The sequence below is a fragment of the Qipengyuania triglochinis genome, assembly GCF_054655615.1.
In genome coordinates this window covers 1-899018 of the sequence record NZ_BAAHND010000002.1, presented here as the reverse complement: position 1 = coordinate 899018, position 899018 = coordinate 1, and the positions used below count along the sequence as shown (strand labels likewise).

At 60.9% G+C, this 899018-nt stretch carries 869 protein-coding genes, 9 tRNA genes, 2 pseudogenes and 1 riboswitch (1 of these 881 running past the window's edge); of the genes and pseudogenes, 452 read left to right on the top strand and 428 right to left on the bottom strand.

The window, feature by feature from the left end; genetic code table 11:
* A protein-coding gene (hflC, locus tag ACYQ0G_RS10500; protein WP_460102325.1) for a protease modulator HflC crosses the window boundary here: on the top strand, window positions 1–538 show its 3' portion. 296 nt of this gene lie to the left of the window's left edge; 538 of the gene's 834 nt are visible here — the last part of the coding sequence; its start codon lies beyond the left edge, outside the window; it ends in the stop codon at window positions 536–538.
* A gap of 159 nt (window positions 539–697) precedes the next feature.
* On the top strand, window positions 698–2224 hold the full coding sequence (locus ACYQ0G_RS10495) for a Do family serine endopeptidase (protein WP_460102847.1): 1527 nt from the start codon (window positions 698–700) through the stop codon (window positions 2222–2224).
* Window positions 2225–2322: 98 nt separating this feature from the next.
* On the opposite strand, the gene ACYQ0G_RS10490 is transcribed toward ACYQ0G_RS10495, so the two are convergent.
* Both ACYQ0G_RS10490 and msrB (ACYQ0G_RS10485) read right to left on the bottom strand, forming a co-directional pair.
* A complete protein-coding gene (locus ACYQ0G_RS10490; RefSeq protein WP_460102323.1) occupies window positions 2323–4485 on the bottom strand; it encodes a transglycosylase domain-containing protein in 2163 nt (720 codons plus the stop codon).
* Window positions 4486–4597: 112 nt separating this feature from the next.
* Window positions 4598–4996 carry a peptide-methionine (R)-S-oxide reductase MsrB gene (gene msrB, locus ACYQ0G_RS10485; protein ID WP_460102321.1) on the bottom strand — a complete coding sequence of 133 codons (399 nt, stop codon included), beginning with the start codon at window positions 4994–4996 and terminating at the stop codon, window positions 4598–4600.
* A gap of 186 nt (window positions 4997–5182) precedes the next feature.
* On the opposite strand from msrB (ACYQ0G_RS10485), the gene rpsT reads away from it, so the two are divergent.
* From rpsT to ACYQ0G_RS10465, 4 genes are all read left to right on the top strand, one after another.
* Window positions 5183–5443 (top strand): 30S ribosomal protein S20, encoded by a 261-nt coding sequence (gene rpsT / locus ACYQ0G_RS10480; RefSeq protein ID WP_460102319.1) that lies wholly within the window; start codon window positions 5183–5185, stop codon window positions 5441–5443.
* 489 nt (window positions 5444–5932) lie between these two features.
* Window positions 5933–7342: a chromosomal replication initiator protein DnaA gene (gene dnaA / locus ACYQ0G_RS10475; RefSeq protein ID WP_460102317.1), complete on the top strand. Its 1410-nt coding sequence runs from the start codon at window positions 5933–5935 to the stop codon at window positions 7340–7342.
* Window positions 7343–7427: 85 nt separating this feature from the next.
* On the top strand, window positions 7428–7829 hold the full coding sequence (locus tag ACYQ0G_RS10470; protein WP_460102315.1) for a DUF983 domain-containing protein: 402 nt from the start codon (window positions 7428–7430) through the stop codon (window positions 7827–7829).
* Window positions 7826–8608 (top strand): HesA/MoeB/ThiF family protein, encoded by a 783-nt coding sequence (locus ACYQ0G_RS10465; protein WP_460102313.1) that lies wholly within the window; start codon window positions 7826–7828, stop codon window positions 8606–8608. The genes ACYQ0G_RS10470 and ACYQ0G_RS10465 overlap by 4 nt, the downstream gene beginning before the upstream one ends.
* A 16-nt stretch (window positions 8609–8624) precedes the next feature.
* On the opposite strand, the gene ACYQ0G_RS10460 is transcribed toward ACYQ0G_RS10465, so the two are convergent.
* Window positions 8625–9341, bottom strand: a complete 717-nt coding sequence (locus ACYQ0G_RS10460; RefSeq protein ID WP_460102311.1) for an NAD-dependent deacylase — start codon at window positions 9339–9341, stop codon at window positions 8625–8627.
* Window positions 9342–9450: 109 nt separating this feature from the next.
* Between ACYQ0G_RS10460 and dapB the strand changes: the two genes are divergently transcribed.
* Both dapB and nth read left to right on the top strand, forming a co-directional pair.
* Window positions 9451–10179: a 4-hydroxy-tetrahydrodipicolinate reductase gene (gene dapB / locus ACYQ0G_RS10455; RefSeq protein WP_460102309.1), complete on the top strand. Its 729-nt coding sequence runs from the start codon at window positions 9451–9453 to the stop codon at window positions 10177–10179.
* Window positions 10180–10188: 9 nt separating this feature from the next.
* On the top strand, window positions 10189–10839 hold the full coding sequence (gene nth / locus ACYQ0G_RS10450) for an endonuclease III (RefSeq protein WP_460102307.1): 651 nt from the start codon (window positions 10189–10191) through the stop codon (window positions 10837–10839).
* Window position 10840: 1 nt separating this feature from the next.
* On the opposite strand, the gene ACYQ0G_RS10445 is transcribed toward nth, so the two are convergent.
* From ACYQ0G_RS10445 to dapE, 3 genes are read right to left on the bottom strand one after another with little or no spacing between them, the layout of a single operon-like run.
* Window positions 10841–11122: a hypothetical protein gene (locus tag ACYQ0G_RS10445; protein WP_460102305.1), complete on the bottom strand. Its 282-nt coding sequence runs from the start codon at window positions 11120–11122 to the stop codon at window positions 10841–10843.
* Window positions 11115–12353 (bottom strand): dicarboxylate/amino acid:cation symporter, encoded by a 1239-nt coding sequence (locus tag ACYQ0G_RS10440; RefSeq protein ID WP_460102303.1) that lies wholly within the window; start codon window positions 12351–12353, stop codon window positions 11115–11117. Before ACYQ0G_RS10440 ends, ACYQ0G_RS10445 begins: the two co-directional genes overlap by 8 nt.
* A gap of 38 nt (window positions 12354–12391) precedes the next feature.
* Window positions 12392–13525, bottom strand: coding sequence for a succinyl-diaminopimelate desuccinylase (gene dapE, locus ACYQ0G_RS10435; RefSeq protein WP_460102300.1), 1134 nt, complete (start codon window positions 13523–13525; stop codon window positions 12392–12394).
* A 29-nt stretch (window positions 13526–13554) separates the two neighbouring features.
* Here dapE and ACYQ0G_RS10430 point away from each other — a divergent pair, with 29 nt between their 5' ends.
* Entirely contained in the window at window positions 13555–14022 is a 468-nt protein-coding gene (locus tag ACYQ0G_RS10430; RefSeq protein ID WP_460102299.1) for a cupin domain-containing protein, read from the top strand.
* Here the strand turns inward: ACYQ0G_RS10430 and ACYQ0G_RS10425 are convergent.
* Window positions 14019–14912, bottom strand: a complete 894-nt coding sequence (locus ACYQ0G_RS10425) for a S1/P1 nuclease (RefSeq protein ID WP_460102295.1) — start codon at window positions 14910–14912, stop codon at window positions 14019–14021. The genes ACYQ0G_RS10430 and ACYQ0G_RS10425 overlap by 4 nt on opposite strands.
* The gene (locus ACYQ0G_RS10420; protein WP_460102845.1) at window positions 14879–15538 is read right to left on the bottom strand and encodes a glutathione S-transferase family protein; all 660 of its coding nucleotides are present in this window, start codon (window positions 15536–15538) and stop codon (window positions 14879–14881) included. Before ACYQ0G_RS10420 ends, ACYQ0G_RS10425 begins: the two co-directional genes overlap by 34 nt.
* Window positions 15539–15750: 212 nt before the next feature.
* Here ACYQ0G_RS10420 and ACYQ0G_RS10415 point away from each other — a divergent pair, with 212 nt between their 5' ends.
* The gene (locus ACYQ0G_RS10415; RefSeq protein ID WP_460102291.1) at window positions 15751–16167 is read left to right on the top strand and encodes a VOC family protein; all 417 of its coding nucleotides are present in this window, start codon (window positions 15751–15753) and stop codon (window positions 16165–16167) included.
* A 24-nt stretch (window positions 16168–16191) separates the two neighbouring features.
* Here ACYQ0G_RS10415 and ACYQ0G_RS10410 read toward each other — a convergent pair whose 3' ends face one another.
* Window positions 16192–16629 (bottom strand): DUF983 domain-containing protein, encoded by a 438-nt coding sequence (locus tag ACYQ0G_RS10410; RefSeq protein WP_460102289.1) that lies wholly within the window; start codon window positions 16627–16629, stop codon window positions 16192–16194.
* 297 nt (window positions 16630–16926) lie between these two features.
* Here ACYQ0G_RS10410 and ahpC point away from each other — a divergent pair, with 297 nt between their 5' ends.
* From ahpC to katG, 3 genes are all read left to right on the top strand, one after another.
* Window positions 16927–17493 carry an alkyl hydroperoxide reductase subunit C gene (gene ahpC, locus ACYQ0G_RS10405; protein ID WP_460102286.1) on the top strand — a complete coding sequence of 189 codons (567 nt, stop codon included), beginning with the start codon at window positions 16927–16929 and terminating at the stop codon, window positions 17491–17493.
* A gap of 266 nt (window positions 17494–17759) precedes the next feature.
* Window positions 17760–19349, top strand: a complete 1590-nt coding sequence (gene ahpF, locus ACYQ0G_RS10400) for an alkyl hydroperoxide reductase subunit F (protein WP_460102284.1) — start codon at window positions 17760–17762, stop codon at window positions 19347–19349.
* A 201-nt stretch (window positions 19350–19550) separates the two neighbouring features.
* Window positions 19551–21764, top strand: coding sequence for a catalase/peroxidase HPI (gene katG, locus ACYQ0G_RS10395; protein ID WP_460102281.1), 2214 nt, complete (start codon window positions 19551–19553; stop codon window positions 21762–21764).
* 70 nt (window positions 21765–21834) lie between these two features.
* Here the strand turns inward: katG and ACYQ0G_RS10390 are convergent, their stop codons facing one another.
* Window positions 21835–24309 (bottom strand): membrane-bound PQQ-dependent dehydrogenase, glucose/quinate/shikimate family, encoded by a 2475-nt coding sequence (locus ACYQ0G_RS10390; protein ID WP_460102278.1) that lies wholly within the window; start codon window positions 24307–24309, stop codon window positions 21835–21837.
* A gap of 193 nt (window positions 24310–24502) precedes the next feature.
* Here ACYQ0G_RS10390 and ACYQ0G_RS10385 point away from each other — a divergent pair, with 193 nt between their 5' ends.
* Window positions 24503–26050, top strand: coding sequence for a catalase (locus tag ACYQ0G_RS10385; protein ID WP_460102276.1), 1548 nt, complete (start codon window positions 24503–24505; stop codon window positions 26048–26050).
* A gap of 22 nt (window positions 26051–26072) precedes the next feature.
* On the opposite strand, the gene ACYQ0G_RS10380 is transcribed toward ACYQ0G_RS10385, so the two are convergent.
* Window positions 26073–27017: a LytTR family DNA-binding domain-containing protein gene (locus ACYQ0G_RS10380; RefSeq protein ID WP_460102273.1), complete on the bottom strand. Its 945-nt coding sequence runs from the start codon at window positions 27015–27017 to the stop codon at window positions 26073–26075.
* A 32-nt stretch (window positions 27018–27049) separates the two neighbouring features.
* Here ACYQ0G_RS10380 and ACYQ0G_RS10375 point away from each other — a divergent pair, with 32 nt between their 5' ends.
* Complete coding sequence (locus ACYQ0G_RS10375) at window positions 27050–27589, top strand: DUF2306 domain-containing protein (protein ID WP_460102270.1); 540 nt, start codon at window positions 27050–27052, stop codon at window positions 27587–27589.
* A gap of 47 nt (window positions 27590–27636) precedes the next feature.
* On the opposite strand, the gene ACYQ0G_RS10370 is transcribed toward ACYQ0G_RS10375, so the two are convergent.
* From ACYQ0G_RS10370 to ACYQ0G_RS10360, 3 genes are read right to left on the bottom strand one after another with little or no spacing between them, the layout of a single operon-like run.
* On the bottom strand, window positions 27637–28191 hold the full coding sequence (locus ACYQ0G_RS10370; protein WP_460102267.1) for a Smr/MutS family protein: 555 nt from the start codon (window positions 28189–28191) through the stop codon (window positions 27637–27639).
* The gene (mltA, locus tag ACYQ0G_RS10365) at window positions 28188–29372 is read right to left on the bottom strand and encodes a murein transglycosylase A (RefSeq protein WP_460102264.1); all 1185 of its coding nucleotides are present in this window, start codon (window positions 29370–29372) and stop codon (window positions 28188–28190) included. Before mltA ends, ACYQ0G_RS10370 begins: the two co-directional genes overlap by 4 nt.
* A 28-nt stretch (window positions 29373–29400) precedes the next feature.
* Entirely contained in the window at window positions 29401–30063 is a 663-nt protein-coding gene (locus tag ACYQ0G_RS10360) for a Tim44/TimA family putative adaptor protein (RefSeq protein ID WP_460102261.1), read from the bottom strand.
* 269 nt (window positions 30064–30332) lie between these two features.
* Between ACYQ0G_RS10360 and secB the strand changes: the two genes are divergently transcribed.
* From secB to trpS, 3 genes are read left to right on the top strand one after another with little or no spacing between them, the layout of a single operon-like run.
* The gene (secB, locus tag ACYQ0G_RS10355) at window positions 30333–30866 is read left to right on the top strand and encodes a protein-export chaperone SecB (protein ID WP_460102260.1); all 534 of its coding nucleotides are present in this window, start codon (window positions 30333–30335) and stop codon (window positions 30864–30866) included.
* Between the two features lie 28 nt (window positions 30867–30894).
* A complete protein-coding gene (gene murJ / locus ACYQ0G_RS10350; RefSeq protein WP_460102258.1) occupies window positions 30895–32538 on the top strand; it encodes a murein biosynthesis integral membrane protein MurJ in 1644 nt (547 codons plus the stop codon).
* 4 nt (window positions 32539–32542) lie between these two features.
* Window positions 32543–33559 carry a tryptophan--tRNA ligase gene (gene trpS / locus ACYQ0G_RS10345; RefSeq protein WP_460102256.1) on the top strand — a complete coding sequence of 339 codons (1017 nt, stop codon included), beginning with the start codon at window positions 32543–32545 and terminating at the stop codon, window positions 33557–33559.
* 66 nt (window positions 33560–33625) lie between these two features.
* Here the strand turns inward: trpS and ACYQ0G_RS10340 are convergent, their stop codons facing one another.
* The 4 genes from ACYQ0G_RS10340 to ACYQ0G_RS10325 all read right to left on the bottom strand — a co-directional run bounded on the left by ACYQ0G_RS10340 (window position 33626) and on the right by ACYQ0G_RS10325 (window position 35600).
* Entirely contained in the window at window positions 33626–33973 is a 348-nt protein-coding gene (locus tag ACYQ0G_RS10340) for a heavy metal-binding domain-containing protein (RefSeq protein ID WP_460102254.1), read from the bottom strand.
* 53 nt (window positions 33974–34026) lie between these two features.
* Complete coding sequence (locus ACYQ0G_RS10335; protein WP_460102251.1) at window positions 34027–34899, bottom strand: SDR family oxidoreductase; 873 nt, start codon at window positions 34897–34899, stop codon at window positions 34027–34029.
* A 71-nt stretch (window positions 34900–34970) separates the two neighbouring features.
* Complete coding sequence (locus tag ACYQ0G_RS10330) at window positions 34971–35207, bottom strand: DUF2312 domain-containing protein (RefSeq protein ID WP_006833088.1); 237 nt, start codon at window positions 35205–35207, stop codon at window positions 34971–34973.
* Window positions 35208–35288: 81 nt separating this feature from the next.
* Window positions 35289–35600 carry a DUF1244 domain-containing protein gene (locus ACYQ0G_RS10325; protein WP_460102843.1) on the bottom strand — a complete coding sequence of 104 codons (312 nt, stop codon included), beginning with the start codon at window positions 35598–35600 and terminating at the stop codon, window positions 35289–35291.
* Between the two features lie 49 nt (window positions 35601–35649).
* Between ACYQ0G_RS10325 and pyk the strand changes: the two genes are divergently transcribed.
* Window positions 35650–37104, top strand: coding sequence for a pyruvate kinase (gene pyk / locus ACYQ0G_RS10320; protein ID WP_460102248.1), 1455 nt, complete (start codon window positions 35650–35652; stop codon window positions 37102–37104).
* Here the strand turns inward: pyk and ACYQ0G_RS10315 are convergent, their stop codons facing one another.
* The 5 genes from ACYQ0G_RS10315 to rpoB all read right to left on the bottom strand — a co-directional run bounded on the left by ACYQ0G_RS10315 (window position 37105) and on the right by rpoB (window position 51383).
* Entirely contained in the window at window positions 37105–38814 is a 1710-nt protein-coding gene (locus ACYQ0G_RS10315) for a SulP family inorganic anion transporter (protein ID WP_460102245.1), read from the bottom strand.
* Between the two features lie 34 nt (window positions 38815–38848).
* Window positions 38849–40207 carry a glutamate--tRNA ligase gene (gene gltX, locus ACYQ0G_RS10310; RefSeq protein WP_460102243.1) on the bottom strand — a complete coding sequence of 453 codons (1359 nt, stop codon included), beginning with the start codon at window positions 40205–40207 and terminating at the stop codon, window positions 38849–38851.
* Between the two features lie 66 nt (window positions 40208–40273).
* A complete protein-coding gene (locus ACYQ0G_RS10305; RefSeq protein ID WP_460102241.1) occupies window positions 40274–42568 on the bottom strand; it encodes a putative bifunctional diguanylate cyclase/phosphodiesterase in 2295 nt (764 codons plus the stop codon).
* A gap of 246 nt (window positions 42569–42814) precedes the next feature.
* Window positions 42815–47140: a DNA-directed RNA polymerase subunit beta' gene (gene rpoC / locus ACYQ0G_RS10300; RefSeq protein WP_460102239.1), complete on the bottom strand. Its 4326-nt coding sequence runs from the start codon at window positions 47138–47140 to the stop codon at window positions 42815–42817.
* Between the two features lie 61 nt (window positions 47141–47201).
* Window positions 47202–51383, bottom strand: a complete 4182-nt coding sequence (gene rpoB, locus ACYQ0G_RS10295) for a DNA-directed RNA polymerase subunit beta (RefSeq protein WP_460102237.1) — start codon at window positions 51381–51383, stop codon at window positions 47202–47204.
* 379 nt (window positions 51384–51762) lie between these two features.
* Between rpoB and ACYQ0G_RS10290 the strand changes: the two genes are divergently transcribed.
* The 7 genes from ACYQ0G_RS10290 (at window position 51763) to rplL (ending at window position 54862) form a co-directional block, all read left to right on the top strand.
* Window positions 51763–51951 carry a hypothetical protein gene (locus ACYQ0G_RS10290; RefSeq protein WP_460102234.1) on the top strand — a complete coding sequence of 63 codons (189 nt, stop codon included), beginning with the start codon at window positions 51763–51765 and terminating at the stop codon, window positions 51949–51951.
* A 49-nt stretch (window positions 51952–52000) separates the two neighbouring features.
* A complete protein-coding gene (locus ACYQ0G_RS10285; RefSeq protein ID WP_460102232.1) occupies window positions 52001–52540 on the top strand; it encodes a DUF2975 domain-containing protein in 540 nt (179 codons plus the stop codon).
* Window positions 52540–52761 (top strand): helix-turn-helix domain-containing protein, encoded by a 222-nt coding sequence (locus ACYQ0G_RS10280; RefSeq protein ID WP_460102231.1) that lies wholly within the window; start codon window positions 52540–52542, stop codon window positions 52759–52761. The genes ACYQ0G_RS10285 and ACYQ0G_RS10280 overlap by 1 nt, the downstream gene beginning before the upstream one ends.
* 179 nt (window positions 52762–52940) lie before the next feature.
* Window positions 52941–53183 (top strand): hypothetical protein, encoded by a 243-nt coding sequence (locus ACYQ0G_RS10275; RefSeq protein ID WP_460102229.1) that lies wholly within the window; start codon window positions 52941–52943, stop codon window positions 53181–53183.
* 128 nt (window positions 53184–53311) lie between these two features.
* The gene (locus tag ACYQ0G_RS10270; protein ID WP_460102228.1) at window positions 53312–53563 is read left to right on the top strand and encodes a hypothetical protein; all 252 of its coding nucleotides are present in this window, start codon (window positions 53312–53314) and stop codon (window positions 53561–53563) included.
* Window positions 53564–53888: 325 nt separating this feature from the next.
* A complete protein-coding gene (gene rplJ, locus ACYQ0G_RS10265; protein WP_460102226.1) occupies window positions 53889–54404 on the top strand; it encodes a 50S ribosomal protein L10 in 516 nt (171 codons plus the stop codon).
* Between the two features lie 83 nt (window positions 54405–54487).
* Window positions 54488–54862, top strand: coding sequence for a 50S ribosomal protein L7/L12 (gene rplL, locus ACYQ0G_RS10260; RefSeq protein WP_460102225.1), 375 nt, complete (start codon window positions 54488–54490; stop codon window positions 54860–54862).
* A gap of 553 nt (window positions 54863–55415) precedes the next feature.
* On the opposite strand, the gene ACYQ0G_RS10255 is transcribed toward rplL, so the two are convergent.
* Window positions 55416–55949 carry an acyloxyacyl hydrolase gene (locus ACYQ0G_RS10255; protein WP_460102223.1) on the bottom strand — a complete coding sequence of 178 codons (534 nt, stop codon included), beginning with the start codon at window positions 55947–55949 and terminating at the stop codon, window positions 55416–55418.
* A 106-nt stretch (window positions 55950–56055) separates the two neighbouring features.
* A complete protein-coding gene (locus ACYQ0G_RS10250; RefSeq protein ID WP_460102222.1) occupies window positions 56056–56745 on the bottom strand; it encodes a PilZ domain-containing protein in 690 nt (229 codons plus the stop codon).
* 183 nt (window positions 56746–56928) lie between these two features.
* Between ACYQ0G_RS10250 and ACYQ0G_RS10245 the strand changes: the two genes are divergently transcribed.
* Complete coding sequence (locus tag ACYQ0G_RS10245; protein WP_460102219.1) at window positions 56929–58332, top strand: MATE family efflux transporter; 1404 nt, start codon at window positions 56929–56931, stop codon at window positions 58330–58332.
* A gap of 4 nt (window positions 58333–58336) precedes the next feature.
* On the opposite strand, the gene ACYQ0G_RS10240 is transcribed toward ACYQ0G_RS10245, so the two are convergent.
* The gene (locus ACYQ0G_RS10240; protein WP_460102217.1) at window positions 58337–59170 is read right to left on the bottom strand and encodes a mechanosensitive ion channel family protein; all 834 of its coding nucleotides are present in this window, start codon (window positions 59168–59170) and stop codon (window positions 58337–58339) included.
* Between the two features lie 223 nt (window positions 59171–59393).
* Here ACYQ0G_RS10240 and groES point away from each other — a divergent pair, with 223 nt between their 5' ends.
* The 4 genes from groES (at window position 59394) to ACYQ0G_RS10220 (ending at window position 64130) form a co-directional block, all read left to right on the top strand.
* Window positions 59394–59681 (top strand): co-chaperone GroES, encoded by a 288-nt coding sequence (gene groES / locus ACYQ0G_RS10235; RefSeq protein ID WP_221543569.1) that lies wholly within the window; start codon window positions 59394–59396, stop codon window positions 59679–59681.
* Between the two features lie 85 nt (window positions 59682–59766).
* Window positions 59767–61416: a chaperonin GroEL gene (groL, locus tag ACYQ0G_RS10230; RefSeq protein ID WP_460102215.1), complete on the top strand. Its 1650-nt coding sequence runs from the start codon at window positions 59767–59769 to the stop codon at window positions 61414–61416.
* Window positions 61417–61793: 377 nt separating this feature from the next.
* Window positions 61794–62396, top strand: coding sequence for a sterol desaturase family protein (locus tag ACYQ0G_RS10225; RefSeq protein ID WP_460102214.1), 603 nt, complete (start codon window positions 61794–61796; stop codon window positions 62394–62396).
* A gap of 501 nt (window positions 62397–62897) precedes the next feature.
* Window positions 62898–64130: a DCC1-like thiol-disulfide oxidoreductase family protein gene (locus ACYQ0G_RS10220; protein WP_460102212.1), complete on the top strand. Its 1233-nt coding sequence runs from the start codon at window positions 62898–62900 to the stop codon at window positions 64128–64130.
* Between the two features lie 64 nt (window positions 64131–64194).
* On the opposite strand, the gene ACYQ0G_RS10215 is transcribed toward ACYQ0G_RS10220, so the two are convergent.
* Together ACYQ0G_RS10215 and ACYQ0G_RS10210 are read right to left on the bottom strand one after the other, a co-directional pair.
* Window positions 64195–65211, bottom strand: a complete 1017-nt coding sequence (locus tag ACYQ0G_RS10215) for an endonuclease/exonuclease/phosphatase family protein (protein ID WP_460102211.1) — start codon at window positions 65209–65211, stop codon at window positions 64195–64197.
* An 88-nt stretch (window positions 65212–65299) separates the two neighbouring features.
* On the bottom strand, window positions 65300–67486 hold the full coding sequence (locus ACYQ0G_RS10210) for a DUF305 domain-containing protein (protein WP_460102210.1): 2187 nt from the start codon (window positions 67484–67486) through the stop codon (window positions 65300–65302).
* Window positions 67487–67679: 193 nt separating this feature from the next.
* Between ACYQ0G_RS10210 and ACYQ0G_RS10205 the strand changes: the two genes are divergently transcribed.
* Together ACYQ0G_RS10205 and ACYQ0G_RS10200 are read left to right on the top strand one after the other, a co-directional pair.
* Entirely contained in the window at window positions 67680–68087 is a 408-nt protein-coding gene (locus tag ACYQ0G_RS10205) for a baeRF12 domain-containing protein (RefSeq protein WP_460102208.1), read from the top strand.
* Between the two features lie 145 nt (window positions 68088–68232).
* Entirely contained in the window at window positions 68233–69246 is a 1014-nt protein-coding gene (locus ACYQ0G_RS10200) for a serine hydrolase (protein ID WP_460102206.1), read from the top strand.
* Between the two features lie 122 nt (window positions 69247–69368).
* Here the strand turns inward: ACYQ0G_RS10200 and ACYQ0G_RS10195 are convergent, their stop codons facing one another.
* On the bottom strand, window positions 69369–69641 hold the full coding sequence (locus tag ACYQ0G_RS10195; protein ID WP_460102204.1) for a hypothetical protein: 273 nt from the start codon (window positions 69639–69641) through the stop codon (window positions 69369–69371).
* A gap of 239 nt (window positions 69642–69880) precedes the next feature.
* Between ACYQ0G_RS10195 and polA the strand changes: the two genes are divergently transcribed.
* The 3 genes from polA to ACYQ0G_RS10180 are packed head-to-tail and all read left to right on the top strand — an operon-like array spanning window position 69881 to window position 75113.
* Window positions 69881–72715, top strand: coding sequence for a DNA polymerase I (gene polA, locus ACYQ0G_RS10190; protein WP_460102202.1), 2835 nt, complete (start codon window positions 69881–69883; stop codon window positions 72713–72715).
* 2 nt (window positions 72716–72717) lie between these two features.
* Window positions 72718–74022, top strand: a complete 1305-nt coding sequence (locus tag ACYQ0G_RS10185) for a CHASE3 domain-containing protein (protein ID WP_460102199.1) — start codon at window positions 72718–72720, stop codon at window positions 74020–74022.
* An 11-nt stretch (window positions 74023–74033) separates the two neighbouring features.
* On the top strand, window positions 74034–75113 hold the full coding sequence (locus ACYQ0G_RS10180) for a mechanosensitive ion channel family protein (RefSeq protein ID WP_460102197.1): 1080 nt from the start codon (window positions 74034–74036) through the stop codon (window positions 75111–75113).
* Here the strand turns inward: ACYQ0G_RS10180 and ACYQ0G_RS10175 are convergent, their stop codons facing one another.
* Window positions 75114–77438 carry a CDC48 family AAA ATPase gene (locus ACYQ0G_RS10175; RefSeq protein ID WP_460102195.1) on the bottom strand — a complete coding sequence of 775 codons (2325 nt, stop codon included), beginning with the start codon at window positions 77436–77438 and terminating at the stop codon, window positions 75114–75116.
* 491 nt (window positions 77439–77929) lie between these two features.
* Between ACYQ0G_RS10175 and ACYQ0G_RS10170 the strand changes: the two genes are divergently transcribed.
* The 4 genes from ACYQ0G_RS10170 to ACYQ0G_RS10155 are packed head-to-tail and all read left to right on the top strand — an operon-like array spanning window position 77930 to window position 81365.
* Window positions 77930–78637, top strand: coding sequence for a CoA transferase subunit A (locus tag ACYQ0G_RS10170; protein WP_460102193.1), 708 nt, complete (start codon window positions 77930–77932; stop codon window positions 78635–78637).
* On the top strand, window positions 78634–79545 hold the full coding sequence (locus tag ACYQ0G_RS10165) for a 5'-nucleotidase, lipoprotein e(P4) family (RefSeq protein WP_460102191.1): 912 nt from the start codon (window positions 78634–78636) through the stop codon (window positions 79543–79545). The genes ACYQ0G_RS10170 and ACYQ0G_RS10165 overlap by 4 nt, the downstream gene beginning before the upstream one ends.
* A 1-nt stretch (window position 79546) precedes the next feature.
* Window positions 79547–80212, top strand: a complete 666-nt coding sequence (locus ACYQ0G_RS10160; RefSeq protein ID WP_460102190.1) for a CoA transferase subunit B — start codon at window positions 79547–79549, stop codon at window positions 80210–80212.
* Between the two features lie 7 nt (window positions 80213–80219).
* The gene (locus tag ACYQ0G_RS10155) at window positions 80220–81365 is read left to right on the top strand and encodes a CaiB/BaiF CoA transferase family protein (RefSeq protein ID WP_460102188.1); all 1146 of its coding nucleotides are present in this window, start codon (window positions 80220–80222) and stop codon (window positions 81363–81365) included.
* Between the two features lie 48 nt (window positions 81366–81413).
* Here ACYQ0G_RS10155 and metK read toward each other — a convergent pair whose 3' ends face one another.
* The 6 genes from metK to hisS form a co-directional block, all read right to left on the bottom strand.
* A complete protein-coding gene (metK, locus tag ACYQ0G_RS10150) occupies window positions 81414–82655 on the bottom strand; it encodes a methionine adenosyltransferase (protein WP_460102186.1) in 1242 nt (413 codons plus the stop codon).
* A gap of 50 nt (window positions 82656–82705) precedes the next feature.
* Window positions 82706–84283 carry an apolipoprotein N-acyltransferase gene (lnt, locus tag ACYQ0G_RS10145; protein WP_460102184.1) on the bottom strand — a complete coding sequence of 526 codons (1578 nt, stop codon included), beginning with the start codon at window positions 84281–84283 and terminating at the stop codon, window positions 82706–82708.
* Window positions 84284–84344: 61 nt separating this feature from the next.
* Window positions 84345–84992: a DUF4167 domain-containing protein gene (locus ACYQ0G_RS10140; protein ID WP_460102182.1), complete on the bottom strand. Its 648-nt coding sequence runs from the start codon at window positions 84990–84992 to the stop codon at window positions 84345–84347.
* A gap of 238 nt (window positions 84993–85230) precedes the next feature.
* On the bottom strand, window positions 85231–86058 hold the full coding sequence (gene prmC, locus ACYQ0G_RS10135) for a peptide chain release factor N(5)-glutamine methyltransferase (protein WP_460102181.1): 828 nt from the start codon (window positions 86056–86058) through the stop codon (window positions 85231–85233).
* Window positions 86051–87118, bottom strand: coding sequence for a peptide chain release factor 1 (gene prfA / locus ACYQ0G_RS10130; protein WP_460102179.1), 1068 nt, complete (start codon window positions 87116–87118; stop codon window positions 86051–86053). The genes prmC and prfA overlap by 8 nt, the downstream gene beginning before the upstream one ends.
* Before the next feature lie 324 nt (window positions 87119–87442).
* Window positions 87443–88705: a histidine--tRNA ligase gene (gene hisS, locus ACYQ0G_RS10125; protein ID WP_460102177.1), complete on the bottom strand. Its 1263-nt coding sequence runs from the start codon at window positions 88703–88705 to the stop codon at window positions 87443–87445.
* 94 nt (window positions 88706–88799) lie between these two features.
* On the opposite strand from hisS, the gene ACYQ0G_RS10120 reads away from it, so the two are divergent.
* Window positions 88800–90746, top strand: coding sequence for a M61 family metallopeptidase (locus ACYQ0G_RS10120; RefSeq protein WP_460102174.1), 1947 nt, complete (start codon window positions 88800–88802; stop codon window positions 90744–90746).
* Between the two features lie 133 nt (window positions 90747–90879).
* A complete protein-coding gene (gene ppa, locus ACYQ0G_RS10115; RefSeq protein ID WP_460102172.1) occupies window positions 90880–91416 on the top strand; it encodes an inorganic diphosphatase in 537 nt (178 codons plus the stop codon).
* Between the two features lie 53 nt (window positions 91417–91469).
* Here ppa and ACYQ0G_RS10110 read toward each other — a convergent pair whose 3' ends face one another.
* From ACYQ0G_RS10110 to ACYQ0G_RS10100, 3 genes are all read right to left on the bottom strand, one after another.
* Window positions 91470–92867, bottom strand: a complete 1398-nt coding sequence (locus ACYQ0G_RS10110) for a mechanosensitive ion channel domain-containing protein (protein ID WP_460102170.1) — start codon at window positions 92865–92867, stop codon at window positions 91470–91472.
* Window positions 92864–94210, bottom strand: a complete 1347-nt coding sequence (locus ACYQ0G_RS10105; RefSeq protein ID WP_460102168.1) for a TldD/PmbA family protein — start codon at window positions 94208–94210, stop codon at window positions 92864–92866. Before ACYQ0G_RS10105 ends, ACYQ0G_RS10110 begins: the two co-directional genes overlap by 4 nt.
* A 75-nt stretch (window positions 94211–94285) precedes the next feature.
* Window positions 94286–94663 (bottom strand): hypothetical protein, encoded by a 378-nt coding sequence (locus ACYQ0G_RS10100; RefSeq protein ID WP_460102167.1) that lies wholly within the window; start codon window positions 94661–94663, stop codon window positions 94286–94288.
* Between the two features lie 158 nt (window positions 94664–94821).
* Here ACYQ0G_RS10100 and lptB point away from each other — a divergent pair, with 158 nt between their 5' ends.
* The 7 genes from lptB (at window position 94822) to ACYQ0G_RS10065 (ending at window position 101516) form a co-directional block, all read left to right on the top strand.
* On the top strand, window positions 94822–95619 hold the full coding sequence (gene lptB / locus ACYQ0G_RS10095) for an LPS export ABC transporter ATP-binding protein (RefSeq protein ID WP_460102165.1): 798 nt from the start codon (window positions 94822–94824) through the stop codon (window positions 95617–95619).
* Window positions 95620–95645: 26 nt separating this feature from the next.
* On the top strand, window positions 95646–97100 hold the full coding sequence (gene rpoN / locus ACYQ0G_RS10090) for an RNA polymerase factor sigma-54 (RefSeq protein ID WP_460102163.1): 1455 nt from the start codon (window positions 95646–95648) through the stop codon (window positions 97098–97100).
* Between the two features lie 148 nt (window positions 97101–97248).
* Window positions 97249–97947, top strand: coding sequence for a response regulator transcription factor CtrA (ctrA, locus tag ACYQ0G_RS10085; RefSeq protein ID WP_460102161.1), 699 nt, complete (start codon window positions 97249–97251; stop codon window positions 97945–97947).
* Window positions 97948–98217: 270 nt separating this feature from the next.
* Window positions 98218–98661, top strand: a complete 444-nt coding sequence (locus ACYQ0G_RS10080; RefSeq protein ID WP_460102159.1) for a response regulator — start codon at window positions 98218–98220, stop codon at window positions 98659–98661.
* A gap of 60 nt (window positions 98662–98721) precedes the next feature.
* Window positions 98722–99423: a tRNA (guanine(46)-N(7))-methyltransferase TrmB gene (gene trmB, locus ACYQ0G_RS10075; RefSeq protein ID WP_460102156.1), complete on the top strand. Its 702-nt coding sequence runs from the start codon at window positions 98722–98724 to the stop codon at window positions 99421–99423.
* A gap of 66 nt (window positions 99424–99489) precedes the next feature.
* The gene (locus ACYQ0G_RS10070) at window positions 99490–100857 is read left to right on the top strand and encodes an NAD-dependent succinate-semialdehyde dehydrogenase (protein ID WP_460102155.1); all 1368 of its coding nucleotides are present in this window, start codon (window positions 99490–99492) and stop codon (window positions 100855–100857) included.
* A gap of 11 nt (window positions 100858–100868) precedes the next feature.
* The gene (locus tag ACYQ0G_RS10065; protein ID WP_460102153.1) at window positions 100869–101516 is read left to right on the top strand and encodes an SDR family NAD(P)-dependent oxidoreductase; all 648 of its coding nucleotides are present in this window, start codon (window positions 100869–100871) and stop codon (window positions 101514–101516) included.
* Between the two features lie 13 nt (window positions 101517–101529).
* On the opposite strand, the gene ACYQ0G_RS10060 is transcribed toward ACYQ0G_RS10065, so the two are convergent.
* The 3 genes from ACYQ0G_RS10060 to ACYQ0G_RS10050 all read right to left on the bottom strand — a co-directional run bounded on the left by ACYQ0G_RS10060 (window position 101530) and on the right by ACYQ0G_RS10050 (window position 105682).
* Window positions 101530–102135, bottom strand: coding sequence for an outer membrane protein (locus ACYQ0G_RS10060; protein WP_460102151.1), 606 nt, complete (start codon window positions 102133–102135; stop codon window positions 101530–101532).
* Window positions 102136–102263: 128 nt separating this feature from the next.
* Window positions 102264–103403: an aminotransferase class V-fold PLP-dependent enzyme gene (locus ACYQ0G_RS10055; protein ID WP_460102148.1), complete on the bottom strand. Its 1140-nt coding sequence runs from the start codon at window positions 103401–103403 to the stop codon at window positions 102264–102266.
* Between the two features lie 14 nt (window positions 103404–103417).
* Window positions 103418–105682, bottom strand: coding sequence for an NADP-dependent malic enzyme (locus ACYQ0G_RS10050; RefSeq protein ID WP_460102146.1), 2265 nt, complete (start codon window positions 105680–105682; stop codon window positions 103418–103420).
* A 127-nt stretch (window positions 105683–105809) separates the two neighbouring features.
* Between ACYQ0G_RS10050 and mutS the strand changes: the two genes are divergently transcribed.
* Both mutS and ACYQ0G_RS10040 read left to right on the top strand, forming a co-directional pair.
* Window positions 105810–108434, top strand: coding sequence for a DNA mismatch repair protein MutS (mutS, locus tag ACYQ0G_RS10045; protein WP_460102144.1), 2625 nt, complete (start codon window positions 105810–105812; stop codon window positions 108432–108434).
* Between the two features lie 27 nt (window positions 108435–108461).
* Window positions 108462–108830 carry a hypothetical protein gene (locus ACYQ0G_RS10040; RefSeq protein ID WP_460102142.1) on the top strand — a complete coding sequence of 123 codons (369 nt, stop codon included), beginning with the start codon at window positions 108462–108464 and terminating at the stop codon, window positions 108828–108830.
* A 96-nt stretch (window positions 108831–108926) separates the two neighbouring features.
* Here ACYQ0G_RS10040 and ACYQ0G_RS10035 read toward each other — a convergent pair whose 3' ends face one another.
* The 5 genes from ACYQ0G_RS10035 to gluQRS are packed head-to-tail and all read right to left on the bottom strand — an operon-like array spanning window position 108927 to window position 111938.
* Window positions 108927–109286: a hypothetical protein gene (locus tag ACYQ0G_RS10035; RefSeq protein ID WP_460102140.1), complete on the bottom strand. Its 360-nt coding sequence runs from the start codon at window positions 109284–109286 to the stop codon at window positions 108927–108929.
* Between the two features lie 56 nt (window positions 109287–109342).
* Window positions 109343–110215 carry a 3-hydroxyacyl-CoA dehydrogenase NAD-binding domain-containing protein gene (locus tag ACYQ0G_RS10030; RefSeq protein WP_460102138.1) on the bottom strand — a complete coding sequence of 291 codons (873 nt, stop codon included), beginning with the start codon at window positions 110213–110215 and terminating at the stop codon, window positions 109343–109345.
* A gap of 60 nt (window positions 110216–110275) precedes the next feature.
* Window positions 110276–110854 carry a cob(I)yrinic acid a,c-diamide adenosyltransferase gene (locus ACYQ0G_RS10025; RefSeq protein WP_460102136.1) on the bottom strand — a complete coding sequence of 193 codons (579 nt, stop codon included), beginning with the start codon at window positions 110852–110854 and terminating at the stop codon, window positions 110276–110278.
* Window positions 110855–110867: 13 nt separating this feature from the next.
* Window positions 110868–111098, bottom strand: coding sequence for a hypothetical protein (locus tag ACYQ0G_RS10020; protein WP_460102134.1), 231 nt, complete (start codon window positions 111096–111098; stop codon window positions 110868–110870).
* 9 nt (window positions 111099–111107) lie between these two features.
* A complete protein-coding gene (gene gluQRS, locus ACYQ0G_RS10015; RefSeq protein ID WP_460102840.1) occupies window positions 111108–111938 on the bottom strand; it encodes a tRNA glutamyl-Q(34) synthetase GluQRS in 831 nt (276 codons plus the stop codon).
* 128 nt (window positions 111939–112066) lie between these two features.
* Between gluQRS and ACYQ0G_RS10010 the strand changes: the two genes are divergently transcribed.
* Both ACYQ0G_RS10010 and ACYQ0G_RS10005 read left to right on the top strand, forming a co-directional pair.
* A complete protein-coding gene (locus ACYQ0G_RS10010; RefSeq protein ID WP_460102132.1) occupies window positions 112067–112675 on the top strand; it encodes an HNH endonuclease in 609 nt (202 codons plus the stop codon).
* 335 nt (window positions 112676–113010) lie between these two features.
* Window positions 113011–113538 (top strand): hypothetical protein, encoded by a 528-nt coding sequence (locus ACYQ0G_RS10005; RefSeq protein ID WP_460102131.1) that lies wholly within the window; start codon window positions 113011–113013, stop codon window positions 113536–113538.
* A 1502-nt stretch (window positions 113539–115040) separates the two neighbouring features.
* Here ACYQ0G_RS10005 and kynU read toward each other — a convergent pair.
* The 7 genes from kynU to dksA form a co-directional block, all read right to left on the bottom strand.
* The gene (gene kynU / locus ACYQ0G_RS10000) at window positions 115041–116285 is read right to left on the bottom strand and encodes a kynureninase (RefSeq protein WP_460102129.1); all 1245 of its coding nucleotides are present in this window, start codon (window positions 116283–116285) and stop codon (window positions 115041–115043) included.
* On the bottom strand, window positions 116278–116925 hold the full coding sequence (kynB, locus tag ACYQ0G_RS09995) for an arylformamidase (RefSeq protein ID WP_460102127.1): 648 nt from the start codon (window positions 116923–116925) through the stop codon (window positions 116278–116280). Before kynB ends, kynU begins: the two co-directional genes overlap by 8 nt.
* The gene (locus ACYQ0G_RS09990; protein ID WP_460102125.1) at window positions 116922–117713 is read right to left on the bottom strand and encodes a tryptophan 2,3-dioxygenase; all 792 of its coding nucleotides are present in this window, start codon (window positions 117711–117713) and stop codon (window positions 116922–116924) included. The genes kynB and ACYQ0G_RS09990 overlap by 4 nt, the downstream gene beginning before the upstream one ends.
* A 36-nt stretch (window positions 117714–117749) precedes the next feature.
* Window positions 117750–118238 carry a DUF4112 domain-containing protein gene (locus ACYQ0G_RS09985; protein ID WP_460102123.1) on the bottom strand — a complete coding sequence of 163 codons (489 nt, stop codon included), beginning with the start codon at window positions 118236–118238 and terminating at the stop codon, window positions 117750–117752.
* A 5-nt stretch (window positions 118239–118243) separates the two neighbouring features.
* Window positions 118244–119707 carry an ABC transporter substrate-binding protein gene (locus tag ACYQ0G_RS09980; protein WP_460102121.1) on the bottom strand — a complete coding sequence of 488 codons (1464 nt, stop codon included), beginning with the start codon at window positions 119705–119707 and terminating at the stop codon, window positions 118244–118246.
* Between the two features lie 44 nt (window positions 119708–119751).
* Window positions 119752–120120 carry a PilZ domain-containing protein gene (locus ACYQ0G_RS09975; RefSeq protein WP_460102119.1) on the bottom strand — a complete coding sequence of 123 codons (369 nt, stop codon included), beginning with the start codon at window positions 120118–120120 and terminating at the stop codon, window positions 119752–119754.
* A 126-nt stretch (window positions 120121–120246) separates the two neighbouring features.
* On the bottom strand, window positions 120247–120705 hold the full coding sequence (dksA, locus tag ACYQ0G_RS09970; protein ID WP_460102117.1) for an RNA polymerase-binding protein DksA: 459 nt from the start codon (window positions 120703–120705) through the stop codon (window positions 120247–120249).
* 278 nt (window positions 120706–120983) lie between these two features.
* On the opposite strand from dksA, the gene ACYQ0G_RS09965 reads away from it, so the two are divergent.
* Window positions 120984–121313: an SEL1-like repeat protein gene (locus ACYQ0G_RS09965; protein ID WP_460102115.1), complete on the top strand. Its 330-nt coding sequence runs from the start codon at window positions 120984–120986 to the stop codon at window positions 121311–121313.
* 1 nt (window position 121314) lies between these two features.
* On the opposite strand, the gene ACYQ0G_RS09960 is transcribed toward ACYQ0G_RS09965, so the two are convergent.
* Genes ACYQ0G_RS09960 through ACYQ0G_RS09940 form a run of 5 tightly spaced genes read right to left on the bottom strand, consistent with a single transcriptional unit; the run spans window position 121315 to window position 124667 of the window.
* Complete coding sequence (locus ACYQ0G_RS09960) at window positions 121315–122451, bottom strand: GNAT family N-acetyltransferase (protein WP_460102113.1); 1137 nt, start codon at window positions 122449–122451, stop codon at window positions 121315–121317.
* Window positions 122448–123209 (bottom strand): glycerophosphodiester phosphodiesterase family protein, encoded by a 762-nt coding sequence (locus ACYQ0G_RS09955; RefSeq protein ID WP_460102111.1) that lies wholly within the window; start codon window positions 123207–123209, stop codon window positions 122448–122450. Before ACYQ0G_RS09955 ends, ACYQ0G_RS09960 begins: the two co-directional genes overlap by 4 nt.
* Before the next feature lie 29 nt (window positions 123210–123238).
* The gene (locus ACYQ0G_RS09950; protein WP_460102109.1) at window positions 123239–123694 is read right to left on the bottom strand and encodes a RidA family protein; all 456 of its coding nucleotides are present in this window, start codon (window positions 123692–123694) and stop codon (window positions 123239–123241) included.
* Complete coding sequence (locus ACYQ0G_RS09945) at window positions 123691–124320, bottom strand: HAD family hydrolase (RefSeq protein WP_460102107.1); 630 nt, start codon at window positions 124318–124320, stop codon at window positions 123691–123693. Before ACYQ0G_RS09945 ends, ACYQ0G_RS09950 begins: the two co-directional genes overlap by 4 nt.
* Complete coding sequence (locus tag ACYQ0G_RS09940; protein WP_460102105.1) at window positions 124317–124667, bottom strand: DUF3572 domain-containing protein; 351 nt, start codon at window positions 124665–124667, stop codon at window positions 124317–124319. Before ACYQ0G_RS09940 ends, ACYQ0G_RS09945 begins: the two co-directional genes overlap by 4 nt.
* Between ACYQ0G_RS09940 and ACYQ0G_RS09935 the strand changes: the two genes are divergently transcribed.
* From ACYQ0G_RS09935 to ACYQ0G_RS09910, 6 genes are all read left to right on the top strand, one after another.
* On the top strand, window positions 124661–125029 hold the full coding sequence (locus ACYQ0G_RS09935) for a response regulator (protein ID WP_460102103.1): 369 nt from the start codon (window positions 124661–124663) through the stop codon (window positions 125027–125029). The two genes, ACYQ0G_RS09940 and ACYQ0G_RS09935, sit on opposite strands and share 7 nt — an antisense overlap.
* Before the next feature lie 112 nt (window positions 125030–125141).
* Window positions 125142–125387 (top strand): acyl carrier protein, encoded by a 246-nt coding sequence (locus ACYQ0G_RS09930; RefSeq protein WP_221544132.1) that lies wholly within the window; start codon window positions 125142–125144, stop codon window positions 125385–125387.
* Window positions 125384–126634, top strand: coding sequence for a serine palmitoyltransferase (spt, locus tag ACYQ0G_RS09925; protein WP_460102100.1), 1251 nt, complete (start codon window positions 125384–125386; stop codon window positions 126632–126634). The genes ACYQ0G_RS09930 and spt overlap by 4 nt, the downstream gene beginning before the upstream one ends.
* Window positions 126635–126678: 44 nt before the next feature.
* Window positions 126679–128322, top strand: a complete 1644-nt coding sequence (locus ACYQ0G_RS09920; RefSeq protein WP_460102098.1) for a hypothetical protein — start codon at window positions 126679–126681, stop codon at window positions 128320–128322.
* An 87-nt stretch (window positions 128323–128409) separates the two neighbouring features.
* The gene (locus tag ACYQ0G_RS09915) at window positions 128410–129660 is read left to right on the top strand and encodes a metallophosphoesterase (protein ID WP_460102096.1); all 1251 of its coding nucleotides are present in this window, start codon (window positions 128410–128412) and stop codon (window positions 129658–129660) included.
* 51 nt (window positions 129661–129711) lie between these two features.
* Window positions 129712–130143 (top strand): OsmC family protein, encoded by a 432-nt coding sequence (locus tag ACYQ0G_RS09910; RefSeq protein WP_460102095.1) that lies wholly within the window; start codon window positions 129712–129714, stop codon window positions 130141–130143.
* A gap of 115 nt (window positions 130144–130258) precedes the next feature.
* Here the strand turns inward: ACYQ0G_RS09910 and ACYQ0G_RS09905 are convergent, their stop codons facing one another.
* Window positions 130259–131908: a hypothetical protein gene (locus tag ACYQ0G_RS09905; RefSeq protein ID WP_460102093.1), complete on the bottom strand. Its 1650-nt coding sequence runs from the start codon at window positions 131906–131908 to the stop codon at window positions 130259–130261.
* 81 nt (window positions 131909–131989) lie between these two features.
* A complete protein-coding gene (locus ACYQ0G_RS09900; RefSeq protein ID WP_460102091.1) occupies window positions 131990–132592 on the bottom strand; it encodes a TetR/AcrR family transcriptional regulator in 603 nt (200 codons plus the stop codon).
* A gap of 48 nt (window positions 132593–132640) precedes the next feature.
* On the opposite strand from ACYQ0G_RS09900, the gene ACYQ0G_RS09895 reads away from it, so the two are divergent.
* Entirely contained in the window at window positions 132641–133486 is an 846-nt protein-coding gene (locus tag ACYQ0G_RS09895) for an oxidoreductase (protein ID WP_460102089.1), read from the top strand.
* A gap of 44 nt (window positions 133487–133530) precedes the next feature.
* Here the strand turns inward: ACYQ0G_RS09895 and ACYQ0G_RS09890 are convergent, their stop codons facing one another.
* Window positions 133531–134181 carry a YqaA family protein gene (locus tag ACYQ0G_RS09890; RefSeq protein ID WP_460102087.1) on the bottom strand — a complete coding sequence of 217 codons (651 nt, stop codon included), beginning with the start codon at window positions 134179–134181 and terminating at the stop codon, window positions 133531–133533.
* A gap of 73 nt (window positions 134182–134254) precedes the next feature.
* Entirely contained in the window at window positions 134255–135700 is a 1446-nt protein-coding gene (locus ACYQ0G_RS09885) for a hypothetical protein (protein ID WP_460102085.1), read from the bottom strand.
* 132 nt (window positions 135701–135832) lie between these two features.
* Here ACYQ0G_RS09885 and ACYQ0G_RS09880 point away from each other — a divergent pair, with 132 nt between their 5' ends.
* From ACYQ0G_RS09880 to ACYQ0G_RS09870, 3 genes are all read left to right on the top strand, one after another.
* Entirely contained in the window at window positions 135833–136510 is a 678-nt protein-coding gene (locus tag ACYQ0G_RS09880) for a hypothetical protein (protein ID WP_460102084.1), read from the top strand.
* A 127-nt stretch (window positions 136511–136637) separates the two neighbouring features.
* Window positions 136638–137951 carry a DNA-packaging protein gene (locus ACYQ0G_RS09875; protein WP_460102838.1) on the top strand — a complete coding sequence of 438 codons (1314 nt, stop codon included), beginning with the start codon at window positions 136638–136640 and terminating at the stop codon, window positions 137949–137951.
* 216 nt (window positions 137952–138167) lie between these two features.
* On the top strand, window positions 138168–139301 hold the full coding sequence (locus ACYQ0G_RS09870) for a hypothetical protein (RefSeq protein WP_460102083.1): 1134 nt from the start codon (window positions 138168–138170) through the stop codon (window positions 139299–139301).
* Window positions 139302–139405: 104 nt separating this feature from the next.
* Here the strand turns inward: ACYQ0G_RS09870 and ACYQ0G_RS09865 are convergent.
* Window positions 139406–139522: pseudogene (locus tag ACYQ0G_RS09865) on the bottom strand (GIY-YIG nuclease family protein); the annotation flags it as partial.
* A 101-nt stretch (window positions 139523–139623) separates the two neighbouring features.
* Here ACYQ0G_RS09865 and ACYQ0G_RS09860 point away from each other — a divergent pair.
* The 20 genes and pseudogenes from ACYQ0G_RS09860 (at window position 139624) to ACYQ0G_RS09765 (ending at window position 153628) form a co-directional block, all read left to right on the top strand.
* The gene (locus ACYQ0G_RS09860; RefSeq protein WP_460102081.1) at window positions 139624–140778 is read left to right on the top strand and encodes a phage portal protein; all 1155 of its coding nucleotides are present in this window, start codon (window positions 139624–139626) and stop codon (window positions 140776–140778) included.
* Window positions 140775–141083, top strand: a complete 309-nt coding sequence (locus ACYQ0G_RS09855; protein WP_460102079.1) for a DUF6127 family protein — start codon at window positions 140775–140777, stop codon at window positions 141081–141083. Before ACYQ0G_RS09860 ends, ACYQ0G_RS09855 begins: the two co-directional genes overlap by 4 nt.
* Before the next feature lie 14 nt (window positions 141084–141097).
* Window positions 141098–141490, top strand: a complete 393-nt coding sequence (locus ACYQ0G_RS09850; RefSeq protein ID WP_460102837.1) for an HK97 family phage prohead protease — start codon at window positions 141098–141100, stop codon at window positions 141488–141490.
* A gap of 211 nt (window positions 141491–141701) precedes the next feature.
* Entirely contained in the window at window positions 141702–142859 is a 1158-nt protein-coding gene (locus tag ACYQ0G_RS09845; protein WP_460102077.1) for a phage major capsid protein, read from the top strand.
* Between the two features lie 170 nt (window positions 142860–143029).
* Window positions 143030–143320 (top strand): head-tail connector protein, encoded by a 291-nt coding sequence (locus ACYQ0G_RS09840; protein ID WP_460102075.1) that lies wholly within the window; start codon window positions 143030–143032, stop codon window positions 143318–143320.
* Window positions 143317–143460 carry a hypothetical protein gene (locus tag ACYQ0G_RS09835; RefSeq protein WP_460102072.1) on the top strand — a complete coding sequence of 48 codons (144 nt, stop codon included), beginning with the start codon at window positions 143317–143319 and terminating at the stop codon, window positions 143458–143460. The genes ACYQ0G_RS09840 and ACYQ0G_RS09835 overlap by 4 nt, the downstream gene beginning before the upstream one ends.
* Window positions 143461–143850: a tail completion protein gp17 gene (gene gp17, locus ACYQ0G_RS09830; protein ID WP_460102070.1), complete on the top strand. Its 390-nt coding sequence runs from the start codon at window positions 143461–143463 to the stop codon at window positions 143848–143850. It begins immediately after the preceding gene.
* A gap of 127 nt (window positions 143851–143977) precedes the next feature.
* Window positions 143978–144385 carry a phage major tail protein, TP901-1 family gene (locus ACYQ0G_RS09825; protein WP_460102068.1) on the top strand — a complete coding sequence of 136 codons (408 nt, stop codon included), beginning with the start codon at window positions 143978–143980 and terminating at the stop codon, window positions 144383–144385.
* Window positions 144382–144702 (top strand): gene transfer agent family protein, encoded by a 321-nt coding sequence (locus tag ACYQ0G_RS09820; protein ID WP_460102066.1) that lies wholly within the window; start codon window positions 144382–144384, stop codon window positions 144700–144702. Before ACYQ0G_RS09825 ends, ACYQ0G_RS09820 begins: the two co-directional genes overlap by 4 nt.
* A gap of 1 nt (window position 144703) precedes the next feature.
* Window positions 144704–144898 (top strand): phage tail assembly chaperone, encoded by a 195-nt coding sequence (locus ACYQ0G_RS09815; RefSeq protein ID WP_460102063.1) that lies wholly within the window; start codon window positions 144704–144706, stop codon window positions 144896–144898.
* Complete coding sequence (locus tag ACYQ0G_RS09810; protein WP_460102060.1) at window positions 144888–145505, top strand: tail tape measure protein; 618 nt, start codon at window positions 144888–144890, stop codon at window positions 145503–145505. Before ACYQ0G_RS09815 ends, ACYQ0G_RS09810 begins: the two co-directional genes overlap by 11 nt.
* A 31-nt stretch (window positions 145506–145536) precedes the next feature.
* Window positions 145537–147843, top strand: coding sequence for a DUF2460 domain-containing protein (locus tag ACYQ0G_RS09805; RefSeq protein ID WP_460102059.1), 2307 nt, complete (start codon window positions 145537–145539; stop codon window positions 147841–147843).
* The gene (locus tag ACYQ0G_RS09800; RefSeq protein ID WP_460102057.1) at window positions 147840–148655 is read left to right on the top strand and encodes a DUF2163 domain-containing protein; all 816 of its coding nucleotides are present in this window, start codon (window positions 147840–147842) and stop codon (window positions 148653–148655) included. The genes ACYQ0G_RS09805 and ACYQ0G_RS09800 overlap by 4 nt, the downstream gene beginning before the upstream one ends.
* A complete protein-coding gene (locus ACYQ0G_RS09795; RefSeq protein WP_460102055.1) occupies window positions 148652–149062 on the top strand; it encodes a hypothetical protein in 411 nt (136 codons plus the stop codon). Before ACYQ0G_RS09800 ends, ACYQ0G_RS09795 begins: the two co-directional genes overlap by 4 nt.
* Window positions 149063–149071: 9 nt before the next feature.
* On the top strand, window positions 149072–149884 hold the full coding sequence (locus ACYQ0G_RS09790; RefSeq protein ID WP_460102053.1) for a hypothetical protein: 813 nt from the start codon (window positions 149072–149074) through the stop codon (window positions 149882–149884).
* A 21-nt stretch (window positions 149885–149905) separates the two neighbouring features.
* Window positions 149906–150148, top strand: a pseudogene (locus ACYQ0G_RS09785) (phage tail protein); the annotation flags it as partial.
* Between the two features lie 90 nt (window positions 150149–150238).
* Window positions 150239–151252, top strand: a complete 1014-nt coding sequence (locus ACYQ0G_RS09780) for a GTA baseplate fiber-binding domain-containing protein (protein ID WP_460102051.1) — start codon at window positions 150239–150241, stop codon at window positions 151250–151252.
* A gap of 27 nt (window positions 151253–151279) precedes the next feature.
* Window positions 151280–151717 (top strand): DUF2793 domain-containing protein, encoded by a 438-nt coding sequence (locus ACYQ0G_RS09775; protein ID WP_460102049.1) that lies wholly within the window; start codon window positions 151280–151282, stop codon window positions 151715–151717.
* 200 nt (window positions 151718–151917) lie between these two features.
* A complete protein-coding gene (locus ACYQ0G_RS09770) occupies window positions 151918–153009 on the top strand; it encodes an OmpA family protein (RefSeq protein WP_460102047.1) in 1092 nt (363 codons plus the stop codon).
* Window positions 153010–153103: 94 nt separating this feature from the next.
* Complete coding sequence (locus tag ACYQ0G_RS09765) at window positions 153104–153628, top strand: superoxide dismutase family protein (RefSeq protein ID WP_460102045.1); 525 nt, start codon at window positions 153104–153106, stop codon at window positions 153626–153628.
* Here the strand turns inward: ACYQ0G_RS09765 and ACYQ0G_RS09760 are convergent, their stop codons facing one another.
* From ACYQ0G_RS09760 to ACYQ0G_RS09730, 7 genes are all read right to left on the bottom strand, one after another.
* Window positions 153629–155221, bottom strand: a complete 1593-nt coding sequence (locus tag ACYQ0G_RS09760) for an MFS transporter (protein ID WP_460102043.1) — start codon at window positions 155219–155221, stop codon at window positions 153629–153631.
* Window positions 155222–155249: 28 nt separating this feature from the next.
* A complete protein-coding gene (queC, locus tag ACYQ0G_RS09755; RefSeq protein WP_460102040.1) occupies window positions 155250–155945 on the bottom strand; it encodes a 7-cyano-7-deazaguanine synthase QueC in 696 nt (231 codons plus the stop codon).
* Window positions 155946–155982: 37 nt separating this feature from the next.
* A complete protein-coding gene (locus ACYQ0G_RS09750) occupies window positions 155983–156393 on the bottom strand; it encodes a hypothetical protein (protein ID WP_460102039.1) in 411 nt (136 codons plus the stop codon).
* Window positions 156394–156501: 108 nt separating this feature from the next.
* Window positions 156502–157407 (bottom strand): Hsp33 family molecular chaperone HslO, encoded by a 906-nt coding sequence (gene hslO, locus ACYQ0G_RS09745; RefSeq protein WP_460102037.1) that lies wholly within the window; start codon window positions 157405–157407, stop codon window positions 156502–156504.
* A gap of 48 nt (window positions 157408–157455) precedes the next feature.
* Window positions 157456–158418, bottom strand: coding sequence for an ornithine carbamoyltransferase (argF, locus tag ACYQ0G_RS09740; RefSeq protein WP_460102035.1), 963 nt, complete (start codon window positions 158416–158418; stop codon window positions 157456–157458).
* Complete coding sequence (locus ACYQ0G_RS09735; RefSeq protein WP_460102033.1) at window positions 158418–159608, bottom strand: aspartate aminotransferase family protein; 1191 nt, start codon at window positions 159606–159608, stop codon at window positions 158418–158420. The genes argF and ACYQ0G_RS09735 overlap by 1 nt, the downstream gene beginning before the upstream one ends.
* A gap of 133 nt (window positions 159609–159741) precedes the next feature.
* Window positions 159742–160521: a cold-shock protein gene (locus ACYQ0G_RS09730; protein ID WP_460102032.1), complete on the bottom strand. Its 780-nt coding sequence runs from the start codon at window positions 160519–160521 to the stop codon at window positions 159742–159744.
* A gap of 258 nt (window positions 160522–160779) precedes the next feature.
* Between ACYQ0G_RS09730 and ACYQ0G_RS09725 the strand changes: the two genes are divergently transcribed.
* The 3 genes from ACYQ0G_RS09725 to ACYQ0G_RS09715 all read left to right on the top strand — a co-directional run bounded on the left by ACYQ0G_RS09725 (window position 160780) and on the right by ACYQ0G_RS09715 (window position 163753).
* Entirely contained in the window at window positions 160780–161580 is an 801-nt protein-coding gene (locus tag ACYQ0G_RS09725; RefSeq protein ID WP_460102835.1) for a TerC family protein, read from the top strand.
* Between the two features lie 4 nt (window positions 161581–161584).
* Window positions 161585–162025 (top strand): protein tyrosine phosphatase family protein, encoded by a 441-nt coding sequence (locus ACYQ0G_RS09720; protein ID WP_460102030.1) that lies wholly within the window; start codon window positions 161585–161587, stop codon window positions 162023–162025.
* Window positions 162026–162166: 141 nt separating this feature from the next.
* Window positions 162167–163753 (top strand): GMC family oxidoreductase, encoded by a 1587-nt coding sequence (locus ACYQ0G_RS09715; RefSeq protein WP_460102029.1) that lies wholly within the window; start codon window positions 162167–162169, stop codon window positions 163751–163753.
* 63 nt (window positions 163754–163816) lie between these two features.
* Here the strand turns inward: ACYQ0G_RS09715 and ACYQ0G_RS09710 are convergent, their stop codons facing one another.
* The 16 genes from ACYQ0G_RS09710 to ACYQ0G_RS09635 form a co-directional block, all read right to left on the bottom strand.
* A complete protein-coding gene (locus tag ACYQ0G_RS09710) occupies window positions 163817–164341 on the bottom strand; it encodes a GNAT family N-acetyltransferase (RefSeq protein ID WP_460102027.1) in 525 nt (174 codons plus the stop codon).
* Window positions 164342–164411: 70 nt separating this feature from the next.
* Entirely contained in the window at window positions 164412–167114 is a 2703-nt protein-coding gene (locus tag ACYQ0G_RS09705) for a TonB-dependent receptor plug domain-containing protein (protein ID WP_460102025.1), read from the bottom strand.
* 304 nt (window positions 167115–167418) lie between these two features.
* Entirely contained in the window at window positions 167419–168747 is a 1329-nt protein-coding gene (locus ACYQ0G_RS09700) for an ammonium transporter family protein (RefSeq protein ID WP_460102024.1), read from the bottom strand.
* A 14-nt stretch (window positions 168748–168761) separates the two neighbouring features.
* Window positions 168762–169100 carry a P-II family nitrogen regulator gene (locus ACYQ0G_RS09695; protein WP_460102022.1) on the bottom strand — a complete coding sequence of 113 codons (339 nt, stop codon included), beginning with the start codon at window positions 169098–169100 and terminating at the stop codon, window positions 168762–168764.
* 141 nt (window positions 169101–169241) lie between these two features.
* On the bottom strand, window positions 169242–169943 hold the full coding sequence (locus tag ACYQ0G_RS09690) for an endonuclease/exonuclease/phosphatase family protein (protein WP_460102020.1): 702 nt from the start codon (window positions 169941–169943) through the stop codon (window positions 169242–169244).
* 42 nt (window positions 169944–169985) lie between these two features.
* Window positions 169986–170855: an alpha/beta fold hydrolase gene (locus ACYQ0G_RS09685; RefSeq protein WP_460102018.1), complete on the bottom strand. Its 870-nt coding sequence runs from the start codon at window positions 170853–170855 to the stop codon at window positions 169986–169988.
* A 37-nt stretch (window positions 170856–170892) separates the two neighbouring features.
* Window positions 170893–172416 (bottom strand): peptide chain release factor 3, encoded by a 1524-nt coding sequence (locus ACYQ0G_RS09680; protein WP_460102017.1) that lies wholly within the window; start codon window positions 172414–172416, stop codon window positions 170893–170895.
* An 18-nt stretch (window positions 172417–172434) separates the two neighbouring features.
* Complete coding sequence (locus ACYQ0G_RS09675; protein WP_460102015.1) at window positions 172435–173181, bottom strand: SDR family NAD(P)-dependent oxidoreductase; 747 nt, start codon at window positions 173179–173181, stop codon at window positions 172435–172437.
* Window positions 173178–175568, bottom strand: a complete 2391-nt coding sequence (pheT, locus tag ACYQ0G_RS09670; protein WP_460102013.1) for a phenylalanine--tRNA ligase subunit beta — start codon at window positions 175566–175568, stop codon at window positions 173178–173180. Before pheT ends, ACYQ0G_RS09675 begins: the two co-directional genes overlap by 4 nt.
* Complete coding sequence (gene pheS / locus ACYQ0G_RS09665; protein WP_460102012.1) at window positions 175565–176665, bottom strand: phenylalanine--tRNA ligase subunit alpha; 1101 nt, start codon at window positions 176663–176665, stop codon at window positions 175565–175567. The genes pheT and pheS overlap by 4 nt, the downstream gene beginning before the upstream one ends.
* A 75-nt stretch (window positions 176666–176740) precedes the next feature.
* Window positions 176741–177478, bottom strand: coding sequence for a helix-turn-helix domain-containing protein (locus tag ACYQ0G_RS09660; RefSeq protein ID WP_460102010.1), 738 nt, complete (start codon window positions 177476–177478; stop codon window positions 176741–176743).
* A gap of 276 nt (window positions 177479–177754) precedes the next feature.
* On the bottom strand, window positions 177755–178114 hold the full coding sequence (gene rplT, locus ACYQ0G_RS09655) for a 50S ribosomal protein L20 (RefSeq protein WP_067464943.1): 360 nt from the start codon (window positions 178112–178114) through the stop codon (window positions 177755–177757).
* A gap of 23 nt (window positions 178115–178137) precedes the next feature.
* Entirely contained in the window at window positions 178138–178341 is a 204-nt protein-coding gene (gene rpmI / locus ACYQ0G_RS09650; RefSeq protein WP_221426156.1) for a 50S ribosomal protein L35, read from the bottom strand.
* 120 nt (window positions 178342–178461) lie between these two features.
* Window positions 178462–179211, bottom strand: coding sequence for an SDR family oxidoreductase (locus tag ACYQ0G_RS09645; protein WP_460102007.1), 750 nt, complete (start codon window positions 179209–179211; stop codon window positions 178462–178464).
* A 2-nt stretch (window positions 179212–179213) separates the two neighbouring features.
* Window positions 179214–179978: an SDR family NAD(P)-dependent oxidoreductase gene (locus tag ACYQ0G_RS09640; protein WP_460102006.1), complete on the bottom strand. Its 765-nt coding sequence runs from the start codon at window positions 179976–179978 to the stop codon at window positions 179214–179216.
* Window positions 179979–180040: 62 nt separating this feature from the next.
* Window positions 180041–180820, bottom strand: a complete 780-nt coding sequence (locus ACYQ0G_RS09635; RefSeq protein WP_460102004.1) for an inositol monophosphatase family protein — start codon at window positions 180818–180820, stop codon at window positions 180041–180043.
* Window positions 180821–180941: 121 nt separating this feature from the next.
* On the opposite strand from ACYQ0G_RS09635, the gene ACYQ0G_RS09630 reads away from it, so the two are divergent.
* Window positions 180942–181907: a helix-turn-helix domain-containing protein gene (locus ACYQ0G_RS09630; RefSeq protein WP_460102002.1), complete on the top strand. Its 966-nt coding sequence runs from the start codon at window positions 180942–180944 to the stop codon at window positions 181905–181907.
* A gap of 28 nt (window positions 181908–181935) precedes the next feature.
* On the opposite strand, the gene ACYQ0G_RS09625 is transcribed toward ACYQ0G_RS09630, so the two are convergent.
* Both ACYQ0G_RS09625 and glpX read right to left on the bottom strand, forming a co-directional pair.
* Window positions 181936–182871 carry a ribose-phosphate pyrophosphokinase gene (locus ACYQ0G_RS09625; RefSeq protein WP_460102000.1) on the bottom strand — a complete coding sequence of 312 codons (936 nt, stop codon included), beginning with the start codon at window positions 182869–182871 and terminating at the stop codon, window positions 181936–181938.
* 133 nt (window positions 182872–183004) lie between these two features.
* Window positions 183005–183976, bottom strand: a complete 972-nt coding sequence (gene glpX, locus ACYQ0G_RS09620) for a class II fructose-bisphosphatase (protein WP_460101998.1) — start codon at window positions 183974–183976, stop codon at window positions 183005–183007.
* An 88-nt stretch (window positions 183977–184064) separates the two neighbouring features.
* On the opposite strand from glpX, the gene ACYQ0G_RS09615 reads away from it, so the two are divergent.
* A complete protein-coding gene (locus ACYQ0G_RS09615) occupies window positions 184065–184679 on the top strand; it encodes a hypothetical protein (RefSeq protein WP_460101996.1) in 615 nt (204 codons plus the stop codon).
* Here the strand turns inward: ACYQ0G_RS09615 and ACYQ0G_RS09610 are convergent.
* Both ACYQ0G_RS09610 and ACYQ0G_RS09605 read right to left on the bottom strand, forming a co-directional pair.
* Window positions 184633–185940: a homoserine dehydrogenase gene (locus ACYQ0G_RS09610; RefSeq protein WP_460101994.1), complete on the bottom strand. Its 1308-nt coding sequence runs from the start codon at window positions 185938–185940 to the stop codon at window positions 184633–184635. The two genes, ACYQ0G_RS09615 and ACYQ0G_RS09610, sit on opposite strands and share 47 nt — an antisense overlap.
* A 161-nt stretch (window positions 185941–186101) precedes the next feature.
* Window positions 186102–186842 carry a hypothetical protein gene (locus ACYQ0G_RS09605; RefSeq protein ID WP_460101992.1) on the bottom strand — a complete coding sequence of 247 codons (741 nt, stop codon included), beginning with the start codon at window positions 186840–186842 and terminating at the stop codon, window positions 186102–186104.
* A 444-nt stretch (window positions 186843–187286) separates the two neighbouring features.
* Here ACYQ0G_RS09605 and ACYQ0G_RS09600 point away from each other — a divergent pair, with 444 nt between their 5' ends.
* The 4 genes from ACYQ0G_RS09600 (at window position 187287) to ACYQ0G_RS09585 (ending at window position 189940) form a co-directional block, all read left to right on the top strand.
* Window positions 187287–187979 carry an energy transducer TonB gene (locus ACYQ0G_RS09600; RefSeq protein WP_460101990.1) on the top strand — a complete coding sequence of 231 codons (693 nt, stop codon included), beginning with the start codon at window positions 187287–187289 and terminating at the stop codon, window positions 187977–187979.
* 46 nt (window positions 187980–188025) lie between these two features.
* On the top strand, window positions 188026–188841 hold the full coding sequence (locus ACYQ0G_RS09595; RefSeq protein ID WP_460101988.1) for a MotA/TolQ/ExbB proton channel family protein: 816 nt from the start codon (window positions 188026–188028) through the stop codon (window positions 188839–188841).
* Between the two features lie 78 nt (window positions 188842–188919).
* Window positions 188920–189450 (top strand): ExbD/TolR family protein, encoded by a 531-nt coding sequence (locus ACYQ0G_RS09590; RefSeq protein ID WP_460101986.1) that lies wholly within the window; start codon window positions 188920–188922, stop codon window positions 189448–189450.
* 46 nt (window positions 189451–189496) lie between these two features.
* Window positions 189497–189940: an ExbD/TolR family protein gene (locus tag ACYQ0G_RS09585; RefSeq protein WP_221543694.1), complete on the top strand. Its 444-nt coding sequence runs from the start codon at window positions 189497–189499 to the stop codon at window positions 189938–189940.
* A 91-nt stretch (window positions 189941–190031) separates the two neighbouring features.
* Here ACYQ0G_RS09585 and ACYQ0G_RS09580 read toward each other — a convergent pair whose 3' ends face one another.
* The 5 genes from ACYQ0G_RS09580 to ACYQ0G_RS09560 all read right to left on the bottom strand — a co-directional run bounded on the left by ACYQ0G_RS09580 (window position 190032) and on the right by ACYQ0G_RS09560 (window position 195949).
* Window positions 190032–192500, bottom strand: coding sequence for a ligase-associated DNA damage response DEXH box helicase (locus tag ACYQ0G_RS09580; RefSeq protein ID WP_460101984.1), 2469 nt, complete (start codon window positions 192498–192500; stop codon window positions 190032–190034).
* A gap of 61 nt (window positions 192501–192561) precedes the next feature.
* Window positions 192562–193404, bottom strand: coding sequence for a DUF2059 domain-containing protein (locus ACYQ0G_RS09575; protein WP_460101982.1), 843 nt, complete (start codon window positions 193402–193404; stop codon window positions 192562–192564).
* Between the two features lie 27 nt (window positions 193405–193431).
* Window positions 193432–194835 (bottom strand): phosphoglucomutase/phosphomannomutase PgmG, encoded by a 1404-nt coding sequence (gene pgmG, locus ACYQ0G_RS09570; protein ID WP_460101980.1) that lies wholly within the window; start codon window positions 194833–194835, stop codon window positions 193432–193434.
* On the bottom strand, window positions 194832–195134 hold the full coding sequence (locus ACYQ0G_RS09565; protein ID WP_460101979.1) for a J domain-containing protein: 303 nt from the start codon (window positions 195132–195134) through the stop codon (window positions 194832–194834). The genes pgmG and ACYQ0G_RS09565 overlap by 4 nt, the downstream gene beginning before the upstream one ends.
* Complete coding sequence (locus ACYQ0G_RS09560) at window positions 195131–195949, bottom strand: division plane positioning ATPase MipZ (protein WP_460101977.1); 819 nt, start codon at window positions 195947–195949, stop codon at window positions 195131–195133. The genes ACYQ0G_RS09565 and ACYQ0G_RS09560 overlap by 4 nt, the downstream gene beginning before the upstream one ends.
* Before the next feature lie 86 nt (window positions 195950–196035).
* On the opposite strand from ACYQ0G_RS09560, the gene panC reads away from it, so the two are divergent.
* On the top strand, window positions 196036–196884 hold the full coding sequence (gene panC / locus ACYQ0G_RS09555; RefSeq protein ID WP_460101975.1) for a pantoate--beta-alanine ligase: 849 nt from the start codon (window positions 196036–196038) through the stop codon (window positions 196882–196884).
* A 90-nt stretch (window positions 196885–196974) separates the two neighbouring features.
* On the opposite strand, the gene ACYQ0G_RS09550 is transcribed toward panC, so the two are convergent.
* The 9 genes from ACYQ0G_RS09550 to pepN all read right to left on the bottom strand — a co-directional run bounded on the left by ACYQ0G_RS09550 (window position 196975) and on the right by pepN (window position 206578).
* Window positions 196975–197048 (bottom strand) — tRNA-Gly (locus ACYQ0G_RS09550).
* A 47-nt stretch (window positions 197049–197095) separates the two neighbouring features.
* Window positions 197096–197746 carry an OmpA family protein gene (locus ACYQ0G_RS09545; protein ID WP_460101973.1) on the bottom strand — a complete coding sequence of 217 codons (651 nt, stop codon included), beginning with the start codon at window positions 197744–197746 and terminating at the stop codon, window positions 197096–197098.
* A complete protein-coding gene (locus ACYQ0G_RS09540) occupies window positions 197743–199593 on the bottom strand; it encodes a cation:proton antiporter (protein ID WP_460101972.1) in 1851 nt (616 codons plus the stop codon). The genes ACYQ0G_RS09545 and ACYQ0G_RS09540 overlap by 4 nt, the downstream gene beginning before the upstream one ends.
* 90 nt (window positions 199594–199683) lie before the next feature.
* Complete coding sequence (locus ACYQ0G_RS09535; RefSeq protein ID WP_460102833.1) at window positions 199684–200220, bottom strand: adenine phosphoribosyltransferase; 537 nt, start codon at window positions 200218–200220, stop codon at window positions 199684–199686.
* Window positions 200221–200299: 79 nt separating this feature from the next.
* Window positions 200300–201148: a cytochrome c1 gene (locus tag ACYQ0G_RS09530; protein WP_460101970.1), complete on the bottom strand. Its 849-nt coding sequence runs from the start codon at window positions 201146–201148 to the stop codon at window positions 200300–200302.
* An 18-nt stretch (window positions 201149–201166) separates the two neighbouring features.
* The gene (locus ACYQ0G_RS09525) at window positions 201167–202462 is read right to left on the bottom strand and encodes a cytochrome b (RefSeq protein WP_460101968.1); all 1296 of its coding nucleotides are present in this window, start codon (window positions 202460–202462) and stop codon (window positions 201167–201169) included.
* A gap of 23 nt (window positions 202463–202485) precedes the next feature.
* Window positions 202486–203058 (bottom strand): ubiquinol-cytochrome c reductase iron-sulfur subunit, encoded by a 573-nt coding sequence (gene petA, locus ACYQ0G_RS09520; RefSeq protein WP_460101967.1) that lies wholly within the window; start codon window positions 203056–203058, stop codon window positions 202486–202488.
* Window positions 203059–203265: 207 nt separating this feature from the next.
* Window positions 203266–203934, bottom strand: coding sequence for a peptidoglycan editing factor PgeF (gene pgeF / locus ACYQ0G_RS09515; RefSeq protein ID WP_460101966.1), 669 nt, complete (start codon window positions 203932–203934; stop codon window positions 203266–203268).
* Window positions 203927–206578 carry an aminopeptidase N gene (gene pepN / locus ACYQ0G_RS09510; protein ID WP_460101964.1) on the bottom strand — a complete coding sequence of 884 codons (2652 nt, stop codon included), beginning with the start codon at window positions 206576–206578 and terminating at the stop codon, window positions 203927–203929. The genes pgeF and pepN overlap by 8 nt, the downstream gene beginning before the upstream one ends.
* 42 nt (window positions 206579–206620) lie before the next feature.
* Here pepN and ACYQ0G_RS09505 point away from each other — a divergent pair, with 42 nt between their 5' ends.
* Entirely contained in the window at window positions 206621–207406 is a 786-nt protein-coding gene (locus ACYQ0G_RS09505; protein WP_460101962.1) for a Rossmann-fold NAD(P)-binding domain-containing protein, read from the top strand.
* Here the strand turns inward: ACYQ0G_RS09505 and ACYQ0G_RS09500 are convergent.
* Complete coding sequence (locus tag ACYQ0G_RS09500; RefSeq protein WP_460101961.1) at window positions 207390–208334, bottom strand: DMT family transporter; 945 nt, start codon at window positions 208332–208334, stop codon at window positions 207390–207392. The genes ACYQ0G_RS09505 and ACYQ0G_RS09500 overlap by 17 nt on opposite strands.
* Window positions 208331–209326: a threonine aldolase family protein gene (locus tag ACYQ0G_RS09495; protein ID WP_460101959.1), complete on the bottom strand. Its 996-nt coding sequence runs from the start codon at window positions 209324–209326 to the stop codon at window positions 208331–208333. Before ACYQ0G_RS09495 ends, ACYQ0G_RS09500 begins: the two co-directional genes overlap by 4 nt.
* Before the next feature lie 52 nt (window positions 209327–209378).
* On the opposite strand from ACYQ0G_RS09495, the gene ACYQ0G_RS09490 reads away from it, so the two are divergent.
* Window positions 209379–209675, top strand: a complete 297-nt coding sequence (locus tag ACYQ0G_RS09490; protein WP_460101957.1) for a GNAT family N-acetyltransferase — start codon at window positions 209379–209381, stop codon at window positions 209673–209675.
* Here the strand turns inward: ACYQ0G_RS09490 and ACYQ0G_RS09485 are convergent.
* The 4 genes from ACYQ0G_RS09485 to ACYQ0G_RS09470 all read right to left on the bottom strand — a co-directional run bounded on the left by ACYQ0G_RS09485 (window position 209672) and on the right by ACYQ0G_RS09470 (window position 213192).
* Window positions 209672–211246, bottom strand: coding sequence for a PH domain-containing protein (locus ACYQ0G_RS09485; protein ID WP_460101955.1), 1575 nt, complete (start codon window positions 211244–211246; stop codon window positions 209672–209674). The two genes, ACYQ0G_RS09490 and ACYQ0G_RS09485, sit on opposite strands and share 4 nt — an antisense overlap.
* Window positions 211243–211710, bottom strand: coding sequence for a PH domain-containing protein (locus ACYQ0G_RS09480; RefSeq protein ID WP_460101953.1), 468 nt, complete (start codon window positions 211708–211710; stop codon window positions 211243–211245). The genes ACYQ0G_RS09485 and ACYQ0G_RS09480 overlap by 4 nt, the downstream gene beginning before the upstream one ends.
* 31 nt (window positions 211711–211741) lie before the next feature.
* The gene (locus ACYQ0G_RS09475; RefSeq protein ID WP_460101951.1) at window positions 211742–212911 is read right to left on the bottom strand and encodes an acyl-CoA dehydrogenase family protein; all 1170 of its coding nucleotides are present in this window, start codon (window positions 212909–212911) and stop codon (window positions 211742–211744) included.
* Between the two features lie 206 nt (window positions 212912–213117).
* A tRNA-Thr gene (locus tag ACYQ0G_RS09470) sits at window positions 213118–213192 on the bottom strand.
* A 115-nt stretch (window positions 213193–213307) separates the two neighbouring features.
* Between ACYQ0G_RS09470 and ACYQ0G_RS09465 the strand changes: the two genes are divergently transcribed.
* From ACYQ0G_RS09465 to ACYQ0G_RS09425, 9 genes are all read left to right on the top strand, one after another.
* A complete protein-coding gene (locus ACYQ0G_RS09465) occupies window positions 213308–213451 on the top strand; it encodes a hypothetical protein (protein WP_460101949.1) in 144 nt (47 codons plus the stop codon).
* Between the two features lie 33 nt (window positions 213452–213484).
* Window positions 213485–214171, top strand: a complete 687-nt coding sequence (gene gpmA / locus ACYQ0G_RS09460; protein WP_460101948.1) for a 2,3-diphosphoglycerate-dependent phosphoglycerate mutase — start codon at window positions 213485–213487, stop codon at window positions 214169–214171.
* A 2-nt stretch (window positions 214172–214173) separates the two neighbouring features.
* Window positions 214174–214665, top strand: a complete 492-nt coding sequence (gene purE / locus ACYQ0G_RS09455; RefSeq protein ID WP_460101947.1) for a 5-(carboxyamino)imidazole ribonucleotide mutase — start codon at window positions 214174–214176, stop codon at window positions 214663–214665.
* A 93-nt stretch (window positions 214666–214758) separates the two neighbouring features.
* Window positions 214759–215826 carry a 5-(carboxyamino)imidazole ribonucleotide synthase gene (locus ACYQ0G_RS09450; RefSeq protein WP_460101946.1) on the top strand — a complete coding sequence of 356 codons (1068 nt, stop codon included), beginning with the start codon at window positions 214759–214761 and terminating at the stop codon, window positions 215824–215826.
* The gene (locus tag ACYQ0G_RS09445) at window positions 215823–216329 is read left to right on the top strand and encodes a dihydrofolate reductase (protein WP_460101944.1); all 507 of its coding nucleotides are present in this window, start codon (window positions 215823–215825) and stop codon (window positions 216327–216329) included. Before ACYQ0G_RS09450 ends, ACYQ0G_RS09445 begins: the two co-directional genes overlap by 4 nt.
* The gene (locus ACYQ0G_RS09440) at window positions 216326–217240 is read left to right on the top strand and encodes a bifunctional riboflavin kinase/FAD synthetase (protein WP_460101942.1); all 915 of its coding nucleotides are present in this window, start codon (window positions 216326–216328) and stop codon (window positions 217238–217240) included. Before ACYQ0G_RS09445 ends, ACYQ0G_RS09440 begins: the two co-directional genes overlap by 4 nt.
* Before the next feature lie 233 nt (window positions 217241–217473).
* On the top strand, window positions 217474–220416 hold the full coding sequence (locus ACYQ0G_RS09435; protein WP_460101940.1) for an isoleucine--tRNA ligase: 2943 nt from the start codon (window positions 217474–217476) through the stop codon (window positions 220414–220416).
* Between the two features lies 1 nt (window position 220417).
* Window positions 220418–220963 carry a signal peptidase II gene (gene lspA, locus ACYQ0G_RS09430; protein WP_460101938.1) on the top strand — a complete coding sequence of 182 codons (546 nt, stop codon included), beginning with the start codon at window positions 220418–220420 and terminating at the stop codon, window positions 220961–220963.
* Window positions 220963–221373 carry a DUF3035 domain-containing protein gene (locus ACYQ0G_RS09425; RefSeq protein ID WP_460101936.1) on the top strand — a complete coding sequence of 137 codons (411 nt, stop codon included), beginning with the start codon at window positions 220963–220965 and terminating at the stop codon, window positions 221371–221373. The genes lspA and ACYQ0G_RS09425 overlap by 1 nt, the downstream gene beginning before the upstream one ends.
* Window positions 221374–221679: 306 nt before the next feature.
* Here ACYQ0G_RS09425 and ACYQ0G_RS09420 read toward each other — a convergent pair whose 3' ends face one another.
* A complete protein-coding gene (locus ACYQ0G_RS09420; protein ID WP_460101934.1) occupies window positions 221680–223008 on the bottom strand; it encodes a hemolysin family protein in 1329 nt (442 codons plus the stop codon).
* A 168-nt stretch (window positions 223009–223176) separates the two neighbouring features.
* On the opposite strand from ACYQ0G_RS09420, the gene ACYQ0G_RS09415 reads away from it, so the two are divergent.
* Window positions 223177–223869 carry a YiaD family glycine zipper/OmpA-like lipoprotein gene (locus ACYQ0G_RS09415; RefSeq protein ID WP_460101932.1) on the top strand — a complete coding sequence of 231 codons (693 nt, stop codon included), beginning with the start codon at window positions 223177–223179 and terminating at the stop codon, window positions 223867–223869.
* Between the two features lie 73 nt (window positions 223870–223942).
* Here the strand turns inward: ACYQ0G_RS09415 and ACYQ0G_RS09410 are convergent, their stop codons facing one another.
* Window positions 223943–224725: a 3'(2'),5'-bisphosphate nucleotidase CysQ gene (locus ACYQ0G_RS09410; protein WP_460101931.1), complete on the bottom strand. Its 783-nt coding sequence runs from the start codon at window positions 224723–224725 to the stop codon at window positions 223943–223945.
* 121 nt (window positions 224726–224846) lie between these two features.
* Between ACYQ0G_RS09410 and sucC the strand changes: the two genes are divergently transcribed.
* The 4 genes from sucC to ACYQ0G_RS09390 all read left to right on the top strand — a co-directional run bounded on the left by sucC (window position 224847) and on the right by ACYQ0G_RS09390 (window position 229025).
* The gene (gene sucC / locus ACYQ0G_RS09405; protein ID WP_460101929.1) at window positions 224847–226046 is read left to right on the top strand and encodes an ADP-forming succinate--CoA ligase subunit beta; all 1200 of its coding nucleotides are present in this window, start codon (window positions 224847–224849) and stop codon (window positions 226044–226046) included.
* Window positions 226047–226244: 198 nt separating this feature from the next.
* On the top strand, window positions 226245–226991 hold the full coding sequence (locus ACYQ0G_RS09400) for an electron transfer flavoprotein subunit beta/FixA family protein (protein WP_460101928.1): 747 nt from the start codon (window positions 226245–226247) through the stop codon (window positions 226989–226991).
* Between the two features lie 122 nt (window positions 226992–227113).
* Complete coding sequence (locus ACYQ0G_RS09395) at window positions 227114–228043, top strand: electron transfer flavoprotein subunit alpha/FixB family protein (protein WP_460101926.1); 930 nt, start codon at window positions 227114–227116, stop codon at window positions 228041–228043.
* 61 nt (window positions 228044–228104) lie between these two features.
* Entirely contained in the window at window positions 228105–229025 is a 921-nt protein-coding gene (locus ACYQ0G_RS09390) for an energy transducer TonB (RefSeq protein WP_460101924.1), read from the top strand.
* Window positions 229026–229046: 21 nt separating this feature from the next.
* On the opposite strand, the gene ACYQ0G_RS09385 is transcribed toward ACYQ0G_RS09390, so the two are convergent.
* The 6 genes from ACYQ0G_RS09385 to ACYQ0G_RS09360 all read right to left on the bottom strand — a co-directional run bounded on the left by ACYQ0G_RS09385 (window position 229047) and on the right by ACYQ0G_RS09360 (window position 235972).
* Window positions 229047–230258 (bottom strand): DUF445 domain-containing protein, encoded by a 1212-nt coding sequence (locus tag ACYQ0G_RS09385; protein ID WP_460102830.1) that lies wholly within the window; start codon window positions 230256–230258, stop codon window positions 229047–229049.
* An 86-nt stretch (window positions 230259–230344) separates the two neighbouring features.
* On the bottom strand, window positions 230345–233542 hold the full coding sequence (locus ACYQ0G_RS09380) for an efflux RND transporter permease subunit (protein ID WP_460101922.1): 3198 nt from the start codon (window positions 233540–233542) through the stop codon (window positions 230345–230347).
* Between the two features lie 3 nt (window positions 233543–233545).
* Complete coding sequence (locus ACYQ0G_RS09375) at window positions 233546–234742, bottom strand: efflux RND transporter periplasmic adaptor subunit (protein WP_460101920.1); 1197 nt, start codon at window positions 234740–234742, stop codon at window positions 233546–233548.
* 226 nt (window positions 234743–234968) lie between these two features.
* Window positions 234969–235235, bottom strand: coding sequence for a GlsB/YeaQ/YmgE family stress response membrane protein (locus ACYQ0G_RS09370; RefSeq protein ID WP_460101918.1), 267 nt, complete (start codon window positions 235233–235235; stop codon window positions 234969–234971).
* A gap of 143 nt (window positions 235236–235378) precedes the next feature.
* A complete protein-coding gene (gene sciP, locus ACYQ0G_RS09365) occupies window positions 235379–235678 on the bottom strand; it encodes a CtrA inhibitor SciP (RefSeq protein ID WP_221426218.1) in 300 nt (99 codons plus the stop codon).
* Window positions 235679–235972, bottom strand: a complete 294-nt coding sequence (locus tag ACYQ0G_RS09360) for a hypothetical protein (RefSeq protein ID WP_460101916.1) — start codon at window positions 235970–235972, stop codon at window positions 235679–235681.
* A gap of 105 nt (window positions 235973–236077) precedes the next feature.
* On the opposite strand from ACYQ0G_RS09360, the gene mnmA reads away from it, so the two are divergent.
* Complete coding sequence (gene mnmA, locus ACYQ0G_RS09355; protein WP_460101915.1) at window positions 236078–237232, top strand: tRNA 2-thiouridine(34) synthase MnmA; 1155 nt, start codon at window positions 236078–236080, stop codon at window positions 237230–237232.
* A 26-nt stretch (window positions 237233–237258) separates the two neighbouring features.
* Here mnmA and ACYQ0G_RS09350 read toward each other — a convergent pair whose 3' ends face one another.
* On the bottom strand, window positions 237259–237597 hold the full coding sequence (locus tag ACYQ0G_RS09350; RefSeq protein WP_460101913.1) for a hypothetical protein: 339 nt from the start codon (window positions 237595–237597) through the stop codon (window positions 237259–237261).
* Window positions 237598–237632: 35 nt separating this feature from the next.
* Between ACYQ0G_RS09350 and ACYQ0G_RS09345 the strand changes: the two genes are divergently transcribed.
* The gene (locus ACYQ0G_RS09345; protein WP_460101911.1) at window positions 237633–238766 is read left to right on the top strand and encodes a serine hydrolase domain-containing protein; all 1134 of its coding nucleotides are present in this window, start codon (window positions 237633–237635) and stop codon (window positions 238764–238766) included.
* On the opposite strand, the gene ACYQ0G_RS09340 is transcribed toward ACYQ0G_RS09345, so the two are convergent.
* From ACYQ0G_RS09340 to pdxH, 3 genes are read right to left on the bottom strand one after another with little or no spacing between them, the layout of a single operon-like run.
* On the bottom strand, window positions 238745–239545 hold the full coding sequence (locus tag ACYQ0G_RS09340; protein WP_460101909.1) for a PhzF family phenazine biosynthesis protein: 801 nt from the start codon (window positions 239543–239545) through the stop codon (window positions 238745–238747). The two genes, ACYQ0G_RS09345 and ACYQ0G_RS09340, sit on opposite strands and share 22 nt — an antisense overlap.
* Entirely contained in the window at window positions 239545–240492 is a 948-nt protein-coding gene (locus ACYQ0G_RS09335) for a cation diffusion facilitator family transporter (protein ID WP_460101907.1), read from the bottom strand. Before ACYQ0G_RS09335 ends, ACYQ0G_RS09340 begins: the two co-directional genes overlap by 1 nt.
* On the bottom strand, window positions 240489–241124 hold the full coding sequence (pdxH, locus tag ACYQ0G_RS09330) for a pyridoxamine 5'-phosphate oxidase (RefSeq protein WP_460101905.1): 636 nt from the start codon (window positions 241122–241124) through the stop codon (window positions 240489–240491). The genes ACYQ0G_RS09335 and pdxH overlap by 4 nt, the downstream gene beginning before the upstream one ends.
* A 216-nt stretch (window positions 241125–241340) precedes the next feature.
* Here pdxH and ACYQ0G_RS09325 point away from each other — a divergent pair, with 216 nt between their 5' ends.
* The 4 genes from ACYQ0G_RS09325 to ACYQ0G_RS09310 are packed head-to-tail and all read left to right on the top strand — an operon-like array spanning window position 241341 to window position 245153.
* Window positions 241341–242312, top strand: coding sequence for a DnaJ C-terminal domain-containing protein (locus ACYQ0G_RS09325; RefSeq protein ID WP_460101903.1), 972 nt, complete (start codon window positions 241341–241343; stop codon window positions 242310–242312).
* A 16-nt stretch (window positions 242313–242328) separates the two neighbouring features.
* On the top strand, window positions 242329–243342 hold the full coding sequence (locus tag ACYQ0G_RS09320) for a YihY/virulence factor BrkB family protein (protein WP_460101901.1): 1014 nt from the start codon (window positions 242329–242331) through the stop codon (window positions 243340–243342).
* Window positions 243339–244148, top strand: coding sequence for an enoyl-ACP reductase FabI (gene fabI, locus ACYQ0G_RS09315; RefSeq protein ID WP_460101899.1), 810 nt, complete (start codon window positions 243339–243341; stop codon window positions 244146–244148). Before ACYQ0G_RS09320 ends, fabI begins: the two co-directional genes overlap by 4 nt.
* Before the next feature lie 6 nt (window positions 244149–244154).
* The gene (locus ACYQ0G_RS09310) at window positions 244155–245153 is read left to right on the top strand and encodes an SDR family NAD(P)-dependent oxidoreductase (RefSeq protein ID WP_460101898.1); all 999 of its coding nucleotides are present in this window, start codon (window positions 244155–244157) and stop codon (window positions 245151–245153) included.
* 3 nt (window positions 245154–245156) lie between these two features.
* Here ACYQ0G_RS09310 and wecB (ACYQ0G_RS09305) read toward each other — a convergent pair whose 3' ends face one another.
* From wecB (ACYQ0G_RS09305) to ACYQ0G_RS09265, 9 genes are all read right to left on the bottom strand, one after another.
* A complete protein-coding gene (gene wecB / locus ACYQ0G_RS09305) occupies window positions 245157–246278 on the bottom strand; it encodes a non-hydrolyzing UDP-N-acetylglucosamine 2-epimerase (protein ID WP_460101896.1) in 1122 nt (373 codons plus the stop codon).
* A gap of 41 nt (window positions 246279–246319) precedes the next feature.
* Window positions 246320–246907: a hypothetical protein gene (locus ACYQ0G_RS09300; protein ID WP_460101894.1), complete on the bottom strand. Its 588-nt coding sequence runs from the start codon at window positions 246905–246907 to the stop codon at window positions 246320–246322.
* A gap of 85 nt (window positions 246908–246992) precedes the next feature.
* Window positions 246993–247535: a demethoxyubiquinone hydroxylase family protein gene (locus ACYQ0G_RS09295; RefSeq protein WP_460101892.1), complete on the bottom strand. Its 543-nt coding sequence runs from the start codon at window positions 247533–247535 to the stop codon at window positions 246993–246995.
* The gene (locus ACYQ0G_RS09290; RefSeq protein WP_460101890.1) at window positions 247532–248011 is read right to left on the bottom strand and encodes a disulfide bond formation protein B; all 480 of its coding nucleotides are present in this window, start codon (window positions 248009–248011) and stop codon (window positions 247532–247534) included. The genes ACYQ0G_RS09295 and ACYQ0G_RS09290 overlap by 4 nt, the downstream gene beginning before the upstream one ends.
* 22 nt (window positions 248012–248033) lie before the next feature.
* On the bottom strand, window positions 248034–249374 hold the full coding sequence (locus ACYQ0G_RS09285) for a S41 family peptidase (RefSeq protein ID WP_460101888.1): 1341 nt from the start codon (window positions 249372–249374) through the stop codon (window positions 248034–248036).
* Between the two features lie 114 nt (window positions 249375–249488).
* A complete protein-coding gene (locus tag ACYQ0G_RS09280) occupies window positions 249489–250649 on the bottom strand; it encodes a murein hydrolase activator EnvC family protein (RefSeq protein WP_460101886.1) in 1161 nt (386 codons plus the stop codon).
* Window positions 250650–250664: 15 nt separating this feature from the next.
* Entirely contained in the window at window positions 250665–251087 is a 423-nt protein-coding gene (locus ACYQ0G_RS09275) for a 23S rRNA (pseudouridine(1915)-N(3))-methyltransferase RlmH (protein ID WP_460101883.1), read from the bottom strand.
* A gap of 109 nt (window positions 251088–251196) precedes the next feature.
* Window positions 251197–251556 (bottom strand): ribosome silencing factor, encoded by a 360-nt coding sequence (gene rsfS, locus ACYQ0G_RS09270; protein ID WP_460101881.1) that lies wholly within the window; start codon window positions 251554–251556, stop codon window positions 251197–251199.
* 129 nt (window positions 251557–251685) lie between these two features.
* The gene (locus tag ACYQ0G_RS09265; protein WP_460101879.1) at window positions 251686–252345 is read right to left on the bottom strand and encodes a nicotinate-nucleotide adenylyltransferase; all 660 of its coding nucleotides are present in this window, start codon (window positions 252343–252345) and stop codon (window positions 251686–251688) included.
* Window positions 252346–252641: 296 nt separating this feature from the next.
* Here ACYQ0G_RS09265 and ACYQ0G_RS09260 point away from each other — a divergent pair, with 296 nt between their 5' ends.
* Together ACYQ0G_RS09260 and ACYQ0G_RS09255 are read left to right on the top strand one after the other, a co-directional pair.
* Window positions 252642–253760, top strand: coding sequence for a M23 family metallopeptidase (locus ACYQ0G_RS09260; protein WP_460101877.1), 1119 nt, complete (start codon window positions 252642–252644; stop codon window positions 253758–253760).
* Between the two features lie 19 nt (window positions 253761–253779).
* Window positions 253780–254172 carry a bactofilin family protein gene (locus ACYQ0G_RS09255; protein WP_460101875.1) on the top strand — a complete coding sequence of 131 codons (393 nt, stop codon included), beginning with the start codon at window positions 253780–253782 and terminating at the stop codon, window positions 254170–254172.
* Window positions 254173–254273: 101 nt separating this feature from the next.
* Here the strand turns inward: ACYQ0G_RS09255 and ACYQ0G_RS09250 are convergent, their stop codons facing one another.
* From ACYQ0G_RS09250 to ACYQ0G_RS09230, 5 genes are all read right to left on the bottom strand, one after another.
* On the bottom strand, window positions 254274–255944 hold the full coding sequence (locus tag ACYQ0G_RS09250) for a long-chain-fatty-acid--CoA ligase (protein ID WP_460101873.1): 1671 nt from the start codon (window positions 255942–255944) through the stop codon (window positions 254274–254276).
* A gap of 92 nt (window positions 255945–256036) precedes the next feature.
* Window positions 256037–256759 carry a DUF1013 domain-containing protein gene (locus tag ACYQ0G_RS09245; protein ID WP_460101871.1) on the bottom strand — a complete coding sequence of 241 codons (723 nt, stop codon included), beginning with the start codon at window positions 256757–256759 and terminating at the stop codon, window positions 256037–256039.
* A gap of 134 nt (window positions 256760–256893) precedes the next feature.
* Entirely contained in the window at window positions 256894–257877 is a 984-nt protein-coding gene (locus ACYQ0G_RS09240; protein ID WP_460102827.1) for a glycosyltransferase family 4 protein, read from the bottom strand.
* A gap of 86 nt (window positions 257878–257963) precedes the next feature.
* A complete protein-coding gene (locus ACYQ0G_RS09235) occupies window positions 257964–258851 on the bottom strand; it encodes a UDP-2,3-diacylglucosamine diphosphatase (RefSeq protein WP_460101870.1) in 888 nt (295 codons plus the stop codon).
* A gap of 98 nt (window positions 258852–258949) precedes the next feature.
* A complete protein-coding gene (locus ACYQ0G_RS09230; protein WP_460101868.1) occupies window positions 258950–259963 on the bottom strand; it encodes an NAD(P)H-quinone oxidoreductase in 1014 nt (337 codons plus the stop codon).
* A gap of 10 nt (window positions 259964–259973) precedes the next feature.
* Between ACYQ0G_RS09230 and ACYQ0G_RS09225 the strand changes: the two genes are divergently transcribed.
* The 7 genes from ACYQ0G_RS09225 (at window position 259974) to ACYQ0G_RS09195 (ending at window position 269842) form a co-directional block, all read left to right on the top strand.
* A complete protein-coding gene (locus tag ACYQ0G_RS09225) occupies window positions 259974–260261 on the top strand; it encodes a DUF1192 domain-containing protein (protein ID WP_460101866.1) in 288 nt (95 codons plus the stop codon).
* A gap of 129 nt (window positions 260262–260390) precedes the next feature.
* Entirely contained in the window at window positions 260391–262760 is a 2370-nt protein-coding gene (gene clpA / locus ACYQ0G_RS09220) for an ATP-dependent Clp protease ATP-binding subunit ClpA (protein WP_460101864.1), read from the top strand.
* Window positions 262761–262896: 136 nt separating this feature from the next.
* Window positions 262897–263814: an ABC transporter ATP-binding protein gene (locus tag ACYQ0G_RS09215; RefSeq protein WP_460101863.1), complete on the top strand. Its 918-nt coding sequence runs from the start codon at window positions 262897–262899 to the stop codon at window positions 263812–263814.
* The gene (locus tag ACYQ0G_RS09210; RefSeq protein WP_460101861.1) at window positions 263811–265298 is read left to right on the top strand and encodes an ABC transporter permease; all 1488 of its coding nucleotides are present in this window, start codon (window positions 263811–263813) and stop codon (window positions 265296–265298) included. Before ACYQ0G_RS09215 ends, ACYQ0G_RS09210 begins: the two co-directional genes overlap by 4 nt.
* Window positions 265299–265454: 156 nt before the next feature.
* Window positions 265455–267161, top strand: a complete 1707-nt coding sequence (locus ACYQ0G_RS09205; RefSeq protein WP_460101859.1) for a M1 family metallopeptidase — start codon at window positions 265455–265457, stop codon at window positions 267159–267161.
* Window positions 267162–267214: 53 nt separating this feature from the next.
* Entirely contained in the window at window positions 267215–268246 is a 1032-nt protein-coding gene (locus ACYQ0G_RS09200) for a ligase-associated DNA damage response exonuclease (protein WP_460101857.1), read from the top strand.
* Window positions 268247–268249: 3 nt separating this feature from the next.
* On the top strand, window positions 268250–269842 hold the full coding sequence (locus ACYQ0G_RS09195; RefSeq protein ID WP_460101855.1) for a cisplatin damage response ATP-dependent DNA ligase: 1593 nt from the start codon (window positions 268250–268252) through the stop codon (window positions 269840–269842).
* 37 nt (window positions 269843–269879) lie between these two features.
* On the opposite strand, the gene ACYQ0G_RS09190 is transcribed toward ACYQ0G_RS09195, so the two are convergent.
* The 6 genes from ACYQ0G_RS09190 to ACYQ0G_RS09165 are packed head-to-tail and all read right to left on the bottom strand — an operon-like array spanning window position 269880 to window position 274421.
* A complete protein-coding gene (locus tag ACYQ0G_RS09190) occupies window positions 269880–270161 on the bottom strand; it encodes a DUF167 domain-containing protein (RefSeq protein ID WP_460101853.1) in 282 nt (93 codons plus the stop codon).
* A complete protein-coding gene (locus ACYQ0G_RS09185) occupies window positions 270142–270726 on the bottom strand; it encodes a gamma carbonic anhydrase family protein (RefSeq protein WP_460101851.1) in 585 nt (194 codons plus the stop codon). The genes ACYQ0G_RS09190 and ACYQ0G_RS09185 overlap by 20 nt, the downstream gene beginning before the upstream one ends.
* Window positions 270708–271265 (bottom strand): GNAT family N-acetyltransferase, encoded by a 558-nt coding sequence (locus ACYQ0G_RS09180; RefSeq protein ID WP_460101849.1) that lies wholly within the window; start codon window positions 271263–271265, stop codon window positions 270708–270710. The genes ACYQ0G_RS09185 and ACYQ0G_RS09180 overlap by 19 nt, the downstream gene beginning before the upstream one ends.
* On the bottom strand, window positions 271258–271809 hold the full coding sequence (locus ACYQ0G_RS09175) for a GNAT family N-acetyltransferase (protein ID WP_460101848.1): 552 nt from the start codon (window positions 271807–271809) through the stop codon (window positions 271258–271260). Before ACYQ0G_RS09175 ends, ACYQ0G_RS09180 begins: the two co-directional genes overlap by 8 nt.
* On the bottom strand, window positions 271802–272800 hold the full coding sequence (hemB, locus tag ACYQ0G_RS09170) for a porphobilinogen synthase (protein ID WP_460101846.1): 999 nt from the start codon (window positions 272798–272800) through the stop codon (window positions 271802–271804). The genes ACYQ0G_RS09175 and hemB overlap by 8 nt, the downstream gene beginning before the upstream one ends.
* A 49-nt stretch (window positions 272801–272849) precedes the next feature.
* Complete coding sequence (locus tag ACYQ0G_RS09165) at window positions 272850–274421, bottom strand: M23 family metallopeptidase (protein ID WP_460101844.1); 1572 nt, start codon at window positions 274419–274421, stop codon at window positions 272850–272852.
* A 191-nt stretch (window positions 274422–274612) separates the two neighbouring features.
* Here ACYQ0G_RS09165 and ACYQ0G_RS09160 point away from each other — a divergent pair, with 191 nt between their 5' ends.
* The 7 genes from ACYQ0G_RS09160 (at window position 274613) to ACYQ0G_RS09130 (ending at window position 280618) form a co-directional block, all read left to right on the top strand.
* A complete protein-coding gene (locus ACYQ0G_RS09160) occupies window positions 274613–277126 on the top strand; it encodes a helicase-related protein (protein ID WP_460101842.1) in 2514 nt (837 codons plus the stop codon).
* A gap of 3 nt (window positions 277127–277129) precedes the next feature.
* Complete coding sequence (locus ACYQ0G_RS09155; protein WP_460101841.1) at window positions 277130–277387, top strand: RNA-binding S4 domain-containing protein; 258 nt, start codon at window positions 277130–277132, stop codon at window positions 277385–277387.
* A gap of 49 nt (window positions 277388–277436) precedes the next feature.
* Complete coding sequence (fdxA, locus tag ACYQ0G_RS09150) at window positions 277437–277775, top strand: ferredoxin FdxA (RefSeq protein WP_100260114.1); 339 nt, start codon at window positions 277437–277439, stop codon at window positions 277773–277775.
* 5 nt (window positions 277776–277780) lie between these two features.
* Window positions 277781–278587: a YihY/virulence factor BrkB family protein gene (locus tag ACYQ0G_RS09145; protein ID WP_460102825.1), complete on the top strand. Its 807-nt coding sequence runs from the start codon at window positions 277781–277783 to the stop codon at window positions 278585–278587.
* Window positions 278588–278791: 204 nt separating this feature from the next.
* On the top strand, window positions 278792–279328 hold the full coding sequence (locus ACYQ0G_RS09140; protein ID WP_221427309.1) for a CarD family transcriptional regulator: 537 nt from the start codon (window positions 278792–278794) through the stop codon (window positions 279326–279328).
* Window positions 279329–279468: 140 nt separating this feature from the next.
* Window positions 279469–280218 carry a head GIN domain-containing protein gene (locus ACYQ0G_RS09135; RefSeq protein ID WP_460101840.1) on the top strand — a complete coding sequence of 250 codons (750 nt, stop codon included), beginning with the start codon at window positions 279469–279471 and terminating at the stop codon, window positions 280216–280218.
* A 73-nt stretch (window positions 280219–280291) separates the two neighbouring features.
* A complete protein-coding gene (locus ACYQ0G_RS09130; protein ID WP_460101838.1) occupies window positions 280292–280618 on the top strand; it encodes a hypothetical protein in 327 nt (108 codons plus the stop codon).
* On the opposite strand, the gene ACYQ0G_RS09125 is transcribed toward ACYQ0G_RS09130, so the two are convergent.
* Entirely contained in the window at window positions 280615–281550 is a 936-nt protein-coding gene (locus ACYQ0G_RS09125; RefSeq protein WP_460101836.1) for an L-threonylcarbamoyladenylate synthase, read from the bottom strand. The genes ACYQ0G_RS09130 and ACYQ0G_RS09125 overlap by 4 nt on opposite strands.
* 47 nt (window positions 281551–281597) lie before the next feature.
* Here ACYQ0G_RS09125 and ACYQ0G_RS09120 point away from each other — a divergent pair, with 47 nt between their 5' ends.
* A complete protein-coding gene (locus ACYQ0G_RS09120; RefSeq protein WP_460101834.1) occupies window positions 281598–283331 on the top strand; it encodes an acyl-CoA dehydrogenase family protein in 1734 nt (577 codons plus the stop codon).
* Here ACYQ0G_RS09120 and ACYQ0G_RS09115 read toward each other — a convergent pair.
* Entirely contained in the window at window positions 283328–284776 is a 1449-nt protein-coding gene (locus ACYQ0G_RS09115) for a PQQ-dependent sugar dehydrogenase (protein WP_460102823.1), read from the bottom strand. The genes ACYQ0G_RS09120 and ACYQ0G_RS09115 overlap by 4 nt on opposite strands.
* 76 nt (window positions 284777–284852) lie before the next feature.
* On the opposite strand from ACYQ0G_RS09115, the gene ACYQ0G_RS09110 reads away from it, so the two are divergent.
* A complete protein-coding gene (locus tag ACYQ0G_RS09110; RefSeq protein WP_460101832.1) occupies window positions 284853–285335 on the top strand; it encodes a GAF domain-containing protein in 483 nt (160 codons plus the stop codon).
* Window positions 285336–285338: 3 nt separating this feature from the next.
* Here the strand turns inward: ACYQ0G_RS09110 and ACYQ0G_RS09105 are convergent, their stop codons facing one another.
* The 6 genes from ACYQ0G_RS09105 to ACYQ0G_RS09080 form a co-directional block, all read right to left on the bottom strand.
* Window positions 285339–286280, bottom strand: coding sequence for a ParB/RepB/Spo0J family partition protein (locus tag ACYQ0G_RS09105; RefSeq protein WP_460101830.1), 942 nt, complete (start codon window positions 286278–286280; stop codon window positions 285339–285341).
* Window positions 286277–287065: a ParA family protein gene (locus ACYQ0G_RS09100; RefSeq protein WP_460101828.1), complete on the bottom strand. Its 789-nt coding sequence runs from the start codon at window positions 287063–287065 to the stop codon at window positions 286277–286279. Before ACYQ0G_RS09100 ends, ACYQ0G_RS09105 begins: the two co-directional genes overlap by 4 nt.
* A complete protein-coding gene (gene rsmG, locus ACYQ0G_RS09095) occupies window positions 287062–287703 on the bottom strand; it encodes a 16S rRNA (guanine(527)-N(7))-methyltransferase RsmG (RefSeq protein WP_460101826.1) in 642 nt (213 codons plus the stop codon). The genes ACYQ0G_RS09100 and rsmG overlap by 4 nt, the downstream gene beginning before the upstream one ends.
* Window positions 287700–289553 (bottom strand): tRNA uridine-5-carboxymethylaminomethyl(34) synthesis enzyme MnmG, encoded by a 1854-nt coding sequence (gene mnmG, locus ACYQ0G_RS09090; protein ID WP_460101824.1) that lies wholly within the window; start codon window positions 289551–289553, stop codon window positions 287700–287702. Before mnmG ends, rsmG begins: the two co-directional genes overlap by 4 nt.
* A 72-nt stretch (window positions 289554–289625) precedes the next feature.
* Complete coding sequence (gene mnmE / locus ACYQ0G_RS09085; protein ID WP_460101822.1) at window positions 289626–290900, bottom strand: tRNA uridine-5-carboxymethylaminomethyl(34) synthesis GTPase MnmE; 1275 nt, start codon at window positions 290898–290900, stop codon at window positions 289626–289628.
* A gap of 26 nt (window positions 290901–290926) precedes the next feature.
* On the bottom strand, window positions 290927–291181 hold the full coding sequence (locus ACYQ0G_RS09080; protein ID WP_460101820.1) for a DUF6489 family protein: 255 nt from the start codon (window positions 291179–291181) through the stop codon (window positions 290927–290929).
* 100 nt (window positions 291182–291281) lie between these two features.
* Here ACYQ0G_RS09080 and ACYQ0G_RS09075 point away from each other — a divergent pair, with 100 nt between their 5' ends.
* Window positions 291282–291977, top strand: a complete 696-nt coding sequence (locus ACYQ0G_RS09075) for a dienelactone hydrolase family protein (protein WP_460101818.1) — start codon at window positions 291282–291284, stop codon at window positions 291975–291977.
* A 113-nt stretch (window positions 291978–292090) separates the two neighbouring features.
* The gene (locus ACYQ0G_RS09070) at window positions 292091–292492 is read left to right on the top strand and encodes a nuclear transport factor 2 family protein (RefSeq protein WP_460101817.1); all 402 of its coding nucleotides are present in this window, start codon (window positions 292091–292093) and stop codon (window positions 292490–292492) included.
* A gap of 3 nt (window positions 292493–292495) precedes the next feature.
* On the opposite strand, the gene ACYQ0G_RS09065 is transcribed toward ACYQ0G_RS09070, so the two are convergent.
* The 4 genes from ACYQ0G_RS09065 to hemE all read right to left on the bottom strand — a co-directional run bounded on the left by ACYQ0G_RS09065 (window position 292496) and on the right by hemE (window position 295839).
* Entirely contained in the window at window positions 292496–292894 is a 399-nt protein-coding gene (locus tag ACYQ0G_RS09065; RefSeq protein WP_460101815.1) for a BLUF domain-containing protein, read from the bottom strand.
* Between the two features lie 18 nt (window positions 292895–292912).
* Entirely contained in the window at window positions 292913–294178 is a 1266-nt protein-coding gene (gene rho, locus ACYQ0G_RS09060; protein WP_460101813.1) for a transcription termination factor Rho, read from the bottom strand.
* A gap of 160 nt (window positions 294179–294338) precedes the next feature.
* Complete coding sequence (locus ACYQ0G_RS09055) at window positions 294339–294782, bottom strand: CopD family protein (RefSeq protein WP_460102821.1); 444 nt, start codon at window positions 294780–294782, stop codon at window positions 294339–294341.
* Window positions 294783–294813: 31 nt separating this feature from the next.
* On the bottom strand, window positions 294814–295839 hold the full coding sequence (gene hemE / locus ACYQ0G_RS09050; protein WP_460101811.1) for a uroporphyrinogen decarboxylase: 1026 nt from the start codon (window positions 295837–295839) through the stop codon (window positions 294814–294816).
* Between the two features lie 374 nt (window positions 295840–296213).
* On the opposite strand from hemE, the gene ACYQ0G_RS09045 reads away from it, so the two are divergent.
* The 9 genes from ACYQ0G_RS09045 (at window position 296214) to ACYQ0G_RS09005 (ending at window position 302086) form a co-directional block, all read left to right on the top strand.
* A complete protein-coding gene (locus ACYQ0G_RS09045) occupies window positions 296214–297005 on the top strand; it encodes a pyruvate, water dikinase regulatory protein (protein WP_460102819.1) in 792 nt (263 codons plus the stop codon).
* Window positions 297002–297598 (top strand): Maf family protein, encoded by a 597-nt coding sequence (locus ACYQ0G_RS09040; RefSeq protein ID WP_460101809.1) that lies wholly within the window; start codon window positions 297002–297004, stop codon window positions 297596–297598. The genes ACYQ0G_RS09045 and ACYQ0G_RS09040 overlap by 4 nt, the downstream gene beginning before the upstream one ends.
* On the top strand, window positions 297595–298446 hold the full coding sequence (locus ACYQ0G_RS09035) for a shikimate dehydrogenase family protein (protein WP_460101807.1): 852 nt from the start codon (window positions 297595–297597) through the stop codon (window positions 298444–298446). The genes ACYQ0G_RS09040 and ACYQ0G_RS09035 overlap by 4 nt, the downstream gene beginning before the upstream one ends.
* On the top strand, window positions 298443–299057 hold the full coding sequence (gene coaE / locus ACYQ0G_RS09030) for a dephospho-CoA kinase (protein WP_460101805.1): 615 nt from the start codon (window positions 298443–298445) through the stop codon (window positions 299055–299057). The genes ACYQ0G_RS09035 and coaE overlap by 4 nt, the downstream gene beginning before the upstream one ends.
* Window positions 299058–299087: 30 nt before the next feature.
* The gene (gene dnaQ, locus ACYQ0G_RS09025) at window positions 299088–299777 is read left to right on the top strand and encodes a DNA polymerase III subunit epsilon (RefSeq protein WP_460101803.1); all 690 of its coding nucleotides are present in this window, start codon (window positions 299088–299090) and stop codon (window positions 299775–299777) included.
* Window positions 299778–299852: 75 nt separating this feature from the next.
* Window positions 299853–300425 carry a ribosome hibernation-promoting factor, HPF/YfiA family gene (gene hpf / locus ACYQ0G_RS09020; protein WP_460101801.1) on the top strand — a complete coding sequence of 191 codons (573 nt, stop codon included), beginning with the start codon at window positions 299853–299855 and terminating at the stop codon, window positions 300423–300425.
* Between the two features lie 17 nt (window positions 300426–300442).
* On the top strand, window positions 300443–300907 hold the full coding sequence (locus tag ACYQ0G_RS09015) for a PaaI family thioesterase (protein WP_460101799.1): 465 nt from the start codon (window positions 300443–300445) through the stop codon (window positions 300905–300907).
* Window positions 300904–301245, top strand: coding sequence for a DUF1491 family protein (locus ACYQ0G_RS09010; RefSeq protein ID WP_460101797.1), 342 nt, complete (start codon window positions 300904–300906; stop codon window positions 301243–301245). Before ACYQ0G_RS09015 ends, ACYQ0G_RS09010 begins: the two co-directional genes overlap by 4 nt.
* A 199-nt stretch (window positions 301246–301444) precedes the next feature.
* Window positions 301445–302086, top strand: coding sequence for a cell wall hydrolase (locus ACYQ0G_RS09005; protein WP_460101795.1), 642 nt, complete (start codon window positions 301445–301447; stop codon window positions 302084–302086).
* Window positions 302087–302143: 57 nt separating this feature from the next.
* On the opposite strand, the gene xth (ACYQ0G_RS09000) is transcribed toward ACYQ0G_RS09005, so the two are convergent.
* From xth (ACYQ0G_RS09000) to ACYQ0G_RS08990, 3 genes are read right to left on the bottom strand one after another with little or no spacing between them, the layout of a single operon-like run.
* Window positions 302144–302929, bottom strand: coding sequence for an exodeoxyribonuclease III (gene xth, locus ACYQ0G_RS09000; protein ID WP_460101793.1), 786 nt, complete (start codon window positions 302927–302929; stop codon window positions 302144–302146).
* Between the two features lie 38 nt (window positions 302930–302967).
* Window positions 302968–303297 carry an iron-sulfur cluster insertion protein ErpA gene (gene erpA, locus ACYQ0G_RS08995; RefSeq protein ID WP_460101792.1) on the bottom strand — a complete coding sequence of 110 codons (330 nt, stop codon included), beginning with the start codon at window positions 303295–303297 and terminating at the stop codon, window positions 302968–302970.
* 31 nt (window positions 303298–303328) lie between these two features.
* Window positions 303329–303760, bottom strand: a complete 432-nt coding sequence (locus ACYQ0G_RS08990) for a CBS domain-containing protein (protein WP_460101790.1) — start codon at window positions 303758–303760, stop codon at window positions 303329–303331.
* Between the two features lie 117 nt (window positions 303761–303877).
* Between ACYQ0G_RS08990 and ACYQ0G_RS08985 the strand changes: the two genes are divergently transcribed.
* Entirely contained in the window at window positions 303878–304174 is a 297-nt protein-coding gene (locus ACYQ0G_RS08985) for a hypothetical protein (RefSeq protein ID WP_460101788.1), read from the top strand.
* Here ACYQ0G_RS08985 and ACYQ0G_RS08980 read toward each other — a convergent pair.
* The 5 genes from ACYQ0G_RS08980 to ACYQ0G_RS08960 are packed head-to-tail and all read right to left on the bottom strand — an operon-like array spanning window position 304171 to window position 309342.
* Entirely contained in the window at window positions 304171–304545 is a 375-nt protein-coding gene (locus ACYQ0G_RS08980) for a (2Fe-2S) ferredoxin domain-containing protein (RefSeq protein ID WP_460101786.1), read from the bottom strand. The genes ACYQ0G_RS08985 and ACYQ0G_RS08980 overlap by 4 nt on opposite strands.
* A complete protein-coding gene (locus ACYQ0G_RS08975) occupies window positions 304538–306646 on the bottom strand; it encodes a dipeptidyl-peptidase 5 (protein ID WP_460101784.1) in 2109 nt (702 codons plus the stop codon). Before ACYQ0G_RS08975 ends, ACYQ0G_RS08980 begins: the two co-directional genes overlap by 8 nt.
* Before the next feature lie 42 nt (window positions 306647–306688).
* Window positions 306689–307186, bottom strand: coding sequence for a DUF2497 domain-containing protein (locus tag ACYQ0G_RS08970; RefSeq protein WP_460101782.1), 498 nt, complete (start codon window positions 307184–307186; stop codon window positions 306689–306691).
* A gap of 51 nt (window positions 307187–307237) precedes the next feature.
* On the bottom strand, window positions 307238–308746 hold the full coding sequence (locus ACYQ0G_RS08965; protein ID WP_460101780.1) for a TolC family outer membrane protein: 1509 nt from the start codon (window positions 308744–308746) through the stop codon (window positions 307238–307240).
* Window positions 308747–308748: 2 nt separating this feature from the next.
* The gene (locus tag ACYQ0G_RS08960) at window positions 308749–309342 is read right to left on the bottom strand and encodes a protein-L-isoaspartate O-methyltransferase family protein (RefSeq protein WP_460101779.1); all 594 of its coding nucleotides are present in this window, start codon (window positions 309340–309342) and stop codon (window positions 308749–308751) included.
* 173 nt (window positions 309343–309515) lie between these two features.
* Between ACYQ0G_RS08960 and ACYQ0G_RS08955 the strand changes: the two genes are divergently transcribed.
* From ACYQ0G_RS08955 to ACYQ0G_RS08925, 7 genes are all read left to right on the top strand, one after another.
* Complete coding sequence (locus ACYQ0G_RS08955; protein ID WP_460102817.1) at window positions 309516–311033, top strand: fumarate hydratase; 1518 nt, start codon at window positions 309516–309518, stop codon at window positions 311031–311033.
* Window positions 311034–311117: 84 nt separating this feature from the next.
* Window positions 311118–312353 (top strand): sensor histidine kinase, encoded by a 1236-nt coding sequence (locus tag ACYQ0G_RS08950; protein ID WP_460101777.1) that lies wholly within the window; start codon window positions 311118–311120, stop codon window positions 312351–312353.
* Window positions 312346–313083, top strand: a complete 738-nt coding sequence (locus ACYQ0G_RS08945; protein ID WP_460101775.1) for a LytR/AlgR family response regulator transcription factor — start codon at window positions 312346–312348, stop codon at window positions 313081–313083. Before ACYQ0G_RS08950 ends, ACYQ0G_RS08945 begins: the two co-directional genes overlap by 8 nt.
* 52 nt (window positions 313084–313135) lie before the next feature.
* Window positions 313136–313402 (top strand): hypothetical protein, encoded by a 267-nt coding sequence (locus ACYQ0G_RS08940; RefSeq protein ID WP_460101773.1) that lies wholly within the window; start codon window positions 313136–313138, stop codon window positions 313400–313402.
* Between the two features lie 39 nt (window positions 313403–313441).
* The gene (locus ACYQ0G_RS08935; RefSeq protein ID WP_460101771.1) at window positions 313442–314299 is read left to right on the top strand and encodes a diacylglycerol kinase family protein; all 858 of its coding nucleotides are present in this window, start codon (window positions 313442–313444) and stop codon (window positions 314297–314299) included.
* On the top strand, window positions 314289–315149 hold the full coding sequence (locus ACYQ0G_RS08930; RefSeq protein WP_460101769.1) for a metallophosphoesterase family protein: 861 nt from the start codon (window positions 314289–314291) through the stop codon (window positions 315147–315149). Before ACYQ0G_RS08935 ends, ACYQ0G_RS08930 begins: the two co-directional genes overlap by 11 nt.
* Window positions 315150–315214: 65 nt before the next feature.
* Complete coding sequence (locus ACYQ0G_RS08925) at window positions 315215–315412, top strand: hypothetical protein (RefSeq protein ID WP_460101767.1); 198 nt, start codon at window positions 315215–315217, stop codon at window positions 315410–315412.
* Window positions 315413–315497: 85 nt separating this feature from the next.
* Here ACYQ0G_RS08925 and rpsI read toward each other — a convergent pair whose 3' ends face one another.
* The 3 genes from rpsI to ACYQ0G_RS08910 all read right to left on the bottom strand — a co-directional run bounded on the left by rpsI (window position 315498) and on the right by ACYQ0G_RS08910 (window position 317763).
* Window positions 315498–316022, bottom strand: a complete 525-nt coding sequence (rpsI, locus tag ACYQ0G_RS08920; protein ID WP_460101765.1) for a 30S ribosomal protein S9 — start codon at window positions 316020–316022, stop codon at window positions 315498–315500.
* Complete coding sequence (gene rplM, locus ACYQ0G_RS08915; protein ID WP_460101763.1) at window positions 316022–316501, bottom strand: 50S ribosomal protein L13; 480 nt, start codon at window positions 316499–316501, stop codon at window positions 316022–316024. The genes rpsI and rplM overlap by 1 nt, the downstream gene beginning before the upstream one ends.
* Window positions 316502–316740: 239 nt before the next feature.
* Window positions 316741–317763, bottom strand: a complete 1023-nt coding sequence (locus tag ACYQ0G_RS08910) for a COX15/CtaA family protein (protein WP_460101761.1) — start codon at window positions 317761–317763, stop codon at window positions 316741–316743.
* Window positions 317764–317905: 142 nt separating this feature from the next.
* Between ACYQ0G_RS08910 and ACYQ0G_RS08905 the strand changes: the two genes are divergently transcribed.
* From ACYQ0G_RS08905 to ACYQ0G_RS08895, 3 genes are all read left to right on the top strand, one after another.
* Window positions 317906–318310, top strand: coding sequence for a MerC domain-containing protein (locus ACYQ0G_RS08905; protein ID WP_460101759.1), 405 nt, complete (start codon window positions 317906–317908; stop codon window positions 318308–318310).
* 9 nt (window positions 318311–318319) lie between these two features.
* Window positions 318320–319291 carry a sulfur carrier protein ThiS gene (gene thiS, locus ACYQ0G_RS08900; RefSeq protein ID WP_460101757.1) on the top strand — a complete coding sequence of 324 codons (972 nt, stop codon included), beginning with the start codon at window positions 318320–318322 and terminating at the stop codon, window positions 319289–319291.
* A gap of 61 nt (window positions 319292–319352) precedes the next feature.
* Complete coding sequence (locus tag ACYQ0G_RS08895) at window positions 319353–319880, top strand: hypothetical protein (RefSeq protein WP_460101756.1); 528 nt, start codon at window positions 319353–319355, stop codon at window positions 319878–319880.
* Between the two features lies 1 nt (window position 319881).
* Here the strand turns inward: ACYQ0G_RS08895 and ACYQ0G_RS08890 are convergent, their stop codons facing one another.
* The 3 genes from ACYQ0G_RS08890 to ACYQ0G_RS08880 form a co-directional block, all read right to left on the bottom strand.
* A complete protein-coding gene (locus ACYQ0G_RS08890; protein WP_460102815.1) occupies window positions 319882–321690 on the bottom strand; it encodes an AMP-dependent synthetase/ligase in 1809 nt (602 codons plus the stop codon).
* A 91-nt stretch (window positions 321691–321781) separates the two neighbouring features.
* Complete coding sequence (ggt, locus tag ACYQ0G_RS08885; protein WP_460101754.1) at window positions 321782–323497, bottom strand: gamma-glutamyltransferase; 1716 nt, start codon at window positions 323495–323497, stop codon at window positions 321782–321784.
* 9 nt (window positions 323498–323506) lie between these two features.
* Window positions 323507–324535: a quinone-dependent dihydroorotate dehydrogenase gene (locus ACYQ0G_RS08880; RefSeq protein ID WP_460101753.1), complete on the bottom strand. Its 1029-nt coding sequence runs from the start codon at window positions 324533–324535 to the stop codon at window positions 323507–323509.
* Window positions 324536–324867: 332 nt separating this feature from the next.
* Here ACYQ0G_RS08880 and ACYQ0G_RS08875 point away from each other — a divergent pair, with 332 nt between their 5' ends.
* The 10 genes from ACYQ0G_RS08875 to ACYQ0G_RS08830 all read left to right on the top strand — a co-directional run bounded on the left by ACYQ0G_RS08875 (window position 324868) and on the right by ACYQ0G_RS08830 (window position 333328).
* Complete coding sequence (locus tag ACYQ0G_RS08875; protein WP_460101752.1) at window positions 324868–326670, top strand: DUF885 domain-containing protein; 1803 nt, start codon at window positions 324868–324870, stop codon at window positions 326668–326670.
* A 280-nt stretch (window positions 326671–326950) separates the two neighbouring features.
* The gene (locus tag ACYQ0G_RS08870) at window positions 326951–327361 is read left to right on the top strand and encodes an SUF system Fe-S cluster assembly regulator (RefSeq protein WP_460102814.1); all 411 of its coding nucleotides are present in this window, start codon (window positions 326951–326953) and stop codon (window positions 327359–327361) included.
* On the top strand, window positions 327358–328839 hold the full coding sequence (gene sufB / locus ACYQ0G_RS08865) for a Fe-S cluster assembly protein SufB (protein ID WP_460101750.1): 1482 nt from the start codon (window positions 327358–327360) through the stop codon (window positions 328837–328839). The genes ACYQ0G_RS08870 and sufB overlap by 4 nt, the downstream gene beginning before the upstream one ends.
* Window positions 328839–329357: an endonuclease domain-containing protein gene (locus ACYQ0G_RS08860; protein WP_460101748.1), complete on the top strand. Its 519-nt coding sequence runs from the start codon at window positions 328839–328841 to the stop codon at window positions 329355–329357. Before sufB ends, ACYQ0G_RS08860 begins: the two co-directional genes overlap by 1 nt.
* Window positions 329350–330099 (top strand): Fe-S cluster assembly ATPase SufC, encoded by a 750-nt coding sequence (gene sufC, locus ACYQ0G_RS08855; protein WP_460101746.1) that lies wholly within the window; start codon window positions 329350–329352, stop codon window positions 330097–330099. The genes ACYQ0G_RS08860 and sufC overlap by 8 nt, the downstream gene beginning before the upstream one ends.
* Window positions 330096–330488 (top strand): hypothetical protein, encoded by a 393-nt coding sequence (locus ACYQ0G_RS08850; RefSeq protein ID WP_460101744.1) that lies wholly within the window; start codon window positions 330096–330098, stop codon window positions 330486–330488. The genes sufC and ACYQ0G_RS08850 overlap by 4 nt, the downstream gene beginning before the upstream one ends.
* Window positions 330485–331240 (top strand): SufD family Fe-S cluster assembly protein, encoded by a 756-nt coding sequence (locus tag ACYQ0G_RS08845; RefSeq protein WP_460101743.1) that lies wholly within the window; start codon window positions 330485–330487, stop codon window positions 331238–331240. The genes ACYQ0G_RS08850 and ACYQ0G_RS08845 overlap by 4 nt, the downstream gene beginning before the upstream one ends.
* A complete protein-coding gene (locus tag ACYQ0G_RS08840; protein WP_460101741.1) occupies window positions 331237–332454 on the top strand; it encodes a cysteine desulfurase in 1218 nt (405 codons plus the stop codon). Before ACYQ0G_RS08845 ends, ACYQ0G_RS08840 begins: the two co-directional genes overlap by 4 nt.
* Window positions 332451–332969, top strand: coding sequence for an SUF system Fe-S cluster assembly protein (locus tag ACYQ0G_RS08835; RefSeq protein ID WP_460101739.1), 519 nt, complete (start codon window positions 332451–332453; stop codon window positions 332967–332969). The genes ACYQ0G_RS08840 and ACYQ0G_RS08835 overlap by 4 nt, the downstream gene beginning before the upstream one ends.
* Window positions 332969–333328 carry a HesB/IscA family protein gene (locus ACYQ0G_RS08830; RefSeq protein ID WP_460101737.1) on the top strand — a complete coding sequence of 120 codons (360 nt, stop codon included), beginning with the start codon at window positions 332969–332971 and terminating at the stop codon, window positions 333326–333328. The genes ACYQ0G_RS08835 and ACYQ0G_RS08830 overlap by 1 nt, the downstream gene beginning before the upstream one ends.
* 59 nt (window positions 333329–333387) lie before the next feature.
* Here the strand turns inward: ACYQ0G_RS08830 and ACYQ0G_RS08825 are convergent, their stop codons facing one another.
* From ACYQ0G_RS08825 to ACYQ0G_RS08815, 3 genes are all read right to left on the bottom strand, one after another.
* On the bottom strand, window positions 333388–334326 hold the full coding sequence (locus tag ACYQ0G_RS08825; protein WP_460101735.1) for a hypothetical protein: 939 nt from the start codon (window positions 334324–334326) through the stop codon (window positions 333388–333390).
* 61 nt (window positions 334327–334387) lie between these two features.
* Window positions 334388–334804 (bottom strand): hypothetical protein, encoded by a 417-nt coding sequence (locus tag ACYQ0G_RS08820; RefSeq protein WP_460102812.1) that lies wholly within the window; start codon window positions 334802–334804, stop codon window positions 334388–334390.
* Window position 334805: 1 nt separating this feature from the next.
* Window positions 334806–335492, bottom strand: coding sequence for an EI24 domain-containing protein (locus tag ACYQ0G_RS08815; protein ID WP_460101733.1), 687 nt, complete (start codon window positions 335490–335492; stop codon window positions 334806–334808).
* A gap of 112 nt (window positions 335493–335604) precedes the next feature.
* Here ACYQ0G_RS08815 and ACYQ0G_RS08810 point away from each other — a divergent pair, with 112 nt between their 5' ends.
* On the top strand, window positions 335605–336600 hold the full coding sequence (locus ACYQ0G_RS08810; protein ID WP_460101732.1) for an adenosine kinase: 996 nt from the start codon (window positions 335605–335607) through the stop codon (window positions 336598–336600).
* A 100-nt stretch (window positions 336601–336700) separates the two neighbouring features.
* Here ACYQ0G_RS08810 and ACYQ0G_RS08805 read toward each other — a convergent pair whose 3' ends face one another.
* Complete coding sequence (locus ACYQ0G_RS08805; protein WP_460101730.1) at window positions 336701–337087, bottom strand: DUF4168 domain-containing protein; 387 nt, start codon at window positions 337085–337087, stop codon at window positions 336701–336703.
* Window positions 337088–337287: 200 nt separating this feature from the next.
* Entirely contained in the window at window positions 337288–338574 is a 1287-nt protein-coding gene (gene purD / locus ACYQ0G_RS08800) for a phosphoribosylamine--glycine ligase (protein WP_460101728.1), read from the bottom strand.
* On the opposite strand from purD, the gene xseA reads away from it, so the two are divergent.
* The 3 genes from xseA to ACYQ0G_RS08785 all read left to right on the top strand — a co-directional run bounded on the left by xseA (window position 338573) and on the right by ACYQ0G_RS08785 (window position 341195).
* A complete protein-coding gene (gene xseA, locus ACYQ0G_RS08795; RefSeq protein WP_460101726.1) occupies window positions 338573–340039 on the top strand; it encodes an exodeoxyribonuclease VII large subunit in 1467 nt (488 codons plus the stop codon). The genes purD and xseA overlap by 2 nt on opposite strands.
* Before the next feature lie 29 nt (window positions 340040–340068).
* Window positions 340069–340266 (top strand): DUF2093 domain-containing protein, encoded by a 198-nt coding sequence (locus ACYQ0G_RS08790; protein ID WP_425594848.1) that lies wholly within the window; start codon window positions 340069–340071, stop codon window positions 340264–340266.
* A gap of 74 nt (window positions 340267–340340) precedes the next feature.
* Window positions 340341–341195, top strand: a complete 855-nt coding sequence (locus ACYQ0G_RS08785) for a M23 family metallopeptidase (protein ID WP_460101723.1) — start codon at window positions 340341–340343, stop codon at window positions 341193–341195.
* 99 nt (window positions 341196–341294) lie between these two features.
* Here the strand turns inward: ACYQ0G_RS08785 and rpmB are convergent, their stop codons facing one another.
* Window positions 341295–341582: a 50S ribosomal protein L28 gene (gene rpmB / locus ACYQ0G_RS08780; RefSeq protein WP_460101721.1), complete on the bottom strand. Its 288-nt coding sequence runs from the start codon at window positions 341580–341582 to the stop codon at window positions 341295–341297.
* Between the two features lie 158 nt (window positions 341583–341740).
* Between rpmB and ACYQ0G_RS08775 the strand changes: the two genes are divergently transcribed.
* Window positions 341741–342196, top strand: a complete 456-nt coding sequence (locus tag ACYQ0G_RS08775) for a nucleoside deaminase (RefSeq protein ID WP_460101719.1) — start codon at window positions 341741–341743, stop codon at window positions 342194–342196.
* A gap of 109 nt (window positions 342197–342305) precedes the next feature.
* Here the strand turns inward: ACYQ0G_RS08775 and ACYQ0G_RS08770 are convergent, their stop codons facing one another.
* The 6 genes from ACYQ0G_RS08770 to ACYQ0G_RS08745 all read right to left on the bottom strand — a co-directional run bounded on the left by ACYQ0G_RS08770 (window position 342306) and on the right by ACYQ0G_RS08745 (window position 346836).
* A complete protein-coding gene (locus ACYQ0G_RS08770) occupies window positions 342306–342563 on the bottom strand; it encodes a hypothetical protein (RefSeq protein WP_460101718.1) in 258 nt (85 codons plus the stop codon).
* A 111-nt stretch (window positions 342564–342674) separates the two neighbouring features.
* Window positions 342675–343385, bottom strand: coding sequence for a ribonuclease T2 family protein (locus tag ACYQ0G_RS08765; RefSeq protein WP_460101716.1), 711 nt, complete (start codon window positions 343383–343385; stop codon window positions 342675–342677).
* On the bottom strand, window positions 343375–343803 hold the full coding sequence (locus ACYQ0G_RS08760) for a hypothetical protein (RefSeq protein ID WP_460101714.1): 429 nt from the start codon (window positions 343801–343803) through the stop codon (window positions 343375–343377). The genes ACYQ0G_RS08765 and ACYQ0G_RS08760 overlap by 11 nt, the downstream gene beginning before the upstream one ends.
* Window positions 343804–343845: 42 nt before the next feature.
* On the bottom strand, window positions 343846–344706 hold the full coding sequence (gene nadC / locus ACYQ0G_RS08755) for a carboxylating nicotinate-nucleotide diphosphorylase (protein WP_460101712.1): 861 nt from the start codon (window positions 344704–344706) through the stop codon (window positions 343846–343848).
* A gap of 118 nt (window positions 344707–344824) precedes the next feature.
* On the bottom strand, window positions 344825–345622 hold the full coding sequence (locus ACYQ0G_RS08750; RefSeq protein ID WP_460101710.1) for a LytR/AlgR family response regulator transcription factor: 798 nt from the start codon (window positions 345620–345622) through the stop codon (window positions 344825–344827).
* Window positions 345619–346836, bottom strand: coding sequence for a sensor histidine kinase (locus ACYQ0G_RS08745; protein ID WP_460101708.1), 1218 nt, complete (start codon window positions 346834–346836; stop codon window positions 345619–345621). The genes ACYQ0G_RS08750 and ACYQ0G_RS08745 overlap by 4 nt, the downstream gene beginning before the upstream one ends.
* Window positions 346837–346908: 72 nt before the next feature.
* On the opposite strand from ACYQ0G_RS08745, the gene ACYQ0G_RS08740 reads away from it, so the two are divergent.
* Window positions 346909–347523, top strand: coding sequence for an HD domain-containing protein (locus ACYQ0G_RS08740; RefSeq protein ID WP_460101707.1), 615 nt, complete (start codon window positions 346909–346911; stop codon window positions 347521–347523).
* Here ACYQ0G_RS08740 and ACYQ0G_RS08735 read toward each other — a convergent pair.
* The 8 genes from ACYQ0G_RS08735 to ACYQ0G_RS08700 all read right to left on the bottom strand — a co-directional run bounded on the left by ACYQ0G_RS08735 (window position 347520) and on the right by ACYQ0G_RS08700 (window position 355936).
* On the bottom strand, window positions 347520–348206 hold the full coding sequence (locus tag ACYQ0G_RS08735) for a DsbA family protein (RefSeq protein WP_460101705.1): 687 nt from the start codon (window positions 348204–348206) through the stop codon (window positions 347520–347522). The two genes, ACYQ0G_RS08740 and ACYQ0G_RS08735, sit on opposite strands and share 4 nt — an antisense overlap.
* 18 nt (window positions 348207–348224) lie before the next feature.
* Window positions 348225–349607, bottom strand: coding sequence for a M48 family metalloprotease (locus ACYQ0G_RS08730; RefSeq protein WP_460101703.1), 1383 nt, complete (start codon window positions 349605–349607; stop codon window positions 348225–348227).
* A gap of 10 nt (window positions 349608–349617) precedes the next feature.
* The gene (locus ACYQ0G_RS08725) at window positions 349618–350547 is read right to left on the bottom strand and encodes an alpha/beta hydrolase (RefSeq protein WP_460101701.1); all 930 of its coding nucleotides are present in this window, start codon (window positions 350545–350547) and stop codon (window positions 349618–349620) included.
* A complete protein-coding gene (locus ACYQ0G_RS08720; RefSeq protein WP_460101699.1) occupies window positions 350544–351653 on the bottom strand; it encodes an App1 family protein phosphatidate phosphatase in 1110 nt (369 codons plus the stop codon). Before ACYQ0G_RS08720 ends, ACYQ0G_RS08725 begins: the two co-directional genes overlap by 4 nt.
* 63 nt (window positions 351654–351716) lie before the next feature.
* On the bottom strand, window positions 351717–354104 hold the full coding sequence (locus ACYQ0G_RS08715; RefSeq protein WP_460101697.1) for a hypothetical protein: 2388 nt from the start codon (window positions 354102–354104) through the stop codon (window positions 351717–351719).
* A 135-nt stretch (window positions 354105–354239) separates the two neighbouring features.
* A complete protein-coding gene (locus ACYQ0G_RS08710; protein ID WP_460101695.1) occupies window positions 354240–354686 on the bottom strand; it encodes a DUF2141 domain-containing protein in 447 nt (148 codons plus the stop codon).
* Window positions 354683–355399 carry a sterol desaturase family protein gene (locus ACYQ0G_RS08705; protein ID WP_460101694.1) on the bottom strand — a complete coding sequence of 239 codons (717 nt, stop codon included), beginning with the start codon at window positions 355397–355399 and terminating at the stop codon, window positions 354683–354685. The genes ACYQ0G_RS08710 and ACYQ0G_RS08705 overlap by 4 nt, the downstream gene beginning before the upstream one ends.
* A 51-nt stretch (window positions 355400–355450) precedes the next feature.
* Window positions 355451–355936, bottom strand: a complete 486-nt coding sequence (locus ACYQ0G_RS08700; protein WP_460101692.1) for an MmcB family DNA repair protein — start codon at window positions 355934–355936, stop codon at window positions 355451–355453.
* Between the two features lie 148 nt (window positions 355937–356084).
* Here ACYQ0G_RS08700 and ACYQ0G_RS08695 point away from each other — a divergent pair.
* A tRNA-Arg gene (locus tag ACYQ0G_RS08695) sits at window positions 356085–356161 on the top strand.
* A gap of 54 nt (window positions 356162–356215) precedes the next feature.
* Here ACYQ0G_RS08695 and ACYQ0G_RS08690 read toward each other — a convergent pair.
* From ACYQ0G_RS08690 to ACYQ0G_RS08680, 3 genes are all read right to left on the bottom strand, one after another.
* The gene (locus ACYQ0G_RS08690; protein WP_460101690.1) at window positions 356216–357442 is read right to left on the bottom strand and encodes a phage integrase SAM-like domain-containing protein; all 1227 of its coding nucleotides are present in this window, start codon (window positions 357440–357442) and stop codon (window positions 356216–356218) included.
* 749 nt (window positions 357443–358191) lie between these two features.
* Window positions 358192–358827 (bottom strand): RES family NAD+ phosphorylase, encoded by a 636-nt coding sequence (locus tag ACYQ0G_RS08685; protein WP_460102810.1) that lies wholly within the window; start codon window positions 358825–358827, stop codon window positions 358192–358194.
* Window positions 358828–358891: 64 nt separating this feature from the next.
* On the bottom strand, window positions 358892–359281 hold the full coding sequence (locus ACYQ0G_RS08680) for an antitoxin Xre-like helix-turn-helix domain-containing protein (protein WP_460101689.1): 390 nt from the start codon (window positions 359279–359281) through the stop codon (window positions 358892–358894).
* Window positions 359282–359426: 145 nt separating this feature from the next.
* On the opposite strand from ACYQ0G_RS08680, the gene ACYQ0G_RS08675 reads away from it, so the two are divergent.
* From ACYQ0G_RS08675 to ACYQ0G_RS08660, 4 genes are read left to right on the top strand one after another with little or no spacing between them, the layout of a single operon-like run.
* Window positions 359427–359738, top strand: coding sequence for a multiubiquitin domain-containing protein (locus ACYQ0G_RS08675; RefSeq protein ID WP_460101687.1), 312 nt, complete (start codon window positions 359427–359429; stop codon window positions 359736–359738).
* A complete protein-coding gene (locus ACYQ0G_RS08670; protein WP_460101685.1) occupies window positions 359713–360906 on the top strand; it encodes a ThiF family adenylyltransferase in 1194 nt (397 codons plus the stop codon). Before ACYQ0G_RS08675 ends, ACYQ0G_RS08670 begins: the two co-directional genes overlap by 26 nt.
* Entirely contained in the window at window positions 360903–361376 is a 474-nt protein-coding gene (locus ACYQ0G_RS08665; RefSeq protein WP_460101683.1) for a ubiquitination-like system serine protease family protein, read from the top strand. Before ACYQ0G_RS08670 ends, ACYQ0G_RS08665 begins: the two co-directional genes overlap by 4 nt.
* Before the next feature lie 28 nt (window positions 361377–361404).
* Window positions 361405–364764 (top strand): TM0106 family RecB-like putative nuclease, encoded by a 3360-nt coding sequence (locus ACYQ0G_RS08660; protein WP_460101681.1) that lies wholly within the window; start codon window positions 361405–361407, stop codon window positions 364762–364764.
* Window positions 364765–364822: 58 nt separating this feature from the next.
* Here ACYQ0G_RS08660 and dgt read toward each other — a convergent pair whose 3' ends face one another.
* The 11 genes from dgt to ACYQ0G_RS08605 all read right to left on the bottom strand — a co-directional run bounded on the left by dgt (window position 364823) and on the right by ACYQ0G_RS08605 (window position 376255).
* Complete coding sequence (gene dgt, locus ACYQ0G_RS08655) at window positions 364823–366211, bottom strand: dGTP triphosphohydrolase (protein ID WP_460101679.1); 1389 nt, start codon at window positions 366209–366211, stop codon at window positions 364823–364825.
* A 170-nt stretch (window positions 366212–366381) separates the two neighbouring features.
* Window positions 366382–366717 (bottom strand): hypothetical protein, encoded by a 336-nt coding sequence (locus tag ACYQ0G_RS08650; protein ID WP_460101678.1) that lies wholly within the window; start codon window positions 366715–366717, stop codon window positions 366382–366384.
* Between the two features lie 38 nt (window positions 366718–366755).
* Window positions 366756–367400: a sigma-70 RNA polymerase sigma factor region 4 domain-containing protein gene (locus ACYQ0G_RS08645; RefSeq protein WP_460101676.1), complete on the bottom strand. Its 645-nt coding sequence runs from the start codon at window positions 367398–367400 to the stop codon at window positions 366756–366758.
* A gap of 312 nt (window positions 367401–367712) precedes the next feature.
* Entirely contained in the window at window positions 367713–368468 is a 756-nt protein-coding gene (locus ACYQ0G_RS08640) for a 3'-5' exonuclease family protein (protein ID WP_460101675.1), read from the bottom strand.
* A 42-nt stretch (window positions 368469–368510) separates the two neighbouring features.
* Window positions 368511–369095, bottom strand: coding sequence for a hypothetical protein (locus ACYQ0G_RS08635; RefSeq protein ID WP_460101673.1), 585 nt, complete (start codon window positions 369093–369095; stop codon window positions 368511–368513).
* A 90-nt stretch (window positions 369096–369185) separates the two neighbouring features.
* Window positions 369186–369725 carry a hypothetical protein gene (locus ACYQ0G_RS08630; protein WP_460101672.1) on the bottom strand — a complete coding sequence of 180 codons (540 nt, stop codon included), beginning with the start codon at window positions 369723–369725 and terminating at the stop codon, window positions 369186–369188.
* A 100-nt stretch (window positions 369726–369825) separates the two neighbouring features.
* Window positions 369826–370728, bottom strand: a complete 903-nt coding sequence (locus ACYQ0G_RS08625; protein ID WP_460101671.1) for a 3'-5' exonuclease — start codon at window positions 370726–370728, stop codon at window positions 369826–369828.
* A gap of 126 nt (window positions 370729–370854) precedes the next feature.
* Window positions 370855–372543, bottom strand: a complete 1689-nt coding sequence (locus tag ACYQ0G_RS08620; RefSeq protein WP_460101669.1) for a hypothetical protein — start codon at window positions 372541–372543, stop codon at window positions 370855–370857.
* A 1789-nt stretch (window positions 372544–374332) separates the two neighbouring features.
* Window positions 374333–375226, bottom strand: coding sequence for a hypothetical protein (locus ACYQ0G_RS08615; protein WP_460101667.1), 894 nt, complete (start codon window positions 375224–375226; stop codon window positions 374333–374335).
* Window positions 375223–375960 carry a hypothetical protein gene (locus ACYQ0G_RS08610; RefSeq protein WP_460101666.1) on the bottom strand — a complete coding sequence of 246 codons (738 nt, stop codon included), beginning with the start codon at window positions 375958–375960 and terminating at the stop codon, window positions 375223–375225. Before ACYQ0G_RS08610 ends, ACYQ0G_RS08615 begins: the two co-directional genes overlap by 4 nt.
* 28 nt (window positions 375961–375988) lie before the next feature.
* Window positions 375989–376255 (bottom strand): hypothetical protein, encoded by a 267-nt coding sequence (locus ACYQ0G_RS08605; RefSeq protein WP_460101664.1) that lies wholly within the window; start codon window positions 376253–376255, stop codon window positions 375989–375991.
* 185 nt (window positions 376256–376440) lie between these two features.
* On the opposite strand from ACYQ0G_RS08605, the gene ACYQ0G_RS08600 reads away from it, so the two are divergent.
* The 14 genes from ACYQ0G_RS08600 (at window position 376441) to ACYQ0G_RS08535 (ending at window position 393940) form a co-directional block, all read left to right on the top strand.
* Window positions 376441–377907 (top strand): class I SAM-dependent DNA methyltransferase, encoded by a 1467-nt coding sequence (locus ACYQ0G_RS08600; protein ID WP_460101662.1) that lies wholly within the window; start codon window positions 376441–376443, stop codon window positions 377905–377907.
* A complete protein-coding gene (locus ACYQ0G_RS08595; protein WP_460101660.1) occupies window positions 377904–379112 on the top strand; it encodes a restriction endonuclease subunit S in 1209 nt (402 codons plus the stop codon). Before ACYQ0G_RS08600 ends, ACYQ0G_RS08595 begins: the two co-directional genes overlap by 4 nt.
* A gap of 4 nt (window positions 379113–379116) precedes the next feature.
* Window positions 379117–381459, top strand: coding sequence for an EcoAI/FtnUII family type I restriction enzme subunit R (gene hsdR, locus ACYQ0G_RS08590; RefSeq protein ID WP_460101658.1), 2343 nt, complete (start codon window positions 379117–379119; stop codon window positions 381457–381459).
* 312 nt (window positions 381460–381771) lie between these two features.
* Complete coding sequence (locus tag ACYQ0G_RS08585; RefSeq protein ID WP_460101656.1) at window positions 381772–382329, top strand: DUF4402 domain-containing protein; 558 nt, start codon at window positions 381772–381774, stop codon at window positions 382327–382329.
* A gap of 152 nt (window positions 382330–382481) precedes the next feature.
* Window positions 382482–382895, top strand: coding sequence for a DUF4402 domain-containing protein (locus ACYQ0G_RS08580; protein WP_460101654.1), 414 nt, complete (start codon window positions 382482–382484; stop codon window positions 382893–382895).
* 201 nt (window positions 382896–383096) lie between these two features.
* Window positions 383097–383591, top strand: coding sequence for a DUF4402 domain-containing protein (locus ACYQ0G_RS08575; protein WP_460101652.1), 495 nt, complete (start codon window positions 383097–383099; stop codon window positions 383589–383591).
* Between the two features lie 67 nt (window positions 383592–383658).
* The gene (locus tag ACYQ0G_RS08570) at window positions 383659–384189 is read left to right on the top strand and encodes a DUF4402 domain-containing protein (RefSeq protein WP_460101650.1); all 531 of its coding nucleotides are present in this window, start codon (window positions 383659–383661) and stop codon (window positions 384187–384189) included.
* A gap of 83 nt (window positions 384190–384272) precedes the next feature.
* Window positions 384273–385250, top strand: a complete 978-nt coding sequence (locus tag ACYQ0G_RS08565) for a fimbrial biogenesis chaperone (protein WP_460101648.1) — start codon at window positions 384273–384275, stop codon at window positions 385248–385250.
* Between the two features lie 206 nt (window positions 385251–385456).
* On the top strand, window positions 385457–388258 hold the full coding sequence (locus tag ACYQ0G_RS08560) for a carboxypeptidase-like regulatory domain-containing protein (RefSeq protein WP_460101646.1): 2802 nt from the start codon (window positions 385457–385459) through the stop codon (window positions 388256–388258).
* Between the two features lie 110 nt (window positions 388259–388368).
* Window positions 388369–389526 (top strand): PepSY-associated TM helix domain-containing protein, encoded by a 1158-nt coding sequence (locus tag ACYQ0G_RS08555; protein ID WP_460101644.1) that lies wholly within the window; start codon window positions 388369–388371, stop codon window positions 389524–389526.
* Window positions 389523–389720, top strand: coding sequence for a hypothetical protein (locus ACYQ0G_RS08550; protein ID WP_460101642.1), 198 nt, complete (start codon window positions 389523–389525; stop codon window positions 389718–389720). Before ACYQ0G_RS08555 ends, ACYQ0G_RS08550 begins: the two co-directional genes overlap by 4 nt.
* Window positions 389721–389737: 17 nt before the next feature.
* A complete protein-coding gene (locus ACYQ0G_RS08545) occupies window positions 389738–391834 on the top strand; it encodes a TonB-dependent receptor (protein WP_460101640.1) in 2097 nt (698 codons plus the stop codon).
* 169 nt (window positions 391835–392003) lie between these two features.
* Window positions 392004–393047 carry a diacylglycerol/lipid kinase family protein gene (locus tag ACYQ0G_RS08540; RefSeq protein ID WP_460101639.1) on the top strand — a complete coding sequence of 348 codons (1044 nt, stop codon included), beginning with the start codon at window positions 392004–392006 and terminating at the stop codon, window positions 393045–393047.
* Window positions 393048–393094: 47 nt separating this feature from the next.
* Complete coding sequence (locus tag ACYQ0G_RS08535) at window positions 393095–393940, top strand: hypothetical protein (RefSeq protein WP_460101637.1); 846 nt, start codon at window positions 393095–393097, stop codon at window positions 393938–393940.
* Here the strand turns inward: ACYQ0G_RS08535 and ACYQ0G_RS08530 are convergent.
* The gene (locus ACYQ0G_RS08530) at window positions 393931–394428 is read right to left on the bottom strand and encodes a DUF2141 domain-containing protein (RefSeq protein WP_460101635.1); all 498 of its coding nucleotides are present in this window, start codon (window positions 394426–394428) and stop codon (window positions 393931–393933) included. The genes ACYQ0G_RS08535 and ACYQ0G_RS08530 overlap by 10 nt on opposite strands.
* A gap of 231 nt (window positions 394429–394659) precedes the next feature.
* Here ACYQ0G_RS08530 and rpe point away from each other — a divergent pair, with 231 nt between their 5' ends.
* From rpe to ACYQ0G_RS08490, 8 genes are all read left to right on the top strand, one after another.
* Window positions 394660–395322, top strand: coding sequence for a ribulose-phosphate 3-epimerase (gene rpe / locus ACYQ0G_RS08525; protein WP_460101634.1), 663 nt, complete (start codon window positions 394660–394662; stop codon window positions 395320–395322).
* Window positions 395319–397292 (top strand): heparinase II/III family protein, encoded by a 1974-nt coding sequence (locus ACYQ0G_RS08520; protein ID WP_460101632.1) that lies wholly within the window; start codon window positions 395319–395321, stop codon window positions 397290–397292. Before rpe ends, ACYQ0G_RS08520 begins: the two co-directional genes overlap by 4 nt.
* A gap of 7 nt (window positions 397293–397299) precedes the next feature.
* The gene (purH, locus tag ACYQ0G_RS08515) at window positions 397300–398886 is read left to right on the top strand and encodes a bifunctional phosphoribosylaminoimidazolecarboxamide formyltransferase/IMP cyclohydrolase (protein ID WP_460101630.1); all 1587 of its coding nucleotides are present in this window, start codon (window positions 397300–397302) and stop codon (window positions 398884–398886) included.
* Window positions 398887–399163: 277 nt separating this feature from the next.
* Window positions 399164–399844, top strand: a complete 681-nt coding sequence (gene msrA / locus ACYQ0G_RS08510; RefSeq protein WP_460101628.1) for a peptide-methionine (S)-S-oxide reductase MsrA — start codon at window positions 399164–399166, stop codon at window positions 399842–399844.
* 36 nt (window positions 399845–399880) lie between these two features.
* A complete protein-coding gene (locus tag ACYQ0G_RS08505) occupies window positions 399881–400348 on the top strand; it encodes a Fur family transcriptional regulator (RefSeq protein ID WP_460101627.1) in 468 nt (155 codons plus the stop codon).
* Window positions 400349–400487: 139 nt separating this feature from the next.
* Window positions 400488–402410, top strand: coding sequence for a 1-deoxy-D-xylulose-5-phosphate synthase (gene dxs / locus ACYQ0G_RS08500; protein WP_460101625.1), 1923 nt, complete (start codon window positions 400488–400490; stop codon window positions 402408–402410).
* A 742-nt stretch (window positions 402411–403152) separates the two neighbouring features.
* The gene (locus ACYQ0G_RS08495) at window positions 403153–404496 is read left to right on the top strand and encodes a serine hydrolase domain-containing protein (RefSeq protein WP_460101623.1); all 1344 of its coding nucleotides are present in this window, start codon (window positions 403153–403155) and stop codon (window positions 404494–404496) included.
* Window positions 404497–404553: 57 nt separating this feature from the next.
* Entirely contained in the window at window positions 404554–405351 is a 798-nt protein-coding gene (locus ACYQ0G_RS08490) for a crotonase/enoyl-CoA hydratase family protein (protein WP_460101621.1), read from the top strand.
* Window positions 405352–405366: 15 nt separating this feature from the next.
* Here the strand turns inward: ACYQ0G_RS08490 and ACYQ0G_RS08485 are convergent, their stop codons facing one another.
* From ACYQ0G_RS08485 to ACYQ0G_RS08465, 5 genes are all read right to left on the bottom strand, one after another.
* On the bottom strand, window positions 405367–406050 hold the full coding sequence (locus ACYQ0G_RS08485) for an NnrU family protein (protein ID WP_460101619.1): 684 nt from the start codon (window positions 406048–406050) through the stop codon (window positions 405367–405369).
* Window positions 406051–406121: 71 nt separating this feature from the next.
* Entirely contained in the window at window positions 406122–406607 is a 486-nt protein-coding gene (locus ACYQ0G_RS08480; protein WP_460101618.1) for an FKBP-type peptidyl-prolyl cis-trans isomerase, read from the bottom strand.
* Window positions 406608–406621: 14 nt separating this feature from the next.
* Entirely contained in the window at window positions 406622–408001 is a 1380-nt protein-coding gene (locus ACYQ0G_RS08475) for an amidohydrolase family protein (protein ID WP_460101616.1), read from the bottom strand.
* Complete coding sequence (locus ACYQ0G_RS08470) at window positions 407998–409377, bottom strand: amidohydrolase (protein WP_460101614.1); 1380 nt, start codon at window positions 409375–409377, stop codon at window positions 407998–408000. Before ACYQ0G_RS08470 ends, ACYQ0G_RS08475 begins: the two co-directional genes overlap by 4 nt.
* A gap of 82 nt (window positions 409378–409459) precedes the next feature.
* Window positions 409460–411148, bottom strand: a complete 1689-nt coding sequence (locus tag ACYQ0G_RS08465; RefSeq protein ID WP_460101612.1) for a peptide MFS transporter — start codon at window positions 411146–411148, stop codon at window positions 409460–409462.
* Between the two features lie 215 nt (window positions 411149–411363).
* Between ACYQ0G_RS08465 and ACYQ0G_RS08460 the strand changes: the two genes are divergently transcribed.
* From ACYQ0G_RS08460 to ACYQ0G_RS08430, 7 genes are all read left to right on the top strand, one after another.
* On the top strand, window positions 411364–411705 hold the full coding sequence (locus ACYQ0G_RS08460) for a GntR family transcriptional regulator (RefSeq protein WP_221543993.1): 342 nt from the start codon (window positions 411364–411366) through the stop codon (window positions 411703–411705).
* 149 nt (window positions 411706–411854) lie between these two features.
* Window positions 411855–412136: an integration host factor subunit beta gene (locus ACYQ0G_RS08455; RefSeq protein ID WP_460101610.1), complete on the top strand. Its 282-nt coding sequence runs from the start codon at window positions 411855–411857 to the stop codon at window positions 412134–412136.
* A gap of 67 nt (window positions 412137–412203) precedes the next feature.
* A tRNA-Leu gene (locus ACYQ0G_RS08450) sits at window positions 412204–412288 on the top strand.
* A gap of 124 nt (window positions 412289–412412) precedes the next feature.
* Window positions 412413–413984, top strand: coding sequence for an NAD(P)/FAD-dependent oxidoreductase (locus ACYQ0G_RS08445; protein WP_460101609.1), 1572 nt, complete (start codon window positions 412413–412415; stop codon window positions 413982–413984).
* 61 nt (window positions 413985–414045) lie between these two features.
* Complete coding sequence (locus tag ACYQ0G_RS08440) at window positions 414046–415428, top strand: sulfatase-like hydrolase/transferase (RefSeq protein ID WP_460101607.1); 1383 nt, start codon at window positions 414046–414048, stop codon at window positions 415426–415428.
* Window positions 415421–415855, top strand: coding sequence for a GtrA family protein (locus ACYQ0G_RS08435; RefSeq protein ID WP_460101606.1), 435 nt, complete (start codon window positions 415421–415423; stop codon window positions 415853–415855). Before ACYQ0G_RS08440 ends, ACYQ0G_RS08435 begins: the two co-directional genes overlap by 8 nt.
* A gap of 1 nt (window position 415856) precedes the next feature.
* On the top strand, window positions 415857–417662 hold the full coding sequence (locus tag ACYQ0G_RS08430; protein WP_460101605.1) for a hypothetical protein: 1806 nt from the start codon (window positions 415857–415859) through the stop codon (window positions 417660–417662).
* Here the strand turns inward: ACYQ0G_RS08430 and msrB (ACYQ0G_RS08425) are convergent.
* From msrB (ACYQ0G_RS08425) to ACYQ0G_RS08410, 4 genes are all read right to left on the bottom strand, one after another.
* The gene (msrB, locus tag ACYQ0G_RS08425) at window positions 417620–418126 is read right to left on the bottom strand and encodes a peptide-methionine (R)-S-oxide reductase MsrB (RefSeq protein WP_460101603.1); all 507 of its coding nucleotides are present in this window, start codon (window positions 418124–418126) and stop codon (window positions 417620–417622) included. The two genes, ACYQ0G_RS08430 and msrB (ACYQ0G_RS08425), sit on opposite strands and share 43 nt — an antisense overlap.
* Window positions 418127–418170: 44 nt before the next feature.
* Entirely contained in the window at window positions 418171–419508 is a 1338-nt protein-coding gene (locus ACYQ0G_RS08420; RefSeq protein ID WP_460101601.1) for a cytochrome P450, read from the bottom strand.
* A 112-nt stretch (window positions 419509–419620) separates the two neighbouring features.
* Window positions 419621–420829, bottom strand: a complete 1209-nt coding sequence (locus ACYQ0G_RS08415) for an ABC transporter permease (RefSeq protein WP_460101599.1) — start codon at window positions 420827–420829, stop codon at window positions 419621–419623.
* Window positions 420826–421803: an ABC transporter ATP-binding protein gene (locus tag ACYQ0G_RS08410; RefSeq protein WP_460102808.1), complete on the bottom strand. Its 978-nt coding sequence runs from the start codon at window positions 421801–421803 to the stop codon at window positions 420826–420828. The genes ACYQ0G_RS08415 and ACYQ0G_RS08410 overlap by 4 nt, the downstream gene beginning before the upstream one ends.
* 69 nt (window positions 421804–421872) lie before the next feature.
* Between ACYQ0G_RS08410 and queG the strand changes: the two genes are divergently transcribed.
* A complete protein-coding gene (gene queG / locus ACYQ0G_RS08405; protein WP_460101597.1) occupies window positions 421873–422934 on the top strand; it encodes a tRNA epoxyqueuosine(34) reductase QueG in 1062 nt (353 codons plus the stop codon).
* On the opposite strand, the gene ACYQ0G_RS08400 is transcribed toward queG, so the two are convergent.
* From ACYQ0G_RS08400 to ACYQ0G_RS08355, 10 genes are all read right to left on the bottom strand, one after another.
* Window positions 422918–424144 carry an NAD(P)/FAD-dependent oxidoreductase gene (locus ACYQ0G_RS08400; RefSeq protein WP_460101595.1) on the bottom strand — a complete coding sequence of 409 codons (1227 nt, stop codon included), beginning with the start codon at window positions 424142–424144 and terminating at the stop codon, window positions 422918–422920. The two genes, queG and ACYQ0G_RS08400, sit on opposite strands and share 17 nt — an antisense overlap.
* Window positions 424145–424196: 52 nt before the next feature.
* Window positions 424197–428909: an NAD-glutamate dehydrogenase gene (locus ACYQ0G_RS08395; RefSeq protein ID WP_460101593.1), complete on the bottom strand. Its 4713-nt coding sequence runs from the start codon at window positions 428907–428909 to the stop codon at window positions 424197–424199.
* 171 nt (window positions 428910–429080) lie between these two features.
* The gene (locus ACYQ0G_RS08390) at window positions 429081–430055 is read right to left on the bottom strand and encodes an LLM class flavin-dependent oxidoreductase (RefSeq protein WP_460101592.1); all 975 of its coding nucleotides are present in this window, start codon (window positions 430053–430055) and stop codon (window positions 429081–429083) included.
* Window positions 430052–430894, bottom strand: a complete 843-nt coding sequence (locus tag ACYQ0G_RS08385) for a tetratricopeptide repeat protein (RefSeq protein WP_460101590.1) — start codon at window positions 430892–430894, stop codon at window positions 430052–430054. The genes ACYQ0G_RS08390 and ACYQ0G_RS08385 overlap by 4 nt, the downstream gene beginning before the upstream one ends.
* Window positions 430891–431640: an alpha/beta hydrolase gene (locus ACYQ0G_RS08380; RefSeq protein ID WP_460101588.1), complete on the bottom strand. Its 750-nt coding sequence runs from the start codon at window positions 431638–431640 to the stop codon at window positions 430891–430893. The genes ACYQ0G_RS08385 and ACYQ0G_RS08380 overlap by 4 nt, the downstream gene beginning before the upstream one ends.
* Window positions 431641–431693: 53 nt before the next feature.
* Window positions 431694–432767, bottom strand: a complete 1074-nt coding sequence (locus ACYQ0G_RS08375) for a M48 family metallopeptidase (RefSeq protein ID WP_460101586.1) — start codon at window positions 432765–432767, stop codon at window positions 431694–431696.
* A gap of 1 nt (window position 432768) precedes the next feature.
* Window positions 432769–433854 (bottom strand): YjgN family protein, encoded by a 1086-nt coding sequence (locus ACYQ0G_RS08370; protein ID WP_460101584.1) that lies wholly within the window; start codon window positions 433852–433854, stop codon window positions 432769–432771.
* A gap of 103 nt (window positions 433855–433957) precedes the next feature.
* On the bottom strand, window positions 433958–434149 hold the full coding sequence (locus ACYQ0G_RS08365) for a helix-turn-helix transcriptional regulator (protein ID WP_460101582.1): 192 nt from the start codon (window positions 434147–434149) through the stop codon (window positions 433958–433960).
* Window positions 434146–434736: a hypothetical protein gene (locus ACYQ0G_RS08360; protein WP_460101580.1), complete on the bottom strand. Its 591-nt coding sequence runs from the start codon at window positions 434734–434736 to the stop codon at window positions 434146–434148. The genes ACYQ0G_RS08365 and ACYQ0G_RS08360 overlap by 4 nt, the downstream gene beginning before the upstream one ends.
* Entirely contained in the window at window positions 434733–434918 is a 186-nt protein-coding gene (locus ACYQ0G_RS08355) for a hypothetical protein (protein ID WP_460101578.1), read from the bottom strand. The genes ACYQ0G_RS08360 and ACYQ0G_RS08355 overlap by 4 nt, the downstream gene beginning before the upstream one ends.
* Window positions 434919–435078: 160 nt before the next feature.
* On the opposite strand from ACYQ0G_RS08355, the gene ACYQ0G_RS08350 reads away from it, so the two are divergent.
* The 3 genes from ACYQ0G_RS08350 to ACYQ0G_RS08340 all read left to right on the top strand — a co-directional run bounded on the left by ACYQ0G_RS08350 (window position 435079) and on the right by ACYQ0G_RS08340 (window position 439797).
* Window positions 435079–436746, top strand: a complete 1668-nt coding sequence (locus ACYQ0G_RS08350) for an alkaline phosphatase D family protein (protein ID WP_460101576.1) — start codon at window positions 435079–435081, stop codon at window positions 436744–436746.
* 261 nt (window positions 436747–437007) lie between these two features.
* Complete coding sequence (gene thrS, locus ACYQ0G_RS08345; protein WP_460101575.1) at window positions 437008–439041, top strand: threonine--tRNA ligase; 2034 nt, start codon at window positions 437008–437010, stop codon at window positions 439039–439041.
* A 9-nt stretch (window positions 439042–439050) separates the two neighbouring features.
* A complete protein-coding gene (locus tag ACYQ0G_RS08340; RefSeq protein WP_460101574.1) occupies window positions 439051–439797 on the top strand; it encodes a sulfite exporter TauE/SafE family protein in 747 nt (248 codons plus the stop codon).
* Window positions 439798–439961: 164 nt separating this feature from the next.
* On the opposite strand, the gene ACYQ0G_RS08335 is transcribed toward ACYQ0G_RS08340, so the two are convergent.
* The 8 genes from ACYQ0G_RS08335 to ACYQ0G_RS08300 all read right to left on the bottom strand — a co-directional run bounded on the left by ACYQ0G_RS08335 (window position 439962) and on the right by ACYQ0G_RS08300 (window position 450197).
* Window positions 439962–440966, bottom strand: coding sequence for an agmatine deiminase family protein (locus tag ACYQ0G_RS08335; RefSeq protein ID WP_460101572.1), 1005 nt, complete (start codon window positions 440964–440966; stop codon window positions 439962–439964).
* Window positions 440967–441053: 87 nt separating this feature from the next.
* Window positions 441054–442796, bottom strand: coding sequence for a flotillin family protein (locus ACYQ0G_RS08330; protein WP_460101570.1), 1743 nt, complete (start codon window positions 442794–442796; stop codon window positions 441054–441056).
* Between the two features lie 10 nt (window positions 442797–442806).
* Window positions 442807–443445 carry a YqiJ family protein gene (locus ACYQ0G_RS08325; protein ID WP_460101568.1) on the bottom strand — a complete coding sequence of 213 codons (639 nt, stop codon included), beginning with the start codon at window positions 443443–443445 and terminating at the stop codon, window positions 442807–442809.
* Window positions 443446–443731: 286 nt separating this feature from the next.
* Complete coding sequence (locus tag ACYQ0G_RS08320; protein ID WP_460101566.1) at window positions 443732–445279, bottom strand: acyl-CoA synthetase; 1548 nt, start codon at window positions 445277–445279, stop codon at window positions 443732–443734.
* 167 nt (window positions 445280–445446) lie between these two features.
* Window positions 445447–446142: a M23 family metallopeptidase gene (locus ACYQ0G_RS08315; RefSeq protein WP_460102806.1), complete on the bottom strand. Its 696-nt coding sequence runs from the start codon at window positions 446140–446142 to the stop codon at window positions 445447–445449.
* A gap of 130 nt (window positions 446143–446272) precedes the next feature.
* Window positions 446273–447061 carry a ferritin-like domain-containing protein gene (locus ACYQ0G_RS08310; protein WP_460101564.1) on the bottom strand — a complete coding sequence of 263 codons (789 nt, stop codon included), beginning with the start codon at window positions 447059–447061 and terminating at the stop codon, window positions 446273–446275.
* On the bottom strand, window positions 447058–447528 hold the full coding sequence (locus tag ACYQ0G_RS08305; RefSeq protein ID WP_460101562.1) for a peroxiredoxin: 471 nt from the start codon (window positions 447526–447528) through the stop codon (window positions 447058–447060). The genes ACYQ0G_RS08310 and ACYQ0G_RS08305 overlap by 4 nt, the downstream gene beginning before the upstream one ends.
* Complete coding sequence (locus tag ACYQ0G_RS08300) at window positions 447528–450197, bottom strand: bifunctional [glutamine synthetase] adenylyltransferase/[glutamine synthetase]-adenylyl-L-tyrosine phosphorylase (RefSeq protein ID WP_460101560.1); 2670 nt, start codon at window positions 450195–450197, stop codon at window positions 447528–447530. Before ACYQ0G_RS08300 ends, ACYQ0G_RS08305 begins: the two co-directional genes overlap by 1 nt.
* Window positions 450198–450315: 118 nt before the next feature.
* Between ACYQ0G_RS08300 and ACYQ0G_RS08295 the strand changes: the two genes are divergently transcribed.
* Window positions 450316–452022: a M28 family metallopeptidase gene (locus ACYQ0G_RS08295; protein WP_460101559.1), complete on the top strand. Its 1707-nt coding sequence runs from the start codon at window positions 450316–450318 to the stop codon at window positions 452020–452022.
* 86 nt (window positions 452023–452108) lie between these two features.
* Here the strand turns inward: ACYQ0G_RS08295 and ACYQ0G_RS08290 are convergent, their stop codons facing one another.
* Window positions 452109–452987: a UTP--glucose-1-phosphate uridylyltransferase gene (locus tag ACYQ0G_RS08290; RefSeq protein ID WP_460101557.1), complete on the bottom strand. Its 879-nt coding sequence runs from the start codon at window positions 452985–452987 to the stop codon at window positions 452109–452111.
* 124 nt (window positions 452988–453111) lie between these two features.
* Between ACYQ0G_RS08290 and murA the strand changes: the two genes are divergently transcribed.
* Both murA and ACYQ0G_RS08280 read left to right on the top strand, forming a co-directional pair.
* Complete coding sequence (gene murA / locus ACYQ0G_RS08285) at window positions 453112–454395, top strand: UDP-N-acetylglucosamine 1-carboxyvinyltransferase (RefSeq protein WP_460101555.1); 1284 nt, start codon at window positions 453112–453114, stop codon at window positions 454393–454395.
* Between the two features lie 70 nt (window positions 454396–454465).
* A complete protein-coding gene (locus ACYQ0G_RS08280) occupies window positions 454466–454690 on the top strand; it encodes a hypothetical protein (RefSeq protein ID WP_460101553.1) in 225 nt (74 codons plus the stop codon).
* Window position 454691: 1 nt separating this feature from the next.
* On the opposite strand, the gene ACYQ0G_RS08275 is transcribed toward ACYQ0G_RS08280, so the two are convergent.
* Window positions 454692–454988: a ribbon-helix-helix domain-containing protein gene (locus ACYQ0G_RS08275; RefSeq protein ID WP_460101551.1), complete on the bottom strand. Its 297-nt coding sequence runs from the start codon at window positions 454986–454988 to the stop codon at window positions 454692–454694.
* Window positions 454989–455070: 82 nt separating this feature from the next.
* Here ACYQ0G_RS08275 and ACYQ0G_RS08270 point away from each other — a divergent pair, with 82 nt between their 5' ends.
* Window positions 455071–455787: a hypothetical protein gene (locus ACYQ0G_RS08270; protein WP_460101549.1), complete on the top strand. Its 717-nt coding sequence runs from the start codon at window positions 455071–455073 to the stop codon at window positions 455785–455787.
* Window positions 455788–456260: 473 nt separating this feature from the next.
* On the opposite strand, the gene ACYQ0G_RS08265 is transcribed toward ACYQ0G_RS08270, so the two are convergent.
* The gene (locus tag ACYQ0G_RS08265) at window positions 456261–457238 is read right to left on the bottom strand and encodes a hypothetical protein (protein WP_460101547.1); all 978 of its coding nucleotides are present in this window, start codon (window positions 457236–457238) and stop codon (window positions 456261–456263) included.
* A 327-nt stretch (window positions 457239–457565) separates the two neighbouring features.
* Here ACYQ0G_RS08265 and ACYQ0G_RS08260 point away from each other — a divergent pair, with 327 nt between their 5' ends.
* The 13 genes from ACYQ0G_RS08260 to ACYQ0G_RS08200 all read left to right on the top strand — a co-directional run bounded on the left by ACYQ0G_RS08260 (window position 457566) and on the right by ACYQ0G_RS08200 (window position 472404).
* Complete coding sequence (locus tag ACYQ0G_RS08260) at window positions 457566–459398, top strand: hypothetical protein (RefSeq protein WP_460101546.1); 1833 nt, start codon at window positions 457566–457568, stop codon at window positions 459396–459398.
* Window positions 459399–459608: 210 nt separating this feature from the next.
* Entirely contained in the window at window positions 459609–460799 is a 1191-nt protein-coding gene (locus tag ACYQ0G_RS08255) for a sugar transferase (RefSeq protein ID WP_460101544.1), read from the top strand.
* The gene (locus ACYQ0G_RS08250) at window positions 460789–462123 is read left to right on the top strand and encodes a lipopolysaccharide biosynthesis protein (RefSeq protein WP_460101543.1); all 1335 of its coding nucleotides are present in this window, start codon (window positions 460789–460791) and stop codon (window positions 462121–462123) included. The genes ACYQ0G_RS08255 and ACYQ0G_RS08250 overlap by 11 nt, the downstream gene beginning before the upstream one ends.
* Entirely contained in the window at window positions 462068–463303 is a 1236-nt protein-coding gene (pseC, locus tag ACYQ0G_RS08245; RefSeq protein ID WP_460101541.1) for a UDP-4-amino-4,6-dideoxy-N-acetyl-beta-L-altrosamine transaminase, read from the top strand. Before ACYQ0G_RS08250 ends, pseC begins: the two co-directional genes overlap by 56 nt.
* Complete coding sequence (gene pseF / locus ACYQ0G_RS08240) at window positions 463300–464007, top strand: pseudaminic acid cytidylyltransferase (protein ID WP_460101539.1); 708 nt, start codon at window positions 463300–463302, stop codon at window positions 464005–464007. The genes pseC and pseF overlap by 4 nt, the downstream gene beginning before the upstream one ends.
* Window positions 464004–465116, top strand: a complete 1113-nt coding sequence (gene pseG / locus ACYQ0G_RS08235; protein WP_460101537.1) for a UDP-2,4-diacetamido-2,4,6-trideoxy-beta-L-altropyranose hydrolase — start codon at window positions 464004–464006, stop codon at window positions 465114–465116. Before pseF ends, pseG begins: the two co-directional genes overlap by 4 nt.
* Complete coding sequence (locus ACYQ0G_RS08230) at window positions 465113–465754, top strand: formyltransferase family protein (RefSeq protein WP_460101535.1); 642 nt, start codon at window positions 465113–465115, stop codon at window positions 465752–465754. The genes pseG and ACYQ0G_RS08230 overlap by 4 nt, the downstream gene beginning before the upstream one ends.
* Window positions 465747–466808, top strand: a complete 1062-nt coding sequence (gene pseI, locus ACYQ0G_RS08225) for a pseudaminic acid synthase (RefSeq protein ID WP_460101534.1) — start codon at window positions 465747–465749, stop codon at window positions 466806–466808. The genes ACYQ0G_RS08230 and pseI overlap by 8 nt, the downstream gene beginning before the upstream one ends.
* Before the next feature lie 28 nt (window positions 466809–466836).
* On the top strand, window positions 466837–467940 hold the full coding sequence (locus ACYQ0G_RS08220; protein WP_460101532.1) for a glycosyltransferase family 4 protein: 1104 nt from the start codon (window positions 466837–466839) through the stop codon (window positions 467938–467940).
* A 20-nt stretch (window positions 467941–467960) separates the two neighbouring features.
* A complete protein-coding gene (locus ACYQ0G_RS08215) occupies window positions 467961–468989 on the top strand; it encodes a polysaccharide biosynthesis protein (RefSeq protein ID WP_460101530.1) in 1029 nt (342 codons plus the stop codon).
* Between the two features lie 84 nt (window positions 468990–469073).
* Complete coding sequence (locus tag ACYQ0G_RS08210) at window positions 469074–469952, top strand: dTDP-4-dehydrorhamnose reductase family protein (protein ID WP_460101528.1); 879 nt, start codon at window positions 469074–469076, stop codon at window positions 469950–469952.
* A 108-nt stretch (window positions 469953–470060) separates the two neighbouring features.
* Window positions 470061–471191 (top strand): non-hydrolyzing UDP-N-acetylglucosamine 2-epimerase, encoded by a 1131-nt coding sequence (gene wecB / locus ACYQ0G_RS08205; RefSeq protein ID WP_460101526.1) that lies wholly within the window; start codon window positions 470061–470063, stop codon window positions 471189–471191.
* A 7-nt stretch (window positions 471192–471198) separates the two neighbouring features.
* Entirely contained in the window at window positions 471199–472404 is a 1206-nt protein-coding gene (locus ACYQ0G_RS08200; protein WP_460101525.1) for a glycosyltransferase family 4 protein, read from the top strand.
* 19 nt (window positions 472405–472423) lie between these two features.
* Here the strand turns inward: ACYQ0G_RS08200 and ACYQ0G_RS08195 are convergent, their stop codons facing one another.
* The 5 genes from ACYQ0G_RS08195 to ACYQ0G_RS08175 all read right to left on the bottom strand — a co-directional run bounded on the left by ACYQ0G_RS08195 (window position 472424) and on the right by ACYQ0G_RS08175 (window position 478322).
* Window positions 472424–472810, bottom strand: a complete 387-nt coding sequence (locus ACYQ0G_RS08195; RefSeq protein ID WP_460101523.1) for a hypothetical protein — start codon at window positions 472808–472810, stop codon at window positions 472424–472426.
* Window positions 472794–473897 (bottom strand): hypothetical protein, encoded by a 1104-nt coding sequence (locus ACYQ0G_RS08190; RefSeq protein ID WP_460101522.1) that lies wholly within the window; start codon window positions 473895–473897, stop codon window positions 472794–472796. The genes ACYQ0G_RS08195 and ACYQ0G_RS08190 overlap by 17 nt, the downstream gene beginning before the upstream one ends.
* Window positions 473898–474055: 158 nt before the next feature.
* Entirely contained in the window at window positions 474056–476251 is a 2196-nt protein-coding gene (locus ACYQ0G_RS08185; RefSeq protein WP_460101520.1) for a GumC family protein, read from the bottom strand.
* Between the two features lie 30 nt (window positions 476252–476281).
* Window positions 476282–477064, bottom strand: a complete 783-nt coding sequence (locus ACYQ0G_RS08180; RefSeq protein WP_460101518.1) for a polysaccharide biosynthesis/export family protein — start codon at window positions 477062–477064, stop codon at window positions 476282–476284.
* Window positions 477065–477074: 10 nt separating this feature from the next.
* Window positions 477075–478322, bottom strand: coding sequence for an O-antigen ligase family protein (locus tag ACYQ0G_RS08175; RefSeq protein ID WP_460101516.1), 1248 nt, complete (start codon window positions 478320–478322; stop codon window positions 477075–477077).
* Window positions 478323–478510: 188 nt separating this feature from the next.
* Here ACYQ0G_RS08175 and ACYQ0G_RS08170 point away from each other — a divergent pair, with 188 nt between their 5' ends.
* The 3 genes from ACYQ0G_RS08170 (at window position 478511) to ACYQ0G_RS08160 (ending at window position 480388) form a co-directional block, all read left to right on the top strand.
* Window positions 478511–478963, top strand: coding sequence for a hypothetical protein (locus ACYQ0G_RS08170; RefSeq protein ID WP_460101514.1), 453 nt, complete (start codon window positions 478511–478513; stop codon window positions 478961–478963).
* A gap of 450 nt (window positions 478964–479413) precedes the next feature.
* The gene (locus ACYQ0G_RS08165) at window positions 479414–479572 is read left to right on the top strand and encodes a hypothetical protein (protein WP_460101513.1); all 159 of its coding nucleotides are present in this window, start codon (window positions 479414–479416) and stop codon (window positions 479570–479572) included.
* Between the two features lie 60 nt (window positions 479573–479632).
* Entirely contained in the window at window positions 479633–480388 is a 756-nt protein-coding gene (locus tag ACYQ0G_RS08160; protein ID WP_460101512.1) for a DUF4019 domain-containing protein, read from the top strand.
* A 13-nt stretch (window positions 480389–480401) separates the two neighbouring features.
* Here the strand turns inward: ACYQ0G_RS08160 and ACYQ0G_RS08155 are convergent, their stop codons facing one another.
* The 3 genes from ACYQ0G_RS08155 to ACYQ0G_RS08145 form a co-directional block, all read right to left on the bottom strand.
* Window positions 480402–481205, bottom strand: a complete 804-nt coding sequence (locus ACYQ0G_RS08155; RefSeq protein ID WP_460102804.1) for an alpha/beta hydrolase — start codon at window positions 481203–481205, stop codon at window positions 480402–480404.
* A gap of 56 nt (window positions 481206–481261) precedes the next feature.
* Complete coding sequence (phbB, locus tag ACYQ0G_RS08150) at window positions 481262–481987, bottom strand: acetoacetyl-CoA reductase (protein ID WP_460101511.1); 726 nt, start codon at window positions 481985–481987, stop codon at window positions 481262–481264.
* 136 nt (window positions 481988–482123) lie between these two features.
* Window positions 482124–482894: a hypothetical protein gene (locus ACYQ0G_RS08145; RefSeq protein ID WP_460101509.1), complete on the bottom strand. Its 771-nt coding sequence runs from the start codon at window positions 482892–482894 to the stop codon at window positions 482124–482126.
* A 348-nt stretch (window positions 482895–483242) separates the two neighbouring features.
* On the opposite strand from ACYQ0G_RS08145, the gene ACYQ0G_RS08140 reads away from it, so the two are divergent.
* The 4 genes from ACYQ0G_RS08140 to holA are packed head-to-tail and all read left to right on the top strand — an operon-like array spanning window position 483243 to window position 487881.
* Window positions 483243–483692: a DUF3576 domain-containing protein gene (locus tag ACYQ0G_RS08140; RefSeq protein ID WP_460101508.1), complete on the top strand. Its 450-nt coding sequence runs from the start codon at window positions 483243–483245 to the stop codon at window positions 483690–483692.
* 45 nt (window positions 483693–483737) lie between these two features.
* The gene (gene leuS / locus ACYQ0G_RS08135) at window positions 483738–486329 is read left to right on the top strand and encodes a leucine--tRNA ligase (RefSeq protein WP_460101507.1); all 2592 of its coding nucleotides are present in this window, start codon (window positions 483738–483740) and stop codon (window positions 486327–486329) included.
* Window positions 486329–486841, top strand: coding sequence for an LPS assembly lipoprotein LptE (lptE, locus tag ACYQ0G_RS08130; RefSeq protein ID WP_460101506.1), 513 nt, complete (start codon window positions 486329–486331; stop codon window positions 486839–486841). Before leuS ends, lptE begins: the two co-directional genes overlap by 1 nt.
* The gene (holA, locus tag ACYQ0G_RS08125; RefSeq protein ID WP_460101505.1) at window positions 486838–487881 is read left to right on the top strand and encodes a DNA polymerase III subunit delta; all 1044 of its coding nucleotides are present in this window, start codon (window positions 486838–486840) and stop codon (window positions 487879–487881) included. Before lptE ends, holA begins: the two co-directional genes overlap by 4 nt.
* A gap of 17 nt (window positions 487882–487898) precedes the next feature.
* Here the strand turns inward: holA and ACYQ0G_RS08120 are convergent, their stop codons facing one another.
* The 3 genes from ACYQ0G_RS08120 to ACYQ0G_RS08110 are packed head-to-tail and all read right to left on the bottom strand — an operon-like array spanning window position 487899 to window position 489764.
* Window positions 487899–488456 carry an LptA/OstA family protein gene (locus ACYQ0G_RS08120; RefSeq protein WP_460101504.1) on the bottom strand — a complete coding sequence of 186 codons (558 nt, stop codon included), beginning with the start codon at window positions 488454–488456 and terminating at the stop codon, window positions 487899–487901.
* Window positions 488453–489121 carry an LPS export ABC transporter periplasmic protein LptC gene (gene lptC, locus ACYQ0G_RS08115; RefSeq protein WP_460101503.1) on the bottom strand — a complete coding sequence of 223 codons (669 nt, stop codon included), beginning with the start codon at window positions 489119–489121 and terminating at the stop codon, window positions 488453–488455. The genes ACYQ0G_RS08120 and lptC overlap by 4 nt, the downstream gene beginning before the upstream one ends.
* Window positions 489122–489146: 25 nt before the next feature.
* A complete protein-coding gene (locus ACYQ0G_RS08110; RefSeq protein ID WP_460101501.1) occupies window positions 489147–489764 on the bottom strand; it encodes a ribonuclease D in 618 nt (205 codons plus the stop codon).
* A 346-nt stretch (window positions 489765–490110) separates the two neighbouring features.
* Here ACYQ0G_RS08110 and ACYQ0G_RS08105 point away from each other — a divergent pair, with 346 nt between their 5' ends.
* Window positions 490111–490794: a uracil-DNA glycosylase gene (locus ACYQ0G_RS08105; RefSeq protein ID WP_460101499.1), complete on the top strand. Its 684-nt coding sequence runs from the start codon at window positions 490111–490113 to the stop codon at window positions 490792–490794.
* Window positions 490795–490871: 77 nt separating this feature from the next.
* Window positions 490872–491192, top strand: coding sequence for a WYL domain-containing protein (locus tag ACYQ0G_RS08100; RefSeq protein WP_460101497.1), 321 nt, complete (start codon window positions 490872–490874; stop codon window positions 491190–491192).
* Between the two features lie 152 nt (window positions 491193–491344).
* Here ACYQ0G_RS08100 and ACYQ0G_RS08095 read toward each other — a convergent pair whose 3' ends face one another.
* The 3 genes from ACYQ0G_RS08095 to ACYQ0G_RS08085 form a co-directional block, all read right to left on the bottom strand.
* Window positions 491345–492781, bottom strand: a complete 1437-nt coding sequence (locus ACYQ0G_RS08095; RefSeq protein WP_460101495.1) for a glutamate synthase subunit beta — start codon at window positions 492779–492781, stop codon at window positions 491345–491347.
* Between the two features lie 163 nt (window positions 492782–492944).
* Entirely contained in the window at window positions 492945–497618 is a 4674-nt protein-coding gene (gene gltB / locus ACYQ0G_RS08090; protein ID WP_460101493.1) for a glutamate synthase large subunit, read from the bottom strand.
* 232 nt (window positions 497619–497850) lie between these two features.
* On the bottom strand, window positions 497851–498924 hold the full coding sequence (locus ACYQ0G_RS08085; RefSeq protein WP_460101491.1) for a hypothetical protein: 1074 nt from the start codon (window positions 498922–498924) through the stop codon (window positions 497851–497853).
* 236 nt (window positions 498925–499160) lie between these two features.
* Here ACYQ0G_RS08085 and ACYQ0G_RS08080 point away from each other — a divergent pair, with 236 nt between their 5' ends.
* The 4 genes from ACYQ0G_RS08080 to ACYQ0G_RS08065 all read left to right on the top strand — a co-directional run bounded on the left by ACYQ0G_RS08080 (window position 499161) and on the right by ACYQ0G_RS08065 (window position 502708).
* Window positions 499161–499610, top strand: coding sequence for a MaoC family dehydratase (locus ACYQ0G_RS08080; protein ID WP_460101489.1), 450 nt, complete (start codon window positions 499161–499163; stop codon window positions 499608–499610).
* 56 nt (window positions 499611–499666) lie between these two features.
* Entirely contained in the window at window positions 499667–500845 is a 1179-nt protein-coding gene (locus tag ACYQ0G_RS08075; RefSeq protein WP_460101487.1) for an acetyl-CoA C-acyltransferase, read from the top strand.
* A gap of 140 nt (window positions 500846–500985) precedes the next feature.
* Window positions 500986–502065 (top strand): catalase family protein, encoded by a 1080-nt coding sequence (locus tag ACYQ0G_RS08070; protein WP_460101485.1) that lies wholly within the window; start codon window positions 500986–500988, stop codon window positions 502063–502065.
* Between the two features lie 34 nt (window positions 502066–502099).
* On the top strand, window positions 502100–502708 hold the full coding sequence (locus ACYQ0G_RS08065) for a DUF4126 domain-containing protein (protein ID WP_460101483.1): 609 nt from the start codon (window positions 502100–502102) through the stop codon (window positions 502706–502708).
* Here the strand turns inward: ACYQ0G_RS08065 and metW are convergent.
* Genes metW through metX form a run of 3 tightly spaced genes read right to left on the bottom strand, consistent with a single transcriptional unit; the run spans window position 502698 to window position 504789 of the window.
* The gene (gene metW / locus ACYQ0G_RS08060) at window positions 502698–503282 is read right to left on the bottom strand and encodes a methionine biosynthesis protein MetW (protein ID WP_460101482.1); all 585 of its coding nucleotides are present in this window, start codon (window positions 503280–503282) and stop codon (window positions 502698–502700) included. The two genes, ACYQ0G_RS08065 and metW, sit on opposite strands and share 11 nt — an antisense overlap.
* A complete protein-coding gene (locus tag ACYQ0G_RS08055) occupies window positions 503279–503704 on the bottom strand; it encodes a GNAT family N-acetyltransferase (protein WP_460101480.1) in 426 nt (141 codons plus the stop codon). Before ACYQ0G_RS08055 ends, metW begins: the two co-directional genes overlap by 4 nt.
* Entirely contained in the window at window positions 503701–504789 is a 1089-nt protein-coding gene (gene metX / locus ACYQ0G_RS08050; protein WP_460102802.1) for a homoserine O-acetyltransferase MetX, read from the bottom strand. Before metX ends, ACYQ0G_RS08055 begins: the two co-directional genes overlap by 4 nt.
* A gap of 68 nt (window positions 504790–504857) precedes the next feature.
* On the opposite strand from metX, the gene ACYQ0G_RS08045 reads away from it, so the two are divergent.
* A complete protein-coding gene (locus ACYQ0G_RS08045) occupies window positions 504858–505955 on the top strand; it encodes a pyridoxal phosphate-dependent aminotransferase (RefSeq protein ID WP_460101478.1) in 1098 nt (365 codons plus the stop codon).
* Here ACYQ0G_RS08045 and ACYQ0G_RS08040 read toward each other — a convergent pair.
* From ACYQ0G_RS08040 to ftsE, 4 genes are all read right to left on the bottom strand, one after another.
* Window positions 505952–506632 (bottom strand): lysophospholipid acyltransferase family protein, encoded by a 681-nt coding sequence (locus tag ACYQ0G_RS08040; protein WP_460101476.1) that lies wholly within the window; start codon window positions 506630–506632, stop codon window positions 505952–505954. The two genes, ACYQ0G_RS08045 and ACYQ0G_RS08040, sit on opposite strands and share 4 nt — an antisense overlap.
* Window positions 506616–507218, bottom strand: coding sequence for a YdcF family protein (locus ACYQ0G_RS08035; RefSeq protein WP_460101474.1), 603 nt, complete (start codon window positions 507216–507218; stop codon window positions 506616–506618). Before ACYQ0G_RS08035 ends, ACYQ0G_RS08040 begins: the two co-directional genes overlap by 17 nt.
* The gene (locus ACYQ0G_RS08030; protein ID WP_460101472.1) at window positions 507215–508021 is read right to left on the bottom strand and encodes a cell division protein FtsX; all 807 of its coding nucleotides are present in this window, start codon (window positions 508019–508021) and stop codon (window positions 507215–507217) included. The genes ACYQ0G_RS08035 and ACYQ0G_RS08030 overlap by 4 nt, the downstream gene beginning before the upstream one ends.
* 122 nt (window positions 508022–508143) lie before the next feature.
* Complete coding sequence (ftsE, locus tag ACYQ0G_RS08025; protein WP_460101470.1) at window positions 508144–508875, bottom strand: cell division ATP-binding protein FtsE; 732 nt, start codon at window positions 508873–508875, stop codon at window positions 508144–508146.
* Window positions 508876–509034: 159 nt separating this feature from the next.
* Here ftsE and ACYQ0G_RS08020 point away from each other — a divergent pair, with 159 nt between their 5' ends.
* The 4 genes from ACYQ0G_RS08020 to ACYQ0G_RS08005 all read left to right on the top strand — a co-directional run bounded on the left by ACYQ0G_RS08020 (window position 509035) and on the right by ACYQ0G_RS08005 (window position 513795).
* Window positions 509035–510018, top strand: coding sequence for an MJ0042-type zinc finger domain-containing protein (locus ACYQ0G_RS08020; protein ID WP_460101469.1), 984 nt, complete (start codon window positions 509035–509037; stop codon window positions 510016–510018).
* 115 nt (window positions 510019–510133) lie between these two features.
* Window positions 510134–510220, top strand: a tRNA-Leu gene (locus ACYQ0G_RS08015).
* Window positions 510221–510353: 133 nt separating this feature from the next.
* A complete protein-coding gene (locus tag ACYQ0G_RS08010) occupies window positions 510354–512459 on the top strand; it encodes a glycosyl transferase family protein (protein ID WP_460101467.1) in 2106 nt (701 codons plus the stop codon).
* Complete coding sequence (locus ACYQ0G_RS08005) at window positions 512452–513795, top strand: NfrA family protein (protein WP_460101465.1); 1344 nt, start codon at window positions 512452–512454, stop codon at window positions 513793–513795. Before ACYQ0G_RS08010 ends, ACYQ0G_RS08005 begins: the two co-directional genes overlap by 8 nt.
* 6 nt (window positions 513796–513801) lie before the next feature.
* On the opposite strand, the gene ACYQ0G_RS08000 is transcribed toward ACYQ0G_RS08005, so the two are convergent.
* Entirely contained in the window at window positions 513802–516576 is a 2775-nt protein-coding gene (locus tag ACYQ0G_RS08000; RefSeq protein ID WP_460101463.1) for a phosphoenolpyruvate carboxylase, read from the bottom strand.
* A 234-nt stretch (window positions 516577–516810) separates the two neighbouring features.
* Here ACYQ0G_RS08000 and mtnP point away from each other — a divergent pair, with 234 nt between their 5' ends.
* The 4 genes from mtnP (at window position 516811) to ACYQ0G_RS07980 (ending at window position 522971) form a co-directional block, all read left to right on the top strand.
* On the top strand, window positions 516811–517683 hold the full coding sequence (gene mtnP, locus ACYQ0G_RS07995) for an S-methyl-5'-thioadenosine phosphorylase (protein WP_460101461.1): 873 nt from the start codon (window positions 516811–516813) through the stop codon (window positions 517681–517683).
* The gene (gene glpD, locus ACYQ0G_RS07990) at window positions 517680–519167 is read left to right on the top strand and encodes a glycerol-3-phosphate dehydrogenase (protein ID WP_460101459.1); all 1488 of its coding nucleotides are present in this window, start codon (window positions 517680–517682) and stop codon (window positions 519165–519167) included. Before mtnP ends, glpD begins: the two co-directional genes overlap by 4 nt.
* Before the next feature lie 89 nt (window positions 519168–519256).
* Window positions 519257–522397 (top strand): bifunctional proline dehydrogenase/L-glutamate gamma-semialdehyde dehydrogenase PutA, encoded by a 3141-nt coding sequence (putA, locus tag ACYQ0G_RS07985; protein WP_460101457.1) that lies wholly within the window; start codon window positions 519257–519259, stop codon window positions 522395–522397.
* Between the two features lie 46 nt (window positions 522398–522443).
* On the top strand, window positions 522444–522971 hold the full coding sequence (locus tag ACYQ0G_RS07980; protein ID WP_460101455.1) for a hypothetical protein: 528 nt from the start codon (window positions 522444–522446) through the stop codon (window positions 522969–522971).
* 134 nt (window positions 522972–523105) lie between these two features.
* Here ACYQ0G_RS07980 and ACYQ0G_RS07975 read toward each other — a convergent pair whose 3' ends face one another.
* The 5 genes from ACYQ0G_RS07975 to ACYQ0G_RS07955 all read right to left on the bottom strand — a co-directional run bounded on the left by ACYQ0G_RS07975 (window position 523106) and on the right by ACYQ0G_RS07955 (window position 530653).
* Window positions 523106–526300, bottom strand: coding sequence for an autotransporter outer membrane beta-barrel domain-containing protein (locus ACYQ0G_RS07975; protein ID WP_460101453.1), 3195 nt, complete (start codon window positions 526298–526300; stop codon window positions 523106–523108).
* 84 nt (window positions 526301–526384) lie between these two features.
* The gene (locus ACYQ0G_RS07970; RefSeq protein ID WP_460101451.1) at window positions 526385–528757 is read right to left on the bottom strand and encodes a TonB-dependent receptor; all 2373 of its coding nucleotides are present in this window, start codon (window positions 528755–528757) and stop codon (window positions 526385–526387) included.
* Window positions 528758–528759: 2 nt separating this feature from the next.
* Window positions 528760–529692 (bottom strand): FecR family protein, encoded by a 933-nt coding sequence (locus ACYQ0G_RS07965; protein WP_460101449.1) that lies wholly within the window; start codon window positions 529690–529692, stop codon window positions 528760–528762.
* 38 nt (window positions 529693–529730) lie between these two features.
* Entirely contained in the window at window positions 529731–530312 is a 582-nt protein-coding gene (locus ACYQ0G_RS07960) for an RNA polymerase sigma factor (RefSeq protein ID WP_460101447.1), read from the bottom strand.
* A gap of 140 nt (window positions 530313–530452) precedes the next feature.
* Window positions 530453–530653, bottom strand: coding sequence for a hypothetical protein (locus ACYQ0G_RS07955; protein WP_460101445.1), 201 nt, complete (start codon window positions 530651–530653; stop codon window positions 530453–530455).
* A 334-nt stretch (window positions 530654–530987) separates the two neighbouring features.
* Here ACYQ0G_RS07955 and ACYQ0G_RS07950 point away from each other — a divergent pair, with 334 nt between their 5' ends.
* From ACYQ0G_RS07950 to ACYQ0G_RS07940, 3 genes are read left to right on the top strand one after another with little or no spacing between them, the layout of a single operon-like run.
* Complete coding sequence (locus tag ACYQ0G_RS07950) at window positions 530988–531641, top strand: SRPBCC family protein (protein ID WP_460101443.1); 654 nt, start codon at window positions 530988–530990, stop codon at window positions 531639–531641.
* A complete protein-coding gene (locus tag ACYQ0G_RS07945) occupies window positions 531638–532831 on the top strand; it encodes a zinc-dependent alcohol dehydrogenase (protein ID WP_460101441.1) in 1194 nt (397 codons plus the stop codon). The genes ACYQ0G_RS07950 and ACYQ0G_RS07945 overlap by 4 nt, the downstream gene beginning before the upstream one ends.
* The gene (locus ACYQ0G_RS07940; protein ID WP_460101439.1) at window positions 532828–533616 is read left to right on the top strand and encodes an SDR family NAD(P)-dependent oxidoreductase; all 789 of its coding nucleotides are present in this window, start codon (window positions 532828–532830) and stop codon (window positions 533614–533616) included. The genes ACYQ0G_RS07945 and ACYQ0G_RS07940 overlap by 4 nt, the downstream gene beginning before the upstream one ends.
* Before the next feature lie 114 nt (window positions 533617–533730).
* Here the strand turns inward: ACYQ0G_RS07940 and ACYQ0G_RS07935 are convergent, their stop codons facing one another.
* The 7 genes from ACYQ0G_RS07935 to gyrB form a co-directional block, all read right to left on the bottom strand.
* Window positions 533731–536511 (bottom strand): TonB-dependent receptor, encoded by a 2781-nt coding sequence (locus tag ACYQ0G_RS07935; RefSeq protein ID WP_460101437.1) that lies wholly within the window; start codon window positions 536509–536511, stop codon window positions 533731–533733.
* 114 nt (window positions 536512–536625) lie between these two features.
* Complete coding sequence (locus tag ACYQ0G_RS07930; RefSeq protein WP_460101436.1) at window positions 536626–537357, bottom strand: acid phosphatase; 732 nt, start codon at window positions 537355–537357, stop codon at window positions 536626–536628.
* A 407-nt stretch (window positions 537358–537764) separates the two neighbouring features.
* On the bottom strand, window positions 537765–538784 hold the full coding sequence (locus ACYQ0G_RS07925; protein WP_460101434.1) for an SMP-30/gluconolactonase/LRE family protein: 1020 nt from the start codon (window positions 538782–538784) through the stop codon (window positions 537765–537767).
* Window positions 538781–540127 carry a GntT/GntP/DsdX family permease gene (locus ACYQ0G_RS07920; protein WP_460101433.1) on the bottom strand — a complete coding sequence of 449 codons (1347 nt, stop codon included), beginning with the start codon at window positions 540125–540127 and terminating at the stop codon, window positions 538781–538783. The genes ACYQ0G_RS07925 and ACYQ0G_RS07920 overlap by 4 nt, the downstream gene beginning before the upstream one ends.
* Window positions 540124–542280, bottom strand: coding sequence for a glycoside hydrolase family 3 N-terminal domain-containing protein (locus ACYQ0G_RS07915; protein ID WP_460101431.1), 2157 nt, complete (start codon window positions 542278–542280; stop codon window positions 540124–540126). Before ACYQ0G_RS07915 ends, ACYQ0G_RS07920 begins: the two co-directional genes overlap by 4 nt.
* Window positions 542281–542700: 420 nt before the next feature.
* On the bottom strand, window positions 542701–543714 hold the full coding sequence (locus ACYQ0G_RS07910) for a sugar kinase (protein ID WP_460101429.1): 1014 nt from the start codon (window positions 543712–543714) through the stop codon (window positions 542701–542703).
* Between the two features lie 153 nt (window positions 543715–543867).
* Entirely contained in the window at window positions 543868–546408 is a 2541-nt protein-coding gene (gyrB, locus tag ACYQ0G_RS07905; RefSeq protein ID WP_460101428.1) for a DNA topoisomerase (ATP-hydrolyzing) subunit B, read from the bottom strand.
* Between the two features lie 242 nt (window positions 546409–546650).
* Between gyrB and ACYQ0G_RS07900 the strand changes: the two genes are divergently transcribed.
* The 11 genes from ACYQ0G_RS07900 to ACYQ0G_RS07850 all read left to right on the top strand — a co-directional run bounded on the left by ACYQ0G_RS07900 (window position 546651) and on the right by ACYQ0G_RS07850 (window position 558637).
* Window positions 546651–547676, top strand: coding sequence for a hypothetical protein (locus tag ACYQ0G_RS07900; RefSeq protein ID WP_460101426.1), 1026 nt, complete (start codon window positions 546651–546653; stop codon window positions 547674–547676).
* Window positions 547677–547718: 42 nt separating this feature from the next.
* Complete coding sequence (locus tag ACYQ0G_RS07895) at window positions 547719–549104, top strand: L-serine ammonia-lyase (RefSeq protein ID WP_460101424.1); 1386 nt, start codon at window positions 547719–547721, stop codon at window positions 549102–549104.
* Window positions 549098–549799 (top strand): ZIP family metal transporter, encoded by a 702-nt coding sequence (locus ACYQ0G_RS07890; protein WP_460101422.1) that lies wholly within the window; start codon window positions 549098–549100, stop codon window positions 549797–549799. The genes ACYQ0G_RS07895 and ACYQ0G_RS07890 overlap by 7 nt, the downstream gene beginning before the upstream one ends.
* 146 nt (window positions 549800–549945) lie before the next feature.
* A complete protein-coding gene (locus ACYQ0G_RS07885) occupies window positions 549946–551508 on the top strand; it encodes a class I adenylate-forming enzyme family protein (RefSeq protein ID WP_460101420.1) in 1563 nt (520 codons plus the stop codon).
* Window positions 551509–552067: 559 nt separating this feature from the next.
* Entirely contained in the window at window positions 552068–553642 is a 1575-nt protein-coding gene (guaA, locus tag ACYQ0G_RS07880) for a glutamine-hydrolyzing GMP synthase (RefSeq protein ID WP_460101418.1), read from the top strand.
* Between the two features lie 83 nt (window positions 553643–553725).
* A complete protein-coding gene (locus tag ACYQ0G_RS07875; RefSeq protein ID WP_460101416.1) occupies window positions 553726–554733 on the top strand; it encodes a zinc-dependent alcohol dehydrogenase family protein in 1008 nt (335 codons plus the stop codon).
* Entirely contained in the window at window positions 554687–555457 is a 771-nt protein-coding gene (locus ACYQ0G_RS07870; RefSeq protein WP_460101414.1) for an endonuclease III domain-containing protein, read from the top strand. Before ACYQ0G_RS07875 ends, ACYQ0G_RS07870 begins: the two co-directional genes overlap by 47 nt.
* Window positions 555390–555728, top strand: coding sequence for a YrhK family protein (locus ACYQ0G_RS07865; RefSeq protein WP_460102800.1), 339 nt, complete (start codon window positions 555390–555392; stop codon window positions 555726–555728). The genes ACYQ0G_RS07870 and ACYQ0G_RS07865 overlap by 68 nt, the downstream gene beginning before the upstream one ends.
* Window positions 555729–555830: 102 nt before the next feature.
* Window positions 555831–556982: an alkene reductase gene (locus ACYQ0G_RS07860; RefSeq protein WP_460101412.1), complete on the top strand. Its 1152-nt coding sequence runs from the start codon at window positions 555831–555833 to the stop codon at window positions 556980–556982.
* A gap of 3 nt (window positions 556983–556985) precedes the next feature.
* The gene (locus tag ACYQ0G_RS07855) at window positions 556986–557633 is read left to right on the top strand and encodes an endonuclease III domain-containing protein (RefSeq protein ID WP_460101411.1); all 648 of its coding nucleotides are present in this window, start codon (window positions 556986–556988) and stop codon (window positions 557631–557633) included.
* A 38-nt stretch (window positions 557634–557671) separates the two neighbouring features.
* Window positions 557672–558637, top strand: coding sequence for a serine hydrolase domain-containing protein (locus ACYQ0G_RS07850; RefSeq protein WP_460101410.1), 966 nt, complete (start codon window positions 557672–557674; stop codon window positions 558635–558637).
* 5 nt (window positions 558638–558642) lie between these two features.
* Here ACYQ0G_RS07850 and ACYQ0G_RS07845 read toward each other — a convergent pair whose 3' ends face one another.
* From ACYQ0G_RS07845 to ACYQ0G_RS07835, 3 genes are all read right to left on the bottom strand, one after another.
* Complete coding sequence (locus ACYQ0G_RS07845; RefSeq protein WP_460101408.1) at window positions 558643–559056, bottom strand: hypothetical protein; 414 nt, start codon at window positions 559054–559056, stop codon at window positions 558643–558645.
* Window positions 559057–559140: 84 nt separating this feature from the next.
* Complete coding sequence (tldD, locus tag ACYQ0G_RS07840; protein ID WP_460101406.1) at window positions 559141–560568, bottom strand: metalloprotease TldD; 1428 nt, start codon at window positions 560566–560568, stop codon at window positions 559141–559143.
* Between the two features lie 78 nt (window positions 560569–560646).
* Window positions 560647–560907 (bottom strand): zinc-finger domain-containing protein, encoded by a 261-nt coding sequence (locus ACYQ0G_RS07835; protein WP_460101404.1) that lies wholly within the window; start codon window positions 560905–560907, stop codon window positions 560647–560649.
* A 53-nt stretch (window positions 560908–560960) separates the two neighbouring features.
* On the opposite strand from ACYQ0G_RS07835, the gene ACYQ0G_RS07830 reads away from it, so the two are divergent.
* On the top strand, window positions 560961–561899 hold the full coding sequence (locus tag ACYQ0G_RS07830; RefSeq protein ID WP_460101402.1) for an ABC transporter ATP-binding protein: 939 nt from the start codon (window positions 560961–560963) through the stop codon (window positions 561897–561899).
* Between the two features lie 20 nt (window positions 561900–561919).
* Here the strand turns inward: ACYQ0G_RS07830 and ACYQ0G_RS07825 are convergent, their stop codons facing one another.
* Complete coding sequence (locus tag ACYQ0G_RS07825; RefSeq protein ID WP_460101400.1) at window positions 561920–562108, bottom strand: hypothetical protein; 189 nt, start codon at window positions 562106–562108, stop codon at window positions 561920–561922.
* Window positions 562109–562250: 142 nt separating this feature from the next.
* On the opposite strand from ACYQ0G_RS07825, the gene nadB reads away from it, so the two are divergent.
* From nadB to ACYQ0G_RS07805, 4 genes are all read left to right on the top strand, one after another.
* Window positions 562251–563834, top strand: a complete 1584-nt coding sequence (gene nadB, locus ACYQ0G_RS07820) for an L-aspartate oxidase (RefSeq protein WP_460101398.1) — start codon at window positions 562251–562253, stop codon at window positions 563832–563834.
* A 50-nt stretch (window positions 563835–563884) separates the two neighbouring features.
* On the top strand, window positions 563885–564721 hold the full coding sequence (locus ACYQ0G_RS07815; RefSeq protein WP_460101397.1) for a GGDEF domain-containing protein: 837 nt from the start codon (window positions 563885–563887) through the stop codon (window positions 564719–564721).
* A gap of 105 nt (window positions 564722–564826) precedes the next feature.
* The gene (locus tag ACYQ0G_RS07810; protein WP_460101395.1) at window positions 564827–565720 is read left to right on the top strand and encodes an alpha/beta fold hydrolase; all 894 of its coding nucleotides are present in this window, start codon (window positions 564827–564829) and stop codon (window positions 565718–565720) included.
* A 579-nt stretch (window positions 565721–566299) separates the two neighbouring features.
* On the top strand, window positions 566300–568342 hold the full coding sequence (locus ACYQ0G_RS07805) for a ribonucleoside-diphosphate reductase subunit alpha (protein WP_460101393.1): 2043 nt from the start codon (window positions 566300–566302) through the stop codon (window positions 568340–568342).
* 94 nt (window positions 568343–568436) lie between these two features.
* On the opposite strand, the gene ACYQ0G_RS07800 is transcribed toward ACYQ0G_RS07805, so the two are convergent.
* Both ACYQ0G_RS07800 and ACYQ0G_RS07795 read right to left on the bottom strand, forming a co-directional pair.
* Entirely contained in the window at window positions 568437–568676 is a 240-nt protein-coding gene (locus ACYQ0G_RS07800; protein ID WP_460101392.1) for a DUF2171 domain-containing protein, read from the bottom strand.
* Between the two features lie 265 nt (window positions 568677–568941).
* On the bottom strand, window positions 568942–569352 hold the full coding sequence (locus ACYQ0G_RS07795) for a hypothetical protein (protein ID WP_460101390.1): 411 nt from the start codon (window positions 569350–569352) through the stop codon (window positions 568942–568944).
* 203 nt (window positions 569353–569555) lie between these two features.
* Between ACYQ0G_RS07795 and ACYQ0G_RS07790 the strand changes: the two genes are divergently transcribed.
* The 13 genes from ACYQ0G_RS07790 (at window position 569556) to ACYQ0G_RS07730 (ending at window position 578749) form a co-directional block, all read left to right on the top strand.
* Window positions 569556–570614, top strand: a complete 1059-nt coding sequence (locus tag ACYQ0G_RS07790) for a ribonucleotide-diphosphate reductase subunit beta (protein ID WP_460101388.1) — start codon at window positions 569556–569558, stop codon at window positions 570612–570614.
* 4 nt (window positions 570615–570618) lie between these two features.
* On the top strand, window positions 570619–571515 hold the full coding sequence (locus tag ACYQ0G_RS07785; protein WP_460101386.1) for a hypothetical protein: 897 nt from the start codon (window positions 570619–570621) through the stop codon (window positions 571513–571515).
* A gap of 106 nt (window positions 571516–571621) precedes the next feature.
* Window positions 571622–572527 carry a hypothetical protein gene (locus ACYQ0G_RS07780; protein WP_460101385.1) on the top strand — a complete coding sequence of 302 codons (906 nt, stop codon included), beginning with the start codon at window positions 571622–571624 and terminating at the stop codon, window positions 572525–572527.
* A 79-nt stretch (window positions 572528–572606) separates the two neighbouring features.
* On the top strand, window positions 572607–573023 hold the full coding sequence (locus tag ACYQ0G_RS07775) for a hypothetical protein (protein WP_460101383.1): 417 nt from the start codon (window positions 572607–572609) through the stop codon (window positions 573021–573023).
* 107 nt (window positions 573024–573130) lie between these two features.
* On the top strand, window positions 573131–573724 hold the full coding sequence (locus tag ACYQ0G_RS07770; RefSeq protein WP_460101381.1) for a DUF4440 domain-containing protein: 594 nt from the start codon (window positions 573131–573133) through the stop codon (window positions 573722–573724).
* A gap of 227 nt (window positions 573725–573951) precedes the next feature.
* Window positions 573952–574479 (top strand): hypothetical protein, encoded by a 528-nt coding sequence (locus tag ACYQ0G_RS07765; RefSeq protein WP_460101379.1) that lies wholly within the window; start codon window positions 573952–573954, stop codon window positions 574477–574479.
* Window positions 574480–574483: 4 nt separating this feature from the next.
* Window positions 574484–574783: a PRC-barrel domain-containing protein gene (locus tag ACYQ0G_RS07760; RefSeq protein WP_460101377.1), complete on the top strand. Its 300-nt coding sequence runs from the start codon at window positions 574484–574486 to the stop codon at window positions 574781–574783.
* A gap of 208 nt (window positions 574784–574991) precedes the next feature.
* Complete coding sequence (locus tag ACYQ0G_RS07755; protein ID WP_460101376.1) at window positions 574992–575135, top strand: hypothetical protein; 144 nt, start codon at window positions 574992–574994, stop codon at window positions 575133–575135.
* Window positions 575136–575300: 165 nt separating this feature from the next.
* Entirely contained in the window at window positions 575301–576209 is a 909-nt protein-coding gene (gene argB, locus ACYQ0G_RS07750; RefSeq protein ID WP_460101374.1) for an acetylglutamate kinase, read from the top strand.
* A gap of 77 nt (window positions 576210–576286) precedes the next feature.
* Window positions 576287–576571, top strand: a complete 285-nt coding sequence (locus ACYQ0G_RS07745) for a YggT family protein (protein WP_460101372.1) — start codon at window positions 576287–576289, stop codon at window positions 576569–576571.
* Complete coding sequence (gene folD, locus ACYQ0G_RS07740; RefSeq protein WP_460101370.1) at window positions 576568–577461, top strand: bifunctional methylenetetrahydrofolate dehydrogenase/methenyltetrahydrofolate cyclohydrolase FolD; 894 nt, start codon at window positions 576568–576570, stop codon at window positions 577459–577461. Before ACYQ0G_RS07745 ends, folD begins: the two co-directional genes overlap by 4 nt.
* Complete coding sequence (locus ACYQ0G_RS07735) at window positions 577458–578123, top strand: hypothetical protein (protein ID WP_460101368.1); 666 nt, start codon at window positions 577458–577460, stop codon at window positions 578121–578123. Before folD ends, ACYQ0G_RS07735 begins: the two co-directional genes overlap by 4 nt.
* A complete protein-coding gene (locus ACYQ0G_RS07730; RefSeq protein ID WP_460101366.1) occupies window positions 578123–578749 on the top strand; it encodes a MarC family protein in 627 nt (208 codons plus the stop codon). The genes ACYQ0G_RS07735 and ACYQ0G_RS07730 overlap by 1 nt, the downstream gene beginning before the upstream one ends.
* A 3-nt stretch (window positions 578750–578752) precedes the next feature.
* Here ACYQ0G_RS07730 and ACYQ0G_RS07725 read toward each other — a convergent pair whose 3' ends face one another.
* Window positions 578753–579370 carry an LON peptidase substrate-binding domain-containing protein gene (locus ACYQ0G_RS07725; RefSeq protein WP_460101364.1) on the bottom strand — a complete coding sequence of 206 codons (618 nt, stop codon included), beginning with the start codon at window positions 579368–579370 and terminating at the stop codon, window positions 578753–578755.
* Complete coding sequence (locus ACYQ0G_RS07720) at window positions 579367–580293, bottom strand: tetratricopeptide repeat protein (protein WP_460102799.1); 927 nt, start codon at window positions 580291–580293, stop codon at window positions 579367–579369. The genes ACYQ0G_RS07725 and ACYQ0G_RS07720 overlap by 4 nt, the downstream gene beginning before the upstream one ends.
* A gap of 197 nt (window positions 580294–580490) precedes the next feature.
* On the opposite strand from ACYQ0G_RS07720, the gene ACYQ0G_RS07715 reads away from it, so the two are divergent.
* Both ACYQ0G_RS07715 and ACYQ0G_RS07710 read left to right on the top strand, forming a co-directional pair.
* Window positions 580491–580565 (top strand) — tRNA-Gly (locus ACYQ0G_RS07715).
* A gap of 119 nt (window positions 580566–580684) precedes the next feature.
* Window positions 580685–582877, top strand: a complete 2193-nt coding sequence (locus ACYQ0G_RS07710; protein ID WP_460101363.1) for a TonB-dependent receptor — start codon at window positions 580685–580687, stop codon at window positions 582875–582877.
* Window positions 582878–582914: 37 nt separating this feature from the next.
* Here the strand turns inward: ACYQ0G_RS07710 and ACYQ0G_RS07705 are convergent, their stop codons facing one another.
* From ACYQ0G_RS07705 to ACYQ0G_RS07675, 7 genes are all read right to left on the bottom strand, one after another.
* On the bottom strand, window positions 582915–584090 hold the full coding sequence (locus ACYQ0G_RS07705; protein WP_460101361.1) for a saccharopine dehydrogenase family protein: 1176 nt from the start codon (window positions 584088–584090) through the stop codon (window positions 582915–582917).
* A 79-nt stretch (window positions 584091–584169) separates the two neighbouring features.
* Entirely contained in the window at window positions 584170–584724 is a 555-nt protein-coding gene (gene dcd / locus ACYQ0G_RS07700) for a dCTP deaminase (RefSeq protein ID WP_460101359.1), read from the bottom strand.
* Window positions 584725–584915: 191 nt separating this feature from the next.
* On the bottom strand, window positions 584916–585491 hold the full coding sequence (locus tag ACYQ0G_RS07695; RefSeq protein WP_460101357.1) for a 1-acyl-sn-glycerol-3-phosphate acyltransferase: 576 nt from the start codon (window positions 585489–585491) through the stop codon (window positions 584916–584918).
* A gap of 93 nt (window positions 585492–585584) precedes the next feature.
* Window positions 585585–586241 (bottom strand): hypothetical protein, encoded by a 657-nt coding sequence (locus tag ACYQ0G_RS07690; RefSeq protein WP_460101355.1) that lies wholly within the window; start codon window positions 586239–586241, stop codon window positions 585585–585587.
* Window positions 586242–586314: 73 nt separating this feature from the next.
* Entirely contained in the window at window positions 586315–587925 is a 1611-nt protein-coding gene (locus tag ACYQ0G_RS07685; RefSeq protein ID WP_460101354.1) for a carboxyl transferase domain-containing protein, read from the bottom strand.
* Window positions 587926–587934: 9 nt separating this feature from the next.
* Window positions 587935–588240 carry an alkylphosphonate utilization protein gene (locus ACYQ0G_RS07680; RefSeq protein ID WP_460101353.1) on the bottom strand — a complete coding sequence of 102 codons (306 nt, stop codon included), beginning with the start codon at window positions 588238–588240 and terminating at the stop codon, window positions 587935–587937.
* Window positions 588237–589403, bottom strand: a complete 1167-nt coding sequence (locus ACYQ0G_RS07675) for an isovaleryl-CoA dehydrogenase (protein WP_460101351.1) — start codon at window positions 589401–589403, stop codon at window positions 588237–588239. Before ACYQ0G_RS07675 ends, ACYQ0G_RS07680 begins: the two co-directional genes overlap by 4 nt.
* Before the next feature lie 151 nt (window positions 589404–589554).
* Here ACYQ0G_RS07675 and ACYQ0G_RS07670 point away from each other — a divergent pair, with 151 nt between their 5' ends.
* From ACYQ0G_RS07670 to ACYQ0G_RS07655, 4 genes are all read left to right on the top strand, one after another.
* Window positions 589555–591084: a PAS domain-containing protein gene (locus ACYQ0G_RS07670; protein ID WP_460101349.1), complete on the top strand. Its 1530-nt coding sequence runs from the start codon at window positions 589555–589557 to the stop codon at window positions 591082–591084.
* A 182-nt stretch (window positions 591085–591266) separates the two neighbouring features.
* Window positions 591267–591659, top strand: a complete 393-nt coding sequence (locus ACYQ0G_RS07665) for a hypothetical protein (protein WP_460101347.1) — start codon at window positions 591267–591269, stop codon at window positions 591657–591659.
* A complete protein-coding gene (locus tag ACYQ0G_RS07660) occupies window positions 591656–592423 on the top strand; it encodes an ATP-binding cassette domain-containing protein (RefSeq protein WP_460101346.1) in 768 nt (255 codons plus the stop codon). Before ACYQ0G_RS07665 ends, ACYQ0G_RS07660 begins: the two co-directional genes overlap by 4 nt.
* Entirely contained in the window at window positions 592420–593955 is a 1536-nt protein-coding gene (locus ACYQ0G_RS07655) for an ABC transporter permease/substrate-binding protein (protein ID WP_460101344.1), read from the top strand. The genes ACYQ0G_RS07660 and ACYQ0G_RS07655 overlap by 4 nt, the downstream gene beginning before the upstream one ends.
* 13 nt (window positions 593956–593968) lie before the next feature.
* On the opposite strand, the gene ACYQ0G_RS07650 is transcribed toward ACYQ0G_RS07655, so the two are convergent.
* The 3 genes from ACYQ0G_RS07650 to lgt are packed head-to-tail and all read right to left on the bottom strand — an operon-like array spanning window position 593969 to window position 596368.
* Window positions 593969–594379 carry a DUF2147 domain-containing protein gene (locus ACYQ0G_RS07650; protein WP_460101343.1) on the bottom strand — a complete coding sequence of 137 codons (411 nt, stop codon included), beginning with the start codon at window positions 594377–594379 and terminating at the stop codon, window positions 593969–593971.
* Window positions 594380–594434: 55 nt separating this feature from the next.
* Complete coding sequence (locus tag ACYQ0G_RS07645) at window positions 594435–595490, bottom strand: class I SAM-dependent methyltransferase (RefSeq protein ID WP_460101341.1); 1056 nt, start codon at window positions 595488–595490, stop codon at window positions 594435–594437.
* Window positions 595487–596368, bottom strand: coding sequence for a prolipoprotein diacylglyceryl transferase (gene lgt / locus ACYQ0G_RS07640; RefSeq protein WP_460101339.1), 882 nt, complete (start codon window positions 596366–596368; stop codon window positions 595487–595489). Before lgt ends, ACYQ0G_RS07645 begins: the two co-directional genes overlap by 4 nt.
* Before the next feature lie 174 nt (window positions 596369–596542).
* On the opposite strand from lgt, the gene ACYQ0G_RS07635 reads away from it, so the two are divergent.
* The 3 genes from ACYQ0G_RS07635 to ACYQ0G_RS07625 all read left to right on the top strand — a co-directional run bounded on the left by ACYQ0G_RS07635 (window position 596543) and on the right by ACYQ0G_RS07625 (window position 603831).
* Entirely contained in the window at window positions 596543–598237 is a 1695-nt protein-coding gene (locus tag ACYQ0G_RS07635) for a class I adenylate-forming enzyme family protein (protein ID WP_460101338.1), read from the top strand.
* Window positions 598234–600993 carry a [protein-PII] uridylyltransferase gene (locus ACYQ0G_RS07630; protein ID WP_460101336.1) on the top strand — a complete coding sequence of 920 codons (2760 nt, stop codon included), beginning with the start codon at window positions 598234–598236 and terminating at the stop codon, window positions 600991–600993. Before ACYQ0G_RS07635 ends, ACYQ0G_RS07630 begins: the two co-directional genes overlap by 4 nt.
* An 84-nt stretch (window positions 600994–601077) precedes the next feature.
* Complete coding sequence (locus ACYQ0G_RS07625) at window positions 601078–603831, top strand: TonB-dependent receptor (protein WP_460101334.1); 2754 nt, start codon at window positions 601078–601080, stop codon at window positions 603829–603831.
* Between the two features lie 96 nt (window positions 603832–603927).
* On the opposite strand, the gene ACYQ0G_RS07620 is transcribed toward ACYQ0G_RS07625, so the two are convergent.
* The gene (locus ACYQ0G_RS07620) at window positions 603928–604590 is read right to left on the bottom strand and encodes a YggS family pyridoxal phosphate-dependent enzyme (protein WP_460101332.1); all 663 of its coding nucleotides are present in this window, start codon (window positions 604588–604590) and stop codon (window positions 603928–603930) included.
* A gap of 22 nt (window positions 604591–604612) precedes the next feature.
* Between ACYQ0G_RS07620 and ACYQ0G_RS07615 the strand changes: the two genes are divergently transcribed.
* The 5 genes from ACYQ0G_RS07615 to ACYQ0G_RS07595 all read left to right on the top strand — a co-directional run bounded on the left by ACYQ0G_RS07615 (window position 604613) and on the right by ACYQ0G_RS07595 (window position 612122).
* A complete protein-coding gene (locus ACYQ0G_RS07615) occupies window positions 604613–605137 on the top strand; it encodes a thiamine phosphate synthase (RefSeq protein WP_460101330.1) in 525 nt (174 codons plus the stop codon).
* A 54-nt stretch (window positions 605138–605191) separates the two neighbouring features.
* The gene (locus tag ACYQ0G_RS07610; protein ID WP_460101328.1) at window positions 605192–607528 is read left to right on the top strand and encodes a DNA translocase FtsK; all 2337 of its coding nucleotides are present in this window, start codon (window positions 605192–605194) and stop codon (window positions 607526–607528) included.
* Between the two features lie 9 nt (window positions 607529–607537).
* Entirely contained in the window at window positions 607538–609088 is a 1551-nt protein-coding gene (locus tag ACYQ0G_RS07605; protein WP_460101326.1) for a DUF389 domain-containing protein, read from the top strand.
* A 79-nt stretch (window positions 609089–609167) separates the two neighbouring features.
* A complete protein-coding gene (ald, locus tag ACYQ0G_RS07600) occupies window positions 609168–610286 on the top strand; it encodes an alanine dehydrogenase (RefSeq protein ID WP_460101325.1) in 1119 nt (372 codons plus the stop codon).
* A 69-nt stretch (window positions 610287–610355) separates the two neighbouring features.
* The gene (locus ACYQ0G_RS07595) at window positions 610356–612122 is read left to right on the top strand and encodes a sensor domain-containing diguanylate cyclase (RefSeq protein ID WP_460101323.1); all 1767 of its coding nucleotides are present in this window, start codon (window positions 610356–610358) and stop codon (window positions 612120–612122) included.
* Window positions 612123–612140: 18 nt separating this feature from the next.
* Here ACYQ0G_RS07595 and ACYQ0G_RS07590 read toward each other — a convergent pair whose 3' ends face one another.
* Together ACYQ0G_RS07590 and ACYQ0G_RS07585 are read right to left on the bottom strand one after the other, a co-directional pair.
* Window positions 612141–612536 (bottom strand): acyl-CoA thioesterase, encoded by a 396-nt coding sequence (locus tag ACYQ0G_RS07590; RefSeq protein WP_460101321.1) that lies wholly within the window; start codon window positions 612534–612536, stop codon window positions 612141–612143.
* A complete protein-coding gene (locus tag ACYQ0G_RS07585) occupies window positions 612533–614695 on the bottom strand; it encodes a S9 family peptidase (protein WP_460101320.1) in 2163 nt (720 codons plus the stop codon). Before ACYQ0G_RS07585 ends, ACYQ0G_RS07590 begins: the two co-directional genes overlap by 4 nt.
* A 142-nt stretch (window positions 614696–614837) precedes the next feature.
* Here ACYQ0G_RS07585 and ACYQ0G_RS07580 point away from each other — a divergent pair, with 142 nt between their 5' ends.
* From ACYQ0G_RS07580 to ACYQ0G_RS07555, 6 genes are all read left to right on the top strand, one after another.
* Window positions 614838–616643: an aminopeptidase P family protein gene (locus ACYQ0G_RS07580; RefSeq protein WP_460101318.1), complete on the top strand. Its 1806-nt coding sequence runs from the start codon at window positions 614838–614840 to the stop codon at window positions 616641–616643.
* Window positions 616644–616703: 60 nt separating this feature from the next.
* Window positions 616704–617099 (top strand): VOC family protein, encoded by a 396-nt coding sequence (locus ACYQ0G_RS07575; RefSeq protein ID WP_460101316.1) that lies wholly within the window; start codon window positions 616704–616706, stop codon window positions 617097–617099.
* A gap of 16 nt (window positions 617100–617115) precedes the next feature.
* Window positions 617116–617514 carry a cupin gene (locus tag ACYQ0G_RS07570; protein WP_460101314.1) on the top strand — a complete coding sequence of 133 codons (399 nt, stop codon included), beginning with the start codon at window positions 617116–617118 and terminating at the stop codon, window positions 617512–617514.
* Window positions 617515–617693: 179 nt separating this feature from the next.
* On the top strand, window positions 617694–618350 hold the full coding sequence (locus tag ACYQ0G_RS07565; protein ID WP_460101312.1) for a hypothetical protein: 657 nt from the start codon (window positions 617694–617696) through the stop codon (window positions 618348–618350).
* A gap of 36 nt (window positions 618351–618386) precedes the next feature.
* The gene (locus ACYQ0G_RS07560; RefSeq protein ID WP_460101311.1) at window positions 618387–619133 is read left to right on the top strand and encodes a response regulator; all 747 of its coding nucleotides are present in this window, start codon (window positions 618387–618389) and stop codon (window positions 619131–619133) included.
* Window positions 619130–620587, top strand: coding sequence for a sensor histidine kinase (locus ACYQ0G_RS07555; protein WP_460101309.1), 1458 nt, complete (start codon window positions 619130–619132; stop codon window positions 620585–620587). Before ACYQ0G_RS07560 ends, ACYQ0G_RS07555 begins: the two co-directional genes overlap by 4 nt.
* Here ACYQ0G_RS07555 and ACYQ0G_RS07550 read toward each other — a convergent pair.
* On the bottom strand, window positions 620584–622110 hold the full coding sequence (locus tag ACYQ0G_RS07550; protein WP_460101308.1) for a helicase HerA-like domain-containing protein: 1527 nt from the start codon (window positions 622108–622110) through the stop codon (window positions 620584–620586). The two genes, ACYQ0G_RS07555 and ACYQ0G_RS07550, sit on opposite strands and share 4 nt — an antisense overlap.
* Before the next feature lie 109 nt (window positions 622111–622219).
* Here ACYQ0G_RS07550 and pabB point away from each other — a divergent pair, with 109 nt between their 5' ends.
* The 7 genes from pabB to ribA all read left to right on the top strand — a co-directional run bounded on the left by pabB (window position 622220) and on the right by ribA (window position 628258).
* A complete protein-coding gene (gene pabB, locus ACYQ0G_RS07545) occupies window positions 622220–624031 on the top strand; it encodes an aminodeoxychorismate synthase component I (RefSeq protein ID WP_460101306.1) in 1812 nt (603 codons plus the stop codon).
* Window positions 624028–624684 carry an RluA family pseudouridine synthase gene (locus ACYQ0G_RS07540; RefSeq protein ID WP_460101304.1) on the top strand — a complete coding sequence of 219 codons (657 nt, stop codon included), beginning with the start codon at window positions 624028–624030 and terminating at the stop codon, window positions 624682–624684. Before pabB ends, ACYQ0G_RS07540 begins: the two co-directional genes overlap by 4 nt.
* On the top strand, window positions 624677–625081 hold the full coding sequence (arfB, locus tag ACYQ0G_RS07535) for an alternative ribosome rescue aminoacyl-tRNA hydrolase ArfB (RefSeq protein WP_460101302.1): 405 nt from the start codon (window positions 624677–624679) through the stop codon (window positions 625079–625081). The genes ACYQ0G_RS07540 and arfB overlap by 8 nt, the downstream gene beginning before the upstream one ends.
* Window positions 625082–625226: 145 nt before the next feature.
* Window positions 625227–625394: a 50S ribosomal protein L33 gene (gene rpmG, locus ACYQ0G_RS07530; protein ID WP_006832561.1), complete on the top strand. Its 168-nt coding sequence runs from the start codon at window positions 625227–625229 to the stop codon at window positions 625392–625394.
* An 88-nt stretch (window positions 625395–625482) separates the two neighbouring features.
* Window positions 625483–626145, top strand: coding sequence for a LolA family protein (locus ACYQ0G_RS07525; protein WP_460101300.1), 663 nt, complete (start codon window positions 625483–625485; stop codon window positions 626143–626145).
* 263 nt (window positions 626146–626408) lie between these two features.
* Complete coding sequence (gene xth, locus ACYQ0G_RS07520) at window positions 626409–627200, top strand: exodeoxyribonuclease III (RefSeq protein WP_460101298.1); 792 nt, start codon at window positions 626409–626411, stop codon at window positions 627198–627200.
* A gap of 35 nt (window positions 627201–627235) precedes the next feature.
* Window positions 627236–628258 (top strand): GTP cyclohydrolase II, encoded by a 1023-nt coding sequence (gene ribA, locus ACYQ0G_RS07515; protein ID WP_460101296.1) that lies wholly within the window; start codon window positions 627236–627238, stop codon window positions 628256–628258.
* On the opposite strand, the gene asd is transcribed toward ribA, so the two are convergent.
* The 7 genes from asd to recQ all read right to left on the bottom strand — a co-directional run bounded on the left by asd (window position 628250) and on the right by recQ (window position 633492).
* On the bottom strand, window positions 628250–629095 hold the full coding sequence (asd, locus tag ACYQ0G_RS07510; protein WP_460101295.1) for an archaetidylserine decarboxylase: 846 nt from the start codon (window positions 629093–629095) through the stop codon (window positions 628250–628252). The genes ribA and asd overlap by 9 nt on opposite strands.
* A gap of 27 nt (window positions 629096–629122) precedes the next feature.
* Window positions 629123–629386 (bottom strand): DksA/TraR family C4-type zinc finger protein, encoded by a 264-nt coding sequence (locus ACYQ0G_RS07505; protein ID WP_460101293.1) that lies wholly within the window; start codon window positions 629384–629386, stop codon window positions 629123–629125.
* A gap of 56 nt (window positions 629387–629442) precedes the next feature.
* Window positions 629443–629691 (bottom strand): hypothetical protein, encoded by a 249-nt coding sequence (locus tag ACYQ0G_RS07500; protein ID WP_460101291.1) that lies wholly within the window; start codon window positions 629689–629691, stop codon window positions 629443–629445.
* On the bottom strand, window positions 629678–629887 hold the full coding sequence (locus ACYQ0G_RS07495; RefSeq protein ID WP_460101290.1) for a type II toxin-antitoxin system antitoxin: 210 nt from the start codon (window positions 629885–629887) through the stop codon (window positions 629678–629680). The genes ACYQ0G_RS07500 and ACYQ0G_RS07495 overlap by 14 nt, the downstream gene beginning before the upstream one ends.
* A gap of 19 nt (window positions 629888–629906) precedes the next feature.
* Window positions 629907–630818: an SPFH domain-containing protein gene (locus ACYQ0G_RS07490; RefSeq protein ID WP_460101288.1), complete on the bottom strand. Its 912-nt coding sequence runs from the start codon at window positions 630816–630818 to the stop codon at window positions 629907–629909.
* Window positions 630819–630892: 74 nt separating this feature from the next.
* Entirely contained in the window at window positions 630893–631618 is a 726-nt protein-coding gene (locus ACYQ0G_RS07485; protein WP_460101286.1) for a CPBP family glutamic-type intramembrane protease, read from the bottom strand.
* 83 nt (window positions 631619–631701) lie between these two features.
* Window positions 631702–633492, bottom strand: a complete 1791-nt coding sequence (gene recQ / locus ACYQ0G_RS07480; RefSeq protein ID WP_460101284.1) for a DNA helicase RecQ — start codon at window positions 633490–633492, stop codon at window positions 631702–631704.
* 116 nt (window positions 633493–633608) lie between these two features.
* Between recQ and ACYQ0G_RS07475 the strand changes: the two genes are divergently transcribed.
* The 5 genes from ACYQ0G_RS07475 to ACYQ0G_RS07455 all read left to right on the top strand — a co-directional run bounded on the left by ACYQ0G_RS07475 (window position 633609) and on the right by ACYQ0G_RS07455 (window position 638037).
* On the top strand, window positions 633609–633908 hold the full coding sequence (locus ACYQ0G_RS07475) for a hypothetical protein (protein ID WP_460101282.1): 300 nt from the start codon (window positions 633609–633611) through the stop codon (window positions 633906–633908).
* A 96-nt stretch (window positions 633909–634004) separates the two neighbouring features.
* Entirely contained in the window at window positions 634005–634211 is a 207-nt protein-coding gene (locus tag ACYQ0G_RS07470) for a hypothetical protein (RefSeq protein WP_460101280.1), read from the top strand.
* On the top strand, window positions 634208–635392 hold the full coding sequence (locus tag ACYQ0G_RS07465) for an acyl-CoA dehydrogenase family protein (RefSeq protein ID WP_460101278.1): 1185 nt from the start codon (window positions 634208–634210) through the stop codon (window positions 635390–635392). The genes ACYQ0G_RS07470 and ACYQ0G_RS07465 overlap by 4 nt, the downstream gene beginning before the upstream one ends.
* Before the next feature lie 5 nt (window positions 635393–635397).
* Window positions 635398–636639 (top strand): CoA transferase, encoded by a 1242-nt coding sequence (locus ACYQ0G_RS07460; protein WP_460101276.1) that lies wholly within the window; start codon window positions 635398–635400, stop codon window positions 636637–636639.
* A gap of 159 nt (window positions 636640–636798) precedes the next feature.
* A complete protein-coding gene (locus ACYQ0G_RS07455) occupies window positions 636799–638037 on the top strand; it encodes an acetyl-CoA C-acetyltransferase (protein WP_460101274.1) in 1239 nt (412 codons plus the stop codon).
* Here the strand turns inward: ACYQ0G_RS07455 and ppk2 are convergent.
* Entirely contained in the window at window positions 638034–638822 is a 789-nt protein-coding gene (gene ppk2 / locus ACYQ0G_RS07450; RefSeq protein ID WP_460101272.1) for a polyphosphate kinase 2, read from the bottom strand. The two genes, ACYQ0G_RS07455 and ppk2, sit on opposite strands and share 4 nt — an antisense overlap.
* 37 nt (window positions 638823–638859) lie before the next feature.
* On the opposite strand from ppk2, the gene phhA reads away from it, so the two are divergent.
* Window positions 638860–639801: a phenylalanine 4-monooxygenase gene (gene phhA, locus ACYQ0G_RS07445; protein ID WP_460101270.1), complete on the top strand. Its 942-nt coding sequence runs from the start codon at window positions 638860–638862 to the stop codon at window positions 639799–639801.
* An 80-nt stretch (window positions 639802–639881) separates the two neighbouring features.
* On the opposite strand, the gene ACYQ0G_RS07440 is transcribed toward phhA, so the two are convergent.
* From ACYQ0G_RS07440 to ACYQ0G_RS07420, 5 genes are all read right to left on the bottom strand, one after another.
* Window positions 639882–640127, bottom strand: a complete 246-nt coding sequence (locus ACYQ0G_RS07440; protein WP_460101268.1) for a hypothetical protein — start codon at window positions 640125–640127, stop codon at window positions 639882–639884.
* Between the two features lie 232 nt (window positions 640128–640359).
* Entirely contained in the window at window positions 640360–640614 is a 255-nt protein-coding gene (locus ACYQ0G_RS07435) for a hypothetical protein (RefSeq protein ID WP_460101267.1), read from the bottom strand.
* 94 nt (window positions 640615–640708) lie between these two features.
* Complete coding sequence (locus ACYQ0G_RS07430) at window positions 640709–641503, bottom strand: undecaprenyl-diphosphate phosphatase (protein ID WP_460101265.1); 795 nt, start codon at window positions 641501–641503, stop codon at window positions 640709–640711.
* 80 nt (window positions 641504–641583) lie between these two features.
* Window positions 641584–643728, bottom strand: coding sequence for a M13 family metallopeptidase (locus ACYQ0G_RS07425; protein WP_460101264.1), 2145 nt, complete (start codon window positions 643726–643728; stop codon window positions 641584–641586).
* A gap of 127 nt (window positions 643729–643855) precedes the next feature.
* Window positions 643856–645673 carry an ABC transporter transmembrane domain-containing protein gene (locus ACYQ0G_RS07420; RefSeq protein WP_460101263.1) on the bottom strand — a complete coding sequence of 606 codons (1818 nt, stop codon included), beginning with the start codon at window positions 645671–645673 and terminating at the stop codon, window positions 643856–643858.
* A 169-nt stretch (window positions 645674–645842) separates the two neighbouring features.
* Here ACYQ0G_RS07420 and ACYQ0G_RS07415 point away from each other — a divergent pair, with 169 nt between their 5' ends.
* Both ACYQ0G_RS07415 and ACYQ0G_RS07410 read left to right on the top strand, forming a co-directional pair.
* A complete protein-coding gene (locus ACYQ0G_RS07415) occupies window positions 645843–647078 on the top strand; it encodes a polyhydroxyalkanoate depolymerase (RefSeq protein WP_460101261.1) in 1236 nt (411 codons plus the stop codon).
* Between the two features lie 46 nt (window positions 647079–647124).
* Window positions 647125–647709, top strand: coding sequence for a YcxB family protein (locus tag ACYQ0G_RS07410; protein ID WP_460101259.1), 585 nt, complete (start codon window positions 647125–647127; stop codon window positions 647707–647709).
* Window positions 647710–647767: 58 nt separating this feature from the next.
* On the opposite strand, the gene fghA is transcribed toward ACYQ0G_RS07410, so the two are convergent.
* Genes fghA through ACYQ0G_RS07385 form a run of 5 tightly spaced genes read right to left on the bottom strand, consistent with a single transcriptional unit; the run spans window position 647768 to window position 650973 of the window.
* Entirely contained in the window at window positions 647768–648607 is an 840-nt protein-coding gene (gene fghA, locus ACYQ0G_RS07405) for an S-formylglutathione hydrolase (RefSeq protein ID WP_460101257.1), read from the bottom strand.
* Window positions 648604–649089, bottom strand: a complete 486-nt coding sequence (locus ACYQ0G_RS07400; RefSeq protein WP_460101255.1) for a prolyl-tRNA synthetase associated domain-containing protein — start codon at window positions 649087–649089, stop codon at window positions 648604–648606. Before ACYQ0G_RS07400 ends, fghA begins: the two co-directional genes overlap by 4 nt.
* Window positions 649090–649117: 28 nt before the next feature.
* Entirely contained in the window at window positions 649118–649498 is a 381-nt protein-coding gene (locus ACYQ0G_RS07395) for a VOC family protein (protein WP_460101252.1), read from the bottom strand.
* A 12-nt stretch (window positions 649499–649510) separates the two neighbouring features.
* A complete protein-coding gene (locus ACYQ0G_RS07390; RefSeq protein WP_460101251.1) occupies window positions 649511–649864 on the bottom strand; it encodes a cupin domain-containing protein in 354 nt (117 codons plus the stop codon).
* The gene (locus tag ACYQ0G_RS07385) at window positions 649864–650973 is read right to left on the bottom strand and encodes an S-(hydroxymethyl)glutathione dehydrogenase/class III alcohol dehydrogenase (protein WP_460101249.1); all 1110 of its coding nucleotides are present in this window, start codon (window positions 650971–650973) and stop codon (window positions 649864–649866) included. Before ACYQ0G_RS07385 ends, ACYQ0G_RS07390 begins: the two co-directional genes overlap by 1 nt.
* A 100-nt stretch (window positions 650974–651073) precedes the next feature.
* On the opposite strand from ACYQ0G_RS07385, the gene ACYQ0G_RS07380 reads away from it, so the two are divergent.
* The 3 genes from ACYQ0G_RS07380 to ACYQ0G_RS07370 all read left to right on the top strand — a co-directional run bounded on the left by ACYQ0G_RS07380 (window position 651074) and on the right by ACYQ0G_RS07370 (window position 652718).
* Window positions 651074–651439 carry a hypothetical protein gene (locus ACYQ0G_RS07380; protein ID WP_460101247.1) on the top strand — a complete coding sequence of 122 codons (366 nt, stop codon included), beginning with the start codon at window positions 651074–651076 and terminating at the stop codon, window positions 651437–651439.
* 67 nt (window positions 651440–651506) lie between these two features.
* Window positions 651507–651971: a hypothetical protein gene (locus tag ACYQ0G_RS07375; protein ID WP_460101245.1), complete on the top strand. Its 465-nt coding sequence runs from the start codon at window positions 651507–651509 to the stop codon at window positions 651969–651971.
* A 75-nt stretch (window positions 651972–652046) separates the two neighbouring features.
* A complete protein-coding gene (locus ACYQ0G_RS07370; protein ID WP_460102798.1) occupies window positions 652047–652718 on the top strand; it encodes a glutathione S-transferase family protein in 672 nt (223 codons plus the stop codon).
* A gap of 5 nt (window positions 652719–652723) precedes the next feature.
* Here ACYQ0G_RS07370 and ACYQ0G_RS07365 read toward each other — a convergent pair whose 3' ends face one another.
* Window positions 652724–653164: a hypothetical protein gene (locus ACYQ0G_RS07365; protein ID WP_460101243.1), complete on the bottom strand. Its 441-nt coding sequence runs from the start codon at window positions 653162–653164 to the stop codon at window positions 652724–652726.
* A gap of 52 nt (window positions 653165–653216) precedes the next feature.
* Window positions 653217–654032: a bifunctional DNA-formamidopyrimidine glycosylase/DNA-(apurinic or apyrimidinic site) lyase gene (gene mutM, locus ACYQ0G_RS07360; protein WP_460101241.1), complete on the bottom strand. Its 816-nt coding sequence runs from the start codon at window positions 654030–654032 to the stop codon at window positions 653217–653219.
* A gap of 56 nt (window positions 654033–654088) precedes the next feature.
* Between mutM and ACYQ0G_RS07355 the strand changes: the two genes are divergently transcribed.
* Both ACYQ0G_RS07355 and ubiB read left to right on the top strand, forming a co-directional pair.
* On the top strand, window positions 654089–654820 hold the full coding sequence (locus ACYQ0G_RS07355) for a class I SAM-dependent methyltransferase (protein WP_460101239.1): 732 nt from the start codon (window positions 654089–654091) through the stop codon (window positions 654818–654820).
* A 1-nt stretch (window position 654821) separates the two neighbouring features.
* Window positions 654822–656384 (top strand): 2-polyprenylphenol 6-hydroxylase, encoded by a 1563-nt coding sequence (ubiB, locus tag ACYQ0G_RS07350; protein ID WP_460101237.1) that lies wholly within the window; start codon window positions 654822–654824, stop codon window positions 656382–656384.
* Here ubiB and ACYQ0G_RS07345 read toward each other — a convergent pair.
* Window positions 656362–656763 (bottom strand): hypothetical protein, encoded by a 402-nt coding sequence (locus tag ACYQ0G_RS07345; RefSeq protein WP_460101234.1) that lies wholly within the window; start codon window positions 656761–656763, stop codon window positions 656362–656364. The genes ubiB and ACYQ0G_RS07345 overlap by 23 nt on opposite strands.
* A gap of 120 nt (window positions 656764–656883) precedes the next feature.
* On the opposite strand from ACYQ0G_RS07345, the gene ACYQ0G_RS07340 reads away from it, so the two are divergent.
* Window positions 656884–658644, top strand: coding sequence for a bifunctional phosphopantothenoylcysteine decarboxylase/phosphopantothenate synthase (locus tag ACYQ0G_RS07340; protein ID WP_460101232.1), 1761 nt, complete (start codon window positions 656884–656886; stop codon window positions 658642–658644).
* A gap of 97 nt (window positions 658645–658741) precedes the next feature.
* Here ACYQ0G_RS07340 and ACYQ0G_RS07335 read toward each other — a convergent pair whose 3' ends face one another.
* Complete coding sequence (locus ACYQ0G_RS07335) at window positions 658742–660250, bottom strand: MFS transporter (protein WP_460101230.1); 1509 nt, start codon at window positions 660248–660250, stop codon at window positions 658742–658744.
* Window positions 660251–660358: 108 nt separating this feature from the next.
* Window positions 660359–661402, bottom strand: a complete 1044-nt coding sequence (locus tag ACYQ0G_RS07330) for a LacI family DNA-binding transcriptional regulator (RefSeq protein WP_460101229.1) — start codon at window positions 661400–661402, stop codon at window positions 660359–660361.
* Window positions 661403–661695: 293 nt separating this feature from the next.
* Here ACYQ0G_RS07330 and ACYQ0G_RS07325 point away from each other — a divergent pair, with 293 nt between their 5' ends.
* From ACYQ0G_RS07325 to dut, 6 genes are all read left to right on the top strand, one after another.
* On the top strand, window positions 661696–664482 hold the full coding sequence (locus ACYQ0G_RS07325) for a TonB-dependent receptor (protein WP_460101227.1): 2787 nt from the start codon (window positions 661696–661698) through the stop codon (window positions 664480–664482).
* 139 nt (window positions 664483–664621) lie between these two features.
* Window positions 664622–666187, top strand: a complete 1566-nt coding sequence (locus ACYQ0G_RS07320; protein WP_460101224.1) for a tryptophan halogenase family protein — start codon at window positions 664622–664624, stop codon at window positions 666185–666187.
* Complete coding sequence (locus tag ACYQ0G_RS07315) at window positions 666184–668001, top strand: alpha-amylase family glycosyl hydrolase (protein WP_460101221.1); 1818 nt, start codon at window positions 666184–666186, stop codon at window positions 667999–668001. The genes ACYQ0G_RS07320 and ACYQ0G_RS07315 overlap by 4 nt, the downstream gene beginning before the upstream one ends.
* Window positions 668001–669638, top strand: coding sequence for an alpha-glucosidase (locus ACYQ0G_RS07310; RefSeq protein WP_460101218.1), 1638 nt, complete (start codon window positions 668001–668003; stop codon window positions 669636–669638). The genes ACYQ0G_RS07315 and ACYQ0G_RS07310 overlap by 1 nt, the downstream gene beginning before the upstream one ends.
* A complete protein-coding gene (locus ACYQ0G_RS07305; RefSeq protein ID WP_460102796.1) occupies window positions 669635–671698 on the top strand; it encodes a glycoside hydrolase family 97 protein in 2064 nt (687 codons plus the stop codon). The genes ACYQ0G_RS07310 and ACYQ0G_RS07305 overlap by 4 nt, the downstream gene beginning before the upstream one ends.
* Window positions 671699–671823: 125 nt before the next feature.
* Window positions 671824–672288, top strand: coding sequence for a dUTP diphosphatase (dut, locus tag ACYQ0G_RS07300; protein WP_460101216.1), 465 nt, complete (start codon window positions 671824–671826; stop codon window positions 672286–672288).
* A 105-nt stretch (window positions 672289–672393) separates the two neighbouring features.
* On the opposite strand, the gene ACYQ0G_RS07295 is transcribed toward dut, so the two are convergent.
* The 8 genes from ACYQ0G_RS07295 to ACYQ0G_RS07260 all read right to left on the bottom strand — a co-directional run bounded on the left by ACYQ0G_RS07295 (window position 672394) and on the right by ACYQ0G_RS07260 (window position 682498).
* The gene (locus ACYQ0G_RS07295) at window positions 672394–672687 is read right to left on the bottom strand and encodes a hypothetical protein (RefSeq protein WP_460101214.1); all 294 of its coding nucleotides are present in this window, start codon (window positions 672685–672687) and stop codon (window positions 672394–672396) included.
* Window positions 672677–674758: a hypothetical protein gene (locus ACYQ0G_RS07290; protein ID WP_460101213.1), complete on the bottom strand. Its 2082-nt coding sequence runs from the start codon at window positions 674756–674758 to the stop codon at window positions 672677–672679. Before ACYQ0G_RS07290 ends, ACYQ0G_RS07295 begins: the two co-directional genes overlap by 11 nt.
* Before the next feature lie 40 nt (window positions 674759–674798).
* The gene (locus ACYQ0G_RS07285) at window positions 674799–675425 is read right to left on the bottom strand and encodes a PadR family transcriptional regulator (protein WP_460101210.1); all 627 of its coding nucleotides are present in this window, start codon (window positions 675423–675425) and stop codon (window positions 674799–674801) included.
* A gap of 5 nt (window positions 675426–675430) precedes the next feature.
* The gene (locus tag ACYQ0G_RS07280; RefSeq protein WP_460101208.1) at window positions 675431–675949 is read right to left on the bottom strand and encodes a hypothetical protein; all 519 of its coding nucleotides are present in this window, start codon (window positions 675947–675949) and stop codon (window positions 675431–675433) included.
* 18 nt (window positions 675950–675967) lie between these two features.
* Window positions 675968–678745 carry a UPF0182 family protein gene (locus ACYQ0G_RS07275; RefSeq protein WP_460101205.1) on the bottom strand — a complete coding sequence of 926 codons (2778 nt, stop codon included), beginning with the start codon at window positions 678743–678745 and terminating at the stop codon, window positions 675968–675970.
* Between the two features lie 2 nt (window positions 678746–678747).
* Window positions 678748–680091, bottom strand: a complete 1344-nt coding sequence (locus ACYQ0G_RS07270) for a DUF2254 domain-containing protein (RefSeq protein WP_460101203.1) — start codon at window positions 680089–680091, stop codon at window positions 678748–678750.
* Complete coding sequence (locus ACYQ0G_RS07265) at window positions 680088–681269, bottom strand: hypothetical protein (protein ID WP_460101201.1); 1182 nt, start codon at window positions 681267–681269, stop codon at window positions 680088–680090. Before ACYQ0G_RS07265 ends, ACYQ0G_RS07270 begins: the two co-directional genes overlap by 4 nt.
* Before the next feature lie 485 nt (window positions 681270–681754).
* Window positions 681755–682498, bottom strand: a complete 744-nt coding sequence (locus ACYQ0G_RS07260; protein WP_460101200.1) for a DUF4136 domain-containing protein — start codon at window positions 682496–682498, stop codon at window positions 681755–681757.
* Between the two features lie 259 nt (window positions 682499–682757).
* Here ACYQ0G_RS07260 and ACYQ0G_RS07255 point away from each other — a divergent pair, with 259 nt between their 5' ends.
* From ACYQ0G_RS07255 to ACYQ0G_RS07235, 5 genes are all read left to right on the top strand, one after another.
* The gene (locus tag ACYQ0G_RS07255; protein WP_221542582.1) at window positions 682758–683504 is read left to right on the top strand and encodes a YebC/PmpR family DNA-binding transcriptional regulator; all 747 of its coding nucleotides are present in this window, start codon (window positions 682758–682760) and stop codon (window positions 683502–683504) included.
* Window positions 683505–683626: 122 nt separating this feature from the next.
* Complete coding sequence (ruvC, locus tag ACYQ0G_RS07250; RefSeq protein ID WP_460101197.1) at window positions 683627–684109, top strand: crossover junction endodeoxyribonuclease RuvC; 483 nt, start codon at window positions 683627–683629, stop codon at window positions 684107–684109.
* Between the two features lie 117 nt (window positions 684110–684226).
* Window positions 684227–684574, top strand: a complete 348-nt coding sequence (locus tag ACYQ0G_RS07245; RefSeq protein WP_460101195.1) for an ArsC family reductase — start codon at window positions 684227–684229, stop codon at window positions 684572–684574.
* Window positions 684575–684631: 57 nt separating this feature from the next.
* On the top strand, window positions 684632–685687 hold the full coding sequence (locus ACYQ0G_RS07240; RefSeq protein WP_460101193.1) for a glycerophosphodiester phosphodiesterase family protein: 1056 nt from the start codon (window positions 684632–684634) through the stop codon (window positions 685685–685687).
* A 21-nt stretch (window positions 685688–685708) separates the two neighbouring features.
* On the top strand, window positions 685709–686203 hold the full coding sequence (locus tag ACYQ0G_RS07235; RefSeq protein WP_460101191.1) for a nucleoside deaminase: 495 nt from the start codon (window positions 685709–685711) through the stop codon (window positions 686201–686203).
* On the opposite strand, the gene ubiG is transcribed toward ACYQ0G_RS07235, so the two are convergent.
* The gene (gene ubiG, locus ACYQ0G_RS07230) at window positions 686200–686961 is read right to left on the bottom strand and encodes a bifunctional 2-polyprenyl-6-hydroxyphenol methylase/3-demethylubiquinol 3-O-methyltransferase UbiG (protein ID WP_460101188.1); all 762 of its coding nucleotides are present in this window, start codon (window positions 686959–686961) and stop codon (window positions 686200–686202) included. The two genes, ACYQ0G_RS07235 and ubiG, sit on opposite strands and share 4 nt — an antisense overlap.
* Before the next feature lie 53 nt (window positions 686962–687014).
* Between ubiG and ACYQ0G_RS07225 the strand changes: the two genes are divergently transcribed.
* Genes ACYQ0G_RS07225 through purT form a run of 3 tightly spaced genes read left to right on the top strand, consistent with a single transcriptional unit; the run spans window position 687015 to window position 689743 of the window.
* Complete coding sequence (locus ACYQ0G_RS07225) at window positions 687015–688295, top strand: aspartate kinase (RefSeq protein WP_460101186.1); 1281 nt, start codon at window positions 687015–687017, stop codon at window positions 688293–688295.
* On the top strand, window positions 688292–688570 hold the full coding sequence (locus tag ACYQ0G_RS07220) for a hypothetical protein (protein WP_460101184.1): 279 nt from the start codon (window positions 688292–688294) through the stop codon (window positions 688568–688570). The genes ACYQ0G_RS07225 and ACYQ0G_RS07220 overlap by 4 nt, the downstream gene beginning before the upstream one ends.
* Complete coding sequence (gene purT / locus ACYQ0G_RS07215; RefSeq protein WP_460101183.1) at window positions 688571–689743, top strand: formate-dependent phosphoribosylglycinamide formyltransferase; 1173 nt, start codon at window positions 688571–688573, stop codon at window positions 689741–689743.
* On the opposite strand, the gene ACYQ0G_RS07210 is transcribed toward purT, so the two are convergent.
* Window positions 689731–691545: an SLC13 family permease gene (locus ACYQ0G_RS07210; RefSeq protein ID WP_460101180.1), complete on the bottom strand. Its 1815-nt coding sequence runs from the start codon at window positions 691543–691545 to the stop codon at window positions 689731–689733. The two genes, purT and ACYQ0G_RS07210, sit on opposite strands and share 13 nt — an antisense overlap.
* 104 nt (window positions 691546–691649) lie before the next feature.
* Here ACYQ0G_RS07210 and ACYQ0G_RS07205 point away from each other — a divergent pair, with 104 nt between their 5' ends.
* The 5 genes from ACYQ0G_RS07205 to ACYQ0G_RS07185 all read left to right on the top strand — a co-directional run bounded on the left by ACYQ0G_RS07205 (window position 691650) and on the right by ACYQ0G_RS07185 (window position 696105).
* Entirely contained in the window at window positions 691650–692666 is a 1017-nt protein-coding gene (locus ACYQ0G_RS07205) for an NAD(P)H-dependent flavin oxidoreductase (protein ID WP_460101177.1), read from the top strand.
* A 1-nt stretch (window position 692667) separates the two neighbouring features.
* Window positions 692668–692991 carry a hypothetical protein gene (locus ACYQ0G_RS07200; RefSeq protein WP_460101174.1) on the top strand — a complete coding sequence of 108 codons (324 nt, stop codon included), beginning with the start codon at window positions 692668–692670 and terminating at the stop codon, window positions 692989–692991.
* Between the two features lie 67 nt (window positions 692992–693058).
* Window positions 693059–693916, top strand: coding sequence for a formyltetrahydrofolate deformylase (purU, locus tag ACYQ0G_RS07195; RefSeq protein ID WP_460101171.1), 858 nt, complete (start codon window positions 693059–693061; stop codon window positions 693914–693916).
* 66 nt (window positions 693917–693982) lie between these two features.
* Window positions 693983–694846: a dienelactone hydrolase family protein gene (locus tag ACYQ0G_RS07190; protein WP_460101168.1), complete on the top strand. Its 864-nt coding sequence runs from the start codon at window positions 693983–693985 to the stop codon at window positions 694844–694846.
* Window positions 694847–694848: 2 nt separating this feature from the next.
* Window positions 694849–696105 (top strand): serine hydrolase domain-containing protein, encoded by a 1257-nt coding sequence (locus tag ACYQ0G_RS07185; RefSeq protein ID WP_460101166.1) that lies wholly within the window; start codon window positions 694849–694851, stop codon window positions 696103–696105.
* 136 nt (window positions 696106–696241) lie between these two features.
* Here the strand turns inward: ACYQ0G_RS07185 and ACYQ0G_RS07180 are convergent, their stop codons facing one another.
* Entirely contained in the window at window positions 696242–697192 is a 951-nt protein-coding gene (locus ACYQ0G_RS07180; protein ID WP_460101164.1) for a complex I NDUFA9 subunit family protein, read from the bottom strand.
* Window positions 697193–697376: 184 nt separating this feature from the next.
* Here ACYQ0G_RS07180 and ACYQ0G_RS07175 point away from each other — a divergent pair.
* Window positions 697377–697463: transfer RNA gene (locus ACYQ0G_RS07175), tRNA-Leu, on the top strand.
* Window positions 697464–697628: 165 nt separating this feature from the next.
* The gene (locus ACYQ0G_RS07170) at window positions 697629–698825 is read left to right on the top strand and encodes a tyrosine-type recombinase/integrase (RefSeq protein WP_460101162.1); all 1197 of its coding nucleotides are present in this window, start codon (window positions 697629–697631) and stop codon (window positions 698823–698825) included.
* Between the two features lie 241 nt (window positions 698826–699066).
* On the opposite strand, the gene ACYQ0G_RS07165 is transcribed toward ACYQ0G_RS07170, so the two are convergent.
* The 3 genes from ACYQ0G_RS07165 to ACYQ0G_RS07155 all read right to left on the bottom strand — a co-directional run bounded on the left by ACYQ0G_RS07165 (window position 699067) and on the right by ACYQ0G_RS07155 (window position 704101).
* A complete protein-coding gene (locus ACYQ0G_RS07165; RefSeq protein ID WP_460101160.1) occupies window positions 699067–700749 on the bottom strand; it encodes a hypothetical protein in 1683 nt (560 codons plus the stop codon).
* Window positions 700750–700827: 78 nt separating this feature from the next.
* Entirely contained in the window at window positions 700828–702423 is a 1596-nt protein-coding gene (locus tag ACYQ0G_RS07160) for an endonuclease NucS domain-containing protein (protein ID WP_460101157.1), read from the bottom strand.
* Between the two features lie 526 nt (window positions 702424–702949).
* Window positions 702950–704101 carry a cysteine desulfurase family protein gene (locus ACYQ0G_RS07155; RefSeq protein WP_460101156.1) on the bottom strand — a complete coding sequence of 384 codons (1152 nt, stop codon included), beginning with the start codon at window positions 704099–704101 and terminating at the stop codon, window positions 702950–702952.
* A gap of 125 nt (window positions 704102–704226) precedes the next feature.
* On the opposite strand from ACYQ0G_RS07155, the gene ACYQ0G_RS07150 reads away from it, so the two are divergent.
* From ACYQ0G_RS07150 to ACYQ0G_RS07140, 3 genes are read left to right on the top strand one after another with little or no spacing between them, the layout of a single operon-like run.
* Window positions 704227–705180, top strand: a complete 954-nt coding sequence (locus ACYQ0G_RS07150; RefSeq protein WP_460101153.1) for a DUF4007 family protein — start codon at window positions 704227–704229, stop codon at window positions 705178–705180.
* Entirely contained in the window at window positions 705177–708563 is a 3387-nt protein-coding gene (locus tag ACYQ0G_RS07145; RefSeq protein WP_460101152.1) for a DUF6079 family protein, read from the top strand. The genes ACYQ0G_RS07150 and ACYQ0G_RS07145 overlap by 4 nt, the downstream gene beginning before the upstream one ends.
* Window positions 708560–709396: a phosphoadenosine phosphosulfate reductase domain-containing protein gene (locus ACYQ0G_RS07140; protein WP_460101150.1), complete on the top strand. Its 837-nt coding sequence runs from the start codon at window positions 708560–708562 to the stop codon at window positions 709394–709396. The genes ACYQ0G_RS07145 and ACYQ0G_RS07140 overlap by 4 nt, the downstream gene beginning before the upstream one ends.
* Window position 709397: 1 nt before the next feature.
* Here the strand turns inward: ACYQ0G_RS07140 and ACYQ0G_RS07135 are convergent, their stop codons facing one another.
* The 3 genes from ACYQ0G_RS07135 to ACYQ0G_RS07125 form a co-directional block, all read right to left on the bottom strand.
* Window positions 709398–709871: a hypothetical protein gene (locus tag ACYQ0G_RS07135; RefSeq protein ID WP_460101148.1), complete on the bottom strand. Its 474-nt coding sequence runs from the start codon at window positions 709869–709871 to the stop codon at window positions 709398–709400.
* A gap of 4 nt (window positions 709872–709875) precedes the next feature.
* Entirely contained in the window at window positions 709876–711567 is a 1692-nt protein-coding gene (locus ACYQ0G_RS07130) for an ATP-binding protein (RefSeq protein ID WP_460101146.1), read from the bottom strand.
* 482 nt (window positions 711568–712049) lie between these two features.
* Complete coding sequence (locus tag ACYQ0G_RS07125) at window positions 712050–712565, bottom strand: hypothetical protein (RefSeq protein WP_460101143.1); 516 nt, start codon at window positions 712563–712565, stop codon at window positions 712050–712052.
* Window positions 712566–712831: 266 nt separating this feature from the next.
* Between ACYQ0G_RS07125 and ACYQ0G_RS07120 the strand changes: the two genes are divergently transcribed.
* Together ACYQ0G_RS07120 and ACYQ0G_RS07115 are read left to right on the top strand one after the other, a co-directional pair.
* Window positions 712832–713212, top strand: a complete 381-nt coding sequence (locus ACYQ0G_RS07120; protein ID WP_460101141.1) for a helix-turn-helix domain-containing protein — start codon at window positions 712832–712834, stop codon at window positions 713210–713212.
* Entirely contained in the window at window positions 713212–714144 is a 933-nt protein-coding gene (locus tag ACYQ0G_RS07115) for a hypothetical protein (RefSeq protein WP_460101139.1), read from the top strand. Before ACYQ0G_RS07120 ends, ACYQ0G_RS07115 begins: the two co-directional genes overlap by 1 nt.
* 108 nt (window positions 714145–714252) lie before the next feature.
* Here the strand turns inward: ACYQ0G_RS07115 and ACYQ0G_RS07110 are convergent, their stop codons facing one another.
* The 3 genes from ACYQ0G_RS07110 to ACYQ0G_RS07100 are packed head-to-tail and all read right to left on the bottom strand — an operon-like array spanning window position 714253 to window position 715729.
* The gene (locus ACYQ0G_RS07110) at window positions 714253–714741 is read right to left on the bottom strand and encodes a hypothetical protein (protein WP_460101136.1); all 489 of its coding nucleotides are present in this window, start codon (window positions 714739–714741) and stop codon (window positions 714253–714255) included.
* Window positions 714741–715109 (bottom strand): DUF3768 domain-containing protein, encoded by a 369-nt coding sequence (locus ACYQ0G_RS07105; RefSeq protein WP_460101133.1) that lies wholly within the window; start codon window positions 715107–715109, stop codon window positions 714741–714743. The genes ACYQ0G_RS07110 and ACYQ0G_RS07105 overlap by 1 nt, the downstream gene beginning before the upstream one ends.
* A 38-nt stretch (window positions 715110–715147) precedes the next feature.
* Window positions 715148–715729, bottom strand: a complete 582-nt coding sequence (locus ACYQ0G_RS07100; RefSeq protein ID WP_460101130.1) for a tyrosine-type recombinase/integrase — start codon at window positions 715727–715729, stop codon at window positions 715148–715150.
* Window positions 715730–716229: 500 nt separating this feature from the next.
* Between ACYQ0G_RS07100 and ACYQ0G_RS07095 the strand changes: the two genes are divergently transcribed.
* From ACYQ0G_RS07095 to ACYQ0G_RS07075, 5 genes are all read left to right on the top strand, one after another.
* Entirely contained in the window at window positions 716230–718545 is a 2316-nt protein-coding gene (locus tag ACYQ0G_RS07095) for a TonB-dependent receptor (RefSeq protein WP_460101127.1), read from the top strand.
* Window positions 718546–718856: 311 nt separating this feature from the next.
* On the top strand, window positions 718857–721952 hold the full coding sequence (locus ACYQ0G_RS07090) for a TonB-dependent receptor (RefSeq protein ID WP_460101125.1): 3096 nt from the start codon (window positions 718857–718859) through the stop codon (window positions 721950–721952).
* Between the two features lie 93 nt (window positions 721953–722045).
* A complete protein-coding gene (locus tag ACYQ0G_RS07085; protein ID WP_460101122.1) occupies window positions 722046–722750 on the top strand; it encodes a SapC family protein in 705 nt (234 codons plus the stop codon).
* A gap of 2 nt (window positions 722751–722752) precedes the next feature.
* Window positions 722753–723799, top strand: a complete 1047-nt coding sequence (locus ACYQ0G_RS07080; protein WP_460101119.1) for a cupin-like domain-containing protein — start codon at window positions 722753–722755, stop codon at window positions 723797–723799.
* Window positions 723796–725280: a tryptophan halogenase family protein gene (locus ACYQ0G_RS07075; protein ID WP_460101117.1), complete on the top strand. Its 1485-nt coding sequence runs from the start codon at window positions 723796–723798 to the stop codon at window positions 725278–725280. The genes ACYQ0G_RS07080 and ACYQ0G_RS07075 overlap by 4 nt, the downstream gene beginning before the upstream one ends.
* A 22-nt stretch (window positions 725281–725302) precedes the next feature.
* Here the strand turns inward: ACYQ0G_RS07075 and moaA are convergent, their stop codons facing one another.
* Together moaA and ACYQ0G_RS07065 are read right to left on the bottom strand one after the other, a co-directional pair.
* Window positions 725303–726319, bottom strand: coding sequence for a GTP 3',8-cyclase MoaA (moaA, locus tag ACYQ0G_RS07070; RefSeq protein ID WP_460101114.1), 1017 nt, complete (start codon window positions 726317–726319; stop codon window positions 725303–725305).
* Between the two features lie 160 nt (window positions 726320–726479).
* Window positions 726480–726764, bottom strand: a complete 285-nt coding sequence (locus tag ACYQ0G_RS07065) for an ArsR/SmtB family transcription factor (RefSeq protein WP_460102794.1) — start codon at window positions 726762–726764, stop codon at window positions 726480–726482.
* A 195-nt stretch (window positions 726765–726959) separates the two neighbouring features.
* Here ACYQ0G_RS07065 and ACYQ0G_RS07060 point away from each other — a divergent pair, with 195 nt between their 5' ends.
* The 6 genes from ACYQ0G_RS07060 to ACYQ0G_RS07035 all read left to right on the top strand — a co-directional run bounded on the left by ACYQ0G_RS07060 (window position 726960) and on the right by ACYQ0G_RS07035 (window position 733145).
* Window positions 726960–728036 carry a CaiB/BaiF CoA transferase family protein gene (locus tag ACYQ0G_RS07060; RefSeq protein WP_460101111.1) on the top strand — a complete coding sequence of 359 codons (1077 nt, stop codon included), beginning with the start codon at window positions 726960–726962 and terminating at the stop codon, window positions 728034–728036.
* A gap of 27 nt (window positions 728037–728063) precedes the next feature.
* Window positions 728064–729482 carry an aldehyde dehydrogenase family protein gene (locus ACYQ0G_RS07055; RefSeq protein ID WP_460101108.1) on the top strand — a complete coding sequence of 473 codons (1419 nt, stop codon included), beginning with the start codon at window positions 728064–728066 and terminating at the stop codon, window positions 729480–729482.
* Window positions 729482–729928, top strand: a complete 447-nt coding sequence (locus tag ACYQ0G_RS07050; protein WP_460101105.1) for a MaoC family dehydratase — start codon at window positions 729482–729484, stop codon at window positions 729926–729928. The genes ACYQ0G_RS07055 and ACYQ0G_RS07050 overlap by 1 nt, the downstream gene beginning before the upstream one ends.
* A 62-nt stretch (window positions 729929–729990) precedes the next feature.
* Window positions 729991–730674, top strand: coding sequence for an exopolysaccharide biosynthesis protein (locus tag ACYQ0G_RS07045; RefSeq protein WP_460101103.1), 684 nt, complete (start codon window positions 729991–729993; stop codon window positions 730672–730674).
* A gap of 90 nt (window positions 730675–730764) precedes the next feature.
* Complete coding sequence (ftsH, locus tag ACYQ0G_RS07040; protein WP_460101101.1) at window positions 730765–732735, top strand: ATP-dependent zinc metalloprotease FtsH; 1971 nt, start codon at window positions 730765–730767, stop codon at window positions 732733–732735.
* A 110-nt stretch (window positions 732736–732845) separates the two neighbouring features.
* Window positions 732846–733145, top strand: a complete 300-nt coding sequence (locus ACYQ0G_RS07035; RefSeq protein WP_460101099.1) for an entericidin EcnAB — start codon at window positions 732846–732848, stop codon at window positions 733143–733145.
* A gap of 1 nt (window position 733146) precedes the next feature.
* Here the strand turns inward: ACYQ0G_RS07035 and ACYQ0G_RS07030 are convergent, their stop codons facing one another.
* Window positions 733147–734295: a DUF3667 domain-containing protein gene (locus ACYQ0G_RS07030; protein WP_460101096.1), complete on the bottom strand. Its 1149-nt coding sequence runs from the start codon at window positions 734293–734295 to the stop codon at window positions 733147–733149.
* A 104-nt stretch (window positions 734296–734399) separates the two neighbouring features.
* Here ACYQ0G_RS07030 and ACYQ0G_RS07025 point away from each other — a divergent pair, with 104 nt between their 5' ends.
* Both ACYQ0G_RS07025 and ACYQ0G_RS07020 read left to right on the top strand, forming a co-directional pair.
* Entirely contained in the window at window positions 734400–735191 is a 792-nt protein-coding gene (locus tag ACYQ0G_RS07025; RefSeq protein WP_460101094.1) for a sterol desaturase family protein, read from the top strand.
* A 68-nt stretch (window positions 735192–735259) separates the two neighbouring features.
* The gene (locus tag ACYQ0G_RS07020) at window positions 735260–735493 is read left to right on the top strand and encodes a DUF3072 domain-containing protein (protein ID WP_460101093.1); all 234 of its coding nucleotides are present in this window, start codon (window positions 735260–735262) and stop codon (window positions 735491–735493) included.
* Window positions 735494–735559: 66 nt separating this feature from the next.
* Here the strand turns inward: ACYQ0G_RS07020 and rpoZ are convergent, their stop codons facing one another.
* The gene (rpoZ, locus tag ACYQ0G_RS07015; RefSeq protein ID WP_460101091.1) at window positions 735560–735904 is read right to left on the bottom strand and encodes a DNA-directed RNA polymerase subunit omega; all 345 of its coding nucleotides are present in this window, start codon (window positions 735902–735904) and stop codon (window positions 735560–735562) included.
* Window positions 735905–736017: 113 nt separating this feature from the next.
* On the opposite strand from rpoZ, the gene ACYQ0G_RS07010 reads away from it, so the two are divergent.
* On the top strand, window positions 736018–737205 hold the full coding sequence (locus tag ACYQ0G_RS07010) for a phospholipase D-like domain-containing protein (RefSeq protein WP_460101088.1): 1188 nt from the start codon (window positions 736018–736020) through the stop codon (window positions 737203–737205).
* Window positions 737206–737261: 56 nt separating this feature from the next.
* Window positions 737262–737795, top strand: a complete 534-nt coding sequence (locus tag ACYQ0G_RS07005; RefSeq protein ID WP_460101085.1) for a hypothetical protein — start codon at window positions 737262–737264, stop codon at window positions 737793–737795.
* A gap of 1 nt (window position 737796) precedes the next feature.
* Here ACYQ0G_RS07005 and ACYQ0G_RS07000 read toward each other — a convergent pair whose 3' ends face one another.
* On the bottom strand, window positions 737797–739323 hold the full coding sequence (locus ACYQ0G_RS07000; RefSeq protein ID WP_460101083.1) for a replicative DNA helicase: 1527 nt from the start codon (window positions 739321–739323) through the stop codon (window positions 737797–737799).
* Window positions 739324–739457: 134 nt separating this feature from the next.
* On the opposite strand from ACYQ0G_RS07000, the gene ACYQ0G_RS06995 reads away from it, so the two are divergent.
* The 5 genes from ACYQ0G_RS06995 (at window position 739458) to ACYQ0G_RS06975 (ending at window position 742406) form a co-directional block, all read left to right on the top strand.
* Window positions 739458–739961, top strand: coding sequence for a UPF0262 family protein (locus ACYQ0G_RS06995; RefSeq protein ID WP_460101080.1), 504 nt, complete (start codon window positions 739458–739460; stop codon window positions 739959–739961).
* Window positions 739962–739967: 6 nt separating this feature from the next.
* Window positions 739968–740672, top strand: a complete 705-nt coding sequence (locus ACYQ0G_RS06990; RefSeq protein ID WP_460101079.1) for a glycoside hydrolase family 25 protein — start codon at window positions 739968–739970, stop codon at window positions 740670–740672.
* 9 nt (window positions 740673–740681) lie between these two features.
* Entirely contained in the window at window positions 740682–741098 is a 417-nt protein-coding gene (locus ACYQ0G_RS06985; RefSeq protein ID WP_460101076.1) for a cytidine deaminase, read from the top strand.
* A gap of 64 nt (window positions 741099–741162) precedes the next feature.
* A complete protein-coding gene (locus ACYQ0G_RS06980; RefSeq protein WP_460101074.1) occupies window positions 741163–741336 on the top strand; it encodes a hypothetical protein in 174 nt (57 codons plus the stop codon).
* Window positions 741337–741401: 65 nt separating this feature from the next.
* On the top strand, window positions 741402–742406 hold the full coding sequence (locus ACYQ0G_RS06975; RefSeq protein WP_460101073.1) for a S66 peptidase family protein: 1005 nt from the start codon (window positions 741402–741404) through the stop codon (window positions 742404–742406).
* 6 nt (window positions 742407–742412) lie between these two features.
* Here ACYQ0G_RS06975 and ACYQ0G_RS06970 read toward each other — a convergent pair whose 3' ends face one another.
* Together ACYQ0G_RS06970 and ACYQ0G_RS06965 are read right to left on the bottom strand one after the other, a co-directional pair.
* Window positions 742413–743552 (bottom strand): M14 family metallopeptidase, encoded by a 1140-nt coding sequence (locus ACYQ0G_RS06970; protein WP_460101070.1) that lies wholly within the window; start codon window positions 743550–743552, stop codon window positions 742413–742415.
* A complete protein-coding gene (locus ACYQ0G_RS06965) occupies window positions 743549–744154 on the bottom strand; it encodes a DUF4136 domain-containing protein (protein WP_460101067.1) in 606 nt (201 codons plus the stop codon). Before ACYQ0G_RS06965 ends, ACYQ0G_RS06970 begins: the two co-directional genes overlap by 4 nt.
* A 133-nt stretch (window positions 744155–744287) precedes the next feature.
* Here ACYQ0G_RS06965 and galE point away from each other — a divergent pair, with 133 nt between their 5' ends.
* From galE to ACYQ0G_RS06950, 3 genes are all read left to right on the top strand, one after another.
* Window positions 744288–745301, top strand: a complete 1014-nt coding sequence (gene galE / locus ACYQ0G_RS06960) for a UDP-glucose 4-epimerase GalE (RefSeq protein WP_460101066.1) — start codon at window positions 744288–744290, stop codon at window positions 745299–745301.
* A gap of 90 nt (window positions 745302–745391) precedes the next feature.
* The gene (ykgO, locus tag ACYQ0G_RS06955; protein ID WP_006833921.1) at window positions 745392–745517 is read left to right on the top strand and encodes a type B 50S ribosomal protein L36; all 126 of its coding nucleotides are present in this window, start codon (window positions 745392–745394) and stop codon (window positions 745515–745517) included.
* Window positions 745518–745610: 93 nt separating this feature from the next.
* Complete coding sequence (locus ACYQ0G_RS06950) at window positions 745611–746225, top strand: HAD family hydrolase (protein WP_460101065.1); 615 nt, start codon at window positions 745611–745613, stop codon at window positions 746223–746225.
* A 67-nt stretch (window positions 746226–746292) separates the two neighbouring features.
* Here ACYQ0G_RS06950 and ACYQ0G_RS06945 read toward each other — a convergent pair whose 3' ends face one another.
* Entirely contained in the window at window positions 746293–746628 is a 336-nt protein-coding gene (locus ACYQ0G_RS06945) for a CC_3452 family protein (protein ID WP_460101063.1), read from the bottom strand.
* A 182-nt stretch (window positions 746629–746810) separates the two neighbouring features.
* On the opposite strand from ACYQ0G_RS06945, the gene ACYQ0G_RS06940 reads away from it, so the two are divergent.
* The 3 genes from ACYQ0G_RS06940 to ACYQ0G_RS06930 all read left to right on the top strand — a co-directional run bounded on the left by ACYQ0G_RS06940 (window position 746811) and on the right by ACYQ0G_RS06930 (window position 748199).
* On the top strand, window positions 746811–747365 hold the full coding sequence (locus ACYQ0G_RS06940) for a winged helix-turn-helix transcriptional regulator (RefSeq protein ID WP_460101061.1): 555 nt from the start codon (window positions 746811–746813) through the stop codon (window positions 747363–747365).
* 53 nt (window positions 747366–747418) lie between these two features.
* Window positions 747419–747706 (top strand): hypothetical protein, encoded by a 288-nt coding sequence (locus tag ACYQ0G_RS06935; RefSeq protein WP_460101059.1) that lies wholly within the window; start codon window positions 747419–747421, stop codon window positions 747704–747706.
* A 142-nt stretch (window positions 747707–747848) separates the two neighbouring features.
* Complete coding sequence (locus ACYQ0G_RS06930; RefSeq protein ID WP_460101057.1) at window positions 747849–748199, top strand: hypothetical protein; 351 nt, start codon at window positions 747849–747851, stop codon at window positions 748197–748199.
* A 69-nt stretch (window positions 748200–748268) separates the two neighbouring features.
* On the opposite strand, the gene ACYQ0G_RS06925 is transcribed toward ACYQ0G_RS06930, so the two are convergent.
* Window positions 748269–748697 carry a MarR family winged helix-turn-helix transcriptional regulator gene (locus ACYQ0G_RS06925; protein ID WP_460101054.1) on the bottom strand — a complete coding sequence of 143 codons (429 nt, stop codon included), beginning with the start codon at window positions 748695–748697 and terminating at the stop codon, window positions 748269–748271.
* A gap of 116 nt (window positions 748698–748813) precedes the next feature.
* Between ACYQ0G_RS06925 and ACYQ0G_RS06920 the strand changes: the two genes are divergently transcribed.
* On the top strand, window positions 748814–749266 hold the full coding sequence (locus ACYQ0G_RS06920; RefSeq protein ID WP_460101051.1) for a hypothetical protein: 453 nt from the start codon (window positions 748814–748816) through the stop codon (window positions 749264–749266).
* A 56-nt stretch (window positions 749267–749322) separates the two neighbouring features.
* Here ACYQ0G_RS06920 and ACYQ0G_RS06915 read toward each other — a convergent pair whose 3' ends face one another.
* Window positions 749323–750195, bottom strand: a complete 873-nt coding sequence (locus tag ACYQ0G_RS06915) for an alpha/beta hydrolase (RefSeq protein ID WP_460101050.1) — start codon at window positions 750193–750195, stop codon at window positions 749323–749325.
* Between the two features lie 129 nt (window positions 750196–750324).
* Window positions 750325–751833: a YifB family Mg chelatase-like AAA ATPase gene (locus tag ACYQ0G_RS06910; protein ID WP_460101047.1), complete on the bottom strand. Its 1509-nt coding sequence runs from the start codon at window positions 751831–751833 to the stop codon at window positions 750325–750327.
* 215 nt (window positions 751834–752048) lie between these two features.
* On the opposite strand from ACYQ0G_RS06910, the gene rpmH reads away from it, so the two are divergent.
* The 5 genes from rpmH (at window position 752049) to yihA (ending at window position 755368) form a co-directional block, all read left to right on the top strand.
* Window positions 752049–752183 carry a 50S ribosomal protein L34 gene (gene rpmH / locus ACYQ0G_RS06905; protein WP_067468613.1) on the top strand — a complete coding sequence of 45 codons (135 nt, stop codon included), beginning with the start codon at window positions 752049–752051 and terminating at the stop codon, window positions 752181–752183.
* Window positions 752184–752274: 91 nt separating this feature from the next.
* Window positions 752275–752658, top strand: a complete 384-nt coding sequence (gene rnpA, locus ACYQ0G_RS06900) for a ribonuclease P protein component (RefSeq protein ID WP_460101044.1) — start codon at window positions 752275–752277, stop codon at window positions 752656–752658.
* Window positions 752655–752864 carry a membrane protein insertion efficiency factor YidD gene (yidD, locus tag ACYQ0G_RS06895; RefSeq protein ID WP_460101042.1) on the top strand — a complete coding sequence of 70 codons (210 nt, stop codon included), beginning with the start codon at window positions 752655–752657 and terminating at the stop codon, window positions 752862–752864. The genes rnpA and yidD overlap by 4 nt, the downstream gene beginning before the upstream one ends.
* An 81-nt stretch (window positions 752865–752945) precedes the next feature.
* Window positions 752946–754700, top strand: a complete 1755-nt coding sequence (gene yidC, locus ACYQ0G_RS06890) for a membrane protein insertase YidC (RefSeq protein ID WP_460101040.1) — start codon at window positions 752946–752948, stop codon at window positions 754698–754700.
* Complete coding sequence (yihA, locus tag ACYQ0G_RS06885; RefSeq protein WP_460101038.1) at window positions 754700–755368, top strand: ribosome biogenesis GTP-binding protein YihA/YsxC; 669 nt, start codon at window positions 754700–754702, stop codon at window positions 755366–755368. Before yidC ends, yihA begins: the two co-directional genes overlap by 1 nt.
* A gap of 9 nt (window positions 755369–755377) precedes the next feature.
* On the opposite strand, the gene ACYQ0G_RS06880 is transcribed toward yihA, so the two are convergent.
* Together ACYQ0G_RS06880 and aroC are read right to left on the bottom strand one after the other, a co-directional pair.
* On the bottom strand, window positions 755378–756016 hold the full coding sequence (locus ACYQ0G_RS06880; protein WP_460101036.1) for a hypothetical protein: 639 nt from the start codon (window positions 756014–756016) through the stop codon (window positions 755378–755380).
* Between the two features lie 87 nt (window positions 756017–756103).
* A complete protein-coding gene (gene aroC, locus ACYQ0G_RS06875) occupies window positions 756104–757171 on the bottom strand; it encodes a chorismate synthase (RefSeq protein WP_460102793.1) in 1068 nt (355 codons plus the stop codon).
* A 436-nt stretch (window positions 757172–757607) separates the two neighbouring features.
* Here aroC and ruvA point away from each other — a divergent pair, with 436 nt between their 5' ends.
* The 5 genes from ruvA to ruvB are packed head-to-tail and all read left to right on the top strand — an operon-like array spanning window position 757608 to window position 760272.
* The gene (gene ruvA / locus ACYQ0G_RS06870; RefSeq protein ID WP_460101034.1) at window positions 757608–758213 is read left to right on the top strand and encodes a Holliday junction branch migration protein RuvA; all 606 of its coding nucleotides are present in this window, start codon (window positions 757608–757610) and stop codon (window positions 758211–758213) included.
* A complete protein-coding gene (locus ACYQ0G_RS06865) occupies window positions 758213–758578 on the top strand; it encodes a hypothetical protein (protein ID WP_460101031.1) in 366 nt (121 codons plus the stop codon). The genes ruvA and ACYQ0G_RS06865 overlap by 1 nt, the downstream gene beginning before the upstream one ends.
* A gap of 1 nt (window position 758579) precedes the next feature.
* Window positions 758580–759116 carry a DsrE family protein gene (locus ACYQ0G_RS06860; protein WP_460101030.1) on the top strand — a complete coding sequence of 179 codons (537 nt, stop codon included), beginning with the start codon at window positions 758580–758582 and terminating at the stop codon, window positions 759114–759116.
* Window positions 759116–759241: a hypothetical protein gene (locus tag ACYQ0G_RS06855; protein WP_460101028.1), complete on the top strand. Its 126-nt coding sequence runs from the start codon at window positions 759116–759118 to the stop codon at window positions 759239–759241. The genes ACYQ0G_RS06860 and ACYQ0G_RS06855 overlap by 1 nt, the downstream gene beginning before the upstream one ends.
* Entirely contained in the window at window positions 759238–760272 is a 1035-nt protein-coding gene (gene ruvB / locus ACYQ0G_RS06850) for a Holliday junction branch migration DNA helicase RuvB (protein ID WP_460101025.1), read from the top strand. Before ACYQ0G_RS06855 ends, ruvB begins: the two co-directional genes overlap by 4 nt.
* A 63-nt stretch (window positions 760273–760335) precedes the next feature.
* Here ruvB and acnA read toward each other — a convergent pair whose 3' ends face one another.
* Window positions 760336–763011 (bottom strand): aconitate hydratase AcnA, encoded by a 2676-nt coding sequence (gene acnA, locus ACYQ0G_RS06845; protein ID WP_460101022.1) that lies wholly within the window; start codon window positions 763009–763011, stop codon window positions 760336–760338.
* 228 nt (window positions 763012–763239) lie between these two features.
* Here acnA and ACYQ0G_RS06840 point away from each other — a divergent pair, with 228 nt between their 5' ends.
* A complete protein-coding gene (locus tag ACYQ0G_RS06840) occupies window positions 763240–763398 on the top strand; it encodes a hypothetical protein (protein WP_460101020.1) in 159 nt (52 codons plus the stop codon).
* A 7-nt stretch (window positions 763399–763405) separates the two neighbouring features.
* Here the strand turns inward: ACYQ0G_RS06840 and ACYQ0G_RS06835 are convergent, their stop codons facing one another.
* Entirely contained in the window at window positions 763406–764293 is an 888-nt protein-coding gene (locus ACYQ0G_RS06835) for a DMT family transporter (RefSeq protein ID WP_460101018.1), read from the bottom strand.
* 143 nt (window positions 764294–764436) lie between these two features.
* Between ACYQ0G_RS06835 and ACYQ0G_RS06830 the strand changes: the two genes are divergently transcribed.
* Window positions 764437–765855, top strand: a complete 1419-nt coding sequence (locus ACYQ0G_RS06830; RefSeq protein ID WP_460101017.1) for a L,D-transpeptidase family protein — start codon at window positions 764437–764439, stop codon at window positions 765853–765855.
* Between the two features lie 21 nt (window positions 765856–765876).
* Here ACYQ0G_RS06830 and ACYQ0G_RS06825 read toward each other — a convergent pair whose 3' ends face one another.
* The 5 genes from ACYQ0G_RS06825 to ACYQ0G_RS06805 form a co-directional block, all read right to left on the bottom strand.
* Window positions 765877–766584, bottom strand: a complete 708-nt coding sequence (locus ACYQ0G_RS06825; protein ID WP_460101015.1) for a murein L,D-transpeptidase catalytic domain-containing protein — start codon at window positions 766582–766584, stop codon at window positions 765877–765879.
* 4 nt (window positions 766585–766588) lie between these two features.
* A complete protein-coding gene (locus ACYQ0G_RS06820; protein ID WP_460101013.1) occupies window positions 766589–767500 on the bottom strand; it encodes a histone deacetylase family protein in 912 nt (303 codons plus the stop codon).
* A 37-nt stretch (window positions 767501–767537) separates the two neighbouring features.
* On the bottom strand, window positions 767538–768083 hold the full coding sequence (locus tag ACYQ0G_RS06815; protein WP_460101010.1) for an inorganic diphosphatase: 546 nt from the start codon (window positions 768081–768083) through the stop codon (window positions 767538–767540).
* Between the two features lie 58 nt (window positions 768084–768141).
* Complete coding sequence (gene ispG / locus ACYQ0G_RS06810) at window positions 768142–769293, bottom strand: flavodoxin-dependent (E)-4-hydroxy-3-methylbut-2-enyl-diphosphate synthase (protein WP_460101008.1); 1152 nt, start codon at window positions 769291–769293, stop codon at window positions 768142–768144.
* 61 nt (window positions 769294–769354) lie between these two features.
* On the bottom strand, window positions 769355–770662 hold the full coding sequence (locus ACYQ0G_RS06805) for an OmpP1/FadL family transporter (protein ID WP_460101006.1): 1308 nt from the start codon (window positions 770660–770662) through the stop codon (window positions 769355–769357).
* A 165-nt stretch (window positions 770663–770827) separates the two neighbouring features.
* On the opposite strand from ACYQ0G_RS06805, the gene ACYQ0G_RS06800 reads away from it, so the two are divergent.
* Window positions 770828–771829 (top strand): zinc transporter ZntB, encoded by a 1002-nt coding sequence (locus ACYQ0G_RS06800; protein WP_460101003.1) that lies wholly within the window; start codon window positions 770828–770830, stop codon window positions 771827–771829.
* 3 nt (window positions 771830–771832) lie between these two features.
* Here ACYQ0G_RS06800 and ACYQ0G_RS06795 read toward each other — a convergent pair whose 3' ends face one another.
* The 3 genes from ACYQ0G_RS06795 to ACYQ0G_RS06785 form a co-directional block, all read right to left on the bottom strand.
* Entirely contained in the window at window positions 771833–773614 is a 1782-nt protein-coding gene (locus ACYQ0G_RS06795) for a DUF885 domain-containing protein (RefSeq protein ID WP_460101000.1), read from the bottom strand.
* Between the two features lie 130 nt (window positions 773615–773744).
* Window positions 773745–774707, bottom strand: a complete 963-nt coding sequence (locus ACYQ0G_RS06790) for an SDR family NAD(P)-dependent oxidoreductase (RefSeq protein WP_460100997.1) — start codon at window positions 774705–774707, stop codon at window positions 773745–773747.
* 110 nt (window positions 774708–774817) lie between these two features.
* Complete coding sequence (locus ACYQ0G_RS06785) at window positions 774818–776068, bottom strand: mechanosensitive ion channel (protein ID WP_460100995.1); 1251 nt, start codon at window positions 776066–776068, stop codon at window positions 774818–774820.
* A 114-nt stretch (window positions 776069–776182) separates the two neighbouring features.
* Here ACYQ0G_RS06785 and ACYQ0G_RS06780 point away from each other — a divergent pair, with 114 nt between their 5' ends.
* Window positions 776183–777187: an isoaspartyl peptidase/L-asparaginase family protein gene (locus tag ACYQ0G_RS06780; protein ID WP_460100993.1), complete on the top strand. Its 1005-nt coding sequence runs from the start codon at window positions 776183–776185 to the stop codon at window positions 777185–777187.
* 129 nt (window positions 777188–777316) lie between these two features.
* On the opposite strand, the gene ACYQ0G_RS06775 is transcribed toward ACYQ0G_RS06780, so the two are convergent.
* Complete coding sequence (locus ACYQ0G_RS06775) at window positions 777317–778423, bottom strand: OmpA family protein (protein ID WP_460100990.1); 1107 nt, start codon at window positions 778421–778423, stop codon at window positions 777317–777319.
* Between the two features lie 111 nt (window positions 778424–778534).
* On the bottom strand, window positions 778535–779428 hold the full coding sequence (locus ACYQ0G_RS06770; protein WP_460100987.1) for a prephenate dehydratase: 894 nt from the start codon (window positions 779426–779428) through the stop codon (window positions 778535–778537).
* 132 nt (window positions 779429–779560) lie between these two features.
* On the opposite strand from ACYQ0G_RS06770, the gene ACYQ0G_RS06765 reads away from it, so the two are divergent.
* Entirely contained in the window at window positions 779561–780268 is a 708-nt protein-coding gene (locus tag ACYQ0G_RS06765) for a c-type cytochrome (RefSeq protein ID WP_460100985.1), read from the top strand.
* 70 nt (window positions 780269–780338) lie between these two features.
* Here ACYQ0G_RS06765 and ACYQ0G_RS06760 read toward each other — a convergent pair whose 3' ends face one another.
* Window positions 780339–781001 (bottom strand): RlmE family RNA methyltransferase, encoded by a 663-nt coding sequence (locus ACYQ0G_RS06760; protein ID WP_460100982.1) that lies wholly within the window; start codon window positions 780999–781001, stop codon window positions 780339–780341.
* Window positions 780994–782217, bottom strand: a complete 1224-nt coding sequence (locus ACYQ0G_RS06755; protein WP_460100980.1) for a Ppx/GppA phosphatase family protein — start codon at window positions 782215–782217, stop codon at window positions 780994–780996. Before ACYQ0G_RS06755 ends, ACYQ0G_RS06760 begins: the two co-directional genes overlap by 8 nt.
* Before the next feature lie 190 nt (window positions 782218–782407).
* Between ACYQ0G_RS06755 and ACYQ0G_RS06750 the strand changes: the two genes are divergently transcribed.
* Both ACYQ0G_RS06750 and ACYQ0G_RS14025 read left to right on the top strand, forming a co-directional pair.
* Window positions 782408–782481, top strand: a tRNA-Gln gene (locus ACYQ0G_RS06750).
* A gap of 117 nt (window positions 782482–782598) precedes the next feature.
* Window positions 782599–782802, top strand: a complete 204-nt coding sequence (locus tag ACYQ0G_RS14025) for a hypothetical protein (protein WP_488199688.1) — start codon at window positions 782599–782601, stop codon at window positions 782800–782802.
* Here ACYQ0G_RS14025 and ACYQ0G_RS06745 read toward each other — a convergent pair.
* Window positions 782794–783642, bottom strand: coding sequence for a Crp/Fnr family transcriptional regulator (locus ACYQ0G_RS06745; RefSeq protein ID WP_460100978.1), 849 nt, complete (start codon window positions 783640–783642; stop codon window positions 782794–782796). The genes ACYQ0G_RS14025 and ACYQ0G_RS06745 overlap by 9 nt on opposite strands.
* Window positions 783643–783769: 127 nt before the next feature.
* Between ACYQ0G_RS06745 and ACYQ0G_RS06740 the strand changes: the two genes are divergently transcribed.
* The 3 genes from ACYQ0G_RS06740 (at window position 783770) to ACYQ0G_RS06730 (ending at window position 787507) form a co-directional block, all read left to right on the top strand.
* Window positions 783770–784747 (top strand): hypothetical protein, encoded by a 978-nt coding sequence (locus tag ACYQ0G_RS06740; RefSeq protein WP_460100976.1) that lies wholly within the window; start codon window positions 783770–783772, stop codon window positions 784745–784747.
* A gap of 73 nt (window positions 784748–784820) precedes the next feature.
* A complete protein-coding gene (locus ACYQ0G_RS06735; protein WP_460100973.1) occupies window positions 784821–787121 on the top strand; it encodes a hypothetical protein in 2301 nt (766 codons plus the stop codon).
* A gap of 236 nt (window positions 787122–787357) precedes the next feature.
* The gene (locus ACYQ0G_RS06730; RefSeq protein ID WP_460100971.1) at window positions 787358–787507 is read left to right on the top strand and encodes a hypothetical protein; all 150 of its coding nucleotides are present in this window, start codon (window positions 787358–787360) and stop codon (window positions 787505–787507) included.
* A 246-nt stretch (window positions 787508–787753) separates the two neighbouring features.
* On the opposite strand, the gene ACYQ0G_RS06725 is transcribed toward ACYQ0G_RS06730, so the two are convergent.
* From ACYQ0G_RS06725 to ACYQ0G_RS06715, 3 genes are read right to left on the bottom strand one after another with little or no spacing between them, the layout of a single operon-like run.
* Complete coding sequence (locus ACYQ0G_RS06725) at window positions 787754–788623, bottom strand: CPBP family glutamic-type intramembrane protease (protein ID WP_460100968.1); 870 nt, start codon at window positions 788621–788623, stop codon at window positions 787754–787756.
* 54 nt (window positions 788624–788677) lie between these two features.
* The gene (locus ACYQ0G_RS06720) at window positions 788678–789271 is read right to left on the bottom strand and encodes a hypothetical protein (protein ID WP_460100967.1); all 594 of its coding nucleotides are present in this window, start codon (window positions 789269–789271) and stop codon (window positions 788678–788680) included.
* Window positions 789268–789636, bottom strand: a complete 369-nt coding sequence (locus ACYQ0G_RS06715; RefSeq protein WP_460100965.1) for a PadR family transcriptional regulator — start codon at window positions 789634–789636, stop codon at window positions 789268–789270. The genes ACYQ0G_RS06720 and ACYQ0G_RS06715 overlap by 4 nt, the downstream gene beginning before the upstream one ends.
* A 158-nt stretch (window positions 789637–789794) precedes the next feature.
* Here ACYQ0G_RS06715 and ACYQ0G_RS06710 point away from each other — a divergent pair, with 158 nt between their 5' ends.
* From ACYQ0G_RS06710 to ACYQ0G_RS06700, 3 genes are all read left to right on the top strand, one after another.
* Window positions 789795–789980: a DUF1328 domain-containing protein gene (locus tag ACYQ0G_RS06710; protein ID WP_460100963.1), complete on the top strand. Its 186-nt coding sequence runs from the start codon at window positions 789795–789797 to the stop codon at window positions 789978–789980.
* Window positions 789981–790022: 42 nt separating this feature from the next.
* Window positions 790023–790131, top strand: a riboswitch (TPP riboswitch).
* A gap of 34 nt (window positions 790132–790165) precedes the next feature.
* Window positions 790166–792073 (top strand): phosphomethylpyrimidine synthase ThiC, encoded by a 1908-nt coding sequence (thiC, locus tag ACYQ0G_RS06705; RefSeq protein WP_460100962.1) that lies wholly within the window; start codon window positions 790166–790168, stop codon window positions 792071–792073.
* On the top strand, window positions 792073–793386 hold the full coding sequence (locus ACYQ0G_RS06700; RefSeq protein WP_460100960.1) for a hypothetical protein: 1314 nt from the start codon (window positions 792073–792075) through the stop codon (window positions 793384–793386). The genes thiC and ACYQ0G_RS06700 overlap by 1 nt, the downstream gene beginning before the upstream one ends.
* A gap of 173 nt (window positions 793387–793559) precedes the next feature.
* Here ACYQ0G_RS06700 and ACYQ0G_RS06695 read toward each other — a convergent pair whose 3' ends face one another.
* The 3 genes from ACYQ0G_RS06695 to ACYQ0G_RS06685 all read right to left on the bottom strand — a co-directional run bounded on the left by ACYQ0G_RS06695 (window position 793560) and on the right by ACYQ0G_RS06685 (window position 796715).
* On the bottom strand, window positions 793560–794390 hold the full coding sequence (locus tag ACYQ0G_RS06695; RefSeq protein WP_460100958.1) for an HNH endonuclease: 831 nt from the start codon (window positions 794388–794390) through the stop codon (window positions 793560–793562).
* A 107-nt stretch (window positions 794391–794497) separates the two neighbouring features.
* Window positions 794498–794821, bottom strand: a complete 324-nt coding sequence (locus ACYQ0G_RS06690) for an Mpo1-like protein (protein WP_460100955.1) — start codon at window positions 794819–794821, stop codon at window positions 794498–794500.
* A gap of 67 nt (window positions 794822–794888) precedes the next feature.
* Window positions 794889–796715, bottom strand: coding sequence for a CshA/CshB family fibrillar adhesin-related protein (locus ACYQ0G_RS06685; RefSeq protein WP_460102791.1), 1827 nt, complete (start codon window positions 796713–796715; stop codon window positions 794889–794891).
* Window positions 796716–796950: 235 nt separating this feature from the next.
* Here ACYQ0G_RS06685 and ACYQ0G_RS06680 point away from each other — a divergent pair, with 235 nt between their 5' ends.
* Window positions 796951–797157: a hypothetical protein gene (locus ACYQ0G_RS06680; protein WP_460100953.1), complete on the top strand. Its 207-nt coding sequence runs from the start codon at window positions 796951–796953 to the stop codon at window positions 797155–797157.
* A 17-nt stretch (window positions 797158–797174) separates the two neighbouring features.
* Here the strand turns inward: ACYQ0G_RS06680 and ACYQ0G_RS06675 are convergent, their stop codons facing one another.
* Window positions 797175–797531 carry an Mpo1-like protein gene (locus tag ACYQ0G_RS06675; protein ID WP_460100950.1) on the bottom strand — a complete coding sequence of 119 codons (357 nt, stop codon included), beginning with the start codon at window positions 797529–797531 and terminating at the stop codon, window positions 797175–797177.
* A 101-nt stretch (window positions 797532–797632) separates the two neighbouring features.
* Between ACYQ0G_RS06675 and ACYQ0G_RS06670 the strand changes: the two genes are divergently transcribed.
* Window positions 797633–797794 carry a hypothetical protein gene (locus ACYQ0G_RS06670; RefSeq protein ID WP_221543315.1) on the top strand — a complete coding sequence of 54 codons (162 nt, stop codon included), beginning with the start codon at window positions 797633–797635 and terminating at the stop codon, window positions 797792–797794.
* 9 nt (window positions 797795–797803) lie between these two features.
* Here ACYQ0G_RS06670 and ACYQ0G_RS06665 read toward each other — a convergent pair whose 3' ends face one another.
* The gene (locus tag ACYQ0G_RS06665) at window positions 797804–798046 is read right to left on the bottom strand and encodes a DUF2061 domain-containing protein (RefSeq protein WP_460102788.1); all 243 of its coding nucleotides are present in this window, start codon (window positions 798044–798046) and stop codon (window positions 797804–797806) included.
* Between the two features lie 157 nt (window positions 798047–798203).
* On the opposite strand from ACYQ0G_RS06665, the gene ACYQ0G_RS06660 reads away from it, so the two are divergent.
* Window positions 798204–798587 carry a DUF3592 domain-containing protein gene (locus ACYQ0G_RS06660; protein ID WP_460100948.1) on the top strand — a complete coding sequence of 128 codons (384 nt, stop codon included), beginning with the start codon at window positions 798204–798206 and terminating at the stop codon, window positions 798585–798587.
* A 59-nt stretch (window positions 798588–798646) separates the two neighbouring features.
* Here ACYQ0G_RS06660 and ACYQ0G_RS06655 read toward each other — a convergent pair whose 3' ends face one another.
* From ACYQ0G_RS06655 to ACYQ0G_RS06645, 3 genes are all read right to left on the bottom strand, one after another.
* Window positions 798647–799138 (bottom strand): YaiI/YqxD family protein, encoded by a 492-nt coding sequence (locus ACYQ0G_RS06655; RefSeq protein ID WP_460100946.1) that lies wholly within the window; start codon window positions 799136–799138, stop codon window positions 798647–798649.
* Window positions 799139–799192: 54 nt separating this feature from the next.
* Window positions 799193–799321, bottom strand: a complete 129-nt coding sequence (locus ACYQ0G_RS06650) for a hypothetical protein (RefSeq protein WP_265597033.1) — start codon at window positions 799319–799321, stop codon at window positions 799193–799195.
* Between the two features lie 267 nt (window positions 799322–799588).
* Complete coding sequence (locus tag ACYQ0G_RS06645; protein ID WP_460100945.1) at window positions 799589–800038, bottom strand: pyridoxamine 5'-phosphate oxidase family protein; 450 nt, start codon at window positions 800036–800038, stop codon at window positions 799589–799591.
* A 108-nt stretch (window positions 800039–800146) separates the two neighbouring features.
* Here ACYQ0G_RS06645 and ACYQ0G_RS06640 point away from each other — a divergent pair, with 108 nt between their 5' ends.
* From ACYQ0G_RS06640 to ACYQ0G_RS06630, 3 genes are all read left to right on the top strand, one after another.
* Window positions 800147–800521, top strand: coding sequence for a hypothetical protein (locus ACYQ0G_RS06640; RefSeq protein WP_460100943.1), 375 nt, complete (start codon window positions 800147–800149; stop codon window positions 800519–800521).
* Window positions 800522–800736: 215 nt separating this feature from the next.
* Entirely contained in the window at window positions 800737–801363 is a 627-nt protein-coding gene (locus ACYQ0G_RS06635) for a YbaY family lipoprotein (protein WP_460100941.1), read from the top strand.
* Window positions 801364–801487: 124 nt separating this feature from the next.
* Window positions 801488–801778, top strand: coding sequence for a hypothetical protein (locus tag ACYQ0G_RS06630; protein WP_460100938.1), 291 nt, complete (start codon window positions 801488–801490; stop codon window positions 801776–801778).
* 18 nt (window positions 801779–801796) lie between these two features.
* On the opposite strand, the gene ACYQ0G_RS06625 is transcribed toward ACYQ0G_RS06630, so the two are convergent.
* Genes ACYQ0G_RS06625 through ACYQ0G_RS06615 form a run of 3 tightly spaced genes read right to left on the bottom strand, consistent with a single transcriptional unit; the run spans window position 801797 to window position 803146 of the window.
* Window positions 801797–802225 carry a hypothetical protein gene (locus tag ACYQ0G_RS06625; RefSeq protein ID WP_460100936.1) on the bottom strand — a complete coding sequence of 143 codons (429 nt, stop codon included), beginning with the start codon at window positions 802223–802225 and terminating at the stop codon, window positions 801797–801799.
* Between the two features lie 6 nt (window positions 802226–802231).
* Window positions 802232–802576, bottom strand: coding sequence for a hypothetical protein (locus ACYQ0G_RS06620; RefSeq protein ID WP_460100934.1), 345 nt, complete (start codon window positions 802574–802576; stop codon window positions 802232–802234).
* A 54-nt stretch (window positions 802577–802630) separates the two neighbouring features.
* Window positions 802631–803146, bottom strand: a complete 516-nt coding sequence (locus ACYQ0G_RS06615; protein ID WP_460100931.1) for a LuxR C-terminal-related transcriptional regulator — start codon at window positions 803144–803146, stop codon at window positions 802631–802633.
* A gap of 266 nt (window positions 803147–803412) precedes the next feature.
* Here ACYQ0G_RS06615 and ACYQ0G_RS06610 point away from each other — a divergent pair, with 266 nt between their 5' ends.
* From ACYQ0G_RS06610 to ACYQ0G_RS06595, 4 genes are all read left to right on the top strand, one after another.
* A complete protein-coding gene (locus ACYQ0G_RS06610) occupies window positions 803413–803994 on the top strand; it encodes a fasciclin domain-containing protein (protein WP_460100930.1) in 582 nt (193 codons plus the stop codon).
* A 272-nt stretch (window positions 803995–804266) separates the two neighbouring features.
* A complete protein-coding gene (locus ACYQ0G_RS06605) occupies window positions 804267–804734 on the top strand; it encodes a hypothetical protein (protein ID WP_460100928.1) in 468 nt (155 codons plus the stop codon).
* 142 nt (window positions 804735–804876) lie between these two features.
* On the top strand, window positions 804877–805221 hold the full coding sequence (locus ACYQ0G_RS06600) for an HPF/RaiA family ribosome-associated protein (RefSeq protein ID WP_460100926.1): 345 nt from the start codon (window positions 804877–804879) through the stop codon (window positions 805219–805221).
* A 31-nt stretch (window positions 805222–805252) separates the two neighbouring features.
* Window positions 805253–805549 (top strand): hypothetical protein, encoded by a 297-nt coding sequence (locus tag ACYQ0G_RS06595; protein WP_460100923.1) that lies wholly within the window; start codon window positions 805253–805255, stop codon window positions 805547–805549.
* 28 nt (window positions 805550–805577) lie between these two features.
* Here ACYQ0G_RS06595 and ACYQ0G_RS06590 read toward each other — a convergent pair whose 3' ends face one another.
* Window positions 805578–806159, bottom strand: coding sequence for a hypothetical protein (locus tag ACYQ0G_RS06590; RefSeq protein WP_460100920.1), 582 nt, complete (start codon window positions 806157–806159; stop codon window positions 805578–805580).
* 148 nt (window positions 806160–806307) lie between these two features.
* Between ACYQ0G_RS06590 and ACYQ0G_RS06585 the strand changes: the two genes are divergently transcribed.
* The 3 genes from ACYQ0G_RS06585 to ACYQ0G_RS06575 all read left to right on the top strand — a co-directional run bounded on the left by ACYQ0G_RS06585 (window position 806308) and on the right by ACYQ0G_RS06575 (window position 808292).
* Window positions 806308–807210 carry a hypothetical protein gene (locus ACYQ0G_RS06585; RefSeq protein WP_460100917.1) on the top strand — a complete coding sequence of 301 codons (903 nt, stop codon included), beginning with the start codon at window positions 806308–806310 and terminating at the stop codon, window positions 807208–807210.
* Window positions 807211–807383: 173 nt separating this feature from the next.
* Entirely contained in the window at window positions 807384–807809 is a 426-nt protein-coding gene (locus tag ACYQ0G_RS06580) for a COG3650 family protein (protein WP_460100915.1), read from the top strand.
* Between the two features lie 27 nt (window positions 807810–807836).
* Window positions 807837–808292 carry a DUF3429 domain-containing protein gene (locus ACYQ0G_RS06575; RefSeq protein ID WP_460100912.1) on the top strand — a complete coding sequence of 152 codons (456 nt, stop codon included), beginning with the start codon at window positions 807837–807839 and terminating at the stop codon, window positions 808290–808292.
* Between the two features lie 74 nt (window positions 808293–808366).
* Here the strand turns inward: ACYQ0G_RS06575 and ACYQ0G_RS06570 are convergent, their stop codons facing one another.
* Complete coding sequence (locus ACYQ0G_RS06570) at window positions 808367–809809, bottom strand: S41 family peptidase (protein WP_460100910.1); 1443 nt, start codon at window positions 809807–809809, stop codon at window positions 808367–808369.
* A gap of 263 nt (window positions 809810–810072) precedes the next feature.
* Here ACYQ0G_RS06570 and ACYQ0G_RS06565 point away from each other — a divergent pair, with 263 nt between their 5' ends.
* Window positions 810073–810654: a YbhB/YbcL family Raf kinase inhibitor-like protein gene (locus ACYQ0G_RS06565; RefSeq protein WP_460100909.1), complete on the top strand. Its 582-nt coding sequence runs from the start codon at window positions 810073–810075 to the stop codon at window positions 810652–810654.
* A gap of 34 nt (window positions 810655–810688) precedes the next feature.
* The gene (locus ACYQ0G_RS06560) at window positions 810689–810940 is read left to right on the top strand and encodes an SWIB/MDM2 domain-containing protein (RefSeq protein WP_221543299.1); all 252 of its coding nucleotides are present in this window, start codon (window positions 810689–810691) and stop codon (window positions 810938–810940) included.
* Window positions 810941–810954: 14 nt separating this feature from the next.
* On the opposite strand, the gene ACYQ0G_RS06555 is transcribed toward ACYQ0G_RS06560, so the two are convergent.
* Complete coding sequence (locus ACYQ0G_RS06555; RefSeq protein ID WP_460100905.1) at window positions 810955–811359, bottom strand: DoxX family protein; 405 nt, start codon at window positions 811357–811359, stop codon at window positions 810955–810957.
* On the bottom strand, window positions 811356–811646 hold the full coding sequence (locus ACYQ0G_RS06550) for a DUF427 domain-containing protein (RefSeq protein ID WP_460100902.1): 291 nt from the start codon (window positions 811644–811646) through the stop codon (window positions 811356–811358). Before ACYQ0G_RS06550 ends, ACYQ0G_RS06555 begins: the two co-directional genes overlap by 4 nt.
* 78 nt (window positions 811647–811724) lie before the next feature.
* On the opposite strand from ACYQ0G_RS06550, the gene ACYQ0G_RS06545 reads away from it, so the two are divergent.
* On the top strand, window positions 811725–813002 hold the full coding sequence (locus ACYQ0G_RS06545; RefSeq protein ID WP_460100899.1) for a dipeptidase: 1278 nt from the start codon (window positions 811725–811727) through the stop codon (window positions 813000–813002).
* Window positions 813003–813061: 59 nt separating this feature from the next.
* On the opposite strand, the gene ACYQ0G_RS06540 is transcribed toward ACYQ0G_RS06545, so the two are convergent.
* The 10 genes from ACYQ0G_RS06540 to ACYQ0G_RS06495 form a co-directional block, all read right to left on the bottom strand.
* Window positions 813062–813493 carry a DUF1810 domain-containing protein gene (locus ACYQ0G_RS06540; RefSeq protein WP_460100896.1) on the bottom strand — a complete coding sequence of 144 codons (432 nt, stop codon included), beginning with the start codon at window positions 813491–813493 and terminating at the stop codon, window positions 813062–813064.
* Window positions 813493–813822, bottom strand: a complete 330-nt coding sequence (locus ACYQ0G_RS06535) for a DUF3140 domain-containing protein (protein ID WP_460100893.1) — start codon at window positions 813820–813822, stop codon at window positions 813493–813495. The genes ACYQ0G_RS06540 and ACYQ0G_RS06535 overlap by 1 nt, the downstream gene beginning before the upstream one ends.
* The gene (locus ACYQ0G_RS06530; RefSeq protein ID WP_460100890.1) at window positions 813822–814013 is read right to left on the bottom strand and encodes a DUF3008 family protein; all 192 of its coding nucleotides are present in this window, start codon (window positions 814011–814013) and stop codon (window positions 813822–813824) included. Before ACYQ0G_RS06530 ends, ACYQ0G_RS06535 begins: the two co-directional genes overlap by 1 nt.
* Window positions 814013–814240, bottom strand: a complete 228-nt coding sequence (locus ACYQ0G_RS06525; RefSeq protein WP_460100887.1) for a hypervirulence associated TUDOR domain-containing protein — start codon at window positions 814238–814240, stop codon at window positions 814013–814015. Before ACYQ0G_RS06525 ends, ACYQ0G_RS06530 begins: the two co-directional genes overlap by 1 nt.
* Before the next feature lie 36 nt (window positions 814241–814276).
* Window positions 814277–814603 carry a hypothetical protein gene (locus ACYQ0G_RS06520; RefSeq protein WP_460100884.1) on the bottom strand — a complete coding sequence of 109 codons (327 nt, stop codon included), beginning with the start codon at window positions 814601–814603 and terminating at the stop codon, window positions 814277–814279.
* Between the two features lie 75 nt (window positions 814604–814678).
* A complete protein-coding gene (gene dapD / locus ACYQ0G_RS06515; protein ID WP_460100881.1) occupies window positions 814679–815503 on the bottom strand; it encodes a 2,3,4,5-tetrahydropyridine-2,6-dicarboxylate N-succinyltransferase in 825 nt (274 codons plus the stop codon).
* Window positions 815504–815550: 47 nt separating this feature from the next.
* Window positions 815551–816621, bottom strand: coding sequence for a phosphotransferase family protein (locus ACYQ0G_RS06510; RefSeq protein ID WP_460100878.1), 1071 nt, complete (start codon window positions 816619–816621; stop codon window positions 815551–815553).
* A 217-nt stretch (window positions 816622–816838) separates the two neighbouring features.
* Window positions 816839–817927, bottom strand: a complete 1089-nt coding sequence (locus tag ACYQ0G_RS06505) for a Zn-dependent alcohol dehydrogenase (protein WP_460100876.1) — start codon at window positions 817925–817927, stop codon at window positions 816839–816841.
* Window positions 817928–818063: 136 nt separating this feature from the next.
* Entirely contained in the window at window positions 818064–819410 is a 1347-nt protein-coding gene (locus ACYQ0G_RS06500) for an acyl-CoA dehydrogenase family protein (protein ID WP_460100874.1), read from the bottom strand.
* 75 nt (window positions 819411–819485) lie between these two features.
* Window positions 819486–820976, bottom strand: a complete 1491-nt coding sequence (locus tag ACYQ0G_RS06495) for an MFS transporter (protein ID WP_460100872.1) — start codon at window positions 820974–820976, stop codon at window positions 819486–819488.
* A gap of 164 nt (window positions 820977–821140) precedes the next feature.
* Between ACYQ0G_RS06495 and ACYQ0G_RS06490 the strand changes: the two genes are divergently transcribed.
* The 4 genes from ACYQ0G_RS06490 to ACYQ0G_RS06475 all read left to right on the top strand — a co-directional run bounded on the left by ACYQ0G_RS06490 (window position 821141) and on the right by ACYQ0G_RS06475 (window position 825230).
* Window positions 821141–822319, top strand: coding sequence for an acyl-CoA dehydrogenase family protein (locus tag ACYQ0G_RS06490; protein ID WP_460100869.1), 1179 nt, complete (start codon window positions 821141–821143; stop codon window positions 822317–822319).
* A 3-nt stretch (window positions 822320–822322) separates the two neighbouring features.
* On the top strand, window positions 822323–823462 hold the full coding sequence (locus tag ACYQ0G_RS06485) for an acyl-CoA dehydrogenase family protein (RefSeq protein ID WP_460100866.1): 1140 nt from the start codon (window positions 822323–822325) through the stop codon (window positions 823460–823462).
* A gap of 134 nt (window positions 823463–823596) precedes the next feature.
* Window positions 823597–824400: an SDR family NAD(P)-dependent oxidoreductase gene (locus ACYQ0G_RS06480; protein ID WP_460102786.1), complete on the top strand. Its 804-nt coding sequence runs from the start codon at window positions 823597–823599 to the stop codon at window positions 824398–824400.
* Between the two features lie 125 nt (window positions 824401–824525).
* The gene (locus ACYQ0G_RS06475) at window positions 824526–825230 is read left to right on the top strand and encodes a class I SAM-dependent methyltransferase (RefSeq protein WP_460100864.1); all 705 of its coding nucleotides are present in this window, start codon (window positions 824526–824528) and stop codon (window positions 825228–825230) included.
* Window positions 825231–825272: 42 nt separating this feature from the next.
* Here the strand turns inward: ACYQ0G_RS06475 and ACYQ0G_RS06470 are convergent, their stop codons facing one another.
* The 4 genes from ACYQ0G_RS06470 to ACYQ0G_RS06455 are packed head-to-tail and all read right to left on the bottom strand — an operon-like array spanning window position 825273 to window position 827757.
* Window positions 825273–826073, bottom strand: coding sequence for a helix-turn-helix domain-containing protein (locus ACYQ0G_RS06470; RefSeq protein WP_460100862.1), 801 nt, complete (start codon window positions 826071–826073; stop codon window positions 825273–825275).
* Between the two features lie 2 nt (window positions 826074–826075).
* On the bottom strand, window positions 826076–826726 hold the full coding sequence (gene gmk, locus ACYQ0G_RS06465) for a guanylate kinase (protein WP_460100859.1): 651 nt from the start codon (window positions 826724–826726) through the stop codon (window positions 826076–826078).
* A gap of 52 nt (window positions 826727–826778) precedes the next feature.
* Complete coding sequence (locus ACYQ0G_RS06460) at window positions 826779–827216, bottom strand: hypothetical protein (RefSeq protein ID WP_460100857.1); 438 nt, start codon at window positions 827214–827216, stop codon at window positions 826779–826781.
* A gap of 40 nt (window positions 827217–827256) precedes the next feature.
* A complete protein-coding gene (locus ACYQ0G_RS06455; protein WP_460100855.1) occupies window positions 827257–827757 on the bottom strand; it encodes an SspB family protein in 501 nt (166 codons plus the stop codon).
* 114 nt (window positions 827758–827871) lie between these two features.
* Here ACYQ0G_RS06455 and hisB point away from each other — a divergent pair, with 114 nt between their 5' ends.
* The 15 genes from hisB to ACYQ0G_RS06380 all read left to right on the top strand — a co-directional run bounded on the left by hisB (window position 827872) and on the right by ACYQ0G_RS06380 (window position 837346).
* Window positions 827872–828465, top strand: a complete 594-nt coding sequence (gene hisB, locus ACYQ0G_RS06450; RefSeq protein WP_460100853.1) for an imidazoleglycerol-phosphate dehydratase HisB — start codon at window positions 827872–827874, stop codon at window positions 828463–828465.
* Window positions 828466–828471: 6 nt separating this feature from the next.
* A complete protein-coding gene (locus ACYQ0G_RS06445; RefSeq protein WP_460100850.1) occupies window positions 828472–828759 on the top strand; it encodes a YciI family protein in 288 nt (95 codons plus the stop codon).
* Window positions 828759–829385, top strand: coding sequence for an imidazole glycerol phosphate synthase subunit HisH (gene hisH / locus ACYQ0G_RS06440; protein WP_460100847.1), 627 nt, complete (start codon window positions 828759–828761; stop codon window positions 829383–829385). Before ACYQ0G_RS06445 ends, hisH begins: the two co-directional genes overlap by 1 nt.
* A gap of 37 nt (window positions 829386–829422) precedes the next feature.
* The gene (gene hisA, locus ACYQ0G_RS06435; protein ID WP_460100844.1) at window positions 829423–830151 is read left to right on the top strand and encodes a 1-(5-phosphoribosyl)-5-[(5-phosphoribosylamino)methylideneamino]imidazole-4-carboxamide isomerase; all 729 of its coding nucleotides are present in this window, start codon (window positions 829423–829425) and stop codon (window positions 830149–830151) included.
* A 109-nt stretch (window positions 830152–830260) separates the two neighbouring features.
* A complete protein-coding gene (hisF, locus tag ACYQ0G_RS06430; protein WP_460100842.1) occupies window positions 830261–831034 on the top strand; it encodes an imidazole glycerol phosphate synthase subunit HisF in 774 nt (257 codons plus the stop codon).
* Window positions 831035–831053: 19 nt separating this feature from the next.
* On the top strand, window positions 831054–831368 hold the full coding sequence (locus tag ACYQ0G_RS06425; protein WP_460100840.1) for a phosphoribosyl-ATP diphosphatase: 315 nt from the start codon (window positions 831054–831056) through the stop codon (window positions 831366–831368).
* Window positions 831368–831748, top strand: coding sequence for a histidine triad nucleotide-binding protein (locus tag ACYQ0G_RS06420; protein WP_460100839.1), 381 nt, complete (start codon window positions 831368–831370; stop codon window positions 831746–831748). Before ACYQ0G_RS06425 ends, ACYQ0G_RS06420 begins: the two co-directional genes overlap by 1 nt.
* A 70-nt stretch (window positions 831749–831818) precedes the next feature.
* On the top strand, window positions 831819–832274 hold the full coding sequence (locus ACYQ0G_RS06415) for a YbgC/FadM family acyl-CoA thioesterase (protein ID WP_460100836.1): 456 nt from the start codon (window positions 831819–831821) through the stop codon (window positions 832272–832274).
* Window positions 832274–832972 carry a protein TolQ gene (tolQ, locus tag ACYQ0G_RS06410; protein ID WP_460100834.1) on the top strand — a complete coding sequence of 233 codons (699 nt, stop codon included), beginning with the start codon at window positions 832274–832276 and terminating at the stop codon, window positions 832970–832972. The genes ACYQ0G_RS06415 and tolQ overlap by 1 nt, the downstream gene beginning before the upstream one ends.
* A gap of 1 nt (window position 832973) precedes the next feature.
* Entirely contained in the window at window positions 832974–833453 is a 480-nt protein-coding gene (locus ACYQ0G_RS06405) for an ExbD/TolR family protein (protein WP_460100831.1), read from the top strand.
* A 9-nt stretch (window positions 833454–833462) separates the two neighbouring features.
* Complete coding sequence (locus ACYQ0G_RS06400) at window positions 833463–834269, top strand: energy transducer TonB (protein ID WP_460100829.1); 807 nt, start codon at window positions 833463–833465, stop codon at window positions 834267–834269.
* A gap of 2 nt (window positions 834270–834271) precedes the next feature.
* Window positions 834272–835660, top strand: coding sequence for a Tol-Pal system beta propeller repeat protein TolB (gene tolB / locus ACYQ0G_RS06395; protein WP_460100826.1), 1389 nt, complete (start codon window positions 834272–834274; stop codon window positions 835658–835660).
* A 79-nt stretch (window positions 835661–835739) separates the two neighbouring features.
* The gene (gene pal, locus ACYQ0G_RS06390; RefSeq protein WP_460100824.1) at window positions 835740–836252 is read left to right on the top strand and encodes a peptidoglycan-associated lipoprotein Pal; all 513 of its coding nucleotides are present in this window, start codon (window positions 835740–835742) and stop codon (window positions 836250–836252) included.
* A 195-nt stretch (window positions 836253–836447) separates the two neighbouring features.
* Window positions 836448–836981 (top strand): J domain-containing protein, encoded by a 534-nt coding sequence (locus tag ACYQ0G_RS06385; protein ID WP_460100821.1) that lies wholly within the window; start codon window positions 836448–836450, stop codon window positions 836979–836981.
* 89 nt (window positions 836982–837070) lie between these two features.
* Entirely contained in the window at window positions 837071–837346 is a 276-nt protein-coding gene (locus ACYQ0G_RS06380) for a PilZ domain-containing protein (protein ID WP_460100818.1), read from the top strand.
* A 19-nt stretch (window positions 837347–837365) separates the two neighbouring features.
* Here ACYQ0G_RS06380 and ACYQ0G_RS06375 read toward each other — a convergent pair whose 3' ends face one another.
* The 5 genes from ACYQ0G_RS06375 to pdeM form a co-directional block, all read right to left on the bottom strand.
* Window positions 837366–838250, bottom strand: coding sequence for an ATP-grasp domain-containing protein (locus ACYQ0G_RS06375; protein ID WP_488199687.1), 885 nt, complete (start codon window positions 838248–838250; stop codon window positions 837366–837368).
* Between the two features lie 5 nt (window positions 838251–838255).
* On the bottom strand, window positions 838256–839563 hold the full coding sequence (locus tag ACYQ0G_RS06370; RefSeq protein WP_460100813.1) for a cystathionine gamma-synthase family protein: 1308 nt from the start codon (window positions 839561–839563) through the stop codon (window positions 838256–838258).
* Between the two features lie 175 nt (window positions 839564–839738).
* A complete protein-coding gene (locus ACYQ0G_RS06365) occupies window positions 839739–840341 on the bottom strand; it encodes a hypothetical protein (RefSeq protein WP_460100810.1) in 603 nt (200 codons plus the stop codon).
* Between the two features lie 71 nt (window positions 840342–840412).
* Complete coding sequence (infC, locus tag ACYQ0G_RS06360) at window positions 840413–840931, bottom strand: translation initiation factor IF-3 (RefSeq protein ID WP_460100808.1); 519 nt, start codon at window positions 840929–840931, stop codon at window positions 840413–840415.
* Window positions 840932–841070: 139 nt separating this feature from the next.
* Window positions 841071–841775, bottom strand: coding sequence for a ligase-associated DNA damage response endonuclease PdeM (pdeM, locus tag ACYQ0G_RS06355; RefSeq protein WP_460100806.1), 705 nt, complete (start codon window positions 841773–841775; stop codon window positions 841071–841073).
* A 45-nt stretch (window positions 841776–841820) separates the two neighbouring features.
* On the opposite strand from pdeM, the gene hemF reads away from it, so the two are divergent.
* From hemF to ACYQ0G_RS06340, 3 genes are read left to right on the top strand one after another with little or no spacing between them, the layout of a single operon-like run.
* Entirely contained in the window at window positions 841821–842678 is an 858-nt protein-coding gene (hemF, locus tag ACYQ0G_RS06350) for an oxygen-dependent coproporphyrinogen oxidase (protein ID WP_460100803.1), read from the top strand.
* 41 nt (window positions 842679–842719) lie between these two features.
* A complete protein-coding gene (locus ACYQ0G_RS06345) occupies window positions 842720–844048 on the top strand; it encodes a TrkH family potassium uptake protein (RefSeq protein WP_460100801.1) in 1329 nt (442 codons plus the stop codon).
* A complete protein-coding gene (locus ACYQ0G_RS06340) occupies window positions 844038–844730 on the top strand; it encodes a potassium channel family protein (RefSeq protein ID WP_460100798.1) in 693 nt (230 codons plus the stop codon). The genes ACYQ0G_RS06345 and ACYQ0G_RS06340 overlap by 11 nt, the downstream gene beginning before the upstream one ends.
* Before the next feature lie 12 nt (window positions 844731–844742).
* Here ACYQ0G_RS06340 and ACYQ0G_RS06335 read toward each other — a convergent pair whose 3' ends face one another.
* A complete protein-coding gene (locus ACYQ0G_RS06335) occupies window positions 844743–845642 on the bottom strand; it encodes a glycoside hydrolase family 16 protein (protein ID WP_460100795.1) in 900 nt (299 codons plus the stop codon).
* Window positions 845643–845818: 176 nt separating this feature from the next.
* Here ACYQ0G_RS06335 and ACYQ0G_RS06330 point away from each other — a divergent pair, with 176 nt between their 5' ends.
* The gene (locus ACYQ0G_RS06330) at window positions 845819–847723 is read left to right on the top strand and encodes a M1 family metallopeptidase (protein ID WP_460100792.1); all 1905 of its coding nucleotides are present in this window, start codon (window positions 845819–845821) and stop codon (window positions 847721–847723) included.
* A 1-nt stretch (window position 847724) separates the two neighbouring features.
* Here ACYQ0G_RS06330 and fumC read toward each other — a convergent pair whose 3' ends face one another.
* Genes fumC through gntA form a run of 3 tightly spaced genes read right to left on the bottom strand, consistent with a single transcriptional unit; the run spans window position 847725 to window position 850430 of the window.
* Window positions 847725–849110: a class II fumarate hydratase gene (gene fumC, locus ACYQ0G_RS06325; protein ID WP_460100790.1), complete on the bottom strand. Its 1386-nt coding sequence runs from the start codon at window positions 849108–849110 to the stop codon at window positions 847725–847727.
* Between the two features lie 52 nt (window positions 849111–849162).
* Window positions 849163–849759, bottom strand: a complete 597-nt coding sequence (locus ACYQ0G_RS06320) for a DUF1989 domain-containing protein (protein ID WP_460100789.1) — start codon at window positions 849757–849759, stop codon at window positions 849163–849165.
* The gene (gene gntA / locus ACYQ0G_RS06315; RefSeq protein WP_460100786.1) at window positions 849756–850430 is read right to left on the bottom strand and encodes a guanitoxin biosynthesis heme-dependent pre-guanitoxin N-hydroxylase GntA; all 675 of its coding nucleotides are present in this window, start codon (window positions 850428–850430) and stop codon (window positions 849756–849758) included. Before gntA ends, ACYQ0G_RS06320 begins: the two co-directional genes overlap by 4 nt.
* A 221-nt stretch (window positions 850431–850651) precedes the next feature.
* Here gntA and ACYQ0G_RS06310 point away from each other — a divergent pair, with 221 nt between their 5' ends.
* From ACYQ0G_RS06310 to ACYQ0G_RS06300, 3 genes are all read left to right on the top strand, one after another.
* Window positions 850652–851638, top strand: a complete 987-nt coding sequence (locus ACYQ0G_RS06310) for a hypothetical protein (protein ID WP_460100784.1) — start codon at window positions 850652–850654, stop codon at window positions 851636–851638.
* Window positions 851639–851700: 62 nt separating this feature from the next.
* On the top strand, window positions 851701–853794 hold the full coding sequence (locus ACYQ0G_RS06305) for a RelA/SpoT family protein (protein WP_460100782.1): 2094 nt from the start codon (window positions 851701–851703) through the stop codon (window positions 853792–853794).
* A gap of 10 nt (window positions 853795–853804) precedes the next feature.
* Window positions 853805–854170, top strand: coding sequence for a VOC family protein (locus ACYQ0G_RS06300; RefSeq protein WP_460100779.1), 366 nt, complete (start codon window positions 853805–853807; stop codon window positions 854168–854170).
* Window positions 854171–854616: 446 nt separating this feature from the next.
* Here ACYQ0G_RS06300 and ACYQ0G_RS06295 read toward each other — a convergent pair whose 3' ends face one another.
* Genes ACYQ0G_RS06295 through ACYQ0G_RS06280 form a run of 4 tightly spaced genes read right to left on the bottom strand, consistent with a single transcriptional unit; the run spans window position 854617 to window position 856682 of the window.
* Window positions 854617–854913 (bottom strand): hypothetical protein, encoded by a 297-nt coding sequence (locus tag ACYQ0G_RS06295; RefSeq protein WP_460100776.1) that lies wholly within the window; start codon window positions 854911–854913, stop codon window positions 854617–854619.
* 44 nt (window positions 854914–854957) lie between these two features.
* On the bottom strand, window positions 854958–855404 hold the full coding sequence (locus ACYQ0G_RS06290) for an META domain-containing protein (protein WP_460100773.1): 447 nt from the start codon (window positions 855402–855404) through the stop codon (window positions 854958–854960).
* Window positions 855401–855709: a DUF1905 domain-containing protein gene (locus ACYQ0G_RS06285; RefSeq protein ID WP_460100770.1), complete on the bottom strand. Its 309-nt coding sequence runs from the start codon at window positions 855707–855709 to the stop codon at window positions 855401–855403. The genes ACYQ0G_RS06290 and ACYQ0G_RS06285 overlap by 4 nt, the downstream gene beginning before the upstream one ends.
* A gap of 13 nt (window positions 855710–855722) precedes the next feature.
* Window positions 855723–856682: a peptidylprolyl isomerase gene (locus ACYQ0G_RS06280; protein WP_460100767.1), complete on the bottom strand. Its 960-nt coding sequence runs from the start codon at window positions 856680–856682 to the stop codon at window positions 855723–855725.
* Window positions 856683–856937: 255 nt separating this feature from the next.
* Between ACYQ0G_RS06280 and ACYQ0G_RS06275 the strand changes: the two genes are divergently transcribed.
* Window positions 856938–857028 (top strand) — tRNA-Ser (locus ACYQ0G_RS06275).
* Between the two features lie 47 nt (window positions 857029–857075).
* On the opposite strand, the gene ACYQ0G_RS06270 is transcribed toward ACYQ0G_RS06275, so the two are convergent.
* The 4 genes from ACYQ0G_RS06270 to ACYQ0G_RS06255 are packed head-to-tail and all read right to left on the bottom strand — an operon-like array spanning window position 857076 to window position 862034.
* The gene (locus tag ACYQ0G_RS06270) at window positions 857076–858971 is read right to left on the bottom strand and encodes an HAD-IIIC family phosphatase (RefSeq protein WP_460100764.1); all 1896 of its coding nucleotides are present in this window, start codon (window positions 858969–858971) and stop codon (window positions 857076–857078) included.
* A complete protein-coding gene (locus tag ACYQ0G_RS06265) occupies window positions 858968–859213 on the bottom strand; it encodes an acyl carrier protein (RefSeq protein ID WP_460100761.1) in 246 nt (81 codons plus the stop codon). Before ACYQ0G_RS06265 ends, ACYQ0G_RS06270 begins: the two co-directional genes overlap by 4 nt.
* A 45-nt stretch (window positions 859214–859258) precedes the next feature.
* Entirely contained in the window at window positions 859259–860461 is a 1203-nt protein-coding gene (locus tag ACYQ0G_RS06260) for a hypothetical protein (protein ID WP_460100758.1), read from the bottom strand.
* Window positions 860462–860465: 4 nt separating this feature from the next.
* The gene (locus ACYQ0G_RS06255) at window positions 860466–862034 is read right to left on the bottom strand and encodes an MBOAT family O-acyltransferase (RefSeq protein WP_460100756.1); all 1569 of its coding nucleotides are present in this window, start codon (window positions 862032–862034) and stop codon (window positions 860466–860468) included.
* 363 nt (window positions 862035–862397) lie between these two features.
* Between ACYQ0G_RS06255 and ACYQ0G_RS06250 the strand changes: the two genes are divergently transcribed.
* From ACYQ0G_RS06250 to asnB, 3 genes are all read left to right on the top strand, one after another.
* Window positions 862398–863255, top strand: a complete 858-nt coding sequence (locus tag ACYQ0G_RS06250; RefSeq protein ID WP_460100753.1) for a sulfotransferase family protein — start codon at window positions 862398–862400, stop codon at window positions 863253–863255.
* A 203-nt stretch (window positions 863256–863458) separates the two neighbouring features.
* Window positions 863459–864700 carry a polysaccharide pyruvyl transferase family protein gene (locus tag ACYQ0G_RS06245; protein WP_460100751.1) on the top strand — a complete coding sequence of 414 codons (1242 nt, stop codon included), beginning with the start codon at window positions 863459–863461 and terminating at the stop codon, window positions 864698–864700.
* Between the two features lie 122 nt (window positions 864701–864822).
* Window positions 864823–866793 carry an asparagine synthase (glutamine-hydrolyzing) gene (asnB, locus tag ACYQ0G_RS06240; RefSeq protein ID WP_460100748.1) on the top strand — a complete coding sequence of 657 codons (1971 nt, stop codon included), beginning with the start codon at window positions 864823–864825 and terminating at the stop codon, window positions 866791–866793.
* A 3-nt stretch (window positions 866794–866796) separates the two neighbouring features.
* Here asnB and ACYQ0G_RS06235 read toward each other — a convergent pair whose 3' ends face one another.
* Both ACYQ0G_RS06235 and ACYQ0G_RS06230 read right to left on the bottom strand, forming a co-directional pair.
* A complete protein-coding gene (locus ACYQ0G_RS06235; RefSeq protein WP_460100745.1) occupies window positions 866797–868152 on the bottom strand; it encodes a lipopolysaccharide biosynthesis protein in 1356 nt (451 codons plus the stop codon).
* The gene (locus ACYQ0G_RS06230; RefSeq protein ID WP_460100743.1) at window positions 868149–869507 is read right to left on the bottom strand and encodes a hypothetical protein; all 1359 of its coding nucleotides are present in this window, start codon (window positions 869505–869507) and stop codon (window positions 868149–868151) included. Before ACYQ0G_RS06230 ends, ACYQ0G_RS06235 begins: the two co-directional genes overlap by 4 nt.
* A gap of 311 nt (window positions 869508–869818) precedes the next feature.
* Between ACYQ0G_RS06230 and ACYQ0G_RS06225 the strand changes: the two genes are divergently transcribed.
* Together ACYQ0G_RS06225 and ACYQ0G_RS06220 are read left to right on the top strand one after the other, a co-directional pair.
* Window positions 869819–871147 (top strand): pectate lyase family protein, encoded by a 1329-nt coding sequence (locus ACYQ0G_RS06225; protein WP_460100741.1) that lies wholly within the window; start codon window positions 869819–869821, stop codon window positions 871145–871147.
* Window positions 871148–871175: 28 nt separating this feature from the next.
* A complete protein-coding gene (locus ACYQ0G_RS06220) occupies window positions 871176–872366 on the top strand; it encodes a glycosyltransferase (RefSeq protein ID WP_460100739.1) in 1191 nt (396 codons plus the stop codon).
* On the opposite strand, the gene ACYQ0G_RS06215 is transcribed toward ACYQ0G_RS06220, so the two are convergent.
* The 6 genes from ACYQ0G_RS06215 to ACYQ0G_RS06190 all read right to left on the bottom strand — a co-directional run bounded on the left by ACYQ0G_RS06215 (window position 872323) and on the right by ACYQ0G_RS06190 (window position 879439).
* On the bottom strand, window positions 872323–873270 hold the full coding sequence (locus tag ACYQ0G_RS06215; protein ID WP_460100737.1) for a methyltransferase domain-containing protein: 948 nt from the start codon (window positions 873268–873270) through the stop codon (window positions 872323–872325). The two genes, ACYQ0G_RS06220 and ACYQ0G_RS06215, sit on opposite strands and share 44 nt — an antisense overlap.
* Window positions 873270–874511: a glycosyltransferase family 4 protein gene (locus ACYQ0G_RS06210; protein ID WP_460100735.1), complete on the bottom strand. Its 1242-nt coding sequence runs from the start codon at window positions 874509–874511 to the stop codon at window positions 873270–873272. The genes ACYQ0G_RS06215 and ACYQ0G_RS06210 overlap by 1 nt, the downstream gene beginning before the upstream one ends.
* A gap of 192 nt (window positions 874512–874703) precedes the next feature.
* Window positions 874704–876368, bottom strand: coding sequence for a hypothetical protein (locus ACYQ0G_RS06205; protein ID WP_460100734.1), 1665 nt, complete (start codon window positions 876366–876368; stop codon window positions 874704–874706).
* A 252-nt stretch (window positions 876369–876620) separates the two neighbouring features.
* Entirely contained in the window at window positions 876621–877310 is a 690-nt protein-coding gene (locus tag ACYQ0G_RS06200) for a PIG-L deacetylase family protein (RefSeq protein WP_460100731.1), read from the bottom strand.
* On the bottom strand, window positions 877307–878224 hold the full coding sequence (locus ACYQ0G_RS06195) for a methionyl-tRNA formyltransferase (protein WP_460100729.1): 918 nt from the start codon (window positions 878222–878224) through the stop codon (window positions 877307–877309). The genes ACYQ0G_RS06200 and ACYQ0G_RS06195 overlap by 4 nt, the downstream gene beginning before the upstream one ends.
* A gap of 6 nt (window positions 878225–878230) precedes the next feature.
* Complete coding sequence (locus ACYQ0G_RS06190; protein ID WP_460100726.1) at window positions 878231–879439, bottom strand: glycosyltransferase family 4 protein; 1209 nt, start codon at window positions 879437–879439, stop codon at window positions 878231–878233.
* Window positions 879440–879832: 393 nt separating this feature from the next.
* Here ACYQ0G_RS06190 and ACYQ0G_RS06185 point away from each other — a divergent pair, with 393 nt between their 5' ends.
* From ACYQ0G_RS06185 to ACYQ0G_RS06160, 6 genes are all read left to right on the top strand, one after another.
* On the top strand, window positions 879833–881917 hold the full coding sequence (locus ACYQ0G_RS06185; RefSeq protein ID WP_460100724.1) for a polysaccharide biosynthesis protein: 2085 nt from the start codon (window positions 879833–879835) through the stop codon (window positions 881915–881917).
* Window positions 881907–883106 (top strand): DegT/DnrJ/EryC1/StrS family aminotransferase, encoded by a 1200-nt coding sequence (locus ACYQ0G_RS06180; RefSeq protein WP_460100723.1) that lies wholly within the window; start codon window positions 881907–881909, stop codon window positions 883104–883106. Before ACYQ0G_RS06185 ends, ACYQ0G_RS06180 begins: the two co-directional genes overlap by 11 nt.
* 49 nt (window positions 883107–883155) lie before the next feature.
* Window positions 883156–883734, top strand: coding sequence for a polysaccharide biosynthesis/export family protein (locus ACYQ0G_RS06175; RefSeq protein ID WP_460100720.1), 579 nt, complete (start codon window positions 883156–883158; stop codon window positions 883732–883734).
* Entirely contained in the window at window positions 883734–884969 is a 1236-nt protein-coding gene (locus ACYQ0G_RS06170; protein WP_460100719.1) for an outer membrane beta-barrel protein, read from the top strand. The genes ACYQ0G_RS06175 and ACYQ0G_RS06170 overlap by 1 nt, the downstream gene beginning before the upstream one ends.
* A 172-nt stretch (window positions 884970–885141) precedes the next feature.
* Window positions 885142–887490, top strand: coding sequence for a GumC family protein (locus ACYQ0G_RS06165; protein ID WP_460100717.1), 2349 nt, complete (start codon window positions 885142–885144; stop codon window positions 887488–887490).
* 15 nt (window positions 887491–887505) lie between these two features.
* On the top strand, window positions 887506–888072 hold the full coding sequence (locus tag ACYQ0G_RS06160) for a sugar transferase (protein WP_460100714.1): 567 nt from the start codon (window positions 887506–887508) through the stop codon (window positions 888070–888072).
* On the opposite strand, the gene ACYQ0G_RS06155 is transcribed toward ACYQ0G_RS06160, so the two are convergent.
* The 10 genes from ACYQ0G_RS06155 to ACYQ0G_RS06110 all read right to left on the bottom strand — a co-directional run bounded on the left by ACYQ0G_RS06155 (window position 888069) and on the right by ACYQ0G_RS06110 (window position 898765).
* Complete coding sequence (locus ACYQ0G_RS06155; protein WP_460100712.1) at window positions 888069–888764, bottom strand: HAD family hydrolase; 696 nt, start codon at window positions 888762–888764, stop codon at window positions 888069–888071. The genes ACYQ0G_RS06160 and ACYQ0G_RS06155 overlap by 4 nt on opposite strands.
* Entirely contained in the window at window positions 888748–889713 is a 966-nt protein-coding gene (locus tag ACYQ0G_RS06150) for an ATP-grasp domain-containing protein (RefSeq protein WP_460100709.1), read from the bottom strand. The genes ACYQ0G_RS06155 and ACYQ0G_RS06150 overlap by 17 nt, the downstream gene beginning before the upstream one ends.
* Window positions 889710–890846 carry a glycosyltransferase family 4 protein gene (locus ACYQ0G_RS06145; RefSeq protein ID WP_460100707.1) on the bottom strand — a complete coding sequence of 379 codons (1137 nt, stop codon included), beginning with the start codon at window positions 890844–890846 and terminating at the stop codon, window positions 889710–889712. Before ACYQ0G_RS06145 ends, ACYQ0G_RS06150 begins: the two co-directional genes overlap by 4 nt.
* Window positions 890847–891020: 174 nt before the next feature.
* A complete protein-coding gene (locus tag ACYQ0G_RS06140; RefSeq protein ID WP_460100705.1) occupies window positions 891021–892322 on the bottom strand; it encodes a UDP-glucose dehydrogenase family protein in 1302 nt (433 codons plus the stop codon).
* 215 nt (window positions 892323–892537) lie between these two features.
* Entirely contained in the window at window positions 892538–893263 is a 726-nt protein-coding gene (locus ACYQ0G_RS06135; RefSeq protein ID WP_460100702.1) for a LuxR C-terminal-related transcriptional regulator, read from the bottom strand.
* Between the two features lie 428 nt (window positions 893264–893691).
* On the bottom strand, window positions 893692–894252 hold the full coding sequence (locus ACYQ0G_RS06130) for a nucleotidyltransferase family protein (protein WP_460100700.1): 561 nt from the start codon (window positions 894250–894252) through the stop codon (window positions 893692–893694).
* Window positions 894239–895087: an XdhC family protein gene (locus ACYQ0G_RS06125; protein ID WP_460100698.1), complete on the bottom strand. Its 849-nt coding sequence runs from the start codon at window positions 895085–895087 to the stop codon at window positions 894239–894241. The genes ACYQ0G_RS06130 and ACYQ0G_RS06125 overlap by 14 nt, the downstream gene beginning before the upstream one ends.
* 2 nt (window positions 895088–895089) lie before the next feature.
* Window positions 895090–897279, bottom strand: a complete 2190-nt coding sequence (locus tag ACYQ0G_RS06120; RefSeq protein ID WP_460100696.1) for a xanthine dehydrogenase family protein molybdopterin-binding subunit — start codon at window positions 897277–897279, stop codon at window positions 895090–895092.
* Window positions 897276–898262 carry an FAD binding domain-containing protein gene (locus tag ACYQ0G_RS06115; protein ID WP_460100694.1) on the bottom strand — a complete coding sequence of 329 codons (987 nt, stop codon included), beginning with the start codon at window positions 898260–898262 and terminating at the stop codon, window positions 897276–897278. Before ACYQ0G_RS06115 ends, ACYQ0G_RS06120 begins: the two co-directional genes overlap by 4 nt.
* Window positions 898259–898765 (bottom strand): 2Fe-2S iron-sulfur cluster-binding protein, encoded by a 507-nt coding sequence (locus ACYQ0G_RS06110; RefSeq protein ID WP_460100692.1) that lies wholly within the window; start codon window positions 898763–898765, stop codon window positions 898259–898261. The genes ACYQ0G_RS06115 and ACYQ0G_RS06110 overlap by 4 nt, the downstream gene beginning before the upstream one ends.
* Window positions 898766–899018: the final 253 nt, after the last annotated feature.

Genomic DNA, 899018 nt, shown 5'->3' with positions numbered 1-899018 from the left:
CCGTTTCCGGATCATCGATCCGGTTCGGATGGTGGAACGCGCCGGAACCACCGACGGGGTGCGCTCTGCGCTTGAGCCTATTCTGAACTCGGTTCTGCGCCAGGAGCTCGGTCGCCGGACCTTCCAGGCCATGCTGACGGCGGAACGTGGTTCAGCGTTGCAGAATGCCCGCGCAAACTTGGACAGGCAGGCACGTCAGTATGGCGCGGAAGTGGTAGATGTGCAGATTACCCGCACCGATCTTCCCGAGGCACCATTGCAATCCGCCTTCAGTCGGATGGAATCGGACCGTGAACGCGAAGCGCGGACCATCCGCGCGCAAGGTTCGCGCGATGCGCGGATCATTCGCGCCGAAGCCGATGCCGAGGCCGCGCGGATCTATGCAGAAAGCTTCGGCAAGGATGCCAATTTCTACGACTTTTATCGCGCCATGCAAAGCTACGATGCGACGTTCGCTTCCGAGAACGGAGATGCCGCCAGCAGCATCATCCTTTCACCGGACAACGAATATCTGCAGCAGTTCCGCGGACGCCGTTGACCATTCGTCGATTGAATGGCGGTGACTGCCCCGCTGTTCAACACGCATTCAGCGCCTGGACGCTGACAGTGCGGCGGAACAGCTGAAGCGAGCGCGCTTTATGAAAGCGTGCTCGTTTCGAGCGAAGTTATTGAGGATTTGAAAGAGGACGTGAAAAAAGTGCGATACGCTTATTCCGTAACTGCCACCCTGTTAGCTGGTGGCGCAGCCCTCTCCCTCGCCGGTTTCCCGGCCGGAGCGCAGGTCGCCCAAAACGACGACTCCCAGATCGCGCGGGTTGTGCCGCGTGCCGGAGCGCCCGAGAGTTTCGCCGACCTCACCGAGCAACTTCAGCCGGCCGTCGTCAACATCTCGACCCGCCAGCGGATCGAGGTGCAGACCGGTGGCAATCCGTTTGCCGGAACACCCTTCGAAGGCATGTTCAACCGTCGGCGTGGCCAACAGGATAATGAGCCCCAATATCGGGAGGGCCAATCGCTCGGTTCGGGCTTCATCATTTCCTCCGATGGCTATGTCGTGACCAATAATCACGTCGTGAGCCCCACCGGGCGTGGTTCGGTCGAGGAAATCACCGTAACTCTGCCCGATGGTACCGAGTACGAGGCTGAGCTGGTCGGCACCGACGCGGCATCCGATCTTGCCGTGCTCAAGGTCAATCGCCGCGAAGCTTTTCCTTTCGTGACGTTCGGCGATTCCAGCCAGGCGCGAGTTGGCGACTGGGTAATCGCGATCGGCAATCCTTTCGGGCTCGGCGGAACCGTAACGAGCGGTATTGTGTCGAGCGTGTTGCGCAACGCAGGTAGTGGCGCTTACGACCGTTATCTGCAGACGGACGCGAGCATCAACCGCGGCAATTCGGGCGGGCCGCTGTTCGATATGCAGGGCAATGTCATCGGCATCAACAACGCCATCATTTCGCCGACCGGCGGGAGCGTCGGCATCGGCTTCGCAATTCCCGCGGAAACGGCTGCTCCAATCGTCGATAAACTGCGCCGCGGCGTAGAGATTGAGCGCGGCTATCTGGGTATCCAGATTCAGCCGGTGACCGAAGACGTCGCTTCCTCGCTCGGCCTTGCGCGCAATCGCGGTGAAATAGTGCAAATGGTACAGCCTGGAGAGCCGGCTGATCGCGGGGGCATTGAGGCGGGTGATATCGTGCTCAAGGTAGATGGCAATGACGTCACACCGGATCAGACGCTGTCCTATCTCGTTGCCAACATCTCGCCGGGCACCTCGATACCTCTGGAAGTAATCCGCAATGGCGAACGTCGCCGGGTGAATGTGACCGTCGGCAAACGACCGAGTGAAGAAGAGATGCGTCGTAGCCAGATGTTCGATCCCGATGCCGAGCCGGAAGACGACATGTCTCCCAGCGATAGCGAGGTTATTCAGGATAGCGTCGGCCTGCAAGTTCTCGAGCTGACGCCGCAGATTGCGCGCCAACTTGGAGTTGCACCGGATACACAAGGCCTAGTTATCGCTTCGGTCGACCAAAATTCCGATGCCGCACGGAAAGGTCTCCAGCGCGGGCATATCATTCTGACGGCTAATTACCGTCCGATGACTTCGGTTGCCGATCTCGAGAACGCAGTTCGCTCCGCTAAAGCAGAAAACCGCGATGCGGTTCTCCTGCGTATCCAGCGACGCGGTGGCTCGCCACAGTACGTGGCCATTCGGCTTCGCTAGATTTGATATTTAGGCTTCCAAATGGCCCTCCCGACGTGTGTCGGGAGGGCTTTTTTACAGCGGAACGTTTCTGAAACGTCGCGCGCCTCTGACGAAAATTAACGATCTCGCCCGATCACACCGTCTAGGAAGTCGTCATCGATCGCCTGGGGCGCGCCATCCTCACCGCGCCCCGTAGAAGGTTGCGGTCGCGGCGGCGGGACGCGTTGAACTCGCGGCTGCTGCGGCCGCGTGACTTCTACGCCAGAATTCTGTTCTGACTGGTCGCGGGGTTCGGGCAGCGCGCCACCTGGTCCCTCGCTTCGTCCGGGCTCGATCAGATTGCCCTGTTCATCGATGTAGTAATAGTCGTCCGGGTCGCCGAAGAAGAAGTCGTCTTCTTCGTCCAGTTGCCATTCCGGCACCTGAACTTCCGTTTCAAATTCCTCGACGGGGCGGTCCTTCACAGCATACCGCATGAAAGCAGCAAAAGCCTGTGCAGGCGCGCGCCCACCCTGTAGCCCACCTACCCGGCGGTTATCGTCCCGGCCCATCCATACGCCAGTGGTTACGCCAGAGGAAAACCCGACGAAATAGCCGTCTTTATTAGAACTGGTCGTTCCCGTCTTACCTGCGACCGGGCGACCGATCTGCGCCGCACGGCCAGTGCCTGTCTGGACCGCCGTCTGCAGCAGATCGGTTATACCCCGCGTAACATTTTCCGGTATGATCTGCGTAGTACGGGCGCGTTGATGCTGGTAAAGCACCTCTCCGTCTGTGGTGGTTACTTTCACGATCCCATAGGGCGTCACCGAATTTCCACCGGCTGAGATCGCGGCAAATGCCCGGGTCATATCCAGGAGTCGCACTTCGTTCGATCCGAGCACCATTGCGGGATAGGTGTTGATGGGGGTCGTGATCCCGAAACGCCTAGCCATCGACGCAACCGATCCAAAGCCCACCTCATTACCAAGTTGCGCTGCAACGGTATTGATCGAATAAGCAAAGGCAGTGCGCAAATTGGTCTCGCCAATGTTTCGTCCGTTGGAATTTCTCGGACTCCAGCCGCCGATCGATACCGGCGTATCTACAACGCGGTCGTCAGGCGTATAGCCAGCCTCAAGCGCGGCAAGGTACACAAACAGCTTCCAACTCGAGCCAGGTTGGCGAAGAGCATTGGTGGCCCGGTTGTAATTCGTCTCGACATAATCCGTACCACCCACAAGGGCGAGGATCGCTCCGTCACGATCTAGGCTGACCAGCGCACCCTGGGCCCCATCTGGTGCATTGCCGGCGACCGCAGCCGTCGCTGCTTTCTGCATGCCGGGATCTAGGGTGGTCCAGACTTCAATAGGCTCGAATGTCTCGGGCAGAAGAAGGTCGAGCTGCGGAAGTGCCCAGTCGGTGAAGTAGCGAACAGAATTGGTTCCCTGTTCGGGCTTCAATTTGACGGCCGACACATCGACCTGCGCCTCGCTTGCGCTGATCCTTCCCTGATCGCGCATTAGTTGCAGGACGACACCAGCACGGCTCACTGCGGCGTTTACATCGGCAGTTGGTGAATAGCGGCTTGGCGCTTTTACCAGACCTGCAATAATCGCGGCCTCAGCCGTCGAGAGTTCGGTTGCGGGATGACTGAAGAAGTTTCTACTCGCAGAATCGATACCGTATGCACCGCCTCCGAAATAGACCTTGTTGAGATAGAGTTCGAGGATCTGCTCCTTGGAGAATTTCCATTCCATCGCCATCGCTAGAATGGCTTCGCGCAGTTTGCGATCAAGAGAGCGATTGCTGTTCAGAAACACGTTACGGGCGAGCTGCTGAGTAATGGTAGAAGTCGCCCCCAACCGATTCTCGCCCGTGGCCCAGACAAAAACGGCTCGGGTGAGGCCGTACGGATCGACACCAGGATGCGAGAAGAAGCGCCTGTCTTCCACCGAAACCATGGCATCTTTCATGACCTGCGGAATCTCGTCGGCCGCAATCCACTTCCCATAGCTAGGGCCAAGCTCGACGAGTTCCGAGCCGTCTCGCGCCCGGACGACAATCGTTTGCGCGTTCTGTGTCGCCTTGAGCTGGTAATAGCTCGGCAAGGACCGCGCGGCGAATGCCACAGCGATTGCCAGAAAAATCAGCCCGAGGACGGCTATTCCCGTTCCCCACAGGAATAGCCTGCGCAGCCAGATTTTCAAACGGCTGGCGTCGCCCTTGCCTTCCGCTGCCGCTCGCCGAGCGCGTTCGGAACGCTGGCTGCGTTTGCGGCGGCTGCCTCTCTTATCCATTCCCTGCGGCTTTCCTCATTTTCCAGGCGCGGTGCCCTATATCCGCCACAATCTCCCATGGCGAGACGGAACCTCGGCTTAACGGATCATACGATGGCCGCAAGGCATGCCGCTACTTCTCAGGTTCAAACTCGAGTGCCGCCGAATTGATGCAATAGCGCAAGCCGTTTTCTCCGGGGCCATCAGGGAAGACATGACCAAGATGACCTTCGCAATTGGAACAGATGACCTCCGTCCTGATCATACCATGGGTGACGTCCCGGTTCTCCTCGATCGCCCCGCTTTCTGCCGGAGCAGTGAAGCTCGGCCAGCCCGAACCGCTGTCATATTTGTCCGAGCTTTCGAACAGTAGCTGGCCGCAGGCGGCGCAAAGATATTCGCCATCGGCTTTGTTCTTGTCATACTTGCCAGTGAAGGCTCGCTCTGTACCTTTTTCGCGCAGCACTCTGTATTGCTCTGGCGTGAGTTTCTCGCGCCATTCGGCTTCGGTTCTTTCAAGTTTGTCGCTCACAGCTTGTCCTTCGTGTGAAGTGCTTCCATATTAGGGGAACAGGGCGCCGAAGCTGCGGTTCCGCTTTCGCTTGACGATTCGGCATCACGTCGCTAAGTGCGCCGCTTTCCGGCGGTTAATCCGCCTTTTTCGACACGCCCAATTGAATTCCAGCCGCTTTTTGTCGCGGCCCGATCGAGGACAGATATGGCCAATACGCCGCAAGCCAAGAAGCGCATCCGTCGCAACAACCGCCGCGCCGAAGTAAACGGTGCGCGCATGAGCCGCATCCGCAATTACGTGAAGAGGGTTGAGACTGCGCTTGAAGCTGGCGACAAGGACGCTGCTCAGACCGCCCTCCGGAACGCCCAGCCAGAAATGGCACGCGGCGTTGCTCGCGGTGTGATGCATAAGAACACTGCTGCTCGCAAGATGAGCCGCCTTTCGAAGCGCGTCGCCGCGCTCTGATTCTTTCACGGCTTCGGCCGCACACAGACAAACCGAGGGGTCGTCGCGAAAAGCGACGGCCCCTTTGTCGTGTTCGGGTTGCACTTTGAAATCAAACTGTCTCCCAATAGTAATGAAATCGACGGAAATACTACGATTCGTCATGCCAGATTCAGCAAACTGAAGGTATTTCAAGGGCATCAACGGAGGCCTGCGGGGTACCGATGAGTCAACTAGATTATTTCAGATTTTTTGCTGTTATCCCCCTTGCGACTCATCGCGGCTGCGACCTACACAATAGATCTGCTCGGGGGGGACAGCCCGGGTATTCACATCGATGGCCAAGGGGAGGGACCACCCGAGAATCGTACGATTCCGGGTAGCGGCGAAGCTATGCGCCCCCTCCTCCTGGCCCATATAATTTTTAGCGACCGGACGGTCACTCGGGGGATCGAAACTCCAATGGCGAAAACAGGCGAGCTTGCTAGCAAGCGAAAGGCAAATAACGAAATGGAAGACCTGGAAGCCGTAAACCTGGCAGCCGATTGGGCAGACATAAGCCAAGGGCTCCGCAAGGATCTGGGTCACCAGCTTCACAGCCAGTGGATCAAGCCGATCCAGCTTGGCCGGATCGATACTGAAACAGGCACACTCGATCTCTACCTGCCGACAGAATTCAGCGCCAACTGGGTGAAAGACCGTTTTGCGGACCGGTTGAGCCTGGCATGGAAGATCGCCCGTAGCGAAGTGCGACAAGTCGCTATCTCGGTCCATCCGGGCCGCCGTCAGGTTGCAGATCTGCGTTTGCACAGTGATGGTCGCCGGCCGGCAAACGATGCCGACACATCAATGATGGCGATCGGTGCCGATACCTTGGGCGATACGGGCTTCACCTCGTCGGTCGGCTTGGACGCGAGTTTGACCTTTGCCGCCTTCGTAACGGGCGAAGCGAATATTCTCGCCTTCAACGCGGCGCAGCGCATGGCGGCGACCGAAAAGCCGCAGTTCAGCCCGCTTTATCTCAAGGGCGCGACAGGACAGGGCAAGACCCATCTCTTGCATGCCATCGGCCACACCTTTCTTCAGACCCACAGCCGCAGCCGCATCTTCTACTGCAGTGCCGAGCGGTTCATGGTAGAGTTCGTCCAGGCCCTGAAGGCCAACCGCATGATCGAGTTCAAGGCGCGACTGCGTAGCTTCGACCTACTTCTGGTGGACGACATCCAGTTCATCATCGGCAAGGCTTCGGCTCAGGAAGAACTGCTTTATACGATCGATGCGCTGCTCGCGGAAGGCAAGCGCCTTGTCTTCGCGGCCGACCGCGCGCCGCAGGCACTGGATGGCGTCGAACCCCGCCTGCTTTCGCGCTTATCGATGGGGCTCGTGGCTGACATTCAACCCGCCGATATCGAACTGCGTAAGAAGATCCTGCATTCGAAGCTCAGCAAGTTCGCGCCTCTGGCAGTGCCGGAAGACGTGCTCGAATTCCTCGCTCGCACCATCACCCGCAATGTGCGTGAGTTGGTTGGCGGCCTCAACAAGCTGATCGCCTATGCGCAATTGACAGGTCAGGAAGTTTCGCTGCAGCTGGCCGAAGAGCAACTGACTGACATTTTGTCGGCCAATCGGCGCCGCATCACGATAGACGAGATTCAGCGGACAGTGTGCCAGTTCTATCGCATCGACCGCAGCGAAATGAGCTCTAAGCGCCGCGCCCGGGCAGTCGTGCGCCCGCGCCAGGTTGCAATGTACCTTTCAAAAGTCCTCACCCCGCGGAGCTATCCAGAGATCGGCCGCAAATTTGGCGGGCGCGATCATTCCACGGTCATTCACGCCGTCCGCCTGATCGAGGATCTGCGGCAACGCGATGCCGATATGGATGGAGACGTGCGAAGCCTGCTACGCCAGTTGGAAAGCTGAGCGCTCCCCATATTGCGCACCGCTCGTCGACAGCCTGTTCACAGGCTTGTCGACAGCGCGTGTTCGAGGGTTCAAAGGGGCAGACATGAGCACGCATGTCAGTTTGCCCCGAACGCTCCTGGCGACGTTATGGCGGGGCGTTTTATGCCGCTGTCCGCGATGCGGTGAAGGCCGGTTATTCCGCAAGTGGTTAAAACCTGTCGACCATTGCAGCGCTTGTGATCTAGATATCCGCGGCCAGCGTTCGGATGACCTTCCCGCCTATATCGGTATCTTCGTGAGCGGGCATTTGCTTGCCCCCGTGATCATCACACTAGTCGTTAGCTATTCGCTTTCGCCTATGGCGTTGCTCGCCATCATCATTCCGTTGGCACTGGTGATGCTGATCGCCTTGCTGCAACCATCAAAAGGGGCGGTGATCGCACTACAATGGTGGAATGGCATGCATGGCTTCAAACGGGAACGCCCGGAAGGAGAAAATCCGTGAGTCTCCCGCCAGAGCGATTGGATCGCTTCGCTCGCCACATCGTCCTTCCTGAAGTGGGCGGCGCTGGCCAGATGGCGTTGGCGGAAAAACACCTCGTACTTATCGGCCTAGGCGGCATCGGTAGCCCCGCACTGCAATATCTTGCCGCCGCTGGAATAGGGCGCCTAACTCTAGTTGATGACGACAAGGTGGATGTCAGTAACCTCCAGCGTCAAACGCTCTACAACGAGCGCGATGTCGGCCACGGCAAGGCCATTTCCGCGAAGCGCTGGGTGACCCTATTCGATCCTGTGCTCGACGTCGAAATCAGCGATCGCCGGATCGATCCGTCCCGTGCCGGATCACTGGTTGCAGGGGCCGACCTCGTGCTCGATGGCACCGACAACTTCGCGACGCGACTTGCAGTGTCCGATGCCTGCGTCAACGCCGGGGTGCCGTTATTGTCCGCTGCGGTCGGCCGGTTCCAGGGGCAAGTCGCAGCGTTTGCGGGCCATTTGCCCGGCGAAGCCTGCTATCGCTGTTTTGTCGGCGATGCCTTTGACGCGGACGACTGTGATACCTGCGCCGAAGACGGCATGCTGGGGGCGATGGCCGGCTGGGTAGGCAGCTTCGCCGCTCTCCACGCTGTGCGTGTTCTCCTCGATGGGGTGAGCGCTTATGGAGATCCGCAATGGAGCAAGGTGAACCTTCTAGACGGAGTGAAACCGGGCATGCGGCAGTTCACCATTGCCAAAGACCCCGAATGCAGCGGGTGTGGTGGTAAAACCCGGGTGGTATAGCTTGCGCTTCCTCAACCTAGTTGGCGAGCACTTCCTCTACCCAAGCAGGCACTAACTCGCTCGCTCTGCCTTGGCGCGATTCGTCGAACCAGTATGAACCCTCGCCACGCTCCAGATTGAGTTCCAGCGTTCGCGCACCGAACTCCCGCGCGTCGCGCACGAACCCAGCCGCCGGATAGACAGCCCCGCTAGTACCGATGCTAACAAACAAATCCGCTCGGCGAAGCGCATCGTAGATCCGCTCCATCTGGTACGGCATCTCACCGAACCAGACCACATCGGGACGCAGCGCCTGTTGTCCGCAGCCCGGGCAAGCAGGGCCATCGATCAGCGGCTCGCTCCAGCGATGGCGTGCATCACAACCGGAGCATAGCGCGCTCAGCAGTTCCCCATGCATGTGGAGCACATGCTCTGCCCCGGCGCGTTCGTGAAGGTCATCGACATTCTGAGTGACGATCAAGAGATCGTGATCTGACTTCCCGCCCCATTCGACATCAAGGCGGGCCAAGGCTTCGTGAGCCGCGTTTGGTGCTACCTGCTGCACCGCCTCGCGCCGCGCGTCGTAGAACCGCTGCACCAGCTCTGGATTGCGCGCGAATCCCTCTGGCGTGGCGACATCCTCGACCCGGTGCTGCTCCCAGAGACCACCACTGTCCCGAAAAGTATTGATGCCGCTTTCCGCCGAAATCCCAGCGCCGGTCAGGACGACGATGTTGCGGATAGAATCGGACAAGTTTCGCCTCCCGTTCGGCCCGACCTTGTCGTAGGACCATCTTATCTTCTAGCCCTACGCTAAAGGTAATCACGGGGCTACGACAAGCTCCGCTCACACGGAGATCAGCTTGGCTAACATAGGTGTCATCGGAAGCAGGGGCGCAATGGGTGAAGTGCTCCGGCGAGTAATCGAGGAGTCCGGCCACGATTATGCGGGAGGCGCAGACAAGGGAGACGATGTCGGCAAGCTGGCCGATGTGTCGGATCTGCTGGTTGATTTTTCAGCCCCGGCAGCCTTGCACTCCAATCTCCACGCAGCCATCGGTGCCGGCATCCCAATCGTCGTCGGCACGACAGGATTGGAACGCAAACACCACGACGCGATCGATCAGGCTGCGCACGCGATACCGGTGTTACAGACAGGCAATACATCGCTCGGTGTCACCCTTCTGGCCCATCTTGTGCGAGAGGCGGCTCAGAAGCTCGGCAATGGCTGGGACATCGAGATTTTGGAAATGCACCATCGCCGCAAGGTAGACGCCCCGTCGGGTACCGCGCTCCTGCTTGGTGAAGCTGCTGCAGACGCGCGAGGTGTCGATCTCGAGACCGTCAGCGAAAGCGGTCGGGATGGGCCGAGCGGTCCGCGTGAGGAGGGCGCAATCGGATTCGCTGCCTTGCGCGGCGGTACCGTGGCCGGCGAACACAGTGTAATCCTTGCTGGTGAAGAGGAACGTCTTACGCTGTCGCACAGTGCGGAGAACCGGGCTATCTTTGCTAGGGGCGCGGTCCGCGCCGCCGAATGGCTGCGCGGGCGAGAACCAGGTCGCTATACGATGGACCAGGTTCTGGGCATCTGACGACCACCTATGACCAAGGATCAAATCTTCGAATTCTTTCGACGGTTGGCGGAGGATAATCCCTCGCCCGAGACCGAGTTGGAATATGGAAACGCCTATCAGCTGGTGGTCGCGGTGGCGCTATCTGCACAGGCGACCGATGTAGGCGTAAACAAAGCAACCCGCGCGCTATTCAGCGAGGTCGAGACCCCGGAGCAGATGCTGGCCCTGGGCGAAGAAGGCCTTAAAGAGCATATCAAGACCATTGGCTTGTTCAATTCGAAGGCCAAGAATGTCTTCGCACTAAGTCGATTGCTCGTCGATGAGTACGGTAGTGAGGTCCCAAATACCCGCGAAGATCTCGTCCGCCTGCCCGGGGTCGGCCGCAAGACCGCCAATGTTGTGCTCAATTGCTGGTTTGGGCAGGAAACCTTCGCCGTAGACACCCACATTCTGCGCGTAGGCAACCGCACCGGCCTTGCGAAGGGCAAGACCCCGGAGCAGGTTGAAGCGAAGCTTGAAAAGCGCGTGCCGCAGCCATTCCGGCTAGGCGCCCATCATTGGCTGATCCTTCACGGACGCTATGTCTGCAAGGCGCGGACGCCCGAATGCTGGCGCTGCAGCGTGGTCGATCTGTGCAGTTACCGGAAGAAAGTTCTGGAGAAGCCGAAGAGGCGGTAGCTTAATCCGGCCGCCCATCCAGACAGATGGTAGAGCCGCCTTCCACCGTCACTTGGGGATTGAGCCCTTCGAGATAGATCAACGTTTCGGCTTCGCGCTGGGTCATTCCCATGGCTGTAGCATGTGCCATGAGTTGCGGAATCGTGGCGCCGCCGGACGGGACCGTCAGCACAGTTCCTTCGCAATCTGACTGAGCTGGCTGACTACCGGTACATGCGCTCATCGCGAGGAGACCGATGAGACCAAGCCACGATTTGGAAACGAAACTAGCTCGGTCAAACATCGTCGGCCGACACCATTTCGACCCGGTCTATTTCGCCCGTCATCACCGCAACGGTAGTCGCGACTGCGGCATCGCCGCTCACATTGGTCGTTGTGCGCATCATGTCCATGATCCGGTCAACCCCGGCGACGAAGGCGATCGTTTCCAAGGGCACACCGACTGCGCCGAAGACCAGCGCCATCATGATCAGGCCCGCACCGGGAATACCAGCAGCGCCGACCGCGCCGAGCGTGGCGAGGATCGAGATCAGGAAATAGTCACCCAGGGATAGATCGACGCCGAAGATCTGCGCGCCAAACAGCGTGGCGAGTCCGAGATACATCGCCGTGCCGTTCATGTTGATCGTCGCGCCCAGCGCGATCACGAAGCTGGCCACGGAATTCGAGACGCCCAGATTACGCTCGGCACAGCGCAGCGTCACCGGCAGCGTGGCGTTGGAGCTGGCAGTGGAATAGCTCACCGCCATCGCATCCACGATACCGCGGAAGAAATCGCGCACCGGCAACTTAGCGAAGAACTTGATCATCGCCGAATACATCACGAAGATGATGAGCAGGCAGCCGACATAGTTCAGCGCGACCAGTTTTGACAGCGCAACCAGCGCATCCAGACCAAGCGTGCCCGCGACCCATGCCATCAGCGCGAAGACACCGAAGGGGGTGAGTTCCATCACCACCATGGTCACCTTCTGCATGATCACCGCGCCGCTATCGAAGACCTTCTGCACCGGCAGGCCGTCTTCCTTGGCCATCAGGATGCCGATGCCGATCAGCAGGCTGAAGACGATAAGCGGCAGCACCGACACGTCTGCCATCACCTGCACCGGGCTTTCGGGCACGATCGACAGGATCATGTCGACCGCCGTTGTCGGGTTCGGCTCGGGCGTTGCGCCCATCTGGATTGCGCTGGTATCCACGCCTGCACCCGGGGCGATCCATGTCCCAAGCGCCAGCCCAAGCCATACCGAGATCTGGCCAGTAACGATGAAGAGCAGCATCGCCCGCCCACCGACCGCGCCCAGTTTGCGCAGATCGCCGATCGCGGCGACGCCGGAAACGAGGCTGAAGAAGATCAGGGGGACGACCAGCATCTTGATCGACTTGATGAAGAAATCGCCGACCCATTTGATGCTTTCGGCATCCGGCCCCCAAGCATAACCTGTGAGCACACCGAGGATCAGCGCAGTTACCACGCGCTGCCAAAGCGGAATTTCGAACCAGACCCTCAGCATGCGTATGCCCTCACCTTGTATTTTCAGCTGGCGTATATTTACGCCAGCGCGTCTTTTGCAATGCGCGCGTAGATGCGGCTTAGCGTGGAAAGGTCCTCGATGGCTACTGCCTCGTCACGCTTGTGCATCGTCGCGTTGACAAGGCCGAATTCGATCACCGGGCAGACGGCACGCAAGAAACGCGCATCGGAGGTTCCGCCCGTGGTGGATGGCTCGGGATCGACACCGGTTTCGGCGTTCACTGCGCGCGCAATGATGTCGCTGAATTCACCCGGCGGGGTAAGGAATGGCTCGCCCGAGATGATCGGCAGCGCGGTGCCCCCATGTTTCTCTGCAATAGCAACCACCTTCTCGGACAGCGACGCGCCCGAATGTTCGTCGTTGAAACGGATCGAGATGCGGGCCTTTGCCGCTTCCGGGATGACGTTATGGGCAGGATTCCCAACTTCGAGATCGGTGATCTCGAGGTTCGAAGCCTGGAACCAGTCATTGCCCTTGTCGAGAACCAGTCCATCTAGCTCCGCCAGCATCGCGACCAGCTTGGGAATGGGATTGTCGGCGAGGTGCGGATACGCGACGTGTCCCTGCGTGCCTTGCACCTCGAGCCACATGTTGACCGAGCCGCGTCTCCCGATCTTCATCATATCACCGAGCCGGTTTACACTGGTCGGCTCACCCACCAGGCACAAATCCGGCGTTGAACCACGGCTGTCCATGTAGTCGATCAAGGCGCGGGTGCCGTGCAGCGCGGGGCCTTCCTCATCGCCGGTGATGATGAAGCTGAGCGTGCCCGCATCGGCCGGGACCTGCGCCACGGCATCAACCATGCAGGCGATTGCGCCTTTCATGTCCACCGCGCCGCGACCGTAAAGCAGATTGCCGCGAATCTCCGGTTCGAACGCATCGGATGTCCAGCCGCCGCCCGGGGGGACCACATCGAGATGCCCCGCGAAACCGAAGTGTCTGGAGCCTGCGGGCCCCTTGCGTATGGCGAACAGGTTCTCGACCGGCGCTTCGGGGGTGCCTTCCTCGCCCTCGCCGCGCGTGAAGCGCGAGACTTCGAAGCCGAGCGGTTTCAGCATCGCCTCCAGTTCGTCGAATACCGAACCGGTGGCGGGAGTGACGCTGCGGGCGGACATCAGCCGCTTGGCGAGTTCGAGGACTTCGGTCATGTTGTCTCCGCTAGCAGGAGAGTGTGCCAATGCCCAAGCTCGATCTCGATGCCATTCCCCAGACCAACGCAACCGGCTACCCGCCGCCCTATGATGAAGACGTGCGCGGACGGCTCTACCGCCGCCTCGCCCCGGCAGCCGGACTTACCAAGCTGGGCGCCAGCCATGTGGTGCTGGAGCCGGGCGCCTATTCCTCGCAGAGGCACTGGCACGAAGGGCAGGACGAACTGCTGATCTTCCTGCAGGGCGAGGCCGTGCTGATCGAAGATCAGGGCGAAGTCCCGGTCCATGGAGGTGACATCCTCGCTTGGCCGGCGGGAGAGCGCAATGGCCACCGCCTTCACAACCGGTCCGATAAGCCTTGTGTCTTCATCGCCGTAAGTGCCGGAGATCGCGATGAAGGCCGTGGCGAGTATCCCGACATCGACATGGTCTTCACGCCGGATGGGTACTTCCGGAAGGACGGCACCCCTTATGCGACCGAGCGCCTGCCCTAATTGCCTTCCGGCTCCGGCAGCGGGCCCTGTGCGAAGGCCTTGTCCAGATATTCCGCCATGCGGATGCCTGCCTGCGTCACCCGCCTGCGTGAAATCGGGATCGCGCGTTCGATGTCTTCCTGGGTCAGCGCTGTTTCGTCGGGAAGGTCCTCGCCATCGCAGGGGGCGCGGTCGAAGGCGTTGGGATAGACGAAGTCGCGGGCCGTCTCCCAGCTTTCGCGGCCCCAGTCGGCCGAATTGCCGCCGCCAAGCTCAGCCCGTTCGGCAGCGGTATAGCGGCGCACCAAGGACGTGGGCGACGAGGTGATGGCGCGTTCTGCCAGCGGGCCGTCCCATATCCAGTGGAGGTTCAGTCCCGGCGCGATGCCATAGGCAGTGGTGTTGTCATTCCCGCCACGATCATCGTGATCGCCCGAATGCAGCGGCATGTGCACATCGCCGATGAAGTGGACGAGGAAAGCGAGCGCTTCCAGCCGGACATTCGCGGGCAGGCTTTCATCGGCAAGCATGCGCTCGTTGCGCTCGATCTGGGCGAGGATGCAGTTCTGGCCCGAGCAATTGGCGCGCGGATCATAGGCTTCGCAGACCGGGGCGGTGCGGTAATGCCAGGCGAAGGTATAGCCCCAGCGCCAGTAATCCTTGCGCAGGCAATCGGGCCATGCCGCCGCATCTTCCAGCGTCGCCAGCTTGCATCCCGGCACGCCCAGTTCGGGCGCGGCCTTCAGCAGGCGCGCGATAGCGGCCCGCGTTTCCGGCTTCACATTCGCCAGCGCGATCGAGGCAGTCGTGCGATGCGCATAATCGCCCCACGCCATCGCTTGTGCGGGCAGCAGCGCGCACAGCGCCGCCAGCAGCGTCAGGACACGGTTTCGTATTGTTCGATGACCCATTCTTCGTTTTCCGATGCGGTGATCCACGCCTGCATCCATTCATGCTCCCACAGCGCCTGCATATAGGCCGCCGCAAAACCGGGTACGGGGATCTGGTAGCTGATGAAGCGACTGACGACGGGGGCGAAGAACACGTCCGCCGCGCCGAAGGTGCCGAACAGATAGGGCCCGCCGCTGCCGAAGCGGCTGCGCGCTTCCGCCCAAAGCGTGAGAATGCGCAGGATATCCGACCGGCAGCCATCGCTCGCCTCGAAACCGTCGAAGCGTTTGCGCACATTCATCGGGCATTCGCTGCGCAGCGCCTGGAAGGAGGAATGCATTTCGGCGACCATCGAGCGGGCCATGCCGCGCGCCGTGTCGTCCTTCGGCCAGAAGCGGTCGCGCCCCACCTTGTCGGCGAGGTATTCGAGCATGGCGAGGCTGTCCCACACCACGGTTTCCCCGTCCCATAGCAGGGGGACCTTGCCCGACGACGGCATGATCTCGCCGCCCTGGCGGGTCGCTTCCCAATCCTCGCCGTAAAGAGGTACGACGATTTCCTCGAACGAGAGGCCCGACTGCTTGGCCGCCAGCCAGCCGCGCAGGCTCCAGCTCGAGTAGTTCTTGTTACCGATGACGATCTTCATGCGGGCTCCACCATTCCCAGTTCCCTTGCCCCCTATCCGTTCATCCACACGCTGTCGATGCTGAATGGTGGAGCGCTTGGAGCGCACCTCAGCGTAAAATTTCTCCAGCATGGCAAGGGCGGTTTCCGGGGTCAGTTCGTCTCTCATAGCCCCAGCCATGCATAGGCAGATGCGTGTAGGAAAACGCTTTCTGGCAGGCTATTGCAGTCCCCATGACCCTGCGCCCCTTCCATCTCGCCTTCCCTGTCCGCGACCTGGCGGAAGCCCGCATTTTTTACGGCGAAACCCTGGGCTGCGCCGAGGGGCGGTCTTCCGACGAATGGATCGATTTCGATTTCTACGGCCACCAGATCGTGGCGCATACGGGCGGTGACGCAGGGGACCGTGCCAGCAACCCGGTCGACGGCCACGATGTGCCCGTGCCGCATTTCGGCGTGGTGCTGACGATGGAGGACTGGCAGGCGCTGGCCGACCGGCTGAAGAATGCCGGGATGGAATTCATGATCGAGCCGACAATTCGGTTCAAGGGCCAGCCGGGCGAACAGGCAACGATGTTCTTCCGCGATCCCAGCGGCAATGCGCTGGAGATGAAAGCCTTTGCCGACGATGAAATGTTGTTCGCGACCTGATCGGCTGCGGGCGAGGCGGCGGCTTCAGTCCTCGTCCTTGCCCCGTTTCTCGTCTTCGCGGGCGTGCATATCGCCCCACAGTTTTTCGGTCCCGGCCTCTACCGACCGATTCACGTATTGCGAGGCTACCAGCCAGCCCTTGATCGGACGCAGCGGCAGGACGCAGCCCAGAGCCATCAGCGGAATGGCGATGACGAACAGTAGGACTACCGGCAGTTCCAGCGCCACCTGCATCCACACGATCAGGAACAACAGCGGGAAGGCCACGAAGGTCAGCGAGAAGAAGGCCGGGCCATCGTCCGGCGAGGCAAAGCGGTAATCGAGCCCGCAAACATCACACCGATCGACGATCTTCAGCCAGGACTTGAACATTTTGCCCTTGCCGCAATGGGGGCACAGGCCTTTCCAGCCGGATTTGAAAATCCACGCCGTCTTTTCGCTGTCGTCCAGTTCCACGCTCACGCTCCGCAATAGCCTTTGGCGGGGCCGACCCGCCTCTTTCCGCAGTGGCGGCGAGATCGGGCAGTTCAGCCGCCGCCACAAGTCGAATTATGTGCATCGCAATTGCGCATGGAACACGTCAACCGTGCCCATCAGTTGCGTTAAACGCACGTATAACGCATAGTTAGTTGCACTTTTCGGAAGTTCCATTGAGTTAATCGATTATTCCGATGCTAGCAATCGCAACATATCGCTTTTGTGCATCGCAACAGACCCTATCTGGGGTGCATCAGTTCAACCCGAATAACGGAGAAAACCATGGGTATTATCGGAAGCCAGATCAAACCGTTCAACGCCACCGCATTCCAGGCAGGCAAGGACTTCTTCGAAGTCACCGACGAAGACGTGAAGGGCAAATGGGCCGTTTTCTTCTTCTATCCGGCCGACTTCACCTTCGTCTGCCCGACCGAGCTCGAAGATCTCGGCGAACAGTACGCCATGCTCCAGAAGATGGATGTCGAAGTGTACGGCGTTTCGACCGACACGCACTTCAGCCACAAGGCATGGCACGACACGTCGGAAAAGATCGGCAAGCTCCAGTTCCCGTTCCTGGGTGACCAGAACCACATCCTCGCACGCAACTTCGACGTGCTGCGTGAAGGCGTCGGTCTTGCTGATCGCGCCACCTTCGTGGTCGATCCGGACGGCGTGATCCAGATCATGGAACAGACCTGTGAAGGCGTTGGCCGTAATGCCAATGAACTGGCCCGCAAGATCAAGGCTGCACAGTATGTGCGTGCCAACCCCGGCCAGGTCTGCCCGGCAGCCTGGGAAGAAGGCAGCGAAACGCTTTCGCCTTCGCTCGACCTCGTCGGCAAGATCTAAGCTGGCAAACCCTTGAAGGCGGCGCTTACCCTTAAGGCCGCTTTCCGGGACGAACACTCAGGTCTTCGTCCCATTGTGAGGCCCGGGGCTCCCCTCCCCCCCCCGCCCCGGGCCTCTTCTTTTTCACCGACGCCCTCTCCTCATTTTTCACGAGGAGCTGAAGGCGACGCGGCAATCCATTCCCGGTCCGGCATCAGCGCGAACAGGAGATGGATTACCACGTCGCCCCGATACGGGGCTCCTCGCCATGACGAAGGATATGACCGATGCTCGACGACAATCTCACCCAGCAGCTGAAGACCTATCTTGCCAACCTGCGCGAGCCGGTGGAACTCGTCGCCTCGCTTGGTGAAGATGAGAAGTCGCGCCAGACGCGCGAACTGCTCGAAGAGATTTCCGCGCTGCACGACATGGTGAGCGCGAGCTTCGACGGCACCGATGATCGCAAGCCCAGCTTCGTGATCCGCCGAGCCAGCGACGCGGAAAAGTGGGTGCGCTTTGCCGGCCTGCCGATGGGGCATGAATTTACCTCGCTGGTCCTCGCGCTGCTGTGGGCCGGTGGCCATCCGCCCAAGGTCGACGCCGATCTGCTGGAGCAGGTCCGGGGCTTGGAAGGCGATTTCAATTTCGAGATGTATTTCTCGCTCAGCTGCCACAACTGCCCCGATGTGGTGCAGGCGCTGACGCTGATGGCGCTGGAAAATTCGCGCATCACCGCCACGCTGATCGAAGGCGGCACCTATCAGGACGAAGTGGACGCGCGCGACGTGATGGCCGTGCCTGCCACCTTCCTGAACGGCGAACCCTTCTACAACGGCAAGATGGAACTGGCCGAAATCCTCGCCAAGATCGATACCGGCGCGGACGCCAAGACTGCGGCCAAGCTTTCAGCCAAGGATCCGTTCGAAGTGCTGGTTGTCGGCGGCGGACCAGCCGGCGCGGCATCGGCCATCTATACCGCGCGCAAGGGTTTCCGCACCGGCGTTGCAGCCGAGCGCTTCGGCGGGCAGCTGCACGACACGCTCGGCATCGAGAACCTGCCCGGCACGGCCTATACCGAAGGGCCGAAGCTGGCGGGCGATCTGGAACGCCATGTCGGCGAATACGAGATCGACGTGATGAACCTTTCCCAGGCGGTGAAGCTGGTCCCTGCCAAGCAGGAAGGCGGGCTTCATACGGTCGAACTGGGCAATGGCGCATCGCTCAAGGCGCGCAGCCTCATCCTTGCCACCGGCGCGCGCTGGCGTAATCTCGGCGTCCCCGGCGAAGCGGAATATCGCAATAAAGGCGTGGCCTATTGCCCGCATTGCGATGGCCCGCTGTTCAAAGGCAAGCGCATCGCCGTGATCGGCGGCGGCAACTCCGGCGTCGAAGCGGCGATCGATCTGGCCAAGATCGTGGGCCACGTCACGCTGATCGAATATGACAGCAAGCTGCGCGCCGACGAAGTGCTGCAGAAGAAGCTGCGCAGCATGGACAATGTCGAAATCCTTACCAACGGCCAGACGACGGAAGTCACCGGCAGCAACGGCAAGGTCGACGGTCTGCTGGTGAAGAACCGCGAGAGCGGCGACACCCGCCGGATCGAGCTGGAGGGCGTGTTCATCCAGATCGGTCTCGTGCCCAACACCGAATGGCTGGAAGACAGCGGGCTGGAGCTGACGAGGTTCGGCGAGATCAGGACCGACGAGGAAGGGCGCACCAATCTGCCCGGCATCTTTGGCGCAGGCGATGTCACCGATGTGCCTTACAAGCAGATCGTGGTCGCCATGGGCGAAGGCTCGAAAGCCGGCCTCTCGGCCTTCGATTATCTCATCCGCACCGAACCGGTCGACGAGATCGCGCAAGCCGCGTGATCGCCCTTTCCGACTGACAGCAAGGTGCCGCCCTCCACTCCGGATGGCGGCGCTTTTGCGTGGGCGTGACCGCTCCGCCCGCAATCGTTTCAGCCAATCAATTAGAACCGTTTAATCGATTGGACGAATGAGCGGGCCTTGGGCAGACTGCTTTCATCCTCGGACGAAAGCCCGAGTCAAAAGCAGCAGGAGAGAACGATCATGGATGCCAAGACCGGAGATATCAGCGGTTGCCCATTCACAGGAAACAGCGACACGCGCGCCCTTTTCGGCCGCCGCAATCGCGACTGGTGGCCCGACCAGCTTGACCTTGAAATCCTCACCGAAGGCGGCCGCGCCGCCGATCCGATGGGCGAGGATTACGATTATTGCGAAGCCTTCAACGCGCTCGATTACAAGGCGCTGAAGCAGGACCTCACCGATCTGATGACCGACAGCCAGGAATGGTGGCCGGCAGACTATGGCCATTACGGCCCGTTCTTCATTCGCATGGCATGGCACGCCGCCGGCACCTATCGCACGGGCGACGGACGCGGCGGTTCCTCCAGCGGGCAGCAGCGCTTCGCCCCGCTCAACAGCTGGCCCGACAACGGCAATCTCGACAAGGCGCGCCGCCTGTTGTGGCCGATCAAGCAGAAATACGGCAAGAACATCAGCTGGGCAGATCTGTTCATCCTGACCGGCAATGTCGCCATCGAAAGCATGGGCGGCCCCGTCTTCGGCTTCGGCGGCGGTCGCAAGGACGTGTTCGATCCCGAAACCGTCTATTGGGGTACGGAAGACCAGTGGGTCGATACGGGCGCCGAAACCCGCATCCAGCCCGATGAGGGCAAGGCTCTCGAAAACCCGCTCGCGGCGATTCAGATGGGCCTCATCTACGTCAATCCAGAAGGCCCGGGCGGCAATCCGCACGATGCCGAAGGCATGGCCCGCGACATGCGCGAAACCTTCGCCCGTATGGCCATGAACGATGAAGAAACCGTCGCCCTGACCGCTGGCGGACACGCATTCGGCAAGTGCCATGGTGCCGCTCCGTCGGACACTTTCGGCAGCGCGCCCGAAGGTGAGAACCTGCACCGCATGGGTTTCGGCTGGATGACCGATCCCGAGGAGATCGAGAAGGGTCATATCACCACCTCGGGCATCGAAGGCGCCTGGACGCCCAACCCGACGCAGTGGGGCAATGACTATTTCCGCCTGCTGTTCAAATATGATTACGAGCTGACCCAGTCGCCAGCAGGCGCCAACCAGTGGACACCGGTCAATCCGGAAGAAGCCGACATGGCGCCCGATGCGCGGGACCCGAACAAGAAGGTCCCGACCATCATGACCACGGCGGACATGGCGCTGAAGCGCGATCCTGAATATCGCAAGATTTCAGAGCGTTTCCTCAACGACCAGTCAGCGCTGGACGATGCCTTCGCCCGCGCCTGGTTCAAGCTGACCCACCGCGACATGGGGCCCAAGATCCGTTACCTCGGCCCCGAAGTTCCCGGCGAGGACCTGATCTGGCAGGACCCGATTCCAGCCGGAACGCAAGTCTCGGACAGCGATCTGTCGGCCTTCAAGTCGAAAGTGCTCGATAGCGGGCTGGAGGCTGCCGAGCTGGTGAAGGCCGCTTGGGCTTCGGCCTCGACCTATCGCAATTCGGACCACCGCGGCGGCGCGAACGGCGCGCATATCCGCTTCGACGAGATCAGGAACTGGAAGGTCAACGATCCCGAAGAGCTGGGCAAGGTCCTCGCCAAGCTCGACGAAATCCGCGGTTCCATCTCGATGGCCGATGCGATCGTCATTGCCGGATCGGCTGCGGTCGAGAAGGCGGCGAAGGATGCCGGGTTCGATATTTCGGTTCCCGTCACCACGGGCCGCGGCGACGCTCGGCGCGAGGACTTCGATGCCGAGAGCTGGGAGCCGCTGGAACCGTTTGCCGACGGGTTCCGCAATTATCTCAAGACCAAGGCATCGGTGAAGACCGAGGACATGCTGATCGACCGTGCGCACCTGCTCGGCCTTTCGATCCCCGAGATGACCGTTCTTGTCGGCGGGTTGCGCGCCCTAGGCGCCGTCAGCCATCACACCCAGCACGGCAACCGCATCGGTGTCCTTACCGAAACGCCTGGCAAGCTGGACAACAGCTTCTTCGTAAACCTGCTCCACATGGGCACCGTCTGGGAAGTGGTCGACGAGAGCGGCGACGAGGAATTCGTCGGCAAATGCCGCCTCCACGGGCACGAGAAATGGCGCGCCACGCGTACCGATCTCGTCTTCGGCTCGAACTCGCGCCTGCGCGCCGTGGCGGAAGTCTATGCCGAAAACGGCAATGAAGAGAAGTTCGTGCGCGACTTCGTCAAAGCCTGGACCAAGGTGATGGACGCGGACCGTTTCGATCTGCGCTACGCGAAATACCACTGAGTATTCGACCAACGAAAGGCGGGCCGCGATATTGCATCGCGGCCCGCTTTCTTATGACCAGTCGGTGCGCTCAGGTGGAAGTCGTGGGCAAGGCATAGGCCACCACCGCATCGCTCACCTTCGTCTTCATGAAATGGTGTCCGCCGGCCATCACTACGACATACTGACGGCCGCTTTCCTCATAAGTCATGACGTTCGACTGCCCCCCGCCGGGTAAGGCTGCGGTCCAAAGTGTCTTGCCCGTCTTCAGGTCAATGGCATGGATAAGATCGTCGGTGGTGGCAGCGACAAAGATCAGCCCGCCAGCCGTGACGACTGCACCGCCATTATTCGGCGTGCCGATAGTCACGGGCAGGTGCGAACTGATGCCGAAAGGGCCGTTCTTGCGCGCGCTCCCAAACGGGCGGTCCCAGATTGTCTGGCCAGTCATCAAATCGATCGCGGTGATTCCGCCATAGGGTGGCTGCTTGCACAGCAGACCGGTGAAGGGGATTCTCCAGCCCGCATTGACGTCGACTGCATAGGGCACTCCCGATTGCGGATCGCCCGCACCTTCCGCCTTACCGCCGCCGGTATTTCCCTGCGGACCACGCGGCTGCCAGCCCTTCTTTTCTGCCACTGCGCGGGGGACTAGCTTAACGTAGTTCGGCATGTCGTTGTAATTCGCCACGATCACGCCGCGCGCCGGATCGACCGCGATCGACCCCCAGTCGGACCCGCCATTGTAACCGGGATATTCGATCGAGTGGTTCTCGCTCGGCGGAGTATAGTAGCCAGCGTAATCCGCCTCGCGGAACTGAATACGGCACACCATCTGGTCGATGGGCGACATGCCCCACATATCCGCTTCGGTCAGGTTGGGTTTCTTGAGCGTTGCGAAAGCGGAATAAGGCTGTGTCGGACTGCGCTCGTCCGGTTCAGCCCCACCGACCGGAGCAGGCTTTTCAACCACACGGTGAAGTGGCTGTCCTGTTCTCCTATCGAGCACGTAGATTTCGCCCTGCTTGGAGGCAAGGATGAGCGCCGGCGTGCCGTCGGGCAAGTCAACCAAAGTCGGCTGGCTGCCGAGATCGTAATCCCACACGTCCTTGTGCACGGTCTGGAATGTCCAGGCGGGCTTTCCGCTGGCCACGTTGATCGCCACGAGCGCTGAAGAATACTGATTTTCCTCTGCACTACGATCGCCGCTCCAGTAATCGCTCGAACTATTGCCGAGAGGGAGGTAAACCATGCCCAGTTCGTCGTCGCCCGCCGCGCTGGTCCACATGTTCGGCGTACCCCGCGTGAATTCCTCACCTTCAGCAGGCCATCCGGTTACTCCGGGGCGGCCCATATCCCAGGCCCATTTGCGCGCGCCCGTGGTCGCATCGAAGGCCATGATCGCACCGGACGGGGCATCGTTGCGCTGGCCGTCCATCACCTGCCTGCCGACCACGATGGTGTCGTTTACGATAGTAGGCGCCACGGTCATCGCTGCCATGCCCGGATAGACGTTACCGAGGCCGACGGTGGTATCGACTTCACCGTTCGTACCAAATCCGGGGCAAGGCTTGCCGGTATCGGCATCGACTTCGATGAGCCTTGCATCCAGCGTGGCTTCGAGAATCCGCAGGCCGCTGCACTCTTCCAGCACAGTGGCATCGCTGGTGATCGGCATGGCGGCCACTCGCGAAGGCGAAGGGCGCGATGTATTGTTGTCGAGCGCCTGTGTGCCCTGTGTGGGATCGTAAGCGGTTACGCCGCGGCAGCTGGCGGAATAGGGGATCGCGTCTGTACTGACCCCCGGATCGTAGCGCCACAGAACCTTGCCATTATGCGCATCCAGCGCCAGCATCTGGTTCATCGCGGTGCACATATACAGCCGGTCGCCGATCTTCAGCGGGGTTGTCTCGGCGGCATACTTACCTTCGCCTGCCCCTTGCGGCATGTCACCCGTATGGGCCGTCCATGCGACCTTGAGATTGCCGACGTTATCCGGGGTGATCTTGGCCAGGGTCGAATAGCGCTGGGCGCCATAAGTGCCGCCCCAGGCGGGCCATTCGCCATCCACCGATTGTCCGGCAATAGGGCCGCCATGGTTAGGGAGGTCCGCCTCCACCCAGGCCGGTGCGGCCAGCGCGGTGAGCCAGAAGGCCCCGCCTGTAAACAGGACGGTGGCCACTGCGCCAAGGATCGCAGGCGTCCAGCGCGTGCGACGAATGAGGAAAGGCGTGATGAGGCTGACGAGCACGAGCAGGATAGCAGGGCCGACCAAACGCGGCACAAGCCCCCAGACATTACTGCTTTCCCAGAAAGCCCATATCGCGGTGAGGGCAAAAACGATCGCGTAAAGCACCGCGCCCAGATGACGCCGCATGAAAATCAGAACGCCCGAGGCGACTAGCCCGAGCCCTGCGAGAAGGTAATAGGGGGAGCCGCCGTCGCTAACGAGCCAGATCCCGCCAATTGTGAGAACCAGACCTACTATCGCCAGTATGGCGCCTACAAGCAGGGCCGGCCAGGCGGTCGGAGAAAGCGTATCTGACTTGCCGGGAAAATTGCGCACGGGCTGACCTTTCGTCTGCCCCCTCCATTTCGCTGCAACGGGATAATCAGAGGCGGGTTCCCAAGGGGAACCGGTGGCTGAAGGAATTAGCGGCAGGCTTAATCATCGGCTCGTCGATTTTCCCGCCTTGTTGATGGAACGAAGCAAGCTGGCGGCCCGTTTCAGCTTTTGCATTCCAGATAGGATGATGATCATGGCCAAGAAGATTCCTCCCACCACGACCGACGCAGGCATTCCGGCACAAAGCGACGAGCATTCCCTTACACTCGGCCGCGATGGCCCGATCGTTCTCAACGATCATTACCTCATCGAGCAAATGGCGAATTTCAATCGGGAGCGAATTCCCGAACGTCAGCCCCACGCCAAGGGCTCCGGTGCGTTCGGTTACTTCGAGACGACTGCCGATGTAACGAAATACACCAAGGCCAAGGTATTCGAGCAAGGCAAAAAGACCGATGTGGCCATGCGTTTCTCAACGGTTGCCGGTGAACGCGGCAGCCCCGATACATGGCGCGACCCGCGCGGATTTTCGGTCAAGTTCTATACCGAAGACGGCAATTTCGACATGGTCGGCAACAACACGCCCATCTTCTTCGTCCGCGACCCGATGAAGTTTCAGCACTTCATCCGCAGCCAGAAACGCCGGGCCGACAACGGGCTGCGCGATCACGACATGATGTGGGATTTCTGGACACTGTCCCCCGAAAGCGCCCATCAGGTCACCTATTTGATGGGCGATCGCGGCGTGCCCAAGAACTGGCGTGAAATGAATGGCTATTCCAGCCACACCTACATGCTGATCAATGCCGAGGGCGAAAAGTTCTGGGTGAAGTTCCACTTCCACACTGATGTCGGCAACAAAAGCGGCAATGCGCACTTCACGCAGGACGAGGCTGTGAAAAAGGCCGGCGAGGACAGCGATTATCACCGCCGCGACCTGTTCGATGCGATCCACAAGGGCGATTATCCCAGCTGGACGCTGAAGTGGCAGATCATGCCTTACGAGGACGCCAAGACCTATCGCATCAACCCGTTCGATCTTACCAAGACCTGGCCGCACAGCGACTATCCGCTGATCGAGGTGGGGAAGCTGGTGCTGAACGAAAATCCTGTCGACTGGGATACGCAGATCGAACAGCTGGCGTTCGAACCGAACAATATGGTTCCCGGTATCGGCCTTAGCCCCGACAAGATGCTGTTGGCGCGGGGCTTTTCCTATTCGGATGCCCACCGGGCGCGGCTGGGCGTCAATTACAAGCAGATTCCCGTCAATTCGGCAAAGAATGCAGAGGTCAATTCCTATTCGCGTGCAGGCGATATGCGCGTCACCAACTCTGTCGATCCTGTCTATGCACCCAACTCCTACGGCGGCCCTGCCGCCCAGCCGGAAGTGGGCGGCGAAGCCACGTGGTACGCCGATGGCGACATGGTACGCGAAGCCTATACATTGCGCGAGGATGATGACGACGTCAGCCAGCCACGCGCACTGATCAACGATGTCATGGACGACGCGCAGCGCGACCGCTTTGTCTCGAACGTGGCAGGCCATCTGGCTGACGGAGTGAGCGAGAAGGTTCTGGTCCGCGCATTCGATTACTGGAAAGCGATCGATCAGAAAATCGGCGAGCGGATCGAAAAGATGACTCGCGACAAGATCGGCGGAAAGTCTGAAGCGCCCGGAATGGCGAGCGCGCTTTCCATTGGCGGTGAAGGAAGCGCCATGAAGGAAGCTGCCGAATAAATCGTATCGGGCGCGGCTGGACTTAAATCCAGCCGCGCTCTTTCAATACCGATACATTCGCGCGGCTCACCGGCGCCTCGACGCCATTGTCCAGCAACAAGCGGACGTTGCGACCCTCTCGCTTGACGTCGATGACCGCTCCGCGGGCGACCCACCAGCTTCGGTGGACCTGCTCACCCTCCAGACCATCGAGTTCGGCCACGGCATCGCGCATGCGCATCAGGACGAGTTCGCTCCCCAGGGCCGTATGCGCACGCACGTAGTGGTCCTCCATCTCCAGTGCGATCAACTGGCTGCCAAGTTCAGGCGAGAGGCGATCGACAAACCGCGCATGTGCCGACTGCTCTTCAACAGGAAGTGCTGGTTCTTGTGTTGGGAGCTCGGGTGTTTGGGAAGGAACATCGGCCGCCTGCCCGGTCATGCGGGTTGCCGGGATGAGATTGAACATCAGCGTTATCACCGCGCCCACCAGAGCCACCAAGCCGTAATGGACGATCGCCGTCTCGAACGTCGGCATGCGTACGTCGCTTCCCCCCGCATCCACCACCCATACGAGTGCTGCCATCGGAATGGAGGCGATGAGCACAGTTGCCGCCCATAGTGGCAAGGCAGGCAAAGCGAGCAGAGGACCGAGGCGCAAGACGATCGCGCCCACCGGTTTGTAGAATGCATAGCCCGCGACCGCCAGAACCACCCAGTAGAAGATGCGGCCAGGCACAGACATTCCGACAGTTCCCAAAGGAGCCAGCAGGCCGAGAACCACGCCGATGGCGATCAGTACCGAAAGATCGATCACGATCTGGCGCACTCGCATGGCGAGCGGTCCTGGAGCATTCGCTGTCATAGCGCGCGAAACTAGCGCCAGTTCACGCTTCGTAAAGTGGCATTCACCCGTAATTACGCGCACTTCACGTAGCGATGCGCCAGCACGCGGAAGGGCAATTGCCCGCGAATGGGCGCGCTTCAAAACGGTTTCCGCAACCCCGATGGAGACTGTTTATGACCGCCCTTGCCCTTCCCTTCGCCAGGAAATCCACGCCTTCCAAAGCCAGCTTCGATCTCGGTCCGGCAGCCCGCACGCTGGTCAGCATCGCCTGCTTTACGATGAGCTTCCTCGTCATCATCGCATTGGGCCGCGCCGCTTTTGGCATGGTCGACAATCTCCATCACTACGCGAAGCTGCCGGTTATCATTCATGTCGCCACCGTGCTGCCTGCCATCCCCCTGGGCGGCTATCTGCTACTGGCGAAGAAGGGTACCCCGCAGCACAAGCAACTCGGCAAGATCTGGCTGGTCCTGATGCTGGTCACAGCGACGAGCGCCATCTTCATCCAGTCGACGGGCGGGTTCAGCTTTATCCATATCTTCGTGCCGGTGACCTTCCACGCGGCTTGGAAAACCGTCGCCACGGCGCGCAAGGGCGACTTCGCCGGGCACAAGAAGCACCTCGTCTTCACCTATCTCACGGCGCTGATGATCCCGGGCATTTTCGCATTCGTCCTTCCGGGTCGCCTGATGAACGTGATGCTGCTTGGCTGACCCGGGTGCTCGGCCATTCGCTACCACGCCCGACTTTGCGGAGCGTATCAGCGCTCCCGCCTGAGAACGATATAAAGCGCGCCTTCGCCGCCGTGCCGGATATGAGCGCGGCGGACTGCCGCGATGGCCGAGTGATGGCTCGACGCGGCCAGCCAGTCGAGAACTTTGGCGCGAATTGCGCCCCGCTTGTGCCCTCTGTCGGCAGGATCGACCGGGCGCGGCTTGCCCGTCACGAGCAGGATTGTCCGCGCGCCCATCGCACGGGCCTGCGAAACCCCGCTCATCAGACGGTTATAGGCTGCGTCGAGGCCATGACCATGAAGGTCGAGAGTGAAGTCGGGCTGTATCGCACCGGACCGCATCCGTTTGTCCCACCCGGCATCGAGCGTGTTGCGTGTCGCATCGACCTGCTTGGGTGCGGGCTTCGGAGCCGGGCGTACCGGCTTTGCAATCGCCTTGGGCGGTCGAGGTTTCGGCGGGGTGGGCGTGGCCGGAGCAGCAGTGGGCTTTGGAGTTGGTGCTGGATGCAGGGGATTCACCGTCGCGGCGACCTTTTCCCAAGCTTGCGCTTCTTCTGCTGTCAGGCCCCGCGGCGCGGTCATCGCTGGAGGCGCGCGAGCGTTCCCTTGGGTAGCAGCAGATACGCCGTTCCGCGGCCACTCATGCCGCCGGCAATCTCGCTAGCGTCGCCGCCATTGCCCCAGAAAGTGTCGAACCGATTGGCGCCCTTGATCGCGCCGCCGGTATCCTGTGCAATCCATAGCCCATCGGCGACATTGCGATCGAGGTCGAGCCAGACCGGCGCACCGTAGGGAATGAATTTGGGATCAACCGCCACACTGTCGCCGCGCTTGACCGGCACCTCAAGCGAGCCGAGCGGACCATCGGTGTCGAGCGGGCGGAAAAAGATCCAGCTCTTGTTGAGGTTCATGATCTCCGCGCCTTTCTCGGGATGGTCGCGGATGAACTGGACGATGCCCTGCATCGATGTGGCATAGGACGTGCCGTCGCCGATCAGCCCCTCTTCACGCATGATACGGCCGATGCCGACATATTCACGGCCGTTCTGACCGGCATAGCCGATCCGCATGATGCTGCCGTCGGTCATGCGCAACAGGCCGCTGCCCTGGATCTGGAGGAAGAAGAATTCGACCGGATCGGCTGCCCAGGCAATAACCGGCACCTTCCCTTCCAGCGCCCCGTCGACGATCTGCGAGCGCTCGTAATAGCGCACGAACTTTCCGCTTTCGTCATACCTGCCCAAGGGCGCACGACCGGTCCGTTCGCTTTCCGCAATGTCATCGGGCCAGCCGCGGACAAGATCCTCTGGCATGGCATAGATGGGCACATCGTATCCCGGCGCGGGTGTGCGGCTACCAAGAATTTCAGGTTCGAAATAGCCCGTGGCGAAAGCCTTGCCATCGCCAACGATGACCGTTTCGAACTGGTTGCGGAAAAAATCCGCCGCGGGGCCGGACCAGTTTTCCGCGGCTGCGCACGGTGCCTGCCAGTCTAACCGGCGGGTCAACCCGCTCACATCATCGCGAAAGAGGATTTTGCTGCAGGATGCTCGGAATGCTGAAAGCGCAGAGGCCACATCGAAGCTCTGGAACGGCATGGTCTCGATCGCCGGCCCCGGCGAAAGCGTGGCGGCGAGAGCGTTATCGGCAGGGGTCGCAGGCGGAGGTTCGACAGCCCCAGTATCCAGCGGGGGACGTCCGCCGGGAACTGCGGCACATCCCGCTAGGCTGAAGGCTGCGACCAGCCCGGCGAGAAAACGCATTTAACCCTCCGAAGTCGAATAGCGGGCGTCAGCCCTGATCGGTTTCGTCCAGCACCCAGTTCGGGTCACGCGAATCGACATTGCGGCTGAACGTCCAGATGTCACGGCTTTCCACGGCATCGTCGAGCGATCCTGCGACGACATTGCCGTCCTTGTCACGTGTGAGCGAGGCAATATCGGATACGAACAGAACCGAGATGCGCGCCGTACGGCGGTCCAACTCGGCCGAATGGATGGTCGCATCCTCGATGCGGATCAGGCGATTTTCCAGCGTTTCGCCCGCCGCCTGTCGCGCGTCGATCGCGCCGGAGAAGCCGGCATAGACATCGTCGTCGGTCAATTCGCGCAGCGTTTCCTTGTCGCCTTTCCAGAAAGCTTCGAGGATCATGCCATAAGCGGCCTTCGCCCCTTCGAGGAAAGCCAGCAGATCGAAGCGCTGGTCGGCCCTCGCAATGGCGCGGATCGCACTTTCATTCTCGGACGAGGCATTATCCACGCCGCGCAAAGTCACCGGTTCCCTGACTGGCGCAGCGCCGCGATCAAGCGCCGATGGCGCGCCCTTGGCATCCGGCGCATCGAAGCGGCGGTGCACAGGCTCTTCCTCATGCTCGGACCGCTGGCCGAGCACGGAATAGAGGCGCAGGCCCAGGAAGGCTGCAATGGCGGCGAGGATGACGATCTCGGTGATCACAAAAACAAGTCCAATCAGTATACTCTCCTGCCTACGCCTCGTAGCGTCAGCAGTTCCGTCCTACCTGCCCTAGATAGGGTCGAATTACAAACGGGCAATGCCGGCCTGCTGCCCTGATGCACCGCGTTTGCGCCGGATCGTGCCCACTGCGCAGGCTCATTGCTCCCCGCCCGGTCAGGTGCTAGGCGCGCGCCGAACCGGTCGGAGGGCGCATCACGCCATTCTTCCGACTCCGATGATTCGATCTGCAGAAGAAGTGATACGCGAACATGGCCGAAGAAAACGACGTAATGACCGATCTCAACATGGACCCCGCAGCTGGCAGCAACGGTGCGGACAATCGCCCGACGGTCGGCCTGATCAACCAGTACATCAAGGATCTGTCGGTCGAGAATCCGAATGCTCCCGGCAGCTACCAGTGGCAGGAACAGCCCCGGGTTGACGTGCAGGTGAACATCGGCGCTGACCAGAAAAGCGACGAAGTTCACGAAGTCGAACTGAAGGTCACCGTCCGCGCGGATGGCGATCAGGGCAATTTCTACCTCGTCGAACTGGCCTATTGCGGCCTCGTCGGGATGCGCAACATCCCGGACGAACACGCTCATGCGTTTCTGTTTGCCGAAGCGCCGCGCCTGCTCTTCCCCTTCGCCCGCGCGATCATTTCCGATGCGGTACGCGATGCAGGGTTCCCACCGCTACTGCTCGACCCGATGGATTTCGGTACGCTTTATCAGCAACAGCTTCAGGCCCGTGCCGCACAGCAGGGCGGCGAGGACGCGCCTGCCCCCGCTGGCAACGCCTGATCTGCCAGTACAAGGATCAGGCTAGGCCATGAGCCTGCTCAAACATGTCGGCACGATCGGCTCACTGACGATGGTGAGCCGTGTTGCCGGCATGGCGCGCGAGATGATCTTCAGCCGCGTATTGGGCGCCAATGGCGTGACCGATGCGTGGTTCCAGGCGTTCATCATTCCGAACGTCTTTCGCCGCCTGTTCGCGGAAGGCGCTTTTTCGGCGGCCTTCGTACCCATGTTCTCCAAGCGCCTCCACGGCGAGGGGGGCATAGAAGACGCGCGCAGTTTTTCCGACGATGTGCTGAGCATTTTCCTGCCGGTGCTCATCCTGCTTTGCGCGGTGATGATGCTGGCCATGCCGTGGATCATCTGGGCACTGGGGGACCAGGCACGCGATCCGGCGAATTTCGGCATGGAAGTCGATTTTGCGCGCATCATGTTCCCCTACATTTTGCTGGTCAGCCTGGTGACCCTGTTCACTGGCATGCTCAATTCGGTCAGTCGCTTCGCGCCGGGTGCCAGCTTCCCGATCCTGCTGAATGTCACGCTGATCGCAGCCTTGGTGTTTGGTGATTTCGCGATGAACGAATGGGGCTGGACCACGCGGCAGGTCGGATACAGCCAGGCCTGGGCGGTCACGATCGGCGGGGTGATACAGCTCGGCTGGCTTTATTACTGGACCCGGGTCGAGGGCTTCCGCCCCAAGCTGCTGTGGCCGCGGATCACGCCCGAAGTGAAGCGCCTGTCGATCATCGCCCTGCCTGCAGCGATCGGGGGCGGCGCTTACCAGATCAACACGCTCGTCCAGCTTTTCTTCCTCAACCAGCTCGACAGCGGTTCGATCAGCTACATGAACTATGCCGACCGGCTGAACCAGCTGCCGCTGGGGATCATCGGCATCGCCCTGTCGACCGCCATCCTGCCGACTTTGTCGAAATTCGTCGGCGCCAAGAACAGGGAGGGCACCGATCGGGTGCAGTCCGACGCGATCGAACTCTCCATGCTGCTGACCCTGCCTGCGGCAGTGGCGCTGGCGGTATGCGCCGTGCCGTTCACCACGATGCTGTTCCAGGGCGGCGCATTCTCGGTCGAACAGGCACGGCTGACCGGTAATGTGCTGGCAGCCCTGGTCCTCGGCCTGCCCGCCTATGTGCTGGTGAAGGTGCTGGTGCCCAATTTCTACGCTCGTTCGGATACGCGCACGCCGGTATACGCGGCCTTTATCTCGCTCGTCGTCTTCCTCGCGGTCTGTATCTGGAACAATGGGGTGAACCTTGGCGGCCGCAGCGAGTGGCTGGGTTACGCAATCGACCTTCCCCGCCTTCAATTCACGGGGCTGGGTTACGGCGTGGTCGGCATCGGTTTCGCCAGCGTGATCGGGGCATGGATCAATGTGGGCTATCTGTACTGGGTGCTGGTCAGGCGTGGATATTACACGATCCCGCTCGCGCTTGTCGGACGGCTTGCCCGACAGCTGGTCGCCGCAGCCGCCATGGGCGCCGCCTTGTGGTTCGCCCGCGATTTGCTAACCGGCTGGTACTCTGCCGGATTATTCGCACGCGCGGGCGCTCTGGCCGTCCTCGTGCTGTGTTCGGCAGCGGTCTATTTCGGCGTGGCCTTTCTGGTCGGCGCCATCGACAGGCAGCGGATCGTTGCCTTCACCAAGAAGAAAGCTCCATAATTTCATGCGCGTAGTTTCCGGCATCCAGCCCACCGGCAATCTCCACCTCGGCAATTACCTCGGTGCGATCCGCAACTGGGTGCGGATGCAGGACGAGCTGGGGGATGGAGAGCAGTGCCTTTTCTTCCTCGCCGACCTCCACGCCATTTCCATGCCGCACGACCCGGCCGAATTGCACAAGGGCACGCTGGAAATGGCGGCAGCCCTCGTCGCTTGCGGGATCGACCCGGCGAAGAGTGTCTTGTTCAACCAGGCACAGGTTCCGCAGCACGCCGAATTGCAATGGCTGCTCGGCGGCACGGCGCGGATGGGCTGGCTCAACCGCATGACCCAGTGGAAGGACAAGGCGGGCAAGAACCGCGAAGGCCAGTCGGTCGCGCTGTTCACCTATCCCGTGCTGCAGGCCGCAGACGTGCTACTTTACCAGGCGACCCACGTTCCAGTGGGCGAAGACCAGAAGCAGCATCTCGAGCTGGCGCGCGATATCGCGCAGAAGTTCAACAATGACTTCGCGTCGGAAGATGCGCCGGTGTTCACCCTTCCCGAACCCATCGTTCCGCCGCAGGCAGCGCGTATCATGTCCTTGCGCGACGGCATGGCCAAGATGAGCAAGTCCGATCCATCGGAAATGAGCCGGATCAATCTGGCCGACGATGCCGAAACGGTGATGAAGAAGGTCAAGAAAGCCAAGACCGATCCCGAACCACTGCCGAGCGAGGAAGCCGGGCTCGCCGGTCGTCCGGAGGCGCTGAACCTCGTGACGATCTACGCCGCGCTGACCGACGGCAGCGTCGCGAACGTGCTCAAGGATTTTGGCGGCGAAGGCTTCGGCAAATTCAAGCCTGCACTGGGCGAGGTCATGGTGGAAACCCTCCGCCCGATTTCCGAACGTTTCAACGCACTGCTGGAAGACCGCGAGGCACTGGATGCCATCCTTGCCCGCGGCGCCGCGCAAGCGCGTGAAATCGCGGTCCCGACGCTTGAGAAGACCTATGAAGCGTTGGGCCTCGTACGGGGCTGACTTCCCCTTCCTGATGCCCGCAGGGCGGGTTCACGCGCTTGATACCGGGGCTTCGGCCTAGGTGCTTTAGACCTTGACCGCAGTTCCGCTTGCCGAAACCATCAGCATCGAACCGGTGTCACCAATGACTTCGTAGTCCAGATCGACGCCTACGACTGCATTGCCGCCGCGGGTCGCAGCCTCTGCCTGCAGTTCCTCGATAGCCTGCTCGCGCGCATCGCGGAGAATGCGCTCGTAGCTTCCCGAACGCCCGCCGACGATATCGCGGATGTTGGCGAATAGATCGCGAAACAGGTTTGCGCCCACGATCACTTCACCGGTCACGATGCCGAGATAATCCTCGATCGGACGACCTTCGATGGTGGGAGTGGTGGTGACGATGACGCCGCGCGCGTCTTTCCAAGGTCCGGGCATGGAATACTCCAATAGATTACTGTGTTATTCATATACCACGCCCGGACAATCGATCAACCGTTGACGATCATTCCGCCATTGGGATGCAGAACCTGCCCCGACATGTAGGAGCTGTCTTCACATGCAAGGAAGAGAAAGGCAGGCGCGACCTCGTTCGGCTCGCCGGGGCGCCCCATCGGCGTATCCTCACCGAAATCGCCCATATTTTCCGGTGGCTGCCCGCCCATCGGATTAAGCGGTGTCCAGATCGGGCCCGGTGCAACGGCGTTGACGCGGATGCCCTCGCCCACGAGACTTTCCGAAAGTGATCGGGTGAAGGCAGTGATCGCCCCCTTCGTCGCGCTATAATCGAGCAAGATGCTGGCGCCTTGATACATGGTCACGCTGGTGCAGTTCACGATCGCGGCACCCTTCTTGAGGTGCGTGCGGGCAGCTTGCGTCAGATAGAACATCGAAAAAATGTTCGTCTGGAACGTCCGTTGCAGCTGCTCGACCGTGATATCGGTAATGTCTTCGTCGGGGTGCTGTTCGCCTGCGATATTGGCGAGGATATCCAGTCTGCCCCATTTGTCGATCACACGGTCGACCAGCAATTTGCAGCTATCGGGACAGCCTAGATCGCTTTCGTGCAGCAGGGCCTTGCTGCCTTCCCGCTCGATCGCGTCCGCCGTGATCTTGGCGTCTTCGCTCTCTTCGAGATAGGCAATCGCAACCTTTGCGCCTTCGCGTGCGTAAAGGACGGCGGTGGCGCGGCCGATGCCGCTGTCACCGCCCGTCACGATCGCCACCTTGCCCTTCAGCCGGCCCGAACCGGGATAGCGGGGCTGCCATTGGGGCTTGCGCTCAAGATCGGTCTCCGACCCCGGCATGCGGGGTTCTTCGGAGATTTCCTCAACAAATGCGGCCTTCACATTTTCGGTAGTCATGGGTGAAATCCTTTCACCCAACCAACCCAATGGCCGCGCGCGGCGTTCCGTCGTTCCGCCGCAGCTTCGGGTCAACCCATGCCCAGCGCGGCCTTGTAGGTATCCAGGATGGTTTCCTGTTCGCTACGCTCGTCGGGCTTCATCTTACGCAGCTTGATGATCTGCCGCATGATCTTGGTGTCGTATCCGACAGCCTTCGCCTCGGCGTAGACGTCACGGATGTCGTCGGCGATGCCCTTCTTTTCTTCTTCGAGGCGTTCGATGCGCTCGATCAGCAGGCGCAGGCGGTCGTCGGTGGCTTCGGCCATTTTCAGGAATGCTCCAATGAAATGAGAATCGGTTGGCGGGTGCGATAGCTATCGACCCGCGCCGGGTGAAGGCGCTTGTTCCTACTCCACCCTATTTTTCGCGACGCTTTCCTTCATTCTCGCCAATTGTTCGTCCGTTGCCGGGGTCTGCCGCGTGGCCTTCCATTCGTCCTGCGGCATACCGTGGATCAGTTCACGCGCGTCTGCCTTGTCGCCATCGAAGCCTGCATCGATGATCCAGTCGGCGAGACAATTGCGGCAAAAACCCGAAAGTCCCATGAGGTCGATATTCTGCGCATCGTGCCGATGCTGGAGATGGCGCACCAGGCGGCGGAAGGCTGCTGCCGCTACGTCATCGGGAAGTTGGTCGAGTGCGTCTGTATTCGTATCCATCGAAAGCTTGTCCTTGAGTTGCCACACGGCTCTGCCATAGGCGTTATCCATGCAAAAGCTCGATCCGAGAGGCCGCAAGGTCAAGATTCTCGCCACCGTCGGCCCCACCAGCCGGTCTCCCGAAATGCTTACCCGCCTGTTCAAGGCCGGAGTAGACGCCTTTCGCGTCAATATGAGCCATGGCGAACATGCCGATCACGAGCAGACGATCAAGGCGATCCGCCAGATGGAAAAGGATTTCCATCGTCCGATCGCGATCCTTGCCGATCTTCAGGGTCCCAAGCTGCGCGTCGGCAAGTTCAAGGATGGCCAGGCCGTGATCCGCCACTCGGGTCATTTCACGCTCGATCGCAATCCCGAGCCGGGCGATGAAAACCGGGTGGAACTTCCCCATCCCGAACTTTTCGGCCTGCTCGAAAAGGGCCAGCGCCTGCTCATCAACGATGGCAAGATCCGTCTCAAGGTCATCCGCGCCGACGAGAACGAAATCCTGTGTTCCGCCGAAGTCGGCGGGGTAATTTCCGATCGCAAGGGCGTGAACGTGCCCGATGCCGAAGTGCCGATTCCCGCACTGACCGACAAGGATCGCCGGGACCTGGCCTTTGCGATGAACCAGAATGTCGACTGGATCGGCCTCAGCTTCGTCCAGCGCCCAGAAGACCTTGCCGAAGCGCGCAAGCTGATGGGCGGCAAGGGTGCGCTATGCGCCAAGATCGAAAAGCCCATGGCGGTGCGCCGCCTCGACGAGATCATCGAGATGTCGGACGGCATCATGGTGGCCCGCGGCGACCTTGGGGTGGAACTGGAACCGCAGGAAGTCCCGCCGCTCCAGAAGCAGATCGTCAACAAGGCCCGCACCGCCGGCAAGCCGGTAATCGTGGCGACGCAAATGCTCGAAAGCATGATCGAGAGCCCCGCCCCGACCCGGGCCGAAGTCTCCGACGTGGCGAACGCAGTCTACGATGGCGCCGATGCCGTGATGCTGAGCGCGGAAACCGCAGCCGGTGACTGGCCGGAAGAAGCGGTGACCATCATGCACCGCATCGCCAAGCAGGTGGAGCAGGACGAGGCCTATCTTGGCCGGGTCCGCTTCCTCGATACGCCGCCCGATCGCACCACCGCCGATGCTCTGGCGCACGCCTGCATGACCGTGGCTGATACGGTGGCGATCGAGGCCATCACGGTTTTCACCGGCAGCGGATCCACCGCCCGCCGCGTGGCGCGCGAGCGACCCAGCGTGCCCATGCTGGTGCTCACGCCGAGCATGACGACGGCGCGGCGCCTCGGGCTGCTGTGGGGCGCGCATGCAGTCGCCACCAAGGACATCGGCAGTTTCGAAGAGATGATTGCCAAAGGCAAGCGCATGGCCTTGCGTCACGGGCTGGGCAGCGCGGGATCGAAATTGATCGCCCTGGCCGGTGTCCCGTTTGGCACGCCCGGTTCGACCAATCTCATGCATGTTGTTACCGTGGCAGGCGACGAGCTGGAAAAGCACGGCGAGTAATCAGGTCGGGGCGATATCTTCGTCCAGCTGGATTCCACACCCTTCCAGCGCCTGACCCACGGTGCGGTGGAAGCGGCAAACGCTGCTGTCGAGCTTCTCCAGACTTTCCGCTACCGGCTCGTGCACGGCGGCGAAGTGGAGAGCGATTCCCATCGATTTGAGCCGAGTCACCATCCGCCGCAACATGGCCAGGCCGCTTGAATCGATGTCGTTCACGGCGCTCATATCGAGGACGAGGCCCGTCAGACCTTCGTGTTCTGCGAGCCGGTTGAAAACCTCTTCCTCCACATAGGCGGCGTTTGCGAAATAGATCGATCGGTCGATGCGAACCACGAGATTGGGCAGCGTGGTCAGCTCGACCGCGTCGCGCTCGATCGAGCGGAAGCTTGTGCCACCATCATCCGTGCCGATCCGCGTGACGCGAGGTACCGATGAGAACCAGAGGAAGTAGGCGAGCCCCAGAAGTGCCCCGATTGCCAGCCCGATCCTTACGCCGAGCAGCAGCGTGGCCAGGAAGGAAGCCGCCACGATGGCGACCTCAACCCGATCATGGTCCCAAACAGCGCGAATTTCGCGAAGGTTGATCAGGCCGAAAACGGCACTGATCACGAGTGCTGCCAGTGCGGTCTTCGGTAAATAGGCGAGCAGCGGGGCAAGGAAGAACAGCACGGCCACGATGGCCAGAGATGCCACGACAGAGGCGAACGGCGTGCGCCCCCCACTGTCTCCTGCCAGGGCCGAGCGGCTCAGGCTCGCACCCACTGCATAACCGCCCGTAAGCGAAGCGGCGATATTTCCCGCCCCCAGCGCCACCGCCTCCCGGCTCGTATTGAGATTGCTGCGATCTTCTCCGGCAAGCGCCTTTGCCACGGCAGTCGCAGTCACGAAGATGATGATCGCCACGGCCAGCCCACTGGGTAGCAAATTGAACCAGACGGATGGCTCGGCAAAGGAATCGAAGACGTGCGGCAACCCGCCGGATACCGACTCCACAGTCGGCACCTCTGCGGCACAGGTTGCAGCGAGCCAGCCCGCCAGAACGATTACCAAAAGTGGCAGAGATTTCGCCAGCGCCAGTCGAAAGGGCGGCTTGACCCCGATCTTCCAGAGAATGGCGGGCGCATAGCGATGGGCCAACAGTAATGCGATGAGCGCACCTGCGCCGATAACTGCCGTGACAGGCCGAAGCTGCCCTATGCCGCCCCACAGCGCGGACAGTGCGGCGGGAAGATTTCCAGCGCGGGGTACGTCGATCCCGAGCAAAGTCGGCAACTGGCTAGCCGCGATCAAGAAGGCGGCCGCTGCAGTGAAGCCGAGAAGGACCGGCTCGCTGATGAAATTGACCAGCCTGCCGAGGCCGAACGCACCTAGAGCGACGAGAAGAATGCCCGCCTCGATCCCGATGATCGCCGCGCCTGCTTGCGCCTCCAGCGCCGTATTCCCGACAGCTTCGCTGATCACCAGCGACACGAGGGCTACCGGGCCCACCGACACGAAGGGGCTCGTGCCGAAAAAGAAGTAAAGGATTGGCGGCGTCAGTGCGGCGAAGAGACCCATCTGGGGAGGCAGGCCCGCCAGTTGCGCATAGGCCATGGCCTGGGGAACGAGCAGAATGGAGAGAACAAGTCCGGCGATGACATCCTTACCGGCGCTCTGCGCGGTGAACGCTTTTAGCCACCGGGTTGTGGGCACAAGTGCCTCGCCTGCCATGCGCCACAATGCCCCTTCTTGCTAAAAACCTCGCCTATGAACGCGGAGGAGATGCGGAGCGTTCCAGCCGTCTTCTCGCCTCCCCTTCTCCTATCAAGGGGAGAAGCTCTTTCATTTCGGGGCCGTGATCTTTCCCCGTCAGAGCCTGTCGAAGCGGCAGGAACAGGGCTTTCCCCTTGCGACCCGTTGTTTCTTTCAGTTGCGAAGTCAGGTCCTGCCAGGGCGTATCGGACCATGTGAGCGCCGCAGCGGCCTGATCCAGAAAAGCCCTATCCTCGGAACTGAAATCAGGTTCCTCGATCGGCCCGGTGACCAATTGCCACCAGTCGCGAGCTTCCTCCAGATGCGTGATATTGGGTCGCACGGCATGCCACCCCGCCTCGTCCATACCTTCGGGCAAGCGGTCCGCTACCTTGGCAAAATCCGCCTCGTGCAGGATCGCGGCATTGAGGCGATCGAGTTCGCTGTCGTCGAATCGCGCCGGCGCGCGGCCGAACGTGGACAGATCGAAACCCTCGACCAGCACTGCACGATCCGCGATCGCTTCGACCGGCCGCGAGGTTCCGAGGCGGGCCAGCAGAGCGACAATCGCTTCCGGTTCGATATCGCGTTCGCGGAAGGCATCGCAGCCCAACGAGCCAAGTCGTTTCGAGAGCTTACCTTCGCGGCCCACCAGCAACGCCTCATGCGCGAAGCTGGGTATTTTACGGTTCGGATATGCTGCAGCAATAAGTGCGGTAAACATTTGAATTTGAACGGCTGTGTTGGAAACGTGATCTTCGCCGCGAAGTACGTCGGTAACGCCCATATCGAGATCGTCGGCCGCGCTCGGCAGCATATACAGCCAGCTACCATCAGCGCGCCGGATCACCGGGTCCGACAATTGAGCCGGATCGAATTTCTGACTTCCGCGAATGCCGTCTTCCCAGCGGATGGCTTCGTCGTGGTTCAGCTTGAACCGCCAATGCGGGACTATGCCTTCAGCCTCGTTCGCCGCCCGCTCCTCTTCGCTCAGCGAAAGTGCCGACCGGTCATAAACCGGTGGCAGACCGCGTCCCAGCCGTACCTTGCGTTTCAACTCCAGCTCCTGGGCCGTCTCGTAAGCCGGATAAACCCGGCCCGCCACCTTCAGCGCCTCGAATGCCGCTTCGTATTTGTCCAACCTTTGGGACTGGCGCTCTTCAGCATCGGGTTCGATCCCCAGCCATGCAAGGTCCGCGCGGATTGCATCGACATATTCCTCGCGGCTGCGCTGCGCGTCCGTATCATCGATCCGCAGGAGAAAACGGCCGCCCGCCTGCCGCGCCAGCAGCCAATTGTGGAGCGCAGTGCGGATATTCCCGACATGAAGGTTACCGGTAGGGGACGGCGCGAAACGCGTGATCGTAGTCATGGCCGCAGCCGATAGCGCAAGGTATCACATAAGGCGAGCGGTCCTGTATCCGCTCAATGGCGGAATTCAGGGTGCCCGCAGGGCTTCCTGCGTACGTTTACGGGCAGTTGCGAGGATCTTCTGCCGCTTATTCCGGTAATCGAGAAACGCCGCTCCGAGGTAATCGGACAGGCGAGCTTCCACGCCCCCCGCTGGCGAGGCGGCGACTGCCAGACATTCGGCCGCCGAAGGTCTCGCGATAAGAAAGCCCTGCGCCTCATCCGCGCCAAGCTTGCGCAACATATCGAGCTGATCGGGCGCTTCGATCCCTTCGGCGGTTACGGTGACCCCGAACGCATCGGCAAGGCGCGTGATGCTTGAGACGATCGCTTGGCTGCCGATGTCCTGCACGACGTCGGTCACAAAGCTGCGGTCGATCTTGATCCGATCGAACGGAAACCGGCGAAGGTAGCTGAGCGAGGAGAAGCCGGTGCCGAAATCGTCAATCGCGATCTTCACGCCCAGGTCGCGCAGCGCCAAGAGAGTTGCCAGGCTTTTGCCGCCCTCGTCCATGAGGACATGCTCGGTGATTTCCAGCTCTACCCGTTCCGGTGCGATGTTGGTCCGGTCGATCGCTTGGGCGACAGTGCTTACCAGGCCCGGCGTTTTGACTTGAGTGGGAGACAGATTGATCGCGATGCGGAAGTCGCCCGGCATTCGAGCAGCATCGGAAAGAGCCTGATGTATCACCCAATCCCCGAACGACAGGATCAGACCCGTGGCCTCTGCGACCGGCAGAAAATCGCTTGGCGCGACGATTCCGCGCTCCGGGTGACGCCAGCGCAGCAGCGCTTCATATGCCGTGATTGCTCCGGTCTTGAGATCGGCCACTGGCTGATAATCCAGATACATCTGGCCGCGGTTCAATGCTTCGCCCAGATCCATTTCGATCTCTCGCCGCTCGCGGGCCGCCCGGTCGAAGCTCGGGTCGAAAAGTGCCAGATTGTCGCGACCTTTCTTCTTGGCCGCGTGCAGCGCCAGGTCCGCCCGTCGCATGAGTTCTTCGGCGTCGCAGTCCCCATCGAGAGATCGCGCAATTCCCACGCTGGCTGACAAGCGATAACGCTGGCCGTCGATGGTGAACGGGGCGCGCATCACGGAAAGGAAGCGATGCGCACGCTCCAGCAACAAGCCGTCGCCGCATCGGGTATCGATCAGGATAGCGAATTCATCCCCGCCCAGCCGCGCGACAACATCGTCCGCCCGAACCTCGTGCTCGAGCCGTGCCGCGACCTCTCGCAGCAGAGTATCGCCGAGCATATGACCGCGTGCGTCGTTGATGGCTTTAAAATCGTCGAGATCGACATAGAAAAGTGCCGTATCGAATACGGTAGAGGCATCCTCCCTTTCCTTCTCGCGAAGCCGCTCGTTGAAAAGATGGCGATTGGCCAGACCTGTCAGGCTGTCATAATGAGCCATGAAAGCGACACGCTCTTCAACCTCCCGCGCGCCAGTTACGTCTCTCGCCACACCGGCCATACCGTTGCCACCTTCGCGCACGCGCGCGGAAAGCCGCCAATAGCGAAGCTTTGAGTCGATGGTCAGGCTGACCAGCAGATCCCGGAAGGGTTCTCGTTTGGCGATACGTTCAGCAAGAATGTCTTTCCCGCTACCCGATTTGAACAGGTCGAGAAACGACAGCCCTTCCAGCTGGTCACGCTCGATCCCTATCAGTGCAGCAAAGCGCTCGCTTACATCGCGGAGATTGCCGTTCGGTCCGATCATCCAGAGGCTGTCGGAAGACTGCTCTTCGTAATCGTCGAGCAGGACCCGGACCATTGCCTCGCTTTGGCGCCTTCTGAATTCGCTGCGGACAGACTGGCGGAAGCTGCGCTCCTGATTGAGCAGCGTAATAATCAGTACGATGCCGAAAGAAGCGAGCAGCGTCAGCGAAGGCCAGCCATCGAGACCCGCCACCGCAAGAGTCGTCAGGGCCAGTCCGACAGACATGCCGATGATGTGAAAGATTCCGACGCCGGGGCTGCTGCGATAGGCCATCAGGACGCTGCAATAGATCGCCGTTCCAGCGATCCCGAGGAAAGTGATATCAAGGGGATCGGCGATGGTGACCAGATAAGGAAACATGACCATCCAGCACACGCTGGTTGCCCCTTGGGCCGCGACGAGGAGCTTCCAACGCCGATGGAGTGCCTCCCATGGCGCGTTTTTCGGATCGAAGTTACTGGCCAGAAATACCGAGAGCGCCAGCAGGATCACCAATACCGCTGCGAGGATCGGCAGGACCGGTCCATGCGCCTCGTCATAGAAGACATAGGTGATTACGAAAATCGTCACCAGCGAGGGGACCAACAGGATACCCAAGCCTCGTTTGAGGTCACCCAACCTGCGGCGCAAGGCGAACTGCCTGGCGGGTGTAGAAATACGATTCTCGCGCCCGTGCTTCAAAGCGACCCCCTGCTCAGGCTTATAGACCCCGATTAATATGCGCGTGACGTTACGGAAATCTACTTATTTGTGAGCCACGTGTCATAATGAGCACCTGATGTCACAAAAAAGCCCCGCCGAATTACTCCGGCGGGGCTTTTTATTAGGGTTTGGCAGTCCGGCTTATTCGCCGTCCTTCGCATCGTCGTTGAGGTATTCACCCGCATCGGCATCGGTGCCGTGGGTTTCGCCCTCCATGCTCGCCAGCGGATCGTCTCCGATCGCCGCTTCGGCACCCTGAGCGAGTTCTGCCTCATGCTCTTCCTGAGCCGTGTTGGCAGCAATGATCGCTTCCTGGGCCTTCTTCCACTGTGCACGCAGCGCAGCGTCGCGGCTCGAGGCGGTCACACGCATCCGGTTCATGCCCGCGCCGGTACCAGCCGGGATGAGACGGCCGACGATGACGTTTTCCTTGAGACCGACCAGCGTGTCCTTCTTGCCCTCGACCGAAGCCTGGGTAAGCACGCGGGTGGTTTCCTGGAACGATGCAGCCGAGATGAATGAACGCGTCTGGAGCGAGGCCTTGGTGATGCCGAGAAGGATCGGGGTGCCCTTGGCAGGCTCCTTGTTCCGTCCGAGCTTCGCATTGGTCTCGTTGAGTTCTTCCAGATCGATCTGTTCGCCCGGCAGCAGCACGGTGTCGCCGCTATCGGTAATCTCGACCTTCTGCAGCATCTGGCGAACAATCACCTCAATGTGCTTGTCGTTGATCTTCACGCCCTGCAACCGGTAGACTTCCTGGATTTCGGTGCAAAGGTACTCGGCGAGTGCCTCTACCCCGAGAACTTCCAGGATGTCGTGCGGGTTCGGAGAGCCCGAGATCAGCGTGTCGCCCTTCTTGACGAAGTCGCCTTCCTGAACGTCGATGATCTTGGTCTTGGGGATCAGGTACTCTACCGGATCACCTTCCTCCGGAACGATCGCGATCTTGCGCTTGGCCTTGTATTCGCGAACGAATTCGATCTTGCCCGAAATCTTGGCGATGATCGAATTGTCCTTCGGCACGCGGGCCTCGAACAGTTCGGCAACGCGCGGCAGACCACCGGTAATGTCGCGGGTCTTGGCAGCTTCACGCGAAGCACGGGCAAGAATGTCACCTGCCTGTACTTCCTGTCCGTCGTCGACCGACAGCACCGTGCCCGGGGCGAGCATGTAACGCGCAGCCTCGCTATCGTCGCCAGCATCGTTGAACAGCGTCAGACGCGGACGAAGATCGTCCTTCTTGCGGCCGGTGGCGCGCATTTCGGTGACGACGCGCTGGGCGATACCGGTGGCATCGTCGACGCGCTCTTCCATCGTCTGCGTGTCGACGAGATCCTGGAAGCGGACCACACCCGACTGTTCGGTGATGATCGGCAGTGAGAACGGATCCCATTCTGCCAGACGATCGCCTTCCTTCACCTTCGCGCCATCCTTGTGCATCAGCACGGTACCGTAAGGCACCTTGTGGATTTCGCGCTCACGACCTTCGGCGTCGATCACGGCCAGTTCGCCGTTACGGGCGAGCGACAGGATACGGCCCTTCTTGTCGGTGATGGTCGGCATGTCGCGATATTCGACCTTGCCGTCCGACACGGCTTCGAGATGCGAAGTCTCGTTAAGCTGCGCGGCACCGCCGATGTGGAAGGTACGCATGGTCAGCTGCGTGCCGGGTTCACCGATCGACTGCGCGGCGATAACGCCGACAGCTTCACCGATGTTCACCGGCGTACCGCGAGCAAGGTCACGGCCGTAGCAGGTGGCGCAAACGCCCTGCTTGGCTTCGCAGACCAGCGGCGAACGGATCTTGGCAACCTGCGTTTCGGCTTCCTCGATGGCCTTGACCATCGGTTCGTCTATCAGCGTTCCGGCCTTGACGATCACTTCGCCGGTAGCGGCGTTGACGATGTCTTCGGCGGTGGTGCGGCCAAGGATACGCTCACCGATCGAGGCGATAACGCTACCGCCCTGCACGATGGCGCGCATTTCCAGCGCATTGTCGGTCTTGCAGTCCTCTTCGACGATGACGCAGTCCTGCGACACGTCGACCAGACGACGGGTCAGGTAACCCGAGTTCGCCGTCTTCAACGCGGTATCCGCGAGACCCTTACGGGCACCGTGGGTCGAGTTGAAGTATTCGAGAACGTTCAGGCCTTCCTTGAAGTTCGAGATAATCGGGTTCTCGATGATCTCGCCCGAAGGCTTGGCCATGAGGCCGCGCATACCGGCCAGCTGCTTCATCTGCGCCGGGCTACCACGCGCACCGGAGTGCGACATCATGTAGATCGAGTTGATCTGCGCTTCCTTGCCGTCCTTATCGACCGGCTGCGAGCGGATCTCTTCCATCATGGCGTCAGCCACCTTGTCGCCGCACTGGCTCCAGGCGTCGATGACCTTGTTGTACTTTTCCTGCTGGGTGATGAGACCGTCCTGGTACTGCTGCTCGTAGTCAGCAACCAGCGCCTTGGTGGACTCGACCATACCCGCCTTGCTGTCGGGAATGATCATGTCGTCTTTGCCGAAGGAGATGCCGGCCTTGAACGCGTTGCGGAAGCCCAGCACCATGATGGCGTCGGCGAACAGCACAGTGTCCTTCTGGCCGGTGTGACGATAGACTTCGTCGATCACGTCGGCGATGTCCTTCTTCGTCAGCAGGCGGTTGACGATGTCGAACGGAACCTTGTGGTTCTTCGGCAGACATTCGCCAATCAGCATGCGGCCCGGGGTCGTGACGAAACGCTTCATCTCGACCTTGCCCTTTTCGTCCGCTTGCGGGACGCGGGCCATGATCTTCGAATGCAGCGTCACATCCTTGTTTTCCAGCGCGTGATGCACTTCGGCCATGTCGCTGAACATCGGCAGGATTTCGTGCTTCTCACCGTCGTCCCCGTCCATGTATTCGGGCGTCTTTTCCTGCCGTTCCATCGACAGGTAATAGAGACCCAGCACCATGTCCTGCGAAGGAACGATGATCGGCTTGCCGTTGGCGGGCGAGAGGATGTTGTTGGTCGACATCATCAGGACGCGCGCTTCCAGCTGGGCCTCGAGGCTCAGCGGAACGTGCACGGCCATCTGGTCACCGTCGAAGTCGGCGTTGAAGGCGGCGCAGACCAGCGGGTGAAGCTGGATGGCCTTACCTTCGATCAGGACGGGTTCGAATGCCTGGATGCCGAGACGGTGAAGCGTCGGGGCGCGGTTGAGGAGAACCGGGTGCTCGCGAATGACTTCGTCGAGGATGTCCCAGACTTCCTTGCGCTCCTTCTCGACCCACTTCTTCGCCTGCTTGAGCGTCATGCTCAGGCCCTTGGCGTCGAGGCGGGCGTAGATGAACGGCTTGAACAGTTCGAGCGCCATCTTCTTGGGCAGGCCGCACTGATGCAGCTTGAGTTCCGGACCGGTCACGATGACCGAACGGCCCGAATAGTCGACGCGCTTACCCAGAAGGTTCTGACGGAAGCGGCCCTGCTTGCCCTTGAGCATGTCGGACAGCGACTTCAGCGGACGCTTGTTGGCGCCCGTGATCACGCGGCCGCGGCGGCCGTTGTCGAACAGAGCGTCGACGGCTTCCTGCAGCATGCGCTTTTCGTTGCGGACGATGATGTCCGGTGCGCGCAGCTCCATGAGGCGCTTCAGGCGGTTGTTACGGTTGATGACGCGGCGATAGAGATCGTTGAGGTCCGAGGTCGCGAAGCGGCCACCGTCCAGCGGCACCAGCGGGCGCAGTTCTGGCGGAATGACCGGCACGACTTCGAGGATCATCCATTCGGGACGATTGCCCGATTCGATGAAGCTTTCGACGACCTTCAGGCGCTTGATGATCTTGGCAGGCTTGAGCTTCGACTTGGTGGTCGCGAGCTCTTCCAGCAGGTCTTCCTTTTCCTGCTCGAGGTCCAGATCCATCAGCATGGTCTTGACGGCGGATGCACCGATGTCGGCCGAGAAGGCGTCTTCGCCATACTCGTCCTGCGCTTCGAGCATTTCGTCTTCGGTCAGCAGCTGGTTCTTTTCCAGCGCGGTCAGGCCCGGTTCGGTGACGATATAGGCTTCGAAGTAAAGCACGCGCTCAAGCTGCTTGAGCTGCATGTCCAGCAGCAGGCCGATGCGCGAAGGCAGCGACTTGAGGAACCAGATGTGCGCTACGGGCGCGGCCAGTTCGATGTGGCCCATACGCTCGCGGCGCACCTTGGTCACGGTGACTTCGACGCCGCACTTTTCGCAGACGACGCCCTTGTACTTCATGCGCTTGTACTTGCCGCACAGGCATTCGTAGTCCTTCACGGGACCGAAGATGCGCGCACAGAACAGGCCGTCACGTTCGGGCTTGAACGTACGGTAGTTGATCGTTTCCGGCTTCTTGATTTCGCCGAAGGACCACGAGCGAATACGCTCGGGGCTGGCGATGCCGATCTGGATCTCGTCGAAGGTTTCGGGCTTCGCGAGCTGATTGGTGAATTTGGTCAGTTCGTTCATGACTTAATTCCCTAAGGGGTAATTCTAATAAGCGGAGGAGCGGTGGGGAGCTTTCGCCCCCCTATTCCGCCGCGATCGCGAGGCCGTCGTCGTCCTCGTCGTCGGCAAGCGACTTGAGTTCGACATTGAGACCCAGGCTGCGCATTTCCTTGACGAGAACGTTGAAGCTCTCCGGAATGCCGGCCTCGAAGGTGTCGTCACCCTTGACGATGGCTTCGTAGACCTTGGTACGGCCGATCACGTCATCCGACTTCACGGTGAGGATTTCCTGCAGCGTGTAGGCTGCACCGTAGGCCTGGAGTGCCCAGACCTCCATCTCACCGAAGCGCTGGCCACCGAACTGGGCCTTACCGCCCAGCGGCTGCTGGGTGACGAGGCTGTAGGGGCCGATCGAACGGGCGTGGATCTTGTCGTCGACCAAGTGGTGCAGCTTGAGCATGTAGATGATGCCCACGGTCACCTTGCGGTCGAACGCTTCACCGGTGCGGCCATCGAACAGGACCGACTGGCCGTCTGCGTCGAGGCCTGCCTTTTCCAGTTCCACGGTCACGTCGCCTTCGCGGGCGCCGTCGAATACCGGGGTACCCATCGGCACGCCGAAGCGCAGGTTACCGGCCAGCTCGACGATTTCCTCGGTCGAACGACCCTTAAGATCTTCGGCATAACGATCGCCATAGACTTCGTTCAGGCGCTCGATCACGGCTTCGGGCGGCTTCGCCTTGGCGTAATCTTCCGAAGCGTTGGGATTGGCCTTCTTCCAGTCTTCAAGCTGCTCGCCGATCTGCATACCCAGGTTACGGGCAGCCATACCGAGATGCGTTTCGAAGATCTGTCCGACGTTCATGCGCGAAGGCACGCCCAGCGGGTTCAGCACGATGTCGACCGGCGTACCGTCTTCGAGGAACGGCATGTCCTCTATCGGCAGGATGCGCGAAATCACACCCTTGTTACCGTGACGACCGGCCATCTTGTCGCCCGGCTGCAGCTTACGCTTCACCGCGACGAAGACCTTGACCATCTTGAGCACGCCCGGAGCCAGTTCGTCACCACGCTCGAGCTTTTCTTTCCGGTCTTCGAACTTGTCGTCGATGACCTTCACGCTCTCGTCGTACTGCGACTTGACCGCTTCGATCTGCTGCTGGCGGTTGTCGTCCGCAACGGCGAACTTGAACCACTCGTGGCGATCGATGCTGTCGAGCACTTCTTCGGTGATCTCGCTGCCCTTCTTCACGCCCTTGGGAGCAGCCGAAGCCGTTTGCCCTTCGAGCATGTCGCGCAGGCGGTTGTACGTCGCACGGTTCAGAATGGCGCGTTCGTCGGCGGCGTCCTTGCGGAGGCGTTCGATTTCCTCGTTCTGAATGGCACGCGTACGGTCGTCGATCTCGATCCCGTGGCGGTTGAAGACGCGCACTTCGACGACGGTCCCGGCAACACCCGGCGGCAGGCGGAGCGAGGTGTCGCGCACGTCGCTGGCCTTTTCACCGAAGATGGCGCGCAGGAGCTTTTCTTCCGGCGTCATCGGGCTTTCGCCCTTGGGCGTGATCTTGCCCGCCAGAATATCGCCCGGGTGCACTTCGGCGCCGATGTAGACGATGCCCGCTTCGTCGAGGTTGCGCAGGGCTTCCTCGCCGACGTTCGGGATGTCGCGGGTGATGTCTTCGGGCCCGAGCTTGGTGTCGCGAGCCATGACTTCGAATTCCTCGATGTGGATCGAGGTGAAGACGTCGTCCTTCACGATACGCTCGGAAATGAGGATACTATCCTCGTAGTTGTAGCCGTTCCAGGGCATGAAGGCGACGAGCGTGTTGCGGCCCAGCGCCAGTTCGCCCAGATCGGTCGAAGGACCGTCGGCGATGATGTCGCCGGCTTCGATCGTCTCGCCCACCTTCACCAGCGGACGCTGGTTGATGCAGGTGTCCTGGTTCGAACGCTGGAACTTCTGCAGCGTGTAGATGTCTACGCCCGACTGGCCGGGTTCGACATCGCCGATGGCACGGATCACGATACGCGTCGCGTCGACCTGGTCGACCACGCCGCCACGCTTGGCGGTGATGGCTGCGCCGGAATCGCGGGCAACGGTTTCTTCCATGCCGGTGCCGACCCAGGGCGCCTCCGCCTTCACGAGCGGAACGGCCTGGCGCTGCATGTTCGAGCCCATCAGTGCACGGTTGGCGTCATCGTTTTCCAGGAACGGAATGAGCGATGCTGCCACCGAAACGAGCTGCTTGGGCGAAACGTCCATCAGCGTGATGTTTTCGCGCGGGGCCATCAGGTTGTCGCCGTTCTGGCGCGCCGAGACGAGCTCTTCGACGAAGCCACCCTTGTCGTCGAGTTCGGCCGAAGCCTGTGCGACGGTGTGCTTCTGCTCTTCCATCGCCGAGAGGTAGATAACCTCGTCAGTGACCTTGTTCTCCTTCACCTTGCGATACGGCGTCTCGATGAAACCGTACTTGTTGACGCGAGCGAAGGTCGAGAGCGAGTTGATCAGACCGATGTTCGGGCCTTCCGGCGTTTCAATCGGGCAGATGCGGCCATAGTGCGTGGGGTGAACGTCGCGCACTTCGAAGCCTGCGCGCTCACGGGTAAGACCACCCGGCCCGAGCGCCGAAACGCGGCGCTTGTGGGTGACTTCCGACAACGGGTTGGTCTGGTCCATGAACTGCGACAGCTGGCTGGAACCGAAGAACTCGCGCACGGCGGCCACGGCGGGCTTCGCATTGATGAGATCGTTCGGCATCACGGTCGACACGTCGACCGAGCTCATGCGCTCCTTCACGGCGCGCTCCATGCGGAGCAGGCCGACGCGGTACTGGTTTTCCAGCAGTTCGCCCACCGAACGCACGCGGCGGTTGCCGAGGTTGTCGATGTCGTCGACGTCGCCCTTGCCGTCCTTCAGGTCGACCAGTTCCTTGACCACGGCCAGGATGTCTTCCTTGCGCAGCGTGGTCACGGTGTCTTCGGCATCGAGTTCGAGGCGCATGTTGAGCTTGACGCGGCCCACGGCCGACAGGTCGTAACGCTCGCCATCGAAGAACAGGCCTTCGAACAGCGCTTCGGCGGTTTCCTTGGTCGGCGGTTCGCCGGGACGCATGACCTTGTAGATCGCCTCCAAGCCTTCCTCACGATTCTCGGCCTTGTCGACCTTCATCGTGTTGCGGATCCACGGACCGGTGCTGACATGGTCGATGTCGAGCAGCTCGAGGCTGTCGATGCCGGCATTGTCGAGCACTTCGAGGTTCTCTGCCGAGACCTCGTCACCCGCTTCGATGTAGATTCGGCCGGTGCTTTCGTCGATCAGGTCTTCGCTGGCATAACGGCCGAACACTTCTTCGGTCGGCAGCAGCAGGGTTTCGAGACCATCCTTCGAAGCCTTGTTCGCTGCACGCGGGCTGATCTTCTGGCCAGCGGCGAAGACTTCTTCGCCGGTCTTGGCGTCCACCAGCGGAAAGGCCGGCTTCTGGCCACGCCAGTTTTCGGCGACGAAGGGAATTTCCCAGCCGTCCTTGGCGCGCTTCCAGGTAACCTTGTCGTAGAAGTGCGACAGGATATCCTCGGCATCGAGGCCAAGCGCATAGAGCAGCGCGGTAACCGGCAGCTTGCGCTTGCGGTCGATACGAACGTTGACCACGTCCTTGGCGTCGAATTCGAAATCGAGCCAGCTGCCGCGGTACGGAATGATGCGGGCAGCGAAGAGGAGCTTGCCCGAGCTGTGGGTCTTGCCGCGGTCATGGTCGAACAGCACACCCGGCGAACGGTGCATCTGCGAGACGATAACGCGCTCGGTGCCGTTGATGATGAAGGTACCGTTGTCCGTCATCAGGGGCATGTCGCCCATGTAGACGTCCTGCTCCTTGATATCGAGCACGGAGCGGGTTTCGGTTTCCTGGTCGACTTCGAACACGATCAGGCGCAGCGTGACCTTCATCGGCGCGGCGTAGGTGATTCCGCGCTGGCGGCACTCGACGATGTCGTACTTCGGCGGTTCGAGTTCGTAATGGACGAAATCGAGTTCGGCAGTGCCGGCGAAATCGCGCAACGGGAAGACCGAACGCAGCGTCTTTTCAAGACCCGAGACGTGACCCGTTTCCTTATCGGAACGCAGGAACTGTTCGTAGCTCTCGCGCTGGACCTCGATCAGGTTGGGCATGTCGACGACTTCGTGGATGTCGCCGAAGATCTTGCGGATACGCCGCTTTGCAGTGCCCGACGCGGTGCTGCGGGGTGCCTTCGCCTTGGTAGCCATAAGGGGTAGTTACCTCTTCTCGTGTGCTTGCGCCCGAACCGACCTGTTGCAGATCGTGGGGCGAAATTCGTTTCTCATGCGCGTGAGAGCCATGATCGAGACGCAAAAAGGCTGCAGCGAATGCACACCGGTAGCGGCGGCAGCTGCAGCTCGTAAAAAGCGTCGCGATATGGAAACGCCGCTTCCATCCTGTGTCCGATCCCCGCGCATGAATCAGACTCGCTCGAAGCGTGCGGTCGAGAGGGCATATAGGGTGCGCGCCGCGCATGGTCAAGGAGCACGAGTCTGGGCCACATATCGTTTTTCGATATTATCGATTGACGATAAGGTTTCCTGCTGCCATATCGATAATCGATAATATCCATTGGGAGACGATCGAATGTATGAGAATGCCAGCCGCCGGCCCTCCATGCCGGCCAAGTCAGCCGAGCGTTTGTTGGTAGCCTGCGGGATCGCCTTGTGGGTCGTTATCGGGACTTTCGCCATAAGCACGACTGTTGAGATGGCGGCATTCGTAGCGCCTGCTCACATCCCCGTCTCAACCCTCTCGATCGCCGAGATCGCATAAACGCGACCTCATAACCTGTGCACTGTCCATAAGAACCGGGAGCCTTCTAATGACTGCTAAAACTAATGATGCCCTTCTATCCTTCGGCAAGGTGGTTGCCCTGATCCTTCAGGCAATGTGTGTGCTGGCCGGGGCCGCTACTCTTTTGGTCCTCGCGTTTGTCGTGCTGCTCAGCCTGGGCATGCTGTCCGGGTTTGTTAATGCGGGCGACTTTGAGCTTATAGAAGCCTCACCCCTTTCAGTTGTCAGCATTCTCGTCATGCTCGCCGCTAGCGTTGCTGCGTTATTCTTCTTCTTCGGCAAGATGCGCGCCATTATCAAAAGCGTGGGCGACGGCGATCCCTTCATTGCCGAAAACGCTCGGCGCCTTAACGCAATGGCATGGCTACTCCTCGGCGTGCAGGTCCTCGCCCTGCCGGTTGGAATGCTCCGCCTTTACCTTGCAAACCTCGTAAGCGGCGGCGGAGACAGCCTTAATTTCAGTGTCTACGACCTGCAGGGGCCAGTAATGATCATAGTCCTCTTCATTCTCGCCCGCATATTCAGGATTGGCGCGACCATGCGCAAAGATCTCGAAGGGACCGTGTGATGCCAACCGAAGAAGGAACCAGTATCGTGGTGCGACTCGACGACCTCCTCCATCAGCGCAGCATGACCCTCACCGAGCTTGCGGACAGAGTGGGCCTTACCCTGGCCAATCTCTCTATCCTGAAGACCGGCAAGGCCAAGGCAATCCGCTTCTCCACGCTCGAGGCGATCTGCCGTGAACTCGGATGCCAGCCGGGCGACTTGCTTGAATATAAGGGGTAAGAGCGACGCTGCCTGTGGAGCTGGAACAGACAGAATAGGGACAGGCCTTCAACCCATCGTGCAACGACCTTTCGGACGTCTCCCGCATAAAAACGAACGGAATGCAGAATGTGTCTTTTACTTGACGGGAATAAGGCTATTTTAAGGCCACGCCAATCATGGCGCAGGAATACCGAATCATGAAGAAAATCGCTCTCGTTGCCGCTCTTCCCGTTGTGCTGACCCTCGCTGCTTGCGGCGAAACCGCAGACGAAACCCCGGTTGAAGAAGAAACCACGGTTGTCGAAACCGCTCCTGTCGAAGCTCCGATGGCTGACGACACGATGGCGACCGACGACACCATGATGGCTGACGACACCGCCGCTGACCCGATGGCTGAAGAAGCTCCGGTCACCGACGAGACCGCTCCGGCAGCAGAATAATCCTCGCCGGTCGCCCTAGCGGCCGCTTGGATGGATGAGAGGCCTGGTGTTCGCACCGGGCCTTTTTCGTTACGGAACGGTCGGCAATCGGGCCCGTTCTTCGAGGTAACCCAATTAGGAGAATTCACATGAAGCCCGCTCTTGCCCTCGCCCTCCCGCTCGCCCTTACACTCGGCGCCTGCGGTGAACCTATCGATGGTAGCGACACTGCAGATATGCAGGGTGATGCCGTCACGGCGCCTTCAGGCGATGAAGCGATCGACGGCGAAAACCCGGCCACCGACGGAATGCTGGAAACCGAAGTCGAAACCGACACCGAAACGGCCGGCACCGAACCCGTCGGCGAACCCATGATGGAGAGCGACGAAACCGCAATGTAACGTCGCGCCATGACATGTCCGCCCTTGACGCGGACGCACGAAGCTTTAAAGGCCCGCCTCGCAAAAGGCGGGTCTTTTCGATTCTCGCCCTTCGCATCCGTCCGAGACAGTTGGTGACCGGAATTAGTCGGTCTTAATTTCCAGCCTAGACGGGGACAGAGATTTTCCGGCGATGTCCTGCATCGCCGTTCGCGCCAGTCTCCATGGATCATGGTGGCGCACTCCTTCCCCCTCAACGGACTCGCCCGTGCCGGTTTGCCGGCATGGACAAACGTAGCCGATCGTCCGGGAGCCATCCCGGCCGGTCATAGTGAAGGAGTATGGCATGGATCGTTCGCAGAAAACCGATGCGGTCGCCCAGCTCAGCGAAGTCTTCAACCAGGCTGGCGTAGTCGTCGTGACGCGCAACCTGGGCCTTACGGTCGCCCAGTCGACCGAATTGCGTACGAAGATGCGTGAAGCCGGTGCGTCTTACCAGGTTGCGAAGAACCGCCTCGCCAAGCTCGCCCTGAAGGACACCGACTATGAAGGAATCGATGAATTCCTGACTGGTCCGACCGCTCTCGGTTATTCCGAAGACCCGGTTGCCGCGGCCAAGGCCGTGGTGGAGTTCGCCAAGTCCACCGACAAGATTGAAATCGTCGGCGGATCGATGGGCGCGCAGAAGCTCGACGAAGCAGGTGTGAGGTCGCTGGCCTCGATGCCAAGCCTCGACGAACTTCGCGGCACGATCGTGGGCCTCCTCAATGCGCCGGCAACGAAGGTTGTCCGGACCATCAAGGAACCCACCTCGATGCTCGCACGCGTTGTTGGTGCCTATGGCGCCAAAGAAGCCGCGTAAGAGCAGGTTCAAGCACAGAACACCTATTCATCGGGGCATTTTCCAAACCACGCCCCGGCCACATATTATTGGAGTGAAACATCATGGCTGATATCGCCAAGCTTGTTGAAGAACTGTCGAAGCTGACCGTCATGGAAGCCGCTGAGCTTGCCAAGGCACTTGAAGAAGAGTGGGGCGTAAGCGCCGCTGCTGCTGTTGCCGTTGCAGGCCCCGCCGCTGGCGGCGCTGCTGAAGCAGCTGAAGAAAAGGACGAATTCGACGTCATTCTCACCGGCGACGGTGGCAAGAAGATCCAGGTCATCAAGGAAGTCCGTGCCATCACCGGCCTCGGTCTGACCGAAGCAAAGGGTCTCGTCGAAGGCGCGCCGAAGCCGCTCAAGGAAGGCGTCAACAAGGCAGAAGCCGAAGAAATCAAGGGCAAGATCGAAGCAGCCGGCGGTACCGTCGAACTCAAGTAAGTCCCTTTCTGCCTCGGCAGGAATTGCTTACGCTTCGATTTCTTTTCCGAGAAATCATACGGAGGGCGGTGCTGAAAAGCGCCGCCCTTTTCGTTATACGTTTACCGCCATTAGTATTTCGTCCATAGGCTTTACTACCGTATCTAGAGATCTGCAGAAGAAAGGATCCGGATACAAGTCGCAGGGCCGCACTATGGAAAGGCAATAAAATGAACACGTTGGTCACGGCCGCCGGATATTTGGCCACGACCTTTATTGGTTCAGTTCTCGTAGTACGTAGATTTCCTAAGTCCATGACATCCATTCACGTTGATCGCCATGTCTGGTTATTTCCGACGCTTCCTCTACTGATATTAATCGACCTTGTGGCGGTTCTTTACAGGCTTGTGGCTGCCGCGGTGCATTGGCCCGTATATCTTTTCGACGCGCTGACAGGCAGACGCCGTCGACGCGTCCGGCGAAGAAGATATGACTACCTCTATGGTCACGGCAAAAACCCAAGCGGACCGCGCTCTGACAAACGGAGCGCTTCCAATCCGACGCACCCGGACGCTTAGAGTTTCAAATTCACCCGCGCGCCCATCATGTCGATGCCGGGGTTCTGCTCGCTGTTGAACAGCCGCGCATTGCTGATGTGGACCCAGCTCGCCTCTACCGAAAAGCGGTCCGAGACCTCATAGCCCAGCGCGATCTCCGGTTCGAACAGGATCCGGCTGCCAAGATCGGTCCGTATGCCGGTGGCAGGATCGACTCGCCGGTCCGGTGCGTCGTGCACTACCAGTCCTACGCCGGGGCGCAGGTAGAGCTTGCCCAATTCCGCTTTCCAGCTGCCCCCCGCGCCGACAAAGCTCGTATCGCCCGATAGATTGGCCGAACCGAACACATAGGGCTGAATGCCGCCCAATGCGCCGATTTCCCCAAACCGGACACCCGCCTGAAGGTCGGTTCCACCCTCGTTAGTATCGAAGGTGAACGGCGTATCCACACCATGGGCGTAGACGCCTGTGTAGACTTCCTGCGCCATGGCGGAGGCAGGCAAGACGCCAACCAGCAGAATTATGCCGGCGAGCGGACGGAGGAAGGGCATGGCAATTTTCCTGCAAGGTCGTGGACGATGCAGCAGCACATAGGCGGAACTAGCTTTCCTCTGCCTGAAGCACGGGCGGCAGCCCGGGCGCCTCAGCCCTGTGGCGCTATTCGTTACCCCAGTTGATATGGATGTCGACGCTCACTTCGTCCACCCCGGCCGCTTCGGCAATCCGCTTGCGACTGGCCCGCACGATGTCTGCCAGCGAACCATGCTGGGTATCGTCCTCTTCGAGGTTCGCAGCCGCTTCGCCAAGACGCGGAGCACCATAAACAAGCTCCAGCTCGCCGATGCCGAGTTCTTTCGCGAGGATGCCCATCGTTTCATGGCGCGGGCGAACCTGATCGCCTTCCCACTTCCACAGCGTCGGCTTGCTCACGCCCACTTTCTGGGCGAGTTCGACCATCGTGTAACCCGATGCGATCCGCAGACGCTTGATCCGCGCGCCGAGCGTTTCGTGATCGACGCCATAGGCCTGGCGGAACGGGCTGCTGAAGCGGGCCGCTTCACGCACACCCTCCAGCTCTTCCTCGGAAATCGGATTGTCGAAAGAACATCCGTAAAGGTCTTCGGTCGACCAGATGACGGTAGCGCCGACCGCTCCGCTCTTCGGAAGAACGACCTGAATGGGATCATCATGCGCGATGTCGGAACTGGTCTTCACCAGCATTCCGCCGGTCGAAATATTCATGATTTCGGCATCGAATGCCTTGCCAGCCTGTCCCACACCCGTCCTCAGCTGTAAAACCAGCCGCGGTTCGCGTGGATCGAATAGTCTTTTGGGCTGAGCCGTCATTAAGTTGGAGTTCCTCTGCTTGGCCCCCCTGCCAAATACCTTACCTTTTTTGAAGGAAATTGGAACGGCTGTCTACGGGTAATCCCTAAGCGGGCTGCAGAGCGGAGGCCAGAAGCCATTTGAGCTTTCGCGCAATTCCTTCTAGGCGGCCCGGCGCTCCGCACTATCGGGGCTTCACAAGACATGACCGAAATCCCCACTCCCGCGCCCCTGCCCAGCCGCAGCGAAGGCTGGCGAAACGAGCTTCGCGCGACCTTCCGCCTAAGCTGGCCGCTGGCGGCTGCCAATCTGCTGCAGATGCTGACCTATGCCGTCGACGTGATCTTCATCGCGCGGCTGGGCGAGAGCCAGCTTGCCGCCTCGGCATTGGCGATTGCGCTGTTCGGGCTGGTGATGTGGGCGCTGTCCGGCCTCACCGGCGCGGTGGCCCCCGTGGCGGCGGCGGAACTGGGCGAGCGTGCCCCGGCGCTGCGCCCCGTGCGGCGATCGGTCCGCATGGCGTTGTGGCTGGCGCTGGCTTCAGGCGTGGGCGGGATCGGCCTGTGCCTGCTGCTCGGCCCGCTGATGCGCGCCACCGGTCAGGAGGCGGAGATCACTGCCATGGCGCTCGAATACAACACCGTGCTGGTGCTCTCGCTGGTGCCGATGCTGTTCTGCAATGTGCTGCGCAATTTCGTCTCCACGCTCGACCGACCGATCCTGGCAACCGCGATTACCGCGGGCGGCATCTTCGTGAATGCGCTGGCCAATTACACTTTCATCTTCGGCAATTTCGGCGCGCCAGAGCTGGGGCTGCGCGGCGCGGCAGTGGCCACGATCATCACCACGCTGGTGACGCTGTGCGCCTATATCGCCGTGATTCGGCTCGACCCGCGCCTGCACCGCTATCGCATCTTCGGCCGCTGGTGGTCGCCCGACTGGCCGCGCTTCTGGCATATCACGCGCATCGGTACGCCCATCGCGCTCACCATCACGGCAGAGGCCGGCATCTTCGGCGCGGCGGCCTTCCTGATGGGCAATATCGGGGCCAGCCAGCTCGCGGCGCATACGGTGGCGCTGCAGATCGCCGCGCTTGCCTTCCAGGTGCCCTTCGGTGTGGGTCAGGCGGCGACCATCCGCGTCGGCTTCTTCTACGGTTCGCGTAATAGCGACGGGATGAAGCGCGCAGGCTGGACCGCCATTGCCGTGGGCACCGGCTTCATGGCGCTGACCGCCATTGCGATGATCGCCATCCCCAAGCCGCTGCTGGCGATCTATATCGATCCCTGGGATCCCAAGAACGCGGTGCTGGTGGGCTTCGCGCTCAAATACATCGTCATTGCCGCCGCCTTCCAGCTGGTCGACGGGATGCAGGCCGTCGCCGCCGGGGCCTTGCGCGGGTTGCAGGATACGCGCGTGCCGATGTGGATGGCGGCCTTTGCCTATTGGGTGCCGGGCATCGGCATGTCGCTATGGCTCGGCTTCTACACCAGTCTCGAAGGCATAGGCGTGTGGATCGGCCTGGCGACCGGCCTGTCCGTCGCCGCCCTCCTCCTCACATGGCGGTGGGCTTGGCGGGACAGGCTGGGCCTTACCACGCGGGCCTGATGCCTCAGGCCGCGCGCTGGGTAACCTCGCGCTGCGGGAACGGGATCGAGATACCGACATCGTCGAAGCGCGCCTTGACCTTTTCGGTCAGGTCCCAGCCCAGGCCGAGATAATCGCCCGTGGCGCACCATACCCGCAGCCCGATGCCCACCGAACTGTCGTCCAGCGAGGCCACGAAAGCCACCGGCTCCGGATCGGCCAGTACGCGCTCGTCGGCCGTGGCCATGGTCAGCAGCTCCTGCCGGGCCTGCTGCATGCTGTCGTTATAGCCGATGCCCACCACCAGTTCGAACCGGCGGATCGGATGGCGGTGGAAATTGACGATGGCCTGATTCCACAGTTCGGAATTGGGCACCATCACGAACAATCCGTCGAACTGCTTCAGTTCGGTGGTGAACAGGCCGATCTGCTGGACCGTGCCGGTAACCGAACCCGCAGAAATCGCCTCGCCCACCTTGAAGGGGCGCTGGACCAGGATCATCACGCCTGCCGCCACATTGCTGAGCGTGCCCTGCAGCGCCAGCCCCACGGCCAGCGCCATGCCGCCCAGCGCAGCAAGGATGCTGGTGGTCTCCACCCCGAACTGGGTCAGCACGGTCACAATGACCAGCGCCCACAGCGCATATTTGACGAGGTTGGAGAGGAAGGTCGCCACCGTGGGATCGAAGCGCGGCGACTTGGTCAGAGCGCGCTCGACCAGGCGCGACAGCACTTTCGCCACGATCAGCCCGATGATCAGCACCGCGAAAGCCCCGGCAATCTCCATCATGTGCAGGCGCAGCCACACCAGCACCTGTTCGGGAATGGTCAGGGCCGAAACGGCCTTGTCGGTCTGCATATGATGAACTCCTGAAACACTGCGCCAATGGCGGATTTGCGCGGCGCGATAGGCGATTTGCCTCGCTCTGGCCAGCCCGTGGCACGGCCTGCCCGATCGCGTGAAAATTTTTCGCACGGGCCCGTTGACTCAGTCCGCACTCGATACCAAATGCCCCGTGCTGGCACTCTCGACCAGTGAGTGCCAACCATCATTTTCACTCTCGAATAGAAAGGTCATCATTATGGCATTTCGTCCGCTTCACGACCGCGTGCTTGTTCGCCGCATCGAAGCCGAAGAAAAGACTGCTGGCGGTATCATCATTCCCGACAGCGCCAAGGAAAAGCCCAGCGAAGGCGAAATCGTCGCTGTTGGTGCAGGCGCCAAGGCCGAAGACGGTACCGTTACCCCGCTTGACGTGAAGGCAGGCGATCGCGTGCTGTTCGGCAAGTGGTCCGGCACCGAGATCAAGCTCGACGGTGAAGATCTGCTGATCATGAAGGAAAGCGACATCATGGGGATCATGGGCTGAGCCCGATCTCTTCGCTTTGACACTGTCAACTGTGTCAACTTCAGTAATCTGATCGAATAGAAATCTGAACGGAAAGGACAGCAACATGGCTGCCAAGGACGTAAAATTCAGCCGCGACGCGCGCGAAGGCATTCAGCGCGGTGTCGACACTCTCGCCAACGCCGTGAAGGTCACGCTGGGCCCCAAGGGCCGCAACGTCGTGATCGACAAGAGCTTCGGCGCCCCGCGCATCACCAAGGACGGCGTTACCGTCGCCAAGGAAATCGAACTGAAAGACAAGTTCGAGAACATGGGCGCGCAGATGCTCAAGGAAGTCGCTTCGAAGTCGAACGACGCTGCCGGTGACGGCACCACCACTGCCACCGTGCTTGCCCAGTCGATCGTGACCGAAGGCATGAAGTCGGTTGCAGCGGGCATGAACCCGATGGACCTCAAGCGCGGCATCGACCTCGCTGTCGAAAAGGTCGTTGCAGACCTCAAGGACCGTTCGAAGGACGTGTCGGGCTCGGGCGAAATCGCTCAGGTCGGCATTATCTCCGCCAACGGTGACCGTGAAGTCGGCGAAAAGATCGCCGAAGCCATGGAAAAGGTCGGCAAGGAAGGCGTGATCACCGTCGACGAGAGCAAGGGTCTCGAATTCGAGCTCGAAACCGTCGAAGGCATGCAGTTCGATCGCGGCTACCTCAGCCCGTACTTCATCACCAACCCGGACAAGATGACGGTCGAACTCGAAAACCCGTACATCCTGATCCACGAGAAGAAGCTCTCGAACCTGCAGGCAATGCTTCCGGTTCTCGAAGCGGCTGTCCAGTCGGGCCGTCCGCTGCTGATCATCGCGGAAGACATCGAAGGCGAAGCGCTGGCTACCCTCGTGGTCAACAAGCTGCGCGGCGGCCTCAAGGTTGCAGCGGTCAAGGCTCCGGGCTTCGGCGATCGCCGCAAGGCCATGCTGCAGGATATCGCAATCCTGACGCAGGGCGAAATGATCAGCGAAGATCTCGGCATCAAGCTCGAAAACGTCACGCTGGGCATGCTCGGTGAAGCCAAGCGCGTCACCATCGACAAGGACAACACCACCATCGTCGACGGTGCCGGTTCGGAAGGCGACATCAAGGCTCGCGTCAGCGAAATCCGCACCCAGATCGACAACACCAGCAGCGATTACGACAAGGAAAAGCTGCAGGAACGTCTGGCGAAGCTCGCCGGCGGTGTTGCCGTGATCAAGGTCGGCGGTGCGACCGAAGTCGAAGTGAAGGAACGCAAGGACCGCGTCGACGATGCGCTGCACGCAACCCGCGCAGCCGTCGAAGAAGGCATCGTCCCGGGCGGCGGTACCGCGCTGCTCTACGCGTCGAAGGCTCTCCACGGCCTTTCGGGCGAAAACGACGACCAGACCCGCGGCATCGACATCGTTCGCCGTGCGCTGACCGCTCCGGTTCGCCAGATCGCTTCGAACGCCGGCCATGACGGTGCGGTTGTTTCGGGCAAGCTGTTCGACGGCAACGACGAAACCCTGGGCTTTAACGCTGCGACCGACACCTACGAAAACCTCGTAGCTGCCGGCGTGATCGACCCGACCAAGGTTGTCCGTACTGCCCTGCAGAACGCTGCCTCGGTTGCCGGTCTGCTGATCACCACGGAAGCCGCGATCGTCGACAAGCCCGAAGACAAATCGGCTGCTCCTGCAATGCCCGACATGGGTGGCATGGGCGGAATGGGCGGCATGGGCTTCTAAGCTCGCGCCAACCAGCCGACAGGCACAATAAAGAAGCCCGGCGGGAGCGATCCTGCCGGGCTTTTTGTGTCTCGGAAGATGGTCGGAGGTTCAACGCAACGTACCGCCACGAGGTGGCCGGTATGTCAGACATCGGTGTCCTCCTAAACATGCCATCGCTCTTAGGAAGACATGCGCGCGACATCGCCGTGTTTATTTGTTTTGTTTAACAAATACGCAATTATTTCGTCTATTGTTCGCATATGTTGATCGCAGCCGTGGTATTCTCTGTCGCACTTGTGATGATGCTAATAGAGCTGGTAGCGCCAGGAAGGCCTTGGGTAAGCGTGCGGGGTTGGTGGCTACGCGCTCTTTTGCTTAACGGGTTTCAGGTCGCGATGGTATTCGTGGCCGGTATAACATGGGACGTCTGGCTCGACGGGATCTCTCTGTTCGACAGCCAAGCCCTGTTCGGTTTTTACGGTTCGGTCGCTTTCGGCTATCTCACTGTAACGTTTATCTATTACTGGTGTCACCGTGCGAGACACGCGCTCCCGTTTCTGTGGCGCTGGTTTCACCAGCTCCACCATAGCCCCCAACGCCTTGAGATTATCACCAGCTTCTACAAGCATCCGGTAGAAATCGCGGCCAACAGTGTGCTGTCGAGCCTGATAATATATGTCTTGTGCGGCTTGCGTCCGGAGGCCGGAGTACTGGTTGTTCTAATTACCGGCTTGGCGGAACTGTTCTATCACTGGAATGTACGAACTCCTTATTGGCTAGGGTTCGTTTTTCAGCGGCCCGAAAGCCATTGTATCCATCACGGCAAAAACTGGCATTCCCAGAATTATTCCGACCTTCCTGTTTGGGACATGCTGTTCGGCACGTTTCACAATCCTCGCAACTTCGAGGGTGAGTGCGGATTCGCAGAAAGTCACGAATTGCGGCTCGGAGACATGCTGCTCGGGCGCGATGTACATCGATCAGAGCACAATCGATGACCGCTCGCATATGGAATTGGCTCGGCCCCGCAATATTGGTCGTTATCGGGACCCTGCAGATGATCGGAGACCTTACCGGAGTATCCGCAATCAAGGGCATAGGTGCTGCCAGTGCCGCTTCCCCCGCCCCTAAGGTTTTCACCGCACATGAGGGTTTTGAAACCTATTCGGGGCGCTTTTTCGTGCTCTGGACCGATCGCGCGGGCCAAGCCCACGAACTTCATCTTACCCCAGAGGTATATGCCGGTGTTCGGGGCCCTTACAATCGGCGCAATGCGTATGGTGCCGCCTTGTCCTATGCCCCGGTCCTGTTCGATAATGAGGCAACTCGTCCAATGTTGGACGCAGCAGTCCAGCATACCTTTTGCGGTCGATCGACTATTCTCGAAGAAATCGGAATCGACAGGAACGACATAGCTGGAGCATGGTCCTTCGAGCTGCGGCCACGCCAAGAGCTTCCAAGCGACCACCGATGGCAACTTATGCATCGAGTGACGTGTAATGACTAATGGTTGGACCGGGGGCCAGTACAGCCTCTTTCGCGCCTTCTTCGGTGCCTATCTTTTGGTACACTTCGCTTATCTTGCGTTCTGGGCGGCCGATATCTTCTCGAATGAAGGAATGATCCCTGACGCGTCGCTATCACCTCTGATCGGGGCATTTCCCAATATTCTGGCGGTAATCGACACTCCCGCATTCGTTACTGCGCTGAGCAGCGCGGCGGCGGTCTCAGCGGTGTTTTTCACGCTTGGGAAGTGGGACAAGCCGGCCGCATTTTTCATGTGGCTGGTGCTCGCCAGTTTCATCGGCCGCAACCCACTGATCACAAATCCTGCAATGCCATATGCCGGTTGGATGCTTCTGGCCCATCTGTTCCTAGCGTCCGCACCATACGGGTCATCGGCCGGACGCGGCCGAGCGGACCCCGGAAACGGCTGGCGCCTGAATCACGGCGTCTTCGCCGCTGGCTGGATAGTTCTTGCGCTGACGTACAGTTACAGCGGGTATACGAAACTGCTCAGCCCGTCCTGGGTGGCGGGCGAAAACATCAGCTATGTTCTCGACAATCCTCTCGCGCGCGACTGGTTCTTGCGGGATTTCTTTCTCATGGTGCCGCCAGTTCTTTTGAAGGCGCTGACGTGGTTTATCCTGGTAATCGAATTGCTGTTCGCGCCGCTCGCCCTTTTCCGAGGGTTGCGACCCTGGCTGTGGGGCGGGATGTTATTGGTGCAACTGGGCTTCGCATTCCTGCTCAATTTCCCTGACCTTACCATCGCGATGTTGCTCTTCCACATGTTTACCTTCAACCCGGCGTGGTTGGGGGCGAAACCTATGAGTGGCTACGTTCTGCATTACGACGGCAGCTGCGCCCTTTGCCATTCCACCGTGCGCTTCCTATTGGCGGAAGACCGATCGAAACAGTTGCGTTTTTCCCCGCTGCAATCGGGATTGCTGGAGAATGCACTGGGGCAAGAAGCCCTCGCCCAGCTTGGCGACACGATCGCGCTGCAGACTGCTGACGGCAGGGTGCTTACCGAATCTGCGGCAGTAGCTATGCTGTTGGACCGCCTGGGCGGCCTTTGGCGCATCGGATCATGGATGTTAAGATTGCTTCCCCGCAGGCTGGCTGATGGCCTCTATCACTTTGTGGGCGACAGGCGATATCGGTTCTTCGGCAAGAAAGCGGACTATTGTCCGATCATTCCCAACGACTTGCGCGAGAGGTTTTGCTGAAAGACCGTTCAATGCTTGGAATCGAAGTCTGACCGCCCTTACAACAATCCTTTACTCCCACCTTTTACCGCTTCGGCGCGTAAACCCGTTCCAGATCGGCATCCTTGCTCTGCGGATCGACGCAAACCTTGGCGATCAGGGGCAGGTGGTCCGACCCCACATCGTCGCCGATGGCCAGCTCTTCCACCTTCACGCCATCGCGCACGAAGATCTGGTCCAGCGGCCAGCCGACCAGCGCGTAATCCGCGGGGAAGGTGGCGAAGCTGCCGCGGCCGGCGCGGGGGTCGGAGAACTTGCCTTCCTGCGCGAATTTCTGCGTCGTGCGCGACCAGGGCACATCATTGAAATCGCCGATGGCCAGTACGTTGGAAAGCGCATCGGGCGTCCTGGCCCCGGCGCGGGCGATATTGGCATCGCGCTTGGCCGTGCTTTCGCCGGGCAGCGGCGGGCGCGGGTGAAGGCCGATCAGTTCGAAGCGCGCGCCGTCTCCCATGCGCAAGGTGGCATAGAGCGTGGGCGTGTTGGAACTGGTGTTGGCGATCATTTCGGCACGGTCGACTTCCAGCCGTGTGGCGAAGGCCATGCCGTATTTGTTCTCCAGCGGGCGATCCAGCCGGTAACCATAGCTTGAAAGCACCGGCTCCAGCTCGTCCATCCACTTTTCGTTGGTTTCCATCAGCAGAAGGATATCGGGGTCGACCCGCTGGATCAGGCTGGCCGTTTCTGCATAGCGATCGTTCGGCTGGAGGACGTTGAAGGAGAGCACGCGCGCACAGCTCATCCCGTCGACTTCCTCGGGCAAGGGCACCTGTGTCGAGGCAAGGAAGCTATAGGGCCAGATCCGGTAGAGGTTGATGGCGATCACGCCCGCCGCCACGCCCAGCGCGATCCACAGCCGCGGCCGCACGGCGAACAGCGCCACCACGCCGAGCAGCGCGGCGAGATAGATCATCGGTTCGCGCATCATGTCCAGCATGCGGACCGATCCGCGGTTCGTACCCCACAGCGATACGAGCGATGCCAGAAGTAGGATGACGAGCAGGAATAGGACGATCCTGCCCACTGCCTTTGACGCTTTCATGCATTTCCCCCCTGAGTGCGGATACAAAACGGCCGCGACAGTCTTACTGCCGCGGCCGGTACTTGTTCCGCAAGTGCGGGAGGGAAGATCAGCCGCCCTTGCGGCTGTTTTCCGCGGCGCGCACCACGTCGGCGGGCCAGGTGACCTGCGTCTGGGTCTGCGGGTTGAACACGCCGCCTTCATATTGCGCCGCTTCCGCTGCGGCGATTTCCTCTGGCGTCAGGAACTCGCTTGGCTCCAGCGCGAAGACGTCGAGGCCGCGGCTGATCTCGGTCGCGTAGATGCGGCCCTTGTACCAGTAGGCCGACCAGTAACCGCCGGTCACCAGCTGGTCCTTGTCGACCGGGCCGCGATCGAAATAAGCGATTTCGAACGGGTTGCTGGCATCGGTGAAGTCGATCACGCTGATGCCGCCCTGATACCACGCCTGCACGAAGATATCGCGCCCCGGTACGGGGATGATCGAGCCATTGTGCGCGACGCAGTTTTCCTTGTCGCTTTGCGGCGCGGGCAGCTTGTAGATGCCGCGATAGCTCAGCTTGCCGTCTTCGATGGCGTAGAAGGCATCGGCGCCCCAGTTGGTCGGATCGCCGGCCTGGCAGCGCGGACGGCCACCCCCGCCCCATTCATCGGTGAAGAGGATCTTGGTGCCATCGTTGTTGAAGGTTGCCGAGTGCCAGTAGGCGAAGCCCTTGTCGGTCACATCGTCGATGCGGTTCGGCTTGAGCGGATCGGAAATGTCGAGGATGATGCCATTGCCCGAACAGGCACCGGCGGCGAGGTTTTTCGCCGGGAAAACGGTGATGTCGTGGCACTGGTTGGTGACATAGGTGTCCTGCGTACCGTCACCATGATTGCCGCCCCGCCACAGGCCGGCGATCTGGCCGTCCTTGGCAAAGACGCGCGGGCTGTCGACGATATGCGCCGCCGCCGGATTGGCCACGGGGATTTCGACCACGTCGATGCTGAACAGGGCGGTTTCATCGCCGGCGGTATCGAAGCAGCCTTCCAACTCCTCGTTATCGCGCACATAGCTGGTGCCCGAGTTATAGACCACGATCCGCTTGTCGTCGGCGCTGACGATGGAATGCGTGTGGCTGCCGCGGCAGGTCTGCACCAGACCCACCTGGCGCGGGCGCGTAATGTCGGAAATGTCGAAGATGCGCAGGCCGCGAAAGCGTTCCTCGCTGACCTTGCCGGCCACGCCCTGCAATCCGCAATCGATCCGGGCGCGGCTGTCCTGCACGCTCATCACCAGAAGGTCGCCCACGATCGACACGTCGCCCTGCCCGCCGGGGCAGACGGTGGAGGACACGAGCTGCGGCACGCCGTCCGCGCCCAGGCGATAGGCGTTGAAGCCGTGATAGCTGCCCGCCACCATCAGATCGCCAGAAAAGGCAATATCGGTATTGGCAAAATCGAGCAGCGAACCGCGCTTACCGAATTGAGGCTTATCCTCTTCGCCGTCCTTGGCTTCGGCCTTGTCGCCCTCTTCTTTCTCGATCAGCGGCTGAAGCTGCGCCGGGTTCTTGGGATCGAAGAACCCGGCGGGCTTGGGCTGCGCGGCCACCAGCCTGAGGTTCAAGATCGCCTCGCCCGCATCGCGGAAGCCCGCCGCCAGAGTTGCCCGCGGATCGCGCGAAAGATCGGCCAGCACCTCGTTCATGCGGTCGATCTCGGCCTGCTGGTCGCTCACGACATCGTTGGTGAATTCGAACAGCACCGGTTCGTAGGCGCTGCCCGGCGCATCGTGGAGCTCTTCCACCATGTCGAGCGCGCCCTTGTGGTGGGCGATCATCAGCTTGAGGAACAGTTCGTCATATGCGGTGCCGTTCGATGCGGCCAGTTCTGCCATCTGTTCGGGTGTCGCCATGCCCTTCATCAGGCCCATGCCATGCGCGCCGGTATGCATGGAATGCGGCATGGCGATCTGTTCGCCGCGCTGCTCCAGCCATTCGCGCATGAATGTCATCTCGTCGCGCTGGCCCGCCTCGATCCGGTTCGCCGTCTTGAGGATGGCATCGTTATTGGTGCGCTCCTCGGCGAGGCGCGACATCTCTACCGCCTGCTGATGGTGGGCGATCATGCCCTGCATGAAACGCACGTCGGCCGGCGAATAGCGCGTGTCGGACAGCGCGATCGCTTCCGCCTCGCCAACCACACGGGGCGTCTCTCCCGGGGCGCCGGGAAGAACGATCGGCGCGGATTGCGCCATGGCTACGCTCGACGTGGAAAGCAGCAGGCCGCAGGCAGCGGCGCGGAACAGATTGGTCATAGAAATTGGTCCCCAAGATTGTCGGCGCTCATACAGACCCAGCTTGGGCGCGGGGTCAACCGGCTAATCTGCGAACGGCACGGTCAGCCTGTCTAGTTCCGGCCTCGCTCCATCCGATCAAGAGGGTGTTCGGGGACCATTTCGGAACACTGGCCGTTGATTGCGCGAGACCAATTTACTGGAGGAGACATCCATGAAACTGCCGCACAAGGCCCATGTCGCAATCGTCGATGGCGAGAATTTCACCGTAATGCAGAACACCGGCCAGCCGTTCGAACCCAAGCTCGAAGGCGCCCAGAAGCCCGATCTCGATGCCACCAATTTCAGCGCCGGGATCAAGCATCAGGACGATATCGGCCAGCGCCGCGGCGCCACCGATCTCAACGAACTGGCCCATGGCGCGGCAGCCGCGGAATGGCTGAATGCCAAGGCGGTGGCCGGGGAAATCGACGATTTGCTGGTGATTGCCGACCCGAAGACCTTGGGTGAAATGCGCCGTCATTATCATTCGGAACTCGAAAAGCGTCTCGTCGGTGAAATCGACAAGACGATGACCGGAGAACCCACCGACCGCATCGAAAAGGCCATTGCCGCCGCCTGATTTCAGAAAGAAAAACTCTAAAACGAGCACTTAGCTCGCAGCATCTTGAGCGCTGTCGCGACACAATTCGTCGCGGCAGTGCTTGCAGCTTGCGCCAGAATACCGTTAATGTTCTGAAAACCATAACTTTGGTAACAGGATAGCCATGCGGATCACAAAACTCGGGAGTATGCTGGCAGCCGGGGCTCTTGCCCTGGGAATGCCGGCGATCGTCAGCGCTCAAGCGTATACGGCACAATTCGACCAGGTACTGGGCACCGAAGCACGCACGCCCCAGACCTATGAAGCGGTTTACGAAGATCCGCTCGGGCAGCGCATTTCCCAACTGGCAGAAGGTTCGCAGGGGCGCATCGGCGTCTATGCGATCGACCTTACCACGGGTCACGAGATCGGCGTCCTGGCCGATCAGCGCTTTCCGATGGCTAGCACCAGCAAAGTCGCTATCGCGGCAACCTATCTCGCAGGTGTCGACGCTGGAAAGTGGAGTCTGACCAGCGAATGGCGGCTGCCGCGGCCGGGCGGCGCCTATCTATCCGGCAAGCAACACCTCGACCTGATGATCAGCAAGAGCTGCAATGCCTGCACCGACGCCCTGCTCAATGCCGTCGGCGGCCCCAAGGCAGTCAATGACTGGATGCGCAGCGCAGGCATCACCGAATTCCAGCTGACCCGCGATATCGCCACACTGGTGCGCGAAGACGGCAGGGTGGATCCCGCATCCGCCGTCGATTTTCGTGACAGCGCGACCCCGCGTGCCATGGGCCAGCTTCTGGCGGGTATTTATCAGGGCAAGTGGCTCAGCGCCTCTTCGCGCGGCGTGCTGATGAACGCCATGCGGGCCACTACTACCGGCAAGAAACGCATGCGGTCAGCTCTTCCGACGAGTGCCGGCCTTGCGCACAAGACTGGCACGCTGGCCCGCACCGCGAGCGACATCGGCATTTTCCACACGCCCGACGGCCGCGCGGTGGCGGTTGCGATCTATGTCACCGGGCAGAGCCCCTCGATGGCAGTCGAGAATGGCAACCGCAGCCGCAAGCTCGAAGCACGGCAAATGCGCGACGCTCGCATCTCGACGATCACCGGCGCGCTATACCGCGGCTTTGCCGACCGTAAGGCTGATGGCCGCGTCTGGGCGGATGCCGATTACGGCGGTTAGATTTTCCTGCCTTAAGAGTATGGCCACGCACCAAGGGGCGGGACCTATAAAGAAAGGGCGGCGCCATCTGGCACCGCCCTTCTTTTTTGGAACGGTGAACCGTCCCGCAAAGCTGAACCGAATTAGTCGGCCTGAGCTTCTGCGGTGGTTTCGTCCTGAACGTCAGCTTCGACTTCAGCAGCAGCTGCGTCAGCGTCTGCAGCCATTTCGTCAGCGCCAGCTTCCATTTCAGCAGCGCCGTCTTCCATGGTGTTGCCAGCTGCTTCCATGTTGGCTTCAGTGTCGGCAGCAGCCGAATCAACGGTTTCGCCAGCGGAATCTTCGGTAGCTTCCGAGCAAGCAGCGAGCGAGAGAGCGGCGGCCGAAGCGGCGGCGACGAGTGCGATCTTACGCATAATGGTAAATCCTTAAACAGCGAGTTCTGGATGCGGAGAGGAGATCCGTCCCCGCGCAAGGCCATCAAATCCGGCCTTACGATGTCTAAATAGTGGCCACATTGTGGCACTGCAAGCCTTTTTGCGCCTTATTGCCACTATCTTGCCGCAATTCGCCGCATTTACGCCATTTTTACATTCGCAATTTTCGCTCGCTTGACGCTCCCCATCGGGGCGACTGCCTGCTAGTGCCCCTTGCGATGGCAGACAAGCAGCACCTCTATCTCGTCGATGGCTCGGCTTATATTTTCCGGGCGTATCACCGCCTGCCCCCCCTGACCGACCCCGAAGGCACGCCGGTCGGCGCGGTCTATGGCTATACCACCATGTTGTGGAAGCTGGCGGACGATCTCGACAAGGCGGACGGGCCGACGCATCTGGCGGTAATTCTCGACAAGTCGAGCCACAGTTTCCGCAACGAGATCTACGATCAGTACAAGGCCAACCGGCCCGATCCGCCTGAAGATCTGGTCCCTCAGTTCCCGCTGATCCGCGATGCGACCCGGGCCTTCAGCCTTCCCTGTATCGAGGAACCCGACGTAGAAGCGGACGACATGATCGCCTCCTATGCCCGCGCCGCGCAGGCCAAGGGCTGGGACGTGACGATCGTGTCTTCGGACAAGGATCTGATGCAGCTGGTCGGCGAGAAGGACGGCGCCAGGATCGACATGCTCGACACGATGAAAAGTGCGCGCATTTATATCGAAGAGGTCCAGGAAAAATTCGGCGTTCCGCCGGAAAAGGTCGGTGACGTATTGGCGCTGATGGGCGATTCGGTGGACAATATTCCCGGTATCTTCGGCGTAGGTCCCAAGACCGCCAGCAAGCTCATTGCCGAACATGGCGATCTGACCGCTGCGCTCGATGCAGCCGAGGGAATGAAGAAGAGCAAGCTGAAGGAGCGCCTGATCGAGCACCGCGCAAATGCCGAACTCAGTCGCGTGCTCGTGACCTTGCGCGAAGATTGCGGTCTGCCCGTCGATCTCGACGACATGAAGCTGGCTGGCGTTCCCAGCGAACCGCTTGCGGCGTTTCTGGAAAAGCACGGGTTCACCAGCCTCCTGCGGCGGCTCGAATCCGGTACCGGCAGCCCCAACCGCGCGACCGATCTCAATCCGCCCAAGCAGGAAACTGCGGGCACCGAGCCAACCAACGAAGGCAATACCCAGTCCTTGCCCGATATGCCCGCCGTGGACCGCAGCGCCTATGAATGCGTCCAGACGGAAGAGCGGCTCCGATCCTGGATCGAGCGCGCCCGCTACGCGCGGGTAGTGGCGGTGGATACCGAGACCAGTTCGCTCGACTGCATGCAGTGCGACCTGGTTGGCATCAGCCTTGCGCTCGGCCCGAACGACGCCTGCTATATCCCGCTGGCGCATGGCGGCAGCGACATGTTCGCCGAACGGCCCGAACAAATCGAGATGAAAGCCGCGCTGGAATTGCTGAAACCGCTTCTGGAAGATGATGCGGTGCTCAAGATTTTCCAGAACGGGAAGTATGACCTCAACGTGCTGTCACGCAACGGGATCGAGGTATCCCCGATCGATGACACGATGATCATCAGCTTCGCCCTCGACGCTGGTCGCAGCGAAGCCGGGATCGGCGGGGGGCACGGAATGGACGAGCTGGCGGAACGCCACCTTGGCCACAAATGCCTCAGTTTCAAGGAAGTGTGCGGCACCGGCAAGAAAGCGATTCCCTTTGGCGAGGTCCCCCTCGATAAGGCTACGGAATACGCTGCCGAGGATGCGGACGTAACCTGGCGGCTATATACGCATCTGCACCGCCGGCTGCCCGTAGAAGGCGGAACGAAGATCTACGAGCGTGTCGACCGTGCGCTGGTCCCGGTCGTTGCTGGAATGGAACGACACGGCATCAAAGTCGATCGTGCCCAGCTGGCGCGCCTGTCGGATGAGTTCGCGACCGAGACCGCCCGGCTCGAGGGCGAGATACATGAGCTGGCCGGACAGGAATTTGCTGTGGGCAGCCCTAAGCAACTGGGCGAAATCCTGTTCGAAAAGCTGGGCCACAAGGGCGGCAAGAAGGGCAAGAGCGGCCAGTATTCGACCGACCAGTCGGTGCTGGAACGCCTGTCCGGTGATGGCGCCGACATTGCCGACAAGGTGCTGGAGTGGCGCCAGCTGACCAAGCTGAAGTCGACCTATACCGATGCGCTTCAGCAGGCCATCAATCCGCGGACCGGCCGGGTCCATACCAGTTACAGCCTGGTAGGGGCTCAGACTGGCCGGCTTTCCTCAACCGATCCGAACCTCCAGAACATCCCGATCCGCACCGAAATCGGTCGCCAGATCCGCGAGGCGTTCGTGGCGGACGAGGGCAATATACTGCTCGCTGCCGACTATTCGCAGATCGAACTGCGGCTGGCAGCTCACATGGCCGATGTCGGCCCGCTGCGCGAAGCATTTGAGGAGGGCGAGGATATCCATTCGCGCACTGCGAGCGAGATGTTTGGCGAAGTCACCCGCGACACCCGCGCCCGCGCCAAGACGATCAACTTCGCGATCCTGTACGGCATTTCCCGCTGGGGTCTGGCCGGCCGCCTTAAGGTCGAACCCGACGAGGCGCAGGCCATGATCGATACCTACTTCAAGCGCTTCCCCGGCATCCAGAAGTACATTCTTCACACGCTCGAAAGCGTGCGCGAGAAGGGGTATTCGGAAACGCTGTTCGGCCGCAAGACATGGTTCCCACGGATCAATTCGAAGAATCCGAACGAACGCGCCGGTTCCGAACGCGCTGCGATCAACGCCCCGATCCAGGGCACCAGTGCCGACATCATCAAGCGGGCCATGGTTCGCATGGGGCCTGCGCTCGAAGAAGCGGGCCTCGGCCATGTACGGATGCTTTTACAGGTCCACGACGAACTTGTTTTCGAACTGCCCGAGAGCGATGCGGACGCCGCATCCGAAATCATCGAGCGCGTGATGGCAGGCGCCGCACGGCCTGCAATCGACCTTTCCGTGCCCTTGGGTATAGACATCGGAACCGGGAAGAGCTGGGGAGCGGCGCACTAGTCATGAATATGCAAGGCAAAGCTTTGGGTGTCAGGCTTCCGAACGCTATCGTCCTGCTGATCATCGGCGCTGCGATGATGGCGCTCATCTTCCTGGTCTATCAAACCGTGGAGGCGGAGCGCGCGCAGCGCCAGCAGTCGGGACATACTGCAGAACTGATCGAGGAATTGAAACGCGTCGAGACCGCAGCTCTCAACGGCGAGACCGGTCAGCGTGGGTATCTCATTACGCTCGATCGGCGTTACCTCGAACCCTATCAGGCAGGGCGGGAACAGATCGATCCGGCATTGCGCCGGGTCCGCGATCTGCTGGGCGATGACGCGACGGCACGGCAGGAGGAACTGCTGGATCAGATCAGCATGCTTTCCGAAGCGAAGTTCTCCGAGCTCGAGAACACGGTCGTCCTGCTTGAGGATGGCAAGCTGCTGGAAGCCCGCCGCGCGATTCTGAGCGACCAGGGTCAGGAAACGATGGAGCGCCTGCGCCGCTCGCTCAACGAGATGGAAGAAATCGAGCGCGAGCTGCTGTCCAGCCAGGTGCAGGATACAGCGCGGCTCGAAGGGCGGGTTCTGCCCCTGCTCGGCACGTTGATCGCCCTTCTGGTCATCGCGATCTATTTCGGTTCGCGGCTGGTTTCGCGAGCTGCTCGCGCCGAGGCGGAAGCCGCGCAGGCAGCTGCGGTTGGAGAAGCGCGCGATCGCGCCGATCTTCTTGCTCGCGAACTCAATCACCGGGTGAAGAACCTTTTCGCGGTCGTCCTCGCAATCATTCAGATGAGTGCGCGGGACAAACCCGAAGCCAAGGCTGTCACCGACGCCATTGCCGAACGTGTGCGTGCGCTGCTGACCGCGCACGAGGTCAGTCAGGGCGCGCTCGATCGCGAGCTGGCTTCGCTCGAAGCGCTGGTCGAGACCACCTTGGCGCCATATCGTTCGCAAACCCAGCCCGCTCGAATAGACGGACCCGAGGTGTTGCTGCCTGCAAAGCGGATCACTCCGCTAGGCCTGGTCCTCCATGAACTGACCACCAATGCCGTCAAATATGGAGCATGGGCCAACGGCGGCGAAATCCAGGTGAGCTGGAAATGGATGGGCGATGCCATCGAGCTTGTATGGCGCGAAAGCGGCGCAGCGCTCGAGGGAGAACCAGACCGCAAAGGCTTTGGCAGCCTGCTGATGGAAAGCGCCGCCCGGCAATTCGGTGGGAGCGTCGAGCGCGATTTCACAGCTGACGGCCTAATTGTGACCATCCTGCTGCCGCAAGTCGAACGAACTGCGAGCCTTGCAAGCTTGGAGCAAGCCCAATAGTCGCGGTGCCGATGTTCGAGCGTTACTATCCCCAGAATTGGCCGGTTTCTTACGACGGCCTGATCCACACGGCGATCGCACTCGGCGTGGCGACATTCCTGGCGCTGGCCCTGCACTGGATCGTCTTCAAGCTGCTAGGCCGGGTGACTCGCGCTTCGGCAAGCCGCGTGGACGATACGCTCGTAGATAAAATCCGGAAACCGATGCGCTGGGCGATGATCGCTTTCGGGATTTCCATCGCTGCCGAGAACGATGCCCTGATCGGGGACGGGTGGGACGTACTGATCCGCTATCTGATGCCCGCAGTTATCGGCTGGGTCGCCTTTTCCTTCGTTAAGGGGCTGGCGGCAGGTTATGAAGCGCAGCTGGCGGTAACCGGCGATGAAGTGATGCATCGCGGTTATCGGACACGCATCGCGATCCTCTCGCGCACGGCGCGGGTGGCGATCGTCATCATCACGGTCTCCCTGATCATGGTGAACATTCCCGGCGTGCGCGACGTAGGCACGACCATGCTGGCCTCGGCCGGTCTGGCAGCCTTGGCTGTCGGTGCAGCCGCGCAACCTGCTCTCAAATCTCTGATTGCCGGGTTGCAGATGGCGCTGACCCAACCGCTGCGGATTGGCGATCTGGTTAAGGTCGACGGACAGGCTGGCCGGGTAGAGGAAATCCGCATGAGCTTCGTCACCGTGAGGACGTGGGACGAGCGCGTAATGGTGGTTCCGACCAGTCGCTTTCTCGATCAGAGCTTCGAGAACTGGTCGCGGGTCAGCGAAAAGCTGACCGGCCCGGTGATGCTGCATCTTGATCCGGCCGCCGAGATCGATCCCATCCGCGAGGAATTCGAGCGGTTCGTGAAGGCTCACGCTTTGTGGGACGGGCGGAATCTCGCCTTGCTCATGACAGAGGCTTATCCGGAAAGCATTGAGCTTCGCCTGTCGATGAGTGCCGATACGATCGGCGATCTTTTCACCCTGCGCTGCGAGGCGCGCGAACACATGGTCGCATGGTTGCGGAAGAACCAGCCCGACGCGCTGATCCGCCACCGCCTCGAAGTGGAAGCGGCGAACCAGCGCGCGATGGGCAATTAATCAGTCGTCGGCACTGCCGTGCTTGCGATCGCGCGTCGGCTCTAGCATGCCTTCATGGATGAAACCGATCGGCTGAACTTCTGCCGCTCGTTTCTTCAACTCGCCGCGCATCTTCTTGTATTCGGCCTCCATCTTGCTCGTGACCGTGGCGCGGCTGTCTTTGAGCGCTTCTTCAAAGTCTGGCGCGGTCACTTCCTGCACATCGCCGCCAGCACGCTGAAGTGCGTTCAGGCCAGCACGGCGAACCACGTCTTCCAGATCGGCGCCGGTGAAGCGCTCGGTCTTGCTTGCAATACCTCCAAGGCTCACGTCCGAAGCAAGCGGCATATTGGCCGTGTGAATACCAAGGATCTGCTCGCGACCGGCCTTGTCGGGCGTGCCGACATAGACCAGTTCGTCGAACCTGCCCGGACGCAGGAGGGCGGGATCCACCAAGGTGGGGCGGTTGGTCGCACCAATAACCACGACTGACTGCAATTCTTCCAGCCCGTCCATTTCAGCAAGGATGGTGTTGACCACCCGGCCCGTGACCTGGGGCTCGCTCTGCCCCGAGCCACGGGCAGGAACCAGGCTGTCGATCTCGTCAATGAACACGACGCACGGCGCCACCGCCCGCGCACGCTTGAACATGCGGGCGATCTGCTGTTCGCTTTCGCCATACCATTTCGACAGGAGGTCGCTCGATTTCATCGAGATGAAATTGGCTTCCGCCTCCTTGGCGACGGCCTTGGCCAGCAAAGTCTTGCCGGTCCCCGGCGGCCCATACAGAAGAAAACCCTTTGCCGGGCGAATTCCCAGACGCCGGAACGCCTCGGGGTTCTTCATCGGAAGTTCGATGCCTTCCTTCAGCTTCTCGATCGAATCGCCCACCCCGCCGATATCGTTCCACCCGACATTCGGCACCTGAACCATGACCTCGCGCATCGCGCTGGGCTGGATACGCTTAAGCGCCGAGAGGAAATCCTCGCGCCCCACGTATAGTTCGTCGAGCACTTCAGGGGGAATGGTCCGCTCGTCGAGATCGATCTTAGGCATGATGCGACGTACAGCGTCGATGGCGGCTTCACGCGTGAGTGCGGCAATGTCCGCCCCGACGAAACCGTAAGTTGCCTTGGCCAGTTCTGCCAGATCGACCTTGTCGCCCAAGGGCATACCGCGAGTGTGAATGCCGAGAATCTCGCGGCGGCCTTTCTCGTCCGGTACACCGATGACGATCTCGCGATCGAACCGACCTGGACGGCGGAGCGCTTCGTCGATTGCGTCTGGCCTGTTGGTTGCCGCAATGACTACCAGATTGGAACGCGATTCAAGCCCATCCATCAGGGTGAGTAGCTGCGCGACGAGGCGCTTTTCCGCTTCGCCCGGCACGCGATCACGCTTGGGCGCGATGGAATCAATCTCATCGATGAAGATGATCGCCGGTGCCGCCTTGGTGGCCTGTTCGAATACTTCGCGCAGCGCCTTTTCGCTATCGCCATAACCCGAACCCATGATTTCGGGCCCGTTGATGGTGAAGAATTCGGCATCGCTTTCGTTGGCGACGGCCTGCGCAAGCCGCGTTTTTCCGGTTCCCGGCGGGCCGTGTAGCAGCACCCCCTTCGGCGGATCGACACCGAGACGGGTGAAGAGTTCGGGGTAGCGCAGTGGCAGTTCCACCATCTCGCGCAGAGCCTGAATCGTTTCCTCGATGCCGCCGACGTCGTCATAGTTCACCACGGCACGCGCATCGCGGGGCGCTTCGAATTCGGCGCGCAATTCGACTTCGGTATTCTCATCGATATGGACGATACCCTTGGGGCTGGTCGATACGACCGAAAGGCGGATCTGGGTCAACGCATAGGCCGGCGCGTTGAACATGCGCCGAACTTCCGGAGGCATATTCTGCACCGGCTGCTGACCCGTGGTCGCCACGAGATCCCCTGCAGTAAGGGGCTTGCCGGCGAAATTGCGCTTCAGGGCCTGAGCCGGTCCCTGCAGGCGCATGTCACGGTTTGCAGGAGCAAACACCACGCGCGTGGCTGGACGCGACTCAGCAGCCTTGACCTTCACATGCTCGCCCGAGCCGACTTCGGCATTGCCGCGCTGCAAGCCATCAAGCCGGACCACCTCGATAGCCTGGTCTTCATCGTAGGCAGACATCGCAATCGCAACTGTGGCGCGCTTTCCGATTATCTCGACCGGATCTCCTTCGGTAATACCAAGCGCCTGGAAAGCAGAGCGCGGCATCCGCGCGATGCCATGGCCGCTTTCCTCTTGGCGTGCGGCAGCGACCTGCAGCCGGACTGTTTTTTCGTCTACCGCCGTCGCAGCGTCAGCATCGGCCATGTGGAGTAATCTCCCTCGCAAGTGTCTTTCAGTCGGCCCCGAAGATGGGGACGGGTCACACACATGCAATGAGCGAGCAAAGTTATAGTGTCCGACCAGGCACGGAAGCAACCAAGAAAAAAGCCCGACTGGAAAACCAGCCGGGCTTAAAAAGTCTTGGGAGAGGATGCCTAAAAGGCACGAGGAGATATGTCGGTAAAGCGGTTATTGTGCAAGTGCGAAAAGAACAAGGTTTCTTGAAAAAAACGCAAGGTTAATTGGTAAGCTGCTGATTTTAAGTATTCGATGATGGCCTATTTGCTCGCAACTGCAGCAAAACAGCACTTTGCGTTGCTTGGGATGCATGTCGTTATCGCACGCACAGCTTTTGAGGCGAGATGAGAAACGCCCACATCCTCGCCAGTTAACGCTTCGGCTGGCGGGCGAATCGCAATCTTCGGGGTGACTTGCTCCGCGCATCTCGCTAGCAGCAATGCCGTAACGGAGGTTCGATGAACAAGCTTTTTCCCGACGCCGCATCCGCCCTCGACGGGCTCCTCAAGGATGACATGCTGATCGCCAGCGGAGGCTTCGGCCTTTGCGGTATTCCCCAGCGATTGCTGGAAGCCATTAGGGAAAGCGGGGTCAAAGGCCTCACCTTCGCCAGCAACAATGCCGGAATCGATAATGAAGGCATCGGCATGCTGCTGCGTACCCAACAAGTGAAGAAGATGATCTCGTCATATGTCGGCGAGAACAAGGAATTCGAACGCCAATTTCTGTCGGGCGAACTCGAGGTCGAATTTTGCCCGCAGGGCACGCTGGCCGAGCGCATGCGCGCTGGCGGGGCAGGCATTCCGGGGTTCTACACCAAGACCGGCGTCGGCACCCAAGTGGCCGAGGGCAAGGAAGTGAAGACTTTCGATGGTCAGGACTACATTCTTGAGCGCGGCATTTTCGCCGACCTCTCTATCGTCAAAGCATGGAAGGCCGACGAGACTGGCAACCTCGTGTTCCGCAAGACCGCTCGCAACTTCAACCAGCCTGCAGCAACCTGCGGTAAAGTCTGCGTCGTGGAAGTTGAAGAGATCGTCCCGACCGGCTCCCTCGATCCGGATTGCATCCATCTTCCCGGTGTTTACGTACAGCGCATGATCGTGGGTGCCCCCTACGACAAACAGATCGAATTCGTGACTACGCGCGAACGGGAAAGCGCATGATCCGCACCGCTTTTGCAACCACAGCCGCGCTGCTGCTCTCTGCTTGCGCAACAAGCCCAAACGCGGTTGCGCCAACATTTTCGGCAACTGCCGATGCCCCCAATATCATGCAGTGGCTGTATGGATCGGGTGAAGCAGCCGGCGCATCGATCCAGGCTTGGCGCTCGCTGGCAGATTATGCCGTAAGTAAATCGCGCCAGCGCAGCGTTCCGATCTCTGTTGCAATGGGTATCGACGGCGCAATCGCGGACCCGCAAAGCTGCGCAACCACCGGCAGCGCCAAACCACTTGCCGTAGTGTTCGACGTGGATGAGACCGTGCTCCTCAATTTAGGTTACGAATATTGGACTGCGGCTACCGGGGCCAGCTATTCGAGCGAGACTTGGAAACGCTGGGAGGAAACCGGCGCCAGCTACGTCAAGCCGGTACCCGGCGCGGTGACAGGACTTCGTCGTCTACGCGAAGCCGGCATCACGCCCGTTTTCAACACCAATCGCCAGTATAGCGCCGAAGGTGCAACCCGCGCCATCGCAGCGGTAGGCCTGGGCGAGGCGGTGCACGGTGAAACTCTTTTCCTTCGTGGTGACGATGGCTCGACGAGTGGCGGCAAGGATGCGCGCCGCGCGATGATCGCCAGCCGTTATTGTGTGATTGCTCTTGTCGGTGACAATCTTGGCGATTTTGCCGATGTTTTCAACGAAGATGGACTGCCCCCTGCGGAGCGGCGCGAACTGGCAGCGCGCGGCGATCTTGCCCAACTGTGGGGGAATGGCTGGTTCGTCCTCCCTAACCCCGTTTACGGCGATTCCCTGAAGGGAACCGTCAACGACGTGTTTCCCGAAGGCACCCGCTGGACGCCCGAAACCGCACCCTCTGCAGCGCCCGCAATCATGAATGAAGGCAACTGACATGACCGATACCGCAACCCGTACCGGCTGGGACCGTAACCAGATGGCCGCGCGCGCGGCGAGAGAACTCGAGGACGGCTATTACGTCAATCTCGGCATCGGCATTCCGACCTTGGTCGCCAATCACATCCCCGAGGGCATGCATGTCACACTCCAGAGCGAGAACGGCATGCTCGGAATTGGTCCCTTCCCTTATGAGGGCGAAGAGGATGCCGACCTGATCAATGCGGGCAAGCAGACGATCAGCGAATTGCCGCACAGCGCCTATTTCGACAGCGCGCAAAGTTTTGCCATGATCCGCGGGGGCCACATCGATCTGACTGTGCTCGGCGCGATGGAAGTGGCCGAAAATGGCGACATCGCCAACTGGATGATTCCGGGTAAGATGATCAAGGGAATGGGCGGCGCGATGGACCTCGTCGCGGGCGTGAAAAAGATCATCGTGGTCATGGACCACACGGCCAAGGACGGCAGCGCAAAGTTCATCCCGAGCTGCACCCTGCCCCTGACCGGCCAGAACGTGGTAGATATGATTATCACCAATCTGGGGGTGTTTCGCCGCCCCGATCACACCAGCGCGTTCCAGTTGATCGAACTGGCGCCCGGCGTGACTGAAGACGACATCGCCGCCAGCACGACGGCAAGTTACGAGGTCGCGCTCGGCTGAAACCCATATGGCCAGATGGCTCGAAACTCCGCGCAACGAGAACAGCCCGCTCGCCGGGCTGAAGGTTCTCGAACTCGCCCGTGTCCTTGCCGGACCCTGGGCCGGGCAGATCCTTGCCGACCTCGGCGCCGACGTGATTAAGGTAGAAAGCCCGGAAGGCGACAATACTCGCATCTGGGGTCCTCCCTGGGTCGACCATGACGGCGAAACGACCTCCGCCTATTACCACGGCTGCAATCGCGGAAAGCGTGGGATTACTGCCGATTTTCGGGACGAGCATGACCTTAAGATAGTCGCCGATCTGGCGGCCGGGGCCGATGTCGTGCTCGAAAATTTCAAGCCTGGCGGATTGGCCAAGTTCGGGCTCGATTATGCATCGCTGTCAAAAGTGAATCCCGCCCTCGTCTATTGCTCGATAACGGGTTTCGGACAGAACGGTCCGCGGCGCGACGAGCCGGGATATGATTTCGTCGTACAGGCGATGAGCGGCTTCATGGCGCTGACGGGCGAACCCGAAGGCGATCCCATCAAGATGGGTGTTTCGATCAGCGACCTATCGTGTGGGCTTTGGGCTGCCAATGCAGTGCAGGCTGCGCTGCTGATGCGATATCGCACCGGTAAAGGGCAATGGATCGACATGAGCCTGCTCGACAGTTCGGTCGCGCTATTGGCCAATCAGGCAATGAGCTATTTGACCACCGGCCAGAACCCGCCGCGTATGGGCAACGCGCACGCTCAGGTAAGCGCCTATGGAGTTTTTCCCACAAAAGACGGCAAGGTAGTGCTCGCCCCTGCCAATGACACGTTATTCCGGAAATTGCTGTCCGTCTTGGGCCGAAACGACCTGCTGAAGGATGAGCGTTACGCGACCAACGCCAGTCGTGTCGCGCATCGATCCGAAGTGGATGCGATTATCGCCGACGCTACAGGAGAGTGGTTGCGTAACGACTTGCTCGACGCCTGCGCGAAGGCCGCAATCCCGGCAGGCCCCATCAACGACCTCGACGAGGTATTCGACGATCCTCAAGTGAAGGCGCGCGGGATGTGTGTAGAGATCGATGGCATGCCGTCAGTACGCAGCCCGTTCGTTTTCTCGAATGCCGAGCTTGCCTTGGATAAGGCATCCCCCGGGAAGGGCAAAGACAACCCATAAGAAAAGGGCGACCATTGATGGGCCGCCCTCTTCGTTTTGCCTTGTGCCTTAGCGACCCAGCGCGGCCTTGAGGTCGTCGACCAGATCAGTACGCTCCCACGGGAAGGCATCGCCTTCGGCCTGGCGTCCGAAGTGGCCGTAGGCTGCGCTCTTACGATAGATCGGCTTGTTGAGGCCAAGATGCGTGCGAATTCCGCGCGGGGTCAGGCCGCCGAGTTTTTCGATGCCACGGATCGCAGTTTCCAGAGCCTCGTCGGTAACACCCTCGGCAGCAGTGCCATGCGTGTCGACATAGATCGACAGCGGCTTCGATACGCCGATAGCGTAGGAAAGCTGGATCGTGCAGCGGCGCGCCAACCCAGCAGCAACGATATTTTTCGCCAGATAGCGCGTGATGTAAGCAGCAGAACGGTCGACCTTGGTCGGATCTTTGCCACTGAACGCACCGCCGCCATGAGGGGCTGCACCGCCATAGGTATCGACGATGATCTTGCGCCCGGTCAGGCCAGCGTCGCCGTCAGGACCGCCAATCTCGAAGGCGCCAGTGGGGTTTATGTGCCATTCGGTTTCATCCGACACCCAACCTTCGGGCAGCATCTCCGTCACGACCTTTTTCACATAGGCCTTGAGCTCGCTTTCCTTTTCACCCTCATGATAGCCCTTGGCGTGCTGGGTCGAAACCACGATCGCCGTGCAGGCGACCGGCTTGCCATTCTCGTAGCGGAGCGAAAGCTGGCTCTTGGCATCGGGTTCAAGGAAGGGAGCCGCGCCGCTTTTGCGATCCGCCGCGAGCCGCTCAAGGATCTTGTGCGAATAATCGATGGTCGCCGGCATCAGATCGGGCGTTTCGTCGCAAGCGAAACCGAACATGATGCCCTGGTCGCCTGCACCTTCGTCCTTGTTCCCGCTTGAGTCGACGCCTTGAGCGATCTCAGCGGACTGGCCGTGAAGGTGATTTTCAAAGGTCAGAGTCTTCCAGTGAAAGCCGTCCTGCTCGTAACCGATATCGCGGACGGTGCGGCGCACAGCAGCTTCAATCTCGTCTTTCGCGCCGGGGGCCCAGCCCCCGTTATAGGACCATTCTTCATTGTTCTTATCGTACATGGGTGCGCAGCGAATTTCGCCCGACAGAATAACGCGCTGGGTGGTCGTCATCGTTTCACAGGCCACCCGAGACTCAGGGTCCTTAGCAAGCATCAGATCGACGATCGCGTCCGAGATCTGGTCGGAAACCTTGTCCGGGTGCCCTTCGGAAACACTTTCGGAAGTGAAGAGATAGTTGGTGCGCATTCGGAACCCCGGTGAAAGATATAAAGATAGCTTTAAGTGTTGCTTCCTAGCTAGCGACGCGCGCGACGGACTGCAACCAGCGATCCAATGAGAAGCAGCAAACCCCAGATGAGGGTGAGCCAATGATCCATCGCCGAAAAAGGAGTTGGCTTGCCTGCAGGCGGCACCAACGTATCGATACGTGCAGCCTTGTTCCTACCGATGTGCTGACGCACGATGCCATTCGCATCGATCACAGCACTGATGCCTGTCGTCGTCGATCGAAGGACCGGCAGGGCCTCTTCAATCGCGCGCATGCGGGCTTGGGCGAGGTGCTGCGGTGGGCCCCAATCGCCGAACCAGCCATCGTTCGACGGGTTGAAGATATAATCCGGACGATTTCCTCGTTCGGCAACTTCCCCCGAAAAGACAATCTCGTAACAGATTTGCATCCCGGCCTTGCCTTGCGGGCCGAAATCGAAAGTAAGGGGCCCGGGTCCGGGAATGAAGTCGATTGAGCCTGCAACAAGGCGCGACATGCCGAGCGGTTCGAGAAGCGCACGCATGGGGAGATATTCTCCGTACGGAACCAGATGTGCCTTGGCATAACGTTTGCCAAGATTGCCCTCTGCATCGATCGGCGTGATAGCATTATAGGCGCCGGTAGCTCGGGCACGGCCATCCACGTCCTCGATCTCGAGATCGACCGCGCCGGTGAGCAGAAGCGCACCCTCCCCCAGCGTCTGGCCGATACGATAACGCGCGAAGGCGGGGTCGCCACCTGCCGTCATCTGCGTGTAATAGCGCTGCGGATAGCCGGGACGAAGGTAATCCGGCACGCCGCTTTCAGGCCACAGGACGAGCCTGCGGCTAACCGGGCGCTCCGGCACGCTGAGAGAGGCGATACGGCGGAACTGCTCCTCATATTTGCTCGGATCGTCGAGCTCTTCCTGCTGCAGATTGGGCTGGACGAGTGTTAGCGGCAGAGTGCCTTCCCTGCGTTCGGGGGCGGGCAGATACATCGCCGCGATCAGGCCAGCCAGCACTGCGCCCGAAACAGCCCAGCGGCGCGCCGAGATTGTCCATGCGAAGATGCCGCACAAGGCAACCATCAGCCCGGACAGCGCATAGCTGCCTACCCACGGCAGGATGACGGCGACGCCAGGCCTTTCCCAATCGCCAAGCATCATCATCGAGAAGGGGCCCCAGGCATAGCCGGTGAAGACCCAACTGCGGAACCATTCCGCGCCGATCCACAAACCGCCTATCGCCAGCGCGAAGGGGATGAGCCCCCTGCCCCGCGTCAGAAGCCACGCACAAAGAGTGGCGAGGGCCGGCCAGACTGCAAGATAGAGCGAGAGGAGCGGAACCGCGGCCCAGCCTAGGGCGGGGGGCATTTCGGCCTGATAGGTGAAGGCCGTCGCGATCCAGTTGTTGGTGAGCGTGAAATGCGCCACCCCGAACAGCCAGCCGGTCAGAAATGCAGCTTTGCCGCTACCCTGCCGACAGGCGAGCCAGACGAACCCGGCCATTGCGGCAAGGCCAACCGGCCACAGATGCAGGGGTTGGAAGCCGGTTGCCGAAATCAGGCCGAGCAAGAGCGCACACCAGCGAGGATGGCGCAGGGCAAAAGCGGGGATTTTCTCCATCGCCACGCCTGTTACGTCAGGGCGCGGCGATGGCAAGCGAAAGCAGGATGGGTAAGCGCGATCAGCCGACCGCGCTCACGTCCTCGCTCTCTTCGGTCTTGCGACGACGGCGGCGCGGCGCAGGCTTTTCCTCGTCCCCGCCGATCGCGGGTGGCAGGGCAGCCACGTCGATCTCGCCATCTTCGGCCTTCTTGGCCTTGCGCGGTGCGGCACGGCGCTTTTTAGGAGCCTCTTCCTCATCGCCCTTACGGGTGAAGGGGTTTTCTTCCGGCTCGTAATCGCTGCCATCATCGTCGTTCGACGAGCGACGCGGCCTGCGGGCGCGCGGTTCCTTCTGGCCTTGATCGTCACCCTGGCGGGTGCGCGGGCGACGGTTCTTGCGGCGATCGTCACCATCATCGTCCGAATCGTCATCGTCCGACTGGTTGGAGCCGCGTTCATCGTCGCGCTTGGCCTTGGCTTCTTCCTGGCGCGCCTTGTTGTCGGCGATCACGCGGAAATAGTGGTCGGCGAACTGGAGATAGTACTCCGCCTGCACGCGGTCGCCATTGTGTTGGGCGTCCTGCGCAAGCTTCTTGTACTTGTCGAGCAGCTGCGGCGCATTGCCGCGTGCCCGGCTGTCGATCCGGTTGGCCGAATTGCCGCCGCCCTGATTGCGATTGTTGTTGTTACGACCGCGGCGACGGTTGTTATTACGGTTGTTGTTCAAGGAATACTCGTCCTTTTATGGCGCGGCGCGAACCCTCGGTCCGCCTCTGGCCGCGTAATCCATCAATCATGCTACGCCCTCACGCAGCATGCGTGCCCCTGTCTGTGCATGGTATGCAACAGCTGAAAGCCGCGCACCGGAACTGCCATGTCGGAGCTGTGGACCGGTGGGTCGAACACTCTCGCGCACCACTGGCCTGTGGCCAGAGTTAGAGGGTCGAATCGGCTTTGCCAACCCCCTATCTTAGAATGAGTGCTCGCGGGCGATTTGCAAGGTCCCGGCGCAGCTCGAAAGCGAAGCCGTTTTCCTTTGCGACCGCCCCCACAGCCTCGGCCTGCTCGTGCCCGATTTCGAGAATCGCCAGCCCATCGGGGGCCAGCAAATCGCGCAATCGCGGCAGGATGAGGCGATAGTCGTCCAGCCCATCGGCACCTGCGAACAGGGCCGTGACGGGTTCGTGATCGCGCACATCGGGATCGAGCACCGCGCTCTCTTCTATATAGGGCGGATTGCACAGCACGATATCGAACTGCCCCAGGGTCGCTGCCCAGCCATCTTCCCGCCAGTCGAGCAGGTGGAAGCGCACGCGGTCTTCCAGGCCGAGCAGATCGGCATTCTCATGCGCCACTGCGAGCGCGCCGGGCGAGAAGTCGGTCCCCACGCCGCTGGCCCGGGTTTCCGCAACCACGCTCAGCAGCAAGGCCCCGCTCCCCGTGCCGAGATCGAGCACACGCTGCGCCCCCGGCTTCAGTTCGAGCGCGGCTTCGACCAGCACCTCGCTGTCGCCGCGCGGGATCAGCGTGTCGGGCGTGACGCGGAAGGTGCGGCCGAAGAACTCCTGATGGCCCAGGATATGGGCCACCGGTTCATGCCCTGCCCGCCGCCCGATCAGCCCGGCATACGACGCAGGCGCCGGATCGCGCATCGAGCGCAGCAGCATTTCGGACCGCCCCGTGCCAAGCGCATGCGCCATCAGCAATTCGGCATCGAGGCGGGCGGTATCGCTTGTCGCTGCGAGACGATCACTCGCCGCGCGGATTGCTTCGGCGACACTCGCGTCAGTCACTGAGCGCTGCGAGCCGCTTGGCCTCGTCCTCCGAGATCAGCGCATCGACCAGTTCGCCCAGCCCCGGCCCGGCGATGATTTCGGGCAGCTTGTGCAGGGTCAGGCCGATGCGATGATCGGTCACGCGGCCTTGCGGGAAGTTGTAGGTGCGGATGCGTTCCGACCGGTCGCCGCTGCCAACCATGGCTTTGCGCGCCTCGGCCTCGGCACCCTGTGTCGCCTCGCGCTGCGCATCGTAAAGGCGGGTGCGCAGAACCTGCATCGCCTTTTCCTTGTTCTTGTGCTGGCTGCGCGCATCCTGACAGGTAACGACGGTGCCGGTCGGCAGATGGGTGATGCGGATCGCGCTGTCGGTGGTGTTGACGTGCTGGCCGCCCGCCCCGCTGGCGCGATAGGTGTCGATCTTGAGATCGCCCGCATCGATCTGCACATCGACTTCGTCCGGCTCGGGCAGGACGGCCACGGTGGCTGCCGAGGTATGGATGCGCCCGCCGCTTTCGGTTTCGGGAACGCGCTGCACGCGGTGCACGCCGCTTTCGAACTTGAGCTTGGCGAACACGCCATTGCCCGCGACATTGGCGACGATTTCCTTGAAGCCGCCCACTTCGCTGGCATTCATGCTAACCGGTTCGACCTTCCAGCCCTGTTCGGCGGCATAGCGTTCGTACATGCGGAACAGGTCGCCCGCGAACAGCGCCGCTTCGTCCCCGCCCGTCCCGGCGCGGATTTCCAGCATGGCAGGCTTGTTGTCGGCACTGTCACGCGGAAGCATGGCGATGGCGAGTTCATGCTCTGCTGCGGGCAGGCTCTGGCGCAATGCGGCCAGTTCCTCTTCGGCCATGGCCTTCATCTCTGGATCGGCGAGCATCTCTTCGAGGCTCGCGATTTCCTCACGCGCGGTTTTCACCTGCGCCGCCACGCGTGCGACCGGCTCCAGCTCGGCATAGTCGCGGCTTGCCTGGACGAACTCGTCGCCCTCCAGCGTGCCCGACGCCATGCGCGCCTCGAGCTCGGCGAAGCGATGGGCGATCTGGTCGAGACGTTCGGCGGGTACTTGCAAGGTTAGAGCTCTGTTTCCTGAACGATGGAGCGCCTGGAGCACGGTCCAAGGGATAAAAACATGGAGGCGACAAGCGTGCCGCAACTAGGTGCGGGATCGAGAAATTGCGTGTCGGCCATAGAGGGGCATTAGCGACAAACGGGGCGTGTAGGAAAGCAATTTGGCCGTGATGGCGGGGGAAACGAGCCCCTACCAACAATACCGTCCATGTCCTTCCACGCCGACTTGTCTGACCCGTCATCCCGGACCTGATCGGGGATAGTGCTGCCTGGTCGATAAGCCGGAAGGAGCCCCCGCCCCGGTTCAGATCCGGGGCGACGATATCTACGAATCCGCCCAGCGGTTGGCGAAGACTTCGTTTGCCTCCGCTTCCCGGTGATAGCCGGTATCGGCGACCGTCAGAGTCTGGGTCCGTTGCCCATCCCTCACGTCGAAGGAAATCAGCACCGCCGGATCGGCCTTGCGCGCCTTGTCGAAACGCTTGCGCGGGCTGCCCGTGGCGAACAGTTCGGCGTTGAAGCCCTGCCGCCGGAAGATGGAGACCATCTCGGCGGCATCGCCTTCGCGCTCCGCATTTTCAGCAGCGATCGCGATTTCCAGCTGTTCGGTGCCCTTGCCATCGCACAGCATCGCCAGCCGTTCGATCCCGGCCGCCCAGCCGACCGCCGGTGTCGCGGCGCCGCCGAGGCTTTCCATCAGCCCATCATAGCGGCCACCGCCAATGATCGTGCTCTGGCTGCCGAGCTTGCCTGCCGCCTCGCTGCCCTCGTCGGGAATGAATTCGAAGGCGGTGTGGCGATAGTAATCGAGCCCGCGCACCAGGCTTTCGGCGCGCGTCCATTTGACCCCGGCGGCATCGAGGCCGCTGGTCACCGTATCGAAGAAGGCGCGCGCATCGTCCGACAGGAACTGATCGATCTTCGGCGCGTCGGCGACGAATTTTTGATCGCGGCGATCCTTGGAATCGAGGATGCGCAGCGGGTTCTTTTCCAGCCGCTCCTGCGAATCCTCGCTCAATTCATCCTTCACGGCGCGGAAATGTTCGACCAGCGCCGCGCGCCAGGCTTCGCGGCTGTCGCCATCGCCCAGCGTGTTGAGATGCAGCGTCACGCCGGTGATGCCCAGTTCCTTCAGCAGCTGGTCGGCCATGGTCAGCAGTTCGACATCGGCCTGCGGTTCACCCGCGCCGATGATCTCCGCATCGATCTGGTGGAACTGGCGATAACGGCCCTTCTGCGGGCGCTCGTAACGGAACAGCGGGCCGTGGGTGGCCAGCTTGGCCGGCGCATATTGCTGCCAGCCATTCGACAGATAGGCGCGCGCGATCCCGGCGGTGAATTCGGGCCGCAGCGTCAGCGATTCGCCGCCGCGATCTTCGAAGGAATACATTTCCTTGGACACGATATCGGTGGTTTCGCCGATCGAGCGGGCGAACACTTCGGTCTTCTCGAAAACGGGCATTTCGACCCGGCGGAAGCGATAGAGTTTGCGGACGCGCTGAAAGGTTTCGACCACGAAGGCGAAAGCTTCTGCGTCGGGGCCGAAAATGTCCTGCGTGCCGCGAATGGCTTGGGGTGTCTTGCTCATCGGGCGCGCATCTAGCGCGTTCGGTGGAGAGGGGGAAGTCGCTCGTCGAGAGTTCGCTTGCCTTCGCCCACCGTCATCCGCATTGCTGCGGGCCATGAAAACCTTTTCCGCGCCGATCGCGCTCGCCGCCGCCCTCCTGCTTGCCACTGGTGCCAATGCCCAGTCCCGGCCCGAAGGCAATTCCGCCCCGATCGCCCCGCAGCTGGATGATGCCACGCCGCTGCCGCAGGATACGGCCTGGCCGGGCGGCACGATCAGGCTGGAAATCGACGCGACCGATACGCGCCGCGCGCTCTATACCGTGAAGGAAACTATCCCCGTGCCCGCCGGGCTGGACCAGCTGAACCTGCTGCTGCCCGAATGGCTGCCCGGCAAGCACGCCGCCCGCGGCGCGCCCAATCTCGTTTCCGACATCCGCTTTTTCGCCAATGGCCAGCCGCTCGAATGGAGCCGCGATCCGCTGGACGTCTATCGTTACCGCGTGAGCCTGCCGCAGGGCGCGCGCGAAGTGGTGGCAACCTTCCGCCACACCTCGCCCGTCACCGGCAGCGAAGGCCGCATCTCGATGACGCAGGAAATGTTCAACCTGCAGTGGGAAGCGATGAGCCTGTATCCCGAAGGCCATTATACGCGGCGCATCGAAGTGCTGCCGACGGTCAAGGTGCCCGAAGGCTGGCAGGTGTTCACCGCGCTCGACGGCCAGACCCGCGCGGGCGACACGGTGAGCTGGGAAGAAGTCGATTACGAAACGCTGGTCGATTCGCCGATTTTCGCCGGGAAATACGCCCGCCAGTGGGATGTCGATGACAATGTCCGCCTCGACGGGGTGGCCGATGCGCCCAAATATCTGGAGCTGGAGCCGCAGAACCTCGCCACGTTCGAAAAGCTGGTGGACGAAGCCGACGCCCTGTTCGGCGCGCGCCCCTTCGATCATTACGACATCCTCCTCGCCATGACCGACCGGATGGGCGGCATCGGGCTGGAACATCACCGTTCTTCGGAAAACCAGTACGAGCCGACCGCGCTGATCGACTGGGACAAGATGGACTGGGATCGCAACGTCGTGGCCCACGAACTGGTGCATAGCTGGAACGGCAAGTTCCGCCGCCCCGAAGGCCTGTGGACGCCCGATTACCGCACGCCGATGCAGGACACGCTGCTGTGGGTCTATGAAGGCCAGACGCAGTTCTGGGGCTGGGTCCTGGCCGCGCGGTCGGGCCTGCAGAAGAAGGAAACCGTGCTGGGCATGTTCGCCAATGCGGTGGCCAATTATTCGGAAGGCCAGCCGGGCCGCGCATGGCGCAGCGTTCAGGACACGACCTACGATCCGATCGTCAATTCGCGCCGCCCGCTGCCGTTCAGCTCGCTCCAGCGGAGTGAGGATTATTACGTCGAAGGCGCACTGACCTGGCTCGAAGCCGACCAGATCATTCGCCAGGGCACGAACGGCAAGAAGGGGCTGGACGATTTCGCCAGCGCTTTCTTCGGCAAGGAAGATGGCGACTGGGGCGTGCTGACCTATGATTTCGACGAGGTCGTGGGCACGCTCAACGCAGTCTATCCCTATGACTGGGCGACTTTCCTCGACACGCGCCTGCGCCAGCCCAACCAGCCGGCCCCGGTGCGCGGGCTGGAAATGGCAGGCTATCAGCTGGTGTGGAAAGACGAACCCAACCCCTATGCCGCGGGCCGTATCGCGAATGGCAAATATACCGACCTGTTCTACTCGCTGGGCGTCAATCTCAACAGCGATGGCAAGGTGACCTCCACCCTGTGGGACGGCCCGGCCTTCAACGCCGGTATCGTCAACGGCACGCAGATCATGGCGGTGAACGGCACTGCCTATTCCAAGGACGTGATCATGGACGCCGTCACGGCCGCCAAGACCAGCGGCGAACCGATCGACCTGCTGGTCAAGCGGGGCGAGCAGTTCGACACGCTGTCGATTCGCTATGACGGCGGCCTGCGCTATCCCTGGATCGAACCCAGCAAGGGCGGCACCACCGCGTTCGATCGCCTGCTGGAAGCGCGCACGCGCTAAGCCACTACCCCGAATGCGCTCCCTGCGTGGTTATCACTGTCTTGCGGTAACCAGGCGGGGCGGTTAGGGCGCGGCGCAAAGCTCCTCCGGGGAGAGGGGCCGACCGAATTTCTGATCCAGCTAGAGAGCTATAATGCGTATCGACATGATTCCCGTGGGCGATGATGTGCCCAACAGCCTGAACGTCATCATCGAAGTGCCCACTGGCGGCGAACCGGTGAAGTATGAATTCGACAAGGACAGCGGCGCGCTGTTCGTCGACCGCATCCTGCACACGCCGATGCGTTATCCGGCGAACTATGGCTTCATCCCGCACACGCTGAGCCCCGATGGCGACCCGCTCGATGCGCTGGTGATTGCGCGTTCGCCCTTCATCCCGGGCTGCGTCGTGCGCGCCCGCCCGATCGGCGTGCTTAACCTGGAAGACGAACATGGCGGCGACGAAAAGCTCGTCTGCGTGCCGATCGACACGACCTTCCCCTATTATTCGGACGTGGCCGAAACCAAGGATCTGCCCTCAATCATCTTCCAGCAGATCGAGCACTTCTTCACCCACTACAAGGACCTGGAAAAGGAAAAGTGGGTCCGCATCGGCGCCTGGGGCGATGCCGCCGAAGCCAAGAAGATCGTGCACGAAAGCATCGAACGCTACGAAGCGAACAAGAAATAAGGATCGAGGGGCGCCGCGGAGCGCCCCTTTTTCTTGGGCGGCGCGACCGCCGCCTATTCCACCGGTCGTGAATGATCGAGCAGGTCCTTTTCCTGCTCACTGCCCGTTTCCCGCCGTTCCTTGTCGACCATTTCGGCAATTTCGTTGACGGGCCGTATGTCCTCGTCGGCCTCGGTCACGGTGACCTGCCGCACGGGCTTGGGTGCTGCCCTCTCCTTGCGCTCGCCACCTTCAGCGATGTTCTCGAACGGCAGCGTGGCGGAACGCGGGTCGAAGCGCAGACGGTAGATCGGCTCGGGCAGGCCGAAGCCCGCCTCTTCCAGCGCTTCCTTGACGGCGGGAATGGCGCGGCTTTGCGCCTTGAACCAGTCGGTCTCGTTCTGGTCGACCCAGCCCAGGAACCGGATCACGACATTGGAATCGCCGACCTCCACGATGCGTGCTTCGGGCGGCGGATCTGACAGGATGAATTCGAGCGAGGACAGCGTATCGCGCCCCAGCTTGCGGGCGGCGCGGGCATCGTCATCGGCATCCACGCCCAGCTCGAACTCGAAGCGGCGCTGGGGGTTACGGCTGAAATTGGTGATCACCGCCTTGAACACCTGGCTGTTCGGCACCCGCAGATGGTTGCCGTCGAGCGTCATCATCACCGTGGCGCGGCTGGTCAGGCGGATCACCCGGCCTTCCAGATTGTCGATCAACACGTGATCGTTGGCGCGGAACGGCTGCCGCAGGCTGAGCATCAGCGAGGCGACGTAATTCTCGATCGTGTCGCGCAGCGCGAAGCCGAGCGCGAGGCCGATGACCCCTGCCCCGCCCAATACCGCGCCAAGCAGCGCGCTCGCGCCGACGATATCGAGCGCCACCACCAGACCGCCGACCACGAAGACGAAGCGCAGCGCGCTGGCGATCAGTTCGGCAAGAAAGCTGTTTGGCGCGATCCGGTGCCAGAGCGAACCCAGCCCGGCGATGAGATAGCCGATCAGCGAGATCCCTGCCCAGACCAGCAGCGCCAAGCCGATAAGCGGCAGCAGTGCGATCAGCCCGTCCCACTTGTCTGCAAGGCTGGCGATGCCCGACGCCTGGGCGGAAACCGAGACATCGCGTTCGAGCCCGTTCTCCACCGTCACCACGCCGGTCACGCGGCTGGCAATGGCTTCGGCACGGGCGACGTCTTCCTGCTTTGGGACGGTACCCGAGAGGGTGACGACGCCCTGGCTCACCGCCACGTTCACCGACTGGAAGGCGGGCAGTTCGGCGAAGATTCCTTCGATCCGGTCGGCCATGCGCCGGTCGGCGCCGGCATCCTGCGTATCCTCGATCGCCTGTGCAGGCGTCGCCGTTTCGGTGGGCGCAGGCTCGCTGGCGGGTGCGCTCGGCAGGATGGCCAGCGCCGGTGCAGCGGCCACGCTCAGGCCGAATGCAGCGGCGGCAGCCAGCAAGCGCTTCATTCGCCCGCCACCATCATGCCGTCGATCCGCAGGGTGGGCACATTGATCGAACGGTGCATCTCGAGATCGTCGGCCGGGGTAAGTGCGCGGTACATGTCGAGCAGATTACCCGCGATGGTGATTTCGGCAACCGGTTCGGCAATCTGGCCCTTGCGAATACGGAAGCCGGTGGCGCCGCGGCTGTAATCGCCGGTGACCGTATTGACGCCCTGTCCGAACAGCGAGGTGACGTAGAGCCCGTCCTCGATATCGGCCATCAGCGCTTCGGGCGATACTGTGCCCGGCCCCATGTGGACATTGCTGGCGCTCACTCCCGGCGAACCACCGCCCCCGCGCGAGGCATGCCCGGTGAGTTCGAGGCCGAGCTGGTCGGCGGACGAGACATTGGTCAGCCAGCCGGTCACGCGGCCATCGCGCACCAGTTCGCGCGGTCCGCAGCGGACACCTTCGCCATCGAAGGGGCGCGAACGCTGGCCGCGCTTGCGCAGCGGATCCTCGACGATGCGAATGGCGGGATCGAAGAGTTCATCGGCTTCATGGCCCAGCAGGAAGCTGGCCTTGCGCGCGATTGCGGGGGCCGACATCGCGCCGAGCAGATGGCTGATAAGCCCGCCGGCGATGCGCGGTTCGAACACGATGGGCAATTTGCTGCTGGCGATGGATTTGGGGTTCAGCCGTTCCACCGCGCGCCGCCCGGCCTCGCTGCCCACGGTTTCGGGCGCGGGGAGATCGGACAGGAAACGGGCACTGCGCGATGCATGGTCGGTCTGCATCGAACTGCCCGCGCCCGCCACCACGCTGGCCGAGAGCGAGAAGCCGCTGCCGGCATAGCCACGGGCAAAACCGGTCGATGTCGCCAGCGCGACCACGGCGCGGCTGGCGCCGGCGCTGCCGCCATTGCTGTTGGTTACACCTTCCACCGCGCGCGCCGCTTCTTCGGTTGCGAGCGCGGCTTCGCGCAGGGCTGCCGGATCGGGCTGGTCGGGGTCGTCGAGTTCGAGATCGGGCAGGTCGCCGGTAAACTGCGCGTCGGCAGGCGCGAGGCCCGAATGCCGGTCTTCGGGCGCATGGCGCGCCATCTGCACGGCCCGTTCGGCCAGCGCTTTCAAACCTTCGGGTGCAAAATCGCTGGTGTGGATCGACGCGGACCGCTGGCCCACGAACACGCGCAGGCCGATCTCTTCGCTTTCGGAGCGTTCGACTTCTTCGAGCTGGCCGAGTCGCATCGCCACCGATTCCGAGGCATTGGCCCGGGCTACGGCGTCGGCGGCGTCCGCGCCCGTCTTCTGCGCCAGCGCGACCAGTTCCTGGCAGCGCGCCAGTGCGGTTTCTTTATCGATCATGCCTCGCCTTCATCTCTGCAAACCTGATGAAGGGTCCGGCTAGGGAGCCAGTGCGGGCGGTGCAAGCCCCGCAGGTCAGACGCTGAAGATAGCCTTGAACAAGGCTGTGAGCACGAAGGGCAGACCGATGGCGATTGCCCAGAGCATCAGCTGGTCGCGCCGGAACGCCCCGCGCAGGCTTTCGTCATGCGCCTTTAGCTCGGGCAGATTCTTCCAGCGCTTTTCGAACCAGCGGCAGGCCGGGATGATTGCGCCGACCAGCAGAATGAGCGCGAAATAGGGGACTGTGCTGGATACACCGTCCTTCAGCGCTTCCACGGTCACGAAGATCTGGAGGCCGGTGTAAACGATCAGTGCGAGAGCGACATTATCGCTCATCCGCTTCGACCAGTCGGGCGACGCGCTATGCGCTGCGGGCGTGAATTCGTGTCTCTTGTCGAGTGCCTTGGCCATCCATCGTCTCCCCAGACTGTTGATGAAGGCATAGTTTCAAATTTGTGACCTTAAGGCAAGCGTCTCGAAAAACCGCTATTCTTGGGGCGTGGCGAACTATTCGCAGCATTGTTTGCGGCAGACTTCGCTCGGGGGTTTTACAAACCGGACCGCATGCTATGGCAATCACCATGGACCAAGACGTGATCAGCCCGGACAATGTAGACGTCCATGATGCCGCGCCGCCTATCCCGCAGGGTGGGCTGGAAGTCATCTCGATCGCCAAGAGCTATGACAAGCGGCAGGTGCTGACTGATATCTCGCTCAGCGTCGGCAAGGGCGAAGTGCTCGGTCTGCTCGGCCCCAATGGTGCGGGCAAGACGACCTGTTTCTATTCGATCATGGGGCTGGTCCGGCCCGATGCCGGCCGCATCCTGATGGATGGCGAGGATGTAACGCGCCTGCCGATGTATCGCCGCGCGATCCTGGGCCTTGGCTATCTGCCGCAGGAAACCAGCATTTTCCGCGGCATGACGGTGGAACAGAACATCGCCTGCGTGCTCGAAATGGTCGAGCCTGACAAGGACACGCGCGCCGCCGAACTGGACCGCCTGCTCGACGAATTCGGCCTCACCCGCTTGCGCGAAAGCCCGGCCATGGCGCTATCGGGCGGTGAACGCCGCCGTGCCGAAATCGCGCGCGCGCTGGCGGCCAAGCCGTCGATCATGCTGCTGGACGAACCCTTTGCCGGGATCGACCCGCTGTCGATCAGCGACATTCGCGATCTGGTGAAGGATCTGAAGACCCGCGGCATCGGCGTGCTGATCACCGATCACAACGTGCGCGAGACGCTGGAAATCGTCGACCGCGCCTGCATCATCTATGGCGGGCAGGTCCTGTTTGCAGGGACGCCGGAAGCGCTGGTGGCGGACGAGAACGTCAAGCGGCTCTATCTCGGCGAGAATTTCACCCTGTGATCGCGGACGGCGCCCGGAGATAGACGATGGCGCTTGGCCCGAGGCTGGACCTAAGGCAAACCCAATCCCTCGTGATGACGCCGCAGCTGCAGCAGGCGATCAAGCTGCTGGCGCTGTCCAATCTCGAAATCGAAAGCTTCGTTTCCGAGGCGCTGGAAAGCAATCCGCTGCTCGAAGTGGGCGAACTGCGCCACGAAAAGGGTGCCGATCAGCCCGAGGCTGCATCCAGCGAACACGAATCGACGCCCGATTTCGACGGCGAGACCGCCCTCGACATTGCCGATTACGCGCGTGATCCGGAGGCCGCCCCCGCCGATCGCGGCGACTGGGCACAGGCGGGCGGCCTGGCAAGCGGCGGCGAAGAGCTGCCCGATCTGGAAAACCGCTCGCGCAGCGAGCTGACCCTTGCCGAACATCTGGCCGGGCAGATCGGCGCACTGGCGCATGACGCCCGCGAAGGGCTTATCGCCGGGCGCATCATCCACGAACTCGACGAAGCGGGCTATCTCCACACTTCGCTGCGCGAATTGAGCGACGATCTCGGTGCCCCGCTGGCCGAGGTGGAGCGGGCGCTGACACTGGTCCAGTCGCTGGAGCCCACCGGAGTCGGCGCGCGCAACCTTTCCGAATGCTTGGCGCTGCAGGCGCGCGAGGCCGATCGTTACGATCCCTGCATGGCGCGGCTGATCGACCATCTCGACCTGCTGGCTAGCGGAGATATCGCGCGGCTGCGGCGGCTGTGCGATGTCGACGAGGAAGATTTCGCCGACATGCTGGCGGAATTGCGCAGCTACGATCCCAAGCCCGGCTGTCGCTATGGCGGCGATGCCGAAACCGCGATCGTCCCCGACGTGATCGTGAAACCCGCCGATGGGGGCGGCTGGCACATCCGCATCAATGAAGCGAGTCTGCCCCGGCTGGTGGTCAATCGCGACTATTACGTCGAACTGGAAGCCGGTTCGCGCGACAAGGCTTCGCGCGCCTGGCTCAACGAACAGCTTGGCGAAGCCGACTGGCTGATTCGCGCGCTGGACCAGCGCCAGAAAACGATCCTCAAGACCGCGACCGAAATCGTTACCCGGCAGGAAGGTTTTTTCCGCGAAGGCGTTTCGGCCATGCGCCCGCTCACCTTGCGCGAAGTGGCGGAGAAGATCGAGATGCACGAATCGACGGTCAGCCGGGTGACCAGCAACAAGTATCTGTCCTGCCCCCGCGGCACATTCGAGATGAAGTATTTCTTCTCCAGCGGGGTTGCCGCGGCCGATGGCGAAGGCGCCAGCAGCCAGGCCATTAAAGCCCGCATCCGCGCGCTTTGCGATGCCGAAGACCCCAAGAAGGTCCTGTCGGACCAGAAGCTTGCCGATATGCTGAACGAGGAGGGATTCGATCTCGCGCGGCGCACGGTGGCGAAATATCGCGAAGCCATCGGGATCGGGTCGTCCGCCCAGCGCAGAAGGTCGAAGAAACTGCGTACCCTTTGACCGGGCAACCTGCCCGCGGTTGCATTCCGCATGCGCTACTTTTACCTCGTCTTAACCTTTTCCATTCACACCTGATCTGGGTAACACGGGACTGGGCTTTTTTCCGGATGGGGACAAGCCAGGGTAAATCAGGGCAAGGGGGCCTCCCATGCGAGTACTGTTGATCGAAGACGAGCCGACCACAGCAAAAGCGATCGAGCTCATGCTGACCACCGAAGGCTTCAATGTCTACTCGACCGATCTTGGCGAAGAAGGCCTCGATCTGGGCAAGCTGTATGATTACGATATCATCCTGCTCGACCTCAACCTCCCGGACATGCACGGTTACGACGTGCTCAAGAAACTGCGCGTCGCCAAGGTGCAGACGCCGGTCCTGATCCTCTCGGGCGTTGCCGAGATGGACAGCAAGATCCGCAGCTTCGGTTTCGGCGCCGACGATTACGTGACCAAGCCGTTCCACCGTGAGGAGCTGATCGCCCGCATCCATGCCGTGGTGCGTCGCTCGAAGGGCCACAGCCAGTCGATCATCCGCACCGGCAAGCTGGCGGTGAACCTCGATGCAAAGACCGTCGAAGTCGATGGCGCCCGGGTCCACCTCACGGGCAAGGAATACGCCATGCTGGAGCTGCTTTCGCTCCGCAAGGGCACCACGCTGACCAAGGAAATGTTCCTCAACCACCTTTATGGCGGAATGGACGAACCCGAACTGAAGATCATCGACGTCTTCATCTGCAAGCTGCGCAAGAAATTGAGCCATGCCTGCGGCGGGGAAAATTACATCGAAACCGTATGGGGTCGCGGCTACGTCTTGCGCGACGACGAAGAAGAAGAGGCCGAAGCAGCCTGATCTACTTTGAACAGGTTCACGGATCGGGGGTTGATCCGGCACCCGTTAAATAGTTAACGCGCGTTAACCCAAAAACGTAAGGCCGCTCGAAGCTATAGGTTTCGAGCGGCCTTACGCTTGATTAACCATACTCCGTATTCTTCCGTAATTGAATATTTTTGCTGAACTGCGAGTTTCCTCGTGGGCAACGGATATAACTTCTCAAGAAAACCGCAGGGCACCGTCCACTCGATGGCGCCCGGTGGTTTTCGTCGTGTGGAGAGGAAAGCGATGAAGGTCTCTAGCGTGCCACGGATTGCCATTGCGGAAGCGGATCGCGCGCTGGCCTTCATGATGGCCGAGACTTTCAGCGCGGCCGGTTTTCACGTGATCGGCTGCGTGCGAAGCGCCGAGGATGCGATCGAGCTGGTGCAGAGCCAGAAGCCCGACATCCTGGTTCTCGAATTCGATCTCGAGGGAGAGAGCAACGGCCTCGAACTGATTGCCGAGATCAAGCTGCGCCATCTGGCCACGCGTACCATCCTCGTCACCGGCTGGGATATCAACGATATCGCCGCACGTATCGAAGGCGTTCATCCCGACCGCATCGTGCGCAAGCCCTTCATGCCGCAGAAGCTGGTCGAAGTGATCGAGCACGTGCATCATCGCGCACAGCCAAATCTTCGCATGGCGATCAACTTTCCGAGTCCGCGGCTCGCCATGCAGATGAACTGACTGCACCGGCGAAACGACACACTGGACAAGCGCCGCCCGCTTGGCCTAGCGCGCCTGCCCATGTCAGCATTCAAGGAAGGCGATCCGACCACGCTCAACCGGCTTTACGGCCGCAGCCAGGGCAAGCCGCTGCGCGCCGCGCAGCAGGAACTGGTCGACAAGCTGTTGCCGCAGATCGCCGTTCCCGCCGAAGGTCCGGTCACGGCGGAAAGGCTGTTCGGTTTCGACCGGCCGCTGCATTTCGAAATCGGGTTCGGCGGCGGCGAACACATGGCCTATCGCGCCGACATGCTGCCCGATCACGGCTTCATCGGGGCCGAACCGTTCGTCAATGGCGTGGCGCAGGCGCTGACCCATGTGCGCGACGGCGGCCTTGCCAATGTCCGCATCCAGCATGGCGATGCGCTGGAAGCCCTCGCCCGCGTTCCCGACGGCGCGCTGACCATGGTCTATCTGCTCCACCCGGACCCCTGGCCCAAGAACAAGCATGCCAAGCGCCGGATGATGAACGATGGCCCGGTGCGCATGATTGCCGACAAGCTGAAGCCCGGCGGCGAATTCCGTTTCGGCACCGATCACGCGGTTTACCTGCGCCATGCGCTGATGGTGATGCGCCGCTTCTCCGACGAATTCGAATGGGTGGTGGAAGACCGGCACAGCTGGGAAAACCGCCCCTCGGGCTGGTGCGAAACGCGCTATGAACACAAGGCGCGCCACACCTATGGCCACGAAGTGTGGTATTTCCGCTTCCGCCGGAAATAGCGCCCGGAACGCGGCGGGGGGCGTGGCGATTGGTTGGGTGTAACCCCAAGCCAAAGGCACTCCCCCGTGATCACCACAACCAATCCCGCAACCGGCGAAATTATCGCCGAATATGAAACCCTCGATGAGAACGGCATCGACCGCAAGCTCGAGACTGCGACACGCACCTATCGCGACTGGCGCACCACTTCGCTGGATAAGCGCACCAGGCTGCTCTCCGCGCTCGGCGATCTTTACGAAAGCAATAAGGAAGAACTGGCCAGGCTCGCCGTGACCGAAATGGGCAAGCCGATTTCGCAGGCACGCGGCGAGGTCGAGAAATGTGCCAGCCTGCTGCATTATTATGCCGAGCATGGCCCGCCGATGCTCGAATCGAAATTCTGGGACCTGTCCGATGGTGGCCGCGCCGAGGCGCGCTGGCTGCCGCAGGGCCCGGTGCTGGCCGTGATGCCGTGGAATTTCCCCTATTGGCAGGTCGTCCGTTTCCTTGCCCCCACTATCCTCGCCGGGAATGTCGGCCTGCTCAAACATGCCAGCATCGTGCAGGGCGTGGCGCAGCGGATGGAAGAGCTGGTTGTCGAGGCCGGCGGCCCCGAGGGCCTGTTCCAGAACCTGTGCGTATCCTCCGATCCGATCGGCGATGTCATTGCCGATACGCGCGTGGTCGCCGCCACACTGACGGGTAGCGAAGGCGCAGGCAGCGCGGTGGCGCAGCAGGCGGGCAAGCACCTGAAGAAGGTCGTGCTGGAACTGGGCGGCAGCGATCCCTTCATCGTGATGCCCTCTGCCGACATGGAGCAGGCGGTAAAGGACGCCGTGACCGCGCGCATCCAGAACAATGGCCAGTCCTGCATCTGCGGCAAGCGCACCATCGTCCACGCCGATATCTATGACGATTTCGCCGAGCGTTTCATTCAGGCGCTGAAGGATGTGAAGCTGGGCGATCCGATGGATGAGGACACCGGCCTCGGCCCGCTGTCGAGCGAGGGCCAGCGCGATACCGTGCTGGACCAGGTCGACAAGGCGAAGAAGGAAGGCTGCACCCTGCTGTTCGGCGCGGAAAAGATCGACAAGCCCGGCGCCTGGATGAACGCGGGCCTGCTGACCGATGTGCCCGTGGGCAGCGAAACCGGCACGGACGAGATCTTCGGCCCCGTCGGCCAGCTTTACAAGGCGAAGGATATCGACGAGGCGACGACCATCGCCAACGCCATTCCCTTCGGCCTCGGCTCTGCCGTGTGGACCACGGACGAAAGCGAGCAGGAGCATTTCGCCAACGCCATCGAGGCGGGCATGACCACGTTCAACGGCGTCAACGGCTCCAAGATCGAGGCGCCCTTCGGCGGCATCAAACGTTCGGGCCACGGCCGCGAGCTGGCCGAATTCGGCCTCCATGAATTCATGAACCTGAAAACGCTGGTCCACCCGGCGTAAGGAGACATTCAATGAGCAAACATATCCTCATCGTCGGCGCATCGCGCGGCATCGGTCTTGGCCTCGCCAAGGAATTCAAGGCGCGCGGCTGGCAGGTCACCGGCACTGAACGCTCGAAGGGCGACGATCTTCACGCGCTGGAGGATGTTGCGGTTGAGACGGTGGATGTCACCGACCCCTCGACTTTCTCGGTCGATGGCGAATTCGACGCGGTGATCGTCAATGCCGGGATCACCGGCGCCGAGCACCAGTCGAGCGAGAAGGCGACCTCGGATGAAGTGGCCAAGGTGATGATGACCAATGCCTTCGGCCCGGCGCATCTCGGCAAAGCGCTGCTGCCGCAGATAAAAAAGGGCGGCTCGCTGTCCTTCATGAGCTCGCTGATGGGGTCGATCGAGGATAGTTCGGGCGGTTATGAACTCTACCGCACCAGCAAGACCGCGCAGAACATGCTGGCCAAGGGCATTGCCGAGCAGGAGGCGAAGGAAGCCGGTGTCACCGTGCGCTCGCTCCACCCGGGCTGGGTGCAGACCGACATGGGCGGCCCCAATGCCAAGATTACGGTGGAGGAAAGCGCAAAGGGCCTCGCCGATGTGATCGAGCAGGCGAGCGGTGGCTACGCCTATGTCGATTATACCGGCAAGACCCTGCCGTTTTGATCCGATCTAAGCTTTAGAAGCGAAGCGCGACGCCGGCCACGACTTGGTCGGTCGTCGCATCGCCCTGCCCCGCATCGGCGAGATCGTTATATTCCGAGCGGCGGTATTCGAGCCGGCCTTCCAGCGGTCCGGGCAGTTGTACCTGCAGCCCGGCGCCATAGCGGATGCCGTCGGTATTCTTCTCCAGCTCGTCCAATGAGCCGCTGTCGGTAAACGCCTTGGTGTCGAGCGCGGTGTAGCCCACCTTGCCATAGGCCGCGATGCCGGGCGTCAGCGCGAAACCGGCGCGCGCGCCGATGTAATACTGTCCGCCGGTTTCCAGCCCTTCGCGGGCGCCGCCGAAGCTGTCGGGAAAGCTGGTCGAACCATCGCTGGTGGACAGTTCGCCCTCGACGCCGACGAAGGCGCCGCCAAGGCTGAGGTCGTAACCGGCATTGATCCCGTAAACCGCGCTGTCGACGCTGGCCGTGGCGGTACCGTCCGCCGAATCAACATCGACGCCTTCATAGCCGCCGAGCACGCCGACATAGAGGCCGCCGGGTGCGCGCGTGTCCTGCGCCATGGCAGGCGTGGCGATTATTCCGGCGCCGATCACGGCGAGTGCGAGTGCTTTTTTCATTCTTCGTCCTTTCGTGTGCGATCCCTGCACGTGCCCCACCTTGTGGGGGAAAGGCCCATAGCCGCCACCGCGCTTGCCATGGGATGAACTGGGGGAATTTCGTTCGACAGACCGGGTCCGCGCTTCGTTCAGGCGAGGCATTCCCGCAAGGTCGACAGCAGCGCGCCGCTATCCGCATCGCTGTTATACAGATGCGGCGTCACGCGCAGCGAGGTGCCGCGCATCGAGACATGCACCTTCCGCTGCGCCAGCTTTTCGGTCAGCCCGTCCGGCACACCGTCGGGAAAACCGAGCGAGAGGAAATGCGGCGCGCGCGTGCCGATGGGGGCGGAGGTCAGCCCCAGTTTCTGCGCCTCGCGCGCGATCGCCTCGGTGCGGCGGCCCAGCTCTTCGGCAATCGCATCGATCCCGAATTCCATCAGGAAATCCAACCCCGCGCCTGCGCCCATCAAGAGCGGGGCGTTCGATTTTTCGCCCATGTCGAAGCGCCGCGCGCCGGGCTGGAAATCATCGCGATAATCGACCAGCCGCGCAAAATCTTCCGAGCCCGCGCGGTTGATCCAGTTATGTTCGATCGGCACGCCGTCATGGTTCTTCGGATCGACATAGAGCATGCCGATGCCATAAGGCCCCATCAGCCATTTATAGCAGGCGGCCACAGCAAAATCGGGCTGCACCGCCGCGAAATCCAGCGGCATCGCCCCCAACGATTGCGTCAGGTCGAGCACCAGCGCCGCGCCATGCGCCCGCGCCTTTTCGCCCACCGCCACCAGATCGACCACGCGCCCGTCCGCCCAGTGATTATGCGGCACCGCAACGATGGCCGTATCCGGGCCGATGGCGTCCAGCACCGCATCGCTCCAGCAGCTTTGCGAAGGTCGCTGCACCGTCAGCACATGCGCGCCGACGGCCCTGGCCTTTTCCTGCCAGACATAGACATTGGAGGGGAACTGATCGCCCAGCGTGACCACATTCTGCCCGGCGGCAAGCGGCAGATTGGCCGCCGCCACGGCCAGCCCGTAGCTGACCGAGGGCACGATTGCGATGGTATCGGGCGCAACCCCCGCCAGCCGCCCTGCCCGCTTACGAAAAGCTTCGGCAGTGCTGAAGAAATCGGCGGGGCGGAAATTCCACGGCTGTTCCTTCAGCCGCGCGCCCTCCACCATGGCACCGCTCACCTCGCGGGAAAGCGGTGTCATATAGGCGCAGTTGAGATAGTGGACATCGTCCGGGATGGTGAAGCGATGGCGCTGATCGGCAATGCTCATCGCTTCGTTCTCCCTCAGCCCACCACTCCGGCGCTGGCCAGCACGGCCAGCGTCAGCAGGTCGGGCGCGATGGCGGTCATCGGCGCGATCTGCACGGGCTTTTCGCTGCCGATCATCATCGGGCCGACCATGGTTTCGCCGCCCAGTTCGCGCAGCAGTTTGGCTGACAGATTGGCCGATTGCAGACCCGGCATGATCAGCACATTGGCAGGCCCCGACAGGCGGCTGAACGGATAGAGATCCATCACCTTGCGGTTGAGCGCGGCATCGGGGGCCATTTCGCCTTCATATTCGAAGTCGACCGTATCGTCCGCATCGAGCAGCGCCACGGCATCGCGCAGATTGTTGAGCCACTGGCCGCTCGGATTGCCGAAAGTCGAATAGGACAGGAAGGCAACGCGCGGTTCATGGCCCATGCGGCGCGCCACGGCAGCCGTCTCGCGCGCGATATGCGCCAGCATGGCGGCACTCGGGCGTTCGTTGATCGTGGTGTCGGCCAGGAAGGTGGTCTGGTTCTTGCCGATCATCATGTGGATGCCGAACTGCGTCGCACCGGGTTTCGGATCGATCACGCGGGCCACTTCGCGCGCGGTCTGCGCATAGGTGCGCGTGAGGCCGGTAATCATCCCCTCGCCATGGCCCAGCGCCACCAGCAATGCGGCGAAAACGTTGCGTTCCTGGTTCACCATGCGCTGCACGTCGCGCTCGGTATAACCGCGGCGTTGCAGGCGCTTGTAGAGATAATCGTTCATCGCCGGCACTTTGTCCGACAGGTTCGAGTTCTCGATGATCCAGTCGCTCGGATCGTCGACGCCCAGTTCCTTCAGTTTCGCCAGCACTTTCTCGGTGCGGCCGACCAGGATGGGTTCGCCATAGCCATAGTCGCGATACTGGATCGCGGCGCGCAGGGCGACGTCTTCCTCGGCTTCGGCAAACACCATCCGCTTGGGATTGGCCTTGGCCTGCCCGTAAATATTGGTGAGCGCGCCGGTGGTGGGGTTGAGGCGGGCCTTCAGCGCATGGCGATAGGCGTCGAAATCCTCGATCGGGGCCTGCGCCACGCCGCTGTCCATCGCGGCCTTGGCGACGGCAGAGGACACCACTTCCATCAGGCGCGGATCGAAGGGCGCAGGGATGATGTATTCCTCGCCGAACTGGTGGACCACGCCGTATGCGGCGGCCACTTCTTCGGGCACGCGGTCACGCGCCAGTTCCGCTATCGCGCGGGCGGCGGCGATCTTCATTTCCTCGTTGATCGCGGTGGCCTGTACGTCCAGCGCGCCGCGGAAGATGAAGGGGAAGCCCAGCACATTGTTGACCTGGTTGGGATAATCGCTGCGCCCGGTGGCGATGATCGCATCGGGGCGCACGGCCTTGGCATCTTCGGGCATGATTTCCGGCACCGGATTGGCCATGGCGAAGATGATCGGGCGATCGGCCATATTGGCCACCCATTCGGGTTTCAGCGCACCGGCGGCAGACAGGCCCAGGAAGATGTCCGCGCCCTGCAGCGCTTCTTCCAAGGTGGTGGCATCGGTGGGCACGGCATGCGCGCTCTTCCACTGGTCCACATCGGCGCGGCCCGGGGTGATCGGGCCAGAGCGGTCGCACACGATCACGTTTTCGTGCGGAATGCCCATCGCCTTGATCAGCGCGGTACAGGCGAGGGCAGATGCGCCCGCACCGTTGACCACCATCTTGCAGTCCTTCAGCTCGCGGCCCGTCACATGGCAGGCGTTGATCAGGCCGGCGGCGGCGATGATCGCGGTGCCGTGCTGGTCGTCATGCATCACCGGGATGTTCATCTTTTCGCGCAGCGCCTGCTCGATGATGAAGCATTCCGGCGCGGCGATATCTTCCAGATTGATGCCTCCGAAGCTGGGTTCCATCAGCGCCACGGCATTGATGAAAGCTTCGGGATCTTCGGTGTCGAGCTCGAGATCGATCGAATCCACATCGGCGAAACGCTTGAACAGGACGGCCTTGCCTTCCATCACCGGCTTCGACGCCAGGGCGCCCAGATTGCCCAGGCCCAGGATCGCAGTACCGTTGGAAATCACCGCCACGAGGTTGGAACGGGCGGTATAGCGGGCCGCATCCTTGGGATTGGCGGCAATCGCCTCGACCGGGGCCGCAACGCCGGGCGAATAGGCCAGCGCCAGATCGCGCTGGGTCGCCATGGGCTTGCTCGCAACGATCTCGATCTTACCGGGACGGATCGTTTCGTGATAGAACAACGCTTCGCGCGTGTTGAAACCGTTCTGCTTTTCGTCGGCCATGCTTGTCCTTTTGGGCGGGTTTCCGATGTGTCGTGCCCGCCCCTAAGGGGATTTTGCGCGAAGTCATAGGGGAAACACCCGCCGCGCCGCTTCCCGAATCGCAAAGCGGGCCGCTACGGCATGGCCCATGGCCGACTCACCCACTCCGATGATGCAGCAATACCTCGCGCTGAAGGAAGAGGCGGGCGATGCGCTGCTGTTCTATCGCATGGGCGATTTCTTCGAACTGTTCTTCGACGATGCCAGGGTGGCCGCGCAAGTGCTCGACATCGCGCTGACCACGCGCGGCGAACATGGCGGGCAGCCGGTGCCCATGTGCGGCGTGCCCGTCCATGCGGCGGAAGGCTATCTCGCGCGGCTGATCAAGGGCGGCTGCCGCGTGGCGATTGCCGAGCAGACCGAAACGCCCGACGAGGCGAAGGAGCGTACGAAGCGCGAAGGCAAGCCGGTGTCGAAGGCGCTGGTATCGCGCGATATCGTGCGTTTCGTCACCGCGGGCACGCTGACCGAGGAAGCCCTGCTCGAACCACGGCGGGCCAATCTGCTGGTCGCGGTGGGGCCGGTGCGCGACGGGGTCGGCCTTGCCGCCTGCGATATCTCCACCGGGCGGATGGAACTGGAATACTGCGCGCCCGACCGCCTCGATGCCGCGCTCGCCCGCTTGGGTGCGAGCGAGGTGGTGGGGCCGGAAGACTGGGACGATGCGCCTGCCGATGTGATCGCGCGCCCGCGCCACGATTTCCGCAGCGAGGTTGGCGAGGCACGGCTGAAGGATATTCACAGCCTCGCCACGCTGGATGGGCTGGGCGATTTTACCCGCCCCATGCTGGCGGCGGCTGCCGGACTGATCGCCTATCTCGACCATGCCGGCCGTGGGCAGTTGCCGTTCCTGCTGCCACCCGTGGCGCGGGGGAGCGAAGCGCATCTGGCGATGGATGCCGCCACCCGCAGCAGCTTGGAAATCCTTGCCGCGCAAACCGGCGGGCGCGAAGGAAGCCTGGTCGCCTGCGTCGATCGCTGTGCCACCGGTGCCGGGGCCCGCCAGCTGGCAGAGGACCTCTCCGCGCCGCTGGCCGATCGCGCTGCCATCGAACAACGGCTTGCCAGCGTGCAGCATTTCCACGGCGATCCGCTGCTGCGCGGCGATATCCGTGCCGTGTTGCGGCAGGCCCCCGATATCGGGCGCGCGCTGGGACGCATCGTGGCCGGGCGCGGCAGTCCGCGCGATCTTGGCCAGATCCGCGATGGCCTGACCGAGGCGCGGCGCCTGCGCGACATGCTCTCCGCCGCCACGCATCTACCGCCCCTGCTGGCGCATGCGGTTGAAAAGCTGGGCGGCCACGGCGCGCTGGTCGATCATCTGGGCCGCGCGCTGGTCCCCTCCCCGCCGACCGAACGCAGCCAGGGCGGCTTCATCGCGGGCGGTTACGATCACGCGCTCGATGCCTTGCGCGAAACCAGCGGCAATGCGCGCAAGGCCATCGCCGCGCTCGAGGCGAAATATCGCGACGAGACCGGTACCCCCTCGCTCAAGATCAAGCACAACAAGGTGCTGGGCTATTTCATCGAAGTACCCGCCAAGCATGGCGACAAGCTGATGGCGGCCGACAGCGGCTTCACCCATCGCCAGACCATGGCCGGTGCGGTGCGCTTCAACTCGATCGGCCTCCACGAAGAAGCCAGCCGCATTGCCGAAGCCGGCGCCCATGCCCTCGCGGCGGAGGATGCCCATTTCGAAACGCTGGTGGGCGAAGTGGTCGCCAGCCGCGAAGCCATCGCCGCGACTGCCGCCGCGCTGGCCCGGATCGATGTTTCGGCAGCGCTCGCCGAACGGGCTGCGGAAGGCGACTGGTGTCAGCCGGAAATGCTGGACGAACCTTGCCTCGAAGTCGTCGCCGGTCGGCACCCGGTCGTGGAGCAGGCGCTGATCACGACGGGTGATCGGTTCCGATCAAACGACTGTTCGGTCGGTTTTTCGGAACGTTTATGGCTCATCGGCGGGCCCAATATGGGCGGCAAATCGACCTTCCTGCGGCAGAATGCGCTCATCCTTTTGCTGGCCCAGGCGGGCAGTTTCGTCCCCGCAACCAGCGCCAAAGTGGGCATCGCAGACCGCCTTTTCAGCCGGGTTGGCGCCTCCGACAACCTCGCGCGGGGCCGCTCCACCTTCATGGTGGAAATGGTCGAAACCGCCGCAATTCTCAGCCAGGCAACCGATCGCAGCTTCGTGATTCTGGACGAAGTGGGCCGCGGCACCTCCACCTACGACGGCATGGCCCTCGCCTGGGCCGTCGTCGAGGCTGTGCATGAACAATTGAAGTGCCGCTGTCTGTTCGCAACCCATTATCACGAACTCTCGCGCCTCGCCGAAACCTGCGATGCGCTGAGCCTCCACCATGTCCGCGCCCGCGAATGGAAAGGCGATCTCGTCCTCCTCCACGAACTGGCGAGAGGCGCAGCGGACCGCAGTTACGGCCTCTCCGTCGCCAAGCTGGCGGGCGTCCCGCCGCCGGTAATCAAGCGCGCCAAGGCGGTGCTGGACAAGCTGGAAAAAGGCCGCGCAGAAACGGGCGGGCTGGCCGCAGGTCTGGGCGATCTACCCCTGTTCGCCGCGACCGCCCAAGCGGAAGAAGAGAAATGCGATACCCTGCGCGATGCGCTGGAGGCGCTTGACATCGATTCCCTCTCCCCTCGCGAAGCGCTGGATGAACTCTACCGCCTCAAGGCCGAGGCTGCGAAAAGCAGTTCTTAACCATTCGGGCGCTAGGGTTCGCGGGCTATGTCGCTACGCACCACTTTCTACTGGATCGCGGGAATGCTGGTGGGCCTTGGAGCCCTCCTCTTCGCCGCGAAGAGCTTCTTCCCCGATGCCGGCAACCAGGATTACGCGGCGTATAGAAGCGAGAGCGGCCCTCCCCCTCCATCGGATATGGGGCCGCCGGTTATAGTGCGCGAAAGCGAACACGTATATTCAGGCCCCAGCGATCGCGTTGACCCTGATCTCGACAGTTGGTACTCAGAAGCTGGAAACACCGAGGACGAAACGTCCGATTTCGGGCCAGAAGGGCCCGGGCAACGTATCGAGATCCCGCCTGAACTGCTCGTAGATACCGAAGGACGCGTCCTGAGTTCTCCCGACGATTACTGAACCACCCTCGCTTTCCAGGGCATTGGATTCGGCACACTAAAAGGCGGGCCCGTATATACAACGGGCCCGCCTATCGTACTGCTTAAGCTCAAGCGTTTAGGTGCCGTCCCCACGCAGACCATCAGGCTTATGTTCCTTGCCGTACTTATCGACATTATCGTCGTGGTTCGGCTCGCCCTTATAGGCATCCATATCGATCCGGCCCGAGCTTTCCATGTCGCGCATGTGGTCGATAGTGTCCTGAGTGGAATCGCCCATCAGGCCCGACTTGTTATCGCCCTTCCCGCTTTCCGTGGGTGACCGCGTTTCGGTCGTCACGCCCTTCGCTTCTTCGGCGACTTCCTGCGCCTGATTGCGGTGATCGTCCTGCTCGTCATTATGCGTTTCGGGCGCGAGGCCCGTCTGCCGCGCTTCCTGGCTTTCGCCGACGGGAGTGTTGGTCTTGTTATCGCTCATGGCGTAAAATCTCCTTTGCCCATGAACGAGCGGGCCTCGCAGGCTGTTCCCATCACTCACCGCGTCGGAACGGGTTCCTCGCCGGAATAGTCGTAGAAACCGCGCCCGGTCTTGCGACCCAGCCAGCCAGCCTCGACATATTTCACCAGCAGCGGCGCAGGCCGGTACTTGCTGTCGCGCGTGGTCTTGTAGAGCACCATGAGAATATCGAGACAGGTGTCGAGGCCGACGAAATCGGCCAGCTGTAGCGGGCCCATCGGATGGTTGAGACCAAGACGGCAGCCCTTGTCGATATCCTCGATACCGGCCGTCCCCTGACCCAGCACGAACACCGCCTCGTTGATCATCGGCAACAGGATGCGGTTGACGACGAAGCCCGGTTCATCCTGGCTCAGCACCACTTCCTTGCCCAGCGCTTCGGCGAGAGCGCGGGTGCGTTCGGTCGTCACTTCCGCCGTGGCGAGACCTGGAATGACTTCGATCAGGCCCATGACCGGGACCGGATTGAAGAAATGCAGGCCGATGAAGCGGGCCGGATCGGGCGAATAGTTGGCCATGCGCGTGATCGGGATCGAACTGGTGTTCGACGCCATGATCGCATCGGGACCCAGCACTTTGCCAGCCTTCTCGAAGATGGCCTGCTTGATCTCTTCCTTCTCGGTCGCCGCCTCGATGATGAATTCGGCTTCGCCCATCCGCTCGTAATCGCCGACCGGCGTGATGCGCTTCATCGCACCTTCGGCGTCGGCAATTTCGATCTTGCCGCGCCCGACGAGCTTGCCCAGCGACTTGTCGATCTTGCCGACGGCGTCTTCCGCCTTGTCGAGGCTGACATCGGCCAGCAGCACGTCCATCCCGTTCTGGGCGAACGTCTGCGCTATGCCCGAGCCCATCTGGCCCGCGCCGATGATGGCGATTGTCTTGCTCATCGAGAAATCCCTTCGCATGTGCAGCAAAACGCGGCGTCTAGCGGGGGGAACGGGGCTTGGCTAGCGGTTAGCGCCCGGGATCCACTTCACATCGCCGCGGCCATCGTCATTCGCCACGCGGGCGAGGACGAAGAGATAGTCGGACAGGCGATTGATATAGGCCAGCGCCTGCGGATTGGTCGGTTCGACCGCCGCCATAGAAGTCATCGCGCGTTCGGCGCGGCGGGCTGCGGCCCGTGCGACATGGACGCGCGCCGCCTGCTCCGTTCCGCCCGGCAGCACGAAGCTGGTCAGCGGTTCGAGCCTGGCGTTCAGTTCGTCGATCGCGGTTTCAAGCCATTCGACCTGCGCGGCGACCATGCGCAGCACCATTTCGGAAGGGGCGAAATCGGCACCCTCTTCTGCCGGAGTGGCGAGATCGGCGCCCAGATCGAACAGGTCGTTCTGAATCCGGTAAAGCGCTTCGCCAAAGGCAGTCTCTTTCAGCGAGACCGCAGCGAGGCCGAGCGCGGAATTCGCCTCGTCCACCGCGCCGATCGCTTCCATCCGCGCCGCGTGCTTGGGCAGGCGCGAACCATCGACAAGGCCCGTGGTCCCATCGTCACCGGTGCGGGTGTAGATCTTGTTGAGCTTTACCACGCTGCGGCGAAATTCAGGTCGCGACGCCGAGCAGCACGGCGATGATCAGGATCGCGATGGCCTGCCACTTCACGCGGGCCATCATCGCCTTGTTCTGCCGCAACTGCATTTCCGTCGCGTCCTGTTGTTCGCCGGTCTGGAGATCCACCTTGGTGCTTTGCAGGAAGGCGACGACGCCGCGCACCAGCGAGAGAAGGACCATGGCCATGGCCGCGATCAGCAGGATGACGAGAAAGGTGTTCATGATCCCTATCTAGGCACTCGCCAGCGTAATGCCAGCGGGGAATTCGCCGCGCCGCAGCCGGTCCGCCAGCGCGCGGCCATCCTCTCCCGCCTCGCGGCGATCGGCCAGGCTCGGCGAATTGCGCCGCTTGGCCAGCTTTTCGCCATTCTCGTCCAGCAGGATCGGATGGTGGTGCCAGCTCGGCACCGGCAGGCCGAGCAGCGCCTGCAGCAGGCGGTGGATGTGACTCATTGCGTAGAGGTCCTGCCCGCGGGTCACCAAGGTCACGCCGTTGGCCGCATCGTCGAGCGTGGCGGCAAGGTGATAGCTGGCAGGCGCATCCTTGCGCACCAGCACCACATCGCCGAAGGCGCGGGGATCGGCCACATGCGCGCCCGCGACCTCGTCTTCCCACACCAGCTCGCCCACTTCCGCCATGGCCCGGTCGACATCGAGCCGCAGCGCCGCAGGCTTTTCCGGATCGAGTCGCTGGCCCTTGCAGGTGCCGGGATAGATCGCGCCTTCCGGCCCGAGCCGGGGTTCCAGCGCGGCGATTTCCTTGCGGGTGCAGCTGCAGGGATAGAGCAAGCCCCGGCGCAGCAGCGATTGCGCAGCCTCTTCGTAACTGGCGAGCCGGGTCGATTGCGCAGGCACTTCTTCCCATTCCAGCCCCAGCCAGGCGAGGTCCCGGCGGAACTCCTGCGCCTTTTCGGGCAGCGAGCGTTCGCCGTCGATATCTTCGATCCTCAGCAGGAAGCGGCCACCGCGTGTCGCCGCGATATCGTGCGCGCGAATGGCAGAATAGGCATGGCCCAGATGCAGCGATCCGTTCGGACTGGGGGCGAACCGCGTAACGACCATATTCATACTCTAGCCCGCATGATCGGCAGATCAACGGGACAAGTCTGTGGAAATCCTGTCCGTAACACACTTGACGCTTTGCCGTGCAAGTGGATGTATCCGGAACAGGAGTATCGGGAGGACGCAACGTGTTCAGGGCCGAACTGCTTGAAAGAGCCGCCAGCTTTCGCAGTGCCGAAGGCGATCCGACGCGCAATCTGCAATCCTGCCCCAGCCTGGTGCTGAACGCGGATTACACGCCGCTGTCCTATTACCCACTGAGCCTGTGGCCGTGGCAGACCGCGATCAAGGCGATCTTCCTTGACCGGGTCGATGTGATCGCGACCTATGACCGCGAGGTGCATTCGCCCAATCTCGACATGAAGATCCCCAGCGTGATCGCGCTGAAGCAGTATGTGAAGCCGTCCGAATTCCCGGCCTTCACCCGCTTCAACCTGTTCCTGCGCGATCGCTTCGCCTGCCAGTTCTGCGGTTCGATGACGAACCTTACCTTCGACCATGTCGTGCCGCGCCGCCTTGGCGGGAAGACCACGTGGGAGAACATCGCCACCGCCTGCGCGCCCTGCAACATGAAGAAGGGCGGCCGCACGCCGAAACAGGCGGGCATGAGCCTTTATGCCGAACCCATCCGGCCGACGCATTGGCAGCTGCAACAGCATGGCCGCCAGTTTCCGCCCAACTACCTCCACGAAACCTGGCGCGACTGGCTTTACTGGGACATCGAACTGGAGGAGTGATACGTTCAGCTTCGCCCATGCGGGCCTGAATGATGGAGCACCTGGAGCACAGTCCTGGGCAAAAAAACTCCGGGCGCGTGCCGTCCCCGTAAAGGCAATCGAAGAGAGGGGGATGCGCCGGGCCATGCGCCATCAATGGCATAGGCATGAGCGTGTAGGACAGTGGCTTTTCTCCGCCACCGACCTGCGACCGGGCGCTCTTTCCCCAACGCTTCATTGGAATAGCGTTTCTATTTCACGTTTTGCAACGAATTCCTATCGACAAAGAAAAACCCCGTAGTAAAAATCCGTTTGTCTTCGATTGAAGGCAGGGGTCATTACCAACAGGGGAAATCATGAAGAAATATTATACCGCACTTGCGGCCATTGCGGCCGTGGGTCTTTCGGGCTGCGCAACGGTCGTGAACGGGCCGAATCTCGATTATGCCATCGACACCACGCCGGACGGCGCACAGGCGACCTTCCTCGATGGTCGCAGCTGCACCACGCCGTGCGAACTGGTGATGCCGCGCAAGACGTCCAGCCGCGTCGATATCGTACGCGAAGGCTACGAGCCGACGTCGGTTCTCGTATGGAGCAAGGCCGGCGCAGCCACTCTGGGCAACGTCCTGATGGGCGGCGGCATCGGGGCCGTGGTCGATGGATCGAACGGATCGAACCGCTTCCTCTCGCCGCGCCCGCTGATCGTGCGCCTCGCGCCGCTGGGTTCGGGCGAAGAAGCCGTGCTGCTCGACAAGAAGGGCGAAGTCATCATGACCGTGGCCGAGCATAATGCCGAAGCCTATGAAAAGGTCGCCAAGCAGATCGGCGATGCTGCCGACAACGTGCCGATGGCCGCCAGTGTAGCGGTTGATGCCGACTAAACAGGTTCAAGGGGGTAGCCCTGCCCCCGCCTGAAAGCGAGAGGCCCGGGAGCGCAAGCCGCACTCCCGGGCCTTTTTGCACGAGGCTTGGCGGGACTGGCTCTGTAGGGACGTCGAGCTGGAGGAATGAGGCCAGGGAGTAATGTCCGCTGAAGCCTCTAATTGCGGACTCTCTGTTACTTGTTATCAAGCCAGCGATGAAGTCGTTTTGTTGCCTTTTGGCACTTGGCCTTACTGGCTGCGCCACCTCCACGAATTTCACATATGCTCCCCGTGAATTGGCGGCCGGCTACCCGGTATTCGTCGATAGTAGCGGAGCGAAATGTCTGTTTCAGCTCCAAGATATGCTCGTCGATAGAGAGCAGCTTTCAGAATGGATGACGGACCTGGCAGACAAAGCACGACGGGTGGATTTGGTGGTGGCGAAAGGTGCCGAAGCATGTGCCAGTCGCGCGGGACGCGCTATAAGAAGTGCCGGGTTCGTCGAGATTGCATTTCGCCGCAAAGGCGATGTGATTTATTCGAATGGGCAGGAGCCAGCCTAAACAGGCTTGTCCGCTTTCCGTCCATAATCGGACATTCGCGATGTTCATTACCGGAGCAAAGCTGCCCGTCCGCTTTCAGGCATCCGAACGGAAATTCTGAACAGCCTGAATGAAGGCGCTTCGCAGATTGGCAGGAACGGGGCCGACAGCGGTCAGTCTGCTTTTAGGTGCAATGACGACGAAACCCTACATTCCGTAAGCTACCCCATTGCGGAAGTCGTTGAGCTGGAAAGCGTTCCCCAAACCCTACGACGATACCGCTTCTCGGCTACCTCCGCTGCGCGTTTAGTATACTCTGGATAGTACGAGCATCTTCGCTTTCAGCCTCATAGATGAACGCAGCTGAGCAGGGCGCTTGGAGAAGCGTCAAGGCGCGTGGGTCGGGGTCAGGTAAGACTGTGGCGCTAGGGCCGCGCAATGGAGGGGCAGCCGAGCTCGCCCGACGCAGCGCAATCAAGTAGCGCCCGGGCGCGATTTGGTCTGGTTCCCCGAACGTCGAGTTATCCCACGTGACCGAAAGGTTACCCTGGACCGGACCCATGAGAACCTCGTCAACTTGAATGTCGAAACGCGCGTAATCGGAGAGCAAGCGTTGCGTGGGATCCTCGTATATCCTCCGCGTTTCTGGGGCTAGGCCGGGTGCTGCGAGCATCCTTTTGCGGAATACCTCGTCGCGGACGATTCGATAGTTGGCTATGCGACCGATCACGACGACATCGGCATAGCCGATGTCTTCAAAGGCTGGAGAAACGGAGATTCTGCAGGCCTGAGCCGATCCGGATGACGTTGTCGCCACTGCGACCGCCATCCAGCCCAAGAGCTTCCACTTGGAGTATCGCATTACGATTCGGCCTTTCAATTATTGACGCACGCGCAGTTTAGGGCGGCTCAGTTAACGCTAGCTCTTCATGTTACGAAACCCAAAGCGGCATACCAGCTTTCGCCCAAAAGCGAAGGTCAGGTAACCGCCGCGCGCTCGCGGAATTCCTCGCGCTGCCATTCGCCGGTTTCCAGCACTTCCTTCAGATGGCGGACCGCTTCGGCCATGTCGGCAAAGCGCAGATAGGCGGGTGCAAAGCCGAAGCGCAGGATGTCGGGATCGCGGAAATCGCCGATCACGCCGCGGGCGATCAGCGCCTGGCAGATCGCATAGGCTTCCTTGTGCCGGAAAGAGAGCTGGCTGCCGCGCGCGCCCGGATCTTGCGGGCTGACGAGTTCCAGATCGAGCCCGCTTTCGCCAAGGCACTGGCGGAAGAATTCGGACAGTTGCTGCGACTTGGCATAGAGCGGCTCGATCCCGATCTCGGCAATCAGATCCACGCCCACTTCCAGCGCGGCGAGCGCCAAGATGCCCGGCGTGCCGCACATCAGCCGCTCCACCCCCGGAGCGGGCTGGTAATCGTCGCTGAAAGCGAAGGGCGCGGCATGGCCCATCCAACCGCTGAGCGGTTGCTGCGTGGTTTCGATATGCCGCTCCGCCACGAAGGCATAGGCCGGAGCCCCCGGCCCGCCGTTGAAATATTTATACCCGCAACCGACCGCGAAATCGGCCTGCGCCCCGTTCAGATCGACCGGCAGTGCGCCGCCCGAATGCGACAAATCCCACAGCACCAGCGCGCCCGCATCGTGCGCAGCCTTCGTCAGCGCGGGCATGTCGAACAATTCGCCCGTCTTGTAATGCGCATGGGTCAGCAGCAGCAGGGCAACATCATCGCCGAGCGCATCCATCATGGCATTGCGGTCGGCCAGCCGCCGTTCGGCCAGCCCCTGCTTTTCCAGCCCTTCGATCATGTAGATATCGGTCGGGAAATTGCCGGGTTCGCTCAGCACCACCTTGCGGCCAGCCCCATGCTTTCCGGCCTGCATGGCCAGCGCGGCGGAGATCAGCTTGAACAGATTTACCGATACGCTGTCGGTCGCGATCACTTCATGCGGCTGCGCGCCGATCAGCGGGGCGATCTTGGCGCCGACACGCTTGGGCATATCGATCCAGCCCGCGCTGTTCCAGCTGCGGATAAGATCATTGCCCCATTCTTCCCGCACGACCTGTTCCAGCCGCGCGGGCGTGGCGCGGGGCAGACAGCCGAGCGAATTGCCGTCGAGATAGATCACGCCGTCGGGCACGTCGAAACGATCGCGATAGTGGGCCAGCGAATCGCCTTCATCGAGAATGCGCGCGCGCGCGCCAGTCGGATCAGTCATCGGCCAGCTCCCGCAGGATCGCGCGGCACAGGCCGGCATCGCCGCCGCCCACCTTCAGCGGCAGGGCGATCAGTTCGTACCGCCCTTCAGGCACATCATCGAGCACCAGCCCTTCCAGAATGCGCATATTGTGTTTCAGCACGGCCTTGTGGGCTGCCATGGTCTTGCTCTCCTGCGGATCGACGCTGGGCGCATCGGTGCCGATCAGCTTCACGCCCTGCAGCGCCAGCCATTCGATGGTTTCGGCGGCAATCGGCAGCCAGTCGCTGCGCCATTCGTCATGCGGAAACACGTCCCAGGTGCGGAACAGCACGCGGTCGACGCTGTCGATATGCGGCAGGTCCGCCACGTCGACCTCGCCCTTCACGCCGCGCGCATCCACCACCAGGCAGGTGCCGATATAGGGATCGAGTTCCATACTGGCGGCATCCAGCCCGTCCTCTGCATAATGCAGCGGCGCATCGGCATGGGTGCCCGAATGCGTGCTCATGGTCATCTTGCCGACATTGACAGGCGAACCCTCGTCCATCCGCCATGTCCGCTCGAAGCCGAATTCGGTATCGCCGGGCCAGACGGGCAGCGCCGGGCGCAGGGTCTGGCTGATGTCCCACAGGCGGCGCTGGCTCTTCCAGGAACTCATAATGCCGTCCTCACGCTCAGCAGTTCGGGGAAGAAGGCCGCTTTCAGCACGCCCGCCAGATAGGGCACGCCGGGCGTGCCTCCGGTGCCTTTCTTGAAGCCGATGATCCGTTCGACCGTCTTCAAATGGCCGAAGCGCCAGCGTTGAAAATGGTATTCCAGATCGACCAGCTTTTCAGCCAGTTCGTACAGGTCCCAATATTCCTGGGGGTCGCGGTAGATTTCGGCCCATGCCGCCTCCACTGCGGGCACATGCTCCCACGCGCTGCCATGGTCGCGCTCCAGCACTTCGGCAGGGATATCCAGCCCGCGCCGGGCCAGCAGGGCGATCGCTTCGGCATAGATGCTCTTGCGGGTCAGTTCCTCGCGCAGGCCCGCGGCAACCTCGGGCGTCGCCTCGTGCATGGTGATCATGTCGGGGTTACGCCCACCGAGGAGGAATTCCATCATCCGGTATTGCGCGCTCTGGAACCCGCTCGACCCGCCGAGGAAGGGGCGGATGGTCGAATAATCATGCGGCGTCATGGTGCTGAGCACGTCCCAGCTCTGGATCAGCTGCCCCTGTGCGCGGGCCACTCGGGCCAGCATCTTGAACGACGGGCGCAGCCGATCCTCGCGGATGCATTCGCGCGCTTCGGTCAGTTCATGGAGGCACAGCTTGAGCCACAGCTCACTGGCCTGATGGACGATGATGAACAGCATCTCGTCATGCGCATCGGACGACGGGTGCTGCGCCGACAGGATGCGGTCGAGATCGAGATAGCTGGAATAGGTGATATCGGAAGCCATGCGCGCAGCCCTAGCGCGCGGCGAGGGACAAGCAAACTACTGGTCGATGACCTTCGTTTCGGGATGATGCTTGTCGAGATGCCTGCGGATGGTCTTCAAATTCTTGGTATTCGACCGGTAGACGAGGTCGAAGGCGTCTCCCACCAGCGGCACGGCGCCGATCGCCGTATCGAAACCGATGCGCCCGGCCATGTGCCACAGCTTCCATTTCGGCAGGCCCAGATTGCGCGCCTCCCAGACGATGTAGCTGCCCATGGCCGCCGTCACGAGATCGCCCAGCACCGGCACAAGGCCAATGATGGTATCGAGGCCGATCCGGTAATTGGTGCCCGGCAGGGTCATCGATCGTTCGAGAATGATTTCCATGGCTTCGATCCGGCGGCGGATCGATTGCGGGTCGCGTCCGCCCGGAAAATCGAAGCGCAGCGGGCCGGCGGTGCCTTGCGGTCCGGTGGCGCCTTGCGGTCCGAAGCCTTCGTCCTGGCGGGGCTGCGGGTCGATCGGAGTAAGGCGTCTGTCGTCCATTGCCCTTAAATGGGGGCTTTCGACAGCGGGAACAAGGGATGCACCGCCCAGCCGTTCTCGGAGAAGCCCTCTACCCCGGCGCGGGCCTGCGACCAGCGGATCGGCGTGCCCAGCGGGATGTAGAGATTGGTGGCGGTGAGCGTCTGCTCGGCCTCCGCCAGATAGGAAGCTTCTTCCGCCGCATCGGCCGCATCGAGCGAGAGTTCGACAAGGTAATCCGCATCCGCCGAGCAGACGGGAGCCGCGAAGGCGCAGTTGAACTGGTTGAGGAACCAGCGAGCCCCGGCATAGCGCGCCACGCTGTCACGCAGGGCCAGGTCCGCAAGATCCCTGTCCGCGGCGCGCAGCAGCGCCACGCCGACCGAGGACAGATCCTCGGCCAGGGCAGCGAAAAGGTAATCCGACCCTGGCCCTTCCGGCAGATAGACCGATACGGTCGGTGCGCTGCCGCTTTCTCCCTGCCACTGCCGCACCCGGGATGCAGCTTCGGCACGGCGCTGGTCGAGCGAGAGGCCGGTCCAGCGCTCACCCACACTGCCGTCGTCACCCGCCATGGCGGCGCCTACGATGCGGTTCGAGCCGGTCCAGCCCGACAAATTGAACTGTTCCACCAGTGTGGGGCGATCGATCGCGAGCGCCAGCGCCTCGCGATTGGCGGGACTGGCAAGAAAGCCCTCGGGCCGCAGAACGTCGAGCCCGAACATGCCGATCGCCGAATCGAGCCGGACGGTGCCGCGCGACAGCGCCCCGGTAATGGCGAGCGGAAGCGTTTCGAGACGCCCGCCGAGCAAGAGATCGACCTGCCCTTTCTCGAAGGCCTGCGCCGCATCGCGCGGGGCATAGGGCGCCAGCTGGACCCGGTCGACCAGTTCGAGCCAGTCGCTGCGCTGGGTCTGGCCGCGCAGTTCGGGCGGAATGGGCGCAAGGATGGTGGCATCGCCTTCGCGTTCGGCAAGCATCGGCCCTGCATTCCCTTCGGCAAGGGCAACACCCAGTTCGGGCTGCGCGATAAGATGCAGGAAACCGGGCATCGGACTGCGCAAGCGGATTTCGATGACGCGACCGGTCATCACGCGCACTTCCGAAATCTTGGCGAGGTCGAGGGCGAGGCTGGTGCCCTTCACCCGGGCGATGCTTTTCTCCAGCCCATCGGCGACGGCGCGCGCGGTCAGTCGGGTGCCGTCGGGCAGATCGAATTCGGTGATGCGGAAGATATAGCTGCGGCCGTCATCGGTGACGATCCAGCGTTCGGCCAGCCCGGGGACGATCTCTCCCGCCTCATTGAACCTGACGAGACCCTGCTGCTGCGCCGCATGGAGCAGCTGTGCGCCGGAGGACAACTCCGGCCCGGTCGCGTAAAGCGAGGCCGCATCGCCCATATGGGCGACCCTGACCAGGCCATCATCCGTCCCCCCGCCGCAGGATGCCACGAGCGCGGCGAGCAATAACAGGGCTGAATGACGGAGCATGCGTGTGACCTAGCAGCGCGGCAGGCACACGCAAGATGAACGGGTCAGACGCTGCGCGGCTTTCCGTAACTTTCGCGCGGCGTCAGCGCGGCGCGGGCATAACGGGGTGCTTCGGGCATGTCGCCGACGAGGCTGGTACGCGCCGCGCCCGAATTGATCGGCTCGTCGAAGGAAATGCCGATTCGCGCGCTCTTCGTCCAGGTAACCACGCCGCCCACATCGCCGATCTGCCGGATCGTGACGACGGCCCGCTGCCCGTCCGTGGCAAGCACAGGGCCTTCGACCTGGATGCCGGAATTGGACAAGTTGCGGATCTTGACCTTTTCGCTGCTACCGGCGCCCTCCACACGGAGCTGGGCCATCATCAGCACGCTGTCGCGTTTCTCATTTCGCTTGTCGGTGGCAGGAATCATCTTCGCCTCGATTGAGCAGTGAATGGTATCCTTCGGCTTGCAGCCAGATACAGGCTGCGGCCGAAAAGATAAACAGCGGTTAACCTTATATGTTAACCCGCCTGCCAAACCCGCAGCGAGGCCGCGTCAATCGTCGCGCGAAACCTTCTCGCGCCGCTCGTGCGCTTCCTGCGCCTCGACAGTCATGGTGGCGACGGGGCGCGCGATAAGGCGGCGCAGCCCGATCGGATCGCCCGTCACTTCGCACCAGCCGTATTCGCCCGCATCGATGCGGCGCAGGGCAGCATCGATCTTGGCGATCAGCTTGCGCTGGCGGTCGCGGGTGCGCAATTCGATGCCCCAGTCGGTTTCCGACGATGCGCGATCGTTAAGATCGGAATCGCGGATCGGTCCGTCCTGAAGCGATTGCAGCGTCTGCCCCGCGGCATCGTGGATCGACTTCTTCCAGTCGAGCAGAAGCACGCGGAAATAATCCAGCTGCGTGTCGCCCATATACTCTTCATCGTCCGATGGGACGTAATCGGGATCGACGGCAGCCTTTGCCTGTGCAAGTTTTTCCGAAACATTCGACGCCGATGGGGCCATTGAGCGTGGTACCTTCTTCCCAACTCTCGTGTCCACGGTGAGCCGACATCCCGCTGGCCCGGATATTTCCGATACCTGCAGCCCTCCGAAAGCGCGGCCTATAGAAGCGGTGCGAAGGGCTCGCAAGCGGGTTTCGGGCGATTTGCCCGGACTGTTTCGGCACGGCCGGTCAGGAGGTTAACCCGAATTGCATTCAAGTTAACCATATGTTGACCATCAGGTACCAGTCTGGACCTTGCCGGCAGCCAAGCCGGTAATCGATACGGGGAGTTCGGGACATGGCTTTGAAAGCAATCGACGGGGGTGCGGGGCGCATCGAACAAAGTGACCGGGGATTGGTAACGATCGCCGAATATCTGGCAAACTATCATAGCGGCAGCGTGGATGCGCTCTACGATCTGGGCGTCGCGCTCTCGACGGGCAGCCACGGGTGCACGGCCGACATGATCGAGGCACACAAATGGTTCAACATCGCCGCCTCGCTCGGCCATAAAGAGGCCGCCTGGGCGCGGGCCGACGTCGCCGATGAAATGACCCTGCGCGAAATTCACGAGGCCCAGCGCCGCGCGCGCAGCTGGCTGATCGAGGATCAGCGCAAGGTTGCCTGATCTAGCCTTGCCGTTTGAAGGGCGTTCGACGCTCGAGATAATTGCGGTCGGTGGCCACGCCTTCGCGCTCTCGCTCGAGGAACTCCGCCACCGCCGCGCGGAAGCCGGGATCGGCGATCCAGTGGGCGGAGACGGTTTCGACCGGTTCGTAACCGCGGGCAAGCTTGTGCCCGCCCTGCGCCCCGGCCTCGACTCGCGCCAGACCTAACTCGATGGCGACATCGATCGCCTGATAGTAGCAGAGTTCGAAATGGAGGAAACGCACCTGTCTGGTGCAGCCCCAATAGCGGCCGTAAAGCGCATCGCCGCCGATGAAATTGAGCGCGCCGGCAATCGGTTCGCCGTCTTCCAGCGCCAGGACGAGGACGATCTTCTCGCCCATACGCTCGCCCAGCAGGTCGAAGGCTGCGCGCGTCAGATAGGGCTGGCCCCATTTGCGAGCGCCAGTGTCCTGATAGAAATGCCAGAACGCATCCCAGTGGTGGGACCGGATATCACCGCCGCTAAGGCGCAAAATCTCCAGCCCATCCTGCGCCGCCGCGCGTTCCTTGCGCAGATCCTTGCGCTTGCGCGACGTCAGCGTGGCAAGGAAATCGTCGAAGCTGGCGAAACCCTGATTGACCCAGTGGAACTGGATATCGGTGCGCAGCAACCATTCGGCCTCTTCGAACAGGGGCACCTGATCCGGTTCGATGAAGGTTGCGTGGGCAGACGAAAAGCCGTTCTGCAGGCAGACCTGCTCCGCCGCCGAGAGGAGCGGCGCGGCCAGTGCCGGGTCGGACAATAGCAGGCGCGGCCCCGTGGCGGGGGTGAATGGCGCGGCAATCTGCAGCTTCGGGTAATAATTGCCCCCCGCCCGTTCATAGGCATCGGCCCAGGCATGGTCGAAGACATATTCGCCTTGGCTATGGCCTTTGGCATAGGCAGGCATGGCGGCGAGCGGCGGGCCGTCCTCGGCCGAAATCACCAGCGGCACCGGTTGCCAACCACTGCCCGGACCCACACTGCCCGAATCTTCCAGCGCGGTCAGGAATTCGTGGCACATGAAGGGGTTATCGCCCGCCAGCGCATTCCACGCCGCGGCATCGAACGCGCCGACCGAACCGGCCATCCGTGCGGCAAGGCCTTCCCCGCTCACGCCAGCCCATCCCCTTCGGCGATAAGCGCATCAGCATACTCCGAGCCCTGCGCCCGTGCCTTGGCCGAATCCACTGTCCAGGTGAGGACCGGCATTCCGCGCTTGCGGAGCGAAGCAACCATGGGATTGGGCAAAGCGGCGACATGATAGGCGATGAATTCGGGCCGCGCCGCCCACAGCGCCATGTGCCGCTGCCAGGCCTTTTGCGTCATCCCGATCTCGTCCTCGCGCATGACAAGGCCGCGCACTGTCTGCGGCGAGTGCTTGGCGAACCAGATGCTGACACGCGGATCGAAGCTCATCACGGCATGCGGCCCGGCGTAGTTTTCAAGCGCGCGGGCAACGGCGCGGCAGCTGCGCTTCACGTCGTAACCGCGCCGCGATTTCACCTCGATCAGGATAGGCACCGTACCGTCCACCAGCGGGAGCAGATCGTCCAGCCGCGCCAGCTTGTGCTCGCTATCGAGGAAAGCGATCTGTGCCAGTTCTTCCGCGCTATGCGCCGCCAGCGGGCCGCTGACGCCAGTCAGCCGTTCCAACTCCCAGTCATGCACCAGCATCGCCTGGCCATCCCGGCTGCGCTGGATATCGCATTCGACCCCAAGCCCGCGTTCGACCGCCAGCGCAAAACCGGCGAGCGAGTTTTCGGGGATGCCCGGCGAATGCAGCCCGCGATGGGCATAGGTCCACTCGCGCAGCCACCCGACCCGCGCGGGATCGGGTGCCTTCACGGCCAGACGGTCAAGCAGCGAGAACACGCTCGCTCACCGCTGCCAGCCGCGCAAGATCAGTCCTTGAGCGCAATGATCGCGTCGACTTCGACCGCCGCATCGAGCGGCAGGACCGGTACACCGACGGCGCTGCGCGCATGGCGGCCCGCGTCGCCGAAGACTTCGAACATCAGATCGCTGGTGCCGTTCACGACCTTGGGCTGGTCAGTGAAGTTGGGAACGCTGGACACGAACCCGCCCAGCTTGACCACCTTTTCGACCCGTTCCAGCAGGCCGGCCGCCTTGAGCTGTGCAAGGATCATCAGGCCGCAGGCGCGCGCTGCCTGCTGGCCGCGTTCCAGCGTGACATCCTGACCCAGCTTGCCGGTGACAAGGTTGCCGTCGACAAAGGGAAGCTGGCCCGAGACATAGGCTGTGCTGCCCGACACGACGAGTGGCTGATAGCTGGCAACCGGTGCCGCTGCTTCGGGCAGCGTGATGCCCAGTTCTTCCAGTTTGGCCTCGATAGTCATGCGTTTTCCTTCTGCAATTGCTCTTCCAGCCAGGGCAGCGCCTTGTCCCAGGTGTCGATCCGCGCATCGGCATGGCCCGCTGTATGGGCGCAGTCGATATGCGGAGCGAGTTCGGGTTCGCCGCACAGGTGGAGCGTAGTGATATCGGCAACGGTTTCGCGCGCGGAGCGGTGGTGCTGCGCGAGATCGTCGATGAAAATGGCTTTCGACGGCTGATATTCGTCGAGAATGGCCTGCAGCGCCGGACCCTTGGGGCCCTGGTTGGTGAAGACCCGCGCATCGAGGCCATGCCCCGCCAGCTGCTCGGTCCGCATCTGCTGGCGCTTGTCGACCAGATTAGTGAGGATCACCACGTCTGCCTGTTCGGACACCGAATTGAGCCCTTCGATCGCGCCGGGAATGGGTTCCTGCCGGTGCATTTCGGTATCGAAGAACATGCCGAGCTTGCGCCAGATTTCTTCCTGGTCCAGCACCGCGCCGCCGTCCTGCCAGCGCAGCGCCTGCGAAAAATCGTTGCCACCCATGTGGAAATCGACGCCCTGCGTTTCGGCAAGCCAGCTGCGGAAGGGCGATACCATGTAGAGCAGTACCTCGTCGCAATCGGAGATGATGAGGGGGCGGTTCATGTGTTCAGTTCCCTTGCGGCGGCGACCAGAGTTTCGGGTGTCGTGTTCAAAGCGTCTGCGGCCAGAATAAGGTCCGGCTCGTGATTGGCGAGGAATTCCAGCACCGCCGCCTGCACGCCGCGATCTTCCAGACCATGGCGCAATTCTTCCGGCGTGAGGCCGGTCAGCGAAAGCAGCCGTTCGGCCCGCTTTTCATCGGTCAGCGCCCAGCCCAGCGCTTCGAGCGCCAGCACTTCGGGCGCACGGTCGTCTCGTCCCGACGATTTGTACCCGCTCGTAATTGTCAGTCCTTCCGCATCGCTATAAGGGGTCACCCCTAGAGGCAGGAGTGACAGGCCAAGTGGCAAAGAGAATCCTCGTTGTCGAGGACAACGACCTTAATCGTAAGCTGTTTTGTGACGTTCTGAAGGCGAACGGTTACGAGGTCGTGCCGGTTTCCGATGGCAGCAATGTCGTGGCCGCGGCAAAGAAATCGGAACCTGCACTGGTTATCATGGATATCCAGCTGCCCAATATCAACGGGGTGGAGCTAATCGCCCAGCTGAAGGCCGACAAAGCCTTGAAACATGTGCCGGTTCTGGCCGTGACGGCCTATGCCGGCAAGGGCGACGAAGAACGCATTCGCGAAGCCGGCGCGCAGGATTATCTGGCCAAACCGGTGTCCATCGGCCCCTTCATGGCCTCCGTTCGCAAGCTGCTGGCAGCCTGAACGCATTGCCGCCACGCTTGACAAGCGGGGCAGGAAACCGCTTTGCCGACCCATTCGTTAGGGCCTGCAGTACTGCAGGTCGCACCGCATATTGAAAGAACTGGACCAAACCATGGACCGTGCCGAGGTAGACGCGAAGATCCGCGAACTCGCAGAACCCTTCAACAAGAAGGGCATCGAAATCAAGGAAGACACCACCTTCCAGAACGATCTCGAATTCGACAGCCTCACCGTGATGGATTTCGTTGCCGAGATCGAGGATGAATTCGACATCATCATCTCGATGAACCAGCAGGCCGAAATCGAAACCTACGGCCAGCTCGTCGACGCGGTTCACAAGCTGCAGGCCGCCGCATGAGCGAAGGCATAATCCAGGCCGACCAGCCGCAGACGATCGAAGGGGATGGGAAAGACCTGTTCTCCAAGTTCGACGACATCATCAACCTGCGCGAAGGTCTCCTTTCCAGCGGACAGGAAGACCCGTTCAATCTGGTGATGGAAAAGGTCCTCTCGCCGACCCGCGCAGTGTGCAACGGGCGCGAGACCATCCTGCTCGGCACCTATAATTACATGGGCATGACCTTCGATCCCGACGTGATCGAGGCAGGCAAGCAGGCACTGGCCGATTTCGGATCGGGCACCACCGGCTCCAGAGTGCTCAACGGCACCTATCAGGGCCACAAGGAGTGCGAAGACGCGCTGCGCGAATTCTATGGCATGGACCATGCCATGGTGTTCTCCACCGGCTATCAGGCCAATCTGGGGATCATCAGCACGATCGCAGGCAAGGGCGATTACATCATCCTCGACATCGACAGCCATGCCAGCATCTGGGACGGCTGCGCGCTGGGCCAGGCCGAAGTCGTGCCGTTCAAGCACAATGATATCGAGGCGATGGAAAAGCGCCTGAAGCGCGTTCCCGAAGGCGCCGGCAAGCTGGTCATCCTAGAAGGCGTCTATTCGATGCTGGGCGATGTCGCGCCGCTCAAGGAAATGGTCGCCATCGCCAAGAAATACGGCGCGATGGTACTGGTCGACGAAGCGCATTCGATGGGCTTCATCGGCGAAAACGGCCGCGGCGTGGTGGAAGATGCAGGCGTGATCGACGATGTCGATTTCATCATCGGCACCTTCTCCAAGAGCGTGGGCACGGTCGGCGGCTTCTGCGTCTCCAACCACCCGAAGTTCGAGATCATGCGGCTGGTGTGCCGCCCCTATGTCTTCACCGCTTCGCTGCCGCCATCCGTGGTCGCGACTGCCGCGACCAGCATCCGCAAGCTGATGAGCGGTTCGGAAAAGCGCGCCCATCTGTGGGAGAATTCGCGCACGCTGCACAAGGGCCTGCGCGAACTTGGCTTCAAGCTGGGGACCGAGGAACCGCAAAGCGCGATCATCGCGGTGATCATGCCCGATCTCGAAAAGGGTGCGGCCATGTGGGAAGCGCTGATCAAGGGCGGCCTGTATGTGAACCTCGCCCGGCCGCCGGCAACGCCTGCCAATATGACGCTGCTGCGCTGTTCGCTTTGTGCCGAGCATAGCGAAGAGGAAGTCGGCCAGATCCTCGAGATCTTCGAGAAGGCAGGCAAGGACATCGGGATCATCTGATCGGCACGCGATGAAGGCAGGCACATGACAGCGGGCATGGCGACATGAAGGCCCTGCTCGGCTGGCTGGGGCGCACCGGGGTACTCTACCTTGCGCTGTGCCTCGCTTTTGCCTTCTACATCCTCGTCTGGCCGCGCGTCGCCTCGGAATTCACCAGCGAGAGCCTGCGGCAGGACACCATGTCGGTCGCGGATATCCGCACGACGATCGCGCAGGAGCGCCGCGACCTCGAAGCCGATCTGCGCCGCCGCGAGGGGGCCATCCGCGCGCTCGGCAAGGACCAGCTCGACGCCCGGATCGCCGAGGTGCGGCAGCAACGCGCAGACCTGCAGCGCGAGCTGGACGAAGGCGGCGGCCTGCTCGACACGGTGCGCCCGTCCCGCCTGCTGGCGGCGCAGCGGACCAGGCTGCAGATCGCCGCGCTGGGGGCCGAAATCGACGCGCTTACTGCGGCACGCGAGGCGCGTGTTTCACAGATCGCCGTCGATGCGGCGGACCGCCAGCTCGATCGCTATCGCCGCATCCCCACCGCCAATGCCATTCGCGTTTCCTATCGCTTGTGCCGCGAGGCGGAGACGCAGCTGGCGCAGTTCGACCGGCTCAATGAAGTCGAACAGCAGGCGCGCGATATCTTCCTGCGCGAACGCGAGCGGCTCGAAGAACGGCGTACCACGCGCTGTGACGCCGCCGATGAACGCAAGGCACGGCGCGAGGCCGGGATTGCCGCGCGCGAGCGGTTGGCGCAGGCCCGGCAGGCCTATGCCGAGGCGCAGGAATGGACCACCGCCCCGCTGGCCGACACGACCGAGGGCATGGCCGACACCACCTTGCGCGATGTGCTGGTGGCCGCCGCTTGGGCGCTGCTCGGCATCTTGCTCACGCCCTATCTGATCCGCGCCTTCCTCTATTACATCGTCGCCCCCTTTGCCGAGCGCCGCCGCTCGATCCGGATCGCAGTGCCGAATGCAGGCTCCGGCGCGCAGGTCGCCGCGGCGGACCAGTCGCGCGCTTCCGTGCCGATCACGCTGAAGGCGGGCGAGGAGCTGCTGGTGCGGCAGGGTTTCCTCCAGTCCAGCCCGGCTGGCGCGGAGTTGCGGACCAGGGGCATGGTCGACTGGAAAAGCCCGCTCACCAGTATCGCCAGCGGGATGACCTTCCTCACCAGAGTGCGGGGGGCCGGGACGACCACCGTCATTTCCGCCGACGAGGATCCCTTCGCCGAAGTCACCGCGATCTACCTTCCGGCAGGCGCGGCGATGGTTTTGCAGCCCCGCGCGCTGGCCGCCGTGGTGCAGCCGCAGGACCGCCCGCTACGGATCGAGAGCACCTGGCGCATCTTCAATCTCAACGCCTGGCTGACCCAGCAATTGCGCTTCCTCGTGTTCCACGGCCCGGCACGGCTGGTGGTCAAGGGCGGGCGCGGGGTGCGCGTGGAGCCGGTCGATAGCGGGCGCCGCTTCGGGCAGGACCAGCTGGCGGGCTTTTCCGCAGAACTCAGCTATTCCGTGGCCCGCAACGAGACTTTCGTGCCCTACCTGCTCGGCCGCGAGCCACTGCTGCGCGACCGGGTCGAAGGCGGCAGCGGTGTGCTGGTGCTGGAGGAAGCGCCGCATGCGGGCCGTAGAAAAGGGGTGCGCGCCGGGCTGGAAGGCATGATGGATGCTTTTCTCAAGGCCTTCGGGATCTGAGGCGACCGGCCAAGCCTATCTTATTCCTGTAATAAACCGGCGCCATCGGGGCGGCTCTCCCCCATTTCACCACCGCTTCCGGAGCCGATGATGCGCCTCGCCACCACCCTGTTGTCCGTCCTTGCCCTGACCTTTTCGAGCCCGGGTATGGCACAGGACGATGATTACGATATCTCCTTCGTGGCGCTGGGCGATACGGGTTATATTCCAGCCTACGACACGCCAGATGCGGACGATCAGATCCATCGCGAATTGGGCGATTATCTGGCGATGGAAGCCGAAGACTGGCGCGAGCATAACGGAGACCTGACCGGTTTTCGCCCCACGCCCTGGACCTTCGAAACCGCAAGTGGCGGCTTCATGGCGGCCAGCGGCATGTATCCGGTGGCGATGGCGGCCAAGGAAGTCTGCCTGCGCAAGGGGTGCGATTTCGGCGCGCTGCTGGGCGATAACATCTACCCCGACGGGGCGACGTTGGGGGCTGACGGAATTTCGGATGCCCGCCGGTTCCGCGAGATGCTGGACCAGCCGTTCGGCCGCTTCGCCAGCGGTCTTCCCGGCTTCACCTTCTACGCCATGATGGGCAATCACGATTGGCACATCTCGCGCGAAGCGACCGATGCGCAGCTCGACTATCTGCGCCAGCATCCCGCTTTCACCATGCCCGACCTGTTCTATCGCGCGGTGCCGGAAGGGATGGAGGGTCAGCTCGAAATCTTCGTAATCGATACCGAGATGCTGCTCGCCGGAACCGAAGTCCACGAGGATCAGCTCGACTCTGCGGGGAACGAGATCGCAGACACCCCGCTGGAAGAATGGCCCGATTTCGCCCGCGCCTCCAACGATCGCGAACGCCGCATGGTCGAATGGCTGGGCGAGGCGCTGGCTTCGTCGAACGCCAAGTGGAAGATCGTGATGGGCCACCACGCGCTGTGGTCCAGCGGGGGCAGCAAATATGAAAAAGCCCGCTCGCTGCGCCGCCTGCTGCTCGATCCGATCTGCCGCTATGCCGATGCCTATGTCGCGGGCGATGATCATCTGATCGAAGCCTATACCGACGATTGCTCTGCCGTGCCGGGCGCTAAAGGCGGGCCGGTGCCGATGATCGTTTCGGGCGCAGGCTCGAAATACCGGCCGCAGCACACGATGTTCGCGCGCCGCCAGATCGCCGCCAACCCGCAGATGACCAATCTGTTTTCCCGCGGATCGACCTGGGGCTTTGCCCATTTCGGCATTCGCGGCGACACGCTGGAAGCGACGCTCTATTCCACCCCTGCCGACCAGTCGGGCCGCCCGGTGGAAGAAGCGCGTTTCACCTTCCCGCATCGCAGCCGCTGAGGAACCTGCGCCTGCCATCGTTCGTCTGCCAAGGGAAAAGGAGATTTAACCATGGCAATCACGAACAATGGCAGCGCAACCTATGAAGGTCTCGGCAAGGACGGCAAGGGCCATGTCAGCACCGGATCGGGCGCGCTTTCGGCCCAGCCCTATGGCTTCAACACCCGTTTCGAAGACGCTCCGGGCACCAATCCCGAAGAGCTGATCGCGGCCGCCCACGCCAGCTGTTTCACCATGGCGCTGAGCTTCAAACTGGCGGAAGCCGGCTATTCCGACGGCAATCTGACCACCGATGCCAAGGTCAGCCTGGAAAAGCAGGACGGCGGCTTCACGGTCACCAAATCGGCGCTGCACTGCAAGGGCAAGGTCGACGGGATCGACCAGGCAAAGTTCGAGGAAATCGCCGCCGACGCCAAGCAGAACTGCCCCATCTCGCGCCTGCTGGACTGCGAGATCACGCTGGAAACCACTTTCGAAGGCTGAGCCTTCCACCACGCAAAAAGGGAGGGTGCCGCATCATCGGCGCCCTCCCCTTTTTGTTCCGGATCAGCGCCCGAACACCCACTTGATCGGTGGCGACACGCGCCGAACGCCGGTTTCAGGCCTGATCGTCATAATAGATCGGCCCCAGCGCATCGATCACCGTCAAGGCTTCCACTGCATTGGCCCTTTCTCGATTCCCGTCCGCAAGGTCGATCACCACCTCGGTCTTGTAACCGGTCAGCGTCCGCGATTGCTCGATGCCATACTGGCTCTTCGACAGGTAACGCTGGAAGTCCTTGCGGGAACGGATGAAGAAATAGGACTTGCCCCTGGCCTGCGCTATTTCGGCAGCGCGCAGCAGGGTCATTTCCTGCACCACCGCGCCCGAGGTCGTGTCGCCCGTATATTCGACCTTGATCGAACCATCTGCATTTTCGACCTCATCGAAACCCGAGGTGCGCGGAATCCCGCCCAGCAGGCTGGTGCCAAAGCTGAGTGCCCCGCCGACCAGCGCGCTGAGGACATCGGGGCGCGCCTTCTTGTAATCGATCAGCTTGCGTTCCGATTCGGGCCGCAGCAGCAGGCTGTCGGCCATTGATGCAAGCTTGAGCGGTGCCCGCTCCGCCCGTTTTTGCAGGGGCGCAAGCGCGGGTATTTCATCCGCCAGGCCCTCGGCGGCGGCGGCATAGGCCGCGTGAAATTCGTCCGTTACACTGGCAGAGCGAAGCCCCATGCCTTTGACGGCCGCCGCGGCATCGCCCAATCGGCCCTCGCCAATGGCAATGCGCCCTTCGACGAGCTTTTCCATCGGCACGAACACCGAAACGCGCGCCATGTCGGCAAACGCATTTGTGAGGCTTGCCGCCTTGGCCTTGTCATCCGACGGCGGCCGGGGGGCCAGCGCGGCGCGGGTTGCATCGATCCACGCGCGCGCCCGCTCCGTTTCGCCAACGGCGGCAAGTGCATAGGCAGTCTGCATGGCCTCTGCGACCGGGTTCTCCCAGCGCCCCGATGCGATGGTGGATCTGCCGTTCTTCATCACGAGATCGTCGAGCGACGGGGCCTCGGGAAGGTTAATCACCGGTTCTCCGGCCGATGCGGCGAGCGTTTTCAGGCCGTCGGTGCCCTTGGCAATGCCGGGCAGCACGCTGCGGAAATCGGGATCGATCCGGCTGATCCCCTGCCACAGACCGTCATGATCGGCCGATTCCTCATTGCCTGCCACAAGCAGGGTCGCGACGCGCTGCACGGACAGGGCGTAGGGCCGCCGGTCCAGTGCGGTCCGGGCGAGCGAAACGGCCTCTTCGCGCCGACCCAGTTCGTTCATCGCGATGGCGCGCAGGAGATCGATCGAGACGCCCATCGACCTTTCGTAGAAAAATTCCCCGGCATATTCCTTCGCCGCAAGGTCCGCGGCGTCGAGATCGGCGAGCGCTGCCTCGTGCTCGCCGAGCCGGATGTTTGCCGCAGCGCGGGCGCGCATCATGTGGGCGCGGCGCAGCGTCTGTTCGGGAAGCAGCTTGCCAGTCTCGAATGCGCGATCGCACGAGCTTATGGTTCCCCGCGGATCGGGCGCATCGTTCCGGCGGAAGAAGATCGAGCCGCCGCCCGGCAGGGTCGCCTCCCCCCGCATGCCGTCATCGCTGCGCTTGGGCTTGCGCAGCCCGTCGCACCCGGCGAAATCCTGGCTCACCCCGGCCTGTGCCGGTACTGCCAGCACAAGCGCCAGCGATGCGAGGCCGAGGCCCGCCAATATGTTTTTCATGAATTCGATTCCCCCACAGGATTGCCCAAACGGACGTTATCCTAAGCGGCTATTTTTAAAAGACAGTTTAAGGGGGTAAGATCACGGCGCGCCCCGGCCCCCCGGCAACAGCACACCCGCCATGGCGTGGGCGGCGGGGCGCAGGGCTTCGTCGGCCAGTTCGCCCGCGGTCCAGAAGGACAGGACGCCGCGGAAGGCGAAGGCGAGGCGTTGCGGGAGGTCCGGGTCGGTCGCCTCGTCGCCCACCGCCTTGTCCCAGAGCTTTGTAGAGTGGTCGAGGACACGGACTGCTGCCCCATCCTGCCCCGAAGGCGGCGAACCGATCGCGCCCATTACCGCGCGGTTGACCGCCGGTTCGGCCAGCATGGTGTCCACCGCGATGTCGATCGCCAGCGCCACGCGGGTCGGCAGATCACTCGTCACAGCGCCGCCGGGCGCTTCCTTGCCATAGCGGTCTATCATCGCGTCGATCCGCCGGGCCGACAGGGCGCGCATGATGGCCAGCTTGCTGCCAAAGCGGTTGAACGGCGTGGCAAAGCTCACCCCCGCCTCCGCCGCCAGATCGCGCATGGAGAAATCCGCCTTGCCGGTACGCAGCAGCCGCTCCGCCCCGTCGAGGATTTTCGTGCGCATCGCGTCAGCGCGCGCGGGGTTTGCCGGGGGGCTTGTGTCTTTCTCTGCCATCGCCTAGTTATATCATGATATATTTTAAAGCCAATGACGGAGTTTCGCATGACTGCCCCGCAAACCAAGACCTTTTTCATCACCGGCGTCAGCTCGGGCCTTGGCCGCGCCTTTGCCCGGGCCGCGCTGGACGCCGGGCACCGCGTCGCGGGCACGGTGCGGCGGGCAGAGGATGCCGCCAGCTTCACTGCCCTGGCGCCGGATCGCGCCCATGCCGTGATCCTCGACGTGACCGACTATGCCGCGATTCCCGCCGCGGTAGAGGAGGCGGAAAGCGCGCTCGGCCCGGTCGACGTGCTGGTCAACAATGCCGGCTATGGCCACGAGGGCGTGCTGGAGGAATGCTCGATTGGCGAGCTGGAGCGCCAGTTCACCGCCAATGTCTATGGCCCGGTCGCGCTGATGCAGGCGGTGCTGCCCGGCATGCGCGCGCGGCGCAGCGGGCACATCGTCAACGTCACCTCCATGGGCGGCTTCATCACCATGCCGGGGATCAGCTTCTATTGCGGCAGCAAGTTCGCGCTGGAGGGGATTTCGGAGGCGCTGGGCAAGGAGGTCGCCGCCCTCGGCATTCATGTGACCGCACTGGCGCCGGGCCAGTTCCGCACCGACTGGGCGGGCCGGTCGATGCAGCGCACGCCGCGCGCCATTGCCGATTATGATGCGGTGATGGATCCCCTGCGCGCCGCCCGCAAGAAAAAGAGCGGCAACCAGCCCAACGATCCCGCCAAGGCCGCCGCTGCCCTTCTAAAGCTGGTGGCGAGCGATAATCCACCCGCGCGCCTGCTGCTGGGCGAAGATGCGCTGGCGCTGGTGGAGCAGAAGCTGGACGATGTGCGCGAAGAGATCGCCGCGTGGGAGGATGTGACCCGCTCCACCGGCTATGCCGTATGAGGTGAAGTGAGGCGGCGTGAGGCCCGGCGAGGGATCGCCCCGCCTCAGGCCGCCGGGTTTACCTCGGTCGCATTGGCGCAGACGCCGCCTTCCTCGCTGCTGCCGCCCAGTTGGGTGATGGCCAGCACGCCGCCCACCACCAGCACTACGAAGACCGTGGTCACCGTGCCCAGATATTTGTCGATCACGCGCTTGATCGGGGCGCCGAAGACGCGGAACAAGATGCCCACCGTCATGAAGATCAGCGCGCGGGCGAACAGGCTCGACAAGACGAAGGTGACGAGGTTCATGCCGATGAAACCGGCGGTGATCGTCAGCAGCTTGAACGGCACCGGCGTGGCGCCCGCGATCAGGATCGCCTCGAAATCATATTCGCGTAAGTGGCAGGCGGCGACGGGGAAGGCCTCGGTCAGGCCCAGCGCGTTGATCAGCCACACGCCCACCGTGTCATACAGCCCCCAGCCGATCGCATAGCCCAGCAGCGCGCCCGCGACAGAGGCCAGCGTGGCTACAGCTGCAAACTTCACCGCCTTTTTCGGTTCGGCCAGGCACATCAGGCCCAAGAGCGGATGCGGCGGGATCGGGAAGAAAGAGGATTCGACGAAGGCAAAGAACGCCAGCCACCACACCGCATGCGGGTGCGAGGCCTTGTCCATGGTCCATTCGTAAAGCCCACGCAGCGGTTTCATCAGCATGGCGAGGCGTTTAGGGGCTGATGCGGAGGCGGGCAAGCGGGTGTTGTGGTGGGGCGGTTACGCCAGCGGCGGCTCAGCGGGCGGGCCAGCCCCAGTTTCCCCAATCGAGCAGCGAGGCAGGCGGAGACGCCGCGCCTTCGGGTGCCATGCCGCGGGTGAGGCTGGTGGCCTTCAAATAAGCCGGCGGACCTTCCAGACCCTCGTCGACGATCAGCGGGATGCCATCGGCGGTCTGGCATTCATTTCGATGTAGCAGGGTGTTAAATCTGGGCTCGGAGATTTCGAACCACGAACACGTCTCTCCGAGCAGTGTTCGCCCGGGCGCCTCGATCGGTTTTCGCGATATTGCGGGCCGGTTCTGCGGTGCCTTGTGCCGCTGCAATACCAGACCATCTCTTTCAGAATAGGAGAGCACGGCGCGGGGCGTGGTCATATACATGTCGCCGGTGGTCTGGCCGGAGCAATAGGCAAGCGCATGGTCCGCGCCCTGCACCACATGCGTCTGCGTTGGCGAACCCCACCCTCTCCAAGGTACAAAGGGCTTGGTATTCCGCCCGAGAGTTACCGTGTAGGCAGACGACCGCTCGGGCGGCTGCTTCGAGGGCTGCACGGCCCATTCGCTCCAGTCCAGCAGCGCGCGCGGCGGCATGACATCACCGGGGGCCACGGGCCCGCGCTCGACCGTGATGGCGCGATCCTCGGCAGTTACCTCGTTATCTTCGCTGAAAGAAGTGGCGCGCAGCACGATCCCGTCATCGGTTATGCAGGCTTCCTGGCGCGGCCGAGCCGAAAATCCGGCGGCAGGCAGAGCGGTCCAGACGGTGCATGTCTCCCCTGCAATGCTTTCCCGGCGCGCGGTGCGCGTCACGCGGTAATCCTGTTCGGCAGCGGGAGTTGCGTCGCGCCTGTTCGCTCCTGCGGATTGGCCGCGAGTGAAGCGGGCGAAAATCGGCATGCCATTGGCCGCGAAATCCGCCCTCACTTGCGCAGCGGTGGAGAAATTGCGGAACTCCGACGAACGCGTCCTGACAAATGCCGGTGCGTTTCTCGATCTTTCAGCTTTCCGCAGTTCTTCGGCTCGCGACCAGCCACTATCGAAGCGGAAGAGCGGTCCGCTCCGGCGGAGCATAATGCGCCTTTCGGGCCCGTCCGCCCCGCCGTAGGTGACGGTATGATCGATCGCCTTTACCGGGGTCGCAGGGCTCAAATCCGTGGCGATGAATGGTTCGGTCGTGCCTGCCGCGCTCTTGTTCACGGCAGGGGGGCCGACATCGGCGAGGTTGCACGGGCCGGTATCGATTACCGCGCCATACGATTCCAGCGGCGTGAAGGCCGCCGGGCCTGACCCGTCTTGCTCCGCTGTGCCCTGACAGCTCGCGCAGGCGAGGGACGAAACCAGGAGAAAAGACAGGCGCGATAGCATGGTGCCAGCAGTCTGGCGCAAAACCTTGCGAGTCGGGTTAACGCGGCGCTCCGCAATCGTACGCAGGCCGTAGAAGCGAAGAGACCTATAACCCATTTGGTTCTTTATGCTTGACATCGTCACGCTGTTCTGGCACATAACAGGAACATCGCGATAGTGTGATTCGAACGGGCAGGGCCTTCTCATGGGGCCGCTGCCCGTTTTGCGTTTTCGAGCAGATGGAGGACGATGATGAGCAGGCCGGAGCAGACCGATGCCGCGGCGCAGCCCGCGTGGATGGCGGGTTTTCTGGAGGCGCTGAAAGCCGGGAAAGGCGTGCGGCGTGCGGCGGAAATGGCAGGGGTGGCGATCTCTACCGCCTATGACTGGCGGGCGCGCGATGCCGAGTTCGCCTATGACTGGGACGCGGCGCGCGGGGTGCCGGTGGTGGGGGCGGAGTGCTGGGGCGGCGTGCGGCGCGTGGGCAAGCGGCGGATCGCCTGTTTCCTGGAAGCGCTGGCGGAAAGTTCCAATGTGCGCGCGGCGGCGGCGGCGGCGGATCTGGACACGGCCAGCGTCTATCGCCTGCGCCGCACCGATCCCGATTTCGCGCGGCAATGGTATGCGGCGCTGGCGGAAGGCTATGACAATCTGGAGATGGAGCTGCTGGCGCATCTGCGCTCGGGCGGCGAAAATCCGCAGGATCCGGGCAGTGTGCGCAAGTTCGACACGGCGGCCGCGCTGCGCAGCCTGGCCGCCCACCGCGAAGGCGTGGCGCGCGAAAAGGGCCGCCGCGCGCTGGCCGACGAGGCGGCGACCATCGCCTCGATCAACGAGAAGATCGACAAGCTCCGCCTGCGCGGGCTGGCCAAGGACGAGGCCATCCGCGCCTCGCGCAAACGGGCGGCGAAACGTGCGCGGGGGTGAGGTGGACAGGGATGCGGACGTGTCGGCGCAGGCCCCCTCGCCTATTCCTTCACCCGTCCCGTCCCGGGGCGTGTGGCTGCGGCGCGGCGGGCGCGAGGGCACGGTGGACCGCGCGCTGCTGGGCACCATGCTCACCCCGCACGAACTGGCCGCGCTGGGCAGCTATTACTGGGAAGGCTGGGCGCGCGATGCGCAATTGCCGCCGGCCGATGCCGGGCGGGCGTGGCGCATCTGGCTGATCTGCGCCGGTCGCGGCTTCGGCAAGACCCGCGCGGGCGCCGAATGGGTGCGCGATGTGGCGCGGCACGATCCCAGTGCCCGCATCGCCTTGATCGGTGCCACGCTGGCCGAGGTGCGCAGCGTGATGGTGGAAGGCGACAGCGGCGTGCTGGCCGCCGCGCCGGGCGCGCTGCCCCCGCATTACGAGCCCAGCCTGCGCCGCCTGACATGGGAGAACGGCGCCACGGCCTCGCTCTATTCGGCGGGCGAGCCCGAAAGCCTGCGCGGCCCGCAGCATAGCCATGCCTGGTGCGACGAAATAGCCAAATGGGATAATTCCAGCGATCGGGCCATGTCGGCCTGGCACAATCTGCAACTGACCATGCGGCTGGGCGAAAGCCCCCGCGTGCTCGCCACCACCACGCCGCGCGCCACCGCGCTGATGCGCCATATCATGGCCGGGGTGGACAGCGGCGAGGTGGCATTGGCGCGCGGGCGGACCACCGACAATAGCGAGGTGCTGCCGGGCGCATACCTCTCCGCGATCATCGAACAGTTCGAGGGCAGCGCCTTCGGGCGGCAGGAACTGGCGGGCGAAATGGTCGACACGGTGGAAGGCGCGCTGTGGACCCGCGCGCTGATCGACCGCTGCCGTCTGGGCGCGCAAGGCTCCGGCCCCGCCCTGCCCGAACCGCGCCGCGTGGTGGTGGCGGTGGATCCGCCCGCGGGGAGCGGGTCGGGCACCGGTGCCTCGGGCAAAGGCGATGCCTGCGGGATCGTGGTCGCCATGCTGGGGACCGACGGGCTGGCCTATGTCCGCGCCGATTGCACGGTGGAAGGCGCCACGCCCGAATGCTGGGCCCGCGCCGTGGCCGCCGCCGCCAGCGCCTGGAACGCCGACCGCGTAGTGGCCGAGGCGAACCAGGGCGGCGCCATGGTGGCCAGCGTGCTGCGCGCCGCGGACATCGCCCTGCCGCTCAAACTGGTGCACGCCACCAAGGGCAAGACCGCCCGCGCCGAACCCGTCGCCGCGCTGTACGAAGCGGGCCGCGTGCGCCACGCCGGCGTATTCGCCGCGCTGGAAGACCAGCTCTGCGGCCTCGCCACCGGCGGCGGCTACGAAGGCCCCGGCCGCTCCCCCGACCGCGCAGATGCGCTAGTCTGGGCGCTGACGGAATTGATGCTGGGCAAGCGGCGGGAGCCGGGGGTGCGGGTGGTGTGAGGGGGGGGGCTGAGGCGATGGTCCTGTTTCACCAGGAAAGAAATTTCCAAGGGAAAGTACTTCGCTTCGCCCCACCCCCCGCCTACATTCTCCGTAACTTAAAATTAAAGGAATAATTCGAAAGTACAAATGAAGTATTCGCGGGACAACAATTTGATCTGCCCAAATGGGGATCTTACGCAATGGCGGCAGATAGACTGACAGCAGGGGTGGAAAATGCACGTAAACATTTCGGGATCGGGCTTTACCTCGACACGGTCGAGCAAGAAGAAAATCTGGCTCACATCCACGGCTCTGTTTGCCGCATCATGCGTTCCCCATCCGGAGCTCACCTCAACGTCCCCCGAAAAGGAGGATCGTGACCAATACAATTTTGCTCGCGAATGGCGATCGAACGCGGATGGCTTTATTTACGCGACTGGTTATTTCACGCCCAGTGAGGTCTCCTCCCCGGATTGGGAAAAAGCGCGACTAGATGACGTAAAGACAGTCGAATTTTGCGATAGCAAAGCAGTCGTCCGCCGGGACGTTCGCTGGTTTGCACCGATCGCCAAGGGCGAGCCCAAGTGCGCGAAGGTCATATACAGTTTCACATGCCCTTCAAAACGTCCGGAATGGGGTGGATCGCTCGAGACGGTTCGCAACGAGTTCTTACTGGGAGAGCCGACTTACCAGATCGGCACTGATTGTGGATCGATTACCCGCAATTTTCTGATTGGCGGAAAGAACAGTTTTCCGCCGCCTAGAGGGGTGCTGCTTCATGAAAATGCCCGGTGCATACGCAGGCCCGATATCGATGAGGGCGAATTCAGGCTCAAGGACATCAATTTTATCCATGGCCAGACTTTCGTCTCGCCCGACTTCGTGCGTGCGGTGCCCGCTCCCTATCCGCCCGACCCGACCATATTTCTGAAAAATATCGGCGGTAACGGGCCGCAGTTCATCGGAGCAGCTTCCGATCTGGCGCGCGACGACGACAACTTCTTCGTTGCCCTCACGTTCTCGGCGTCCTCCAAAGGCTATTGCGCAACCTTCGAAGCGCGGCAAGGGGACAGCAAGTGGCGACAGACGCTTTATCGTCCAGCTGTTCCCGACGAACAAGATCGTCGCGAGATGGTCGATATGCATTATCCGGACCCCGAAACGCAGTGGGATGAGTGGGGAGATGCCCATCTCCTGCAACATGCCTTCGCCGAACATATCGGGCTCAAGATACCGGAAGATCACGGCAAGCCCAAGCCAGGTAGCGCAAGCAAACGGCCCAAGCCTCCGGAACCGCAAAAGAAACAGCCCCGAATGACGCCGACATTACCCTCTCCGGCCCCCACCACTCCAACTAAGAAAGACTAAGGCGGGCTCGATACCGGGCCAACTGTCCGCCAACTTTCGGCTATTTCGCTATTGTCGCGTGCTGGAAACCAGGAGCGCTGGTCGGCCGCGTCCCGGGCAATCGCCGCCCCCTCGCGGTGCTGGTACACCCGCTGGGCAAGGTCGGACGTGACGCCCGCATAGAGCGTGCCGTTCCGCCCCGAGGCGAGCAGATAGACCATCGGATTGCGTTCGCGCGGCATTGCGCCGTGGCTAATCCAATCCCGCCTGCGCGGAAATGACGATTTGGGGGATGTCGCCCGCAGCGATCGCCCCCAACCCACTCACAACCAAAGGAAACCCCATGTCTTTCCTCACCAGTCTCGCTTCCGCCTTCAAGGGCGGGGGCGGCACCCGTGTGCCTGTGGCGCGCGGGTTTGTTTCGCCGTGGGATGCGGCATTCGATGCCGGGGCCAGCACCGCGCCCTTCGACTATCGCCGCGCGGTGGGCGAGGCCTATCTTGCCAATCCGGTGGCGCAGCGCAGCGTGCGGATCGTGGCCGAGGGGGTGGGCGGCGCGCCCATCGCCTGCGCCGACCCAGCGCTTGCCCGATTGCTCGCCGGATCATGCGGCACGCAGCCGCTGATGGAGGTGCTCGCGGCGCAGCTGGCGCTGCACGGCAATGCCTTCGTCCAGATCCTGCGCGACGGGGCGGGCGTGCCGGTGGAGCTGTTCCCCCTGCGGCCCGAGCGGGTGCAGGTGGTGGCGGGCGAGGATGGCTGGCCCGCGGCCTATCGCTATATCCTGGCCGACCGCACGATCACCTTCCCGGTGGAGGATGCCGATGGCTGGCCCGCCATCATCCACCTCAAGCATTTCCACCCGGCCGACGATCATTACGGCGCGGGCTGCCTGGCCGCCGCGGCCCCGGCCGTGGCGGTCCACAATGCGGCGAGCGAGTGGAACCGCGCGCTGCTGGCCAATGCGGCGCGGCCATCGGGGGCGCTGGTGTTCGAGAATGGCGATGCGCCCCCGCTGACCGCCGAACAGTTCGACCGGCTGAAGGCGGAACTGCACGGCGCCTATCAGGGCGGCGGCAATGCCGGGCGGCCGATGCTGCTCGAAGGCGGGCTGGACTGGAAGGCGATGAGCATGACGCCCGCCGACATGGATTTCGCCGGGCTGAAGGCCGCCGCCGCGCGCGACATCGCGCTGGCGTTCGGCGTGCCGCCCATGCTGCTCGGCCTGCCGGGCGACAACACCTATGCCAATTACCGCGAGGCCAATCGCGCGCTGTGGCGGCTGACGCTGCTGCCGCTGGCCGCGAAGATCCTGAACGGACTGCAGGCAGGCATGGCCGACTGGTTCGCCGGGGGCGCGGCAGTCGATCTCGACCGCGTGCCCGCGCTGGCCGAGGACCGCGAGCGGCTGTGGACGCAGGTCAGCGGCGCGGATTTCCTCAGCAGCGCGGAAAAGCGCGAGCTGCTGGGGCTGTCATCACGAAAGGACATCGCATGACACGGGACGATATGCTCGCGCGGCTGATCGCGCATGCCAGCCATGAAGGGGGCGAGCTGATCACGCTGCGCGCCATTGTCGAGGAAGCGAGCGAGCTGGGCGCGCAGCGGGCGCTGGCCCGGCTGGGGCTGGAGGATGCCAAGGCCGAGGGCGATATCGACGAATTGCGCGAGCTGCTGTCGGCCTGGCGCGATGCCAAGGCCAGCGCGTGGAAAGCGGCGGTCGAATGGCTGGTGCGCGGCATTCTGGCGCTGCTGCTGGTGGGCATCGCCATGCGGCTGGGCCTGGGCGAGATCGTCTCGTGAGCGGGGACGTGCCTTTGCGCATCGCGGGCTATGCCGCATTGTTCGACCGAGTGGACGGCGCGCGCGACACGATCCGGCCCGGCGCCTTCGTCCGCACGCTGGCGCAGCGGCGCGAGGCCCTGCCGCTGTTCTGGCAGCACAGCCCCGCCCGCCGCATCGGCTGGGTCGAACAGGCGGGCGAGGATGCCCGCGGCCTGCGCGTGGTGGCCCGGATCGACAACCCGCAGGACCGCGCGGCGAAACTGCTGCGCGAGAGGGCGGTAAGCGGGCTGAGCTTCGGCTACCGCGCACGGGCGTTTCGCCAGACCCCGCAAGGCCGCGAACTGGCCGATATCGAGCTGTTCGAGGTGAGCGTGGTGACCCACCCGCTGCAACCCGAAGCGCGGGTGCATTTCGTGGGGGTTTGAGGGGGCGCGACCACCTCTCACAACGTCATCGCGAGCGTAGCGCGGCGATCCATCATGCAACGGTGCGCCTTGGCGCGAGGGCAGAAGATGGATTGCCACGTCGCCTTTCGGCTCCTCGCAATGACGGGGTGAAGGCATCGCCCACCATCCAACCAACCCGAACACGCCGCCTTCACGGGCGGCTTTTTCGTTTCTCAAGGAAGGAAATACCATGGAAATCCAGACCCCTACCCCCAGCCAAACCCCAGCTTCCGATCAGGCGGAGGTCAGCTTCGACATCGTCGCGCGGCAGGACCGGACCGAGTCCGATCTGGCCGCCTTGCGCGGCGAGGTGGACGAGGTGAAGGCCCGCGTCGATCGCATCGGCCGCGCGGCGGCGCGCCCGGCCATTGGCGGCACCGATGCCCCAGCGCCCGAGGTGAAAGGCTTCGTCGACGGCTATCTGCGGCGCGGGGCCATGGCGGAATACAAGTCAATCAGCGGGGCGGTGCCGTCGGATGGCGGCTATGCCGTGCCGCGCCAGATCGATGCGCTGATCGCCCGCCAGCTCGCCGAAACCAGCCCGATCCGCGCCATCGCGCAGGTCGTGCAGACGGGCAGCGCGGGTTACCGCAAGCTGGTGACCACCGGCGGCACGGCCAGCGGCTGGGTCAGCGAAACGCAGGCGCGGCCTGAAACCGATGCGCCCGCTTTCGCCGAAATCGCGCCGCCCACGGGCGAGCTTTATGCCAATCCGGCGGCCAGCCAAGCCATGCTGGACGATGCAGGCTTCGACCTCGAAAGCTGGCTAGCGAGTGAGATCGCGGCGGAATTCGCCCGCGCCGAAGGGGCCGCCTTCGTGAACGGCAGCGGGGTGAACCAGCCGCGCGGTTTCCTCGCCGCGCCGACCTCCAGCGCAGGCGATGCGGCGCGTGCTTTCGGGACGCTGCAATATCTGGGCACGGGCGATGCGGCGGGCCTTGGCTCGGCCGCGGAGATCGCACTGATCGACCTGGTCCACGCGCTGAAAGCGGGGCACCGTCAGGGCGCCAGCTTCGTGATGAACTCGGCGACGCTGGCCGAAATCCGCAAGTTGAAGACCGATGACGGCGCCTTCTTGTGGCAGCCGGGACTGGTCGAAGGGCAGCCCGATCGCCTGCTGGGCTATCCGGTGGTCGAGGCGGAGGACATGCCCGATGTGGCGGCAGGCACCTGTCCCATCGCTTTCGGCAATTTCCGCCACGGTTACCTGATCGCCGAACGCAGCGCGACACAGGTGCTGCGCGACCCCTTCACCAACAAGCCCTTCGTCCACTTCTACGCCACCAAGCGCGTGGGCGGACAGGTGCTGGATTCGGACGCGATCAAGCTGCTGAAAATCGAGGAATAAGAAAGAAGAAGAAGAAGAAGGAAGGAAGGCGGGTGGCTCGCCCAGATCGGGCTGCGACCAGCAGCCCGCAAGGGCGACCGCCCGCCCGCAGCGGGCGCAGCTTGCTGCGCATCTAGCGAGGACGCCCCCGCGGAGGCGGGGGCGCAAAACAAGAAGGACCACAACCCACCATGCCGACAGACCTGTCCGGCCAGCCGCTCGAGGAACTCAAGCAATGGCTGGCCATCACCACTCCCGGCGAGGACGCGCTGCTGCTGCGCCTGCTCCAGACCGCGTGGCAGATGTGCCTGAACTTCACCGGGCTTGCCGCGCCCGATTGGGAGGCGCTCGACATGGGCTTGCGTCATGGCGTCATCCGCTTCGCCGCGCATCAATATCGCGAGCGTGACCGGGGCGAGGCAGGCGCGATCCCTGCGGCGGTGGCGGCGCTGTGGCGCCCCTGGCGGCAGGTGCGGCTGTGAGCTGGGACAGGCTTGCCGCCACGCTGGCCCGGCGCGCGGCGGCGCTGGTCGAGCGGCGCAGGGCCCACCCCCTCGGCGATCCGCAGCGCTGGCGCGATCCACGCTGGCTGTGGCCCGATCTCACCGAGAAGGAGGGCTGAATGGAAAGCGCGCTCAGAACCGCCCTGATCGACTGGCTGCGCAGCGATGGCGAACTGGCGACCAGCCTCAACGCGGTGGACGAGGAAGCCCCCAGCCCCGCCCCCGCACCAAGTCTGGCCATCGCCGCCAGCGCCGCCGCCGACTGGTCCACCAAAACCGCCCAGGGGCGCGAGGTGCGGATCGCCCTGGAACTGCTCGACCGCAACGATGACGCAGCCCGCACCGCCGCGCTGGCAAGCCGGATCGAACACAGAATAGCCACCCTCCCACCCGCACAACCGGGCCTGCGCGTAGTGGTCACGCAATTCCTCCGCAGCCGAGCCGAACGCCGCCCCAGAAACCTGCGCGCGGTCCTCCTCGAATACCGCTTCAAAATCCTAGAAACCTAAGTGGCCCACCCATCGGGCTGCGACCAGCAGCCCGCAAGGCCGACCGGCCGCCCGCAGCTTTGCTGCGCATCTAGCGAGGATGCCCCCGCGGAGGCGGGGGCACAAAACTAAAAAGGACATCCAAAAAATGACACCCCAGAAAGGAGCCGCTTTCCTGCTGAAAGTCGGCGATGACGCCGTGCCCGCCGCCTACGAAACCGTGGCAGGCCTGCGCACCACGCAGATGTCGGTCAATGGCGATACGGTGGTGGTGACGCATAAGGGCAGCGGCGGCTGGCGCGATCTGCTGTCAGGCGCGGGCACGCGCTCGGTCTCGGTAAGCGCGTCGGGCGTGTTCCTCGGCTCCGATGCCGAAAATGCGATCCGCACCCATGCGCTGGCGGGCACGGTCCATCCCTATGAGCTGGGCTTCGAGGACGGCGCGCGGATGCGCGGGCGGTTCCTGGTCCAGCGGCTGGATTATGCGGGCGATTTCAATGGCGAGCGCACCTATGCGATCCAGCTCGAAAGCTCGGGCCAGGTGGTGCCCTCGTGAGCGGCGCCCCGACACAGCCCAATGCGCAGCGCGGCGAGGCGGCCATCCATGTGAACGGGCGCGAGGTGCTGCTGCGCCCCACATTCGCGGCGCTGGTCCGCGCGGAGGAGGAGCTTGGCTCGCTCTTCGCGCTGGTCGAACGTGCCGGACAGGGCGAATTGCTACTGTCCGAAATCGCGGCGCTGTTCTGGTTCTGCCAGCACGGCCCCGCCCCGCTGCCGCGCGAGGAGATCGGCGAGGCGGTGGTGGCAATGGGGCTGGCCGGGGCCGCCGCGCCGCTCAAGACCATGCTCGGCCAGATCCTGCGCGGGCGATGAGATGGCGGATTTCGCAGCAGGCGCGCGGCGGCTGGCGGGGTTGAGCGCCCGCACGCTCGGCTGGCTGCCCGACATCTTCTGGAACGCCACGCCCGAAGACCTCGCGCTCAGCCTTACCGCAGGCGACCCCGCCGCCGCCCCGCCCAGCCGTGCCGAAATCGCGGCGATGATGGAAAGGGACCGGAATGGACGATGATTACGACGATCTGCTGGTGGCCGTGCGCGCCGACACGCGCGGCTTCGCGCAGGATATTGCGGCGATGCGGCAGGATTTCGACACCACGCTGGTGAGCGGGTTCGAGATGGCCGGAAAGCTGTTGGAAACGAGCCTCACCGGCGCGCTGCGCAATGGCAAGCTGGAGTTCGAGGATCTGAAGCGCGTGGCCCTCTCCGCGCTCGACCAGATCGCGGCCCGCGCGCTCAATGCCGGGCTCGACAGCATCATGGGCGGGGGCAATCCGGCGGGCGGAATGGGCGGCATGGGCGGCGGTGCTGGCGGGGGGCTGGCGCAAATGGCGGGCCTGTTCAGCCAGCTGATCGGCAGCTTCCTCGGCCTGCCCGGCCGCGCCACCGGCGGGCTGGTCGGCCCCGACCGCCCCTATCTCGTCGGCGAGCGCGGGCCTGAGGTCTTCGTGCCGACGAGTGCTGGCCATATCGAACCGAACCACGCTTTGGGCGGCCAGCCGCGCGAGGTGCGTGTCGCGATCAACATTACCGCGCCGCAAGGGACCAGTGCGCCCGTCGCGCTGCAACGCTCGTCCCGCCAAGTAGCAAGCGCCCTGCGAAGGGTGTTGATAGGTTAAATTTTATATCGCCGAATTCGGAGACAAACCCATGCCATTCTGGCTCGCGGACACGCGCCGCAAACAGCAGGCCGACTGGATCGCGCGGTTCGATCCGCGGTTCTGGACGGTCAATTTCCCGCGCCCGATGATGGCCAGCGTCGTCACCACAGCGCCCGATGCGCTGCGGGTGGAGTGCGAATTCTATCACCAGGGCGAGCTGGCCGGGCTGATTTGGGAGAGCGAGGACCGGCTCGATCACCCGCTGCTCGCCTATCGGACCGAGCGGGATTACGCGCATTGCGTGCTGCGTTTCCGCTGGCGGTCGTCAGGCCTCGTCCCTCTCGACCAGGCGAACGGTCCGACGCTGACGATCGAGGGCAAGGATGCCAGCGGCACCTCCCGCGCATGGTATGTCCGGCTGTGGAACTATGCCAGCGGTTCGCCCGAGGATGCGGAGATCACCCTGCCGTTCTCGCAGCTGGAATCGGGCTGGGCGCTCCCGGGCGAGAAGGTTCATGTCGCCGCGATCGAGCGCATGTTCATCAGCCTTGCGCCGCGCGGTTTCGCCGCCGGTTCTGCCACCGCCTTTCCCGCCCGCCGCACCGGCTGGGCCGAAATGCGCGCCATTACTTGCGAGGGTGAGCGCGCGGTGATCGCCATCGGCGATGTCATCCTGCCCGCGCATGGCGAGCAGATGGCGACGGCCTATGACGACAGTTTCAACCAGACCCCGGCGCGGCTGCTGCGCCAGATCGAACAGCTCGGCTATCGCGGGCGGATCGTCCATTATCTGGGCATGAGCCATTATTACCGGCTCCGCCCTGCCGATCTGCTGGTAGAGGAAGATGGCACACTGAGCGGCCCGGCGCGGGCTTGGCACGCGGATTATTTCGCCCGCGCGGTGGCAATGGATTTCGCGCCCATCCCCTCGCTCTCCTTCGAATTGCTGGCGCAGAATTGTCCCGATGGCTGGAAACAGCGCGACCATGCGGGCCATGCGGGCGAGACCGGCTGGGATCCGCCCTCTGCCCTGCTGTCCCCCTGCAATGCGGAGGCGATGGCCTTCCTGCGCGCCGTGGCGGTGCAATGGGTCGCGCTGCTCGAAAGGGCTGGGGCGGACGTGCTGTTCCAGATCGGCGAGCCGTGGTGGTGGGTGCAGCCTGCCAGCGGCGCGCCCTGCCTTTACGATGCCGCCGCGCGCGAGGCATGGGGCGATGAGCTGGTGACGATCACCGATATGCGGCAGCCGCTGGATGCGGACCAGACCGCATTGCTCGACCGGGCAGGCGCTGCCCTTGGCGCAGCGACCGCTGGCGTGGCCGAAGCCGTGCGCGCGGCGGCGACGGGCGAGGCGGAAATCCTGCTGCTCGCCTTCACGCCCACCGTGCTCGATCCCGCCATGCCCGAGCTTTACCGCGCCAATCTGCCGCTGGCCTGGGCCTGGCCCGCCTTCGACCGGCTGCAACTGGAAGATTACGACTGGCTTACCGCCGGGCATGATGCCGCCCGGCGTGAGGCGCGGGACTTCGTGGACCGGCGGCTGGGCTATCCCACCGAACGGCAGGACTACCTGTCGGGCTTCGTGCTGCGCGACGGGGACGCCGAAAACTTCTGGCCGCGCATCGATGCCGCGCTGGACGAGGCGCGCGGGCGCGGCATCGCGCAGCGCTTCGTCTGGGCGCTGCCGCAGATTGTGCGCGACGGGTACGTCCGCCTGCCGACCTATGAGGACAACGAAATGAATGCATTCGACGATGTCGCCTATCCGCTGGCGCTGGGGCGGGATGCCTCGGTCAGCCCGGAATTCTCCACCAGCGTGGCAGTGACCGCATCGGGCCACGAACGGCGCAACGCCCTGTGGAGCGATGCGCGCCTGCGCTACGATGTCGGCCCCGGCATCCGCTCCGAAGCGGAGTTGCGCGAATTGCTGGGCTTCTACCGTGCCCGCTATGGCCCGGCGCGCGGCTTTCGCCTGCGCGATCCTTTCGACCACAGTTCCGCCGGGGGCGATGGCGAGCCGGCCGCGCATGACGAACTGATCGGGATCGGCGACGGCAGGACCGCCGATTTCCAGCTGGTACGCCATTATGGCGATCAGCAGCGGCGCATCACGCGGCCGGTGCCGGGCAGCATTCTTGTGAGCCTTGGCGGGGATGCAGCGTCGGGCTGGCGCCATGTCGGCAAGGGACTGATCCGTTTCGACCAGCCGCCCGCCGCCGGGATTAAGGTGCGCGCAGGCTTCCTGTTCGATGTGCCCGTGCGCTTTGCCGAAGACCGGCTGGATATTTCCAGCGCGACCTTCGCTGCGGGCGAGGCGCCTTCCGTGCCATTGGTCGAAATCCGGGAAGCGCCATGAGCCACGCTTTCTTCGCCGACGAGCTGGACACGGCGGCGAGCTGGTGGCGCATTTATCGCAGCGACGGCGTGACGCTGGGCTTCACCACGCATGACCGCGACCTCTATTTCGGCGGCATCCTCCACCGCGCCGCGCCGGGCATGCTGCCGTCTGCCATCCGCCAGTCCATGCGGCTGGAGGATGACGAGGCCGAGGTGGAAGGCGCGCTTGCCCATGACACCATCCGCGCCGAAGATATTGCCGCCGGGCAGTTCGACGGCGCCCGCATGAAAAGCGGGGTGGTCGATTGGGACACGCTCGAACACGCCGTCCTCTATACCGGATCGATCGACGCGCTGACGCAGGACAGCTGCACATTCGGCGCCCGCCTGCGCTCGGCCAAGGCCGATCTGGACGTGGACCCGGTGCCGCGCACCAGCCCAAGCTGCCGCGCGCGGTTCTGCGGGCCGGGATGCAATCTCTCGGCTAGCAGATTCACCGCCCGTGCGGTGCTGATCGAGGTGGATCCCATGCGCAATTGCGCCCGCTTCGATGTGGGCGATCCGGAACTCTACCGGCAGGGCGAATTGCGCTTCATCGACGGGCCGCAGGCGGGCATCACCTTCACCATCATCGCGGTGGACCAGGCCGGGTTCGAGCTGGACCGCCCGTTCTATGGCGAATGGCAGCGGGGAATGCGGGCCGTGCTGCGCCAAGGCTGCGACCGGACCATCGCGACCTGCGCTAGCCGGTTCGCCAATGCGATCAATTTCCAGGGCGAGCCGCATCTTCCCGGCAGCGACCTGCTGGCGCAATACCCGCAGCCGCGATGACCCCGCTGCCAGAGCGCTTCGCATCGGCGGCGGAGCGGCTGGCGGGCACGCCTTTCCGTCTGCACGGCAGGAATCCGGACCACGGTCTCGATTGCGTGGGCGTGGTGCTCGCCGCGCTGCGGAGCTGCGGCGTCACGGCGGATGTGGCGCGGCCCTATGGCCTCAGGAACGCGAGCATTTCGGCATTCCTCCCGCTGGCGGCACAGCTGGGGCTGGTCGAGGCGCAGGGGTCACCACGGCGCGGCGATGTGCTGCTCGTGATCGCCGGACCGGCGCAGCATCACCTTCTCGTCGTCACCGACCCCGACCGTTTCGTGCACGCCCATGCTGGGCTGCGCCGCGTGGTCGTGCAGCGCGGCATCACGGCCTGGCCGTGCACCCGCCACTGGCGACTTTCGGATCGATAGGACATTTTCATGGCAACCATTCTCCTTTCCTCGGTCGGCAGTCTGTTCGGCCCCTTCGGCCAGATCGCGGGCACGCTGGCCGGGAGCGCGATCGACCATGCGCTGTTCGGCCCGCAGGACCGCCACGGCCCGCGGCTGAAGGAACTGGCCGTCACCGGATCCAGCTATGGCACGCTGATCGCCCGCCATTACGGCACGATGCGCAGCGGCGGCTCGATCGTCTGGGCGGCCGATCTGACCGAGCACCGCGAGCGTGAGGGCGGCGGCAAGGGCCAGCCCAGGACCGTACGCTACAGCTATTCGGCATCCTTCGCCGTGGCGCTGTCGAGCCGCCCGATAGACCGCATCGGCCGCATATGGGCGGGCGGCAGCTTGCTGCGCGGCAAGGCCGGGGACCTGAAGGCCGGGGGCCAGCTCCGTGTCCATACCGGGTATGGGGACCAGCCATGCGATCCGCTGATGGAGGCGGCGCTGGGCGCGCAATGCCCTGCCTTTCGCGGGCTGGCCTATGCGGTGTTCGAGGATCTCGACCTCACCGATTTCGGCAACCGCATCCCGCCGCTCAGTTTCGAAATTTTCGCTGGCGACGGCAGCCGCATCGTCGAATTGCTGATGGAGGATTGCGGGGCCGGATCGGCCAGGGGCGTGCGGCTCGGTGAACTGCGCGGCTTTGCGCATGAGGCAGGCTCGGTGCGCGAGGTGCTGCAGCTGGTCGACCGGCTCTGGCCGCTTACAGTAAGTACGGGCGAGGAAGGTTGCGCGGTCCGGCTCGCATCTTCCGGCGAGGAGCCCGTTTGCGCCCTCCCCTCGGCGGTCCGCTGAGACGAAGGCGATTTCGGCCATCTGGATGGCTCCAGTATCTCCCGGCCCACCAGCGGCGGCGGGCAGCTGTCAGCGCTGCGCTATTACGACGCGGCGCGCGATTTCCAGCCGGGTCTGCAATATGCCGGGACCGTCGACGACTCGTCCCGCACCCTCCAATTTCCCGGCGTTTTCGATGCAGGTGACGCGCTCAGCCTTGCGCGCCGTGCGAATGTTCGCGCCAGGGCAGCCGGAGAACGCCTGCAATGGCGTTGCAGCGATCTCGATCCGCAGCTTTCGCCCGGGGCGATCGTTACCGCGCCTGGCCACTCCGGCCTGTTTCAGCTCCTCGCCCGCGAATGGCGCGACGGCGGCGTGGAACTGGAGCTTGCGCGGCATCGCCCGGCCGAGCCGGTGACCGCGCCGCCCGTAGCCGATTCGGGGGAGGCGTGGTCGCCCGCCGATCGGCTGGCGAGCAAGACGGTCCTGCGCGTGTTCGAGACCCCCTGGAACGGCGTCGGCAATCCAGGAGCGCGGATGGTCTACGCCGCACCATGCGCCCCGGCTGGCCGCTGGCCGGGCTGCACCCTCTATAGTGTCGAGGACGGCGCAATGGTGCCGCTGGACATCGCCGCGCAGGAGCGGGCGCTCTGCGGGCAGCTGGTCGCGTCGCTTGCCCCCTCGCGAGCACTCCGGTTCGAACCGGAAGCCAGCCTGATCGTGCAGCTGATCGACCATGAAGCCTCGCTGATTTCGACAGACTTGCGCGGAATCGGCCGGAACGAGAACCTCCTGGCGCTGGGCGGCGAGGTCCTGCAATTCGCCCAGGCCATTCCGCTCGGCTCGGGGCAATGGCAGCTGCTTGGCCTGTTGCGTGGCCGTGGCGGGACTGAACGGGCGGCGGCAACTGGCCACCCGAGAGGCAGTGCGGCGACAATGCTGGACGACCGGCTCGTTTCGCTCACCTCGGTTACGCTCGATCCGGGAAGCATACGCTTTGCCGCGATCGGCCCCGCAGACGACGAAGCTGCCTTTGCAGCCCTCGAAAACGGCGGCGCGTCGCTGCGGCCCCTGTCACCAGTCCATCCGCGAATGCAGGTAATGGAAGACGGAGCGCTGCTCCTTTCCTGGACCCGCAGGGCGCGGGGCCAATGGGGATGGCCCGACCACGTCGATCTGCCGCTGGTCGAAGAAGCGGAAAGCTATGAAGTAGTCTTCGGCCCCTCCGATGCACCGCTCAGGCGCTGGACCACCAGTCAGCCCTCGCTGGCGCTACCGGCAGGCGAACTGGCCTCACTGACAGCAGCACTGCCCGGCGGCCTTTTTCACGTTCGGCAGATCGGGACCTACGACCGGTCTGCGCCACTCGAACTTGGCCGTCCGGCCTGACACCCACCCACCATCGGGAGACAAATCATGCATCACGCAACCGCCAATCTCGGGCTGCCCTACCTTTACCCCGGCCAGGCACAGAAAGAATTTACCTTCAACGAAGCGATGGCGCGGCTCGATATTCTGATCGATCCGAATATCGAAGGCGAACGCCCCGACCCGCCCGATGCACCGCTCGCCGGGCAACGCTGGCTGATCGCAAGCGGGGCGACGGGCGCCTTCCTCAATCACGAGCGCGAACTTGCCAGCTGGGATGGCGAGCAATGGACCTTCATCGTTCCCCGGCCCGAAATGTTGCTGTTCGACCGAAGCGAGAGCCGCTTCCTCCGCTATCGGGCAGGAGAATGGCAGGGCCTAGGGGCGCCGGCTTCTCCCTCAGGCGGCACGGTGGTCGATGTAGAAGCGCGTCAAACTCTCGATCAGATACTTAGCTGCCTGAAGACTTTCGGCATTTTTTCTTGAACACGGTGGAACCACCCAAGGCTCATGACGTTACGCATCCGACACAGGAGGGGGTTACCGCCCGGAAATCCTTGTTTACACTTTGGGAATTGCGGCATTCTTGCAACAGTTCCCGACTATTGCCCGCTTGCCAGCGTGGTGACGCAGTTCTAAATACGCGGCACTCGGTGGCTCCAATTCGCAAAAAGGGGAAATAACTAATGCGGAAATTAGTCATAGGAATGGCGATGGCCTCTACGGCCCTTGCATCGCCAGCCCTCGCAAGGGATAATTCTTGGTACATCGGCGGTGAATTCGGCCCGATGCTTGTCGAGGACATGACCCTGTCTGACAGCAACGATGGCGGCGCACCTTCGCTCGACATCGATTATGAATATGGTTTCGATGGCGGCGGCTACGTCGGTTACGATTTCGGCGCATTCCGTCTGGAAACCGAAGTCAGCTATCGCGATGCCGATCACGATGAAGTTAATGTCGACGGTATCGGTACTTTCCCGACCAACGGTTCGACCAACTCGCTCGCATTCATGCTCAACGGCATGTTCGATTTCGGTCCCGATGACGGCCTGCAAGGCTATGTCGGCGGTGGTGCCGGTGTTGCTCGCACCAGCCTCGAAGGCCAGATCGCAGTACCTGGCGCGGCCGATCCGGTCATCGACGATTCGTCGACCGATTTCGCTTGGCAGATTCTTGCCGGCATTCGTGCGCCGCTCAACGACAATGTCGACGTCGGCCTGCGCTATCGTTTCTTCAACGCCGAAGACGTGTCGCTCGTCGACAACACCGGTGTAGAACGCGACGGTCGTTTCCGCAGCCACTCGCTGATGGGTACGCTGAGCTACAACTTCGGTGCGCCTGCTGCGGTAGTACCGCCGCCGCCGCCCCCACCGCCGCCGCCGCCGCCGCCGCCTCCCCCGCCGCCGCCGCCGCCGGCTCCGGTCTGCCAGCAGGGCCCGTACATTGTCTTCTTCAACTGGGACAAGTCGGACATCACGCCTGAAGCAGCGACGATCCTCGACAACGCGGTTTCGGCTTACGCCAACTGCGGTATGGCTTCGGTCATGCTCGCTGGCCACACCGATACCTCGGGTTCGGCACAGTACAACATCGGCCTCGCCGAGCGTCGTAACTCGTCGGTCCGCGACTACCTCACATCACGTGGTGTACCGGGTGGCCGCATCTCGAGCGAAGCATTCGGTGAAACGCAGCTTCGCGTTCCGACCGCCGACGGCGTTCGCGAACTCCAGAACCGCCGTGTGGAAGTTACCTACGGTCCGGGTTCGGGCATGTAATTCACTCTTCGGAGTTGAAACATCGGAAAGGGGTCGGAGCAATCCGGCCCCTTTTTCGTTGGTACGGCGTGACTAGAACAAAGGGACAAGATTTATGCGTATGATGCTCGCCGCTCCGATCGCCGCAATCGCACTCGCCGGTTGTGCCACCATGGACAACTATTCCACCGATCCCATCGCGGAAGCCGAACTGACCCGCGCCAATGGCGTACCGGTGGGAATGGCCCAGCTTAATTCAGATGGCACGACCCTGTCGCTTGCCATGACTGCGACCGGCCTGGAGCCGGGTGAGCATGGTTTCCACCTTCATACGACCGGCAACTGCGAAGCTCCGGACTTCAAGAGCGCGGGCGGGCACCTCAATCCGCTCGATCGCGAACACGGCGCGCTCAATCCCGAAGGCAAGCACGTCGGCGATATGCCCAATCTGGAGGTCAGGACTTCGCGCACGGCCAGCATTACGGTCGACATCGGCCCGGATACGCCTGCCTATCGCAGCTACCTCTTCGATGCCGACGGTACCGCGATCGTCATCCATGCTGGACCTGACGATTACCGCACCGATCCTGCAGGTGACGCAGGATCGCGCGTCGCCTGCGGCGTCCTCAAGATGAGTTGATCAGACCGTAATCTCTTCGCCCGCCGCGCGTGCCCTGTCGAGCAATGACCGTTCGGCTTCGGGCACCGTGCGGTGGGCAATGAAGAGAAGAACAAGGCCGATCGGAACGGCCACGAGAAGGCTCAGCCCCCCGGTCGAAAGGCTTCCAGTCATGCTCGATACCTGGCCCGCCATATAGGGCCCCAAAGCGAGCCCCACGAGCGTCGTCGACAGGAAGAATGTCGCCGTCGCGGTTCCGCGCATACGCGGCAACACCAGATCCTGCGATGTAGCGGCGGCGGCGCCGAGGGCCGAACTTCCGAAAAGCGACTGCAGGAAAGCCGCTATGTAGAAAACCATGGGGTTCATGGTGGTGAACATCGTGTAGAGGAAGGGCGCCGCGCCCACGAGACCGATGCCGACTACCAGCAGACGACCGGTAGCGTAACGCTGGCGCAAACGGTCCGCCATCCACCCGCCACCGATCACGCCGAGGAAGCCGCCCAAAGCACCTGGGCCGCCGATCCAGAAGCCCGCCGTGGACGGGGCCTCTTCAAGGATGCGGATCGCATAGGGCGCAGCCCAGAAGGATGCGGCATAGGACATGAAGGCGACCATGCCATAGGCAAGAATCGTGCTGAGAAAGGCGGGGGTACCCCAGATCAGGGAAAAGGCCGGTTCGTCGCGGCGCTTCAGCGTCGATGCCCATGAGAAGATCGCATAATAGCCGATGCCGACCGCAATCCATTGCTGAGCATTGCCGGTTACTTGCGTAAGGACATAGGCAACGGCGCCGATGACCAGGGCGCCTGCGAGGTTGAGCGCAATTCCCCCTATTCCTGCCCTTGCCGCCCCGATCAGGGTGAAGGGCGGAATGACAGCGATAAGCTCACGAAAGAATCCACGGAAGGGATCCTTGGACGGCGGGGTAATGATGCCGTCGCTCTGGCCGCGTACCGGTTCCTTCAGTGTGAAGACGAGCAGCGCGAGCAGGATGCCGGGCAGACCAACGATCACGAAAGCTGCCTGCCATCCGGCAAGCCCAAGCGGGGGATTGTTCGGGAAGCTTGAATTCCAGTTCTCGACAATAGCGCCGCCGATGAGGAGCGAGATGCCGCCGCCGATGTACAGGCCAGAGGAATAGATGGCGAGCGCGGTCGCCCGCATCTTCTTGGGAAACCAGTCCGAAATAAGCGAGTAAGCGCTGGGGCTGGCCGTTGCCTCGCCAACGCCAACGCCGATCCGGGCGACACTGAGCGTTGTGAAATTGCGCGCGAAGCCGGAAAGCGCGGTAAAGGCCGACCAGATCGCCAGCCCTGCCGTCATCAGCCTAATGCGGTGCCAGCTGTCCGCCAGCTTGCCCAGGGGGATGCCGAACAACGCGTAGAACACACCGAACGCGGTGCCATAGAGAAAGCCGATCTGGTCATCACGCAGACCAAGGTCTGCCTTGATATCCTCTGCGAGGATGGAGATGATATTGCGGTCAACGAAATTGAGGACATAAACAACGACGAGAACGCTCAGGGCGTACCAGCTATAGGCCGGGACCTTGTCCAACCCCACAGGATCCTTGGGATTTTCGACGGTCTCCGCGTGTGTGGTCTGATTCAATTCTCTACTCTCCCTGGGCTTTTCGCCCTTATGAGTAGACAGTCGTATCGATAACTCCCGCTTCTTCAAACCCTTTTTGCCGCAAGCGGCAGGAATCGCATTCGCCGCAGGCACGCCCCTCAGGTGTCGGATCGTAGCAGGACCAGCTCCACGCGGGGTCGAGACCGAGACGGTCGCATTCACGGGCTATGTCGGCCTTGGTCATGTATTGTAGCGGCGCATGGATCGTGAAGGGGTCGCCTTCGACGCCCTGCTTCGTGCCGAGGCGCGCCGTTTCCGCGAAGCTGGAAATGAATTCCGGCCGACAATCCGGATAGCCCGAATAATCGAGTGCGTTGACGCCGATGAAGATATCGCGCGAACCCGAACTTTCGGCAAAGGCCGTTGTCAGGGCAAGGAAAACGAGATTGCGCGCCGGTACGTAAGTCACCGGGATCGCATCTTCGTCCACACCGGTTTTGGGAACATCGATATCGGCAGTCAGCGCAGATCCACCGAATTTCCGAAGGTCGAGCGGCAGTTCGACATGACGTTCAACGCCGAGCTTTTCCGCGATCGCCTTGGCCGATTGCAATTCGCGGATATGGCGCTGGCCATAATCGATGGTCAGCGCATGGACGGCGTGGCCCCGTTCGCGCGCAAGGGCGGCAGAAACCATCGAATCGAGCCCCCCGGAAAGGAGCACGACTGCCGGGCCCGGTGCTTCTGAAGTCGCCTTGGTCATGTATCGTCCGCTAGCTCTCAGCTCCGGGATCGGCAAGTCAGCGGCAGGATCCGGTGCGACGCGCCTCTGCAGAAAACTGGAACGGGCGGCCATCGGCAATGCCCTGGCTGTCTATCTGGACCAAGCCGGAATTCTCACGGCGGATGTTGGTCCGGCCATAGCCATTTCCACGGCAGGTATACTGGACCGTGACCTGGGACTTTCCATCTTCGACGACGAAGCGGTTGCAGGTGTCCCCGGCGTGCCGGAGCTGGATGAATTCCCGCCCGTTGCGGACACAAATGCTCCGCGACGGGCTACCGTCGCGATAACGAAGTTCCCAGCCCCCGCGATCAACCGAGTCCAGCATGGCTAGTGAAGCCTGCGCGACTACCGGGGCGCCAAAGGCCAGCGCACCAATTGCGGAAAGACCTGCTACTGTTCGTTGTGATTTCTTCGATTTCATCATGATTTTCTATCTGCCAAGCACTGCGCGTTCTTGCGATTATATACCAAGAGCGGTGAACCGCACCATAACATCGCCAAGACGAAATTGCTTTTACGTTTAATGGACCCGTCAGGCATCGATCGGGAACTGACGGGAACAGAATGCGCAATCCACGCTAATGATCCCGTTATCATCCCGCATCTCCGCACGGTCGGCTTCCGGAAACTTCGAGAGAACGTCTCTGTAATGTTCGATTGAACAGCGACAGCCCTTCCTCGCTTGTTCGCCATGTTCGACCAGCACTTCGCTTTCTTCATGGAAGAGGCGCCACACTATGGCTTCGAGCGAGAGGTCGCTTGAGAGGAGTTCTTCATGCTTCAGCGAGCCGCCCAATATCGCGACGTGTTCCCATTCCGGGTGATCGAGCCGCGCATGGAGCCGCTCGCGCCCCTCTTCGCCATCGGGAAGGTGCTGCAACAGCATTCCCGCACCCGTGCATCTGCCACCATCTGAGCGGATTGCCGTCCGGATCAGGGTAGGTACCTGTTCCGATTGCATGAAATAGCTTTCGCATGCTTCAGCCAGCGTCTCACCTTCGAGCGGGACAATACCCTGATATCTGCCCTTGCCCGTCGCAAGGTCGAAGGTGATCGCCAGATAGCCCTTGCCGAACAGGGCAAAGAGCGAAGGATTGGCGCCAAGTGCAGCGAGACGATCTTCGTCGAAATCGACATAGCCTCTCAGATCGCCGCCCTTGTAATCGCAAACGAGCAGATTGATCGCGCCGGCCTCTGTCTGGGCCTGCATCGTAACCTGGGATCCATCATCCTTCACCAGCGAACCCATGAGGGTGATGAGCACCAGCGCTTCAGCGAGCAGGTGTGTAATCGGTGCCGGATAATCGTGCACCGACAGGATTTCATCGAGCGAACTGTCCAGCCGAACCAGGCGACCGCGCGCATCGCGCGAAGGGATGGTGAATTTCAGCGTGCGACCGGCAAAGGTCTCTTCATTGGCATGTGTCGTGGAAGTCATGGGCGCTCATATGGAGTGCGCCATCACGAATTTACAGACCCCGGCAAATCAACCCAGCAGGCCGAAGCTCCAGAGAAGTACAGACTTCTGCGCATGGATGCGGTTTTCGGCCTCGTCGAATACCACCGACTGGGCGCTCTCGAAAACATCCGTGGTAACTTCGTCGCCCACATGCGCCGGCAGGCAGTGAAGGAATTTAGCGTCGGATTTCGCGCATTCCATGAGCTGCGTGTTGACCTGGAATGGGGCCATTGCAGCAATCTTGTTGTGGGCGTGGTCCTGACCCATCGAAACCCAGGTATCCGTCACGATGATGTCTGCCCCTCGCGCAGCCTCCGCGGCATCGTGAGTCAGGGTGACCTCGGCGCCACCCTGCCGTGCCATTTCGATGAACTCGGCTTCCGGCTCGTACCCGCGCGGCACGCCCACCCGGACGTTGAACTTGAACAGTCCTGCGGCTTCGAGGATGGAATGAAGGACATTGTTGCCATCGCCCAGCCAAGCCAGTTCCAGACCAGGCAGCGCCTTCCCCTGCTCGACGACGGTCAGCAGGTCGGCCACGATCTGGCAGGGGTGAGACCGATCTGTCAGGCCGTTGATCACCGGCACGTGCGCGTAATGCGCCAATTCCTCGGCCTTTGCGTGATCGTCTGTCCGGATCATGATGGCATCAACCATCCGGCTCAACACGCGCGCCGTGTCGGCGATGCTTTCACCCCGACCCAGCTGGCTCGTGCCCGAATCCAGGATGAGAGCCGAGCCACCGAGCTGACGCATGCCGATGTCGAAGCTGACACGGGTACGGGTGGAGTTTTTCTCGAAGATCATGCCCAGCACGTGGCCGGCAAGCGGCGCATCGGCATCGGGCTTGCCCTTGGGCCATCCCTGACGCGCTGTCTTTCTGTCCTGCGCATCCACCAGCATGGCGGCGATCGCATCTCCGCCCGCGTCCGAAAGGTCGAGAAAATTCCTGACCGCCGGAGCTAGATCGAGCGCGTCGCCGCCCGCCATCAGTTTGCCGCCGGATCGTAGCTTGCCGCGCCGGTGGAGAGCTTGTCGAAGAATTCGTCGAATTCGGCATCATCGGCAACCAGCGGCGGCAGGACGCGCAAGGTCTGGTCGCCGGCGGCCACGGTCAGCAGCTGGTGATTGTCGCGCAGGTGAACGAAGAAGGGCCTGCTTTCGACCTTCATCCGCAGACCCAGCATCAAGCCCTTCCCGCGCACGAAGTCGAACAATTCGGGATAATTGCCGATGAACTGTTCGAGACGGCTGCGCAGGCGTTCGCCCTTTTCGGTGACTCGGGCAAGGAATTCGTCATTCGCCACAGCATCCATCACTGCCGTGCCCGCAGCCATGGCAAGCGGATTGCCGCCATAGGTAGAACCATGTGTGCCGAAGCCCATGCCCCGGGCAGCTTTTTCCGTCGCCAGGCAGGCGCCCAGCGGGAAGCCCCCGCCGATGCCCTTGGCAGTCGCCATGATATCCGGCTCCACGCCGTAATGTTCATAGGCGTAAAGCTTTCCGGTCCGCGCCACACCGCACTGAACTTCGTCGAACACCAGCATCAGATCGTGTTCGTCGCACAGCGCCTTCAGCCCGTGAATGAATTCATCCGATGCCGGGCGGATACCACCTTCACCCTGGATCGGTTCGACGAGGAAGCCGGCCGTCTTGTCGGTCACAAGGGCCTTGGCGCTTTCGAGATTGTCGAATTCCGCATACTGGAAACCAGCGAGCAAGGGCATGAACCCCTTGTGCATTTTTTCCTGATTGGACGCGCTGATCGTCGCCATGGTTCGGCCATGGAAAGCGTTAGTAAAGGTGATCAGCTCGGTGCGATTGGCGTCGCCATCTTCATGCTGGTGATAGGCGCGAGCGGTCTTGATGGCCGCTTCGACGGCTTCCGCGCCCGAATTGGTGAAGAACACGGTGTCCGCGAAAGTCTTGTCGACCAGCCGCTGCGCCAGAGCTTCGCCCTGGGGGCTGCCGTAGAGGTTGGAGACATGCATCAGCGTCTCGGCCTGCTTCTGGATGGCTCCGATCAGGCCTTCGTGGCTGTGCCCCAGCAGATTGACTGCGATGCCGCTGGCGAAATCCAGATATCGCGTACCGTCTTCGTCGATCAGATGGCAGTGATCGCCTGCGACAGGGCGTACGCCGCAGCGGGGATATACGGGCATCAGCGGGCTGATCGACATTCTCAGGACTCTCCTCACGAGTATCAAAGACAAATGGCGGCCCCGGAACGGGAGCCGCCATCTGCGTGTTTGCCAGCGATCTATTCCTTCACGCCGCGTTGGTCAAACGACAGCGGAAGGAGTGCTCTCTGCCTTATTCGGCAGGAACCAGATTGACCGCGGAATATTTGCCGCGTCGGTCGACCTCGAGGTCGAATTCGTAGCGCTCTCCTTCATTCAGAGTGGAGAGGCCCGAACGTTCCACGGCGCTGATGTGGACGAATGCGTCCGGCTGACCATCGTCGCGCGTCAGGAAGCCGAAGCCCTTCATCGAATTGAAGAACTTGACCGTACCGCTCGCTCTTTCGCCGGTCAGTTCGCGGCGCGGTGCCGCGGCCTTCTGTTCGACTTCGATCACGTCACCGACAACCTGAAGGTCCTGCGCCGAAACTTTGCCGCCGCGATCCACCAGGTTGAATTCCAGTTCCTGCCCTTCGGCGAGGCCTTCAAGACCTGCACGCTCGACAGCGCTGATGTGAACGAAAATATCTTCGCCACCGGTTTCTTGCTGGATGAAGCCGAAGCCCTTCTGCGAATTGAAGAACTTCACCGTGCCCTTGCCGGTACCAACGACCTGTGCCGGCATGCGGTTGCCACCGCCAGCACCGCCGCCCCCGCCGCGTGGACCGCCGCCGAAGCCGCCGCCGCCACCGCGGTTGCCGCCACCGAAGCCGCCGCCGCCACGATTACCGCCGCCGTATCCGCCGCGATCACCACCGCCGCCGAAACCGCCGCCGCCGTAACCGCCACGATCACCGCCGCCAAAACCGCCGCCCTGTTCGAAACCGCCGGGAGGTCCACCGAACGGGTCAAAATCTTCGCCGATATTGTCCCGCTTGTCCCGTCCCCGGCGCCGCCCTTTGTCGTAACCCATAAGTCGTAAAATACCTTGTCGCGCAGCCGAGTAATCATTCGCTCGGGCACGCAGGCTGCGAGGCGTACCCGGCGTTTGCGCATGGGAGAATCTGGAAAATCCACCCCGCATTACTCGCATGCATAGCGTGAAAGATTGCATCTTGCGAATATTTTAGCGCACAATCGTGTTCTGACGCACGAATGTGACATTTTCGCATGTAAAAGTCGGCAGAATTCTCCCTTGCCACCGCAACTAGGCTTGGGCATCGGGGGCAATATGGACTTGATCGCGCTGTTTTCCGACCCTGCCGCATGGCTGGCTTTGCTCACTCTCATTGCCCTGGAAGTAGTTCTTGGGGTGGACAACCTGATCTTCATTGCGATTCTTTCGAACAAGCTGCCTGAACATCAACAACAGAAAGCCCGCAGGATCGGCCTTTCGCTGGCACTGGTGATGCGCATAGGGCTGCTGATGCTGATCGGCTGGATTGTGACCTTGCAGCAGCCTTTGTTCGATCTCGGCATTCAGGGTTCGCCAAGCGCATATGGAGAGCCGACCTTCGAGACCGCCTTTTCGGGGCGGGACTTAATTTTGCTGGTCGGCGGCCTATTCCTCCTCTGGAAAGCGACCAAGGAAATCCATCATTCGATGGAGCCGGAAGACAATTCGGGCGACCTTCTGGACAAGACGCCTGGTGCGGCTGAGGCCGTGACCGCAACATTCGGCACCGTTATCGCCCAGATCGTTGCGATCGATCTGGTATTTTCGGTCGATTCGATACTTACCGCAGTCGGCATGACCGATGACATTCCCATCATGGTCATAGCAGTCGTTATAACAGTCGGCATCATGATGATCGCTGCCGATCCGCTGGCGAAATTCATCGAGAAAAACCCCACGCTGGTAATGCTGGCATTGGCCTTCCTCGTTATGATCGGCCTGGTCCTCATTGCCGACGGCTTCGGATTCCATGTTCCCAAGGGCTACATTTATGCCGCGATGGGATTTTCGGTCGGCGTCGAGTTGCTCAACATGGTACAACGGAACCGGCGGGCCAGAAAAGCAAAGGAGGCTTAGGACAGTGACCGAATTCAAGCTGCTGCGCGAAGGAATGCTGGCATCGCCTCAGATCGTGGCGGAGGACGTCGCACGGGCGAAGGAAGCCGGGGTCACTCTGATCATCAACAACCGCCCCGATGGCGAGGCGGCGGATCAGCCTGACGGTGCAGAAATCGAAGCGGCCGCCCATGCAAACGGCATCGCCTATCGTGCCATCCCGGTCAGTTCGGCCGGTTTCAGCCTGCCGCAGATCGAAGAGATGCAGACTGCTTTGGACTCTGCGGAAGGAACCGTGTTGGCCTACTGCCGCTCCGGCACCCGCTCGACGATCCTCTGGGCACTCGCGAATGCCAAATCCGGTGCGCAAGTCGACCAACTGTCGGAAGATGCCGCAGCAGCGGGTTACGATCTTTCCGGTATCAGGCCAACCATGGACCTGCTGAGCCGCCAATCTGACGGATAAAGTACAGAACCATGTATTGCCGTCGGGCGCCGCAAGCAGCGCCTCGGCTGTAAATTCATGACGCTAAAAACCGGTTGCAGTTGAAAACCCGATTGCAGGCAACACCGCCTCTGCCTAACCTCCCGACTCGGGAGAGAGAAAATGGGCGAATTCGACGTTGTCGTCATCGGTGGCGGAAGTGGTGGTAGCGCAGTTGCCGGGAGACTGGCCGAATCCGGCAAGACTGTGTGTCTTCTGGAGGCAGGGGGCCGAAATACCGGATTACGCGTGACCACCCCCGGGCTATTTGCAGTGCCGAACCCCGGGGCCAACTACATGTACGAAACCGTGCCTCAGATGGGCCTGAACGGGCGCACCGGTTATCAGCCGCGCGGCAAGGGTTTGGGTGGCAGTTCCGCTATCAATGCGATGGTATACATCCGCGGTAATCGCTGGGATTATGATAATTGGGCGGCGCTCGGTTGCACCGGCTGGGCCTATGATGACGTCCTTCCCCACTTCAAGCAGGCGGAACACAACACCCGCGGCGAAAGCGAATATCACGGTGCCGCTGGCCCCCTTTGGGTGAGCGACCAGCACTACGCCAACCCTGCAAGCCTTGCCTTCGTCGAAGCGGCGGCACAGTTGCAGCTGCCGCGTAACGACGATTTCAATGGGGCGCGGCAGGAAGGCTTCGGCGTTTTTCAGGTCACGCAAAAGGACGGCGAGCGCTGGTCGTCGTCGCGCGCCTATGTCGAACCGCTGAGAGGTTCGAGAAACCTTGATATCCGCATTGGCGTGACCGTACAGAAACTGGTGATCGAGGACGGACGCGTTACCGGGGTCACCTATTCCGTGGGGAAACGGACCCGCACTGTGAGCGCCCGGGGCGGAGTGGTCCTTTCCGCTGGCACCTTCAATTCACCACAGATTCTCATGCTTTCGGGCATCGGCCCCGGAGTCCATCTGCGAGAAAACGGTATCCAGGTGAGGATCGACAAGCCGGCCGTCGGATCAGACCTCCAAGACCATATCGATTATGTTTCCAGCTGGCAGTCTGAGAATACTCAGCTCATCGGCAGCACATTCGCAGGGAAGCTGCGTATGGCGAAGGCGCTAATCGAACATCGGCGCAAACGCACTGGCATTATGACCACTCCCTATGCCGAAGCTGGCGGGTTCTGGAAGGTGATGCGTGATGCTCCTGCCCCCGATATCCAGTGGCATTTCGTTCCGGCCGTGCTGGAAGATCATGGCCGAACTAAAGTAAAGGGGTATGGTTTTTCGCTTCACGCCTGCGTGTTGCGGCCGGAAAGCCGGGGGAAGGTGCGGCTCGCAAGCAGAAACGCAGAAGACGGGCCAATTATCGATCCCAACTTCCTTGCTGACGATCGCGATATTGCCACCCTGCGTGAAGGTGTGAGGATGTCGCATCGCATCGCTGGCTCCCCTGCCCTCCAGGCGTTCGACCCACGCGACCGCCATCCGGTCGATCTGAACGACGATGCGCAACTCGACGAAATAATTCGCAATCGCGCCGATACCGTCTACCATCCAGTAGGCACTTGCCGAATGGGACCGGGTGACGACGATGTCGTCGATCCGAAATTGCGGCTGCGGGGAGTTGAAAACCTCTGGATCGCGGATGCCAGCATCATGCCGCGGATCGTGTCTGGCAACACCAACGCGCCGAGCATCATGATCGGCGAACGCTGCGCACAATTCGTGAATGAAGCGCTTGGCCGCTAGGCTGGAGGTCGGATCCTTCCTTTGCTCGGAAGGGTCGTGATACCGTAGGTCAGTGCGCTGAGGCTAGAGTTGCTTGGTCATGGTGGCGAGGGGGAAAGCTATGGGACCGTTGGTATCCTCCCATTCGCTTTCGACTTCGTAGCCACAACGTAAGTAGAAGGGCTTGCCTGCCATGGTGGCGGCCATTTCCAGTTCCGTGAACCCTTCCGCACGAGCAGCGCTCTCGGAGGTCTCGAGTATCAACCTGCCCACTCCTTTGCGCACATGATCGGGATGAGTGTACATCGCGCGGATCCGGGCACGCTCGCTCGACGGGTCCAGAAGCCGCGGATTTCTGCCAGCAGAATGATTGCCTCCATAAAGGGTCGCGCGGCGCGACCAGCCACCACAGCCAGCCAGCGCTCCGCCTGCTTCCACCACGAAATAGGTGCCGTCTGCGATCAGCATCGCATCGAGACCCATTCCCCCCTTGGATGCTTCGATCTGTTCGGGCTTCAGATAGCCTCGCTGCAACTGCTCGATAGCCTGCGCCATAAGCTCAGCGATAGCACTCTCGTCGTCATGCCGGGCCAGCCGGATAGTCAGCATTGCGATCCTTTCGCAAAGAAAGGGGCGACCGTTACGGCCGCCCCCCTCCTTCAGCAAAATGGCTTTGCTGTTACCACTGAAAGCGCGCGCGCAGGTAATAGCTGCCGCCGTTGAAGCCGAATGGCGAACGTTCGCCATACTTGCCCCCTGCAACGCCCGAATAGGGATTGAGATCGGGATAATTGTCGAACAGGTTCTGTGCACCTGCCGCAATTTCGAGGCCGTCTATAACTTCGTACCCTAGTTCAGCATCGAAGGTGACTTCAGCGCCTGCGTCGATCGGCAAGGTCGAGTCCTCCAGATAGGCTTCGTAATAGCTGCCGAAATAGTTGGCGCGTAAAAGTCCTCGGAGACGGCCCTGCTCATGCGTCAGGTTGAGGAAGCCTTTCCATTTCGGCAGACCTTCTTCCAACTGGCGTACCCGCGTATCCGAGATAGTCTCCCCGACGTCGGTCACCGACGTATCGGTGTAGTTGATAGCAAGAGTTGCCCGCGTGGTACCTCCCTCGATCGGATAGAGGCGTGCATTCGCCACGAAATCGAGACCTTGCGTGCGTGTATCGAAGTCATTGTTGAAATAGGTGAAGGCAACAAGATCCTCGAACCCGGTGAAATCCGCGCGGTTCAGGGATCCCGCCGCATCCAGCTGTGTCAGCAATTCGGCAGGAGACGGGAGGTCCGCGTCAGCCGCATTGTAATCCGTCGGACAGGCTGTTCCCACACCATCCCGTTCCGCAACATAGCACAGCGCCGCAGGGAAATTGATCGTGGAGGAACGCGAAATGCGGTTCTTGAGCTTGATGTTGAAGTAATCGAGAGTGACGGAGAAATCACCGAAATCACCTGCTACGCCAAGTGTGAAGCTGTCTGCCTTTTCGGGCCCGAGCGTCGGACGGTCGAGACCCAGACTATTCTCCACATAATCCGCGGCGATGAGACCGGGAGGGCTGTTGAGCGGGAAAGTACCCTCGTCCTGCAGCATCCCCCCGGAGAACTGCGTCGTCACATTGATGACATTCGCCTGGCCGGCCGTGGGTACATGGAAGCCGGTCGAATAGGTGCCGCGCAAGCGAAGCGCATCGGTCAGCTTGTATAGCCCACCCAGCTTCCAGGTTACCGTATCGCCGAAGCTCTTGGTATCTTCATAGCGGACAGCACCCTGGAGGGTCAGAGCATCGATGAGATCGGCCTCAATGTCGATATAGGCCGCCTTATTGTCTTCCTTGCTCGAACCGGCCGCATTGGTCGCGAAACCGGGGAACCCATTGGAGCTGGTCGAAAAGCCCTGGCCGATGGGATAAGCTGCGGTGGGCTGCGCCAGCGGACCGAGCTGGAAGGACTCCGGATCGCCAGCAGTAATCGTGAATTCCTCGTCACGGTATTCCGCACCGGCCGCAACATATACGCTGCCTTCGCCTAGCGGAACTTCATAGCCGAGATCGAAATTTACGACGTTTTCCGTCTGCGCATAGCCACCGGGATTGAATGTGGTGGGGGTGTTGGGCCCAAGCGAAGCGTTGACCGTATTGCGTATCTGGAAGGATGTCTTGTTGCGCCCGTGGCGATAGCTGAGGTCGTAATCCAGGCCACCGAACAGCTGGCCACGGAAGCCGGCAGCTACCGAATAATCCTCTACGTCACCGCCGAAACGCGGAGTGAATCCGCCTGGGAAAATCTCCACGAAGCTGAAGCAATTGTCATCAGCCTGTACTTGCCCAAGGATCGTCGGATCGGGGATGAGACCTCCTCCCGCGGTCAGCGGAATGCCGGCAGGACAGTCGCCTGCAGTGTCGATCGAGAGATCTCCGACCAGCACGGAGGGCACGCCGCCATCTTCTTCCGCCAAAGGCTGGCCTGTCGCCGGGTCGACTGTCGGCCCTGCGAATACACCACCGCGATTGGTTGGATTGCGGAAATAGAAGCCGCCGTCGACATTGCGTTCTGCATAGTTACCGAAAGCATAAAAGCTGACGGCCGGGCTGAATTCATAACCCATATTGGCATAGAATTTGGTGTCGTCGTTGACGTTGGGCTGCCCCCAAATCTGCGCCGGGTCGGCGACGGCCGTATTACCCGCCGCGATAAGTGCAGCCGCATCGTCGCGCTGAACCGAGCGCGATGTGGCCTCGGATTCGCCATATTCCCCGGACAAATTGATGAAACCGCCGGTTCCAAGTCTGAGGCCGATATTGGCACCAATCGTATATTGGTCGCCGTCCCCCTCGTAAGTTTCTCCCCACTGAGCCGAGATGGTCCCGCCATCGGGAGCATCTTTCAGGATGAAATTCAGAACGCCTGCGATGGCATCCGAACCATATTGCGAAGACGCTCCATCGCGCAGGACCTCCAGCTGCTTGATCGCGATTGCCGGAATGACCGAGATATCCGGACCCTGCGAGCCATCTGAAATTCCGCCACCAAGGAAGGCGATGACGGCGGCGCGGTGCATGCGCTTACCGTTTACAAGGACAAGTGTGTTGTCAGGCGACAGGCCCCGCAAGTTGGCTGGTCTTACCAAAGTAGCGGCGTCGGAAATTGGCTGCGTGCCCACGTTGAACGACGGCACTGTAACGCGCAGCACATTGCCAATGTCGCTGTTTGCAGAATTGTTCAGTTCTTCCGAGCTGACCACATCCACGGGCGCAACGGTATCGGCAGCGGACCGGTTGGTTTGTCGGGTTCCGGTGACGATAATGGCTTGCGAGTCAGCGGCGGCAACGGCCTCCGCATCCGTTTCAATCCGCGTTTCTGAGTCCTGCGCCAGAGCGGGCACATTGGCCCCCAAGCCGGCTACCCCAGATAAAAGAGCTGCTCGATAAAGTATTTTTGTATTCCTGGATCGAACCATCATCATTTCCTCCCTGATGAACATACCAAAACACAAGTAACGGCATGTGATTCGATGCTTATACTCTTCCGAAAGAGTCTACAATTCACTTATATTTCAAATATTTATAAAAAAGGGGCCGAGATCTTCAGATCCCGGCCCGTCGGTAGTCGGTGTTCGCAGGAGGAACATGTGTAGGCGGGGCCGCCTTTAGCTGGAGAGAGAGGTGGCGGCCCCGCCAAACTGGTAATCAGGTCGTACGTGTGAATTCCGGATAGGCTTCGATCCCGGTCTCCCCTAGATCGAGGCCGGCCATTTCTTCCGCTTCGCTAGGACGAAGGCCGATGGTGGCTTTCAGTGCAAACCACACCGCAGCCGAGACGATGCTGACGAAGACGCCGGTCGCGACCACACCTGTAATCTGGGCCACAAAGGGGACTTCCGTATTAGTAAGCGGAACCGCGAGCGTGCCCCAGATGCCGGCCATAAGGTGAACCGGAATAGCACCGACCACGTCGTCAACCTTGAGCTTGTCGAGGATGGGGACGAAGATGACCGGAAGCGCACCGCCGATACCGCCGATGATGATGGCCATGCCGACATTCGGCGTCAGCGGTTCAGCTGTGATAGCGACCAGGCCAGCCAAAGCACCGTTGAGTGCCATGGTGGTGTCTGCCTTGCCATAACGAAGCTGCGTAAAGATGATCGCGACCACCACACCTGCGCATGCGGCCATGTTGGTATTCACGAAAATCTTCGACACGTCCGAAACATCGCCCACCGTGCCCATTGCCAGCTGCGAAGCGCCGTTGAAGCCGAACCAGCCGAGCCAGAGAATGAAGGTCCCGAGAGTGGCCAGAGGAATGCTGGAACCCGGGAATACAGCCATCTTGCCGTCTTTGGCATAACGGCCGAGACGCGGGCCGATGATCAGGGCGCCCATGAGCGCAGCCCAGCCGCCGGTCGAGTGAACGAGAGTGGAGCCGGCAAAGTCCGAGAAGCCCATCGCATCGAGCCAGCCGGCACCCCATTCCCAGCTTACGATTACCGGATAGATGAAGCCGGTGAGGATCGTGACAAATACGAAGAAGGGAACGAGTTTCACGCGTTCGGCCACGGTGCCTGAAACGATAGAAGCAGTAGTGGCGCAAAATACCATCTGGAAGAACCAGTCAGATGCGACTGAATATCCCGTGCCGGTATCCGCTTCTCCCACTCCCTGCATGGTGTAGGGGAAATTGGCGATGCCGAAATAGCCGCCTTCGAAACCGGGGTACGCGATCGAATAACCGATCACCCAGAACATCAGGCCTGCAATGGCATAGAGGCCAATGTTTTTCAGACATTGTACCGAAACATTCTTGGAGCGGACCAGGCCGGCTTCCAGCATGGCGAAGCCAGCCGCCATCCACATGACGAGAAAGCCGCCGATAAGGAAGAGAAGCGTATTGAAGATATATGCAGTGCCGCCGCCAACAGCTTCTGCGGCGGGCGTTGCAGCTTCCTGAGCCAAGGCAGGTTCAGCAAGTCCAAGCCCGGCGAGCGCCAGGGGAGCGATGCGATAAAGCGAGCGTTTCATGTTAGAGGTCCCCCTTAGAGCGCGGTTTCGCCGGTTTCGCCGGTGCGAATGCGGGTGGCGCTGGCTAGGTCGAAGACGAAGATCTTGCCGTCGCCGATGGCTTCGGTGCTTGCAGTCTGCTGAATTGTTTCGACGGCCTGCGCGGCGAGTTCGTCGGCGACTGCGATCTCAAGCTTTACCTTGGGCAGCATGTTCGTCGAATATTCAGCGCCGCGATAGATTTCGGTCTGTCCCTTCTGACGGCCAAACCCCTTGACCTCGGTAACTGTCATTCCAGCCACACCAATACTTCCGAGGGCTTCCCGCACCTCGTCCAGTTTGAATGGCTTGATGACTGCGATGATGAATTTCACGCCCTCGCCCCCTCATACACTAACCGGTCCAAACACCGGCTTTCAGAGATGAGCAAAAGGCATGCCAAACGGCTTAGGGCGCAAAATTACGCCTTTAGCCTCCATTTTGGAATAAACACTGCCCAAATCTCGGGCGGATGATTACTTTTTAATCAACTCAAGTGTGGCGGAAATCGGTAGGTGATCCGATGCGAGCGTCGATAGGCCAGTTCGGTGCACCCGATGTCCGTCGCAGGACCAATGGCGCGTGGCCACAATCCGGTCGAGCGTAGCGACCGGCTGTCGCGAAGGATAAGTTCGGCCGGGCGTGACTACATTCCAGTATTCCGTAAATTCACGCATGGCGCCTGTCGCACGGCCCCATTGGTTGAAATCGCCCATGATGACCGTCGGCAGGCCTCGCTCGCAACTTTCCACGTAACGAACCAGAGTCCGGATTTGATCGCGTCGGCGCAGGCCGGAAAGGTCAAGATGGGTTCCGATAATCCGGATGCGCTGACCTTCGACTGTCAACTCTCCGCATGCAGCACCCCGAGGCTCCAGGGTCGGCAAGTCGAGAGCTTCTGCATCATGCACTTCGAACTTGCGGCGAACGAGCAGGGCGTTGCCATGCCAGCCGATGCTTCTTGGCCGCTTGGCCACTTCGACAAGGCGCCATGGACTGTCGTCGATCTCGGAACGGGGGATACAGGATTCGCGTGCGCCAATGCGTCGATCGGCTTCCTGAAGCGCTATGACGTCCGCGTCGATCTCGTGCAGGACGGATAGTATCCGCTCCGGATCGCGCTTGCGATCCAGCCCCACGGCCTTGTGGATGTTATAGCTGGCAAAAGTCAGGCGCACGGAAGTCTCAATGCTCTTGGCGACTGTCTGGTGCCGGTAACTTCAAAGAAAATCCCGAATAGTTTTCATGAAGCGATCGAATTGGTCATGGTGCAGCCAATGGCCCGCATTCTCGAACTCGATGACTTCCGCGTTCGAAAAATGGTCGAGCCTGCCATCGCCTTCAGGGTTCGAAGCCCAGCTATCCGCGCCATAAAGCAGCAGAGTGGGGGCGGAAATCGCGGACCAGGTCTGGTGAAGAAATTCATCCGCGACGTCTTCTACTTGCCAGACGTTGAGATGCGGATCGAACTTCCAGCTGTAAGTGCCATCTTCGTTTCGGTTTATGCCGTGGATCGTCAGATGGCGCGCCTGTTCCTCGGTCAGATAGCTGTTTTCTTCGATCATGCGGGCAAAGGCGGACTCGATGCTATCATATTTGCGAGGCGTCCGACCGGAAGCAGCGCGTTTCTTGCCAATCCATTGGGCCATGCGTTCCGGGTAGCTTTTTTCCCGCATTTCGGCCTGCCGTTTCGGGCTTGGACCCAGACCTTCGATCGCCACGATCTTTGTGACCATATCGGGCATTGTCCCGGCATAGCGCAGCGAGACATTTCCGCCCATGGAGTGGCTCACGATCGTAACAGGGCCGACACCAAGCTGGTGAACCAGCTGAGCCAGATCGTAGACCATGTCGGTTACCTGATAGTTCCCATCGGAAACCCAGTCTGAGTCCCCGTGGCCGCGGTGGTCCATCGCCACAACATGCCAGTCGTCCCGCAGTTGCTCCGCTACCCAGTCCCAGCTGCGCGCATGATCGCGGCCACCATGAACAAGAATTAGCGGCGGCTTACCGCGATTGCCCCAGTCCAGATAGTTGAGGCGAAGGCGTTGCGAGATGAAGGTTTGCGATGTGGGGCCGGTCAGCGTCATGCCTGTGCTTTGCAACGGCGCCACACTTGATTCAAGATCACCGTTCCTTGGTTGCAGAGAAGGTGAGATCGGGATTTTTTTCTTCCTGATAATTCACGTCCCATGGGCTCTTCGCCATGAATACGAGATCTCCGTCCCTATCCTTCGCCAGGTTCGCGCGATTGAATTTCTCGAATTCGTCGACTGCCTTGGAGTCCCCCCTCAACCAGCGAGCTGTCGAGAAGGGGGAGGCTTCCAGCCGCGCCTGGACTTTGTATTCAGCTTCCAGCCGGCTGATCAGGACTTCCAGCTGCAACTGGCCAACGACGCCGATAATCCATTGCCCGCCAATTTCGGGGTAGAAAACCTGGATCACGCCTTCTTCCGAAAGGTCATCCAGTGCCTTGCGCAATTGCTTGGTCTTCGTGGGATCGGCAAGCTGCACGCGGCGGAGGATTTCCGGGGCGAAATTGGGCAGGCCGGTGAAGCGGACCTGGTTCTTTTCCGACAATGTGTCACCCACGCGGAGCGTACCATGGTTGGGAATGCCGATGATATCGCCGGGTTCGGCCGTATCGGCGACTTCCCGGTCTTGCGCGAAGAAGAGGATCGGCGAATGGATAGCGACAGGCTTACCCAGACCCGAAGGGGTCAGTTTCATGCCCCGTTTGAACGTGCCCGACACCTGACGCATGAAGGCAATGCGGTCGCGATGATTGGGGTCCATATTGGCCTGCACCTTGAAGATGAAGCCGGTAACCTCGTCGCGGTCGGGCGAGATTTGTTCCTCGCCCGCAGGCTGAGGACGCGGCGGCGGTGCATATTTGGCAATCGCCTCGATCAGCTCGACGACGCCGAAGTTCTTGAGCGCTGAACCGAAATAGACCGGTGTCAGATCGCCGTTGCGATAAGCTTCGAGGTCGAATTCGGGATAGCCGATTTGCGCCAGTTCGGTATTCTCGGCGATAGCCTCGGGAAGCTCGAAGTCTGCAACCCGCTTACCCTTGAATTCCTTCGACGGACCTTCGGGCACCACCACTTCGCCCGACGCAAAGTCCAGAATGCCCTGGAATTCCCCGCCCATGCCGACCGGATACATTTGCGGGCTGACATCCAGTGCAAGCATGTCCGCAATCTCGTCGAGCAGTTCGAAGACCGGCCGTCCCTCGCGGTCGACCTTGTTTACGAAGGTGATGATCGGTACGCTGCGCAGGCGGCAGACTTCGAACAGCTTACGCGTTTGAGGCTCGATACCCTTGGCCGCGTCGATCACCATGATGGCGCTGTCGACTGCGGTGAGCGTGCGATAAGTGTCTTCGGAGAAATCCTCGTGCCCGGGCGTGTCGAGCAGGTTGAAAGTGATCCCGTCACGCTCGAATGTCATTACCGAGCTGGTTACCGAGATACCGCGCTGCTGCTCGATCTTCATCCAGTCCGAACGCGCCCGGCGGGCCTGCCCGCGCGCCTTGACCTCGCCCGCAAGATGGATCGCACCGCCGGTGAGCAGCAGCTTTTCGGTCAGCGTGGTCTTACCCGCGTCGGGGTGCGAGATGATGGCGAAGGTGCGGCGGTCGGAAGTCATGGAGAAAGGTATTTCGGGTCAGTCGCGCGCGACCTGAAAGCCGGCATAGCTTTGGCTAACGGGCATCAGTTCTAGCGTGTTGATATTGAGATGCGGGGGCAGTTCAGCCACCCAGCGAATGGTTTCGGCGATATCTTCTGCCGTCATCGGCTGCGCGCCGCCGTAAAGCTTATCGTGCGCCTCTTTGTTGCCACCGGTGCGGACCATGGTGAATTCGGTCTCCACCATACCCGGCTCGATCGAGCAAACGCGCACGCCGGTTCCGTGGAGATCGCTTCTTAGACCCAAAGTGAACTGGCGAACGAATGCCTTCGTCCCGCCATACACATTGCCGCCCGTGTAGGGATAATTCGCCGCAACCGATGAAAGGTTCACGATGCCGCCTTTGCGCTCGATCAGCGTTGGAAGGAGCTTGTGCGTCAACGAAACCAGCGCGGTGACGTTGGTCTCGATCATGGTCTTCCAGTCGGCAAGATCGCTGTCCTGCGCAGGCGAAGTACCGAGCGCCAGGCCGGCATTGTTTACCAACAAGTCGATCCCGGCGAAGAGTTCGGGCAAAGCGTCAAGCACAGCGTCGCGCGCCGCTTCATCAGTGACATCAAATGCCGCCGCGTGGACCTTGTCCGCACCCAGTTCCTCGACCAGCGCGTCGAGGCGCTCCTTGCGGCGTCCGGTTGCTACACAGCGCCATCCGCTCGCCACGAGCGTGCGAACAGTTGCCTTGCCAATGCCTGCAGTGGCTCCGGTTACAAGTGCGGTCTTCATCCGCGAAGCTCCGCGCCCTGCTTGGCGGCATTGGCAACGACCTTGTCCGAGATCGCCTTGATCTCTTCGTCGGTGAAGCTCTTGTCGCCCGGCTGCATCACGACCTCGACCGCGACGGATTTCTTGCCTTCGGGCACGCCCTGTCCGGCGAAGACGTCGAAGACGCGCGCGTCCACGATCGCCTTCTTTTCTGCACCGCGGACCGCCTTTACAAGGTCGCCTGCGGCAAGATCGGCAGGGACGAGGAAGGCGAAGTCGCGCGTGATCGCCTGCAGTGCTGGTGGTGCATATGCCGAACGAGCAAAGCCGCCACCTTTCTTCGCCGGGATCGCATCGAGGAATATCTCGAGCGCCATCACCGGGCCATCGATGTCGAAAGCCTTTAGCGTGTTGGGATGCAAAGCACCGAACCGGGCGAGCACGTTCTTGGGACCGAGGCGCAAGGTGGCTGACTGGCCGGGGTGAAACTGGTCGCCAGCCTCGCCCATCACCATCAGATTGCCGGTTGGAGCGCCAGCGGCTTCCAGCAGCGCCATAGCCTCAGCTTTGGCGTCATAGGCGTCGAAACGTTGGGCCTTGCCGCTATTCCAACCACGCTGGGTCTTCTCGCCCGATAGCACTACGCCCAGCGTCGGTTTTTCGTCGCTCGCACCATCTTTGCCGCGGAAATAGCGACGGCCGATCTCGAACAGCCGCGCACCTTCCGCACCACGGTCGGCATTACGTTTCGCAGCCGCAAGCAAACCGGGAATGAGCGAGGGGCGCATCGCCTTCATGTCTTCGCTGATCGGGTTGTCCAGCACCCACAGCTCGGCGCCGTCTGCGAAATGGTCGGCTTCGTCCGTAGGGAGGAAGGACCAGGTAATCGCCTCGTTCAAGCCGCGTGCAGCAGCTGCACGGCGCAGCTTGCGCTCCAACTGCTGCAGCGGCGTCGCGGTCGGCAATGCGACACCGGGGCGACGCGGCAGCGCCACGCTCTCGACATTGTCGATGCCGTGGATGCGAACCACTTCCTCGACGAGATCTGCAGAGCCTTCAATATCATGGCGGCGTGGCGGACAGGTAACCGTCCAGGCGTCATCAACCTCGAAGTCGAGCGCGGTAAGGATTCCGCGCTGCTGTTCGTGGGGGACGGACACTCCGCCCAGGCGCTCAGTCAAATCCGGATCGAACTTTACCTGTTTGGCTTTGGTTGGCGGCGTTCCTGCGCGAACAACTTCGGTCGGTTCGCCACCACACGTCTTCAGGATCAGACTAGTGAGGATCGCAAGGCCGTCATCGAGAAACATCGGATCTACGCCGCGTTCGAACCGCGTACGTGCGTCTGAAGCGAGGCCAAGCTTGCGGCCCGTCACGCCGATCCGTTCAGGATCGAAATAGGCGATTTCTAGCAGCACCTCGGTGGTTTCTTCAGTCGCGCCTGAATGCTCGCCGCCCATGATGCCGGCGATATCATGCACGCCCGTGTCGTCGGCGATAACGGTCATCGTATCGTCGAGCGTGTAGGTTTTCTCGTTGAGCGCTTCGACCGTTTCGCCATCCTTTGCGCGGCGCGCCACGATCGCACCCGACAACTTGGCGAGATCATAGACGTGGGCTGGACGCCCGAATGCGAGCATCAAATAATTGGTCGCATCCACCAGCGGCGAAATGATCCGCTGGCCTGCCGCAAGCAGGCGGCGCTGCATCCATTCGGGGCTCGAACCGGTATTGTCGACGCCGCGAATGACACGGCCATAGAATGCCGGGCAGCCTTCAGGATCGTCAGTGCGGATTTCGACCGGGCACGAACCTGCTCCAGCAATTTGGGATGTTTCGACCGGTTTGAGCGAGCCTAACCCAGCCGCAGCGAGATCGCGCGCGATCCCCTGCACGCCCATGCAATCGGGGCGGTTGGGAGTGATGGCCACGTCGAAAACGGGCGAGGCATCGTGATATTCTGCCATGCCCATGCCGACTGGCGCATCATCGGGCAATTCGATGATGCCGTCATGCTCGTCACCCAGTTCGAGCTCGCGCACCGAGCACATCATGCCATTGCTTTCGACACCGCGGATCGCGCTCTTGCGCAGTTCCATGCCGTTCGCCGGGACAACGGCGCCGGGAAGGCCAAGCACGCCCTTCATTCCAGCCCGCGCATTGGGCGCCCCGCAAACCACCTGTAGCGGATTGCCTTCACCGGTATCGACCGTGAGGACCTGCAGCTTGTCGGCATCGGGATGCGGCTCAGCAGTCAACACCTTTGCGACGCGGAAGCCGGTCAGCTTTTCGGCCGGATCCTCGATGCCTTCGACTTCGTGGCCGATCCTGTTCAGCGCGGCCGCGATGTCTGTGACGCTGGCGTCCGTTTCGAGAAAGTATTTCAACCATTCGAGCGAAAACTTCATGCGCCTGCTCCCACACCTGCTGAAAGCGTAGGCTGGTCGAAGGGCGAGAAGCCGTAATGGTCCAGCCAGCGCTGGTCGCCGTCGAAGAAGGCGCGCAAATCATCCATCCCGTATTTGAGCATGGCGAGACGATCGACGCCGAGACCCCATGCAAAACCCTGCCATTCGTCCGGATCGAGCCCGGCGAATTCGATTACCCGGCGATTGACCATGCCTGACCCAAGCAATTCCATCCAGCCGTGGCCCGGTGCATCGCCGTCCCCGCCGAGAACCTTGCGGCCTTTCACATCCTGCCAACCGACATCGACCTCGACCGAAGGTTCGGTGAAGGGGAAGTAGGAAGGACGCAGGCGGAGCACGATATCGTCTCGCTCGAAGAAGGCTTTGAGGAAGGTTTCGAGCGTCCATTTAAGGTGGCCGAGATGGATGTCCCTGTCGATGACGAGCCCTTCGACCTGATGGAACATGGGTGTGTGCGTCGCGTCACTGTCGCTGCGGTAGACGCGGCCGGGAGCGATGATGCGGATAGGCGCGCCCTGTTCTACCAGCGAGCGGATTTGTACCGGACTGGTGTGCGTCCGTAGGAGCATCCGATTTCCGTCCGCATCGCGGTCGGGAAAATAGAACGTATCGTGCATGGCGCGCGCGGGGTGCGTTTCGGCCATGTTGAGCGCGGTAAAATTGTGCCAGTCGTCCTCGATTTCCGGACCAGTGGCGACCGAGAAGCCAAGATCGGCGAAGATTTCCGTCAACTCGTCCATCACCTGGCTGACCGGGTGCACGCTACCCAGCGGGGCCTGCGGCGCAGGCAGTGTAAGATCAAGCTTTTCGGACGATAGTTTCCGCTCCAGCTCCTCCGCTTCGAACCGGGCCTTGCGGTCGGCGATGGCGTCGGCGACGGCGGTGCGAGCACCCTGGATTTTGGGCGCCTGCTCCTGCCGCTCGTCCGGGCTCATCTTGCCGAGCGTTTTCATCAGGGCGGAAATCGAACCCTGCTTGCCCAGAAATTCGATCCGGATGGCTTCCAGCCCTTCGGCGTCCTGGGTTTCGGCAATGCGTGCGAGCGCATCGGTCTGCAATGTGAGGAAGTCGGTCATCTAACTCTCGGAAAATCACTCTTGCGGCCAGCCCCTAGCGGCATTGCGCCGATAGCTAAAGCCCGCTCTGTCGGATCATCCTGCGTCGGTTGGTTCGACCTGCTCGGCGGAGGCAGGCGCGGGCAAGCCCCAGATCCTCTTCCGCTCCGCGACGAAAGCATCGAGGATCGGGTGGTCCATCTCGGCATATTGGGTGGGATTCATGCCCATGAAACTGCGAAATTCACGCACGAAGTGGGCCTGATCGTGATAATGCGCGTCCATGGTCTTGGACCAGTTCTGCGCCCCGCTTGCTAGAAACGCCGTCAAACTGCGGATCAGGCGCTGACGCCTGAGCATCAGGCGCGGCGGAAAGCCGAAATAGCGGGCACACATCCGCTCCAGAGTGCGAACCGTCATACTGACCCGATCGGCAAGCTCGGGAACTTCGATAAGATAGGGATCGGCCATCGCCGAATGGATGGCCATTATCCGCCCCTCGTCGCGCGGCGGAGGGGCAAGCGCGCGCGCGAACTCGACGATCCGCTCGAAGTCCTCTTCTTCGCTCGCCTTCGAAGCACACAGTTCTTCGCACAGGGGGGCGAAACCGAAAAACGGGCTGGGCTTCATTCCGTCGAATACTCGGTCGGCGCAATCCTTCGCCTGCGCCTGGACATATCGGGCCCAGCCGACCGGCAGCAATCCGATGCCCCATAAGGTGCATGGCCCGACCTCGAAATTCACCGGATGCGAACGCGGGCCAGTCGCGGCAAAATGGCTGGTTACTTCACCGCCACTTGAAACAGTAAATGTAGGGGGGTTTTTGACAACCATTCGCAGGTTTCCCCATTCCGGCAGCAAGCAATCGGACACCATATGGCCCGGCAATGGCTGAACAGTGACCCTGTAAATAGTGCTAAAACAGTGAACGAGATCATCGGGCAGCGCAAAAAAACGCACATTTACTGTCCCAGACAGCCCCTTAGTCGCAACCTCTCTCACTTGACTATTATAGAGTAACTTTCATATTCGTACTAGCTGATATTACAAAAAAGCGGGCGCTTTCCGTCTGGAAAACGCCCGCTCCTTGATTTTTCATCGAAATTTTAATTAGGCGGGAAGCGCCTTCTTGGCCTGTTCGATGATGGCCTTGAATGCTGCGCCTTCGTTCATGGCGAGATCGGCCATTACTTTCCGGTCCAGTTCGATGCCGGCCAGCTTGGTGCCGTGCATGAACTGCGAATAGGTCAGGCCTTCTGCGCGGACAGCCGCGTTGATGCGCTGGATCCACAGGGCGCGGAAGTTCCGCTTCTTAACCTTGCGGTCGCGATAAGCGTACTGGCCGGCCTTTTCGACGGCCTGGCGTGCGACGCGGATGGTATTCTTGCGACGACCGCGATAGCCCTTGGCCTGGTCTAGGAGCCGCTTGTGCTTCTGGCGTGTGGTAACGCCGCGTTTAATGCGAGGCATATCAGATTCTCCTTAGTTCGCGATCAGTCGAGGCCGTACGGCGCCCACTTTTTCACTGCTTTCCAGTCCGCTTCGGACAGGACAGTCGTGCCGCGGTTCTGGCGGATATACTTCGCATTGTGGCTGGACAGACGGTGGCGCTTGCCGGCGACACCATGCTTGACCTTGCCGGTTGCGGTGAGCTTGAAGCGCTTCTTCACACCGCTCTTGGTCTTCAGCTTGGGCATTTTTATCTCCTTTGTCAGAGACACGTACGAACCAGCCCTGGCAGCCCTTGTCGCCAGGCCGGCTGAGAATCACGTGTCGGTGAAGGCGCGCGAAATAGCGCTTCTCCGCGCAAATGCAAGTCAGAAGTGGGTTACGTAGCCGCCGTCGACGACCAGAGTATGGCCGGTGATATAAGAAGAATCGGGGGAGGCGAGGAAGGCGACTGGGCCGGCGATTTCTTCCGGCCTCGCCCAGCGGCCGAGCGAGGTGCGGCGCTCAAGGTGATCGGCGACCTCGGATGTGCAGGTGAACCATTCCTCGTTCCGCTCCGTCAGGACGAAGCCTGGGGCGACCGAATTGACCGTGATTCCATCCGGCCCAAGCTCCGCCGCGAGGGCGCGTGTGAGGCCGTCGAGCGCGGATTTGCTGGCGGTATAGGAGGCATCCCCGCGCGCGATCAGGGAGGCGATCGAGGTGATGTTGATGATGCGGCCATAGCCGCGCGAGCGCATCAGCGGCGCGGCGCGGCGGGCCAGATCGAAGGGGGCGACGAGATTGATTTCGAGCAGGCGCCGCATGTCCTCCCGCTCGATTTCCTCGAAGGAACGCCGGTCCCGCTCGCCGACATTGTTCACGAGAATGTCGAGCCCTGTTCCGGAAAAGGCCCCGAACGCCCTCTTGATCGGTGCCTGATCGGCCAGATCAAAGGCGAGCGGCCGGACCTTGCCCCCGATCGCGTGGCACGCCTCATCGAGCGCCGCCGCATCCCGTCCGCCCAGCCAGACTTCGGCGCCATCGCCAGCCAGCCGCTGCGCAATCGCGAAACCCAGGCCCCGCGCCGCGCCGGTGACCAGCGCGATCCGCCCATCGAGTGATCTGCCGCCTGCCATGGTCAATGTTCGTAGATCATCTTGACCGTCATCCCGCCATCCACATTGAGATGCTGGCCGGTCACGAAGCCAGCGCCGTGCAGATAATCGACCGCCCCGGCAATATCTTCGGGCGTCCCGATCCGGCCCACCGGATGCTGGTCCCGATCCTTGTCGCGATGCTCCGGGTGAGAGCGGGCAGCGCTTTTCTGCCATGGCCCGGTTTCGATCCAGCCCGGCCGGATCGCATTGACGCGGATTTTCGGGCCCAGCGTCACCGCCATCGAATGGGTCAGCGCATCGATCCCGCCCTTGGCCGCCGCGTAGGCGAAGCTTTCAGGCTCGCTCATCACCGCGCGAGTGGAGGAGATGTTGGCGATGCTGGCGCTCTCGGCCCGGCGCAAATGCGGCAGGGCGGCGCGGCTGACGAGGAAGGTCGCCGTCAGGCTGGCATCGATCCACGCCTGCCAATCGGCAAGCGCCACATCTTCCAGCGGCCCGCAATAGGGATCGGCAATGCCCGAATTGTTGACGAGGCAGTGGAGCGGCTGGCCGCCGAGCCACTCGGCAATCCGCTCGAACGCTTTTGCCACCTCGCCTTCCTTCCCGACATCGCAGGTCAGCAACAGCGCCTTTTCGCGCGGCAGGGCATCGCGCAATTCGGCCAGCGCTTCGGCATCCTTGTCGAGGCCGATCACCTTCCAGCCCTTGCCGGCAAAATGCATCAGGGTCGCGCGGCCAATCCCGTTGCCCGCGCCAGTGATCAAGAGAGTGGTATCCTGCGTCATGCCTTCCTAACGCGTAAACTGGAAAAAGGGCGGAAAGCCCCTGCTGGATCAGGAGTGCCGGGTCAGGATTGGCCCATGGCCTCCAGCACGTCTTCCAGCCGTGCCGGATCGCCGATGGCCAGCACCGTGCCATCGCTTTCGGCATGGAGCGGTTCGCCCGCCCAGTCGCACATCAGGCCGCCCGCGCCTTCCACGATCGGGGCCAGCGCCGCGAAATCATGCAGCTTGAGGCCCGCTTCGCAGACGATATCGACATGGCCGCTGGCGACGAGGCCATAATTGTAGCAATCGCCGCCATAGATCATCTTCCGCTCTGCCACGGCCTTGGCCAGCCCCATGAAATGATCGGCCTCGTGATCGGAAAAATGATGCGGCGAGGTGGTGCCCAGCACGGCATCGGACAGTTCGCGGCAGGGCGCGGTCCGCACCGGCTTGCCGTTGAAGGTAGTGCCTTCGCTCATCCGCCCGGCCCAGCGTTCGCGGGTAATCGGCTGGTCGATAATGCCGAGCACGGGAAAGCCATCCTGCAGCAGGCCGATCAGCGTGCCGAAGATCGGGCGCCCGGCAATGAAGCTGGTAGTGCCGTCGATCGGGTCGAGCACCCACTGGCGGCGCGCGCCTTCGTTCCGCGTGCCGTATTCTTCGCCGATGATGCCGTCATCGGACCGCTCTGCCTCGAGGATGGTGCGCATCGCGGCTTCTGCCGCCTTGTCCGCTTCGGTCACGAAGCTGCGGTCGGCCTTCTGCTCCTCGCTCCATTCGCCCCGGAACAGGGGGCGGATCGCCTCTCCGGCGGCATCGGCGAGGCGGTTTGCGAGTTCTAGATCAGAAGGGGTAGCCATAAGGCGCATTTGACAGGTCGGGCGCTTTGGTCAAGGTGTGAAGGAAATGCCAACTCCCTTCGGGTCGCACTGAAGGGGCGCAAATGATTATGGGTGCAACAGGGGCAAGAGGGCTGTCGATATGACGGCGCTGGGGATGCCATCAGGCATAGTGTCGGCCACGGGTTCGACACCGGAGGGCATGCCCCTCTCGCACAATCGCGCGCCCAAGGAATGTCTCCAGCCCTGGATCGCACGGCTTGGGGTAACTGCCGTTACCCTGCCCGAAGGCCAGAGCATATCCTGCGGGGCATTCACCGAATTTCCCGTGATCCGGGTGATCTACGGAGCCACGTGGACAGCCGCCACGGCCAGCGGGCTGAAGACGTTCGAGCCCGGATCAGATGGTCTGGCGCTGTATTTCGGACCCTTCACGAAGAAGATGGAGCTGAGCGCCTACGGCAGCTTCAAGGTGGTCTCTATCAATTTAGCGCCCGGCGGAATGGGGGATTTGGGCCTGCCCGATCCGGGCAGTGTGACCGACGAGGTAATGCTGCTCGACAGCGCCATCGGCGAACACGCGCCGGTCCCCGATCTTGCCCCTGACGACGATGCTACGGTCTGGATCGGCAGCGTGGAAGACCATATCGCCACCGAGATCGCGAAGGCCGATCCATCGCGCCCGCCCTCCATCGTGGAGGATTTCGAGACTTTGTGCCTGACCGATCCGGGGGCCTCGCTCGATGATTTCGCCGATGCCCATCGCATTACGCGGCGCACGCTGGAGCGGGTGATCGGGCGTGAATTCGGCGTTTCACCGCGCTTTGCCATGCGGCGCGCGCGGGCGCTCGACATGGCAGCGGCGCTGCTCAACATCGCCATGGAGGATGAAGAGGCCGAAATGCACCTGCGCTATTTCGATCAGTCGCACCTCACGCGTGAGATGCATCAGTTTTTCGGCACGACGCCGGGCAAGCTGAAGAAAGGCCCCAACCCGCTGCTGCGGATCAATCTGGAAATCCGCCAGTCGCGGCGACTGGAAATGCTGGAGCGGCTGGGCTGCGATGAACCGCGCCCGTGGCGGGACCCGGAGGCCGAACCGCGCTGAGCGGTCCGGTCCCCGTCTCCATGCCAGCTTAATCGAAGAGCGAGCTTACCGAGCTTTCATCGGCAATACGGCGTACCGCTTCGCCGATCAGCGGGGCGATCGGCAGAATGCGGACCTTGGCCGAATCGCGGACGGCATCGGTGGGCCGGATCGAATCGGTGATGACCAGTTCTTTCAGCGAGGAACCATCGACGCGGGCAACAGCACCGCCCGACAGGACGCCATGCGTGATATAAGCCGCGACCGAAGCTGCGCCCTGATCGAGCAGGGCCTGCGCGGCGTTGCACAGCGTGCCGCCCGAATCGACGATATCGTCGATCAGGATGCAGTGGCGGCCGGATACTTCGCCGATGATGTTCATCACTTCGCTTTCGCCCGGACGATCGCGGCGCTTGTCGACGATGGCGAGCGGCGCATTGTCGAGCCGCTTGGCCAGCGCGCGGGCACGCACCACGCCGCCCACGTCGGGGCTGACGACCATCAGATCCTGATCGCCGTACCGCGCCTGGATGTCCGCCGCCATGACCGGCGCAGCAAAGAGGTTGTCGGTCGGGATGTCGAAGAAGCCCTGGATCTGGCCGGCGTGCAGATCGACCGCCAGCACGCGGTCGGCACCGGCTTCGGTGATCAGGTTCGCCACCAGCTTGGCCGAGATCGGCGTACGCGGGCCGGGCTTGCGGTCCTGCCGGGCGTAACCGAAATAGGGAACCACTGCGGTGATGCGGCGGGCCGATGCGCGCTTCAGCGCATCGATGCAGATCAGCAGTTCCATCAGATTGTCATTGGCCGGGAAGCTGGTCGACTGGACGACGAACACATCCTCGCCGCGCACGTTCTCGTGGATTTCGACGAAGATTTCCTCGTCGGCAAAACGCCGCACCTGGGCATCGACGAGAGGCATTTCGAGATAACCTGCAATCGCGCGGGCAAGCGGCAGGTTCGAATTGGCGGCCATGATCTTCATTGGGACGAATCCTTGGGCATTTGCTGCGGTCGGCCCGCACTAGAGCGCTGACCCCAAAACGCAACAATTGGCAGGCGTGCGGTTGGGGGATAGGCCGCCCGGCAAGCAGGCAGGCGGCGCGCCCCCGACCGGCTCAGACGCGGTGTTCGCCCTTGATCCAGCGCACGGTGCCGCTGGATGCGCGCATCACCACGCTTTCGGTCGTCATCGTGCCGCCGCGGCGATATTTCACGCCTTCGAGCAGGCTGCCGCTGGTCACGCCGGTGGCGGCGAAGATGCAGTCGCCGCGCACCAGATCGTCGCGCGTGTAGATACGGTCGAGATCCTCGATCCCCCATTTGCGCGCGCGGGCCTTTTCGTCATCGTTGCGGAAGACGAGCCGGCCGTTGAACTGGCCGCCGACGCAGCGCAGCGCTGCTGCGGCCAGCACGCCTTCGGGGGCGCCGCCCTGCCCCATATACATGTCGATCGTGGTGTCTTCATCGGTCACCGCGATCACGCCCGCCACATCGCCATCGCCGATCAGCACCACGCCGCAGCCCAGCCCGCGCAGTTCGGCGATCAGGTCCGAATGCCGGGGACGATCGAGCACGCAGACGATGATGTCGGACGGCTTCACGCCCTTGGCCTCGGCCACGGCCGTCACATTCTCGCTGGGCGTCTTGGCCAGACTGATGATCCCGTCGGGATAGCCGGGGCCGACCGCAATCTTGTCCATATAAACGTCGGGCGCGTTGAGCAGGCAGCCTTCTGCCGCTGCTGCCAGCACGGCCAGCGAATTCGGCCCTGCCTTGGCGGTGATGGTGGTACCTTCCAGCGGGTCCAGCGCGATGTCGATCTTCGGACCCTTGCCCGGCGCGCCGCCCACCTTTTCGCCAATGAACAGCATCGGGGCCTCGTCACGCTCGCCCTCGCCGATGACCACGGTGCCATCCATGTAAAGCGTGTCGAACGCCTCGCGCATGGCTTCCACGGCGGCGGCATCGGCGGCCTTCTCGTCGCCCCGCCCGATAAGCTTCGACGCCGCCACTGCGGCAGCTTCGGTCACGCGGACCATTTCGAGCACGAGAACACGGTCGAGCGGGTTCGAAGAAGGCGAGTTCATCAGGAGTTCATTCCTTTGGCCGGAGGTGCGATGGGCGGATTGGGTTTCGTGAAATCGTATGCGCGGCGGATAGCCAGAGAGGGGTGGAATGTCGAGACTGGGGCTTTGGGCACTGGGCTTTCCCCTGTTCGTCATTGGTGCGCAGCCGATAATCGCCCAGACGTTGCCGCCCGCGCAGACCGGGCGGCCGCCGGGAAAAATCGACATCCGGGTCGATACGACACCCGAAGCCGGGACCTATGAAGATTGCGAAGAGGATCAGGACGCCGCGATCATCACCGGAGAGATTATCGTCTGCCGCAAGCGGACCGGCGATGAGAATCGCCTCTATGACAAGGAAACCGCCGAGCGGCGCCATGCGGAAGAGACGGCGTTCAAAAAGGACCCGAAGGCCCCCGATTTCATTTCCGACTGCCAAGATCAAGGGTGGCCTCCCGGATGCATGCGCATGGGGAAAGTGCCCCCGCCAGCCTATCTGATCGACTTCAGCAAATTGCCCGAGACGCCGCCGGGATCGGATGCGGACCGGATCGGGCGCGGGCTTGCGCCGCGCGGCAACAGTACTGGCACGGTCACGCCGCCGCCCGCTCCGGAGCAGGGGCAGCAGGACAATGCCGAGGTGCTTGGCCTGCCGCCGCCGCTCGAGGCGGACGGGGTCAGTCGCTCAGGATCGGCATCACCAGAGGACGCGCCGTCAGGCTAGGCGATCCGTCGAGCAGGTCGAGCGCCTTGCTCACGCAGCGCTCGGGCCCCTCATGCGTGACCATCGCCACCTGCACATCGCCGCCATCCTTGTCGCGCCCGCGCTGGATCAGGCTCTCGATCGAGACATCGGCATCGCGCATGGCGGCGGTAATTTCGGCCAGCACCCCCGGCCGGTCAGCCACGGTAAAGCGGATATAGTCGCGCCCTATGCGCGTGCCGGGATCTGCCGGCGCGCACTGGACGAGGCTGGTCGTCGGCACGGAGAACGGCGCCCCGCTCTGCCCCCGCGCAATGTCGATAAGGTCGGCCACCACGGCGCTGGCCGTCGGCTTGTCGCCCGCGCCTGCCCCTTGGAAAAGAAGCCGCCCGGAAAAGTCGCCTTCGGCCACCACCGCATTGGTCGGCCCCGTCACTGCCGCCAGCGGATGGCGGAACGGCACCAGGCACGGCCGCACACGCTGGAGCAGGCGGCAATCCTCGCCCTCGCCCACCAGCGCCGCGATCCCGACCAGCCGGATGACATAGCCCAGCGTATCGGCCTGCTGGATATCGCTGGCCCGGACCTGCGTGATGCCTTCGGTCTTCACATTGGGGAAATCGATCGTCGTGCCGAAGCCGATGGCGGCCAGGATCGCCAGCTTGTGCGCCGCATCCACACCCTCGATATCGAAGGCCGGATCGGCTTCGGCATAGCCCTTATCCTGCGCGGCGGAGAGCATCTCGTCGAAATCCGCGCCGGTCTGCTCCATCTCGGACAGGACGTAATTGCAGGTGCCGTTGAGGATGCCGTAAATCCGCGTCAGCGCATTGGCAGCGGTCCCCTCGCGCAGGCCCTTGAGCACGGGAATACCGCCCGCAACCGCCGCTTCGAAAGCGAAGGGCGCATTGTGGATCGCCGCCGCTTCGGCCAGCTCCAGCCCATGGTGGGCGACCATTGCCTTATTCGCAGTGACCAGCCCCTTGCCAGCATCGAAAGCCGAACGAGCCAGTGTCAGCGCCGGACCATCGGACCCGCCGACCAGTTCCACCACCACATCGACATCCTGCCGCTGCGCCATGGCCTGCATATCGTCGACCCAGGCATAGGGCGACAGGTCCACACCGCGATCCTTGCCGCGTTCACGCGCGGAAACGGCAACGATCTCGATCGGCCGCCCGGCACGCGCCGCGATCATGTCGCTATTGGTTTCGATCAGGCGGATCACGCCCGCGCCAACTGTGCCGAGCCCGGCAATTGCGATTCTCAGCGCATCAGCCATGATCGGCACCCTGTATATAAGAGCCAAGGGCTTCGCCCCGCTGGTTCAGCAGGAGGGCGGGCGGATCAATGTCATCACGAAAGCATATCATGGCCGGGGGCCTAGCGCATGGCCCCGCCATTCGTGAACCAGTTTGTCTTCGGCCCGCCTAAGCTGCGCATTCAAAGCGAGCGTTCGCACGCCCCCAACTGCTGGATGACGAACGCATAGTCGCGACTGGCAATTTCCCTTGCCCGCGTGTCACGCGACAGGTTCGCTTCGCCGGGAAGGGCTGCCGGCAGGCTGCAGGCCAGTCGGTACCATTCGACGGTATTTTTCTGCGGCGGACGTGCGGACTGGTCGACGATCTCGGTCCAGGAAACACCCCAGCGCGGCTGCTGATTGGGGCGTCGGACGACCGTAATAGAAACCGGCTCGTTATTCTCCGTGTCGAGGAAAAGCTGGGTTTCCGATTCGCCCGTCAGCGCACCTTCGACAGCGAGAGCGTCTGCAATGCGGGTGATCCGGGGCGGTGCATCCGCGGCGACGAGCGATGCCAGAACAGGCCTCAGGCGCGCCTCCAGCTCCGGAGTATAGGGCTGTTGCGCGTTCGGCCCCGTCAGCTGAAGGGAACCTGGCTTGCCCGGGACGCTGCGCGCGAAAAGCAGGACCTCTTGCTTCTTCAGCTTGGGAACCTTGCCCTTCTGCGTGAGCGGGACATCGACCAGATAGGTCAGTTCCTTGCCGAGCGGCACGTTGCCCGAAAGCAGGGCAACCGTCTCTGCCTCGATGAACAGCCGGACGTGATTGGGCGCAAGCCCGGGCGCACGCTCGGGCTTCAGCGCGACCTGGTCCGTAATCCTGGCGCGAACCACGAGCGGCGAACCGTCCGCCAGATCGACGACGTCTGCATACGTAAGCATGGTCGATCCGGTGTCCTGAGCGAATCCCGGAGTGGCAAGCGCTAGAAAAGCAACTGCACCCAGCAAAGGTTTATTGAACGAATACAAAAGCAGACCTTCCGAAAATTCCTGTCGGTGACACAATCTTGCAAACCAATCGAAGTAATTATCCGTTCCCTTCACACAAGGCCGTGAATCGGCGCTTAACCGATAAAGCGTTTGCTCCACATGTCCTGCAACGCTAAGGGGTGCGGCAGGACTGTGCTAATGATACAATATTGCCGGAACGTTGCCTTTTGCGACGTTATCGGGAACAAGCTCAGCCATACGCCATCGTACCTAGAACGGGATCGCGAAGGTGTTACACGGAATGCGGCGTCGGGGATACGGGCTGGTGTCCACCCCCACGGCGTCGAAGAATGGCCCGATGCAGATCGGGCGGACACGATGGAGTGATGCAACCGAATGGCTTATGCTGACCAACAGATGAGTGGGAATCGCGTCGTCGCGATCATCATCGTTGCCATTATCCACATTGCCCTCGGTTACTTGCTCATCACAGGTCTCGCTATTGATGCGGTGAAGAATGTGGTTGAGCGCGTAACAACGATCGACGTGGAAGAACCCCCACCACCGCCAGAGCCGGAAGACGAACCGCCGCCGCCGCCGGAAGATATTCCGGAGCCGACGAGCCCGCCTCCGCCGGTTTCGCCGCCGCCGCCGATGAATATTTCACCGGCACCGCCGACGATCCGGACAACTCCGACGATTCCGCCGCCGGCTCCGCCGACGCTTCGGATCCCGCCGCCAGCTCCGCCGGCACCGCCGGCTCCTCCGGCTCCGCCGCCCGCTCCTTCGAAGGCTCGTGGCGCATCGCCTGACGGTCTGAACCGGTGGGCTGCACGAATCCAGGGTGACTACCCCTCCAGCGCGCTTCGTCGCGAAGAGTCGGGAACGGTCTCCATGCGTATCACGATCGGATCAAACGGGCGCGTGGAAGCCTGCTCGGTTACCGGCAGCTCGGGTTCGAGTGCGCTCGACGACGCGGCCTGCCGCGGCATGCAGCGTTACGCTCGGTACAATCCGGCTCTCAACGCAGCCGGGGACCCGATCTCGTCTACCACTACTCAATCGATCCGTTACGTGCTGCCCGATTAGGGACATCGGCAGCTTAAAAACGTCTATTTCAAGAGGATAATCCGCTATGTTTTTCACACTTCTCGCTGCTGGGGCTGAAGCTCCCAAGAGCTCTTTCGGCTTCCTTCAGGCGATGGAAGAAGGCGGCCCCGTCGCCTGGTCGATCCTTGCTGTCATGATCATCATGTCGGTCGGTTCGTTCTACATCCTGTTCACCAAGTTCTTCGAACAGCGTAAGGTCATGAGCCAGTACAAGGATGTTCGCGGCGGCTTCTGGCGTGCAAACAGCCTCAAGGAAGGTTCGACCAAGCTCGAAAAGAACAGCGCATGGCGCCAGCTGGTAGACGACGCTGTCGCTGCCGAAGAAAAGCATGCCAAGCTCAACGACAGCCTCGAAGCCCACGACTGGCTGCACGGCTCGCTCGAGCGTTCGGAGCACGCCATCATGGCGAAGCTCAACGGCGGCCTGCCCTTCCTGGCAACCGTTGGTGCTACCGCACCGTTCGTCGGTCTGCTCGGTACGGTTATCGGTATCTACCGCGCTCTGATCAACATCGGCATGGCCGGCTCGGCATCGATCGACAAGGTCGCTGGCCCGGTCGGTGAAGCACTCATCATGACCGCCATCGGTCTGCTGGTCGCAGTTCCTGCCGTGTTCGCCTACAACTGGCTGCAGAGCCGCAACCGCCGCATCGCCGACATGATGGGCGGCTTCTCGACCGACCTGCTTGCAAACATCAACTCGAACGGCGCGATCAAGCCGGCGACGATGACTGCCACTTCGACGCAGGCTTCGGGCAAGGCCGCTGCTGGCCGCACCACCACCACGGCGACCACGCCTGCTGCCGGTGCGACCACCACCACCACCACGACCAAGCGCTAAGCAGGGCACGCGGGCGGTTCGCGCCGCCCGCGTCCTTCGCGTCAATCGTGTGAAATTGAATACGGATAGGATGTAAATATGGCGATCCAGATGGGAGGCGGGGCAGACTCGCCGATGTCAGACATCAACACCACTCCGCTCGTGGACGTGATGCTGGTGCTTCTGATCATCTTCCTGATCGCGGTTCCGGTCGCGATCCAGACCATCGAGCAGCTGGAAATTCCGGTGATCGAATCGGTCGAATCGAAGGATAAGGTCGAAAACCTCCTCCTGACGGTCAGCACCAGCGACGAAGCGGGCCGGAGCGCCGGCGATACCGGCTACACCGGTGCCTCGCGCACTGGCGAATGCCGCGTTTATTTCAACAACCTCACCCCGGTAACTTCCGAAGAGCTTTATGATCAGGCGTTCGAACGCCTCGACACCATCGTCCAGCGCGCTGGTGGTCCGGAAGAGATCATGAACGATCCGGAGAAAATTCCCCAGGTCCACATCCGCGGCGACGTCAATGCGCCCTGGTCCTGCGTTGCAGGGGCGATCTACAACGTCCAGGCTGCCGGTTATCCGATCGTCGGCTTCATTTCGAACCCGATCGATCCCAACGCCTGAGCGCATTTCGCGACGGCCCCGGACAAGAATTCAGGAGTAAACGACCATGGCAATGGCAGGCGGCAAGGATGATGGCGCCCCAATGATGGACATGAACATGACGCCGTTGATCGACGTCCTGCTCGTGCTTCTCATCATGTTCATCATCACCATTCCGATCGCGACCCACTCGGTCGATATCGACCTTCCGCAACCCAACCCGAACCCGCCTCCGGTGGATGTCGAGCCAGACAAGAACAAGCTTGTTCTTACGCAGGACGACCGGATGCTCTGGAACGGCGAGGAAATCCAGATGGGCGACCTCGTCAACCTTCTCGAGCAGTCGACCCGGATCAACCCGGAACCGGAACTGCAGTTCGAACCGGAAGCTCTCGCCAGCTACGACCTTTCAGCCAGCGTGCTTCAGGTCATCAAGGCGAGCGGCGTTTCGAAGTTCGGATTTGTCGGCAACGAACGGTACCGCACCTTCGGCAAGGCCGGAATGCAGTAAGGCTTCGGCAAAATAAAACAGCGAAAGGGGGCGGAGCAATCTGCCCCCTTTTTCTTTGGCAGGCAGAGGTTCGCGGCCGAAGTGGCCTCCTCTAGGTCAGCCCCTCATCCTCGATCTCTGTGACGCGCATTGCGGCGCTGGCGAGGTCTTCCGCTTCCAGCAGCAGCTCGTCATCGACCGAACCTTGCGGCGTCGCCTCCCGGCCGATCATGACCATGACCGGCACCGCCAGCGGGCTGACCCGGTCGAGTTCGACGTGAACCAATTGTCGGGCCGAACGGTCCAGCAGATCTCCCAGACGCCCCACATCGGTCATACGCGTACGCGCGTCCGCCCAGGCAGCTTCGAGCAGGACATGATCCGGTTCGTATTTCCGCAGGACGTCATAAATGAGGTCAGTCGAGAAGGTGACCTGCTTGCCAGTCTTGCGTTTTCCCGGATGCTGTCGTTCTACCAGGCCACCGATGACCGCCACCTCACGGAATGCACGGCGCAGTAGGTGGGAATTCTGGACCCACTCCAGAAACTCGTCCTGCAAGATGTCTGGTGAAAGCAGCGGGGCTGGATCCGGCACCGGTTTGAGGCCCCATACGGCAAGCGAATAGTCATTCGCCACGAAACCTCCGGGCAGGAGCCCCCTGTCCTCCATCCGCCGCGTAATGAGCATCCCGAGGCTCTGGTTCGCGTTCCAGCCTTCGAATGTATAGTAGACGCTGTAGTGACGCTTGGCGTGCGGGAAACTCTCGACCAGAAGCTGGCCGGGCCCCGGCATTTGGCTGCGCCAGTCCTGCACCTCCAGCCATTCGCGCACATCATCGGGGAAACGCGCCCAGCCCGCCCGATCCACCAGCATGGTCCGCACACGTTCGGCCAGATGGGTCGTCAGCGGCATTCGCTGGCCGCCATAGCTTGGGATCATCGCGTTGGAAGTCGCCGCTTTGACCAGCACTTCCATATCCTGAAGCTTGACGACTTCGAGACTCATCCCGGCGAAGGCGAAGGTATCTCCGGGAGAAAGGGAGGCAGCAAACCGCTCCTCGATCTTGCCGAGACTGCGCCCGCCCCGCCCCCGACCCGAAGTAATGCGCACCTCCAGCATTTCGCTGTCGATAATGATCCCCGCGTTCAGTCTATGCCGCGCCGCCTGATCCGGATGGGTAAGGCGCCACACGCCTTCCTTGTCGCGGACGATGCGTTTGAATTTGTCGTAAGCCTTGAGCGAATAGCCCCCCGTCGCGACAAAGATCAGAACCCGGTCCCATGCTTCCTTGTCCACCCAGGCATATGAAAGGCTGGAGCGTATCTCGCCCAGCAGGGCATCTTCTTTAAAAGGTCCCGCGCACGCACAGGCCATCACATGCTGGGCGAGCACGTCCAAGCCCCCTGGGCGGAAATCCTCCCCGTCACGCTGTCCCTCGTCGACAGCCTCCTTGGCTGCCGTGGCCTCGAGGAATTCGAAACGGTTGCCCGGCACCAGCAAGGCGCGGCTTGGCTGGTCGAGCCTGTGGTTGGCCCTCCCGATCCGCTGCAGCAGGCGCGACGAGCCTTTTGGCGCCCCCATCTGGACCACGAGATCGATGTCGCCCCAGTCCACACCCAGATCGAGACTGGCCGTCGCGACAAGAGCCCGCAACTCTCCCCGCGCCATTGCTCCCTCCACCTTTCGGCGCGCTTCTTTCGAAAGCGATCCGTGGTGAATGCCGATCGGCAAATTGTCCTCGTTCACATCCCACAGGTTCTGAAAGATATATTCCGCAAGGAACCTTGTATTGGTGAACACCAGAGTGGTCTGGTTACGCCGGATTTCTTCATAGAGCTGGGGGATCGCCCATGTGGCGGCGTGCCCGCCCCAAGGAACGCGCTCCTCTTCGGGAAGCAGGATTTCGACTTCGGCCCGTGCGCCCTCCTCGCCCTCTACCAGAGCGACGCTGTCGATTTCTCCCCACGGTGCCAACCATTCGCGAAAGGCCTCCGGGGACGCCACTGTCGCCGAAAGTGCCGCACGCTGGAGATCGGGAGCGATCGCTTGCAACCGCGAGAGAGCGAGCGCCAGCAGATCACCACGCTTGCCGGTGGCGAAGGCATGAACCTCGTCGATTACGATCCGCTTCAGGCCAGCGAACATATGAAGGCTGTCGGGATAGGACAGCAGCAGCGAAAGGCTCTCTGGCGTCGTTAGCAAGACATTGGGCGGCTTCGACCGCTGGCGTTTCTTGCGATCGGACGGCGTATCCCCGCTCCGCGTCTCCACCGTGATGGGTAAGCCCATCTCTTCCACCGGGGTCAGCAGATTGCGCTGGACGTCGTGCGCGAGTGCCTTGAGAGGCGAGACATACAGCGTGTGCAGTCCCTCGGGCGGACTGTTCCTGCTGCGCGAGGGCGCGAATGCCGCCAGCGTGGGCAAGAAGCCGGCCAGCGTCTTGCCAGCACCGGTGTCCGCTACAAGGAGGCTGTGCCGGCCTGCATCGCTAGCCGAAAGCATATCCGTCTGATGCCGACGTATTCGCCAGCCCCGGCCCGCGAACCAGTCGGAAATTTCAGAAGGAACGATGGTTTGCATCTCTGCTCAAGCGATACAGGGAGAAGCCGGTTCCCCCCAGCGAGAGCCAAGGACCCCGTCCTTAGTCGACCATGCCAGTCTCGTCGGAAGCCATAGGCCGTGGCGGCCTGATTACTTCGGACAAATCTTCAGGCTCAATCCCCAGCAATTCGGCCAGCCGCTGACGCTGGGCCGCCGTCAGATCCGAATAGGCGGCTTCCTTGGGGAGGTTCGCCATCGATTCCTCCATCGCCGTTTCGATATTACCGAAGCTGCTCATCATCGCCGGCAGCGCTTTCATGCTCGCCTGCATGACCTGCGGATCGGAAAACAACGCCATCGACTCCTTGGCATAAACACTTCCCGTCGGCGTGGCGAAAAATGTGGCGATATCGGCCAATTGGTTGTCATCGAAGCGGACAGCATAGGCTTTGGACAATCCCTCGCGCATGGGATCTTCCATGACAGCGAACATGCCACCCATCTTTTCCGTCATAACGCCGATGATGGCATCGACCCGCTGATCGAACGCCGGATCGAGCATGGCGGAAATTTCAGCCTGTTCTGCTTCGGTCAGTTGACCGATCGCTTCTTCATCCAGATCGAGGCGCGCCGACAGGATAATCTCGGGCGATGAGAACATCGTCATCATGGGCCGCATCATCTTGTCGACGATGTCGGCCATCATGGTTCCGTAAAAACCGTCGGGCATCATCGCCCCGACCACGGCCTGCGCCGCCGGCAGCCGGGCTTCCTGTTCTGCAGTCAAAGGATCCGCCACGAAGAGATTGCTCATCATGGAAGAGATTTCTTCGAGCCGCTGCTGCGAGACTTCTTCTGTTGCCGCCCCGGTCTGCGCTTGCGCAGCGAGAGGCGTGGCCACGAGAGCTGCGCCACACGCAGCCGCGTATACAAAACTTCGCATATTCAAACCCCCTCTGAAACTTCGAGATCAGTGCCCTACGCTTTCGCCACGCTCCAGACCCGAAAGCTTCAGCTGTTCGTCGATCTGCGCCATCAAACGAGAAAGCCCATCCTCGCTATCGCTTTCGGCGCGAGCCACCAGGACATCCTGTGTGTTCGATGCGCGCAACAGCCACCAGCCGTCCACCGTGTTCACGCGTACTCCGTCGGTGCCGTTAACGTCCGCATCGGTGCCCGAGAGCCGCTGCTTGACCTCTTCGATCGCTGCGAATTTCCGGCTCTCGTCGACCTGGAAACGCATCTCGGGCGTGTTGATCATCTGCGGCATATCGCTCCGCAATTGCGTCACCGATTTTCCGAGGCGGGCGGATGCCGCCATCAGACGCACACCGGCGTAGAGTGCATCGTCGAAGCCGTAATATTCATCGGCGAAGAAGACGTGGCCACTCATTTCCCCGGCTAGCGGCGATCCGGTTTCCTTCATCTTTGATTTGATAAGCGAATGGCCGGTCTTCCACATCAGCGGCTTCCCACCGCAAGCGTCGACATGATCGTAAAGCGCCCGGCTTGCCTTCACATCGGCAATGATCGTCGCGCCCTTGCGCGTCCGAAGCAGGTCCTCGGCGTAAATCATGAGGAGCTGATCCCCCCAGATCACGCGGCCTTCGCCGTCTATCGCACCGATGCGGTCTCCGTCGCCATCGAATGCCACGCCGAAATCGAGCGATTTCTCGGCGACCAGCGCGCGCAGATCTGCAAGGTTTTCTTCTACAGTCGGGTCGGGATGATGATTGGGGAAGCCGCCATCGACTTCTGTAAAGAGCAGGTGATGTTCGCCAGGAAGCTTTGCAACAAGCTTTTCGAGAGCTGGCCCGGCCGCGCCATTGCCCGCATCCCATCCGATCCGCATTCCGGCTAGAACCGAGCGGTCGATGCCGTCGATCGCTTGCACCAAGCGCTCGACATATTCATCGAGAATATCCCGTTTTTCTACGTCCCCGGCGCCATCGGTCCACTCGCCAGCCTCGGACAGTCTGCCCAGCTCCTGAATGTCGCTGCCAAAGAACGGGCGGCCCTGAAAGACCATCTTGAAGCCGTTGTAGTTAGGCGGATTGTGACTACCGGTGATCTGGATGCCGCCGTGTATGTCCTCGTCGCTGGCTTCCGCATAATAGAGCATGGGTGTGGCGCCGAGACCGATCCTGACGGTGTCACAACCACTCGCCGTAAGCCCTTCGACCAGCCCATGCTCGAGCATGGGCGAAGACCGCCTACCATCGTAACCCACTGCAACCCGGCTACCGCCCTGCTCGCGAAGCATCGACCCGAATGTCCTGCCGATCGCCCGGGCGTCGTCGGCGCCGAGTGTCTCACCGATAATCCCCCGTATGTCATATTCACGAAGGACAGTTGGATCGAATGCATGGCTCATCGGGGAGGCTCCGGAATTTCGTAAGGTAGATCGTCTAACAGAAGATCACGGGCTGCATTGAGTTCCTGCATCTGCGCCTTACTGCCCCCTCGATCAGGGTGGGCAAGTGCTGCCATGCGGCGATGTGCCTCGCGGATATCCTTGTGGTCGGCCTTGGCGGATACGTTGAGCAGCTTGCGTGCACGGAAGATCGCCTGGCTCCGCGTGGCGGGAGCGCGAAGGTAATCCCACGGCCATTTCCCGAGCGCCCAGCGGCACAGGAACGTTAGGCCTATGGCCAGGACGAGCAGCTTGATCATGCGTCGACCTTTTCCGCAGGAGCCGTGGATTTTTGATTGTGGGGAAACCTCAAAGCAGCCATGAGCTGGCGTAATTCCTGGCGGGCCACCAGATGACTGGTGCCCAGATCGCCCAAATGGCCCTTGTCGAGCAGAGTGAGACCCGAGGGGAAAAGTTCGCGATAGATCACGCGTTCCGAAAGACCCTGCGTAACCCGGAATCCGACCCGCTTCGACATTTCGCCAAGCGCCTGTTCGATCCGGCTGCGGTTGCGTGCTTCGGTGTGACCGGTGCGGTTGCGCACGACAACCCAATCCATTTCGGCGCGACCTTCCTCGATCGCCTTGCGGCTGCGTTTGATCCGCGCTTCCCAGATCAGTTCGGCATAGAAAGACAGTTTGCGTACCTTGAAATTCTCGCCCTCGACCTGACCGATCAGATCGAAATCCACGAAGCTGTCGTTCATGGGAGTGACGAGCGTATCGGCGTTAGTGGCGGCAAACCGCGCCAGGGGATCATCGCGGCCCGGCGTATCTATGATGATGAAATCGGCGTCACCCGCATGGCGTTGCAGAATCTCGCCGAATTCATCGTCCGGAATCGGAGGAATGGTATGACATTCGATCGTCGGCAGATCGATTTCGCGTCGCTGCATCGTCTCGGCCCGGTTTTCGATATAGCGGGCAAAGGTGCGCTGACGGTGATCCAGATCGAAACCGACCACCCTCGCCCCGCGATAGGCCAGGGCGATTGCCACATGAACCGCCGTCGTCGATTTTCCTGTCCCGCCCTTTTCGTTGGCGAAGGTAATCCAATGGGGGCCGGTCTGGGGCAAAGTGTTTCGCTCTTCTTCTCGTTGTATTCGATGCCGCTGCAAGGTTAGGGCAACTCTCCTGAAACCATAATCTAGGGGAGTCGGTGTTGCAAATCGCTCGCACACTGGAAATGTTGAGGAAATCCCTGACCGCTTTGCGGGCAGATGGCCAGACTGTTGCGCTCGTCCCAACTATGGGGGCATTGCATGAAGGCCATCTGACGCTCGTCCGCAGGGCGAAAGCGCAGGCCGATCATGTCGTCGTGTCGATTTTCGTTAATCCTCGCCAGTTCGGCGCCGGGGAAGATCTCGATGCCTACCCGCGTCAGCTGGAGCGCGATGCGCAACTTCTGGAGGACGAGGGTGTCTCACTGGTTTGGGCACCGGCGCCGCAGGAAGTCTATCCGGAAGGCTACGCCACGAATATCTCGGTCGCTGGGGTCAGCGAGGGATTGTGCGGCGCAGACCGTCCTGGGCACTTCGACGGCGTGGCTACCGTCGTCTGCAAGCTGTTCAATCAGGTCACGCCCGACATGGCGTTTTTCGGCGAGAAGGACTGGCAGCAGCTGGCTGTCATCCGGCGCATGGCGCGCGACCTTGATCTAAACTGGCCGCATGTGGATGCCATTTACGGTGTTCCGATTGTCCGCGAGAAGGACGGCCTCGCGATGAGCAGTCGTAACGCTTATCTTTCGCCGGAACAGCGGCAAGAGGCGGCCGCGCTCCCTCGAGCCATGAAAGCAGCGATCATTAAGCTGTCAGAAGGCGGAGCGCCGGATCGCTTGCTCGAGGATATGCGGCAGGATTTGCTCGCGAGCGGATTTGATAGCGTCGATTACGCGGAACTCCGGGATGCCGATAGCTTGGCGCCCCTAGCGTCAGACAACGGCAATGCCCGTCTCTTTGTCGCTGCCAGGATCGGCGGCACTCGCCTGATCGACAATATGGAAATTTAGTGGAGCGAGCCACCGCTTCGTGAAGCTACGCTTATCGGCAGGTCGAACGAAACGCGCTTTCGCGAGCGAAATCCGGTTCTGTAGGGAAGTTGGAGCGGGTAAGGGGAATCGAACCCCTCTAGCCAGCTTGGAAGGCTGGAGCATTACCACTATGCTATACCCGCGTCGCGGAGGAGGGCAGATGCCTTCCTCCGCCAGATTCGTCAACCTGTCATTGCGTGGTTTTTGCGGTCGCCTTGGGCTTTGGAGCTGCCGACGGAGGCGCACTCGCCGAAGTTTCGGGCATGCTGAGCGTTTCAATCAGGGTTTGCTCCCTAGCGTTGCTCTCCCCGGTTTCGACAGTCAATTCCACCCGGCGGTTGGCAGCACGCCCTTCTTCATTTGGGGTGCCATCCGGAAGTGCGTTGGGCTCGATAGGGTTTTGCTCGCCAAATGCGATCACTTCGATCCGCTCTTCCGCGATACCGCCATCGACGAGAAATTCCTTCACCGCATCCGCGAGATCGCGTGACCTTTCGACATTTGCCTCGTCATCACCGGACGAATCCGAATGGCCCCGCAGGATGATTGCGCCACCCGACGCGACCTGAGGGGAGCGCAGGACCGTTGCGAGCTCCGCCCGAACCGCCTCGGTAAGATCGGAGGTACCATCCGCAAACGGCAGGACTGTTTCCAGCGGGGGAAGCGTCTCGGTCGGGAGCATGGAGTCCGCTGCGGTCGGCTCTTCCTGGAAGATGGAACGGGGCGTGTCGGCCTGGGTAGGTTCAGGTTCAGGTTCATCGCGTTCGACCTTGCAAGCCGTCAGTCCGAACAAACCTGCGACACTCAGGCCCGTCGCTGCCAGTTTCAATGTTGCCCTCATGTCGTCTGCACCCCCTGCTTTTTCCCGGCCTTCTTTGCAGCCTTCTCTTCCGCGGTCCTGGTCTGCGGTGGCGAGAAACTTAGAATGACATCGCCTGCACGCGGTTCGGGCCGCGCGGCATGCGTGAAGAAACGGATATTTCCATTGTCCCGAACCAGCAGCAACATATTGGCTGCATCGGGCAGTTTTTCCTGCATTTTTTCGAAATCGAACTCTTCCGACAAGCGCGTCTTGCGGAATACCCATCCCTGGCGCTGACGCTCGCTGACGTCCTCGACGCCGAAGCCGCTTTCGAACAGCGCCCTTCCCCGAAGGCTTTCCGGAAGCGAGTGGCGGTCTTCGCCATCCGCGCTCTCGCCCAACTGAAACACACTGTCGCGGCCGATTTCATGAGCGAATTCGTTGCAGACGAGTGCGTTATAGGCCTCGTTCTCGGTGGCCGCGACGAGATTTTGATAGGGGGCCAGTTCGAGATTGTGTTCCGTCGCCTCGTTCAGGATTTCCCCGTGATAGGTCGGTATCCCCTTCTGGCGGGCCAGGGCGAGGCGCTGCCAGCTCGGGTCCACCACCATGACCGGGGCCTTCATGTCCTGCATCTGCTCGGCCAATGCGACAGTCCATGGTGTGCTGCCCACTACCAGGATGCCGGGCCTGGTCGTGCCCTTCACCTTCAAAAGCTTGGCGACGAAGTCGGCAGTGAACCCGTGCGCCACGATGGTTACGACGACCACGGCGAAGCTCAGCCCGATCAGGAGATTACCGTCGCTGAAGCCGAGGTCGGAAAGCCGGAGTGCGAACAGGCCGGAAATCGCCACGAGAACGATCCCGCGCGGCGCAATCCAGGCGAGGAAAAGCCGCTCGTTCCAAGGTATGTTGCTGCCCAGGAGGCTGAGAAGAATAGTCGCAGGCCGGACCAGGAACAGTAGCGCCAGCAGGAACCACGCGATGGGCCAGTTGATGTAGCGAATATCTTCAATGCTGAGCGATGCAGACAGCAGGATGAAGATTCCGGACACGAGGAGAACCGCGATATTCTCCTTGAAGGGATGGATTGACCGCAGGCTCGTCACGTTCATGTTGGCCAGCGCCACGCCCATCACGGTAACTGCGACAAGCCCTGCCTCATGTTCGATGAGGTTCGAGATGACGAACACACCGATCACAGCGGTAAGCAGCACAGGGACCTTGAGGTATTCTGGCACGGCACCGCGGGGGAAAGACCAGGCAATTGCCAGCGCGGCGACATAGCCGATCAGGCCGGCGATTATGGCGGCGATGATAAGGGGCGGGACGACTTCGAACAGGGTCGCACCGGGTTGCTCGGCCACCTTGCGGAAGTATTCATAGGCAATCACCGCGCAGAGTGCGCCGGTGGGATCGTTGACGATCGCTTCCCACTTCAAAATCGAAGCGGGGCGCGATTTGATCGAGCTTTGGCGCAATAGCGGAATCACGACGGTAGGCCCGGTTACCACAAGGATGCCACCGAAAAGGATCGCGACTTCAGGGGCCAGGCCAGCGATATAGATGCCAGCGAGAGCGCCGAATAACCAACCCAGCGCAACCCCGATGGTCGCAAGGCGACCGACGGCGCTCCCCGTATGGCGAAGCTCACGGAAATCGAGGCTCAAACCACCTTCAAACAGTATGAGCGCAACCCCGATGGCGACCATCGGTTCGAGCAGCCCCCCGAACGCGTGTTCTGGATCGAAGACCCCAAGAACTGGTCCCGCCAGAAAACCAGCGATCAGCATCAGGACGATGGCAGGAAGCCCCGTCCGCCACGCAAGCCATTGCGCGCCGATGCCGAGTATGCCCACCAAGGCTATTACCAGTGTTTGTTCCATGCCCCTCGTCGCGTTTCGCCCGATTGGCGGGCCGCCCGGGCCTACAATGCCCTAGGTCGAAACTTTATCCAAGGATCGACAGGAAAAAGGTCAATCGCCTTCAAATTGCATAAGAGCTGCAACCGTGATCCCGCGGTCTTTGAGCTTCTCCGCGCCGCCGAGATCGGGAAGATCAATAACGAAGATAGCGTCGGCGACGCGGGCGCCGGCTTCCCGAAGGAGCTGCGCAGTCGCGCACGCCGTACCGCCGGTAGCCAGAAGATCATCGACGATCGCTACTTTCTGCTCCCGCTCCACAGTCGTCGGATCCATTTCGAGCCGGTCGGCACCGTATTCGAGCGCATAATCGATACCAATCGTCTCGCAGGGGAGCTTCCCGGGCTTCCGAATGGGAAGGAACGGCAAACCGAGCTTCGACGCGACCGACGCACCGAAAATAAAACCGCGCGCTTCCATTCCCGCGATGGCCTCTGCTTCCGAGGCTTGGACCCGATCAGCCAACCAATCCACGGTTGTGGCAAAGCCCTCCCCATGAGCGATCAAAGTGGTGATGTCGCGAAACTGGATTCCAGAAACCGGGAAGTCAGGAATGGTGCGCACGAGCGATTTCAATTGCGTCGGTGTGATCGGCTTTCTCCCTCAAACGAGAACGCCCCTCCCATCGCTTGGATGGAAGGGGCGTTCGAGAAGTGGATAAGCGGTTGGCTTATTTCTTGCGCTTCAATGCCGACCAGATCTGGCGCTTTGACATGTAGGCCAGCACGGTTGCGAAGAGCAGGAAGATCAGTACCGGCCAACCGGTCTGCTTGCGCTTCACCAGGGTCGGTTCGGCAGTCCATGTCAGGAACGCCGCGACGTCCGTGGACATCTGTTCGACAGTCGCCTCGGTCCCATCATCATACGTAACCTGACCTGCGCTCGTAAGCGGCGGAGCCATCGCGAGATTGAGGTTCGGGAAGTACGGGTTGTGGTGAAGGCCCGGGGCCGGCGCAGCTTCGGGATGCTCTTCCAGAAGCTCAGCTGACGGCTCCTGATAGCCTGTAAGAAGCGAAGCCACGTAATTAGTCCCGTCACCGCGAGCTTTCGTGATCAGCGAAAGATCCGGCGGAATGGCGTTGTTGTTCGCCGCCGCAGCCGCAACCGCATTGGGATAAGGCGACGGGAAATAGTCGGTCGGAAGCCCGGCACGTGTAGTCGCTTCACCCGTATTGGGATCGATGCCCGGGACCTGCTTCGAAGCGGCAAACGCCTTTACCTGGCCTTCAGAATAGCCGAGTTGTTCGAGATCGCGGAAAGCGACGAACTTGAGGCTGTGACAAGCCGAGCAAACTTCGTTGTAGACTTTCAGGCCCCGCTGAAGCTGGGCCTGATCCCATTTGCCGAACGGTCCGTTGAAGGAATAGTCGATGTCACGCGGATGCTCGTAGGGCAGATGGCCCGGAGCTTCTTCGGTGGCGGCGTTATAGGCACCGACAAGGAAGCCCCACAGGACGGCGACGGCAAAGCCGAGACCGACGAGGATGGCAACAAGGCGGACGCTGAGAAGCTTGGTCATGGATCTCTCGTTACTCGCTTAGACGGCCGGCGACGTGTGTTCGCCTTTGACCATCTTCTTGTCCGAGCCGAGGACGGCTTCGGTGATCGAATAGGGCAGCGGTTCGGGTTTCTCGACGCTCGAGATGATCGGGAGGATCACCAGGAAGTGGAGGAAGTAGTATGCCGTCGCGAGCTGGCTGAGCATCACGTAAGGCTCTTCTGCCGGGGCACCGCCGCAGATGAACAGGACGATCATCGTCGGGATGAGGCCGAACCAGAAGAACTTGCGGAACAGCGGACGGTAATGGCCACTGCGCACCGGCGATTTGTCGAGCCAGGGCAGGAAGAACCACAGCAGGATGGACGAGAACATCGCGAGGACGCCCATCAGCTTCGCCGGGACGAAGAAGAAGTCCACCGTGAAGGCACGCAGGATCGCATAGAACGGCCAGAAGTACCATTCGGGCACGATGTGCGCGGGGGTCGAGAGCGGGTTCGCTTCGATGTAGTTATCCGGATGGCCAAGCGCGTTGGGCAGGAAGAAGACCAGCGCGAAATAGGCCAGGAGTGCGATGCCGAGACCGAAGCCGTCCTTCGCCGTGTAATACGGGTGGAAAGGTACGGTATCGCTTTCGCTCTTCACTTCGACGCCGGTCGGGTTGGACGAGCCGGGAATGTGCAGCGCCCAGATGTGCAGAATGACGACACCTGCAATTACGAAGGGCAGCAGGAAGTGCAGGCTGAAGAAACGGTTCAGCGCAGCGTTATCGGGAGCAAAACCGCCGAGCAGCCAGACCTGAATGGGCTCGCCGACGAGCGGGATAGCGCCGAACAGGCCGGTGATAACCTTGGCACCCCAGAAGCTCATCTGTCCCCATGGGAGAACGTAACCCATGAAGGCAGTAGCCATCATGAGCAGGAAGATGACGACGCCGAGCAGCCAGATCATTTCCCGCGGAGCCTTGTAGCTTGAATAGAACAAGCCGCGGAAGATGTGCAGGTAGACGACGATGAAGAAGAAGCTCGCGCCATTGGCGTGAGCATAGCGCATCATCCAGCCCCAGTTGACGTCACGCATGATGTGTTCGGTCGTGGCGAAGGCAACCTGCGCGTTCGCCGCATAGTGCATGGCAAGCACAACACCGGTGACGATCTGTACCATCAGGAAGAAACCGGCGAGAACGCCGAAATTCCAGAAATAGGAAAGGTTGCGCGGAACCGGATAACCGGCGCCGACAGCGTTGTAGACGAGGCGCGGAAGCGGCAGTTTCTCGTCGAGGAACTTGGTCAACCCGTTGGTGGGTTCGTACTGGCGTGCCCAGGGAAAGCTCATGTCTTAGTCTCTCGTCTTATAGCTCAGCCGACCTGGATGACCGTATCCGAGGTGAATTCATATTCCGGCACTTCGAGGTTCGCCGGCGCCGGACCTTTGCGGATGCGCCCGGCGGTGTCGTAATGCGAACCGTGACAGGGGCAGAAGTAGCCTCCGAATTCGCCCTTCACTTCGCCTTCGGCAGCGCCCAAGGGCACACAACCGAGGTGGGTGCAGACACCCATGGTGACGAGCATGTCACGGTGACCTTCCTTCGTACGTTCTTCCAGCGTCTGCGGATCGCGAAGCGAGGATGCGGGGACCGCATTCGCCGCCTGGATTTCTGCCTGGGTCAGGCGACGCACGAAAAGCGGCTGTTTGCGGAACACGGCCTTGATAGCCTGCCCTGGCTCGATCGCGGACACATCGACTTCGGTCGAGCTTGCAGCAAGAACGTCTTTCGAGGGAGCCATTTGCGATACCAGCGGATAAACCACTGCGAGACCGCCGATACCGGCAGCACTGATTGCAGCGATATCGAGAAAGTCGCGCCGACGGATACCGTCTTCGCTTGTCGTCACCGTCTCGGGAGTAGCGGTTGCAGTCGTGTCTGCCATCAGCGCCTTGCCTTGCCTGCCTTAGCTTACCACGCCGGATGGCGCGGGAATTGTTGCGATCCACATGCCGGATGAGGCCGAATGCCAGCGCCAAGGAAAGATGCGCGAATGCCCCCGGTATATCCGGTTTGGTCGCGCCTCTAGCCGCTATGCGGCCCCTTGCCAACCGCCATTTTGGCACGGGCTGGCTGATGGGTGAGTGGTGGGCTATCCTAGCTCGGGTAGAGCTATCGCGCTGATCTGACGGCCCTGGGTCGTCTCGCCGCGATGAGTCGCGCGCCTGTAGGAATGGAATTGCGCCTCGTTTGCATAGGTGTCCAAGGCAAGGTCGGCGATTCGGCCGGTACCCGCAACGGCGAGGCGGTGAGCCACATAGGCGGGCAGATCGAACTGATAGTGCCCCTCTCTGCCCGGAGCGAAGAAACGTTCGTCGGCGTCCTCGAACTGGCGCCTCATGCCCTTGCCGACTTCGTAACTGGATTGCGCGATAGTCGGGCCGATGGCGGCACTGATGCGCACGCGATCGGCACCGAGATCCTCCATAGCCGCAAGCGTCGCTTCCAATATCCCGGCGCGCGCACCCTTCCAGCCTGCGTGAGCTGCACCAATGACGCCCGCGTCAAGATCGGCGAAGAGAACCGGCGCGCAATCGGCCGTCACTATGCCAAGCATCAGTCCAGCGCGATCGGTGACTAGCGCGTCGCCTTCCCGAATATCCCCGCCAGCTTCGCGCATCACGCACACGTCGGCGGAATGGATCTGCTTGAGCTTCACCAACGGCGCTCCGGCGACCACGTCATCACTTTCCAGGCCATCGCGCGCCGAGAACCCGTGGGGCACGCCTGCCAGCACTTCGCAAGTGAGCACTTTAGCCAAGGGACCGGGTGACCTGCTCGAATGTGTCGCGCGAAAGCTTGGGCGCGGCCGCGATGCGCTCCAATTGTTCGCGCATCAGAGCCGACCTGCCCGGCTCCATCTTTCGCCACCGCCCGAGCGACGGCACGAATCGCGCTGCTGTCTGCGAATTGATCGGGTCGAGTTCGAGGATCAAATCGGCGATTATCCGGTATCCTTCGCCACTTGCAGCATGGAAGCCGTGCGGGTTGGCAGCGAAAGCCATGTAAAGCGAACGCACCCTGTTCGGATTCTTGAGCGTGAAGTCCTCATGATCGGCGAGAGCCTTAACATGCTCGATCACGTGAGGATGGAGCGACATAGCCTGCAACGAGAACCATTTATCGATGACCAACGAGTTGCCCTGGTAATGATTATAGAAGTCCACCAACGCATTTGTCCGTTCTGCACTATCGACACCCGTCAGAACCATCAGTGCGCCTTGGCGATCGGTCATATTGTCCGCTCCCTCATACTGCTGCGAGGCAAGCTCGGTAGCCTTCTGAGGATCGCCCGCTACGAGATATGAGAGGATTAACGTCTTCAATTTTCGCGCGCCCTTCGCCTGTGAATCCTGCGAATAGGGGACTTTCGCCGCGCGATTGTAAAGGCGCTGGAGGCTTTCTTCCAATTCCTTCGCGATGACAGCCTTCAGCCCCTCGCGTTGCTCGAAAATCCGGCCAGGATCGGCATTTTCGAGCCGCTCCATGATATACGTCTGGCTGGGCATAGACATAAGCTCGCCGCGCATGAGGTCGTCGATTTGCTCGTCCTCGATCACACTGCGGACCGCGCGCATGATATCCTTCTCATTCGCAGTGCGCGTGGCGTCATCGAGGGCACCCTTGCTTGCCGCAACGAGATGACCGACCATCAGATCCTGCATTGCTTCGTATCGTGCGAAAGGGTCATCATCGCTAGCGGCGAGGAAGACCAGTTCGTCACCTGCAATGTCTCGCTGAACGGATATCGGGGCGGAAAAGCCGCGATTGATGGAAAGCACCGGTTTTGACGCAAAACCGGGGAAGCGGATCGTGTCGCTCGCCTTGTCCAGAACGATCAATTCTTCACCGGCATGCCTGCCGCTGTCCCGGTCGAACAGAGCGATCTTCAATGGGATCGGCATGGGCTTTTTGTCCGATTGCCCGGGTGTGTCGGGGATGGTCTGCGAAAGCTCGAGCACGGCTTCGCCGCCGTCATGTGTAAGCTGCACGGAAACCTGGGGTGTACCGGCCTGCGCATACCATAGCCGGAACTGCGAAAGATCGAGACCGGTGCCATCCTCGATCGACTTCACGAAATCCTCGCATGTCGCGGCCTCGCCATCGTGGCGATCGAAATAGGTATCGGTGCCACGCCGGAAGGCATCGTCGCCCGCCATGGTCTTCATCATCCGAATGACCTCGGCGCCCTTGTTGTAGACGGTTGCGGTGTAGAAATTGCTGATCTCGCGATAGCTGTCCGGGCGGATCGGGTGCGCAAGGGGGCCGCTGTCTTCGGGGAACTGGGCGCCACGCAGGACGCGAACGTCCTCGATGCGTTTGACCGGTGCACTGCCCATGTCCTGGCTGAACAGCTGATCACGCAGGACAGTGAAGCCTTCCTTGAGGCTGAGCTGGAACCAGTCGCGGCAGGTGATGCGGTTGCCCGACCAGTTATGGAAGTATTCGTGGCCGATCACGCCCTCGATGCCATCATAGTCGCCATCGGTGGCGGTTTCCGGATCGGCGAGGACGTATTTGGTGTTGAAGACGTTGAGGCCCTTGTTCTCCATCGCGCCCATGTTGAAATCGCTCACGGCGACGATGTTGAACAGGTCGAGATCGTATTCGCGGCCGAAGGTTTCCTCGTCCCACTTCATGCTGCGCTTGAGGCTTTCCATCGCATGTTCGGTGCGATCGAGGTCGCCGTCGCGCACATAGACATTCAGTTCGACCTTGCGGCCGTTCATGGTGGTGAAGCTGTCCGCCCGCGCCACCAGATCGCCGGCGACCAGCGCGAAGAGGTAGGACGGCTTGGGCCACGGATCATGCCATTCGGCGGTCAGAAGCTCGCCATCATCATCCATACGGACGCGGTTGCCGTTGGAGAGGAGGACGGGGAAATCCTTCTTGGGGCCGCGCATGGTGACGGTGTAGGTCGACAGGACGTCTGGCCGGTCGGGGAAGAAGGTGATGCGGCGGAAGCCTTCGGCCTCGCACTGGGTGCACAGCATGCCGCCCGAGGCATAGAGACCCATCAGCTGCGAGTTGGCGGACGGGTCGATCTCGGTCACGATTTCCAGCGTGTGGCTGTCACCTTCGAGCGTTACCACTAGATCATCGCCGTCCATCATGTGACCGGCGCAATCGCCCCCGTCGCACTTCAGCGAGACCAGCTCCAGCCCGTCGCCATTGAGGCGGATCGTGGGCGAGACTTCGGCGGCAGGATTACGCTCCACCTCCAGCGTCGCAGTGACGCGCGTCTTCTCCAGCCCCAGATCGAAGTCGAGCTTGGTGGTCGGCACCAGCCACGCGAAGGGCGCATAATCCTCGCGCCGGATTTCCGGCGGAGCCTTGGGCTCGACGGCCGCATCGGCCATTTCGATGTTGCCATCGGGCGTGGAGGGGTTGCGCGCGATATCCATGGTGGTCCTGTTCTTTTGAGAGCTTTGGGCTAATACGCCCCGATGCCTCGTTTGTTCATCTTCGGCCTCGGCTACACGGCAAAGCGTTTCGCGCACAAGATGCGTGCGGAAGGATGGCAGGTCGATGCCACCGGCAGCGACGGGACGGTCGATTTCACCGACCATGACGCTGTCGCCGCGCAGATCGCCGGTGCCGATGTCGTGCTGAGCTCGGTACCGCCCGCCGATGGCAGCGATCCCGTGCTGGAGCGTTACGAAAGCCGGCTGGCGGGCCGCTGGCTGGCTTATCTATCCTCCACCGGCGTCTATGGCGATGCGGGCGGCGCCTGGGTCGACGAGCAGGCCCCCACCGGCACCGGCCGCCGCACTGCGCGCGCGGAATGCGATGCGCGCTGGCTGGACCTCGGCGCGCGGGTGTTCCGCCTGCCGGGCATATACGGCCCCGATCGCAGCGCGTTCGACAAGGTTCGCGAAGGAACGGCCCACCGGATCGACATGCCGGGGCAGGTCTTCAGCCGCGTGCATGTGGAAGATATCGTGTCCGGCCTCGACGCTGCCATTCGGCATGACGCACCGCCCGGCGCATATAATCTGGGCGACGATCTGCCCGCCAGCCACAATGAAGTGACCGAGGAAGCCTGCCGCCTGCTGGGCGCCATGCCGCCCCCGCTCCAAACGATGGAGGAGGCGGACCTTTCGCCCATGGCGCGCGGTTTCTACGCGGAAAATCGCAGGGTCGCGAATGGCAAGGCGAAACGCGTGCTCGGCTGGGAGCCGCGCTATCCCACCTATCGCGAAGGCCTGGCCGCGATCATGGCTCGGGCGTAGCGCGCCTTGGCGGAGCTGCGGTCCGGCCGCGCATCGCCACCACCATGCCCGTTAGCGTGATCGCCGCGCCCGCCGCGGGCAGCGGACCCCAGACATAGCCTTCGAACAGGGTCGACAGGATCATCGCCACGATCGGAACGATCACCGAACTGTAAGCCGCCGTTCCGGCCCCGACCTTGCGCACCAGCCCGTAATAGAGCGGGAAGGTCACCACCGAGCCGAGCAGGCCGAGATAGAGAATGCCCAGCGCATAGGCCGGCCGGTCGTCGAACTGGGGCGGCCCCTGCGTGGCAAGGGCAAAGCCTGCGTTGAGCACCACGCCGACCGCCATCGACCATGCGAGCAGCGTCAGCAATGGCTGGCGCTTCGCCCCTTCGGTAGCCTGAATGATATTGGCCGCACTGGCAGACAGGATGCCGCAGACGGTGAGCCCCGCCCCCATCAACACTTCGCCCAGCGTGGCAGGCGATGCGCGCCATTCCTGCGCGAACAGCATGGCGACGCCCAGCGCGGCGATGGAGGAGCCGATCACGAATTCGCGGCGGATCGGCTGACCCAGCACCAGCCGCCCGAAAATCGCATTGGGCACCACCAGCAGCGCGAACATCACCGCGACAAGGCCGGAGGTGATGAATTTCTCCGCATTATAGACGAAGCTGAAATTGAGGCAGAACTGGAACAGCCCCAGCGCAAAGGCCCAGCGCCAGCCAGCGCGCGGCAGCCGCAGCGGTTCGCCGCGCAGCTTGGCCAGAGCGAACATGCCCAGCGCCGCGACGACGAAGCGCCAGGTGATCGACCAGCTTGCCGGGACCGAGGATATCTGGTCGCGGATCACCAGCCAGGTGCCACCCCATATCACGCTGACCAGCAGGAAGGCAGCAAGGTTGCGGGGAGTAAGCAGGCTTTCGCCGCCGGATTGCGCGCTCATAAACCGGAAATCGCCTCTGCCAGAGCGCGGGCATCCTCTTCCCGCGTATTCCATGCGGTCACGAAGCGGGCGGCATCCCCGCCCCAATCGTAAAAGCCGAAGCCGCGCTGGCGCAGCGCCTCACGCTCGTCCGCCGTGCAGCGCACGAACAGTTCGTTGGCTTCGACTGGGTGCATCAACCGGTCGCCGCAGGCCCCGGCGATTTCGGCAGCGGCGGCATTGGCCGCGCGCGCATTGTGCAGCCAGACATCGTTATCGAGCATGGCGTGGATCTGGGCGGCAAGGAAACGCCCCTTGCTCTGCAAGTGCCCCGCCCGCTTGCGGCGGTATTTCGCCACATCCGCAAGGGCGGGATCGAAGAAGACGATCGCTTCGGTAGTCATCCCGCCATTCTTCACGAAGCCGAAGCTGAGCGCATCGACCGGCCCGGCAGCCGTCGCAGCCGAAACGCCGAGGAAGGCTGCGGCATTGGCGAACCGCGCGCCGTCCATGTGAAAGTGCAACCCGCGTTCGTCCGCCAGCGCCCGGATCGCGGCAATTTCCGCGGGGCGATAGGCGCGGCCATATTCGCTGGCCTGCGTGATCGAGATCGCATGCGGCTGGACCTGATGCACATCGTCGCGAATGGGATCGATCACCGCGCGGAGGCCACCCACGTCCAGCTTTGCCCCTTCACCCTGCCCCAGCAGCAGCTTGGCCCCGTGGAGGTAGAAGCCGGGCGCCCCGCCCTCGTCCATCTCGATATGCGCCTCTTCATGGCAAACGACCGCGCCATGCGGCTGCACCATGGTGGCAAGCGCCAGGCAGTTCGCGGCCGTTCCCGTGGCTACCCACAATGCCGAGCAATCGCGCCCGAACAGATCGCTCATCCGCTCGTCCAGCGATGCGCTCAGCGCATCGCCATCATAGGGGGTATCGCTGGAGTCAGCCGCGCGCATCGCGTCCCACACGGCGGGGTGAACGGAAGCGGAATTGTCGGACAGGAAGTGCATGGAACGCGCATAGCGACCTGCGCGTTGAGCCGACAACCACAGAAAGACGATTATGAGCACAAGCCAGATTGAAATCGAACGTCACGACAACGGCAGCCAGGGCGAATACATCGCCAAGCTGTCCGGAAGCGAGGACAAGGCCGAACTGAGCTGGACCGACCGGAACGGCGTGCGCCACGCGACCCATACCTTCGTGCCGCCCAGCCATCGCGGCAAGGGCGTGGCCGAAGAACTGGTAAAGGCATTGGTCGCCGATGCCCGCGAACAGAATTTCAAGATCGCGCCCGACTGTTCCTATGTCGAACGCTGGTTCGACCGGCATCAGGATTACAGCGACCTGCGCGCCTAAGCGATAGCGGATCCCTTGGTATCGAGCAGGCGGGAGAAATCCGTGCCTGCCATGCTGCGGCATATCTGTGCCCGCCATTGCTCTGCCTGGGCCAGCGGCACGCCCTTGATACGGAACTTGCCGCCCGCCAGTCCGAGATGGAGCGTCGCATAGCCGCGCCAGCGGGCAATCGGCCCCTGCGAAATTTCGACCGACTGCAGCTTCACGCGCGAAGCGATCGAAAGCTTCGGGGCCAGGCTGCCGATGCGGTTGTAGATCTGGTCATGGTCGATCGCCCGGCGGTCGCGTTTCCAGCGCCACCATCCGAATGCTGTCACCAGAATGATGGCGAGCAGCGGAACCGCCCACAGTGGTTTGCTGACTAGAATCGCCGCAATGATGGCGAGGATAAGCAGCATGGACGCGGCAATGATTACGCGGTCCATGAAATAACGCGGGGCCGCGCGCACCCACTGCGTATCGGGTGCCGGGCGATGAAAGCCGGTCAGGCCGATGACCTGGTCCAGTTCGGGCAGCTTGCCGAAGGGCACGGCGTCGTGATTGTCGCCCCCGCTGTCATTCGCCAGGCTGATGATCTTGAGCGAATGCCAGCCGAAGCGTTTGCGCACCAGCCCGGTTTCCATGCGCAATGCCTGCACGCGGTGCAGCGGCATAACCAGATCGGTGCGTGTCAGCAGCCCGCGGCGCCGGCGCAAACCCTTGGGCGTATGCTCCAGCCGGAAATCCCATTCGCGCAGGGATGTGCGGATCACCCCGGTCGCAATGCCGATGGGGATCAACGACACGGCAGCGATGATGAAACCGGCAGTCCGCGCAAACGGGCCGAGATCGGCAAGCCATTGGCCCGGACCTGCCAGCTGCTGCTGCCATTCGTCGACATCCCACAGATCGAAGGGCAGGAGGAACTCCAGCTGCTGTGCGGCACCGGCCAGCACGGCGACGATGGCCAGCGAAAATTCGAACAGGCCGAAGGTCAGCACGCGTTGCGGGTTCATGGCAAAGACCGTTTCGGCCTCGGGCTCCACCCGTTTGGCTGTGGGCGTCTCCATTCCGGATATCGCCGCCGCTTCTGCCTGCGCATTCTCGGGCTGCAAAAGGGCTGGCGTATCGTCCTTGCGATCGCGCACCACTTCGCGCAGCCGCTCGCCCTCGGCTTCCGAGAGATAGGCGAGCTTGAGATCGTCCCCGCCGCCGGCCCCGGTCTCGAACTTGACCTCGACGAGGCCGAACATGCGCGGTAGCAGCTTCTGCTCCAGGCTTACGTCCTGAATGCGCTCGTAGGGAACAGAGCGGGCCGCCCGCGACACTATGCCGCTTTCCACCCGCACATCGCTCTCGCCGATCGTATAGGTCAGGCGCAGCCACTGCAGATAAGCGAAGAACACGTTGGCGAGGATGACCGCGATCAGGATCGGCACGGCAAAGGCAAGAAACCCGCCATTGCCTTCCCGGTTCAGGATAGCCACCCCGCCCAGCACCACCGGGACCACGAGCTGAAACAGCATGCTCACCGCACGCACCCCAAAGCTGAGCGGATTGGTCCGCCGGGGCTTCATCGGTTCACCGGTCATTGCGTGTCGCGCCGGATGGCGAGCCGGATTTCCTCGCGCATGGCCAGCGCATCCTCATGCGCCAGCCCGCCGAGCGAGACCGAGGCATTGTGCGATCCGGCCGTATGCACCGTCACCGTGGCAAGGCCGAACATCCGTTCGAGCGGGCCGCGATCGACATCGATATGCTGGACACGGCCGAACGGCACTACCGTATCGGACCGGAACAGCACGCCGCGCACCACGCGCAGCCGCTCTTCCGCGATCGAATAGCCGCGCGTACTGAACCGGCGCATCGGCATGTAAATGACGAGGACCGCAGCCAGCAGGAGCGCGGGCACCCACACCACGCCGGTCCAGCCGGGAATGGCCACTTCCGCAACGGTCGATCCGATAATCAGCAACACCGCCGGAATGGCAGCGACCAGCCGCATCATCGACTTGTAGCGCGGATCGAGCGGGGTAAGGTCTTGGCTGTCGTCCATAGCGCCTTGCATATGCAAGACACCCGTCGCGTCAACGCCTTTGATTGAAACGCCGTCCCACCATGGCAGCGGCGATATTGGTTTTCTGCACATCGGTGGTGCCGCCCGCTATGCCCCAGGCGAAACCGTCGCGCACGCGCTGCTCCATGCCGTAATCCTTGTGATAGCCATAGCCGCCCATGATCTGCATTCCGTTGGCCGTGACGCTGCGCACCATTTCATTGGCGAAGCACTTCGCGGTCGAGCTTTCGTAGACATCGGGCAAACCATCGGGATTATGCGCGGCATTGGCGGCGGCACGGTAGATCAGCAGCCGCGACGCATCGACCTGCATCGCCATTTCAGCGAGCCGCAGCTGCACCGCCTGGAAATCGACGATCGGCTTGCCGAAAGCAGTGCGCTCCTGAACATACTCGGTCGCCTGTTCCAGCGCCGCGGCGGCTAGACCAAGCGATTGCGTGGCATTGCCGCAGCGTTCGAGTCCGAAGGCGCTCATCAGTCTGCCGAAGCCCCCGGCAGGCACGATCAGGTTTTCGCGCGGTACCCGGACGCTGTCGAAGGCGATGTCGCGCGTCTCGATCCCGCGAAAGCCCATCAGCGGCTCGCGCTTGCCGAAAGACACGCCTTCCATTTCGCGATCGACCAGCAGTGCGCCGATACCCTTTGCGCCGGGTGCGTCGGACAGGCGGGTGTAGACAACATAGTAACTGGCGTGGCCGGCGCCCGACGTCCAGCGCTTCGTCCCGTCGAGGATGAAATGGTCCGCTTCTTCCCTCGCCCGGGTGTTGAGGTCGGTCAGCGCTGTGCCGGCATCGGGTTCGGACATGGAAACTGCCACCGTCGCCTCGCCCCGCACGACTGCAGGAATGATGCGCTGCTTCAGCGCCTCCGAACCGAAGCGTTCGACGGTCCGCACCGGCCCCACCAGCGCCTCGAACACAGGAAAGGCGACTGCATTGGAAATCATGGCGAACTGCTCGAGCACCAGCAATGCTTCGAGGTGCCCCAGCCCCAGGCCTCCGTATTCTTCAGGCAAATTGACGCCGAGGAACCCCATCTCGCCGTAGCGGCGCATCATTTCGGAAGGGACGGAGAAGTCCCCCTCCTCCATTTGCCGGGCTAGGTCGGGCAATTCCTTGCGCGCGAAATTGCGCGCAGCCTGCTGAAGCTCTGCCTGCTGCTGCGTAAGCCGGAAATCCATGGCCACCCTCTCCTTCGCCAGAAAGGATGCCGCCATCTCAATTCACCGGCAAGGGCAAGCTGGTCTGGCGTAGTTGAGCAGGGCGTTAGGCGGAGGCGCCGCCGCTGGAGCCGACTGCTTTTCGCGAACAGCACCGTCAGCCGCACACGGAGTCGGTTTCTCGCCAGCCGTTTGGGGTCTGCGATGAAGAGGTCGTGCTCGAGAAATGGTGCTGCTGGGGAGGATTGAACTCCCGGCCTCACCCTTACCAAGGGTGCGCTCTACCACTGAGCTACAGCAGCACATGTCGCCGCGAGAAAAACCGTCGCGGGGTGGAGGCGCGCGCTATTGGCAGAAGCGAGACATAAGTCAACCTTCGCTTGCCTCCTTCATCGATTTTCGCAAGAGGAATGCGCCATGAGCGCTGGAAACGACAAAATGACACGCGAGGAACGCCTTGCTGCGAAACTTCGCGAGAACCTGCGCCGCAGGAAAACGCAGACCCGCGAAATGCGCGAATCGGGCGACGACGGGGTTTCCAACCCGCCTGAGGGCCGCTAACGCGCAGGTCTCCTAGGGAAAACCGGAGTATTCATGTCGAAGCTGATCCTCGTTCGCCACGGCCAGAGCGAGTGGAACCTCGCCAATCGTTTCACCGGCTGGTGGGATGTCGACCTCACGGAAAAGGGCGAGGCAGAAGCCCGCGCGGCCGGTGAACTGATGAAGGCCAAGGGCGTTCTGCCCACCACTGCCTTCACGTCGCTACAGAAACGCGCGATCAAGACGCTTAACATGGCGCTGGAAGAATGCGACCGGCTCTGGATTCCGGTCACGCGCGACTGGCACCTGAACGAGCGCCATTATGGCGGCCTCACCGGCCTCGACAAGCAGCAGACGCGCGAGAAGCATGGTGACGAGCAGGTTCACATCTGGCGCCGCAGCTTCGACGTGCCGCCGCCCGAAATGGAGCGCGGCAGCGAATTCGACCTGTCGGACGATCCCCGTTACGCCGATATTGACGTTCCGCTGACCGAGAGCCTGAAACTCACCATCGAGCGGGTTCTTCCCTATTGGGAAGAGGCTATCCTGCCGCTGCTCGGCAAGGGAGAAACGGTCATCATCTCGGCGCACGGCAATTCGCTGCGCGCGCTGGTTAAGCACCTCTCCAATATCTCGGACGAGGAAATCACCGGCCTCGAGATTCCGACCGGCCAGCCGATCATCTATGAATTCGATGGCACGGCGGTTGCCAGCGAACGCTATTATCTGAAGGATTCATAAAGATGGCCGCGGGGGAGGCAAAAGTTGCCATCGTGATGGGAAGCCAGTCCGACTGGCCGACCATGAAGTGCACGGCGGACGTTCTGGATGAACTGGGGGTCGCCACCGATGTCCGCATCGTGTCCGCCCACCGCACGCCGGATCGCATGTATGATTTCGCCAAGGCGGCCGAAGCAGACGGGTTTCACGTCATCATCGCAGGCGCCGGCGGTGCAGCGCATCTGCCCGGTATGATCGCCGCTCTGACCCACATCCCCGTTCTGGGCGTTCCGGTTAAATCCCGCGCGCTGTCGGGGCAGGACAGCCTGCTTTCCATCGTCCAGATGCCGGCGGGTGTCCCGGTGGGCACGCTGGCGATCGGCGAAGCAGGCGCGACCAATGCTGGGCTGATGGCTGCCGCGATCCTAGCCAATGGGGACGAGCATCTGAAGCAGCGGCTGAAGGACTGGCGCAAGGCTCGCAGCGATGCGGTGACGGACCGGCCAGAGGACTAACGCCTTTTCATCGGGCCAGGCTTGTCGCGGCCCTGAACTTTCTTATCGCGCTGTGGCACTAGCCCCGGGCGAATAATTTTCCGGGAGATTTTCTTGCTCAAGCGCGGGTCCACCATCGGCATCCTCGGCGGCGGCCAGCTCGGTCGCATGATGGCCACGAGCGCCGCCCAACTGGGCTACCGCGTGATTGGCTATGCCCCCGAAGGCGATAATGTCATGGATACTCTAGCCGAGGGTTTCGTGACTGCGGACTGGGACGACAGCGCTGCCCTCGCCGATTTCGCGGCACGCTGTGATGCCGTGACGTGGGAGTTCGAGAACGTGCCCGTCGCTACCGCGCGCAGCATCCCGGGTCAGGCGATCTTTCCCGATCCGCGTGCGCTGGAAACCGCACAGGACCGGCTGAATGAGAAACGCTTTATCGAGGATCTGGGCGGCAGGCCGGCATCCTATGCCAAGGTCGATTCCACTCACGATCTGATCGCTGCGGTCGACCGGCTCGGGGCACCGGGCATCCTGAAGACCCGGCGCGACGGCTATGACGGCAAAGGCCAGTGGCGCATCGGAAACGGACGCGAAGCGGAGGCGCTCCGCGTTCCCGACACACCATGCATCTATGAAGCCTTCGTTGAATTCGACGCTGAATTTTCGGTCATCCTCGTGCGCAGCCGTGATGGGGAAATCCGGTTCTGGGATTCGACCCGCAATGAACATCGCGATGGCATCCTTGCCGCGTCGCACTTCCCTGCGGGCGAGGTGATTTCGGCGCAGATCGATGGGGCGCGCGAATTGGCGCGGAAGGTGGCCGATGCTCTCGAATACGTTGGTGTACTGACCCTGGAATTCTTTGCCACGCATGAAGGCCCGATCTTCAACGAGATGGCGCCAAGGGTGCACAATTCGGGCCACTGGACGATCGAGGGGGCGGCCACCAGCCAGTTCGAGAACCATATCCGCGCCGTTGCGGGCCTGCCGCTGGGCGATACGCGGACCACCGCCGCCGGGGTCGAGATGCGCAATATTCTTGGCAGCGATATCGAAAATGCACATGCTACGCTGACCGATGCGCGGCTTCACCTGCATGATTACGGTAAGGCCGAGGCGAGCGATGGCCGCAAGATGGGCCACGTGACGCTGATCACGCTCGACACGCGCGCATGAGCCTGTTCCTGATCTATGCCCGCGCCGCCAATGGTGCGATCGGCAAGGAGGGCCGCCTGCCCTGGCACCTGCCCGCCGATCTCAAGCGCTTCAAGGCGCTGACCATGGGAGGGGACAAGCAGGGCCTGCCGATGATCATGGGGCGCAAGACCTTCGAGAGCCTGCCCGGCCTGTTGCCCGGCCGCCGCCACATCGTGCTGACAAGGCGCGAACGGTGGGATTCGACCGGCGCCGAGGTAGTCCGTTCGGTCGAGGAAGCGATGGCGAAAGCGGGAGATGGCGACGTCGCGGTGATCGGCGGGGCGGCGATTTTCGACGTGTTCATGCCGCTCGCTGCGAAGGTCGAACTCACTGAAATCCATCGGGATTTCGACGGCGATGTGTTCATGCCACCCCTCGGCCCGGAATGGGAGATTTGCGGGCGGGAGGACTTTGCGGCGGAGGGTGAGAGGCCCTCCTATTCCTTCCTCACCTATACCCGCGTCGGCGAGGCAGCGGCGTGAGGTTTCTCGACCATCGCGAGCGGTTGCCCGAATCCCTGCGCGGGGCGATTATCGCGCTGGGCAATTTCGACGGCTTTCATCTTGGACATCAGGCGGTGGCGAAGCAAGCCATTGATTGGGCACGCAAAGAAGGCCGCCCGAGCATCATCGCCACCTTCGATCCGCACCCGGTGCGCCACTTCAAACCCGATGTCCCGCCCTTTCGGCTGACCACGCTGGAGCAGCGCCAGGAACTCTATCTGGCAGCGGGTGCCACGGCGATGCTGGTCTTCCATTTTGACCAAAAACTGTCCGAAACTACGGCCGAACACTTTCTTGATCGGATCTTGATCGACCGGATCGGAGCCAGCGGCGTGGTGACGGGTGACGATTTCCGCTTCGGCAAGGGCGCGGCGGGCGATGTGGCCCGATTGCGCGAATCGCCGTTGGAGGTTCGCGCAATCGATCCGGTGATGGATGGCGGCAAGCCCGTGTCGTCCAGCCGGGTGCGCGAGGCGCTGCGCGAAGGCGATCCGCAGGAAGCGGCCCGGCTGCTCACCCGCCCCTTCGCCATTCGCGGCGTGGTGGAACATGGCGACAAGCGTGGCCGCACGATCGGCTATCCCACGGCGAATGTGTCGATCGAAAGCTATCTGCGGCCCAGATACGGGATATATGCCGTGACGGGGCGGATCCTGGCTACCGGGCAGGTGCTGAAGGGCGCGGCCAATATCGGGGTGCGGCCCCAGTTCGAGCCGCCCAAGGAATTGCTCGAACCCTATTTCTTCGATTTTTCCGGCGATCTGTACGGTCAGGAGATCGAGGTGGGTTTCCACCACTTCCTGCGCGGCGAGGCGAAGTTCGACAGTCTCGACGGGCTGGTCACGCAGATGGAGAAGGATTGCGACGAGGCGCGGCGGTTGCTGGGCTAGGTTGCCTTCGGGCTTGGTATCCTTCCCGCAAGTCATTGCGAGCGGAGCGAAGCAATCCATCGTGAGACGTTGCAACCGGGGGCGAGGGATGGATTGCCGCGTCGCCTTCGGCTCCTCGCAATGACGTAGTTTTTGGTGGAGGTGGATTGTCCGTCCGAGAACTGCCTTCCCTTCGCCCTCTCGCGATGACGAGTATTTGCACGGGGCGCGCAAGCGGCTAAGGCGCGCAGCCTATGGCCGATAGCAACGACACCAGCCGCGATTACCGTGATACGGTCTTCCTTCCCAAGACCGATTTCCCGATGAAAGCCGGGCTTCCGCAGAAGGAACCGAAGATCCTTGCGCGCTGGCAGGAAGAGAAGCTGTACGAACAGCTTCGTGAAGACCGTGCCGGGCGCGAGAAGTTCATCCTTCACGACGGCCCGCCCTATGCCAATGGCGACATGCATATCGGCCACGCGCTGAACCGCATTCTGAAGGATATGGTCGTCCGCAGCCAGTCGCTGCTGGGCAAGGACGCGCCCTTCGTGCCGGGGTGGGACTGCCACGGCCTGCCGATCGAATGGAAGGTCGAGGAAAAGTACCGCAAGAAGAAGAAGGACAAGAAGTCCGTCCCCCCGGCCGAATTCCGTCAGGAATGCCGCGATTATGCCGCCCATTGGGTCGACGTGCAGCGCGAACAGCTGAAACGGCTCGGCCTGATGGCGGATTTCGACAATCCGTACCTCACCATGCAGTTCGAAAGCGAGGCGACCATCGTTGCCGAGCTGATGAAGTTTGCGGAAGGCGGCAATCTCTATCGCGGATCGAAGCCGGTGATGTGGAGCCCGGTGGAAGAAACCGCGCTGGCCGAGGCCGAGGTGGAATATGAGGACATCACCTCGACCCAGATCGACGTGGCATTCGAGATCACCGAAAGCCCCATTCCCGAACTGGTCGGCGCGTATGCGGTGATCTGGACCACCACCCCGTGGACGATCCCGGTGAACCAGGCTTTGGCCTATGGGCCGGAGATTGAGTATCGTCTTCTCGACATCACTTACGATGCGGGAGCGCCTGACGGACAGTCGCCGCAGGCTGGGACGGTAGCAACCGTCGAGGCCGCAGAGGCTGCAGGACTTCCAGCCGATGCAACCCGAATCTTAATTGCCTTCGAGCTTGTCGACCAGTTTAAGGCTAGGCTGAATGCAGCTCTCTCCAAGCTCAATATCGAAGGCGCTGTCGAGCCGACGGTAAATGTCTTTGATGCCCTCGGGGCAAAGAATAGCCGATACAAAGGCTCCGACCTAGCCGGAACCGTCGCCCGCCACCCAATGCACCATCTCGGCGGGTTCTACGCCAAGCCGCGTCCGCTGCTCGCAGGCGACTTCGTCACTACCGACAGCGGTACGGGCCTCGTCCACATGTCGCCCGATCATGGCGAGGACGACTTCCTGCTTTGCCGCGCGAACGGGATCGAACCGCAATTCGCCGTCATGGGCGACGGGCGCTATCGCGACGACTGGGAATGGCTGGGCGGCAATGACGAGCGCCGCCGCGCGGTCATCAACAAGCAGTTCAACGCGCCCGACGGCCCGATCTGTTCGGATCTGCGTGAGGCAGGCGCGCTGCTGTCGGCGAGCGACAATTACCAGCATTCCTATCCGCATAGCTGGCGTTCGAAAGCCAAGATCATCTATCGCTGCACGCCCCAATGGTTCGTGCCGATGGACAAGGAAGGCACCACGCCCGATGGCAAGACGCTGCGCGAAACCGCCCTGTCCGAGATCGAGCGGGTAAAGTTCTATCCGGAAAAGGGCCGCCGCCGCATCGGGTCGATGGTCGAAGGCCGCCCCGACTGGGTGCTGTCCCGCCAGCGTGCCTGGGGCGTGCCGATCACGCTGTTCGTGCGCAAGGACGGCAGCTATCTGCAGGACCCCGAAGTCAACGCCCGCGTGATCGCGGCGGTGAAGCAGCAGGGCGTCGATGCCTGGGTGGAAAGCCGCAAGGAAGAATTCCTGGGGGCGGATCACGACAGCCAAGAATTCGAAATGGCCACCGACATTCTCGACGTGTGGTTCGATAGCGGCTGTACCCACGCCTTTACGCTGGAAAGCGGCCGCTGGCCCGCCTTGCGCTGGCCCGCCGACCTGTATCTGGAAGGCAGCGACCAGCATCGCGGCTGGTTCCAGTCCTCCCTGCTCGAAAGCTCCGCCACGCGGGGGCGCGCGCCTTATGACGCGGTGCTGACCCACGGTTTCACCATGGCGAGCGACGGCAAGAAGATGTCGAAGAGCCTCGGCAACACCATCGATCCGCTGAAGGTCATGGAACAGTATGGCGCCGACATCATCCGCCTGTGGGCGCTGAGCGTCGATTTCACCGAAGATCACCGCATCGGTGACGAGATTCTGAAGGGCGTGGGCGACCAGTATCGCCGCTTGCGCAACACCTTCCGCTATCTCCTCGGCGCGCTGGACGGATTCGTCGGCGACATGGGCGATGCGGGCGAGATTCCCGAACTGGAGGTCTATATCCTCGCGCTGCTCGCCGATCTCGACGGCAAGCTGAAGACGGCGCTCGAGGCGTATGACTTCAACACCTACACGCGCCTGCTGGTCGATTTCTGCAACGAGGATCTGTCGGCCTTCTACTTCGATATCCGCAAGGACACGCTTTATTGCGATGGCCCGGATTCGACGCGGCGCAACGCCTATCGCACCGTGCTGGATCTGCTGTTCCATTCGCTGGTCCGCTATGCCGCGCCGGTGCTGGTGTTTACCGCCGAAGAAGCGTGGGGCACGCGCTATCCCGAAGGGGGCAGCGTCCACCTGCTCGAATGGCCCGCGGTCCCCGGCGTTTCCGCCGATGGCGAACGCTGGGCGAAGCTGCGCGACCTGCGCGAGCGCGTGACCGAGGCGATCGAGCCGCTGCGGCGTGACAAGACCATCCGTTCCAGCCTGGAAGCGGATGTGACGGTGCCCGCAGATGCCGTGCCCGAAGGCTTTACCGACGACGATCTTGCCGAGCTGTTCATCACTGCGTCAGTGACGCGGGGGCAGGTGGGCGAGGTGTCCGTTACCCGTACAGACGAAAACAAATGCGGCCGTTGCTGGCGCCTGCTGCCCTCGGTTTCCGAGGACGGGGCGCTGTGCGATCGCTGCGAGGATGTCGTCGCCGAAATGGATGCTGCCTGACATGAACCCGCTGCTGCGCCTGCGCCTTTTCGGCGTGCTGTTCGCTTTTGCGATCTATGCCATCGACCAGTGGGTCAAATGGCTGATGGTCGTGCCCCTGCAGCTGCGCCAGAAAGGCGTGATCGACCTGCTGCCGTTCTTCGACCTGCGCTGGACGCAGAACTTCGGCGTTTCGATGGGCCTGTTCGAAGCCGACAGCATGGAATCGCGCTATATACTGGTGGGCGTCACCGCGCTGATCGCGCTGGTGGTCACCATTTGGATGTTCCGCGAAAAGGCATGGGGCGATATCCTCGGCCTGTCGCTGATCCTCGGCGGGGCGCTGGGCAACATCAAGGACCGCTACGATCTTGGCTATGTCATCGACTATGCCGATTTCCACATCGGGGAATTCCGCCCCTTCCTGATCTTCAACATCGCCGATGCGGCCATCACCATCGGCGTCCTGATAATTCTTGCCCGTGCCTTCTTCATGCGCGACAAGGATCATGACGAGGTCGATGACCTCATGCACGGCAAACCGGCAGACGCCGCGGAGAGCAACTGATGAATACCCTTACCCGTATCGCCCTTCTCGGCGCGACCTCGAGCATGCTGGCGGCCTGCGGCGGCGGCGGTTTCCTGAACCGCGAACGCCCGGACGAATTCGCCGTGCAGCGCCAGGCGCCGCTGGTGGTACCGCCCGATTTCAACCTCACGCCCCCTGCCCCCGGCGCGCCGCGCCCGGCCGAAGGCACCGCTGCCGAACAGACGCTCGAAGCGCTCTTCGGCGGACCGGCAGAACGTAGCGCGGTGGAAACCAGCGCGCTCGACCGGGCCGGCGTGGCCGAACCGGGCATCCGTTCGTCGGTCGGTTCGGAAGAGACCAATACGGTCGCCAAGGGCACCGTCACCCGCGACATCATCGCCGCCCCCGAAGGCGACGGCGGTACGGCGCAGGCCGTAATTCCGGGCTGATTATTTCAACGCGAGGTTGCAGGCGTTTGACCTGCAACCCTCGTGGCTCCGCAGTTTTTTGTTTTCGCCCTCAAACGCCGGGCGCAACGCATCCGCGTTGCTTGGCTTCGCCGCATAAGCGGCGGCGCGCGGTCGCGCTTTGGCTGCCGCGACCAGGAACAGGATCTCACCTATATCGCGCTAGTCCGGTTCGCGACCAGCGAACCGCAAGGGCGACCGCCCGCCCGCAGCGGGTGCAGCTTGCTGCACGCATAGCGAGGACGAACCGACGGAGGTCGGTTCGCAAAACAAAAACTAAAACCTAACCTAATCCCCGGCGACGTCGTCCACTTCGGGGTCGCCGGCGATGGCGCTCACCAGCACCTTGTCGATCCGGCGTTCGTCCAGATCTACCACTTCGAAGCGCCAGCCCTGTTCCTCGAACCATTCGCCTTCGGAGGGCAGCTTCTTCATCACGGCGAGGCAGTAACCGGCCACGGTCGCGAATTCGCGATCGTCGCCGTAGTCGAGCTCCAGCCGGTCGGCGAGCGCATCGGCAGAGAGCGAGCCTGCCACCAGCAGCGAGCCATCCTCCCGCTCCACGATGCCGGGCGTGTCGTCGGGGTCCTGGTCGCTGGCGAAATCGCCGACCAGCGCGGTCAGCAGGTCCACCGGGGTCACGATGCCGTCGAGATGGCCGTATTCGTCATGCACCATGGCCATGGCGACATCGGCCTGCTGCAAGACGCGCAGCGCGTCGACCGCATCGAGCTGGTCGGGCACGACCTCGGCCTTGCGCATCAGCGCTTCAAGCTGGAGGCCCTCGCCCGCCAGCAGCGCGCTCAGCACCTCGCGCACGCGCACGAGGCCCATGACCTTGTCGGGTGTGCCGTCGGCCACCGGCCAGACCGAATGCGGGCTGTCCTCGAGCAGCTGGCGCACCGCCTCTTCGTCGGCACTCACGTCGATCCAGTCGAGATCGGTGCGCGGCGTCATCACCTCGCGCACGGGGCGCTGGGCGAGCCGGACCACCCCGGCGAGCATCTGGTGCTGTTCGGTCTCGATCACGCCGCTGCGCGTCGCTTCGGCAAACAGCATCTGCAATTCTTCCGCCGTGACCGAGCTTTGCCCGCCAGGCTTCACGCCCAGCAGGCGAATCAGGGCGCCCGACGACGCATCGAGCAGCCACACCACCGGCGCGGCGATCTTCGCCAGGATGGCCATGGGCAGCGCCATGGCAATGGCGATCGGCACGGCTGCCCGCAGCGCGACCTGCTTGGGCACGAGTTCGCCCACGACGAGGCTGAAATAGGTGGTGAGCGCGATGACCAGCGCAAAACCGGCCTGGTCCGCCCACTCTGCAGGCACACCCAGCGCGACCAGCCGCTCACCCGTCGGACCGCCCAGGCTGGCGCCCGAATAGGCACCGGCGACGATGCCGACCAGCGTGATGCCGATCTGTACGGTGGAGAGGAACTTGCCCGGGTCCGCCGCCAGTTCGATCGCGGTCTTCGCCCCCGCGCTCCCTTTCTGTGCGGAGGTGCGCAGCCGTCCCGTGCGGGCGGAAACGATGGCAAGCTCGCTCATGGCGAAAACGCCATTGAGCAAGATCAGGCCGGCGATGACGAGCAGATCTGTCCAGGGATAGGGTGTCACGCTTCCTCGCTAGCACAAAAGCACGGCGCTGCCAGCGCTTCGGGGGAACAGGCTGTTAATTGAGTGGTTGGGAGGTTCTAGAGACGCAGGTGGGCGCGTCCCATCGCACACGGGTGTGGAAGGTCCCAGGGCTGTGAAACCCCGTCTCGCAAAAAGGGAACTAAAAACATGAAGACATCACGCTTTTTCCTCGCCGGCCTTTCCTCGGTCGCCCTCCTGGGCACCTCGGCCTGTGTCACGGACCCGAACACGGGTGAGCAGAAGATTTCGCGCACCGTTCTCGGCGGTGTCGGCGGCGCAGTTGCCGGCGGCCTGCTTGGCGGCGTTATCGGCGGCAAGACCGGACGCATCATCGGTGCAGCTGCAGGCGCGGCAGGCGGCGGCTATGTCGGCTACCGCATGGACCAGCAGATCAAGGAACTGAAAGAGCAGACCGCCGGTTCGGGCGTCGATGTTTCGGAAACCGATGGCGGTGACGCCATTCTCGTGAACCTGCCCAACGGCGTGACTTTCGCCACCGGCAGCTACACCATCAACGAGACCTTCCGCCAGACGCTGGACAATGTCGCTGCAAACCTCGTCCAGTATCCCAACAGCCTGGTCGACGTTTACGGCTACACCGACACCGTCGGTTCGAGCGATTCGAACCAGCGCCTGTCGGAGCAGCGCGCGCAGGCAGTTGCCAACTACCTCACCAGCCGCGGCGTAAGCTCTTCGCGTATCCGCTGGATGGGCTTCGGCGAAACGCGCCTGGCCGTGCAGACCGGCGACAATGTGGCAGAGCCGCTGAACCGCCGTGTCGAAATCAAGATTATTCCGTTTGATCAGGACGATGTGAACGCAGCGCGCGCCAATCAGTAAGCGCCGCACTGCGGACTGACATAGCAGTCACCAGAGGGGTCGGGCTTAGTCCGGCCCCTTTTTTGTCGGGTGCTTACTGGCTAACGACCTTGTTGGCCCGATCGGCAAGGTGCTCGATCGTGGCGGAATGAATGCCGGGCGCGCAGGCGACCACGCCGAACGCGCGCGGATCGCGCTTGTTATAGTCCAGTTTCCGCCCGAAACTGTCGGACACCGCTGCCCCGGCTTCGCGCGCGATCAGCCCGGCTGCGGCGATATCCCATTCGAAACCCCAGCGCAGCGTGGCGACCAGATCGGCACGATCGTCGGCAACCATGGCGATTCGCAGCGCAATCGAATTGGGCTGCTCCACCTTGGTCAGCATGTGGTCCTGCTTCATCAGATCGTTGGCCGGAACACGCGCCCCGTCGAACTCCTGGCGAATAGATGCGCGGATGGCCTTGCCATTCAGCGTGGCCCCCTGCCCCGCAACCGCCTGCCACATCTCGCCGCGCGCCGGTGCGCACAGCGTACCCAGCAACGGCCGCCCGCCGCTGATCAGCGCGACACTGACCGCCCAGCCCTTGCGCCCGCGGATGAAGTCACGCGTGCCATCCACCGGATCGACCAGCCAGATCAGATCGCGATCGAGCCGTTTCGGATCGTCGACCGTCTCTTCCGACAGCCAGCCAGCCGAAGGAAGCAGCGCCCCCAGTTCGCGCTTGAGAAAGGCATCGACGGCAAGGTCCGCTTCGCACACCGGGCTGCCGGGCGCCTTCTCCCAGGTGCGCAATTCCGCACCGGCGCCGGGCCACAGGCCGAGCGCTATCTCGCCGGCCTGAGCGACGATGGTTTCGAGGCGTTTGCTGTCAATCATGGGACGCCGCCGCCCCTGCACCTGAAACCCGCTCTTTTCAAGCGCGCCCAGACATGCTTATGCGCGAAGCGCAATTCCCACCCCGTATAGCGCTACCAGGCGCGAAGGATCAGCGATCGACATGAACATTCACGAATATCAGGCCAAGGAACTCCTCGCGAAATACGGCATCGCCGTTCCCACGGGCTACGCAGCGCTCACCGTCGAGGAAGCCGTCGAAGGTGCGAAGAAACTCCCCGGACCGCTCTATGTCGTGAAGGCTCAGATCCACGCCGGCGGCCGCGGCAAGGGCAAGTTCAAGGAACTCGGCCCCGACGGCAAGGGCGGCGTCCGCCTGTCGAAGAGCGTCGAGGAAGTCGAAGCCAATGCCAAGGAAATGCTCGGCAACACGCTGGTCACCATCCAGACCGGCGATGACGGCAAGCAGGTCAATCGCCTTTATGTGACCGACGGTGTCGACATCGAAAAGGAATATTACCTGTCGATGCTGGTCGACCGTGCCACCGGCCAGGTCGCCATGATCGCTTCGACCGAAGGCGGCATGGATATTGAAGATGTTGCCCACGAAACGCCCGAGAAGATCACCACCATCACGATCGACCCGGCGCAGGGCTTCATGCCGCACCACGGCCGCGCAGTGGCTTTCGCGCTCAAGCTGGAAGGCGACACCAACAAGCAGTGCCAGAAGCTGGCCAAGCAGCTTTACACCGCCTTCATGGAACTCGACATGGAAATGCTTGAGATCAATCCGCTGGTCGAAGACAAGGACGGCAATCTGTCCGTGCTCGACACCAAGATGAGCTTCGACGGCAACGCGCTTTATCGTCACAAGGACGTGGAAGCGATGCGCGACGAGACCGAGGAAGACCCGGCCGAAGTCGAAGCCAGCGAATACGACCTCGCCTACATCAAGCTCGACGGCAACATCGGCTGCATGGTCAATGGCGCGGGCCTCGCCATGGCAACGATGGACATCATCAAGCTGAACGGTGCCTTCCCCGCCAACTTCCTCGACGTGGGCGGCGGCGCCACCACCGAGAAGGTGACGGCGGCATTCAAGATCATCCTCAAGGATCCGGCGGTCGAGGGTATCCTCGTCAACATCTTCGGCGGGATCATGAAGTGCGACGTGATCGCCAACGGCATCGTGCAGGCAGCCAAGGACGTGAACCTGTCGGTTCCGCTCGTGGTTCGTCTCGAAGGCACCAATGTCGAAGCCGGCAAGGAAATCCTCGAGAATTCCGGCCTGCCCATCGTCAGCGCCGACGATCTGGGCGATGCTGCGAAGAAGATCGTGGCGGAGGTCAAGAAAGCGGCCTGATCGCCTCTGTCCAGACAGAGACACCGGAAGGCGGGCCCGCGGAAACGCGGCCCGCCTTTCCTTTTGGAGCAAGGCGCGGGAACGCTCGCAGGCGCCCCGCCTTATCTAAACAAGCACTCGCCCCGCCTTGCTTGACGTTTACGTAAACGCAAGCTAGGCGGGGCCTACAGTTTTCAAGTCGAGAGGAAGGTACCCCCCATGAAGATCCTCGTCCCCGTCAAGCGGGTGATCGATTACAACGTCAAACCGCGCGTGAAGGCCGATGGCTCGGGCGTGGACCTCGCCAACGTCAAGATGAGCATGAACCCCTTCGACGAAATCGCCGTCGAAGAGGCGATCCGCATCAAGGAAGCGGGCAATGCGGAAGAAATCGTGGCCGTTTCGATCGGCCCGGCAAAGGCGCAGGAAACGCTGCGCACCGCCCTGGCCATGGGTGCGGACCGCGCGATCCTCGTCGAAACCGATGACGAAGTCGAACCGCTTGCCGTCGCCAAGATCCTCAAGGCCATCGCCGAGGAAGAACAGCCCGGCCTGGTAATGCTCGGCAAGCAGGCGATCGACGACGATTCGAACCAGACTGGTCAGATGCTCGCTGCCCTGATGGGCCGCCCGCAAGGCACCTTCGCCAACACCGTCGAAGTTGCTGGCGACAGCGTGACCGTGAAGCGCGAAGTCGATGGCGGTCTCGAAACCGTGAAGCTGACGCTTCCGGCCATCGTCACCACCGACCTGCGCCTGAACGAGCCGCGCTATGCTTCGCTGCCGAACATCATGAAGGCGAAGAAGAAGCCCTTGGATACCAAGAGCCCGGCCGATTACGGCGTCGACACCACGCCGCGCCTCAAGACCACCAATGTCTCCGAACCGCCGGTTCGCCAGGCAGGCGAAAAGGTCGAGGACGTCGATGCGCTGGTCGCCAAGATCAAGGCCATGGGCATCGTATAAGAAATTCACCCATCATCCGTTCGTGCTGAGCTTGTCGAAGCACCGTCCTTCTTTCGGGCGCTCGGATGAAGAAAGTACGGCCCTTCGACAAGCTCAGGGCGAACGGACTTAGAGGTTTGAAAATGAAGACACTCGTATGGGTCGAACACGACAATACCGAGATGAAGGACGCAACACTGGCAGCCGTGACTGCGGCGAGCAAGCTGGGTGACGTACACCTGCTGGTCGCCGGTTCGGGTTGCCGTGCCGTTGCCGAAGCCGCGGCGAAGATTGCCGGAGTGGGCAAGGTCCACCTCGCCGACGATGCGGCTTACGAACATGCACTGCCGGAAAACGTCGCGCCGCTGATCGCCGATCAGATGGGCCATCACGACGCCTTCGTTGCGCCTGCCACCACCACCGGCAAGAACATTGCGCCGCGCGTGGCCGCCCTGCTCGACGTGATGCAGATTTCGGACATTCTTTCGGTCGAAGGTGACAAGACCTTCACCCGTCCAATCTATGCCGGCAATGCGATCGCCACTGTGGAATCGAGTGACGAAAAGCTCGTCATCACCGTGCGCGGTACTGCCTTCGACAAGGCGGAAGCGGAAGGCGGATCGGGCGAGATCGAGGAAATCTCTGGTCCAACCGATGCTGGCATTTCCAGCTTTGTCAGCCAAGAAATCGCCGAAAGCGATCGTCCCGAACTCACCAGCGCCAAGGTCATCGTTTCGGGTGGCCGTGCGCTGAAGGATGCAGAGACCTTCGAAGAATACATCACCCCGCTGGCCGACAAGCTCGGCGCCGGCATCGGTGCCTCGCGCGCCGCGGTCGACGCGGGCTATGTACCCAACGATTACCAAGTGGGCCAGACCGGCAAGATCGTGGCCCCGGAAGTCTACATCGCCATCGGTATTTCGGGCGCCATCCAGCACCTTGCCGGGATGAAGGATTCCAAGACCATCATCGCGATCAACAAGGATGAAGACGCCCCGATCTTCCAGGTCGCGGACATTGGCCTCGTCGCTGATCTCTTCAAGGCGGTGCCTGAGCTTACTGAAAAGCTTTAAGCTCAAAACCAATTGAACACGCACCCCCTTCGCGGCATGTTTGCTGCGAAGGGGGTTTTTCATGCGCATTTCAAAACTGATATACGCGATTACTTCGCTTGCGGTCGCAGGGTCTGCCACCCGGCCTGCTTTTGCAGCGGAGGATGAAATGCTGGTGCTCAAGCCGAACAGCGCTTGGGTACTCGACATGGGTGAGAACAAATGCCGCATCGCCCGTGTGTTTGGGGAAGGCGATCAACAAACCATTTTCTACCTCGAACAGTGGGATCCCTCTGTCGTGGCGAACTGGACAGTCGCCGGTCAGCCTCTCGAAAAATACAAATCATGGCGCGATACCGAATTCCGCTTCGCTCCCGATGGCGCCGAAGGCGAATTCCGGTTTCAGGAGTCGACGCTCGGAGACTGGGGCAATGCGATCACGCAAATATCCAGCCTGACCCTCTCGGATACGAATGACGAAGACGATTCCGAACGCGATTACATCGCCGACCCGCGCGGGCTGCCAAGTCTGGATGCCGAAGCGGGTGCCAATATCGAAAGCCTGTCGCTGAACCAGCGCGGCAAGCCGACTATGGTCCTCGAACTCGGCGAAATGAAGAGTGTCATGGCCGCCATGAACAATTGCATGGCGAATTTGGTCGAACACTGGGGCTTCGATGTGGAGGAACAGAGAACCGTCCAGTCGCCGCCGACAGTGAACAATCTCAATCGGGTCACGAGGAGGATCGTGGACTATTATCCGCATGATGCGCTGAGAAAAGGCGCGCAGGCCGACTTCCACCTCCGGCTTACGGTCGGGTCGGATGGGCTGATCAAATCATGCACGCTGCTCAACCAGACCCTCGCCCCCGACTTTGACATGGAGCGCCATCCCTGCACCGCCTTTGAAAGGATCGGTGAGTTCGAACCGGCGCTGACCGCGAATGGCAATCCGGTAGACTCTTATTACACCGTCCGGATCAGGTATGTGATGCCCGAGTAAGGGCCGGCTCCTTGCCCGGGTTCAGCCTAGAGCGCTCGAAAGAGCATGGAGCGTCAGCCCGACCAACCCGCCGACCAGCGTTCCATTAATACGAATGAACTGGAGATCGCGGCCCACCGCGCTTTCGACGCGCGAGGTCAGCGTGGTTGCATCCCAACGGCGCACGGTTTCGCTCACCAGTTGGACTATCTGGTCGCCGTAGCGCGTTGATACGCCGACAGCGGTACGACGGGCGAACCGATTGATCTGGCGCTGGAGACGGAGATCGTCACGTAATGCACTGCCCAGCTCTGCAATGGTTTCGGCAAGATAGCCGCTACCCGATCCGCTGCTGTCCCTGATGCTGGCGATCAGGCGCGCGCGCAGCCGCTCCCAAACCGATTGCCACCAGTCGCCGACCGCAGGGTTATTCAGCAGTTCGATTTTCACCCGTTCGACCCGCGCCTGCATTTCCGGATCCTCGCGCAGATCGCGGGCGAAGTCCTGCAGACCTTCCTCGATCTTGTTGCGCAGCGGATGCTCGGGATCGATCAGGACTTCGGCCAGAAGCTTGTAGAGCCCGTCGATAACCGAATTGGCCAGCCGTTCATCGAGCCCGGTGAACCGCAGCACGGCATTGGCACGGTTGTGCACCATGTCGCGCACCATCTGCTCGTTGTCTTCGAGCACCAGCCCCGCCCAGCGGATGATCTTGTCGATCAGCTCCTTGTGACGCCCCTTCTCGATCATCGCGTCGAGCATCGAACCCAGCAGCGGCGCGATTTCCAACCTTTCCAGCTGCGCCGCAAGGCCAGCACGGACCTGCGTGCCGAGCCGATCGGGATCGAGCGACTCGAGGACCTCGACCATCAGTTCCCCTGCCCCAGCGCGCACGCGCGAATCGCGCGACGCCGCAGGATCCGCCAGATAACTGCCCACAGCGCCCGCAAGGTTCATCGCCCCCATGCGCCGCGCTACCACCTGCGCGGTCAGGAAGTTCTCGCGCAAGAAACCGGCCATGGTGTCCGCGATCCGGTCCTTATTCTCCGGAATGATGGCAGTGTGCGGAATTGGCAGGCCCAGCGGTCGGCGGAACAGGGCCGTTACTGCAAACCAGTCGGCCAGACCACCAACCATCGCCGCCTCGGCAAATGCATGGACATAGCCCCAGGCAGGATGGACATCGAGCCAGCGACCGGAAGCGATGAAGATCGCCGCCATCAGCACCAGCATGCCGGTGGCGGTGCGGCGCATCACGCGGGCGCGATCAGCCGGGATAGGTGCACTGCCCACCGGCGTGATCGATATCGAGGAATTGCCCGCCATATATCAGGCGACGCTTATTCCGCCGGTTCGATCCCGGATTTGCGTCCGCGGATCTCCCCCGTGTCCATTCCCGGGCGGTAGGAGAGGAACCGGTTACGCAGTGCCGGCCCGAGCCGCTTCTCGATTCCATCGGCCAGACTGAAGCCCGCTGGCACGATCAGCAAGGTCAGGAAGGTCGACAGGATGAGGCCCCCGATGACGGCCACACCCATGGGCTGACGCCAAGCGCCGTCCGCCGAAAGCGAGAGCGCGGTGGGGATCATGCCCGCCGTCATCGCGACCGTCGTCATGACGATCGGCTGCGCACGCTTCTGCCCAGCCTCCATGATTGCATCATATTTGCGCTGGCCATGCTCCATGGCCTCGATCGCGAAATCGACCAGCAGGATCGAGTTCTTTGCAACGATGCCGAACAACAGGAGGACACCAATGAAAACTGGCAGCGAAAGGGCGAGCCCGGTCAGCTTGATCGCGATGATCCCCCCCAGCGGAGCAAGGAGCAGCGAACCCATGTTTACAAGCGGTGACATCAGTCGCCGATAGAGCAGCACAAGGACCGCGAAGACCAGCAGGATGCCCGACGCCAGCGCGATCTGGAAGTTCGTAACGAATTCCATCAGCCAGCGGTCCTGCCCGCTCGGTGCGTTCGAAACACCGATCGGCAGGTCCTGCATGAGCGGCAGTTCGTTGATCTTCTTTTTGGCTAAACCTTCTTCGGCGCCTGGCGCGAGGTCCGCGCTGACATAGACACGGCGCTTGCGATCTTCGCGCTGGATGGTCGTCGGGCCGGCACCGAAGCGAATATCGGCGATACGCTCGAGCGGGACCGAACCGCCACTTGCGGTGGGGACCGGTAGGTTGCGAATGGTCGATATCCGATCGCGCGAGTTTTCCGGGAGCATGACCCGGATCGGGATCTGTCGATCCGACAGCGAGAAGCGCGCGGCATTCTGATCGATTTCGCCAATCGTCGCGATGCGGATCGCCTGGCTGAGCGAGGCTGTCGTAACGCCAAGCGATGCCGCCAAATCAGAACGTGGTTCGATGATCAGTTCGGGGCGCTGCAAGTCAGCCTCTACTCTCGGCCCCTGAATTTCGGGGAGATCGCCCATCTGTTCGACCAGGGTTTCGGCCGTGCGCTCAAGCAGATCCGGGTTGCTGCCCGAAAGCATCACATTGATAGCGCGGCCAGATCCGCCTCCGCCGCCACCCTGCTGATCGCGGAAATTGATCCGCGCATCGGCAACCTGGTTGAACAGGACGGACACGTCGCGCTCGATCTCCTGACTCGAGCGCTCACGCTCCGGTAGATAGGTGACGAAGAACCTGGCGCTGCCTTCGGAGACCGTCATGAGGACCTTGTCCACTTCGGGCTGGTCTTCGATAATGGCCAGAGCCTGTTCGGCCCGCGCCTCTGTCTGTTCCAGCGTGGTGCCCGGGACCATTTCCAGATCGACCTGACCGAAATCCAGATCGGAATCCGGAAAGAACTGCATGGGCGTGCTGACGAACATGAAAATGGTCAGGAAGAACGACAGCAAGCCGATGCCCATGACCCACGCACGGTGATCGCCGCGCAAATGCGCGAAGAGCTTGCCGAAAAAGCCGATCTTGCCACGGCGTTCGATCCGGGCATCCTTGATCTCGCGCGCCCGTGACCGATCGAGCGTCCATTCGAGAACCCGCGCATAGCGCTGGATCCACGGCCCGTTTGCATGTTCGGCATGGCCATGTGGCTTGAGGAAATAGGCCGCCATCAATGGCGTGATCATTCGGGCGACGGCAAGGCTCATCAGCACCGAGACGACGACCGTGACGCCGAAGTTCTCGAAGAACTGTCCGGCAACGCCGGGAAGCAGCGCGACTGGAAGAAAGACCGCCACAATCGAGAAAGAGGTCGCGGCAACTGCGAGGCCGATTTCATCGGCTGCATCGATGGACGCCTGAAACGCGTTCTTGCCCATCCGCATGTGCCGGACGATGTTCTCGATCTCGACGATCGCGTCGTCGACGAGCACCCCGGCCACCAGCCCCAATGCCAACAGGCTCATCTGGTTGAGCGTGTATCCCATGTATTCGAGGAAGAAGAATGTAGGGATCGCGGAGAGCGGAATGGCGATGGCCGAGATAAAGGTGGCCCGCCAATCGCGCAGAAAGAAGAACACCACGACGACGGCAAGGATGGCCCCCTCGACAAGCGCCGCGATCGAGCTTTCGTACTGCGCCTTGGTATATTGGACGATGTTGAATAGCTCTACGAACTCTACGCCCGGATATTCCTCCTCGATTTCCTGCATGACGATCTGCGCATCGTCATAGACCGACACGTCGGATTCGCCTCTGGCGCGGGACAGATCGATCGTAACTACAGGCTGGCCATTGACCTTCGAGATCGAGCGGATTTCGCTTTCGCCATCGCTGACATCGGCTATGTCAGCGAGCTTGATCGACCGGCCCCCGCCCAGCGAAATGCGCCGCTGGCCAAGCTCATAGGCTGTCTCGGCATTGCCGACCACGCGGACCGACTGGCGCACGCCGGCGATTTCTGCCTGTCCGCCCCCTGCGTTGAGGTTGTTCTGCCGCAGGACGGAATTCACCTGTGATGCCGTCACACCAAGCGATTGCATTCTTGCCGGATCAAGAATGACGCGTATCTCGCGATTGACCCCGCCGCTACGCGAAGCGCTGGCCATGCCCGGCACGGCCAAGAGGCGCTTGGAAACCGTATCGTCGACGAACCAGCTCAGCTGCTCCATCGTCATGTCTTGCGAAAGGACAGCGTAATTAGCGAAGCTGTTGTTGCTCGTCTGGACCTTGTAGACCCGTGGCTCGATGATGCCTTCCGGCAGATCTCCGCGGATCTGATCGATATTGGCCTTCACCTCATTGACGAGATCATTGACGTCATAACCGAGTTCGAAGGAGATGAAGGTATTTGAATTACCTTCCCTCACCGTACTGCGAATGGATTCGAGCCCCTCGAGCGACGCAATCGCGGATTCGACCTTCTCGGTAATCTGCGTATCGATTTCCGTCGGTGCTGCACCGGGCTGAGAGATTGAGACGATCACTGCCGGGAATTCGATATCCGGATCGTTTTGCACCTGCATCCGGTTGAAGGCGACGATGCCAGCCAAGGTCAGTGCCGCGAACAGCACCAGGGGCACAACCGGATTGCGGATCGACCAGGCGGATAGATTGCGCAGGTTCATGGTTTAATTGCCCGTCCCGCGTTGCAGCTTCGGTTTGACTTCCTGACCCTCGCGCAGGAAACCGCCCGCACGAAGAACGACCCGCTCGTTGCCCGAAAGGCCATCGGTCACGGTCAGGCCGCCATCGGTAATGATGCCCGTCTCCACGTTCCGGCGAGCGACCTTGTTCTCGCTGTCGATAATGTAGACATAGGTCTGACCGTCATCGTCCAGCAGCGCGCTTTCAGGCAGGACCGGGGCGACGACGGTGCCGGAATTGATGGTAGCGCTGGCAAAACCACCTGGCTTCAGTTCCGGGCTGTAGGATAGAGCGATGCGGGCCGTACCCTGCCGGGTGGTGTCGTCGATCGTTGGGGCGATCTGCCAGATCTGTCCGGTAAACCCCTTCTCCGTACCGACCGGGAAGACCTCGGCGGTGGCCCCGGCACGAACGCTGGCAAGCTCTGTCTCACCAAGTTGTGCGAGCATCTCCATCTCGCCGCCCTGGGCGATGGTGAAGAGTGCCTGTGAGCCGGCACCGACCGTCTGTCCGGGTTCTACGTTGCGCTCGAGCACCAGGCCGGCCGCAGGAGCAACGATATTGAGGCGGGCGTTGCGCGCCTGCAATTCGCCGGCCTGTGCTTTGGCAACCCGAACGCGGGCAACCGCCGCGTCGCGCGTCGCCGTCAGCCTGTCGACATCGGCTTGGGAAACGAAGCCGCGCTCGACAAGTTGAAGTGCGCGGTCGAGATTGGACTGGGCGAGATTGGCGTCGGCTTGTGCAACCTGTACCTGTGCAGCGGCGCTCTGGGCCTGCTGATTTTGAACCGAACGATCGATCACTGCGAGGACTTGCCCCTGACGGACCCAGCTACCGGCATCCACGGGCACCGATACGACGCGCCCACCCTCTCCGACGACGCCGACTGGCAGGGTACGGCGGGCGGCAATTGTTCCGGTCGAGGAGATTTCTCCTTCGACGGTGGTCCGGCCGGGTGCCACCACGGTCACAGCTGGCAGTTGCGGGGCTGAGGGCGCTGCTTCCTCGTCGCCGGCCAAGAAATACCAGCCCAAAGCGAGCACCGCGAAAAGGACGACGGCAGCAATGGCCAGTTTACGGCGCCTGCTGCTTCTTTGGTCCGCAAGCTCGTTGTCAGCCTCTACCCGTTCGGGCGACAAGACACCTTCATCTTCAGCGCGGATTTCCGTTTCGTACGTCATCAAATAGCCCCGTCTGGCAGCAGCCCATATCGATTGGTGTATTACTCTGCTAAATCACAGAGCGCAAGGCTGTGAAATTTCTCGTAGGGACTCGGCCAAGTTGGAGCAATCTTACACTCGATGGGAGCACGAGCGAAACAGACGAATGTCTTGAGTGCTCGAAAGACGTAAAAAGGGCGGCTCAGCAATGCTGAACCGCCCTTCGAATTAGAAATTCTTTCAGCTGTTAGCGAACGCGGCCACGCTGAATGAGGTTGGCGATGCCAAGCAGAACGATGGCACCGACGATGGCGATGATGAAACCGGTAAGATTGAACGTCTGAATAGTACCTTCGATACCGAAGAGAGCTCCGGCGAGGAAGTTACCGATCAGTGCGCCGATGATGCCGACGATGATATTCCAGAAAATGCCCATTGAGGCATCACGTGCCATAACCATGCTCGCGAGCCAGCCGGCGATACCCCCGACGATAATTGCGATAATCCAACCCATTGCAAATCCTCCTTTACTTCCCATCCGACCCGATGCCAGCCGAACGGGTGGCAATGTCGGCGGTTCCCCTTTTTCTGCATGGGGGACACGATTGGAGCGGATTTACAGAGTTTTTGTTCCCGCGACTTGGCGGGAGAGGACCATCAATACTTGAACTGGCGTTCGTAGAGATCGCGATAATGCTGGATGCGGGTCACACGCAGACCCTGCATCCCGGACCGGTCTACCGCGCGCTGCCACGAGGCAAATTCTTCCAGCGTCAGACCATACCGCTCAAGCACTTCGTCAATCGTCAGCAGTCCACCATTTACGGCAGCTACGACTTCCGCTTTGCGGCGCACAACCCAGCGCTTCGTCGAAGGCGACGGCAAATCCTCTAAGGTCAGCGGCTCCCCTAACGGGCCGATCACCTGTGCAGGGCGGATGTCCTGATTTTCGATCATCTATTTCTCTCGGTCGCCATGCACCGCACCATTTGCGGCGGAGCCCCTACCTAGCGGTTCGGATTTTCCATGCGCTAAACCATTGTGGTTAACGGCCCGTTTACTTTCTATTTCAGTTTCGCGCCGCGCCTCGCCGAACGCCTGAAAGCCGGCATGCTCCTTTTTCGCCAGTTCCTCGCGTAGCTCGCGAGTCGCAGACAATTTCGCGACTAGTTCAGTCCAGCGGAATTTGTGGAGGACGTCCCTGTTGCCGGCCGACTCCTCGCTCTTCTTGGTGAATTGCCCCTCGATCATGGAGGCTGTGATAATCAGACATGGTAAAGAGGATGTGAATCATCGTGTGCGGCACGAAACGGTAAATACTGGAGCCTCGAGCCAAGGCCGTGTAAGGGGCCGCTCATGCTAGAATCCCGTTTTCTCGACCCGGCCGGCGCAGCCGCGCTGTTCGATCTTGGCAAGCCTGCGTCCGAGGCCCGCATCGTCGTGGCGATGTCGGGCGGAGTCGATTCTTCCGTCGTCGCCGCTCTCGCCGCGAAAAGCGGTGCAGAAGTCATTGGCATTACGCTGCAACTATACGATTACGGCGCTGCGACGGGGCGCAAGGGCGCGTGCTGCGCCGGTGACGACATCGCCGATGCGCGCGCGGTGGCCGACAGGCTGGGCATTGCTCATTACGTTTCCGATCACGAGAGTGCTTTCCGTGAAGAAGTGGTCGAAACCTTCGCCGACGAATATCTTTCGGGGCGCACGCCCGTACCGTGCATCCGTTGCAACATGGGTCCCAAGTTCACCGATCTTTTCGCGATGGCGCGCGAACTGGGTGCCGATTGCCTTGCCACGGGGCATTACGTTCAGCGCATGATGGGCCCTGCAGGTCCAGAGCTTCATCGTGCGACCGATCCGGCGCGCGACCAGTCCTATTTTCTCTATGCGACGACCGAAGATCAGCTGGCATACCTGCGCTTTCCCTTGGGCGGCCTGCCGAAAAGCGAGGTCCGCGAACTCGCCGAGGCCGCAGGTCTGCGCAACGCTTCCAAGCCGGACAGCCAGGACATCTGTTTCGTCCCGGACGGCGACTATGCGAAGATCGTGAAAAAGATACGGCCGGAAGGCGCGCGGTCGGGCGCGATCGTGCATGCCGCCACGGGCGAAAAACTGGGCGAACATCGCGGTGTGATTCATTATACCGTCGGCCAGCGCCGAGGTCTGGATATTGGGGGGCAGCCTGAGCCTCTATACGTGGTCGGCATAGATGCCGATGAAGCGCAGGTGAAAGTGGGCCCGAAGCGCATGCTCGCCGTGTCCGCCGCTCACCTTGTCGAGACGAATCGCATCGGCCCCCTGCCCGATGTGCCGCTGACGGCCAAGGTGCGCAGCCTGGCGAAACCAGTGCCCATTACGCTCGCCGGTCCGCTGGGTAACGACGAAGCCACGACTATCCAGTTCGAGACACCGGAGTTCGGCGTGGCACCGGGCCAGGCAGCCGTGATCTATGCTGGAGAGCGCGTGGTTGGTGGCGGCTGGATCGACAGCACTACGCGCTGCGAAGCTTGATCTGAGCCGCTGCGCGATGACTGGGCTCAGTGGTCCCACTCGTCGAGAACGCAGCCGTATCCTTCGCGATAGCGGGCCGTATCGGATGCGATGACAGGTATACTCGCGGTCACACTACGGCTTTGCGCATTCTCGCTCAGCGATACCAGTTCCATGCCTTCCAGCTTGTCCTTGCCGCAATCCTCGAGACTACGCCCGGCGACGAAGCGGCAGGAGCAACCTACCCGTGCCGCATAGGCCGTGGCGACTTCGCCCGTGCGCGTCGCCGAATCGCCATAGGCCAACCAGGCACCGCCAGCCGCGGCGGCGAGAACCAGCGCCAGCCAGAACCACCAGCGGGAAAGAAGGGAGCGTTTTTTCGCCATTGCGCGGATGTAGTCCTCATGCGAGTGGAGCGGGCATGTTCCCGCGGCCCCTGCCCCTTATCGCTCTTGCCCTCCTCGCCACAAGCCTTGCCGCATGCGGTTCGTCCGGAGGCGAGGAAGAGCCGCCGCTGAGCGAGGCTGCGCTGGCTGCCGTGGGCGATGATCCCGGCGCGCCGACCAAGGCTTTGGCCCGGGAGATCGACGATCTCTTCACGCAGGAAGGCCTCGGCGAGACCCGGGCCCTGATCGTGATGCACGATGGCAAGCGCGCTGCCGAACGCTATGCCGAGGGATATGACGAGAACACGCCTTTCGTCAGCTGGTCCATGGCCAAGACCGTGACCGCCATGATGATCGGCCAGCTGGTCGGGGACGGCCTGCTCCGGCTCGATCAGCCAGCTCCGGTTCCCCGCTGGCAGCGCAGCGGCGATCCGCGCGCCGACATTACCCTGCGCCACCTCCTCCAGATGCGTAGCGGGCTCGAACATACCGAGTCGGGCGATCCACCCTATGAGAGCAGCGAAGTACGCATGCTCTTCCTCGACGGGCGCGACGATATGGCCGATTATGCCACCGCTCAGCCGCCCGAGGCAGAGCCGGGCGAGAAGTTCGAATACTCATCCAACACCACGGTCATCCTGGCCGACATCGCCGCGCGGGCATTGACCGACAGCGACCAGCCCGAAGCGCGGCGCCGAACGGTATCGGACTATCTCCATGCGCGCCTGTTCGAACCGCTGGGCATGACCACCGCCGTCCCCGAATTCGACCGCGCCGGCACGCTGATCGGCGGAAGCCTGATGCATGCGAGTGCGCGCGACTGGGCCAAGCTCGGCGAATTGCTGCGCAACAAGGGCTCCTATCGCGGCGAACAACTGGTGCCGCGCAGCTGGGTGAGCCAGATGGTGACCCCCAGCCCCAAGTCGCCCCAATACGGCCTACAGACATGGCTCAACCGCCCGACCGGCGAGGCCGAGCACCCGCTGTTTCCCGACCGTGCGCCCGAGACGGCCTTTTCCATGATCGGCCACATGGGCCAGTATGTCTTCGTCTCGCCCGAGCAGGGCCTGACCATCGTGAGGCTCGGCCATTCGAATGCTGCCGAGCGCAAGGCCATGCTCCAACAGCTGGCCGATATCGTGGAGCTTTACCCCTCCGAGGGCAGGTAGAAGCTGCCTTCGACCACGGTCACGCATTGACCGGAGAGGATTGCACGATCCCCTTCCAGCCGACAGCCGACATAGCCTCCCCGGCGGCTTGCCTGATAGGCGGTGAAGCTGCCGCGCGAGAGCCGGTCGGCCCAGAAGGGGGTCAGCGTGGCGTGGGCCGCGCCGGTCACCGGATCCTCGTCCACTCCGCCGCCCGGCACGAAGACGCGGCTCACGACGTCGGTTTCACGTCCCGGAGCAGTGCAGACGAAGAGGTTGTTGCCCAGCTTCCCCAGCCCGCGCAGATCGGGCGTGAGCGCATGGATCGCGTCCTCATCGGGGTAGAGGAACAGGTCGTAACCATGGGGATTGCGCCAGCACTCGGTCGGCGATCCGCCGAGTAGCACAGCTGCCTCGGGCCACTCGCCCTGCTCGGTCCGGATTGCAGGCAAAGCCAGCTCGTACCCCTCTCCAACCTTGCTCACTTCGAGAATGCCCGACTGGCGGGTGCGGAAGGTGACGGTATCGCCGCCGTTCTGCTGCAGCAGGACATGGCCGCTCGCCAAAGTGGCATGGCCGCACAGCCGCACCTCTTCTGTCGGCGTGAACCAGCGCAATTCCGAGTCGGCCTCGCCCGTATCGTCCTTCACGACGAAGGCGGTTTCGGAGAAGTTGTTCTCTTCGGCGATGGCGAGCAGCGTCGCATCGTCCAGCCACTGATCGAGCGGCATCACCGCCGCCTGGTTGCCGGAGAAGGGCCGCGAGGCGAAGGCATCGACGTGGGTGTATGGCAGTTTCATCAACTGTCGCCCTCCAGTTTGGCGAATTCGTCTTCCTCGACCAGCGGATTGCCCGGATCGTCCACATGGCCTTGCGGATCAATATGGATCAGCAGCTCCATATTGGGAAAGCGCTGGCACAGGTCCCGCTCGACCCGTTCGATGATGTCATGCGCTTCCTCCACCGTCATGCTGCCCGGCAGATCGACATGGAACTGCACGAAATCGCGATTGCCGCTGGCCCGCGTGCGAAGATCGTGGAGGTTGGTGAGTTCGGGGTGAAGCGCAGCCGCCTCCACAAAGGCGAGCCGCTTTTCCTCCGGCCACTCGCGGTCCATCAGATCGTCCACGGCTTCACGCGCGGCAGTAAAGGCGCCCCACCCCAGCCACGCGGCAATAGCGAGGCCGAACAGCGGATCGGCCAGCGCGAAACCCGCATATTGGTCGAGGACGAGCGCTGCGATCACCGCGAGGTTGAGCAGCAGGTCGGATTTGTAATGCAGGTGGTCGGTCTGGATCGCGAGGCTGCGCGTCCGGTTCATCACATATCTCTGCCAGCCGAGCAGCGCGAAGGTGAGCACGATGGCCACGGTCGACACGGCAATGCCCTCGCCCGCTGCCGCCGTCTGCGTACCACCGGCCAGCTGGCTCAGCGCGCGGGCCGCGATGCCGAAGGCGGAGACCGCGATCAGCATGACCTGGAAGATCGCCGCCAGCGCTTCTGCCTTGCCGTGGCCGAAGCGGTGATCTTCGTCCGCAGGCATGGAGGCGATCCACACGCCGGTCAGCGTGGCGATGCTGGCAATGAGATCGAGCGCCGAATCGGCAAGGCTGCCGAGCATGGCGGTCGACCCGGTGCGCCAGCTCGCCCAACTCTTCAGCGCGACGAGGATCAGCGCCACGGTGATCGAGGCAATCGCTGCCGATCGGGCGAGTTTCGCGCGGTCGTCTGTCGCGGTCTGCCTCATGGGTAGAGCAGCGTGTTCGACCACGCTTCACCCGGCCCGTTGCGCGTGAACTGGCGCCGGTCGTGCAGGCGGAATTCGCGGTCGCGCCAGAATTCGACCGTGTGCGGTGTCAGCAGGAACCCGGTCCAGTGCGGCGGGCGCGGGAGATCGCCTTCGGGATAGCGTTCCTCCAGCGCGGCAACCCGGTCGAGGTAGATCTGCCGGTCGGGCAGCGGGCGCGACTGGTCGCTGGCGGCCGACCCGATCTGCGAAGCATGCGGGCGCGAGTGGAAGTAGTCGTCCGCGTGTTCGCCAGCCACTTCTTCAAGCGTGCCTTCGATCCGGATCTGGCGGCGCAGGCTTTTCCAGTGAAACAGCAGCGAAGCCTGCATATTGCTGAGGATTTCCTGCCCCTTGCGGCTTTCGGCATTGGTATAGAAGACGAAGCCGCCCCCCTCGCCCCAATGCGAACCGTGGCCTTTCAGCAGCACCATGCGCACCGAGGGCCGACCCTGCGGCGTGGCGGTGGCCAGCGCCATGGCATTGGCATCATTGGGTTCGCTGGCCTTGGCTTCGCCGTACCAGATCTCGAACAGCGAGAACGGATCGGCGACCGGAATGGCGCTTTCGGATTCGGGGGCAGTGTTGCTCATAACGCAATCCTACAGGATGGAGCACATGGAGCACGGTCCAGGGCAAAAAAACCGGTGGGGCATTTTTCGCCCGAGAACGGCGGAACCTTGGGGGCTTGCGGCACATTGAGCGGTGACATGAACCATTCCCTAGCCAAACCCGCTTTTGTAGGAAAGCCTCGCCGCGAACAGCCGAGCAGCTTGCGGTCCGGCACCGTCGCAACTAGCTAACACACCATGGCAGATCCCTACACCACCCTCGGCGTCACGCGTTCGGCAGACGAGAAGGACATCAAGAGCGCCTATCGCAAGCTGGCGAAAGAGCTCCATCCCGATCGCAACAAGGACAATCCCAAGGCCTCCGAACGCTTTTCGGACGTGACCAAGGCCTATGACCTTCTGTCCGACAAGGACAAGCGCGCCCAGTTCGACCGGGGCGAGATCGACATGGAAGGCAATCCGACGAATCCCTTCGCCGGTATGGGCGGCGGTGGCGGCGGCGCTGGAGGATTCCGCGGCGCCGGTGGAGGCCAGCGCGGTTTCCGCGCAGAAGATTTCCAGGGCTTCGGCACAGATCAGGGCGATCTGGGCGATATTTTCGAAGGGCTGTTCGGCGGCGGCGGTGCGCGCGGGCGCACAGGTGGCATGGGCGGCGACCCGTTCGGCGGTCGGCGCCAGCGTCCCCCGCAAAAGGGTGCCGATATCAATTACACCCTGCGCGTGTCCCTGATCGATGCGGCAACGCTCAAGGACCAGCGGATTACGCTGGCCGACGGCAAGACGATCGATCTCAAGCTGCCCAAGGGTGTCGAGGACGGCACGCAGATGCGCCTCAAGGGCAAGGGCCAGCAAGGCCCCGGCGGCGCGGGCGACGGGCTGGTGACGATCAAGGTTGACAAGCACCGCGTCTATCAGCGCGATGGCTTCGACGTTCGCTTCGATTTGCCGATCACTCTCGACGAGGCGGTGAATGGCGGCAAGGTCCGCGTGCCCACCGTAGACGGACCCGTGATGATGACCATCAAGGCGGGAACGAGCGGCGGCGCCGTACTGCGGCTCAAGGGCAAGGGCTTCACCAAGAAGGACGGAAGCCGCGGCGATCAGCTGGTGACGCTGGAAATCCAGCTTCCCGAAGACCTCGGCGAGCTTGCCAAGCGGCTCGATGGGTGGAAGGACGAAAGCGACCCGCGTAGCAAGCTTCAGGTGTAACCTGTCCGAAGACGAAATGCCCTCGACGAAGGAACGTGAGCGACAGTCGCTTTCCCCCGAGGCGCGGCGGAAGGAAGCTTCCCATCTCCGCGATCGGATCGAGGATCGCGTCGGTCCCGGCACGCGGGCGTGGGAAGTGGCCAAGCGCACCCTGGTGGGAACCTATAATGACGGCTTCATCCATGCGGGCAATCTGGCCTATCTCGCGATGCTGGCCATCTTTCCGTTCTTTATTCTCGGTGCGGCAGTCTTTTCGGCGATCGGCGAGGAAAGCGAACGCGCCGCCACGATCAATGCGATCCTGTTCGCCCTCCCCCCCGTTGTCGGCAATGTGATCGAACCGGTCGCGCGCGATGTCATCCAGGCACGCAGCGGTTGGCTGCTATGGGCCGGTGCGCTGGTGGCGCTGTGGACCGTGGGCAGCCTGGTCGAGACCATAAGGGATATCCTGCGCCGGGCCTATGGCACGGAGGCGACGCACGCCTTCTGGAAGTACCGCCTGCTGTCGACTGGGGTGATCCTCGGCTCTGTATTTCTGCTGATGATGAGCCTGATGGCGCAGTTCCTGATCGGGGCCGCGCAGCAAGTGATCCAGGCCTATTTTCCCGAACTGGTCGACCGAGTGATTGATCTGCAATTGTCGCGCATTGTCCCGGCGCTCGGCCTGTTCGGTTCGCTTTATTTGCTGTTCTATACGCTTACGCCATCGAAATACCGCCGGAACCGCTATCCCAAATGGCCCGGAGTACTGCTGACATCCATTTGGTGGATTGCAGTGACGACACTGCTGCCGGCAGTCCTGAAACAGTTCTTTTCCTATGATCTGACCTATGGCGGTCTTGCCGGTGTAATGGTTGTCCTGTTCTTTTTCTGGCTTGTCGGCCTTGGTGTGGTTATCGGCGCTGAATTGAATGCTGCGCTTGCCGAAACGCCGGAAGAAGAAATGAATTTCATCGGACAGGCGGACAATCGGCGGAGGGCGCAGCTCCAACAGGAAATGATCGAAGAGCAGGAAGGAAAAGAGGAATGAGCGGTTTGATGAAGGGCAAACGTGGCCTCATCATGGGCCTCGCCAACGACAAGTCGCTGGCCTGGGGCATTGCCAAGCAGCTGCACGAGCATGGCGCCGAAATGGCATTTTCCTATCAGGGGGAAGCGCTGAAGAAGCGCGTCGGGCCGCTGGCCGAACAGCTTGGCAGCGATTTCATCTTCGAATGCGATGTTTCGAACATGGATGCGCTCGACAGCGCGTTCGATACGCTGAAGGAACGCTGGGACACGATCGATTTCGTGGTTCACGCGATCGGCTTTTCGGACAAGAGCGAGCTGCGCGGCAAATATGTCGACACCAGCCTCGACAATTTCCTGATGACGATGAACATCTCCGCCTACAGCCTCGTCGCCGTCGCCAAGCGCGCGCGCGAGATGATGCCGAATGGTGGCAGCATCCTGACGCTGACCTATTACGGCGCGGAAAAGGTCATCCCGCATTACAATGTGATGGGCGTGGCCAAGGCGGCGCTGGAAACCTCGGTCCAGTATCTCGCCAACGATCTCGGCCCTGAAGGCATCCGCGTGAACGCCATCAGCGCCGGTCCGATCAAGACGCTGGCGGCCAGCGGGATCGGCGATTTCCGCTACATCCTGAAGTGGAACGAATACAACTCGCCGCTGCGCCGCAATGTCACGATCGAGGATGTCGGCGGATCGGGCCTCTATTTCCTGTCCGACCTGTCATCGGGCGTGACCGGGGAAACGCATCATGTGGATGCTGGCTATCACGTCGTCGGCATGAAGCAGGAAGACGCGCCCGACATCGCGCTGGATAAAGGCTGAGCAGCTATGCGGATCCTCGTTACCGGCGCGGCAGGCTTTATCGGTGCCGCAGTCGCGGAGCGGCTTTGTGCGCGCGGTGACGAGGTTCTGGGGATCGACAGCCTCAACGATTATTATCAGGTCTCATTGAAAGAGGATCGGGTCGCGCGCGTGCAGGCGGCGGCAGGATCGAAGTTCACTTTCAAGAAGACCGATTTCTCTCGCTGGGAAGACCTTTCTGCAGCGCTGGACGCTGAGAATTTCGACGCCATCGTGCATCTCGGTGCGCAGGCGGGGGTGCGTTACAGCATCGAAAACCCGCGCGCCTATGTCGAAGCAAACCTCATGGGGCACCTCAACCTCCTCGAGGTCGCACGCCATCGCGGCACCGGGCACATGGTCTACGCCAGTTCCTCATCCGTCTACGGCGGTAACGACAAGCTGCCGTTCGCGGTCGAAGACCGGGCGGAGCATCCCGTTTCGCTCTACGCTGCCACCAAGAAGGCGGACGAGTTGATGAGCGAGACCTACGCCCATCTATACCGTGTGCCGCTCACCGGTCTGCGCTTCTTTACCGTTTACGGGCCGTGGGGCCGGCCGGACATGGCGCTGTGGCTGTTTACCGATGCGATCCTGTCGGGCCGCCCGATCAAGGTGTTCAACCATGGCGAGATGTGGCGCGATTTCACTTTCATCGAAGATATCGTCAGCGGCGTGGTCGCCTGCCTCGACAGCCCGCCGGCTGACGATGGGTCGGAAAAGGCTGGCGGCAGCGTGAAGCCGCACGCACTTTACAACATCGGCAATCACCGCAGCGAGAAACTGACCAGGGTGATCGAACTGATCGAGCAGGCGTGCGGTACGAAGGCGAAGGTCGAATTGCTGCCGATGCAGGCGGGCGACGTTGAGAAGACCTATGCAGACATCGACGCGATCCAGCGCGATGTGGGTTACCAGCCGACAACGGGCATCGAACTAGGCATACCGCGTTTCGTCGAGTGGTATCGCGACTACCACGGCGTGTAGCGGTCAGCTTTTGGCGAGCAGATCGCAGATTCTTTGCGAGGAGTAGCCATCACCGAACGGATTGTGGGCCCGGGCCATCGCGGAATAGGCTGCTTCGTCATCCAGCAGACGCTCAGTCTCCTGCACGATAGTCTGCGCGTCGGTGCCTACCAGCCTGGCCGTTCCTGCTTCGACACCTTCAGGCCGTTCGGTGGTTTCGCGCATGACCAGCACCGGTTTACCTAGCGCCGGCGCCTCTTCCTGTACGCCGCCGCTGTCGGTCAGCATCAGATAGCTGATATCGAGCAGCCGCGCGAAATGCGGATAGTCGAGCGGTTCGATGAGTGCGACATTGCCGAGACCGCCCAGTTGATCGTTCATCACTGCCTGGACGTTCGGGTTCATATGGACGGGAAAAATAACCGCAACGTCATCACGTGTAGCGATCTTCTTAACCGCATCGGCGATATTCTGCATGCCGCTGCCAAAATTTTCGCGGCGATGGCTGGTTACCCCGATGATGCGTTTGCCAGCAAAGCGCTCTTCCAGTTCCTTCAGACCCGAGGCGAGCGACGGCTCTTCGTCGATCCGACCCGCCACCCACTTCAACGCATCGATGACCGTATTACCGGTCACATGCACGGTAGCGGGATCGACATTTTCGCGCACAAGGGCGTCGGCACTGGTTTGTGTCGGGGCGCAATGTAGCGCGGCAAAGCTTCCGACGACCCGGCGATTCACCTCTTCGGGCCATGGCTGGTAAATGTCCCCGCTCCTGAGCCCCGCCTCTACATGGCAGACAGGGATTTTTCGATAATAGGCCGCCAGCGCGCCCGCCATCACGGTAGTTGTATCGCCCTGGACTACTACCCAGTCCGGTTGCTCGTCATCAAGGACCTTGCCGATGCCAGTAACGGCGCGCGCAGTAAGTTCGTCCAGCGTCTGCCCGGCGGTCATGAGATCAAGATCGTGGTGGGGCCGTATATCGGCAATCGCCAGAACCTGATCGAGCATACCGCGGTGCTGCGCCGATACGCACACTCTGCTGTCGAACCGATCGTCCTTTTGCAGGGCATGAATAAGCGGGAATAGCTTGATGGCTTCGGGACGCGTCCCGAAAACTGTGAGAATGCGGCGCTGGGTCATGCGACGGCCTTACAGGCTAAACACCGGCTTAGAAGCCAAAATCAGCCTTCAGGATCGCCTGCCACGACCTCGGCTTCGGGTTGCGGAAGCGCCTCTTCGTCCGGTGTCGGAGCTGCCCGCTCTTGCTCGAGGCGCTGCATATATTCACGTTCGATCATCTCGACATCTTGCTGTGTACGCTCTGCATCTTCATCGATGGTGCTGAGACGTTCCGCGCGCGCTGCGGCAATCACTTCGCTAAAGCGAACCGCGTTTGAATTTTCTTTATCGGCATAGGCCTTGCGGATCATTTCCTGCGTACAACCGGTCATGCCGCCTGCACCGGCAGGCGAGCAAGACAGCGTACCGAAATCGCCAACCATTTCCAGCCGCTCGACCCGCTCCGCCCAGCTTTGCGTTCCGGGGCCGTCGGTAAAGCGCATGCTTTCAGGAATACGGAAGCGTTCGCTCTCGGCCTGACGCGCGCATACGACGATGGTGCCGTCATCGCTCGGGGGACAGGCATCGTCGCCGTAGACGATAACCATGTTATAGCTCTCATCGCCCGTATCGACCGGGGTCTGCGCCTGCGCAGGAGCAGCAAGTGCGGCGGTGCCAAGAGCGGCAAGAGCGAACAGCGAACGGGTCATCGGATCCTCATCATTACGTGGGCAGATTAGGCAGCCTGCCTCGTGAACTATCCATGAAGCGAGCCAGGGGGCAGAAGCGTTCCCGCTATATCCGCTCGGAAATCTTGATCGCAGCCTTGCAGCCGAGGCGGATCATGCCCGAAAGAACCGGATAGCCCGGAGCCCGCTCTGCTCCGGCAGCGAGCGCGGCATCACGATGTTCACGCTCGTCTTCGCGGAACTCTTCGATCATCTGCGCGAGTTCCGGGTCCTCATTGGTCGCTTCCAGTCGATCGAGTTGTTCGGAGTAATGCAGATCGATCTCCGTCTCGACGGCAGCCGTGCAGGCCATGGCAGCCTCGGGCCCGATCAGCGCGGTCGCAGCCCCAAGGGCGAAGCCTGCCTTGTCCCAGAACGGCTGGAGCGCGGTGGGCCGCACCCGCCGCCGCGCCATCAGCGCATCGAACTTGGCGCGATGACCTGCTTCCTGCTCGGCCATTCCGGCAATTTCAGCGGAATCCGGTGCGCGATCGCCCATCACGGCAAGCTGGCCGGCATAGATCCGCGTGGCGCCAAATTCCCCCGCCTGATCGACACGGATCATCCGGGCGATATGCGGCGCGGTTTGGGGTGGTTTCTGTCCGGTCATAAGTGGCGGTCCTTGCGAAGCTGATTGAAAACGAGAAGGCTGGCCGCTGCAGAGATAAGAAAATTGAACCCGGCCAGGCTGATGCCGAACAGGGTCCAGGCCGGCTCGTCGCAGCGGACAAGCGGCGAATTCATGATAGCGTCCAGCGCACTTTCCCCCTGGCCGGTCTGGGGTATGGCCGCACAAGAGGTAACGCCCTGCCACCAGCCGTATTCAACTCCGGCGTGGAACAGGCCGATGAGACCAGACGTCAGAATTCCGCCTGCCGCCAGCGCCACCCAGAGGCGTTTCGGAGCCACGAAAAACGACAGCAGGGCCAGACCGACGGCAGCGAAATGAGGCCAGCGCTGCCACCAGCACATCTCGCATGGGTACAGGCCGAACACATATTGCGATACATACGCTCCGGCCAGCAGCAGAACAGGCACCCCTAGCGCGATTCGCTGGGCAAGGCGCAGGTGGGGGCTTTCGGTCATTCTCACCGGCCTGTGGCTAGCCTCACTTCCGGCGGCTGGCAACGGAGTTGGGGCTGGTCCGCCGCAGCGTATCGACTGCGTAATGGAGCTGGAAATCTTCGATACCCTTCTGCTCCAGCTCTTCCGCCGTGAACTGGAAGCGCGGATCGGTACGGGTATCGTTTTCCAGATCCTCGTCCTTGATGCCAAGTTCGTTGATCAGGTGACCGCGCAGATCGCTCTCACGCATGGTGAACTTGCTGCGCTTGGCAAGATCCGGATCGGAAAGCTGCGGCACACGGATATCCGGCTTGATTCCGCCTTCCTGCACCGAGTGGCCTGAAGGCGTATAATACCGCGCAGTCGTGAGCTTGAGCGCCGCATCATTGCCCAGCGGCAGGAGCGACTGCACACTGCCTTTTCCGAAGCTTCGTTCACCCATTACCACTGCACGGCGGTGGTCCTGCAGCGCGCCGGCGACAATTTCGCTGGCAGATGCTGAACCGGCATCGATCAGCACGACAATCGGCAGACCTTCTGCAATATCACCGCGAAAAACGGTTTCTGCTTCATAGGTGATGGACTCGCCGCGAGCACGGCCGCGCTGAGAAACGATCTGTCCATCACTGAGGAAGAGGTCGGACAAGGCCACTGCCTCATCGAGCGAACCGCCGGGGTTCGATCGCAGATCGAGAACAAGGCCGTTAAGGCGCCCGGTCGCCTGATTCTGCAGATCCTTCCATGCAGCAAATACATCGGCGCCCACATCGCGAGAGAATTCATTGACCATGATATGGCCGATGTTCCCTTCCTGGAGTTCCCACGTCACGGGCTCCAGTTCGATGACGCCGCGCGTGACATCGACATCGAAAGGCTCGTCGCGGCCCGGGCGATAGACGGTGAGACGGATCGAGGTGCCCGCCTTACCGCGCATTCTTGCAACGGCTTCGTCCAGTTCCAGCCCGTAAATAAGCTCGCCATCGATATGGGTGATGTAATCGCCGGCCTTGATCCCCGCCTTATCCGCAGGGCTTCCACGGAAAGGCGAGATGATCTTTACCGCGCCGTCTTCGCCCACCACCGACAGGCCGAGCCCGGAATAATTACCATCGATCATGGTTTCTAAACGCTGCAGGTCGGATCCATCGAGATAGGCAGAGTGCGGATCGAGGGCCGCGAGCATTCCGCTAATGGCTCCGTTGATCAGGACATCATCCTCGACTGGCTCTACATAGCTGGCTTTTACCCTTTGATATACGGCGAAAAGCTTGGAAAATTCCGGGCCTGCATTTCCTTCCACGCGCGCCAGACCAGCCGTAGTCGCCGGAATCAGCGCAACAGCGGTCACAAGGGCAGCCGAGCGGGCAAGAGCGGCGAATTTCATGAAATCAAATCTCCAGGCATTGGGGCGAATGTATAGTGCCTGATGCGTGAATGGAAGATGAGCCGAAAAGTGCCGCGCTTGCGACAGTTTTTTGCCCCGTCCCGACAAGCCCTGTCAGCGGGCATAGCGCAGTGGATCGACCGCCTTGCCGCGGCGCCGCAATTCGAATGTAATTTCCGGACGGGAGGATGGAGCCAGGCCGATTGGTGAACCTGCAGACACATCCTGACCTGTAGTCACCGCCAAGCTGCCAAGACCTGTCAGAAGGCTGGTCCATCCTTTCGAATGATCGAGTATGACGACGCGGCCGTAGCCATCGTAATCCCCCGCGAAAGCGACGCGGCCGCCTGCTGGGGCTACGACCTGGGCCTGACGCCGCGGAGCAATCGAGATGCCTTGTCGTCGCGCCCCGCTTCCTGTCTTCTCGCCGAAGCGGGACACCAGTGGGCCCGTGACGGGCATGAGGTAGGTAGAACGATCCGAGGTAGCTAGCTCACTCGCAGTGGCAGCATCGACAGCCGCACTTCCGCTGTCCGATTCCAATCGGCGCACCAGGCTATCGAGATTGCGCGATTCCTGAGCCAATTCAAACGCCCGACGGCGTTCGCGGGCAATTCCCCCCGCCGCCTGCTCCACAAGGACCCGCTCCTGCTCTGCCAGGGCGAGTAGGTCCTTCTGCTGCAGCACCAATGTAGCTTGCGCTTCTTCGCGCGCAGCCAACATCTGCGCGCGTTCAGTGGCTAGGGATTTCGTACGCTGAATATCAACACGCAGGGCTGCGGTCTGCCGCCGCACTTCGGGAAGCGTACTGCCGAGGATTGCGCGAGTGTGGACGACGTCTTGCAAGCTTCCTGGCTGTAGAGCCGCCAGCACCAACGGTCGTCGACTGAAGGTTGCCAGCGCCGCAGTCAATTCCGCTGCCGGCTCACTGCGCCGTGCCAAATCACGCGCCAAACCCTTTCTTTCGCGTTCGATCATGGCGAGTTCGGCTTCCGCTATGCTCACGGATGCTTCAGCCTGCTGTACGCGTGCCGCCAGAGCTGCAGCCTTCTGCCTCGCGCTCGAAGACGCTTCTTCCGCGCGCGTCATTTCAGCCTCCAGGCGTTCTGCCCGCAGGCCGGCATTACGTTGTTGGGTGCGCGCGATGGCGAGCGCCCTTCGCGCCTCGACTGCCTGACTGCGATCCTTGGATGATTGTGCAGTTAGGGGTGTAAAGGCTTGAGAAACAAGAGCAAAGACGAAGAGGAGTCCCGTGATGATAAGGGTCCGGTTCATGACGTCACACCTCCATCAGCCGCTTCGGTGATATGGGTGGCCGGCGATGATGGTTGTCGCACGGTAAAGCTGCTCCGCCACCATCGCCCGGGCGAGCAAGTGCGGCCATGTCGCCTTTCCGAAGGCGAGAAGGAGGTCTGCGTCGTGACGTTCCGCCTCGGAATGGCCATCTGCTGCGCCAAGAATGAACCGGCATTCACGCATGCCGTCGTCTCGCCAACGCTCCAGCGTCGCAGCAAGGCTCTCCGATGAAAGATCCTTGCCGCGCTCATCGAGAAGAACCGTCTTGTATGGGGTCTGGGGGTCCGGGATGCGCCCGCCGGTTTCAGGAAGTTCGGTGAATTTGACCGGCCAGGTCAACCGCTTCTCATAGCGCGCAACCAGATCCGCCTCGGGTGACCGGGCGATCTTTCCTCGCGCAATGATGTGAAGAAGCACGACTTAACCCCTGAAAATTCATAGATCCGCGCACCGGCGCACAAGTAGGCAAATAGGCGCAAGAGCCATATACCCCCGAGAATAGTAAGCGCGTTCGGAGAAACGCCGGTTACGCCGTTCCGGCTACGGGCGGTGCGTCACCGAACGCCCACATGCGTTCGAGATTGTAGAAGCTCCGCACTTCTGGCCGGAACAGATGAACGACGATATCGCCGGCATCGAGCAGGACCCAGTCCGCCGCCGGGAGTCCTTCGAGCTTCACCGGGCCATAGCCGTTCTGCTTCAGCTTTTCCGCGAGTTTCTGCGCGATCGAAGCAACCTGGCGAGTCGAACGACCCGAAGCGATCACCATGAAATCGGCGATCGAGCTTTTACCTTCGAGATCGATGGTCACCACATCTTGCGCCTGATCGTCGTCGAGCTGTTTCAGCACGAAGTCGAGCAGCTCCTGCTTGTCGGCATCAGTCATGCGAACAATCTTCGCGCCAGTCGTTCCGGAGGCAGCCGGATCTGTATGCGCCTGAGTCATAGGCGTTTATATCACTCCTGAATTGGTAGGCCCCCGAGATAGGGAGCGTTGGGGAAAGGGCAACGCGCATCATTGCGTGGCCGTGTCCCCTTCGAGCGGGATCAGACGATGCGTCACCTGGTCTCGCGGAGATTTACCGGCGTGGCGCGATGCCCAGTCGGGATCGGCGCGGCGAATTGCCGTGGCCGAACGCGGATCGGGATCGAAACGCAATGTCACCAGTGCCGGTGCGCTCCATTCACCCCCGTTTCGAAAGCTGGCGAGCGGCACACGAAAGTGCCGGAGCCAGGCCATCGCGGGGCTTGCGACAGCAGCCGCATCATAGCCCGGCCGGGCGATGACTGCAATCGGCATGGTGCGGGCGATCCTTCTCCATTCGCGCCAAAGGTGGAATTGCGCCAAATTGTCCGAACCCATCATCCACACGAACTTCCGCTTGGGATAGCGTCGGCGTATCGCCCCAAGGGTGTCGACCGTGAACCGCGTTCCGAGTTGCTGTTCGATCGCAGTTACGCGGATTGCGGCCAGTTTCGCCTGCTTTTCTGCGGCCCGGACACGTACTGGAAGAGGAGCCATTCCCTTTTTAGGTTTGAGCGGATTACCGGGCGAGACCAGCCACCAGACTTCGTCGAGCCCGAGCGCTTCCTGCGCAAAGAGAGAAATACGCCGGTGTCCGCCGTGGGCGGGATTGAAGCTGCCGCCGAGCAAGCCGATTTTGCGGGCACGCATAATGATTACGAATCAGGCTTTTGAGCGATCGACATGGCTTCGCGGTATCATTTCTGCTCCGAACTGTCAGGAAGATGAGGCTAAGGCGGGTCACGCAATTTGCGTCAAGAACGGATGGCGATCCCTAAGATCGCGCTTTTCCAACCGTTCACCCCGTCGAACCCTCAACTCATGGATTCTTTGGGAACCGGATTCGATTTCGTAAGGATTTCCGCCTAGTAAGTTGTCAGGGACTAATGACCAAGGGACGGGTCGTCTTGGACAACAAGCAAATACAGCGCGGCTGGAAAAGCCGCATGAACGCATGGTTTCCGGATCGCGAGTTTTTTATGCGCTCCCAGGGGCAGGTGCGTTTCATCACCATATCTTCGGGCGTGCAGAAGGCCGCTGCTGCGACTATCGCCCTGATCGTATTGATCTGGGCCGCATCGATGGCCGTGGCAGGATGGGCGCAATACAGCGCCAGCGCCGATCGCGAGAGCCTGATCAACCGTGAGGCCCGCGTAGCCACGTCGGAAGAGCGGCTTGCTGCCTATGGCGACAATCTCGAAGCTGTCAGCAGTGACCTCGATCGCCGGATGGAATTCATCGAAGGCGTAGCCGAATTGCTCCCGGCCGACATGAAGGTCGAGCATGTGAGCGATTCGTCGGGCGAGGCTGCAGCTACTGTAGAGAAGGTCAGCGCAGCGTTCCCTCAGGCAAGCGAACTGGCCCGGATCGAAGCGCGGCAACTCGCTGTGGTCGAAGGCCTCACTCGGTATGCGGACTGGCGTGCGAAACGTGCCGCCGCTGCTCTCAAGAAACTCGAACTCAATCCCGACGCGGTGATCCGCCGGTCCGAACAGCAGGCGATGGGTGGTCCGCTCGAAGGGCTTGCTACCGATGCGGACGGCAAGATCGATCCGCGCTTCGAACGTCTCGGCCTTTCCATGGCGCGCATGTCCGCGCTCGAGCAGGCGCTGGAAGGCGTTCCGCAGTTCGCCCCTGCCCGTAGAGACCTCATTTCTTCAGGCTTCGGCTATCGCCGCGACCCGTTCAACCGCCGGGCAGCCATGCACAAGGGCCTGGACTTCCGCGGTGCGGTCGGCACGCCGATCTATTCGGCAGCCAAGGGCCGGGTAAGCTTCGTCGGCTGGAAGGGCGGATACGGCAAAACGATCGAAATCACCCACGGCAACGGTCTCATGACCCGTTACGCCCATATGTCGAAATTTGACGCCAAGGTCGGTGATCAGGTCGACGCCGGCAAGACGATTGGCGCCATCGGCAGCACCGGTCGTTCCACCGGGCCCCATCTTCACTTCGAGGTCCGCATCAATGGCCGGGCCGTAAATCCCCGAACCTTCCTGGAGACAGCTCCTAATGTTCTCGAAGAAATCCGCCGAGCCCCAGAGCTCGACGTCAATTCCCAGTAACCCAGGACGCAACGCTCCAATGGCTTCCAAGAATAATTCGACTTTTTCCGTCCTTGGGTCGGACCTCTCGATAAAGGGTGATATCAAGGCATCGGCAGATCTGCATATCGATGGAGACGTGGAAGGCGATATCAGCTGCACCAGTCTCGTTCAGGGCGAAAGCAGCACGGTCACCGGTGCAGTTGAGGCCGAAACAGCCCGCCTCGCCGGCACGGTGGAAGGCTCGATCACAGCGCGTGAACTCGTGATCCTGAAGACTGCGAAAATCACCGGCGATGTATTTTACGATGCGCTTACCATCGAGCAAGGCGCTCAGGTTGAAGGCCGCTTTGCCCATCGCGATCCCAAGCGGAACGCGAAACCCGCAGCCCCTGAGAAAGAGACCAAGCCCGAGCTTCAGCTCGCCAACTGACGAACCGCCTCAAGATACAAGAAGGCCGCGCTGCTTCACGCAACGCGGCCTTTCTTGCGCATTGGATAAGCCTTTAATTGCAGCCAGCCAACCTCGAGAGATCAGTCCAGAACCTCCGCACGCAGTGCCTTGCGGTCGAGCTTGCCGATCATGGTTTTAGGCAGATCATCCCGCAACACGACTTGTTCTACGCGCTCGTGTTTGCCGATCCGGGAATTCAGCCAGTCACGCAGTTCCTCGGCCGTATTTTTCGCCCCGGGCTGTAGAACGACATAGGCGTAAGGACTTTCTCCGCGGTAATCGTCAGGCTGGCCGATGACGAGGACCTCCTTGACCGCTTCATGCTCGAGCAGGACATCTTCGACCTGACTCGGAAAAACCTTGAACCCTCCGACGGCGATCATGTCCTTGATCCGGTCCACGATCTCGAGAAAGCCCTCTTCGTCCATCACGGCAACGTCGCCGGTGCGAAGCCATTTCTTGCCGTCTCGTTCGACGAACGTGCCATTTCCTTGCTCGGGCCTGTTCCAATAACCCCGCATGATCTGCGGGCCGTGGACGGCAAGCTCTCCCGGCTCCCCCTTGAGTGCGAGCTTTTCCGGGTCCTCCTTATCGAGGAAGATAACTTCGGTGCCCATGATGAGCTGCCCGATGGTGCCCTTTTTCCGCTCGCCCTCATATGGGTTTGCCGAGACAACGCCCGAACTTTCGGTGAGACCGTATCCTTCGACGACCCGGATACCAGTCAAAGCTTCGAACTTGTTATGGACCGGAGCAGGCATTGGTGCCCCGCCCGATATGCACACCCTCAGTGAGGAAATGTCGGTCTTCTTCAACTTGGGATGATCGAGCAATGCCTGGAACATGGTGGGCACGCCCGGAAAACCGGTGGCCTTGTATTTCTCGATCGTCGCCAGCACCTGGCCTGCCTCGAAACGAGGAACCATCGCAATCGACGCTCCGGTGACCATAGCATGATTGAGAAGTGCCGTATTCGCAAAGACATGGAAGAACGGCAGCGCGCCCATGAAGACTTCGGCGGTAGGATCACCGAATGGATTGAGGCCCGCGACTTGCTGGGCATTGATGGCGAGTTGCGAATGGCCGAGCATTGCGCCTTTGGGCCGTCCGGTTGTGCCGCCGGTATATTGGAGCAGCGCAATATCGTTGGCCGCATCGATAGCGGGGAAGTCTACGCCCGCCGGGCTGGCCAGGAGATCCTTCCAGCCCAAGGTATTCTGCGAATAGGTGACTTTCGCAATCTTTCCGCGACCCAGCGTGCGCAGAGCCAGCCCCTTGTACCATGGGAGCATGTCCGCCAGCGAGCCGACAACGAGGGTCTCCAACTGCGATTCATCCAGCACACTCGATGCGGTTGCATGGAGTTCGGGAACATCGAGGGTAACCAGTAACCGCGTGCCGGAATCGGCCACTTGCCAGGCAAGTTCCTCGACGGTGTAGAGCGGGGAGAAGTTCACTACGACAGCACCGGCCATCATCGCCCCGTAATACGCGGAGGCGTAGATCGGGACATTCGGAAGGAAGAGACCGACACGGTCCCCCGGGGCGATACCCCTGGCAACCAGCCCTGCCGCGAACCGCCGGGCTTCTTCGAGAATTTCACTATAGGTGTAAGTCCGACCCAAGAAATGAAGGAACGGCGCATCCGGCGCATTCGCGACGGTCTGAGCCAGCAAGTCCGGCAGACTTTCTTCTTTGAACTTCGCGTCCCACGGAGTGGGATGGTGATAGGTGTAGCTACTAACATCCATGTCAATAGCATGGCCAATCCATGCGCAAACGCAAGCAAAAAGGGCGGAAGAAGCCGCTGCCTCTCCCGCCCTTCTCAAATAGGTACCGGTGATCAGACTTCGGGTGCGCCCTCGCCCGCTTTTTCAGCGGCGCGTTTAGCGGTCAGCCATGCTTCCGCTTCGGCTTCCTGTGCTGCCTCGGCCGCTGCCTTTTCATTGGCATCGCGCTCGGCACGCAGTTCTTCGATCAGCTTTTCGCGGTCGCTCGTACCGCTTGCAGCGACAGGCGCCTGCTCTTCATCCGAAACGGGAAGGTTTTTCGCTGCCTTGGCAACGACAGCGTCCAGTTCGCGCTGCGAACACAGGCCCAAGGTAACCGGATCCTTGGGCTGGATGTTCTGGATGTTCCAGTGGCTGCGCTCACGGATCGCGCCAATTGTGTTGCGCGTCGTGCCGATCAGTTTGGAAATCTGCGCATCCGAAACTTCGGGATGATTGCGGATCAGCCAGGCAATGCCATCCGGCTTGTCCTGCCGCTTCGATACAGGCGTGTAACGCGGCCCCTTCGTCCGGCTCACTGCTACCGGGGCGCGCTGCATCTTGAGGCGATATTCGCTGTCCTTCTCGCCCTTGGCAATTTCGTCCTGCGTCAATTCGCCCGAATGCAGCGGATCACGCCCGGTATATTTGCTGCCGGCAAGATCATCGGCCATTGCCTGCACTTCGAGAATGTGGAGGCCGCAGAATTCTGCGATCTGTTCGAAGGTGAGCCCGGTGTTGTCGACCAGCCAGGTAGCGGTCGCATGGGGCATCAGCGGGGTGGGTTGGTCGGCCATGAAAGTGCCTTTTCTCGTATCTGAAAATAGAAGGGCCGCCCCTCGCGGAGCGGCCGTTGCCCTTCCCATGTAGGCGAGAAGGGCGGATTCGGCAAGCAAGTAGAACATTGCCCCCTCGCCGCCGAAAGATTCCGTCAGGCAGTCAGCGATTCTCCTTCGACAACGGCAAGCCCGGCCAGAAATTGCTCGGTCGCCGCAACCCAGCTGAATTTCGCCCCGTAATCGGCGCAAGCCGCGCGATCGCAATAGAGAGCGGCATCGATTGCCCGGTCGAGATCATCTGACAGGGCACCTACCGCGTCGATAACCAGATCCTGAGGCCCGGCAACCGGGAAGGCGGCAACCGGTGTTCCGCAGGCCAGAGCCTCGATCATGACCAGCCCGAAGGTATCGGTTCGGCTGGGAAAAACGAAAACATCCGCGCCGGCATAGCAGCCAGCCAGCTCACGCCCCTCCTTGCGACCCAGGAAAAGTGTTTCGGGATAGCGGGAGCGCAGGCTTGCAAGCGCGGGGCCGTCACCGACGACCACCTTGCTCCCGGGATGGTCTGCCTCCAGAAACGCCTCGACATTCTTTTCTACCGCCACTCGGCCGACGTAGAGTTGGATGGGCCTTGGCAATTCGGCATATTCTGGCGGGGCCGGTGCATCTGGGTCGAAACAGGTCATATCGACGCCACGCGTCCAGTGATGAAGCCGGTTAAGCCCATGCGCTCGCAGTTCCTGACGAATACTTTCCGTCGCAACCAGAACGCGGCGAGACGCCCCATGGAACCACTCGATATAATGCCAGAACCAGCGGGCCGGCAGGTGTGTTCGTTTCGCGACGTAATCCGGGAATTGCGTATGGTAGGCGGTAGTGAACGGCAGCCCGGTTCGCTTGCAATACCGTCGCGCGGCAAGACCGAGAGGCCCTTCCGTTGCGATATGAATTGCATCGGGCGCGAATTCGCTAAGCTTTGCCGAGACCGCTCCGGACGGGAATAGAGCCAAGCGGATTTCGGGATAGGTAGGACACGGAAGCGAAAGAAACTGGTCCGGCGAGAGAACAAGGACTTCATGCCCCTGTTTTCTCAGAAGGTCACAGGTGGTCGTCAGCGTGCGCACCACACCATTCATTTGGGGCGCCCATGCATCGGTTACGAGCGCGATGCGTTTCGAGTGTGCAGGCGCCGGGGCAACGATGGAGCCGACCTCGGCCGGGATCACGCGGCCGCCAGCTCTCTGCCAGCAGCCGGGACCTGACGCGCGGCGACCTCTTCCGGCCAGTGCAGCAACTCCATCGTGCCATCGAAATGCTCGACCAGTGCGTTGCATCCTTCGACCCAATCCCCGTCATTGTAGTAGGAAACAATTTTGCCCTCGTGGGAGAACTCGCGGATTTCGGCGGTGTGGATATGACCGCACACCACGCCGTCGACCCCGCGCTCGCCCGCAGCCCGAGCGACTACCTCTTCATATTTGGAGATGAACTCGACGGCATTCTTGACCTTGTGCTTCGCCGCTTTGCTGATGGACCAGTACGGAAGGCCGAAAAGCTTGCGCACGCTGGCGACCCAGCCGTTGAGCTTCATCATCATGTGATAAAGAGCATCGCCGACGAAGGCGAGCCAGCGGTGGGCAAGCATGATCGTGTCGAATTCATCGCCGTGAAGAACAATCAGGCGGCGACCGTCGGCTGTATCGTGAAAGGCTGCGCGGGCTATCTCGACGCCGCCGAAATTCATGCCCGAAAACGGGCGCACCATCTCGTCGTGATTACCGGGAATATAGACGATCCGGGTTCCACGGCGCGCCCGCTTGAGAATGCGCCAGACGATATCATTATGTTCCGCCGGCCAGTAGACCTTCTTCTTCAGTCGCCAGCCATCGATGATGTCGCCGACAAGATACATCGTTTCGCTATCGGTATGGTCGAGGAAATCGATCAACAAGGCGGCGTTGCAGCCCTTGGTCCCAAGATGGACATCGCTGATCCAGATCGTGCGGTATTTGCGCCGCTCGCCAATGACGCGCTCGGGCACCGCAGGCTGGACGGGCGGAAAGCCCGCGACGTTGGGAAAATCGGAAAAATCTTTCGGCAGTTCGGTCATGGGTCATCCCCCGAAGCTCTCGGAAGATCCATGGCACGCAATTGTTACAGGCGAATCTCGCCTGGATTACGGTTTGAAGGCGTTGCTACAGTTCGGCGTCAGTCGAGATCGCGCACGCGGAGAACGATCTTGCCGATGTGGTCACCCTCCTCCATCCGCGCATGGGCAGCCGCCACATCGGTGAGGTCGAAGGTCTCGTCCATTACCGGCGCCACGGTTCGATCTTCGAATAAGGGCCAGGCATGGGTTCGGATTTCATCTCCAAGAAGAGCCTTGAATTCATCCGACCGCGGACGAAGCGTCGAACCGGTCATCGTCTGCCGTTTGCTCATCAACTTTGCCATATTGATCTCGGCTTTCGCCCCACCAAGTGCAGCGATGGTGACATGCCGCCCGTCGACCGCAAGGCAATCGAGATTGCGCTGGACGTAGTCGCCAGACACCATATCGAGAATGACGTCAGCCCCCTTGCCGGCGGTGAAATCGTTGACCTTTTCGACGAAATCCTCGGTCTTGTAATTTATCGCAAGATCCGCCCCCAAATCTTTGGCTGCTTTACACTTTTCTGCGCTCCCGGCTGTAGTGATTACTTTCAAGTCAAAGGCCTTGGCCAGCTGGATTGCCATCGTGCCGATCCCGCTTGTGCCGCCATGGACCAACAGGGTTTCGCCATCCATGGCAAAGCCACGCTCGAACACATTATGCCAGACCGTGAACAGCGTTTCGGGAATGGCAGCAGCTTCAGCCATCTCCATACCTGCAGGAACGGAAAGGCAGTGCCTTTCCTGCGCGAGGCAATATTCTGCGTAACCGCCACCGTTAACGAGGGCACAGACCTTGCGATTCAGCATTTCAGGCGCGACGCCTTTGCCGATGGCGACCACCTTGCCGGATACTTCGAGTCCCGGAATGGGTGAAGCCCCCGGTGGAGGAGGATATGAACCTTTGCGCTGGAACACATCGGGCCGATTGACCCCGGCATGGCTGACTTGGATCAGGACCTGATTTTCGCCAGGCTCAGGCAATGGCAGCTTTTCAGGGCGCAGGACTTGGGGTTCGCCTGGTTCGTCAAATCCCATGGCGGTCATATGTTCAGGTAGTTCGGTCGCCAAGAAAGCCCCCTTGATTGCCTGGAATTCGGCGTGGGAAACGGTGCATTACCCCGCAGGCGTGTTGACAGCAACCAACCTCGGTACGAATGTGCCAAAGATGGAAGAGGACGATCGTCCGCGCCCCAGAGGCGATTCCGCGAGCAAGCTCGCCACAGAAGATCTCGGACCGTATTCGCAGGACGAGCTCGATGAACGGATTGCATTACTGGAGGCTGAGATAGCCCGCGTGGAATCGCATCGTCTCAGGGCGGCCGCCCACCGGGATGCTGCCGAAGCGCTTTTCGGACGCAAGGACTAGCCGTGGCGCAGGGTCTTCAAACCCGCCACTCGGCCCCCATATTCATCTATACAGCTTTGGCTAACTTTCGCCGTTTAGGCTGCCCTTATCTCGCATTGCCGCGAGCCCTTCGGAAAAGCAGAGACACAAATGCCCAGTTTTGCCGCAAACCTTGAAAAGACCCTCCACGCCGCGCTGACCGACGCAGGCGAGCGGCGTCATGAATACGCCACGCTGGAGCATCTCCTGCTCGCGTTGATCGGCGATGAGGACGCTGCGCAGGTAATGGCGGCCTGTGGGGTCGACACGGACGAACTGATGGCGGTCGTCAAACAGTACCTCGAGCAGGAGTACCAGTCGCTGAAAAGCGAAGACGGTGCGGATCCGCAACCGACAGCGGGCTTCCAGCGGGTGATCCAGCGCGCGATCCTTCATGTCCAGTCTTCCGGCAAGGACACTGTAACGGGCGCCAATGTGCTAGTCGCCCTTTTCTCCGAGCGGGACAGCTATGCAGTCTATTTCTTGCAGCAGCAGGATATGAGCCGACTCGATGCGGTAAGTTACATCAGCCACGGCATCGGCAAGGGCGGCAAGCAAGTTGATGGCAAGTCTGCACAAGGGGTGGAAGACACTCAGGGTACAGAGCCCGGCGTGGAGAACGGCAAGAGCGATAAGAAGGAGACTGCGCTCGATCAGTTCACCGTCAATCTCAATAAGAAAGCGGAAGACGGCAAGGTCGATCCGTTGATCGGTCGCGGCCCCGAAGTCGATCGTACAGTGCAAATCCTGTGCCGCCGGTCCAAGAACAATCCGCTTTACGTGGGCGATCCCGGCGTAGGCAAAACCGCCATTGCGGAAGGTCTGGCAAGAAAAATCGTCGAAGGCGACGTACCCGAAGTTCTCGAAGAAGCGGTGATCTATTCGCTCGACATGGGCGCCCTGCTTGCAGGCACACGCTATCGGGGCGATTTCGAGGAGCGGTTGAAGCAAGTCGTCAATGAGCTTGAGGGCATGCCCGAAGCGATCCTGTTCATCGACGAAATCCATACGGTGATCGGGGCCGGCGCGACCAGCGGCGGTGCAATGGATGCTTCGAACCTGCTGAAGCCTGCGCTGTCGAGCGGGGCGATCCGCTGCATCGGGTCGACCACCTACAAGGAATTCCGCAACCACTTCGAGAAGGATCGCGCCCTCTTGCGTCGCTTCCAGAAGATCGACGTCAACGAACCTACGATCGAAGATACTGTTGCTATCCTCAAGGGTTTGCGCAGCGCCTTCGAGGATCATCACAAGGTCAAATATACGTCTGATGCGATCAAGACTGCCGTCGAACTGTCTGCGCGTTACATCAACGATCGCAAGCTTCCAGACAAGGCGATCGACGTGATCGACGAAGTCGGCGCCATGCAGATGCTGGTTCCGCCCAGCCGCCGGAAAAAGAAGATCACCTCGAAGGAAATCGAAGCGGTCATCGCGACCATGGCTCGCATCCCGCCGAAATCAGTATCCACCGACGATAAGAAGGCGCTGCAAAACCTCGATCGCGATCTCAAGCACGTCGTATTCGGGCAGGATGCCGCGGTAGACAAGCTGGCGACTGCGATGAAACTGAGCCGTGCAGGTCTGCGCGATCCGGACAAGCCGATTGGCTCGTTCCTATTCTCGGGCCCGACCGGGGTCGGTAAAACCGAAGTGGCACGTCAACTCGCCAGCATCATGGGCATCGAGCTGAAGCGTTTCGACATGTCCGAATATATGGAACGCCACAGCGTTTCGCGGTTGATTGGTGCGCCTCCCGGCTATGTCGGCTATGATCAGGGCGGACTTCTCACCGATGCCATCGACCAGAACCCGCACTGTGTTCTTCTCCTAGATGAAATCGAGAAGGCACATCCGGATCTGTTCAACATCCTGCTGCAAGTAATGGATAACGGTCGACTGACCGATCATCACGGCAAGACGGTCGATTTCCGCAATGTGGTGCTCATCATGACCACCAATGCCGGCGCATCGGACATGGCAAAACAGGGTATCGGCTTTGGTGACGTATCCAGGGAAGATGCGAGCGAGGAAGCGGTGAAGCGCATGTTCACCCCCGAATTCCGCAACCGTCTCGATGCGATCGTCCCCTTTGCTTACCTCGGCAAAAACACCGTCGCACGCGTGGTCGACAAGTTCATTCTTCAGCTCGAACTGCAACTGGCGGAACAGAATGTCGACATTCAGTTCGACAAGGAAAGCCGCGCTTGGCTGGCCGACAAGGGGTACGACAGGCTTTATGGCGCACGCCCGATGGGCCGCCTGATCCAGGAGAAGATCAAGCAACCCCTGGCCGAGGAGCTGTTGTTCGGCAAACTTGCCGACGGAGGCGAGGTCGCGGTGACGATGAAGGATGGAAAGCCCGCTTTCGAACTCACGCCGGCGCCGCCCAAGTCAAAACCCAAGAAAAAGGCGGCTAGCAGTGAAAAGCCCGATGCCGATGCGAGCGAAAGCGAGGAATCGGACGACGGCGAAAGCTAAGCGTCCGACAACCATTTATCCGAGGGGTCGACATTCGTCGGCCCCTCTTTGTATTTCGTACTGTAAAATCAGCCTTTGTCTTGCTGCCGCCCCTGATAATCCATAGGCTTGCCTTACTACAGGGTCAGGGGGTCTCATGTCGGTTCTGGAAGTTCGCAACCTCGTCAAGCAGTTCGACAACGTGCTGGCGGTTGATGACTTGTCATTCTCGGTATCGTCGGGAGAGATATTCGGTTTTCTCGGCGGCAATGGTGCTGGAAAAACCACGACGCTTCGCATGGTTCTGGACATTATCCGTCCGACGTCTGGGAAGATTACCGTTCTTGGAGGGGCTCCCGACCGACGCCAAGCCAATGCAATAGGATTCCTGCCCGAAGAACGCGGCCTCTATTCCGGCATGAGCGCAATCGACACCATCATCTATTTCGGCCGCCTGAAGGGGATGAGCACCGGCGATGCGCGTGCGCGGGGAATGGCTTTGCTTGATCGATTTGACCTCGGTGAGCGTGCGAAGAGCGATATCGGCGACATGTCGAAGGGCATGGCACAGAAGGTCCAACTCGCGACTGCGCTAGTAAACGATCCCGACCTTCTCATGCTGGACGAGCCCTTCTCTGGTCTTGATCCGGTTAACCAGGGACTTCTCGAGGATGAAATTCTGGAAGCCTCAAGCCGCGGCGCAGCAGTCATATTCTCGACCCACGTGATGCAGCATGCCGAACGGCTGTGCGATCGCCTGCTGCTCCTGCGGAAGGGCAGCAAGCGCTTCGAAGGAACCCTGTCCGAAGCTCGCGCGCAATTGCCCGCCACCATCAAGGCCGTGGCGAAAGTCGACCTCGGATCTCTACCCGGCGTGGCCTCTGCAAAACAGGTCGGGTTGGATGACGACGGATGGCCTGAATGGCGGGTCGCACTCAATCAGGGTGTGCCCGCAGGCAACGTCCTCGAACACTGCTCCTCTAACGGCATTGCCCTGCGCCGCTGGGATGAACGCAGCGCGAGCCTTCACGATATTTTCGTCCAGCTCGTTGGCGATGAGGGAGTTCAGGCATGATCAACAATGTTTTTCTCGTTGCCCGCCGCGAGATCCGCCAGATCCTTTCCATGAAAAGCTTCTGGTTAACCTTGCTCATCCTTCCAGTAGCTCTGGCACTGGGCCCATTGCTGGGAGAAAGCCTGACTGATCGTGAACCTACCCGCGTAACAGTCGTCGATCGTTCCGGAGGGGCTGCAGCCGAGGCGCTGGAGGCTCGCTTTACCGAAGATGCCGATCGCAACCAGTTACGCAGCCTATCCCGCTATGTACAACGTTATGACCTCCAGCCCGCCGACCAATCCGCGCCCTGGCTCCAGCACGATAGATGGTACACTAGGGAGGATATCGCTTCCTTCCGCGATGCGGGAGGCGTTGAAGGCGCCGTGGCTCAACTGGATCGGATCCGTCCCGAAGGAGTGCCGGAATTCGAACCCGCCACGGCGGATTATGAATTCCAGCCGACGCCTCGAAGTCTCGTGGACAAGGAAGGCCAGGAGTTTGCCAATGAAGCCCAGGCGCTTTTCGAAAGCGATAGCGACGAGGCGCCAGAAATAGTCGTGCTCGTCGGTAAGAACTATCCTGCTGACCCGCAGATAGGTCTGTTCTCGGCCAACCAGCCCAATGCGAGCTTTGTAACGGCTGTTCAGGAAACCCTTACCGGCGATCTGCGGACCCGCCTGCTCATCCAGCGGGGAATATCCGCAAACGACGCGGTGGCGATTCAATCCGCCGCGCCAGCGATTGCGGTCAGTACCCCGCCCCCCGGCGGCGGAGCCCGGGAATCGCTCTTGGTACGTTCCATTGTGCCACTCGCCTTGGCCTATATCCTGATGATGAGCCTCATGCTCTCAGGTAGCTGGATGTTGCAAGGAAGCGTCGAGGAACGATCAAACAAGCTCTTGGAATCTTTGCTGGCTTGTATCCGACCGGAAGAACTCATGTACGGAAAGCTTCTTGGTGGGCTGAGTGTCGGTCTGCTCATGCTGCTGGTCTGGGCCGGATGCGCAGCTGTGGCCGCTTATGCCACTCAGGGGGTGATTGCCGATTTGATCCGCCCCGCGCTCGAGCCAATCGCATCTCCCGGCATCATCTTGGCGATCGTCTATTTCTTTATCGCCGGCTACATTGGCATTTCGGTTATTTTCGTTGCCATCGGAGCGATGGTAGATTCGATGAGCGAAGCACAGGGCTATCTCATGCCCGTCCTGCTCGCCATTCTGTTGCCCATCACATTCCTGCTGCAGGCCATTATCGCCGGGCAGGATGGGCTTCTAGTCCAGATTCTCACCTGGGTCCCGTTGTGGACGCCGTTTGCCATTCTCGCCCGCCTCGGCATGGGGGTCGAGACATGGGTTCTGCTGGGAAGCGGGTTATTGCTCGCCATCTCGATTGTGATCGAGCTCGTTTTCTTGGGGCGGCTGTTCCGGGCGAGCCTCCTTGCGACCGGGCAGAAGCCGACATTGAAGCGTATCCTGGAGCGGTTCACTGCGAAACCGGAATGAGAAGCATGCCATTAGGCGAATCGATCTAAACTGCTGCGTTGGAGCGTGCCAGGACCGTTCATCAGGCAAGAAGCTGGTGAATATCATGTCAGATCCTCTTGCACAGGCTCCAGCTCCACTGAGGATACTATGAGAGAACTACGCGCAATCGTACTGATGACCGGACTTTCAGCTCTGATGGTTGCGCCAGCCGGCGCTTTCACGGATCCAACCAATTCGGACATCGCTCCCTACACTGCACTTTCGGGTGCCCCTATGGATGCGATCAAGCAAGCCATGGAGACAACCCATCTTGGCTTGTCTCTGCGAGTGGATCCAAAAAGCAAATCTATTGCCGGAATTGCACGGTATACTGTTCAGGCTCTGTCCGAGTTGAACGCAGTCGAATTCGACCTCGATCCGCGTTTCAAAATTACTTCCATCTCAATCGATGGTGTCGAGCTGGGATTAAGCGAATGGGGGAACGATGGCGGTAAGCTGATAATCGACCTACCTTATGCGGTTGGCAAAGCAGATTATGTCGATGTCCAAATCGCTTATGGAGGGCAGCCCCGGATCGCTCCTAATGCGCCATGGGATGGTGGCTTCGTATGGGCAAAAACCCCAGCCGGACAAGATTGGGTAGCCACTGCGGTACAGGGTACAGGCTGCGACCTTTTTTGGCCCTGCCTCGATCATCCAACCAAGCGCGTAGGCATGCTCGATCTTTCCGTAACCGTACCGGCCCCCTTGGTAGTGGCCGCAAACGGCAGGCTGTCAGGTGTGGAGCATAATGGAGAGTGGTCGACTTATCGCTGGCAGGCCAAATACCCCAACGATTATGGTGTGTCCTTGCAAATCGGTCCATACGAAACAGTCCGCACTGACTACAAGAGTCGACATGGCAATTCCTATCCCATCACGTTCTGGCACTTGCCGGGTCATCATGACCAAGCCACTCGCCTTGTAGGCGAAATGGAAGATTATCTCGATTTCTTCGAAAGCAAGATCGGACCCTATCCCTTCGGCGACGAAAAGGTAGGGGTAGCGGAGACACCCCATAAGGGCATGGAGCACCAGACGATTAATGCCTACGGCAACAAATTCGTCCTTTCTGCCGAAGGATATGACGAACTCATGCAACATGAATTCAGTCATGAGTATTTCGCGAATCAGCTAACGGGAAAACGCGTAGCAGACCTGTGGCTGCATGAAGGGCTGGGAACCTACATGCAGCCACTCTACCTCGACTGGAAAGATGGCCGCATGGCCTACAACGCAAAGATGTCGGACCTTAGAAAACGCATCGTTTCAAAGGTCCCCGTTGCTCCCGCGGTAGAGGTACAGAGCACGCTTTACGACGATAGAGAAAAAGGCTGGGGTGGAGATATTTACTATAAGGGCGCGTGGATTGCTCACACCCTTAGGTATCTAGTTGGAGATGAAGCGTTCTTCAGGTCACTCACGCGGCTAGTTTATGGGCGCGCCACTCCGAAGCCTGGAAATTTTGGACATCAAGTCGCTAGCACGGATGATTTCCAGCGAATTGTAGAAGAAGAATACGGTAGCGAGTTGAATTGGTTCTTCAATACCTACCTCCGCGAAGCTGAATTGCCGAAGTTGAGCGTCACGCGCAGCGCTTCTCGTTTAAGTTTGGTGTGGGAGACCGTGTCCGAAGACACTTTCGCGATGCCTGTCGAGATTCGTATCGAGGGAGATGTTCAAACCGTCGCAATGCCCGAAGGACACGCGACCGTCACGCTTCCATTCGTCGATGCCCACGTAACGATCGATCCTTACTCCAAGGTTTTGCGCGAGAATGAAGCTATCGGGGCCTGGTGGAGTCAGGAAGCGGCCGATCGACAGAAGAAGCAAGCGAAATAGAAGCCTGAATAGCCAGGAACAAGGCGAGCATGGCAAGACTTTAAGGGGAAGCCATGCCCGCGCCCTTTTCCTGGATCAAACCCGAACCGCACGGGATTTATATCTCCCCGGCAGATTGCTGGGTCGATCCGTCGCGAGCAGTAGACCGGGCCCTTGTCACTCACGGACATGCGGATCACGCTCGCGGAGGGCATAGAGAAACGGTCGCCACGCCCGAGACGCTCGCGATCATGGAGTTGCGTTATCGAACAGGGGCGCAGGATGAAGCCGGGGAAATTCCCCACCGCGCCGTTCCGGTTCAATATGGCGAGACAATACGATTAAAAGGCGGCGTCGACGCTACCTATATTCCCGCTGGCCATGTTCTCGGCAGCGCACAGATATTACTCGAACATGGCGGCGAGCGGGTGATTATTACGGGCGATTACAAACGCCGCGAGGATCCTACCTGTCCGCCTTTCGAAGTCACTTCCTGCGATGTGTTCATCACCGAGGCAACTTTCGGCCTGCCTGTTTTTTGCCATCCCCCCATCGAAGAAGAGATGGAGAAACTCCTCGAGCGCCTATTGGCTTATCCCGATCGCTGCGTGCTTGTTGGCGCCTATGCGCTCGGCAAGGCACAGCGCGTTATCGCTGAACTTCGCGGGGCAGGACATCATCAGCCCATCTATCTCCATGGCGCGATGGAAAAGATGTGCAGGCTGTACGAAGATCACGGGGTAAACCTCGGTGAGCTTCGGCTAGTAGCCGACTATACAAAGGATGATATGCGCGGTCATATCGTCATTTCTCCGCCTTCCGCGCTCAATGATCGCTGGAGCCGGCGCTTGCCCGATCCTATCACTGCCATGGCCAGCGGCTGGATGCGTGTTCGCCAGCGGGCCCGGCAACGCAATGTGGAGCTGCCGCTGGTCATCTCTGACCACGCGGATTGGGGTGAATTGACCCGCACCATCAAGGAGGTGGATGCGCAGGAGAACTGGATTACCCACGGGCGCGAGGATGCTTTGCTGCGGTGGTGCCAGCTTCATCAGCGTAAAGCACGCGCCCTCGCGATGGTGGGATATGAGGACGAGGACGATTAGCCGGTGGAAGAGTTCGCCCGCCTGATCGACGCCCTCGTCTACACGCGCTCGCGCAACGAAAAGCTGCGCCTGATCGCGGAATATCTCCAGCAGACGCCCGATCCGGATCGAGGGTGGGCCCTAGCCGCTCTGTCCGACGGTCTGGATTTCCCAGCCGTGAAAAGCTCCACCATCCGCAATCTTCTGAAGGATCGGATCGATCCCGTTCTCTGGACGCTGAGCAGGGACTTCGTCGGCGATACGGCCGAAACTGCCAGCCTGCTCTGGCCAGCACCGGATCACCCACCATCGCCCCCGACGATGAGCGAGACGATCGAGTTGCTTTCGGCCATGAATCGAAAGTCGGTCCTCGAGGAATTGCCGAAGCTGCTCGACCGCCTGGATCCTTCGGGGCGCTATGCCCTGCTCAAACTTGCGACAGGGGGAATGCGGATCGGCGTATCCTCGCGTCTTGCGAAGACTGCATTCGCCCAGGCTTTTGAAGTGTCCGTAGATGAGGTCGAGGAATATTGGCACGGACTCTCCCCGCCCTACGCAGATCTCTTTTCATGGGCCGCGGACGGATCCGCCCCGCCCGATATCGAAAACTTGCCGACCTTCCGGCCATTCATGCTCGCTCATCCGTTAGAGGAGACAATCGTCGACCTCCAGGACTACGCGGCGGAATGGAAGTGGGACGGGATACGCGTGCAGCTTGTGAGAGCCGGTGGAGAGACCCGACTGTTCTCACGTTCAGGCGACGATATTTCCGGGACGTTTCCGGAATTCTTGGATGCTTTGCCCATGAATGCCGTCCTCGACGGTGAGTTACTTGTTCGCGGCAATACACAGGGTGGCGATGCCGGGGGAGCGGCCAGCTTCAACGCGCTTCAGCAGAGACTGGGCCGCAAGTCCGTTTCGAAAAAGATGCTGCAGGAATATCCTGCATTCATACGGCTCTATGATGCCCTACTGATCGAGGGTGAAGATGTGCGCCCCCTTCCGTGGGCAACGCGGCGCATCCGGCTTGAAACTCTGGCGTCGCGCCTTCCCGATACTCATTTCGACTTGAGTTCCGTTGTGGAAGCCACTGATTTCGATGACCTTTCACGGATTCGAGAGAGCAGTCGCGAAGACGCCATCGAAGGTCTGATGCTCAAACGCAAGGACAGCCCCTATATCGCCGGGCGACGCGTCGGATACTGGTACAAATGGAAACGCGATCCACTGCTGATCGATTGTGTGCTCATGTATGCGCAGCGGGGCAGCGGCAAGCGGTCGAGCTTCTTTTCGGACTACACCTTCGGCTGCTGGGACGGGGATCCCGATGGGGGGGCCGATCTGTTGCCGGTCGGCAAGGCCTATTCGGGCTTCACCGACGAAGAGCTCAAGAAACTAGATAAGCATGTGCGCCAGAACACCGTTAATCGTTTTGGCCCCGTGCGCGAGACCGACAAGACTCTGGTATTCGAGGTAGCCTTCGACAGCGTTCATGAAAGCAAGCGGCACAAATCGGGGTTGGCAATGCGCTTCCCGCGTATTCACCGTATTCGGTGGGATAAGCCCCCGCATGAGGCTGACCGAATAGAGTCCTTGAGGGCGTTAATCGCCGATTGAGTTCATTAGTCAGCAGATTGACCGGCTGTGCGCCAACCTAGATATCTATCCTGAACGACTTATCGCGAGCGGTGTCGCCCCGTATGAGCTGACAGCGCGATTTCGCGACCCCGTAGGCTAACGCGAGCATTTCGCAGAGCGCACGGTTGGCTGCCCCGTCCTGAGGCTTGGCGCGTGTCTTTATTACCAGTCGGCCTTCTTCGATCTTCATTGCATCTTGCCGCGCTCCGGGCGTTGCTTTTACGCGGACACGCCCCTCGCAATCGAGAAGCGCGTGCAATTCGGCACGATCGGGAAACTCAGCTACGGAGCGCTTCATCGACGGCGCTCGAATGCAATTTCGCGTTTTCGGCGTAGTGGGCCACCCCCATACGCATGCCCGCGATGGCGGCCTCGGTCAGGTCTTTCAGCTTTTTGGCCGGCCGGCCCGCCCAGAGCTCCCCTTCTCCCATAACCTTACCTTCGGTCAGCATCGCACCCGCCGCCAGCATAGCATCGCTTGCGACCACAGCCTTATTCATCGCGATCGCGCCGAGGCCGACGAAGCCGCGGTTTTCGATCCGACACCCGTGAATCATGGCCATATGTCCAATGAGGACATCGTCGCCAATGACGAGCGGGCTGCCGTCAGGATCGCCGGGACGTTCCGGATCGCAATGAAGCACGCTGCCATCCTGCACATTGGTCCGTTCACCGATGACGATGCGGCTGACGTCTGCGCGAAGGACGCAGTTGTACCAGATGGAACTGCCTGCCCCGATGGTAACGTCCCCAATGATGGTGCAGCCAGGCGCGATAAAGGCACTCTCGTGGATTACCGGTGACTTGCCGTTGATCGGAATGATATTGACGCCGGGATGGCTCTTCACGGCTGACTCTCCCATTGCTGTTTCGTCAGACTATAGAGGATGGTGCGGCGATCAGCCGGAGGAAAGGCAGGATCGTCGAAATCGAGGTCTGCCCTTCGGGTCATGCCAAGCTTTTCCATCAGCCTCCAACTAGGTTCGTTGGATGTGCTGGTCAGCGCGACAACGTGTGGGGCCCCTACTCTGAGGAACGCCCATTCAAGGATCGCCCGCATGGCTTCTTCGGCATAGCCGCGACGCCAGCGATCTTCGCGGATCAGCCAGCCGATCTCGTGATCGCCCACGTTTTTAGCCAGTTCGTTATCGACGAGTTTCATTCCCGCGTGGCCGACGAATTCGCCGCTTTCCTTTTCGATCAGAAAAAGAAAGCTGAAGCCGTAACGCGCCTGAAGCTGCATGCTCTTCGCGTGCTTCGCTTCGATCTCTTGCAGTTCCTTCGGCCCGCCCAATCTCTCCATAACCGCAGGGCTATTGAGCAGTTGATACTGAAGTTCTGCATCGCCTTCCCCGATCGTTCGCAGGACTAGCCGCTCGGTTTCAGCGATGATGTCAGGCATGAAGCCCTCGCCACGCTTCGCGTGCGATAGAATGTACGATGATCGTATCATCTCCAAAATCCGAATTGGGGAAATCGAGATCCTCGCGCCGCGTCATGCCAAGTCGCTTCATCAGCCCCCAACTCGCGCTGTTCGGAGCGACTGTAAGCGCAATCACTTGATCGACTTCGAAGCGCTTAAATGCGATGTCGAGAGCCGCGGCGGCAGCTTCCTTGGCATAGCCATGGCCCCAGACATCTTCGCGAAGGCGCCAGCCGACCTCCATTTCACCCAAAGGTCCGCCCTGCTGGTTAGACCTTTTCAGGCCACAGAATCCGAGGATGACGCCATCGTCCTTGCGCTCGACAGCCCAGAAAGTATGTCCATGATCTTGTTGATAAGTCAGCAGTCTCTGCTGTGCGGCCGAGCGCTTGGCGTCATCGCAAACACCGCCGAGCCATTCCATGACGGCAGGCGTATTGGTTGCTTGCCAGAACGGTTCCCAGTCGCTGTCCTGCCAGTCGCGCAGCAAAAGGCGATCAGTTTCGTAACGGAATTCAGCCATTGAGGAGCCGCGCGGCAAGCGGAGCATGGTAACTGAGAATTCCCGAGCATCCGGCACGCTTGAATGCGATCAGCTTTTCCATGAGAAGCGCCTCGCGATCCGCAATCCCGGCGGCCGCGCCGGCTTCGATCAAGGCGTATTCGCCGCTGACCTGATAGGCGTAGACCGGCACGCCGAATGTTTCTTTCGCGCGCCAGATCACGTCCAGATAAGCAAGCCCGGGCTTCACCATCACACTGTCGGCCCCCTCGGCAATGTCCATCGCGATTTCACGAAGCGCTTCGTCGCCGTTCGCCGCGTCCATCTGATAACTCTTCTTGTCGCCCTTTAGCAGTCCGCTTGAGCCGACCGCATCGCGGAAAGGCCCGTAGAACGCGGACGCATATTTCGCCGCATAAGCCATGATTTGAACATTCGGCTTACCGTTCATCTCGAGAGCCATGCGGATTGCCTTCACGCGGCCGTCCATCATGTCTGATGGGGCAACGATGTCGGCGCCCGCTTCGGCTTGCGTGACTGCCTGATCGACCAGAATTGCCACCGTGTCGTCGTTCAGTACATACCCGTTGTCATCGATGAGTCCGTCCTGACCATGGCTGGTATAGGGATCGAGCGCTACGTCCGTGAGAATGCCGATATCGTTTCCGCAGGCGTCACGGATAGCCCGGATGGCACGACACATCAGATTGTCAGGGTTGAGAGCTTCATCCCCGCGGTCGCTGCGCTTTTCCGCAGGTGTATTGGGGAAAAGCGCGACGCATGGAATGCCCAGCTCCACAGCCTCGCGAGCCCGTTTGACAATGCCATCGACCGACCAGCGCGATACGCCAGGCAGGCTGGTTACCGGTTCTTCGATGTCATTTCCGCCAGTAACGAAAAGCGGCCAAATCAGATCTGCCGGGGTCAGAATGGTCTCTCGAACCATCGCCCTGCTCCAACTATGGGCTCGGCTACGGCGCAAACGGGTGGCGGGATAAGCTGCATTGATCATGCAGCGAGGCATTGCCGTAAAGCGGCGATCTACGCAATCCGCGGGTCTGTCAGCCTATCTCACGCGGGCGGTCGAGCTTGTCGATTTCTCGAGCAGGTGCTTCGGCGGCAGACTCTTCCGCGGTAGGCGCCAGATCGGCCAGGGCCGCTCCTTCTTCCACTTCTTGCAGGATGCCCAACGCGCTCCTGAAGCGTTCCAGCTCCGGACCGGAAAGCTGTTTGCGCGTTACAAAGCTGACCGACGCGGGGTTGATGGCACGGCCACCCTGATACATTTCGTAATGAAGATGCGGTCCGGTGGAGAGGCCAGTCGACCCGACATAGCCTATGACCTGACCACGCCGTACCGAGGCCCCGCGGTTCACCGCGATGCGGCTCATATGACAATAGCGCGTGTCTATACCATTGGCATGGCGAATGCGGACAGCATTGCCGCAGCCACCCATTCGGCCAGCACCGATAATGCGGCCATCCGTAACCGCCACAATAGGCGTGCCATGCCGCGCCTTGAAATCGACGCCTGAATGCATTCGCTTGTATCCCAGGATGGGATGCCGGCGCATGCCGAAGCTCGAGCTCATCCGGCCTGGCACCGGCGCCACAAGACCGCCCTTCTCCTCGCCGACACCCTTGGCATCGTAAAAATCGCCGTCCGCGCCCCACCGCATCAGCTGCAAGCTTCCCCGTCCGCCGCGTTCCAGCCCGGCGAAGAGCAATTGTCCGGCCTGCCGTTCGCCGGTGGCCGCCCGGCGGTGGGAAACAATCATGTCGAAAGTATCCGAAGCCTGCACTTCACGCTGGACATCGACCTGGCTGCCCAGAGCCTTGAGATAAGCCTGAACAGCGCTGGCGGGGGCTCCCGCAGCGCGTGCGGACCGATAGAGACTGTCTCCCACGGTTCCGCGGATTCGCAGCGGCGTTTCGTCTACTCTGATCGTGCGGCGAGTGAGGTTGAGTGCGCCGCCCGGTTGCAATCGGTCGACCTTCAGTTCGAGGTCGAAGCGGGCCCTGAAGCTCAGCTTCTCCAAGGGCCGTTGCGCGCCCGGTTCTGGACGACGCCCCAAGGTAATATCGATCTGAGTACCCGGCTCCAGTTCTTCGAGCGGTACTGCCCTGCCTATCAACGATGCAACATTATCTGCCTCGTCACCCCCAAGCCCGGCACGGCGGAGCATTCGGTCCAAGCTGTCGCCGCGGCCAAGCGTGGCCAGCATCTGCATCTGCGGGCGTTCGGGAGCTTCAGCCAGCGGGCGGACCAACGCAGTAGGACCCATCTTTCGGCCCGTATCCGCACCGAGTGCCAAGGGCATGATCACTTGGCTGCGATATTCGCTGCGTATCGCTGCGTCGTTCGGCAGGGGTGATGCTGCTTCTAGGGGTGCGAAATCCGGCCAGAATGCCAGGGCAACGACCGATAGCCCGACAAGTGTTCCAAGACCCCTGAACCAGCGGCGTGATCCAATATCCGCACCCAGATCGGGCGCAATATCGAAGCTTTCGATACGCGAATAGACTTTCTGTCGAAGTGACTGCTTTCCTGAAGGACGCGCGGCTTCGCCTCTGGCCGCAGAGATCTCAGTAGCAGCTTCACCTGCGAGATTTTCATTCGCGCAAAGGTTCACCGTTACCCCTCGTCCATTTGGCCGTCTTTGTTTTGACGCACCGCATCTGATCATTGGTGACAGGCGCCCTCATATCGAAACAAAGTGAATTTCTCGCTAACTTTCGGCAGACCGAGTCTCGCAAGCGACCAATCGAAGCCAAAATTCGACCGCCGGTTGCGCAGGAAATCCGAGACTGCCACTTAGGGGCAGTGACAGACGCCTCCATCAAGGCGGTCCTCGGACCCACCAATACTGGCAAGACCCACCTCGCCATCGAGCGCATGTGCGCCCATTCAAGCGGCGCCATGGGTTTTCCGCTGCGCCTGCTGGCGCGCGAAGTCTATGACCGGGTGGTTGCCATCAAGGGCGAGAAGCAGGTCGCCCTTATCACCGGCGAACAGCGTATCGAACCAACTGATGCTCGCTACCTGTGCTGTACGGTGGAGGCCATGCCGCGGACAGCCAACGAACGCGCGTTCGTCGCATTGGATGAAGCGCAATTGTCTGCCAATCGTGAGCGAGGACATGTATTCACCGACCGTCTCCTGAATACGCGCGGACGCGAGGAGACGATGCTGTTGGGGGCGGCCACGCTTGCCCCGATGATCCAGGCACTGATTCCGCGGGCTGAAATCTCCGAACGCCCGCGATTCTCGACCCTGTCTCATATCGGTCCGCGCAAACTCTCCCGGCTTCCTCCTCGCAGTGCGATCGTCGCCTTCAGTGCGGAACAGGTTTACGCGGTGGCCGAAATGCTCCGCCGCTTCCGTGGAGGGGCCGCCGTGGTCATGGGGGCCCTGTCGCCCGAGACGCGCAACAAGCAGGTCGAACTATTCCAGAATGGAGAGGTTGATTATATCGTTGCCACCGATGCAATCGGGATGGGGCTCAATCTCGATGTGACCCATGTGGCATTCGCGGGTCTCACCAAATTCGATGGGCTCCGAATGCGGCGGCTTCACCCGGCCGAGATGGCGCAGATTGCCGGTCGCGCCGGACGTCATCAGCGCGACGGGACCTTCGGCACGCTAGCGGGCGCAGGGGGGAAGACGGGCCCCTCGCCCGAATTCACCGATGAAGAAATCTATGCGATCGAGGAACATCGTTTCGCACCGATCACGAAGCTCTTCTGGCGCGAGCCGGAACCCCGCTTCGAATCGATTGGAGCGCTTATTGCTGATCTCGAATCGCCACCCGAACATGAGGCATTGCGTCTTGCCCCAGAAGCGATCGACCTGGCGACACTCAAGCGGTTGTCCGAAGAACCCATCGCTGCTTCGGTTCGGGGCGCGGGACAGGTGAGGCGCTTCTGGGAGGCTTGCTCCCTGCCAGACTTCCGTGCGCGGGGGCCGGATGTCCACGCTCGGTTCGTAGCTCGGCTCTGGCAGGACTTGGCTCAGGGCTATATCGGGGCAGATTATGTTGCCGCCAGAATCTCCGAACTCGACAATACGAGCGGCGACATCGATACTCTGCAGGGGCGGATCGCGGCGATCCGCAGCTGGGCCTATATTTGCCAAAGGCCGGATTGGGTGCTTGCACGCGACGAAATGGCGGCGCGCGCTCGCGGGGTCGAAGCCAAACTGTCGGATGCGCTTCACGCTCGTCTGACCGAACGATTCGTTAATCGAAGGACTGCAATCTTGATGAAATCCCTGGGACAGGACGCTTCCATGCTCCCGATAACGCTCGCCGAGGATGGCACTTTGCTGGTGGAGGACGAAGCTCTCGGCAAGGTCGAAGGGTTTCGCTTCACGGTCGATCCATCTGCGAACCACGCGGATCGCAAGATGCTGTTGTCGGCTGCCGAGAAAGGTCTCCCGCGGATCCTGGGTGAGCGAGCACAGGCGCTGGCGACCTCGGACATGGAACAGCTCGAGCTGGCCCGCGGCGCGATCCGGTGGAACGGTCAGCTCCTAGCTGGGCTCGAACCGCGTGACGGGCAGGTGAAACCTGCGCTGGAGCCATCCCGCGAAGTCGCGACCCTTCCCGAAGGTCCGCGCAAGATGCTGCTCAAGGCCATTGATGCATGGCTCGACAAGAAGCTCGAACCGCTCGAACCGCTCCGCCGCATGCATATCGCCTCCGCGAATCCAGAGGCCGGCTCGCAGGCGCGTGCTCTCTTGCTGAACCTCGTTTCGGGACATGGATACGTCACTCGCGAAAAGGCAGGTATCGAACATCTACCCAAAGAAATGCGGCCCTTCCTGCGGAAGATCGGCGTGACGTTCGGTGCTCTCGACATTTTCGCACCGCCGCTTTTGAAACCTGCACCACGGCAGCTCCTCAGCGCACTGGGAATTGATCGTCGGCCGCTTCAGGAAGCAATGCTGCCGGTAATCCCCGACCAGAAGAAGCTTCCCTCGGGCTACCGTAACGCAGGCAGCCAGGCCATCCGTCTTGATCTTGCCGAAAAGATATTTCGTGCCGCTCACGAAGCGCGCGCCAAAGCAGACAAGAATCGCAAGTTCCGTTTCAATCTGTCCCTTCCCATTTCCATCGGGTTGGAAGAGAAGAATGCCGAACGCTTGCTGGGGCAGGCTGGATTCCGCGTGCAACGCTCGAAACCTCTAGGAGAGGGCGCTTTTGGCCCACCCAGGCCAGCGAGTTGGGAATGGCGACCCTCCCGGCGTAAGCAGGTTCAGCGCGGTCCTGCGCGAAGCCAGCCTCCCCGCGAGGGGAGCGCTTTTGCGGGCCTCGCCGAACTGATTAAGCAAGGCTGACGTTTGCGGATCGACCGCCTGCTTTGCATGTTGCGCTTTTCGCGCACGCGCAGTGCGGCCCAGAAACTGGTAGAGGAAGGGCACATCCGCCTGAATGGTGAAAGGGTGGTGCGCGGAAGCCGGGATGTAGCCGTCGGCGATGTCCTTACCCTGCCACTTGGTAAGGCGGTGCGTCTGGTCGAAGTGCTCGCCCTTCCCGAGCGCCGCGGGCCTCCGCGAGACGCGCAGGAATGTTATCGGGAACTTGACCCCGGCGCATGAATAGCCATAGCAGCGCTCACACACACTACTCACAGGGAAAACGCACCCCATGACCTATGTCGTCACCGACGCCTGTATCAAATGCAAATACACAGACTGCGTCGAGGTCTGCCCGGTCGATTGCTTCTATGAAGGCGAGAACATGCTCGTCATCAATCCGTCGGAATGCATCGATTGCGGTGTGTGCGAACCGGAATGCCCGGCCGAAGCCATCCTGCCGGACACCGAAGACAACCTCGAGAAATGGCTCGAGTTGAATACCAAGTTCAGCGCCGAATGGCCAAATATCACCGGTCAGAAGGAGCCGCCTGCGGACGCCGACGAGCACAAGGGCGAAGAAGGCAAATTCGACAAGTACTTTTCGCCCGAACCGGGCGAAGGGGACTAAGCCCCATCATCGGCAATTTTTCGGACCTCAGGGCAGCCTGGGCGGCAGGCAGCAAGGACAATATCTCGCTCATCGCTGCCGGGATTGCGCATTATGCTCTTTTGGCGCTGGTGCCTGCACTCGGGGCACTTGTCCTCGCCTATGGGGTCTTTGCCGATCCCCAGACTGTAGCCAGACACATACAGCTGCTGTCGGACAATCTGCCAGCGGCCGCGGCTGAGATTATTGGCGATCAACTTCGCAACGTGAGCGAAGGTGCGACGGAAGCGAAAGGGCTCGGGCTGGTCGCATCATTGGCAGTTGCAATCTTTGGCGCGCGGAATGCCGCGCGCGCGTTGATGACCGGCCTTAACATAGCCTTCCATGCGAATGAGATGCGGGGTTTTCTACGCGCCAACCTCGTAGCGCTCGCCATTACGGCGGGGGGAATCGGAGGCCTCGTCATTATTGGCGGCGCATCGGCTGCTTTGGCGCTTATTTCCGGCCCGCTGGGCACTCTTGCCAGTTTCTGTCTTCTGGCCGGTTCTGCCATTCTGTCTGCTGCGGTGCTCTACCGGTACGCACCCAACCAACCCGCCCCGGCCTGGGGGGCAGCTCTTGCCGGTGGCGTTGTTTTTGCTGTCGGCTGGATCGCTGCCACGGCTGGTTTCGCCTTTTATGCAGCGAATTTCGGTAGCTACAATGCGACTTACGGGTCGCTTGGAGCTGTCGTCGTTCTTATCACTTGGTTCTACGTCAGTGCGCTTATGCTCTTGCTTGGCGGCGAGCTGACCGCCCTGAAGGCAGGCATCGCCAAACCCGAACGGGGATAGCGACACGGACTCGCAATATTCGGTTTGTTGTGCTATATAATGCAACAACTGTACCGGTTGGCCCGGGCAGAAATAAGAGTTGAAAGGGCCGCTCACCCGCAACGTCATCTGAAGAACGCCGCCGCGAACCTGAAAAGGATCGCGGTGAACCGGCTTGGTGGCGCTGCCCTTCCCCCCGCGCGGCTCCGATGAAAGGATTGATGCATGGCGAGCAAGGCAGACGCCTTCGACGTTGGCGATTACGTTGTCTACCCCAAGCACGGTGTGGGCCGTGTCATCGAACTGCAGAGCGAGGAAATCGCCGGAATGCAGCTCGACCTTTATGTTCTCCGGTTCGAAAAGGAACGCATGACCCTTCGTGTTCCGGTCAATAAGGTCGAATCGATCGGTATGCGCAAACTGTCTTCCGACAAGACGCTTAAGGAAGCGATGGAGACACTGAAGGGCAAACCCAAGGTCAAGCGCACCATGTGGAGCCGCCGCGCCCAGGAATACGAAGCGAAGATCAATTCGGGCGAAATCGTCCTGATCGCAGAAGTTACGCGCGATCTCTTCCGCCCCGACGATCAGCCGGAGCAGAGCTATTCCGAACGGCAAATTTTCGAAGCCGCTTCCAGCCGTCTGGCTCGTGAACTTGCCGCGATGGAAAAGACCGACGAGCCAACCGCCCTCGAGAAGATCCTCGACGTTCTGCGCGAACATGCTCCTCAGTACTACAACAATGAGGAAGAGGACGCCTGATCGGCAGGTGATACTCTCTAAAGTTCAAAGGGCCGCTTCGAAAGGAGCGGCCCTTTTTCTTGTCGCTTGAAATGCAAGCCAGTGTGTATTATACGTGTAATACGGTAATAGCTTATATATGCGAAGCAGAGGAGCGGCGGATGTTGAAGAAGTTGATCAAACGCGTGGGTCCGGTTGCAGCCATGGTTGCCGGCGTGACCCTGTCTGGCTGCAACGTCGATATGCACGTGGGTAGCGGCGACGGTGTGCCGTTGGCCGAACTCGATCGCAGCGGGGAAGCGCCGACTGGGGTAGTCCTGGCAGGGCCCGACACCGTCATTATCCAAAATGGCAGCGACTTCGAAATCGATGTTTCCGGCGACACGCGTGCACGAGATGCCTTGCGCTTCGAACTGGATGACAATTCGCTAGCGATCTCGCGAGACAAGGATAGCGAGAAGAACATCGGCACGGCTACTGTTCGTGTAACCATTCCCAGCCTCAAAGCGATCGTCCTCGCAGGTTCGGGTTCTATGGAAGCACAATCGATGGAAAACGATGCCGAGGTTACCATCGCTGGATCCGGAACTGCCAAGGTGGAAAAATTGGCAGTCAATTCCTTGGAAATGACCATTGCCGGCTCAGGTGATTTTGAAACGACAGGGTCCGCATCTAAACTCGACCTGACCATCGCTGGATCGGGATCGGCCGATATGGCCGGACTGCAAGTTGATGAAGCAGACGTCACCATTGCGGGTTCGGGAGATGTCGCCTTCGCTTCCGACGGAACTGTAGACGCCAGTATTGTCGGTTCGGGAGACGTTACGGTCACTGGGCGCGCAACCTGCACCGTCAGCGCGATGGGTTCTGGCAAACTACGTTGCAGCGCAGGTACTGCGGAAGCGGAATAATCGCACGATCGAAGCTATTCGTTCGAACTATTGAAAAGAAGGGGGTAGGACGGTGCATCGAAAGGACTGATCGATGTACCGCCCTGCTCTCATTATACTTGTCTCCGCCAGCGGCCTGCTTGCCGGATGCCTCGGCACCGTGGCCGACGTTGTCACCGCACCGGTAAAGGTTGCCGGAAAAGCCGTCGATCTGGCGACCACCAGCCAATCCGAAGCCGACGAAAAGCGCGGTCGGGAGATCCGGCGGCGGGAAGAGCGACTGGCGAAGCTCGACCGCCAATACGCCAAGGAACTCGACGATTGTAACGACGGTGATCGCAGAGCATGCGAAAAGGCTACCGCCACCTATGCCGAAATGCAGCAGATCCTTCCTACGATCCCGGTCGAACCTGAAAATTAAGCTGGAGTTGCCGCCCTGCGGAGGCGGTCATTGATGGCTTGGCCCACACCTCTATCTGGCACGGGAGCCACCGCTATGCGGGGTAGATCAGACTCGGCCGCTTGGTACAGACAGGCGTAAAGCCGTGCCGCCGCTTCTTCAAGATCGCCGGTGGGCGACAGTGAGCAGTCGCTTCCAACCTCCCCAAATCCAATGAAAAACTCGTCCTCGACATGTCGGATGACGTCGAGCCGCACTGGCTTTCCGGGCGCATAATGGCTGGCGAGCTGCCCCGGCGCTTCAACCTGGTCGGCGGTATCTGCAGCAGGTCCGACACCATTGAGGCGGATGGGACCGGGCCGCAGTTGCTGTAACGATCCATCCTGCCTGACGGCGATAATGGTTGATTCCAAACCGGCGTCGCAGTCCCCCCCATCGATGACTGCATCGATCCGCCCATCCAGCGTTGCCAGGACATGGCTTGCAGACGTCGGACTGACATAGCCGCTGCGATTCGCAGATGGAGCGGCCAAAGGCAATTCCGCCTTGTTCAGCAAGCCGCGCATCACCGGATGGCGGGGTATACGAATCGCGACTGTGTCGAGGCCAGCCGTAACGGCAACAGCCAGCCGCGCATCCTGTTTCCGCGGAAGCACAAGTGTCAGTGGACCCGGCCAATGCGCTTTTGCGAGGCGCTCGGCAGTGGCTGAGAAAGTCGCCAACGCGCGCGCCATTTCCATCGATGATACGTGAACGATGAGCGGATTGAAGCTGGGTCTGCCCTTAGCCTCATAAATGCGGGCTACTGCGGCTTCGTCGTCGGCCCTAGCGGCCAATCCGTAAACCGTTTCCGTTGGCACGGCCACCAAGCCACCAGATGCCAGGATCGCCGCAGCACGGCGAAGGCCACTTTCTTCCGCTCCAAGCGTTTCCGTAACGTATTTGCCGCTCATGCTCGCGCGCTATATCTGATGCCGCACAAAGCCAAGAGGATTACCCTGTGACTTATCGCCCCGCCACCAAGGACCAACTGCTCGCAATCCGTGTTAACGCGGGCATCGAAGAGCTTGCCAAGTCGGAGAAATTTGCCGCTGCGGAACCGGATATGGTTGAAGCGATCGTCGAAGGTGTCGGGCAATTCGCGGCAGGAGAATTTGCGCCGCTGAACCGGATCGGAGATCTGGAGGGGGCGAAGCTGGAAAATGGGGTGGTACGCCTGCCCGACGGCTTTGAAGAGGCTTATGCGCACTATGTTGAGCAGGGCTGGAACGCCATTTCTTCTCCGGAAGAATTCGGAGGTCAGGGGCTTCCTTTTACCCTTGCCTGCAATGTGCTGGAGAATCTGGGCACGGCGAATATGGCCTTCAACCTTCTCCCGATGCTGAGCGTGGGTGCGATCGAGGCTCTCGAACATCACGGCTCGGACCTGCTTCAGCAGAAATATCTTCCAGACCTAGTAAGCGGTAAATGGTCGGGTACGATGAATTTGACCGAGCCGCAGGCCGGTTCGGATGTAGGCGCACTGCGCACCACAGCCCGGTTGATCGAAGATGGAGATAATGCCGGTAAATACCGGATCAAAGGCCAGAAAATCTATATCACCTGGGGGGAGCACGAGCTCGCCGAGAATATCATTCATCTGGTGCTGGCGCGTCTGCCCGACGCTCCGGAAGGAAGCAGAGGAATTTCGCTCTTCGTCGTGCCGAAGTTTCACGTGAAACCGGATGGATCGCTCGGGCCGAGAAACGATCTTCGCTGCGTGAGCATTGAACACAAGCTGGGCATCAACGCTTCGCCGACCTGTGTAATGAGCTATGGCGACAATGATGAGTGTATTGGCGAGCTCGTGGGAGCGGAGAATCGCGGTTTGGCTGCCATGTTCACCATGATGAACAATGCCCGCATCAATGTTGGGAATCAGGGGGTGCAGATCGGTGAACGAGCACTGCAACAGGCGACTGATTACGCACAGGAGCGGATCCAGTCAGCCCGCGCAGGTTCGGGAGAAAAAGTTCCGGTCTCGATCATCGAGCATCCGGATGTCAGGCGGATGATTTTACGCATGAAGGCATTGACGGAAGCTTCGCGCGCCCTCCTCTATTACACGGCAGGTCAGGTGGATCGCGGTGTTCTAGGATTTCAGGCCGCCAAGGCGCGGGGCGAAGTTTTGACGCCGTTGATCAAGGCTTGGGGTACCGATGTCGGCATCGAGATAGCCAGTCTCGGCATCCAGGTTCACGGCGGCATGGGATTCGTAGAGGAAACGGGTGCGGCGCAGCACTGGCGCGATTCGCGCATCGCGCCGATCTACGAAGGAACCAACGGTATTCAGGCCGCCGATCTCGTCACGCGTAAATTGGCACTGGAGAATGGCGAGGCGCTGATATCTCTTGTCGAGGACATTGCCCGAGAGTGTGCCGATGAACCGATGCTTTTCGCTCTAGCAGGAGATTGTGCCGCCATCGCCAAATGGATGCGCGAAGACGCCGGTCTGGACGACCGCTTGGCCGGAAGCGTGCCATTCTGTACCATGTTGGCCGTAGCCACTGCCGGGTGGCAGCTCAGTCGCCAATTGAAAGGGATCGAAGAGGGTACCGACCGCGCCAAGGCCAAGCACGCAACCGTCCGATTCTTCCTAGATCGCATCGTACCTGAAGCGTCAGGGTTGAAAGCTTCGGCGACTGCGGGTGGAGATGCCTTGTACGACATCCCCACCGAAGCCTTGCTTCACTAATCTTCGGTGACGATCCGGGCGTAATCCTCTGCAAATGTTGCATTCTGACCGCGTAATTCCCGCTGCGGGGGAAGGCGATTGCCGGTTACCCGTTCGATTGCGCCCTGTGGGGATGCGCCTGGTGAACTGACACGCCAGATAATTCCTGCAGTGTCATCGCTTACGAGCAGGGACCCATCCTGAGCCCATTCGACCCATGTCGGACGCCCGCGTGTATCACCGTTCGATTTGAGAAATCCTGTCAGGACGGGCATGGGCTTTCCGAGCGGATTACCACGCTCGTCGAAAGCGACGTAGACGACATCGTAGCCGGAGGGCGGCTTGCGGTTCCACGATCCATGCCGAGCAACGAAAGCGCCATTGGAGAAGTTCTCGCCCATCGCGGCGCCTTCTTTGCTGAAGACGAATCCTAGCGCGGCGACGTGCGGTCCGAGCGAATATTCGGGGCGCCGCACATAATTGATATAGGCTGGAGCCGGTGCCTCGACACGGCGATCGTAATTGTCGCCCCAATAGACCCATGGCCAGCCGTATTGCGCCCCGACCGGTACGTTGGTCAGGTAATCGGGTACGAGGTCGGATCCGAGCATGTCACGCTCGTTTACCGTGGTCCACAGCTCGCCCGACCATGGGCTGAAGTCCAGACCATTTGGGTTGCGCAAGCCGCCGGCGAACTGGCGTCGGCTGCCCGTTTCCAAGTCGACTTCCCAGATCAGGGCGCGCCCTTCCTCCGCCTCCATTCCCTTGTCGCCGATATTGGTATCCGAGCCGACGGCAATATAGAGCCGGTCGCCGTCGGGGTGAAGTTTAAGGTTGCGCATCCAGTGCCCCCCGCCGCCTGCGAGGTCGATGACTTTGCGCGGCTTTACCGTCACGCGGTCAGAGCCAAGTTCGTAAGGGAAAGCAAGGACTTCGTCGTGATTTGCAACGTAAAGTATCCCGTCGGCGTAAGCCAGTCCCGAAGGTGAATCGAGGCCGGCTATCAACACTCGGCGGGTTTCGGCATTGCCGTCACCATCGGCGTCCCGCAGCAGGACGACTTCATTTGCCGAGGGTCCGGTCGCGCCTGCCTTGTTCATCAGCGTGTTCGTGATCCAAGAGAGAACGCCCCCCGATTCCTGGTTCGGTGAACGGGTCAGGGATACGAGCACATCACCATTGGGAAGCGTATACAGCGTGCGCGGATGATCGAGACCTACCGCGAAGCGCTCCACCGTCAGACCTTCGGCAGCGACTGGCGTTTCGCCCTCTGCCCACCCTACCGGATCGGCGATTGCCACGGTGGGAAAGGTTTCTGCGTCGGGTTCGTCGAGGACGGGGTCATCGCCCGTCACTTCGTCCATCGACAGAGTGGCGGTATCGCCGCGCGTAACAACAAAGATGAAGATCGCGATGATCGCTATCAGGACGACAAGGCCAATGCCCAGCTTCTTTAGAATGTTCATGGCGCCAGGATAGGCGAGCCCTTGCGTGGCGGCAACGGCTCTTGAACTAGCCACGCGACAAGTTAAGTGCCTCTCGATGTTCGATTTCAAACCCGATGCCGATTGCCCCAAGCCCGAAACCTATCGTCAGTTGCAGCAAGCTGCCGCTGCGCTTACCGAAGGTGAGCCGGACGCGGTTGCCAACATGGCCAATGTCGCGGCCCTGTTGGGGGACTTCTTGCCAGATTTGAATTGGGCCGGTTTCTATCGCGTGGTTGACAGCGAGCTGGTGCTTGGCCCGTTCGTCGGACGTCCGGCATGCATCCGCATTCCATTCGGCAAAGGAGTTTGCGGAACCGCTGCGGCCGATGCCGAGACCCAGTTGGTCGAAGATGTTCATGCCTTTCCCGGCCACATCGCGTGCGATTCGGAAACGAATTCGGAGCTTGTTGTCCCGGTAGTGCGGGATGGCGTCGTGGTAGCGGTGATCGATCTCGACAGCCCATCCTTTGCGCGCTTCGATGACGAAGATCGCGAGGGAATTGAAAAGCTTGCCGAGATTATTTCGGGGCGTATCTAATCTCTAGATATCGCCCCCTGTCAGGCGCTGACAAATCAGGTCGAGCTGGTCGAGGGTGCGATAACTTATCGTCACGGTGCCATTGCCGGGTGCGCCTTCAGGTTTGATCCGCACCGCCAAGCCCAGAAATTCCTCAAGGTGGCCCTGGACCGCGGCAATATCCGGATCGTCCGCGCCCTCACCCGCCGGACCCGACTTATTCGCCTGAGCGTTTTTCTTCGGCTTTTCGCCGCGTGCTAGTTTTTCCACCTCACGAACGGAGAGGTTGTCGTTAACTGCACGGTTGGCAAGTGCTGAAGCTTCTTCGTTGCCAATCAGCGGGCGTGCATGACCCATTGAAAGCCGGCCGTCCGCCAGCATGTCCAGAACGTCTTCCGGCAAAGCTAGAAGACGCTGAAAATTGGCGACATGGCTGCGCGACTTATCGACGAGTTTGGCAATCTCGGCCTGGGTCATCCCCTCATCTTCGGACAGTTTCTGATAGGCCCGAGCTTCTTCCAGCGGATTCAGGTCTTCGCGCTGGAGGTTCTCGATGAGAGCCAGAGCCATGATCTCGCGCTGGTCCAGCTCCCTGACGATGGCGGGAATAGTATGCAAACGCGCGCGTTGGGCGGCCCTCCAGCGTCGTTCCCCCGCTACGAGCTGGTACCTGCCCTGCCCCTTGGTCGTGACAATGATAGGCTGGATGACGCCGCGCTGAGCAATGGAAGCTGCCAGCTGGTCGAGCGCCTCGTCATCGAAGCGCGTGCGAGGCTGACCTGGCAACGGGCTGATATCGGCAACAGGGATATCCGCTAAACCGGAAGCATTCGGCGTCTGCCCTGCATCCATCTCGTTACCGTTGTTACCGGTTTTTGGCGCAAGCGGCTCTTCGCGCTGGATTTCACCCATCAGGGCTCCAAGTCCGCGGCCGAGTTTCTTTTTGCGATCGACTGCGGCACTCATGCGGCTTTCCTTTTTTCAGGGAGACGACCAATCAGCTCTCTTGCTAGGCCAATATAGGCCCTGCTTCCCGAACAATTGTGATCGTAAATCAAGGCGGGCATCCCATGACTGGGCGCTTCCGATAATCTGACATTGCGTGGGATGACGTTTTCGAAAACAAGATTACCGAGGCAATCTCTCACGTCATCAGCCACTTGATCCGTAAGACGATTACGACGGTCGAACATCGTCAGGGCGATACCAACTATGCCGAGATCGGGATTGAAGCGCTGTTGCACGCGTTCGACCGTCTGAAGGAGCTGACTAAGACCTTCGAGAGCAAAGAATTCACACTGCAGCGGCACAAGTAAGGTGTTCGAGGCGCAAAGAGCATTGAGCGTCAGCAGACCCAAGGAAGGTGGGCAGTCGATAAAGACGACATCATAGGAAGCCGAACCAGAATCCCGCGCACCGAGAGCCTTCCGGAGGCGATGCGTGCGGTCCTCTACGGCAACCAGTTCCACTTCGGCTCCAGACAGGTCCTGCGTAGCGGGCACGACATCCAAGGAAGGGATTTCCGACTTCTGGGCCGCTTGGGAAAGCGTTGCTTCCCCCATAAGAAGATCATAGCTCGTATATTCACGCGCTGAGTTTTCAATGCCCAGCCCGGTCGATGCGTTTCCCTGTGGATCGAGATCGATTAACAGCGTCCGCCACCCAGACGCCGCCATTGCTGTAGCTATATTGATTGCGCTGGTAGTCTTACCGACGCCACCTTTCTGATTAGCGATCGCAATTGTAATCATTTTCCCGTCCCTATCTTGCCATGCCCAACGACGATTCCCGCATCCGCGTCAGTCACTGATTGTTGCACGTGAAACATTGATTTCAGTTTGGGGGAAAGTTCTTCAACTTCTTGGGTTGCAGAGCGGCCCTTGGGCAAGACCCAAGTCGTAGCTCCTGTGGAGAAGCGTGCGGATAACCTGAGGAGTTTCGGCAAAGGCGCGAAGGCGCGAGCGGAAATAACCTTTGCCGGAAAATTCTCGACTAGTTCCAGTCTCGAACCGATAACCTCGCAATTAGGAAGTTGAAGAGCGTCGACCATGGCCTGTAGCCATTCAACTCTCTTCCGACGCGACTCGATCAGTATCAGTTTTTCGTTGGGCTTGAGAATAGAGACGACCAAGCCTGGGAACCCCGCCCCACTCCCAAGGTCAACCCACGTTCCAGTAGTTTCACGTGAAACGTGATTAAGTAACTGCGCAGAGTCAGCAAAATGGCGAACCCAGATATCCGCGAGAGAGGATTTGGATACGAGATTTTGTCGTCCATTCTCGTTGTTCAAGGCTAGAGCCAGAGTTTCCAACTTAGCGGTGACGCGCTGCTCATCGGCTTCGGCTAAATTACCGATAAACTCACGCGCCTCGGTCTCAGTGGCGATCATGCTGCGCGTTCCTCCAGTCGACGCGCATAAACGAGAAGCGCCGCCATTGCTGCAGGAGTTACCCCAGGAACACGACCCGCAGCGGCTAGGGTATCCGGACATGCCGTCTTCAGCCGCTCCACCATTTCGTTGGATAGGCCAGGAACAGTCTCATAGGGAAAGTCTGCGGAAAGCGTAACCTGCTCGCCGCTTTTCAGATCGCGCAATTCCGCCTCCTGACGAGCGAGATAAGGCGCATAGATGATATCTTCTGCCATCTCGACGGTCAGCGGGTCTAGCGGATCAAGACCATCAGCTAGATCCGCCAATTTATCGAGCGGGATTTGTCCGCCGCTCAGCCAAGTGCGTATCGGCAGCGTGCCTCGGTCTGCCTTCACGGGTAGCCCCGCTTCTGTCAGAACTTCGGCCTCGATATTAAGATCGAAGATAGCGTCGACGACGCCTCTACGGCTAACTCTACGCTCGTACCATTCCGACCGCTCGGCGCCTACTAACCCTGCAGCTATCCCCTTTCCGGTCAGCCGGGAATCAGCATTGGCGGCGCGGAGGCGAAGGCGATATTCGGCTCGAGCCGTGAGCATGCGGTACGGTTCGCTCACTCCGTGCAACGTCAGATCGTCCAGCATGACGGCAATATACGAATCCGAGCGATCCAGCTGCAGTGGCTCAATCCCCAGAACCTTCGCGCCCGCGCTTGCCCCAGCAATAAGCCCTTGTGCAGCGGCCTCCTCATAACCGGTCGTACCGTTTATTTGCCCCGCGCAATACAGACCGGGAATGGCCCGAAGCTCCAACTGCCTGGTCAGCGCTCGCGGATCGATATGATCGTATTCGACTGCATAACCTGGAACTACCATCTCCACTCGTTCCAGGCCGGCCATGCAGCGGAGCATATCGTGCTGCACATCAGTCGGAAGTGAGGTGCTTATCCCGTTGGGGTAAACGAGGTGCGTGGCTAGCCCTTCGGGCTCGAGAAATATCTGATGCCCATCACGGTCACCAAACCGATGGATCTTGTCCTCGATTGAAGGGCAATAACGCGGCCCCGCTGCGCCGATCGCGCCGGAGAACAAAGGAGAGCGATCGAGATTCGCGCGAATGACATCATGAGATTTGGCATTCGTTCGAGTAATCGCACAAAATATCTCGGGATTGTTCCGACCTTTGGTGAGAGACGACATCGTCCACACCTCCCCATCGGAAGGCTGCTCCTCCAGAACGGCCCAGTTGATTGTCCGCCCGTCCAACCTGGGCGGCGTCCCGGTTTTCAACCTCGCCATAGGTAAGTTGGCGTCACGCAACTGTGAAGCAAGGACGTGTGCGGCGTCCTCGCCGATCCGCCCCCCATCAAGACGTTCTTCCCCCCTGAACAACCTGCCGCCCAAGAAGGTGCCCGTACACAGCACGACCGCCTTAGCTTCGATTGAGGAGCCGTCAGCCAAATCTATGCCACTAACCTCCCCACTGGACTGGTGCAGAGCAGCGACTTCACCTTTAATTAAAGTGAGGTTGGCCTGCCCTTCTACAATCTCCCGAACCCTGGCTCCGAACAAATTTCGATCGGCCTGAACGCGAGGCCCCCAGACGGCACTGCCTTTGGAACGGTTCAGCATACGATAGTGGATAGCGCCTGCATCAGCCGCCTTCGCCATCACACCATCAAGAGCATCGACCTCGCGAACAAGGTGGCCTTTCCCCAAACCACCGATTGCCGGATTGCAGCTCATCGCACCGATTTTATTCAGATCGAAGCTGACCAAACCTGTCCGCGCGCCAAGGCGGGCACTTGCACAAGCTGCCTCGACCCCGGCATGGCCTCCGCCGACAACAATGACATCGAAGTTCTGCATGGAGGAGCCGACTAGCCTAAAAGACGTGACCTTACAAAGCGCAATCCATGTTTCACGTGAAACACTGGCAAGTTACTTTCCGATGCAAAACTTACCGAATAGCGAATCCAGCATATCCTCAGTGGATTGACGGCCGAGAAGTCGGTCGAGACTGACTCTTGCCATTCGCAAATGTTCTCCGATCATCAACGGGTCGCCGAGAGTACTCATGTCAGAAAGCCAAGAATGGGCTTCGGCCAGTGCAAGGTGCTGTCGCTGATTCAGTGTGGGCGATCCCGGCTTGGGCAGAAGACTGCGCGCCCTCGAAACTAGAGCCTCGATGAGATCATCGACTCCGTCCCCAGTTACAGATGAAACTACAAAATCAGGCTTCTTCTTTCTTGCGTCTTGAAGGTCACCAAAGGATGCTACCTCGATTGACCCGGGGGGCCCCGCTTCTTCAGGGCCAAGCCAAAGTACTAAATCGGCCTCGGCGAGCTGAGAACGCGCGCGCTCGATTCCGATTCTTTCGATCTCACCCGCATCGGTTTCTCTCAATCCCGCAGTATCGATCAAAACGAACGGAACGCCTTCGAGCGCAATGGATCGCTCGATCACATCCCTGGTAGTACCAGCTTCCGCAGACACGATCGCCGCCCCTTCCCGCAATATCGCATTAAACAGCGAGGACTTGCCTGCATTGGGTGGGCCAGCGAGGACTACCCGAATGCCGTCGCGTAGGCGCTCCATCTTCGGTTTGGCAAGTTCTTGCCCCCACTCATCAAGCAGATCGGGAAGTTCCACGTGAAACGCTTCAGGCAATTCCGCGACATCATCTTCATCCGAAAAGTCCAGCTGAGCCTCTACCAATGCTGAGAGCGCAAGTAGCCGATCGCGCCACCCTTCGACCCTCCTCGTTAATCCCCCACCGGCAATTTCCTGCGCCGCCCTACGTTGAAGCTCCGTCTCAGCAGACAGGAGGTCCCCCAAGCCTTCCGCCTCAGCTAGGTCCAGCACGGCATTCGCGAAAGCGCGGCGCGTAAATTCTCCCGGCAATGCTCGCCGCAATCTTGGGAATGTCGCCAGTTCGTTTTCAACCGCAGCAATGACGGCTCTGCCCCCATGGCAATGGAATTCAACGAGATCTTCGCCGGTCGCCGTTTTGGGGCCGGCGAACCACAGCATCAGGCAGCGATCCAAGACCTGACCTTCGGCATCTCGCAACTCTCGCAGGGACGCCCTTCGTTCTTCCGGGAGCGAGCCAGCCATCCGTTCAGCCGCGGCCTTGGCTTGGGGGCCACTCAGCCGGATGATCCCAATCGCAGCAGGAGGCGCGCCGCTCGACAGCGCGAAAATTGTGTCGGTCATGACTAGAGTTCAGTCCGAAAGTTGGCTTACTTGTCCGGCTTCTTACCGGCGCCCTTGGCCGCGTTCGCGCCTTCCATGAAGCTCTGGAACAGTTTGAAACCCGCCTGCCCCATCGGAGCCAACTGCCGGGCATATTCCTGCAGCTGTTCCGTGTTCGAGACGCCCTTCATCGCGTTCGACATCATCTCGACATATACATCATTGGCTTTGCCTACATCGGGCAAACCCATGAAGCTCCGTGCCTCTTCCGGCGTACAATCAATTTCTACATGGACCTTCATGGCTATTTCTCCGTTGAGCCTCACTGAGACCTATCATCTGGGTTTGCCAACAAAACTCCACAAGGGCTAGACCCGTCACCAAGCATCGGAGGAACGACGAATGACCGAAATGACCACGCTTCAGACACTGGATGGCGCCGACAGCTTCCCCGCCTATGTCGCAACCCCTGCCGATAAGCCGAAAGCAGCCATTGTCGTCATCCAGGAAATCTTCGGCATCAATGCCGGCATCCGCCGCAAGTGCGACAAGCTGGCAGAGGAAGGCTACCTTGCGATCGCCCCCGATCTCTTCTGGCAATTCGAACCCGGCATCGAACTCGATCCCGATATCGAGCCGGAAATGCAGAAGGCTCTCGATCTGTTCGGCAAGTTCGACCAGGACCAAGGCGTCCGCGATATCGAAGCTGCGATCAAATGGGCCCGTACCCAAGGTTGCGGCAAAGTCGGCGCGGTCGGATACTGCCTGGGCGGCCGCCTCGCCTATATGACCGCAGCACGGACCGATAGCGATGCGACTGTCGGTTACTACGCCGTCGGCGTGGACAATCTTCTGCGCGAAAAAGACGCCATCGCAAACCCGCTGATGCTCCATATTCCCACCGAAGACGGCTTCGTCGACAAGGAAACGCAGCAGGCCATGCATGACGGGCTCGACGATCACCCCAAAGTCACGCTGCACGATTACGAGGGCCTGGATCACGGTTTTGCCACCGAATTCGGCGAGCGGCGGAGCGAAGAGGCTGCCAATCTGGCCGACAAGCGCACGGCGGAGTTCTTCAAGACCCACCTTGTCTGACGATTTATGAACGTGCGCGAGGCTTCCCACGGGAAGTCTCGCGCAGATACAACTCAAGCGTTGGGACGTGTGTAGATCCTAGGCGCAAACGTCATCAGTGGGAGTGAGGGCAAATGTCAGCGCGAAAAGGCCTCGAGCAGTGGCACCGCACGATGAAGTCGGGCAATCGCCCCAAAGACCTTGAAAAGATCATCCACGAGGGCGCTGTCTTTCACTCCCCCGTCGTCCATTCACCGCAGCGCGGCCGTGAACTGGTGGTGAAATACCTGGCCGCCGCAGGTCAGACCCTCGGCAATGACAGTTTCACTTATGTACGGGAACTGGTGGACGGGCCCAATGCCATGCTCGAGTTTACGACCGATATGGATGGGATCCACGTGAACGGGATCGATCTTATCCAGTTCGATGCAGATGGCCTCATCGTCGATTTCAAGGTGATGATCCGGCCTCTCAAGGCGGTCAACAAGGTCTGGGACAAGATGGCTGCCGAACTGGAAACAAACGGCCAGCGGTGATCCTTATCCGCGAGCCAGAAACGCCCTTGCCCGCTCTACCAGACCAAAATCATCCTGCCTGTCCGAAAGCAGCGCAGAAAGCTCATCGATCGCCGGCGGACCGTCGAAACTGATGAGGGGCTTCATCGACCAGTCCGGAAACAGGCGATCGGAGCTACTCTCTCTCGCCAGAACAGTAAGACTGTGGTGCCGCTCATCCGCGCGTATGGTGCCCATCAGGGCTTCGACGACGATGGGTGCGCCTTCGAGATACTGAAGATACCGGTTCCCGTCATTCAACAGGAACCCGGTTACAACCCGTGCGGCATTCTTCCGCTCGGAGACCTCGATAATATCGAAAGTGTCGCGCGCCGGGGTCTCTCCGGCGGCGACACTTTCGTAAAGAACGCGTGAAAGACTCACTCGTCCGACTCCCGAACCCTACTGGTTCATGGTCGCGAAGAAGTCCTCGTTGGTCTTGGAATCCTTCATCTTGTCGAGCAGGAATTCCATCGCATCGATCGTGCCCATCTGCATGAGGATACGGCGCAGCACCCACATCTTCGAGAGCTTGTCCTTCTCGACCAGCAGCTCTTCCTTGCGGGTACCGGACTTGCCGACATCCAGCGCCGGGAAGATGCGCTTGTCGGCGACCTTGCGATCGAGCACGATTTCGCTGTTACCCGTGCCCTTGAATTCTTCGAAGATGACCTCGTCCATGCGGCTGCCGGTATCGATCAGCGCCGTGGCGATGATGGACAGCGAACCGCCTTCCTCGATGTTACGCGCAGCACCGAAGAAGCGCTTGGGACGCTGCAGTGCATTGGCATCGACACCGCCGGTCAGCACCTTGCCCGAGCTGGGCACCACGGTGTTGTAGGCACGGCCCAGGCGGGTGATGGAATCGAGCAGGATGACGACATCCTTCTTGTGCTCGACCAGGCGCTTGGCCTTTTCGATCACCATTTCGGCAACCTGCACATGGCGGTTGGCAGGCTCATCGAAGGTCGAGGAGATGACTTCACCCTTCACGCTGCGCTGCATGTCGGTGACTTCTTCGGGCCGTTCGTCGACCAGCAGGACCAGCAGGAAAACTTCCGGGTGATTGTCGGTAATCGCCTTGGCGATGTTCTGCAGCAGCACGGTCTTACCGGTGCGCGGCGGCGCCACGATCAGTGCACGCTGGCCCTTGCCCTGCGGCGAGATGATATCGATCACGCGGGCGGACTTGTCCTTCACCGTCGGATCGAGCGTGTCGAGATTGAGCTTCTCTTCCGGATAGAGCGGCGTGAGATTGTCGAAATTGGTGCGGGTCCGGACATTTTCCGGATCCTCGTAATTGACCGCGGTCAGGCCGGTCAGCGCGAAATAGCGTTCGCCTTCCTGCGGTGCGCGAATCTGGCCTTCGACGGTATCGCCGGTGCGCAGACCCCATTTGCGGATCTGGTTGGGCGAGACATAGATATCGTCCGGACCGGCAAGATAGTTCGCTTCGGGGCTGCGCAGGAAGCCGAAACCGTCCTGCAGCACCTCGATCGTGCCGATGCCCATGATTTCTTCGTTATATTCTTCATCGTCCGCCAGTTCGCGCAGGATGCAGAACATCAGGTCCTGGCGGCGCATGGTGCCCGCGGCCTCGACGCCCAGCTCTTCGGCCATGGCCACCAGATCGGCCGGCGCTTTTGCTTTTAAGTCTTTGAGATGCATAGGTTTTCTCGAAATTCCGATGAGGTATAGCCGGCAGGTCGGTAAGGGCTTGGAGAAAGCGGACCCGGCCTCGTCTGAACGCGAGGCCTCTAGCCGTCAGAAAGCTTCAGATAAATTCGCTTGCCCGCCCCGTCAATCGCCAAAGCGACAAGGCGCGCCCTCAGAAAGGTTTGACGACCACCAGGACCACGATCAGCGCCAGCAGGATACCGGGTACTTCGCCCAGCATCCGCAGCTGCTTTTCGGTCAGGGGCCGCTCGCCCGCGGCCATCTTCTTCGACTGCGCCACCAGATAGCCGTGGAAGCCGCTGAGAAGCAGCACCAGCAACAATTTGGCATGCAGCCATCCCTCACCCCATGCGGACAGCGTTTGAGCAAGCAGCAGGCCCAAAATCCACACTACGACGATGCTGGGGGTAAGGATGATCTTGCGCAGCAACCCCATGCGCTTGCCCCACAGTTCCGATTCCGCCGAATCCGGCGTTGCCGGATGCAGGTAGATCATCTGCCGCGGCAGCATGAACAGACCTGCCAGCCAGAACACCATGAAGATGATATGGCCGGCCTTGAGCCAGAGATAAGTCATCGAAAGCACGTCCTGCATGGGGCCGATGTAGCGTGTGGCGCCAAGGATTTCACCCCTTCCATCCACGTACAGCCGCAATCAGTCGCTCGACATGGGCGATGGGGGTGCGCCGGTCGATTCCGTGCCCCAGATTGAAGACATGCGGTCGCCCAGCGAACGCATCGAGAATGGTATTCACACGCTTTTCGAGCCGGTCCGATCCGGCAAGCAGCAGCAGCGGATCGAGATTACCCTGAACCGGCATGCCGTCAGGAAGTTCGCGCGCCACCCAAACCGGATCGAGCGTTTCGTCTACGCCCACGGCCTTCACGCCCGTTTCGCGGGCATAGGCGGGCAGCTTTTCGCCAGCCCCCTTCGGAAAGCCGATGACCGGCGTATCCGGATGCCGTTCTGCCAGCGCCGCCACGATCCGCGCATTGGGCGCGATAACCCAGCGTTCGAACTCGTCCGGGGCAAGACTTCCGGCCCAGCTGTCGAACAGCTGCACGGCTTCCGCGCCGGCTTCGATCTGGCCGGAAAGATAGGTAATCGTCTGCTCGGAAATCGCATCCACGATCTCCTGCAGGGCTGCCGGATCGCGATAGGCGAGCGCGCGGGCCTCGTGCTGATCGCGGCTCCCCTCGCCAGCGACCATGTAGGTCGCCACGGTCCACGGGCTGCCCGCAAAGCCGAGCATGGTCACGCCTTCGGGCAGGCGCTGACGGCACAGGCGAACCGTCTGGTAGATCGGCTCGTAACGCGAAGGATCGCGGGTCAGATCGGCCAGTGCCGCATCGACCAGCCGGGGCGAAAGCTTGGGCCCCTCGCCCGCCAGAAACTCCAGATGCTGGCCCAGCGCGTGGGGCACGATCAGAATGTCGGAAAACAGGATCGCGCCGTCGAAACCGAAGCGGTCGATCGGCTGCAAGGTGATCTCGCAGGCCGCCTCGCTATCGTAGGCCATCGCCAGGAATCCGCCCTTTTCGGCGCGCAATTCGCGATATTCGGGGAGATACCGGCCGGCTTGGCGCATGAGCCAGAGCGGGACCGTGCCAGTGGGAGAACCGTTGAGTGTATCGAGAAGGGGACCGGGCATTCAGGAGTCCAATAATACCTAGTTATTATAAGGATTGATGGAGTCTGTTGGCCCTGTGGATATCGGGCACAAGTGGCCCCTGCCCTATTTCTCCCGCCGTGGGAAGGGTTCGATCCGATCATGCGAATCGTGCCCCTGCTTGAGTCGAGTCAATTTTGTCCCCACTGTTCCCAGCCTGCGCAAAAGTCGCGGCTTGGTGTGCGGGAATCACCCCCTTGCCTGACTCGTAGTGGGGAGCGTTTTCATCCCCGAACTTGTCGGCAGAGCTGTCCCGTGGTTTATCCCATGCCTGTCCACAGGCCCCCAGCGAGGATATCATCTCCGACCGTATCCACCTTCACCTGCTTTCCGACAGCACCGGCGAAACGCTGGAAATGCTGGCAAAAGCGGCGCTTGCCCAGTTCGACGATGCCAATGTGGTGCGCCATTTCTGGCCCATGGTCAGGAGCCGCCAGCATCTTGACCGGATCGTGCCCGAGCTCAAGGCCAATCCGGGCCTGGTGCTGTTCACGCTGGTGAATGCCGATGCGCGGGCGCGGCTGGAAGATGTGTGCCGGACCCATGGCCTGCCCGCCGTGCCTATCCTCGACCGGGTGACCGCCGCGCTGGAGAAGGCGCTGGGGCAGGAAGCCCACGGGCGCCCGGGCAAGCAGCACCAGATGGACAAGGCCTATTTCGACCGGGTGGAGGCGATCCAGTTCACCATCGCCCATGATGACGGCATCCTGTGGGACGAATGGGAAGAGGCGGATATCCTGCTGGCCGGCGTTTCGCGCAGCTCCAAGACGCCGACCAGCATCTATCTCGCCAATCGCGGATACAAGGTCGCCAATATACCGCTGGTAGTGGAAAGCCCGCCGCCGCCCGAACTGTTTCGGCTCAAGAACCCCATGGTGGTGGGCCTCACCACCGCGCCCGAACGGCTGGTCCAGATCCGGCGCAACCGGCTGCTGACGCTGAACGAACAGTCGGAAACCGCCTATGTCGACAATGAGAAGGTGAAGAGCGAAGTGGCCTTTGCCCGGCGCATGTTTGCCGATAACGGCTGGCCGGTGATCGACGTCACCCGCCGCTCGATCGAGGAAACCGCGGCCGCCATCATCCGCCTCTATGGCGAGCGCAGCCAGCGCGAAGGCGGCGATTTCGAAGGAGTGAAGGCGATATGAGCGGTATCTCGGGCAGCGGCATCGTGCTCGCGTCGAATTCCGCCTCACGCAAGGCTATGCTGGAGGCTGCCGGTGTGGCCTTCGAGGCGCGCTCCGCCGAGGTGGACGAGCGCGCGCTCGAGGCCGAGATGGAGGGCGCCGACCCCGCCGAGGTGGCGCAGGCGCTGGCAGCCGCCAAGGCCGCCGCCGTATCGGACGCCCGCCTCGTGCTCGGCAGCGATTCGCTGGTGGAGGTCGACGGGCGCCGCTTCGACAAGCCGGAAAGCCGCGAACAGGCAGCCGAACACCTGCGTTTCTTCTCGGGCAAGGTCATGACCCTCCACAGCGCCGCCGCCCTCGCCAAAGACGGCCAGATCATCTGGGTCGGCTCCGACTTCGCCCGCCTCCGTATGAGAGACCTTAGCGAAGATTTCATCGCCGCCTATCTCGATGCCGAATGGCCGGCCGTGTCCTATTGCGTCGGCGTGTTCCGCATCGAAGGCCCCGGCGTCCAGCTATTCGAGAGCATCATGGGCGACCAGTTTACCGTTCTGGGTATGCCCCTCCTCCAGGTGCTGGATGCCTTGCGCGAGGAAGGCGTTCTCCCCTCGTGACCCAATACGCAGAGGTTATCGGCGATCCCATTTCGCAATCCAAGTCCCCTGCCATTCACGGATACTGGATCAAAAGGCTTGGGCTCGATGCCGCCTATCGCGCCCACCACGTCCGTTCCGACGAGTTGAAAAGCTATCTGGCAGCACGTCGTACAGATCCTCTATGGCGCGGATGCAACGTCACGATGCCGCACAAACAGGCGGTTCTGCCGCTGGTAGACAGGCTGGAACCGCTGGCGAAACGCGTGGGTGCCGTCAACACGATCCACCGCGCAAAGGACGGGGCGTTGGTCGGCCGCAATACCGATGTCGGCGGGTTTCTCGAACCGCTCAGAGCGCGGCTTGCGAGCCAGCACTATTTCCGCATGGCCCGCGTCCTGGGCACCGGAGGTGCTGCAAGGGCGATCGTAGCGGGACTTGCAGCAGAAGGTTTTACCTTGGTCCTCGCCGGGCGCGATCCGGGAAAGGCCCGCGCCTTGTTGGATAGTCTGGTGGATGGCGAGCATCATGTAGCGCCGCTCGATCATTTTGCCAGCGCAACCGATTTTGCTTTCGATGATCGGCAAGGTTGCTGCGATCTCGTCATCAACGCCAGCCCTCTGGGCATGCGCGGCCAGCCGGCCCTTCCCTTCGACTGGAGCCATGCACCTCCGGGTTCAATCGCTTACGACATCGTTACCGATCCGGTGGAAACCGATTTTTTAAGGGGCGCCCGCAGGGCTGGCTTCGAGACTATCGACGGGCTGTCCATGCTGATCGGTCAGGCGGCGGCAGCATTCACCTATTTCTTTGAGCATGAACCGCCACGGGATACCGATGCGCAACTTCGTCAGCGGTTGATAGCGTGAAACGGCCGCTCGTTATCGGGCTTACTGGCTCTATAGGTATGGGGAAATCGACCGTTGCGGCAATGTTCGCTGCGGAGGGCATACCGGTTTTCGATGCCGACGCCGAAGTGCGCGCTATGCAGGGTCGCGGCGGCGAATTGGTCGAAGCTATCGAATCGGAGTTTCCCGGCAGCACCGATGCGGCAGGCGTATTGCGTGATAAGCTTGGTAAGCAAGTCTTCGGCGACAAAGCAGCGCTTGCGAGGCTCGAGGCGCTCGTTCATCCTGCAGTTGCACAAAAGCGGAAGGCATTTCTCGAAAAGCACGGTGACGTCCCATTCGTGATCTTTGACATTCCCTTGCTCTACGAAAAAGGCGGAGAGGCGTCTGTGGATCGTGTCGTGGTCGTCTCAGCACCTTCCGAGATTCAACGACAGCGCGTTCTCGCCCGGCAGGATATGACTCCTGAGAAGTTTGCCCAGATTCTATCACTGCAAATGCCCGATTCAGAAAAGCGCGCGCGGGCCGATCACATTATCGATACCGGACAATCGCTGGCGGCAACCGAAGAAGAGGTTGTTGCGCTAACATGCTTGTTGCGTGAGGCCGCGAAGCACCGTGACCCCTTGTAATATGCGCTTCCGAGTCCGATAGCATACCCAATGCGTGAAATAGTTTTCGATACCGAAACCACCGGCCTCGACCCCAAGACGGGCGATCGGATGGTGGAAATCGGCTGTGTCGAGATGGTCAATCTGGTCCCCACGGGAAATACCTTCCACGCCTATTACAATCCCGAGCGAGATATGCCCGCTGGCGCGGAAGCCGTGCATGGGCTTTCGGCGGCATTCCTGGCGGACAAGCCATTTTTTCGGGACACGTTCCAGGACCTCCTCGAATTCATCGCGGACTCCCCGCTGATTGCGCACAATGCTGGGTTCGACTTTGGTTTTCTGAATGCGGAACTGGCGCTGTGCCGATGCGAACCCGTGTGCATGACCCGCATGGTGGATACGGTGCAACTGGCAAAGAAGCGCCACCCTGGCGCCAAACTATCGCTCGACGCCCTTTGTAGCCGATATGGCATCGATCGCAGCCACCGTGTCAAGCACGGGGCATTGCTTGATGCCGAGTTGCTTGCCCAAGTATATGTCGAACTTAAAGGTGGCCGTCAGATCGGCCTGGAGCTTGCCGCAGAGCAGGCGAAAGCCGTGCCTGCTCCGGAATTCGTTGCTGTGCGCAGGGCGCCCGACGGGCCGCGCCGCGAACCACGGCCCCATTCGCCGACACCAGAAGAACTGGCACGGCACAGAGAGTTCATGACCGGGATCGAAAACCCTCTCTGGGGGTAAGTCCCCGGCGCATGTGTTCCGGTCGGACGGGGCCGGAGGGATCGGCAGGGCGCGATAAAAAGGAGAATGACGCTTATGGATATCCGTGTTTCGGGCCACCAGATCGACACCGGCGCAGCCTTGCAGACCCATGTCGAGGACCGATTGCAGGGCATAGTGGAGAAATACTTCAATCGCGCCATCTCCAGTCATGTCACTTTCGGCAAGGCGGCAGGCGGCGCGTTTTCGGCCGACATCGTGACCCATGTAATGCAGGGCCTCATTCTAAAAGGGCATGCCGAAGCCCACGATGTTCATCAGGCATTCGATGTCGCTGCAGCGAAGATCGAGAAGCAGTTGCGCCGCTATAAGCGCCGGATCAAGGACCGCCATGAGCAGGCCGATCACGCGATGCGCGAACAGGAAGCTGCCTATACGATCTTCGCCGCGCCGGAACCGGAGAGCGAGGCTGAAATCGAACACGACAGTCCGCCGATCATCGCCGAAACGAGTGCCATGATCCCTGAATGTTCGGTGGCCGATGCAGTGATGATGCTGGATCTGCAGAATACCAATGCCCTTCTTTTCAAGAACGGGGCCACAGAAAAACACAATATGGTCTATCGCCGTGCGGACGGCTCGATAGGCTGGGTCGAACCGCGTAGTTAAGGGTTCGACAAACAGAGATGAGCATCAACGAGGAGGCGAGCAGCGGGGCCGAGCGGCACTGGCGAGCATTGGAGCGCCTGTACGCATCGGCGCCGGTGAACGCGAAGTTCGCCTCCTCCCTCGAAGTAACCGGGGAAGGTTCAGCGAGGATAACCTTCGACATAAGTGAAGACGTGTTCCATGCTGCAGGGGCTGCTCATGGCACTCTCTATTTCAAGATGCTCGACGATGCGGCCTTCTATGCGGCCAATACGCTGGTCACCGACCGGTTCCTTCTCACCACATCGTTCAACCTCCATTTCACTAAGCCAGTGCGTGAAGGCACAGTGGTGGCGGAAGGGCGCTGGGTAAGCGGGAAAAGGCGCGTGTTTGTTGCCGAGGCACGTTTGGTCGATGCCGAAGGGGACGAGATCGGCCGTGGAACCGGCACCTTCATGAAATCGCGTATCGCGCTCTCCGGCCTGCCGGGTTACGCTCGATGATGGGCGATGACAGACTTCCGGCTCATTTGGAAGTTTCCGGCTTGCTTAAGCTGACTCAGGCCCTCGGCGGATTTGGTATGGTGTTGCAGAAGGGAGAGCGCGACGCTGGTACCCTCGTGATATTAACCACGAATAGTGGCAAAAATACCCGCCTTTGGGAACGCATGCCCCAAATGGATGGGACACGCCATTTCGTGCCTAGCAAGACCCAAGATCCTGATAAACCGCAAGAATTTGATGAATATGTCGCTCGAAGGCAGACACAGGATCCGGATTGCTGGTTTATTGAACTGGACGGCCCGGATGTGGAACGGTTGATCGATCCTACGGCCCGTTAACTTGACATGGTTGCGGATGACACTATTTGGCCCGCCAGCTTCGATGCGCAGGCGGTCGCGTTGGCAATGGTGTCAGCAGACTAGCACGCAGACGGGGAGAAAGCGGCAGGCCCGTTGACGGATCCGACCTTTTAGACGCACGAAACGCGCAAAGGATCCCAGCCTGCGACTGCTACTCACCGCCAAGATAAGCGGGATCATGCGTAAATATCTGTTTGGTATGGCGGCTGCGGCCGCAACTATGGTTGCAACGTTTGCCGGTGCGGAAGAAACCGGCGCGCAGGCCGCTCAGGCGACTGCAGAAACCACTGCTGAAGATACCGCCCTTACGACCGAAGTCGTTCCGGTCTTCGTGGGCGAAGAAGTGGTTCAGGAGCTTCCCGAAGAAGCTGTACAAGAATCCAGCGGTGAATTTTCCGAGGCTGCAAGCCTCCATGAACTGGTCGCTGAAATGCCCGCGACGGAGAACCTCTCGGACGAAATGCGCTGCCTTGCCGGCGCTGTCTATTTCGAATCTCGCGGCGAGCCGCTTGATGGCCAGCTGGCTGTTGCGCAGGTCATTGTGAACCGCAGCGAATCTCGCCAGTTCCCCTCTAGCTATTGCGGTGTAGTCTATCAGCGCTCGCAGTTCAGTTTCGTACGGGGCGGCGCAATGCCACGCATCAAGACTGGTTCCACCGCTTGGAAGCGCGCCAAGGCTATCGCACGCATCGCTCACCAGGGTCTGTGGGATAGCGAGGCACACGACGCGCTCTATTTCCACGCGAAGTATGTGAAGCCGAGCTGGGCGCGTAAAAAGATCGCCCGCGCGACGATCGACACGCATATCTTTTACCGCTGATAATCGAAACGCTGATTCGGAGGACCGCTTTCTCAGGGGAAGCGGTCCTCCGACATATCAGTCGCGGATTTCGACCCACACCGGAGTGTGATCGCTCGATTTCTCTCGGCCGCGATATTCCTTATCGACACCCGCGGCAGCCATGCGATCGGCCAGTTCCGGCGAAAGCAGGAGGTGATCGATCCGGAAGCCATGATCGCGTTGCCATGCACCTGCTTGGTAGTCCCAGAAGGTCCATACGCCACCACGTGGATTGAGAGTGTCAATCGCATCGGTCCAGCCGTCGGCAAGCATGCGCTGGTACGCATCACGGCTTTCCGGCTGCATGAGGGCATCACTGGCCATGGCCTTCGGTGACCAAACGTCCTTGTCTTCGGGAATGACGTTGAAGTCGCCCAGCACGATGGCCGGCACTTCCTCGTCCCAGATCGATTTCATCCTGGCACGCAGCTTTTCCATCCAGGAAAGCTTGTAATCGAACTTTGGCCCCGGGTGCGGATTGCCGTTGGGCAAGTAGAGATTGCAGATGCGAACACCGCGTACGTCTGCCTCAAGATACCGGGCCTGTTCGCCCTCGCCCTCTTTCGGCCCGTCAATTCCCAGCCCGCGCTGAATTTCGACTGGTTTCGTACCCTTGGCGAGAATGGCGACCCCGTTGAAGCTCTTCTGACCGTGCCAGATCGCTTCATAGCCGATCTTCGTGAAATCCTCTGCTGGAAAGCCGTCATCCATCGTCTTGATTTCCTGCAAGCAGGCGACGTCGGGCTGGGTTTCCTTCAGCCATTCCAGCAGACGCGGCAGGCGCGCCTTGATTCCGTTGATGTTGAAAGTCGCTATACGCATGAACGTTTCCATGCCTGAAGCTGCGGCGTGGGTCTAACCTAAATGCCGAAACTCGAGCCGCAACCGCAGCCTGCAGCAGCATTCGGATTTTCCACCCGAAATGCCGCTCCGCCCAGGGATTCGACGAAATCCACCACGCTGCCAGCGACAAGATCGAGACTGACGGGATCAACGACCAAGCGAACGCCATCCGTATCGCTTACGGAATCGTCCTCTGCCTGCTCATCCGCCAAGTCGAATTTGTACTGGAAACCGGAACAGCCTCCGCCCTCGACAGAAAGTCGCAGAATCGCCGGTTTTGCCTGCTTGTCGGCAATAGTGGCGACGCGCTTGGCAGCAGCGGGTGTAAGGGTGAGCATTTCGGCCATGCTAGCGATGTAGGGAGCGCATGGCTTGCACTCAAGCCGTCTGGATGTAGGCGCGCATTGCAGAGGCTTCTCGCTGGATTTCGTCCAGCCTCCCCTGCACCAGATCGCCGATCGAGATGAAGCCGCACATGGTCTGCCCCTCCAGGACCGGCAAATGGCGGATCCGGCGCTTGCTCATCAGGCCCAGCGCATCGAGAATATCTGTATCTCGATCGATCGTAATGGCAGGAGCAGTCATAACCTCACCGACCGGGCGATCGAGACAGGACTGTCCCTCATCGGCAAGCCGGTAGATTACATCGCGTTCGGAAAAGATTCCGGCAACTGCGCCGCCCTGCATTACCGGGAGTGCGCCGATTCGCTTCGGAGCGAGAACCGCCACTGCTTCGCGTACCGGTTGATCGACGCTGACGGAGATAATGTCCGAACTTGCCCGGTCCTCGATAAGCTTGCCAACGTTCATGCCTGCTTCTCCTCCACAAATTCGCCTGAGGGGAAGATGCCACTTTTCCCAACAATTGGCGAATCGAACTCAAACCGCCGTTGAAAGCGGCGGCGCATCGGGGCATTGAGCCGAGGCATGGCTGGAAAATCCCCCCTCGACGACCCTGAAGCTGCGGCTTACGCGTGGGCACGCTTCCGGCGAATCATGCGCTTTCTTTTCCTGATGACGGCGGGAATCGTGGCGATCGCCATGGCGCTGCTATGGAAATTCGAGGACGTCTCGGTCCATTTCTACATTGCCACTGCGCTCGGCATCGCTTTCACCATGCTGTTGGCGGGCGCGCTGATGGGACTGATGTTCCTCTCGTCAGGCACGGGTCACGACGAATCGGTCGATAATAGTCTACCCGACAACAAGATCGACGAAGACTAGGCGTCCTCGGGCGAACGCAGCCGGTATTCCTCGACCGGAACGCCCCCAATCAGGTGGCGCTGGATAATGGCTTCCAGCACATCTTCGGTGCAGGAATGGTACCAGATGTTTTCCGGCCAGACGACGGCGATAGGCCCGTGTGCGCAAACCTGCAGGCAATCAGCTTTGGTTCGCTGAACGGTCCCTCCCCGCCCCACGAGGTTCAATTCCTTCAAACGTTTCTTCAGATAGCTCCACGCGGCCTTGCCTTCCTCGCGCGAACAGCATTTCTGCTTTTCGCTGATCGCGCACAGGAAAATCTGACGCTCGGCAGTCTCACCGCCGATCTTGCCGAGCGCCTTCTGTGCTTTTTCGAGGCCCTTCTTACTCATCCGGCTTCAGCCAACGGTCCAGCCATGTAAACACGGTGTTGTGCCACTGCAGCGAGTTCTTCGGATCGAGCACCCAGTGGTTCTCTTCCGGGAAGACCAGAAGCTGGCTGGGAATTTCACGTTCCTGCAACACGGTGAAGGCCGCCAGACCCTGCGTGTAGGGAACGCGAAAATCCTTTTCCCCGGTCACCACGAGCATCGGGGTCTTCCAGTTTTCGACGTGATTGACCGGATTCCAGCGTTCGTAGAGCTGCTTGTTGTCGGCATAGCTTCCGCCGAAGTCCCACTTGGGAAACCACAGCTCTTCGGTGGTGTAATAGAAGCTGCGCATGTCGAAGAGGCCGTCATGTTGCACCAAGCAGTCGAACCGGTCGGGCCATTTCCCCGCTATCCAGTTCATCATGTAACCGCCATAGCTGGCACCCATCGCGCATGCCCGGTTGCCGTCGATCTGGGGATCCTGCTTCAGTGCCGCCGCAAGGCCCAGCTGGAGGTCTTCGAGCGGCTTGCCTCCCCAATCGCGATTGATGCTGTCGGTAAAGGCCTGTCCGTATCCGGTAGACCCGTGAAAATCGACCGAGATAACAGCGTAACCCTGGCTTGCTACGACTCTCGGGTTCCAGCGGCTCGACCACCCGTCGTTAAACGACCCTTGCGGTCCCCCGTGAACATAAAGGATCGCCGGCATCGGTCCTTGCTGACCTTCAAGCTTGGTGATCTGGCCCCAGACCTTGTCGCCGCCCGCACCGGTAAAGCTGAAACGCTCGACCACGACGGGCGCCATCTTGCCGATCGTTTCCGTTGCCACTTGCGTCAACGGTTCGGCCTGATCCCAATCCTGCGATAGGAACAGTTCTGCGGGCGCACCAATCGAGTCTCTGGTAAACAGCAAATCGCCTCCGTGCAGGGGAACGACATTGCCGATATGCGCTTCATTCCCGGCCATCAGATCGAGCCGTTCTACAGCGCCCGTCCGCGGATCGATCCGGAAAGCAGGTGTATCCAGTACATCCTGCGCGGTACCGACGATCCAACGTGAATCCGGCGTCCAGGCGAGCGAGCCGAAGCTACGGTCGAAATCGCCCGTAAGTGCGGTGGTCACACCGCTCTTGAGATCGCGGAGCATGACCACTTGGCGATCTGCTTCATAGCCGGGACGAGCCATGGCGACATAGGCAAGATACTGCCCGTCCGGCGAAGGCGTGGGCAGCATGTCCAATGCAGTGTTCGCAACAGTCAGATTGGTCGGCGCCGCGCCCGATAAATCACTCCACCAGATATCGAAGTTCACGCTATACGGTTCTTGAGCATCCGCCTTGCGAGCGGCGAAGTAGATTCCTGAACCGTCAGGCGCCCAGGCTAGGTCCTCTCCACCACCGAAGGGCATGGAGGGGGTATCGCCAACCGGACCGCCAGCGCCGAGAGGCCCGTCGACGGCTACGCCTTCACCGGATACCCGACCATTGCGCAGCGGGAAGGCGAAAACCCGGCTGTAGGTGCCCGGCGTTTCCCAACTGTCCCAATGCCGGTAAAATCCGCCATCACCTTCATAGAGGCGGCCATCGCCAGGACCCGGGGCATAGGACTTGGCGCTGTCATCGCATGCAATGTCGGTGCAGCTCCGGGCGATATCCGTCCAGATCGCGATCTTGCTGCCGTCCTTGGCAATGGAATAGCCGTTAACCCCGCGTGCGATGCTGGTGACCTGCGTTTTCTGCGTTACTGTGCCGGTAGCGGAAACCATGGCCCGCCACACCTGTGTGCTGTCATTCTCGGCACCGTTAGCCATATAATAGAGCCAGCCGTCGCCGCCGAAGCTTGCCCCACTACCCTTCAAGTCGAGCGCGACGGGAGTGGCGTTCAAATTGTCGAGCGACCGCATATAGAGCTGGCTGTCTCGCGCAAACTCCTCCGGGTCGGTGGTCGTTACCGAATAGACGGCGATTGTTCCGTCGGGTGATACGGTGGGGCTGCCGAGACGCGGCATCGTGACGAGGTCGCTCGCCTGCATTGGTTCCGGCGCTGTCTGCGCCAGAAGCGGATAGGCGAAAAGCGCAAATGCGCTGGCGAGCGGGAATGCGACCCTGTTGCGGAATGTCATGGTTGCGCGATGTAGCGCGACCGCAGGCGGAAGGGTAGAGCTTTAGCGCTTCTTGCCAGCTATGCGGGAAATCTCGGCCTTCACCATGTCTTCGACCATGCCGGGCAGATTATCATCGAGCCATTGGGAAAGCATCGGACGCAGCATTTCCCGGACAAGGCCTTCGAGCGATGTTTCGCCTTGGCGAACGACATGAGGTTGCTTGCCCGGCTTCGAAAGCATGGTCAGCGCTGCGAAATTCTGCTGCATCGCACTGCGCGTAGCATCGGCGATCAGGCTTTCTTCGTAATCGTCTTCGCCCGGTTCCTCGCCGTATATCGCGTCGAGGTCTGCATTGTCCTGAATGAGAAGCTCTTCGCCCAAGCCCGATCCCAGTTCCAGTACGTCCTCTGCTTCTTCCGCATCGGCCGGTTCCGCGCCGCCAGCAATCAGGCCGCGGCGCCGTTGCGGTGTCTCGACCTTGCCTTCGCTATCGCGCGCGATCACTTTCTTGATCGAATTGAGAATTTCTTCGACCGAGGGTTCACCGTTGATTTTCATAATCCGCGTCTGCCCCGCTGTGCCTGTATCGGTTGTGGATCGTGCCTTACGCTACGGCCTGTCGCGCGGATCGGCAACCTCGGGAATTTCTGAGGTCGGTGCGGGAATGTCGCGGGTGGTGGTGGTGACAGCTTCGGGTTCGGGAACGCTTTCCCAATCCCAGATCCGTCCACTCACGCTGTCGTAATTGGCAACAGGATCGTAAAGGACGCCTTCTTCGGCAAGGCCAAGATCACGCGCTTCGGCCCGACCCATGGCCGCAAGAAGCGAGAATCCCGCCACGTAAGCATTGCGGCGCGCCGTGACCAACTCCACGCGCGATTGCAGCAGTTCCTGTTCGGCATTCAACACGTCGAGTATAGTGCGGTTGCCGATCGAGTTCTCGGCCCGCACGCCTTCCAGACTAAGCTCAGCAGCGGAAACAGCTGTTTGCGAACTTTCGATGATGGCGAGCGATGCCTGCCAGCTCGAATAGGCGGAGCGCACCTGCGCAATCACATCGCGTTCCGCCGCAATCACTTGCTCCAGTGCGGCACTCGCACGCGCGGTGGCCTGGCGCTGAAGCGCTGCGGGGCGCCCACCCTGGAAGAGCGGCAATCGAAGCGATACGCCGGCCTGCGCCGCAGTGGTCGTCTGCGGGCTGGCGACCGTGGGGCCGACCGGATCGGTCGGATCGAGCGGCGCGTCCGCTACGCTGCCGAGGAAATTCTGGTAGTCATATCCCGCGAAGACCGAAACCCGGGGAAGCCTGCTCGAACCGGCGACATTGATATCGTAGCGCGATGCCTGGGCACGTTCCTTCGCTGCGATAAGGTCCGGATTGTTTTCGAGCGCTACGTCCACGGCTGTCTCGACATCGGCCGGTAGGCCGGCGAGCGGTGGTGGCGCCTGCAGGTTATCCGGCGCTTCGCCGACCAGGGCGATATAGTCTTCACGCGCGGCTATCAGATTTGCCTGAGCGCTCCGCAGATCGCCCTGTGCCAACGCCAGACGGGCCTGGGACTGGGCAACATCGGTGCGTGTCAGATCGCCGATTTCGAAGCGGTCGCTGGTTGCCTGCGTATTCACGGAAAGCACATCGACCTGGTTGAGTGAAAGCGAAACCAGCGCCTGGCCTCTCAGCACATCCATGTAAGCGGCCACGACCTGCGTGAAGATCGCGCTTTCCGTACCGCGCAGATCGGCTCGGCCGGCGGCGACACGCTCTTTGGCTGCGCGTACGGAATTCTTCACCGCGCCGCCCGAATAGATGGGTACGCCCAGATCGACACCGGCCGTCAGGGCCCGGTCAGGCGTAAAGAAGCTTGTCGAACTCTGCTTGAGGAATTCGGTTACGGAAGCAGTTGCTTCGGCAGAAGGAAGACCATCGGCTCGCTCGATTTGAACCGTCTCGTCGGTGGCCCGCTGACCGGCCCGTGCTGCTTCCAGCGTCGGATTGTTGAAATAGGCTTCTGTCAGGGCTTCTTGAAGCGTATCGGCGTGCGCCGAACTTGCCCCCAGTGTCAGGGCGGCAATGCTTGCGGTGATTGCGAACTGCCCGATTGCCCTGCCCTTGCTCATGTTCAGAAGCTCCAGCTCTCTGGCTTGTCGAACTCGCCCATGCGCGGGATACCCATCTCTGCGAGTCGCAGTAGAGCCACTGTTTTGCCGGCTTTCCTCCCGGTCGCGAGCCGCGTCACGCCGCGTTCGACGAGGCCGGTAACGATCCGGCCGTCTGCATCCAGCATTTTGGCAATGTTATCGGGCACGTGCTCGATCGCGCCGTCTACAAGTATCAGCGAGTACTTGCCTTTCTTCGCCTCCAGCGCCTCTGCCGGGCTGATCGAAGTGACCGAAGAGACCAGCGGATCGACAAGCGTTGCCAGATAGCCACTGCCGCCCTCGATGACGAGGACCTTGTCTTGCGTTGTCGGCCGAGCTTCGGACAGCATCGCACCATGGAATAGCGGTGCTGGCAGAAAACCGCCATCGGCAAGCCGGATGGCACGGTCCATATATGCCGTACCTTTGGCATTCTCCGGTACGAAGTCCTCACGCGGGACAGTGCCCATGCGTTCGAGAACGAAGGCTTCGTTGACGCCGCTGGTGCGCAGCTGGCTGTCGAGCATAGCCTTGCGGGCGGCGGCGTAATCGGGGCGGGCTGTGGTCGTGGTCATAGTCATCCGAGGGCTGTATTACATCAATAACACGGCATTTCAAGCGCGCTGTTGCGACGAGGCGTTGCCTTAGGCGCAAGACACTTTGCTTCCAAGCGCTTTGACCGATGGCGGGGAACGCGCCTATCGGGGAGCGCAAATCTGCAACATGGGAACGCGCCGCGATGAGCGACATGACTATTATCAAGGAAGAGGATTTGATCGAGAGCGTGAAGGACGCCCTCCAGTATATCTCTTACTATCACCCGATGGATTACATCCGCGCCCTCGGCGATGCCTATGAGGCAGAACAGGGTCCGGCAGCCAAGGATGCCATCGCGCAAATCCTCACCAACAGCCGCATGTGTGCCGAAGGGCACCGTCCGATTTGTCAGGATACCGGCATCGTCAACGTCTTCGTGAAATGGGGCATGAATTGCAGGCTCGACAGCCAGCGCAGCCTTCAGGAAGTGGTCGATGAGGGCGTGCGGCAGGCTTACACCCATCCCGATAACAAGCTGCGCGCCTCAATTCTGGCGGATCCGGCGTTCACGCGCCGTAACACGCGCGATAACACTCCCAGCGTGCTCTCCGTCGAGATGGTCCCGGGCAATACCATCGATATCGACGTTGCGGCCAAGGGCGGTGGCAGCGAGAACAAGTCGAAGTTCAAGATGATGAACCCCAGCGACAATATCGTCGACTGGGTCGTGGAACAGCTGCCCAGCATGGGGGCCGGCTGGTGCCCGCCGGGGATGCTAGGCATCGGCATCGGCGGCACAGCCGAACATTGCATGAAGCTGGCCAAGCTCAGCCTGATGGACCCGATCGATATGGGTCAACTCAAGCAACGCGGTGCGAAGACCGATATCGAGCAATTACGGATCGACATTTTCGATGCGGTGAATGCTCAGGGGATCGGGGCTCAGGGACTCGGCGGCCTTTCCACCGTGCTCGACGTGAAGATCTTGGATGCCCCCTGCCATGCCGCAGGTAAGCCGGTGGCAATGATCCCGAACTGCGCGGCTACGCGCCATGCGCATTTTACGCTTAATGGCTCCGGGCCAGCTTATCTCGAACCGCCCAAGCTCGACGATTACCCGCAGGTTACCTGGCAACCCGACAGCGCGGCCAAGCGAGTCGACCTCGATAATCTGACGCCGGAAGAAGTGGAAAGCTGGGAACATGGCGATCGCCTGCTCCTTTCCGGCAAGATGCTCACCGGCCGCGATGCCGCCCACAAGCGCATTCACGACATGCTGGAAAAGGGCGAAAATCTCCCGGTCGAATTCAAGGGGCGCGCAATCTACTATGTCGGCCCGGTCGATCCGGTGATGGGCGAGGTCGTCGGACCCGCGGGCCCCACGACGGCCACGCGTATGGATAAGTTTACTGAAATGATGCTCGATCTCGGGCTGCTTGCCATGATCGGAAAGGCCGAGCGCGGCCACGATGCGGTCAAGGTCATCAGCCGCTTCAAAGTGGCCTATCTCATGGCTACCGGCGGCGCTGCCTACCTTGTGAGCAGGGCCATCAAGGGTGCCAAAGTCGTCGGGTTCGAGGATCTGGGGATGGAAGCGATCTACGAATTCGAAGTCCAGGACATGCCGGTCACGGTAGCGGTCGACGCCCAAGGCAACAATGTACACACACTCGCTCCGGCGAGGTGGCGCGAAAAGATCGCGAGCGGCGAGGTCGAGCCCGTCGGATAGGATCTTAGCTGATCGACAAACCGCACGGGAAGTCCGACCGCCGGACTTCCCTGCGGTAAGTCTTGCGGGCAAAGAAACCTGGCTTTGACCGCCGAACGAACGCCAAGTCCCGAGACCGGAAACGTCTCGATCCGCACGGTTCTCGTGTCGATCGTGTGCGTGTGGTCAGCCTATTTCCTGTTGATCAGTGCCCGCGGCTGGCTGATCGGACTCGACTTCGAGTTCGATCTCGTATCGCGCCGAGTGGCAGTGACGGTCGCCGCAATGGGTGTGACCTTCATCCTGTGGCTAATCATCCGCCTCTTCGACAATCGCTCATTGGCGTTGCAGATTTGCGGAGCCTTGATCTTCGCTTTGCCTGCAGCCCTGCTTATCGCCCAATCGCAGCAATGGCTCTTCGCCTCTATTCAGGAGCGTTACGAAGCCAAGATCGCGCAAGACCGAGGTATCTCGCTCCGCCGGGATGACAATGGCAATCTGATTATCGAAGGTCCGGTGCCTGCTGAACCCAAGATAGGCGAGCCATTGGGCACGGCTACTCCTGCTAATAATACGGCACAAGTCGTCCTGCCGGACGGCCGCGAAATGGATCGCTGGCTTCAACTCATCGAAATGGGGCTCGACCGCTATTTCCTTTTGCTAGCTTGGGCAGCGCTTTATTTTGCGTTGCTCGCCGGCGCGCGAGTGCAGGCGGCCGAACGCCGTGGCGAACGCTTTCGGAGCGCCGCCAAGGCCGCAGAATTGCGTTCGCTGCGGTATCAAGTGAATCCTCATTTTCTCTTCAACACTCTGAATTCTCTCTCGGCCCTCGTGATGACTGGTAAGGAAGACCGGGCCGAGGAGATGATTCAGTCGATCTCGCGTTTCTACCGCCATTCGCTAGCCGACGATTCGACTGGCGACGTAAGCCTCGAAGACGAGATCGATCTGCAGGAACATTACCTTGAGATCGAGGCGGTCCGTTTCCCCAAGAGGCTCAAGACGCGGGTCGATTTGCCCAATGAATTGGCACAGTTGAAGGTGCCCGGTATGATCCTTCAGCCTCTGGTCGAAAACTCGGTAAAATACGGCGTCTCGGCAAGCAATCGCCCGGTAACCATTTCAATCGTGGCGCGCGAGGAAGGTGGGTGGTTGGTCCTGCGCGTAGGAGACAATGGGCCGGGGCTGCCTTCTGGTCACACCGGAGGATTCGGTATCGGTCTGGCCAATGTGCGGGACCGGCTGGAGGCACGTTTCGGTCGCGAAGCATCGATCAATTCAGGCCAGACGCCCGACGGATACGAAACCGAACTGAAGCTGCCGATGGTGAAGCATGGCTGAAGACATACAAGGCAAACTGCGAACTCTCATCGTCGATGACGAGCCGCTGGCGTTGGAGCGGATGCACGTTATCTGCAACAAGCTCTCCCATATCGAGGTCGTGGGGACAGCGGCCGATGGCGCCGAGGCCTTGGAAATGATCGAGGCGCAGGACCCTGACCTCATTTTGCTCGATATGACTATGCCCGAGGTCGATGGGCTTTCGGTTGCTCGTGCGCTGGCCAAGCAGGATGATCGGCCCGCGGTGGTCTTCGTCACAGCCCACGACAACTACGCAGTCGAGGCCTTCGATCTCGATGCGGTCGACTATGTCTTGAAGCCGGTTAAACCTGAACGGCTCGAACGCGCTATCCAGCGCGCTCTGGCTCGGCGCGGCGAGACCAGCGGACAGGAAAGCAAATGGCTGGACGAACTGTGGATCCCTCATCGTAGCGAGCTGATCCGAATCGATACGGATGAAGTTTCGCGGATCGATGCAGAGCGGGATTACGTCCGCCTCCATGTCGACGATCGCAGCTATCTCCTGCTGCAGACCATCGCCGGGCTCGAGAAGCGGCTCGATCCGGCCAAATTCATTCGCATCCATCGCTCCACCATTTTGCGCAAGGACCGGATAAAAGGCCTGCGCCACGATGGCTTGGGTGTCTGGTCCGCAGAACTGGAAGACGGGGAAGCGCTCCGGATTGGTCGCACCTATTTGCCCAAAGTAAAGGCTATGGCTGGCCGCTGATCCCGAGCCTCTAGGATTGGCAATCGGCTGACATCATGCCTATCCTAACGGGATGGTCATTCTGATCGTATTCCTCCTCGGCATCGGCAACTTCGCCGCGCACAAGGCGGTGCTTGAAAGCGGGCATCCGATGCTCGATGCATTGCCGAGCTTTTATCGCACCGGCGGAGGGCGCTTTTCGCTGTGGTTCGAATTCTTCATCCTTCTCGCCGCCATGTTGCTGGCCGGTAATGGCTGGACGGGTATGGCGTGGGCCTACGGCATATATAGTCTGCTGAATTTCGGGACGGCCTGGATGATCTTGACAGGCAAAGTTTGAGCGGAGGGAACCGCCGTCCGCATGAGGCGCTAATGCTGCATGGAGAGTGATAATCCCATCTGGCTGCTCACGAATTCACGGTCAGGCAGCAATACCGATCAGGCCATCGAGATGCTCGAAAGCCATTGCAAAGACAAAGGCTTTGCCATTTCTCGCAAGATTGGGTTTCCGGATGAGGAACTACCCACTCGCGAAGAACTCGATGCCGAGGGCATCCGTCGTCTCGCGATCTTCACCGGGGATGGCTCCCTGAATGCGGCTATCGCCAAACTACAAGGTTGGGGCGGATCGGTCATGGTCCTGCCCGGTGGCACGATGAACCTCTTGAGCAAGCGCCTTCACGGCCCGGATGCAGATCTCGAAAGGATCATCGAACGCCATGCAAGCGGCGCGGCGCGTCCGGTACGGCCGTTGATGGCACGTTGCGAAAAAGGGGATGCTCTGGCCGGCCTTCTCGTAGGGCCGGGCACTTCCTGGGCAAGCGTGCGCGAAGCCATGCGGGATTTCGACATACCCGCGATGGCCGGCGGGACAAGCGAAGCGTTATCGGAAACGACCGGGGGATCGATGGTGCGCTGCAATGATCCCGAACTGGGCAAGAGAGAAGGTTACCCTCTCATCGAATTCACGCCAAGCCATCGCGGCATGCAACTCGACGCGTTTCATGCTGAAGGCGCGGGCGAATTGCTCGCCCAAAGCTGGGCATTGTTGCGGCGGAGCTTTCGCGATGGGCCGCACACTCGACTGGGGCTAGTGGACCGGATTACTTTGGAAACCTGCGACGGTGCCCCTGTCGAGGTACTGATTGATGGCGAGCCGGCCACCCTTTCCCCCAAGGCCGAGTTCGCGGTAGCACCGTGCGAGGTCGATCTGCTAGCGACGCATCATGGCTTCTGAATTCCGGCGCATATTCCACCTTTCCGATATCCACTTCGGCCTTGAAAACAATCGTGCTCTCGATTGGGTCAAACAGGAGATCGTCGAACGACAGCCCGATGCTGTTGCGATCACCGGAGACCTGACAATGAGGGCGCGCCATCGGGAGTTCGAGGCCGCGACGCATTGGATCAATTCGCTTCCCGCGCCGGTCACTGTCGAGGTCGGAAACCACGACATGCCCTATTTCAATCCTATCGAGCGTTTCTTCGCTCCCTACAAACGCTTTCACGGTATGGAAGAGAAGGTCGAAAAGGAACTTGATCTGGGGTCGCTTGCCGTCGTTCCACTCAAGACAGCGGTGCGCATGCAACCGCGCCTGAATTGGTCAAAAGGCTGGGTTTCTTCGGCTGCGCTGGAAAAATGTCTCGCCGCGATCGATGCGCTGCCCAGCGGTACGAAAGCGCTGGTCACCGTCCATCATCCTCTGCGTGAGGTTGGAACCCAAGGGACGGCTCTTACCCGCCATGGCGATAAGGCTCTGCGAGAACTGGCGCGGAGACCGGTACAGGCTGTCCTTTCCGGCCACGTCCATGACGCGTTCGATATCATGGAAGAAACCGATAACGGTCCGGTGAGAATGATCGGTGCCGGCACCTTGTCCAAGCGCACCCGTTCGACACCGCCAAGCTTTAATGAGATTGAATGGGACGGTAGCAAGCTGACTGTCTGTGTGCGTAATCTTAGCGACGTGAAGACCAGCGACATGCAGATCGATGACGTGCCAGAAGATGCAAGGCCCCCGCGTGAACCAAATGATCCGGTGGCACCGGTCCGCCAAGTCCCGCGCGTTGACCCGCCTGTGCATTAACCAGAAGACATTGCGATTTCTCAACCCTGACATGCAATTATGCTGACAGAGTTCGAGGAAATGCCATGGAATTCTTCAAAGCAGCGCCTCTCGGCGCTATTCTGTCATGTGTCGTAGCGCTGGTTGTTGGTAGCCAAGGTTCGGACGGCGGCCACCTCGCGGTGTTCCAGGCCGAGATTTATCAATATGACATCTGGTGGAGCTGGCCGGTTTTTTTCGCTGGCACCGGGCTTGCATGGGCGTTGATGCTTATTCAGCGGTGATCGGACGCTAAACGTAAAGAAAAAGGGCGGTCCCTCGCGGAACCGCCCTTTTCTGTTTGTCCGTTGATCCGGCTCTGGAGGCGAATTAACGCTTCGAGAACTGGAAGCTACGACGTGCCTTGGCACGGCCGTACTTCTTACGCTCGACCACGCGGCTGTCGCGGGTGAGGAAGCCGGCGGCCTTGACCGTCGAACGCAATGCCGGTTCGTACTTGGCGAGTGCCTGGCTGATGCCGTGCTTGACTGCACCGGCCTGGCCTGAAAGGCCGCCGCCCTTGACGGTGGCGATCACGTCATACTGTTCCTGACGCTCGGTGATGGCGAACGGCTGATCGATCACGAGACGCAGAGTCGGACGTGCGAAATACACTTCCTGATCCTTGCCGTTGACGGTGATCTTGCCGCTGCCGGGAACCAGCCATACGCGGGCGGTGGCATCCTTACGGCGACCAGTGGCGTAAGCGCGACCCTGAGCGTCAAGCTCCTGCTCGCGCAGGGGAACGTCGGCCTTGGCAGCGATTTCCGCGCTGTCGCCCTGAGGAGCGTCGGCGGCAATGTCCTTCAGATCGGCGAGATCCGAGACGGTGTCGTTCTTGGTTTCGTCAGCCATTACGCAACAGCCTTGTTCTTGCGGTTCATCGAAGCGACGTCGAGCGTCTTGGGCTTCTGGCCCTCATGCGGATGCTCGGTGCCGTTGTAGAGGTGGAGCGCGCGCATCTGGTCGCGGCCCAGCGGGCCACGCGGGATCATGCGCTGCACGGCCTTCTCGAGGACACGCTCGGGGAAACGTCCGCCCAGAACCTTGTTCGGGGTTGTTTCCTTGATGCCGCCCGGGTGACCGGTGTGCTTGTAATAAATCTTGTCGTCCATCTTCTTGCCGGTGAACTTCACCTTGTCGGCATTGATGACGATGACGTGATCGCCGCAATCCACATGCGGGGTGTAGCTAGGCTTGTGCTTGCCGCGCAGGTGGTTGGCGATGATGACGGCAAGACGACCGACGACGAGATCTTCGGCGTCGATGATATGCCAGTCCTTTTCGACCTCTGCCGGCTTGGCCGACTTGGTCAGTTTGGTGAGAGCCTTCATGGCTGATATGTCCGTTTGCTCGAGTTATCGCGCCGTGCTTTACGGCCCTAAACGAATTCGCGGCCCATCACGGAGCCGCTAAGCGCGCGCCAAATGGGCGCATGGACGTGATTCGTCAAGCAATTCTGCGGGTCTTGCGTGGGGTATAATAATACGCCGCCGGAAAGTCCGGGCCCGAGCCCTTGCCATCATGCTATATTAAAGAGCGCCAATATCGAGGGGCGTAACCTCCTTGGCGGTTAGTTCTGGCGGCCAAGCACGTGGGCACCCCATGCGACCGTGGCCACCAGCAGCGCGCCAACCAATTGATGCAGAACCGCAAGATGGAATTCCACGCCGCTCAACACGGTTGCGATGCCAAGCACTATCTGGGTGCCGAAAGCCACGTGAATGGCGATTGAGGCCGGTCGCGAAACCGGCTTAACTCTGCGCGCCATCAACACCAGTGCGATCACGACAACCCACGCCCACCAGCGATGCATCCAATGGATGAGAAAAGGATCGTGGGTCATTGCCCAAAGGAATCCCGGAGTGCCGTCAAATTCGGGGATGAAGCGTCCCTGCATCAGAGGCCAGCTGTCGGAAGCCAGGCCTGCATCAAGGCCCGCGACCCAGGCCCCCAGCAGAAGCTGAATAAACAGGATGATACCCGTTGCAGTCGCTAGCTTCGTCAATCGCGCAGGCCTTGCGTTGACCATGCTTGGCCTTCGCAGGTCCAGCGCTGTCCAGACAAGGCCAGCCAACAGGATGAGTGCGGTGCAAAGGTGGATCGCCAAGCGGAAGTGGCTGACATCGGTACGTGTCTCGAGACCGGACGCGACCATCCACCAACCGAAGCTACCCTGCAGCGCCACGAGGGCCGCCAATGCAAACAGCCGCCAGAAATAGCCATCTGGAATCATCCGGCGAACGGCAAAAAATGCGAGCGGGATCACCAGCGCCAGCCCGATCAGCCTGCCCAGCTGGCGATGTATCCACTCCCACCAGTAGATCGATTTGAATGCTTCCAGATCCATTCCCGCAGGGCCGTTTATCTGGGTGTACTCGGGTATGCGCTGGTAGAGTTCAAACTCGGCTTGCCAGTCGGCCTCGTTCAACGGAGGCAGCGCGCCGAGGAACGGCTTCCATTCGGTGATCGAGAGTCCGCTTTCGGTCAATCGAGTGATTCCGCCCACAGTGACGATGATGATGACCAGCAAAGCTACGGAGAATAACCAGTTTGCCAGCGATATCGGCCGGCTGCGGGAAGCAAGGGTGTTCATGCGGAGCCTGTTCGCCTCCAGAGACGTGTTTCGCAAGTGCAAATGGAACAAGCGGCATGTCGGGTACGTCAAACGACGGATTACAGATCAATTCCACAATTCGCTCTTGTAAGATGAGACACTATCACATATCTGCTCCGGCATGTTGCAACGTGCATTGAACCCGATTCGCCGGCGGCTGGACCGCGTCGGCATCGGTCTTTCGGGACTGTGTGCATTGCATTGCATCGCCAGCATTGCACTCGTGTCAGGTCTAGGTGTCGGCGGCGAGTTTCTGCTTGCTCCTGAAATCCACCGTTGGGGCCTGCTGGTTGCGACTTTGATCGCCGGCGTGGCGATCGGCTGGGGCGCACTGCGGCATCGCATGGCCATGCCATTTGTGATCGCCATGACGGGACTTAGCTTTATGGGCGCAGCGCTTGCGGTTCCGCACGGTTACAAGGAAGCCGTCCTGACGATCCTCGGGGTCGCGCTTGTATCGCTTGGCCATATTCTGAATATGCGCCACTGCCATTCCGCCGCTTGCAAGGAGCGCTGCGGAGACTAAGTCGGTCCCATGATTTCCCTGACCGTAAACGGCGAAAGCCGCCGCACATCCGCCAACACCATTGCCGAGCTTGTTCGGGAGCTCGATCTCAATCCAGCCAAAGTTGCTGTTGAGCACAACGGTACGATCGCACCGCGCAGCGAACTCTCGGCGCGCGCAGTAGACGAAGGGGACTCACTCGAAATCGTCCATTTCGTGGGCGGAGGGCAAGGCGACGATAGATGGTCGGTTGCTGGCCACACGTTCAATTCCCGCCTGATAGTCGGCACCGGAAAGTATAAGGATTTCGAGCAAAACGCGGCGGCCCTGGAAGCGAGCGGCGCAGAAATCGTTACAGTCGCCGTACGCCGGGTCAACGTCAGCGATCCGAAAGCGCCGATGCTGACTGACTTCATCGATCCGAAGAAGGTAACCTATCTTCCAAACACTGCGGGCTGTTTTACGGCGGAAGAAGCGATCCGCACCCTCCGCCTTGCCCGGGAAGCTGGTGGCTGGGACCTCGTCAAGCTGGAGGTTCTTGGAGAGGCGAAGACGCTTTATCCAGATATGCGCGAAACGCTAAAGGCGACCGAAGTCCTCGCAAAGGAAGGCTTCCAACCGATGGTATATTGCGTGGACGATCCCATCGCAGCGAAACAACTGGAAGAAGCTGGCGCGGTTGCAGTTATGCCGCTGGGCGCCCCCATCGGATCGGGACTCGGGATACAGAACCGGGTTACGATCCGTCTGATTGTAGAAGGCGCGAAGGTACCCGTGCTCGTCGATGCAGGTGTCGGCACGGCGTCAGATGCGGCCGTAGCCATGGAATTGGGCTGCGACGGAGTACTTATGAATACAGCCATCGCCGAAGCGAAAGACCCGCTCCGCATGGCACGGGCGATGAAACTGGCAGTCCAGGCTGGCCGCGAGGCTTACCTTTCCGGACGCATGGGGCGCCGCAAATATGCGGACCCCAGCAGCCCTCTCGCCGGACTCATCTAAGCCCCGGCACACAAAATTAACCATCTTCGGGGAAACTCCGATTCGACGAAGGAGTCGAATCATGGCCGTTACCAATGCTGCATCGCTGACAATTGCCGAGATGCGAGAATTCGCTGGTTTCACTGCTGCAGAGCAGCGATACATTCGCCGCAGTCTGGATATCGGGCTCAGCCGTAACGATGCTTTCCGGATCTGGGGGCGCACCCACGGCGAAACCGCCGCAATACGTAGTCAGTACGTGGCCTATCAGGAGCTCAAGGCTCTTCGTGGTGCCATCCCTCATCAATCCGGGTTTGACGGAATCGAGAGTTTTATCGGCAAGATCACCAGGGTCGTAGCCTTCGATCTTGCACAGGAACGGATCGAATGTTTTTCAGCCTTCCGGTTCCTTTACGAGCGCCTGCTCGGCCCGGAAGCCCGCCCTTGGTTGCCCAGTGCCTTTTGTGCTGCGGCCGCTCTGCCGCATATCCGACCGGAACGGCGCAAGATGCTGTTGCAGTCGCTAAGCGAAGCTGCCGCGACCGCGCCGGGCTGGTCCGACCGAGCGCCCACCTTCTTTCCCGAATTCATCGAGGAAGTCCCGGCCTGATTCAGCTCCGGTAGAGGCTCGCCAACCGATCACCGTAACGCTCTTTGATTTTGTGCCGACGTATCTTCATCGAGGGCGTCATTTCCTCGTTCTCAATGCTGAACGTTTCGTCGGCAAATTCGAACTGGCGCACTTTCTCGATCACGGACAGGTCCTTGTTCACGCGATCGATCGCCTTGCGTAGCGCCGCGCGAAACTCCGGATCGTCCTGCAACGCTTTCAGGTCGAATTTCTTCCCCTGATCGGCCGCCCATTCTACTGCCCATTCGGCGTCCGGCACCAGCAGACCAACGATGTAGGGCCGCTTGTCTCCGGCAACCATCGCCTGCCCGATTTCCGGCTGAAGTGTCAGCATGCCTTCAAGCTTCTGCGGCGCGATATTGTCGCCCTTGTCATTGACGATCATGTCTTTCTTGCGATCGGTGATAACGATGCGCCCCTTTTCATCGAGGTGCCCGATGTCGCCCGTATGAAGCCAGCCATCCTTGATCGTACGCGCAGTCTCCGCATCGTTCTGCCAATAACCATGCATCACCAGTTCGCCGCGGCACAGAATCTCTCCGTCCTCGGCGATTTTCACTTCGACACCGCGCATGGCGGGGCCGACCGAATGCATGGCGATACCTGCTTTGGGCCGATTGCAGGCGACGACAGGGCCTGCTTCGGTCTGACCGTAACCCTGAAGCATGGTGAGACCCATCGATCCAAAGAAAATGCCGACTTCGGGATTGAGCGGCGCACCACCGGAAACCATGGCTTTGATACGGCCACCAAAGCGTTGGCGAATTTTGGGCTTTAGGAGTTTTCCGACGAGAAAATCCTTTGCCCCGTCGCCGAACCTCGGTTTACCCTCGGCCCGCCTCTCGCCGACTTCGAGGGCCATGGTCATGAGCTTTTCCGCCATGCCGCCCTGTTTCGCGACCTGCTTCATGATCCTGGTGCGCAGCACTTCGAACAGCCGCGGAACCACGACCATGATCGTCGGGCGGGTCTCTTCAATGTTGCTGGCCAGCTTTTCCAGACCTTCGGAATAGTAAATCTGGGCGCCTACGCCGATCGGAAGGTACTGGCCCCCGGTATGCTCGTAGGCGTGACTGGCGGGAAGAAAGGAAAGGAAGCGTTCTTCATCGTCGATTCCGAAATCTTCCAACAGAATTTCGGCAGCGCCCGCGACATTGCATAGAATGGAACCGTGATGCTGCATCACCCCTCGGGGCGCACCGCCGGTGCCACTTGTATAGATAATGCAGGCCGTGTCTCCGCGACCGACATTTGCCATTCTCGATTTCACGGCCTCACGTGCCGTCTCCGCATCTCCCTGAACCAGCTTATCCCACTGGTGAAAGCTGAAACTTCCCGATTGTTGGCGATGCAAATCTTCGATCCCGATCACATGATCGGCGATTCCGGTCACCTGCAATGCACCGTGGAGCGGCCCAAGCAATTTCTGCGAGGATACGATTACCGCCCGAGCTCCTGAATTGTCGAGAATGTGGACATGGTCGCGTTCGGTATTGGTTACATAGGCCGGCACCGTGATGCAGCCTGCCGCCATGATCGCCAGATCCGCGATACACCATTCGGGCCGGTTCTCGGACACCAGACAAACCCGGTCCCCCGGATTAAGACCGAGCTCACGCAAGCTTTCGGCCAGCAGGCAAACCTGATCCGCGGCTTGCTTCCAGCTTATGGTCGTCCATTCCCCGTCGCGTTTCGCGCCAAGAAAAGCGCGATCAGGCCGCTCGGCCGCACGTTTCAGGAAAAGTTCGACAAGGTTATTAGCGGAGTCGATGTCCGACAGCACAGGCAGGCTCCTCACAGAGTTATCTTTTGTTGTGCGACCAACGACGAGGGGGCGCTTAAGCTCCCCACGCCCCTACGGCAAGGTGACCAGAAGCGTTTCAGGGCAGGTCCAACTGGCCGTCCAGCCTAGGGTCACGTGCGCTTTCCCAGCCCCCAGCTCGCCGCAGGACCGTGCCGCCTTTGATGGGTGCCGCACGGATCATGATCTCGTCATGTCCCAGCTTGCGGAATTCCCCGGCGTGGGTCTGCAACCAGGTTCCTTCTTCAAGCAGCACTTGATCACCGAAAGCCATCGTGAAGGGCAGCGCGAGGGCGTCTCGGGCGTTTAACCCGAAATCGATCGCACCGATGATGGCACGGGCAGTGGTCACCGGAATTGTGCTCCCGCCGGCTGCCCCGACAGCCATGAATGGTCGCCCTTCCGGATCGAAGACTATCGTGGGCGACATCGAACTGCGCGGACGTTTCCCGCCTTCGACCCGATTGGCCACGAGCTTCCCATCAACCTCGGGTGTTCGGCTGAAATCGGTAAGCTCGTTGTTGAGGTAGTAACCGCCAGTCATCAGGCCCGACCCAAAGGCCCCTTCCACAGTCGAGGTGTAGCTGATCATGGTGCCATCGTGGTCGACCACGGCGATATGGGAAGTTCCGTGCTCTGTCGGCTCGTCTCCATCGGTAAGCGCTTGCGGTGCCCCCTCAGGCTTGCCGGGCTGGACGAATCCAAGTGTCGTTTCGGATGAGATAAGAGCGCTGCGCTTTGCCAAATAAACCGGGTCCAGCAGGCCGGCGACGGGCACGTTAACGAAATCGCTATCGGCGAGATACAGTTCGCGATCGGCATAGGCGAGCCGCTGCGATTCAAGGAATAGGTGCCAGGTTACAGGGTTCTCCCGACCAAGGGCGGCAAGATCGAACCTTTCCAGTTGACCGAGGATCTGCTGAACCGCAACTCCGCCGGAAGTCGGCGGACCCATCGAGCAGATACGATAGGAACGGTATGACGTGCACACCGCGTCGCGCTCTTTCGCTTGGTAATTCGCGATGTCCTGAGTGGTCATGGCGCCCGGCTTGGGTGTGTGGCGGGCAACGGTAGTCGCCAAGGCGGTCGCGTTCTGCCCGGTATAGAAGGCGTCCGGGCCCCTGGCGGCGATCTCTTGCAGTGTGCGGGCAAGCTGTTCGTTCTTCACCCGCGTTCCAACCGCCAGGGGCTCGCCTGCGGCATCGAAGAACAGCTCCTTGCCGTCCTCGGTATGGGCGGCACGATCCTTCGAAGATGCCAGCGAGGTGTTCAGGCGGGGATTGACGATCCACCCTTCCCGGGCAAGGCCAATGGCGGGTTGGAACAATGCCGCCCATTCCAGCTTGCCATGCGCTTTATGCGCTTCGGCGGCCAAAGCGATATTGCCCGGAACGCCGACGCTCAATCCGCTCAGGACCGAATCCATGAATGGCGGCACGTCTCCATCCGCATCGAGAAACCATTCGGGGGTGGCGCCCGATGGCGCAGTTTCACGCCCATCAAACGTGGTGACGCTCCCATTGGCCTGGCCGCGAACCATCAGACCGCCCCCGCCGATGCCGGAGCTTTGCGGTTCGACCACGCCCAGGGCCAGCATTACCGCAATGGCCGCATCGGTCGCACTTCCGCCTTTGGCGAGTATGACCTCTCCCGCCGCCTGGGCGCGAGGGTCGGCTGCACTTACCCAGCCTTGGGTTTGCTCATCGCCAAGGCGCGGCGGTACGAGATCGGTAGGTGAGGTAGCGCAAGCCGAAAGTGCCAGCGCTGCGAGCGGTAAAGAAAGCAAACGATACATGCTGCGTGGTTATTCGCTTCCCACCGCATCGGCAATCGATGAAAATCCATCGCGGCGCATAAGCTCCAGAAGGCCGTGCGTGATCCGCCGCGGCAAGCCGGGACCTGCATACACCATCGCGCTGTATAGCTGAACGAGGCTGGCCCCGGCCCGTATCCGCGCCCATGCATCCTCCGCAGACGCTATTCCACCCACACCGATAAGCGGGATGGTTGCGCCAGTCGCTGTCCGGAAGTCGCGAATGCGCTGGAGCGCCAAATCTTTGAGCGGCGCACCGGAAAGTCCGCCCGTTTCAGCAGCATGGCGCGACTGCAGCGGCGGGCGCCCGGTGGTCGTGTTCGATACGATCAGCGCGCCGAGCTTCTTGTCAGCGGCAATGCGCGCGATTGCATCGATATCGGCCGGTTCAAGATCTGGAGCCACCTTGAGGAAGATGGATGGTCCTGCATCGCCTCTCGCCGCGAACACGGCATCGAGGAGTTCGAACAAGGCACTCTCGTCCTGCAGGGCGCGCAGCCCCGGCGTGTTGGGGCTCGAGATATTCACCGCAAGATAGGTTGCCAGAGGCGCCATAATGCGGGTCATCTCGGCGTAATCGGCGATACGGTCATCGCTATCCTTGTTGGCGCCGATGTTGATCCCCAGCACGCCGGGCCGTGCCGAGCGTGCAGACAGCCGTCCCGCCGCGCGTTCCGCCCCGTGATTGTTGAACCCCATCCGGTTGATCACCGCGCGATCTTCCACAAGGCGAAACAACCGCGGCTGCGGATTGCCGAGCTGGGGCCTAGGCGTGATCGAGCCTACTTCAACGAATCCGAAACCCAGCCCCAGAAGTTGGTCCGGAACTTCCCCATCCTTGTCGAACCCGGCCGCCATCCCGAGAGGATTGGGAAAGCTTATCCCTGCAATTTCGGTCCGAAGCTCCTTCGGAAAACTTGGCCTCCGTCTCGGAACGGTTTTGAGTGCCCTGATCGTAAGACGATGAGCGCGCTCCGGATCGAGCGTAAAGAGTAAGGGACGGATCATATCGAAAAGCATTTCACGCCTATGGCTCAGGCCGCGAAAGGTGTCGAGGTAGCGGGTCCTTGCGGCACGACTGCACACTAAAATTCCGTCGAAACGATTACTCACGCAATGGAATGTCGCGTCCTTACAATATTTGCAGGCAAAGTTTCAGTAACCACATTTCTGCGACCCGAAGGGCTCGAAGCGGAACTGCAGAGAGCTCTCACCTTTCAGGGGCGGCCTATCGGGCCGCCCTTTTTTCTGGGGCGGTCTAGGTACTGACTAAAGTGCTCATCGGATGCGGTGTTTACTGTTGCGATCCAGCATGCTTGACACTCTTCTCGTTCACTGAGGGGAAAATCAAGATGAAGCATTCCGTCCGTTTCTGGCTCGCCGGAATATCGATCCTAAGCTTGCCTGCCTGTGCAACGATGGAGAATACCGCGCCGCTCGCTTCCGCCGAGACTAGGCAGTCGTCGAAGAGCGAAGCGCTCGAAAATCTGTTCGAAGAATACGATCAGGCGTCCCTCGCTTTGTCGCCGCTATCCAAATCCTACCGCGGCATTCGCGACGAGGATTATGCTAGATGGGGCGATCTTTCGAGCGTTGCCGACCGGCGGAGCGAAGCGCTGCTCCAGTCGACAGCTGAAAGAATGCGCGCAAACTTCGATCCCGAAACGCTCTCGCGCGAAGACGCGCTGAGCTTCCGGCTTTTCGACGCGATGGCAAAGCGTAGCGCAGCCCTGTCCCCCTACCGCGAATACGGCTACATCTTCGACCAGATGAATGGCGCGCAGAGCCAGTTGCCCGCATTCCTCATCAACATTCACCGGGTGACCGACGGTACCGATGCAGCGGCCTATCTCAGCCGCATCCAGGGTCTGGGACCGGCAATCGACACGCTGGTGGAAGAGTCGAAAGAGCGCGCCGCCGAAGGCATTATGCCGCCCGACTGGGTCTACCCTTACGTAATTTCGGATATCGAGAACCTGCTTGCTGCGGGCGATGACAACGCAATTCTCGAAGATTACCGCAAGAAGATGGGCGCAATCGACGGAACGCGCCCTGCTGAAGGGGCCGCCGAGAAAGCCTGGAACGAGCGCGCACGGCCGGCTTACGAGCGGTTGCTGAATGAAATGAAGCGCCAGCAGGCCATCGCGCCTTCCGAGGATGGAATTTGGCGGTTTCCCGAAGGGGCCGGCTATTACGAAGCACTGCTTCGCAATTACACCACGACAGATCTGACAGCCGATCAAATTCACCAGATCGGCCTGCGCGAAGTGGCACGCATCCATGGCGAAATGCGCGAGATCATGGCCGAAGTTGGCTTTGAAGGAACGCTGCAGGAATTCTTCGATTACACCCGCACCAACGACCGCTTTTTCTATGATACGCGTGAGGCCTATCTCGCGGATGCAGAAGCCAAGCTGGACGCCATGGAAGCCAGGCTGCCGGATTATTTCTCGACGCTGCCTTCCGATCCGCTGGTCATAAAGCCGGTCGAGGCATTTCGGGAGAAAAGCGCAGGTAAAGCTTTCTACCAGCGTCCGGCGCCCGACGGCTCACGGCCCGGTACCTATTATGTTAATCTGTATAACCTGAAAGACATGAGCAAGAATGAGCTGGAAGCTCTGGCCTATCACGAAGGTTTGCCGGGCCACCACTTGCAGCTTTCGATCCAGACGCAGTTGGGCGAAGTTCCTCCCTTCAGGCGCTTTGGCGGGGTTACGGCCTATAGCGAAGGCTGGGGTCTCTATTCCGAAGAGCTTGGCAAGGACATGGGCTTCTACACCGATCCCTATTCCGACTTCGGTCGGCTCGGGATGGAGCTATGGCGTGCGTGCCGGCTCGTGGTCGATACCGGCATGCATCACAAGCGCTGGAGCCGTGAGGAAGCGATCGACTATCTTACCCAGAATACGCCTAATCCCGATGGTGACATCCGCAAGGCGATCGAACGCTATCTCGTCTATCCGGGGCAGGCGACGGCTTATATGATCGGCAAACTCAAGATCATGGAGCTGCGCGACCGGGGCCGCGAAGAGCTGGGCGAGGGATTCGATATCCGTGCCTTCCATGACGTGATCCTCACCAACGGCCCTGTTCCATTGTCGATTATGGAAGAAAACGTGGATCACTGGATCGCCAATGAAAAGCGCGGTTCCTGATACGTAACTGAGTAGAATCAGCGTGATCGGGTGGGTCTGTACATATAATTGTCGTCCCGCCCGATCTCGCACTCTTCCTTTCCCCTCCCACTTTCCTTCAGGTTCGTGCTGAGAGAGCATGGAGGCCATGCTATACGTTCGTAGGTCGCGAGAGGGAAGATGTGCGTGGCAAACCACATTGCTGCGGAAATGCTAACGACTCGCAACTGGCCGTTTCCCGTTGAAAATCGACCGTTCCGCTCATAGTTGAGTAATCGGAACGATATTGTCCGATTTAACTATGCGCCTCTCGAACCTTGCAGATTACGCTGTCGTCACGATGAGCCAGGCTGCCCGCCATTGCGGCGGGGCGAGGGTCAGTGCGTCCGAGCTGGCAGCGGAAACCGGCCTTCCTGTACCCACTGTACAGAAGCTGGTGAGCAAGCTGACGGCAGCTGGACTGCTGCGATCCGTGCGGGGTGCGGGTGGCGGCTTGCAGCTGGCCCGGCCTGCTGCAGCGATAACCCTGGCGGATATTGTAGAGGCAGTCGAAGGGCCGATTGCGCTGACGGCATGTATCGATGGCGGAGAATGTACCGTCGATCACGATTGCCGGGTCAAACCGCATTGGCCGATGGTGAATAAAGCGCTGCGCGGCGCATTGGCGAATATCTCGCTGGTGCAGCTCTCGCAGGAAAAGGAAGTCGCGTGAACGAGCAAGTGGATATCCAGGACCGTGAAGCGAAGGAAGCTGCCGCCAAGGCTGCCGAATACGAGCACGGCTGGTCATCGGACATCGAAACCGAATTTGCCGAAAAAGGGCTGACCGAAGATACGGTCCGCTTCATTTCCGCCAAGAAGAACGAGCCCGAATGGATGCTCGATTGGCGTCTCAAAGCCTTTCGCATGTGGCAGGAGATGGAAGAGCCCGACTGGGCCAAACTCGGCTATCCGGCAATCGATTACCAAGACGCCTATTATTATGCCGCTCCGAAGAAGAAGACGGAACTGGAGTCGCTTGACGAGCTCGATCCTGAGATCAAGCGCGTCTACGACAAGCTGGGCATTCCGCTTGGCGAGCAGGAAGTCCTTGCAGGCGTAAAAGGCGCCCGGAAAGTAGCAGTCGATGCCGTCTTCGACAGCGTCAGCGTGGCCACAAGTTTCCGCGAAGAGCTGAAACGTGCAGGCGTCATCTTTCTGTCGATCAGCGAAGCAATTCGCGAATATCCGGAAATGGTGAAAAAGTGGCTCGGCAAGGTCGTGCCACAGAAGGACAACTTCTTCGCGACATTGAACTGCGCGGTCTTTTCGGATGGGACCTTCGTCTATATCCCTGAAGGCGTGCGTTGCCCGATGGAGCTCAGCACTTATTTCCGCATCAATGCGGAGAATACCGGTCAGTTCGAACGCACGCTGATCGTTGCCGAAAAGGGCAGCTACGTCAGCTATCTCGAAGGCTGTACCGCACCAATGCGTGATGAGAACCAGCTTCACGCCGCCGTGGTGGAACTGGTCGCGCTGGAAGATGCCGAGATCAAATACTCGACCGTTCAGAACTGGTATCCGGGTGACGAGAACGGCAAGGGCGGGATCTACAATTTCGTCACCAAGCGGGCGCTGTGCCAGGGCGCGCGTAGCAAGGTCAGCTGGACCCAAGTCGAAACCGGCAGCGCCGTCACGTGGAAATATCCTTCCTGCGTTTTGAATGGCGAAGACAGCGTGGGCGAATTCTACTCGGTCGCAGTCACCAACAATTACCAGCAGGCCGACACCGGCACCAAGATGATCCATAACGGCAAGGGAAGCCGCTCGACGATCATCTCCAAGGGCATCTCCGCCGGCAAGTCGGATAACACCTATCGCGGCCTTGTGCGCGTGGCGGCCAATGCCGACGGTGTGCGCAACCGCACCGAATGCGACAGCCTGCTGATCGGCGACCAGTGCGGCGCGCATACCCTGCCTTACATCGAGGTGAAGAACCCGACGGCCCAGATCGAGCACGAGGCAACCACCAGCAAGATCAGCGATGACCAGCTGTTCTACGCGATGCAGCGGGGGCTGGACGATGAAGAGGCTATCGCGTTGATCGTGAACGGTTTCGCGAAAGAAGTGCTCAAGGAATTGCCAATGGAATTTGCGGTCGAGGCGCAGAAACTTCTGGCGATTTCGCTTGAAGGGAGTGTGGGGTAATGAGCGATCGTAAAACCCTCCAGCTTCGCGACCCGTCGGAGACGGCTGACGCTGCGCCCACCATCAAGAAGAAGGGCCGTGGTTGGGAGATTTCCGAGAAACGGCTCGATGCGCTGCACGAACAGGCGCGTGAATTGCGGCGCTACTCTACCGAAGCACACAAAGCTTTGGCTGAGCGTTTCGCCAAGGCCGACATGGGCCGTTACGTCTTCAAGCGCCACGCTGTAGTCGGCAGCGCGATTGTCGACTTCAATTGCCACAATCTCGGCATGGCGATCATGATCGACGAGCCCGGCCAGGACGATGCGCTGGCAAAGCGTCGCGACAAGAGCCTCGAGGCTGTCGGCATTCGCGTCATGCGCCTCGCCGCCAAGGATATTCTCGAGAATATGGACGCCGTCCTCGAACGTATCACCCTCGGTATGCGCAGCCGCATCGCCGACAAGCAGCAGGCTCGCCGCGAGCACCAGCGCAACAGTGCGCCGCGGCCCCGCTATTCCAGGAACGAAAATGCTTAAAATTGAAAATCTCTCTGCCGAAATCGACGGCAAGCAAATCTTGAACGGGCTCACGCTCGAAGTTGGCAAGGGCGAAATCCATGCAATCATGGGTCCCAATGGCGCAGGCAAATCGACGCTTGCCTATGTGCTTGGTGGCCGGCCCGGTTACGAAGTGACTGGCGGATCGATCAGTTTCGACGGCAAGGATTTGCTTGATATGGAACCGCATGAACGCGCCGCAGCCGGCGTGTTCCTCGGCTTTCAGTACCCGGTCGAAATACCCGGCGTCTCGAACGTGCAGTTCCTGCGCGAGGCTCTCAATTCCCAGCGTAAGCAGCGCGGGGAAGAGCCGCTGACAGGCGGCGAATTCCTCAAGCTGGCTAAGGAAAAGGCCGGCCTGCTCAAGCTCGACATGGATATGCTCAAGCGTAACGTGAATGTCGGTTTTTCGGGCGGTGAGAAGAAACGTGCCGAGATGGTGCAGATGGGCATCCTCGACCCGAGCTTCGCGGTCCTCGACGAGACCGATAGCGGTCTGGACATCGATGCATTGCGAGTGGTCGGTGAAGGTATCAACACCATCATGCGGGCACCCGACAAGGCGGCGCTGCTGATCACGCATTATCAGCGCCTGCTCGAAGTGGTGAAGCCGGACAAGGTTTCGATCCTGGCGCAGGGCCGGATCGTTAAGACCGGCGGGGCCGAATTGGCTCAGCAGCTTGAAAACGAAGGCTATGACGCCGTGATGGAGGCTGCATGACACTCGCCGCATTAACACTTGTTATGGCGCAAGCCGCCGCTCCTGCCGCCACCGCGCCAAGCGAAGAGGCGATTGCCGAGCAGGTGGTGCAGATCAACCAGACGCTCGATAAATGGAAGGGCGGCGTCTACAAGAAAGACGATGGCAAGCTGACCTGCCGCGTGGAGCAAAGCTCCGGCGATCACGCGGTGGACCTGCTTCGCTGCGGCGCAATGGTGGGTTGCTATACGCCTCGTGTCGAAGAGCTTGATGCGATTGCCGCTGCGGATGCTCCGGAAGCCGATCGCAAGGCACAGATGCAGGAAGTGATGGCTGAGGTGCAGCCCTGCATCGAAGATGCGCACCGGCTCGGCGTGCGCCGCATTGCAACGGTAAGGGCGGCGAAGTGACCGGAACGCTCGATCTCCCGACCCGCAAGGATGAGGCGTGGCGTTATTCTGCAGTCGAAAAGCTGCGGACTGGCGATCTCGACACGTGGAGTCAGATCGACGTGACGGCAGGTGAGAGCCTGCGCGAACTTCTTACTATAACAGACGAAAATTCTTCGCAAACCGAAGTGATCCGGCTCCGCGTCAATGTGGCAGAGAACGCGCGATTCGAGCTGTTTGGCGTCATTGCTTCGGGCGAATTCTCTCGCGTCGAACTCGAAGTCACTATGGGCCGGGGCGCCCACTTCGAAATGGGCGGGATTACCGTTGGCGGCCGGAACACGGTGCGTGAATTCGTGACCCGCGTGAACCACGCCGAGCCGGAAGCGACGTCGAACCAGACGGTGCGCAGCGTGCATTGGGGCGCCGGCACGGGCAACTTCCTCGGCGCGATCGATGTCGCACGGCAGGCTCAGAAAACCGACGCGGCACAGGACTTCAAGGGCCTGCTGCTGGAAAAGGGCGCGAGCGTGAATGCCGTGCCCCAGCTCGAAATCTTTGCTGACGATGTGAAATGCGCCCATGGCGCCACTGTCGGCCAGCTCGATGAAACCGCGCGTTTCTACATGGCGGCCCGCGGCCTTTCGCCCGAAATGACGCGGAGACTGCTGGTGCAGGCCTTTATCGGTGATGCGCTCGTCGGCCTCGACGATGAAGATGCGCACGAGAAACTGCTGGGTGCCGCGCTCGACAAGCTGGACAAGCATTTGTGAGCGATACCGCCACTCTAACCCGCAAAGCCGACTTTCCCGGACTCGTGACCGAGGCCGGTGCGGTCTGGCAATACCTCGACACTGCGGCATCCGCGCAGAAGCCACAGATTGTCGTCGATGCTATGGCTAACGCTCTGGGCCGCGACTACGCGACGGTCCATCGGGGCGTTTATGGTCGTTCGGCGCAGATGACTTTGGGGTATGAAGCCGCCCGTCGGCGCGTTGCCGAGTTTATCGGTGCCAAGACGGAAAATGAGATCGTCTTCGTCCGCGGTGCGACCGAGGCGATCAACCTTGTGGCCGCGACCTGGGGCATGACACGTATCGGCGAAGGCGACCGGATTGTCCTGTCCCAGCTCGAACATCATTCCAATATCGTTCCGTGGCAGATGCTTGCCGAACGGACAGGAGCCGAGATCGACGTTTGTCCGCTTACCGAAGACGGCCGGATCGATCTGGGCGCACTGGAAGCGTTGCTGACCCCGCGCACCAAAATGGTGGCGCTGGCCCACGTATCCAACGTTCTGGGTTCCGTACTGGAAGCGCGTCAGGCAGCCGATCTGGCCCATTCGGTCGGCGCCAAGATTCTGCTCGACGGTTGCCAAGCCGCTCCGCGCATGGCGCTCGACATGGCGGAATTGGACTGCGACTTTTACGCCTTTTCCGGCCACAAGCTCTACGGGCCAACCGGGATCGGCGTGCTCTGGGCCCGGGAAGAACTCCTCGAAAAAATGCCGCCCTATCAGGGTGGCGGGGCGATGATCGACAAGGTCGCCTTCGAGGGTACGACCTATGCACCGCCCCCGCAGCGTTTCGAGGCGGGTACGCCCATGATCACGGAAGCCATCGCGCTTCATGCTGCCATCGATTATGTCGATGCGCTCGGCCCTGATCGGTTGTTCGAGCATGAGGCCGGCCTTGCCCGGCAATTGCGGGACGAGTTGCGCAAGCTGAATGCTGTCACCCTTTTCGGGCCGGATGAAAGCGCCGGGATCGTATCTTTCGCGCTGGATGGGGTTCACCCACACGATCTGGGCACCATATTGGATGAAGAAAATGTCGCGATCCGTGCGGGTCATCATTGCGCGCAGCCGCTGATGGAACACCTCGGCGTTCCCGCCACAGCGCGCGCCAGCTTTGGCCTCTACAGCGACGAAAGCGACATCGACGCGCTCTTGCGCGGAATTGAAAGGACCCGGAGGATCTTCGGATGAACAAGCCCACCACATCAACTAAAAGCGACGAACAGGATTTCATCGCTGCACCGTCGCCTGCCGACACCGTGGTCGGCAAACCGCCTCGCGCGCGCGTGTCCGATGCGGTGGAGCCTGAAGAAACCGCAGGCGAGAAACTGGAACGCAAGCGGGACTATCTCGAAGGCTTTCTGCAGAAGAAGCCCGAGGCTGACCATGCGACCGGAACTGGCGGCAAACTGCAACAGGACGTCATTTCTGCACTGAAAGAGATTTACGATCCGGAAATCCCCGTAAACATCTACGATCTCGGCCTTATTTACGGCGTTGAGGTCGATGACGAAAGCGACGTCACGGTGATAATGACGCTGACGACGCCCAACTGCCCGGTGGCGGAATCGATGCCGGGTGAAGTTGAATTGCGCGCGGCCAGCGTACCCGGCGTGCGTGACGCCGAGGTCAATCTTGTCTGGGATCCGCCGTGGAGCCCGGAAAAGATGTCCGACGAAGCGCGGCTCGAACTGGGAATGCTATAATGGTCGAAACTGCCATCCGCCCTGCCCCGAAAGCTGCCGTTATTCTGACCAAGGGTGCAGAAGCCCGGATTGCCGAACTTATGGCGAAGGCACCGGACGACGCGATCGGCGTCAAGCTATCGACCCCCCGCCGCGGCTGCTCTGGCCTTGCCTATTCCGTCGACTACGTGAGCGAAGAGGCAAAATTCGACGAGAAGATCGAAACGCCGGGCGGCATCTTCTACATCGATGGGGCAAGCGTCCTCTACCTCGTAGGCAGCACGATGGACTGGGTGGAAGATGACTTTTCTGCCGGGTTCGTTTTTGAGAATCCGAATGCCAAGGGTGCATGCGGGTGCGGCGAAAGCTTTATGGTATAAGCGAATTATGTCGCGCTATGACGAGCTCTTCGAGAAAATACAGCGCATGGTTAGGCTGATCAGCCTTCCGCAAGGAAATCGAGCAGTGCCTGTTCGTACTCGTCTACCTTGCCATCCTGATCGATCTTCCGGTCGAGCCAGACCTGCTCCGCCTCGGTGATGACCTTACCCCTTGCGGCCTCGGCCTCGCGATCCGCAAACACACCAAGGCCACCCTGACTGGCACGCTGAAAGCCTGCTTTATCCGGTAGTGTGCCGAGCATGCGCATCAGGAAACCGCCGACGCTCGAAGAGGTGTCATTCATGAATCGCTCGAGTTCGATGGCTTTTTCTCGGTCGATTTGTGCCGTCTCGGTGGCAAAACCCTCTATATAATTCGCCACACCCTGCACGAATATTTGCTTCCATTCAGGCGCATTGTCGGCAGTGAGGGTTATCTCCTTGATACGGAACAGCATTTCCGCCTCAGCTTGGCTAACGCCTGCCGGACGGTCGCTGGCGGGGGCAAAGATCGCGCGGCGCAGCAGCCGGGCTTCTGTGGCATTGACATTCCCTGCCTCCAGCGCGCCACCCCGGCGGGTCGGGCCGGTGCCCTCGACGACTGCTTTCTCCATCTGGCGGATGGCATAGTCCTTGAGTTCTTGCGGGACGTTCTTGGCGATTTCGAAAATGCGGACCAGGGTCTCAAGCTCTGCCATGGAACCCAGATGACCGTCGGTATCGATCTGCGCCATCAGCCAAGCGGCGTTGGCATCATCGACATAGCCCTTGGGGGCGATCTGGTTGACGACGAATTCGCCGATCGCCTCGACGAAGAAATCGGTCCAACCGGGACCACGTTCGGTAAGCTGGCGATTGAGAGCGAAGATCGCTTCGGCCTCGTCCTTCGAGATAACGCCATCCGGCCACGCACTGCGGCGCAGCTCCAGCAGTTCGTCTGCACTGACACGCCCATCTTCGGCGACACGGCGCGCCAGAATATCGAAAGAAGGATTCATAAGTATTTCCGCCAAGGTCCAAGAATAGCGGAATGACTAAGTCATAGCAGTTAAGGGCGCGTTATCGCCGCAATGCTCTGACACAAGCTGCGCGATCGACATCTGCACTGTCGCTGGCCCGGCGCGCCTCCACATGGGTGGCGCTCGTTTGCCCGCCGGGTTGCAGCGGATAGAGATAGATATCGAGCACGCATGCGCTGCCGCTGAATTGCAGCTTGAGAGCATCGCCCTCTTTCACTTCCAGCCGCGGCGCACCGAACAGATTGGCCAGCGCGGTGGCATCGCGCCCGATGACCCCTTCCAGTCCCGGCGCATTCATCACCTTCGGCGCAATAAACGCTCCGGTCGATGGGGCAGGTCGCACGGGCTGTTGCGGCGGTGGCCGTGTCGACGTGACCGGGCGCTGGGCACCCGGAATGGTTTTCGGCGTGCTCACACAGGCGGACAGGCTTGCCGCCATGGCAAGCAGGGCGATCATATTACGCAACGGCGGCTCTCCCGCGATGGACAAGATGGGTGGCGCTTGCCGCACCAATGACAGGGGCGAGCAGGTTGATGCCGGGCACGAGCAGCATTCCCGCAACCGCGCCGCCCAGAAGGAAACGTCCCCCTTGGCCGAGCGGCGCGACATCCTGCTCAGATTGGCGATGGCGCAACCAGACCATGTCGCGCAGTTCCCGCCCGAGCAGGAATGCATTGACGGCCCAGAACAGAAGCGCCGTTCCCACGCCGGTGACCAGCAGGGCAATGGCAAAGGGTAAGGCAATGAAATTGACCACCAATGCCCGCAGCGTCGATCGCAGGCCATTGCGCAGTTCCTGCGTGAGCGGAAGCGATCTGGCAGCGCTGGCCTCGGCCGGATAATGTTTCGCCTCGACCGCCCGGACAACCTCCTCGGCGAAGAATTGCAACACGAACAAAGCGACGAAGCGGAACAGCAGCCACGCGCCGATCAGCGTGGCGAGCAGGGCCAGCAGAGTTCCCGCCCCGCTGCCGTCGGCCAGCCCCGCCCATTCCAGCAGGGCTTCGAAGCCGAAGCTCAGCAGCCAGCCCAGAAGCAGGAATATCGCGATGGTCACCAGCAGGCTCTTGCCGAGAACCCTGAGGATTGCCGGATCGCGCAACTGGCTGAAGGACAAGGCAAGGGCGCGCGGCAGCGATATCATATGGCACGGGTGAATCGCTGCCGCGCCGGGTAATGTCAACGCCGCCCTTGGCCTCTGCGCGACGAACCGCTAACCGCGCCCGACCAATTCTTAAATCCCGCGCGGAGAAAATATGACCGACCCCCGTTACGATGTCGTCGCGATTGGCAATGCCATCGTGGATGTGATGGCCCCCTGCCAGGACGAACTGATCGAAGAACTGGGCCTGGCCAAGGGAGGCATGACCCTGGTCGATACCGAACGCGCGCAGGAACTTTACAGCGCGATGGGCCGCGCAACGGAGATCTCGGGCGGATCGGCTGCCAATACATTGGCGGGCATGGCTGCGCTGGGCGCGCAATGCGCTTTCGTGGGGCAGGTCGCGAAGGATCAGTTGGGCGATATCTTCGCGCATGACATCCGCGCCGTCGGCATCGATTTCGATACCGCCCCGCGCGATGCAGAACCGCCAACTGCGCGCTGCCTCATCTTTGTTACGCCCGATGGCGAACGGACGATGAATACCTTCCTCGGCGCGTCGCAATATCTGCCGCCCGCCGCGCTCGACGAAGAGCTGATCGCCAGCGCGGGCGTGCTCTATCTCGAAGGCTATCTGTGGGATCCCGAAGAACCGCGCAGTGCCATGCGCCGGGCCATCGATGTGGCGCGCAATGCAGGCCGCAAGGTGGCCTTTACTGCTTCGGAAAGTTTCGTGATCGATCGCCATGGCGACGATTTCCGCGCGCTGATTGAAGAGGGCAAGATCGATATCCTCTTCGTGAACGAGGGCGAACTCGCCACGCTCACCGGTGAAGACGATTTCGAAGCCGGTCTGGCCGCCTTGAAGGGTAAGGTGCCCACCCTGGTAGCCACCCGCGGCGCGCAGGGTGCCGTGGCCCTTGCCAATGGAGAGCGCGCCGAAGTTGCCGCAGAACCTGTTGCACAGGTGGTGGACACGACCGGTGCAGGCGATCTTTTCGCTGCCGGCTTCCTCACCGGGCACACCCGCGGTGAAGATCTGGAAACCTGTCTGCGGATGGGCGCGATCTGTGCCGGCGAAATCATCAGCCATATCGGCGCGCGCAGCGAGAAGGATCTCAAGGCTCTCGTCGCGCAAAAGCTCGGCTGATCTTCGGGCGCAGTTGCTCTCTTGATTGGGTAACTAACTTGTCTACTCTGCGGGTCCTTGTCGCATCGGCAAGGACCCGCAGCAGTATCAAGCGGTCTGACTAGCCCGCGGGTTTGCCCTGCAGTTCCGCTGCGGCCAGCCGGACACGCCTGGCCAGATCGTCATCGCTCTGCATTGCCGCGCCAATCGCATTGAATGTTTCGGTGTCGATGCCCGAATCGGCGATGATTGCCGCAGCCTGCTGCTGCTTGGTCGCGGCATCACCGGTCAATGCCTGCAATTCCAGCATGGCACCCGCGAAGCTTTGGACCTGGGCATCGGTGAAAGTCCCTGCGGTCGCCGGATCGCTCATTGTCGGCCCGCTCATGGCAGGGTCGGTCGTATTCTCCTGAGGCGTGTTCGCCTCCAGATCATCCGTGGTCTGGCCGATTGCGCCACTGGCGAGAACCAAGGCCGATCCAGCGAGTACGGTAGGGAGGTATCTCATGGGTAATTCCTTCGATCATGTGTCCCCTGTGCGCTCAACATCGGCACAAACCGACCGCAAGCAAACGGGTGCGAGGCCAATTGTGTCAGAAAGAAGGCGAGAAATAGGGACACGTCCCTCACACAGGACGAACGGAGTGTAAGCGCCGGTTTTGAAGCCCCGCGCTTACCCAGTGTCGTATCATCTCGAGTTAGAGAGCCCTATCCGTGCCGCTCGCGGCGCACCTCGCGCTGGCCGATGTCGCGGCGGCAGAAGCCGGCGGGAAACTGCACCGCGTCGACCGCTTCATAGGCCGCAGATTGCGCCTCGGTGGCGGTGGCGCCTTTCGCGGTGACGTTGAGCACCCGCCCCCCATTGGCGACGAGCCGATCGCCGTCGCGTTTCGTCCCGGCATGGAAGACCTTAGCCCCGTTCTCCTCGGCGCTGCCCAAGTCGATCTCGCCGCCCTTTTTCGGTGTGCCGGGATAGCCTTCCGCTGCCATAACCACGGTAAGTGCGAAATCGTCGCTCATCCGGGGAGCCTCTATTTCGCCAAGGCGGCGTTCGGCACAGGCGAGCATCAGCTCTACCAGATCGCTCTCGAGCCGCATCATCAGCACCTGGCATTCGGGATCGCCGAAGCGGACGTTGTATTCGATCAGCTGCGGGCCGGTCTTAGTCAGCATCAGCCCGGCATAGAGCACGCCTGAATAGGGCATGCCTTCTTCGCGCATGGTGCGGACCGTGGGCTCGATGATTTCGCGCATGGCCTGATCGCGCAGCTTGTCGGTCAGCACCGGCGCAGGCGAATAGGCGCCCATCCCGCCGGTATTGGGGCCTTCGTCACCATCGCCCACGCGCTTGTGATCCTGCGCGCTGGCAAGCGGGACGATGGTTTCCCCGTCGGTCAGCGCAAAGAAGCTCGCTTCCTCGCCGGTCAGGAACTGCTCGATCACCACTTCGGAGCCTGCGCTGCCGAAGCGGCCGTCGAACATTTCCGAAAGGGCGTGCTGCGCTTCCTCGCGGGTTTCGGCGATCACCACGCCCTTGCCTGCGGCCAGCCCATCGGCCTTGAGCACGAAGGGCGCATCGAATTTCTTGAGCGCGCCCCATGCCGCTTCCAGCGAGGTGCAGCGCTCGAACCGTGCGGTGGGAATATTCGCCCGCTCGCACAGATCCTTGGTGAAGCCCTTGCTGCCTTCCAGCTGGGCCGCAGCCTTGGAGGGGCCGAAGCTGAGCACGCCAGCGTCCGCGAGACTGTCTGCCAGCCCTTCGACCAGCGGACCTTCCGGGCCGATGACCACGAGACCGATCGAATTTTCCTCGCAGAACTTGACCACGGCGGCATGATCGCTGCTATCGAGCGGAACGCATTCGGCGCATTCGGCGCATTCCTCCATGCCGGGGTTGCCGGGGCTCGCCCACAGCTTGTCACACTTGGGCGATTGCGCCAGTTTCCATGCCAGAGCATGTTCGCGCCCGCCGCTGCCGAGCAAAAGGATATTCATGGCCGCCGATTTCCCGTCAAATTCCGAAGACGAAGGCTTGGTAGCGAAGCGTCGCCCCGGCGACAACGCCGAGCCGCTGTCGGTAAGCGAAATCTCCAACATCCTGAAGCGGACGGTGGAAGATCGCTTCGGTTTCGTGCGCCTGCGTGGTGAATTGTCGGGCGTGAAGCGCGCGGCCTCGGGACATCTCTATGCTGCGCTCAAGGACGAAAAAGCGGTGATCGATGCCGTGATGTGGCGCGGGAATACCCAGCGCCTGCCGTTCAATCCCGAAGACGGGCTCGAAGTCGTGGCTTCCGGCAAGCTCACCACATACCCCGGCCGCAGCAAGTACCAGATCGTTATCGAGCGGATGGAACTGGCGGGCGAAGGCGCATTGCTGGCGCTGCTGGAAAAGACCCGCGCCCGCCTGGCTGCCGAAGGCCTGTTCGACGAGCAGCGCAAGCGGCCACTGCCCTTCCTGCCGCGCACCATCGGCGTGGTGACTTCGCCCACCGGCGCAGTGATTCGCGATATCCTCCACCGCCTGGCTGACCGTTTCCCGAGCCGTGTGGTGGTGTGGCCGGTGCTGGTGCAGGGCCAGGGCGCCGCCTCTCAGGTGGCCGGGGCGGTGCGGGGCTTCTCCGCCATGCCCGAAAATCATCCCGACCGGCCCGATCTGGTGATCGTCGCGCGCGGCGGCGGGGCGATCGAGGATTTGTGGAGCTTCAACGAGGAAGAGGTCGTGCGCGCAGTCGCCGATTGCACGATCCCCACGATCTGCGCGGTAGGGCACGAAACAGATACGACGCTGGCCGATTTCGCGGCTGACCGCCGGGCGCCCACGCCCACAGCGGCGGCTGAAATCGCCGTTCCGGTGCGGCACGAACTGGCCGCGGGACTGGCCGATTTCGGTGCGCGGAGCAGGCGTGCGATCATACGTCCGGTCCAGTTGGGGCGCGAACGGCTGGAAGCCCGAACCGACCGGCTCCCCACGCCCGAGGCTCTGCTGCAGCCGCAGGCGCAGAAGCTCGACGACCAGGCAGAACGTCTCAAGCGCGGTCTCCGCGACCGTACGGCGCAAAGTCGGGAGCGCCTGGGCAATCTCCGCCTGTCACCTTCGGTTCTGCGGGGCGGTCTAAGAGAGGCGCGCGGAAAGCTCGAAAGTGTGCGGCTGGAACCGGTACTGGTCCGGCGACCGCTGGCCGAAGGGCGTGAACGCCTGGCTGGTCTCGGACGCGTCATGCATTCGCTCGATCCCGATACGGTTCTGAAGCGCGGCTACGTTCGCGTGACCGGCATCGAGGGCGGGACGCTCACCGACAAGGCAGAGGCGGCCAAACACGCCAGCCTGATCCTCAAATTCCGCGACGGTGATCTACCGGTCTCGACCGGCAATGTCCCAGCCACCGCGCCTGCGCCCCAACCGCGCCGCAAACCGCCGAAGTCCGGAACGCCGCCGACGCAGGATGATTTGTTCGGCTAGACGCAGCCTGCTAGGATGATCCCATGCTGATGAACAAGAATTCTTCGTCCGGCGAGGCGAAATTGCAATATGGTCCCAACGGCTTCCGTGTGCTGCGCACCGGCAACCACGTATTCTGCGCGGCCAGCGGGGTGCCGATCCCGCTTGAAGAACTGCGCTACTGGTCGGTGGACCATCAGGAAGCCTACGCGACACCCCAGCTGGCGACGGAGCGGCTGAAGCCGTGAGATTGCACCGGGTCGCGCCGCTTCTCCTTCTTTCGACAGCCGGGTGTGCGGTTTCCACACCGCAAGCCGATATTATGACCTCCGGCGGGGCCGAGCCGGTTGGCGTGTCGACGTCTGCCCCCGCCCCTGCGCCCTCGCCCACCGAGCCGTCTATCGCCGCGCCAACACCGCAGCGCCCGGCGTTCACTTATCACGGCGAGCTTGAGCAGGGTGGCTGGCTGCGTGGCCGGGCGCCCAGCGATGTAGTTTCGGCAACCCTGGGGGATACCGAACTCAGCCTGGACGATGACGGCTATTTCTTCGCCGCCTTCGACCGCGACCAGGAATCGACCATACGCCTCAGCGCCACGCGCGCCGACGGGCAGGTCGTGGCCGAGAATCTTTCCATCAAGCCTCGCGACTGGAACATCGAGCGCGTCAATGTCGCGCGCCGGGCCGGCGGGGCATCCGAAAGCTTCATGCAGCGCCGCCGCCCCGAACTCGAGGCGATCTGGAATGCGCGGCAGGAAGAAACCGGTGCGGATGGCTGGCGACAGGATTTCGTGTGGCCCGCCACGGGCCGGATATCGGGCCGGTTCGGATCGCAGCGTATCTATCGCGGCGAACCGGGCAGCTATCATTCCGGTCTCGATATCGCAGGCGGTGCGGGTACGACTTATGTTGCGCCCGCCGATGGTGTCGTGGTGTTGAGCGAACCGAATTTCAGCCTGGAGGGCCAGCTACTCATCGTCGACCATGGCCAGGGCCTCAACAGCGCCTTCCTGCATTCTTCCGAACTGTTCGTGCGCGATGGGCAGGAAGTGAAGAAGGGCCAGCCATTGGGCCGAATCGGATCGTCGGGCCGCGCCACCGGCCCGCACCTTCACTGGAGCCTCGTCTGGAGAAACAAGCGACTCGATCCGCTGCTGTTTCTGCCGCCTATGCCGTAAGGCAGAGAACGGCCGAGGCAGGGCACGACAAAAGGCGCGCAGGGAATCCCGCGCGCCTTTTTGTTCGTCTGTCTGAAACAGCACCGAAGCGCCGCCGGCTTACGAAGCGGCGGCAGCCTTCTTCAGTTCGCGCTTCACCTTCAGCGCATTGGCCGAAAGCTTTTCGTCATTGGTCTTCATCAGCCAGTTGTCGAGGCCGCCATTGTGTTCGACCGAACGCAGGCCCTGCGTCGAAACGCGGAACTTGAAGCTGCGATCGAGCTTTTCGCTCATCAGCGTTACGTTCTGCAGGTTGGGCAGGAAGACACGCTTGGTCTTGTTGTTGGCGTGGCTCACATTGTTGCCGACCTGGCGGCCCTTGCCGGTGAGTTCGCAAATACGCGACATGGATCAGTCTCTTCGTTCGAATGGGCGGGCGAGTTCCCTTGGCCGCGCTATGCGGGTCAGGGCCTCATTAATCCCGGAAAGCGGCGCGCATAGCGGTGGGGGTCCGAATCGTCAAGCACGTTGCGCAGGCCGCAGCCGGGGGCTAGCGAGGCGCTGGTATGTCGTCCTGGACCCTCCCGCAACCCATGAAGCGCGCCCTGGCACTGGCCGAGGCCAGCGCTGCCGCGGGCGAGGTGCCGGTCGGGGCCGTTATAACCCGCGACGGCCAAGTAATCGCCGAGGCGCATAATACACCGCGCGAAACATGCGATCCCACAGCCCATGCCGAAATCCTCGCGATTCGCCGTGCTGCCGAAGCGCTCGGCCAGGAACGGCTTACCGATTGCGAATTATGGGTCACGCTCGAGCCCTGCGCCATGTGTGCCGGGGCGATCGTCCACGCCCGGATAGCCAAGGTCTATTACGGCGCAAGCGATCCGAAAGGCGGCGCAGTCGAGCACGGTGCGCGGGTATTCGAGCAGGATCAGTGCCTGCACCGGCCGGAAGTCTACGCCGGTCTGGGGGAAGCGCGGGCAGCCACGCTGTTGCGCGAGTTTTTCAGCGCGCGGCGCTAAGGCTGCGTTGCGGACAGTCCATTAATCGGGCCCGCAACAAAAAACGGCACCCGTCCGGAAACGGGTGCCGCAAAACCATCAGCCGGCGATAAATCGCCGACCGGTGAAATTAGTTGGCCGCGTCAACAGCGTCTTCAGCCTGGTCGCCAGCTTCGCCCATGGCGTCTGCTTCGGCGTCGAGAGCTTCTTCCTGAGCTTCGTTGCCCTGAGCTTCAGCGAGGTCGGCCTGCTCTTCAAGCGTGTCTTCCTGCGATTCGTACTGCTGCTCAACCAGATCTTCCTGAGCTTCCTGCTCGCTTTCTGCACAGCCAGCGAGAGCTGCGAAAGCGAATGCCGAAGCGACGAGCGTTGCGTTCTTGAATTTCATTTGGGTTCCCCTTTTTCGCCACAATTGGCTGTGCGCGCCATGGACTATATCCGACTAAAAGGTCAAATGTTGAATGCGTTATAGAGAAATCGTGCGGCGCGCTGCCTGAACCTACAAGCCGCGCCAGATCCTGGCTGCGCGGTCGTCAGAAGCACCAAATCTCGCCGGATCGCATCGCTTCGGCATGAAACGCCGGTCGTAGCAAAGGCGGATTTCCTCGATCCAGTCCTTGCGGTCGAGATGTACGCCGATGGCTTCGGGCATCCAGCCCGGATTGGCGTCGGCAAGACGCGTGCGGATGGTGCCAGCGGTCAGATCGTCCTCGCGGCTGATGCGGACGAAGTCGGGCCAGCGCAGGCCGTTGTAGAGGATGCGGGTCACCTTGAGATAGGTCGCCGGCTGCCGCGTCATGCAGCTGCCGTGCTTTTCCCACTGGCGGGCGATCAGCGCGGCGTCGGGGCTGATGCAGAGATTGGGGCGGGCCTCGCGCGGCTTGAGGTCTTGGCCGCCGCACCATTGCGGCCAGCTGCGGCCGCTTTCCGGCCAGAGACCGTGCACGGTAAAGCCGAACCGCCCGCTATCGCCGGAACATTGCCGCGCATGACGGCGCTGGGTCTCGCGAAAGCGGCAGAACTCGGGCGCCCAGCTCAGCGCCAGCGTATAGCCGGTGACGGGCAGCCGCCGTGGCCGTTCAGCCTTGATCGGCGGGAGCTCCACCGCATCGGGCAGGGAGCATTGAAACGCCTGTGCCTGCGCCACTTGCGGAAACGCGGTGGCACAGGCGAGCGCGGCAATCAGTAACGCGGTGCGATCAGTCGCCACGTTTCTCGGCGAACCAGGCCTTCGCATCGGGCTGGAACAGCATGTAGATCGCGGCGACTGCCATCACGGTCGAGATGATGCCTGAAATCTGGCTGACGCTGAAGCTGCCCGTCACGATCGCGGTCAGAACGGAGATCACGCTCCACGCCGTGAACAGAGCGATGATCCATTTCACGAATTCGATCCGCAGTCTCGAGATCAGGAACCACAGCGCCAGGCTGATGGCGGTCCCCATCAAGACACCGGTGATGACGGTGGTGCTGGCAAAACTGTCTTCGGGTGCGACACCCTGTGCGGCGAATTCGGCATTCATCTGCTGGATCAGCGTATCCCAGCCGAGCATGAGCCCGGCGAGGCCCACGATGACCGAGCCGATGTACAGATAATCGAATTTCTTGATGGAAGCGGGTTTGGTCACGCGTTCCTCCCTGTTGATACAGTGCGAGGGAGTGCAACGCTTTTACAGGGGAGTAAAGTCCAGACCGATATCGACCGCAGGTGCGCTCTGCGTAAGCCGACCCACGGAAACGTAATCGACGCCGGTTGCGGCCTTGGCGTGGATGGTTTCCAGATTGATGCCGCCGCTCGCTTCGGTCGGCACGCGGCCGGCGACCAGCGCCACCGCCTCGCGCAGCACCGGCGGTTCCATATTGTCGAGCAGCAGCCGCGTGGCCCCCGCTTCCAGCGCGGGTTCGATCTGGTCGATCCGGTCCACCTCGCAGATGATGTCCGTGACCCCGGCATCGACCGCGCGGCGCACCGCTTCGCTCACGCTACCGGCCACGAGGACGTGGTTGTCCTTGATCATCGCCGCATCCCACAGGCCCATGCGGTGGTTGGCACCGCCGCCCATGCGCACGGCGTATTTTTCAAGATGGCGCAGGCCGGGGATCGTCTTGCGCGTATCGAGCAGGGTGCATTCGGGATGACCCATGGCGCGCACATATTCGGAAACCATGGTGGCCACGCCCGACAGATGCTGCACCGTGTTGAGCGCCGCACGTTCCGCCGTCAGCATGGCGCGGGCATTGCCTTCGAGCCGCATCAGATCGGTGCCGCCGGAAACCTGTGCGCCTTCCTCGACTAATATCTCGATCGTCATATCGGGATCGAGCGCGCGGAAGAAGGCTTCCGCCACCGGCAGGCCGGCGACCTTGATATCGTCGCGCGTGTCCATCACCCCGGCAAAGCGCGCATCGGCGGGGATCACGCTTTCGCTGGTCACGTCGCGCCCGCCGCCGGGCAACCCTTCGCCAAGATCCTCGGCCAGGGTGTCGCGGACGAATTGGTCGAGATCAAAACCAGTAAGTTTGAATGTCATGCAAGGCTCCTAACCGGGCCGGTGGAGGCCCGGTAAGGGCAACCGCCCGCCCGCAGCGGGTGCAGCTTGCTGCACGTCTAGCGAGGACGCGCCGACGGAGGTCGGTGCGGAAAACAAATCAGTGTACGAAGCGGGCAACGACGTCGCGATAGCTGCGCGAAACCTTCACTTCGGCACCGCTGTCCAGCACGAGGAAGCATTCGCCATTGGTATGCGGCTTCACTTGCCGCACTTGGTCCAGATTGACGATGGTCGAACGATGCACGCGCTGGAAGGTGCGCGGATCGAGCCGGCGTTCGAGATCCTTCATCGTTTCGCGCAGGATCAGCGAATTGTCGCCAGTGTAGATGCACATGTAATCGCCAGCGGCCTCGATATGCTCGATCGTGTCGACTTCCACGCGGAAGATCTGGCCGCGGTCCTTCACATTGATCAGCTTTTCGTAGCGGCCCGTCGTTTCCGCATCGCCTTCTTCCATGTCATGCGCCGCTTCGGGCGCGACTTCGGACAGGACACCGCGCAAGCGGTCGGCTTCGTCGCTGCTCTTCTTTTCGGCGAGGCGCTGGCGCACGCGTTCGATCGTGTCGGCCAGCTTGTCCTCGTCCACCGGTTTCATCAGATAGTTCACGGCATTGGCTTCGAACGCGCGAATCGCGTGTTCCTGGAATGCGGTGACGAAAACGAACAGCGGCGGATCGATTTCCATCACGCCCTGCACCACCGAAAAACCGTCGAAACCGGGCATCTGGATGTCGAGGAAGACGAGGTCCGGCTTCAGCGTCTTGATCGCCCGTATCGCTTCGCGGCCATTCTGGCAGGTTTCGATCACTTCGACATCCTCGAAAGGTTCGAGGCGTAGTTGCAGGCCCTGGATGGCGAGCTTCTCGTCGTCGACGAGGATCGTTCGAATAGTCATTTCGCGGTACTTACCTTCTGGGGAGTATTATTCTGTCCAACGTCGGAAGCGCTGGCTTGTTTCTGCGCCCGTGTCGCCGATCCTGCGGCAGACGGCTCTTCCTTGGCGGCGAGTTCGTGCGGAATTTCGATGAGGACGGTAAAACCACCCGTTTCCGGGCTGCGAATTTCGAAACGGTGATCGTCGCCATAGGCCTGCGCCAGCCGGTCGCGGATATTGGCAAGGCCGACGCCGGTGGAATTGCGGCGCTTGTGCGTGGCCATCACGGCAGGAAGATCGTCCGCCACCCCGCCCACATCGACGCCGGGGCCGCTGTCGGACACGGTGATACGCAGGCGCGGGCCCACGATCTGGGCCAGAAGCGAAATCTCAGCCCCTTCTTCCAGCGGGCTGACGCCGTATTTGATCGCGTTTTCCATCAGCGGCTGCAGTAGCATGGAGGGGATCTGTGCCTTGGACGCCTTTTCCTCGACCCTAAAATCGGTCTGCAGCCGTTCTTCGAAACGCATGCGTTCGATATCGAGGTACAGCTTCAACGTCTCCACCTCCTGCGCCACGGTTACCTTGCCGCCCGGCTGGGTGACCAGCGTATGCCGCAGGAAGCTGGACAGCCGCGTCAGCATCGCATTGGCCGGTTCGGTCTGTTTCAGCAGCACCAGCGTGCTGATCGAATTGAGCGTGTTGAACAGGAAATGCGGGTTGAGCTGATAACGCAGCATGGCCAGCTGCGCGCTGGTGGCCTGCGCTTCCAGCCGTTCCAGCCGGTCGGCCTGCTCTTCCACCTTGAGGAAGTAATTGATTGCGAAATACAGCGCCGACCAGGCGCCCAGCAGCGCCAGCGGCCAGATGAACAGGCCGATGAACAGCGACAGGAAATCTCCATCGAAACTGCTTCGCGTCAGGCTGGTGACCCAGGCGATGATGAAGGTGAAGATCGCCACCCCGGTGATCAGCACCAAGAGCATCGAAGTCCACACGATCAGCGGCTTGTCCGAGATCACGCGGTGATAGACGACCGACAGGATCAGGCTGATCGAAAAGCCCGTTATCCCCTCGATCGCGAGATTGATGATGAAGCTGACATCCTGTCCGCTGACCAGGCTGGTGATCGCGCGTAGCAGGAAGGCGCCGCCCCATCCGGCAATCTGCAGCGTCCAGAACGCGCGATTCTTGTCGGAGAAGAACGGGGTGGGTTCGAAGGGCAAGACGGCCATGGTCTCACGGCCTTAGCCCAATTGCCTGCGCCTTTGCCAGCAGCTAGGCTGCGTTCCAGCTGGAGAGAGACGATGAACAAGCCCGAAACCCTTGCCCATTCGCTGGCGGAACGTGCCAAGTTTCGCGAAATGAAGGAAGGTACGAAGGAAGACTGGGCGATCATCGGGTCAGAATATCGCGCCTTTGCCAAGGGCCTGCCCGACCGCGTGCTGGATCATCTCAAGCTTCTGGATGGCGATTTCGGCGGCTTTCCGGTCTGCCGGCTCGAACATTCGCTGCAAACCGCGACGCGCGCGCATCGCGATGGCCGGGGCGAACAATATGTGGTGATGGCGCTGCTGCACGATATCGGCGATACGCTGGGCAGCTATAACCACCCGGAAGTCGGCGCGGCGATCATCAAACCCTTCGTGACCGAAGAGATCCACTGGATCTGCCAGAACCACGGCGCTTTCCAGGGCTATTACTATTTCCATCATCTGGGAATGGACCGCGATGTGCGGGAGAATTTCCGCGACAACCCCCATTACGAAGCCTGCGCGGAATTCTGCGAAAAATACGATCAGGCCGCGTTCGACCCCGATTACGAGAGCGAGGATCTGGCCTTCTTCGAACCCATGGTGCGGCGCGTGATGGCCCGGCCGCTGGCGTCCATGTACGCCAAGGCGGCCGGGGAATACGCCTAGCCCGCCTCGCCCGAAACGATGTCCTTGAGCTGGTCGTAGCCGACGGCGCCTTCGAAGCTGCGATCGCCGAATACCCAGCTCGGCGTGCCGGAAAAGCCCAATTGCTGGGCGAATTGCGAATTCCGGGCGAGTTCGGCGGACACTTCATCGGATGCCGCGAATGTCTCGGCAGCTTCCATGTCGAGGCCGGCCGTACGTGCCGCGGCGGCGATGTTGTCATCCGTGGGCTGACCCAGCGCGAACAGCGCGTGGTAGAAGGCATCGTATTTGCCCTGCTCTGCCGCGGCCAGACCCATGCGGGCCGCCTGCTCGCTGCCGTCGAAGATCGGCCATTCGCGAATGACCACGCGCAGATCGGGATCGGCGGCAATCAGCCGGTCGACATCATCCACGCTCGCGCGGCAATAACCGCAGGCGTAATCGGTGAATTTCACCAAAGTCTTTGAACCATTTGGGTTGCCGAGCACGGCCCCGTCGAAGGGCGCGGTGACCGGCCCTGCCACCGAAGCAAGCCGTTCGCGCGATTGCTTGGTTTGATAGGCTTCCGCCATTTCCGGCAGGATTTCGGGGTTCGCCACCAGATAGTCATGCGTCTGTGCGTGGCCGAGGCCGCTGTAATTGAAGATCGCCGCGCCGCCGAAGCCGGACAGCAGGCCGATCGCCACCATCAATAAATATTTCATCGGATCCCCGGGGTATCTCTATCGTCTGCGCTTGTCGCAGTTTGCGCGGTCCATCTCGCACATCTGTTCCATCAGTGCACGCGCTTCCATGGCGATATCCTGCGCGCGTAGCCAGTCGGGCGAACCATAGGGCAGCTGTGCCTCGGCGGATTGGGCGCTGCGCAGCGCGAGCGGATACTGGCGGCGCATCACCTGCTGTTCGGCGCTGGCCAGCTTGGCCCGGGCCATGTCGCCGCGCGCGGCATAGACCACGCCCAGCTGGTACCAGGCGAAGGGATTGTACCGGTCCCGCCCGACTGCGGCGCGCAGCACCTGTTCGGCCTCTTCGAACTTGTCCTTATCCTCGGTCGCGATCAGCGCATGGCCCAGCATGGCGGCGATCAGCGGCTGGGCACGGCTGATTTCCACTGCCTTGCGCAGCGGAATAACGGCTTCTTCCGGTCGGCCCGATTCCAGCAGAACCTGGCCTTTGAGCTCAAGGAAATAGGGGTCGTTCGGGGCCTGTTCGATCAGGGCATCGGCCGTGTCCAGCGCGCGTTCGACCAGCGCTTCCTTGTGATAGGCATAGGCGCGGGCATAGAGCGCGGGGATCGAGACTTCGCTTTCGGGGTAATCGCGCAGCGTATCCTGCGGATCGGCGACATAGCCCTGCAACTTGGCCTTCACGCGGGCAAAGCTGTTTTCCCATTCCTGATTGAGCGGCGCGTCCCAGGCGGGATCGCGTTCATAGACTTCGCTCAGCTTGGAGATGCGATCGCCCGAAAGCGGGTGGGTGCGGTAGAAACCCGATTCGTCCTTCTGGCTGATGCCGCGGCGAAATTCCTGGTTCAGCAGCTTGCCGAAAAAGGCGAGCGAACCCTTGCCGGTGATGCCTGCCTTGGACAGATATTCCGCCCCCGCCGCATCGGCGCTGGCTTCCTGCGTCCGGCTGAACGCAAGGAACTTGCCCATCGCCGCCTGCTGGCCCGCCGCGATGATCCCCATTGCCGCCTCGCCGCCACCGGCCAGCGCGGCGCCGATCCCCGCCAGCAGCGACAGGATCGAGATATTGGCCGCCGACTGGTAACCCTCGCCAATCCGGATCACATGGCCGCCGGTAACATGGCCCAGTTCGTGCGCAATCACGCCCTGCACTTCATTGGCGGTGTCGGCAGCGTCGATCAGCCCGCTATGGATATAGACCGCCTGCCCGCCCGCCACGAAGGCGTTGATCGACGGATCGTTGATCAGGATAACATCGACATTGTTGGGCTGCAGGCCGGCCGCCTCGATCAGCGGCTTGGAGATATCGTCGAGGAAGGCCTCGGTTTCCGCATCGCGCAGGATCGACTGGGCAGCGGCGGGCTGCGCGACAAAGATCGCAAGCGCGAGGATCGCGGCGATATGGGAGACTAATCGCATTGCGCGCAGCCTAGGGGGTTTTTGGCTGAACCGGAACTGAAGTTCGCACTGTGCTATCCATGAACTGCATCATGGCATCGAACACTCGCGCATCGCGCCGCCAGGGGCTGGCCAGCATCAGCAGCGGATCGGCGTGGTTCTTGCCCGGCAGATAGAGCGTCTCGACGCTGTCGCCTTGCGCCCGCAAGGCCGCGGCCAGCGCCTGCGAATTGCGCGGCTTGACCGTGGTATCCGCCTCCCCGTGGATCAGCAGCATGGGCGGCGCGCCGGGGGTGACCGTGTTCACCGGCTGGCTGTCTGGTCCGGCACCTGCGCTACCGAATGCGGCGCGGGTACTGTCGGTGTCGAAGGGATAGAAGTCATAGGGGCCGGAAAGGCCGATCACCCCGCGGATCGCATCGCGCGGAACGCCTGCCGCGGCGAGCCATTGCGGGTCGAGCACGGCCTGCACCGCGTTATAGGCGCCTGCCGAATGGCCCGAGATCACCAGCCTTTCGGGATCGCCGCCATAGCGCGCGATGTTGCGGTAAACCCAGCCGATGTCCGCCGCCGTATCTTCCAGCATGCCGGGATAGCGCCCGCCCTCACCCAGCCGGTATCCAGCCAGCACCACGACATAGCCCTGTGCCGCGATATTGCGCGCGACGAAGCCATAGTCGGCGGGATCGCCGCTGGCCCAGGATCCGCCGTGAATGAACACGAGCACCGGCAGCGGTTCCTCACCTGCCTCATCGGGCCGGAAAACGCGCACCTGCTGCTGTGGCGAGGGGCCGGTGCTGGCGATCTGCACCAGCTCCACCCCGGAAGACCCGCCGGCAATCCGGTCCACCGTATCGAGCACCGCCGGGCCGTTGCGCTGCACCGCGATCCACAGGCCGAGCGCGGCGAGCAGCACAAGCGCAACAACGATGCCGATCACCCACATCGCGCGTCGCCTCATTCAGCCGCCTCGGCTGCATCGCCCTTGCCCACAGAATCGACGATCTTCTCCGCCTCGCCATCGTCCAGCAGCCCCATCGAGGCGAGGAAGCTGTGCCCCTGCTCATAGCCCTCGCCCAGCCACAGCGGAATGTTGGCCGCCTCCAGCGATGCCTTGGCGGCCAGTTCGTCGGGCGTCATCGCTTCGCCGACCTTGCGGATGAAGACCGCGCGAATCCGGCCCGGCATCTGCACGGCGATATCGGCGAAGGCGGTCAGATCGCCCTGCGAATCGTCACCGATCAGCGCGAATTTGAGTTCGGGATAGGTCGCGATGATGCCTTCGATGGCCACGCGCTTGTGCGCCCCGTGGCTGGACGATCCGAAGGTTTCGCGGTTCAGCCCCCAGTCGCGCAGCATGATCGGGCCGAGCGGCAGGCCGCGCCCCTTCATGTAGGAAACGAGATAGGAAAACAGATTCCAGGGGCTGGAGGAAACATAGAAGAACGGCCGGCGCGAGGCGGCCTGGTGATCGCCCGCATTGCCGGCATTCGACGGCTTGCCCCGGTTCCCGCCCAGCGCATTGTAGAACATGTCCGCCCCGGGCACGAGAATGCGCTCTTCGGGCATCTGCATCAGCACGCGGCGCCAGTTGCGCATCACCGCGCGGAAATTGCCGGTGATCCCGGTCTCGATGATCGTGTCGTCGATATCGGAGATCATCGCCAGCCCGGTGGCCTTGCCCGGCGCCAGCACATGCCCGTCGACGCATTGTTCGCCCGCATCGTTTTTCCAGTGGAGCGTGACCGTTTCCCACTGCGGATGCTCTTCGTAATCCCACTCCCCTTCCAGCGGGATGTCGAAATGGACGAAGCCTTCCTTGTCGGTCACGCCCGGATACCGGCGCGGCTCGCCCGTGGGAGAACCGACCTGCAACTCCACCGGAAAGTCGCCCACCTCGTGGCTGGCGAATTGCGACATCATGGTGCGCATCGCGCGCCATTTGCCTGTCTTCTCGAACTCGCTGGCGCGGGACCGCAGCGCGCGCACGGTCATGTGCAGGCGTTCGCGATTGCGATAGCCGAAATAGGGCTGGATACGGACGGGGGCGCTGGGAAAAAACGGCATGGGGCGAACCGCTAGCCTGCGGTCCGCCCCATACTCAAGCCATTCGTCGGATAATGCGGGGGTTTAGCGGCCCGCCAGCTTCAGCGCCGCCGTTTCGAGCAGGCCGGTATCGTGCGGCACTTCGCCGATGACTTCGGCCCCGCCATCCGCCGTGCGCCGCACCATGACCAGCGCGGTCTCGGGGCCTTCGGCAGCCAGATCGCCCACGGGAAGCTGTGCCAGCACCCGGCGCTGTTCCTGCCCATTGGCCTCGGCAGCGATCACCGCCTTGATGCTGACATCGAAAGCGCGGCCCACGGCTTCGTAAAGCGCGCGGCGGCTGCGGTCCTGCGTCGTGCGCGCAGCCTCGGTCAGATCGTGGACGGCGGCCAGCAGCCCGTGCAGGCTTTCGGGTTCGGGATGCTTCGCCGGTTCTTCGGCCACGATATCGGTGTGCGAAGCGGCAGCATAAGTTGCCTGCTGTTCTGCGGCCGCAGCATCGTCATTCGCATGGCTTTCATAGGCAGCTTCCTGCGGCGCGACCTCTTCGACGATCAGATCTTCGCTGAGTTCGAGCGGTTCGGCCGCCATCTGAGGCTCTTCGGTTTCCGGCACTTCGGCATAACCGGCCAGCGAAAGCGGTTCGTCTTCGGAAGTTTCCGATTCGTAAGACGCAGGCTGCGGCTCGTAAGCGACCGGCTCTTCCTCGTACGGCGCGTGATAGGTTGCCTCGGCAGGGGCGCTTGCCGGTTCCTCATAGGAAACGGCTTCTTCCGACAGTTCGTAAGGCGCGGAATAGGAGGCGGGCTCTTCAGCCGCTTCCTCGGGCGCGGTATAGGCCGTGTATTCCTGCGGCGCATCGCCTGCCGCTTCATGCGCCGGGGCGTTCTGCGAATCGGTTACCGGCTCAGGCGCGTAGGAATAAGCGCCGTCGTTATCGTATTCATATTCCTCGCCATATTCGTCCTCTTCCTCGGCCTCGTCATAGGCCTGCGGAGTGAGAAGCGTATCGACCGAAGGCGCCTTGGGCCGGAAAAGCGGCCGTTCGTCGGTTTCTTCCTCGGCGGTTTCCTCGTCCTCGTCGGCCAGCGAGCCCAGATCGATCGGCGATTTGCCGCGCACGCTGGAATTCACCAGTGACAGCAGGCGGCTGTTGAGATCGATGTCCGCCAGCGGATTGACCAGTCCGTCGACATCTTCTTCGGGCTCTTCTTCCTCGTCCCAGTCGGGCAGGCCGTATTCTTCGGTGATCGACATGGCGGAAGGGGCGGGCTCTTCGCCGCCCTCGTCCTGCGGCGCGCCGCCGATCGGATTGCCCAGCGCATCGACCGAACGATTGCGCTTCGGCGTGGAGACGGCGTCCGTGTAGCTCGGCTCGTAAGCGGCGTAATCCTGCGATTCGCCGGCCTCTTCCTGCTCGTATCCGGCGTCGTATCCGGTCTCCTCTTCGTTCGCATACTCCGTCTGGCCGAAACTCGGGGCAGGCGGTTCGACCGATTCGTCCTCAACGCCATAGGATTCCTCGGCACCATAGGGCGCAGGGTTAACGGTGCCCTTCATCGCCAGGACATTGTCCTCGCTCTTGTCCGCCTGAGGGGCTTCGTACTGCGGGGCCGCATACTGCGGAGCGTCCTGCTGGGTAACCTGCTCTTGCGGGGCCTGCTCGTAAGGCGCCTGCTCCGGTGCGGCGTTTTCTTGTGTGGCCTGTTCCCGGGGCGATTCGGTTTGCGCCTCTCCGTTGCGGATCCGCTGCAGCCGCTTGGCGAACTCGTCACGGACGGTTTCGAGGCGGCGGTCGAAATGCACGATATTGGCCATGTCGGCTGGCTCCTGCGCAGTGTGTTCTTCGTAAGCGGGCTCGTCCTGCGTGGCGAGCGCGGCGTCGATTTCGGACAGCAGGGCATCGGCGGTCGCCGCATCGGCAACCTCCTTCCAGTTCACCACTGCATAAACGAAGTCGATCGTGTCGTAATCGCTGGAATAGGGCAGCAGAATGCCGCGATAGGCGATTCGGCGCCCCTTGGCGTTGACGGCTTCGGCCTCGAAATTGACCGGGCCCTGCGCCGAAATCACCCGCATGTAATTATCCGCCACCTTGGCCAACAGCGAATTGTCGGGAATGTCGTCCAGCGTTTCGACCAGATCCTGCACGCGGCATTCGTCGCGCAGTTCGGTACCCACGAACTGGATCGTCGGCGATGTGCTGCCGGTCGAAAAGTCCAGCAGCACCGAATAGGGGCCGAAATCGCCCAGAAACTCGGGCTCCAGATCCTCGATATGGGGAAGCGTGGCTTCGCCCAGCAGGCTGGCCCAGTGGTTATAGGCCCGCACCTGCATGCGGCGTTCGTCCTGCCCTACCGGCGAAGGCGGGGGATTCGAATGGGCGCCATCGTCATGCTGGCCCGGATTGCCGCGATCGTCGAATCCGTCATCGTCGCCATAAGCGTCGAAATCTGCGCCAAACCTGTCCATTGCAGCAAAAGCCCCCAAGCGAGTGGTGTTCGAGGCATCCTGTTTGCCCCGGGCATGCTGAAAAAAGAGTTAAGGTTAATCGGCCCGGTAATCATGTCCGGCTGGCCATGACCGGCCCGTGGCGGGTGACGTGCTTCAGAGCATGTAGCGCATGCGGATCGTCATCGTGCGATCCACCGGGCCGACCTCGAATTCCGCATCGTGGAAGGCGGGCGGCCCCATGCGGACCGGGGCATCGCGCGAAAAGCCGAAGCCTTCGCGCGGCATCATGCCCAGTGCGCGGTCGGCCTTGCCGTTGCCGTTCTCGTCATGGAGCAGGGCGATGGCGTAATGGCCGGGCTTCACATCGTCGAAGGTGAGGGTGAGCTGGCCTTCATGGGCATCGACCCGGCTGGATTTGGTGCCCGCGACTCCGCGGCATTTGGGGAAATTCTTCTCGCTCGCCGTCATGCAGGCCAGCACCACGCCATCGGCATTGCGCAGATTCGTTACCGTCACGGTGATCTTCGCCGTGGGCTGGACCAGCGGGGCGCCGCCTCCCAGTGCCAGTGCAGCGCAGGGAAGAAGAGCAAGACGAATCATATGCGCGCGCTCAGCCCCTTGTCGGTTCCGCACAGGCGATCCCAGAAGCGGAAATAGAGTCCGTAATTGCATCGGTATTCTTCGTGATGACGTTGGTGATGGCTGGCGGTTATCAGCCAACCTCCTAACGCCGAGTGAACCAGCCGATTGGGAAACATCTCCCAGCCCATGTGGTTGGTGACGCCCATCACGGTCATCACCAGCAGCACCAGCCCCAGCATCGCGATGTGGATCGGGACGAAGAATACCAGCAGGGGAATCACTACCGCGCCGGTCAGCGCTTCCCAGGGGTGAAAGCTCATCGCGGCCCAGGCGGTGGGCGGGCGGCTGGCGTGGTGCACGGCGTGCATCGTGCGGAACAGTTTGGGCCGGTGCATCAGCCGGTGGGTCCAGTAGAACCAGGTATCGTGCAGGAAGAGATAGATCAGCGGGGCCAGCGGCAGATACCACAGCGGCATTGCATCCCACTCGGCATAGATGCGCGTCCAGCCGCGTTCTTCCCAGCCCCAGGCCACGATGCCCGCCGGGATGCCGTAAATCGCCGCCGATACCAGTGACCAGCCGATTTCGCGGCGGATCTGCTTGCCCAGCCTGGCGTGATAGCCCGGCAGCCGGCGGCCGGTCACAAAGGCGAACAGCCCGCTGGTCGCCAGATACCGCGCGGCGACAATGGCCGTCATGGTAACGGCGGAGATGAGAATGGCGGTCCACATGGTGCTGGGTTCCGCCCTAAGCGCTTAATCGCGTTTGGTTAAGACCCGCTGTTATTCGCGGCCTGCCCAGGGCGCGCAGTGCGGATCTGAGGCAACAGTCATCCGGCGCATGGCGGTGCGGGCAAGCCGCTCCACCTCTGACTTGCGGCGCTGGGCGGCCAGCGGCATCAGCGGGGCAGGGCGCACGATCTCGCCATCATAGCCATCGGCCACCACGATGCCGCAACATTCGGGGCGATAATCGTCCATGTCGAGAATCGTCCGGTCGAGCTCGGGCGGCAGGCCCCAGTAGAACCGGTCGCAGTAATCGAGATAGTCCTGCCATTTGCCATCGCCCAGCAGATCGCCGCGCTGGACCTTCACCTCGACGATCACCACGCGGCCCTTCACATCGATCCCCATCAGATCGGCCCGCCGGCCATTGCGCAGCGGCATCTCGGGCAGCAACCAGATGTCGTTGCGGGCAAACAGGCGCCGGATGCCACGACAGACCGTGGCGGCATCGGCGGGGCTTTCGATGACAGGAGAATCGCTCATGGGTGCTAGGTGGAACAAAGTGGGAACGCAGTCAAGATCGACCGTTCAGTTTTGCCGGTGGCCGATCAAGTGGGTGTTCGGATCGAAATCCGGAACGGTTTTTAGTGGCGAGAGGCGCCACGCCTTGCTAAGCGCCCCGCCACGGCATGCACCCGTAGCTCAGCTGGATAGAGCGCTGCCCTCCGAAGGCAGAGGCCACAGGTTCGAATCCTGTCGGGTGCGCCAGTTTTTCCGCCGTTTTTCATCTTGGGCGGCATACTTGCTCCGGCGAAACTCCGGCTAATTTGACGAGAACGCGCCTGGCGCGGCCGCTTCGATGCGGTCGATCAACTCTTCGGTGAGGCGAAGCGCATCGACGAGATAAGCCTCATGATAGGGCGTGGCGTACTTGTCTGAAACGTTTGGTCGGATGTGGCCAAGCATCAGCCGCCCCTGACTGTCCCACGCACCAATCGACTCCATTAGAGGTCGTATTAGACTAGCCGTGCTGCGGCGAATGAGCTTCTCACCGCTTTGACCTTTGTCAGGGAATCCAAGTGTGCTTGCCATCTGTCGAAAGGCAGTTCGTACGGACGCACTTTTGACGAATTTTCCGTCGTTTTCATTCAGAAGAGGGATTAGCTGTCGAGGAGCTCGAACCAGAGGGCGATACTTTTCCGATTGTTCGCGGCCAAAGGGATTGAGCTCGATATAACCATTTTCAGGATTCCATTGCTCGGTTTCTTCGGACGTTGAAAAATCCATGATTGCGTCAGGCCGAGCCCAAGTAGCTACGCCGAGGCGAAGATATTGTCGGAGATTGCTCCTCTCGCGCTTCCACTTCTTTCGCTGCTTGTCGCTGGAGTTTTCCGGAAAGTCCAAGACCGGGGCGTAGCGAAACATTCCGATGATCTGACTTTCCGAAGCTCGGAACCAAGGGGATTTACCCTCAATCTCGGACTTCTTCACGCTGATTGCTGCTCTATGCAAAAGTTTTCGGCTTTCGAACGCCTGATTGATCGCTGTACGCAACATCGAAACGCTAGCCGCGACCGTTGTCGAAGAACGCTTCCTTCTCTTGCCGGTAGGCGAAACGATATTCACCCCTGATGCCCACTTGCGGAATTTCTTGACCCACGCGTCATTGATTTCGTCACATCGAGCGTCTTCCAAGCCCTTGGCTTCGAGATAAGCGAGAACGTGAGCTAACCGGGCACCAGCAGCCTCGTAGTCAGTGCTCTCAAGGTATTCAGCGATAGCGGTTGCAAGGAGCGGCGGAAGTTCGCCGCTAAAAGCCTGTCCGCAGGTGGGACAGAATTTATGAGACTTCTCCCGTTCGTCATAGAAGCGGTCTAGTTTTTCTTTCGCGAGTTTGAGATTCGACGTGCCCGTTGAATGGCTTCGACCCCTTCCTGCTTCGCGGTCGTAGTAGAAGATGTAGAGGTTTTTAGAGCGAGCCGTTCCATTGGGGTTTGTGTCGAATGCGAGATAGTAGTCGCCGCGTTTGTGGATCTTCTTCTTAGGCATTCCTTTTTCCTTTCGGCTGCGATCTCCTCATCCAACTTATTCAAGGTGCCGAGTTCTACGATTCCCATGACTTCATCTGGCCGCAGGCGTAGCCCGCGTCCTTCGACAAACTTTTTGGTGATCCTCGACCGCAACTGTTCGAGCGATGCGAGCCGCTGCCGCGCGTTTTCGAAATTGTCAGGATGTGGTTCATCAGTCGCGGACATTGCGTAGCCCTCCGCGTAATTGGCCTCCAAGTGAGACCGCGCTTAGGCCTCTATGGCTCCGCTCTAGTCCGGCCCTGCTCCGCGGCCTGCTGGGGTACGAGAAAATTTGGCTCTGCATCTTTGAGCTTAAAGGATGCGGATTCAGTTTTCCCAAGGACTTTTTGATTTAGTCGCCAATTCATTTGGCAGGCAGGCTCGAATTATCATGCAACGCTGAGAAGCTATTTGGATATGACGGGACGCCTGCGACAGCTTTGCGCCCTAATCTCAGTCATTGACGTGGTCGAAATTTTCGCCCGAAAGCTGACGTTCGTTCAGATTATACCGGAAGGCAGCTTCACACACTCATTTCTCCCATTCCGAATAACTTTCCCGGCGTCAGCAAGCGGAAATTCAGTTCTATCCAACTCATTTGACAAGTCGCACCATCGTCAGCTTGTTCGCTTAGTCGGGTCACCCAATCATTGGCGATCGGAGCAATTTTTGGCGATCCCAATCCTTCTCGCGGCCTCACGTCAGATTGTTTGACCACCTTAATCTCGCTCAGGCCGCAAGCAGTTGCTCTTCCTCACAAAGCTGATCGGGCTTGAGTTCTTTGCCATCGCCAAACGAATAGACAATTGTGAACTTACGACCGTCCCAGACGAACTTGAAGTGGTCGCACTGGACCGGATTGCCAAGGCGCGCGCTCGGCCTGACGATGATCGCGGAGGCGGTAGGACGCTCCGGCGGCCTGAAGACGAGGCCGTCCAGATCGGCATCGGCTACATACTGACCGAGCAACAGTCGTTGCTCGCGGGTGATGGGGTAATCGGCTCGGCTGACGTCGAGGAAACGCCCTTCGACAGGTCGCTTAAGTTGTCGCATTTCTATCGCGGTTGGGGGTTCCGACGTGCGTGACAAAAAGTCCGCTCGCCTAGCCACCGAGATCGCAAGCGCGGTCTGGAGGTCTGCCGCTAACTCAAGGACCTTATGGTCGCTTCCGAAGAAACGACTTCCCTCGGGATTCGGATATGCGAACGGCGCGTGGTTCCAGTTGACTAAGCGCGGATCGGACCGGCCGTCGTCGCGCCTCCCGCGCGTGAGCCTCTCCTTCTCCCGAAGCCTCGGGTTAGTGATGCTCTCGACCTGAGCGAACAGGTCATCCCTCCCGGCAGCGATCCTCTCGAAAACCGGCACGGGCGGAAAGCGCGACGGAATAAGATTATGGTAGGGTTCGCCGCTCAATTCGACGATCGGATGCTCAGCCGCCACGTTGCGCGTCCAAATAGCTTCTGACGCTCAGGATGTCGGAGAAATTGCCGCTCTCAAGCATCACCTCGAGGGCCGACGCGTCGCCGAAGTAGGCGTTCGGCCTCCTGATCCACCCCAGCGATCGCTCCTTCTCCGCGAAGAGGATCTCCAGCGCCTTCCAGATCGCCAACAGGTGTGAGATCCTCTCGACTGTGTCCCGTGGCAGCAAACCTCCATCCTTCTTCCACTTGAAGAACGTCGATCTCGGGGGTGAACCCAGAAGTCTCATCTGTTCGTCGGCCGTGAGGCCCCACGCTTCCGCGAGAGGCAGGAACACGTCGATCGACACCGGAATCGCTTCGGTTCCCCCGCCCTCTTGGGCGACGGATTGTGTCGGCATACGAAATTATTTCTCCCTCAGTCCCTTTTTGGACTTGATTGCCAATAACGTCTCGATATAGACAGTCCATATCGAGACCCAAGGTGGTTTCTAGTCCAACAGCGAATCGCTTGCAAGCGTTTCGCGCCAACGATGGGAGCATGAGATGCCCAGCAATGCCCGAAACGAAGCAGACGGTCGCCGCCCGTCGGAGAAAGACCACAAGCCCAAGCCTGCGGACGATAAGATTACGATCCGCGTGAATTCCCGCAAGCGCGAGGTCGACGCCGGCCTCGTCTCCTTCGATCAGCTGATCGCGTTGGCCTTCCAGCCGCCGCCCAGCGGACCGAACGTCTCTTTCACGGTCAGCTGGCGGAAGGGGCCCTCCGAACGGCCCGAAGGCTCGCTGGTCTCCGGACAATCCGTGCAGGTGGTGAAGGGGATGACGTTCCATGTTACAGCAACTGATATGTCGTAGTCCCGACCTCCTGCGCCTGCAGGAGGACGGTTACCAAGTCGAGGTCATCGCAGGGCACCTGGTGGTCGCGACCCCCTTCGCAACCTCAGAGGGCAAGGTCGGCTGGGGGAAGGTCGTGTCTACTCTAGACCTGGCCGGCGACGTCACCCGTCCGCCGAGCACCCACGTCGCCATGTTCGTCGGAGGGATCCCGTGCCATGCAGACGGTCGCCCGTTATCTCGCATCATCAACTCGCAGTCCATTCAGGATCTGGGTCACGGACTGCGGACCACCTGCACATTCTCCAGCAAGCCGGCGTGCGGAAGTTACGCCGACTATCACGAGAAGATGACGACCTATGTGGCTATCCTCTCCGCCGAGGCGGCGGCGATCGATCCGGAAGTGACCCCCCGCACGCGGCGCGTGGTCGCGAACGACGACGCGTCCTCGCCCTTCGTCTACCTCGACACCGCAACGACCCGCGCCGGTATCGGCGCGGTGTCTCGCAAGCTCGAGAGTGAGCGGGTGGCAATCGTGGGTCTGGGTGGCACCGGTGCCTACGTCCTCGACCAAGTCGCCAAGTGCCCGGTCGCGGCCATCGATCTCTTCGACGAAGATTACCTCCTCCAACACAACGCTTTCCGTGGACCGGGCGCCGTCCCGCTCGAGGTTCTGCGCGAACGGCCGAGGAAGGTCGACTGGTGGGCCTCCGTCTATTCACACATGCACCGCGGCATCACTCCGCATGCAATCCGTGTGGGTGCGGACGACGTGTCGGTCCTCGCCGGTTCGACCTTCGTCTTCCTCTGCCTCGACGCCGGCGAAGACAAGGCGGCGATCGTACGCGAGCTCGAACACCTTGACATCCCGTTTGTAGACGTCGGTATGGGCTTGCATCTCGTCGACGACGCCCTCGTCGGCCAACTGCGAGTCACGACGAGCACCCCCGGCATGCGTGAGCAGGTGCATTCGAGGGCTCGTATCCCGATGCAGGGCGCGGGGCTCGACGACCTCTACGCGCGCAACATTCAGGTGGCCGACCTCAACATGCTGAACGCTGCGCTCGCGGTAGGACGATGGAAGCGGCTCCGCGGATTCTATGTCGATCTCGAGAACGAGCACTTCTCGCTTTTCACCGTGGACGGCAACCACATGCTGAACGAAGACTTTCCGGGCGAGGCGGCATGAGCGAGGTCCTCTCCTTCCGTCCCGCATTCGTGGACGAGGTCCCCGATGAGCTGTCGCATGGCGTGCTCTACGTTTCCATCGAGCACGCTTCGATGATCCACCTGTGCGCATGCGGGTGCGGCTCGGAGGTCGTCCTCCCGCTGACCCCCGAGGACTGGAAACTAATATACAACGGCGAGGACGTGTCGGTCTCGCCTTCGGTAGGCAACTGGAGCCTCCCCTGCAGATCGCACTACTTCATCCGTTCTGGTGAGGTGGTCTGGGCGGGAGACTGGTCCGAGGAAAGGATACTCGACGGGCGGAACGCCGACCTAGTCAGGAAGGCCGAGCGCTACGGTGGCGACGGCTTCGGCGCGGGTCGCGAGGAACCCGGCGACGCGACCGCACCTGCCGTTCGTTGGGATCACGATCGTCGTTCGGGTTTCACTGGATGGCTGCGCGATCTGGTGGCGAGACTGCGCGGCGGCTAGAGTCGCACGCGTTTGGAAAGGGAATACGATGCAGCTTGATGACGATAGAATCCTGTTCTCGGCGAGCGACCTCGTTAACTTCATTGGCTGCACGCACGCGACCTTCCTCGACCTGCGCCAGCTGACCGAGCCGGTTGCCTTCGACGAGGACGACGCGCACACTATCCTACTCCAGGAAAAGGGTATTGAGCATGAGCGGGCCTACCTCGAGCGACTGCGCTCGGAGGGTCGCTCGATAGCCGAGATCGATGGGGGATCGCTCGTCGAGAAAGCAGCGGCCACGCGCGAGGCGATGGCGCGCGGCGTAGACGTGGTTTACCAAGGGACCTTCCTCGACCTCCCGTGGATGGGCTATTCGGACTTCCTGCTCCGCGTCGAGCGACCCTCCATCTTCGGCGACTTCTCCTACGAGGTAGCGGACACAAAGCTTGCTCGCACCGCGAAGCCCAAGCACGTCCTCCAGATGTGCGTCTACGGCGACGCCCTCGAGGCGGTGCAGGGCGTGGCGCCCGAACGGATGCACGTCGTGCTCGGCGACGGGAGCGTGGCGAGCCTGCGCGCCGACGGTGTGAGGCACTATTTCCGCAACGCGCGCAACCGCTTCGAAGAGTTCGTTGGTTCGCCTCCCGCGAACTCACGCGGCACCCCCTGCAGTCATTGCGCGTTCTGCCGCTGGGCACCGCGATGCGCCGAGGAGTGGGAGCAGGCCGACCACCTCAGCCTCGTCGCTGGTCTGACGAGGGGCCAGTCCGAGGCGCTGGAGGCGGTGGGCATAACGAATTTGGTCGCGCTGGCCGAACTAGCGCCCGACGCTGTGGTCCCAGGCATCCGATCCGAGGTTCTCGTCAGGCTTGTGGGCCAAGCCAGACTCCAGGCGCACCAGCGGCGCACCAGCGAGAGACAGCTCGAACTGCTAGGACCCGGCGCGGGCCGGGGCCTCGCCCGACTTCCGCATCCCGACGAGGGCGACATGTTTTTCGACATGGAGGGCGACCCGCTCTTCGACGGCGGCCTCGAATACCTGTTTGGCATCGTGGTGGTGGACGGGGGCGAGGAGCGATTCCATCCGTTCTGGGCGCACGAGCGGGACGGAGAAAAGCGCGCATTTCAAGAGGCGATGGACTTCGTCGTCGACCGTCTCGAGCGCTTTCCAGACGCGCACGTCTACCACTACGCATCCTACGAGGAGACTGCCCTCAAGCGGCTAGCTATGTTCCATGGGACGCGTGAGGGTGCCGTGGACGATCTTCTACGCCGTAACCGACTGGTGGATCTCTACCGCGTTGTGAGGGAGGCCATGCGCACCTCTGAACCCGGCTACTCAATCAAAAACATCGAAAAGTTCTACCTGGAGGATGCGCGCTCCGGCGAGGTCGTCACGGCCGGAGAGAGCATCGTAATGTATGAACGGTGGCGCACCCTCGGCGAGCAGTGCATCCTCGACGAGATCGAGGAGTACAACCGCGTCGACTGCGTTTCGACCCTGCGCTGCCGGGACTGGCTGGTCGGCATGAGGCCCGAGGGGCTACCTTGGAACACGCATCGCGATGAATTAGAGGCCCGTGGTTCGGCGGAGGACAGGGCCGAGGCGGAGGAGCGCTCGGCCGCGATGGCTACCGCCCTTCTCGAAGGCGACGGCGCCAACCAACCTTGGCACGTGCTCCTCGCCGACTTGCTCGAGTTCCATCGCCGAGAAAGCAAGCCCGCGTGGTGGGCGGTTTTCTCTCGGCAGGACCTGCCCCACGACGAACTACTCGATGATGCCGAATGCCTCGCCGGTCTGGTAGCCGACACGTCGGTTCCGCCCCGCCCGGACAAGCGGTCTCTCGTGCACACTTTCGGGTTCCCCCCACAAGACTTCAAGCTCAAGGTCGGCGATACGCCCAAGCGTGCCGGCTCGTTGGAACCGGCGGGGGAGGTCGTGGCGATCGACGAGGACGCGCGCACGATCGAGCTCAAGCTCGGCCCCAGCCGCAGCCCGATCGAGGACGGGACGGCTCTGATCCCCTCGGGGCCGGTCGGGGACAAGGTTCTTCGCGAGGCCGTCTACCGCTACGCCGAGGCCGTGCGGGACGGCGACGAGCAACGTTATGCCGCGGTCACCTCCATACTCCGCAAAGACCTGCCCGCCCTGGCGGACGTCGCTCACGGCGCTCCGGTCACGTCGGACGGCGCGGAACCGCTAGAGGCGACCATCGATGCGCTGCGCTCACTCGAGGACAGCCACATGCTCATTCAGGGTCCGCCGGGCGCGGGCAAGACCTACACCTCCTCGCACGCGATCGTCGCGTTGCTGCGTGAAGGCAAGCGGGTCGGCGTGGCCTCGCACGGCCACAAGGCCATCAACCAGCTCCTTACCGAGGTCGAGCGCCTAGGGACCGAGACGGGCTTCACCTGTCCCGCGGTAAAAAAGAGCAGCCGCGAAGATCAGATGCTCGGGACGGGCGGCTGGATTGAGGAGACGACGAAGAACGAGGGTGTCGATGCACGTCATCGCCTCGTGGCGGGGACGGCCTGGCTCTTCGCGAGGCCCGAGCACGACCAGGCTTTCGACTACCTATTCGTCGACGAGGCCGGGCAGGTGGGTCTCGCCAACGTCGTCGCGATGGGCGTCGCCGCCAAGAACATCGTCCTCGTTGGTGACCAGATGCAGCTCGCCCAGCCGATCCAGGGAACCCACCCGGGGCGTAGCGGACTGTCCGCCCTCGAACATCTTCTCGAAGACCATGCAACCGTCCCTCCCGAGCGGGGCGTCTTTCTCTCTGATACGAGACGCATGCATCCTGCGCTCTGTGGCTTCGTCTCTCAGGCCGTATATGACCAACGGCTGAGGTCGGCGCAGGGAACCGAGGTTCAGAGCGTCCTGGTCGACCCCGCGCTCGACCCCGAGGCGATCGTGCCAGCGGGCTTGCGGTTCGTGGACGTCGAGAGCGTCGGCTGCACCCAGCGGTCGGAAGCCGAGGCGGAGCGGCTGGCACGCACCTTCGACGCGCTCCTCGGCGGGCGCTGGCGTGGCAAAGACGGTCAGGAACGGGAGATCGGCGTCGAGGACATCCTCGTCGTCAGCCCCTACAACATGCAGGTCGAGCTGCTGAAGCGGGCGCTCCCCGCTGGGGCACGCGTCGGGACGGTCGACAAGTTTCAGGGTCAGGAGGCTGCTGTCGTGCTCGTCTCCATGGCCACCTCGAGCGGTGACGACCTGCCACGCAACATCGAATTCCTCTTCAGCCGCAACCGTCTCAACGTCGCGATCAGCAGGGCGCGCTGCCTTGCAGTGATCTACGCCAATCCGAGGCTGCTCGACACGCCGTGCAGGACAATCGAGCAGATGCGGCTAGTCAATGGCCTGTGCTGGGCGAGGACGTACTCGCATCAACAGGCTTCCTAGCACTTTTCTAGCATTCGATAGCCTGGAGAAGAGGTCCCTGCGCTCCGGGATCGCACCCTTATATTCCGGAAAGCATGCGCGCTATCCGTACGGCATATCTGTCGGTCATTCCGGAAGTATAGTCGGCGAGTGAATGTAAGGCTTGACCAGCATCGGTCACATCGCGGATGTCTAGATCAAGGGCACGGACTAGTTGAACGTTGTGAGGTTTAAGATCCTCATAGCGCCAATCGTTGGCGGCGAGATCTTCGAAGACCGGTATGACGCCAGACATCACATTCTCGATCACTCTGCGGCCAGACACCTCAAGCTCAGTTTTGCGCCGGGCTGTAAACACTTCATCTCGCGAGAGTGTCTCCATTTCTTTGAAGACGGCCCCCATCGGGCTGGCCTCGCATAACGAACCTGAGAATTCTCCTGCCATGATTGCGTCATAGTGAGTTATGAAAGCCTCAAGGCACGCATTGACGGCTGCGCCAATACTTAGAGCGCGCAGCATGGCGATGTGCTCTGCCGGATTCAGGTCGGACGAGTCCTTGTTGGAATTGCCGGATGCCTTCAGTAGAAGCCTCTTCACGGTCTCGTACGAAAGCTCGCCGGTCGTAAACGCATCCTCAAGATCAACAATGTTATAGCAAATATCGTCCGCAGCCTCGACGATAAACACCAGAGGATGGCGTTTCCACCATAAGCCGGCGTCGTGACTTTGGCAGGGAAGCCCAAGTGTTTTGGCAGCGTCGAGGAATAGATCGACCTCTGAGTCGAATAGGCCGAACTTCTTTAGTCCAGCGTAAGGAGCCCTTCCATCCCCTACGATGGCTGCCTGGGCTGCGGCAGAGACCGGGTACTTGGTGAAGGCGCCCAACATTGCCTTAGAAAGTCGCATGCCACCTTCGTTGCGGTACATTTCCAGCCGCGTGATAATACGAAAGCCCTGCGCGTTACCCTCGAAGTGGATGAACTCCGCCCGTTGCGGCTCCGGGACTTCCGCAAATATCCCTTTTGGATTACCAAAACGCTCAGCGAACCAGTCGCCCATGGCCTTTTCACCCGAATGGCCGAACGGGGGGTTACCGATATCGTGTGCCGCGCAAGCAGCCTGAACTACGCTAGCGACGTCGCTCGACACTCCTTGCTCAATCCGACCCGTCTCTTCCAGCCAGGCACCTATCCGCATCGCTAAAGAACGGCCGACGCTGCTAACTTCAACAGAGTGAATAAGACGATGATGCACATGGTCATGTTCGTAGAGCGGTTGGACTTGCGTCTTATTTGCTAGGCGACGAAAAGGCGCTGAAAATACTATTCGATCATGGTCTTGGACGAAGATCGACCGATCGGGCTTCTGTTCGTAGTTTTTATCACAGAGGCGTTCACGGGAAAGCAGGTTCTCCCATTCCATATCTTTGTCCCAGTTTTTGCTGCGGAAAATGGGTTGATAACCCAATTTTTAAATAAGGCCAACTTTCGCATCGCAGCAATTCTTTCGGGACAACTCTCTCGGGAATTGTATGGAATCACTGCTTTAGCAAGTTCGGCTTTCAACGTTCTCGCGCCCAAGACCGGACTTTCCGCATTCGGCCCAACACCAGCCATCATCCGTTTGAGGTTTGTCCGTTATGGTAGGTTTTTGCGGAGAATGCGCTGGTCACCGGTAGGGCACCCCGGATGATCGGCGTGCAGGGTCGTTTCGCGGTCCCAATGGTCGAAAATGATCTCGATCGTCGCATGGGCCCAGCTTCGGCCCATCTCGATTAGAGGACGACGGAAGTCATCGTGGTTAAGCAAATCCAGTCTGCCATTCACAATTGCAGCTGCAGTGCATTCATGCTGCGACATTGACAGGTCGCCCTTGTTGAGACGCTCGGATGCTTGCTCAATTGAATTGAAATCATATTCCGTCAGGCGGACAATGCCATTGTTCATATCGTCGATAATTTGATCGTATTTCATAAAATCACCTTCCTAATTGAGTGATCAAATATTTCTTTTTAAGCAGCTTCCTCCAATTCGTTCAGTTTCGCGCAGGCACGAGCTACTCTCCGTTTGATACTTTTTCGCACTGATGCGAGCCGGGCCTGATCTGTGTTAGCGAATTCGGCCAGCGCTCTTCCGCACAAGCCTTGGTCGATGCCGTCGATCACCTTTTCGATTTCTTGCGAACCCGCGATCACGGAATCGAGAGCTTGGCGCCAAGCATCGGCGCTTTCGGTGAATTCGCAGGCCTCGTCGGGCGCAATTGGCAACACCGGTTGGTCGAACTGGTAGAGGCAAAGCGCCTCACGCCTCTCGCGCTTGGCGATGATCTCACTTGCGATGGACCGCATTGCCCCCATCAAGAAATGCTCTGTTTTAATACCACAGGGACAATTGCGAGAGGTCAGGGCGCGCAGAATCGCTTCCTGCAGAAGGTCCTCGGCGTCGATACCGGCGGCGAAGGCGCGCCACCGCGCCATCCGCATGAGGGTTGAGTTCGAACTGATGTCGATCGCCGCAATAGCTGATCGAACCTGCGGCTTTGTGAAGTACGATACTTGCGCGCTATTCGATGATGTATGCGCGGCCTTGCCAAAATTCGGACAGGCGCTGGTCGATTTTTTGATTTTGGTGCCGTTACCGGCAGATGCTTTTGCCATGGTTTCCTCGCAGGGCGAGCGAGACCACGGGTGTGGATTGCGATGTCGAAGATGCCATTTCGTGACCTCGAACGCCAATGAACGCGCACCGTGTCGGCGCGGGTTCGTGGGGTTGGAGCGACACAAAATTAGGCCACCGGCTTGGGATGCTATCCCAGCACGCTGTGTTCGCGATTGCCCTCAGGATATACCGTCAGGGGTTAAGAAATCGTTGCCGTTGTCGAAAAAAGTCAGTGGCTAGAATTTTCCCCTCAGACGCCGGACTGGCAATGTCCGAATTTCTCCAGTCCGGCGCATATGTAGGGTGAAGGCTCAGGCGGCGTTATCGAAATCTTCGGCGATCTTGCCGTGCAATCCACTGGCGTATGTCCGCAATTCATCAGCAAGCGTATGATCCGGACGACGTCGCAAGAACCCCTCGATCAGCGTTACGATCGCAGGTTCAAGCCGTAGGCCATTCGTGCCTTGGGCACGCAACCATCCGATCTTCGCGATGGCGAGCAGAAGGCAGTCCAGCTCGACGTGATCGCGCAGGTTCTGCCAAGCGGCGGCGCTTGCTGGCCGCGGCACATTCGACTTCGCTGCGACGAGATCGAACGGCACACCCATGCGCAGCAAGAGCTGGCTGAGATGCGTCCAGGTCCGGCCGGATCCCTTCAGCTGAAGCGCAAGGTCGCGGTGGGGACGTGGGCCGCGCCTTCCGGGCTGGTCGATGAGTTGCGGTGGCAGTCGGAGACCGTGGGCCATGCTCGCATGCAACAGAACCGGCACATCAATTGCCACGCCGCCGTAGGTAACGATGGGCTTGTCCTCGTTCGCACGCAGGTAATCGAAGACCTTGCTGACCACGCCCTTTTCATCAACCCAATCTTGCTCGCTCCAACTGCCGATCTCACCAGTGCTAACCCGGCCTTCTTCGTCGATGGTGAACTGGAAGACGGCCGCCGCCATCACCCGCTTTACGGCGACGGCATGCCGCTGCGATCTGGGATCCATCGCCTTGTGCAGTTCATGCAGGTCCCGGTCCCAGTAAAATTCCGCGTCGAGCGCGATATACGTTTTTGCCATTTCGCTTTTCCTTTCTCTAGCTGTTGGCATCTTCACGCTTCGTCAGAAGGAAAGCGGCCGCGCCCGCTCAATTTCTCGCCATGCCTGCCAGGCGGCGGCGAGCGAGTTGCACTGAAGCGGTGAGCACTGGGACCACAGGAATGCAGCCCACAGGCACTGTGCTTCGTCCGGCGCCCTGCGCGATCGTGACAGGACGTTCGAACCGGGACCGGCTCGCTCGATCCGGTAGGCTGCCGCAATCTCTTCCAGCACGCTGTTCGCGCATTCCAGCGGCATGATATCGAGGTCCGGGCGACCCCGCTGAAGCAGTTGCAGGTCAGCCGGCGGCAGGGGGCCGGAACTTGCAAACGCGTGTCGGAAGTAATGCTGGGGCGTGCGGGACGCCCGTGCGATTACGGCCGCCCCTTTCGGAATGCGTTCGGCCAGTCCGGCCAGAATGTCGGCCCTGCTTGCATTCCGGTCGAAGGCGCGGTGGTCGACGGCGAACCTTGCTCCGCCCTTTCGCTCACGGGTCACGGTGAAGATGGCGGTCGAACGGATAGCGGATCGCGGACTGGTTTCGCCGGGTTCGCGGATAATCGCGAGCGAACACAGCACCCGCGGGTGACGCCTGTGGGGATTTGCCATGATGATAATCCTGTTCTGAAAAACGAGACAGGCGGCGCCTCCGATGGGAGACGCCGCCTGCTTGAGTGATGATGGTTGGAGTGAAGCCGGTCAGGCCATGAAGTGGGCGAACGCCTGCGCATCGGTGAACAGGCTGAAATAGCTGGCTTCCCACTGCTCAGGATCGACATCGACCGTGCGCATGGCAGCATGGATGTCAGCCCATGCGCGTTCGACGCCGCGCTCGACCTTCGCAGGCGATGGCACGGCGCACGATCGCAGCAGGCACCGCTTGTCGAGGCGGAAGGCATGGCGACGATCGGTGGTGACCAGAATGATCGGTTTGCTACGGCTCAAGCGGCACGGCTCGACCTGCATGATCTGGGCGCCATCCCTCGTCCGGTAAATCAAGGCGAGGCCGCCGCAGATGCTGGTCTGGTCACTGGCGAACATGGCCAAGAGGGAGTCTTGCCTTGCTTGCATCGTAGCCCGGGCGACCATCTCAAGCGCGGCTTCGGATGGATAGTCCATGGTGCCAATGCTCAGTGCATCGGTGCCAGCGCCGGGGTTGGTGGGCAAACCCAGCGCTTGCGTCAGGGCACAGGTCAGCTGCTGGCGAGGGCATGCCCCGCCGATATCGAGATCGATCATTCGTCATTCCTTGATGTGTGGTTGGCGGCCTGTTGGCCGGAGCCTTTTTCCGTTCAGCCGGAAGGCTCACGTTCCCTACCTTCTTGCAGGTTATTGCCGGTCAGGCCGGGGTCCAGATCGTGTGGAACCGATACCGCTCGCTTGCTGGCAGCGGGATGATCGCCGGCTGCTGCCCGATGGTCCGGACATACCAGTCGAGTTCGGCTTGGTAGGCTTCAGCGCGCACATGCTTAGCCCAGAGGTTATGCAACCGTCCCCACGCCCAGCGATAGCGCTGTTCGCGCAAGTCGTCCTTGTAGCCGTAGGGAGCCCCTTTCGCCTCGAACCGCCAGGCTGGTGCCTCCATTGCCGCCAGAGTCTTGGTCATGACGGTTTCGCCATCTTTGCAGACGTGATCGAGTAATTCGACCAGCGCGAGGACGTCGTCCTTCGCGCGATGGGCCCGCGGCATGTAGTAACCCGCCTGCATCAGGACGTACCCTTGCGGCCCAGGCTCGAACCCCACCTTGCGCCACTGCACGTCAGCCATTGCGCAGCCCCACGGCACTGCGACATGACGGTCGATCATCTTTTCAACGAAGGGCCTGTCGAACCCCGCGTTGTATGCAATTACCCCGTCGCAGGATGCCAGCATCTCTGCGACCTGATCCTCGTCGATGGACCGCCCAGCAAGATCCTGATCGGTCAGTCCGGTCAGATCCGCGATCTCTGCCGTAAGCGGATGGCCGGGATCGATCAGTCCGCTTCTGACTGATTCGACAGCTGCAATCCGTCCGGCATCGTTCACCAGCACGATCGCCATGCACAGTTCGATAATCTGGTGGCGCTCTACTGCCAGGCCGCTGGTTTCAGTATCTATGACCGCAATCCGGCGGACGTCTTCTCCTTCCGGTGCCGTCCGGGGCCAATCGTCCCGGTTGCTAACCGGGCGCAGGATACGCCTCTCGCCCGGACGCGCATCGTGATTGCCGGATGCAGCTGGCTGTTCGTTCAACTTGTTCATGGATTTACCTCGTGTCGCGAGGTCGACAGAGGAGCTTTTCCCCTCTTCCTATCGACCTCGGACAGCGACGCTGGACGGGCTGACTTTTCCCAATGTGGTCACATGCGAGGACGTCACACGGAAAAATTACTTGCCTCTACCGACATGCATTTGGGCTGCTAATTGCTGATTGCGCGCTCGCTCCTTCTCGTCAGCCAATGCTCGTTCCCGTCGCATCGCCAATCCGGCTTCAACAACACGGCTGATGAGAGGGGTCCGCTCCCAGCGCTTCCACAATTCCTTAATTCGAGCATCCGCCAAGTCGGCATTAATTGCTGCGTCGATTTCCAGACGGCTGGCATGGTTCGACTGCACGACAAGCTTGGTCAGTTCTTCTCGCTCGGCCTCTTGCCTTGCATACCACTGGGCGAATTGCTCGGTATATCCGCCCTTCGCAGCAACCGCCTTGAATGCGCTTGAAGCTTTGGTGCTGAGTATTTCGAACTTACCGTCAGACTTGCGCAACAGGTAGAAGGGGTTCGTCGCCATTTGCCTTCGATCTGCGTTGGACAGGCCGGATGATTGCATGGCTTGCGACGAATTATCGGCGGCGGACTGCGGATCTGGCGGTCCAGCTTGCGTCCCCTCGTCGTGCTTCGCCGTCACTGTCGAATCGGCACCGCGTTCGTCGCTGGTCTGCGGCAGGCTGGGCGCGTCTAGAGGAACTCCGAAGCTCGCCGCGAATACGAAGGGACCAGCCGTAGCCGATGCCTCCGTCTCAGCATGAGTGGTGCTCTTTCGTGCGGCTGCTAGCCAGGCTCCCTCCTCTGCCGCCGCGTCAACTGTTTTGGTCTCTTGCGATTTAAGCGCCGCGGCTTTCACTTCTGCTACGCCCTGATCCGGTTCAGAAATTGACCCCAAAACCGGATCTTTCCGGATGCTGCCTTGCGGTATAGGCTCAGCCCTCGATGGGGCTTCAGGCTCTACACCGCCGTTTCCTTCGCTCGCCTCCACCACAGGAGATTGAGCGTCCATCTCCGCACGCTTAAGTTCCATCAGCGCGCGGCGCTCTTCGGCCGTGCGCGCGAGGAATTGGCATGGCAGGTCGGCGGCATCTGCAACGCATTTATCTAGCGTAACTACGAGTGCTACCTCGCCATCGCTGCCACGCGCCCTCGTGATGTCGAATGGGATTGCATTTCGACGCAGCTTATCGATCAGCTCATGAGCGTGGCGATAATCGTGAGGGGCGCGGCGCATATTCAGGGATGCAGAATGTACAGCTACCTTCGGCTTCCTTGATTTCGCAGTTTCGATGGGCGCTGCGTTTTGGATCGACGGGGCAGCCCCGACATTCGTTTCGGTCTTGCGATCGCGTGCGGCGGTAACGGGGCTGGGAACAGGCGCGAGCGCGACCGCCGGCTGCGCCACAGCAGCCTCTACTTCGCTGAGCCAAGAACTGTAATCCGCGAACAACATGCCTACGCACTGGGCATGCTCCCGCGCATCTTCCATCAAGTCATGGGTGCGCTTGAATTCCCTTGCCGACAGCTTCTTCGGATGGTCGTTCTGCCGCTTGTTATCGGCAGCGATCCTCTGGGCGGCATGGACATGGATATAGTTGGGCCGTGACAGTACCCGTTCTTTAAGCATGGCTGCGGCTTGGCTGACGAAGCGAAGGGTCTGGTCCGGTGCATCCTGGGGACGCATCGCCAAGGGGTATTGCCTGCGCAGTTCGCGCACCTGATGATCCCACTGACGCTGCTCGTTGTCGTTTCCATCGAGCGTCGGTTTGCCCTGTTTCTCGAGCCAGTTCTTCGTTGACGATGGCTGCATAGCGTTTTCTTAAATACGGGATCCAGTTCTCGCTCCGCGTGTCCTCGTGCACGTTGCGGACGAAGGGGCGCGTCGTCTTCCGCTTGCCGCTAGGAGTCCGATATTCGAACACGATGTCTGGCTCCCACATCCCCTCCCATTCCGGCTGAGGGTTTGCAGCTGCTTCTTGCCAAATCTCGATCTGCCGCTTCGCCTTTCCGTTCTTGGGGTAAGGTTTCCCTTTCGCAGCGTAATCCGCCGTGCTCTTCTCGTAAGCGTCCAAGAGCGATTGGGGCACGGCAGGGGGAGAAGCGCAGGAGAACTTCCGCATAGGCCGAGCATGATAATCGAAATGGAAATGGCCATTCAGCCGATTGTTGTTTTCGTCCGCTTCATGAAAGACGTTCACGAAGGGCAGGTCACGTTTACGAAATTCCTGACTGAACTCCTCCAGCACACGGCGCTTTGCTGAAGCATCCAATTCCTTGGGTATCTCGCCCACGATACGGCTCTGGATTTCCGGGGCACTCCCCGCATAATATTTGACCTGAGCTGCGCGGGCCCGCCGTTTCTTTCTATTTACGTCTTCGACCGTGGCACGCTCATGCCATCCACAAGCGCGCAGTGTTACGAGGGTTGCCTCAATGTCCTTCGGCTCGACATCGATCCACTTTTTGTCGCCCGCGTCGATTTGCTCCCGCACCTTTGCGGGCAAGGAATTCCGCTGCAACACCTCCTGCCAGAACGGGTCGTCCTGAATCGGTCGAAGCTTGAGCCACGGCGCCTTTTCCTTCCCCGCAGCCCTTATCGCCGTTTCGGTGACGATCTTCCACGCCGGGGCATATTCGCCGATGTCGCCGAGGTTCGAGAAGATCATAGGCCCCTGATCGTCAGTCGGCACCACTTCACGTGCGACGTAATCGGTGCGATCCTGACCTACCTGAGCAACCAGCGCCTCAAGGCCCGGTACTTTGTTCTCGTCCTTCACATAGTGGTCATGTTGAATGACGGAGGCGATCGCTTTCCTGGTCGATCCGCTGACGGTTTCGTGTGCAAAGTGGAAGGTGCGCTTGCCATCCGAAATTTGATAGGTACGCGGACGAGAAACCGGGGGCGCGAAGCGCGGACCTGACGCTTTGCCAGGCTCTTTGCCCCAGATTGTGCGGGCGGGGCCGCGCCGGTCGACGCCTCCGACCCTCCCAGTGATCTCAATGTCTTTCGACATTCCGTCGCTGAAGTAATTCTTCTGTGCGAGGATGCGCGCATCAGTCTTAATACGGCTGCCGAGTTCGACGCGCCCGAATGTGCCCCGCAACTGATAAAGATCGCTCTCCGTCAGGTTCGGCCCGTGCATTAGGCGATTGCAGTCCATCTCCAATGTCTGAAGATGCCCGAGGGCCCGCGCGGCAAGATCTCGCTTTTCCGAAATTTCCATAATCGGAAGTATGGTTTGATGTCGGTGCCAGAACCATCCGCTAAATGGCCGTTTTTAGTTGCGTATGCGGAAATGTTTCTTCTACACTTGCAGATACGCAAATGAGATCAGTTCGCAACTAGCTCATTTTTACTGAACTTGATTTACGCAAGCATACAGGTCTTGGGCGCCAGCCGGACCTTTATGCCCTATTACGCCTAAAAAATTATGGCAGTCAGCCCTTGCCAACCCTCGAACTGCAGTGAGGCGGTTGGTTTGCTCGAAATCCCGAAAACTATGTAAGAGCATCAGGGCTCCAGACAGCGGTGTTTCGCCCGATTTATAGCAAGCAGGACACCCTCCGGACACGGTGACCGGTGGGTGTGCGAACGAACGCTAAGGACGGTCGATTGGCAAAAGGTCTGTTCGTGTCGCGACGAATTTCTGCCTTTGCGCGAGCCATTCCCGAGCCGTATCATTGTCGACGCCGCCGCGACCCTTGAGGCCTGCCTTGGCCAGAGCATTGCGTGCGGCGACCTCGGTCATTTGGGCGAGGTAAGCGAGCTCTCGCACCGAAAGGGGGAGCCAGGTCTCAAATTCGAACTTCCAGCGCGCGAACGCGGTGCCGATGGTCACGCGCAACGGACTGTCCGCGTTTCCCATGGGAGATAGGGTGCTGATCGTACCGGGGGAAGCACCGTCCATGAGAGAGCCCAGATCGTCCCAGGATTCAGGGCGGAATGCCTCCGGCTTGCCGGTCTGGAAGGCCCAGTCGTAGCTGGCATCGATAAGGGCCGTTGCCCGAAATCGAGATAGGTCCACCTCCGTCGGATCGGCATCATCATAGGGCTCGCCAGCATCGTCGGAGGACGGGAAGCCTAGGAAGACTTCGGCGGCCTCGTAGCTGCCCCAATGGGCGATCATGGCTGCTTCGGCCACCAAGGCCTTCCGAAGGTCGAGCATCACTTCATCGCGCGTGAACGGCGCCAGGGGGCTCTGGGGCGGAATGTCGCCCTCGGCTACGTCTTCGACATCGGTGAGGGTCAGCTTGCCGGCGCTGATCAGCGAGGGCGGGGTGCCGTCACCGGCGGACATTCGGATTGAAAAACCCTTGCGGACCAGCTGCACTGCTTCAGCGTAATCGGCCGTCAGAACGGCGTTCTTGCGGTAGTGCAATTCGCTGCCGAACGATGGATCTCCGAGGACGAAATTGCCGTGCCTATCTCGGTAAGGGTGTTCGGTCTTGCCGGTTGTGGGGTTCACGCGACTTATCACAGTCTGCTTGCTCATGCCCGCACTCCCATCGATTTCGAATAGAAGAGCTTGAGGGCCTCTCGGCTAGCCCGAATTTTCTGTGCATTTGTTTTCGGCGAAAGATCCGCTTCTGCCTTGTCACCGAGGAAGAATGCGATCCTTTCGTTGTTCGCGCCGCTTGGATGAGGAAGCGCGGGAGCGATTTGATCTTCGCGAAGCACCCCTAGCGATACGAGGTGGCGCAGAGCCGCCATGGGCTTGTCGCCCAGAGGCTGCCACACGGCATCTCGCAATTGTTGAGCTTCTTCAGCGAGTTCGTTCTCGACCAGCTGCCGAAGCGCAGGAGAATTCAGCATCGCGATCTGGCCGTTAAAGTTCGCGCCGTCATAAAACACAGGATAACGCAGGGCCGAGGTGAAATGGACCTTGCCTTGGGTCGCGGGGTTGAAAGCCTCAGAAATCGAGCGCAGGCCTACGAGCTCATTGGCGCCTACCGCATCCATGAGCTTGACGAGGTTTGCCCGCATTGCGCCCCCGAAGCTGGCCGCGAACTTTGCCGATCGACTAGCCTGGCTGGGAGCTTCGCCGCGTGCGATCGCTGATCGGTAAGCAGCGTTGGCGAGATCGCGCTGCTGCGCGCCAGGCGTGATTCCGACGATCACGAGTTTGGCGCCGTTTTCGATATGATCGAACGCCGAGCGTTCGACACGGATTGGTCCCTCTTCTGCGTAGATAGGGGAGAGCGTTTCGTTGTTGAATTGAGTAGCCACGGTGGCGGATCTCCGATTTGTTGATTGGTTAGCGCTTCAGGCGCTTGGTGCGGTGTGCGAGAGTGATGACGCGGCCGTTTTCAACAATGGCGTAAGCATTGAGCAGCGGTTCGACGAACCGCAACGCCCTGCTCCCCCCAAAGTCACGAGCGATGCGCTTGCGAGCTTGCTTGTCCATGAAGAGCACGTCGGCTCCATCATGGCGGCAGCTAGCGCCGTATCGCTCGAAGAGTTCGACGGCCAAGGGCGGAATACTCCGCTGCTGGCTGCGTTGGGTTGCGTGCCGCGTCATCATGTTACTGCTCCATTGCGTTAGCGTTGCTATAATCCTGTAATAGCGATCCGGGGCGGCTTTGCAATAGGGTTGCGTAAAAAATATCATCTGCGAGTATTTTTTATGGGGACCCGGGTGTTGCAAGGCCTGTCGCTTGCCCGATTCAGGCAATGCGAATAGGCAGTTGCGCTACACAAGGGGCATCAATGTTCGAGAACGCTTTCAACAATATCGACCGGGCCATGCGCAATGACGAGGGCCTGTCGTCGGAACTGGATTACGCCGAGCAGACCAGCTGGCTGCTGTTTCTCAAGTATCTCGACGATCTGGAGCAGGAGCGGCAGGATCAGGCCGAGCTGGAAGGTCGCGACTACACGCCGATCCTCGACGAAGCCTATCGCTGGCAGACCTGGGCCGCGCCGAAAGACAAGGACGGTGAACTCGACCACAATGCCGCAAAGACCGGGCAGGACCTGATCGACTTCGTCAACGGCAAGCTATTCCCTTACCTGAAGACCTTCAACGCCAGCGATGCCGATGTGGATACGCTGGAATACAAGGTGGGCGAGATCTTCTCCGAACTCGCGAACCGGTTCCGCTCCGGCTATTCGCTGCGCGAGGTGATCGACATCGTCGATACGCTCGATTTCGGCAGCACCGACGCCAAGCACGAGCTGTCCGACCTTTACGAAACCCGTATCAAGCGGATGGGCAATGCCGGGCGCAACGGCGGCGAGTATTATACGCCGCGCCCATTGATCCGCGCGATGATCAAGGTGGTCGATCCGAAGATCGGCGAGACGATCTACGATGGCGCTTGCGGGTCAGCAGGGTTCCTATGCGAAGCTTGGGACTACTTGCGTCGCCCAGACCTGTCCGGCGAGGAGTGGGAGACGCTTCAGCGGCGCACCTTCTACGGTCAGGAGAAGAAGTCGCTCGCCTATGTGCTAGGCGTGATGAACATGATCCTGCACGGGATTGAGGCGCCGACGATCCGCCACTCCAACACGCTCACTGAGAACGTGATGGATATTCAGCAAGCCGACCGTCATGACATCGTGCTGGCCAACCCGCCCTTCGGCGGGGGCGAGCGGCGCGAGGTGCAGCAGAACTTCCCGATCAAGTCCGGCGAGACGGCGTACCTGTTTCTGCAGCATTTCATGCGCAAGCTGAAGGCGGAGGGCCGTTTCTCGCACGGACGCGGTGCGGTGGTGATCAAGAACACCTTCCTCAGCAACACCGACAATGCCAGCGTGGAGCTGCGCAAGGAACTGTTGGCGACCTGTAGTCTGCATACCGTGCTCGATTGCCCCGGTGGCACGTTTCAGGGCGCCGGGGTGAAGACGGTGGTGCTGTTCTTCGACAAGGGCATGCCGACGCGGCAGGTTTGGTATTATCAGCTCAATCCGGGCCGTTCGCTGGGCAAGACCAATCCGTTGAATGATGACGATCTGGCAGAGTTTGTCGCGCTCCAGCCGGAAAAGGCGGAAAGCGAAAAAAGCTGGTCGGTGGCGGTCGAGGCGCTGGATCAGGAGACATTCGATCTGTCGGTGCGCAATCCCAACGCACCGGAGGAAGCGCCCTTGCGCGAACCGGCGGAGATTATCGAAGCGATGCTGGCGCGCGGTGCCGAGACCGCGCAGATACTCGAAGACATTCGGGGGATGCTGTGAGCAGCTTTTCTGAGCAGGTGCCTATCGCTGAATCAGGAATATGGGACACCGTTCCGCTATCCAGCGTATGTCGTCTAATAAACGGCAGGGCATACAAGAAGAGCGAGTTGCTCGATGATGGCCCTTACCGCGTATTGCGTGTCGGAAACTTCTTCACTAACAAAAACTGGTATTATTCCGACTTGGAATTGGACGCAGATAAATACTGCGATAACGGCGATCTATTATATGCGTGGTCGGCTTCTTTTGGCCCACGAATATGGGATGGCGAGAAAGTCATCTATCACTACCACATTTGGAAGGTCGAACCCGATACCAGGCAGATTGAACGCGATTACCTCTTCTATTTTTTCGAGTGGGATAAGGAACTTATCCGCGAAGAGCAGGGTGCTGGTGCCACTATGATCCACGTTTCCAAAGGGTCCATGGAAGCGCGCTCAATTCCACTCCCCCCGCTGGAGGAGCAGAAGCGGATTGTTGCGGTGCTGGATCAGGCCTTCGCCGCCCTCGACCGCGCCTGCGCCAACGCCGAAGCCAATCTGGCGGATGCGGAGGAGTTGTTTGGAGGTGCGGTCGATGCGGTTATTCATCGTCTTGCGAACGGCCGGGAGGAATCGCTTCGCCTCGGTTCGATCGTTACAAGGTTAACGAACGGATATGTCGGACCGACGCGGGACATCTACATTGACGACGGTGTGCCATATCTACTCGCAAGGCACGTCAGGGACAACCATCTTCGATTCGATGGCAAGACCTATGTTTCGGATGACTTCAACGAAAAAAATAAGAAATCGAAACTGAAAGTCGATGATGTCCTATTGGTGCAGAGTGGACACATCGGGCATTCTGCGGTTGTTCCTTCAGATCATGACGGACATAACTGTCACGCCATGATTGTTCTCACCACAATCAAAGAAACTTTGTCTGGTGAGTACCTGTCAGCCGTATTCAATACGCCTGGAATGCAGAAGCGCTTTCAAGATATTCGGACGGGCTCAACGGTTCCTCATTTGACCTGCAAGATGGTGAAAGAGCTGATGATCTCCGTGCCACCGCTTCCAGTTCAAGGCGAAGTTCTATCGGAAATCAGGAGGCTAAAGCTTCAGTCCGCTAAACTTAAGAAGGAATATGAGTCGGAAATTTCCGACCTCGATGACCTCCGCCAATCTATCCTCCAAAAAGCCTTTGCCGGGAAGTTGGCCTGAACCGATGCTCGATAAGGAAACCGAGGCCGACACCCGCGCCAATCGCATCGATCCCGTTTTGCGCGAGGCGGGCTGGGGCGTGGTCGAAGGCTCCGGGATCAATCGCGAGCTGACCATTGCGCCGGGTCGCATTTTGGCAGGAGGCGAGCGCGCCAACGCGCTTTCGGCAGATTATGTGCTAACCCACAAGGGCCGCCAGCTTGCCGTGATCGAAGCCAAGCGCGCGGGGTTGGGGCACACCGACGGGGTTGGTCAGGCCAAGGAATATGCCCGTCGCCTCGAAACCCGTTTCGCTTACTCGACCAACGGGCTCGGCTGGTATGGCATAGACATGAACACCGGGAAGGAAGGCAATCACGACCTTCCTTTCCCCAAGCCGGACGAGCTGTGGCAGCGTTGCTTCCCGCAGGGCAACGACTGGCGCGACCGTTTCGGTGCGGTGCCGTTCGAGACCGGCGGCGGCAAGTGGCAGCCGCGCTATTATCAGCACAACGCCATCACCGCCGTGCTCGAAGCGATTGCTAAGGGCGACAAGCGCATTCTGCTGACGCTCGCCACCGGCACCGGCAAGACCAGCATTGCCTTCCAGATCGCGTGGAAGCTGTTCCAGTCCAGCTGGAACCTCAGCCGCGAGCCGGTGCGCCGCCCGCGCATTCTGTTCCTCGCCGATCGCAACATCCTCGCCGACCAGGCATATAATGCCTTCAGCGCCTTCCCGCCGGATGCGCTCGTCCGCATCGATCCAGAGGAAGTGCGCAAGCGCGGCGGCGTCCCCACCAACGCCAACATCTTCTTCACGATCTTCCAGACTTTCATGACCGGCGGGAAGGATGGCGAGACCGAATTTACCTTCGAGGGCTACGCGCCCGACTTTTTCGACTTCATCGTGATCGACGAATGCCACCGGGGCGGGGCGCGGGACGAAAGCACTTGGCGCGCGATCCTCGAATATTTCGCGCCCGCTGTGCAGCTAGGCTTGACCGCCACGCCCAAGCGAGACACCAACGCCGATACCTACAAGTATTTCGGCGAGCCGGTGTACACCTACGCGCTGAAGGAAGGCATTGGCGACGGCTTCCTGACGCCGTTCAAGGTGCGTCAGATGGCGAGCACCATGGACACCTACACCTTCAGCGACGAGGACGAGGTGATCGCGGGTGAGATCGACCCGGACAAGGAATACAAGGAAGCCGATTTCAACACCAAGCTCATTATCGACGAGCGCGAGATGAGCCGTGTTCAGGAATTCATGGACCAGATCGACCAGCGCCAGAAGACGCTGGTCTTCTGCGCCACGCAGGATCACGCTGCCAGAGTCCGTAACTTCATCAACCAGATCAAGGACAATCCGGACCCGCATTATTGCGAGCGGGTCACGGCGGACGATGGTAAGCTGGGCGAACAGCACCTGCGCGAATTTCAGGACAACGAAAAGACGCTGCCGACTATCCTGACAACGTCGCAGAAGCTGTCGACTGGCGTGGACGCGCGCAACGTGCGCAACATCGTCCTGCTGCGGCCGATCAACTCGATGATCGAGTTCAAGCAGATCATCGGTCGCGGGACCCGCACTTTCGACGGGAAGGACTTCTTTACGATTTACGATTTCGTGAAGGCATACGAGCACTTCAACGATCCCGAATGGGATGGCGAACCGGAAGACCCTGCAGATCCCCGACCTCCTCGTCCCGGACCCGGCGGTCCCGATGGGCCGGACGATCCGCAAGACCCAGAAGACCCGAAGGAGCCGGCAGAGAAGGTCATCGTGAAGCTAGCCGACGGCAAGGAGCGCAAGATCCGCTACGTCGGCGCGACTACCTATATGTTCAACGGTCGCCCGATCACGGCGCAGGAGTTCATGGACCACCTGTTCGGTGATCTGGGCACGCTGGTCACGAGCGAAGACGATTTGCGCGAGATCTGGAGTGATCCCGATCGCCGCAACGCTTTCCTGCAGCGCCTGACTGAAATGGGCTACGACCGCGAGCGCCTCGCGGACATGCGCCGCCTGATCGATGCGCCGAACTCGGATATCTTCGACGTGCTTGGCTATATCCGTTTCACCTTGGCCCCCCTAGCCCGAGCCGAACGTGTCGAAACGGCGAAGGCGACAGGCATGGATGGCTACGAGGAAGAAATGCGCGAGTTTCTCGATTACGTCCTAGGCTCCTACGCCAAAGACGGTATCCGCGAACTCGACACCCAACGCCTCAGCCACTTTATCCGCAGCCGCTATGGCAGCATGAACGATGCGAAACGGAAGCTCGGATCGACTGGCGAGATCCGTTCCGCCTTCCTCGATATTCAGCGGCATCTGTTTTCGCAGGGCCAATCGGCTGCCCCCTGAGCTCCGGCGAAACTCCGGCGAAAATTACCGCTATTCTTGATTTGTTCGTCGATTGTTCCGCATATTCCGGTCGCGTAAACAAGGGTTTTCCGCCATTTCCGGCACTAGGCGCTACCCTCCGAAGGCAGAGGCCACAGGTTCGAATCCTGTCGGGTGCACCAGCATTTCCCTAAGTATCCGTAAGATCCTGTTCCCAATAGGGAATTCCCGGGTCCCTCACTGTGCCGCCGTGCCAGATCCGCCCATCTGGGATTCGCGAACGATCCGTGGCATAGTGCAGAAACGGGTTGGAAATCTGACAGGGGCGGGGCCGTGCGATCTTTTGTTCACATCACGACATACGCGCTGGCCCTCACCGCCATCCTCGCCCTGCCACCAACCTCCCACGCCCAACCCCGCTCCGGTGATTTGCGGGTGCAGACCGATGGCGAGCTGAAGTTCGGAACCTTCATGGTCTTCGGAAGCGGCGCAAGGCGTGTCAGCCCCTCCGGAGCGATCCTCGATCAGTCGATCGTGGCCCTCGAAGGAACCAAGGCACAGCCAGGCCGCTTTACAGTGGAGTATGAAAGAAAAGGCGCAAACACGAGAGCTCTTACAGTGACGGTCGAACTCGTCATCTCTGCGCCTGACCGAATCCGCCAGGATGGTGTGGATGCCCGCCTGAGCCAATTCGAAACTGACTTGCCGGGATATTCCCGAATTTCCAACGGTCAGCTGGTTCGGGTCGAGCTTCCTAACTGTCGTTCAAAGACCTGTGCTCGCAGTTTCAATATCGGTGCCCGTCTCGACGTGACGCGCAATTATGGGGGCGCGAATATCGCTATCCCGATCGATCTTGACGGGCGGGTGGTGTCAGTGGACTGGTCTTGAAGGCGAAATGGACGCTTTCTGACTTAAGCCCCCACCTCTGGGCTTTTGCTTTCCTTGCAATATTTTGGTCGGGGCAAGCCGCAGCCCAGACCGCGGGATCCACTCGTGGTGTCGCGAACGCCGAAGTTGTCGCACCGATTCGCGCCGTTCCGTTGGCCGATCTGTCCTTCGGTGGCATTTCGGTGGATCAAGGTGGGGCAGGAGAAGTCCGGGTGGATTCCAGCGGATCGACGGTCGAATATCTTCAGGCCGCAAGGCCGCAATGCGGGGGTGTGCAGGAGTGCGCCCCTCATCCCGCGAGATTCGCAGTATTCGGCGCAGCCGACCAGACTTACGCGGTTTCTCTGCCCTCGCAGATCGTGGCTTATGGTCGTCGCACGGGCCGCGGTCTTGACGTGTCCGGACTGGAAATGCGCAGCATCAACGCCCCTTCACAGTCATCCGGTGGCCGCCTTGATGGTGCTGGTCAAGACACCTTCTTCGTGGGCGGCATCCTATCGGTTCCGGCAGGCACTCAGTCAGATGCCTTCACTGCCGAACTGCCTGTCACTGTTTTTTACAATTAATTGCTTAAAAGGTAACCTTAATAACAGGTTTAAACCGCAGAATCCCGATGCCCATCGAGGTTAATTTCATCTTTAGCAACTCTAAGGAAGTTCTTAAGTTTACTCCGGTTAACATTGGTCCCGACGGGAATGGTCAAGTCAGATTCCTGTTTTCGGTAATTTCGGCAAAAGCCGGGATCAAAAATTTGAAGGGGACCAACCTTGAAAAAATTCGCAATTCTCGCTGCTTCTGCAGCGGTCGTTTCCGCACCGGCAATGGCTGCTCCTGGAGATTCGGCAACCGCACAAGGCGCGGCGACCGCTGAAGTTGTCGCACCCATCACCCTCACCCACAAGACTGGCGCTGCGCTCGATTTCGGCACCTTCACGACTGGCACCAATGGCGGTACCGTGACCGTCGATCTTACCGGCACCGGTGTGGCTGACAACGATGTCACCCTGATCGGCGGATCGGCCGAAGCAGCCGACCTTTTCGACGTGACCGGCGATGCCAATCGCAGCTTCGCAATCAGCACCACGGCCGGCTCCGTTACAAACGGTACCGACACGATGGCCTTCACGACCTCTGCACCCGCCTCGGGCACACTTGCATCGGGTACTGCTACGTTCGCAGTCGGCGGCGTTCTGACCGTTGCAGGCGGCGAATCGGCCGGTGAATACAACGGCACTTACGACGTGACCGTCTCCTACAATTGATCTGATGTCGGGCGCGGGGCTCTTCGTAGCTCCCCGCGCCTGACTTCATGTTTCAGGAGGGCAGGGCATGCCGACACTTTCGACATTGTTGCGCCTGGCGGTCTTACCCGCTCTGGCCTGGTCATCGGCCACGTTCGCCGAACCAGGCAACAGCGCGCAGGGCAGTGGTGCTGCGGCCGCCGAAGTTGCTGACCCGATCAGCATCCAGCGGCAGGCAGACTTGCGCTTCGGACGTTTTGCATCGCCTTCGACGCCCAGTACGATCCAGATCACCCCGGGTGGGGCGTTCACTCCGGCCGGCGATGTCGCGTCCTCAACTCAGATGGCGCAGCCTGCCAATGGGCGCGGGCCTGCCCAGTTCCGTGTACAGCAGGCCGGCAACCGCGGCGGCACAGTGAGGATTCCAAGAGACATCACGCTCCGCAGCGGCGGTAACACCATGGATGTTACGAACGTAGAGGGCCGGCTGACGGTGACCTCCGGTTGGGGCCGTTTTAGCGTCTACCGGCTCGACCTCGGAGGGACGTTGCAGATAAAGGGTAATCAGGCGCCTGGTTCCTATATCGGGGAATTCGACATTACCGTAGTTTACAATTAGCCGGAAGCACCCGGGCTTACCGAATATTAACCGCTGCAACGTATCGAAACCCTCGAGAACGAGGGATATCGGGCGGCAAATTCATGAACAAAGTTTACCACGTTGCGGCGTGTGCAATCGCTGGAATGCTTGGTTGCATCCCACTTGCATTGCCAGGACCCGCCCATGCCCAAGGATTGGCACTCGAAGCTGCGCAGAGCGAGGCTGCCGAAGAAACCGCGCTCCCACAAGTTGACCCTGGAGAGGTTCCGGACGGATCAGTTGGCGGAATGGGGGATATCAACCTCTATCCCCGGCGGATTGTTATGGACCAGCGACAGCGCATCTCTTCTGTCGGCATCTACAACAAGACGCCGTTCGATGGCGACTACGAGATATCGATCAGCGACATGCTGATGACTGAAACAGGAAGAGTAATCCCCGTCGACAACCTCCCCGCCGGTATCGATGCCAGCAACCTCAAAGCCGCAAGCGAGATGCTGCGCTGGTCTCCCCGCAGGGTCATGCTTCCGGGTAGCGAGGCGCAGACAGTACGCATCATGGCCCGACCGCCCGCCGATTTGCCGGACGGCGAATACCGGGCGCATTTCATGGTGGTCTCAGTTCCGCGGGATCTCGACGAGGGCTTTTCGATCGAAGACGCCGTGGGGGACAGCGCAGGCGCCGAAGAAAGCGTGGGCGTCACCATCCGTCCCCGCTTCGGCATTTCCATTCCCGTGATCATTCGCGTGGGCGACACCACGCTGGATGTAGCCCTAAAGCACGTGTCCTTTGTCGAAGACGAGGGTGGTCCCGCTATCGCTTTGACCATTGCGCGGAGTGGGACGCGCTCCGCATATGGCGATGTTGTCGTGACTGCAGAAGGCATCGACGAACCTGTTGCGATCGCAAAGGGTATCGGGGTGTATCCGGAAATCGACTCCCGTTCGGTGCAAGTCGCACTCGATCCGGAGTTTGACCGAAGCCTTTTGACGCCGGGAACGGTCCTGACGGCCACCTTCGTGGATGATGATGTGGCCCCCGGGCGGACTTTGGCCCGACAGGAATTCAACGTCCCGTGAGGATGCTCCATGCGCTCGGTGTGTTACCCTGGCTTGCCGGGGTGCCATCGTTCGCACAACTGCCAACAGATACCCTTCCTGGCCTCAATTCAACCACTTCCCCAGCCCCGAAGTTCGGCACTGTTCTGGACGCCGCCAGCAGAAAACCAGCGGAGGCCCAAGATCCTCCTCCACTGGCAGACGCTCGTACAGCTACTTCGGGCCCGATGCCCCCAAAAGGGAGCGGGCCAAACTCACTTCCTCGCTCGTCCCTTGCTTCCCCTTCCGGATCGTCAAAAGGCCCCCTGCAGGACCGTACGCCTCATTCGCCCGATCCTCCGGCTCAAGCGACGGCCGAATTTCAACAGCAGCAGCAGTCATTCGACCTGACCCCCGGCCACCAGACCTTTCCGCTCTACCAGAAAGATATTCCGCTATTCACTGTCGATGACGAGCTGATCCTGCAGCTGAGGATCAGGGGCTTCGATTCCGCCGATACGCTTATAGCCTACGGATCGCGGGAGGCGTTGTATCTTCCCTTTGGCGAACTCACGCGGATCCTGGATCTCGCCATTCGAATCAGCGATGACGGCCACTACGCGAGCGGGTGGTTCCTCGATGAAGAGCGGAAACTCACGATCGACCTTCGCCAGCGCGAGCTCCGCACAACCAAGGGAAGCCGTGCACTCGATCATGCAGACGCCATGGCATTCGAGGGCGAATTGTATCTCCGCAGCGAGATCTTCGCAGAGATACTGCCAATCGAGGTGGAACCGAACCTTCGCAGCCAGGCCATCCTGTTGACGACTCTCGAACCCTTTCCCTTCGAGGAGCGGTTGCGGCGAGAAATGGAGCGCGCCAAGCTGGGAAAGCGCCGCACCCCGAACGAAGCAGAACGCTGGACGCGGCAGGAAACCCCGTGGCTGCCGATTTCGGTACCTATGGGCGATATCGAACTGCGACCGATCTCGGACTCCGCGAAGGGCGCTCGGCTCGAGGGCGACCTGCGATTATCGGGCGACATCGCCTACCTGACTGGCCAGTCATACTTTTCGGCATCAACTCAGGACGGACTGGTGTCTTCGCTCATCCAGATCGGCCGGCGCGATGTCGATGGCGACCTTCTGGGACCTCTCGCTGCGACCGAATTCCAGCTGGGAGATGTCGCCACCACCTCCATGCCGGTTGGGCTGCGAGGGCGCGCGGGCAGAGGCGGGTTCGTCACCAACCGCCCGTTCGAAAGCGCCTCGGTCTTCGAACAGATCGACCTGCGCGGCATTCTGCCGAGCGGGTATGAAGTGGAACTCTATCGCAATGATATACTCATCGGTTCCGTCGCCCATGCCCCTAACGGTCAATATGAATTTCTGGAAATCCCGGTCGATTACGGCCTGAATGTATTCCGCTTCGTTTTCTACGGGCCGCAGGGCCAGCGCCGCGAAGAGGTCAGGCGAGTCAGCGTCGGCGACGGGCGCCTTTCGAGCGGCAAGCTGGAATACGATTTCGGCGCGATCCAGCGCGGCGAGAACCTGCTCGGAGTGCATGGCCCCGATTTCCGTCCTACCGAAGGCTATGGCAGATGGCAGGCGGCAGGCCGCGTGTCGTACGGCTTGAGTGAAGAGTTTACGGCGCTCGCAAGCCTCGCCTTCTTCGACGAGGATGATGACGGCGGTTTTATCGGGACTGCCGGGCTGCGCAGCGGCGTGGGTGGGCTTGCACTTCGTGCGGATGCTGCGATGTCGGACGGCGGTAGCTATGCCGTCGGCCTGGGTACGGGCGGCAAGCTTTTGGGAGGGGCCTTTGCCCTGTCCCATTTCGAATATGGCGGTGGTTTCATCGACGAGCTGCGCAGCAACAATCGCGATCCGTTGAGCCGGGCTACCGAACTGGACCTCAACACGAACGTCAAGCTCGGCAGCGCGACGGAAACCGTCATCCCGGTTGCTGCACGGCTCCGGAACATCGAATATTTCGATGGGCGGTCGGATATGCGTGCTCTCCTTCGCGGATCGGCCCGATTTTCCGGGTTGGTCGTGTCCAACAATCTCGAATATCTGCGTGCCAGCAACAGGGACGGCGATGGCTTTTCGCAGCTCGGGGGAAGTTTCGATCTGACGACCTTACGCCGCTCGCGCACCCAAGCTCGGGCTTCTGTGGGCTACCGGCTGATGCCCGGTGCCGAGCTTACCAATGTGGCTGCCGAGATCGACCGTCAGATTGATGACCGGACGGTCGTGAATGGGAGGGCATCCTATTCCTTTAACGGCGGGGGCCTTGGTTTGGGAGCATCCGCAATTCGCGAATTCGACCGGTTCTCGGTGGCATTCGACGGCAATTACGGCTTCGGACTGAAAAACTATTCGGCGGCGATCAGGCTCGGTTTCAGTTTCGGTCGCGACCCGCTGACTCGCGAATTCTTCCTCGCCCGTCCGGGACAGGCTTCTTCGGGTGGCGTAAGCCTCCGGGCGTTTCAGGATATGGATGGGGACAGCGTTTTCAGCGATGGGGACATCGCGCTCGAGAACGTCGGATTTACGGTCAGCAATAATGTCGGGGCAACGAGGGCGGATGGTACGACTCGCCTCACGCATCTGGGCCATGGCAATCGCGCGACGGTGCAGGTCGATCCAACGACGCTACCCGATATTCTCATGGTCCCGGTAGAGCGCGGTATAGAATTCGTGCCTCGCGCCGGCCGCTTTCATGTCATGGATTTTCCGATCGTGGCGCAAAGCGAGATCGAAGGTACGGTGTCTTTCAGGGGCAACAGCCGGGATAGGGGTGTTTCCGGGCTTCGTCTCGTACTCGTCGATGGAACGGGCAAGGTCGGGGGTAATGCCCGGTCCGAGAGAGGCGGTTACTTCTTTTTCGAACAGATTAAGCCTGGATCCTACGAGCTTGTAGTCGATCCTGGACAGGCTGAGCGGCTTGGCATTTGCATGGCCGATCCGGCACCCGTTACGGTTGGCCCGGAAGGTTCGATCCAGTCACGGGAAATCGAAGTGATCGAGTGCGCCCAGCAGATGTAACTACATGCGGAGCGATCAGACCTGATGCAACAGGACAACGCAACTGACATGGCGTGCTATTGCGAATGATTAGCATTGACCCGGTCTGCGGGTGTCGGTAGCGGGCCCGCATGTCTCGTCGAGCAATCCGAATCTGGTATCTGATCCACAAGTGGAGCAGCCTGATTCCTACGGTATTCCTGCTGATGTTGTGCGTGACCGGGCTGCCGCTGGTTTTCCATGACGAGATCGATGCCGCGATGGCTGGGGATACGGAAGCTACGCTGAGCGGCCCCCCCTCCGCCGATAGCGGCTTGCCGCTCGATATCATGCTGAACAAGGCTTTGGCGGGAAGCCCCGGATCAGTGCCTTTATTCATGGCTTTCAGCCAGGACAGCCCGCTGCTGACGGTGACTACCGGCCCCAGTCCTGACGCCGCTCCCGACCAGATGGACCTCTTTTTCTTCGACCGTACAACCGGCGCTTCACTGGGCCCGGCGCCGGTCAATCCGGTGATGGACTTCATCCTCCAGCTCCATACCGACATGTTTCTAGGCCTGCCCGGCATGCTGGTTCTGGGCATTATGGGGTTGTTATTTGTCCTCGCTCTCGTTTCGGGCACCGTCCTTTACGCCCCCTTCATGCGCAAGATCGCCTTCGGAACCATACGCAGGAACCGAAGCGATCGGCTGCGCCGCCTCGATCACCACAATTTCTTCGGCATAGTGGCTCTGGCGTGGATGCTAGTCATCGGCCTCACGGGAGCCATTAACGCATTCGCCGACCCGCTGACGGACAGCTGGCGCGACGGCGAAGTTGCCCGGATGACCGCTTCCTATGCAGGAACCCCTTCCATAGCGCCGCAGGACTATGGCTCGCTGGATGCGGCAATGGACGCGGCAAACCGAGCCCTGCCCGGCAGAAGCCCGCAATTCATAGGGTTTCCCGGCGGCGACTGGTCGTCCGGTCACCACTATGCAATCTTCTTTCAGGGCGACCGTCCTCTCACCCAACATCTTCTGACGCCGGCATTGGTGGATGCGGCCACCGCCGAGCTAACCGATGCCCGCAACATGCCTGCGCTCAATCAAGCGCTGATGATGTCCAAGCCCCTGCACTTCGGCGATTACGGGGGCCTGCCGCTCAAGCTGATCTGGGCGGTGCTGACGCTGGCCACCATCTGGGTGCTGTGGACCGGCATCCTGCTGTGGTTCAAACGTACACCGGGCAATATCGAGCGCCGGATCGAAGAGATCCGCACCGGCACTATTCCGCAGGCGTCGTCGTGAAAGGATCCCGGCGCAGACCTTCTGCGATATTTGCGGTGCCCCTGCTGATCGGCACAGCCATGCTCATCGGCCTCGTTCTCGGTCTGACCGGCAACGGACCGAGAGACGCCTTGGCTTGGGGCTTCGCCGGACTTGCCCCGCTCACCCTTCTTTTCGGCCTGTTGCGCCGTGCTCCCAGACGATCCTCAAATTGATCACGAAAGACCCGACGATGAACCGTATGACGCGCATTTCCACGCTTGCCCTGGCCCTGTCGCTGCCTGCAGTGGCGCATGCACAGGACGATCAAGACACAATCGTCGTGACTGCCCAGCGCGCCAACCAATCGGAAGTCACCAATGGCGGTAGCGCGGGCGTTCTCGGCAACAAGGCTGCGGAAAACCTGCCTTTCACCATCCGTACCTATAACGAAAGCCTGATCCTCAACCAGCAGCCCCAGACGCTGGGCGACGTGCTCGACAATGATGCGACCATTCGTACGACCTACGGCTTCGGCAATGCTGCAGAGCAATTCGTCGTTCGTGGCTTCACCCTGTTCGGCGACGATGTCGGCGTAAACGGCCTTTACGGGATCGGACCGCGCCAGTTGGTGGCTCCACAGCTTTATGGCAGCGTGCAGGTTCTCAACGGAGCCAGCGCTTTTCTCAACGGTGCCGCACCAGGAGGGACAGGCCTCGGCGGCAACGTCAACCTGCAACTCAAGCGGGCTGGCGAACGAGACCTCGTGCGGGTTACCGGATCGGCGGAAGAAAATGCTCGCTTCGGCGGGGCGGTCGACGTTTCGCGGCGCTTCGGCGAAAATCGCGAATGGGGCGTCCGGCTGAATGGCGCTTATCTCGATGGAGAGACATCGATCGATCGCGAAGATCGGCGCACGGCCGTAGTTGGAGCGGCAATCGATTACGCTTCGGGACCGTTCAAAGCTGTGCTGGATCTGGCATTTCAGGAAATCCGGGTTGACGGACTGCGCCCCAAGGTGACGCTGGGAACTTCCGCCATTCCGGACGTTCCCGAAGCCGATGCCAATTACGCGCAGGACTTTACCTACAGCGAATTGCGCGATGTCTTCGGGACAGTAAATCTCGAGTATGCTTTGGCCGATAACGCCATGGTTTACGCCAAAGCGGGTGCGCGTGATGGCCGGGAAAAAGGAATTTATGGCGGGGTTACCGTCAATGATGTGGACACTGGTGCTGCCGCAGGGTCGGCCTTGTTCGTCCCCGCCACGACCAATAACGAAGCCGTGGAAGCCGGCCTACGTGTCAAACTCGGCGAAGCGGTGACGCACGAATTCAATTTCGGTGGCAACGCCAACTGGCAGGTATTCCGCACGGCTTACGACTTTCTCCCGAGTTACGAGACCAATCTCTATGCAACCCCGCAGGTTGCGGAGCCTGTCTCTACAGGCTTCATCGGCGGCGATCTCGACAACCCAAATCCAACTGCGCGAACGACGCTGTGGAGCGCTTTTGCCTCGGATACGCTGGGCTTTTGGGACGACCGCATCTTGCTGACTGGCGGCCTGCGGCTGCAGAACATTCGCCAGCGAAACATCGGCTATGATGGCGTGCTCGTCGACTTCTACGATAACGACAAGGTTACTCCAGTCGCCGGGATCGTCGTGAAGCCCGTCGAACAGCTGTCGCTCTACGCCAACAGGATCGAGGCGCTCCAGGTGGGAGCGTTCGTTCCGCTGGATCCTGCCAATCCATTGCCCAACGCAGGACAGGCGCTCGCACCGCGCGTGTCGGTCCAGTACGAGGTCGGCGGAAAGCTTGGCCTTGGCGGCATGTTCCTGACCCTTGGCGCCTATCGCATCGAGCGGCCGGGAGAAGGCGTGCTCGAAGACGGCACCTATGGCTATCTGGGCGAGCAGCGCAATGAAGGCATCGAATTCACCGCGAGCGGTGAACTGGCACCTGGACTGCGTCTGATCGGCGGGGCAGCCTTGACCGATGCCGAATTCGACAATGGCGCTAAAGTCACCGGTGTGCCGGAATACACTGCCAATGCGGATGTGGAATGGGATCCGGCCTTCCTTACAGGAGCCACGCTGACGGCACGCGCCGTTCATACAGGACCCCAGTGGGTCGATGCGGCCAACACTCTGGAACTCGATACCTGGACCCGGTTCGATCTTGGAGCGCGTTACGTCTTCGCCGCCGGCGAAACGCCTGTGACACTGCGTCTGTCAGTCGAGAATGTCGCTAATGAACGCTATTGGGCCAGCGCATTCGACGCCTTCTCTTCGGCGTTGCTGCAGGGGAAGCCGCGCACGTTCAAGGCCAGCATCTCGGCGGATTTCTGAATTCAGGGGCGAGTGGCAGCGGTACGCAATCGGTGTCACTCGCTTAGGCCTGCTGACATGTTTCGAGCAAAAGCTGGAAATCATTGGCCGATAGGTTACATAGTCATGACAAAGTGTGACTCTTTCGGGAAACAATTAGGCTCGCCCGGCTCTATGGGGCATGGGCGCCATGACTATGGAACGTACGATCTACCAGTTCGAGGACTTTGCCCGGAACGCGGGTAACAGCGCACGTGCGCCGTTGCGGCTGCAGCCGGCAAGCCGTAGTGGCCAGGCCGTCCGCGTGGGTGTGATCCTGAACCGGCGCAGCCATCAGAATCTCGCGGAAACACGCGAGTGCGAGGGACGCAGCAACGTTACTGTCGCTTGCCCCGATACGCGTCACGACATCGTCCATGAACTGGCTAGTTTTGCAGAACGCGGCATCGACCTGTTGGTGATCAGCGGCGGAGATGGAACGGTGCGCGATGTCCTGACCATGGGGCAAAGCGTCTTTGGCAAAAACTGGCCCAAGATCGCGGTCCTGCCGAAGGGCAAGACCAACGCCCTCAATGTGGACCTGGGTTCGCCGGAGGACTGGACGTTGTCACAGGCCATCGCTGCCTACACCACCGGACGTACGGTGAGGCGTAGGCCGCTCGCGATCCGACCGATCGACAGCAAGGATCCGCCCGTGCTCGGTTTCATCATGGGGGCAGGCGCCTTTTCCCTGGGTGTCGACGCCGGTCAGGATGCGCACAAGATCGGCTTTTTCAATTCGCTCGCCGTGGGAATGACAAGCGCCTGGGGCGTCTTGCAAGCTCTGTTCGGCAGCGATCGCAACCAGTGGCGGCGGGGCACGCGTCTGAAGCTTGCCTATCTGCCATCCGGTCAGCCGATCGAACGATCGGGGTTTGGCGACCCACAGCGCAGGCACATCATGCTCGCGTCGACACTTCAGACGATGCCGCTCGACATCAAGCTGTTCGGGAAAGACCAGAGCGGCATTCGCCTGCTCCTACTCGACCACCCGCGCCGCCGCGTGCTTTTTTCCGTCCCGGCGATCCTCGCGGGCTGGCATCCAAGCTGGCTCAAGCGCCAAGGTCTGCATCATGTCGCGGCAGACGGATTCGCCATGACCCTCGATGCACCTTTCGTACTCGACGGGGAGCATTTCGCGCCGGGAAGCTACCGCATCGAACAGGGGCCTGAACTCACCTTCGTTGCCGAGTGAGCCATACGCTACATAATCGTGTGGTTGAAACGCTCTCGCGCCCGCTCATGCCAGAGGTAAAAGCCTATGCGCAGCGCCTGGGCGAAGAGACGGGCGCGATGGCAGTCCTGTTTTATGGTTCCAACTTGCGCACCGGCTCGCTCGAAGGCGTGCTGGATTTCTATGTGCTGCTCCCGGGCAAACAGCGCGAGCGTGTCTGGCCGCGCGTCAGCTACCGCGAACTGAATTACGAAGGCGAGACACTGAGGGCAAAGATTGCCACGATGAGCCTGGAAAAATTTGCCGAAGCCGCCAGCGGAAATAGCCGCGATACGACCATCTGGACTCGTTTCGTGCAGCCGAGCGCATTGGCTTGGTCGCGCGACAACGAAACGGTTGGAATTGTATCGGATGCAATCGCCGAAGCTGCCTGCACCGCAAGCCGCTACGCCGCCGTGCTGGGCCCGGACGCAGGCCGCGCCGAAGATTATTGGCGAGCTTTGTTCCGCGCCACTTATCGTGCCGAATTCCGGGTGGAAAAGCCGGGCCGGGAGGACTCGATATTGTCAGTCAATGCCGAGCATTTCGCCGGGCTTCTGCCGGCGGCATGGGAGGCTGCGGGTATCACCTATACCCAAAAAAGCGATCGGTTTTCGCCAACCCTTCCGGAGCGGATGAAGCGTGATCTGCGCGCCCGGTGGAAACAGCGAGAAAAGCTCGGAAAGCCGCTAAATATCCTGCGGCTCGCCAAGGCTACCACTACGTTCGAGGGTGCCGCGCGCTATGGTGCCTGGAAACTCGAACGGCATACCGGAATCGCACTTGAAGTGACGCCGTTTCGCGAACGTCACCCCCTGCTCGCTATGCCGGGTGCCGCATGGGAGCTATGGCGCGCGCGCCGCAATCAGCGGTAACGCATGTTGATCGAGATATTCTCGACCCGGTTGCCGATATCGAAGCCGACTTTCTTGTAGCTCGGCTTGCCGAGGTTGAAGATGTTGATGCTCGGATTGTTCGACATTGCGCCGCCGTCACTGAAGATGTCGGTCTTGCCGTTGCCGTTGATATCGTGGCGCACCGCGATGCCGTAATGGCCGGGTTTCGGCACTGGCATGCAGAACCGCATCGTTCCAGCCTTCGCAGGCGCTTCCATGCGGTAAATCCACCGGCCCGATTCCAGCCAGTCCTGCTTCGTAGCGCGATAGGACTGGATGCGAATGGTCCCTTTCGATTCCTTGATGCCGTTGATCGAGACGAGCACAGCCGGACCCTTGCCAGAGGTGCACTTGGCTGGATCATGCGCAATCTCTTCCCGATACTGCGCCTGCGCGGGGGCAGCAAAGGATAGACCGGTAAGCGCAAGCGCGGCGGTCCCGGTGATGAGGGATAATGTTCTAGTCATGGCTGAATGGCCCCATAATTCTTGTGACGGGCGGACCCGCTCGATTTCAGGCGCGGTATATCACACCGCTCTGAATTGCGGCTGAATTTACCGTTCAATCGCCAGTCGGGCGCGTAGCCTAAACCCTACACGGCCCGTGGATAAGCCTGCGGATAAACTTGTGGAACCGTAGTGCGCAAAGGTAATCCTACTATAGGCACGGCGACCCACCCACGTCTTGGACTGACGCGCATGACAGCACCCCTTATCTCCCCTTCGATCCTTTCTGCCGATTTCGCTCGGCTCGGCGAGGAGGTTCGTGCTGTCGATCAGGCGGGGGCCGACTGGATCCATATCGATGTGATGGATGGGCATTACGTGCCCAACATCACGATCGGACCTGCGGTGGTGAAGGCTTTGCGGCCGCATACGGAAAAGCCGTTCGACGTTCATCTGATGATCGCGCCGGTCGATCCTTATCTCGAAGCTTTTGCGGAAGCCGGCGCAGACATCATCACCGTGCATCCAGAAGCGGGACCACATATCCATCGCACCCTGCAGGCGATCAAGGCCCTGGGCAAGAAGGCGGGCGTGGTTCTCAATCCGGGCACGCCGGCCAAAATGCTCGACTACCTCATCGAGGAAGTCGACCTCGTGCTCGTGATGAGCGTCAACCCCGGCTTCGGTGGGCAAAGCTTCATTCACTCCCAGCTGCGCAAGATCGAAGCAATCCGGAGCATGATCGAGAAATCCGGAAAGGATATCCGCCTGCAAGTCGATGGCGGGGTGGACCCGTCAACTGCTCCCATGTGCATTGAGGCAGGCGCCGACGTCTTGGTCGCAGGCTCTGCCACATTCCGCGGCGGAGTGGAGAAATATGCCGCCAACATTGCTGCGCTGAAGGGGCAGGGATGAGTGAAGGCCAATCCGATCTGTTGAGCGCCACCCGGGACGACGCGCCCGGCGGTACACAAGCGGCCCTGCCGCTATTCGATGACCACGAACCGCTGGTCGAGGCCAAAGCCGAAGAGTCTGCTCGGATCGAACAGCAGGTTGAGCGGGAAGAGCCCCCGGCCAGCCAGGTTAAGGCTACTCAGCCAGTCATGCCTGCCGCCGCACCTCCTTTTCAAGAGCCGCTTGAAGTCGACCCCGAACCGCTTGAGCCGTCGCGCGCATTGGTGCCGGCTGATTTCGCGCTTCCGCATGCTGGACCGCTGGAGGCCGCCATTCGCTGGGCGTACAAGCTTGGTGTGCCGGGGGCCATACTGGCTGCACCACTGCGCAAACCGGCGCGCCCACGCTTTCTTGCCATGGTCGAAACCCCGCTTCCGGGAGACCGGGCTGCAGGCGTCGCTTTGCGTGCAGGATATTTTCAGGTCGGCGGACTGAAGGCACCCATCGGGAAGCTGGATTTTGCGTCTCCGTCCAAACTAACTCCGCCATTCGCGCGCGCAGTGCACGGGTTCACCTGGATGCGTGACTTGTCTTCCTGTGCGCCGCGTGGGCAATGTGCCGATACCTCGGGCCGTATATTCCGTGCCTGGATCAAGCAGAATTCCGTGCCCGGCAAAGGAGCGGCTTGGGATGTGGAGTTCGCAGGTCTTCGCCTTTTGAACTGGCTCGTTCACACGCCTGTCCTGCTTTCGGGAGAGGGCGAGGCGCTAAAAATGCCGCTGCTCACCGCTATCGAGACGACGGCCCGCTGGCTCGACAGGCATGTCGCCGGAAGCGACGACGGGCTTGCGCAGGTTACCGGCTGGACCGCCATCGTGGCGGCAGGCTTGCTACTGCCTGACGGCAAACCGCGGCGCCTGCATGGCGAGGCGGGACTGCTGAAATCGCTCGGCGAACTGGTGAGCGACGATGGCGGCGTTTTCTCGCGCAGTCCGTCGGCGCAGGTTCAGGCGATATCGCTCCTGATCGATCTGCGGGCCTGTTATGCGGCGGTAAAGCGCCAGCCTCCTGCGGCGCTCGATGCTCTTCTCAGCCTCATGGTTCCGGCCCTGCTTTCCTTAAGGATGGGGGATATGGGCCTGGGAAGCTGGCAGGGTGGAGCAGCTATGGATGACGCGTCGCTCGACGCGCTGATCGTGGCGAGCGACGTCCGGGCCCGCCCGATGCTGGAATCGCGCCAATGGGGTTACCAGCGCGTGAAGGCGCGTCACGGTGTTCTGGTGATGGATGCAGCACCTCCGCCACGGCCCCGCCATGCCCGTCAGGGAAGTGCATCCACGCTGGCGTTCGAATTTTCACACAAGAACCAGCGCATCGTCGTCAATTGCGGCGGATCGGAACTGGCGGGGGCGCTTGTCCCCGCACGCATCGAACAAGGCCTTCGCGGAACTTCGGCGCATTCCACCTTGGTGCTGGATGAAGCCAATTCGACAGCCGTGCTTCTCAATGGCCAGATCGGCAAGGGGGTGGAAGAGGTCGACTTCACTCGTGAAGCCGTCCGTCAGGGCGGCCGCCGGGCGACCAGGCTGGAAGCGGCGCATAACGGCTATGTCGCGCGCTATGGCCTGCAGCACCGCCGGATCCTGCTGTTGTCGGACGATGGGGCGGAGTTGCGCGGTGAAGATGTGCTCGAACCTTCGGGCAAGAAGGGGCAGCGCGGCAAGGTCGGCTTTGCGATCCGCTTCCACCTCGGCCGCGGTATCGAGGCGCGGCTGACCGACGACGGGATGGGCGCACACCTCGCCTTGCCTGACGCAAGTTACTGGCAATTCCGCCTCGCAAGCGTTAGCGGCGAGGCGCACTGCACGCTGGAGGACAGCCTGTGGGTCGACGGCTATGGTCGTCCGCACGGCGTGCAGCAGATCGTGGTCGAAGGCATGGCCGCGCGCGGCGGGGAACGTTTCCCCTGGCTGCTCAAGAAAATGGGATGATTTGTACGTGAGCGATGTGAGCATCAAGCGGGCCCTTCTTTCGGTGTCCGACAAAAGCGGCCTTGTGGATCTGGGCAAGGCGCTGGCTGCCAAAGGCGTGGAGCTGGTATCGACCGGCGGAACCGCCAAGGCGCTGCGCGAAGCCGGTCTCGATGTGAAGGATGTCTCTGATATTACGGGTTTTCCCGAGATGATGGACGGGCGCGTAAAGACGCTTCACCCCATGGTGCACGGCGGCCTGCTGGCCGTGCGCGACAATGCCGAACACGCCGCCGCGATGAACGAGCACGCAATCGGCGCGATCGATCTGGTTGTCGTCAATCTCTACCCCTTCGAAGCCACGGTGGCCAAGGGGGCCGAGCGCGACGAGGTCATCGAGAACATCGATATCGGCGGCCCGTCCATGGTGCGCAGTGCAGCCAAGAACCACCAATATGTCACCATCGTCACCGATCCGGCAGACTATGCCACGCTGACCGCCGAACTCGAGGATGGCGGCGCGACTTCGCTCGATTTCCGCAAGCGTATGGCGGCCAAGGCTTTTGCGGCGACTGCGGCCTATGACGCCGCGATCAGCCAGTGGTTCGCCTATGCCGACCAAGGCGAGACTTTCCCGCAGAAACGCGCGATGGCATCGAACCTGGTGTCCACGCTGCGTTATGGCGAAAACCCGCATCAGCAGGCCGCGCTCTATGTCCCGCAGCGCGTCCCTTCACCCGGCCTCCCGCAGGCCGAGCAGGTGCAGGGTAAGGAACTGAGTTACAACAATTATAACGATGCCAATGCCGCGCTTGAGCTGGTGTCGGAATTTGCCGATGGCCAGCCTGCGGTCGTGATCGTGAAGCACGCCAATCCGTGCGGTGTGGCGCAGGCCGACAGCCTGCTCGATGCGTGGAATGCCGCGCTCGAATGCGACAGCGTCAGCGCATTCGGCGGTATCGTGGCGACCAATGTGCCGCTCGACGGGCCTACTGCCGAGGCGATCTGTCAGATCTTCACCGAAGTGGTGGTCGCACCGGGCGCGGATGATGCTGCGCGGGCTGCTTTTGCGAAGAAAAAGAACCTGCGCCTCCTGCTGACCGAGGGCCTGCCCGACCCTCGCCGGCCCGGTTTTTCGCAGGTCGTCATCACCGGGGGACTGCTGGTGCAGACCCGGGATAACGGCGCAATTTCGCAGGAAGATCTGAAGGTTGTGACCCAGCGGCAGCCGACCGAGCAGGAGCTGAAGGACTGCCTCTTCGCCTGGACCGTGGCGCGGCATGTGAAATCGAACGCCATCGTCTATGCCAAGGACGGCGCGACGGCGGGGATCGGGGCGGGCCAGATGAACCGCCGCGATTCGAGCCGGATTGCTGCGATGAAGGCCGCCGAAGCCGCGGAAAAGTACGGTTGGGACCAGTCCCGCACCGTCGGCAGCGCGGTGGCATCGGACGCTTTCTTCCCCTTTGCCGACGGTCTTCTTGCCGCGGCGGAGGCCGGGGCGACGGCGATCATCCAGCCCGGCGGTTCGATCCGCGACGAGGAAGTGATCGCCGCTGCCGACGAGAAAAACCTCGCCATGGTGTTCACCGGCATGCGCCACTTCCGCCACTAAGTGTTCCGGAAAAGGCCCCGAACACCCTCTTGATCGGTAGGCCCACGGGCCGATCACCCCATTCGGTGATCGGCTGAACCGTTCACAACCATCGTATTCAGCACGTTGCAATTAGTCGGCGTGTACCCACGTGGAATAGAGCCACGAAAGCATAAGACATGAATCTCTTCACACCCGACCTCTATCGCAATTTCGGCATCGGCTTTTTGGCCGGAGCCTTCATCATTGCCTTTTCGAACGGCGGCGAAATCGTTTCGGCGGTCGCCGCGATCATTTGATGCGGCGCATTCCCCTTCTCCTCTCCTCGCTGGCGCTGGTCCTGACCGGTGCCTGCCAGCAGCCTGCCATGGCTGCCGAGGAAGCGGTGAAGGCACCGCCCGCCCAGACCCGCGCCAAGGAAAGCGGCGGCCTGAAAACCGCCATCTTCGCCGGGGGCTGTTTCTGGGGGGTCGAAGCCGTGTTCAGCCATACCAAGGGCGTGACCAGCGCCGTGGCCGGCTATCACGGCGGCACCGAACGGTCGGCCAAATATTCCATCGTCTCCAGCGGCGTGACCGATCATGCCGAGGCGGTGAAGGTCACCTATGATCCCGCTGTGATCCGGTACGACCAGCTGCTGCGCATCTATTTTTCCGTCATCGCCGATCCGACCCAGCTCAACCGCCAGGGCCCGGACCGGGGCGCGCATTATCGCAGCGCCATCATCCCGACATCCGCCGAGCAGAACGCGGTGGCCAAGGCCTATATCGCCCAGCTCGACAAGGCAGGCGTGTGGGACAAGCCGATCGTGACCAAGATCGAGCGCGCGCAGGGGTTCTACCCAGCCGAAACCTATCACCAAGACTTTGCCGCCAAGAATCCGCGCCACGGCTACATCGTGCGGTGGGATGCGCCCAAGGTCGCGGCGCTGAAGCGGCTCTATCCCAGTGCCTATCGCGCCGAGTTCAAGCGCGACTGACTTGCGCAGCGGCGCTGCCCGCCCTACTTTTGGGGCATGGCAGGACATGCACACGCACATGAGGAACATTCGGGCGACGATCTGATCGACGCGGCCCGTATCACGCTGACCGATTCGGGTGAGCAATGGACGGGTATGCGCCAGTCCGTGTTCGAGGAACTGGCGCGGCATGAAAAGCCTGCCAGCGCCTATGACATTGCCGACAATCTTTCGGCATCGCGCGGCAAGCGCGTGGCGCCCAACAGCGTCTATCGCATCCTCGACCTGTTCGTGCGCAACAACCTCGCCAACCGGATCGAGAGCGCGAATGCCTATCTCGTCAACACGCATCCCGGCTGCCGCCACGATTGCATCTTCCTGATCTGCGACGATTGCGGAAAGGCCATGCATATCGACGATGAGCGCGTCACCGGCGCGCTGCGCGTGGCAGGCAAGGATGCGGGTTTCCGCGATGTGCGCCCCGTGGTGGAACTGCGCGGATTATGTGACGATTGCGCCGCCTGAGCGCGGCCTTGGAATAGCAATCGCCTTCCCAAAGGACGTGGCCACAGCGGCCATTCCTTACCTTAACTGCGCCCAAGCGTGCAATTTCATCGACAAGCCGTTCATCGACAGTTCGGCAAACCAAGTGTAGAGCATTCGTATGAGTGACCGCCCGCATACCCCCCTGCTCGACACTGTCGACACCCCCGCCGACCTTCGCAAACTCGACCAGAGCCAGCTCCGCCAGCTGGCCGACGAACTGCGCGAAGAGATGATCGACGCCGTCGGGCAGACCGGCGGGCATCTGGGTTCGGGGCTGGGCGTGGTGGAACTGACCACGGCGATCCACTATGTTTTCGACACGCCGACCGACAAGCTGGTGTGGGACGTTGGCCACCAGTGCTATCCGCACAAGATCCTGACCGGCCGCCGCGACCGTATCCGTACGCTGCGGCAGGGCGGGGGGCTCAGCGGCTTCACCAAGCGCGCCGAAAGCGAATACGATCCCTTCGGCGCCGCGCATTCCTCCACCTCGATCAGCGCCGCATTGGGCTTTGCCATGGCGAACAAGATGCAGGCGCGGCCCGGCCGCGGCATCGCGGTGATCGGCGATGGCGCGATGAGCGCAGGCATGGCCTATGAGGCGATGAACAATGCCGAACAGGCGGGCAACCGGCTGGTCGTGATCCTCAACGATAACGACATGTCGATCGCGCCGCCGGTGGGCGGCCTGTCCGCCTATCTCGCGCGCATGGTGTCCTCCAGCGAATATCTGGGCCTCAGGACCATGGCATCGAAGCTGGCGCGCCGGATGGGGCGCCGCGTGTGGGGCGGGCTGGAAAAGGCCGAAGAATATGCCCGCGGCATGGTGACCGGCGGGACCATGTTCGAAGAACTGGGCTTCTATTACGTCGGCCCGATCGATGGCCACAATCTGGATCACCTGATCCCGGTGCTGGAAAATGTGCGCGACAGCGAACAGGGCCCGGTGCTGATCCATGTCGTGACCAAAAAGGGCAAGGGCTATGCCCCGGCCGAAAACAGCGCCGACAAATATCACGGCGTCGCCAAGTTCGATGTCGTCACCGGCAAGCAGAAGAAATCCACCGGCGGGCCGCCCGCCTATCAGAACGTCTTCGGCGAAACGCTGGCCAAGCTGGCGGAAACCGATCCGCGCATCTGCGCCATCACCGCCGCCATGCCCAGCGGCACGGGCGTCGATAAATTCGCGCAGGCGCACCCTGACAAGGCGTTCGATGTCGGCATTGCCGAACAGCACGGCGTGACCTTTGCCGCCGGCCTTGCCGCGGAAGGCATGCGCCCCTTCGCCGCAATCTATTCCACCTTCCTGCAGCGCGCCTATGACCAGGTGGTGCACGATGTGGCGATCCAGAACCTGCCCGTGCGCTTCGCGATCGACCGCGCCGGTCTGGTGGGTGCCGATGGCTGCACCCATGCGGGCAGCTTCGACGTGACCTATCTCGCCACCCTGCCCAACATGGTGGTGATGGCCGCCGCCGACGAGGCGGAGCTGGCGCATATGACCTATACCGCCGCTGAATATGACGATGGCCCCATCGCCTTCCGCTATCCGCGCGGCGGCGGCACGGGCGTGGAAATTCCCGAAAAGCTCGAAAAGCTGGAAATCGGCAAGGGCCGGATCGTCCGCGAAGGCACGAAGGTCGCCATCCTGTCGCTGGGCACGCGGCTGGAAGAAGCCAAAAAGGCCGCCGACCAGCTGGAAGCCAAGGGCCTGTCCACCACGGTCGCCGACATGCGCTTTGCCAAACCGCTGGACACCGCGCTGATCGAGAAACTGATGCGCAGCCACGAAGTGGTGGTGACGATCGAGGAAAGCGCCATCGGCGGCCTCGGCGCGCATGTGCTGACCTATGCCAGCGACGAGGGGCTGACGGACAACGGCCTGAAGGTGCGCACCATGCGCCTGCCCGACACCTTCCAGGATCAGGACGATCCGATGAAGCAGTATGACGAAGCGGGGCTGAATGCGCCGCATATCGTGGATACGGTGCTGAACGCACTGCGGCACAACAGCGCGGGCGTGGAAGAGGCGCGGGCTTAGGTCAGCGCCTCAATTTCCGGATGCAGTGCTTTCATGTTCTGGTCCATGGCCGCTGCCTCTCGTGGGGCGCTAAAGGAAAAGCTGGACCCCGGATCAAGTCCGGGGTGACGGGGAAGTATAACTAGCGCCATGCGCGGATCGCACAGTGGCTACGACCGCTACCGATTGCGGATAGCCCAGAATGATATAGGCTGCTCCCATGTTTGCGCGCGCGTTACGTTCTTTCGCACGAGATACCCTTCTGCTGGGATCGCCCGCGCTGGCCTGTCTGTTCGCTTTGGATGCATTCGAACACGGCTATGCCTTCGCGATGGACCTTATTCCGACTTACGCTCTGAGCCTATGCGTCAGTCTCGCGCTCATGTCTTTGTGGGATGTAAGATCGGCAGCCAGAACGAAGAAGCCCCACTAATTTTGTGCTCAAAGCGCGAAAACCTTCTCCGTCACCCCGGACCTGCTCCAGGGCCCAGCTTTTCCTCACGCCCAATGATAGCAGCCAGAACCCAGTTCGGGGCCGAGGTGACGTGCGTGGTGAACGAAACAGCTCTAAATCTTCAGCTTGACCAGCGAGATCACCTTGCTAGTGTTTTAACGCAATAACACACTAGCAAGGATCGCCGTCATCAATCGTTTCCTACTTGCCCTTGGCACGCTAGCCGTTTCCGCCTGCGCCACCGTGCCCGAGGCGAGTGCCCCGCCTCCGGTCGCCGCGAACCCGGCGCTTTCAGGCATCGAGCAAGACATGGCCGAGCATCGTCTCACGGGCCTCAGCGTGGCCGTGTTCGACAATTACGGGGCGATCCGCACGCAAACCTATGGAGCGAGATCGGTAGCGGGAGAGCCCGTCCGCGAGACCACGGCCTTTTCGACTGCTTCGATTTCGAAACCGGTAACTGCCATGCTTTGCCTGATTCTGGCGGAGGAGGGGCGGATCGATCTTGACGCGCCGATCGCGCAAACCCTCACCCACTGGCAGCTGCCGCAAAGCGATTTTCCTGGCGCCACTGAGGTAAGCTGGCGGCAATTGCTGACGCACACCGCGGGGACCTCGCAGCACGGTTTCGCCGACTTCTACCAGGGCGACGCGATTCCCAGCCTGATCGACAGCGTGGAGGGGCGTCTGCCGCGTTACGACAAACCGATCGAATTCCTGTTCGCTCCCGGCTCGGACTGGAAATACAGCGGCGGCGGCTATGTCATCGTGCAGATGGCGCTCGAAGACCTGACGGGCCTGCACCTGCATACGCTGGCGCAGCAGAAGATTTTCGGTCCGCTCGCCATGCAGCACACCACCATGATTCAGCCCGGAGAACCCGGCTTTCCGCAGGACGCCGCGCTGGTGCACGATAGCGAGGGCAGGCAAATTCGCGACGGGCTTCCGATCACGCCGCAAGTCTCGGCTTCCGGTATGTGGTCGACCCCGCACGATCTCGCGCTCTTCGCCATTGCCATCCAACGCGCCTTGCACGGCGAGACGGTGGGGTCTGTCACTCCGGCGATCGCCCGATCCATGACCGACATCTTCTCGCTTCAGTACGTTGGCGGGATGGGCATGCCCTTCTTCCGCGGTTTCGGTTTCGGCAATACCGACTGGTTCCGCCACGATGGCTCCAACACCGGCGTCAATTCCGATCTCTTTGCCGCGATGGAGGGCGGATACGGCTTTGTCTTAATGGGCAATGGCGATGACGATAACACCGGGCCGGTGTTTGCGAATGCGCGCCGAACCATCATCGATGCCATGGGGTGGGCGGGCCGCCATCCTATCGAGGATATTGCCGTGGCCCCCGAAAGGCAGGGCGCAATTCTGGGTACATACAAGGGGCTGCTCTATAATCTCGGTCTCGATTACCGGATCGAAGAGCGGGCATCGGGTCTGGTTATCGTCTCCGAATTTTTCACCCAATTCCTTGGCCGCGATTACAGCAGGATGCATCATGTGGGCGGCGATGTTTACCGCGTCGAAGATTACCCCAACTTGCTGCACTTCGAGTTTGACGCCTCGGGATCGGTGAGCGCGGTCACGCTTTCGCGCCCGGACAGCCGTGTTGCCCCTTTCCGCCGCGAGATCGCCGCGCTTCGGTAAAGCCTTTCGTAACCGCAGGGCGAATGGCACAAGCCTTGGCGAAAGGACCCATCGCCCATGACCCTGCTCACCACCCGCACCGCAAACCACATCACCACGCTCACGCTCAACCGGCCCGACAGCATGAACCCGCTCGGCGCAGCGGGGGATGGGGATGCGTTTGCGGCGGCCTGCGATGCGATCAATGGCGATATGGACGTGCGCTGCGTGATCCTGACCGGGGCGGGGCGGGCCTTCAGCGCGGGCGGCGATATCAAGGCGATGAAGGACAAGACGGGCAATTTTGGCGGCACCGCGCCCGAGATCGCCGATGGCTATCGCAATAACATCCACAAGATCCTGCGCGCGCTCTATTCGCTCCGCGTGCCGCTGATTGCGGCGGTCAACGGCCCGGCGATCGGGCTGGGGTGCGATCTGGCCTGCCTCGCCGACATGCGCATCGCGAGCGACAAGGCGAAGTTCGGGGTGACCTTTCTCAAGCTCGGCATCATTCCGGGCGATGGCGGCACGTGGATCCTGCCGCGCATCATCGGCGAGGCGCGGGCGGCGGAGTTGTTCTATACCGGCGATGTGATCGATGCGCCCACCGCGCTCGACTGGGGGCTGGTAAGCCGCGTGGTCGATCACGATGCGCTGATGGAGGAGGCGGGGGCGCTGGCCGCCAAGGTCGCTGCAATGCCGCCCCATGCCCTGCGGCAGGCGAAGAATCTGATGCGGCAAGGACGCTCCACCAGCTATGACGCGGCGTTGGAAATGGCGGCCAATGCGCAGGCGCTGATGCATTCGACGCAGGATCACATGGAAGGCGTCGATGCGCTGATCGAGAAACGCGCGCCGCAGTTTCGGGGTATTTAGGGCGCGAGGTTATTGTTAAACCCAGCGCCAGATGCCTGCATCCCAGCCATTGGCGTGGATATGGCCATAGGTGGCGGCCAGCCAGATCGCGATACCGCCAAGCCATGCCACGGCGCCCGCGCGCAGCAATCCGCCGGGGCGCAGCCAGTAGCTGGTCTGCGCTTCCCAGCCTGCCCAGGTTTCGCCCATCAGCGCCTCTTTCTTGCGGTCCTGCATATGCGCGCCGAGCAGGGCGAGCAGGGCGATCGCCCCGGCCAGCACGAACTGCCGCGCGGTCGGGCTCAGCAGGATGTGCACCGCCGCCCATAGCGAGAAGGACCACATCATCGGGTGGCGGGTGACATGGAAGACGCCGTGTACGCCCGCCGCCGCATGCTTTGCCGCGCGCGGATCGGGCAGGGCGGGATTGCGGACGAAGGAGCCTGCCAGCAGGACCGATGCCAGCAGCATGACAATGCTCGCCGCGATCCAGACCGCATCGCCCTTGCCGTCCCACAGCGCCGCGCCGCCCGGACCAACCGCGCGGAACGCCTGCACGATCCAGACGAACGTGCCGAGCGCGACCAGCGAATAGAGCAGGCGGAAGCCATTCTCCCCCAGTCTGCTGACCAGCGGCCCGCGCAGCGGGTGCGACAGCGCGAAATGCGTGCCCACGAACGCCACGCTGGCGGCAAACAACTGGACTATCCCGGACGCCATCGATTCCCTCCCGCAGCCGTGCGGGCATTCAATCGCAGCGGCCCGGCATTGGCAAGCCGTTCGTGTGGACTCTACTTGATATCGATCAGCTTGACCGTGAACAGCAGGGTCGCGCCGCCGGGGATCGGGCCTTTGCCCATGGGCCCATAGGCAAGGTCCGCCGGCGCGGCGATTTCGATGGTGTCGCCCACGCCCATCTCAGGGATCGCCATCTGCCACGCCTTGACCAGACGGCCGAGCGGAAAGGTGGCCGGTTCGCCCCGGTCGAAGCTGGAATCGAAGGTTTCCCCGTCGATGAAAGTGCCCGCGTAATGCACTGTCACCGTGTCGGCCACGGTCGGCTTGCGGTCATTGCCGGTATAATCGACGAAGCGCCAGCGCAGGCCGCCGTCCATCGTGTGCCAGCCGTCTTCCGCTTTGAGGCCGCTGAGATAGGCCTGCTGGGCATTCATCCAGGCAATGTCCGACGACTTGTCGGGAGCTTCGTTCTGCGCGGTGGCCGAGGTAATGGCCACGGCCGCACAGGCGGCGCCGAGCGCCAGCAACATAGTTCGCATTTGCGGGTTCTTCCTCACCAGTCGTAGGCCTTGGGCAGGTCGCTCGTATCGAGATCGCGGTAACGATCGCGCAGGCGGCTCTGGTGGCTTTCCAGGGGTTGTTCGACACCGTCGATATAGACGCTGACCGGCGTCGATCCGAGTTCGAGCGGATCACCGTCCCACACGACCAGATCGCCCACCGCGCCAGGCATCAGCACACCTGCCCTCGACCCCATGCCCACAATGTCCGCCGGAACGGAACTGATCGCGGCAAAGGCCTGCCCCCAGCTCAGCCCGTCGGCACCGGGAATGCGCGTGAGAGCGACGAGGTTGCCAGCATATTGGTTGAGATTACGCGGGTTCTCCATCGCGGCGGCATTGATCGCCACCTTGACCCCGGCCTTCACCATGCGGCCGATGTTCGACTGCGTGCTGGCGAGTTCTTCGAAACTGGCGGGCAGATCGTCGAGCCCGTCGGCGATGACCGGAATATTGGCAGCGGCGATTTCGGGCGCCACCAGCCAGCCTTCGCTGGCGCCGACGAGCACGAGATCGAGCCGCGGGAATTCGCGCTTGAGCGCAATCACGCTGCGGATGTCCGAAGCGCGTTCGACCATGACGAACAGCTTCTGTTCGCCGCGCACCACCGGCACCAGCGCCGCGGCATCGAACCGGGTGAGCAATACGTCGGTCCCGCGTTCGCCGTTTTCACCGGAAAGGCGCGGATCGAGCGGGAGATCGTCACCGGTGCGGACATCGCGCTGGCGCGATTCCATGCCCGGAATGCGCGCATCGTCACCGAACTGGCCCGCTTCGCGCAAGGCGTTCCGGAACAGCGCATGGGCAGAGGCGCGGCTGCCGCCGGCGACCCGTGCGCCTGCTTCGCCCAGCGCGACGGACTGGAATGCGCGCGGCTGGACCACGGCATCGCCATCCGAGCCCAGATCGATGATCGCGCCCTGGCCCTGGAAGATCGAGCCGGTCGAGGACATGAGGCTGGCCGCGCGCGTCACGCCCGCGGCGCGGTGTACGGCGATGTGCTGCGAGGCCGGATTGACCGCCGGGGCCACGTCCAGAGCGGCGCTGAACGGCGAGCCGCCAGCGTTCGTATCGTTCGACTGGCTTACGGCGCCAACGTCCCACAGGCCAAGCGATGTGACCGTGGCGAAGAGGCCGGGCGTAACCCACGAACCCTGCGGCGCCTCGACCGCGGCGACAGACGTCTGCGGCATGCCCGCTGCGGGGCCCGCATAAACGACCTTGCCGTTCTGCAGGAGGATGGCGCCATTCTCGATGGGGGCGGAGCCGTCACCGGTGGCGACAGTCACGCCGGTCATGGCGACATCCTGCGCCAGTGCGGGCGATGCGGCGAGGGCCAGCGTGCTGGCGGCAAATGCGAACAGCGCCTTCATTTCACGTCTCCTTCACCCGGCTGGCCGAGCTCGAAATCGCTGACCGGCCGCCGCTTGCGGTCCATCGCATCGAACATGAGCGCCCCGTCGACCCAGACCTTTTCCGGCCGCGAGTAGACCGACAGCGGATCGCCGTTCCACAGCACGACGTCTGCCATCTTGCCGGCTTCGAGGCTGCCGGTACGATCGGCAATGCCCATCGCCTTGGCGGCGTTGAGCGTGAACCAGCCGACCACTTCGGCATCTGGAATGTCGATGCCCACGCGCCGTCCGGCGGCCTGCGCCTTGGCGGCTTCCTGATTGAGGCGCTGGATGCCGTTGGCATCGTCGGAATGGATGATCACGCAGGCATCGGCCTGGCGCAGGAAGGCGGCGTTTTCGAGAATGCCGTCATAGGCTTCCATCTTGAAGCCGTACCAATCGGCCCAGATCGCGCTGCACACTTCGTTTTCGCGCAGGAGATCGCCGATCTTGTAAGCTTCGACGGCGTGGTGGAAGGCAGTGACCTTGTACCCCATCTCCTTGGCCATATCCATGACCAGCGCCATTTCATCGGCGCGGTAGCAGTGGTTGTGGACGAGGATTTCGCCATCGAGCACGCCCTTGAGCGTTTCCTTGCCCAGATCGCGCTTCTTGCCGTCATAGGCCTGCGCATCGAGCCACATCTGGCGGTTGACCGCGAAATTGCCCATCCGGGTGGAAGGCATCCGGCCCTTGCTGCCATAGACGCGCTTGGGGTTTTCACCGCAGGCCATCTTCATCCCGTAAGGCGCACCGGGAAACTTCATTCCCTGCACGGTGCGGGCGGGCACGTTCTTGAGCGTGACCGAACGGCCGCCGGTGAGGTTGGCCGATCCGGGAAGGATCTGCAGGCTGGTGACGCCGCCATTGGCCAGCGCACGGGTGAAGCCCGGGTCCTGCGGCCAGACCGAATGTTCGGCCCAGACTTCGGGTGTCATCGGGCTGGTCGCTTCATTGCCGTCCGAATGGGCATCCACGCTGGGGGTGGGGTAATCGCCGAGATGCGAATGGATGTCGATCACGCCGGGGGTCACGAATTTGCCGCTGGCGTCGACGCGGTCATAGCCTTCGGTCGGCAGCGAGGCATCGCCCACGGCCACAACCTCGCCATCGCTGAACAGGACCGTTCCATTGTCGATGCGGCGGCCGGTTCCGTCGAACACCGTCGCGCCGACCAGCGCGGTCGGGCGGCCGGGATAGCGGCTGTAGGTCGAGGCGAAAGGCACGCGATTGTCGGCACCTTTCGGCGCGGTCCAGTCCTTGCTGGACGCCGAGGTGGCGGAGTTGCTGTCGGTATTCGTGGTCGCGCAGGCGGCAAGGCTTGCGGAAAGCGCAAGCAGGGCAAGTTTCTTCATGAAGTCCCCCAAAAAGAACGGGTCGGAACATCGCTGTCCCGACCCGCCCGGTCAATTACATTTGTCGAAAAGAATTGGCTTCTCAGCGGTTCTCTTCGTGCTTGCCCGGCATCTGCGGGTTGGTTGCCGGATGCATGCCGGCTTCCTGCGCTTCGAGACCTGCCCCGGCCTGACCTTCGAGGTCGTCGCCGAGATTGTCGTCCACGATCGTGTCGAGATGCATCAGCTTCTTGATCAGCGGGCTGATGACCATGACGAACACACCGACGCCGACTGCGAACCAGCCAACGGTGGAATAGACGCCGAGGACAACCTGCTTGCCCGCTTCCTCGCCAACGCCTTCGGCACCGGTGGCCGAAGCGATAAGACCGGCGGCAAAGTTACCGGCAGCCGAAGCGAAGAACCACGTACCCATGATGAGCGATGCCATATGCGTCGGGCTCAGGCGGTTCATTGCCGAAAGGCCGACCGGCGATAGGCAGAGCTCACCGGTGGTGTGCAGCAGGTAGATCAGGAAGATGAAGATGACCGGCGTCGGCACATTAACGCCAACGCTTTCCGCACCCCAGACGAGCACGAGGAAGCCGAGGCCCACCTGAATGACGGCCAGGCCGAATTTCAGCGGGGTGCTGGGTTCCTTGCCCTTGCGGGCCAGACCCTGCCACACCATCGCGAAGAGCGGGGCGAGCAGCACGATGTAGATCGCGTTGATCGACTGGAACATGGATGCGTTCACACCCTGCGTGTCGACGTGACGGTCGGTAAACAGGTTGAGGCTGGATCCGGCCTGTTCGAACAGCGCCCAGAAGACGATCGAGGTCAGGATCAGGAACATGGCCGCGAAAATGCGGTCACGCTCTTCACTCGGCAGCTTGGTGACTGCAGTGAAGAGAACATAAAGCACCAGACCGCCGCCGAAGATGCCCAGCACCACGCCGACGAGTTCCTGATACTGGATAGCGGCCCAGCACAGTGCGACCATGGCAAGACCGGCGCCGTAGATACCCCATTCCTTGCCGCCCTTGAGCTTCGAAGGATCCTTGGGTTCGCCCTTGCCGAGCAGCAGGGGCTTGCCGAGCACGAAGAACACGAGGCCGATCAGCATGCCGAAACCGGCGAGGCCGAAGCCGTACTGCCAGCCATAGGTCTGGCCGAGATAGCCGCAGATGATCGATGCGGTGGCCGCGCCGACGTTAATGCCCATGTAGAAGATGGTGTAAGCCGGGTCGCGGCGGACGTCGGTGCGCGAATAGAGCTGACCGACGATCACCGAGATATTCGCCTTGAGGAAGCCCGAACCCACGATGATGAGGGCCAGAGCCAGCCAGAAGATGTTGATGATCGGGTCGGCCTGGCCGCCGCCGCCTTCGAAGGCCATGAAGAAATGGCCCAGTGTCAGCAGGACTGCGCCGAAGACCACCGCCTTGCGCTGACCGAGGAAGCGGTCGGCCAGATAGCCGCCCACCACCGGAGTGATGTAAACGAGCGCGGTATAGGCACCGTAGATGACGGAGGCTTCGCTATCGGTGAAGAGCCAGTGCTGAACGAGGTAGAAGATCAGCAGGGCGCGCATGCCGTAATAGGAGAAACGCTCCCACATTTCGGCCATGAACAGCAGGAACAATCCCTTGGGATGTCCGATGACTTCGGGTTGCGGGCGCGTGACGAGCACCACCCCTCCGATAAGAAAAGATGCCAGTGCGATTACGGCAACTCTGAATGCCCACATTTCGAACGCAGAGCCGAATGTGAAGAACATGCCTTCGACCATATGAATCGGTGTCCCTCTAAGTATTCCGATAGCCGCCCCTCCCTGGGCGCGGCCCTCCCTTGAAGCGGCGCACCCTAGCGGTTTGCGCGGCCATGTGAAGCATTAGTTACAGTAGCGACCAATCCGGGCTGGCGTCACGCCGCGTCTGGCGGGAACCTTGCGCGCGGCGCTGTATTATGGCACTGACGCACTATTGCGTCGCCCGGGAATTAACCATGAAGAACCAGTCCAAGCCTGTTTATCTCAAGCTGCGCGATCTCATCGCCGCGGCGATTATCGATGGACAGTATAAAGAGGGCGAGATGCTGCCGTCGGTCCGCGCGCTCGCGGCGGAGCAGGGCGCCAATCCGCTCACCGTCGCCAAGGCCTATCAGCAGTTCCAGAACGATGGGCTGGTCGAAGTGCAGCGCGGCGTCGGCATGTATGTGGTGAAGGGCGCGGCGCAGATCTTGCGGGACCGGGACCGCGAGATTTTCCTGAAAGAGGAATGGCCGGAAATTCGCGCGCGGATGGCCCGCCTCGGCCTTGCGCCGGAGAAACTCCTCGCCGAAACGTGATCCTCCGTCCACGAATTGCGACGGATTCTCTTGTGGAAACCGCCTAATTCTGCCACTGGCCATTGAAAGGGCTCGCAAGATCGGGGCCCGTTACGGGTCGCATTTGTAATTGATGACGCTGCCATCCCGGCGGTCTGGAAAGAGTGACCATGATTCGTTCAGAACTCCTCGCTGCTATCTCGAAGGACAATCCCGAACTGCGCGCCGAAGAGGTGGAGCAGGTGGTGGACATCTTCTTCGATGAAATCAGTCAACGTCTGTCGGAAGGCGGACGGGTGGAACTGCGCGGCTTCGGGGCGTTTTCCACGCGCGAACGCGAAGCGCGGCAGGGCCGCAATCCGCGCACCGGGGAGCTGGTGGACGTGCCCGCCAAGCGGGTGCCCTATTTCAAGCCGGGCAAGGAAATCCGCGAGCGCCTGAATAACGGGTAATGATCCGCACCGGCACGATCCGGATTGCGACTTCAATCACTTGGCTCTAGGACGCCTCGCGCGATACGCGGGTGTGGCGGAATGGTAGACGCCGGGGACTTAAAATCCCCTGAGCTTTGCTCGTGCGGGTTCGAGTCCCGCCACCCGTACCAGGTCTTGTCGGGGCTTCGACGCTTGTTCGGCGGCCTGGCATTTCCAGGTAAAAGCGGCCGGTTAACCATAAGCTAACCATTATCCTCCACTCCCCAACCCAGTTGATCAGGCCTGGGGACATTCGTGGAAAAACCGAACCAATCCGTCAAAGTCGATGTCGCCATTATCGGCGCAGGCCCCGCCGGTCTGACTGCGGGCTATCTGCTGACGCGCCAGGGCAAGTCGGTCGCCATCATCGAACAGGACGGCACCTATGTCGGCGGCATCAGCCGCACGGTGGAGCATGAAGGCTACCGATTCGACATCGGCGGCCACCGGTTCTTCTCGAAGAGCAAGCAGGTCGTCGACCTGTGGAACGAGATCCTCGGCGAAGACGATTTCATCCAGCGCCCGCGCATGAGCCGCATCTATTACGAGGGCAAATTCTACAGCTACCCGCTGCGCGCCTTCGAAGCGCTCTGGAACCTCGGCATCTTTCGCTCGACCATCTGCATGGCGAGCTATCTGCAGTACAAGCTGTTCCCCAAGAAGGAGGTGAAGAGCTTCGAGGACTGGACCGTCAACCAGTTCGGCCACAAGCTCTATTCGATCTTCTTTAAGACGTATACCGAGAAGGTGTGGGGCATGCCTTGCGACGAGATGAGCGCCGACTGGGCGGCCCAGCGCATCAAGGGCCTCTCGCTATGGGGCGCGGTGACCGACGGATTGAAGCGCAGCCTCGGCCTCAACAAGAAACCGAACGACGGGCAGGCTGTGAAGACGCTGCTCGAAACCTTCCGCTATCCGCGGCTTGGCCCGGGCATGATGTGGGAAGCCGCGCGCGACAAGATCCTCGCCACCGGCAAAGGCCAGATCATCATGGGCCACGGCCTCAAGCAGCTCGCCGCAGACGGTAAGGGCGGCTGGCGCATGAGCGCCGCCGGCAAGGATGGCGAAATCGTCATCGAGGCAGCGCATGCCATCAGCAGCGCCCCGATGCGCGAACTGTCCAAACGCCTCCATCCGCTCCCGCAGTCCACCCTGCAGGCCAGTGAGCTGAAATATCGCGACTTCCTGACCGTGGCGCTGATGGTGGAGGGCGAAGACCTCTTCCCCGACAACTGGATCTACATCCACGACAGCAAGGTGAAGGTCGGCCGCGTGCAGAACTTCCGCAGCTGGTCGCCGGAAATGATTCCCGACGAGAACATGGCCTGCGTGGGTCTCGAATATTTCTGCTTCGAAGGCGATGGCCTCTGGTCGATGAGCGACGACGATCTCGTCGCCCTCGCGACCGACGAAATGGAAATTCTCGGCCTCGTCGACCGCAGGAAGGTCAAGTCTGGCGCAGTCGTGAGGCAGGAAAAGGCCTATCCGGTCTATGACGAGGATTACGCCGCGAATGTCGATGCCATGCGCCGCGAACTGGAGGAAAAGCACCCGACGCTGCACCTCGTCGGCCGCAACGGCATGCATCGCTACAACAATCAGGACCATGCGATGATGACCGCCATGCTGACGGTCGAGAATATCCTCGCAGGCGAGCGCGTCTACGACACTTGGTGCGTCAACGAGGATGCCGAATATCACGAGGCGGGCGACGAAGGGGATGCCGCCTCGCTGCCCAGCAGGCGCCTGACCGAAGACCAGTCGGCTGCTCTTGCCTCGGTGCGCCAGGTTCCCGAGCGTGTTTCCGGCGACCGCGACGCAGCCTGAGATGTCGGAAGCTGCGCTACCAAGCGGACTGGTTGGGCGAATAGCCTCCAAGCCCGGCTTTTTGGCCATCGATGAGAGGCAGTGGCGGAAGTTCGGCAACTGGGCGCTGATCTGGCTGTTGCTAGCCAATGCGGCCTTCATCGCCATGTGGGCTGTGGGCGCGCCGCCGCGCGTGCTGGATATCCTGGGCATCGGGGCAATCGGGCTGCTGGTCCGCCCTCTCCCTGCATGGGTACGCGGCCTGACCTTTCTCACGGCGATGACCTATTCGGTCCTTGCCTTCATTGCAGGCCTGTTCAACCTCGCCATTTCCTCGTTGCTTTATTCGGTTCGGTTTCTGGTCGAGATTAAGCCCACCAACTCCACCGAATATCTCGTTGGAGGGGTGTTGCTTTTGGGGATCAGCCTGCTGGCTCTGTGGCTCCAACGGCGGAACCAGAACTTTACCGACATCCGCTTGGTCGTCCTCGCGATCCTTGGTACCGTCTCGCTTGCTGGGCTTGATGCTCACATGGCACAGGGAATGCGCGGCCATTATCAACGTGCCGCCGTCGAAGGCACGCCCTTCATGTCGGGAAGTCAGGGCTCGGGCCTCGTGCCGGCCGGTGGCGTGCCCGATCGCCACCTTATGCTCATCATGGTCGAATCGCTGGGCGAACCGGTGGGGAATGCCGATATGGCCGACCTGCTGTTCGCCCGTTACGACGATCCTGCAGTGACCGACCGGTTTGAGATCACCAGGGGCGAAACGGTCTATTACAATTCGACCACGGCTGGCGAAATCCGCGAATTATGCGGTCGCTGGGGCGATTATTACGAAGTGCTGGAAAAGGCGGACGCCGCCTGCCTGCCCGCGAAACTCGCGGCGGCGGGGTACGGGACGCGGGCATATCATAGTTTTACCGGGGCGTTCTTCGATCGCGCCAAATGGTATCCCAACATCGGGTTCGAGCATGAAGAGTTCGGCGAGCAATTGCTTGGGCGGGGCGCGCGGGAATGCGGCGGGGTGTTCCCCGGGGCTTGCGACCGGGATATTCCGGCTCTGCTGGCAAACGATCTGAAGGCCGCGGAAAAGCCCCAGTTTCTCTACTGGCTGACGGTGAATTCGCATCTGCCGGTGCCGCCGGGAATGAACCTCGATGTGGACCATTGCGAGAAAATTTCGGCCAGGCTGGCCGCCGAATACCCCATGATTTGCCGCCAGTTCGCGCTGTGGGACCAGCTCGACCAAGCTATCATTAAGGAAATAACTGTTCCGGATTTCCCCCCGACCGACATTTTGATCGTGGGCGATCACATGCCGCCCTATTTCGATCGCCACCATCGCAGCCAGTTTGCGCCCGACCGGGTTCCATGGATGCTGCTGCGGTGGAAAGGCGATGTGAAGCAGCAATCGCCTGTCGCTGCCGGCAAGACGGAAGCGAAAGATGGCGCAAATGGCTGAGCTTCAGAAATCGAGGGTCGCAGCCCTTGCCCGCCGTTGGGATCTGGTCCGGCTGATAACCTACGGTTTTGCAAGCGTGGCGGCCCTGGCGGTGGACGTCGGTGTGTTCCTGCTCCTGCTTATGACGCAGATTTCCGCTGCCGGAGCGACTGCGCTTGGCTATTGCGCCGGGATCATCACGCACTGGCTGCTATCCAGCAGGGTGGTGTTTGCCGATAACGTGGTGGCGGCGGGGCCGCAGCGTCGGCGGCAGAAGATCCTGTTCGGGGTCTCGGCGCTTGCCGGACTGCTGCTTACCACCGTGATCGTTTCCAGCGCAGACAGGGCTGGCATCGATCCGCGCATTGGCAAGGTGTTCGCTATCGCGGCGAGCTTCGCGCTCACTTGGCTTTTGCGCAGCAAGATCGTGTTTCGTCCGCATAGCTGACATGAACAGCGAAGGCCCACTCGCGAAAGACGCTTTCCCGGCGCTGCCGCTGCTGGTGGCGTGGGCGGTAATCTGCGCGATCCTGTTGGCGACAGGTGCGCAGAACTTGCTGGCGCGCAGCTTTCTCGATCCCGACGATGCGATGCGCCTGGTGCAGGTGCGCGATCTGATCGGCGGCCAAGACTGGTTCGATCTTACGCAGTACCGCCTCAACCCGCCAGCAGGGACGCCGATGCACTGGTCCCGGCTGGTCGATCTGCCGATCCTGCTGGTTATCAAGGCGCTGACCCCGCTGTTCGGCCAGGCGGGGGCGGAAATGGCGGCTTTCCTGACCATCCCCTTCGCGACCCTTGGTATTGCGCTTGCCATCATCGGTCGGCTGGCGTGGCGGCTACTTGGCGCGCGTCCCGCTATCTTCGCCGTGGCGGTCTGCGGCCTGATGCCGCCACTGCTGTTTCAGTTCCTCCCGTCCCGGATCGACCATCATGGCTGGCAGGTAGTGAGCGTGGCGGCCGCCCTGTTCACGCTCAACTGGCGGGGCGCATGGGGCGGGCGGCTGGCAGGTTTCGCGATGGCTTTCGGCCTTTCCATCTCTCTGGAAGTCCTGCCGATGGCCGCTGCCTTTGCGGGCGTGCTTTACGTGCGCTGGGCGCGGCAGGCCGAACCTTTCTGGCTGATCGGTTACATGCAGGCTTTTGCCGCCGCGCTGATAGTTTTCTACCTCGGCACGCGCGGTCTGGCGACGACACCTTACTGCGACGCAGTGTCGCCTACCCATCTTGCATTCTTTGCGGTCGCCGCTGTGGGCACCACGCTGATCGGGCGGATGGCGCCCCTGAGATGGACGACGCTGACGCTATGCTTCGCGATCGCGGGCGCGGTTGCCGCGGCGAGTTACGCGGCCATTTCTCCGGCTTGCCTCGCCACCCCGTTTGCTAAGCTCGATCCCATGGTCGACCGCTATTGGTATCGGCTGATCCTCGAAGGGCAGCCGCTGTGGAAACAGGCTGCGTCGCTGGCTGTTCCTGCCATCATTCAGCTGGTGGCGGCCGTGGGGGCGACTGCTGCGCTGTGGCGCGGGGCGAGCGGGAAGGCGAAGTTTTGGTGGTTCGATCACTTGCTGATCCTGCTCGCGGCGATTGCGCTATCGCTGATGGTGACCCGCTCGCTCGCCTTCGCTGCGATCATCGCGGCGGTTCCGCTTGGCTGGCTAGCCTCCCGGCTCCTCGATATCATCCGCGCGGAAGGGCCGACTTCGAGGCGTGTCGGGGCGCTGGCGATCTTGGTCCTGCTGCTCGCCCCATCGAGCCTGTTCACGGCAGCCGAAAAAATTCTGCCCGATAGCGACGCCGAACAGAGCAGGGCTGCCGCGATCAATGCCGAGGATTCCTGCAATATCTACGATTCGGTCAGCCAGCTCGGCCGGTTGCCGCACGGCACGATTTTCGCTCCGATGGATATCGGACCCGCAATTTTGCTCAATACCGGAAACGGGGTCGTCGCGACCAGCCACCACCGGGCGGCCGATGCGATGGGCGATGTGATCCGGGGCTTCATGGGCAAACCGGCAAAAGCCCATGCGCTGGTTGCGAAGCATGGTGCCGATTATGTCGTGCTATGCGCGGGCGTGGCCGAAAGCCGTCTCTATGCCCGCGAGGCCCCGACGGGTCTGGCGGCCACGTTACTGAACGGCAAACCACCCGCTTGGCTCGAACCGGTCGAGCATGGAGGGCCGGAAGAATTGCGCGTCTATCGGGTGCGCACTCAAGCGGCGACGAAGTCCATCGCCACGCCATTGATGCAGTGACGCTTGCCGGTGGGCTTGGGGCCATCATTGAAGATATGGCCAAGATGCCCGCCGCAATCAGCGCAGTGCACTTCGGTGCGGGGATAGCCGATCTTGTAATCCGTGGTGGTGCCCACGGCGCCCTTGTCGATCGGGGCCCAGAAACTGGGCCAGCCAGTGCCCGATTCGAACTTGGTCTTCGAAGAATACAGCCGGTTGCCGCAGCCCGCGCAGACATAGGTACCGCTGCGCTTTTCCTTGTTCAGCGGCGAGGAGTAGGGCCGTTCGGTCGATTCCTTGCGCAGCACGCTGAATTCCGCGCTGGTCAGTTTCTTGCGCCATTGCGCCTCGCTCATCGAGACGGGATAGCTCTTCGCTTCGGCGCGGCCCGATCCACAGGCGGTGAGGGCGGCGAAACTGGCGCCGGCACCGATCCAGCCGAGGAGGCCGCGGCGCGTGTGATTGTGTTCAGGCTTCATGGTCATATTAGTCTTTATCATAAAGGGTATGAACCCTGCCTTGCCGGGGGTCAGAACTCGGAAAGCTCGACCTCGAGCTTGCGGAAGCCGTGTACGAAATTGGCGCGCACGCGCTCAATCTCGCCCTTCACATGCACGCGCATCCGGCGCTTGTGCATTTCTTCCAGCAGCACCCGAAGCTGTAATTCGGCCAGCCGCGCGCCGACGCAGCGATGGATGCCGTAGCCAAAGGCGATGTGCCGGCGGGCATTTTCGCGCTCTATGTCCAGCTTGTCGGGGTTTTCGAATACCTGCTCGTCACGATTGGCCGAAAGATACCAGAGGACGACCTTGTCGCCCTTCTTGATCGGCTGGCCGAAGACCTCGGCATCCTCGGTGCAGGTCCGGCGCATATGCGCCAGCGGCGTCTGCATGCGCAGGATTTCCTGCACCGCATTGGGGATCAGGTCGGGCTTCTGTTCGAACAGCTCGCGCTGGTCCGGGTTCTTGTCGAGCTGGTAGATGATCCCGCTCATCGAATTGCGGGTGGTGTCGTTGCCGCCCACGATCAGCAGCACCAGATTGCCCATGAATTCCTCGGGCCGCATCTGGCTCATCGCCTCGGAATGGATCATCATGGAGATGAGGTCATCACCCGGCTCCTTGTCCTGCGAGCGTTCCATCCAGAGCGACTGGAAATAGGCCGCCATTTCGTGGAGGAACCCCCAGCGCATTTCGTCGAGCCCGCGCACGGTGGCCAATTCCGTATCGCCCGACCAGTCGGACCACAGCGTAAGCAGGCGGCGGTCTTCCCACGGGAAGCCGAACAGCAGGGCCAGCATGCCAGTGGTAAGTTCGATGGAGACCTTGTCGACCCAGTCGAAAACCTCCCCGCGCGGGAGCGAATCGAGCAGTTCGCCGGTGCGGGCCCGGATATCCCCTTCCATTTCGGCCATGCCGCTGGGGGTAAACTTGGGCGCCACCGTGCGGCGCTGGCCGGTATGTTCGGGCCGGTCCATGGCGATGAACATGGGCAGTTCGCGCCGCTCTCCCCCGCTCTGGGCGATTTCTTCCTCGCTCAGACGGTTGAGGATGGTGATGCCGCCATATTCCCAGCTGGAGGAGAACACTTCGGGCAGCGCTTCGATATGCTGGATCGCCTTGTGCTGGACCACCGCCCAATAGGGGCCGAAGGGGCTTTCCGGAATGTAGTGCAGGGGGCCTGCCTCGCGCATTTCTCGGAAGATCGGCTGCCACGTATTGTCGGCATAGATGTCGCTGCGGGAAACGTCCCACTTGTGCGGATGATGCAGCCGCTGTTCCGGATGTTCTTCGAAATGCTGCTTCAGCGCTTCATAGGCGGTGGGCGATGTGCGGCATTCGGGGCGCGGTACGGCTGCAGTGGCCATGGCTCTCTCCTGATGGCGACAGCGCGGCGCTGCCGCCTTCCTCTCTCGCGCCGCATCCTGCCTTAACTGACAGGCGTGTCAATAGCGCGGGGCGCGAGGAAGGCAGCGCCCGCTATCGGCGCAACAGCCCGCGGCGCTTGGCGCCTTTGCCCCCGGCCTTGCCCGATTTCATCACCTTGCGGCGGAACAGGGTGGCCCCGGTCTTCACAAAGATTGCCACCCACAGGATCTGCCAGGCCAGGGCCAGCAGATGGGTCCACAGCACCGGAGACTGCGCCGCGCGGGCAACCATCGCATAGGGCGAGGATACGGGGAACAGCACGGCGAATATCTCCGCCGCCGAGCCGGGATCGCTCATCGAATAGGTGGCGAGGAAAAAGACCGCCAACTGCAGAATGGTGGCGGGCATCGACAGTGTCTGCACGTCGCGCACTGTCGGGGCCATCGATCCGATGGTCAGGAAAACCGATCCGATCAGGAGATAGGCCATCGCAAAATAGATTACGAACAAGGCGCAGAACAGCGGCCAGCCCACGGCCGGTTCGAGAAACGATCCGAAGGCCGATCTCCCAAGCGCGAAGATCACCGTGCCGATGCTGCCCCATACCGCGATGCCCACGAAACTGACCGCGAGCATGGCGAACAGCTTCCCATAGAAGACCGCGTCCATCGGGATCGCGGCGGCCAGGATCTCGATGATCTTGTTCGCCTTTTCCTCCACCAGGTTCGACAGGACCATGCCTGCCAACAACATGGTGAGAAGGAACAGCAAAGTGATCGCGCCGGTGGCCGTTGCGGTTTGCGAGCTACGCGTATTGGCTACGCTGGACTGCGTGGGCTTGAGCGTGACTTCAGGCATGGAAGCTGCGCCGCCTTCGCTGGCCTGAGCGCTGAGCAAGGCGACTTCGCCGCGCCAGCTGTTGAGCCTTTCCGGCGTGCCGGTGAGTTCGGGCCGGTCGAGCGTGCCGGTGAGCACCGCTCCGATGTTGCGCGAGGTGTCGGCCAGCAGCGCTGCAGGTTCGCCTTCGCCGGGTTCCACGATTTCTATGCCGGGTAGGCTGATCGAATTTTCCAGCCGCTCATGTGCGGTTGCGAAGGCGGCATTATCCGCTTGGCCCAGCATGACTGCCAGTTTTGGCGGGGCGGCGCTTTCCACTGCCTTGGCGCCCAATGCACCAGCCGCAAAGCTGATCGCGGCAAAGAAAATCGGCCCGAGAAGGAAGAACAGGAACGCCTTGGAAAACAGGATCGCGCCGAAATCCCGGCGTGCGATGACGAGGGCGGCGCGCCACAGGGGCAGGCGGCTGGCATCGGCGCTCATGCGGCGTCTCCTGCTCCGTGATCTTCCATGGCGCGGGCAGCGGCCTCGCCGGCGATTTCGACGAAGGCATCGTGCAGTCCTGCCCGTTCGATAGAAAGAGACAGAATGCCAGCCTCGCCATCGATCAGGCGGCGCAGCAGCGCTTCGATCCCTCCGTCGGGAATGGGGAAATACCAGAAATGGCCCCCGCCTTGTTTGGCGTCGTGGCGGGCATCTGCGGGCAAGGCCGCGCGCCAGTCGCCATCCGCCCGGCGTGTTTCCAGCCTGACCTGCGCGGGGATCCGGTCACGTGCGGCGTCGACCGAACCGGCATAGGGCACGCGCCCACCGGCAATGATTGCCACGTCGTTGCACAGGCGTTCGGCATGGTGGATGACATGGGTGGAGAAAATCACCGTGGTGCCGCGGTCGGCCAGGTCGCGGATCATCACTTCCAGCTTCCCCTGGTTGATCGCATCGAGCCCGCTGAAAGGTTCGTCGAATACCACCAGCCGGGGCCGGTGCACCAGCGTGCCGAGCAGCTGGACGGTTTGCGCCATGCCTTTCGACAATTGCCTGATCTGCCGGTCGATCGCGTGGCTGAGGCCGTGGTTCTCCATCAGCTCGCGCCCGCGCCTGCGCCCTTCCTCAAGCGAAAGGCCGCGTAGCGCGCCCATGAAGGCAATGGCCTCGTCGCATTTCATGGCTGGGTAGAGCCCGCGCTCTTCGGGAAGATAGCCGATCCATTTCGCGATCTCATGCGGCCGGTCATGGCCGAACACGCGGCGCACGCCTTCATCCGGGTCGATGATGCCCAGAAGCATGCGCAGCGTGGTGGTCTTGCCCGCGCCATTGGGGCCAAGAATGCCGTAGATCGCACCTTCGGGGACGGATATATCGACCCCGTCCACCGCCAGCGTATTGTCGAAACGCTTGACCAGCCCGCGCGCCTCTATGGCAAGGGCACTGTTGTAATGATCGTCGTTTCGCGACATCGCGTTCATCGAACTCCCCATTGAGGAGTGTGACCTACCCTCGCCGAGTGAACGGGAGCAACAGCAAGTTTGGTTAAGACCGCGTCACTGGAAGAATTGCAGAACGCGCTGAGAGCCGAAGCCCGTGAGCTGGGCTTCGCCGCTTGCGGCTTCGCGCCGGCGGGCGAGGATCCCCGGCGGACCGCCCGGTTCGAGGAATGGCTGGCAGATGGCCGCCACGGTTCGATGGAATGGATGGAAAGCCGCAAGGTCCAGCGCGCATCGCCGCAAGGGCTGTGGCCCGAGGCGAAGAGCGTCATCGCGCTGGGCATGAGCTATGCCCCCGATGTCGATCCGCTGGCGCTGGAGGGGGATGACGAGAAAGCCCGCATCTCCGTATACGCACAGGGGCGCGATTATCACGATGTGGTCAAAAAGACGCTGAAGGCGCTCGCCCGGTGGCTGATTGCGCGCGAACCGGACAGCGAGCTCAAAGTCTTCGTCGATACGGCACCGGTCATGGAAAAACCGCTGGGCGAGGCGGCAGGCATCGGCTGGCAGGGCAAGCACACCAATCTGGTCAGCCGCGCGCATGGCAGCTGGATGTTCCTCGGCGCGATCTATTCGACCATCGAGTTTACGCCTGACGAGCCGCACCGAGACATGTGCGGGAGCTGTCGCAATTGCCAGGATGCCTGCCCGACAAATGCCTTTCCGGCGCCCTATCAACTCGATGCGCGGCGGTGCATTTCCTACCTCACCATCGAGAACAAGGGGCCTATCCCGGAAGAGTTCCGCGAGAGCTTGGGCAACCGCATCTATGGCTGCGACGATTGCCTCGCGGTGTGCCCCTGGAACAAGTTTGCCGATACCGCGCATCGCCATATCAAGCTGGCCCCGCGAGAGGAGCTTGCCGCGCCGCAGCTGGCCCGGTTCCTCGAGTTCGACGATGCCGGTTTCCGCCAGTTCTTTTCAGGCTCGCCGATCAAGCGGGTGGGGCGCGACCGTTTCGTACGCAATTGCCTTTACGCTGCCGGCAACAGCGGAAATGGCGCGCTGAAGGCCCAGGTGGAGCAGCTGAAAGCCGATCCCGATCCTGCGGTTGCGGAAGCAGCCGCTTGGGCGGCAGGCAAGCTCAGCCCATTTCCTTAAGCGCGACTTCGGTATCAGCCAGCAGCTCCGGATCGATCTCGGCGCCGTTGACAACCAGCTTGCGCCCCTGCGCGTAATCGCGTGTGTTGTTCACGCAATCCAGCGCGATCACCCGGCCCTCCTTAAGATAGATCAGGCTGAATTTGCGATCGGACGGCGTGCCCCTCAGCACGGTCTGGTCATAGCCGTTCGAAATGCCCACGGTCTGCAAGCGCAGGTCATACTGGTTCGACCAGAACCACGGTACGGCATCATAGCTTTCCCGCTCGCCCATGATGGTTTTTGCAGCGACGCTGGCCATGTCATTGGCGTTCTGGACCGATTCCAGCCGGATCACGGCATTGTCGGCATAGGGATTGGGATGTGCGGCGCAGTCCCCGATCGCATAGATATCGTCGAGCGAGGTGCGGCCGTATGTATCCACATCGACGCCGTTACTTCCCGCCGCGCCTGCCGCGATGAGCGGGCCAACGGATGGGACGATTCCAATGCCGACGATCACGATCTCGCAAGCAATCGTATCGCCTGTCGACAGCGTGACGCCAGTCACCTTTTCGCCATCGCCTTCGATACGCTCGACGCCGGTTTCCAAGCGCACATCCACGCCCTGTGCGCGATGCTCTGCCAGATAGAAGTCGGAAATTTCCGGCCCGGCAACGCGTGCCAGCAGACGGTCCTGCGTTTCCACGACCATGACTTCGCAGCCAAGCTTGCGCAGCACCGCGGCACCTTCGAGCCCGATGTATCCGCCACCCACCACAACGGCACGCTTCGCACCTGCCGCAAGTTCGCTCTTGAGTGTGTCGGTATCGCGGCGATTGCGGATGGTGTGAATGCCGCCAAGATCCGCGCCCGGGCAGTCGAGCCGCCTTGCATCGCCGCCCCCGGCCCAGATCAGCTTGCGGTATGACAGGCTGCTGTCATCCGACAGGGTCAGCACATGCCGCATCCAGTCGACTTCGTTGACGTTGCAGCCCAACCGCAGGGTCACGTTCCGATCGGCCCAGAACTGCTCGGGCCGGATGAGGATTTTCTCGAACGGCTTTTCGCCTGCGAGATATTCCTTCGAAAGGGGGGGGCGTTCGTAAGGCGGATTGCGGTCGCGGCTGATCATGAGGATGGGTTCCTCGTGACCAGCCTGCCGCAGCGCTATCGCAGCCTGCGCGCCGCTATGGCCCGACCCCACGATGACGACATCATAGTGCTCCATGCGCGGGAGGGCTGGCCGCAATTGCCGGTCGGGTCAAGCCTTGCGGGCCCGTTTACCGGGCCAGCAGGTTGCGCGCCATGCTTGCCACCTGGGCCAGCATGGCCGGGGCGACAGGGGTTTGTGCCTGTGCCCGGTCGACCATGGTGCGGAACTGGCGGATCGCCGTTTCGTGGTCTTCCGCCCAGTTTTCGACGACCGCCGGCATATCGGTCTTGGCGTCTTTCCTGCGCGCAAGGCGGCGCAGGAGTTCGAGCCGCATCTGCTGAAAATCACGGGCAAGGCCGGATGTCAGCAACCGCTCCCAGACGTCGGACGGATTCATCTTCGCGGCCGTGCTCTGCGCCCAGTCGATGCCCAGCATAGCGCCGAGATCGGAGAAGCCCTGAGTGACCATCTTGGGGCCGATGTCCGTATCGCTGGCGAGCTTTGCCAGGCCAACCGAACCGTCGAGGTCGAAGGTGTTGGTCACCTTGACCGCCAGTTCATCGGGTGCACCTGCCGCCGTGAAGGTTTCGCGCAGCTTCAGCGACTGGGTCTTGAGTTCGGCGCCAAGCAATTGCTCGGAAGATTCGACAAGGACCTTCACCCCGTCGCCGAGTTCGGAAACCATCGCAGCCGGCTGGACGCGTCCGCCAGCGGTGCGCAGCACATCGGACATGAGATTGCCCGTTGCAGCAGCCAAGCGTTCGAACAGCACCAGGCGGCCGCTTTCGTCCATCTCGGCAAGATCGATTTCCGCCCACAGGGTGCCGAGGTCGAACAAATGCGCCACGGCAACGAAGGCCGCCGCCACCTGAGACAGTTCCACGCCTTCTTCCTCGGCAAGCTCGAAGGGATGTACCATGCCCAGGCGGTTGACGATCGCATTGGCCAGCTTGGTCGCGATGATTTCGCGCCGCAGCCGGTGATTTTCGATCTGGCTCTTGAATTTCGCGCGCATCGGCTCCGGGAAGCTGCGCATCAAGAGGCCTTCGAGAATCGGATCGTCTGGCAGGTCGCTCGCCTCGATCGCATCCTGCAGCACCAGCTTGGTCGAGGACAGCAGCACTGCCAGTTCGGGGCGCGTCAGGCCGACGCCATCGGTCGCCCGGCGCTGCAGTGTCTGGTTATCGGCCAGCCCTTCGGTCTTGCGATCCAGATTGCCGCCTGCCTCGAGCGTTTCGATGAGGTGCAGCTGAGAAGCCATGGCCCGTTCGCCGCCGATTTCCGCAATCGATATGGCCAGTGCCTGCAAGCGGTTGTCTTCCAGCACGAGAGCGGCGACTTCGTCGGTCATCTCCTCAAGCAACTCGACCCGCTTGGGTTCGGTTAGCTTGCCTGCGCGCTTTGCTGCGGCAAGGGCGATCTTGATGTTCACCTCGTTATCCGAACAATCGACGCCGGCGGAATTGTCGATGAAGTCGGTGTTGCAGCGGCCGCCGTTCTGCGAGTATTCGATCCGGCCTGCCTGCGTGACGCCAAGATTGGCACCTTCGCCGATGACCTTCGCGCGCACTTCCCGGCCGTCCACGCGGAGCGGATCGTTGGCAGGATCGCCGACCTGAACATTATTTTCGGCGCTCGACTTGATGTAAGTGCCGATGCCGCCGAACCAGACCAGATCGACCGGGGCCTTCAGAATACCGGAAATCAGCGTGTCGGGCTCGATTTCGGACACGTCCAGATCGAGGACCTTCTGCATCGCTTTCGACAGCTTGATGGTTTTCGCATCGCGCGAATAGACGCCGCCACCGCGTGAGATAAGATCCGCGTTGTAGTCCTCCCAGCTCGACCGGGGCAGGTCGAACATGCGGCTGCGTTCCTTCCAGCTTGCGGCTGGATCAGGATCGGGATCGAGGAAGATATGCCGGTGGTCGAAGGCTGCCACGAGCTTGATGGCTTTCGACAAAAGCATGCCGTTGCCGAACACGTCGCCCGACATGTCGCCGCAGCCGACAACCTCGATCGGGTCGGTCTGTACGTCGATGCCCTTCTCGAGGAAGTGGCGCTGAACACTGACCCAAGCGCCCTTGGCAGTGATGCCCATGGCCTTGTGATCATAGCCCTTCGAGCCGCCCGATGCGAAAGCATCGTCGAGCCAGAAGTCCTTCGATTCCGCGATCGCATTGGCGACGTCGGAGAAGCGTGCCGTGCCCTTGTCTGCGGCGACCACGAAATAGGGGTCTTCGCCATCGGTGATGACGACACCTTCCGGATGCACGACCTTGTCGTCCACGATATTATCGGTGATCGACAGCAGGGTGCGGATGAAGACCTCGTAGCTGGCCTGGCCTTCTGCGGCCCAGGCATCGCGGTCGATCGCTGGATCGGGCAATTGCTTGGGATAGAAGCCGCCCTTCGCCCCGGTCGGGACGATCACGGCGTTCTTGACCCGCTGCGCTTTCATCAGGCCGAGAATTTCGGTGCGGAAGTCGTCGCGCCGGTCCGACCAGCGCAGACCGCCGCGAGCCACGGGACCGGCACGCAGATGGATGCCCTCGACCCGGCGCGAATAGACGAAGATTTCGCGCCAGGGGATCGGCTTAGGCAGGTTGGGCACCAGCGAGCTGTCGATCTTGAAGGCAAGCGCTTCATTGGCTGCCGATGCGAAGCTGTTCGTGCGCAGGATCGCATCGATCAGAGCGTTGTAGAGCCGCAGCAGACGATCGTCATTGATCGCCTTGACCTTGGACAGGCCGCGCTTGATCACATGGCGCGCATCCTCGATCGCGCCGTCGCGGTCACCCTTAAATTCGGGGTCATGGCGCGCAGTGAACAGATCGATCAACGCGCGGGTGATATCGGCATTCTTGGCCAGCGCATCGACCACCGTGTAGATGGTGAAGCCCATGCCGGTCTGGCGCAGATAGCGATAGAATGCGCGGAGCCAGTCGGCATGCGCGGCATCGAGACCGGCTTCGGCCACGAGGCGGTTGAACACGTCGTTCTCGGCATGGCCGTTGAGGACCGCCGCGACCGCCGCCTCGATAGCTTCGGAGCGTTCGAACAGATCGGCAGCGTCGACGCCCGGCGCCAATTCGAGCGCGAAATCGTGAATGGTACCTAGCTTGCCGTCGTTGAGAACGGTTGGCATTTCGGCCTGCACGTGGAAACCGAAGTTCTCGAGAACCGGGACGGCATCCGACAGCGGCAGGCTGCCTTCCGACTGGTACAGCTTGAGGTGCAGGCTGGAAGGACCGTCACGCTCGGACAGATAGAGGCGGGCGCCGCGCTGAGGAGCATTGTTCGCGTCTTCTTCCGCGTCGTCGGCATGGATGCCTAGGCCGCGCAGGCGCGCAATATCTTCCGCAGCTTCACGCGGGCCGAAACGCGCGCGGAAGGCAGTGGGGAAATGTTCCGCAAAGCGGATGGCCAATGCAGCGGCGCGGCCGCTTTCCACCATCGTGCCGAGCTCGTTCTCGACGGCTTCGCTCCAACCGCGCAGCAGGGTCTGCAGCTGCTGTTCGAGCAATGTCTCGTCCGGCGATTTCGCGCCGTCGCGAATGTCGAGCACGAACCGCAGCATGGCGAGGTTGCCGCCTTCGACTTCCAAGCTCCAGTCGAGCAGATTGGCCGCAGCACTATCTTCCAACAGCGACTTGATCTGCAACCGGACCTGCGTTGCCAGCATGTCGCGCGGCAGCCAAACGAAGGCGAAGAGGTGGCGTGCCAGCGGTGCCTCGACCAGCGACAGGCGGGGACGCGGGCGATCGACCAGCGCCATCATGGTGGTAGCGACACGCTCGCAATCCTCTTCGCTGAAGCCGATCAGGAGATCGTGTGGCAGCGTGGTCATCGCATGGACCAGGGCCTTGCCTGCATGGCCGCCCTCGTCGAAATTCAGCCGGTCGCGAATGCGGTCCACCCGTTCACGCAGGATCGGCACGGCACGCGGCGGCGCAGCCAGCGCGGCACTGGTCCAGACGCCGGCATGGACCGACAGGGCAGTGACCTTCTTGCCTTCGCGGCGCGGCACGATGAATAGGTCGAGCGGCACATGGCGGTGCACGCGCGAGATGTGGTTGGCCTTGATGATGAGCGGCGTGCGGTGGTTCTCACCGTCTTCGAACCAGGCGAAAGCGCGTTCGAAGCTGCTATCCACCAGCAACTCGGGTTCGCCCGCGCGGCAGATGCCCAGCGCGTCCTGCTGGCTGCCGTCGCGCAGCCGCACGACATGGCCGAGCTGTGTCAGCATGCCCGATTCTAGCCATTCGAGCAGCGCGCTGCCTTCATCGTCGTCAATGGCGGAGGCATCGGCCTTCATCTGTTCCTGCAGCTTGGACCAGTCCTGCACCGCAGCGCGCACATCGGCGAGCGTGGTCTGCAGTTCTTCCTCGAGCGCCCGCCGCTGTTTCGCATCGACGCGGGCGGTCTCGAGATAGATCATTGATTCCCAGTAGGCGTCGTCAGGCTCGCCTTCGTGGATTTGGCTGAGCGAGCCGTCTTTGGTCCGATCAACCGGGACCACTGGATGGACCAGACGGTCGATCGCGATACCCAGCGCGGAAATGGCATTGGCGGTCGAGTCCACCAGAAACGGCATGTCGTCGTTGACGATGGCAATGCGCGTATAGCGATGGCCCTCGGTCACCGACTCGATCCGCATCGCAATCTCGCCGAATTTGCGCTGCTGAGCTGTCGCAGTCACATATTCAGCCGCGTCTTTCATGCCTTCCGGACTGAAAGGTGTATCACCCGGAAGCATGGAATCGCGCATGTGCTGCACGAGCGCATCGGTCTGATTTGCAGGAGTGGTAGCGGGCTTCGAGCCGTTTTTGGAACCCATGGGGCCTCTCAAATATGACGCGAAAAATTGCCGCGCCTTGAAACATCCGAGTCTTCACCCGGTATCGATCAGACGCCGCGATTAGGCCCGTTGCCAGACGAGGGCAAGGCACTGAACAAGCATTTTTGCAAACCTATGCAAGGGGCACGGACGTAGCGTCAGCGGAGAAAATCAGCCCAGCGCATCCAGCGCGAGTTTGAGGCTGTCAATTCGAGCCTGCGGGTCGAAGGTGGGGCCAGCAAAGACGATTTCATCGGCCTGCGTGCGTTCGACGAAGCGAGTGACCGCCGCCGCGCATTGCTGCGGCGTGCCAATCGCGCTGGCCTGTCCGATATGGTCAAGCATCGCGGCCGCAGCTGGTGGCAGGTGCGCGCGATACCCTTCGACCGGCGGCTTGAGCTTCGACGGGCGTCCGGTCCGCAGTGCGACGAAAGCCTGCATCTGCGAAGTTGAAAGGGTATGGGCCGCATCTTCGGTCTTGGCGCAGAACAGGTTCATAGCCGCCATCACGTGTGGCTTCTCGCAAGTCTCGCTCGGCTGAAAATCGCGGCGGTAGACAGCAAGTGCCGCATCGAGATGGTCGGGCGCAAAATGGCTGGCAAAAGCATAAGGCATGCCGAGCTTAGCGGCGAGCTGCGCTCCGAACAGGCTGGACCCCAGCATCCAGAACTCGGGCTTCGCGCCAAGCCCGGGCGTCGGATGGACCGCAGTGCCGCCTGCCATGAAATTCTGCAGTTCGACCACATCCTGCGGAAAAGTCTCGGCGGCGCGGTGGAGGTCCTTTCTCAGGGCACGCTGCAATTCCGGACCGGCCCCCGGTGCGCGGCCCAGCCCGAGGTCGATCCTGCCGGGAAACAACGCATCGAGCGTCCCGAACTGTTCGGCGATCTGGAAGGGTGTATGATTGGGGAGCATGATCCCGCCCGAACCAATGCGGATCGTATTGGTCGCATTGCCGATGTGGGCCAGAACCACTGAAGTAGCGCCGCCCGCAATGCCTTCCATCGCGTGATGTTCGGCCACCCAATACCGTTTGCAGCCAGCCTCTTCCGCGCCCTTGGCTAGGGAGACGGCAGCCTCGAATGATTCGCTGAGATTGCCGCCTTCGCGAACTGGGACGAGGTCGAGGATGGAATAATCGGTCATTCTGGGGAGGGTTTCCTTAGCTGGTCGAGATAGCCTTGCGCACGCTGGGCTTCGGCGCTGTCAGGCGCCACTTCGAGCACCGATGAGAAGCTCGCGATCGCATCGGCCTCGCGTCCGGACATGGCGGCAATGACGCCGGCTTCAAGGCCTACCTGGGGATTCTGCGGGGCTAACAGAGCGGCACGCTCGATCTGTGACTGGGCCTCTCCCAGCCGTTCGAGCCGGCGGGAAAGCGTGGCGGAAAGCAGCCAGGCTTCGGCATTCGTATTATCGGCCTCGCGCGCTTCGGCAAGAGCGGCTGCGGCATCTTCTTCACGATCGGCCCTGACCAGGAGACGGGCAAGGTCCACGCGAAGGCCGGCGGCCAAGGTGCCATCTTCTGCGGCCAGCGCCATGCCTCCCGCCCGGTCCAGCAAAGGAAGAGCTGCTTCGATATCCCCTTCGGCTACCGCCGCATTACCGGCCATGGCGGAAAGCCGTGCCGCATATCCCAGATTGTCCTTTGGCGCTTCCGCGCTGGCAAGTTCGAAGGCCTGACGCGCTTCGTTCATCCGGCCAAGCTTGACCATGGCCAGACCAAGACAATGGGCGCTCTGGGCAAGGCCCAGATCGCTGTCGGCAGTTTCACGCCAGCGCTGCGCCGTGTTGAGAGCAGTCTGCGGATTGCTGCTCGTTTGCTGCAGACATTTCGCCAACGTGTTCGCCTCGCGGCCCGTGTCGGCAGTTTCCCGGGGTGGGCGGTCCCGCAATTCTTCGGGAATGCCGGGCATCCCGCCTGCGGCCGGATTGAGTCCGACCTGCATCAACATGAAGGCGACGGAAGTAAGGATGTTGGTCACAGGATTTCCAGCTGTTGCAAAAGGCCATCGACCGTTCGCAGCAGCAGCGCAATGTCCTGCGGCCGCGACAGCCGATGGTCGCCATCCTTGACCAGCATAAGTTGAACCGCGTCCGAACGCAGTTTGTCCGCCAGCTGCCGGCTTATTTGCCAGGGAACATCGGCGTCACGCTGGCCATGCAGAAGGCAGGTAGGTACCGCGATGCCTATTTCGTTGACCAGCAACAGCTGTGCTTGTGCATCGGCGAAGAACTCAGGATGTGTGGGCGTGGGATCGGGGCCGTAGGGGTTCTCTTCCCGCACGATAGACCCGGCTGCCAGCTGCTCCTTCTGGGCCTCGGTATATCCCCAATCAGTAAAGTCGGGCGCTGCAGCAATGCCAATCATACCCGCCAACCTGTCGCCCAGGTCCAATGCGATCAACAGCATCAGCCAGCCGCCCATCGACGATCCGATCAGGACTACCTTTCCGGCGACCTGGGCTTCGATCACCTCCGTAACCTCGTCCCGCCACTTGGATAGGGTTCCATCGGCAAAATCGCCATCGCTGCGACCGCATCCGGAATAGTCGAGCAGGAGGCAGGACCGCCCGTTTTTGCGAGCCCAGTCGAACAGGGCGGTAGCCTTGCTGCCATCCATGTCGGACATGTAGCCGGGCAGAAACACCAGCGCGGGGCCTTTACCTTCGACCTTGCGAAAGGCGATCCGCCGCCCATCGGGCATAGCGTGGAATTGTATGTCGCTCATTGGCAAGACATGTCGTGGCCGCCGGCAAAGGATGCAACCCCGGTTCCTAAAGCTCAGAAGAAGAGATCGAAGCTCTCTACATCCGGGTCCTGTCTGCACATGCTCTTGAGTGCCCGAAATTCTTCATCAGTGAGGACCGGTTCAAACGTTTTGCCGCGCGCTGCAGCTCGATAGGCCTTCGCACGTTCCGCCGGGTCCGGATGGCTGGAAACCCATCCGACCAGATCTTCATCGTCATCGTCCCTATCGCCGCCGAGGCGTTCGAAAAACCGCGCTGCACCCAGAGGCGAGACTCTGCTTTCGGCCATGCGTTCGCGCGAATATTCGTCGGCCTCACGTTCCGCATCGCGCGAGTACCCCATTGCCGCCAGGCCGAACATCGTGTCCCCAATAGTGGTATTGGCGCCCGACAGGAGAATGCTCAGGCCGAATTGCCGCAGCATTGCCGTCATCACGTGACGTTCGCGCACATGCCCGACCTCATGGCCCAGAACGCCGGCAAGTTCTTCGGGGCTTCCCGCATCCTGCACCAGTCCGTCGAATAGCAGCACTTGCCCACCCGGCAGGGCGACGGCGTTGACTATGCCGAGATTGGCGACACCTGCGCGGACCTTCTCCTGCTCAGGATCAACCTTCCTCAAAAGCTTTGCCAACGCTGCGTCACCTTCGGGCGTATGACACAGCCGGTTGCCGAAATCCCCGACGATCGCATCGCCAAGGTTGCGCTCCCAGCTTTGCGGAATTCGTGGGCCGAGCCATTCGGGGGCAGTCATGAACAAGGCAACGGCGGCCACGCTGATCCCGGCGAAGATCGCGGTTGCCTTGCCGAGGCCGAACTTGTCCACCCAAGCACCGTATGTTTGTCGTTCCGGCAATTTCGATGAAAGACCGGGTGGCAGATCGGCAGGCAGGATGAGCCGGAAATCGGATTCGCTCTTGCGGTGATAGACGATCTCGCCTGCGCGTTCCTCGCCGTATTGCAAGTCGGAGAACGGCACATTCATGCTGCCTGAGGGACCATGCAACGATAGCAGGCTGCCGCCATCCCAGACGGCTTCGCCCTCGTATCGGACAGCCGTGTAGCCATCGTACCATTGGGCAAAGGTCTGGAATGCCGTTTCGCTCATGTCAGATCGCCCCGATGTCGAAGGCGTCAAGCAGGCCTTCCCCATGCCTCGCGGTGGTCGTCGTGGATTGCGTGAGCTCGTCGAGCAGGATGTCGCCGCCGGCTTCCATATGCACGATGAAGAATTTCCAATGCCGGTAGGAAAGGAAGACGAAGCCGATACCTAAAGTCAGCACGACAAGGACGAAGTCCCCAAGGTACAGCTTGATCCAGTCGGCCGTCGAGGCTTCGAAGCCGAAACGCAGATCTTTCCAGCGTGTCGAGCCTACGACCTCGCGGAAATATTTCGCATAGAATGCCGCTGCAATCAGCCCCAGCGCGAAAAACCAGACGAACAGCGCGATGGCGATGCCAAGACCCATACCGATGCCGAACCCGTCATTCCCGCCCAGGCCCGCTCCGATACCGCCTCCTGTGACGGCCGCGATTGCCATCGCGGCGAAAAGTAGGATCGGGGCAAGATAGAAAAGGAGGTAACGCCCGAAAATGTCGCCCGCCTGCGCTTCGGCATCGAAATGGTAGGGGCCGAAGCTCATCTTGTTCCAGCGCTCGTTCCAGAGACTAGTCATCGACCATGGCACGAGGAGGCCGAACGGGATTTGCCCGACGATCGTTTTCCAGAGGTAGGACCAGCCGAACTTGAAACCCTGATTGTTGCTCCCCCCGCGAATGCCGCGCCAGCGAGTGCGAGACATGCGATACCGCAGCGCCCTGAAGCGGGCGATGCCGGTAAGATAGAGAATGAAGAAGAAACTCGACGCCGTAAGCAGCATCGCCCAACCTTCTTCACCGCGCAGGATCAGCGATTCCGACACTATTCCGATCAGCGAGAACGGAAGGAAGAACAGCAGCATCACGAGTACGAAGCCGATGAAAAGCTCCATCCCTTTGCCGGTCCATTCCAGCCGCTCGTCGACGAACCGCGTATGGGCCCAGAGATAGCGGCGTTCACGCGTCGTCGCCCAAAAACGGTATATCCCGAGGGTGACGATAGTGAGTAGCAGGTTGGGCAGGGCAATCCTGGCGAAGTCCTGCCAGTTGCCATCGAAGCCAAACGCGCTGTCGGCTTCGTTTTCAGTGTAATGCATAAATAAAAGCGACCCCCCAGTCGAATATCGTTCGTCGTCCCGTCGGTTGCCGACATTCGAAGGGGGGATCGTTCAAGTCAAGCGATGCCAATGCAATTTGCGTTCAGTCACGCAGAAAGATGTCCTCGATCGCCAGTTCGAAAAGGTCCGCGATCCGAAAAGCTAGGGGCAGGGAGGGATCGTAGCGCCCCTTTTCGATGGCGTTCACGCTCTGGCGGCTGACTTCCAGCCGATCGGCGAGGTCCTGCTGGCTCCAGTCACGTTCAGCGCGCAGAACCTTGAGGCGGTTTTTCATTCGCCGCTCCTGCTCTGCCAGGCCTGACCGACACCCATGCCGACAGCCCATATCGGGACGGACCACCAGCCAGGAACGTGGGGTACGAGTTCGAAGGTTTCCAGGAACCCCCAGAAGCTGCCGATGGCCAGGACAAATCCGAGGCCGATGAGCGATGCGATAATTGCCCGATAGCGCAGATATTCGTCGTTTTCCTCTTTGAGATAGCGAGCCATCACAAAGATCATCCAGAAAATCGGGAGGATCGGTAGCATCGCGAGGAACCATGTGACTCCTGTAGAGGGATCGAGATTGCGCCAGATCGTCAGAGCAACGCCCAGCCCTAGCAAATAGGCAAGCGAACTGGCCATGATGCCTTTCGTGTAGCGGACTGCTGCCTGGTTGGACCGGCTGACAGTCTTGCTCGCCTGAAGAGAGGCACGGAAGCAAAGCACCATCAGAACCAGCGGAATGATGGCGAGAATATAAATCGTCGATCTGTCGATCGCGCCCGAAAGCTTGAGGCCAAGGATGGCGGCCGCAGTGCCTACCGACAGTCCGCCCCACAAGCCTGCACGGCGAGATCCCGTTTCAGTGTTCGCGCTCATGCTTTGCCCCGCCTCAGAATGTTGCAGCAACGGTCGCGGCCCAGCCATGCTCCTGGGAACAAGGCGAGAAGGGCGAGGGGCGCAAACTGCGCTACTTTTTCCGGGACGATATCGAAGATGGCGAGCAGCCCGACAACTATCATTGCGGCAGCAAGAAGCAGGGATTGGTGAATCTGTTTCATGGCAAGAGTCCTTTTCTTTGTGTAAAGGCTATTTGTCACAACGACGGTGGCGTGTCAAGCTCACTTTCCATTAAGTAAAGCTCATCTCTTCCTTCTCGAAAAATCACCTGTCACGAAGTTGCCACGCGCTTCGGTCATGCCGCGCGCGAAGGAGAAACACATGTCGCTGACCGCACCGCCTGAATCCGTTTGCCTGCCAGCGCTCGATCGCCGGTCCCTTTTGAAAAGTGGCATCCTCGGTGCGGGATTTGCAGCGGCTCCACTGGCGGCGCAGACCGCCCGAGCAGCGACAGGGTTCACGCATGGTGTCGCGAGTGGCGAGCCGGGCCGCGATCGCGTTCTCCTCTGGACGCGATATGCGGCAGCGCAGGATACGCCTGTGACGTGGCAAGTGCTGGAAGCCGACGCCAATCGCCGCGTGGTCGCGGAAGGATCGGTGACTGCTTCCCCTAACAATGATTACTGCTGCAAAGCCTGGGCTACCGATCTCGAACCCGGACGCTGGTATTACTTCCGCTTCGTCGCGCCCGATGGAATCATGTCGGATCTTGGCCGCACACGAACGCTGCCAGAAGGGAGCGCGGCAAGGTGGAAGATGGCCGTCTTCTCGTGTTCCAATATCGGCTTCGGCTGGTTCAATGCATATGCGCATGCGGCGGAAGCGGGCGACTTCGATTGCGCGCTCCACCTCGGCGATTATTTCTACGAATATCCGGCCGGTAACTATCCCTCCGCCGAACAGACGGCCGCTGGTCGAAACGTGCTGCCTGCCAGCGAATCGGTATCTCTGGCCGATTATCGCAACCGTTTCGCGATTTATCGCAGCGATCGCGATCTTCAGCGCCTCCATCAGCTCTATCCCATGATCGCGGGTTGGGACGACCATGAAAGCACCAACGACAGTTGGGAAGGCGGGGCCCAGAACCACCAGCCGGATACCGAGGGCTCATGGTCTGTGCGCAAGGCCGCATCGATGCGTGCCTATCGCGAATGGATGCCGGTATCCGACGAACCCTGGGCCGAATATCAGGTCGGCGATCTGGCAACGCTCTATCGCCTGGAAACGCGCTTGACCGCACGCTCGCAGCAATTCGATTACAACACCGTCCTTAAGGGGGCTGGTTCGCCGGAGGAAATCGTCGCACGTCTCGACGCTTTCCGTGACGGTACCTATCTTGATCCGGCGCGCGAAGTGCTCGGGGCACGGCAGCAGGCCTGGTTGGCCGAGGGTCTTAAGCGCTCGCGCCGTCAAGGCACGACCTGGCAGGTATTGGTGCAGCAAGTCCTGATGGGTAAGGTCAGCAGTGCCACATCGCTCAACGACCGGATGTCCGAAGGTGTGCCCGACTATGTGCTCGAGCGGATCCGCAACAGCGCCCTTGCGAGTGAAGCCGGATTGCCGCTCAACATGGATGCGTGGGATGGCTACCCGGCCGCCCGCGCGCGGGTCTATGAAGCCGCTCTCGCCGCAGATGCGAATCTCGTCAGCCTGGCGGGTGACACGCATAACGCCTGGGCCTTCGATCTGACGCATGGCGGTGCAAATGTCGGCGTCGAATTTGGCGGGCAGGCCGTGACTTCGCCCGGTTTCGAGAATTATCTGCCGCAGATCGCACCCGACGACATCGCCCGTGCAATGGTTGAGCGCAATCCGGAACTCCGATTCATGGACAGTTCGCGCCGGGGTTACATGGCCGTCGAATTGACACCGGGAAGCGCAACCAGCGAATATCGCTTCCTTGCCAGCGTAAAGCAGAAGGGCGCTGGCGTGGTCGCCACCAAACGCGTTTTTGCACTGGCAGGTGCGCGCCGCCTCGACATGGGTTGAGGAATCGGCCGGCCTCGCTTATCCGCTAAGGCCATGACGCAAGTTTGCTTCACGACCACAACTACTACCACCCCGGATCGCCGGGGGCGGGTGGTCGCGATCTGAAGCGACGGTCCGCCGCCCGGTTTCGGGTGGCCGGCGTTTCCTCCCGAAATCGCGAAAATACACCAAACGCCGCTTCAAGCGCGCGCTTTCCTGTGCCATTGGGCCGCTCATGTGGGCCCCGCAGGGAAGTAGCGGCGCAAGGAAACGGATGAGACGATGACGGAACTGCTCAAGATCAGCCTGCCCGATGGTTCGGTGCGCGAAATGGAACCGGGCAGCACCCCTGCCGATGTTGCTGCCGCGATCGGCCCGGGTCTCGCCAAAGCCGCCATCGCTGCGCGCGTGGATGGCGAACTGCGTGATATTAATCGGCCGTTCGAAGGCGATGCCGAGCTGGCGCTGGTGACGAGCCGCGACGAGGAAGACGCGCTGGAGCTCGCTCGGCACGATTTCGCCCACGTTCTGGCCGAGGCCGTTCAGTCGCTCTTCCCCGGTACCCAGATTACCTTCGGCCCCGCGACTGACGATGGCTTCTATTACGATGTAAAGGCGCCCGAAACGCGCGAGCCGTTCAGCATGGACGACCTACCTGCGATCGAGGAAGAGATGCGCCGCATCATCAAGGCCGACAAGCCGCTGCATCGGGAAGTCTGGAGCCGCCAGCAATTGATCGAAAAGTGGGAAGCCGAAGGAGAGGTGTTCAAGGCCGAATGGGCCAAGGAACTGCCCGAGAACGAAGAGCTGACCGTCTACTGGTCCGGCGGCCCGAACGAAGAAGGCTCCTGGCTCGACATGTGCCGCGGCCCTCATCTTCCCAGCACCGGCAAGCTCGATCCGCAGGCCTTCAAGTTGATGCGCGTGGCAGGTGCCTACTGGCGCGGGGACCAGAATAACGCTCAGCTCACGCGCATCTATGGCACGGGCTGGCTGAACAAGAAGCAGCTCAATGCGCATCTCACGCGGCTGGAAGAAGCCGCGAAGCGCGACCATCGCAAACTCGGGAAGGAAATGGATCTCTTCCACTTGCAGGAAGAAGCGCATGGCAGCGTTTTCTGGCACCCGAATGGCTATCGCATCTGGCGCGAGCTGGAAGCCTATATGCGCCGCAAGATGGACGGCGCGGGATATCAGGAAATCAAGACGCCGCAGCTGATGGACGTGCGCCAGTGGACCGCCTCGGGTCATTGGGGCAAATATGCCGAGAACATGTTCGCTGTGCCAGATATCGTGCCCGAAGTGGACGATAGCGGTGCAGCCTCGTCGCATCCCAAGGTCGCGCCTGACGCCGACTGGATGGCGATCAAGCCGATGAACTGCCCGGCCCATGTACTGGTCTTCAAGCAGGGCATCACTTCCTATCGCGACCTGCCGATCCGGCTGGGCGAAATGGGCTGTTGCCACCGCAACGAACCGCATGGCGCACTCCACGGACTAATGCGTGTGCGCCAGTTCACGCAGGACGATGCACATATCTTCTGCACCGAAAGCCAGGTGGTCGAGGAAGTCCGCGCGTTCTGCCAGCTGGCCGAAAGCGTCTATAAGGATTTCGGCTTCACCTTCGCGATCAAGCTGGCCCTGCGCCCGGAAAAGCGGCTGGGCAGCGACGCCGACTGGGACAAGGCCGAGCAGGAACTGCGCGATGCCGTCGAAGAGGCAGGCATGATGAGCGAGGAATTCGGCTGGGAGGAACTCCCGGGCGAAGGCGCTTTCTACGCCCCCAAGCTGGAATGGCATCTCACCGATGCCATCGGCCGGACCTGGCAGGTTGGCACGATCCAGGGTGACCGCGTACTGCCAGAACGTCTCGATGCGAGCTACATTGGCGAGGATGGCGAGAAGCACCGACCGGTCATGCTGCACCGTGCGATTTTCGGTTCCTACGAACGTTTCATCGGCATCCTGATCGAACATTACGCCGGCCGCATGCCCGTCTGGCTCGCGCCGGTGCAGGCGGTGGTCGCGACGATCGTGTCCGACGCGGACGATTACGCGAGGGAAGCGGTCGCCAAGCTGGAAGCCGCCGGCATTCGCGTGGAAAGCGACTTCCGGAACGAGAAGATCAACTACAAGGTGCGCGAGCATTCGGTTGCCAAGGTCCCGCACCTTCTGGTGGTAGGCAATCGCGAAGCGGAAGAAGGCACAGTCGCAGTCCGCACGCTCGGACAGCAGCATCAGAAAGTCATGCCGCTCGATGAGGCGATCGCCATGCTGAAGACAGAGGCGACACCGCCTGATCTGCGCGAAGGCTGAAATCTCTAAGTGATCTTTCTTGCCGGCTATGAAGCGGTAGCCATTGGTGCTGCATTGCTTGCTGCTTTCGGCTCCGCATTCGTGCGCGGGCTTACAGGCTTCGGCATGGCGATTTTGCTCGTGCCCATCCTGGCGCTCACGCTCTCGCCGGTGCATGCGGTATTGCTGACGAACTTCCTGTCGGTCTTTATCGGCCTTTCGGAAATCCGCCGTCTGCTGCGCAATTCGGAACAGTCGGCGTGGATCATCATCGCGCTCGTTGCGGTAACCACACCTCTGGGACTCTACCTGCTCACGATAACCTCGCCTTCGGTCGCGCGGGTCGTCATCGCCTTTATCGCATTGTCCGCTTTCGCCGCCGTGCTGTTGCCGCGTCGCGGTTCGGCAGCACACCATCCGGCCACTACCGGCGGCGTGGGAATTCTCAGCGGACTGATGACGGGTTACGCAGGCATGCCGGGACCGCCTGTCGTCCCCTATTATGTGGGCCGCGACATTCCGCGTGAAGTGGCGAAGGCGTCGATGCTGCTGATCTTCACCTGTGCATCGACCACCGGCCTGGTCAGCGGTCTCGCAATCGGTGTGCTCGAATGGACGCTGGCTTTGCTGGCAGTTTTGCTGTTCCCGGCCGTGTTGCTGGGCAACTGGCTCGGCAATCGCGCGTCAGGCCAGATCGAAGACCGTACCTGGCGGATCTGTGTCGGGGTGGTGCTGGGTGCAGCCGCAGTGGCCGCGCTATGGAAAGCGCTGGCCTGATCAGAGCGGAAGAAAGGGGCCGGCGAGCACGAGCGCGAAGCCGCAACCGCTCACGATCGCTGCGCGCGCCATGCCGTGCAGCGATAGAGCTGCAACCTGAGATTGCGCGAGAGCGATAGCCTTTGTCACAAGGGCTATTCTCGGACCAATTCCCTAATGAAGAGTTAACTCTCGTTCTGCGCCTTCGGCATCTGCTGGCTGGCACAGTGAAAACCGCCTCCCCCTGCAAGCACGGCATCGCCGCGCACGCCAATCGTTGCGCGATCGGGGAAGAGTTCGGCAATTGCCGCCACACCATCGTCGTCATGCGGACTGCCGAAGGTCGGTACCACGACGAGATGGCTGGTGATCGCGAAATTGGCGTAACTCGCGGGCTCGATCCGGTCGCCGCTGGTGACGAGGCCGGGCGACGGGATTTCCTTGACAGTTACCCCGGCAGCTTCGGCCCGCTCCTTCGCGTCGGCATAAATGGCGGCGTTCGGATCGTCTTTCCCGGTAGCGCGCGGCAGGGCGAGCGTGTTGGGACCGACGAACCGCGCAAGGTTGTCGACATGCCCGTCGGTGTGATCGTTGATCAGCCCGTCACCCAGCCATAATACACGGCTAAAGCCGAGGTCACGTTTCAGGCGATGTTCGAGATCTTCGCGGGTCAGATCCGGGTTACGGTTGGGGTTCAGCAAGCATTGCTCGGTCGTAGCGACGAGGCCCGTGCCATCGCCGTCGATCGCCCCGCCTTCTAGGATCCAGTCCGCAACTTCCAGTGGCAGGCCTGCGTCCTTCGCCAGTTCGGCGCCGATGGTCTGGTCGCCTTCCATCAGATATTTTCCGCCCCAGCCGTTGAAGCCAAACCGGCGCGCAGCCCGATTCTGTCCCCCGTCGGTGACGACCAGCGGGCCGGTATCGCGCAGCCAGACATCACCAAACTCGCGTCGTTCCAGCGTGATCGCGCCGCTGACCAGATCGCGGGCGCGCTGTTCGTTATTGGCATCGCGGACCAGAAGGCGCACTTCCTGCCCGCTCTCGGCCACGGCATTGGCAAAAGCGGCGATCTGCTCCTGTGCCGGTGCAAGCACTTCCGGCCACTCGGCGGCATCGTGCGGGAAGCCGATCCATAGCCAGTCCTGCGGGGCCCATTCGGGGGGCATGGTCCATTTAGGAGTATCATTCATGGCGCGCGGTTAGGCTTGGCGGCCTATCCGGCGCAACAAAAAAGGGGACACCGCAGCGCGCCCTTTCCTTTTAGCCTTACACCCTAATCAGGCGTCGGCGCTCTCGCCTTCGTCTTTCGCCTTGTCTTTGGCCGGAAGCGCCTTGGGCTCTTCCTCTGGGCCCGTGACATCTTCTTTGACGTCGAACCCGCCGGTTTGTTCTGCCGGGCCTTTGACCAGGCTATTGAGGCTCGAGCCATCGAGGCCCAGTTCCTTCATCAGCCCATCGAGTACCGGTGCTTGTGCACGGTAGGCCAGCGCCGCGCTGACCGCGTCGGTGGCAAGGTTGCCCGAGCCTCCGCCAGTATTGGCCGCGCCACCGGAGCCGCCTTTGCCGCCACCATTCGTGAGCCCGTCGACCTGAACGATCTTGATGCTCTCGATGGCTTCCATCGGCTTGGCACTCTCGCGCACGAGGTCCGGCAGCACCTTGAGCAGAGCGAGCTTCGTCTGCAGGCTGATTTGGCCCGAGGACAGAATGTTGGCCGCCTCGTTGATCGCCTTCTGACCCGCAGCCTCGACTTCGAAGCGGACGCGCGCAGCTTCTGCACGCAGCTTCTCGGCCTCAGCCTCACCCTGCGCTTCGAGCCTCGCGGCCTCAGCGCGGTTCGATGCAGCATCCTTCTCAGCCTCGGCATCGACGCGGATCTTGATCGCATCGCGTTCGGCCTGCTTCGATGCCTCGATCAGCTCAATGCGCTTCTGACGTTCGGCGATCTCGGTTTCCCGGCTGGTCGCAACCTGTTCTTCGGCAGCAACGGCCTTCGCGCGCGCCTCGTCGGCATCGGCCTTGGCTTGGCTTTCCTCGCGGCTCTTGTTCTGCACGGCGATCTGCTGTTCCTGCCGGGCGATTTCGAGCGCCCGCTGCTGGTCGATCCGTGCCTCTTCGACGAGACGGTCAGCCTCGATCTGCTGCGCATCCACCTGCTTCTTTGCCTCGATCCGCGCTGCATCGGCTTCGCGGGTACGCTCTGCCTGTTCGCGGGCGATTTCGGAAGACTGGCCGGCGCGCCGCACTTCGACTTCGCGCTCCTGTTCGAGCCGGGCATATTCCTGGTCACGCTTGATCTGGAAGCTCTTCTGGTCGGCTTCGAGATTCTTCGTTTCCATCTGAACGCGCGTGTCCTGCTCGATGTCGTTGCGCAGTTTCTTGCGCGCTTCGATCTGCTCGGTCAGCTTGGTCAGACCTTCGGCGTCGAAGGCATTGTTGGCGTTGAAGTGCTCAATACTGGTTTGGTCAAGACCGGTCAGCGAGACCGATTCCAGTTCCAGCCCGTTCATGGCGAGATCGTTCGACGAGACCTGCTGCACCTTCTGGACGAAATCCGCCCGCTGTTCGTGCAGCTCGTTCATCGTCATGCCCGCAGCCACGCTGCGCAGTGCGTCAACGAACTTGCCTTCCACCAGATCCTTCAGCATTTCCGGTTGCATAGTACGCATACCCAGCGTCTGCGCGGCCATGGCGATGGCTTCGCTGTCGGGCTTCACACGGACGTAGAATTCGGCCTTCACATCGATCCGCAAGCGGTCGAGCGTGATCAGTGCCTCGCCATCGCGGCGGACGACCGAAAGCACCAGCGTGTTCATGTTCACCGGCATGGTTTCATTGAACACCGGCAAGACGATTGCCCCGCCGTTCATCACGACCTTTTCGCCGCCCATACCCGTCCGCACGAAGGCGGTTTCCTTCGACGCTCGGCGATACATCTTGAGGAAGAAGACGAGGATGATGAGGCCAAGGAGGATAAGCCCCCCGCCAAGCACCAGCGTATTTTCAAACAGACTGTCCATAATAACCCCCTTAATTCAACTGAGTTGGCGACAGGCGCCGCTCGGCGAGCGCGGTCGCGAAAAACTGGCCACCCTCGCGGCGGACGAGGAGGACCTCGTCGCCGGCGTGGATTTCCGATGATGCTTCGTGCGGTTCGACCATGACGTAATGCGTCTGGCCATGCACGTCCTTCACTCGCGCGCGCGCTGGCGAACCGGTGCGCGCGACACCCTCCGTGATCGTCGCCCGGCGGCCGATCAGGCTTTCGGTGCTCACGGCAGTGGTGTGGTCCTTCGGCAGGATACGGCCGAGCAGCCGGGCAAAGACGCCCGTCACGGGAAGTGCGGCCACGCCCGCTATCACGGCGGCAAGCCAGCTATCGAGCGGGCTGCCGGTAAGACTTGTCGCCAGTTCCTGCACCGAAAGGCCGATGCCTGCGAACAGAAAGAGGAACAGCGCGAGCCAGATAGTCAATGGGACGCGTCCGATGCCGAGCAGCGTCAGCAGCCCGTCGAACATCCCCGCATCCGGCAATCCATCGCCATCGGCATCCAGATCGAAGTCCGCGTCGCCGAAATCGGCGATCCCGATCAGTTGCACCATTGCGAGGATCAGCATGATGACGAGCGCGGCCGCAAACGGCATGTTATGCGGCTCTAGCAAAGTCATAAAAGCCCCCTTTCTTGGCGCAGGAAGACACTGTCTCCGACTGCTGCCGAAAACCTATCGTCCTACTGTTGTATCCATGTGATTCACTTACCAGAATGGCAGCGCCAACCGTAGAAATATGCGACGAACCGAGTTCGATTCTTCCCGCAATATCGCGGGTTTGCGAACGGCTGGTTAAACAGCGCCTGTCTTTTGGTGCATTCTATTTGCCAGGGACTTCACCTCGGGCGGAAGTTCATCGCAGCTGCCTATCGACGCCATTAAACTGACCTGACTTCCTGGGGATTCAGGCCTGCGAAGTCTCCCGTTCGGCCTTGCGTTCGAATTCGTCACGCAGTTCGCGTTTGTAGAGCTTGCCGTTTGCTTCGCGGGGCAGTTCCGGCCGGAAATCGAAAAGCTTGGGCATCTTGATGCTGGACAGGCTGTCAGCCAGAAACTCGCGCAGTTCCGACTCCAGCGCGCCGCCCGCATCGGCCATGTCTTTCGGTTGGACGATGGCGACGACCTTCTCTCCGAAATCGGGACAGGGCGCCCCGATCACGGCTGCGTCCATCACCTTCTCATGCGTCACCAGAAGGTTCTCGATTTCCTGCGGGTAGATATTGACGCCGCCGGAGATGATCATGTGGCTCTTGCGGTCGGTAAGGTACAAATAACCGTCCGTATCGATGTGGCCGATATCGCCCAGCGTCATCCAACCTTGCGGATGCATTGCCTCGGCGGTCTTTTCCGGATCGTTGTGGTAGCTGGGAATGGTCGCGTTCTCGAAGAATAGCAGGCCGTCCTCGCCCGCCGGCAGTTCTTCGCCGTCCGGGCCGCAGACATGCAGCGTGCCGTAGATGGCTTTGCCCACGCTGCCGGGATGGGTCAGCCAGTCTTCCGCCTTGATCAGCGTCATTCCAATACCTTCGCTGCCTGCGTAATATTCATTGATGATCGGCCCCCACCATTCGATCATGGCCTGCTTGATGGGCACCGGGCAGGGCGCTGCGGCATGGAGGGCGCGCTGGTGGCTCGAAAGATCGTGACCCTCCCGCTCTTCCGGCTCGAGCTTGAGCATGCGTACAAAATGGGTCGGCACCCACTGGCTGTCGGTCACCCCGTATTTTTCGATCGCCTCCAGCGCATGAACCGGATCGAATTTCTCCATCACCACGACAGTCCCGCCAAGCCTGTGGGCGGTCGTGCACCAGCCAAGGGGGGCGGCATGATAGAGCGGTGCGGGTGAAAGATAGACCATGCTCCCGTCCGCAGGCATCCCTGCGCCCATTACCGCAAGGCCTACCAGCGGGGTGGCAGCTTCGATATCGTCGGTCGGAGGGGCTGCAGGGCGCACCCCCTTGGGCGCGCCCGTCGTCCCGCTGGAATAGAGCATGTATTGCCCCGGAGCCTGATCGGCTATCGGTCGTGCGGGCTGGGCTGCAAGCCTCGCCTCATAGTCTTCCTCGCCTTCGCCGCCCACGATCAGCAGGTCGATCCCGGCGCATTGCTCTCGGATGTCCGCGATCACGGGATCGAACTTTCGCGTGGTGACCAGCAGGCCGACCTTGGCATCCTTCATGATGTAGCAGATTTCCGGCGCGGTCAGCCGGGTGGAGATCGGCACCAGCATGGCGCCTGCGCGCTGTGCGCCCCAGACAAGCGGAAGGTAGTGAATGGTATTTTCCATCAGGACGCCGAAGTGGTCGCCGCGTTCTACCCCACTCGCGCGAAGGAGTTGGGCGAAGCGGTTGGCATAGGTGTCCATCTCACCAAAGGTCATCGTCTCCCCGCTCCCGGCCATTATCAGCGCAGGGTGGTCGGGGCGGGTCTTCGCATGCTGGATCGGGTGCATTGGCGGTCCTCTCTCGTACCGGCGGTCCTCATTGACGGGACTCGTCCGGTTGCATTGAGAAACCTAACTTGAGAAATCTCAGGGGCAAGCGAAAAGGCCAAGAAAAAGGGCGGCCGGGATATTCCCGCCGCCCTTTTTGATTTGCGAATGACTTTACGTCGTTCGGCTTATTCTTCGTCGTTACCGCCTTGGCCGCCCTCGGTCATCGCCAGAGCGAAAGCCTTCTGCGCTTCCGATTCCACCATGTAGGGAACCGGGTTCACTGCCTGACCGTCGATGCGGACTTCATAGTGAAGGTGCGGGCCCGTCGAACGACCGGTCGAGCCAACATATCCGATCAAGTCACCTTTACGGACACGGGTGCCTTCGGCAACCGCGATGCGCGACATGTGGGCGTAACGCGTCTGGATGCGGGCCCCATGTTCGATCGCGACATAGTTGCCGTAGCTGGAGAACGGTGCGGCCTTAGAGACATAACCGTCCGCCGTCGCATAGATCGGCGTGCCGGTGGTGGCTGCAAGGTCGACGCCCTTATGGCCGAGGCGGCGTTTCAGCACCGGATGGACGCGCATGCCGTAATCGCTGGTCATCCGTGCATCCTGCAGGGGCATACGTGACGGGACCGAAACCATTGGCTGGGCCGACATGGTCTGACTGGGATTTTCCCAGCGAGCGAAAAGTTCGGTAAACTCTGCATCGCCTTCATCCGAGGCGGGCGAAGCCACCTTCGATACGTCGATCGCGCCTGAGGCAACCGCGGTGTTCGTGTCAGCCTGCGCAGGTGCGGCAGCGATCGTAAGACCTGCAGCAGCCACTGCGAAAGCAAGCGTTGTGCGCTTGGTGTTCATGCTAAACCCGTCCATCCAGCGCGGGTTGGCCCCGCGCCCCTTGTCCATGATCGGAAAGGGCGTCCCGGCCACTTTCCGATCTTTTTCAGTCCCGCCGGAACCCCCCCGGCATCTCGTGAGTTTGGTTTTTGCTGGAAAAGGTTAATCAGACAATACCTGCGTAGAAGTCCCGCGATAAACCGGCTGCCGAACGCGCTGAGTCGTTGAATGGTGGCTTCAGACCCCCCGAAAAGTGGATTTTGACCAAATTTCGCCATGATTCCGGCGGGTTCTCGTGACGCGCCGTGCAGATTTCGCGAAAGTACTTGGCGCCGAACGCCACGTGGCGAATTTCATCGTCAAGGATTCGCTGAAGAATTTTCGCCCCGTTTTCATCACCTTGCGCGCGAACCCGCTCCAGAGTGGCGGGGGTGACGTCGAGCCCCCGCGCCTCCAGCACCATGGGGACGATCGCAAGGCGTGCGGCAACGTCGTGGGCAGTGTGTTTGGCCGCACTCCACAACCCGTCGTGAGCAGGCAACGCTCCATAGGTAGAGCCCAGCGAATCAAGTTTTCGGTCCAGCAGCGCGAAATGCATAGCTTCGTCGGCTGCGACCGAAAGAAAGTCCGAAACGAACTCCTCACCCATCGATTCGCCGAACCGGCCGGCCATATCGAGAGCAAGGTCGATGGCGACGAATTCGATATGGGCCAGCGAATGCCAGAGGGCGAGACGCCCTTTCTCGGACCCGCCCTTGCCCCGCCGCGGCATGTCCTTCGGCAGCCGCAGTTCGAGATTGGCGGGCCATTCGGGCCGATCGGGCATCGCGCAATCGAACCAGAAGGCGAGCTTGCCCATACGCCAGTCGCGAGCCAGCTTGCGCGTGGCGAAGACCTTCGCGGTCTTGTCCCCCGTCAGCAAGACATCACGAATAGCGCGGGAAAGCGAAGTCATGCGTCCTGCGCGGCGGCCAAAACTTCTTCTGCGTGGCCCTTCACGCGGACCTTGGGCCAGATGCGCAGGATCGTGCCGTCCTCGTCGAGCAGGTAGGTCGAACGGATCATGCCCATATAAGTGCGCCCGTAATTCTTCTTCTCGCCCCACACGCCCAGTTCGTCTGAAAGACCGGCTTCTTCCGCATCGGTGGCCAGATCGACGGTCAGATCGTGCTTGGCGATGAAGTTCTGGTGCTTTTTGGCCGAATCCTTGCTCACGCCGAGCAGGTAGGTGCCTGCCTCCTCGAACTCGGGCTTCAGTTCAGTAAAATCCTTCGCCTCGGTGGTGCAGCCAGGCGTGTTGTCCTTGGGGTAGAAGAAGATGACCGCCTTCTTTCCGGCCAGATCGGCCCTGGTCACCGTTCCCCCGTCGGGCGTTTCCATCGAGAAATCGGGAAAGGCATCGCCTTCGGCATAGGTCGTCATTAATCAAGCTCCAGTCTTTCGTCGAACAGATCGTGCCACACTTGCGCAACCGCGCAGCGCTGATCGCCAAGGCGCGCAAGAAGGCTGTCGAAATTGTCGGCCTCGCATAGCCGGGCAAGAATAGCCTGCTGGGCTGCTGCCGGTATGGCGAGGTCGGGTGCGAGCAGGCGCGTACCGACCAGCAGGCGCGTCATCAAGACATGGGCCGGGACAAGCTGCGCCAGCTCGGGGATTTGCGCCAGTGCTTGGTCGACCGCCGGTGTCAGCCCTGTGCGGTCGCGCAGCTGGAGGAAGTGAACGAGGAACTCGATATCAACGAGACCGCCGCGCAGCAGCTTGACGTCCAGCGGTCCTTTGGCCGGTTTGTGCGCTGCCATCTCGCTGCGCATTTTCAGAAGATCAGCCCTGAGAGTGGCGGCATCCCGCTCTGCGCCCAACACATCGGTAAGGATAGCATCGACCTTGCGGATCGCCTCAGCGCTCCCGGTCAGCGGGCGGGCCCGGGTCAGCGCCATGTGTTCCCACGTCCAGGCGTCCTCCCTCTGGTAGCGCGCGAAACTCTCCAGATTGACCGCCAGCGGCCCTTGCGCGCCCTGCGGCCTCAAACGCGTATCAACCTCGTAAAGCGCGCCCTCCGCCGTCGGGACCGAAAGCGCCGCGCTCACCCGCTGTGCAAGGCGATTGAAATAGAGCGTGGCGCCGAGCGGCCGTTCACCGTCGCTTTCGCCATCATGGCTGCCGGTGAACACATATATGATGTCGAGGTCCGATGCATAGGTCAGCGCCCCGCCCCCCAGCCGGCCAAGGCCAAGGACGACAAGCTCTCCGCCTTCGATCCGGCCATGCTTGCTGGCGAATTCTTCTTCGGCAGCACTCTGGGCGCTCGCGATCGCAGCTTCAGCCACGCGCGACAGCGCGGCGGCGACGTCGAGCGGGTCGTGCGCTGCCTCGATCAGCTGGACGCCCAGGGCGAAGCGCGTTTCGCCGGTCACGATCCGGATCCGGTCGAGCCTATCCTCATAAGTATCGCCGCGTTCCGACCGCACCATTGCTTCGGCCAGATCGCTGCGGCTGCCGGGCAGGTCGAGCGCACTGCGATCGATCAGCGCATCGACCAGTTCGGGCCTGCGAGCGATCGCATCCGCCAGCGGTGGTGCCAGAGTCAGGCAATCGGCCAGCAATTGCATCAGGCCGGGCCGCGCTTCGAGCAGGCGGAACAGATTGATGGCGCTGCTCATGCGCTGCAATACGCTTTCCCAGCGCGTCACCGCCCGTTCCGGTTCTGGAGACGCGGCAAGCGATGCCAGCAATTTCGGGCGGATCGCCTCGAAAGCGGACAGCGCTGCGGTACTCCGGAGCGGGGCGTAGCGTCCGTCGGTCCATTCGGTAACGCGTTCGACCAGCTCGGGCGCGAGCGAGGCCTTCGGCTCATCTGCCACCACGTGAGGCGTATCGACCGGCACGGAGACTTCATCCTCAGCCAGAAGCGCGTCATACCGCTGCGCCACCGGGGCGGTGAGACGAGAGATATGTTCGAGCCAGGCCGCGCCGTCGGCATAGCCATCCAGCCTCGCCACATTGTCCAGCGCCTCGCCTGCGGGAAGCGTGTGGGTCTGCTGGTCGGCCACCATCTGCAGCCGGTGTTCGATGCGGCGCAGACCGTCATAGCTCTCGCCGAGCGCGCGGGCATCGTCGGCACCGATCCTGCCGGTCGCCGCCAGCGCATCGAGCGCCGCGCGCGTATGCTTGCGCCTCAGCGACGGATCACGGCCGCCATGCACCAGTTGATGAGTCTGGGCGAAAAACTCCGCCTCGCGGATCCCGCCCCGGCCCAGCTTGACGTTATACTCCGGCGCCGGCTCCCGCGGCCCGGTCTGCTTGTCACGGATGCGGTGCGTGAGACGGCGCACTTCGTCGATCGCCCCGAAGTCGAGGCTGCGGCGCCACACGAAGGGGCGGATGTGGTCGAGAAACGCCTCCCCCGCCGCAATGTCACCCGCACAGGCGCGCGCGCGAATGAAGGCGGCCCGCTCCCATGCCAGCGCGCTGCTTTCGTAATGCGTAATCGCCGCGTCCAGCGGAATGGCCAGCGGGCTTACCTCGGAGGCAGGCCTGAGACGCAGGTCCACCCGGAAGACATACCCTTCTGCCGTCACATCGGACAGCAGGCGCACCACTTCGCGGGCGTAGCGTTGGGCTGCTTCACCTGGCTCGTCTCGCTCGCGGCGCGGCAGTGTTTCCGGGTCATAAAGAAGGATCGGATCGATGTCGGAGGAATAGTTGAGCTCGCCCGCACCATGCTTGCCAAGCGCAAGGCCGATCAGCCCCTGCGGCTGGGCATCGGGGACGCGGCGCAGGATCGCTGCCTCGATCGCGCGGTGCAGAGACCGGTCGGCGAACAGGGAAAGTTCGCGCATCACCTTGTCGAGATCGAATGCCCCGGCCAGATCGCCGATTGCGAGTACCAGCCCCAAGGCGCGCTTTTCACGCCGCAGCGCCACGCCGATGTCGTCGATCCCGGCGCCTGCTGCTTTCGCCAGGTGAAGCGCATCGTCTGCCGCTCCGTCAGCCAGCAGCCGGGCGATCTCTTCGTGCCTTTCCAAGCCACGCGCCAGAAAAGGCGCGTGATCGCGCGCGCGCTTCAACGCATCGGTCCAATCGGCAGCCATCGAGAAGGCTCTGCCCAAGCATGCGGCATCGCGCAAGGAGCGAGGCAAGCTTGCGCACGCGCGGCGCCCGGTGCAGAAGCTGCCGCCACGAGATCCACAAAGAGAGGTTGCCTCAAGGATGATCCGCAAAACCATCGCTGCAGCGACGGCGCTCATGCTCGCCGCCTGCAACACCGCCATCGACGATGAACCGGGCGGTGTCCCGGGCCTCGACATTCCGGAAATCGCCAGCGGTGACATTTCGGAAGAGACGATGAAAACCGTGACCGAGCGGCTTTCTTCTGACGAATTTGAGGGCCGCATGCCGGGTACGGAGGGTGAGCGGAAAACAGTCGCCTATCTAATCGAGCAGTTCAAGAAAGTCGGGCTGGAGCCGGGCAACAATGGCAGCTGGACCCAGAAGGTCCCCCTGGTGGAAATCACCGGGAAGGATTTCGCTCCGCTGACCATTTCAGGACCCGATGGCGAGCCGGTGGAGCTGGTCTATGGCGATGACTGGGTAGGCGTTTCTTACAAGGAAGACGTGAAGACCAGTCTCGAAGACAGCGAACTGGTGTTCGTGGGATACGGCATCGATGCGCCCGAAAAGGACTGGAACGATTATGAAGGCGTGGACATGACCGGCAAGACCGCCGTCATCCTCGTCAACGATCCCGATTTCGGGGCGACCAGCCTCGATGGCCCCTTCGGCGGGAAAGCGATGACCTATTATGGCCGCTGGACCTATAAATATGAAGAGGCTGCCCGTCAGGGTGCGGTCGGCGCCATCATCATTCACGATACCGAACCGGCATCCTATGGATGGAATGTCGTCGAAAGCAGCTGGTCGGGACCGCAGGCCTATGCGCAGCGCGGTGAAAATGCGCCGCCGCTCACCACGATGAACGGCTGGGTGCAGAACCAGGCCGGCAAGGATATCTTCAAGGCCGCGGGCAAGGATTTCGACAAGCTTGCGGCTGCCGCGAAGAAGAAAGGCTTCAAGCCCGTTCCGCTGGGCCTCACCGCTTCGACCAGTTTCCGCAACGACATCCGCACCTTCGAATCGCAAAATGTGATCGGTATCCTGCCGGGCACCGAGCGGCCTGACGAATATGTGATGCACACCGCGCATTGGGATCACCTCGGCCGCTGCACGCCTGCCGACGATGGTGACGATATCTGCAACGGCGCGGTGGACAATGCCACGGGTACGGCGGCGCTGGTCGCGCTTGCCGAAGCGCAGGCCAAGGCAGGCCCTACTGCGCGCAGCTTGGTATTTCTGGCAGTGACGGCCGAGGAGTCGGGCCTGCTGGGTGCGGACTATTACGCCGCCAATCCGGTTTTCCCGCTGTCGCAGACCGTGGGCGGGATCAATATGGATGCCTTCCTGATCGCCGGGCCCAGCAAGGACGTGACCGTCGTTGGGCCGGGCAAGTCGCAGCTCGACGAGTTCCTCGAGGCAGCGCTCAAGGTCGATGGCCGCGTATCGACGCCCAACCCGAACCCGGAAGCGGGCTCCTATTACCGGTCGGATCACTTCGCCTTCGCTAAGCGCGGTGTGCCGATGCTCTATGTCGATGGCGGAGAGGATCTGATCGAGGGCGGCACCGAAGCCGGCGGCAAGATCGCAAAGGATTACCGCGACAATCGCTATCACGGGCCGAAGGACGAATACGATCCGAACTGGGACTGGTCGGGCGTGATGGCGGATCTCCAGCTGTTCTATCGGCTGGGACGGATGATGGGCATGAGTACCAGCTGGCCCAACTGGACCGAAGGTGACGAGTTCAAGGCGACCCGCGATGAGGATTGCGCAGCGGAAGGTGCAGCCTGCGGCGGCGCCTGATACTCCCACGCTGAAACAAGAAAGGGGCCGGCTCGCACTTGCGGACCGGCCCCTTTTCTATGGCTCCGTGATGAAGGCAATACGCTCTATTCGGCCAGTAGCCTTTCGGCGATAGCGCGGACTTCGGCGCCCATGTCGTCCCGCTCCAGCGCAAGGGCGAGCGTGGCTTCCACGAAGCCCGTCTTGTTGCCGCAATCGTAGCGGTTGCCGGCGAAGGTCACTGCATGGAACGGCTGCGTGCCGATCATTTTGGCCATGGCGTCGGTCAGCTGGATTTCGCCTCCTGCGCCCTTTTCCTGATCTTCCAGCACGCGCATGACTTCGGGCTGGAGAATATAGCGGCCCGAAATGATCTTGTTCGACGGCGCTTCGGCCACGGGCGGCTTTTCCACCAGTCCGGTGACTTCGGTCAGCGTGTCGGACACGTCTTTGCCCGGCTTGATGACGCCATAGCTCGAAACTTCTTCCTCCGGGATTTCCAGCACCGAGATCAGGTTTCCGCCCACTTCTTCATAGGCATCGACCATCTGCTTCATGCAGCCGGGCTCACCGATCATCAGCTCGTCGGGCAGGAAGATCGCGAAGGGTTCGTCGCCTACGATGGAGCGCGCGCACCAGATCGCATGGCCGAGGCCCAGCGGAACCTGCTGCCGGACCGACATGATGTCCCCCGGCGTAGCGCGGGTGGGATCGAGAACGCCCATGTCCTTGCCCCGCTCGCCCATGGTGGTTTCCAGCTCGAAGGCGAGGTCGAAATAATCCTCAATGCCGGTTTTCCCGCGACCGGTCACGAAGATGATCTGATCGATCCCTGCCTCGCGCGCCTCGTCGACCGCATACTGGATCAGCGGACGATCGACGATGGGGAGTAATTCCTTGGGCACCGCCTTTGTCGCCGGAAGGAAACGGGTGCCGAGACCCGCTACGGGGAATACGGCTTTCTTGATCGGTTTACGCTGGCTCATGTCTCTTCGAAGTAAGCCCAAGGCTGGAACAGGTCAATTGCGGGACGGTTCGTAGGGACTTGAAGGGGAGGGATGACAGCAGCATGACGCTTGTCAGCAGCCCCGAGACATTTAAAGGCAGGGCATGGACAAACTCATCGTACGCGGCGGCAACCGCCTTTCCGGCACAATTCCCATCTCTGGCGCGAAGAACGCGGCGCTCACACTGATACCCTGCGCGCTGCTGACTGAGGAAGCGGTGACGCTGCGCAATCTGCCGCGGCTGGCCGATATCGACGGTTTCCAGCATCTGATGACGCAATTCGGTGTCAGCCACACTATTCCCGGCAAGCGACCCGAAGATTTCGGCCGCAACGTCACGCTCGAAGCGATGCGGATCACCAGTTCGGTCGCGCCATATGATCTGGTGCGCAAGATGCGCGCTTCGATTCTCGTACTGGCGCCGCTGCTGGCCCGTACGGGCGAGGCGACCGTATCGCTGCCCGGCGGCTGCGCCATCGGCAACCGCCCGATCGATCTTCACCTGAAGGCGCTGGAAGCGCTGGGCGCCAATATCGAGCTGGCACAGGGTTATGTGAAGGCATCCGCGCCCGATGGCGGCCTTCCCGGCGGCGAATTCGATTTTCCCGTGGTCTCCGTCGGCGCGACCGAGAATGCGATCATGGCGGCCGTACTCTGCAACGGCACCAGCCTCCTGCGCAACGCAGCGCGCGAACCGGAAATCGTCGATTTGTGCAATCTGCTCACCGCGATGGGCGCCGAGATCGAGGGTGTGGGCACATCGGATCTCACCATTCACGGGGTGAAGACACTGCATGGCGCCACCTATCGCGTCATGCCCGACCGGATCGAGGCGGGGTCCTATGCCTGCGCGGCCGCGATCACAGGCGGTGAGGTGCTCCTCCGCGGCGCCGATGCGGGCGACATGGGTTCGACGCTGCACGCGCTGCGCAACATCGGTGTCGAGGTGGAAACGGTGAAGGAAGGCGTGAAGGTCGCGGCCCATGGCCAGCTCAAGGCCTACAACCTCACCACCGCGCCGTTCCCGGGCCTTGCCACAGACATGCAGGCGCAGCTGATGAGCCTGCTCTGCAAGGCCGAAGGCACCAGCGTGCTGAAGGAAACGATCTTCGAAAACCGCTTCATGCACGTTCCCGAACTGGCGCGCATGGGTGCCGATATCGAGACCACCGGGCGCACGGCCATCGTGAAGGGCCCGGTCGAGCTGACCGGCGCCGAAGTCATGGCGACCGATCTGCGCGCCTCGATGAGCTTGGTGATCGCCGGCCTGGCCGCAAAAGGCGAGACTACGGTGCGCCGTCTCTACCATCTCGACCGCGGTTATGAGCGGCTGGAAGAGAAGCTTCAGCTGGTTGGCGCTGATATCGAACGTGTGGGCGACGATTGACGATTATTTGCGGACCTTTCGGCGGCTCCGGCAGTTGGTCTGGTAACATCTATCCGAAAGGGAAGCAGACATGATTATCAAGCTCGCAGCACTCGGCGCACTCGGTTACGCTGGCTATCGCTATTACGAAAAGAACAAGGTTGACCAGAACGGTGTGGCCTTCGCGGGCGGCGAACCGGAAGGCAGCTTCCGCAACGCAGGTTCCGATGCAACAGCTTCGCACGATCGCATGAGTTCGACCGACGAAGCGCTGGATGAAACCTATCCGGCTAGCGACGCGACCGCAAAATATTAAGTCAGGACGACAGTTCTTGATCGGAATGGACGGCGGAAGCGATTTCGCCGTCCTTTTCGTGTGCGGGGCGTAATTCGGAAGCGACAAGCCACACGCGAATAGCGCCGGCTAGTCCCGGAGGTGTGTCGCTCCGGATCCGTTCCGCGTCGATGCGGGCGACCAGCGTGTTGACCGCGATGGCGCGCCGGGCGGCAGCCTTCTGCAACAACTCCCAGAACACGGGTTCAAGGCTGATCGAGGTTCGATGCCCTTCGATGCGGACCGAGTATTTGACCGGGGGATGGTAGGGCGTTGTCATTCGCGGCCATTTGTAAGAGAGACTGTTGCGGGGGACAATCAGTCGTTTCGATATCAGGTAGAGAAGGCAGTCGGCGGGCGAGGTGAAGAAATTCCAGCATCAGGATGGTGAAAGCCCGCCATCGTTGGAGGGCGCCGCGCCTCTGCGGCCGCAGAGTTTCTCCGCCGAAGAGCTGGCGGAGCTCGAGCGGAGGGAGCGACTGGGCGGATGGCTCATCCTCTTTTTCGCAGGGGCCGCGCTCGCGACCGGCGCTCTCGCGTTCTACCTCTTTGCCGACGACGTCGAACAGAACGACGAATTCGTAAGGGCCGATCGCTCCGAGCAGGCCGAAGCTGCGGCCCCAGAGGATGATGAGCCCTTTCTATGGGGCGGCATTCTCGTCGATGACGATACCGTGGCCGAAGCCGACCCCGAAGCAAGCGGCGACAGCGAATCCACCGACAGGCAGGATGACCAGGCCGCCGCAGCCTCGGGTGTTGTCGACACGATCGAACAGACATTCAACTTCCCCGGCCCGCCCGAGCCGGGAGACACGCCGACCTTCCGCGGTCCGAGACCGGGTTCGGTCGATCGGGAAACTTCCCGCGCCCTGCGTAGCGGCGAGGCCGAACTCTGGCGTGAGGACGGCGAGCGCGGCTATGTACTCGTCAGCGACCCGGTAACCTACGGCAAGAGAGAATGCCGGCAGGTCAGCTACACGCTGTTTGCCAATGGCGGGCAGCTCACCTCTCCTTCCAGCCAGTGGTGCCGCACCGAGGGCAGCGCAAAATGGCGACCCGACCCGCCCGGTGCAGAATAACCCTTGAAAAGGAGCGGTTCCTGACAGTTTAGATTGTGCGTAACGATTCGACGGAGGTGAAGACAAATCGACCGAGGTCGGAACGAAAGTTTTAGGATAGCGGCTAGTTCGTTTAATCGTACGAGAATTGATCCACTTAAAAGAGAGAGGCAGCATTCTGGGAAATGCTTAGCTGCCTCAAATAGAAAGCTTCCTGCCTCCTTAATTTAGGCGATAATGGAGTTGAAGGGCCTATCGATTACAATTGGTGTTAGGCGCCATCGTTTCAGGGCGGCTTGTGGCCTAATTTAGGTAGGAGAGAAGAGCGCTACGGAGGTAAGACGCTCCGAATTTACACGCAATAAGGCAGGTTTTTAATCTTCGTAAGTGCGCCAAATTTATTTATTAAGTGTAAAAGCCCTAATGCTTAAATGGCGCGCTAGCTTAATTTGGGCTCCAAGCTGAGTGTAAGCTTATCGCGAAGCAAACCCCTCTTACACAAAGCCGTTACCATATTTTAGCACATTATCTATAAAACCGAACGATTTGGCAGATAAGTAGATCATTACCGCCAAAACCGCCGGATGCTTTGTTTTATTCTCAACCAAGCACAGGTAGATAAATGTGGTGAAAGTCACCATATTCATTCTTTCGCTTCCCAGGACGAATGTAAGACCGATGAGTGGAGCGAACGTTACAAAAATCCTTGTTCGGTTGTGGAAAATAGCCAACGCTATACCAAACAAAGCCAACCCCGAAAGAATGTCGAGCAAGCCTCCCTGACCTTGATAGCTAGCAAATTTAGCGAGCAGCGCAGTGGAGAAAAAGTACAGCAGCGCAATACCGCCGATGGCCGTTCCTGCGCCAATAGCCACCTTCATCCTTGCTGAAAGGTGAGAGAAGAAATGCCAGATGAAAATCGAGCCATGCGTAATGAGTGACTGGAAGTGAGCTAACGGCGCCAAAGCTGCCCATACTAGCCTTATTCGTCCCACGGTCATCAACGCTAGGAAAAGAAAGATATAGGCAAATTTCAATCGTTCGGCTGATGTTGCCAAAACTATAACATAGAAGTTTGTTAGAAAAAGAGCGATGAATAAAGGATGGCACCTATACATTCTCAATGTATTAAAGATTATTGCATACATGACTCCGTCAATTGCAGCCATCAAGACATAACGTTCTATTAATGCATTCGACCCAATCCACGCGACAATTGGATAAATTAGCTCGGAGCTTCCTAAGTAGTCGCTCTGTGATCGAAGCGCCCAGATTACATCCCGCCCTATCAAAGAGTCGTAATATCTCTGATAATGGGCCGGATCTCCGTAATAATAATTATAAAGGACGAAGTTGTAGAAGACGAAAGCTGCGGCCCCTACCGCAACCGCGATAAGCAGGTTGCGCTTTTGCCATAGCCGTTCGGCGCTAGTTGAAATGGTGGTCGAACTGTTCACACGTACAAGGGTCATCAATTCCCCCTTTGCGACAAGCAGGGTGTTACTTACAAGCCTGAAGCGCGCTCCATCAAAAAGAGCACCAATGACTACGCCTCGTCTGTCGGATAACGGCGCCGTCTCTACAGGTTTGGGATGATGAGCAAAGCGCTAAAATGACTTGTAAGCAAAAGAGATTGATGCGTGAATAAGGGTCTAACACGGAGGGCGTCGTTCGAGGCTCTTGCTGCGAGCGCCAGTGCTGGGTTACCTGCAAGCAAGGCGTCGGGCTCGGAGGCAAATCAATGCCATCTTGAGCACCGCAACCAGCTTCTCGTCCGTAAGCCCCGGCAAGGCTCGGTATTGCTACTGGAGGAGGGGCGCGAAGGTATTTTTCATTGGCATTTCGGTGACTTTAGCGAGGCGGTGGAAGCCGACCCGCGGCAAGGGATCTATGTCGCCTCAACTCACGATCCAAACGGTGCTCGAGGCGTGTGGAAACGCGCTGTGGATGGCGGCATACATTTAGAGTGGTTTGGTGCCAAATTCGACGTTGAGCAATCACGATCGATCGCTAGCGCCACAGACGATACCGATGCTTGGGAGGCGGCACTAGCTTATCTCGGTTTCATCGGGGGGGGCACGCTGCACCTTCCGCATGGTGCCTCAAAGGTTACGCGCGAAATAGTTATTCCATATAACAGCGTCCATATTATCGGCACCGGCACGCGAAAAGTCTATCCTGGAAGGTTCCGGCCCGGGACAAAGTGTCCATCCACTCTGGTTCCCGTGCATAGTGGCCGAACTGCGATCCGTTTCCTTGTTTCGCAGGGCGGCGATGGCGCTTTCTATGCCGAGAGCTTCAACCTCGCTACGCTTGAAGAAGGCGAGCAGCCCGAATGCGCTTTTGGATGGGAGGTGCAGGGCGCATTCCCTTACGCTTACAGCTTTAGTAAACTCGGTATCCACGGTTTTCATTCGGCATTCGATAGTTATAAGGGTGTGGGGGGAGAATATGCCGTCGGAGCGGTATTGATCGATAATTGTGTGATAAACCGTAATCGGTGGATCGTGCGGAGCCTCGGTAAAACCCAATTCAACGCTTTCCGCTTCACTAACAACAAAGCTGGACAAAATGGCTATCTAGCCGGTCAAGGAGGGATCGCGATTTCTGGGCATGATGTGGCCATCGAGAATAACATTCTAGAAGCCACGCGGGATGCAGTCTTCGTTTTCGGCGCCTACCGGGATGTTTCGGTCAGAGGGAACTATTTTGAAGCCAATGTGGGCAGTGCATGCGTCCAGTTGCGGGATATCGTAGGGCCATATTGTGTGGGTCCAAATAACTACGGCGTGCTGAATTACGATAATATCGAACACAAGGTTTTACTTAAGTTCTGCGGTCTTGGCAGGTGCATCGATCCCTACTGGCCATATGTTACGCACAAGCTCCCCCTCTCCCTTACCGGTGGTGATGACGCTAGCGCACTTAATAATTCAGTCGATACTGCCACCTACGGCTTTTGTCGTATGGATCAACCTGAAGGCACAAGTTGGTCACTCTACCCTCCGATCCTGGCTTCAGCTTCAGCATCAGCGGAAGACCGATTAGGGCAAACTGTTGAACGCGAAACAAATCCGCAGACCGGTCTCGCCATGCCTGTGAACACTTTTTCTACCTCTAACCGGACCTTTATCGAGCGACGCGCCACTTTGTCTGGTGAGGTGGGCGAATGGGTCGTAATTTCATGGTTGTTTAAGCGCCTTCCCGACAATGGCCTGCCTGTGGATCCCTACGCAAGTATACGGGTGGACGGCGCGCCATCCGGCGGCTCACGTGACTATGTAGCTTACGGTTTTGCCAAAGCATGGCGCGACGGTGAATGGTGCCTGATGACCTCAGCTATCCGTTTGCAGGCGCGCATGTCGTGGATACAGGTCCTATTCCATCCGCATGGAGTGAAGGCAGGGCTTGGGCGTACCACTCATTATACACATCCCACAGTCTACACAATCGCGGACGCCAACGATATCAGGCCATATTTTGACAATCGGCAGGCCTGTACAGTTACGGCTCCGCCAAGTACCGGCACTTGGCTGACAGGGGACACTCTCCATAACGCAGCGCCACAAAAGGGATCGACAACATTTACATGTACTAAAGGAGGAGTTCCGGGGGCTTGGCTTAATACCTAAAACCCGGAAAGAAAATTCAGGATTGCGCTTCTTTATCGTTGGAACCAATCAGTGTGGCGCCTTCAAATTCCTGTAATTTTACTACCTTCAATTCTAAAAGGTTTAAGAAAAATTATGGATGTCTCTTTTCCAAGGAATTTTATATTTTTAAGGCGAGGGTACCAAGCTAGTTTGGTGTCAGCATCCATATTGGCGCAGACGATAATCTTAATGTATCTTCCTATGGCACAACCATCAAGTGCCGAAATAACAGTTTTCACAGGCCTAGGATGTTTGATTGCCTCTTTGTCGGGAATACTTCTTATTAAAAGTTTGGGACGTTATCCGGGTGTCGAAGAGTCGTCTTATACGTTTCCTAGCCTGGCAGTTTGTTACGGCATTTTGATAGTTATTCTACTTATGCTGCGACTGCCGTATAGCAGGCTGCTTATTGCCAGCACTTTTGTGACTAACCTCGTTCTGCTTACAATTCTGTATGCTATGCTAAGAAAGACAGTCAAACTATGTATCGGTGTGGTGCCTGAAGGATATTATCAGGATCTGACCGCAATTCCCAATGTTGATTGGCGTATCTTGCAGGGCCCTGATGCGGATTGTCAGGGAATTGACGCCATAAGTGTCGATTTGTTGGGTAATTTATCAAGCGAGTGGGAGCGCCGCTTGGCGGCCTTCGCGCTTGAAGGGGTGCCCGTATACGATCTGAAACATCTAAGAGAATCGATCACCGGCAAGGTTCAGATCAAACACTTATCAGAAAACAGCCTGGGTACACTGAGTCCGCTGTATGCGTGGATGACAGTGAAGCACGTCGCCGACTGGGCTCTTGCACTGATAGCAATAATGCTGCTCTTTCCACTCTTCGCCGTCGTGGCTATCATTATAATGCTCGATTCTCCTGGCCCGGCAATCTTCCGTCAAACTCGGGTGGGATATCGCGGCAAGCCTTTTCAGGTTTTCAAGCTGCGGACGATGACGGTCGCGCCTCCACCAGTTTCCTCACAGGCTGAATCATCCGAGAGCTTAGAGGCTGCGGTAACGAAAGACGCGGATATGCGCATCACTAGGGTTGGCCGTTTTCTTCGCCAGCGCCGCCTTGATGAGTTGCCCCAACTAATTAACGTCTTGAAGGGCGAAATGTCGTGGATTGGTCCACGACCTGAGGCTCTGGTCCTTTCTCAATGGTATGAGCGGGAGATTCCGTTCTATCCCTATCGACATATAGTACGGCCAGGCATTACCGGTTGGGCGCAAGTCCACCAAGGCCATGTCGCAAATGTGGAAGATGTGACCGAAAAACTTCATTTCGATTTTTACTACATCAAGCATTTCTCATTCTGGATCGATCTCATCGTAGTCGGACGGACGATTAAGACCATGCTTACAGGGTTCGGTGCCCGCTGATGGTGCGGAAGATCGCGTTTTTGTTGGCTACTCCCAGAAGCCTTATGCTCCGATGATCCGCCCAACTTTTCAAACGGTCGTTCCCGTTTTCAATGTCGCAATTAGAACAGCAACTCTCGGCACGCGTTTTGCACTCGTGTTCATTTTGGCAAAATATTTAGATGCCGCCGCCCTCGGTCTATATGGTCTTTTCACCGCCGCAATTGGCTATGCGCTTCTATGTTTCGGTCTCGACCTTTACGTCTACACTACGCGAGAGATTGTGCTCGTAGAACGCGAAACGCAAGGTCACATGCTCAAGAGTCAAGCAGCCCTTGTAGGCCTTGTCTATGTGGTGTTGTCACCTGCAGCTCTATGGATTCTTCCTCAGGTCGGCCTTCCGAAAGAACTGTTATGGTGGTTTCTTCCAATCTTGGCTCTGGAGCACCTAAATCAGGAAATTTTTCGTTTACTGATCATCTTTTCAAAACAGATTACTGCCAGCGCGCTTCTTTTTGTTCGCCAAGGCAGCTGGGCAATCGCGGTTGCCGCATCAATGGGCATGAGCGAAGACGCGCGCAATCTTTACTTCGTGATGTCGGTATGGGCCGGCGCAGGTACGCTTGCTGCTATAGCCGGACTATGGACCTTACGCCGGATGCGGCTCGGAGGGTGGCGCAAGTCCGTCGATTGGGCGTGGATCACGAAAGGTATACGCGTCAGCGGGGTTTTTCTTGTAGCTACTTTGTCCATACGAGCAATTCAGACGATTGATCGTTTCTGGCTACAAGATCTCGCTAATATCCAGGTAGTCGGGGCATATGTTCTGTTCTTCGGGGTTTCCAGCGTGCTAAGTGTCTTCCTTGATGCAGCGATCTTTTCGTTTCGCTATCCTGAGCTAATCGTTCTCGGCGGCGAACAGAAGGTCGAAGAGATGCATCGTAAAGTCTATAGAATGGCTGTATACACCCTTGGAGCCAGTGCGCTTTTTGCCGTCGGCAGCTCCCTTGCGCTTCCAGGTCTCCTCGCTTGGATCGGACGCGAAATCTACATTGCGCAAATGGGTCTGTATCATTGGATAGTGGCAGCAATGATCGCTTACTCGCTTGGCATGGTGCCCCATTACGCGCTCTACGCAATGGGGCGCGATAGACCGATCATCGCCAGTCATGTCGCTGGCTTGATGGTTTTTGTCATGGGCACGCTAGCTTTGACTCATGTTTCTCGTCCATATGCGGTGCCGATGGGGGTGTTGCTTGCGATGCTAGTGGTGCTCTTTTGGAAGAGCGTTGCATACCTCAAAATTCTATTCGGCGCCCGCCGGCGCCCTATCAACTCTCTATGAAAACGGTTGGACTTCAATGGTGATTAGGTACGGTCAACAAGACATCAATCAAGACGACGTTGACGCAGTTGTAAGCGTATTGCAGTCCGTCAACCTCACTCAAGGGCCTGCGATCGATCGCTTTGAAGATGGCGTTAAGCGAGTGGTGAATGCGCGCCATGCCGTGGCGGTAAACAGCGCCACTTCCGCATTGCACATCGCCTGCATGGCTTTGGATCTGGGCCCTGGCGACTGGCTTTGGACTACTCCCAATACATTCGTTGCGTCGGCCAATTGCGCCCTCTATTGCGGCGCCAGCGTCGACTTCGTCGATATCGATCCTAAGACTTACAATCTTTCGCCCGATGCGCTGGAAGCTAAGCTGATCGAGGCCGAGAAATCGGACCGACTGCCGAAAATTGTAGTTCCGGTACATCTGGCCGGCCAACCGTGCGACATGGCCGCCATTCATGCCCTGGGAGCCAAATATGGCTTCCGGATAATTGAGGATGCCTCCCATGCTATCGGCGGATCCTACAGAAACGAGCCGATCGGAAATTGCCGATATAGCGACATCACCGTCTTCAGCTTCCACCCAGTGAAAATCATAACTACTGCCGAAGGCGGCATGGCAGTAACCAACGATGACGATCTGGCCACGCGCCTGGGCCTGTTGCGCAGCCATGGTATAACCCGAGAGCCTGACCTGATGAAGGGGCCCATGGATGGTCCCTGGTATTATCAGCAAGTGGCGCTGGGGTACAATTATCGCATGACCGATCTGCAAGCCGCACTGGGTGTCAGCCAGCTCTCGCGCCTCAGCGATTTTGTGGCGCGCCGACATGAAATCGCTGCTCGTTACAACGACCTGCTTGCGGATTTGCCAATTGCGCAACCTTGGCAGAATCCTGAATCTTACTCTGCCTTTCACCTCTACGTTATACGTCTTCAATTGGACAAGATTGGCCGGAGCCATCGAGAGGTTTTCGAATATCTGCGCGAACGTCAGATTCTTGTGAATTTGCACTACATACCCGTGCACACACAACCTTACTACCGGCAGTTCGGCTTTAGAGATGGCGATTATCCTGAGGCCGAACAATATTATCGCGAGGCGATCAGCATTCCCATGCACCCATCGCTGAGCGATGAGGACCAGGATCGGGTAGTGGGGGCGTTGCGCGAAGTTGTAGCAGCATGAGGATTGCGATCATCCCCGCACGGGGCGGAAGTAAGCGTATTCCGCGCAAGAACATTCGTCTTTTCCACGGTAAGCCGATCATCGCTTGGTCGATCGGCGCCGCGGTTGAAAGCGGCTGCTTCGATCGCGTGATAGTAAGCACTGATGATGCCGCGATTGCAGAGGTGGCCCGCTCGCAGGGGGCCGAGGCTCCCTTCGTCCGGCCCCCTGAGCTTTCGAATGACCAGTGTGGCACCGTTCCTGTTATCGCGCACGCTGTGCAGTGGCTCGCCGAGCAAAATGAGGCAGCCGAAGAGGTTTGCTGCATTTATGCGACTGCTCCGTTTCTCGAAGTAGAAGATCTGCGCCGCGGATTGAAGACACTGCAGGGCTGCGATGCAGACTATGCCTTGTCGGTCACCAGTTACGCCTTTCCGATCCAGCGCGCACTGCAGATCGGCCCCGATCAGCGCATGGCGATGTTCCAACCCGAGCATGAGCAGACACGATCACAAGACCTAGAGGAGGCTTGGCATGATGCCGGACAGTTCTACTGGGGCAGAGCTGCTTCTTGGAAACAGAACGTGCCGCTCTTCGGGGCCAACAGCGTGCCTGTCATTTTGCCGCGCTACCGCGTTCAGGATATCGATACCCCCGAAGATTGGGAGCGCGCCGAGTTGATGTTTGAAACCCTGAACCGAAGCGAAACAGACGCTTCCGAATGATGGATCCGGCTTCTACCTGCCCACTGATCGTGTTCCGTACCGACGCCTCGCTTGAAATCGGCACCGGGCACGTCATGCGTTGCCTGACGCTTGCAGATTCCTTGCGAGAGCGCGGGGCGAGGACGCTTTTCATCACCCGCGAACATTGCGGCCATCTGCTCGGGCAGATTGTCGAGCGAGGGCATCAGTTACGCGTCCTTCCGCCGCCGCCGAATTCTCGTGACATGTCGGAGGACGATACAGCCCATGCCGCATGGCTGGGAGTGGAATGGAGCGAAGATGCGCAGCAAACGCAACAATTGCTCGCTGGCGAGCGGGCGGCTTGGTTAGTAGTCGATCACTATGCAATCGATCGCCGTTGGGAACGCGCCCTGCGCCCGGCGTGCAAGCGACTGATGGTGATAGACGACCTGGCTGATCGGCCTCACGATTGCGACCTGCTGCTTGATCCGACACTTGGAAGAATGCGCGGAGATTACGCCGAGTACCTTGGTTCTGAAGTGCAGACATTTCTAGGGCCACAATATGCATTGCTGCGGCCTGAATTCGCCGAGTATCGGGGCAAGAGCCTTGCACGGCGCAAAGCGCCTGAGCTTAGTCATGTGCTTATTACCATGGGCGGCATTGACAGGGACAATGCGACGGGCCGCGTGCTCGACGCAATTGAAGCCTCCGATTTGCCCTCGAAATTGAAGCTCACCGTGGTAATGGGGCCGCAAGCGCCATGGCTCGCTACAATACAGGATCGTGCCAGCAAAATGCGTATTGCAACAGATGTGCGCGTCGGCGTTACCGATATGGCGCGGCTTATGACCGAAAGCGACTTGGCGATCGGTGCTGCAGGCGGCACCTCATGGGAGCGATGCTGCTTGGGATTACCAACGATTCAGTTTGTAGTCGCCACCAACCAAGAAGTCATCGCAAGTCAGTTGGGTCAGATCGGCGCCGCCACTCTTGCTGACGACGCGACGATAGGGAGGGTCCTCTGTGGACTGGCCGCTCAAGATTGTTCAACCCAATTGGCTGATCAGAGCCGCATATCAAGTAAGGTGACCGACGGTTTGGGAGCCGAGCGGGTGGCGACGCAATTACTGGGGCAAGCACAATGAAGATTACAGTGTTATGCAGCGACGCTTCGCACCCGGTGAACGAATATCTCAGCCGTTGGAATGCAAATATAGCTGAAGGCTTCGAAGTCGAAATAGTACGGAGTAAAAAAGACTGTGCCGGAGGAGACTTGCTGTTCCTCATCTCCTGCAGCGAGCTGATTAAGAAAGAAGACCGAGCCAAGTACAGGGCTTGCTTGGTTTTGCATGCAAGCGCTCTTCCTCAGGGGCGGGGCTGGAGTCCTCATATTTGGCAACTCCTGAATGGAGCTGAAGGGATCACACTTTCGATGCTCGAAGCGGAAGATAAAGTTGATAGCGGACGGATCTGGAAACAGGTTTATATTCCTGTCCCTAAACACGCTCTGTGGTACGAAATAAACAATCTGCTATTTGAAGCTGAAGTTGAACTCATGAACTTTGCTTTGGATAATTTCGATGCCGTCGTGCCTGAGCAGCAAGCAATGGACGGCATTTCCTATTTTCCCCGCCGCACGCCGGATGACAGCGAAATAGACCCATTTAAGACAATCGCCGAGCAGTTTGATCTGATACGCGTTTGTGACCCTGATCGATTTCCCGCCTACTTTCGCTTTAGGGGGCATCGCTACCTGATACGGCTGGAGAAGCAAGATGACTGAGTTCGAAATCGCCGGAAGGAAGATCGGTAGCGCCCATGCACCGTATGTCATTGCGGAAATGTCAGCTAACCATAACGGAAACTTAGAGCAGGCATATCGCATTATCGAAGCAGCCAAGAAAGCGGGCGCAGATGCGCTGAAAATTCAGACCTACCGGCCCGACACGATCACGCTCGATAGTGACGCCGAGGATTTCCGCATCAAGGGCGGTCTTTGGGACGGGCGTACGCTATATGAGCTTTATGAGGAGGCTCACACTCCTTGGGAATGGCACAAGCCGCTGTTCGATCGCGCTTGTAAGGTGGGTATTACCATTTTCAGTTCGCCGTTTGATACGACCGCGATCGACATGCTGGAGGATCTCGGCGCACCCGCATACAAGATTGCCTCGTTCGAAGCCGTTGACCTGCCGCTAATCCGCTATGCTGCGGCTACCGGTAAGCCGATGATTATTTCCACGGGAATGGCTGATGCAGAAGAGATCGCCGAGGCGGTGGATGCCGCCCGTGGCGGAGGCTGTAGAGAGCTGGCGTTGCTTCACTGCGTGAGCGGCTACCCGGCCCCGGCCGAGGATTATAACCTGCGCACCATCCCAGACATGATCGCCCGCCATGGCCTCGTGACAGGCCTGTCGGACCATACCCTCGACAACACTACCGCTATTGCCAGCGTGGCTTTAGGTGCGAGCATTATTGAAAAGCATTTCACGCTCGATCGGACGGGAGGTGGGCCAGACGATAGCTTCTCCCTCGAGCCTGACGAGCTGGTAGCTCTTTGCAGCGGTGCCAAAACCGCCTGGTCAGCGTTGGGCGAGGTGAACTACGGGCGCAAATCTAGCGAGCAGGGCAATGTGCAGTTTCGCCGGTCGCTATATTTCGTTAAAGACATGAAGGCTGGTGAAGTGATCACCCCAGATGCTGTGCGCAGCGTAAGGCCCGGCTACGGATTGGCTCCAAAACACATCGATTCCGTGGTCGGGGCGGTCTTATTGGGCGACGTGGCACGTTACACACCTGTTAGCCCGCACCAGATCAAGAATGCGCGTATCGCATGAATGTCCTTCTGCTTTGCGACTTCCACTCATGAAGCAACTCATTAATGCCGCCAACTTACATGTAGGCGGAGGCGTCCAAGTAGCCGCATCCTTCATTTCAGAGCTCACCGCTATGGATGAGCACGGCAGTGTGGAGGTGGTGATGTCGAGCGAGGTGGCCCGTAATGTCGCGGCCACATTAGGCGACCGTTATGATCGAAATCGCTACCGCATTCTCGACGTCCACGGCCTCGACTTGGGCAACCGGGCGGCGCGCGAAGTATTAGACGCATCGGACACTGTATTCACGGTATTTGGGCCCCTCTACCGCTGGAAACCACGCTTCCGCAACATCGTCGGTTTCGCGCAACCATGGATCATCTATCCGGAAAATGAGTGTTATGAACGCTTGCCAGCGGCAGAACGATTTAGGGAATGGTTGAAATATAAAGTCCAGGCGGGATTCTTTGAACGCGCCGATGTATTGGTTGTTGAGCTCGAGCACGTGAAAGCTGGTCTTGTGCAAGCATTGAATGTTCCAGCCGAGCGGATACAGGTGGTGCATAATAGCCTCTCGTCCATATACACTGAGCCACAAGTCTGGCGATCAGTCACGCTACCGCCTGCTGACTGCGACTTGCGCCTAGGGTTTCTTGGACGGAATTATATGCATAAAAATACCAGGATTTTTCCGGATATCGTCCGCCATCTTAGCGGTGCCCACGGCATTGACGCGCGTTTTTTCGTCACCTTCACAGATGCTGAATGGGCGGCTTGCACGCCAAACTTTCGGGAAGTTTGCATAAATGTTGGCCCCCTATCAGTGGCGCAATGCCCAGATTTCTACCGCTCGGTAGATGCGGTGGTCTTCCCCTCGCTGCTCGAATGCTTTTCCGCCACTCCTCTGGAAGCGATGGCGATGGGAAAGCCCTTGTTTGCCTCTGATCGCCCGTTTAACAGGGACGTGTGTAAGGAGCATGCTGTCTATTTCGATCCGCTGATCCCAGAGTTGGCTGCCGAGCGGATAGCTGAAATGTTCGAGGGCGACGGGTTTGACGAAAAAGCCTTGCGCGCGGCACAAAATCACGCATTCGCCTTTGCAAGCCCCAGCGAGCGGGCAAAGCAATACCTGGCGTTGCTCAATGCCGGTTGACTGGAACATATGGAGCATTGATGTTCACCGATAAAACTCTGCTAATAACTGGGGGCACCGGCTCCTTTGGAAATGCTGTATTGCGGCGCTTCCTTGATTCAGATCTGCGCGAAATCCGCATCTTCAGTCGTGACGAGAAGAAGCAGGACGATATGCGCAAGAAGTATAATGACCCGAAACTTAAATTTCATATCGGTGATGTTCGCGACTATCAATCAGTACTGAATGCCGTCCGCGGTAGTGACTTTATTTTCCACGCCGCGGCGCTCAAGCAAGTTCCGTCGTGCGAATTCTATCCCTTAGAAGCGGTTAAGACCAACGTTTTGGGTACTGAAAACACGCTGGAAGCCGCGATCAATTCTGGCGTCGAACGCGTTGTTTGCCTCAGCACCGATAAAGCTGTCTACCCCATCAACGCCATGGGAATCAGCAAAGCGATGATGGAAAAGGTAATCGTTGCCAAATCGCGCGTCACTGAAAGTACAATGATTTGCGCGACGCGCTATGGCAATGTGATGGCCTCGCGTGGGTCAGTGATTCCACTCTTCACCAACCAAATTCGCGCGGGGCAGCCGATCACAATTACAGATCCCGAAATGACCCGGTTCATGATGACGCTCGATGATGCAGTGGACTTAGTCTTATATGCATTCCAGCATGCGAAGCCTGGCGAAATTTTCGTGCAAAAGGCCCCAGCGGCAACGATCTCGACACTGGCTCGAGCGCTAACCGACCTCCTAGGGGCCCCTGATCACACGATCAATACGATCGGCACTCGACATGGCGAGAAGCGATTTGAGGCTTTGCTAAGCCGTGAGGAGATGGCTGCTGCGGAGGATTTAGGCGATTACTATAGAGTCCCCCCGGACCTTCGTGATCTAAATTACGATAAATTCTTCGAGAAAGGTGAAATAAAGATATCGGAAGCGGAAGATTACAACTCGCAAAATACCACTCGTCTCGATGTATCCGGTATGCAGGCCCTGCTTCAAAAACTAACTTTCATTCGTGCAGCTATGCGCGGCGAGTACGTAGAGCCTGAGGAATAACTTCACCAGCGAACCTCGTTTGTGATGGCGAAACCTTAAGAAAAGGAGGGGGCGCGAGCCGACTTAGCGGAAGCGTCCTGTTAAATGGAAGATACAGTTAAACCACGAATTCTGGTTCTTGGAGCTGGTGGAATGTTGGGCAACGCTGTGTTCCGTTTGTTCGCAGAGGACCGTCGACTGCTCACGACTGGGACCCTTCGCTCTCCTGCTAAAGCCTCTCACTTTACTGCTGACCAGCGCGAGAAGCTTCTTAGCGATGTCGACGTTACGCAAGACAGCGCCCTCATTTCTGCCTTCGCCAGCGTTCAGCCGACTACGGTGATTAATTGTGTCGGTATCATCAAGCAGCATAAGTCGGCGGCCGACCCACTCACCGCCCTTACTATTAACGCCATGCTTCCACATCGTCTTGCTAAGCTTTGCGCGGCGACAGGGGCGAGACTCATCCATATGAGCACCGATTGCGTATTTTCGGGGCGTAAGGGTGATTATAGGGAGGGCGACTTTGCTGATGCTGAAGATTTGTACGGTCGGACGAAATACTTGGGTGAGACTAATTACCCTCACACTGTAACGCTCAGAACCTCGATAATTGGCCACGAGTTGGAGAGTACTTACAGTCTGGTTGACTGGTTTTTGAGCCAATACGGCCCAGTCAAAGGATATCAAAAGGCCATTTTTTCCGGCCTCCCCACGATCGTTGTCGCGCGCATCATCCGCGATCTGGTGATAGGAAACCCAAAGCTAATCGGAGTTTATCACCTCTCAGCTGAACCGATCAGCAAATATGATCTCCTGTCATTGGTGGCTGATATTTATGGAAAACAAGTCAGTATCGTACCTGACCAAGCGGTCGATATTGATAGATCACTCAATTCCGAACGCTTCAGAAAGGCCACCGGATATGTCGCCCCACCCTGGCCCGAATTGGTCAACCTGATGTACCAAGACCATAAACAATAAATCTAAGTAAAGAATATCAATGCAATCGGGGTATTAATCCAAGTTGTACCAAGCTTCGATTACCAATGCGTGGCCCTGAGAACAATAATCGCGTGCAGGGAATGTGAAGTGAAAAAGCTAAAAGTCATGACCATCGTGGGTACTCGCCCGGAGATCATTCGCCTTTCGCTAACCATCAAAAGACTTGATCAGGTTTGCAATCAGGTTCTCGTCCATACGGGCCAAAACTACGATTACGAGCTTAACCAGATTTTCTTCGAACAGTTGGGAGTGCGGGAACCAGATTTGTTCCTGAATGCTTCAGGTGGTTCAGCGGCAGAAACGATTGGCCGGGTGATAGCTGCAGCGGATAAAGCCATGCTCGACCATCTACCGGACGCGGTTCTTTTACTTGGTGATACCAATAGCTGTCTCGCAGCCATCGCCGCAAAACGTCGAAAAATACCGATTTTTCATATGGAAGCGGGCAACCGATGCTTCGATCAGCGAGTACCGGAAGAAACAAATCGGCGGATTGTCGACCATATTTCAGATATTAACCTTACATATAGCGCGATCGCACGCGAACATCTTCTTCGTGAGGGCTATCCACCAGATCAAGTTATCAAGACTGGAAGCCCCATGTATGAGGTCTTGCATCACTATTTGCCGCAAATCCGCGCCTCAAACGTACTTGAGAAGCTGGACTTGAAGGCAGGCAGGTATTTTGTTGTCAGCGCCCATCGCGAAGAAAATGTCGACGGAGATGAAAGCTTCGGTCAGCTTGTCTCCGTGCTAAATGCGGTAGCCGAAGACTATAAGCTACCGGTAATTGTTTCCACTCATCCACGTACTCGAAACCGAGTGTCTGAGACAGATGTCACTTTTCATCCTGCTATCCGTTTGATGAAGCCGCTAGGATTCTTGGATTACGTTAAACTTCAGATTCATGCCAAGGCGGTCCTTTCGGATAGCGGCACAATTACTGAAGAATCTTCAATACTCAACTTCCCAGCCCTCAATTTGCGCGAAGCACACGAGCGACCAGAGGGAATGGAAGAAGCGTCGGTAATGATGGTCGGACTTTCTGTAGATCGTGTGCGGCAAGGCCTTGCGATCATAGAAAGCCAAGGTCTTAGCGATGAACGGCGTCTCCGCTTGGTTGGTGACTACGCTATGCCGAATGTCAGCGAAAAAGTTGTTCGAATAATTCACTCTTATACCGATTACGTCAATCGTGTGACATGGAAGAAGTACTGAACAACCGATGCGACTGGCTTTAATAGCGGATACATTCCCTCCCTTCAGAAGTTCTGGTGCAATCCAGCTGCGCGACTTGGCAAGGGAATTCGCAGCTCAAAGTCATGAGCTTACAGTGATGCTTCCCGCACCAGAACTAACAAGCCAAAAACCCTGGCGGATCGAGAAATTCGACGGCGCGCAAGTGGCTCGTCTGCGCGCACCGAGAACCAAGGACATTGGTTATGCCCGTCGCACTTTGAACGAGCTCTCTATGCCATTTGCAATGTTGCGCAGTCTACGCGCTAGCCCTCTCGCGCAGCAAAAGTGGGATGGCATCATTTGGTATTCACCATCGATTTTCCACGCTCCGCTCGTAAGGGCACTGAAGTCGGAAAGCGGTTGTAAGAGTTATCTGATCATTCGAGACATTTTTCCTGAATGGGCAGCTGACATGCAGCTGATAGGGCGTGGGCCTACCTTCCAATTTTTCAAGTCTGTCGCACGCTATCAATACTCGATTGCCGATGTGATCGGTGTCCAGACTGCGGGAAACCTGCCTTATTTCGAGCAGTGGAAGCAAAGATCAACGCGCGTTCTGGAAGTGCTGCCCAACTGGCTTGGGGCGCCAGGCACCAAGCCTTGTTCTATAAGCATAGCCGATACGGTACTCGCTGGGCGTAAGGTGTTTGTCTACGCTGGGAACATGGGTGTCGCGCAGAATATGGACATTATTCTTGAGGCCGCGGACCGACTGAAAGCGCGAAAAGATTTAGGTTTCCTGCTAGTCGGCCGTGGCAGCGAGCGTGATCGAGTACGGCGTGAGGCGAAGGCTCGCGATCTTAACAATATGGTGTTCTTCGACGAAATCGATCCCGATGAAATACCGGACCTCTACCGTCAGTGCTATGCAGGAATTGTCTCCCTCGACCCACGGCACAAGTCACATAATATACCAGGCAAGTTCCTGACGTACATGCAGTGCGGGTTGCCGGTTATCGCAAGTATCAATCGAGATAATGATTTAGCGGCATTGATAAAAGATAATGCCGTTGGTGAAGTGATCGAGGCAGGCGGTTCTGTTGAGATAGCAGAACGTATTGAGAACTTGCTGAACCAGGATTTCGACAACACAAAAATCCGCGAAAGATGCAGGCAGTTGTTCGCAAAAAACTACTCATCATCTGCCGCTGTGGGCACGATTCTTGAAAAACTCCGGCCAAGCCCGACCTAAATTACGGTACGAAAAACCTCTAATTTGGCGGGTTTTTACGCGTTGCGCGATTTGCTTTGTCAAAAGGCGAGGCAACCCCGTCCATGGGATCGTAATCACGATCAATTCGTGTACGCAGCCGATTTTGAATCCGGTTCTGAATGCGAGAGTTTAGGCGATCCAATGGGTTGATGTTAGCAGGTCCTGCAGTTCGTCTTCCGACTTCGCCAATCCCAGTGTCTGAAGTGCGTCCTACACCGTTCAGACCTTCTGCTTGTGACTCGACAGCCGTTGGCGCAGGGGAGCCGCTATTTGGTAACTGCTGGGCGGCAACCGGGCTGGTTAGTCCCGAAGCAAGACATATCGCAAACGTCATTGCACCCCTACTTTCCAAAAACAGGGCAGAAATCTCATTGAAATTCATCATTTCCCTTCGCCTCATTGATCTGACTCAAGGCAGCATAATTAATCTGTCCCGATAGACCATTAACCGCATCGGACGCACGGGCGACGAAAACCAGCAGTTGCTCCGGGCAACCGGGGGGCACTTCGAATTCACCAGCGAATTTACCGTTGCGCTGATCGGAGTTTGGAATGGATATTCGGCCCAATTCGCGTCCGTTGCGGCAAAGTAGCGCCCAATAAGGCTGCGAGCGTTCGGGTTGGTCGATCCCGCTACTGCGACCTTCAAGCTTGTATCTACCCGGCGCCAAGAGCTGTGTTTGATTCATGAGCTCACCTCCGATTGTCGGCGGCACTGCGAAGTCGAGTAACCCGCCAGTTTCTCCCGAAAGGATGACTGCAGAAAGCTTCGGATCTTCACTTGTGCGCCAATCGAAGAGGGTTCGAACTCCTAGCGCCATATCAAACCGAGGATCGCGGGAGTGGTTGCGCTTAGCGTCCAAACGAAAGGCGTTATAGTAGCGCCATGCTTCCTCGTATCCTTCCTTACCTGCCAGGGAATTTACCAATAATGCCCGATCGTCGTCCGCGATCACCAAGCCCCGTTTTTCTGTCTCTTGAATGAAAGCTTGAGCTGCCAGTGGATCAGGACTGTTGTTGACCAAATGTTCTAAGAAATCGCCGGACCAGCCTGGTTTGGTCGCAATGATCGGCAAAAGTTCGGCTCGGACTCGCGGTTCTGCTAGCGCTGTACTCAACACGGGGAAAAGAATTCGCTTTGCTCGCGACGAAGTGCGTAAGGCTATATCGTAACCGCGAAGCGCACCCTCAATGTCTCCTCGGCTTACTGCTTCCTCAATGGTCCAAAGCTGAGGTTGAAGTTCTCTCCGTGAAAGTTGCAAAGAGTAACGGAAAATTTCGCGAGTTTTCTCAGTGGCGTTACGCATCTGGGCCTGTAGACCCATAACGTTGAGTGCATTGGTGGCTGTCGCATCTTGCCGCAGTGCAAGCCGAGCAAGACGAGCAGATTCCGAATTGGCATCTGCTTCGGCTGACAAGGTAAACTGGTGCTCAGCTGCCGAGGCAGTCAACACTCCATCGTACGGTGCCATGAGATGCGCGCGAACAGGGTCAGCTCGTTCAATAGCTTGGGCAAGAGAACTGCTAACGCTGAAATAACCACATATGACCGAAGCAAGGGCGAGAGCGCCACGGCACGCCCATTCCGTTCGAGACCTTTTCGAGGATACCTTCGGACGCCGCTTGGCCATCAGGCTAACTCAGTCCGGTCCTCGTCACGGCCATAGCCATAACCATAATCATAATCGTATCCATAATGCGCCTTTCGCGCATCGAATTTGGTCAACACGCCGCCGAACACATGAGCCTTGCTGCCCTTCAAGCGGTTCAGCGCGGTTTTAACCTGCGTCGACCGGATGCCATGCGATTCCACGGCGTAGATCACGCCTTCAACACGATTGGCGATTAAAGGCGCATCTGCAAGGCCTAGTACAGGAGGACTATCAATTACGACATGATCATAGGTTTCAAGCAACCTCTCGACCAGTAAAGCTAGACGATTTCCAGTAAGCAGTTCGGCTGCATTGGGTGGAATTGGTCCGGCGGACATGGCCGTGAAGCCGAGGTCATCCATACCAAAGGTCAAACTCTCGATGTTGTCTTCGCCAGCGAGGAAATTGCTAAGACCTCGATTATGATCCACCCCGCCCAGATGATGAACGGATGGCGAACGCATGTCGCCATCCACTAGAATAACGTTACGCCCAGCTCGCGCCAACGTGGTGGCGAGAGCCAATGCGGTAGTGGACTTGCCTTCTGCCGGGCGCGTCGAGGTAACCGCAAAGCTGCGCGGCACACCACGTTCAGTGGTAAAGCCCAAATTAGTTTGTACGGTCAGATACGCATCAAGAAGTTCAGATTTAGCGTCCAGCAACGCTTCTTTGGGAGTTTCATCTCTAACCTTGGGAACAGAGCCAAGTAGCGGGAGACCAAGGCGGCGCTGAACTTCCGTTGGATCCGCAATTGTTTCATCCAACTGTTCCAAGCCCAGGGCCACACCAACTCCAAGCATGAACCCTGCCAGAGTGGAGATTAAAAGGTTGAGCAAAAGACGTGGGCTGGAAGGATTTTGCGGCACATCAGCAAGGTCAACGATAGAGACATTGTTGACGCCTACACCGCCTGCAACACCAATCTCTTTAAAGCGCTGGAGCAGCCCGTCGTATAGGGACCGATTGGTGTCCACTTCCTGCTGATAAATATTGTATTGGATCGAGCGCCTACGCAGGTCGAGATAGTCCTGCTTAAGAGTGTTCACCTTAGCCTGCAGAGCACTTTCACGCTGAGCCGCTTGTCGATATTCACCTCTCAAGGTGCCAGATACGCGCGCTTCTTCCTTTGCAATTGACCGGTCGAGCGCTTCAATCTGTTCTTGAAGCGCTCGAGCCGAAGGATATCCCGGCTCAAATTTGACCATCAATTGCTCATACTGAGCAGCCAGTTCGGCACGGCGCTGCCGTAAGTTATTTACGGTAGTGTTTGCCAGTGCCTCGGCTGAGTTTTCTCCACCGGTCTGACTAAATCGTGCTTCAGCTTGAATCCGATCAGCGGTTGCTTGAGCGAGCTCCGCATTGAGGGCAACCAGATTGTCAGCAAGGATTGAGCGCTCTTGGGTTGTTCCGTCGCTGCTCGAACCTGCCGGCAAATTAATGATTTCTTGATTGGAAGCATATGTTACGAGCTGACGTTGCGATTCGTCGAGCCTGTTTTTGTATTCTGCGAGCTGTCGTTGCAGAACATCGCGACCATACGAGGTCGATTGAACTCGACGTTCCAGATTGGTTTCAATGAAATTTTCGGCCCAGGCATTGGCAACCCGTGCGGAGAAACCGGCCTCGGGGCTAGTTATGCTAATATCAACTAGTCGCGACAAGCGGATAGGATCTACGCTCAAATTCTCTAAAAGGATTTGGCCCGCAACTCGCTGTCGGTAGGCGCGGCCCTGAGCCGTATATCGACCGTTCGACATGCTAAAGGCTACGTCTGAGTCGCCATCCACGCCGAACATCTCGAAAAACGCTGGATCGTCCACGAGCTGCAACTCTCTCGCAACTCGTTCAGCCAATGTGCGGGACTCCAGAAGGCTGTATTGTGTTTGATAGAACTCTTGATCAGCCAAGCTGACCTCTTGTTCTACGCCTTGAAAATTGGTTACCTGGTCAGAATCGCGCGAAATTTCGATCGTTACTTCGGCCATATATTTTGGCGTCATCAACAATGTAACGACGAGGCCAAGTATCATCCCCGCCAGTGTCAAGCCAATTAATATCCAGCGCCAACGTAGGGCGACGCGCAAATAATGCTGAAGCGTAGAAGGCTTTTCAGCCTCGTCGGCAACCGCATTCTGGATGCCTGCTGGGCTTGAATGGGGCTCATCGATTTTCAAGGAAATTTCATTCATTAGGCTTGGCCAGATTTAATTAAGGAGCGCGACGAGGGGTGCGACCAATAGTGGAGCTGTCGCCACAATATCGCGGAACAGGCGCCGTTGCGGACTATCCCCCACAATAACTATGTCGTTCGCATATATCGGCGGGTCATCATAGGCGCCCCGGCGTATCGCGTTTAGGTTGTACAAACCGGCCAGCCGTTGCCCATCTACCTTGCGAAGGATCACGACCTCTTCTTCTTTGGCGAATTCGTTTAAACCTCTGGCAGAAGCGATGGTGCGCAACAATGTCATCTGATTGGTTACTGGATAGAGCCCTGGCTCTACGACCTGCCCCTCGACGGTTACTACCTGGCTGACCGAGCTATTGATATTTACGGTTACGTCAGGATTGCGGACATAACGTCCAGCTAATGCGACTTCGATATCCTCTGCGAGTTCGGCGGCAGTTTTGCCACCAGCATTCATCTCACCCACTAAAGGCATAGATATTCCGCCGCTAGCATCCACCTGTATCTGACGTTCGAGTTCGGGTACGCCGAATACATCTATGCTTATAGTATCAAGAGGCCCTATTAACGCCAGGCGCGCACCGGCAGTTAAATCAGTTCGCGCAGGTACTGGCAATTCAGTAGCACCTTCGACCACAGTGAGATTTGGGGTTGAAACGAGCGGCGGAGCTCCCCTCACACAGCCGGACAGCATCAGCGATGCCAATAGGAAAACACAAGTCTTGTGCATGATGTAAGGCAATTCCAATCTGGCGAGAGCAGGGAGCTTTATAAAAGTCATAAAAGTTTCGTAAAGCACGCGCGGATCATTACCGCGAACCGCCGCCCTCTTGTTGCGCACTGCGCCCATTCCGCGCTAACCAAGCTGCAGAAAGAGTCAGGATGGCCATGATCATAGGCGTGCGAGCAGGATAATCAACGATGCTGGCAAGCATTACCAATAAAATAATTGCTGAGCCAAGTTGCTCTAGTTTGGAGCCCATCTCGTCGTGCCGCCTCCATACGACAAGGCTGCGGCGAACGAACCATATCAACGCCGCTATGAGCAGTATTAGTGCGGGCAACCCTCCGTCGAGCACGATTTCCAACCAATCATTATGAGCATGGTTGAAATAGGCAGGTCTGAGGAAAAAATCCGGCTCACTGATCCGAAAAGCTGGATCGAAAGTGCCAAAGCCCGTTCCGACTGGAAAGTACTGCCTGATCATGTCGATTACGATCGGGGTGGCTCCTGCACGAAGATCATCCCTCGCATCGAGCGTCAAAATGCGATCAATAGAAGCCGCACGATCCAAGCTGATGCTGAGCAAAAGGGCACCTGCGACGAGGGCGATCGCCAGGATAGCCAAAGTGACTGCAAACTTACGAGGGAGGCGCTTAAATTCTCGAGAAACGCGGCGACGCACGATCGCAAGGCCCAGGGCCACGCCAATCAGACCAATCACGATTCCAACTCGGGATCCGGTAGCAAGTATCATCAATGCGAACAGTATAACCAGGCCAACACCCACGAAGACTTTCCATCGAACGTCTTCCCCTTGAAAGGCCCATACCGGCGCTAGCAAGCAGCCGATGGCGAGTGAGAGCGCATAGTGGTTTCGATTGGCGAAATTGGCACTGATCATTCCCCTCATATCGTTGATCAAGGGATGATCGAATTGAGCGCCTGAGAATTGCAGAAGACCCAATAAGGCTGCGGCTAACGTGAGGCAGAGCAGCAAGGTAATGAGGCGCCAGTGATGAACTCGCGTTAGTCCTGCCGTTAGCACAAGCACCAATGCCGGCACGATCAGCGAGCTTAGCGCATTGAAGGTTGCAGTTGGTGAGATTGAAAGCGGCCTCCAGGGCTGCTCTTCATCTATCACTAATGCCGCTGCTTTTAATACCTCACGGCCAGGAAGGGCTATCCATAAAGATGGCGGCAGGGGGATTAATTGAATCGCCACGAGTAGCGCTGCTGCTCCGAAGAGCATGAGTGGCACTTGAATTTTACGCCACTTAATTTGTGGCAGAAACAGCACCACGCAGATCACCATGATCCATGCTGAGAAACGCACTACCGTTTGGCCTAGCGCGTCAGCGCGCGAGGCTCCGCCTGCCATCCACAAAATCAGTAGGAAGGCAGCGAGTGTCCAGAAAGACAGTCTAGAGGACAGATCGGTGCGCGCGATAGGGCGAGACATTCGGGTGCCTCTAAACAATTAGCCAGTTGGAGCAAACCGATTTGTACTCTAGTAAAGAGCGAATGAAGAATTTTTCACTCCTACCGTTCCTCGCTGCGATTATTATGCCATTGGGGGGCTGCAACTCCGCGGATACTCTCGAGAATGAAGAGCCGACGCGGAAGGTTGTAGATGCTGCACAGATGAAAGCGGCGCAAACTCTTTCGATCGGAAGCACTAGGGCAATTGAAGACGATCTTGGGCCTTATATACTAGCCCTTAGGTGTAATATCGCACTTGGTGAAATCAATGACCGCTTTCTTAATAATGGCGGCTTTTCCGACAATCAGAAGCAATTAATGCGGCAAATGCGCAATCGCTACAGGCGACAAGCTGAAAAAATTGGAACTGAGCAAAACAAATCGAGCCAACAGATCAGGCAAGACCTTGAAGAGCAAGCGTCGAAAATACCTGATTCAACCATTCGTGCCCAGATTGCAATAGGATGTCTTCGAAACGTTGCCCAAGATAACTAATTTCATAAGTTGATACACCTGTTCTCTGACCGAGCAGCGTTGTCAGAAAGAATAGGCGGTATTTTGGAAATTCTCCGAGAAAAGCCGAATTCACGTAGGTTGCTCGTCGCTACGTGGACGAACCGTGTGATTGAGTCACAAATAACTAGCCGATGCTCACACATGCCCCTTTGGGTGACAATGTGGCAAGACCTTTGCTCCAGCAGGAAGGCCGGTTAGATATCCCGCACGATTGGCGCATGGGGCGGTGTCTCAGGACGGGAGAGTGCCGCTTGGCGGGGCATTGCAACGTGCTGCGGAGACGGCCCAACTGGTCGATACACCTAATCCGGTAGTTCAACTCGCTGTAAGATCATAGTGCGGTCCCAGACCGGGTTCGGTTGATCGAGATCCCGCGCCCTGCGCAGCGGCGAGGCCGAGCTTTGGCGCGAGGACGGCGAGCGCGGTTATGTGCTCGTCAGCGAACCGGTAACCTACGGCAAGAGAGAATGCCGGCAGGTCAGCTACACGCTGTTCGCGAATGGCGGCCAGCTCACCTCTCCTTCCAGCCAGTGGTGCCGCACCGAAGGCAGCGCGAAATGGCGACCCGACCCGCGCGGGGCCGAATAGCGCGCGCCTACGAATTTTTTAGGGTGGCTAGGCCAGATGGCGGGGCATAGGCAGGGCGGAATGACGCCGGCCTCTTCCAAACCCCGCCACGGCCTTGAGGAACTAACCGAAAAGGAGAAGGAAACCCTTCGCCTGATGGCCCGCGGCCACGATGCGAAATCGATGGCGAGAGAGCTTTCGCGCTCGGTCCACACGATCAATGAACGGCTACGTGTCGCGCGCCGCAAGCTCGACGTGACCAGCAGCCGCGAGGCAGCCCGCCTGCTGTTCGAAAGCGAGGCCGATGCTTACAAAAACTCTGTATACGAAAGTTTGCGGGATGCCGAAGCACCGCAAACAACCGAGTTACCTCCCACTACCAAACCGGCCCGCAACCGGGCCATCCTGATCGGAGGTATTCTCATGTCCTTATTCGCTGCCGCGCTATTTCTAACAACACCCCTCATGTTCGACGAAGCAGGTTCTCCCGCATCCGAAACCGCGGCGCGCGATGCTGCGGTCGAAGCGGCTGCCCGCAATTGGCTGGAACTTGGCGATGCCGGCAACTGGCAGGCCAGCTTCGATGCGGCCGGCGAAAGCTTCCGCACGGCCAATACGGTCGAAGGCTGGACCGACGCTTCGGAAGATGTGCGCGTCCCGCTTGGGGCGGTGATTTCGCGCAACCTTGCCACGGTGCGCTTCCTCAACGCCCCGCCTAGCGGTTTCATGGAAGTCACTTTTCACACCCGGTTTGCCAACAAGGCCGGTGCTGTCGAAACCGTTACGCTGGTGAAAGAAGAGGGGCAGTGGAAAGTGGTCGGTATCCTGATCGACTGACCGGCGCTCGTCGCTACGACTGCCTTCCTTCCATCGCTGCCCATAGCCGCTCGGCAAGCTGGTCGAGCGGCACCCAATGCTTGCCGCCGCGCAGATTGATGACGGTCACATTGTCGCCGCCCGCCTGCTCGAGCAGGGCCGCCGCCGACGGGTCGACAATATCATCCTCGCTGCCGTGCAGCAGCAGGACGGGTTCCTCCACGAGGCGGATGGCGTCGAGATTGTCGTAGCGGTCCCTCACGAAGGCTCGCGCAATTTTCGGAATCATTGATCTGAGATCGGTAAAGGCGCCCATGGTCGCGACCGCTTCGACCTCGTGCCGCGCCGCCATCTCCAGTGCCACGGCCCCGCCGAGCGAGAATCCAAAAAGATACAGCCGCGCTTCCGGGTGCAGCTCGCGCGCCCTGGCTACCCATGCCTTGGCATCGCGCATCAAGCCTTCCTCGCTCGGCTGGCCGGGATTGTCCCCGAAGCCACGATAGGACGCGACGAGAACGCCGCGCCCGCCGATGCGCAGAGGCTCTGCGCGGGCTGCCATGACAAGATGATTATAGGAATTGCCGTGGAAGACGATGATCAGTTGGTCCCCATTGGGAGCGTCCGGCGGCCAGTAGGCGCCTTCGAGAACCAGCCCGTCTTTCGTCCGGGTCGAAATCGTCTTGGGTGGGTCACCGCGAAAGGATACTTCGGTATCCTTGAGGGCGACGGGTTCGTAGATCCGGTCCGCCACCGGGTTGGCCAGAACCGGCGCGGCAATGAGGCAACAGCAAAGCGCGGGACAGGAAAAGAGCGCGCGCGATGCCGTGATCGGGGTCATTACCTTCACGCGATCACTCCCGCTCCTCGTGTCCTGTTGCGACCGCAGCCGAACCGTCAGTACATATGCTGGCCGCCATTGATGCTCATCGTCGATCCGGTGACGAATTCGCCATGCTCTGACACAAGGAAGCTCACGCCGCGGGCGATTTCGCTGGCCTTGCCGAGGCGGCCGACGGGGATCTTGGCGACGATCTTCTCCAGCACCGGTTCGGGCACGGCGGCGACCATGTCGGTATCGATATATCCCGGCGCGATGGCGTTCACCGTGATGCCGAAGCGCGCGCCTTCCTGGGCCAGCGCCTTGGTGAAGCCGTGGATACCGCTTTTGGCGGCGGCGTAATTGACCTGGCCGTACTGGCCCGCCTGCCCGTTGATCGAACCGATATTCACGATCCGGCCCCAGCCGCGTTCCTTCATTCCGGCGAAGGTTGCCTTGGCGAGGTTGAAGCAGCCGCCCAGATTGGTGCGCATCACCGCATCCCAATCTTCGTAAGTCATCTTCAGCAGCGTGCCGTCGCGCGTGATCCCGGCATTGTTGACCGCGATTTCGATCGGGCCATGCTCTTCCTCGATCCGCTTGCAGGCTTCCTGCACCGCATCGAAATCCGAAACGTCGAATTTGACTGTCGGGATGCCGGTTTCTTCGGTGAATTTTTTCGCCGCATCGTCATTGCCGGCATAATTGGCGATGACCTCGCATTCGCGTTCGTCACGCAGTCGTTCGCAGATGGCGCGCCCGATTCCCCGCGTACCGCCCGTTACAATCGCAACACGTCCCATCCGATCCTCTCCTCGCAATTTCTCGCGCTGTTTGGCCAAGCTTTACGCAAGATTGCGACAGCGTAAAGACCATGCGCGCGCTAGCGTGCGAGGATTCAATCGTATTCTTATGAGAAGGGCCGCGCGGAGCGGAAGGTCAGAAGCGGATCTGCGTTCCGACATAGACCGCCTGATCATCCTCGATCCCGTCAGTCAGCGGGTTCAGGCGATCGCGGTCCTGCGACAGGCGGACACCGGCAGTCACATCGAGATTGCGGCTCAGGCTGTATGATCCGCCCAGATCGACGCGCTGCGATCCGGCACCTTCGACCGTGAGCGGCGCGGTGCCGGCATTGTCGCGGTTCTGCAGCGTGATGCGCGATTTGAAGCGGCTTGGTTTGCCGTCATCATCCGATTCGTCAAAGCTGCGCAGATCGGGCATGGCGAAATCTTTCACCTTGTCACCGATATTCGCGGCCGCAACACTGCGGGTGGGCTGGGCGAAGCTCTGATAGCCGCGGGCAATGCCGAGATTGTAACGCGCGGCGACCATCGACAGGCCGCCATCGGGGCCTGCGCTCTTGGCGAGGGTTTCTGCCGGGCTGCGGCCGGAAAGCGTGCGGGCGGTTGCCGCATCCACGCGGACTGCGAAATTCACCGTGCGTTCGCGCGTCGGGGCGGGCTTGTTGGCAGGGGTGAAGCGCAGGGCATCCTTCCCGACGAGCTGCGCAACCTTCTGCGCGAGTTCGGGATCGACGCCGGCTGGCGTGAACGACAGGAATTCGGTGGCTGCCGGTTCTGCCGATTCGCTCTGCGTGGAGGAGGAAACGGCGAGGCCGGCACCGGGGATGGCGAGGGCCAGACCGGCAACAGCAAGCAGTGTCGGCGCGAACCGACCCTTACCCGTGCTGTTTGTGGACTTGCCCATCGAACGCCTCTCTGCCCCTATGTTGCGGTGTTCGTACCGCTATACCACGGTATCCGCTTAATGGTTCCCGAATATCGCCCGTACAATTCTCTGTAGCGACTCCGGTATTTCAAGAGATTAGGTGCACGTTCTGAATAATTCCACCTTTTCCACAAGCTTACTGATTTTGGCGGCAATAGTGTTGCCTTGCGCACACAGGGGTGGGTGACCGGTTCGCGCGATTCAGGACGCATTCACCCGCCAGACGGTGTTTGTTGCGCGCGGCGGAACGGGGCAAAGGCAGTGCTTGCCCCTGTCTGCCCAGCCATTATAGAGCCGCAACGATGCTTTCCGATCCAAGGACCGTTCATGACCGTATACCGTAACTTCCGCCGTCCCGCCGCCATCGCCCTGCTCGGCGTGGCCAGCATCGGCCTTGCGGCATGCAGTAGCGGCAACCGTCCGCAGACCGATCTTGCCGCGGCGCAGGTTTCGACCATCGGCGTGAACTCCTATCTCTGGCGCGCTGCGCTCGAAGCGGTCAGCTTTGCGCCGCTGCTTCAGGCTGATAGCGCCGGCGGCGTCATCGTGACCGACTGGTATGCCAATCCCGGCAATGCGGGCGAACGGGTGAAGATGACCATCTCCATCCTCGATACCGACCTGCGCGCCGATGCGCTGCGCGTGGCCGCCAGCCGCCAGGTCAATCAGGGCGGTACCTGGGTCGATGCGCCGGTGCAGGCCGCCACGGTCCAGAAGCTGGAAGACATCATCCTGACCAAGGCACGCGAACTGCGCCGTCAGGCCATTTCGAACTAAGCAAACTGGGTTCCATTCGCGCCTGAAATCCTTACAGGCGTCCGCATGAGTGACACCCGTTTCAATCCGGCCGCGGCCGACGCGCGCTGGCAATCCGCCTGGGACGAGGCGCAGACCTTCCGCGCCGACAGCGATTCGCCCAAACCCAAGAGCTACGTGCTCGAGATGTTCCCCTATCCCAGCGGGCGCATCCATATCGGCCACGTGCGCAATTACACGATGGGCGACGTGCTGGCGCGCTTCAAGAAGGCGACCGGGCACGAGGTGCTGCATCCCATGGGCTGGGACGCTTTCGGCATGCCGGCGGAAAATGCCGCGATGGAAAAGGGCGTGCATCCGGGCGGCTGGACGCGCGACAATATCGAACATATGAAGGCGCAATTGAAGCGCCTCGGCTTCGCGCTCGACTGGAGCCGCGAACTGGCGACCTGCGAGCCCGATTATTACGGGCATGAGCAGGCGCTGTTCATCGACCTGTATGAGGCGGGCCTTGTCTACCGCAAGGAAAGCGAGGTCAATTGGGACCCGGTCGACATGACCGTGCTCGCCAACGAGCAGGTGATCGACGGCAAGGGCTGGCGCTCGGGCGCCGAGGTGGAGAAGCGCAAGCTCAACCAGTGGTTCCTCAAGATCACCGACTTTGCCGAGGAACTGCTCGATGGATTGGGCAAACTCGAAAACTGGCCCGACAAGGTCCGGCTGATGCAGGAAAACTGGATCGGCAAATCCAAGGGGCTGGAGTTCAGCTTCGACCTGTCCAATGGCGAGAAGCTGCCGGTCTACACCACGCGGCCCGACACCATCTTCGGCGCAAGCTTCGTGGCCGTGGCGGCGGACCATCCGATCGCGCAGGGCATCGACAGCGACGATGCGCGCGAGTTCATTGCGCTGTGCAAGAAGGGCGGGACCACCGCTGCCGAGCTGGAGACGGCGGAAAAGCTGGGCTTCGACACCGGCATCACGGCGAAGCATCCGTTCACCGGCGCGGACCTGCCCGTCTATATCGCGAACTTCGTGCTGATGGATTACGGCACCGGCGCGATCATGGCGGTGCCGGGCCACGACCAGCGCGACTTCGAATTCGCCACCAAATACGGCCTGCCGATCCCGCGCGTTGTCGCGCCGAACGTGGACGAGGCTGGCAAGGGTTTCGACGGCGAGGCCGAGGCCGGAGAGGGCGTGATCGTCAATTCCGACTTCCTCGACGGGATGGAGATCGAGGACGCCAAGCGCGAAATCATTTCCCGGATCGAGCAGCAGGGCCGGGGCGAGGGCAAGACCGTCTGGCGCCTGCGCGACTGGGGGGTTTCGCGCCAGCGCTACTGGGGCACGCCGATCCCCTTCATCCATTGCGAAAAATGCGGCGTGGTCCCTGCGCCCAAGGACAGCCTGCCGATCACGCTGCCCGAGGATGTCGACTTCCAGACGCCCGGCAACCCGCTGCTGCGCCACGAAACGTGGAAGCATGTCGATTGCCCCAAATGCGGCGGCAAGGGCACCCGCGAGACCGACACGCTGGATACTTTCGTCGATTCGAGTTGGTATTTCCTGCGCTTTGCCAGCCAGCCTGCTGACAAGCCCTTCGACAAGGACGAGGTCGCCAAATGGCTGCCGGTCGAACAGTATATCGGCGGGATCGAGCATGCGATCCTGCATTTGCTCTACGCCCGGTTCTGGACCCGCGCACTGGCGCATATGGGCCAGATCGACGTGAAAGAGCCGTTCGCTTCGCTTTTCACGCAGGGCATGGTCACGCATGAGACCTACGAGCGCGATGAGGTCAGATCTTCTGGTGTGGTAAAAGCGAGTGACCCAATTCGCAAAGACGGCGACATCACCCACCATGGACCGGATGCATCTACACGGGTTGTGTATTTTTCTCCGGACGAAGTGGAGAGGGTTGGAGATCGTGTGGTCCTTAAAAGCGACGGGGCAGATGTCCGCGTCGGCCGCGTCATCAAGATGTCGAAGTCGAAGAAGAACGTCGTCGACCCTGACACCATCATCGACACCTATGGCGCCGACGCCGTGCGCTGGTTCATGCTGTCCGACAGCCCGCCCGAGCGCGACCTGCCGTGGTCCGAAGCCGGGATCGAGGGCTGCAGCCGCTTCGTGCACCGGTTGTGGCGCCTGTTCTCCGCCTATGAGCCGCAGGCGCAGGGCGAGGACAAGGCATTGGATCGCAAGGTCCACCAGACCGTGGCCGCCGTGGCCGAGGATATCGAGGCGCTGGGCTTCAACAAGGCCGTGGCGCGGATTTACGAACTGACCGGTGCGGTGGAGAAGGCGCAGGCCTCTGCCAGCCGCTCCGCCGCGATCCGCAGCCTGGTCCAGCTGGTCGCGCCGATGATGCCGCATCTGGCGGAAGAGGCATGGTCGGGCATGGGCATGGAAGGCCTCGTGGCTGATGCCGCCTGGCCCAAAGTCGATCCGGCGCTGCTGGTGGAAGACGAAGTGACCATCGCCGTCCAGCACAAGGGCAAGCTGCGCGACACGCTCACCGCGCCCAAGGGTGCGGCGAAGGAAGATCTGGAGGCGATGGCGCTGGCATCCGAGAAGGTGCAGCGGTCGATCGACGGGGCAGAAATCCGCAAGATCATTGTGGTGCCCGACAGATTGGTGAATATCGTCACCTGATGCGCCAGTCTTTCGCCCTCTCGCTCGCCCTGCCGCTCGCATTCGCGATCGGCGGCTGTTCGCTCCAGCCCATGTATGCCGGCGGCAGCAGCGGCGCGGTCGCGCAAGGTCTCGCTGCGGTGGATGTCCCGCCGATCGAGGGCAAGGCCGGCTGGCTGGTGCGCAGCGCGCTGAACGACAGGCTGGGCGCGTCCGGCACCGGCACCTCGCGTTACCGCCTCGAAGTGCGGCTGGACGACAGCCTCGATGGCCTCGCCGTGCTGGCCGACGATACCGTCAGCCGCGAACGCCGCACCCTGCGCGCGCGCTACCAACTGGTCGATTCGACTACGGATGAAATCGTGCTCGACGCGACCGAGGGCGTGGATGCGGGGATCGACGTGGTCTCCAGCGAATATGCCGTGATCGCGGCGGAAAACACCGCGCTCGAAAATCTCGCCGTCGAAATTTCCGACCGCATCGTGACGCGCGTTGCCCTGGCGCTTCGTGAAAGGGCGCAGGGCGAACGGTGAAGCTGACCGGCAAGGATTTTGCCGCCAAGGCGCGCGATGTAGCCGCCAGTTGCGGCGTCTTCTTCTTCTGCGGGCAGGACGAAGCCGGCGCCAGCGCGGCCGCAAACCAGATTGCCGCCATGCTGCCCGATCCGGGCGAGCGGGTGGAAATGCCCGGCGCCGATCTGCGTGCCGATCCCGCCCGGCTGGGTGACGAGGCGCGTTCAAGCTCGCTGTTCGGCGACAAGCGCCATATCTGGTGCCGCGTGGCAGGAGACGAGGCGCATGAAGCGATCAAGATCCTGCTGGAAACGGGCGACATGGGTGCGGGCGAGGCCTGCCCGGTAATCGTGGTCGCCACGGGCGCCACCGATAAATCGCGCACCGCCAAGCTGCTGGAAAAGCGGAAAGATGCCGTGGTGGCGATGTTCTACCCGCCCGATCTGCGCTCTGTCACCCAGACCGTGCGCGCCATGGGCGATGCGGCCGGCGTGCGGCTGGATGGCGCCGTGGCCGAACGGATCGCGCGCGCCGCCAATCTCGACGTGCGGCTGGCGCAGAGCGAGGTGACCAAGCTGGCCACCTATCTCGACGGCAGCCCGCAATCGCCCCGCCCTGCGGAAATGGAGCATCTCGACGCGGTCGGCGCGGCGAGCGAGGAGGACGGGTTCGCCGGGCTCGTCAACGCCGTGCTGGCTGGGCAGGGACCCAAGGTCGCCACTGAAATCGCGCGGATGAAGCAGATCGGGTTGAACCCGGTCGGCACGCTGCTGGCGATCGAACGCCGCGCGGCGCAACTGGCGCGCATATCCGCCGCGCTGGGCAACCGCCGCTATCAGGATCTCGACAAGGGCGAGAAAGCACGCCTCGGCATCTTCTGGAAGGAAGAACGCGACATTGCCGAACAGGTACAGCGCTGGCGCGGGCCCAAGCTTGACCGGCTGACAATGCGGCTGACGCAATTGCACCGCGAATTGCTGACCAACAGCCAGGCATCCGAATTGCTGCTGGCGCAGGGGCTGACCGGCATCGCCCGCGTTGCCGGGGCCGGTCGCCGCTGAACGCCGTTAAATGCGGCTCAGTTTTCCGGGACCGAGAAGGAGCCGGTAACGCGCCCGCCCGATGACGAGCTGCCGCTGCCCGTCACGCCCGACGACCCGCTGGCGCGGCCATCGATACTCGACACGCCGCTGGCCAGATCGATCACCAGCCGTCCGCCATTCAGCGTATCGCCGCCGCGGTTCAGGCGGACATTGCCCGCCATGGTGATGATCCGGCGATTGAAATCGTACACTGCCGTATCGCCCCGCGCGCGTTCGTTGCCGCGCGTCACATTAACGCCGCCGGTGGCCATGATCCGCTGAATCTTGAGGCTGCCTGCATCGGAATAGTTCACGATAGTGCGCGCCGCGTTGAGATTGAGGCCGGCCTGCGTGATCTCGACATTGCCCGAAAGCACCACGCGGTTCTGGCGGTCCTGCAATTCGATCCGGTCGGCGGCATAGGACACCGGTGCATTGGAATTATGGCCGGAGATCGCCTGCGCCGAAAGCTGCATGCCGCCCAGCGCGGCTGCCGTCAGGGCAAAACCGGCAAGCGCGCTTTTCGCCATGGTGGGGAACTGGCTCTTGATCATGGCATCCTCAGCTTGCCGGGCTCCATGCGCAGCCGCGCATTCCCGGACAGGGTAACAGTGCGTTGGTCGAGATCGCCGTCCAGACGGTCGGCGCGGAAGGTCCCCGCCGGACCCGATCCCTCGACCCCGCCCGATCCTTCGATCGTCTTGTTCTTGAGATCGAGCGATACGCCGCTCGCGCTCATGCGGTAACCGTCGGCGGCAGCCATCTGCATGGTGCCGTTCACATCGACGACGTCTTCGCTGATATCGTATTGCCCGCCGGGCGCCTCTACCCGCGCCGGCCCATCGGTCATCAGCAGGCGGGCGACGAGATCATCCAGCCGGACGATTCCTTCCACGCTCGATCGCTGAACCGCTTCACCGGCGGTCAGCGAGAAGGGGCGACCCTTGGCATCCTGCCCGCGATACAGCGCATTATCCACGCGCAGCCGTTCCTGGATCATTGCCACCTTGTTGCGATCGAGCAGGAAGCTGATTTCGCCGCGCGGGCTCAGCGGGGTGATGATCATCAGCGCGGCGACGACGCCCACCCCCATGGGCAGGAACCGCGCCAGAAAGCGCACCAGCTTGTCATGGCTACCACCCGGCGCAGCGAACCGCTGGCGGCGCGAGCGTAGCTGCTGCGCCTCCGTGGTTTCGATCCTGCGCTTCTTGAACACCATGAGTGGGTAGCTGCTCCGCTAAGCCTTACGCGTGGCTGAAGATATCGTGATCGGCCCAGCCAAGGATATCCAGATGGGCGCGGGTGGGGAGGAAATCGAAACAGGACTGCGCCAATTCCATGCGGCCTTCACGCTCGAGCCGGCGATTGAGCTCTTCGCGCATCCGGTGGAGGAAGCGCACGTCGGATGCGGCATAGTCGCGCTGCGCCTGATTGAGTTCGGGCCCGCCCCAGTCGGACGATTGCTGCGCCTTGGAAATGTTTTCGCCCAGCAATTCCTCGACCAGATTCTTCAGGCCGTGGCGGTCGGTATAGGTGCGCACCAGCTTGCTGGCGATCTTGGTGCAATAGCAGGGCGCCGCCGTGACGCCGAGGTAATATTCGATCGCGGCCAGATCGAAGCGCGCGAAATGGAACAGCTTCAGCCGGTCCGGATCGGCCAGCACGGCCTGCAGGTTGGGCGCGTCATACTCGCTGTCCGGCGCAAAGCGGACGAGATGCTCGTCGCCATTGCCGTCGCTGATCTGGACCAGGCACAGCCGGTCGCGCGTGGTGACGAGGCCCATGGTCTCGGTATCGACGGCAACGGGGCCATCGGCGAGGACGCCTTCGGGAAGGTCTTCTTCGTGGAAATGAACTGCCATGTCGGCGGCTTTAGGGTTCGGAGAGGGAACTGGCAACGGTCCTGACGGAGCGTAATCGGCTTTGGAGCTAGGAATGAGGAGAAAGCGATGTCGTTCATCGTGCGCGACGAGTGACGACGCGCCAGAGCCGATTACGCCCGCCGCTACGCGGTCGACCACAGCCGACCACATGCGGCGTCGTTCGCTTGCGCTTAGTTGTCTAAGCGACTGCGCTGCACTCCTTGCCTCTGGCCGGCTGTGATCGATCAGGGCCATTGCCAGTTCCCTCTCCGAACCCAAGGCCGATTGGGGATTGTAGGAAAGGGGCGACTGGCACTGTCGGGCTTGCGGGGGCAAACAGCGGGGCATGACAGAGCCTGTGCCCGATAGCTGGAAACCCGCCCTCGACCCCGTTCTGGCCACGCCCGAAGCGCGCGCGCTGGGCGGCTGGCTGCGGGCGGAGGAAGATGGCGGCGCCGTGGTCTATCCGCCGCGCGGATCGCGGCTGAAGGCGCTGGAGCTGACCCCGCTGGACAAGGTGAAGGTCGTGATCCTGGGGCAGGATCCCTATCACGGGCCGGGGCAGGCGATGGGCCTGTCCTTCTCCGTCCCCGAAGGCGTGAAGCTGCCGCCCAGCCTGCGCAATATCTACAAGGAACTGGCCGCCGATCTGGGGGTCGATGCCCCGGCAAGCGGCGATCTGACTGGCTGGGCGCGGCAGGGCGTGCTGCTGCTCAACAACACGCTGACAGTGGAGCAGGGTCAGGCGGGAAGCCATGCGGGGCGCGGCTGGGATGCGATCACCGACGCCTGCGTGGCGGCAGTGGCGGCGCGCGATGTGCCCAGCGTCTTCATCCTGTGGGGCAGCCATGCGCAGGCCAAGGCGAAACGGATCGCGGGGCTGAAGGGCGGGTCGCATCTGGTGGTGGAAAGCCCGCATCCCAGCCCGCTGTCGGCGCATCGCGGGTTTTTCGGGTCGAAACCGTTCAGCCGGGCCAATGAATTCCTCGAACACCATGGGCGCCAGCCGGTGGACTGGGCGGCGCTATAGGCATCCTGGTACACGAAAGATTGTGACCGCTACCATTAGGCATTGCATTTTGCGCCGGGATGGTGTGGTTTTGTGCGATGCAGCATCAATCTTCCTTCGAATTCGTCCAGGCGGTGCTGGGCGAAGCCATGCGCGAACGCACCATGGTCAGCGCCACCTACAATTCCAGCCCGCTGAAGCTGGCGCCGCACCAGATCGTGCTGCGCAACAACGCCTTCTATCTGGGCGCGGTCAATCCCAACAAGAGCCGCCGGGTCGATGAAGATCCCGCGCTGGGTTATTTCAAGATCGACGGATTGTCGGACATCGCGCTGACCGGCGAAAATTTCGAGCCGATCCCGGCCGAAGCCTGCGCGCCGGTACGCGAAGGCGATCAGGTGATCGTCGCGCTCGACTGAGATTACGCCTCCCCCGCCGCGATCGGTGGGGGTGACGGGCCATTCGGCACCGACCAAGAGGGTGTTCGGCGGCTAATCCGGAACACTTTGGGGGCGCACGAGGATCGTGTGAGGCCCCGATTGGCCGCCGCGGATGCAGGTCCGGCGAACGCCTAACGCGGCAGTTCGCTAACCCCCATCAGCGCCTGATCCACCGCCCGGGCGCACTGCCGCCCCTCGCGAATCGCCCACACAACAAGGCTTTGCCCGCGCCGCATATCGCCGCAGGCAAAGACATGCGGCTCGCTCGTGCAATAGCGCTGGGTATCCGCTTTCACGCAGCCCCGGCCATCCAGTTCCACCCCGGCCCGGTCCAGCAAACCGCGCCGTTTCGGCCCGGTAAAGCCCATCGCCAGCAGGATGAGATCGGCCTTGAGCGTGAACTCGGTCCCCTCAACCTCCTGTAATTTGCCGTCTTTCCATTCCACCCGAACGCATTCGAGGCCGGAGACGCGGCCGCCTTCCTCGACCACCCGCTTGGTCAGCACGGCCCAGTCGCGGTCGACGCCTTCCTCGTGGCTGGAGGACGTGCGCAGCTTCAGCGGCCAGTCGGGCCAGGTCAGCGCCTTGTCTTCCTTTTCCGGCGGCTTGGGCATGATCTCGAGCTGCGTCACGCTGGCCGCGCCCTGCCGGTTGCTGGTGCCCACGCAGTCGCTACCCGTGTCGCCTCCGCCGATCACGATGACATGCTTGCCCGTCGCGGTCAGGCTGCCACGCGGGGCGGCACGCACTTCGTCGTCGCCCGCATTGCGCTTGTTCTGCTGGGTGAGGAATTCCATCGCCAGCCGCACGCCGGGCAGCTCCGCGCCCGGGATATCGAGCATGCGGGCCTCTTCCGCCCCGCCCGCCAGGACCACGGCGTCGAAATTCTCCTTCAGGGCCTCGAAGCTGACTTCCACGCCCACTTCGCTGGAGGTGCGGAACTGGACGCCTTCGGCTTCCATCTGCACCGCGCGGCGGTTGATGAGGTGCTTTTCCATCTTGAAGTCGGGGATGCCGTAGCGCAGCAATCCGCCGATCCGGTCGGATTTCTCGAACACGGTCACCGCATGACCAGCTCGCGCCAGCTGCTGTGCCGCGGCAAGGCCTGCAGGCCCGCTGCCGATAACGGCGACCGATTTGCCGGTCTGGTTTTCAGCGGGCTGAGGCTTCACCCAGCCTTCCTTGAAGCCGCGATCGATGATTGCGCATTCGATCGATTTGATGGTCACCGGCGCATCGACAATATTGAGCGTGCACGCCGCCTCGCACGGGGCGGGGCAGATACGGCCGGTAAATTCGGGGAAATTGTTGGTCGAATGCAGGACCTCGAGCGCATTCTTCCAGTCGTCTTCATAGACGAGATGGTTCCAATCCGGGATGATGTTGTTCACCGGACAGCCGTTATGGCAGTAAGGGATACCGCAATTCATGCAGCGCGCAGCCTGCTTCTGCAGCGCGCCCTTGTCATGCGGGATCACGAATTCCTTATAGCTCTTCAGCCGCTCTTCGGGATCGATGTAGGTACGATCCTCGCGCTCGTATTCGAGAAAGCCGGTTTCCTTGCCCATCAGTTGAATCCCAAACAAAAGTCGTCATTGCGAGGAGCTGCAGGCGGAGTCGAAGACGGCCCGGAGGGCCACCCGGCAATCCATCGTCCAACGTTGCAGCACCCAGAGCCATGTGGAGATGGATTGCTTCGCTGCGCTCGCAATGACGGAGTGTGGTTATGCATCATTCCGCCGCTTCCATGGCCGCGCTCTCGCGCTCATCTTCGAGTGCCTTCAGCGCCTTTGCGTAATCGCGCGGCATCACCTTGCGGAAGTTTTTCAATTGGTTGGCCCAGTCGTCGAGCAGCGCCTTGGCGCGGGCCGATCCGGTATGGAGGTGGTGGCGTTCCACCAGAACCTTGAGCCGCTCGGCATCATGGTAGAGCGGATCGCCCATTCCGGGGTTTTCCACGCTGACAGCACGCTGTTGCGGGGTGCCCCAGCTCTTTTCCGCGCCTTCTCCATCACCCGGTTTCACATCGAGAATGTCAACCTGCGCATGGTTCACCAGTTGCGTGAACTTGCCGTCGGGATCGTAGACATAGGCGATCCCGCCGCTCATTCCGGCAGCCACATTGCGCCCGGTCTTGCCGAGCACGCAGACTACGCCGCCCGTCATGTATTCCAGCGCATGGTCGCCCGTGCCCTCGACCACGGCGACCGCGCCCGAGTTGCGCACGGCAAACCGTTCGCCCGCGACGCCGGCGAAATAGGCTTCGCCCGCGATCGCGCCATAAAGCACGGTGTTGCCGACGATGATGTTGTCGGTCGGGTCACGGCTGACATCCTGCGGCGGCTTCACCACGATCCGTCCACCCGACAGGCCCTTGCCGACATAATCGTTGGCATCGCCGGTCAGGCTCATCGTCACACCATGGGCCAGCCATGCGCCGAAGCTCTGGCCAGCCACGCCAGTCAGGTCGATGCGGATGGTGTCCTGCGGCAGACCGTCATGGCCATATGCCTCGGCAATGCGGCCCGACAGCATGGCGCCCACGGTGCGGTTCACATTGCGGATCGACCGGCTGATCTGGACCGCCTGACCGCTTTCGATGGCGGGCTTGCAGGCTTCGATCAGTTCGACGTCCATCGCCGCACCGAGGCCATGGTCCTGCACTTCGGTATGGCGCGGAAGCTGGCCTTCCTTCAGCGGAACTTCGTGCAGGATGCGCTTCAGATCGACTCCATGCGCTTTCCAGTGACGGCGCACGCGGCGCATGTCGAGCTTGTCCACCCGGCCGACCATTTCCTCGACCGTGCGGAAGCCCATCTCGGCCATGATTGCGCGCAGTTCCTCGGCGACGAAGAAGAAATAATTGATCACATGCTCTGGCGTGCCGGTGAAGCGCTTGCGCAGCACCGGATCCTGCGTCGCCACGCCAACGGGGCAGGTGTTGAGGTGGCACTTGCGCATCATGATGCAGCCCGCCGCGATCAGCGGGGCGGTGGCGAAGCCGAATTCATCCGCTCCCAGCAGAGCGCCAATGGCGACATCGCGGCCCGTGCGCAGGCCCCCGTCAACCTGCACCGCGATGCGGCTGCGCAGATCGTTCAGAAGGAGCGTCTGCTGCGTTTCGGCAAGGCCGATTTCCCACGGGCTTCCGGCATGGGTGAGACTGGTCAGCGGGCTGGCACCCGTGCCGCCTTCATAGCCCGAGATGGTGAGATGGTCGGCCTTGGACTTGGATACGCCGGCGGCAACCGTGCCCACGCCGACCTCGCTCACAAGCTTGACCGAAATGCGCGCCTCGGGCTGGACGTTCTTCAGATCATGGATCAGCTGCGCCAGATCCTCGATCGAATAGATGTCGTGATGCGGCGGGGGCGAAATCAGGCCCACGCCCGGGGTCGAATGGCGGACCTTGCCGATCCGCTTGTCGACCTTGTGGCCGGGCAACTGCCCACCTTCGCCGGGCTTCGCGCCCTGCGCCATCTTGATCTGGATATCGTCCGAATTGACGAGATATTCCGCCGTGACGCCAAAGCGGCCCGATGCCACCTGCTTGATCCGGCTGCGCATGGAATCGCCATTGTCCAGCGGCTGGAAACGCGCCGGCTCTTCCCCTCCTTCGCCCGTGTTGGAGCGGCCGCCGATGCGGTTCATCGCAATGGCGAGCGTGGAATGCGCCTCGTGGCTGATCGAACCGAAGCTCATCGCACCAGTGCTGAAACGCTTCACGATCTCGGCTGCCGGTTCGACCTCGTCCAGATCGAGCGGACGCTCGGCCTTCTTGAGTTCCATCAGCCCGCGAATGGTCAAGAGCCGCTCGGACTGCTCGTTGATCGAGCGCGCGAATTCCGCGTAATTCTTCGGATCGCTCCCGCGCACCGCGTGCTGGAGATTGGCGATATTCTGCGGGGTCCAGGCGTGATCTTCGCCGCGGATGCGATATTGATAGATCCCGCCAACATCGAGCATGCCCTTGTAAAGCGGGCTGTCGCCGAATGCCTGCGCGTGGCGGCGCACGGTTTCCTCGGCCACTTCCTTCAGGCCCACGCCTTCGATGGTGGTGGCAGTGCCGGCAAAATAGGAGTCGACGAATTCGCTCGACAGGCCGACCGCGTCGAAGATCTGCGCGCCGCAATAGGACTGGTAGGTCGAGATGCCCATCTTGGACATGACCTTCAGGATGCCCTTGCCCACGGCCTTGACGAAGTTCTTCTGTACTTCTTCGGGATCGAGATGCGGCAGCTTGCGTGCGCGCAAATCTTCCAGCGTTTCGAGCGCGAGATAGGGATTGATCCCTTCCGCGCCGTAGCCTGCGAGTGCGCAGAAATGATGCACCTCGCGCGCTTCGCCGGTTTCGATGACGAGGCCGGTCTGCATGCGCAGGCCCTGCCGCACCAGCTGGTGATGGACCGCCGCCGTCGCCAGCAACGCAGGCATGGCGATCCGTTCGGGCCCCTGACCCCGGTCCGAAAGGATAAGGATATTGGCATCGCCCAGCACCGCTTCGGTCGCGGCCCAGCACATTTCCTTCAGCGCCATGGCGAGGCCGTCGGCCCCGGTGCTGGCATCCCAGGTGATGTCGATGGTCGCCGTGCGGAATGCGCCATCGAGCGCCACCTCGACCGAGCGGATCTTGGCCAGATCGGTGTTGGTCAGGATCGGCTGGCTGACCTCCAGGCGCTTGTGCGTACCCCCGTCACGGCCCAGCAGGTTCGGGCGCGGGCCGATCATGGAAAGCAGGCTCATAACCAGTTCTTCGCGGATCGGGTCGATCGGCGGGTTGGTGACCTGCGCGAAGTTCTGCTTGAAATAATCGTAGAGCAGGCGGCTCTTGTCGGAGAGCACGGCGATCGGCGTGTCGGTACCCATCGAACCGATCGGGTCCTCGCCATTGGCGGCCATGGGTTCGAGGAAGCGGCTGATATCTTCCTGCGTATAGCCGAAGGCCTGCTGGCGGTTGAGCAGCGGGACGGTGCTCTCGGCAATTTCGGACAGATCGGGTTCGATATGGTCGAGATCGGCGAGCTTGTATTGCGCCTTTTCCAGCCACGCCTCATAAGGCTCGGCGGCGGCGAGATCGGTCTTCAGCTCCTCGTCGGTGACGATGCGGCCTTCCTCCAGATCGATCAGCAGCATCTTGCCCGGTTGCAGGCGCCATTTGCGGGTGATGTCTTCTTCCGCGAAGGGCAGCACGCCGCTTTCCGAGGCGAGCACGACGAGATCGTCCTTCGTGGTGCACCAGCGTGCCGGGCGCAGGCCGTTGCGGTCGAGACAGGCGCCGATCTGCTTGCCGTCGGTGAAGCAGACTGCGGCGGGGCCGTCCCACGGCTCCATCAACGCGGCGTGATATTCGTAGAAGGCGCGGCGTGCTGGGGTCATCTGCTCGTTCTTAGCCCAGGCTTCGGGCATGAGCATCATCATGGCATGCGCCAGGCTGTATCCACCCGTCAGCAGCAGCTCGAGCGCATTGTCGAGGCAGGCGGTATCGGATTGGCCATGCGGAATGAGCGGCCACATCTTGTCGAGGTCGGCGCCCAGCAGTTCGCTTTCCATCGTGCGACGGCGCGCTTCCATCCAGTTCACATTGCCACGAACCGTGTTGATTTCGCCGTTATGCGCCATGAAGCGATAGGGGTGGGCGAGCCGCCAGCTCGGGAAGGTGTTCGTGCTGAAACGCTGGTGCACGAGACCCAAGGCACTGACGCAGTCGGGATCGCGCAGATCGTCGTAGAAACTGCCGACCTGATTCGCCAGCAGCAGCCCCTTGTAGACGACGGTGCGGCTGGAAAAACTCGGGATATAGGCTTGGCTGAGACCCGGGATCCCGTGCTTTTCTTCCAGCGCGGCGAGGGGGTTCAGCGTCTGCTTGCGGATCACGACCAGCTTGCGCTCGAAAGCCTCGCGACTGGCGCAATTGGTCCCGCGTGCGATCACGCACTGGCGGATGACCGGCATGGAGGCGATGACTGCATCGCCCAGGCCATCGAGCGTGGTCGGCACGTCGCGCCAGCCGACAACGCGCTGACCTTCCTTTTCGGCAAAGCGTTCGAGCTGGCTTTCCACGAACTGCCGCGCTTCTTCCTCCTGCGGAAGAAAGCACATGGCGATGGCATAGTCGCCTTCATCCGGCAGGTCGTACTTGTGCGCATCCGCCCACTTGCGGATCAACGGATCGGGTGTTTGGATAAGAATGCCGGCGCCATCGCCCAACAACGGATCCGCGCCCACCGCGCCGCGATGATCGAGATTGGCAAGAATGGTCAGCGCCTGGGTGATAATCCCGTGGCTCTTTTCGCCCTTGATATGCGCGACCATGCCGACGCCGCAGGCATCATGTTCGTTGCGCGGATCGTAAAGGCCCTGCATATTGGGGCCATTACCGGGTGTATGATGAGCCGGAACCTGCATTCGCCGAAGCGTCCTCCTCCAAGCCCGCCTCCAACAGGGCCTCGACACCGAGACAGCGGAAACGGATTTTGTGCAGCGCCGCATGCGCGGCCGCAAAATGTCGCGAATTGGCTTTTTGGAGGTAATTAATCAGTTTTGCAATGGCACCGGCGCGAAGCAAAATTTCGCGCTAGCCAAGATTTCCCGGTTTATACCGCGTTGCAGCGGGGCGAATTCGTATCCGGGAATGACATCAGTCGTGGCGCACGGGCTGGCCCATGCGGTCGAGTACGCTGCGGACAGTTGCGTGGGCTGCGCTCGGCTCGTTGGGTTCAGATTGCTTTTCAGGCGGCTCCCCATCGCCCTCGGCCGGGTCAGGTTGCGAAATCCTGCGTTCGGCCTCGCGTTTGAGGAAGGCGACCACGGGGTCGTCTTCGCTGGCGTCCTCAGCATTCGACTTTATGCGAGCGATGGCTTCGTCTTCGATAGGAGCGCTAGTGAGAGGCACAGGTTGCAGCGCGGGCTGACGAGCTGCGTGTTCGCTCTTTTCTACAAGACGGCGCTGCGTATCAAGCGCGCCCTCTAGACGGCCAAGCAAGGCGTCGAGACTTAAATCACCTAGCGCCTCGTCATTGTCCGCTTCTTGAATTTCCCCATGCTCATAATGATCGAAATCTACAGGATGGTTGCCGGAATCATCGAAAGCAGCCGGCAGTTCCTCGTCTTCCCGGCCGATCTCTACCATGAATTTGGCATTATCGAGCGGATCCTGCGGATCGGCCTGCACGGGTATTTCAAATGCAGGCGCTTCGTCCGGCTCGACCTCGGCGTCGACGGTCTCAAAATCTTTTTCGGAAAGGCCGGTCATCGCAAGATCGAAAGCGCCTTTGCTTTCTTCGACGGCATCTTCTGACGGAGCAATGCCTTCTTCGTCGATATCCTCTTTTGCCAGCAAGACGCGGCGACGACGCGGTTCTTCGAAAGCTTCCTCCTCGGCAACGTGGATGGAACTTTCATCAATGGCTTCCGCTTCGTAGCCCAGGGCTCGCTGGCCGGTCGGCCGGCCGAGCCGGGCGGCAATCACCCAGCCCAGCATGGCCCCGATCATGGCAAAGGCAGCACACAGGATCGCCGCACCCGCGGCCCCGATCGGCAGAGCGAATGTTGGAAGCGTCCGGTCAAGTCCGAGCGTGGATGCAATCGAATCGTGGATTCGCGGCGGCATGAGCCACAGCCCACCGCCAAGCAGCAACGCAAACCAGGCGGCAACCGCCGGTTTAAACCACGCCTTGTCGGTAATGCTGGTATCGTCGAAACTGTCGCCCATTCGGTTCCTGTCCGCCTCGTGCATCCGAGAGATTGTCTCGCAGCTAGGGCTGCTTGGTTAATTTACGGATAATGATGCCCTTTCCCCGCAGCTTGTGCAATTGCCGAAACGGTTTGTCCCGCGATGCCGTAACGGCAGATTTCGGGCGGTTGCGCGCCCCCTTTCCATAGGCCATGTGTTTGCGCGCAAGCGCGAAGAGTCGCGCAAATTTGAGGTATATTCGAGGAGAGCGAAATATGAGCCCCCAAGACATAGCAGCCAAGGTCGGCGAACAGGTCGGAACAAGCGAATGGGTCGAGATGAGCCAGGAGCGCATCAACCAGTTCGCCGAAGCCACCGGTGACCACCAGTTCATCCATGTGAATGAAGAAGCCGCCAAGATGACGCCGTTCGGCGGCACCATCGCGCATGGCTTCCTGACCCTGTCGATGATCCCCTATCTTACCGCGAACAGCGACGTTCCGCGGGTCGAGGGCATCAAGATGGCCGTCAATTACGGTGGCAACAAGACCCGGTTCATCAACCCCGTAAAATCGGGCAAGCGCATTCGCGGCCACTGGAAGATGCTGGAAATGACTGAGAAGCGCCCCGGCCAGTGGCAGCAGACCATGGAGATCACCATCGAGATCGAGGGCGAGGATAAGCCCGCGCTGATCTGCGAATGGATGACCATGTATTTCGTCTGAGTTTCCCCTCCTCCCCGGAAGAAACCAGACACATTATTTGATTCGAGGAATTACCCATGCGTGACGCAGTCATCGTTTCCACCGCCCGCACCGCTATCGGTCGCGCCTACAAGGGCGGCTTCAACGACACCAAGGGCCCGACGCTCGGTGCCTATTCTCTGAAACCCGCGATGGAGCGCGCCGGGATCGAACCCGGCGAGGTAGACGATGTGCTGTGGGGCGCTGCTCTGCAGCAGGGTACACAGGCCGGCAATCTGGGTCGGCAGGTTGCATTGCGCGCCGGTTGCCCCATCGGCACCAGCGGCATGACCATCGACCGCCAGTGCTCCTCCGGCCTGATGAGCATTGCCACCGCCGCCAAGCAGATCATTACCGATCGCATGGATGTGGTTGCCGCAGGCGGTCAGGAAAGCATCTCGCTCGTCCAGACCAAGGAAATGCGCGTGATGCCCGATCCCGAGCTAATGGGGATGCACGGCGCGATCTACATGCCCATGCTCCAGACGGCGGAAACGGTTGCCCAGCGTTACGGCATCAGCCGCGAAGCGCAGGACGAATATGCCCTCCAGAGCCAGCAGCGCACTGCCAAGGCTCAGGAGGATGGCCGCTTCGACGACGAGATCGTTTCCGTATCGACTACGCATAAGGTCCAGGACAAGGAAACCGGCGAGATTTCCGATGTCGAGATCACGATCGACAAGGACGAGGGCAATCGCCCGCAGACCACGCTGGAAGGCCTGAACGGGCTCAAGCCCGTGATGGGCGAAGGCACCACGATCACGGCCGGTAACGCCTCGCAGTTGTCCGACGGATCTTCGGCCAGCGTCTTGATGGAAGCCAAGGTCGCCGAACAGCGCGGACTTCAGCCGCTCGGCCGTTACGTCGGCATGGCTGTCGCGGGCACCGAGCCTGACGAAATGGGCATCGGTCCGATCTTCGCCATTCCCAAGCTGCTCAAGCGCTTCGATCTCAATGTCGACGACATCGGCATCTGGGAACTGAACGAAGCCTTCGCGGTGCAGGTCCTCTATTGCCGCGACAAGCTCGGCATCGATAACGACAAGCTTAACGTGTCGGGCGGCTCGATCTCGATCGGTCACCCCTATGGCATGACAGGTGCACGTTGCACCGGCCACGTTCTGCTCGAAGGCAAGCGCCGCGGCGCAAAATACGGTGTCGTCACCATGTGCGTCGGCGGCGGCATGGGCGCAGCCGGTCTGTTTGAGATCTTCTGATCCGATCTGACAGATAAACGAAGAATGGGGCGGTACCGGTGACGGGCCGCCCTTTTTCGTGTCTGATCTTCGCCTGCGGGCGGAACCCCGAGCTGAGGTGGACGATTTAAGCCGCAACCGCTTGCAGTTTCGAGGTTCTCATGATGTATTCCGACCCCCTCCCATTTTCCGCCGATCTGGAGAATATCGAGCCGGAAAAGGAGGCGGAGACCATTCTCGATCTCGACGACAAGTTCGATGAAATCCTCGAAACGACTTACGAAAATTCCGGCCACGCAATCCGCAGTGTCCACGCAAAGTCGCACGGCATCGCGAAAGGCAGTCTTACGATCGAAGAAGGCCTTAAACCCGAACTCGCCCAAGGCGTTTTTGCGCAATCGGGTCGCCACGATGCCTATATCCGCATGTCCACCAATGCGGGCGACATCCTGCATGACAATGTTCACCTGCCGCGCGGTTTCGCTTTGAAGATATGCGATGTGAAGGGCGAACGGCTGCCTGATGCCGATGGCAACACGCAGGATTTCATCTTTCTCAATGCCCCGGCCTTTCCGGCGCCAGATGCTCAGGCCTTCGCCAAGAATCTGGGGCTCCTTGCGAAGACTACGGACAAGGTCGAATGGCTCAAGAAGATCGCCGCCGACACGTTCAAGCTGGGCAACGATGCGCGCCAGAAAGCCGGTCTCGATCCCTCACCCGCGTTGGCGTCGATGGGGGGCGTTCCGCATAGCGAGCCTCTGGCACTGGACTATTTCTCGGCCACCCCGTTCCGCTATGGCCAGTACGTCGCAAAATTCATGCTGCGCCCGGCAGCGGAGTGGATGAAGGAACTGGCCGGCAAGACGGTTGAAATAGGCGATGACAGGGACGGTCTGCGCCACCACGTGCGCGAACAGTTCATGCGGAACGATGCCGAATGGGATTTTTGTGTCCAGCTGCTGCGCGATGTCGACAAACAGCCGGTGGAAGATTTATCCGTCGTCTGGCCTGAGGGCGTTTCACCCTTTGAAAAGGTCGCGACGCTGGCAATTCCCCGGCAGGATAGCTGGGACGAACAATTGGTTCGCAAGGTCAACGAAACACTCCATTTCAGCCCGTGGACTGGGATCATGGATCATTTGCCCATGGGCAATATCAATCGTGCCCGACAGGAAACCTATCGCCATTCAGTACGGTTTCGCGCAGAAAAGAACGGGTGCCCGATCCACGAGCCGAGTTGATGCCCGTTTTCGCGCACGGATAGGAGGACCGAAGATGGGTGCGATGGAAATCATCGGGATTGCGGGAAGTGTCAGTCTGCTTGCAGGCTGGCGGCTCTATCTCAGCATCTTTGCCACCGGGCTCGCCATGCGGTTAGGGGCCCTGCCGTTGCCCGAACATTTGCAGAGCCTCGATGCGTTGGCCAACCCGTGGGTCATGGGGGCAGCAGCAATTGCCGCGCTGGCAGAATTCTTTGCCGATAAGGTGATGTGGCTCGATAGCGCCTGGGATGCGGTTCACACCTTTGTGCGCCCGGTGGGTGGTGCTTTACTGGCACTCGCCATTGTCGACCCGTCCGATCCGGCAACGCAGGTCGTGGCCTTTCTCCTCGGTGGCGGCGCTGCCTTTACAGCGCATGCGGGCAAGGCGGGGGCGCGCGGTGTGGTCAACACCAGTCCCGAACCGGTGAGCAACGTCGCAGTATCGACCGTGGAGGATGTGGCGACTGCAGGCCTGCTCTATGCCGCTTACGAATATCCCTATGTCGCTGGCGGCATCGCCCTCGTGCTCTTGGCGATAGGGGTCTGGCTGATCTGGATGGCTCGCAAGATCGTGCGCAGCCTGTTTCGGAGAAAGCCTGTCGACACGCCGCCTATCGGCTGAGCTGGAAGACCGCGAATTCGGCCCGTAAATTGGCGCCGCCGCGCACGTGAGAGCCGTTCGAAAAGAACCACTCACGCTCGATATGCGCGCTTTTCTGACGAGCCAGCTCGCGAAAATCACTCACCGTCACGTGGTGGATATTGGGTGTTTCGTACCAGCTGACAGGGATTGCGCGGGTAACCGGCATACGCCCCCTGAGCATCAACGCAGATCGAGTGCGCCAATGCGCGAAATTTGGAAAGCTGACGAAGGCCTGGCGGCCGACCCGCAGCAGCTGGTCGAGCATCAGATCCGGTCGCAAGGCGGTCTGCAGCGTCTGGCTCAACACGGTGTAATCGAAGCCCTTGTCCGGATAATCGGCAAGATCGCGATTGGCGTCTCCCTGCACCACTGACAGCCCCTGCGCCACGCAGCGCTCCACACAGGCCCCGTCGATCTCCATCCCGCGCGCATCCACATGCTTCGTATCGCGCAGGTTCGCGAGGAGGGCTCCGTCGCCGCAGCCGATGTCGAGCACGCGCGTCCCCGGGGTAATCGCCCCGGCGATGGCTTCGAGGTCCGGCCGTAGGCTCATTGATACACATCCGGAAAAAGCCGCTGCATCATGATCGACGGATCGGGAATGTCGGACCAGCCCATTCGGCGATAGAGGCTGTGCGCATCCTTCGTGGCGAGCAGCCACCGGCGCAGCCCCTGAAGATCGGGATGATCGTGCAGGCGGGTGACCATCGCCTGGGCCAGACCCCTGCCGCGATGTTCATCAAGCACGTAGACATCGGCCAGATAGGCAAATGTCGCCCGGTCGGTCACGACCCGGGCAAAGCCGACCTGCATGTCGTCCTGCCAAACCGCAATGCACAGGCTGTTGTCCAGCGCGCGGCGTACCGTCTCCAGAGGTATTCCGGCAGACCAATAGCTCTGCGAAAGGAATGCGTGCGCTGCAACGGCATCGATACGGTCGAAGCTGATGTCGTATTGGGCCATGCTCTCGCTCATTCGATGAAGCCTTTGACCACGCGGTCGAGCGCCGGAACGTCCAGCAGGAAACTGTCGTGTCCGTGCGGCGCGGACAGTTCCACGAAGCTCACCGCTGCCCCGGCGGCGTTGAGCGCGCGCACGACATGGCGGCTTTCTGAGGTGGGATAAAGCCAGTCGCTGTCGAAACTTACGAGGCAGAAACGGGCGCGCGTCCCCGTGAACGCATTGGCGAGCTTGCCGCCATGTTCTTCTGCGAGGTCGAAATAATCCATCGCGCGGGTGATGTAGAGATAGCTGTTGGCATCGAACCGCTGGGTAAAGCCATTCCCCTGATAGCGCAGATAGCTTTCGACCTGGAAATCGGCATCGAAGCCGAAGCTCTTGGCTTGCCTGTCCTGGAGGTTACGGCCGAATTTAGCGGTCAGCGCTTCTTCGGAAAGGTAGGTAATGTGCGCCGCCATGCGCGCCACCGCGAGTCCGCTATCCGGCGCTTCGACGTCGTAATAGTCGCCATTGTTCCAGCGCGGATCGGCCATGATCGCTTGGCGACCAAGCTCATGGAAGGCGATGTTCTGGGCCGAATGGCGGCTGGTCGATGCGACGACCAGCACTCTCGCCGCGCGCTCGGGCCAGTTTGCCGCAAGGCTAAGCGCCTGCATCCCGCCCATCGATCCGCCTACAACCGCATGGAGTTGTTCGATTCCAAGTTCGCCCAGCAGCCCAACAAGCGCGCGCACCATATCGCGGATGGTGATCACTGGAAAGCGCATGCCATAGGGCTTGCCGTCAGAGGCCTCGCTCGCCGGGCCGCTGGATCCCATGCAACTGCCGATCACATTGGCGCAGATGACATGATAGCGTTCGGTATCGATCGGCTTGCCGGGGCCGACCATGCGCTCCCACCAGCCCGGTTTGCCGGTGACGGGATGTTGCGAGGCGACGTACTGGTCGCCGGTCAGCGCATGGCACAAAAGGATGGCGTTGGACTTGTCGGCATTGAGTTCGCCATAGGTTTCGAAAGCCAGTGTCGGACGCGCAAGTTCGCCACCACCATCGAGGGGTAGCGGTTGCGGCAGTTCGAGGCTTTGCGGGGTGGCGGCCATAAAGCGCCTGTAACGCCGCAACGCATGCTTGTCGAAGGGCGCTTTTTCTTTCATGCGCCGAAGCCGCAATGGCAGACAAACCCCTCATGAAACCGTGGATCGAGCAGATCCATGCCTATGTCCCCGGCAAGAGCAGGGGCGCCGACGGCCGCGAACTGGTCAAGCTCTCGGCCAATGAGAACCCGCTCGGGTGCAGCCCCGTTGTCCAGTCAGCCCTGATGGGAAGTCACCAGCCAAATCTTTATCCCGACCCCGATGCCAGCGCGCTGCGCGAAGCGATCGGCGCGCTCCACGGGATCGATCCGGCACGGATCGTGTGCGGCACCGGCTCGGGCGAATGCCTGCATGGCGCAGTACAGGCCTTCGCCGGCCCGGGCGACGAGGTGCTTTTTTCGCGCTATTCGTTCTCGCTCTATCCATTGCTGGCGCACAAGGTGGGGGCAGAGGTCGTAATGGCTGATGCGGACGATTACGCTCCCTCGGTCGATAATTTGCTCGGGGCTGTTACCGAGCGGACCCGCGTAGTCCTGCTCGACAATCCCAATAACCCCGTGGGCACATGGCTGCCGCGCACAGAGGTCGAACGCCTGCATTCCGGGCTCTCGGCTCATGTTCTATTGGTTGTCGATCAGGCCTATGCCGAGTTTCTTGAAAGGGACGAGGACGACGGTGGATTGGCGCTGGCGGCGCAGCACGACAACATCCTCGTCACGCGCACGTTTGCAAAAGCGTATGGGATCGCCGGAGAGCGGGTCGGCTGGGCAACCGGCGCCCCGCAGTTGATCGATGCGCTGAACCGCTTGCGCGGAGCCTTCAACATAACCTCCAGCGGTCAAAAGGCAGCGCTTGCTGCCTTGTCGGACCAGAGCTTCGTGGAGCGCTCGCGCGAGAACAACAATCGCGAACTAGGGCGGTTTGCCGCTGCGATTGCGAGCATGGGAAATTACGGGCTGCGCTACTTGCCCAGCAAGGCCAACTTCCTGCTGGTTCTGTTTGAAGGCAAGCTTACGGCCGAAGCTGCTTTGGCTGCGCTAGCCGAAGGCGGTTACGCCGTTCGCCACCTGCCGGGACAAGGTCTGCCCCACGCACTTCGCATCACGATCGGCACGGGGCAGCAGATGGACGAGATCGCCGCTATTCTGCGTAAGGCTGTGGAAGACGCTTAGTCGTTGAGGGCGTTGATCGCGTCCAGAACTCTCGCCTCGACCTCGTCGCGGGGGAGGCCGGGGGGAATAGGTTCGCCGAAGCGATAGGTAATCGTTCCGGGGCGCTTCAGGCCTTGCTGGTAAACCGGCCCGCTGTTCACGGCGACCGGGATCACTTGCAGGCCAAGCATCTTGTAAAGACCGGCAAATCCTGCCTGCAACGGCCGGCGCTCGCCATGCGGAACCCGCGTGCCTTCCGGAAAGATCACCAGGGGCCGCCCTTCGCCCGCCATTTTCTTAGCGCTACGGATCATGCCCATCAGCATCTTCGCTCCTTCGTTACGCGCGACCGGTATGAGGCCATACGCTAATGCGGCACGCCCCCATCCGGGAATGGAGAAAAGTTCTTTTTTGGCAAATACCGAAGGGCATTCGAGCAGATTGGGTGCATCGATCGCCTCGAAGAAACTTTCGTGCTTGATGGCGTAGAGTGCCGGTTCGTTAAGCGGTTGGCCTTCTATCACGACCTCGGCCCCGATGATGTGCTTCAGACACCAGCGCTGCCATTGGCCCCAGTTGCGAACCCGCCGGCGAAATGCCGCCAGGGAGAAGGGCGCGCTGAGTAGCGAGGCGCCGGTTATGAGAAAGGAGCCAAGATAAAAGAGGGGATAGAAGAAGAGATTACGAAGCAGCAGCATCCGGCGTATCCGATGTTTCTCCTGTGCTCTCCTCAGCAACGGGCCAAATAGTGAAATCGTCTGGAAGACCTTGGGACACTACAGAGGCGAGCAGTTTGTTATATTCCAGAAACAAGGTCGAAAGCTGCGGGTGAGATGGAACCGCGTCTTTCACTATGCTGATGCTGTCGGGGAGCGTTTCGGTCACTTCCGAATAGGCTCGGGCCATGTGCCAGTCGGTGGTCACGAGGCGCGCGGAGCCGAATTCCTTCTCCTTCATCCATTGGGCCACTTCACCGGCGTTGCTCCGCGTGTCCACAGCGAGAAAACCAAGTGTCACGCAGCAGTCCATTACGCGTCGCGGCACTTCGAACTGCGCTGCGAACTCGCTGGGTTTGACTTCGGGATCGACGCCGGAAACGAACATTTCTTCAGCCAGTCCGCCATCTATTACCTCAAGCCCGCGAGCTATCCTGCCCGGCCCGCCAGTAAGAACGATGACGGCATCTGTTTTCACCTTGGCCGCCGGCTGCGGAAGTGTCACGGCAAACGCCAGGAACCCGAACGCGTACACCAGGAAAAAGGCAGCAAACAGGCGTAAGATCACAGCGTTTTCCGTAAGGATGAAAGCACGGTCATGCGCGCCGTGTAGACCGCAATTGCGACTGCGAAAAGCGGCACGAAGGCAATCAGCATCCAATCCAGTGCAAGCAGTTGCCCGCCTGCCACCATTCCCGATTGGAGGGCGGCAAACTGACTTGCCAGAACCGACATGGCAATGATTCCCGCGATGAAACCGAGCGCCCCTCCCGTAATTGAATCGAGCAAGACCGACCTCTGGAAAATGCGAGCAATCTGATCGTCGTTTCCACCGAGCAGATGAACGATTTCGATCGTGTCGCGATTACCGCCGAGGGCATTTCGTGCAGCAAGCCAGACGGCGGCCGCGCCGACGAGGCCGAGGGTGGCGATGAGCGCAAGCGCCATCCATTTGAGGGCGGAAAGCGCAGACAATACAGGTGCGAGCCATTTGGCCTGGGCGTCAATGCGTGCGCGCGGCGCTACTTTCTGAAGAGCCTGTTCGATCTCGGCATAGGTCCGCTGCTCTGCCGTGCCGCGCAATTCCACATCAATAAGCGCCGGAAGGGGGATGATCTCGCTTTCGCTACTCTTGCCGAGCCAGGGTTCGAGTATCGCGGAAACCTTTTCCTCCGGAACGACCCTGAACCCGGCAATCTCGGGATGTTGCCCGAGCACATCGCTTGCGGCTTCTACCTGATTGGCGCGGGCTCCTGGATCCGGTTCGATTATCTGGACAGTGGCGCTGCCAGCCACTTCCCCGCGCGCTGTCGAAACCATGTTGGACAGAGCCAGCGCTCCGCTGGCCGCTACGACGGTCAGGGCAACCATTACCGCGATAACCCACGGTAAGGGACCTCCGAGCCTGGCCTTTGGCAGCAATCCGGCAGCCCGACGACCTCGAAACGGCGCGAGGCCCCGATCGACCGCGGCACCGATAGCGGGTGGGCGCTTCACGGCCTCGGCCCTTGCTGCTCGCGGCGTGGCGGATAGCGCAGTGCACCCGTCGGATCGGATAACATGCCTTTTGAAAGGCGCATGATCAGACTGTCCGGCACCTTCTGGAGCAATTGGATATCGTGGGTCGCCACAATCACCGTCGTTCCGAGCCGGTTCAGCGCCGTGAACAGGCGTAGCAGTTTGACTGCCATCTCCGGATCGACGTTACCGGTGGGTTCGTCGGCAATCAGGATTTCGGGCCGTCCGATAACGGCCCGCGCAATCGCGACGCGCTGCTGCTCCCCGCCGGACAGCGTTGCCGGACGCGCCTCTGCGCGGTGGGCAAGCCCGACCCAGTCGAGCATATCTGCCACCGGCTCGCGAAGATCGGCCTCGCGGACCCCCGATACGCGTAGGGGCAAAGCGATGTTGTCGAAGGCGGAAAGGTGGTCGACGAGGCGGAAGTCCTGGAAAACCACCCCCATCCGGCGGCGAAAGGCGGGCAACTTTTCCCGGGGCTGGGTGATCACGTCACGTCCAAACATGCGGATCCCGCCCCGTGATGGGCGCTGGGCGAGGTAGAGCAGCTTGAGAAGCGAGGTCTTGCCGGCACCGCTGGCGCCGGTCAGGAAGTAGAAGCGGCTCGAAAACAGCGTGAAAGAGATGTTGGAAAGCACTTCGCGTTCGGTACCGTAGCGCAAACCGACGTTGTCGAATTGCACGATCGCCTCTTCGCGCGTGCTCATCGCGGCAAATTCCGGGATGTTTGAGGAGAAATTGATGCCGCCATGGTTCGAGGCGGCCCTATAACGGGCCTTCGCTGGGGAAAAAAGCTATTCAGGGCTTTCACGCACAGTTCCGCCGCTTGTGGTGATTCGCGCGTCACGATAGAGCTCCTCTCCACGATGATTATTGCCTGTCCGGCCTGCAATACCCGCTATGTCGTGCCCGACAATGCCATTGGCATAGATGGCCGAACGGTTCGCTGTGCCAAGTGCAAGCATTCGTGGTTCCAGCACGGAATGGAAGAAGAAGGTGCTGTGCAGCCCGCCGATGACGCGGCTGCCCCACCCCGGCAGGAAGCGCCTGCGCAGGTTTTCGACGAGACGCCCAAAGAAGCGGCTCCACCAGAATCAACTTCGCCGACAAGCAAAGCGTCGGCCTCTGACAGCGAAGCCGATCAGCCGTCCGCTGAAGAGGCGGACCCTGCTCCCCAAGAGCCGCCCCGGGCTTCTGATGACGCGCCTGTGCCCGCTAAGCGGCTTAGTCCTTCGGCAAGGTCAGAAAATGACATTGCTACATCTGCTCGAGAGGCGCGGCAGCCCGATTTCGACGAACGTACGCCGCCCTCTTTCGGCGAAGGTCGCCATGAACAACCGGAACCGGATTTCGATGGTCCTGCGGAAGTGCATGAGGACGATCTTGTCTCGCGCTTTGACCATTCGCCGCCGTTCGGTCCTGGACGCAACCGGCTTAAGATGTGGACTTGGGCTGCAGCTATCTTCGCCCTGCTGGCGGCGGGTGCGATTTTCGCCATGTCGCGGTACGGGACGCCCGATTGGTGGCCGGTGGAAAAACCTCTGTTCGGCGAGGCTCAACCCGATCTGTCGCTATCTTTTCCAGCCGACGCACAGCGCTGGCGCGAGCTGGAAAACAAGACCTGGATGTTCACTGCGCGGATCGAAGTGACGAATAACGCGCGCGAGCCGCGGCGCCTGCCGCCGGTGCTGATCGTCATGCTCAACGAGCGGGAAGACCAGATCTACAGCTGGGTCGTTCAGCCCCCCCAGCCTACCCTCGCTCCCGGTGAAACGGTGACCATCGACGAGGCCCGCACCGACGTGCCAAGGGGCGCAGTCTATGCGGATGTCGGCTGGGCTCCGCTCTAGACCAAACTTTGCAAATAGGTGCTTGCCGCCCCGACACACCGCTGCTAAGGGCGCGCTCCTACCGGCGGAAGCAGGTGATCTCAGTTATGAGATTCGCTTCCGATACTGACTGTGTGCGGTCGTGGCGGAACTGGTAGACGCGCAACGTTGAGGTCGTTGTGGCCGCAAGGCCGTGGAAGTTCGAGTCTTCTCGACCGCACCAACAGTTTTCCGACTGTCCCAGAAATAGACAGGGCTAAAAGTAACCACTGAAACCAGTGGAATTTTTTTGCGCATTGTCTGCGGATAAGGGATTTAGGGCCTAGAATAATTTTAAATTTCACGGGCCGCTAAACATGGATCAGTTTGCCACCACGCTTCAGTGGGCAGCTCTCATCGTCGCTACTCTTATCGCGCTCTCCTCTCTCGATGATCTTTTTGTCGATGGTGTATTCTGGGCGATGATCCTCAAGCGTAAAATCGTGAATTTGCGTCGGCCCGGTCCGGCCTCTGCGGAGTCTATTGTCGAGAAAATCGAGGCGCCCATGGCGATCATGCTGCCGGCGTGGAAGGAATACGACGTTATCGAGAGCATGATCGAGAACGCCGCCAATGCTCTGGCGTATCGCAATTATTTCATTTTTGTCGGGACTTATGCCAACGACGCCGAGACGATCGCGGCGGTTGAAAAGGTTGCTCAGCGATACAAGCAGGTTCGCCACGTCCGCCTTCCCCATGACGGTCCGACCTGCAAGGCCGACTGCCTGAACTTCATAATTGCGGACATCATCGCGTTCGAAAAAAGCCGTGAAATCGAATTTGCCGGTGTCATCCTGCATGACAGCGAGGACGTCCTGCACCCGCTGGAACTGCATCTGTTCAATTACCTGCTTCCGTACAAGGACATGATCCAGCTCCCCGTCGTAAGCTTGGAGCAACGCTACACCGATTTTGTCGCCGGAACCTATATGGACGAATTCGCCGAATGGCATGCCAAGGATCTGCTGGTGCGTCAGAGGCTTGCCAAAGTCGTGCCATCCGCTGGGGTCGGAACATGCTTCTCCCGTAGGGCGATAAGCGTACTTCTCGAGTCCGGTCAGGCCTTCAATACCGATACGCTGACTGAAGACTACGATATCGGTAACAGGCTGGCGGAGCGAGGGATGAAGTCCGTCATCGAATTCTACCCAGTCGAGTTCAGGACGCGGCGCGGGGCGCTGTTTGGCCTCGGTCCGGATAAGATGGTCACGTTCAGCATGCCTCTGTGTGTACGTGAACATTTCCCAAATACGTTCCGAACGAGCTATCGTCAGAAGGCGCGCTGGATACTCGGGATCACGATCCAAGGTTGGTTGCAACTCGGCTGGAACCGCTCGCTCGCGTCGAACTATTTCCTCTTCCGGGATCGCAAGGCTCTCGTCACTCCTACCTTGACGATCACGGCCTATTTATTGGTGCTCGCTTATCTCGGGCTGAACCTTCATGCATATTTGACAGGAAGCGCGCCGATAACCCTGTTCTCCGGACACTGGCTCGAAACACTGCTTCTGTGGTTCAATCTTGCCGCATTAGCAGCGAGGCTCGGGCAGCGCATTTTCTTTGTGGAGAGGATATACGGGTGGGGCCATGCATTCATGTCCATTCCCCGCGTCTTCGTGTTGAGTTTTATCAACTTCGCAGCATCGATACGGGCAATCCGAATATTTCTGACCAGCAGGGTGACAGGCAACTCGATTGCCTGGGACAAAACCATGCATCGATTCCCTTCCGACGAATGGCTGGATGAAGATCGCCGCCGCGTCGGAGAAATCCTGCTTTCGTGGGAGGCAGTATCTCCGCCAGCACTTGAAAAAGCGCTTCGTGAGCAGAAACTTAAGGGGGGATTGATCGGAGATCTGCTGATCCTCGATGGCGCGATCGATGAAGAAATGCTGGCCGAGGCGATTGCCACGCAGAGCCGGCTTCCACGTGCGGAACTGAACATTGAAATGGTCGAAGAGAACCTTCACCTATTCAACGAGGAAATCATGGCGAGATATAATGTCCTGCCATTCGGAACTCTGAAGGGCGGAGATGTGATGCTTGCCGTAACCAAGTCCCTCCCATCGGTCGAAAAAGAATGGATGCGATCTCGCCTTGGCCGGCCGTTCCGCCAGTATATCGTGAGGGAGAGTACGCTTCGCGATATTATGTCTACCCTGCTGGATCAGCCTAAATGGACTGTTCCGATACCGCCGGTGCCGAGAATTCATGAGTGGCTGATCGAGCAGAAGCTCCTGTCGAAGCGAAGGTTGAGAACTGCCTTGCAGGATTACGACATTGCGCGCGACGGCACGATCGCACAGTACCTGCTCGCGAAGGGCGTTATATCGCAAGAAGTCCTGAATGATGCGATGGCGGCACGCGCCGGGATAATCGAAAAGCGCAGGGAAGAAATGCAGAAGGATTTAGTTAGTGCGTAATGCCTATACCCTTGCAGCCCTAGTCTGCATCTTATCCACGCCGGTTTACGGCCAGGATGGTGGGCCGTTTGCCGATTATGACGCTGGGCGTTTTCAGGAAGCGGAAAGTGGAGCGGAAGATGCGCTTGAAACCGATGGCCAGAACCCGGTCTTATGGGCGCTTCTGGCTGAAGCGAGAGCGAAACTTGGCGATCATGCAAATGCGGCTCAGGCTTTCGCCCGCGCTTCCCAGTTCGCATCCGATATCGATGCGCGAAGCTATTACATGCGCGCTCAAGCACTCCAATTGGTGAACGCTGGCCAGCATGCTGAAGCGCGCACCATTATCGCTGCTGCTTTGGCTGCACCCTCGCTCACCGCAGTAGACACGCTCGACTGGGCAATGGTCGCGATCGCCGCCAAGGATGACGCAGCGGCCCAGCAGCTGCTGGACGGTGAATCAGTGTATCAGGGATTTACCCGTCAGACCGCCTTGGACGCAGCCTACAGTGCCAAGCGTCGGGGGCTGGACAAGCGCGCGGTTCGTTTCTTCGAAAGAGGCCTTGTCCTAGACGAGACCGAAACCGAACGGCTGTCCGATGAAGAGCGCGAGGCCATCCGTCGTGAGGTGCGCGAACTTACTCGCGACTGGTCGTTTATTGGCCAGGTCAGCTACAGCACGTCGGGTCGGTCCAACGCGCTCGGGGCGCTTCCCCAAGACGATCAACGTGCGATTCAGGCCGGCGCGGAGATTTCGCGGCGCATCGGGGGGTGGCGGAACGGCCGGCCTTTCAGTGTCTTCGGCCGCGTCTATCATTCCGAATTTCTCGATGATGACGCATTCGCCGATGATGCCACGCAGGGTTGGGTTGGCGTTCGTTACAAGCCGTTTTCTGCGCTCAATCTCAATGTCGAAGGCAGTCGCCTCATCGGTTTGGATCGCGACGGTATCGACGATTGGTCGGTGCGCGCCGCAATTTCCGGGGGCGAGGGTATCGAACCGGAATTCGGGACGAGCGACTGGAGCTATTCCCAGTTCTACGGGGATATATCCTACCTGTTCGACAATGACGTGACCTACGGCATTGCCGAGGGGCGCTATGGGCGCGCTTTCGCCCTCGGTAACAGGTCGACGATCCTAACCCCTTACGGCTTCGTGCGCGCAGGTCTCGACACAGGCAGGGTCGAGGAAGGCTCGCTCGGCGCCGGTGGGGGACTGGCTCTTCGCTACTGGTTCGACGAGACCGATACTACCGCCTGGAGGGGCTTCATCGAATTCGACATTCAGGCCCGCGAACGCATAGCTGGCGACCGGAGCGCCGGCGGCATCATCGCCTCCATTACCGTGGGGCGCTGACCGCGCTTATCCGTGTGCGCCGAACAGGTTGGCGATTGCGGTCGAAATCCTCAGGCTGAGCGTGTGCGCATCTTCGATCGGATCGATAAAGTCGCGCCGAATGGCATCGTAACCTTCGCCGCCCTGACGCGGGTACTGGGCACCTTCTTCCATCGCGAAGTCGCCCGTTTCTGGATAGCTTGCCGGAAAGGCGCGGCGCATCTGGGCCAAAGCTTCATCCACGCGGAGCGTAAAGACCATTTCCAGCACGTCGCGCCGGCTGATGTCGTTTGCGCGGCTGAAGGCCGGAACCGATACCGCCTTGAGGAACATGTGCTGAAGCAAGGCAAGCCGGAGTGATTGAAGTACGCCGATCGTGCGGCGAACCTGCTCGCGTTCAGGATGCGGAACCTCATCCGGTACCAGATCGAACAGGCGGTGTAGCTTGAGCGCGTCCACCCTAAGCCGCGACGCAAGGCGGCGGAAGACACCATTGCGATCATCCTGGATCAGATACTCGGCGAGGCTTTCACAGGCGTTCGCCAGATGGTCTTCGGTGCCGCGATAAGGGCGGCTCGCCCAATATGCCGAGTTGAACAGCTCGCCATAGGCCGCGACAGTCTTGATGCTGGCAAGCGCATTCGATGCCCGAACCAAGCGCATGATCTGGCGACCGCGCGGTGATTCCCTCAAGAGTTCGGCGATGTCTTCGTAATTGCCTTCAGCCGCGCTGCCGATGCCGGCGATGATGTTCACCGGATAGCCCAGTTGCTGCAGAATCGCATTGTGTGGGATCGCCCGAATCTGGCGAAGGCTCATGTCGCGATCTGCTGACAGATCGGACTGGCGGCGCGACACACGGCTGCCGGTCGAATTCAGCAAACCGAGACCGAAGGCCGTTACGGCCCGGCTGTATGTACGACTGGCGAGGTGATCCTGCTGGTGATCTTTTACCGCCCGATAGAAATCGAGCGACAGGTCGGTGCGCCGGTAGAACGGATCGACGGGAGCTTCCGGATCCGTGTCAGCGGGTGCGAGTTCGGCAATGGTCGAAAGCGTCGCGCGTGCCAATTCGGGGGTCGAGAAGAACAGATAGCCGTCACCGCCCTGAAAACTGGCCTCGGGTTCGAGCCGAATTCCGGCGCGTGCGAAACGACGCCGTGCCCAAGGGCTCATTGGCCATTCCAGCCGATCCTTGAAGCTTGCCGGATGGGCGCCGCGGCCCATGCCTTCACCATGGGTATTGAAGACGAGCGCGGCGACATTGGTCAAGTCATTGGCCGCCATCGCATCCGACAGGCGACCCTGAAGCCGTTCGATGGCCAAGCTGGCGGGAATCTGTCCAACGAACCGACCCGCATCGGAAAAGCCTGTCTGGATTGCAATGCGGCCGCGTTTGCGTGCGTAATCCTGAAACGCCTCTTCGGCGAGCAGGGCGTCGAGGAAGCGACCGCCATGTTCCAACGCGGTCTCGGTCTCGAACAGGGGCGAGACGTCCACCTTGTCTTCAATGCCGAAGAGCTTTGCAAAATACAGTGCAGCAAGCACTGTTGCTGGCTGTTCGCATTCGGCCACCAGCATGCGGATCGGTGCGTCTGCATCGATATGTTTCAGTATCTGTGCCATAGCCAGGAACTGGCGGACAGCGGTGCTGCTTTCGACGGCCAGCGAGGCGAAATTGGCCGAGAGTGGATCGGCGTTCTTCACCAAATCGCGCAACGCGCCAATGGCGCCCTGGCTGCCGAGATCGAGATCCGCCCCGCCGTCGATGCGCGAGCGGATGGCGTTGTGAAGTTGCTTCGCATTCACCCGGAAGTGGATCAGGCCCATGCCCAGTCCGTCAGCTCGCATGGCGGCAGCGAGGCCCTTCAGCGCAATGGCTTTGTCCTGCTCGGCGGATAGCGCTTCTTCTTCCAGCTGCCTTATGATCGGGGTGAGGCTAAGCAGCTTGTCGTCTCCGCCCGCGGTAAGCCGGTTGGCAGCGGCAGAAAGATCGGCGCGGTCGGAAAGGTCGCCTGCGAATTCGTCGGCGCTCAGCTTGGTGCGGGCCTGTGCCTTGCGGAGCGTTTCGACCAGTGAATGATCGGGATCGATCTGCGCCAATTGATCGGCATAGCGCTCCAGTCGCTGTGCCTTTTCGGCGAGGCGGAAGGAGATCGAAGTATACCACGTGATGTCGGTCCGCCCGTCCATGTCATAGCCTACCCAGCTGGCGAAGCGGAACGGTAGCGGTTCAAGGGCGCGCCACTGGTCGGGCCATTCACTGGATGCACATTCGAACAGGCTCGTGTTGATTGCGTCGCGCGCATCCTGCGCATTGGCCATAGCCGCCATGGCGCGCGAATGTTCGTAACGCAGGGTAATTTCCGGGCGTTCGGCCTCGACCGGTGCCACGGCGTCGCCCCCACTCGCGGCTTCGGCAACGACATCGGTTTGAGCTGGCGTCAGCAGGAAGGTGGGATGGGCGGTAAAGACGACATGCAGTTGCGGGTGTGACCATCGCTCGCGGAAAGCTTCGAAACCAGTTGTATCGTTACAGAACCCGGTCATACGCTTGGCAGTATTCTGCGGGGTAACCAGATCGCACATCCTGTCCGCCCGCGCTTCCAGCGAGCGCGTTTCGAGTTCTGCGATGAGCGTGGAGAAATCATCCAGCGAAAGCTCGCCCGATTCCAGTTCACGAGACAGATCATGCGCCAACTGAAAAACCGGATTGAACAGCGGGGTTTCCTGGGTCCGCTGGTGCAAGTCCCGCAAACGATGTGTGAGAGTTGCGAAGGTTAGCGGTTTCAGGCCTGACACAGTGGTTTTCCCCCGGAGATGATTGCTAATTGACGCTTTCTATACGAGGAAAGCGCGCGAAAGTGCCGTCTGTGTCAACCAGACATGCCGCATCGCAGCATGAATAGGTTTGCGAACCCTCGAACTTTACTTGTCTTTGCCCCTTCGCCAACGCTCCGGATCGCGTTAACCGATAATGCATATAGGTCGGCGACTGCAGGAAGCAGGTGGCGCGGCGCTGAAGAGGATTTGAATATGAGCGAATGGACGATCGGTATTATCGGAGGCTCCGGGCTCTACGCGATGGAGGCCCTGGAAGATCGTCAGTGGATTGATGTGTCCTCGCCTTGGGGCAAGCCGTCGGACAAGATTCTGTGCGGCAAGATCGGGCATGTCAGGGTGCGGTTTCTCCCGCGCCATGGAAGGGGGCATCCGATCATTCCGGGAGAAGTCGATGCGCGCGCCAATATCGATGCGCTGAAGCGTGCTGGATGCACCGATGTCCTGGCCATCAGTGCGGTAGGCTCGCTGTCCGAGGATTTGCCCCCCGGGCGGTTCGTCTGCGTTGACCAATTCATCGATGATACCAAGGGCCGCCCCTCCAGCTTCTTCGGCAGCGGCTTCGTGGCGCATGTGTCGATGGGCGACCCCGTGTGCGAGCGCCTCTCCAAATACGCCGTAAAGGCTGTGGAACAGGCAGGCGGCGAAGTCACTTCGGGTGCCACATACCTAGCGATGGAAGGGCCGCAGTTCTCTACTCGCGCTGAAAGCCGCCTCTATCGCCATTGGGGCGCCGAGGTGATCGGCATGACAGGGATGCCTGAAGCCAAGCTCGCCCGCGAGGCAGAGCTTCCCTACGCCATGCTCGCAATGGTCACAGATTGGGACAGCTGGCGCGAGGAAGAAGCAGCCGTCGATGTCGGCGTTATCATCGAACAGATGGGAAAGAACGCTGAGCTCGCGGTCGCCACGGTAGAGCAATTCTGCAAGAGCCTGCCCAGCAAGCGAACGCCTTCGCCGATAGATCGCGCACTCGATAACAGCGTAATTACCGCGCCCGAAAAGCAGGATCGCACCCTGCTGGCCAAGCTTGACGCGGTAGCCGGCCGGTTGCTGCGCGAAGGATGACAGCAACGGTCGATCTTCTGGTCATCGGCGGCGGGATCAACGGCGTCGGGATCGCCCGCGATGCGGCTGGCCGGGGGCTGAAGGTCGCGCTGGTGGAGAAGGACGATCTTGCATCGCATACGTCCTCTGCCAGCACCAAGCTGGTGCATGGCGGTCTGCGCTATCTCGAACAGTACGAATTCCGCCTGGTCGCCGAATCCCTGCGCGAGCGTGAGGTGCTTCTGGCAAATGCGCCGCATATAATCTGGCCGCTGCGTTTCGTCCTGCCGCACGAGGCGAGCATGCGCCCGAAATGGATGCTCCGCGTCGGGCTGGCGCTTTATGACCGGCTCGGCGGGCGCAAGACTTTGCCCGGTTCGCGCAAGGTCGACCTTGGCATCGCGCCGCATCGCTCGATCCTGCAGGACCGCCTTAAGACTGGCTTCGAATATTCCGATTGCTGGGTGGAAGACAGCAGGCTGGTGGTCCTTAGCGCGATGGACGCGCAGGCGCGGGGTGCGCGGATCCATACCCGTACCGAATGTGTTGGCCTTGTGCGCCATGCCGACCGTTGGCTGGCTACGCTGCGGAGCGACGATGGAGAGAGCGAACTGGCGGCTCGAGCGGTGATCAATGCTGCCGGGCCATGGGTGGACCGTGTAGCCAAATCGGCGCTTGGCCAGGGTACGCCCGCCCATCTGCGGCTGGTCAAGGGAAGCCACATCATCGTGCCTAGGGCCTATCCCGGCGATCAGGCCTATATTTTCCAGCAGGACGATGGCCGTATCGTCTTCGCCATTCCCTACGAGCGCGAATACACGCTGATCGGCACGACCGATCTGCTCTACGAGGGCGATCTCGACGAGGTCCGTATCAGTGCGGAAGAGCGGGCCTACCTGCGTGAGGCCGTAACCCGCTATTTCAGAAGCGGAGTGACCGAGGAGGACATCGTGCACTCCTATGCCGGTGTCCGTTCGCTTTACGAGGACAAGGCGGCCAGCAATTCGACCGTCACGCGCGATTACGTCTTCGAGATCGAGGCGGACGGAGGTGCGCCGATCCTTTCTATCTATGGCGGCAAGATTACCACCTATCGCAAGCTCGCAGAGCATGCTCTCGCCAAGTTGGCCAAATATATCGAGGTTCCGGAGCGGCGATGGACTGGCACGGCACCGCTACCTGGCGGCGACATTGAGGATGCGGACTTCGCGCGCTTCCTGTGGAACGCCGGCGAACGGTATGCGTGGCTGCCGCCCGAGATGTTGCTGAGACTGGCGCGCGCCTATGGCACGAGGGTCGACATATTGCTCGGAAATGCACGGTCGCTGGGTGATCTGGGCCTACACTTCGGCGGCGACCTCTACCAGAGGGAGGTCGAATACCTCATCGCCCACGAGTTTGCTCAATGTCCGCAAGACGTGCTGTGGCGCCGCAGCAAGCTGGGCCTGCATCTTGCACAGGATGCACAGGATGCGCTCGCCAGCTGGTTCGCCACACGGAACTGACATCGGGGCCAACCGTCACAGAGCTTGAAAGCGGCATGCATGAGGTCCAAGTGGCCAGCATTCGTAAACCCTGTTTCCCCCGGAGTCGTATGGCTTTGAATGATCCTGTCCGTCTTTCCCCGATCTCTCGCCAGGCCGTGCGCGAAGCCTATCGCGCGGAAGAAAACGCCTGCGTCGCCCGACGGATGGAACAGGCATCGTCATCTGCGGCGAAACACGCCGAAGCGGCAGAGCTTGCCGGGCGTCTGATCGAAGGCGCAAGAAGCCGCAAGGCGAGCGGGATCGACGCGTTCCTGCACCAGTACGGGCTGGCCACCGAAGAAGGCGTGGCGCTGATGTGCCTTGCCGAAGCACTGTTGCGGGTGCCCGATGCGGCGACTGCCGATGCGCTGATCCGGGACAAGATCGGGGACATCGACTGGTCCGATCATGTGGGCGAAAGTTCGTCGACCTTCGTCAATGCCGCCACCTTCTCGCTGATGCTGACGGGCGAAGTGCTTGAGCGTCCCGAAGAAGCGCGCAAAGGCATGGGCTCCACGCTCAAGCGTGCCGTCAATCGCCTCGGCGAACCGGTTATCCGCAAGGCGACATTGCAGGCCATGCGTATCCTTGGCGGGCAGTTCGTCTATGGCCGCACCATCGAAGAAGCGATGAAACGCGCTTCGCCGGAACGTGCGCGCGGGCTGACGCACAGCATCGACATGCTGGGCGAAGCGGCGATGACCTATGAAGATGCGGATCGTTACGCGGCGGCATATGAGCGCGCGATCGATCGGCTGGCGCGGGAAGGCACGGGCAAGGTTTCGACCAGCCCCGGGATTTCGGTCAAGCTTTCGGCCCTGCATCCGCGCTATTCTTTCCTTCACGCAGATCTCGCCGTCGGCGATCTGCTGCCCATCGTCCGCCATTTGATGACCAAGGCGCGCGACGCGAACATCCACTTCACCATCGATGCCGAAGAAGCCGACCGGCTCGAACTGTCGATGGATATCATCGAGGCTTTGGCGCGCGACGACAGCCTGTTTACCCGCCCCGATGGCAGTCAGTGGGAAGGTTTTGGCCTCGCCATCCAGGCCTATCAGAAGCGCGGCGTACCGATGTGCGAGTGGACCGCTCGCCTGGCGCGCAAGTATGACCGCAAGTTCTTCGTGCGGCTGGTCAAGGGCGCTTACTGGGACACGGAAATCAAGCTCAGCCAGGTTGGCGGGTTCGACGATTTCCCCGTCTTCACCCGCAAGCTGGGCACCGATGTCAGCTATCTGGCCTGCGCGGAAAAGCTGCTGGCCTGCGACGATGTGATCTATCCCGCTTTCGCCACGCACAACGCCTATACGATTGGTGCAATCAAGGCGGTTGCGGGCAGCAAGGAATTCGAGTTCCAGCGCCTGCACGGCATGGGCGAGGATATCTACGGAACTCTGGCCCAGATCGAAGGCAATGCGCGGACCAATGTGCGCATCTATGCGCCGACCGGCACGCATAAGGACCTGCTGGCCTATCTGGTGCGCCGCCTGCTGGAAAACGGTGCGAACTCGAGCTTCGTTAACCGCATGGCCGATGCGGATGTCCCGGTGGAAGAGCTGACCACCTGCCCGATTGCCGACATGAAGGCGCTCAAGCCTTACCGCAATCCGGCGATCCCGCTTCCTTCCGACATCTTCCCGAACCGCCGCAATTCGGCCGGGATCGACCTCAGCGATCCGCTGGTGCGCGAACCACTGATGGAGCGGCTGGAGAAGCTCGATTCCAAGCAGTGGCGTGCCGAGCCGACCTTCATGTCCGGTGCCGACGGTGAAGTGGCACCGATCAACAAACCGCATGATCTGTCGGCACAGGTCGGCACGCGCCGCGATGCGCTCGATTTCGAAGTCGAGGAAGCCATCACGCGCGCGCAGGCGATCCAGCCGGGTTGGAACGCGCTGGGCGGTGACAAGCGGGCGACTTTGCTCGAAGCTGCCGCCGATCTGTTCGAAGAACATACGGACGACTTCCTTTCGCTCTGCCAGCGCGAGGCGGGCAAGACCTTGCAGGATGCCGTGCTGGAACTGCGCGAAGCCGTCGACTTCCTGCGTTATTATGCCACCGAGGCGCGGCGGCTGTTCGACCGGCCGATTGCGCTGCCCGGGCCTACAGGCGAAGAGAACCGCCTCACGCTTAACGGCCGCGGTGTCTTTGCCTGCATTTCGCCGTGGAACTTCCCGCTGGCGATTTTCATCGGCACCCCTGCTGCCGCAATGGCCGCAGGCAATACCGTGGTCGCCAAGCCTGCTGAACAGACCCCGCTGGTCGCTGCTCTTGCCGTCGAGTTGTGCCATCAGGCGGGCATTCCGGAAGAAGTGTTCCAGCTATTGCCGGGCGCCGGCGATGTGGGCGAGTTCATTACTTCCGATCCGCGGATCGCGGGTGTGTCCTTCACTGGTTCGACGCAAACGGCGCAGGCCATCAACCGCAGCCTTGCTTCGCGCGACGGGCCGATCGCCACGCTGATCGCCGAAACGGGTGGCCAGAACTCGATGATCGTCGATTCGACCGCACTGCCTGAACAGGTAACCCGCGATGTTGTCGCCAGCGCTTTCCAGAGCGCCGGTCAGCGTTGTTCGGCCCTGCGCGTCCTCCACATCCAGGAAGACGTCTATGACGAAATGATGACCATGATCCGAGGCGCCTTCAAGGCGCTGACGATCGGCAATCCGGAAAATCTCGCCACCGATGTCGGCCCGGTCATCGATCCCGATGCCAAGGCTGCGCTGGAACGCCATATCGCTCGCCGCCAAACCGGCGGTTCGCAGGTGTGGCGCCGCCGTCTGCATCGCGGCGCCGGGGCTGGCTGCTATGTTGCGCCGACGATCATCGAGATCAGCTCGATCCTCGACCTGAAGCGCGAGAATTTCGGCCCAATCCTCCATGTCGTGAAGTACAAGGCGTCCGAAATCGGCAAGGTCATGGATGACATCAACGCGACCGGTTACGGCCTGACGCTTGGCCTGCACAGCCGCAACGATGACATGCGGGCCTATATCGAATCGCGGGCGAAGGTCGGCAATTTCTACGTCAATCGCAACCAGATCGGCGCGGTCGTGGAAAGCCAGCCATTCGGCGGCGAGGGCCTGTCGGGTACTGGCCCGAAGGCAGGCGGACCGCACTATGTCCAGCGTTTCGCGACCGAGCGCGTGGTCTGCATCGACACCACTGCAGCAGGCGGCAACGCCACGCTGCTGGCCAGCGGCTGAGGCCAGTCATTGCGAATTCATGGCGCGCCAGTGTAAAAGGCGCGCCATGGTTCGCATCATCAGACATCTCGCCGTACTGTTCGCTTTTGCATGGGCATCCATGGCGGCGGCGGCAGTCGACATCACCTTCCATTCCTTTAACGGATCGATCTTCGCGGGTCGCTATCCGCACACATTCGTGTCGATGGAAGGGAGGCTGGAGGACGGAACGCCGGTGAAAGAGAATTTCGGCTTTTCCGCCAAACGCGCGGGGCCAGCCGTTCTGGCCGGGCCGGTCGAACATATCGTGATGACCGAGAAGGACAAATGGCTGACCAAGACCAATCGCCATTTCACCCTTACGATGACCGATGCGCAGTATCGCCAGGTGCGGCAGCTGGTCGAAGACTGGCGCAACGCACCAGGCAAATATTACGATCTCGACACCCGCAACTGCATCCATTTCGTGGGTGAGATCGGGCGGATCATGGGGCTGAAAGTCGATTACCCCAAGAAGCTGCTGCGCCAGCCCAAGAGCTGGCTGAACCATATCTCCACGCTCAATCCCAGGCTGGGCGCGTCGCAGATCGACTGATTGGCGGCAGGGATTTTCCGCTAGCCCGAAAAAAGGCGACCCGGACGCCGTGAGGCGCCCGGGTCTGGAGTCCGACAAACCCGTTGGGGTTGGGGCAGGGAGATCGAATTCGCCGGACCCGTTCGCGACGCTTCTTACAAAGCGAAGTTGATTACGGTGCGCAGCGCATAACCGACTTTGTCGTTACGCTGTTCGGCCGACAGTTCGCCGGTCACCGTGTAATATTCGTCGCCGCCCTGGCCGCGCAGGCGGGCAAACCACCCGCTTTCGCGCTCGTCGGGCAGCAGGGTGAAGGATTCACCCTCGCCAAAGCGTGCAGTGGTTGTGCCGAGCGCGCCGTCGAGGATTTCGCGCCAGCCGCCTTCGGCTTCCATGCGGAACCACGTGCCGTCGCCGCTGCTCATGCCCAGCAGGTCGAAACCGACCGCGGTGGCGAGGTTGAGGCCAAGTTCATCACTGGTGCGATCCTCGATCACCAGGTCCAGCGCTTTGCCGCCGCCGGTTTCTACATAGCCGTCTTCGCTCAGCCGCACGTAATCGACCGTGACCGATGGCCGGATGAAGAAATATTGCCAGCCGCCTTCCATCGAGCCGCCTGCGATGAAGGAGGTGGTGTTGCCAGCCCAATCGCGCTCGATCCGGCGTTCGATCTTCTCTTCGCCATTCATGCCAACGAAGTACCGCGATCCTTCGAAATCGCTGAAGCCGTAGGAACCGCGCGCGAAGGCCGAGAATGCACCCCAGTTACCGCGCCAGAACAGCGCCGCTTCATAGGTGTTCGAGATGATCGAATTCTCGACTCCGGTTTCATGCTCGTTCCACAGCCAGCTGGCGGTCGCGCCGATCTTGCCGAGGCCGGTAACCATTTCCAGACCGCCCGAAAAGCCGAGCCCGTCGAGATCGTAGGTCGCCGACTGGTCCTTGCCCTTGGTGGAATCCCACCCGGCGGCATCGAGGATCACTCGCAGCTTGCCGGTCTGTTCGATCGGCCCGCTCGGCGCCGCCAGCGAGCGTGCGAAAGTCCGCATGCCCAGGCTGATCCCTTCGAAGGCGCCGCCCGCGTGGTCGGGCAGGGTCTGCGCCACCGTGGCCGCGAAGAGGTTCGCATCGGTGATGCCGAGGAACACGCCCGCGATGTCATCATCGTCGGACAGCGCCTGGTACAGCGCGTCATAAGTGCCGGCTTCGGCTCGGTTGAGGCCGAGATCCTTGGTGTCCTTGCGCGCGATGTCGACATTCACTTCGCCCGCCGCCTGATCGACAGCCAGCGCTGCCTTGAAGATAAAGGGGACCAGCGTGCTGTCGGTGTCGAGATCGCCTGCACCGGTCAGGCTGCCCGCACGGATGACGGTGTAAGTGCCTTCGGCCTCGTCAATATCGGTGAGGCGCAGCTTCAGCTTGGCGCCATCGGCGAAGCTGGCATTGCCGCCCACGGTCAGTGCGCTGCCTGCGCTCGCATCCTTGCTTAGCGTGGCGACGATGGTGCCCGAAGCGCCCACATCGAGCGAGGCGATCGACGTCGGTGAAGCGAGGTCCAGCGTGCCGCCATTGACTGCCACGGCAACATTCTGGCCCTGCAGCAAAGTGCCGCTGAATACCGATTTGTCCGAAAGCGTCAGTGATCCTGCCACGCCGCCGAAATCGGCTTGGCCCGCAAAGGCGGAGGTGTTCGAAAGTGCGATTGCATCGACTTGGCTGACCTTGCCCGAATACTGGCCGTCGCCTGAAAGCGTGAGCTGGTCGGTGCCGGTGCCGAAAGTCACGTCGCCCGTCACTTTGCCATCGGCAATCTTCAGCGCATCGTCACCGCTGCCGAAGCGGATATCGCCATCGATGAGGGGCGCGGTCACGCCGGAGCCCACCGCGGTCTGCGAGACGGTTGCTCCCGAGGTCACGCTGGTCAGATCGATCGCGATCTTGCGACCGGACCCGGCTTCGGGGCCGCTGGACACGATCTGGCCGCTGTTCTCGATCGAGGTCAGCGTGCCGCTGCGGTCGATGATAGCAATGGCCGTGCCATCCTTGCCGCCCGCAGTCGCCTTGATGGTGCCGCTGTTGCGGATGAGGGGGAGGTCCGCGCCGCTGTCGATTGCGATTGCGGTCGTTTCGGCGCCGCTGGCTTTGCCGCCCACTGCAGTGATGCTGCCCCCATTGCGCAATTCGCCGGTCGAAGCGTCTGCGCCGAACCGCAGGGCAGTGGCGTCTGCATCCTTCGATGACGCCGCAATGCTGCCGGTAACGCCCATGCCATTGGCGATCGAGACCGCGCCGCCGCGGCCGCCGATGACCATGCCATTGCCGTCGATCCCGGCGTAAACGCCCTGACCCGCTATCGCGCCGTCCACGATCAGGCCAAAGCCCGTGCCGGTCGCTGCCACCGGGCCTACCGCAATGTCGCGATCGGCGGCCCCGATGACTACGGCAGGCGCCGCGCCATAGGATACGATCTTGGCACTGCCTTCTTTGGCATCCTCGATCCCGTCCTTGTCTTCGTCGGCATTGTCCTTGTCGGCATCCTTGGGCGCGACGGCGAAGATGATGCCCTTGGCCACATCGCCTTCCACCACCACGGCGCTACCGCCCTGCAGCAGATCGTCCGCATCCAGCTTGGATGCATCGCTGGGCGCGGCGGTGTAACGGTAACCGGCGCTGCCGATTTCGCCCTGCACCACAAGGGCGCCGTCGATATCGCCAGCGAAATGCGCCGCCGTTGCGCCTTCGCCGATAGCAGTGACTGTGCCCGCCAGCCGTACATTACCGGTGACGTCATGGACCAGCACGCCCGTGCTGCCATCTCCCAGTACGCCGGTCTTGCCGTCATGCACTAAGTCGCCGTCCAGCGTTCCGGCCACCGAAATGCCTGCCGACTGGTTGCCTTCGACCGTGATCGTGCCCGAGTGCCGGATATCGCCGGTCAGATTGCCGCGCACCCTGATGCCCGCGCGATCCGTACCCACGGCAAAGGGGCCATCGATATCGCCATCCTTGTCGGCATCGGTCGCGGTGTAGGTTTCATCGACGGTGATGGTGCCGGAATTGACGATATTGCCCTGCCGGTCGCCAGTGACTTCGATGCCGCTCGCGCCGTCAGCATTGCTGACGATCAACTTGCCTTCATTGGTGGCAGTATGGTCGGAATCCACGGTGATGGCCGAACCGGACGTCAGTTCGATCGACCCGTCCTTGGTGACCTTCACTGAATCGCCCGCGCCGTTCTTCAGCTCCGAAGTGCGGATCGGCTGCGTCCGCTTCGCCTCGACCACGGTCTGGGCGGCAAGCGGGGTAGCCAGAGCGACAAGCGCGCTGCCGGCAAGAAGGGTACGATACATGAAGTCCTCCGTCTGTGTCAGTGGGAGGACGGAGACGGTCGCGCGATACCTTGGACCAAATGCGTGTTTTTTTATTGCCGCCGGTTAGAACGAAAAATCGACACCCAGCCGGACCGAGCGGGGCCGCAGCGGCGTCACCTGTTCGCGCATGACGGCAAAGGGCGTGCCCAAGGCAAAACGGTTGCCGACGGTATCGGCCAGATTGGTGACCGACAGCGTCGCGCCCACGCGCGAATTGCCCACCCGCACCGTGGCCCCGCTATCGAGATAATCGCCCTGCAGATCGCCCAGTTCGGGCCCCATGCCTAGCCGGGACTTGCCGATATAGCTGGCCCACAGCCGCGCATCGAGATCGAGATTACGGCCAACAGGGCGCGAATAATCGATCCCGGCCCGGCCCGAAACGCGCGCAATGTTCGGCACATGGCTGACATTAGACGCGGCCAGCACTTGCGGTTCGTCGATATGGCTTTCGTTCACCGTCAGTCCGCCGGTGATCCGCAGGCCCGGCGCAAGGCGCGCGCCGCCAGTGGCGCTGATGCTCCACACCCGGCCATCGCCGATATTGGCAGTGCTGGGCAAGCCGAAGTCGTCGATGAAATCGGCCTGGATGTCCTGCCAGCGCGTGTAGGACAGGTTCACCGCCAGATCGAAGGGATCGCGACCCGGCCGCCCCTTGCGCAGGCCGAATTCGATCGCGCGAGCGTGATCCTGTTCGAACCGACGGACGAATTCCTTCTCGATGGCCAGCCCGCCGGGGCGAAAGCCTTCCTGATAGCGGGCATAAAGCGTGGTCGACGGGCCGGGGTGCGCGACCAGCGACACGGAAGGCAGGAAGGCCGATTGCGTCCTGCTTTCGGTGACTTCCGCGCGCGCGATCATCAGCGCGACAGGCACGTCTTCCGCCCCGCCGCCAAGCCGCGCCGTCGTATAGCGTGCCCCGACCGAGGCGATCAGGCCCTGCCGCAGCCGCAACGAGGCTTCACCATAGGCGGTCGCTTCGGTCACGGTGTTCACGACGCCGGGCGTGGCGGACCGCAGGATCGCATGTTCGACCGAGCGGCTGAGCTGCGTCTCATTGTCGATCAGGCTAACCCCAGCCAGCCAGCCCAGCGGCTTTTCATCCTCAAGCGGGCGCCATAGGCGGGTTTCATGCGCGAGCATTTCGGTATGATTGCGCTGGGTGAAAACCCGCTCTTCCTCACCGGGCACGGTCGCGTCGTACCGCTCTTCCAGATCCTGGCTGACGATGCCGGTGGTCGACCGCATATGGATCGTACCGATCTTCCCGGCGACGACGAGCTGGGCGTGCCGGTAGTCGGCGGAGAAGCCTTCCTCCACCTGCGCCATGCTTTCATAGGGCGGGCCGTTGCGGGCGGTATACTGACTGTCGTCGGCACGGGTCGATTGCGCAAGTCCGATCGCGTCCACGGTCCAGTGCGGGGCAAGCTCAACCCGCGCCATCGCCCGTCCGGCAAGAATATCGGTGCGGTTGACGTTTTCCCGGCCGAGCATCGGCTTGTCGATATACCCGCCCTCGGTCGCCGCATCGGTCACCACCCTGATGGCGGCCCTGTCGGAGACCAGCGGAATATTCGCGGTGACGCTGATGTCAGCGCTGCCCGTGCCGCCTTCGGTCAGCCCGCCGCCAAGCGTGCCGCGCAAGGATGCGTAATCGAGGTCCGGCGAATTGGGCACCATGCGGATGATCCCGCCCAGCGATCCTGCGCCATAAAGCGTGCCCTGCGGCCCTTCGAGCACTTCGACACGTTCGAGATCGGACAGGCGAAGATCGGGATCGGGCGCATTATAGCTGAGCCGCAAATCGCCGAGATACTGGCCCACGGTCGCCTGGGTCGGGCCGGTGAAGCTGGAATCGGCAATGCCGCGGATGAACAGCTTGTTGCGCCCGCTGCCAAGATAGGTGGAGGCCACCGTCGCGATGCGCTGCGTGATGCGTTCGGTGCCGCCCACGCCGCCCAGCTCCAGCTCCTCGCCATTGAGGATGGATGCCTGCGCGGGCAGATCCTGCAGCTTCGTGTCGCGCTTGCTCGCAATCACTACGATTTCGGGCATGGGTATCGGCGGCGGTGGCGGGGCGACTGTCGCTTGGCGTGCCGACCTCGACCTTGCCTTTGGGGCGGGTTTGCGGGCGAGCTGGCGTGGTGCCGGTTCGATCCGCCATGCGCCGCCCCTCAGCGGCACGGCGCGTGCATTCACGCTGCGGGCAAGGCGCTGTACCGCTTCGCGGGTGGTCATGCGCCCGCGGATACGCGGGGCCTTGCGACGGGAAATACCCTTGTCGGGCACCATGATGCTGGTGCCGGTCTGCCGGGCAATGGCAATTGCGGCATCCGCCACCGATCCTGCCGGCGCGTCGATGGCCATATCCTGCGCTGTGGCTGGCGTGGCCAGCGCCGCGACCATGGCAAACGCGAAGACAGGGCCGCTACGCATGGTCACTCGGCCTGGAGTATCCAGCTGGAGCCTTCAGGGGAAACCTCGATGCCTAGCAATTCGCCGAGCATGGCCGGGTCTTCCTCCAGCGGGTCGAGGAGGACGCTGCCTGAGACCGGGCGATTGCCGCTGCCGGGCGACACGCGGTAATCCAGCCCGGTTGCCGCCGAAATCTCGGTCGCGACATCTTCCAGTGAGGCGTCGCGGAAGGTCAGGCGGCCATCGCCCCATTCGCCCACCTGATCGGCGGGCAACTGGCCGATGCGGTAAGAGCCGTCTGCGCGCGCAATGGTCAGGAACTGGCCGGGATTGACCAGCCGGTTCTGCTGCTCGGGATTGTAGATCACCGCGCCTTCCGACACGCCCACTCGGATTTCGGCAGAGCGGATCGCCACGTCGAATATCGTGCCGGCATCGACCAGCTCCGAGGCGCCGACATCGAGGTGGAAGGGCGCGCGGTCGTCATGTTCGATCCGGAACAGCGCGCGGCCCTGGTCGAGCCGGGCATAGCGGGTCTTGTCGTTTTCGAGCGTCAGAACGCTGTCGCCGCCCAGCAGGATCGAGCTGCCATCGGCCAGCTCCACCAGCTGCGTTTCGCCCGGCGCGGTCTGGTACAGACGTTCGCCCGCACCCGGCTGCCACAGCCACAGCGCGCACAGCAGCGCCACGCAGGCGGCAAGCCCGGCACCGATCCAGCGGTAATTGCGCTGTCCGCCGCTGGCCAGAGCGCCAGTATCGTCGGCGTCATTGGCCGGGGCCGCGCGCAGGATATCGCTGCCCGCTTCCGCCTCCATGACCACATGGTCATAGGCCGCATTATGCGCGGGCGACTGTTCGAGCCAGTCCGTGAAGGCGTCCCACTCCTCGAAGTCGGGTTCCGCCGTCCGGACTGCCCAGTCTGCCGCCTCGGCAAGTATTGTTGAATCATGCGCCATGCAAAATCGCTCCTGTCCCTAGGACGGAGTCCTCGCGATCATTCCTCATCGAAGCGCTCCCTGAGCTCGGCGAGCGCGAGGTACACCTTGCGCAGATCGCTTTCCACCGTGCTGACGCTGATCCCCATTTCCCGCGCAATTTCGCGCTGCGGCTGGCCCCCGATCCGGCTGCGGTGAAAGATGTCCCGCGCCCGGCCAGGCAGGCGTGCCAGCGCGGCATCGACCTGCTCTGCCATCTGCCGCCCGGCCACCAGCCGTTCTGCCGAGGGGGCGTCCGACACGCCGCCCTCGGGCACGCCATTCGCGTCCGACCATGCCGCATCGCGCAATTGCGCCTGCCGGGCAGAGCGGAAGCGGTCGATCATCACCGTGTTGGCAATGCGAAAGAGATAGGACATGGGCGATGCCACCGGCCCCGGAGCGCTGCGTTCCAGCTTGAGCCAGACTTCATGCAGCACGTCCTCCGCCTCGCCCTGGGCCCCGCGCGCTTCAAGAAAGCGCAGCAAGGCCTGACGATTGGCAAGAAATACCGCCTGTAATCCTTCGTCCGGTTCCTGCATTACTGCCGGCTTTTCATCCTGATTGCCCAAGCAAGCGCGCGCTGAGAGTTGAATGGCCATTAACTCAAATACGCGCGCCAATTAGTCTTTTATCGGACAAAGGACAATGCGGCCGCTAATTAGTAATGGGGGCGCCCGAACTGGTCAGCCATCTCGCGCTACCATTTATGTAAAGATAGGTTGGAAGCTTCAAAAAAGGATCATTCAGAAGAGTCGGTCTTTGCGACCTTTCTCAACCGCATTGCCTGCTCTCTGGCGTTTTCAATAGCCTCTTTGGAACAATCGGCTTCGGCCAGTTGATCGATCTCGTCTGCGGCCCGCTCAACCAGGCTCTTCAGAGCAAGCTTCTCCTGCTCTGCATTTTGCAGTTTGTGGTGAAGGGCGCGCGTTTCCTCAGCCATCGCACCAAATTACAAAAATTGGCCGAAAATCGCAAGTCCATACCAAGAAATGGCTTTTGGAGCGGACGGACTTTGGAGAATGATCAGAGTGACTGCCCGCAGCATTGGCGGCGCTTGGAATAGTTTCCAGGATCACCCGGACCAAATAATCCCACCATTATTCGTGCGGGGCCTCAACATTCCGGAGAATTTGGGGCCCAACTTTTGTTGGGTTCGGGAACCTTCATGGGGAAGGCCGTTCGTTAGGGTATGCCTCTGAGAAAAGCGCTCGTGACGTTTTATCCATCTCTTACCGGAGACAGCGTGAGGCGGGACTGACGGAAGGAACCCGAGCATGGATACGAGAAAGAATATTGGTATCGCTGGATCGGTCGCAGGGCTGGCACTGGCCGCGGGAGGCGCCGCATTCGCCGCTTTCCTGTCCCACCGGCACAAAGGCGGCAGCGATGATGCCCCTCTCTATACGCGCAAGCGGCCCGGGACTGACAATCCTATCGTCGGGACAACGGTCACGATCCGCAAGCCCCGCGCGGAGGTGTACAAGTTCTGGCGCGATTTCAATAATCTGCCGCAGTTCATGCCTAATGTGCAATCCATCCGCGAGAGCAACGGTGAGCTGATCTGGACGATCGGAGCGCCCCTTGGGCAAACCGCGGAAATCAAAACCGAGATCCTGAAGGATGTCGAGAACGAGATGATCGCCTGGCGCTCGGTCGAAGGGTCCGACATCGAAACGAACGGCGAGGTCACCTTCACGGATGCTCCGGGTGAACGCGGAACGCGCGTGTCGCTCGTCATGTTTTACGATCCGCCCGCAGGCGAGGTGGGACGCGCAATCGCCAAACTGCTTCGCAAGGAACCCGGGGTGCAGGCGCGCCATGACCTGAAGCGTCTGAAGATGCTGATGGAAACCGGCGAGATCGCAACCTCTGCGCATACGAAAGAGGCCGCCCAAAACATCCGGCAACTCGAGGAGTCAGAGCAATGAGAGCGCTAACCTGGCACGGCACACACGACGTTCGCGTCGACACGGTTGATGATCCCGAGATTATCAATCCGCGCGATGCAATACTCAAGGTCACCTCGACTGCGATCTGCGGTAGCGATCTTCATCTCTACGACGGAGTTATTCCCGGCGTGCTTCCAGGCGATGTTCTGGGGCACGAATTCATGGGCGAAGTCGTGGAAACCGGTGCGGACAGCACCCTGAAGAAAGGCCAGCGCGTCGTCGTCCCCTTTACGATCAGCTGTGGCGGTTGTTTCCATTGCCAGATCAGCCAGTATTCGGCCTGCGAAAACTCCAATCCGGTCGAAAAGCAGGACATGTCGGCCACGCTTTACGGCCATCCGATGGCGGCGCTGTTCGGATATTCCCACCTGACCGGCGGCTATTCCGGCGGTCAGGCGGAGTACGTGCGCGTTCCGTTTTCCGATGTCGGGCCAATCGTTATTCCCGATCATCTGGAAGACGAGAAGGTCCTGTTCCTGTCCGACATTCTGCCAACCGGCTGGATGGGTGCGGAGAATGCCGAAATACAGCCTGATGATACCGTTGCCGTATGGGGCTGCGGGCCGGTCGGCCTATTCGCGATCCAGTCGGCCATCGTCATGGGGGCGAGCAAGGTAATCGCGATCGATCACTATCCTCACCGGCTCGAACTGGCCAAGCAATTGGGGGCGGAGGTGATCGACTTCCGCAAAACCGATGTGCGCGAAGCGCTGATGGAAATGTCGGGCGGTATCGGCTGCGATGCAGTGATCGATGCGGTGGGCATGGAATCCCACGGATTTGCGATCGATAACATGATCGATATCGCAAAGCAGAAGATCGGTATCGGAGCCGACCGGGCAAGCGCGTTGAAACAGGCCATCCTGGCGGTGAGGCCGGGCGGCCGGGTATCGATACCCGGCGTGTATGGGGGCATGACGGACAAGTTTCCGCTGGGTGCCCTGATGGAAAAAGGCCTCCAGGTTCGTTCGGGCCAGACCCACGTCCAGCGTTACACGAAAGACCTCCTCGAAAAGATCGAGGACGGCACGCTCGATACGACGTTCCTGATCTCACATCGATTGCCGCTGGAAGACGCCGCCCATGGCTACAAGTGCTTTCGGGAGGAACAGGACAGCTGGACCAAGGTGGTCCTCAAACCTGGAATGGAGAAGGAGAAGATCGCATGAGCAAGAACCCTATCGATAAACTGACCGGTTTCTGCGTCGTTACCGGCGCATCCAGCGGTATCGGCTTCGAACTCGCCAAGCTGGCCGCTGCAGACGGCTGCGACCTTCTTCTCGTCGCCGATCGCGATCTCTCGGCCGCGAAGAAGGCGTGCGACGATTGCGGGGCGATCGGTGTCGAAACACTCGAAGCGGATCTGGGCACCGAAAAGGGCATCGAGAGCGTGATGGAGGCCATAGGCGATCGGAAAGTCGATACGCTCATCGCCAATGCCGGCCACGGTCTGGGCGAAGCCTTCCTCGTCCAGAAGTGGAGCGATATCGCCCATGTGATCGACACCAATGTCAAAGGTGCCATATCGCTGGTTCACAAGATCGGTGGGGACATGGTTCTGAAGGACCAAGGGCGGATCCTGATGACGGGATCCATCGCCGGCGACATGCCGGGGGCCTATCAGCTGGTCTACAATTCCACCAAGGCGTTCGTGAACGACTTCTGCGTCGGCCTGGCCAACGAGCTAAAAACCACCAATGTCGTTATTTCCTGCCTGATGCCGGGCGTCACCGATACGCAGTTCTTCAAGCGTGCTGGCATGGAAGATACGCGAGCTGGCGAGATGAAGAACAAGGCGGATCCCGAAAAGGTCGCCCGCGATGGCTACGACGCTCTGCTGAAAGGCGATACGCAACGGGTCAGTGGGCTGCTGAACAAGGTGCAGGATCTCTTCGCCGGGCTTCTACCCGACGAATTGATAGCGGAAATGCATCGCCATCTGGCCAAGCCCTGAGATCGGCGAAAGGGCGCAAGTCGCAGGCAGCTTGGCTCGATCGCCCAAACAGCCGGCCCGGGCAGACCGTCTTTCGCAAGACGATAGGCCCGGGCCGGTGTTGTTAAATAGAAATCAGAACTGGGCGCGAACGCCCAGGCTGACCCTGCTTCCCGAAAATTCGTAAGTCGTCGGGAAGGATGGATCGATCGTGTAACCGGTGGTCGGTTCGTCGGTGAAATTGATCGCCTGCAGCTCGACACGCAGGCTCGGCGTCATCTGGTAGCTCGCGGAAAAATCGAACTGGCCATAGGCATCCCGATAGACGGGATACATGTTGCGTTCGATCCGCTCGACATATGCGCCTTTGCGATTGTAGCTCACCCTCACCTGCAGCGGACCATTGTCGTAAAAGCCGGTGACATTGTAGACGCTGTCGGCCAGCCCGACCGGAGAGGTCGGTACGTCGATTTCCGATTCCCCGGTAAGCGAGCTGTCGAGGAAGGTCACATTGGCGTTCACGCCGAAACCTTCGAGCGTACGGGTGAACATGCCGAAGGGCAGGACCGCTACCAGTTCCACACCGCTGACATCATATGAACCTTCGGCATTCACGGGTTGGTAGACGTCGAAATCATAGACGCCGTCGATAGTACCGTTGGCATTATACTTGGTCACGTCGCGGACAACGCCGGTCAGTTCGTTCTGGACCACGCCCTCGATATTCTTCCAGAAATAGGACGCAGCCAGAAGGCCGCCGGAGCCGAAATAATATTCCGCGCCGGCTTCCCACTGATCGGCATAGGTCGGCTGGAGATCGGGATTGCCGTCGGTGAAACGGAAATCGTTGAAGCTGGCGGTGCGCTTGTAGGCCAGATCGGTAAGAGCAGGCCGGATGAGCGTCTGAGAAGCCGCACCGCGCAGGATCAGGCCATCGGTCAATTCTATGGTGGCGTTCACGGCGGGCAGTAGCTTGTCGTAATCCCCGTCGCTGGAGACCGGCTCGTCCGTATAGCCGGTCGTGCCGTCGGAGTTCTGGATCTGGAAGAAGCCGGAGGACCGGATATCGGTCTTGATATACCGCGCGCCCGCATTGATGAGCACTGGTACCGAGCCGATGTCGAAATCGAAATCCGCCATCGCGTAGGCGGCCCAGGTCTTTTCCTTCACCCGGTAGAATTGCCCATCGTCGAAGGGGGAAAGGAAGCCGTCGGGCCGGAAGAACTGGCGTGCATAATCGTTGGAAACCTGCTGCCACGTCAGGTCGCGCGCCTGATAGTCCTTGCCGCCGACGATATCGATGACATCGGCAAGATCGCTATCGGCAAGGGTGCGATCGTCGACATAGGAACTGTCGCCGCGCGTGGGGCCCTGGATCTTCTCCTCGCCGTAGTTTCTTTCCTTCGTCTTGTCCGTATAGCGCGCACCGATGTGGACGGCGCTCAGGCCAAGCAGGCTACCGCGGTCGAAACTGCGACCGATGTCGATCTGCGCGGCATATTTATCGTCCTCGATCTCTTCATAGGTCGTTTCATACGCTTCGAAGAGGTAGGATGCGGGCGAATTGTACATGTCGAAGGATGCCGGGTCATCGCTCGGTATCGTTTCGCCGCCGGTCTCGGTGTAGCGGGTGCGTGAGGGCGCATAAGCCACATGCTTGAGATTGGCATAGTCGCTCGACTTGTCCGCGCCGGAATAGCCGCCCAGCATGTCGATCGACCAATTGCCCGGAGACCAGTTCAACTCGCCTCCGAACTGGCGATAATTCGTTTCGTTGACTCGCTCCTTGCTCAGGAACTCGTGCTGGGTCGCGGTGTAGGAAACGTCGCGCAAAACCACGATGCCGTAATCGGCCAGCGTGGTTTCGTCGTAATCGTGGATTACGTCGAGCGTCGATCTGCTCGATGCGGAATAGGCAGCGGCGTCGTATTCGTCCTCGGTCGAATCGTAGGACCCGAGAAAGGCGTCGAAGGTCACGCTCAGATCGTCACTGGGCTTGTATTGGAGCGAACCTGAAAAGCCGAGCCGTTCCTGATCGTTGAGGTAAATGCGGTCGCCCACCTTGTCGAGGAAGACAACGCGGCTGGTCTGGTCATCGTCTGCCGGGTCGAGAATGATGCCCGCGTCGCGCTCCAGAACCTCGATCGCCTGATCCGTCTGGGCGTTTCCGCGATCGGTCCAGCGCGAGATCGGCCGGAAGTTGATGCCGGAATTTGAATCGGTGCGGTTGGTCCGCTTACCGTAAGCAGCCGACAGCAGCACACCGAACGGCCCCCAGGTCTGACTGACGAGCAGCGAGGCCTGCGGGTCGATTTCCTCGGAGATGGAATTGTAGGCGCCTTCGACCGAGCCGACTATGCGCGAGCCCGAAAAATCGAAGGGGCGGGCGGTGCGGATATCGACGATCCCGGCAATTCCGCCTTCCTCCTGAGCTGCAGTGGGCGATTTGTAGACGGTAACGGTCTGGACGAGTTCGGAGGCGAAGATATCGAATTCGACATCGCGCCCGCCCGATCCCGATGCGGTGGCGAGATCGTTGATCTGGACATGGGTGAATTCGGTGGGAAGGCCGCGGACATTCACGCGCGTTCCCAGGCCCTTGTCGCGTTCGATCGTGACGCCTGGCACGCGCTGCAGCGCTTCCGAGAGATTCTGTTCGGGGAAGTCGGCAATGTCGGTGGCTACGATGGAATCGGAAAAGCCGATGGTGTCGCGCTTGATATCGATCGCGCGCTCGAGCGACTGGCGGTACCCGCTGACGACGATGACGTCCCCGTCGGCTGCTTCCTCCGAAGCCGTCTGATCGGCGTCTTCCTGCCCGGTCTGCGCGGCGGCAGGTGCGGCCAGAAACGCCGCGGCTGCCGCACTGGCGAGGAGAATGGTCTTGCGTCCCGTAACGCTGGAATTTCTTTTCATGTAAACGATCCCTTCATGGTGAGACGGACAGCGCCCCGCGCCGCCCGCGTCCCCTCCCGAACGTGTTTTCGTCCCGCTCGCCCTGCTTGGGTGCGGCGGTGATCTGTTGTTGGATTAGGTGCAGTTGTCAGGCGCCGGAGCGGTGGAGCGCGCCGTGGCGAGTTCCTTGCGGGCGACTTCCAGGTCCTGTCGAAATTCTTCGGAATTCATTTCCGCTGCAAAGATGACGGCGCCCGCCAGCGTTCCGGCTTCGGCAGCGCTCTGACTGTGGGATCCGCAAACCCAGCGGCTTTCCCCGAATTCGCGCCCGCGGGCGAGCAATTGGGTGACGCGGTCCGGTGCCAGCGCAGCAAGGATCATCGCGACATGTTGCCCGTGGGCGGCATGGCCGGAAGGGTAATCGCCGTTCCCGGCCAGATGCGCCGTCCGGGCTTCGCAGATTGGCAGATCGTTATCGAGCCAGGGCCGCGCTGTCTGGTAGTGCTGCTTGGCTTCGCCCACCACGCGGCGATCGTTGCCAGCGCGGTCGAGCAAACGGCTGAGCGCCGGGACATCATCTTCTTCCAGCTTCGCGCCCAGGGCGCAGGAAAAATGATCGAGCATCCCGCCCCGCACATCGCTTGTGGCGAGATCCCAGCGCGGCGTACCCTTCATCTCGCGGCTGGCGCGATAGATCGCCTGATCAGCCGCCGCCCGCGGCGAACCCGGTTCCGGCGGGGGCGGCAGGACGCGCACCAGGTCCGGCCGGTCTTCGGGCGCAAGGTAACCTTGCGCCTCGGTCATCGAACCCGCGGGGATAGCTACCCCCATGGCCAGCAGGATCGCCAGCAGCATCCGTTTCATCATTACCCTCCGACGATCTCAATCAGTCGGGCGGCCTATGATGCGAGCTAGTTACCCCAGCATGACGGAGAATAGTCGGTTCGGTGACAATAAGACAAAGAAAGGTCAGATGAAGAGAAAGCCCAATTATTCCCGGGGCAATAAGGTCGGGCGTCCAAGATGGTTAAGATGGGCTTATTGGGCTTAGGAGAATTTTGCCTGATCAAGTCGTGCTGCGCACTGACCCGCTTTGTCCGAAAGCATTTTGATATTGAGGGTGGCTTCCAACGAAGAAAGCGGATACTATGCTGTGGCGATACCCGTTTGGGTATTTCCGTAGCGGCCCTTGGACAGCCATGCCAGCCTGTCCGCATCACGACTTTGAGCGGACATATCCGGGCGCTCAATCTCCACTCTCACACTACATTGCCTCAGCCTGCGGTCTTCAGCCGGACTTGCGCCAGTATATCGTGCGACGTGAGAAAGAGCGTGTGTCCATCGCTGCCGCCGAACGCGCAATTGGCGACCGCCTTCCCCGTGGCGATGATGCCAAGCAAATCGCCTTGCGGTGTGCAGACGTGCACGCCTCCCGGGCCGGTCGCGAAAACGTGGCCGGAGCGATCGACCTTTACGCCGTCGGGCAGGCCCGGCAGCCCTGATGCCACCCCTGACTGCATATCCAGGAACAGGCGCGATCCGGTCGGCATGCCGCGAGCGTCGAGATCGTAGGCAAGTAGCTGGGCCCGGTTTTCGTCAGATAGCGCGAGATAGAGCGTGCGTTCGTCCGGTGAGAGCGCGACCCCGTTCGGACGTCGATGGCTGCCGTCCAGCAGTGCGACTTCTCCCTTGGGAGAGATACGATAAAGGCCGTTCACCGTTACTTCGCGCAGCAGCGACTGGTCGGCTTCCGAAAATCCGTAGGGTGGATCGGTGAAATAGATCGCACCGCCGCGCGATAGCACCAGATCGTTCGGGCTGTTGAAGCGTTTGCCTTGATAGGTCGCTGCAAGCACTTCTTTCTGCCGGGTAGCAAGGTCCATCCGCGCGATCGTGCGTGTACCGCTATCGGCCATCACCAGCCGCCCGCGGTCATCGATACGCAGGCCGTTTGCGCCCGCTTCGCGCACGCCCGCAGGGATCGGTCCTGCCAGCCCCGACGGACTGACGAAAGGTGCCGCCCCGACGGCCGGCGTCCAGCGATGGATAACGTTATTCCCGGGATCGGAAAACAGCAGGAAACCGCCATCATCGACCCACACCGGCCCCTCGGCCCAGCTATACCCGGTCGCGAGCTGCTCCACCGGCGCATCGGCATCGACAATCGCGTCCAGCCTCGGGTCGAGACGCTTTATGCCGCCGATCCGGGGATAGGACGGCGTTTTGCCGACATGAACGCATGCAGCGATCGGTGCGGCAGCGAGAGAGGCGAGAATGGTACGGCGTGCGATCATGCGAAACTCCAAAGCAGCATTGCCATTGCGAACATCACGCATCCGGCAATCGTGGCACTTGCCGTCCAGCTGCGAAAGGTCTGGGCTTCGGTAAGGCCCAAATATTGTTTGACCAACCAGAAGCCCGTGTCGTTAACATGGCTCGCTACCGATGCGCCCGCGCCGATCGATACGGTGACCAGCGCGATCTGACCCGGCGAAAGTCCCGCTTGGGCGATCAGCGGGGCGGCCAGTCCCGCAGCTGTAACCATCGCGACCGTGGCCGAGCCTTGTGCAATGCGGACGAATGCGGCCAGGAGAAACGCGAATACGGGCACGGCCAGGTTGAACGCCGAAACGGCAGCGGTAACCTGCGCTCCCGCTCCGGACTGGATGAGCACTTCCTTGTACGCCGCTCCCGCGCCAACGACGAGCACCATCAGGCCGGCTGGCGCTAGGGCGCGGGTCATTACGTCGGAGACAGTTTGCAAAGGCGCATCCAAGCGAAGCCGAAGCCAGAGGCCGACGAATGCACAGGCAATGATCAGCGCGGTGAACGGGTGGCCGATAAACTCCAGAAAAGTGCGTAGCGGCCCCTCGGGAAGCATGCCTCCAGCCAAGGCTGCGAGCAGTATCAAAGACAGCGGGATCATCATGCCTGCAAGCGCCGGGACAAACCCGATAGGGGCAAGGGTAGGCGCTTTTTCATCGAAGCGGGGCGGCGGACCACCTTCTCCAAAGCCGCTCTGGCCATGAGCCAGTTTGGCAAAGACTGGTCCGGCAATGATTGCAGCCGGGATGCCGCAGGCGAGGCCATAAATCGCGAGCAGGCCGTAATCCGTCCCGATAAGCTCGGCGACGGCAACCGGGCCGGGGTGCGGGGGTAACAATGCATGCATGGTCAGCAGACCGGAGAGCAGCGGTAGCGCAAAATACATGACCCGACGCTTCGCACGCAGCGCCAGTGTAATGACGAGCGGCGCAAGCACGATGAAGCCCACATCGAAAAACAAGGGGATACCGACAAGCGTGCCAATCACGACCAGTGCCCAAGGCGCGCGGCGTTCCCCGAATGCATCCAGCAGACGGTTCGCAAGCACGCCAATGCCGCCGCTTGCTTCCAGCAAGCCACCCAGCATTGCCCCGAGTCCGATCACTACCGCAACGAAGCCAAGCGCTTCGCCAGTGCCCTTGCGCACGGCGGCCAGAACCTCGGCAGGCGGCGCGCCGAAGGCGATGCCGGTGCCAAGCGCGACGACAAGCAGCGTGATGAACGCTGGCACCTTCCAGCGCAGTACCATGAAGATCAGCACGAAGATGCTGATCGCCACGATCGACAGGCTGGCCCAGGGTTCGGACATCATGCGACTGTGACGGACGTAGCTGGTGCGGATCCTGCGATCTCTTGGGCGCCAACTGCCCGGTCGACCGGATTTTGGAACGCATCACGAAGGCGGATATCCTCGGAAGAGGCGCCGACCATCACCTCGACCGGTCCGGCAGGAATATGCCAGCCGTCACGCCAGATGCCGAATTGTTCTGGTCGAAGTACAAAGGTTACCCGGCGCGTTTCGCCTGCGGGAATCGACACACGAGCGAACCCGCGCAGTTCCTTTACCGGTCGCGCCAGCCCTGACACAGGTGCCCGTATATATAGCTGGATGACCTCGTCGGCATCACGGGCGCCGGTGTTCCTGACCGTTGCGGAAACTGCCCAGTGGAGCGAGCGCCCATCGCCTTGCGGCAGGATCTCCAGCGCCGAATAGTCGAACGTCGCATAAGATAATCCGTGGCCGAATGGGAAGAGCGGCCCGATGGCAGTGTCGCTATAGCGAGCGCTGTCTATCGACAAATCCGGATTGGCCGGTCGACCGGTTGGAGGATGCGCATAGCTCTGCGGCGCCTGCCCGGTCACGCGCGGCATGCCCATCGGCAGCCGCCCGGCGGGGGAAACCTCACCGAACAGGATATCCGCAATGGCGGGGCCGCTCTCGTTTCCGAGGAACCAGGTTTCAAGCACTGCCGGAATATCTTCGAGTGCCGCTTCGAGCGCAAGTGGACGTCCGTTCATCAGCACTGCGACAAGAGGCTTTCCAGTTGCGCGGAGCGCGTCGATCAACTCTTTCTGAGCACCCGGCAGGCCAATATCCGAACGGCTGCGCGCCTCGCCCGAATAATCATAATCCTCGCCTATGGCGAGAACGACGATGTCGGCGTTTCGCGCCATTTCCACCGCATCGCCAATGCCGCTGGTGTCGGGATCGCGCGGAGAGACACCAGGCGCGTAGGAAACGCCCAGCGGTTCGAGCGCAACCCGAAGCGTAATCGATTCCTCCATCTGCCCGCGTGCGCGCCACGAACCGATGGTCGAACTTGCATCGTCAGCAAGCGCGCCGATCAGTGCAATTCGCGCATCGCGCCGAAGCGGCAGAACGTTTCCTTCGTTGCGCAGCAGCACGATCGAGCGCTTTGCTGCCTCGCGCGCCACCGCACGATGTTCTGCCGAACCCAGTACCGTCCGCTCGCGCGCCGCGTCGCTGAAGCGGAATGGATCGTCAAACAAACCCAATCTCGCCTTTGCGTGCAGAATACGGCCCACAGCTTCATCGACCAGCGGCATCAGTGCCGGATCGGCGGCAATCGCCGATTCCAGATGGTCGGCGTAGGTGTTGCTGGTCATGTCCATGTCGACGCCGGCACGAAGCGCGAGCGCTGCGGCCTCGACCGGGGTGCTCGCCGCTCCATGCGCGACAAGCTCGAGGATCGCGTTCCAATCGCTGACTACCAGCCCCTGATAACCCCATTCCTCCCGCAGCAGCGCCCGGACCAGTTCGGCATTGCCGGTGGTCGGTACGCCGTTCAATTCGTTGAACGCCGTCATGAAACTGCCCGCGCCGGCGGCGATCGCTGCCTGGAAGGGGGGCAGATAGACTTCGTGCAGGGTTTCGGATGAGATGTCGGCACGGTCGTAATCGCGGCCGCCTACTCCAGCACCATACGCGCCGAAATGCTTTGCGCATGCCATCATCGCGTCCTGGTTGGAAAGATCGTCGGTCTGGAAGCCGAGAACCTGCGCCTCGGCCATGCGGGCCCCAAGATACGGGTCTTCGCCCGCTCCCTCGACCACGCGCCCCCAACGCGCGTCGCGTGCAATGTCGATCATCGGCGCAAAGGTCCAGTGAAGGCCGCTGACTGAAGCCTCTACCGCTGCAACTCGGGCTGCGCGGCGGGCGGTTTCCGGATCGAAGCTTGCGGCAAGGGCAAGCGGCACCGGCATGATCGTCCGATAGCCGTGGACTACGTCCATGGCGAAAAGCAACGGAATACCGAGCCGTGATTCCTCTACCGCCACGCGCTGCAGCCGCGCCAAGGGTTCGGCCCCGGCAACGTGCAGATAAGATCCGACCCGGCCCTGCCGCACGCGATCGAGGGCCGCATCATCGATCCGCGAATTCAGCGCTTTCTGACGCCCGCCGGCCAGCTGAGTCATCTGCCCCAGCTTTTCGGTCAGTGTCATTTTCGCGATCAACCCGCGAACAAGCTGTTCGTTATGTGCTGAGGGAGCCGCTCCGGCCCGGGCCATTGCCGGAAATCGCGTGCTTGCCGCCAGGAGGGCGCTCGCGGCGAGAAAGGCGCGGCGATTTAGTATGGCGTTCATAGGGCGAACCTCGCCATGACCCATGATAGCGCGCGCCGATCGGTGTCCTTCATCATCCTCTCCCCCTTTTCCGCATACGGTTTCTCGGCACAAACTTAACAGGTCTGGCCTCCGCACGCATTCTTTATGGTAGCGGTAACATCAAAAGTCCCCGAACCAAAGAGGCTTGAAAGAGTGAGGGAAAATCGCGCTCCTTCCGATCAAATCGGTAAGTGAATGAGTTCCGTCCCCTGACGCGCGGGGCCGGACCCTCGTGAACAGACCGATCTTTCGTGTCAGTCAGCGTGTCACGTCGACTCCGCCCGCCATGGCAGACGCAAGTTCTTCGCGGCTTGCGCGGCTGAAGTCGCCGGGTGTGAAATGCTTGAGCGCGGACAACGCCATACCGCTTTCCACCGCCCTCTTCAGGTCCGTGGGATCTTCGAGCCAGACCGATAGCACGCCCGCGCCAAACGCATCGCCCGTTCCGATCCGATCGACGATCCCGGTCAGCACGCGCTCCTCGCTTTCCACACTGGTGGCGGCGGTGTCGATCCGCGCGACGATGCGGTGCGAACCGTCACGTTCGACATGCCGCGCCGTCGATGCGATCGCGGACAGGTTCGGAAATGCCTCCAGAGTAGCGAGCGCAGCTTCGCGCCGGCGCTCTTCCCCGTCGGCCGCGAATTGGTGATCGAACAACAGCGCCATATCCTTGTGATTGCCGAAGAAGAGGTCCGTCATGCCCACAAGCTCGGCGATCTCGGCACGTGGATCGCGTTCTGTAAGTGCCCAGAGCGATGGCCGGAAATTGCCATCGAACGAGATGGTAAGGCCACGCTCTTTCGCTGCGCGCGCAAACTCGCGGGTCGCGCGCGATGCTGCCTCGCTGACCGCAAGCGAGATGCCGGATAGATGGAGGTGCCGTGCCCCTTCGAGTATCGCCGGATCCGGCATGTCGCAGGATGCAAAGCTCGTTGCTGCCCGGTCGTACAGAACCTTCCCGCCTACCGGCCCGGTGGCAGGACTGAGGTAGTAAACGCCCATTCGTCCCGCCCCGGTCCTTACGCCCGAACAGTCGACCCCCTCGCGGCGTAGCGCGCGGATGGCATTCTGGCCGAGATCGCTGTCCGGAACCGAGCTGACCATCCGGGTCGAAACGCCGAGATTTGCAAGCGCGACGGCAACATTCGCCTCAGCACCTCCGACATGCAGATCCAGTTGCGAAGCATCGCGCAGCGAAGCGCCTGTTGCCGGTGAGAGTCTCAGAAGAATCTCACCAAAGCAAACGACTTCGCCGCCTATGCTGCTCAATGCGCTTTCCACCCGAGAACCTGGCTAGACACACAATTGGTCACAGGACAGGCGCGAAAAACCGGGGCTTCGTCCGAAAGATCCAAGACCAACCACGTCATAGGCCTAGCTCCTCTCCGTATTCCCGGTCTGTGCGATCTGTCGCGGCTTTGCTTAAATATCCAGGTTCGCCACGTTCAGTGCGTTGGCCTGGATGAATTCGCGGCGGGGTTCGACCACGTCGCCCATCAGGCGGGTGAAGATTTCGTCCGTGATGTCGGCGTCTTCCACCTTTACCTGCAGCAGGGCGCGGTTTTCCGGGTCGAGCGTGGTTTCCCAAAGCTGCTCGGCATCCATTTCGCCCAGGCCCTTGAAGCGGCTGACCTTGAGGCCCTTGCGGCCCGCGGCCATCACGGCATCGACCAGCTGGCTCGGCAGGATCAGCGTATCGTCGCCTGCAGCGGGTGCCGAGTTCGCATTATCGTCGGCGTCATCGACATCGTCGCTCTCGACCTGCTCTTCGGCCTCTTCCTCGGTGCCGCGCACGAGGCGCACGGGCGAGGTGTAGACATCGGCATTTTCCTGCGCGACGCGGTGCAGCTTGCGCGCTTCGGCGCTGTCGACGAACTTGCCCTCGATCTCGTGCACGTCGGTCACCCCGCGCCACACGCGGCGGAAGCGGACATGGCCGTCTTCGCCGATCTCGGCGGACCACTGGGCATCGCGGTCGTTCATCTGCAGATGGCTTGCCGCCTTGTCGAGCGCGGCCTGCCGGTCACCGCTGTCGGGATCGAGCGCGCCCGCCACGGCCATCGCCTCGACGATGTCGGCCTTATATTTGCGCGGCACGAAGTTCATGTGGTTGCGCACGCGCAATGCGTGCTGGACCAGCGCCGCAAGATCGCCCGAGGCACGCGGGCCATTGGCGGTCTCGAGATAGCGGCCCTGCAGGCCCGCATCGATCAGGTAACGATCGAAAGCCGGCTGGTCCTTCAGATAGACCTCCGACTTGCCGCGCGTCACCTTATAGAGCGGCGGCTGCGCGATAAAGAGATGCCCGGCCTTCACGATTTCGGGCATCTGGCGGTGGAAGAAGGTCAGCAGCAGCGTGCGGATATGCGCCCCGTCGACGTCGGCGTCGGTCATGATCACGACCTTGTGATACCGCAGCTTGTCGAGGTTGAATTCATCGCGCAGGCCGGTGCCCATCGCCTGGATCAGCGTGCCGACTTCCTTGGATGAAATGATCCGGTCGAAACGCGCGCGTTCCACGTTCAGGATCTTGCCCTTCAGCGGCAGGATCGCCTGATACTGGCTGTCACGCCCGTTCTTGGCCGATCCGCCTGCCGAATCACCCTCGACCAGGAAGAGTTCGGCCTTGGTCGCATCGCGTTCGCGGCAATCGGACAGTTTGCCCGGCAGGCTGGCGACGCTCATCGCGCCCTTGCGGCTCATCTCGCGGGCGCGGCGCGCGGCTTCGCGGGCGGCGGCAGCGTCGATCACCTTCTGGATGATCTGCTTGGCGTCATTGGGATTTTCTTCCAGCCATTCGCCCATCTTTTCGCCCATGAGCGATTCCAGCGGCTGGCGCACTTCGGAAGAAACCAGCTTGTCCTTGGTCTGCGATCCGAACTTGGGATCGGGCAGCTTGACCGAAACGATGGCGGTCAGGCCTTCGCGCATGTCCTCGCCCGAAAGCGAGACCTTTTCCTTCTTCATCAGGCCTGACGAAGTGGCATAATTGTTGAGCGTGCGGGTCAGCGCCGCGCGGAAGGCGGCCAGATGGGTGCCACCGTCACGCTGCGGGATGTTGTTGGTGAAGCACAGCACGTTCTCGTAATAGGAATCGTTCCATTCCAGCGCGACATCGATGCCGATGCCTTCCTTCTCCGCGCTGACCGAGATCGGTTCGGCGACCAGCGCCTGCTTGTTGCGATCGAGATATTTGACGAAGGCCGCGATGCCGCCTTCGTAGAACAGATCGTGTTCCAGCGGTTCTTCGTGACGCTTGTCGCGCAGCAGGATGTGCACGCCCGAATTGAGGAAGGCCAGTTCGCGATAGCGGTGTTCCAGCTTGTCGAAATCGAACTCGGTCACGTTCTTGAAGGTATCTTCCGATGCCTTGAAGGTGACGCGCGTGCCCTTCTTCAGGCCGTTCTCGTCACCGTTGGAGGCAACCGGCGGGGCATCGCCCACGACGCGTAAGGATTCCACGGCATCGCCATGTTCGAAGCGCATCCAGTGTTCCTTGCCATCGCGCCAGATGACCAGTTCCAGCCATTCGGACAGCGCGTTGACGACCGAAACGCCCACGCCGTGCAGGCCGCCCGATACCTTATAGGCATTGTCGTCGCTGGTGTTCTCGAACTTGCCGCCCGCATGCAGCTGGGTCATGATGACCTCTGCCGCCGAGACGCCTTCTTCCTTGTGCATGTCCACGGGAATGCCGCGGCCATTGTCTTCCACGCTGACAGAGCCATCGGAATTAAGCTCGATCAGCACCAGGTCGCAGTGGCCGGCCAATGCTTCGTCGATGGCGTTGTCCGACACCTCGAACACCATGTGGTGGAGGCCCGATCCATCGTCGGTATCGCCGATATACATACCCGGGCGCTTGCGCACCGCGTCGAGGCCCTTGAGGACCTTGATGGATTCGGAATCGTAGGCGTTCTTTTTACGGGCGGTTTCGCCGCTCTCGGGAATGTTCTCGTCCATGACCATCATATAGGCGCGAGGGGGCAAAAAACCAAAGATTTCGGCCCCGTTTTACCCACAGGTCAAAGCAGGCCCGGTTTCACCTGAAACGCGCCTGTTTTCCCGCTGCATCACCGTGCCGAAACCGCGCTGCCGGCCCCGCAACAGGCCAATTCTGGCACAGGTGGATATAAGGGAAACTTCCGTATTGTATCGGGCGAGCGTTGGAATAAAACTGCCGTGGGGAAATACAGGGGGAATCGATGAAAAGATTCGCAATAGTATGTCTGGCCACGGCGTCTGTATTCGCGTCGGGCTGTTCTCATGTCGCCAAGGATCTTCGTTCGCCCGGTGGTGCGATCGGCGGCGTACTCGACAAGCGCATGTTCGATGCCAGCAATTCGAAAGAGCTGGTCCTGCTTCGCGGAGCAATCCTTACCGCAATGGTAGCGCGCGCGGGCACCGTCTATTCGCGCGATCACCGCGAATCCGAAGCCTACGTGAATTATCTCGTCAGCGCGGCTGACGAGATCAACATCCTCGCCGGTCATATCTATGGCGCGGAAGGATCAGGTCTCGCCTGCCCGGTCGGACTGGGACGGAAGAGGCAGGCCAGTGACTGGCCCAGCGCAGCACCAGCAGCACTTTCCAGTCCCGCCGCCGTGCCGACTACGTCAAGCGCCGAAGAAGACGATGCGGAAGAGGAAGGACGCTATCCCGACGACCAGCCCAACGCGGAAAACTGCTTTACCTATACGGTCAATTTCGAATCCGATGTGCCGCGGCTGGAAAGCAAGATGTTCAAGGTGGCGATGGCCGCGCTCCCGCAGGAACAGGCGAAGCAATTCCTCGAACATATCACGGGCGGCAATTTCATGGGTGCGGTCGGGGCGGCCTTCCGTTTTTCCGCCAAAGCGCTCAACGGCCTTCACAGCGGCGCGGCCGTGCATCGTTCGGGTCTGGAGATCACCGTGCGTAGTCACGCTGTCTGTTCGTCCGGCCGTTTGGAAACGGTCTATGATGCAGCGAAGTGCATGGGGCTGACCCCCGATCAATTGTTCGTCGGGAAGCATGACGAGCGCGAAGACTATTTCGAGCACGTCAATCCCGAGGCCTTCCATGCCCTGATGCGGAACATGTACGACAGCTGCCGCCTGATCCCGTTCGGCAGCGACGACGAGGCGGAAAGTCTGGACGACTTGCGCCAGGAGCGCATTGACCTGTGCAACCGCATCAAGTTCCAGCCTCGTTCGCGCTGGGCTTCGGACGCCCAGCTCGCACGAAGCTGAATTGATTGATTTCATCGTGCGGGACGGCCATCTGCCCGCACGATGTTATCTGTCCTCGATATCTTTCGCATAGGGATCGGTCCCTCCTCCTCGCACACAGTGGGGCCGATGCGGATTGCGCGGACCTTCGTGCGGGCCTTGGCGAAATCGGGCAGGCTGGACCGCGTGGCGCGGGTGGCGGTGGAACTGCAGGGCTCGCTCGCGCTAACGGGCGTGGGGCATGGCACGGTTGATGCCACCATGCTTGGGCTGATGGGCTTTGCGCCCGATCGCACCCATCCCGACGAGGCGGCTGCGGCGTTGGCCAATTTGCGCGAGACGAAGCGGCTGGCGCTGGGCGGGAAGCGGGAGATTGCTTTCGATCCTTCCGCCGCGATCGATCTGGCGGGGCATATCATTCCCGATCTGCATCCCAATGGCATGCGGCTGGCGGCATATGATGTCGATGGGGCCAAGCTGTCCGAACGCACTTATTATTCCACCGGCGGCGGCTTCGTCGCTTCCGAAAGCCAGCTGAAGCGCAAGCCCAAGGGGGACCGGATCAACACCGGCACCAGCGTGCCGCACGATTTCGGCTCGGCCGCCGAACTCTTGGCCGCCTGCGAGGCAACCGGGCTGACCATCGCAGAACTCGTGCTGGAAAACGAGGACGCGTTCCGCCCGCGTGAGAAGACCATGGCGGGCATCGACCGCGTGGCACAGGCCATGGACCAGTGCGTCGATCGCGGGCTGACGCAGCGCGGCATCCTGCCCGGCGGGCTGAAGGTGGAACGCCGCGCGCCCGATCTGTGGGACAAGCTGTCTGCCAATCCGCAATCGAACGAGCGTGAACAATTGTTCGACTGGCTCAATTGCTATGCCATGGCGGTGAACGAAGAAAACGCCGCCGGGGGCCGCGTGGTGACCGCGCCCACCAATGGCGCGGCGGGCATCATCCCGGCGGTCATCCGGTTCTACTGCGTGACGGCGGGCGAGGAACCCTGCCGCGACAGCCGCCGCAAATTCCTGCTAACGGCGGGCGCGATCGGCCTCCTTTATAAACAGCGCGCCAGCATCTCGGGCGCGGAAATGGGCTGTCAGGGCGAAGTGGGCGTGGCCTGTTCGATGGCGGCGGGCGGGCTTGCCGCGCTGTGGGGCGCATCGCCGGTGCAGATCGCCAGCGCGGCGGAAATCGGGATGGAGCATAATCTCGGCCTCACCTGCGATCCGGTGGGCGGGCTGGTGCAGGTGCCCTGTATCGAACGCAATGCGATCGGCGCGGTGAAGGCGGTCAATGCCGCGCGGCTGGCGCTGCACCGGACGGGCGCGGAAAGCCTCGTCAGCCTCGATCAGGTAATCGAGACCATGCGCCAGACCGGGCTCGACATGAGCAACAAGTACAAGGAAACGAGCCAGGGCGGGCTCGCGGTGAATGTGATCGAATGCTGATGCTGCTGGCCGTGGTGCTGGTGGTCTCGGGCGCGCTGGTCGCCGGGGCCGCATGGGGCATTTACGGCAAGCTGCCCGAAAAGCTGGAAGGCTTCCTCGTCGCGCTGGCGGGCGGGGCGCTGCTGCTGTCGGTGACCACCGAACTGATCCAGCCCTCGATAGAACGCAGCAGCGTGTTTCACGCCATGCTGGGCGTGGCGGCGGGCGCCATCGCCTTCGCGATTGCCGATTATCTGATCGACGAGAAATGGGGGTCCGATTCGGGCGGCGGCTTGCTGGCGGCGATCACGCTCGACGGGATACCCGAAAACCTTGCGCTGGGCGTGGCGCTGATCGGCGCGGGCGGGTTGGAAGTGGCGGCGCTGGCGGGATCGATCCTGCTGTCCAACCTGCCCGAGGCGGCTGGCGGCGCGCGCGAAATGGCGCAGGGGCGCCATTCCAGGGCCAAGGTGCTGTGGCTGTGGATCGGCACGGCGGCAATCCTCTCCATCGCGGCCGTCGCGGGCAATTTGCTGCTGACCGGCGCGGGCGAAGGCACGCTCGCCATCATCCGCTGCGTGGCAGCAGGCGCGGTGATCGCCAGCCTGGCGACCGAGGTGTTTCCGAAAGCCTACAAGGCCGAAGCGCATTGGGCCGGCGTGGCCACTGCGCTGGGCGCAATTCTGGCCTTCACCCTGTCGAGCTTTTCGGCCTAGTCGGGCGTCATAGCGGGCGAAGGTTCCGTCCGACCGGCATTGCAGCTTGATCGGTGTTTCCGGGACCGATCAAGAGGGTGTTCGGAAGGAAATCCGGAACACTCGAACGGGATTGCACGATCGCTTGCGGTGGGTAGGGTGCGGGGATGGACAAGGCCGATCTCGCCAGCGCGCTCGCCGAACCTTACGGTTCCTATTTCGATATAATCGGCAGAAATGCGCGGGTTTTGGGCGATTCTCCCGCGCTGCGCGATGATGCTGGCGAACTGAGCTGGGCCGATCTTGGCGACAAGGTCCAACGGATCGCGGCGAAACTGGTGGAAGAGGGGCTGGAGAAGGGCCAGGCAGTGGCGATTCTCGGCACGTCCAGCATTGCCTATGCCATTGTTTTCCTTGCCGCAATTCGCGCAGGAGGGGTTGCGGCGCCGCTCACCACCAGCGCCAGCGCAGAGCAGCTTGAGGGCATGGTTCGCGATTCCGGCGGACGACATATTTTCATCGACCGGGCCAAGCTGGAAGAGCTAGGAAATGGCAGTTTTCCGGGCCTTACACGGATTGTGACGGACGAGGCTCTGGATGCCTGGATGGCCCCGCCAGGCACCTCGGCCCCGGCGATCGAGCACGGCCCCGAAGACCCCTTCAACATCATCTATTCCTCGGGTACCACCGGCACCCCAAAGGGCATCGTCCACTCGCACGGCATGCGGTGGCGCCAGTTCGCGCGGACCGCAGAAAGCTGGCTTTCCAAGGGGTTGGCGGTCCGCAGCCTCGCTTCGACGCCCCTCTATTCGAATACCACCATGGTTGCTTTCCTGCCCGCATTGCTGGCGGGCGGCATGGTGCGGATCACCGGCAAATTCGACACTTTACGCTGGCTGGAGAATGCTCAACACGACCGCACCACCATCACGATGCTGGTCCCGGTCCAGTACCAGCGGCTGATGGACGAACCCCGCTTTGCCGAGTTCGATCTCTCCTCGCTGCAGCTGAAATACTGTACTTCGGCGCCGTTTTCCGCCGATCTCAAGCGCGAGGTCCTGGCGCGCATGCCGGGCGCCCTGCTCGAAATCTATTCGATGACCGAAGGCGGCGTGGTGTGCCTGCTGGAGGCGCACAAATTCCCCGACAAGCTGCATACCGTGGGCCGCCCCGCACCGGGCAGCGAATTGCGCGTGCTGGATGACGGTGAGCGAGCGCTTGCCGTGGGGCAGGCAGGCAATCTCATCGGCCGCAGCCAGACGATGATGAGCGGCTACAAGGACCGGCCCGAACAGACCGCGGAAGCCTATTGGCGCGATCCCGAAACGGGCGAGATGTGGCAGCGCATGGGCGATATCGGGCGGATAGACGAGGACGGTTTCGTGGAACTCGTCGGCCGCGCGAAAGACATGATCATTTCGGGCGGTTTCAATATCTACCCGGTCGATCTGGAGAATGCGCTGCTGGAAGAAAGCGAGGTGCTGGAAGCGGCCGTGATCGGCATGCCCTCACGCAAATGGGGCGAGACTCCGGTCGGCTTCGTCAGGTTGGGCAAAAACGCGCGCGATCCGGGCGCGATTCGCGAGGCGGTGAATGCGCGGCTGGGCAAAACCCAGCGTCTGGCGCAGTTGCACGCAATCGAACACATGCCGCGCAGCCATATCGGGAAACTGCTGAAGAGCGAGCTTCGCGAACTGGCGGCACGGCATGGAGCGGTCGACGGGGTGTGACCCCGTCGGAAACGGTATCGAAATCAGATGAAAGCGGGCGAGAGAACGACGCTCGAGAACCCGGTTGCAAGGATGAGAACGGCCAGGCGGCCAATAACTGCGGACATGATAAATACCTTCTGTTCTTGCGCGTTTGGCGAGGCGGGCGGCCGTGCGGTTGCCACCCCCATTTACGGATGAAATGGCAGGAGTTCGAGACGCGGCGCGGACACTTGGGGGAGGGGGAGAGGAGGTGTCGGCGGCCGCGTCTCTACTCGCTGCCATATCGCCTCCGGGGGAGCGACGCCTGCATTAGGAGTGATGCAGTGTCATTCAACGTGGGCCGCCGGCCCGGAGGAAGGCGACGACAGGCTCTTGGGAAGCACTGACGCCATCTCTTTGCCGGGAGAGAATTGGTTGGAGAGGGTATCTCGCTCCGGCTGTGGGGCTTGTAATAATGTTGCCGTTCTGTGAACTAAAGTGAGAAAAGGTCAGGAACTGTTGCGTTTTGCGCAAGTCTAATGGCGAAGCGTTTAGCGACCATCTGGACAGCGCGTAACCATGCCCGTAACCGCTCGGCATGGACGCATCCCACCTTCCCGATTCCATCCTCATCGTCGACTTCGGCAGCCAGGTTACCCAGCTCATCGCGCGCCGTGTGCGCGAAGCGGGCGTGTATTCGGAAATTGCCCCCTTCACGCAGGCGGAAGAGGCTTTTCACCGGCTCAAGCCCAAGGGCATCATCCTTTCGGGTTCGCCCGCCGGCGTGCCCGACGAAGGCAGCCCGCGCGCGCCCGATTTGCTGTTCGAGGCAGGCCTGCCGATCCTCGGCATCTGTTACGGCCAGCAGGTGATGACGCACCAGCTCGGTGGCGAAGTGCGGCCCGGGCACGAAACCGGTGAAGGCGGCGAATTCGGCCGCGCCTTCCTCACCGTTACCAAGTCCTGCGCCTTGTTCGACGGTCTGTGGAACGAAGGCGAGCGCCACCAGGTCTGGATGAGCCATGGCGATAAGGTCACGCGCTTTGCCGAAGGTTTCGAGATCGTGGCCGTCAGCGACGGCGCACCCTTCGCAGTAATCGCCGACGAAAGCCGCCAGTTCTACGGCACGCAATTCCACCCCGAGGTCGTCCACACTCCCGATGGCGCGAAACTGATCGCCAATTTCGCGCACAAGGTCTGCGGCCTGTCGGGTGACTGGACCATGGCCGAATATCGCGAAACCAAGATCCGCGAGATCCGCGATCAGGTGGGCGACGGCAAGGTGATCTGCGGCCTCAGCGGCGGTGTCGACAGCTCGGTCGCCGCGATCCTGATCCACGAGGCGATCGGGGACCAGCTGACCTGCGTGTTCGTCGACCATGGATTGCTGCGCCTCAACGAACGCGAACAGGTCGAAACCATGTTCCGCGATCACTACAACATCCCGCTCGTCGTCGTGGATGCCGAAGAACGCTTCATGGCGGGCCTCGCCGGTCAGACCGACCCCGAGAAGAAACGCAAGTTCATCGGCGGAGAGTTCATCAACGTGTTCGAGGAGGAAGCGAACAAGATCGGCGGCGCCGATTTCCTCGCGCAGGGTACGCTCTATCCCGATGTGATCGAAAGCGTCAGCTTTACCGGCGGGCCGAGCGTCACGATCAAGAGCCACCACAATGTCGGCGGTCTGCCCGACCGCATGAACATGCAGCTGGTCGAACCCTTGCGCGAATTGTTCAAGGACGAAGTGCGCGAACTGGGCCGCGAACTGGGCCTGCCCGACATCTTCGTTGGCCGCCATCCTTTCCCGGGGCCCGGCCTTGCCATCCGTATCCCCGGCGAGGTCACCAAGGAACGCTGCGACATCCTCCGCAAGGCCGATGCGATCTATCTCGAGGAAATCCGCAACGCGGGCCTCTATGATGCGATTTGGCAGGCCTTCGCCGTGCTGCTGCCGGTGAAGACGGTCGGCGTGATGGGCGATTACCGCACCTATGACAGCGTCTGCGGTCTGCGCGCCGTTACCAGCACCGATGGCATGACGGCGGATGTCTATCCGTTCGACGGCGCATTCCTGAGCAATGTCGCGACCCGCATCGTCAACGAGGTGCAGGGCATCAACCGCGTGGTCTACGACTATACCTCGAAGCCGCCGGGCACGATCGAGTGGGAGTAATCTCGGCTTCTGCCGAATAGGCATGAACCAAGCGTGCAGTGGTCCGTTGCGAAGGAAAACCCCTTCTCAATGGAGACCCTCTTATGAAAGCCGTCCGCGTCCGCAACCCCGCCAGCCTCGATAGTCTCGAAGTGGTGGACATCGCCGAACCCGATAGCCCTGCTGCGGGCGAGATCACGGTGAAGCTTCACGCGTCCTCGCTCAATTTCCACGATTACGCCGTGGTCGCCGGCATGATCCCGACCGACGACAAGCGCATTCCGTTGTCCGACGGTGCCGGCGAAGTCGTTGCCGTTGGCGAGGGAGTGGAGGAATTCGCTGTCGGTGACCGCGTTATCTCGACTTTCTTCCCGCAGTGGGAGAGAGGCGCGCCCCCTCTCGGCAGCTTCGAAACCACCCCCGGTGACGGCATCGATGGCTTTGCCCGTGAAATGGTCACCAAGGGGACCAGTGCCTTTACGCATGCCCCCAAATCGCTCGACTTCGTGGAAGCGGCGACGCTGCCCTGCGCCGGGCTTACGGCGTGGCGCGCCCTGATGGAGGATGGAAAGCTGGTCCCCGGCCAGACCGTGCTGGTCCAGGGTACGGGAGGCGTCTCGCTCTTCGCGCTGCTGTTCGCCAAGGCCGCCGGGGCGAAGGTCATTGCCACGTCCAGCTCGGATAAAAAGCTCAAGACTGTCCGCGATCTGGGTGCCGATCACACCATCAATTACAAGTCCTGCGAAGAATGGGGCGATGCCGCCTTCGATTGGACCGATGGCAAGGGTGTCGATCACGTCATAGAAGTGGGCGGACCGGGAACGGTCAATCAGTCGATCGCCGCGATCCGCCCCGGCGGCCACATCCATCTGATCGGCATTCTGACAGGCCAGTCTGGCGAGGTCCAAACGGCGGCGCTGATGCGCAAGATGGGCCGTCTGCAGGGCCTGACCGTCGGTAGCCGGGTCATGCAGCAGCGCATGATAGAAGCGATCGATGCCAATGGCCTGAAGCCGCAGATTAGCGACCGATTCCCGCTCGAAAAGCTGGCGGATGCGTTCCGCCATGAAGAAAGCGGCAGCCATCTCGGCAAGATTGCCATCGAAATCTGAGGCGTCTGCCGCCGTGAACCTGCTCGATCTGGGCCCCGATCCGCGCACCGAAACCCTGCGAGTTCTGCAGGCGCTGCTGATCCAGCGGTTCGGGCGGATCGAGCGGGCAGCGGCGGAGTGGCGACGGCCCGAATGGGTGTTGGTGCAGGGCGTCATCGGCGCCCGTACCAAGTCCGAAGTCTCCAACGCCGCGACCGACCGGCTGCTAAGGCGCTATGGGTCTTTCGAGGCTGTGGCCGAGGCGCCGCTGGAAGAATTGCAGGCGGAACTGGCCACGCAAACCTATCCCAATGTGGCGGCGGAGCGTTTGAAAGCCAGCCTGAGCGCGCTGGTCGAGCGGCGCGGAGCGGTCGATCTGTCGCATCTGGCCAAGATGGATACGCTGGGCGCCATGCAATGGCTGGAGCAGCTGCCGGGCATAGGGCGCAAGATCGCCGCCGGGGTGATGAATGCGTCCACGCTGGATCGGCGGGCTATCGTTCTCGACAGCCACCATACGCGTATTCTGCAACGCATGGGGTTGGTGCCGCCCAAGGCGAATACCGACAAGGCTTTCAGTGCGATCATGCCTGTCATGCCCGAGGAATGGAGCGGGGCCGATTTCGACGAGCATCACCTGCTGATGAAAAAGCTCGGCCAGACATGGTGTCGGCCCGCTGTGCCGCAGTGCGCGGCCTGTCCGGCCCAATCATTCTGCAAGACCGGTATGGCACGGTCCGGATAAAACAAAAACGAAAGACGGGAGAGTACCCATTCGCGAATTTCTACAAACGCTCCTCCATGACTTCGGCTGGATTCACCGCGGGATCGGCATGATCGGGAATCTGACCTTCGTTGTGGGAAGCATCCTCTTCCTCCCCAGCTTCAGTTCGCTCGAAACTGTCGGGGTCTGGCTGTTCATCGGGGGAAGTGCGCTGATGTTCATCGGCGCATTGGGCGAATTCTTGGTCAGCCTTCCCGGCATCAGGCGGTGGGAAGAAGACCGCGCGGATTGATTGTACATCAACCGGGGCAGGCCTGCGACTGTTGCCCTGGTTGCTAAGGAACGCGGCGGCTCGCTCAGCCGTTGATCGGCTAAACATCTTTCTGGAGATATCATGTCGATCACAACCGAAAACGCCGATCTGAAGCCGCTGTTCGAGCCTGTTACCATCGGTGCCTTTGAAGCGAAGAACCGTATTTTCATGGCCCCGCTGACGCGCAGCCGTTCGGAAGCTAAGACCAACGAGCAAACCGGGCTTCACGCGCTTTATTATGCGCAGCGGGCAGGGGCCGGGCTGATCGTGGGCGAAGCCACGCAGATCAGCAAGCAGGGGCAAGGATATGCCTGGACGCCCGGCATCTTCACCGACAGCCAAGTCGAAAGCTGGAAGGTTGTAACCGACGCCGTCCACGAAGCCGGTGGCCGCATCTTCTGCCAGCTCTGGCATGTCGGCGCGATCAGCCATTCGGTGTTCCAGCCCGATGGAGGCAAGCCCGTTTCCGCCTCTGCCTGGACACCCGAGGGCGAGGCCTTCGTGGGAGACCGGCACGAGGATAGCCCCCAAGTTCCGTTCGAAGAGGCGCGCGCTTTGCGTACCGACGAAATCCCGGGCCTGATCGAAGATTTCCGCCACGCCGCCAAATGCGCTGCCGAGGCGGGCTTCGACGGGGTCGAGGTGCATTGCGCCAACAATTACCTCATCGACCAGTTCATCCGCTCCGCGACCAATGACCGCGACGATAACTATGGCGGCAGCCTCGACAATCGCCTGCGCCTGATGCGCGAGGTGGTGGATGCCGTGTGCGACGTTCTGCCCGCAGATCGCGTCGGCGTTCGCCTTTCGCCGCAGGGTGGCCCCGGTGGTACGGAAGATGCCAATCCGGAGGAAACCTATCCCGCAGCAGCCAAGGCGCTTGCCGGGCGCGGCCTTGCCTATCTGCATGTCATCCGCCCCAATTCGCATACGGGTGAGGGCAAGGATGAAAGTGGGGATACGATCCTGCACACGATGCGCGCTGCCTTCGATGGCCCGTTCATCGCCAATGGCAACTTCGAGCCCGATGAAGCGGCGCAATGGATTGACGATGGCCATGCCGACGCGGTCACCTTCGGGCGGCTGTTCCTGGCCAATCCCGATCTGCCGGAACGGATCGCGCAGGACGGCCCTTATAATAAGCCTGACGAGTCCACCTTCTACGGCGGCGGTGCGGAAGGCTATACGGACTACCCTTCGCTCCAACAGGTGGACGATCCGCTCCCGGCCTGATCCTTGCTGACGGAAGCACAAATCGAGGATGTCTATCGCATCATCGCGCAGGAAATGCCGGGGCGAACGCCGGGTGCCAGGGGCCCGAAAGGGCAGCCCGATGCCTTTCGCTCGTGCATTTCCTGCATGCTTTCGGCCCAGTCGCTCGACCGCAATACGGCGAGGGCGAGCGAGGCGCTGTTCGCCCTCGCCACGACGCCCGAGGCGATGCTGGAACTGGACGACCGGGACATTGCCGCAGCGATCAAGCCGTGCGGTCTCTACAACAACAAGACCCGGTCGATCCGGCGTTTTTGCGAGGCGTTACTGGCACAGCATGGCGGCAAGGTCCCCGATACCCGCAGCGGCCTCATGGGCCTGCCCGGGATCGGAAGAAAATGCGCCGACATCCTGCTCAGCTTCACCTTCGGGAAGGATGTGATCGCGGTTGACACCCATGTGCACCGGGTCTGCAATCGCATCGGTATGACCCACGCGAAGACAGCCGACAAGACAGCGCAGCAACTGGAGGAGCGCTCCCCGCAATGGGCGCTGTACGACGGCCATTTCTGGCTTATCCAGTTCGGCAAAGCCATCTGCACCGCACGCGCGCCAAAATGTGAAACGTGCCCTGTCAGCCACTTATGCGAGCGGTATTCAGTTGAGAGTTGAACTCGACAAGCGTCCTTACGGGCGATAGCCCACCGAGGATGAACTGGTTTGAAGCTATTCTGGCAGGCCTTGCCCTATGCCTCGTCACCACCCCGTCCAGCGCGCAGGATGCGCCTCCGGCATACACTTACGCCACACTGTCCGATGGCCAGTTTGACCGCGGAGACATCGGTGATGTGACATCTGGCGCAACTTTTCAGGCCGGTTCGATCGCCAAGTTTGCATGCAGCGTGGCTGCGCTGTCCTTGGCCGATCAGGGTCGGCTGGAGCTCGATGCGCCTATCGCCGCTCTCCTGCCCGATCTCGAATTGGGCGAAGCAGGACAAGTAACCTTGCGTCAGGTGCTCCAGAATCGGAGCGGGCTACACGATGGGCTCATGCCCGCCGTACGAGAGGATTTGCAGGGTACGCTTGCAATAGCGGAACCGACCGAAGCAATCCGCCGCTTCGTGGCAGGTGATCTGGCCAGAGCGCCGGGAGAAGCCTTTGCTTATGATCACGTCAACTGGATCGTGGTGCAAGCTGTTCTTGAACGGGCTTCGCGGGAAAAACTGGAGACCCTGTTGCAAAGGCTTGTGCTGCGCCCGGCAGGGATGGAACACAGCGAAGTCTTCTCGCGTCAATTGGGCGAAGGAGGCCAAATCCCTACCGAGGATGCCATGCCGATGCCCGGTTTCCTGCAATGTGCCGGCGGGCTGGCATCGCGCCCGCTGGACCTGATCGGGTTATTGCGCTTCACTTATAAAGGTGGGCTCTCGGCCCGAGCGCTTAACCAGCTGACGAGTGTTGCCACTCCAGAAGAAAATTACGCGCTGGGTGGCCGCATCCATGAGCACGAAGGATCGATATGGTCATGGCAGACCGGCAGTAACGGACCTTACAAATCCATCGCCATTTACGATCCGGTTAGTGACAGCGGGTTTGCAGCCATGACCGCGACCGGGGATTGGGCACCGATGCAGGCAGCGCGTGACGAGTGGCTTGCCGCGCTCTCACCGGACTAGCAGGATCAGCCTTCCTCGACTTTGCGATAAGGGACGAAGTCGTCCAGGAAGATGACGCCCGAGGTAAAGTTGCCGCTCCTCGTAACGGTACGAACCTGATCTGTACGACATAGCGACATTGAGTTGAACCGTTCTATCACGAGATAGTCGCTGTTATCGATCGCTTCGGGTGTACGGGTATAGTTGACCCAAATCGTATCCCCACTGCGATAAACAAGGGCGGTATCATCAATCTGAGTCAGGGAGCGCGATCCTATGGTTGGGATGCATCGCTCAGGCTCACCCGCAACACGTCCTTCGAGCATTTTCGCCAGCTTCGCTTCGCCGCGTGTCGGAGCAACCGGGTCTTCCGCCTGCGCGGCGACAGGTGCGGCCAGCGCTCCGATGGCGGCGGCGGTAAGGACAAGACGTTTCAGCATGATCGTTTCTCCAGTTTAGCCCAACCCCGGCCTTGTACTATCCAACGCCTGAACCGGCGATGAGTTGCCTTCTTGCTGCGACGATCAGCCGGTGCCGCCGACGGTAATGCCGTCGATCAGCAGGGTCGGCTGGCCCACGCCGGCGGGTACGCTCTGTCCGCCCTTGCCGCAGATGCCGATGCCTTCATCCAGCGTCATGTCATTGCCGATGCCCCGTACACGCGTGAGCACGCTTGGCCCGTCGCCGATCAGCGTGGCGCCCTTGATCGGGGCGACGATCTTGCCCTTCTCGACCTTGTAGGCCTCGGTGCAGGCGAAGACGAACTTGCCGCTGGTGATATCGACCTGGCCGCCGCCGAAGCTGGTGGCGTAGATACCGTCGTCAACGCGGCTGAGCAGTTCGGCCGGATCGTCATTCCCGCTCTGCATGAAAGTGTTGGTCATGCGCGGCATGGGGGCATGCTGATAGCTTTCTCGGCGACCATTGCCGGTCGCTTCCACGCCCATCAGCCGCGCATTGAGGCGGTCCTGCATATAGCCCTTCAGGATGCCATCCTCGATGAGCACGGTTTCGCGCGTCGGCGTGCCTTCGTCATCGATGCTCAGCGAACCGCGCCGTTCGGCCATGCTGCCATCGTCCACCACCGTCACGCCGGGAGCGGCGACCCGTTCGCCGATGCGGCCCGAAAAGGCGCTGGTGCCCTTGCGGTTGAAATCGCCTTCCAGCCCGTGGCCGACGGCTTCATGCAGCAGAACTCCCGGCCATCCGGGGCCGAGCAGTACGGTCTGTTCCCCGGCCGGGGCAGCTATGCTGTCCAGATTGACCAGCGCCTGGCGCACGGCCTCGTCGATCCCGCGCATCCATGCGCCCTCGTCGAACAGCCGATCGTAAAGATAGCGGCCGCCAAGGCCATAGAAACCGGTTTCGCGCCGCCCGTTCTGTTCGGCGACGACCTGGATGTTGAGACGCACCAGCGGCCGGATATCGCGCGCGATATGCCCATCGGGCCGCACGATCTCGATCACGCTCCAGTTTGCCAGCAGGCTGGCGGAAACCTGCGCCACGCGCGGATCCTTCGCCCGTGCGACAGCGTCGATCTTTTCCAGCAGCGCGACCTTTTCCTCGAACGGCACGAGGTCGAGCGGGCAAAGATCGGTGTAAAGATGTCGATTGGTCCGCTCGGGCGGGGCGGCAAGAGGCTGGCTCGTGGCATCGAGCAGCTTGAGCGTTTCCCCGGCGCGCGTGATTGCTGCGGCGCTGACCTCGTTCGCATGGGCAAAGCCGGTCGTCTCGCCCGATACACCGCGCAGGCCGAAGCCCGAATCTCGGCTGTAATCGGCGGTCTTCAGGCGGCCATCGTCGAACCCGAACGCTTCCGAGGCGATGAACTGGAGGTAAAGCTCGCCATCGTCGCACGGGGCCAGCAATTTGGCGGTCAGCGCCTGCGCCTCTTCGGGCGTCAGCTTGTTGCCATAAACAAGGGCGAGCGGATCGGAAAGCGGTTCGGTCATGGAGGGGAGATAGGCACGAACATGCGCCTCGTCACCCTCTTACGCGGCGCCGCTTGCGATGATGGATTTTTAGAAGAGTTACGGGTGGCCCGGATCGGCGCCTTCGGAAATGTCCCGCAACTGTGACTGATCGACGCCGTCGGCCGGGCCGCCTTCCAGCACGAAGCGCCGGTCGCAATAGCCGCAATCGACATAGCCGTGCTCGTCTATCTCGAGATAGATCTTGGGATGGCCGAGCGCGGAAGGCTTGTAATTCTTGCCGCTGCGGATGTCGGTTGCGCCGTCGCACCACACGCGGCGCGTGAGGACCTTGGACACTTCGGGTGGGGGCAGACTCATGGCAGTGCCGATAATGGGTTTTTTCGAACCGCTCAAGCGCCTAGGGCATGCCCATGACCACACCTCCTGCAATTCGCATCGACAATCTCGTCAAACGGTATGATCCCAGCGGCCCGGGAGACGAGGGCAAGCTGGCGCTGAAGGGCGTGAGCTTCGATGTGCCCCAAGGCGGCGTGTTCGGCCTCCTCGGCCCCAATGGCGCGGGCAAGTCGACGATCATCAATATCTTGGCGGGCCTCGTCCGCAAGACGAGCGGCAGTGCGGAGATCTGGGGCTTCGATACCGATGGCAATCCGCGCAATGCCAAACGGTCGATCGGCATCGTCCCGCAGGAAATCGTCTTCGATCCCTTCTTCACGCCCTTCGAAGTGCTGGAAAACCAGGGCGGCTTCTATGGCATTCCCAAGGCGGACCGCCGCAGCGAGGACCTGCTTGCTGCCGTGCATCTTTCGGAAAAACGCGATGCCTATGCCCGCACGCTGTCGGGCGGGATGAAGCGCCGCCTACTGATCGCCAAGGCCATGGTCCATTCACCGCCGATCCTGGTGCTGGACGAACCGACCGCGGGCGTCGACGTGGAATTGCGCCGCCAGTTGTGGGAACTGGTGCAGGAACTGAATTCCGAAGGCGTGACCGTGGTGCTGACCACGCATTATCTCGAAGAGGCGGAGCAATTATGCGACCGCATCGCTATCATCAATCACGGCGAACTCATCGCCAACAAGCCGACCCGCGAACTGGTGGGCATGGCGCGCGAGAAGATCGTGTCCGTCAGCGTGGACAAGGATCTCGGCGGACCGATCATGGAAGAAGCCTTCCTAAAGGCCGAAGTGGTGGGCGAACGGCGGCTCGACATCACTTATGATCGTGACAAGACCAGCGCGGGACAGGTCCTCGCCCTAGTGCAGTCGCATGGTTACGCGATCGAGGATGTCACCACCCGCGAAGCCGATCTGGAAGATGTTTTCGTGCAGCTGACGGGCGCGGGCTGACCCGCGCCCCATCTCATTCTTCAGCCGAAGTGGCGGCGGCCCAGCCCGGCGTCCTTCACCTGAAGCACTTCCCAGACATTGGGTTCGATCTCTTCCATGGGGGTTTTGCAGCAGGCGCATTTGCCCACATGCATGCCGCCGGCCTTGCGCTTGTTTGCAACATCGACAGAGTGACGCCCGAAGGCGCAGGCGAGCAGACCCACTTTCATAATTCCAGACCCTCCAAGATCCCGTGCGCCCCCACGATTCCCTGTCGACTCGCTCCATAGCGTTCCGTGGCCCCAATTTAACCATATTTCGGCGAATCGTTCTGTGCTTGCCGCGGTGCGAAGTCCCCGCCATGACAGCCCCATGACCGAAGCTTACGACGTCCTCGTGATAGGATCCGGCGCCGCCGGCCTTACTGCCGCGCTCGAACTGGCGCAGACCAAGAAGGTGCTGGTGCTGGCCAAGGGCAAGCTCGACAGCGGATCAACCGCCTGGGCGCAGGGCGGCATCGCCGCCGTGCTCGACACGGGCGACACGTTCGAGAATCACATTCGCGACACGATGGTGGCGGGCGCTGGCCTCAATGATCTGGAAACGGTGGAATACGTCATCGAACGCGCACCGGCCGCGATCGATCGTTTGTGCGAACTTGGCGTGCCCTTCAATCGCGAGGAAGGCGATCTACACCTCACACGGGAAGGCGGGCATTCGCACCGCCGCATCGTGCATGTGAACGATGCCACCGGCTGGGCGGTGCAGGCCGCCCTGCTCAAGGCGGCTGAGGAAAATCCGAATATCACCCTGCTGCCGCACCAGAGCTGCGTCGATCTCATCACCGGGCGCAACCAGCAGGATTATTCGGGATCGGGCCGGGTCTGGGGCGCCTATGCGCTGGATGAGAAGAGCGGCAAGGTCGTGGCGCATGTCGCACGGGCGACCGTGCTGGCGGCTGGCGGGGCGGGGCGCGTCTATCTGTTCTCCACCGCACCGCGCGGCGCGACGGGCGACGGCATCGCCATGGCGTGGCGGGCCGGGGCGCGCGTCTCCAACATGGAGATGATGCAGTTCCACCCAACCTGCCTTTACAATCTCGAAGTGAAGAACTTCCTCATCACCGAAGCGGTACGCGGCGAAGGCGGGCGGTTGCTCAACCCGGTGACAGGTGAGCGTTACATGGAAAAATACGATCCCGAGCGCATGGAGCTTGCCCCGCGCGACATCGTGGCGCGCGCCAATGACGATCAGATCAAGCGTTATGGCCTCGATTACGTCCATCTCGACATCAGCCATCAGCCACCCGAATTCGTGAAAGAGCATTTCCCCACGATCCACGAGAAGCTGCTCGGCCTCGGTATCGACATGACTAAGGGGCCGATTCCGGTCGTGCCCGCGCAGCATTATACCTGCGGCGGGGTGAAGATCGGGCTCGACGCCAAGACCGATCTGCCAGGCCTGTGGGCTGCGGGAGAATGCACCGAAAGCGGGCTTCACGGCGCCAACCGCCTTGCTTCCAACAGCCTGCTCGAATGCTTCGTGTTCGGCGAGGCGGCGGCCAGGGATATCCTGGAATGCTGGGACAAGCTCGACGATCCGCCCGCCATCCTGCCGTGGGATGAAAGCCGCGTGACCGATTCCGACGAGGAAGTGGTGATCAAGCAGAACTGGACCGAAATCCGCCGCTTCATGTGGAACTATGTCGGCATCGTGCGCACCACCAAGCGCCTCGAACGCGCCGCCCATCGCATCCGCATGCTGCGCGGCGAGGTAGAGGATTATTACGGCCACTTCCGCGTGACCACCGATCTCATCGAATTGCGCAATCTGCTCGAATGCGCCGACCTGATCGTCAGCAGCGCGCTGAAGCGGCACGAAAGCCGCGGGCTGCAATTCATCCTCGACTATCCCGAAACGGACAGCGTGGCGCGGGACACCGTGCTTATTCCCTGAGCGGATACCCTTACTTTCGCAGCTTGGCGAAGCGCCTTAAGGGACGGGCGATGCGATTCTACAAGGCAACCTCGTTTCTGTTTCCCCGCAGCTATGCGGCGCGCATGTTCACGCTGTGCTTCGGCTCGGTGCACGTGCCGCTCGCCGCATTTCTGATCTTCGCGGCCATTCGCGGGGAATGGCAGTGGAGTATCTTTCTCGTCCTGCTGGTGGCGACCGTGATCGGAAGTGCCTTGGGCATACTGGGTATCTGGGGGCTGTTGTCGCCTGTCGGAGAGGCCACGCGATCACTGCGCGCATTACGGGATGGTGATCTCGACCGTCCCGTGCCCGTCGGCGGGCGCGATATGGCGGGCGAACTGCTCGAATCCGTGGCTCACGCTGTCCGGTCCACGGCGAAGCGCCTGAATGCGCTGGAAGGCCTGGCCACCACCGATAGCCTGACCGGGCTCGCCAACCGCCGGGGCTTTCTCGAAGCGCTGGAAAAGCGCAGCGAGGTTCAGGGCGCGCTGGCCATTCTCGATGGCGACAATTTCAAGCGCGTCAACGATGTCCACGGCCATTTGCAGGGCGACCGGGTCCTGCGGGCAATGGCGCAGCGCCTCGCTACCAGCATGTCGGGCGGGGAGCTCGTGGCACGCTGGGGCGGAGACGAATTCGTGATCTTCTTCCCCGGCTGCACTGTGGAAGAAGCGGCCTATCTTCTCGACCGGCTCCGCTATTCGATGCGCTGGCGGCCCTTGGCAGACGTGGAGGGCGAGCGGGTTTCCTTCTCCTTCGGCCTGACAATGGTCGATGCGGATGACGCCGGCCAGTTCGAGGCCGTTATCAAGCGCGCGGACGAAGCGCTCTACCGGGAAAAGCGCCTGCGGGCCGAGGCCGAATAGCTGCGGCAGTTGGACGAGAGATTTGCATAGTCTCCCGTCCTGACGCACACCGTTCCACCTATCCGGCGTGGCCAGGGGCGCCACCCGAAGCCGAGGGAGAACGACGTGCCGAAAGCCCAAGCGAACGGGATCGAGATTCACTACGAAGAGCAGGGCGATCCGTCTGCTCCTGCGATGCTGCTCATCATGGGCTTCGGGGCGCAGCTGACTTTATGGCCCGACGAACTGGTCGATGAGCTGGTCGGTCAGGGCTTTCGCGTCATACGTTATGACAATCGCGACATCGGTCTCAGCCAGAAACTGGATGGGCAGCGGGCGCCCGGCATCATCTGGATGACGCTGCTGAACAAGTTCGGCATCACCCCGCGGGTGCCTTATACGCTGGCCGACATGGCGGCGGATGCCGTGGGCCTGCTCGATGCTTTGGGGATCGACAAGGCGCATATCGTCGGCGCCAGCATGGGCGGGATGATTGCCCAGCATGTTGCGGCCAAATATCCCGAACGGTGCCTAAGCTTCACGCAGGTCTTTTCCACCACGGGCAATCCGAAGCTCCCCTCCGCCAAGAAGGAAGCGTTGCAGGCGCTGGTGACGCGGCCCAAGAGCGATGAGGAAGAGGCGCTGGTGGATCACGGCGTCATGCTGGCGCGCACGATAGGTTCGCCCGGCTATCCGACGAGCGAAGACCGGCTGCGCGAGCGCGCACGGGCAGGCGTGCGCCGCAGCTATTATCCCGAGGGGCCGACCCGGCACCTGTCGGCCATCGTGGCGGATGGCGACCGCAGCAAGATGATTCGCACCATCGCGGTCCCGACGCTGGTGCTCCATGGCGAAGCCGATCCGCTGGTGCCCTGCGAAGGCGGGCGCGATACGGCAAAGCATATTCCGGGCGCCAAGCTTAAGACGATCCCCGGCTGGGGCCATGATCTGCCGCTCGACCTGGTGGATGAGGTGGCGGGCGAGATCGCCGCGCACGCCAAGGCAGCGGTCGCCGCCTGACGCCGTCTAAAGCTTCGCGACTAGGCCTCGAGTCATCCCTTACCGGGTGATTCGGGCCTGGCGGGAAACCTGTTCCGGCCCGCAAGCCGCAGCGTCATTGCGGTGACTGGCGCATAGCCGTCGATTCCAAAATTGCGCGTACGGATTCGATTTCGCCGCAAGCCGGCAGCATAATTTTTGCCCGCCAATTTTTTTACACGCCTTCATTTTTGGGCTTGCGAAACCGCGCAGTCCAGCTTGGTCCACGCGTCGCTGCCCGGCAGCGTGTGCAAAGCGTCGCAATGGCACCCTCAATCGAGCTTAAATTTCGATTACCCCCCTTGCGCCCGAGTCCCGACTGATTCACTATTTAGTGGTCGGTTGCCCGGGGGTACCCACAAGACCTAGCTTTGAGCGCCTTTCTCCCCATATGGAGTGGAGGGCAGTTCCCAGCCGGTCTGTGGAGAAAAAAGGGGAGAAGTTTTCGCCCCGTCCCATGGCTCCCGGTGCTAGGCGGGACGGCAGTTCGCCGACTCGAACACATAGCGAACGGCGGGGCCTCGACCCGGCCGGCAACGAACAAACGGAACGGTGGGCTCAATGGATTTCAAAGGCGGAGACGAAGCGGCGATGGGACTCGATCTGGACACGCAGGATGCGGCCGAAGACACGGCGCCCGCCAACACCGAATCCGCCAAAACCGATAAGGCAATGAACATGGCGAAGCAGGATCAGGGCAGCGAAGAGCTCGTCGCCGAGAAGGCCGGACAGGCAATGGCAGGCGCCATGGCCGAAGTCGCCAAGGCTTCGGTCAAGGAAGACAGCAAGAAAGTGCTCGACCGCCGGTTCGACGTGAAGACGGACAGCAGCCGCGACGATCTGCTGACCGCTTTCGGCAAGGAAACGCTGGAAGATCGCTACCTGCTGCCCGGCGAAAGCTATCAGGATCTGTTCGCCCGCGTTGCCGATGCTTTCGCCGACGATGCCGATCATGCCCAGCGGCTGTACGATTACATTTCCAGGCTGTGGTTCATGCCCGCAACGCCCGTGCTGTCGAACGGCGGCACCCAGCGCGGCCTGCCGATCTCTTGCTATCTCAACTCGGTATCCGACAGCCTCGACGGCATCGTGAACACCTGGAACGAGAACGTCTGGCTCGCCTCGAAGGGCGGCGGCATCGGCACCTATTGGGGCAATGTCCGCGGCATCGGCGAACCTGTCGGCCTCAACGGCAAGACCAGCGGGATCATCCCCTTCGTCCGCGTGATGGACAGCCTCACGCTCGCCATCAGCCAGGGCTCGCTGCGCCGCGGTTCGGCCGCCTGCTACATCGACGTGACTCACCCGGAAATCGAGGAATTCCTCGAAATTCGTAAACCCTCGGGCGATTTCAACCGCAAGGCGCTGAACCTGCATCACGGCGTGCTGCTGACCGATGCCTTCATGGAAGCGGTCCGCAATGGCGAGGAATTCGACCTCATAAGCCCGAAGGACGGCAGCGTCCGCAAGACGGTGGACGCGCGCGGCCTGTTCCAGAAGCTGGTCGAAACGCGCCTCGCCACCGGCGAGCCCTACATCGTCTTCTCCGACACGGTGAACCGGATGATGCCGAAGCATCACCGCGAGCTGGGCCTCAAGGTCTCCACCTCGAACCTATGCGCCGAAATCACCCTGCCGACCGGTATCGACCACCTCGGCAACGATCGCACCGCCGTGTGCTGCCTGTCCTCGCTCAACATCGAGAAGTGGGACGAATGGAACGCGGACAAGCAGTTCATCGAGGACGTCATGCGCTTCCTCGACAACGTGCTGCAGAACTATATCGACCGCGCGCCCGATGAAATGGCACGCGCACGCTACAGCGCCGAACGCGAACGCAGTGTGGGCCTCGGCGTGATGGGCTTCCACTCCTTCCTCCAGCAGAAGGGCATCGGCTTCGAAAGCCCGATGGCCAAGGTCTGGAACCTGAAGATGTTCAAGCACATCCAGTCCAAGGCTTCCGAAGCATCGATGGTGCTGGCGCAGGAACGCGGCGCCTGCCCCGATGCCGAAGAGATGGGCGCGATGGAACGCTTCAGCTGCAAGATGGCGATCGCGCCGACCGCGTCGATCAGCATCATTTGCGGCGGCACCAGCGCCTGCATCGAACCGATCCCGGCGAACATCTACACTCACAAGACGCTCTCGGGCAGCTTCGTGGTGAAGAACCCCTATCTGGAAAAGCTGCTCGACAAGAAGAGCAAGAACTCCACCGCGATCTGGAATTCGATCCTCGAAAAGGGCGGCAGCGTCCAGCACCTCGATTTCCTGACGCCGGAGGAAAAGGCCACTTTCAAGACCAGCTTCGAAATCGACCAGCGCTGGCTGCTCGAATTCGCGGGCGACCGCGCGCCCTACATCGATCAGGCCCAGTCGCTGAACCTGTTCATTCCGGCCGATGTCGACAAGTGGGACCTGATGATGCTTCACTTCCAGGCATGGGAAAAGGGTATCAAGTCGCTCTATTACCTCCGCTCGAAGAGCGTGCAGCGCGCCGGTTTTGCCGGCGGCGTGGAAGCGGACAACACCGCCGACGCCGCGAAATACGAACTGGCCGCCGGCGCCGAGCAGACCGATTACGAGGAATGCCTCGCCTGCCAGTAAGCTGTGCTCAGGTTCATTTAGCTCAGACAAGCGAAAGCCCCGCCCTCCGATGTGGAGAGCGGGGCTTTTCGTTCTTCGGTCTGGCCGGTGTCGCTTAGGACATCACTGCCTTGTTGCCGAGACCTTCGGGGAGGCGGGTGCCTTCCTTCAGATAGATGCGGTTATCGTCGATACGGTCGACGCTATCCAGCTTGATGAAATGGTGCATGTCGTCGCTGCTGTCCGACTTCGTCAGCTTAATCGCGTCGTCCTGCGTCTCGTCGACGGTGCCAACGTGCTGGCCCTTCGAATCGACGATTTCCATGTGTTCCTTGATGCGTAGCTTCTCAAACATAAATTTCTCTTTTCTTTAAAGTGCTTATGTCTAATCAACGGGTGGATCGCACCTTAGGTCCACGGCCCACCTCGGCTGAGGAACGCCCTGTTGGCTTTGGCCCGATTACCGGCTTGCGCCCCCCTTCCCCAGCCTCTGCACCGCACATGTGCTGCACATAAATTGACGCCCCGCCTTTGAGGGACGGGGCGCCGGGGTAATGCGAGACAAGCCCGCAAAAGGGGAAAACCGGACTTGTCCGCCTGCCCCCGAAAATCGTTAGCTGTCAGTCCTTGCCGAGCGGGCGCTGGGCATCCGCTTCAGCGCGCTCATCGGGCCGGGAAGAGGTTTCACCGGGCTTGGCCTTGTCCTTCTCGGCTTCGGCACCCTTGGCGGCTTCCTTTTCCATATGGCCTTCTTCGTCGCGGGCGTTGCCGTAACCGGGCTGCGCCTGCTCGGCCTGGGCGTTAATATTGCCGGCCTGGTTGACCTCGTACTGGTCATATTCCGGGCGCGGGCCGCCGACCTGCGCGTCGAGCGCCTGCTGCTGGTCGCCGGGCTGTGCGCCCTCGCCCTGCTGCTGCTGTTCCTGCTGGCGGCTTTCGCCTTCGCGCGGACCGGTGCGCTTGATGCCGCCGGGTTCGTGCCCGTCGTTGAGCGTGACGTCGCGGCTGTCTTCGGGTTCGTACTGTCCCATGAGAAATTCTCCTTTGCCCGATCAACGGTTCGCCGCGCCATCGCGTTCCGCCATTCGTCGCGCGCACGGGGCGCTTTCGGCCCTAAATCGCGCGCATTAAAAGTTACCCCTTTCTTATCCCCACCGAATCATCCCCTCTTGCCTTCGAATCTCAGGTCTGATTCCCTATATGAGTCGTTCACACGCAGATCCGGAGACACAAGATGTCGTTGCTCGAAGCCCGCAAGACCTACAAGCCGTTCGAATACCCCTGGGCCTACGAGTTCTGGAAGCGTCAGCAGCAGGTGCACTGGCTGCCCGAAGAAGTGCCGCTGGGCGAGGATTGCCGCGACTGGGCGCAGAAGCTGTCCGAGCACGAGCGTAACCTGCTCACCCAGATCTTCCGCTTCTTCACCCAGGCCGACATCGAGGTGCAGGATTGCTATCACGAGAAATACGGCCGCGTGTTCAAGCCCACCGAAGTGAAGATGATGCTGACCTCCTTCTCCAACATGGAGACGGTGCACATCGCCGCCTATTCGCACCTGCTCGACACGATCGGCATGCCCGAAAGCGAATATTCGGCCTTCCTCGAATATGAGGAGATGGCGGAAAAGCACAATTACATGCAGCAGTTCGGCGTCGACAGCGATGAGGACATCGCCCGCACGCTGGCCATGTTCGGCGCCTTTACCGAAGGCATGCAGCTGTTCGCCAGCTTCGCCATGCTGATGAACTTCCCCCGCTTCAACAAGATGAAGGGCATGGGCCAGATCGTCAGCTGGTCGGTGCGCGACGAATCGCTGCACTGCGAAGGCATCATCCGCATGTTCCACGAATTCGTGCGTGAACGCGATTGCCTGACCAAGGCGGTCAAGGAAGACATTATCGATATCTGCCAGAAGACGGTGCGGCTGGAGGATAACTTCATCGACCTCGCCTTCGAAATGGGCCCCGTGCACGGCATGACGCCCAAGGATATCAAGAAGTATATCCGCTACATCGCCGACTGGCGCCTGGGCCAGCTCAACCTCGATCCGATCTACATGGTCGAAGATCACCCGCTGCCCTGGCTCGCGCCGCTGCTGAACGGCGTGGAACATGCCAACTTCTTCGAACAGCGCGCGACCGAATATTCCAAGGGCGCGACCAAGGGCGAATGGAACGACGTGTGGTCGAGCTTCGACAAGCGCCGCAAAGCCAAGGCCGCGAACGAAGAAGACGCTGCCGACGACGGCCCGGGTCTGTTCGGTGAAGGTGAAGAGGTTGTGGCGGCGGAGTAGCTCGGTGGATGCGCTAAAGGGCATCGGTCGGCCGCCGTTCGCCAATTACGACTTGGTGGTTTATTTTGGGGGAGGGCTTTTTGCTCTCCCCTTTTTATATCGTTACTTCATCCATCCCGTTGGCGTCCCGCTCCCTGCTTTTGTCATAAATGAAACCGAACAAGTGACGCTGGAGGTGGTGCGGGGGCTCACAATCCTAGTTGGCGTTTACATCTTCGGCCACATCATCGCTTTTCTAAGCAGTTTAATGATCGAAAAATCTGTAGACAGGTTTCTCGGGAAAATGAGTACTGCGATCATCGTTTCAATGAGAACAACTAAAGCGAAACGTAACTCTGACTTAAAAGAAATGTTCTCGAGGCGGTTGCGCAGGACACGTAAGGAAAACGCTTTAGTGTCAGCACTCGTAAGGGCAATTTTCCATACTCCAAATTTCGTCCACTATTTAATTTTATATAAATCAGGCATTTTCGGTTACCTAGATACAAGAATTCCGCCGGAAGCCTTTGATTTGGCGAAGAAGAAATACACGAAAGATGTTATTGTTGGTGGTAGCGTACGGTCAGACACGCGTTGGTATAAATCACTGGAATATTTTGTCATAAATCAGTGCCCTAGCGCGGTGCCGAGGATGTATAATTACTTGGTAATAGCCGGGTTATTCCGAAGCTTGTCCTTTATCTTTCTCGCATCGTCATGGTTTGTGATAATCTATTCCATCATCTACTTCTTTTGCTCAACTTGGCCTCTAGGTCTTACCGACAATGGGACCGGACGAGGCGCAGGTTTTATAGAATGGATGGCGTTGTCGAGCCTTTCAGTTTTTTCTCTGGTAGCCTATCTCAAATTTCAGCGTCGGTATGCCGAAGAAGCTATCATGGCATTGGCCTTCGATAAGTAGTCGTACCTTTCAGCAGAGGAACGGCGGAAAAATTCCAGACCAATCCGAGAAGGTATCGGGTGCCGGATGCTGCTGACATTTCAAAAGCCGATGATAAGCTGGTCAAATGAATGCATCCCTTCTCGCACTCGCCACTGCGCTGTCGGCAGTGTTGCTCACTCCGCAGGAGGCGAAAGCCTGCTCGGTAGTCGATGGTTACCGCGTTCCAACCAACCTTGAACTGGTCGAGCAATCATCGTTGATCGTGCGCGCCCGGGTGGTTGGAAGCGTGGAGAGGGATAATTGGCTCGACCGTGAATTGATCGTCGAGCCGATCGAAGCGCTGAAAGGCGAATTGCCGCAAGGCCAGATTGCAATTGTCGGCTCATCGATCACTCCGGAAGAAGATCGTGAATTCGATGTGCTCAGCAATCCCTACGAACTCAACGCGGCGCATCCGCAGAGCTATATCGGCGGCTGTGTCCGCTATATGTTTCCCGAAGGTACGACCGCGCTGTTCTTTCTCGAACAGAGGGACGGAAAATGGCAGCCTGCTGGCGGAGCGTTTTCGCGCTGGGGCGAGGATGTGATCGGGGACAACACCCCATGGCTCGATCTTGCACGATTCTACGTCGACGTGCCGGAAGAGGATGCCGCCGAGCGCAAGGCTTTGCTCGAAGCGGAACGGGACAGGTTGCGTGCGCAGTCTGATGACATCGTCGCGCAATTGATGGCCGAGGATATCGAGCGCCAGCTTGCGGGGCCTAACGAACCCTGGAATGCAATGATGCGCCGCGCGATCGACGGAGAAGGCGATATACCAGCAGGTGCTGGTCCCGAGGCGAATGCGACGGCCATCGCAGAGATGATCGATCAGGCGGACGTAATGTTGGACTCCGACTCACAAGAATATGCCGACTCGATGGAAGCGGAAGCCGCTATCTGTTTCGTTTCCGACGATCGGGAAACGGTGGATTGCGACGGCACGATCTATCAACGCACCGACGCCGAAATCTTGGGCCAGTCCGACTAACCCAAACCATTTTCCTACACGGCGGAAATCTGCTCCATCCTTTTCGATGAAGCATTATCCTCCTCCTCGCAGCGCGGGTTTGCGGCGCAAGCGCTCCATTCCCGCTTTTCATCCCGTTCCCCTCTGCCCGCGTAGCGACGGGTGGACGCCGCAGCGGCAGGCGAATTTCATCGGCTTTCTGGCGCAGACCGGCAGCGTGCTGGGAGCGGCGCGGGCGGTCGAAATGGGGCGCGAGAGTGCCTATCGCCTGCGCAAGCGGCATGGCGCGGCAGGCTTTGCGGCGGCCTGGGACGCGGCGCTGGGAAAGCCTCATCAACCTGTGGACTTGGCATCGGGAAAGGCCACTGGGCTGCTGGCGTCCTATCGCTGCGAAGTGGGGCGCTGGAAGGTCGTTATGCATGAGGGCAAATACATCACAAGCCGCTGTATTCCCGACAATGATGCCCTGCTTCAATGGCACGCCCAGATCGGCCGGGGGCAGGGCGAATGGGAGTGAAAGTCACACCGGTACGCGCGGTTATGGCGTCAACCTGCGAAGCGTGTGGACTTTACATGGCCCCTATGTGTATTATTGCAGCAATACACATAGGGGAGTAGACCGACATGATCGCCGCCACCGGGCTTGCCGCCCTCCTGCTTGCGCAGGCCGTTCCAGCCGCAGACGCGTCTTCGGGCGCACCTTCGTCCACCAGCGCCGCGGCAGCGCCGATGCCGACGGGCGCGGAGATGACCGCGCGGATCGAGGCCAATGACGCGGCCCTGTTCTGGAATTTCTTCGAAGCCTGCGATCCCGCCGCCGCCGCGCCCCTGCTGCATGAGGATTTCCGCATGCTCCACGATCTCGCCGGACTGGCCGCCGCCAGCGCGGAGGAGTTTCTCGCCGGGGAACGTGAGCAATGCGACCGCCGCAAACCGGGCGGCGAGGACGAGGGCTATCGCAACCGCCGCCTGCTGGTGCCCGGAAGCCGCACGATCAAGCAACTGGGGGATTGGGGCGCGCTGGAAGAAGCGCATCACACCTTCCTCGAATGGCGGGGCGAGGAGAAGGGCTGGGTGCAGACCGGCGGCGGCCGGTACATCCACATCTGGCAATGGATGCCGCAGGAAGCGCGCTTCCGCCTGCGCGAAAGTCTCAGCGTGGATCACGGCCCGGCGCCGCAATATCCGCCGCCATATCCGCCGAAAGAGGCAGGGTAAGGCGACCCGAAAAGGAGGCGCAGGCGATAGACTAAACAAAAGTCAGGAAATAAAATATCATGCATGACGCCTAAAAAGCGGAGTGCAAAAAGAGAAACCTGTTCCGAAAAGCCATTTAATTCCAAAAGAATTGGAACGTTCTTCATTGCCGATGGCTGTCACCTTTAGGGCCACGCGCTTTCGCCTGCTGCGTCAGCGCGTCGGCCACAAACAGGAGGCTAAGTTTTATGGCTGAAATCCCCGTAGAGAAGAAATCGTCCCTCAGCTGGCTCTGGTGGCTGTTGCTGCTGGCCGGCGTGATCGCGCTGTTGTGGTGGTTGATCGCCGCCAATACGGACGATGAGGAAGTCGTTGTCGACGATACCGAAGTGACCGCGCCCGTCTATGACGAAGACCCGGCCATGACCGCCGATACCGGCGAAGTGACTGCGCTGACCGGAGTTGCCGGTCTCGCCTCGCTCGGCGATATGATCGGCCGCCAGGTCAATCTGACCGATGTTGCCGTCAATGAAGTCGTGGGTGACGAAGGTTTCACCGTCGGCGAAGGCGATAACGAAACGCTCGTCATGTTCGACGAATATCCGACGCCCAACACTCCGATGGAAGGCCAGGTCGACGTCAATCCCGGTTCGCGTGTGTCCATCACTGGTGAAGTCCGCGCTTTCCCCGGCGATCTGCCGCAGAGCGTGACCGAAGAAGTCGACACCACCGCCACCGCCATGATCTTCGCCGACAGCGTCGAAGTGGTAGAATAAGGACATGACCATGGAACATGAAGACAGGTTTGCCGATCTCGATACGCTGTCCAAATGGCAGCTCGTGAACGAAGAACAGGATATCCGCGGCTGGCCGGTCCGCTCCGTCGAGGGGCAGGAATACGGCAAGATCGAAGATATGCTGGTCGACAAGGACCGCGAGGAAGTGCTCGCAGTGCGCATGGATGACGGGCGGCTGGTTGCAGCCGAACATCTCGACATCCGTGCCGATCACGTGATCTATGCGCGCCACGATGCCGCATCGCGCACGAACTACACCTATACCAGGGTGCGCACGCGCTAACTCGCGGTGCATCCGGTATCGGGAACTTGGGGCGGCGATTGAATCGCTGCCCCATTTTCATGCCGGGAACACTGGTTCGTACAGCTTATGGGGGACTGGCCCGTTTCGGCCCCCTACTGGCGCAAGGCCCGAAACTTTCGCCCGTCCCGTCGCTTGATCTGGTGTGGCCGGTATCTTCCGCGCCGCATTTTTCCCAAAGGAAAACACCATGGACAACAAGGACCAGAAGTCCGGCCAGACCCAGCAGGGTGGCAAGGACAACCAGAACCGTGACAAGCAGCCCCAGCAGCAGGGCGATGCCGGTAGGCAGGACGGTGCCAAGTCCGACAAGAAGCCTGAACACAACAAGTAGGGTTCAGGACCCGCGCCTCTCCAGAGGTGCCGAACGGTGGCCGCCCCGAAACGGGCGGCCGCTGGCGTTTTGGGAAGGCGCTATGCCGCGACCCCTTCCGCCCGCTGCCCGGGCACGCTAATGGACCCGCTTTCCAACCGGACCAGCTCAGGCGTTTCCCTTCTCATGACCACTTCCCCAGCATTCGACACGAGCTCTGCCAGCGCCAAGGCGCAGACGCTGATCGAGGCGCTGCCCTATTTCCAGCGCTATGCCGGGCGCAGCTTCGTGGTGAAATATGGCGGCAACGCCATGGGCGATGAAGACGCCGCCCGCGAATTCGCCGAGGATGTGGTGCTGCTGAAGGCCGTCGGCATCAACCCCGTGGTGGTCCATGGCGGCGGCCCGCAGATCGGCGCGATGCTGGAAAAGCTGGGCGTGGAAACGCACTTCGTCGATGGCCTGCGCGTGACCGACAAGGCCACGGCAGAGGTCGCCGAAATGGTCCTATCGGGCGCGATCAACAAGGGCATCGTCGGCTCGATCGCCCGCGCCGGGGGCAAGGCGATGGGCATCTCGGGCAAGGATGGCGGGCTGGTCACCGCGCGCAAGGTGCAGCGCACTACCAAGGACCCGGAAAGCAATATCGAGAAGGCGCTAGACCTCGGCTTCGTCGGCGAACCCAGCGCAGTCGACACCACGATCATCGAAACCGCCACGGCGGCTGGCATGATCCCCGTCGTCGCCCCCATCGGCACGGGCGAGGATGGGCATACCTACAACATCAATGCCGATACCATGGCGGGCGCGCTGGCGGCGGCGCTGGGCGCGGCGCGCTTGCTGCTGCTGACCGATGTCGACGGCGTGCTGGACAAGGAGGGCAAGCTGCTCACCGACCTCACCCCGGAAGACATTGCAGGCCTGCGCGCCGATGGCACGATTAGCGGCGGGATGATTCCCAAGCTGGAAACCTGCGTCAGCGCGGTAGAGGCCGGCTGCGAAGCGGCTGTCGTCCTCGACGGGCGGGTGCCCCATGCCATGCTGCTGGAATTCTTCACCGCCCGCGGCGCCGGGACGCTGATAAGCGCGGCTTAGGGGTGGCGGCAATCGCGCACCTCTTGTAGGGGCTGTCGCCTACGGTACTGCCACTCAAGACAACGGGATCGACCGAAGTGCTGATTACCCTCTACCAGATCATCGAGATGATCACGAACATCTTCGTGATGCTGATCATCATCCAGTTCATCATCGGCCTGCTGTTCGCCTTCAATGTGGTGGGCCGCAACGAATTCCTGATGGGCTTCTACGACGCGATCAACCGCCTGCTGGAACCGGTGCTCCGGCCCATCCGCAACCGGATGCCCAATACCGGCTCGATCGATTTCTCTCCGCTGGTGGTGATCATATTGCTGCAGATCATCCTGATCGTCCTGCGCAATATCATCATGTCCGTATGACCGCGGAACGGATCGACGGAAAAGCCTTCGCCGCCGCTCTGCGCGAGCGGGTGGGCGAACAGGCCGCGAAATTCTCCGCTGCTGCGGGGCGCAAGGCGGGCTTAGCCGTGGTGCTGGTGGGCGAAGATCCCGCCAGCCAGGTCTATGTGCGCAGCAAGCACAAGGCCACCGTGGCCGCGGGCATGGAAAGCTTCGAACACCGCCTGCCGGCCGACACCAGCGAAGCCGATCTGTTGACGCTGGTCGAACAGTTGAACGGTGACGAGAGCGTCGATGGCATCCTTGTCCAGCTGCCGCTGCCCGATCACCTTGACGATCAGGCTGTGATCGCCGCGATCAGCCCGGACAAGGACGTGGACGGTTTCCACGTAACCAATGCAGGCCGGCTCGCCGTGGGGCAGAGCGGCTTCGTCCCCTGCACCCCGCTGGGCTGCATGATGCTGCTGACGGACCGGCTGGGCGATTTGTCCGGCCTCGAAGCTGTGGTGATTGGCCGCTCGAACATCGTCGGCAAGCCGATGGCGCAGTTGCTGCTGGATGCCAACGCCACCGTTACCATCGCGCACAGCCGCACTAGGGACCTGCCCGCCGTGGTAAAGCGCGCCGACATCGTCGTCGCCGCCGTGGGCCGCGCCGAAATGGTCAAGGCGGAATGGCTGAAGGACGGTGCCACCGTGATCGATGTCGGCATCAACCGCCTGCCTCCCGTCGAGGGCGAGGAGAAGGGCCGTCTGGTCGGCGATGTCGATTATGCCGGTGCCGAAGGTGTCGCCGGAGCGATCACCCCCGTACCCGGCGGCGTCGGTCCGATGACCATCGCCGTGCTCCTGCGCAACACGCTCGTCGCTGCCTATCGCAACGCCGGGCTGGACGTGCCGCAAAGCCTGTGAGCTGGCGGCTCACCTTCGCGGCCATCGCAGCCCTGTCTCTCTCCGCCTGCGCGGGCGGGCCACAGGAACGCTATGGTCGCTACATCCAGCCGGTTGCCAATCCGGGAAAGGTTGTGGCGACCGAACTTGCCTTCGCCCGCGCTGCTCAGGATGATGGCCAGTGGACCGCCTTTGCCGATTATGCGGCAGATGATGCGACGCTCTTCGTGCCCGCACCGGTGAACGCGCAGGAATGGCTGAAAAATCGGGCCGATCCTGCGCGCTCTGTGACATGGCAGCCGCACCAGATCTGGTCGAGCTGCGATGGCACCCTCGCGATTTCGCAAGGCGCCGCGCAATGGTCGGAAGGCAGAGACGGTGAATATCTCACCGTCTGGCGGCGGCAGCGCGATGGCTCTTACCTGTGGCAAGCCAACATCGCGCAGGCGCTTGACCGCCCGCTCGAAGCGCCTGATTTTGTGTCGACCGAGGTCGCAAACTGCGCCGAACCCGTGCCTCCGGATCAGCGCACCGTCAGCAGCGAACGCCCCGCGGTCATGGGCCAGTCGGACGATGGCTCGCTGCAGTATGCGATCCACACGATGCAGGGCGGAAGCACCGTCACCCTGTTGCTGTGGGACGGCGAATTCGAAGTGACCGGACCAAAGGTATTTAAAGACTGATGCTTGCCCAGCTTTTCGTCTCCGCCTTCATCACCCTGTTCGTCGTGATCGATCCGCCGGGTTGCGCCCCGATCTATGCGGGCCTCACCAAGGGCGCATCTACTGCGGAGCGTCGCAATATGGCGATCCGCGCAGTGGTGATAGCGGCTGTCATCCTGCTGATCTTTGCGCTGTTCGGCGAACAATTGCTAGGCGCGCTGCATATCGATCTCGACAGTTTCCGCATCGCCGGCGGGCTCATGCTGTTCTGGATTGCCTTCGAGATGGTCTTCGAGAAACGCACCCAGCGCCGCGAGGAGCGCGCCGAAAAGGTCGCCGCCACCCCGGAGGTGGAGGATGTCTCGATTTTCCCGATGGCCATTCCGATGCTGGCCGGCCCCGGCGCGATCGCCGCGATCATGCTGCTGATGAACGAGGCGAGCGATCTGGCACAGACCTTCACCGTACTGGGCGCATTGGCCGGTGTGCTTATCATCACCATGCTTGCGCTCATGGCGGCCGGGCCGATCATGCGGCTGTTCGGCGACAAGGTGGAAGCGGCAATTACCCGCGTGCTCGGGGTTCTGCTAGCAGCGCTCGCCGCCCAATATGTGATCGACGGTCTGCGCGGTTCGTTCAACCTCTGACGCTTATTGCAGGGTGACGATCTCGTCCCCGTCGTCGCGCAGGGCGAAAAACTGCATCAGCTGGATCATCAGCTCGCAGCGTTCCGACAGGCTGTTGGCTTCGAGCAGGGCCTGCTTCGCGGCACTATCGAAAGGGGCAATCTGGGCCACGCCGTTGATCAACGTTTCATCATCGAGCCGTTCGACCGAATCCCAATCGACCGAATAGCCTTGCATCGCCGCAAAGCGCTTGGCCTCGAATTCGAAACCGGCGCGCTCCACACTCGCCAGAACTTCGTTCTGCGGATCGTTGATCAGCTCTGCCTCTACCTGCCGAAAGGCGGTGGTGACTTCGAGTTCGCGCAGGACGCGGAAGCGCGTTTCGCCCTCAAGCACGATATTATAGCGGCCATCTTCCATGGCCTCGACATCGCCGATACGGCCCAGGCAGCCTATTTCGTAAAGCGGTGACCCTTCGCCACTGCGCTGGGGCTGGACCATGCCGATCAGGCGATCCTTCGCCAGCGCACTGCCGACCAGATCACGATACCGCTGCTCGAAAATGTGCAGCGGCAGTTGGAGGCCCGGGAACAGGATCGCACCGGGCAGGGGGAAAATTGAAAGGCGCTTTGTCTCGCTCATCCGAACAGCAGCTTTGAGAGACGGCGGCGGGTCGCTACCACCCAAGGGTCTTCGAGCCCTACGGCATTGAAGATGTCGAGCAGCTTAGTGCGCGCCGCACCCTCGTTCCATTCGCGATCGGCTTCGATCATCGCGAGCAGCTCGTCAGCGGCCGCATCGCGTTGGCCAGCAGCAAAGGCCGCTTCGGCATAGGCAAGACGCGCGTCCATATCCGCGGGATCTGCCGCTGCCTTGTCGCGCAGCGCTGCAAGTTCGCCATCGTCGACCTTGTTGCCGGCAAGCTCCAGAGCCGCCTTAGCATTGTCGATCAGGCTGTCGCTGGCGAGCGCAGGGTCTGTCTCGACGGCAGCGAGAACGGATTTCGCTTCCTCGACCTGCCCGGCCTGCGTCAGCGCCCGGATAAGTCCGGCATGCGCAGCGGCGTTGTCGGGAGCCATCTCGGTAACCTGCGCAAAAATGCCGGCGGCCCTTTCGGGATCACCTTCGGCGAGCACCTGCTCACCCATGGCCACGAATTGATCGACCTGCTCGGCGGCCTGTGCTTGCGGGTCACCGCCTTCGTCGCCGCCTTGGACCGGTAGCTGGGACAGGATCTGGTCGAGTGTTTGCTTCAGTTGCGATTCGCTGCGGGCATTGGTCAGGTCCGCAACCGGTTGCCCCTGGAACATAGCATAGACCGTGGGGATCGATTGGACCTGGAATTGGGCGGCGATGAACTTGTCCTGGTCGACATCGACCTTCACCAGCGCCACGCCCTTATCGGCATATTCGGCAGCCACCTTTTCCAGCATCGGGGTGAGCGCCTTGCAGGGGCCGCACCACTCGGCGAAGAAATCGAGGATGACGAGTTTCGACATCGACGGCTCAACGACGTCCTTCTTGAACTTCTCGACTGCCTTCTGCTCGTCGATGCTCAAACCCATGCTCGCCACGTAAAACCGCCTTTCACTATATAAACTGTCACCCGCCCATGTGGGCTTTCGCGAGCGAATGTGAAGGGCTGGAGCCGCTCCCGCAAGCGGGGTGAAAAAAAGCGCATTTTTTTGCTTGCGGGACTCAAGAGCCGTTGCTAGTTGCGCGCCTCCCCACCGGGCCACATGGTTCGGTAGAGCGCCAGTGAGCGGGCGTAGCTCAGGGGTAGAGCACAACCTTGCCAAGGTTGGGGTCGGGCGTTCGAATCGCCTCGCCCGCTCCATTTTCCTTACGATCGGAACACTAGGCTGCCTTGCGCGGCCTTTTGTCGTTGGTCGTACAAATATGCAATTCGTCGCGAGAATGGTTGCGTTTGCAGATTTGGGGAGTAATGGGCGCGTTATGTTGTATCACACCGTAACGCTTCGTCGCGCTCTGGGCGCATCCCTTTCAGTCATCGCACTTGCGCATGCTGCGCCTTCGGTTGCCCAGCAGGTGCCTGCTGAGGATGACGCCGCCGCCCCCGTTGCCGAAGACGATTTTCACAATCGCCGGATCGGCCCCGACGGGACGATTATCGTCAGCGCGGAAGGTCTGCGTCAGTTCGATCTCCTTGCCGGTACGGATGTGATTTCGGGCGAGGAACTCGATACGAACATGGACGGCCAGATCGGTGAGGTTCTGACCCACATCCCGGGTGTCACCGCTACCGGCTTTTCTCCGGGCGCCTCGCGTCCGATCCTGCGCGGTTTTTCCGGCGAACGCGTGAAAGTTCTCGTCGACGGGATCGGTGCGATCGACGTTTCCAACACCTCGGCCGACCATGCGGTATCGATCGATCCCCTGACGGCCGAAAGCATTGAAGTGCTGCGCGGGCCCGCCGTCCTTCTGTACGGTAGTCAGGCAATCGGCGGCGCGGTGAATATCATCGATAAACGTATCCCGCGCCGGGTGCCCGCAGAAGATGTCCACGTTGATGCGATGGTCCGGGCCGATACCGTATCGGATCTGCGAGAGGGAGGGGCGTCGATCGACCTTCCCGTCGGTGGAGGATTTGTGGTCCACGCCGACGGACTTTATCGCAAGACAGACGACCTCGAAGTTCCCGGTTACGTACTTTCCGACAGCCTCCGGTCGGATTTGCTGGCCGATGCTGCCGAAGAGGAAGCCGAAGGCGAACTGGAAGAAGCGGATGAGCTGCGCGAAGCGGCCAACGCCCGCGGGCGGCTGTTCAACAGCGGTACCGAAACCTGGGCCGCCAATGGCGGCGTAGCCTTCTTCCGTGGAGGATCGAACCTTGGCGTTTCCGTCGGCGTGTATGACACTTTCTACGGCGTGCCGATCGTGCCGGGAGCCCATCACCATCATGAAGAAGGTGAAGAGAGTGCAGAAGGCCCCGAAGAAGATCATCACGAGGAGGGTGCGGAAACCGTCAATATCGGACTGCGCCAGTATCGCGCCGACTTGCGCGGCGACATCCTTCTGGGTGACGGGTTCTTCCAGCGGCTGAAGATCCGTGCAGGTTATTCGGATTATACGCACACCGAATTCGAAGGCGAAGAGGTCGGAACGGTTTTCGATGTTCAGGGTATCGAGGCGCGTGCCGAAATCCTGCAGAACCCCGATGGCATCTTGCGCGGCTCGACCGGCGTGCAGCTTTACCTGCGCGATTTCGCAGCGGAAGGTGCAGAGGCTTATGTGGCCCCCAACCGTACGGAGCAGCTGTCGGTCTTCACGCTTCAGGAATATGGCAACGGGCCGCTCCAGCTGGAGGGGGCGCTGCGTTACGAGACAACCGATGTCGATTCGGTTCCGCTCGGCATCGAGCGCAATTACGATGGTGTCTCGGGTGCTATCGGTCTTGCCTATGAATTGGCTCCGGCCTTCCGCACCGGGATCAACGTATCGCGAGTTTCGCGTGCGCCGAGCGCAGAAGAACTGTTCTCCAACGGACCGCACGTCGCGACGCAGCAGTTCGAAGTCGGCGATACCGATCTCTCAATGGAAAAGGCCTGGGGGCTCGAACTGTTCGCACGCGGAGCCCTGGGACCGGTCGATCTTTCGCTCGCGGCCTATCGCTCGTGGTTCGATGACTACATCTATCTGAGCGAAACGGGCGAAGAGGAAGACGAGCTTCCAGTGTTCCAGTACCTGCAGCAGGGCGCCACTTATACCGGCATTGAAGGGCAGGTTGCCTGGAACTTCGTCGATACGCCCGGCTTTGATATGACGGCCGAACTGCGCGGTGAATATCTCGATGCCGAATTGGACGATGGGTTCAATGTTCCCCGTATCCCGCCGCTCAGCCTGGCTGGTGCTTTGGAAGCTGATACGGGCAACGTCACTCTACGCGGTGAAGTTGAGTGGTTCGACGATCAGGACGATGTCGCGCCTTTCGAGTCCGCGACCGAGGGTTTCACTTTCGTCAACGCATCGGCGATCTGGCGTCCTCTGCCCAGCGATCCGGCGCTGTCGGTTATTCTGAAGGCCGAAAACATCTTCGACAAGCAAGGTCGGCGTCACACCAGCTTCACGAAGGATTTCGTGCCGCTGCCGGGACGCAACTTCAGCGTTGCCGTCCGTATGAGCATCTAATCGGATGAGGGGGAGCCGAAAGCTCCCCCTTTTTTCGCTAGGCTTCCAGCTCGAAGGTAAGGTGAGCGCGCTCGCGCAAACGCTCGACCAAGGCCTCGCCAAGGAAGGAGCCGGGTGTGCCCACACCACCTTCTGTATCGCTTGCTAGAAGCCCCATTGCGGTCTCGGCGAGCATCCTGCTGGTGGATCCGTAGCCGGGATCGAACTTGCCCTTCACGCCATAGCGGATGGATTTACCATCGGGCCACTCGCCCAGAAACAGCACGTCGTAAAAACCGTTCTCGCGTTCTTCCCTGGTCGGCCCGTCGCCGGGCTTGGGAGGTTTCGATCCGAACGGGTTTTTCACCATCTCGACCAAGGCATTCGCCGCCGCCCTGCCAGCATCGCCGGGGCTGGTCAGCACCATCTCGTCATAGCGGAAGTCGCTGCCGTAGGGGTGCCCGCGAAGGAAATTCGTGCGGTGGACGTTTTTCGTATTAATCGCCGCCATGACGAACGGGGCAGCCCATTTCCCGAGCTCTTCCTCATAATGCGGGACCATGCCTGACGGCTGTTCGGGGCCTTCGAAACCGGGGGTGAGGGCGAAGGGGTCACGCAGGACCGTTACGACGCCAAGATTCCTTACTGCTGCTTTCATCGTCGCGCCGAGGCTTGCTGCGGTGCCTCCGGAGAACGTGCCTTTCATGGCACGAACCCGGCCCTTGACCCGCGGTGCAGGCGAACCGTGGCGCTCCTTCGCCTCTTTCTGCAACATCAGCACACCGAGATCGAAAGGGATCGAGTCGAACCCCGATGAGAAGCAGATCCGGGCGCCGCTCTTCTTTGCCGCATCGTGATGCTCGGCGATCTTCTCGGCCATCCACGCCGGTTCGCCGCATAGATCGGCGTAATCGGTCCCGGTCTTCACGCAGGCTTCTACCAGTGCATCGCCATAAAGTTGGTAGGGGCCCACCGTGCTGATCACCACTTTGGTGCGGCGGCACATGGCTTCGAGGGCCGAGGGGTCTTCTGCGTCGGCCACGATCATCGGCGTTGTTGGCGGCGCCCCGATTTCCTCGCGAACAGCTGAAAGCTTGTCTTCGCTTCGCCCGGCCACGGCCCATTTGGGCCCTCCTTCATCGGTGCCGTATTCGCGTACGAAATGCTCCGCCACGAGGCGCCCGGTATAACCCGTAGCTCCGTAGACGATGATGTCGAATTCGCGTGTATCCATTGCTCCATCTCCCATTATTTGTGGAAGATGTGGGCGTGCTATGGGCGCAAGTCAAAGACGTTGCGGCATGCCCGTTCTGTCAAAGGCGCGGGAGCGTCACTCCGCGCTGTCCCATGTATTTGCCTGCCCGGTCGGCATAGGTGACCTCGGGACGTTCGTTGCCCTGCAGGAACAGGAACTGGCAGGCGCCCTCATTGGCATAAATCTTCGCGGGCAGGGGGGTGGTGTTGCTGAACTCCAGCGTGACATGGCCTTCCCAGCCCGGCTCGAGCGGGGTAACGTTCACGATGATGCCGCAGCGCGCATAGGTGCTTTTGCCAAGGCAGATTACCAGCACATCTTCGGGAATCCTAAAATACTCGACGGTCCGGGCCAGCGCGAAGCTGTTCGGCGGGATCACGCAGACATCCGTCTGCCGATCGACAAAGCTGGTGGAAGCGAAGTCCTTCGGATCGACAACCGCATTGTCGACATTGGTGAAGATCTTGAACTCGTCGGCAACACGGGCATCGTAGCCGAAGGAAGAGAGGCCATAGCTGATCATTCCGCCGCGCCGCTGGCTTTCGACGAAAGGTTCGATCATGTCGCGCGTAGTGGCCGCTTCGCGGATCCATTTATCAGAGAGAATCGCCATTCCGAAGTGATTGACCCTCGCACTGCGCAACCGCAAGCGGATAAGGCGAATAATCCCCCTCGATTTGGAGAGCATCTGTACGCACCGGGCCGTTGCGCGTTCTGCCTTCGCGGAAGTCTGGCTTCAGGCCAATTCAGAATGCTTAAGAGGAAGAAGCGTATTGCAAACGACAACTCTCTCGTAAATTCAAATTATCGCTGCATCTCAGCTAGCGACTGGGTGCTTTTTTCAAGTACGGCGAAACGGTCGCAGTTTGGCCTCTTCTCTCGATAAAATGCTGCAAGTTTAGCGAGATCCGCGCGGTAATCGCCTGTTGGCATCAGCGGCTCTCCCATGCCGCCCGTCATGGCCTCGTTGTTTACCCAACCCGGTACGATCGGCACGCCCGCCGCCATAGCGATATGGTAGAAACCGCTCCGCCATTCGCCCTTCGAAGTCCGCGAGCCCTCCGGTGCAATTACGAGTGCAAGTTCGTCTGCTTCCTCGAACGCCTTCACTACTTGAGCAACGTAATTTGCCCGCTTGGACCGATCCACCGGTATTCCGCCCATATCCAGCATGAAGTTTGTTGCCGGCCATTTGAAAAGGCTCTTTTTCCCCATGAAGCTGGGGCGGATACCCAGTTCGTCGGCCACACCGAGGAAAAATACGAAGTCCCAGTTTGAGGTATGGGGGGCACCGAGAATGATGAATTTACGGGCTGCCGGACGCGATGCCTCGATCCGCCAGCCTTTCAATCGATAAAGCAACAGGAGCAGGCGTCGCACGAGGCGGCTGATGAGGGAGGGATTTCGTCGCATTGAGAATACCGAAGGGCCGCTTAGCAGGGCTACCTCGGATTGCGAGTTATATAGGTGAAGTTACACCCGATCACGGTCGCGTAGCAGGGGATCGCCAGCAGGCCGGACCGGTGTCTCGGCGCCGCGACCATCCAGCCCTTCGTAATCGACCTTAACGTGTCGATCATGAGCCACACCATCTTGCTCTAATACTTCGCTGGTCATCTCGCCGAAAAGCGCTTCGTAATGATTGATTGCCCGGCGAAGCTCTTCCGTGGTGGCATCGCTCGCTCGGTCGGCAATTTCATGGCCAGCGAGATAGTGCTTCGCAACATCGGCGTGCTCGACGGTCAAATCTGCATGGCGCTTCTCGAAATCGGTCATGGGATAGCCTCGGGTCGACATAATGTCGGTAAGAAGGCGGTCGGCGCGGCTGACAGCTTCCATGGGACTGTCAACGAAGAGAGCCTTGGTATCCTTCCATTCGCCGGCAAAACGATCGCGCTCCGACGGCGACAGCGGACGAATTTCCAGCTTTTTTACGCGCTCCTCGCGCTCGATAAGATCAGCCTCAGCGCTTCTGCGGCCACCCTTTGCTTCGAGCGTGCGATCATATTCTTCGCCGTAGCGATCACGCAATTCCTTCGTGCGATTGCGTTGAATGAAAAGCCAACCGAGCAACGCTCCTACCAATAGAACGATGACGACAATGGCGATTGTGACTTCTTGGCCTTCCATGGAACTCTCCTCAGCCCTGTCCAACCCCATGTTATAAAGCTGGAATGAGCGGAACGCCGGGAAGGTTCCTCTCCTACATTCGGAATACGCCGAATTGGGGCCTTTCTGGAATTGGCGCCTCGAGAGTAGCAGCAAAGGCCAAAGCCAGCACATCACGGGTCTGGACCGGGTCGATTACACCATCGTCCCATAAGCGGGCAGTCGCGTAATAAGGATTGCCTTCGTGCTCATATTTTTCGCGGATTGGGGCTTTGAACTCCTCGGCTTCGTCATCGGTCCACTTGTCCGCATCACGGTGGACGGTAGCGAGGACCGATGCGGCTTGCTCGCCGCCCATTACCGAAATGCGGGCATTCGGCCAGGTAAAGAGAAACCGGGGGGAATAGGCGCGGCCACACATGCCGTAATTACCCGCACCGAAGCTTCCCCCGATGACAACAGTGACTTTAGGCACGGTGGCTGTAGCAACGGCTGTCACCAGTTTAGCGCCATGTTTGGCGATGCCTTCTGCCTCGTATTTGCCGCCAACCATGAAGCCGGAGATGTTCTGGAGAAACAGCAGGGGGATGCGTCGCTGGCAGGCGAGCTCGATGAAATGCGCGCCTTTCTGTGAGCTTTCCGAGAACAGCACGCCGTTGTTGGCGAGGATTGCCACCGGCATGCCCCAGATATGCGCAGAGCCGCAGACTAACGTGCTGCCGTAATGCTGTTTGAACTCGTGAAATTCACTGCCATCGACGAGCCGAGCGATGACTTCGTGGACATCATAGGGGGCGCGCACGTCTTCCGGAACGATGGCGTAAAGGTCTTCAGCGTCGAACTTCGGGGCGCGCGGTTCTTTTAGCTCGATGCTTTTCGCTTCGGCGTAATTATCACCGAGATGGCTGACGATGTCGCGGACGATGGTAAGCGCGTGTTCGTCATCCTCTGCAAGGTGATCGACTACGCCCGATTTCTTCGCATGAAGATCTCCGCCGCCGAGATCCTCAGCGCTGATTTCCTCACCTGTAGCGGCCTTGACCAAGGGCGGTCCGGCGAGGAATATCGTGCCCTGATTGCGCACGATTACCGTCTCGTCGGACATGGCGGGCACATAGGCCCCGCCCGCGGTGCAACTGCCCATGACGCAAGCGATCTGCGGGATACCCAGCGCGCTCATGTTCGCCTGATTAAAAAAGATACGCCCGAAGTGGTCGCGGTCAGGGAAGACTTCGGCCTGGTGGGGCAGGTTCGCTCCGCCGCTATCCACCAGATAGATGCACGGAAGCCGGTTCTCCTGCGCGATTTCCTGCGCGCGGAGGTGCTTCTTCACCGTCATCGGATAATAGGTGCCGCCCTTCACGGTGGCATCGTTGCAGACGATCATCACCTGCCGACCGGAAACGCGACCAATGCCGGCAATCAGGCCTGCTCCGTTGATCTCGTCCTTGCCATACATGCCATTGGCGGCGAGCTGGCCGATCTCGAGGAATGGACTGCCCGGATCAAGCAACCGTTCGACTCGTTCGCGCGGTAGCAGCTTGCCCCGTCCGACATGCCGCTCGCGACTGCCTTCCGATCCACCGAGAACGGCAGCGGCAACTGTCGAACGCAGGTCCGCCGCAAGCGAACTGTTATGCTGGAAACGCGCCTTGGCATCTGGCGCCTCGCGATCGAGAGTGGAGGTGAGAACGGATGCGGTCATGTGTCGGGCCTAGCGTTTCTTCACGAATTCGGCACGCAGGACTAAACCCTTGATGCCGGGATATTTGCAGTCGATTTCCTGATCGTCACCCGTCAGGCGGATCGACTTGATCAGCGTTCCCTGTTTCAGGGTCTGGCCGGCGCCCTTCACGTCGAGATCCTTGATGAGAGTTACCTGGTCTCCATCCGCCAGCAAATTGCCAACTGCATCACGGACTTCGACCTGATTTTCCGAAGCTTGCTTTGCGGCGAGCTCCGAAGCCGGCATCCACTCGCCGCTCTCTTCGTCGTAGACGTAGTCTTCGTCGGCGCTCATCCTGCAGCACCAATCAGTTCGCGCCCGATCAGCATGCGGCGGATTTCGTTGGTCCCCGCGCCGATGTCGAGCAGCTTGGCATCGCGCATGTAGCGTTCGACCGGCCAGTCGAGCGTATAGCCCGCGCCGCCCAAAGCCTGGACGCTTTCCGCGGCGACGCGAAAGGCATTTTCCGAAGCCAGAAGGATCGCGCCTGCCGCATCGAAGCGGGTGGTCTTCTCTGCATCGCAGCTTTTGGCCACCGCATAGGTATAGGCGCGGGCGGATTGCAGCGCGACATACATGTCGGCAACCTTGGCCTGCATAAGCTGGAAGCTGCCGATCGGCTTGCCGAACTGCGTACGCTCGCGAAGGTAGGGAATGACCGTGTCCAGACAGGCCTGCATCACGCCGAGCTGAAGCCCCGAGAGCACGACGCGTTCGTAATCGAGCCCGCTCATCAAAACGCCAACGCCGCCATTCTCGGGCCCCATCACATTCTCTTCGGGCACGAAGCAATCGTCGAACACCAGCTCTGCCGTAGGCGAGCCGCGCATGCCGACCTTCTCGATTTTCTGACCGATCGAAAAGCCGTCGAAATCCTTTTCGATCAGAAAGGTGGTGATGCCGCGGCTGGCGGCCTGCGGATCGGTCTTCGCGTAAACCACCAGCGTATCCGCATAGGGAGCGTTGGTGATCCAGAATTTGGTGCCGTTGAGGACGTAGCCGCCGTCGACCTTATCGGCCTTGGCCTTCATCGAAACGACGTCCGACCCGGCACTGGCCTCGCTCATCGCAAGGCTTCCGACATGTTCGCCGCTGATCAGCTTGGGCAGATACTTCGCCTTCTGCGCCTCGTTACCCCAACGCGCGATCTGATTGACGCAGAGGTTGGAGTGCGCGCCGTAGCTAAGACCAACGGAAGCACTCGCACGGCTCACTTCTTCCACCGCGATGACATGCTCGAGATAGCCTAGACCGAGCCCACCATCCGCTTCCGCGACGGTGATACCATGCAAACCCAGTTCGCCCATCGCAGGCCACAGATCGCGCGGGAACCAGTCCTCGCGATCCACTTTTTCGGCCAATGGCGCTATCTGTTCGTCGGCGAAGCGCGACACGCTGTCGCGGATCATCTCGGCACTTTCGCCGAGCTGGAAATCGAAGTCTGGGGTCGCGCGCATTTTCTCTCCTTCATGCCTCGCGAAAATTCGTATGCGGTGAGGCCCGTAGCCGAGCAAGGCGTGGGGAGCAAACTCCTTCACCAGACCCCAACTCCTGACCGATTTAAACTTTTTGTCCCATGTCAAAAAATCGCCTAGGGGATTGTGGACAGTGATTTATCAGCAAGAAACCATCCTTTGGCCCGAAGGGCATGTACCGGACCCCGCTTTCTGCAGCGAGGATGACCGGCTGTCCGTGCTCGCATCGTTCGGCACCGAAGCGCTTTCCAACGATCCAGAACTAAAACAGATCGCCGATTTTGCCGCCAAGCTGTGCGATGTCCCTTACGCATCCGTCACCGTGGTAGAACAAACGCGGCAGGTTTTTCTGGCCGAGACAGGGTTGAACCGGGATGGCACTCCGCGTTCCGAAAGCTTTTGCGCCCACGCGATGCTACGACCTCATCCGCTGATCGTGGAAGACGCCACCAAGGACCCCGATTTCTGCGATAACGCCTTGGTAACCGGCGAAATGGGGCTGCGTTTCTATGCGGGCTTCCCGTTGATCTCCTCCGAAGGCGCTCCGTTGGGGGCGCTTTGCGTGATCGACACGAAGCCGCGCCCAGGTGGGCTCACCGATTTCCAGCAAGAAGGAATGATGGTTCTCGCCCGGTCGACAATGCGCCGCATGTCGCAAATGCGGCTGGGCCAATCGGCGATCGAGGCGGTCGAGCGGCGCGAAGCAGATCTGCGCGATATGATCGATAGCGTGCCAGGTATCGCGTGGACGAGCGACGGGAATGGCAACTTTACCTATGTCAATGCGCGCTGGAAAGAGATCACGGGCCTTGATGTGCCGGTCAAGATCGGAGACTGCCGCACAGCGCTTCATCCCGAAGATAGGGAGCGCGCGGTCGGGCGCCTGCGCACTGCAATGAACGAACAGACGCTGTTTGAGGATGAATGGCGTATAAAGCTGGCCGACGGCGAATATCGCTGGGTCCAGGCGCGCGCTGTACCCGTGGCTCGTGAGGGACGGGACGTGCGGTGGTTCGGGACCATCATCGACATTGACAGGGTTCACCGTCTGTCCGAAGCACGCGACTTGCTAGCGAATGAATTGTCGCACCGGATCAAGAACATTTTCGCTGTGGTCTCGGGCCTCATCGCTTTGCGCTCTCGCGGGAAGGCGGAAGTCAAACCCTTCGCCGACGATCTAAATTCAGCAATTCGGGCGCTGGGTACTGCGCACGATTATGTCCGCCCCGGAGACGGCCGCGGCGCCGATAAGCTTCAGGGACTTTTGGCGGACCTGCTTGCGCCCTATGAAGGGGGTAAAGGCGAGCGAGTGAATATTTCCGGAGACGACGTGAGTATCGGAGCGCGGGCAGCCACTCCACTTGCGTTGATTTTCCACGAACTCGCAACCAATGCCGCAAAATATGGAGCGTTATCGACCGAGGGAGGCAAGGTATCGATCGAGATCGAGCTGCCCTGCGGCGAGAATGACAACGTCTGTGTTTTCTGGCGTGAATCCTCCGAAAGCAATGACCAGCGCGACAGCGAAGCCGGCGAAGGCTTCGGCTCGCGTATGTTGCGGATGGCGATCGAAGGGCAATTGCGCGGCAGCTTCTCGCGCTCTTTTTCCGAGGACGGGCTCGACGTGAAAATTGCCTTCCCACCTTCATCTCTCGTCAGTTGAACCTGCCCTCGCCAAGCGAGCCTTCTTTTTCTACGATGGCATTCCACGCCGAAAGGGAGGCCGGATTGCGCGGTAATTTTTCAGATTTGATCTCCAGGGCAGCCATTATCCTTGGCCTTGCCACGGCAGCCTGCACACCACCGCAGGACCAACCAACTGCTCAGGTGGAGGCCGAAACCGCAATGGCAGCAGGGGCCGAGAGCGGTGATGAACCCTCAACTCCGCCGCAGACCTTCGCGGACACGGCTTGGCGTAGCGTTTCAGAAGATGGTGCGCGGTATACTACGATGCTCGACCGGGATGGCACTTATCGCGACCTGCGCAACGGTGATCCCTGGCAACAGGGAAGCTGGACTTACGCGGAAGATGAAAATCGCAAGGAGCTTTGCTTCGTACCCGATGCAGAAAATGGCGTCGAACGCTGCTGGACACCGGGGCGCATGGAAGATGATACGCTGATAGCTACCGGTCGCGGAGAACGCCGTATAGAATTGCAGCGGGTCGACTACCAGCCACCGGAAATCATTGACGCCGAAGAAGGCGAAGATTCTCAAGAGGTCGGCGAGGCACAGTGACTGCAACCGATCCAGAAGCGCTCGTCTTCGAAGGGATCGTAAAAGAATACGGCGCAGCTGTTGCTGTCGACAATGTGTCGCTTTCCATTGCGCCGGGCGAATTCGTCGCTCTGGTGGGTGCCAGTGGCTCGGGCAAGTCAACGCTCCTGAAAACGGTTAATCGCCTGGTCGATCCCACGTCAGGCAGGGTCCTGTTCGCAGGTGAAGACGTCACTACACGACCTTTGCCAGCCCTTCGGCGGCGTGTCGGCTATGTTTTCCAATCGATAGGCCTTTTTCCTCACATGACGGTGGCAGAGAACATTGCCATTGGTCCCAAGTTGGCCGGAGAGCACTTGGGAAGCGGCAGGATTGGCGAGTTGCTCGCCTTGGTCGAACTGGATGCTTCGCTGGGCACGCGAATGCCAGATGCCTTGTCCGGTGGGCAGCGCCAGCGCGTGGGTGTAGCCCGCGCCCTGGCGGCTGGCCCGGAACTTCTGCTGATGGACGAACCGTTCGGTGCGCTCGACCCGGTTACACGAGATGCGCTCGGCGAAAGAGTACGCTCGCTTCATGACGATCTTGGCCTGACAACGGTCATGGTCACCCACGACATGGCCGAAGCCTTGTTGCTCGCGGACCGCGTACTGGTGATGGATAAGGGAAAGATCGTCGCAGACGAACTCCCGAAAGCGCTGGTGGCCGGTGCAGGTGGAAAGGTGGCGCAGGAACTGGTTGCCGTTCCGCGTCATCAGGCCACCCGTCTGGCAGAGCTTTCGCAATGAATGGTCTTCGGGATGCAATGCTGGGCTTGCACGATCAGCTGGCTGCGCATGTTCTACTGTCGGCCGCGGCCATTGCGCTGGGCATCAGTATAGCGTTGCCGCTAGCAGTTTGGGCGAGCCGGTCAGAAAGGGTTGCACGCATAGCGCTCGCCTTCGCCAGTCTCGTTCAGACCATTCCGGCCCTGGCCTTGCTCGCGCTTTTCTTTCCCGTCTTGCTTAGTCTGCGGGCGATCTTCGGCGAAGGCTTGCCGACCCTCGGCTTTCTGCCGGCATTGCTGGCGCTCACGCTCTATGCATTGCTTCCGATCCTCCGAAATGCAGTCACTGCCCAGGCCAATCTCGATCCGGGAGTGATCGAGGCGGCAGAGGGCGTGGGAATGAACCCTCGCCAGCGGCTGATGTTGGTCGAAGCGCCACTGGCGGCACCCTACATCATGGCCGGCATTCGCACTGCTGCCGTATGGACGATCGGTGCCGCCACGCTGGCAACCACGATCGGCCAGAAAAGCCTGGGTGATCCGATTTTCGCTGGCTTGCAGACGCAGAACTGGGTCCTCGTACTGGCAGGCTGTTTTATGAGCGCCGCTCTCGCCATGATTGCCGACACCCTTTTGGGAATGATCGAGCGCGGGTTTCGCGAGCGGCGGCGGCGCCTGTCCATCGGCGGACTGGGGGCCGTTGCGCTCGGAGTAGCCGCAGCCCTTGCTTCGCAATTCGGCACGCGAGAAGGTGAGCGTATTGTCATCGGGGCCAAGAGTTTCTCGGAGCAATATGTGCTTGCGCGGCTGATCGGTCAGCGCCTTGAACAGAGCGGTTTCCAAGTCGAATATAGGGACGGTCTTGGTTCGGCCATTGCGCACAGCGCAGCTGCAACCGGGCGGGTTGATGTCTACGTCGACTATACCGGCACGATCTGGGCCAATCAGATGAAGCGGGAAGACAATTTACCCCGGGAGGCGATGTACGAGGAAATCGTTCGGTGGGAATCTGAGATTACCGGAATGCGGGTGCTGGGTAAGCTCGGTTTCGAGAATGCGTATGGACTTGCGGTCACTCAAGAAACCGCGAGCGCGAAGGGGCTGAATTCCATCGCTGATCTTGCGCGGATTGCTCCGCAAATGACGGTCGGCGGAGATCCCGAATTTTTCGAGCGACCCGAGTGGATCGCCGTGCGCGACTCCTATGGTCTACGCTTCGGCGAAAAGCGCACTTTCTCCCCTACCTTCATGTACAACGCCTTGCGATCGGGCGAGGCGGACGTGATTGGCGCGTACACGTCGGACGGGCGGATCGAGGCGGACAAGCTTGCTGTGCTCGCCGACCCCGAAGGGGCTTTCCCCAATTATGATGCGGTGTTGTTGCTGAGCCCCGAGGCAGCCCAGAACAAAGCTCTCGTGTCGTCTCTTCAGCCATTGGTCGGCGCCATCGATGTAAGTGCGATGCGCGCGGCCAATTATTCGGTGGATCGCGAGACGAACAAGCTTTCGTTCGATGAGGCCGCGCGGCTCCTGGCAGAACGCGCGGGCCTCTAGATCGAATCGACTGTTAGCGGGCCTTGGTCCAGGTCTGCGTTTTGCAGAAGGGGCCGATGCAGCCTTTCACCTCGAGCGTATTCGCATTTACCCGGCGAATGGTGGAGCGGTAGGTCTTTCCGCTTTTCGGATCGTAGATCTCGCCGCGCCAGTCATCGCCATCGTCAGTGAAGCCGGTCAGGATCGGCATGCCGAGCAGCTTGCGATCGCGCAGCTTGGGGTTCTTGTTCTTCGTATCCCGTTGGTCGAGCCCCTGCGGCGGAGTGACGACGAACTTGGAGATGCGGCCGCAGACGGTCTTGCCGCAATCGCCGATGGTCACCACGGCGTTACGCTCCTCGGTCAGCCATTTGCCGTCGACGGGCTGAGCGGCGAGCAGGGGAGAGGCGGCGAGGAGCGCGGCGAATGCGAGAGCTTTCTTCATCTGATGTCCTTCGGTGATAGCATGATGCTGGGTTGTGGGAGGGAATGGATGAACCTTAGCCGAAGCCTGCCCCGCGCGGCGCGTTGCGGGGCGTGAGCGCCATAACTTTGAAAAGGTCACCCATATGGGCGGGGGCGGTGAGGCGGTCGTGGGCTTGGGAGATGGCCTTGGCGTGGGCGGGACTTTTGCTGCTAAGTGCTTGAGCGCGAAGGTCAATTCCCATTGCGGAGAGCCAGGAGCCTTGCGTGGCGATGGCGACTGCAAGACCTTGCCTGGCCGCGACCTGTGCAAGTGTGGCGAAATCGACCAGCGCGGTCAGATCCATGTCGCCCGGCGCTTCGAAGGGGCCGACTTTCTCGTGGCGCCGGACTGCCTGCAGGGTCTCCCCCGTCTGCGGTTCGAGATAGCCATAGTCGATGAACAGCGCCGCGCCTCCCTGCACATCGATGCGTTGCGCGATGCCCGCGATTGTCGCCGCTGCTCCGGGACAGGTCTCGATCACCGTGCCGATCGGTTGGTTTCGGCGCTGTTCGGGCACGGCATCGTCCATCGGACTGGGACCTGCCGCGAAAACGAACCGATCACCGTCAAGCGCAACCATCCGTTCGCGCCAGCCCTTGTCGGTCATCACCAATTGCCGGATCGGCAGCGCGTCGAGAAATTCATTGGCGACGATGTAGAGCGGGCGGTCTTCGGGCAGAGTATCGATCGTGTCGTGAAACTGCGGCTGCGAGAGAGCCTTCGCCTGTGCGCCGCGCAGCGCCGCGGAACCTTCGACCAGATGGACCGGCGGATGGAGGCCCGTGCTGGCCATGGCGCGCAGCGCATCGCGGGCAAGCGTGCCCCGGCCGGGGCCAAGTTCGACATAGGCCGCGTCCGGCCTGCCCGACCGGCTCCACAGATCGGCCACCCACAGGCCCACCATCTCGCCGAACATCTGGCTGATTTCGGGTGCGGTGGTGAAATCGCCGCCAGCCCCCAGCGGATCGCGGCTGGCGTAATAACCGGCGTTGTTTTCCCCCATGTAGCGCGACACGGGCATCGGCCCGTGCCGCTCTATCAGCCGGCGGAAAGTGGCGGAAAGATCGCTTGGTCCGGCGTCGCTGGTCATGCAGTTCTGGGTTGGGGCGACAGCTTGCCGGGCCCGCCCACCGGCGCCTTTATCAGCGCATAGATCAGCACGGCGACACCCACCGCGATCATCGGCAGCGACAGCCACTGGCCGCGCGACAATCCGGTTTCGACCACGACATAGGCGAGATAGGCATCGGGTTCGCGGAAGAATTCGTTGACGAAGCGGCCGACACCCATGCCGATCGTGAAGATCGCCACCAGCAGGCCGGGGCGATAGCGTGCGCGGGTCTTCCAAAACAATGCCAGCAGCAGAATGCCCAGCAGCAGCCCTTCGAGCCCGGCCTGGTAAAGCTGGCTCGGGTGACGGGCCACGTCGCCGCCGCCCGGGAAAACCATGGCCCAGGGCACATCGCTTTCCACCGGACGACCGTAGAGTTCGCCATTGATGAAGTTGGCGATGCGGCCCAGCATGTAACCGATCGGCACGTTGACGGCGATGTAATCGCACACTCTCAGCCAGTTCAGCCCGCCGCGCCACGCGACCCAGCTGATCGCCACCAGCACGCCGATGACCCCGCCGTGAAAGCTCATGCCCCCGTTCCACAGCTGAAACAGCTGAACGCCCTGAAACAGTTCGGGCTGGTAGAAAGCGGCATAACCGAGCCTGCCACCGATGATGACGCCAAGCGTACAGTAGAAGAACAGATCGTCCGCATGCCGCTGTGCCAGGGGCGCGCCGGGGGCCTTGATCATCTTCGACAGGTGCCAATAGGCGAAAATGATGCCGAAGAGATAAGCCAGCGAATAGTAACGGAGCTGGAAACTGCCGATTTCGAACAGATAAGGCCGAAGTCCAAGCTCCGCCCACTGGATCGGTTCTTGTGCAGCCGCAGTCGCGGCCAGTAGTGACAGCAAGGTTTTATCCCCTTAGAGAATGTCGCGAAGGCCGACACGCGCGACCCGTTTCGGATGCGGCTTTTGGCATAGCGGGCCTTTTGGGGAAAGCCTGTCTCGCATCTCTTTTCGCCGTTGGGGCACGAGTGATGCGCACTATGCCTGCGTTAGCAATGGAGAGGACACTAAACGACCATGCCGACTGAACTCGACAAGGATATTGAACGTATCACCAGCGCCGTGACCGCCCCCGGACAGATGTTCGAAACGGTCCCCATGACGCGGCGCGGTGTTGAAATGCCGGCTTTCAAGAATGCCCCGCCCAGCGTGGCGCATTATTTCGCCCATTTCGCGAATGAAAAGAAGGACGAGCTTTTCCTTGTCGATGGCGACCTGCGGCTGACCTTCGGCCAGGTCTATGGCGCGGCCGCCTGCGTGGCTCATGGTCTTGCGACCACGCATGGTCTCAAGAAGGGCGATCGCGTAGGCATCGCCGCACGCAATTCCGCCAACTGGATCATCGCCTATATGGGCACGCTGATGGCGGGTGGCTGCGCAACCCTGCTCAACGGCTGGTGGACGGGCGAAGAACTCGCCTATGGCATCAATCTTTGCGAATGCTCACTGGTGCTAGCCGATCCCCAGCGCGCCAAGCGTATGGAAGGTGAAGAGATCGCGGCCAAGGTCGTGGTCATCGATCACGGCGTTCCGGCAGAAGGCCTCGCCCCGATCTGGGCGCAAGGCGATACGGCGATGAAGATGCTCGGCGAACTGGGCCCGGACGATCTCGCCACCATTCTTTATACCTCGGGTTCGACCGGCAATCCCAAGGGTGCCTTTTCCGATCACCTGGGCGTGGTCACCGGCACGATGAACTATGTTGCCCAGACGGCCATGATCCTTCAGGTCCTGACGGAACGTGGCGAAGCGCCCACGGTCCAGCCCAGCGCGCTGGTCGCCGTTCCGCTGTTCCATGTTACCGGGGAAATCCCGCTATTCCTCCAGAGCTTCGCGCTTGGCCGGAAGCTGGTGCTGATGCCGAAATGGGATCCGCGCGAGGCGCTTTGCCTGCTCGAGAAAGAGCAGATCACCTATTTCGTCGGCGTTCCGCTGATGAGCTACGAGATGGCCACCCATCCCGAGCGCGACAGTTTCGACCTGTCGAGCTGCAAGAGCTTCGCCGCGGGTGGCGCACCGCGCCCGCCCGAGCATGTGACCAAGATCAAGCAAGCCTTTCCCGAAGGCTTCCCGCTGCTGGGATATGGCCTTACCGAAACCAATGCCGTGGGCTGCGGCAATCTCAACGAAAACTACATGGCCAAGCCCGGTTCGACCGGCATGCCCTCGAAGCCGATGGTGGACATGGCCATTCTCGACGATGACGGAAACAAGCTTGCCGTGGGCGAAGTGGGCGAAATCTGCATCCGATCGGTGGCCAATTTCCTTGGCTACTGGAAGAACGAGGAAGCCACTGCGGCAGCCTATACCGATGATGCCTATTTCCGCACCGGCGATCTCGGCTATCTCGACGAGGACAATTATCTCTTCATCGTCGACCGCAAGAAGGACATCATCATCCGCGGCGGCGAGAACATTTCCTGTATCGAGGTCGAGGAAGCGATCTATGCGCATCCAGCCGTGGCCGAATGCAGCGTGTTCGGCGTACCGGACGAGCGGCTGGGCGAAATTGTCGCCGCCGTCTACTTCACCCACAAGGGCGAGGAACTGCAGCCTGACGAACTGCAGGATTACCTGCGCGAGCATATCGCATCCTACAAGGTGCCGGCACATGTCTGGCGCGCCAGCGACCATCTGCCGCGTCTCGGCACGCAGAAGGTCGACAAGCGCAGCGTGAAGGCAACCTACGCGCCGAGTATAACGGCGGTTTGACCACGCCAGCCATCCCCAGCCAGCGCGCGATATTCGACCGGCGCGAGATCGCGTCCAGGATCGAGGCGCTGGCTGAGGAGCATGGCGAAAAATCGCGCCCGCCCGTCGTCGAACTGCTGAAGCAGTCGCTGGAAGACGGACGGAAGGAAATGGAACGCCGGCTGGAGGCACAGCCTTCTGCCGGCCATTCCGTTGCGGGCGGATATTCCTTCCTGATCGACCAGCTCGTGCGCGTGATCCACGAATATGTGACGCGGCACACCTATCCCGCCCCCAATCGCAGTACTGGCGAACGGCTCGCGATCATGGCGGTGGGTGGTTACGGACGCAGCGAAATGGCGCCGCATTCGGATGTCGATATCGCCTTTCTCGTGGGCGAAAGGCGCAATGCGTGGTGCGAGCAGGTGGTCGAAGCCATGCTCTACATCCTATGGGATCTGGGCCTGAAGGTTGGCCATTCGACCCGCACGATCGAAGAGGCGATCCGGCTGGCGAAGGAAGACCTGACGATCCGCACCGCCCTGCTCGAAGGACGTTATGTCTGGGGTGATCGCGAACTCTATGCCGAGGGAGAGCGGCGTTACACCAGCGATGTGGTGCGCGGGAACGAGCGCGCCTTTCTGACCCAGAAGCTGGACGAACGAAACGCGCGGCACAAGCGCATGGGCGACAGCCGCTATGTCGTCGAACCCAATGTAAAGGACGGCAAGGGCGGCCTGCGCGATTTGCAGACCCTCTACTGGATCGGCAAGTTCATCCACCGCGTCTCCAGCGCATCGGAGCTGGTGGATGTCGGCCTGATGACGCGCAACGAATATCGCAGTTTCCGCCGGGCCGAACGCTTTCTGCTGGCCGTGCGCAGCCACATGCATATCATCACCGGCCGGGCGGAAGACCGCCTTACCTTCGATCTGCAGCGGCAGGTCGCCACACGGATGAAGTTCGCGGACCGGCCCGGGCAACGCTCGGTCGAACGGTTCATGCAGTTCTATTTCCTGCAGGCCAAGCGCGTCGGCAGCCTGACCGGCGTGTTCCTGGCGCATATCGAGGACGATCTGGCCCAGCGTTCGGCACGCCGGGGCTTCTTTGCCGGGTTCAAGCCCAAGCCGCGCATGGTGAAGGGGTATCGCGTGTTCGGCGGGCGCATCGCTGCGCCGTCCGACGACTGGTTCGCCAAGGACCCGGTACGACTGATCGAGCTGTTCCAGCTGGCCGAGGCCGATCAGCTGGAAATCCATCCCGAAACCATGCGGCAGGCGGGGCGCGATGCGAAGCTGATCGACAGTTCGGTGCGCGAGGATCCACGCGCCAATGCCCTGTTCCTCGACCTGCTCAGCGGCCGCAACGATCCGGAAACAGTGCTGCGCTGGATGAACGAAACCGGTGTCTTCGGCCGTTTCGTGCCTGATTTCGGCAAGGTCAACGCGCAGATGCAGTTCGATATGTACCACCATTATACGGTGGACGAACATACCATCCGCGCCATCGGCCTGCTCAACCAGATCGAGAAGGGCGAGCTGAAACAGGACCATCCCCGCGCCACGCGGCTGATCCACAAGGTCGGTTCGCGCCGGGTCGCCTATGTCGCGGCGCTGCTGCACGATATCGCCAAGGGCCGCGGGGGCGACCATTCCGAACTCGGCGCCGAGATCGCAAAGGAGCTGTGCCCGCGCTTCGGCCTGTCCGACGGCGAGACCGATCTGGTGGCCTGGCTGGTGCTGAACCATCTGCTGATGAGCCATACGGCGCAGAAGCGCGACCTGACCGACCCGAAGACGATCGAGGATTATGTCGGCCAGGTGCAGAGCATCGAGCGGCTGCGTCATCTGGCGATCCTGACGGCGGTGGATATCCGCGCGGTCGGGCCGGGGACGTGGAATAGCTGGAAGGGCCAGCTGCTCGGCGAATTGTATGATGCTTCGGCCGAACGGCTCCGCCTTGGTCACATGAGACATGGCCGCAAGGAAAAGGTCGCCGCCAGAAAGACGCAGGTTGCCGATCTGCTCGGCGATCGGGCTGACCTTGTGGAAGAGCATGGCAAGAGTTTCGGTGATGCCTACTGGATTGCCGAGCCCGTCGACATTATCGCGCTGAACCTCGTACATTACGATGCGGCCCGAAAAATGCAGCACGAACTGTCGGTCCACTGCGAATATTACGAGGCGCGCGGGGCGACGCTCGTCACCGTGATTGCCGCAGACCATCCGGGGCTCTTCTACCGGATTGCGGGCGGTATCCACCTTGCTGGCGGCAATATCATCGATGCGCGTATCCATACCTCGCGCACCGGCTGGGCGATGGACAATTTCCTCGTGCAGGACCCGCATTGCGCGCCCTTCCGCGAGGAGCAGCAGCTGGAGCGGCTGAAGAAGAGCATCGCCGATGCCCTCGCCAACCGTATCGACCTGCTGCCGAAGCTTGCCCAGCGCCCGCTGCCGCACAGCCGCTCCAAGGCGTTCGATGTGTCGCCGCGCGTCCTGTTCGACAACAAGGCATCGAATCGATTCACCGTAATCGAGGTGAACGCGCGCGATCGCCCGGCACTTCTCAACAGATTGGCGCGCGTCCTGTTCGAACAGCGGCTAGTCGTTCATTCGGCCCATGTGACCAATTACGGTGAACGCGCGGCGGACACGTTTTACGTTACGGATCTGACGGGCGACAAGCTCTCCGAAGGGGAGCGGCAGAACCGTCTCGAAGCCCGGCTAGTGGAAGCTGCGAGTGATGCAATGCAGGCACGGTTGGAAGAAGCCTAGCATACGTTTGCAGGAAGATTGTTGCGCGATCCTCCCAAATCCGGCATCGAATCCTCTAAGAATAAAGTAGGAGAGAGGGTTCCCATGAGGAAAACAACGCTATCATTGCGCGCGCTGGCCGTACTTGGCGCGGGTTTCACAATGCTGCCGCAGGCCGCCATGGCTCAGGCTGTCGCCGATGACGGCGACATGATCGACAATGCGGATGTTGACGATACCACACCGGTCATCGTGGTTACCGCACAGGGCCGCGAGCAGAACCTAGCCGACGTGCCGGTCGCCATTTCGGCCGTTTCGTCCGAGACGCTCGAGAATTCCGGCACCAGCGACATTCGCGAACTGAACCAGGTCGCCCCGTCGCTGCTCGTGTCCTCGACCGGCAACGAAGCGAACGGCTCGGCCCGTATTCGCGGTATCGGCACCGTGGGTGACAACCCCGGCCTCGAAAGCTCGGTCGCGGTCTTTGTGGACGGCGTCTACCGTTCGCGCTCGGGTAACGCGCTGTCGGAGCTCGGCCCGCTCGATCGCATCGAAATCCTGCGCGGTCCGCAGGGCACGCTCGGCGGACGTAACTCCTCGGCCGGGATGATCTCGATCTACACCGCCGCACCCGAATTCGACTTCGGCGGCTATGCCAACTTCACCTATGGCAATTACGATGCAGTTCGCGTCGAAGGCGGCGTCAACGCGCCCTTGGGCGACACCGTCGCTGCCCGTGTGGACGGCGTCTTCTTCCGCCGTGACGGGTTCTACAACGACGTCATCAACGATACCGACGTCAACAATCGCGATCGCTACCTCGTTCGGGCGCAAGCCCTGTTCGAGCCTTCCGATAGCCTGAGCTTCCGCCTGGTCGCCGACTATTCGAAGAAGGACGAGGCCTGCTGCGCAGCGACCTTCGTGCAGCCCAGCTTCGCGCCACTTGCCCGCCTGAGCGACGATCTGCCGGCAACTTCCGCCGATGCGAAGTTCGATTATCCCGGAACCGCCACACCGGCGCTCACCGATACGGCCAATCCGATCATCCCGATCCTGCTGGGCCTCGGCCAGAACCCGGCCGCACTCAACCAGTCGACCTTCAACCGGAATATCTACGTGACCCCGGGCCGGTCCTATGACGGCGAAACGGAAGATTACGGCATTTCCGGCGAACTCAACTGGGATCTCGGGGCCGCTTCGCTGACCTCGATCACGGCGTATCGCGAATACGAAAACATTCAGGCTTCGGACACCGACTATACGCAGGTCGACATCCTCTATCGCGCTCCGGGCGAGTTTGCCGGCGCGCGTCAGTTCAAGACCTTTACCCAGGAACTTCGCCTCAACGGGACGGCCTTCAACGACCGTCTCGACTGGCTGGTGGGCGGCTACTACGCCAATGAGGATCTCCAAACGCGCGATAATCTGCGCTTTGGCACGCAGTATGGTGCATTCGCGCCATGCCGCGTCGTAAACGCGGTGAACCCGGCGCTCGCGAATCCTTTGGAAACCGGATGTATCGGTGCTGGAGGACGTGCTGTGCTCCAGGGAGCCAATGGCGGTGCGGGAGCCTTCGGGCCGGCAACGCCGCTCATCTTTGCAGGCCTGGACCGGCTATCCCAGATCAACGATCTCGGCAGCACGGGCGACGTCTACAATCAGACGAGCGAGAACTTCGCGCTCTTCACGCACAATATCTTCCATATCACGGACCGGCTCGATCTGACCCTCGGCCTTCGTTACACCAACGAAACCAAGGATTTCGATGCATCGTTCGCTAACGATAACGTCATCTGCCCCCAGAACCGCGCGCTGCTGAACGGGCTGCTTGCCGTGCCTAGCCTTGCTGGTCTTGCAGGCGGTATCATCTCGCTTTCCTGTCAGGGCAATTCGACGTCAGAGCTAGACGGAGTGACGCTCGAAGACAGCCGCGACGAGGACGAATTCACGGGCACCGCGATCCTCAGCTGGAAGCCGGTCGACGACCTGCTGGTCTACGGATCCTATTCCCGCGGATACAAGGCTGGCGGTTACAACCTCGACCGCTCGGCGCTTGCTCTTCCGGTGGCTCTGAACGTCAGCGCGATCAACCCGGCGGCGCTCCAGTTCGAGGAAGAAACGGTCAACGCCTATGAAGTCGGCCTGAAGTATCAGGAGCGTATGTGGGGCGCGAGCCTTTCGCTCTTCCGTCAGGAGTTCAGCAACTTCCAGCTGAACACCTTCAACGGTTCGGTCTTCGTGGTTCAGAACATCAATGGCTGCGATTCCGATCTCGGCGGCCTCGATCGCGATAACGACGGCACTACTGGTGCCTGCGATGCCGATAACATCGCCCCCGGCGTGGTTTCGCAGGGTTTCGAATTCGAAGCCAACCTTCGTCCGGCCCGGTCGCTCACCTTCACGGTTGGCGTAACCCGTGCCGACACCGAGTTTGCCGACGATCTGGTGGGCAGCGACAACGGTTCACCGCTCGATCCGGCGCTGCGTCTGCTTCCGGGCGACCAGATGTCGAACGCGCCTGAATGGGTTGCCACGAGCTCGCTCACCTGGACGCCGGATATCGGCACCAGCGGCATGAAGGGCCTGTTCTACATCAACGCCCGTACGACCAGCGATTACAACAGCGGTTCCGACCTGCTCTACGGCAAGGAACAGGATGGCTACACGCTGGTGAACTACCGCGTCGGCCTGACCAACATCGCAGACCGCTTCGCAATCGAAGGCTGGGTCAACAATCTGTTTGACCAGAACTACACACAGGTGGCCTTCAACACGCCTTTCGTGGCCGAACAGCAGACTTACTCGGCATACCTAGCAGAACCGCGCACCTACGGCGTTACCCTGCGGGCCAAATTCTGAGCCGGATATAACAATCAACGAAAAGGGCGCCTCCGGGCGCCCTTTTTTGTAGTCAAATCGTGAAGACGCTTCTTTCCGGCGCGGCGAACGCTCACCTCAGTTGCGCTCTCCGAACAGCGCCGTGCCAACACGCACGTGGGTCGCCCCCAGCATGATGGCAGTTTCGAAATCGCCGCTCATCCCCATGCTTCGCCCGTCGAGCCCGTGATCGCGGGCAAGCTTGTCGAGTAATGCGAAGAAAGGCGCAGGTTCGATCTCGGCTGGAGGAAGGCACATCAGCCCCGCCAAGGGTATGTCGGCATCGCGGGCCTGACGAAGCAATTCCGGCAGTTCCGCAACCGGGCAGCCACCCTTCTGTGGTTCGTCACCGACATCCACCTGCACGAAACAGGGTATTTGACGTCCAGTCTTGTCGAATGCCTTAGCCAGAGCCTTCACCAGGCTCGGGCGGTCGAGCGAATGAATGACGTCGAACAGCGCTGCGGCATCTTCCGCTTTGTTGGACTGCAATTGTCCGACGAGATGCAGGCGCACACCGGGGTGTTCCTCGCGCAGGGCGGGCCATTTTTCCTGAGCTTCCTGGACCCGGTTCTCGCCGAAATGGCGCTGGCCTTCGATCAGCAGCGGTTCGATCGCTTCGGCCGTATGCCGCTTGCTCACCGCCACAAGCGTCACGTCGCCGGGATCGCGCCGGGCCCGCTTGCAACTGGCCTGAATGGCGTGGAGGACAGATTGGAGCGGAGTGTCTGCTTTTTCCATGGCATTGCGCTATAGCGATTGCATGCCTGCACGCCAGACCCTGCCCTTGCTTTGGCTGCTTTCCGATGCGCGTAACGATGGCGGGCTCGAACAGGCCCTGCGTGCGCTCCCCCCACAATCCGGCTTCGTTTATCGCCACTACCATCTTGATGAGGATGAAAGGAGGCACCGTTTCGACGTCCTTGCTGCAATCGCGCGCGAGGCGGGCCATCTGGTGATACTTTCAGGTATGGGCGACTGGGGCGCAGACGGATCTTATGGCGCTGCACGGGGTGGTGAAGGAGTATGGCTGGCGACCGCTCATGACAGCGACGAAATCGAACGCGCCGCACGGCTTGGGGCGGACGGCCTATTCCTGTCTCCCGTGTTCCCCACCGCATCCCATCCGGGGGCTGCGACACTCGGCGTCGACCAATTTCACTTGCTGGCGGCTCAATCCCCGGTCCCGGTCATAGCGCTGGGCGGAATGACATACGAACGCGCACAACAACTCGATTGGCCACGCTGGGGGGCGATTGACGGACTCGCTTCGACGAAGGCTCCTTGACGCAGGAGTCCTGCACGAACCATACTGGGGGCCAGACGCAAGAAGGGAAGTTTCATGGCAACGCGGGCAAACGCCAGACCAGATTGGCGTGCGGCATTTCGCCGTTCGCTGCGCCGTGCCAGTCACATGACGGGGGCGGGCGTGCTGTTCGCACTGCTCATCTTCCTTGCGCTGGCGCTTGCCAGTTACAGCCAGACCGATCCCAGCGCGTCCACTGCCGCATCGGGCGATGCGATTGCCAACTGGATGGGGGCGAGCGGGGCCTGGGCTGCCGAGCGCGCACTGTTCCTGTTCGGACTGCCCTCGCTCCTGCTGCTACCGATGATCTGGATTTCCGCCCGCCGCCTTTGGACCGGCGTCGAAAATCCGGAAGAAGAAGAAACGCCGGGCAAATGGTGGCCGCCGTTCGCGCTGCTGATACTTGCCATGGTTCTGCTGGGCACCGTTATCGCTCTGCTGTTCGAAGGGAGCCCGGGGCCATTCCCGGCGGGTGCAGGCGGGCTTTCAGGATTGCTTGGCGCGGGCGCGATCGAGGCTGTTGCCACGCGGTTCGCCAGTAGCTTTTCCGGGTGGGTCATCGCCCTGCTCGGCCTCGTGGCTCTGGGCGGCGGGCTTGCGCTGGTCACCCGCGTGTTCGCCATCGACTGGGCGCAGTTCTTCACTCTTCCCGAAATGTTGAAGCGGCGCCCGCAACTTTCGGACATTGACCTTCCGCTGGCCCCCAAGAAGCAGAAACGCGCAAAGCGGGAGACGGTCGAGGACGAGGATGCGCCGGAAGCCGAGCCGCAGCCTGCCCGCCGGGCTCCGGAAATTGCCGATCCCGTTGCCGCGCCGGCGCAGTCGCAGACAGCCAAACCCAAGCAGCGCGATATGTTCGCCAATTACGAATTGCCGAGCAACGAACTGCTTGCCGACCCGCCCGAACAGAAGGCCGCCAAGCTCGACAAGATCGCGCTGGAACGCAATGCGCGGCTGCTCGAAAACGTGCTCGACGATTTCAACGTGAAGGGCGAGATTACAGCCGTTCGCGCCGGGCCGGTGGTGACGATGTACGAACTGGAACCCGCGGCGGGCATCAAGGCCAGTCGCGTGGTCGGCCTCGCCGAGGATATCGCCCGCAATATGAGCGCGATCAGCGCCCGCGTTTCGCCCATTCCGGGCAGGACGGTGATCGGTATCGAACTGCCCAACGCTGATCGCCAGATGGTGAGCTACAAGGAACTGGCGACCTCCAGCGCCTTCGTGGACAATAAGGGTAGTCTGCCGATGATCCTGGGCAAGGATATCGCGGGCGAGCCGATCATTGCCGATCTTGCAGCCATGCCTCACCTGCTGGTCGCGGGTACGACCGGGTCGGGTAAATCGGTGGGCCTCAACGCGATCCTGCTGTCGCTGCTCTATCGTTTTACGCCCGACGAGTGCCGCCTGATCCTGATTGATCCCAAGGTCCTCGAACTCAAGACCTATGACGACATCCCCCACCTCCTCAGCCCGGTGGTGACCGAACCGGCCAAGTCGGTCCGGGCGCTCAAATGGGCGGTAGAGGAAATGGAGAAGCGCTATCGGATGATGTCCAGCGTGAACTCGCGCAATATCGCGGGCTTCAACGACAAGGTTCGCAATGCCGCTGCGAAGGGCACACCGCTGGGCCGCCGCGTTCAGACCGGCTTCGATCCCGAAACCGGCGAGGAACTCTACGAGGAAGAGCAGCTCGACTACGAACCGCTGCCGCTGATCGTCCTGATCGTCGATGAGCTGGCCGATCTCATGGTTACGGTGGGCAAGGAAATCGAAGTGCTGATCCAGCGGCTCTCGCAAAAGAGCCGCGCGGCAGGCATCCACCTGATCATGGCGACGCAGCGCCCCTCGGTCGACGTCATCACCGGCGTCATCAAGGCTAACCTGCCGACCCGCATCAGCTTCAAGGTCACGAGCCGGATCGACAGCCGCACCATTTTGGGCGAGCAAGGCGCGGAGCAACTGCTGGGCAAGGGCGACATGCTGTACAAGCCCAATACCGGGGCGGTCGTGCGCGTTCACGGGCCCTTCGTGGCCGATGACGAGGTCGAACGCGTGGCCGATCACTGGCGTGGTCAGGGCAAGCCCGATTACGTCGATGCCGTGACCGAAGAGCCCGAAGACGGCGGCTTCAATTTCGAGGACGAGTTCACCGCTTCCGACAATCCGGAAGAGCGCAAATATCGTCAGGCCTGCCAGATCGTTATCGAGAACCAGAAGGCGAGTGGCAGCTGGCTGCAGCGCCAGATGGGGGTCGGCTACAACACGGCCGCCAAGTGGATCGAACGAATGGAGAGCGAAGGGCTGGTCGGACCTGCCAACCATGTCGGTCGCCGCGAGATTTTCCGCGACCAGGACGGCAACCCGATCTAAGGGCGCTTGATGGACGCTGTGACTCAAAGCCCATCCGCCGACGAGGAGGCGGAACGCACCGCACGCTGGGTATTCTCACCCATCGGGCGCGCCGTCGCGCAGCTACGTCAGTACTGGCGCACGAATGTCCGCACCGGTGTCGATCATCAGGAAGTGATCGCCAAGATCGCGCTCGAATGCCCGACGACACCGCGATACATGCTGATGACCATGATGTCGGCAGGCATCGCGATCCTCGGCCTGCTGCTGTCTTCCGGCGCGGTGGTTATCGGCGCCATGCTTCTCTCGCCGCTGATGAGCCCGATCCTCGGCGTCGGCTTCGCGCTGGCTACGGGTAAGCAGAAATGGCTGCGCATCAGCGCCAAGACGCTTGCGCTCGGCAGCCTGGTGGCAGTGTTGTTCTCCGCCCTGATCGTGCTGGTGTCGCCACTGCAAGCCGTGACCGAGGAAATCGCCTCGCGCACGCGGCCCAATCTGCTCGATCTGCTTGTGGCGCTCTTCTCCTCCATCGCCGGTTCCTATGCGATGATCCGCGGGCGCGAAGGCACGATCGTAGGCGTTGCCATCGCTACCGCCTTGATGCCTCCGCTGGCAGTGGTCGGCTTCGGCCTTGCGACGCTCAACTGGACGGTTTTCTTCGGCGCGCTAGGCCTGTTCGTGACCAACTGCCTGACCATCGCACTGACCGCGACGATCATGGCGCGCCTCTATGGCTTCCGCACGAGCCTCTCCACCCGGCAGGGCTGGTTCCAGAATGTCGGCATCTTCATGATCTTTGTGGCGCTGGCCATCCCGCTCGGCCTGTCGCTCAGGCAGATCGCATGGGAGACCAATTCCCAACGCATCGTGCGCAATGCCATCCAGGCCGAGTTCGGCTCGCGAGCCCGGATCAGCGAGCAGACGATCGATTGGGACAGCGAACCCCTCACCATCACGGCGACCGTTTTTACGCCGAACTTCGATACCGGTGCCAATGGCGACCTATCGCAAACGCTGCAGAAAGAGCTCGGCCGCCAAGTCACCGTCAATATCGAGCAATTGCGCGTCGGCGCTGACCCGGGCGCAGCCGAGCAGGCGGAACTGGCCCGCGCCCGCGCTGCCGAGCAGGCCGCCGCTACAGAGCGCCAGATTTCAACGCTTGTGGATCGCATGGCGATGGCTGCGGGGGTCAATCGTTCCGCTGTCCTGCTCGACCGCGACACGCGGATCGTATCCGCGAATGCCAAACCGCTGCCCGGACTATCGCTCGAAGGCTATCGCGATCTCGAAGCGCGCGTAATCGGTGATACGCCTGGCTGGACGGTAAGGCTGCGCCCACCATTGCGCGCGCTCCCAACCATAACATTGGGCGAGGACGGGCCTGACGAGGCTGGAACCTCGGCGGAGAAGACCGTGATATGGGCAGCGCAGCGAATCGACTTACCGTTGATCCTGACGGGCCCGCCAGAGCAGACGGAAGCCTTGGCCGCTCGCTTGCGAGATGCCGGAATAGAGATTGCGCAAGTCGAGCCGGGTGACGACGAGCGGATCGCAATCCGCTGGGCGCCTCTTCCGCAATAAGCTTGCGCCCGCCTCTCGTGTGCTTGCCGCCCGATAGCAAGGCTTGTACCTGCCCCTCGCAAGAGAAGGAGTTCGCCCAATGCGCGTCGGTTGCCCGAAGGAAATCAAGAATCACGAATATCGCGTCGGCCTGACGCCGGAGAGCGCGAAAGAACTGATCGTCCAGGGCAACGAGGTCTGGATCGAAACGCAGGCCGGCTGCGGCATCGATGCAACCGACGAACAATATATCGAAGCTGGCGCGAAGATAGTCGATACGCCGGACGAGATCTTCGCCGAATGCGAAATGGTGGTGAAGGTCAAGGAACCACAGGCGGTCGAACGGGCCAAGCTGCGCGAAGGCCAGATCCTTTACACCTATCTTCACCTTGCGCCCGATCCGGAACAGACGAAAGAGCTCGTCGAAAGCGGCGTGACGGCGATTGCCTATGAAACCGTAACCGGGGCCAATGGCCAGCTGCCGCTTCTCAAACCGATGAGCCAGGTTGCCGGGCGAATGAGCGTTCAGGCCGGCGCCAGCGCGCTGGAAAAAGCGCATGGCGGCCGCGGCGTGTTGCTCGGCGGTGTGCCGGGGGTAATGCCGGGCAAGGTCGTGGTGATCGGCGGTGGTGTCGTCGGCTTCAATGCCGCTCAGATGGCCGCCGGCCTTGGTGCCGACGTGACCATTCTCGATCGCGACCCCGATGTGCTGGAAAAGGTCGGGACGCATTTTGAATCGCGGGCGAGCACGCGGTTCTCGAATCAGGCGAACCTTTATGACGCGGTCTGCAGCGCGGATCTCGTTATCGGCGCAGTGTTGATCCCCGGTGCGGCGGCACCCAAGCTGGTCACACGCGAAATGCTCAAGGACATGCAGACCGGTGCAGTGCTGGTCGATGTGGCGATCGACCAGGGCGGCTGCTTCGAGACGTCGAAGCCGACCACGCATGCCGATCCAACCTACGTAGTAGACGACGTCGTCCATTATTGCGTCGCCAACATGCCTGGCGCCGTCGCGCGCACCAGCACCTATGCGCTCAACAATGTCACGCTGCCCCATGCCTTGCGTATCGCCCGCCTCGGTTGGAAAAAGGCGCTGGCTGCGGACCCGTATCTTGCCGAAGGTCTGAACGTTCACGCAGGGGAAGTGACCTATGAAGCGGTCGCGCGCGAACTGGGTTATGCCTATCGTCCGGTGGCGGAAATATTGACTGCCTAAAATCCCGGTTTCGTGCGGGAAGATAAGTTTAACGTGCCATTAGGAAATTAACGCGTATCGGGTACTTCAATGGGAAGGGCCCCGATCGCTGGCCTGCAGTTCGCTTCGTTGCGGACTGCAGCAATTTTCGTGCTTTGCGCGATGCTGCTGCTCGTGCCGGGCAAGCTCTTTGCCGCCGACGGATTTGCACCTGGATCAGTTTGTCACATCTCGACTGATACGAGCGTATCCTATCGGGATGCGATTCAGAAACCCGAGACTTGGGAGTGCGACAGCGAACAGTTCGACTGGTTTGCGGATCGTCACATTATCCGTCACGATTTGAGCGGGGCTACGGGGCCTCCCGCTTATCCGCGTTTTCTCAGCTTCGATCGGAATGAATTCGAACGCCTTATCGTCCGGGTCGAAGGCACTGATGGCTCGATTATCTCGCGAATATACGGTTTCCGGGATCTCAAGCTTGGATCCTCGAGCCTGCGGGCCATGATCGAATTGCCGGATCTGGGCGTCCCGGTGAAATCCATCGCCATGATCCACGAAGGGGGATATTATCCCGACGCATTCGTGCGTGCCCAAATCTCGCGTCACGCAGAAACGCCAGCTGTAGCCGGCTACTATCATCTCCTGGCAGCTCTCCTCTGCGGCCTGCTGCTGAGCCCGGCTATTTTCGACCTGATTTTCTACCGCGCCTTGCGCGAGACCTTCCTCATCTATCACGGGCTCTTCTGTCTGATGGCGATGGTGCAGACGGCATCGGTATCTGGCCTGCTCCCCATGGCGACCGCTTTGTCTTACGATGCGGAGCTCATGATCACCTACCTCAGTCTCGATCTGATGATCGCGGCGACATTTCTGTTCGCATACCATTTTCTTGAAAGCAGCAAGCTTCCTGCCTCGCGGCGACGGTGGCTGCTGGGAATGGCCGCAATAGCGGTAGCGAACGGATTGATCGGCACCTTCCTCATCGATTGGTTCGCAGGCTATATAGATTACCTGTATTTCGCAGTGCTGGTGGGTCTCTTTGCTGCCTACTATATCGTGCTTACTTTCGCGCGCCGAAACGGCAGCCGCGTGGCAATCTTCCTCACGGTTGGCATCACGCCGCTGTTTTTCGTCATCCTGACCCAGACGATCGGGGTTTACCTTTACGGCGAAGCTTTCAATTTCGACGAGACCTGGCCGCAGAATTTCGCTCTGCTGTTTGAAGTCATCGCCACCGCGGTAGCGGTCGCCGATCGCTTCATGATTATCCGTCGACAGCGCGACCGTGCGATCCTGACCGCTCGCGATCTCGAAATGATCAGCGAGCACGACGAACTAACCGGGCTGCGCAACCGCCGATCGCTTGAAATTCGGTATCCCGAATTGGTGCGGGACGGATTTCACGCCATGGCGGTGGTGGATCTCGATGATTTCAAGTCGATCAATGACGATTTCGGCCATCCCGTGGGTGACCGCGTCATTCGTAGTGCGGCGTGGGCCCTCAGCCCCGGCGACGACAATGATGTCGTCGCCTTTCGCATGGGCGGCGAGGAGTTCCTCCTCTTGCTACGCGGCGAAGATGCGGCAGAAAAAGCGGAGAAACGGCGCAGGTCCATGACCGCCCGTATCTTCACGGCCGTGGAAGAACTCGATCGGCCGGTCACAGCCAGCATGGGTTTTGTGGACTTCGGAGAATGGAAGGTTCGCGAAACCACCGATGGTTTCATCAGCTTGTATGCCAAGGCGGACAGGCTGCTTTACGAGGCCAAATGCGCTGGGCGAAACACGACCCGGAAAGAAAAGCTTTCGCCGGTCGGACCGCTTCAGCGGCTTTCCCGCAGATCCCCGGTCTAGCTGATCAGCGTTTGACGGCTAATCGCGAAACGGGGCGAGAATTTCAGGGCGAACCCGGACGAGACGTTGTGTCTCGCGATCGAGCATTGCCCAAGTCGTCGCCGCGGAGACGATGACCTTCCCGGAGGCATTACGGAAATCAACCCGGCGGACGGATGTAGCGCCCTTTGGCTGCCCCTCGATCCATGTTTCCCCGGTCACGCTCTCACCTTCGACGACATTTCCGCGGTAGTCTATCTCGTGCCGGGTCACGACCCAGAAGAAGCGGGCACTGTCTTCCGGGTGGGCGATTTCGTCCCAGTTGGAAACGGCGATGTCCTGAATCCAGCGCACCCAGACGGCATTGTTCACATGTCCGAGCTCGTCGATGTCTTCGGGCTGGGCGGTGAATGTCCGCTCGAAATGCTTGCTCATGGTGCCTCCCCCATCTGCCAAAGGATAAAGGCGTATTCTTCGGCGACCTCGTAAATGGACGCAAAGCGCCCGGACTTACCGCCGTGACCCGCGCCCATGTTCGTTTTCAGCAGCAGCTCGTTCTGGTCTGTTTTCAATTCGCGCAGCTTGGCCACCCATTTTGCCGGCTCCCAATAGGTAACCCGCGGGTCGTTGAGGCCAGCCGTGACCATCAGTGGAGGATAGTCATGCGCTGAGACCTGATCGTAGGGCGAATAGGAAAGAATGTAGGCAAAAGCCTGCTTGCTCTCGATTGGGTTGCCCCACTCGGGCCATTCACCCGGGGTGAGCGGCAGATCCTTGTCGAGCATGGTCGAGAGGACATCCACGAACGGCACATGGGCAACCACTGCGCCCCACAGTTCGGGATTGGTGTTGAGCACGACGCCCATCAATTCGCCGCCCGCAGAACCGCCGCTCGCGCTGATCCGACCTTCGGCGGTATAGCCCTGGGCAATCAGGCCCTTCGCCACATCGACGAAATCGTTGAAGGTATTGGTCCGCTCGTTGAGCTTGCCCTGCAGATACCAATTACGCCCCAGATCGTCGCCGCCGCGAATATGCGCGATGGCGAAGGCATAGCCGCGATCGACCAAGCTCAGTCTGGTGGTCGAGAAGTTGGGGGGATAGGCAAAGCCGTAAGCGCCATAGGCATAGAGATGCAGCGGACCGCCGGCCTCGCGGTCCTTGCGGCTGACGATCGACACCGGAACCGGCGTACCATCCCGCGCGGGAATTTCGATCCGTTCGACCTGATAGAGATTGGCGTCGTAGCCACTTGGTATCTCCTGCTGCTTGAGCAGCTCCAGTTCGCCGCTGCCGACATGGTAGTCATAGACCGTGTCGGGAGTGACCATGCTTTCGTAGGAAAGGCGCAGCCGGTCGGTATCGTATTCGGGATTGTTCGAAAGCCCGGTCGAAAAGCTCGCCTCGGTAAAGGCGACCGGCTTGACCAGATTGGGATCCTTGTAACTGCGCAGCTGGATCTGATCGAGCCCGCGCAGGCGGCCTTCGGTGACGTAGAAATCCTTGAACAGTTCGAACCCGTCGAGATAGAATTCGTCTGAGCCTTCTATCAGGGTCTTCCAATCACCCGGCGCCTCGAGGCTGGCCGTGGCGAGCCGGAAGTTCACATGTTCGTCGTTCGTGTGAATGTAGAGCGTGGCTTGGCCATCTACCGTCCGCACATCGACATCGTACTCGCGGCCCGTCTGGCGCGGCGCGACAAGGATTTGCTCGCCCGTCGGATCGTCGGCGCGAACGAGGCGCACTTCGCTCGTCTCGTTATCTCCGGTCGAGATGACCAGCCAGTCTTCCTGAGCCGACAGTCCAGCCCCGACCCGGAAGCCGTCGTTTTCGGTCTCACGATACAGCTCGACATCGTCCGACAGCGGCGTGCCGAGAACGTGCATCGTCGTATCGTGGACCCGCCACTGATCATTGGCCAATCCGTAGACGATCGCTCTGTCATTCATGACCCAGGCGAGCCCGGTCAGCGTGCCGGGTATCTCGTCCGGCAACAGATCGCCGGTCTCGAGATCCTTGATGCGCGCGGTGAACCGTTCGGAACCATTCGTGTCTGCCGAGTAGGCTAGATAGCGACCGTTCTTGGAAACGGAAAATGCGCCAAGGCGGAAATATTCGTGCCCTTCGGCCAGCACGTTCTCATCCAGGATGAGTTGCGGATCACCGCCCGCTACCGGTTTGCGGTAGTATTTGCGATACTCCTTGCCCTGCTCGAACTCGGACCAGTAGAGCCAGTCGCCGTCCTTCTGAGGGACGCTGCTCTCATCCTCCTTCACCCGCGCTTTCATCTCTTCGTAAAGCTCGTCCACCAGCTTCTGTTGCGGAGCCATGCGCGCTTCGAACCAGGCGTTTTCCGCCTTTAGGTGCGTCAGGACATCCTCGTCGTCCACGGTCGGGTAACTGTCGTCCTTCAGCCAGTGGTAGGGATCGGAAATCGTGATCCCGTGATGCGAATAGGAATAATCGCGCTTTTCGGCGGTCGGTGGTGAAGTGGGGGCAGTCACGGATGTCCCTTCGTCGGATTGGGCATGAATGGGAGCGGCGCAGGCCAGTGCCGCGACAGATAGGCACGCAGTCAGTCGGTTGAAAGTCACGGGACACCTTCCTTACACGGCACAAAGCTGGAAAGACCGGCCCTGATCGCCTATTGAGGGGATGTGATTATGCGCGGCCACGGTTGGCCGCAAGCGCTGCTTCGCTCCGCGACAACGCAGCTCGATGAAAGGATTACCGCCCATGCTGATGCAAACCCATGAAGCCCGTCTCGACGCGCTGCGCACCGAACTCGACAAGCGCGGCCTCGATGGCTTTGTCATTCCGATCTCCGACGAACATATGAGCGAATATGTCGGCTCCTATGCCCAGCGCCTTAACTGGCTGACCGGCTTCGGCGGCAGCGCCGGTAGCGCGGCGGTCCTGCGTGAAAAGGCCGCCATGTTCACCGACGGACGCTACACCGTGCAGGTGCGCGAACAGGTCGATGGCAAGCTCTACGATTACGAAGACGTACCTGCGACCTCGCCCGCCAAGTGGATCGCCGCCAATGCGCCCGAGGGTGCGAAGATCGGCTACGATGCGTGGCTGCACGGTGTGGACTGGGCAGAACAGGCCGAAAAGCTTTTCTCGAAGAAGGGAATCGAGCTGGTCCCGGTCGATAGAAATCCGATCGATGCCGTGTGGGCCGATCGTCCTCAGCCTTCACTGGAAGCTGCCGTTCCGCATGACGACAAGTTCGCCGGCCGGTCCAGCGCCGATAAGCGCGCCGAAGTGGCCGACTGGCTGAAGAGCGAGGGGTACGATGCGACCGTGATTGCCGCGCTCGATTCGGTGGCCTGGTTGCTCAACATGCGCGGTGTGGACGTGGATAATACGCCCGTCGCATTGTCCTATGTACTAGCGCACGCCGATGGAACGGCGGAACTGTTTATCGCGCCCGAGAAAGTCACCCCGGAGCTGACCCAGCATCTCGGCAATGCCGTGCGTGTGCGTGACCGGGCCGATTTCCAGCCTGCACTTGCGGGCCTGTCCAACAAGACCGTGGCGGTCGATCCTAATCACGCTGTTGCCGGTATCTTCCACGCACTTGAGCAGGGCGGAGCCAAGGTCGTGCGCGATGCCGATCCCGCCGTTATGCCCAAGGCGATCAAGAACCCGGCAGAGCAGCAAGGTCATCGCGATGCGCAGGCGCGCGATGGCGCCGCCGTGGTAAAATACCTCCGCTGGATAGAAGAGAATGCCCCGTCCGGCGAGGTCGACGAACTCACCGCTGCAGCCAAGCTGCGCGAATTCCGCGGCCTCAGCCCCGATATGAAGGACACCAGCTTCGATACCATCAGCGCTGCGGCCGGCCATGCGGCGCTTCCGCATTACAAGGTGGATGAAGACAGCAACATCAATATCCCGCCCTCCAGCATCTACCTGTGCGATTCGGGCGGCCAGTACCCAGACGGCACCACCGACATCACGCGGACCGTATGGGTCGGACCGGGCGAACCGACCGCCGAAATGGTGGATCGCAACACGCGCGTTCTGAAGGGCCACATCGAGCTCGACCGTGCGCGCTTCCCCGATCAGACCACCGGCGGCGCGCTGGACGTGCTGGCCCGCATGCATCTGTGGGCCGCAGGCGTCGATTACGGCCACGGCACCGGACATGGCGTGGGCAGCTATCTCGCCGTGCACGAAGGGCCGCAGCGTATTTCAAAGCCCGGCGGCGCCTTCCCTGGTACCGAAACTCCGCTGAGCGAGGGCATGATCCTTTCGAACGAGCCGGGCTATTACAAGGCTGGCGAATTCGGAATCCGGATCGAGAACCTCGTCCTTGTTGTCGATGCGGAAATCGAGGGTGCAGAAGGGAAATATCTCACCTTCGAAACGCTGACCCATGTGCCGCTCGACCGTCGGCTGGTCGATAAGGCCATGCTGACGCCGCAGGAAATCGAATGGTGGAATAGCTATCACGCAAAAACGCGGGATATCTTGGCGCCGCAACTCGAAGGCGAAGACCTGGCCTGGCTCGAACGCGAATGTGTGCCCTTGTAGGAGTGGCCTTGTTCACTTAATGTTCCATCGGTCGCGAGTCGTTTTCGAGGAGTACGACGCATGATCGGTTACGTTACAGTGGGTACCAACGATCTTGAACGGGCTGCCAGGTTCTACGATGCCGTCGCAGCCGAACTCGGTGTGGGCCGGATGATGGATTTCGAAACCTTCATCGCCTGGGGTAAATGGGATGGCGGCGCCGGCATCGCCGCCACCAAGCCTTTCGATGGCGAGAAGGCAACGGTTGGCAACGGCACTATGGTCGCAATCGAAGCGAAGGATCGTGAGCAGGTGCAGAAGCTCCACGAGATCGCGCTCGCCCATGGTGGTAGCGATGAGGGCGAGCCGGGCCCGCGCGGCGAACCAGACGAAAACGGAATGCTGTTCTATGCCGCCTATTTCCGCGATCCTGATGGCAACAAGCTGAACGCTTTCCTGATGGAAAAGGTCGGGTGATGCGGGGCCGTTTCCTGTGACTGGGCCGCGGCGCCTTTCCGACAGCTTCGTTCACTTGGGGCTTGGCGCGAAGGCCGTGCCCCAGCCTCCCTTCGACGGGATCGAATGGTACGAAGGCTATGGCACGCGCCACGCGGCCGACGGGCGCGAGGGGCGGCTGGTCAGTCAGCATAGTTTTGAAGAAGACTGGCAGAGCTGGGAGATGCACCCGCTTGGTGACGAGTTGGTTATCTGCACTGATGGGGAAATGGTGCTCCACCAGGAATTTCCCGATGGCCGGCGCGAAACCATCAGGTTGCAGGAGGGCGACTATGCCATCAACCCGCCCGGCGTATGGCACATCGCCGACGTCCCGGCCCACGCAACTGCGATCTTCGTGACGGCGGGCGAAGGGACCGAGCACCGGCCCCGTTAGCTTTGCAGGCTCATGAACGGCGCGTCCGCGCTGAGACATTTCGTTACAATTCGGTCGACTTGCGGGATAATGCTGCGACAATTGCATCCTAGAAGGGTTTGCATGAGCTGCGGTGGGACCTCGAAATTTCTCCCCTCCCCGACAGGCCCTCGCAGCTCTCCCCAGTTTTGGAGAGCATCATGAAAAAGTCCGTTTTCGCAATTTCCGTCACCGCAGCCGCTCTGGCTGGAAGCGCGGTGATGGCGCAGAGCCCGATGAGCAAAGCCAGCCCAGACCGCGACGTGACCCGTGCTGAAGCCACGGCGCATGCGACCGCCCGATTCCAGCGTATGGATATCAATGGCGACGGGGTTCTCGATGCTGCAGACCGTGCGGCGCGTGCCGAACAGCGCTTCTCCAAAGCTGATACGAATGGCGATAGAGAACTTTCTCAGAACGAGATCACCGCGATGCACCAGGCACGCAAAGCCCGGCACACCGCCGCCAACCAAGATCGTGCGGAACAGCGTCAGGCCCGCATGGCAGAGCGTTTCGCCAAGATGGATGCCGATCAATCGGGTGGTCTATCTCAGGCCGAGATGAACGCAACGCATGAAATGCGCGGCAAGCGTGGCGGCAAGCGCGGCCATCACATGCGCGGCGGTATGCGAATGCTCGCCATGGCCGATACCAACGGTGACAAAGCGATCAGCAGTGCCGAGTTTACTGCCGCCGCCATCGCCCGGTTCGATCGCGCGGATGCCAATGGGGACGGAACTCTGACCACAGCCGAACGCAAGGCTGCCCGCGAGGCCATGCGCGCCGAATGGAAGGCAAAGCGTCAGGCGAAGCAGTAAGACTTGCCCGGCAAGCCCGGCTCACGATAGGCGCGGATGAACGACACTATGACCGACACCGCGCCCATCACCCTCCTTCTCGTCGATGACGAGAGTTCCCTGCGCGAACCCTTGGCCGAATATCTGACCGGCCAGGGGTTCGCCGTGCAGGAAGCTGACAGCGCGGCGACGGCGCGCAGCCGCATCCAGACGCAGACGCCGGACCTCGTCCTGCTCGACATCATGATGCCGGGCGAGGATGGACTTTCGCTCTGCCGCCATCTGGTCGAAACGCGGCAGCTTCCGGTCATTCTCCTCACTGCAAAGGGCGAGGCGATGGATCGTATCATCGGCCTCGAGATCGGGGCAGACGATTATGTCGCCAAGCCGTTCGAGCCGCGCGAACTGGTCGCCCGTATCCGTTCTGTCCTGCGCCGCGCCGACCGTTCACCCGAAGCGCCGGGCGACGATCTCGCCTATCGCTTCGAAGGCTGGACGCTCGACCCACTGAAGCGCCGCCTGACCGACCCCGATGGCACGCTGGTGCCCATATCAACTGCCGAATTCCGCATGCTGCGGGCGTTTTGTGATCATCCGCGCCGCGTTTTGGACCGTGACCAGTTGCTGGATATGGTACAGGGGCGCGAGGCGCATCTGTTCGACCGTGCGGTCGACAACCAAGTCAGCCGGCTGCGCCGCAAGATCGAAGCCGACAATCGCCACCCTCACTTCATCCAGACGGTGCGTGGCGGGGGCTATCGTTTCGGTGCGGACGTGGAACGCGTTGCAATCGGGCCTTCATGAAGCGCTTCCTCCCCAAAAGTCTGCTCGGCCAGGTTACGCTAGCTGTCGCGCTGACACTGTTCCTCGTGCAGGGCATCAACGGTTTTCTCGCCTACCGGATAGAGAAGGATCGCACCGAAACCGCGTTGGTGAACCGACTTGGCCTGCGCCTCGTCGCTTCCGCCAAGCTGCGCAACGCAGATTTCGGCGCCAGAACGCTGCGGATTCACTTGCCGGCAGAGCCAAAGGGCGAGGGTACCCGAACGAACACTGGCAGAACCGGCGGTCGCGAATGGCCTCGTCGCGGCGGGCGGCGCTTTGCTGGAACCGATTTCACGCGCGCCGCCACTTTCCAGTCGCTGCCGGGGGACCGGCCTCTTCCGGAACTGGAGGGTCGGCTGGCCGAGACACTGCGCGACAATGGCCGCGATTTCAGAGAGATAAGGCTTGTCTCTCGCCCGGTCGCCTCGGACCCTGCCGCCCAGCGTTTCCTCCAGCGATTTGCAAGACGGCGGAATCTGGATGAAAGCGAGCTGCCCCAGTCACTTGCGGTCGCAGGAATCCGTGATGCCGAAGGCTGGGACATCGTGCGTGCGCCAATTCGACCCATGGATGAGAGTCTCGGGCCGCTGGTCCCGCTCGCACGGGCCGCTGCGCTTACTCTGCTACTGTCGCTCGTCCTTTGGCTGGTTCTGCGCCGCATAACCCTCCCACTCGCCGATCTTACCCGGCGAACCGAGGAGTTTTCGCATGCGCCAGGGACCAATGCTCCGATGGACCCACGAGGGCCCGAGGACCTTCGCCGGCTGATCTCCGCTCATAATGCGATGGAGGCGCGGATCGGGGCCATGATCGAGGAAAAGGACGTGATGCTAGGGGCGATCGGGCATGACCTGAAGACCCCGCTCGCGGCCCTGCGCGTGCGAGTCGAGAGCGTCGAGAACGAGACCGCCCGTGGCCGCATGGTCGACAGCATCGAGGATATTACCCGCACGCTTGACGAAATCCTGCTGCTCGCCCGGCTGGGCCGCGCCGAACGGCCAGCGGAGCGCACCGATCTCTATGCCTTGCTGGTTTCGGTGGTCGAGGAATTCGAAGACATGGAGCTTCCTGTGTCTCTTGCCGAAGGCTGCCGCCTCGCGGCCCCTGTCCATCTGACCTGGGCCAAAAGGGCGGTGCGCAATCTTGTCTCGAATGCACTTCGGTACGGTGGCACCGCGGAAATCGCTCTTTCCAAGCGAGACGGCAACGCGATCATCAGCGTCGAAGACACCGGGCCCGGCATTCCCGATGATCGTATCGCCGAGATGATGGAGCCTTTCACGCGCGGGGAAGCCAGCCGTAACCGCACCACTGGTGGCGCCGGATTGGGCCTCACGATCGCCCGCGCCATTGCCGAACAGCATGATGGAAAACTGGTTCTCTCCAATCGCGCCGAAGGCGGTCTTCGCGCGGAACTGCGGTTGCCTCTCTAGCGCATCAACCCGCCGATGATGTTGCGCACGAAGGCGGTCGCGCCTGTACGCAGCGGATCGGCCCTGGATTTCTTGCCCAGCACTGCCGCCACCGCGATGGACGATAGCGAGCCCGCTGCCGCGGTCGCTGCGGCCTTGCCGGCCTTCCCCCAGATGGAGGGCGATTTGCGTTCGCGCTTCTCGACTTCCTCGCGGCCCTTGGCGGCGACCTCCTGCGCTGTCGCTTCGGCATCGGCGGCCTTGGCAGCGAGCACTTCTTCCGCACTTTCACGATTGACGGCCTCGTCATATTTCCCGGCCAGGTCGCTCACCGAATTGACAATTGCGCGCTCTTTGTCGGTCACCGGACCGAGGCGCGAATGCGGCGGTTTGATGAGCGTGCGTTGCACCACAGTCGGGGCACCCTCGCTGTCCAGCGTGGAGACGAGCGCCTCGCCGACCTTCAGTTCGGTGATCGCCTGCTCCACGTCGAGATCGGGGTTGATGCGGAAGGTTTCCGCTGCCGCCCGGATCGCGCGCTGGTCCCGTGGGGTAAAGGCGCGCAGCGCATGCTGGACGCGGTTGCCCAGTTGCCCGGCAATCTTTTCGGGAATGTCGATCGGGTTCTGCGTTACGAAATAGACGCCTACGCCTTTCGAGCGGATCAGGCGCACGACCTGTTCGACCTTGTCTTCCAGCGCTTCCGGCGCATCGTCGAAGAGCAGATGCGCTTCATCGAAGAAGAACACCAGCCGCGGCTTTTCCGGATCGCCCACCTCGGGCAATGTCTCGAACAGCTCGGCCAGGAGCCACAACAGAAAGGTCGCATAAAGCTTGGGGCTGCGCATCAGGCGATCGGCGGCGAGCACGTTGATCATGCCCCGGCCATTTTCATCCAACCGGATGAAATCCATTATCTCAAGAGCGGGCTCTCCGAAGAACTTGTCGGCACCTTGCGCCTCGAAACTCAGCAGCTGGCGCTGGATCGCACCCACGCTGGCCTTGGACACATTGCCGTATTTGCCCGACAGATCCCTGGCATTCTCATAAGCAAAAGCAAGCATGGCCTGCAGATCGCCCAGATCCAGCAGCAACAGGTTCGCTTCGTCGGCATATCGGAAGACGATGTTCAGCACGCCTTCCTGCGTTTCGTTCAGATCCAGCAATCTGGCCAGAAGCAGCGGACCCATTTCCGAGACGGTCGTCCGGATAGGGAACCCCTTCTCGCCGTAAAGATCCCAGAAAACCGCGGCATTGTCGGCATAGGCATAGTCTTCCATGCCGAGCTCACGGGCCCGCCCCTCAAGCTTCTCTGCGTGTTTGAACTGCGGTGACCCGGCCATGGCAACGCCCGCCAGATCGCCTTTCACATCGGCCACGAAGACCGGCACGCCTCGGGCGGAGAAGCTTTCCGCAAGGCCCTGCAACGTCACCGTCTTACCGGTGCCCGTCGCACCCGCGATCAGCCCGTGGCGATTGGCCTGTTCAAGCTGGAGATATTGCTGTTCGCCATTCGCCCCCAGTCCGAGGAAAATACTGCCCATACGCTGTGATGCCTTTGTCTCTTGTCGCCGAGGATGTGGCTCAGCGACAGCCGCAAGGTCAAGCAATCGCTCGACTTGCACGACAAGGGCTGTAAAGGCTGTCTGCAGAATGGCGGGCCGACATCCCTTCGTATTGCTGGACGATGCGCGTGAAAGCGGCGCGGCCGATGCGCTACTCTATGAAAATCCGCAGAATGTCTTCGTCGCGAGGCGGCCGGAAGAGGTCGAGCGCGTCCTTGCCGAAGCAGAGACGGCCCGGGCCAATGGCGGAGAGCTTGCCGGTTATATCGCCTATGAGGCGGGTCTTGCCCTGGAGCCGCGGCTGGCACATCTTGCGGCCGCAAAGTCCGGTGGCTCAGGGCCGCTCGTCTGGCTTGGCCTGTTCGATGCCCCTGAACGCATCGCCGCTTCGGATATGCCGCAGTGGCTTGCCGATCATGCGCAGGGACCGGGCCACGTCGGTCCGCTCGAGCCCCAGCTTTCCCTTGGCGGATATGCGGCGGCGTTCGAGGATCTTCAGGATGCGATCCGTAACGGCGATATCTATCAGGCCAATCTCACCTTCCCGCTGGCAGGCAACTTCACCGGCGATCCGCTCGGGCTCTATGCGGCATTGAGACCGGCTGCACAGGCGGGGTACGGCGGGGTCATCTTCGATGGTTCGCACTGGCTGCTAAGCCTCTCGCCCGAACTTTTCGTGTCGCTGAAAGGCAATGAAGCGAAAGCCAAGCCGATGAAGGGCACTCGGCCGCGTGCGGGTAATCCGGATCAGGATCGCGCGCTCGCGGAAGAACTGGCGGCCTCGGAGAAGGATCGCGCCGAAAACCTCATGATCGTCGATCTCATGCGGAATGATCTCTCCCGCGTCGCACAGGCGGGGACCGTGCGTGTAGACGCACCCTTTGCGGTGGAGAGCTATCCCACCGTCCACCAGATGGTCAGCGTGGTGCGTGCCGAACTGCGCCCCGACATGGGCGCCATCGATCTGGTGCGCGCCCTCTTTCCCTGTGGCTCGATCACTGGTGCTCCCAAGATCCGGGCAATGGAATTGATCGACGAGCTGGAGCCGGCAGCCCGAGGCCCTTATTGCGGGGCCATCGGGCGGATTGGGCCCCATGGCGATGCTGCCTTCAATGTCGCGATTCGCACGCTTAGGCTGACCGAGGTCGAGAACGGCCGGGGCAAGGCCGTGCTGGGTGTCGGCGGTGCTATCGTCGCCGATGGCGAAATGCGCGCCGAGTGGCGCGAAGCGCTGCTCAAGGGAGCATTTGCCAGCACTTCTTCGCCCGACCATCGGGCGGCGCAGTTCGACCTTATCGAAACCATGCGATTCACGCCCGAACAAGGCATCGCAATGCTGGAAAAGCATCTGGAGCGAATGAAGGACGCTGCGGCGGACCTGGGTTTTTGTTTCGATCGGCACCTGGCGCGCAACCAATTGCATGCATCCTGCTTCGTTCTCGACAAGCCGAGCCGGATCCGCCTCCTGTCCTCGCGCAGCGGCGCGATTGCGCTGGAGGTGCAGGACATGCCCGAGCGATGGGTTGAGCCGGTGCCGTGCATCGTGCTGCCCCTGCCGGTCGATCCGGAGGACTGGCGCCTGCGTTACAAGACCACCGACCGCGGGTTCTATGAAGAAGGGCAGGCAGTCGCCCGGCAGAACGGGGCAGGCGAAGCCTTGTTTATGCGGGAGGACGGGTTGCTTACCGAAGGTTGCGTAACCAATATCTTCGTTGGCCGGGAGGGTGTCCTGCTGACTCCGCCAGCGCGCCTCGGCCTGCTTCCCGGCGTTTTTCGCCAGTCGCTGCTCGATCAGGGCAAGGCGCGCGAAGCCGAACTCACTATCGCCGATCTCGAGGACGGTTTCTTCCTCGGCAACGCGCTGCGCCAATTGGTCCGCGCCGAATTGAAAATTGCATGACCCCCATTCCGATTATCTTCGAAGATGGTGAAGCGCTTGTCATCGACAAGCCTGCGGGCCTCCCGGTCGATCGCCCCAAGCGCGGCGGGCCGTGCCTGGAAGATCATTTCGAGCAGTTGAAGCTCGGCTTCCAGCGCGCTCCGGCACCCGTTCATCGGCTCGATACCGATACCAGCGGATGCCTGCTGCTCGCGCGCAATCCCAAGTCGCTCAAGCGATTCGCCAAGGCATTCGAAGACCGGCTGGTGACCAAGAGATACCTCGGCATCGTGGCGGGTGTGCCTTCGGAAGCGGAAGGCACGATCGAACTGTCGCTGTCCAAGATCAGCAGTGCCGGAAAAGGCTGGCGCATGATCGCCGCGAAAAAGGGCAAGCCATCGATCACGCATTGGCGCACGCTGATGGAACATGATGGCAAGGCATTGCTCGAATTTCGGCCCGAAACCGGCCGGACGCACCAGATTCGCATTCATTGCGAAGCCGGCCTCGGCCTGCCTCTGCTGGGAGATCCGGTGTATGGCAGCGGTAAGGGTGCCCCGCGAACGATGCTGCATGCTGCTGGCCTGACGGTCCCGCGCGATGGCAAGCCGCCGATAGAAGCGATCGCGCCGCTGCCGCGCGATTTCGCGGCTCTCGGATTCGCGGATGGGTAGGATTGCCGACCGCGCCTTGGAAATAGCGGAGGAGAAGTTCATCGCCTCTTCCGGTCCGGGCGGTCAGAACGTCAATAAGGTTGCCACCTCGGTTCAGTTGCGGGTCGATGTGTTTCAGCTCGGAATGCCGCCGGAAGCCTTCGAAAGGCTGAAGGAAATCGCCGGCAGCAAGTTCACCAAGGCGGGCGAGATCGTGCTCACCGCGAATGAATACCGCACGCAGGAGCAGAATCGCGAGGCAGCCCGTGAACGGCTGGTCGCGATGCTCGGCGAAGCGCTGACGCCGCCGAAAAGGCGCAAGAAAAGCCGGGTCAACCGCGTGGGCAAGGTAAAGCGGCTTAAGGCCAAGAAGGAGCGCGGGGCGGTAAAGGCCAACCGGGGCAAGGTGGATTGGTAGGCAATAGCCGTCCTGGCGCTTGACTTTTTCCCGTGAATCACACAAAGGGCGCGCCGGAACGGCGGTGCTGCTCGCGCCGCCCTTATTTTTTCGGCTTGTCCCGCTCGTCGGGTCGGCCCCTCAGAAAGATCTTTAGGAACACGCCATGGCGAAGCCCGCAACAGTCAAGATCAAGCTCGTCTCGACCGCCGATACGGGCTTCTATTACGTGACGAAGAAGAACCCGCGCAACCACACCGAAAAGTTCGTCTTCAAGAAGTACGATCCGGTTGCCCGCAAGCACGTCGAATTCAAGGAAGCCAAGATCAAGTAATCTTGGCGGGGCGTGTGCTCCGGAAGCTGAACGGCGGGAACGCCTTCAGTTCACTGTCAGTTCAATGCTCCGACCCTATCTCAGGAGCATGAACACCTTGTCTATCTTCAAGAATCGCCCCGTCGCATCGGCCCTCGCTCTGGCGATGGCCGTCGGCGTCCCCGCGTCCTTCTATGCCGCCCCGACTCCGGTCGAAGCGGCCGCCGGCGATCTCGACCAGGCGGTCGCGGCATTGCGTGGCATTTCCACCATGAAGGCCAACTTCGTCCAGACCGACCGCAACGGCCAGGCCGTTTCGGGCGTGATGACGCTGAAGCGCCCCGGCAAAATCCGCTTCGAGTATGAAAAGGGCGTGCCGCTCCTCGTCGTCTCGAACGGCAAATCGATGTACATGATCGATTACGAGGTGAATCAGGTCCAGCGCTGGCCGATCAACAATTCGCCGCTCGGCGCGCTGCTCGATCCCAGCCGCGATGTGAAAAAATACGGCAAGCTGGTTCCGACCAGTCACAACGATGTCGTCAGCATCGAAGTGCGCGATTCAAAGCGCCCCGAATTCGGTGTCATCACGCTGATCTTCGCGCGCGATGCGTCGGCCCCCGGCGGTCTGCGCCTGACCCATTGGGTCGCGCTCGATTCGCAGAACCACCGTACCACCGTTCGGCTAAGCAATAACCGCTATGGCGTGTCGGTCGCCGACAGCGCGTTCACCTTCAAGGATCCGCGCCGCTCATCTCGTCGCCCGGGGTGAACGGATGAAGGCCAAACCGTTGGTCTTTTGCGACTCTCCGACAAATCGCGTTCATTGAGTAGCAATCCCGAACGGCCTAAATATGGTTTATCGAAGCGGCGGGCGGCAATTTCCCCCCTGTTGATTGCCCCGCTCATTTAACCGCTTCGTCAAAGCGTGACGAACGCTCACAAGGAACCCTCGAGCCAATGCCCCCGGCTCGAGGGTTTTTTGTTGCCCGGTGCGGGTAGACCATTGCCTGATGGTACCCTATCTCCCGCGCCATGGTTTCTGTAGCTACCTGGAACATCAATTCCGTCCGCCTTCGCATGCCCATCGTGGAGCGTTTCCTGAAGGAAACAGCGCCCGACGTTCTCTGCCTGCAAGAGATCAAATGCCAGGAACACCAGTTCCCCTATGAGGCATTCAAGGAGCTGGGTTACGAACATATCGCCGTCCATGGCCAGAAAGGCTATCACGGCGTGGCCACCGTCAGCCGCGTGCCCATCCGCGAATTCTCCCGCCACGATTGGCAGGATAATGGCGAGGCACGTCATGTCGGCGTCGAATTGCCCGACCATGACGGCATGGTGATCGAGAACGTCTATGTGCCTGCGGGCGGGGACGAGCCGGATCGCGAAGTGAACGTGAAGTTCGGCCAGAAGCTCGATTTTCTCGAACGCATGACCCGCTGGGCCGATGCCATCGACCGGCCGACGCTGATCGTGGGCGATTTCAATATTGCCCCGCTGGAAAGCGATGTGTGGAATCACAAGCAGCTGCTCAAGGTCGTCAGCCATACGCCGATCGAGGTCGAAAGCCTCCAGCGCTTCATGGATGCGCATGGCTGGTCCGATATCGGTCGCGAGCATATTAAGGCACCGGAACGCTATTACAGCTGGTGGAGCTATCGTTCGAAAGACTGGAAGACAAACGATCGCGGCCGCCGGCTCGATCACATGTGGGCCAGCCCCGAACTCGCCAAGCAGGCGACAGGCCATTCGATCCACGAATATGCGCGCGACTGGGAAAAGCCGTCCGACCATGTGCCGCTGGTCACGGAGTTCAGCCTCTGATCGGGCCATCGCCTTCGCGGCGTGCGGCGCTGGCGGTGGATGCTCTGCGCCACGGCTGGCCGCTCGCGATCGAGGGTGCACCGTTGCTGCAACCGGTGGAGACGGCTTTTTCCGATGTGTCGAGCGAGGCCATGCTGCTCTCGGCCACACGGGCCGCCACGCTCAAGCTTGCCAACCAGCGCGAGGCAGCGGTCCCCCGCACGCCGGTGCTGATGCGCGGGGCTGAGGTGTTCGATCTGTCCGCAGCGCTCGCGGTTGCGGATCCGGCGCTGGACCTTAAAAACCCGCTGAAGGGGCCGTTCAAGGCGCTGCCGCTGGAATGGGAAGAGCAGGCGCGCGCGGCGCTGGAACTGGCGCGGATCGCGGGCATCCTCCCCGCCTTTCTGGTCGATCCGAAAGGTGCAAGCGAAGCCACGGCATTGCAGGCCAGCGATCTCAATGCTTTCACCGACCCTGCCCGCCTCGCGATCGCATCACGCGCGCGGCTGCCGGTAGAAGCGTATGAGAAGACACATATCGTCGCCTTCCGCAGCCCCGATGACACGCGCGAACATGTCGCACTGGTTATCGGCAAGGAGACTGCGGATACCCCTCCGCTGGTGCGCCTGCATTCGGAATGCCTGACCGGCGACATTCTCGGCAGTCTCAAATGCGATTGCGGCCCGCAGCTAGACGCCGCGCTCCATGCCATGGCGCAGGAGGCCGAACGCGGCGGCTGGGGCGTGCTGCTTTATATGCGGCAGGAAGGACGCGGGATCGGACTGGTCAACAAGCTGCGCGCCTATCGGCTGCAGGATCAGGGGTTCGACACGGTCGATGCCAATACGCGGTTGGGCCTGCCTGATGAAGCGCGCGATTTTCCGACTGCCGCGCGCATGCTCCAGCTACTGGGGGTGAAGTCGATCCGGCTGATGACCAACAATCCGGCCAAAGTCGAAGCGCTATCGGCGCAAGATGTCGATGTGACCGAACGCGTGCCGCATTCGCTGCCCGACAATCCGCACAACCACCGTTATCTGGCCACCAAGCGCGACCGGGCAGGGCATCTGTTACCCTAGACGGCGGCCGATCGGCTGACCCATGCGGACGGTATCGCCAGCTTTCAGGCCTGCGCTCCACTCCACTTTACCCGGTTCGAAGAGCAGTACGACTGTAGAGCCAAGAATGAAGCGGCCCATTTCGTCACCGGCGGAGAAGCGGTGTTCGCCGCTGGCAAAGTCCTCGCGCACCAACTCCGGATTGTGCGTTTCGACCAGACCCGACCAGACCGTTTCGATCCCCGCCACGATCATCGCGCCCACCATCACGCTGGCAAATGTGCCGTCAGGTCCATCGAACAGGCAGGCCAGGCGCTCGTTACGGGCAAAAAGCCCGTCGACATTTTTCGCCGTCACCTGATTGACCGAGAAGAGCTCGCCCGGAACATAGGTGGCGCTTTTCAGCGTCCCAGCGGCGGGCATGTGCACGCGGTGGTAGTCGCGCGGAGACAGATAAATCGTGGCGAAGCTGCCGCCGTCGAACTGGTGCGCCGTCTTTTCGTCCCCGCCAAGCAGTTGCGCCGCAGTAAAGTGACGCCCCTTGGCTTGGAAAATACGCCCTTGCTCGATCCGGCCGATCTGGCTCACCGCACCATCGGCCGGGCTGAGGATCTGCGTGGAGGCATCGCCCAACGGACGGGCGCCGGGTTTCAGCTCGCGTGTGAAGAAGTCGTTGAAGCTGGCAAACTCGTCGATAGTCCGCGCCGCTTCACTCATGTCGACGTCATAGGCATCGATGAAGCGGCGGATCAGCAAATTCTTGAGCCACGGCGTTCTGCTGGAAGCGATCTTGCCCGCACCGCGCGAGACGAGATGATGGGGGAGAGCGTGCTGCAGCCAAATAAAGGGAGAGGTCATGCCGCTGGCCTTGAACCGGGCTGCGCCTCAGCGCAACTGGCTGTCCTTACTCCCACGGCGGTTGATGCCCGATTGGCGCACAGAAGCATCGCGACCGGACTGGCATGCGACACAGGTGCGCACACCCGGCAGCGCGGCACGCCGTTTCTCCGGAATGGGTTCTCCGCACTCGTCGCAATATTCAGCGCTTTCGCCCCGCGGCATGCGCGCGCGCGCGGCGCTGATCGCATCGCTTACCGTATCGTCTATCTGATCTTGTACGGCGCCATCGCGCGCCCATCCGCCTGCCATGTGAAACTCCTTTCCCTATCAACGAAAGGAGGGGCACCGGCGTTCCTGAAGCGTAATCAGGGCCGCCAGCGCCAGCCGCCGCGGGTCTTCGCCCGGCTGACCAGGATCAGCGCCAACGTCGCCGAAAAGAACAGGATCGCCGCCGCGATGCGATAAACCTCGTCCTGCGTTTCCCACATCAACCCGGCAATCATGGCGATGACGATATGGATGCCAAGCACGGCCCAGCCCTGCCAGGCGATCGGCCAGCCAGCGCCATAGCCGAATGTCTTCTGCCGGAACCAAGCGCCGTCATTGCTGGCCATCACTTTCCTCCTTCGGCGGGCGACCGCGCCTTGGGGCCGCGCTCTGTTTTGCCTCGATGCCCCGATGCTTCAAAGCCTCGCGCAACAGCATCTCGATTTGCGCATTGGCGCTGCGCAATTCGTCGGCCGCCAAACGCTCGACCGCAGCATGGACTGCCGGGTCGAGACGCAGGGCGAAGGCTTTTTTCTGAGGCATAGGACTTACAAACGGATGCTCAGTAGAGCGATCCCGCGTTTACGATGGGGTGCGCTTCCTTCTCGCCGCACAGCACGACCATCAGGTTGGAAACCATATTGGCGCGGCGTTCGTCGTCCATCTCGACAATGCCATCCTGGCTTAGTTTGGTCAGCGCATCTTCGACCATGCCCACCGCGCCCAGCACGATCTTGGCGCGCGCGGCGATGATGGCGTCAGCCTGCTGGCGCTTCAGCATCGCGCTGGCGATTTCACTAGCGTAGGCAAGGTGGGTCAGGCCGGCCTCGTCGACGACCACCCCGGCTACCTTCAGCCGGTCGTTCAGCTCTTCCAGCAGCTCGCGATTGACGACATCGGCACTGCCGCGCAGCGTCACTTCCTCGCTTTCGAAATCGTCATAGGGATGGCGCGAACCCACCGTGCGCAGGCCGGCCTCGATCTGGATGTTCACGAACTCCTTGTAATCGTCGACGTCGAAGCTGGCCTGTGCGGTATCGCGCACGCGCCACACCACGTTGCAGGCGATTTCGATCGGATTGCCGCGCAGGTCGTTGATCTTCACGCGTTCGGAATGGATGTTGTGGGCGCGGGCGGAAATCTTGGTCTTGCCCATCCACGGCCATACCCAGCGCAGGCCCTCGGTCCGCTCGCTGCCGCGATAGGCGCCGAACAGGGTGATGACGGCTGCCTGATTGGGCTGAATCATGAAGAAGCCCGCCGCAAGGATGAGGACCACTGTCAGCGAGACCACCAGCATGCCGATGAAGCCGAGTTTGGCAGCCTTGGCCGCCCCATCACCCGGAGCCATGCCGGGAAGGATGAAGGCGAGCGCCGCGATCACCACCACGAGTACCCCGAGCACGATATAGCCATTGTAGCTGGTCGCCGCGTTTTCGCGGCTGGTATTCATTCCGGTCAGTTCCACAGACATTGCCGATCACTCCTCCGATATAATTATGATATCATAATTATATCGTGGGCGCTTCCGGTCAAGCGGAATCGGAATCAGGCGAAGGCAAGCGCTCCGGCCGCAGCAAACAGATGCGCCAGAATATGGCCGAGCATTGCCGCTTCCAGACCCCGGCGCATGTAGAGCCAGCCGAAGGCCACACCCAGCACAGCGTTACCCGCAATGACAGTCGCAACGATCCAGGCGGGCGGTGCGGCGACGATCGCATAAAGCATGGGAAGATGGCCCAGACCGAAGAGCACGGCGGCCAGTATATTCGCGCTCCACAAGGCTGCCTCACGGGTGATGGGCAGTTTCGACGCCATGAGCGCGAGCAGGGACATCAGGCCCCAGCGCAGCATGATCTCTTCCCCGATCCCGCCATAAAGGATGCGGGTCACCAGCGGCGGCTCCAGCGCCACCTCCGCATCCTCGAAAAAACTGGCCGTGGCCGCGCCATAGGCTCCCAGCACCAGCGCGCCCGCTATTCCGACGACCACGGAAGGCAGGATGGCGCAGCGCAGAGATGCTTTCCACGGCCTTTGCCGGACTAGACCGGACAGGATCGGTGCCTTCAGATCGACCTTGGGGGCAGCCCACCAGCCAACCACGGCTGAAAGCAGTAGCAGGACGGTCGGCTGAATGATGAAAACAGCGCGGGGTAGATCCACGCCCGCAGGCAACACGGCTTCAAGCGGCATCAGAAGCAGCGAGGCTGCTGAGATAAGTGCGAGTAGAATGAGAATGAAAAGGCCCTGCAACTTCAAGCGGCGAGGGGGCATTCAACACTCTCCAGATAAAGAAAAAAGATTGCCGGCGCGTTGTGAAAGCGTGGCCTATTCGTCTTTACCTGTAAACAGTAGTTTCAGTGGCGACCTATTTCTTCGACAAACCGTTCGCCGTAAGCTTCCAGCTTCTTTGCGCCGACCCCGCTAATACGTCCCAGCTGCGCCAATGTAGCTGGCCGTGCTGCGGCCATTTCGCGCAAGGTGGAATCGTGAAAGATCACATAGGGCGGGACCTGCGCCTCGCTCGCCAGTTCGCGGCGTAATTCGCGCAGGGCATCGAACAGGGGATTCCCAACCGGGTTGGCCTCGGCATTGCTGCCGCCCCGCGCACGCCTGCCGCGCTTGGGCGGCACCACGATAGCGACCTCGCGTTCGCCTTTCAGGATTTCGCGCGCACTTCCGCCCAGCGCCAACCCGCCATGATCGGTCGGCACAAGATCGCCGCGGGCCTGCAGCGCGCGGCCCAGCGGTTGTAGCAGACGGGCCTCCTCGCCCTCGACGATGCCGAACACGCTCAGCCGGTCATGCCCGCGCTGGCGCACGCGATCGTCTTCGGTGCCGGTAAGCACTTTCTGCAGATGGCCCATGCCGAAGCTCTGACCGGTGCGATAGACTGCGGACAGCAGCTTGCGAGCAAGTTCGGTGGCATCGGTGACGTCGGGCGCATCGAGGCAATTATCGCAATTGCCGCAGGTTTCGGACGGGCTCTCCCCGAAGTGGCGGAGCAGAACGGCGCGGCGGCAATGCGGCGTTTCCACCAGACCCGCCAGCGCATCCAGCCGCGCGCGTTCGGCATTGCGGCGGTCTTCGTCCACCTCTGCAAGCCGCATCCGTGCCGTGGCGAAATCGCCTGCGCCCCAGAACATGGTTGCCGCTGCCGGATCGCCGTCACGCCCGGCGCGGCCGGTTTCCTGATAATAGGCCTCGATCGATTTGGGCACGCCGACATGAGCGACGAAGCGCACGTCCGGCTTGTCGATCCCCATGCCGAAGGCGACCGTGGCCACGATCACCATATCCTCGCTCGCGACGAAGGCGGCCTGGTTTCCCGCCCGGGTCTCCGGATCGAGACCGGCGTGATAGGGGCGGACTGCCCGCCCTGTCGTCTCGGCGAGCTTCTGGGCCAGATCCTCTACCTTGCGGCGGGTCTGGGCGTAGACGATCCCCGGTCCGGGGCGATCGGCCATCAGCGCGGCGATCTGGCGCACCGGATTGTCCCGGTGGCGGATGGCGTAGCGGATATTGGGGCGGTCGAACCCGGCAAGGACCAGTCCGTCCTCCGGAATGCCGAGCTGCGCCATCACGTCGGCGCGGGTCTGGCGGTCCGCCGTCGCCGTCAGCGCGAGGCGGGGGACCGCCGGGAAGGCATCCATCAGCGGGCGCAGCATCCGGTAATCCGGGCGGAAATCGTGCCCCCATTCGGATACGCAATGCGCCTCGTCCACTGCGAACAGCGCCAGCTTGGTACTGGAGAGAAAATCGCGGAAAGCTGGCTGGCTGGCGCGTTCGGGCGCGACATAGAGCAGGTCCAGCTCGCCAGCGCGAAAGGCGTTCTGCGTCTCGCGCCAGTCGGCATCGGCGCTGGTTAGCGTGGCGGCGCGGATGCCATTGGCGCGCGCGCTGCGCAGCTGGTCGTGCATGAGGGCGATCAGCGGGCTGATGACTACGCAGGTGCCCTCCAGCATCACGGCGGGCAGCTGGTAGGTCAGCGATTTGCCCGCGCCGGTAGGCATCACCGCCAGGCTGGACAGCCCCGCCAGCGTCCGCTCCACCACCTCTGCCTGCCGCCCGCGAAAATCGTCGAAGCCGAAGGTGGCCCGCAAGGCCTCGCGCGCTTGCGGCATGGTGGTGGTTTGCAGGGCGACCATGCGCCCCTGTTGCCGCCCCGCGCCGCCAGCGCAACCGTCCGCAGCGCATTTTCCCCTTGGCGTAAGCCCGGTGGAACGATTACTCAGCCCGGCAACCCAAATCGAAGGAGAATACCATGAAGTTCCGTATCACTGCCGTCCTCGCCACCAGCCTCGCGCTCGCCGCCTGCGGCAGCAACGACAACGCCTCAACCGAAGCCGAAGCGGAAACGGTCGAAGTATCGGCTGACGAAGCGATGGCCCCGGTCGTCGAAGAGCCGGTTGCCGATCCTGCTGCCAGCGTCACCGCGAATGAAAACGACACCCCCGGCACCGTTACCGAAGCCGAAGCGGCCTCGGTCGAAACCGCTGGCGATAATGCTGCTGCCACTGCCGAAGCGGCCATGGATGCCATGGGCGAAGACCAGACCCAGTAAGACGTCTGCATATGGCGCGGGCGGGCTGCCGCGGCCTGCCCGCGCCTTGCCGTAACGGCTTTGGCGATGGCGCGGCGGGAAGGTAGCATCCCCCTCATGAACCGACTCGCAGCCCCGCTTGCCCTGTTTGGCCTGACCGCCCTCGCGGCGTGCAATTCCTCTCCCGAGGGGGCCGATCCCGGCCCTGTCACGCAGGAGGAAGCACAGGCGCTCGAAGACGCCGCTTCCATGCTCGACGAACAGCGGATGCCTGCGGAAGGAACACAAGAAAACAGCCCCACGACCGACGGAGAGAGCGAATGAGTGCCGGCCCCAACCCCGGAATGGATCAGGATACTTTCGAGCAATTCCACGAACAGCTCGAACGTTATGTGCGCGAACGCCTGATCCCGGCCGAAAAGGACATGATCGAGCACGACAAGGTGCCCGAAGACATCCTCTCCGAAATGAAGGAAATGGGTCTGTTCGGCCTGACCGTGCCCGAAGATTTCGGCGGCGCGGGCCTCAATATCACGCAATATGCCAAGGTCGTGCAGACCATGGCATATGCCGCGCCGGCCTTCCGGTCGATCTTCTCGATCAATGTCGGCATGTTCAATTCCGCGATCAAGAACGGCGGGACCGACGCGCAGAAGGCCGAATGGTGGCCGAAGATCGCCGAAGGCGCGATTGCCTGCTTCGGCCTGACCGAACCGGGCAGCGGCAGCGACAGCGCGGCCATGCAGACCATGGCGAAGCCCAATCCCGATGGAAACGGCTGGATCCTCAACGGCACCAAACGCTACATCACCAATGCCCCGCATGCCGATGTCGCGCTGATCATGGCGCGCACCGAAAAGGATGCGATGCCCAAGAATGCGCATGTCAGCGCTTTCATCGTCCCGATGGATACGCCCGGCGTCTCGGTAGGCAGTCCGGACAAGAAGATGGGCCAGGCCGGCAGCCACATCGCCGATGTCATGCTCGACGATGTGCATGTCCCGGGTGATGCGCTGCTGGGCGGCGAGCCGGGTCAGGGTTTCCGCTTCGCCATGATGAGCCTGGATAACGGCCGCATCTCGGTCGGCGCGGCCAGCGCGGGCTATGCGCGCCGTGCGCTCGACAGTGCGACCAAATATGCGACCGAACGCCAGGCTTTCGGCGAACCGATTTCCAACTTCCAGCTGATCCAGCAGATGCTGGCCGAAAGCTGGACCGAGATTTACGCCGCCGAAGCCATGATGGCCGATGTGACCGCACGCGTTGACCGGGGCGAAGATACGGTGAAGCACGCCGCCGCTTTCAAGGTCTTCGCATCCGAAATGTGCGGCCGCGTGGTCGACCGTGTGGTGCAGATCTATGGCGGCGCAGGCTATCTGGCCGAATATGATGCCGAACGCTTCTTCCGCGATGCGCGTATCTACCGCATTTACGAAGGCACCACGCAGATCCTCCAGCTGCAGATCGCCAAGCGCATGCTGCGTGAATATGCCGCAGGCGTGTAGCCGCGGTGTACCAGCTTCTCGATGACCTGAGCATCATCGAAGCTTCCAGCTTCGTCGCCTCCCCCACTGCGGGCCTTTATTGCGCGCAGATGGGGGCGGAGGTCATCCGCGTGGATCACAAGGCGGGCGGGCTCGATTACGATCGCTACATGCTCACCGATGAAGGCCGCAGCCTGAGCTGGGAAAATCTGAACCGCGCCAAGAAGTCCGTCGCGCTGGATCTGCGCAGCGGCGAAGGGCGCGAATTGCTGGTGGAGCTGTCGGCCAGAACCGGCAATCTCATTACCAATCTGCCCGAAAAGAGTTTCCTGTCGCATGATGCCGTGGCGGCGACATGCCCCGACCTTGTGAGCGTGCGCATCATGGGCTGGCATGACGGGCGCCAGGCGATGGATTTCACCGTCAATGCCGCCAGCGGTTATCCGCTGATGTGCGGGCCGGAAGACTGGGATCAAGACAATGCCCCGCCGGTCAACCAGGTGCTGCCGGCATGGGACTTCATCACCGGCGCCTATTGCGCCTTCGCGCTGGTCTCCGCCATCCGCCATCGCGACAAGACGGGCGAGGGCAGCCAATTGCGCGTGCCGCTGGGCGATGTGGCGATCGGCACCGTCGCCAATAGCGGAGCGATGGCCGAAATGCTCTATCGCGGCGCGGACCGGGAACGGTTGGGCAATGCGATCTGGGGCGCGTTTGGGCGCGATTTCCGCAGCCGGGATGGGACGCGTTTCATGGTCGCCGCGCTCACTGCCAAGCAGTGGGCGGGCCTCGTCAAAGCTTTCGACCTCGACAAGGAAATCGCCGCGCTCGAACAGAAATGCGGCGTTCGCTTCGCCGATGGCGACCGGCCCCGTTTCGAACATCGCCACGCCCTGTTCGATCTCTTCCAGGCCCGCGCCGAAGCAATGGACTGGGCGGCAATTTCCGCCGCCATGGCCGCCGAAGGATGCACCTTCGAACGCTATCGCACCATGCACGAAGCGGCGCAGGATCCCGCGCTGGTGGGTGACAATCCGCTGTTCAGCGCCAGCACGGGCAACCCCAGCGGTTTCGAATATCCCGCCACGCGCAGCTTCGCCAACATACCGGGGCGCGATGCCGGCGAGCCGGCGCCCGCGCCCTTCCTCGGCCAGCATACCGAGGAAGTGCTGGCAGACCGGCTCGGCCTGTCATCGGGCGCGATCGGCGATCTGGTGGACCGCGATGTCGCCCGGCTGTCGGACGGCGGTATGGCAAATGGCGGATAAGGGCTGTCCTACAGCCACCGCCCTGTGCGATGACGGTGGGATGATCTCCGCCGCAATCCTTCCTGACACCCACGCATTCGGCCGGTTTTCGGCCCAGACGAGTTTAACCCCAGGACACTGTCAACTGTGTCAACTTCATTCAAGAACAGGCCACGATTGATGAACGAGAACAGCCTTCGCCGAGTCGCCATTTGCAAGCCGCTGCGCACGCCCGTGGGCAAGTTTCTCGGCAGCCTCGCGCCGATCGAGGCGGGTGAACTGGGCGCGATCATCATCAAGGCGCTGGTCGAACGATCGGGCGTCGATCCGCTGCGGGTGGACGATGTGGTGTTCAGCCAGGGCTATGGCAGCGGCGAGGCCCCGGCCATCGGCCGCTGGAGCTGGCTTGCCGCGGGCTATCCCATCGAAGTGCCGGGCTTCCAGCTGGATCGTCGTTGCGGATCGGGCCTGCAGGCTGTCGCGACCGCGGCGATGATGGTCCAGACCGGCATGGCCGATTGCGTCCTGGCGGGCGGGGTCGAAAGCATGTCCAATGTCGAACATTACACCACCAAGGCTCGCCACGGAGCGCGGCTGGGCGATATGGTGCTGTGGGACCGCCTCACGCGTGGCCGGTTGATGAGCCAGCCGGTGGAACGGTTCGGCGTTATTACAGGCATGATCGAGACGGCGGAAAATCTTGCGAAGGATTATTCGATCAGCCGCGAAGCATCCGACGAGTTTGCAGTTCGCAGCCACCGGAATGCGGCCAAGGCTTGGGACGAAGGCAAGTTCGACGATCAGCTGGTGCCGGTCGAAATCCCGCAGCGGCGCGGCGATCCCGTGGTCTTCGCCAAGGACGAAGGCTTCCGCGAGGATGCGAGCAGGGAAGTGCTCGGCAAGCTGCGCCCGATCGACGGCAAGCGCGATCCGGACGCGATCGTGACCGCTGGCAATGCCAGCCAGCAGAACGATGCCGCCGCCGCCTGCCTCGTGGTGGCAGAAGACAAGGTTGAGGAACTGGGCCTCGAACCGATCCTGTGGTTCCACAGCTGGAGTGCGGCGGGCTGCGACCCTTCACGCATGGGCATCGGCCCGGTCCCCGCGGTGGAACGGCTGTTCGCCCGCAATGGCCTCGGCTGGGACGATATCGGCCTCATCGAACTCAACGAAGCCTTCGCCCCGCAGGCGCTCGCCGTGATGAAGGGCTGGGGCTTTGCCGAGGATGACAGCCGCCGCGACATCGTGAACGTCAACGGTTCGGGCATATCGCTGGGCCACCCCATCGGCGCCACCGGCATCCGTATTCTTGCCGACATGGCGCATGAAATGCAGCGACGCGAAGTGCGCTATGGCCTCGAAACCATGTGCATCGGCGGCGGGCAGGGCATGGCCGCCGTGTTCGAACGCGCGGCCTAGTCTTCCGGAAAGGTCGTAATCGGCTGGAGGGCGCCGTAGGTTTCTTCCAGCGGTTCGCGGCCCAGCTCGGGAAAGTCGATCGCGTCAGGCTCGCACTTGGTGTCGGGCAGGCGGTCGAGAAGATCGCGCACCAGCGTCAGCCGCCCGAGCTTCTGGTCGTTGAAGTCGACCAGCGTCCACGGTGCCCAATCGCTATGCGTCCGCGCGAGCATCTCTTCGCGCGCCCTGGTGTATTCGTCATATTTGTCACGCGCGGCAAGATCGATGGGGGACAGCTTCCAGCGCTTGAGAGGGTCTTCCAGCCGTTCGCGCAGCCGTTCCTCCTGCGGGGCCTGATCGGCCCCCAGCCAGTATTTGAACAGGAGAATGCCATCGTCGACCAGCATCTTCTCGAAGGTCGGCACCTGATCCAGAAAGTGCTCGACCTGATCGGGATCAGCGAAGCCCATCACCTTCTCCACGCCGGCGCGATTGTACCAGCTCCGGTCGAACAGTACGATCTCGCCCGTCGTCGGCAGGTGGCGGACATAGCGCTGGAAATACCACTGGCCCTGTTCGTCCTCGCTCGGCTTGCCCAGCGCGACGACGTGGCATTGTCGGGGGTTCAGCTTTTCCGAGATCGCCCGGATTGCGCCGCCTTTGCCTGCCGTGTCGCGCCCCTCGAACAGCACCACGATCCGTTGGCCCGTCACTCGCGACCACCGGGCCATCGCCGCCAGTTCCTCGCGCATGGGCTCCATCGCGGCTTCATATTCCTTGCGTTTCATCGCTCTCGATCTCCCCATTTGAATGGCGCCGCCAAAATGCCTATCTATCGCAACTATGGCTACACTAGCAGAACCAGAACACGACTTTACCCGCCTGCCCGAAATGCCGGCGGATGTCTTCACCGCGCCGCTGAAGAAGCCGGACCATGTCGGGGACGACTGGCTCGAGCCTAAGCAGACCGAATACGACGGCGAGGACGATGCGATCTGGAACGATCTGTTCAAGCGCCAGATGGAAATGCTGCCCGGCCGCGCGGCGACTGCCTTCATGGAGGGTACCGAAAAGCTCGATCTGGGGCGCGGCGGCGTGCCGGAATTCGGCAAGCTGTCCGAAGAACTGGACAAGCTGACCGGGTGGAGCGTGGTGCCCGTGCCCATGCTGATCCCGGATCACGTGTTCTTCTGGCATTTGGCCAACCGGCGTTTCCCCGCAGGAAATTTCATCCGCACGCGCGAGACCTTCGATTACATCCAAGAACCGGATGTCTTCCACGATGTCTTCGGCCATGTGCCGATGCTGACCGATCCGGTCTATGCCGATTACATGCAGGAATATGGCAAGGCCGGCTGGAAGGCCATGCGCTACAACCGGCTGAAGGCGCTCGGGGCGCTTTACTGGTACACGGTGGAATTCGGCCTGATCGAGGAACAGCCCGGCGACATTCGCGCCTATGGGGCCGGTATTCTTTCAGGGCCGACAGAGGTGGTCTATTCGGTCGAGGCGGAAAGCCCGAACCGGATCATGCTCAATGTCGATCGCGTAATGCGCACCGATTATGTGATCAGCGATCTGCAGCCGACCTATTTCGTGATTTCCAGCTTCGAGGATCTCTACCGCAAGACGGTGGAGCGCGATTTCGACAAGCTATATCGCAATCTCGGGCCCGGCTTCACCTATGCCAATACGGCGGTGATCGACGTGGACAACGTCGTCAATCGCGGCACGCTGGAATACACATTGCGCGGTGGCCGGGGGAGCGGCGCGAAACCAGTCTAAAGCAGGGGCTCGGCCGAACCATAAAAAACGGGCGCCGGATAGATCCAGCGCCCGCAATGTTCTCGAAAGAACGGTCGAGATTACATGGTTTTGTCGACCTGGTCTTCCATGTTTTCTTCCATGGCGTCGGTCTGGTCGTCCATTGCGTCAGCCTGTTCGTCGGTGATTTCACCGCTGGCTTCCATTTCGTTGACCTGAGCGTCGCGGTTATCTTCCATCTGCTCGATGTTGTCTTCGGCTTGGTTTTCAGCAGCGCTGTCACAAGCGGCAAGGCCAAGCGACATAGCAGCGGCCGATACGACGAGAGCGGTTTTATTGAATTTCATTTCAGTTCCCCTTTGTTAATTACGAGCCAGCGCCCGGCGGGTCCGGAGTGACTTTCATGGCCAAAATGTGTCAGAGCCGGCTTGGTTCCGCAATACCCAAAGAAAAACAGCCCGAGACCGCTCCCGAACCGCTTCAACCGTCTCATAACGTTGTGGTCAGATTTCGTGGCAAACGAGATGAAGAAGCTTCGCATCGGATCTTTGAAAAGGCGACGTATTGGGATGCTTGAGGTCAGTGCAACGCCTTCTGGCGAACTACATTGTAAAGCGCAATTACTGCCAGGGCGCCGAGTACCGCCCAGAGCAGCGTAATGCCCCTGATGGATCCGAGAAAAACCCCGCCGGACGTCGCCATGCCGATGGCAACAGAGCCGATGGTCCCTGCAGTAATGTTTCTCAGGATGGTCCGACCGTCTTCCACGCACAAGGCAATGGTTGCGAGCCAGCCTAGGAGCGCTCCGGTGACGATAAGTATGATCAGGCCCATCCTAAACTCTCAAATAATTATCTTTGCGACCAATTAATAAATCGCCGTTCGTGAGGAATGGTTCCTGAAATGCGACAAGCCGTGGGAACGCCGGTCAAAGGAAAAGGAGAAGCGCTGAGCCAAGAAGAACGCGGTAAATAACGAAGACCAGCATTGATGCCTTCTTGAGGAAGTTCATCAGAAACATCATCGTGGCCAGCGCCGCAAAGAAGGTCAGAATGCCAGTTACCAGCGCATCTTGCTGCATCTGCGCCGTCGCGTCCGCAAGGTCGAGAGCTGCGAGCAGTCCTGCTCCTGCGACCGCAGGTATGGCGAGCAGGAAGGAAAAGCGGGCCGATTCAACTCGGGTATATCCTAGCGCACGTGCCGCAGTCATCGTCGAGCCGGAGCGGCTGGTGCCGGGAATGAGAGCGAGAGCCTGCGCACACCCTACGAGGATGGCGTCCCTCAGGCTCATGTCTTCATAAGCCTTGGTCTGCTTGCCAAAATGGTCTGCAAGGCCGAGCAGGATACCGAAGATAATCAGATTTGTGGCCACTAGATCGGTCGAACGAAAGCCTTCCAGATAGCCGCCCGTCTTGATGAAGAGGCCTACGGCAACGGCTGGAATGGTGCCGATCAGGACGAACCAGAACAACCGGCGTTGTTCATCATCCTTGCCGAGGCCGACGCTGGCGAAGCCGCCCCGCGCAAGCCCGAGCACGTCCTTCCAGAAGTAGAGTATGATCGCGAGCAGCGAACCGACATGGACGGCCACGTCGATAAGCGGTCCCTGGTCAGGGAAGTCGGTCAGCTTGGGGATGAGGATCAGGTGGCCCGACGATGAGATCGGGAGGAATTCCGTGATGCCCTGGACGATCGCAATGATCAGTTCTTGGAGGAAGGTCATAGGCTTCGCTCCATGAAGAAAGGGCGGAACAAGTCAAGCGACCTGCTCCGCCCTTCGCTTTTTTCACGCCGTAGCGCAGCTTACCAGATGCTGATGCGCTCTTCCGGGGGGAGGTAAAGCGCGTCGTCGCTGGTCACGTTGAAGGCCTTGTACCAAGCATCCATGTTCCGCACGATTCCGTTCACGCGGAATTCTTCCGGGCTGTGCGGATCGGTGGTGAGGCGCTGGCGAGCGGCGGCTTCGCGCTGCTGCGAACGCCAGACCTGCGCCCAGGCGAGGAAGAAGCGCTGATCGCCGGTCAGGCCGTCGATCACCTTGTCTTCCTTGCCGTTCAGCGAAAGCTTGTAGGCGCGATAGGCAAGGCTGAGGCCGCCCAGATCGCCGATATTTTCGCCAAGCGTCAGGCGTCCGTTCACGCAGGTTTCGCCATCGTCCAGCGGGCAGTAGGAATTGTACTGTTCCACCAGTGCATCACCCAACTTGTCGAAGGCTTCGCGATCGGAATCGGTCCACCAGTTGCGCAGCATGCCGGTACCGTCCGACTTGGAACCCTGATCGTCGAAGCCGTGGCCCATTTCATGGCCTATGACGCCACCAATGCCGCCATAGTTCACTGCCGCGTCCGCAGTGATGCCGAAGAACGGTTGCTGCAGGATGGCGGCGGGGAAGACGATCTCGTTCTTGGTCGGATTGTAATAAGCGTTTACCGTCTGCGGCAGCATGTACCACTCGGTCCGGTCGATTGATCCGCCAAGCTTGCTGAGCATGTCGTTCCAGGCCCATTTGGAGGCTTCGATCCGGTTGGCAATCGGCGAGGCCGGCTGGATCGTCAGCCCTTCGTAGGTTTCGAGATTGTCCCGATAGCCGATCTTGGGGTCGAATGCGTCGAGCTTGGCGATCGCCTGCTTCTTGGTGTCGCGGCCCATCCAGTCGAGTTCACCGATCGAGTTAGCCATTGCCTTGCGCAGATTGGCGACAAGTTCGTCCATCGCCGCCTTGTTTTCCGGCGGGAAATAGTCGGCGACATAGGATTTGCCGAGCAGTTCGCCCATCAAGCCTTCCGTCTCGTCAATGGCGCGCTTCCAGCGGGGCCGCTGTTCGGGCGTACCGTTCAGCAGCGTGCCGTAGAACGCGAAATAAGCATCGTCGAAGCGCTTGGGCAGGACCGCCGCATTACCCGAAAGGAAGCCCTTGGCAGTCCAGGCTTGCAAGACGTCCATGGGTGTTTCGAGGATCAGCTGCATGGCCGCAGGCATGCCGCCGCCAATCTTGGCGAGGGTTTCAGCATCGAGGCCCAGTTCTTCGGCACGTTCCGGGCTCGGCGGAAGGTCGGTCACGATGAAGCGGTCGACATCCGTGAAACCGCTGGCGGTCAGCAGTGCCGTAAGCGGGAAGCCGCCAGCCTTGGCGTTGAGTTCTTCGGGCGTCAGCGCGTTGTAGGTCAGGTCGTCATTGCGGCGCGTTGCGCGATCCCATGCAACCTTGCGGGCCAGCGAATCTTCGAAGTCGTAGACCTTTTGGGCCATGCCGGCAGCGTCCGAGTAGCCAGCTTCTCCAAGCAGGAAAGCCAGATATTCGCGATACTTCGCCTGGATGTTCGCGCCCTTTTCGCTCTCGTCGAGATAATAGTCGCGGTCGGGCAGGCCGAGGCCGCCGGAACCGGCATGGACAGAATAGCGTGTCGGCTCTTTCGCATCGACTTCGACATAAGCGAACAGCGGCGACGAATAGCCTACACTGCCCCAGAGTTCGGTCAGGCTGGCGAGCGTTTCTGCGTCCTTGATCTTGTCCAGATAGGGTTGGGCGGGAGCGAGACCGGCTGCTTCGATTGCCCCCGTATCAAGATAGCCTTCATAGGCATCCACGATCCGCTTTTCATTGGCGGTCAGCGTGGCAGGATCCTTGGCGGTCAACCGGTCGACCAGCGTCTTCACATCGGAAGTCGACTTTTCGCGCAGCAGGTTGAACGCACCAAAGCGGCTGAATTCTGCCGGCAGTGGGTTGGCATCGAGCCATTTCTGATTGGCATAGGCGAAAAAGTCGTCGCCCGGATCGATATCCTGCGAGATCGAGGCGGGATCGAAGCCCCAGTCGCCGAACTCCATTGTCGGCAGCGGGGTTTGCTCCGCGGCGGGTGCGGTTTCGGCGGCGTCTTCGGCCATCGCAGGCGCGCCAATGGCGAGGGCCAGGGCAGATGCGCCAAGCGTCAAAATTCTCGATTTCATGAGTGCAGTCTCCTTCAGGCGGCCGACCGCGCTCGCGGGAGAGCAGGCGACCTCGTGCAGTTTGGGTAGCATATTGTGGCGAAGGGAGTCGCCGTTCGTCGGATGGACGGCGAATTTGGTCGAACGGTCAGGCCGCTTCATCGCCGAACTGGAGCTTCGACAGGCGGGCATAAAGGTCGCCATTGACCACCAGCTGGTCATGCGTTCCCTGCTCGACCATCCGGCCCTGATCCATCACCACGATGCGGTCCGCCGCCCTTACAGTGGCGAGGCGGTGGGCGATCACCAGCGTGGTGCGGTTTTCCATCAGGCGGTCGAGCGCGTCCTGCACCAGCCGTTCGCTTTCCGCATCCAGCGCACTGGTGGCTTCGTCCAGCAGCAGGATCGGCGCATCGCGAAGGAGCGCGCGCGCAATGGCGAGGCGCTGGCGCTGGCCGCCCGATAGCTGCGTGCCGTCCTCGCCTAGATGGGTGTCGAGGCCGCGCGGGAGATTTTCGAGGAAGTCGGCGGCGTTGGCGGCTGTTGCAGCCTGCCAGATTTGGTCTTCGGTGGCGTCCCAGCGGCCGTAGCGCAGATTGTCGCGCGCGCTGGCAGAAAAGAGCACGCCTTCCTGCGGAACGAGCGCGATGCGGCGGCGGATTTCCGCCGGGTCTGCTTTTGTGAGCGGAATCCCGTCGAGCCGCACGGTGCCAACTTGAGGATCGTAAAAACGTTCGGCGAGCTGGAAGAGGGTGGATTTGCCCGCGCCGGACGGACCGACGATCGCGACCGTTTCGCCCGGTTCCACTTCCAGCGTGAAATCTTCGAGCGCAGCGGCTTCGGGCCGCGTGGGATAGCGGAAGGTCACGTTGCGGAAGGACAGGCCGCCGCGCGCATGCACGGGAAGAGCCATTGGATTGGCGGGTGCCACGATCTCCGGTTTGGCATCAAGCAGTTCGGCAAGGCGGCTGGCTGCCCCCGCTGCCCGCAACAGATCGCCGAGTACCTCGGTCAAAGCGCCGAAGCTGCCCGCGGCGATGACTCCGGCAAATACGAAGGCGGCAATGGTCCCGCCGGTAATGACGCCGTCTTCCACCAGCAGTGCGCCGCGCCACAGCAGGGCGGTTATCGATCCGAACACCAGCGTGATGAGAATTGCCGTCATCAAAGCGCGGATCAGGATGCGCTGTTTGGCGATATCGAAGGTCTGCTCCACCGCGCCGGCAAAGCGTTCACCTTCGCGTGATTGCTGGCCGAATGCCTGGACGATCTTTGTGGCCGACAGCACCTCGGTAACCATCGAGCCGACATCTGCAACGCGATCCTGGCTCGTGCGGCTAACCTTGCGCAGCCGCGAGCCGAAGATGGCGATCGGGATGATCACCACCGGAATCCCGATGACCAGATAGATTGCCAGCTGGGGGGCGAGCCAGAAGAGATAGCCAACGCTGAGAACGGCCATGATGAGATTGCGCAGCGCCACGGACAGAGTGGTGCCCACGGTCTGTTCGATGATTGCCGTGTCGGCCGTCATGCGACTGGATATTTCCTTGGGACTGTTGGTCTCGAAGAAGGACGGTGACAGGCGCAGGAGGTTCGTATGGACGGCCTTGCGCACATCCGCCACGACGCGCTCGCCCAGCCAGCTGACGAAATAGAACCGCAATGCGGTAAAAATGCCCAGAGCGCCGACCAGAACCAGCAGGTAGCGGAACCAGCGACCGATATCGGCGCCGTTATCGGCTGCAAAACCGCGATCGATGATAAGCTTGAGCGCACTTGGCAGGGCAAGCGAGCTGATGATTGCCGTGACCAGCAGCGCTGCTGCAGCCAGGGCGAGCTGGAGGGGATAGGCCTTGGCGGCATCGAAGACCATGCGCAGCGGCTTCAGGCTGCGGTTTTCGCCATCGCTTCGCCGCCCGAATATCCGGCGGCGAGCTTTCTCAGGTGTACCCGTCTCGTCCATGAGCGCCCAGTTAGGCGCGAGGGATGCTAAAATCCACTCCGCTGCGCCGTAAACGGCACTTTTACCCCGTTTGTGCATTGCACAATCACGAACCAGCCGCCACATTGGGGGAAATTGGACGTGCCGCAGATAGAGCCAGAACAGTGCGGCCAGCAGGGGACGCTTGCTTATGCTTTACCACCTTCACGAACTCCAGCGGAGCTGGCTTTCCAGCGCCAGCACCTTTGCCTCGATCGGTTCGGAAATGCTTTCGAACCCGGCTCTTCCTTTCGGCTACATGGGAATGGGGCAGATGGCGTCAAGCGCGCTGGAAGTCTTCGCGCATGCCACAGCCACCTATGGCAAGCCTGCCTGGGGGATCGAACACGTCACCGTCGGTCGCGAGGAATTTCCGGTGGTGGAAGCGACCGTCCTCAACAAGCCCTTCGGCGATCTGAAGCGGTTCCACCGCGAAGGCTTGCCGGAGGATGCTCCGCGTATGCTCGTGGTCGCGCCGATGAGCGGGCACCACGCCACGTTGCTGCGCGGCACGGTCGAGCGGATGCTGCAGAACTATGTCGTCTTCGTCACCGATTGGGCCGACGCGCGCGATGTCCCGCTGCATGAAGGCGAATTCGACCTCGATGATTACATCGACTACGTGATAGACTTTCTCGAGCATATCGGCCCGGACAAGGATGGCGGCGGTGCGCATGTCATGGCCGTATGCCAGCCTTCGGTTCCGGTATTTGCGGCCACCGCGATCATGAACCGGGATGGGCATGAATGTGCTCCCAAAACCCTGACCATGATGGGCGGCCCCATCGATACGCGGTGTTCGCCCACCAGCGTGAACGATCTTGCCATGGAGCGCCCGATCGAGTGGTTCCGCCACAATGTCATCGCCACCGTGCCTGTCCAATATCGGGGATCGGGCCGTAAAGTCTATCCGGGCTTCATGCAGCTTGCCGGTTTCATGAGCATGAACCTCGGCAATCACATGATGAGCCATTACGAGATGTTCAAACACCTCAACAAGGGCGACGATGCCAGCGCGCAGGCGACGAAGGATTTCTACGACGAATACCGCAGCGTCTGCGACATGACGGCGGAATTCTACCTGCAGACGGTGGAAGAGGTGTTCCAGAACCACTCAATTCCCAACGGCACCTTCATGCATCGCGGCAAGCGTGTCGATCTGGGCGATATCACCAAGACCGCGCTTCTCGCCATCGAAGGCGAGCGTGACGATATTTCAGGCTTGGGCCAGACGCGTGCCGCGCTGGAACTGACGCCGAACCTCGATGTCTCGAAAAAGCGCTACTACATGGCGGAAGGGGCTGGGCATTACGGCATCTTCAACGGCAGCAAATGGCGCGAAAGGATCGCGCCAGTGGTGGAGGAATTTGTCGCCGCGCACGGGTGAGGGATATTTTTCCCTGAGAGGATGAATCGAAGAGGCGAGCTCGGGCATGTATGAAGAAGAGGATGATGCGGCTCAAATCTCCTTCCAATGGGTAGTCGGTGATACACGGGCGCACGAACAGAATGTGCGCGAAATGATCGGCTTTAATCACTCGTATGGGATTGCGGTTTTGTCGCGACTGGTTGCGTTTTTGCTGACCTATTTCGTGGCGAAAGCCTTACTCCCGAATACTGATTTCTTTGTGCTCATTTGGATTGTGCTCGCTGCCAGTCTCTCAATTTGGGTTTCGCTGGGAGTTGAGATTTTTCTCATGAGGATGCTTGAACGATTGCAAGCAGACGACCCCAAACGAGTTGGCTGGAATTCAGTTTGGCTGGACACTTCGGGGGTCTCTTGGAGCACTGAAACCAGCGAGGATTATACAAGCTGGCTCGGTGTTATCGATGTAGTCGAACGAAAAGGCTCGCTCTTCATCAAGACCGGACCAGCTCATGGATATTACATTCCACCCAGGATCTTCGCATCCTCAGACGAACTTGCGAAATGCAAGAAGCTAATCGAGAGGCTGAGAAGCGATCCAGTCCCTCCCAAGCATCTCGTTGATTCTGGCGAAGGCATGGTCAAACATTAAGAGCCCTGTCGGCGTGCGCCATTGGGTGCTCTGGCCCGGAAAATTGCTCAATCGGGGATCAACTCAACCTCTCCGCATGCCATGCCACGTGCTCGGCCATGAAGGTCGAGATGAAGTAATAGGAATGGTCATACCCCTCCTGCATGCGGATTTGCGCGGGGATGCCGGCCTTGGCGCAGGCGACGGAAAGCCGGCCTGTCTTCAATTGTTCTTCGAGGAAATTGTCCGCCGTGCCCTGATCTACCAGCAGGTGATCGAGGCGTGCGCCATTCTCGATCAGCGCAACCGCATCGTATTCTTCCCACGCTTCGCGATCCTCGCCAAGGTAGCGTGACAGCGCTTTCTCGCCCCATGGCACTTTGCCAGGGGCGACGATTGGCGAAAAGGCGCTCACCGAACGGAAGCGGTCGGGGTTGCGCATGCCTATGGTCAGCGCGCCGTGGCCGCCCATGGAATGGCCGGTTATGCCTTGCCGCGTCATGTCTACGGGGAAATTCGCCTCGATCAGCCCGGGCAGCTCGTCCTCGATATAGCTGCGCATCTTGTAGTGCGTGGCCCAGGGTTCCTGTGTCGCATCGACATAGAAGCCCGCGCCCTTGCCGAAGTCGTATTCGTCTTCCGCATCGGGCACCTGTTCACCGCGCGGGCTGGTATCCGGCGCCACGAAAATCACGCCGTGTTCCGCGCAGGCGCGCCGGAACTCCCCCTTTTCAGTCACATTCGCATGGGTGCAGGTGAGACCCGAAAGATACCAGAGAACAGGCAGCTTCGCGCCCTCGGCATGAGGCGGGACATAGACGGAGAACGTCATCTCCGTGCCAGTTGCCTCCGACTGATGCGAGAGAACGAACTGGTCGCCGCCAAAGGCCTTGTTCTGCGAGAGATATTCGAGGGTCATGGTATTTCCTGTGCGGGTATGTCTGCGACCAGCGGCGCATGACCCCAATGCTCCAGCAGCCGCAAGCAGTCCGCGCCGGACAGGCCGATGGTCGCGGTATTGCGAAGGGGATGGACGTTGATCCGGTCGGCCTCCGCCAAAGCCCGGTCGAGGATTATGGAGATGCTGCCAGGTTCGGCGTTGATCGCGCCCAGCGGCGTGACCGAACCGGGTGTCAGACCAACCAACCGCTCCATATCGTCGGGCTTGCCGAAGCTGACGCGTCTGCAGCCGATAGCCGCAGGCAGAGCCTTCAAATTCACACGCATATCGGCAGGTACGGTAACCAGCAAGAACGCGCCGCTTGTGTCCTTCAGGAACAGGTTCTTGGTATGCGCGCCGGGGATGGCATCCTTGACCCCGTAGCTTTCCGCTACGGTGAAAACGGCTTCGTGTTCGTATTGCTCGAATGGGATTACGAGGGCTTCGAGGTCCTCCCGCAATCCCGCTTCGCTTCTATGCGCCAAGCTGTCAGCCCGGGCGATACATCGCGCAGACCTTGTTGCCTGCCGGATCGCGCAGATAGGCGAGATAGAGCTTCATGCCAGCGCCTTCACGGATGCCCGGCGGATCTTCGATTTCGGTACCGCCGTTTGCGCTGCCCGCCTTGTGCCAGGCGTCGGCCATGGCTTCGTTATCGGCGGCAAAGCCGATGGTCGAACCATTCCCGCAACTCGCCGGCTGGCCGTCGATCGGCTTGGTGATCAGGAAGATGCCGCCGTTGTGCATGTAGATGACGCGGCCCTTTGGATCGATCCTGCCCTCGCTGCCGCCCAGCGCCTTGAAGCAGGCATCGTAGAATTTCTTGGAGGCGTCGATGTCGTCGGCCCCCAGCATGACATGGCTGAACATTGTTCTCTCTCCTTATGCCTCGACCGCAATGGTCGCGGTTTTCTCGTCTCCGGTATTCGGCGCGTTGGCAGGGTCCAGAAGCAGGACCTGCACCTCTCCCTTTCGCGCTACCGGTTTGTGTTCCTCGCCCGCGGCAATCAACAACAGATCGCCGGGATGCAGCGTTTCCGTGCGCTCGCGGAACTCGATATCGAGTTCGCCGTCCAGGCACAGGAACAGCTCGTCATGGCTGTGGCTGTGCCAGTCGAACGCGCCTTCCAGCTTCGCGATGCGGACTTCGTGACCCTCATACCGCGCGACGATGCGCGGCGCCCAGGTTTCGGTAAACGTGGCGAACTTGTCGGCGAGGGTCACCTTCTTGGTCATCAGTCGTAGACCACCACGCTGCGGATGCTTTCACCCGAATGCATCAGGTCGAAGCCTTTGTTGATCTCTTCCAGCTTCAGGACATGGGTGATCATCGGATCGATCTGGATTTTGCCGTCCATGTACCAGTCCACGATTTTGGGCACGTCGGTGCGGCCCTTCGCGCCGCCGAATGCCGTTCCGCGCCAGTTGCGGCCCGTCACCAGCTGGAACGGGCGGGTTTCGATCGTCTTGCCCGCTTCCGCCACGCCGATGATGATCGATGTACCCCAGCCCTTGTGACAGCATTCGAGCGCCTGCCGCATGACATCGGTATTGCCGGTGCAGTCGAAGCTGTAATCCGCGCCGCCATCCAGCATCTCGACCAGCGTTGCCACGACATCGTCGACATCCTTGGGATTGACGAAGTCGGTCATGCCGAAATGTTCAGCATAGGGTTTCTTGTCGGGGTTGATGTCGACGCCCACGATCCGGTCCGCACCAGCCATCCTTGCGCCCTGGATGACATTGAGGCCGATGCCGCCGAGGCCGAAGACCACGACATTGTCGCCGGGGCGTACATCGGCGGTGTTGACCACTGCGCCGACTCCCGTGGTCACGCCGCAACCGATATAGCAGCTGGTGTGGAAGGGCGCGTCCTCGCGAATCTTCGCCACCGCGATTTCGGGCAGCACGGTGAAGTTCGAAAAGGTCGAGCAGCCCATGTAATGGTAGATCGGCTTGCCGTTGTAGCTGAAGCGCGTCGTGCCATCGGGCATCAGGCCCTTGCCCTGCGTCTCGCGAATGGCGCTGCACAGATTGGTCTTGCCCGAAAGGCACATTTTGCACTGGCGGCATTCGGGTGTGTAAAGCGGGATGACATGATCGCCCGGCTTCACCGAAGTCACGCCCTTGCCGACTTCGCGCACGATGCCTGCGCCCTCATGGCCCAGCACGCTGGGAAACAGTCCTTCACTGTCGAGGCCGTCCAGCGTGTAGGCATCGGTGTGGCAAATGCCGGTAGCCTTGATCTCGACCAGAACCTCGCCCTCCTTGGGGCCTTCCAGATCGAGTTCGACGATTTCCAGCGGCTTCTTGGCCTCGAATGCTACGGCTGCTCTGGTTTTCATGGCGGGTGTTTCTCCTTTGGCAACCGGGACTAGGGAAGGGCGCTGGCGCTCGCAAGACGTGTTGCTTGCCGTTCAGCCCGCAGAAGATAGAAGCGACCGCATGAAATCTCTTCTGGCCCCGCTCGCTCTGCTCGTTCTTTCACCCGCTGCCGTGGCGCAGGAACCTGCGGCTGCTCCGCAGCTGACTGCCCAGCAATCCGCAACGCTGCGGTGCTCGGCAGCTTTCGCAATCATCGCGCAGGGCCAGGTCAACGGGAATGCAGCCGCGCTTGCCTATCCGCCGATGAAAGAGCGGGGGCGGGAATTTTTCGTGCGTTCTGCAGCGCGGCTGATGGACGAACACACACTCGATCGCGGTGCGATTCAGGAACTGGTGGCCGGACAGGCACAGGATCTTGCCGATGAAGGTGCGGTGGAAGAGGTGATGCCCGCCTGCCTGATGATGCTGGATGCTTCGGGAATTTAGGCGGCGTTCAGGCCTGTGTCACCGCTCCAGCCATATCATGCGATCCGACCGAAGAATGGGGATGGCAATGCATAAGATCATTATGACGACGATGGCTTCCGCGGCACTTGCCGTTCCAATGTCGCTGTCGGCTCAGGACGCCGTCGAGATTGACGAGCCGATCCATGACGACGCCTCACAAGATTTCTCGGACTTTGCCGAGCGCATGCAGGATCCGGACACGCAGCGCGAGTTCGCGCTGATGGCCCGCGCCATGGGCGAAGTCCTGCTCGACCTGCCGATCGCCCCGCTGATCGCAGCCGCAGGGGAGGTGAGCGAAGATCTCACCGGCAAGGACCTGCCGTCTGTCGATCCCGATGCGACGCTGCGCAAGATAGCGCCGCTCAGCAGCCGCGCCCCCGAAGAGATCGAACGCAACCTTCCACGCGCCCTCCATGCGATGGGTTCGATGGCAAAGGCGCTCGAAACGATGACGCCCACTCTCAAGGACATGGCCGCGCGCATGAAGACCATGGCCCCGCAGGCCGATTGAAAAGGTCGCAAAACTTCGCCCGCGCCATGACTGCCAGTGGACGCGGGCGCGCCGCTGATGCATGAGCGGTCCAGCATGTGGCAGCTGCATCAATTCCCTTTGTGTCCCTTCAGCCGAAAGCTGCGTCTCCTCATGGGGGAGAAAGCGGTTGCCTATGAGCTTATCCGGGAAAATCCGTGGGAAGCGCGCGATGCGTTCTGGCAGCTCAATCCGGCAGGGCGGACCCCCGTGCTCCACGATCCCGCGCGCCGCGTAACTTTGTGCGATAGCCAGGCGATCTGCGAATTCTTCGAAGAAACGGTGGAACGCGTGCCGATGATTTCGGGCAATGCCATGCAGCGCGCCGAAATCCGCCGCCTGACGGCCCTGTTCGACGAAAATTTCTATCACGACGTGACCGAGCCCGCGCTGCACGAGAAGATGAAAAAGCGCCTCGTTCTGCGCCAGCCGCCCGACGGGCAGGTGCTGCGCCAGATGGGCCGGTTGCTGCACGGCCATCTCGACTATATCGACTGGCTGGTCGACACCCGGCAATGGCTCGCCGGGCCGCAGCTGAGCCTCGCCGACCTGACCTGTGCGGCGCACCTCTCAGTGGTCGATTACCTCGGCGCGGTCGACTGGCGCGGGCACGAACAGGCGCAGGGCTGGTACATGGTCATGAAAAGCCGCCCCAGCTTCCGCCCGCTGTTGAGCGAGAAGATGGATGGCCTTCCGCCGCCACGGGAATATGCTTCACTGGATTTGTGAGGGTATCAGTGTCCGAGGAGAACGGCTTCGTCGATTTCTCTTTTCATCAGCTTTGCGATTTCACTCTTGAATATATCAACGGCAGCGTAGGTGGTCCGATATGAAGTGATTAGGCGCTGAGAATTATCATCATAATCAGCGATCTCTACGGAAGCCGTCAGTTCGCCTCGCGAACCCGTTGGCGATATCTGCAAACGAACGATCAAGTCGTCGCCTTCCTGTTTGTTGTAGCCCCACTGGATGCTGATGGGCGAACCCGGCTCTATGGGGTAACGATCGAGCCTTTCTCCGAATTCGACGACGTCTTGCCACTGAACCCAAAAACCACTTTCTCCCTTGAGACTGGCGGTCTCTACAATGACTGAAAGCCAACCGAAGTCATCACGTGTAAGCTTGTCATCGAAATAGCTCGGGTCGAACTTATAGCGTAGTGCGAGTTTGCTCATTCGCCGGTCTTAGCGGTTTGAATTGCATGCATAATTAAAAGGTCCGGTGGGTCTATCGTTGACAAACCCGGCAGAACCACGTGCTGCGTCCGCCCTGCACGATGCGGCGGATCGTGCCGCCGTCTTCGTGGTGGCAGGGCTCGCCCTCGCGGCCGTAGACGTGGAAGCGGGTGGCGAAATAGCCGAGGTTTCCGTCGGGCTGGGCGAAATCGCGCAACGTGCTGCCGCCGTCGCGGATCGAGCGCTGCAGCACGTCCTTGATCGCGGGGACGAGGCGCCGGAGCTGCGGCATGGTCACCTTGCCGCCTGCCTTTCGCGGATGAATGCCTGCATGCCACAGCGCCTCGCAGACATAGATATTGCCGAGGCCCGCCACGATACTCTGGTCGAGCAGCAGCAGCTTGATCGCCTGTTTGCGCCCGCGCGTCGCCTCGCGCAAATGTTCGGCGGTCAGGTCCTCACCCAAAGGCTCTGGGCCTAGCGAGGCGAAGGGTTTCCAGGTCAGCAGTTCTTGCGCTGTCATCAGATCAACCGAGCCGAAGCGGCGCGGGTCGTTCAATGCGAAGCGGTGGCCTGCGGTCTCGATCACGAGATGGTCGTGCTTCTCGTCCACCTCCGGGTCGATCCGCCAGCGCCCGCTCATGCCAAGATGGAAGATCATCGCGTGGTCGCGGCTGGTATGGATAAGGCCGTATTTCGCCCGGCGTGAGAGATGCGTCACGCTTGCGCCCGTCAGCGCCTGCACCAGATCGGGCGGGAAGGGGCGGCGCATGTCGGGGCGGTTGACCGTCACGCGCGTGATGGTCTCGCCTTGCAAGAACCGCGCAAGGCCGCGCACCGTTGTTTCGACTTCGGGAAGCTCTGGCATGAAAACCCCTCTAACACCCTTTGCGCCCCGCTCAATTCCCCCTAAGGCTCGCCTCCATGAACGACACTGTTTCCTTCGGCTACGAAGATATCGACGCCAGCGAGAAGACCGGCCGCGTGGGCGAGGTCTTTTCCAATGTCGCGGCCAAATACGACATCATGAACGACGCGATGAGCGGCGGGATGCATCGCTTGTGGAAGGACCGCTTCGTCCGCCGCGTTAAACCGCAGCCGGGCGAACAGATCCTCGACATGGCCGGCGGCACGGGCGACATCGCCTTCCGCATGGCCGCGAAGGGGGCAAGCGTCACTGTCTCCGACATTAATCAGGACATGCTCGACGTCGGCATCGAACGCGCGATGGAGCGAGGGATCGACGGGCTGGTGTGGAGCCGCCAGAACGCGGAGGAATTGGCCTTTTCGAGCCGCACCTTCGACGCCTACACCATCGTCTTCGGCATCCGAAACGTGACCTTCATCGACAAAGCCCTGCGCGAGGCGCACCGCGTGCTGAAATTCGGCGGGCGGTTCTACTGCATGGAATTCAGCCAGACCGACTGGCCGGGCTTCAAGGAAGTCTACGACCTCTATTCGCACCAGCTGATGCCCAAGATCGGCAAGGCCATCGCCAATGACGAGGAGAGCTATCGCTACCTCGCCGAATCGATCCGCCGCTTCCCCAAGCCGCCCGAATTCGAGACGATGATCCGCGATGCGGGCTTCGCCAATACGCGGGTCGAGAAAATCCTCGGCGGCGCGGTGAACATCCATTCGGGGTGGAAAGTCTAGGGTGGCCAAACCCGCAACGCATATCTGGCGGCTGTTGAAATGGGGCCGCACGCTTGCGCGCCACGGCGCCTTGCGCGGGATCGAAGGCGATCCGAACACCCCCGCACCGGTCAAGCGCCTGGCGCGGATTGCGCGCCTCGGCACGATCCAGCCGAAAGAGCCGGACTACGCAGGCGCCTTTCGTGAAATCGGCCCGGCGGCCATCAAGCTCGGCCAGACTTTGGCGACGCGCCCCGATCTCGTGGGCGAAGAAGCGGCGAAGAACCTGCTGAGCCTGCAGGACAATCTGCCGCCCGTACCGTTCGAGCAGATTCGCCAGAGCATCGAGGCAAGTTTCGAACAGCCGCTGGAAAATCTCTGGGCCGAATTCGATCCGGTGCCGGTCGGCGCAGCTTCCATCGCGCAGGTGCACCGCGCGGTTACGATCGAAGGCCGACAGGTCGCCGTCAAGGTCCTGCGCCCTGGCGTGCGGGAACAGTTCGCCAAGGATATCGCCACTTACGAATGGGCCGCCGCCCATCTCGAAAGCTTCGGCGGCGAGGCAGCGCGCCTGCGTCCACGCCTAACCATCGCCAATTTCAAGCGCTGGACCTTGCGCGAACTGGATTTGCGGCGCGAAGCCGCCAGCGCTTCGGAACTGGCCGAACACATGGTCGGCACGGAGAAATACGAGATTCCCGGCATCGACTGGGACCGGACCAATGGCCGGGTGATGACCGTCGACTGGGTCGACGGGATCAAGATCAGCAACACCGAAGCGCTGATCGCGGCAGGCCACGACATGGACGAACTGTCCAGCCGCCTCGTCCTCGCCTTCCTGAAACAGGCGATTTCGGCCGGTTTCTTCCACGCGGACATGCACCAGGGCAATCTGTTCGTGAAACCCGATGGCACTATCACCGCCATCGATTTCGGCATCATGGGCCGCATCGACCGGCAGGCGCGCATGTGGTTGGCGGAAATCCTCTACGGCCTGACCACGGGCAATTACAAACGCGTGGCCGAAATCCATTTCGAGGCGCAATATGTGCCGAGCTATCACAATGTCGACGAATTCGCGACGGCGCTGCGCGCGGTGGGCGAACCGATGCGCGGCAAGCCGGTGAGCGAACTCAGCGTCGGCCAGATGCTCGACGGGCTGTTCGCCATCACCCGCGATTTCGATATGCAGACCCAGCCGCATCTGTTGCTGTTGCAGAAGACGATGGTGATGGTCGAAGGCATCGCCACCCAGCTCAACCCCAAAATCAACATGTGGGACGTATCTGCCCCCTTCGTGCGCAACTGGATTCGCGACGAACTGTTCCCGGAAGCCGCAATTGCCAATCGTATTCGCGAAGATACCGAAACGCTGCTGGGTATCCCCGCGCTGGTGCGCCGTATCGAGGAACGCTTCCCGCCCAAGGGCGGGGCGCCCGAAGCGCCGCCTCTGCCCAAGGTCGAGCTGATCTGGGAACGCCGCGAACGCATGCAGAAGGGCCGCGGCTGGTTCGGCTATCTCGTCGCCGCCGGTGTCGGCGGGCTGGGCGTGTGGGCCGCGCTTACACAGGGCCTGCTGGGCTGACCCTGCCATAGGGCAGTAATTTGATGGCCATTACCATCACGATGACGTGCAGCGCTTCCACGATCATCGGCTGCCACCACCCGTCATAGCTGCCGACCGCGACCAGATTCACCAGCCGCCCGCTGAAGGCGATGGTGAACAGGGCAAGCGCGGGCCACAGCATGTCGGCACGCCGCTTCCAGGCCGTCCAGCCCATGCACAGCGCAGCCAGCCAGAAAAAGGCGGTAAAGTCCCCGCGCATGGCCGAAAGCCCTTCGGGAGTGGGCGATTGCAGCCCGAAATCCGCGCCCGCTCCGGCGGGGTCGATGAAGAAGCTGATACCGAGCAAAAGGTCGAGAATAGCGCCCAGCGCCAGCAGGACGAGGAGGATGAATTGCATTGAAGGCCCTCTGCATTACCGTTTTCTAAACCATAGGCTGGCAAGTGTGCGCAGGAATGTCACGCTTTTGCGTGCTGGCAATGACGGACGGGGGGCGCTAGCAAGCGCATCAATGACGCAATGGGATTTCACCAGCCGGTTCGCGCCGCTGACGCTGCGCACCACGAAAACCGCGGATATGGGCGCGTGAGCGGCCCGAAGATCCTGCTCGTGATCGGGGGTGGCATCGCCGCCTACAAGAGCTGCGAACTCGTGCGACTCATCCGCAAGGCGGGCGGGGATGTTACCTGCGTGCTGACCGAAGGCGGGCAGCAGTTCGTCACCCCCATGGCGCTGGCCGCACTTTCGGAAAACAAGGTCTATACCTCGCTCTTCGATCTCAAGGACGAAGTCGAGATGGGCCATATCCAGCTTTCGCGGCAGGCCGATCTGGTAGTGGTTTGCCCTGCCACGGCCGATTTGCTGGCGAAGATGACCGCCGGCATCGCCGACGATCTGGCAACCACACTGATTCTCGCGACCGACAAGCCGGTTATCGCCGTGCCCGCCATGAATGTCCGCATGTGGGAGCATTCGGCCACCCAGCGCAATGCCGACTGGCTGCGGCAGGCAGGCGTCACCGTGATGGATCCGGACGAAGGCGCGATGGCATGCGGCGAATTCGGCCCCGGCCGGCTGCCCGAACCGCCCGTTATCCTGCAGGCCATTGCGGAGGCGCTCGATCTCGATATCGATCTTCCCGAACTCGCTGCGCCTGCTCCGCAGCTCGCGGCGCCTGCGCCCTCGGCCTATGCCGATGATAGCGCGGACGAGGATGAATATGACGAGGAGGACAGCTCCAGCAGCGGGTCCGGTCTTGGCAGCCTGCTCAACGCGATCATCCCCCGCAGCACCGAATCGCGCGGCGCAGAGGACGAAGAGCGCGATTTCGACGAAAGCGAGTTCGAGGAACCCGATTTCGACGAATCGGAATTTCAGGAAACCGAATTCAAACCCGATTTCGGGGGTCCGCTTCTGGCCAAGAAGGGCGGGGCAGCCGCTGCACCGCCGACCGACCGCGAAGCGATCAACCACACCGTTGCCCGGCAGGATGAACGCGCTGCGCCGCAGCCCATGCCCGGGGACATCGCCCATGCCGATCATGGAGCGGCGCTTTCTGCCGATCCGCTTTATGGCCAGGCTATTTTCGACGAAAATCCGGAGCATCGCCCACTCTACGGCAAGCATGTGCTGGTAACCGCCGGGCCGACTCGCGAGCCGATTGATCCGGTGCGCTACATCGCCAACCGATCCAGCGGGAAGCAGGGCTTCGCGATTGCAGCCATGGCTGCCGCTGCCGGGGCCCGCGTTACGCTGGTTGCCGGGCCAGTCCATCTGCCGACGCCGGTGGGCGTGGACCGGATCGATGTGGAAACCGCCGAAGATATGGCGGAAGAAGTGCGCAACGCGCTGCCCGCCGATGCGGCCTTCATGGTTGCGGCAGTGGCCGACTGGAAGAGCCGCCATGTCGCCGCCGAAAAGATGAAGAAGCGCGGCAGTGCACCGCCCGCGCTCATCCTTGCCGAAAACCCCGACATCCTCGCGGCCGTGGCCGCCGGGCGCAAGCGCCCGCAGCTGCTGATCGGCTTTGCCGCCGAGACCGAGAATGTGGTCGAAAACGCCAAGTCCAAGCGCAAGCGCAAGGGTGCGGACTGGATCATTGCGAACAATGTTTCGGGCGCGGAAGGCGAAAGCGTGATGGGCGGCGACCTCAATCAGGTCCATATCGTCACCCCCGGCGGTGTCGAAAGCCTAGTCGAAATGCCCAAGGAAGAAGTGGCCCGCGAACTGGTGCGCCGTGCTGCCGAAGCGCTTGCCACACCAGGCGAAGCGCCTGCCTGACAGGGCGGACGCTTGATTCGCTAGTCCAAGTTAAGGGCTGGATCGCTCCCAAACCGCGCCAGCCTCGTAAGGCTGACGCTCGCGCAGGCCTCCGCCCTCAAACGTCGCGAACGCGCAGCATGGCGAAGGCGGCGATGGTCCAGACTGCCGCGCCGAACAGCATCGTCCAGATGGGGGCGCCCGGGAACAGCGCCTTCATGATCGAACCCATCACCGTGGCCACCAGCAGCTGTGGCAGCACCACGAAGATGTTGAACAGGCCCATGTAGATGCCAAGCTTGGCCTGCGGCAGGCTGCTGGCCAGAATCGCATAAGGCATCGCCAGGATCGAGGCCCACGCCACCCCCCTCAGCACTTCGCACACGATCAGCAGGTTCGGATCGCGCAGGACGAAATAGCCGAGGAAACCGAGCGCGCCGGCCAGCAGGCAGACCATATGCGTCTTCGCCTTGCCGATCCGTTTGCTGAGCCGGGGCAGAAGGACCAGCGCGGCCACTGCAGCGACACCGTTCTGGACGGTGTAGATCAAATTCCACCAGTTCGCGCCTTCGTTATAGGCGGCAGTGGTCGGATCGGCGCTGCCATAGAAATATTGCGACACGATCGGCCCGGAATAGATCCACATCACGAACAATGCGGACCAGCTGAAGAACTGTACCAGCGCCAGCCGCTTCATCGTTTCGGGCATGCCGGCGAAATCACCGACGATGGTCGACAGCATATTGGTCGAGCGGCCCCGCTTGGCCAGCGAGATGGCAATCGCGGACAGGACGCCGTAAATCGCCAGCAGCGCGCCGAGCAGGTAGATTTCCTTCTCCAGCCCCAGCGGATCGACGAGCAGCGCAATGCCTGCCCCCAGCGCCAGCCAGATCAGCGCCGATCCGTAGCCTTTTTCGGCCAGTGCGGAAACGGGCTGGGCCGTCTCGGTTGCGCGCGCAGCCTCGAAAGCGGCCATTTCTTCGGGCGAATATTCGCGTGTGGTGAAAACGGTCCAGCCGATGGCGGCGAACAGGGCAAGTCCGCCGGCCCAGAAGCTCCACCGCACCGTGTCGGGAATTTCGCCTGCCGGGGCCAGATTGCTCACACCGAGATGGCCGAGCAGCCAGGGGAAGATCGCCGCGACGACTGCGCCCGCGCCGATGAAGGCGGTCTGGACGGCATAGCCGGTGGCATGTTGGGAACTGTCGAGCATGTCGCCTACGAAAGCGCGGAAAGGCTCCATCGCGATGTTGAGGCTGGCGTCGAGCAGCCACAGCAATCCCGCCGCAAACACCAGCGGCGCGGCGAAGGCAGGCGCGAACGGCATCAGGAACAGCGCCAGCGCGGCCAGCAAGGCGCCGGTCATGAAATAGGGACGGCGGCGGCCGAAGCGGTTCCAGGTCTTGTCGGACAGATGGCCCACGATGGGCTGGACGATCAGCCCGGTCAGCGGGGCCGCGATCCACAGCGCGGGCAGATCGTCGAGCGAGGCGCCCACGGTCTGGAAAATGCGGCTCATGTTCGAATTCTGCAGCACGAAGCCGATCTGGATACCGAAGAAGCCGAAGCTCATGTTCCACAGGCCGCGGAAGCTCTGGCGCGGTTTTTCGGTGAGCGCATGTGTCATGGATTATGTCCTCGTCCGCATCCGGCTGAGGTCTTTACGCCCGCTCGGATGAATTTCGCCCGGCTTGCATGAAGCGGCGGGGGCGGCAAGGCCGCATACGAATGTGGTCTATGCTTCGGCGGCCCCGCTGGAGGCGCGAACCACCAGCTTTCCGGGCAATTTTCGCGGCGCGGTTTCGCGTCCGTCGATCTGGGCGATCAGCGTTTCGACCAGGGCTGCGCCTGCACCCGTGATGTCCTGCATCACGGTGGTCAGCGGTGGGGTGGTCAGGCTGGCGGCAGGAATATCGTCGAAGCCGACCACGGCAATGTCGCCGGGTACAGTGCGTCCGGCCTCGGCCAGCGCGCGCATTGCCCCGATCGCGATCAGATCGCTGGCGGCGAAGATCGCATCGAAGGGGGTGCCGCTGGCGAGCAGTGCGCGAGCCGCATCGTGGCCCGCTTCCTCGGTGGTGATGGCATCGAACTGGAGGCGCTTGTCGGGCGCAAGGCCTGCTTCTTCGAGCGCCGTGGTGAGGCCGAGATACCGGCCGTGGAATTCGGGATAATGTTCGTCCGCATGGCCGAGGAAGGCGATCCGGCTGCGCTCGTTCTCGATCAGGTGGCGGCCCGCCAGCCGCCCGGCGGCGTGATTGTCCGTGCCAACGGTGACGCCGCTCGCATCGTTGGAGACCGAGCCCCAGCGGGCGAAATGCGTTCCCTGCCGCACCAGCTGGTCGAGCCGTTCGCGATAGAGCGTGTAATCCCCATAGCCGAGCAGGATCAGCCCGTCGGCGCGGTGGCTGTCCTGATAGCGGACATGCCAGTCATCCTCCATTTTCTGGAACGATATCAGCAGGTCCAGGCCGCGATCGGCGCAGGCGCGGGTGATCGATCCCAGCATGGCGAGGAAAAAGGGATTGATCATGCTGCGATCAGGGGTCGGGTCTTCGAAAAACAGCAACGCGATGGTGTTCGATCGCTGGGACCGCAGCGAGCTGGCGTTCTTGTCGACCGTGTAATTGAGCTCGGCGGCGATGGCCTCGATCTTGGCGCGGGTTTCGGCGCTCACCGACTTTTCGCCGCGCAGGGCACGGCTCACGGTGGGCTGCGAGACGCCAGCGCGATACGCGATGTCGAAGCTGGTCGGCCGTCCGGTTGGTGCGCGCCCCACAGTCACTCCTCTCCGCCATCTGGCGGCTCGTAGAAAGCCTTTCGCAAGGCCGGTTCGCGCTAGGCCCTTACGCTGCGTCTGGCAACTTTGCGCGCCGTGCCACGGGCGGGCGAACCAGCCTCGAGACGCCCGCCAAATCCGGGCGCATGCATAACATAACATACGTATGCTCTCTTCCGAAGCGGCAGAGTTCGGGCGTATCGGGCCCCGAACGAGGGAGGCCGGCGCACCGTCACTTCCTCGAAAAAACGTATGGCCGGCCCGTTCTGGCTGGCAGTGGAGAGGGTATACCGATGGCACTTCGCGACACGCTTCGCAGCGGAATCAGCATTTCCGCAATCACCGCAACCCTGGCGCTGGCTGGTGGGATGATCCCGGCCACGGCCTTTGCGCAAGGCACGCAGCCTGTAACGCCCGAGCAGGTGGACGCAGGCCAGCCGGTCAGCGATCCCGATGCGGCCGACGATGTGATCGTCGTCACCGGTTTCCGCGCCAGCCTCGAAAGCGCGGTCGCGGAAAAGAAGCTGTCCGAACAGATCGTCGAATCGATCACTGCCGAAGACATCGGCAAGCTGCCCGACGCATCGATCGGCGAATCGATCGCCCGCCTTCCCGGCCTCACCGCGCAGCGCCTCAACGGCCGCGCCAATGTGGTCGCCATCCGCGGCTTCGGCCCGGATTTCTCGCAAACCCTTCTGAACGGACGCGAGCAGACGACCACGAGCGACAACCGCTCGGTCGAGCTCGACCAGTATCCGTCCGAAATCGTCAACCAGGTCGTGGTCTACAAATCTCCCACCGCCTCCCTTGTGGGTCAGGGCCTGGTTGGCACCATCGATATCCGCACCATTCGCCCGCTCGAAACCGGCGAGCGTATCATGGCCGTCGGCGCGCGCGGGTCATGGGCGGATATCGGTGCCCTCAATGCCGGATCGAAGGAATTCGGCTACCGTGTGAACGGCACCTATGTCGACCAGTTCGCCGACGATACGCTGGGCATCTCGATCGCCGCATCCTATGTCGACGAGCCGTACCAGCTGCAGGAATTCAACGCCTGGGGCTATGACACGGTCGATGTCGGCGGGCAGGACGCCGCGCTGATCGGCGGGTCGAAATCCTACGTGACCTCCACGGAATTGAAGCGCCTCGGCATCAACGGCACGATCCAGTACCAGCCGATGCCGCAGCTCACCTTCACGCTCGACGGCTTCTATTCGAACTTCGACGACGACCAGTCCAAGCGCGGCCTCGAACTGCCGCTGGCTTATGGCGGCGATCTGAACGCCGATTTCGACCCCGCAAGCGCCACGGTCGAGGACGGCCTCGTCACTGCGGGCCGGTTCGACAATGTTCGCGGCGTCATCCGCAATGACATCTTCCAGCGCAAGGCCGATCTCTATTCGGGCGGCTTCAACGCCAACTGGGAAGGCGATGACGGCTGGAGCGCGTTCTTCGACTTCGGCTATTCGCGCACCGACCGCAACGAACTGAGCCTCGAAAGCTATTCGGGCACCGGCTATAATGGCCCCGCAACCGGCGAAGGTGCGGGCGCGACCATCGGATTCAATTCGGGCGACAAGGGCACGGTCTTCGATTCCTCGCTCGACTACAGCGATCCTTCGCAGATCTTCCTGACCGATCCGCTCGGCTGGGGCGGCAGCGAAGTGCAGGCCGGCTATTCGAACAACCGCATCGTCGAAGACGAGCTGTTCCAGTACCGCGTCGAAGTCGCGAAAGAACTCCAGTCAGACAGCTTCCTGCGCAGCGTGCAGTTCGGCATGAACTACACCACCCGCGAAAAGAGCCTGACGCCCGACGAAGCCTTCGTCCGCCTGCCGGGCGGGGCGACCGAGGTGGCGATCCCCTCGCAATATCTCCAGCGTTCGACCGACCTCACCTATCTGGGTCTCGGCCCGATCGTCAGCTACGATGCGCGCGATCTCATTGCCGACGGCGTGCTGGTGCTGGAACCGCGCGTAACGACCGGTCCCGGTGCCGCGAATGATGTGCTGAGCAAGAGCTACACGGTCGCCGAAGATCTGATGACCATGTACCTGCAGACCAATCTGGAGCAGGAAGTCGGCGCTGGCGTGATCACGGGTAATATCGGCGTGCAGGCGATCAACACAGTTCAGAAATCGACCGGCTTCATCTTCCCCGAAACCGGCCCCGAGCAGCGCACGCTGGGCGACGATTACTGGGACGTGCTGCCCAGCGCCAACCTGTCGCTGCGGCTCGATAGCGACTGGGTCTTCCGTGTCGCCGCGGCGCGCGAAATCATGCGGGCCCGGCTCGATGATACCCGCGTGTCGATCGATTACGGCATCGATGCCACCGTGCCCGGCGGCCTCATCCGCGGCAGCGGCGGCAATCCGGCGCTGCGGCCGTATCGGGCCAATGCGGTCGATTTCAACATCGAGAAGTACTTCGGCACCGGCGGCGTCGTGGCGCTCCAGCTGTTCTACAAGGACATCAAGAGCTACGTCTTCAACGGCCGCTTCGGCTATGATTATACGGGCTTCCCCACCCCCACCGGGGCGGATGCTTATCCTAACCTGCCAGCCATCGGCACGCTGGAAGCGCCGACCAATACCGGCGGCGGCGATCTCTACGGTGCCGAACTGGCTGTGACCCTGCCGTTCTCCACCTTTAGCCCCGCGCTGGACGGCTTCGGCATCACTGGCGGCGCCAGCTACACCAAGACGAAGATCGAAGATCCGGACGGCAACGAAACGGAGATCCCCGGCTATTCGAAGTGGGTGGTCAACGGCACGGCCTATTTCGAAAAGGCTGGCTTCAACACCCGTGTAAGCGCGCGTTACCGTTCCAGCTTCCTGGGTGATTTCACCGGCTTCGGCGGGTCGCCCACCCGGCGTACCGCGCTGGACGAAACGATCATCGATGCGCAGATCGGCTATGATTTCCAGCCCGGCAGCGCGCTCGATGGTCTCTCGCTCTACATCCAGGGGCAGAACCTGACCGACCAGCCCTTCGTTTCAGTCGGTGAGAACCGCAATCAGGTGGTCGATTACCAGAGCTACGGGCGCCGGTTCCTCGCAGGCTTCACCTACAAGTTCTGATGCACGGGGCGGGGATGGCGGATCATGCACCAGCAACCGCCATCCCCGCCGCCTGGCTTGCCGATACCCTTGCCCTTGCCGATACCCTTGCCCTTGCTGACGCTTGCGTCGGACAAGGGCGCGGGGAGCGGATAGGATCATGGCCGTGATGCAGACTTCCTCACCCACCACAAACGGCAGCGCTGCGCCGCTCAACGTCGCCATTGCCGGGGGCGGGACCGCCGGATGGATGGCGGCGGCTGCGCTGGCCCGGCTGACGGCCTGCAAGGTCACGCTGGTCGAATCCGATGCCATCGGCACGGTGGGCGTGGGCGAGGCCACGATCCCGCAGATCCGCCTGTTCAATCGCGGGCTGGCGATCGACGAGGCCGAATTCCTGCGTGAGACGAAGGGCACCTTCAAGCTCGGCATCGAATTCGACGGCTGGCGCAGGGCCGGCACCAGCTACATGCACGCCTTCGGCAATGTCGGGGCCGGGGCGGGGCTGCTGCCCTTCCACCACCTCTGGCTGCGCGGGCGCGAACTGGGCGGCGCCAAGGATTTCGGCGCCTATTCGCTCAATGAAGCCGCCGCGCGTGCAGGCAGGATGCAGATGTGGCCTGCGGACAAGGCGCCGCAGCCCGACATGCCCTGGGCTTATCATTTCGACGCCACGCTCTATGCCGCCTTCCTGCGCCGCTTCGCCGAGACGCGCGGTGTCACCCGCATCGAAGGCCGGATCGAGACGGTCGAACGGGATTGGGAAAGCGGCGATATCGCCGCGCTCGTAATCGATGGCGGTCGGCGGATCGAAGCCGATTTCTATATCGACTGCACCGGCTTTCGCGGCTTGCTGGCGGGCGACATGCCGGGCCAGGGCTTCGAGGACTGGAGCCACTGGCTGCCCTGCGACAGGGCGATTGCCGTGCCCTGCAAGACGGGCGGGGAGTTCACCCCCTACACCCGCGCTACGGCCCACACTGCGGGCTGGAAATGGCGCATTCCGCTGCAGCACCGGATCGGCAACGGGCTGGTCTATTGCAGCGATTATCTGGCCGATGACGAGGCAGAGGCGGCGCTGCTCGCCGATCTCGACGGGGAGCCGCTGGGCGATCCCAGGACGATGCGCTTCACCACCGGCATGCGGCGCGCGCCATGGAGCGGGAATTGCCTTGCGCTCGGCCTGGCCGCCGGGTTCATGGAGCCACTGGAATCGACCAGCATTCACCTGATCCAGTCGGGCATTGCGCGCTTCCTGTCGATGCTGCCGCGTCCCGGGATGGAAGCTGCAATGGCGGATGAGTTCAACCGCCAGTCGGTTTTCGAATGGTCGGCCATCCGCGATTTTCTGATCCTGCATTATGCCGCCAATGAACGCAGCGGCGAACCCTTCTGGGACCGCGCCCGCGCGATGGATCTGCCCGCCAGCCTTGCGACACGGATCGAGCTGTTCCGCAGCACCGGCTATCTCAGCCGCGAGCATGACGAGCTGTTCACCGAAGCGGGCTGGACGCAGGTTCTGCTGGGGCAGGGCATTCTACCGCGCGCCACTCATCCCAATGCCGACGCGCTCGACCCGGCAGCCCTCGAACGGCTGCTGGCGGGGATCGAAGGCGACATCGCCAAGACGGTCGGCGCCATGCCCGGCCATGCCCAGTTCCTGCGCGCCACTTGCATGCCGCAGACCGCCAACCGACCCGCCGCCACCAAGGAGACGGCCCGATGAAACGTTTCACCCTATCCCTTGCCGCCGCGCTGCTCGCCAGCACGCCCGGCTTCGCCCAGCAGCCGGAAACGGAGAGTTTCCGCGAACGCGGGGTGGAAGACGAGGTGATCTATTTCGTCCTGCCCGATCGCTTCGCCAATGGAGACACTGCCAACGATCTGGGAGGCTATGCCGACGATCCGCTGGTCAGCGGCTTCGATCCTTCGCACAAGGGCTTCTATCACGGCGGCGATCTGAAGGGGCTGACCGAAAAGCTCGATTACATCCAGGGCATGGGCGTCACCGCGATCTGGTTCGCGCCGATCTTCAAGAACAAGCCGGTGCAGGGCGATCCCGGCAATCCGGGCAGCTTCAGTTCGGGCTATCACGGTTACTGGGTGACCGATTTCACGCAGGTCGATCCGCATTTCGGCACCAATGAAGAATTCGCCGCCTTTGTGGCCGCCGCCCATGCGCGCGGTATGAAGGTCTATATGGACATCATCGCCAACCACACTGCCGATGTGATCCGCTTTGCCGAAGACACATACGATTATCGCAGCAAGGGCGAATATCCCTATTCCACCCGCGGCGGCGTGGATGGGGAACGGATCAACCAGGGTTTCGACCCGGCCGATCCCAGCCCCGAAAACTGGGCGAAGCTGACCGATCCGGCCTTTGCCTATACCCCCGTGGTGCCCGAGGCAGAGCGCGATGTGAAAGTGCCCGCCTGGCTCAACGATCCGATCTATTACCACAATCGCGGCGATAGCTTCTGGATCGGCGAAAGCGCGGTCGATGGCGATTTCGTCGGGCTGGACGATCTGTTTACCGAGCATCCGCGCGTGGTGGCGGGCATGATCGACATCTTCGGCAACTGGATCGACCAGTACGGCATCGACGGCTTCCGCATCGATACCGCCAAGCACGTCAATCCGGAGTTTTGGCAGGCTTTCGTGCCCGCCATGCTCGAACGCGCCGAAGCGCGCGGCATTCCCAACTTCCATATCTTCGGCGAAATCGCTTACCAATCGCCCGACGCGATGACTGCCGCCCGCGTGATGACGGAAGCGGGGCTGCCCTATGCGCTCGACATGGGTTTCGCCAAGGCGGCCCAGCTGGTTGCCAGCGGCAAGGAAAGCCCCGCCATCATGGCCGAATTCCTGAGCCAGGACGTGATCTATCCCGGCGGCGCTAAGACGACGACCGGCCTGCCGACCTTCCTCGGCAATCACGATTTCGGGCGCTTCTCCATGTTCCTGCGCGATTATGCGGAGACGGAGGATACAGACGAACTGCTGGCGCGCACCAAGCTCGGCCATGCGATGATGTTCGCGCTGCGCGGCGTGCCGACCGTCTATTACGGGGACGAGCAGGGCTTCATCTCCGACGGCAACGACCAGCTCTCGCGTGAGGATATGTTCGAAAGCCGGGTCGCGGACTATAATGATAATGTCCTGCTCGGCACCGATGCCACCACGGCCGGCGATAATTTCGACACGTCGCATCCGCTCTACCAGCTGATCGGTAACCTTGCCGCGATGCGCACTGCCTCGCCTGCCTTGCGCCGGGGGCTGACCACCGTCCGCGCCTTCGATCACGAGGGCCCCGGCCTGCTCGCGGTGGAGCGGTATGACGAGGAAAGCGGCCAGCGTGTTCTGGCGGCGTTCAACACCTCGAACACTCCGATCAAGAGGGTGTTCGGGACTGAAACCGGAACAAAAAGCCTCGTTTCGTTGGCCGGTGATTGCCCCGCCACGCCCGCCGCACCGGGCAGCATCAGCCTCACCCTGCCGGCCTTCGGCTGGGCCGTTTGCGAGCTGGGCGAAGATTAATGGCAAGCGTCGAGATTACTTCCGTAGGCGTAGAAAAATCGCCGCAAGACAATGTGTTATGGTGGCGCGGTGCGGCCATCTACCAGATCTATCCGCGCAGCTTCATGGACGCCAATGGCGATGGGATCGGCGATTTGCCGGGCATCACCAGCCGCCTCGATCACGTCGCCTCGCTCGGCGTGGACGCCATCTGGATCTCCCCCTTCTTCACCAGCCCGATGAAAGATTTCGGCTACGATGTTTCCGATTATCGCGACGTCGATCCGATCTTCGGTACGCTGGCCGATTTCGACGCGCTGATCGCCCGCGCGCACGAGCTGGGCCTCAAGGTACTGATAGATCAGGTTTATTCACACACCTCGGATGAGCATCCCTGGTTCGTGGAGAGCCGCGCCAGCCGCGATAATCCGAAAAGCGACTGGTATGTCTGGGCCGATGCCAAGCCCGACGGCACGCCCCCATCCAACTGGCAATCGGTCTTTGGCGGCCCCGCCTGGACCTGGGACGCACGCCGCGGCCAATACTACCTGCATAATTTCCTGAACTGCCAGCCGCAGCTCAACGGCCACAATCCCGATGTGCAGGACGCGCTGCTCGGTGTCGCCCGCTTCTGGCTGGATCGCGGCGTCGACGGCTTCCGCATCGATGCACTTAATTTCGCGATGCACGATCCCCAGTTGCGCGACAATCCGCCCGCTCCGCCAACCGATCGCCAGCGCACGCGGCCCTTCGATTTCCAGCGCAAGATCCACAATATGTCGCATCCCGACATTCCCGGATTTATCGAGCGTATCCGCGCGGTTACCGAGGAATACGATGCGACTTTCACGGTCGCGGAAGTCGGCGGTGACGATGCCGAAGCGGAGATGAAAGCGTTCACCCAAGGCGATACTCGCCTGAATTCCGCCTATGGGTTCAACTTCCTTTATGCGGACCGCCTGACGCCAAGCCTCGTCTGCGCGGCACTGGCCGAATGGCCCGACGAGGAAGGGCTGGGCTGGCCAAGCTGGGCGTTCGAGAACCACGATGCACCGCGTGCCGTCTCGCGCTGGTGCGCGCCCGAAGACCGCTATCTCTTCGCGCGGATGAAAATGCTGCTGCTCGCCAGTCTGCGCGGCAATATCATCCTCTATCAGGGTGAAGAGTTGGGCCTCACGCAAGTCGATATTCCCTTCGATCAGCTGCAGGATCCGGAAGCCATCGCCAACTGGCCGCTCACCCTGTCACGCGACGGTGCCCGCACGCCAATGCCGTGGGAAAACGCGCCGCAAGGCGGTTTCGGTGCGGAAACCCCATGGCTGCCGCTGGGCGATGAGAACCTCGCGCGCTCTGTGGACCGGCAAGACGCCGACCCGAACTCGCTCCTCGCATTCACCCGCCAGATCATCGCGCTGCGCAAGGCCTCGCCCGCACTGCGCCTGGGCCGTGTAAGCGCCTGCAAGGCTGACGGTGCGCTGCTGCGCCTCGAACGAACTCACCATGGATCGGACGGTAGCGAGCACGTCGTGTGCCTGTTCAACCTTTCGCCCGAACCCATCGACACTATCGAAATTCCCCAAGGAGAAACTTTATGCAGCGTCAACTCGGTTCAGTCGGCCGGTCTCGGACCCTACGCAGCCCTGGTGGTGCGGGTATGATGCGCCGCGCGCTCGGTTGCTCGCTGGCCGCGTTGCTCGGCACGACGGCATTGCCTGCCTTTGCCGCAGATGTCGCTTCGCCCGACGGCCGGACCGTGGTGACACTGGATGTCGATGGGGACGGCGTGCCCTTCTACCGCGTGACACGCGATGGCGAAGCGCTGATCGCGGAGAGCGATTTGGGCTTCATCTTTACCGACGCCGAACCCATGCGCCGAAATTTCCAGGTCGAAACAGAGACCCGCGCCAGCCACGACGATACGTGGGAGCAGCCTTGGGGTGAACGCCGCTTTGTGCGCGACCATCATAACGAACTCTCCGTCACCTTCCGTGAGGCCCGCGAAACCAGCAAGCGCGCGCTGACGGTGCGCATGCGCGTGTTCGACGACGGGATCGGCTTCCGCTACGAATTCCCGGAAAGCGCCGAAATGCCCGTAGCCCGGATTGCCGAAGAGCTCACCGAATTCGCCATCGCGCCCGAAGCTGCCGAAGGCGGCAAGGCATGGTGGATCCCGGGCGGGGACTTCAACCGCTACGAATATCTCTACAATGAAACGCCCATCACCGGCGTTTCCACCGCGCATACGCCGATGACGGTGCGGTTGCAGGACGGCACGCACCTCGCGTTTCACGAGGCCGCGCTGGTCGATTATTCGGGCATGTGGCTGCGGCGTATGGAAGGCACGCGCTTCCGCGCCTCTCTCGCCCCGTCGAGCCGCGGGGCGAAGGTCGTCCGCGAAGGTGCCTTTACCACGCCCTGGCGCACGATCCGCATCAGCGACGGACCGGCAGGTCTGGTCGAAAGCGATATCGATCTCAACCTCAACGAACCCAACAAGCTTGGCGATGTCAGCTGGGTGGAGCCGGGCAAATACATCGGCATCTGGTGGGGTATGATCTCCAACAAATGGACCTGGGCTTCGGGCGACCGCCACGGCGCGACCACCGAACGGGCCAAGCAATATATCGACTTCGCTGCGGAAAACGGGTTTCGCGGCGTGCTGATCGAAGGCTGGAACGTGGGCTGGGACGGAAACTGGTTCGGCAACGGGCGCGATTACAGCTTCACGCAGGCCTATCCGGATTTCGACCTCAAGGAAGTGACTGATTACGCCCGTGAAAAGGGCGTGCGCCTGATTGGTCATCACGAAACCGGCGGCAACATCAAGGTCTATGAAGAGCAGCTCGCCGACGCGATGAAGCTCTATGGCGATCTGGGCGTCGACTGGGTCAAGACCGGTTACGTGGCCGATGCGGGCGGGGTTATTTCCTGCAACGCCGACATCGCCGATCCGTGCGAGGGCGATACCGAGATCTTCGAATGGCACGATGGCCAGCGACAGGTGCAGCATCATCTGCGCGTGGTCGAGGAAGCGGCGAAGAACCATGTCGCGGTCAATCCGCATGAGCCGGTGAAGGACACGGGCCTGCGCCGTACCTATCCGAATTGGGTCTCGCGCGAGGGTGCCAAGGGGCAGGAATACAACGCCTGGGGCGCTTTCTCCAACGGGCCGGACCATGAGCCTACGCTGGTCTACACCCGCCTTCTGTCGGGCCCGATGGACTACACGCCCGGCGTGCTGGGCCTTGTCGGGGATCAGGATTATCCGATCGCCAGCACTCTGGCCAAGCAGCTAGGCCTTTACCTCGCGATCTATTCGCCGATCCAGATGGCGGCCGATTTCGTGGAGAGCCTGGCCGCGCATCCCAGGGAACTGGAATTCATCAAGGCGGTGCCCGCAGACTGGGCTGAAAGCCATCTGATCGACGGCGCGGTGGGCGATTACGCCATCTTCGCGCGCAAGGATCGCAACAGCGAGGACTGGTATGTCGGCGGCGTCAACGATGCGACCGAGCGTACGCTGGAGCTGAATTTCGACTTCCTCGAAGACGGCAAGGCCTACACCGCCAAGGTCTGGAAGGATGGCCCGGAAGCGACCTATCTGACTGAAAAGCGCCACGATATCGCCTATGACACCATCACGGTGCGCAAGGGTGACAGCTACACCGTCAGGCTTGCGCCGGGCGGCGGGCTCGCGATCCAGCTTCAGCCCAACTGAGCCTTAGGCCGCCCCTGCCTTTACCGGCGGGGGCGGCACCGGAGAGTGCATCTGCGCTTGCTCCCGACCGGCACGATAGGGCACAGGGTTCCCCTGAAAATCACGGGGCCAGCAGTACGTATCTTATGAAAAAACTAGAGCTGAAAATTCTCGACGAGCGCCTGCACGAATGGGGCCTTCCGCGCTATCAGACTGAAATGTCGGCGGGAATAGACATGTATGCCTGCATCCCCGAACCGCTCGAGATCCAGCCGCAGGCGCAGCCGATCCTGATCCCTTCGGGCATCGCCATCCTGATGAACGACCCCAATGTGGTGGCCTTTCTGCTGGCGCGGTCGGGGCTTGGGCACAAGAAGGGGCTGGTGCTGGGACAGTCGGTGGGGACGATCGATGCCGACTATGCCAACGAGATTTTCATCAGCGCTTGGCTGCGCAATCCGCCGGGCAGCGACAGCCTGGTCATCAACCCCGGCGACCGCATAGCGCAGCTGGTGTTTCTGCCCATTTTGCGGCCCGAACTGGAGGTCGTGGAGGAGTTTTCCGCGACCACCGGGCGGGGGATGGGCGGCTTCGGATCGACCGGGGTCTGACCCGAAGCGCCGTTAAAACTGTTCCGGAAATCGCCCCGAACACCCTCTTGATCGGCCCGCCCCCGACCGAACCCCCGCTCTGGCTGCGGGGTTGAGGGTAGCGGCCTAACGATCGGGGGCCGAACCGCTCCCACCGCCCGCAGAACCCGCCAGCGTCTGGTTGGCGAAGGGCAAATCCAGGATCGTATGCGCGTCCGATTGCCGGTCCTCGATCCTGAGGCGCAGCATGTCATCGTGGGTCTCGAATTCGATCCGGGCGGTGCGGGTGATGACGAGACCGCGGTCGGCGGTCCCGGCATCAATGCAGAATGCGCCATCGAAACTGTCGCAGGCGGGCATGGCCGGTGCCGCGGCAAGCGTGAGCAAGCCCAGGGCACCGGCGAGGAGCCTATTGTCCATCGCGCGTTTCCCCGCCGTTCTGGACGATGGAATAGCCGCCGCCGCCCTCGCTCGGCCCCGAATAGGTGATCCGGAAGGTGTTGTTATTGCCCTTCTGCTGCACGCTGACGTCATAGCCGCTGCCGGTCTGGGTGATGTCCATCACATTGCTGTCCCCATCCTGCGCCAGCGTGGCGCTGATCGCGCTGCCCTTTTGCTGGAAGGTCATCTCGTTCTCGTCGCCGCCCTGCTGTAGCTCGGCCGAGATCGAGCCGCTGCCCTGCGCATTCTGGATCAGCCGCAACGAGTTGCGACTGCCGCCCATCTGGACGGTGGCGTTGATTTCATTGCCCGGGCCAGACTGTTCGATCCGGCCCTCGTTCTCGCGCCCGGATTGCGTGAGCGAGGCACTGCGCACCGTGCCGGCGCCCGATTGGCGGATGATCGCCTTGTTCTGTACATCGGAGCCCTGATCGATGTCCGCTTCGACCGTCCCTTGCGAGGGGGAGGGGTTGGTCTGTTCGATCGTGGCGCCATTATTGGCCGAGGTCTGGTCGATCGCCGCGATCGTGCCGCCGCTGTTCTGCTTGATCTCGGCGGCGTTGTTGTCGGTCCCGCTGCCGGTCTTGATCGAGGCTTCGGCACTGCCGCCCGAACCTCTCTGCCGGATGGTGCCCTCGTTGGCATTGCCGTTCTGGTCGACCTGGCCTTTCAAGGATGGGCCGTCCTGTTCGACCGTGGCCACCCCGCGCACGCCCGGCTGGGTGATGCTGATATTGCTGCCGGTGCCGCCATTGCTGCGCCGCTGCGTCCCCTTGGCGCGATTGGCGCTGCCGCCCTGATCGATATCGACATTGTCGGTGCCCGATTTTGCGTCGACCGTCTGTTCGATGGTCGCCTCGTTCTCGTCGGTGCCGTCGGTCGATTGGTCGATCCCGGCCACGCTTCCGCCGCCACTGCCGGTCTGGCGGATGATCGCGCTATGCGTTTTGCCGGTCTGGTCGATATCGGCTTCGTTCTGCCCGCCCGATCCCGTCTGGCGGATAGAGCCTTCGAGACTGCGCGAGGCCGCGCCTTCCTGATCGATCTGCGCCTTGTTGGCCGGCGATTGTTCCTGGAGGATGGTGGCGGTTCCTTCCGCGCCGTTCTGGTTGACCGAGGAGACATTGCCGGATGCCCCGTCCTGAACGACCCGCACCGTGGACTTTTCGCCCGTTTGCGAAACCGATCCTTCCTGCCTCCCGCTGTCGGAACGCTGGGTGATCTGGGTTTCGTTATTGGCCCCGTCGATGTCGATATCGGCATTGTTGCCGCGGCCATTGCCCGCCTGCACGACCTTGCCCTGGCTGCTTGCACCGTTCTTGATCGCGATGGATGCTTTCGACCCGGCCTGCGCCTGCCGCACCAGCCCGGTGCTGCCGGTGCCCTGCGACAACGTCACATCGGCCGTGGCGGCCTCAGCTGTCTGGATGATTTCGCTGCGGTGTTCATTGCCCGCCAGCGTGTGGGTCTGCTCCGCGCCAGTGCCGCTGCCATCGAGATTGGCGTGCTGCCGCCCGAAGGCGAAATTGGAATCGCCCTGCAAATTGATGGAGACGACGCCCTTGTCGCCGCGCTGGTCGATATAGGCGGTGCTGTTGTTGGCCAGTGAACTGTCATTGCCCAGCGCGATGGTGGCCGAAGATCCGTCCGCCCCATCGCCCGTATCGTCGGTCTGGCGGATGGCGGCGGCATTGCCCATGCCCGATGACTGGATGCGCGCGGTCGATCCGCGGCCCTTCTGGTAAATACCCTTGCCCGGATCGGGGCTGACGCTTTCACCGGTGAAGGTCTCGATCTCGCCCACCTCCTGCAGCGCGCCCGTATCATCGGATTTGCGGATGATTTCCGCCGTGCTGGTTTCGCGGGTCACTTCGCTGTCCTGCCGGATCAGGGGATCGTCCTCAGCGCTGCTGGTGCCCGCTGACTGACCGCCGCCGTCCTGGCCGCCGCCAGACGTTTGCTCGGCCGAACTGGGCTGCCCGCAAGCCGCGAGGCAAAGCGCCAGGGCGAAGCTGAGGGAATGGATGGTCTGTTTGTGCGGACGTGTCATGGCTTTCTCCTGTTTGTGATCGAAAGGCTGTTCGGGGATGTCAGTCGTCGGTCTTGTCGTCCTTCTTCTCGTCTTCAGCGGTGTCGTCGCCGCTCTCCCGGTCGTCTTCGTCGTCTTCATCGCCGGATTGGGAATCCTGTTCGTTCTCTCCATCGTCATCGGCGAAGAGCTGCGCGTTCAAAGGCTGGCCGCTCTGGTTCTCCCAGAAATCCAGGCAGAATTTCTCGAAGCGCTGGCCCAGTGCGAGATGCTCGCGCTCCTCGTCCCAGCCCTGCTTTCGCCCGAAGAGGTCTTCGACGCGGTCGTATTTCTCCAGCCGTTCGCGGCATTTGGCGGCCTGTTCGCGGGCCAGCGCCACCACATCGGCAGGGCCGACTATTCCGGCGAAATAGAGCCGCAGCAGGCCGGGATCGTTCACCGGTTCGCGCAGCCATGTCCGCAAGGCGGCTTCGCCTGCGGGGGTGACGATGAAGGAATGGCGGGGCCGCCCGACCTTGCGTTCTTCCTCCTCGTAAAGAAGGCCCGCCGCGGCCAGCCGCGCCATTTCGCTGTAGAAGGGATCGCGATCGCGGTCGGCATAGGCGCGCTTGTCATGCCGCCGCACGGTCACGACCAGATAGGCCAGCAGCACGAAGATGCAGGCGATGATCAGGATGATGATAAGCATGGCGATCAGCCCTCCTTTCCGGTGGTTCTGTCATCGGCCGAATGTTCTGCGGCGATATCGTCCCAGAACTGGATGCAGGCGCGTTCGAAGCGGATGCCCAGCCGGCTGGCGGCCAGCGCGTATCGCCACTCGGGCCGGTTCACGAGCAGCTGCTCCAGCCGCTCGTATTCGGCCTTGCGCGCCCGGTGGATGGGCTGCCTGCCCTGCGCCACCTGCCGGGGTTCGTGATGCTCCACGATGCCCGCGTAATTCTTCATCAGGAAACCCGGATCGTTGCCGGGTTCGCGCAGCCAGGCGCGCAGGCCCGCCTCGCCCGCCGGGGTCACCGTATAGGTGTGCTGTTCCTTGGTTTCGTAATCCTTCTGGGAATAGAGGAGGCCGCCTTCCACCAGCCGGTCGGGCTCGGAATAGAAGGGCTGGCGGTCCTGGTCGAAATAGTTGTTGCTGTCGTGCCGCCTGAGCGCTGCGACGACGAGGCTGGCCAGGATGATCACGATTGCCAGGATGAGGATGACGGTTAGCATTGTAAGGCACCTTTCCGACTAGCTTTCGCTGGTCTGTTCTTCCGTGGCTGCTTCGGTGGGTCCGGGGACGGATGGCTCGTCTTGGGCAAACAGGGCCGCGACGGCTTCCTTGAGCGTCGGCCGCATGAGGACACGGTCGCCGAAGACGATCACGACCTGTTTGAGTTCGGGAACGCTGGCGAGCTGCGCGCCGAGCAGTTCGGACACGCTGGATTTGTCGGCCTGCACGAACAGCGGCTGCATATAGACCACGGCATTATCCAGCGGGATGGCCAGCAGGCGGCCGCGCGATACGCGTGAACCCGATTGCATGCGCAGCGTCATCCAGGCGGAAATTCGTTCGTCCTGATCGATCCGCGCCTGCGCCTGCGACGGGCCGATCACCGTGGCATCGGGCGGGAAGCTGTAGGAGGTTAGCTTGCCGAGCCGGTCGTTGTCGCTGCCGCCCACCAGATAGCCCGACAGCACGTTGCGGTTTTCGGGGCTGAACGGCTGGACGATGGCGAACTCGGGCATGGACAGCCCGGGGAAGCGGGTGCGCAGCCAATAGGGGCGCAGATCGGGATTGCGCTGTTCATGCTCGGGCCGGGCGCGTTCGCGCCGCAGCGAGATGAAGTCCGCATCCTGCGGGATGCGCCAGGCTCCCTCGCGGGTGTAATAGGCATCGCTGGCGCGCATGTGGTAATCGGCCCAGATCACCGACTGGATCTTGAAGAGATCCTGCGGGTAGCGGAAATGGGCGCGGATCTGCGGGCTGGCCTCCGCCACGGGCCGGAACAGGCCGGGGAAGGCCTTGCGCCACGCCTGCAGCACCCGGTCGCTCTCATCGGTGATGTAGAGCGTGACTGTCCCGTCATAGGCATCGACCACCGCCTTCACGCTGCCGCGCACATAATTGGCGCGGTTGGTGCGGCGTTCGAGCAGGCGGATGAATTCGGACGGGATGATCCCGGCGTCTTCCTGCTTGTCCTGGAATATCTGCGAGAAATCGCCCAGGTTGATGCGCTTGGAATAGGGCATCATGTCGCTGGCGGTGTAGCAATCGATCACCCATTTGATCCGCCCGTCGGCAGCGATGGGATAGGGATCGGCATCCACCTCCAGAAAGGGCGCGACCCGGCGCACGCGCTCGCGCACATTGCGGTGATAGAGCACGCGGCTGTCGTCGGACAGCAGCGTGGTCAGCGCCAGCCGGATGTCCCAGAAGCGGATCGCGAAGAGCAGGCGTGAAAACAGCCCGTCGATCGCGACGCCGGTGCCGCCTGCGAAATTGTGCTTGGCGAAGCTGCGCCCTTCGCGCGGCCGGTCCAGCTCCACCGTCTCGCTGTTCACGATGGAGAATTCAGGCGAATCCTCGCCGAAATAGATGCGCGGATTGCGCACCGATGCCGGGCCTTCGCCCGTGGTCGGGATGTCGGATGTGAGGAAGACCGGCAGGCCCGCCTCGGTCGCTTCGTCCACCGAGGCCGAAACCAGGCCGTAACCATGGGTGTAGATCAGCCGCTCCGACTGCCAACGGCGCGATTTTTCGGGCAATTGCTCGGTATCGATCTCGCGGCTGGCGATCATCACCGGGCGCAGCTTGCCGTCGATCACATAGCGGTCGACGTCGATGTCGATGAAATCGTAATAGGCGCGGAAGGCCTGCAGTTCGCGGAAATCGATCAGCAGCGTGGCCGGATCCCACAGACGCATCGTTTCCAGCACTTCGCGGTCGCCCCGGATTGCCTCGATGTCACCCGTCTGCGCGATGCTGGCCGTGCGCCGTTCGACCTTGTCCAGCCCGAAGCCATAGCGGGTGAACTGCAGGTGGTCCTCGATATAGGGCTGCTCGCGCTCCAGCTCCTGCGGCTCGACGATGATGAGCTGGAACAGGTTGGGATAGAAGCGCACGATCGAAAGCCCGATCAGGATCAGCCAGACCACCACGATGGTGGGGATGATCCAGCCCGGACGGCGGATGTTCACCTGGAACATGATGAACCCCGCGACCACCGCGGCAGCCACGAATTTATAGGCCAGCAGGCTGGCGTTGGAATCGGTGAAGCCCAGCCCGGTCACCACGCCGCGTTCGGAATAGCTGAGCAGGTGCAGTTCCAGCAGCATGCCCCAGCCGATCAGCGCCATCAGCGCGAAGACCAGCACCGAAATGTGCAGATTGACCTGGAACGGCAGCATGGAATGCGGCGCCTGCGGGCGGATGCCGCCGAAGATATAGCTGGTGATCAGCGTCAGGATCAGCACCACCAGCGTGCAGATGAACAGCCAGTGGTTGATCATCACATGGAGCGACAGCTCGAACATGAAATAGCTGAGGTCGCGCCCGAACTGCGGATCGTTGGTTCCCCAGTCCACCCGGTTCGCCCACAGCATGTAGGTCTGCCAGTGGGGATAGGTGCGCAGGCCGACCAGCAGGCCGCAGATCAGCGATATGGTCATCACGATCGGGCGGAAATAGGGCTCGATGGTGCGGCGCCACGCATCCGCCCGCCGCTCGTCCGCGGAGATCACGCGGTCGGCGCGCCCAAGCTTGTAGGCAAGGGACATGTTCAGCCCGACGAAGCCGGACATGAAGAGGAACGGGACCATGCCCATCCAGATCTTGGTCTTCACCACGGTCAGGTAGACATCGAGATAGCCGATCTCGTCGAACCACAGGATCTCGGTGTAGAACCGCGCGGAAAAGATCACTGCCAGCAGGAAGGCGGCAATGCCCACCACCCAATAGAACAGCGCGCTGGTGACCCCGCCGAGCAGGAAGAACGTCAGGACGCGAACTCTGTTTGCCGGGCTCATGATCAGGACAGCCTTGGCGGTTTGCCGGACAGGGCGGTTTCCACCGCTTCGCCTGCGCGGCGGATTTTACGGATATCTTCCTCTTCGCTGACCGCGCGATCGACAGCGCGTTCGACCAGCTTCATATGATGCGCCACTGCATCGCCCTGCTGATCGCTCTCCACGGCCGCCCGCCCGACATCGGCCAGCATTTCCGACAGGCGCAGCATCACCGCCATGTCGGATGGGCAGGTCCGCCGCAGCGGGGTGACGACCATGTCGAGATAATCCTCGAACGATCTGCGCGGCACGGCCACGCGCACCGTGTCATCGTCATCGCACAGCAAGATATTGGCGAGCCGGTGCCGGCATAATTGCACCAGCACGATCTCCGCCGAACGGATCGAGGCGCAGGCCGTGGTCGGATCGTTGATCGCCGTGGAAACGGCCCGCAGCGCGATATCGACCAGCTGCGTCAGTCCGAAAGCGACATCGGCCTGCACGCTGCGCTCGCTCCCGATCTGCAGCGATTTCGCGATGCGTGGCCGCAATTCCTTTTCGGCATCGGGCACTTCGCCATCCGGGTCCGATGGCCACACCCAGGCAAGCGCCGTGTCCTTCACCGCCTGATCGCCCAGCAGATAGACGTACTGGATCACCAGATCGTGCTTGGTGGCGTAATCCAGCAGCAGGTCGGCATTGATACGCTGGATAATGCCTGAGGACGTGGCCCTGACGGGAACGGCGCGATCGGGGATTTCGGGCAGGTTGGGGGCGGGATCGCCTTTCTCCCGCCGCTCGTAATTCGCGGTTAGCGCCCAGACGGTGCGCTGTTCGACATGGCGCAGGATCTGTTCGATCCGGATCGCATGAACGATGTGATGAATGAAATAGACGAAGGCGCCCACGCTCACGATGGCGAAGATGAAGGCCAGCGTCACCGCGAATTGCGGGACCACCTGCGTATCCTCGCGGATCGAACGCAGCACGGCGAGGCAATAGACGAAGGTGAAGATGAAGACCGCCAGCGTGAGCTGCGTGGCGCGGTCGCGAATGAACTGGCGCGGCACCCGCGGGGAATATTGTGCGGCGGCCACCTGCAGCGCCACGATGGTCACCGAAAAGGTGATGGTGACGACTGTCAGCGAGGTGGAGGCGACCGTTTCCACCAGATTGCGCGCGCCAACCGGTCCGCCCGTTTCCAGCAGCCCGCCAAGGCTGGCCGAGGTGGTGAACTTAAGCTTCGACACGAAGGTCGCGGCCAGAATACCGCCGAAGATGGCGATCATCGGGAAAATCCAGAATGCCTGATGGATCAGCATCCGGAGCCGGCCCACCATGGCCGAATAGTTGATCATGATTTTCATGCGTCGGACCTCCTTGCATGAAGGCTCTGCGGGCCCTGCTTGGGGCCCCTGCTCAGCGCATCGAGGAAGGAAGACCGGCGCGGACGCAGGTCCTCGCGGTAACCGAGGTCGTGAGCGATGGTGGAGACGAAGGCTTGCGTCTTGCGGTCCGCAGGCAGCCATTCCAGGTAATTGTTATAGGCATCGGCGGGCTCGAACGAACGGTCGACGATCCGTTCGAGGCACTTGCAGTTCGAGAGGAACCGCCGGACCGACTCGCTGGCCGCCCAGTCCTCGCCCGAAAACGCCCCCTCGAATTCGGTGAAGGATACAGGCGGACCCTGCTCCACATCGCGCACCGGCACATAGGCATCGCCGAGATCCCTCACGAGATCCTGCATCCCTGCCTTCAGCGCCTGCAGATCCGGCAACTGCTTTGCGAGGCCGGGGTGGCAGTAGGTCAGCGTATCGGCCAGCGTTCCCAGCACGTGGATCGTGCGCGGCAGGCTGCGTTCCTGCGCGCGGGGCCGGTAGAAATAGACGATGGGATAACGGCTCAGGCCCTGGTGGAGGCCGATCACCCCGTCATGCAGCCGGCCCAGCAGGCTCTTGAGTTCGGACAGGTCGCTGCGGCTCAGATGCTCCGACACGCTCTGCATCGGATCGCCGCTGCGACCCAGGCGATGATGCAGGTCGGCAACGAGGCGGTCATAGCGCAGGATGCTGCGGTGGACGCTGAGGAAATAGGTAATCGAGAAGGTAAGGATGACGCTGCCCAGCAGCGCTTCCAGCGCAACCGCCACCGAATACATCATGTTGGACGGGCTGATCTCGACGAATCCGATGGTCGACAGCGTAACCCAGCTGAGCCGGAAGGCAGCGGTCAGGCTGGGCTGCGAGCCACCGCCGGTGATGAAATCCCCGAAGGACATGCCGCCGTAGAAGATCAGGGCGAAGCCGGTGACGATCCCCATCATCCACAAGGAGATCATCAGGCCGATCATCAGCGGTGCGGCGAGGCTGAGCGCGCTTTGCGCGACCGAATAGGGCAGCAGCTTGGCCATGTGCCGCGAGATCCACCAGAACAGGCGGTAGGCTTTGGTGGAGTAGAGGCTGCGGCCGCTCGCATCGAGGATGGTCAGCAACGCATCCAGGATCGTTAGCGCAAGCAGCAATATGCCAATAGCTGTAAGTAGCATCCGTACTCACCCTGAAATATTATTTCATAAACCACTTCGGAAATGGTGGTAATTTACAAAGGGCTATCAGGGTGACGCAGAGACAAATAGTGAACCTCTAGGTAACTCTGCGTAGGTCACATCAAGTATTTACATCCGGAAAAACTTAGAGAAACGGCGCTCCGCATGCGGTTCTTCCAGAGTTGCCTTTTGGAAAATTTCGTGGCGGGCCGATAGATTTATGAGACGAAATTTTTGGCCGATTCAGCTATCCACTCGTTCCCCTCCGGCTTGTACCCAACCGACAATTTTCGAAGTGAGTCGGGGGTCGGATGCGGCAACCGGAAATAACCGGAAACGCGGTTAATAGGTGCGCCTGCCGTCACGCGGTTACCGCTACGGAAACGGTGCTGTTGAACAGCAATGCGAAATCGGCTGCGCGCACGAAAAAAGGGCGGCCCGATCGAGGCCGCCCTTCTTCATTTCCCGTCCAGGGGTAAGTTTTGTCAGTCCAGCCGGCGGATCGAATTCTCGTCTTCCGGCTTCACCGTGATGCGTACCGTTTCTCCCGAACGCCCGGGGAAGTCGGTGAACATCGCATCGACGAGGTTCGGCACCAGATAGCCGAGCCGGTCGGAGCGTGACAGAGCCTGTGCCTTGCCTTCGAACAGGCGTTCGCCGGTTGCCTGGCGGTCGATCTTCATCTCGATGCCGCTGGTATAGACGGTGTAGCTGGTCACTTCCGGACCGCCGAACCAAGGATCGTAGAAGCCGTAGCCCCAGCGGCTGCCGGCATAGCCTGCGCGGATGACGCGCCCGTCACGGGTGCGGTAATAGCGCGGGCGATAGAAGGGCGAACGGTAACCGAAGCTGGAGCGATAGCCGTACCACGGCGAATAGAACGGATCGCTGAAGCCGGTTGTCCGCACGCGTTCACGGCCATTGTCGACACCGTAATCGAAACGCACCAGCAAGGTGGCGTCTTCGGGCGATGCGGCCTGCGCGTAACCGAGGCGGGCCATTTGCGCTTCGACGAGATCGGCATATTGCGCGAATTCGAGGCCGCCGGCCAGCGCCGGATCGTCTGCCACCACGGCAAAGCTTTCGCCCTGCGGCGCGGGCAACTGCGTCTGGAAGCGCGAGACATCGGCGTTGAAGCCGGTCGTGGCACAGGCAGACAGGCCTGCCAGGATCATGGGAACGGAGGCCAGCTTCAAGGTGCGCCCCCAACCCTTGTTACGGGTAGTCATAGCTTGGGTCCTTTCAGATCGCGCATGTCCGGATTGCTGCACGCATCCCCTCGATACACGAATAGTTTTCGTATGTCGCTGCGTGCCGTTTCCCCAAGGCATTCTGCCAGCGAATGATCACGCTTCTAGAGGGCGCGCCATTAACGGCCTTTGAATATCCCGATTCACAAATGATGTACATCGCGCGAGACTTGTCGGCAGGGGCGCGAAGGGGCTAAGGGTCGCGGCGATTCCAAACAACCAGCGGCAAGCGAGACCCATGGCAGGCCATTCCAAGTTCAAGAATATCATGCACCGCAAGGGTGCGCAGGATAAAAAGCGTTCCAACCTCTTTTCCAAGCTGAGCCGCGAAATCACCGTGGCGGCAAAGATGGGCATGCCCGATCCGGACATGAACCCGCGCCTGCGCCTGGCGGTCAATGCCGCCAAGAGCCAGTCGATGCCCAAGGACAATATCCAGCGCGCGATCGACAAGGCATCGGCTGCCGATGGCGAGAATTACGAAGAAGTGCGCTACGAAGGCTATGGCCCGGGCGGCAGCGCGATCATCGTCGAAGCGCTGACCGACAATCGCAACCGCACCGCCACCGCCGTGCGCACCGCCTTTTCGAAGAATGGCGGCAATCTCGGCACCGAAGGCAGCGTGCAGCATGGTTTCGAACGGCTCGGCCTGATCGAATATCCGGCCAGCGCGGGTGACGAGGAGAAAGTTCTCGAAGCCGCGATGGAAGCGGGCGCGGAAGATATCGAAAGCAGCGAAGACGGCCACACCATCTGGACCGCGGCCGACGATCTTCACGGCGTGGCGACCGAGCTGGAAAAATCGCTCGGCGAAGCGGAGACGGTCAAGCTGGCGTGGAAGCCCAACCTCACCGTCGACATGGACGAAAAGACCGCCGGTACGCTGATCAAGCTGATCGATGCGCTGGAAGACGATGACGATGTCCAGACCGTGTGGGGCAATTACGAGATCTCCGACGAGGTGATGGACAAGGTTTCGGCCTGAGGCTGGCGGGCTGGTGAAATGGCGCGAGGCGGCGATCCTGATCGTGTTGGGCGGCGCCTTGCTGCTCGCCATGCTCTGGCGCTTCGGCTTCCGCATCGGCCTTTAGCTCCTACCGGCGGCAGATGATTATCCTCGGCCTCGACCCGTCGCTCAGCTGCACTGGCTGGGGCGTCGTGCGGGCCGAGGGTTCGCGTCTTGCGCATATCGCCAATGGGCAGGTGCCCACGCCGCCCAAGGCCCCGATGGCGCAGCGGCTGGCCATGCTGCAGGCGGCACTGGCGGATGTGATCGCCACGCACCGCCCGGACCGCGCGGCGGCGGAAGAAGTCTTCGTCAACAAGAACGCGCAGTCGACCCTGAAGCTGGCGCAGGCCCGCGGGGCAGTGCTGGCCGCGTGCGGGGCGGCAGGGCTGACGGTGAACGAACACGCGGCGCGGCTGGTGAAGAAGGCCGTCGTTGGCACGGGCGCGGCGGACAAGGCGCAGGTCCAGGCCATGCTGAAAGTGTTGTTGCCCGGCGCGCAGATCGCCGGAGCGGACGCTGCCGACGCGCTGGCCGTGGCGATTGCCGATGCACACCTTTCCTACACGCCACTGCCGCGCTAACCCTTGCGCATCGAAGCCCTTTCAGCCGCGCCAATCGGCGGAAAAGGTCTGTTTCAGGCCCGGGCGCTTTTTGCGCCTGGGCCGTGCTCCATCTGCTCCATCCTGTAGGATTGCACCATGACCATCCAGTTTTACGGCATCCCCAATTGCGACACCGTCAAGAAGGCGCGGCGTTGGCTGGATGCGCAGGGCGTCGAATACGACTTTCACGATTACAAGAAAGAAGGTGCCGATGCCGGCCGGCTGGCTTCGTGGAGCGATGCGGTGGGCTGGGAGGTGCTGCTGAACAAGCGCGGCACCACTTACCGCAAGCTTTCCGATGAGGAAAAGGCCGATATCGACCGCGCCAGGGCGATAGACTTGATGGTGCAACATCCAAGCCTCATCAAACGCCCCGTTGTCGAATATGATGGCGGCATATTGGTCGGGTTCGGGGAAGCGGAATGGGCACAGGCGCTGACCTAGGCGCCGCTGTTCCACCACCTGCCGATCGATATTGCCGCGAAGAAGAAGGTTCTGACTATGCCTGCTGGACTGGCCCGCGTTTTCATCAAGCTGTCCCTGCCACTGCTGGCGCTGCTCGGCGCTCTGCCGCTCCATGCCGAAGACATGCTGGTGATCGCCCATCGCGGCGCGAGCGGGGAGCGGCCCGAACATACGCTGGCTGCCTATGAACGCGCGATCGATCAGGGGGCGGACTACATCGAACCCGATCTGGTGGTGACCGGGGATCTGGTGCTGGTTTCCCGGCACGAGAACGAATTGTCCGACACCACCGATGTCGCCTCGCGCGAGGAGTTCGCCGATCTCAAGCGTACCAAGACGATCGACGGGCGCCGGGTCTCGGGCTGGTTCGCCGAGGATCTCACCCTGGCCGAATTGCGCAGCCTGCGCGCGACCGAGCGCCTGCCCGGCCTGCGGCCTGCCAATGCGCGTTTCGATGGCCTCTACGCCGTGCCGACCTTTGCCGAAATCGTGCAGCTCGTCCGCGCGAAAGAGGCCGAAACGGGCCGGACCATCGGCCTTTACCCGGAACTCAAGCATCCGACCTTCCTGCTGCAGGAATCGGGCATCGACAGCGTGGACCTGCTGGTCACTGCCCTGCGCGAAGCCGATCTGGACGATGCCGACGATGCGATCTTCGTGCAGAGCTTCGAAGTCGGCCCCCTGCGGCGGCTGAACCAGTTGACCGATGTGAAGCTGGTGCAACTGGCAGTGGCGGGCGCGGGGCCTGCCGACGAGCCTGCCTATAGTTATGAAGACATGCTGGCGCCTGCGGGCCTTGCCGAAATCGCGACCTACGCCGATGCGGTCGGGGTGGACCTCCGCCTGCTCGCCGGGGCGGACGGCACGCCCACGCCGCTGGTCGCCGATGCCCGGGCGGCCGGGCTGAAGGTTCACGCTTGGACGGTGCGCAAGGAAAACGCCTTCCTGCCGCCCAGCCTGCGGCGCGGAACCGCCGAAAGCGGGCAGGGCGATGTGGCCGCATTGGTGGGCATGCTGTCCGATATGGGCGTCGACGGCGTCTTCAGCGACGATCCGGCGCTGGTCGTTAAGGCGATTGCGGGAAAGGAGTGAGCCCGCCGCCGTTGGGCAATCATGATGCATGATGACCAACACTGGATGCAGGCCGCCCGCGACCATGCCGTGGCCGAAAAGGGCCGCGATCCGGCGAACACGCCGATTGCGGCGATCCTGGTGCTCGATGGCAAGGAAGTGGCGCGCGGCGTCAACCGCACCGCCGAATGCTGCGATGCGACTGCCCATGCCGAAATCGTGACCCTGCGCAGCGGGGGCACGGCGCATGGCGAGATGCGGATCGAGGGCTCGACCCTCTATTCCACGCTCCAGCCCTGCGGCATGTGCACTTTCGCCAGCATCTGGGCCGGGGTCTCGCGCATCGTTTACGGCGCCGGGCGCAAGGATGTGCACGAGATGTATTTCGAGGACCGCCACCTCTCCACGCTCGATTACGTGGCCGATGCCTATAAGGACGATCTCGAACTGGTCGGCGGCGTGCTGGCGAATGAATGCGCCGAGCTTTACTTCCGTCCGGGCGACGACGTGCCCGAAGAAGATCAGGCCAACGACTAGGCTGCGCGGCGTGCGGTGACGATATAGTTCAGCGATAGATCGCCCGACAGGTGCAGGCCCTTCACGGGCGAAAAGGCAATACCCCTGGGTTCGCCCATATCGAGACCGGCACTGGCCAGAATGTCCGCCAGTTCGTCGGGGGTGACAAAGTCCTCCCAGTGGTGCGTGCCGCGCGGGATCAGGCCAAAACCTTCGGCCGCGCCGATCATCAGCGTGCGCGAGCGGACGGTGCGGTTGGGGGTGGAAAGAACCATCAGCCCACCGGGCGCCAGACGGGCGGCGAGTTCGCGGGCAAAGGCCTGCTTGTCGGCAACATGCTCGATCACTTCCATCGCGGTGACGAGATCGAAGGTACCGATGTCCTGCGCGGCCAGTTCGCCCGCCATGTAACGAATGTCGAGACCTGACCGCTCCGCATGGACCGCAGCGGCGGCGGTGTTTTCGGGTGCGGCATCGACGCCGGTCACATCGGCGCCAAGCCGGGCCAGCGGTTCGCACAGCAGGCCCGCGCCGCAGCCGACATCGAGCGCGCTTTTGCCGGCCAGCGGTTTCACATCGCGAATGTCGCCTGCCCAGTGCAGGTCGATCGCCTCGCGAAGAAATTTCAGGCGGACCGGATTGAGTTTATGGAGCATGGCCGAAGAGCCCTTCGGGTCCCACCAATCCTTGGCCAGCCTGCCGAAATGGGCGGCCTCATCGGGGCGGATCGTTTGGCCCGCTGAAGTATTGCTTGGACTGCTCGTGGTTGCATCGCTCATGCACCGTGGCTAGCAGCCTCCTTCGAACCATTCCAGCACGGAGAATTCCTCGCTTGGCCCGTATCGTGATGAAATTCGGCGGCACCTCCATGGCGGGGACGGAACGCATTCGGCGTGTGGCCAATATCGTGCGCAAGCAGCAGGCGGGCGGCAACGAGGTTGCCGTGGTGGTCAGCGCGATGGCGGGCGAGACCGATCGGCTGGTCAATTTCTGCCGCGAGGCGAATGCGCTTTACGATCCCGCCGAATACGATGTGGTGGTGGCAAGCGGCGAACAGGTCACGTCAGGCCTGCTGGCGCTGACGCTGCAATCGGTGGGCTGCAAGGCGCGCAGCTGGCTGGGCTGGCAGCTTCCGGTCCACACCATCGAAGCGCATGCCAAGGCGCGCATTTCGGATATCGAGGCCGATGCGCTGACCGCATCGATGGCAGCGGGCGAAATCGCCGTGATCCCCGGCTTCCAGGGGCTGGGCGACGATGGCCGCCTCACCACGCTGGGGCGCGGCGGATCGGATACCTCGGCGGTTGCCGTGGCGGCGGCGGTGAAGGCCGATCGCTGCGATATCTATACCGATGTGGACGGCGTTTATACGACCGACCCGCGCATCGTGGCCAAGGCCCGTAAGCTCAAGGCGGTCACTTACGAGGAAATGCTCGAACTGGCGAGCGTGGGGGCCAAGGTGCTGCAGACCCGCAGCGTGGGCCTGGCCATGAAAGAGGGTGTGCGCGTGCAGGTCCTTTCCAGTTTCGTGGGCGACGATGCCGTCCCCGCAGACGAACTTCCGGGCACGATGATCGTATCGGAAGAAGAAATGCTCGAATTGGTGGAGAAGGGCGAAGTGGAACGCCAGCACGTAACCGGCATCGCGCACGACAAGAACGAAGCCAAGGTCATCCTTACCCGCGTGCCCGACAAGCCGGGCGCGGTGGCGCATATCTTCGAACCGCTCGCGCAGGCCAGTATCAATGTCGATATGATCATCCAGAACGTCGGCCGCGACAAGGGCGAGACCGACGTGACCTTCACGGTTCCGCAAACGGACCTCGCCCGTGCGCAGGCGCTGCTGGAGGACAAGCGTGACGATATCGGCTACAACCGCCTGATCACCGACAGCAAGATCGCCAAGATCTCCGTTGTGGGTGTCGGCATGAAGAGCCATGCGGGCGTTGCGGCGACTATGTTCAAGTCGCTCGCCGATCGCGGGATCAACATCCAGGCGATCACGACTTCCGAAATCAAGGTCAGCGTGATGATCGACGAGGATGAGACGGAACTTGCCGTGCGTGTCCTCCACACGGCTTATGGGCTCGATGCGGTGGACGAGGCTGCTTGAAACTGCTGGGCCGGCTGCTGGACAGCTGGTCCGCGATCGTCCGGACGACGTGGGAGGTTTTCGCTCTATTCTGCGGGGCGGGAGTCGTCACTATCTGGCTCCACTATCACAAAGGGGAATTTGCCGGCACGGTGATTTCCGATCATTATTATGATCTCGCCTGCGGCATCGTCCTGCTTTTTGTAGCTTCCTTCGTCACAGCAATTCTGGTTCATTATAAACGCTGGCGTGCCTCCCGCTGGCCCGGCGGTGGGGGCATGAGAGGGAGAAACTGAATGAGCCACACTGCGAAGATACTGCTGCTTGGATCAGGCGAACTCGGGCGAGAGTTCGTCATTTCGGCTAAGCGGCTGGGGGCCTGGGTGGTTGCCTGCGATGCCTATGATCACGCGCCTGCCATGCAGCTGGCCGACGAGCGCGAAGTTTTCTCCATGCTCGATGGCGAAAAGCTGCGCGCCGCTGTCGAGAAGCATCGGCCAGATTATATCGTTCCCGAAGTGGAGGCGATCCGCACCTCGGTTCTGATGGAGCTGGAGGACGAGGGCTTTACCGTGGTGCCTTCGGCCCGCGCGGCGCAGCTGACCATGAACCGCGATGCCATACGCGATCTGGCGGCCCACGATCTGGGTCTGGTCACCTCGAAATATCGTTATGCGAAAAACCTCGAAGAGGTGCAGGCGGCTGCGGCGCACACCGGGTTTCCCTGCGTTATCAAGCCGGTCATGTCCTCGTCCGGCAAGGGCCAGAGCACGGTCCATGACGAAGCACGGCTGGAAGAAGCGTGGGATTATGCCTGCGCCAATATGCGCGGGGATCGCCAGCGGGTGATCGTCGAACAATTCGTCGATTTCGATTACGAGATCACCTTGCTGACGGTGCGCCATTCCGGCGGGGTCACCTTCTGCCCGCCGATCGGCCACCGGCAGGAACGGGGCGACTATCAGGAAAGCTGGCAGCCGATCCCCATGTCGGACGCAGCCATTTCCAAGGCTCAGGACATGGCGAGAAAGGTCGTCGACGATCTCGGCGGCCATGGGCTTTTCGGCGTGGAGTTCTTCGTGAAGGGGGACGAGGTCATCTTCTCCGAGCTTTCACCGCGGCCGCATGATACTGGCATGGTGACGCTGATCAGCCAGAACCTGACCGAATTCGATTTGCATGCCCGCGCGATCATGGGTCTGCCCATTCCGGCGGACCTGCGTGCCCGTCCGTCCGCCAGCGCCGTTATTCTTGCGGAACGGGACAGCGATAGGCTCGCCTATTCCGGGCTGGCCGAAGCACTGGCAGAACCGGGCACGGATTTGCGGATTTTCGCCAAGCCGGACAGCCGACCCTATCGCCGGATGGGCGTCGCCCTGGCATCGGCAGGCACTGTCGACGAGGCGCGCAGCAAGGCTCGCAACACGGCGCACAAGGTGCTGATCACTTACGACGATCAGCCGAAGTAAGTATCGATCGCAATGCAGGTGGCGATGCCGACGATGATATTCATCGGCACGCCGATCTTGAGGAAATCCGCAAACCGGTAATTGGCCGCGCCATAGACGAGCGTGTTGGTCTGATAGCCGATCGGGGTGGCGAAGCTGGCGCTGGCCCCGAACATCACCGCCACCACCATCTCGCGCGGATCGGCGCCGGTCACTTGCGCGAGGCCAATGGCGATCGGCGTCAGGATAACGGCCACCGCATTGTTGGTGACGCTTTCGGTGAGGACGCTGGAGAGGGCATAGATCGCCAGCAGCATCATCAGCGGGCTGGCGGTAGAGAAGAAGGGCTGGGCCCAGCCAACGATCAGTTGGACTGTGCCCGCATTTTCAAGGCCGATGCCGAAGGCCAGCATGCCGAAGATGAGCACCAGCGTATTGCCGTCGATCGCGCTCCACGCTTCTTCGGGTTCGAGGCAGCGGGTCAGCAAAACGAACCCGGCGCCGAGCAGGGCAAGCGCCTGGATCGGCAGGTCGAAAATCGCCGCGAAGACGACCACGCCCACAAGCGTGCCTATCGCAATCGGCGCACGCTTGCGGCGAAAGGCACGCGTCGGCGTCTCGCTCACCGTGCCCAAGCCGACATTGCCGCTGAGCGCCTGCGCCGCGTCCGAGCCACCGGCGATCAGCAGCCGGTCGCCGGCGCGCACGCGGACCTCAGCCAGTTCCGGACCGGCAATATGGCGCGGACGCGACAGGCCCAGCACGCGAACCCTCAGCTTGGAAAGCATAGGAATGTCCGCCAGCCGCCGACCGATGATCGGATGAGACGAGGAGACCACCGCCTCCACCAGCGCAAGATCGCGCGGCCGGTCCGGCCCGGCCGTGGACACGCCGCCGCCGACGCCGGTCAGGCCCGTGCGGAAATCGTAGGCTTCGGCCATCGAGGCAAGCTCGGCCGGGCTGGCCGTGACTACCAATTGATCACCGGCAGCCAGTTCGTGTTTGAAGATATCGTTTCGGGCAATAGTGCCGCCGCGTTTTACGCCGATGATCTTGACGCCGGGCCGCCTGGAAAGGGGGACGCGGCCCAGCTTCTCACCGATCAGCGCGCTACCCTGCATCACCACCAGATGGGAAAGATAGATGTCGCTTTCGGTCTCGTCCTCGTCCAGCGCGCGGGGAGGGCGGTCGGGCAGAAGTTTGGACCCGAACAGCGTCAGGAAAAGCGCGCCCGTCACAGCTGCCGCCAGACCGACCGTGGTAATCTCGAACATACCGAAGGGTTCGAGCCCCTGATCGCGGGCCACCCCGTCTACCAGCAGGTTTGTCGATGTTCCGATCAAGGTGAGCGTGCCGCCAAGGATGGTGAGGTAGGACAGCGGGATAAGCAGCCGCGTGGCCGCCACGCCAAGCGCCTTGGACAGTCGTTTGACGATCGGAATCATCACCAGCACGACGGGCGTATTGTTCATGAACGCCGATGCCGCCAGCGTGCCAAAGCCGATTTCGGCCACGGCGCGGCGCGGCCTGCGGCGGGTACGGCGGATGATCCAGCCGGAAATTTCTTCCAGCGTGCCGGTTCTGAGCAGCGCGCCCGACAGTACGAACATGGCGGCAATGGTGATCGGCGCGGAATTGGAGAACACGCCCAGAAGCTCGTCGGTCGACAAGAAGCCGAGCAGGAACATCGTCAACCCGCCGGTGACCGCCAGAACCACTGGCGGCAGGCGTTCGAGAACGAAACCGATGAACAGGATAACGAGAAGCGCCAACCCGATATGGGGGTTATATACGGCGAGCGAATCGGGCAGCAATGCTGGCATTTGCAGCGACAGCTATCTGAAAAACCTGGCTTGCATAGACAAATTCAGTTTCGCAGATGATCGTGGCGCTTGCGGTTGGGCGAGCCGCGGGATACCCGCTGGCCATGAACGATTTTTCCAAGACCGACCGCCTGATGCAGCGCGGCGCCATTTTCCTGGGTTCTCAATACGCCATCATGTGCGGCGCCATGAGCTGGGTGTCCGAACGCAATCTGGTTTCCGCAATATCGAACGCCGGTGGCTTCGGGGTGATCGCCTGCGGCGCCATGACGCCAGAACTGCTGGAAGCCGAGATTGCCGCGACGCAGGCGCTGACGGACAAGCCCTTCGGCGTGAACCTCATCACCATGCACCCGCAGCTGTTCGATCTTATCGAGGTCTGCGACAAGGCTGGCGTGAGCCATGTCGTGCTGGCTGGCGGCATTCCGCCCAAGGGCAGCGTCGAAGCGATCAAGGGCGGGCAGAACCCGGCCAAGGTCATCTGCTTCGCGCCGACGCTCGCGCTCGCCAAGAAGCTGCTGCGTTCGGGCGCCGATGCGCTGGTGATCGAAGGCATGGAAGCCGGTGGCCATATCGGGCCCGTATCCACCAGTGTGCTGGCGCAGGAAATGCTGCCCGAGCTGAGCGAAGACCACATCATCTTCGTCGCCGGCGGCATTGGCCGCGGGAATGCGATGGCGGGTTATCTGGAGATGGGTGCTGCCGGGGTGCAGCTGGGCACACGCTTTGCCTGCGCGAAGGAAAGCATTGCGCATGAGAACTTCAAGAAGGCCTTTTTCCGCGCCAATGCCCGCGATGCGGTTGCCAGCGTGCAGGTAGATGCCCGCCTTCCGGTCATTCCGGTGCGCGCGTTGAAGAACAAGGGGACCGAAGAGTTCACCCAAAAGCAGAGGGAAGTTGCCGGAGTGCTCGATCGCAACGAAATCGCGATGGAAGAGGCGCAGCTGCAGATCGAACATTACTGGGCAGGCGCGCTGCGCCGTGCAGTCATCGATGGGAATGTGGAAAACGGCAGCCTGATGGCCGGCCAGTCCGTCGGCATGCTGAAGGAAGAAGAGCCGGTGGCGGATATCATCACCAAGCTCATGACCCAGAGCGAGGACGCCCTTACGCGGCGCTGAAATGATCCACCGCCTCGATCTCGATGTCGCGATTTACCGCAACCGGGTGCAACTGACGCATCGCCCGACCGAGACCTTCGTGGACCAGCGGGCGGAATTTGCCTTCTCGACCGATGAATCGCTGGTCGGGCATGCGCGCTATCTCGAGGACACGCTGGTGCGAGCTATACGCCAGATTGTATCGACCGGGGGATTCTCGCTCCGCGATCCGATCGCCCATGTGGTGCGTTGCGATGGTGAGCTTGGTGCGCAGGAACGCGAAGCAATCGAAAGCGCTTTGCGCGAAACCGGCATAAGGAATGTCGTTTTCGAACTGGAAGAGTGACAATCCCAAATTTGCACGCGCCAAGGGCTTCGCGCTTGCCAGGTAGTGCGAAGCCTACGCATTAGGTTTGAGGCAAGAAACTCTCGTCCTCAGCCTTTCCTGCGCCGACCAGCCGGGCATTACCGCACGCGTCACGTCCTTCCTGTTCGAGCGGGGGGCAAACATACTCGAGGCGCAGCAGTTCAACGACCGCGCGTCCGACGCCTTCTTCATGCGGGTCGAATTCGATCCGGGAGAGGCAAGCCGGGGGAAGCTTCGCGAAGACTTCGGTCCGATCGCCGCAGAGATGGCGATGGAGTGGAAGCTCGCCCTGCGCAACAGGCCCCGCCGTGTCCTGATCATGGTGAGTAAGTTCGATCATTGCCTGGCCGACCTGCTCTATCGCTGGCGCATCGGCGATCTGCTCATGAACCCTGTAGCTATCATTTCGAACCATCCGCGCGATGCGATTGAACATACGCGCCTTGGCGACATTCCCTTCCATCACCTTCCGGTGACTGCAGCAACTAAGCAGAGTCAGGAAAGCAAGGTCCGGGATATGGCGGATCAGTACGGGACCGAACTCGTCATCCTGGCGCGGTACATGCAGATATTGTCGGACGAGCAGGCCGAGCATTTCGCTGGACGCTGCATCAATATTCATCATTCCTTCCTGCCCGGCTTCAAGGGTGCGAAGCCGTATCACCAGGCATACGAGCGCGGCGTGAAGATGATCGGGGCCAGTGCGCATTACGTCACCGCTGACCTAGACGAAGGGCCGATCATCCACCAAGCGGCCGAACCGATCACCCATGCCGACGGTCCAGAAGAGCTGGTTCGCAAGGGACGCGATATCGAAAGCAGAGTGCTTGCCGAAGCGGTGCGGCTGCACCTTCAGGAGCGCGTGTTGCTGAACGGACAGCGCACCGTGGTGTTTGGTGGCTGACACTGGCTTGCGCTGCGCCTTCGCGCTGCTAGGCTTGCAAGCGGACAGAGGAGTGGAGAGACCTATATGTGCGACCAGGAACAGCTTGCCCGCTGGGCGAAACAAGCGCTGAGCCGCCGGACGTTTGGAGCTGGCACCTTGGCCGGCGCCGCGGCAGCCTGCACTCCCATGGGAATGGAAAACACGCCTGGCGGGACCAGCGTGATAGGCAGAAAAGTTAGCCTCCGCACGCCTGCAGGCACCATGGACGGTGAATTCTTCCACCCGGAAACGGGAACCCATCCCGGCGTTATCTTCTGGCCCGATATTGCCGGTATCCGTGAAGCCAAGCGGCAGATGGCCCGCCGCCTGGCAGCGAGCGGATATGCGGTCCTGCTGGTCAATCCCTATTATCGCGATGTGACGGGCGAACAATTTGCTGATTTCGCGACCTTCGCCGCCAACAAGGGTTTCGAGAAGGTGAAACCTTGGCGCGACAAGCTGGATGCTGAGGCGATCCAGTTCGATGGACGTGCCGCGACCGCCTGGTTGCTTGCCCAGAATGCGGTCGACAAATCGGCAAGGATCGGCACGCAAGGCTATTGCATGGGAGGGCCCTTCACGATCTGGACGGCCGCCGCAGCACCCGAAGTCGGTGCCGCATGCAGCTTCCACGGAGGGGGGCTGGTGCGCGAGGGAGAAAACAGCCCTCACCGCATGCTCAATGCGGATGATCACTATCTCATAGCCATCGCAGAGAACGACGATGCCGAGCAGCCGGAGGCCAAGACTGCGCTCCGCAATGCGGCGAGCGCTGTCGGAGCCCCTGCGGAAATCGAAGTCTATCCTGCCGATCATGGCTGGTGCGTTCCCGACAGCCCCGCTTACGATCGCGACGCGGCGGAAAAGGCGTGGAGCCGTCTTTTGGCAACCTATAGCGAGGCCCTTTGAAGATGCGTATTTTGCCCTTGGTAGCAGCCTGTGCGCTGTCATTCATTCCCGCCTCGCTTTCCGCGCAGGAGTTCGAGCCTGATTGTGACCGGATCGAAGCCTTCCTCGAGAATGCAACGGAAGGAGACCGTGTCGCCGGCGCCTCCGCGCTGGTCTGGAAGGATGGAGCAGAGCGTTGCTTCGAAGTTGCTGGGGAAGCGGATCGCGAAGCATCGCGTCCCTTTGCCCGCGATACGCTGGTTCAGTTCTTCTCGATGACCAAGCCCATCACCGGCGTTGCGTTGATGACGCTTTGGGAAGATGGCAAGTTCGGCCTGGACGATCCGCTGTACTGGCATCTGCCCGAATACGAGGGCATCGAAGTTCTGCGTGGCGAAACCGCCGAGGGTGAAGCCATCACGAGCAAGCCATCCAGACCGATCACCGTCCGCGATGTTCTCCGGCACACGGCAGGATTCACTTACGGTGCCAATGGCAATCCTCAGAATGCGGCAGATCGGGTCTGGGAGGAACTGCAACCGCTCGATGCGAAGAATACCCTCGCCGAATTCTCGGAAAAAATGGCGCAGGTCCCACTGCTGTTCGATCCAGGCACCCACTGGCATTACAGCGCAGGCGTCGACGTTCAGGCGCGGCTGGTGGAAGTTCTCTCGGGCAAGCCCTATGCCGACTACGTTCGCGAAACCATTTTCGAACCCTTGGGAATGAACGACACGCGGTGGGCTCGTTCGGACGAAGACCTTTCGCGGCTCGCAAGAATATACACGGTCGAGGATGGTGATTTCGAACCTTTGCCGGACGACATCTGGCTTCGTAACAATTTCATGGGCAACCCGTTGACCATGGGCGGATCCGGCCTGGTCGGAACGGTCGATGATTACCTGCGCTTCGCGCGAATGCTGCTGGGTGAGGGCGCGCTAGGTGATACGCGGATCCTGAAACCTGCCACTGTCCGCTTAATGGCTACTGACCAGCTCGACCCGGCCATACCAGATGAAAACAGAATGTGGCTCGTAGGTAAGGGAAGCGGTGGCTTCGGATTCGATTTCTTCGTGAGAACGGCGGCGCCCGCAACTCCGGAAGAAAATCGCGGCACCGTTGGCGAATTCTTCTGGGACGGTTGGCCTTCGATGCTGTTCTGGGTCGATCCCCGGCAGGACATGGTGGTGGTGTTCGCCACCCAGAAACTGCCATTCGACAACCAGTTGCACCATGATTTTCGCGATGCGGTGTACGGCGAAAGCTATCCGGGCGAATAGCCTGATTGCTATTCTATCGGTCCGCGCTTTCCAAAGCTGCCCCGGGGGGCACTGAGGCTATTACTAGGATGAACGCCTACAGATCAGCGGCGGCGATGGTGCCGCCCTGATCGTCGGACCGCATTAAGTCAGCTTGTTAGGCGCTTAGGCGTTCGGCGAAGCGCCCGTGCTTGCGAAAGCGAGTCATCCACTTGTCCAGGAACAGCCCCAGCGGCTTCGGTTCGATATCGAACTTCTCGAAACCGGGAAGCTTCCCGCTTGCGACATTCCCTTCCTTCAGGAGATTCCACTGATCGCTGCCCATCGGCGTGCCGGGCAGGGCGGCGAAGGCGGCCGACAGGCCATCCGGCATGGGTAGGAAGGTACGCTTGCGCCGCTGGGCATCGGCGATACGCTGATTGATCTCCATCATCTTGAGCTTTTCCGGCCCACCCAGCTCATAGGTCTTTCCGCCATGCTTTGCGGGCTGTTCCAGGCTCTGGGCGATGGCCTCGGCAACGTCGTCGACATAAACCAGCTGCAATTGGGCGTCCGGCGCGAACACGGGCAGGATCGGCAGTTTCGAAATCAGGTCGCCGAACATGTTGAGGAAATTGTCGTCTTTCCCGAAAATGATAGAAGGACGGATAATCGTCGCTTTGGGGTAAACTTCCTTCACCAGGCTTTCACCCAGATGCTTGGCGCTGGCGTATTCATTATCGGTGTTCTCATCCGGAGCCTGCGCGATCGCGCTGACATGAACGAAAGCCTGGGCGCCGGCCTCACGCGCCGCTTCGGCCATCCAGCCCGGCGCCAAGCCCATCAATTTCTTCAAATTGCCGTCAAAGCTGCCGACGAGGTTTACCACCGCATCCGCCCCCTCGATGCACTGTTCGACGCTCCGCCTGTCGGTTGCGTCCATCCGGGCAAACTGCAACTGCCCGAGATTGGCGAGGGGTTTCAACTTGAAAGCGTCGCGGGGATGGCGACTGCAAATCCGCAGTCGCGCACCGCGCGAGAGCAGCGCCTGGGCCACGTAATTGCCCAGAAAGCCGGTGCCACCCATCAGCACTACCGTCTTGCCATTCAATGCACCGCTTTTGGCCATGTTCTCTTCTCTGAAAGGGGTTATTCGAATTCGCTCGGTGTCGCCCTAGCCGCAACCTGTAAGCCCCTGCAAGCGTTCCGCGTCGCGCGTCTACGCGAATAGCGTTGACAAGCTGCCTCGCCCTTCGCTAGTGGCCCGCGCCTACCCGAGAGCAGACTCGTATGATCTGCATCCTCGACAGTGTGCCCAGATGGCGGAATTGGTAGACGCACCGTCTTCAGGTGGCGGCGCTCGCAAGGGCGTGGAGGTTCGAGTCCTCTTCTGGGCACCAGACTTTTGTTCGCGATCACTCGCTGTTGATTGCCAAACCCCCGAAAATCTGCGATAAATTTGCGTGGCTTCATCGCTGGCGTTCACTGCTGTTCGCCTGCATTTGGCCCCCAAAGTGGGGCTACGTTGGGGCTACGCGATAATCTCAGTTTGCGGTGGCCCCCCTATGGCACTCAACAATGTGAAGATTCAGAACGCGAAGGCGAGGGAAAAGCCGTTTAAGCTCTATGATGAGATGGGGCTGTTCATCCTGGTTCAGCCCAGCGGCAGGAAACTTTGGAATTTCAAGTACCGATATCTTGGGAAGGAAAAGAAGCTCTCGTTCGGCGCCTATCCGAATGTGACGCTGAAAGAGGCCCGACGCCTCCGGAGCGAAGCGCGGACACTGCTGGACAATGGCATCGATCCCTCCCGGGAGAAAAAGAAGAAGCTCGCTGCTGCCAAACTTGGGCAGGAAAATACTTTCAACGCTATCGGCGTCGAATACCTCGACCGAATGGCCTTGGATGGCCGGGCAGCCGTGACGATCAAAAAGTCACGCTGGCTTCTATCGCTCATGGAGCGTGAAATCGGATCATTGCCGGTACATGACATCACGCCCGCTGAACTCCTTGCGGCCTTGCGAAAAGTCGAATCGAAGGGTCACTACGAAACTGCGCGGCGAATGCGATCATTGGCTGGCCGAATTTTCCGATATGCTGTGGCAACATCAAGGGCTACTGCCGATCCATCAAGCCTGCTTCGCGGTGCCCTAATCACTCCCAAGGTCAAGCATCATAGTGCTATCCTCGATCCGGAAGGTTTCGGAGCGTTGCTCCGGGCGATCGATGGCTTCCAGGGCAGCCCCCTTACGAAATTGGCCTTGCAACTTACGCCCCATGTTTTTGTGAGGCCTGGTGAGCTGAGGCGCGCTGAGTGGTCTGAAATTAATCTGCAGAAAGCGGTGTGGACTATCCCCGCGGAGAAGATGAAGATGCGCTCGCCGCATATGGTGCCCTTATCCGGCCAGGCGCTTCGGATATTGGATGAGGCTAAGGAGATCAGCACCCAACAGCGCTATATCTTTTCGTCGCTTTATCCCGGCAGTCGACCGATGTCTGAGAACACCATCAACGCCTCGCTTAGGCGCATAGGGTTTGGCAAAACGGAGATGACGGCTCATGGCTTCCGATCCACGGCAAGCACTTTGCTAAACGAATCCGGCAAATGGAGTTCGGACGCTATCGAGCGTGCTCTAGGGCATCAGGACGGCAATTCGGTCAGAAGCGCCTACCATCGTGGCCAACATTGGGATGAGCGTGTCCAAATGGCGCAATGGTGGAGCGACTACATCGACCAATTGCGCAAGGTAGATCAGGGGTAACCGGCTAAATTGCGCCTGACTCATTTAGCTGAACTTGTCCAACAGCTTAGTTGGTCACAACGATTTTTCTCGTCGGCTAACATCAACGGGGGTGCGCAAGAGAATCGAACTTAATACGATCCCGGCAGGCGCAAACCTACCGGGATCGGACGCCGGTCAACGTGCATGGCGCGTACGCGATGCTTGGAGGCGCGTGGACGTCATTGCGACTTCCAGTTGAACTTCAATAAGTAACAGAGAATCAGCGTCGCTTCAATCGGTACCAGAGTCCGAGCCCAACAAAACCCAATGTGCTGGAGGCAATCGTGAATGCGCCGCACCAAAGCGCGATTTCCAGGGCTCCGGTCCAAGGAGTTGTGTGCGCGATAGAGAACGTCGCTAGCAGGATTAACAATCCCGCGAACGCAAACCGCATTAGGCCGAGCGAGAAACGTCGAGTAACGGCATGATTGCGAGAAAGTCCGACTGCTTGCTGTTCGGGGCGAAAAATCTCATTGTAGAGCCGCGTGGCGACCGCCGGATTACTGAAATAGCCAGTATGGCTACCGACAGGGTCGTGGAATGCCGTGTTTGCCACCTCGACGTTTTCAATCAGGGTCGATTCAAAATTACCACCGCGCGGTTTCGCACCGCGCGGTATTTCCAAGGCGTCGGCTACGGAATCCACCGGGTCCCAAAAATTGATCCACTTTATCCGCTGACGATCCCCGACCCAGAAGGGCATGGAATTTAGGTCACCGCGGAGTTCTTCATGAATGAGTTCTTCCCGAAAAGTATCGCTGCTGGCGGTTTCGAACAGCAGGGCGAGCTTATCGATCGGCGACCCCATCGTGATGAGACAGTCAACTTTCCTGACAGCGATCCACTCTTCCTTCGTGTCCTTCCGCGCTCGATTGTAGAGACCGATTGCACGCAAAGCGTCGTAAGCGATCGCCGTCCCAAGGCTGTGACAAACGATCACTACGCGGCCACAAGCTGGGTCCGATACCAAATGGCGTAACGTCGCTACCGCTCGTTCTAGGATGGCACTGCGCGTGTCATGAAACTGGTGATTCTCGTCAAGGGTTGCCCAGTAGCGCACGTCCGAGAAAATTGACGTAAGAAACCGGATGCCCCCGATTAGGACTACTATAACAGGGGCCGCGAGTACAACTAACAACACGTTAGACCAAAACCTGCTGATATTAGCATCCCCAAAGAATGTCGCAGCGATCGCAGCACTGAGCAGCAGGATCGCGAAAAGACTGAGAATCGCAAGCCATCCCGCGCGACGTACACTCGTCTCGCAAGGCAAGCTCGTATCATGCCAGATATGCGAAGCGACTTTAATATTGTGGGAAGTTACCGCTTCCTTGGCATGCGCCTGCGCAAACTTAATAAAGTTATCGAAATTGGATTGCGCGCGATCCGCTGCACGATAGCGCGAACCGATCGTGCCTCGATAGTTTCTGTAGGCACTGGCCAAGACAACCATAGCATGCTTCAAAGCCGCGACGCGACCTCCGTCTGCTGCTAGGCGCAGCCGCGCTAGTCTTAGCCGCGGCCATAATAGCCAATTTGAAGGCTCTCGCCGCAATGCAGATTTTAGAAGTCTGATCGTCCAGACCAGCATGGCCCAGAAAGGCACTCGCGCCCGCGTGTCCGGCGACCAATTTACTTCGTAGATGCGGAACGCGGCGCCGATATTGAGTTTTCCACCTTGCCGTCGCGCTCTTTTAAGTTCCAGAAACGGCACGTCCTCTCGGAGTTCGCGATCTCGCGGTGGCTCGATCCCTGACTGGACTTGGATGATGGTGTCGAGCAACTCCGCATCGTAACTGCCGCAAACGGCTTCGAGCGCGCTAAGCAGGGCGCCAGAATTGGCATGCCGCCGATGACGGCCGATCCCGTGGATCGAAAGAATTGCGGTATAGTTTTTAGTCATTTGTGAGAGAGCTTTTTTCCTAGATACGCAAATCTCTCGAAGAAATTGCAGGCAGAGAGAAGTGTCCCTGCGCACGCTTTAGTCTTGAGGCACTAAACCGGTCGGGTCCGTCGGCATATTTCCAAACCGCTCCAATACTGCGGAAACCTTGGCAGCATAACGCGGATTGGCGGTGACAAAATCACGGGGGGTTCTTCGCACCGCGTGTTTACTTCTGCGCTCACCGGCCTCGCCATATTTATCAATGACGGGCTTGAAGCCATGAACGCGCAACGCAACGTCATAACGGTGTTGATCGATCGCGTTCCATATAGCTAGGACTGCCCATTCTAAGCTTCCGTAGATTTTGCGCATGCCTGCTTCGGGGTCGCGAGGGCAGGTTTTCCCGTCCCAACTATAGTATCCGTGAAGCGCGTCTATCGTCTCACCGTTGCGGATGACGTCTATGCGAAACGTCGAGGTTGCCGTCGCTGAATGCCTTCGCGCCTGATGGAGCAAATGATAGAAATGTCGCTTGTCGAGCGCGTAAAGTTCGATTGCGACGCCTCGATCCTGCCATCGTTCGAAGAATGATCGGACCGGTTCCTCCCAAGCTGACTCGAACGCGATAAAGTCCATAAAAGCCTGAGTTTGCGCTCGCCAGGACGGCTTGGCCAAAGGAGTCACCTTAGCTTCAAATGTGTGCCGGTTGCGACGGTGGGCACCCGCACTAATCGAGAGGGCACGGATCTGGCGAAGAATATGATCATCATCATTGATAAGGGGAGATCTTGGCCACGCTCCGACGCGATTGATTGACGACACATCATAGCGCGCGAGCAGCGAAGATATTTTCTCTGCCGTCCCTCGACGTTCCTCCGCAAACGTCGGCAGAACGCCCGGGGCGTTACGGCCGCAAATCCATTCAAGTGTGTCGCACTCAGCCTCCCAGCCCGGAAAGCCATATGGCGGCATGCTCCCCACAGGCTGGCCAATCGCAGCCTCCACAGCGGCCAAATGTCGCTCTGCGATGCGCCATATGCACGCAACAATCCTAAACGGAACTTCATCGCCTATGCCGGGTCGCTCTAAATCGAGCTGCAGAAGAGCCACGCGTATTTCGGGGAGCGCCATCGCGGTATCGAGCACGTGAGCGACGTACGTGCATCGGTCGTGCTCGGTCGCGAACTGCAGCAGATCAATTTCCGGGCTGAGTTGGGGCAGAAAGGCGAGAGGCAACAGTGGCTGCCCCTCAAGTGCCAGTGATCCATCAATATTCAGCGCTACGAACCCGCGGACGTCTACTTCTCCCGATGCGGCAAAATAAGACAGAGGCAGGCTTAGTTCATGCCAGTCTGTAGACACAACGACGCACCGGATCATTTCGCGTGGAATGCGCTCTTGCTCGACAAGCAAGGCCACGTATTTGCTGAGTTCGTGGATTCCGGACCGAGCACTTGTGTCACTACGTTTGATCTCAATACATACAATATGAGCAAATGAATCTCGCGCGACAATGTCGATCCTGCCGTCAGCGCCGTGGGGACTCGAAAGGTAATATTCCTTGGCCAGTAATTCCAAACCCGGCTCAATCAAATTTAGGTTAGCGGCAAGTGCGTCGCGCAACTCAAGTTCGTTAGCGAACAACCCTATCACAGGGTATTGCGAGTAAGTTTTCTTGGTTGGTGCCGTCATCAAAAGCGCGTTAGCGCGTGCGGAGCTTTCAGAGTAGGTGCAGATTATTTTTCGTACAAACCATCGAGAACTCGAGGAAAACAAAGCGAGAGGCATTAAACCTTTGCCTAATGTTTCATCCGGGATATCATTGCACCTTCAACTCATGACAGTTGTAGGCAAAAGGCACGGGTTGGCCTTGCGCTGCGTCCCCCCTTGCGGTTTCTCGAGGAACTACTTGGGGTGCTCCTTAGTCCTGCGTACCGGTCAGACCTTTCGCTTCGGGTGGTCTTTCAGTCTATCGATCTTGCTTATAATGGCCTTCCTAAGCTCGGCACCATCTGCCGCATAAATCGAAATCGAGCCGCTCTCACCAATCCTAAAGGGCATCGCCCGTTCATTACCGCTTACCCGTGATATATCCTTCGAATGGGATGCTGCGGCAATCCGTTTGCAAATCTATTAATCGGCAGGAGACTTCGCATTGTTACTCATCGAGCAGCCGTCCGCAAATAGGATACCGCCTGCATTACCCTGCAACATCGCATTACCTAGCCTGCTGCAACTTAGCTACCGTGGAAGCTATCTGTGCTCCAGCCCATTGGGCATCGTCAGCCGTGGTGAACCGTCCGACGCTGAGTCGCACTGCAGCGCGAACTAGCTCGCTCGGCAGCCCCATCGCTGTGAGTGAATAGGAAGGTTCAGGCATTCCCGATGTGCAGGCCGACCCACTTGATAAGGCCAGATGCGGTTGCAGCGCTCCGATCAAATCTTGGCTCTCAATTCCGACGAAACTCACATTGAGATTGCCAGGGTGTCGCCGGGCAAGTGACGGACCATTTAGTATCATCTGGCCATGGCCATCGTTCAATGCTGCAAAAAGGCGTTCGCTCATATCACAAAGATGCGCTCGGATTTTTTTGCCTTCCACATCGAAGAGGCGACTCGCTTCCGCCATACCTGCGCAGAGCGCTATCGGCACCGTACCTGATCGCAGGCCCGCTTGTTGGCCTCCACCATGCAAAAGAGGAGTTAGCTTAGATTGCAGCGCGCGCGATATGTACAAGCATCCCACGCCGACAGGCCCGTAGAATTTGTGAGCGGAAAAACTCGCGCAATCGACATTTGGGAGATTGTCACGAACCTCTGTCGCACATGGCGCTTGCGCAAGGTCTGAGTGCAGCACTGCGCCCGCTCCACGGACCAATTGCCCGATCTGCTTTAAATCTTGGATTGCGCCCATCTCGTTGTGTACGCCGATGACGCTCACGAGGTCGACACCAGCCGACAAAATCGATTGCAGATTTTCGATATCAATATGCCCGTACTGATCGACTTGGATTGTACGTAGGCGCGCGCCTCGCGCCGAAACTGTCCGCGCAGATTCGATGACGCATTTATGATCAATCGCGGAGACAGCGAGGCTTCCGCCCTCTCGGACAAGTCCCTTGATCGCGAGATTATTCGCCTCCGTCGCTCCTGATGTGAAAATGACTTCGTCAGGATCACATCCAAGGAAATGCGCAACTGTGGATGTCGCTTCCTCCAGTCGCTGATTTGCAGCCCAACCCAAGCTATGCTCGCCTGAATGCGGGTTGCCCACATCGTCGCGCATAACGCTTAGCATTCGTTCCCGCACTTGTGGATCAAGCGGGCATGATGCTTGATGATCCAGATAAATTGAATTTCCGAGTTTCATTTCAGATATTTACGCTTCTATCGCCTAATGCGCAGATAAATTGGTGATATGGAAGCTGGAACCAAGCTCCAGGATTGACGTTAGCATGGGCCGCTTGTTACTGTCGACCTGGAGGTATCGTCCAGATGGCACGCGGCGCAATTTTTCAGCAAGACTACAAACCCCAATTCTCGGGGCATGAGACCTTCCCGCTTCGCTACGGGTGGCTGAAGAAGGCATTCGATCCCGTTTATGAGCAGCGCAAAAGCGCCGATAATCGCTCTATTTTCCTAAGCGACTCTGCCATCGCTGATTTTGGTGTCGGGAAGAATATGGTTTCTTCTATGCGCTATTGGGCGCAGGCCTGCAATATCATCAAAACTGAGGGTCAAGCACTTCGCCCCACCGCATTCGGCGAGAAGATTTTTGGACCTTCCGGTCTCGATCCTTACATCGAGCATGAAGCCACCTTGTGGTTGCTCCATTGGTTCTTGTGCAGCCGACCTGACCGCACCACGTGGCATTATGCCTTCAACTATTTCCATGCTCAGAATTTCGACCGAGAAATGTTGGTCGAAGAGCTCTTAAAGGTTGCCACTGCCCAATCTTGGCCACGAGTTTCCGCGGCCACCGTAAAGCGCGATGTGGAATGCTTTGCGCGTACCTACGCTGCACGACCCCTGGCCAAATCGGCCACGCACGAGGACGCATTGGAATCTCCCTTATGCGAGCTAGGCCTGCTGCGCCCGACGGGCAGAAAGGACGGATTTCGTTTCGTGCGTGGTCAGCAGCCGTCGCTTGGAGGCGGTGTGTTTGCGTTCGCAGTGGCGCAGTTTTGGGAGCAATTCACCAACAGCAATACGCTCTCTTTCGAGGCTCTTGCCCATGAACCTGAATCGCCTGGGCGAGTGTTCAGTCTCGACGAGAAAAGTTTGGCGCAACGTCTTTACGACCTCGAAGAATTTTCAGGCGGCGCAATGCGGTGGTCAGAAACGGCGGGATTGCGTCAATTGACCCGCGATTCAAGAGTAGTCTCGGCCCGGGCGCTTGAGTACATCGAGACCGACTATGCCGCGCTCGCAGATCGGCGCGCAGCATGAGTGCGCTAGCTGACAAAGTTCAAATTGCGCGGCGGTTTCAGAAGTCGATCCGCATTGATTCTGACATTGGAACTGCCGAGGCGCTGGATGGCTATATCCTGCCAAATTCGGCTGCCGACGTGCTTGCAAATATGGCAGGACATGTAGCCGAAACAGGGCAGGGTGCATTTACATGGACCGGGCCGTATGGAAGCGGCAAATCGAGCCTCATTGTCATTGTGAGCGCTTTGCTTTCTGATGATCCGAAGTTGCGTAAGAAGGCGGAGAGTTTGGCGACGCCTGCTCTGGTAAAATCCTTCCGCAAAGGTTTTCCCGCAACACGGAAGGGCTGGACCATCGTTCCCGCCGTTGGTTGGCGCGCGCCTGTCGCGACGATCCTTGGTGAAGCGCTGAAACAAGCCTCTGTTGTTTCGCGCGCGCCTAAGGTCTGGACCGAGAAGAAGATTCTCAAGGTGCTGTCGTACTTGATCGACGATACGGCGACCGATGGCGCTGTCCTTTTCATCGACGAGATGGGCAAAATCTTGGAAAGCGCTGCCAACGAAAGCAGCGATATATATCTCTTCCAACAGCTCGCGGAACTGGCCTCGCGAAGTAACGGTAAGCTCATCATCGTTGGTGCTCTCCATCAATCCTTCGATGAATATGCGAACAGGATGGCCCGCGAGGTTCGCGATGAGTGGTCAAAGATTCAGGGCCGCTTCGTTGATCTCGTCGTCAATGTAGCAGGCGAGGAGCAGATCGACCTTCTCTCTCGTGCCATCATGGCGACGGGCCGTCCCGCGTCACATGACAAACTGTCGAGCGAAGTGGCTGGGGAATTGGCAGGAAGTGGGCGCGGTCAGAAGGCAGCTCTTACAAATGTGCTTTCACACACCTGGCCATTGCACCCAGCTGTGGCAGCTCTTCTCGGGCCAATTTCTAGGCGGCGGTTTGGTCAGAACCAGCGAAGCCTTTTTGGATTTCTCAATTCGGCGGAGCCAAGCGGCTTTCAAGATTTTCTACGCCATGCAGGGAAGGATGATCTTTATCGCCCTGCGCTTCTCTGGGATTATCTACAGCGTAATCTTGAACCTTCAATTCTTGCCTCACCCGATGGCCATCGCTGGGCGATCGCTGCTGAGGCCGTATCGCGTTGTGAGATGCTGGGCGGCGATCCTCTGCATATCGAGATTTTGAAGACAATTGCCGTGCTCGATCTGTTTCGGGCACAATCGGGACTTTCAGCAAGCGAACGGTTGCTTTGGCTTTCTTTGCCGAAAATCACACAAGCAATATTGAAACAGCATTTGCAGCAGCTCACTGATTGGTCGCTTATCATCCATAAGCGACATTTGGGCGGATATGCCGTTTTTGCAGGAAGCGATTTTGATTTTGACGCAGCCCTCGATGAAGCGCTTGTCGAAATCGGTAAGATGGACTTTTCACAAATTAGCGAGCTTGCTGATTTGCAGCCCATCCTCGCCAAACGCCACTATCATGAAACAGGCGCGCTGCGATGGTTTGATTTCGATGTATGTCCCCTGAGTGCGGCGCTCGAACGCGCAGAGAATTTTGAAACTCCTGCCGACAGCATTGGTCTGTTTTTGCTCGCGGTCCCCACTGACGGCGAAACCGAAGCGGAGGCCGAAGCCATCGCACGGAAAATCGGCAGGCTCGAAAGCGATACTGAACTCGTTATCGGCATCTCGCCGCGCTCCTGGGCTATTGGCGCCTTGGCCAAAGAAGTCTCGGCACTTGCATTAGTGCGCGATGAGCGCGCGGAGCTTGTTGGCGATCCTGTCGCACGCCGCGAAGTGAATTCTCGCCTTTCTGATCTTAGTGCGAAGCTTGAGGCAGAGCTTGAACTTACTGCCGACACGGCAGCATGGTATTATAAACAACGCGAACCACGCCAATTTATTCGCGCCGAACTGAGCGGATTTGCGTCAGATATCGCTGAAAAGCTCTTTCCCGACGCCCCACACATTCACAATGAGCTGCTCAATCGCGTCAAGCCTTCGAGCAGTGCTATCGCCGCGCAGAACGCACTTCTAAAGCATATGGTTGAAGGTGCGGGAAAGCATCGACTTGGAATACAGGACTATCCCGCCGAAGGCGGACTATTCGCCTCACTTCTTGAGGCCACAGGCTTGTATCGTGAAGCGCGCGCTGCGTTGCGCTTCACGGGCCCCACGGCCAAAGATCCCGCAAACTTGGCATCACTTTGGAAAGCAGCTGACAAACTGCTGAAAGAAAATGCCCACCGTTCAGTTTCCCTCTCGGAAGTTTATGCCCTTTGGCGTGCCGCGCCATATGGGGTGAAAGACGGGCTGATGCCCGTCCTATCGGTTGCCTACATTCTCTCGCAGAGTGACAAGGTTGCCTTATATCGTCAGCAAATTTTCCAAGCCCAGTTCTCTGATCTTGACGTCGATTATCTCGCCAAAGACCCAAGCGATATTCAACTGCGATGGATGGATCTAAATGATATTAGCCGCAGCCTGCTTTCCGAACTTGCAGGCATCGTGCGTGAGATCGATGAGACTAATGAGCTGGCTAATCTTGAGCCGATCGATGTTGGACGGGGGCTGATCGCAATCTATGCGGACCTGCCGACCTGGACACAAAGAACGCTTCGCCTGTCAGCCAACGCGACGAAAATTCGGTCGATTTTCAAAAAAGCAAATGACCCGAACCAGCTAATCTTCAACGATCTACCGCGTCTCGTGGGGGATGATGAAGCCGACGCGATTGACCAGAAAGCGCTTAAAAAGGTTGCGGAGAAGGTCCGCGACGGACTCGCCGAACTTGTCGCTGCCTATCCGACCATGCTGGCGCGGATTACCGACAATCTTCTGCTTGAACTCGACGTGCCGAATAGCTCGTCGCAAGCCTTGCTTGAACTTCGCGACCGGGCTGAAAATATCCGTGAGCTGAGTGGTGATTTTAGGCTCAATGCCTTCATCGGCCGACTGAGCCAGTTTGAAGGCTCGCGCGATGATATTGAAGGGCTTGCCAGCCTGGCGACCAACAAGCCGCCGCGCCACTGGATTGACGCTGATCTCGACAATGCGGGATTGGAACTCGCCGACTTTGCACAACAGTTCCTTCGCGCGGAAACCTTCGCACGAGTGAAAGGCCGCTCCGATAAGCGCCATGCCGTCGCCATGGTACTTGGACTTGATGGGCGGCCAACGTCTCACGCGCATGAATTCACCGTCGATGAGGCTGACCGCAAAGTGGCAAAGGCGATTGCGCAGAAATTGCGGAACGCACTTGCTGATCACGCCCAAGCTGACCGTGAAGTTCTCCTTGCCGCGCTTGCGGAGCTTTCAGCTGAGATCATGGCCAAGGAAGGCCGAGAAGATCGTCCAGTGCCGCCTCAGGAGGCTGTGGTTTGAGCGGGAACGAACGTCATGTGCTCGGGTTGTCTGGCGGTCGCGATAGCGCTGCGCTGGCCGTCTACATGCGCCAGTATCATCCAGAGATAAACGTCGAATATTTCTTCACGGACACGGGCAAGGAATTACCAGAGGTTTACGAGTTCCTTGGCCGCTTGGAGGGTGTTCTCGGCAAGCCTATCGAGCGCCTTAATCCAGACCGCGACTTCGATTTCTGGCTTAAGCAGTATAATACGTTTTTGCCATCAGCACAGACTCGCTGGTGTACCAGACAGCTCAAACTTCGGCCCTTCGAGCAATGGATCAAACCCATGCTCGAAAACGGCGACAAGGTATGGTCCTATGTCGCCATTCGCGGCGACGAGGAGTATCGCGAGGGCTACACGTCCAAGCACGAAAATTTGACGATCAAACTGCCTCTCAAAGAAGCCGGGATCGACAAAGCTGGAGTCATGGAAATTCTGGACTCCTCTGGCTTGGGCCTCCCGCGCTATTATGAGTGGCGAACGCGTAGCGGCTGCACTTTCTGCTTTTTCCAGCAAAAGATTGAATGGGTTCGCTTGAAGGAACGTCACCCTGACGCATTTGAAGAGGCAAAGCGTTACGAAAAAACAGCCGTCGAACATGGCTCTCCGTTCACCTGGAGCCATGGTGAATCATTAGATGAGTTAGAACAGCCTAAACGGATAGCTGCGATTAAGGCGGAGCACCAAAAGCGGGTTGATCGACAGCGTGCCAAGCTGACTAAGAACCCTTTGCGTCCCGACGATGAACCACTCGATATTGACGATCTGTATGGCCAAGCGAAGGCTTGTCTAGCCTGTCACAAGTAGCTTAGAGGATTTCCCGCAGTGCCTGGAACATTGAGCGTGCCACGATTTCGGACTCGCGCTGGACCGTCACTGAGTTGCAATAGCCATTCGCATTAACCCGTGATGTGAGGCAAAGCGAGATTTTCGCTTCCGAGAGAAAGTTCAATAACTCGCAATGAACCAAGTATTCCACTGCTCTGCGGTATTCGCTGCTGTCTAACCAAAAGCCTCGATATCCAGAGAGTCGGACAGCGATAAAATGGATGTCACGCAAGGTGATGTCATCAGACTTGGAAATCGCGCAAACACGCTGCTTGAATGTGTTTGAACTTGTTTCTGAAACATGTTGGGCGATCCGCCCGATAACCCCTGTGCTGCTTCTCGTTTCTCCAAGGTAGATGGCTCGACAAGATCGAGATAAGCCGAGATAAATGAATGGTGCTTTTTTTGCAGCTTCATCGCTAGAAATGGTGATGCGAAGCGACTCTCTCGGCATCGACTTAGCTCGTTTTTGAAATCTGCCTCAGAATCTCCGCGAGATTTCCGCCAGCTTGCTCTCGGAATTCGTCTAATACCTGACTGGCAATCTTTTCATCGAATTCCCCTTTGTAAAGGGTCATAAATTCGCCTTTCGCCAAAGCGAAGAAGATGATGTCAAGCGTACGAATAAGGTCGGTGTTTTCACCCTTCACACTGATGACATCACGATACAGCGAGTGAGACTTGTTAACGCGTACGATGAGGCCTTCTTGCGGGTCGAGCGCTCGCTCCCAAAGCTGATTATTTTCTAGCTCTTCGACATATTGCACGCGCTGACCCTGTTTTTCGAGCTTCTCAGCTTCTTCCGGCTTGATAGGCGTCGATTGTTCTAGCTTCTCACGCTTAGCCCTTAACTTTTTCTTATCTCCTTCAGGGGCGACTTCCTCGTCGAGCTTTTGCCCCTTCTCTTCTAAGTCGCCGAAGCGATCAAGCTCTGCGTTTATCTCTGAATGGGGATCGCTCTCGGTATGCCTAGAGACGTTGTTACCTGCGTTTCTCCAAGCTGCAATGCTCTTTTTCTTGGCCTCGTTTATTATAGGATCGAGCTGGCTCTGCGCAATCTCGGACAGATGAATGCGACTCTTGGTCACATCGAGGTTCAAAATGTCATCAGCATCGCTTTCAATTAGGACGCGGCCACGGAACGAGTATAAGTCTTGATCCTGACTGATCCGACCGCCAAGCGAATCTGCCCATGAGATAAGCCGTCCGTTTCGATAAATATAAAATCCATAATTCCCTGCGCCGATATTATAGTGACGCCTGGTCTCTGATTGGGTCATCTTGGCAAATGTTGCGACAGAAGGAGGGTGAGGGAGTTGGCTAATCTCAACGGTTGCCCAAACTTTCCCATCTGTATCTAACTGGAATTTTTGCGGCTGCTTGATCCAGTTTACAGTCTGGCCTTCCCAGGTGCGCTCATCGAGATTTCCGTCCGCATCGGGAATCTCGTCCAAAAACAGAGGATCGAAAGCCTCGATTTGTTCCTGTGTCCCGTCTTGGTCAATCACGAAACTGACCTGTCGGTTTGCGGGCGATTCTCCTTTAATATAATAGTAGAAAATCACACCAGCTTGGCGCTTCAACTCCTCGATGATCTCGACGGCACGGGGCATCGATTCATGGTGGATTTGGTCGATCCGGACGATAGTGCCCGAGTTTCCTCGTCCAACATGAGAATCTAGTAAATCGACAGTATCGTCGTCGGATTCCTCGAGGTCATACTCATAATCGGATGTCAGTGAGCGCTGATCGAGCACCGCCGTGAGCGACTTGTCATTTTCCTTGCGGGATGTGATCGTTAGTTTTGAGCCTAGAGAGGATGATGCTGACTTCAGGCCAAGACCAAATTTACTGAGCGACCCGGCCTCGTAAAAGTCTTCTGATGAGCCGAGAGAAATTGCATTGTCTATCCCATCCTCGTCCATCCCATGGCCGTTATCTACGATTGCGATAGAGTCGATTAGAGTACGTTTGCGGCCATGCTCGTCCTCGTGCTGCGAAAGCGAAATTTGCACCGCTACGTTGGTGGCTTCTGCAGAAACGGAATTGTCCACTATATCGAGAATCGCGGAAACGGGCTGATAACCAATTCTTCCGAGTGCAGCTAAAATTCTCGCGGCGTTAATGGTTCCGGCTTTTTTTGTTGGCATTCTCGTGCTCCAATCGAAATTTCACGTCGCACTACCAAGATTTTATTAAACTCATCAAGACGCCCTCTGACGGGACCACATGCTTTCCCCGGCTAAGGATAGAGCCGAGCCGCTTTGGTGCGCATGAGCGCGGTTGGAGCAATGGCCTATTTCTGCGAAGCCCGTAAGGGCTAGCGAAGCAGGTCATTATCTAGTTCGCCAGCGAACGTTGCCGGTGAGTTCCGCCAAGGGCTGAGTGCGGTCTCTCCCTTTTGATCACTACGATATCCCCACGCGGCAGAATGTGAAGACGGCGGTGGCCGAACTGGAAACGCTGTTAGCCAACTCGCGCAGCTTCCCGCGTGGACCGGAATAATCGTTTTGAGTAGGACGGTAGCGCACGCTCCTGCGATCGGCATCGCTAAACTGGTAGTACGGTAACGGTCCCAAATCGATCATGACAATTTACCAGTTTTGTAATGAGTACGGATAGCGTTCGACCATCAAGCCTGGGAAAAAGCAGCCTCTAGGTATCCAGCTTCAAGTTTCTTCCGAATCTCGGTTCTGGGTCCGCTTTGATATAAAAACCCGCACAGGAGTTCAGGCGGAATGGCATGCCTCCGGGCGTATTCCAACTCGCGCGCCATCAAGTGCCGCTCTTGGCGAGAAATCTGTGAATCATCGTTGTAGATGCTCATTAGCAAATCGTGGAACACATTGCCGAGCTTGTCGGGGCGATTTAGGTTTGGCCTAACTTTGGCAAGGAAGTCCTCGGTGGCCCAGTTTGTGGAGGGACAGCTTAGAATCTTGAGGCCAAGCGCGTACACCTCGCGCCGCAAAAAATTTTTCGCGCTATCGTTCTTCGTCGGCTCGTATGGTCCAACGAGAAAGCTAGAGCCTAACCTGCGAGTGTGTTCATCCCAGATGTTTCGCAGTGCTTGCTCGGCATCCTTCCTACGCAGGCATTTTTCGGACTTGAGATCGAAATTACGCTCGAAAGCCCGCTTCTTTTTGGCCACCTCTATGGCTCCCTAGCTCCAGTTAAAGCCGTCCGCCTGTCATACAAAATGCATGACATCAAGGTGGTGAATCTATTAGAATATCCTCCCGCGAATTTCTGCATACTTTGGCGAACCGGACATTGACGGTGTTAGCCGCGGCAAGATCGCCGGCTTTCTGAGAAGCCCAGCTACTCAGGGAATTCGATGCCACCAACAACAAAGCGTTTCTTCTGAGATACATACTTCTCAGAGCGGAGAAGCTTTGCCGAAAATGGAGAAGTCGAGTGAGACAGCTACAGTATCCTATCTTCGTCACAGTGGCAGAGGCGATGAGCCTCTTGCGACTGGGCAGAACGTCTGTCTACGCAATGATTAAATCTGGTGAATTGACGGTGGCCAAATTTGGCCGAGGCACCCGGATCACGTTTTCTAGCGTGCTCGAGTGCGCCATGTTGAGCCTGGAAAAAGGGAACAGCGTTGGAATCGATAGCGCAATGACCCAGCCAAGTAAGTGCGAGATCGCGGAGCAACTCGTGCTTGGCCTATGTCATACACACGATGACATAGAAGTGAGCATAAGAGAGAGCCAAAATTGTAGCGATAGCCCTAGCTCTTCCGCCATTCGCCGTAGATCTTCCGAGAAAAAATCGGCGGGAGAAATTTGATGGCGAAGGAGGTTTCTAAAAAGAGCGCGTCAAAGATGGCGCAGATTGCTGAACGCAAGTTTGCGGATAAAATAAAACGATACGCGCACAGCCAATCCGCGTCGTCCAGCGATGTAACCAAGTTTCGAGATGCATTGGGTTACGGAAGATGCTGCAACACAATGTTGGCGTCGGATCTGAGTGTGAGGCGAAAGGCTGCGAAATTTTTCGGAAGGGCTCTCGAGTCCTTGCGAAAAGAAAACCCCAAACTTCGTTTTCACTTTTGGACTTTCATTCATGACCGAGGAAATACCTCAGATCGAACTCCGGTCTTGGACCTCAAGTTTATAAGTGGACTGACGGATCGGACTCTTCGCGCCCAAAAACTAGACGGCATCTTCGTAATCGAGTTTCAGGGCCTTGGGAATCACCCTAGAGCGGGCAAGGGGCGAACGATCATGACCCATTCTCATGCTCTTACGTGGACGAACACTCAATTCGACGCGGAGCAGGTGGAAATTCGTCTCAATCGAAACAACACCAGCTGTTCCAATCTTGAGGCAAAGCCAGTTCGAATAATGGAGGTTGATGATAAAGATGGAGAGTTAGCCTACTTGGCCTACTACCTCTTCAAGCCACCCTACGATGTCAAAATGCTCGAAAAGCGCAAGCGGGGTGATTGTCTGGTATCCCGAGAAAAGGGATACCGACCTGAATTTGCCACGCGCTTGTTAGAATTACTGTCGCAACTAGAGTTGAAAGAGCTTGTGCGCGGTTGTGGATCCGGCAAGGAGCTCAGAAAGCATTGCTGGCGCCGCCTTACTTACTGGAACCGAAGCCGGGCAGAATGGGAACCTGGGAGTCTGCCCCTGTACTATTTTGGGGACCTCTGGGACGTTTATCGTTCCAAGAGGAAAAAGGCGGAGTACGATCCATTCAATGTAGTTCGCTAATCGCTATCGTCGAGAGTGAATAATCCCGTCGGCGCAGGCCCGCCATAGAACTAGGTCAACCGTTGATGAACGGTAGCCGGATTCTTTGGCGAGCCTGTCGCAAAGCTCCTACGCAGTCAGCCGTTCCGCGCTGGCAAGTCGGTTCAGATGTACGTCTGGCTTAGCGACATCAGCCCCGAAGTTTTTAGCCAAGTGAAACTTGGTGATCGGACCTGTCCACGGCAGCGTGGCGCAGAACTCAATAAGGTTATCTGCTTTCTTGAGTTTGCGGAATAACGACGCCCGACGCATCCAAATGTCGTCGATCGCATCCGTTTTTCCCGGATGCCCAAATACCGTTTTCGAGGAATTTCCGTTCCGGAGAGCTGCCATGCATCGCTCGAAAATGGGCACTGCTACCCGATTGCTGAAGCCCGCACTGATCGCGACATAGATTACCTCAGAGGCAAACTGATCCGCGGTCCGGGGGAGAGTTGCCGACTCTGATCGTTCAATGGCCTCACTATAGCCAGCACGCCTGACTGCCTCATCGATCTGGGTGAACAGCTGTTTGGTAATTGGAAAACTAAGTTCAATCAAAGGCGGCTTTTTCACCATCAGTATTCCGACGCTAGCATGATCGTCAGTAGGCGTTGAGTGGCGGAAGGATCGGATGGATCGGGCGAGGCATAAGTTTGGCTTTGATCATAGTAATCAATTTTCCAGAATATCGTCTCGCCAGCGATTTGCATCGAACCGAAATCGTGTTCGCAGTGCGGGTCGTTGTCTGGCGTGAAGTCGTTAAACTCAGCTATCGCTGCGATGATTTCCAGATAGATCTGGTGTCCCAGATTCACGATGCCGTCAGTTATGCAAAAATAGCCGCCAACTCGTTCTCTGCGGAACTGATCATTCAGCTCGCTCACTCGCTTCTGCTGTTGGGTAGGCCAGCGTCGGGCGCAATCGTCTTGGCCATGGAAATCCATGTCATCATCCCTTCTTGCTATTTGGATTTCGAGTGGCGCTAGAGCATCGCGATCAGCTTGCGCTGCGCTTCTCTATCGCCTTCAATATATCGTTCCGTAGTAGTCAAAGCTCGGTGGCCAGCTAGTTCCTGAACGTCTCTTAGCGACCCACCAGTCTTGCTGATTAATCTAGCGGACTGCGTGATAAAGGTGCGCCTGCCGGAGTGGGACGAGCATCCATTCAGCTCCAGCACTGCATATGCCTCATGAAACCAGTTCACGATGCTACGGGGGGTCATTGCCGCGCCTCTTTCTGAGCGCACCAGCGGGCCACTTGCGGGACGACCGTCCGCCTTATGATAGCGTTTTAACACTCTGCGAAGATCGCAGTGAATCGGAATGAGCCGTCCGGAGCCATACTTCGCGATGGTGCCGCTAATTGTCAGATGGTCTGCTATCTGGTCGCTGGTGGTTAGCACCATGGCCCAAGTCAGCCCTGCAATCTCACAAGCCCTGAGGCCTGCCTTAAAGCTGAGCATCACGATGACAGCGTTGCGATCACTTTGCCGATGGCGATCAGTAAGCGCCATCAGGCGGCACACGTCTTGCTTTTCCAGCACCCGCGCGGGTTGCCGAGCCATCTCCATCCCCTTAAGCTACGTTGATGATCACGGGTAGCGTTTTCACGCCCCTTTTAATTAGGTAGCAAAATGAAACTTAAGTGTCAAACTGGAGCATTTTGAGGGGTTTGCGGGACTCAAACCTGTGCACAACTTGAGTTATGGGGGCCAAAAATTGGGGCTATATCTAAGGCGCTGTCGGAAAATCTATGCAAGTCAATCGGTTAACGATTGAGAGCGAGTCCTCTTCTGGCACCATACATTTAAATCCAGTCGATTTGTATCCCGCGCGAGCGGTAAAGTGGTTCAACCTTCGCTGGCGGGGGCTATTCCTCGTCCACGCGCTTTAGGCGCTTCGTCGCGGCTTTATGCTGCCACGCCGTCACGGGATTCGTAATTTTCGTCACGTAAGTGCCTTCAAAGCGCAACGCTGCCTGAAAACTGCAATTAAACCGCACGCAAAATGACACCTTCGGCCTCTAACGCGCGGCGAGCCCATTGCGCTAACCGAAGGATTATCAATGCCCCTGAAAAAACATCGCGCCCCTTTGCTCGCGACCGTGGCCCTGTTTCCGTCACCCTTGCTGGCGCAGGAAACTGCCGCCGCAGGAGCCGATGAGCGAGGCGAAACTATCATCGTTACGGCGCAGAAGATCGAACAGCGCGCCAAGGATGTGCCGATCACGATCAGCGCGCTGACTGGTGATGCGATCGACGAACTCGGCGTGACCGATCTGGACGAGTTGTCCAACTACGTTCCGGGGCTCAACATCCAGGAACAGAGCGCCAATAACCCCGGAATCGTCATCCGCGGGATCACTTCGGACAGCGGTTCGGCACAGCAGGGGCCCCGTGTTACGCTCTACTACAACGGCGTCGATATCTCGCGCTCGCGCGGCTCGTATCAGGCGATCTACGACCTCGAGCGCGTGGAGGTCATCAAGGGCCCGCAGGCTACGCTGTTTGGCACCGCATCGGCGGTGGGCGCGATCAGCCTCGTCTCCGCCAAACCCAAGTCCGGCGCATCGGCTGCGCTTACTGGGGGCTACGGAAATTTCGACGCGACTTTGCTTTCGGGCTTCGTCAATCTCGGCTCCGATACGGTGGCCGGTCGCGTGGCCTTCGAATGGCGCACACGTGACGGCTATGTCCAGAATTTGGCCGAGAGCCAAGAAGAGGATCTCTATGCCAAGGACCAGTTCGGGGTAAGAGGCTCGCTGCGTTTTACTCCGAGTCCTTACGTGACGGTCGACATCATCGGCACTTACGACCAGCAGCGCCACGGCGGCACGCCTTTCATCTCGGGCGCCTTCCCGGCTTACGTAGGTGCGCCCGGCGGCGCACAGAATGCCTTCGGCGATGCCAACTTGGGCGGTTCGCCATACTCTGCCGAGGCATTGGGCGACGACCAGCTGGGGCTGAACCGGGAAGTCTATGACGTCAATTTGACCGCGCAGGTGGAACTGAGCGACTCGCTCACCTTCACTACCGTCAACGGTTACCGCAAGTTCGACAGTGCCGAAGTGTTCGATGCCGACGGCTCCGCTGCACCGTTTCTCGAATTCGCGGAAATCGCGGAAGGCGACCAGTTCAGCCATGAAGGCCGTTTCAGCTATGCTGATCCAAGCTGGCGCGCGGCATTCGGGTGGAACTTCTTCACCGAGGACGGGCGGCAAAACGTGCCTTTCTCAACCGAAGAAGGCACCTTCCTGCAGTGCCTGACCGGACTATTCGGTGTTCCCGAAGCGGGACGCCCATTCGGCGGGCTCCCGTGCGTTGCTGCTGATGGGAGCGTGCCCTCGCTCGGGCTTACGAACATTCCCTACACCTCGGTCTTCGAGAATCAGGGCAAGAACTCCAGCTATTCGCTGTTCGGTGACGTAACGTACATCGCGGCGCCGAACCTCGAACTGACCGCGGGTGCGCGGGTCCTGATCGAGGAGCGGCGGTCGTCCTATTTCGCCGATGTGCCAAACTCGGTTCTGAGCGGGGCGCCGCTGGTGCCGGGCCAGGCAGATACGGGCGGGACCATAACTACGGAAGACAGCTTCGCCGCCGTCTTGCCGCGCTTCAATGTGCTCTATCGCATCAACCCGGAGGTGAACGTGTTCGCCACGGTCTCGAAGGGCCGCCGTTCACCGGTGGTTCCGGTCAACGCAGCCGGTGTGCAGCGCGTAATCCCCGAAGAGACCGTGTGGAATTACGAGGGGGGACTCAAGCTCAGTTCGGGCCCCGTTTCCGGCTCGCTCGGCGTATACTACCAGGTCTACGACAACTTCCAGGTCTCGGTCGCGGAAGTCGACGCTGAGGGTAATCCCACTGGTTCCTTCGTTACTGAAAGCGCGGGCTCGGCATCGAACCTGGGGGTCGAGGCTGAGGTCGCGCTCAAGGCGAGCAACTGGCTGCGCGTGTTCGGCAATGTCGGCTACATAGCCGGCGGGATCGACGAGGATGGCGCATTTTCGCCCGAGTACTCGGGTGCGCGTTTCCGGCTTCAGCCCGGATGGCAGGCCGCAGGCGGGTTCACGATCGATTATCCTGTGGCCGAAGGCATGCGTTTATTCGCGACGCCCAGTGTAACCTATCGTAGCCGCATCTTCTTCGAGGTTCCCAATGACCCTGTAATTTCGCAGGGGCCGGTCACGCTGGTCAATGCTCGCGCAGGCGTCTCCTTCGCCGACGATCGTTTCGAACTGGCAGGCTTTATCCGCAACGCCTTTGACGAGGACTACCTGCTTGATGCTGGAAACACTGGCGGAGCCTTCGGCATCCCCACTTTCATTCCGGCTGAACCACGCTTCTACGGCATCCAGTTAACCGCGCGCTTCGGAGATTAGACCAATCGTTTTGCAAGACACCCCGTCAGACCAAATGGGCTCTGGTGGGGTGTCTTTTAATGTGGCGCAGCTAGAAGTTGCCTTAAGCGGCAAGTATCAATCGTTCTGATGTTGCCTAAATGCACGCCAAACTTCCGGTTCTTCCCACCTCGTTTGCAGAAAATCCTTATTTTTCAAAAGGCGCTTAGGAAATTTTCCGTATAAAGAAACGCGATTGACATTCTGTTGTAACGAACCTTATTCTCCTGTCAGCGCACAAAAGGTAGCGCTACCAATAATCGGCGAACCGGCCGATATGGTGGGAGGATGACATGATTGGCTTTTCAACGCGCTCTCGCGCGGTTCGTACCGCTTCAGCGCTCGCACTTGCGACTACATTTGTTAGCGCTAACACAGCCTTCGCGCAGGAAGCGGAGATAGTTGAAGATAACACCGACCCGCAGGCAAATGACGACGTAATCGTCGTTACTGGTATTCGCGCTTCTTTAGATCGCTCTGTCGATCTCAAGCGCAATTCTTCGGGCGTTGTCGATGGTATCTCGGCAGAAGAGATCGGCAAGTTTCCCGACACCAACCTCGCCGAGTCGTTGCAGCGCATCACGGGCGTATCGATTGACCGCGTGAACGGCGAAGGTTCGCGGGTGACGGTTCGCGGCTTCGGCCCAGGGTTCAACCTCGTTACTCTCAATGGACGGACGCTTCCGACGGCAAGCATTGCCTCTGTCGGGCAGGACCAGAATGGTGATTTCGTCTCTGGAACCACGCGTTCATTCGATTTTGCAAACCTTGCTTCCGAGGGCGTGGGCCGTCTGGAAGTCTACAAAACTTCCCGGGCCGCTATCCCAGGTGGCGGTATCGGTGCGGCTATCAACATCGTTACGCGCCGGCCGCTCGATGCGCCAGAAGGCATCAGCGGTTCGATCGGTGCCAAGGCTGTTTACGACGGTTCCGATACCTTTGACCACTCGCGGGTGACGCCCGAAATCTCGGGTCTCGTTAATTGGACCAACAGAGACGCGACCTTCGGTGTCGGTCTGTTCGGCAGCTATCAGAAGCGCAACAACTCCGCCGTTTCCGAATCCGCCAACGACTGGAACATCCTTCCGTACAGCGAATTCGCCTCTTCGACGACGTTCCGTCGCGCTGACGGATCCACGGTCGTGACCAATGCACCCGACGATCCGGAAACGCTGATCGGGATACCGAACGACACGCGTTACCACTATTCAGAATTCCAGCGCGAACGCCTCAACGGCCAGCTGACCCTTCAATTCTCTCCGAACGACCGCCTCTCGGTTACGGCCGATGCAACCTATTACCGCAACGAAGCTGAAGAGCAGCGCGTCGACCAGACGACATGGTACAACCGTCCGTTCGATGCGATCGAATTCGACGGCAACAACCAGGTCGCCACCGCAATCTTCATCGATGATGTCATCACCGCGCCGAAGGACGGTGGATTCGAGCAGCAGTATCGTGCCACGAAGGATGAACTCTATTCGCTCGGCCTGAATGTTGCATATGACGTCGGCGATAATCTGACCCTTATTCTCGATGGCCATCATTCAAAGGCCGAAGCACAGCCGAACAACCCGCTGGGGCATACTTCGACGCTTGTTGCGCTGGCGCAAAAGGGCATTGTCGATCAGGGCCTCCGTATTGTTGACGGTTTCCCGCAGCAATTCATCAGCTTCGACGATTCGGAGAATGGAAACGGGAACGGCATTCTCGATATTCCCGACCTCGGGTCGCAGGTCGCACGAAGCCAGACAGCCTTCCAGGAACAGACGGTCGATGAAATCCGGCTCGATGGCATCTGGGAAATGGGCGATGATGATCGGGTCCAGTTCGGTGCGAACTACCGTTCCGCATCAATGTCCAGCCGGACGACCAGCACGAATGACACCCTGGGGGACTGGGGTGTGGGCAATATTGGTGACATCGCGGAAACTGCTCCGGGAGTACTGGAGCCATTCTGCCTGGTTTGTCAGTGGCGCGATTTCGATACGGGCATCCCGGCAGGCGATCCTTTGCGGACGGCATTCCGCGGCGATGCTACGGAACTCTTCAACGCTTTTGGTGTGCCGGGAACATTGGAATCCAGCAGCGATAACAGCGTCGATGAAGATATCTGGGCGGTCTACGGACAGGTCGAGATCAATACCGAGTTGATGAGCCGCCCTGTCAATATCGTGGCCGGTGTACGTTATGAGCGGACAGAATCGGAATCGGTTACACTTCAGGGCATCCCCCAGAACATCATCTGGACTGCCGATAACGATTTCCGGGCAGAGCTTTCGTCTGACGAACAGCCTGTGTCTGGAGACAATAGCTACGATCACATCCTCCCGGCTCTCGATTTTTCAATCGACCTTACGGATGATCTGAAGGGTCGTATCTCTTTTGGTAGATCGATTGCGCGTCCCGATTTCGGCTCGCTCTTCGCGTCGACCAGCACGGGCAACCCCAACCGTCCGACCGCTCTGGGCGGGGTCCCCGGCGGTAATGCAGGCAATCCTCAGCTTATCCCGCTTATTTCGGATAACTTCGACGCCAGCCTCGAATGGTATTTCGCACCGTCCAGCTATGCTTCGATCGGTTTCTTCGACAAGCGGGTGAAGAACTTTGTGGGCACCGGTCAGATCACTCAGGAGCTCTTTGGTCTGCGCGATCCGAGCTCTGGTGCGCCGGGAACGCGGTCGGGTCAGGCGCTGACTTACCTTCAGGACAATGGTCTCGATCTGTCTGACGTGAACCTCTTCACGCTCACGGCATTGATTGACCAGTTCGGGTTCGACGATGCAGTGACGCAGTTCAACGCGAACCTCGGGGCAAGCGGGCTTGACCAAGGGTTCGTAGACGAGGTTCTGGGCGACTACGACGTAGTGGCGAACGCAGATGATCCGCTGTACCAGTTCCAGACTCAGCGGCCGGTCAACAGTGAAGAAGCGCATATCTATGGCATGGAAGTTGCCGGACAGTACTTCATCGGAGATACCGGTGTAGGTGTTGCCGCGGCATATACCTTGGTGCGCGGCGATGTGGGTTACGACATTACCGCCCCGACCAATGCCGATCAGTTTGCGCTGCTCGGCCTTTCGGACACGTTCAACGCCTCGCTGATTTACGAGAACTTCGGCTTGTCGGCTCGCCTGACTTATAACTGGCGCGACGCTTTCCTTGCGAACAACAGCCGTGGTTCCTCACGCAACCCGGTCTTCGTGGACGCCTATGACCAGCTTGATCTTAACGTCAGCTACGACATTACCGATAACATCGCAGTGTCGTTCGAGGGCATCAATCTGACCGGGTCGAATACCAAGACCTACGCTCGCACGGAGAACCAGCCTTGGTTCATCGTCGAAGGACGTCCTCGTTACTACCTCGGAGCTCGGTTCCGCTTCTAACTCCAGCACGCGGAACCTAAAAGAGGGGCCGTTGCCGATCCCAACCGGCGGCGGCCCTTTTCTTCTGAACCCAAGCTAGTAGTCTCCCGTATCATGCAGACCGCTCCTCTCGATAATGTAGTTCATGCGAATTTGCGGCTGCGTCGCGCCTATGGCCAACAGTACGGGGATCCCGCCGGACAAATCGAAATCCTGCTTCCGGAAATTGCGCAAGTTCAGCGCGAATTTCCCATCTTATTCACGAGAGATGCCGATGGTGCCGCAGTGCCGATCGCTATCCTCGGGCTCGAACCGCACGAATTGTTGTTCGCACGCGATGATTATTGGGACGCGAGATACGTTCCGGCCCTCATGCAGAAGGGGCCTTTCCTGCTTGGCACGTCAGATAGCGACGATCCGGCAGTACATATCATCCTCGACCATCCGAAGGTGACGGAAGATGAGCAGGCTTCGGACCCTTTATTTCTGAAACATGGCGGACACGCACCGGCACTCGAGAGCGCCCTTGAATCCTTGCGCATGATCCATTCCAGTCTCCAAAGCACGCGGCAAATGGCCCGTGCCCTTGATGAAGCCGGATTGATCCAGCCCCTCTCTCTAAATGTTCAGGTTTCTGATACTAAGGCTATCAAATTCGATAATTTCCACGCCATAATGCCAGAGGCTTTGCGAGGCTTGGAAAACGCGAAGCTGGGTGAACTGAACCAGCAGGGGTTTTTGCAACCCGCAATTCTGATCGCCCATTCCCTAGGCAACATGAACGACCTCGTTCGCCGGAAGAGGATGCACGAAGACTGATCATGGATGATCGGGCAGACCATTCGGTGAGCTGCGCCCGTCCGGTCGAGGAGTTCGACACCCCTATGCCGCGTGGGGCTGAACTTGACCGCTTCATTACCACGTTGAATGGGCCTGCGGTCTTTCGAAAAGCGGGCTATCAACTTCCTGTCGTTCGTTGCGCGCGCCAGTCGAACGAGGAGGTTTCAGACTACCTCTGCGCAAAGTCAGCAGGACGACCGCTCACCGTATATCGGGCAAGCGAAGAGGCCAGAGGACGTTTTCACTATAACGAGGCTGTCGATGGGTTCAATTTCAGCGCATCGAAGGAGGAGCTTGGCCCGCTGCTGGACGAAATCCTGTCGGGGCCGAAGGAGACAATTTATATCGGTTCGACCGACCTCAATCTGTTCTTCCCAGACCTCTGGGAGGAAAATGACCCGGGATTGGCGAATATCGTAAGCGAGAACTGTGCTCCGGTCGTCGGTAGCCTCTGGATGGGCAATCGCACCGTCACTCCGGCCCATTACGATTTATCCAACAATTGCGCCTTGTGCGGTGCCGGACGGCGGCGGTTCACCCTTTTCCCGCCCGATCAGATCGGAAACCTTTATCCCGGCCCTCTTGAGCCGACACCTGGCGGTCAGGTCGTCAGCATGGTGGACTTCTCGGAGCCGGATTATGAGCGATTCCCGCGTTTTCGCGATGCACTAGAAACGGCACAATCAGTCGTTCTCGAAGCTGGAGATATCCTCGTTTATCCCGCCATGTGGTGGCATCAGGTGGAAGGCCTGGATGCGTTCAACATTTTGCTGAACTGGTGGTGGAATCCGGTTCCTGATTTCGTCGATACGCCGCAGATCACGCTGATGCATGCCATACTCTCGATCCGCCAGCGCCCTCTACAGGAACGTGAGGCATGGAAAGCCATCTTCGATCATTACGTCTTCGGAGAGCGCGACATCGCGATCGGCCATCTGCCGCCGCACATTCAAGGGCCACTTGGCGAAATGGATGATAACATGGCTCGACGATTACGTGCGGTCCTTACGCGGAAGATACAACGATGAGTGGAGGCCAGCCGGTCAAGGTCGTGATTGCAGGTGGCGGTACTGCAGGCTGGATTTCCGCCTGTGCCCTTGCGCGCCAGCTCGGTCGTCTCGTCCAGGTGACATTGGTCGAAAGCGATGCAATCCCCACGATTGGCGTTGGCGAGGCTACCATTCCGACCGCGCGCAGTTTTCATGAATATCTGCGCATCGATGAGCGCGCGTTCATGGCGGCCACCGGCGCGACGTTCAAACTAGGTATCCGCTTCGACGACTGGGGTGCACTCGGCGATAGCTACATGCATAGCTTCGGCACCTTCGAGATGCGTAACTGGGTGGCCGAGTTCCAGCACTTCTGGCTCGAAGGGCGCGCTAGCGGCCTCGCTGACGGGATCGGCGCGTTCTGCCTGGAGCATGAAGCTGCGCTGGCGGGGAAGTTCACCACTGAGGGCGCTCCGCCTCTCAACTATGCCTACCATCTCGATGCGGGTCGATATGCATCCTTTCTGCGAGCAATTGCGGAGCGGGATGGCGTGCGAAGGGTCGAAGGGCGGATATCGAAGGTCGAACAACACGTTGAGTCGGGTGAAATCACTGCTCTTACCCTTGATAATGGTGATCGAATTGAGGGTGACCTGTTCATCGACTGCACCGGCTTCAAGGCTTTGCTGCTCGGTCAGACCCTTGAGGTCGGGTATGAAAACTGGAGCAACTGGCTGCCGACCAATGGGGCCTGGGCCGTCCAGACCGAAGAAACAAATGCGCCGCCGCCCTACACAGTCGCTGCGGCGCATGAAGCTGGCTGGCGATGGCGCATCCCGCTTCAGCACCGGACCGGAAACGGATTGGTTTTCGCAAGCGACTATCTGGACGCTGAGGATGCGCGCGAAAAACTGCTCGGTGCAATTGAGGGGAGGGCCGTCAGCGATCCACGGCTCATCAGGTTCGAGACCGGCCGGCGCCGAAAGATGTGGGCGAAAAACTGCGTCGCTCTGGGCCTTTCCTCGGGCTTCATCGAGCCACTAGAATCGACGAGCATCCACCTCATCATGTCTGGCGTAACCCGCCTGATTCAACTTTTCCCCTTTAATGGTGACATGGATGCGTTGCGCGATCGATGGAATGCCTTGGCTGACCGGGAACTCGAACATGTGCGCGACTTCATCATCCTTCACTACCATTTGACGCGACGCGACGATTCCGAATTTTGGCGAAGCCGAGCCGAGATGGACATTCCAGACAGCCTGAAGGCTCGGATCGAGAATTTTTCTGCACAGGGTCAGGCTTGGCAGGACGCGCTTGAACTCTTCAGGACCGAAAGCTGGATTTATGTGATGCTCGGACAAGGGCTGATGCCCCAGCAATGGCATCGGCTGGCAAGCCTGATCGACAGCGAACGGCTGATGAGTACACTCGCTCGGCAAAAAGAAGCGATCGCCGCCAGAGTCGCGGGAATGCCCGGGCACGGCGATTTTATCACGTCCTATACCGCCGACCGATGAGCGGGCTGTAGTATTCCGTAGATTAGCCGCCGATGGAGGCCAAGTGAGGCGTCGCCCCACTGTCGCCTTCATTCAGACGATGGCCACGTGTTTTGCCCGGCATTGCAGCGACAATCCGCGCTACAAGCTCGTCTTGCTGCTCGTCATGTTGAAGAAGATCGCGCAGATACAAGCCCTCAGTCCCGAAGAGACAGAGGTGGAGGCGTCCACGGCTGGAGAGTCTCAGGCGATTACAGCTTTCGCAAAACCCTGGAGAATACGGGGCAATCAACCCAATCCTACCGCGATATGCCGGATGTGCATAATCGACCGCAGGGCCGCTACCGACGTCGCGCACTTGGGGTTTCCATCCAGCCGCCAAGAGCTTTTCACGGACGGTCTCACCGGGCGTCGCCTGCTGTTGGTGATATTCTGAGTTGTCGTTGGTGCGCATGAATTCGATGAAACGCCAAGAGATGTCACGCGCTTGGACGAAGCGCAGAATATCTTCCCAGCCGTCCCCCTCGAGATCGCGCAGGAGAACGGAATTCACCTTTATCGCATCGAAACCCCGGTCCAGCGCGGCATCGACACCGGCCACCACTTCATCAAGCTTGTCATGACCAGTTAGTTTGGCGAAGCCGTGGGGATCGAGTGTGTCGATACTGACATTGACGGCATCGACACCCGCATCACGCCACTCTTGCGCACGTTGCTCCAGACGGTAGCCATTGGTGGTCATCGCAATGCGACGAATTCCCTCGATACCGCGCAATTCGCGTACGATTTCGGTGAAATCGTGACGCACGGTCGGTTCCCCGCCTGTCAGCCGCAACTTCCACAGACCTAATCGGGCGAACGCCGCAACAGCCCTGTAAATTTCTTCCGCCGAGAGTTCTGGCGGCAAGCCTCGCTGCTTCACGAAACCGTTTGGCAGGCAATAGCTGCATCTGAAATTGCAACGGTCGGTCAGCGATAAGCGCAGATAGGAAAAGCGTCTGCCAAATCCATCCTCGAGTCGCTCGCTTTGCGAAGCAGTGGGAGGATCAAACAGTGCCATTGCTGGACAACTAGCTGTTCAATAGCTCCTTGGCCAGCGTCCGCTGAGACGGACCAGTTCGTCACCGGGTGGATTTCGGATATGAGGAGGGTATTCGAGCGGAAAAGTATGAAGATGGTCTTGCCGTGTACTGCTAGACGCGACCTTGTTCTAATTGCGCTCAGGCAGGCACGCAGAACCTTTCGTAAAGCGTGCGAATGACTGCTTTGACGTCATCGCTTGCCAGGGAGTAATATATGAATTGCGAACTTCGCCGAGTGGTGACCAGCCCCTCCCGTCGCAGTACCGACAAATGCTGGGACAAGGCCGATTGTGAAAGCTCTACCAAATTCACGAGTTCCCCGACCGTCAACTCCTCTTGAGATAAATGACAGAGAATGAGCAATCGTGACTCATTCGCCATAGACTTCAGGAGCGCCACTGCACGCGTCGCATTTTGCCGCATTTCCTCTATCGGAATGTTAGTCGGCACTGTGAAATCTCCGGGAGGATTAATAAGCAAAGGGGTAATACTTACTGCTTTGGGCGAAAATGGTTTCTCTTGCAAGTCTATGTACCGCTTTTTCATAAACGGTTGCAAATATGAACCTTTTCATATTTTCTGCTGAATATAATTAAGCAATAATTAAGGGAGAGAAAGATGAATAACGGCCCGCTGACCGGTCTTAGGGTGGTCGAGTTTCAGGCCATTGGCCCAGGACCGCATGTCGCCATGCTGCTTGCCGATCTGGGCGCGGAAGTTGTGCGGATAGAGCGGCCCGGCCATCGTCCCATGAATGCTGTTGTGGAACGCGGGCGACACCGGGCCGAAGTCGATCTCAAAAGTGAAGATGGATTGGCGTTCGCGAAAAAGGCTCTCGCGAATGCCGACGTTCTGATCGAAGGGTATCGTCCCGGAGTTATGGAGCGACTGGGCCTCGGACCTGACGATATGCTCTCGCTCAACCAGCGCCTCATTTATGCACGAATGACGGGCTGGGGGCAGGACGGCCCACTGGCGCAGGCTGCAGGGCACGATCTCAATTACATCGCGATCACCGGTGCCTTGGATAGCATCGGCGCAAAAGGCGAACTGCCGATCCCACCGCAAAACCTTGTCGGTGATTTCGGTGGGGGATCGATGTATTGTGCATTCGGTATCCTCGCTGCCCTTTACGAACGTGAAAAGAGTGGTCGTGGCCAGGTCGTGGATGCGGCGATCGTAGATGGCGTCACCAACCTGATGACTTTCTTCCACGGTCAGCCGCACAGCGCGTTACGAACCACTGAGCGAGGGGCGGGCCTGCTTGGCGGCGCTGCGCACTTCTATCGCTGCTATGCCTGTCAGGACGGCAAAGAGATTTCCGTCGGCGCAATCGAACCTCAGTTCTACACCGAACTCCTGGCTCGCGCCGATGCGCCCAAAGAACTGGCCGAGGGGCAGCTCGATCCGGCAAATTGGGATGAATACACCGGGAAGCTTGCCGCGCTTTTCAAGACCAAGACGCAAGCACAATGGATCGCTCTGCTCGAAGGAACGGACGCCTGTTTCGCACCGGTTGTCCCGCTCGACGAGGCGAAGGACCATCCGCATTTGAAGGCGCGCGGTGCTTATGTGGAACACGATGGCCGTTCGCAGGCCGCGCCCGCACCCCGGTTCGATCGTACTCCTGGCACCATTCGCACGAGCGCTCAGGATGGCAGCGAGGTGGTGGCGCGCTGGGCAACAAGAAGCTAATGCCCGCGGCATAAGGAGAGACATTTCATGCGCGAATGCACCAAATTCTATATCGATGGCCAGTGGGTCGATCCGGTTATCGAGAACACTCAGCCAGTCGAAAATCCTGCGACGGAAGAAACGATCGGTCACATCAGCTTCGGTACCAAGGCCGATGTCGACAAGGCCGTCGCCGCTGCCAGGCGCGCCTTTGAAAGCTTTAGTCAGACGTCCCGGGAAGAGCGCCTTACCCTGCTGCGCGCAATTCAGGCCGAGATCGAGAACCGCAAGGAAGACCTTGCCTTGGCAGTCAGTGACGAGATGGGCGCGCCAATGAGCCTGGCGAGCGGCCCTCACGTCGGCATGCTGGCCGGCCACTGCCAGAAGACGATCGAAGTCCTCGAGAACTTCGAGTTCGAACGGCAGGACGGAAAGACACTCCATGTGTGGGAGCCGATCGGTGTGGTTGGCATGATCACCCCTTGGAACTGGCCGCTCAACCAGATCGCCTGCAAGGTCTTCCCGGCGCTGGCGACCGGCAACACCATGGTGCTGAAGCCGACCGAGATCGCCCCGTTCAACGGCTATATCTTCGCTAAGATCATGCATGCGGCTGGCGTGCCGGCCGGGGTGTTCAACCTGGTCAATGGCGACGGACCGGGTGTGGGCGAGGCGATCAGTGGCCACCCCGATATCGACATGGTCAGCTTCACCGGCTCGACCCGTGCGGGCGTGCTGATTGCCAAGAATGCAGCCGACACTGTGAAGCGTGTGGCGCAGGAACTGGGCGGAAAAAGTCCGAACATCGTGCTCGATGACGGTGCTTTTGCCAAATCGGTGGCCAAGGGCACCGTATCCATGATGGGCAATTCGGGCCAGACCTGCACGGCGCCCAGCCGCATGCTGGTCCCGCACGCGCGCATGGACGAGGCCAAGGCCGTGGCCAAGGAAGCTGCGGAGGGCGTCATTCCCGGAGATCCCAAGGGTAATGCGGCGATCGGTCCGGTGGTCTCTCGTACCCAGTGGGACAAGATCCAGGGCCTGATCGAAAAGGGCATCGAAGAAGGCGCCACGCTGGTTGCAGGCGGACCCGGCAAGCCCGAAGGTCTCGAAACGGGCCACTATGTCAAGCCGACCGTCTTCGCCGATGTCGACAACGACATGACAATCGCACGCGAGGAGATCTTCGGCCCAGTGCTCTGCATTCTCGGCTATGAGGATTACGACGATGCCGTGCGCATCGCCAACGACACCGAATACGGTCTGGCCAGCTCGATCATGGGCGAGGATATCGAAACCGCCCACCGCCTCGCCAAGCGCATCCGCGCCGGCCGGGTGACGATCAACGGCGCCCACGACATGAATGCTGCTTTCGGTGGTTACAAGAAATCGGGCAATGGCCGCGAATGGGGCGAGTGGGGCTTCCACGACTTCCTCGAGGTCAAGGCTGTGATAGGCCACTCCTGATGGCGGGCAAGTTCTTCGATGAATGGCAGGTCGGCGACAAGCTGACCCACGAAATCCGGCGCACGGTGACGGAGGCGGACAACCTCTTCTTCACCGTGATGACTCACAATCCGCAACCGCTTCACCTCGATGCGGAGGCGGCGAAGGCAAGCGAGTTCGGGCAGATCCTCGTCAACGGGACCTTCACCTTCTCGCTAATGGTGGGGCTGAGTGTGGGTGACACCACGCTTGGCACGCTGGTCGCCAATTTGGGCTACGACAAGCTGGTCATGCCCAAGCCCGTCTTCATCGGGGATACGCTGCATGCGACAAGCGAGGTCATCGGCCTGCGCGAAAGCAAGTCGCGTCCCGACACCGGGATCGTCACCTTCCTGCACGAGGCGGTGAACCAGCGCGGCGAGGTGGTGTGTCGCTGCGAACGGTCGGCGCTGCTGAAGAAAGCATGAACTAATATGCTGCCTGCACCCCTTCGCCCCACTCATGCGTTGCGGGGCGAAGGGGAGAGTGCATGAGCCAAGACAGGTCGGGCAAGGAGCCCGAAAGCGTCGAGGATGTGATCGGCGAACTCGACGATCTGGCAGCCAAGGGCGACAGCGTCTGCGTGGCCGATGTCCTCGACGATTTCGGCAAGCGCAGCTTCGGCCCGTTCATCATGCTGCCCGCGCTTCTCGAACTGACGCCGGTGGGGGCGATACCCGGAATTCCCACGTTTCTGGCCAGCGTCATCGCGCTGGTGGCAATTCAATTGCTTCTGGGTAAGGAACATGTCTGGCTGCCAGGCTTTGTCCAGAACCGGGCCGTGGAATCCAAAAAGCTGCACAAGGGTATAACCAAGCTGCGAGGGACCGCCCGCTGGCTGGATGAGCATAGTCGCGACCGGCTGGAACCGCTGACCAAGGGGATATGGATCAGGCTCGCCGCACTGGCGATCATCATCCTTTGCGTCACCGTGCCCCCGCTGGAAGTCGTTCCTTTTGCAAGCTCTGCTCCGATGCTCGCCATTGCCACCATCGGATTGGCGCTGATTGTCCGCGACGGGCTGGTCATGCTGGCCGCGCTTTTGCTAGCGGTCGCGGCGGTAAGCGGAGGAACCTATTACTATTATACTTCCGACGACGATACTGGCGATGCCGGAGGTTTAGCCTTGATCGAGCCCGGTTCTCCCGTTTCGATCGCAACACGATCAGCGTAATCGGAAATAAGCGCAAATCGGCAGCGCGCTAAACTTGCCATTCAGCCCCGTGCGCCTACATTCCTCTGCATAGGAAAGGATTGCCCTGCGATGCGCGACGACAACGACAATTCGAACCCGGAACCGGAAGGCAATGGTCCCAATCCGTGGATCAAGAGCCTGCTGGTATGGGGCGGAATTTTCCTCGGCCTGCTGCTGGTCGTCTCCATGTATGGTGGTGGCGGATCCGCTTCGGGTACCCAGCTGCTTTATTCCGACTTCAAGGAAAAGGTTGCCGAAGGGTCGATCAAGTCGGTGGAGATCGCCAATGATCGCATCACCGGCCAGACCACCAGTGGGGAAGCGTTCAATACCGTCCCTGTGCCGGATGACACCACGCTGACCCCGCTGCTCGAAGCGAATGGCGTCGAATTCTCGGGCAAGGAAGCCGATAACGGCAGCCTGCTGATCTATGCCCTTATTAATATCCTGCCCTTCCTGCTCATCCTCGGCATTGCGTTCTTCGCCTTGCGCCAGGTCCAAAAGGGTGGCGGTGCAGGCGGCGCGATGGGCTTCGGCAAATCCAAGGCCAAGATGCTTACCGAAAAGCAGGGCCGTGTAACGTTCGCAGACGTTGCGGGCATCGACGAGGCGCGCGAAGAACTCGAAGAAATTGTTGAATTTCTCAAGGACCCGAGCCGCTTCTCCAAGCTGGGCGGCCAGATTCCCAAGGGCGCACTTCTGGTCGGTTCGCCCGGTACGGGTAAAACCCTTCTCGCACGCGCAATCGCGGGCGAAGCAGGCGTTCCCTTCTTCACCATCTCAGGCTCGGACTTTGTCGAAATGTTCGTCGGCGTCGGCGCCAGCCGCGTGCGCGACATGTTCGAACAGGCGAAGAAGAACGCGCCGTGCATTCTCTTCATCGACGAAATCGATGCGGTCGGCCGCAGCCGCGGCCATGGCCTTGGCAATTCGAACGACGAACGCGAGCAGACGCTGAACCAGCTGCTGGTCGAGATGGACGGCTTCGAGGCGAACGAAGGCATCATCATCATCGCTGCAACCAACCGTCCCGACGTGCTGGACCCTGCGTTGCTGCGCCCCGGACGTTTCGACCGTCAGGTCGTCGTGCCCGTGCCCGATATCGATGGCCGCGAAAAAATCCTCGCCGTGCACATGAAGAAGCTGCCGCTGGCGCCTGACGTCAACCCGCGCACCATCGCGCGCGGTACGCCGGGCTTCTCGGGCGCGGACCTCGCCAATCTGTGTAACGAAGCCGCCCTGCTGGCTGCGCGCCGCAACAAGCGCCTCGTCGCCATGCAGGAATTCGAAGATGCGAAGGACAAGGTCATGATGGGCGCGGAACGCCGCTCCATGGTGATGACCGAAGACGAAAAGAAGATGACCGCTTACCACGAGGCAGGCCACGCGCTGGTCAGCCTCAACGAGCCGGCATCGGACCCGATCCACAAGGCAACCATCATCCCGCGCGGCCGTGCGCTCGGCATGGTGATGCGTCTGCCCGAACGGGACAGCTATTCGTACCATCGCGACAAGATGCACGCGAACCTTGCCGTGGCCATGGGTGGACGCGTGGCCGAGGAAATCATCTTCGGGCATGACAAGGTGTCGAGCGGCGCATCGGGCGACATCCAGTATGCGACCGACCTGGCCCGCAACATGGTGACCAAATGGGGCATGAGCGACAAGCTCGGACCGCTCCAGTACGAGCAGAGCCAGGAAGGCTATCTCGGCATGGGCCAGACGGCCCGAACCATGTCGGGCGGCGAGACCAACAAGCTGATCGATGAAGAGATCAAGCGGCTGGTCGAGGATGGCCTTGCCCGCGCAAAGGCCGTTCTGAGCGATCAGGAGGACAAGCTCCACCTGCTTGCCCAGGCGATGCTCGAATATGAAACGCTGACCGGTGACGAGATCGATCAGTTGATGAAGAACGGCAAGATCGATCGTCCGGATGAGCCCAAGGGCCCGGTATCGGTTTCCCAGCCCGGAGGGAGCACTGTTCCCAAGGCAGGGAAGAAGTTCGGCGGTACCGGCGAAGGTGCTCCCGCAGGGGCCTGATCGTCTGCGCCAGTGAATCAAGGGGCGTCGTACGGGAAACCGTCGGCGCCCTTTTTGCGTTCAACACCCACAACACCGGCGCGGCATGCGCCACCTACGAGGATTTAAATATGAAACGCCTTATCGCGATTGCTTTTACCGCTGCGACGCTGACCGGTCTAGCGGCCTGTTCCGAAAAGACTCAGGCCGATGCATCGAAAACGGCAGAACTTGCCGGTGACGACATCGAAGCCAATGCGGCTGTGGTCGGGGAAGTCCTGGAAGACGGCACGAGAAAGGCCGCGGGCGCAGTCAGCGAAGGAGCCGCCAATCTCGAACGCAACATCGAAGAAGGCGACAAGGAAACTCCAGGCCCGGCACCGATCCTGGGTGACGAACTGAACCGCGACGAAGCCGACAATAACAATTAAATCAGAAAGCGCCGAGCACCAGCAAGAGGTTCAGGAACAGCACGCCGATAATGTTGATGAAAATCAGCAGGATCGACAGCCTCCAGAACGCTGAAAATCGCGAAAGCGAATAGGCGCCGCGCAGCTGCTTGTAGATATGGATGGGTGGGATCAGCAGGAGCAGGTTCCCACCTAGCCAGCCGATCAGTCCTGTCTTGAAGAGCACCGAGAAAGCAATGAAAAACAGCGACATGAAGGCGATGGAGTACGTGACGAAAATCGCGTGATCGTAAGCGCGAAAGCCTGGCTTCCAGAAGAATAGAAGCCAGACGAACGGGATGGAAATGGGGATCAGCAGCCAGCTGAACTTATAGCCATTCGCTTGCAGCTTGTAGAGCATCAGGCCCGGGTTGGTGTTCCACTTTTCGATCACCTTGTCGATGAAAGCGATGCCCGTGTTAATGTCTGCTACGCTGGTATTTACCTTCACGACATCGCGTTCACGCAGGTCATGAAACTCGGCCAGATTACGTTCCGTCGTCGCGAGTTCTTCTTCCAGCTCTTCACGGTCGGCCTCGGTGGAGGCGATGTCCTCTTCGATCTCCGCGCGTTCCTCTTCCGGCGCCGCTTCTCTTTGCTCGGTGAGATCCGCCAGCTCTGTAGTTGTCTCCGACAATCTGGTGCGCAGATCGTCGCGATCGCTGGCCATATTCTCTTCGATTTCAGAGAATGTATGCGCAATGCTCGCGTCGGTCATAATGTTGGTCGGGGCAGAGAGGCCGATGACCTGGAACACGGCAAACATGGCGAAGACCGTGAACAGGAAAAGCGCCATCGGCGATACGAAGCGCGCGCGTTCACCCTCGATATAGCGGCGCGTTAATTCACCGGGTTTGAGTGCGAGCTTGGGGAGTGTCTTCCAAGTCTTGCCTTCGAAGTGCAGCGCACCGTGCAACAGATCGTGCATGAACGCACCGATCGTGCGGTGGAGGTGCGCTTTCTGACCACAGCTGTGACAGTGCGAGCCGAGCAGTTCGGTGCCGCAATTGCGGCACTCCCCTTCGGCGAAGTGCCCGTCTTTCAGATCTTCGCTCTTGGTCCGGCCATCAATGGCCTTGGCGAAAAGTCCGCCTTCCACTGCCGTGCCAAATGCGTCACCAAAATCGCTCATCGAAACCCCCTGCGACTTGAATGCCCTTAATGGAACCGGGGCTCAAGGCTAATTGTGCGGGCTTATCTCTTGCAGTCGTATTCGTCTCTTGCGAATAGATTGGAGTGTATACCATCGATCCTCATGCCGAATTCGCAGGCGTTGGCATCGTTGCTGCCGTCTTTGGCATTTTTGCGCTAATCGAATTCGTGGCACCCATGCGCGCGCCTGTCAGGGGAAAGCGCTGGATCACCAATGTGCTGCTTTTCGCTATCGACACGTTGGTGGTCCGGCTGGGCGTGCCGCTGCTGATGGTCGGCACGGCAGCTGTGGCGGCGGAGAGAGGCTGGGGTCTTCTCCACGTGATCCAGCTACCTTCCTGGGCAGGTATCCTCTTTGCGATCGTTGCGCTCGATCTGGTGCTCTATTTCCAGCATTGGGCAACGCACCGGGTGCCTGCTTTGTGGCGGCTGCATAAGGTTCATCATTCCGATCCGTCCTTCGACGTAACAACTGCCGCCCGGTTCCACCCGATTGAAATCGGTCTCAGCATGCTGTTCAAGATGGCCGTAGTTGCAGCGCTGGGCCTTCCGGTGCTTGGCGTTTTCCTTTTCGAAGTGGTCTTCAATGTCGCCACGCTCTTCACCCATGCCAATTTCTCATTGCCGAGGTCTCTTGAGCGACCGGTTCGGTCGGTTCTGGTCACGCCGGATATGCACCGCATCCACCATTCCTCCGCCCGCCGCGAGACGAACAGCAATTACGGCACGCTCCTTTCCGGTTGGGACCGCGTCTTTCGCACATATGTGGGGGAGGCGGAGAAGGGGCAGGGCGCGATCCAAATCGGCCTGGAGCCGTATCAAGACGAGCGGCCGCACCGGCTGGGTTGGAGCCTGCTGCTTCCGTTCAGGAGCTAATCGGGACCTGCGTCGCGACGGAACATAATTAGAACATGCACGTTGTTCTGGTAAAGGAGACATGCATTATGACTGCCACCATGCCGAGCGAGCATCCCAAGTCCGACCCCGTATCCAATGCCGAAAAGGATCCCGAGAACTGGGCCACCGGCGATGAGCGTATGACGGGCGCCCAAGCGAGTTACCTCAAGACCTTGTCGGAAGAGGCTGGAAATCCCGAAGCCTACGATCCCGAGCTAACCAAGGCCGAGGCATCGCAGCGTATCGACAAGCTGCAGGCCGAGACTGGCCGGGGTCAGTAACAGGCCCGAAACGAAAAAGGCCGCCCCGATAGGGAGCGGCCTTTTTCATGTCCGAATGCTGTAGGATCAGCCTTCGTAATCGGATCCGATCGAAGTCGAGCGGGTCGGCGCAGAGGCGGTGATCCGCAGCGCTTCGGCCGACTGGCTGAGCGAGCCGACTTCATCCATCTCGTCGTCATCGTCCGGCAGGATCTTCTGCAGATTGGTTACGGCTGCTTCCTGGAGGTCCTTCGGCTTCACCGTCTGCTCTGCGATTTCGCGCAGGGCAACGACCGGATTCTTGTCACGGTCACGTTCGAGAGTGATCTCTGCACCGCCGGAAATCTCGCGGGCCCGCTGGGCAGCCAGCAGGACGAGATCGAAACGGTTGGGGACCTTGTCTACACAATCTTCGACGGTAACGCGCGCCATGGGCACTCCGATGCAATTAATTCGAGAATCTCGGAAAGCGAGTCAGATACGGATCAAGGGCGAACAAGTCAAGGATTTGCGCCATGTGCTGAGCGCGCTAAGGCTGTGGCCTCATGGCAGATGCAGCAACCGCAAACACGCCCACGGACTATCGTGACCCGCCACCTTTCGAGGCGCAGGCGCAGGGACAGTCTCTCACTTTCTATCCGGCGGGAAAAGACCGGCGCGATGCGCTGATGGATCTGGTGCGTTCTGCCAAAACCACCCTCAACGTATGTTTCTATATCTTTGCCGAAGACAGCATCTCGATCGAGCTGAGGGACGCCTTATGCGAGGCTGCATCACGCGGTGTGAAAGTCACGCTCATCATTGACCGCTTTGGCGCGTCGGCGACCGATGAATTTCTCAAACCGCTCGTCGACTGCGGCGGCACGTTTCTCTGCTTCAGTCCGCGCTGGTCCATGCGCTATCTCATCCGCAATCATCAGAAGATGGTTATCGCCGATAACGAACGCGCCATGTTCGGCGGGTTCAACATCGAAGACGATTATTTCGCGCCGCCCGAAAGAAACGGCTGGAATGATATTGGCATCCGCATCGAAGGCGACGCGGTTCAGGGGCTGACCGACTGGTTCGGGCGCCTGCACGACTGGACCGACGATGACGATGCGCATTTCAAGGAGATCAAGCGCACGGTCCGCGATTGGGAATGGACCTCGCAGAATGGGCATGCCCGATGGCTTGTCGGCGGCCCGACTCGCGGCTTGTCGACATGGGCGCGGTGCGTCACCCAAGACCTGAAAGAAGGTGAGAAACTCGACATCTTCATGGCCTATTTCTCGCCGCCCTACACGCTGCTCAAGCGGATCGCACGCGTCGCGAAGAAGGGCCAGACGCGGCTGCTCATGGCCGCGAAAAGCGACAACGGGGCAACGATTGGTGCGACCCGGTCACTCTATTCCTATCTGCTCAAGCGCGGCGCGAAGATCTGGGAATTCTCGCCCTGCAAGCTGCACACCAAGCTGCTCGTCCTCGATGACGCGGTCTATGTCGGCAGCGCCAATTTCGACATGCGCAGCCTTTATCTCAATCTCGAGATCATGCTGCGGATCGAGGATAAGGTACTTGCCGAACGGATGCGCGAATTCGTGTCCGGCCATATCGAAGCTTCGGAACGTATCACCCCCGAGCTTCACAAAAAGCGCGCGACGCCGTGGAACCGCATTCGCTGGTGGGCAGGCTGGGTGCTTGTCTCGGTCATCGATTACACGGTCGCGCGGCGAACCAATCTGGGCTTCTGATACCTGCACGGAACATTCGCCCCATAAAAGGCGTAGGCTGCGAAAAGGAGATTTCGATGAGGACCGCCATTCTTGTTGCTGCAGTCCTGGGCGTGAGCGCCTGTGCAGAGCCGATCGAAGACCGCGATGCAGCGGATACCGAACCACTGGCGCCGGCCACAAATGTGCCGGCGATAACGCCAAGGGTGGCGCTGGTACCCGGAGTGATCGACGACAATCTGCGACGCGAACGCAATCTGATGGGTGAACTGGGCTGCGTCTTCCGCCGCGGTCAGGAAACCCTGTTCGCGGCCGTCGCCAATTCGGCAAATATCGAAAGCGCCGAAGGGCTTGTCGTCATCGACGGGCAACCCATCGAAGTCGAGATGGACGGTTCGGGCGGATACAACTCGCTCCAGTCCGCAGCCAGCTTCACCGGAGAAAATGGCATCGAAGTCGAGATTGCCGTGTCCGAACAAGCGGAAGTCCGCGAAACGCCCGCCCCGGCAACCGGGCCTGCACCGATGGAGGCGACCATGACGTTATCGCGCGATGGGCAACAGGTCTCCGTGGAAGGGCGCTACGAATGCGGACCGCAGGCGGACGCCTAACTTACTCGTAATCATCCTCATACCCGCCGCGCATTTCTGGCGAGGTGAATTTGGTAAATTCGCTCTGGAACAGCAGCGGGACATTGCCGGTCGAGCCATGACGCTGCTTGGCCACGATCAAGGTGGCGCGGTTTACCAGTTCGAGATGGCGCGCTTCCCAGTCGGCATATTTCATGCGGACTTCCTCGCTGCTGGTTTCGTCCGGCGTGTCGGGCTTCAGGGCGTTGTGATAATATTCGCCGCGGAAGATGAACCAGACCATGTCGGCGTCCTGCTCGATCGAGCCGGATTCGCGGAGGTCGGAAAGCTGCGGGCGCTTGTCTTCGCGCTGTTCCACCGCACGGCTGAGCTGGGAAAGCGCGATGACCGGGACATGCAGTTCCTTGGCCAGTGTCTTCAGGCCACGGCTGATTTCCGAGATTTCATTCACGCGGTTGTCGTTCGCGCGGCCCGAGCCCTGCAGCAGCTGAAGGTAGTCGACGATGACCAGCCCGATATCGTGGCGGCGCTTCAACCGGCGCGCGCGGGTGCGCAGGGCGCCGATGGTCAGGCCCGGCGTGTCGTCGATATACAGCGGCAGTTCGTTCAGTTCCTGGCTGGCAAATGACAGGCGCTGGAATTCTTCCTTGCTCAGCCGGCCAGAACGCAGCTTTTCCGACGAAATCTCCGCCGTCTCGGCCAGAATACGAGTGGCCAGCTGGTCGGCGCTCATTTCCAGACTGAAGAATGCAGTCGCCGCGCCGGGACTTTCGCTCGTTTCGATGCCGATTTTGTGATCGTCCATCAGGCGGCGGGCGGCGTTGAACGCGATGTTTGTGGCCAGCGAGGTCTTGCCCATGCCGGGACGCCCGGCGAGGATGATAAGGTCGGAATTGTGCAGGCCGCTGGTCTTGTCGTTGACCGTTTCGAGGCCGGTGGTCTTGCCTGAAAACTTGCCGCCCGAATTGATCGCGGCTTCGACCATCTTCAGGGCGCCCAGCGCCGCGGTGCGGAAATCCTGCGCCTCGCTGCCGGTCGTCGCCCCTTCAGCAACCTTGTAGAGATCGGCTTCGGCCTTGCTGATCTGGTCCATCGGCGCGACTTCGTCCGACGTGTCGAGCGCGCTTTCGACCAGATTGCGGCCCACGGTGACCAGTTCGCGCAGCAGCGCGAGATCGTAGATCTGTTCGGCCAGCTTTCCGGTGGCAAGCAGACCCTGCCCATCGGCGGTCAGCTGGGCGAGATAGGTCACGCCGCCCAGCTGCTTGAGCGCCTCGTCGCTTTCGAAATAGGGCTTGAGCGTTACCGGCGTAGCGACCGAATTGCGGTCGATCAGCTTGTGGACCCGCTCGTAGATGCGCTGATGCACGGGCTCATAGAAATGATGCGGCTGCAGCGGCGTATTGAGTTCCTGCACCACCTGATTGTCGATCAGCACCGCGCCCAGAAAAGCCGCCTCGGCCTCCACATTGCTTGGCAGGGTCTGGCCCTGTTTCTGGTTTTCTGCAGTCGAATCAGTCGCGGGGAAGAGAAGGTCAATGTCGGCCATGGCGTGGGTTATGAAGCAAATCGCGCGGCGATAGAACCGCCGCCGAAAGGCCCGATGCGGACAGCCCTGTGGATGGATCGCCCTAAGTTCGACCTTGCCCCGCTTGACCGCAGTTGCGAAAGCAGGCTGGCATCATGAGCGATTCATCCACCCCTGCCGGCGACCAGCGCATCGCGAAGATCGACCTCGACGAGGAAACGATCATCTGGCGCAATGCCGATATCGAGCAGGAACGGCGCATCGCCATCTTCGATCTGATCGAGGAAAACAGCTTCAAACCTGTGCGTGCGGCAGAGCGCGGCGCGACCGGGCCTTATCACCTGACACTGGCGGTGCGCGACGGGCGCTTGCTGATGACAATCGCCGATGCACAAGACCAGCTGGTGGAAGAACTCCTGCTCGGCCTCGCGCGGTTCCGCCGTCCGATCCGCGAATATTTCGCCATCTGCGACAGCTATTATCAGGCGATCCGCAAGGCGACCGCGGGCGAGATCGAGACGATCGACATGGCCCGGCGCGGCGTCCACAACCGCGCGGCCGAACTTCTTGTGGAGCGGCTGGAAGGCAAGATCGAGACCGATTTCGCCACGGCGCGCCGGCTGTTCACGCTCATCTGCGTCCTGCATATCAAGGGCTGACCGGAGATGGCTAAGCGAAAGAAAGGCCGGATCGGCCTCCTGTTCAAGCTGGCCCTCGTGCTCGCGCTGCTGGGCGCCGGAGCGTGGCTGTATTTTCAGCACGAACGCAGTGGCTGGCGACCCCCTGACGAAGAGTATTCCGACCAAGGTGCATTGGTCGGCGAGAGCGACGGGGCCGTGGATTTTGAGGTGTTGAAGGGGCTGGGCGCCAGCTTCGTGTACCTCGAAGCCAGTCGCGGGGCGCGCGGCAAGGATGCAAACTTCTCCCGTAATCTGGAAGCGGCGCGCGAAGCCGGGCTGCAGGTTGGCGCCGTGCATCTGTTCGACCCGTGCGAAACGGCTGACGGGCAATCCGCCAATTACGTCACCATCGTCCCGCGAGATGCGGACCTCCTGCCGCCCACGATCCGCCTGTCACGCCTGGCCGACGACTGCCCCGAACGGGTTTCCGATGCCGCCGTGCAGAGCGAATTGCTGACTCTGGTGAACCAGATCGAAGCGCATACCGAAGCGCCGGTCGTTCTCGCGCCGAGCGAGCAATTCGAGGATCGCTATCGTCCCGCACGCCGGTTGGAGCGATCGCTGTGGCTGGATGGAGATATGGAAGAGCCCGTCTATGCCGGGCGACCCTGGACCGTCTGGACCGCGAATTCCGCTTACGTCAGCCCGGCGGCCGAGAAGCCCTTGCGCTGGCTGGTCGTACGCCCATAGAGCCTGCTCATGACCGATGAAGATCTGATCGCCGTTGCCCGCGAGGCTGCCGAAAATTCGTACTCGCCTTATTCCGGCTTCGCCGTGGGCAGCGCGCTGCTCTTCGCCGATGGCAGCGTGGTCACCGGCACGAATATCGAAAATGCGAGCTACGGCCTTGCGCTGTGCGCCGAAACAGTGGCGATCTCGAAGGCCATGGCCGATGGCGTGCGCGGCGGGCTGGAAATGGTGGCGGTTACCGGCCCACTCGACAAGGGCGGCGGCGCACCGATCACGCCGTGCGGCCGCTGCCGACAGGTGCTCAACGAACTGGCGCAGCTTGGCGGAACCGATCCGCTCATCCTGTGCGTGGGCGCGGATGAAACGCGGCGCGTGCGCCTGAGCGAATTGCTGCCCCACGCCTTCGGCCCGGCGAGCCTCGACTAAGCCTTCCTTTACCATCCATGTTTAGGATGCTCCGGGTGCATTTGGGCACCTCGGAGAGCAGACCATGAAATTCGTCCACCTTGAATCGCGCGGCGGCAACTACATGGTCGTCGCCAGCAACGTTGCTTGGCTGCGGATCGGCGAGAACGGCCAGACACTGGTCGGCATCGTCGGCGGACAGCCACTGCTGGTTACCGGAACTCCCGAAGCGGTTGCGGCCAAGCTCATGGCGGACTGATCCCCGCAAGCGGCCTCGGTTTAGTGCGCTGGCCCTTCTGCTCGCGCCTCGCTAGAGATCGCTGGATGATCGACCGGCGAACCGCCCTAGGAACACTGGCAGGTGCGCCGCTCGCTCTTGCATTCCCTCTGTCTGCAGCTGCACGGGACCGGAAGCTGGCTCGACGGATCTCGCTTGGGGATACGGTGGGCCTCGTCGCCCCGGCCAGCGCGGTCTCGCCGGGCGCGATTGCGGCGAGCCAGCATACAATCCGCGGCATGGGTCTCGTCCCCAAATTGGGTGCCAATGTGTCGCGCACCGACGGCTATCTCGCCGGAACCGACGCGCAGCGCGCCGCCGATCTCAACGCCATGTTCGCAGATGAGGATATCGCCGCCATCTTCGCCGTTCGCGGTGGGTGGGGCGGGGCGCGCCTGCTGGAATTGCTCGACTGGGAGATGATCCGCCGCAATCCAAAGCTCGTCATCGGCTATAGCGACATCACCTCGCTTCATCTCGCGATTGCCGCGCGCGCCGGTTTCCCCACGATTCACGCGCCCAATGCGAGCAATTCCTGGCCGAAAGCCAGCTGGGAAAGCCTGTGGCGCCTTGCCTTTACCGGTGAAACGCCGGTGCTGGATATGAGTGGGCGCGGGCCATCGGCGCGCACCATCACCCCGGGGCGGGCGAGGGGCAAATTGCTGGGCGGCAATCTGACCGTGCTGTCCACGCTGATGGGAACCCCGTGGGTGCCCGATTTCGATGGCGCGATCCTGTTTCTGGAGGATGTGAACGAGGCGGAATACCGCATCGACCGGATGCTCCAGCAGCTGGACCTCGCAGGCGTGCTGAAGAAATTGTCCGGTGTCATTTTCGGAAGCTGCCGCAGCTGCGCGTCCGATGATCCGGACTATGCCGGGCTGACGCTGGACACCGTGCTCGACCAGCATCTGAAACCGCTGGGCATCCCCGCATTCACGGGCGCCAATATCGGGCACCACCGGGGGCAGTTGAGCCTGCCCCACGGCGGTGAAGTGGAAATGGATAGCGAAGCGCGCACGATCAGGCTGCTCAGCCCCATCGTGCGCTAAGGCGCGTCAAACGCCTTCGTTGTCTAGGAATTCGACGAGCGAGGCGAGGCAGTCGCGCGCCAGCATCTTGCACCGTTCGGGGCTCCATCCCTGTTCGGGCTCGGGATCGGCCTTATTGTCCTTGTAAGGCATTTCCAGTGTCATCGAAGTTGCGCCGAAACGTTCGGCCACCTGATTGGTGCTCATCGACAGATTGGCCTTGCCCGGGGCAGACTTCACGTAACCCAGTTCGGTCTGGAAGTCGGTCGTCCGCCGGTCGAGGATGCGTTCGTAGCTGTAATACCGCTCACCCTGCTCGTCGGTCCAGGAAGGGATGCCTTCGAAACCGGCGAGGAAGCTGACTGGAATGGCTTCGTCGCCATGCACGTCCATCGCGAAGTCGACGCCGGTCTTGTCCATGTGGTTGCGGATGGCGAGCACTTCGGGGCTGCGCTCTGCGCTGGGATTTTCCCATTCGCGGTTGAGGTTGGCACCGGCTGCATTGACGCGCAGATTGCCGCGCTTAGATCCGTCGGGATTGCAGTTCGGGACGATGTGCAGGCGGCACTTCTTGCGCAGGCGGCGGCCGACGCTGTCTGCGGGGTCGGTCAGCACTTCGAGCGCGCCTTCCATCCACCATTCGGCCTGCGTTTCACCGGGATGCTGGCGGGCATAGAGCCACACGTTGAAGGAACCTTCGCCCATTTCGAGGCAGTCGATCGGCTGGCCATCGAGCGTGGTGCCAAGATGGACGTGGTCCACGCCTTCCGAAGCGGCTGCCTCGGCGACGAGATCGAAATGCCGCTCCATCGAATAGGGCGCGAAATAAGCGAAATAGGCAATGTCGCTGGCCGGGGTATAGCGGATGGTCAGCGTGCCGCCTTCTTCATCCTTGTCATAGGATGATGCGGCGCGGCCCCAGTAATCGCGATCTTCCGATACGCAGGCGTCGTAATCGGGCCAGCCATCGGGATAGGCGCTGTCGGAAAGCTGGGTGATCTTAAGCACCAGTTCGCGCCCCTTCGCGCCGGCGGCGCGGAAGTGGAACCACTGCTTGAATTCGCTGTTCGTGTCCTGCGGAATGGCCAGCCGCGCTGTTGCGCCGTCCACGGAAAGGACGTCGATATTGCCACTGTCAAATGCGGAATCGATCCGGATATCGCTCACTCGGAAACCTCTACTTTAATTGTCTCGCCATTATTGCCGGGAAATTCGCTGAACAGCGCGGCGGCGAGTGTCTGTGCGTTGGCCTCGCTTTGCGCAAGGGGCGAATTGTCCGCCACGCGGAATTCGGCCCGGCCCTCCCACAAGGCCTCGCCGCTTGCCGCATCGCGAATGGTTACTGCGAGTTCGGTGCCGACCTTGTCGCGCGCACCGCCACCCAGATTTATGCCGAGGCCGAGCCCAACGCCCGAGCCATAGGATCCGGTGCGGCCGCCTACGCCGACACTGACCGGCGAGCGCCTGCCTTCGGCGCTCATCACGTAGCGATCGACCGAGACCGAGGCCACCTGGCGCGCCGAGGCGCGGGCGGCTTCGGAATAGCCGAGCGAGGAAAGCTCACGCGCGATGGCGGACTTATAGGGCATCAGCGCAAGGCTGTCGGCATCCTGTCCGGGGGCGCTTTCAACGAAGATCGTGCCCTGACCAAGGGCCGCCGCGCGTTCGGGGGCCACGAAGCGGGTCACCTCGACCGGGCCGGGCGCGGTCGCGCAGGCGGACAGCGTAAGCGCGGCGAAACCGGTAAACAGGAGGGCTGTGTTCTTCATGGTACGACCTTTCAGGCGGGCGGAGACGGTGGATACAGGGGCACAACGCCCCAGCAGCGCCTATGCTCCAGCCTGCATGCGGGGAGGCCCTTAGTCGATTGCCCTTACCAAATCGTATGCTAGGCCCACGCCCATGAATAAAGCGAACAAAGTGCCGGTGCTGGTTACCGGAGGCGCCGGATATATAGGCAGTCATGCAGTGCTGGCGCTGAAGGACGCCGGCTGGCCGGTGGCAGTGATCGACAATCTTTCGACCGGCTTCGAATTCGCCGTGCCGGAGGGAGTGCCGCTCTATCGCGGCGATATTGCAGATGGCGCATTGCTGGCGCGCATTTTCGCCGAGCAGGGCACGAAGGCGATCATGCATTTCGCAGGCTCTATCGTGGTGCCCGAATCGGTCGAACAGCCGCTCCGCTATTACGAGAACAATACGGTGAAGAGCCGCGCGCTGATCGAGGCGGCGGTTACAGGCGGGGTGGATCACTTCATCTTCTCGTCCACGGCCGCGACCTATGGCGTGCCGGAAACTTCGCCGGTGACCGAAGATTCGCCCAAGAGCCCGATCAATCCCTACGGCTGGTCGAAGCTGATGACCGAACAGATGCTGGCCGATGCGGCTGCAGCGCATGGCTTCAACTTCTGCGCCTTGCGCTATTTCAACGTCGCGGGTGCGGACCCGCAGGCGCGCAGCGGGCAGTCGACTGCCGGGGCGACCCATCTCATCAAGGTCGCCTGCGAGGCAGCGACCGGCAAGCGCGAGAGCGTGGCCGTCTTCGGCACTGATTACGATACGCCAGACGGAACGGGCGTGCGCGACTATATCCATGTCAGCGATCTGGCGAATGCGCATGTACTGGCGCTGGCGGCGCTGATCGAGCAGCCGGAGCGTTCGCTCACCATGAATTGCGGTTATGGCAAGGGCTTCTCGGTGCTCGAAGTGCTCGATGCCGTGGACCGCGTGACCAATGCGACTATCGAGCGGCGGATGCAGCCGCGCCGCGCGGGCGATCCGGCGGAACTGGTTTCGGACCCGAGCCGGATTCGCGCCACCCTGCCGTGGCAGCCGCAGCATGATGATCTGGGCAAGATCATCGAACATGCGCTGCAGTGGGAACGCAGGCTGTCCGAAATTCGGGGAAGTGCTTGACCAGAATCACCCTTGTGGTTATCGGGCGCGCTTGAATTCGGCGCACCGGACCCTACTTCCGGTGCGTATTTATTTGATCAGAGAGAACCGATGAAGATCCGCAACAGCCTCAAGTCGCTCAAGAGCCGCCACCGCGATTGCCGCGTGATCCGTCGTCGCGGCCGCACCTATGTAATCAACAAGACCAACCGTCGCTTCAAGGCCCGCCAGGGCTAAGCTTCGGCTGCGCGGGCCTGCCCCGCGATTGTCTAACGATCGGCCCGGCTCCTTATGGGAGTGCGGGCCGAACGCATTTGGGAGGGATAGTGGATGAAGCGCGAGCCGGTCGATGCCGTTGTCTTCGATGTGGGGCGGGTGCTCTATCACTGGGACATGCGCCATCTTTACGAGAAGATGACGGATGATCCGGCCCGGCTGGAGAAGATTCTGGGCGAAGTCGTGACCGAGGAATGGCATTTCCTCCACGATGCGGGCCGCCCGCTGTCCGACATGGTGCTCGAACGGATCGCGCTGTTTCCCGACTATACGGCGGAAATCCGCGCCTATGCGACGCGCTTCAACGAAACCATCCCGGGCCCGGTCGAGGGCAGCCATGGGCTGGTGGAACGGCTGCATGCGCGCAGCGTCCCGCTGTTCGCGATCACCAACTTCGCCGCCGAGTTCTGGGCCGGGTTCCGTCCACGGCACAGCATCTTCGACCGTTTTCAGGAAATAGTCGTGTCGGGCGTCGAACGGATCGCCAAGCCCGATCCGGCGATCTTTTCGCTATCCGCCGAACGCTTCGGCCACGCGCCGGAGCGCATGCTGTTCATCGACGACAATGCGGCCAATGTGGAATCGGCGGCAAATTGCGGATGGCAGGTGCATCACTTCACCCGCGCCGACGAGCTGGAAGCCGACCTCGTCGAGCGCAGCCTGATATAAAAAGGGCCCCGGTCCGCAAACCGGGGCCCGATGCCTCTCACGATGGAGAGGGAGGCGGGACGGCGTATCAGCGGTTGCAGCGCGTCAGCTTGTCGGCATCCAGTTCCTCGCCTTCGGTGGTGAAGGTCACGATCTGGCCGACGCCGCGCTTGAGTTCACGGCACATCCGCGCCGGGCGCGAAGTACCCTTGGCGGCCACGCAGGTCGTTCCCTTGCACTTCCACGCTACACCGCCGGCGATGACGCTGTCCTTCGCCGCAGGTTCTGCCAGTTCTACCCGGTAATAGGCGCCGCTTTCCTGCGCGATCGCCGGAGCGCTGACGGCACCAAACAAACCTGCTGCACCAAGCGCGATGGCGGTGAGGGCACCCGGGCGGAATGAACGGGCGAGGGAGAGGGTCATAGAGAATAGCCTTTCGATCTGATGGGTATGCGTCGCAAAAGTGCGCACGAGAATAAGGTTGCTAATTGAAACTCTAATTTGCGCGCCCTATTCAAATCAGTTGTGATTCGCAACCCACTTTCCAAAGCATTTGGCAGAACGCCGTTTTCGGGTAGATAGGTTTCTCGAGAAGGACTTATTTTATGGGCACTATCCGCGAACCCTTGCGCGAACTGACCGAATGCGGCCTGCCGCAGGCGCTTGAGGTCATGGGCGAACGCTGGAGCTTCATGATCCTGCGCGCCAGTTTCAACGGTCTCCATCATTTCGAGGAATTCCTCACCGAACTCGGCATTGCCCGCAACATCCTCTCGAACCGGCTCTCAAAGCTGGTCGAACACGGCATCCTCAAGCGCGATCCGTGTCCCGACGATCGCCGCAAGATCGAATACCGGCTGACCGAAAAGGGGCTGGACCTGCTGCCTGCCATGATCGCGCTGCGGCAGTGGGGGCAGAAATACGGCGCCGAAGTGGTCGAGAACCCGGTGCTGGTCGACGAACGGGACCGCCTGCCGATCGGGCCGACTTCCATCCTCAGCCATGACGGCCGCATCCTCGGACCGCAGGATTTGCATCTTGTCGAACGGTCCAATCTCGGCGTGCGCGCCGATGGTACGACTAGCGAGCCCGGTGACGGACTGGGGCGCGGTGCTGTCGTCGATCTCGAGGCGCTCCGCAAGGCGCGCGACGCCGCCTGAGCGAGGCACCCGCGACCACTCCCGACGGCCGCTACATTGTCGTTCGCGGGCGATTGTGGCGCGCCAGCAATCCCGCGCTGCCCAAAGAACAGCGCAAATCACTCGTCAAACGACTCATGGATGCGCGGCGCGGTGTCGCGGCGGCGAAACGCGCGAACGATCCCGCTGCGGAGAAGGATGCACGCGCCAAAGTGCATGAAGCCAAGGTGCAATTGGGCGAAAGAGGCCCCGTCTGGTGGTCCGACGGCGCGCCGGATTACAACCGCCATCTCATAAAGAATACGCCTTACCGAGCCGCTGCGACAGCAACGGGCGCGGCTAAGGGCGATTCCCGGAGTTAAGCGCGATGGTTAACGCATCTTTGCAAAAGTGACGTCAAATCGCGCTCTGACGGTGTGACGTCATCGTTAAAAACATCGAAACACCTTGCTGCCATACCCTTTCAAGAATCGGGGCGCATGCCTGCTTGAGCCGGATAAAAACGTGATCGAAATCGAAGTTCAGAACGAAACGCACCAGACGCAATTCCGTATCAAGTCGTTGAGTGTGCCGCGCATTGGTGAGGGATTGCGCCTAAAGGAGCCTGACGGCACCTGGGCGAGCTACGACGTCCTCGACGTGTGGTACCAGCAGGCCGACTTCGGAGAGATCTGGGTGCCCTATCTCCATGTGAAGACTACGCCGGCCGACGGCGGAGTGGCGATGGCGCCAGCACCGACGACGCAGGAAATGCCCAACCAGGCGATGCCCATCGCCGATTTCCTGGCGAAGTTCGAAGGCGACCATGAACATGAAACGGTGAAGCTCAACCTCGACATGGGCGAGGAAGACTGAGGCCACACCGAATTATCCGCTGACGCCCCGGCCCGTCCAGTTTGTGACAGGGCTGGGGCGTCAACAGCATTAGTCCATTGCCGAAGTTTCCAGTTCCGTTCGTAATGCGGTCAGCACACGGTGCGTGGACTGAAGGTCCTCGACAGTAAGGTCCTGCGCCAATGCTTCTACGCGCGGCCCATAAAGACCGATAGCGGCATCGTATGTTTCCTGCCCCTTGGGTGTCAGGACAACCAGCTGAGCCCGCTTGTGATGCGGGTTTGGCTCGAACGAAACCAGTCCGTCCTTCTCCAGGTCGTTGACGATCCGCTGCACATTCTGGCGGTTCGCGCCCAGATCGCGGGCCAGCCATGCCACTGGTTGCGCCCGATCGGCCTGTACGATCGCCCCCAGAATCTGCCACCGCGCACTGGTCAGGCCGAGCGGCGCAACGATCCGGTCGCCCCAGGCGAGCGTCGCATTGTTGGCCCGAAACATCGCCAGGATAACGTCAGTCAACACTTCTGCTTTCGATCGCCGACTTGTACCAGCCATATGACACCTTACGTTTATCGTGACATCATCATGTCAATTATGCTTCATGGCGACACTACCGCAATCAAGGACGTGTGGACATGAAAAAGCTGGTTCATCCCGTAGCGGGCGCAATCGCGCTGCTGACGATCGCAAGCTTCTGGTTTTCGACGCTGATCAGCGAACTGTCCGGTTCAATGGAGGCGGTCGTGGCCGTCAAAACCGCAATTCCCTGGGGCTTCCTGCTGCTGATTCCCGCACTTGCTGCTGCGGGCGGAACCGGGATTTCGCTGGTCGGAAGACGGGCGAAAGGTCTGGCCGCAACCAAGCTGAAGCGTATGCCCGTAATCGCAGCCAACGGCTTGCTCATTCTGGTCCCCTCCGCCTTGTTCCTTGCATGGAAGGCGTCTGCCGGGGAGTTCGACGCTGCATTTTATGGGGTGCAGGCGATCGAACTCGTAGCGGGCGCGGCAAATCTGGTGCTTCTTGGCCTCAACATGCGCGACGGGTTGAGAATGACCGGCAGGCTGAGGGGTCGTCCTCGTCGCGTGTGACATTCAGGGCGGCGTGCGGCACAGAAGGCCCACCTCCCGACAGAGCCTTGCCCTGGTCAGCGGCGGATTGTTATCCCGCTGCCCGTTTGCGCGCTGGCAAGCTTTGTCGCTGCGGCTGCATCGTCCAGCAGTTCCGCGCGCAGGAAGGTGACGAGAAGGTCCAAGGCCTCATCGTAATGGGCTTCTTCGCCATAGACGAAATTATGCGACGCACCGTCGACGACGAGAAGCGTGCGCTCGCCCGCCGGCTGCCGCTCGAAATAGGTCGCGTGGCTTTGCGGGTCGAGGGCGAACGGCTCGACCGTATCCGCCGTGCCCGTAATCATCAGCGTGGGAACCGCCACCGTCTCCAGCCGGCCTTCCGGCTCGGTCAGTCCCGGGATGATGCCGGGCGAAGAAAAGCTCGCCACGGCCTCGATCTGCGGAACGCGCGCATCGAACATTTGCAGGGCGCCGCCGCCGATCAGCCCGATGAGCGAGCCGTAACTGTGCCCCACCGCGCCATAGGGCAAATCGGGAAAGGCCTGGGCGGAATAGGCGCTCACCGCCTGCAGGTCGCCGATCCGGGTCATCAGGGCGGTGCGCAAATCTTCCCGCCGATCTTCGGGAATCAGGAGCGAGTCGCCGTGAAGCGGTGCAAGGACCACGAAGCCTGCATCCCGCAAACGGTCTATCAGCAATTCGAGGCGGGCGGGCGAACCGCCGGCCCCGTGCGACAGGAAAATTGCCCCCAGTGGCGCGCTCACCGGGCGGTAGATCGACAGGTCGATCGTGCGACCATCGGCCGGCAACATCACATGCTCCGGCGCAGCCAGCGCAGCCTTCTGCTGGCCGACGATGGGAGCCGAGGCGGCATCCATCGCCGCACAGCCACTCAGAAGGGCGACGCCAACAAGGCAATTTAGCAATATACCGGTAGCTTTACGCATGTTGTCCCCATCAGGTAGATCGTGAAAGATATAGATCACAGAAGGTCAGAACTGAGAAGACAATTGCGCGGGTGGGCGCAATTGTCGTCAGGCATAATGCCGCTAGAAGATGCCCAGCAATGCCGCGCCTCAAGCCCGCGGCGGTTGCCTGCGGTAGCTCAGCGCTTCGGCCACGTGGATGCGGCCCACGGTCTCCGCCCCTGCCAGATCGGCGATCGTGCGCGCTACTCTCAGCATTCGGGTGTAGCCGCGCGCCGACAACCGCATGGCGGCGGCTGCCTGCATCAGCAGTTCGCGGCCCTTCTCGTCCGGTCCGGCAAACTCTTCCAGCGCATCGCCCTGCAATTCGGCATTGGTGCGCGCGCCGCTTGCCTCGGCGCGCGCGGACTGGATTGCGCGGGCGGCGGTGACGCGTTCCAGGACTTCGGCGCTGCCTTCCGCAGGCGGGGGCAGGGCGAGATCGGCGGCGCTCACTGCATCGACATCAACATGCAGGTCGATCCGGTCGAGCAGCGGACCCGACACCTTGCTCTGGTAATCGGCGGCGCATTTGGGGGCGCGGCTGCAGGCGAGCGCGGGATCGCCCAGATGGCCGCAGCGGCACGGGTTCATCGCGGCGACAAGCTGGACATTGGCGGGGAAGGTCACATGCGCATTGGCGCGCGCGACATCGACCGTGTTCGTCTCCAACGGCTGGCGCAGCGAATCGAGCACGGCGCGCTGGAATTCGGGCAGCTCGTCGAGGAACAGCACACCCAGATGCGCCAGGCTGACCTCGCCCGGCTTCACTTTCAGCCCGCCGCCGGTCAGCGCTGCCATGCTGGCCGAATGATGCGGAGCGCGGAAGGGGCGGGCGCGGCTGATCCGGCCATCTTCCAGCAGGCCCGCGACCGATTGCACCATGCTCACCTCCAGCGCCTCGGGCGGAGAAAGCGGGGGCAGGATGCCGGGAAGGCAGCTGGCGAGCAGCGATTTGCCCGCGCCGGGAGGGCCGATCATCAACAGGTTGTGCCCGCCTGCCGCGGCGATTTCGAGCGCGCGCTTGGCGGTTTCCTGGCCTTTTACCTGCTTGAGGTCGGGCGCTTTGCCAACCTCTTCCACCAAGCCCTGTTCGGGTTCGGGAAGCTGGGCCGTGCCCTTCAAGTGGTTCAGCAGGCTCGCCAGATCGGGCGCGGCGAGCACGGGCACGTCGCTGGCCCATCGCGCTTCAGACCCTTGCGCGGCGGGGCAGATTAGGCCCTTCTCGACCTCGCTGGCGTGAATGGCGGCGAGCAGGACGCCGGGCGACGGCTGCACCCGTGCATCCAGCGCCAGTTCACCCACCACGATCCAGTCCGCCAGTTGCTCCGCATCGGTGATGCCCATCGCGGCGAGCACCGCCAGCGCGATGGGTAGATCGTAATGCGATCCTTCCTTCGGCAGGTCGGCGGGCGAGAGGTTGATGGTGATTCGTTTTGGCGGCAGCGCCAGCCCCATGGACGACAGCGCGGCGCGCACGCGCTCCTTGCTTTCGCCCACCGCCTTGTCGGCCAGGCCGACGATGTTGAAATTGGGCACGCCGGGGGCGAGCGAGCATTGCACCTCGACAGCGCGCGCTTCCAGCCCCAGATAGGCCACCGTCCGGACCAGTGCGACCACGTGTATGATACCCCCTTGTATGATGCGTGTCTGGCAAGGCAGGTGTGGCTTGTCGAGCCTATCCGCGTCCGAAGCGGCGTAAAGCGCCAAGAGACTTGACCTTCGCCCCTGCTTTCCTTAAGCGCGCCTCCACGAGAGCGGTCGCCCTTGCGGCGGCCCTTTTTCTGTCGGAGCGATTCGCCCGGCGTTTATTTGATTTAACGAAGGATCATCCGATGAAGCGGACTTTCCAGCCCTCGAACCTCGTGCGCGCCCGTCGCCACGGTTTCTTCGCCCGCAAGGCTACTCCGGGCGGCCGCAAGGTTCTCCGTGCCCGCCGTTCGCGCGGCCGCAAGAACCTCTGCGCCTAAGTGACTGACCGGCCGCGCCGCGTGCGTGGCCTGCCAGTCTGAGCGAACCTGCGGGCTCCCTTCGGGGGGCCCGTTCGCGTATCTGCCATCCATGCACCCGAGTCTTTCCGTCATCCGCAAGCGCAGCGATTTCCTCGCTGCCAATCGCGGCCTGCGGAACGCCAAGCCCGGTTTCGTGCTGCTGACCCGCCCGAACGACGGGCAGGGCAGGCGCTACGGCATCACCGTGACCAAGAAGATCGGCAATGCCGTGGTGCGCAACCGGATGAAGCGGCGGTTCCGCGAATTGCTGTGGGCGGCGCTGCCGGATGGTGGTCTGCCCGATCACGATCACGTGCTGATCGGGCGCGAAGGCGGGGTGGAGCGCGATTTCGCCCGGCTGGCCGAGGAACTGGAGGCCGCACTGGTGCGCGCTGCCGAGGGCAAGGGCGACCGCGGGCGGGGCCCCCGCCACAAGCGGTCGCGGCGCGCATGAAGTATCCGCTGATCTGGATTGCGCGGGCCTGGCAACTGGGGCCGAGCCGGATTTTGCCCTCCACTTGCCGGTTTTCGCCATCGTGCAGCCAGTATGCGATCGAGGCGCTGCAGAAATACGGGGCAATCAGGGGTGGATGGCTGGCCTTCAAGCGGCTATTGCGCTGCCAACCCTGGGGGGGCTGCGGCCACGATCCGGTGCCCTGAGTAGACAATACCGGGGTCGCTGTCTTGACGTAGCAATACACCCTGCCCATCTGACGAATACAACTGCCAACGGGATCGACCTTGGAAAATTCACGCAATTTCGTGCTTGTGCTCACTCTCTCGCTGGCCGTGCTGATCGGCTGGCAATGGGCGATGGATCACTTCTACCCCCAGCCGGACGAGGTTCCGGTGACGGCGGAAAAGGTCGACACTCCGGCAGAGCATGCGGCGGTCACGCACAGCCGCACCGGCGGGCTGACCGATCCGGCCGCCATCGCGCAGGAAGAGGCCGATCTGGAAACCGCGCTCGCCACGCCTGAACGCGTGCGGATCGATTCGGACCGCGTAGCCGGTTCGATCGCGCTCAAGGGCGCCATGGTCGACGATATCGTGCTCAAGGATTACGACGCCAGCACCGACGATGAAAGCGGCCCGGTCCGCCTGTTCTCGCCGCGCGGCACCCCGGCACAGCAATATTCGCAGTTCGGTTTCCTGGTGAACGGCCAGAAGGTGTCCGACGACGCGCTATGGACTGCCGATGGCGGTGTCCTGACGCAGGACAATCCGGTCACGCTGACGCATCAGAGCGGTGACGGCATCGAACTGCAGCTCGTCTATTCGATCGACGACAATTACATGATCACGGTCGATCAGCGCGTGGCCAACCGCAGCGGCGCGCCCGCGGTGGTCCAGCCCTATGGCCTGGTGGGCCGCACCAGCGATACCGCCAGCCAGAGCATGTGGATCGCCCATTCGGGCCCGATCGGCACGTTCAGCGACAGCGCCAATTATGACTATGATTACGACGATGTCGAGGAAGCGGGCCGTATCAGCCCCGAAGGCACGACCGACTGGGTCGGCTTTACCGATATCTACTGGCTCGCCGCCATGGTGCCCGACGCCGGTGCCGCGCCCGAGGCCACCTTCCGTTCGCTGGGCGGGAATGTCTACCGCGCCGACATGATCTACGATCCGGTCACCGTGCCCGCCGGCCGCGCCTACACCACCACCTCGCGCCTGTTCGCCGGGGCCAAGGAAAGCGGCGTGCTCGATGCCTATCAGGACGCCGGGATCCCGCAGTTCGGCCTGGCGATCAGCTGGGGCTGGTTCCGCTGGTTCGAAAAGCCCTTCCTGTGGCTGCTCACCCACATCTTCGACATCGTCGGCAATTTCGGCGTGGCGATCATGATCCTCACCCTGCTGGTGCGCGGGTTGATGTTCCCCGTCGCGCAGAGGGGCTTTGCCTCGATGGCGTCGATGAAGGCCATCCAGCCCAAGATGAAGGCGCTGCAGGAACGCCACAAGGATGACCGCGTCAAACAGCAGCAGGAAATGCAGAAGCTGTTCAAGCAGGAAGGGGTGAACCCGCTGTCGGGCTGTCTGCCGATGCTGCTGCAGATCCCGATCTTCTTCGCGCTCTACAAGGTGCTCGTCCTCGCGATCGAGATGCGCCACCGCGAATTCCTCTGGATCAAGGATCTCTCCGCGCCCGATCCGGCGACCATCCTCAACGCCTTCGGCCTGCTGCCGTTCACGCCGCCGAGCTTCCTGGCGATCGGCATCCTGGCGCTGCTGCTCGGCTTCACCATGTGGCTGACCTTCAGGCTCAACCCGCAGACCGATCCGGTGCAGGCGCAGGTGTTCAACATCATGCCCTGGATCCTGATGTTCGTGATGGCACCGTTCGCCGCCGGGCTGCTGCTCTACTGGGTAACCTCCAACGTGCTGACGCTGGCCCAGCAGAAATATCTCTACTCCAAGCACCCGCAGCTGCGCGCTGCGGCGGAGCAAGAGAAGGCCGAGAAGGCCGCTGCTGCCGCCAAGGCGAAAGGCTGATGACCGAAGAAGCAACCGCCGCACAGGAAAAGGCCGAACAGGCCGCGCTGGAACGGCGGGCGAACAAGCTGTTCTCGGGCCGGGTGGACTTCCTCCTCTCGGCGCCGCAGCTCAAGTTCCTGCCCGAACCGACCGTGCCCGAAATCGCCTTTGCGGGCCGCTCGAACGTCGGCAAGAGCTCGCTGCTCAACGCGCTGACCGGGCGCAAGGCGATCGCGCGCGCATCGGTCACGCCGGGGCGCACGCAGGAACTCAACTTCTTCGAAGTGGGTGCGCCCACGCTGTTCCGCCTCGTCGACATGCCGGGCTATGGCTTTGCCAAGGCCCCGCTCAAAGTGGTCGAGAAATGGAAAAGCCTGGTGAAGACCTATCTGCGCGGACGGCAGGTGCTGGTCCGCAATCTGGTGCTGGTCGATAGCCGCCACGGGCTGAAGGATGTCGATCGCGACATGATGAAGATGCTCGACGAAGCCGCCGTTGGCTACCGGATCGTGTTGACCAAGGCCGACAAGATCAAGGCGAGCGAGCTGGCCAAAACCGTCGAGGCGGTCGAAGCCGAAGCGAAGAAGCACGTCGCCGCCTATCCCGAGATCCACGTGACCTCGGCCGAAAAGGGCAGGGGCATTCCCGAACTGCGCGCCGCCGTGCTGCGCGATGCAGGCGTCTGACCTTCCCGCCTAGCGGATACGGAAATCCAGCAATTCGAAGCGCGCCGGGCCGGTGGCATAGACGCCGTGGCCGCGCCCGCCTTTCGAGCCGAAGACCAGCCCGACATTATCGGCATTGGCCAGCGCCGCGGCGAATTCACGCGGATATTGCGATGCATTCCCGCCGACCACTGCGCCCCAGCGGGGATCGTCCAGCCTCACGGTCATTTCATGCACGCCCGGCGCGATGTTCTGAATGCTGTCCGCAGGCGCATACCAGCGATACATCGCATAGCGGCCCTTGGCGGTCCAATTGTCGCCCGCGCGCTGGAAATAGAGCGAAACGGTGGCGGGCCGGTCGGGAAATTCCTGCGGCACGAAGCGGGTGCCGCGCCGCGCATCGACACGGTAGCGCACCTTGATCTCGCGCGCGCCGTCCAGCGATCCGGGATCGAAGCTCACATAATGGACATGGCCATCGCGCTTGCTGTTCGACGGAAAATCGAAGCTCCACCCCCGCTCGGTCGGCTGCGGGCGCAGCGGCATGTTCACCGAATAGCTCTTGCCGCGAATGATCGGCCCGATTTCCCATTGATGGGCAGGCGGTCCGGCACCGATAGCGGTGGCTGCGGCGGCAAGGCTGATGGCGAGGGCGGGGAGTATTTTCATGGGGTACACTCTACCAGCACAGGCTTTGCGCTGGCTGAACGTGCCGGTTGGCAAACCGTAAGCTAGCCCGTGGCGCACAGCCGCCCATCACCCACACTGCGCGCGGTGCAGCAGCTTGTGATCCGCCAGCACCAGCGCCATCATCGCTTCCACCACCGGCGTGCCGCGGATGCCCACGCATGGATCGTGGCGGCCCTTGGTCCGCACCTCGGTGGCGGCGCCCTGCCGGTCGATGCTGGGTACCGGCGTCAGGATCGAACTGGTCGGCTTGAAGGCCACGCGGCAGACCACCGGCTGGCCGGTCGAAATGCCGCCCGCGATCCCGCCTGCATGATTGGCGGCGAATTGCGGCCCGTTTTCGCCCGGCGTCATGGCGTCGGCATTCTGTTCGCCGGTCAGCCGCGCGGCATCGAAACCGTCGCCGATCTCCACGCCCTTGACCGCATTGATGCTCATCATGCCTGCCGCCAGATCGCTGTCCAGCTTGGCATAGATCGGCGCGCCCCATCCGGCGGGAACGCCCGTGGCCACGCATTCGACCACTGCGCCCAGCGATGATCCGGCCTTGCGGGCATCGTCCACCAGCGCTTCCCAGCGTTTGGCGGCCTGTGCATCGGGGCACCAGAACGGGTTGTTGGCGATCTGTTCGGCATCGAAATTGGCCGGGTCGATCCGGTCACCCCCGATTTCGGCGACATAGGCCAGGATGCTCACCCCGCCGATCACCTTGCGCGCCACTGCGCCCGCCGCCACGCGCATCGCGGTTTCGCGCGCGCTCGACCGCCCGCCGCCGCGATAATCGCGCAGGCCGTATTTGGCGTCATAGGCATAATCGGCATGGCCGGGGCGATAGCTGTTGGCGATCTCCGAATAATCCTTCGATCGCTGGTCGGTATTCTCGATCAGCAGGCTGATCGGCGTGCCGGTGGTCACACCTTCGAACACGCCCGACAGGATGCGCACCGCATCGGGTTCCTGCCGCTGGGTGGTGAACTTGTTCTGCCCCGGCTTGCGCGCGTCGAGGAAGGGCTGGATGTCCCCTTCCGCCAGCGCGATCCCCGGCGGGCACCCGTCAACCACCGCGCCGATGGCGGGGCCGTGGCTTTCGCCCCAGGTTGTAAAGCGCAGCGTGCGTCCGAATGTGTTCCAGCTCATGGCCCTGTCATATCGCGCAGGATCGGCCTGTCGAGCAAGCATGCCTTTCCTACAGCCCTGCTCAATTGGTATTGGTGCGCGGTGGCGGCACAGGAACAGGGGCGGGCGCTGTGACATTTCGGGGCAAAAAGGGTGACAGGATGTGCGGTGCGATGGTGACAGCTTGCCTATCGCAAGGTGACGGATCGGCGGGGCAGGGTGACAGTCTGGCGCGCGAAGGTGACAGGGTGCTGCAAAAGGAGACGCATCGCCGCGCAAGGGTGACAGTTTCACGCCCCAGAGTGACGGATCGCGGCTTTTTGCCCTGGACCGTGCTCCATCTGCTCCATCCTGGCGCGCGAATCGCGGGAGAAACGGCGCAGGAGGGTGGACCCGCAGCGCGGACTACGGCAGGAACAAAACGCGCCCACGCAGCGATGGCGCAGAGAGAAACACCATGATTGCGAAGCTCAAAGGCCTGCTAGACGAAACCGGCGTGGACTGGGCGGTAATCGATGTGTCGGGCGTAGGCTATCTCGTCCATTGCTCGGCCCGCACGCTCAGCCAGCTGGGCGAAAAGGGCGAAGCCTGCACCGTCTATACCGATCTGCAGGTTTCTGAGAACGACATGCGTCTGCTCGGCTTTGCCGACGGGGCGGAACGCGACTGGTTCCGCCTGCTCACGCAGGTGCAGGGCGTGGGCAGCAAGGTCGCGCTGGCGATCCTCTCAGCGCTCTCGATCGGGGAAGTGCAGCAGGCCTGCTCCAACGGCGATGCCGCCACTATTGCGCGGGCGCAGGGCGTGGGGCCGAAACTGGCCAGCCGCATCGTCAACGAACTCAAGGACAAGGCCGGCGCGCTGCCCGGCGGCGGCGCGGCAGGCGGCGTGGGCGTGGCGATGCCCGCAGGCGGGGCGAGCGCGGATGCGGTAAGCGCGCTCGAAAACCTCGGCTTCAAACCCGCCGTGGCCGCCCGCGCGGTCGCGGCGGCACAAGGCGAACTGGGCGAAGGCGCGGCCGAGGGCGACCTCATCCGCGTCGCGTTGAAGAGGGCGGCGGGATAATGGCGGCCAGATGGCGCCTGATCCTCCTGGCCGTTTACGCCGTGGTCACGGCGGCGGCGATGATCGCAATGGGTCAGCCCGAAACGCTGAAGTGGTACCTGCTCGCCATCCCGTTCTTCCTGTGGGCAATGGCCCCGGTGGCATGGCTTTGCCTGCGCCGGAAGCGCCCGCTGGCCTCGGGGATCGGGGCGGCGATCTGTGTTGCCGCTGGTGTAGCGATCTTCGGCTCTACCGCGTGGCTGCCGCCAGCCGATGCGCAGGCAGGCCTCGTCTTCGTCTTCCTGCCGGCCTATCAGTTCGCCTTTGCGCTGCTGTGGGTTGCGGCACTCGCCATCATCGCCCGTCTAACATCGAAGGAGAGCTGAAATGCGGCTCGTGACCATCCTGCCCCTGCTTCTCCTCGCTACGCCCGCCACGGCGCAGGATGTGGACTGGCAGCTTGGCCCGGTATTCGACAGCTTCGGCCCGCATGTCGCGGTGGAGGGCGTGGACGCCTTCGCCCCGGACACGCAATTCAGCGTCGCCTTCGATGTCGCAAAAGCCGCCGAAGAGGGCGCGCGCAACCGCGGCATGGAAAGCGCAGCGCGGTTCATCAACATGCATGTCGCCAATGGCGTGGCGCCAGACAACATCCGCGCGGCGGTGGTGGTGCACGGGCCCGCGGTGTTCGACCTCCTTTCGGCAGAAGGCTGGGCCGCGCATGACCGCGAGGATGCCAACGGCAGCGCGGCCATGGTGCGCGAAATGCTCGATCACGGCGTGCGCTTCATCGTCTGCGGCCAGAGCGCGGCGGCGCAAGGCATCACCGCCGACCAGCTGATCGAGGGCGCCGAGATGAACCTCTCCGCCATGACCGCCCACGCGCAGCTGCAGCGGGCGGGCTATACGGTGAACCCGTTCTGATGGCCGCGCCCGTAAACATCGTCATCCTGAACTCGCTGCGGCGCGCTGTTGATCCGCATAGTCCGGTGATTGCCGCGCAATGGATGCTGAAACACGCTCAGGATGACGATAGGGGGGCGATGTGACCGAACCCGTTCCCCTCCATTCGCCCGACCGCCAGCCGGAAGACCCGGATGCGGCGCTGCGGCCCAAGAGCCTGGCGGAGTTCGTCGGCCAAAAGGCCGCGCGCGAGAACCTGCGCGTCTTCGTCGAGGCTGCCAAGGGCCGGGGCGAGGCGATGGACCACGTGCTGTTCTTCGGCCCTCCCGGCCTCGGCAAGACCACGCTGGCGCAGATCGTGTCGCGCGAGCTGGGCGTGGGGTTCCGCGCCACTAGCGGGCCGGTGATCGCCAAGGCGGGCGATCTGGCCGCGCTGCTCACCAATCTCGAGCCCAATGACGTGCTCTTCATCGACGAGATCCACCGCCTCAATCCGGTGGTGGAAGAAGTGCTCTATCCCGCGATGGAGGACCGCGCGCTCGACATCATCATCGGCGAAGGACCCTCGGCGCGCAGCGTGCGGATAGACCTGCCGCCCTTCACGCTGGTCGGCGCGACCACGCGGCAGGGATTGCTGACCACGCCCTTGCGCGACCGGTTCGGCATTCCGGTTCGGCTCAACTTCTACACCGAGGACGAATTGCTCAGGGTCGTCACCCGCGGGGCGGGGCTGCTGGGCATGGGGATCGACGAAGGCGGCGCGCGCGAGATCGCCCGCCGGTCGCGCGGGACCCCTCGTGTGGCAGGCCGCCTGATGCGCCGGGTGCGCGATTTCGCCAGCGTGCTGGGCGAACCGGTGGTGAACACCAAGGTCGCGGACGAGGCGCTGACCCGGCTCGAGGTGGACAGCCTCGGCCTCGATGCGATGGACCGCCGCTACCTCACCATGATCGCGACCACCTACAAGGGCGGGCCGGTCGGCGTGGAGACGCTGGCCGCCGGGCTATCCGAGCCGCGCGACACGGTGGAAGAAGTGATCGAACCCTACCTCATCCAGCTCGGCCTGATCGCCCGAACCGCCCGCGGCCGCATGCTCAACGATGGTGGGTGGGAGCATCTGGGCATTGCGCCCCCGGGCCTGCCCGAGAGGCCGCAGGGCGACATGTTCGACAAGTAAGGCGCCAACGAAAAAGGGCGGCTCCTCGCGGAACCGCCCTCTTCCAACGGGTCTTGCCGAACCTCAGGCTGCGGCGAGCTTGCGCAACACGTAATGGAGGATGCCGCCGTTGCGGTAGTACTCCATCTCGTTGGCGGTATCGATGCGGCACAGCGCGGTGAAGGTGGCCTTGGTGCCATCGCCGTGGGTCACTTCGACCTCAACGTCCTGAGCCGGGCTGAGATTGCCGAGGCCCTTGATGGTGAAAGTGTCGTCCGCGCCCAGGCCAAGGCTCTGGCGGGTGTCGCCTTCCTTGAACTGCAGCGGGAGCACGCCCATGCCGATGAGGTTCGAACGATGGATACGCTCGTAGCTTTCGACGATCACGGCGCGCACACCCAGCAGGATGGTGCCCTTGGCCGCCCAGTCGCGGCTGGAGCCGGTGCCGTATTCCTTGCCGGCGATGACCACCAGCGGCGTGCCGTCTTCCTTGTGCTTCATCGCCGCGTCGTAGATCGGCATCTGCTCACCCTTGTAGGTGGTGATGCCGCCTTCGACGCCGGGGACCATCTCGTTCTTGATACGGATGTTGGCGAAGGTGCCGCGCATCATGACTTCGTGGTTGCCGCGGCGCGAACCGTAGGAGTTGAAGTCCGCCTTCGAAACCTGGTGGTTCTTCAGATATTCGCCGGCCGGGCTGTCTTCCTTGATCGAACCTGCGGGCGAGATGTGGTCGGTCGTGGTCGAATCGCCGAGGATCGCCAAAGGCTTTGCATCGGTGATGTCGGTGACGGGTGCCGGTTCCATGTCCATGCCTTCGAAGAAAGGCGGGCTGGCAACATAGGTGCTCGTCGGGTTCCAGCGATAGGTGTCGCTGGCTTCGACCTTGATCGCCTGCCAGTGCTCGTCGCCCTTGTAGACGTCGGCATAGCGGCTTTCGAACATCTGCCGGTCGATATTGGCGGCACGGTGCTCGGCGATTTCCTGATTGGTCGGCCACACGTCGGCGAGCATCACGTCATTGCCCTGCTGGTCCTGACCTAGCGGCGTTTCGGTGATGTCCTTGGTCACCGTGCCGAGGATCGAATAGGCGACCACCAGCGGCGGCGAGGCGAGGAAGTTGGCGCGCACATCGGGCGAAACGCGGCCCTCGAAGTTGCGGTTGCCCGACAGGACGGAGGCGGCGACGATGTCGTTGCCGTTGATCGCCTTGCTGATCGGCGGTGCGAGCGGGCCCGAGTTGCCGATGCAGGTGGTGCAGCCATAGCCGACGAGATCGAAGCCCATCGCGTTCAGATCGTCCTGCAAACCCGACTTCACGAGGTAATCGGTGACCACCTGCGAGCCCGGTGCAAGGCTGGTCTTCACCCAAGGCTTGGGCTTCAGCCCCTTTTCATGCGCCTTCTTGGCGACGAGGCCGGCTGCAATCAGCACGTCTGGATTGGAGGTGTTGGTGCAGCTGGTGATGGCCGCGATGACAACGTCACCGTCGCCGACATCGTGGTGCGTGTCCTCGACCTCAACGCGCAGGGGCTGATCCTTGCCATAGATCGACTTGAGGTCGGTGTTGAACAGCTCATCCACCTGCGGCAGCGCGACGCGGTCCTGCGGACGCTTGGGGCCAGCAAGGCTCGGCACGACCTTCGACAGGTCGAGATCGAGCGTCTTGGTGAAGACCGGTTCGTTCTCCGGCGTGAACCACATGCCCTGTTCTTTCGAATAGGCTTCGACCAATGCGATGGTTTCCTCGTCGCGGCCGGTCAGGCGCATGTATTCCAGCGTTTTGTCGTCGATGCCGAAGAAGCCGCAGGTCGCGCCATATTCGGGTGCCATGTTGGCGATCGTCGCACGGTCGGCGAGGGTGAGATTGGCAACGCCTTCGCCGTAGAATTCGACGAAGCGGCCGACCACGCCGACTTCGCGCAGCATCTGCACGCAGGTCAGCACCAGATCGGTTGCGGTCACGCCTTCGGCCATCGCGCCGGTCAGCTTGAAGCCGACGACTTCGGGGATCAGCATCGAGATCGGCTGGCCGAGCATGGCGGCTTCGGCTTCGATCCCGCCGACGCCCCAGCCCAGCACGCCAAGGCCGTTGATCATGGTGGTGTGGCTGTCGGTGCCGACGCAGGTGTCGGGATAGGCAAAGGTCACGCCGTCAGGTCCTTCGCTGTTCCATACGCCCTTGCCGATATATTCGAGGTTCACCTGGTGACAGATGCCGGTGCCCGGAGGCACGGCGGAGAAATTCTCGAAGCTCTTCGAGCCCCACTTAAGGAAGTCGTAACGCTCGGCATTGCGGGCGTATTCGAGTTCGACGTTCTTTTCGAACGCCTTGGGATGGCCGAATTCGTCCACCATGACCGAGTGGTCGATCACGAGGTTCACGGGAACCTGCGGGTTGATCTTGGAAGTGTCGCCGCCGAGCTTGCCGATTGCATCGCGCATGGCAGCAAGGTCGACCACGCAGGGCACGCCGGTGAAATCCTGCAGCAGCACGCGGGCCGGGCGGTACTGAATTTCTTTGCCGGTGACCGGGTTCTTCTGCCAGTCGGCGATGGCCTGCGCATCGTCCGTGCTGACGGTGAAGCCGTCGTCTTCAAAACGCAGCATGTTCTCCAGCAAGACCTTCAGGCTGAAGGGCAAACGCGAAACGTCGCCGATCTTTTCGGCCGCCTTGTCGAAGGAATAATAGGCATATTCCTTGCCGTTTACGGTGAGAGTTGAGCGCGTTCCGAGACTGTCCTGGCCGACCTGGGTCATGCGGGCAAATTCCTTTCTTTCTGGAGCCGTCACACCACCAATGGGCAAGGCGGCAGAATGTGCCGCGCCTGTGCGCCGAGACGGGTAAAAAATCAAGGGTGGCCGGCATTGCGAACGGGTCGATGGGGAACCCTAACTGCGCTCAACCCATTGATAGGGCAAATGATGGGCCGATGCGCACCGCAATAGAAAAGAGCGAAAAGCGCCGCCCAATGAGGAGTTTAGAATATGAAGACCGCTAACCGTACCAATGCGAAATCGCGCCAGACCCTTCGTCTTGCTGTAGTCACGGCTGCAGTCGGCGTGGCCGGAATGTTCACTGCCGCCGCAACTTTTGCCAGCGATAATGCACCGGAAGATCAAGTTGAGGTCACGCAGCAGCGTTGATCCAGTCTTATAGGGCGCTTTGCTCCGGTCGTTTGCGCCGGGCAGCTATCCAGCACCCCGCCACTATGAATGCGGCACCGATAATCGTAGAGCCGCGAACATGTTCGCCAAAATAGAGCCAACCGAATAGAGAGGCCCATAGAAATCCGGTATATTCTATTGGCACCAGGCGCTGCGTTTCTGACCGGGCGTAGGCCCAGGTGAGAAAGAGCAGAGCGGCTACCGCCAGGATAGCGCCAGCGACCAGCTCTCCCCAAACTTCGCCCCTTGGCATTACAAACAAAAACGGGGCACCTACCAGCAGTGTAAGAGCGGCAACGCCGTTCTGAAAGGTCCCCGCTTCTTCAGGCGATGATATCAAAGCCTGTTGCCGTTGGAGGATCAGATTCCAGGCGAATAGCAACGCCGAAATACCGACGAGCAGCAGCCCGACGAGGGAATCCTCGCTCATCTTCTCGCGTCCGATACGGTCGCCGACGATGACAATCACTCCGCCAAGTCCCAGCAAGGCCCCCATGATGGCGCGACGCTTGATCCGCTCTCCCAGAATGATCGCCGCTAGATAAAGCGTGATGAGAGGGGCGATGAAGCTGATCGCAATTGCTTCGGCAAGGGGCAGGCGAACCAGCGCTGCAAAGAAGGTCCAGCCCATAAAGGCGACCACTATCCCCCGCATGAGATGAACTTTGAGCACGGATCTGGTCGGAAGCTTTCTCACCCGCCACCACCAGATCGGCGCAATCATCACGAAACCGATCGCGCAGCGTAGCAGATATGCGCTGTAGGCCCCCACCGACAAGCTGGCGCTCTTCATCACGGCGTCCATTGCCGAAAACAGCGCGATCCCGATGATTGTTGCCAGAACAGGCCTAAAGCTGTCGTCATTCGCGCTCATCGTCGCTGGCATAGTGCGCCCTGTCCCAAGCGCAACTTGGTTCAGCGGTGGGTAAGCCAGGATCGCGGATTGTATCCTACAGTTTACGATACATAGCGCCCGTAAAGCAGTATATATGGCGGAGCGCAAAATTGGTGGGCCAAATGAAACGATTTAATCTTATCTCCGGAACCGCGATCACCGCCGTTCTTCTTGCAACTTCCGCGCAGGCTCAGCAGGCGGCGCCTGAAAGCCTGTTGCCAGTTGCGGGACAAAGCCAAAGTGCTGCCAAGTCTGGGCCGCAACAAAGTGGCGATGACGCACGTACGGTGGACGAAGCTTTCGGCGATATCCGCATGGCTAGCGGCGAGGTGGTGCAGGAAATACCGTCTTTGGAAGGCGTATGGAGCGTGGCACAGGCCGAGCAACTGCTCGCATTCATCCCTACATTGGTCGCTGAGGGGCTGAACCCAACGGATTATCGTGCCGACGCGCTCAAGACCGCGATCGCTGCGGGCGAGGGTGAGGCGCTCAACAAGCTGGCCAGCGAAACCTTCGTCTGGCTGGTCGAAGATCTACGCGATGGCCGCACGCCAATGGAATCGCGTCGTCAGTGGTTCGTCGTCGATCCTGATGCGGACCGTCTGCCGACTTGGAAGCTGCTCGAAGATGCGCTGGCCAGCGGTGATATTTCCGGCACGCTGACCTCGCTCAATCCGGTTCATCCCGACTATGCGGCTTTGAGGGAGGAACTTACCACGGCAAAAGACGCCAAGCGGATCAAGCTGATCCGGGCAAATATGGATCGGTGGCGCTGGTTGCCGCAGGATCTTGGTAAGCAGTATCTCGTTACCAATGTGCCCGAATACATGCTGCGCCTTACGGTGAACGGCAAGATCATCAAAAGCTACCGTACCGTCGTCGGGAAGCCCGGTCGTACTGCGACGCCGCAACTTGCTGAAATGGTCGAGGCGGTGATCTACAACCCGACGTGGACCGTGCCTCAGTCGATCGTGAAGGGCGAAGGTCTGGGCGCTAAGGTGCTCAACAATCCCGGCTGGGCCCGGACCGCTGGCTACAAGGCAACCAAGGGCGAAAATGGCTGGGTTACTGTGGTGCAGCAACCTGGCCCGCAGAATTCACTTGGCCTGATGAAGCTCGACATGCCTAACGAACACGCGATCTTCCTTCACGATACGCCTAGCCGCCACTTGTTCGCGAATGACAACCGTGCGTTGAGCCACGGGTGCATCCGCGTGCAGGGTGCGCGTGAACTGGCGATGACCATGTCGATGCTCGGCAATGCCAGCAGTCGCGAAGATATCCCGGCGATCCAGCAGGAGGTTTCGGAAATCACGACTAGCGGCGAATACACGCGCTACGAGATGAAGAAGCAGTGGCCGGTCTACATCACCTATTTCACCATGGCGAGCGACGTGAACGGCCAGATGAAGACTTTCAGCGACATCTACCATCGCGATGCGCCCGTGCTCGCCGCGCTCGATGCGCCGCGGGTATCGGATCGCGCGCGGGAGACGAGTGAAGAAGCCGTCGAAATCGTCGACGACATGCAGATCAGCTAAGAAAAGTAGTGCGCCCCGGCGTTAGAAAACGCCGGGGTTCGTCCTTTCGAAAGTACCGCCGTTGTCGCTGCGCAGCAATTCCGTCTGCGTGACCGGCGGTGGCACCCGGCTACCGTCTTCGGTCAGCCCAAGGCTTTCGGCATAGAGCAGGCGACCGCCGCTCAATTTCAGCAGCACATAGTCGAACTGGTCGGGACCGAGCGCGAAACAGCCGTTTGATCGTCCCAGGCGACCCCAGCGATCAACATGCTCCGGACGGGCATATTCTGCCTGATGCATCACGATAGCGCGCGGCAGGGCATGGTCGTTGGTAGGATCGAGCCCGTCGAGCCTGATCGACGTGCCATAGCGGCCAGTATACCAGCTGCGGGTCATATAGGCGCCGCGGCTGGTCGCCTCGCTGCCTTCGATGTTGGAATATCGCTTGAGCCAGCCGTCATGCTCGCTGTCCGATCCCGTGCCGTGGCTGACGTGGAAGCTCTGCACGCGCTCGTTCTCCAGATCGACGAAATGAAAGCGCCGCTTGGAGGAATGCAGGCCGAAATCGGCAATGCCGACGATGTCCTTTTTCCATAGCACATCACCCACCCGCGCCAGCTGCTCACGCGCGATGGCGAAGAGCTGCGCATCACGGCTGGCGGTGGGATTTACCTGCGCGCTCACCCGGCCTGGCAACGTAAGCGCTGCACCGGCGGCAAGCGAGCTCTTGAGAAGATCGCGGCGGTTCATGGGGTCATCCTATAACATCGTGCAAGCTATCGGAAGCTGAACGAGCGAATTCGTTATTCGCCTTGGCGCAGGCGATCATCGATCTGGCGTGCCTTTCGCCTACCTCGCGCGGATCGGGTCCGTACCCCCCTCCCAGCGAACTGGCCACTTGCAGGCCGCGCGATCGGACCGCTTCTATGACATAAGTGTCCCTGCGGATCAGACCTTGACTGGTCAGGGCCAGCCGTCCCAGCTTGTCCTCCGCATGAACGTCGACGCCCGCTTGGTATAGAACGAAATCAGGGTCGAATTGCGCGATGGTCCGTGGGAGATGCCGGTCGAGCGCGTCGAGGTAGCCATCGTCATCGGTCCCGTCGGTCAGCGGCACGTCGAGACTGGACCGTGCCTTTCGTACCGGAAAGTTCTTTTCAGCGTGGAGCGAGAGAGTGAAGATATCGTCCCGGCCAGCGGTAAGGCTGGCGGTGCCATCGCCCTGATGCACATCGAGGTCGACGATCAGGATGCGGCGGGCGTCGCCTTCGGCAATGAGGCGGTGGGACACGACGGCGAGATCGTTGAAGACGCAATAACCAGCACCCGTATCATACAGCGCGTGATGGCTGCCCGCCGCGCTGTTGGCAGCATAGCCATGGCGCCGCGCCAGCTGGGCAGCGAGCCATGTTCCGCCATTGGTATGGGCTACTCGCTGCGTAATATGCGGGGTGACGGGAAACCCTATGCGCCGTTCCTTTTCGCGCGGAACGGTGGATGTGAACACCTGTTCGACGTAGTCCGGGCAGTGTACGGCTTCCAGCCAGCGCCGCGCCATTGGGGGCGGGGCATGTTCGGTAATCGGGTAACCGCTGTCACGCAGGGTCGCCATGACTGCCATATATTTGTCGAACCGGAACGTCCCGCGCGTGGGCGCAGGGGCCATGTAATCTACGTGGTGGACAACATGAAGCAAGGCGTGGCTACCCGTTCATATCCTGCTTTGCGGCGATCGCCTTGTTAGCAAGCTCAGCTGCGTCCTTTTCATCGCCAGGCTCGAGTATTTTAACTTTGCGATCAATCAGGCGGTTGTAGACTTCGAAGAACACGCCGAGTTCCCACAGCATCGTCGGGCGAAGCTGGTCGAGGCGCTCGATCTCGCCGAATGTCTGGGATAGGGGCGGGACGCCCACGAGGCGGTCGTTGCGGACCATTTCGCCATTCTCTTCCTGTTCCATGCGCAGGATGGCAACGGGCCGGACGTCGACCAGCGTGCCCGAGGGAAGGGGACCACCCGTCAGCACCATCACATCGAGCGCGTCGCCATCTTCGGCCATTGTTGCAGGAATGAAACCGAAATTGGCGGGGAAGGCCAATCCCTGGGGCAATTCGATGGCCCAGCGGAAAATGCCCAGTTTCTTGTCGAGATCGATCTTGTGCGTATTGCCCTTGGGACATTCGATGAAGGCGTGCAGCAGGCCTTTTTCGGATCGAGCCGGTAAACGGGCAAGGTGTTCGGCATCGATCATCGTAAGGCGCTCCGCATGGCTGTCACCAATTTACGGAAGACCGGGCGAGGCGTTCCGCCTATTCCGCCGGTTCAGCCTGTTTGGGCGCATGCGGATCGAACGCCACGGCCTCGCCCGCCTCGATTGCTGCTGCTTTCTCTTCCACCAGTTTCACGATGTGATCGAGCATATCGTCGCTCTCGATATGATGGTTCTTCACGCCCGACAGATAGACCATGTGCTTGCCCGAGCCGCCACCGGTCAGGCCGATATCGGTCTCGCGCGCTTCGCCCGGGCCGTTGACGACGCAGCCGAGCACCGAAAGGCTCATCGGCGTCTTGATGTGTTCGAGCCGCTTTTCCAGCGTTTCCACGGTGCGTATCACGTCGAAACCCTGGCGCGAACAACTTGGGCAGGACACCACGCGTACACCGCGCGTCCGGAGGCCCAGCGCCTTGAGCATTTCGAAGCCGACCTTCACTTCCTGCTCAGGCTCGGCCGAAAGCGAGACCCGGATCGTGTCGCCAATGCCCGCCCACAGCAGACTACCGATGCCGATGCTCGATTTGACCGTCCCGCCGATCAGTCCACCAGCCTCGGTTATGCCGAGGTGCAATGGGCAATCAACGGCCTCTGCCAGTCCGTGATAGGCAGCGACCGCAAGAAAGACATCGCTGGCTTTCACCGCCACCTTGTACTGGTGGAAATCATGATCCTGTAGCAGCTTGATGTGATCGAGAGCGCTTTCGATCAGCGCTTCGGGACATGGCTCGCCGTATTTTTCCAGCAGGTCCTTTTCCAGACTGCCGGCATTCACGCCGATGCGGATTGCGCAGCCATTTGCCTTGGCTGCTCGCACCACTTCGGCCACGCGCTTGCTGTCACCGATATTGCCCGGATTGATGCGCAGGCAGGCAGCACCCTTGTCAGCCGCTTCGAGCGCGCGCTTGTAGTGGAAATGGATGTCCGCAACGATCGGGACATTGGCCGCGCGCGTAATTTCGTCAAACCGGGCAGTCGATTCCTCGGTCGGGCAGGAGACGCGGATGATGTCTGCGCCGACATCTTCGCAGCGGCGGAGCTGGTCGATCGTCGCGCCGACATCTTCGGTCGGCGTATTGGTCATGGTCTGGACGCTGATAGGGGCATCGCCGCCGACAGGCACGCTGCCGACCATGATCTGGCGGGACTGGCGGCGCTCGATCGTGCGCCAAGGTCGAATGGAAGACATGGCCCCGATATAGAGCGGGGAATGTGAAGGGGCAATGACGCCCCTTCACGAGAGTTGGCTATTAGAAGTTGGCGGCCAGCGAGAAGGCCAGCACATCGGCATTGCCGCGGCTGTCAGACCGGATCGTGGCATCTACGGCTGCCGGCGTGCCCTGGAAGAAGCCGTCGGTACGATCGAGCGGCTCGCTCTTCACGAAGACATGCGCATAGGCGAGGCTGGCAGAGATCGTGTCGTTCAGATCGTAGGTTCCGCCGACCGACAGCCAGGTGCGGTCGCCATCGGGAACACGCGTGGTGCGGAATTCGTCGGTGATCGGCGATTCGTCGAACATGGTACCGGCGCGCAGGGTGAAGCGCTCGGAGAAGTCATATTCGGCGCCGATGGCCATCGAATAAGTGTCGCGGTAGTTCTGCTCGCTGACCTGCGTGGGCGCGCCTTCGGGCTGTACGCGGATTTCGTTGAAATTGCTCCAGTTGTACCAGCGCCATGTTCCGTAGACGCGATACGGGGTGTCGGTACCGAACATGACGCTGACCGTGGCGATATCCGGGGTCGACAGCGGTGCAGTCGCGGACGTCACGACATTGTTGCCTGCGAGGGGACCTGTCAGGCCCGAAAGGTCGAAATCGCCTTCGAGCGTGTGGTCGATGGACGAACGGTAATGCGCGCCAATGCGAACGGGATCGAACGTGGCGGTGATACCGGCGTTCCAGCCCACGGTGATATCGTCGCCCTGAATGTTGAGCGCTGCATCGTCATCCGCCGGATTGAGGTTGGGCACAGCATTGGCGAGTTCGACATCGACATATTGCACGTCGACACCGGCACCGATCGAGATGTTCTCAGAGAGCTTATATGCTGCGCTCGGCTGCACGTTCACGGTGAAAACGTCGGACTTCAGCGAATCGTAACGGCCGAAGAAATCTTCGTCATAATCGACAACCACGCCGAACGGGCTGTTTACGCCCAGGCCCAGCCAGATGCGGTCGGTGACCTGTGCAGTGGCGTAGAAAGAGGGGATCACCAGCGGCTGCGCGAAAGGGTTGCCGCCATCGCTGCCAGTAACCGGGATGGCAACCGGAACGCCGGGCACGGTGCGAGTCGTACCGGTGTTCGACTGGCGCGCATCGACGAACAGCGCCTGCGCGTTCGCTTCGATCGTGATGCCCTCAAGTTCCGTCATACCGGCGGGATTGAAGAACACGGTTGCCGCGCTGTCGGCAGCGGCTGCATCGCCCGAATAGGCGCGGCCAGCTTCTTTGGTCGACTGTTCCTGAATGTAGAAACCGCCTGCATATGCGGGAGCGGAAAGGGCAAGTCCGACGCCGAGAGCGAGCGCGGATGTGGCGAATTTAATCGAATTGTTCATCGAGATATCCAACATGACTTCAGAAGCGTCGTGCCGGATTATTTAACCGTTCGACGCGGGGGCGGCGCGTTAGGGGAAGGTCAGAGGCAGGGCAAGCACGTTTCGTCGAGCAACTTACTTCAAAGCCGCTGGCAAAGCCGGACGCCTTGTTGCATCACCGTTTGCATGACCCAAGCGACTGATGCCACCGATACCGACACCCCCATGCTGTTCGGGCGTGTACTTGATGGCCAAGGCGGCGGCCGGCCGATCGCTTGGGAAGAAGCGGTCGGCTGGCAGCCTGCGAAAGAGGGCGAAGTGTTGTGGCTGCATATCTGCCGAACGCGTGACGGTGTCCAGCAATGGCTGGAGCAAGATTTTGCCGTTCCCGAACCGACTGCCGAACTGCTGACCAGCGATCAGACCCGTCCGCGCGCTTTCCGCGAAGGCAATACGCTGGTTGGCACGCTGCGCGGCATCAACTTCAACCCCGGTGCCGAACCGGAGGACATGATTTCGATGCAGTTCTGGTCGGACGGCCACCGGCTGGTCACTCTGCGCCGTCATCCCCTCCAGACGCCGCGTGAAGTGCTTGCCCAGATAGATCGCGGGGTCGGACCGGTCGATGCGGGGGCCACGATCACTCTGCTGGCCGAGTACATGATTGCGCGCATGAGCCAGTCGATCGTCGACATGAACGACGTGCTCGACGAGCTGGAGCACGACGATCCCGAGGAGCACGCCGAGGCGATGCTGACGCAGATTTCCACCATCCGCCGCAACTGCCTGGCGCTGAAACGCCATATGGGGCCGCAACACGAGGCGCTGGAGCAGATCAGCCGCGATGCGCCGGCCTGGTTCGAAGACCACGACCGACGCGAGATCGCCGAGAGCATCGCCCGACTGAGTCGCTATCTCGACGACATAGACATCAGCAAGGAAAGCGCACTTGTTCTGCAGGATGAACTGCGCGCCCGCAGCCTCGCGAGCAGTGAACATGCGACTTACATGCTCACCATCGTGGCGGGTATATTCCTGCCGCTCAGTTTTCTGACCGGACTGCTGGGCATCAATGTGGGCGGTATGCCCGGGATGGACGATCCCGATGCCTTCTGGGGCGTCGCCGCGCTCTGCGCCTTTCTTTTTATCGCGCTGATCGTGGTATTCCGACGCCTCAGATGGCTTTGATCGCTAGCCGGCGCTACGCTGCGAGGGGATGAACTCCTCTCGCACGGCCTTCGCGATCAACTCCAGCGGGATGATACCTTGGCTCAGCAGGAAATCGTTGAACGCCTTCTCGTTGAAGTCTTCACCCAGCGCCAGTTCGGTTTCTACCCGCAGATCGATCAACTTGCGATAGCCGTAGTAATAGGAACCGGCCTGACCGGGCATGCGGAACTGGTAGCGGTCGAGTTCCTGCTTGGTCATGCCGGGCGAGAACAGCGCTTCATCGCGTAGAACATGCTCTGCTTCCTCACGCGTCATCAGGCCGAGGTTCAGCGCCGGATCGAGGAAGGCGCGGGCGGCGCGTAGTAGCCGGAACTGCTGGGCGATGAACTGCCCTTCGATCGGTTCATGCGGCAGCATCTCGGCTTCGGCGTACAGCGCCCAACCTTCCACATTCACGCTGTTAAAGGCGTAGAGCATGCGGGCGAGCGAAACGCCGTTTTCCACCAGAGCGGCGAACTGCATTTCGTGGCCGGGGCGCGCTTCGTGGGCGCTCAGCGTCCAGCTGGCGGCGGGGAAGTTAAAATCGTCATAGGCGTCTTCCGCACTCGCAGTCGGGTTGCCGACTGTCAGCACGAAGGTGCCCTGTTCGCCGGTGTTGCCGATCAGGCGCGGGGGGCGCATGTGCGGGGCGGGCTGGGCCGCGCTTTCAGCGACCGATGCCACCCGCATCTGCAATTCGGTGTCGGGCAGCGAAACGATGTCGTTGTCGCGAACCTTTGCCTCCAGCTCGCGGTTCACGCCGCGATAGAATTCCTCGATCTCGTCGTTGGGGATCGTCTGCTGCTTCAGCCGGGTCATGACAGAAGCCATATCGGTTTCCGGCCAGCCGTTCTTCTCTGCGATCTGCGGGGCCAGCGCTTCCATCTGGGCGCGGATTTCATAGAAGCCCCGGCGTGCCTGGCTCATTGCTTCGCGCGGATCCATGTCGATACCGACATTGCGCAGGTTGAGCGCATAGAGTTCCTTGGGGAGGCGAGCTTCGTCGCGAGCTGCGGGAAGAACGACATCGCGGGTCCATTCGCCATAGTCGGCGAACTGCTGGTCCATCGCGTCGAGCGCTTCTTCGGCTCCGTCGATATCGTATTTGTCGAACAGTTCGCGAATGCCTGCAGCGAACGTCGGGATCTTGCCGATCGATTCCTCGACCTCAACCCGGTAGGGGCCGATCTTGCCATCGCCGCGGCTCGCTTCGAAACGGGCCTTGGCGAGTTCGGTATAAGGCTCGTAGCCATCTGCGACCCCGGTATAGCGATTGAGCAGTTGTACAGCCGATGCGCGGCGGTTCTCCGCGGTCTGGTCGGACAGCATCGAACCGATCGAATAGAAGATGCTCTGCGGCAACTCGGACCATTCAAGCATCATGCTTTCGTTCAACTCGGACGAGAGGATCGAGCGGTCGAGACTGTCGATCAGGATGGCCAGGTCCTGCTTCACGAAAGTGTTGCTCTCGCTTGCCATCGCGGCAGCAAATTCGGCGCGCAGGGCTTTTGCACCGGCAATGTAGCGTTCGGTGCTGTCGGGCGAATAATCGAAGGTCAGGCCATCATATTGTTCATAGCCGGACGAGCTCGCGCTTTCGGGATAGAACTGGGCTTCGAAATCGATCAACTTTTTTGTGTAGGCATTGCTGGTTTCGATCCAGTCGGCGCTGGTCGCCTGGCCCGCGGCGTCCTGGGCCATTGCTGTGCCAGCGGGAACGATGGTCGCGGTGGCGAGCGCGATGGCGGCGGCAAAGGTCTTCATGGGCTTATGTCCCCCTCGGTATAATCTAGATACTTTAATACGGGCATGGTCTGCGCCTGCCGATTTGCATTGGCAAGCAGCCACACGATTAACGGTCGATGCGGCCGGACCAGCGCGCGGCTAGCGCTGTTCAATAGGCGAATGTCTGGCCGACCATCTTTTCGCTTAGCTCCCACAGGCGTTCGGCCTTGTCCGGATCGATGGCGTAGCTGCGCACACCGCCGCCTGTGTCTTGATCGTCCTGTTCGGCAACATGGCAATCTTCACAATAAAGGCCGCCGCGTCCTTCGAGTACCGGCGTGGTGGCAACCCAGCAGGTCGTCGCAGCGCCTTGTGGGATGGTCTTGAAATGCTCGGGCTCTTCGCCGCGTTCCTCGGCGGACTTGCGGATTCTTTCCATGAGACTGGCCATTTCATCTTCGCTCATATGGCGACCGAGATTGGTATTGATGCCGCCCGGATGCAGCGCAAAGGCGTGGATGCCTTTCTCAGCGAGCCTTCGTTCGAGCCCCACGGCAAAGAGCACATTGGCAGTCTTCGACTGTCCGTAGCTGACCCATTTGTCATAGTCGCGGTTCTCGAAATTGGGATCGTCGAAATCGACCGGGGCAATGTGGTGGCCGCGGCTGGAAAGATTGACGATCCGCTGGCGCTCGCCACGCTCAACCAGCGGCATCAGCAGGTTGGTCAGAAGGAAGTGCCCAATGTGATTGGTGCCGAACTGCATCTCGAACCCGTCGGCGGTTTCGGCTTCGTCACAGGCCATGACGCCAGCATTGTTGATCAGGAGGTCGATCTTGTCGAAGCGCTCGTTCGCTTCAGCGCAAGCTTTCCGCACGCTGTCGAGCGAGGCGAGGTCGCACACCAGCGTATCTACCTTGGCACCGGTTTCTTCTGCAATCGCATCGGCGGCCGCGGCCAGCTTGGTTGCATCGCGGCCTGACAGGATCACATGTGCGCCGCGCTCCGCCATGGCCCGGGCGGTTTCGCGCCCGAGGCCGGAATAGCCGCCGGTGATGAATGCGGTCCGCCCGGAGAGATCTACTCCGGCAAGAACCTCATCCGCCGTGCTCGAAAAACCGAAATTGCTCATTGCGTGTACTCCTCTTTCGCAAGGGCACGTAACACAACGGAAAGGGGGCGCGAGAGTTTTCCTCTCGCGCCCCCGGACACCCTCTCTCCTTGGTGTCTTGTCTGATATCTTTAGGCGCCGGGCGGCAAAGGATCGTCGCTTTTAGGAGCGGCGGCCTTGCGGCGCTTGGGCTTGGGTGCAGGCTTCGCCGTGCTGCCGCCCAGATCGCTATCCATCTGGTCGAGCTTGCGGGCTGCCCAGTCACGCCCGCCGAGGCCGAAGGCCAAGGCGCCAGCAACCGAAATGCCTGCAATGATGATCGTCAGCACGTTGCCCGGGATCATGCCACCGATGCCGGTGAACTGCAGGCCCATGAAGACGAACAGGATGATCGTTGCCCAGCGCACGATGGTTGCGGCAGTGCCGTTTTCCCCGTCGCCCGAGATGAGGCGGGCGAGAAGGTTGGCGATGAAGAAGCCGAAGGCGATGACGACTGCGCCGAAGATCACACGGCCACCCAGTTCGAGCACCTGATCGAGGATGCGCGTCAGTTCGGGGAAGCCGAGCAGACGCGTTGCCGCGATGGCGAAGAAAAGGATGATTGCCACCTGCACCACGCGGGCGATGATGCTGGACGCCCTTGTACCTTCCGACATCATGCCGCTTTCCGCCAGGGCGCGGTCCACGCCGAGACCGGGCAGTACCTCTTTGAGGATCTGCACGATGAACTTGCTGATCAGATAGCCGATGCCGAGCAGGATTGCCGCGCCGATGATATTCGGAATGGCAGCGAAGATACGGCGCAGCATTTCCGAAGCCGGTCCGGAGATGGCTTCGATATTGAGCACATCCAGCGCCATGATGGCGACGAAGATCACGATGACGGCGTAGACGATCGTGGCGATCGTGCCGCTGATGGCGGTATTGCCGGTCAGGCTGTCTGCCCCGCCGCGATTGGCCCATTTGTCGAAATTGACCGTCTGCAGCGTGGTCTGAACAATGTCGCGCACGATACGCGCCACCATCATGCCGATGAAGAAGATAAGGCCGGCCGCCACGATACGCGGAATATATTCGACCACGTTTTCGAGCAGGCTGTCGACCGGACCGGCTACCGCACCGAGGCCGAGCACCTGAAGGATGATCAAGAGGCCGAACAGCCAGATCAGCAGGCTAACGATTTTGCCGAGCGATACACCGAGCGAAGCCCCGCTGCCGGTGTGTCGCTGGAAGAACGCAATATTGTCCACCAGTTTGGCAAATGCCCATTTTGCGGCTTTCGCAGCCACCCAGGTGATGAGCAGGACGATAAGCGCGAGCCCGATCTTCTCGAGCACGTTGAGCGCGACCTGTTCGTCGAACCGATAATTTCCGATACGCATGAAACCTCACTCCCCTTTGGGTTTCCGTAAGCGACAAGGGCTAACACGCCTGCACGATTTGTCCAAAGGCCTTTCTCGTATTGAGTGGATAAGCCCGCGTGCTATCGCTTGGGCATGAGAGGATATCTGACCACGCTCGCCCCCGGTCTGGCGCTCGCCATTGCCGGTTTCGCTTTACCTTGTGCGGCGCAGGATGATGCGCCGCGCTGGTCGCTCGCCATTCATGGCGGAGCGGGCACCATCGCCCGCGAAAACATGACCGCAGAAGAAGATACGGCCTACCGCGCGTCGCTGCAGGCCGCGCTCGACGCAGGCGCAAAGGTGCTGGCGGATGGCGGGGAAGCGCTCGACGCGGTCGGAGCGGTGATCCTCCTGCTTGAAGAAGATCCGCGGTTCAATGCAGGGCGCGGTGCGGTCTATACGTGGGAGGGCGGCCACGAACTCGATGCCTCGATCATGGACGGCCGCGATCGGGATGCTGGCGCCGTGGCCGGGGTGACCACCATTCGCCATCCCATCCTCCTTGCCCGCAAGGTCATGACCGACAGCCCGCACGTCATGCTCTCAGGCAAGGGCGCGGAAGAATTCGCCGCCGAACAGGACATCGAATTCGTGCCGCCGGAATTCTTCGATACCGATGCGCGGCGCCAGTCGCTGGAACGGATGAAGGCTGAAAAGCTCTCCGCCATCGATGTCGATGTGAAATTCGGCACGGTAGGTGCGGTGGCGCTCGATACGAATGGCAATCTTGCGGCCGGCACCTCGACCGGCGGGATGACCGGGAAGCGCTGGAGCCGGATCGGCGATGCCCCGGTGATCGGGGCGGGCACCTATGCCGACAACCGGGCCTGTGCGGTATCGGCCACCGGATGGGGCGAATATTTCATCCGCGTCGGCGTGGCGCGGACGATCTGCGCACGCATGGAAATGGGCGGCGAAAGCGCGCAAGCGGCAAGCGACGCGGTGATGGACGACGTGAAGGCACTGGGCGGGGACGGGGGCGTGATCGTCGTCTCACCTGCCGGGGATGCGATCTTCAGCTTCAATACCGCCGGAATGTACCGCGGCCGCGCGACCAGCGAGGGCGTGCGCGAAGTGGTAATTTACGGGGACGAATAACTTCGGCCCCTCCTATAGCGCGATGCGGTCCTGCAAAAGTAGCCGTCCTCAAGCAGCGCAGCGGTAGATCATAAAAAAGGGACCGGATCGCTCCGGTCCCTTCTCGGTACTCCGCTTGTGCGGGAGAGATTACATACCCGAACCCGGGCCGTAAGTGACCTCGACGCGGCGGTTCTGCAGTTCGCGCACCCCGTCGGCGGTTGGAACGCGCAATTGCGTTTCACCGAAAGCCTCGCTCGAGATGCGGCCACCCGGGATGCTGCGACCTGTCAGATAATCGCGGACCGAGGCATTGCGCCGTTCGGCAAGGCCGATGTTGTACTGCGCCGAACCCGAGGTGTCGGTGTGACCTGCCAGCATGACCGATGCCATGCCGCAGTTCGCATAGGCCGACACTGCGTTATCGAGGATCGTCGCGGCTTCGGGCGTGATGTCCGATTTATCCCAGTTGAAGAAGACGATGTAGGGCCCCTGCTGGCAGACCGGAGCGGGCGGCGGCGGGGGCGTGGCAGGCGGGGGCGGAGGCGGCGGAGCCGGTGTTGGCGGCGGCGGCGCGACGACCGGCTCTGCGGGGCGTCCGAAATTGAACGCGACCGTTCCGAGAACCGAATGCGAGGACCAGTTCGTCTCCGCAGTCGGCGTCGCGAAGGATCCGCCGATCCGGTATTCCGGAATGTTGAAGAAGCGATAGCGCAGGCCAACGTCGATGCTGTCGGTCAGCGGCGCGCGCAGTCCGGCGAGCGCCTGCCAGGCGAACTTCCAGTCATCGCCATTGATCAGATTGTCATCATCGCCGGTGCCCTCGAGCCCAATGGACTGATCGACATAGACCGAGCCGGCGCCGCCGCCGACGAAGGCCTGGATGCCGTCATCATTGCCGAGGTCGAGCAGGGCGTTCCCCATGATGCTGGCAGCAGAGGACTTGCCCAGCGGGTTCTGGACCGAAACATCGCTGGCGAGCGCGGACAGCTCGTCGTGATCATATTCGCGGTAGCTGCCTTCGACTTCTATGCGAAAGGCACCATAGTCATAGCCGAGAACCACTCCGCCGTCGAAGCCATAGTCTTCCTCCAGCGTGACGTCGATCGTCTCGCCATCGGAGAAATCTTCGAAATCGAAGTCCTGGGCGAGCGAGGGGCCGAAACCCAGTTCCACGTAAGCGGTATTGTCGCGGGCGAAGGCCGGCGAGGATAGAGCGGTCGAGCACAGTGCCAGACCCAGTACCAGTTTGCGCATGGTTTTCCCCATTCTTGCTGTTTTGACCCACAGCACATGGCAGCGCAGCATGACACTTCGTGTCAGCGCATGTCCAAACTGTCACAAAACTGACGCGCGAACGGGGGAGGGTCAGCCGCGCTTTCTTGCCTGCGCGTAGCTGCCGAGAAGGCGTACGCCATTGGTCTGGAATTCCAGTTCCTCCAGCGCGGCGTCCACGCGCGGATCGCCCGGCGCGCCTTCGATGTCGGCATAGAACCGCGTGGCGGCAAAGCTGGCGCCCTTCTGGTAGCTTTCCAGCTTGGTCATGTTGACGCCATTGGTGGCGAAGCAGCCCAGCGCCTTGTAAAGCGCTGCGGGCACGTTCTTCACCTCGAAGATCAGGGTCGTCATCGCCTGCTGTGCCTCGATCGCCGCGGGATCGCGCGGCTCTTTCGCCAGCACCACGAAGCGGGTGGTATTGTCCGCCGCGTCCTCCACCGCGTTTTCGATGATGTCGAGCCCATAGAGTTCGGCCGCCATGGGCGGTGCCAGCGCGCAGAATTTGGGATCCCGCATTTCGGCGACATAGGCCGCGGCGCCTGCCGTGTCGGCATGGGCCAGCGCGATGATGCCATTTTTCTGCAAATATTCACGCGATTGGCCCAGCGCCTGCGGATGGCTGTAGGCGGCTTCGAACGGACCGGGTCCGGTCGCCATCAGGGCGTGGGTAATCCGCATGAAATGTTCCGCCACGATCGACAGCCCGCTTTCGGGCAGCAGGAAGTGGATATCCGAAACCCGGCCGTGCTGACTATTCTCGATGGGAATCATCGCACAGCCCGCGCGCCCCTGCGTCACTGCGTCCAGCGCATCCTCGAACCCCAGATAGGGCAGCGGAAGGCATTCGGGATCGAACTGCATCGTCGCCTGATGCGAATTGGAACCGGGCGCGCCGCCGAAGGCGACCGCGCGTTGCGGATCGGTGGCGGCGGCCTGCCGCATGGTATCGACCATGTCGACGGCGGGTTTGGCGAAGGTACGCATGGCCGGGCGTGTTAGCGCTCATTTCGCCTTGCGCAACCACTAAGGCAGTCGCGGCACTTGCGCGAGCGCGCCCGTCGCACTAGAGCGGCGCGCAACCATCAGACCACACGGATTCTCGCAGGCTTTCACGCAATGGACGATCGTTTCAACACCGCTTCCGGCTGGGTTCTCTTTTCCGGCATCGTCGCGCTCGGCGCATCCATCGCTTCGGGCATGTATTTCCACGCCGATGGACATGAGGAATTCGAAGACGGCGAATGGGGCTTCTTCGTCGAAGGTGCGGAAGAGGAAGGCGGCGCCGATGCCGGTCCCGACCTCGGCACGCTTCTGGCCAGCGCTGATGCGGCTGCCGGTGAAAAAGTCTTCGCCAAATGCAGCGCCTGCCACACCATCAACCAGGGCGGCGCCGACGGTATCGGCCCCAACCTCTACGGCGTAATGGGCAAGCCGATCGGCAAGCATGCGGCAGGCTTTGCCTACTCCAGCGCGCTGTCAGAGCATGGCGGTGACTGGAACTGGGAAAACATGAACGAATGGCTCACCAGCCCGCGCGCTTTCGCCAGCGGCACCAAGATGAGCTTCGCCGGTCTGTCCAAGCCTGAAGACCGCGCCAATGTGATGGAATACATCGCTTCGATGGGCGGCGCCCCTGCCAAGCCCGAACCGGCTGCTCCCGAACCTGTAGAAGGTGAAGCCGCAGATGCACCGGGCGCAGGTCCGGGTGCGGTCGAAGGCACTGCCGCCGATCCGGCGCAGGCAGCTGGCGCAATGGGCGGCGATCAGCCGGTCGCTTCCGAAAATGCCGGCGGCGACAATGCAGGCGCCGCCAAGGTCGACTGACCTCTACTGAAATTCGAACGAAAAGCCCCGCCGCGTGCGGGGTTTTTTGTGCCCACCGTCCGGCGCGGCGTCAGCCGCCCTTAAAGCCCTGCGCGATGACATACCACTCGCTCGAACCCTTGCGGCTGGCAGGCGGCTTGGCATGCTTCACGGTCTTGAAGTGCTTTTTGAGCAGGTCGAGCAGGTCTTTGTCGGTCCCGCCGGCCAGCACCTTGGCAACGAAGGTCCCGCCTTTCTCCAGATTCTCTACCGCGAACCAAGCGCCCGCTTCGACTAGCCCCATGGTGCGCAAGTGATCGGTCTGCTTATGGCCGACGGTGTTGGCCGCCATATCGCTCATCACCAGATCAGCCTTACCGCCCAGCGCTTCTTCCAGCACCCGGGGCGCGACCTCGTCCATGAAATCCATCTGGAAGATCTCGACGCCCTCGATCGGCTCGACTTCCAGCAAGTCGATACCGACGACTTGCGCTTTGGGCACGACCTTGCGTGCCACCTGCGCCCAGCCACCGGGCGCGATGCCCAGATCGACGATGCGGCTGGCGCCTTTCAGCAGGCCGAACTTCTCGTCCATCTCGATCAGCTTGTAGGCGGCGCGGCTGCGATAGCCGTCGGCCTTCGCCTGTTTCACATAAGGATCGTTCAATTGCCGCTGCAGCCAGCGGGTCGAGGATTCCGAGCGCTTCTTGGCTGTGCGGACGCGCGTGTCCTTGTCCTTGCCCGATCTAGACATCCTGTTCTCTCATTCTTTGAAGCGCGGCACGGCTGCGTTCGCCTGTCGCATCGGCCGCCATCAGACTGCGCAGAATTCCTTCGCGGATCCCGCGATCGGCCACGCCCAGCGTTTCGGAAGGCCAGATGTCGAGAATGCTTTCCAGAATGGCGCAGCCAGCAACAACCAGGTTCGCCCGGTCGTCCCCGATGCAGGGCAACTGGCGCCGGTCCATCCCGCTCATATGCGACAGGCGCACCGAAATATCCCGCATCGCCACCGATGGCAGGATCAACCCGTCCACCGCCTGCCGATCGTATTGCGGCAGTTCGAGATGCAGGCTGGCGAGGGTGGTGACTGTACCACTGGTGCCGAGCAGCCGGATGGGATGCGGTCCCTTGGCGAATTCGCGCACGCGTTCGGCAAAGGGGCGGAAGCTGTCGAGTACGGTCTTGCGCATGCGGCGGTAGCGGTCGAGCCTCAGTTGCTCGCTATCATCCGAGCCATCGACCGTGTCGGTCAGCGAGACCACGCCCCACGGCACGCTCATCCAGTCGAGAATGCGCGGCACTGCTCCGCTCGGTTCGACCAGTACGAGCTCGGTCGAGCCGCCGCCGATATCGAATATCACCGCCGGCCCGGCGCCATCTTCCAAAAGGATATGGCAGCCCAGCACGGCAAGGCGGGCTTCTTCCTGCGCGGAGATGATATCGAGCGCGATGCCGGTTTCCTCGCGCACGCGCTCGATGAATTCAGCGCCATTGGCTGCACGGCGACACGCTTCGGTGGCGACCGAGCGGGCTAGGTGTACATGGCGGCGGCGCAGCTTTTCGGCACAGACATGCAGCGCGGCCAGCGTGCGCTCCATCGCTTCGTCCGACAGGCGTCCGCTGCCGGCCAGCCCTTCGCCCAGCCGCACCACGCGGCTGAAGGCATCGATGACGGTGAAGTTTTCGCCCGAGGGGCGCGCGATCAGCAGGCGGCAATTGTTGGTGCCCAAATCCAGCGCGGCATAGGCCTGATTGCGACCACGCGGCATTTGCGCGGGCGTGCCCTGGGCCGGATTGCCGGAAGGTTCCCCGCGCGCCTTGGGTTCGCGCGGTGTCTGCCCGTTCTTACGCGGGCGCTTGTTGGGCCGGGAGGGGCGTTTGTAGCGGAAATCGGCTACACTGCCGGACGTGCCGCCCCTTGTTTTTCCTTGGCCCCGTTTCATGTCCGGCGGATTAGTGTCCGCCATGGGGTATCTTTCATTATTCCTCCCGCGCGAAGAATTAGGCGCGGGGACCTGACAGTGATGCTAGCGGCTCGGTTGCAAAGGGGCAAGCACCGTCCTCAGCGATGGGGTTGACCTTGTGCGCGCACGAAACTAGATGCGCGGCCTCTCTTGCGGAGACCACGCGATTCTCAGCGGTGGACCGCATGGCTGATGCCCCGTCGTCTAATGGTAAGACTACGGACTCTGACTCCGTCAATTGAGGTTCGAATCCTCACGGGGCATCCACTGCTTTTACTCAAGTAATCAAGAACATGGTGCTGAACGCGCCACGATTTTTGAGTGCCAATCGGTTATGTAAGATTTTTCCGTAGATTTTCGCGGGTTACACGGGCCTGCGCGTAAATACGGGTTGCCCCCTGCGACATAGATGCTCGGATAGACCCGTTCGATCGGCAGCAGCTGTCGCACGTCATCACCGTATGCCGCCGTAACCCTTCTCTGTCGGCAGCCGGCCGCGAACTTTTCGCCGTCTCACGCGGGGAGTGGAAATCGACGAATGATGCAGATAGACTGCGCAAATACCTCGCGCGCTTCGATCTAAACTGAGACGATATCAGCTAGGGAGCCGGTTCGGGACGGTCTGTTATCGACGCCAATCGCATCAAGTCCAGCCACTCGCATTGGGGGGGGGATTGCATTAAAGCTTAATTGGTTACCGCTCCCGTCCGATTCTGATGGTCTTTGTCGCCGGACGACGATTCTGCCCTTGCCAATGCGTATCCGGCCGTCGCGGTTCAGCTGTGCCAGCGCTTCGTTAGTCGTCTGGCGCGACAGCCCGACCATCGAGGCAAGCTCGACCTGGGTGATCTCGATTTCGTGCGCGTCCGCCGAATTGGCCTCGTTTTTCGAAAGCCATTCGAGCCGGTCCAGAACCCGCTCGGCGGCGGTGCCAGTGATCGCCGAATAAAAGAAATCCAGCGCGGCGCGGCCATAGCGGGAAACGGCCGCTTGAATGGCGCTGTTGATCGCGGGGTGTTCGCGCATCAATGCCTGCGCTTTCGCAATCGACATGAAGCCGAGGATCGTATCGGGATCGACCGAAACGAACACGGGATAGGGCTCCAGATCGAGCGTGGCGACTTCGCCGAAGCTTTCCCCGGGATCAAAACGCTTGAGCAGCACCTGCTCGCCCCCCGGGCTCAGCAGGTACATCTCGGCACGCCCGCCCAGCACACGGTAGACCCCCCGCGGGTTCGTCTCGGTGGTGAAGACGTCCCCGCCCTCGCGCGATCTGAGCGGGGACAATGCGCGCTGCACGGCGCGCCGCTCGTCGGCCGCAAGCCGGTCGATCCAATTGAACGGAGATGGAGAGAATTTTCCCATAGGGTGCGTAAAACCCCGTATGGAATGTCGGGTTCCCGACAAATTGAAATCGTCGCCCGCCATATTGTCTCGAGGACGTCGGTCGATCGCCCGTCGCGATCGTTCCGGCACCTTGATTATCGACCCTGCCGCCGCACGCCTCGCACCGATGCCCTTGGGCGCTGGCGGCGTGCACCTGCGAGGATTTGCCATGACCTATCGAAACCGCACCCGATCTCTCCTGCTGGGCTGCAGCACCATTGCCCTGCTCGCGCTGGTCGCGACCCCGGCAAGCGCCGACGGCACGCCCGAATGCAATGAGGGAACGGAACCTGGTGCCGACAGTAGCACGGAATGCGGCACGAACAGCACAGCGAGCGGCTCTTCAAGCACTGCCACTGGGGCATTTAGCACTGCCAGCGGCGACGCCAGCACAGCTATCGGGTATGACAGCAAGGCATCAAATCTGGGGGGCACTGCCATCGGCGCGACCAGCACAGCGAGCGGCGCGTCCAGCACCGCGACCGGCACCGGCAGCGACGCAACCGGGAATTATGCTACCGCCACGGGTTTTGGCAGCAATGCGGCGGGTATCTACAGCATAGCACTGGGCGCAAAGTCCAGCGTTGCGGCAGGAGCCGACGGATCGATGGCGCTTGGCTCCGCCAGCAAAGTGGCCGCAAACGCTAGCAATGCAGTGGCGCTGGGCAGCTATTCCCGAGCTACCGAGAGCAACACCCTATCGCTTGGTGTGGCGGCAGGGACGGCCGACACCAATGGCGACGGCACCATCGACGGCAACGATGCCGCGATAAGCCGGCGCATCGTGCAGCTGGCGGACGGTATAAACGCCAGCGACGCCGCGACCGTGGGGCAGCTTGCCGAAGCCACGCGTAATCTCGACTATTTCGCCATGGACGACAGCGTCGCTCTGGCCGCGGCCAGCGCAACGGGCGAAGCTGCCCTCGCCATTGGCGGCGACAGTTCGGCCAGCGGCCTCTACAGCACCGCCATCGGAGTGGAAAGCATGGCGGATAATCCTGGAAGCACCGCCATCGGCAGATACAGCTGGGCGGAAGGGGATGAAACCACCGCTGTCGGGACAAACAGTCACGCAGTGAACTACGGAAGCACCGCGCTGGGAAGGTGCGGAGGCCAAACAAAACCAAGCGACCGCCGTTGGTCATGACAGCGCGGCGATTGCTTCAAGGAGCATTGCACTCGGCGCAGATTCCGAAGTTGAGGATGGAGCCGACGAATCGATGGCGCTTGGCTACGAAAGCAAAGTGGTTGAAGACGCTACCGATGCAGTGGCGCTCGGCAGCTATTCCGTGGCCACGCAGAGCAATACAATCTCGGTCGGCTCCGACGGCACGGCCGACGCCAATGGCGATGGCACCATCGACGCCGATGACGTCGTCACCCGCCGCATCGTCAACCTCGCCGACGGCACCGCCGACAGCGATGCCGCGACCGTGGGGCAACTCACCGACGCCACGCGCAATCTCGAGTATTTCGCCATGGACGACAGCGTCGCTCTGGCCGCGGCCAGCGCAACGGGCGAAGCTGCCCTCGCAATTGGCGGCACCAGTTCGGCCAGCGGAGATTACAGCACTGCCGTCGGTTTCGAGGCGTGGGCAAATGGCGTCGATAGCACCGCGATCGGGACCGGAAGCACGGCAAACCAAGATTTCAGCACCGCAATCGGGACTGGTAGCGAAGCATCTGGCGTATACAGTACCGCAACCGGGGTGCAAAGTGTTGCAGGAGGCTTGAACAGCACCGCCACCGGAGCGAAGAGTCAGGCATCTGGCGATAACAGCACCGCAACCGGGATCGAGAGTCAGGCACTCGGCTTGGACAGCGCCGCGGCCGGGAGCCAGAGCTGGGCATGGGCCGACGGAGGGACGGCGATGGGCGCGCGGTCATTTGTCGCGACCGGAGCGGACGGCTCCGTTGCGCTCGGCTATTCCAGCGCAGTGGCTGACAACGTCACCGATGCAGTGGCGCTGGGCCGCTATTCCGTGGCTACCGAGAGCAACACGATCTCGCTTGGCGCGGCGGCAGGGGAGGCCGACACCAATGGCGATGGCACCGTCGACGGCAACGATCCCGCGATAAGCCGGCGCATCGTGCATCTGGCGGACGGCATAAACGCCAGCGACGCCGCGACCGTGGGGCAGGTCGACACAGTGGCTTCCGCCACCGCCGCAGCCCAGTCCGCTGCCGATGCCGCACAGGACAGTGCCGACCAGGCGCTAGCCGAAAACGCCGCGCAGGACACGCAGATCGCGGCGAACACCGATGCGGCGGCGGCCGCTCAGAGCGCTGCCGATGCGGCGCAAAGCTCCGCCGATCAGGCGCTGGCCGAGAACGACGCGCAGGATACGCAGATCGCGGCAAATGCCGACGCCGCTGCTGCCGCGCAGGACACCGCGAATCTCGCCCGCAACGAAGCCGCAGCGGCGCAGACGCGTGCCGACGAGGCGTTCCAGAACGCCGCTACGGCGCAGACCACCGCCGACAAGGCACGCGAAGAAGCGCGCGCCGCGCAGCTTGCGGCCGACAAGGCCACGGTGGGCATGGCCGAGGCGCAGGAAACCGCCGACGCGGCCTTCGAAAATGCGGTGAAAGCGCAGAGCGCCGCCGATCTGGCCCGCGATGAGGCCCAGTCCGCTCAGAAGATGGCCGACGCCAATGCCGCCGAGCTCGCCTTCTTCGAAAGCAACTCCACCGGCCCGGGCGCTACAGCGACGGGCGAGGATGCGCTCGCCATGGGATCGGGTGCCAGCGCCAGCGGCGAACGCTCGGTCGCCATCGGATACCACGCGCAGGCAAAGGACGGGCAGGCCGTCTCGATCGGTGCGGGCAATATTGCATCGGGCGATGGCGCGGTGGCGATCGGCGATCCCAACGTCGCAACCGGCACTGGCGCCGTGGCGCTCGGCGCGAACAACACCGCCACCGGCACCGGCGCGGTGGCGCTGGGCAACGCAAGCTCGGCCGTGGGTGAGAGTGCGATCGCGCTCGGCAACGGCGCCAGCGCGACCGGCGATGGCGCGGTGGCAATCGGCGCGGGCGCCGTGGCGACGCAGGCAGGACAGGTCGCGATCGGGTCGGGCGGAAGCACCTATACCTTCGCCGGGCTTGCCTCCGATGAAAGCAATGCCCGCCAGTCCGGCCCGGTCTCGCTCGTCACCACCGATGCGCAGGGCAATCTGGGGACCACGACGTTCGACCTCAGCCGGTTCGACGGGATGGACACGCGCCTGTCCTCGCTCGAAGGCAATGTCCTCGATCTCTACGAGATCGGGGCGAGCGAGCGGATTGCCAACAATCGCGGGATCGCCGCCTCGGTCGCGCTGACCGCGGCCCCGATGCCGTCAGTTCCGGGGCGGGTCAGCTACACGGCGAACACCTCGGTCTATCGCGGGCAGGCCGCCATCGGCGCTTCGATCGCCGCGCGGGCCAACACCAAGGAACCCTTCGCGATCACCGCCGGCGTCTCCTATGCCGGCGGCAAGAGCACAGCGGCGCGCGTAGGGGTGGCCGGAGAATTCTAGTTCAATTGGCCGATCACGGTAAGGGCCCGTCTTCGCTCCGGGCCCTTACCGCCGAAGCAAAACGACAGGCTTTCAGAGCTTCTGCCTATCTGGCTGATTGGGCCGAAACAAAGCCGCTAAGCCAATGTTAGACCAATGTCGGCCCAAGTCTGCTTTTGGGCGGACAAAGCGATGGGCGGAATGCCCGAAGATTGAGATGGGGTTCTCAGCAAAACGCGTCCGAAACCTCATGGGCCATGACCACGTTTGGCCTCTACGGGCATCTCTTTGATCGCAAGGAAAGTGCTGCCGATATGATGCGTTCAGTGGATGATTGCGTTTTCGAAAATCGTCCTTTTGAAGATAACTGTCCGCCCGACGAGGACGATGTTCCCGATCGCTACTAACCCTCAATGCAGCAAATTTGCGACATGGCGGCGGAACCCCTCTGTGTCTCCCAGTTTTTCACGGAAGCCATCTCTGTTCTAATGGGACTCTGACTCCGTCAATTGAGGTTCGAATCCTCATGGGGCATCCAATATTCCCTCGACAAGAAGGCTTCCGGTTGGAATGGCGCAGGCGAGGGCCTTTTGCTGACTTGGGCCGTGTGAAAGAAAAGCCGGGATAGCGGGCGCGGAAAAAGGCCCTTCGTTTCAGCTTCGCTGCAATACCCGCAATAGGTGAAGCACCAGCGCCGCAACCCAGATTGCCACGGTGAAATGCAGCAAGTTGGCCTTGGCCGACCAGCCCCCGTCCCACAGCTGCGCGCTGAAGGCGATTGCGCCGAGGGCGTTGATCACGCCATGCATCCACACTGCCGCCAGCGTGCTGCGGCGCGCCACCAACCAGATTCGGGTCATCAGCAGCGAAAGGCCCATCACTGTCACCGTATAGGCGGGAAGGTAGAAGGCGAAGCTCAGGCCGTCGCGCCATGCGGGGATGAGTGCCATGATCGGCAGGTGCCAGGCCGACCAGATCACCCCGAGCAGGAGCGAAGCCGGCACTTCGCCGAGCCAGTCGAGCAGGCGCGGCAGAAGATAGCCGCGCCAGCCGCCTTCCTCGCCCAGCGGACCGGCGCCGAGGACGGCGCTAACCACGCCGTTGAGCACCACTGCAGGGAACAGGGTGACATAGGACATGACCGGGGGCACCCCTACCATTGGCACCGGCGTGTAACCAAGCGCTGCGGTCAGGCCGAGCACGGCCAGCGGCAACGGCAACGCAATTGCCGCGACACCCAGCCAGCCCATGCGCCAGCGCAGGAAGCCCGCCGCCCATTCACGCAGCCGCCCTTCGCGTGCGCTGAGCACCGCGCCGGCCAGGCCCGGGCCGAAGGAACCTGCATAAAGCGCGATGATCATCGGCGTGGCAGTCAGCGAATCCGGCTGTCCGGCAGCCCACCAGCCAGCCAGCCAAATGATCCAGCTGAAACCGAAAGCGAGTGCGAGGAAAGCCGGAACGGTGGATGCCCGCGCGGCAGAATTCGGGCGCGCTTCGGCGGCCCCGGAACCGAGGATAGTCAATGGCAGTCCTTTCTTGTATTACAAGGTAATGGGGTAAAATTTTTGCGGTGAGTATTACGTTGGGGGCAGGCTGCGCCGCAGCAACCGCGTGAGGAGAACATAGAGCAGCGCACAGAGCGCTAATGTCAGTGGCACCGACCATAGGCCGAGCAAGTCTTGCCCGCCGCCCGTGGACACCATGCCGAAGGTCAGCGAACCGTTCGCCCCGCGGATCAGGCCGACATGATCGCCGAAGAATGGTTTGAGCACGGTCATGGCCGCAAAGATCACGAGCAGCAGATAGCCCAGAGCGAACAGTCCGGCCCGCCCGGCACGACCCGAGCCGGAACGGATCGCGTGATAAAGTCCGCGCGAGATGAGCGGCGCTGAATAGCGCGCGGTACCGCGCTCGATCAGTCCGTCGGCCAGCAACGGACGCAGGAAATCCTCCGGACGGCCGAGGCGCTGAATGGCGCGCTGCAAACGCTCTGCCTCCGAGCCGGCATCCTCGCTCGCGAAACTGTCCGCCAGATGCATCCGCAAATCGTCCGCCAGCTCCGCCGCGTCTGGCCCGATCAGCGCCACCATCCGGTCTATCTCGGAGACATAGCCGGTCCAAAGAGACCGGGCCTCTGCTTGCGTGAAAGCGGGCGCGAAAGAGGTGCTCATCGATCGGTCTCCGGTGCGGTCAGCGCATCGACCGATGCGACCAGTTTAGCCCAGCCCGTCGTCATCGCTTCGAGCATGCGGCGGCCATGCGGCGTGACCGAGTAATATTTGCGCGGCGCCCCGCCATCTCCCTGCGCCAGTCGCGACTGGATCAGATCTTCTTTCGCCAGGCGCAATAGCAGCGGGTAGATAGTGCCCTCCGACAATTCGAGCGCGGAGCGCTTGGCAATGCCCGAGATCAGTTCGAAACCATATTTCTCGCGTTCGCGCAGCGCCAGCAGAATGACCATTTCGAGCACGCCCTTGCGCAGCTGGGTTTCCCAGCGCGCCACCGAATCATCCAGTCGGGTCTTTGCCTGCGTCATGATTACCTTGTATAACCATTATACTTGCATTGCAAGGGTGTCTGGTGCCGCACGCGTCGGTTCGATCTTGGAGACGGCGCGGAAACCAGCAGGATCGTTCCGAAACATCCCATGCTCGCCCGCTGGACGCAGAGCGTTCTCACTCCTACCGTGCGCAGATGATCAAACTTGCTCTTTTGTGCCTCGTCATCGCCGCCGTTGCAGCCATCCTCGGGTTCGGCGGACTTGCGGGGACGATGGTCGATGTCGCCATTGTCTTGGCCGTGATCGCCGCGGTGCTGTTCGTGGTCTTCCTTCTGCTCGGCATCTTTGCGGGCAAGAAGGCCAAGGATCTGCTCGACTAGCGCTCGTTGCGCTTTACGCGCTCCGGCGCTTGCTTTACACCGTGCCCATCCCCGGGGAGCGCGCGTGCGCTGAGAGGTGGGCTTCGCGCCCCACGACCCGTCGAACCTGAACCGATTAGCATCGGCGGAGGGAGTGGAGCGGCGTGACAATTCCGCTCGACCTCCGTCATTTGGAGAGAGCACGCATGGCCGACATCAACAGCAAATTCGACATCGGCGTCACCACCGGGCCCATTCGCGGCAGCCGCAAGGTCCATATCGGCGCAAAGTCCGGCAGCGGCGTGCGCGTCGCCATGCGCGAGATCGATCTCGAAGGCGGCGAGCCCAGCGTGCGGGTGTACGACACCTCCGGCCCCTATACCGATCCCGCTGCCACGATCGACATCAACAAGGGCCTGCCCCAGCTGCGCCGCGAATGGATCATGGCGCGCGGCGATGTCGAGGAATACGATGCGCGCGAAGTGAAGCCCGAGGATAACGGCCAGCTCGGCCCCGATCGCAGCGGCGGCGTCCCGGCCTATCCCAATGTCGTGCAGCGCCCGTTGCGCGCGAAGGAGGGCAAGAACGTCAGCCAGATGCATTATGCTCGCCAGGGCATCATCACGCCGGAAATGGAATATGTCGCCGAGCGCGAGAATCTCGGCCGCGAGATGCTGCGCGAGGAAGCCGCCCGGCTGGAAGCGCGCAACGATGGCCAGCCCTGGGGTGCCAGCCTGCCCGATTACGTGACGCCCGAATTCGTGCGTGACGAGATCGCCCGTGGCCGCGCCATCATCCCCAACAACATCAACCACCCCGAAACCGAGCCGATGGCGATCGGGCGCAACTTCCTCGTCAAGATCAACGCCAATATCGGCAACTCGGCGGTCGCATCGGATGTGGCGAACGAGGTCGACAAGATGGTCTGGTCGATCCGCTGGGGCGCGGACACCGTCATGGATCTTTCCACGGGGCGCAACATCCACGACACGCGCGAATGGATCATCCGCAACAGCCCCGTCCCCATCGGCACGGTGCCGATCTACCAGGCGCTGGAAAAGGTCGGCGGCATTGCCGAGGACCTGACGTGGGAAATCTTCCGCGACACGCTGATCGAGCAGGCCGAACAGGGCGTCGACTATTTCACCATCCACGCAGGGGTCCGCCTGCCCTACGTCCCGATGACCGCCAAGCGCGTCACCGGCATTGTCAGCCGCGGCGGCTCGATCATGGCGAAATGGTGCCTCGCGCATCACAAGGAGAGCTTCCTCTACGAGCGCTTCGACGAGATCACCGAGATCATGAAGGCCTATGACATCGCCTATTCGCTGGGCGACGGCCTGCGCCCCGGTTCCATCGCCGACGCGAATGACGAAGCCCAGTTCGCCGAGCTCTACACGCTGGGCGAGCTGACCAAGCGCGCCTGGGAACAGGACGTGCAGGTGATGATCGAAGGCCCCGGCCACGTGCCGATGCACAAGATCAAGGAGAATATGGACAAGCAGCTGGAAGCCTGCGGCGAAGCGCCCTTCTACACGCTCGGCCCCCTCGTCACCGATATCGCGCCGGGTTACGACCACATCACCAGCGGTATCGGCGCGGCGCAGATCGGCTGGTACGGCACCGCCATGCTCTGCTACGTCACGCCCAAGGAACACCTCGGGCTGCCCGATCGTGACGATGTGAAGGTGGGCGTGGTGACCTACAAGCTCGCCGCCCACGCCGCCGACCTGGCCAAGGGCCACCCGGCCGCCAAGGTCCGCGACGATGCGCTGAGCAAGGCCCGCTTCGAATTCCGCTGGCGCGACCAGTTCAACCTCAGCCTCGACCCCGACACGGCCGAGCAATACCACGACCAGACCCTCCCCGCAGAAGGCGCCAAGACCGCGCATTTCTGCTCCATGTGCGGCCCGAAATTCTGCAGCATGAAGATCACGCAGGAAGTGCGCGACTTCGCCGCGAAGCAGAACTCGGAGAGCTATCTGGCGAGTGAGAACATCAAGCGCGAGACTTCTCCGCAAGAGGCCGAGGAAGCGCGCGAAGGCATGGAAGAGATGAGCAAGGTGTATAAGGAGAAGGGCGAGAAGCTGTATTTGCCGGAGGACCAAAACTGATGCCGACCGACAACTCGGCGGACATCGATATAGATGACGAGATCATCGAAGAGATCGAAATTGATGTGAGTCGCGACCAAAGCGACAATGAAGTTATCGCCCAGCTCAAGAAACGCTGCGATCATGCTAAGATCGAAGTGCGCGAGCGAGAGTACGAAGACGGTCAAAAGTTTGTTAGCGTATTAATGCCAAGCGGTCGATCCACTCGGGCCGTGCCGGCGAGCGGTGGTAGGGCAGCGAACCTATTATCTTTCGAATTCGAGAAATACGTCTTTCTTACTGGTTTGGATGCAATTTGCAGCTACCGCGACCAATCCATCGAAGCATCTGTACGAGGGTACCCAATCCCCCCAGCTCTCTTCCGATTTGTCGAGAGGGCAAATGAAGATGCCGACGGCGACCCCAAACTAGTATTCAGAAGCGATGCAGATCAGCTGGCGCCCACCGCCACGCTAAGCGCAAGGTCTGAGGAGCTTCAAATTTTACTTGGAGGGAATACTTTTAGACAAGCGCTTAGCCTCAAAATCTCCGGCGGCGGATTTACAAACCAAGAAGAAGCTATTCAGCTCATACGTAAATTGGCCGACAGCATTGGGTTCCAAATGGACCTAACATACGGTGTCGGCTTTAGCCTCGTGCAAGATAGGAAACGACGGTTTGTGCCGAGGCGGCGTGGTTCCAGCAATGAAGTGACGCCCATCTATCCGACGCATGAATACGAGAAAGCGCCGATATCACTATACTGGTATGCACGCGACGCGCGGGGTCTACCTCTTTTGCGATTTCTCGCGCTTTATCAATCAATCGAGTATTTCTTCCCGACATACTCAGAATCCGAAGCGAAGCGGCGGGTCGCACTCATTTTAAAGGACCCAGCATTTCGCACGGATCGCGATAGCGATCTCGCTCGATTGCTAACCGCGATGAGGTTGAGCAGGAGCGGGTTTGGTGACGAAAAGTCGCAGCTTAAGGCTGTCCTGAATGAGTGTATCGATCCTGATGAATTGCGTCGGTTTATAGAGTCGCTGGATGGATTGGCGGAGCACGTATCGGGAAAGGGAAAAAGATTGCAGTTTCACAGAGTTCCTATGAATAATGCAACGCTTGACCTTAGAAACGATGTAGCCAGTCGAATTTACGACATTCGATGTAAAATTGTGCACACTAAAGACGAAGATCATCCCTTTGGGGATGGTATGATATTGCCATTTAGCGAGGAGGCTGATGACCTTGAGTTGGACAATGTCTTGTTAGAATTTGTCGCGCAAAAGGTTCTCATAAGTTCAAGTGTGCCGATTAGGTTTTCAGCCTAGTTCATTCGATCTAATTTTCAGTTGCCAAGGCTACTCTTAACCAGCCTGAACCAGCTTCTCCCCCAGCGCCCTGAGCCGCTCGGGGTGGTGTGGCCGCGACGATCTCGTGATAGCCGATGCCCGCCTTGCGCAGCGCCTCCTTCTTCACCGCATCGCGGGCGGCACCAAGGATGCTAACTCTTAGCTACGAGGATCAGCTTTTGTCGCATTGCGGATCGGTTGTCTCCAAAATGCGCCTTCGCATGATCGTTGGGGCATAGAGCCACGACATTCGTGGTCTTGTCTGCGCCTCCTTCGCAAAGGGGGATCACGTGGTGAGTTTCGAGATAAACGCTACCATTGTGTGTCTGGAAGCCTCGCTCACCGCATAACTCGCAATGACCTTTCGCACGCTGCAATACAGCCATGCGTACCTCTCGCGACCGGACGAACGAGCTCCCACCCCTCTCAATTCTTTCGTTCGCATCAGAGCCTGGATCTTCAAGTTCGAACTGATCTGCGAAACGACTTGGAGCCAAACCACGGACGAGGGTGTTGTCGCCAGTCTCCCAATCGTAGTGGGTAAGTGTCCAAAGCTCAGGGTCAAGTTCGCGAGCAAGAACCTTCGACGCTTTTGCGTTCGGATTGCCACGCTCTCGCATCTCACCGTCGTTGATGACGACACGCACGATCAAGCCGTCTCGCATGATAGATTTTAGTGTCTCATCAAGCTTTAAGGCACGTTTGACCCAAGTGGAGTGGCCAGCGTTTCCTCGCGCATCTTCGCGAAAATTGTTGCGCTGGAGAATCTGGCCGTTCTCAAACCTCATGTTGCGAAACCACAAATTGAGGATCGCTACCTTTTCAGGCTCGACGAACGACCACTCGTAGCAATATTTCGGATTGGCTTTGTAGCCAGTCGGTTTGCTGAAGCTGTCGATCCAATCCGTGGTGTCGAATCCAGCTTCTTCGACGAGATCGAAGACTTTGCGTTTTTCACGCGGCCTGATCTGTTCCAAGTCCATATTCCGCTCCAACTTCCCAACTTCCATACCATGACTGTCAAATGCCCAACCCTGCCAGCACATGCTCGATCTCGTGCAAGGACCGCCGCCGATCGGCTCTCTGATAGTCATAACTTCGGCACCTTCCACCCGTCCCGCTGTTGTTGCAGTGCAGCATCTCGTTGCCGGAGGAATTCCCACGACCAAGACCCCAACAGAACTTGACCCAAACTTGCGATCGAGGGGTGGGTTCTGGGGGCAGAGATGTCGGCGGTGATCTGGCTGCGCAATTCGCCGCCCAGCTTGCCGGTCAGCCACAGCCACCACATTTTGGAGTCCGCGCCCAGGCTCCGCAGCGGATAGGTGAAGGTGGCGGAGCAGTTTTTCTCGACCGTGAAATACGCCAGCAAGGCGAAGAAATAGCCTGCCGCCGGCATGGCGAGCAGCAACATCCTCGACAGTCCACTGGCAGAGGAACGCTTTAGCTTCTCCATAGAAGTCGGCCCGGGCCGCCGCGCCCTATTCGATTACGACGCGGTACTGCAGAGTGAAGCTGGGATGGGCGATACCGTTCGATGCGCGGAGCGACCCTGTTGGTGAAAAGCGGATGCGCGCTACCGCCGGGTCGCTGGGCGAGGCAGGCGCGTATGTGAAGCCGGGACCGGTGGTCTGGTTTGAAAAGGCCACGTTGCTGCCTGGGTTGAAGGTGAGCCCGCTGGCCGTTGCGCCGTCGGTGAAGACGGCAGGGAACGCCGTGTAATAGGCAAGGGCGGTATCCGGTGTATCGATCAGCCGTAACGTGTTCGCATCGCTGGCTGCATCGCCGCTATTCGTCACCCTGATCGTATATTCGACGATCGCTCCGGGAATGGCCTTCGGAGAGGCGCTTTGGGTGGGATCGGAAATAACCCGCGAAGTCTTGTCGACCGACACGATGGCCCGCGGCGAGTTGCGCGTATTGGTGATCGTGCAGGTGATAACATCGCCCAGCCTGGGAACCACCAGGCCGGTCGCGCCGCCCGCAGGCAGGACGGTGGACGAACTCGAGTTGCGATTGGTGCATGCCAGAGTGGGCGAATAACGCTGCAGGGTGGTCGTCCCGCTGGCTACCTCGGTCAGGCGATAGGTCGCACCTGCTATGGCGGCCAACCTGCCCGTCGTGGACGGCGTGGCGGTTGTACCGGCCCCGGTTGTGACAAAAGCGGCGATCTGGGAATTTGCATCCTGGTTACGCACGTCCAATCTGAACTGATCGTTGGTGAAGATGCGGCCAGGTGATGCAATGACCGTGCGCAGTTCGAGCTTCGGATTCGGGGTATTGGTAAACACGCAGTCGACGAAATCGCCGAACTGGAGCTTGCCGAAATCGTAGCGGTTAGTGACGGTATCGCGTGGAAGTACCGTGGTCGAGCCGCTGTTGATATTGGTACAGGTCAGCGTGGCGCGATAGTCTGCGAGCGTACTTGAACTGCCGCTCACCATTTCCTCGCGCAGCACCAGCGGAACACCGGATGTGGATGAGAACACGGCGGCAGGAAACGGCCCGCGATCGGTGCCATCCGTTTGCCCTGAAGCATAGACGACCGATCCGGTGCTGGATTCGATCAGAAAGCGGAACTGGTCGTTATCGGCTATCCGGGTTCCTTCAACCTGCTTGCTCAGCGTGATGGAAGCAAAGCGGATTGCCAGCATCACGCCTTGCAGCCCGCTACCCTGCATGGTCACGGTAACCGAAGTGGGATTGAGCGAACCGACGATATAGGCTCCGACATTTCCGGTGCGCCCACCGCCTGCCGAGCGAAAGGTCGTGCTGCCCAGACCGGTGGCCGTCGGATATTGTGCTCCGCTGATGGGGGCCACGCGATCGAGCAGCTGCCAGGATGCGCCGTTGGTGGTGTATTGCTGTGTTTCGTTGTTGTCGGTTGATTCGGCATCGGCGACGACGAATGCATACTGGTTCGCCTGGCTTACCCCCGCAGGCGGGATCACGGTAATGTTGGTAAAGGTCAGCGTTGTCTGGGACCCGTTGATATTCTGATACAGGATCGGCCGCCCCGGGATATTCAGAAAGCTGCTGTTGCCGACTGCGGCACCGCCCCAACTGGGCGCGGTTACGCTCGTCAGATAGGGTGAGCCGTTGGTCGGGGTGTTCGTGACGCGCAGGCGGAAGGTCAGGCGCGAGCCATCGGGCAGATTGTAGCTCAGGCTTTGTCCGCCGGTGCTGCGGGCCTGTGTATCGCTGTAATTGCTCATATTGAGCCAGCAATAGGTTTGCCACGATGACGGGGCTGCCCCGCGCGCGCCTGCCCGCGAGCAATCTTGCCCATACGCTTCGTGTGCGCTCATTCCGAAGAAAAGAGCACAAAGAATAGCGGCCATGCGAACGAAATGCGAAACGGCACGAAGCGTCACAGATTTTCAACCAGCTAGTTGTACCGCAGCTATGGTAAGCGACAGTCCTTAATCATCGGTAACGATACACTTGCTGCACGACATTTTTTCGGTTCGGCAGATTGCCTATGCTTGCCAGTGGGAACACCCCGGAATCCCCGTCCGTTGGTCTTTGAAAAGGAGGCCAACAATGGCACGCAATACAGGTGACGACCACCGGATCGGCTCGGTCGACGATCGCAGTCAGGTGAAGAACACGGCGACGGGCAAATGGACCAAGCGCAATCGCGAGGACGGCTCGGCCGAGGCGGGGCAGTTCATGGATGTCAAATCGGATGGCGAGCCGTTCAAGGGTGTCGCCAAGGAACGCGACGGGCGGCGTAGCGACGAAGATTGAGCGCGACGGTGTAGAGCCTAGCGCACCCCGGCCTTGCGCAATTCTGCGCCCAGCCTGCCGGTCAGCCACAGCCACCACATTTTGAAATCTGCGCCCAAGCTCCACAGCGGATAGGTGAAGGTGGCAGGCCGGTTCTTCTCGACCGTGAAATGCGCCAGCCAAGCGAAGAAATAGCCTGCCACCGGCATGGCGAGCAGCCACCACCAGCGCCCCGTCAGCACGGCGAAGATCGCGATCAGCACCACCAGCGTCGTCCCGACATAATGCAGCGCGCGCGTGCGCGGGCGTGAATGTTCGCGCAGGTAGAAGGGCCAGAATTCGACAAAGGTCGAATAGCGGGGAGGGTCCTTTTTTGCGGGGTCTGGCTGGCTCATGCCCGCAATGCTGCGGCAGCGGGGCGCGCTTGGCAAGTCGGCCCGCCCGTCTGCCCTCCGTACCCACTGGCCAGCGCGCGTAGATGGGGCCATAGGGGCGCATGGCCGATCTCTATCTGAAGAATTTGGAATCCGAACGCCGCCAGCTATGGGCGACCTGCCGCCTCAAGGGGCTGAAAAAGGATACTCCCGAACGGCGCCGCATTGCCGATATCGACGAGGCGATTGCCGCGCATAAGGCCAAATCGGCCAAACCCGGCTGACCGCCGCCGTCACACCGGCTGCGAGCGGCCTTCCGCGCCGTGGCGGTGCAGCACGACATCGAGCAGGGCGGGGCGCTCCTTCTTCTGCCAGGCACGCTCGTGGAAGAAGAACACCACGGCGTTCACCAGCGGCTCTACCAGAGCAATGCCGCCCGCCAGCGCGAGCGAGCCGGTGAACAGATAAGCGACCGAAAAGCCCACGACGAGGTGGAGCGCGAGGAAGCTGAGCGTCTTGAGATAATCGCGGTGCATGATGGGGTAATATCCCAAACGCGCAATCGTATCCTGCGATTAATATGCAGACATTAATCGGATTGGGCGAATTGTTCGCTGGAGGTGTCAGAGTCTCAAACAGCCCCTCCGATCGTCTCAAACAATCCTTAAGAAAACAGCCGCAAAAGATGGCACCATGTCTGGCCTGCATGAAATCGGTGTCTTCCTGGTCTTTTGCGCAGGAATAATATCCAGCGTCTGGGGTCTCTACACAATCTGGAAAACTGCGGACATCCGCCGGGCTGGCGGCCTTTCCGCAGGAACGGTGATTTCCAGCCGGAGCGATCGCGAGGACACCTTCATCACGGTCAGTTTCCTGACGGCCCGGCAACGCGAGGTGCAGTTCGAACAATATTCCCCGTCATTCTTCCGGAGAAAGGAATACACGGTGTTCTACAACCCCGCCGCTCCGCACAGAGCGACCGTTTCGCCTTGGGGAGACCTGTTGGGCGGGATACTCATGACCGGGTTCGGCGTGCTGTTCGTGTCCGAAACCTATGCGAGCATTTTGGCCGGGTGATCGGAAAAGGCGGTGGTGGCGATCATACAGTCGTTCAGCTGTAACGCCGCGCGAATTACCTACCTCTGGCCCAGCCGGGTCAGCACCCTGTCCAGCGATTGCAGGAAATTGGACCGGTCCGCCTTGCTGAAGGGCGGCGGGCCTCCGCCTATGCCGTCCATCCCGGCGCGCAGATCATCCATGATTGCGCGGGTGGCGACTGCGGCGCCGATGCTGGCGGTATCGAACGGCTTGCCATTATGCGCCAGCACCTGCGCGCCCGCTTTCAGGCAGCGTTCGGCGAGCAATATGTCGGCGGTGACAACCACGGTTTTGGGAGAGGCGTGTTCGGCGATCCAGTCATCCGCCGCATCGAAGCCGTCGCTGACCACCACGCGCTTCACCCGTTCGCTCACAGGCACGCGAAAGGCGCTGTTGCTCACCACGCGGACATGCGCCTTGAAGCGTGCGGCGACGCGGTAGATTTCGTCCTTCACCGGGCAGGCATCGGCATCCACGAGGATGGTTACGGCGTTTTCCGCGGGCGAAATATCGTCTTGGGGCGGGGGCATCGCTGGCGGCTGTAGCACCGGATGCCCCGCGCGTATAATCGGCTCTGCCGGGCCTTAGCTGTTCTTCATATTCTCCAGCCCCTTGATGGCGCCGGGCTTCTGCGAAGGCTGCGAGGCGTTGGTCTTCACCTTTTCCTTCTTGGGCTTGCGGGCTTCGCGGTTCGATTTCTGTCCCTTGGACATGAGTTTTTCCAATCGGGGCGGAATGCCCCGTGGGGGAGCGTAGACCCTTTCGGGGAATAGCTTGCATCAATTCGGTTGGGGGGTGTCCGCGTTAATAGCCGCCATCCCCGCGAAGGCGGGGATCCAGAGCGGACATAGCGCCAAGCTAGCTGGATCCCCGCCTACGCGGGGATGACGAGAGGGCGAGATTAAGAACGGGGCGCGGGGATGATGGAGGTCCGCCCCCAGTCAGAAAGGGCGCGGGAATAATTCCCACGCCCATCCCGATCACTTGATGTCGAAATCGCCTTCTTCCTCGCCGTCCCAATAGGCGCAGCGGGTGGCGTGGACGTGGATCATGGCCACGCCGTCGGTGTCGATGCCGTCCTTGAACCAGCGGTCCAGATCCTTGGTCCAGTGGTCTTCGAACTTCGCCTTGTCGCGCACGATTTCGGCCTTGCCTTCCAGCGCGATGAAGATGCCCGGCGCGCCTTCACTGCCGGGGGCGCCTTGCAGCGACAGGCCGACCTTGGGGTTCTTCTCGATATCCTTCACCATCAGGCAATCGTCCCAGGTGAAGTAATAGCTGTCGCCATCGTAATCGACTTCGCGATTGTTGCTCATCGGGCGGTGGCCGATCTGGCCGTCCTTCGTATGCGTGGCCAGCATCACGAAATCGATGTCCTTCATCTGTTCGGCGATATGGGCGAGATGTTGCTTGGGGGTCTTGTCGGCCATCGAATATTACTCCTGAGAACTGTTCAATCTACCAGCGTTCCGGAAGTGAAGCCGTTCCGCGCAAAAGATGCTTTCCTACACGGTGCAAAGCGTGGCTTATCCTGCTGGATGACACAGACACCGCCACCACAGCCACCGCATCGCTCCTCTCCCGACCGTCCCCCTGGCGAACCTCCGCAGGCCGGGAAGGTCCGCCCCAACAACAGCCGCTGGACGGGGGATAAGGCATCCACCTTCATCAAGATGCTCGCGCGCAGCGGCAAGGTCACCTCCTGCGCGCTGGCCGTGGGGATGAGCCGCCAGTCCGCCTATCGCCTGCGCGCCCGATCGCCCAATTTCGCGCATTACTGGGATATCGCCATGGGCGAGGCGAAGCGGCGGCGGGCCTCCGCGCGCAAGGGCAAGCGGCGGGTGCATCCGCTGCTGTCACGCGTGCCGCTGGCCGAGATGGACATGGGTGACATTCCGGCGGCGGGAGAGTGACGGTGGCGCACGGAAGAGGTGACACTCGGACACCCGCAAAGGTGACATGGCATGGCGGGCAGGGTGACAGTGCGGGCGAGACGGTGACATTTTGCCCGCCAAGGGTGACAGTTTGGCCCGCAAGGTTACGCATTTGCCGGGGCATGGTGACGAAACGGGGGTTTTTGCCCTGGACCGTGCTCCACATGCTCCACCCTGAACAAGCATCACGAAACTTGTCGGTCTTCACCTGCCGTTCAAAGTCGAACTGCCTAAGAGGCGCGGCCCGGTACAATGCCGGACAGGAAAAGGACCGGACCTATAGTGAACCGCCTACCAAACGTTTCGCCGATTACGGCGCTCTATTCGCCACGAATACTGGCCGGTTTCGCGCCAGCCGGGAACGCGCCGCGCCAGCCCACGTTGCCCCGGCCATGAAGATAATCGCACCTATCGCCGCAACGATGGCATTCGCCCTGGCCGCCTGCGCCACCACCCCCTCCCGCAGCGCCGACGAGCTGCTGACCGTCACCGGCGAGGCGACCTATCGCCAGCGCATCGCGCTGCCGCAGGACGCCGTGATCACCGTGCGGATCGAGGATGTGTCGCGCGCCGATGCCGCCGCCACCGTGCTGGGCGAACAGACCTATGCCACCAATGGCCGATCGGTCCCGCTGCCGTTCGAAGTGAACGTCTTTCGCTCCGGCCTCGAAGACGCCGCGCGCACCAATGCCCGCGTCACGATCGTGGATGGCGAGGGCCGCCTCATCTGGACCACGGATACCAATCACCCGGTCACCGCCACGGCGGGCCAGGACGACATCGATCTCGGCACGTTGGTGCTGTCGCAAGCGACAGGCTGACGATCGAGGCCCCGGTCCGGTCGCAGCGAACACCGAGTGCTGCGACCGGGCTGGCGCCGAAAGGGCGTTGCGAACGTTTGTGCAGTGCAGCATATAGCGGCTGCACATCTCAGGAGCTTCCCGCATGACAAGATCCGATCCCACCGCATGGACGCGGCTCGCCTTCGATAGCTGGGCCCTGTCCTTCGATGCCGCCTCCGTCGTATGGCTGCGCAGCCTGCGCATCATGGCCGGCGGAAAGCTGGCCGAGCGCGAAGCCGAGCGGATGGTGAAGGAAAAGGTGGTCGCGAACCTCCTGCTTTGGCCATACCTCTGGCAGGGCGGGCCGTTCCAGTCGGCGCAGGAATTGTCGACCCGGGCACTGCGCCATTATAGCGGACCTGTGCAAGCCAACCGGCGCCGCCTTTCCCGCTGACCAGGCGGGTGGAGTACGCTAACCGCGGGCCCGATTGACAACGCCAGCGCGCCTGTCGAGCAGCAACCCGGCCGTCATCGCGATAAGGGCAGGGAGGGACCAGAATCCGCTGAGCCGCCAGGGTATCATCTGCCACTCGCTCGGGATTGCGAGAGCGCAGAGCGTGAAGAACAGGCCCACCGCGTGAAACCCGGCAAACCACAGCGGCCAGTAACGATCCGATACCAAGGCGTAGCGACCGATGATCAGAAGGAGGGCGAAATCCACCAGCGCTACTGCGACAAGCGCTGCAAACGGGGGAAGGTAGCTGTAACAGATCGCCGATAGCGCCGCCGCAGCGACGATTGCGATAATGCAGCGACGATCCTGCCGATCCCCTGCTTGCCAACTGACAGTCCACGCTCCGATGAGGAAGATCCAGAAGGCAAGCAGGTAGATACTAGGCATGGTTGGTTAGGCGTCCTGTCCCGCCGGCTCGGGGAGATGCTCGGCCGATGGCTTATACTCCGGCGGGCAGCCAAAGCCCACGGTCTGCAGATTGGATGCCTTGCGGATTTTGAGCAGTTCTCTGGTGGTGCCGCCGAGATCCTGGCGGGTAGCGATGATCTTGGAGAGCCCTTCGCCAGCATTGGCGAGCGCGCCCTGAACTGTCGTTACTGGCAGATTGGCAGATTTGCTGACCTCGACGATGCTGGCGCACAGATTGGCCAGTGACATGACGGCCTGATCGATTGCCTCGAGTGATTTCTGGGTGTCGTCCGCAACGACCTGCCCGGCTGCCTGTTCGATTTTATGCATGGGAATGGGTATCCTTTCTGGCGCTAAGTGTTCGATTGCGCTGACCCGAAAAGGTCACGGCGTCCCACGCGAAGCCAGTTCAGATACGCCCATAATGGTGAGAACTATGAAGCAACTGAGCATGACGGACAAAATCGAAATGCGGATCATCCATCTAAAACGCTGGCTGCTGGATGCGGTGTTCGTCCTACCACCGAGAGCGGGAAAAGTAGATCTTGGGCCCGGTCCAACTCTCTTGGGTTCAATGCGGGATGATGAGCCCACAGCGATACGATCCGGCCTCTCCGGCTCGATTTCTGTTACGAAGTGCTCAGGAGTGGTGATATCCTGGCCCTGCCGGTTTTCCAGTTCGATTTGCTGAAGCCTGGTTACGGCCGCCATGCGGTTGTTGACCTGAAGAATTTCGATCACCGTACCGATATGTTGATCGACCGTGCGGGGTGAGATTCCAAGTTCCCGAGCGATCTGCTTTGAGGTCAGGCCGTTTTTGACCAGTCGCATGCAATCCATTTGACGCGGCGTGAGAGTAATTTCGTGGGGCGCAGGATCGTGCGAGGAATTCTCGTCCATATCGGATCAAGAGGCGAGAGTCAGGTAAGTTCCCCGTCGCATTCCCAATTCGGCGCCGGGTTGCGGCAAGATATGAATATCACGGTCCCTTGCTATTCTACGTCCCGAGCTCACTTAACATTGGAAAGATCGCCACATTCCCGCCTTTTTCGGAACATGCGCGTCATCTGATAATTGGTTGGGTGAAGGCGTAAGGACGACAAACCCCGGAGATCGCATCCGCGCCATTGCCTATTCTGGCTTTCCACGACGAAGGAAGATTATCCATGAACAAGCTAACTATCGTACTCGCCTCAGCTGCCTCGCTCGCGATTGCTGCATGCGCAGAAGATACCGCCGAACCGACCGCAGATGACACCGTGGCCATGAATGACCAGATGGCGAACGACACGGCGGAGGCTGGTACCATCGTCGAAGTCGCCCAAGGCAATCCCGATTTCTCAACCCTGGTTAGCGCGGTTACTGCAGCCAATCTTGGTGAGACTCTATCTGGTGAAGGACCCTATACGGTCTTCGCTCCAACGAATGCCGCATTTGATAAGATTCCGCAGGCTACGCGCGATGAACTCATGAGCGATGCTGGCCGCGAAGATCTTTCGAATATTCTCACCTATCACGTTGTTCAGGGCGAAACCAATGCACAGGCCTTGACGCAGGCGATCGAAGGAGCGGGAGAAGACGGTTACAAGCTCACCACGGTGAATGGTGCGGAACTGACTGCCATGATGGACGGCGGCAATGTTGTGCTGGTTGATCCCGAAGGCAATCGCGCGACCGTGACCTCGACCGATGTCGATGCTTCGAATGGCGTAATCCACGTAATCGATACGGTGCTGATGCCCTCGTAAAGACACGATCATATGATTGTAGAAGGACGATCCCTCGGGGTCGTCCTTTTTATGCAAAAGGCTGTATATCGGCTGATGGCAATCGAAGTTATCCGGAGCTCCGGGAGTTTCTAAAAACTTGCTCACTTTGTGGGTACGAAAGGATATAAACTGTGAACTCTCGAGCACTCACCGTCGCTGTTTCTATTGCACTTCTGTCCGGTTGTTCGTCACAGGATGGAGAGCCTCGTCAAGATCAGAATTCGGTAAAGCAAACCGCTGAAAGCTCTGAAGTGTCTGTTGCAACCGACACACCCGCACATCAGGAGCGGTCGGATGACACATTACGGCTTGAGGGTTTGGCGGATCTGAAAATAGGCGAGCCCGTGCCCGTCGGCAGCAGCTTCGCTCAGCGGGGCGCGCAAATTCCTAATTCTGATTGTCGCACGATCAGTTCGCCGGATTACGATGGCGTTTATGGCCTGACTGAAGGTAAGGAATTACGCCGGATAACGGTCGGTTCGGATTCACGCTTTAAATTGCAAGAGGGGATCGCTGTCGGAAGCTCGGAAGCTGAGGTGAATAATCTGTTTCCCGGCTTCGTTTCCAGCCCGCATGCTTATGTCGAAGCACCAGCGAAATATTTGACCCAACCTGCGGACGATCCCCGCCTTCGGTTCGAGATCGACCGGAACGGTAAGGTTTCGGCCATCCACGTTGGTTTGATGCCGCAACTGGCATATGTCGAAGGCTGCGCCTGAATTTGGGGTAATCCACTCCCTTTTTGAGTCAAATATCAAGCAGGATCTTTGACGAGCTGCCTCGCCAATCAGCCGGGAAGAGGGAAACCGGGTCTATTCCCAAACGTTGGGTAAAGGAGAGCAAAATAAAGGAGAATTTGCCATGCAGATCCAGTTCAATTCCGACAGTTCGGTAATGGGAACGGAAAATGTCGCTGAGCGGATCGAGGCGGCGGTAAGGCAAAAGCTCTCGCGATTTGAGGACCGGCTTACGCGCTTGGAAATTCACGTCCGCGATGAAAATGGTCCCAAAGGCGGAGCTGATGACAAGGCTTGCACGATTGAAGCTCGTCCAAGCGGCGGCAAGCCCATAGGTGTTACCGAACATGCATCGAGCGTCGACGATGCGGCCCGACGAGCCGCTGGCACCTTGGCTCAGAGGCTTGAGAGGCATTTCGGTAAGAGCGAGCGTCATGGACACGATCCCCGTCCTGAAAAGGTAATGTAAACAGATGGGCAGTACTCGTCCCGAATCTGTATTGGACGATCGTAAGCAGCGCCGTCGGCTACCCCTCGTGGGATTATTGCTTACGGCGTGCTATTTAATCGGCTTGGTTGTCTATCTTGCTGTTCAAGGGCAAAATCCCGCCGATTTAAAGCTTAACGAACTGGGCGACTTTCTGGGTGGCGTATCCAGCCCGCTCGCCTTTTTGTGGCTCGTGCTAGGCTTCTTCCAGCAGAGCCGCGAAATTCGCTTGTCCAGTCAGGCTCTGCATTTGCAGGCGGCTGAAATGAAACGATCCGTCGACGAACACCGGAAACTGGCCGAGCATTGACGACACAGTGGCGGCGTTATTCCCGTCCTTAATCTCGCAGAGCCAGAACCCCGGACACGTCGATTGTCTTAGCCTTACCGGCGCGTTGCTCATTTCTTTGAGAAATGCCCATGTCCTGAGCCGATAGTTCAACCGGCTCAGCCAGCGTCATCGGAGCTTCTGCCCGCACTCTTGACCGTGAGGGGACGAACGTATCTTCTTCGATCCTCGATAGATCGGCGTGTCCGCTAGTAAAGGCGAGCAATCTTTCTTCATGAGCAATGCGTTCGGGGCTCGCTGTGCGGTAGAAATCGTATTCCCCATTCATTTCGGCCCGATCATCCGTCTCGCGATCTTCCCACCACATCTTGCCGCCACGCTCCCGCAATCGGCCATGAAGGGCGAGCTCGGCTACTTCAATCGTGCCCTGTTCTGTCTCGAGCGGGTAATGGTCAGGGGGGCTGCCGCGTTGTGTGAGCGATTTGTTTGCCGTCGAAACAACTGTCGATTGCGGCAAGCTGTCTGAGTGGCTTCTGGTAAGGATAGGGCTTTCGCCGATGGCTGCTCCGCTTACCGCTCCCGCCATCCCTATAACTGCCGCTGCACCCAGCATGTGGGGTGTGATTCTCATTTCCTCACTCCGAGTATCTCGTCTTGCTGGATCAACGCTCCCGCCATCCGCGGCGTTCCCGGGGCTTATCTCGGATGATGCGGTTAATGGGATGGTGAGAAATTCTTGGCATCTTTCCCTCGAACCCGAGTTGACGGACCCCAAGACGATGCATGAACTTCAGAAGCAATTCGCCACTCAGGAAGGCGAAGACCAGTGGATGGCCGTGATGCACGAGTATTTCCACATGGGCGAATTGAATAACGCTCAGCGTTATCTCGAAATGCAGCTTCAATCTCTTGATACGGAACTCGCAACGCGGTGTCTGATAGATGACCCGGACCGGGTTTCCATCTCCGGATGGGAAGAATTACAGGAAGCGATCGAGCTTGCCGAAGGCGATGCCATTACCGGGATTACCCTGGCAATTGCGAACGAGGCCGATAGAGCGTTCGAAAAGGGGCAAGTCCATCATCCCTACATGATGCTCGGATTGTATAGCGACGATCCCTTTGCTTTCAGTCAAGCTGATGAAGCGACATTGATCGAACAGGCGCTCGCCGAAGAAGGTCCGGCTTGGGCTGGTTATGACGAGGACATCGAGGTCTTTCTCGAATGCAACGGGCTTTCCGCAATCAACACCGCACTGGTTCACCACAAGGAGCGCCATTTCTTCCGTGATAACGCTCCGGAGGAAGCGCCCAAGCGCTATGTGGAATACGTGCTCGCCTGCTGGTGGCGTGCCCTGCTTTTCCATCGCGCAGTAGAGAAAATCTGCCGGGAAAGACCATTGCCGAACAACGTCCCTGTTCTGACCGGGATGGTCGATATGAAGCCGGATGCTGTATCCGTCCACGGTGTCGTGGAAGGGCAGAGGCCTGCACCCCGACAGGTCGAAGAAGCGCCGCAGATGGCAGAACTTCTTCCGGCCTCGATGATTACGAGGCGCGAGGCTGAGGAGATAAAGGAACCGCCATCCGGTGCCGATTTACGTAAACGGTTGGCACAGAGCGAGCCGGAACCGGAGCCCGAGAAGAAAGGTCTGATGGCAAGGTTGTTCGGACGAAACTGACCAAGACGACAGGGTTTTAGCCAGCCCGTTAAGGGCCCTTCGATCAAAAGGCTATCGTCTCGATGGCTAGCGGATGATTGCGCGCTGACCTGATTTCGCGGTAGGCAGCGTGCAAGCTCCCGTGATTTTGCGTATCAGTCATCTGGTTCGCTTGCTGAAATATGAGGCTTCGATTGAAACCTGTCGCAATTACTTTTACTCTCCTGTTCTTGGCGGGCTGTCAATCGGGCGAAGGCGCTCCGGGAAGCGGGCCTACGCATGCGTTCGATGCGATCGCCCCGGATGAGACCGTTTACTTCACAGGAACCGAGCCGTTCTGGAACGGTGCTGTAGCTCGAGGTAGCGCCCGTTACTCGACCCCTGAGAACCAGGACGGTGTGCGCTTCAGCGTTCAGCGATTTGCCGGAAATAATGGTGTTTCCTTCACCGGCACGATGAACGGTGAGAGCTTCGATCTGATGGTAACCCCCGGTGAGTGTTCTGACGGGATGAGCGACCGAAAATATCCTTACACCGCGACGCTGCGGATCGCGGATGAGCAGCGTAACGGCTGTGCTTGGACAAACGAACAACCGAGCGCGGTTATCGACAATGCCTGAAGTCAGGCGCATTATCCGAAAGCGAGCATGATGCGCACAGTTCCAAGCTGGCCTCGCCTGCTCGGCTTATTGGGCTTGGCACCACAGATCGCATGTTTGGTGATTGCCTATACAGGCCCGGAAGAATGGCGGACATTGGCCCAGCAATGCGCCGCCATCTATGCCGCGCTGATCTTCACATTTCTTGGCGGAACATGGTGGGGAATCGCCGCCGCGGCTCCCGCTGCAGAAAGAAGGGGCGGACTGGCGTGGGTATGGATCGCCGCTGTCGTGCCAAGCCTGATCGCCGCCGCAGGATTGGGAGTACAACTGTTGGGATGGCTTTCCATCGAACCACTGCTGGTAATGCTGGGCGCAGGCTTGTTGATCGCCCTTGCTGCTGATGCGAGGCTTTCTTCGCTTACTCCGCGCTGGTGGCTTAATCTTCGCGCGCCGCTTTCCTTGGGCCTTGGTGCCATGACTATTGCAGCAGCGCTCGCGTAACCGCTTCCATCGCTTTAGCCGCAAATCGCTGAAGAAGCATCGGGCCACAGCCTGAGCTGCGGCCCGACCTCTTTTTAGAACACCCCTGGGTTTTCCCGCTGGAATGCATTGGGTCTATCTGATCGGATCAGTTTCGACTGGCCGCTATTTATCGAAGCGCGGGTCACCTGATTTCCGCTGATGATCGGCGTGCATGTCCGCCCTCCAAGGAAATCAAGAGCCGTCTGTACGGAGGCTTCGGCCGGGTCGCCGAGCTGGGTAAAGATATCGTCTCCGGCCCGGCAAGTGTTTGGCATCACGCTGGCTAGCCCGCTGAAGTACTCTCCTTGGCCATCAGCGTTCACTGTCTTGAAAGTCACCGCACGGAGGCGATCATCGCACGCTGAGCGGTCGAATGCATATTGGCCAACCGGTTTGCCATATGTGTTCATACCCACGAGCGCGATATTGTCGCCGAGGTAGGGTATCATGGAATTGGTGACCAGTTCGCTCGCCGATGCCGTTCCACCCCGTCCGATGACCGCAAGTTTCATTGCGCGGATTTGTTCGGGCTGGTCCTGGAACAGATCAGTCGAGTTTTCGTCCGACTTCGACGGGCGCAGGAGCGTTTCGGAGAATACCTGCCCTTCCAAACCATCAGCCATAAGATCGCCGAGCAACTCCGCGACTGATACGAGGCCGCCTCCGTTATAGCGTAAGTCGAGAATGACACTCGTTACGCCCTGCTGCCGGAACTGCGCAAAAGCCTCGCGAAGCTGAGGGCCAGCGTCTTGGACGATGAATGTGCGCAGATTTATGTATCCTGCTTTCCCGCCTGCGCCATCATCGAGGATTTTCACTCCATAGCGATTGGAAATAGGATCGAGAGAATAGTCTGCCTTGGTAACTGAGACTGTGCTTTCGACCCCACCGACGCTTCGGATTCGGAAGCTTCGGCTGACCCCGGGATCATTGGGCCCCAACGCATCGGACACGGCCTGCGGGCCGCCGGCTGCCATCAACGAGGCCACGCTGCTGGATCCGATCTGCAATATCTCGGTTCCACGGTCGAAGCCAGCAGGAAAGGCGGGGCCGCTTTCGAACACCTCGGCAAGATAAACCCGATTGTTCGACACGTCATAGATCAAGCGGAATCCGAAACCGGCATTGGACCCGCTATTGATCAGTTCGTTCTCTTCCTCGATCGAAGTGATGTAGGTGAAAAAGCGATCTTTGTTCTGCGCTCGGGCGGGTGCGACGAGGGCATCTAGGTAGGATTGCAGATCATTGTAATTTGCCTTGTCGACGCTGGTATCCAGCAGGTCGGGAAAGAGATACCATTCCTGAAGCACCGAGAGTGCCCAATCCTGGCGTGAGGACAGACTGCACTGGTCATTTCCAGCACTGCCACCGCTTCCTCCCCCGATCGGAGGTGAGTTACCACCACTTGTTCCTGAGCTATCCCCGCCGCCACATGCTGCAAGCGCCACTGCACAGGAGGCGGCTAGCGCGCCCATGGATGTGCGACCCAATTTCATTATCATTCTCCCCAAACCGCTCGTGGCTGCTCACCCACGACCCAACTGACGGAAGCTTGCCCAATTGCCATGATATGGGCAAGCACCACGTGAAACAGGGCTGGTGGCCGGGAAAATTTCGCTCATACCGGTGGAAAACCGGGCGAGCGGAGGCAAAAAGGCCATAAATTCGGTCGGTAGGCATGGCCATCGCCCAAAAGAAGCGCCTAGTCTTTCCTCATCCAGCGCGCAGGACTGCGCCAACGAATTATGGAGTAATTATCTTGAGTACCGGTACCCCCGCATGGGTTCAGCAAGCAATCGGCGGAGATGCCAAGGGCGCCCTCACGATTAGTGAAGTCGGCGAAGAAAAATTGCTGGGTAAGGGAGGCTTCACTCTGACAAGCCCCGCTTTCAAGCATGGCGGTGAGCTCGATCCGAGTTTCACTGCAGCCGAGGAAGATGCAGTCGCTCCGCCTCTGGAGTGGACAGCGCCACCTCCGGGAACGCAGGAACTCGCACTGATCGTGGAAGATGCCGAGGACGGTAAGATCCACTGGCTCGTCTGGGGTCTCAAGGGCCAGAAGGGCGCGCTTTTCGAAGGTGAAGCTCCGCCCCGCACGGGAAAGAACGCGGTCGGCAATTCGGAATGGCTGTTGCCCGATCCGCCGCTGGGCGTGCAGCACCGGTATGTTTTCCAGCTCTACGCGCTCGATCTGCCACTCACGCTCATGCCGGGTGCCGGCTACGAGGATTTCCGCAAGAACATCAAGAACCACGTCATGGCCGCAGCCGTTCTCACCGCCCGTTTCGAAGGGCATGAAATCGAAGAACTGGATGCCGAAGACCTCGATATCGAAGACTGATTCATAATAACAGCCAACTGAAAGGAAGCTGAAAATGGCAGGCAAGAACAACGCACTCCAGAAGCCGGTGAATCTCTCGCCGCAACTCGAAAATGTGGTCGGCAAGGGGCCTATGACCCGCGCTCAGGTCACTTCGAAGGTCTGGGATCACATCAAGGCGAACAACCTGCAGGATCCGCAGGACAAGCGCATGATCAATCCCGACGACAAGCTGGGTGCAGTCATCGGCAAGGAGCAGATCTCCATGTTCAAGATGACCGGTGCCGTTTCCAAGCACATGTCCTGATCACCGATTAGTGATTACTGAGGACGGCGGCGGCACGGCCAGTCCGTGACGCCGCCGACCCACAAAGCCAGCCATACCAACACTGGCTGCGCTATCATGCGCGGAATGTGATAGGCTAAACCAAGTCCCCCATTCTCACGTGCCATATCCAGTGCGAAATGGTGGATGTTCGCCGGGAAAACGCAGATCGCATAAAGTGCGAGGCCGATCGCGCCCGCTTTACGGATTTGCTTCGACCAAGGCTGAACCAGAGCCGCGGCACCCAAGAGCTCGGCCACACCAGTCCAGAAAACCATCGCTTCCGGCACAGGCACATACCCCGGCATTATGCTGAGGAAAGGTTCGGGCTTCGATAGGTGCATGATTCCCGCGAAGGCGTAAAAAGTGACGAGGAGCCAGCGCAGGGCGCGGCGGATCATTCCTCCGTCACTTCCACTCCGTTCCAGAACGCGATCCGATCCTTGATTTCGGCGGCGTCGGGTTTGGGATCGGGATAATACCAAGCAGCGTCCTCGTTGATGGCGCCGCCGGCGTTGATCGAATGATACAGGGCCGTGCCCTTCCAAGGGCATACACTGGTCCGCTCACTTGGTACGAGCACGCTGCGCGCGACATCCGACGACGGGAAGTAGTGATTGCCCTCGACCACCACAGTGTCGGTGCTGCGGGCGATCTCTTCTCCGTTCCAGCGGGCAATGACGGTCATCAGGCAATCCTTTCCAAGAGCGATCTGTTCGCTAGAACAGCCGATGAGATGCCATAGGGTTCCGCAAAGGAGATATTCATGAAGTCCATCCATATGAGCGCCGCCCTTGCCGTTATATCCTTGCTGGCGGTGCCGGTGCCGGCGCAGGGCACGCCGGAGGAGACGGCGGCGGCAGCGCTCGATGCGGCACCGGTGTGGGACGGGCATAATGATGTTCCCATCCAGCTGCGCGCCCGCTTCGACAATATGATCAACGATTTCGACTTCGCCGACACGCTGGACACGGGTGAAGGCGAGCGCAAGGCGATGCACAGCGATCTGGTCCGCCTTGCCCGGGGGAAGGTGGGGGCGCAGTTCTGGTCGGTCTATGTCAGCGCAAACCTGCCGGAAGCCGAGGCCGTCCAGGCGACGCTGGAGCAGATCGACGTGACCAAGCGCCTGATCGATCGCAACCCGCGCGGGCTGGAGCTGGCGCTCACGGCAGACGATGTCGAGACCGCTATCGCCGAGGGGCGGATAGCCTCGCTGCTCGGCATGGAAGGCGGGCATTCCATCGGCAACAGCCTAGCCGTGCTGCGGCAGATGTACGATCTGGGCGCGCGTTACATGACGCTGACGCATGGAAAGACGCTGGACTGGGCGGACAGCGCCACCGATGCGCCGCGCCATGACGGGCTGAATGCGTTCGGCATGGACGTGGTGCGCGAGATGAACCGTATCGGCATGCTGGTCGATCTGAGCCATGTCAGCGCGGCGGCCATGCGTGATGCGCTGGACGTGGCGCGCGCGCCGGTGATTTTCAGCCATTCGGGCGCGCAGGCCATCAACGGACATCCGCGCAATGTGCCCGACGATGTGCTGGAGCGCCTGCCGCTCAACGGCGGGATCGTCATGGTCGTCGCCCTGCCATCCTACGTGACCGAAGACCTGCGGCAATATGCCGCCAATCGTGCAGGGGAGGAGGCCCGGCTGAAGGTGCTCTATCCGGGGCAGCCCGACCAGGTCGAGGCGCTGATGGGGAAATGGGATGCGGAGAACCGCGCGCCGGTATCGACTGTTTCCGACATGGCCGACCATATCGATCACATTCGCGATATCGCGGGTATCGACCATATCGGTATCGGCGGCGATTATGACGGCATGCCCACCGGGCCGATTGGCATGGAAGACGTCAGCGGATATCCCGCGCTCTTCGTCGAACTGGCGCGCCGCGGGTATTCTCAGGACGAGCTGGAGAAGATCTCCATGCGCAACATGCTGCGGGTGATGCGCGAGGCGGAGGCCTATGCTGCCAGTCAGGCGGGGACGCCGGCTATCGAATATCCTGCTGGTAAACCGCGCTACGAAGAGGGCTGATCATGGACGCGCCGTGGTAATGCGGCGCAATCGGCCTGCCGTACTACGAGGTTTCCCGCTTACATCCGGTCCACTGTCAGCGGGCAGCGTTCCCCGTCGAAGAAAGCTTCGAGTGCGTCGGCGAAGACTTGCGAGTCCTCGTCGTCACAAGCGGCTTCGAACAGCGTCATGGAACTGCGGAATTTCAGCGCATCGATGTCGCCGAGGATGTCCTCCGCGCTCATCGTGCCGGCCCATTCGAGCATGGCTTCGGTCGCTTCGAACAGACGCGGGCCGAGTTCCTCGTGCTCGCAATACATCTGCGCCTCGTCCAGATCGGCGAGGGCGTATTTCTTCGCCTTGGCGCTTTTGCCGAGGCCTTCGATCTGGGGGAAGATGAACCACATCCAGTGGCTCTTCTTCTCGCCTTCGCCAATTTCCTCCAGCGCCTGCTCGTAGGTTCCGCCGTCCTGCGCCTTGACGAAATGGTCGAGAGGATCGGGGCCTGCCATCAGTCGAGAGGGTCGTGCCCCCAGTTCATCAGGCTGTAGCGCCAGTCGCTGTCCTCGATATCGCCCGAGGGCTTCTGCGCGAGGTGGCGATGAATATAGCCGACCACCTTCTGCATGTGTTCGTACTGGCTGTCGGTCAGATCGGCCTTCTTGGTGTTCTTGATCTCGACGATGCGGCGGCCGGACTTGTGGCCGGTGCTTTCCGATCCGTCGCTATCGCCGACAGACTTGGACTTATCGGTGTCGAGCCATTCTTCGAGTTCTTTTGGCTGCATGTTCACGCAGTCATAGAAGTCGGAGTAAACCTCATCCTTTTTGTCGGCGTCCATCAGTCGTCGTCCGAAGTTTCGGGCAGGTCGGAGCGATCGGTCGAGGCCATCTCGTCCAGCTCTTCCTCGCTCATGCTGTCGTACATCTGCTTAGATGCACCCTGCAGATCGCCCAGCTTGGTCTCTCCGCGCTTGGCGGAAAGGGCCGCTCCGGCAGCCTTTTGCTGCGCCTTGCTTTTCGCCTTGGCCATCAGTTCTGCGCCGACAGTTCGGAACCGCGCTTGAGGACTTCGTCCCCGTCTTCCTGCTTGATCAGATAGGCGGGGTTGTCCTCGTCACCGTCCTTGGTGACTTCGCTGCCTTGGAGAGTTCGCGTGACCTCGCGCTCGAAGCGGTCCTTGATCTGACCCTTGCCCTTGCCGTTTCCCCAATTCCATTCGACATATTGGCCGGTCTGGAAACTGTTGGAATTGCTCATGCGAACTCTCCTTATGGTGCAGCTTACCGTGGCAGCTTAGTTCTCGATCACCTGGATGCCGTCTTCGCGGGTATCCTTGTCTTCGGTGGTGCCGACGGTGTCGTAATCATTGTCGGTTTCGCTGGGCACGCCGACGATGCTGTCGGTGCTTTCGCCATCATCTTCCATCGAACGGATTTCGCCGCTGACGGTGGCTTCTTCCTCGACATCGCCTTGGGTCATCGCGGGAATGATCCAGACGATCGAAAGCAACAGGACGGCCAGAACGAGGCCGCCGAGCAGGATCCAGCGTACCACGCCTTCCTTCGAGCCGCCGCTGACGTCTTCTTCATCGATGTGTACGTGACCGTTATTATTATCCAAGGAAACCTCCCTACGTGTGTCTATCGCAGGGTTTACGCGCCTTGGCGGGGAATGTTCCCCCTTCAGATCACCCGATCAATCGCGCAAGAGTTCGTTGATGCCGGTCTTTTCGCGGGTCTGCGCATCCACCGTCTTGACGATGACCGCGCAGGCCAGGCCGGGGCCGCCATCCTTGCCGGGCATGGTGCCGGGCACGACGACCGAGAACGGCGGCAGATGGCCGCGAATGACTTCGCCCGTGTCGCGATAGACGATCTTGGTCGACTGGGTAATGAAGACACCCATCGAGACCACGCAGCCTTCGCCCACGATTACGCCTTCCACGATTTCGCTACGCGCGCCGATGAAGCAATTGTCGCCGATGATGGTCGGGTTGGCCTGCATCGGTTCGAGCACGCCGCCGATCCCCGCACCGGCAGAGATATGGCAATTCTCTCCGATCTGGGCGCAGGAGCCGATGCTGGCGAAGGTATCGACCATGGTCCCCTTGCCGACATAGGCGCCGATGTTGACGAAGCTTGGCATCAGCACGCAGCCCGGCGCGATGTAAGCGCCTTCGCGGGCCACGGCGCCCGGCACGACGCGGAAACCGGCTTCGCGGAATTTCGGATCATCCCAACCGGCGAACTTGCTGGGCACCTTGTCGAAGGCGGGATGGCCGGCGCTGCCGCCTTCCATCACGCGGTTATCGTTGAGGCGGAAGGACAAGAGCACGGCTTTCTTCAGCCACTGGTTGACCGTCCAGCCCCCCTTGCCATCGGGTTCGGCCACGCGGCCTTCACCGCTGTCGAGCATGCCCAGCGCCGCATCGACCGCTTCGCGCACATCGCCCGATTGCGGGGTGACATTGGCGCGGTCTTCCCACGCGGCTTCGATGCGGCTTGCAAGGTCGGCGCTCATTCGTAATCTCCGTTTGAATTGCCCAGCGCGTTAGCAGCGTGCGCGCGCTAGTCCATCCCCGCGGCGACGGCGAAGTCATAGGCGCGGTCGACCAGCGGGCCGACCCGTTCGCTCATCGCCTTGGCGTGGGCGCTGGATGCGGTGCCGTCGATCACGCGTTTCTTGATGCCCTGAATGATGCCCGCCAGCCGGAAGAGGTTGTAGGAGAAGTACCAGTCCATCGGCGGCACGGGATAGCCGGTGCGCGCGACATAGCGATCCACCGCTTCGTCCTGCGTCGGAATGCCGAGTTTATCGAGATCGAGATCCATGATCCCCGCACGCCCATCGGCGGGATTGTGCCAGTTAAGCATGAGATAGCTGAAATCGGCGATCGGATCGCCCAGCGTCGACAGTTCCCAGTCGAGCACGGCGAGGACCTTGTTCTCGTCCTTGTGGAAGATCAGATTGTCGAGGCGGTAATCGCCGTGAACCACGCTGCTTTCATGCTGCGCCGGAATGGTCTGGGGCAGCCATTCGATCAGCCGCTCCATCTTGGGCATATGCTCTGTTTCGGACAGCTTGTACTGCTTGGACCAGCGCGCGATCTGGCGGGCACAATAATCGGTGGATTTGCCGTAATCGCCAAGGCCGATTTCGTCGGGATTACGCAGGTGGAGATCGGCCATGGTGTCGATCATGGCGTTGTAGATTTCGCGCCGTTCCGCAGGCGTATTGTTGGGCAGCGCGCCGTTCCACAAGCTGCGCCCGTCGGCCAGCCCCATGACGAAGAACTTGGAGCCGATCACGTCGGGATCCTCGCACAGGCCATAGGTCCTGGGCACGGGGAAGCCGGTGGGGCCGAGCGCGTGCATGGCCTGATATTCGCGGTCCACCGCATGGGCGCTGGGCAGCAGCTTGCCGAACGGCTGGCGGCGCAGCACATAGCTGCCGCCCGGCGTATCGATCCGGTAAGTGGGGTTGGACTGGCCGCCCTTGAACTTGGTGTAGGAGATCGGGCCTTCGAAGCCGTCGACATGGGCGGTGAACCACGCGGTCAGCGCGTCCAGATCCATCTGGTCCTTTTCGGGCACCTCGATCGTGCCGACCATTTCCTTGTCGAAATCGATATCGCTCATGCCGTCCTATCCCGTTTTGCGGTGGGCCTGTGACACCGACCCACCCTTTTCGAAAAACTTTGCCCTGGCCGCCCAGGCACGGAACTTCGCCGTTTTCGGCGTGACATCCCGGGCATGATTGTCAACTTCCGCAATCCAACATGGGCCGCCCCGATCCGCTCTTCAGGATCAGGGCTTATCGCACCGATCCCGTGTAGGACAGGCCCGAATTTCCCGCTCAGTCGAACACGATCACGCTGCGCGCCGATGTGCCCTGCTTCATCTTCTCGAAGCCTTCGTTGATCTGTTCCAGCGGGATGCGCTCGGCAATGATGGTGTCAAGATCGAGCAGGCCGCGCATGTAGAAATCGACCAGCCGCGGCAGGTCCACCGGGAAGCGGTTGTTGCCCATGATCGCGCCCTGCAGCTTCTTGCTGGCGAGCAGGTCCATCGCGCCGAGGCCGACCTTGCAATCCAGCGGCATCATGCCGAGGATCGTGGCCGTACCGCCGCGCCGCAGGATCTTCACGGCAAGGTCCGCGCTGGCCTGCCGCCCGACCGCCTCGATCGCGTGATGCACGCCGCCGCCGGTGATCTTCATCACCTGTTCCACCGCATCGTCGGCCATGGCATCGACCGTGTGCGTGGCGCCGAGCGATTCCGCCAATGCGCGTTTTTCGGGCAGGGGGTCGATGGCGATGACCTTGCCCGCGCCGGTGATCCGGGCCGCGTTGATCGCGGCCAGGCCCACCCCGCCGCAGCCGATCACGGCCACCGCTTCGCCCGGCACGACCGAACAGGCGTTGAACACCGCGCCAGCACCAGTGGTCACCGCGCAGCCGATGATAGCGGCGCGGTCCAGCGGCATGTCCTTGTCGATCGCGACGCAGGCATGTTCGTGGATCAGCATCTGTTCGCAGAAGGACGACAGGTTGAGCATTTGCGCCACCGTCTCGTCGCTGCCCTTGCGCTTGATGCGCGGGGCCTGCGTCTGGTCGCGGCGCACCTCCTTGCTGACGCACAGCGCCATCTGGCCGGTGACGCAGAATTCGCAGTGCCCGCAGAAGGCGGACAGGCAGGTGACCACGTGATCGCCCGGCTTCACCGTCTTCACCTCGCTGCCCACGGCCCGGACCACGCCCGCGGCTTCATGGCCGGGAATGGCGGGCAGCGGGTGCGGATAGGCACCGTCGATGAAGTGCAGGTCCGAATGGCACAGGCCGCACGCCTTGGTATCGATCAGGACTTCGTGCGGGCCTGGTTCGGCCAGTTCGACCTCGCCGATGGTGAGGCTTCCCACCTGCTCCAGAATTGCTGCCTTTGCCATACGCCAATCTCCGTTTGCCCTGAGCCTGTCGAAGGGCAGTCCTTCACTTCCGGCGCCGCGCCCAAGAAGAAGGGCTGTGCTTCGACAGGCTCAGCACGAACGGCTTGTGATGTTGCGCAATACCTAGCGCATGGGCTTACCGCGTAGCGCCCACGTCGCCGCTGCTCATGCCGGCCGATGCGCTGCCCGCGCTGGCCGAATGGGCATTGCCGCCGCGCAGGGCATTGGCCGTCTGGCTTTCCTGCGGGGTGTGCTTGGCGAATTCCATGCGCGCGATGGACCGGGCGTGGACTTCGTCCGGACCGTCGGCCAGCCGCAGCGTGCGCTGGTGGGCGTAGGCATTGGCAAGACCGTAATCGTCGGACACGCCGCCGCCGCCATGCGCCTGGATCGCATCGTCGATGATCTTCAACGCCATGTTGGGCGCCTGCACCTTGATCATGGCGATTTCCTGCTTCGCGCTCTTGTTGCCGACCTTGTCCATCATGTCGGCCGCTTTCAGGCAGAGCAGGCGGGTCATGTCGATGTCGATACGGGCGCGGGCCACGCGTTCTTCCCAGACCGAATGCTTGTAGATCGGCTTGCCGAAGGCTTCGCGTTCCTGCAGGCGGCGGCACATCTTGGCCAGCGCTTCTTCCGCCACGCCGATGGTGCGCATGCAGTGGTGGATACGGCCCGGGCCGAGGCGCCCCTGCGCGATCTCGAAGCCGCGGCCTTCGCCCAGCAGCATGTTGGTGACCGGCACGCGGACGTCCTTCAGTTCCACTTCCATGTGGCCGTGGGGCGCATCGTCATAACCGAACACCGGCAGGTGGCGCAGGATGGTGACGCCCGGCGCATCCATCGGCATCAGGATCATCGATTGCTGCGCGTGGCGCTGCGCTTCGAAATCGGTCTTGCCCATCACGATGGCGACCTTGCAGCGCGGATCGCCCACGCCCGAAGACCACCATTTGCGGCCGTTGATCACATATTCATCGCCATCGCGTTCGATGCGGGTTTCGATATTGGTCGCATCCGAACTGGCGGTGAAGGGTTCGGTCATCAGGAAGGCCGACCGGACCTTGCCGTTCATCAGCGGTTCGAGCCATTCGTCCTTCTGTTCGCGCGTGCCATAGCGATGGAAGACTTCCATATTGCCCGTGTCGGGCGCGGAACAGTTGAAGACTTCGGATGCAAAACCGATGCGGCCCATTTCCTCGGCGCATAGCGCATATTCGAGATTGGTGAGGCCCGGGCCTTCGAATTCGAAGGTCTCGTCGACATGGTGATGGCTGTCGTTGCGCGGCGGCATGAACAGGTTCCAGATGCCCTGATCCTTGGCCTTGGCCTTCAGATCCTCGACCACCTGGATCACCTTCCAACGCTCGCCCTCCGCATCCTGTTCACGGTAGGTGGGGACCGCCGGGCGGACGTGATCCTCGATGAAGTTCCTGACCCGGTCGCGCCAGTAGGTTTGCCGTTCGGTCGGTTCGAAATCCATCGTGGTAATCCTCTCTCTTTTGTCCGTTTGGCCGGGAAACTGGCATAGGAAACGACCCTGCGCCAAGCGCTTTCTTCAAGGAACAAGCGTGCCGGCGTCGACATCCCCCCGTGCCGCAGCGTCAAGTGCATCGCGGCGGCGTTTCTCCAGTGTCACCAGCCGCGCCTCATGCTCTTCGCGGCTGATCGGAAAGCGCCCGAGCCAGTATGCCGCGACCATTGCGAGCATCACGGTGGCGACTCCGTAATAGACGATCATGTCGGCCAGAATTGCGGGGTCGACATCGGCCGCGCGGGCACCGCCGGGCAGCTGCGAAATCGCCACGATCTGACCGGTCAGGAAGATGCCCACGCCGGTGGCGCATTTCTGGATCAGCCAATTGCCCGAATAGAAGGCGGCTTCCGCCCGGCGATTGGCGCGTTCCTCGAACGCCTCCACGATTTCCGCGATCATCGATGTGGCCGAGATCATCATCACCACGCCGAACATATTGGCGAACAGCAGCATGGCGAGGAAGGTCAGCGTGGATGCCGTAGTGCCCGCTTCGGGCCAGATCCCGGCCAGGAACAGCGCATAGGGCGCAAGGCCCAGGGTCACGCTGCCAAAGGCCCCAATGACCGCGCTTTTCGCCTTGCCGAAGGCACGGTGCATATGGCCAACGATCAGGAACATCAGCACGACCGACAGGAACAGGCTGGCGGCATAGCCGAGCAGGCCGGTGAACCAGTCGGGCGCGCCTGCGAACAGCGGCCGGTCCAGCTGCCACACGAAGACGTTGAGGTAATTGGCGATCGAAAAGGTCATGCCCTGATTGACATATGCCGCCAGCGCGCCTGCGCCGAAGATCAGGAAGCTCTTTTCCGAGAAGGCATCGAAGATTTCGTCGAAGGTAGTCCGCACGGAGAAAGGCGGCGGGCGCCGGTCGGGCCAGCGCGCAACCAGCCGGTGCTGGCCCAGCGCCGATCCCGCGACCGACAGCATCATCAGCACCGCGCCGAATATGCCGAAGCCGAAATAGCCGTCGCGCGTCAGCAGCCCTTCGGGGCCGGACATGAATACCGTATAGGCCAGCACCATCATCACGATGCCGCCGACCCAGCCGAACAGGAAGCGATAGCGGAACAGCGTGGTACGCTCGTCATAGTCCTGCGTGATTTCGGGCACGAGGCTGATCGATGGCACCTCGCAGGCGGACAGCAGCACGCGCACCCCGATGGCGATCGCCACCAGTCCGGCAAAGCTCGGCGCTTCTCCGCCGGGCGGGTGCCACAGCAGGGCCCACAGCAGCGCCAGCGGCACCGGCGCGATGTAGAGCCAGGGTAGGCGCCGGCCCCATTTGGTATAGGTGCGGTCCGACAGGTTGCCGATGATCGGATCGATCAGCGCGTCGACGAACAGCGCGATCAGCAGGGCAAAGCTGACCAGCCGCGCATCCATGCCCAGCACCTGGTTGTAGAAGATCAGCAGGAAGAAGCTGAAGCCCAGGTCTTTGACACCGAAGGCCACCGCGCCGAAGCCGTGGATGATCTTCAGCCGCTGGGGAAGAGGCCCTTGAACGAACGCCATGGCTTGCGGCCTTGGCCCCGATTTGCCGCCGCATCAAGCGCAACCTCTCCGCGGCTTCGGACTGACGCTACGGCATGGCGCTTCGCCGTCATAGCCCTTGCGGATGCCTTGCGAATCACCCTAACGTAAACGTCAAGTGAGAATAATGGAGAGAGGAGTCGGTCATGTCCGATCTGGAAAGCTTCCGCGCTGAAACGCGCGAATGGCTCGAAGCGAATTGCCCCCCTGAAATGCGCAAACCCGTCCGCGACGAAGGCGATGTATATTGGGGCGGCCGCAATGCCAGCTTCAAGAACGATGCGCAGAAGGCGTGGTTCGAAGCCTGCCGCGAGAAGGGCTATACCGTGCCCGAATGGCCCAAGGAATATGGCGGCGGCGGCCTCAGCCCGGCGGAAGGCAAGATCCTGCGCCAGGAAATGGCCCGTATCAATGCGCGCCCGCCGCTTTCCAGCTTCGGTATCTGGATGCTCGGCCCGGCGCTGCTGCACTTCGGCACCGAAGGCCAGAAGAAGCGCTTCCTCAATGAAATCGCCGACGGCAAGATCCGCTGGTGCCAGGGCTATTCCGAACCGGGTTCGGGATCGGACCTCGTGTCGATGCAGACCTATGGCGAAGACAAGGGCGATCACTGGATCGTCAATGGCCAGAAGATCTGGACCTCCTATGCCGATGAAGCCGACTGGATATTCTGCCTCGTCCGCACGGACAAGGAGAACAAGTACCAGGGCATCACTTTCATGCTGTTCGACATGGCGGGCGATGGCGTTTCGACCAAGCCGATCAAGCTGATTTCCGGCAACAGCCCGTTCTGCGAAACCTTCATGGACGATGTGAAGGTGCCCAAATCCTATGGCGAAGACATTCCCGCCTATGTCGGCGAGATCAATCGCGGCTGGGACGTGGCGAAATATCTGCTGGGCCATGAGCGCGAGATGATTTCGGGCACCGGCGGCGGCGACCGGGCGTCCTCGCTCGGCGCGGTAACCGCGCGTCAGGGCACGCTCGACCCCGTGCTGCGCGCGGAAATGGCGATGTTCGATGTCGATGCGCTGTCCTTCACCGCCATGAGCGAGAAGTTCATGGACGAGCTGAAGGCGAAGAAGGGCCATCCCGCCCAGCCCAATATGCTGAAATATGCCGGGACCGAGCTAAACAAGCGCCGCCACGAACTGCTGATGGCGGCAGGCGGCACGATGGCGCTGGAATGGGAAAGCGAGGAAAGCAACGGCGGCAAGACTGCCCGCAGCTGGCTGCGCACCAAGGCCAATTCGATCGAGGGCGGCACGAGCGAAGTCATGCTCAACGTCATCTCGAAACGTATCCTCGACCTTCCGGGAGCCTGATCGATGCCCCTTTATTACGACGACGACCAGACGATGCTGGCCGAAACCGCACAGCAGTTCATGGCCGAAGAAGGCGCGATTGCGAAACAGCTGCGCCACTGGCGCGACCGCAATTGCAAGGACGGCTTTGGCCACGGTCTGTGGAAGCAGTTCGCCGAAATGGGCTTCACCGGCATGCTGGTGGATGAAGACGACGGTGGGCTTGGCATGGGCCATGTCGAAGCAGGCATCGTGCTCGAGAATATCGGCCGCAACCTGACGCCTTCGCCCTTCCTGTCCTCCTCCGTACTTGCCGCCACGGCGCTGAAGCATGGCAGCGATGACACGCGCGGCCGCTGGCTGCCGGGCCTGATCGAAGGCGAGAAGGTCTATGCCGTCGCAATCGATGAAGGGCCCAAGCATCGCCCCGAAACGATTGCCTGCAAGGCGGAAAGATCGGGCAATGGCTTCAAGCTGTCGGGCAAGAAGGATTTCGTGGTCTATGGCGCATCGTCAGAGATGATCGTCGTCGCCGCGCGCACTTCGGGCAGCGACAGTGACGAAGACGGCATCACCCTGTTCGCCGTGCCGCAGGACGCCAACGGCATGAGCCATGACAGCGTGCGGCTGGTCGACAGTTCGATGGCCAGCCACATCACCTTCGACGGTGTGGAGCTCGATGGCGATGCCGTGATCGGCGAAGTCGACGGTGGCCGCGAAGTGCTGAACGCCATGCTGAAGGCTGGCCGCGTCGGTGCGGCAGCCGAAGGCGTGGGCGTGGCGCAGGGCGCGATGGACATGACCGTCGATTACCTCAAGCAGCGCAAGCAGTTCGGCAAGCTGATCGGCGAATTCCAGGCGCTGCAGCACCGTGCCGCGCATCTCTATTCCGAAGTCGAGATTGCTCGCGCTGTCACCATCAAGGCGGCGCAGCTGCTCGATGGCGGCAGCGACAAGGCCGATCTGATGGTCTCGGTTGCCAAGGCCAAGGTGGCCAAGGCGGCTGGCCTTGCGGTGAAGGAAGGCGTGCAGATGCATGGCGGCATCGGCATGACCGACGAATACGACATCGGCCTCTATATGAAACGCGACCGGGCGCTGCAGGAATTCCTCGGCGACCAGTATTACCACGCGGGCCGGGTGGCCGACCTCAGCGGCTATTGATTGAAGCATCTCGTCATTGCGAGCGTAGCGAAGCAATCCATCGGCGGGGTTCGCGGTAATCTCGACCGCCGAAGGTGGATTGACGCATTGCCTGCGGCTCCTCGCAATGACGACATGAAGGAAGCAGAGAAATGATGAATCTCAAGGACCTCTTCGGCCTCGAAGGCCGCGTCGCGCTGGTCACGGGTGGCAGCCGCGGGATCGGGCGTATGATCGTGGAAGGCCTGCTCGCTGCAGGGGCCGAGCGCGTCTACATCGTCGCCCGCAAGCAGGAACAGGTGGATGAAACCGCCAGTGAACTGGGCGATAAGGTCGTCGGCCTGGTCGGCGATCTCAGCCAGATGGACGGCATCCAGCAGCTGGCGGATGAAATCGCCAAGCGCGAGGACAAGCTCGACATCCTCGTGAACAATGCCGGGGCCGCTTGGGGCGAACCGTTCGAGGAATTCAGCGAGGCGGGCTGGCACCGCACGATGGACCTCAATGTGAAGACGCCGTTCTTCCTGACGCAGAAGCTGTTCCCGCTGCTGAAGAAGGCCGGCACCAAGGACCGCCCCGCCAAGGTGCTGATGATAGCCAGCATCGACGGGATGAAGACCAACCCCTGGCCGACCTATCCCTATCAGGCGTCGAAGGCCGGGCTAATCCATTTGACGCGCCGCATGGCGGCCGAACTGATCCGCGACAATATCGTGGTCAACGGCATCGGCCCGGGGGCTTTCCCCAGCGCCATGAACCGCGCCGCGCGCGATCACGAGGAAGCCGTGAAGAAGGGCATCCCCAGCCAGCGCGTGGGCGATACCGAGGATATGGCCGGCGGCGCGATCTATCTGCTCAGCCGCGCAGGCGATTATGTCGTGGGCACGACGCTGGCGATCGACGGCGGCGTGGTGAATGCCAATATGTCGACCAGCTTCGTCGATCCTTCGGGAGAGTGAGCGCGAGCCGGTCTGCGCGAAGCGACAGGTGAAAACAGGAAGGCTCCGCTGCAAGGCGGGGCCTTTTTTATGGCGCCAGACTATTGGTGGAAGACATATCCGGCTGGCGATGATACTTTGTATCAATGACAGAACAGGCTTCCACCAAGACCACGGATTTCTTCACGCGCGACATGGCGGAACGCTATGACAAGCGTAACAGCGGCCTCAGCGATATTTCGAACAACCTGCATTTCCTGATGCGGCTGACGATGAACGACCTTCCGGCTGACGCGCGCATCCTCTGCGTGGGCGTGGGGACCGGAGTCGATATCCTTGCGCTCGCCTCCCACTTTCCTGGCTGGACCTTTACCGGTGTCGATCCTTCGGGTGAAATGCTGGAAGTGGGCCGCCGGCGTATGGCGGAGGCTGGGCTGCTCGATCGGTGCACATTGGTCGAAGGCTATGTCGAAGATGTGGACGCTGGCGATTTCGATGCCGTGGTCAGCCTGCTGGTCGCCCATTTCGTGAGGCTGGAAGAGCGCGGCGCCTTCTACAGCGCGGTCCATGACCGATTGCGGGTGGGCGGCACATTCCTCAGCGCGGAGATCAGCGCTGATCTCGATGCGTCCCATTTTCCCGCGATGCTCGAAGACTGGAAGCAGGTTCATTCCCTGATGGGGGCAACCCCGGACGCGCTTGCCAATCTGCCCACGGTTCTGCGCGAGACGCTGTCCGTCGTATCGCCGCGAGAAACCGAGGGTTTGTGGGAGCAGGCGAGCTTCGCCAGCCCGGTACCGTTTTTCCAGTCCTTCATGATCCGCGGCTGGCACGCGAAAAAGGGCCGCTGACCTTATGCCAGCGGCCCCTGTGGTTCGGCCAGCTCAGGCTGGTCAGCGGATAAAATATCCGATGACGCCCCAGCGGCCCGCGTCTTTGCTCATCACGACAGTTTCGCTCGCTTGCCCGGCATCGGCATATTCGGTGGTGAAGACGATCATCCGGTAATCGCCTTCGGGCATTCCCGGCAGGGTGGTAGATGCCTGCATGGATGAAACGGTGCGGGTCAGCATCTTGCCCAGCGGCTTGCGCACGGGTTCGGCCTGCGCGGTCCACGCGTCGGGTGTAACGGCGGATTTGAACATCGGACCCGCTTCGGCCCAGCTCTCGGCATATTTGCCCGCATCGATCAGGCCTATCCAATCACGGGCGGCTTTCTCTGCCGCTGAATTCTCGCTTGCGATGCTTTCGACTTGGCGTTCTTCTGCCTGCGCCTGTCCGGCATCGGAACCTCCGGCACTGGAGAAAAGAAGGGCGGCGGCGATGGCTACGGTAAGCATGGCGATAACTCCTATGATCCAGGGGACATAATTTCGTCCCGCCGGGGTTGCTGATGGCATCGGAGTATCGGTGGCGGCGCGCGCTGCGCCCATCCCCATTTGCTGGGGTGCATGGTTTTGAGGGGGCGTTTGGAGGTGGGGTTGGGGGGCCTTCGCCTCCTGCTCCCCCAAGATTCTTGCGGCTTCGCGGCTGCTCGACACCCCGAGTTTCTTGCGGGCCTCGCGCAGATAGTCGTTGACGGTATGGACCGACAGATCGAGCTCGCTCGCGGCCGATTTGGCAGTATGTCCGGCAAGGAGAAGACGCAGCACCTCACGTTCGCGATCGGTCAGCTGATCCACCCCCTCGGTCACGATCAGCTCATCAATTCGCGGACGAAGGGGATGAGGCCGGTCTGCCGCTGGCGCTTCATCCTCTCGGCATCTAGGATTTCGCGCACCTTGGCGAAGCATTCGCCCGCATCTTCGTTGATCACCACGTAATCATAGGCGTCCCAGTGGCTGATCTCGCTTCGCGCGCGTTCCATGCGGGCCGCGATCACCTCGTCGGTATCGGTCCCCCGGCCGCGCAGGCGCTGTTCGAGTGCAGCGATGCTGGGCGGCAGGATGAACACGCGGACCACGTCCTGCTGGTCCTTCTGGTAAAGCTGCTGCGTGCCCTGCCAGTCGATGTCGAACAGGAAATCCTGTCCTTCTTTCAAGGCATTGCGGATGCGGCCCTTGGGTGTCCCATAGCGGTGGCCGAAGACCGGCGCCCATTCGTAGAAATCGTCTTCTTCCACCAGCCGGTCGAATTCGGCATCGCTGACGAAATAATAATGCACACCGTCCACTTCGCCCGGGCGTGGTGGGCGCGTGGTGACGCTGACCGACAGCTTGATATCCGGATCGGCATCCAGCAGCATGCGGCTGATGGTCGTCTTCCCTGCCCCGCTGGGCGAGGAGAGGATGAACATTACCCCGCGCCGTGCGAGCGCATTGTCGTGGATTTCTTCGGAATCGGCCATGCCCGCTAGTGGCGCATCGCCCTATGCGGAATCAACCCCGCATAATGCAGTTTCAGACTGCGGTTTCGCCCTTGGACTGCTTGCGCAGCGCCTTTTCACCGCTCCGGCGCGATTGCCTGCGCGACTGGCTGCGATCGAACAGGGTCTTGGCGAACAGGCCCGCACCGACAAGCAGGGCGCCCGGCACGGATTTCGTCGCGACCTTGGTCACGCCGTAAGCCGCAAGGGTCTGTACGAGCGAACGGTTCTCGACGACATCCTTGGCGAACTTGCTGCCGTACTGGCGGCCCAGCAGAGCCTTTTCGAGCGTCTGGCGCGTCAGGCGCCCCGCACTGCGCAGCAGAATGTCATGAATAATGACGTTGGTCGAAGGGTTCGGGCTGGGGCCGGGGATCGTGTTCTTGCCCGCCGCGTCGCTCTTCGCGCCGTCGATTGCGTCACTCACCCGGTCGGTCAGGTGGTTCGGTTTCTCTTTACTGGAAAATCCCATGGCTGCCCCTGTCTTTCGCACGGGGCCCAAGGCGCCGTGGCTAGTTCTTTCGGCCGAAGTCGACCGTGACGACATTCGAGCCGTCTTCCGCACCTTCAACGGGCGCGGCGTCGGACTGTTCCTCGTCATTGCCGGCTTCGTCGGTCGGGGCGGGGGCCATGTCGGCCACGGTTGCCTGGAACTGGAGGCCGAAATCGACCGCCGGATCGACGAACTGGGTGATCGCGGAATAGGGAATGTCGAGCGCAGCCGGGATCTGGTTGAAGGACAGGCCGACCGAAAAGCCGTCTTCCCGAACATTGAGGTCCCAGAATTTGTTCTGCAGGACGATCGTCATCTCGTCGGGAAAACGTTCGCGCAGCTGGGCCGGAATGGTCACGCCGGGGGCATGCGTCTTGAAGGTGATATAGAAGTGGTGCGCACCGGGCAGTTCGCTGCCGCCATCTTCGATCTCGCTCAGCACCCTGCCGACCACGGCACGCAGTGCCTCCTGGACGATGGAGTCGTAAGGGATCAGGCTATCGGGCGTTTCGTCGCTCATGTGCGCCTAGGTGGAGCGGGCAGGGGCGCGGGTCAAGCGGTTTAAGGCCACCTTTACCCTGTCGAAAGCCGCAATTCCTTGCGCCGGTCGCGCCCGCGCCTATAGGCAGGGCCTATGCGAACAGGCCGTATCGAACGAAACACCGCCGAAACGAAAATCCTGGTCGAGGTCAATCTCGACGGGACCGGCACTTATGACATCGCTACCGGGATCGGGTTTCTCGATCACATGGTCGAACAGGTGGCCAAGCATTCGCTGATCGACATCACGATGAAGGTCGATGGCGATCTGCATGTCGACCAGCATCACACCACCGAAGACAGCGCGCTGGCGCTGGGCCAGGCGCTGGCACAGGCGCTGGGCGACAAGGGCGGGATCGCCCGTTACGGCAGCGCCTATTCCCCGATGGACGAGACGCTGGCGCGCATTGCCCTGGATATTTCCGGACGCCCCTATTTCGTCTGGCGCGCCGGTTTCAGCCAGGAAAAGCTGGGTGAATGGGACACCGAGCTGATCGAACACTGGTTCCATTCGGTGGCACAGACCTGCGGGCTGACGCTGCATGTCGAATTGCTGTACGGCACCAACAACCACCACATTTGCGAAGCGGTCTACAAGGGCTTCGCCCGCGCCCTGCGCGCAGCGGTGGAAATCGATCCGCGCAAGGGTGGCGCGGTGCCCAGCACCAAGGGCCAGTTGGGAGGCTGATCGGCGATGTTCGTATTCTCCCTCAAATACACCGCGCCGCTGGACGAGGTGGATGCGCTGATGTCCGACCATGTCGCATGGCTGAAAGCCCAGCACGAGGCGGGCCATTTCGTCGCCTGGGGACGCAAGGTTCCGCGCGAAGGCGGGCTGATCATGGCGCATGCCCCCGACCCCGAGACGGCCGAAAAACTGGCCGCTGCCGATCCCTTCGTAAAGGGCGGCGTTGCGACCGTGGAGGTGATCGAATTCAGCCCGAGCTTTGTCGCGCCGGGCCTCGAAGGCTTGAAGGGCTGATGGCCGAGATCGTCGCACTCGTCGATTACGGAGCGGGCAATCTGCATTCGGTGGAAAACGCGCTGCGGCGTGTGGGCGCGGACGTAACCGTTACGGCAGACCCCGATGTGCTGCGCGCCGCCGATCGGATCGTCTTGCCGGGCGTGGGTAGCTTCAACGCCTGCGCCGCCGGATTGCGCGCGGAAGCGGGTGTGATCGAGGCCATGAGCGAGCGGGTGCTTGTTGGCGGTGCGCCGTTTCTCGGCATTTGCGTGGGCATGCAATTGCTTGCCACGCGCGGGCTGGAGCATGGGGTGACGCCGGGGCTCGACTGGATCGGGGGCGAGGTCCGGCTGATCGAACCGACCGACCCTTCGGTGAAGGTGCCGCATATGGGCTGGAACGACGTGGCGCTGACGCCGCATGCGAAAGACCATGAATTGCTGGAGGAAGGCGAGGCCTATTTCCTCCATTCCTATCATTTCCACGCCGATCAGCCGCGCGATGTGCTCGCGATGACGGACCATGGCGGCGGGCTGGTGGCCGCCGTGGGCCGCGACAACATGCTCGGCGTCCAGTTCCACCCGGAAAAGAGCCAGAGCTTCGGGCTGCAGCTGATGGAGAGGTTCCTCGAATGGCGCCCGTGAACATTACCCTTTCGACGAAAAACAGCGGACCGAAACGATGATCGTCTTTCCTGCCATCGACCTCAAGGGCGGCCAGGTCGTGCGCCTTGCCGAAGGCGATATGGACCGCGCCACCGTCTATGGTGACAACCCCGCCGCGCAGGCGACCCTGTTTGCCGATGCCGGTGCGGAGCATCTTCATGTCGTCGATCTGGATGGATCCTTCGCCGGGTCGGCGCAGAACCGCGAGGCGGTGGAAAGCATCGTCGCGGCCTTTCCGGGCCACATCCAGCTTGGCGGCGGCATTCGCAAGCGCGAGGACGTGGAAGGCTGGTTCGATGCCGGCGTTTCGCGCATCGTCATGGGCTCGGCGGCCTTAAAAGATCCCGAATTCGTCAAGGATATGGCGCGCGAATTCGAAGGCGGTATCGTGGTGGCGGTCGACGCCAAGGATGGCATGGTGGCGACCGAAGGCTGGGCGGAAGTGTCCGATGTGCCCGTGGTCGACCTCGCCCGCCGGTTCGAGGATGCAGGCGTTGCCGCGCTGCTCTTCACCGACATCGGGCGCGACGGATTGCTCAAGGGTGTGAACCTCGATGCGACGGTGGAACTTGCGCGGCAGGTGGATATTCCCGTGATCGCCAGCGGCGGGGTGAAGGGCCTGGACGACATTCATGTCCTCTCGCTGCATGCGAATGACGGCATCGAAGGTGTGATTACGGGCCGTGCGCTCTACGACGGGCGGCTGGATTTGGCCGCGGCGCTGGCGATGGCGGCGCGGGCGTGACCCACGATCACACCGTCATTGCGAGCCTGGCGAAGCAATCCAGAGCGGTGCGCCATGGATTGCCGCGTCGCCTGCCGCTTCTCGCAATGACTCGCGAAAGGATTGCACGATGACCGTCCGAATCCGTGTCATTCCCTGCCTCGATGTGCGTGACGGGCGCGTGGTGAAGGGGGTCAATTTCGTCGATCTTCAGGATGCAGGCGATCCGGTCGAACAGGCGCAGGCCTATGACCGCGCCGGGGCGGACGAGCTGTGCTTCCTCGACATTTCGGCCAGCCATGAAGGACGCGGGACGCTGCTCGACATGGTGCGGCGCACGGCGGCGGTGTGCTTCATGCCGCTGACTGTCGGCGGCGGGGTGCGCAGTGTCGAGGATGCACGTGCGCTCTTGCTCGCTGGCGCGGACAAGGTCGCGGTCAATTCCGCTGCCGTGTCGCGGCCCGAACTGGTTCGTGAAATCGCGGAGAAATTCGGCAGCCAGTGCGTAGTCGCCAGCGTTGATGCACGCGCCCGCACCGAGGGCGAGGGCTTTCGCGGGTGGGAAATCTATACCCATGGCGGCCGCAAGCCGACCGGGATCGATGCGGTCGAGCACGCGCAGAGGCTCGCCGACCTTGGTGCAGGCGAATTGCTCGTCACCTCGATGGATGGCGACGGGACCAAGCAGGGTTACGACCTCGAACTGACCCGCGCGATTGCCGACAGCGTTTCGGTCCCCGTCATCGCCAGCGGCGGGGTGGGCACGCTCGACCATCTGGTGGAGGGCGTGACACAGGGCCATGCCAGCGCCGTGCTCGCAGCCTCGATCTTCCATTTCGGCCAGCATTCCATCGGCGAAGCGCATCGCGCATTGCGCAACGCGGGCTTGCCTGCGCGCGGATGAAACGCATAGGACCAGGCACATGGACACACTGACCCGCCTCGAAGCAACGATCGCCCGGCGCCTTACTGCCTCGCCAGATGAAAGCTATGTCGCCAAGCTCAACAGCAAGGGGCTGGCGAAGATCGCCCAGAAAGTTGGCGAAGAAGCGGTGGAAACCGTAATCGCAGCCATGAGCGACGAGCGCGAGGAACTCGTCTCCGAAAGCGCCGATCTGCTGATGCACTTGCTGGTGCTGCTGCAGAAGAAAGGTGTGGCGCTGCAAGAGGTCATGGCCGAGTTAGATCGGCGTGAAGGCGTGTCCGGCCTGGACGAAAAAGCGAGCAGGAGTGCCTGATGCCGATCGACGCGACCCAGCCCTATGATGACGAGAACATCTTCGCCAAGATCCTGCGCGGCGAGATCCCTTCGACCAAGGTTTACGAGGACGAGTGGGCCTATGCCTTCGAGGATATCAATCCGCAGGCCGAGATTCACACGCTGGTAATCCCCAAGGGCCGCTATGTCAGCTGGGACGATTTCAGCGCCAAGGCCCCGGCAGAGGAAATCGCCGGTTTCGTGCGCGCAGTGGGCAAGGTGGCGCGGGACAAGGGGCTGGTCGAGCCGGGATACCGGATGATGGCCAATGTCGGCGCGCATGGCGGGCAGGAAGTCCCGCATCTGCATGTGCATCTGTTTGGCGGCGAACCGCTCGGCCCGATGATTGCGCGTCGTTAGTCGCTTCCAAGAGTCGCTTCGTCGTTTGCGATTGCACGGCGTTCGGGCGGTGCGCTAGATGCGGGCGCATATGGATGCGAGGCCCAATTCTCCCGACGGCGTGATCGATGGCGACCGGCATCTGTATGCCGTGCGCGCCTATTACGAGGACACCGATCTTTCCGGCATCGTCTATCACGCCAATTACCTGCGCTGGTTCGAACGAGCGCGGTCCGATCTGCTGCGGCGGCTTGAGATAGACCAGCGCGCGGCCATCGAGGATGGCGGCGGCGCCTATGCCGTTTCGGAGATTAACCTCAAATATTTGCGTCCTGCAAAGCTCGACGACGACATTATCATCGAGACCCGCTGCACCGAACTGAAGGCCGCATCCTGCCGGATGCACCAGACGGCGTCGCGCGGCGATGAACTCCTTGCCGAGGCACATTTGCGCGTCGGCTTCGTTTCACCGGGCGGGCGACCCATTCGCCAGCCTGCCCCATGGCGCGAGGCATTCGCGCGTTTTGTCGATACGACAGAGGACTGATGACCACACTATCCCTTCTCGCGATTGCCCCGCCGACCAGCCTCGATCCGGTCCAGCTTTTCCTTGATGCCGATATCGTCGTGCAGGCGGTGATGGCGGGCCTGCTGCTGGCCAGCATCTGGGTCTGGACGATCATCATTTCCTTCACGCTGCGGATGGGCCGCATGCGTTCGGCGCAGGCGCGCTATGAGAGTGAATTCTGGCAGGCCGACCAGTTCGACCGTTTCATGAGCGAACGCGGTAACAAGGACATTCCCTCTGCCCGCGTGGCGCAGGCGGGCGTTGCCGAATGGCGCCGTTCGACCAAGGGCGAGATCCGCGATCGCGAGGCGCTGCGGAACAGAATTGCTGCGGCGATGGACAGCCAGGTGGCGCAGGAAGCGGATGAAGTGGCCGAACGGCTCAACTTTCTGGCTACCGTGGGTTCGGTCGCGCCCTTCGTGGGCCTGTTCGGCACGGTCTGGGGCATCATGAACAGCTTCTTCCAGATCGGCGCGCAGGAAAGCTCATCGCTCGCAGTCGTCGCCCCCGGCATCTCCGAGGCGCTGTTCGCCACCGCCATCGGCCTGTTCGCCGCCATCCCGGCCGTGATCGCCTACAACCGCTTCAGCCATTCGGTCGAACGGTTCGAAACCCGCCTCACCCGCTTTGCCGACAAGCTGCACGCCAGCTTCAGCCGCCAGCTGGAGCAGCGCTGACATGGCGATGAGCCTCGCTTCGGGCAAAGGCACGCGTCGCCGGCGGGGGCGCGGCGGGCGGCGGCCCATGGCCGAAATCAACGTGACGCCTTTCGTCGACGTCATGCTGGTGCTGCTGATCATTTTCATGGTCACTGCGCCGCTACTGACGGCGGGCGTTCCCATCCAGCTGCCGGAAAGCCGCGCCGATGCCCTGCCGCAGGAGCAGCAGCAGGTCGCAATCAGTATCGACAGCGACGGCTATGTTTATATCGACGACAACCAGGTCCCGATCGGTGAATTGCCGCAGGCGCTGGAATCGATCCCGCAGACCGGTGAAGGGCCCGACGTAACGCTGCGCGCAGACCGCGCGCTCGATTACGGGCGGGTGATGGCCGTGATGGGCGAACTCAACCGCGCCGGGCTCAATCGCATTTCGCTGGTGACCAATGGCGGGCAAGAGCGCGCGCCGGTCAACAGCGGTTCAGGAATTGGGGAATAGCCCACCGCCATGGCAGCTAGCGGCATCAGGAGAGAAGAGCGGACGGGGCTGATCGCCGCCGTGGCCCTGCATCTGCTGGTGCTGGCCGGGCTGGTGTTCCAGGCGCTTCAGGAGCCGCCGCCCATCATCAAGCCCGAACGTATGGTGGTGAGCCTGGCTGAAGACGTGGGGCTGGAATCCACCGCGCCCGATCCAGTACCCGAAAGCGCGGCGGCGATTGCACCAACGCTTTCCGATGCCCCTGCGCCGACGCCCGAAATTCTCGAAGCGCCGAGCGAGCCGGTTGTCGAGCGGCCCACGCCCAAGGTGAACTCGCCCGTACCCGCGCCTGCGCCAAAGCCCCAGCCGCGCCGGGAAAAACCGCGCGAAACGGCCAAGCCGCAACCGAAGCCCAAAGCGACGGAAAAGGGCGGCGGCTCTGCGATCGGCAGTGATTTCCTCGCTGGAGCGGGTGACAGCACGACGACCAGTGAAACGCGCACGCCGGCTTCGCAGATCGGGGCTGACGCCACTGCCTCATTGCGGCAGGCGATTAATCGTCAGATAAAACCTCACTGGTCGGCTCCCAGCGGCGTGGACGCAGAAAAACTCATCTCGGTTGTGTCGTGGCGCCTCGATGAGGAGGGGCGGTTAAGCGGTAGCCCCACTTGCAAGACACTGCCTGAGAGCATTACCGAATCTAATCGTCCCCAGGCTTCACTTCATTGCGAGCGCGCCCTCCGCGCAGTTCGCCAAGCTGCCCCCTTCGATCTTCCAATCAAATATTATGAGGGTTGGAAGAGTATTAGGGCATGGACATTCGATAGAAGGCTTTGAACATGAAATTTCGACTTTTCTCGAGTGCAGTGCTATTTCTCGTAGCTAGTCCTGCAATTGCTCAGAACCAAGATCTTGGCGACCCACTCGGGGAGGGAGCTGAGGTCGAGACCACTTTTGAGGAAGGCGGTCTGACAGGGTCTACTACGGATGATAAAGAATGGCAGGATCTCGGCATTGCCATCCCCGCCTTCGCGACCGATCGCAATGCGCCCACTCCGGCCAATGCCAACGGCACCGAAGCGCTCGGCCTCGAGCTTGCCCGGGTGATCACATCCGACCTGCGCAATAACGGCCTCTTCAAGCCGACCGGTCCGGATTCGCTTCCCAAGCCGAGCTTTGCGAACATCACCTCGCCCGTATGGTCCACCTGGGGTGTGCGCGGTGCGGAAATGCTCGTTCATGGCTATGTCCGCGCGCGCAGCGACGACCGGCTGACGGTCGGCTGCTATCTTTACGACATGGCGCTGCAGCAGCGGCTCGTGGCGGAAGGCTGGGTGGTTGCGCCCGCCGACTGGCGCCGCGCCGCGCACAAATGCGCCGATCTCGTCTATTCGCGCCTGACCGGGGAAAGCCCGTTCTTCGACAGCCGTATCGCCTATATTGCCGAAACCGGCCCGAAGGATAACCGGACCAAGCGTCTTGCCATCATGGACAGCGACGGCGCCAACCACCGCTTTATCACCACCGGCCGCTCGACCGCGCTGACGCCGCGCTATTCGCCCGATTACAAGAAGCTGGTCTATCTCAGCTATGTCGATGGCAATCCGCGCATCTATGTCTATGACATCGGCACCGGCAAGCAGACGCTGGTCACCCAGAGCGAAAATCCGACTCTGGCCCCGCGCTGGAGCCCGGATGGCCGCTGGATCCTCTATTCGATGGCCGTTGCAGGTAATACCGATATCTACCGCGTGTCCGCACAAGGCGGCCGCAGCGAACGGCTGACCGATACGCCGGGCATCGACATCGGCGGATCCTATTCGCCCGACGGCAGAAGCATCGTATTCGAGAGCGACCGTTCGGGCGCTCAGCAATGCTATGTCATGAATGCCGACGGATCGAACCAGCGCCGGATCAGCTTTGGCGGCTCACGCTGTGCCACACCGGAATGGAGCCCCCGCGGCGACCAGATCGCGTTCACAAATTCGAGCAGCTTCAACATTTCGGTCATGACCCCGTCGGGGGGCAGCGTTCGTACGCTGACCCGGGGCTGGCAGGACGAAGCGCCGACCTGGGCGCCCAATGGCCGTATCATCCAGTTCTTCCGGACCGAGCGTAATACGGGCAAGACCTCGCTCTGGCAGGTCGACCTGACGGGCGAGAACGAACGCAGCCTGCCGACCCCGGTCGATGCCTCCGATCCGGCTTGGGGACCGATCCTGCCTTGAGATCATTGGTCTATTCATGGGGACGGTTAAGTCCGGGGCCTAAAAAGAGTTCCACCGCTGTTTAAAAGGGGACAGCATTATGAATACCCGTTTTGCAACTGCAATGATCATGACGTCGGCGCTTGCGCTGGCAGCTTGCCAAAAGAAAGCGCCGGAAGAAATTCCGCCGCCGCCGGTCGACACCACCGCGCCTACCCCGACCCCCACCACCACCGCACCCGGTGTCGGCAGCATGGAGCATTTCCTGCAGGCCGTCGGTCAGGCGAACTCGGTCGTTTATTTCGACACCGATCAGTACAACATCGATGCCGAAGACAGTGCCAAGCTTCAACGTCAGGCTCAGTACTTCAACCAGTATCCAAACGTGACCTTCACGATCGAAGGCCATGCCGACGAACGCGGCACGCGCGAATACAACCTCGCACTGGGCGAGCGCCGGGCCAATTCGGCGAAGAACTACCTCGTCTCGCTCGGCATTCCGGCCAGCCGTATCCGCACCATCAGCTATGGCAAGGAACGTCCGGTCGCATTGGGTTCGAACGAAGCTGCATGGGCGCAGAACCGCCGTGCAGCGACGGTCACGATGAACTGATCCGATCGCGTATCTAAACGGAAAGCCCCGGCCGAAACGCCGGGGCTTTTTGTTTCATGGTCATCTGATGGCCCGAAACGGCTGCGAGAACGCAAGCCTCCCCCGAAAGCGGCGGCGTTTCCTTGCCAATACCGTCAGCATCCCTAAATTGGACCCCATGCTCTTGCACCCAATGACAATCGTGCTGATCCGCTGATGGCGAAAGCTCGCCGTTCGAACGACTGGGGCTTTCCCCGCTGGCGCGGCTATGAGGAAAGCCGTGAGGCCGCGACCGTGCGGCTGTGCGATCGCTATGGCTGCGAGGAACGCGGCGATTGCCCGGCCCCGAAGTCCCCCAACAGCCCGGAGCGCTGGTATTTCTGTCAGAAGCATGCGGCGGAATACAATTCGAAGTGGGATTATTTCGAAGGGCTCGACAAGGCGGAAAAAGAAGCCCGCACCAAGACCGAGCAGGCCGAGAACGCCGGCTATGCCGAAGCGCAGCATTATGGCTGGGGCGGCGCGGGCGATGGCAGCCGATCTGCCGACGAGATGCGCGCGCTGGAAGTGCTGGAGCTGGAATCCGATGCGGATTTCGCCGCCGTGAAAAAGGCCTGGCGGGTCAAGGCAAAGGCCGTCCACCCCGATGTGAAGCCCGGCGACAAGGAAGCCGCCGAGGCGTTCCAGAAATACCAGCTGGCGTACGAGATCCTCAAATCGGCAGAAGAACGGCGCGAGTGGAAGGGCTGAGGGCCAGCAGACTGCCAAGCCTATAATGGCGCATTAACTCTTCTTTTCCGGATACTACGCTAAGCTCCGCCGAGGTCGGGAGGGGGCTGATGAAGACACGCACGAATGTTCGCCGGGGCACGAATATCGTCCTCGATTGCCGTATTCCCGTGGAGCGGGCGCAGGCTATCCTGTCCGACATTTCGGACACCGGTTGCCGCATCGAACTCTTCGATGGCTATGTGCACGAAGGCACCACCATCTTCTTCGAACTCGACGACCGAACCGATCTTGCCGGCCAGATTGTCTGGGTGAGCGGCGGCGAGGCCGGGGTCCGTTTCATGCACAAGCTCACCTCCCATGCGCGGCAGGTGCTGGAGATCTAACAGTTGGCGTTGAACCAGCTCAGCTCTCTTCGAGGCGACGGATGATTGCCTTGGCTACACGCGGCCCGAGATCGGCGCCCTGTTCGGGATAGAGATAGGGTTCGATCGCTTCCGCTTCCATCACCGCCAGTTCGCCCGAAGGCAGCCGCGCCATGTCGATGCGGCAATAGAGCAGGTCGTCGAAGGGAAGGGCGCCCAGAACGGCCTTGGCCTGGCCGAGATCCGAAGCCTTAGGTTCGAAGGGCAGTTCGGTGCCGCCATAGAGCGACTGGATCCGATATTCTCCGGCAGCTGCGCGTTTGAGCACGCCGTGGCTGAAGGCGCCGTCGATAAAGACGAAGGTGTATTCGCCCTCCTCCACCACGCTGGGCAGGAAGGGTTGGATCATTGCGGGGTGCCCCATCCGCCATCCGGGCTGTGGCAGGGCATCATGCGCGAAGCTGTGCTGGCCCAAGGCCCCAGCACCGATCTGGCGTTTTATCACCACGCGTGTCGCCTCGAACGCATCAAGCGCGATGGCGACATCGCCGCTCTTCACATCGTCGAACCATAATGTCGGGATGGTGTGCACGCCGGTATCGGCGAGGCTTTTGAGATAGCGCTTGTCGCCATTCCAGCGGACGACGTCGGAGGGGTTGCAGACCTTGATGCCGCTCCGTTCCAGTTCCTCCAGCTTGGCAAGAAACTCATGGAAATGGTCCTGATAATCCCACGCTGTGCCCAGCATGACCAGCTCAATGCCGTCGAACCGGTCCAGCGGTGCGCGCCAGTCGATCTCGACCAGTTGCAAACCCATGGCCCCGAAGGCCGGACGCAGCGCGCCAGTCTCCAGGTCATGCTCGAAGGCATCGCCCCTGCGCGGACCGCTGCCGGGCAGCGTATCCGCGCAGGCGAGAAAACCGATCTTGGTCAGACTGCCTCCAGCGCCTGCTCGAAGTCGGCGATGAGGTCGTCGGCGTCTTCGATGCCGATGGAGATCCGCACGAGATTATCGGTAATACCCAGTTCCGCGCGCCGCCCTTCGGCGACCGAAAGGTGAGTCATCGATGCTGGATGGCTGGCCAGCGTCTCGGTCCCGCCGAGACTGACTGCCAGCTTGGCAATCTTAAGCGTGTCCAGGAAGCGGAAGCATTCCGCCTCCCCGCCCTTGAGCAGCAGCGAGAAGGTCGAGCCTGCGCCGAGGCAGTGACGATCATAGATGTCCTGCTGGCGCTCGTCCTTGATCATGCCGAGATAGCCGAGGCCTTCGACCTTGGGGTGCTTCGACAGGAAATCGCAAACCTTGGCAGCGTTCTCACCCGCGCGGCTCATGCGCAGTTCGACGGTTTCGAGACTGCGGCAGAGCATCCAGGCAGTGTTCGGATCGCAGATACCGCCCATGGTGTTACGCAGCATGCGGACCGGGTCCATCCACTTCTTGGCCCCGGCAATCGAGCCTGCGACGAGGTCCGAATGGCCACCGACATATTTGGTCAGCGAATAGCAGACGATGTCCGCGCCGTGTTCCAGCGGGCGCTGCCAGAGCGGGCCGAGGAAGGTGTTGTCGATAGAGATCGGGCATTCGAGGCCCGCCGCATCGACCGAAGCACGTACGGCTTCGATGTCGACCAAGGCATTCGTCGGGTTACCCGGGCTTTCGAGATAGACCATCGCGACCTTGCCGCCGTTGGTGTTGGCCATGTCCTTGGCCTTCGACAGCACGGCATCGATTTGCTCACGCGTGGCACCGGCGGGGAAGTCGACATAGTCGATGCCCCAGCGCGACATCCACTTGGCCACGAAGCCTTCGGTCGCGGCATAAAGCGGTCCCGAATGGACGATCACGTCGCCCTTGGAAGCATAGGCGAGCATGAGGACGCAAATTGCGGTCATGCCGCTGGAGAAGGAAAGCGCGTCCTCCGCGCCGTCCCATACCGAGAGACGATCCTCGAGGATTTCCTGGTTGGGTGCGTTGAAGCGCGAATAGACCAGACCGTCCGCGCCGCCGGGCCGCTTGCCGGTGATGCCTTCAAAATGGCGCTTGCCGTCGGCCGCGCTCGGAAAGGCGAAGGTGGAGGTAAGAAAGATCGGTGCCTTCAGAGAACCTTCCGACAGAGTCGGGTCGAAGCCGTGGCCCATCATCAGGGTGCTGGGCTTGAGTTCGCGGCCGGCGATCTTGGTAACTTCGGGCTTGGGCGCCATGCGGGGGCTGGTGGGATCGATTTCGTGATCGCTCATGATGTCAGAGCATCCTTCCTAACGTGCCGCTCCCAGGAAGGCGGGAGCAGATGGACTATGCGGGGCACCCGTTCCTAACCTCCGCAGGAACGCCTCTCCGCCACACAGCCGATATGCGCCAGCCTCTATGTCGGTTCCTGATTGGTTTCAACTGAGACGAGAGGCGAGCGAGGGCTCAGTGAGTCCAGTCGAGCGCCAGGTTGTTCATGTGCCAGCGCAGTTGCTCGGCGGTGGCACCGGGCACATCATTGACCCGCTTCAGTATCATCTCGCCATCATAGCGGACCGGGCGCCCCGATGTGTCCGTGGCCGTGATGTCCAGTGGCGCTGTGTAATAGCTCGATCCGGCGGCACCTTCCATCCGGCCGGAACCGACGGCAACGGAAATGTCTGTCAGGTCGGAAAAGTGACCGGCCCATTGGGTCTTGGACCACTTCCGCTTGCTGGCATGGTCCAGCAGCGCCCAGGCCTGATCGAATTCCTTCAGTTCGATCGCGCGGGCAAAGGAAGTGGCGATATTGCGTGCGCCCTTTTCGGTCTTTTCGGCTTCGGGCGAAAGGCTGGGCGGAGTAAGATCGGGCGACCCGTCGTTCACGCCATTATCCGCCAGCTCTGCCGCGGCTGGCGGGGGCGGCGGTGGTGGCGGAGCAGGCATTTCACCTGCACCGGCCTCCTGGTTAGCTTCGGACGGAGGCTGCTGCGCATCGCTGCTGCCCGAATTGCAGGCGGCAAGAGCAAAAGAGCCAAGAACGATAAGTGTGGGTGCTATTGCTTTCATACAAAGAAAATCGGGAAACGATATCAATCGTTCCCCGACCACTATTCTTTGCGATGAAAGGCTCTGATTGCCTACTTCGGCGCGAGGACCATTACCATCTGGCGGCCTTCGAGACGCGGGAAGCTTTCGACCTTGGCGAGTTCTTCCATATCGTCACGCACGCGGTTCAGCAGGTCCATGCCCAACTGCTGGTGCGCCATTTCGCGGCCCCGGAAGCGCAGGGTGCATTTCACCTTGTCGCCGTTCTCGATGAACTTGTTCACATTACGCATTTTCACGTCGTAATCGTGGTCATCGATGTTCGGGCGCATCTTGATTTCTTTGATTTCCTGCGTCTTTTGCGTCTTGCGCTGCAGGTTGGCCTTTTTCTGAGCCTCAAAGCGATATTTACCGACGTCGAGGAACTTGCACACCGGCGGGTCCGCATTGGGGGACACTTCGACGAGGTTAAGGCCCAGTTCGTTGGCCTGCTCGGTCGCTTCGCGGGTGTACATCACCCCCAGGTTTTCGCCTTCGTGATCGATCACGCGGACCTTGGGGACATTGATCATGTTATCGTAGCGCGGGCCGCTTTTCACGGGCATTTGCATGCTGCGCCGGGGTGGACGGGCTATGGGGTATTCTCCTTGGTAACTTCTAGGGTTCTGAATGCGCCAATGTAGGCACTGTTCCGCAGATTCGCAAAGGGGTTCGGACAGTCTTGCGCCGTTTTAGCAGCCGGCGTGGCTATCAGGCAGCTTTCGACCACAAATTGAACCGCGCGAGCTTGCCCTTTGCAGGCACGACGGCGTCGATCGTGTCGGCAGGCTGCAGCGCCTTGAGGATCGTCGGGTCGGCCGCATTCATGCCGCCGGTATAGGCGCCGAAGGCAGGCAGGATGATCCGGCCGGACGGTTTCCCGTCGGCGCCTTCGTTCGCGCTCACCACCGCACAGGGACGGCGGATATGGCGGCGGTGGACGGTGAGTTGCAGGCGCGGATGGTAATGGCCTGAGAGCTCGGGCCGGGTTTCCCCTTTTTGGGCACGGTGGCGCAGGATCGTGCCGCCGATCTCCAGTTCTTCGACCGGAGTGCCGCCGCAGCGCGCTTCCATGTCGGGATCGTGATTGCCGGTAATCCAGACCCAGTCGACTGCCTTGGTCAGCGCTTCCAGCATGCCGCAGGCGTGGGGTTCGAGCCGGGTCGAGCCTTCGGAATCGTGGAAATTGTCGCCCAGCGTGATTACCCGGCGTGCGCCCGTTTCGCGAATGGCGAGTGCCACCCGCTCCAGCGTTTCGCGGCTGTCATAGGGCGGAATCATCTGTCCGTGGCCGGCGAAGAAGCTGCCTTTCTCCAAATGCAGGTCGGCCACCAGCAACGCGCGCTCGCGCGGCCAGTACAGCGCGCGGCCTTCTGTCAGGAGCCATTCCTGGCCTGCGAACGAAAGGGGAACCATGCCCCGCTATTGCCGCGTGGCGGCAGCGATGGCAAGGGCTTCTTCATGACCGACTGGACCGAGCAAACCCAAACCGCCCGCACCTGGTTCGAAGCCTTGCGCGACCGTATCTGCGCCGAGTTCGAAGCGATTGAGCGTGAGGCGGGCAGTGCCGCTGAATTTCAGTACGACAGCTGGAACCGTGTGGAGGAGGGAAATGAAGACCCCGGTGGCGGCACGCGCGGGCTGATGAAGGGCAAGGTCTTCGAGAAGGTCGGCGTCAACGTATCCACCGTGCGCGGCAATTTCGCGCCAGAATTTGCCGCCTCCATAAATGGGGCGAGTGCGGAGAACCCCGGTTTCACCGCGACCGGCATCAGCCTGGTGGCCCACATGGCGAACCCGCATGTGCCCGCAGTTCATATGAACACGCGTTTCCTCACCACGCAGGCGGCCTGGTTCGGCGGCGGAGCGGATCTCAATCCGCCGCTACCTTACGAAGAAGATACGGAAGAATTCCACGCCCGCTTTCGCGCAGCCTGCGCGGCCCATAACCCGACCTATTACGACCGGTTCAAGAAATGGGCGGACGACTATTTCTACATCCCCCATCGCGGTGTGCATCGCGGGGTCGGCGGGATTTTCTACGATCATCTCGAGTGCGAGGATGAGACCGGCTTCGACCGCAATCTCGCCTTCACGCGGGATGTCGGCGAGGCGTTTCTCGACATTTATCCCAAGCTGGTCCGCCGCCGGATGGAGCAGGAATTCACGCCCGCCGACAAAGCGCAGCAGCTCGAATGGCGCGGGCGCTATGCCGAGTTCAATCTGGTCTACGACCGAGGTACGCTGTTCGGACTCAAGACTGGCGGCAATATCGACGCCATCCTGATGAGCCTGCCGCCCGAGGCGACCTGGAGCTGATTGCGCTTTTCCGCGCCGCAACATGGGCGTAGGAGCCCCCGATGCGCGCGTTTAGCGATCCGGTTCGCCTGATTCCTCTTCTCTTCGCTGCGGCGATACTCGCGGGAGCGGGGCTGCTCATGCTGCCTGTCGCCACGGTCGACGGGCGGGGCGCTTCGGGCGTCACGGCCTTCTTTACTTCGACCTCGGCCGTTTCCGTTACCGGACTGATCGTGGTCGATACGGCGACCTATTGGAGCGCATTCGGCAAGGGTGTGATCCTGCTGCTATTCCAGATCGGCGGCTTCGGCATCATGACGGCAGCCACGCTGTTCGGCCTCATGGCAGGACGCGGCTTCGGTCTGCGCGAAAGGATCGCCACCAGTGTCGAACGCAGCAGGCTGGAAGTGGGCGACGCGCGCTCCGTGCTGGCACTGGTGTTCAAGGTCACGTTGACGGTGGAAGGGGTGGTTGCGATCATCCTGACGCTGCGTTTTATGTTGGCCTATGATTTTCCCTTCGAACAGGCGCTGTGGCACGGCGTGTTCCATTCGGTCAGCGCGTTCAACAACGCCGGTTTCTCCAGCTTCACCGACAGCGTGATGAGCTACCAGGAAGACAGCGTGATCCTGGTGCCGATCATGCTTTCGGTCATCATCACCGCGCTCGGCTTCCCGGTCATGCAGGACGTGCGCCACCACGGCCTTTCCTGGCGTGCATGGACGCTGCATTCCAAGATTACGCTATCGGCGACCATTGCCCTGCTGCTGGTCGGTTTCGTTGCGATTGCGGCGAAGGAATGGACCAATCCTGCCACGCTTGGCCCGATGCATGTCGGCACGAAGCTTCTCAATGCGGCCTTCCATTCGGTGATGCCGCGTACCGCCGGGTTCAACAGCCTCGATGTCGGCGCCTTCCGGGGCGAGACGCTGCTGATGAACTATGTCCTTATGTTCATCGGCGGGGGCAGTGCCGGTACGGCGGGCGGGATCAAGATCACCACCTTCGTCGTGCTGCTGGCGGTCGTCGCATCCGAAGTGGGCGGACGGCGCGATGCGGAGATTTTCGGGCGGCGGCTTGGCTATGGTGTGGAACGTCAGGCGCTGACCGTGACCGTGGCCGCATCGGTGCTGATCATGCTCGCCTCGATGTACATCCTCGCGATCACCTCGCTGCCGATGGAAGACGTCCTTTTCGAGACGATTTCCGCATTTTCCACCGTAGGCCTGTCCACCGGCATCACGGCCCAGCTGCCGCCGAGTGCGCTGGGCGTGCTGGCCTTCCTGATGTTCGTGGGCCGTGTGGGAACCATTACCGTGGCGACGGCCTTGGCCTTAGGCGGCGAACCTCGCCCGTTCCGTTATCCCGAGGAGGATCCCATTGTCGGCTAAAAAGCGTAATCCCGTACTGGTCATCGGCCTCGGCCGTTTCGGGGGCTCGGTCGCCCGCACGCTGGAGCGGATGGGCCACGAGGTGCTGGGCGTCGATCACAAAGGTTCGCGAGTGCAGGAATATGCCTCGCATCTTACGCAGGTGGTCGAGGCGGACTGCACCGACACGCGCTGTCTCGACAAGCTGGGTGCCAGCAGCTTCGAATCCGTGGTGGTCGGCATCGGCAGTGATATCGAGGCGAGCGTGCTGACGGTGCTGGCGCTGTCCGATCTCGGCGTGGCCAATATCTGGGCGAAGGCTACCAATGAAAACCATGGCCGCATCCTGGAGCGCACCGGCGCACATCACGTCGTTTTCCCCGAACAGCGGATGGGCGAACGCGTCGCCCGCCTGCTGAACGAGCGGCTGCTCGATTTCATCAGCTTCGGTGACGATTTCGCGATCGCCCGCGTGGCCGCGCCTGAAACCATCGTCGGCCTGCCACTGGTGACCAGCGAATGCCGCAAGAAATTCAACGTGACGGTAATCGGCGTGAAGCGCCGGGGCGAGGATTTCATCCACGCCGTGCCCGACACGCTGATCATGCCCGGAGACCTGCTGGTGGTGTCCGGCAAGGTGGAAAATCTCGAAGCCTTCGCCGCGCTCCAGCCTTCAACGCCGGAGCCCCAGACCCAGGCCTAGCCTAGCCTTGCCTCAGTCTTCGGGCGCGTAGACCCTGACCCAGTCGACCAGCATGGCGACTTCGCCGGCCTTGACCGCATCGACCGTCTCCTGCGGGATGCCGTTGTAAGGTTCCTCGATGAGGTTGGTCTTATAGGGATAGGCGCCGCCCATCGCGAAATTGAGGATCAGATACTTCTCATTGTCGAAGGTCCACTCGCCGTAATTCTCGATCATTGGTCGGGTGACGCGGTAGGTGACGCGGCCGTCGATGAGAAAGTCGATCTGCTGGTCGGTCCATTCGACGGCATAGGTGTGCCAGCTGGTCACATCCACGCCGTCGGGGAAGAAGAACTTGTTCACCAGCGGCGTTTCGCCCGAATAGCCGGGGCCGTGCAGGGCGACGCCAACCCAGTCTTTCTCGCCGACATATTCCATGATGTCGATCTCGCCAGTCTCGGGCCACTTCTCGTTGCCGAGCAGCCAGAAGGCGGGCCATACGCCGACATTGGCGGGCATCTTGATACGCGCTTCGGCGCGGCCATGTTTGAAATCGAACTTGCCCTGGCTTTCGATCCGTCCGGACAGGAACGGTGCCTTGCGTTCCTGATTGGGATCGACGCCGGGCTTGAACACCGGACGCAGCATCAGCACGCCGCCATCTGCGCCTTCGATACCCTGGATGAAATTGATCGTCGCCGGATCGTCGACATAGGCCTGCTGTTCGTTATTGACCCAGAAATCCGGGCCCATGACTATCCAATTATCGCGGTCGAGCGTCCCAGAGTTGAATTCATCGGCGAAGAGCAGCTCACGCTCCGGCGAAGGGTCGCCCTGTGGTGAGGAGGGCATTTGCGTCGATTGCGCGGCAAGCGGACCGGCGGCGGCAAGCGCGAGTGCGGCGGGCAGGGCGGCAAGTGTAGTGCGGATCATGAACCTCTCCCAAGATTGCTGTGAACGTTCCCATGGCCGATCCACACGGCAATGGCCAGCCTTCGGGTACGATTGCACGGCTTGGGCTGGATAAGCGCGCCGGGATCGGCAATAGGCGTTGCAGCATTTGGACAAGGCCGGCCTGTACCGGCCCCGAGGTTTTTCAGGAGAATTCCATGCGTCGCATCGCCACCGCCCTATCGCTGCTGCTTGCCAGCACCGCCTGCACCACCGTTCCTTCCGATAGCGGCTCGATGGCTGCGGGCGAGCCGATGGTTTCGCCCATCCTGACCGGTGCCGATGCCGTGGACAACATGACCTATGCGCAGCCGCAGGTTGCCCGCGTGACGCATGTTGATCTCGATCTCGCGCTCGACTTCGATCGCAAACGGGTGACCGGTGTCGCCAATCTCGACATTCTGGCGCGGCCTGATGCAGGGGCGATCGTGCTCGATTCCAACGGGTTGGAAATCGTCGCAGTGCGCGATAGCGCGGGCAATCCGCTTGCCTGGAAGCTGGGTGACAGCGTCAGCGAAGGCGGCAAGGGCGCGCCGCTGACCATCACCATGGGTAATGCGCGCGAAGTGCAAATCCAGTACGCTTCCGCCCCCGATGCCGAGGCCCTGCAGTGGCTGACCCCCGAACAGACCGCGGGCGGCGAGTATCCCTATCTCTTCAACCAGGGTCAGGCGATCCTTAACCGCACCTGGATCCCGACGCAGGACAGCCCCGGCATCCGCCAGACTTGGGAAGCGCGCATAACGGCGCCCAAACCGCTCGACGTGGTGATGAGCGGCGTGCGTCAGGGCGAGCCCGAAGATCTGGGCAATGGCCGCCGCGCCTTCCGCTTCGTAATGGACAAGCCGGTGCCGCCCTATCTCATCGCGATTGCTGCGGGCGATATCGACTTTGCCGCGATCGGCCCGCGCACCGGCGTCTGGGCCGAACCGTCCACACTGGCGCGCGCCCGCGCCGAGGTGGGCGATACCGAAGAAATGGTCGAGGCAGCGGAAGAGCTGTACGGCGATTATCGCTGGGGCCGGTATGATATGATCGTGCTGCCGCCCTCCTTCCCCTATGGCGGGATGGAAAACCCGGTGATGACTTTCCTCACCCCTACCTTCATCGCAGGAGACCGGTCGAACAATGGGCTCGTCGCGCACGAGCTGGCGCATAGCTGGTCGGGCAATCTCGTTACTAATGCGGTGTGGGAAGACAGCTGGCTGAACGAAGGCGTCACATCCTATTTCGAAAACCGTATCGTGGAAGCGGTCTACGGGAAGAAGCGCGCCGAACAGGAAGCTGCGCTGTCCTTCGCCAATATCGAGGAAACGCTGGCCGAAGTGGGCATGAATGCGCCGGGCACCGCGCTGCATCACACCACCGACGGGGCCGAGATCGGCAGCGCCATAACCTACGACAAGGGCCACTTCTTCCTGCGCACGGTGGAAAGCATCGTGGGTCGTGAGCGGTTTGACGCCTGGCTGCGCCAGTGGTTCGACAACCACGCCTTCCAGCCGGCCACCAGCCAGCTGTTCTATGACGACATGATGGCCAATCTGGTCCGCAACGATGCTGAAGCCGAACAGCTCAAGCTGCGCGAATGGATCTTCGAGCCGGGCCTGCCTTCCAACGTGGCCCGCCCCGATCCGGCAGCCTTCGCTGAAGTCGATAGCGCTGTCCGTGCCTATGCCGCGTCGAGCGCGATTCCCGCAGCCTACAACGGCTGGACCAGCGCGGAACGCATGCGCTTCCTAGACAATATCCCGAAGGATCGCAGCGCGGTGCAATTGGCCGAACTGGACCGTCAGCTGGGACTTTCCACTACGCAGAACAACGAGATCCTGTTCCTGTGGCTCGAACTGGCACTGGCCAATCGTTACGAACCCGCAGTGCCACAGGCCGAACAGTTCCTCGCCCGCGTGGGCCGCGCCAAATTCGTGCGCCCATTGTTCCAGGTGTTGTGGAACGAAGGCGACTGGGGCCGCCCGATCGCAAAACGCATCTACGCCGAGACCCGGCCCAGCTACCACGCGGTCACGCGCGGTGCGGTGGACCGGGTGCTGGGTGTAACCGGCTAGATCAGACCATATCCTGAGGGCGTACCAGCCGGTCGAAGGTTTCGGCATCGACGAGGTCAAGCTCGAGACCGGCTTCCTTGAGAGTCTGCCCCTTGGCCAGCGCGTGCTTGGCGATCTTGGCGGCGTTATCGTACCCGATTTCGGGTGCGAGCGCCGTCACCAGCATCAGCGAGCGGTCCACCAGTTCAGCGATGCGGTCTTCATTGGCCTCAATCCCTTCGACGCAGCGCGTGGCGAAGCTGTCCATGCCGATTGCCAGCAATTCGATCGAGCGCAGGACGTTGGACCCGATCAGCGGCATGAAGGTGTTCAGTTCGAACTGGCCCTGCATCCCACCGACGGTCACCGCCTGATGATTTCCGATGACCTGACCCGCCACCATGGTCAGCATCTCGACCTGCGTCGGATTGACCTTTCCCGGCATAATCGAACTGCCTGGCTCGTTCGCGGGTAGCGACAGTTCGCCAAGGCCCGAGCGGGGGCCGGAGGCGAGCAGGCGGATATCGTTGGCAATCTTGTTCAGTGCGACGGCCAGCGTGTTCAGCGTACCGGAGAAGGAAACCAGCCCGTCCTTCGCCGCCAGCTGTTCGAACGTGTTTTCGGCAGGGCTGAAATCTTCGTCCGTGATCTTCGAAAGCTCGGCCGCCATGTCCGCGCTCCAGCCATCGGGCGCGTTGAGCCCGGTGCCGACAGCCGTGCCGCCAATGGCAAGCGCGCTGAGGTCGCGTCTTAGCGAATCCTCTATCCGTTTGCGGCAGCTGTCGATCTGCGCGGCATAGCCTGAAAATTCCTGGCCCAGTGTCAGCGGGGTCGCATCCTGTGTGTGGGTGCGGCCGATCTTGACGATGCTGCCGAAGCTTTCCGCTTTTGCGGCCAGCGCACTGTGGAGTGTGTGGAGAGCAGGCAGCAGCGTTTGCCGCGCGGCCAGCACGGCGGCGATGTGCAGCGCGGTGGGGAAACTGTCGTTCGAGCTTTGCGACTTGTTAACGTGATCGTTGGGATGAACGGGATCTTTGCCGCCCCGTTTCCCGGCCAGCTGTTCGTTGGCGATCCCGGCGATCACCTCGTTCACATTCATATTGGTCTGCGTGCCGCTGCCGGTCTGGAAGATGGTCAGCGGGAACTGATCATCGTGCTCGCCCCGGCGGATCGCCTCGGCTGCAGCCTCGATGGCATCGCCCAGCTTTGCGTCCAGTCCGTGGGCGCGATTGACGCGCGCGGCGGCCTGTTTGACAGTAGCCTGCGCATGGACGATCTGCAGCGGCATCCTTTGATGCTCGGGAAAGGGAAAGTTCTGCAGGCTGCGCTGCGTCTGCGCACCCCAGTAAGCTTGGGCCGGAACTTCGATGGATCCGATGGAATCGGTTTCGGTGCGTGTCTCGATCATTGCGAATTGCTCCTTTGCCCGCCCAATCCGCGAAAGGCCCAAGAGGTCCGGCCTAACCGTGGATGCGATACCCTATGGGCCGGAAGCTGCCGCCGTTGGACGCATAGGCCGAACAGGCCGTCAGCCCGATGACCAGGTCCATTTTCGCACGGAAGCTTACCATGGTGCCGGCCTTGGATTGCGGCGGATCGACTGACAGTCTGCCGCTGCCCCCATCCACCGGCACATTCATGAAGACATTGAATGCGGTGGGGATCGCATCGCTCTCTACCCCGAACGGACCCAGCGCCGCGGCCAGATTGCCGAAGCACCCGCGATGGACCGGCTTGTCGGGATAGAAATGCTCGAACGTCGCCTCGCTGCAGGGCGTCAGAAGGAAATCGTGCGATGGCGCTTCATCGCTCACGATCTCCAGCATGGGGTTGGAGCGATTGGACCACAAAACATTGCCAGCGGTCAGCTTGATCGTCTCTTCGTAATCGAAGGTCCGCCCGTTGGAGATGACCTCGCGCACATCGGCGGCATTATAGGCGAGCAGGTCGGAGACCTGACTGCCTTCGACATCGATCACATCAAGCATCTGTCCTTCGGCCAGACGAAACGCCACGCCAGACCGAGGCGGGATGATGGAAGGTTCGGCAGCGATCATGCGCGCTTGTCTTTGAAGGGCGCTTGCCAGCCATCATCGACCTTGCGGCCGCTGTACTGGCGCGCTTCGCTGGATTCGCCATGGCGCGAAAGCATGGGGTTGAGATCGCCTGCCAGCGTAAGGTCCCGGTCCAGAATGGTTTCCCGCATGCGTTCATAGCGTCCTTCCTTGCGCAGCGTTTCGAACTGGTCGTGCAGATTGAAGACGAGGATCGGCCGATCGAACCGCCGCGCCGGGCGCGAGGCATTGGGATGCAGGCCGACGACGAAAAAGGCCTCGCCCCCAAAGCTGAGCGAAAAATGTGGATCGCCGGGATCCGGACTGACCGTTCCGTCATAAGGCTGGCCGCGCCAAGCATCCTTGTCGGCAAGCGACTGGATGCGTTCCCACATATGCTTTTCGAATTCTTCTTCGGTCAGGTCCAGCGGGCCTTCGAATACCACGGCAAGGCTGCGCAGGCCCTGCGGATCGTCGCGATAGGCATAGGCCCATTCGAGCAGCGCATCGTGGATATGCATGTCGTTCCAGCCACTGGTCACGTCGCGGCCGGGAAGCACGCGCAAAGTGCCACGCGCCAAGGCGGACTTCGCACCGACGCATGGGAAACCCTTGTCGGCAATATGCCCTTCGAATGTCCGGCGAAGCTCTTCGTCCCGTGTGGTGGTCGTCATCTTTGTAAAGCTTCCGTCGGTTTCAACTGGTGTGACGACCTCAACGAGTGAGTAAGTGTAAGAAGCCGCTTCCATCATTTATCAGCATCACGAGAACGCTCGGCACACTTAAGAGTTGCAAAGCTTCGCCATTGCGTACCAATAAGTCGAACCATGCTGCGCAGACTTGCATTGTCAGAGCGGATACTATCCTTGAACGCGAATACGGGCGGCGCCTTCCGATGACTGTGCGCATCACCCCTGCGGTACGATCGGCTCTTCTGTGGCTGGCCCCTTTCCTTGCCATCCTCGCCGCGCGGTTTGCCACTCACAGCCAACTCGCCGCCGATCATCCGCGCGCGGCGGGGCTTTTATTCCTGTGGGTCGCCGCCGATGCGCTGGCGCTCTCGCTGCTGGCGAAGGCTCCGAAGCATCGCCCCGGTTTGCGGGCGCTGCTGGGCGCGATTGCGGCGGGCTGCGTCATTGCCGCGGTCGGCGCGGCTGCCCCGGTCCGCACGGCGATGCTCGACATGGAGGGTGTTGTCCTTGCGATGGGTCTGACTGTAGCTGCCTATCTAGGGTGGAGCCTATTTCTCGCAGCGCAGGAATTGCGGAAGACCCGATCGATGACGGAAGCAGCGGGTGTTATCCTGCCCGCCGCGCTGGTCCGCTTTGCCGCTTACGAAAGTGCGATGATGCGGCTGGCGCTGTTCAGCTGGGGCGCGAAGCCGCATGTGCCGGACGGGGCGCAAGCTTTCGCCTATCACAAGGTTATCAATCCGCTGGTGGCGACCTTCCTTGTTCTGCAGGTGATCGAGATCGTGGTGGTTGATCTGCTTGTCAGTCACTGGAGCGAGACGGCCGCGCTGGTCCTGCTGGCGCTGGGTATATGGGGCGTGCTGTTTTTCATCGCGATGATGAAGTCATTTGGGCTCTATCCCGTGCTGCTGCTGCATGAGGACGAGCTGCAGGTGCGTGGCGGCAGCTTTGTTGATTTCTCCTTGCCCTTGAGCGCCATTGCCAGCGTGGAACCTTCGATCAGCGATGCGGATACGCGCCGGGCGGATGTTCTCAACGCGGCGATCCTGTCGCATCCGAACGTGGTTCTGCGCCTCTCGCGCCCGCTCGAATACAGCCCGCTTTTCGGCAGGCCGCGCATGGTGGAGCGGGTTGCTTTCCGGCTCGATGAGCCTGCGCCTTTTCTTGCCGCGCTGCAAAGGCGGATTTGAACGGAACGCAACGCGCTTTTTCGTTGCATTGTCAGGCGTTTTGCCCGCATCGTGATTCGACCATGCTGCGCCAGTACGAACTCGTAGAGCGGGTCCTCGAATACGACCCCGATGCCGACGAGGCAATGCTCAACCGCGCCTATGTCTATACCGTGCAGAAGCACGGTACGCAGACCCGCGCGTCGGGCGATCCCTATTTCAGCCACCCGGTCGAAGTCGCCGGCTTGATGACCGATCTGAAGCTGGATCAGGAAACCATCGTCACCGCACTGCTGCACGATACGGTGGAAGACACGCTGGCCACGATCGACGATATCGAGAATAATTTCGGGGGTGAGGTCGCGCGGCTGGTCGACGGGGTGACCAAGCTTTCGAAGATCGAGCAGATGCCCGAGAACGAGCGGGCGGCGGAAAACCTGCGCAAGTTCCTGCTCGCCATGAGCGAGGATATCCGCGTGCTGCTGGTGAAGCTGGGTGACAGGCTGCACAACATGCGCACGCTCCACTTCATCAAGAAGCCGGAAAAGCGCCGCCGTATCGCGCGCGAGACGATGGATATCTATGCCCCGCTGGCAGAGCGGGTGGGCATGTACGAGTACATGCGCGAAATGCAGCTGCTCGCCTTCGAGCAGATCGAACCCGAAGCCTATGCCACGATCACCAATCGCCTGCAGCAGATCCGGGAAGAGGATGGCGGGCAGGTCGATTCCATCGCGCTGGATATGAAGCACGCGCTGGCTGAGTCCGGCATGCAGGTCGAAGTTTCCGGGCGCGAAAAGCACCCCTATTCGATCTGGCGCAAGATGGCCGAGCGCCACGTCAGCTTCGAGCAAGTGACCGACATCATGGCCTTCCGAGTCATTTGCGACGATGTGGCCGATTGCTATCGTGCGCTGGGCGTCCTGCACACGACGTGGCAATTCCTGCCGGGCAAATTCAAGGACTATATCTCTACCCCGAAGACCAATGGCTATCGCAGTCTCCACACCTCGCTGATCTATGGCAAGTCGATGCGGGTCGAGGTGCAAATCCGCACGCGCGAAATGCACCGGACTAACGAGTTCGGCCTCGCCGCACATTGGGCCTACAAGCAGGGCGACCGGCCCGATGGCGCGGTGGGCTGGCTGCGCGACCTGATCGAGATCATCGACGACAGCCACGACGCAGAGGAGCTGCTCGAACACACCCGCATGGCGATTTACCAGGATCGCATCTTCGCCTTCACGCCCAAGGGCGCGCTGCACCAGCTGCCCAAGGGATCGACTGCGGTCGATTTCGCCTTTGCCGTTCATACCGATCTCGGCGCGCAGACGGTCGGTGCGAAGATCAACGGACGGCACATGCCGCTGCGCACCCAGCTCAACAATGGCGATGTGGTCGAGATCCTGAAAGGCAAGAATGCCGAGCCGCAGATGAGCTGGCTGGGCTTCGTGGTGACCGGCAAGGCCCGCGCTGCCATTCGCCGCGCAGTGCGCCAGAAGGAACGCGATGAGGTCGCCGACATCGGCCAGAAGCTTTACGACGAGATCACCACTCGCCTGCCGGGCAAGGTCGGCAAGAAGGCTCTGCGCGAGGCGCTGAAACGGCTGGAGATGGAGGAGGCGGAAGACCTCTATTACGCCATCGGTTCCGCCCAGATCAAAGACCGCGAGGTCATGGAAGCGCTGATTCCCGGTTCGACCGAAGGCATGGCCGAAGAGGATGACGAATGGCTGCGTAATGGAAAGTCGCTTTCCATTCGCGGCCTGACGCCGGGTGTCGGCTATACGCTGGCCGAGTGCTGCCACCCCGTGCCGGGTGACCGGATCGTAGGCCTGCGCAAGGAAGGCGAGGCGGTGGAAGTCCATGCGATCGACTGCCACCAGCTTGCCACCGGCATCGATAACGACTGGCTCGACCTCAGCTGGGGCCGCCGTTCGCGCGGGGCCGTGGGTCGCTTGCGCGTGACGCTTTACGATCGGCCTGGCACGCTGGCCGAAATGGCGGGCATCTTCGCCAAAAACGTGGTCAATGTGACCAGCCTCGACCAGACCCAGCTCGATCATCCTTTCACCACCTATGAAGTGGATCTGGAAGTGCAGGATCTGGCGCATCTCACCCGCATCCTCAGCGCATTGCGTGCCAGCGATTCCGTGGCACAGGCCGAGCGCGCATGAGGCCAACCCTTTGAGCCTCATCACCGGCATCGATCACATCCAACTCGCCATGCCCCATGGAGGCGAGCGGCATGCGCGCGAGTTCTGGACCGGGGTGATGGGACTTACTGAAGTGCCCAAGCCTGCGCATCTGGCGCTCAATGGCGGATGCTGGTTCGAAGGCGACGGCGTGGCGATCCATTGCGGAGTAGAGGATGGCTTCCTGCCGGCCCGCCGCGCGCATCCGGCGCTACTGGTCGAAAACCTCGGCGCGTTGGCGGCCAAGCTTCAGGCAGCGGGTATGGCATTCAAGCCGGGCAAGCCTCTGGAAGGCTATCGGCGGGGAGATATTGCCGATCCCTTCGGCAATCGCATCGAATTGATGGAAAAGCTCTGAGCCGGACACGGCTCTGCATCCGGCGGCGAACCCGGACCTATTGCCTGCATAGTCGATGATCACGCGGGCCGAAGCGTCCCGAAGGAGGCGTGCAGCGTAGCTTCCGGGGCGGTCTTCACGGGGCGGCGAGCAAAGGGGAACTCCTCTTGATGCACCGTCATCGGGCGCACTGGAACCTGTCATAGTTCCTTCGGCGCGGTTCGACCGGCAGCCCCGCCAGCCCTCTCATGCCATGCCCGAAGGCGCAGCATGCGAGACATCGAACCTGAATCCAGCTCAAGCTCATGCGGCAGAAGGCCGGTGCGGCGGGACGGTTCGCCTGAAAATCGAGCTCTGCCGCGGTCTGCGCGAGTTTTCCCAGCACCCGCGAGCTATCCGTTGCCATGTCTGCCGCGTCCGGGTGGAAGGGGGTCTTCCGACATCCGGATGGCGGGCCTGCTTCGTGGCTACAGGTGGAACAGCCGATCGGTTGGCCGTTCGATACACAGGGCCAGCGTACAGATGCGCTCACCCTCATCGCTCCAACCACAGGCATTGCAGCCATCGTTCCAGCCCCTGATCCGGCCCCAGCGCAGACCCATGGAATAGTTCGCCTCTCGCGCATCGACTCCGACGATGCTGACGAACTGCCAGAGACCGTCTTCTTCGGGCGTCGCGATCAAATGCCAAACGGTCTCGCCCCGATGTATCGCTATTCCGCCGACAGCCAGCACCGTTGCCACGGCAAGAACAGCCAGTGTCACCCTCCCAAGACCTTTGTTATGCTGACCACGAGGAGTGCCGCCCGTCATCGCCCTGCCGCTCGGCGCAGCTGTCCCCAGTGAGGTTCGTCATGCAGGATCAGGTGTTCGCCTTCCATCCTCATGGTGGCGGTGGGCTGGGTCAGCAGCCAGTAGGCCTCGTCCAACGGACCCGGCGGACACTCCTGCAAATCGATGGTGATGATCCGGTCGCTATTGTCGAGCACGTTGGCGCCGTCCTCACCCCAATTGTTGCAGCCATCACGGCCCGCAACGACCTTGCCCCAGCGGATGTGGACGTTGTAACCAACGGCCCGCACATCGCGCCCGTCGATCGTGGTGAACTGCCATGTGCCATCCTCCTCCGGCGCGGCCACGGCGTGCCACATGCTGTCGCCGGGAAGGAAGAGGGTGGAAAGAACGGTCACCGCCGCCACGCCAAGCCCGCCCGCTATCAGCCACGCCAGTGCACGGTGGTGCTGTCCCCGTCTCATAACAGCTCGATCCCCATCGCAACACTATCGCCTTCCGACAAGTCTTCCGCGCGCGTCACCTTTTTAGAAACCAGCAGGATCCATTCGGCCTTGCCGCGCTGCGGGAAAACGGAACTTTTCCATTCTGTCCTGCCGATGCGGGCCACTACCTTGACCGACCCAAAGCCCCGCCGCGCGCCGAACTCCAAACGGTGGAGCCGTCCGTGCATCGAGATCGCCTCGGCAATTTCGCCGGTGAGTGTAACCAGATGGTAAGTGCCACGGTCCCCCTGCCAGCGGCGCAAGGGCGCAGTGGCGGCAAGCATCTGGCCCACTGGCTTATTGGGCCGCGCGCCGCGCCGGGACCGGGATATTGCAGATATCCGCCCCGCCTGCGGGCGCGATGAAGAACGGATCGCGGCGATTGGCGCGCGCTTCGACGTAGCGGGCGAAAGTTTCCCCTTTGGTCGAGAGATATTCGAAAGCCGGCTGTTCGCTCGCGGGCAGGTCGCTTGCCACGCGAACAGAAAGGATGGGCGTTCGCTTGCCGCTCTCTTCCGCCGTATAGAACCCCAGAGCGCCTGAACCGCGAGGCAGGGACGAAAGATGCTCCATCCCCTCCACGATCCGCCCGACCAGCGCGATGTTGCGGTCGAGATGACGCGGCGCGTGGCCGATCACCGTGTAGAGTTCGGCGCCTGTGCCGGTGTCCGGAGACATCCCGCGACCAACGCCGACCATGCCGTAGCAATGGACCGGCCAATCCCTTTTCCCGTCTGACGCGATTGGCCAGCCTTTGTAGAAATCGGTCCATTCGGCATAAGCATCGCCTCTCGTCCCAGCATTACCTTCGGCCGGCATTTCCCGTATCCGAATGCTCGTGATCGGGGACGTATAATCCTCCTCGTCCATCTTGCGCAGCCCATCCGGCAGTGGTTTCGCCTCGCCATCCCCTTCCGGATTATCGTAATTGGGATCGCCCCATTGGACGACGTAATTGTCCTGTACACGATTGATAGTGATGTCGTCGTACCAGCCCGCACGAGCAAGGGTGCGGATGTTCTCGACCCAGCCCTGGCTGAAGGGAAGGGGCATCAGCTGGATCACCACCTCGCGCGCATTTCCCTGCTCATCCGGAGCCAGCGTCATCACCAGCAAATCGTCGCCCGCTATCTTGATCCAGTCTGCGGCCGGTGCCTTGCCTACGATCTCGCCCGGACTTGGCGCCGCCTGCTCCTGTGCAGAAACCGGGGCGGTGAGGGCGAGCGCTGCAGCGAGCGAAATCAGGTGCTTGGTCATCGCGCGACAGCTTGCCACCGCCTGCGCAAAAGAAAAGCCCCTTCACGCACGTTTTGGTGGGCGGGAAGGGGCTCTGGAGCGGTGTTCGCAGGGAATGCCATTCCGCGCAGCACCGCAACTCGGGGGTAAAATGGGAAACGAGCATCTCCAATATGCGGTTCCCACGGTTCATCGCAATTTGCTTGATCGCAATTCAAGCAATCGAGCAGTTGCGCGCCCCGCCATTGCCCGCTAGAGGCGCGCCTTCCGGGATGCGGAGCAGTGGCCGAGTGGTCGAAGGCGCACGCCTGGAAAGTGTGTATACGGTAACCCCGTATCGAGGGTTCGAATCCCTCCTGCTCCGCCACTTCCTTTTCAATAATGGCAATATCCGGCCAAGTCCGGGCGCCCTGTTTATCCTGCTAGGTTTGTCTCGATGAAAGTCCGGTGAGGGGCGTAGTCTGCTATTGCGCATGCATAGGAGATTGAGCCATCGGGCTTCTCATCCCCATCAGGAAAACCAAGGCGCGGGTAGAAGTCGGCGACCATGTCGTTGCGGTCGGTGGGGATGTAGGTCGATCTGATTTGCTTCACTCCCGCCTTTGCCGCAGCTTCGAACAGCGCGTTCATCACGCATTGTTCGACGCCGCGTTCGAGCACGCGGCAGGATTGCAGCCAGCTGTCGATCGTCCATTTGGTTTCGTCGGTCCGGACAATTACCACGCCGATCATACCGTGCTTTGCGAATTTATCCTCCAGACGCACTTGCCAGCCGAGCACGCCCGCATCGGCCTCCAGTTCGCGCACTTCCTCTTCCCCATAGCGCCGGGTGGTGAGGTTGAACTGGTTGGACTTGTTGATCAGTTGGGTGATGCGGCTGCGTCCTTCCTCGTCAAAGGGGGCGATCGTCATGCGCATGTCTAGCGAAGTCAGATAGTCTTCGTAATTGCCGATCTTGGCGCGGATTTCGGCGGCGGCTGCACGCCCGCCATAGCTTTCCGCTCGGGCTATATCTTCCTGGTTCAGCGGCAAGTGATCGAAGACGCCTGACTGCGCGATCCGCTGGATGAAGAAGGAGGGATCGTCGCCAACTTCGATTGTGGAGACGAGTGGGAGTTCCTGCCTCACGCGTTCGCGTTCGGCCGCATTGTCATCGACAAATACCAAGGATTCAAGCCCCAGGCTCAGCGTTTCGGCGATGGTCTTGATATTCGTCGCCTTGTCGTTCCAGTTGGCCTGGAACACGGCCACATGATCTTCCTTGATCACCATCTCTGAATGATCCCGGAATGGTTCGCGCGCGATTGCATCGGTGTTCTTCGAACAGACTGCGAGAACGATACCGCGGTCGCGAAGGCCGAGGATGAAGTTCTGGAAAGCCACGAAGGCTTCCCCCTCGGGCGAGTTCTGGCCGAGCCTTATGCCGGCGAGCCCATCGTCTCCGATGACACCGCCCCAGAGCGTGTTGTCTAGATCGAGAACAAGGGCGCGCCCCGCCTTTCCCTTCATCGCCGCCAGCAAGGCCGCGATATTGTCCGCCGCCAGCGGGCAGACGTCGATGCTGAAGGGTATCTTGGCGGCATGGTAGCGCACCGGATCGAACCATCTATCGAGGCCGACGCGATTTGCGAGCACAGCCTGATCCCACAACAGCCACTTGCCCTCGCTCGCACCTTCCGCCAATAAAAGATTGAGCCGCTGTCTGAACCGCGCGCTGCTGCCAGGGGTCGCCAAGTCGGAAGAGGAAACCTGTTCCGACCCCGGCAGGGTCGCGAAGATTGCGCTGCAGGAGGATTTCTCCCTGGCCGCAGCAGCCAGTGAAGTTAAAAGATCGGCAGCCTCGGCCAGTGCCGCATCTTCGGCAGCGCGATCAAGCATCGCCCGCCTTCCTGAAAACCCGCTTTCGTCGAGAACGACCAACAGGGCGTCGAGGGGTTGGCCGAAGCAGTCTACGGGCGAATAAGCAAAGCTGGCCACGCTGTCGTAAGGCGCTTCGGGCGCCGAAATCGCGAGGCCGCGAGCAAGGCCCGCAGCGGCTAGCGGTCCGGGAAGATAACTCAAGGTGCGGCTACCCAGCAGACCGACTTTGACCGGCGTGAATGCAGCGGGCAGCAGGCTGGACTTGTGCAGCTTCGTGGCAAGCCGCTCGAGCTTCACTTGCTCGCGCAGACCTAGTTGCTGGTTGGCAAGTACCTTGATTGCGGCGTAGTCTGGCTCCTGCCCTCCACCGATCAATGCCTCGATTTCGGCCAGTCGTTCACCCCAGTCTTCGGCTAGAGGTGGGCGCCAGGGGAAATGCTCACCCGTCATGCGTTCTGCTTCTCCGCCGCCCTGACGAGATCGCCCAGATTCTTGAAGCTCTGCATTTCCGATGTGCTGAAGTGAACCCCCAGTTCCATCTCGATCATGACCATCAGGCGGACATGCGAAAGGCTGTCCCACTGGGCGACATCGTTGGCGGTCGTCTCCATAGTGACGGGTCCTTCATACTCGTCGAAGAGATCTCTGATGATTGCGGTGACCTGGTCGAGAAGGGCTTGTTGATCCGACATTGTGTTATTCCTTCCGGTCTGAAGTCTGGCGAATGATGACGCCCGCTAGCGTGCGGTCTGAAAAGCGGATTGTTCCGATGTCCGATTTAGATGGCTGTTGATCGGGCGATAGCTTTCGACGGCCGAACGAATTGTCCGCTCGTGATCCGCCAAATTCTGGCGCGTCAGCCGGTTGCTGCCCGTGGCCATGGCACCCACGAACCGGCGCAGGATAGCGGGATCATAAACGTGGCCGACCTCGCGGAAATTGGCGAGGTCCCCGGCAATCGATGGGTCATCGTCGAAAGCGAAGATTCGTACATTTGGCAGGTCTGCGGCCGCATCGACCAGACAGCGACGCGCAACCATTTGTTCATCGAGCAAGGTAGGGCTGATGTCGTTCCGTCGTACGTAATAGAATGCGTAGGATGCGATGGGGATCAGTATATCGATTTGAACGCCCCGGTCGGACAGGGCCTGCACGCGGGGAAGGAGTTGACCATTGATAGCAGGGAAGCTGTCGCAATCCCTCCCACTGGAGGCTCCGACGCTGGCGCGATTTCGCTCTACAACGCGGGCTATACCCGCCATTTCCAGAGGGGTCTGGAAACGCTGATACATCGTGTTGACGTAGGTCTTGTAGTTCTCATCGTCAGGATTGCTGTAGGTCAGCTTTCCAGAGAGGATATCGAACGTTTTCCGGATGGTCGGGAAATTGACCATCCGCAGGTCGTTCGCCAGTTCGTCGTCGTAAAGGAAGGCGGGGAAGCTGCGATTGGTAACTTCCGGGTCCTGGGTATAGGTCCAGTCGAAGGTCAGGATGAGGTGCCGAAGCCCCGGATTTTCGGCCAGGCGGCCTAGTACCAGATCCCGGTCGCGGGGCCGGGGGCCGCCATAGCTCAAGTTCATGACCCGGGAATCCTTCCCCAACAGACCGCGCATGTATTCGGGAGTATACATCGCGGTAACAGAACTCCCGACGAGGAAGGTATTGTAGGTTGGATCCTTGGCGGCCACGTCGATCCAGTCGATGACGAGGTCTCTCGGCGTATCGCTGGCTTCGATCCGTGGCTCGGCGCCCCAGGCGTAAATGTTGTGCGGATCGACTGCGATGACGAGCGCCGCGAGCGAGAGATAGATGCCGGTAATAAGCGATGCAGCCAGCACCATGGGCCGGGCCGCCCGCCAGCGTGTGGCAGAAAGCGACCTCCGGCGGCTAACCTGAGCCTGCGGGGTGACGAAATGCGCTGATTGGATCGGTTTCGTCATGCCGTCAGAAACCCTGATAGAGGAAGGGCGGTTGCCGCGAGACGTAATAGAGCGAGGCGATGACCAGTATCGAAAGGTAGCTCGCCTGTGCCCAACCCGGCCGCCACAGGCCGCGCAGAACCGCGAGACCATAGCTCTTGTTTTCGTAAGTCATGATGGCCGGACGATAGCGCCGCAAGAGTTCCACGCTGTTCGGGCAGAGATAGATGATGGAAAACGCGATCATCAGCATCATGACCGGTTCCCGCATGTTGAAGAGTGAGCGTGCTTCGGTGGCCGTACCGAACATCTGCGAGAAGAGGTGGAAACCCCCGCTCACGCTTTCCGAACGAAACATCGCCAGACTGAGCAGCAATGGCAGGAAGAACACCGCCCGTTCTAGGAAGCCGAGGATAAGCGGTGAAGTGGTCGCCTTGACCGATTTGAACCATTTCGACGCCCGGACTTCCGTTTCCAGCGCGTACCAGAAACCGTGCATCAGACCGAAAACGCAAAAGGTCCACAGCGCCCCGTGCCACAGGCCGATGATCTGGAAATTGATCAGCATCGGAAACCACAGGCTGAGGAGGTGCGCCGGTAACGGTGCCAGCCGGTTGAACATGGCGTAACGCGTACCGGCGACTGAAAGTGGTGTGTAAAGAAAGCGTGCGATGACCCGCGTCAGCGTCATGTGCCAGCGGCGGTAATAATCGATGATGCCGTTGGCCTTGAACGGCGAGAAGAAATTGATCGGCAATTTAAGGCCGAACATTCGGGCGAGGCCAAGAGCCATGTCCGAATAGCCGGAAAAATCGAAATAGAGCTGCGCCATATAGGCCAGCGCGCCGATCCACGCCTGCATCGGGTGAATTTCAGCACCGACATGCGCCGCGCCGAAAATGATATCGACGGTGGGGGCTAGATTGTCGGCAATGACCACCTTCTTGAACATGCCGATCGAGATGAAGGTCAGGCCAACCGCAAGGTCGATCGGGTTCAAGCGGAGAAACCGCTTCGACTCGATCTGCGGATTGAATTCGCTAAGATAGGTGATGGGACCGATGATGAGCTGCGGGAAAAAGCTGACGAAGGCGCCATAACGGCAAAAAGCCGCACTGACCGATTTCACTGATGCCAATTGGCCGAGGAATTGGGTGACGTTCTTTTCGCGCGAATAGGCATCAGCAAGGAAGGCGGCGCCCTGGAATGTGTAGAAGGAAATCCCGGCGGGAATGGCGATCCCGGCAATATCCACCATGATCCCGGCGCTCGGACCGAACAGCAGGCTGGCGATCTTGTATTTGAAATAGCACAGGGTGACGATGTTGTAGGCCTGCCCGGTGAGGTAGATGCGCTTCCGGCTCTTCTTGCTTTCGTCGAGAAATGTGACTGCGAGCGCGACGGCGAAATTCACCACGAGTGCGGCAACCAGCAGTATCGCTGAGAACAGGCCATAAGGCACATAAAACGCGAGCGAGGCCGCAAACAGGACGGCGAGTCCGGCATTCCGGCCCAGGAAATGTGCGATCGTATAGAATGCGACCAATGCGACAGGGAGGAACACGAACAGAAAAAGAGGGTCCGTAAATATCAAATTCTTACCCCCTCGATTTTGATCGCTGCCAGCGCTCGCCATGGTTCGGCGAGCTCAAAACCCGTTCCGCCTACCGGCGCGTGGACCGAGGAAGTGCCAAATTTCGTCCAGCCGAAAAATTGGGCATCGGTATAAGGCCACACTCTCAATGAGAGCGGCGATATCAATGGGGGGTAGTGCTGGGGCGAGGCAGGCCCTGCCCATAAGGATAATTGACGCGGCGGTGTTCTCGCGGGAAATTCGCCAGGCCAAGGTCGACCCGATGCTGGTGACTTTCCGACCGCAAGCCTAGCCGACCTCATCGCCCTTCGATGAAGCGACCGGCCTGCATCTTCTGCCTATCAATCAGGGATCCGATAGCCAATGCAACTGAGTGACATCGATTTCGTGATCATTGGTGCTGCGAAGTCGGCGACAACCTGGCTTCAGACCCAACTTCAGGCCGACCCCGCGATCCATATGCCGGACCCGGAGCTGCATTACTTTTCGCGGGAATATGCGCGTGGAGAGAGCTGGTACCTTTCCCATTTCGCGGAAAAACCAGAAGGCAGGCTCATTGGCGAAAAGTCGAATTCATATCTTTATTCGGCTGAAGCTGCCGCCCGTCTCCATCGCGACATTCCGCAGGTCAAACTGATTGCGCAGCTTCGTAACCCTGTTGAACGCGCCTATTCCAGTTACTGCATGCTATTCCGTCGGGGCGAGGTGGGGCCGAATATAGGATCCTACCTCGATCCATCCAGCGGCGAAAACATGCAGATACTGGGCTCGGGTAATTTCTATTCCCATTTGCAGCCGTTCATCAATCTCTATGGCCGCGAGAAGCTTTTAATCCTGTTCTTCGAAGGTGTGACCGAAGACCCTGAAGCGCAGATGCTGCGCGTTCGAACCCATCTCGGCCTGCCTCCGCGCGCGATCGCCATGCAAGGGCATCAGAAGGTCAAGGACAAGACCGCGCCGCTGGTGCCACCGGCGATGCGGAAAAAGCTCGGTTGGATGAAGCCGATTGTTCGCCCTTTCCGTGGATCGGTGCCATTCGAAGCGGCTCGCGGGCTTGTCGCCCGCAAAACCGAATACCCTCCGCTGACCAAAGATCTGCGCGAGCGTCTTGGCGAATATTACCAGCCTTCGATAGAAGCTCTGGAGCAGATGAGTGGTCAGTCCCTTCACCATTGGTATGCGAAGGGAGCGGAACAGGCGTTGAACTCGGCTTCGGCGTGAGACGTTTGATCCCTTCGCGGTCAGGGGAGGAGCCCCAATTGGGCGATGGCAGGTCAAAAGGGCTAATCGCTTTGCTCACCTGCGTATACCCCTCGCGGCTGGTAATCCTCGGCTCGTACCACCCGAATCCCGTTCGTTCGATCTCGCTTCGCTAAGGGCAAAGGGCGGTCAAACCTTCGATCAGCAAGAGAGCCTGAGACATCATGAAAAAGTTCATCATCACCGGCATCCAGATGAGAAACAAAGGCTCTCAGGCGATGTTTCTCTCCCTCTATTCGGGCCTCAAGGCGAGATATCCCGATTGCGAAGTGATTGGTTTCGCCAACAAGTATGACGAGCCGGAGCAGTACGACTTCCAGCTCCTACCCTACGATTATTTCACCCGCCTCCTTTACCGTTACCGGTTGAGCAGTGTCCCGGTGCTGACGCCCCTCATTACCTCCTTCGCCGGTTTCTGGCGCAAGACGGACAAATGGAATGGCAATGTCGGGCAGATGGAGCAGGCATTGCGGGAGGCGGATGCTATTCTCGATGCCAGCGGATACACCTTGGGTTCCGGCTGGGGCAAAGGGGGTGGCCGGCTCCTGCTGCAAACGATCAGGATTGCGAGACGCTATGGCAAGAAAATCATTCTCATGCCCCAAAGCTTTGGGCCCTTTGATTGGGGCGAAGACGACGATGAGCAATTCCTCGCGGAAGTGAAGCATGAACTGAGTTATTGCACTAAGATCTATGCACGGGAGATCGAAGGGTATGAATGCCTGAAGGCCTTGGGCCTCCAGAATGTCGAACTGTCCGCAGACATGGTTATTCGCGAAAACGCATTCCCGCAGGCCTGCGACATCCATCCCGGTTACCAGCAGCCCCAGATAAACTACCCGGAATCAGGCGCGGTCGGCTTCATCATCAACGAGAACGTTTTTCGGATCGGCAATCCCGAGGCTGTTCTGGATCTCTATGTGAAGCTGCTCGACAAACTGCTGAACGATGGAGAGAAGGTCTATATTCTGAACACGTCGACTGCCGATTTCCATTTGGTTGAAAAGGTTCTCGCCAAGGTCAAACGGCGTGACCGGGTGGGTGTGATTTCCGGCGAATATTCCAGTCCTGAACTCATCGATATCATTGGCCGGTTCAAATATGTGGTGGCCTCGCGCTATCACTCCGTAGTGTTCGCTTACCGTTCCGGCGTGCCCGCGATCATTCTCGGATGGGCAAGCAAATATGTCGACCTGGCCGCCCATTTCCAGCAGCAGGACTATGTCTTCGACATCAGGGATCCGGGCGTCGACCAGATCCTCAAACAGGTCGAGAAGATGGGCGCCAATAACGAAATCGAGTCTCAGCGAATAAGCGAATGTTTGGCGAATATGCAGATGACATCCGTCATTCAGGATGCCCTGGGGGCGCTCGAGAGAATTGGTCCTACAGCGGCCGCAGCCTAGCAGGCTGGAGGGGCGGGGACTTCTTCTAATTGGGTTCAGCCTCAAGGAATGTTCGCCTTTAGCTCCGCATCGATACCCATATTCCCCATCGCATAGCGCGCAGTGACATCTACAATTGCGGCATGTGTGGAATAGCGGGCTTCGTTGATTTCTCGGGAGAGCTGCAGGCCGATCCTGCACGCCTGCTCGACTCCATGCGGGATAAACTCCGGCACCGGGGGCCAGACGCGGGGGCATCGGTTTTGGAAGCAGATGGGCGCGTCGGGTTCGGCCATCGCCGTCTGGCGATCATCGACTTGTCCGAGACCGGTGCGCAGCCAATGCAATCGTCCTCCGGACGCTATGTCACTGTGTTCAATGGCGAGATCTACAACTTCCAGACGATGCGCTCCGAACTCACCGGTGTTGGCGCGCAATTCCGCGGGACATCGGATACCGAGGTCCTGCTTGAGGCAATCGAGCGCTTCGGGATTTCCGCCGCGCTCGAACGAGCAAATGGGATGTTCGCACTCGCCTTGTTCGACCGCAAGAGTAAGCAATTGTCTTTTGCGCGCGACAGGCTGGGAAAGAAACCCTTGTACATCGGTATGGTAGAAGATGCCCTTGCTTTCGGATCGGAACTGAAAGCAATCCGAACGCATCCTGATTTCGCCCATCCCGAGATCGATGCAGAGGCAGCGGCGCATTTCGCTCGGTTGGGCTACATCCCCGCGCCCTTTTCGATCTATCGCAACGTGCGCAAGCTGCCGCCGGCAAGCTACCTCAGCATTTCGCTCGACAACAAACCGCGTGACCTTGAAGCTCTGCTTGGCCAGGCCCGCCGCTATTGGAGCATGTATTCGGCGGCGCAGAATGGTCGCGACACGCGCTATGAAGACGAAAGCGAAGCGCTCGATGCGCTCGAAGATAACCTTGGACTGGCAGTCGAACAGCGATTGATCTCCGATGTGCCGGTGGGGGCGTTTCTCTCCGGTGGTGTGGATTCGAGCCTGATCTGCGCACTGATGCAAGAGCGGTTGAGCGGCACTGCCAAGACCTACACAGTGGGGTTTGCGGAAAGTGAGTTCGACGAGACGGCTGACGCCGCCGAACTTGCCGCACATATCGGATCGGACCATACCGAGCTCGCTCTCGATCCGCACGCGGCACTGGCTGCGGTGGACGAGATGCATCGGATTTTCGACGAGCCTTTCGCCGACCCGTCCCAGATTCCATCGCTGCTGATTTCCAGATTGATCCGGTCGGAAGTGACTGTTGCCATTTCCGGCGATGGAGGGGACGAGTTCTTCGGCGGCTATATGCGATACCCGCGCATGATGGCGATGGAACGCCTTGCTCAGCAAATGCCTGCCGGGTTGCGACGGCTAGCTTCGGGTACGCCCGTCTGGTTGCTGGATGCTGCCACTCGGGCGAACGCGCTGCTGAGACCGGGGAGCGAGAGTGGAGCGATAGGGGCGGACCGGGCGGAGAAGATACTCGGCATTATCGCCGAGCCCGATTTTCGCCATCGGTACGAGCATTTCCTCTCACAATGGGTCAAGCCCACCGGGGGCTTGCCAACTCCCATCGTTTCGGCAGATCTGCCCAGCGGGCTCGGCCAGCTGGAACAGATGATGTATCTGGATGCCGTCAGCTATCTGCCTGACGATGTGCTCGTGAAGGTTGATCGGACATCGATGGCAGCAAGTCTCGAAGTTCGCTCGCCGCTGCTCGATTATAAAGTGATCGAGACAGCGTGGCGAATGCCGGACAGCTTGCGGATGGCGAATCCCAAGACAGGCAAGGTTGCTCTCCGCAAATTGTTGGCGCGGCGCGTGCCGGAGCACATGATTGACCGGCCCAAGCGTGGGTTTGGCGTCCCGTTGAATGACTGGCTGCGCGGACCGCTACGCGAACTGGCGGAAGAGCATCTTGATACTCGCCGAGTGCAGGAACTTGGCTATTTCGACAGCCAAAGCGTTAGCCGGCGCTGGAACGAGCATTTGTCGGGCCGCCGAAATTGGGGCTTCCATTTGTGGAGCTGTATTTCTTTCAGCATGTGGCACCGCCATTGGATGACCGATAAGGCAGCTGAGGAAGTGAGAGCAGCTTAGCCGTTAGGTCGACTTTACCGTGTCTGGAGCCGTCGCCTGTCGGTGGAACATCCTCCACATCCAGACATCCAGCAGCACGGCCGTAGCAAGGCCGAAACCAATGTGCGCGTAGCTTGCCCCGATCGCTCCGTAAATCGGAATGGCATGCAGGACGATGGCCAGGAATATGGCAGTCGAAACCGTCGCCGTTGCAAGTACGTATAAGGGGCGGTTCATCGCAAGAAGAGCCGAGCGGGATGGAGCGGAATGCATGATCAGGAAAACCGCGACCAGCTGGGCCATCAGGATCGGGTAGGCAGGTGCGAACCCCGAGCCGAAGGCGAAGGAGACCAGCGGTTTTCCGATTGCAATGGCGACCACCATAATGCCGCCCATGATTACCGCGAGCAGCCCCTGAACCCCCAGGATGATTTTGCGGAATTTCGACTTTGCCTGGCCTGCCCAGATCCGTGCCAAATCTGGATAAACGACCATCTGGATCATTTCGCCGCACGCCATGGCAACCTTCGCCATTCGCTTGGCTAGATGATAGAAACCCGCGGCTTCCGCGCTGTCTGTCAAGGCACCAACGATCAGGGTGTCGGCTTCGTGAGTGATCGTCCGCAGTGCGCTAGAAGCGTTGGTTGTGAAGGCGAACCCGAGAAAGCCCGGGAAGTCCTGCAACAAGTTGCCGACACGTACACGGACAGGTGAGGGAGTCCCCTGCCGTGAAAGCTGGCGGAAAGCGATGAAATTGTAGAATAGCGCATCGACTACCTGGCTTATTGTCCACACCCAGACGAAGGTCATGAGGCCGCTTCCTGCCCAATAGAAAATTGCGGCAAGAACCAGGCGCAAGAAGCCGGCGAGGAAGACGATATAGGCCATCGTCCTGAACATGCCTGCCATGCGCATGGCGGCAGATGACATGCCGCGTAAGTTGAGCGCGATCGCAATGGCATAGATGGCGACCAGCGAGAACATTTCCGGCGGGAAATCGAAAAAGCGGGTCAGAACGAAGCCAGCGATTATCGAAAGGAAGGCGGCCACGGTGGCCCCCACGATGTCGAGGATGAGACCGAAAAGATAGAGCCTGGCCATGCGCTGGGGGTCTGCCGCCGCCTCTTCGCTCGCAGCATATCGCACCAGCGGCTGCCAGGACTCGAAGCGGACGATCCGCTCGCAGACGCGGCCCACTGCCAGCGTCATAGCCATGACCCCGAATGCCTCGGGACCCAGCGCTCTTGTGGCGAGCGCGAGGCTGCCGATCATGACCACCGCATTGCCGATACTGCCGGTCATCAGGTGCAGCACGCTTTCGATACGTGATTGCAGCAAGCTCTTTTCGCGTGGTTCCGGCCCCCCGGCGCTTCCAGTCATCGGAAAACGCCCGGTCGAGCCCGATGCGGAAAGCCCTCCGGGCCCTGCTTCTCATGCCTTCGGGTTGGAGGGGAGCCGGATTGACGTGGCTCCTTCTTCAAACAGGTGAGAAGAGCCAGAAAAATAGGCGCCAGCCACAACCGGGCATACATATGCGGTACAGTCAGCGTGAAGAGGCTGAAGATAAGTAGCACGCCAACACAGATGATGCCTTTTTGAGGATCGTCGGAAATTCCGGACAGGCCGCGGAACCACATGAGACCCAGCAGCGCGACGAATCCGATGAGGCCAAGCAGGCCGGCTTCGGTTAGAAGGAGTAGCGGGAAGACGTGAACTGGCGCCTGATGCATGCTGATGACACGAAAGCTATCCGCGCCTAGTCCGATCAAGAGAGTATCTTCGGCTATGCGCCATGCCTCTTCGGCCAATTCCATACGGCCTGTGAATGTCCCCGCCTCTTCAAGGCCCCCACCCGACAGGGCCCCCAACACCCGCTGTTCAAACGGTGCAGGAAGGGGGAGGCCGCTCGAAATATACGCACTGCCGATCGCGAAGATTATCAGGAAGGCGAAGATCGCCCGCTGCGGCCAGCGGACCAGCATGACGAGAGCACTGGCCGAAAGGCAAATGACGAAGCCACCAAAGCTCGCGGAGGAAAGGAGACCCCATAGAAGAAACAATGCGCAGACGAGGCTGAGCAATGGGTTCATGAGCCTGCGGTCGACAACGTAGAAAAGAAGCACCAGGGCGAAGCCAGACATCGCGCTGTTGTTGTTGGCGTTGCCCGAAAACGCACCAAGCCGACCCATGCCGGTTATGAAATTGTTGCCGAGGTACGGTGCGGTATCGGTGTAATCGAAGAAGATGTTCGCAATATTCCCGACAGCTTGCGAGAAGGTCACGCCGAGAACATAGAGCACGACACAGCGCTGCAGCGTCTTGTGTCCGAAACTGGCGAGCATCATCGGCAGCAGCAAATAGGCGAAGCTGTATTGCAGGGCGACTATCAGCCACCGCGTGATCTCGCCGTTGACCAATGTGCTTACAAACAATGCTCCCAGCATGAGGATGAGCGAAAAAAGCCAAGCCGCCGACAGTCCGGCGAACGGCGCGAGGTTTAGTCTCGAAGTGCCGATCAGCCCGAGAAGCACGACGACGAATGCCGCGTCGGAAATGGTGAAGTTGATGTTGCCGGGTCGGGCAATGTGCCAGGAAACCGAGAATACGCCGATCAACAGAAACAGGGTAAGCACCTTGTCGAGCGAAAACGTCGTCCCGGAGGAGCGTGTGTCGTTCCATGCCTCGCCTCTCGGTGCGCGCGGAATCGAGCCAAATTGCTTTTCGACGATGCCCATCGGTCCGGATTTTTAGAGTATTTGCTGAGCCTGACCAAAGGCGGGTTCGGCTATTTCCTGCCCGGATGGCGAGGCATGAGTGACGATTATGAGATCGGGACTTAGCCTTTCGAGGGGGTGAGATCGAATTGCCGAGAAACTTTGTCATGGCGATTATACCGGTGCGCCGTGGACACCGTGTATCCCACGATGCAGTTTTTCGGATGAAATTCGCCAATCTTCCAAGCGCAGATCATGCAAAAATTGAGGCGCTCATGCGATGTGAACGTATCCCCCTCTTGCGAGTCCTTTGGTTAACCTTGGCGTCAGCGGTGGCTGCCTGTTCCGCCCCTGCGGAAAGCGGAACCCAAGGCGCAGAGTCCGGTGAAACCTGGCGAGCACCGCATACTCCAGCTTTCCCCGGCGCCGAGGGCTATGGATCGCGCAGCAAGGGAGGGCGAGGGGGAAGGATCATGCAGGTCGTCTCGCTCGCCGATTCAGGCCCAGGAACCTTGCGCGAGTGCATCGAGGCAATGGGGCCACGGGTCTGCATCTTTCGCGTGTCCGGGCTGATCCGCTTTACCGGGCTGCCGCCGCGGATCCGGCATCCCTTCATCACGATTGCCGGCCAGTCCGCTCCGGGCGCAGGGATCACGCTGGCACATGGCGGCGGGGAGGTCGGGCGCACGCCGTTGGTGATTAAGGATACGAACGATGTCATCGTCCGCCACATCCGCGTCCGTAACGACCGCATCGGAGACAGACGAGGCAGCGAGGACTCGATTACGATCGAGAAAAGCTCTCACGTGATCATCGACCATGTCAGCGCCAGCTGGGCGCGTGACGAGCTTGTGAATGGTTACGACACCAACAACTTCATAACTGTCAGCAATTCCATTTTCTCGTGGGGAATTCCCAAACACGATAAATGCGCCTTGCTCGCCTCGAACCCCGGCCGGGCTCAGCATTTCAGCTTTATGGGGAACCTGTGTGCCCATAGTGGCGATCGCAATCCCGACATCAATTTCCCTCCCGGTTCCTGCGTAGAAGTGCTGAACAATGTGTTTTATAACGCGCAGTCCGAATTCGCAGAGGTTTGGGAAACATATGGCGGAACCCCGGTAGCAATCATCGGTAACAGTTTCATCTCAGGGCCGGACACGCAGGACGATGCGGTGGGGATCATCCGCCAACGCATAGCGAGTAAGGGACCTGCGCGGGTTTATCTTGCCGACAATCAGTTCATCGGCGATTTTCTGCAGCGCGATCCTGCCCTGCAGGAAATTACGCTGACACAGCCCGACTGCAGCCTGACGATATCGCCGAGTTCGCCAACACGGGCCTATACAAAGGTTCTTAGAAGCGCTGGGGCATTTCCTCGCGACGCTCTCGACCTCCAGGTTGTCAACGACGTGCGCAGTCGGACGGGGCGGATCATACGGAGACCGGGCAATATCCCGACCATTCCGTCCCAGCGAGCGGCAGCAGATAGCGATCGGGACGGGATGCCGGACAATTGGGAGAGAGCCAACGGATCGAATGTCGACTTCCCCGATGCCTGGGAAGACGCCGATGGGGACGGGGTCGCCAATCTCGATGCCTGGCTCGAGGAACGGCACCTTCAATTGATCGGTTCAGCGAAATCGCCGGCGGGCGCCTGATCATGCTTTGCGACAAAGCATGCCAGCAATGAAAGTTCTGCATGTCATAACTGCGCTGAACTTCGGGGGGGCCGAAAACATGCTCGCCAAGCTGATCGAGCAGGGCGGTGCGGACGATCATGAAGTTCTCTCACTCCTGCCCCCCGGACCCGCCGCCGCACGGATCACCGCATGCGGTGTGAATGTTCATACGCTCGGCATGCAGCGCGGTCTGGCTGGGCCTATGGCCGTCATTCGATTGCGACGCATAATTAAAGCGATAGCGCCGGATTTGATTCACGGCTGGATGTATCACGGCAATCTCGCAGCCAGCCTAGCACGCAAGCTATCGGGGCGATCGTTGCCTCTGGTCTGGAACATACGCCATTCCATTCCCGATCTTGCCATGGAAAGCTGGCAGACGCGGCAGTTGCTGAAAGTGAGTGCCCGAATTTCACGCGGACCCGAAGCCATTATCTACAATGCGCACGTATCGCGGGAGCAGCACGAAGCAATCGGCTATTCTGCCGAACGAGCATCGGTCCTACCCAACGGCTTCGATATCCAGCGGTTCGCCCCAAATCCGGATGCCCGCCATGCGGCACGATGCGCTATCGGATTTTCGGACAACTCGTTTCGCGTGGCTTGTGTAGCGCGATATCATCCCATGAAGGATCAGGCGCGCCTTATTGCCGCGGTTTCTGAAATTCGAAGCAGGGACTGCGATATTGAGTTGCTGCTGGTAGGCCATGGCTTCGAAGCACCGCCCGTCGAAATCCAAACGCTGATCGAGAGTGAGCCGGCCGGCGTTGTTTTGACCTGTGGCGCAAGATCGGATGTCGCGGAATGGTTGCCGGGTATCGACGTGCTCGTGGTTCCTTCTGCCTGGGGGGAAGGCTTCCCCAACGTCATTGGTGAGGCACTGTCCTGCGGAGTACCGGTTGTGGCAACTGATGTGGGTGACAGTGCCCGGATCGTGAGTGAGAACGGGATCATAATACCCCCGAAGGATACCGGCGCTCTTTCAGAGGCACTTCTGACCATGGCAAGGCTACCGGCATCCGAACGGGCCGCTATGGGTAAAGCCGGACGCCGGCGCATCGTTTCCGATTACGCGCTCGATAAAATCGCTGCCCGGTACGAGGCATTACACTCGGGCAGCCTATCGAACTGGCGCCAGAGAACGTTAGGCACTGCTACTGGGCGCCGGAATAATTTGCGATCAGTGTTTCCGGACTAAGGATTGCATCCGATTTTGTACCGAGAAAATAGACGCCGCTCGCGCCGTCTATGGCGTAGCTTTCGGGGATGAAGCGGTCTAAATACTGTGCCCAGAAGAAAGCCAGTTTGGCTATCTTGCCAGCCGCACGAGAGCGGAAGAGGCTGCGGGCAAAGTAATCCACCGCCCACATCAATGTTCTTCCCGGACCGGCGGACGCGCCGGAATCGACCAGGTCGAAGCGGCGAAACAGGTAACGATGCCCGCGTTCGCTGAACCGCGTGAAGTCGTAAGCCGCTTCGTGAACCTGCTGCATGAAAGGAGTTTCTGCATACACCAGTCCGTTCGGTCTCAGGACGCGCCAGATTTCATCGGCGACGCGCTGGGGGGCGAGAACGTGTTCGAGCACTGCCTGAATGACTACTCCATCGAAATAGCCATCGATGATCGGGATGTCGTGAGCATCCGCGACGAACTGTATCCTAGGCGTCGCGTAAATATCGAATGCGCTCACCGTGACATCGGGATCGTCGTATAGCGCGTCCATACCTTGTCCGACGCTTCCGCCCCCGATGACCAGGACGCGCGGCTTGATGGATACATCCTTGAGCTTCTGGACGAACGACGTGATATTGCGTTTCGTTGCTTTCTTTTCCGGAGATAGCAACGATTTGACAAACTTCGCCAGAAAGGAATGATCGGGACGCGCGATGACGCTCGCCGCGCTTGTGTCGATCACGTTCTTTCGCTCGACCACCGATCTTTCGAAATTAATGAGAACAGGCACATCATCCGCGATGGGAAAATCGCAGACCTCCCCGGTTTCCGACACGGCAAGTCTGCGGTGTTGCTTCTCGAAACGGATCGGTCTGTAGGTCCTCGGACACCGTAGCGCGCCGTCCAGTGACTCGATATCGCCAAGCATCAATGTTTTCCCGAAATTTCGGTGGGGCCGCTTTGCCGAGGAGGTCGGGAACCGCGTGGCCCCGGCTCGAAGTGTAGACGATCGGCTACCCTCCGCTGCTTTCGAATGAGGTTCGAATACACCCCTTTAACCTGCTCCACGTGGCGGTCCTTGGTAAACCGCCTTTCGGCCATCTGTCGTGCCCGGCAAGTCAGTGCCTGGACACGCGCCGGCTTTTCGACCAATTTGTGTGCGGCCTCGGCCATCGCGATCGGGTCGTCGGGCTCGACGAGGATTCCGCAATCCGGCGCAAGTGCTTCCGCGTTGCCTCCTGATCGCGTGGCAATCACTGGAGTTCCGACCAGCATGGCTTCGACCAGCGTGCGGCCGAGCGGTTCGTTGAGAGCGGTTACCAGCAAGACATCGCACGCTGCGATCCATTTGTGGCCGGGCTCGCGATAGCCCATTAGCGTAACCGGCGGCGGCCTTCCCTCTCGGGTGAGACGGTCTTTCATCTGTGCATATACCGCCGCATCTTCGGGCTCACCGAACATCACCCCCGCTACCGGACGTCCGGAAATCTTTCGCAATTCGTCGACAGCATCAATGAAGGCGAGCGGGCGTTTTCGAACGATATATTGTCCGAAGTAGCTGCAGATGATCGCGTTTTCCGGACACCCGAGTTCGGCCACCAAAGCCCGGCGCATTTCATCGCGGTCCACCGCTATATCGACATCGAAGGGGCTGTGAATGACTTTCGCGTTCTTCAACTTGCCCCAGCGGCGGGCCGGCAGGGCATAGTCGGAGACGGACAGGATCTGGTCTGCCAGGATTGGCGCGACCATGCCGGTTCCACGCGCGCCGGGATCGCCACGATGATGCCAGACCATGCGGGCACCGCTCAGCTTCGCAGCAAGCGCCCAGCTGGCGTGGGTCCGACCATCATTGGTGTGAACGATGTCGACTTGAAGGTCCTTCAACAACTTGGCTCGGCCGATTGCCCGGGGAACGGTGCGAAGTGCACTGCCGATGCCGAAGCTGCGCCCTACCTCGAAAGGTTTCTCAAGCGCGCAGGGGTCTCGGATCTGTTCGTATGCGCTGAAGTAGTCGGCGATACGTCCATCCGGAATCTCCAGGACCAAGACGATCCGATATAGGTTTTTCGGAAGCTCATCGAGCAAGCCTTTAAGGGAGATATGGCTTCCGCCGAGCCTGTCGCCAGCGAAAGCAAAGCACAGTACGATACGTCGCTCGGCTTTCATGCTGTCAGCCTATCGTTATTGCGTTTTGACCAACAGGGGCTTTGCCAACTGCTGTCGTTCGGATGGTGAAGGTCGATCAGAGGAGCGGAAAGCTCAACCTATCTTTGGTATAGTATCGGACGACAAGATGGGGGGCAGCCATTGTCGCAAGGCAGGTAAGGCGCGCCGCTGCCGCGCGTAGCACTCTACCTTTTACCGTCCGCAATTCTGGGCTGGCAGTTGCCCGGTGGTATTGAAGAATCCAGCAGCGCCATAGCGTTTGTCATCCGCGGCCAGCATACTCAGATATTCCTCGATGTTGGGGTAGCCGTCACCATCGGCATCGTCGTTCGCATCCCAGCGCGCAGCATCGGTATTTGTGAAGCGGTTCTCCCAAGCGTCCGGCATTCCATCATTGTCGCTGTCGGCAAGCGGATCGTACCCAGCAGAAATGCGCGCGAAACCGCCGTAATCGGCGGGATCTCCGCTCGTGAAACCGCCCCGGAAAAGGTAGGGTGGCCGGTCACAAGTGCGCAGATCTTCGATGTAGAGAGAATCGACATTGTCGCGACAAGAGCCCTCTCTGCAGAGAAGCGCCCCAGCCTGTTCGAGGACCGTTCGCTGTGACGTGGCCGCGTCTGCCAGCATCCACGACGTCAGATAATTCTGGCTTATACCGGGGGCGTAGGTCCAATCCGATTGATATACGCCCGCGCCGATCGTCGAACCGGGGTAGGGGCCGAAGCCACGGCGACTGACATTGCCCGCGCGGTAGATCGAGAAACCGAAAGCCGCATTTGTGGCGCGGTCGAACAGAGCCGGAAAAAAGGACTCCGGTCGGTCTTGCGAAAGTACGCCTTCCATGTGGGTGTTATTTACCCAATTGAGGTATACGCTCCCGAACTGGTTGGAGATCAGCCCTGGCTCGCTGATGAAGTTGTAGACGGTGTTGCCGATATAATCGATCTGGCCGGTACTGCTGGACGTGGGATTGGGCACTCCTCCTGCAATATTCGCCCCACGCTCATCACCGTGTTGCGACAAATTGTAAGCCACCGTTACGCGATTGACCGGTTTCATGAAAAACGTCTTGCAGTGATAACTGCCGGGATCGTGCCCTGCATTTCGGCAAAGGTTGGGGCCGATCATGGAGAACTGAATTGTGCAGTCGGTGCAGACTGCATCGAGGCTTTCGTCGGTGCCGAACATGGTCGTCACATGATCGATGATCTGCCGGCGGCTATCTCCGATACGAACGGAATCCCCATTGCTGCTGGGTGCGTCGAGGTGGTTGCCGTAGCGAAACCGTATATGGCGCACGATGGCGTCGCTTTGCTGCCGCGTATAGAACAACGGCGCGTCCACCAGCCCGGTGCCGCGTACGACCTCGATCCCCCGGGGGGATGTCTGGCCAGCGATGTAGAGACCGCCCACCGTAATCCGCATTTCCGATTGGACGACGATCTGGCCGCTCACATCGAAGACGCAATAGCGGGGGCGGCCCGCAGGGATGTTGTATGGCGACGTTACCTGAAGTGCGAGCGCGCATTCGCGCAAGGTGACCAAGCCATCGCCCGGAGCCGCAGTGTCCGCCAAGCTGTTGATCCGGTAGACTACGGCATCTGCATTGCGCACTTTAGCCTGCGCTCCAAAACCCATTGCAGTGGGAAAGGCCAGCGGATGGCGATTGGCTTCAGGGATTGCGCCGTCATCAGGATTTGCGAAGGCAGATGCACCCCCGGTGCTCGGCGGTGGTGTTGGCGTGGGAGTGGGTACGGGTGTTGGTGTTGGCGTTCCGGGATCTGTGGGCGAACTATCATCCGATCCGCACGCGGCCAGAAATAACAGAGCGGGGGCAGTGAAAGCAAAATGCCACATGTTGCTTTTCCCGATCCCGGCCCCCCGGCACGCATGCGACAGCTTCAGTCCAACCATGACGAAGAACATCCCCGTAGATAGCTATTGTAGGCATGGCGATTACGGTGGTTTCCGTATTTGGCAAAACTACCGGAAAGTTAAGTATTGGGCAATTTGATGAAACGTGCAGCGAAAGGGGTGAATAGCGTAATCATGTTGCCGGGTAAGATCAGCGTCGCTTGAACAACAAGGCCGATCCGTGAGTACGCGTAGCTAGACTCGATAGATCGACCTCACATGCATGAATGCTTCGGCTGCTCGCAAGTGAACGCAAGAACCTCGAACAGCCGCGAGGGCGCGCAAGGTTTCAGGGCTGCGTTCGTCGGGGAACGCGCGGACCTGGCTCCTGAATTCTGCAAAAGCGTCAAGCTTCCGGTCGATCGTCTTCGAGATGTCGACGAACACATTGGGCACGAAGGCGGGCGTAGTCGGCGCTGCGTACCAATTGGTTTCACTGACCGTTTCATAGCACATGATCTGTCGCGGAGCCGCATCGTGGCGCGGGCGCGCAGCCACCATCGCGGCAAGAAATGTCAGTTGATGGTCCATGTGGATGTCACCGACAAAGGGCAGGAGCAAGGTATCTGGCTCGAGTGCATCCACCAAGTCGGCGAAGGGGGCGTTGCAATCGCTGGCGGGTATCGTGTCGAGCGCGGCAGCTGGCAAGTCGAGAAGGCGGGTATCCTTGACGCCGATGACGGCATGGGCGCGCCGCATTTCATCCTGGACCTGCTTGACCTGTTCGGGTGGAAAGGCTGGTTGTTTGCCGGTGGTGGCGACGGCGATCGTCACCTCTCCCCCTTCGTCGACAAGTCTCGCGAGCGTGCCGCCACAGCCAAGTATCTCGTCATCGGCATGCGGGGCGATCGCGAGTACGCGGCCGAACTGTTGCGCAAGCGTCATGCCCGGTCTCTTCCGAGAACGGCATGTTGACTGGGCGCCTTGCCTGAAGTCGTGTCCCATTCGAGCACCTTCAGCAATCCATTGCCAGTCATTACGGTAAACTGATCTTCGCTTCGCTCTACTATCTGGCCAGTCATCGCATGATGCATCCCGCAGTCGGGCAGCACGCTGCTCCGCCAGATCGTCAGGCGATCGTCATTATTGAAGGTGAAGGCCCCTGGATATGGCCGCCCCACGGCGCGCACCAGGCGGTCGATCGCGAATGCGTCCGTGCGCCAGTCGATCAATCCGTCTTCGCGCGTACGTTTGGCAGCATAGGTAGCGTAACGCGGGTCTTGCGGATGGCGGGGCAACTGCCCACTCGCGATTTTTGAGAGTGATCTTTCGAGCATTTCCGCAAGGGCCGCCTGATGTTTGGCGTAAAGCGTTTCCGCTGTCTCATCTGTCGCGACATGAAAATATTGCTGGTCGATGAGGTCACCGTTGTCCACGTCATTTCCAAGCCACATCAGCGATCCCGCAGTGATCGGTTCCTGGAGAAGGATCGTCCACGGCAGTGCTGCGCGCCCGCGCAAACGGGGCAGAGCAGCCGGATGATAGCCGATAATTTTATCGGGCTTCAGGGCCATGAATTCGGCTCGGCAAATCTGTGACCAGCCAATTACGAAGATGAAGTCTACACCGGCTTCCGCAACTGCGCGGAGGCATTCGGGGCTGTTGGAATTGAAGGTGCGAAACAATTTCGCGCCGGATTCGGATGCAAGCCCTGACAAATCCACGAAATCCGAATGGCGCTTGGCTGCGGCCAGCTCCAGGGTGACGATCAGATCGAGCGACCAGTCCGGCGAATTGGCGAGAATTCGAGCAGCCAGTTCGGTGCTGCCTACACATCCGACAAGCGCGGCCTTAAGCATGGGCGTTCAGTTCCCTGCGCTCGTGTGCAACGAAGCACTGCCAGCGATTGTAGACTTCTGCGTATGCCGCGTGGCCGATGTTTGAAGCAGGCCCATCTCGCCAAGCAACTGGTGATTCACCTTCCTGACATCGTAGGTTTCACGGGCGATTTCGAGAGAAGCTGCGCCCATTCTTTTGACAGAGGACGGGTGGGCCGCAAATTGCATCATGGCCCGTGCCAGGCTCTCCGAACTCCTAGGCTCGACCAGCAGACCGTTGGTGCCGACCTCAATGGCGTCGCGGCAGCCAGGTAGATCCGTGGTGATTACCGGGCGCGCGCTGGCTAGCGCTTCCAGAATAGTGCGGGGAAGGCCCTCGCGGTAATAGGAGGGGAGCACGAATACCGAACACGCGGCAAGGTAAGGCCGTACGTCATCGGTACCCGGTACGAAGTCCACATCGTATTCCGCGGCCAGCCTTTCGCTTTCTTCGCGCGATATGCCGGAAGGATTTTCATCCTCGCACCGACCCACAATCTGAAACTGGCAGGTGGGATATTGCCTGCGAACCTCCCGCGCTGCCTCCAGGAATTCTAAAATTCCCTTGTTGCGCATCAACCGGCCGATCATCAGAAACCGGATTGGTTGGGTAACTGGCGGACTGGCGGAAAATCGCTGAAGCGAAACGCCGGATCCGGGTACTTTGATTACTCTTTGCTGGCGGTTGACAATGCCGAGCGCAATCATGTCCTTGCGATCGTCATTGTTGAAGACGAAGGTCGTTTTCGCCTTTGCGAGGGCTGTTCGATAAAGCGCGACGACCGCAGACCGCAGCCATCCAGGATAGTCTGCATCCGCGCTGAAAACCTGGCCAAGCCCCGACATCAGCGCGAAGAAACGGGGTTTTCTGCCGCCAAGTGCGGCTAGCCTAGCGGCAAGGCCTCCGTAAATGATCGGTTTTTGCGTGTAGGCGATCACGACGTCAGGGCGAAATCGGCGTATTGTCCGGACATATGCGAGAAGAAGGGCGACATCGGAAAACAGGTTCGTGCCGGTACGCTGCATGAGTGTCAGGCGGAAATCGACGCCCATATCGGCCAGTTTCCGTTCGGCAGCAGCATCACCGTCGGGCGCGCATGCGATTACCTCGTGACCGTTATCGATCATTGCCTTGAGCAGGTCGCCGCGGAAATTGATAAGCGAGAATGCAAGGCTCGATAAGACGAGTATCTTCATCGCGATCCTGCCTTATCCGGTCGCAAAGGGTCACAGGCAAAGCCCTTGCGTGCGGGCGAACAGCCCCCCGAACTAGGATTGACCGTAAATGTCATGGGGCAGATATGAGAGGAAGCGCCAACGCGCGGCAACAGCGGCAGACGGCTACTATCCTTTCGATATGTCGCAGGCGACAATTTGGGTCATCCCCCTCCGCACAGGTGAGAGGCGCCTAGCCGAATGATCGCCTGACAGGTTCCCAAACTGCTTCAGTCGCAGTCCCGACTAATCCGGATATTGCCTGCTTGCTCAAGCCGCCCTTCCAGCCGGATGGGCTAGCTTCGAATGCATCGAGGGACTGCCGCATACTCCTGCTCAGGACGGTGCGACCAGCGGAGCAACGAGCCAAAGCTTATGAACAAGCCTGAGAACAGGATTCAAGGCAGGGATGCGTATCCGGACGGGGAACTGGCCAGCCGCGGGACATATGGGCGCCGGCGAAAGCTGCGGCGACGGGCAAGGGACGTTGTCGTCATCTCGATCGATTTCACGATCATTTTCCTCACCCTTTATACTGCGCTGAACCTGCTCCCTGTTCAGCCTTTCGGGCCTTGGGCCGGCTTCGCCATTTTCTCCTTGGCATTCGCGTCGGTGGCAACCGTCTCGTTCGCGCTGGCCGGCCTCTACAAGCGCAGCTGGAGGTTCATGGACTTCACGCATTCGAGCTTTCTCGGCCTGGTGATCCTTGGCGGCTTGTTCGTGACATGGATGATCGCCTTCTCCTTCAGCGAGACGCGCACCGAAGCGCTGGCGCTGGTTCCGGTGGCCCTGATCCAGTGGGCTTTCGCTACCCTCGGAATGCTGGGCGTGCGGATGATGCGGCGGGTCGAACGGCAATATACCGAGCGGCGCCGGACGGTATATCGCGCAAGGCCAAAGGTCGCTGTTCGTAAGAAGGCAATTCTTGTCGGGTCTTGGCAGTGGGCGCGGATTTCGATCGACCTTGCCCATAGTGACCACAGCTCTTCCGTCGATATTCAGGGCGTGCTGCTTCCGCGTCAGGAAGACTCGCTGGCACGTGTCGACGATATCCCGGTCCTAGGCAGCCAATACGAATTGAGCGCCGTCCTCCGGAAGCTCGAATTCGATGACAATCTGCCCGACTATGTCATCGTCTGCGATGACGGGACTTTTCTCAGCAATCGCGATGTGACACGCATCATCCATACGTGCCGGGAGCGAAAGGTCGAGGTCTGCAGGGTACGCGATCCCTGGGCACAGTTGCTTCAGCATTCATCCGATCCGACCGGCCCGCGCCTGCCGATCGAGGAATTGCTAGGCCGAAGCGAGTATAAGCTCGACGCCAGAAGCATCGTACGCCAGATCGCCGGCCGCAGCATTCTTGTGACCGGCGCAGGCGGTACGATCGGATCTGAGCTTTGCCGCCAGATCGCGCAGATCAAACCATCGAAACTGGTGCTGCTCGATTCCAGCGAATACAATCTTTACAATATCGAGATGAGCCTGCGGGAATTGCATCCCGATCTCAGGGTCATCGCGGAAATCGGAAGCATTTGCGACGCCGCGACAGTCAATCGGGTGTTTGAAGCCAATCAGCCCTTGATGGTGTTCCACGCCGCAGCGCTGAAACATGTGCCGATAGTCGAAGCCAATCCCTCCGCCGGGGCGATGACGAATATCATCGGCACGCGAATAATATCAAATGCAGTTTGCCTCTACGGTGCGAAGGCCATGATCCAGGTTTCGACCGACAAGGCGGTCAATCCGATCGGGGTCATGGGGGCCACGAAGAGGGTAGGCGAGTTATATTGCCAAGCGCTGGATATGTGCGGGGTGGACGATCAGGAAGCGCCTCGCTTCATGACCGTCCGTTTCGGCAACGTCCTGGGATCCAGCGGATCGATCGTTCCCCTGTTCGAGCGCCAGTTGCGCGAAGGCAAGCCCCTCACCGTCACACACCCCGATATCGAACGGTTCTTCATGACGGTTCGTGAGGCGGTGCAATTGATCCTTCTGAGCAGTTCGAGCGCGCTGGAATCGAAGACTCAGCGAGGCTCGATCTTCGTTCTCGATATGGGCAAGCCTGTCCGGATCGTCGACCTCGCAAGGCGCATGATCACCTTATACGGTCTTGAGCCGGAAGAGGACGTGCCGATCGAATTCGTCGGGCTTAGGCCGGGTGAGAAGCTGTACGAAGAGCTGTTCGATATCTGCGAAGATCAGGTCGAATCGGGGATCGAAGGCATCTTCGAAGCGCGTTCGAGGCCTATCGCGCTTCCCTTCATAACGATGGCGATCAACCTCATCGCAGAGCGTGCGCAGTCGGGAGATGACGAGGGGATCGTGAGACTGGTCCACGGGCTCGCCCGCTATCCCGCCAGCGGTAAGGAAGAAGACCTCCTGTCCTATTCCTCGGCAGCGGATCTCACGCAGCTGTTTGAAGGTGCCTATCGGGCGGAGGCGAACAATGATCGCTAGCGCAGCGCCCATTGCAACCGTCCAGACTGGTGTCCGCTCGACCTGGCCCCGTTTCGAAGCCGACGAGCGCGCGGCTGTCGAAAGCGTCCTTTCGTCCGGCAGGGTAAACGCCTTGGTTCATGGCGACGAATGCACCAGCTTCGCGCGCGAGTTCTGCGAGTTTCTCGGCGCCCGACAGGCGATATGCATGGCCAATGGCACGGTTACGATGGAGATCGCCCTGCGGGCGTTGGGCGTAGGTCCGGGCGACGAGGTGATCGTGCCGGCGCGCAGTTTCTTCGCCACCGCTAGTTGTGTCGCATCGATAGGCGCGCGCCCTGTTTTTGCAGACGTGCAATCGCCCACGCAGAATATCGATCCGGCCTCGGTCGAACGCATGGTCACTCGCCAAACCAAGGCCGTTATCTGTGTCCATCTGGCAGGCTGGCCCTGCGACATGGCTACGCTTGGTGCGATATGCGACCGGCATGATCTCTTTCTGATCGAGGATTGCGCCCAGGCTCATGGAGCGGCGATCAACGGCAGAAAGGTCGGGACATTCGGCGATGCTGCCTCTTTCTCGTTCTGCACGGACAAGATCATGTCGACCGGCGGGGAAGGCGGGATGCTGGTCCTGCGCGATGACGCGGTTCACGAGCGGGCGTGGTCGCTGAAGGATCACGGAAAGAACCCGCGCAAGCTTGCGGACGGCAAGTCCGTCCCTGGGCAATTCCGTTACATTCACGACAGTTTGGGCAGCAATGCGCGGATGACGGAGATGCAGGCGGCGATCGGCCGGGCGCAATTGCGCAAACTGCCCAGCTGGCTGGATGCGCGTGCCAGCAACGCCCGGTTTTTGGCCGAAGCGCTGTCAGGCCATCCAGTGCTGATGGCGCCCGAGCCACCTGCCGTCATCACCCACTCGTGGTATAAATTCTACCTGATTTTTCAGTCGCATGTGCCTGATCCGGATGCGCGGCGTGCTGACCTGATCACCAAGCTGATCGAGAGAGGCATTCCGTGTGGCACCGGGTCCTGCCCGGACATGAGCCTCGAGACTGCCGTGCAAAGCCTCGGTTGCCGGCGGGATGGCTCGCTCCCGTCCGCGCAGGCGCTGGGTGAGCGCACGCTCATGCTGCTGGTCGATCATACACTCGACCAAGGGGACATGGCGCAGATGGCGGAGGCTTTGTGGGAACTGGCTCGATGACACGATTTTGGACTGACCGGAAAATAGCAAGAACGCGAAAGGCCACGAAATGACGAAGTATATCAAGGATTTGATGCGAGCCCTGGCTTGCCTGGCCGGGATAACTCTTCTCGCGGCATGCTCGACCAATCTGTCCAGCCTGCCTCCGGTGGCGGACGGGCAGATGGCGGATTATCTGATGCAGCCGGGCGACGAACTTTTGGTGACTATTCAGGATGTTGAGCAGAACGACCGCTCCTATGTCATCGATAGCGGCGGGATGATTTCGCTTCCCCTGCTGCAGGAAGTCGAGGTTGCGGGCCTTGGATTGCGGGCGATCGAGAAGAGGATTGCCGATGGCTATCGGTCGCGTAACGTGCTGACAGAACCCATTATTTCCGTGCAGCCCGGGGCCTTGCGACCCTTCTACGTAATCGGCGAGGTAAAGGGCGCGGGCGAGTTTACCTATCGCCAGGGAATGACCGTACTTTCAGCCATTTCCGCGGCCGGCGGCTACACCTATCGCGCCAAGGAAGGCGAGGTCGAAATAGTCCGTAATATCAATGGCAAACAGGCCCGGATGCGGGCCAGCGAGGACACTCCTATCCTGCCGGGAGACCGTATAAGGGTTTACGAGAGGTGGTTCTGATGAGCGTCCGGCGCTGCTTGCTGGCGACGGCGGCGGTGGGGGCGCTGGCCGTTTCGCCCGGCGCCGGATCGGCGCAGGAGATCGGTTCGACCGCGCCAAACGTGTCCGGAAAAAGCCCCGAACACCCTCTTGATCGGGCGGCCATCGGGCCGATCACCTTCGATGTGGGCGGCGAGGCCCAGCTGGAATACAACAGCAACGTCTTTGCCGAACCCGATGACGCGGCGAGCGATGCGATCGCTGTCGTCCGGCCCTATGCCAATATCCGCCACAAGTCCGGTTCGCTGACCACCGTTCTTGCCACGCGGTTCGATCTGCGCCGCCATGCCGATTTCACGAGCGAGGATGCCGACGCCGCCAGCGTCCGGCTGACATCCGACTGGAGCCCGCGCGCTGGCGAGTCCCTTTTCGTCAGCGGCCATGTGGACCGCGTGATCGAAACTCGCGGCGATCCGGAATCGCGCCGCATCCAGGGAATAGGGCCGCGCCTCTATCGCATCATGGGCGGTTCGGCGGGTTATAGCCGCAGCGGATCACGCTTCCTTCTGGAAGCCGTGGGCGAGGCGCAGAATGTGAATGCCCTGGCCGCACGCGATGCCGATCGCGACTACGATCTCTATTCGGGCCGGGTGACCCTGGGCGTGCGGCCCGGCGGCCCGTTCTATTTCACCGGCACCGGCTATTACACCCGGCGCGATTTCAAGCTGCGCGAGCCGGTGACCAATGCCGATCGCGATGTCTCCACCCTGGGCGCATTGCTGGGCGTGCGCTTTGCCGATGGCGGGCTGATCGAAGGCCGGGTGGGGGCCGGTGTCTTCAGGGTGGAGGCCGACGATCCGACGCGCGATTCCCGCACCGGCTTTTCGCTGCAGGGACGGCTGACCTATCGCCCGCGCCAGCGCACCGCGATCATCCTCGACCTGTTCAATGGCGATGTCACTTCGTTCCGCACCGGGGCATCCACCCGGACCGAGACCAGTATCGGCCTCGGCGTGGATCAGGAGATCCGCCACAATCTGCTCGGCTCGGCGCGGGTGCGCTGGGAACGGGTGGAGTTCGAGGGCAGCACATCGCCCGTCCAGCAGCGCTGGCAGACCGCCGCCGAGGTGGAATATCTCGCCAACCGCCGGTTCTCCCTGTTCGGCGAGGTGGCCTATGGTTCGCGCAGCAGCGACGATCCGCTGGACGAATACGATCGCTTCCGCGGCGGCGTTGGGGTGAGAATGCGGTTCTGAGCGGCGGCTGCGGCAAGGAATCACCAGCCGACATATCAAAATGGCTAACCAGTAAAAGCCGCCGCCGATACCGATGATAAGGCGAAAAGCGGCCCCGATCCGCGCATAATCGGCCCTACGATAGATCACAGCGCGCTGGCTTCGCATGAAGCGCAATTGGGCTCATAATCGCATGTCAAACCTGGTGGAAGTCAACGAATTCGGCAGCAACCTGCCCGCAGAGGAGCGGCGGCTCCAGTGGACATACCGTCCCGAAGCCGTGGCGCATCATACCCTGTCGATGCGCGATTTCGTGCGGCTGCTGGAACGCCACAAGCGGATGATCCTGCTGGTGATCGCACTGATCACCGTGCCGGTTCTGGCCTATCAGTTGCTCTCGCCCAATCTCTACAGTTCGACCTCGCAGGTTCAGGTCCAGCTGATCGACGAGGTGGGCACCAACCAGGCCGACGTCAGCAACCGCAACGAAGTGCGCGTGGCCAATGCCGTGCGCCTGCATCGTTCGCGCTCATCGGCCGAAGCGGTGGTGAACGATCTCGATTTGCTCGACGATCCCGAATTCCGCCGGGAGATGGGCGACGCGGGCGAAGGCACCGTCACGATGCATCAGGCGATCAACACGCTGCTGGGCAGGCTGACCGTCACCAGCGAGCCGCAGTCCGATCTGATCCAGGTCACCATCACCACCAAATCGCCCGAACTGTCTGCGCGCATTGCCAACCAATACCCGCTTTCGGTCAGCAAGGTGCGCACGCGCCGGGGCACCGAACAGCGCGAGGAATTACTGCAATCGCTGCTGGCCGAACGCGATGAACGCGAAGAGGCGGCCCGCACCGCGTCGAGCGACCTTGCCGAGTTTCGCCGCGATGCGGGCATGCCTTTCGGCCTCGGCACCAATGAAAACCTGTCCTACATGAACCAGATCGCTGCCGAGGCGGCGTCTGCCAGCGCCAACAGCGCCGGGTCTTCTTCGCGCAGCGCGGTGATCGCCAATGCAGCGGGCTTGCGCAGCACCGCGCAGGCGACATCGGCGGCGGTCCAGCAACTGGAGCGGCAGCAGGCAAGCCTGGTGGCGGAAAAGGCGCGGCTGGGCGCAACCTTCGGTTCGGGCCATCCCGATATGGCGCGGGTGACCAGCGAGCTTTCTTCGGTGGAAGCCGCGCTTGCCAGCCAGCGGGCCGATGCGCGCGCTGCGGCGCAGGCAGTGGCCAATGCCGAGGCGGCGCAGATGCGTGAAATGGCGCGCAGCCAGGCGGCGCAGGATGCCGCGCGGGCCAGCCGCCTGCAGGGGGCGCTGGCATCGGTCCAGTCCAAGGCTTTCGAGAACAATGGCAATTCGGTGCGGCTGGCAGAGCTGGAGCGGAACAATGCGCTGGCCAATGCGGCTTTCTCCTCGATCGTCGAACGGATCGAACAGATCCGCGCCCAGATGCAGCTGGAAGGGGTGAACACCACCGTGGTTTCGCCCGCCGTGGCCAATTACGATCGCATCTCGCCCGCCCCGGCCAAGATGACCGTCATGGCCATGCTGGGTTCTGCAGTGCTGGCAGTGATGATGGCGCTGGGCCTCGAACTGGCGGACGGGCGGCTGCGGACTTCGGCCCATGTGGCGCGGCATTTCGGCCTGCCGACGCTGGGCATGCTGCCGCGAATCGAAGCCGGATTGTCCGACAAGCTGGGCGAAAGCCCGGTGATCCAGGACCCGCATTCGCTGTTCGCGGAGGCCGCCCGGTCGATCTATTCCGAAATGCGCGGCCTGCGCACGCATGGCGGATCGCAATCGGTCCTTATCACCAGCCCGCTGCCCAATGACGGTAAATCGACCGTGTCGTTGACGCTGGCCGCCGCGGCCAAGGTCATGGGGCAGAGCGTGGTGCTGGTCGATCTGGATCTGCGCATGAAGGGGCTGCTCAAGGATGTGCAGGCCAATCTCGACACGCCCGATATCGTCGATGTCCTTTCGGGCCGGGCAAGCCTGGACGATCTGCTGCAGGATCCCGACGCCAAGCCGATGCTGGATACGCCCGACGGGCTGGGGGCGGAGGAGATCGAAAACGCCTTTGCGCAGGATAACGGCCGCATCGTGATCCTCAGCGCCAAGCGGCCTGTCGAAAACCCCGCCGCGATCCTGACGGCCCAGCGGCTGCGGCATCTGCTGGCCGAACTGAAGCAGCATTTCGATCTGCTGATCATCAACGCGCCCGCCGCGCTGGCTGTGCGCGATGCCCGCGCCATGTGCGATTTTACCGATAACACGCTGGTGGTGTCGCGCTGGGGGCGGACGACGATCGAACAGATGAGCGCGACGCTGGAAACGCTTTCGGGCCGCGCCGATGGCGTAGTGTTCGACCACGTCGATTACGCCGAACATGCCCGCCGCCAGTATGGCGATGCGATCCAGTTCTATGTCGCGGCGTCGGATTATTATTCGGACAATCCGCAGGCGCCGCGTTCGATCAGGCAGCGGATCATGGGCATCTTCCGCCGCAAGCAGGCCGATGCCGATGAATTCGCCTATTAGGGTTTGGGGCGGACGATGGTTTCGCGCCTGATTGCCCTGTGCCTGCTGATCCTCACCCTGCCATTGCTCGCGGTGCTCGGCGTGCTGGTGTGGTTCTCGCTCGGCTCGCCGGTGATCTTTCGCCAGACTCGCGCGGGCAAGAATGGCGCGGGGTTCACGCTGGTGAAGTTCCGCAGCATGAAGGATCTTCGCGATGCGCGCGGCAGGCTGCTGCCGGATGAGAAACGGACCACGCGGCTGGGCAATTTCCTGCGCCGTACGCGGCTCGACGAACTGCCGGCGCTTGCGAATGTCGTGCTGGGCGACATGAATTTCATCGGACCGCGCCCGTTGCTGCCCGAAACGGTTTCCGGAATGGGTGCAAAGGGAGACAGGCGCGGGGCGGTGCGCCCCGGGCTGACGGGCTGGGCGCAGGTCAGCGGCAATACGCTGCTCACGCTCGACGAGAAGGTCGCGCTCGATCTGTGGTATATCGCCAATCGCAGCGCCTGGCTCGATTGCCGGATCATCCTGCGCACGCTGCTGGTGATGGCCGGCGGCGAACGGCGCACCGTTTCGGTGCTGCCCGAAACCGGAAGCTAATCGACCATCTGCAGGGTGGCGGCCAGCTCGTCGAGGGAGGCGATCGTCGCCTTTGCGGCATGATCGGGCGATGGCGCGTAGGGCGAATGCACTCTGCCCGGCCGGTCGATCTGGACCGTGTGCCAGCCCAGTTGGCGCGGGGCGATGAAGTCCTTGGCCGGGTTGTCCGCGATATAGACATGCGCCGGGCCGTCCTTGCCCGACCATTGCATGACCTGCTCGAACGCGCGCGGATGGGGCTTGCCCATGCCGGTAGGCAGTTCACCGGTGGGAATGATCAGCCCGAACTGGTCGGCAATGCGCAGCGCCGCGATCTTGCTTCGCTGCATTTTCGCCGGTCCGTCGGTGATGATGGCGCGGGGCCTGCGGTCAGCGGCCAGAAAGCGGAAGGTGTCAGGACAGGCGGCGATATAGGGGCTGTGCTGGCGATAGAGCGTGACCAGATCGGCAATCATCGCCGGGCTGCAGGCGATGCCGAAGCGGTCCAGCGCGCGGTCGAAAATATCCTGCCGGATGCCGGACAGGAACAGCTCGCGGCACGTGCCGGGAATGACAGCATCGCCATGCAGGCCGCGCAGATGCGCCTCGACCGCAGCGAAACCGCTGAAGGCGAAATCCCGTTCCAGATAGAGCGTATCGTCGAGATCGAAGACGAGAATGTCTGGCGCAGGAGTGCTAGACGAAGACGGCATTGTCATACCGCAGCATGGTCACCCCGTCGTGCCACATGTCGCACCGGACCACCGGCAGGCCCATGGCGGTGCGCAGGACATTCTCGGCGAAATGCGCGCCTGCCTGATCGGCCAGCGGGTAGCCGCCGCCGAAGCGGGCGTTGATCTCGATCACGCGGGGGCCGAGCCGCGGATCGTCGAACAGCTGGAAGCACAATACGCCGCGCGCGCCCGGCAGCGCTTCGGCCAGACGGCGCGCGATGATCTCGAATTCCGGGCGGCGCACGGTGCGGCCCTTTTCCACTTCGCCCGCGCGCACGGACATCCTGAGATGTGGGATGGCGCCGTGCATGATGCCGTTATCGCCGATGAACAGGTTCACCGTATATTCCTCGCCGCTGAGCGCTTCCTGCACCAGCATGCGTTCGGGGTATCGATCCTGTAATTCGTCCATGCCGTTGATCATTGCGATCCCGCGGCTGGCACTGCCCGCCACGGGTTTGACGAACAGCGGCCAGTCCCACTTGTCCCGGCTCAGCCGGAACTGTTCGAGCGTCGCCGTGCGCGGCACGGGAACGCCCGCCGTGGCGAGCACATCCATCGTGCGCTTCTTGTCGCGCACGATGTCGATGGTCTGTTCGGACGATACATGGACATAGGTGCCCAGCGCGGCAAACTCCTCGCGCGATGCAGCAAGGGGCTGCAGTTCGGTGTCGATCGTAGGCACGATCAGGGAAATGTCGTTCTGCTGAGCATAGCTTAGCAGGGTCGGAATATAGTTGTCGTCGGTGCAGCGAGGGGCGGCGAAATGCGTGTCGGCCAGCGTGCAGGCCGCGCTCATGTCCGGGTGGAGATCGCAGGCGTGCACCTCGATCGGCGCACCGATGCGGGCAGCGGACGAACGGAAGCATTCGACCAGCCCGGCCCGCCGGCCTGCCGATGTCAGCAGCAATTTGATGGGCTGTGTCATTGCGCAGGCTCCTCGGATTTCGTTATGGCCGGTTCGGGGGCAGGCGCGCGAGAGGACAGGGCCTCGGCCAGAACGGCATCCCACTGCTGCATCACCCACTCGGGGGCGAACTTGCGGATGGCCCTCGCCGCGGCGTTCCCCAATTGCTTTCGCAGGTCCGCGCTCTCGACGCATTGCTCCATCGCCCGAGCCAGCGCTGCGGCATCGCCGGGGGGGGCGAGCAGGCCGGACCGCGCATGCTCGATCATCTCCGCGGGCCCGAAATCGCAATCAGTGGCGATGACCGGCAGGCCCGCCGCCATCGCTTCCCCCAGCACATTGGGAAAACCTTCATAGCGCGAGGAAAGCACGAACAGATTAGCACCCTCCACCCACGCGCCGGGGGTGTCGGTAGTGCCCATCAGCTTGACCTGCTCCGCCAGACCAAGACCGGCAATCTGCATTTCCAGCGCGGCGCCGAGGGGACCGTCGCCGTAGATCAGCAGCTGCCAGTCCTCAGCCTTCGCCGCTATCTCGGCAAAAGCCTCGATCAGCACGTCGAAGCCTTTCTGTTCGTTCAGGCGACCGACCGCGACAATGGTGTTCGCTTCGGTGGTCCGTCGGCGCTTGGGCCATGCACTGACCGGGTTGGGAATGACCCGCAGGCGCTGGGAAACCTCTTTCGGAAAGCAGCGCTTTACCGCCTCCGTCTGGCAGACGATCAGCCGCGCCCGGCCATATGCGGCGGAAAGCAGCGCGTTCCATGCGGGGTGTTTCTGCTGCTGTTCGGGATTGTTGCGTTCGCAGCAGACGACCGGGATCCCCGTCCTCCGCGAAGCCAGCAGAGTGATCAGATTGTTCTTCGTGAGAAACGGGATGACCACGTCCGGTGCCTCTTTCCGGAGCAGGCGGCGCAGGTCGATCAGATTATGGAATTTGGACAGCTTGCCGGAGATTTGCCCGCTCCCAGACCGGCCGAGGCGGTGCCGGGTGATCTCGGCATCGAAGTGGTGAAACTCGGCATCTTCCGGCCGGTCGAAGCTGGCGATTGCGACTTCCACGCCATGTGTCTGCCAGTGCGAGGCGATTTGCGAGACCACCCTTTCCGCCCCGCCGGCGCCGAGCCCGGAAATGACAAACATGGCCTTCGGCATTGCGCACCTTGTCCTGTCTACGACGCTGCGCGCCCGTAAGAATCGCGTGTTCCGTGCTACACCAGTGAGGCCACATCCTGCGCGTAGGCATGCGAGATACCACGATTGGACAATGGCCTATCCGGAAGGGCAGGTGGCGAGCATGCGGTCTGCACCTGCATTCATCTCACGCCATCAGCGGCCGACACCGACATATTTGATGCCCAGCATCTCGACCTCGTCCCGGTCGTAGATGTTTCTCAGGTCCACCAGCACCATGCCTTTGAGCTTCGCCTGTACCCTGGCGAGGTCGAGCGCACGAAACTCGTTCCACTCGGTCACGATGGCCAAGGCTTCGGCGCCATCCATCGCCGCATAGGGATCATCGAAATAGACGATGTCGTCGAGAACCTCGCGGGCATTGGCCATGCCTTCGGGATCGTAGGCGTGAACCACCGCTCCGGCATCCTGCAGCGTCTGCACGATGGCGATTGCGGGGCTGTCGCGCATGTCATCGGTATTCGGTTTGAAGGTCAGGCCGAGAATTGCGACCACTTTCCCGCGCACGTCGTCACCGATCGCCTGCAACACCTTGCGGCCCATGGCCCGTTTGCGCTTGTCGTTGGTCTGTACGACCGCCTCCACGATCGCCTGCGGCGCCTCGAAATCCTGCGCCGTCTTGAGGAGGGCCAGCGTATCCTTGGGAAAACAGCTGCCGCCATAGCCGGGGCCCGCGTGCAAAAAGGTGCGGCCGATGCGATTATCGAGCCCGATGCCGCGCGCGACCTGCTGCACATCGGCGCCAGTCTTCTCGCACAGATCCGCGATTTCGTTGATGAAGGTGATCTTGGTCGCGAGGAAAGCATTCCCGGCATATTTGGTAAGCTCGGCGGAGCGCCGGTTCATCTCCAGGATCGGCGACTTGTTCAGGCTGAGCGGTCGATAGGCTTCGCGCATGACCTCCAGTGCCCGCGGATTTTCGGACCCTACCACGATCCGGTCGGGCCGTTTGAAGTCCTCGATAGCCGCGCCTTCGCGCAGGAATTCGGGGTTGGACACGACGGCGAACTCCCCGTCGGGCCGCGTGTCCGCGATGATCCGCTCTACCTCGTCGCCCGTGCCTACGGGAACGGTCGACTTGGTAACCACCACGGTAAAGCCGTCCATGGCACGGGCGATGTCGGCAGCGGCGGCGTGTACGAAGCTCAGATCGGCATGACCGTCCCCGCGCCGCGACGGTGTACCGACAGCGATGAACACGACTTCCGCGCGCGCAACCGCCGGTGCAAGGTCGGTGGTAAAGGAGATGCGCCCCGCGGCTGCATTGCGCTTGATCAGATCCTCGAGGCCGGGCTCGAAGATCGGGACTTTGCCGTTCCGCAGCGCCTCGATCTTCCCCTGATGCAGGTCGACGCAGACGACTTCATGTCCGAAATCGGCGAAGCAGGCTCCGGAAACCAGGCCGACATAGCCCGAACCGATCATCGTGATCTTCATCGAATTTCCATTTCGCTAGATTGGTGGCTGACCGGGACAGCATCGCGCATACGGCGGAAACCGTGCGCCCAGCACCAGCAGAAGCATGAGCCGGACGCTCGTCTTACTCGCGGAGAGACAAGGCCGCAGACTCCTTCGGCCCCATTCGGGTTCGAAAGAGTCTGCGCCTTGACCGGACCCCCGTAGACGCTCCCGTCGTGCGGCCTGTTTGTCCGCTAAGCGCTCAGCGCGTGCAATGGCGGGCGGTTGTTTGCCAGCATGAACGGTGCGGCGCGGTTGCTTTCGCAGACCTCTTCGAGATCGTCGGAGCAATCGGTTGCCGCAACCGGGATCGGCTGCAAGGGCGGAGGCAATGTCGCCTGCACGCCATGATTGACGGCGCAAATCGCTGCCTGTGTGCGGTTTTGCACGTTCAGCTTACGCAGGATGGCCTTTACATGCACCTTGACCGTCGCTTCACCGATATCGAGCCGGCGAGCGATGACCTTGTTCGGATGGCCCATTACGAGGCACCGCAGTGTCGCGAGCTCGCGCTCGGAAAGCAGGTCCGACAGTTCGCCTTCGGCTTTCGTCTGGTCCACCGTTGCACGGGCGAAATGCGGTAGCTGTTTGACCAGTTCTCCCGGCAGGACCTTTTCACCGCGGGCGGCGAGCTGAAGGCAATTGACCAGAGATTCGCAGGACGTTTCCTTGAGGACATAACCATCGGCCCCGGCATCGAATACTTCGATCAGGGAAGCCAAGGTGAGGTCTTCGTGAAGGATGACGATGCGTGAAGCTGAGAAGACTTCGCGAATTGCGGCGACGTCCTTCGCCACATTCTGCATGGCATCGGCGTCGATGACGACCATGCCCGTTTCTACCGCGTCGCTTTGCCCGGCGGTAATCAGGGCCTGGCAGCTTTTGTGCTGACCGACGATCGTGAAATCCTCGTCAAGCAAGATGGACTTGAGTCCTTCGCTGACGATTGAACTAGAACATATAAGTGAAACACTTGTAGATGCCGTACGCATGGTATGCGCCCCCCGTTTCCAAAGTTGTGCTTCCCTTTCTTATTTCTCAGGCAGGCGATGTATTCGTGATACGCACAGACGTCGAAGTCTTGTGGCTGCCAGAGTTATTCGACTCGTTGCCTAATGGCCATTATGGGTAATCAAAAGTCGGGTAACGATTAGTGTCATATACTTTGTGACCCATTATGGGACATCACAGCAAAGCATGTTGCGGATCGCTGGTTTCGCCTTCCCGAGGCAGTCTCGTCTTAAGGCCTCGCAGTGACTACAAGCTGCTTTTCAGGATGTTAAACACGTACTCTGCGTGAGTGTGAGTCGCCCTTGCCGAATCGAGGAATTGCCCGATCGGCCCATCTCTAATCCTGCTGGCGCGCCAGTTCGGAAGGCGTGTCGATATCCATAACGATCCTTCGGTCGCCAGGTTCGACGATGGTTGCGGCTGGAAAGGACAGGCTGCGGGCGCCGCGATCACCTTTCAGGTTTCGCAGTGCCGCAAAGCTCTCCTTGCCGAAGGCTGCCGGGCTGCCCGGCGTGCCGTCCGCCTGCCGCGTGAAAACTGTGCCAGTGCCTTCGGCAAGAAAGCGAAGATGATGGGGGCCCACCATGGGCATGTCCGCAAGGGCGATGACGATGCGGCGATGCGCCGATGCTGCATCAACACCGGCTGCAATCGATGTGCCCATGCCTTGTTCTGCATGAGGATTGATTACCGGCCGCCACCCATTTCGGCAGAGCAACTGCGACCGCTCCGCCACAACCATATAGAGGTTTGCGAACCCGGCATCCTCGGCCGCTTCCGCTGCCCATTCCCACAGGGCTTTGCCCCGAAAGGACGCGGATAGCTTGTCGCTACCGAACCGTTCGCTGCGACCGGCAGCCAGAAGAACCAGAGCGATGTCCGGATCAGGCGGTGGCATGAAGCCGTTCGTATTGCGCGACGATTTCGGAGATAGCCGACAGTGCGAGCGAAGCCGGCGTCTTGCAGGAAGGGATCAGCCCGATCGGGCTTCGGATGCGGGCGATCTGTTCTTCTGCCACACCGCGCTGCGTCAGCGCCAGGGTCCGTGCGACCCGGGCATTCTCCCCGCCCTGCGCACCGATGTAGAAGGCTTCGCTGTCGAGCGTCTGTTCCAGCAAAGGGAGTTCCCATTCGTGATCGTGAAAGAGCAGCAGCGCGGCCGTCCACCGATCGAGCTGGCAATCCTTTGCACGCTGGCCGAGCGAGAGGCGGTCCTTTTCTTGGCAGTCGATAGAAATACCGAGCGCGTGGGCGAGGGCATTGAGCTTCTGCAGCTCCGGCCCTTCTCCGAAGGCAGCGATCCGCAGGGCCGGGATGTAGTTGCGAGTTTGAAGCGGCGAAATGCCAGGCAGGTTAAAAGATGCGGGCCTGCGGTCCTTCAAACTCCCAATCGCGCTTCTGCAGGCGGTGCGATCCGGGGCTGGGTCCAGCAGAATATCGAGACCGCTTCCGCACGGCAGGCGAAAGTCGATCACGTCCGACCCGCGGCCATAACGAATGACCGTGGGTGCCTTCAGCTCGCGCATGTCGGAGGCCAGCTGGGCCTCCAGACAGCCATCCGCCAGACTGCCCAGCGTGCTCCCGTCCGGCAGAACCGCCAGTTGCGCGCCCAAGCGGCGGGAAAAGCTGCCCTCGATATCGACGATGGTACACAGCCCCACGCCGGGATCGCATGCCGCTGCCAGTGCGACATGGTCATCGGTGGCGGGCGCTGTTCTGGTAGCGGTTTGCAACACTATTCAGGCATGGCCGCCATGACGCGGTCAGGTGTCATCGGATAATCGAAGATGCGCGCACCGCAGGCATTGTAAATGGCGTTGGCAATCGCCGCCGCCCCGCCGCACATGCCCAGCTCGCCAATGCCCTTGGCCTGGATCGGGCTCGCCGCAGGGTCGCGTTCCTCGACCATGATCACGTCCAGATCAGGCACGTCGCGGTGAACCGGGACGTGATATTCCGCCAGATCGCAGTTCACCAAATGACCGTCGATAGGATCGAATTCGAGCGCCTCGGTAAGCGCGACGCCGATGCTCCACGTAATTCCGCCGAGACATTGCGATCGGGCAGTCTTGTGATTGAGCACCCGGCCGAAGCCGAACGCACCCAGCATCCGGTCGACCCGCGTTTCGCCGGTGAAGCGGTTTACCCGCACCTGGGCGAAGAATGCACCGAAGCCCGAAGCGGTGAAATCGTCTTGGATATCGCCGGGTTCGTAATGGCCTTCGCGTTCGATGTCCTTGCCATCCAGCAGGCTGATCAGGCTTTCACCCGATGATGCCTGCCCGTCCGACAGTTCCAGCTCGCTTTCGCTGATGCCGATGCGCTCTGCCAGTTCCTCGCGGATGGCGTTGCAGGCAACATAGACTGCGGAACCGATAGAGGAAGCGCCCCAGCTGCCGCCAGAACCCGGGCCGCGCGGGTTGCGCGTATCGCCCAGATCGACGAGCACCTTCTCGGGATCGAGGCCCAGCATTTCGCCCGCCAGCTGAGCGACGACGGTATAGGTGCCCGTGCCGATATCGGTCATGTCGGTTTCGACCAGAGCTGTGCCATCGGCCTTCAGCGTAACGCGTGCCTTGGCTTCGGAGATATTATGCACGCGCGCGGCACTGGCCATGCCGGTACCAACCCACCATTCGCCTTCCTGCGTCTGGCGCGGCTTGCGCTGGCCATGGTCCCAGCCAAAAGCCTCGGCACCCTGTTTCAGGCATTCGGCCAGCTTGTGGGAGGAAAAGGGCAGGCCTTCTTCGGGATCCTTGTCCGGAATGTTCTTCAGCCGCAGCTCGACCGGATCGATCCCAGCCTCTTCCGCCAGCACATCCATCGCCCCTTCGAGCGCGGGCATGCCCACGGCTTCACCGGGAGCGCGGACCGAACCGGCGGTCATCTGGTGAATGCGGGCGACTTCCAGCAGCAGCTCGCGGTTCTCGCCGCCATAGAGGAAGTGGGAGGACTGGAGCACCGGTTCGGCAAAGGTTTCGCCGGGCAGGTTCGACACCAGCGCCTGATGGCCGAAGCCGGTAAGCTTGCCGTCGTCATCGACACACAGCCTTAGCCGCTGCGTCGTTTCCGAACGGCGCATGATGCACTGAAACACCTGCTGACGCGACATCACGACGCGAACGGGTCGCCTAAGTTGTTTCGCCGCGATGGAGGCAGCGACCGTTTCCTCGCTAATGCCCAGCTTCGATCCGAACCCACCGCCGACGAAGCGGGAGATCAGGCGGATGTTCTCTTCCTCCATGTCGAGAGAGTCGGCCAGTTCGCTGATATTGTAGTTCAGCATCTGCAGCGATGCATGGACCGTCAGCTTCTCGCCATCCCATTCGGCAATGGCGGCATGCGGCTCCATCGCCGCCGAGGCGTGTCCCTTGGTGGTATAGGTGACATCGACGGAATGCGCGGCCTCGGCCATAGCATGCGCCAGATCGCCCTGCCTGACGGTTTCGTCTTCCTGCTCTTCGTGTTCGACCGCCTGCGGATCGATCGGGGCACCTTCATCCTCGCGGTACTCGACACCAATATGCTTGGCGGCATGACGCGCCTGTTCGAAGGTTTCTGCGACCACGAGAGCGATGGGCTGGCCCCAATAGCAGACCGTTGCCGGCTCCTGTTGCGGAGCCTCGTCTGCCGTACCTTGCGCAGCGCGGGTAGTAAGAAGCGGATCGTCGATAACGGCGATCACGCCCGGCATGGCCAGTGCGGCTTCCTTGTCGATCGATGTGACTTCGCCGCGTGTGATCGTGGAGATGACCAGCACCCCTTCCGCGCAATTGGCGATCGGATATTCGGCAGCATAAGGCGCAGTGCCTGTAACCTTTGCCAATCCTTCGACACGGGGAAGCGCCTTGCCCAGTACGCCCTGCTTCATATCGTCGAGGCGGTTGGTCTTGTCGGGCTTGTCCTGTTTGAAATGCACAGTCATGCCGCGCCCTCCGTTGCTTGCTCGAGGACAGCGTGAAGCGTCCGCCGGGCCAGGGGAATCTTGAAATCGTTCTCACCGAACCCGCGGGCATCTTCCAGCAGGATATCGGCGGCACGGTCGAAAAGGTCGGACGACGGGGCCTTGCCGATCAGCGCTTCGCCGATGCGGGGATCGTGCCACGGTTTGTGCGCCAATCCTCCGAATGCCAGATCGGCACGCGAGAACTTGCCATCTTCCAGCTCGATGACAGCAGCGATGGATACCAGCGCGAAGGCATAGGAAGACCGTTCGCGAACCTTGCGGTACAGCTGCGTCCCGCTGACCGGAGCGGGCAGGGTGACCGCAGTAATAATCTCGCCCGGCTCCAGCACATTATCGCGCCAGGGCGTGTCGCCGGGCAGGCAGTGGAAGTCCCGCACCGGGACCGTTCGTTCCGATCCATTGGCAGAGGCGATCTGTACCTGCGCATCCAGTGCACTCAGCGCCACTGCCATGTCTCCGGGATAAGTGGCGATGCATTCGCTGCTCGTGCCAAGCACGGCGTGCAGCTTGGCAATGCCGTCCATCGCCCCGCATCCGCTGCCGGGCTCGCGCTTGTTGCACGGCTGGTCGATATTGGTGAAGTAATAGCAACGCGTGCGCTGACACAGATTGCCGCCGGTCGTCGCCTTGTTACGCAGTTGCTGCGTTGCGCCGGCCAGGATGGCGCGGGCCAGCACGGGATAATCCGCACGCACCCGTGGGTGGACAGCGGTTGCCGTATTACTTGCCAGTGCCCCGATCGAGAGGCCGCCGTCATCGGTGTCCTCGATCTCGCCAAAGCCAATGCGATTGATATCCGCAAGCTCGTCAGGCGTTTCGACCTGCAATTTCATCAGGTCGAGCAGGTTGGTACCGCCTGCAATCGGGATCGCGTCTTCTTGCGTCGTTATCTGCGCCGCATCGGTTAGCGTGCGGGCGCGCGTATATTGAAAGGGCTTCATGTTCCCTGCTCCGCAACTTCGCGAATGGCGGCGACGATATTCGCATAGGCGCCGCAGCGGCACAGATTGCCGCTCATGCGTTCGCGGATTTCCTCGCCCGAGATTGAGATTTTGCCTTGGAGGTCTTCGCTGGCATCGCTGGGCCAATCGGCAGCGAGCTCTTTCAGCATGGCGGTGGCCGAACAGATCTGGCCGGGCGTACAATAGCCGCACTGGTAACCGTCATGTTCGAGAAAGGCCTTCTGCAGGGCAGAGGGCGCTTCGGGCGTGCCCAGCCCTTCGATCGTGGTCACCTCGTCACCGTCATGCATCGCGGCAAGGGTGAGGCAGCTGTTGATCCGCACGCCGTTGACCATCACCGTGCACGCACCACACTGGCCGTGGTCGCAGCCCTTCTTGGTGCCTGTGAGGCCAAGATCCTGGCGCAGGAAATCCAGCAGAGACACTCTCGGATCTTCGGGGATCGGATGAGCGGTTCCATTAATCGATATGCTGTCGGACAAAGACGCCTCCTTTCAAACCATAATGCGCAAGGAGCAGAAGGTGTCCGAGAATCGTTCGAATGGTGAATCGATTCATTTCGGGAATCACCGTGAGGGGAATCAGAGGCGGGAATCAGTCGATTTCAGGGTGAATCACGGCAGGTGAGGGACCCTTGGCCCCAAAGTGTCCGAGATAGCAGCCCGGGCAAGCGGGGTTGGGGCTGATCAGGAATGGCCGAATTCCGGGATATTTCCAGCTTTTGAAATATTACTG

Excerpts from the sequence above, each read along its gene's own strand:
- ACYQ0G_RS10490 (WP_460102323.1), bottom strand. The coding sequence starts at position 4,485 with ATGGATAAGAGAGGCAGCCGCCGCAAACGCAGCCAGCGTTCCGAACGC.
- rpsT (WP_460102319.1), top strand. The coding sequence starts at position 5,183 with ATGGCCAATACGCCGCAAGCCAAGAAGCGCATCCGTCGCAACAACCGC.
- dnaA (WP_460102317.1), top strand. The coding sequence starts at position 5,933 with ATGGAAGACCTGGAAGCCGTAAACCTGGCAGCCGATTGGGCAGACATA.
- ACYQ0G_RS10470 (WP_460102315.1), top strand. The coding sequence starts at position 7,428 with ATGAGCACGCATGTCAGTTTGCCCCGAACGCTCCTGGCGACGTTATGG.
- nth (WP_460102307.1), top strand. The coding sequence starts at position 10,189 with ATGACCAAGGATCAAATCTTCGAATTCTTTCGACGGTTGGCGGAGGAT.
- ACYQ0G_RS10445 (WP_460102305.1), bottom strand. The coding sequence starts at position 11,122 with ATGTTTGACCGAGCTAGTTTCGTTTCCAAATCGTGGCTTGGTCTCATC.
- ACYQ0G_RS10440 (WP_460102303.1), bottom strand. The coding sequence starts at position 12,353 with ATGCTGAGGGTCTGGTTCGAAATTCCGCTTTGGCAGCGCGTGGTAACT.
- dapE (WP_460102300.1), bottom strand. The coding sequence starts at position 13,525 with ATGACCGAAGTCCTCGAACTCGCCAAGCGGCTGATGTCCGCCCGCAGC.
- ACYQ0G_RS10430 (WP_460102299.1), top strand. The coding sequence starts at position 13,555 with ATGCCCAAGCTCGATCTCGATGCCATTCCCCAGACCAACGCAACCGGC.
- ACYQ0G_RS10425 (WP_460102295.1), bottom strand. The coding sequence starts at position 14,912 with ATGGGTCATCGAACAATACGAAACCGTGTCCTGACGCTGCTGGCGGCG.
- ACYQ0G_RS10420 (WP_460102845.1), bottom strand. The coding sequence starts at position 15,538 with ATGAAGATCGTCATCGGTAACAAGAACTACTCGAGCTGGAGCCTGCGC.
- ACYQ0G_RS10415 (WP_460102291.1), top strand. The coding sequence starts at position 15,751 with ATGACCCTGCGCCCCTTCCATCTCGCCTTCCCTGTCCGCGACCTGGCG.
- ahpC (WP_460102286.1), top strand. The coding sequence starts at position 16,927 with ATGGGTATTATCGGAAGCCAGATCAAACCGTTCAACGCCACCGCATTC.
- ahpF (WP_460102284.1), top strand. The coding sequence starts at position 17,760 with ATGCTCGACGACAATCTCACCCAGCAGCTGAAGACCTATCTTGCCAAC.
- katG (WP_460102281.1), top strand. The coding sequence starts at position 19,551 with ATGGATGCCAAGACCGGAGATATCAGCGGTTGCCCATTCACAGGAAAC.
- ACYQ0G_RS10385 (WP_460102276.1), top strand. The coding sequence starts at position 24,503 with ATGGCCAAGAAGATTCCTCCCACCACGACCGACGCAGGCATTCCGGCA.
- ACYQ0G_RS10375 (WP_460102270.1), top strand. The coding sequence starts at position 27,050 with ATGACCGCCCTTGCCCTTCCCTTCGCCAGGAAATCCACGCCTTCCAAA.
- ACYQ0G_RS10370 (WP_460102267.1), bottom strand. The coding sequence starts at position 28,191 with ATGACCGCGCCGCGGGGCCTGACAGCAGAAGAAGCGCAAGCTTGGGAA.
- mltA (WP_460102264.1), bottom strand. The coding sequence starts at position 29,372 with ATGCGTTTTCTCGCCGGGCTGGTCGCAGCCTTCAGCCTAGCGGGATGT.
- secB (WP_460102260.1), top strand. The coding sequence starts at position 30,333 with ATGGCCGAAGAAAACGACGTAATGACCGATCTCAACATGGACCCCGCA.
- murJ (WP_460102258.1), top strand. The coding sequence starts at position 30,895 with ATGAGCCTGCTCAAACATGTCGGCACGATCGGCTCACTGACGATGGTG.
- trpS (WP_460102256.1), top strand. The coding sequence starts at position 32,543 with ATGCGCGTAGTTTCCGGCATCCAGCCCACCGGCAATCTCCACCTCGGC.
- ACYQ0G_RS10340 (WP_460102254.1), bottom strand. The coding sequence starts at position 33,973 with ATGCCCGGACCTTGGAAAGACGCGCGCGGCGTCATCGTCACCACCACT.
- ACYQ0G_RS10335 (WP_460102251.1), bottom strand. The coding sequence starts at position 34,899 with ATGACTACCGAAAATGTGAAGGCCGCATTTGTTGAGGAAATCTCCGAA.
- ACYQ0G_RS10330 (WP_006833088.1), bottom strand. The coding sequence starts at position 35,207 with ATGGCCGAAGCCACCGACGACCGCCTGCGCCTGCTGATCGAGCGCATC.
- ACYQ0G_RS10325 (WP_460102843.1), bottom strand. The coding sequence starts at position 35,600 with ATGGATACGAATACAGACGCACTCGACCAACTTCCCGATGACGTAGCG.
- pyk (WP_460102248.1), top strand. The coding sequence starts at position 35,650 with ATGCAAAAGCTCGATCCGAGAGGCCGCAAGGTCAAGATTCTCGCCACC.
- ACYQ0G_RS10315 (WP_460102245.1), bottom strand. The coding sequence starts at position 38,814 with ATGGCAGGCGAGGCACTTGTGCCCACAACCCGGTGGCTAAAAGCGTTC.
- gltX (WP_460102243.1), bottom strand. The coding sequence starts at position 40,207 with ATGACTACGATCACGCGTTTCGCGCCGTCCCCTACCGGTAACCTTCAT.
- rpoC (WP_460102239.1), bottom strand. The coding sequence starts at position 47,140 with ATGAACGAACTGACCAAATTCACCAATCAGCTCGCGAAGCCCGAAACC.
- rpoB (WP_460102237.1), bottom strand. The coding sequence starts at position 51,383 with ATGGCTACCAAGGCGAAGGCACCCCGCAGCACCGCGTCGGGCACTGCA.
- ACYQ0G_RS10290 (WP_460102234.1), top strand. The coding sequence starts at position 51,763 with ATGTATGAGAATGCCAGCCGCCGGCCCTCCATGCCGGCCAAGTCAGCC.
- ACYQ0G_RS10285 (WP_460102232.1), top strand. The coding sequence starts at position 52,001 with ATGACTGCTAAAACTAATGATGCCCTTCTATCCTTCGGCAAGGTGGTT.
- ACYQ0G_RS10280 (WP_460102231.1), top strand. The coding sequence starts at position 52,540 with ATGCCAACCGAAGAAGGAACCAGTATCGTGGTGCGACTCGACGACCTC.
- ACYQ0G_RS10275 (WP_460102229.1), top strand. The coding sequence starts at position 52,941 with ATGAAGAAAATCGCTCTCGTTGCCGCTCTTCCCGTTGTGCTGACCCTC.
- ACYQ0G_RS10270 (WP_460102228.1), top strand. The coding sequence starts at position 53,312 with ATGAAGCCCGCTCTTGCCCTCGCCCTCCCGCTCGCCCTTACACTCGGC.
- rplJ (WP_460102226.1), top strand. The coding sequence starts at position 53,889 with ATGGATCGTTCGCAGAAAACCGATGCGGTCGCCCAGCTCAGCGAAGTC.
- rplL (WP_460102225.1), top strand. The coding sequence starts at position 54,488 with ATGGCTGATATCGCCAAGCTTGTTGAAGAACTGTCGAAGCTGACCGTC.
- ACYQ0G_RS10255 (WP_460102223.1), bottom strand. The coding sequence starts at position 55,949 with ATGCCCTTCCTCCGTCCGCTCGCCGGCATAATTCTGCTGGTTGGCGTC.
- ACYQ0G_RS10250 (WP_460102222.1), bottom strand. The coding sequence starts at position 56,745 with ATGACGGCTCAGCCCAAAAGACTATTCGATCCACGCGAACCGCGGCTG.
- ACYQ0G_RS10245 (WP_460102219.1), top strand. The coding sequence starts at position 56,929 with ATGACCGAAATCCCCACTCCCGCGCCCCTGCCCAGCCGCAGCGAAGGC.
- ACYQ0G_RS10240 (WP_460102217.1), bottom strand. The coding sequence starts at position 59,170 with ATGCAGACCGACAAGGCCGTTTCGGCCCTGACCATTCCCGAACAGGTG.
- groES (WP_221543569.1), top strand. The coding sequence starts at position 59,394 with ATGGCATTTCGTCCGCTTCACGACCGCGTGCTTGTTCGCCGCATCGAA.
- groL (WP_460102215.1), top strand. The coding sequence starts at position 59,767 with ATGGCTGCCAAGGACGTAAAATTCAGCCGCGACGCGCGCGAAGGCATT.
- ACYQ0G_RS10225 (WP_460102214.1), top strand. The coding sequence starts at position 61,794 with ATGGTATTCGTGGCCGGTATAACATGGGACGTCTGGCTCGACGGGATC.
- ACYQ0G_RS10220 (WP_460102212.1), top strand. The coding sequence starts at position 62,898 with ATGACTAATGGTTGGACCGGGGGCCAGTACAGCCTCTTTCGCGCCTTC.
- ACYQ0G_RS10215 (WP_460102211.1), bottom strand. The coding sequence starts at position 65,211 with ATGAAAGCGTCAAAGGCAGTGGGCAGGATCGTCCTATTCCTGCTCGTC.
- ACYQ0G_RS10210 (WP_460102210.1), bottom strand. The coding sequence starts at position 67,486 with ATGACCAATCTGTTCCGCGCCGCTGCCTGCGGCCTGCTGCTTTCCACG.
- ACYQ0G_RS10205 (WP_460102208.1), top strand. The coding sequence starts at position 67,680 with ATGAAACTGCCGCACAAGGCCCATGTCGCAATCGTCGATGGCGAGAAT.
- ACYQ0G_RS10200 (WP_460102206.1), top strand. The coding sequence starts at position 68,233 with ATGCGGATCACAAAACTCGGGAGTATGCTGGCAGCCGGGGCTCTTGCC.
- ACYQ0G_RS10195 (WP_460102204.1), bottom strand. The coding sequence starts at position 69,641 with ATGCGTAAGATCGCACTCGTCGCCGCCGCTTCGGCCGCCGCTCTCTCG.
- polA (WP_460102202.1), top strand. The coding sequence starts at position 69,881 with ATGGCAGACAAGCAGCACCTCTATCTCGTCGATGGCTCGGCTTATATT.
- ACYQ0G_RS10185 (WP_460102199.1), top strand. The coding sequence starts at position 72,718 with ATGAATATGCAAGGCAAAGCTTTGGGTGTCAGGCTTCCGAACGCTATC.
- ACYQ0G_RS10180 (WP_460102197.1), top strand. The coding sequence starts at position 74,034 with ATGTTCGAGCGTTACTATCCCCAGAATTGGCCGGTTTCTTACGACGGC.
- ACYQ0G_RS10175 (WP_460102195.1), bottom strand. The coding sequence starts at position 77,438 with ATGGCCGATGCTGACGCTGCGACGGCGGTAGACGAAAAAACAGTCCGG.
- ACYQ0G_RS10170 (WP_460102193.1), top strand. The coding sequence starts at position 77,930 with ATGAACAAGCTTTTTCCCGACGCCGCATCCGCCCTCGACGGGCTCCTC.
- ACYQ0G_RS10165 (WP_460102191.1), top strand. The coding sequence starts at position 78,634 with ATGATCCGCACCGCTTTTGCAACCACAGCCGCGCTGCTGCTCTCTGCT.
- ACYQ0G_RS10160 (WP_460102190.1), top strand. The coding sequence starts at position 79,547 with ATGACCGATACCGCAACCCGTACCGGCTGGGACCGTAACCAGATGGCC.
- ACYQ0G_RS10155 (WP_460102188.1), top strand. The coding sequence starts at position 80,220 with ATGGCCAGATGGCTCGAAACTCCGCGCAACGAGAACAGCCCGCTCGCC.
- metK (WP_460102186.1), bottom strand. The coding sequence starts at position 82,655 with ATGCGCACCAACTATCTCTTCACTTCCGAAAGTGTTTCCGAAGGGCAC.
- lnt (WP_460102184.1), bottom strand. The coding sequence starts at position 84,283 with ATGGAGAAAATCCCCGCTTTTGCCCTGCGCCATCCTCGCTGGTGTGCG.
- hisS (WP_460102177.1), bottom strand. The coding sequence starts at position 88,705 with ATGAGCAAGACACCCCAAGCCATTCGCGGCACGCAGGACATTTTCGGC.
- ACYQ0G_RS10120 (WP_460102174.1), top strand. The coding sequence starts at position 88,800 with ATGAAAACCTTTTCCGCGCCGATCGCGCTCGCCGCCGCCCTCCTGCTT.
- ppa (WP_460102172.1), top strand. The coding sequence starts at position 90,880 with ATGCGTATCGACATGATTCCCGTGGGCGATGATGTGCCCAACAGCCTG.
- ACYQ0G_RS10110 (WP_460102170.1), bottom strand. The coding sequence starts at position 92,867 with ATGAAGCGCTTGCTGGCTGCCGCCGCTGCATTCGGCCTGAGCGTGGCC.
- ACYQ0G_RS10105 (WP_460102168.1), bottom strand. The coding sequence starts at position 94,210 with ATGATCGATAAAGAAACCGCACTGGCGCGCTGCCAGGAACTGGTCGCG.
- ACYQ0G_RS10100 (WP_460102167.1), bottom strand. The coding sequence starts at position 94,663 with ATGGCCAAGGCACTCGACAAGAGACACGAATTCACGCCCGCAGCGCAT.
- lptB (WP_460102165.1), top strand. The coding sequence starts at position 94,822 with ATGGCAATCACCATGGACCAAGACGTGATCAGCCCGGACAATGTAGAC.
- rpoN (WP_460102163.1), top strand. The coding sequence starts at position 95,646 with ATGGCGCTTGGCCCGAGGCTGGACCTAAGGCAAACCCAATCCCTCGTG.
- ctrA (WP_460102161.1), top strand. The coding sequence starts at position 97,249 with ATGCGAGTACTGTTGATCGAAGACGAGCCGACCACAGCAAAAGCGATC.
- ACYQ0G_RS10080 (WP_460102159.1), top strand. The coding sequence starts at position 98,218 with ATGAAGGTCTCTAGCGTGCCACGGATTGCCATTGCGGAAGCGGATCGC.
- trmB (WP_460102156.1), top strand. The coding sequence starts at position 98,722 with ATGTCAGCATTCAAGGAAGGCGATCCGACCACGCTCAACCGGCTTTAC.
- ACYQ0G_RS10065 (WP_460102153.1), top strand. The coding sequence starts at position 100,869 with ATGAGCAAACATATCCTCATCGTCGGCGCATCGCGCGGCATCGGTCTT.
- ACYQ0G_RS10060 (WP_460102151.1), bottom strand. The coding sequence starts at position 102,135 with ATGAAAAAAGCACTCGCACTCGCCGTGATCGGCGCCGGAATAATCGCC.
- ACYQ0G_RS10055 (WP_460102148.1), bottom strand. The coding sequence starts at position 103,403 with ATGAGCATTGCCGATCAGCGCCATCGCTTCACCATCCCGGACGATGTC.
- ACYQ0G_RS10050 (WP_460102146.1), bottom strand. The coding sequence starts at position 105,682 with ATGGCCGACGAAAAGCAGAACGGTTTCAACACGCGCGAAGCGTTGTTC.
- mutS (WP_460102144.1), top strand. The coding sequence starts at position 105,810 with ATGGCCGACTCACCCACTCCGATGATGCAGCAATACCTCGCGCTGAAG.
- ACYQ0G_RS10040 (WP_460102142.1), top strand. The coding sequence starts at position 108,462 with ATGTCGCTACGCACCACTTTCTACTGGATCGCGGGAATGCTGGTGGGC.
- ACYQ0G_RS10035 (WP_460102140.1), bottom strand. The coding sequence starts at position 109,286 with ATGAGCGATAACAAGACCAACACTCCCGTCGGCGAAAGCCAGGAAGCG.
- ACYQ0G_RS10030 (WP_460102138.1), bottom strand. The coding sequence starts at position 110,215 with ATGAGCAAGACAATCGCCATCATCGGCGCGGGCCAGATGGGCTCGGGC.
- ACYQ0G_RS10020 (WP_460102134.1), bottom strand. The coding sequence starts at position 111,098 with ATGAACACCTTTCTCGTCATCCTGCTGATCGCGGCCATGGCCATGGTC.
- gluQRS (WP_460102840.1), bottom strand. The coding sequence starts at position 111,938 with ATGGTCGTTACGCGGTTCGCCCCCAGTCCGAACGGATCGCTGCATCTG.
- ACYQ0G_RS10005 (WP_460102131.1), top strand. The coding sequence starts at position 113,011 with ATGAAGAAATATTATACCGCACTTGCGGCCATTGCGGCCGTGGGTCTT.
- kynU (WP_460102129.1), bottom strand. The coding sequence starts at position 116,285 with ATGACTGATCCGACTGGCGCGCGCGCGCGCATTCTCGATGAAGGCGAT.
- kynB (WP_460102127.1), bottom strand. The coding sequence starts at position 116,925 with ATGAGTTCCTGGAAGAGCCAGCGCCGCCTGTGGGACATCAGCCAGACC.
- ACYQ0G_RS09990 (WP_460102125.1), bottom strand. The coding sequence starts at position 117,713 with ATGGCTTCCGATATCACCTATTCCAGCTATCTCGATCTCGACCGCATC.
- ACYQ0G_RS09985 (WP_460102123.1), bottom strand. The coding sequence starts at position 118,238 with ATGGACGACAGACGCCTTACTCCGATCGACCCGCAGCCCCGCCAGGAC.
- ACYQ0G_RS09980 (WP_460102121.1), bottom strand. The coding sequence starts at position 119,707 with ATGCTCCGTCATTCAGCCCTGTTATTGCTCGCCGCGCTCGTGGCATCC.
- ACYQ0G_RS09975 (WP_460102119.1), bottom strand. The coding sequence starts at position 120,120 with ATGATTCCTGCCACCGACAAGCGAAATGAGAAACGCGACAGCGTGCTG.
- dksA (WP_460102117.1), bottom strand. The coding sequence starts at position 120,705 with ATGGCCCCATCGGCGTCGAATGTTTCGGAAAAACTTGCACAGGCAAAG.
- ACYQ0G_RS09965 (WP_460102115.1), top strand. The coding sequence starts at position 120,984 with ATGGCTTTGAAAGCAATCGACGGGGGTGCGGGGCGCATCGAACAAAGT.
- ACYQ0G_RS09950 (WP_460102109.1), bottom strand. The coding sequence starts at position 123,694 with ATGACTATCGAGGCCAAACTGGAAGAACTGGGCATCACGCTGCCCGAA.
- ACYQ0G_RS09945 (WP_460102107.1), bottom strand. The coding sequence starts at position 124,320 with ATGAACCGCCCCCTCATCATCTCCGATTGCGACGAGGTACTGCTCTAC.
- ACYQ0G_RS09930 (WP_221544132.1), top strand. The coding sequence starts at position 125,142 with ATGGACCGTGCCGAGGTAGACGCGAAGATCCGCGAACTCGCAGAACCC.
- spt (WP_460102100.1), top strand. The coding sequence starts at position 125,384 with ATGAGCGAAGGCATAATCCAGGCCGACCAGCCGCAGACGATCGAAGGG.
- ACYQ0G_RS09920 (WP_460102098.1), top strand. The coding sequence starts at position 126,679 with ATGAAGGCCCTGCTCGGCTGGCTGGGGCGCACCGGGGTACTCTACCTT.
- ACYQ0G_RS09915 (WP_460102096.1), top strand. The coding sequence starts at position 128,410 with ATGATGCGCCTCGCCACCACCCTGTTGTCCGTCCTTGCCCTGACCTTT.
- ACYQ0G_RS09910 (WP_460102095.1), top strand. The coding sequence starts at position 129,712 with ATGGCAATCACGAACAATGGCAGCGCAACCTATGAAGGTCTCGGCAAG.
- ACYQ0G_RS09905 (WP_460102093.1), bottom strand. The coding sequence starts at position 131,908 with ATGAAAAACATATTGGCGGGCCTCGGCCTCGCATCGCTGGCGCTTGTG.
- ACYQ0G_RS09900 (WP_460102091.1), bottom strand. The coding sequence starts at position 132,592 with ATGGCAGAGAAAGACACAAGCCCCCCGGCAAACCCCGCGCGCGCTGAC.
- ACYQ0G_RS09895 (WP_460102089.1), top strand. The coding sequence starts at position 132,641 with ATGACTGCCCCGCAAACCAAGACCTTTTTCATCACCGGCGTCAGCTCG.
- ACYQ0G_RS09890 (WP_460102087.1), bottom strand. The coding sequence starts at position 134,181 with ATGCTGATGAAACCGCTGCGTGGGCTTTACGAATGGACCATGGACAAG.
- ACYQ0G_RS09885 (WP_460102085.1), bottom strand. The coding sequence starts at position 135,700 with ATGGGTTATAGGTCTCTTCGCTTCTACGGCCTGCGTACGATTGCGGAG.
- ACYQ0G_RS09880 (WP_460102084.1), top strand. The coding sequence starts at position 135,833 with ATGATGAGCAGGCCGGAGCAGACCGATGCCGCGGCGCAGCCCGCGTGG.
- ACYQ0G_RS09875 (WP_460102838.1), top strand. The coding sequence starts at position 136,638 with ATGCTCACCCCGCACGAACTGGCCGCGCTGGGCAGCTATTACTGGGAA.
- ACYQ0G_RS09870 (WP_460102083.1), top strand. The coding sequence starts at position 138,168 with ATGCACGTAAACATTTCGGGATCGGGCTTTACCTCGACACGGTCGAGC.
- ACYQ0G_RS09860 (WP_460102081.1), top strand. The coding sequence starts at position 139,624 with ATGTCTTTCCTCACCAGTCTCGCTTCCGCCTTCAAGGGCGGGGGCGGC.
- ACYQ0G_RS09855 (WP_460102079.1), top strand. The coding sequence starts at position 140,775 with ATGACACGGGACGATATGCTCGCGCGGCTGATCGCGCATGCCAGCCAT.
- ACYQ0G_RS09845 (WP_460102077.1), top strand. The coding sequence starts at position 141,702 with ATGGAAATCCAGACCCCTACCCCCAGCCAAACCCCAGCTTCCGATCAG.
- ACYQ0G_RS09840 (WP_460102075.1), top strand. The coding sequence starts at position 143,030 with ATGCCGACAGACCTGTCCGGCCAGCCGCTCGAGGAACTCAAGCAATGG.
- gp17 (WP_460102070.1), top strand. The coding sequence starts at position 143,461 with ATGGAAAGCGCGCTCAGAACCGCCCTGATCGACTGGCTGCGCAGCGAT.
- ACYQ0G_RS09825 (WP_460102068.1), top strand. The coding sequence starts at position 143,978 with ATGACACCCCAGAAAGGAGCCGCTTTCCTGCTGAAAGTCGGCGATGAC.
- ACYQ0G_RS09815 (WP_460102063.1), top strand. The coding sequence starts at position 144,704 with ATGGCGGATTTCGCAGCAGGCGCGCGGCGGCTGGCGGGGTTGAGCGCC.
- ACYQ0G_RS09810 (WP_460102060.1), top strand. The coding sequence starts at position 144,888 with ATGGACGATGATTACGACGATCTGCTGGTGGCCGTGCGCGCCGACACG.
- ACYQ0G_RS09805 (WP_460102059.1), top strand. The coding sequence starts at position 145,537 with ATGCCATTCTGGCTCGCGGACACGCGCCGCAAACAGCAGGCCGACTGG.
- ACYQ0G_RS09800 (WP_460102057.1), top strand. The coding sequence starts at position 147,840 with ATGAGCCACGCTTTCTTCGCCGACGAGCTGGACACGGCGGCGAGCTGG.
- ACYQ0G_RS09795 (WP_460102055.1), top strand. The coding sequence starts at position 148,652 with ATGACCCCGCTGCCAGAGCGCTTCGCATCGGCGGCGGAGCGGCTGGCG.
- ACYQ0G_RS09790 (WP_460102053.1), top strand. The coding sequence starts at position 149,072 with ATGGCAACCATTCTCCTTTCCTCGGTCGGCAGTCTGTTCGGCCCCTTC.
- ACYQ0G_RS09775 (WP_460102049.1), top strand. The coding sequence starts at position 151,280 with ATGCATCACGCAACCGCCAATCTCGGGCTGCCCTACCTTTACCCCGGC.
- ACYQ0G_RS09770 (WP_460102047.1), top strand. The coding sequence starts at position 151,918 with ATGCGGAAATTAGTCATAGGAATGGCGATGGCCTCTACGGCCCTTGCA.
- ACYQ0G_RS09765 (WP_460102045.1), top strand. The coding sequence starts at position 153,104 with ATGCGTATGATGCTCGCCGCTCCGATCGCCGCAATCGCACTCGCCGGT.
- queC (WP_460102040.1), bottom strand. The coding sequence starts at position 155,945 with ATGACCAAGGCGACTTCAGAAGCACCGGGCCCGGCAGTCGTGCTCCTT.
- ACYQ0G_RS09750 (WP_460102039.1), bottom strand. The coding sequence starts at position 156,393 with ATGATGAAATCGAAGAAATCACAACGAACAGTAGCAGGTCTTTCCGCA.
- hslO (WP_460102037.1), bottom strand. The coding sequence starts at position 157,407 with ATGACTTCCACGACACATGCCAATGAAGAGACCTTTGCCGGTCGCACG.
- argF (WP_460102035.1), bottom strand. The coding sequence starts at position 158,418 with ATGGCGGGCGGCGACGCGCTCGATCTAGCTCCGGCGGTCAGGAATTTT.
- ACYQ0G_RS09735 (WP_460102033.1), bottom strand. The coding sequence starts at position 159,608 with ATGTCGATCAGCCCGCTGATGCCCGTATATCCCCGCTGCGGCGTACGC.
- ACYQ0G_RS09730 (WP_460102032.1), bottom strand. The coding sequence starts at position 160,521 with ATGGGTTACGACAAAGGGCGGCGCCGGGGACGGGACAAGCGGGACAAT.
- ACYQ0G_RS09725 (WP_460102835.1), top strand. The coding sequence starts at position 160,780 with ATGGACTTGATCGCGCTGTTTTCCGACCCTGCCGCATGGCTGGCTTTG.
- ACYQ0G_RS09715 (WP_460102029.1), top strand. The coding sequence starts at position 162,167 with ATGGGCGAATTCGACGTTGTCGTCATCGGTGGCGGAAGTGGTGGTAGC.
- ACYQ0G_RS09710 (WP_460102027.1), bottom strand. The coding sequence starts at position 164,341 with ATGCTGACTATCCGGCTGGCCCGGCATGACGACGAGAGTGCTATCGCT.
- ACYQ0G_RS09700 (WP_460102024.1), bottom strand. The coding sequence starts at position 168,747 with ATGAAACGCTCGCTTTATCGCATCGCTCCCCTGGCGCTCGCCGGGCTT.
- ACYQ0G_RS09685 (WP_460102018.1), bottom strand. The coding sequence starts at position 170,855 with ATGACGCTGACCGGCCCCACATCGCAAACCTTCATCTCGCAACGCCTT.
- ACYQ0G_RS09680 (WP_460102017.1), bottom strand. The coding sequence starts at position 172,416 with ATGACTTCCGACCGCCGCACCTTCGCCATCATCTCGCACCCCGACGCG.
- ACYQ0G_RS09675 (WP_460102015.1), bottom strand. The coding sequence starts at position 173,181 with ATGAAGACCGCACTTGTAACCGGAGCCACTGCAGGCATTGGCAAGGCA.
- pheT (WP_460102013.1), bottom strand. The coding sequence starts at position 175,568 with ATGAAGTTTTCGCTCGAATGGTTGAAATACTTTCTCGAAACGGACGCC.
- pheS (WP_460102012.1), bottom strand. The coding sequence starts at position 176,665 with ATGACCGACTTCCTCACATTGCAGACCGATGCGCTCGCACGCATTGCC.
- ACYQ0G_RS09660 (WP_460102010.1), bottom strand. The coding sequence starts at position 177,478 with ATGGTTGTCAAAAACCCCCCTACATTTACTGTTTCAAGTGGCGGTGAA.
- rplT (WP_067464943.1), bottom strand. The coding sequence starts at position 178,114 with ATGCCTCGCATTAAACGCGGCGTTACCACACGCCAGAAGCACAAGCGG.
- rpmI (WP_221426156.1), bottom strand. The coding sequence starts at position 178,341 with ATGCCCAAGCTGAAGACCAAGAGCGGTGTGAAGAAGCGCTTCAAGCTC.
- ACYQ0G_RS09645 (WP_460102007.1), bottom strand. The coding sequence starts at position 179,211 with ATGGCAGGCGGCAGATCACTCGATGGGCGGATCGCGCTGGTCACCGGC.
- ACYQ0G_RS09640 (WP_460102006.1), bottom strand. The coding sequence starts at position 179,978 with ATGACGCAGGATACCACTCTCTTGATCACTGGCGCGGGCAACGGGATT.
- ACYQ0G_RS09635 (WP_460102004.1), bottom strand. The coding sequence starts at position 180,820 with ATGGCTACCCCTTCTGATCTAGAACTCGCAAACCGCCTCGCCGATGCC.
- ACYQ0G_RS09630 (WP_460102002.1), top strand. The coding sequence starts at position 180,942 with ATGACGGCGCTGGGGATGCCATCAGGCATAGTGTCGGCCACGGGTTCG.
- ACYQ0G_RS09625 (WP_460102000.1), bottom strand. The coding sequence starts at position 182,871 with ATGAAGATCATGGCCGCCAATTCGAACCTGCCGCTTGCCCGCGCGATT.
- glpX (WP_460101998.1), bottom strand. The coding sequence starts at position 183,976 with ATGAACTCGCCTTCTTCGAACCCGCTCGACCGTGTTCTCGTGCTCGAA.
- ACYQ0G_RS09615 (WP_460101996.1), top strand. The coding sequence starts at position 184,065 with ATGTCGAGACTGGGGCTTTGGGCACTGGGCTTTCCCCTGTTCGTCATT.
- ACYQ0G_RS09610 (WP_460101994.1), bottom strand. The coding sequence starts at position 185,940 with ATGGCTGATGCGCTGAGAATCGCAATTGCCGGGCTCGGCACAGTTGGC.
- ACYQ0G_RS09605 (WP_460101992.1), bottom strand. The coding sequence starts at position 186,842 with ATGCTTACGTATGCAGACGTCGTCGATCTGGCGGACGGTTCGCCGCTC.
- ACYQ0G_RS09600 (WP_460101990.1), top strand. The coding sequence starts at position 187,287 with ATGGCTTATGCTGACCAACAGATGAGTGGGAATCGCGTCGTCGCGATC.
- ACYQ0G_RS09595 (WP_460101988.1), top strand. The coding sequence starts at position 188,026 with ATGTTTTTCACACTTCTCGCTGCTGGGGCTGAAGCTCCCAAGAGCTCT.
- ACYQ0G_RS09590 (WP_460101986.1), top strand. The coding sequence starts at position 188,920 with ATGGCGATCCAGATGGGAGGCGGGGCAGACTCGCCGATGTCAGACATC.
- ACYQ0G_RS09585 (WP_221543694.1), top strand. The coding sequence starts at position 189,497 with ATGGCAATGGCAGGCGGCAAGGATGATGGCGCCCCAATGATGGACATG.
- ACYQ0G_RS09580 (WP_460101984.1), bottom strand. The coding sequence starts at position 192,500 with ATGCAAACCATCGTTCCTTCTGAAATTTCCGACTGGTTCGCGGGCCGG.
- ACYQ0G_RS09575 (WP_460101982.1), bottom strand. The coding sequence starts at position 193,404 with ATGCGAAGTTTTGTATACGCGGCTGCGTGTGGCGCAGCTCTCGTGGCC.
- pgmG (WP_460101980.1), bottom strand. The coding sequence starts at position 194,835 with ATGAGCCATGCATTCGATCCAACTGTCCTTCGTGAATATGACATACGG.
- ACYQ0G_RS09565 (WP_460101979.1), bottom strand. The coding sequence starts at position 195,134 with ATGATCAAGCTGCTCGTCCTGGCCATAGGCCTAACGTTCCTGTGCCGC.
- ACYQ0G_RS09545 (WP_460101973.1), bottom strand. The coding sequence starts at position 197,746 with ATGAGGGCAACATTGAAACTGGCAGCGACGGGCCTGAGTGTCGCAGGT.
- ACYQ0G_RS09540 (WP_460101972.1), bottom strand. The coding sequence starts at position 199,593 with ATGGAACAAACACTGGTAATAGCCTTGGTGGGCATACTCGGCATCGGC.
- ACYQ0G_RS09530 (WP_460101970.1), bottom strand. The coding sequence starts at position 201,148 with ATGACCAAGCTTCTCAGCGTCCGCCTTGTTGCCATCCTCGTCGGTCTC.
- ACYQ0G_RS09525 (WP_460101968.1), bottom strand. The coding sequence starts at position 202,462 with ATGAGCTTTCCCTGGGCACGCCAGTACGAACCCACCAACGGGTTGACC.
- petA (WP_460101967.1), bottom strand. The coding sequence starts at position 203,058 with ATGGCAGACACGACTGCAACCGCTACTCCCGAGACGGTGACGACAAGC.
- pepN (WP_460101964.1), bottom strand. The coding sequence starts at position 206,578 with ATGGATATCGCGCGCAACCCCTCCACGCCCGATGGCAACATCGAAATG.
- ACYQ0G_RS09505 (WP_460101962.1), top strand. The coding sequence starts at position 206,621 with ATGCCTCGTTTGTTCATCTTCGGCCTCGGCTACACGGCAAAGCGTTTC.
- ACYQ0G_RS09500 (WP_460101961.1), bottom strand. The coding sequence starts at position 208,334 with ATGAGCGCGCAATCCGGCGGCGAAAGCCTGCTTACTCCCCGCAACCTT.
- ACYQ0G_RS09495 (WP_460101959.1), bottom strand. The coding sequence starts at position 209,326 with ATGCACTTCCTGTCCGACAATTCCGCTTCCGTTCACCCCGCCGTGTGG.
- ACYQ0G_RS09490 (WP_460101957.1), top strand. The coding sequence starts at position 209,379 with ATGAGCACAAGCCAGATTGAAATCGAACGTCACGACAACGGCAGCCAG.
- ACYQ0G_RS09485 (WP_460101955.1), bottom strand. The coding sequence starts at position 211,246 with ATGACCGGTGAACCGATGAAGCCCCGGCGGACCAATCCGCTCAGCTTT.
- ACYQ0G_RS09480 (WP_460101953.1), bottom strand. The coding sequence starts at position 211,710 with ATGGACGACAGCCAAGACCTTACCCCGCTCGATCCGCGCTACAAGTCG.
- ACYQ0G_RS09475 (WP_460101951.1), bottom strand. The coding sequence starts at position 212,911 with ATGGATTTCCGGCTTACGCAGCAGCAGGCAGAGCTTCAGCAGGCTGCG.
- ACYQ0G_RS09465 (WP_460101949.1), top strand. The coding sequence starts at position 213,308 with ATGAGCGCTGGAAACGACAAAATGACACGCGAGGAACGCCTTGCTGCG.
- gpmA (WP_460101948.1), top strand. The coding sequence starts at position 213,485 with ATGTCGAAGCTGATCCTCGTTCGCCACGGCCAGAGCGAGTGGAACCTC.
- purE (WP_460101947.1), top strand. The coding sequence starts at position 214,174 with ATGGCCGCGGGGGAGGCAAAAGTTGCCATCGTGATGGGAAGCCAGTCC.
- ACYQ0G_RS09445 (WP_460101944.1), top strand. The coding sequence starts at position 215,823 with ATGAGCCTGTTCCTGATCTATGCCCGCGCCGCCAATGGTGCGATCGGC.
- ACYQ0G_RS09435 (WP_460101940.1), top strand. The coding sequence starts at position 217,474 with ATGGCCGATAGCAACGACACCAGCCGCGATTACCGTGATACGGTCTTC.
- lspA (WP_460101938.1), top strand. The coding sequence starts at position 220,418 with ATGAACCCGCTGCTGCGCCTGCGCCTTTTCGGCGTGCTGTTCGCTTTT.
- ACYQ0G_RS09425 (WP_460101936.1), top strand. The coding sequence starts at position 220,963 with ATGAATACCCTTACCCGTATCGCCCTTCTCGGCGCGACCTCGAGCATG.
- ACYQ0G_RS09415 (WP_460101932.1), top strand. The coding sequence starts at position 223,177 with ATGAAGACATCACGCTTTTTCCTCGCCGGCCTTTCCTCGGTCGCCCTC.
- ACYQ0G_RS09410 (WP_460101931.1), bottom strand. The coding sequence starts at position 224,725 with ATGATTGACAGCAAACGCCTCGAAACCATCGTCGCTCAGGCCGGCGAG.
- sucC (WP_460101929.1), top strand. The coding sequence starts at position 224,847 with ATGAACATTCACGAATATCAGGCCAAGGAACTCCTCGCGAAATACGGC.
- ACYQ0G_RS09400 (WP_460101928.1), top strand. The coding sequence starts at position 226,245 with ATGAAGATCCTCGTCCCCGTCAAGCGGGTGATCGATTACAACGTCAAA.
- ACYQ0G_RS09395 (WP_460101926.1), top strand. The coding sequence starts at position 227,114 with ATGAAGACACTCGTATGGGTCGAACACGACAATACCGAGATGAAGGAC.
- ACYQ0G_RS09390 (WP_460101924.1), top strand. The coding sequence starts at position 228,105 with ATGCGCATTTCAAAACTGATATACGCGATTACTTCGCTTGCGGTCGCA.
- ACYQ0G_RS09385 (WP_460102830.1), bottom strand. The coding sequence starts at position 230,258 with ATGCGCCGCACCGCCACCGGCATGCTGGTGCTGATGGCGGCGATCTTC.
- ACYQ0G_RS09380 (WP_460101922.1), bottom strand. The coding sequence starts at position 233,542 with ATGAACCTGCGCAATCTATCCGCCTGGTCGATCCGCAATCCGGTTGTG.
- ACYQ0G_RS09375 (WP_460101920.1), bottom strand. The coding sequence starts at position 234,742 with ATGACGTACGAAACGGAAATCCGCGCTGAAGATGAAGGTGTCTTGTCG.
- ACYQ0G_RS09370 (WP_460101918.1), bottom strand. The coding sequence starts at position 235,235 with ATGGGTTGGATTATCGCAATTATCGTCGGGGGTATCGCCGGCTGGCTC.
- sciP (WP_221426218.1), bottom strand. The coding sequence starts at position 235,678 with ATGATCGAAAATCAGGACATCCGCCCTGCACAGGTGATCGGCCCGTTA.
- ACYQ0G_RS09360 (WP_460101916.1), bottom strand. The coding sequence starts at position 235,972 with ATGATCGAGGGGCAATTCACCAAGAAGAGCGAGGAGTCGGCCGGCAAC.
- mnmA (WP_460101915.1), top strand. The coding sequence starts at position 236,078 with ATGCTAGAATCCCGTTTTCTCGACCCGGCCGGCGCAGCCGCGCTGTTC.
- ACYQ0G_RS09350 (WP_460101913.1), bottom strand. The coding sequence starts at position 237,597 with ATGGCGAAAAAACGCTCCCTTCTTTCCCGCTGGTGGTTCTGGCTGGCG.
- ACYQ0G_RS09345 (WP_460101911.1), top strand. The coding sequence starts at position 237,633 with ATGTTCCCGCGGCCCCTGCCCCTTATCGCTCTTGCCCTCCTCGCCACA.
- ACYQ0G_RS09340 (WP_460101909.1), bottom strand. The coding sequence starts at position 239,545 with ATGAAACTGCCATACACCCACGTCGATGCCTTCGCCTCGCGGCCCTTC.
- ACYQ0G_RS09335 (WP_460101907.1), bottom strand. The coding sequence starts at position 240,492 with ATGAGGCAGACCGCGACAGACGACCGCGCGAAACTCGCCCGATCGGCA.
- pdxH (WP_460101905.1), bottom strand. The coding sequence starts at position 241,124 with ATGAGCAACACTGCCCCCGAATCCGAAAGCGCCATTCCGGTCGCCGAT.
- ACYQ0G_RS09325 (WP_460101903.1), top strand. The coding sequence starts at position 241,341 with ATGGCAGATCCCTACACCACCCTCGGCGTCACGCGTTCGGCAGACGAG.
- ACYQ0G_RS09320 (WP_460101901.1), top strand. The coding sequence starts at position 242,329 with ATGCCCTCGACGAAGGAACGTGAGCGACAGTCGCTTTCCCCCGAGGCG.
- fabI (WP_460101899.1), top strand. The coding sequence starts at position 243,339 with ATGAGCGGTTTGATGAAGGGCAAACGTGGCCTCATCATGGGCCTCGCC.
- ACYQ0G_RS09310 (WP_460101898.1), top strand. The coding sequence starts at position 244,155 with ATGCGGATCCTCGTTACCGGCGCGGCAGGCTTTATCGGTGCCGCAGTC.
- wecB (WP_460101896.1), bottom strand. The coding sequence starts at position 246,278 with ATGACCCAGCGCCGCATTCTCACAGTTTTCGGGACGCGTCCCGAAGCC.
- ACYQ0G_RS09300 (WP_460101894.1), bottom strand. The coding sequence starts at position 246,907 with ATGACCCGTTCGCTGTTCGCTCTTGCCGCTCTTGGCACCGCCGCACTT.
- ACYQ0G_RS09295 (WP_460101892.1), bottom strand. The coding sequence starts at position 247,535 with ATGACCGGACAGAAACCACCCCAAACCGCGCCGCATATCGCCCGGATG.
- ACYQ0G_RS09290 (WP_460101890.1), bottom strand. The coding sequence starts at position 248,011 with ATGACCGAAAGCCCCCACCTGCGCCTTGCCCAGCGAATCGCGCTAGGG.
- ACYQ0G_RS09285 (WP_460101888.1), bottom strand. The coding sequence starts at position 249,374 with ATGAAATTCGCCGCTCTTGCCCGCTCGGCTGCCCTTGTGACCGCTGTT.
- ACYQ0G_RS09280 (WP_460101886.1), bottom strand. The coding sequence starts at position 250,649 with ATGAACCGGACCCTTATCATCACGGGACTCCTCTTCGTCTTTGCTCTT.
- rsfS (WP_460101881.1), bottom strand. The coding sequence starts at position 251,556 with ATGACTGATGCCGACAAGCAGGAGCTGCTCGACTTCGTGCTGAAACAG.
- ACYQ0G_RS09265 (WP_460101879.1), bottom strand. The coding sequence starts at position 252,345 with ATGCGTGCCCGCAAAATCGGCTTGCTCGGCGGCAGCTTCAATCCCGCC.
- ACYQ0G_RS09260 (WP_460101877.1), top strand. The coding sequence starts at position 252,642 with ATGAACGCATGGTTTCCGGATCGCGAGTTTTTTATGCGCTCCCAGGGG.
- ACYQ0G_RS09255 (WP_460101875.1), top strand. The coding sequence starts at position 253,780 with ATGGCTTCCAAGAATAATTCGACTTTTTCCGTCCTTGGGTCGGACCTC.
- ACYQ0G_RS09250 (WP_460101873.1), bottom strand. The coding sequence starts at position 255,944 with ATGGATGTTAGTAGCTACACCTATCACCATCCCACTCCGTGGGACGCG.
- ACYQ0G_RS09245 (WP_460101871.1), bottom strand. The coding sequence starts at position 256,759 with ATGGCCGACCAACCCACCCCGCTGATGCCCCATGCGACCGCTACCTGG.
- ACYQ0G_RS09240 (WP_460102827.1), bottom strand. The coding sequence starts at position 257,877 with ATGAATGGTGTGGTGCGCACGCTGACGACCACCTGTGACCTTCTGAGA.
- ACYQ0G_RS09235 (WP_460101870.1), bottom strand. The coding sequence starts at position 258,851 with ATGACCGAACTGCCGAAAGATTTTTCCGATTTTCCCAACGTCGCGGGC.
- clpA (WP_460101864.1), top strand. The coding sequence starts at position 260,391 with ATGCCCAGTTTTGCCGCAAACCTTGAAAAGACCCTCCACGCCGCGCTG.
- ACYQ0G_RS09215 (WP_460101863.1), top strand. The coding sequence starts at position 262,897 with ATGTCGGTTCTGGAAGTTCGCAACCTCGTCAAGCAGTTCGACAACGTG.
- ACYQ0G_RS09210 (WP_460101861.1), top strand. The coding sequence starts at position 263,811 with ATGATCAACAATGTTTTTCTCGTTGCCCGCCGCGAGATCCGCCAGATC.
- ACYQ0G_RS09205 (WP_460101859.1), top strand. The coding sequence starts at position 265,455 with ATGACCGGACTTTCAGCTCTGATGGTTGCGCCAGCCGGCGCTTTCACG.
- ACYQ0G_RS09200 (WP_460101857.1), top strand. The coding sequence starts at position 267,215 with ATGCCCGCGCCCTTTTCCTGGATCAAACCCGAACCGCACGGGATTTAT.
- ACYQ0G_RS09190 (WP_460101853.1), bottom strand. The coding sequence starts at position 270,161 with ATGAAGCGCTCCGTAGCTGAGTTTCCCGATCGTGCCGAATTGCACGCG.
- ACYQ0G_RS09185 (WP_460101851.1), bottom strand. The coding sequence starts at position 270,726 with ATGGGAGAGTCAGCCGTGAAGAGCCATCCCGGCGTCAATATCATTCCG.
- ACYQ0G_RS09180 (WP_460101849.1), bottom strand. The coding sequence starts at position 271,265 with ATGCCTGACATCATCGCTGAAACCGAGCGGCTAGTCCTGCGAACGATC.
- ACYQ0G_RS09175 (WP_460101848.1), bottom strand. The coding sequence starts at position 271,809 with ATGGCTGAATTCCGTTACGAAACTGATCGCCTTTTGCTGCGCGACTGG.
- hemB (WP_460101846.1), bottom strand. The coding sequence starts at position 272,800 with ATGATCAATGCAGCTTATCCCGCCACCCGTTTGCGCCGTAGCCGAGCC.
- fdxA (WP_100260114.1), top strand. The coding sequence starts at position 277,437 with ATGACCTATGTCGTCACCGACGCCTGTATCAAATGCAAATACACAGAC.
- ACYQ0G_RS09140 (WP_221427309.1), top strand. The coding sequence starts at position 278,792 with ATGGCGAGCAAGGCAGACGCCTTCGACGTTGGCGATTACGTTGTCTAC.
- ACYQ0G_RS09135 (WP_460101840.1), top strand. The coding sequence starts at position 279,469 with ATGTTGAAGAAGTTGATCAAACGCGTGGGTCCGGTTGCAGCCATGGTT.
- ACYQ0G_RS09130 (WP_460101838.1), top strand. The coding sequence starts at position 280,292 with ATGTACCGCCCTGCTCTCATTATACTTGTCTCCGCCAGCGGCCTGCTT.
- ACYQ0G_RS09125 (WP_460101836.1), bottom strand. The coding sequence starts at position 281,550 with ATGAGCGGCAAATACGTTACGGAAACGCTTGGAGCGGAAGAAAGTGGC.
- ACYQ0G_RS09115 (WP_460102823.1), bottom strand. The coding sequence starts at position 284,776 with ATGAACATTCTAAAGAAGCTGGGCATTGGCCTTGTCGTCCTGATAGCG.
- ACYQ0G_RS09110 (WP_460101832.1), top strand. The coding sequence starts at position 284,853 with ATGTTCGATTTCAAACCCGATGCCGATTGCCCCAAGCCCGAAACCTAT.
- ACYQ0G_RS09105 (WP_460101830.1), bottom strand. The coding sequence starts at position 286,280 with ATGAGTGCCGCAGTCGATCGCAAAAAGAAACTCGGCCGCGGACTTGGA.
- ACYQ0G_RS09100 (WP_460101828.1), bottom strand. The coding sequence starts at position 287,065 with ATGATTACAATTGCGATCGCTAATCAGAAAGGTGGCGTCGGTAAGACT.
- rsmG (WP_460101826.1), bottom strand. The coding sequence starts at position 287,703 with ATGATCGCCACTGAGACCGAGGCGCGTGAGTTTATCGGTAATTTAGCC.
- mnmG (WP_460101824.1), bottom strand. The coding sequence starts at position 289,553 with ATGCAGAACTTCGATGTCATTGTTGTCGGCGGAGGCCATGCCGGGGTC.
- mnmE (WP_460101822.1), bottom strand. The coding sequence starts at position 290,900 with ATGACCGACACAATTTTCGCGCTGTCGAGCGGCGCGCCTCCTGCTGCG.
- ACYQ0G_RS09080 (WP_460101820.1), bottom strand. The coding sequence starts at position 291,181 with ATGAAGGTCCATGTAGAAATTGATTGTACGCCGGAAGAGGCACGGAGC.
- ACYQ0G_RS09075 (WP_460101818.1), top strand. The coding sequence starts at position 291,282 with ATGACCGAAATGACCACGCTTCAGACACTGGATGGCGCCGACAGCTTC.
- ACYQ0G_RS09070 (WP_460101817.1), top strand. The coding sequence starts at position 292,091 with ATGTCAGCGCGAAAAGGCCTCGAGCAGTGGCACCGCACGATGAAGTCG.
- rho (WP_460101813.1), bottom strand. The coding sequence starts at position 294,178 with ATGCATCTCAAAGACTTAAAAGCAAAAGCGCCGGCCGATCTGGTGGCC.
- ACYQ0G_RS09055 (WP_460102821.1), bottom strand. The coding sequence starts at position 294,782 with ATGCAGGACGTGCTTTCGATGACTTATCTCTGGCTCAAGGCCGGCCAT.
- hemE (WP_460101811.1), bottom strand. The coding sequence starts at position 295,839 with ATGCCCGGTCCCCTTCTCGATACACTCAACGGTTCTCCCACTGGCACG.
- ACYQ0G_RS09045 (WP_460102819.1), top strand. The coding sequence starts at position 296,214 with ATGCTGGCAAAAGCGGCGCTTGCCCAGTTCGACGATGCCAATGTGGTG.
- ACYQ0G_RS09040 (WP_460101809.1), top strand. The coding sequence starts at position 297,002 with ATGAGCGGTATCTCGGGCAGCGGCATCGTGCTCGCGTCGAATTCCGCC.
- dnaQ (WP_460101803.1), top strand. The coding sequence starts at position 299,088 with ATGCGTGAAATAGTTTTCGATACCGAAACCACCGGCCTCGACCCCAAG.
- hpf (WP_460101801.1), top strand. The coding sequence starts at position 299,853 with ATGGATATCCGTGTTTCGGGCCACCAGATCGACACCGGCGCAGCCTTG.
- ACYQ0G_RS09015 (WP_460101799.1), top strand. The coding sequence starts at position 300,443 with ATGAGCATCAACGAGGAGGCGAGCAGCGGGGCCGAGCGGCACTGGCGA.
- ACYQ0G_RS09010 (WP_460101797.1), top strand. The coding sequence starts at position 300,904 with ATGATGGGCGATGACAGACTTCCGGCTCATTTGGAAGTTTCCGGCTTG.
- ACYQ0G_RS09005 (WP_460101795.1), top strand. The coding sequence starts at position 301,445 with ATGCGTAAATATCTGTTTGGTATGGCGGCTGCGGCCGCAACTATGGTT.
- xth (WP_460101793.1), bottom strand. The coding sequence starts at position 302,929 with ATGCGTATAGCGACTTTCAACATCAACGGAATCAAGGCGCGCCTGCCG.
- erpA (WP_460101792.1), bottom strand. The coding sequence starts at position 303,297 with ATGGCCGAAATGCTCACCCTTACACCCGCTGCTGCCAAGCGCGTCGCC.
- ACYQ0G_RS08990 (WP_460101790.1), bottom strand. The coding sequence starts at position 303,760 with ATGAACGTTGGCAAGCTTATCGAGGACCGGGCAAGTTCGGACATTATC.
- ACYQ0G_RS08985 (WP_460101788.1), top strand. The coding sequence starts at position 303,878 with ATGGCTGGAAAATCCCCCCTCGACGACCCTGAAGCTGCGGCTTACGCG.
- ACYQ0G_RS08980 (WP_460101786.1), bottom strand. The coding sequence starts at position 304,545 with ATGAGTAAGAAGGGCCTCGAAAAAGCACAGAAGGCGCTCGGCAAGATC.
- ACYQ0G_RS08975 (WP_460101784.1), bottom strand. The coding sequence starts at position 306,646 with ATGACATTCCGCAACAGGGTCGCATTCCCGCTCGCCAGCGCATTTGCG.
- ACYQ0G_RS08970 (WP_460101782.1), bottom strand. The coding sequence starts at position 307,186 with ATGAAAATCAACGGTGAACCCTCGGTCGAAGAAATTCTCAATTCGATC.
- ACYQ0G_RS08965 (WP_460101780.1), bottom strand. The coding sequence starts at position 308,746 with ATGAGCAAGGGCAGGGCAATCGGGCAGTTCGCAATCACCGCAAGCATT.
- ACYQ0G_RS08960 (WP_460101779.1), bottom strand. The coding sequence starts at position 309,342 with ATGACCACGACCACAGCCCGCCCCGATTACGCCGCCGCCCGCAAGGCT.
- ACYQ0G_RS08955 (WP_460102817.1), top strand. The coding sequence starts at position 309,516 with ATGACTATTATCAAGGAAGAGGATTTGATCGAGAGCGTGAAGGACGCC.
- ACYQ0G_RS08945 (WP_460101775.1), top strand. The coding sequence starts at position 312,346 with ATGGCTGAAGACATACAAGGCAAACTGCGAACTCTCATCGTCGATGAC.
- ACYQ0G_RS08940 (WP_460101773.1), top strand. The coding sequence starts at position 313,136 with ATGGTCATTCTGATCGTATTCCTCCTCGGCATCGGCAACTTCGCCGCG.
- ACYQ0G_RS08935 (WP_460101771.1), top strand. The coding sequence starts at position 313,442 with ATGGAGAGTGATAATCCCATCTGGCTGCTCACGAATTCACGGTCAGGC.
- ACYQ0G_RS08930 (WP_460101769.1), top strand. The coding sequence starts at position 314,289 with ATGGCTTCTGAATTCCGGCGCATATTCCACCTTTCCGATATCCACTTC.
- ACYQ0G_RS08925 (WP_460101767.1), top strand. The coding sequence starts at position 315,215 with ATGGAATTCTTCAAAGCAGCGCCTCTCGGCGCTATTCTGTCATGTGTC.
- rpsI (WP_460101765.1), bottom strand. The coding sequence starts at position 316,022 with ATGGCTGACGAAACCAAGAACGACACCGTCTCGGATCTCGCCGATCTG.
- rplM (WP_460101763.1), bottom strand. The coding sequence starts at position 316,501 with ATGAAGGCTCTCACCAAACTGACCAAGTCGGCCAAGCCGGCAGAGGTC.
- ACYQ0G_RS08910 (WP_460101761.1), bottom strand. The coding sequence starts at position 317,763 with ATGAACACCCTTGCTTCCCGCAGCCGGCCGATATCGCTGGCAAACTGG.
- ACYQ0G_RS08905 (WP_460101759.1), top strand. The coding sequence starts at position 317,906 with ATGTTGCAACGTGCATTGAACCCGATTCGCCGGCGGCTGGACCGCGTC.
- thiS (WP_460101757.1), top strand. The coding sequence starts at position 318,320 with ATGATTTCCCTGACCGTAAACGGCGAAAGCCGCCGCACATCCGCCAAC.
- ACYQ0G_RS08895 (WP_460101756.1), top strand. The coding sequence starts at position 319,353 with ATGGCCGTTACCAATGCTGCATCGCTGACAATTGCCGAGATGCGAGAA.
- ggt (WP_460101754.1), bottom strand. The coding sequence starts at position 323,497 with ATGTATCGTTTGCTTTCTTTACCGCTCGCAGCGCTGGCACTTTCGGCT.
- ACYQ0G_RS08880 (WP_460101753.1), bottom strand. The coding sequence starts at position 324,535 with ATGCTTTTCGATATGATCCGTCCCTTACTCTTTACGCTCGATCCGGAG.
- ACYQ0G_RS08875 (WP_460101752.1), top strand. The coding sequence starts at position 324,868 with ATGAAGCATTCCGTCCGTTTCTGGCTCGCCGGAATATCGATCCTAAGC.
- ACYQ0G_RS08870 (WP_460102814.1), top strand. The coding sequence starts at position 326,951 with ATGCGCCTCTCGAACCTTGCAGATTACGCTGTCGTCACGATGAGCCAG.
- ACYQ0G_RS08860 (WP_460101748.1), top strand. The coding sequence starts at position 328,839 with ATGAGCGATCGTAAAACCCTCCAGCTTCGCGACCCGTCGGAGACGGCT.
- sufC (WP_460101746.1), top strand. The coding sequence starts at position 329,350 with ATGCTTAAAATTGAAAATCTCTCTGCCGAAATCGACGGCAAGCAAATC.
- ACYQ0G_RS08850 (WP_460101744.1), top strand. The coding sequence starts at position 330,096 with ATGACACTCGCCGCATTAACACTTGTTATGGCGCAAGCCGCCGCTCCT.
- ACYQ0G_RS08835 (WP_460101739.1), top strand. The coding sequence starts at position 332,451 with ATGAACAAGCCCACCACATCAACTAAAAGCGACGAACAGGATTTCATC.
- ACYQ0G_RS08830 (WP_460101737.1), top strand. The coding sequence starts at position 332,969 with ATGGTCGAAACTGCCATCCGCCCTGCCCCGAAAGCTGCCGTTATTCTG.
- ACYQ0G_RS08825 (WP_460101735.1), bottom strand. The coding sequence starts at position 334,326 with ATGAATCCTTCTTTCGATATTCTGGCGCGCCGTGTCGCCGAAGATGGG.
- ACYQ0G_RS08820 (WP_460102812.1), bottom strand. The coding sequence starts at position 334,804 with ATGATCGCCCTGCTTGCCATGGCGGCAAGCCTGTCCGCCTGTGTGAGC.
- ACYQ0G_RS08815 (WP_460101733.1), bottom strand. The coding sequence starts at position 335,492 with ATGATATCGCTGCCGCGCGCCCTTGCCTTGTCCTTCAGCCAGTTGCGC.
- ACYQ0G_RS08810 (WP_460101732.1), top strand. The coding sequence starts at position 335,605 with ATGACCGACCCCCGTTACGATGTCGTCGCGATTGGCAATGCCATCGTG.
- ACYQ0G_RS08805 (WP_460101730.1), bottom strand. The coding sequence starts at position 337,087 with ATGAGATACCTCCCTACCGTACTCGCTGGATCGGCCTTGGTTCTCGCC.
- xseA (WP_460101726.1), top strand. The coding sequence starts at position 338,573 with ATGGCCGCCGATTTCCCGTCAAATTCCGAAGACGAAGGCTTGGTAGCG.
- purD (WP_460101728.1), bottom strand. The coding sequence starts at position 338,574 with ATGAATATCCTTTTGCTCGGCAGCGGCGGGCGCGAACATGCTCTGGCA.
- ACYQ0G_RS08790 (WP_425594848.1), top strand. The coding sequence starts at position 340,069 with ATGAACAAGAATTCTTCGTCCGGCGAGGCGAAATTGCAATATGGTCCC.
- ACYQ0G_RS08785 (WP_460101723.1), top strand. The coding sequence starts at position 340,341 with ATGACCTCCGGCGGGGCCGAGCCGGTTGGCGTGTCGACGTCTGCCCCC.
- rpmB (WP_460101721.1), bottom strand. The coding sequence starts at position 341,582 with ATGTCGCGTATTTGCGAACTCACCGGCAAGGGCCGCCAGGTCGGCAAC.
- ACYQ0G_RS08775 (WP_460101719.1), top strand. The coding sequence starts at position 341,741 with ATGTCGTCCTGGACCCTCCCGCAACCCATGAAGCGCGCCCTGGCACTG.
- ACYQ0G_RS08770 (WP_460101718.1), bottom strand. The coding sequence starts at position 342,563 with ATGAAATTCAAGAACGCAACGCTCGTCGCTTCGGCATTCGCTTTCGCA.
- nadC (WP_460101712.1), bottom strand. The coding sequence starts at position 344,706 with ATGACATTCAAACTTACTGGTTTTGATCTCGACCAATTCGTCCGCGAC.
- ACYQ0G_RS08750 (WP_460101710.1), bottom strand. The coding sequence starts at position 345,622 with ATGACTATTCGAACGATCCTCGTCGACGACGAGAAGCTCGCCATCCAG.
- ACYQ0G_RS08745 (WP_460101708.1), bottom strand. The coding sequence starts at position 346,836 with ATGGCCGTCTTGCCCTTCGAACCCACCCCGTTCTTCTCCGACAAGAAT.
- ACYQ0G_RS08740 (WP_460101707.1), top strand. The coding sequence starts at position 346,909 with ATGAACAAGCCCGAAACCCTTGCCCATTCGCTGGCGGAACGTGCCAAG.
- ACYQ0G_RS08735 (WP_460101705.1), bottom strand. The coding sequence starts at position 348,206 with ATGAAATATTTATTGATGGTGGCGATCGGCCTGCTGTCCGGCTTCGGC.
- ACYQ0G_RS08730 (WP_460101703.1), bottom strand. The coding sequence starts at position 349,607 with ATGCGATTAGTCTCCCATATCGCCGCGATCCTCGCGCTTGCGATCTTT.
- ACYQ0G_RS08725 (WP_460101701.1), bottom strand. The coding sequence starts at position 350,547 with ATGAGGCGACGCGCGATGTGGGTGATCGGCATCGTTGTTGCGCTTGTG.
- ACYQ0G_RS08720 (WP_460101699.1), bottom strand. The coding sequence starts at position 351,653 with ATGCCGTTTTTTCCCAGCGCCCCCGTCCGTATCCAGCCCTATTTCGGC.
- ACYQ0G_RS08715 (WP_460101697.1), bottom strand. The coding sequence starts at position 354,104 with ATGGACAGGTTTGGCGCAGATTTCGACGCTTATGGCGACGATGACGGA.
- ACYQ0G_RS08710 (WP_460101695.1), bottom strand. The coding sequence starts at position 354,686 with ATGATTCGTCTTGCTCTTCTTCCCTGCGCTGCACTGGCACTGGGAGGC.
- ACYQ0G_RS08705 (WP_460101694.1), bottom strand. The coding sequence starts at position 355,399 with ATGTGGACCGCCATTCTCATCTCCGCCGTTACCATGACGGCCATTGTC.
- ACYQ0G_RS08700 (WP_460101692.1), bottom strand. The coding sequence starts at position 355,936 with ATGAGCGATTCTCCTGTCATCGAAAGCCCCGCCGATGCCGCCACGGTC.
- ACYQ0G_RS08690 (WP_460101690.1), bottom strand. The coding sequence starts at position 357,442 with ATGCCTAAGAAGAAGATCCACAAACGCGGCGACTACTATCTCGCATTC.
- ACYQ0G_RS08680 (WP_460101689.1), bottom strand. The coding sequence starts at position 359,281 with ATGCCGACACAATCCGTCGCCCAAGAGGGCGGGGGAACCGAAGCGATT.
- ACYQ0G_RS08675 (WP_460101687.1), top strand. The coding sequence starts at position 359,427 with ATGCCCAGCAATGCCCGAAACGAAGCAGACGGTCGCCGCCCGTCGGAG.
- ACYQ0G_RS08670 (WP_460101685.1), top strand. The coding sequence starts at position 359,713 with ATGTTACAGCAACTGATATGTCGTAGTCCCGACCTCCTGCGCCTGCAG.
- ACYQ0G_RS08665 (WP_460101683.1), top strand. The coding sequence starts at position 360,903 with ATGAGCGAGGTCCTCTCCTTCCGTCCCGCATTCGTGGACGAGGTCCCC.
- ACYQ0G_RS08660 (WP_460101681.1), top strand. The coding sequence starts at position 361,405 with ATGCAGCTTGATGACGATAGAATCCTGTTCTCGGCGAGCGACCTCGTT.
- ACYQ0G_RS08650 (WP_460101678.1), bottom strand. The coding sequence starts at position 366,717 with ATGAAATACGATCAAATTATCGACGATATGAACAATGGCATTGTCCGC.
- ACYQ0G_RS08645 (WP_460101676.1), bottom strand. The coding sequence starts at position 367,400 with ATGGCAAAAGCATCTGCCGGTAACGGCACCAAAATCAAAAAATCGACC.
- ACYQ0G_RS08640 (WP_460101675.1), bottom strand. The coding sequence starts at position 368,468 with ATGGCAAAAACGTATATCGCGCTCGACGCGGAATTTTACTGGGACCGG.
- ACYQ0G_RS08635 (WP_460101673.1), bottom strand. The coding sequence starts at position 369,095 with ATGGCAAATCCCCACAGGCGTCACCCGCGGGTGCTGTGTTCGCTCGCG.
- ACYQ0G_RS08630 (WP_460101672.1), bottom strand. The coding sequence starts at position 369,725 with ATGATCGATCTCGATATCGGCGGGGCATGCCCTCGCCAGCAGCTGACC.
- ACYQ0G_RS08625 (WP_460101671.1), bottom strand. The coding sequence starts at position 370,728 with ATGAACAAGTTGAACGAACAGCCAGCTGCATCCGGCAATCACGATGCG.
- ACYQ0G_RS08620 (WP_460101669.1), bottom strand. The coding sequence starts at position 372,543 with ATGCAGCCATCGTCAACGAAGAACTGGCTCGAGAAACAGGGCAAACCG.
- ACYQ0G_RS08615 (WP_460101667.1), bottom strand. The coding sequence starts at position 375,226 with ATGAGCAAGCAGACTGTGATAAGTCGCGTGAACCCCACAACCGGCAAG.
- ACYQ0G_RS08605 (WP_460101664.1), bottom strand. The coding sequence starts at position 376,255 with ATGATGACGCGGCACGCAACCCAACGCAGCCAGCAGCGGAGTATTCCG.
- ACYQ0G_RS08600 (WP_460101662.1), top strand. The coding sequence starts at position 376,441 with ATGTTCGAGAACGCTTTCAACAATATCGACCGGGCCATGCGCAATGAC.
- hsdR (WP_460101658.1), top strand. The coding sequence starts at position 379,117 with ATGCTCGATAAGGAAACCGAGGCCGACACCCGCGCCAATCGCATCGAT.
- ACYQ0G_RS08570 (WP_460101650.1), top strand. The coding sequence starts at position 383,659 with ATGCCGACACTTTCGACATTGTTGCGCCTGGCGGTCTTACCCGCTCTG.
- ACYQ0G_RS08565 (WP_460101648.1), top strand. The coding sequence starts at position 384,273 with ATGAACAAAGTTTACCACGTTGCGGCGTGTGCAATCGCTGGAATGCTT.
- ACYQ0G_RS08560 (WP_460101646.1), top strand. The coding sequence starts at position 385,457 with ATGCCCCCAAAAGGGAGCGGGCCAAACTCACTTCCTCGCTCGTCCCTT.
- ACYQ0G_RS08555 (WP_460101644.1), top strand. The coding sequence starts at position 388,369 with ATGTCTCGTCGAGCAATCCGAATCTGGTATCTGATCCACAAGTGGAGC.
- ACYQ0G_RS08545 (WP_460101640.1), top strand. The coding sequence starts at position 389,738 with ATGAACCGTATGACGCGCATTTCCACGCTTGCCCTGGCCCTGTCGCTG.
- ACYQ0G_RS08540 (WP_460101639.1), top strand. The coding sequence starts at position 392,004 with ATGACTATGGAACGTACGATCTACCAGTTCGAGGACTTTGCCCGGAAC.
- ACYQ0G_RS08535 (WP_460101637.1), top strand. The coding sequence starts at position 393,095 with ATGCCAGAGGTAAAAGCCTATGCGCAGCGCCTGGGCGAAGAGACGGGC.
- ACYQ0G_RS08530 (WP_460101635.1), bottom strand. The coding sequence starts at position 394,428 with ATGACTAGAACATTATCCCTCATCACCGGGACCGCCGCGCTTGCGCTT.
- rpe (WP_460101634.1), top strand. The coding sequence starts at position 394,660 with ATGACAGCACCCCTTATCTCCCCTTCGATCCTTTCTGCCGATTTCGCT.
- ACYQ0G_RS08520 (WP_460101632.1), top strand. The coding sequence starts at position 395,319 with ATGAGTGAAGGCCAATCCGATCTGTTGAGCGCCACCCGGGACGACGCG.
- msrA (WP_460101628.1), top strand. The coding sequence starts at position 399,164 with ATGCGGCGCATTCCCCTTCTCCTCTCCTCGCTGGCGCTGGTCCTGACC.
- ACYQ0G_RS08505 (WP_460101627.1), top strand. The coding sequence starts at position 399,881 with ATGGCAGGACATGCACACGCACATGAGGAACATTCGGGCGACGATCTG.
- dxs (WP_460101625.1), top strand. The coding sequence starts at position 400,488 with ATGAGTGACCGCCCGCATACCCCCCTGCTCGACACTGTCGACACCCCC.
- ACYQ0G_RS08495 (WP_460101623.1), top strand. The coding sequence starts at position 403,153 with ATGGCCGAGCATCGTCTCACGGGCCTCAGCGTGGCCGTGTTCGACAAT.
- ACYQ0G_RS08490 (WP_460101621.1), top strand. The coding sequence starts at position 404,554 with ATGACCCTGCTCACCACCCGCACCGCAAACCACATCACCACGCTCACG.
- ACYQ0G_RS08485 (WP_460101619.1), bottom strand. The coding sequence starts at position 406,050 with ATGGCGTCCGGGATAGTCCAGTTGTTTGCCGCCAGCGTGGCGTTCGTG.
- ACYQ0G_RS08480 (WP_460101618.1), bottom strand. The coding sequence starts at position 406,607 with ATGCGAACTATGTTGCTGGCGCTCGGCGCCGCCTGTGCGGCCGTGGCC.
- ACYQ0G_RS08475 (WP_460101616.1), bottom strand. The coding sequence starts at position 408,001 with ATGAAGGCGCTGTTCGCATTTGCCGCCAGCACGCTGGCCCTCGCCGCA.
- ACYQ0G_RS08470 (WP_460101614.1), bottom strand. The coding sequence starts at position 409,377 with ATGAAGAAACTTGCCCTGCTTGCGCTTTCCGCAAGCCTTGCCGCCTGC.
- ACYQ0G_RS08465 (WP_460101612.1), bottom strand. The coding sequence starts at position 411,148 with ATGGTCGAAGGCATGTTCTTCACATTCGGCTCTGCGTTCGAAATGTGG.
- ACYQ0G_RS08460 (WP_221543993.1), top strand. The coding sequence starts at position 411,364 with ATGAAGAACCAGTCCAAGCCTGTTTATCTCAAGCTGCGCGATCTCATC.
- ACYQ0G_RS08455 (WP_460101610.1), top strand. The coding sequence starts at position 411,855 with ATGATTCGTTCAGAACTCCTCGCTGCTATCTCGAAGGACAATCCCGAA.
- ACYQ0G_RS08435 (WP_460101606.1), top strand. The coding sequence starts at position 415,421 with ATGGCTGAGCTTCAGAAATCGAGGGTCGCAGCCCTTGCCCGCCGTTGG.
- ACYQ0G_RS08430 (WP_460101605.1), top strand. The coding sequence starts at position 415,857 with ATGAACAGCGAAGGCCCACTCGCGAAAGACGCTTTCCCGGCGCTGCCG.
- msrB (WP_460101603.1), bottom strand. The coding sequence starts at position 418,126 with ATGACCATGAAGCCTGAACACAATCACACGCGCCGCGGCCTCCTCGGC.
- ACYQ0G_RS08420 (WP_460101601.1), bottom strand. The coding sequence starts at position 419,508 with ATGGCCACTGCAGCCGTACCGCGCCCCGAATGCCGCACATCGCCCACC.
- ACYQ0G_RS08415 (WP_460101599.1), bottom strand. The coding sequence starts at position 420,829 with ATGAGCGCCGATGCCAGCCGCCTGCCCCTGTGGCGCGCCGCCCTCGTC.
- ACYQ0G_RS08410 (WP_460102808.1), bottom strand. The coding sequence starts at position 421,803 with ATGTCGCGAAACGACGATCATTACAACAGTGCCCTTGCCATAGAGGCG.
- ACYQ0G_RS08400 (WP_460101595.1), bottom strand. The coding sequence starts at position 424,144 with ATGGAGCACTATGATGTCGTCATCGTGGGGTCGGGCCATAGCGGCGCG.
- ACYQ0G_RS08395 (WP_460101593.1), bottom strand. The coding sequence starts at position 428,909 with ATGGGTTCCAAAAACGGCTCGAAGCCCGCTACCACTCCTGCAAATCAG.
- ACYQ0G_RS08390 (WP_460101592.1), bottom strand. The coding sequence starts at position 430,055 with ATGACCGATTATTCCATCCTCGACCTCGTCCCAGTTCGCGAAGGCGGC.
- ACYQ0G_RS08380 (WP_460101588.1), bottom strand. The coding sequence starts at position 431,640 with ATGAGCGACATACAATTCCACGCTATGCCCGATGGGCGGCGGATCGCC.
- ACYQ0G_RS08375 (WP_460101586.1), bottom strand. The coding sequence starts at position 432,767 with ATGAGCGAAACGGCATTCCAGACCTTTGCCCAATGGTACGATGGCTAC.
- ACYQ0G_RS08370 (WP_460101584.1), bottom strand. The coding sequence starts at position 433,854 with ATGCATTACACTGAAAACGAAGCCGACAGCGCGTTTGGCTTCGATGGC.
- ACYQ0G_RS08365 (WP_460101582.1), bottom strand. The coding sequence starts at position 434,149 with ATGAAAAACCGCCTCAAGGTTCTGCGCGCTGAACGTGACTGGAGCCAG.
- ACYQ0G_RS08360 (WP_460101580.1), bottom strand. The coding sequence starts at position 434,736 with ATGAGCGCGAACACTGAAACGGGATCTCGCCGTGCAGGCTTGTGGGGC.
- ACYQ0G_RS08355 (WP_460101578.1), bottom strand. The coding sequence starts at position 434,918 with ATGAAACAGATTCACCAATCCCTGCTTCTTGCTGCCGCAATGATAGTT.
- ACYQ0G_RS08350 (WP_460101576.1), top strand. The coding sequence starts at position 435,079 with ATGTCGCTGACCGCACCGCCTGAATCCGTTTGCCTGCCAGCGCTCGAT.
- thrS (WP_460101575.1), top strand. The coding sequence starts at position 437,008 with ATGACGGAACTGCTCAAGATCAGCCTGCCCGATGGTTCGGTGCGCGAA.
- ACYQ0G_RS08335 (WP_460101572.1), bottom strand. The coding sequence starts at position 440,966 with ATGAATGATACTCCTAAATGGACCATGCCCCCCGAATGGGCCCCGCAG.
- ACYQ0G_RS08330 (WP_460101570.1), bottom strand. The coding sequence starts at position 442,796 with ATGGACAGTCTGTTTGAAAATACGCTGGTGCTTGGCGGGGGGCTTATC.
- ACYQ0G_RS08325 (WP_460101568.1), bottom strand. The coding sequence starts at position 443,445 with ATGACTTTGCTAGAGCCGCATAACATGCCGTTTGCGGCCGCGCTCGTC.
- ACYQ0G_RS08320 (WP_460101566.1), bottom strand. The coding sequence starts at position 445,279 with ATGCACCCGATCCAGCATGCGAAGACCCGCCCCGACCACCCTGCGCTG.
- ACYQ0G_RS08315 (WP_460102806.1), bottom strand. The coding sequence starts at position 446,142 with ATGGACGGGTTTAGCATGAACACCAAGCGCACAACGCTTGCTTTCGCA.
- ACYQ0G_RS08310 (WP_460101564.1), bottom strand. The coding sequence starts at position 447,061 with ATGACTTCGCTTTCCCGCGCTATTCGTGATGTCTTGCTGACGGGGGAC.
- ACYQ0G_RS08305 (WP_460101562.1), bottom strand. The coding sequence starts at position 447,528 with ATGACGACCTATGCCGAAGGCGATGCCTTTCCCGATTTCTCGATGGAA.
- ACYQ0G_RS08300 (WP_460101560.1), bottom strand. The coding sequence starts at position 450,197 with ATGGCTGCCGATTGGACCGATGCGTTGAAGCGCGCGCGCGATCACGCG.
- ACYQ0G_RS08295 (WP_460101559.1), top strand. The coding sequence starts at position 450,316 with ATGATCCGCAAAACCATCGCTGCAGCGACGGCGCTCATGCTCGCCGCC.
- ACYQ0G_RS08290 (WP_460101557.1), bottom strand. The coding sequence starts at position 452,987 with ATGAGCCAGCGTAAACCGATCAAGAAAGCCGTATTCCCCGTAGCGGGT.
- murA (WP_460101555.1), top strand. The coding sequence starts at position 453,112 with ATGGACAAACTCATCGTACGCGGCGGCAACCGCCTTTCCGGCACAATT.
- ACYQ0G_RS08280 (WP_460101553.1), top strand. The coding sequence starts at position 454,466 with ATGATTATCAAGCTCGCAGCACTCGGCGCACTCGGTTACGCTGGCTAT.
- ACYQ0G_RS08275 (WP_460101551.1), bottom strand. The coding sequence starts at position 454,988 with ATGACAACGCCCTACCATCCCCCGGTCAAATACTCGGTCCGCATCGAA.
- ACYQ0G_RS08265 (WP_460101547.1), bottom strand. The coding sequence starts at position 457,238 with ATGACCCTTGTACGTGTGAACAGTTCGACCACCATTTCAACTAGCGCC.
- ACYQ0G_RS08255 (WP_460101544.1), top strand. The coding sequence starts at position 459,609 with ATGTATCTTCCTATGGCACAACCATCAAGTGCCGAAATAACAGTTTTC.
- pseF (WP_460101539.1), top strand. The coding sequence starts at position 463,300 with ATGAGGATTGCGATCATCCCCGCACGGGGCGGAAGTAAGCGTATTCCG.
- pseG (WP_460101537.1), top strand. The coding sequence starts at position 464,004 with ATGATGGATCCGGCTTCTACCTGCCCACTGATCGTGTTCCGTACCGAC.
- ACYQ0G_RS08230 (WP_460101535.1), top strand. The coding sequence starts at position 465,113 with ATGAAGATTACAGTGTTATGCAGCGACGCTTCGCACCCGGTGAACGAA.
- pseI (WP_460101534.1), top strand. The coding sequence starts at position 465,747 with ATGACTGAGTTCGAAATCGCCGGAAGGAAGATCGGTAGCGCCCATGCA.
- ACYQ0G_RS08220 (WP_460101532.1), top strand. The coding sequence starts at position 466,837 with ATGAAGCAACTCATTAATGCCGCCAACTTACATGTAGGCGGAGGCGTC.
- ACYQ0G_RS08215 (WP_460101530.1), top strand. The coding sequence starts at position 467,961 with ATGTTCACCGATAAAACTCTGCTAATAACTGGGGGCACCGGCTCCTTT.
- ACYQ0G_RS08210 (WP_460101528.1), top strand. The coding sequence starts at position 469,074 with ATGGAAGATACAGTTAAACCACGAATTCTGGTTCTTGGAGCTGGTGGA.
- ACYQ0G_RS08200 (WP_460101525.1), top strand. The coding sequence starts at position 471,199 with ATGCGACTGGCTTTAATAGCGGATACATTCCCTCCCTTCAGAAGTTCT.
- ACYQ0G_RS08195 (WP_460101523.1), bottom strand. The coding sequence starts at position 472,810 with ATGATGAATTTCAATGAGATTTCTGCCCTGTTTTTGGAAAGTAGGGGT.
- ACYQ0G_RS08190 (WP_460101522.1), bottom strand. The coding sequence starts at position 473,897 with ATGGCACCGTACGATGGAGTGTTGACTGCCTCGGCAGCTGAGCACCAG.
- ACYQ0G_RS08170 (WP_460101514.1), top strand. The coding sequence starts at position 478,511 with ATGAAGAATTTTTCACTCCTACCGTTCCTCGCTGCGATTATTATGCCA.
- ACYQ0G_RS08160 (WP_460101512.1), top strand. The coding sequence starts at position 479,633 with ATGACGCCGGCCTCTTCCAAACCCCGCCACGGCCTTGAGGAACTAACC.
- ACYQ0G_RS08155 (WP_460102804.1), bottom strand. The coding sequence starts at position 481,205 with ATGACCCCGATCACGGCATCGCGCGCGCTCTTTTCCTGTCCCGCGCTT.
- phbB (WP_460101511.1), bottom strand. The coding sequence starts at position 481,987 with ATGGGACGTGTTGCGATTGTAACGGGCGGTACGCGGGGAATCGGGCGC.
- ACYQ0G_RS08145 (WP_460101509.1), bottom strand. The coding sequence starts at position 482,894 with ATGGGCAAGTCCACAAACAGCACGGGTAAGGGTCGGTTCGCGCCGACA.
- ACYQ0G_RS08140 (WP_460101508.1), top strand. The coding sequence starts at position 483,243 with ATGACCGTATACCGTAACTTCCGCCGTCCCGCCGCCATCGCCCTGCTC.
- leuS (WP_460101507.1), top strand. The coding sequence starts at position 483,738 with ATGAGTGACACCCGTTTCAATCCGGCCGCGGCCGACGCGCGCTGGCAA.
- lptE (WP_460101506.1), top strand. The coding sequence starts at position 486,329 with ATGCGCCAGTCTTTCGCCCTCTCGCTCGCCCTGCCGCTCGCATTCGCG.
- ACYQ0G_RS08120 (WP_460101504.1), bottom strand. The coding sequence starts at position 488,456 with ATGATCAAGAGCCAGTTCCCCACCATGGCGAAAAGCGCGCTTGCCGGT.
- lptC (WP_460101503.1), bottom strand. The coding sequence starts at position 489,121 with ATGGTGTTCAAGAAGCGCAGGATCGAAACCACGGAGGCGCAGCAGCTA.
- ACYQ0G_RS08110 (WP_460101501.1), bottom strand. The coding sequence starts at position 489,764 with ATGGCAGTTCATTTCCACGAAGAAGACCTTCCCGAAGGCGTCCTCGCC.
- ACYQ0G_RS08105 (WP_460101499.1), top strand. The coding sequence starts at position 490,111 with ATGACAGAGCCTGTGCCCGATAGCTGGAAACCCGCCCTCGACCCCGTT.
- ACYQ0G_RS08100 (WP_460101497.1), top strand. The coding sequence starts at position 490,872 with ATGCAGCATCAATCTTCCTTCGAATTCGTCCAGGCGGTGCTGGGCGAA.
- ACYQ0G_RS08095 (WP_460101495.1), bottom strand. The coding sequence starts at position 492,781 with ATGGGCAAGGAAACCGGCTTTCTCGAATACGAGCGCGAGGATCGTACC.
- gltB (WP_460101493.1), bottom strand. The coding sequence starts at position 497,618 with ATGCAGGTTCCGGCTCATCATACACCCGGTAATGGCCCCAATATGCAG.
- ACYQ0G_RS08085 (WP_460101491.1), bottom strand. The coding sequence starts at position 498,924 with ATGGGCGACAGTTTCGACGATACCAGCATTACCGACAAGGCGTGGTTT.
- ACYQ0G_RS08080 (WP_460101489.1), top strand. The coding sequence starts at position 499,161 with ATGAGCCCCCAAGACATAGCAGCCAAGGTCGGCGAACAGGTCGGAACA.
- ACYQ0G_RS08075 (WP_460101487.1), top strand. The coding sequence starts at position 499,667 with ATGCGTGACGCAGTCATCGTTTCCACCGCCCGCACCGCTATCGGTCGC.
- ACYQ0G_RS08070 (WP_460101485.1), top strand. The coding sequence starts at position 500,986 with ATGATGTATTCCGACCCCCTCCCATTTTCCGCCGATCTGGAGAATATC.
- ACYQ0G_RS08065 (WP_460101483.1), top strand. The coding sequence starts at position 502,100 with ATGGGTGCGATGGAAATCATCGGGATTGCGGGAAGTGTCAGTCTGCTT.
- metW (WP_460101482.1), bottom strand. The coding sequence starts at position 503,282 with ATGAGCCTACGGCCGGACCTCGAAGCCATCGCCGGGGCGATTACCCCG.
- ACYQ0G_RS08055 (WP_460101480.1), bottom strand. The coding sequence starts at position 503,704 with ATGAGCGAGAGCATGGCCCAATACGACATCAGCTTCGACCGTATCGAT.
- metX (WP_460102802.1), bottom strand. The coding sequence starts at position 504,789 with ATGGCCGCCACCCCGCAAAGCCTCGAACTGCCGCAACCGCTACCCCTC.
- ACYQ0G_RS08045 (WP_460101478.1), top strand. The coding sequence starts at position 504,858 with ATGGCAGACAAACCCCTCATGAAACCGTGGATCGAGCAGATCCATGCC.
- ACYQ0G_RS08040 (WP_460101476.1), bottom strand. The coding sequence starts at position 506,632 with ATGCTGCTGCTTCGTAATCTCTTCTTCTATCCCCTCTTTTATCTTGGC.
- ACYQ0G_RS08030 (WP_460101472.1), bottom strand. The coding sequence starts at position 508,021 with ATGGTTGCCCTGACCGTCGTAGCGGCCAGCGGAGCGCTGGCTCTGTCC.
- ftsE (WP_460101470.1), bottom strand. The coding sequence starts at position 508,875 with ATGAGCACGCGCGAAGAGGCGATCGTGCAATTCGACAACGTCGGTTTG.
- ACYQ0G_RS08020 (WP_460101469.1), top strand. The coding sequence starts at position 509,035 with ATGATTATTGCCTGTCCGGCCTGCAATACCCGCTATGTCGTGCCCGAC.
- ACYQ0G_RS08010 (WP_460101467.1), top strand. The coding sequence starts at position 510,354 with ATGGATCAGTTTGCCACCACGCTTCAGTGGGCAGCTCTCATCGTCGCT.
- mtnP (WP_460101461.1), top strand. The coding sequence starts at position 516,811 with ATGAGCGAATGGACGATCGGTATTATCGGAGGCTCCGGGCTCTACGCG.
- glpD (WP_460101459.1), top strand. The coding sequence starts at position 517,680 with ATGACAGCAACGGTCGATCTTCTGGTCATCGGCGGCGGGATCAACGGC.
- putA (WP_460101457.1), top strand. The coding sequence starts at position 519,257 with ATGGCTTTGAATGATCCTGTCCGTCTTTCCCCGATCTCTCGCCAGGCC.
- ACYQ0G_RS07980 (WP_460101455.1), top strand. The coding sequence starts at position 522,444 with ATGGTTCGCATCATCAGACATCTCGCCGTACTGTTCGCTTTTGCATGG.
- ACYQ0G_RS07975 (WP_460101453.1), bottom strand. The coding sequence starts at position 526,300 with ATGTATCGTACCCTTCTTGCCGGCAGCGCGCTTGTCGCTCTGGCTACC.
- ACYQ0G_RS07970 (WP_460101451.1), bottom strand. The coding sequence starts at position 528,757 with ATGCGTAGCGGCCCTGTCTTCGCGTTTGCCATGGTCGCGGCGCTGGCC.
- ACYQ0G_RS07965 (WP_460101449.1), bottom strand. The coding sequence starts at position 529,692 with ATGGCGCATGATTCAACAATACTTGCCGAGGCGGCAGACTGGGCAGTC.
- ACYQ0G_RS07960 (WP_460101447.1), bottom strand. The coding sequence starts at position 530,312 with ATGGCCATTCAACTCTCAGCGCGCGCTTGCTTGGGCAATCAGGATGAA.
- ACYQ0G_RS07955 (WP_460101445.1), bottom strand. The coding sequence starts at position 530,653 with ATGGCTGAGGAAACGCGCGCCCTTCACCACAAACTGCAAAATGCAGAG.
- ACYQ0G_RS07950 (WP_460101443.1), top strand. The coding sequence starts at position 530,988 with ATGGATACGAGAAAGAATATTGGTATCGCTGGATCGGTCGCAGGGCTG.
- ACYQ0G_RS07945 (WP_460101441.1), top strand. The coding sequence starts at position 531,638 with ATGAGAGCGCTAACCTGGCACGGCACACACGACGTTCGCGTCGACACG.
- ACYQ0G_RS07940 (WP_460101439.1), top strand. The coding sequence starts at position 532,828 with ATGAGCAAGAACCCTATCGATAAACTGACCGGTTTCTGCGTCGTTACC.
- ACYQ0G_RS07935 (WP_460101437.1), bottom strand. The coding sequence starts at position 536,511 with ATGAAAAGAAATTCCAGCGTTACGGGACGCAAGACCATTCTCCTCGCC.
- ACYQ0G_RS07930 (WP_460101436.1), bottom strand. The coding sequence starts at position 537,357 with ATGATGAAACGGATGCTGCTGGCGATCCTGCTGGCCATGGGGGTAGCT.
- ACYQ0G_RS07925 (WP_460101434.1), bottom strand. The coding sequence starts at position 538,784 with ATGATCGCACGCCGTACCATTCTCGCCTCTCTCGCTGCCGCACCGATC.
- ACYQ0G_RS07920 (WP_460101433.1), bottom strand. The coding sequence starts at position 540,127 with ATGATGTCCGAACCCTGGGCCAGCCTGTCGATCGTGGCGATCAGCATC.
- ACYQ0G_RS07915 (WP_460101431.1), bottom strand. The coding sequence starts at position 542,280 with ATGACACTGACCGAAAAGCTGGGGCAGATGACTCAGCTGGCCGGCGGG.
- gyrB (WP_460101428.1), bottom strand. The coding sequence starts at position 546,408 with ATGGACGAGAACATTCCCGAGAGCGGCGAAACCGCCCGTAAAAAGAAC.
- ACYQ0G_RS07900 (WP_460101426.1), top strand. The coding sequence starts at position 546,651 with ATGAAAAGATTCGCAATAGTATGTCTGGCCACGGCGTCTGTATTCGCG.
- ACYQ0G_RS07895 (WP_460101424.1), top strand. The coding sequence starts at position 547,719 with ATGTTATCTGTCCTCGATATCTTTCGCATAGGGATCGGTCCCTCCTCC.
- ACYQ0G_RS07890 (WP_460101422.1), top strand. The coding sequence starts at position 549,098 with ATGCTGATGCTGCTGGCCGTGGTGCTGGTGGTCTCGGGCGCGCTGGTC.
- ACYQ0G_RS07885 (WP_460101420.1), top strand. The coding sequence starts at position 549,946 with ATGGACAAGGCCGATCTCGCCAGCGCGCTCGCCGAACCTTACGGTTCC.
- guaA (WP_460101418.1), top strand. The coding sequence starts at position 552,068 with ATGGACGCATCCCACCTTCCCGATTCCATCCTCATCGTCGACTTCGGC.
- ACYQ0G_RS07875 (WP_460101416.1), top strand. The coding sequence starts at position 553,726 with ATGAAAGCCGTCCGCGTCCGCAACCCCGCCAGCCTCGATAGTCTCGAA.
- ACYQ0G_RS07870 (WP_460101414.1), top strand. The coding sequence starts at position 554,687 with ATGAAGAAAGCGGCAGCCATCTCGGCAAGATTGCCATCGAAATCTGAG.
- ACYQ0G_RS07860 (WP_460101412.1), top strand. The coding sequence starts at position 555,831 with ATGTCGATCACAACCGAAAACGCCGATCTGAAGCCGCTGTTCGAGCCT.
- ACYQ0G_RS07850 (WP_460101410.1), top strand. The coding sequence starts at position 557,672 with ATGAACTGGTTTGAAGCTATTCTGGCAGGCCTTGCCCTATGCCTCGTC.
- ACYQ0G_RS07845 (WP_460101408.1), bottom strand. The coding sequence starts at position 559,056 with ATGCTGAAACGTCTTGTCCTTACCGCCGCCGCCATCGGAGCGCTGGCC.
- tldD (WP_460101406.1), bottom strand. The coding sequence starts at position 560,568 with ATGACCGAACCGCTTTCCGATCCGCTCGCCCTTGTTTATGGCAACAAG.
- ACYQ0G_RS07835 (WP_460101404.1), bottom strand. The coding sequence starts at position 560,907 with ATGAGTCTGCCCCCACCCGAAGTGTCCAAGGTCCTCACGCGCCGCGTG.
- ACYQ0G_RS07830 (WP_460101402.1), top strand. The coding sequence starts at position 560,961 with ATGACCACACCTCCTGCAATTCGCATCGACAATCTCGTCAAACGGTAT.
- ACYQ0G_RS07825 (WP_460101400.1), bottom strand. The coding sequence starts at position 562,108 with ATGAAAGTGGGTCTGCTCGCCTGCGCCTTCGGGCGTCACTCTGTCGAT.
- nadB (WP_460101398.1), top strand. The coding sequence starts at position 562,251 with ATGACCGAAGCTTACGACGTCCTCGTGATAGGATCCGGCGCCGCCGGC.
- ACYQ0G_RS07815 (WP_460101397.1), top strand. The coding sequence starts at position 563,885 with ATGCGATTCTACAAGGCAACCTCGTTTCTGTTTCCCCGCAGCTATGCG.
- ACYQ0G_RS07805 (WP_460101393.1), top strand. The coding sequence starts at position 566,300 with ATGGATTTCAAAGGCGGAGACGAAGCGGCGATGGGACTCGATCTGGAC.
- ACYQ0G_RS07800 (WP_460101392.1), bottom strand. The coding sequence starts at position 568,676 with ATGTTTGAGAAGCTACGCATCAAGGAACACATGGAAATCGTCGATTCG.
- ACYQ0G_RS07795 (WP_460101390.1), bottom strand. The coding sequence starts at position 569,352 with ATGGGACAGTACGAACCCGAAGACAGCCGCGACGTCACGCTCAACGAC.
- ACYQ0G_RS07790 (WP_460101388.1), top strand. The coding sequence starts at position 569,556 with ATGTCGTTGCTCGAAGCCCGCAAGACCTACAAGCCGTTCGAATACCCC.
- ACYQ0G_RS07780 (WP_460101385.1), top strand. The coding sequence starts at position 571,622 with ATGAATGCATCCCTTCTCGCACTCGCCACTGCGCTGTCGGCAGTGTTG.
- ACYQ0G_RS07770 (WP_460101381.1), top strand. The coding sequence starts at position 573,131 with ATGATCGCCGCCACCGGGCTTGCCGCCCTCCTGCTTGCGCAGGCCGTT.
- ACYQ0G_RS07765 (WP_460101379.1), top strand. The coding sequence starts at position 573,952 with ATGGCTGAAATCCCCGTAGAGAAGAAATCGTCCCTCAGCTGGCTCTGG.
- ACYQ0G_RS07760 (WP_460101377.1), top strand. The coding sequence starts at position 574,484 with ATGACCATGGAACATGAAGACAGGTTTGCCGATCTCGATACGCTGTCC.
- ACYQ0G_RS07755 (WP_460101376.1), top strand. The coding sequence starts at position 574,992 with ATGGACAACAAGGACCAGAAGTCCGGCCAGACCCAGCAGGGTGGCAAG.
- argB (WP_460101374.1), top strand. The coding sequence starts at position 575,301 with ATGACCACTTCCCCAGCATTCGACACGAGCTCTGCCAGCGCCAAGGCG.
- folD (WP_460101370.1), top strand. The coding sequence starts at position 576,568 with ATGACCGCGGAACGGATCGACGGAAAAGCCTTCGCCGCCGCTCTGCGC.
- ACYQ0G_RS07730 (WP_460101366.1), top strand. The coding sequence starts at position 578,123 with ATGCTTGCCCAGCTTTTCGTCTCCGCCTTCATCACCCTGTTCGTCGTG.
- ACYQ0G_RS07725 (WP_460101364.1), bottom strand. The coding sequence starts at position 579,370 with ATGAGCGAGACAAAGCGCCTTTCAATTTTCCCCCTGCCCGGTGCGATC.
- ACYQ0G_RS07720 (WP_460102799.1), bottom strand. The coding sequence starts at position 580,293 with ATGGGTTTGAGCATCGACGAGCAGAAGGCAGTCGAGAAGTTCAAGAAG.
- ACYQ0G_RS07710 (WP_460101363.1), top strand. The coding sequence starts at position 580,685 with ATGTTGTATCACACCGTAACGCTTCGTCGCGCTCTGGGCGCATCCCTT.
- ACYQ0G_RS07705 (WP_460101361.1), bottom strand. The coding sequence starts at position 584,090 with ATGGATACACGCGAATTCGACATCATCGTCTACGGAGCTACGGGTTAT.
- dcd (WP_460101359.1), bottom strand. The coding sequence starts at position 584,724 with ATGGCGATTCTCTCTGATAAATGGATCCGCGAAGCGGCCACTACGCGC.
- ACYQ0G_RS07690 (WP_460101355.1), bottom strand. The coding sequence starts at position 586,241 with ATGGAAGGCCAAGAAGTCACAATCGCCATTGTCGTCATCGTTCTATTG.
- ACYQ0G_RS07685 (WP_460101354.1), bottom strand. The coding sequence starts at position 587,925 with ATGACCGCATCCGTTCTCACCTCCACTCTCGATCGCGAGGCGCCAGAT.
- ACYQ0G_RS07680 (WP_460101353.1), bottom strand. The coding sequence starts at position 588,240 with ATGAGCGCCGACGAAGACTACGTCTACGACGAAGAGAGCGGCGAGTGG.
- ACYQ0G_RS07675 (WP_460101351.1), bottom strand. The coding sequence starts at position 589,403 with ATGCGCGCGACCCCAGACTTCGATTTCCAGCTCGGCGAAAGTGCCGAG.
- ACYQ0G_RS07665 (WP_460101347.1), top strand. The coding sequence starts at position 591,267 with ATGGCAGCAGGGGCCGAGAGCGGTGATGAACCCTCAACTCCGCCGCAG.
- ACYQ0G_RS07655 (WP_460101344.1), top strand. The coding sequence starts at position 592,420 with ATGAATGGTCTTCGGGATGCAATGCTGGGCTTGCACGATCAGCTGGCT.
- ACYQ0G_RS07650 (WP_460101343.1), bottom strand. The coding sequence starts at position 594,379 with ATGAAGAAAGCTCTCGCATTCGCCGCGCTCCTCGCCGCCTCTCCCCTG.
- ACYQ0G_RS07645 (WP_460101341.1), bottom strand. The coding sequence starts at position 595,490 with ATGACCAGCGACGCCGGACCAAGCGATCTTTCCGCCACTTTCCGCCGG.
- ACYQ0G_RS07635 (WP_460101338.1), top strand. The coding sequence starts at position 596,543 with ATGCCGACTGAACTCGACAAGGATATTGAACGTATCACCAGCGCCGTG.
- ACYQ0G_RS07625 (WP_460101334.1), top strand. The coding sequence starts at position 601,078 with ATGAGGAAAACAACGCTATCATTGCGCGCGCTGGCCGTACTTGGCGCG.
- ACYQ0G_RS07620 (WP_460101332.1), bottom strand. The coding sequence starts at position 604,590 with ATGGAAAAAGCAGACACTCCGCTCCAATCTGTCCTCCACGCCATTCAG.
- ACYQ0G_RS07615 (WP_460101330.1), top strand. The coding sequence starts at position 604,613 with ATGCCTGCACGCCAGACCCTGCCCTTGCTTTGGCTGCTTTCCGATGCG.
- ACYQ0G_RS07610 (WP_460101328.1), top strand. The coding sequence starts at position 605,192 with ATGGCAACGCGGGCAAACGCCAGACCAGATTGGCGTGCGGCATTTCGC.
- ACYQ0G_RS07605 (WP_460101326.1), top strand. The coding sequence starts at position 607,538 with ATGGACGCTGTGACTCAAAGCCCATCCGCCGACGAGGAGGCGGAACGC.
- ald (WP_460101325.1), top strand. The coding sequence starts at position 609,168 with ATGCGCGTCGGTTGCCCGAAGGAAATCAAGAATCACGAATATCGCGTC.
- ACYQ0G_RS07595 (WP_460101323.1), top strand. The coding sequence starts at position 610,356 with ATGGGAAGGGCCCCGATCGCTGGCCTGCAGTTCGCTTCGTTGCGGACT.
- ACYQ0G_RS07590 (WP_460101321.1), bottom strand. The coding sequence starts at position 612,536 with ATGAGCAAGCATTTCGAGCGGACATTCACCGCCCAGCCCGAAGACATC.
- ACYQ0G_RS07580 (WP_460101318.1), top strand. The coding sequence starts at position 614,838 with ATGCTGATGCAAACCCATGAAGCCCGTCTCGACGCGCTGCGCACCGAA.
- ACYQ0G_RS07575 (WP_460101316.1), top strand. The coding sequence starts at position 616,704 with ATGATCGGTTACGTTACAGTGGGTACCAACGATCTTGAACGGGCTGCC.
- ACYQ0G_RS07565 (WP_460101312.1), top strand. The coding sequence starts at position 617,694 with ATGAAAAAGTCCGTTTTCGCAATTTCCGTCACCGCAGCCGCTCTGGCT.
- ACYQ0G_RS07560 (WP_460101311.1), top strand. The coding sequence starts at position 618,387 with ATGAACGACACTATGACCGACACCGCGCCCATCACCCTCCTTCTCGTC.
- ACYQ0G_RS07555 (WP_460101309.1), top strand. The coding sequence starts at position 619,130 with ATGAAGCGCTTCCTCCCCAAAAGTCTGCTCGGCCAGGTTACGCTAGCT.
- ACYQ0G_RS07550 (WP_460101308.1), bottom strand. The coding sequence starts at position 622,110 with ATGGGCAGTATTTTCCTCGGACTGGGGGCGAATGGCGAACAGCAATAT.
- pabB (WP_460101306.1), top strand. The coding sequence starts at position 622,220 with ATGGCGGGCCGACATCCCTTCGTATTGCTGGACGATGCGCGTGAAAGC.
- ACYQ0G_RS07540 (WP_460101304.1), top strand. The coding sequence starts at position 624,028 with ATGACCCCCATTCCGATTATCTTCGAAGATGGTGAAGCGCTTGTCATC.
- arfB (WP_460101302.1), top strand. The coding sequence starts at position 624,677 with ATGGGTAGGATTGCCGACCGCGCCTTGGAAATAGCGGAGGAGAAGTTC.
- rpmG (WP_006832561.1), top strand. The coding sequence starts at position 625,227 with ATGGCGAAGCCCGCAACAGTCAAGATCAAGCTCGTCTCGACCGCCGAT.
- ACYQ0G_RS07525 (WP_460101300.1), top strand. The coding sequence starts at position 625,483 with ATGAACACCTTGTCTATCTTCAAGAATCGCCCCGTCGCATCGGCCCTC.
- xth (WP_460101298.1), top strand. The coding sequence starts at position 626,409 with ATGGTTTCTGTAGCTACCTGGAACATCAATTCCGTCCGCCTTCGCATG.
- asd (WP_460101295.1), bottom strand. The coding sequence starts at position 629,095 with ATGACCTCTCCCTTTATTTGGCTGCAGCACGCTCTCCCCCATCATCTC.
- ACYQ0G_RS07505 (WP_460101293.1), bottom strand. The coding sequence starts at position 629,386 with ATGGCAGGCGGATGGGCGCGCGATGGCGCCGTACAAGATCAGATAGAC.
- ACYQ0G_RS07500 (WP_460101291.1), bottom strand. The coding sequence starts at position 629,691 with ATGGCCAGCAATGACGGCGCTTGGTTCCGGCAGAAGACATTCGGCTAT.
- ACYQ0G_RS07495 (WP_460101290.1), bottom strand. The coding sequence starts at position 629,887 with ATGCCTCAGAAAAAAGCCTTCGCCCTGCGTCTCGACCCGGCAGTCCAT.
- ACYQ0G_RS07490 (WP_460101288.1), bottom strand. The coding sequence starts at position 630,818 with ATGTCTGTGGAACTGACCGGAATGAATACCAGCCGCGAAAACGCGGCG.
- ACYQ0G_RS07485 (WP_460101286.1), bottom strand. The coding sequence starts at position 631,618 with ATGCCCCCTCGCCGCTTGAAGTTGCAGGGCCTTTTCATTCTCATTCTA.
- recQ (WP_460101284.1), bottom strand. The coding sequence starts at position 633,492 with ATGGTCGCCCTGCAAACCACCACCATGCCGCAAGCGCGCGAGGCCTTG.
- ACYQ0G_RS07475 (WP_460101282.1), top strand. The coding sequence starts at position 633,609 with ATGAAGTTCCGTATCACTGCCGTCCTCGCCACCAGCCTCGCGCTCGCC.
- ACYQ0G_RS07470 (WP_460101280.1), top strand. The coding sequence starts at position 634,005 with ATGAACCGACTCGCAGCCCCGCTTGCCCTGTTTGGCCTGACCGCCCTC.
- ACYQ0G_RS07465 (WP_460101278.1), top strand. The coding sequence starts at position 634,208 with ATGAGTGCCGGCCCCAACCCCGGAATGGATCAGGATACTTTCGAGCAA.
- ACYQ0G_RS07455 (WP_460101274.1), top strand. The coding sequence starts at position 636,799 with ATGAACGAGAACAGCCTTCGCCGAGTCGCCATTTGCAAGCCGCTGCGC.
- ppk2 (WP_460101272.1), bottom strand. The coding sequence starts at position 638,822 with ATGGGGAGATCGAGAGCGATGAAACGCAAGGAATATGAAGCCGCGATG.
- phhA (WP_460101270.1), top strand. The coding sequence starts at position 638,860 with ATGGCTACACTAGCAGAACCAGAACACGACTTTACCCGCCTGCCCGAA.
- ACYQ0G_RS07440 (WP_460101268.1), bottom strand. The coding sequence starts at position 640,127 with ATGAAATTCAATAAAACCGCTCTCGTCGTATCGGCCGCTGCTATGTCG.
- ACYQ0G_RS07435 (WP_460101267.1), bottom strand. The coding sequence starts at position 640,614 with ATGGGCCTGATCATACTTATCGTCACCGGAGCGCTCCTAGGCTGGCTC.
- ACYQ0G_RS07430 (WP_460101265.1), bottom strand. The coding sequence starts at position 641,503 with ATGACCTTCCTCCAAGAACTGATCATTGCGATCGTCCAGGGCATCACG.
- ACYQ0G_RS07425 (WP_460101264.1), bottom strand. The coding sequence starts at position 643,728 with ATGAAATCGAGAATTTTGACGCTTGGCGCATCTGCCCTGGCCCTCGCC.
- ACYQ0G_RS07420 (WP_460101263.1), bottom strand. The coding sequence starts at position 645,673 with ATGGACGAGACGGGTACACCTGAGAAAGCTCGCCGCCGGATATTCGGG.
- ACYQ0G_RS07415 (WP_460101261.1), top strand. The coding sequence starts at position 645,843 with ATGCTTTACCACCTTCACGAACTCCAGCGGAGCTGGCTTTCCAGCGCC.
- ACYQ0G_RS07410 (WP_460101259.1), top strand. The coding sequence starts at position 647,125 with ATGTATGAAGAAGAGGATGATGCGGCTCAAATCTCCTTCCAATGGGTA.
- fghA (WP_460101257.1), bottom strand. The coding sequence starts at position 648,607 with ATGACCCTCGAATATCTCTCGCAGAACAAGGCCTTTGGCGGCGACCAG.
- ACYQ0G_RS07395 (WP_460101252.1), bottom strand. The coding sequence starts at position 649,498 with ATGTTCAGCCATGTCATGCTGGGGGCCGACGACATCGACGCCTCCAAG.
- ACYQ0G_RS07390 (WP_460101251.1), bottom strand. The coding sequence starts at position 649,864 with ATGACCAAGAAGGTGACCCTCGCCGACAAGTTCGCCACGTTTACCGAA.
- ACYQ0G_RS07385 (WP_460101249.1), bottom strand. The coding sequence starts at position 650,973 with ATGAAAACCAGAGCAGCCGTAGCATTCGAGGCCAAGAAGCCGCTGGAA.
- ACYQ0G_RS07380 (WP_460101247.1), top strand. The coding sequence starts at position 651,074 with ATGAAATCTCTTCTGGCCCCGCTCGCTCTGCTCGTTCTTTCACCCGCT.
- ACYQ0G_RS07375 (WP_460101245.1), top strand. The coding sequence starts at position 651,507 with ATGCATAAGATCATTATGACGACGATGGCTTCCGCGGCACTTGCCGTT.
- ACYQ0G_RS07370 (WP_460102798.1), top strand. The coding sequence starts at position 652,047 with ATGTGGCAGCTGCATCAATTCCCTTTGTGTCCCTTCAGCCGAAAGCTG.
- ACYQ0G_RS07365 (WP_460101243.1), bottom strand. The coding sequence starts at position 653,164 with ATGAGCAAACTCGCACTACGCTATAAGTTCGACCCGAGCTATTTCGAT.
- mutM (WP_460101241.1), bottom strand. The coding sequence starts at position 654,032 with ATGCCAGAGCTTCCCGAAGTCGAAACAACGGTGCGCGGCCTTGCGCGG.
- ACYQ0G_RS07355 (WP_460101239.1), top strand. The coding sequence starts at position 654,089 with ATGAACGACACTGTTTCCTTCGGCTACGAAGATATCGACGCCAGCGAG.
- ACYQ0G_RS07345 (WP_460101234.1), bottom strand. The coding sequence starts at position 656,763 with ATGCAATTCATCCTCCTCGTCCTGCTGGCGCTGGGCGCTATTCTCGAC.
- ACYQ0G_RS07340 (WP_460101232.1), top strand. The coding sequence starts at position 656,884 with ATGGGATTTCACCAGCCGGTTCGCGCCGCTGACGCTGCGCACCACGAA.
- ACYQ0G_RS07335 (WP_460101230.1), bottom strand. The coding sequence starts at position 660,250 with ATGACACATGCGCTCACCGAAAAACCGCGCCAGAGCTTCCGCGGCCTG.
- ACYQ0G_RS07325 (WP_460101227.1), top strand. The coding sequence starts at position 661,696 with ATGGCACTTCGCGACACGCTTCGCAGCGGAATCAGCATTTCCGCAATC.
- ACYQ0G_RS07320 (WP_460101224.1), top strand. The coding sequence starts at position 664,622 with ATGGCCGTGATGCAGACTTCCTCACCCACCACAAACGGCAGCGCTGCG.
- ACYQ0G_RS07315 (WP_460101221.1), top strand. The coding sequence starts at position 666,184 with ATGAAACGTTTCACCCTATCCCTTGCCGCCGCGCTGCTCGCCAGCACG.
- ACYQ0G_RS07310 (WP_460101218.1), top strand. The coding sequence starts at position 668,001 with ATGGCAAGCGTCGAGATTACTTCCGTAGGCGTAGAAAAATCGCCGCAA.
- ACYQ0G_RS07305 (WP_460102796.1), top strand. The coding sequence starts at position 669,635 with ATGATGCGCCGCGCGCTCGGTTGCTCGCTGGCCGCGTTGCTCGGCACG.
- dut (WP_460101216.1), top strand. The coding sequence starts at position 671,824 with ATGAAAAAACTAGAGCTGAAAATTCTCGACGAGCGCCTGCACGAATGG.
- ACYQ0G_RS07295 (WP_460101214.1), bottom strand. The coding sequence starts at position 672,687 with ATGGACAATAGGCTCCTCGCCGGTGCCCTGGGCTTGCTCACGCTTGCC.
- ACYQ0G_RS07290 (WP_460101213.1), bottom strand. The coding sequence starts at position 674,758 with ATGACACGTCCGCACAAACAGACCATCCATTCCCTCAGCTTCGCCCTG.
- ACYQ0G_RS07285 (WP_460101210.1), bottom strand. The coding sequence starts at position 675,425 with ATGCTTATCATCATCCTGATCATCGCCTGCATCTTCGTGCTGCTGGCC.
- ACYQ0G_RS07280 (WP_460101208.1), bottom strand. The coding sequence starts at position 675,949 with ATGCTAACCGTCATCCTCATCCTGGCAATCGTGATCATCCTGGCCAGC.
- ACYQ0G_RS07275 (WP_460101205.1), bottom strand. The coding sequence starts at position 678,745 with ATGAGCCCGGCAAACAGAGTTCGCGTCCTGACGTTCTTCCTGCTCGGC.
- ACYQ0G_RS07270 (WP_460101203.1), bottom strand. The coding sequence starts at position 680,091 with ATGAAAATCATGATCAACTATTCGGCCATGGTGGGCCGGCTCCGGATG.
- ACYQ0G_RS07265 (WP_460101201.1), bottom strand. The coding sequence starts at position 681,269 with ATGCTACTTACAGCTATTGGCATATTGCTGCTTGCGCTAACGATCCTG.
- ACYQ0G_RS07260 (WP_460101200.1), bottom strand. The coding sequence starts at position 682,498 with ATGACTACCCGTAACAAGGGTTGGGGGCGCACCTTGAAGCTGGCCTCC.
- ACYQ0G_RS07255 (WP_221542582.1), top strand. The coding sequence starts at position 682,758 with ATGGCAGGCCATTCCAAGTTCAAGAATATCATGCACCGCAAGGGTGCG.
- ruvC (WP_460101197.1), top strand. The coding sequence starts at position 683,627 with ATGATTATCCTCGGCCTCGACCCGTCGCTCAGCTGCACTGGCTGGGGC.
- ACYQ0G_RS07245 (WP_460101195.1), top strand. The coding sequence starts at position 684,227 with ATGACCATCCAGTTTTACGGCATCCCCAATTGCGACACCGTCAAGAAG.
- ACYQ0G_RS07240 (WP_460101193.1), top strand. The coding sequence starts at position 684,632 with ATGCCTGCTGGACTGGCCCGCGTTTTCATCAAGCTGTCCCTGCCACTG.
- ACYQ0G_RS07235 (WP_460101191.1), top strand. The coding sequence starts at position 685,709 with ATGATGCATGATGACCAACACTGGATGCAGGCCGCCCGCGACCATGCC.
- ubiG (WP_460101188.1), bottom strand. The coding sequence starts at position 686,961 with ATGAGCGATGCAACCACGAGCAGTCCAAGCAATACTTCAGCGGGCCAA.
- purT (WP_460101183.1), top strand. The coding sequence starts at position 688,571 with ATGAGCCACACTGCGAAGATACTGCTGCTTGGATCAGGCGAACTCGGG.
- ACYQ0G_RS07210 (WP_460101180.1), bottom strand. The coding sequence starts at position 691,545 with ATGCCAGCATTGCTGCCCGATTCGCTCGCCGTATATAACCCCCATATC.
- ACYQ0G_RS07205 (WP_460101177.1), top strand. The coding sequence starts at position 691,650 with ATGAACGATTTTTCCAAGACCGACCGCCTGATGCAGCGCGGCGCCATT.
- ACYQ0G_RS07200 (WP_460101174.1), top strand. The coding sequence starts at position 692,668 with ATGATCCACCGCCTCGATCTCGATGTCGCGATTTACCGCAACCGGGTG.
- ACYQ0G_RS07190 (WP_460101168.1), top strand. The coding sequence starts at position 693,983 with ATGTGCGACCAGGAACAGCTTGCCCGCTGGGCGAAACAAGCGCTGAGC.
- ACYQ0G_RS07185 (WP_460101166.1), top strand. The coding sequence starts at position 694,849 with ATGCGTATTTTGCCCTTGGTAGCAGCCTGTGCGCTGTCATTCATTCCC.
- ACYQ0G_RS07180 (WP_460101164.1), bottom strand. The coding sequence starts at position 697,192 with ATGGCCAAAAGCGGTGCATTGAATGGCAAGACGGTAGTGCTGATGGGT.
- ACYQ0G_RS07170 (WP_460101162.1), top strand. The coding sequence starts at position 697,629 with ATGGCACTCAACAATGTGAAGATTCAGAACGCGAAGGCGAGGGAAAAG.
- ACYQ0G_RS07165 (WP_460101160.1), bottom strand. The coding sequence starts at position 700,749 with ATGACTAAAAACTATACCGCAATTCTTTCGATCCACGGGATCGGCCGT.
- ACYQ0G_RS07160 (WP_460101157.1), bottom strand. The coding sequence starts at position 702,423 with ATGACGGCACCAACCAAGAAAACTTACTCGCAATACCCTGTGATAGGG.
- ACYQ0G_RS07155 (WP_460101156.1), bottom strand. The coding sequence starts at position 704,101 with ATGAAACTCGGAAATTCAATTTATCTGGATCATCAAGCATCATGCCCG.
- ACYQ0G_RS07150 (WP_460101153.1), top strand. The coding sequence starts at position 704,227 with ATGGCACGCGGCGCAATTTTTCAGCAAGACTACAAACCCCAATTCTCG.
- ACYQ0G_RS07145 (WP_460101152.1), top strand. The coding sequence starts at position 705,177 with ATGAGTGCGCTAGCTGACAAAGTTCAAATTGCGCGGCGGTTTCAGAAG.
- ACYQ0G_RS07135 (WP_460101148.1), bottom strand. The coding sequence starts at position 709,871 with ATGCCGAGAGAGTCGCTTCGCATCACCATTTCTAGCGATGAAGCTGCA.
- ACYQ0G_RS07130 (WP_460101146.1), bottom strand. The coding sequence starts at position 711,567 with ATGCCAACAAAAAAAGCCGGAACCATTAACGCCGCGAGAATTTTAGCT.
- ACYQ0G_RS07115 (WP_460101139.1), top strand. The coding sequence starts at position 713,212 with ATGGCGAAGGAGGTTTCTAAAAAGAGCGCGTCAAAGATGGCGCAGATT.
- ACYQ0G_RS07110 (WP_460101136.1), bottom strand. The coding sequence starts at position 714,741 with ATGGTGAAAAAGCCGCCTTTGATTGAACTTAGTTTTCCAATTACCAAA.
- ACYQ0G_RS07105 (WP_460101133.1), bottom strand. The coding sequence starts at position 715,109 with ATGGATTTCCATGGCCAAGACGATTGCGCCCGACGCTGGCCTACCCAA.
- ACYQ0G_RS07100 (WP_460101130.1), bottom strand. The coding sequence starts at position 715,729 with ATGGCTCGGCAACCCGCGCGGGTGCTGGAAAAGCAAGACGTGTGCCGC.
- ACYQ0G_RS07095 (WP_460101127.1), top strand. The coding sequence starts at position 716,230 with ATGCCCCTGAAAAAACATCGCGCCCCTTTGCTCGCGACCGTGGCCCTG.
- ACYQ0G_RS07090 (WP_460101125.1), top strand. The coding sequence starts at position 718,857 with ATGATTGGCTTTTCAACGCGCTCTCGCGCGGTTCGTACCGCTTCAGCG.
- ACYQ0G_RS07085 (WP_460101122.1), top strand. The coding sequence starts at position 722,046 with ATGCAGACCGCTCCTCTCGATAATGTAGTTCATGCGAATTTGCGGCTG.
- ACYQ0G_RS07080 (WP_460101119.1), top strand. The coding sequence starts at position 722,753 with ATGGATGATCGGGCAGACCATTCGGTGAGCTGCGCCCGTCCGGTCGAG.
- ACYQ0G_RS07075 (WP_460101117.1), top strand. The coding sequence starts at position 723,796 with ATGAGTGGAGGCCAGCCGGTCAAGGTCGTGATTGCAGGTGGCGGTACT.
- moaA (WP_460101114.1), bottom strand. The coding sequence starts at position 726,319 with ATGGCACTGTTTGATCCTCCCACTGCTTCGCAAAGCGAGCGACTCGAG.
- ACYQ0G_RS07065 (WP_460102794.1), bottom strand. The coding sequence starts at position 726,764 with ATGCGGCAAAATGCGACGCGTGCAGTGGCGCTCCTGAAGTCTATGGCG.
- ACYQ0G_RS07060 (WP_460101111.1), top strand. The coding sequence starts at position 726,960 with ATGAATAACGGCCCGCTGACCGGTCTTAGGGTGGTCGAGTTTCAGGCC.
- ACYQ0G_RS07055 (WP_460101108.1), top strand. The coding sequence starts at position 728,064 with ATGCGCGAATGCACCAAATTCTATATCGATGGCCAGTGGGTCGATCCG.
- ACYQ0G_RS07050 (WP_460101105.1), top strand. The coding sequence starts at position 729,482 with ATGGCGGGCAAGTTCTTCGATGAATGGCAGGTCGGCGACAAGCTGACC.
- ACYQ0G_RS07045 (WP_460101103.1), top strand. The coding sequence starts at position 729,991 with ATGAGCCAAGACAGGTCGGGCAAGGAGCCCGAAAGCGTCGAGGATGTG.
- ftsH (WP_460101101.1), top strand. The coding sequence starts at position 730,765 with ATGCGCGACGACAACGACAATTCGAACCCGGAACCGGAAGGCAATGGT.
- ACYQ0G_RS07035 (WP_460101099.1), top strand. The coding sequence starts at position 732,846 with ATGAAACGCCTTATCGCGATTGCTTTTACCGCTGCGACGCTGACCGGT.
- ACYQ0G_RS07030 (WP_460101096.1), bottom strand. The coding sequence starts at position 734,295 with ATGAGCGATTTTGGTGACGCATTTGGCACGGCAGTGGAAGGCGGACTT.
- ACYQ0G_RS07020 (WP_460101093.1), top strand. The coding sequence starts at position 735,260 with ATGACTGCCACCATGCCGAGCGAGCATCCCAAGTCCGACCCCGTATCC.
- rpoZ (WP_460101091.1), bottom strand. The coding sequence starts at position 735,904 with ATGGCGCGCGTTACCGTCGAAGATTGTGTAGACAAGGTCCCCAACCGT.
- ACYQ0G_RS07010 (WP_460101088.1), top strand. The coding sequence starts at position 736,018 with ATGGCAGATGCAGCAACCGCAAACACGCCCACGGACTATCGTGACCCG.
- ACYQ0G_RS07005 (WP_460101085.1), top strand. The coding sequence starts at position 737,262 with ATGAGGACCGCCATTCTTGTTGCTGCAGTCCTGGGCGTGAGCGCCTGT.
- ACYQ0G_RS07000 (WP_460101083.1), bottom strand. The coding sequence starts at position 739,323 with ATGGCCGACATTGACCTTCTCTTCCCCGCGACTGATTCGACTGCAGAA.
- ACYQ0G_RS06995 (WP_460101080.1), top strand. The coding sequence starts at position 739,458 with ATGAGCGATTCATCCACCCCTGCCGGCGACCAGCGCATCGCGAAGATC.
- ACYQ0G_RS06990 (WP_460101079.1), top strand. The coding sequence starts at position 739,968 with ATGGCTAAGCGAAAGAAAGGCCGGATCGGCCTCCTGTTCAAGCTGGCC.
- ACYQ0G_RS06985 (WP_460101076.1), top strand. The coding sequence starts at position 740,682 with ATGACCGATGAAGATCTGATCGCCGTTGCCCGCGAGGCTGCCGAAAAT.
- ACYQ0G_RS06980 (WP_460101074.1), top strand. The coding sequence starts at position 741,163 with ATGAAATTCGTCCACCTTGAATCGCGCGGCGGCAACTACATGGTCGTC.
- ACYQ0G_RS06975 (WP_460101073.1), top strand. The coding sequence starts at position 741,402 with ATGATCGACCGGCGAACCGCCCTAGGAACACTGGCAGGTGCGCCGCTC.
- ACYQ0G_RS06965 (WP_460101067.1), bottom strand. The coding sequence starts at position 744,154 with ATGAAGAACACAGCCCTCCTGTTTACCGGTTTCGCCGCGCTTACGCTG.
- galE (WP_460101066.1), top strand. The coding sequence starts at position 744,288 with ATGAATAAAGCGAACAAAGTGCCGGTGCTGGTTACCGGAGGCGCCGGA.
- ykgO (WP_006833921.1), top strand. The coding sequence starts at position 745,392 with ATGAAGATCCGCAACAGCCTCAAGTCGCTCAAGAGCCGCCACCGCGAT.
- ACYQ0G_RS06950 (WP_460101065.1), top strand. The coding sequence starts at position 745,611 with ATGAAGCGCGAGCCGGTCGATGCCGTTGTCTTCGATGTGGGGCGGGTG.
- ACYQ0G_RS06945 (WP_460101063.1), bottom strand. The coding sequence starts at position 746,628 with ATGACCCTCTCCCTCGCCCGTTCATTCCGCCCGGGTGCCCTCACCGCC.
- ACYQ0G_RS06940 (WP_460101061.1), top strand. The coding sequence starts at position 746,811 with ATGGGCACTATCCGCGAACCCTTGCGCGAACTGACCGAATGCGGCCTG.
- ACYQ0G_RS06920 (WP_460101051.1), top strand. The coding sequence starts at position 748,814 with ATGAAAAAGCTGGTTCATCCCGTAGCGGGCGCAATCGCGCTGCTGACG.
- ACYQ0G_RS06915 (WP_460101050.1), bottom strand. The coding sequence starts at position 750,195 with ATGCGTAAAGCTACCGGTATATTGCTAAATTGCCTTGTTGGCGTCGCC.
- rpmH (WP_067468613.1), top strand. The coding sequence starts at position 752,049 with ATGAAGCGGACTTTCCAGCCCTCGAACCTCGTGCGCGCCCGTCGCCAC.
- rnpA (WP_460101044.1), top strand. The coding sequence starts at position 752,275 with ATGCACCCGAGTCTTTCCGTCATCCGCAAGCGCAGCGATTTCCTCGCT.
- yidD (WP_460101042.1), top strand. The coding sequence starts at position 752,655 with ATGAAGTATCCGCTGATCTGGATTGCGCGGGCCTGGCAACTGGGGCCG.
- yihA (WP_460101038.1), top strand. The coding sequence starts at position 754,700 with ATGACCGAAGAAGCAACCGCCGCACAGGAAAAGGCCGAACAGGCCGCG.
- ACYQ0G_RS06880 (WP_460101036.1), bottom strand. The coding sequence starts at position 756,016 with ATGAAAATACTCCCCGCCCTCGCCATCAGCCTTGCCGCCGCAGCCACC.
- aroC (WP_460102793.1), bottom strand. The coding sequence starts at position 757,171 with ATGAGCTGGAACACATTCGGACGCACGCTGCGCTTTACAACCTGGGGC.
- ruvA (WP_460101034.1), top strand. The coding sequence starts at position 757,608 with ATGATTGCGAAGCTCAAAGGCCTGCTAGACGAAACCGGCGTGGACTGG.
- ACYQ0G_RS06865 (WP_460101031.1), top strand. The coding sequence starts at position 758,213 with ATGGCGGCCAGATGGCGCCTGATCCTCCTGGCCGTTTACGCCGTGGTC.
- ACYQ0G_RS06860 (WP_460101030.1), top strand. The coding sequence starts at position 758,580 with ATGCGGCTCGTGACCATCCTGCCCCTGCTTCTCCTCGCTACGCCCGCC.
- ACYQ0G_RS06855 (WP_460101028.1), top strand. The coding sequence starts at position 759,116 with ATGGCCGCGCCCGTAAACATCGTCATCCTGAACTCGCTGCGGCGCGCT.
- acnA (WP_460101022.1), bottom strand. The coding sequence starts at position 763,011 with ATGACCCAGGTCGGCCAGGACAGTCTCGGAACGCGCTCAACTCTCACC.
- ACYQ0G_RS06840 (WP_460101020.1), top strand. The coding sequence starts at position 763,240 with ATGAAGACCGCTAACCGTACCAATGCGAAATCGCGCCAGACCCTTCGT.
- ACYQ0G_RS06835 (WP_460101018.1), bottom strand. The coding sequence starts at position 764,293 with ATGAGCGCGAATGACGACAGCTTTAGGCCTGTTCTGGCAACAATCATC.
- ACYQ0G_RS06830 (WP_460101017.1), top strand. The coding sequence starts at position 764,437 with ATGAAACGATTTAATCTTATCTCCGGAACCGCGATCACCGCCGTTCTT.
- ACYQ0G_RS06825 (WP_460101015.1), bottom strand. The coding sequence starts at position 766,584 with ATGAACCGCCGCGATCTTCTCAAGAGCTCGCTTGCCGCCGGTGCAGCG.
- ACYQ0G_RS06820 (WP_460101013.1), bottom strand. The coding sequence starts at position 767,500 with ATGGCCCCTGCGCCCACGCGCGGGACGTTCCGGTTCGACAAATATATG.
- ACYQ0G_RS06815 (WP_460101010.1), bottom strand. The coding sequence starts at position 768,083 with ATGATCGATGCCGAACACCTTGCCCGTTTACCGGCTCGATCCGAAAAA.
- ispG (WP_460101008.1), bottom strand. The coding sequence starts at position 769,293 with ATGTCTTCCATTCGACCTTGGCGCACGATCGAGCGCCGCCAGTCCCGC.
- ACYQ0G_RS06805 (WP_460101006.1), bottom strand. The coding sequence starts at position 770,662 with ATGAACAATTCGATTAAATTCGCCACATCCGCGCTCGCTCTCGGCGTC.
- ACYQ0G_RS06800 (WP_460101003.1), top strand. The coding sequence starts at position 770,828 with ATGACCCAAGCGACTGATGCCACCGATACCGACACCCCCATGCTGTTC.
- ACYQ0G_RS06795 (WP_460101000.1), bottom strand. The coding sequence starts at position 773,614 with ATGAAGACCTTTGCCGCCGCCATCGCGCTCGCCACCGCGACCATCGTT.
- ACYQ0G_RS06790 (WP_460100997.1), bottom strand. The coding sequence starts at position 774,707 with ATGAGCAATTTCGGTTTTTCGAGCACGGCGGATGAGGTTCTTGCCGGA.
- ACYQ0G_RS06785 (WP_460100995.1), bottom strand. The coding sequence starts at position 776,068 with ATGCGTATCGGAAATTATCGGTTCGACGAACAGGTCGCGCTCAACGTG.
- ACYQ0G_RS06780 (WP_460100993.1), top strand. The coding sequence starts at position 776,183 with ATGAGAGGATATCTGACCACGCTCGCCCCCGGTCTGGCGCTCGCCATT.
- ACYQ0G_RS06775 (WP_460100990.1), bottom strand. The coding sequence starts at position 778,423 with ATGCGCAAACTGGTACTGGGTCTGGCACTGTGCTCGACCGCTCTATCC.
- ACYQ0G_RS06770 (WP_460100987.1), bottom strand. The coding sequence starts at position 779,428 with ATGCGTACCTTCGCCAAACCCGCCGTCGACATGGTCGATACCATGCGG.
- ACYQ0G_RS06765 (WP_460100985.1), top strand. The coding sequence starts at position 779,561 with ATGGACGATCGTTTCAACACCGCTTCCGGCTGGGTTCTCTTTTCCGGC.
- ACYQ0G_RS06760 (WP_460100982.1), bottom strand. The coding sequence starts at position 781,001 with ATGTCTAGATCGGGCAAGGACAAGGACACGCGCGTCCGCACAGCCAAG.
- ACYQ0G_RS06755 (WP_460100980.1), bottom strand. The coding sequence starts at position 782,217 with ATGGCGGACACTAATCCGCCGGACATGAAACGGGGCCAAGGAAAAACA.
- ACYQ0G_RS06745 (WP_460100978.1), bottom strand. The coding sequence starts at position 783,642 with ATGGCGGGCGACGATTTCAATTTGTCGGGAACCCGACATTCCATACGG.
- ACYQ0G_RS06740 (WP_460100976.1), top strand. The coding sequence starts at position 783,770 with ATGACCTATCGAAACCGCACCCGATCTCTCCTGCTGGGCTGCAGCACC.
- ACYQ0G_RS06735 (WP_460100973.1), top strand. The coding sequence starts at position 784,821 with ATGGCGCTTGGCTACGAAAGCAAAGTGGTTGAAGACGCTACCGATGCA.
- ACYQ0G_RS06730 (WP_460100971.1), top strand. The coding sequence starts at position 787,358 with ATGACCACGTTTGGCCTCTACGGGCATCTCTTTGATCGCAAGGAAAGT.
- ACYQ0G_RS06720 (WP_460100967.1), bottom strand. The coding sequence starts at position 789,271 with ATGAGCACCTCTTTCGCGCCCGCTTTCACGCAAGCAGAGGCCCGGTCT.
- ACYQ0G_RS06715 (WP_460100965.1), bottom strand. The coding sequence starts at position 789,636 with ATGACGCAGGCAAAGACCCGACTGGATGATTCGGTGGCGCGCTGGGAA.
- ACYQ0G_RS06710 (WP_460100963.1), top strand. The coding sequence starts at position 789,795 with ATGATCAAACTTGCTCTTTTGTGCCTCGTCATCGCCGCCGTTGCAGCC.
- thiC (WP_460100962.1), top strand. The coding sequence starts at position 790,166 with ATGGCCGACATCAACAGCAAATTCGACATCGGCGTCACCACCGGGCCC.
- ACYQ0G_RS06700 (WP_460100960.1), top strand. The coding sequence starts at position 792,073 with ATGCCGACCGACAACTCGGCGGACATCGATATAGATGACGAGATCATC.
- ACYQ0G_RS06695 (WP_460100958.1), bottom strand. The coding sequence starts at position 794,390 with ATGGACTTGGAACAGATCAGGCCGCGTGAAAAACGCAAAGTCTTCGAT.
- ACYQ0G_RS06690 (WP_460100955.1), bottom strand. The coding sequence starts at position 794,821 with ATGTTGCTGCTCGCCATGCCGGCGGCAGGCTATTTCTTCGCCTTGCTG.
- ACYQ0G_RS06685 (WP_460102791.1), bottom strand. The coding sequence starts at position 796,715 with ATGAGCGCACACGAAGCGTATGGGCAAGATTGCTCGCGGGCAGGCGCG.
- ACYQ0G_RS06680 (WP_460100953.1), top strand. The coding sequence starts at position 796,951 with ATGGCACGCAATACAGGTGACGACCACCGGATCGGCTCGGTCGACGAT.
- ACYQ0G_RS06675 (WP_460100950.1), bottom strand. The coding sequence starts at position 797,531 with ATGAGCCAGCCAGACCCCGCAAAAAAGGACCCTCCCCGCTATTCGACC.
- ACYQ0G_RS06670 (WP_221543315.1), top strand. The coding sequence starts at position 797,633 with ATGGCCGATCTCTATCTGAAGAATTTGGAATCCGAACGCCGCCAGCTA.
- ACYQ0G_RS06665 (WP_460102788.1), bottom strand. The coding sequence starts at position 798,046 with ATGCACCGCGATTATCTCAAGACGCTCAGCTTCCTCGCGCTCCACCTC.
- ACYQ0G_RS06660 (WP_460100948.1), top strand. The coding sequence starts at position 798,204 with ATGTCTGGCCTGCATGAAATCGGTGTCTTCCTGGTCTTTTGCGCAGGA.
- ACYQ0G_RS06655 (WP_460100946.1), bottom strand. The coding sequence starts at position 799,138 with ATGCCCCCGCCCCAAGACGATATTTCGCCCGCGGAAAACGCCGTAACC.
- ACYQ0G_RS06650 (WP_265597033.1), bottom strand. The coding sequence starts at position 799,321 with ATGTCCAAGGGACAGAAATCGAACCGCGAAGCCCGCAAGCCCAAGAAG.
- ACYQ0G_RS06645 (WP_460100945.1), bottom strand. The coding sequence starts at position 800,038 with ATGGCCGACAAGACCCCCAAGCAACATCTCGCCCATATCGCCGAACAG.
- ACYQ0G_RS06640 (WP_460100943.1), top strand. The coding sequence starts at position 800,147 with ATGACACAGACACCGCCACCACAGCCACCGCATCGCTCCTCTCCCGAC.
- ACYQ0G_RS06630 (WP_460100938.1), top strand. The coding sequence starts at position 801,488 with ATGACAAGATCCGATCCCACCGCATGGACGCGGCTCGCCTTCGATAGC.
- ACYQ0G_RS06625 (WP_460100936.1), bottom strand. The coding sequence starts at position 802,225 with ATGCCTAGTATCTACCTGCTTGCCTTCTGGATCTTCCTCATCGGAGCG.
- ACYQ0G_RS06620 (WP_460100934.1), bottom strand. The coding sequence starts at position 802,576 with ATGCATAAAATCGAACAGGCAGCCGGGCAGGTCGTTGCGGACGACACC.
- ACYQ0G_RS06615 (WP_460100931.1), bottom strand. The coding sequence starts at position 803,146 with ATGGACGAGAATTCCTCGCACGATCCTGCGCCCCACGAAATTACTCTC.
- ACYQ0G_RS06610 (WP_460100930.1), top strand. The coding sequence starts at position 803,413 with ATGAACAAGCTAACTATCGTACTCGCCTCAGCTGCCTCGCTCGCGATT.
- ACYQ0G_RS06600 (WP_460100926.1), top strand. The coding sequence starts at position 804,877 with ATGCAGATCCAGTTCAATTCCGACAGTTCGGTAATGGGAACGGAAAAT.
- ACYQ0G_RS06590 (WP_460100920.1), bottom strand. The coding sequence starts at position 806,159 with ATGAGAATCACACCCCACATGCTGGGTGCAGCGGCAGTTATAGGGATG.
- ACYQ0G_RS06585 (WP_460100917.1), top strand. The coding sequence starts at position 806,308 with ATGCATGAACTTCAGAAGCAATTCGCCACTCAGGAAGGCGAAGACCAG.
- ACYQ0G_RS06575 (WP_460100912.1), top strand. The coding sequence starts at position 807,837 with ATGATGCGCACAGTTCCAAGCTGGCCTCGCCTGCTCGGCTTATTGGGC.
- ACYQ0G_RS06570 (WP_460100910.1), bottom strand. The coding sequence starts at position 809,809 with ATGAAATTGGGTCGCACATCCATGGGCGCGCTAGCCGCCTCCTGTGCA.
- ACYQ0G_RS06560 (WP_221543299.1), top strand. The coding sequence starts at position 810,689 with ATGGCAGGCAAGAACAACGCACTCCAGAAGCCGGTGAATCTCTCGCCG.
- ACYQ0G_RS06555 (WP_460100905.1), bottom strand. The coding sequence starts at position 811,359 with ATGATCCGCCGCGCCCTGCGCTGGCTCCTCGTCACTTTTTACGCCTTC.
- ACYQ0G_RS06550 (WP_460100902.1), bottom strand. The coding sequence starts at position 811,646 with ATGACCGTCATTGCCCGCTGGAACGGAGAAGAGATCGCCCGCAGCACC.
- ACYQ0G_RS06545 (WP_460100899.1), top strand. The coding sequence starts at position 811,725 with ATGAAGTCCATCCATATGAGCGCCGCCCTTGCCGTTATATCCTTGCTG.
- ACYQ0G_RS06540 (WP_460100896.1), bottom strand. The coding sequence starts at position 813,493 with ATGGCAGGCCCCGATCCTCTCGACCATTTCGTCAAGGCGCAGGACGGC.
- ACYQ0G_RS06535 (WP_460100893.1), bottom strand. The coding sequence starts at position 813,822 with ATGGACGCCGACAAAAAGGATGAGGTTTACTCCGACTTCTATGACTGC.
- ACYQ0G_RS06530 (WP_460100890.1), bottom strand. The coding sequence starts at position 814,013 with ATGGCCAAGGCGAAAAGCAAGGCGCAGCAAAAGGCTGCCGGAGCGGCC.
- ACYQ0G_RS06525 (WP_460100887.1), bottom strand. The coding sequence starts at position 814,240 with ATGAGCAATTCCAACAGTTTCCAGACCGGCCAATATGTCGAATGGAAT.
- dapD (WP_460100881.1), bottom strand. The coding sequence starts at position 815,503 with ATGAGCGCCGACCTTGCAAGCCGCATCGAAGCCGCGTGGGAAGACCGC.
- ACYQ0G_RS06510 (WP_460100878.1), bottom strand. The coding sequence starts at position 816,621 with ATGAGCGATATCGATTTCGACAAGGAAATGGTCGGCACGATCGAGGTG.
- ACYQ0G_RS06505 (WP_460100876.1), bottom strand. The coding sequence starts at position 817,927 with ATGGCAAAGGCAGCAATTCTGGAGCAGGTGGGAAGCCTCACCATCGGC.
- ACYQ0G_RS06500 (WP_460100874.1), bottom strand. The coding sequence starts at position 819,410 with ATGGATTTCGAACCGACCGAACGGCAAACCTACTGGCGCGACCGGGTC.
- ACYQ0G_RS06495 (WP_460100872.1), bottom strand. The coding sequence starts at position 820,976 with ATGGCGTTCGTTCAAGGGCCTCTTCCCCAGCGGCTGAAGATCATCCAC.
- ACYQ0G_RS06490 (WP_460100869.1), top strand. The coding sequence starts at position 821,141 with ATGTCCGATCTGGAAAGCTTCCGCGCTGAAACGCGCGAATGGCTCGAA.
- ACYQ0G_RS06485 (WP_460100866.1), top strand. The coding sequence starts at position 822,323 with ATGCCCCTTTATTACGACGACGACCAGACGATGCTGGCCGAAACCGCA.
- ACYQ0G_RS06480 (WP_460102786.1), top strand. The coding sequence starts at position 823,597 with ATGAATCTCAAGGACCTCTTCGGCCTCGAAGGCCGCGTCGCGCTGGTC.
- ACYQ0G_RS06475 (WP_460100864.1), top strand. The coding sequence starts at position 824,526 with ATGACAGAACAGGCTTCCACCAAGACCACGGATTTCTTCACGCGCGAC.
- gmk (WP_460100859.1), bottom strand. The coding sequence starts at position 826,726 with ATGGCCGATTCCGAAGAAATCCACGACAATGCGCTCGCACGGCGCGGG.
- ACYQ0G_RS06460 (WP_460100857.1), bottom strand. The coding sequence starts at position 827,216 with ATGGGATTTTCCAGTAAAGAGAAACCGAACCACCTGACCGACCGGGTG.
- ACYQ0G_RS06455 (WP_460100855.1), bottom strand. The coding sequence starts at position 827,757 with ATGAGCGACGAAACGCCCGATAGCCTGATCCCTTACGACTCCATCGTC.
- hisB (WP_460100853.1), top strand. The coding sequence starts at position 827,872 with ATGCGAACAGGCCGTATCGAACGAAACACCGCCGAAACGAAAATCCTG.
- ACYQ0G_RS06445 (WP_460100850.1), top strand. The coding sequence starts at position 828,472 with ATGTTCGTATTCTCCCTCAAATACACCGCGCCGCTGGACGAGGTGGAT.
- hisH (WP_460100847.1), top strand. The coding sequence starts at position 828,759 with ATGGCCGAGATCGTCGCACTCGTCGATTACGGAGCGGGCAATCTGCAT.
- hisA (WP_460100844.1), top strand. The coding sequence starts at position 829,423 with ATGATCGTCTTTCCTGCCATCGACCTCAAGGGCGGCCAGGTCGTGCGC.
- hisF (WP_460100842.1), top strand. The coding sequence starts at position 830,261 with ATGACCGTCCGAATCCGTGTCATTCCCTGCCTCGATGTGCGTGACGGG.
- ACYQ0G_RS06425 (WP_460100840.1), top strand. The coding sequence starts at position 831,054 with ATGGACACACTGACCCGCCTCGAAGCAACGATCGCCCGGCGCCTTACT.
- ACYQ0G_RS06420 (WP_460100839.1), top strand. The coding sequence starts at position 831,368 with ATGCCGATCGACGCGACCCAGCCCTATGATGACGAGAACATCTTCGCC.
- ACYQ0G_RS06415 (WP_460100836.1), top strand. The coding sequence starts at position 831,819 with ATGGATGCGAGGCCCAATTCTCCCGACGGCGTGATCGATGGCGACCGG.
- tolQ (WP_460100834.1), top strand. The coding sequence starts at position 832,274 with ATGACCACACTATCCCTTCTCGCGATTGCCCCGCCGACCAGCCTCGAT.
- ACYQ0G_RS06405 (WP_460100831.1), top strand. The coding sequence starts at position 832,974 with ATGGCGATGAGCCTCGCTTCGGGCAAAGGCACGCGTCGCCGGCGGGGG.
- ACYQ0G_RS06400 (WP_460100829.1), top strand. The coding sequence starts at position 833,463 with ATGGCAGCTAGCGGCATCAGGAGAGAAGAGCGGACGGGGCTGATCGCC.
- tolB (WP_460100826.1), top strand. The coding sequence starts at position 834,272 with ATGAAATTTCGACTTTTCTCGAGTGCAGTGCTATTTCTCGTAGCTAGT.
- pal (WP_460100824.1), top strand. The coding sequence starts at position 835,740 with ATGAATACCCGTTTTGCAACTGCAATGATCATGACGTCGGCGCTTGCG.
- ACYQ0G_RS06385 (WP_460100821.1), top strand. The coding sequence starts at position 836,448 with ATGGCGAAAGCTCGCCGTTCGAACGACTGGGGCTTTCCCCGCTGGCGC.
- ACYQ0G_RS06380 (WP_460100818.1), top strand. The coding sequence starts at position 837,071 with ATGAAGACACGCACGAATGTTCGCCGGGGCACGAATATCGTCCTCGAT.
- ACYQ0G_RS06370 (WP_460100813.1), bottom strand. The coding sequence starts at position 839,563 with ATGAGCGATCACGAAATCGATCCCACCAGCCCCCGCATGGCGCCCAAG.
- ACYQ0G_RS06365 (WP_460100810.1), bottom strand. The coding sequence starts at position 840,341 with ATGAAAGCAATAGCACCCACACTTATCGTTCTTGGCTCTTTTGCTCTT.
- infC (WP_460100808.1), bottom strand. The coding sequence starts at position 840,931 with ATGCAAATGCCCGTGAAAAGCGGCCCGCGCTACGATAACATGATCAAT.
- pdeM (WP_460100806.1), bottom strand. The coding sequence starts at position 841,775 with ATGGTTCCCCTTTCGTTCGCAGGCCAGGAATGGCTCCTGACAGAAGGC.
- hemF (WP_460100803.1), top strand. The coding sequence starts at position 841,821 with ATGACCGACTGGACCGAGCAAACCCAAACCGCCCGCACCTGGTTCGAA.
- ACYQ0G_RS06345 (WP_460100801.1), top strand. The coding sequence starts at position 842,720 with ATGCGCGCGTTTAGCGATCCGGTTCGCCTGATTCCTCTTCTCTTCGCT.
- ACYQ0G_RS06335 (WP_460100795.1), bottom strand. The coding sequence starts at position 845,642 with ATGATCCGCACTACACTTGCCGCCCTGCCCGCCGCACTCGCGCTTGCC.
- ACYQ0G_RS06330 (WP_460100792.1), top strand. The coding sequence starts at position 845,819 with ATGCGTCGCATCGCCACCGCCCTATCGCTGCTGCTTGCCAGCACCGCC.
- fumC (WP_460100790.1), bottom strand. The coding sequence starts at position 849,110 with ATGATCGAGACACGCACCGAAACCGATTCCATCGGATCCATCGAAGTT.
- ACYQ0G_RS06320 (WP_460100789.1), bottom strand. The coding sequence starts at position 849,759 with ATGATCGCTGCCGAACCTTCCATCATCCCGCCTCGGTCTGGCGTGGCG.
- gntA (WP_460100786.1), bottom strand. The coding sequence starts at position 850,430 with ATGACGACCACCACACGGGACGAAGAGCTTCGCCGGACATTCGAAGGG.
- ACYQ0G_RS06310 (WP_460100784.1), top strand. The coding sequence starts at position 850,652 with ATGACTGTGCGCATCACCCCTGCGGTACGATCGGCTCTTCTGTGGCTG.
- ACYQ0G_RS06305 (WP_460100782.1), top strand. The coding sequence starts at position 851,701 with ATGCTGCGCCAGTACGAACTCGTAGAGCGGGTCCTCGAATACGACCCC.
- ACYQ0G_RS06290 (WP_460100773.1), bottom strand. The coding sequence starts at position 855,404 with ATGAGACGGGGACAGCACCACCGTGCACTGGCGTGGCTGATAGCGGGC.
- ACYQ0G_RS06285 (WP_460100770.1), bottom strand. The coding sequence starts at position 855,709 with ATGCTTGCCGCCACTGCGCCCTTGCGCCGCTGGCAGGGGGACCGTGGC.
- ACYQ0G_RS06280 (WP_460100767.1), bottom strand. The coding sequence starts at position 856,682 with ATGACCAAGCACCTGATTTCGCTCGCTGCAGCGCTCGCCCTCACCGCC.
- ACYQ0G_RS06270 (WP_460100764.1), bottom strand. The coding sequence starts at position 858,971 with ATGACGGGTGAGCATTTCCCCTGGCGCCCACCTCTAGCCGAAGACTGG.
- ACYQ0G_RS06265 (WP_460100761.1), bottom strand. The coding sequence starts at position 859,213 with ATGTCGGATCAACAAGCCCTTCTCGACCAGGTCACCGCAATCATCAGA.
- ACYQ0G_RS06260 (WP_460100758.1), bottom strand. The coding sequence starts at position 860,461 with ATGACGAAACCGATCCAATCAGCGCATTTCGTCACCCCGCAGGCTCAG.
- ACYQ0G_RS06250 (WP_460100753.1), top strand. The coding sequence starts at position 862,398 with ATGCAACTGAGTGACATCGATTTCGTGATCATTGGTGCTGCGAAGTCG.
- ACYQ0G_RS06245 (WP_460100751.1), top strand. The coding sequence starts at position 863,459 with ATGAAAAAGTTCATCATCACCGGCATCCAGATGAGAAACAAAGGCTCT.
- asnB (WP_460100748.1), top strand. The coding sequence starts at position 864,823 with ATGTGTGGAATAGCGGGCTTCGTTGATTTCTCGGGAGAGCTGCAGGCC.
- ACYQ0G_RS06235 (WP_460100745.1), bottom strand. The coding sequence starts at position 868,152 with ATGACTGGAAGCGCCGGGGGGCCGGAACCACGCGAAAAGAGCTTGCTG.
- ACYQ0G_RS06230 (WP_460100743.1), bottom strand. The coding sequence starts at position 869,507 with ATGGGCATCGTCGAAAAGCAATTTGGCTCGATTCCGCGCGCACCGAGA.
- ACYQ0G_RS06220 (WP_460100739.1), top strand. The coding sequence starts at position 871,176 with ATGAAAGTTCTGCATGTCATAACTGCGCTGAACTTCGGGGGGGCCGAA.
- ACYQ0G_RS06215 (WP_460100737.1), bottom strand. The coding sequence starts at position 873,270 with ATGCTTGGCGATATCGAGTCACTGGACGGCGCGCTACGGTGTCCGAGG.
- ACYQ0G_RS06210 (WP_460100735.1), bottom strand. The coding sequence starts at position 874,511 with ATGAAAGCCGAGCGACGTATCGTACTGTGCTTTGCTTTCGCTGGCGAC.
- ACYQ0G_RS06205 (WP_460100734.1), bottom strand. The coding sequence starts at position 876,368 with ATGTGGCATTTTGCTTTCACTGCCCCCGCTCTGTTATTTCTGGCCGCG.
- ACYQ0G_RS06200 (WP_460100731.1), bottom strand. The coding sequence starts at position 877,310 with ATGACGCTTGCGCAACAGTTCGGCCGCGTACTCGCGATCGCCCCGCAT.
- ACYQ0G_RS06195 (WP_460100729.1), bottom strand. The coding sequence starts at position 878,224 with ATGCTTAAGGCCGCGCTTGTCGGATGTGTAGGCAGCACCGAACTGGCT.
- ACYQ0G_RS06190 (WP_460100726.1), bottom strand. The coding sequence starts at position 879,439 with ATGAAGATACTCGTCTTATCGAGCCTTGCATTCTCGCTTATCAATTTC.
- ACYQ0G_RS06185 (WP_460100724.1), top strand. The coding sequence starts at position 879,833 with ATGAACAAGCCTGAGAACAGGATTCAAGGCAGGGATGCGTATCCGGAC.
- ACYQ0G_RS06180 (WP_460100723.1), top strand. The coding sequence starts at position 881,907 with ATGATCGCTAGCGCAGCGCCCATTGCAACCGTCCAGACTGGTGTCCGC.
- ACYQ0G_RS06175 (WP_460100720.1), top strand. The coding sequence starts at position 883,156 with ATGACGAAGTATATCAAGGATTTGATGCGAGCCCTGGCTTGCCTGGCC.
- ACYQ0G_RS06170 (WP_460100719.1), top strand. The coding sequence starts at position 883,734 with ATGAGCGTCCGGCGCTGCTTGCTGGCGACGGCGGCGGTGGGGGCGCTG.
- ACYQ0G_RS06165 (WP_460100717.1), top strand. The coding sequence starts at position 885,142 with ATGTCAAACCTGGTGGAAGTCAACGAATTCGGCAGCAACCTGCCCGCA.
- ACYQ0G_RS06160 (WP_460100714.1), top strand. The coding sequence starts at position 887,506 with ATGGTTTCGCGCCTGATTGCCCTGTGCCTGCTGATCCTCACCCTGCCA.
- ACYQ0G_RS06155 (WP_460100712.1), bottom strand. The coding sequence starts at position 888,764 with ATGCCGTCTTCGTCTAGCACTCCTGCGCCAGACATTCTCGTCTTCGAT.
- ACYQ0G_RS06150 (WP_460100709.1), bottom strand. The coding sequence starts at position 889,713 with ATGACACAGCCCATCAAATTGCTGCTGACATCGGCAGGCCGGCGGGCC.
- ACYQ0G_RS06145 (WP_460100707.1), bottom strand. The coding sequence starts at position 890,846 with ATGCCGAAGGCCATGTTTGTCATTTCCGGGCTCGGCGCCGGCGGGGCG.
- ACYQ0G_RS06140 (WP_460100705.1), bottom strand. The coding sequence starts at position 892,322 with ATGAAGATCACGATGATCGGTTCGGGCTATGTCGGCCTGGTTTCCGGA.
- ACYQ0G_RS06130 (WP_460100700.1), bottom strand. The coding sequence starts at position 894,252 with ATGCCACCGCCTGATCCGGACATCGCTCTGGTTCTTCTGGCTGCCGGT.
- ACYQ0G_RS06120 (WP_460100696.1), bottom strand. The coding sequence starts at position 897,279 with ATGACTGTGCATTTCAAACAGGACAAGCCCGACAAGACCAACCGCCTC.
- ACYQ0G_RS06115 (WP_460100694.1), bottom strand. The coding sequence starts at position 898,262 with ATGAAGCCCTTTCAATATACGCGCGCCCGCACGCTAACCGATGCGGCG.